General features: G+C 44.6%; 807 protein-coding genes, 34 tRNA genes, 2 rRNA genes, 2 other RNA genes, 4 pseudogenes, 3 riboswitches and 1 other annotated feature (2 of these 853 running past the window's edge). Of the genes and pseudogenes, 462 read left to right on the top strand and 387 right to left on the bottom strand.

Annotated features, from left to right (window positions below; genetic code table 11):
- From OO778_RS13710 to OO778_RS13680, 7 genes are all read left to right on the top strand, one after another.
- A 23S ribosomal RNA gene (locus OO778_RS13710) occupies window positions 1-326 on the top strand; it begins 2,564 nt to the left of the window's first position.
- Window positions 327-419: 93 nt separating this feature from the next.
- Window positions 420-536 (top strand): 5S ribosomal RNA (gene rrf, locus OO778_RS13705).
- Between the two features lie 46 nt (window positions 537-582).
- Window positions 583-659: transfer RNA gene (locus OO778_RS13700), tRNA-Asp, on the top strand.
- Window positions 660-694: 35 nt separating this feature from the next.
- Window positions 695-771 (top strand) — tRNA-Trp (locus tag OO778_RS13695).
- A gap of 344 nt (window positions 772-1,115) precedes the next feature.
- A complete protein-coding gene (locus OO778_RS13690; RefSeq protein WP_005391613.1) occupies window positions 1,116-1,448 on the top strand; it encodes a DUF1904 domain-containing protein in 333 nt (110 codons plus the stop codon).
- 12 nt (window positions 1,449-1,460) lie between these two features.
- A complete protein-coding gene (gene mepA, locus OO778_RS13685) occupies window positions 1,461-2,285 on the top strand; it encodes a penicillin-insensitive murein endopeptidase (protein ID WP_264910018.1) in 825 nt (274 codons plus the stop codon).
- Window positions 2,286-2,607: 322 nt separating this feature from the next.
- Window positions 2,608-2,916: a hypothetical protein gene (locus tag OO778_RS13680; protein ID WP_005391608.1), complete on the top strand. Its 309-nt coding sequence runs from the start codon at window positions 2,608-2,610 to the stop codon at window positions 2,914-2,916.
- A gap of 42 nt (window positions 2,917-2,958) precedes the next feature.
- On the opposite strand, the gene OO778_RS13675 is transcribed toward OO778_RS13680, so the two are convergent.
- The 3 genes from OO778_RS13675 to rdgC form a co-directional block, all read right to left on the bottom strand.
- Window positions 2,959-3,213 (bottom strand): YfhL family 4Fe-4S dicluster ferredoxin, encoded by a 255-nt coding sequence (locus tag OO778_RS13675; RefSeq protein ID WP_031780214.1) that lies wholly within the window; start codon window positions 3,211-3,213, stop codon window positions 2,959-2,961.
- A gap of 2 nt (window positions 3,214-3,215) precedes the next feature.
- A complete protein-coding gene (yegQ, locus tag OO778_RS13670) occupies window positions 3,216-4,616 on the bottom strand; it encodes a tRNA 5-hydroxyuridine modification protein YegQ (protein ID WP_104971298.1) in 1,401 nt (466 codons plus the stop codon).
- A 165-nt stretch (window positions 4,617-4,781) separates the two neighbouring features.
- Window positions 4,782-5,696 (bottom strand): recombination-associated protein RdgC, encoded by a 915-nt coding sequence (gene rdgC, locus OO778_RS13665; protein WP_005391604.1) that lies wholly within the window; start codon window positions 5,694-5,696, stop codon window positions 4,782-4,784.
- A 224-nt stretch (window positions 5,697-5,920) separates the two neighbouring features.
- On the opposite strand from rdgC, the gene phoB reads away from it, so the two are divergent.
- Genes phoB through OO778_RS13650 form a run of 3 tightly spaced genes read left to right on the top strand, consistent with a single transcriptional unit; the run spans window position 5,921 to window position 8,908 of the window.
- The gene (gene phoB / locus OO778_RS13660; RefSeq protein WP_005381752.1) at window positions 5,921-6,610 is read left to right on the top strand and encodes a phosphate regulon transcriptional regulator PhoB; all 690 of its coding nucleotides are present in this window, start codon (window positions 5,921-5,923) and stop codon (window positions 6,608-6,610) included.
- Between the two features lie 40 nt (window positions 6,611-6,650).
- The gene (phoR, locus tag OO778_RS13655; protein ID WP_005383667.1) at window positions 6,651-7,949 is read left to right on the top strand and encodes a phosphate regulon sensor histidine kinase PhoR; all 1,299 of its coding nucleotides are present in this window, start codon (window positions 6,651-6,653) and stop codon (window positions 7,947-7,949) included.
- Window positions 7,949-8,908, top strand: coding sequence for a phosphate ABC transporter substrate-binding protein (locus OO778_RS13650; RefSeq protein WP_164666614.1), 960 nt, complete (start codon window positions 7,949-7,951; stop codon window positions 8,906-8,908). Before phoR ends, OO778_RS13650 begins: the two co-directional genes overlap by 1 nt.
- Window positions 8,909-8,942: 34 nt before the next feature.
- Here OO778_RS13650 and ppx read toward each other — a convergent pair whose 3' ends face one another.
- Together ppx and ppk1 are read right to left on the bottom strand one after the other, a co-directional pair.
- Window positions 8,943-10,448 (bottom strand): exopolyphosphatase, encoded by a 1,506-nt coding sequence (gene ppx / locus OO778_RS13645; RefSeq protein ID WP_074190938.1) that lies wholly within the window; start codon window positions 10,446-10,448, stop codon window positions 8,943-8,945.
- Entirely contained in the window at window positions 10,432-12,522 is a 2,091-nt protein-coding gene (gene ppk1 / locus OO778_RS13640) for a polyphosphate kinase 1 (RefSeq protein ID WP_258676572.1), read from the bottom strand. Before ppk1 ends, ppx begins: the two co-directional genes overlap by 17 nt.
- Before the next feature lie 206 nt (window positions 12,523-12,728).
- On the opposite strand from ppk1, the gene OO778_RS13635 reads away from it, so the two are divergent.
- The 4 genes from OO778_RS13635 to phoU are packed head-to-tail and all read left to right on the top strand — an operon-like array spanning window position 12,729 to window position 18,187.
- Entirely contained in the window at window positions 12,729-14,933 is a 2,205-nt protein-coding gene (locus OO778_RS13635; protein WP_182019982.1) for an ABC transporter permease subunit, read from the top strand.
- Window positions 14,934-14,963: 30 nt separating this feature from the next.
- Window positions 14,964-16,637, top strand: coding sequence for a phosphate ABC transporter permease PstA (pstA, locus tag OO778_RS13630; protein WP_264910009.1), 1,674 nt, complete (start codon window positions 14,964-14,966; stop codon window positions 16,635-16,637).
- A 2-nt stretch (window positions 16,638-16,639) separates the two neighbouring features.
- Window positions 16,640-17,458 (top strand): phosphate ABC transporter ATP-binding protein PstB, encoded by an 819-nt coding sequence (pstB, locus tag OO778_RS13625; RefSeq protein ID WP_005381745.1) that lies wholly within the window; start codon window positions 16,640-16,642, stop codon window positions 17,456-17,458.
- 30 nt (window positions 17,459-17,488) lie between these two features.
- Window positions 17,489-18,187: a phosphate signaling complex protein PhoU gene (gene phoU, locus OO778_RS13620; protein ID WP_005381744.1), complete on the top strand. Its 699-nt coding sequence runs from the start codon at window positions 17,489-17,491 to the stop codon at window positions 18,185-18,187.
- 62 nt (window positions 18,188-18,249) lie between these two features.
- On the opposite strand, the gene ppk2 is transcribed toward phoU, so the two are convergent.
- From ppk2 to OO778_RS13605, 3 genes are all read right to left on the bottom strand, one after another.
- Complete coding sequence (gene ppk2, locus OO778_RS13615) at window positions 18,250-19,026, bottom strand: polyphosphate kinase 2 (RefSeq protein ID WP_258634370.1); 777 nt, start codon at window positions 19,024-19,026, stop codon at window positions 18,250-18,252.
- A 70-nt stretch (window positions 19,027-19,096) separates the two neighbouring features.
- The gene (locus OO778_RS13610) at window positions 19,097-19,846 is read right to left on the bottom strand and encodes a copper homeostasis protein CutC (RefSeq protein WP_264910004.1); all 750 of its coding nucleotides are present in this window, start codon (window positions 19,844-19,846) and stop codon (window positions 19,097-19,099) included.
- 277 nt (window positions 19,847-20,123) lie between these two features.
- A complete protein-coding gene (locus OO778_RS13605) occupies window positions 20,124-20,735 on the bottom strand; it encodes a peroxiredoxin C (protein ID WP_005381738.1) in 612 nt (203 codons plus the stop codon).
- A gap of 199 nt (window positions 20,736-20,934) precedes the next feature.
- Here OO778_RS13605 and OO778_RS13600 point away from each other — a divergent pair, with 199 nt between their 5' ends.
- From OO778_RS13600 to aceA, 3 genes are all read left to right on the top strand, one after another.
- Window positions 20,935-21,840: a hydrogen peroxide-inducible genes activator gene (locus OO778_RS13600; protein WP_005383681.1), complete on the top strand. Its 906-nt coding sequence runs from the start codon at window positions 20,935-20,937 to the stop codon at window positions 21,838-21,840.
- Window positions 21,841-22,446: 606 nt separating this feature from the next.
- A complete protein-coding gene (gene aceB / locus OO778_RS13595; RefSeq protein WP_256955770.1) occupies window positions 22,447-24,075 on the top strand; it encodes a malate synthase A in 1,629 nt (542 codons plus the stop codon).
- Window positions 24,076-24,196: 121 nt separating this feature from the next.
- The gene (gene aceA / locus OO778_RS13590) at window positions 24,197-25,510 is read left to right on the top strand and encodes an isocitrate lyase (RefSeq protein WP_258614444.1); all 1,314 of its coding nucleotides are present in this window, start codon (window positions 24,197-24,199) and stop codon (window positions 25,508-25,510) included.
- Window positions 25,511-25,634: 124 nt separating this feature from the next.
- Here aceA and OO778_RS13585 read toward each other — a convergent pair whose 3' ends face one another.
- Window positions 25,635-26,084 (bottom strand): CBS domain-containing protein, encoded by a 450-nt coding sequence (locus OO778_RS13585; protein ID WP_005391583.1) that lies wholly within the window; start codon window positions 26,082-26,084, stop codon window positions 25,635-25,637.
- A gap of 323 nt (window positions 26,085-26,407) precedes the next feature.
- Between OO778_RS13585 and OO778_RS13580 the strand changes: the two genes are divergently transcribed.
- From OO778_RS13580 to secF, 6 genes are all read left to right on the top strand, one after another.
- On the top strand, window positions 26,408-27,574 hold the full coding sequence (locus OO778_RS13580; protein ID WP_046874342.1) for a serine protease: 1,167 nt from the start codon (window positions 26,408-26,410) through the stop codon (window positions 27,572-27,574).
- Between the two features lie 269 nt (window positions 27,575-27,843).
- The gene (queA, locus tag OO778_RS13575) at window positions 27,844-28,896 is read left to right on the top strand and encodes a tRNA preQ1(34) S-adenosylmethionine ribosyltransferase-isomerase QueA (RefSeq protein ID WP_046874341.1); all 1,053 of its coding nucleotides are present in this window, start codon (window positions 27,844-27,846) and stop codon (window positions 28,894-28,896) included.
- Between the two features lie 150 nt (window positions 28,897-29,046).
- Entirely contained in the window at window positions 29,047-30,195 is a 1,149-nt protein-coding gene (tgt, locus tag OO778_RS13570; RefSeq protein ID WP_005391577.1) for a tRNA guanosine(34) transglycosylase Tgt, read from the top strand.
- A gap of 166 nt (window positions 30,196-30,361) precedes the next feature.
- Window positions 30,362-30,691, top strand: a complete 330-nt coding sequence (gene yajC, locus OO778_RS13565; RefSeq protein ID WP_005381725.1) for a preprotein translocase subunit YajC — start codon at window positions 30,362-30,364, stop codon at window positions 30,689-30,691.
- A 21-nt stretch (window positions 30,692-30,712) separates the two neighbouring features.
- Window positions 30,713-32,569 (top strand): protein translocase subunit SecD, encoded by a 1,857-nt coding sequence (gene secD / locus OO778_RS13560; protein WP_006741889.1) that lies wholly within the window; start codon window positions 30,713-30,715, stop codon window positions 32,567-32,569.
- Window positions 32,570-32,583: 14 nt separating this feature from the next.
- Window positions 32,584-33,531 carry a protein translocase subunit SecF gene (secF, locus tag OO778_RS13555; protein WP_005391572.1) on the top strand — a complete coding sequence of 316 codons (948 nt, stop codon included), beginning with the start codon at window positions 32,584-32,586 and terminating at the stop codon, window positions 33,529-33,531.
- Between the two features lie 209 nt (window positions 33,532-33,740).
- Here secF and suhB read toward each other — a convergent pair whose 3' ends face one another.
- Window positions 33,741-34,544 (bottom strand): inositol-1-monophosphatase, encoded by an 804-nt coding sequence (gene suhB / locus OO778_RS13550; RefSeq protein ID WP_047010191.1) that lies wholly within the window; start codon window positions 34,542-34,544, stop codon window positions 33,741-33,743.
- 231 nt (window positions 34,545-34,775) lie between these two features.
- Here suhB and trmJ point away from each other — a divergent pair, with 231 nt between their 5' ends.
- The 20 genes from trmJ to OO778_RS13450 all read left to right on the top strand — a co-directional run bounded on the left by trmJ (window position 34,776) and on the right by OO778_RS13450 (window position 53,561).
- Entirely contained in the window at window positions 34,776-35,495 is a 720-nt protein-coding gene (gene trmJ, locus OO778_RS13545; RefSeq protein WP_006741887.1) for a tRNA (cytosine(32)/uridine(32)-2'-O)-methyltransferase TrmJ, read from the top strand.
- 125 nt (window positions 35,496-35,620) lie between these two features.
- Window positions 35,621-36,127 carry a Fe-S cluster assembly transcriptional regulator IscR gene (iscR, locus tag OO778_RS13540; RefSeq protein WP_005381720.1) on the top strand — a complete coding sequence of 169 codons (507 nt, stop codon included), beginning with the start codon at window positions 35,621-35,623 and terminating at the stop codon, window positions 36,125-36,127.
- Between the two features lie 28 nt (window positions 36,128-36,155).
- Window positions 36,156-37,370 carry an IscS subfamily cysteine desulfurase gene (locus OO778_RS13535; protein ID WP_005391556.1) on the top strand — a complete coding sequence of 405 codons (1,215 nt, stop codon included), beginning with the start codon at window positions 36,156-36,158 and terminating at the stop codon, window positions 37,368-37,370.
- A gap of 38 nt (window positions 37,371-37,408) precedes the next feature.
- Complete coding sequence (gene iscU, locus OO778_RS13530) at window positions 37,409-37,792, top strand: Fe-S cluster assembly scaffold IscU (protein ID WP_005381718.1); 384 nt, start codon at window positions 37,409-37,411, stop codon at window positions 37,790-37,792.
- Window positions 37,793-37,862: 70 nt separating this feature from the next.
- Window positions 37,863-38,186: an iron-sulfur cluster assembly protein IscA gene (gene iscA / locus OO778_RS13525; RefSeq protein ID WP_005391554.1), complete on the top strand. Its 324-nt coding sequence runs from the start codon at window positions 37,863-37,865 to the stop codon at window positions 38,184-38,186.
- 55 nt (window positions 38,187-38,241) lie between these two features.
- Complete coding sequence (gene hscB, locus OO778_RS13520) at window positions 38,242-38,757, top strand: co-chaperone HscB (RefSeq protein ID WP_264909953.1); 516 nt, start codon at window positions 38,242-38,244, stop codon at window positions 38,755-38,757.
- A 21-nt stretch (window positions 38,758-38,778) separates the two neighbouring features.
- On the top strand, window positions 38,779-40,632 hold the full coding sequence (hscA, locus tag OO778_RS13515; protein ID WP_258687721.1) for a Fe-S protein assembly chaperone HscA: 1,854 nt from the start codon (window positions 38,779-38,781) through the stop codon (window positions 40,630-40,632).
- Window positions 40,633-40,645: 13 nt separating this feature from the next.
- Window positions 40,646-40,984 (top strand): ISC system 2Fe-2S type ferredoxin, encoded by a 339-nt coding sequence (fdx, locus tag OO778_RS13510; protein WP_005391548.1) that lies wholly within the window; start codon window positions 40,646-40,648, stop codon window positions 40,982-40,984.
- 44 nt (window positions 40,985-41,028) lie between these two features.
- Complete coding sequence (gene iscX / locus OO778_RS13505; RefSeq protein WP_005391546.1) at window positions 41,029-41,223, top strand: Fe-S cluster assembly protein IscX; 195 nt, start codon at window positions 41,029-41,031, stop codon at window positions 41,221-41,223.
- Window positions 41,224-41,384: 161 nt separating this feature from the next.
- Window positions 41,385-42,683 (top strand): aminopeptidase PepB, encoded by a 1,299-nt coding sequence (gene pepB, locus OO778_RS13500; protein ID WP_264909952.1) that lies wholly within the window; start codon window positions 41,385-41,387, stop codon window positions 42,681-42,683.
- Window positions 42,684-42,777: 94 nt separating this feature from the next.
- Window positions 42,778-43,203, top strand: a complete 426-nt coding sequence (ndk, locus tag OO778_RS13495; protein WP_005391542.1) for a nucleoside-diphosphate kinase — start codon at window positions 42,778-42,780, stop codon at window positions 43,201-43,203.
- A 377-nt stretch (window positions 43,204-43,580) separates the two neighbouring features.
- Entirely contained in the window at window positions 43,581-44,708 is a 1,128-nt protein-coding gene (locus OO778_RS13490; protein WP_005391540.1) for a bifunctional tRNA (adenosine(37)-C2)-methyltransferase TrmG/ribosomal RNA large subunit methyltransferase RlmN, read from the top strand.
- Window positions 44,709-45,143: 435 nt separating this feature from the next.
- The gene (gene rodZ, locus OO778_RS13485) at window positions 45,144-46,094 is read left to right on the top strand and encodes a cytoskeleton protein RodZ (protein WP_203346625.1); all 951 of its coding nucleotides are present in this window, start codon (window positions 45,144-45,146) and stop codon (window positions 46,092-46,094) included.
- A gap of 6 nt (window positions 46,095-46,100) precedes the next feature.
- A complete protein-coding gene (gene ispG, locus OO778_RS13480; RefSeq protein ID WP_005391537.1) occupies window positions 46,101-47,219 on the top strand; it encodes a flavodoxin-dependent (E)-4-hydroxy-3-methylbut-2-enyl-diphosphate synthase in 1,119 nt (372 codons plus the stop codon).
- Between the two features lie 26 nt (window positions 47,220-47,245).
- Entirely contained in the window at window positions 47,246-48,514 is a 1,269-nt protein-coding gene (hisS, locus tag OO778_RS13475) for a histidine--tRNA ligase (RefSeq protein WP_182033313.1), read from the top strand.
- Window positions 48,515-48,640: 126 nt separating this feature from the next.
- The gene (locus tag OO778_RS13470; RefSeq protein ID WP_264909951.1) at window positions 48,641-49,255 is read left to right on the top strand and encodes a YfgM family protein; all 615 of its coding nucleotides are present in this window, start codon (window positions 48,641-48,643) and stop codon (window positions 49,253-49,255) included.
- Between the two features lie 12 nt (window positions 49,256-49,267).
- Window positions 49,268-50,428, top strand: coding sequence for an outer membrane protein assembly factor BamB (bamB, locus tag OO778_RS13465; RefSeq protein ID WP_005391528.1), 1,161 nt, complete (start codon window positions 49,268-49,270; stop codon window positions 50,426-50,428).
- Between the two features lie 167 nt (window positions 50,429-50,595).
- The gene (der, locus tag OO778_RS13460; protein WP_005391527.1) at window positions 50,596-52,092 is read left to right on the top strand and encodes a ribosome biogenesis GTPase Der; all 1,497 of its coding nucleotides are present in this window, start codon (window positions 50,596-50,598) and stop codon (window positions 52,090-52,092) included.
- Between the two features lie 59 nt (window positions 52,093-52,151).
- Window positions 52,152-53,027: a metal-dependent hydrolase gene (locus OO778_RS13455; protein ID WP_074191300.1), complete on the top strand. Its 876-nt coding sequence runs from the start codon at window positions 52,152-52,154 to the stop codon at window positions 53,025-53,027.
- Window positions 53,028-53,336: 309 nt separating this feature from the next.
- Window positions 53,337-53,561, top strand: coding sequence for a zinc ribbon domain-containing protein (locus OO778_RS13450; RefSeq protein ID WP_012842112.1), 225 nt, complete (start codon window positions 53,337-53,339; stop codon window positions 53,559-53,561).
- Between the two features lie 13 nt (window positions 53,562-53,574).
- Here OO778_RS13450 and xseA read toward each other — a convergent pair whose 3' ends face one another.
- Window positions 53,575-54,906 (bottom strand): exodeoxyribonuclease VII large subunit, encoded by a 1,332-nt coding sequence (xseA, locus tag OO778_RS13445; RefSeq protein ID WP_264909950.1) that lies wholly within the window; start codon window positions 54,904-54,906, stop codon window positions 53,575-53,577.
- Window positions 54,907-55,137: 231 nt separating this feature from the next.
- On the opposite strand from xseA, the gene guaB reads away from it, so the two are divergent.
- The 5 genes from guaB (at window position 55,138) to OO778_RS13420 (ending at window position 62,637) form a co-directional block, all read left to right on the top strand.
- Entirely contained in the window at window positions 55,138-56,604 is a 1,467-nt protein-coding gene (gene guaB / locus OO778_RS13440) for an IMP dehydrogenase (protein WP_005391524.1), read from the top strand.
- Between the two features lie 99 nt (window positions 56,605-56,703).
- Window positions 56,704-58,257 carry a glutamine-hydrolyzing GMP synthase gene (gene guaA, locus OO778_RS13435; protein WP_005391523.1) on the top strand — a complete coding sequence of 518 codons (1,554 nt, stop codon included), beginning with the start codon at window positions 56,704-56,706 and terminating at the stop codon, window positions 58,255-58,257.
- Between the two features lie 167 nt (window positions 58,258-58,424).
- On the top strand, window positions 58,425-59,948 hold the full coding sequence (locus OO778_RS13430) for a Na+/H+ antiporter NhaC family protein (protein WP_193448201.1): 1,524 nt from the start codon (window positions 58,425-58,427) through the stop codon (window positions 59,946-59,948).
- A 212-nt stretch (window positions 59,949-60,160) separates the two neighbouring features.
- On the top strand, window positions 60,161-61,864 hold the full coding sequence (locus OO778_RS13425) for a chitinase (RefSeq protein WP_170903107.1): 1,704 nt from the start codon (window positions 60,161-60,163) through the stop codon (window positions 61,862-61,864).
- A 182-nt stretch (window positions 61,865-62,046) separates the two neighbouring features.
- Complete coding sequence (locus OO778_RS13420) at window positions 62,047-62,637, top strand: GPR1/FUN34/YaaH family transporter (RefSeq protein WP_005391518.1); 591 nt, start codon at window positions 62,047-62,049, stop codon at window positions 62,635-62,637.
- Between the two features lie 99 nt (window positions 62,638-62,736).
- Here OO778_RS13420 and OO778_RS13415 read toward each other — a convergent pair whose 3' ends face one another.
- Together OO778_RS13415 and OO778_RS13410 are read right to left on the bottom strand one after the other, a co-directional pair.
- Complete coding sequence (locus OO778_RS13415) at window positions 62,737-64,284, bottom strand: alanine/glycine:cation symporter family protein (protein WP_012842106.1); 1,548 nt, start codon at window positions 64,282-64,284, stop codon at window positions 62,737-62,739.
- 307 nt (window positions 64,285-64,591) lie between these two features.
- Window positions 64,592-65,848: a D-amino acid dehydrogenase gene (locus OO778_RS13410; RefSeq protein WP_170892538.1), complete on the bottom strand. Its 1,257-nt coding sequence runs from the start codon at window positions 65,846-65,848 to the stop codon at window positions 64,592-64,594.
- A 106-nt stretch (window positions 65,849-65,954) separates the two neighbouring features.
- Here OO778_RS13410 and OO778_RS13405 point away from each other — a divergent pair, with 106 nt between their 5' ends.
- Window positions 65,955-66,872 (top strand): LysR substrate-binding domain-containing protein, encoded by a 918-nt coding sequence (locus OO778_RS13405; protein WP_264909949.1) that lies wholly within the window; start codon window positions 65,955-65,957, stop codon window positions 66,870-66,872.
- Window positions 66,873-66,935: 63 nt separating this feature from the next.
- On the opposite strand, the gene OO778_RS13400 is transcribed toward OO778_RS13405, so the two are convergent.
- A complete protein-coding gene (locus tag OO778_RS13400) occupies window positions 66,936-68,675 on the bottom strand; it encodes an amidohydrolase (RefSeq protein ID WP_256899410.1) in 1,740 nt (579 codons plus the stop codon).
- Window positions 68,676-68,964: 289 nt separating this feature from the next.
- Here OO778_RS13400 and OO778_RS13395 point away from each other — a divergent pair, with 289 nt between their 5' ends.
- The 3 genes from OO778_RS13395 to OO778_RS13385 all read left to right on the top strand — a co-directional run bounded on the left by OO778_RS13395 (window position 68,965) and on the right by OO778_RS13385 (window position 72,603).
- Complete coding sequence (locus OO778_RS13395) at window positions 68,965-70,233, top strand: O-acetylhomoserine aminocarboxypropyltransferase/cysteine synthase (protein WP_074190957.1); 1,269 nt, start codon at window positions 68,965-68,967, stop codon at window positions 70,231-70,233.
- A gap of 208 nt (window positions 70,234-70,441) precedes the next feature.
- Complete coding sequence (locus tag OO778_RS13390; protein ID WP_074190958.1) at window positions 70,442-71,773, top strand: aspartate aminotransferase family protein; 1,332 nt, start codon at window positions 70,442-70,444, stop codon at window positions 71,771-71,773.
- Window positions 71,764-72,603, top strand: coding sequence for a 3-keto-5-aminohexanoate cleavage protein (locus OO778_RS13385; protein WP_074190959.1), 840 nt, complete (start codon window positions 71,764-71,766; stop codon window positions 72,601-72,603). The genes OO778_RS13390 and OO778_RS13385 overlap by 10 nt, the downstream gene beginning before the upstream one ends.
- A gap of 70 nt (window positions 72,604-72,673) precedes the next feature.
- Here OO778_RS13385 and OO778_RS13380 read toward each other — a convergent pair whose 3' ends face one another.
- The 4 genes from OO778_RS13380 to OO778_RS13365 all read right to left on the bottom strand — a co-directional run bounded on the left by OO778_RS13380 (window position 72,674) and on the right by OO778_RS13365 (window position 77,551).
- The gene (locus OO778_RS13380; RefSeq protein WP_074191301.1) at window positions 72,674-74,041 is read right to left on the bottom strand and encodes a Na+/H+ antiporter NhaC family protein; all 1,368 of its coding nucleotides are present in this window, start codon (window positions 74,039-74,041) and stop codon (window positions 72,674-72,676) included.
- Between the two features lie 180 nt (window positions 74,042-74,221).
- Window positions 74,222-74,809, bottom strand: a complete 588-nt coding sequence (locus tag OO778_RS13375) for a DedA family protein (protein WP_074190960.1) — start codon at window positions 74,807-74,809, stop codon at window positions 74,222-74,224.
- A gap of 204 nt (window positions 74,810-75,013) precedes the next feature.
- The gene (locus OO778_RS13370) at window positions 75,014-76,549 is read right to left on the bottom strand and encodes a bifunctional GNAT family N-acetyltransferase/carbon-nitrogen hydrolase family protein (RefSeq protein ID WP_005391488.1); all 1,536 of its coding nucleotides are present in this window, start codon (window positions 76,547-76,549) and stop codon (window positions 75,014-75,016) included.
- 120 nt (window positions 76,550-76,669) lie between these two features.
- A complete protein-coding gene (locus OO778_RS13365; protein WP_074190961.1) occupies window positions 76,670-77,551 on the bottom strand; it encodes a LysR family transcriptional regulator in 882 nt (293 codons plus the stop codon).
- Between the two features lie 424 nt (window positions 77,552-77,975).
- Between OO778_RS13365 and OO778_RS13360 the strand changes: the two genes are divergently transcribed.
- Entirely contained in the window at window positions 77,976-78,539 is a 564-nt protein-coding gene (locus OO778_RS13360; RefSeq protein WP_005391484.1) for a porin family protein, read from the top strand.
- A 121-nt stretch (window positions 78,540-78,660) separates the two neighbouring features.
- Here OO778_RS13360 and OO778_RS13355 read toward each other — a convergent pair whose 3' ends face one another.
- The 4 genes from OO778_RS13355 to smpB all read right to left on the bottom strand — a co-directional run bounded on the left by OO778_RS13355 (window position 78,661) and on the right by smpB (window position 82,093).
- Window positions 78,661-79,800 carry a lipase family protein gene (locus tag OO778_RS13355; protein ID WP_005391480.1) on the bottom strand — a complete coding sequence of 380 codons (1,140 nt, stop codon included), beginning with the start codon at window positions 79,798-79,800 and terminating at the stop codon, window positions 78,661-78,663.
- A 3-nt stretch (window positions 79,801-79,803) separates the two neighbouring features.
- Complete coding sequence (locus tag OO778_RS13350; RefSeq protein ID WP_226977485.1) at window positions 79,804-80,355, bottom strand: DUF6795 domain-containing protein; 552 nt, start codon at window positions 80,353-80,355, stop codon at window positions 79,804-79,806.
- Window positions 80,356-81,173: 818 nt separating this feature from the next.
- Window positions 81,174-81,541: a transfer-messenger RNA gene (ssrA, locus tag OO778_RS13345) on the bottom strand.
- Window positions 81,542-81,607: 66 nt separating this feature from the next.
- Window positions 81,608-82,093 carry an SsrA-binding protein SmpB gene (gene smpB, locus OO778_RS13340; RefSeq protein WP_005391476.1) on the bottom strand — a complete coding sequence of 162 codons (486 nt, stop codon included), beginning with the start codon at window positions 82,091-82,093 and terminating at the stop codon, window positions 81,608-81,610.
- A 118-nt stretch (window positions 82,094-82,211) separates the two neighbouring features.
- On the opposite strand from smpB, the gene OO778_RS13335 reads away from it, so the two are divergent.
- Complete coding sequence (locus OO778_RS13335; protein WP_005391473.1) at window positions 82,212-82,655, top strand: SRPBCC family protein; 444 nt, start codon at window positions 82,212-82,214, stop codon at window positions 82,653-82,655.
- Window positions 82,645-82,998, top strand: coding sequence for an RnfH family protein (locus OO778_RS13330; protein WP_005391471.1), 354 nt, complete (start codon window positions 82,645-82,647; stop codon window positions 82,996-82,998). Before OO778_RS13335 ends, OO778_RS13330 begins: the two co-directional genes overlap by 11 nt.
- A gap of 105 nt (window positions 82,999-83,103) precedes the next feature.
- Here the strand turns inward: OO778_RS13330 and bamE are convergent, their stop codons facing one another.
- From bamE to nadK, 4 genes are all read right to left on the bottom strand, one after another.
- Entirely contained in the window at window positions 83,104-83,463 is a 360-nt protein-coding gene (gene bamE / locus OO778_RS13325) for an outer membrane protein assembly factor BamE (protein ID WP_005391468.1), read from the bottom strand.
- Between the two features lie 330 nt (window positions 83,464-83,793).
- Window positions 83,794-85,458, bottom strand: coding sequence for a DNA repair protein RecN (recN, locus tag OO778_RS13320; RefSeq protein ID WP_005391466.1), 1,665 nt, complete (start codon window positions 85,456-85,458; stop codon window positions 83,794-83,796).
- Between the two features lie 167 nt (window positions 85,459-85,625).
- Window positions 85,626-86,816 carry a DUF3103 domain-containing protein gene (locus OO778_RS13315; protein ID WP_005391464.1) on the bottom strand — a complete coding sequence of 397 codons (1,191 nt, stop codon included), beginning with the start codon at window positions 86,814-86,816 and terminating at the stop codon, window positions 85,626-85,628.
- A gap of 265 nt (window positions 86,817-87,081) precedes the next feature.
- Entirely contained in the window at window positions 87,082-87,966 is an 885-nt protein-coding gene (nadK, locus tag OO778_RS13310; RefSeq protein ID WP_264909948.1) for an NAD(+) kinase, read from the bottom strand.
- Window positions 87,967-88,112: 146 nt separating this feature from the next.
- Between nadK and grpE the strand changes: the two genes are divergently transcribed.
- From grpE to dnaJ, 4 genes are all read left to right on the top strand, one after another.
- Window positions 88,113-88,709: a nucleotide exchange factor GrpE gene (gene grpE, locus OO778_RS13305; RefSeq protein ID WP_012842091.1), complete on the top strand. Its 597-nt coding sequence runs from the start codon at window positions 88,113-88,115 to the stop codon at window positions 88,707-88,709.
- A gap of 417 nt (window positions 88,710-89,126) precedes the next feature.
- Complete coding sequence (locus OO778_RS13300) at window positions 89,127-90,401, top strand: dicarboxylate/amino acid:cation symporter (protein ID WP_012842090.1); 1,275 nt, start codon at window positions 89,127-89,129, stop codon at window positions 90,399-90,401.
- Window positions 90,402-90,748: 347 nt separating this feature from the next.
- Window positions 90,749-92,662, top strand: a complete 1,914-nt coding sequence (dnaK, locus tag OO778_RS13295; protein ID WP_048626076.1) for a molecular chaperone DnaK — start codon at window positions 90,749-90,751, stop codon at window positions 92,660-92,662.
- Between the two features lie 204 nt (window positions 92,663-92,866).
- Window positions 92,867-94,015 (top strand): molecular chaperone DnaJ, encoded by a 1,149-nt coding sequence (gene dnaJ / locus OO778_RS13290; RefSeq protein ID WP_005391453.1) that lies wholly within the window; start codon window positions 92,867-92,869, stop codon window positions 94,013-94,015.
- Between the two features lie 68 nt (window positions 94,016-94,083).
- Here dnaJ and OO778_RS13285 read toward each other — a convergent pair whose 3' ends face one another.
- Window positions 94,084-94,515: a type IV pilin protein gene (locus OO778_RS13285; protein WP_054867884.1), complete on the bottom strand. Its 432-nt coding sequence runs from the start codon at window positions 94,513-94,515 to the stop codon at window positions 94,084-94,086.
- A gap of 103 nt (window positions 94,516-94,618) precedes the next feature.
- Here OO778_RS13285 and OO778_RS13280 point away from each other — a divergent pair, with 103 nt between their 5' ends.
- From OO778_RS13280 to tadA, 6 genes are all read left to right on the top strand, one after another.
- Window positions 94,619-95,128, top strand: coding sequence for a GspH/FimT family pseudopilin (locus OO778_RS13280; RefSeq protein WP_074190962.1), 510 nt, complete (start codon window positions 94,619-94,621; stop codon window positions 95,126-95,128).
- Complete coding sequence (locus tag OO778_RS13275) at window positions 95,109-95,726, top strand: pilus assembly protein PilW (protein ID WP_074190963.1); 618 nt, start codon at window positions 95,109-95,111, stop codon at window positions 95,724-95,726. The genes OO778_RS13280 and OO778_RS13275 overlap by 20 nt, the downstream gene beginning before the upstream one ends.
- Window positions 95,723-96,976: a hypothetical protein gene (locus OO778_RS13270; RefSeq protein ID WP_074190964.1), complete on the top strand. Its 1,254-nt coding sequence runs from the start codon at window positions 95,723-95,725 to the stop codon at window positions 96,974-96,976. Before OO778_RS13275 ends, OO778_RS13270 begins: the two co-directional genes overlap by 4 nt.
- Window positions 96,966-97,376, top strand: a complete 411-nt coding sequence (locus tag OO778_RS13265; RefSeq protein WP_074190965.1) for a prepilin-type N-terminal cleavage/methylation domain-containing protein — start codon at window positions 96,966-96,968, stop codon at window positions 97,374-97,376. The genes OO778_RS13270 and OO778_RS13265 overlap by 11 nt, the downstream gene beginning before the upstream one ends.
- 288 nt (window positions 97,377-97,664) lie before the next feature.
- Window positions 97,665-99,224, top strand: a complete 1,560-nt coding sequence (locus tag OO778_RS13260; protein ID WP_264909947.1) for an AbgT family transporter — start codon at window positions 97,665-97,667, stop codon at window positions 99,222-99,224.
- Between the two features lie 213 nt (window positions 99,225-99,437).
- A complete protein-coding gene (gene tadA, locus OO778_RS13255; RefSeq protein ID WP_005391440.1) occupies window positions 99,438-99,986 on the top strand; it encodes a tRNA adenosine(34) deaminase TadA in 549 nt (182 codons plus the stop codon).
- Window positions 99,987-100,572: 586 nt separating this feature from the next.
- Here the strand turns inward: tadA and mltF are convergent.
- A complete protein-coding gene (gene mltF, locus OO778_RS13250; protein ID WP_085343063.1) occupies window positions 100,573-102,150 on the bottom strand; it encodes a membrane-bound lytic murein transglycosylase MltF in 1,578 nt (525 codons plus the stop codon).
- A 299-nt stretch (window positions 102,151-102,449) separates the two neighbouring features.
- Between mltF and purL the strand changes: the two genes are divergently transcribed.
- Window positions 102,450-106,343, top strand: a complete 3,894-nt coding sequence (gene purL, locus OO778_RS13245) for a phosphoribosylformylglycinamidine synthase (protein WP_264909946.1) — start codon at window positions 102,450-102,452, stop codon at window positions 106,341-106,343.
- Between the two features lie 295 nt (window positions 106,344-106,638).
- Window positions 106,639-106,947: a DUF3622 domain-containing protein gene (locus OO778_RS13240; protein WP_005391432.1), complete on the top strand. Its 309-nt coding sequence runs from the start codon at window positions 106,639-106,641 to the stop codon at window positions 106,945-106,947.
- A gap of 90 nt (window positions 106,948-107,037) precedes the next feature.
- Here OO778_RS13240 and OO778_RS13235 read toward each other — a convergent pair whose 3' ends face one another.
- The 3 genes from OO778_RS13235 to OO778_RS13225 all read right to left on the bottom strand — a co-directional run bounded on the left by OO778_RS13235 (window position 107,038) and on the right by OO778_RS13225 (window position 111,107).
- Window positions 107,038-107,481 (bottom strand): hypothetical protein, encoded by a 444-nt coding sequence (locus OO778_RS13235; protein ID WP_048626084.1) that lies wholly within the window; start codon window positions 107,479-107,481, stop codon window positions 107,038-107,040.
- A 117-nt stretch (window positions 107,482-107,598) separates the two neighbouring features.
- Entirely contained in the window at window positions 107,599-109,785 is a 2,187-nt protein-coding gene (locus OO778_RS13230; protein ID WP_225461961.1) for a TonB-dependent receptor, read from the bottom strand.
- Between the two features lie 254 nt (window positions 109,786-110,039).
- Entirely contained in the window at window positions 110,040-111,107 is a 1,068-nt protein-coding gene (locus tag OO778_RS13225; RefSeq protein ID WP_005391426.1) for a succinylglutamate desuccinylase/aspartoacylase family protein, read from the bottom strand.
- Window positions 111,108-111,436: 329 nt separating this feature from the next.
- On the opposite strand from OO778_RS13225, the gene OO778_RS13220 reads away from it, so the two are divergent.
- The gene (locus OO778_RS13220; RefSeq protein ID WP_225461963.1) at window positions 111,437-111,976 is read left to right on the top strand and encodes a DUF3332 domain-containing protein; all 540 of its coding nucleotides are present in this window, start codon (window positions 111,437-111,439) and stop codon (window positions 111,974-111,976) included.
- Window positions 111,977-112,038: 62 nt separating this feature from the next.
- Here the strand turns inward: OO778_RS13220 and OO778_RS13215 are convergent, their stop codons facing one another.
- Window positions 112,039-113,511, bottom strand: a complete 1,473-nt coding sequence (locus tag OO778_RS13215; protein ID WP_225461964.1) for an aminoacyl-histidine dipeptidase — start codon at window positions 113,509-113,511, stop codon at window positions 112,039-112,041.
- Between the two features lie 1,026 nt (window positions 113,512-114,537).
- Between OO778_RS13215 and OO778_RS13210 the strand changes: the two genes are divergently transcribed.
- From OO778_RS13210 to pgpA, 14 genes are all read left to right on the top strand, one after another.
- Entirely contained in the window at window positions 114,538-115,827 is a 1,290-nt protein-coding gene (locus OO778_RS13210) for an NCS2 family permease (protein WP_006741838.1), read from the top strand.
- A 264-nt stretch (window positions 115,828-116,091) separates the two neighbouring features.
- Window positions 116,092-116,556, top strand: coding sequence for an oxytetracycline resistance phosphoribosyltransferase domain-containing protein Tet(34) (gene tet(34), locus OO778_RS13205; protein WP_005391418.1), 465 nt, complete (start codon window positions 116,092-116,094; stop codon window positions 116,554-116,556).
- Window positions 116,557-116,647: 91 nt separating this feature from the next.
- Window positions 116,648-117,895, top strand: coding sequence for an esterase FrsA (gene frsA, locus OO778_RS13200; protein WP_005391416.1), 1,248 nt, complete (start codon window positions 116,648-116,650; stop codon window positions 117,893-117,895).
- A 115-nt stretch (window positions 117,896-118,010) separates the two neighbouring features.
- A complete protein-coding gene (crl, locus tag OO778_RS13195) occupies window positions 118,011-118,400 on the top strand; it encodes a sigma factor-binding protein Crl (protein WP_005391414.1) in 390 nt (129 codons plus the stop codon).
- A gap of 121 nt (window positions 118,401-118,521) precedes the next feature.
- Window positions 118,522-119,661, top strand: coding sequence for a glutamate 5-kinase (proB, locus tag OO778_RS13190; RefSeq protein WP_005391413.1), 1,140 nt, complete (start codon window positions 118,522-118,524; stop codon window positions 119,659-119,661).
- 17 nt (window positions 119,662-119,678) lie between these two features.
- A complete protein-coding gene (locus OO778_RS13185; RefSeq protein WP_074190968.1) occupies window positions 119,679-120,929 on the top strand; it encodes a glutamate-5-semialdehyde dehydrogenase in 1,251 nt (416 codons plus the stop codon).
- A gap of 206 nt (window positions 120,930-121,135) precedes the next feature.
- Window positions 121,136-121,585 carry a transcriptional regulator NrdR gene (gene nrdR, locus OO778_RS13180; RefSeq protein ID WP_005381578.1) on the top strand — a complete coding sequence of 150 codons (450 nt, stop codon included), beginning with the start codon at window positions 121,136-121,138 and terminating at the stop codon, window positions 121,583-121,585.
- A 7-nt stretch (window positions 121,586-121,592) separates the two neighbouring features.
- Window positions 121,593-122,720, top strand: a complete 1,128-nt coding sequence (gene ribD, locus OO778_RS13175) for a bifunctional diaminohydroxyphosphoribosylaminopyrimidine deaminase/5-amino-6-(5-phosphoribosylamino)uracil reductase RibD (protein WP_074190969.1) — start codon at window positions 121,593-121,595, stop codon at window positions 122,718-122,720.
- An 8-nt stretch (window positions 122,721-122,728) separates the two neighbouring features.
- Complete coding sequence (locus tag OO778_RS13170; RefSeq protein ID WP_005381574.1) at window positions 122,729-123,382, top strand: riboflavin synthase; 654 nt, start codon at window positions 122,729-122,731, stop codon at window positions 123,380-123,382.
- Between the two features lie 173 nt (window positions 123,383-123,555).
- Entirely contained in the window at window positions 123,556-124,665 is a 1,110-nt protein-coding gene (gene ribBA / locus OO778_RS13165; protein WP_074190970.1) for a bifunctional 3,4-dihydroxy-2-butanone-4-phosphate synthase/GTP cyclohydrolase II, read from the top strand.
- A gap of 169 nt (window positions 124,666-124,834) precedes the next feature.
- Window positions 124,835-125,305 (top strand): 6,7-dimethyl-8-ribityllumazine synthase, encoded by a 471-nt coding sequence (ribE, locus tag OO778_RS13160; RefSeq protein WP_005381572.1) that lies wholly within the window; start codon window positions 124,835-124,837, stop codon window positions 125,303-125,305.
- Window positions 125,305-125,772 carry a transcription antitermination factor NusB gene (gene nusB / locus OO778_RS13155; RefSeq protein WP_005381571.1) on the top strand — a complete coding sequence of 156 codons (468 nt, stop codon included), beginning with the start codon at window positions 125,305-125,307 and terminating at the stop codon, window positions 125,770-125,772. The genes ribE and nusB overlap by 1 nt, the downstream gene beginning before the upstream one ends.
- Before the next feature lie 78 nt (window positions 125,773-125,850).
- A complete protein-coding gene (gene thiL / locus OO778_RS13150) occupies window positions 125,851-126,816 on the top strand; it encodes a thiamine-phosphate kinase (RefSeq protein ID WP_074190971.1) in 966 nt (321 codons plus the stop codon).
- A 91-nt stretch (window positions 126,817-126,907) separates the two neighbouring features.
- A complete protein-coding gene (pgpA, locus tag OO778_RS13145) occupies window positions 126,908-127,414 on the top strand; it encodes a phosphatidylglycerophosphatase A (protein WP_074190972.1) in 507 nt (168 codons plus the stop codon).
- Window positions 127,415-127,460: 46 nt separating this feature from the next.
- Here pgpA and dxs read toward each other — a convergent pair whose 3' ends face one another.
- From dxs to xseB, 3 genes are read right to left on the bottom strand one after another with little or no spacing between them, the layout of a single operon-like run.
- Window positions 127,461-129,326: a 1-deoxy-D-xylulose-5-phosphate synthase gene (dxs, locus tag OO778_RS13140; protein ID WP_047010153.1), complete on the bottom strand. Its 1,866-nt coding sequence runs from the start codon at window positions 129,324-129,326 to the stop codon at window positions 127,461-127,463.
- 20 nt (window positions 129,327-129,346) lie between these two features.
- Complete coding sequence (gene ispA, locus OO778_RS13135; RefSeq protein WP_005391389.1) at window positions 129,347-130,231, bottom strand: (2E,6E)-farnesyl diphosphate synthase; 885 nt, start codon at window positions 130,229-130,231, stop codon at window positions 129,347-129,349.
- A 21-nt stretch (window positions 130,232-130,252) separates the two neighbouring features.
- Entirely contained in the window at window positions 130,253-130,495 is a 243-nt protein-coding gene (gene xseB / locus OO778_RS13130; RefSeq protein ID WP_005381566.1) for an exodeoxyribonuclease VII small subunit, read from the bottom strand.
- 263 nt (window positions 130,496-130,758) lie between these two features.
- Between xseB and pomA the strand changes: the two genes are divergently transcribed.
- The 7 genes from pomA (at window position 130,759) to rlmM (ending at window position 137,654) form a co-directional block, all read left to right on the top strand.
- Complete coding sequence (gene pomA, locus OO778_RS13125) at window positions 130,759-131,520, top strand: flagellar motor protein PomA (RefSeq protein ID WP_005381564.1); 762 nt, start codon at window positions 130,759-130,761, stop codon at window positions 131,518-131,520.
- Between the two features lie 14 nt (window positions 131,521-131,534).
- Window positions 131,535-132,482, top strand: coding sequence for a flagellar motor protein MotB (locus OO778_RS13120; RefSeq protein ID WP_074190973.1), 948 nt, complete (start codon window positions 131,535-131,537; stop codon window positions 132,480-132,482).
- Window positions 132,483-132,693: 211 nt separating this feature from the next.
- The gene (gene thiI, locus OO778_RS13115; protein WP_031780206.1) at window positions 132,694-134,142 is read left to right on the top strand and encodes a tRNA uracil 4-sulfurtransferase ThiI; all 1,449 of its coding nucleotides are present in this window, start codon (window positions 132,694-132,696) and stop codon (window positions 134,140-134,142) included.
- 511 nt (window positions 134,143-134,653) lie between these two features.
- Window positions 134,654-135,574 carry a transcriptional regulator GcvA gene (locus tag OO778_RS13110; protein WP_005391378.1) on the top strand — a complete coding sequence of 307 codons (921 nt, stop codon included), beginning with the start codon at window positions 134,654-134,656 and terminating at the stop codon, window positions 135,572-135,574.
- Entirely contained in the window at window positions 135,555-136,178 is a 624-nt protein-coding gene (locus OO778_RS13105; RefSeq protein ID WP_074190974.1) for an alpha/beta fold hydrolase, read from the top strand. The genes OO778_RS13110 and OO778_RS13105 overlap by 20 nt, the downstream gene beginning before the upstream one ends.
- A complete protein-coding gene (locus tag OO778_RS13100; protein ID WP_074190975.1) occupies window positions 136,168-136,566 on the top strand; it encodes a DUF423 domain-containing protein in 399 nt (132 codons plus the stop codon). Before OO778_RS13105 ends, OO778_RS13100 begins: the two co-directional genes overlap by 11 nt.
- A complete protein-coding gene (gene rlmM, locus OO778_RS13095; RefSeq protein WP_005391375.1) occupies window positions 136,563-137,654 on the top strand; it encodes a 23S rRNA (cytidine(2498)-2'-O)-methyltransferase RlmM in 1,092 nt (363 codons plus the stop codon). The genes OO778_RS13100 and rlmM overlap by 4 nt, the downstream gene beginning before the upstream one ends.
- A 108-nt stretch (window positions 137,655-137,762) precedes the next feature.
- Here the strand turns inward: rlmM and xni are convergent, their stop codons facing one another.
- From xni to queF, 5 genes are all read right to left on the bottom strand, one after another.
- Window positions 137,763-138,545, bottom strand: a complete 783-nt coding sequence (gene xni / locus OO778_RS13090; protein ID WP_074190976.1) for a flap endonuclease Xni — start codon at window positions 138,543-138,545, stop codon at window positions 137,763-137,765.
- A 58-nt stretch (window positions 138,546-138,603) separates the two neighbouring features.
- Window positions 138,604-139,980: a nucleotide 5'-monophosphate nucleosidase PpnN gene (ppnN, locus tag OO778_RS13085; RefSeq protein WP_074190977.1), complete on the bottom strand. Its 1,377-nt coding sequence runs from the start codon at window positions 139,978-139,980 to the stop codon at window positions 138,604-138,606.
- A gap of 290 nt (window positions 139,981-140,270) precedes the next feature.
- Complete coding sequence (locus OO778_RS13080; RefSeq protein WP_074190978.1) at window positions 140,271-141,836, bottom strand: GGDEF domain-containing protein; 1,566 nt, start codon at window positions 141,834-141,836, stop codon at window positions 140,271-140,273.
- Window positions 141,837-141,934: 98 nt separating this feature from the next.
- The gene (locus tag OO778_RS13075; RefSeq protein WP_005391368.1) at window positions 141,935-144,217 is read right to left on the bottom strand and encodes a hypothetical protein; all 2,283 of its coding nucleotides are present in this window, start codon (window positions 144,215-144,217) and stop codon (window positions 141,935-141,937) included.
- A 165-nt stretch (window positions 144,218-144,382) separates the two neighbouring features.
- Window positions 144,383-145,228 carry an NADPH-dependent 7-cyano-7-deazaguanine reductase QueF gene (gene queF / locus OO778_RS13070; RefSeq protein ID WP_264909945.1) on the bottom strand — a complete coding sequence of 282 codons (846 nt, stop codon included), beginning with the start codon at window positions 145,226-145,228 and terminating at the stop codon, window positions 144,383-144,385.
- A 108-nt stretch (window positions 145,229-145,336) separates the two neighbouring features.
- Between queF and syd the strand changes: the two genes are divergently transcribed.
- Entirely contained in the window at window positions 145,337-145,882 is a 546-nt protein-coding gene (gene syd, locus OO778_RS13065) for a SecY-interacting protein (RefSeq protein WP_053808745.1), read from the top strand.
- 2 nt (window positions 145,883-145,884) lie between these two features.
- Complete coding sequence (locus OO778_RS13060; protein WP_048626099.1) at window positions 145,885-146,661, top strand: Zn-ribbon-containing protein; 777 nt, start codon at window positions 145,885-145,887, stop codon at window positions 146,659-146,661.
- 113 nt (window positions 146,662-146,774) lie between these two features.
- Here the strand turns inward: OO778_RS13060 and OO778_RS13055 are convergent, their stop codons facing one another.
- The 3 genes from OO778_RS13055 to metN are packed head-to-tail and all read right to left on the bottom strand — an operon-like array spanning window position 146,775 to window position 149,318.
- The gene (locus OO778_RS13055) at window positions 146,775-147,584 is read right to left on the bottom strand and encodes a MetQ/NlpA family lipoprotein (protein ID WP_005391357.1); all 810 of its coding nucleotides are present in this window, start codon (window positions 147,582-147,584) and stop codon (window positions 146,775-146,777) included.
- A gap of 32 nt (window positions 147,585-147,616) precedes the next feature.
- The gene (locus OO778_RS13050; protein WP_005391355.1) at window positions 147,617-148,294 is read right to left on the bottom strand and encodes a methionine ABC transporter permease; all 678 of its coding nucleotides are present in this window, start codon (window positions 148,292-148,294) and stop codon (window positions 147,617-147,619) included.
- Complete coding sequence (metN, locus tag OO778_RS13045; RefSeq protein ID WP_005391353.1) at window positions 148,284-149,318, bottom strand: methionine ABC transporter ATP-binding protein MetN; 1,035 nt, start codon at window positions 149,316-149,318, stop codon at window positions 148,284-148,286. Before metN ends, OO778_RS13050 begins: the two co-directional genes overlap by 11 nt.
- Before the next feature lie 341 nt (window positions 149,319-149,659).
- On the opposite strand from metN, the gene gmhB reads away from it, so the two are divergent.
- The 4 genes from gmhB (at window position 149,660) to treC (ending at window position 154,638) form a co-directional block, all read left to right on the top strand.
- Window positions 149,660-150,211, top strand: a complete 552-nt coding sequence (gmhB, locus tag OO778_RS13040; protein ID WP_048626100.1) for a D-glycero-beta-D-manno-heptose 1,7-bisphosphate 7-phosphatase — start codon at window positions 149,660-149,662, stop codon at window positions 150,209-150,211.
- Window positions 150,212-150,314: 103 nt separating this feature from the next.
- The gene (treR, locus tag OO778_RS13035) at window positions 150,315-151,262 is read left to right on the top strand and encodes a trehalose operon repressor TreR (RefSeq protein ID WP_074190980.1); all 948 of its coding nucleotides are present in this window, start codon (window positions 150,315-150,317) and stop codon (window positions 151,260-151,262) included.
- A gap of 178 nt (window positions 151,263-151,440) precedes the next feature.
- The gene (gene treB, locus OO778_RS13030) at window positions 151,441-152,865 is read left to right on the top strand and encodes a PTS trehalose transporter subunit IIBC (protein WP_264909944.1); all 1,425 of its coding nucleotides are present in this window, start codon (window positions 151,441-151,443) and stop codon (window positions 152,863-152,865) included.
- 87 nt (window positions 152,866-152,952) lie between these two features.
- Window positions 152,953-154,638: an alpha,alpha-phosphotrehalase gene (treC, locus tag OO778_RS13025; RefSeq protein WP_264909943.1), complete on the top strand. Its 1,686-nt coding sequence runs from the start codon at window positions 152,953-152,955 to the stop codon at window positions 154,636-154,638.
- A gap of 104 nt (window positions 154,639-154,742) precedes the next feature.
- Here treC and OO778_RS13020 read toward each other — a convergent pair whose 3' ends face one another.
- The 3 genes from OO778_RS13020 to OO778_RS13010 form a co-directional block, all read right to left on the bottom strand.
- The gene (locus OO778_RS13020; RefSeq protein ID WP_074190982.1) at window positions 154,743-155,642 is read right to left on the bottom strand and encodes a hypothetical protein; all 900 of its coding nucleotides are present in this window, start codon (window positions 155,640-155,642) and stop codon (window positions 154,743-154,745) included.
- A 131-nt stretch (window positions 155,643-155,773) separates the two neighbouring features.
- Window positions 155,774-157,294, bottom strand: a complete 1,521-nt coding sequence (locus OO778_RS13015; protein ID WP_005391337.1) for a winged helix-turn-helix domain-containing protein — start codon at window positions 157,292-157,294, stop codon at window positions 155,774-155,776.
- 90 nt (window positions 157,295-157,384) lie between these two features.
- Window positions 157,385-157,987: a YitT family protein gene (locus OO778_RS13010; protein WP_031780204.1), complete on the bottom strand. Its 603-nt coding sequence runs from the start codon at window positions 157,985-157,987 to the stop codon at window positions 157,385-157,387.
- A 347-nt stretch (window positions 157,988-158,334) separates the two neighbouring features.
- Between OO778_RS13010 and glyA the strand changes: the two genes are divergently transcribed.
- Window positions 158,335-159,585, top strand: a complete 1,251-nt coding sequence (gene glyA / locus OO778_RS13005; protein WP_005391333.1) for a serine hydroxymethyltransferase — start codon at window positions 158,335-158,337, stop codon at window positions 159,583-159,585.
- Between the two features lie 448 nt (window positions 159,586-160,033).
- Here the strand turns inward: glyA and lipA are convergent, their stop codons facing one another.
- The 12 genes from lipA to leuS all read right to left on the bottom strand — a co-directional run bounded on the left by lipA (window position 160,034) and on the right by leuS (window position 172,566).
- Window positions 160,034-160,999, bottom strand: a complete 966-nt coding sequence (gene lipA / locus OO778_RS13000; protein ID WP_005391329.1) for a lipoyl synthase — start codon at window positions 160,997-160,999, stop codon at window positions 160,034-160,036.
- Complete coding sequence (gene lipB, locus OO778_RS12995) at window positions 160,996-161,658, bottom strand: lipoyl(octanoyl) transferase LipB (RefSeq protein ID WP_005391320.1); 663 nt, start codon at window positions 161,656-161,658, stop codon at window positions 160,996-160,998. The genes lipA and lipB overlap by 4 nt, the downstream gene beginning before the upstream one ends.
- A 176-nt stretch (window positions 161,659-161,834) precedes the next feature.
- On the bottom strand, window positions 161,835-162,113 hold the full coding sequence (ybeD, locus tag OO778_RS12990) for a DUF493 family protein YbeD (protein WP_005384135.1): 279 nt from the start codon (window positions 162,111-162,113) through the stop codon (window positions 161,835-161,837).
- A gap of 139 nt (window positions 162,114-162,252) precedes the next feature.
- Window positions 162,253-163,431 (bottom strand): serine hydrolase, encoded by a 1,179-nt coding sequence (locus OO778_RS12985; RefSeq protein ID WP_012842069.1) that lies wholly within the window; start codon window positions 163,429-163,431, stop codon window positions 162,253-162,255.
- Between the two features lie 90 nt (window positions 163,432-163,521).
- On the bottom strand, window positions 163,522-164,325 hold the full coding sequence (locus OO778_RS12980; RefSeq protein WP_046874297.1) for a septal ring lytic transglycosylase RlpA family protein: 804 nt from the start codon (window positions 164,323-164,325) through the stop codon (window positions 163,522-163,524).
- A gap of 2 nt (window positions 164,326-164,327) precedes the next feature.
- Entirely contained in the window at window positions 164,328-165,449 is a 1,122-nt protein-coding gene (gene rodA, locus OO778_RS12975) for a rod shape-determining protein RodA (protein WP_005391317.1), read from the bottom strand.
- Window positions 165,449-167,365 carry a penicillin-binding protein 2 gene (mrdA, locus tag OO778_RS12970; RefSeq protein ID WP_005391316.1) on the bottom strand — a complete coding sequence of 639 codons (1,917 nt, stop codon included), beginning with the start codon at window positions 167,363-167,365 and terminating at the stop codon, window positions 165,449-165,451. Before mrdA ends, rodA begins: the two co-directional genes overlap by 1 nt.
- Window positions 167,366-167,394: 29 nt before the next feature.
- A complete protein-coding gene (gene rlmH / locus OO778_RS12965; protein WP_017821762.1) occupies window positions 167,395-167,865 on the bottom strand; it encodes a 23S rRNA (pseudouridine(1915)-N(3))-methyltransferase RlmH in 471 nt (156 codons plus the stop codon).
- Window positions 167,866-167,869: 4 nt separating this feature from the next.
- The gene (gene rsfS / locus OO778_RS12960; RefSeq protein WP_005373015.1) at window positions 167,870-168,187 is read right to left on the bottom strand and encodes a ribosome silencing factor; all 318 of its coding nucleotides are present in this window, start codon (window positions 168,185-168,187) and stop codon (window positions 167,870-167,872) included.
- 88 nt (window positions 168,188-168,275) lie between these two features.
- Window positions 168,276-169,295, bottom strand: coding sequence for a DNA polymerase III subunit delta (gene holA / locus OO778_RS12955; protein WP_074190985.1), 1,020 nt, complete (start codon window positions 169,293-169,295; stop codon window positions 168,276-168,278).
- 5 nt (window positions 169,296-169,300) lie between these two features.
- Window positions 169,301-169,840: an LPS assembly lipoprotein LptE gene (lptE, locus tag OO778_RS12950; protein WP_005373019.1), complete on the bottom strand. Its 540-nt coding sequence runs from the start codon at window positions 169,838-169,840 to the stop codon at window positions 169,301-169,303.
- A gap of 152 nt (window positions 169,841-169,992) precedes the next feature.
- Window positions 169,993-172,566 carry a leucine--tRNA ligase gene (gene leuS, locus OO778_RS12945; protein ID WP_264909942.1) on the bottom strand — a complete coding sequence of 858 codons (2,574 nt, stop codon included), beginning with the start codon at window positions 172,564-172,566 and terminating at the stop codon, window positions 169,993-169,995.
- 153 nt (window positions 172,567-172,719) lie between these two features.
- Here leuS and OO778_RS12940 point away from each other — a divergent pair, with 153 nt between their 5' ends.
- Window positions 172,720-173,190 carry a zinc ribbon-containing protein gene (locus OO778_RS12940; RefSeq protein WP_005373024.1) on the top strand — a complete coding sequence of 157 codons (471 nt, stop codon included), beginning with the start codon at window positions 172,720-172,722 and terminating at the stop codon, window positions 173,188-173,190.
- Window positions 173,191-173,419: 229 nt separating this feature from the next.
- Here OO778_RS12940 and lnt read toward each other — a convergent pair whose 3' ends face one another.
- The 5 genes from lnt to miaB form a co-directional block, all read right to left on the bottom strand.
- Complete coding sequence (gene lnt, locus OO778_RS12935) at window positions 173,420-174,955, bottom strand: apolipoprotein N-acyltransferase (RefSeq protein ID WP_074190986.1); 1,536 nt, start codon at window positions 174,953-174,955, stop codon at window positions 173,420-173,422.
- Between the two features lie 33 nt (window positions 174,956-174,988).
- Window positions 174,989-175,888 carry a CNNM family magnesium/cobalt transport protein CorC gene (gene corC / locus OO778_RS12930; RefSeq protein ID WP_005384118.1) on the bottom strand — a complete coding sequence of 300 codons (900 nt, stop codon included), beginning with the start codon at window positions 175,886-175,888 and terminating at the stop codon, window positions 174,989-174,991.
- A 105-nt stretch (window positions 175,889-175,993) separates the two neighbouring features.
- Window positions 175,994-176,458 carry an rRNA maturation RNase YbeY gene (ybeY, locus tag OO778_RS12925; protein ID WP_005391311.1) on the bottom strand — a complete coding sequence of 155 codons (465 nt, stop codon included), beginning with the start codon at window positions 176,456-176,458 and terminating at the stop codon, window positions 175,994-175,996.
- 2 nt (window positions 176,459-176,460) lie between these two features.
- Complete coding sequence (locus OO778_RS12920) at window positions 176,461-177,558, bottom strand: PhoH family protein (protein ID WP_005373033.1); 1,098 nt, start codon at window positions 177,556-177,558, stop codon at window positions 176,461-176,463.
- Between the two features lie 73 nt (window positions 177,559-177,631).
- A complete protein-coding gene (gene miaB, locus OO778_RS12915) occupies window positions 177,632-179,056 on the bottom strand; it encodes a tRNA (N6-isopentenyl adenosine(37)-C2)-methylthiotransferase MiaB (protein ID WP_005391310.1) in 1,425 nt (474 codons plus the stop codon).
- A gap of 257 nt (window positions 179,057-179,313) precedes the next feature.
- Between miaB and OO778_RS12910 the strand changes: the two genes are divergently transcribed.
- Window positions 179,314-180,492, top strand: coding sequence for a 2-octaprenyl-3-methyl-6-methoxy-1,4-benzoquinol hydroxylase (locus tag OO778_RS12910; protein WP_264909941.1), 1,179 nt, complete (start codon window positions 179,314-179,316; stop codon window positions 180,490-180,492).
- A gap of 135 nt (window positions 180,493-180,627) precedes the next feature.
- On the opposite strand, the gene OO778_RS12905 is transcribed toward OO778_RS12910, so the two are convergent.
- From OO778_RS12905 to lolB, 25 genes are all read right to left on the bottom strand, one after another.
- Window positions 180,628-180,712 (bottom strand) — tRNA-Leu (locus OO778_RS12905).
- A 53-nt stretch (window positions 180,713-180,765) separates the two neighbouring features.
- Window positions 180,766-180,840, bottom strand: a tRNA-Gln gene (locus OO778_RS12900).
- A 50-nt stretch (window positions 180,841-180,890) separates the two neighbouring features.
- Window positions 180,891-180,975: transfer RNA gene (locus OO778_RS12895), tRNA-Leu, on the bottom strand.
- Between the two features lie 29 nt (window positions 180,976-181,004).
- Window positions 181,005-181,089: transfer RNA gene (locus OO778_RS12890), tRNA-Leu, on the bottom strand.
- A 46-nt stretch (window positions 181,090-181,135) separates the two neighbouring features.
- Window positions 181,136-181,212: transfer RNA gene (locus OO778_RS12885), tRNA-Met, on the bottom strand.
- 22 nt (window positions 181,213-181,234) lie between these two features.
- Window positions 181,235-181,319: transfer RNA gene (locus OO778_RS12880), tRNA-Leu, on the bottom strand.
- Window positions 181,320-181,372: 53 nt separating this feature from the next.
- Window positions 181,373-181,447, bottom strand: a tRNA-Gln gene (locus tag OO778_RS12875).
- 30 nt (window positions 181,448-181,477) lie between these two features.
- A tRNA-Leu gene (locus OO778_RS12870) sits at window positions 181,478-181,562 on the bottom strand.
- 54 nt (window positions 181,563-181,616) lie between these two features.
- Window positions 181,617-181,693: transfer RNA gene (locus OO778_RS12865), tRNA-Met, on the bottom strand.
- A 22-nt stretch (window positions 181,694-181,715) separates the two neighbouring features.
- Window positions 181,716-181,800 (bottom strand) — tRNA-Leu (locus OO778_RS12860).
- Window positions 181,801-181,853: 53 nt separating this feature from the next.
- Window positions 181,854-181,928, bottom strand: a tRNA-Gln gene (locus tag OO778_RS12855).
- Window positions 181,929-181,958: 30 nt separating this feature from the next.
- Window positions 181,959-182,043 (bottom strand) — tRNA-Leu (locus OO778_RS12850).
- A 53-nt stretch (window positions 182,044-182,096) separates the two neighbouring features.
- Window positions 182,097-182,171: transfer RNA gene (locus tag OO778_RS12845), tRNA-Gln, on the bottom strand.
- 30 nt (window positions 182,172-182,201) lie between these two features.
- Window positions 182,202-182,286: transfer RNA gene (locus OO778_RS12840), tRNA-Leu, on the bottom strand.
- A 53-nt stretch (window positions 182,287-182,339) separates the two neighbouring features.
- Window positions 182,340-182,414, bottom strand: a tRNA-Gln gene (locus tag OO778_RS12835).
- Between the two features lie 30 nt (window positions 182,415-182,444).
- Window positions 182,445-182,529, bottom strand: a tRNA-Leu gene (locus tag OO778_RS12830).
- A gap of 54 nt (window positions 182,530-182,583) precedes the next feature.
- Window positions 182,584-182,660: transfer RNA gene (locus OO778_RS12825), tRNA-Met, on the bottom strand.
- A 77-nt stretch (window positions 182,661-182,737) separates the two neighbouring features.
- Window positions 182,738-182,812 (bottom strand) — tRNA-Gln (locus OO778_RS12820).
- A 32-nt stretch (window positions 182,813-182,844) separates the two neighbouring features.
- Window positions 182,845-182,929 (bottom strand) — tRNA-Leu (locus OO778_RS12815).
- Between the two features lie 40 nt (window positions 182,930-182,969).
- Window positions 182,970-183,046, bottom strand: a tRNA-Met gene (locus OO778_RS12810).
- A 284-nt stretch (window positions 183,047-183,330) separates the two neighbouring features.
- Window positions 183,331-184,422 carry a redox-regulated ATPase YchF gene (gene ychF / locus OO778_RS12805; RefSeq protein ID WP_005393178.1) on the bottom strand — a complete coding sequence of 364 codons (1,092 nt, stop codon included), beginning with the start codon at window positions 184,420-184,422 and terminating at the stop codon, window positions 183,331-183,333.
- 10 nt (window positions 184,423-184,432) lie between these two features.
- Window positions 184,433-185,023, bottom strand: a complete 591-nt coding sequence (gene pth / locus OO778_RS12800) for an aminoacyl-tRNA hydrolase (RefSeq protein WP_005384112.1) — start codon at window positions 185,021-185,023, stop codon at window positions 184,433-184,435.
- 151 nt (window positions 185,024-185,174) lie between these two features.
- Window positions 185,175-186,119 carry a ribose-phosphate pyrophosphokinase gene (locus OO778_RS12795; protein ID WP_005393176.1) on the bottom strand — a complete coding sequence of 315 codons (945 nt, stop codon included), beginning with the start codon at window positions 186,117-186,119 and terminating at the stop codon, window positions 185,175-185,177.
- Between the two features lie 27 nt (window positions 186,120-186,146).
- Window positions 186,147-187,019 carry a 4-(cytidine 5'-diphospho)-2-C-methyl-D-erythritol kinase gene (gene ispE, locus OO778_RS12790; protein WP_005384108.1) on the bottom strand — a complete coding sequence of 291 codons (873 nt, stop codon included), beginning with the start codon at window positions 187,017-187,019 and terminating at the stop codon, window positions 186,147-186,149.
- Window positions 187,016-187,627: a lipoprotein insertase outer membrane protein LolB gene (gene lolB, locus OO778_RS12785; protein WP_005393172.1), complete on the bottom strand. Its 612-nt coding sequence runs from the start codon at window positions 187,625-187,627 to the stop codon at window positions 187,016-187,018. Before lolB ends, ispE begins: the two co-directional genes overlap by 4 nt.
- Window positions 187,628-187,788: 161 nt before the next feature.
- On the opposite strand from lolB, the gene hemA reads away from it, so the two are divergent.
- From hemA to ybaK, 8 genes are all read left to right on the top strand, one after another.
- Window positions 187,789-189,045 carry a glutamyl-tRNA reductase gene (gene hemA, locus OO778_RS12780; RefSeq protein WP_005384104.1) on the top strand — a complete coding sequence of 419 codons (1,257 nt, stop codon included), beginning with the start codon at window positions 187,789-187,791 and terminating at the stop codon, window positions 189,043-189,045.
- Between the two features lie 29 nt (window positions 189,046-189,074).
- On the top strand, window positions 189,075-190,163 hold the full coding sequence (prfA, locus tag OO778_RS12775; RefSeq protein WP_006743330.1) for a peptide chain release factor 1: 1,089 nt from the start codon (window positions 189,075-189,077) through the stop codon (window positions 190,161-190,163).
- 3 nt (window positions 190,164-190,166) lie between these two features.
- Window positions 190,167-191,021 (top strand): peptide chain release factor N(5)-glutamine methyltransferase, encoded by an 855-nt coding sequence (gene prmC, locus OO778_RS12770; protein WP_264909940.1) that lies wholly within the window; start codon window positions 190,167-190,169, stop codon window positions 191,019-191,021.
- A gap of 40 nt (window positions 191,022-191,061) precedes the next feature.
- On the top strand, window positions 191,062-191,445 hold the full coding sequence (locus OO778_RS12765; protein WP_005382225.1) for a SirB2 family protein: 384 nt from the start codon (window positions 191,062-191,064) through the stop codon (window positions 191,443-191,445).
- Window positions 191,446-191,451: 6 nt separating this feature from the next.
- Window positions 191,452-192,261 carry a SirB1 family protein gene (locus OO778_RS12760; RefSeq protein WP_264909939.1) on the top strand — a complete coding sequence of 270 codons (810 nt, stop codon included), beginning with the start codon at window positions 191,452-191,454 and terminating at the stop codon, window positions 192,259-192,261.
- A 53-nt stretch (window positions 192,262-192,314) separates the two neighbouring features.
- Window positions 192,315-193,166 carry a 3-deoxy-8-phosphooctulonate synthase gene (kdsA, locus tag OO778_RS12755; RefSeq protein WP_005384095.1) on the top strand — a complete coding sequence of 284 codons (852 nt, stop codon included), beginning with the start codon at window positions 192,315-192,317 and terminating at the stop codon, window positions 193,164-193,166.
- A gap of 151 nt (window positions 193,167-193,317) precedes the next feature.
- Window positions 193,318-195,000, top strand: coding sequence for a bifunctional UDP-sugar hydrolase/5'-nucleotidase UshA (ushA, locus tag OO778_RS12750; RefSeq protein ID WP_264909938.1), 1,683 nt, complete (start codon window positions 193,318-193,320; stop codon window positions 194,998-195,000).
- A gap of 102 nt (window positions 195,001-195,102) precedes the next feature.
- A complete protein-coding gene (gene ybaK, locus OO778_RS12745; RefSeq protein WP_085342950.1) occupies window positions 195,103-195,576 on the top strand; it encodes a Cys-tRNA(Pro) deacylase in 474 nt (157 codons plus the stop codon).
- 68 nt (window positions 195,577-195,644) lie between these two features.
- Here ybaK and rluF read toward each other — a convergent pair whose 3' ends face one another.
- The 3 genes from rluF to OO778_RS12730 form a co-directional block, all read right to left on the bottom strand.
- Window positions 195,645-196,802 carry a 23S rRNA pseudouridine(2604) synthase RluF gene (gene rluF, locus OO778_RS12740; protein ID WP_006743334.1) on the bottom strand — a complete coding sequence of 386 codons (1,158 nt, stop codon included), beginning with the start codon at window positions 196,800-196,802 and terminating at the stop codon, window positions 195,645-195,647.
- 95 nt (window positions 196,803-196,897) lie between these two features.
- Window positions 196,898-197,479 carry a DNA endonuclease SmrA gene (gene smrA, locus OO778_RS12735; protein ID WP_005393162.1) on the bottom strand — a complete coding sequence of 194 codons (582 nt, stop codon included), beginning with the start codon at window positions 197,477-197,479 and terminating at the stop codon, window positions 196,898-196,900.
- A gap of 132 nt (window positions 197,480-197,611) precedes the next feature.
- On the bottom strand, window positions 197,612-197,752 hold the full coding sequence (locus OO778_RS12730; RefSeq protein WP_005382236.1) for a DUF3149 domain-containing protein: 141 nt from the start codon (window positions 197,750-197,752) through the stop codon (window positions 197,612-197,614).
- 260 nt (window positions 197,753-198,012) lie between these two features.
- Here OO778_RS12730 and OO778_RS12725 point away from each other — a divergent pair.
- Window positions 198,013-198,089, top strand: a tRNA-Pro gene (locus tag OO778_RS12725).
- 319 nt (window positions 198,090-198,408) lie between these two features.
- On the opposite strand, the gene OO778_RS12720 is transcribed toward OO778_RS12725, so the two are convergent.
- Entirely contained in the window at window positions 198,409-198,831 is a 423-nt protein-coding gene (locus tag OO778_RS12720; RefSeq protein ID WP_031780330.1) for a hypothetical protein, read from the bottom strand.
- 135 nt (window positions 198,832-198,966) lie between these two features.
- A complete protein-coding gene (locus OO778_RS12715) occupies window positions 198,967-199,839 on the bottom strand; it encodes a TraB/GumN family protein (RefSeq protein ID WP_264909937.1) in 873 nt (290 codons plus the stop codon).
- 494 nt (window positions 199,840-200,333) lie between these two features.
- Between OO778_RS12715 and OO778_RS12710 the strand changes: the two genes are divergently transcribed.
- Together OO778_RS12710 and OO778_RS12705 are read left to right on the top strand one after the other, a co-directional pair.
- Window positions 200,334-202,985 (top strand): beta-N-acetylhexosaminidase, encoded by a 2,652-nt coding sequence (locus tag OO778_RS12710; RefSeq protein ID WP_264909936.1) that lies wholly within the window; start codon window positions 200,334-200,336, stop codon window positions 202,983-202,985.
- 438 nt (window positions 202,986-203,423) lie between these two features.
- Complete coding sequence (locus OO778_RS12705; RefSeq protein ID WP_005382004.1) at window positions 203,424-204,116, top strand: oligogalacturonate-specific porin KdgM family protein; 693 nt, start codon at window positions 203,424-203,426, stop codon at window positions 204,114-204,116.
- 55 nt (window positions 204,117-204,171) lie between these two features.
- Here OO778_RS12705 and OO778_RS12700 read toward each other — a convergent pair whose 3' ends face one another.
- Both OO778_RS12700 and OO778_RS12695 read right to left on the bottom strand, forming a co-directional pair.
- Window positions 204,172-204,621 (bottom strand): DUF411 domain-containing protein, encoded by a 450-nt coding sequence (locus tag OO778_RS12700; RefSeq protein WP_012842060.1) that lies wholly within the window; start codon window positions 204,619-204,621, stop codon window positions 204,172-204,174.
- A gap of 21 nt (window positions 204,622-204,642) precedes the next feature.
- Window positions 204,643-207,372 carry a heavy metal translocating P-type ATPase gene (locus OO778_RS12695; protein ID WP_264909935.1) on the bottom strand — a complete coding sequence of 910 codons (2,730 nt, stop codon included), beginning with the start codon at window positions 207,370-207,372 and terminating at the stop codon, window positions 204,643-204,645.
- A gap of 479 nt (window positions 207,373-207,851) precedes the next feature.
- On the opposite strand from OO778_RS12695, the gene chiP reads away from it, so the two are divergent.
- From chiP to OO778_RS12675, 4 genes are all read left to right on the top strand, one after another.
- Entirely contained in the window at window positions 207,852-208,973 is a 1,122-nt protein-coding gene (gene chiP / locus OO778_RS12690) for a chitoporin (RefSeq protein WP_006743034.1), read from the top strand.
- Window positions 208,974-209,098: 125 nt separating this feature from the next.
- Complete coding sequence (locus OO778_RS12685; protein WP_048626113.1) at window positions 209,099-209,692, top strand: DUF2057 domain-containing protein; 594 nt, start codon at window positions 209,099-209,101, stop codon at window positions 209,690-209,692.
- 178 nt (window positions 209,693-209,870) lie between these two features.
- The gene (gene gltX / locus OO778_RS12680) at window positions 209,871-211,298 is read left to right on the top strand and encodes a glutamate--tRNA ligase (RefSeq protein ID WP_053807682.1); all 1,428 of its coding nucleotides are present in this window, start codon (window positions 209,871-209,873) and stop codon (window positions 211,296-211,298) included.
- A gap of 639 nt (window positions 211,299-211,937) precedes the next feature.
- A complete protein-coding gene (locus OO778_RS12675; RefSeq protein ID WP_264909934.1) occupies window positions 211,938-212,885 on the top strand; it encodes an OmpA family protein in 948 nt (315 codons plus the stop codon).
- 113 nt (window positions 212,886-212,998) lie between these two features.
- Here the strand turns inward: OO778_RS12675 and OO778_RS12670 are convergent, their stop codons facing one another.
- The 3 genes from OO778_RS12670 to OO778_RS12660 all read right to left on the bottom strand — a co-directional run bounded on the left by OO778_RS12670 (window position 212,999) and on the right by OO778_RS12660 (window position 215,170).
- Window positions 212,999-213,505, bottom strand: coding sequence for a hypothetical protein (locus OO778_RS12670; RefSeq protein WP_031780328.1), 507 nt, complete (start codon window positions 213,503-213,505; stop codon window positions 212,999-213,001).
- Between the two features lie 277 nt (window positions 213,506-213,782).
- Window positions 213,783-213,859 (bottom strand) — tRNA-Arg (locus OO778_RS12665).
- 177 nt (window positions 213,860-214,036) lie between these two features.
- Complete coding sequence (locus OO778_RS12660) at window positions 214,037-215,170, bottom strand: flagellar assembly protein FlgT (RefSeq protein ID WP_005393145.1); 1,134 nt, start codon at window positions 215,168-215,170, stop codon at window positions 214,037-214,039.
- 169 nt (window positions 215,171-215,339) lie between these two features.
- Between OO778_RS12660 and OO778_RS12655 the strand changes: the two genes are divergently transcribed.
- The gene (locus tag OO778_RS12655) at window positions 215,340-215,978 is read left to right on the top strand and encodes a FlgO family outer membrane protein (RefSeq protein ID WP_005382013.1); all 639 of its coding nucleotides are present in this window, start codon (window positions 215,340-215,342) and stop codon (window positions 215,976-215,978) included.
- A 9-nt stretch (window positions 215,979-215,987) separates the two neighbouring features.
- Window positions 215,988-216,419 carry a flagellar assembly lipoprotein FlgP gene (gene flgP, locus OO778_RS12650; RefSeq protein ID WP_005393144.1) on the top strand — a complete coding sequence of 144 codons (432 nt, stop codon included), beginning with the start codon at window positions 215,988-215,990 and terminating at the stop codon, window positions 216,417-216,419.
- Window positions 216,420-216,531: 112 nt separating this feature from the next.
- On the opposite strand, the gene flgN is transcribed toward flgP, so the two are convergent.
- The 3 genes from flgN to flgA all read right to left on the bottom strand — a co-directional run bounded on the left by flgN (window position 216,532) and on the right by flgA (window position 218,162).
- Window positions 216,532-216,957 carry a flagellar export chaperone FlgN gene (gene flgN / locus OO778_RS12645; RefSeq protein ID WP_005393142.1) on the bottom strand — a complete coding sequence of 142 codons (426 nt, stop codon included), beginning with the start codon at window positions 216,955-216,957 and terminating at the stop codon, window positions 216,532-216,534.
- Window positions 216,958-216,984: 27 nt separating this feature from the next.
- On the bottom strand, window positions 216,985-217,299 hold the full coding sequence (flgM, locus tag OO778_RS12640; RefSeq protein WP_005382018.1) for a flagellar biosynthesis anti-sigma factor FlgM: 315 nt from the start codon (window positions 217,297-217,299) through the stop codon (window positions 216,985-216,987).
- Window positions 217,300-217,415: 116 nt separating this feature from the next.
- A complete protein-coding gene (flgA, locus tag OO778_RS12635; protein WP_005393139.1) occupies window positions 217,416-218,162 on the bottom strand; it encodes a flagellar basal body P-ring formation chaperone FlgA in 747 nt (248 codons plus the stop codon).
- Between the two features lie 76 nt (window positions 218,163-218,238).
- On the opposite strand from flgA, the gene OO778_RS12630 reads away from it, so the two are divergent.
- The 16 genes from OO778_RS12630 to OO778_RS12555 all read left to right on the top strand — a co-directional run bounded on the left by OO778_RS12630 (window position 218,239) and on the right by OO778_RS12555 (window position 235,700).
- Window positions 218,239-219,165, top strand: coding sequence for a chemotaxis protein CheV (locus tag OO778_RS12630; protein WP_005382022.1), 927 nt, complete (start codon window positions 218,239-218,241; stop codon window positions 219,163-219,165).
- An 11-nt stretch (window positions 219,166-219,176) separates the two neighbouring features.
- A complete protein-coding gene (locus OO778_RS12625) occupies window positions 219,177-220,004 on the top strand; it encodes a protein-glutamate O-methyltransferase (RefSeq protein ID WP_005393137.1) in 828 nt (275 codons plus the stop codon).
- Window positions 220,005-220,311: 307 nt separating this feature from the next.
- Window positions 220,312-220,707: a flagellar basal body rod protein FlgB gene (gene flgB, locus OO778_RS12620; protein WP_005382026.1), complete on the top strand. Its 396-nt coding sequence runs from the start codon at window positions 220,312-220,314 to the stop codon at window positions 220,705-220,707.
- 5 nt (window positions 220,708-220,712) lie between these two features.
- Window positions 220,713-221,126, top strand: coding sequence for a flagellar basal body rod protein FlgC (gene flgC / locus OO778_RS12615; protein ID WP_005393132.1), 414 nt, complete (start codon window positions 220,713-220,715; stop codon window positions 221,124-221,126).
- 17 nt (window positions 221,127-221,143) lie between these two features.
- Window positions 221,144-221,854 carry a flagellar hook assembly protein FlgD gene (gene flgD / locus OO778_RS12610; RefSeq protein ID WP_005393125.1) on the top strand — a complete coding sequence of 237 codons (711 nt, stop codon included), beginning with the start codon at window positions 221,144-221,146 and terminating at the stop codon, window positions 221,852-221,854.
- A 30-nt stretch (window positions 221,855-221,884) separates the two neighbouring features.
- A complete protein-coding gene (gene flgE, locus OO778_RS12605) occupies window positions 221,885-223,198 on the top strand; it encodes a flagellar hook protein FlgE (RefSeq protein WP_005393123.1) in 1,314 nt (437 codons plus the stop codon).
- 289 nt (window positions 223,199-223,487) lie between these two features.
- The gene (gene flgF / locus OO778_RS12600) at window positions 223,488-224,237 is read left to right on the top strand and encodes a flagellar basal-body rod protein FlgF (protein ID WP_005382031.1); all 750 of its coding nucleotides are present in this window, start codon (window positions 223,488-223,490) and stop codon (window positions 224,235-224,237) included.
- An 18-nt stretch (window positions 224,238-224,255) separates the two neighbouring features.
- On the top strand, window positions 224,256-225,044 hold the full coding sequence (gene flgG / locus OO778_RS12595) for a flagellar basal-body rod protein FlgG (RefSeq protein ID WP_264909933.1): 789 nt from the start codon (window positions 224,256-224,258) through the stop codon (window positions 225,042-225,044).
- 30 nt (window positions 225,045-225,074) lie between these two features.
- Entirely contained in the window at window positions 225,075-225,854 is a 780-nt protein-coding gene (flgH, locus tag OO778_RS12590; RefSeq protein ID WP_005393120.1) for a flagellar basal body L-ring protein FlgH, read from the top strand.
- A 43-nt stretch (window positions 225,855-225,897) separates the two neighbouring features.
- A complete protein-coding gene (locus OO778_RS12585) occupies window positions 225,898-226,989 on the top strand; it encodes a flagellar basal body P-ring protein FlgI (protein WP_005393118.1) in 1,092 nt (363 codons plus the stop codon).
- A 16-nt stretch (window positions 226,990-227,005) separates the two neighbouring features.
- Window positions 227,006-227,932, top strand: a complete 927-nt coding sequence (gene flgJ, locus OO778_RS12580) for a flagellar assembly peptidoglycan hydrolase FlgJ (protein ID WP_074191303.1) — start codon at window positions 227,006-227,008, stop codon at window positions 227,930-227,932.
- Between the two features lie 160 nt (window positions 227,933-228,092).
- Entirely contained in the window at window positions 228,093-230,033 is a 1,941-nt protein-coding gene (gene flgK, locus OO778_RS12575) for a flagellar hook-associated protein FlgK (RefSeq protein ID WP_074190998.1), read from the top strand.
- 13 nt (window positions 230,034-230,046) lie between these two features.
- Complete coding sequence (gene flgL / locus OO778_RS12570; protein ID WP_005393113.1) at window positions 230,047-231,240, top strand: flagellar hook-associated protein FlgL; 1,194 nt, start codon at window positions 230,047-230,049, stop codon at window positions 231,238-231,240.
- Between the two features lie 423 nt (window positions 231,241-231,663).
- Window positions 231,664-232,818: a flagellin gene (locus tag OO778_RS12565; protein ID WP_006743025.1), complete on the top strand. Its 1,155-nt coding sequence runs from the start codon at window positions 231,664-231,666 to the stop codon at window positions 232,816-232,818.
- Window positions 232,819-233,324: 506 nt separating this feature from the next.
- Entirely contained in the window at window positions 233,325-234,458 is a 1,134-nt protein-coding gene (locus OO778_RS12560) for a flagellin (RefSeq protein ID WP_005393103.1), read from the top strand.
- Window positions 234,459-234,575: 117 nt separating this feature from the next.
- The gene (locus OO778_RS12555; RefSeq protein WP_085342930.1) at window positions 234,576-235,700 is read left to right on the top strand and encodes a flagellin; all 1,125 of its coding nucleotides are present in this window, start codon (window positions 234,576-234,578) and stop codon (window positions 235,698-235,700) included.
- An 81-nt stretch (window positions 235,701-235,781) separates the two neighbouring features.
- Here the strand turns inward: OO778_RS12555 and crr are convergent, their stop codons facing one another.
- The 5 genes from crr to cysZ all read right to left on the bottom strand — a co-directional run bounded on the left by crr (window position 235,782) and on the right by cysZ (window position 240,712).
- The gene (crr, locus tag OO778_RS12550) at window positions 235,782-236,291 is read right to left on the bottom strand and encodes a PTS glucose transporter subunit IIA (RefSeq protein WP_005382041.1); all 510 of its coding nucleotides are present in this window, start codon (window positions 236,289-236,291) and stop codon (window positions 235,782-235,784) included.
- Window positions 236,292-236,412: 121 nt separating this feature from the next.
- Window positions 236,413-238,137 (bottom strand): phosphoenolpyruvate-protein phosphotransferase PtsI, encoded by a 1,725-nt coding sequence (gene ptsI / locus OO778_RS12545; protein WP_005393100.1) that lies wholly within the window; start codon window positions 238,135-238,137, stop codon window positions 236,413-236,415.
- 140 nt (window positions 238,138-238,277) lie between these two features.
- The gene (locus tag OO778_RS12540) at window positions 238,278-238,535 is read right to left on the bottom strand and encodes an HPr family phosphocarrier protein (RefSeq protein ID WP_005382043.1); all 258 of its coding nucleotides are present in this window, start codon (window positions 238,533-238,535) and stop codon (window positions 238,278-238,280) included.
- A gap of 300 nt (window positions 238,536-238,835) precedes the next feature.
- Entirely contained in the window at window positions 238,836-239,804 is a 969-nt protein-coding gene (cysK, locus tag OO778_RS12535; protein WP_005382045.1) for a cysteine synthase A, read from the bottom strand.
- A 164-nt stretch (window positions 239,805-239,968) separates the two neighbouring features.
- The gene (gene cysZ, locus OO778_RS12530; protein WP_031780324.1) at window positions 239,969-240,712 is read right to left on the bottom strand and encodes a sulfate transporter CysZ; all 744 of its coding nucleotides are present in this window, start codon (window positions 240,710-240,712) and stop codon (window positions 239,969-239,971) included.
- 250 nt (window positions 240,713-240,962) lie between these two features.
- On the opposite strand from cysZ, the gene zipA reads away from it, so the two are divergent.
- The 3 genes from zipA to OO778_RS12515 all read left to right on the top strand — a co-directional run bounded on the left by zipA (window position 240,963) and on the right by OO778_RS12515 (window position 245,942).
- A complete protein-coding gene (gene zipA, locus OO778_RS12525) occupies window positions 240,963-241,919 on the top strand; it encodes a cell division protein ZipA (RefSeq protein WP_258656666.1) in 957 nt (318 codons plus the stop codon).
- 90 nt (window positions 241,920-242,009) lie between these two features.
- A complete protein-coding gene (gene ligA / locus OO778_RS12520; protein ID WP_264909932.1) occupies window positions 242,010-244,022 on the top strand; it encodes an NAD-dependent DNA ligase LigA in 2,013 nt (670 codons plus the stop codon).
- A 510-nt stretch (window positions 244,023-244,532) separates the two neighbouring features.
- Complete coding sequence (locus OO778_RS12515) at window positions 244,533-245,942, top strand: hypothetical protein (RefSeq protein WP_006742721.1); 1,410 nt, start codon at window positions 244,533-244,535, stop codon at window positions 245,940-245,942.
- 42 nt (window positions 245,943-245,984) lie between these two features.
- Here the strand turns inward: OO778_RS12515 and OO778_RS12510 are convergent, their stop codons facing one another.
- The 7 genes from OO778_RS12510 to OO778_RS12480 all read right to left on the bottom strand — a co-directional run bounded on the left by OO778_RS12510 (window position 245,985) and on the right by OO778_RS12480 (window position 251,441).
- On the bottom strand, window positions 245,985-246,167 hold the full coding sequence (locus OO778_RS12510; protein ID WP_109168626.1) for a hypothetical protein: 183 nt from the start codon (window positions 246,165-246,167) through the stop codon (window positions 245,985-245,987).
- Window positions 246,168-246,281: 114 nt separating this feature from the next.
- Entirely contained in the window at window positions 246,282-246,461 is a 180-nt protein-coding gene (locus OO778_RS12505; RefSeq protein WP_074191004.1) for a hypothetical protein, read from the bottom strand.
- Window positions 246,462-246,786: 325 nt separating this feature from the next.
- The gene (locus OO778_RS12500) at window positions 246,787-247,248 is read right to left on the bottom strand and encodes an NfeD family protein (RefSeq protein ID WP_264909931.1); all 462 of its coding nucleotides are present in this window, start codon (window positions 247,246-247,248) and stop codon (window positions 246,787-246,789) included.
- 3 nt (window positions 247,249-247,251) lie between these two features.
- Window positions 247,252-248,169, bottom strand: coding sequence for an SPFH domain-containing protein (locus tag OO778_RS12495; RefSeq protein ID WP_005393087.1), 918 nt, complete (start codon window positions 248,167-248,169; stop codon window positions 247,252-247,254).
- Between the two features lie 155 nt (window positions 248,170-248,324).
- A complete protein-coding gene (locus OO778_RS12490; RefSeq protein ID WP_264909930.1) occupies window positions 248,325-249,179 on the bottom strand; it encodes a co-chaperone YbbN in 855 nt (284 codons plus the stop codon).
- Window positions 249,180-249,658: 479 nt separating this feature from the next.
- Complete coding sequence (locus OO778_RS12485; protein WP_264909929.1) at window positions 249,659-250,486, bottom strand: SDR family oxidoreductase; 828 nt, start codon at window positions 250,484-250,486, stop codon at window positions 249,659-249,661.
- A 40-nt stretch (window positions 250,487-250,526) separates the two neighbouring features.
- Window positions 250,527-251,441, bottom strand: coding sequence for a TIGR01777 family oxidoreductase (locus OO778_RS12480; protein ID WP_005393083.1), 915 nt, complete (start codon window positions 251,439-251,441; stop codon window positions 250,527-250,529).
- 252 nt (window positions 251,442-251,693) lie between these two features.
- Here OO778_RS12480 and OO778_RS12475 point away from each other — a divergent pair, with 252 nt between their 5' ends.
- The 6 genes from OO778_RS12475 to yfcE all read left to right on the top strand — a co-directional run bounded on the left by OO778_RS12475 (window position 251,694) and on the right by yfcE (window position 254,929).
- Complete coding sequence (locus OO778_RS12475) at window positions 251,694-252,428, top strand: DUF1538 domain-containing protein (RefSeq protein ID WP_046874270.1); 735 nt, start codon at window positions 251,694-251,696, stop codon at window positions 252,426-252,428.
- A complete protein-coding gene (locus OO778_RS12470; RefSeq protein ID WP_005393079.1) occupies window positions 252,425-253,216 on the top strand; it encodes a DUF1538 domain-containing protein in 792 nt (263 codons plus the stop codon). Before OO778_RS12475 ends, OO778_RS12470 begins: the two co-directional genes overlap by 4 nt.
- A complete protein-coding gene (locus OO778_RS12465) occupies window positions 253,206-253,556 on the top strand; it encodes a P-II family nitrogen regulator (RefSeq protein ID WP_005382084.1) in 351 nt (116 codons plus the stop codon). The genes OO778_RS12470 and OO778_RS12465 overlap by 11 nt, the downstream gene beginning before the upstream one ends.
- Window positions 253,553-253,960: a CBS domain-containing protein gene (locus OO778_RS12460; protein WP_005393075.1), complete on the top strand. Its 408-nt coding sequence runs from the start codon at window positions 253,553-253,555 to the stop codon at window positions 253,958-253,960. Before OO778_RS12465 ends, OO778_RS12460 begins: the two co-directional genes overlap by 4 nt.
- A 149-nt stretch (window positions 253,961-254,109) precedes the next feature.
- Window positions 254,110-254,319: a hypothetical protein gene (locus OO778_RS12455; RefSeq protein ID WP_264909928.1), complete on the top strand. Its 210-nt coding sequence runs from the start codon at window positions 254,110-254,112 to the stop codon at window positions 254,317-254,319.
- A gap of 64 nt (window positions 254,320-254,383) precedes the next feature.
- Window positions 254,384-254,929: a phosphodiesterase gene (yfcE, locus tag OO778_RS12450; RefSeq protein WP_005393071.1), complete on the top strand. Its 546-nt coding sequence runs from the start codon at window positions 254,384-254,386 to the stop codon at window positions 254,927-254,929.
- A 39-nt stretch (window positions 254,930-254,968) separates the two neighbouring features.
- Here the strand turns inward: yfcE and OO778_RS12445 are convergent, their stop codons facing one another.
- Genes OO778_RS12445 through OO778_RS12430 form a run of 4 tightly spaced genes read right to left on the bottom strand, consistent with a single transcriptional unit; the run spans window position 254,969 to window position 257,475 of the window.
- The gene (locus OO778_RS12445) at window positions 254,969-255,247 is read right to left on the bottom strand and encodes a SelT/SelW/SelH family protein (protein ID WP_005382088.1); all 279 of its coding nucleotides are present in this window, start codon (window positions 255,245-255,247) and stop codon (window positions 254,969-254,971) included.
- 21 nt (window positions 255,248-255,268) lie between these two features.
- Window positions 255,269-256,024 (bottom strand): sulfite exporter TauE/SafE family protein, encoded by a 756-nt coding sequence (locus OO778_RS12440; protein ID WP_053807090.1) that lies wholly within the window; start codon window positions 256,022-256,024, stop codon window positions 255,269-255,271.
- A gap of 46 nt (window positions 256,025-256,070) precedes the next feature.
- Entirely contained in the window at window positions 256,071-256,586 is a 516-nt protein-coding gene (toxS, locus tag OO778_RS12435) for a transmembrane regulator ToxS (protein ID WP_005393067.1), read from the bottom strand.
- A gap of 10 nt (window positions 256,587-256,596) precedes the next feature.
- Window positions 256,597-257,475, bottom strand: a complete 879-nt coding sequence (locus OO778_RS12430) for a transcriptional regulator (protein WP_074191009.1) — start codon at window positions 257,473-257,475, stop codon at window positions 256,597-256,599.
- Between the two features lie 271 nt (window positions 257,476-257,746).
- Here OO778_RS12430 and htpG point away from each other — a divergent pair, with 271 nt between their 5' ends.
- The 3 genes from htpG (at window position 257,747) to hemH (ending at window position 261,741) form a co-directional block, all read left to right on the top strand.
- The gene (htpG, locus tag OO778_RS12425; RefSeq protein WP_005393063.1) at window positions 257,747-259,651 is read left to right on the top strand and encodes a molecular chaperone HtpG; all 1,905 of its coding nucleotides are present in this window, start codon (window positions 257,747-257,749) and stop codon (window positions 259,649-259,651) included.
- Window positions 259,652-259,972: 321 nt separating this feature from the next.
- Window positions 259,973-260,617, top strand: a complete 645-nt coding sequence (gene adk / locus OO778_RS12420; RefSeq protein ID WP_005393061.1) for an adenylate kinase — start codon at window positions 259,973-259,975, stop codon at window positions 260,615-260,617.
- Window positions 260,618-260,778: 161 nt separating this feature from the next.
- Window positions 260,779-261,741 (top strand): ferrochelatase, encoded by a 963-nt coding sequence (hemH, locus tag OO778_RS12415; protein ID WP_258615314.1) that lies wholly within the window; start codon window positions 260,779-260,781, stop codon window positions 261,739-261,741.
- Window positions 261,742-261,785: 44 nt separating this feature from the next.
- Here hemH and OO778_RS12410 read toward each other — a convergent pair whose 3' ends face one another.
- Entirely contained in the window at window positions 261,786-263,174 is a 1,389-nt protein-coding gene (locus OO778_RS12410; RefSeq protein ID WP_005393058.1) for a peptide MFS transporter, read from the bottom strand.
- 334 nt (window positions 263,175-263,508) lie between these two features.
- Between OO778_RS12410 and rfaH the strand changes: the two genes are divergently transcribed.
- Window positions 263,509-264,009 carry a transcription/translation regulatory transformer protein RfaH gene (rfaH, locus tag OO778_RS12405; protein ID WP_005393056.1) on the top strand — a complete coding sequence of 167 codons (501 nt, stop codon included), beginning with the start codon at window positions 263,509-263,511 and terminating at the stop codon, window positions 264,007-264,009.
- 146 nt (window positions 264,010-264,155) lie between these two features.
- Here rfaH and asnB read toward each other — a convergent pair whose 3' ends face one another.
- The 4 genes from asnB to nagA all read right to left on the bottom strand — a co-directional run bounded on the left by asnB (window position 264,156) and on the right by nagA (window position 270,075).
- Window positions 264,156-265,820: an asparagine synthase B gene (gene asnB, locus OO778_RS12400; RefSeq protein WP_005393054.1), complete on the bottom strand. Its 1,665-nt coding sequence runs from the start codon at window positions 265,818-265,820 to the stop codon at window positions 264,156-264,158.
- 230 nt (window positions 265,821-266,050) lie between these two features.
- The gene (locus OO778_RS12395) at window positions 266,051-267,640 is read right to left on the bottom strand and encodes a cation:proton antiporter family protein (protein WP_005393052.1); all 1,590 of its coding nucleotides are present in this window, start codon (window positions 267,638-267,640) and stop codon (window positions 266,051-266,053) included.
- Window positions 267,641-267,721: 81 nt separating this feature from the next.
- Window positions 267,722-268,936: an ROK family protein gene (locus OO778_RS12390; protein ID WP_005393050.1), complete on the bottom strand. Its 1,215-nt coding sequence runs from the start codon at window positions 268,934-268,936 to the stop codon at window positions 267,722-267,724.
- Between the two features lie 2 nt (window positions 268,937-268,938).
- Window positions 268,939-270,075, bottom strand: coding sequence for an N-acetylglucosamine-6-phosphate deacetylase (gene nagA, locus OO778_RS12385; RefSeq protein WP_005393048.1), 1,137 nt, complete (start codon window positions 270,073-270,075; stop codon window positions 268,939-268,941).
- Window positions 270,076-270,564: 489 nt separating this feature from the next.
- Between nagA and nagE the strand changes: the two genes are divergently transcribed.
- Both nagE and glnS read left to right on the top strand, forming a co-directional pair.
- Complete coding sequence (gene nagE, locus OO778_RS12380) at window positions 270,565-272,136, top strand: N-acetylglucosamine-specific PTS transporter subunit IIBC (protein WP_031780322.1); 1,572 nt, start codon at window positions 270,565-270,567, stop codon at window positions 272,134-272,136.
- Between the two features lie 236 nt (window positions 272,137-272,372).
- Window positions 272,373-274,043, top strand: coding sequence for a glutamine--tRNA ligase (gene glnS / locus OO778_RS12375; RefSeq protein WP_005393044.1), 1,671 nt, complete (start codon window positions 272,373-272,375; stop codon window positions 274,041-274,043).
- A 289-nt stretch (window positions 274,044-274,332) separates the two neighbouring features.
- Here glnS and fcrX read toward each other — a convergent pair whose 3' ends face one another.
- A complete protein-coding gene (gene fcrX / locus OO778_RS12370) occupies window positions 274,333-274,782 on the bottom strand; it encodes a ferric iron uptake transcriptional regulator FcrX (RefSeq protein ID WP_005382141.1) in 450 nt (149 codons plus the stop codon).
- A gap of 200 nt (window positions 274,783-274,982) precedes the next feature.
- Here fcrX and OO778_RS12365 point away from each other — a divergent pair, with 200 nt between their 5' ends.
- Window positions 274,983-275,486, top strand: coding sequence for a DUF4442 domain-containing protein (locus OO778_RS12365; protein ID WP_005393042.1), 504 nt, complete (start codon window positions 274,983-274,985; stop codon window positions 275,484-275,486).
- Window positions 275,487-275,536: 50 nt separating this feature from the next.
- Here the strand turns inward: OO778_RS12365 and fldA are convergent, their stop codons facing one another.
- The 3 genes from fldA to OO778_RS12350 all read right to left on the bottom strand — a co-directional run bounded on the left by fldA (window position 275,537) and on the right by OO778_RS12350 (window position 277,220).
- Complete coding sequence (gene fldA, locus OO778_RS12360) at window positions 275,537-276,070, bottom strand: flavodoxin FldA (RefSeq protein ID WP_005393040.1); 534 nt, start codon at window positions 276,068-276,070, stop codon at window positions 275,537-275,539.
- A gap of 48 nt (window positions 276,071-276,118) precedes the next feature.
- Window positions 276,119-276,340 carry a DUF2788 domain-containing protein gene (locus tag OO778_RS12355; protein WP_005393038.1) on the bottom strand — a complete coding sequence of 74 codons (222 nt, stop codon included), beginning with the start codon at window positions 276,338-276,340 and terminating at the stop codon, window positions 276,119-276,121.
- Between the two features lie 112 nt (window positions 276,341-276,452).
- Complete coding sequence (locus OO778_RS12350; protein ID WP_046874257.1) at window positions 276,453-277,220, bottom strand: alpha/beta fold hydrolase; 768 nt, start codon at window positions 277,218-277,220, stop codon at window positions 276,453-276,455.
- Window positions 277,221-277,312: 92 nt separating this feature from the next.
- Between OO778_RS12350 and seqA the strand changes: the two genes are divergently transcribed.
- Together seqA and pgm are read left to right on the top strand one after the other, a co-directional pair.
- Window positions 277,313-277,855: a replication initiation negative regulator SeqA gene (gene seqA / locus OO778_RS12345; RefSeq protein WP_005393026.1), complete on the top strand. Its 543-nt coding sequence runs from the start codon at window positions 277,313-277,315 to the stop codon at window positions 277,853-277,855.
- A gap of 92 nt (window positions 277,856-277,947) precedes the next feature.
- Window positions 277,948-279,594: a phosphoglucomutase (alpha-D-glucose-1,6-bisphosphate-dependent) gene (pgm, locus tag OO778_RS12340; protein ID WP_264909927.1), complete on the top strand. Its 1,647-nt coding sequence runs from the start codon at window positions 277,948-277,950 to the stop codon at window positions 279,592-279,594.
- A 62-nt stretch (window positions 279,595-279,656) separates the two neighbouring features.
- Here pgm and OO778_RS12335 read toward each other — a convergent pair whose 3' ends face one another.
- On the bottom strand, window positions 279,657-280,430 hold the full coding sequence (locus OO778_RS12335) for a DUF1853 family protein (RefSeq protein WP_258620965.1): 774 nt from the start codon (window positions 280,428-280,430) through the stop codon (window positions 279,657-279,659).
- A gap of 232 nt (window positions 280,431-280,662) precedes the next feature.
- Between OO778_RS12335 and OO778_RS12330 the strand changes: the two genes are divergently transcribed.
- A complete protein-coding gene (locus tag OO778_RS12330) occupies window positions 280,663-281,421 on the top strand; it encodes a Nif3-like dinuclear metal center hexameric protein (protein ID WP_005393019.1) in 759 nt (252 codons plus the stop codon).
- Window positions 281,422-281,508: 87 nt separating this feature from the next.
- Here the strand turns inward: OO778_RS12330 and OO778_RS12325 are convergent, their stop codons facing one another.
- Window positions 281,509-282,798, bottom strand: a complete 1,290-nt coding sequence (locus tag OO778_RS12325) for a citrate synthase (protein WP_005382163.1) — start codon at window positions 282,796-282,798, stop codon at window positions 281,509-281,511.
- Window positions 282,799-283,194: 396 nt separating this feature from the next.
- Between OO778_RS12325 and sdhC the strand changes: the two genes are divergently transcribed.
- From sdhC to sucD, 8 genes are all read left to right on the top strand, one after another.
- Window positions 283,195-283,587 carry a succinate dehydrogenase cytochrome b556 subunit gene (gene sdhC, locus OO778_RS12320; RefSeq protein ID WP_017634811.1) on the top strand — a complete coding sequence of 131 codons (393 nt, stop codon included), beginning with the start codon at window positions 283,195-283,197 and terminating at the stop codon, window positions 283,585-283,587.
- Complete coding sequence (gene sdhD, locus OO778_RS12315; protein ID WP_005382169.1) at window positions 283,581-283,925, top strand: succinate dehydrogenase, hydrophobic membrane anchor protein; 345 nt, start codon at window positions 283,581-283,583, stop codon at window positions 283,923-283,925. Before sdhC ends, sdhD begins: the two co-directional genes overlap by 7 nt.
- Window positions 283,926-285,692, top strand: coding sequence for a succinate dehydrogenase flavoprotein subunit (gene sdhA / locus OO778_RS12310; RefSeq protein ID WP_005393016.1), 1,767 nt, complete (start codon window positions 283,926-283,928; stop codon window positions 285,690-285,692).
- Between the two features lie 15 nt (window positions 285,693-285,707).
- Window positions 285,708-286,418, top strand: a complete 711-nt coding sequence (locus OO778_RS12305; RefSeq protein WP_005382174.1) for a succinate dehydrogenase iron-sulfur subunit — start codon at window positions 285,708-285,710, stop codon at window positions 286,416-286,418.
- A 170-nt stretch (window positions 286,419-286,588) separates the two neighbouring features.
- Complete coding sequence (sucA, locus tag OO778_RS12300; RefSeq protein WP_005393014.1) at window positions 286,589-289,414, top strand: 2-oxoglutarate dehydrogenase E1 component; 2,826 nt, start codon at window positions 286,589-286,591, stop codon at window positions 289,412-289,414.
- A gap of 28 nt (window positions 289,415-289,442) precedes the next feature.
- Window positions 289,443-290,651, top strand: coding sequence for a 2-oxoglutarate dehydrogenase complex dihydrolipoyllysine-residue succinyltransferase (gene odhB / locus OO778_RS12295; RefSeq protein ID WP_005393012.1), 1,209 nt, complete (start codon window positions 289,443-289,445; stop codon window positions 290,649-290,651).
- A gap of 213 nt (window positions 290,652-290,864) precedes the next feature.
- Complete coding sequence (gene sucC / locus OO778_RS12290; RefSeq protein WP_005393009.1) at window positions 290,865-292,031, top strand: ADP-forming succinate--CoA ligase subunit beta; 1,167 nt, start codon at window positions 290,865-290,867, stop codon at window positions 292,029-292,031.
- Complete coding sequence (gene sucD / locus OO778_RS12285; protein WP_005382181.1) at window positions 292,031-292,903, top strand: succinate--CoA ligase subunit alpha; 873 nt, start codon at window positions 292,031-292,033, stop codon at window positions 292,901-292,903. Before sucC ends, sucD begins: the two co-directional genes overlap by 1 nt.
- Before the next feature lie 71 nt (window positions 292,904-292,974).
- Here the strand turns inward: sucD and znuB are convergent, their stop codons facing one another.
- A complete protein-coding gene (znuB, locus tag OO778_RS12280) occupies window positions 292,975-293,760 on the bottom strand; it encodes a zinc ABC transporter permease subunit ZnuB (protein WP_005396067.1) in 786 nt (261 codons plus the stop codon).
- Window positions 293,753-294,541, bottom strand: coding sequence for a zinc ABC transporter ATP-binding protein ZnuC (znuC, locus tag OO778_RS12275; protein ID WP_005396065.1), 789 nt, complete (start codon window positions 294,539-294,541; stop codon window positions 293,753-293,755). The genes znuB and znuC overlap by 8 nt, the downstream gene beginning before the upstream one ends.
- A gap of 78 nt (window positions 294,542-294,619) precedes the next feature.
- Here znuC and znuA point away from each other — a divergent pair, with 78 nt between their 5' ends.
- The 5 genes from znuA (at window position 294,620) to OO778_RS12250 (ending at window position 302,650) form a co-directional block, all read left to right on the top strand.
- Window positions 294,620-295,507: a zinc ABC transporter substrate-binding protein ZnuA gene (znuA, locus tag OO778_RS12270; RefSeq protein ID WP_005396064.1), complete on the top strand. Its 888-nt coding sequence runs from the start codon at window positions 294,620-294,622 to the stop codon at window positions 295,505-295,507.
- A gap of 201 nt (window positions 295,508-295,708) precedes the next feature.
- Window positions 295,709-299,095 carry an AraC family transcriptional regulator gene (locus OO778_RS12265; protein ID WP_074191013.1) on the top strand — a complete coding sequence of 1,129 codons (3,387 nt, stop codon included), beginning with the start codon at window positions 295,709-295,711 and terminating at the stop codon, window positions 299,093-299,095.
- Between the two features lie 824 nt (window positions 299,096-299,919).
- Window positions 299,920-300,147, top strand: a complete 228-nt coding sequence (locus OO778_RS12260; protein WP_005382190.1) for a FeoA family protein — start codon at window positions 299,920-299,922, stop codon at window positions 300,145-300,147.
- Window positions 300,147-302,423 (top strand): Fe(2+) transporter permease subunit FeoB, encoded by a 2,277-nt coding sequence (gene feoB, locus OO778_RS12255; RefSeq protein WP_074191014.1) that lies wholly within the window; start codon window positions 300,147-300,149, stop codon window positions 302,421-302,423. The genes OO778_RS12260 and feoB overlap by 1 nt, the downstream gene beginning before the upstream one ends.
- Window positions 302,420-302,650: a FeoC-like transcriptional regulator gene (locus tag OO778_RS12250; protein WP_005396058.1), complete on the top strand. Its 231-nt coding sequence runs from the start codon at window positions 302,420-302,422 to the stop codon at window positions 302,648-302,650. The genes feoB and OO778_RS12250 overlap by 4 nt, the downstream gene beginning before the upstream one ends.
- 93 nt (window positions 302,651-302,743) lie before the next feature.
- Here OO778_RS12250 and OO778_RS12245 read toward each other — a convergent pair whose 3' ends face one another.
- Both OO778_RS12245 and argS read right to left on the bottom strand, forming a co-directional pair.
- Complete coding sequence (locus OO778_RS12245; RefSeq protein ID WP_005396057.1) at window positions 302,744-303,172, bottom strand: HIT domain-containing protein; 429 nt, start codon at window positions 303,170-303,172, stop codon at window positions 302,744-302,746.
- A gap of 126 nt (window positions 303,173-303,298) precedes the next feature.
- Window positions 303,299-305,032: an arginine--tRNA ligase gene (gene argS / locus OO778_RS12240; protein WP_046874243.1), complete on the bottom strand. Its 1,734-nt coding sequence runs from the start codon at window positions 305,030-305,032 to the stop codon at window positions 303,299-303,301.
- Window positions 305,033-305,252: 220 nt separating this feature from the next.
- Here argS and OO778_RS12235 point away from each other — a divergent pair, with 220 nt between their 5' ends.
- Complete coding sequence (locus OO778_RS12235; protein ID WP_005396053.1) at window positions 305,253-305,852, top strand: VOC family protein; 600 nt, start codon at window positions 305,253-305,255, stop codon at window positions 305,850-305,852.
- A 74-nt stretch (window positions 305,853-305,926) separates the two neighbouring features.
- Here OO778_RS12235 and purU read toward each other — a convergent pair whose 3' ends face one another.
- Window positions 305,927-306,760, bottom strand: coding sequence for a formyltetrahydrofolate deformylase (gene purU / locus OO778_RS12230; RefSeq protein ID WP_074191015.1), 834 nt, complete (start codon window positions 306,758-306,760; stop codon window positions 305,927-305,929).
- Window positions 306,761-306,978: 218 nt separating this feature from the next.
- Between purU and OO778_RS12225 the strand changes: the two genes are divergently transcribed.
- The 7 genes from OO778_RS12225 (at window position 306,979) to rnd (ending at window position 314,472) form a co-directional block, all read left to right on the top strand.
- On the top strand, window positions 306,979-308,919 hold the full coding sequence (locus OO778_RS12225) for an ATP-dependent DNA helicase (protein WP_104971401.1): 1,941 nt from the start codon (window positions 306,979-306,981) through the stop codon (window positions 308,917-308,919).
- A 29-nt stretch (window positions 308,920-308,948) separates the two neighbouring features.
- Window positions 308,949-309,650 carry a tRNA (adenosine(37)-N6)-threonylcarbamoyltransferase complex dimerization subunit type 1 TsaB gene (gene tsaB / locus OO778_RS12220; RefSeq protein WP_237283696.1) on the top strand — a complete coding sequence of 234 codons (702 nt, stop codon included), beginning with the start codon at window positions 308,949-308,951 and terminating at the stop codon, window positions 309,648-309,650.
- 60 nt (window positions 309,651-309,710) lie between these two features.
- Entirely contained in the window at window positions 309,711-310,016 is a 306-nt protein-coding gene (locus OO778_RS12215; protein WP_047102883.1) for a hypothetical protein, read from the top strand.
- A gap of 41 nt (window positions 310,017-310,057) precedes the next feature.
- Window positions 310,058-310,615: a Slp family lipoprotein gene (locus OO778_RS12210; RefSeq protein ID WP_005382214.1), complete on the top strand. Its 558-nt coding sequence runs from the start codon at window positions 310,058-310,060 to the stop codon at window positions 310,613-310,615.
- A gap of 6 nt (window positions 310,616-310,621) precedes the next feature.
- A complete protein-coding gene (locus OO778_RS12205; protein ID WP_264909926.1) occupies window positions 310,622-311,476 on the top strand; it encodes an alpha/beta hydrolase in 855 nt (284 codons plus the stop codon).
- Between the two features lie 106 nt (window positions 311,477-311,582).
- The gene (fadD, locus tag OO778_RS12200; protein WP_005396044.1) at window positions 311,583-313,274 is read left to right on the top strand and encodes a long-chain-fatty-acid--CoA ligase FadD; all 1,692 of its coding nucleotides are present in this window, start codon (window positions 311,583-311,585) and stop codon (window positions 313,272-313,274) included.
- Window positions 313,275-313,353: 79 nt separating this feature from the next.
- On the top strand, window positions 313,354-314,472 hold the full coding sequence (gene rnd / locus OO778_RS12195) for a ribonuclease D (protein ID WP_074191304.1): 1,119 nt from the start codon (window positions 313,354-313,356) through the stop codon (window positions 314,470-314,472).
- Window positions 314,473-314,550: 78 nt separating this feature from the next.
- Here the strand turns inward: rnd and minE are convergent, their stop codons facing one another.
- From minE to minC, 3 genes are read right to left on the bottom strand one after another with little or no spacing between them, the layout of a single operon-like run.
- Window positions 314,551-314,814 carry a cell division topological specificity factor MinE gene (gene minE / locus OO778_RS12190; protein WP_005396037.1) on the bottom strand — a complete coding sequence of 88 codons (264 nt, stop codon included), beginning with the start codon at window positions 314,812-314,814 and terminating at the stop codon, window positions 314,551-314,553.
- A gap of 2 nt (window positions 314,815-314,816) precedes the next feature.
- Window positions 314,817-315,629 carry a septum site-determining protein MinD gene (gene minD, locus OO778_RS12185; RefSeq protein ID WP_005388331.1) on the bottom strand — a complete coding sequence of 271 codons (813 nt, stop codon included), beginning with the start codon at window positions 315,627-315,629 and terminating at the stop codon, window positions 314,817-314,819.
- A 17-nt stretch (window positions 315,630-315,646) separates the two neighbouring features.
- Window positions 315,647-316,309 (bottom strand): septum site-determining protein MinC, encoded by a 663-nt coding sequence (gene minC / locus OO778_RS12180; protein ID WP_005382304.1) that lies wholly within the window; start codon window positions 316,307-316,309, stop codon window positions 315,647-315,649.
- Between the two features lie 197 nt (window positions 316,310-316,506).
- On the opposite strand from minC, the gene OO778_RS12175 reads away from it, so the two are divergent.
- The 4 genes from OO778_RS12175 (at window position 316,507) to OO778_RS12160 (ending at window position 320,301) form a co-directional block, all read left to right on the top strand.
- Entirely contained in the window at window positions 316,507-316,788 is a 282-nt protein-coding gene (locus OO778_RS12175) for a YcgL domain-containing protein (RefSeq protein ID WP_005382303.1), read from the top strand.
- Window positions 316,789-316,836: 48 nt separating this feature from the next.
- On the top strand, window positions 316,837-317,808 hold the full coding sequence (locus OO778_RS12170; RefSeq protein ID WP_047009509.1) for a lytic murein transglycosylase: 972 nt from the start codon (window positions 316,837-316,839) through the stop codon (window positions 317,806-317,808).
- Between the two features lie 91 nt (window positions 317,809-317,899).
- Window positions 317,900-318,844: a LysR family transcriptional regulator gene (locus OO778_RS12165; protein ID WP_005396032.1), complete on the top strand. Its 945-nt coding sequence runs from the start codon at window positions 317,900-317,902 to the stop codon at window positions 318,842-318,844.
- 257 nt (window positions 318,845-319,101) lie between these two features.
- A complete protein-coding gene (locus tag OO778_RS12160) occupies window positions 319,102-320,301 on the top strand; it encodes a NupC/NupG family nucleoside CNT transporter (RefSeq protein ID WP_031780514.1) in 1,200 nt (399 codons plus the stop codon).
- 68 nt (window positions 320,302-320,369) lie between these two features.
- Here OO778_RS12160 and folD read toward each other — a convergent pair whose 3' ends face one another.
- Window positions 320,370-321,230 carry a bifunctional methylenetetrahydrofolate dehydrogenase/methenyltetrahydrofolate cyclohydrolase FolD gene (gene folD, locus OO778_RS12155; protein ID WP_005396027.1) on the bottom strand — a complete coding sequence of 287 codons (861 nt, stop codon included), beginning with the start codon at window positions 321,228-321,230 and terminating at the stop codon, window positions 320,370-320,372.
- A gap of 203 nt (window positions 321,231-321,433) precedes the next feature.
- On the opposite strand from folD, the gene OO778_RS12150 reads away from it, so the two are divergent.
- A tRNA-Arg gene (locus tag OO778_RS12150) sits at window positions 321,434-321,510 on the top strand.
- Between the two features lie 163 nt (window positions 321,511-321,673).
- Window positions 321,674-323,365: a class I SAM-dependent methyltransferase gene (locus OO778_RS12145; RefSeq protein ID WP_074191020.1), complete on the top strand. Its 1,692-nt coding sequence runs from the start codon at window positions 321,674-321,676 to the stop codon at window positions 323,363-323,365.
- A gap of 95 nt (window positions 323,366-323,460) precedes the next feature.
- On the opposite strand, the gene OO778_RS12140 is transcribed toward OO778_RS12145, so the two are convergent.
- The 17 genes from OO778_RS12140 to OO778_RS12060 are packed head-to-tail and all read right to left on the bottom strand — an operon-like array spanning window position 323,461 to window position 338,675.
- On the bottom strand, window positions 323,461-324,684 hold the full coding sequence (locus OO778_RS12140; protein ID WP_047009505.1) for a beta-ketoacyl-ACP synthase: 1,224 nt from the start codon (window positions 324,682-324,684) through the stop codon (window positions 323,461-323,463).
- The gene (gene fabG, locus OO778_RS12135) at window positions 324,681-325,406 is read right to left on the bottom strand and encodes a 3-oxoacyl-ACP reductase FabG (RefSeq protein WP_074191021.1); all 726 of its coding nucleotides are present in this window, start codon (window positions 325,404-325,406) and stop codon (window positions 324,681-324,683) included. The genes OO778_RS12140 and fabG overlap by 4 nt, the downstream gene beginning before the upstream one ends.
- Complete coding sequence (locus OO778_RS12130) at window positions 325,403-325,867, bottom strand: hotdog family protein (protein WP_074191022.1); 465 nt, start codon at window positions 325,865-325,867, stop codon at window positions 325,403-325,405. The genes fabG and OO778_RS12130 overlap by 4 nt, the downstream gene beginning before the upstream one ends.
- The gene (locus OO778_RS12125) at window positions 325,860-327,047 is read right to left on the bottom strand and encodes a beta-ketoacyl-[acyl-carrier-protein] synthase family protein (RefSeq protein ID WP_074191023.1); all 1,188 of its coding nucleotides are present in this window, start codon (window positions 327,045-327,047) and stop codon (window positions 325,860-325,862) included. The genes OO778_RS12130 and OO778_RS12125 overlap by 8 nt, the downstream gene beginning before the upstream one ends.
- Window positions 327,048-327,067: 20 nt before the next feature.
- Window positions 327,068-327,679 (bottom strand): DUF3261 domain-containing protein, encoded by a 612-nt coding sequence (locus OO778_RS12120; protein ID WP_074191024.1) that lies wholly within the window; start codon window positions 327,677-327,679, stop codon window positions 327,068-327,070.
- Window positions 327,676-330,018 carry an MMPL family transporter gene (locus OO778_RS12115; protein WP_074191025.1) on the bottom strand — a complete coding sequence of 781 codons (2,343 nt, stop codon included), beginning with the start codon at window positions 330,016-330,018 and terminating at the stop codon, window positions 327,676-327,678. The genes OO778_RS12120 and OO778_RS12115 overlap by 4 nt, the downstream gene beginning before the upstream one ends.
- Entirely contained in the window at window positions 329,990-330,610 is a 621-nt protein-coding gene (locus OO778_RS12110; protein WP_074191026.1) for an outer membrane lipoprotein carrier protein LolA, read from the bottom strand. The genes OO778_RS12115 and OO778_RS12110 overlap by 29 nt, the downstream gene beginning before the upstream one ends.
- Window positions 330,610-331,056 (bottom strand): thioesterase family protein, encoded by a 447-nt coding sequence (locus OO778_RS12105; RefSeq protein ID WP_005460557.1) that lies wholly within the window; start codon window positions 331,054-331,056, stop codon window positions 330,610-330,612. Before OO778_RS12105 ends, OO778_RS12110 begins: the two co-directional genes overlap by 1 nt.
- A complete protein-coding gene (locus OO778_RS12100) occupies window positions 331,056-332,609 on the bottom strand; it encodes an aromatic amino acid ammonia-lyase (RefSeq protein WP_074191027.1) in 1,554 nt (517 codons plus the stop codon). The genes OO778_RS12105 and OO778_RS12100 overlap by 1 nt, the downstream gene beginning before the upstream one ends.
- Window positions 332,593-334,299 carry a glycosyltransferase family 2 protein gene (locus OO778_RS12095; protein ID WP_264909925.1) on the bottom strand — a complete coding sequence of 569 codons (1,707 nt, stop codon included), beginning with the start codon at window positions 334,297-334,299 and terminating at the stop codon, window positions 332,593-332,595. The genes OO778_RS12100 and OO778_RS12095 overlap by 17 nt, the downstream gene beginning before the upstream one ends.
- Complete coding sequence (locus OO778_RS12090) at window positions 334,292-334,660, bottom strand: hypothetical protein (protein WP_021449611.1); 369 nt, start codon at window positions 334,658-334,660, stop codon at window positions 334,292-334,294. The genes OO778_RS12095 and OO778_RS12090 overlap by 8 nt, the downstream gene beginning before the upstream one ends.
- Before the next feature lie 10 nt (window positions 334,661-334,670).
- Window positions 334,671-336,071 carry an AMP-binding protein gene (locus OO778_RS12085; RefSeq protein ID WP_264909924.1) on the bottom strand — a complete coding sequence of 467 codons (1,401 nt, stop codon included), beginning with the start codon at window positions 336,069-336,071 and terminating at the stop codon, window positions 334,671-334,673.
- A 4-nt stretch (window positions 336,072-336,075) separates the two neighbouring features.
- Window positions 336,076-336,636 carry a hypothetical protein gene (locus OO778_RS12080; RefSeq protein ID WP_264909923.1) on the bottom strand — a complete coding sequence of 187 codons (561 nt, stop codon included), beginning with the start codon at window positions 336,634-336,636 and terminating at the stop codon, window positions 336,076-336,078.
- Window positions 336,636-336,893: an acyl carrier protein gene (locus OO778_RS12075; protein WP_005382279.1), complete on the bottom strand. Its 258-nt coding sequence runs from the start codon at window positions 336,891-336,893 to the stop codon at window positions 336,636-336,638. Before OO778_RS12075 ends, OO778_RS12080 begins: the two co-directional genes overlap by 1 nt.
- 15 nt (window positions 336,894-336,908) lie before the next feature.
- Window positions 336,909-337,169, bottom strand: coding sequence for a phosphopantetheine-binding protein (locus OO778_RS12070; protein ID WP_264909922.1), 261 nt, complete (start codon window positions 337,167-337,169; stop codon window positions 336,909-336,911).
- 13 nt (window positions 337,170-337,182) lie between these two features.
- Entirely contained in the window at window positions 337,183-337,950 is a 768-nt protein-coding gene (locus OO778_RS12065) for a lysophospholipid acyltransferase family protein (RefSeq protein WP_006742871.1), read from the bottom strand.
- Window positions 337,947-338,675 carry a beta-ketoacyl synthase chain length factor gene (locus OO778_RS12060; RefSeq protein ID WP_257889144.1) on the bottom strand — a complete coding sequence of 243 codons (729 nt, stop codon included), beginning with the start codon at window positions 338,673-338,675 and terminating at the stop codon, window positions 337,947-337,949. The genes OO778_RS12065 and OO778_RS12060 overlap by 4 nt, the downstream gene beginning before the upstream one ends.
- A gap of 77 nt (window positions 338,676-338,752) precedes the next feature.
- On the opposite strand from OO778_RS12060, the gene OO778_RS12055 reads away from it, so the two are divergent.
- The 4 genes from OO778_RS12055 to OO778_RS12040 all read left to right on the top strand — a co-directional run bounded on the left by OO778_RS12055 (window position 338,753) and on the right by OO778_RS12040 (window position 342,459).
- Window positions 338,753-339,151, top strand: a complete 399-nt coding sequence (locus OO778_RS12055) for a hypothetical protein (RefSeq protein ID WP_005390458.1) — start codon at window positions 338,753-338,755, stop codon at window positions 339,149-339,151.
- Between the two features lie 27 nt (window positions 339,152-339,178).
- Window positions 339,179-340,246, top strand: coding sequence for a methyltransferase (locus OO778_RS12050; protein WP_264909921.1), 1,068 nt, complete (start codon window positions 339,179-339,181; stop codon window positions 340,244-340,246).
- A 7-nt stretch (window positions 340,247-340,253) separates the two neighbouring features.
- Window positions 340,254-341,498, top strand: a complete 1,245-nt coding sequence (locus OO778_RS12045; RefSeq protein WP_074191032.1) for an NAD(P)/FAD-dependent oxidoreductase — start codon at window positions 340,254-340,256, stop codon at window positions 341,496-341,498.
- A 220-nt stretch (window positions 341,499-341,718) separates the two neighbouring features.
- Entirely contained in the window at window positions 341,719-342,459 is a 741-nt protein-coding gene (locus OO778_RS12040) for a transglycosylase SLT domain-containing protein (protein ID WP_006742867.1), read from the top strand.
- Window positions 342,460-342,468: 9 nt separating this feature from the next.
- Here OO778_RS12040 and OO778_RS12035 read toward each other — a convergent pair whose 3' ends face one another.
- Window positions 342,469-343,773 (bottom strand): hemolysin family protein, encoded by a 1,305-nt coding sequence (locus OO778_RS12035; RefSeq protein WP_264909920.1) that lies wholly within the window; start codon window positions 343,771-343,773, stop codon window positions 342,469-342,471.
- Between the two features lie 176 nt (window positions 343,774-343,949).
- Between OO778_RS12035 and OO778_RS12030 the strand changes: the two genes are divergently transcribed.
- From OO778_RS12030 to OO778_RS11990, 9 genes are all read left to right on the top strand, one after another.
- Entirely contained in the window at window positions 343,950-345,158 is a 1,209-nt protein-coding gene (locus tag OO778_RS12030; protein ID WP_145532327.1) for a DEAD/DEAH box helicase, read from the top strand.
- 252 nt (window positions 345,159-345,410) lie between these two features.
- Window positions 345,411-346,073, top strand: a complete 663-nt coding sequence (locus OO778_RS12025) for a TrkA family potassium uptake protein (protein WP_006742864.1) — start codon at window positions 345,411-345,413, stop codon at window positions 346,071-346,073.
- A complete protein-coding gene (locus OO778_RS12020; RefSeq protein ID WP_257887611.1) occupies window positions 346,070-347,437 on the top strand; it encodes a TrkH family potassium uptake protein in 1,368 nt (455 codons plus the stop codon). Before OO778_RS12025 ends, OO778_RS12020 begins: the two co-directional genes overlap by 4 nt.
- 356 nt (window positions 347,438-347,793) lie before the next feature.
- The gene (locus OO778_RS12015; RefSeq protein WP_257887612.1) at window positions 347,794-350,778 is read left to right on the top strand and encodes a M6 family metalloprotease domain-containing protein; all 2,985 of its coding nucleotides are present in this window, start codon (window positions 347,794-347,796) and stop codon (window positions 350,776-350,778) included.
- A gap of 174 nt (window positions 350,779-350,952) precedes the next feature.
- Entirely contained in the window at window positions 350,953-351,765 is an 813-nt protein-coding gene (locus OO778_RS12010) for a sugar transporter (RefSeq protein ID WP_074191037.1), read from the top strand.
- A gap of 176 nt (window positions 351,766-351,941) precedes the next feature.
- Window positions 351,942-353,411 (top strand): protein adenylyltransferase SelO, encoded by a 1,470-nt coding sequence (locus tag OO778_RS12005; RefSeq protein ID WP_257887613.1) that lies wholly within the window; start codon window positions 351,942-351,944, stop codon window positions 353,409-353,411.
- 212 nt (window positions 353,412-353,623) lie between these two features.
- Window positions 353,624-354,622: a TRAP transporter substrate-binding protein gene (locus tag OO778_RS12000; RefSeq protein ID WP_005390503.1), complete on the top strand. Its 999-nt coding sequence runs from the start codon at window positions 353,624-353,626 to the stop codon at window positions 354,620-354,622.
- 70 nt (window positions 354,623-354,692) lie between these two features.
- Window positions 354,693-355,367 (top strand): TRAP transporter small permease, encoded by a 675-nt coding sequence (locus tag OO778_RS11995; RefSeq protein WP_005390505.1) that lies wholly within the window; start codon window positions 354,693-354,695, stop codon window positions 355,365-355,367.
- A gap of 3 nt (window positions 355,368-355,370) precedes the next feature.
- Window positions 355,371-356,732 (top strand): TRAP transporter large permease, encoded by a 1,362-nt coding sequence (locus OO778_RS11990; protein ID WP_164666892.1) that lies wholly within the window; start codon window positions 355,371-355,373, stop codon window positions 356,730-356,732.
- 42 nt (window positions 356,733-356,774) lie between these two features.
- Here the strand turns inward: OO778_RS11990 and OO778_RS11985 are convergent, their stop codons facing one another.
- From OO778_RS11985 to OO778_RS11975, 3 genes are all read right to left on the bottom strand, one after another.
- Entirely contained in the window at window positions 356,775-356,957 is a 183-nt protein-coding gene (locus OO778_RS11985; RefSeq protein WP_041853050.1) for a hypothetical protein, read from the bottom strand.
- Window positions 356,958-357,035: 78 nt separating this feature from the next.
- Entirely contained in the window at window positions 357,036-358,373 is a 1,338-nt protein-coding gene (locus tag OO778_RS11980; RefSeq protein ID WP_005390512.1) for a sigma-54 dependent transcriptional regulator, read from the bottom strand.
- Window positions 358,374-358,377: 4 nt separating this feature from the next.
- A complete protein-coding gene (locus OO778_RS11975; protein WP_257887614.1) occupies window positions 358,378-360,183 on the bottom strand; it encodes an ATP-binding protein in 1,806 nt (601 codons plus the stop codon).
- Between the two features lie 40 nt (window positions 360,184-360,223).
- Here OO778_RS11975 and OO778_RS11970 point away from each other — a divergent pair.
- The 8 genes and pseudogenes from OO778_RS11970 to OO778_RS11935 all read left to right on the top strand — a co-directional run bounded on the left by OO778_RS11970 (window position 360,224) and on the right by OO778_RS11935 (window position 369,615).
- A pseudogene (locus OO778_RS11970) lies at window positions 360,224-360,436 on the top strand (hypothetical protein).
- A gap of 273 nt (window positions 360,437-360,709) precedes the next feature.
- On the top strand, window positions 360,710-362,017 hold the full coding sequence (tig, locus tag OO778_RS11965; protein WP_005390526.1) for a trigger factor: 1,308 nt from the start codon (window positions 360,710-360,712) through the stop codon (window positions 362,015-362,017).
- Between the two features lie 105 nt (window positions 362,018-362,122).
- Complete coding sequence (gene clpP, locus OO778_RS11960; protein ID WP_005382347.1) at window positions 362,123-362,749, top strand: ATP-dependent Clp endopeptidase proteolytic subunit ClpP; 627 nt, start codon at window positions 362,123-362,125, stop codon at window positions 362,747-362,749.
- A gap of 70 nt (window positions 362,750-362,819) precedes the next feature.
- A complete protein-coding gene (gene clpX / locus OO778_RS11955; protein ID WP_005390528.1) occupies window positions 362,820-364,100 on the top strand; it encodes an ATP-dependent protease ATP-binding subunit ClpX in 1,281 nt (426 codons plus the stop codon).
- A 129-nt stretch (window positions 364,101-364,229) separates the two neighbouring features.
- On the top strand, window positions 364,230-366,581 hold the full coding sequence (lon, locus tag OO778_RS11950) for an endopeptidase La (protein ID WP_005390529.1): 2,352 nt from the start codon (window positions 364,230-364,232) through the stop codon (window positions 366,579-366,581).
- Window positions 366,582-366,772: 191 nt separating this feature from the next.
- The gene (locus tag OO778_RS11945; protein ID WP_005382341.1) at window positions 366,773-367,045 is read left to right on the top strand and encodes an HU family DNA-binding protein; all 273 of its coding nucleotides are present in this window, start codon (window positions 366,773-366,775) and stop codon (window positions 367,043-367,045) included.
- 201 nt (window positions 367,046-367,246) lie between these two features.
- Window positions 367,247-369,106, top strand: coding sequence for a peptidylprolyl isomerase (ppiD, locus tag OO778_RS11940; RefSeq protein ID WP_005390530.1), 1,860 nt, complete (start codon window positions 367,247-367,249; stop codon window positions 369,104-369,106).
- 224 nt (window positions 369,107-369,330) lie between these two features.
- On the top strand, window positions 369,331-369,615 hold the full coding sequence (locus tag OO778_RS11935) for a ComEA family DNA-binding protein (protein WP_031780151.1): 285 nt from the start codon (window positions 369,331-369,333) through the stop codon (window positions 369,613-369,615).
- 98 nt (window positions 369,616-369,713) lie between these two features.
- Here the strand turns inward: OO778_RS11935 and rrtA are convergent, their stop codons facing one another.
- Window positions 369,714-370,265 (bottom strand): rhombosortase, encoded by a 552-nt coding sequence (gene rrtA, locus OO778_RS11930; protein ID WP_047009480.1) that lies wholly within the window; start codon window positions 370,263-370,265, stop codon window positions 369,714-369,716.
- Window positions 370,266-370,268: 3 nt separating this feature from the next.
- Here rrtA and OO778_RS11925 point away from each other — a divergent pair, with 3 nt between their 5' ends.
- The gene (locus tag OO778_RS11925; protein ID WP_005390535.1) at window positions 370,269-370,883 is read left to right on the top strand and encodes a DTW domain-containing protein; all 615 of its coding nucleotides are present in this window, start codon (window positions 370,269-370,271) and stop codon (window positions 370,881-370,883) included.
- A 6-nt stretch (window positions 370,884-370,889) separates the two neighbouring features.
- Here the strand turns inward: OO778_RS11925 and OO778_RS11920 are convergent, their stop codons facing one another.
- From OO778_RS11920 to OO778_RS11910, 3 genes are all read right to left on the bottom strand, one after another.
- Window positions 370,890-372,212, bottom strand: coding sequence for an anti-phage deoxyguanosine triphosphatase (locus OO778_RS11920; protein WP_256955859.1), 1,323 nt, complete (start codon window positions 372,210-372,212; stop codon window positions 370,890-370,892).
- A 15-nt stretch (window positions 372,213-372,227) separates the two neighbouring features.
- On the bottom strand, window positions 372,228-372,812 hold the full coding sequence (gene yfbR, locus OO778_RS11915) for a 5'-deoxynucleotidase (protein WP_047009477.1): 585 nt from the start codon (window positions 372,810-372,812) through the stop codon (window positions 372,228-372,230).
- 90 nt (window positions 372,813-372,902) lie between these two features.
- Complete coding sequence (locus OO778_RS11910) at window positions 372,903-374,117, bottom strand: pyridoxal phosphate-dependent aminotransferase (protein ID WP_005390543.1); 1,215 nt, start codon at window positions 374,115-374,117, stop codon at window positions 372,903-372,905.
- A 217-nt stretch (window positions 374,118-374,334) separates the two neighbouring features.
- Between OO778_RS11910 and OO778_RS11905 the strand changes: the two genes are divergently transcribed.
- The 7 genes from OO778_RS11905 to OO778_RS11875 all read left to right on the top strand — a co-directional run bounded on the left by OO778_RS11905 (window position 374,335) and on the right by OO778_RS11875 (window position 381,847).
- Window positions 374,335-375,642: an isochorismate synthase gene (locus tag OO778_RS11905; RefSeq protein WP_074191042.1), complete on the top strand. Its 1,308-nt coding sequence runs from the start codon at window positions 374,335-374,337 to the stop codon at window positions 375,640-375,642.
- Window positions 375,639-377,357, top strand: a complete 1,719-nt coding sequence (menD, locus tag OO778_RS11900) for a 2-succinyl-5-enolpyruvyl-6-hydroxy-3-cyclohexene-1-carboxylic-acid synthase (protein ID WP_074191043.1) — start codon at window positions 375,639-375,641, stop codon at window positions 377,355-377,357. Before OO778_RS11905 ends, menD begins: the two co-directional genes overlap by 4 nt.
- On the top strand, window positions 377,344-378,171 hold the full coding sequence (menH, locus tag OO778_RS11895) for a 2-succinyl-6-hydroxy-2,4-cyclohexadiene-1-carboxylate synthase (protein ID WP_074191044.1): 828 nt from the start codon (window positions 377,344-377,346) through the stop codon (window positions 378,169-378,171). The genes menD and menH overlap by 14 nt, the downstream gene beginning before the upstream one ends.
- Window positions 378,164-379,030: a 1,4-dihydroxy-2-naphthoyl-CoA synthase gene (menB, locus tag OO778_RS11890; RefSeq protein ID WP_074191045.1), complete on the top strand. Its 867-nt coding sequence runs from the start codon at window positions 378,164-378,166 to the stop codon at window positions 379,028-379,030. Before menH ends, menB begins: the two co-directional genes overlap by 8 nt.
- A 126-nt stretch (window positions 379,031-379,156) precedes the next feature.
- Window positions 379,157-380,146: an o-succinylbenzoate synthase gene (gene menC, locus OO778_RS11885; RefSeq protein WP_264909909.1), complete on the top strand. Its 990-nt coding sequence runs from the start codon at window positions 379,157-379,159 to the stop codon at window positions 380,144-380,146.
- The gene (menE, locus tag OO778_RS11880; RefSeq protein ID WP_264909907.1) at window positions 380,131-381,558 is read left to right on the top strand and encodes an o-succinylbenzoate--CoA ligase; all 1,428 of its coding nucleotides are present in this window, start codon (window positions 380,131-380,133) and stop codon (window positions 381,556-381,558) included. The genes menC and menE overlap by 16 nt, the downstream gene beginning before the upstream one ends.
- A 100-nt stretch (window positions 381,559-381,658) precedes the next feature.
- Window positions 381,659-381,847: a hypothetical protein gene (locus OO778_RS11875; protein ID WP_005390556.1), complete on the top strand. Its 189-nt coding sequence runs from the start codon at window positions 381,659-381,661 to the stop codon at window positions 381,845-381,847.
- Here the strand turns inward: OO778_RS11875 and OO778_RS11870 are convergent.
- The 3 genes from OO778_RS11870 to OO778_RS11860 all read right to left on the bottom strand — a co-directional run bounded on the left by OO778_RS11870 (window position 381,837) and on the right by OO778_RS11860 (window position 385,367).
- A complete protein-coding gene (locus tag OO778_RS11870; protein ID WP_104216569.1) occupies window positions 381,837-382,772 on the bottom strand; it encodes a putative sulfate exporter family transporter in 936 nt (311 codons plus the stop codon). The two genes, OO778_RS11875 and OO778_RS11870, sit on opposite strands and share 11 nt — an antisense overlap.
- A 116-nt stretch (window positions 382,773-382,888) precedes the next feature.
- On the bottom strand, window positions 382,889-384,763 hold the full coding sequence (locus OO778_RS11865) for an MFS transporter (RefSeq protein ID WP_264909904.1): 1,875 nt from the start codon (window positions 384,761-384,763) through the stop codon (window positions 382,889-382,891).
- 13 nt (window positions 384,764-384,776) lie between these two features.
- Window positions 384,777-385,367, bottom strand: coding sequence for a TetR-like C-terminal domain-containing protein (locus tag OO778_RS11860; protein ID WP_006743255.1), 591 nt, complete (start codon window positions 385,365-385,367; stop codon window positions 384,777-384,779).
- A 378-nt stretch (window positions 385,368-385,745) separates the two neighbouring features.
- Here OO778_RS11860 and OO778_RS11855 point away from each other — a divergent pair, with 378 nt between their 5' ends.
- The gene (locus tag OO778_RS11855) at window positions 385,746-386,609 is read left to right on the top strand and encodes a Tim44 domain-containing protein (protein ID WP_264909902.1); all 864 of its coding nucleotides are present in this window, start codon (window positions 385,746-385,748) and stop codon (window positions 386,607-386,609) included.
- 431 nt (window positions 386,610-387,040) lie between these two features.
- Here OO778_RS11855 and OO778_RS11850 read toward each other — a convergent pair.
- The 6 genes from OO778_RS11850 to OO778_RS11825 all read right to left on the bottom strand — a co-directional run bounded on the left by OO778_RS11850 (window position 387,041) and on the right by OO778_RS11825 (window position 387,968).
- Window positions 387,041-387,125 (bottom strand) — tRNA-Tyr (locus OO778_RS11850).
- 84 nt (window positions 387,126-387,209) lie between these two features.
- Window positions 387,210-387,294 (bottom strand) — tRNA-Tyr (locus OO778_RS11845).
- Between the two features lie 83 nt (window positions 387,295-387,377).
- A tRNA-Tyr gene (locus tag OO778_RS11840) sits at window positions 387,378-387,462 on the bottom strand.
- Between the two features lie 83 nt (window positions 387,463-387,545).
- Window positions 387,546-387,630: transfer RNA gene (locus OO778_RS11835), tRNA-Tyr, on the bottom strand.
- Window positions 387,631-387,714: 84 nt separating this feature from the next.
- A tRNA-Tyr gene (locus tag OO778_RS11830) sits at window positions 387,715-387,799 on the bottom strand.
- Window positions 387,800-387,883: 84 nt separating this feature from the next.
- A tRNA-Tyr gene (locus tag OO778_RS11825) sits at window positions 387,884-387,968 on the bottom strand.
- A 284-nt stretch (window positions 387,969-388,252) separates the two neighbouring features.
- On the opposite strand from OO778_RS11825, the gene OO778_RS11820 reads away from it, so the two are divergent.
- The 3 genes from OO778_RS11820 (at window position 388,253) to OO778_RS11810 (ending at window position 392,895) form a co-directional block, all read left to right on the top strand.
- Window positions 388,253-389,362 (top strand): efflux RND transporter periplasmic adaptor subunit, encoded by a 1,110-nt coding sequence (locus OO778_RS11820; RefSeq protein WP_257887131.1) that lies wholly within the window; start codon window positions 388,253-388,255, stop codon window positions 389,360-389,362.
- On the top strand, window positions 389,362-392,475 hold the full coding sequence (vmeF, locus tag OO778_RS11815; protein ID WP_074191048.1) for a multidrug efflux RND transporter permease subunit VmeF: 3,114 nt from the start codon (window positions 389,362-389,364) through the stop codon (window positions 392,473-392,475). Before OO778_RS11820 ends, vmeF begins: the two co-directional genes overlap by 1 nt.
- 222 nt (window positions 392,476-392,697) lie before the next feature.
- Window positions 392,698-392,895 carry a type II secretion system protein gene (locus OO778_RS11810; RefSeq protein WP_005390570.1) on the top strand — a complete coding sequence of 66 codons (198 nt, stop codon included), beginning with the start codon at window positions 392,698-392,700 and terminating at the stop codon, window positions 392,893-392,895.
- Window positions 392,896-392,985: 90 nt separating this feature from the next.
- Here the strand turns inward: OO778_RS11810 and OO778_RS11805 are convergent, their stop codons facing one another.
- Entirely contained in the window at window positions 392,986-393,561 is a 576-nt protein-coding gene (locus tag OO778_RS11805; RefSeq protein ID WP_005390572.1) for a porin family protein, read from the bottom strand.
- Between the two features lie 211 nt (window positions 393,562-393,772).
- Here OO778_RS11805 and OO778_RS11800 point away from each other — a divergent pair, with 211 nt between their 5' ends.
- Window positions 393,773-394,090, top strand: coding sequence for a DUF1244 domain-containing protein (locus OO778_RS11800; RefSeq protein WP_005390574.1), 318 nt, complete (start codon window positions 393,773-393,775; stop codon window positions 394,088-394,090).
- A 66-nt stretch (window positions 394,091-394,156) separates the two neighbouring features.
- Here the strand turns inward: OO778_RS11800 and OO778_RS11795 are convergent, their stop codons facing one another.
- Window positions 394,157-395,251 carry a PLP-dependent cysteine synthase family protein gene (locus OO778_RS11795; RefSeq protein WP_047008493.1) on the bottom strand — a complete coding sequence of 365 codons (1,095 nt, stop codon included), beginning with the start codon at window positions 395,249-395,251 and terminating at the stop codon, window positions 394,157-394,159.
- 138 nt (window positions 395,252-395,389) lie between these two features.
- On the opposite strand from OO778_RS11795, the gene OO778_RS11790 reads away from it, so the two are divergent.
- Both OO778_RS11790 and OO778_RS11785 read left to right on the top strand, forming a co-directional pair.
- Complete coding sequence (locus tag OO778_RS11790) at window positions 395,390-395,854, top strand: Lrp/AsnC family transcriptional regulator (RefSeq protein WP_074191049.1); 465 nt, start codon at window positions 395,390-395,392, stop codon at window positions 395,852-395,854.
- A gap of 461 nt (window positions 395,855-396,315) precedes the next feature.
- Complete coding sequence (locus OO778_RS11785; protein WP_074191050.1) at window positions 396,316-399,357, top strand: D-Tyr-tRNAtyr deacylase; 3,042 nt, start codon at window positions 396,316-396,318, stop codon at window positions 399,355-399,357.
- 64 nt (window positions 399,358-399,421) lie between these two features.
- Here OO778_RS11785 and tesB read toward each other — a convergent pair whose 3' ends face one another.
- The gene (gene tesB, locus OO778_RS11780; RefSeq protein ID WP_005390581.1) at window positions 399,422-400,282 is read right to left on the bottom strand and encodes an acyl-CoA thioesterase II; all 861 of its coding nucleotides are present in this window, start codon (window positions 400,280-400,282) and stop codon (window positions 399,422-399,424) included.
- Between the two features lie 240 nt (window positions 400,283-400,522).
- Here tesB and OO778_RS11775 point away from each other — a divergent pair, with 240 nt between their 5' ends.
- Window positions 400,523-400,957, top strand: a complete 435-nt coding sequence (locus OO778_RS11775) for a YbaY family lipoprotein (RefSeq protein WP_012842007.1) — start codon at window positions 400,523-400,525, stop codon at window positions 400,955-400,957.
- A 30-nt stretch (window positions 400,958-400,987) separates the two neighbouring features.
- Here OO778_RS11775 and OO778_RS11770 read toward each other — a convergent pair whose 3' ends face one another.
- The gene (locus OO778_RS11770) at window positions 400,988-401,290 is read right to left on the bottom strand and encodes a DNA base-flipping protein (protein WP_005390592.1); all 303 of its coding nucleotides are present in this window, start codon (window positions 401,288-401,290) and stop codon (window positions 400,988-400,990) included.
- A 257-nt stretch (window positions 401,291-401,547) separates the two neighbouring features.
- Here OO778_RS11770 and OO778_RS11765 point away from each other — a divergent pair, with 257 nt between their 5' ends.
- The 6 genes from OO778_RS11765 to OO778_RS11740 all read left to right on the top strand — a co-directional run bounded on the left by OO778_RS11765 (window position 401,548) and on the right by OO778_RS11740 (window position 408,355).
- Window positions 401,548-402,291: a hypothetical protein gene (locus tag OO778_RS11765; protein WP_046874702.1), complete on the top strand. Its 744-nt coding sequence runs from the start codon at window positions 401,548-401,550 to the stop codon at window positions 402,289-402,291.
- Window positions 402,292-402,443: 152 nt separating this feature from the next.
- On the top strand, window positions 402,444-404,447 hold the full coding sequence (locus OO778_RS11760; protein ID WP_074191052.1) for a GGDEF domain-containing protein: 2,004 nt from the start codon (window positions 402,444-402,446) through the stop codon (window positions 404,445-404,447).
- 137 nt (window positions 404,448-404,584) lie between these two features.
- Window positions 404,585-404,681, top strand: an RNA gene (ffs, locus tag OO778_RS11755) — signal recognition particle sRNA small type.
- Window positions 404,682-404,800: 119 nt separating this feature from the next.
- Window positions 404,801-405,424 carry a Tn7 transposase TnsA N-terminal domain-containing protein gene (locus OO778_RS11750; RefSeq protein ID WP_264909898.1) on the top strand — a complete coding sequence of 208 codons (624 nt, stop codon included), beginning with the start codon at window positions 404,801-404,803 and terminating at the stop codon, window positions 405,422-405,424.
- Between the two features lie 2 nt (window positions 405,425-405,426).
- Window positions 405,427-407,292 carry a Mu transposase C-terminal domain-containing protein gene (locus OO778_RS11745; protein WP_264909896.1) on the top strand — a complete coding sequence of 622 codons (1,866 nt, stop codon included), beginning with the start codon at window positions 405,427-405,429 and terminating at the stop codon, window positions 407,290-407,292.
- Complete coding sequence (locus tag OO778_RS11740) at window positions 407,258-408,355, top strand: TniB family NTP-binding protein (protein ID WP_264909894.1); 1,098 nt, start codon at window positions 407,258-407,260, stop codon at window positions 408,353-408,355. The genes OO778_RS11745 and OO778_RS11740 overlap by 35 nt, the downstream gene beginning before the upstream one ends.
- Window positions 408,356-408,358: 3 nt before the next feature.
- Here OO778_RS11740 and OO778_RS11735 read toward each other — a convergent pair whose 3' ends face one another.
- Entirely contained in the window at window positions 408,359-408,667 is a 309-nt protein-coding gene (locus tag OO778_RS11735) for a helix-turn-helix transcriptional regulator (protein ID WP_264909892.1), read from the bottom strand.
- Window positions 408,668-408,767: 100 nt separating this feature from the next.
- Between OO778_RS11735 and OO778_RS11730 the strand changes: the two genes are divergently transcribed.
- Both OO778_RS11730 and OO778_RS11725 read left to right on the top strand, forming a co-directional pair.
- The gene (locus OO778_RS11730) at window positions 408,768-409,304 is read left to right on the top strand and encodes a hypothetical protein (protein WP_264909890.1); all 537 of its coding nucleotides are present in this window, start codon (window positions 408,768-408,770) and stop codon (window positions 409,302-409,304) included.
- A 2-nt stretch (window positions 409,305-409,306) separates the two neighbouring features.
- Window positions 409,307-410,689 carry a DEAD/DEAH box helicase family protein gene (locus OO778_RS11725; protein ID WP_264909888.1) on the top strand — a complete coding sequence of 461 codons (1,383 nt, stop codon included), beginning with the start codon at window positions 409,307-409,309 and terminating at the stop codon, window positions 410,687-410,689.
- Window positions 410,690-410,765: 76 nt separating this feature from the next.
- Here the strand turns inward: OO778_RS11725 and OO778_RS11720 are convergent, their stop codons facing one another.
- The 8 genes and pseudogenes from OO778_RS11720 to OO778_RS11685 all read right to left on the bottom strand — a co-directional run bounded on the left by OO778_RS11720 (window position 410,766) and on the right by OO778_RS11685 (window position 418,102).
- Window positions 410,766-410,924 (bottom strand): hypothetical protein, encoded by a 159-nt coding sequence (locus tag OO778_RS11720; RefSeq protein WP_264909887.1) that lies wholly within the window; start codon window positions 410,922-410,924, stop codon window positions 410,766-410,768.
- Between the two features lie 329 nt (window positions 410,925-411,253).
- On the bottom strand, window positions 411,254-412,180 hold the full coding sequence (locus OO778_RS11715) for a PhzF family phenazine biosynthesis protein (protein ID WP_102545760.1): 927 nt from the start codon (window positions 412,178-412,180) through the stop codon (window positions 411,254-411,256).
- Window positions 412,181-412,198: 18 nt separating this feature from the next.
- Window positions 412,199-412,489: pseudogene (locus OO778_RS11710) on the bottom strand (tetratricopeptide repeat protein); the annotation flags it as partial.
- A gap of 166 nt (window positions 412,490-412,655) precedes the next feature.
- A complete protein-coding gene (locus tag OO778_RS11705) occupies window positions 412,656-413,360 on the bottom strand; it encodes a DsbA family protein (RefSeq protein ID WP_264909884.1) in 705 nt (234 codons plus the stop codon).
- A 16-nt stretch (window positions 413,361-413,376) separates the two neighbouring features.
- Window positions 413,377-413,883 (bottom strand): protein disulfide oxidoreductase, encoded by a 507-nt coding sequence (locus OO778_RS11700; protein ID WP_264909882.1) that lies wholly within the window; start codon window positions 413,881-413,883, stop codon window positions 413,377-413,379.
- Complete coding sequence (locus OO778_RS11695; protein WP_264909881.1) at window positions 413,880-415,994, bottom strand: protein-disulfide reductase DsbD domain-containing protein; 2,115 nt, start codon at window positions 415,992-415,994, stop codon at window positions 413,880-413,882. The genes OO778_RS11700 and OO778_RS11695 overlap by 4 nt, the downstream gene beginning before the upstream one ends.
- Window positions 415,995-416,158: 164 nt before the next feature.
- Window positions 416,159-416,929: a TerC family protein gene (locus OO778_RS11690; RefSeq protein WP_264909879.1), complete on the bottom strand. Its 771-nt coding sequence runs from the start codon at window positions 416,927-416,929 to the stop codon at window positions 416,159-416,161.
- 357 nt (window positions 416,930-417,286) lie between these two features.
- Complete coding sequence (locus OO778_RS11685; RefSeq protein ID WP_230856637.1) at window positions 417,287-418,102, bottom strand: 3-oxoacyl-ACP reductase family protein; 816 nt, start codon at window positions 418,100-418,102, stop codon at window positions 417,287-417,289.
- A 56-nt stretch (window positions 418,103-418,158) separates the two neighbouring features.
- Between OO778_RS11685 and OO778_RS11680 the strand changes: the two genes are divergently transcribed.
- Window positions 418,159-419,082 carry a LysR family transcriptional regulator gene (locus OO778_RS11680; RefSeq protein ID WP_264909877.1) on the top strand — a complete coding sequence of 308 codons (924 nt, stop codon included), beginning with the start codon at window positions 418,159-418,161 and terminating at the stop codon, window positions 419,080-419,082.
- A gap of 123 nt (window positions 419,083-419,205) precedes the next feature.
- Here the strand turns inward: OO778_RS11680 and OO778_RS11675 are convergent, their stop codons facing one another.
- A complete protein-coding gene (locus OO778_RS11675; protein ID WP_264909875.1) occupies window positions 419,206-421,053 on the bottom strand; it encodes a hybrid-cluster NAD(P)-dependent oxidoreductase in 1,848 nt (615 codons plus the stop codon).
- A gap of 108 nt (window positions 421,054-421,161) precedes the next feature.
- Entirely contained in the window at window positions 421,162-421,929 is a 768-nt protein-coding gene (locus tag OO778_RS11670; protein WP_016788380.1) for a carbohydrate deacetylase, read from the bottom strand.
- A gap of 212 nt (window positions 421,930-422,141) precedes the next feature.
- On the opposite strand from OO778_RS11670, the gene OO778_RS11665 reads away from it, so the two are divergent.
- Window positions 422,142-423,035: a LysR substrate-binding domain-containing protein gene (locus OO778_RS11665; RefSeq protein WP_045625346.1), complete on the top strand. Its 894-nt coding sequence runs from the start codon at window positions 422,142-422,144 to the stop codon at window positions 423,033-423,035.
- Between the two features lie 209 nt (window positions 423,036-423,244).
- On the opposite strand, the gene OO778_RS11660 is transcribed toward OO778_RS11665, so the two are convergent.
- Window positions 423,245-424,219, bottom strand: coding sequence for an alpha/beta hydrolase (locus OO778_RS11660; RefSeq protein ID WP_102332977.1), 975 nt, complete (start codon window positions 424,217-424,219; stop codon window positions 423,245-423,247).
- Window positions 424,220-425,075: 856 nt separating this feature from the next.
- On the opposite strand from OO778_RS11660, the gene OO778_RS11655 reads away from it, so the two are divergent.
- From OO778_RS11655 to OO778_RS11630, 6 genes are all read left to right on the top strand, one after another.
- Complete coding sequence (locus OO778_RS11655; RefSeq protein WP_264909869.1) at window positions 425,076-426,245, top strand: MFS transporter; 1,170 nt, start codon at window positions 425,076-425,078, stop codon at window positions 426,243-426,245.
- Window positions 426,246-426,602: 357 nt separating this feature from the next.
- Window positions 426,603-427,814 carry a TniQ family protein gene (locus OO778_RS11650; protein WP_264909867.1) on the top strand — a complete coding sequence of 404 codons (1,212 nt, stop codon included), beginning with the start codon at window positions 426,603-426,605 and terminating at the stop codon, window positions 427,812-427,814.
- 2 nt (window positions 427,815-427,816) lie between these two features.
- A complete protein-coding gene (locus tag OO778_RS11645; RefSeq protein WP_264909865.1) occupies window positions 427,817-429,904 on the top strand; it encodes a type I-F CRISPR-associated protein Csy2 in 2,088 nt (695 codons plus the stop codon).
- A gap of 6 nt (window positions 429,905-429,910) precedes the next feature.
- Window positions 429,911-430,942 (top strand): type I-F CRISPR-associated protein Csy3, encoded by a 1,032-nt coding sequence (csy3, locus tag OO778_RS11640; RefSeq protein ID WP_264909864.1) that lies wholly within the window; start codon window positions 429,911-429,913, stop codon window positions 430,940-430,942.
- 9 nt (window positions 430,943-430,951) lie between these two features.
- Window positions 430,952-431,557, top strand: a complete 606-nt coding sequence (gene cas6f / locus OO778_RS11635) for a type I-F CRISPR-associated endoribonuclease Cas6/Csy4 (RefSeq protein ID WP_264911388.1) — start codon at window positions 430,952-430,954, stop codon at window positions 431,555-431,557.
- A gap of 420 nt (window positions 431,558-431,977) precedes the next feature.
- A complete protein-coding gene (locus tag OO778_RS11630; RefSeq protein ID WP_264909862.1) occupies window positions 431,978-432,349 on the top strand; it encodes a hypothetical protein in 372 nt (123 codons plus the stop codon).
- Window positions 432,350-432,904: 555 nt separating this feature from the next.
- Here OO778_RS11630 and OO778_RS11625 read toward each other — a convergent pair.
- Window positions 432,905-433,597 carry an SDR family oxidoreductase gene (locus OO778_RS11625; protein ID WP_228070988.1) on the bottom strand — a complete coding sequence of 231 codons (693 nt, stop codon included), beginning with the start codon at window positions 433,595-433,597 and terminating at the stop codon, window positions 432,905-432,907.
- Between the two features lie 83 nt (window positions 433,598-433,680).
- Window positions 433,681-434,877 (bottom strand): MFS transporter, encoded by a 1,197-nt coding sequence (locus OO778_RS11620; RefSeq protein WP_264909859.1) that lies wholly within the window; start codon window positions 434,875-434,877, stop codon window positions 433,681-433,683.
- Between the two features lie 188 nt (window positions 434,878-435,065).
- Here OO778_RS11620 and OO778_RS11615 point away from each other — a divergent pair, with 188 nt between their 5' ends.
- Complete coding sequence (locus OO778_RS11615) at window positions 435,066-435,947, top strand: LysR family transcriptional regulator (RefSeq protein ID WP_001259369.1); 882 nt, start codon at window positions 435,066-435,068, stop codon at window positions 435,945-435,947.
- A gap of 45 nt (window positions 435,948-435,992) precedes the next feature.
- On the opposite strand, the gene OO778_RS11610 is transcribed toward OO778_RS11615, so the two are convergent.
- The 3 genes from OO778_RS11610 to OO778_RS11600 all read right to left on the bottom strand — a co-directional run bounded on the left by OO778_RS11610 (window position 435,993) and on the right by OO778_RS11600 (window position 437,949).
- Window positions 435,993-436,745, bottom strand: a complete 753-nt coding sequence (locus OO778_RS11610; protein WP_158127221.1) for an SDR family oxidoreductase — start codon at window positions 436,743-436,745, stop codon at window positions 435,993-435,995.
- 10 nt (window positions 436,746-436,755) lie between these two features.
- The gene (locus OO778_RS11605; protein WP_264911387.1) at window positions 436,756-437,106 is read right to left on the bottom strand and encodes a heme-binding protein; all 351 of its coding nucleotides are present in this window, start codon (window positions 437,104-437,106) and stop codon (window positions 436,756-436,758) included.
- 147 nt (window positions 437,107-437,253) lie between these two features.
- The gene (locus OO778_RS11600; protein WP_258518616.1) at window positions 437,254-437,949 is read right to left on the bottom strand and encodes an IclR family transcriptional regulator; all 696 of its coding nucleotides are present in this window, start codon (window positions 437,947-437,949) and stop codon (window positions 437,254-437,256) included.
- A gap of 240 nt (window positions 437,950-438,189) precedes the next feature.
- Between OO778_RS11600 and OO778_RS11595 the strand changes: the two genes are divergently transcribed.
- The 3 genes from OO778_RS11595 to OO778_RS11585 all read left to right on the top strand — a co-directional run bounded on the left by OO778_RS11595 (window position 438,190) and on the right by OO778_RS11585 (window position 441,387).
- Complete coding sequence (locus OO778_RS11595) at window positions 438,190-439,287, top strand: alkene reductase (RefSeq protein ID WP_264909854.1); 1,098 nt, start codon at window positions 438,190-438,192, stop codon at window positions 439,285-439,287.
- A gap of 9 nt (window positions 439,288-439,296) precedes the next feature.
- A complete protein-coding gene (locus OO778_RS11590; protein ID WP_017790830.1) occupies window positions 439,297-440,385 on the top strand; it encodes an alkene reductase in 1,089 nt (362 codons plus the stop codon).
- Between the two features lie 66 nt (window positions 440,386-440,451).
- Window positions 440,452-441,387, top strand: a complete 936-nt coding sequence (locus OO778_RS11585; protein ID WP_047689321.1) for a zinc-binding dehydrogenase — start codon at window positions 440,452-440,454, stop codon at window positions 441,385-441,387.
- A 59-nt stretch (window positions 441,388-441,446) separates the two neighbouring features.
- Here the strand turns inward: OO778_RS11585 and OO778_RS11580 are convergent, their stop codons facing one another.
- The 4 genes from OO778_RS11580 to OO778_RS11565 all read right to left on the bottom strand — a co-directional run bounded on the left by OO778_RS11580 (window position 441,447) and on the right by OO778_RS11565 (window position 444,749).
- On the bottom strand, window positions 441,447-441,896 hold the full coding sequence (locus OO778_RS11580) for a GNAT family N-acetyltransferase (RefSeq protein WP_264909850.1): 450 nt from the start codon (window positions 441,894-441,896) through the stop codon (window positions 441,447-441,449).
- Between the two features lie 169 nt (window positions 441,897-442,065).
- Window positions 442,066-442,608 carry an N-acetyltransferase gene (locus tag OO778_RS11575; RefSeq protein ID WP_264909848.1) on the bottom strand — a complete coding sequence of 181 codons (543 nt, stop codon included), beginning with the start codon at window positions 442,606-442,608 and terminating at the stop codon, window positions 442,066-442,068.
- 10 nt (window positions 442,609-442,618) lie between these two features.
- Window positions 442,619-443,797 carry a MerR family transcriptional regulator gene (locus tag OO778_RS11570; RefSeq protein ID WP_264909846.1) on the bottom strand — a complete coding sequence of 393 codons (1,179 nt, stop codon included), beginning with the start codon at window positions 443,795-443,797 and terminating at the stop codon, window positions 442,619-442,621.
- A 190-nt stretch (window positions 443,798-443,987) separates the two neighbouring features.
- Entirely contained in the window at window positions 443,988-444,749 is a 762-nt protein-coding gene (locus tag OO778_RS11565; RefSeq protein ID WP_264909844.1) for an IS5 family transposase, read from the bottom strand.
- Between the two features lie 579 nt (window positions 444,750-445,328).
- Here OO778_RS11565 and OO778_RS11560 point away from each other — a divergent pair.
- From OO778_RS11560 to udp, 4 genes are all read left to right on the top strand, one after another.
- Entirely contained in the window at window positions 445,329-446,063 is a 735-nt protein-coding gene (locus OO778_RS11560; RefSeq protein ID WP_048626169.1) for an RNA methyltransferase, read from the top strand.
- 248 nt (window positions 446,064-446,311) lie between these two features.
- Window positions 446,312-446,731 carry a CBS domain-containing protein gene (locus tag OO778_RS11555; protein ID WP_005390603.1) on the top strand — a complete coding sequence of 140 codons (420 nt, stop codon included), beginning with the start codon at window positions 446,312-446,314 and terminating at the stop codon, window positions 446,729-446,731.
- A 178-nt stretch (window positions 446,732-446,909) separates the two neighbouring features.
- On the top strand, window positions 446,910-449,216 hold the full coding sequence (locus OO778_RS11550; RefSeq protein ID WP_257887132.1) for a zinc/cadmium/mercury/lead-transporting ATPase: 2,307 nt from the start codon (window positions 446,910-446,912) through the stop codon (window positions 449,214-449,216).
- A 305-nt stretch (window positions 449,217-449,521) separates the two neighbouring features.
- Window positions 449,522-450,280, top strand: coding sequence for a uridine phosphorylase (gene udp, locus OO778_RS11545; protein WP_012842006.1), 759 nt, complete (start codon window positions 449,522-449,524; stop codon window positions 450,278-450,280).
- 156 nt (window positions 450,281-450,436) lie between these two features.
- Here udp and OO778_RS11540 read toward each other — a convergent pair whose 3' ends face one another.
- A complete protein-coding gene (locus OO778_RS11540) occupies window positions 450,437-451,597 on the bottom strand; it encodes a DUF1887 family protein (RefSeq protein WP_005390608.1) in 1,161 nt (386 codons plus the stop codon).
- 163 nt (window positions 451,598-451,760) lie between these two features.
- Window positions 451,761-453,752 carry a methyl-accepting chemotaxis protein gene (locus tag OO778_RS11535; RefSeq protein WP_237308497.1) on the bottom strand — a complete coding sequence of 664 codons (1,992 nt, stop codon included), beginning with the start codon at window positions 453,750-453,752 and terminating at the stop codon, window positions 451,761-451,763.
- A 267-nt stretch (window positions 453,753-454,019) separates the two neighbouring features.
- Between OO778_RS11535 and hinT the strand changes: the two genes are divergently transcribed.
- The 7 genes from hinT (at window position 454,020) to OO778_RS11500 (ending at window position 460,238) form a co-directional block, all read left to right on the top strand.
- Window positions 454,020-454,370 (top strand): purine nucleoside phosphoramidase, encoded by a 351-nt coding sequence (gene hinT, locus OO778_RS11530; protein ID WP_005390611.1) that lies wholly within the window; start codon window positions 454,020-454,022, stop codon window positions 454,368-454,370.
- 71 nt (window positions 454,371-454,441) lie between these two features.
- The gene (locus OO778_RS11525; protein WP_005390618.1) at window positions 454,442-455,839 is read left to right on the top strand and encodes a lipoprotein; all 1,398 of its coding nucleotides are present in this window, start codon (window positions 454,442-454,444) and stop codon (window positions 455,837-455,839) included.
- A complete protein-coding gene (locus tag OO778_RS11520; protein WP_005390620.1) occupies window positions 455,839-456,231 on the top strand; it encodes a YcfL family protein in 393 nt (130 codons plus the stop codon). Before OO778_RS11525 ends, OO778_RS11520 begins: the two co-directional genes overlap by 1 nt.
- 66 nt (window positions 456,232-456,297) lie before the next feature.
- Complete coding sequence (gene lpoB / locus OO778_RS11515) at window positions 456,298-456,888, top strand: penicillin-binding protein activator LpoB (RefSeq protein ID WP_005378467.1); 591 nt, start codon at window positions 456,298-456,300, stop codon at window positions 456,886-456,888.
- Between the two features lie 24 nt (window positions 456,889-456,912).
- The gene (gene thiK / locus OO778_RS11510; protein ID WP_074191057.1) at window positions 456,913-457,794 is read left to right on the top strand and encodes a thiamine kinase; all 882 of its coding nucleotides are present in this window, start codon (window positions 456,913-456,915) and stop codon (window positions 457,792-457,794) included.
- Window positions 457,795-457,869: 75 nt separating this feature from the next.
- Window positions 457,870-458,409: an alpha/beta hydrolase YcfP gene (gene ycfP / locus OO778_RS11505; protein WP_012842003.1), complete on the top strand. Its 540-nt coding sequence runs from the start codon at window positions 457,870-457,872 to the stop codon at window positions 458,407-458,409.
- Between the two features lie 539 nt (window positions 458,410-458,948).
- Window positions 458,949-460,238 (top strand): NAD(P)/FAD-dependent oxidoreductase, encoded by a 1,290-nt coding sequence (locus OO778_RS11500; protein WP_264909836.1) that lies wholly within the window; start codon window positions 458,949-458,951, stop codon window positions 460,236-460,238.
- Between the two features lie 84 nt (window positions 460,239-460,322).
- Here OO778_RS11500 and OO778_RS11495 read toward each other — a convergent pair whose 3' ends face one another.
- The 4 genes from OO778_RS11495 to OO778_RS11480 form a co-directional block, all read right to left on the bottom strand.
- Window positions 460,323-460,871: a GNAT family protein gene (locus tag OO778_RS11495; RefSeq protein WP_047008529.1), complete on the bottom strand. Its 549-nt coding sequence runs from the start codon at window positions 460,869-460,871 to the stop codon at window positions 460,323-460,325.
- 163 nt (window positions 460,872-461,034) lie between these two features.
- Window positions 461,035-461,805, bottom strand: a complete 771-nt coding sequence (locus OO778_RS11490) for a peptidoglycan binding protein CsiV (protein WP_074191059.1) — start codon at window positions 461,803-461,805, stop codon at window positions 461,035-461,037.
- Window positions 461,806-461,812: 7 nt separating this feature from the next.
- On the bottom strand, window positions 461,813-465,274 hold the full coding sequence (gene mfd / locus OO778_RS11485; protein WP_264909832.1) for a transcription-repair coupling factor: 3,462 nt from the start codon (window positions 465,272-465,274) through the stop codon (window positions 461,813-461,815).
- Window positions 465,275-465,279: 5 nt separating this feature from the next.
- The gene (locus OO778_RS11480; RefSeq protein ID WP_006742154.1) at window positions 465,280-465,849 is read right to left on the bottom strand and encodes a hypothetical protein; all 570 of its coding nucleotides are present in this window, start codon (window positions 465,847-465,849) and stop codon (window positions 465,280-465,282) included.
- Window positions 465,850-466,098: 249 nt separating this feature from the next.
- Between OO778_RS11480 and lolC the strand changes: the two genes are divergently transcribed.
- Genes lolC through lolE form a run of 3 tightly spaced genes read left to right on the top strand, consistent with a single transcriptional unit; the run spans window position 466,099 to window position 469,254 of the window.
- Window positions 466,099-467,307, top strand: coding sequence for a lipoprotein-releasing ABC transporter permease subunit LolC (gene lolC / locus OO778_RS11475; RefSeq protein ID WP_085343473.1), 1,209 nt, complete (start codon window positions 466,099-466,101; stop codon window positions 467,305-467,307).
- Window positions 467,300-468,007 carry a lipoprotein-releasing ABC transporter ATP-binding protein LolD gene (gene lolD, locus OO778_RS11470; protein ID WP_046874713.1) on the top strand — a complete coding sequence of 236 codons (708 nt, stop codon included), beginning with the start codon at window positions 467,300-467,302 and terminating at the stop codon, window positions 468,005-468,007. The genes lolC and lolD overlap by 8 nt, the downstream gene beginning before the upstream one ends.
- A 2-nt stretch (window positions 468,008-468,009) precedes the next feature.
- Entirely contained in the window at window positions 468,010-469,254 is a 1,245-nt protein-coding gene (gene lolE / locus OO778_RS11465) for a lipoprotein-releasing ABC transporter permease subunit LolE (protein WP_085343474.1), read from the top strand.
- A 149-nt stretch (window positions 469,255-469,403) separates the two neighbouring features.
- Here the strand turns inward: lolE and OO778_RS11460 are convergent, their stop codons facing one another.
- Window positions 469,404-469,913: a DUF2062 domain-containing protein gene (locus OO778_RS11460; RefSeq protein ID WP_006742150.1), complete on the bottom strand. Its 510-nt coding sequence runs from the start codon at window positions 469,911-469,913 to the stop codon at window positions 469,404-469,406.
- Between the two features lie 8 nt (window positions 469,914-469,921).
- On the opposite strand from OO778_RS11460, the gene OO778_RS11455 reads away from it, so the two are divergent.
- The 5 genes from OO778_RS11455 to kdsB are packed head-to-tail and all read left to right on the top strand — an operon-like array spanning window position 469,922 to window position 475,888.
- Window positions 469,922-472,180 (top strand): DNA internalization-related competence protein ComEC/Rec2, encoded by a 2,259-nt coding sequence (locus OO778_RS11455; protein ID WP_264909828.1) that lies wholly within the window; start codon window positions 469,922-469,924, stop codon window positions 472,178-472,180.
- A 31-nt stretch (window positions 472,181-472,211) separates the two neighbouring features.
- Window positions 472,212-473,960 (top strand): lipid A ABC transporter ATP-binding protein/permease MsbA, encoded by a 1,749-nt coding sequence (gene msbA, locus OO778_RS11450; RefSeq protein ID WP_005390646.1) that lies wholly within the window; start codon window positions 472,212-472,214, stop codon window positions 473,958-473,960.
- Between the two features lie 5 nt (window positions 473,961-473,965).
- Complete coding sequence (gene lpxK / locus OO778_RS11445) at window positions 473,966-474,973, top strand: tetraacyldisaccharide 4'-kinase (protein ID WP_065645404.1); 1,008 nt, start codon at window positions 473,966-473,968, stop codon at window positions 474,971-474,973.
- Complete coding sequence (locus tag OO778_RS11440; RefSeq protein WP_005390649.1) at window positions 474,954-475,133, top strand: Trm112 family protein; 180 nt, start codon at window positions 474,954-474,956, stop codon at window positions 475,131-475,133. The genes lpxK and OO778_RS11440 overlap by 20 nt, the downstream gene beginning before the upstream one ends.
- Entirely contained in the window at window positions 475,133-475,888 is a 756-nt protein-coding gene (kdsB, locus tag OO778_RS11435; RefSeq protein WP_085343551.1) for a 3-deoxy-manno-octulosonate cytidylyltransferase, read from the top strand. The genes OO778_RS11440 and kdsB overlap by 1 nt, the downstream gene beginning before the upstream one ends.
- A gap of 77 nt (window positions 475,889-475,965) precedes the next feature.
- Here kdsB and OO778_RS11430 read toward each other — a convergent pair whose 3' ends face one another.
- The 9 genes from OO778_RS11430 to OO778_RS11390 all read right to left on the bottom strand — a co-directional run bounded on the left by OO778_RS11430 (window position 475,966) and on the right by OO778_RS11390 (window position 488,945).
- Complete coding sequence (locus OO778_RS11430) at window positions 475,966-477,525, bottom strand: SpoVR family protein (RefSeq protein WP_006742146.1); 1,560 nt, start codon at window positions 477,523-477,525, stop codon at window positions 475,966-475,968.
- Between the two features lie 11 nt (window positions 477,526-477,536).
- Window positions 477,537-478,808: a YeaH/YhbH family protein gene (locus tag OO778_RS11425; protein WP_005390656.1), complete on the bottom strand. Its 1,272-nt coding sequence runs from the start codon at window positions 478,806-478,808 to the stop codon at window positions 477,537-477,539.
- Window positions 478,809-478,855: 47 nt separating this feature from the next.
- Window positions 478,856-480,790 carry a PrkA family serine protein kinase gene (locus tag OO778_RS11420; RefSeq protein WP_005390658.1) on the bottom strand — a complete coding sequence of 645 codons (1,935 nt, stop codon included), beginning with the start codon at window positions 480,788-480,790 and terminating at the stop codon, window positions 478,856-478,858.
- A gap of 486 nt (window positions 480,791-481,276) precedes the next feature.
- Complete coding sequence (locus tag OO778_RS11415) at window positions 481,277-481,777, bottom strand: YfbU family protein (RefSeq protein WP_005390659.1); 501 nt, start codon at window positions 481,775-481,777, stop codon at window positions 481,277-481,279.
- A gap of 136 nt (window positions 481,778-481,913) precedes the next feature.
- The gene (locus tag OO778_RS11410) at window positions 481,914-482,579 is read right to left on the bottom strand and encodes an energy-coupling factor ABC transporter permease (protein ID WP_006742143.1); all 666 of its coding nucleotides are present in this window, start codon (window positions 482,577-482,579) and stop codon (window positions 481,914-481,916) included.
- A 154-nt stretch (window positions 482,580-482,733) separates the two neighbouring features.
- The gene (pflA, locus tag OO778_RS11405; protein WP_005390663.1) at window positions 482,734-483,474 is read right to left on the bottom strand and encodes a pyruvate formate lyase 1-activating protein; all 741 of its coding nucleotides are present in this window, start codon (window positions 483,472-483,474) and stop codon (window positions 482,734-482,736) included.
- Window positions 483,475-483,685: 211 nt separating this feature from the next.
- Complete coding sequence (locus OO778_RS11400) at window positions 483,686-484,663, bottom strand: lipid A deacylase LpxR family protein (protein WP_264909820.1); 978 nt, start codon at window positions 484,661-484,663, stop codon at window positions 483,686-483,688.
- Between the two features lie 152 nt (window positions 484,664-484,815).
- The gene (gene pflB, locus OO778_RS11395; protein WP_005390666.1) at window positions 484,816-487,092 is read right to left on the bottom strand and encodes a formate C-acetyltransferase; all 2,277 of its coding nucleotides are present in this window, start codon (window positions 487,090-487,092) and stop codon (window positions 484,816-484,818) included.
- Between the two features lie 305 nt (window positions 487,093-487,397).
- A complete protein-coding gene (locus OO778_RS11390) occupies window positions 487,398-488,945 on the bottom strand; it encodes a DUF3360 family protein (protein WP_005390668.1) in 1,548 nt (515 codons plus the stop codon).
- Window positions 488,946-489,400: 455 nt separating this feature from the next.
- On the opposite strand from OO778_RS11390, the gene OO778_RS11385 reads away from it, so the two are divergent.
- The 6 genes from OO778_RS11385 to OO778_RS11360 all read left to right on the top strand — a co-directional run bounded on the left by OO778_RS11385 (window position 489,401) and on the right by OO778_RS11360 (window position 497,143).
- Window positions 489,401-490,876, top strand: a complete 1,476-nt coding sequence (locus OO778_RS11385) for a hypothetical protein (RefSeq protein WP_047008540.1) — start codon at window positions 489,401-489,403, stop codon at window positions 490,874-490,876.
- 264 nt (window positions 490,877-491,140) lie between these two features.
- Window positions 491,141-491,911 carry an ABC transporter ATP-binding protein gene (locus OO778_RS11380; RefSeq protein ID WP_005378438.1) on the top strand — a complete coding sequence of 257 codons (771 nt, stop codon included), beginning with the start codon at window positions 491,141-491,143 and terminating at the stop codon, window positions 491,909-491,911.
- A gap of 82 nt (window positions 491,912-491,993) precedes the next feature.
- Window positions 491,994-492,764 (top strand): ABC transporter substrate-binding protein, encoded by a 771-nt coding sequence (locus OO778_RS11375; protein ID WP_012841998.1) that lies wholly within the window; start codon window positions 491,994-491,996, stop codon window positions 492,762-492,764.
- A gap of 81 nt (window positions 492,765-492,845) precedes the next feature.
- Complete coding sequence (locus OO778_RS11370) at window positions 492,846-493,586, top strand: ABC transporter permease (RefSeq protein WP_006742137.1); 741 nt, start codon at window positions 492,846-492,848, stop codon at window positions 493,584-493,586.
- A 3-nt stretch (window positions 493,587-493,589) separates the two neighbouring features.
- The gene (locus tag OO778_RS11365; RefSeq protein ID WP_005390676.1) at window positions 493,590-494,267 is read left to right on the top strand and encodes an ABC transporter permease; all 678 of its coding nucleotides are present in this window, start codon (window positions 493,590-493,592) and stop codon (window positions 494,265-494,267) included.
- A 155-nt stretch (window positions 494,268-494,422) separates the two neighbouring features.
- Window positions 494,423-497,143, top strand: coding sequence for an ImpA family metalloprotease (locus tag OO778_RS11360; RefSeq protein WP_145474284.1), 2,721 nt, complete (start codon window positions 494,423-494,425; stop codon window positions 497,141-497,143).
- Between the two features lie 97 nt (window positions 497,144-497,240).
- Here OO778_RS11360 and xthA read toward each other — a convergent pair whose 3' ends face one another.
- The 5 genes from xthA to dinG form a co-directional block, all read right to left on the bottom strand.
- Window positions 497,241-498,047: an exodeoxyribonuclease III gene (gene xthA, locus OO778_RS11355; RefSeq protein WP_145474283.1), complete on the bottom strand. Its 807-nt coding sequence runs from the start codon at window positions 498,045-498,047 to the stop codon at window positions 497,241-497,243.
- A gap of 94 nt (window positions 498,048-498,141) precedes the next feature.
- Window positions 498,142-498,306, bottom strand: a complete 165-nt coding sequence (gene rsmS / locus OO778_RS11350; RefSeq protein ID WP_139060330.1) for a pleiotropic regulatory protein RsmS — start codon at window positions 498,304-498,306, stop codon at window positions 498,142-498,144.
- Window positions 498,306-498,851 carry a primosomal replication protein gene (locus OO778_RS11345; RefSeq protein WP_012841995.1) on the bottom strand — a complete coding sequence of 182 codons (546 nt, stop codon included), beginning with the start codon at window positions 498,849-498,851 and terminating at the stop codon, window positions 498,306-498,308. The genes rsmS and OO778_RS11345 overlap by 1 nt, the downstream gene beginning before the upstream one ends.
- Complete coding sequence (locus tag OO778_RS11340; protein WP_005390688.1) at window positions 498,848-499,633, bottom strand: TSUP family transporter; 786 nt, start codon at window positions 499,631-499,633, stop codon at window positions 498,848-498,850. Before OO778_RS11340 ends, OO778_RS11345 begins: the two co-directional genes overlap by 4 nt.
- 14 nt (window positions 499,634-499,647) lie before the next feature.
- Window positions 499,648-501,723 (bottom strand): ATP-dependent DNA helicase DinG, encoded by a 2,076-nt coding sequence (gene dinG, locus OO778_RS11335; RefSeq protein ID WP_012841994.1) that lies wholly within the window; start codon window positions 501,721-501,723, stop codon window positions 499,648-499,650.
- A gap of 516 nt (window positions 501,724-502,239) precedes the next feature.
- Here dinG and OO778_RS11330 point away from each other — a divergent pair.
- Window positions 502,240-503,244, top strand: coding sequence for a porin (locus OO778_RS11330; protein WP_005390692.1), 1,005 nt, complete (start codon window positions 502,240-502,242; stop codon window positions 503,242-503,244).
- A 264-nt stretch (window positions 503,245-503,508) separates the two neighbouring features.
- Window positions 503,509-504,174, top strand: a complete 666-nt coding sequence (locus tag OO778_RS11325; protein ID WP_005390694.1) for a DUF2057 domain-containing protein — start codon at window positions 503,509-503,511, stop codon at window positions 504,172-504,174.
- Window positions 504,175-504,244: 70 nt separating this feature from the next.
- Here the strand turns inward: OO778_RS11325 and OO778_RS11320 are convergent, their stop codons facing one another.
- A complete protein-coding gene (locus OO778_RS11320) occupies window positions 504,245-504,946 on the bottom strand; it encodes a pseudouridine synthase (RefSeq protein ID WP_005390696.1) in 702 nt (233 codons plus the stop codon).
- A gap of 311 nt (window positions 504,947-505,257) precedes the next feature.
- Between OO778_RS11320 and OO778_RS11315 the strand changes: the two genes are divergently transcribed.
- The gene (locus OO778_RS11315) at window positions 505,258-507,483 is read left to right on the top strand and encodes an NADP-dependent isocitrate dehydrogenase (protein WP_005390697.1); all 2,226 of its coding nucleotides are present in this window, start codon (window positions 505,258-505,260) and stop codon (window positions 507,481-507,483) included.
- Between the two features lie 187 nt (window positions 507,484-507,670).
- Here the strand turns inward: OO778_RS11315 and cspD are convergent, their stop codons facing one another.
- Window positions 507,671-507,889 carry a cold shock domain-containing protein CspD gene (gene cspD / locus OO778_RS11310; RefSeq protein WP_005378407.1) on the bottom strand — a complete coding sequence of 73 codons (219 nt, stop codon included), beginning with the start codon at window positions 507,887-507,889 and terminating at the stop codon, window positions 507,671-507,673.
- A 704-nt stretch (window positions 507,890-508,593) separates the two neighbouring features.
- Here cspD and clpS point away from each other — a divergent pair.
- Together clpS and clpA are read left to right on the top strand one after the other, a co-directional pair.
- On the top strand, window positions 508,594-508,914 hold the full coding sequence (gene clpS / locus OO778_RS11305; protein WP_264909805.1) for an ATP-dependent Clp protease adapter ClpS: 321 nt from the start codon (window positions 508,594-508,596) through the stop codon (window positions 508,912-508,914).
- Between the two features lie 50 nt (window positions 508,915-508,964).
- Window positions 508,965-511,232, top strand: coding sequence for an ATP-dependent Clp protease ATP-binding subunit ClpA (clpA, locus tag OO778_RS11300; protein WP_005390700.1), 2,268 nt, complete (start codon window positions 508,965-508,967; stop codon window positions 511,230-511,232).
- A gap of 135 nt (window positions 511,233-511,367) precedes the next feature.
- On the opposite strand, the gene infA is transcribed toward clpA, so the two are convergent.
- The 3 genes from infA to aat all read right to left on the bottom strand — a co-directional run bounded on the left by infA (window position 511,368) and on the right by aat (window position 513,073).
- Window positions 511,368-511,586, bottom strand: coding sequence for a translation initiation factor IF-1 (gene infA, locus OO778_RS11295; RefSeq protein ID WP_001040192.1), 219 nt, complete (start codon window positions 511,584-511,586; stop codon window positions 511,368-511,370).
- A gap of 81 nt (window positions 511,587-511,667) precedes the next feature.
- The gene (locus tag OO778_RS11290) at window positions 511,668-512,369 is read right to left on the bottom strand and encodes an arginyltransferase (protein WP_074191075.1); all 702 of its coding nucleotides are present in this window, start codon (window positions 512,367-512,369) and stop codon (window positions 511,668-511,670) included.
- Window positions 512,366-513,073 carry a leucyl/phenylalanyl-tRNA--protein transferase gene (gene aat, locus OO778_RS11285; protein ID WP_048626183.1) on the bottom strand — a complete coding sequence of 236 codons (708 nt, stop codon included), beginning with the start codon at window positions 513,071-513,073 and terminating at the stop codon, window positions 512,366-512,368. The genes OO778_RS11290 and aat overlap by 4 nt, the downstream gene beginning before the upstream one ends.
- A 39-nt stretch (window positions 513,074-513,112) precedes the next feature.
- Here aat and OO778_RS11280 point away from each other — a divergent pair, with 39 nt between their 5' ends.
- The gene (locus OO778_RS11280; RefSeq protein WP_005390705.1) at window positions 513,113-513,589 is read left to right on the top strand and encodes a glycine zipper 2TM domain-containing protein; all 477 of its coding nucleotides are present in this window, start codon (window positions 513,113-513,115) and stop codon (window positions 513,587-513,589) included.
- A 290-nt stretch (window positions 513,590-513,879) separates the two neighbouring features.
- Window positions 513,880-515,160: a 3-phosphoshikimate 1-carboxyvinyltransferase gene (aroA, locus tag OO778_RS11275; protein ID WP_074191076.1), complete on the top strand. Its 1,281-nt coding sequence runs from the start codon at window positions 513,880-513,882 to the stop codon at window positions 515,158-515,160.
- A gap of 63 nt (window positions 515,161-515,223) precedes the next feature.
- Here aroA and OO778_RS11270 read toward each other — a convergent pair whose 3' ends face one another.
- Window positions 515,224-515,472: a YciN family protein gene (locus OO778_RS11270; RefSeq protein ID WP_005387884.1), complete on the bottom strand. Its 249-nt coding sequence runs from the start codon at window positions 515,470-515,472 to the stop codon at window positions 515,224-515,226.
- Window positions 515,473-515,909: 437 nt separating this feature from the next.
- On the opposite strand from OO778_RS11270, the gene topA reads away from it, so the two are divergent.
- The 4 genes from topA to OO778_RS11250 all read left to right on the top strand — a co-directional run bounded on the left by topA (window position 515,910) and on the right by OO778_RS11250 (window position 522,729).
- The gene (gene topA / locus OO778_RS11265) at window positions 515,910-518,540 is read left to right on the top strand and encodes a type I DNA topoisomerase (protein ID WP_005390711.1); all 2,631 of its coding nucleotides are present in this window, start codon (window positions 515,910-515,912) and stop codon (window positions 518,538-518,540) included.
- 610 nt (window positions 518,541-519,150) lie between these two features.
- Window positions 519,151-520,368: a glucose-1-phosphate adenylyltransferase gene (gene glgC / locus OO778_RS11260; RefSeq protein WP_074191077.1), complete on the top strand. Its 1,218-nt coding sequence runs from the start codon at window positions 519,151-519,153 to the stop codon at window positions 520,366-520,368.
- The gene (gene glgA / locus OO778_RS11255; RefSeq protein WP_264909800.1) at window positions 520,358-521,815 is read left to right on the top strand and encodes a glycogen synthase GlgA; all 1,458 of its coding nucleotides are present in this window, start codon (window positions 520,358-520,360) and stop codon (window positions 521,813-521,815) included. The genes glgC and glgA overlap by 11 nt, the downstream gene beginning before the upstream one ends.
- A gap of 110 nt (window positions 521,816-521,925) precedes the next feature.
- The gene (locus OO778_RS11250; protein ID WP_074191079.1) at window positions 521,926-522,729 is read left to right on the top strand and encodes an alpha/beta hydrolase; all 804 of its coding nucleotides are present in this window, start codon (window positions 521,926-521,928) and stop codon (window positions 522,727-522,729) included.
- A gap of 37 nt (window positions 522,730-522,766) precedes the next feature.
- Here OO778_RS11250 and OO778_RS11245 read toward each other — a convergent pair whose 3' ends face one another.
- The 5 genes from OO778_RS11245 to torD form a co-directional block, all read right to left on the bottom strand.
- Window positions 522,767-523,087, bottom strand: coding sequence for a hypothetical protein (locus OO778_RS11245; protein ID WP_005390719.1), 321 nt, complete (start codon window positions 523,085-523,087; stop codon window positions 522,767-522,769).
- A 20-nt stretch (window positions 523,088-523,107) separates the two neighbouring features.
- The gene (locus OO778_RS11240; protein WP_046874737.1) at window positions 523,108-523,794 is read right to left on the bottom strand and encodes a TVP38/TMEM64 family protein; all 687 of its coding nucleotides are present in this window, start codon (window positions 523,792-523,794) and stop codon (window positions 523,108-523,110) included.
- A gap of 115 nt (window positions 523,795-523,909) precedes the next feature.
- Entirely contained in the window at window positions 523,910-524,500 is a 591-nt protein-coding gene (locus OO778_RS11235) for a TfoX/Sxy family DNA transformation protein (RefSeq protein WP_005390721.1), read from the bottom strand.
- A 116-nt stretch (window positions 524,501-524,616) separates the two neighbouring features.
- Window positions 524,617-524,706, bottom strand: a riboswitch (cyclic di-GMP riboswitch).
- Between the two features lie 285 nt (window positions 524,707-524,991).
- On the bottom strand, window positions 524,992-525,996 hold the full coding sequence (gene purR, locus OO778_RS11230) for an HTH-type transcriptional repressor PurR (protein ID WP_005390722.1): 1,005 nt from the start codon (window positions 525,994-525,996) through the stop codon (window positions 524,992-524,994).
- A gap of 467 nt (window positions 525,997-526,463) precedes the next feature.
- A complete protein-coding gene (torD, locus tag OO778_RS11225) occupies window positions 526,464-527,111 on the bottom strand; it encodes a molecular chaperone TorD (protein WP_134646941.1) in 648 nt (215 codons plus the stop codon).
- Window positions 527,112-527,377: 266 nt separating this feature from the next.
- Between torD and torR the strand changes: the two genes are divergently transcribed.
- A complete protein-coding gene (torR, locus tag OO778_RS11220; RefSeq protein ID WP_005390726.1) occupies window positions 527,378-528,088 on the top strand; it encodes a two-component system response regulator TorR in 711 nt (236 codons plus the stop codon).
- A 72-nt stretch (window positions 528,089-528,160) separates the two neighbouring features.
- Here the strand turns inward: torR and elyC are convergent, their stop codons facing one another.
- Entirely contained in the window at window positions 528,161-528,946 is a 786-nt protein-coding gene (gene elyC, locus OO778_RS11215; RefSeq protein WP_006742121.1) for an envelope biogenesis factor ElyC, read from the bottom strand.
- Window positions 528,947-529,060: 114 nt separating this feature from the next.
- Here elyC and cmoM point away from each other — a divergent pair, with 114 nt between their 5' ends.
- The 4 genes from cmoM to mukB are packed head-to-tail and all read left to right on the top strand — an operon-like array spanning window position 529,061 to window position 536,364.
- A complete protein-coding gene (gene cmoM / locus OO778_RS11210; RefSeq protein WP_012841987.1) occupies window positions 529,061-529,852 on the top strand; it encodes a tRNA uridine 5-oxyacetic acid(34) methyltransferase CmoM in 792 nt (263 codons plus the stop codon).
- Window positions 529,853-529,854: 2 nt separating this feature from the next.
- Complete coding sequence (gene mukF / locus OO778_RS11205) at window positions 529,855-531,192, top strand: chromosome partition protein MukF (RefSeq protein ID WP_048626187.1); 1,338 nt, start codon at window positions 529,855-529,857, stop codon at window positions 531,190-531,192.
- Window positions 531,173-531,898, top strand: coding sequence for a chromosome partition protein MukE (gene mukE, locus OO778_RS11200; RefSeq protein WP_006742118.1), 726 nt, complete (start codon window positions 531,173-531,175; stop codon window positions 531,896-531,898). Before mukF ends, mukE begins: the two co-directional genes overlap by 20 nt.
- Window positions 531,899-531,900: 2 nt before the next feature.
- Complete coding sequence (mukB, locus tag OO778_RS11195) at window positions 531,901-536,364, top strand: chromosome partition protein MukB (RefSeq protein WP_264911386.1); 4,464 nt, start codon at window positions 531,901-531,903, stop codon at window positions 536,362-536,364.
- 127 nt (window positions 536,365-536,491) lie between these two features.
- Here the strand turns inward: mukB and OO778_RS11190 are convergent, their stop codons facing one another.
- From OO778_RS11190 to OO778_RS11160, 7 genes are all read right to left on the bottom strand, one after another.
- Window positions 536,492-536,644: a hypothetical protein gene (locus OO778_RS11190; protein WP_005390736.1), complete on the bottom strand. Its 153-nt coding sequence runs from the start codon at window positions 536,642-536,644 to the stop codon at window positions 536,492-536,494.
- A 220-nt stretch (window positions 536,645-536,864) separates the two neighbouring features.
- Window positions 536,865-537,833, bottom strand: coding sequence for an alpha-L-glutamate ligase-like protein (locus OO778_RS11185; protein WP_005390739.1), 969 nt, complete (start codon window positions 537,831-537,833; stop codon window positions 536,865-536,867).
- A 3-nt stretch (window positions 537,834-537,836) separates the two neighbouring features.
- Window positions 537,837-539,342 (bottom strand): inactive transglutaminase family protein, encoded by a 1,506-nt coding sequence (locus tag OO778_RS11180; RefSeq protein WP_005390741.1) that lies wholly within the window; start codon window positions 539,340-539,342, stop codon window positions 537,837-537,839.
- A gap of 11 nt (window positions 539,343-539,353) precedes the next feature.
- Window positions 539,354-540,100, bottom strand: a complete 747-nt coding sequence (locus OO778_RS11175; RefSeq protein ID WP_012841986.1) for an ATP-dependent zinc protease — start codon at window positions 540,098-540,100, stop codon at window positions 539,354-539,356.
- Window positions 540,101-540,376: 276 nt separating this feature from the next.
- Complete coding sequence (cmoB, locus tag OO778_RS11170; RefSeq protein WP_012841985.1) at window positions 540,377-541,348, bottom strand: tRNA 5-methoxyuridine(34)/uridine 5-oxyacetic acid(34) synthase CmoB; 972 nt, start codon at window positions 541,346-541,348, stop codon at window positions 540,377-540,379.
- An 85-nt stretch (window positions 541,349-541,433) separates the two neighbouring features.
- Complete coding sequence (cmoA, locus tag OO778_RS11165; RefSeq protein WP_012841984.1) at window positions 541,434-542,171, bottom strand: carboxy-S-adenosyl-L-methionine synthase CmoA; 738 nt, start codon at window positions 542,169-542,171, stop codon at window positions 541,434-541,436.
- Between the two features lie 93 nt (window positions 542,172-542,264).
- Window positions 542,265-543,131, bottom strand: coding sequence for a DUF72 domain-containing protein (locus tag OO778_RS11160; RefSeq protein WP_074191082.1), 867 nt, complete (start codon window positions 543,129-543,131; stop codon window positions 542,265-542,267).
- Window positions 543,132-543,404: 273 nt separating this feature from the next.
- Between OO778_RS11160 and aspS the strand changes: the two genes are divergently transcribed.
- From aspS to OO778_RS11055, 21 genes are all read left to right on the top strand, one after another.
- The gene (gene aspS, locus OO778_RS11155) at window positions 543,405-545,183 is read left to right on the top strand and encodes an aspartate--tRNA ligase (RefSeq protein ID WP_074191083.1); all 1,779 of its coding nucleotides are present in this window, start codon (window positions 543,405-543,407) and stop codon (window positions 545,181-545,183) included.
- A gap of 142 nt (window positions 545,184-545,325) precedes the next feature.
- Window positions 545,326-546,072, top strand: coding sequence for a YebC/PmpR family DNA-binding transcriptional regulator (locus OO778_RS11150; RefSeq protein WP_047008558.1), 747 nt, complete (start codon window positions 545,326-545,328; stop codon window positions 546,070-546,072).
- Window positions 546,073-546,174: 102 nt separating this feature from the next.
- Window positions 546,175-546,696 carry a crossover junction endodeoxyribonuclease RuvC gene (gene ruvC, locus OO778_RS11145; protein WP_012841980.1) on the top strand — a complete coding sequence of 174 codons (522 nt, stop codon included), beginning with the start codon at window positions 546,175-546,177 and terminating at the stop codon, window positions 546,694-546,696.
- Window positions 546,697-546,763: 67 nt separating this feature from the next.
- The gene (gene ruvA / locus OO778_RS11140; RefSeq protein WP_012841979.1) at window positions 546,764-547,375 is read left to right on the top strand and encodes a Holliday junction branch migration protein RuvA; all 612 of its coding nucleotides are present in this window, start codon (window positions 546,764-546,766) and stop codon (window positions 547,373-547,375) included.
- Window positions 547,376-547,664: 289 nt separating this feature from the next.
- Complete coding sequence (gene ruvB / locus OO778_RS11135; RefSeq protein WP_031780162.1) at window positions 547,665-548,669, top strand: Holliday junction branch migration DNA helicase RuvB; 1,005 nt, start codon at window positions 547,665-547,667, stop codon at window positions 548,667-548,669.
- 461 nt (window positions 548,670-549,130) lie between these two features.
- Window positions 549,131-550,717, top strand: coding sequence for a cytochrome ubiquinol oxidase subunit I (cydA, locus tag OO778_RS11130; protein ID WP_012841977.1), 1,587 nt, complete (start codon window positions 549,131-549,133; stop codon window positions 550,715-550,717).
- 17 nt (window positions 550,718-550,734) lie between these two features.
- On the top strand, window positions 550,735-551,871 hold the full coding sequence (gene cydB, locus OO778_RS11125; protein WP_074191084.1) for a cytochrome d ubiquinol oxidase subunit II: 1,137 nt from the start codon (window positions 550,735-550,737) through the stop codon (window positions 551,869-551,871).
- Between the two features lie 12 nt (window positions 551,872-551,883).
- A complete protein-coding gene (gene cydX / locus OO778_RS11120) occupies window positions 551,884-551,991 on the top strand; it encodes a cytochrome bd-I oxidase subunit CydX (RefSeq protein ID WP_000270284.1) in 108 nt (35 codons plus the stop codon).
- The gene (gene ybgE / locus OO778_RS11115) at window positions 551,984-552,286 is read left to right on the top strand and encodes a cyd operon protein YbgE (protein ID WP_074191085.1); all 303 of its coding nucleotides are present in this window, start codon (window positions 551,984-551,986) and stop codon (window positions 552,284-552,286) included. The genes cydX and ybgE overlap by 8 nt, the downstream gene beginning before the upstream one ends.
- 172 nt (window positions 552,287-552,458) lie before the next feature.
- Window positions 552,459-552,878 carry a tol-pal system-associated acyl-CoA thioesterase gene (gene ybgC, locus OO778_RS11110; RefSeq protein ID WP_012841975.1) on the top strand — a complete coding sequence of 140 codons (420 nt, stop codon included), beginning with the start codon at window positions 552,459-552,461 and terminating at the stop codon, window positions 552,876-552,878.
- On the top strand, window positions 552,868-553,566 hold the full coding sequence (gene tolQ / locus OO778_RS11105; protein WP_005378301.1) for a protein TolQ: 699 nt from the start codon (window positions 552,868-552,870) through the stop codon (window positions 553,564-553,566). The genes ybgC and tolQ overlap by 11 nt, the downstream gene beginning before the upstream one ends.
- 3 nt (window positions 553,567-553,569) lie before the next feature.
- Complete coding sequence (locus OO778_RS11100) at window positions 553,570-554,013, top strand: ExbD/TolR family protein (RefSeq protein WP_005378298.1); 444 nt, start codon at window positions 553,570-553,572, stop codon at window positions 554,011-554,013.
- 13 nt (window positions 554,014-554,026) lie between these two features.
- On the top strand, window positions 554,027-555,094 hold the full coding sequence (gene tolA, locus OO778_RS11095; protein WP_053807177.1) for a cell envelope integrity protein TolA: 1,068 nt from the start codon (window positions 554,027-554,029) through the stop codon (window positions 555,092-555,094).
- Window positions 555,095-555,106: 12 nt separating this feature from the next.
- Window positions 555,107-556,459 (top strand): Tol-Pal system beta propeller repeat protein TolB, encoded by a 1,353-nt coding sequence (gene tolB, locus OO778_RS11090; protein WP_005390758.1) that lies wholly within the window; start codon window positions 555,107-555,109, stop codon window positions 556,457-556,459.
- Between the two features lie 30 nt (window positions 556,460-556,489).
- Window positions 556,490-557,014 carry a peptidoglycan-associated lipoprotein Pal gene (pal, locus tag OO778_RS11085; protein WP_005378293.1) on the top strand — a complete coding sequence of 175 codons (525 nt, stop codon included), beginning with the start codon at window positions 556,490-556,492 and terminating at the stop codon, window positions 557,012-557,014.
- Between the two features lie 15 nt (window positions 557,015-557,029).
- Window positions 557,030-557,782, top strand: coding sequence for a tol-pal system protein YbgF (ybgF, locus tag OO778_RS11080; RefSeq protein ID WP_006742904.1), 753 nt, complete (start codon window positions 557,030-557,032; stop codon window positions 557,780-557,782).
- 254 nt (window positions 557,783-558,036) lie between these two features.
- Window positions 558,037-559,098: a quinolinate synthase NadA gene (nadA, locus tag OO778_RS11075; protein ID WP_005390762.1), complete on the top strand. Its 1,062-nt coding sequence runs from the start codon at window positions 558,037-558,039 to the stop codon at window positions 559,096-559,098.
- A gap of 118 nt (window positions 559,099-559,216) precedes the next feature.
- Complete coding sequence (locus tag OO778_RS11070; RefSeq protein ID WP_074191086.1) at window positions 559,217-560,260, top strand: potassium channel family protein; 1,044 nt, start codon at window positions 559,217-559,219, stop codon at window positions 560,258-560,260.
- The gene (locus OO778_RS11065) at window positions 560,260-560,676 is read left to right on the top strand and encodes a DUF350 domain-containing protein (RefSeq protein WP_005390766.1); all 417 of its coding nucleotides are present in this window, start codon (window positions 560,260-560,262) and stop codon (window positions 560,674-560,676) included. The genes OO778_RS11070 and OO778_RS11065 overlap by 1 nt, the downstream gene beginning before the upstream one ends.
- Before the next feature lie 8 nt (window positions 560,677-560,684).
- Window positions 560,685-561,254 (top strand): DUF1190 domain-containing protein, encoded by a 570-nt coding sequence (locus OO778_RS11060; protein WP_074191088.1) that lies wholly within the window; start codon window positions 560,685-560,687, stop codon window positions 561,252-561,254.
- A gap of 8 nt (window positions 561,255-561,262) precedes the next feature.
- Window positions 561,263-562,429, top strand: a complete 1,167-nt coding sequence (locus tag OO778_RS11055) for a glutathionylspermidine synthase family protein (protein ID WP_074191089.1) — start codon at window positions 561,263-561,265, stop codon at window positions 562,427-562,429.
- Between the two features lie 73 nt (window positions 562,430-562,502).
- Here the strand turns inward: OO778_RS11055 and OO778_RS11050 are convergent, their stop codons facing one another.
- Window positions 562,503-563,114, bottom strand: coding sequence for a YecA family protein (locus OO778_RS11050; RefSeq protein WP_104216573.1), 612 nt, complete (start codon window positions 563,112-563,114; stop codon window positions 562,503-562,505).
- A 53-nt stretch (window positions 563,115-563,167) separates the two neighbouring features.
- Between OO778_RS11050 and OO778_RS11045 the strand changes: the two genes are divergently transcribed.
- The 7 genes from OO778_RS11045 to OO778_RS11015 all read left to right on the top strand — a co-directional run bounded on the left by OO778_RS11045 (window position 563,168) and on the right by OO778_RS11015 (window position 574,197).
- The gene (locus tag OO778_RS11045; RefSeq protein WP_170891642.1) at window positions 563,168-565,588 is read left to right on the top strand and encodes a hybrid sensor histidine kinase/response regulator; all 2,421 of its coding nucleotides are present in this window, start codon (window positions 563,168-563,170) and stop codon (window positions 565,586-565,588) included.
- A 519-nt stretch (window positions 565,589-566,107) separates the two neighbouring features.
- Complete coding sequence (locus OO778_RS11040) at window positions 566,108-566,557, top strand: L-alanine exporter AlaE (protein WP_005390779.1); 450 nt, start codon at window positions 566,108-566,110, stop codon at window positions 566,555-566,557.
- A gap of 143 nt (window positions 566,558-566,700) precedes the next feature.
- A tRNA-Ser gene (locus OO778_RS11035) sits at window positions 566,701-566,788 on the top strand.
- Window positions 566,789-567,147: 359 nt separating this feature from the next.
- Entirely contained in the window at window positions 567,148-568,785 is a 1,638-nt protein-coding gene (locus OO778_RS11030) for a methyl-accepting chemotaxis protein (RefSeq protein WP_046874750.1), read from the top strand.
- 463 nt (window positions 568,786-569,248) lie between these two features.
- A complete protein-coding gene (locus OO778_RS11025) occupies window positions 569,249-570,388 on the top strand; it encodes an efflux RND transporter periplasmic adaptor subunit (protein WP_257887149.1) in 1,140 nt (379 codons plus the stop codon).
- Window positions 570,389-570,390: 2 nt separating this feature from the next.
- Window positions 570,391-573,552, top strand: coding sequence for an efflux RND transporter permease subunit (locus tag OO778_RS11020; RefSeq protein ID WP_046874752.1), 3,162 nt, complete (start codon window positions 570,391-570,393; stop codon window positions 573,550-573,552).
- 192 nt (window positions 573,553-573,744) lie between these two features.
- On the top strand, window positions 573,745-574,197 hold the full coding sequence (locus tag OO778_RS11015) for a MarR family transcriptional regulator (RefSeq protein ID WP_074191093.1): 453 nt from the start codon (window positions 573,745-573,747) through the stop codon (window positions 574,195-574,197).
- Window positions 574,198-574,246: 49 nt separating this feature from the next.
- Here the strand turns inward: OO778_RS11015 and OO778_RS11010 are convergent, their stop codons facing one another.
- The gene (locus tag OO778_RS11010) at window positions 574,247-575,203 is read right to left on the bottom strand and encodes an AEC family transporter (protein ID WP_264909773.1); all 957 of its coding nucleotides are present in this window, start codon (window positions 575,201-575,203) and stop codon (window positions 574,247-574,249) included.
- A gap of 599 nt (window positions 575,204-575,802) precedes the next feature.
- Here OO778_RS11010 and trpS point away from each other — a divergent pair.
- Window positions 575,803-576,825: a tryptophan--tRNA ligase gene (trpS, locus tag OO778_RS11005; protein ID WP_065645374.1), complete on the top strand. Its 1,023-nt coding sequence runs from the start codon at window positions 575,803-575,805 to the stop codon at window positions 576,823-576,825.
- Window positions 576,826-576,897: 72 nt separating this feature from the next.
- Here trpS and OO778_RS11000 read toward each other — a convergent pair whose 3' ends face one another.
- Both OO778_RS11000 and OO778_RS10995 read right to left on the bottom strand, forming a co-directional pair.
- The gene (locus OO778_RS11000; RefSeq protein ID WP_074191095.1) at window positions 576,898-577,866 is read right to left on the bottom strand and encodes an ATP-dependent dsDNA exonuclease; all 969 of its coding nucleotides are present in this window, start codon (window positions 577,864-577,866) and stop codon (window positions 576,898-576,900) included.
- Window positions 577,863-579,191 carry a sphingomyelin phosphodiesterase gene (locus OO778_RS10995; RefSeq protein ID WP_074191096.1) on the bottom strand — a complete coding sequence of 443 codons (1,329 nt, stop codon included), beginning with the start codon at window positions 579,189-579,191 and terminating at the stop codon, window positions 577,863-577,865. Before OO778_RS10995 ends, OO778_RS11000 begins: the two co-directional genes overlap by 4 nt.
- Window positions 579,192-579,483: 292 nt before the next feature.
- Between OO778_RS10995 and OO778_RS10990 the strand changes: the two genes are divergently transcribed.
- Together OO778_RS10990 and OO778_RS10985 are read left to right on the top strand one after the other, a co-directional pair.
- The gene (locus tag OO778_RS10990) at window positions 579,484-579,750 is read left to right on the top strand and encodes a hypothetical protein (RefSeq protein WP_012841963.1); all 267 of its coding nucleotides are present in this window, start codon (window positions 579,484-579,486) and stop codon (window positions 579,748-579,750) included.
- 155 nt (window positions 579,751-579,905) lie between these two features.
- Window positions 579,906-581,534 (top strand): methyl-accepting chemotaxis protein, encoded by a 1,629-nt coding sequence (locus OO778_RS10985; RefSeq protein WP_005390805.1) that lies wholly within the window; start codon window positions 579,906-579,908, stop codon window positions 581,532-581,534.
- A 129-nt stretch (window positions 581,535-581,663) separates the two neighbouring features.
- Here the strand turns inward: OO778_RS10985 and OO778_RS10980 are convergent, their stop codons facing one another.
- Both OO778_RS10980 and OO778_RS10975 read right to left on the bottom strand, forming a co-directional pair.
- Window positions 581,664-582,434: a tRNA isopentenyl-2-thiomethyl-A-37 hydroxylase MiaE gene (locus tag OO778_RS10980; protein WP_085343593.1), complete on the bottom strand. Its 771-nt coding sequence runs from the start codon at window positions 582,432-582,434 to the stop codon at window positions 581,664-581,666.
- A 97-nt stretch (window positions 582,435-582,531) separates the two neighbouring features.
- Window positions 582,532-583,296: a hypothetical protein gene (locus OO778_RS10975; RefSeq protein WP_006742886.1), complete on the bottom strand. Its 765-nt coding sequence runs from the start codon at window positions 583,294-583,296 to the stop codon at window positions 582,532-582,534.
- A 313-nt stretch (window positions 583,297-583,609) separates the two neighbouring features.
- On the opposite strand from OO778_RS10975, the gene cysB reads away from it, so the two are divergent.
- Together cysB and OO778_RS10965 are read left to right on the top strand one after the other, a co-directional pair.
- The gene (gene cysB, locus OO778_RS10970; protein ID WP_006742885.1) at window positions 583,610-584,584 is read left to right on the top strand and encodes an HTH-type transcriptional regulator CysB; all 975 of its coding nucleotides are present in this window, start codon (window positions 583,610-583,612) and stop codon (window positions 584,582-584,584) included.
- A 53-nt stretch (window positions 584,585-584,637) separates the two neighbouring features.
- Entirely contained in the window at window positions 584,638-585,834 is a 1,197-nt protein-coding gene (locus tag OO778_RS10965; RefSeq protein ID WP_085343594.1) for a methyltransferase, read from the top strand.
- Between the two features lie 93 nt (window positions 585,835-585,927).
- Here OO778_RS10965 and ald read toward each other — a convergent pair whose 3' ends face one another.
- Entirely contained in the window at window positions 585,928-587,052 is a 1,125-nt protein-coding gene (gene ald / locus OO778_RS10960; RefSeq protein ID WP_074191099.1) for an alanine dehydrogenase, read from the bottom strand.
- 156 nt (window positions 587,053-587,208) lie between these two features.
- Here ald and lrp point away from each other — a divergent pair, with 156 nt between their 5' ends.
- From lrp to serS, 5 genes are all read left to right on the top strand, one after another.
- A complete protein-coding gene (lrp, locus tag OO778_RS10955) occupies window positions 587,209-587,703 on the top strand; it encodes a leucine-responsive transcriptional regulator Lrp (protein ID WP_005378234.1) in 495 nt (164 codons plus the stop codon).
- A 152-nt stretch (window positions 587,704-587,855) separates the two neighbouring features.
- On the top strand, window positions 587,856-590,909 hold the full coding sequence (locus tag OO778_RS10950; protein ID WP_074191100.1) for a DNA translocase FtsK 4TM domain-containing protein: 3,054 nt from the start codon (window positions 587,856-587,858) through the stop codon (window positions 590,907-590,909).
- 74 nt (window positions 590,910-590,983) lie between these two features.
- Window positions 590,984-591,610, top strand: coding sequence for an outer membrane lipoprotein chaperone LolA (gene lolA / locus OO778_RS10945; RefSeq protein WP_074191101.1), 627 nt, complete (start codon window positions 590,984-590,986; stop codon window positions 591,608-591,610).
- Window positions 591,611-592,966 (top strand): replication-associated recombination protein A, encoded by a 1,356-nt coding sequence (locus tag OO778_RS10940; protein WP_269468967.1) that lies wholly within the window; start codon window positions 591,611-591,613, stop codon window positions 592,964-592,966.
- A 91-nt stretch (window positions 592,967-593,057) separates the two neighbouring features.
- Window positions 593,058-594,365, top strand: a complete 1,308-nt coding sequence (gene serS / locus OO778_RS10935) for a serine--tRNA ligase (protein WP_053807197.1) — start codon at window positions 593,058-593,060, stop codon at window positions 594,363-594,365.
- 69 nt (window positions 594,366-594,434) lie between these two features.
- On the opposite strand, the gene bioA is transcribed toward serS, so the two are convergent.
- Entirely contained in the window at window positions 594,435-595,712 is a 1,278-nt protein-coding gene (gene bioA / locus OO778_RS10930) for an adenosylmethionine--8-amino-7-oxononanoate transaminase (RefSeq protein ID WP_074191102.1), read from the bottom strand.
- A 130-nt stretch (window positions 595,713-595,842) separates the two neighbouring features.
- Here bioA and bioB point away from each other — a divergent pair, with 130 nt between their 5' ends.
- Genes bioB through bioD form a run of 4 tightly spaced genes read left to right on the top strand, consistent with a single transcriptional unit; the run spans window position 595,843 to window position 599,522 of the window.
- Window positions 595,843-596,895, top strand: coding sequence for a biotin synthase BioB (gene bioB / locus OO778_RS10925; RefSeq protein WP_012841957.1), 1,053 nt, complete (start codon window positions 595,843-595,845; stop codon window positions 596,893-596,895).
- Entirely contained in the window at window positions 596,882-598,033 is a 1,152-nt protein-coding gene (gene bioF, locus OO778_RS10920; protein ID WP_074191104.1) for an 8-amino-7-oxononanoate synthase, read from the top strand. The genes bioB and bioF overlap by 14 nt, the downstream gene beginning before the upstream one ends.
- On the top strand, window positions 598,033-598,839 hold the full coding sequence (bioC, locus tag OO778_RS10915) for a malonyl-ACP O-methyltransferase BioC (RefSeq protein WP_074191105.1): 807 nt from the start codon (window positions 598,033-598,035) through the stop codon (window positions 598,837-598,839). Before bioF ends, bioC begins: the two co-directional genes overlap by 1 nt.
- Entirely contained in the window at window positions 598,836-599,522 is a 687-nt protein-coding gene (bioD, locus tag OO778_RS10910; RefSeq protein ID WP_074191106.1) for a dethiobiotin synthase, read from the top strand. The genes bioC and bioD overlap by 4 nt, the downstream gene beginning before the upstream one ends.
- A 77-nt stretch (window positions 599,523-599,599) precedes the next feature.
- Here bioD and OO778_RS10905 read toward each other — a convergent pair whose 3' ends face one another.
- The gene (locus OO778_RS10905; protein ID WP_162860661.1) at window positions 599,600-599,803 is read right to left on the bottom strand and encodes a hypothetical protein; all 204 of its coding nucleotides are present in this window, start codon (window positions 599,801-599,803) and stop codon (window positions 599,600-599,602) included.
- A 473-nt stretch (window positions 599,804-600,276) separates the two neighbouring features.
- Between OO778_RS10905 and htpX the strand changes: the two genes are divergently transcribed.
- The 9 genes from htpX (at window position 600,277) to OO778_RS10860 (ending at window position 607,511) form a co-directional block, all read left to right on the top strand.
- On the top strand, window positions 600,277-601,146 hold the full coding sequence (gene htpX, locus OO778_RS10900; RefSeq protein WP_005390832.1) for a protease HtpX: 870 nt from the start codon (window positions 600,277-600,279) through the stop codon (window positions 601,144-601,146).
- Between the two features lie 225 nt (window positions 601,147-601,371).
- The gene (locus tag OO778_RS10895; RefSeq protein ID WP_005390833.1) at window positions 601,372-601,791 is read left to right on the top strand and encodes a nuclear transport factor 2 family protein; all 420 of its coding nucleotides are present in this window, start codon (window positions 601,372-601,374) and stop codon (window positions 601,789-601,791) included.
- Window positions 601,788-602,513, top strand: coding sequence for an SDR family oxidoreductase (locus tag OO778_RS10890; RefSeq protein WP_074191107.1), 726 nt, complete (start codon window positions 601,788-601,790; stop codon window positions 602,511-602,513). The genes OO778_RS10895 and OO778_RS10890 overlap by 4 nt, the downstream gene beginning before the upstream one ends.
- Window positions 602,514-602,525: 12 nt before the next feature.
- Complete coding sequence (locus OO778_RS10885; protein ID WP_074191108.1) at window positions 602,526-603,836, top strand: NAD(P)/FAD-dependent oxidoreductase; 1,311 nt, start codon at window positions 602,526-602,528, stop codon at window positions 603,834-603,836.
- Between the two features lies 1 nt (window position 603,837).
- The gene (locus OO778_RS10880; protein WP_074191109.1) at window positions 603,838-604,656 is read left to right on the top strand and encodes a DUF1365 family protein; all 819 of its coding nucleotides are present in this window, start codon (window positions 603,838-603,840) and stop codon (window positions 604,654-604,656) included.
- Window positions 604,650-605,906 carry a cyclopropane-fatty-acyl-phospholipid synthase family protein gene (locus OO778_RS10875; RefSeq protein WP_074191110.1) on the top strand — a complete coding sequence of 419 codons (1,257 nt, stop codon included), beginning with the start codon at window positions 604,650-604,652 and terminating at the stop codon, window positions 605,904-605,906. The genes OO778_RS10880 and OO778_RS10875 overlap by 7 nt, the downstream gene beginning before the upstream one ends.
- 6 nt (window positions 605,907-605,912) lie before the next feature.
- Entirely contained in the window at window positions 605,913-606,425 is a 513-nt protein-coding gene (locus OO778_RS10870) for a DUF2878 domain-containing protein (protein WP_046874769.1), read from the top strand.
- Window positions 606,385-606,978 carry a chalcone isomerase family protein gene (locus OO778_RS10865; RefSeq protein WP_074191111.1) on the top strand — a complete coding sequence of 198 codons (594 nt, stop codon included), beginning with the start codon at window positions 606,385-606,387 and terminating at the stop codon, window positions 606,976-606,978. Before OO778_RS10870 ends, OO778_RS10865 begins: the two co-directional genes overlap by 41 nt.
- Before the next feature lie 11 nt (window positions 606,979-606,989).
- A complete protein-coding gene (locus OO778_RS10860) occupies window positions 606,990-607,511 on the top strand; it encodes a DUF3833 domain-containing protein (protein ID WP_257887217.1) in 522 nt (173 codons plus the stop codon).
- Window positions 607,512-607,626: 115 nt separating this feature from the next.
- On the opposite strand, the gene purB is transcribed toward OO778_RS10860, so the two are convergent.
- From purB to mnmA, 3 genes are all read right to left on the bottom strand, one after another.
- Window positions 607,627-608,997, bottom strand: coding sequence for an adenylosuccinate lyase (gene purB, locus OO778_RS10855; protein WP_005390853.1), 1,371 nt, complete (start codon window positions 608,995-608,997; stop codon window positions 607,627-607,629).
- 147 nt (window positions 608,998-609,144) lie between these two features.
- Window positions 609,145-609,762 (bottom strand): high frequency lysogenization protein HflD, encoded by a 618-nt coding sequence (gene hflD, locus OO778_RS10850; protein ID WP_046874772.1) that lies wholly within the window; start codon window positions 609,760-609,762, stop codon window positions 609,145-609,147.
- Window positions 609,763-609,772: 10 nt separating this feature from the next.
- A complete protein-coding gene (gene mnmA, locus OO778_RS10845; protein WP_005390857.1) occupies window positions 609,773-610,897 on the bottom strand; it encodes a tRNA 2-thiouridine(34) synthase MnmA in 1,125 nt (374 codons plus the stop codon).
- A gap of 188 nt (window positions 610,898-611,085) precedes the next feature.
- Between mnmA and OO778_RS10840 the strand changes: the two genes are divergently transcribed.
- Together OO778_RS10840 and OO778_RS10835 are read left to right on the top strand one after the other, a co-directional pair.
- Complete coding sequence (locus tag OO778_RS10840; RefSeq protein WP_005390859.1) at window positions 611,086-611,355, top strand: hypothetical protein; 270 nt, start codon at window positions 611,086-611,088, stop codon at window positions 611,353-611,355.
- A gap of 117 nt (window positions 611,356-611,472) precedes the next feature.
- Window positions 611,473-612,777, top strand: a complete 1,305-nt coding sequence (locus OO778_RS10835; RefSeq protein WP_005390861.1) for an inosine/guanosine kinase — start codon at window positions 611,473-611,475, stop codon at window positions 612,775-612,777.
- Between the two features lie 127 nt (window positions 612,778-612,904).
- On the opposite strand, the gene OO778_RS10830 is transcribed toward OO778_RS10835, so the two are convergent.
- Window positions 612,905-613,312 carry an H-NS family nucleoid-associated regulatory protein gene (locus OO778_RS10830; protein ID WP_264909771.1) on the bottom strand — a complete coding sequence of 136 codons (408 nt, stop codon included), beginning with the start codon at window positions 613,310-613,312 and terminating at the stop codon, window positions 612,905-612,907.
- A 582-nt stretch (window positions 613,313-613,894) separates the two neighbouring features.
- Window positions 613,895-614,077, top strand: a riboswitch (Lysine riboswitch).
- 109 nt (window positions 614,078-614,186) lie between these two features.
- Between OO778_RS10830 and tet(35) the strand changes: the two genes are divergently transcribed.
- A complete protein-coding gene (tet(35), locus tag OO778_RS10825) occupies window positions 614,187-615,788 on the top strand; it encodes a tetracycline efflux Na+/H+ antiporter family transporter Tet(35) (protein ID WP_046874775.1) in 1,602 nt (533 codons plus the stop codon).
- Window positions 615,789-616,114: 326 nt separating this feature from the next.
- On the opposite strand, the gene OO778_RS10820 is transcribed toward tet(35), so the two are convergent.
- Complete coding sequence (locus tag OO778_RS10820; protein WP_005390867.1) at window positions 616,115-617,068, bottom strand: sigma-54 dependent transcriptional regulator; 954 nt, start codon at window positions 617,066-617,068, stop codon at window positions 616,115-616,117.
- Between the two features lie 365 nt (window positions 617,069-617,433).
- Window positions 617,434-617,571 (top strand) — a sequence feature (His leader region).
- Window positions 617,572-617,624: 53 nt separating this feature from the next.
- Here OO778_RS10820 and hisG point away from each other — a divergent pair.
- The 8 genes from hisG to hisIE all read left to right on the top strand — a co-directional run bounded on the left by hisG (window position 617,625) and on the right by hisIE (window position 624,795).
- Window positions 617,625-618,521 carry an ATP phosphoribosyltransferase gene (hisG, locus tag OO778_RS10815; protein ID WP_005390869.1) on the top strand — a complete coding sequence of 299 codons (897 nt, stop codon included), beginning with the start codon at window positions 617,625-617,627 and terminating at the stop codon, window positions 618,519-618,521.
- Between the two features lie 5 nt (window positions 618,522-618,526).
- A complete protein-coding gene (gene hisD, locus OO778_RS10810) occupies window positions 618,527-619,819 on the top strand; it encodes a histidinol dehydrogenase (protein WP_005390871.1) in 1,293 nt (430 codons plus the stop codon).
- Between the two features lie 18 nt (window positions 619,820-619,837).
- Window positions 619,838-620,878, top strand: coding sequence for a histidinol-phosphate transaminase (hisC, locus tag OO778_RS10805; RefSeq protein WP_053807212.1), 1,041 nt, complete (start codon window positions 619,838-619,840; stop codon window positions 620,876-620,878).
- A 65-nt stretch (window positions 620,879-620,943) separates the two neighbouring features.
- Entirely contained in the window at window positions 620,944-622,017 is a 1,074-nt protein-coding gene (hisB, locus tag OO778_RS10800) for a bifunctional histidinol-phosphatase/imidazoleglycerol-phosphate dehydratase HisB (protein WP_264909770.1), read from the top strand.
- 26 nt (window positions 622,018-622,043) lie between these two features.
- Window positions 622,044-622,658, top strand: a complete 615-nt coding sequence (gene hisH, locus OO778_RS10795; protein WP_047008596.1) for an imidazole glycerol phosphate synthase subunit HisH — start codon at window positions 622,044-622,046, stop codon at window positions 622,656-622,658.
- Window positions 622,659-622,670: 12 nt separating this feature from the next.
- A complete protein-coding gene (hisA, locus tag OO778_RS10790) occupies window positions 622,671-623,408 on the top strand; it encodes a 1-(5-phosphoribosyl)-5-[(5-phosphoribosylamino)methylideneamino]imidazole-4-carboxamide isomerase (RefSeq protein WP_047008597.1) in 738 nt (245 codons plus the stop codon).
- Entirely contained in the window at window positions 623,390-624,163 is a 774-nt protein-coding gene (gene hisF, locus OO778_RS10785; protein WP_017821717.1) for an imidazole glycerol phosphate synthase subunit HisF, read from the top strand. The genes hisA and hisF overlap by 19 nt, the downstream gene beginning before the upstream one ends.
- Complete coding sequence (gene hisIE / locus OO778_RS10780; protein ID WP_005378160.1) at window positions 624,160-624,795, top strand: bifunctional phosphoribosyl-AMP cyclohydrolase/phosphoribosyl-ATP diphosphatase HisIE; 636 nt, start codon at window positions 624,160-624,162, stop codon at window positions 624,793-624,795. Before hisF ends, hisIE begins: the two co-directional genes overlap by 4 nt.
- 275 nt (window positions 624,796-625,070) lie before the next feature.
- On the opposite strand, the gene OO778_RS10775 is transcribed toward hisIE, so the two are convergent.
- The 4 genes from OO778_RS10775 to OO778_RS10760 all read right to left on the bottom strand — a co-directional run bounded on the left by OO778_RS10775 (window position 625,071) and on the right by OO778_RS10760 (window position 628,272).
- Window positions 625,071-625,586, bottom strand: a complete 516-nt coding sequence (locus OO778_RS10775; RefSeq protein ID WP_042522052.1) for a YchJ family protein — start codon at window positions 625,584-625,586, stop codon at window positions 625,071-625,073.
- Between the two features lie 80 nt (window positions 625,587-625,666).
- Window positions 625,667-626,881: an EAL domain-containing protein gene (locus tag OO778_RS10770; protein WP_005378158.1), complete on the bottom strand. Its 1,215-nt coding sequence runs from the start codon at window positions 626,879-626,881 to the stop codon at window positions 625,667-625,669.
- 98 nt (window positions 626,882-626,979) lie between these two features.
- Window positions 626,980-627,717 (bottom strand): UDP-2,3-diacylglucosamine diphosphatase, encoded by a 738-nt coding sequence (gene lpxH / locus OO778_RS10765; protein WP_006743038.1) that lies wholly within the window; start codon window positions 627,715-627,717, stop codon window positions 626,980-626,982.
- Between the two features lie 60 nt (window positions 627,718-627,777).
- The gene (locus tag OO778_RS10760; protein WP_005390900.1) at window positions 627,778-628,272 is read right to left on the bottom strand and encodes a peptidylprolyl isomerase; all 495 of its coding nucleotides are present in this window, start codon (window positions 628,270-628,272) and stop codon (window positions 627,778-627,780) included.
- 202 nt (window positions 628,273-628,474) lie between these two features.
- On the opposite strand from OO778_RS10760, the gene cysS reads away from it, so the two are divergent.
- Together cysS and OO778_RS10750 are read left to right on the top strand one after the other, a co-directional pair.
- Window positions 628,475-629,857, top strand: coding sequence for a cysteine--tRNA ligase (cysS, locus tag OO778_RS10755; protein ID WP_005390902.1), 1,383 nt, complete (start codon window positions 628,475-628,477; stop codon window positions 629,855-629,857).
- A gap of 87 nt (window positions 629,858-629,944) precedes the next feature.
- Entirely contained in the window at window positions 629,945-630,523 is a 579-nt protein-coding gene (locus OO778_RS10750; protein WP_005378154.1) for a thymidine kinase, read from the top strand.
- Window positions 630,524-630,584: 61 nt separating this feature from the next.
- Here the strand turns inward: OO778_RS10750 and OO778_RS10745 are convergent, their stop codons facing one another.
- Genes OO778_RS10745 through OO778_RS10735 form a run of 3 tightly spaced genes read right to left on the bottom strand, consistent with a single transcriptional unit; the run spans window position 630,585 to window position 632,948 of the window.
- Window positions 630,585-631,223 carry a YdcF family protein gene (locus tag OO778_RS10745; protein ID WP_074191117.1) on the bottom strand — a complete coding sequence of 213 codons (639 nt, stop codon included), beginning with the start codon at window positions 631,221-631,223 and terminating at the stop codon, window positions 630,585-630,587.
- Entirely contained in the window at window positions 631,220-632,047 is an 828-nt protein-coding gene (locus OO778_RS10740) for an NAD-dependent epimerase/dehydratase family protein (RefSeq protein WP_257887152.1), read from the bottom strand. Before OO778_RS10740 ends, OO778_RS10745 begins: the two co-directional genes overlap by 4 nt.
- Window positions 632,048-632,069: 22 nt before the next feature.
- Window positions 632,070-632,948, bottom strand: coding sequence for a LysR family transcriptional regulator (locus OO778_RS10735; RefSeq protein WP_074191119.1), 879 nt, complete (start codon window positions 632,946-632,948; stop codon window positions 632,070-632,072).
- An 89-nt stretch (window positions 632,949-633,037) separates the two neighbouring features.
- Here OO778_RS10735 and OO778_RS10730 point away from each other — a divergent pair, with 89 nt between their 5' ends.
- The gene (locus OO778_RS10730) at window positions 633,038-633,496 is read left to right on the top strand and encodes a PACE efflux transporter (protein WP_074191120.1); all 459 of its coding nucleotides are present in this window, start codon (window positions 633,038-633,040) and stop codon (window positions 633,494-633,496) included.
- Window positions 633,497-633,532: 36 nt separating this feature from the next.
- On the opposite strand, the gene OO778_RS10725 is transcribed toward OO778_RS10730, so the two are convergent.
- The gene (locus tag OO778_RS10725) at window positions 633,533-633,766 is read right to left on the bottom strand and encodes a TIGR02647 family protein (RefSeq protein WP_005378148.1); all 234 of its coding nucleotides are present in this window, start codon (window positions 633,764-633,766) and stop codon (window positions 633,533-633,535) included.
- 299 nt (window positions 633,767-634,065) lie between these two features.
- On the opposite strand from OO778_RS10725, the gene focA reads away from it, so the two are divergent.
- Entirely contained in the window at window positions 634,066-634,926 is an 861-nt protein-coding gene (gene focA / locus OO778_RS10720; RefSeq protein ID WP_005393324.1) for a formate transporter FocA, read from the top strand.
- Between the two features lie 83 nt (window positions 634,927-635,009).
- Here the strand turns inward: focA and OO778_RS10715 are convergent, their stop codons facing one another.
- Together OO778_RS10715 and OO778_RS10710 are read right to left on the bottom strand one after the other, a co-directional pair.
- Window positions 635,010-635,135 (bottom strand): hypothetical protein, encoded by a 126-nt coding sequence (locus tag OO778_RS10715; protein WP_254903806.1) that lies wholly within the window; start codon window positions 635,133-635,135, stop codon window positions 635,010-635,012.
- Window positions 635,136-635,501: 366 nt separating this feature from the next.
- The gene (locus OO778_RS10710; RefSeq protein ID WP_264909769.1) at window positions 635,502-636,314 is read right to left on the bottom strand and encodes an ABC transporter permease; all 813 of its coding nucleotides are present in this window, start codon (window positions 636,312-636,314) and stop codon (window positions 635,502-635,504) included.
- 462 nt (window positions 636,315-636,776) lie between these two features.
- Here OO778_RS10710 and torE point away from each other — a divergent pair, with 462 nt between their 5' ends.
- The 4 genes from torE to OO778_RS10690 all read left to right on the top strand — a co-directional run bounded on the left by torE (window position 636,777) and on the right by OO778_RS10690 (window position 642,618).
- A complete protein-coding gene (torE, locus tag OO778_RS10705; RefSeq protein ID WP_005378141.1) occupies window positions 636,777-636,956 on the top strand; it encodes a trimethylamine N-oxide reductase system protein TorE in 180 nt (59 codons plus the stop codon).
- Between the two features lie 50 nt (window positions 636,957-637,006).
- Entirely contained in the window at window positions 637,007-638,191 is a 1,185-nt protein-coding gene (gene torC, locus OO778_RS10700; RefSeq protein ID WP_006742852.1) for a pentaheme c-type cytochrome TorC, read from the top strand.
- A gap of 25 nt (window positions 638,192-638,216) precedes the next feature.
- Window positions 638,217-640,679 (top strand): trimethylamine-N-oxide reductase TorA, encoded by a 2,463-nt coding sequence (gene torA / locus OO778_RS10695; protein WP_041156583.1) that lies wholly within the window; start codon window positions 638,217-638,219, stop codon window positions 640,677-640,679.
- 199 nt (window positions 640,680-640,878) lie between these two features.
- Window positions 640,879-642,618 carry an alpha-galactosidase gene (locus OO778_RS10690; protein WP_264909766.1) on the top strand — a complete coding sequence of 580 codons (1,740 nt, stop codon included), beginning with the start codon at window positions 640,879-640,881 and terminating at the stop codon, window positions 642,616-642,618.
- Between the two features lie 77 nt (window positions 642,619-642,695).
- Here the strand turns inward: OO778_RS10690 and OO778_RS10685 are convergent, their stop codons facing one another.
- Window positions 642,696-643,910, bottom strand: coding sequence for a putative manganese transporter (locus tag OO778_RS10685; protein ID WP_264909764.1), 1,215 nt, complete (start codon window positions 643,908-643,910; stop codon window positions 642,696-642,698).
- Between the two features lie 186 nt (window positions 643,911-644,096).
- On the opposite strand from OO778_RS10685, the gene OO778_RS10680 reads away from it, so the two are divergent.
- Window positions 644,097-645,002, top strand: a complete 906-nt coding sequence (locus OO778_RS10680) for a manganese-dependent inorganic pyrophosphatase (RefSeq protein ID WP_005393312.1) — start codon at window positions 644,097-644,099, stop codon at window positions 645,000-645,002.
- 68 nt (window positions 645,003-645,070) lie between these two features.
- Window positions 645,071-645,460, top strand: coding sequence for a DUF2750 domain-containing protein (locus tag OO778_RS10675; RefSeq protein WP_005378129.1), 390 nt, complete (start codon window positions 645,071-645,073; stop codon window positions 645,458-645,460).
- Window positions 645,461-645,542: 82 nt separating this feature from the next.
- Here OO778_RS10675 and OO778_RS10670 read toward each other — a convergent pair whose 3' ends face one another.
- The 6 genes from OO778_RS10670 to pspF all read right to left on the bottom strand — a co-directional run bounded on the left by OO778_RS10670 (window position 645,543) and on the right by pspF (window position 651,997).
- Window positions 645,543-646,334 carry an ABC transporter ATP-binding protein gene (locus OO778_RS10670; protein ID WP_006742848.1) on the bottom strand — a complete coding sequence of 264 codons (792 nt, stop codon included), beginning with the start codon at window positions 646,332-646,334 and terminating at the stop codon, window positions 645,543-645,545.
- Window positions 646,331-647,326: an oligopeptide/dipeptide ABC transporter ATP-binding protein gene (locus OO778_RS10665; RefSeq protein ID WP_005378126.1), complete on the bottom strand. Its 996-nt coding sequence runs from the start codon at window positions 647,324-647,326 to the stop codon at window positions 646,331-646,333. Before OO778_RS10665 ends, OO778_RS10670 begins: the two co-directional genes overlap by 4 nt.
- Window positions 647,326-648,213, bottom strand: a complete 888-nt coding sequence (locus tag OO778_RS10660; protein ID WP_005378123.1) for an ABC transporter permease subunit — start codon at window positions 648,211-648,213, stop codon at window positions 647,326-647,328. The genes OO778_RS10665 and OO778_RS10660 overlap by 1 nt, the downstream gene beginning before the upstream one ends.
- Entirely contained in the window at window positions 648,200-649,162 is a 963-nt protein-coding gene (locus tag OO778_RS10655) for an ABC transporter permease subunit (protein ID WP_046874787.1), read from the bottom strand. Before OO778_RS10655 ends, OO778_RS10660 begins: the two co-directional genes overlap by 14 nt.
- Window positions 649,162-650,781, bottom strand: a complete 1,620-nt coding sequence (sapA, locus tag OO778_RS10650) for an ABC transporter substrate-binding protein SapA (protein ID WP_005393298.1) — start codon at window positions 650,779-650,781, stop codon at window positions 649,162-649,164. Before sapA ends, OO778_RS10655 begins: the two co-directional genes overlap by 1 nt.
- A gap of 205 nt (window positions 650,782-650,986) precedes the next feature.
- Entirely contained in the window at window positions 650,987-651,997 is a 1,011-nt protein-coding gene (gene pspF, locus OO778_RS10645) for a phage shock protein operon transcriptional activator (RefSeq protein WP_046874789.1), read from the bottom strand.
- A 232-nt stretch (window positions 651,998-652,229) separates the two neighbouring features.
- Between pspF and pspA the strand changes: the two genes are divergently transcribed.
- The 7 genes from pspA to OO778_RS10610 all read left to right on the top strand — a co-directional run bounded on the left by pspA (window position 652,230) and on the right by OO778_RS10610 (window position 659,570).
- Complete coding sequence (gene pspA, locus OO778_RS10640; RefSeq protein WP_005393294.1) at window positions 652,230-652,901, top strand: phage shock protein PspA; 672 nt, start codon at window positions 652,230-652,232, stop codon at window positions 652,899-652,901.
- A gap of 14 nt (window positions 652,902-652,915) precedes the next feature.
- Window positions 652,916-653,149, top strand: coding sequence for an envelope stress response membrane protein PspB (gene pspB, locus OO778_RS10635; RefSeq protein ID WP_005393293.1), 234 nt, complete (start codon window positions 652,916-652,918; stop codon window positions 653,147-653,149).
- Window positions 653,142-653,531, top strand: coding sequence for an envelope stress response membrane protein PspC (pspC, locus tag OO778_RS10630; RefSeq protein ID WP_012841944.1), 390 nt, complete (start codon window positions 653,142-653,144; stop codon window positions 653,529-653,531). The genes pspB and pspC overlap by 8 nt, the downstream gene beginning before the upstream one ends.
- Before the next feature lie 162 nt (window positions 653,532-653,693).
- Window positions 653,694-654,725 (top strand): efflux RND transporter periplasmic adaptor subunit, encoded by a 1,032-nt coding sequence (locus OO778_RS10625; RefSeq protein WP_005393290.1) that lies wholly within the window; start codon window positions 653,694-653,696, stop codon window positions 654,723-654,725.
- Window position 654,726: 1 nt separating this feature from the next.
- Window positions 654,727-655,824, top strand: a complete 1,098-nt coding sequence (locus OO778_RS10620) for an efflux RND transporter periplasmic adaptor subunit (protein ID WP_006742843.1) — start codon at window positions 654,727-654,729, stop codon at window positions 655,822-655,824.
- Window positions 655,821-658,931, top strand: coding sequence for an efflux RND transporter permease subunit VmeI (gene vmeI / locus OO778_RS10615; protein WP_264909750.1), 3,111 nt, complete (start codon window positions 655,821-655,823; stop codon window positions 658,929-658,931). Before OO778_RS10620 ends, vmeI begins: the two co-directional genes overlap by 4 nt.
- A 72-nt stretch (window positions 658,932-659,003) precedes the next feature.
- Window positions 659,004-659,570 (top strand): DNA-3-methyladenine glycosylase I, encoded by a 567-nt coding sequence (locus OO778_RS10610; RefSeq protein ID WP_053807226.1) that lies wholly within the window; start codon window positions 659,004-659,006, stop codon window positions 659,568-659,570.
- 25 nt (window positions 659,571-659,595) lie between these two features.
- On the opposite strand, the gene OO778_RS10605 is transcribed toward OO778_RS10610, so the two are convergent.
- The 4 genes from OO778_RS10605 to cls form a co-directional block, all read right to left on the bottom strand.
- Window positions 659,596-660,456 (bottom strand): lipase secretion chaperone, encoded by an 861-nt coding sequence (locus OO778_RS10605; protein ID WP_264909747.1) that lies wholly within the window; start codon window positions 660,454-660,456, stop codon window positions 659,596-659,598.
- 12 nt (window positions 660,457-660,468) lie between these two features.
- Window positions 660,469-661,398, bottom strand: a complete 930-nt coding sequence (locus OO778_RS10600) for a triacylglycerol lipase (RefSeq protein WP_104974253.1) — start codon at window positions 661,396-661,398, stop codon at window positions 660,469-660,471.
- A 224-nt stretch (window positions 661,399-661,622) separates the two neighbouring features.
- Window positions 661,623-662,828: a cystathionine beta-lyase gene (locus OO778_RS10595; protein WP_264909745.1), complete on the bottom strand. Its 1,206-nt coding sequence runs from the start codon at window positions 662,826-662,828 to the stop codon at window positions 661,623-661,625.
- 241 nt (window positions 662,829-663,069) lie between these two features.
- Window positions 663,070-664,524 carry a cardiolipin synthase gene (gene cls / locus OO778_RS10590; RefSeq protein WP_005378105.1) on the bottom strand — a complete coding sequence of 485 codons (1,455 nt, stop codon included), beginning with the start codon at window positions 664,522-664,524 and terminating at the stop codon, window positions 663,070-663,072.
- Window positions 664,525-664,954: 430 nt separating this feature from the next.
- Between cls and OO778_RS10585 the strand changes: the two genes are divergently transcribed.
- The 3 genes from OO778_RS10585 (at window position 664,955) to OO778_RS10575 (ending at window position 668,073) form a co-directional block, all read left to right on the top strand.
- On the top strand, window positions 664,955-666,325 hold the full coding sequence (locus OO778_RS10585; protein ID WP_043884644.1) for a sodium-dependent transporter: 1,371 nt from the start codon (window positions 664,955-664,957) through the stop codon (window positions 666,323-666,325).
- Window positions 666,326-666,407: 82 nt separating this feature from the next.
- Window positions 666,408-667,100 (top strand): TIGR01621 family pseudouridine synthase, encoded by a 693-nt coding sequence (locus OO778_RS10580; RefSeq protein WP_005393273.1) that lies wholly within the window; start codon window positions 666,408-666,410, stop codon window positions 667,098-667,100.
- A 31-nt stretch (window positions 667,101-667,131) separates the two neighbouring features.
- Entirely contained in the window at window positions 667,132-668,073 is a 942-nt protein-coding gene (locus OO778_RS10575) for a class I SAM-dependent methyltransferase (RefSeq protein ID WP_074191128.1), read from the top strand.
- A gap of 213 nt (window positions 668,074-668,286) precedes the next feature.
- Here the strand turns inward: OO778_RS10575 and OO778_RS10570 are convergent, their stop codons facing one another.
- The 9 genes from OO778_RS10570 to OO778_RS10530 form a co-directional block, all read right to left on the bottom strand.
- Complete coding sequence (locus OO778_RS10570) at window positions 668,287-669,342, bottom strand: hybrid-cluster NAD(P)-dependent oxidoreductase (RefSeq protein ID WP_074191129.1); 1,056 nt, start codon at window positions 669,340-669,342, stop codon at window positions 668,287-668,289.
- Window positions 669,343-669,423: 81 nt separating this feature from the next.
- Window positions 669,424-671,085: a hydroxylamine reductase gene (gene hcp / locus OO778_RS10565; RefSeq protein ID WP_074191130.1), complete on the bottom strand. Its 1,662-nt coding sequence runs from the start codon at window positions 671,083-671,085 to the stop codon at window positions 669,424-669,426.
- Between the two features lie 174 nt (window positions 671,086-671,259).
- On the bottom strand, window positions 671,260-672,789 hold the full coding sequence (gene norR / locus OO778_RS10560; protein WP_005486909.1) for a nitric oxide reductase transcriptional regulator NorR: 1,530 nt from the start codon (window positions 672,787-672,789) through the stop codon (window positions 671,260-671,262).
- Window positions 672,790-673,001: 212 nt separating this feature from the next.
- Window positions 673,002-673,481 carry a glycine zipper 2TM domain-containing protein gene (locus OO778_RS10555; protein WP_012841939.1) on the bottom strand — a complete coding sequence of 160 codons (480 nt, stop codon included), beginning with the start codon at window positions 673,479-673,481 and terminating at the stop codon, window positions 673,002-673,004.
- Between the two features lie 124 nt (window positions 673,482-673,605).
- A complete protein-coding gene (locus OO778_RS10550) occupies window positions 673,606-674,217 on the bottom strand; it encodes a CDP-alcohol phosphatidyltransferase family protein (protein ID WP_074191131.1) in 612 nt (203 codons plus the stop codon).
- Window positions 674,210-674,857 carry an ATP-binding cassette domain-containing protein gene (locus OO778_RS10545; protein ID WP_074191132.1) on the bottom strand — a complete coding sequence of 216 codons (648 nt, stop codon included), beginning with the start codon at window positions 674,855-674,857 and terminating at the stop codon, window positions 674,210-674,212. Before OO778_RS10545 ends, OO778_RS10550 begins: the two co-directional genes overlap by 8 nt.
- Window positions 674,823-676,532 (bottom strand): ABC transporter permease, encoded by a 1,710-nt coding sequence (locus OO778_RS10540; protein ID WP_258652835.1) that lies wholly within the window; start codon window positions 676,530-676,532, stop codon window positions 674,823-674,825. The genes OO778_RS10545 and OO778_RS10540 overlap by 35 nt, the downstream gene beginning before the upstream one ends.
- Window positions 676,533-676,541: 9 nt before the next feature.
- Entirely contained in the window at window positions 676,542-677,702 is a 1,161-nt protein-coding gene (locus OO778_RS10535; protein WP_074191134.1) for an ABC transporter substrate-binding protein, read from the bottom strand.
- Between the two features lie 466 nt (window positions 677,703-678,168).
- On the bottom strand, window positions 678,169-678,615 hold the full coding sequence (locus OO778_RS10530) for an META domain-containing protein (protein ID WP_005393252.1): 447 nt from the start codon (window positions 678,613-678,615) through the stop codon (window positions 678,169-678,171).
- Window positions 678,616-678,825: 210 nt separating this feature from the next.
- Between OO778_RS10530 and OO778_RS10525 the strand changes: the two genes are divergently transcribed.
- The gene (locus OO778_RS10525; RefSeq protein WP_012841935.1) at window positions 678,826-679,074 is read left to right on the top strand and encodes a DUF1289 domain-containing protein; all 249 of its coding nucleotides are present in this window, start codon (window positions 678,826-678,828) and stop codon (window positions 679,072-679,074) included.
- Window positions 679,075-679,172: 98 nt separating this feature from the next.
- Here OO778_RS10525 and OO778_RS10520 read toward each other — a convergent pair whose 3' ends face one another.
- On the bottom strand, window positions 679,173-679,394 hold the full coding sequence (locus OO778_RS10520) for a hypothetical protein (RefSeq protein ID WP_005393249.1): 222 nt from the start codon (window positions 679,392-679,394) through the stop codon (window positions 679,173-679,175).
- Between the two features lie 414 nt (window positions 679,395-679,808).
- Window positions 679,809-681,497 (bottom strand): bifunctional UDP-sugar hydrolase/5'-nucleotidase UshA, encoded by a 1,689-nt coding sequence (ushA, locus tag OO778_RS10515; RefSeq protein ID WP_041852973.1) that lies wholly within the window; start codon window positions 681,495-681,497, stop codon window positions 679,809-679,811.
- 749 nt (window positions 681,498-682,246) lie between these two features.
- Here ushA (OO778_RS10515) and OO778_RS10510 point away from each other — a divergent pair.
- On the top strand, window positions 682,247-682,762 hold the full coding sequence (locus tag OO778_RS10510; protein ID WP_031780335.1) for a GNAT family N-acetyltransferase: 516 nt from the start codon (window positions 682,247-682,249) through the stop codon (window positions 682,760-682,762).
- A gap of 147 nt (window positions 682,763-682,909) precedes the next feature.
- Here the strand turns inward: OO778_RS10510 and rplY are convergent, their stop codons facing one another.
- The 5 genes from rplY to OO778_RS10485 all read right to left on the bottom strand — a co-directional run bounded on the left by rplY (window position 682,910) and on the right by OO778_RS10485 (window position 687,820).
- The gene (rplY, locus tag OO778_RS10505) at window positions 682,910-683,188 is read right to left on the bottom strand and encodes a 50S ribosomal protein L25 (protein ID WP_005393245.1); all 279 of its coding nucleotides are present in this window, start codon (window positions 683,186-683,188) and stop codon (window positions 682,910-682,912) included.
- A gap of 284 nt (window positions 683,189-683,472) precedes the next feature.
- Window positions 683,473-684,822, bottom strand: a complete 1,350-nt coding sequence (locus tag OO778_RS10500; RefSeq protein WP_041852971.1) for an ATP-binding protein — start codon at window positions 684,820-684,822, stop codon at window positions 683,473-683,475.
- The gene (locus OO778_RS10495; RefSeq protein ID WP_145474224.1) at window positions 684,812-685,471 is read right to left on the bottom strand and encodes a response regulator transcription factor; all 660 of its coding nucleotides are present in this window, start codon (window positions 685,469-685,471) and stop codon (window positions 684,812-684,814) included. The genes OO778_RS10500 and OO778_RS10495 overlap by 11 nt, the downstream gene beginning before the upstream one ends.
- 76 nt (window positions 685,472-685,547) lie before the next feature.
- A complete protein-coding gene (locus OO778_RS10490; protein WP_012841930.1) occupies window positions 685,548-685,973 on the bottom strand; it encodes a PepSY domain-containing protein in 426 nt (141 codons plus the stop codon).
- Window positions 685,974-686,068: 95 nt separating this feature from the next.
- On the bottom strand, window positions 686,069-687,820 hold the full coding sequence (locus OO778_RS10485; protein ID WP_258652829.1) for a DEAD/DEAH box helicase: 1,752 nt from the start codon (window positions 687,818-687,820) through the stop codon (window positions 686,069-686,071).
- Between the two features lie 121 nt (window positions 687,821-687,941).
- Here OO778_RS10485 and rsuA point away from each other — a divergent pair, with 121 nt between their 5' ends.
- From rsuA to OO778_RS10470, 3 genes are all read left to right on the top strand, one after another.
- Window positions 687,942-688,643, top strand: a complete 702-nt coding sequence (rsuA, locus tag OO778_RS10480; protein ID WP_033905117.1) for a 16S rRNA pseudouridine(516) synthase RsuA — start codon at window positions 687,942-687,944, stop codon at window positions 688,641-688,643.
- A 436-nt stretch (window positions 688,644-689,079) separates the two neighbouring features.
- Window positions 689,080-690,282: a Bcr/CflA family multidrug efflux MFS transporter gene (locus OO778_RS10475; protein ID WP_182018946.1), complete on the top strand. Its 1,203-nt coding sequence runs from the start codon at window positions 689,080-689,082 to the stop codon at window positions 690,280-690,282.
- Window positions 690,282-690,941: a DUF2913 family protein gene (locus OO778_RS10470; RefSeq protein ID WP_046874809.1), complete on the top strand. Its 660-nt coding sequence runs from the start codon at window positions 690,282-690,284 to the stop codon at window positions 690,939-690,941. The genes OO778_RS10475 and OO778_RS10470 overlap by 1 nt, the downstream gene beginning before the upstream one ends.
- An 86-nt stretch (window positions 690,942-691,027) precedes the next feature.
- On the opposite strand, the gene OO778_RS10465 is transcribed toward OO778_RS10470, so the two are convergent.
- From OO778_RS10465 to OO778_RS10455, 3 genes are read right to left on the bottom strand one after another with little or no spacing between them, the layout of a single operon-like run.
- Complete coding sequence (locus OO778_RS10465; protein WP_264909730.1) at window positions 691,028-693,010, bottom strand: MtrB/PioB family decaheme-associated outer membrane protein; 1,983 nt, start codon at window positions 693,008-693,010, stop codon at window positions 691,028-691,030.
- A gap of 9 nt (window positions 693,011-693,019) precedes the next feature.
- The gene (locus OO778_RS10460) at window positions 693,020-694,000 is read right to left on the bottom strand and encodes a DmsE family decaheme c-type cytochrome (RefSeq protein ID WP_264909728.1); all 981 of its coding nucleotides are present in this window, start codon (window positions 693,998-694,000) and stop codon (window positions 693,020-693,022) included.
- Window positions 694,001-694,046: 46 nt separating this feature from the next.
- Window positions 694,047-696,311: an OmcA/MtrC family decaheme c-type cytochrome gene (locus OO778_RS10455; RefSeq protein ID WP_264909726.1), complete on the bottom strand. Its 2,265-nt coding sequence runs from the start codon at window positions 696,309-696,311 to the stop codon at window positions 694,047-694,049.
- 451 nt (window positions 696,312-696,762) lie between these two features.
- Here OO778_RS10455 and OO778_RS10450 point away from each other — a divergent pair, with 451 nt between their 5' ends.
- On the top strand, window positions 696,763-697,386 hold the full coding sequence (locus OO778_RS10450; protein ID WP_258616464.1) for a c-type cytochrome: 624 nt from the start codon (window positions 696,763-696,765) through the stop codon (window positions 697,384-697,386).
- 22 nt (window positions 697,387-697,408) lie between these two features.
- Window positions 697,409-697,993: a NapC/NirT family cytochrome c gene (locus OO778_RS10445; RefSeq protein ID WP_264909723.1), complete on the top strand. Its 585-nt coding sequence runs from the start codon at window positions 697,409-697,411 to the stop codon at window positions 697,991-697,993.
- Here the strand turns inward: OO778_RS10445 and OO778_RS10440 are convergent.
- Entirely contained in the window at window positions 697,950-699,428 is a 1,479-nt protein-coding gene (locus tag OO778_RS10440) for an SDR family oxidoreductase (RefSeq protein WP_264909721.1), read from the bottom strand. The genes OO778_RS10445 and OO778_RS10440 overlap by 44 nt on opposite strands.
- Window positions 699,429-699,523: 95 nt before the next feature.
- Between OO778_RS10440 and OO778_RS10435 the strand changes: the two genes are divergently transcribed.
- The 8 genes from OO778_RS10435 (at window position 699,524) to fabV (ending at window position 711,890) form a co-directional block, all read left to right on the top strand.
- The gene (locus tag OO778_RS10435; RefSeq protein WP_264909720.1) at window positions 699,524-700,900 is read left to right on the top strand and encodes an MATE family efflux transporter; all 1,377 of its coding nucleotides are present in this window, start codon (window positions 699,524-699,526) and stop codon (window positions 700,898-700,900) included.
- Window positions 700,901-701,087: 187 nt separating this feature from the next.
- Window positions 701,088-701,759 carry an ABC transporter ATP-binding protein gene (locus OO778_RS10430; protein WP_005393230.1) on the top strand — a complete coding sequence of 224 codons (672 nt, stop codon included), beginning with the start codon at window positions 701,088-701,090 and terminating at the stop codon, window positions 701,757-701,759.
- Window positions 701,740-704,193: an ABC transporter permease gene (locus OO778_RS10425; protein ID WP_005393229.1), complete on the top strand. Its 2,454-nt coding sequence runs from the start codon at window positions 701,740-701,742 to the stop codon at window positions 704,191-704,193. The genes OO778_RS10430 and OO778_RS10425 overlap by 20 nt, the downstream gene beginning before the upstream one ends.
- Window positions 704,193-705,317: a lipocalin-like domain-containing protein gene (locus OO778_RS10420; RefSeq protein WP_046874817.1), complete on the top strand. Its 1,125-nt coding sequence runs from the start codon at window positions 704,193-704,195 to the stop codon at window positions 705,315-705,317. Before OO778_RS10425 ends, OO778_RS10420 begins: the two co-directional genes overlap by 1 nt.
- A gap of 329 nt (window positions 705,318-705,646) precedes the next feature.
- Entirely contained in the window at window positions 705,647-706,798 is a 1,152-nt protein-coding gene (nhaA, locus tag OO778_RS10415) for a Na+/H+ antiporter NhaA (RefSeq protein ID WP_065645321.1), read from the top strand.
- A gap of 725 nt (window positions 706,799-707,523) precedes the next feature.
- Entirely contained in the window at window positions 707,524-708,168 is a 645-nt protein-coding gene (locus OO778_RS10410; RefSeq protein WP_005393225.1) for a TetR/AcrR family transcriptional regulator, read from the top strand.
- A gap of 62 nt (window positions 708,169-708,230) precedes the next feature.
- Window positions 708,231-710,513: an acyl-CoA dehydrogenase gene (locus tag OO778_RS10405; RefSeq protein ID WP_006742625.1), complete on the top strand. Its 2,283-nt coding sequence runs from the start codon at window positions 708,231-708,233 to the stop codon at window positions 710,511-710,513.
- Between the two features lie 174 nt (window positions 710,514-710,687).
- On the top strand, window positions 710,688-711,890 hold the full coding sequence (gene fabV / locus OO778_RS10400) for an enoyl-ACP reductase FabV (RefSeq protein WP_006742624.1): 1,203 nt from the start codon (window positions 710,688-710,690) through the stop codon (window positions 711,888-711,890).
- A gap of 76 nt (window positions 711,891-711,966) precedes the next feature.
- On the opposite strand, the gene OO778_RS10395 is transcribed toward fabV, so the two are convergent.
- Entirely contained in the window at window positions 711,967-713,649 is a 1,683-nt protein-coding gene (locus OO778_RS10395) for an aspartate:alanine antiporter (protein ID WP_006742623.1), read from the bottom strand.
- Window positions 713,650-713,823: 174 nt separating this feature from the next.
- Window positions 713,824-714,090: a GrxA family glutaredoxin gene (locus OO778_RS10390; RefSeq protein WP_005378026.1), complete on the bottom strand. Its 267-nt coding sequence runs from the start codon at window positions 714,088-714,090 to the stop codon at window positions 713,824-713,826.
- A 377-nt stretch (window positions 714,091-714,467) separates the two neighbouring features.
- Between OO778_RS10390 and OO778_RS10385 the strand changes: the two genes are divergently transcribed.
- The gene (locus OO778_RS10385; RefSeq protein ID WP_264909712.1) at window positions 714,468-715,712 is read left to right on the top strand and encodes an iron-containing alcohol dehydrogenase; all 1,245 of its coding nucleotides are present in this window, start codon (window positions 714,468-714,470) and stop codon (window positions 715,710-715,712) included.
- A gap of 76 nt (window positions 715,713-715,788) precedes the next feature.
- Here the strand turns inward: OO778_RS10385 and OO778_RS10380 are convergent, their stop codons facing one another.
- The 5 genes from OO778_RS10380 to OO778_RS10360 all read right to left on the bottom strand — a co-directional run bounded on the left by OO778_RS10380 (window position 715,789) and on the right by OO778_RS10360 (window position 721,498).
- Window positions 715,789-716,643, bottom strand: a complete 855-nt coding sequence (locus OO778_RS10380) for a MurR/RpiR family transcriptional regulator (protein ID WP_005378021.1) — start codon at window positions 716,641-716,643, stop codon at window positions 715,789-715,791.
- A gap of 311 nt (window positions 716,644-716,954) precedes the next feature.
- Entirely contained in the window at window positions 716,955-718,601 is a 1,647-nt protein-coding gene (gene panP, locus OO778_RS10375; RefSeq protein ID WP_257887168.1) for a pyridoxal-dependent aspartate 1-decarboxylase PanP, read from the bottom strand.
- A 199-nt stretch (window positions 718,602-718,800) separates the two neighbouring features.
- Window positions 718,801-719,313 (bottom strand): hypothetical protein, encoded by a 513-nt coding sequence (locus OO778_RS10370; RefSeq protein WP_074191148.1) that lies wholly within the window; start codon window positions 719,311-719,313, stop codon window positions 718,801-718,803.
- Window positions 719,314-719,519: 206 nt separating this feature from the next.
- The gene (locus OO778_RS10365; protein ID WP_264909709.1) at window positions 719,520-720,425 is read right to left on the bottom strand and encodes a lysine exporter LysO family protein; all 906 of its coding nucleotides are present in this window, start codon (window positions 720,423-720,425) and stop codon (window positions 719,520-719,522) included.
- 152 nt (window positions 720,426-720,577) lie between these two features.
- Entirely contained in the window at window positions 720,578-721,498 is a 921-nt protein-coding gene (locus OO778_RS10360; protein ID WP_005393212.1) for an HDOD domain-containing protein, read from the bottom strand.
- A 369-nt stretch (window positions 721,499-721,867) separates the two neighbouring features.
- Between OO778_RS10360 and OO778_RS10355 the strand changes: the two genes are divergently transcribed.
- The gene (locus OO778_RS10355) at window positions 721,868-722,455 is read left to right on the top strand and encodes a TfoX/Sxy family DNA transformation protein (protein WP_074191150.1); all 588 of its coding nucleotides are present in this window, start codon (window positions 721,868-721,870) and stop codon (window positions 722,453-722,455) included.
- A 191-nt stretch (window positions 722,456-722,646) separates the two neighbouring features.
- Here the strand turns inward: OO778_RS10355 and OO778_RS10350 are convergent, their stop codons facing one another.
- The 3 genes from OO778_RS10350 to OO778_RS10340 all read right to left on the bottom strand — a co-directional run bounded on the left by OO778_RS10350 (window position 722,647) and on the right by OO778_RS10340 (window position 725,919).
- Complete coding sequence (locus OO778_RS10350) at window positions 722,647-723,195, bottom strand: hypothetical protein (protein ID WP_005393208.1); 549 nt, start codon at window positions 723,193-723,195, stop codon at window positions 722,647-722,649.
- A 289-nt stretch (window positions 723,196-723,484) separates the two neighbouring features.
- Entirely contained in the window at window positions 723,485-723,982 is a 498-nt protein-coding gene (locus OO778_RS10345) for a response regulator (RefSeq protein WP_012841921.1), read from the bottom strand.
- On the bottom strand, window positions 723,979-725,919 hold the full coding sequence (locus OO778_RS10340; RefSeq protein WP_074191312.1) for an ATP-binding protein: 1,941 nt from the start codon (window positions 725,917-725,919) through the stop codon (window positions 723,979-723,981). Before OO778_RS10340 ends, OO778_RS10345 begins: the two co-directional genes overlap by 4 nt.
- A 186-nt stretch (window positions 725,920-726,105) precedes the next feature.
- On the opposite strand from OO778_RS10340, the gene OO778_RS10335 reads away from it, so the two are divergent.
- From OO778_RS10335 to OO778_RS10325, 3 genes are all read left to right on the top strand, one after another.
- A complete protein-coding gene (locus OO778_RS10335) occupies window positions 726,106-727,374 on the top strand; it encodes a DUF945 family protein (protein WP_005393205.1) in 1,269 nt (422 codons plus the stop codon).
- A gap of 138 nt (window positions 727,375-727,512) precedes the next feature.
- Entirely contained in the window at window positions 727,513-728,607 is a 1,095-nt protein-coding gene (gene serC, locus OO778_RS10330) for a 3-phosphoserine/phosphohydroxythreonine transaminase (RefSeq protein ID WP_074191151.1), read from the top strand.
- Between the two features lie 83 nt (window positions 728,608-728,690).
- A complete protein-coding gene (locus tag OO778_RS10325; RefSeq protein WP_074191152.1) occupies window positions 728,691-730,022 on the top strand; it encodes a D-serine ammonia-lyase in 1,332 nt (443 codons plus the stop codon).
- Between the two features lie 97 nt (window positions 730,023-730,119).
- On the opposite strand, the gene cydC is transcribed toward OO778_RS10325, so the two are convergent.
- The 3 genes from cydC to trxB form a co-directional block, all read right to left on the bottom strand.
- The gene (gene cydC / locus OO778_RS10320; protein ID WP_074191153.1) at window positions 730,120-731,841 is read right to left on the bottom strand and encodes a cysteine/glutathione ABC transporter ATP-binding protein/permease CydC; all 1,722 of its coding nucleotides are present in this window, start codon (window positions 731,839-731,841) and stop codon (window positions 730,120-730,122) included.
- Complete coding sequence (gene cydD / locus OO778_RS10315; protein ID WP_046874822.1) at window positions 731,834-733,621, bottom strand: cysteine/glutathione ABC transporter permease/ATP-binding protein CydD; 1,788 nt, start codon at window positions 733,619-733,621, stop codon at window positions 731,834-731,836. Before cydD ends, cydC begins: the two co-directional genes overlap by 8 nt.
- 103 nt (window positions 733,622-733,724) lie before the next feature.
- Window positions 733,725-734,684, bottom strand: a complete 960-nt coding sequence (gene trxB / locus OO778_RS10310; RefSeq protein ID WP_005393195.1) for a thioredoxin-disulfide reductase — start codon at window positions 734,682-734,684, stop codon at window positions 733,725-733,727.
- Between the two features lie 359 nt (window positions 734,685-735,043).
- Between trxB and OO778_RS10305 the strand changes: the two genes are divergently transcribed.
- Both OO778_RS10305 and OO778_RS10300 read left to right on the top strand, forming a co-directional pair.
- Window positions 735,044-735,700 (top strand): 2OG-Fe dioxygenase family protein, encoded by a 657-nt coding sequence (locus OO778_RS10305; protein ID WP_074191154.1) that lies wholly within the window; start codon window positions 735,044-735,046, stop codon window positions 735,698-735,700.
- Window positions 735,684-736,919, top strand: coding sequence for a cysteine desulfurase-like protein (locus tag OO778_RS10300; protein ID WP_074191155.1), 1,236 nt, complete (start codon window positions 735,684-735,686; stop codon window positions 736,917-736,919). Before OO778_RS10305 ends, OO778_RS10300 begins: the two co-directional genes overlap by 17 nt.
- An 89-nt stretch (window positions 736,920-737,008) precedes the next feature.
- Here the strand turns inward: OO778_RS10300 and OO778_RS10295 are convergent, their stop codons facing one another.
- Window positions 737,009-737,833 carry a DUF2797 domain-containing protein gene (locus OO778_RS10295; protein WP_074191156.1) on the bottom strand — a complete coding sequence of 275 codons (825 nt, stop codon included), beginning with the start codon at window positions 737,831-737,833 and terminating at the stop codon, window positions 737,009-737,011.
- Between the two features lie 336 nt (window positions 737,834-738,169).
- Here OO778_RS10295 and OO778_RS10290 point away from each other — a divergent pair, with 336 nt between their 5' ends.
- Window positions 738,170-739,507 carry a GGDEF domain-containing protein gene (locus tag OO778_RS10290; protein ID WP_006742609.1) on the top strand — a complete coding sequence of 446 codons (1,338 nt, stop codon included), beginning with the start codon at window positions 738,170-738,172 and terminating at the stop codon, window positions 739,505-739,507.
- Window positions 739,508-739,648: 141 nt separating this feature from the next.
- On the opposite strand, the gene OO778_RS10285 is transcribed toward OO778_RS10290, so the two are convergent.
- The 3 genes from OO778_RS10285 to OO778_RS10275 all read right to left on the bottom strand — a co-directional run bounded on the left by OO778_RS10285 (window position 739,649) and on the right by OO778_RS10275 (window position 743,816).
- Window positions 739,649-741,019, bottom strand: coding sequence for a DASS family sodium-coupled anion symporter (locus OO778_RS10285; RefSeq protein ID WP_005395853.1), 1,371 nt, complete (start codon window positions 741,017-741,019; stop codon window positions 739,649-739,651).
- A 219-nt stretch (window positions 741,020-741,238) separates the two neighbouring features.
- A complete protein-coding gene (locus OO778_RS10280; RefSeq protein ID WP_031780501.1) occupies window positions 741,239-741,973 on the bottom strand; it encodes an ElyC/SanA/YdcF family protein in 735 nt (244 codons plus the stop codon).
- A gap of 154 nt (window positions 741,974-742,127) precedes the next feature.
- The gene (locus OO778_RS10275; protein ID WP_074191157.1) at window positions 742,128-743,816 is read right to left on the bottom strand and encodes an NAD-dependent malic enzyme; all 1,689 of its coding nucleotides are present in this window, start codon (window positions 743,814-743,816) and stop codon (window positions 742,128-742,130) included.
- Between the two features lie 213 nt (window positions 743,817-744,029).
- Between OO778_RS10275 and OO778_RS10270 the strand changes: the two genes are divergently transcribed.
- The 3 genes from OO778_RS10270 to OO778_RS10260 all read left to right on the top strand — a co-directional run bounded on the left by OO778_RS10270 (window position 744,030) and on the right by OO778_RS10260 (window position 749,090).
- Complete coding sequence (locus OO778_RS10270) at window positions 744,030-746,384, top strand: helicase-related protein (RefSeq protein ID WP_264909704.1); 2,355 nt, start codon at window positions 744,030-744,032, stop codon at window positions 746,382-746,384.
- A 288-nt stretch (window positions 746,385-746,672) separates the two neighbouring features.
- On the top strand, window positions 746,673-747,050 hold the full coding sequence (locus OO778_RS10265; RefSeq protein WP_005377965.1) for a hypothetical protein: 378 nt from the start codon (window positions 746,673-746,675) through the stop codon (window positions 747,048-747,050).
- A 366-nt stretch (window positions 747,051-747,416) separates the two neighbouring features.
- A complete protein-coding gene (locus tag OO778_RS10260) occupies window positions 747,417-749,090 on the top strand; it encodes an alkaline phosphatase D family protein (protein WP_256936196.1) in 1,674 nt (557 codons plus the stop codon).
- Between the two features lie 79 nt (window positions 749,091-749,169).
- Here the strand turns inward: OO778_RS10260 and OO778_RS10255 are convergent, their stop codons facing one another.
- From OO778_RS10255 to OO778_RS10225, 7 genes are all read right to left on the bottom strand, one after another.
- Complete coding sequence (locus OO778_RS10255; RefSeq protein ID WP_256936197.1) at window positions 749,170-750,273, bottom strand: phosphoribosylaminoimidazolesuccinocarboxamide synthase; 1,104 nt, start codon at window positions 750,271-750,273, stop codon at window positions 749,170-749,172.
- 203 nt (window positions 750,274-750,476) lie between these two features.
- The gene (locus tag OO778_RS10250) at window positions 750,477-750,869 is read right to left on the bottom strand and encodes a SulA-like leucine-rich domain-containing protein (RefSeq protein ID WP_054576436.1); all 393 of its coding nucleotides are present in this window, start codon (window positions 750,867-750,869) and stop codon (window positions 750,477-750,479) included.
- Between the two features lie 407 nt (window positions 750,870-751,276).
- Window positions 751,277-751,459, bottom strand: coding sequence for a hypothetical protein (locus tag OO778_RS10245; RefSeq protein ID WP_074191160.1), 183 nt, complete (start codon window positions 751,457-751,459; stop codon window positions 751,277-751,279).
- 177 nt (window positions 751,460-751,636) lie between these two features.
- A complete protein-coding gene (locus tag OO778_RS10240) occupies window positions 751,637-752,614 on the bottom strand; it encodes a J domain-containing protein (protein ID WP_256936199.1) in 978 nt (325 codons plus the stop codon).
- Window positions 752,615-752,690: 76 nt separating this feature from the next.
- Window positions 752,691-753,350 (bottom strand): OmpA family protein, encoded by a 660-nt coding sequence (locus OO778_RS10235; protein ID WP_264911385.1) that lies wholly within the window; start codon window positions 753,348-753,350, stop codon window positions 752,691-752,693.
- A gap of 217 nt (window positions 753,351-753,567) precedes the next feature.
- Window positions 753,568-754,263, bottom strand: coding sequence for a DUF2786 domain-containing protein (locus tag OO778_RS10230; RefSeq protein ID WP_005395879.1), 696 nt, complete (start codon window positions 754,261-754,263; stop codon window positions 753,568-753,570).
- Window positions 754,264-754,472: 209 nt separating this feature from the next.
- On the bottom strand, window positions 754,473-755,153 hold the full coding sequence (locus tag OO778_RS10225) for a DUF3334 family protein (protein WP_006742601.1): 681 nt from the start codon (window positions 755,151-755,153) through the stop codon (window positions 754,473-754,475).
- A 264-nt stretch (window positions 755,154-755,417) separates the two neighbouring features.
- Between OO778_RS10225 and OO778_RS10220 the strand changes: the two genes are divergently transcribed.
- Together OO778_RS10220 and OO778_RS10215 are read left to right on the top strand one after the other, a co-directional pair.
- A complete protein-coding gene (locus OO778_RS10220) occupies window positions 755,418-758,453 on the top strand; it encodes an FAD-binding and (Fe-S)-binding domain-containing protein (RefSeq protein ID WP_074191162.1) in 3,036 nt (1,011 codons plus the stop codon).
- Window positions 758,454-758,526: 73 nt separating this feature from the next.
- Window positions 758,527-758,988, top strand: a complete 462-nt coding sequence (locus OO778_RS10215; protein ID WP_005395882.1) for an isoprenylcysteine carboxylmethyltransferase family protein — start codon at window positions 758,527-758,529, stop codon at window positions 758,986-758,988.
- Window positions 758,989-759,098: 110 nt separating this feature from the next.
- Here OO778_RS10215 and OO778_RS10210 read toward each other — a convergent pair whose 3' ends face one another.
- From OO778_RS10210 to hutC, 6 genes are all read right to left on the bottom strand, one after another.
- Complete coding sequence (locus tag OO778_RS10210) at window positions 759,099-759,824, bottom strand: DUF3581 domain-containing protein (protein ID WP_005395883.1); 726 nt, start codon at window positions 759,822-759,824, stop codon at window positions 759,099-759,101.
- 337 nt (window positions 759,825-760,161) lie between these two features.
- Window positions 760,162-761,697 carry a histidine ammonia-lyase gene (gene hutH / locus OO778_RS10205; protein ID WP_074191163.1) on the bottom strand — a complete coding sequence of 512 codons (1,536 nt, stop codon included), beginning with the start codon at window positions 761,695-761,697 and terminating at the stop codon, window positions 760,162-760,164.
- Between the two features lie 11 nt (window positions 761,698-761,708).
- On the bottom strand, window positions 761,709-763,406 hold the full coding sequence (gene hutU / locus OO778_RS10200; protein WP_005395885.1) for a urocanate hydratase: 1,698 nt from the start codon (window positions 763,404-763,406) through the stop codon (window positions 761,709-761,711).
- Window positions 763,407-763,479: 73 nt separating this feature from the next.
- On the bottom strand, window positions 763,480-764,490 hold the full coding sequence (hutG, locus tag OO778_RS10195) for a formimidoylglutamase (protein ID WP_074191164.1): 1,011 nt from the start codon (window positions 764,488-764,490) through the stop codon (window positions 763,480-763,482).
- Window position 764,491: 1 nt separating this feature from the next.
- Window positions 764,492-765,742, bottom strand: coding sequence for an imidazolonepropionase (hutI, locus tag OO778_RS10190; RefSeq protein ID WP_074191165.1), 1,251 nt, complete (start codon window positions 765,740-765,742; stop codon window positions 764,492-764,494).
- A gap of 129 nt (window positions 765,743-765,871) precedes the next feature.
- The gene (hutC, locus tag OO778_RS10185) at window positions 765,872-766,579 is read right to left on the bottom strand and encodes a histidine utilization repressor (protein ID WP_074191166.1); all 708 of its coding nucleotides are present in this window, start codon (window positions 766,577-766,579) and stop codon (window positions 765,872-765,874) included.
- A 247-nt stretch (window positions 766,580-766,826) separates the two neighbouring features.
- On the opposite strand from hutC, the gene OO778_RS10180 reads away from it, so the two are divergent.
- Window positions 766,827-767,570: a sporulation protein gene (locus OO778_RS10180; protein ID WP_005385491.1), complete on the top strand. Its 744-nt coding sequence runs from the start codon at window positions 766,827-766,829 to the stop codon at window positions 767,568-767,570.
- A gap of 6 nt (window positions 767,571-767,576) precedes the next feature.
- Here the strand turns inward: OO778_RS10180 and OO778_RS10175 are convergent, their stop codons facing one another.
- Window positions 767,577-768,554, bottom strand: coding sequence for a DUF3187 family protein (locus OO778_RS10175; RefSeq protein WP_074191167.1), 978 nt, complete (start codon window positions 768,552-768,554; stop codon window positions 767,577-767,579).
- Between the two features lie 410 nt (window positions 768,555-768,964).
- On the opposite strand from OO778_RS10175, the gene thrS reads away from it, so the two are divergent.
- The 12 genes from thrS to pheT all read left to right on the top strand — a co-directional run bounded on the left by thrS (window position 768,965) and on the right by pheT (window position 783,328).
- On the top strand, window positions 768,965-770,893 hold the full coding sequence (thrS, locus tag OO778_RS10170; protein WP_005395892.1) for a threonine--tRNA ligase: 1,929 nt from the start codon (window positions 768,965-768,967) through the stop codon (window positions 770,891-770,893).
- Window positions 770,894-770,947: 54 nt separating this feature from the next.
- On the top strand, window positions 770,948-771,448 hold the full coding sequence (gene infC / locus OO778_RS10165) for a translation initiation factor IF-3 (protein WP_302470007.1): 501 nt from the start codon (window positions 770,948-770,950) through the stop codon (window positions 771,446-771,448).
- 121 nt (window positions 771,449-771,569) lie between these two features.
- Complete coding sequence (gene rpmI / locus OO778_RS10160; protein ID WP_005377932.1) at window positions 771,570-771,764, top strand: 50S ribosomal protein L35; 195 nt, start codon at window positions 771,570-771,572, stop codon at window positions 771,762-771,764.
- 40 nt (window positions 771,765-771,804) lie between these two features.
- The gene (gene rplT / locus OO778_RS10155; RefSeq protein WP_004727974.1) at window positions 771,805-772,158 is read left to right on the top strand and encodes a 50S ribosomal protein L20; all 354 of its coding nucleotides are present in this window, start codon (window positions 771,805-771,807) and stop codon (window positions 772,156-772,158) included.
- Between the two features lie 190 nt (window positions 772,159-772,348).
- Window positions 772,349-772,666 (top strand): heavy metal-binding domain-containing protein, encoded by a 318-nt coding sequence (locus OO778_RS10150; protein WP_005377919.1) that lies wholly within the window; start codon window positions 772,349-772,351, stop codon window positions 772,664-772,666.
- A 354-nt stretch (window positions 772,667-773,020) separates the two neighbouring features.
- The gene (locus OO778_RS10145) at window positions 773,021-773,830 is read left to right on the top strand and encodes a helix-turn-helix transcriptional regulator (RefSeq protein ID WP_074191169.1); all 810 of its coding nucleotides are present in this window, start codon (window positions 773,021-773,023) and stop codon (window positions 773,828-773,830) included.
- A 488-nt stretch (window positions 773,831-774,318) separates the two neighbouring features.
- The gene (locus tag OO778_RS10140) at window positions 774,319-775,107 is read left to right on the top strand and encodes a TetR/AcrR family transcriptional regulator (protein WP_005395898.1); all 789 of its coding nucleotides are present in this window, start codon (window positions 774,319-774,321) and stop codon (window positions 775,105-775,107) included.
- Window positions 775,108-775,354: 247 nt separating this feature from the next.
- Entirely contained in the window at window positions 775,355-777,733 is a 2,379-nt protein-coding gene (locus OO778_RS10135) for an MMPL family transporter (RefSeq protein ID WP_264909616.1), read from the top strand.
- A gap of 18 nt (window positions 777,734-777,751) precedes the next feature.
- Window positions 777,752-778,543 (top strand): outer membrane lipoprotein-sorting protein, encoded by a 792-nt coding sequence (locus tag OO778_RS10130; protein ID WP_258616432.1) that lies wholly within the window; start codon window positions 777,752-777,754, stop codon window positions 778,541-778,543.
- A 10-nt stretch (window positions 778,544-778,553) separates the two neighbouring features.
- Window positions 778,554-779,729 carry a hypothetical protein gene (locus OO778_RS10125; protein WP_074191172.1) on the top strand — a complete coding sequence of 392 codons (1,176 nt, stop codon included), beginning with the start codon at window positions 778,554-778,556 and terminating at the stop codon, window positions 779,727-779,729.
- A gap of 191 nt (window positions 779,730-779,920) precedes the next feature.
- Window positions 779,921-780,904, top strand: a complete 984-nt coding sequence (gene pheS / locus OO778_RS10120) for a phenylalanine--tRNA ligase subunit alpha (protein WP_005385470.1) — start codon at window positions 779,921-779,923, stop codon at window positions 780,902-780,904.
- Window positions 780,905-780,922: 18 nt separating this feature from the next.
- Window positions 780,923-783,328 carry a phenylalanine--tRNA ligase subunit beta gene (gene pheT / locus OO778_RS10115; protein ID WP_074191173.1) on the top strand — a complete coding sequence of 802 codons (2,406 nt, stop codon included), beginning with the start codon at window positions 780,923-780,925 and terminating at the stop codon, window positions 783,326-783,328.
- Between the two features lie 217 nt (window positions 783,329-783,545).
- Here the strand turns inward: pheT and OO778_RS10110 are convergent, their stop codons facing one another.
- Window positions 783,546-784,427, bottom strand: a complete 882-nt coding sequence (locus OO778_RS10110) for an AEC family transporter (protein ID WP_074191174.1) — start codon at window positions 784,425-784,427, stop codon at window positions 783,546-783,548.
- Between the two features lie 533 nt (window positions 784,428-784,960).
- Between OO778_RS10110 and ihfA the strand changes: the two genes are divergently transcribed.
- On the top strand, window positions 784,961-785,257 hold the full coding sequence (gene ihfA / locus OO778_RS10105; RefSeq protein ID WP_005377899.1) for an integration host factor subunit alpha: 297 nt from the start codon (window positions 784,961-784,963) through the stop codon (window positions 785,255-785,257).
- Between the two features lie 123 nt (window positions 785,258-785,380).
- Here the strand turns inward: ihfA and OO778_RS10100 are convergent, their stop codons facing one another.
- Entirely contained in the window at window positions 785,381-786,160 is a 780-nt protein-coding gene (locus OO778_RS10100) for a RelA/SpoT domain-containing protein (protein WP_006741655.1), read from the bottom strand.
- A 316-nt stretch (window positions 786,161-786,476) separates the two neighbouring features.
- On the opposite strand from OO778_RS10100, the gene OO778_RS10095 reads away from it, so the two are divergent.
- Complete coding sequence (locus OO778_RS10095; protein ID WP_046874957.1) at window positions 786,477-787,127, top strand: thiopurine S-methyltransferase; 651 nt, start codon at window positions 786,477-786,479, stop codon at window positions 787,125-787,127.
- A gap of 72 nt (window positions 787,128-787,199) precedes the next feature.
- On the opposite strand, the gene purT is transcribed toward OO778_RS10095, so the two are convergent.
- The 7 genes from purT to OO778_RS10060 all read right to left on the bottom strand — a co-directional run bounded on the left by purT (window position 787,200) and on the right by OO778_RS10060 (window position 794,802).
- A complete protein-coding gene (gene purT / locus OO778_RS10090; protein WP_258586754.1) occupies window positions 787,200-788,375 on the bottom strand; it encodes a formate-dependent phosphoribosylglycinamide formyltransferase in 1,176 nt (391 codons plus the stop codon).
- A gap of 145 nt (window positions 788,376-788,520) precedes the next feature.
- Window positions 788,521-789,408 (bottom strand): cytidine deaminase, encoded by an 888-nt coding sequence (gene cdd, locus OO778_RS10085; RefSeq protein WP_005397788.1) that lies wholly within the window; start codon window positions 789,406-789,408, stop codon window positions 788,521-788,523.
- A 443-nt stretch (window positions 789,409-789,851) separates the two neighbouring features.
- A complete protein-coding gene (locus OO778_RS10080) occupies window positions 789,852-790,529 on the bottom strand; it encodes an LrgB family protein (RefSeq protein ID WP_005377888.1) in 678 nt (225 codons plus the stop codon).
- A 1-nt stretch (window position 790,530) separates the two neighbouring features.
- A complete protein-coding gene (locus OO778_RS10075; RefSeq protein WP_005397786.1) occupies window positions 790,531-790,905 on the bottom strand; it encodes a CidA/LrgA family protein in 375 nt (124 codons plus the stop codon).
- A 55-nt stretch (window positions 790,906-790,960) separates the two neighbouring features.
- Window positions 790,961-792,382: an exodeoxyribonuclease I gene (gene sbcB, locus OO778_RS10070; RefSeq protein WP_264909553.1), complete on the bottom strand. Its 1,422-nt coding sequence runs from the start codon at window positions 792,380-792,382 to the stop codon at window positions 790,961-790,963.
- Window positions 792,383-792,538: 156 nt separating this feature from the next.
- The gene (locus tag OO778_RS10065) at window positions 792,539-793,912 is read right to left on the bottom strand and encodes an L-cystine transporter (protein WP_054867346.1); all 1,374 of its coding nucleotides are present in this window, start codon (window positions 793,910-793,912) and stop codon (window positions 792,539-792,541) included.
- 200 nt (window positions 793,913-794,112) lie between these two features.
- Window positions 794,113-794,802, bottom strand: coding sequence for an NAD(P)H-binding protein (locus OO778_RS10060; RefSeq protein WP_005397784.1), 690 nt, complete (start codon window positions 794,800-794,802; stop codon window positions 794,113-794,115).
- 247 nt (window positions 794,803-795,049) lie between these two features.
- On the opposite strand from OO778_RS10060, the gene cobT reads away from it, so the two are divergent.
- The 8 genes from cobT (at window position 795,050) to btuD (ending at window position 803,115) form a co-directional block, all read left to right on the top strand.
- Complete coding sequence (gene cobT, locus OO778_RS10055; RefSeq protein ID WP_264909551.1) at window positions 795,050-796,093, top strand: nicotinate-nucleotide--dimethylbenzimidazole phosphoribosyltransferase; 1,044 nt, start codon at window positions 795,050-795,052, stop codon at window positions 796,091-796,093.
- Complete coding sequence (locus OO778_RS10050) at window positions 796,093-796,899, top strand: adenosylcobinamide-GDP ribazoletransferase (protein WP_046874846.1); 807 nt, start codon at window positions 796,093-796,095, stop codon at window positions 796,897-796,899. Before cobT ends, OO778_RS10050 begins: the two co-directional genes overlap by 1 nt.
- Window positions 796,896-797,429, top strand: a complete 534-nt coding sequence (gene cobU / locus OO778_RS10045) for a bifunctional adenosylcobinamide kinase/adenosylcobinamide-phosphate guanylyltransferase (RefSeq protein WP_005397778.1) — start codon at window positions 796,896-796,898, stop codon at window positions 797,427-797,429. The genes OO778_RS10050 and cobU overlap by 4 nt, the downstream gene beginning before the upstream one ends.
- A gap of 11 nt (window positions 797,430-797,440) precedes the next feature.
- A complete protein-coding gene (cobC, locus tag OO778_RS10040) occupies window positions 797,441-798,055 on the top strand; it encodes an alpha-ribazole phosphatase (RefSeq protein WP_145532213.1) in 615 nt (204 codons plus the stop codon).
- 128 nt (window positions 798,056-798,183) lie between these two features.
- On the top strand, window positions 798,184-799,980 hold the full coding sequence (locus OO778_RS10035) for a M3 family oligoendopeptidase (RefSeq protein ID WP_170902111.1): 1,797 nt from the start codon (window positions 798,184-798,186) through the stop codon (window positions 799,978-799,980).
- Between the two features lie 274 nt (window positions 799,981-800,254).
- A complete protein-coding gene (locus OO778_RS10030) occupies window positions 800,255-801,283 on the top strand; it encodes a succinylglutamate desuccinylase (RefSeq protein WP_006741645.1) in 1,029 nt (342 codons plus the stop codon).
- A gap of 82 nt (window positions 801,284-801,365) precedes the next feature.
- Window positions 801,366-802,361: a vitamin B12 ABC transporter permease BtuC gene (btuC, locus tag OO778_RS10025; RefSeq protein WP_047008668.1), complete on the top strand. Its 996-nt coding sequence runs from the start codon at window positions 801,366-801,368 to the stop codon at window positions 802,359-802,361.
- Window positions 802,348-803,115, top strand: coding sequence for a vitamin B12 ABC transporter ATP-binding protein BtuD (gene btuD, locus OO778_RS10020; RefSeq protein WP_170902109.1), 768 nt, complete (start codon window positions 802,348-802,350; stop codon window positions 803,113-803,115). Before btuC ends, btuD begins: the two co-directional genes overlap by 14 nt.
- A 69-nt stretch (window positions 803,116-803,184) precedes the next feature.
- On the opposite strand, the gene OO778_RS10015 is transcribed toward btuD, so the two are convergent.
- From OO778_RS10015 to OO778_RS10005, 3 genes are all read right to left on the bottom strand, one after another.
- Window positions 803,185-803,760 carry a nucleoside triphosphate pyrophosphohydrolase family protein gene (locus tag OO778_RS10015; RefSeq protein WP_005377875.1) on the bottom strand — a complete coding sequence of 192 codons (576 nt, stop codon included), beginning with the start codon at window positions 803,758-803,760 and terminating at the stop codon, window positions 803,185-803,187.
- A gap of 110 nt (window positions 803,761-803,870) precedes the next feature.
- The gene (locus OO778_RS10010) at window positions 803,871-804,443 is read right to left on the bottom strand and encodes a DUF1415 domain-containing protein (protein WP_046874851.1); all 573 of its coding nucleotides are present in this window, start codon (window positions 804,441-804,443) and stop codon (window positions 803,871-803,873) included.
- A gap of 89 nt (window positions 804,444-804,532) precedes the next feature.
- Window positions 804,533-805,756: an MFS transporter gene (locus OO778_RS10005; RefSeq protein ID WP_085343191.1), complete on the bottom strand. Its 1,224-nt coding sequence runs from the start codon at window positions 805,754-805,756 to the stop codon at window positions 804,533-804,535.
- Window positions 805,757-805,862: 106 nt separating this feature from the next.
- Here OO778_RS10005 and OO778_RS10000 point away from each other — a divergent pair, with 106 nt between their 5' ends.
- Window positions 805,863-806,732, top strand: a complete 870-nt coding sequence (locus OO778_RS10000) for a LysR family transcriptional regulator (protein WP_074191213.1) — start codon at window positions 805,863-805,865, stop codon at window positions 806,730-806,732.
- Window positions 806,733-806,759: 27 nt separating this feature from the next.
- On the opposite strand, the gene OO778_RS09995 is transcribed toward OO778_RS10000, so the two are convergent.
- A complete protein-coding gene (locus tag OO778_RS09995) occupies window positions 806,760-806,990 on the bottom strand; it encodes a glutaredoxin family protein (RefSeq protein WP_005377871.1) in 231 nt (76 codons plus the stop codon).
- Window positions 806,991-807,128: 138 nt separating this feature from the next.
- Between OO778_RS09995 and OO778_RS09990 the strand changes: the two genes are divergently transcribed.
- Together OO778_RS09990 and rlmF are read left to right on the top strand one after the other, a co-directional pair.
- Entirely contained in the window at window positions 807,129-807,644 is a 516-nt protein-coding gene (locus OO778_RS09990; RefSeq protein WP_047008672.1) for a M48 family metallopeptidase, read from the top strand.
- A complete protein-coding gene (gene rlmF / locus OO778_RS09985; RefSeq protein ID WP_074191214.1) occupies window positions 807,631-808,758 on the top strand; it encodes a 23S rRNA (adenine(1618)-N(6))-methyltransferase RlmF in 1,128 nt (375 codons plus the stop codon). Before OO778_RS09990 ends, rlmF begins: the two co-directional genes overlap by 14 nt.
- 71 nt (window positions 808,759-808,829) lie before the next feature.
- Here rlmF and OO778_RS09980 read toward each other — a convergent pair whose 3' ends face one another.
- The 6 genes from OO778_RS09980 to OO778_RS09955 form a co-directional block, all read right to left on the bottom strand.
- Entirely contained in the window at window positions 808,830-809,150 is a 321-nt protein-coding gene (locus OO778_RS09980; protein ID WP_083612668.1) for a hypothetical protein, read from the bottom strand.
- Between the two features lie 70 nt (window positions 809,151-809,220).
- Window positions 809,221-810,813, bottom strand: a complete 1,593-nt coding sequence (locus OO778_RS09975) for a S41 family peptidase (protein ID WP_074191215.1) — start codon at window positions 810,811-810,813, stop codon at window positions 809,221-809,223.
- A 363-nt stretch (window positions 810,814-811,176) separates the two neighbouring features.
- Complete coding sequence (locus tag OO778_RS09970) at window positions 811,177-811,941, bottom strand: transcriptional regulator (RefSeq protein ID WP_074191216.1); 765 nt, start codon at window positions 811,939-811,941, stop codon at window positions 811,177-811,179.
- A gap of 30 nt (window positions 811,942-811,971) precedes the next feature.
- The gene (locus OO778_RS09965; RefSeq protein WP_074191217.1) at window positions 811,972-812,646 is read right to left on the bottom strand and encodes a GntR family transcriptional regulator; all 675 of its coding nucleotides are present in this window, start codon (window positions 812,644-812,646) and stop codon (window positions 811,972-811,974) included.
- 152 nt (window positions 812,647-812,798) lie between these two features.
- Window positions 812,799-814,331: an aldehyde dehydrogenase (NADP(+)) gene (locus OO778_RS09960; protein ID WP_074191218.1), complete on the bottom strand. Its 1,533-nt coding sequence runs from the start codon at window positions 814,329-814,331 to the stop codon at window positions 812,799-812,801.
- 21 nt (window positions 814,332-814,352) lie between these two features.
- Window positions 814,353-815,354: a 4-hydroxyproline epimerase gene (locus tag OO778_RS09955; protein ID WP_074191219.1), complete on the bottom strand. Its 1,002-nt coding sequence runs from the start codon at window positions 815,352-815,354 to the stop codon at window positions 814,353-814,355.
- Between the two features lie 109 nt (window positions 815,355-815,463).
- Here OO778_RS09955 and OO778_RS09950 point away from each other — a divergent pair, with 109 nt between their 5' ends.
- From OO778_RS09950 to OO778_RS09920, 7 genes are all read left to right on the top strand, one after another.
- Window positions 815,464-816,720: an FAD-dependent oxidoreductase gene (locus OO778_RS09950; protein ID WP_258616412.1), complete on the top strand. Its 1,257-nt coding sequence runs from the start codon at window positions 815,464-815,466 to the stop codon at window positions 816,718-816,720.
- A 124-nt stretch (window positions 816,721-816,844) separates the two neighbouring features.
- Complete coding sequence (locus OO778_RS09945; protein ID WP_074191221.1) at window positions 816,845-817,918, top strand: ABC transporter substrate-binding protein; 1,074 nt, start codon at window positions 816,845-816,847, stop codon at window positions 817,916-817,918.
- An 87-nt stretch (window positions 817,919-818,005) separates the two neighbouring features.
- On the top strand, window positions 818,006-818,980 hold the full coding sequence (locus tag OO778_RS09940; RefSeq protein WP_264909537.1) for an ornithine cyclodeaminase family protein: 975 nt from the start codon (window positions 818,006-818,008) through the stop codon (window positions 818,978-818,980).
- A 56-nt stretch (window positions 818,981-819,036) separates the two neighbouring features.
- On the top strand, window positions 819,037-819,951 hold the full coding sequence (locus OO778_RS09935) for a dihydrodipicolinate synthase family protein (RefSeq protein WP_005377851.1): 915 nt from the start codon (window positions 819,037-819,039) through the stop codon (window positions 819,949-819,951).
- Between the two features lie 73 nt (window positions 819,952-820,024).
- Window positions 820,025-821,146: an ABC transporter ATP-binding protein gene (locus tag OO778_RS09930; protein ID WP_048626301.1), complete on the top strand. Its 1,122-nt coding sequence runs from the start codon at window positions 820,025-820,027 to the stop codon at window positions 821,144-821,146.
- Window positions 821,143-822,423 (top strand): ABC transporter permease, encoded by a 1,281-nt coding sequence (locus OO778_RS09925; protein ID WP_264909534.1) that lies wholly within the window; start codon window positions 821,143-821,145, stop codon window positions 822,421-822,423. Before OO778_RS09930 ends, OO778_RS09925 begins: the two co-directional genes overlap by 4 nt.
- A 2-nt stretch (window positions 822,424-822,425) precedes the next feature.
- Entirely contained in the window at window positions 822,426-823,274 is an 849-nt protein-coding gene (locus OO778_RS09920; RefSeq protein WP_006741629.1) for an ABC transporter permease, read from the top strand.
- Between the two features lie 120 nt (window positions 823,275-823,394).
- Here the strand turns inward: OO778_RS09920 and OO778_RS09915 are convergent, their stop codons facing one another.
- The gene (locus OO778_RS09915; protein ID WP_074191227.1) at window positions 823,395-823,829 is read right to left on the bottom strand and encodes a hypothetical protein; all 435 of its coding nucleotides are present in this window, start codon (window positions 823,827-823,829) and stop codon (window positions 823,395-823,397) included.
- A gap of 302 nt (window positions 823,830-824,131) precedes the next feature.
- Between OO778_RS09915 and OO778_RS09910 the strand changes: the two genes are divergently transcribed.
- Window positions 824,132-826,576, top strand: a complete 2,445-nt coding sequence (locus OO778_RS09910) for a collagenase (RefSeq protein WP_264909530.1) — start codon at window positions 824,132-824,134, stop codon at window positions 826,574-826,576.
- A 160-nt stretch (window positions 826,577-826,736) separates the two neighbouring features.
- Here the strand turns inward: OO778_RS09910 and OO778_RS09905 are convergent, their stop codons facing one another.
- From OO778_RS09905 to OO778_RS09875, 7 genes are all read right to left on the bottom strand, one after another.
- Window positions 826,737-828,533, bottom strand: coding sequence for an aminopeptidase P family protein (locus tag OO778_RS09905; protein ID WP_264909528.1), 1,797 nt, complete (start codon window positions 828,531-828,533; stop codon window positions 826,737-826,739).
- Window positions 828,533-829,525, bottom strand: a complete 993-nt coding sequence (locus OO778_RS09900; protein ID WP_264909526.1) for an oligopeptide/dipeptide ABC transporter ATP-binding protein — start codon at window positions 829,523-829,525, stop codon at window positions 828,533-828,535. Before OO778_RS09900 ends, OO778_RS09905 begins: the two co-directional genes overlap by 1 nt.
- Window positions 829,526-829,534: 9 nt before the next feature.
- Window positions 829,535-830,518: an oligopeptide/dipeptide ABC transporter ATP-binding protein gene (locus OO778_RS09895; RefSeq protein ID WP_264909524.1), complete on the bottom strand. Its 984-nt coding sequence runs from the start codon at window positions 830,516-830,518 to the stop codon at window positions 829,535-829,537.
- Between the two features lie 10 nt (window positions 830,519-830,528).
- On the bottom strand, window positions 830,529-831,461 hold the full coding sequence (locus tag OO778_RS09890) for an ABC transporter permease subunit (protein ID WP_074191232.1): 933 nt from the start codon (window positions 831,459-831,461) through the stop codon (window positions 830,529-830,531).
- A 9-nt stretch (window positions 831,462-831,470) separates the two neighbouring features.
- Window positions 831,471-832,391: an oligopeptide ABC transporter permease OppB gene (gene oppB / locus OO778_RS09885; RefSeq protein ID WP_258473542.1), complete on the bottom strand. Its 921-nt coding sequence runs from the start codon at window positions 832,389-832,391 to the stop codon at window positions 831,471-831,473.
- A gap of 145 nt (window positions 832,392-832,536) precedes the next feature.
- A complete protein-coding gene (locus tag OO778_RS09880; protein WP_237309954.1) occupies window positions 832,537-834,147 on the bottom strand; it encodes a peptide ABC transporter substrate-binding protein in 1,611 nt (536 codons plus the stop codon).
- 261 nt (window positions 834,148-834,408) lie between these two features.
- Window positions 834,409-835,515 carry a M20/M25/M40 family metallo-hydrolase gene (locus tag OO778_RS09875; protein WP_258616392.1) on the bottom strand — a complete coding sequence of 369 codons (1,107 nt, stop codon included), beginning with the start codon at window positions 835,513-835,515 and terminating at the stop codon, window positions 834,409-834,411.
- A gap of 539 nt (window positions 835,516-836,054) precedes the next feature.
- Here OO778_RS09875 and hppD point away from each other — a divergent pair.
- The 8 genes from hppD to OO778_RS09835 all read left to right on the top strand — a co-directional run bounded on the left by hppD (window position 836,055) and on the right by OO778_RS09835 (window position 841,669).
- Complete coding sequence (hppD, locus tag OO778_RS09870) at window positions 836,055-837,128, top strand: 4-hydroxyphenylpyruvate dioxygenase (RefSeq protein WP_005377835.1); 1,074 nt, start codon at window positions 836,055-836,057, stop codon at window positions 837,126-837,128.
- Window positions 837,121-838,251 (top strand): homogentisate 1,2-dioxygenase, encoded by a 1,131-nt coding sequence (locus OO778_RS09865; RefSeq protein WP_005388948.1) that lies wholly within the window; start codon window positions 837,121-837,123, stop codon window positions 838,249-838,251. The genes hppD and OO778_RS09865 overlap by 8 nt, the downstream gene beginning before the upstream one ends.
- 9 nt (window positions 838,252-838,260) lie before the next feature.
- Window positions 838,261-839,298 carry a fumarylacetoacetate hydrolase family protein gene (locus tag OO778_RS09860; protein ID WP_203342355.1) on the top strand — a complete coding sequence of 346 codons (1,038 nt, stop codon included), beginning with the start codon at window positions 838,261-838,263 and terminating at the stop codon, window positions 839,296-839,298.
- A gap of 21 nt (window positions 839,299-839,319) precedes the next feature.
- Window positions 839,320-839,988: a maleylacetoacetate isomerase gene (maiA, locus tag OO778_RS09855; RefSeq protein WP_258616388.1), complete on the top strand. Its 669-nt coding sequence runs from the start codon at window positions 839,320-839,322 to the stop codon at window positions 839,986-839,988.
- A gap of 195 nt (window positions 839,989-840,183) precedes the next feature.
- Window positions 840,184-840,843: a DUF2726 domain-containing protein gene (locus OO778_RS09850; protein ID WP_104971617.1), complete on the top strand. Its 660-nt coding sequence runs from the start codon at window positions 840,184-840,186 to the stop codon at window positions 840,841-840,843.
- A gap of 120 nt (window positions 840,844-840,963) precedes the next feature.
- Window positions 840,964-841,302 (top strand): hypothetical protein, encoded by a 339-nt coding sequence (locus tag OO778_RS09845; protein WP_005377830.1) that lies wholly within the window; start codon window positions 840,964-840,966, stop codon window positions 841,300-841,302.
- Window positions 841,303-841,481: 179 nt separating this feature from the next.
- Window positions 841,482-841,558, top strand: a tRNA-Val gene (locus OO778_RS09840).
- A gap of 34 nt (window positions 841,559-841,592) precedes the next feature.
- A tRNA-Val gene (locus tag OO778_RS09835) sits at window positions 841,593-841,669 on the top strand.
- A 138-nt stretch (window positions 841,670-841,807) separates the two neighbouring features.
- Here OO778_RS09835 and OO778_RS09830 read toward each other — a convergent pair.
- Together OO778_RS09830 and OO778_RS09825 are read right to left on the bottom strand one after the other, a co-directional pair.
- Entirely contained in the window at window positions 841,808-842,104 is a 297-nt protein-coding gene (locus OO778_RS09830) for a YkgJ family cysteine cluster protein (protein WP_074191235.1), read from the bottom strand.
- A 222-nt stretch (window positions 842,105-842,326) separates the two neighbouring features.
- Window positions 842,327-842,773 (bottom strand): DUF3291 domain-containing protein, encoded by a 447-nt coding sequence (locus tag OO778_RS09825; protein WP_005393454.1) that lies wholly within the window; start codon window positions 842,771-842,773, stop codon window positions 842,327-842,329.
- Window positions 842,774-843,160: 387 nt separating this feature from the next.
- Here OO778_RS09825 and OO778_RS09820 point away from each other — a divergent pair, with 387 nt between their 5' ends.
- Window positions 843,161-844,657 (top strand): EAL domain-containing protein, encoded by a 1,497-nt coding sequence (locus tag OO778_RS09820; protein ID WP_006741617.1) that lies wholly within the window; start codon window positions 843,161-843,163, stop codon window positions 844,655-844,657.
- A gap of 175 nt (window positions 844,658-844,832) precedes the next feature.
- On the opposite strand, the gene OO778_RS09815 is transcribed toward OO778_RS09820, so the two are convergent.
- A complete protein-coding gene (locus OO778_RS09815; RefSeq protein ID WP_005393452.1) occupies window positions 844,833-845,720 on the bottom strand; it encodes a DMT family transporter in 888 nt (295 codons plus the stop codon).
- A gap of 110 nt (window positions 845,721-845,830) precedes the next feature.
- Between OO778_RS09815 and OO778_RS09810 the strand changes: the two genes are divergently transcribed.
- The 5 genes from OO778_RS09810 (at window position 845,831) to OO778_RS09790 (ending at window position 848,546) form a co-directional block, all read left to right on the top strand.
- Window positions 845,831-846,313, top strand: coding sequence for a MarR family transcriptional regulator (locus tag OO778_RS09810; RefSeq protein ID WP_005393451.1), 483 nt, complete (start codon window positions 845,831-845,833; stop codon window positions 846,311-846,313).
- Between the two features lie 24 nt (window positions 846,314-846,337).
- A complete protein-coding gene (locus OO778_RS09805; protein WP_005393450.1) occupies window positions 846,338-846,691 on the top strand; it encodes an MmcQ/YjbR family DNA-binding protein in 354 nt (117 codons plus the stop codon).
- A gap of 77 nt (window positions 846,692-846,768) precedes the next feature.
- Window positions 846,769-847,203, top strand: a complete 435-nt coding sequence (locus OO778_RS09800; RefSeq protein ID WP_012841889.1) for an Mpo1-like protein — start codon at window positions 846,769-846,771, stop codon at window positions 847,201-847,203.
- Between the two features lie 208 nt (window positions 847,204-847,411).
- A complete protein-coding gene (locus OO778_RS09795; RefSeq protein WP_005393448.1) occupies window positions 847,412-847,723 on the top strand; it encodes a hypothetical protein in 312 nt (103 codons plus the stop codon).
- A gap of 208 nt (window positions 847,724-847,931) precedes the next feature.
- On the top strand, window positions 847,932-848,546 hold the full coding sequence (locus tag OO778_RS09790) for a sugar O-acetyltransferase (protein ID WP_203346403.1): 615 nt from the start codon (window positions 847,932-847,934) through the stop codon (window positions 848,544-848,546).
- A 44-nt stretch (window positions 848,547-848,590) separates the two neighbouring features.
- Here the strand turns inward: OO778_RS09790 and OO778_RS09785 are convergent, their stop codons facing one another.
- The 7 genes from OO778_RS09785 to metA all read right to left on the bottom strand — a co-directional run bounded on the left by OO778_RS09785 (window position 848,591) and on the right by metA (window position 858,698).
- On the bottom strand, window positions 848,591-849,682 hold the full coding sequence (locus OO778_RS09785) for a sulfate ABC transporter permease (protein ID WP_257890167.1): 1,092 nt from the start codon (window positions 849,680-849,682) through the stop codon (window positions 848,591-848,593).
- 1 nt (window position 849,683) lies between these two features.
- Window positions 849,684-850,160, bottom strand: a complete 477-nt coding sequence (locus tag OO778_RS09780; RefSeq protein ID WP_005393443.1) for a hypothetical protein — start codon at window positions 850,158-850,160, stop codon at window positions 849,684-849,686.
- Window positions 850,161-850,169: 9 nt separating this feature from the next.
- On the bottom strand, window positions 850,170-853,349 hold the full coding sequence (locus OO778_RS09775; protein ID WP_083612669.1) for a response regulator: 3,180 nt from the start codon (window positions 853,347-853,349) through the stop codon (window positions 850,170-850,172).
- 145 nt (window positions 853,350-853,494) lie between these two features.
- Complete coding sequence (locus OO778_RS09770) at window positions 853,495-855,654, bottom strand: GGDEF domain-containing phosphodiesterase (RefSeq protein WP_074191241.1); 2,160 nt, start codon at window positions 855,652-855,654, stop codon at window positions 853,495-853,497.
- Window positions 855,654-856,583: a phosphate/phosphite/phosphonate ABC transporter substrate-binding protein gene (locus OO778_RS09765; RefSeq protein ID WP_065646792.1), complete on the bottom strand. Its 930-nt coding sequence runs from the start codon at window positions 856,581-856,583 to the stop codon at window positions 855,654-855,656. Before OO778_RS09765 ends, OO778_RS09770 begins: the two co-directional genes overlap by 1 nt.
- Before the next feature lie 269 nt (window positions 856,584-856,852).
- Window positions 856,853-857,578 carry a type IV pilus biogenesis/stability protein PilW gene (gene pilW / locus OO778_RS09760; RefSeq protein ID WP_053807335.1) on the bottom strand — a complete coding sequence of 242 codons (726 nt, stop codon included), beginning with the start codon at window positions 857,576-857,578 and terminating at the stop codon, window positions 856,853-856,855.
- Between the two features lie 178 nt (window positions 857,579-857,756).
- A complete protein-coding gene (metA, locus tag OO778_RS09755; RefSeq protein ID WP_006741610.1) occupies window positions 857,757-858,698 on the bottom strand; it encodes a homoserine O-succinyltransferase in 942 nt (313 codons plus the stop codon).
- 340 nt (window positions 858,699-859,038) lie between these two features.
- Here metA and OO778_RS09750 point away from each other — a divergent pair, with 340 nt between their 5' ends.
- Window positions 859,039-859,425 (top strand): hypothetical protein, encoded by a 387-nt coding sequence (locus OO778_RS09750; protein ID WP_065646791.1) that lies wholly within the window; start codon window positions 859,039-859,041, stop codon window positions 859,423-859,425.
- Between the two features lie 152 nt (window positions 859,426-859,577).
- Entirely contained in the window at window positions 859,578-859,934 is a 357-nt protein-coding gene (locus OO778_RS09745; protein WP_083612670.1) for an SMR family transporter, read from the top strand.
- 74 nt (window positions 859,935-860,008) lie between these two features.
- Here the strand turns inward: OO778_RS09745 and OO778_RS09740 are convergent, their stop codons facing one another.
- On the bottom strand, window positions 860,009-861,436 hold the full coding sequence (locus OO778_RS09740; RefSeq protein WP_264909501.1) for an APC family permease: 1,428 nt from the start codon (window positions 861,434-861,436) through the stop codon (window positions 860,009-860,011).
- 687 nt (window positions 861,437-862,123) lie between these two features.
- On the opposite strand from OO778_RS09740, the gene OO778_RS09735 reads away from it, so the two are divergent.
- On the top strand, window positions 862,124-863,074 hold the full coding sequence (locus OO778_RS09735) for an LpxL/LpxP family Kdo(2)-lipid IV(A) lauroyl/palmitoleoyl acyltransferase (RefSeq protein ID WP_031780342.1): 951 nt from the start codon (window positions 862,124-862,126) through the stop codon (window positions 863,072-863,074).
- Between the two features lie 70 nt (window positions 863,075-863,144).
- On the opposite strand, the gene OO778_RS09730 is transcribed toward OO778_RS09735, so the two are convergent.
- Window positions 863,145-864,617: a carboxypeptidase M32 gene (locus tag OO778_RS09730; protein WP_264909499.1), complete on the bottom strand. Its 1,473-nt coding sequence runs from the start codon at window positions 864,615-864,617 to the stop codon at window positions 863,145-863,147.
- Between the two features lie 222 nt (window positions 864,618-864,839).
- On the opposite strand from OO778_RS09730, the gene OO778_RS09725 reads away from it, so the two are divergent.
- Entirely contained in the window at window positions 864,840-865,475 is a 636-nt protein-coding gene (locus tag OO778_RS09725; RefSeq protein ID WP_005393419.1) for a LysE family translocator, read from the top strand.
- A complete protein-coding gene (locus OO778_RS09720) occupies window positions 865,475-866,041 on the top strand; it encodes a hypothetical protein (protein WP_005393418.1) in 567 nt (188 codons plus the stop codon). The genes OO778_RS09725 and OO778_RS09720 overlap by 1 nt, the downstream gene beginning before the upstream one ends.
- Window positions 866,042-866,155: 114 nt before the next feature.
- On the opposite strand, the gene OO778_RS09715 is transcribed toward OO778_RS09720, so the two are convergent.
- Entirely contained in the window at window positions 866,156-867,532 is a 1,377-nt protein-coding gene (locus OO778_RS09715; protein WP_006741605.1) for a sodium:alanine symporter family protein, read from the bottom strand.
- 122 nt (window positions 867,533-867,654) lie between these two features.
- A riboswitch (glycine riboswitch) is annotated at window positions 867,655-867,754 on the bottom strand.
- 529 nt (window positions 867,755-868,283) lie between these two features.
- Between OO778_RS09715 and OO778_RS09710 the strand changes: the two genes are divergently transcribed.
- Complete coding sequence (locus tag OO778_RS09710; RefSeq protein WP_005377784.1) at window positions 868,284-868,442, top strand: hypothetical protein; 159 nt, start codon at window positions 868,284-868,286, stop codon at window positions 868,440-868,442.
- A 31-nt stretch (window positions 868,443-868,473) separates the two neighbouring features.
- The gene (locus OO778_RS09705; RefSeq protein ID WP_012841883.1) at window positions 868,474-869,208 is read left to right on the top strand and encodes a hypothetical protein; all 735 of its coding nucleotides are present in this window, start codon (window positions 868,474-868,476) and stop codon (window positions 869,206-869,208) included.
- A 91-nt stretch (window positions 869,209-869,299) separates the two neighbouring features.
- On the opposite strand, the gene OO778_RS09700 is transcribed toward OO778_RS09705, so the two are convergent.
- A complete protein-coding gene (locus OO778_RS09700; RefSeq protein ID WP_005393414.1) occupies window positions 869,300-869,683 on the bottom strand; it encodes a hypothetical protein in 384 nt (127 codons plus the stop codon).
- Window positions 869,684-869,783: 100 nt separating this feature from the next.
- Entirely contained in the window at window positions 869,784-870,149 is a 366-nt protein-coding gene (locus OO778_RS09695; protein ID WP_104969377.1) for a VOC family protein, read from the bottom strand.
- A gap of 219 nt (window positions 870,150-870,368) precedes the next feature.
- On the opposite strand from OO778_RS09695, the gene OO778_RS09690 reads away from it, so the two are divergent.
- A complete protein-coding gene (locus OO778_RS09690) occupies window positions 870,369-871,625 on the top strand; it encodes an MFS transporter permease (protein WP_104969378.1) in 1,257 nt (418 codons plus the stop codon).
- Window positions 871,626-871,738: 113 nt separating this feature from the next.
- Here OO778_RS09690 and OO778_RS09685 read toward each other — a convergent pair whose 3' ends face one another.
- The 11 genes from OO778_RS09685 to proV form a co-directional block, all read right to left on the bottom strand.
- Entirely contained in the window at window positions 871,739-873,688 is a 1,950-nt protein-coding gene (locus OO778_RS09685; protein ID WP_258616378.1) for an LTA synthase family protein, read from the bottom strand.
- A 165-nt stretch (window positions 873,689-873,853) separates the two neighbouring features.
- Complete coding sequence (locus tag OO778_RS09680; RefSeq protein WP_257888389.1) at window positions 873,854-875,287, bottom strand: ATP-binding protein; 1,434 nt, start codon at window positions 875,285-875,287, stop codon at window positions 873,854-873,856.
- On the bottom strand, window positions 875,277-875,933 hold the full coding sequence (locus OO778_RS09675) for a response regulator (RefSeq protein WP_005393404.1): 657 nt from the start codon (window positions 875,931-875,933) through the stop codon (window positions 875,277-875,279). The genes OO778_RS09680 and OO778_RS09675 overlap by 11 nt, the downstream gene beginning before the upstream one ends.
- Before the next feature lie 3 nt (window positions 875,934-875,936).
- The gene (locus OO778_RS09670) at window positions 875,937-876,572 is read right to left on the bottom strand and encodes a hypothetical protein (RefSeq protein WP_164666128.1); all 636 of its coding nucleotides are present in this window, start codon (window positions 876,570-876,572) and stop codon (window positions 875,937-875,939) included.
- Window positions 876,573-876,586: 14 nt separating this feature from the next.
- A complete protein-coding gene (locus OO778_RS09665; protein ID WP_264909485.1) occupies window positions 876,587-877,381 on the bottom strand; it encodes an SDR family oxidoreductase in 795 nt (264 codons plus the stop codon).
- Window positions 877,382-877,389: 8 nt separating this feature from the next.
- A complete protein-coding gene (locus OO778_RS09660; RefSeq protein WP_182033441.1) occupies window positions 877,390-878,073 on the bottom strand; it encodes an iron-containing redox enzyme family protein in 684 nt (227 codons plus the stop codon).
- A gap of 25 nt (window positions 878,074-878,098) precedes the next feature.
- The gene (locus OO778_RS09655) at window positions 878,099-879,658 is read right to left on the bottom strand and encodes an AMP-binding protein (protein ID WP_258616376.1); all 1,560 of its coding nucleotides are present in this window, start codon (window positions 879,656-879,658) and stop codon (window positions 878,099-878,101) included.
- A gap of 80 nt (window positions 879,659-879,738) precedes the next feature.
- Window positions 879,739-880,350 (bottom strand): thermostable hemolysin, encoded by a 612-nt coding sequence (locus OO778_RS09650; RefSeq protein ID WP_256936249.1) that lies wholly within the window; start codon window positions 880,348-880,350, stop codon window positions 879,739-879,741.
- 216 nt (window positions 880,351-880,566) lie between these two features.
- Window positions 880,567-881,574, bottom strand: a complete 1,008-nt coding sequence (gene proX / locus OO778_RS09645) for a glycine betaine/L-proline ABC transporter substrate-binding protein ProX (protein ID WP_005393392.1) — start codon at window positions 881,572-881,574, stop codon at window positions 880,567-880,569.
- A complete protein-coding gene (gene proW, locus OO778_RS09640) occupies window positions 881,567-882,658 on the bottom strand; it encodes a glycine betaine/L-proline ABC transporter permease ProW (RefSeq protein WP_046874899.1) in 1,092 nt (363 codons plus the stop codon). Before proW ends, proX begins: the two co-directional genes overlap by 8 nt.
- Window positions 882,659-882,662: 4 nt before the next feature.
- Window positions 882,663-883,850: a glycine betaine/L-proline ABC transporter ATP-binding protein ProV gene (gene proV / locus OO778_RS09635; RefSeq protein WP_005393388.1), complete on the bottom strand. Its 1,188-nt coding sequence runs from the start codon at window positions 883,848-883,850 to the stop codon at window positions 882,663-882,665.
- 438 nt (window positions 883,851-884,288) lie between these two features.
- On the opposite strand from proV, the gene OO778_RS09630 reads away from it, so the two are divergent.
- The 7 genes from OO778_RS09630 to OO778_RS09600 all read left to right on the top strand — a co-directional run bounded on the left by OO778_RS09630 (window position 884,289) and on the right by OO778_RS09600 (window position 892,822).
- Window positions 884,289-886,169, top strand: a complete 1,881-nt coding sequence (locus OO778_RS09630) for a DUF294 nucleotidyltransferase-like domain-containing protein (RefSeq protein ID WP_006741594.1) — start codon at window positions 884,289-884,291, stop codon at window positions 886,167-886,169.
- Window positions 886,169-886,915, top strand: coding sequence for a 3'-5' exonuclease (locus OO778_RS09625; RefSeq protein ID WP_104216582.1), 747 nt, complete (start codon window positions 886,169-886,171; stop codon window positions 886,913-886,915). The genes OO778_RS09630 and OO778_RS09625 overlap by 1 nt, the downstream gene beginning before the upstream one ends.
- 191 nt (window positions 886,916-887,106) lie before the next feature.
- Complete coding sequence (locus OO778_RS09620) at window positions 887,107-888,768, top strand: BCCT family transporter (protein ID WP_005393381.1); 1,662 nt, start codon at window positions 887,107-887,109, stop codon at window positions 888,766-888,768.
- Window positions 888,769-889,080: 312 nt separating this feature from the next.
- A complete protein-coding gene (ectA, locus tag OO778_RS09615) occupies window positions 889,081-889,614 on the top strand; it encodes a diaminobutyrate acetyltransferase (protein WP_005393379.1) in 534 nt (177 codons plus the stop codon).
- A 34-nt stretch (window positions 889,615-889,648) separates the two neighbouring features.
- On the top strand, window positions 889,649-890,914 hold the full coding sequence (gene ectB / locus OO778_RS09610) for a diaminobutyrate--2-oxoglutarate transaminase (RefSeq protein WP_065646776.1): 1,266 nt from the start codon (window positions 889,649-889,651) through the stop codon (window positions 890,912-890,914).
- 15 nt (window positions 890,915-890,929) lie between these two features.
- Window positions 890,930-891,316: an ectoine synthase gene (locus OO778_RS09605; RefSeq protein WP_005393369.1), complete on the top strand. Its 387-nt coding sequence runs from the start codon at window positions 890,930-890,932 to the stop codon at window positions 891,314-891,316.
- Between the two features lie 84 nt (window positions 891,317-891,400).
- Entirely contained in the window at window positions 891,401-892,822 is a 1,422-nt protein-coding gene (locus OO778_RS09600; RefSeq protein ID WP_257888395.1) for an aspartate kinase, read from the top strand.
- Between the two features lie 253 nt (window positions 892,823-893,075).
- On the opposite strand, the pseudogene OO778_RS09595 reads toward OO778_RS09600, so the two are convergent.
- The 6 genes and pseudogenes from OO778_RS09595 to OO778_RS09570 all read right to left on the bottom strand — a co-directional run bounded on the left by OO778_RS09595 (window position 893,076) and on the right by OO778_RS09570 (window position 899,452).
- Window positions 893,076-893,977: pseudogene (locus OO778_RS09595) on the bottom strand (cytochrome c peroxidase).
- A gap of 380 nt (window positions 893,978-894,357) precedes the next feature.
- The gene (locus OO778_RS09590; RefSeq protein ID WP_074191253.1) at window positions 894,358-895,509 is read right to left on the bottom strand and encodes an ABC transporter permease; all 1,152 of its coding nucleotides are present in this window, start codon (window positions 895,507-895,509) and stop codon (window positions 894,358-894,360) included.
- Window positions 895,506-896,672, bottom strand: a complete 1,167-nt coding sequence (locus tag OO778_RS09585) for an ABC transporter permease (protein WP_264909461.1) — start codon at window positions 896,670-896,672, stop codon at window positions 895,506-895,508. Before OO778_RS09585 ends, OO778_RS09590 begins: the two co-directional genes overlap by 4 nt.
- A 22-nt stretch (window positions 896,673-896,694) precedes the next feature.
- Window positions 896,695-897,675 (bottom strand): HlyD family efflux transporter periplasmic adaptor subunit, encoded by a 981-nt coding sequence (locus OO778_RS09580; protein WP_074191255.1) that lies wholly within the window; start codon window positions 897,673-897,675, stop codon window positions 896,695-896,697.
- A gap of 3 nt (window positions 897,676-897,678) precedes the next feature.
- Window positions 897,679-899,094, bottom strand: coding sequence for a TolC family protein (locus tag OO778_RS09575; RefSeq protein WP_074191256.1), 1,416 nt, complete (start codon window positions 899,092-899,094; stop codon window positions 897,679-897,681).
- 130 nt (window positions 899,095-899,224) lie between these two features.
- Window positions 899,225-899,452: a hypothetical protein gene (locus tag OO778_RS09570; RefSeq protein ID WP_005377125.1), complete on the bottom strand. Its 228-nt coding sequence runs from the start codon at window positions 899,450-899,452 to the stop codon at window positions 899,225-899,227.
- A 476-nt stretch (window positions 899,453-899,928) separates the two neighbouring features.
- On the opposite strand from OO778_RS09570, the gene OO778_RS09565 reads away from it, so the two are divergent.
- Window positions 899,929-901,548 (top strand): sensor histidine kinase, encoded by a 1,620-nt coding sequence (locus OO778_RS09565; protein WP_074191257.1) that lies wholly within the window; start codon window positions 899,929-899,931, stop codon window positions 901,546-901,548.
- Window positions 901,545-902,231, top strand: coding sequence for a response regulator (locus OO778_RS09560; protein WP_264909457.1), 687 nt, complete (start codon window positions 901,545-901,547; stop codon window positions 902,229-902,231). The genes OO778_RS09565 and OO778_RS09560 overlap by 4 nt, the downstream gene beginning before the upstream one ends.
- A 91-nt stretch (window positions 902,232-902,322) precedes the next feature.
- Here OO778_RS09560 and OO778_RS09555 read toward each other — a convergent pair whose 3' ends face one another.
- Together OO778_RS09555 and OO778_RS09550 are read right to left on the bottom strand one after the other, a co-directional pair.
- Window positions 902,323-904,458: a TonB-dependent siderophore receptor gene (locus OO778_RS09555; RefSeq protein WP_264909455.1), complete on the bottom strand. Its 2,136-nt coding sequence runs from the start codon at window positions 904,456-904,458 to the stop codon at window positions 902,323-902,325.
- Between the two features lie 117 nt (window positions 904,459-904,575).
- Window positions 904,576-905,508 (bottom strand): annotated as a pseudogene (locus OO778_RS09550) (AraC family transcriptional regulator).
- Window positions 905,509-906,047: 539 nt separating this feature from the next.
- Here OO778_RS09550 and zwf point away from each other — a divergent pair.
- The 4 genes from zwf (at window position 906,048) to OO778_RS09530 (ending at window position 910,508) form a co-directional block, all read left to right on the top strand.
- Window positions 906,048-907,550 (top strand): glucose-6-phosphate dehydrogenase, encoded by a 1,503-nt coding sequence (zwf, locus tag OO778_RS09545; protein ID WP_005397367.1) that lies wholly within the window; start codon window positions 906,048-906,050, stop codon window positions 907,548-907,550.
- Window positions 907,547-908,263 (top strand): 6-phosphogluconolactonase, encoded by a 717-nt coding sequence (pgl, locus tag OO778_RS09540; protein WP_182034539.1) that lies wholly within the window; start codon window positions 907,547-907,549, stop codon window positions 908,261-908,263. The genes zwf and pgl overlap by 4 nt, the downstream gene beginning before the upstream one ends.
- Window positions 908,264-908,300: 37 nt before the next feature.
- A complete protein-coding gene (gene gnd, locus OO778_RS09535) occupies window positions 908,301-909,749 on the top strand; it encodes a decarboxylating NADP(+)-dependent phosphogluconate dehydrogenase (RefSeq protein WP_005397369.1) in 1,449 nt (482 codons plus the stop codon).
- A 231-nt stretch (window positions 909,750-909,980) separates the two neighbouring features.
- Window positions 909,981-910,508 (top strand): hypothetical protein, encoded by a 528-nt coding sequence (locus tag OO778_RS09530; protein ID WP_264909451.1) that lies wholly within the window; start codon window positions 909,981-909,983, stop codon window positions 910,506-910,508.
- Between the two features lie 9 nt (window positions 910,509-910,517).
- Here the strand turns inward: OO778_RS09530 and OO778_RS09525 are convergent, their stop codons facing one another.
- A complete protein-coding gene (locus tag OO778_RS09525) occupies window positions 910,518-910,721 on the bottom strand; it encodes a hypothetical protein (protein ID WP_005397371.1) in 204 nt (67 codons plus the stop codon).
- A gap of 575 nt (window positions 910,722-911,296) precedes the next feature.
- Between OO778_RS09525 and OO778_RS09520 the strand changes: the two genes are divergently transcribed.
- Window positions 911,297-911,434 (top strand): hypothetical protein, encoded by a 138-nt coding sequence (locus tag OO778_RS09520; RefSeq protein WP_005464410.1) that lies wholly within the window; start codon window positions 911,297-911,299, stop codon window positions 911,432-911,434.
- Between the two features lie 60 nt (window positions 911,435-911,494).
- Here OO778_RS09520 and OO778_RS09515 read toward each other — a convergent pair whose 3' ends face one another.
- On the bottom strand, window positions 911,495-913,255 hold the full coding sequence (locus OO778_RS09515) for a sigma-54-dependent Fis family transcriptional regulator (protein ID WP_264909448.1): 1,761 nt from the start codon (window positions 913,253-913,255) through the stop codon (window positions 911,495-911,497).
- Window positions 913,256-913,494: 239 nt separating this feature from the next.
- Between OO778_RS09515 and OO778_RS09510 the strand changes: the two genes are divergently transcribed.
- On the top strand, window positions 913,495-915,015 hold the full coding sequence (locus OO778_RS09510; RefSeq protein ID WP_074191264.1) for an aldehyde dehydrogenase family protein: 1,521 nt from the start codon (window positions 913,495-913,497) through the stop codon (window positions 915,013-915,015).
- Window positions 915,016-915,148: 133 nt separating this feature from the next.
- On the opposite strand, the gene exsE2 is transcribed toward OO778_RS09510, so the two are convergent.
- Window positions 915,149-915,454 carry a T3SS regulon translocated regulator ExsE2 gene (gene exsE2 / locus OO778_RS09505; protein ID WP_074191265.1) on the bottom strand — a complete coding sequence of 102 codons (306 nt, stop codon included), beginning with the start codon at window positions 915,452-915,454 and terminating at the stop codon, window positions 915,149-915,151.
- Window positions 915,455-915,462: 8 nt separating this feature from the next.
- Window positions 915,463-915,909: a type III secretion system regulatory chaperone ExsC gene (gene exsC, locus OO778_RS09500; RefSeq protein WP_005397386.1), complete on the bottom strand. Its 447-nt coding sequence runs from the start codon at window positions 915,907-915,909 to the stop codon at window positions 915,463-915,465.
- 387 nt (window positions 915,910-916,296) lie between these two features.
- Here exsC and OO778_RS09495 point away from each other — a divergent pair, with 387 nt between their 5' ends.
- The 6 genes from OO778_RS09495 to sctD form a co-directional block, all read left to right on the top strand.
- Entirely contained in the window at window positions 916,297-916,746 is a 450-nt protein-coding gene (locus tag OO778_RS09495) for a YscW family type III secretion system pilotin (protein ID WP_074191266.1), read from the top strand.
- A gap of 572 nt (window positions 916,747-917,318) precedes the next feature.
- Complete coding sequence (locus OO778_RS09490) at window positions 917,319-918,179, top strand: AraC family transcriptional regulator (RefSeq protein WP_074191267.1); 861 nt, start codon at window positions 917,319-917,321, stop codon at window positions 918,177-918,179.
- A 148-nt stretch (window positions 918,180-918,327) separates the two neighbouring features.
- Complete coding sequence (locus OO778_RS09485; protein WP_258615979.1) at window positions 918,328-919,308, top strand: T3SS regulon anti-activator ExsD domain-containing protein; 981 nt, start codon at window positions 918,328-918,330, stop codon at window positions 919,306-919,308.
- A 12-nt stretch (window positions 919,309-919,320) separates the two neighbouring features.
- On the top strand, window positions 919,321-919,749 hold the full coding sequence (locus OO778_RS09480) for a YscB family type III secretion system chaperone (RefSeq protein WP_258615978.1): 429 nt from the start codon (window positions 919,321-919,323) through the stop codon (window positions 919,747-919,749).
- Window positions 919,737-921,620, top strand: a complete 1,884-nt coding sequence (sctC, locus tag OO778_RS09475; RefSeq protein ID WP_264909442.1) for a type III secretion system outer membrane ring subunit SctC — start codon at window positions 919,737-919,739, stop codon at window positions 921,618-921,620. Before OO778_RS09480 ends, sctC begins: the two co-directional genes overlap by 13 nt.
- A 5-nt stretch (window positions 921,621-921,625) precedes the next feature.
- On the top strand, window positions 921,626-922,746 hold the 5' portion of the coding sequence (gene sctD, locus OO778_RS09470; RefSeq protein WP_005377197.1) for a type III secretion system inner membrane ring subunit SctD. 181 nt of this gene lie beyond the right edge of the window; the window shows 1,121 of its 1,302 coding nt (coding positions 1-1,121); its start codon is at window positions 921,626-921,628; the stop codon falls past the right edge of the window.

Below are 922,746 nucleotides of genomic sequence, written 5' to 3'. Positions count from 1 at the left end.
CTGGGTTTAGAACGTCGTGAGACAGTTCGGTCCCTATCTGCCGTGGGCGTTGGAGAATTGAAAGGGGCTGCTCCTAGTACGAGAGGACCGGAGTGGACGAACCTCTGGTGTTCGGGTTGTGTCGCCAGACGCATTGCCCGGTAGCTAAGTTCGGGATCGATAACCGCTGAAAGCATCTAAGCGGGAAGCGAGCCTTGAGATGAGTTCTCCCTGATACTTTAAGTATCCTAAAGGGTTGTCGTAGACTACGACGTTGATAGGCAGGGTGTGTAAGCGTTGTGAGGCGTTGAGCTAACCTGTACTAATTGCCCGTGAGGCTTAACCATACAACACCCAAGGGGTTTTGATGGACTCAATGAAAGAACGTTGAATGTGTAAGAACGAGAATTAAGAAACAGCTTTCCAGATTAAAGAATTTGCTTGGCGACCATAGCGTTTTGGACCCACCTGATTTCCATGCCGAACTCAGAAGTGAAACGAAATAGCGCCGATGGTAGTGTGGGGCTTCCCCATGTGAGAGTAGGACATCGCCAGGCTTTAAATTTTGGACACTTGCTGATTACAAGCGAGTGATACCACTGCGGAGTGGTAGTTCAGTTGGTTAGAATACCGGCCTGTCACGCCGGGGGTCGCGGGTTCGAGTCCCGTCCACTCCGCCACTTATTTGAGCGTCGTCTCATTAAACACGAACTATAGGGGTGTAGCTCCAATTGGCAGAGCAGCGGATTCCAAATCCGCGTGTTGGGAGTTCGAATCTCTCCACCCCTGCCATATATCAAGGCTCTGACTTAGGTCAGAGCCTTTTTCATTTCTAACGAATAGTTCGAATAGTTGTCGATATCTGATACACATTGATCTTAAGAACATATTACATCGGTGACTTAAGCCATTCTATTTCCCTTGCAATAGATTGCGTCACTAAGCTTCGGTGTATCATTTTACCCCTTCTTACCTCTGTTCATACTCCCATTATTCTTCGTTAGTGAGCTAGTTGATTTACTACTTGATCTATATGACGTGTATAGAAAAGGTTAGTGGTTACATTGGCTTGGATGATTACTGACTTGGTTCCTGTTATTATCATGAGTTAATGATAATAATTAGGAAGTAAGTTTATGCCACATTTTCGATTCCGTGCTGTAGAGCCGCAAGCTGTTCAGGCACTATCAAAGCCTCTGACGGATGAACTTCAGCCTCTGATGGACTGTCCGCGTGAGGATTTTACTTTTGAGTATATCTACACTACGTTTTTCAATGAGGGCGAGGTGAGTGCTGCATATCCTTTTGTCGAAGTGCTTTGGTTTGATCGTGGTCAGGAAGTACAAGATAAAGTTGCTAAGCTTATTACACAGCAAGTTCGTGGTATTGCTGGTGCGGATATTGATGTTGCAGTTATCTTTTCAGCTTTATCCCCTAAAGCTTATTACGATAATGGCGAACACTACTAAAGGCTAAAATCTATGAAGCTGAGTTTCATTGTATCTTTGGGTTTATGTTTCTCAGCTTCTGTATACTCTACTCCTTGGGAGTCTGTTGCTAATCCTACCCAAAATTCTTCTTCCTCTATTGGTAGCTATGCTAACGGTTGTTTGGATGGTGCATTACCTTTGCCTCTTGATGGCGTTGGTTATCAAGTTTTACGTAGTAAAACGAAACGCTACTATGGGCACCCTAAAACGATAGAGTTTATTGAAAACCTAGCGCTTAAAGCTAATCAAAATCTCAACACAACGCTGCTTATAGGTGACCTGTCTTTACCAAGAGGAGGAAGGTTTTCTTCTGGCCATTCTAGTCACCAAACTGGGTTAGATATTGATATCTGGTTAAGACTCGCTGACCAACCGCTTTCTTATAACGAATTACAACTCCCTAAGCCAATGAGTGTGGTGGACTTAAAAGGTTATTCCATACTTAACCATCGCTGGGAAGATAGGCACTTTAGGCTGATTCGATATGCTGCACAGAGTGAGGATGTTGCACGAATTTTTGTACATCCTGTCATTAAGGAGCAGCTTTGCTCGCAAGAAGAAGGCAAAGAACGTTCTTGGTTACGTAAAGTTCGCCCTTGGTGGGGGCATCATTACCACTTCCACGTCAGGTTATCTTGTCCTGAGTCGAGTGGCTATTGTGTTGAACAACCTCTGCCTCCCGCTGGTGATGGTTGCGGGGTAGAGCTTGCTAGTTGGGGACCGAAAGTTAAGCCTCCGTCTGCGAAAGTTATTGCTAAGCCCAAGCAAAAAAAAGCGATTCCACCGCAATGCCAATCACTTATCTCTACTAACTAGAGTGACTCTATAGGTTTATATTCCCTTACGTATCTCTTTTATGAAACTGGAGAAACATCATACTTTTGTCTACAGTGAATAATACCAATACAAAAACTAACCTAATTAGTTTTGGTGACATAATATAGAAATCTAAATTAAACAAAGAGTTGTAGTATAGATAAGTCGTAACTTCTCTGTTTAGAAAGATCTTTCGTCACGATACTTTGGTTTCTTAGCAATATGTCTGTCAGTTGGCTAGCGAAGCAATAACGAGGCAGACAAGTGTGTGAGGCAGGAATGGATACTTCTCCTGCTAGAAGAGTAAATCAAGGATAAAACCATGACTATGATTTGTGCAAAAGAATTTGCAGAGTGGTTAAGACACAGATTTAGCAGTGAAACGAAAGGGGTCTTATTGACTCGGGTTGATGTAAACCACCTGACAGGACGTCAGCGTCTTGATCCCGGATTTGTTAATGATGTGCATTACGAGCTGATGCAATATGGAATGGCTTTCGTTACGGACACGAGCCGAGAAAACTTTTATCTTGTGCCGGTTTCCCAAGCTGAAAATTGGCGAGATCGGTTAGAGTCTCATTTTGAAAAAGAGTTGTTTTGTAATATCTATCCTATTGAAAAGTCGGGTTAAAAAAAGGTTCAACTTTGTCTCCAAAGTTGAACCTACTTGTTCTTATGCTAACCCTTGAATAATCACGAATTTCTCCAGTAACTGCTCTTCTGTTTCTACATGATCCGGGTCTGTGATAATGCATTTTGTAATCGGGCACACTGACTGACAGGTCGGCTTTTCGTAATGTCCCTTACACTCTGTACATAGAGCTGGGTCAATTTCGAAAATGCTTTCTCCCATGCTGATTGCCCCATTGGGGCATTCGGGATCACACATGTCGCAGTTAATGCATTTGTCAGTAATGAGCAAAGCCATGATTACTTACCAGTCGGGTTACGGGTGTCCTGCCCTGAGTTTAAGTTACGCATCAATAGACCGTATTCTAAATCTAGATCTGCTGGTACTGGAATGAAGACGAAGTGACCATTCCCTTTGGCATCCTCGATAGACTCTGACTTACGGTTTTCCATTGCTTCTAGCGTGAAAACAACATTACCTTTTGGCGTCATTAGCTCAAGACTATCACCGACAAGGAACTTATTTTTCACTTCTACTTCAGCCATATCGCCACGACGTTTACCAGTGAACTCACCGACAAACTGTTGAGCATCAGAGACTGAGTAGCCGTAATCGTAATTCTGGTAGGTGTCGTGAGTATGACGACGTAGGAAGCCTTCGGTATAGCCACGGTGAGCTAGGCTCTCTAGTGTGCCCATTAGGCTTTCATCAAATGGTCGGCCTGCTACAGCGTCATCAATTGCTTTGCGGTAAACCTGTGCAGTACGAGCACAGTAATAGAATGATTTAGTACGACCTTCGATTTTCAGCGAGTGCACACCCATCTTGGTTAGGCGCTCAACATGCTGCACTGCTCGCAGGTCTTTAGAGTTCATGATGTAAGTACCATGTTCATCTTCGTACGCTGCCATTTTTTCTTCTGGACGGTGCGCTTCAGAAAGTAGAACGACTTCATCCGTTGGTTTACCACGGCCAATTGTGGTTTCAGGGCGTTCGTCTTGTATTTCGACAGGCTGCGCTTCAGACGGATCAAATTTCTCTACGATATCACCAGCGTCGTTTTCTTTGCCTTCTTCCACTTTGTATTCCCAACGGCACGCGTTAGTGCAAGTGCCTTGGTTAGGATCACGTTTGTTGATGTAACCAGAAAGTAGGCAACGACCAGAATAAGCCATGCATAATGCACCGTGAACGAATACTTCAAGTTCAGTTTCAGGACAATGCTCACGAATTTCTTCGATTTCTTCTAAAGATAGTTCGCGAGAAACGATCACACGCTCCACGCCATTCGCTGCCCAGAACTTAACAGTCGCCCAGTTTACTGCGTTTGCTTGTACAGAAAGGTGAATTGGCATTTCTGGGAAAGCTTCACGAACCATCATGATTAGGCCTGGATCTGACATGATCAATGCGTCAGGACCCATCTCTACGATTGGCTTAAGATCACGGATGAAGGTTTTTAGCTTCGAGTTGTGTGGTTGAATGTTACATACCACATAAAGCTTTTTGCCTAGAGCATGCGCTTCATCGATACCGATTTTTAGGTTTTCGTGGTTAAACTCATTGTTACGTACGCGGAGGCTGTAGCGAGGTTGGCCAGCGTAAACTGCATCTGCGCCGTAGGCGAATGCGTAACGCATGTTTTTCAGGCTTCCCGCAGGAGACAGTAGCTCAGGTACGAATGCTTTCTCAGTTGTCATTGCTCAATTCTCTTTTATCTGATCACAAGTCAGGCCAATTCCACCTAATGGAAATGGGGCGCAAATTTTACGTCAAAATGTGAACTGTGACTAGGATAATTGTGCTTCAGATAGAAAAACGCCCTCAAAAAAAGTGAGGGCGTTATGGTTAACCTTTATACAATATTAAGCGTTGGGATTTGGTAAGCCGCCTAGCGCATCGTATAGGTTGGGTAGGAAAGCACTGAACTCCCCACACATCAGAGAGAAGTCTGCATCAAATCGAGCTGCTTGATCTTCACGTGGAATATCGTCATTTTGATCTTTCAATTCATCAGAGAATTTTAGACGCTTAATACCCGCATCTTCTGTCATGATGAATTCAATACGATCTTGCCAATTAAGTGCAAGCTTCGTTACGACTTTATCTGCTGCGATGTGGTTGCGGATTTCATCTGTGGTCAGCTCTTGCTTCTTACAACGAATCACGCCACCTTCTTCAAGCACGGATTTTAGCTCAGCTTCGTCCATCATGGTGATACCTTGAGGTGTGTCACCCGTTTTCACCCACTCGGTTAGCGTTGTTTCAATCGCTACTTCTGGAATGGCAGGAACAACAGGTAAACTACCCATGGTTTTACGAAGTAGTGCTAATACGTCTTCCGCTTTTTTGTAGCTGCTTGCGTCAACAAGGATGAACCCTTCTTTTGGCATGATGAGCACGTGAGTGTGGCTGCTGCGGCTAAATGCGCGAGGCAGTAAATCCATTACGATGTCATCTTTCAGGTTGTCTTTCTCTTTCTTCTTCAGAGGACGACCTTCTTGCGCTTCCATTGCTTCTACTTTTGCATTCAATGACTCTTTGATCACTGAGGCAGGTAGCATTTTCTCTTCTTTCTTGGCGCAAATCAGAATGCGGTTTTCTGACACGTGAGTCATCATGTCGCCATGTCTACCCATTGCACTGACCCAGCCAAATTTCTGTTTATCTTGACTGCCACATGGGGTGAATCGGAATTCAGACAGTTGAGTTTCTAGTTGTTCGGCGTTGAAAGTAACCTCGCGGTTAACGCGGTATACCAGACAGTTTTTAAACCACATAAATCTTCTCTAGGCTTGATGACAAGGGACTAATCATAGGGAATTTTTGTGCTGATGTCTTAATAGAAATGAAAAATATCCGAATGAACCTCAAAAGAAAGTTATATGAAAATTTGTTTTCAAAGGTCACAAAAGTGTCATAATTGGTAGTGATAATGCTTATGCATAGAGGGGCGCTTTGTCTCTTAAATTCATTAGCTCAACGAACATAAGGTTACTCAATTATGTCTAGAAGGATTCTGGTTGTTGAAGACGAAGCTCCTATTCGCGAAATGCTGTGCTTCGTACTTGAGCAGAAAGGTTACCAAGCGGTAGAAGCGGAAGATTACGATACTGCAGTAACCAAACTGGCTGAACCCTTCCCTGATTTAGTTTTACTGGATTGGATGTTACCAGGCGGCAGCGGCATTAACTTCATCAAACACATGAAGCGAGAGGAATTAACGCGCAACATTCCAGTTGTGATGCTTACCGCTCGTGGTGAAGAAGAAGATAAAGTGCGCGGTTTAGAAGTCGGTGCGGATGACTACATTACTAAGCCATTTTCTCCTAAAGAGTTGGTTGCCCGCTTAAAAGCGGTGATTCGTCGCGTAACCCCGACCGCATTGGAAGACGTAATTGATGTGCAGGGATTGAAGCTTGATCCTGTATCACACCGTGTCACGGCTAATGATGCACCATTAGATATGGGCCCAACAGAGTTTAAAATGCTGCATTTTTTCATGACGCATCAAGAGCGTGTGTACAGCCGTGAGCAGCTATTAAACAATGTTTGGGGTACTAACGTGTATGTCGAAGATCGTACGGTCGATGTTCATATTCGCCGCCTGCGTAAAGCATTGGAAGCCGCAGGTCATGATAAGCTGATCCAAACTGTTCGTGGTGCTGGATACCGCTTCTCGACAAAAGCATAAATTAACACGCAGCTTATCGGTACCATTTCTGGAGTTATGAGTGGTTGAAAGATTAACGTGGAAAAAGCTGGCCTGGGAGCTGGCTTTTTTTTACACCCCATGGGTGATAGTAGGTTGGATATTCGGTTATATGCCGTGGTTGCTTTTGGCAGCTACGGCATTGCAGCTTGTGTGGCATTTGCATAACCAAGTACGTTTATCTTCTTGGTTATGGGATGAAAAGCGCCTTACACCACCGTCTGGTAGCGGTAACTGGGAATCTTTGTTCAATGGCTTGTATCGCTTACAGCAGCGTCAACGCCGTAAACGCAAAGAGCTTACTAATCTCATTCGCCGATTCAGAAATGGTGCGGAATCGTTACCCGATGCCGTCGTGGTGTTCCGTGCTGAAGGCAATATCGTTTGGTGTAACAAACTGGCTCAACACTTATTGGGTTTCCATTGGCCGGAAGACTCTGGTCAACCTATCTCCAACCTCATTCGTACGCCTGATTTTATCAAGTACCTCAACAAGAAAGACTTCTCTGAGCCATTGGAAATGCGCTCACCACTCAATGTCGAACGCATGCTAGAACTACGTATAGTACCGTATACCGAAGGTGAACATTTGATGGTGGTGCGTGATGTTAGCCAGTTAAAACAACTTGAGGGAATGCGCCGTAATTTCTTTGCTAACGTTTCTCATGAACTGCGTACACCAATGACGGTGCTACAAGGTTATTTAGAGATGACAGAAGACCCTGACATGGTTGTGGGCCCAATGTGGAGCAAAGCGCATGGCGTCATGACGGAGCAGCTCAACCGCATGAACAGTTTGGTGAACCAATTACTGACGCTATCTAAAATTGAAGCGGCACCTATGCATGAGCTTGAAGAAGTCGTGAATGTACCTGCGATGCTCGAAGTACTAGAAAAAGAGGCGGTCAGCCTTAGTGGGGACAACCAACATAAATTGAAATTTGATGTTGATGCTAGCCTACGCGTACTGGGCGATGATGACCAGTTACGTAGTGCTATCTCTAACCTCGTTTATAATGCTGTCAAATACACACCGCCTGGCGCGAACATTAATGTTCGTTGGTTCCAGACATCTCAAGGCGCATGCTTAGAGGTGGAGGATAGTGGTGATGGTATAGAACCTCAGCACCTCCATCGACTTACTGAGCGTTTTTATCGCGTCGATAAAGCAAGATCACGCGATACCGGAGGGAGTGGGTTAGGGTTGGCTATTGTGAAACATGCGCTGAGTCACCATGACTCTCATTTAGAAATTCACAGTGAAGTAGGTGTGGGCAGTAAGTTTTCTTTCGTATTGCCTGAGCGTTTGGTGGTGAAATAATGGCGTTACGATTGGCAAAAACATTTAGTTTATTCGCGCTTGTTTGTTCCTGTATGGCTGCCGCTCAAGATAAACCATTGCCGAGTTATCATAAAACGACGGGGATTGTCGGGAACTTGCTCTCTGTTGGATCCGATACACTTGCGGGTATGACAACGCTTTGGGTTGAAGAGTTTAAATCCATTTACCCGAATATTAATGCGCAAGTCCAAGCGTCTGGCTCTTCCACGGCGCCCCCTGCATTGACCGAACAAACAGCTCAGTTTGGTCCCATGAGTCGCCCGATGCGTTTAAGAGAGGTTGAAGCGTTTGAACGTGAACATGGTTACAAGCCAACGGCGCTTAGGGTTGCGATCGATGCTATCGGTATTTTTGTCCATCAAGACAATCCAATTCAAGGGCTCAGCTTTAGTCAGTTAGATGCTTTGTTTTCTGCAACACTGCGCTGTGGTGAAAGTCAATTTGTCACAAACTGGCAGCAACTCGGTCTTGAATCACAGTGGGCAAAGCGAAACGTACAGTTGTTTGGTCGTAACTCCGTTTCTGGAACTTATGGTTACTTCAAAAGCAATGCCTTGTGTGGCGGCGATTTCAAGACCCGAGTAAACGAGCAGCCAGGCTCCGCGTCAGTTGTGCAAGCTGTAGCGTCAACCATCAGTGGAATTGGTTATTCCGGTGTCGGTTATCGAGTGGCAGGTGTACGCTTAGTTCCTGTGGCAAAAATGGGAAATGACTATGTGACGCCAACGCGAGAACATATTGTTAGTGGTAAGTACCCACTATCACGTTACTTATATGTATATGTGAATAAGCACCCGGATTACCCATTAACACCAATAGAAGCCGAGTTTATTCGCTTTATTTTCTCCGCTCAGGGGCAAGCGTTGGTTGAGAAAGATGGCTATGTGCCCATTACAGCAGATTTTGCAGAAGAAGAATTAAAAAAAGTCGGCCTATAAGCCGACTTTTTGTTTAGGCGTGAACAGTGCGAGATCAGAAAGTGAGTGTCCACTTCGCGCTGCTCCATCGTTCTTGTTCTTCCTGTAAATCAGCATGAAGCAATTTGTTGCTTTCTAGCCATGCTTCATCTGTGCACGTAAGAGTCCATTCATCATTTTTGATGGATAAAGTGATGTCAGGCAATGGATCTTCGTTACGCTGTCCATTTAATACGATAGAAAGTCGTAATATTTTGATGAGGCTTATCACGTCACTTTGTTTGTAGAGGTTGAAATCTGGCAGTTCTTGCAGTTTAAGTGCTTTGCGTTGGAAGCGGGCTAATGTTGCGAGCACTAATTGCTGTTCACGGTTGAAGCCTTGTAGAGTGGAATGCAACAGAATATAGAAAGAGTGACGATGGAAGCTACGTAAGTTGATACTTAATCCGACTTCATGAAGCAATGCTGCCCATTCTAGTAAGTCAAATAACTCACTCTTTTTCTTAATGCCTAGTTCAGAGCGCACCTGACATAACATCTCACGTGCATGGCCTTTAACACGAGCAGCATGCTCTAAGTCAACCCGGTGTTTGTTGGCTAAATTTTCAGTTGTGCGCATACGTATATCGGAGCGCGCAAAACGCTCTTCCATTTCGTACAACAGACCTTCGCGCAGAGCACCATCGGAGAAAAACATCTGCTCAATGCGAAGTGCTTTGAAAATTGCGGACAAAATCGCCACGCCTGCCGCGAATACGGGCTTACGTTCTTCTGTTAAACCTGTCAGTTCAATCTCTTCAATTGAATCAAAATTACACAGAGTTTCAATAAGCGTGTCCAGTCTCTTCGCGGTGATCAGGCCATCTTCAAAACCTAATCCTACTAGCACTTCTTGAATCGCTTTGATGGTTCCTGATGAGCCGAGAGCGATATCCCAGCCTTTTTTACGGTATGCTGAAGCGATGGACTCGAGTTTTTGCTCGGCGGCTAACATCGCTTTATTAAAGTTTTTCCCAGACAGTTTGCCGTTTTTAAAATATTGCTCTGTAAAGCTGACGCATCCCATCTGTTTACTGTTGAGAAGCTCAGGTTCAAACTCTTGTCCAATGATCATTTCGGTACTGCCGCCACCAATATCAACGACCAACTTGGAGTTTGACTCTACTTGAGTGTGAGCGACACCTAAGTATATCAGGCGGGCTTCTTCTTCCCCTGGGATGATTTCTATTGGGAAGGGCATCACTTCTTTCGCACGCTCAATGAATAGATGAGCATTTTTAGCGCGTCTTAGTGTGTGTGTCGCGGCGATACGCACATTCGACTCATCAAGCCCTTGCAGCCTCTCAGCGAACATGGCTAAGCACTCTAACGCGCGTTCCATCGCGGAATGACTTAAGTTCAATTCACTGTCGAGTCCTGATGCTAAGCGAACACGCTGTTTATGACGGCTAACCAGTTGTAAGTCACTGCCTACAACTTTGGCCACCACCATGTGGAAACTGTTTGAGCCGAGGTCTATCGCGGCAATGTAGCGAGTATCTTGTTCAAGTATTTGAGGCATCTGAATTTTGTTTTCTAGTTTGCTTTTCTATATTTTTAAGATAGTCATAGATAGCGATTTGAGAACGAACTTTTTTGCGATTACCTCGTGGTACGTAAGCGTTGCTCATTTCCTTATCTATAAAACGAGCCTTTACTGTATCGGTAAAATGGATATTCGTTATATCAATAATTCTCTGTTTCAAACGTGGATCACGGACCGGCGCCGCCACCTCAATGCGGTGATCGATATTTCTTGTCATCCAGTCAGCAGAAGAGATATAGACTTGCGGATCGCCATCGTTATGGGTAATCACCACGCGTGGGTGTTCCAAAAAGCGGTCAACAATACTGATGATCCGAATGTTGTCGCTGATCCCCTCAATGCCCGGTACTAAGGAGCACATGCCGCGAATGATCATATTTATTTTCACTCCCGCCGTACTTGCTCCATACAGCTTATTGACGATGCCTTTATCGACTAGGTTATTGACCTTGATCGTAAGAGCGGCTTTCTTGCCGAGCTTGGCATTCGCAATTTCATTATCGATCAGGCGGTAGATTTGGGTACGAGAATTACGTGGAGATACCATGAGGTGATTGAACTTCACTGGGCGATATGGATTCTCAATGTAACCGAAGACATTACGAACTTCGTTAGTGATTTCTTGATCTGCGGTAAGGAGAGAGAAGTCGGTATAAATTCGTGCCGTCTTCTCATGGAAGTTGCCTGTGCCGATGTGCGCGTAGCGAATAATTTCTTCACCTTCACGGCGACTGATCATCAGTAGCTTTGAGTGAATCTTAAGGCCAGGCGCTCCGAAGATGACGTGCACACCAGCTTCGGTCAACACTTTTGACCATTCGATATTGGCTTCTTCATCAAAGCGAGCCTGCAGCTCCACGACCACGGTGACATTTTTTCCGTTGTGCACCGCATCAATTAATGAGTTCATCAAGCGAGAATCTTTCGCGACACGGTAAATGTTAATCTTGATACTAAGTACTTTCGGATCGAAGGAGGCTTGGCGCACCAACTCACTAATGTGGTCAAAAGTGTGGTAGGGGTAATAGAGTAGAATATCTTTCGCTTTAATCGCATCAAAGCTGTTAGCGTAACCTTCGAAATCGGCGCACTTCATTGGCGGAAGCGGTTTATTTTCAAGGTACTCTCGCCCAACATTTGGAAACGCAATGAAGTCTTTAAAATTGTGATAGCGGCCGCCGGGGATAAGGTTATCGTAATTAGAGATATTGAGCTTGTTACAAAGAAACTCTAGCATTTGGGGCGGCATATCACGTTCGTAGACGAAGCGAACGGGCTTTGCTGTCAGTCGCTGATTGACACCTTCCGACATTTGTTCGAGCAAGCTGTATTCGATTTCGTTGCGTAAATCGTATTCGGCGTCACGCGTCATTTTCATCGCATAGCCGCTAAGCTCATCATAATCAAAAAAGCCTTTGAACAGCTCATCCAAACAGTGGCGGATAATATTATCAAGTAAGATGATGGTTTTTCGACGCTTTCCTTTCTGTTCTGGTACCATCACAAAGCGGGGAAGGTGATCGGTCGGAATTTCGATCAGAGCGTACTGGTAATGTTCTTCTTTACGCAGTTCTACGGCGATGTAAGCGTACTCGTCTTTGAGAAATTGCAGAACATCGATCTCGTCTTTCATTAAAAGGGGAGTGATATGCGGCATTACCTCTCTACGGAAGTATTTCGCGATCCACTTTTGTTGCGATTCATCCAGTTGTTGCTCATTAACCAAGAAAATGCGACGTCGCGCCATTTCTCGAATCAAGTCGCTGTAAAGCTCATCAAATTGTTCGTTAAGCTTGAGTGCTTTCGACTGCATTTTGGTTAACAGTCGTTTAGGGCTATCGCTGCCACCGCGCTCTTGGCTGATTAGGATTCTGCGCTTCACGTCAGCAAAGCGTACTTTGTAAAATTCATCTAAATTGTTGGAAAAGATCCCAAGAAAGCGAATACGTTCGATCAAAGGGACGGTTTTATCGGCAGCTTCTTGTAATACTCGTTCGTTGAAAGACAACCAACTAAGTTCTTTTTCTATATATAGTTTTTCTGCGCTCATAACCTTACCTAGCCAAAAGTGAAGTAATACGTACTCATCTTGGAAAAATGGATGAGTGAGAACATTATGAGATTTTCATTACAGATTTATTTCATACCACGCATTGCATAAGAGTTGTATTCTTTTCAGGTGTTTAATGTGATCTGTAATATAATTGTCATCTTAACGACATATTCTAGTACTAAGTCAAAAAGGTAGAGATTTAAATGGCACAAGCCGAGTTTTCATTGCAGGAAAAAGATAAGAAACGACTGATAAAAGATCGTTTAGTTCGACTTGCAGTGACATCCGGTGGTGTCGGCGTACTCGCGGCGCTTATTTTGATCTTTGTCTACCTCGCCATGGTGATCATTCCGCTTTTTTCTGATGCGGAGATCAAAACCAACCAAGCCATTCGAGCCACTCATATTGAAACACCACTTGCGATTTCAGTGGATGATTACGCTCAGCTTGCGTTCGTTCTAACCCAAAGTGGTGAGATTCAATATTTGTCGATGGACGATCCTACGAAGCCTGCAGTGTATAAACAGCAAATCGTCCAGGAACCCGTCGCTTTCTCTCAATCTGCTCCTGGACTAGGTTGGTATGGGTTTGTTGATGGGCAGGGTAAAGCGCACCTTTTCAAGCCTGAATTTAATGCCACGTTGAGAGAAAATACACGTCCTCCGGAAGTGATTGAGCTAGACACCAGCATGGATCTGACGCTGAGTACGCCTCAAGATCCTGTGACTCAGTTTGTGTTTGCAGCTTCAACGCCCTTACCAACAATTGTTTGGCAGACACAAAGCGGTGAAGTGAAGGCTCGTTGGCAAGTGGCTTCGTCTTTGGGTACGCCTCCGACAACGATCGATTTTACGTTCTCTTCAGGCTTTGATGCACCTCAGCAAATGTTATTGACACCTGATGGTGAAACGCTTTATTTACGCGATGGCTCTGAGTTGATCGTGTTAAAGAAAACCGCACGTAAATTTGCTGTGCGAGAGGTGGTCGACCTCACTCAAGGTGATAAGAAGCACTCCGTTCGTACAATGGACCTACTGGCTGGTGCTTACTCGCTTTTGGTGACACACAACGATGGTCGGGTGTCGCAATGGTTTGATACGCTGCAAGAAGAGAGACGCACGTTAACGCATATTCGTGATTTTAAATTGGCATCAGAGCTTAAGTATTTGTTGCCGGATTCTCATCGAAAAGGATTTTATAGCTTTTACACCAACGGCACGTTGCAAAGCCATTATACAACCAGTGAAAAACTGGTGTTGTTTAAGCGTGCTTACAATCAAGCGCCCGCAATCGCAGCAATGTCCAACAATGAACGCTACTTAATCACTTGGCAAAGTAATGAGTTAAATGTTGCGGAAGTGGACAATGCCTATCCGGAAATTTCCTTGTCCTCATTATGGCAAGAAGTGTGGTACGAAGGGTATCCTGAGCCTGAATTTGTGTGGCAATCGACTTCGGCGAGCGATAACTTTGAGGCTAAGTTCAGCCTAGTACCTATTGCGTTCGGGACGATAAAAGCGGCAATGTTTGCGATGCTGTTCTCAGTACCGCTCGCAGTGCTAGGTGCTATTTATACGGCGTACTTTATGTCGCCACGCATGCGTCGTGTCGTAAAACCGTCGATTGAGCTAATGGAAGCACTGCCGACGGTGATCATTGGTTTCCTAGCGGGGCTGTGGTTCGCGCCTATTGTCGAAGATCACCTGATTACGATCGTCGTCATGCTGTTTGTTTTGCCCTTGAGCACCATGATTATGGGCGGGCTATGGGCATTAATACCGCAACCTTTGCGTAATCGTCTGCCTAATGGTTGGCATGCTTTAGTGCTCATGCCTGTCATATTGGTACTGATTGGGCTTGGCGTGTGGATTTCGCCTACGATTGAGCAGACGTTCTTTGGTGGCGATATGCGCTTATTCTTAACCGAGCATGGTATTGGTTACGATCAACGCAATGCATTGGTGGTGGGGTTAGCGATGGGGTTTGCTGTTATCCCGACGATTTTTACCATCGCCGAAGATGCCATTTTCTCTGTACCGAAACATTTATCGGATGGCTCTTTGGCATTAGGGGCCACGCCTTGGCAAACTTTAATCTATGTTGTCTTGCTTACCGCAAGCCCAGGTATTTTTTCTGCCATTATGATGGGCCTGGGACGCGCTGTTGGTGAAACCATGATTGTGTTAATGGCAACGGGCAATACGCCATTAATGGATTGGAATATTTTGGAAGGATTGCGCAGCCTGTCGGCGACCATCGCCGTTGAGTTGCCAGAGTCGGAAGTTGGAAGTTCGCATTATCGCCTGCTGTTCCTAGCTGCATTGATTTTGTTTGTGTTTACGTTTGCAGTAAACGCGCTTGCGGAGTGGGTTCGTCAGAGACTGAGAGATAAGTACCGTGCGTTGTAATAATGGTTTGAATAAAGAGCGAGTAATGACGTGTTAAATTGGATTCGTTCTGGCGCACCGTGGATATGGCTAACAGGCGGTGCAGTCAGCATCAGTTTGTTGTCGGTATTAGGGTTGTTACTCCTTATCGGCTGGAAAGGCCTGACTTACTTTTGGCCAGCGCCCTTGTATCAGTGGAATGTTGCAGCGCTGACTCCTGTGCAAGGCGAAGTGCTACATGAAAATACTATTCTGATTGGTCAAGTGTATGAACGCAGTTTTGTACCGAAGAGTTATCTACCTGAAAGCGCGGCGCAGCAATTAGAAGACGATGAAGACTTTGCTACGCGACTCAGTATCAAAATCGCCAACCGAGAGTTGTATCCCGCCGATTTTATCTCCGTATTGCAAATGCAGTTGGATGAGCCCACGACGCCAAAAGAGTGGGCAGTGATCGAGCGAAGTAGTGGCGGTTACTTTTTTGGTAAGCTGGTGGCGTTTCAGGATGGAGACAACTTATACACCAACGATATTCAATCCGTCTTGAACAAAAAACTGGATGATGCAGAAACTCTGCGCCATGAGATTGACTCTTTGGTTGTCGATCAGCTTAAAGAGCTTGGTTGGAAGCTAGAGCAGTTGCGATTAGATAAGCGCAAGCATGAGTTGAATGACACGCTGACAGAAAGCTTTTTAAAGGAAAACCAGACGAAAAAAGAGCGGATAGAGAAAGCTCTGGCGACGTTAGATTTACAGCTTGATGGCTTACGATTACAGCTTTCTGGCTATGCCCTGATTGTCGAGGATATGACGGGCTCACAAGTATCGATTCCGCTCGAAGACATTTTGGACTACTGGTACCCAAACCAAATGTCACTGCCTGATAAAGTCATGCACTGGGGGAAGCAGGTTTGGAAGTTTTTATCTGAAGATCCAAGAGAGTCGAACTCTGAAGGAGGCGTGTTCCCTGCGATATTTGGTACGGTTTTCTTAGTACTTATCATGTCGATCATTGTGATGCCACTTGGGGTGATCGCCGCTATCTATCTGCATGAATACGCTAAGAATAACGCTCTAACCAGGGTTATTCGTATTGCGGTTATAAACCTAGCGGGTGTTCCATCGATTGTTTATGGCGTATTTGGTTTAGGCTTCTTTGTTTATACGATTGGTGCCTCTATCGACAACGTATTCTATGCGGAAAAGTTACCGGCACCAACCTTTGGTACTCCGGGTTTGTTGTGGTCTGCACTAACTCTTGCCGTGCTGACGCTTCCAGTTGTGATTGTGACGACAGAAGAAGGTTTAACTCGTATTCCGAGTTCAGTACGACATGGCTCTCTGGCGCTTGGTGCAACTCAGTTCGAAACACTATGGCGTGTGGTTTTGCCTATGGCGACGCCAGCTATTATCACAGGGCTGATCCTTGCGATTGCGCGTGCAGCTGGCGAAGTAGCGCCGCTGATGCTGGTGGGGGTCGTGAAATTGGCATCCAGTTTACCGGTTGACGGGCAATTCCCTTATGTGCATTTGGATAGAAAGTTCATGCATTTAGGTTTTCACATTTACGATGTTGGCTTTCAAACCTCCAACATCGAAGCTGCGCGACCATTAGTTTATGCCACCTCTTTCTTACTCGTGACAGTGATTGTCGGGCTAAACTTAACAGCAATCAGTATTCGCAATAATTTACGAGAAAAATACAGAACGTTAGGACAAGATTAAGTATGTTTAATTTTGATAGTACATTAGGTTATGAGCCACCATTGGACGTTCATAATTTAACGGATGAACAAACAGCAATCTCAATCGAGAACCTTAATCTGTTCTATGGTCAAACTCAGGCGCTGCATGATATTTCGATGCGAATTCCCAAAGGGCGAGTCACCGCTTTTATCGGTCCTTCAGGGTGTGGAAAGTCGACGTTATTACGTTGCATCAATCGCATGAACGACTTAGTGGAAGGGTGTCGAGTCACAGGTAAAGTGCGTCTACATGGCAAGAATGTTTATCATCCCAATGTCGATGTTGCGACACTTCGACGCCGAGTGGGGATGGTGTTTCAAAGGCCCAATCCATTTCCTAAGTCTATTTATGAAAATGTAGTTTATGGCTTACGCTTACAAGGTGTAAAAAACAGCCGCAGTTTAGATGACGCAGTGGAGCGATCCTTGCGCTCGGCGGCGTTGTGGGATGAGGTAAAAGACCGCTTGCATGAGAACGCATTTGGTTTATCTGGTGGTCAGCAACAGCGCTTGGTCATTGCGCGCGCGGTGGCGATTGAGCCGGAAGTCCTGTTATTGGACGAGCCAACATCAGCGTTGGATCCAATCTCAACTTTAACTATTGAAGAACTTATCAATGAGCTGAAGACTCAATATACTGTCGTTATCGTTACCCATAACATGCAACAAGCGGCGCGAGTGAGCGATCATACTGCATTTATTCATATGGGTAAGTTAATTGAATACTCTGACGCGGACTCGATCTTCACTTCGCCAATGAAGAAACAGACCGAAGATTACATTACGGGTCGATACGGTTAAGTCGCGACTCTATACGGAATAAGGAACATCATGCACTTTGGACGTCATATTTCAGGACAATTCAACGTAGAGCTAGAATCGATTCGTACTCATGTATTAACCATGGGTGGCTTGGTAGAACAGCAGCTTTCGTATGCTATTCAAGCCTTGCATAAAGAAGACATCGAACTGGCGCGTAAGGTTGTGCGTGACGATCATAAAGTGAATGCGATGGAAGTCTCGATTGATGACGCCTGCACACGCATTATTGCTAAGCGTCAGCCAACGGCAAAAGACTTGCGCTTAATCATGGCTATCATCAAAACGATCACTGATTTAGAACGTATCGGTGACGTGGCGACACGCATTGCTTACGTTGCCATTGAAAGCCCATCATCAAAAGAACGACAGTTCCAAGTGTCGTTAGAGCCTCTCTGCCGTCAGGCAATTAATATGCTGCATCAGGTTTTGGATGCGTTTGCCCGCATGGATGTAGAAGCGGCAGCAGAGGTGCACAAACAAGATGACAAGCTAGACGCCGAATATGAAGCGGTAATTCGTCAGTTGATGACCTACATGATGGAAGACCCAAAAAATATCCCCAATATTCTGCAAGTGATGTGGTCTGCACGCGCGATTGAACGCGTGGGGGACCGTTGCCAGAACATCTGTGAATACATTATTTACTTCGTGAAAGGGAAAGATGTACGCCATCTAGGTGATCAAAGCATTGATGACGTACTGAAGTAACTGATTTCAATAAATAGACCAGCTTTTAGTCTGGTCTATTTATTAGGGAGAGGGAAAGCACGTCAATATTTATCAGGAACGAAGGTCTGGTCATCAATGGGCGCTCTGACGTAACCTTCTTTATTGAGTTCAGGTAATTCGATGGGTGAGTACTCAAGTGCTTTGTAATCAATCTGGCTAAGTAAATGGCTGATACAGTTCAAGCGCGCTTTCTTTTTATCATCAGAAGGGACGACCCACCAAGGGCAGTTTTTCGTGTCTGTGTAAGCGAACATTTTATCTTTTGCCTCAGAATACTCGACCCAGCGATGACGTGACTCCAAATCCATTGGGCTGAATTTCCAACGTTTGATCGGCGTATTAATTCGGCCTAGAAAACGTTTTTCCTGCTCTTCGTCTGAAACCGAAAACCAATACTTAATCAGAATAATCCCAGAGCGTTGCAACATTCTTTCGAATTCAGGACAAGAGCGTAAAAACTCTTCGTATTCGTCTGGAGTACAGAACCCCATGACTTTTTCGACACCTGCTCGGTTATACCAACTTCGGTCAAATAAAACGATTTCACCAGCAGATGGCAAATGAGCGACGTAACGTTGGAAGTACCATTGCGTTTTTTCTTTTTCTGTCGGTGCAGGCAGAGCGACCACGCGACAAACACGCGGGTTTAGCTTTTCTGTGATGCGTTTTATCACCCCGCCTTTGCCCGCAGCATCACGGCCTTCAAACAGAACCACCACTTTTAACCCTTTGTGTTTGACCCACTCTTGAAGTTTAACGAGCTCAACTTGCAGGTTTTTGAGCTCCTTTTCGTATTCCTTTTTCTTCAATTTAGACATACACCTTTCCTCACTCCTTGATAAACAATATGTTAGCACTCAAAAGCTATGCGTGTGAGTTTACGGTCGTCTATTTGAGAGCTGCTACGACATCGGTAATGGCTTGTGTACTTGTGATGGGGATTAAGAAATCATCGACATCAGTTGCGCCCATTTTGCTTTGTTCAGCAACAAAGTTCATTTTACTAGGTCGAGTCGTTTTGCCTGACAGATGGATTTCAGGAACTTGAGTGTCTTCTACTAATGCACGTACGTTACTCGCATTAACGCCAGCACCCGCCATGATTGCTATGCGTCCTTGGGCTTGCTTAACCAAAGCTCTAAGCACATCGATCCCTTGTGGTGCTGAAGGCGCAAGGCCGGAGGTTAAAATACGTTCACAACCTAAGCTGATCACTTCTTCCAAAGCTTTTTCAGCGTCACGACACTGGTCAAAAGCACGATGGAACGTTATGCCCAGCCCTAATTCCTGTGCGAATTCGCACAGTGCTGTTGCAAAGGGCATGTGAATATCCCCCTCTTGAGTGAGTACACCGAGAACCACACCATCCAAGCCCGATTGGTGAGCTGCTTCAATATCCCAACGCATCATTTCGATCTCTTCTTCACAGTAGAAGAAGTCACCTTGGCGTGGGCGAATCATGGCATAAATAGGAATAGTCGAAATCCTAGCGGCTTGCTGCATAAAGCCATAACTGGGTGTTAGCCCGCCTAAAGCCAAAGAGGAGCAAAGCTCAATCCGAGTGGCGCCGCCAGCAATGGCGTAGTGCAGAGATTCAATATTATCGATACAGACTTCTAGGTGAGTAACCACGTTCATTCATCCTGCTAACGTTACAAATAAGTGTTGTGGCTAAGATATTAACAGGGCCAGTAAGCAGAATCTGTATGGAGGGAATGAGAAATAGAGGTAAAGTTTACGCTGCTGCGTTACCTCATTTTGGCGGTTTATCTGAAGGTAAAAGAAAGCCCAGAGCATTTGCTCTGGGCTTTGATAAGACTTTACTTAGACTGATTGGCGTTTGCGGTTTTCCGCATTAGCTTTTTGCTTTATATACATCCAACCATCACACCCGTTGAGCTAGGGTGAAGGTCTATTATTTTTTGCCTAGGTCAGCTGCGTGCTCAGATAAGAACGCTGCAACACCTTTTGGAGATGCGTCCATACCTGCTTTACCTTCTTCCCATTGTGCAGGACATACTTCGCCGTGCTTCTGGTGGAAGTTAAGAGCGTCAACCATGCGTAGCATTTCGTCGATGTTACGGCCTAGTGGTAGGTCGTTAACTACTTGGTGACGTACAACGCCTTCTTCGTCGATTAGGAAAGAACCACGGAAAGCAACGCCTGCTTCTGGGTGCTCAACATCGTAAGCTTTACAGATTTCGTGCTTAACGTCAGCAACTAGTGGGTACTTAACTTGACCGATACCGCCATCTTCGATAGCAGTGTTACGCCATGCGTTGTGAGAGAACTGAGAATCGATAGAAACACCGATTACTTCAACACCTTTAGCTTGGAAATCAGCTAGACGGTTGTCGAATGCGATTAGCTCAGATGGGCAAACGAAAGTGAAATCTAGTGGGTAGAAGAATACTACTGCTTTCTTACCTTTAGTGAACTCTGCAAAGTTGAAGTTTTCAACGATTTCACCGTTACCTAGAACAGCTGCTGCAGTAAAATCAGGGGCTTGACGACCTACTAGTACCATTTTTTTGCTCCTAAAAAGTATGGTTAGTTCCAAACCGAATTCAGTTGTGTCGGTTTGGTCCGTGTTTGTACGAGACAAACTATAGTACAGATTGTAGTATTGAAAAAAGCGAAATAAATAGATTGAGTTAATCGAAAAAAACGATAATAGCAAAACTCTTAACTCGATCACTGGAACGGCGGTAGATACAAATACAATTATGAATAAATGGCCCAGTTTGAAGCAGTTGCACTACTTAGTCACACTGCATGAAACAAGACATTTTAGTGACGCTGCAGAGCGTTGTTTTGTCAGTCAGTCGACTTTAAGTAAAGGTATTCAAAACTTAGAGGAATTGATTGGTTGTCCATTATATGAAAAGAAAGACAAGAAAAGTCCACTGGTTTTTACCCAAACAGGAGAAATGGTAGTAAAGCAGGGGCGAGAGCTGTTAGCAAAAGGGCAAGATTTGGTCGAGCTTGGACGTATGTGCCAAGGCGACGATATGCAAGGCCAGCTAAAAGTGGGATGCATACCAACAATTGCTCCGTTTTTACTGTGTGATTTGGTGCAAGAGGTTAACTACCGTTTCCCACAACTGAATCTTTTATTAAGAGAAGACACGACAACAAACTTACTTCAAGCGCTTAGACACGGTGAGTTGGATGTACTCATTTTAGCGTTGCCAGTTGAAATTGACGGTATGGAAAGTCGAGTGGTGGGTAAGGATCCGTTTCGAATGGTTATTAGTGCGAATCAAGCCCAATCGGTGCCTGTGCCGATTCGTTACGCAGATTTACCTGACGAATCCGTCTTTTTATTAGAGAAAGAGCATTGCTTAACGGAACACGCGGTATCTGCGTGTAAATTAACAGATAAAGAAAAAATTAATCCGTTTACAGCAACCAGCCTTCATACTTTGGTGCAAATGGTTGCGAATGGTTTGGGAACGACGTTCATTCCTCAAATGGCTATCGACCACGGCCTGCTACATAACCAGAATTTAGTCGTGATCGATCCCCCAGGAAAGCAAGCCTATCGTGAAATTGGCTTAGTTTGGCGTCCGAGTTCATCAAGAACGAAAACATTTAATCAGCTTGCAGAAGTCGTTTCCGAACTGCTTTAGCTATTAGTATTAGCCTCTACATCTCCATTATTTATCTAAAAGCGCACTGAAAACAGTGCGCTTTCTAGTATTTTATTCTGTTGGTGAACTTTGACTTGTAAAATTTTACAGCTCTTCTTTGATGAAGCTTTCATAAAATAGTGAAATTTCACAATGTTAATTTTACACAAAACCTAGTATGTCTTGTTTGACCCTTGTTTGAGTTCACCTTGCCAGCCCTTGTGAATACAAGGTGTTTGTTTGCCAGTCTATATTCATACACTCGTTTGAAATGATAAATCGACCTTAAAATTAATGTAATTTAATTACGTAACAACTTACAAAAATGGGTGTTCGATAGGCGGTTTTTACCCTGCCGAATAAAACTTCGAATTTTCTGTTTTGTTTATCTTGGGGGTTTCGTTAAACCCTTTGTTGAGATAGCTTATTTAAAGGCCGATAAGACTTATGTCTAGATTGAAAATACACATAACATTACGCAATCTATCGACATGGCTAGACGAGTTGAACACAAAGTTAAAGGATGTAATTTGTTGTTCATAACTTACAAATGTAGCTTTACGCTGACTGCCCAAGATGGATAAAGCACGTTAAGGATGAATGATTATGCTTGCTCAGACAGAACAAAAAACACAACAACTAAAGCAGACCCAAGGCATGCTTGAGGTGAATGGAGTCGTTGCTCCAGAGCATCAAGCAATTTTCCCTGTTGAAGCCCAAACCTTTTTATCTCTACTGTGTGAAAAATTTGCCGGACGTGTTGAGCAGTTGCTGGAAGCACGAGAAGAGAAGCAAGCGCGTATCGATTCAGGTGAGCTGCCAGACTTTTTACCAGAGACACAAGACATCCGTGAAGGAAGCTGGAAGATCCTGGGAATCCCACAAGATCTGCAAGATCGCCGTGTGGAGATTACCGGACCAACTGATCGCAAGATGGTGATTAACGCACTGAATGCGAATGTGAAAGTGTTTATGGCAGACTTCGAAGATTCAATGTCTCCAGCATGGAGTAAAGTGCTGGATGGGCAAGTGAATTTACGCGATGCCGTGAATGGCACCATCAGTTACACCAACCCTGGCAATGGCAAGCATTATCAGCTGGAAGATGACCCAGCGGTGTTGATCTGCCGTGTTCGCGGCCTTCATTTAAAAGAAAAACACGTTACGTGGCACGGTCAGATCATTCCAGGTGCGCTATTCGATTTCGCTCTGTACTTCTATAACAACTACAAAGCGTTACTTCAAAAAGGCAGCGGCCCTTATTTCTACATTCCAAAACTGCAATCGCATCACGAAGCGAAGTGGTGGAGCGAAGTGTTCCATTTCACGGAAGACTATTTCGGTCTTGATACAGGCACCATCAAAGCGACTGTGCTGATTGAAACTTTACCAGCCGTATTCGAAATGGATGAGATTCTGTTCTCACTTAAAGAACACATCGTTGGTTTGAACTGTGGTCGCTGGGATTACATCTTTAGCTACATCAAAACCTTGAAGAAGCACCCTGAACGCGTACTGCCAGATCGCCAAGTGGTTACGATGGATAAGCCATTCTTGAACGCTTACTCGCGATTATTGGTGCGTACTTGTCATAAACGAGGTGCTTTCGCGATGGGAGGAATGGCCGCCTTTATCCCAGCGAAAGACCCGCAAGAGAATCAAAAAGTATTAGACAAGATCCAGACTGATAAATCGCTAGAAGCAAACAATGGTCACGACGGTACTTGGGTAGCTCATCCAGGTTTGGCTGACACCGCGATGGAAGTCTTTAGTGCTGTACTGGGCGAGCGCACCAATCAATTGGATGTGAGTCGTTCAGAGGATGCACCTATTACAGCGGCTGAACTACTTGAGCCTTGTGAAGGCGAGCGGACAGAAGCCGGAATGCGCCACAATATACGTGTTGCGCTGCAATACATAGAAGCTTGGATTTCTGGTAATGGTTGTGTACCGATTTATGGCTTGATGGAAGATGCGGCGACAGCTGAAATCTCTCGCGCTTCTATCTGGCAATGGATTCAACACGGCAAGTCGCTAGATAACGGATTGAAGGTCACTAAGGATCTGTTCGAGCTCTATCTAAAAGAAGAGATTGAAGTAGTGAAACAAGAAATTGGCGAGCAGCGCTACCAAGCGGGTCGATTTGAAGAAGCGGCAGACTTGATGGCAAGGCTCACTACGAGCGATGAGCTGACCAACTTTTTAACAGTTCCTGGTTATGACTACCTGGATTAATAAAGAATAACTGTAACACCAATAACGTGAAGGATTTTCAAGGCAGATAGGGAAGTACTGCCTGAGAACGGAAACTCAACGCCACACGCATAAAGTGCAAATTATAAAGAGGGATAGACCAATGACTAACTTAACTCGCCGCCAACAAATTGAAGCTCTGGAAAAAGACTGGGCAACTAACCCGCGCTGGAAAAATGTAAAGCGTACATACACTGCTGAGGAAGTGGTGGAACTGCGTGGCTCTATGGTACCAGCTAACACAATTGCACAACGTGGTGCAGACAAACTTTGGTCACTGGTCAACGGTAGCGCGAAAAAAGGTTACGTAAACTGTCTTGGTGCGTTAACTGGCGGCCAAGCTGTTCAACAAGCTAAAGCTGGTATTGAAGCGATTTACCTATCTGGTTGGCAGGTAGCGGCGGACAACAACACCGCTTCGACGATGTATCCTGACCAGTCTCTATACCCAGTCGATTCTGTACCGTCAGTAGTAAAACGCATCAATAACTCGTTCCGTCGTGCAGACCAAATCCAATGGTCAGCAGGTAAATCGCCTGAAGATGAAGGTGGTATTGATTACTTCCTACCTATCGTAGCGGATGCTGAAGCGGGCTTTGGTGGTGTGCTTAACGCTTACGAGCTCATGAAATCGATGATCGAGGCAGGCGCAGCGGGCGTTCACTTTGAAGACCAGCTAGCATCGGTGAAAAAGTGTGGCCACATGGGTGGCAAGGTATTAGTCCCAACGCAAGAAGCGGTGCAAAAACTGGTTGCTGCTCGTTTGGCTGCTGATGTGGCGGGCACAACAACCTTGGTTATTGCTCGTACTGATGCGAATGCGGCAGATCTCCTTACTTCAGATTGCGACCCATACGATAAAGACTTTATTGAAGGTGAGCGCACTCAAGAAGGTTTCTACCGCGTTCGCGCTGGTATCGACCAAGCGATTTCTCGTGGCCTGGCTTACGCACCATATGCAGACTTGATTTGGTGTGAAACGGCTACGCCATGTTTGGAAGAAGCACGTAAGTTTGCAGAAGCAATTCACGCTGAATACCCAGATCAATTGTTGGCGTACAACTGCTCGCCTTCATTCAACTGGGAGAAAAACCTTGATGCAGAAACCATTGCTAAGTTCCAACAAGAGCTTGCAGACATGGGCTACAAGTACCAATTCATCACGCTAGCAGGCATTCACAACATGTGGTTCAACATGTTTGAACTGGCACACGCTTATGCTCAAGGTGAAGGTATGCGTCATTATGTTGAGAAAGTTCAGCGTCCTGAATTCCAGGCGGCAGAAAAAGGCTATACATTTGTTGCACACCAACAAGAAGTAGGTACAGGTTACTTCGATAGAATGACCAATACTATCCAAGGTGGTAACTCTTCAGTGACCGCATTGACAGGTTCGACCGAAGAAGACCAATTCTAATTGGCAGAGAAACACTTCCTTAATCAGCGTCAGTAATGGCATTTTGAGCGGCAACCCTGCCGCTCTTTTTTCGTTTAAAACGTTTAAGAAACGAAATTTACACCCAAGATAACGCGTTTGCGTATTATTCTTCTGGCTCGATTTCTTCGGGTTCCACTTCTTCTTGCAGTTCCAATAAGTTAATCGCAATGGTCACAAAGTCACTGTCAGTAATGATGCCTACCAATCGACCCTTAGTGACAACAGGTAAACAGCCAACTTTGTGCTTTTGCATGTAGATAGCGCTCTCTTTAAGCCCCGCGATGGGTTCGGCAGTCATGATGTTAGTGTGCATCATTTCGTAGAGCGGTGTATCTAGAGTAAAAGATTGTTCAGCCTCATCTGGGTGCAAGCTCGATTCTTGAGCAGCAAGAATGTCGCGTTGAGTCACCAAGCCTTGTAAGTGGTTATTGGCATCAACAACCGGAATATGGCGAATATCAAGCGCATCCATCATGCTTTTTGCATCACGCAAGGTGTGCGTGCGCAGTAAGGTATGAGGATTACGAGTCATCATGTCTTCAACCTTGATCATAGAGACCTCCAGCGGCATTGTCCTTCTCTTAAATATAGAGAATATTTTTCTGTATATCTGGGAGCTAACTCGTTTTTCATCAATTAAATAGCACAATACACTTGCGCTTCTTTTTGTCTGCGTAATCTGTGTCTTATCGACGTTTTTATTAATTTGAATAAGTCGGTTTGTGTGCGAGTCAGTTGGCATTTTTGATTGATATTGAATGGATCGCCAAGGTAATCCAATGAATTGAATCGCACATTTTTATTCGCTGGATTTTCCAAGATTCGTCTCTCGAAGAAGATACGTTCAGGCTTACCAAATTGAAGACAGCAACCTAAATGAAAAGAACAACGTGTAACAAACTCATTGCGCTGGCAGTAGCGGCATTCAGTGTGCAATCTGCACAGGCGATTGTGTTAGGAGATGAACTAACCGACTCTGTTGATCGTGTTACTTTACGAGCAAGTAATATGGCAGAGTTCCCACTGTGTGGCGGCACCATGCTGACGGAGCAGTGGGTGTTGACTGCGGCACACTGCGTGGTAATGGGGCAGGGAACGAACGAAGCAAGCTACTATGTGACCCCGCCGGGCGAGTTGTCGGTGAATGCGAATGTGCACGAACTTAATTCAGCAGGGCTTGATAACTTCTATCCGGTGTCTCACGTTGTGGTTCATCCTGATTACACGCGGATTTCAAAAGCTGAGACCGACAGTAATGGCAACGTGAAACCTATCCAAACCGGTTTAGACTCAGACATCGCGTTGCTGTATCTCACGCGCCCAGTGGCAAACGCAAGCTTTGCTGATTTAGCAAACAAAGCCGACATGGAGAGTATCGAAGCGCGGTTGGCAGCGGATTGGAACGATAATTACCTGACCAATCAACGTGTCGAAAATGTGCAAGTGTTTGGGTGGGGAACCACTCAGCCGGATGCTTCTGAACCTTCCAATACGCTCAAAACCACCATTAGTACATTTTTACCCATCGACAAATGTTATGAGCGTTTAGAAATTGGCAGCAGTTTTCCGGGGATTATCGACTCAAGAGAAAACCAAACCAAAATCTGTACGCTACCAACGAAAAACCGAGTATTAGAGCCGGATAGCCACACCCAATATGGCAACTCTGCATGTAAAGGTGACAGTGGGGGGCCGCTGGTCGATGTGGCGACGGGAAAACAGATTGGTATTGTTAGTGGTGGACCTCTCATTCTTCCGACTTGTGGCTCTTTGACGATTCCAAGTTTCTACACCAAGGTGAGCCAATATTACGACTGGGTACAGTCTTACATTACTGCCGATGCGCCACCAAGTAGCTACATCATTGCACCGAACTTTATTAAAGAGGCTAATAACGAAGTCGGCGGAGATAAAGAGTGTCACGACGGTATCGCAACTAATAACTGTGATTTCAAAGGGTCAGATGATGATGGTGGCAGTTTGGGTCTGTGGCTATTGGGTCTATTCGTACCCTTGGCGTGGTGGCGAAGGCGTGAGGTTTGATAGGGCGATTTGAATACCAAACGAGTAAGCAGCGTTATGCGCTGCTTTGCTTTTTAATGTTCCATTTCTTTCGACTTAAACTGAAAATAATGCCAAGTGATCGCGGTTTTTCACGTTTTATTACACTCTTCATCATGGCTTTTACAGTGATATTCTGGGGATTTGCTTGCTATTGCAGCATGTAAACATATACTAGTCTGCTGCGAAAAACTCGTCGCAATTTTATCGTCGTCCTAGACGTGATTTGACCAATATATAAGACAAGTAACATGCAAGTATCAGATTTCCATTTCGACCTTCCAGATGAACTTATCGCTCGTTACCCTCAGCCAGAGCGTACCGCTAGCCGACTATTACAAATGGACGGCAATACCGGAGAGCTAATTGATGGCACATTTACTGATGTATTGGGCCAAGTTCAACCCGGTGATCTCGTGGTGTTTAATAATACTCGTGTTATACCTGCTCGTCTTTTTGGTCGTAAAGAGTCGGGTGGTAAGCTAGAGGTGCTGGTGGAGCGCATGCTTGACGAGAAAAGCATCCTCGCGCACGTTCGCTGCTCTAAATCTCCAAAACCAGGTACAACCATCATTGTTGGCGAGAATGATGAATACTCAGCAGAAATGGTGGCGCGTCATGACGCTCTATTTGAACTGAAATTTAACGCTGATAAGACGGTATTAGAAATTTTGGAAGAAATCGGCCACATGCCACTTCCTCCTTACATTGACCGCCCAGATGAAGATGCAGATAAAGAGCGTTACCAAACCGTATATAACCAGAAGCCAGGCGCAGTAGCGGCGCCGACAGCGGGTCTTCATTTTGATGATGTTCTACTAGAGAAAATCAAAGCGAAAGGCGCAGAGTTTGCTTACGTCACTTTGCACGTTGGTGCGGGTACATTCCAGCCAGTAAAAGTAGAAAACATCAACGATCACCATATGCACGCTGAGTACGTAGAAGTACCGCAAGAAGTCGTCGAAGCAATTAAAGCGACGAAAGCGCGCGGTGGACGAATTATTGCTGTTGGTACTACATCGGTACGCTCACTTGAAAGCGCAGCGCAAGACGCATTGAAAAAAGGGACTGAGTTGGTCCCATTCTTTGGTGATACAGAAATCTTTATTTTCCCTGGCTACGAATATCAGCTTGTGGATTGCTTGATTACCAATTTCCACCTGCCAGAATCCACACTGATCATGTTGGTGAGTGCATTTGCAGGTTATGAGAACACCATGAATGCTTACAAGCATGCGGTAGAAAACAAATATCGCTTTTTCTCATATGGTGATTCAATGTTCATCAAGAAGAAAACGATTTAGTAAAAAATAAGATTTACGAGTGCTAGCAGTAAGCTAGGAAATAGAGCAGAACCTCTGCTTTATCTCTCGCAAGGAAAAGCGACCGCTCCTTAAAGTAGGGTAGAGCCCTAAACACTCAGTCAGACTGTTTCTCTGACACCCGGAGGCATCGTGAAATTAAAATTCGATCTTAAGAAGAAAAACGGCAATGCGCGTCGTGGTCAACTGACTTTCGAACGTGGCACTGTTCAAACCCCAGCGTTTATGCCAGTTGGTACTTACGGTACGGTTAAAGGCATGACGCCAGAAGAAGTGAAAGGTACGGGCGCAGAAATCTTACTAGGTAACACGTTCCACCTTTGGCTGCGTCCAGGTCAAGAAGTCATGAAAATGCACGGCGACTTGCATGATTTTATGAACTGGCACGGTCCTATTCTTACTGATTCAGGCGGCTTCCAAGTATTCAGCCTTGGCAAGATGCGTACTATTACCGAAGAGGGTGTGCACTTCCGTAACCCAGTTAATGGTGACAAGATTTTCATGGACGCAGAAAAGTCGATGGAAATTCAAAAAGACCTAGGTTCTGACATCGTCATGATTTTTGACGAGTGTACGCCATACCCAGCGACACACGATGAAGCGAAGAAATCGATGGAAATGTCGCTACGTTGGGCACAGCGCTCACGTGATCACTTCGAGAAGCTAGAAAACCCGAACAACCTGTTTGGTATTGTTCAAGGTGGTGTTTACGAAGATCTACGTGATGTGTCGGTAAAAGGTCTAACGGAAATCGGTTTTGACGGTTACGCGGTTGGTGGCTTGGCAGTAGGCGAGCCTAAAGAAGATATGCACCGTATTCTTGAGCACACTTGTCCGCAGCTTCCAGAAGACAAGCCTCGCTACTTAATGGGCGTGGGTAAACCAGAAGACTTGGTTGAAGGTGTTCGCCGTGGTATCGACATGTTTGACTGTGTAATGCCAACGCGTAACGCGCGTAATGGTCACCTGTTTGTGACTGGTGGTGTGATCAAGATCCGTAATGCGAAACATAAAACGGATACAACCCCGTTGGATCCGCACTGTGACTGTTACACTTGTCAAAACTACAGTAAATCGTACCTTCATCACTTAGAGCGTTGTAATGAAATTCTGGGTGCTCGTCTGAATACGATCCACAACCTACGCTACTACCAGCGTCTGATGGAAAGTATTCGTAAAGCGATTGATGAAGATCGTTTTGATGAGTTTGTTACCGAGTTCTATGAGCGTCGTGGCCGTGAAGTGCCACCACTAGCAAAAGAACAGTCATTGACGGACTAAAAAGAATTAAAGCCTTTGGCATGTCGCCAGAGGCTTTTGCTAATAAAGTAGGCTAACGCACGTTATTTTTGAGAGAGTGATCGCTATTAGTTACTCTCAGACTTGAATCTAAAATGCGAAAGCCCAACTTGTTGGATTATCAATAAAATATAATGAGGATGTTTTAATGTTTATTTCTCAGGCTCACGCAGCAGCAGAAGGCGCGCCAGCAGGCGGTGGTTTTGAAATGCTAATCATGCTTGGCATGTTCGCAGTGATCTTTTACTTCATGATTTACCGCCCACAAGCGAAACGTGTAAAAGAGCACAAGAACCTAATGGCTTCTATGGGCAAAGGCGACGAAGTTCTAACTAGCGGTGGCCTAGTGGGTAAAATCACTAAGATTGCTGAAGACAATGACTACATTTCAATCGAGCTTAACGCGAACAATGAAGTGGTAATCAAGAAAGACTTCATCACTGCAGTGTTGCCAAAAGGTACGCTTAAGTCTCTATAAAACAGCTAAAGGATCCTCGCTGTGCTAAACCGTTATCCATTATGGAAGTACTTGATGGTATTTTTTGCCATCATCACCGCTGCGTTATACGCACTTCCAAATATCTACGGTGAAGATCCGGCTATTCAAGTTACAGGGGCGCGTGGCGCCTCTGTAGATATGTCAACGCTGGATGCTGTCACTACTGCTCTTGATAAAGAGCAACTCTCTCATAAATCCATTGCTCTCGAGAATGGATCAATTCTTGTTCGTTTTAACGACACTGACACGCAAATCAGTGCTCGTGATGTCATCAGCGAAGCGCTTGGCAAAGACACAATTGTTGCACTTAACCTTGCTCCTTCTACACCCGATTGGCTAGAAGCGATTGGCGCGTCACCATTAAAGCTGGGTCTTGACCTTCGTGGTGGTGTCCACTTCTTAATGGAAGTAGACATGGACGCTGCGATGGAAAAGCTCGTTGGTCAGCAAGAAGAAGCTTTCCGTAGCGAACTTCGTGAGGCAAAAATTCGTTATCGTGCTATCCGCCCTTCTGGCAAAGAAGCGGTAGAGGTTCTGCTACGTAACGAAGAGCAATTAGCAGAAGCGAAAGCAATGCTAGAAAAGAATCACCCGGACATGCTCTTTGTCGAATCTGATTCAAATGGCCGTTACGCTCTTACTGCGACCTTTACCGAGCAACGTTTACAAGAGATCCGTAACTACGCTGTTGAGCAAAACATTACGATTTTACGTAACCGTGTAAACGAGCTAGGTGTTGCAGAGCCTCTCGTTCAGCGTCAAGGTGCAAGTCGAATTGTTGTTGAGCTTCCTGGTGTTCAAGATACTGCTCGTGCAAAAGAGATTCTAGGTGCGACTGCAACGCTAGAATTCCGTGAAGTTGACGATAAAGCTGACCTATCAGCGGCGGCAAATGGTCGTGCGCCAGCAGGCAGTGAAATCAAAATGGACCGAGACGGTCGTCCGGTTGTGCTTAAGAAGCGTGTTATTCTTGGTGGTCAAAGCATTACGGATGCAAGCTCAAGTGTCGATGAATACGGTCGTCCACAAGTTAACATCTCGCTAGACAGCGAAGGTGGTAACAAGATGTCAGCGTTCTCTAAGAAGAACATCGGTAAGCTAATGGCTACCGTGTTTGCTGAGTACAAAGACAGTGGTCGTCGTACGCCAGAAGGCAAAGTCATCCTAGATAAGCATGAAGAAGTCATCAACCAAGCGACGATTCAATCGGCTCTTGGACGTAACTTCCGTATCACGGGTATAGACTCCGCAGCTGAAGCGCACAACCTTGCACTTCTATTACGTGCTGGTGCACTGATCGCACCTATCTCTATCGTTGAAGAGCGTACTATTGGTCCATCAATGGGCCAGCAAAACATCGATATGGGTATCCAAGCGTGTATCTGGGGTATGGTTGCCGTAATGCTGTTTACGCTGCTTTACTACCGTGGCTTTGGCTTGATTGCCAACATCGCTCTAATGGCTAACTTAGTGTTGATCATTGGTGTTATGTCGATGATTCCAGGCGCTACCATGACGCTTCCGGGGATTGCCGGTATCGTGTTAACGGTCGGTATGGCGGTTGATGCGAACGTACTGATCTTCGAGCGTATCCGTGAAGAGCTTCGTGATGGGCGTAGTCCACAACAAGCTATTCACCAAGGTTACGCGAATGCATTCAGTACGATTGCCGATGCGAACATCACGACACTGATTACTGCAATTATCCTATTTGCAGTCGGTACTGGTGCAGTGAAAGGTTTCGCGGTTACTCTATCTATCGGTATCTTAACTTCAATGTTCACCGCCATTATTGGTACACGTTGTATCGTGAACCTGATTTACGGTGGCAAACGCGTTGATAAATTGTCGATCTAAGGCTGGGAATTAATATGTTTCAAATTCTAAAAGCAGAGAAGACGATCGGCTTTATGCGTTGGTCGAAAGTAGCATTCGTTTTTTCAATCTTTATGATTGCTGCTTCTATCTTCACTTTGTCAACTAAGTGGCTAAATTGGGGCCTAGACTTCACTGGCGGTACGCTAATTGAAGTTGGCTTTGAAAAACCTGCGAACCTTGAAAAAATCCGAACCGCTTTAGATGCGAAAGGTTTTGGTGATGCGACAGTACAAAACTTCGGTAGTGCTCGTGAAGTAATGGTTCGTCTTCGTCCACGTGACGACGTTTCTGGTGAAACGCTGGGCAACCAAATCATTGGTGCTATCAAAGATGGTACTGGCGAAAGCGTAGAAATGCGTCGTATTGAATTCGTAGGTCCTAACGTTGGTGATGAGCTAACAGAAGCTGGCGGTCTAGCGATCCTTGTGTCGCTGATCTGTATCCTGCTTTATGTCTCGATGCGATTTGAATGGCGTCTAGCAGCTGGTGCGGTTATGGCATTGGCTCACGATATCATTATCACGCTAGGTGTTTTCTCATTCCTACAAATAGAAGTTGACCTAACCATCGTCGCGGCATTATTAACGGTAGTCGGTTACTCGCTCAACGATACCATCGTTGTGTTTGACCGTATCCGTGAAAACTTCCGCAAGATGCGTAAAGGTGAGCCAGCCGATATCATGGACGCTTCAATCACCCAAACGTTGAGCCGTACGTTGATTACCTCGGGTACAACATTGTTCGTGGTAATTGCACTGTTCATGCAGGGTGGTGCGATGATTCACGGCTTCGCAACCGCACTTCTACTTGGTATCACTGTAGGTACTTACTCTTCTATCTACGTAGCATCAGCACTAGCGCTAAAACTGGGCATCCAGAAAGAGCACTTGATGCCACCTCAAGTAGAAAAAGAAGGCGCAGAGTTCGACGAAATGCCATAAGGCAGGTTGAGAATTGAAAACAAAAACCGCTGAGCAATCAGCGGTTTTTTTGTATCTGAATCGAGCCGTATGCTTGTAGAACCTCACTGTATGGAGAGCCTTACATTACAGCTAAGTAGATACGGTTCAGTAGATACAAAAAAGCCCCGCTCATTGAGTGGGGCTTTCTAAAGTCATCAGCGTGACGGGCTAAATATGACTTTCAAATCTTACTTAAGGATCGCGCTGTTACCGTTTTCGCGGATGTGCTTAAGGATAGATTTTACGCCACGAGCGCTTGAAGCAACAATGTTACCAGACTTCATGTACTCAGTGCCGCCAGCAAAGTCAGTTAGGATTGCGCCAGCTTCACGAGCAATAAGCTCACCTGCTGCCATATCCCAAGGTTTTAGACCTAGCTCGAAGTAACCATCAACACGGCCAGCAGCCACGTAACATAGGTCAAGAGCAGCAGAGCCGCTACGACGGAAATCAGCACATTCAGTGAATAGCGCACCAACGATCTTGATGTAAGACTCAGCGTGTTGTTTCTGTTTGAATGGGAAACCAGTAGCTAGAACAGTACCTTGAAGGTCTTTTAGTTGAGCAACACGGATACGCGCACTGTTTAGTTGAGCGCCTGCACCACGTTGTGCAGTGAATAGCTCGTTTTGCATTGGATCGTAAACACAAGCAACTTCAGTTTTGCCTTTGATACGAACTGCGATAGAAACCGCGAAAGTTGGGTAACCTTTTACAAAGTTAGTGGTGCCATCCAGTGGGTCGATGATCCATTGTACGTCTTTATCTTTACCTTCGATAAGACCTTGTTCTTCAGCAACGATACAGTGCTCAGGGTAAGACTGCTTGATAGTATCGATGATGATGTATTCTGCTTCTTTATCTACATTAGTGACAAAGTCATTAGTGCCTTTAAGAGTAGATTCTACTTTATCAGTGTTTTCTAATGATTTAGCAATATGATTGCCTGCCTTTCGCGCAGCGCGAATAGCAATGTTTAGCATTGGATGCATACGAATTTCCCAACGGATGTTAAAGAACAAATGAAAGCGGCGGCGAGTATACCAGAGATCAGTAAAAAGGGAAGTGGTTATTTTTTGTTCTAAAGTCAGTGGTTTTATTGTATTTAGCTTGAGGCGAACGAGAACAATGACCAAGAATGAGAAGAGAGGCCTGCTTCGCCCTAGGGTGTGTTAAAAAACTATGGTAACATTCTGCGGTTTTAATTTAGGTAGCAAACACAGATGTTGGATCAAGTAAAAATTGTACTCGTAGGTACCTCTCATTCAGGCAATATTGGCTCAGCAGCTCGAGCTATGAAAGTGATGGGTTTAAGCCAACTAGTATTAGTCGATCCACAATGTGAAGTGGACGAACAAACTCTTGCTTTGGCTGCGGGTGCTGGTGATATTGCTCAAAATGCAAAGATTGTCGGCACATTAGAAGAAGCGGTTGAAGATTGCAGCCTCGTGGTGGGCTCCAGTGCTCGCTCTCGTACATTAGAATGGCCAATGCTTGAGCCACGTGAATGTGGTGAGAAATTTGCGGTTGAGGGTAGAAAACACCCTGTCGCGCTCGTGTTTGGTCGTGAAAGAACTGGTCTAACAAATGAAGAGCTGCAAAGGTGTCACTACCATGTTTGCATTCCTGCTAACCCTGAATATAGCTCGCTTAACCTAGCGATGGCCGTACAAACTCTGAGTTACGAAGTACGAGTTGCGCATTTGAACTTAGAGCAAAGCCAGTTTGCCCCAAATGAGCCGGAAGAGTACCCACGTCATAGAGAGCTCGAAATGTTCTTCGAGCATCTTGAAAAGGTGATGGTTGAGACCCAGTTTATCAATAAAGAGCAACCAGGACAGGTGATGAATAAATTGCGTCGCTTGTTCTCTCGTGCTCGGCCAGAAACCCAGGAGCTCAATATTCTACGCGGCATTTTAACCTCGATAGAAAAGAAGTTCTGAATAAAGAATAACCACTTTAGGTGTAAGGATGAATACCTGAGTAAAATGGTCAAATAAATACTTGACCAAATTACTCAGGTATGGAAAAATCTTAACCATTACAAACCATGTGGATACGGTGTGGTATGAAACTTACATCTAAAGGAAGATATGCGGTGACAGCCATGCTGGATGTGGCACTGCATTCGCAACAAAACCCTGTACCTCTTGCTGACATCTCAGAGCGTCAGGGGATCTCGCTCTCTTACTTAGAGCAGCTATTTTCAAAATTGCGTAAAGCAGGTCTCGTTGCCAGCGTTCGTGGTCCTGGTGGTGGTTACCGACTTGGTGCCGACGCACACAGTATCGCTATTGGTACCGTGATTGCAGCCGTTGATGAGTCAGTCGATGCAACCAAATGCCAGGGCAAAGGAGATTGCCAAGGCGGAACACGTTGCCTTACTCACACGCTATGGCGCGACTTAAGCTCTCGCATTAGTGACTTCTTGAATAACATCACTCTTGGTGAGTTGATGACAGACAATGAAGTCCTCGAAATTTCTGATCGTCAGGACATTGATCTGGCGGTAACCCATGGGCTATCAAACAAAAATACAACCGCCGCGCCCATCGGTGTAAACGTCCGCTCTTAGCGGTCAGCTTTTTACATTGGAGTAGAGAATGAAACTGCCGATTTATCTTGATTATTCCGCTACATGTCCAGTTGATCCACGTGTTGCTGAAAAAATGGTTCAGTACATGACAATGGATGGCACATTTGGCAACCCAGCGTCGCGTTCGCACCGTTACGGCTGGCAGGCAGAAGAAGCGGTCGATACTGCTCGTGAGCAAATTGCTGACCTTCTAAATGCAGATCCTCGCGAAATCGTATTTACATCTGGTGCGACAGAATCAGACAACCTTGCGATTAAAGGTGCAGCGCACTTTTACTCGAAGAAAGGCAAGCACGTAATCACTTGTAAAACAGAGCACAAAGCCGTTCTTGACCCATGTCGTCAACTTGAGCGTGAAGGCTTTGAAGTGACTTACCTTGAGCCAGAATCAAATGGCTTGATCGATCTAGAGAAGCTTAAAGCGGCAATGCGTGATGACACAGTGCTTGTGTCTATTATGCACGTAAACAACGAGATTGGTGTGGTTCAAGACATTACAGCGATCGGCGAATTGTGTCGTGAGCGTAAAATTGTTTTCCACGTGGATGCAGCGCAATCTGCAGGTAAATTACCAATCGACGTTCAAGAGATGAAAGTTGACCTAATTTCGCTTTCTGCTCACAAAGTTTATGGCCCTAAAGGCATCGGTGCACTTTACGTTCGTCGTAAGCCTCGTATTCGTCTTGAAGCGCAAATGCACGGTGGCGGCCATGAGCGTGGTTTCCGCTCTGGTACACTTCCTACTCACCAAATCGTTGGTATGGGTGAAGCATTCCGCATTGCAAAAGAAGACATGCAAAAAGATTACGATCACGCTTTAGCGCTTCGTAACCGTCTTTTTGATGGCGTGAAAGACTTAGAAGCAGTGACGGTAAACGGTGACCTTGAGCAACGTGTACCACACAACCTAAACATCAGCTTCGCATTCGTAGAAGGTGAATCACTACTAATGTCGCTTAAAGATCTTGCGGTATCTTCTGGTAGTGCTTGTACGTCTGCAAGCCTTGAGCCTTCTTACGTTCTTCGTGCCCTAGGCATGGATGATGAATTGGCTCACAGCTCGGTTCGTTTCTCGTTTGGTCGTTTCACGACTGAAGAAGAAATTGATTACGCAATTGAACAAATCCGCGTTGCAGTGACTAAGCTACGCGACATGTCTCCTCTATGGGATATGTACAAAGAAGGGATTGATTTGAGCACTGTTGAATGGGCTCACCATTAATCTCAGGGATTGAAATAGAGGATTCGAGGTAATTTATCATGGCATACAGCGAAAAAGTAATTGATCACTACGAGAACCCACGTAACGTTGGTTCATTCGATAAAGAAGACCCATCAGTAGGTAGCGGCATGGTTGGCGCTCCAGCTTGTGGTGACGTAATGAAGCTTCAAATCAAAGTGACACCGGAAGGTATCATCGAAGATGCGAAGTTCAAAACATACGGTTGTGGTAGTGCAATCGCATCAAGCTCACTAGTAACTGAGTGGGTAAAAGGCAAGTCAGTTGATGAAGCAGCAGCAATTAAAAACTCTGAAATTGCTGAAGAGCTAGAGCTTCCACCAGTGAAAGTTCACTGTTCAATTCTTGCTGAAGATGCAATCAAAGCAGCGGTTGCAGACTACAAGAAAAAACACCAAGAATAATTATTCCGTAATATAATGGGAGCTTTGACGCTCCCATTCCAATCGAAATTTAGACAGACTAAGGTGCAGTATGGCCATCACAATGACAGAATCAGCGGCAAGTCGCGTAAGAGCATTCCTAGATAACCGAGGCAAAGGTATCGGTTTACGTCTTGGAGTGAAGACGACTGGTTGTTCAGGCATGGCATATGTACTTGAGTTTGTTGATGAGCTTAACGAAGAAGATGAAGTTTTTGAACTCTCTGGAGTGAAAATCATCATCGACAAAAAAAGCTTAGTGTACCTAGACGGTACCGAATTGGATTACGTGAAAGAAGGGTTGAATGAAGGTTTTGAATTCAACAACCCTAACGCGAAAAGTGAATGTGGTTGTGGTGAAAGCTTCAACGTCTAATTGATTGTCCTTCTGGGCAAGCGAGTCCGGAAGGCTTTACTAGGACCCGAACTTAATGAATCACTTTGAATTATTTGGGCTACCAAGTCAGTTTAAGCTGGATGGTAGCCTTCTTTCTTCTCAGTTCCGAGAACTACAAAAACGCTTCCACCCGGATAACTTTGCAACGGGATCTGAACGTGACCGTTTGATGGCGGTGCAAAAGGCAGCGCAAATCAACGATGCCTATCAAGTTCTGAAAAATCCTATCTCCCGTGCCGAGTACATCCTCGCAGAGCAGGGAGTTGAGATCCGAGGTGAACAGCAGACAATGCAAGATCCAATGTTCTTAATGGAGCAAATGGAGCTGCGCGAAGAACTGGAAGAAATTGCTGACAGCACCGATCCTGAATCGGCGCTTTTTCACTTCGATTCTAAGGTCAGCAAAATGTACAAACAGCATCTGGCAAGCGTCGAGCAAGAGCTTGATGATGGTCTTTGGGCTGAAGCCGCAGACCGAGTTCGTAAGCTAAAATTCATTGCCAAACTAAAGAACGAAATTGAACTAGTCGAAGACAAACTCCTCGGCTAGTTAGCGTGACAAGGACCTATCATGGCACTACTTCAAATCGCAGAACCGGGCCAAAGCTCGGCACCTCATGAGCATAAGTTAGCAGCGGGTATCGACTTAGGTACTACCAACTCTTTGGTTGCTTCTGTACGTAGCGGCGATGCAACTCCACTTGCGGACGAGCAGGGCCGTACTATTTTACCTTCAGTCGTTAATTACACTGAGGAAACGTTAACGGTTGGCCACGAAGCCAAAGCCAAAGCAGAATTTGAACCAGAGAACACTATTATCTCTGTAAAACGTTTGATTGGTCGTTCATTAAAGGACATTCAGTCCCGTTACTCTTCACTTCCTTATCGTTTTAGAGAGAGTGAAAATGGTCTTCCAATCCTGCAAACGCCTCAAGGTGACAAAAACCCGATTGAAGTATCTGCGGACATTCTAAAAGCGCTAGGTAAGCGAGCAGAAGAAACGTTAGGTGGTGAGTTAGCGGGTGTTGTGATCACTGTTCCTGCTTACTTTGATGATGCTCAGCGTGCAGGTACGAAAGACGCCGCGAAATTAGCAGGTCTTCATGTGCTGCGTCTGCTTAACGAACCAACCGCCGCGGCAATTGCTTATGGCCTAGACTCAGGCCAAGAAGGGGTGATTGCGGTTTACGATCTAGGTGGCGGTACATTTGATATCTCTATCCTACGCTTGTCGAAAGGCGTATTTGAAGTATTAGCAACAGGCGGTGACTCTGCGTTAGGCGGTGATGACTTTGACCATCTGTTAGCGGATTACCTAATGGAGCAAGCGGGTCTCGAAGCCCCACTTTCTGCTGAAAAAAACCGTACGCTACTGAACATTGCTACTGCGACTAAGATTGCTTTCTCTGAGCAAGACAGCGTTGATGTTGATGTGTTTGGCTGGAAGGGCACCGTTACTCGTGAGCAGTTCGAAGATCTGATTCGCCCACTAGTGAAGAAAACACTAATGTCTTGTCGTCGTGCATTAAAAGATGCTGATGTTGATGCAGAGGAAGTACTCGAAGTTGTCATGGTTGGTGGTTCAACACGCACATTGCTGGTTCGTGAAATGGTAGGCGAGTTTTTTGGCCGCACACCGCTAACAAGCATTAATCCTGATGAAGTTGTCGCAATCGGCGCGGGTATCCAAGCCGACATTCTAGCGGGTAACAAGCCTGATTCAGAAATGTTACTTCTTGACGTGATCCCACTGTCGCTTGGTATTGAAACCATGGGTGGTTTGGTTGAGAAGATCATCCCTCGCAATACCACGATTCCTGTTGCGCGTGCGCAAGAATTTACCACATTCAAAGATGGCCAAACGGCCATGAGTGTTCATGTGGTACAAGGTGAGCGTGAAATGGTTGATGATTGTCGTTCACTGGCTCGTTTCTCATTGAAAGGCATTCCACCGATGGCGGCGGGTGCGGCACATATTCGTGTGACTTACCAAGTTGACGCTGACGGTCTTCTTTCTGTTACGGCAATGGAAAAGAGCACCGGTGTTCAGTCAGAGATTCAAGTAAAACCTTCTTACGGGTTAAGCGATAATGAAGTGGCGGATATGCTGCGTGATTCAATGACGCACGCTAAAGAAGACATGCAAGCTCGTGCGCTAGCGGAGCAGCGTGTTGAGGCTGACCGTGTGATAGAAGGTTTGATTGCAGCGATGCAAGCTGATGGTGACGAACTACTATCAGAACAAGAGAAACAAGACCTGATAAAAGCCATCGAAGCCTTGATTGAGCTGCGTAATGGTGATGATGCAGATGCGATTGAGCAAGGCATTAAAGATACCGATAAAGCGAGCCAAGATTTCGCATCGCGCCGTATGGATAAATCGATTCGAGCTGCGCTGTCAGGTCAATCAGTAGACGATATATAAGAGATAAGTAGTTATGCCTAAGATTATTGTATTACCACACGACGATTTGTGCCCAGAAGGCGCAGTGTTGGAAGCAAACACTGGTGAAACCGTTCTGGACGTAGCGCTAAAAAATGGTATCGGTATTGAACATGCGTGTGAAAAATCATGTGCTTGTACCACCTGCCACGTGATCATCCGTGAAGGTTTTGATTCGCTAGAAGAAAGTGAAGAGCTGGAAGACGACATGCTGGATAAAGCGTGGGGTCTAGAGCCTGAATCACGTCTAGGGTGTCAGGCGAAAATTGCGGATGAAGACTTAGTAGTAGAAATTCCTAAGTACACGCTAAACCACGCTTCAGAAGATCACTAAAACTATCTTCCCAATATAGGGAAGAAGCAAAAGGAAGATGAGCAATGAAATGGACAGATTCTCGCGATATCGCGATTGAACTTTGTGACAAGTTTCCAGATGTTGATCCGCAAACGGTGCGTTTTACCGATCTTCATCAATGGATCATGGAGTTAGATGAGTTTGAAGATGACCCAAACCATTGTAACGAAAAGATTCTGGAAGCCGTTATCATGTGCTGGATGGATGAAGCAGACTAAGTCTGTAAAACACAGCCTAGTTAACAATTCTTACTAAAAAAAGCGGACCTTTAGGTCCGTTTTTTTATCCAATTGACATTTTTGCCCTACATAATGCTAACATCCGTGAGTTATTAAAAAGAAGCAGCGTAGGCAACGCTGCTATAAGACAAGGAGAAACCATGTCTACACAGATGTCTGTATTTTTAAGTCAAGAGTCGGCAGCACCACATTGGGGTGAAAAAGCACTGCTTTCATTCGCTGAAAACGGCGCAACCATTCATTTAGGTGAAGGTCACGATCTTGGTGCAATTCAACGTGCAGCTCGTCAGCTAGATGGCCAAGGAATTCGTTCTATTTTTCTTTCCGGTGATAACTGGGATTTAGAGAGCGTTTGGGCTTTCCACCAAGGTTACCGTAACCCAAAAAAACATGGCTCAGTTGAGTGGTCTGCATTGTCTGAAGAAGATCAAGCAGAGCTTCAAGCGCGTATTACTGTGACTGATTTTACCCGCGATATCATCAATAAAACCGCAGAAGAAGTTGCCCCTCGTCAGCTAGCGACAATGGCCGCTGAATTCATCAAATCTGTTGCGCCTAAAGGCACAGTGACAGCTCGTATCGTCAAAGACAAAGACTTGTTGGCAGAAGGTTGGGAAGGCATTTACGCCGTAGGCCGTGGTTCTGAGCGCACTTCTGCGATGCTCCAGCTAGACTACAACCCGACAGGTGACGAGAACGCACCAATATTCGCGTGTCTTGTCGGTAAAGGTATCACCTTTGATTCGGGTGGTTACAGCTTGAAGCCTTCTAACTTCATGAGCGCAATGAAAGCAGACATGGGTGGCTCAGGCACCATCACCGGTGGTCTTGCACTGGCGATTCTTCGTGGTTTGAACAAGCGTGTAAAACTGATCCTTTGTTGTGCAGAGAACATGGTTTCTGGTCGCGCACTCAAGCTTGGCGACATCATCACCTACAAAAACGGTAAAACCGTTGAAATCATGAACACCGATGCAGAAGGTCGTTTAGTGCTTGCTGATGGTCTTATCTACGCCAGTGAGCAAAAGCCTGAGTTAATCATTGATTGTGCAACACTAACAGGTGCGGCGAAGAATGCGTTGGGTAATGATTACCACGCATTAATGAGTTTCGATGACGAGTTATCGCATCAAGCGCTCACTGCGGCAAACCAAGAAAAAGAAGGTTTATGGCCGCTACCACTTGCTGACTTCCACCGCGGAATGCTGCCGTCAAACTTTGCTGACTTATCGAATATCAGTTCTGGTGACTACTCTCCGGGTGCAAGCACAGCAGCAGCATTCTTGTCTTACTTCGTAGAAGACTACAAAAAAGGCTGGTTGCACTTCGACTGTGCGGGTACATACCGTAAAGCCGCGTCTGATAAATGGGCTGCGGGAGCTACGGGTATGGGCGTTCGTACACTTGCTCGTTTCCTCAATGAGCAAGCTGGTAAATAAGATTGATTGCAGCACTCCTTGTTTGAGTGCTGCTCTTACCCAGTAAGTCACTTTAAAAACACAACTATTATTACAAGTACAGAAAGGAAACTTTATGGCTCTAGAAAGAACATTTTCAATCATTAAGCCGGATGCGGTAGAGCGAAACCTAATTGGTGAAATCTATAACCGTATTGAAAAGGCTGGCCTACGTATTGTCGCTGCTAAAATGGTTCACCTGACTGAAGATCAGGCAAGCGGTTTTTATGCAGAGCATGAAGGTAAAGAGTTTTTCCCTCCACTAAAAGAGTTCATGACATCTGGTCCTATTATGGTTCAGGTACTGGAAGGTGAAAATGCGATTGCACGTTACCGTGAACTGATGGGTAAAACTAACCCAGAGGAAGCGGCATGCGGTACGCTTCGTGCCGATTACGCACTTAGCATGCGTCACAATTCAGTTCATGGTTCCGATAGCCCTGAATCTGCAGCGCGTGAAATTGAGTTTTTCTTCCCTGAGTCAGAGGTTTTCTCTCGCTAATTAGGCGTGATACTTCACTTGTTAGTGATGCTCTGATACAGAAAAGCCTCGGAACTTTCCGAGGCTTTTTCATTTCATATGCCTAAGTTGAGTGGCAATGTTGACTGCATAAGTGATCTCTTACACGCTAACTAGTCTGACTATATAATGGGCTTTAAAACCCAGTAACGTGAGTTATTTTTAGTCTTTTCCCTTTACGATTTCTACGCTTTTACTTTTGATAGTGTAATAGCCACTTATAGCGCAAGAGGCGCTTAAAATTTAATCATTTTGATTTTAATGCCTTAGCAAACTCAGGGTTTTACACCCCTTGTTGTAGCTGCATAAAGGCTGTACAATTCGCGCCCTTATTCTTGTTTCAGTCATTGAGAGGCAACATGACCACTGAAAAAATCAATCTACTCGACTTTGATCGCAAAGGCATGCGTCAGTTTTTCGCAGAAGAACTCGGCGAGAAAGCGTTTCGTGCCGATCAGGTTATGAAGTGGATCTACCATTTCGGTGTAGATGACTTCGAAAAAATGACAAACATTAACAAGAAGCTGCGCGAAAAGCTTTTACACAAGTGCGAAATCAAGGCACCAACAGTCGCAGAAGCTCAGCACTCTTCTGATGGTACGATCAAGTGGGCGATGAACGTTGGTGATCAGGATGTGGAGACGGTTTACATTCCAGAAGATGATCGTGCAACGCTTTGTGTGTCTTCTCAGGTAGGTTGTGCGTTGGAATGTAAGTTCTGCTCAACCGCACAGCAAGGCTTTAACCGTAACTTGAAAGTTTCAGAGATCATCGGTCAGGTGTGGCGCGCTGCACGTGAAATTGGTCTTGAGAAAGAAACAGGTCGCCGCCCAATTACTAACGTCGTGATGATGGGGATGGGTGAACCGCTTCTAAACATGAAGAACTTGATCCCTGCATTAGAACTAATGCTGGACGATCTTGGCTTTGGTTTGTCAAAACGTCGTGTGACTGTATCTACATCAGGTGTGGTTTCTGGTCTTGATCAGATGACAGGCAAAATCGATGTAGCGTTGGCAATTTCCCTTCATGCGCCAAACGATAAGCTGCGTAGTGAAATCATGCCAATTAACGATCGTTGGGATATTCAAGATTTCCTAGCATCAGTTCGCCGTTACATCGCTTCATCGAATGCAAACCGCGGTAAGGTAACGGTTGAGTACGTACTTCTTGATCATGTGAATGATGACATGGACCATGCTCGTGAACTGGCTGAGCTGATGAAAGACACACCATGTAAGATTAACTTGATTCCGTTTAACCCGTACCCAGGTTCCCCTTACAAGAAACCAAGTAACTCACGTATCGATCGCTTCCAAAAAACATTGATGCAATATGAGCATACAGTAACGGTTCGTAAGACTCGTGGCGATGACATTGATGCAGCGTGTGGTCAGTTAGTCGGTGATGTGATTGACCGAACTAAACGTACTGCAATGTTAAAAGCGTCGCGCGGTGCTGATACCATTGAAGTAAAAGCCGTATAAACGACCGGAATTCAAAAATAGCCAGAGCCATTTGCTCTGGCTATTTTGTTTATCGATAAGAGCATTTCTGCCAAGATTTATGACGACAACTCTCCAACTCGAGGTTATTTGGGTATAATTTCGAATTCCTTTGTCAAAGTTTGGACAAAAGCTTGAGCTATCTGTTAGTTTGAGTGTAAAGAGTTTTTGTCTTCGTTACACATTCGCTTATCATGATATGTGACATTAACGATGACACCGATAATTCTCAGCATTTTCTCACATACGCTTTGCTGATTTTTGCAAAACGGGTATTCACACTCAAATCGCTGAGAGTTTCTTAAAATTATTATTTTGGTTAACGCGTTTAGGCTAGCTATCTTTTAAAGAGGCTTAAGAACAATAACGAAAATACATAACCACGTTAGCCACTAAAACAGATTAAATACCACCATTATGACAGAACACGAAAATACGAATGAAGTGCCACTTTCTATTGAAGCTGGCACATTACTGAAAAACAAACGCGAATCTCTTGGGATGAGTCAAAAGCAAGTTGCTGATCGCCTGAGGCTTCGCGTTTCTGTTATTGAAGATATTGAAAATAACCGATTTGAGTCTCAACAAGTTGCGACATTTACGCGTGGTTACTTGCGTTCTTACGCGAAGTTCGTGGGCCTTGATGAGAAGATGGTTTTGACTGCGTTAGAGCAGACAGCAGATGTACAGCCGCAAGAGCAAGAAATTGAAATGCAGAGCTTCTCTCGCAAAACAAAAGATGAGAAGCACAATAGCCGTATCATGCTCCTGACTTGGGTTATCGGGTTGGTCATTATTGGTATTTCTGCAGCTTGGTGGTGGCAAAACCAGCAAGAGAATAGCCTAACGAAGGAAGTTACGGATTCAAGTGTTGAATCGCCGAAGCCCACAGCGCAAGAGTTAGCTGATATCGATTTAATGACGGCTGAGGAGTTAATCGCAAGTACTCCTGAAGACGTTGTTTCAACAAGTAATGATGTTGTTGAAACGAGTGAAGTACCAGTCGAGCAGGGTAGCGACCCTCTGCTTGCTGAAACTGAAAATACAACAAGCGTAGATTCTGAAGAACCTGTTGCCGTGATTGAAACTGCGGAAGAGGAACAGCCTGCGCCAGTCGTACCTGAAGGCATGACACTTCTTACTATGAAGTTTAAAGCGGACTGTTGGATTCAAGTAAAAGACACCAATGGTAAAACGCTGGTAAGTGGTACTCATAAACCAGGACAAGATGTAGAACTTACCGGAAAAGCGCCGTTTAAAGTGATATTAGGCGCACCGGAAGGGGTTACAATGACATTTGCAAGTGAACCTGTCGACCTTTCTGGGTATACTTCAGGCAAAGTAGCTAGATTCACTCTACCGTTATAAAAAATTATGCAACACGAATCTCCAATTATTCGTCGTAAATCGACGCGTATTTATGTGGGTGATGTGCCAATTGGTGATGGTGCGCCAATTGCCGTACAGTCAATGACTAACACTCGCACGACTGACGTAGAAGCGACAGTCGCTCAAATCCGAGCACTAGAAAAAGTCGGTGCAGATATCGTTCGAGTTTCTGTACCTACTATGGACGCAGCAGAAGCTTTCAAACTGATTAAACAGCAAGTTTCTGTACCATTAGTGGCTGATATTCATTTCGACTATCGTATCGCGCTGAAAGTGGCGGAGTACGGTGTTGACTGTTTACGTATCAACCCAGGTAACATCGGCAATGAAGAGCGCATTCGCGCTGTTGTTGACTGTGCTCGCGATAAAAACATCCCAATCCGTATTGGTGTCAACGGTGGATCTTTGGAAAAAGATTTACAGATGAAATACGGTGAACCAACGCCAGAAGCTTTGGTTGAATCGGCGATGCGTCACGTAGATCATCTCGATCGTCTTAACTTTGACCAATTTAAAGTTAGCGTGAAAGCTTCAGACGTTTTTCTTGCGGTGGATTCATACCGTCTACTAGCAAAGAAAATCGATCAGCCTCTTCACTTGGGGATTACAGAAGCGGGCGGTGCTCGCGCTGGCGCTGTTAAGTCATCTGTTGGCTTAGGCATGCTGTTGTCTGAAGGGATCGGCGATACGCTGCGTATCTCTTTGGCTGCCGATCCAGTTGAAGAAATCAAAGTCGGTTTCGATATCCTTAAATCTCTGCGCATTCGCTCTCGAGGCATCAACTTTATTGCTTGCCCAAGTTGCTCGCGCCAAGAATTTGATGTGATTGGCACAGTGAACGCACTTGAGCAGCGTTTAGAAGACATCATCACGCCAATGGATGTGTCTATCATCGGTTGTGTGGTAAACGGCCCTGGTGAAGCAGAAGTTTCTCACTTAGGTCTAGCAGGTAGTAACAAGAAGAGCGCATTCTACGAAGATGGTAAACGCCAGAAAGAACGCTTTGATAACGATGACCTTGTGAATCAGCTAGAAGCTAAGATCCGTGCGAAAGCAGCCATGATGAATGGCGAAAACCGCATCGAAGTTAAAGTACAAGATTAATCTCAACGAGAATTACGGTAAGTATTGTGGCAAAAACAATTCAAGCAATTCGAGGCATGAACGATTGCCTCCCAACTCAGTCGCCACTGTGGCAAAAACTAGAAAACACAGTGAAAAATGTAATTAGCGCATACGGTTATAACGAAGTGCGCATGCCAATCGTTGAAGAAACAAACCTATTCAGCCGCGCTGTTGGTGAAGAGACAGACGTCGTTTCAAAAGAAATGTACACCTTTGATGATCGTAACGGAGACAGCCTAACACTTCGCCCTGAAGGTACGGCGGGTTGTGTACGTTCATGTATTCAAAACAGCCTGATCAACCGTGACGAACAGCGTCTGTGGTACATGGGGCCTATGTTCCGTCATGAGCGTCCGCAGAAAGGTCGTTATCGTCAATTCCACCAGTGTGGTGTCGAAGTGTTTGGCCTTAACGGTCCTGACGTTGATGCAGAACTTATCATGATGACGGCTCGACTATGGCGTGAGCTAGGTATCAATGAACATGTTCGTCTTGAGCTGAACTCTATCGGTTCTCAAGAAGACCGCGCAGACTACCGTACTGCACTGGTTGCATTCCTTGAGCAACATATTGATGTGCTAGACGAAGATTGTAAGCGTCGCATGCACACGAACCCACTGCGTGTTCTGGATACGAAGAACCCTGACGTTCAAGCTATTTTAGGTGATGCACCTCGCCTTTCAGATTACTTAGGTGAAGAATCTAAAACACACTTCGCAGGTCTATGTGAACTTTTAGACGCCGCAGGTATCGAATACACAGTTAACGAACGTCTAGTTCGTGGTCTGGATTACTACAACCGCACGGTATTTGAATGGATCACTGAGAGCCTAGGTGCTCAAGGCACCGTTTGTGGCGGTGGTCGTTACGATGGTCTTGTAGAGCAATTAGGTGGTAAACCAACACCAGCAGTTGGCTTTGCAATGGGCCTAGAGCGTCTTGTTCTGATGCTAGAAACACTAGAACTAACTGACGTTCGTCGCAGTGTGGATGTTTACGTAGTAACAGCAGGCGAAGGCACCATGATGGCAGGAATGAAGCTAGCAGAGCAGCTTCGTGAGTCTATCCCTGGCGTTCGTGTGATGAATCACTTCGGTGGCGGTAACTTCAAGAAACAGTTTAAACGCGCAGACAAAGTTGGTGCTGTTGTAGCATTAGTTCTGGGTGAAAACGAAGTTGCGGATAATACCGTAGTACTGAAAGATTTGGCCGGTGGTGAGCAAGAGACTTACAACCAAGCAGAAGTTGCAGAAAAGATCGCAGCACTGATTTAAGTCTTTTAGTAATCTAACAAAATTACATCCTAGTTCGTAAGCTAAGGCTCCCAAATGTGGAGCCTTTAAACGAAATAGGAACAATGGCAGCTAAGCTGCCATTTACATGTTTTAAGAGGACAGGAAGTGGAACTTTACGATACTGAAGAACAACAAGTTGAAGCCATTAAAGACTGGTGGAAGGAAAACGGCAAAGCCGTCATCATCGGTGCGGTTGTTGGCTTAGGTGGTCTATTTGGCTGGCGTTACTACCAGGATTCTGTGATTCAGGCGAGTGAAGCAGCTTCTCAAAGCTACACGACAGCAATGAATGCTTTGCAAGATAAAGGTACTGATGCTCAAGCTGACGTGAAAGCTTTTATTGAGTCAAATGAAGTAAAAGAATATTCAGTATTGGCTGCGCTACAACTTGCTAAAGCACAAGTTGAAGCTCAAGATCTTTCTGCTGCATTAGAGCAATTGAAGTGGGCGCAAAGCAGCACTCAAGATGCTGCGCTATTACCATTGATTAGTTACCGTATTGCACGCATTGAAACGGAAATGGGTAACTTTGACGCTGCAAAGGCTGAACTAAGTAACGTCACTGATGCAGCATGGACAGGTCGTATTGCTGAACTTCGTGGCGATATTGCGATTCGCCAAGGTGACAAAGATGCCGCATACGCTGCGTATACTGAAGCTCAGCAAGCGGCAGACGCAAGCCCGACACTACAAATGAAATTGGACGATCTGGCGAAATAAGGACCGCATTGGATGAAAAGAGTCTTTAACAAAGCCTTGTTAGGGGCGTTAACAATGGGAATTCTTGCCGGTTGTGCTGGTGAGAAAGATACTATTGTAATGGCGCCACTACCTCAGGTAGACAGTGAGTTTACAACCAGTAGTGAGTGGAGCACATCGGTTGGCGATGGTGTTGGTCATTACTTTTCAAAGCTATCCCCTGTATTTGCGAATGATACATTGTTCGTGGCAAGTCGCGATGGCTTAGTAAAAGCGCTGGATCCTGAAAACGGTAAACAACGTTGGCAAACGGACCTAGAAGAAGATGTCATTGCTCGTCTCTCTGGTGGTATCACTGCAGCATACGGAAACCTTTACATTGGCTCTGAGAATGGTGAAGTCATCTCTCTTGACCAAGAAACAGGTGAGATTGTTTGGCGTGTAAAAGTTGGTGGTGAGGTACTGGCGAAGCCAGTTGCAGATTCAGGCCTTATTATCATCAATACTAGCCGAGGCATGTTGATTGCACTTAATGAGAGTACAGGTGAGCAACGCTGGGCATTGAGTACAGAAGTGCCGAACCTAACTTTACGTGGTGACAGCACTCCGACTGCAATTGGCGGCGGTGTATTTTGGGGAACGGCAAATGGCCGACTCGCAGCTGCTATCGTTGAGCGTGGTCAGCTGATTTGGCAACAGCCTGTTGGTACGCCAAAAGGCGCGACAGAAATTGATCGTTTGGTTGACGTTGATTCATCGCCAATTGTGCTAGGTGGTACTCTTTTCACCATTGGATACAATGGTCAACTTATCGCCATTGATTTGCGTTCAGCGAACCCGATTTGGAAGCGTAATTACTCATCTGCAACAGACATTTCTACAGATGGTAGCCGCATCTTTGTGATAACGGAAAAAGATCATGTTGTTGCCGTTGATTCACGAAGTGGGACTGAGTTGTGGGAAAACAGCTTGCTTGAGCACCGACAACTTACAGCGCCAGTTATTGTCGGCAATTATCTCGTTGTCGGTGACACGCTTGGTTACCTTCACTGGATGGATCGTTCAACGGGCGAATTTGTTGCGCAGCAGTTTATCGATGATAGCGGCTTGGCCGTTGGCCCGACGTTATTGTCGGATGGTTATGTGATTACAACTCGCAACGGCGATGTAAAGAAACTAACCATTAACGAATAATATCGTGATATAATTCACATTCGGCTCCTGGCTGGTGACAGCTAGGAGCCGTTTTGTTGTTTGAATTTATTAACCCTGACGTGGTTATAGGTAAAAAGCTGGTTTGATTTGGCATCGAGCAAGTCGTTACCTATAACTACAGAAGAAAGATTATTGTAGAGGTTGTTATGGTACCTGTTGTAGCTCTAGTAGGGCGTCCGAACGTAGGTAAATCTACACTATTTAACCGATTGACTCGCACTCGTGACGCGTTGGTTGCGGACTTTCCAGGCCTAACGCGAGACCGTAAGTATGGCCAGGCGAGACTTGGTGAAGAGCACGAATTCATTGTGATTGATACCGGCGGTATTGATGGCACAGAAGAAGGCGTGGAAACAAAGATGGCAGAACAGTCATTAGCCGCGATTGATGAGGCTGATGTTGTATTGTTCCTTGTTGACGGTCGTGCTGGTCTGACACCTTCAGATGCAGCAATTGCTGCGCATCTGCGTAAAATTGAAAAGCCAGCGATGCTGGTGGTAAACAAAATAGATGGTATTGATGCCGATGCGGCGTGTGCTGATTTTTGGCAGCTCGGCGTGGATGATATGTACCAGATTGCGGCCGCTCATGGCCGTGGTGTGACCGCTCTACTTGAGCGTGCTTTATCTCCATTCTTTGATGATCTACTAACAAGTGAATCTGAAGAAGGTGAGATTGAAGACCTGACTGGATTCGAAGACGAAGAGCCTCTTGTTGAAGATTACACTGAAGAAGACGCAGAAGCTGAATTCAAGCGCCTTCAAGAGCAGCCGATTAAGTTGGCGATCATCGGTCGTCCTAACGTAGGTAAATCGACACTGACTAACCGTATTCTGGGTGAAGAGCGTGTGGTTGTATACGATATGCCTGGTACGACGCGTGATTCTATCTACATCCCGATGGAGCGTGATGGACGCGAATACGTACTAATTGATACCGCAGGTGTTCGTCGTCGTGGTCGTATCAATGAAACGGTTGAAAAGTTCTCTGTTGTTAAGACGCTGAAAGCGGTAGAAGATGCAAACGTCGTTCTACTGGTGATTGATGCACGTGAAAATATTTCAGACCAAGACCTAAGCTTGCTTGGTTTTGCACTGAATGCTGGCCGCTCAATTGTCATCGCCGTTAACAAGTGGGATGGTCTAGACAGTGACGTGAAAGAAAGCGTGAAGAAAGAACTGGACCGCCGTCTAGGATTCGTCGATTTCGCGCGTATCCACTTTATCTCTGCGCTGCACGGTACTGGCGTTGGTCACTTGTTTGAATCTATCCAAGAAGCATATAACTCGGCGACAACGCGCGTGGGTACGTCAGTACTGACGCGTATCATGAAGATGGCTGTGGATGATCACCAACCGCCAATGGTTCGTGGCCGTCGTATTAAACTCAAATACGCACACGCAGGTGGTTACAACCCACCGATCGTTGTTATCCACGGTAACATGGTTCGTGAATTGCCAGATTCGTATAAACGTTATCTGATGAACTACTTCCGTAAGTCTCTGGAAATTATGGGAACACCGATTCGCATTAACTTCCACAACAGTGATAACCCATACGAGAACCGTACGAATAAGCTTACGCTATCTCAAGAGCGTAAACGTAAGCGTATGATGTCGATGGTGAAAAACCGCAATAAATAATGAAATTCGAATACCCAAGTTTCTACTTGGGTATTTTTTTATCAAAAGTAATCGTAAAAATGACTATCACAGCAACAAAGACTCGTTTTTGTCATCAAACATGGCAATTAGAAGCACAAATACAGCTCGTTCAATCTACGGAAGAAGTGACTTACGTTATTACAGATGTCACGCCGTTCCATCCCGTTAGTCACATATGGCCGGATCACCCTGCAGACAAAGGAACGTTGAAGGTGAATGGGGCTGAGCATGACGTGGTAGATTGCCAAGTGGGCGCAGTAGAGCAGGAAAGTGGTACTCTGTATGTGGGTAGTGACATCCCTGTAAAGCGTGATGCTGAAGGTTGGGTGTTTGTCGTCGTGCATGTTTTATCACGTACGGAATCACTTGCAATTAATGACTTGGTAATATTAGCGGTAGATAAAGACTATCAAAATGCTTTGAGCCGAGGCCACACTGCAGGACACTTAGCGTATTTGGCGTTGAATAAAGTACTAGCGGAAGACTATTGGCGAAAAGACGCAGACCGCAAAGACCCGCATGGTTATTATGACTTTAATAGCTATGCGCAAGTTACGAGTTATGTCACTCCAGACAAGTGCCTCGATACATACCGTTTAGGCAAAACACTTCGTAAAAGAGGATTAAACAGTGCAGATATGCTGAATGACCTCCAGGCGATTGCAGAAAAAGTGAATGACCAACTGGTTGAATGGCTTCAAAGAGATGCGATGATCACCATGGAATGCCACGGCGATAGATTAACTGATTCTCGCTATTGGAAGTGCGATTTAGGGGAAGGTCAATTAGCGGTAATCCCTTGTGGTGGAACGCATGCCAGCCATTTAAATGAGTTTGCTTTTATCCAAGTTAAACTCGTTGAGCTCGACGCTCAAACTATCGAAATGCACACCAATGTAAACACTGCTTTTTGAATAAGATCTTTTTATTAAATTCTAATTTTTCGTTTAATTAAATCTAACTTAGGTTTTTTATTCTGTCTTAAATTGGAATGCAGAATATGTAACTTATGCTTTCGGTGTGTGGTTATATAAATATTCTTTTAAGGGGTGATCGCTGATCAAGGAGTAAATATCAGACGATCAGTATAAGATCCTACTTATCAAGTATGGTTAGCGCCTCGTGAAACTTGTTGGGGCGGTGATGAAGATCAACATACTTGTTCGTTATTTTGAGTAGCATGCGTTACTCGAAATTGCTTAGTTTAGAGAGAGGAACGGGATATGCAGCAGAACATTTGCCCGACTTGCAATGTCGAACTGGAATGGACAGGACAATACCATTGTGCACAGTGTGAATCGGATTTTAAAAAAGTAGGTTTTTGCCCTGATTGTGAGGCGGAGCTGGAGAAGCTGCAAGCATGCGGTGCTGCGAGTTACTTTTGTAATGTGTGTAATGAACTCAAATCAAAATCACGTGTCCGATTTGAGTTCCAGAAAATCAGTTAACCAGAGTTTGTATTCAGTTAACGGTAGAACGAACGTCGCCTTCGGCTAATCGAGTAATCAATACATCTCCCGATTTTACATCTGAAGATTGAGTAATCACTTTACCTTGCTCAGTTTGAGTAATTGAGTAACCTCGTTTCAATGTCGCTAGCGGGCTGACGGTGTCTAACTTCTCTGCAGCAATCGCGAGTTGATGGCGCATAGTCAGTAACTTGCGATCCATTGCATCCATGAGCTTTTGCTCAACACGTTCTAGCTTCGACTTCTGCTCGGCAAGGCGTGTTACAGGAGAATTTAATTGCAGCCGATAATGTTGACGCTCGATTCGCTGTTGACGCAAGGCAATAAAACGACTCATCGCTCGCTGTAAGCGCATGTCCAACTCATCTAACTGTTGCGTCTGACGCTGCAAGCGATAGCTTGGGTGCTGTCTCTCTAGACGGTGCACTAATTGCGCAGATTGCTGCTTTTGTTGTGCTAGGTAGTAACGCATCGCGCTCGCTAACTTATGCTGGCGGGTAACTAAAGCTTGATCTTTGTGGCTGTTATCACGGCTTACTAGCTCAGCTGCTGCTGATGGAGTAGGCGCGCGTACGTCGGCGACAAAATCAGCTATTGTCACGTCGACTTCATGTCCAACGGCGCTAATAATAGGAATTTGGCTTGCTGCAATCGTGCGAGCTAATATCTCGTTGTTAAAGCACCATAAGTCTTCCAATGAACCACCACCTCGGCCCACAATTAGCACATCACATTCATCACGGCTGTTAGCGCGACCAATGGCTTGTGCGATTTGAATGGCTGCATCTTCACCTTGTACCACTGTCGGATAAATCACAACGGGTAGGGAAGGATCACGACGTTTCAATACGTCTAAGATATCGTAAAGCGCGGCACCAGTTTTCGATGTGATGACGCCAACACGTTTTGGGTGTTCAGGCAAAGGTTGCTTATTGCTTTGAGCGAACAACCCTTCTGCGGCAAGCTTCATTTTCAGCTCTTCAAACTCTTGCTGAAGACGGCCGTCACCTTCCGGTTGCATGCTTTCGATGATCAATTGGTAGTCACCGCGAGGCTCATAAAGAGAAAGACGAGCTTTTACTAGGACTTGATTACCGTTAGCGGGCTTGAAAGTAACGCGGCGATTGTTACCACGAAACATGGCACATTTAACTTGAGCGCGAGAGTCTTTAAGAGTGAGGTACCAGTGACCAGAGACTGGAGCTGAAAAGTTGGATATCTCTCCGACGAGCCAAACGATCCCCATTTCGTTTTCAAGGAGTAAACGAACTTCTGCGTTGAGACGAGAAACAGTAAAGATGTTTTGATTGGTCTTGGAGAGCACAGCTAATCTCTTAGACGTGAGTATGGAAATTAGCGGCAATATAATACATAGCAAGGGGGTAATTGCAAGAAAAAAATTAAAAAATTTGTGGTCAAGCGATTGCGTTAACCGTATAATCCCTCCGCAATATCTAATCCAAATGTAGCTTGTTGCTAACACAGGTTACCCTCATTATGCGAAACGATGAGATTGGATTGTTCTTTTTACTCCTCTAATTGTGAGATATTGCAAATGCTAAGAATTGCCAAAGAAGCGCTGACATTCGATGACGTACTACTTGTGCCAGCACACTCCACCGTTCTCCCAAACACAGCTGATCTTCGCACTCAGCTAACTAAGAACATCACCCTAAACATCCCAATGATTTCAGCGTCTATGGACACTGTTACTGAAGCTCGTCTAGCGATCGCGCTAGCGCAAGAGGGTGGCATTGGCTTTATCCACAAGAACATGTCTATTGAGCAGCAGGCAGCCGAAGTTCGTAAAGTTAAGAAATTCGAAGCTGGTATGGTAACTGACGCGGTTACTGTAAACCCTGACGCGACCATCGCTGATGTTGTTGCACTAACTGAAAAGCATGGTTTTGCAGGTTTCCCTGTTGTCACTGAGAGCAATGAGCTTGTTGGTATTATCACTGGTCGTGACGTTCGTTTTGTGACGGACCTTTCTAAGAAAGTATCTTCAGTAATGACGCCAAAAGAGAAGTTGGCAGCAGTTAAAGAAGGTGCAACACGAGAAGAAGTGCAAGAGAAAATGCACGAAGCTCGCGTAGAGAAAGTATTGGTTGTGAATGATGAGTTCCAACTAACCGGTATGATTACTGCGAAAGACTTCCACAAAGCAGAACGTAAACCAAACGCATGTAAAGATGAGCGTGGTCGCCTACGTGTTGGCGCAGCAGTTGGTGCTGGTGCTGGTAACGAAGAGCGAGTTGCTGCACTAGTTGAAGCTGGCGTTGACGTTCTACTTATCGACTCTTCACACGGTCATTCTGAAGGTGTTCTAAGCCGCATTCGTGAAACACGTGCAGCTTACCCAGATCTAGACATCATCGGTGGTAACGTAGCAACAGGTGCTGGTGCTAAAGCACTAATCGAAGCTGGCGTAAGCGCAGTGAAAGTTGGTATCGGCCCTGGTTCTATCTGTACAACTCGTATTGTAACGGGTGTGGGGGTTCCACAAATCACTGCAATCGCAGATGCGGCAGAAGTTGCTAATGATTATGGTATTCCAGTTATCGCTGACGGTGGTATCCGTTTCTCAGGTGATATCTGTAAAGCAATCGTAGCGGGCGCATCATGTGTGATGGTTGGTTCTATGTTTGCAGGTACTGAAGAAGCGCCAGGTGAAGTGATTCTATACAACGGTCGTTCTTACAAGTCTTACCGTGGCATGGGTTCTCTTGGTGCAATGTCTCAAGGTTCTTCTGACCGTTACTTCCAGTCTGACAACGCAGCGGACAAGCTAGTACCAGAAGGTATCGAAGGTCGTATCGCATACAAAGGCCGTCTAAAAGAGATCGTACACCAACAAATGGGTGGTCTACGTTCAAGCATGGGTCTAACTGGTTCTGCAACTATCGAAGATATGCGTACGAAAGCTGAATTTGTACGTATCTCTGGTGCTGGTATGCAAGAGTCTCATGTACACGATGTTCAAATTACTAAGGAAGCACCGAACTACCGTCTAGGGAACTAATTACCTAACGGAAACGTTTGCTTTTTCCTTGAAGCATTAAGAAGAGGCGAGTACACTCGCCTCGGTTTTAATCACTTAGCCTTAAAAAGACTGCTCAAAATGACTAAAAATATCCATGACCAACGTATTCTGATCTTGGACTTCGGTTCTCAGTACACTCAATTAGTAGCACGCCGCGTACGTGAAATCGGCGTTTACTGTGAACTATGGAGCTGGGATGTAGAAGAAGCGGATATTCGCGAATTCAACCCAGATGGCATTATCCTATCTGGTGGTCCAGAAAGCGTAACGGAAGAGAACTCTCCACGCGCGCCTCAATATGTATTTGACTCTGGTGTTCCTTTACTTGGCGTATGTTACGGCATGCAAACTATGGCGGAACAACTAGGTGGCAAAGTAGCAGGCTCTAACGAACGTGAGTTTGGCTACGCTCAGGTTAAAGTTTCTGGTGAATGTGCCCTATTTAAAGATCTTGAAGCAACTCAAGACGTTTGGATGAGCCACGGCGACAAAGTAGTAGAGATCCCAGCCGATTTCGTAAAAGTTGGTGAGACAGACACTTGTCCTTACGCTGCGATGGCGAACGAAGAGAAGAAATACTACGGCGTTCAGTTCCACCCAGAAGTGACACACACAAAAGGTGGCCTACAAATGCTTGAGAACTTTGTTCTTGGCGTATGTGGCTGTGAGCGTCTATGGACATCGGAATCTATCATCGAAGACGCGGTTGCTCGCATTAAAGAGCAAGTGGGTGACGACGAAGTTATCCTAGGCTTATCTGGTGGTGTGGATTCATCTGTTGTTGCGATGCTGGTGCACCGCGCAATTGGCGACAAGCTAACGTGTGTATTTGTCGATAACGGTCTACTTCGTTTAAACGAAGGCCAACAAGTGATGGATATGTTTGGCGATAAGTTCGGCCTAAACATCATCAAAGTTGATGCAGAAGATCGTTTCCTTGAAGCACTGAAAGGCAAGTCTGATCCTGAAGAGAAGCGTAAGACAATCGGCCACGTATTCGTAGATGTATTCGATGAAGAGTCGAAAAAGCTAAAAAATGCAAAATGGCTAGCGCAAGGTACCATCTACCCAGACGTAATCGAGTCTGCGGCATCTAAGACTGGTAAAGCGCACGTGATCAAATCACACCATAACGTGGGCGGTCTACCAGATGAAATGGAAATGGGTCTTGTTGAGCCACTACGTGAGCTGTTCAAAGATGAAGTACGTAAGATTGGTCTAGAGCTAGGCCTGCCTTATAACATGCTTTACCGCCACCCATTCCCAGGTCCAGGTCTAGGTGTTCGTGTTCTTGGTGAAATCAAGAAAGAATACTGTGACTTGCTACGTCGTGCTGATGCTATCTTCATTGAAGAGCTTCACGCTGCAGACCTATATGACAAAGTATCTCAAGCGTTCACGGTATTCCTACCAGTTCGCTCTGTAGGTGTAATGGGCGATGGCCGTAAATACGACTGGGTTGTATCACTGCGTGCAGTAGAAACCATCGACTTTATGACTGCCCATTGGGCACACCTACCATATGACTTCCTAGGTAAGGTATCTAACCGTATTATCAACGAAGTTGATGGCATTTCTCGTGTTGTTTATGACATTTCAGGTAAGCCACCAGCGACTATCGAGTGGGAATAATTTTCCTCTAGACTGTTGAGTTTATAAGAACCAGCCTCCAGGCTGGTTTTTTTTTGTGCTTCAAATTTGTGAATAGGGGACTCAACTTTTTTACAGGAGATATATACATGCGGTAAAGTTAAATATATATTCATTTTAATTGTTTGAATATTATAAATGGTATTGCTATGGAACAGGCTGAAGTTACCTCTCTAATTCCCATCCTTATTACTCTTTTCCTCGCGCTGACCACGAGAAATGTCGTTGTTGGTTTATTCGCGGGTGTGGTGAGTGGTGTCGCTATGCTCGAAGGGACATTTGTCGAACAAGGACCACTAGACTCGTTTAGTGCGTTGATGAAAAGCTATCTACTGCCGCAACTTACCGATAGCTACAATGCTGGTGTGATTTTATTATTAGTGTTCATTGGTGGTTTCGTTGCGCTGATGGAAAAGTCTGGTGGTGGTGTTGCTTTTGCTAAAAAGGTTACTCAATGGGTTGCGAGTAAATGCCAAGCTCAACTGTCCGCATGGTTCGGTGGTGTGGTTATTTTCTTCTCAGACCTTGGTACACCGTTGATTGTTGGTCCTGTTTTTCGCCCTTTATTTGATAAGTTAAAAGTATCGCGCCAAAAATTAGCTTTTATTATCGATTCTACTTCCTCTCCCGTCGCAATCTTGATTCCTTTTATCGGATGGGGTGTTTACATCATGGGGTTGATTCAAAAAGAGTTTACTGCCCTGAATGTCAGTATGAGTGATTGGGATGCTTTCATTGGCGCGATCCCGTATCAGTTTTACGCCTTTCTTGCGATCGCGATTGTGCCGATTGTCTCTTTCTTCAAATTAGATTTCGGACCGATGGCGAAAGCAGAACAATTAGCAGAGCAGGGCTCCGACTTTGGGAAAGTGCAGGAGTCTATGAATGTGTTTACGCATAAAAATGCAAAATCCAGTTTTGTATGGGCACCTTTGCTCGTTATGCTGGTGGTTCTATGTACTATCCTCGTGCCACACGGTTTCCCATTTCAAAAAGTGGCAGGCTCAACGTTTAGGGCTGCACTCTCTTCTGCATATTTCTTCGCGGCCTTCACTTTAATTGCGCTGATGGCGTTTTATGGCGTAAGAAAGCTTTCGGATGGTATTCAGGTTTATCTGAAAGGGATGTCAAACATGATGTCAGTGGCGGTGATTCTGGTATTGGCTTGGGCGCTTAGCTCGGTTGGGAAAGAATTAGGTGCAGCTGCATACATTGCTGAACAAGCTCAAGCCGGTTTCCCTTACTGGTTATTGCCAGCGGTTGCGTTTTTACTGGCCGGTATTATCTCGTTTGCGACGGGATCATCTTGGGGGACGTTTGCCATCATGATGCCATTAGTGATCCCAACGGCCGTTGCGATTGATGCTCCATTGTTAGTTTGTATTGGTGCGGTGTTATCTGGTGGCCTGTTTGGCGATCACTGTTCGCCAATCTCTGAAACGACGATTTTGTCGTCGACAGGGGCTGGGTGTGAGCAGTATGAGCACTTCCGTACACAGTTGCCTTACGCATTACTCAATGGAATGATTGCATTAGGGTGTTTCCTTTTAGCTGGAATCAACGCCTCGCCAGTGATTGTGCTTGCCGCTATTGTTGCTCAGTGTGTGGTTTATTTTGTGTTGTCTAAACAAAAATCAACCGCGAAGCTAGACGTGGTTTCGGCAGAACAATAAAGATAGAAATATCATAAAGCGGAGGCTCATTGGGTCTCCGCTTTTCTTTTGAGTCAAGGTAACATTTTTCTTGTGACAAAATGTGTGCGAGGACTTATTTATTCATTTTGTCTCGCAGAATCAACGCACTTAGCTCGGCGTTTTGTATATATGATCCACTATATGTCTAGTTATTCCTTGTATATTGTATTGTTAAAATCCGGAGACTAGACATGTTTGCACTCAAACATCTTCCTCTTGCATTGAGTTGTGTCCTAGCTGCACAAGCGAATGCGAGTATGAATATCCAGCCCGATCCGCAGAATCCAAACGGTTATGTCATTGCTCGTGGTGACGTTCAAGCCGTAGAGCAAAGCAAAACCTCTGACCCTATGTATGCCATTTGGTCACAAGCATTAGAGACGCGCCCGAACTCAGTGGTGGAGGCGATTGTTCCAGGAGCGGCAACCAATCCAGAAAACGTGAAGCGTGTAGAGCGTGTGTTCCCTGAAAGTGAGTGGGACTTCCTGACTCAAATGGCGGCACCTGAATACACTTACACGCGTTTCCTACGTGCAATTGGTAAGTTCCCTGCATTCTGTGGTGAGTACACGGATGGTCGAGATTCGGATGCGATTTGTAAAAAATCGATCGTGACAGCCTTTGCTCACTTTGCGCAGGAAACTGGTGGTCATATTTCGATTGATAACGTATCGGATAACCCTCTTGGATTGGAAGAGTGGCAGCAAGCTTTGGTTCATGTGCGTGAAATGGGCTGGTCAGAAGGTCAAGAAGGTTACACGACAGGTTGTGGTCAGAATGACTGGCAAAACAAGCGTTGGCCATGTGAACCAGGACAAGGTTACTTTGGACGTGGTGCTAAACAGCTTTCTTACCATTTTAACTATGGCGCGTTCTCTGAAGTGATGTTTGATGGTGATGCATCTGTATTGCTAAAAAATCCAGGCTTGGTTGCGGATTCATGGTTGAACTTAGCATCGGCTATCTGGTTCTTCCTAACTCCACAAGCACCGAAACCTGCAATGCTACATGTGATTGACCGTACTTGGGTGCCTTCACAGCGTGAGCTTGATGCTGGCATTGGTTACGGCTTTGGTACCACCATCAACGTGATCAATGGTGGTATTGAGTGTGGTGAGCAAAACAAGGATAAAGGTCAACCTGTTAACCGTATTCGTTATTGGGAAGGTCTTGCCGCCCATTATCAAATTCCAATTGAAGCTGATGAAACAAACACTTGTTGGCAGCAGACGCCTTACGGCAGTCTGAACCTAAATGGTGCGACAGACGTGCTTTACACCAACTGGGATGGTAACTGGAAATACTACTCAGATCGTCCGGGAGGTCACTCATTTGAATGTGAGCTGGTTGGTTTCCAAACTGCTTACTCTGCGCTAGTTGCGGGTGATTATGAGAAGTGTGTAACTAACTTTTACCAATCTCATGCGGGGTGGCCAGAAGTTCGTGTGGTTGAAAAACTAGACCCTGTTGATCCGGTCGATCCACCTGTAGGTGGCGTGGCGGCTTGGGATGCAGGTAAAGTGTATAACACAGGTGATCAAGTCTCTTACCAAGGTGCTGTTTATGAAGCGAAATGGTGGTCACAAGGTAATGAACCCACGCAAGGTGACCCGTGGAAGTTGGTCTCAGGCACTCCGACAGAGCCGCCAACAACGGAACCTGAACCGCCGGTGACTGAGCCAGAACCGCCCGTCACAGAACCTGAGCCACCAGTAACCGAGCCAGAACCACCAGTGACAGGTAATTTTATTCAGTGGGAGCCGGGCGTAACGCAAGTCGCTAACGGCGATAAAGTGACGTACCAAAACAAATGTTTTGTTGCGAAAAATGGTCCAGGTGTGTGGGAAAGCCCAACGCAAAGTAACTGGTTCTGGGACGAGATCTCTTGCCTGTAGTTGATTGAAAAATAGTCTAACCATCTATAAAGACTCTGCTTTTTAGCGGGGTCTTTTTTTATTTGAGCGGTTGCTTATTTATGGAATCTAAGTTTTCAATAACAGTTTTTCTCTTTTGTTCTGGCGCCCATTAAAATTCGCGCGCATTTTTTATCAACATTTTTGAAAAAAGGTATTTGTACATGTCGACAAAACTGGCTAACCCAGCACCGCTAGGTCTAATGGGTTTCGGTATGACCACTATTCTGCTTAATATTCATAATGCAGGATTTTTCCCAATTGACTCTATGATTCTAGCGATGGGCATCTTTTACGGTGGCCTTAGCCAAGTAATCGTTGGCATCATGTGCTTTAAACGCGGTGACACGTTCGGCACAACTGCGTTTACTTCTTACGGTCTATTTTGGCTAACATTGGTTGGTCTAATCGTAATGCCTCACATGGGTCTTCCTGCAAGCCCTGCAAGCTTTATGGGTTGGTACCTAGCGCTTTGGGGCATCTTCACTGGTTTCATGTTCATTGGTTCTCTATGCTACCCAACAGCGAAGCAAGTGGTATTTGGTTCTCTAACTATCCTGTTCTTCTTGCTTGCTGCTCGTGATTTCACTGGTAGCGAAGTGATCGGTGCTATCGCTGGCTTCGAAGGTATCTTCTGTGGCGCAAGTGCAATTTACTTCGCAATGGCGCAGGTACTAAACAACGAATTTGGTCGTGAAGTTCTACCTGTAGGTAAAGCAAAAATCGCTCGTAAAGTTGAAGCTGTCGCTGCTTAATCCTTTACACATAATGCAGAAAAGGGGATTAACCAATGGTTAATCCCCTTTTTTATGCCCTTAAACGGACCACTGCTTTTTCTTGTTTATGCGTTAAGGCTATGTTGATGGTTGTTCTACAGTTTCTGTAGTACTGTTGTCTGCCGTTGGTGCCTTACCCGTTTTACGCTTGTACTTATCTTCCCAGTAATCTGCGCCTTTAATGCCTAGCGCTACAGGGTTGAATGTAAAGTCGGTCACACCACGTTTTTGTTGTTCTTCGTAATCGTTCAATGCTTTGAGAGCTGGTTTCGACATAAAGAAGATGATCAAAATACCGACGATGTTAAGCCATGCCATTAGACCTACACCTACATCACCCATCGCCCAGGCTAAGTTGGCGGTTTTCACGGTTCCGTAGAACACGGATGAAATAATGATGACTTTCAAAATAAACATCAGCCCATTTACTTTGAATGTACGACGAATGTAAGCAATGTTCGTTTCTGCAATGTAGTAGTAAGCCAGAATGGTCGTAAACGCAAAGAAGAAGAGTGCGATTGCGATGAATGGCTTACCCACGCCAGGTAGTGCACTTTCGATCGCCATTTGCGTAAATACAGGACCATTCGCACCAATATCAGCTGGTAGGTTTTGAATTAGGAACGTACCTTCAACTGCACCATTTACGTTGTACGCGCCAGTGATAAGAATCATAAACGCGGTTGCTGAACACACAAGTAGTGTATCGATGTAAATAGAGAAAGATTGAACAAGACCTTGCTGAGCTGGGTGATCAACACTCGCTGCAGCTGCAGCGTGAGGACCTGTACCTTGACCTGCTTCGTTGGAGTAAACGCCACGTTTTACACCCCAACCGATTGCCGCACCAACACCTGCCATTGGTGTGAACGCGTCACCAATGATCATGCCGAAAATGCGTGGAACCTCACCAATGTTTAGAAGGATGATGACAAATGCAGTGATGATGTAAGCCAGCGCCATAAATGGCACAACGATTTGGGTAAAGTTCGCAATACGTTTTACGCCACCGAAGATGATGAAGGCCAGAATGACACAGACAACCGTACCAGTGAAAATTTTAGCAAAACTGAAGGTACCAATAGCGGTTTCAATCATGTCACCTGAGCCAAATGCTGCTTCTACTGCGTTACCGATGCTGTTCGATTGAACGCCTGGAAGTAGAACACCACATGCAAAGATGGTTGCGATAGCGAAGATCCAAGCGTACCATTTTTGTCCCATTGCTTTTTCAATGTAGTAAGCAGGACCACCACGGAATTCACCTTCGTCTTCTTCTTTATAGATTTGTGCAAGTGTCGACTCTGCGTATGCGGTTGCTGCACCAAAGAAGGCAACGACCCACATCCAGAATACGGCGCCTGGTCCACCAAAACCGATAGCGGCAGCAACACCAGCAATGTTACCTGTACCTACACGGCCAGATAGTGAAACGGCAAGTGCCTGAAATGATGATATCCCTTTTGTTGAACTCTTCCCTGAAAGTAATAAGCGCCACATCTCAAAGAAGTGACGAATTTGTACAAAACGCGTCATGATTGAATAGAACAAACCTGCACCAAGGCACAAATAGATCAGTACCGGGCTCCAAATAATTCCATTCAGAAAATCAACTAATGACTGCATGAGTATTTTCCCTGTTAGTTGTGTTTGTGGTTGTTTTTCACACAATACATTACCCTTTATGTAATGCAATTGTTAACTTTTTTGGCTACAAATCCTTTGTAGCGTGATGGTGAACACAGAATAGAGAGTGATTGTTAAAATTTAGTTCTTGTTGCTTATTTGCTCCTTTGGGGTAGAAGATTTGTCTGGTGATTAAATATGCAGCACATTGTCATTAAAATGTGCTGCATATTTGATGAGTTGAAAATGCCAAATATTATGCATTTTGTGGAGTAAAGGCCTGTTTGTTTTTTATGCAGATATGCCCTTATGCATAACGGCAAAGGTTAAGCTCTGTGTCATCCATCACTTTCGCTTTTTCACCAACCATAATGCTCGCTAGCAAGTGGCCAGAACCACAAGCCATAGTCCAACCCAGAGTGCCGTGTCCGGTGTTAGTAAAAAGGTTATCGTATTTGGTCGCGCCGATAATCGGTGTGCCATCAGGCGTCATTGGTCTAAAGCCACTCCAAAACTCGGCTTGGCTAAAGTCGCCGCAGCGAGGGAAAAGATCACGGATGACCATTTCGATGGTATTTTTTCGTTTTTGCGGAAGGGAGGCATCAAACCCTGCTAATTCTGCGGTGCCCGCTACGCGAATTCTGTCATCAAACCGAGTCATGGCGACTTTATAGGTTTCATCCATCACAGTAGAGCGAGGAGAGAAGTGCTCATCTTCCATTGGGATGGTGAGCGAATAGCCTTTTACTGGATAGACAGGAATCTCAATGTCGAGTTGCTTGAGTAGCGCTGTAGAATAGCTGCCAGAGGCAACCACATATTGGTCCGCTTTAAACTGTCCTCGATTCGTTTGGACACCTATGATCTTTTTGCCTACTGTAACCCAATTGCTTACTTCGGTGTCGAACTCGAACCTCACGCCATGGGCCTTAGCGAGCTCTGTTAGTTGTTGGCAAAACTGATAGCAATCGCCTGTTTCGTCATCTGGCAGATGCAAGCCACCAACCAGTTTATCTTTCACAAGATCCAGTCCAGGTTCTTGTTCAATGCAGCGTTCTACGTCCATCAACTCAAACCGAGTCCCGCTTTGCTCTAGAAGCTGCATATCCTTTTCAATGGCTTGCAGCTGTTGAGGCGTTCGAAATACTTGCAAGGTGCCGAACTGGCGACCTTGATATTCAATGGCATGTTCTTGACGTAATTGTTCCAGACACATGCGGCTGTGGTTAGCTATCGAAAGCATGCGAGCTTTGTTGACTTGGTAGCGAGACAGGGTGCAATTGGCCACCATCTTACTTGCCCAACTGATCATATCGGCATTGAGGGTTGGTTTGATTTTGAGTGGAGCATGCTCTTCCATTAACCACTTTATGGCTTTAACAGGAACACCAGGCGCAGCCCAAGGAGAAGAATAGCCGTACGAGATCTGCCCAGCATTGGCGAAACTTGTTTCCATTGCACTGCTTGGTTGACGGTCAATAACAGTAACTTGATAGCCAGCTTGAGATAAATACCAAGCAGAGGTTAAGCCGATGACGCCGCTGCCTAATACGATGACTTCCATTGATGTACTCCACACATTTATCTGAGTGGTTAGTTTCTTTCCTTTACCTTTTGTTAACAATCGATATAAATTACATACAGCGTTTAGAAAAAATATAGGCTCAAGGATGAGAAGTAATTTAATAAGTGGCTTGTGTCTGTTTAGCCAAGTCGCGGAACACAGCAGCTTTACTGGCGCGGCTAAGTTTTTGCACCTCACTACGGGAGCCGTGAGCCAACAAATTATTCATTTGGAAGAGTTATTAGGTTTTACTTTATTTGAACGCCATTCCCGCGGTATTCGTTTAACCGCTAAAGGCACTCAGTTACACCAAGCAACGCAGTTTCACTTTTCTGAGCTGAGCAAACTGCTTGATGAGCTCAAAGTAGAAAAGCACACCAATGAGATCCGCTTAAAATTAACGCCTTCTTTTGCTTTTAAATGGTTAGTCCCAAAGCTGGAAAGTTTTCATCACGAGAACCCGGATATCCAAGTGCAAATCTTCGCGGAAGGGGCGTTAGTGAATAGTGAGATAAAAGATTATGACGTCGCGATAGACTATGGTCTTCATCCTTACCGAAATGCTAACGCGGAGTTGATTTTGGATGAGCAACTGCTGCCCGTAATGAGTCCGAAGTACCTTGAGGATCATGGTTGGCTAAAAGCGCCTTTTGATGAACAAGAATCCTCAATGTCAGTGAAGCAATGGCAGGAGGCGACGCTACTACACGATGCGATGCCATGGGAAAAAGCGACGCGTGACTATGAGTGGCTATATTGGGCGTCAGCAATGGGATTGGATTTTAAAACCGATGTTGGACACTTTTTCAATCGAACGGATATGGCGATGTCTGCGGCGGAAGCTGGAGTTGGGATTGCGATGGCACGAATGGCACTGATTGAGGATGAATTGACGACAGAGCGCTTAGTTTCTCCCTTTCAGCCGGTTCCTGCCAATGCAGGGTACTACTTGATCATGAACACACGAAGCCAGTCCACAAACAAGTTTCGTACTTGGTTATTACAGCAAGTGGCGAACAAATAGATAAAGTGCTTGGTGAGTCAGATAGAAAACACCGCCTCGATAACGGCGGTGTTTTATTTTGGATTACTGTCGTTGATAAACCGACTCGCCTCGGCTGATGGTTTCTTCCACGTTTAGGTCTTTTAGCGCCTTAGGTTCAATCTTCATCGGGTTGTTATCGAGGATGATTAAATCCGCATTCTTACCCACCTCGATAGAACCTTTATACGACTCCTCAAAGTGTTGGTAAGCCGGCCAAATCGTCATGGCTTGCAGTGCGGTATACGTGTCAACGCGCTGATCTGGCCCCAGTACTTTATCGGTTCTGGTGGTGCGATTGACGGTCGCATCCAATACTCGGAATGAACTTGGCAGCGCCACAGGTGCGTCATGGTGTGTACTGAATTTTAACCCCGCCTTTCTCACCGCTTGAGTTGGTGAAATGAAATCGGCACGAGGATGGCCGAGTACCGAGTCCACATGCCAGTCACCCCAATAGAAAGTATGCATAGGGAACAAGGAAGGGAAGATGCCTTGCGCCGCTAAGCGATCTACTTGGTCTTGGCGCATGGTTTGGCCGTGAATGAGTACAGGTCGGCGGTCTTGCTTTCCTAGCTTTTCATTTGCTTTGGTCACTGCGTTGATAAATTGCTCGATCGCCGCGTCACCATTGGCATGCGTCAGCACTTGCCATTCATTTTTAAAGGCTGTTTCTACGTAATCGTAAGCTTGTTGATCTTCGAAAGTTGGGTAGCCAGCGTAGTCTTTATCTTGTCCATGTGGCGGGTGGAAGTAAGGCTGACTTAGCCATGCCGTTTTACCTTGTGGAGAGCCATCAAAGTTTAGCTTTACGCCACCGATGCGGAAATGGTTGGTGTACTCTGGCATGTTGTATTCCGAGTCCATAAAATCGCTGCTCGATACCATATCTGCGTACGCAACCAAGTCGATCATCAGTTTGTCGTTTTTCGACGCGCGTTTCATCGCTTCATAACCTTCTGATGTTGCTCGTCCTTCTTGAGCCGTGGTATAGCCATATTTCGCGTACATACCTTGCGAGGCTTCTAACATGCGATCTTGAAGTTCAGAATCAATCAACTTATTGAGGTTGAACAGCATTGCAAAGTGCGCGTTTTCTTCTAGAACACCATTTGGTTCTTGGCTGTTTTCCATTCGGCGGATAATGCCACCTTTTGGATCTTCCGATTCTGCCGTGATACCTGCTAGCTCTAACGCTTTACTGTTCGCGACACTCAAATGCCCCGAAGTGTGGATGATCAATACAGGCTTATCTGTGCTGACTTTATCGAGATCCGCTTTGGTAGGGTAGTAATCCAGTTGGGCGTCGTCGTAACCAAAACCTAAAATCCAACCCGTTTTCTCAATGAATAGGCGTTGCGTATCATTGTTCGCGGCATTTTTTAGAGTTTCGATGATTTTCGCCACGGTATCGGCTTCGCCATCAGGAGATGGCAGCACGTTTGCGACCATGGCTTGTAGACCAACGCCATACACATGACTGTGTGGATCAACAAAGCCAGGCAACATAGTTTTGCCTTTTAAGTCGACCAACTGTGTTTTACCGAACTTGTGCTCCATCGCTCCATCTTTGCTGCCGACATAAATGATTTTCTCGCCTAATGTTGCGACGGCTTCGGCGTACTCTGGCTTATCGCTAGCCATGGTTAGGATATCGCCACCATAATAAATTTTGTCTGCGGCGGTTACTTTTAGCGGCTCGGCGACGGCTTCTTTCGCTTCTTCAGAAAAACACCCCGTTAAAGCAAGCCCAGAGAGGGCAATAGGGATCCAGTTTTTGTTCATCGGTCATCTCCATACAGAGTAAGGTTTTTGCCTATTGCCCCCATCTCAATGAGTTTGAGAACTCAATAGATCAAATTCACTTTAGTTCATATTGAAGGAGGATTATCAACAAGATTAAAGACTTTCAATCAAGCGCAAGTTATACCTATCGATGAATATCAAAAATGTTACCTTTTCCCATTTCATAAACGTTTCTGGACTTGGGCAATGTGACCCATAACGAGGTTCTGTGGTTAAAAAGTCGGCATGATAAGTCCACGATTTATCTCGATGACGCTCAAGGAAGAACATGAAAGACGAAACGCTATCCATCCATTTTGGTTACGAAACTGACCCTACCACTAAATCTGTCGCGACACCGATTTATCAAACGGTCGCGTACGAGTTTGATAACGCGCAGCACGGAGCTGATCTGTTTAATTTGGAAGTGCCGGGGAATATCTACACTCGCATCATGAATCCGACTAACGATGTTCTGGAAAAACGCATGGCGGCGTTAGAAGGCGGCATTGCCGGGTTGGTCGTGAGTGCGGGGAGTGCAGCGATTAACTATGCGATTCTGACCTTAGCGCAAGCAGGCGATAACATCGTTTCTACGCCGCAACTTTATGGCGGTACTTACACCTTGTTTGCGCACATGCTGCCAAATCAAGGTATTCAAGTGAAGTTTGCCAAAGATGACAAGCCAGAAAGTTTGGCCGAGTTAATTGATGAAAATACCAAAGCGGTGTACTGCGAGAGCATTGGTAACCCTGCAGGTAATATCATTGATTTAGAACGTGTGGCGGAGCTTGCTCACGCACAAGGCGTGCCTGTGATTGTGGATAACACCGTCGCGACACCAGTACTGTGCAAACCCATCGAATTCGGTGCGGATATCGTCGTTCACTCCCTCACTAAGTACGTTGGTGGACACGGCACCACATTAGGTGGCGTGATTGTGGATTCCGGTAAATTCCCTTGGGCGCAGCACAAAGACCGCTTTCCAGTTTTCAACCAACCAGAACCTTCTTACCACGGCGTGGTGTATACCGAAGCGTTTGGTGAGGCGGCATTTATCGGGCGCGCGCGTACCGTACCATTGCGTAATACCGGATCGGCATTATCACCGATGAATGCATTTATGCTTATGCAAGGGCTAGAAACGTTACCGCTGCGTATGGAGCGCCATACCGAGAACACTCTCAAAGTGGCTGAGTTCTTGGAACAGAATGACAAAGTCAGTTGGGTGAGTTATGCCGGATTGCCAAGTTCAGCACACTTCAACCTCGCTGAAAAATACATGAAAGGTAAGCCTTCTGCGATTTTGTCGTTTGGTTTAAAAGACGGTTATGACGCAGGAGTGCGCTTTTATGACGCTCTGAAAATCTTTAAGCGTTTGGTGAACATTGGCGATGCAAAATCATTGGCTTGCCATCCAGCATCGACGACCCATCGTCAGTTGAGCGAAGCAGAACAAAAACAAGCTGGTGTGTCTCCAGAGATGATTCGTTTATCGGTGGGTATTGAACACATTGACGATATTCTAGCCGATTTAGAACAGGCACTAAACGCGTAAAACGATTCTGTTTTTAGCTTTTGGTTACCCATAGGCCAGCCTTTAAAAAAGCTGGCCTGTTTTTATTTTATTATTTAAATATCAAAGGTTTTGGTGCTTTTGGTTTGTGGTATTCCAAAAGCTCATAGAGGGTGAAATTTATTCCCTTGTCACGTTTGGGGTTGTTCCTGATGATGTGTGCAAATATTACACATTGGAAGGGGCTCAAATGTCTTACGTATTTCACCGTCATTGTCATGCCACGCTGCCAATCATCGATAGAGGTGAAGGTGTTTATCTATTCGATAAGCATGGAAAGCCGTATCTCGATGCTTGTGGTGGTGCTGCGGTATCAAACCTTGGCCACAGTCATCACGCCGTTAAAAAAGCGATGTTGGAACAGATCGAGCGAGTGCCGTTTGCTCATACTGGATTTTTTACTAGTGACAGCAGTGAGCGACTAGCGGAATTGATTTGTCAGTACATGCCCGAGCAGTTCAACCATGTGTATTTAGTCAGTGGCGGATCAGAAGCGGTGGAGTCGGCACTAAAAATGGCGCGGCAGTATTTTGTGGAATCAGGTAAGCCAGAGAAGAAGCAATTCATCGCGCGTCAGCAAAGTTATCACGGCAATACGTTGGGAGCTCTGGCGGTCGGTGGTAATGAATGGCGACGTGAACCGTTCAAGCCTATCTTGCATCCGAGCCATCACATTGCCCCTTGCTATGCTTATCGGTATCAGCAGACTCATGAGTCGGAATTGGATTACTCATTGCGAACGGCGAATGAACTTGAGGCAAAAATTCTTGAGTTGGGGGCTGAGAATGTAATGGCTTTTGTCGCCGAGCCTATTGTGGGAGCCACAGCTGGAGCTGTGCCAGCGACTCAAGGTTACTTCAAACGTATTCGCGAAATATGCGACCAATACGATGTGTTATTGATCTTGGATGAAGTCATGTGTGGCGTTGGGCGAAGTGGCAGTTTTTTTGCGTTTGAGCAAGAAGAGGCAGAACCTGATCTGGTTTGTATGGCTAAAGGGCTTGGTGCGGGTTATCAACCTATTGGCGCGGTGGTTGCGAATGATCGAGTCTATCAAGCTATTGCTGATGGAAGCGGTTTTTTCCAACACGGTCATACGTTTATGGCGCACCCTGTGGCGTGCGCTGCCGCCGTGGCAACAATTGAAACCATCTTCCAAGATGATTTATTAACAGCGGTGAATCAGCAAAGTGTTTTGCTGCGTAAAGAGCTTACTTCTGCATTGGCCCATTTACCATACATTGGCGACATTCGTGGTAAAGGCTTGTTTTTGGGCATTGAGCTGGTGGCGGAGAAAGAAAGCAAGGCGCCGCTGAGTAAAGCCACATTGGCAGACAAACGCATCAAACAGCGAGCAATGGAAAATGGCTTAATGTGCTATCCAATGGGCGGAACGATTGATGGCGTTAATGGGCACCATATTTTGCTCGCACCGCCATTCATTATTCAGTCTCATCATATTGATGAACTAGTCGGTAAACTCTCACTGACGTTAAAAGAGGTGGCGGAGACATGGAAGTAGCAAACCAATATTTGCGAGAACCTATCGCCATTATCGTGGCTCCAAACGGCGCAAGAAAAACCAAGCATGATCACGCCAACTTACCCATGACAACGGACGAACTGGTTGCAGAGGCTATCGCTTGTCAAACAGCAGGGGCTGCCATGATCCATTTGCATGCTAGAGACGCCAAGGGACGTCATTCATTAGACATCGACGACAACATGGCAATTTACCATGCCGTGAAAGAAGCGGTGGGAGAAACCATGGTGGTTCAGCTCACCACAGAAGCGGTGGGTTTATATTCTCCGCCACAACAGCGGGCGTTAGTCAAAGCTGTGAAACCAGAAGCGGCTTCTTTCGCATTGAGGGAGTTAATCCCCGATCGAGCAAGTGAGAAAGAAGGGCATGCCTTTTTCCATTGGGTGGCTGAAAACAACATCGTGAGCCAAATTATTCTCTACGATGCAACCGACATTGAACGTTATTTCCAACTGCGTGATACGGGTGTGTTACCTAAAACGCATCAGCATGCATTAGTGGTGTTAGGGCGTTATCACCAAGCTCAGCAGTCTTCACCATGGGATTTACGAGGTTTGAATTTGGCGCGTTTTGTCGAGGAAGAAATTCGATGTGCCATTTGTGCTTTTGGCGCGCGAGAGCAAGACTGTTTAGCGAGTGCGATGTTACTTGGATTCGATGTGAGAGTGGGGTTTGAGAATAACCACTTCGATGTGGCAGGCGAATTAGCAATCAGTAACGCGGCTCAGGTGGAAGCTCTACGTGATGTGGCGCATCGATTTGCGATTCCTTTACACAGTGCGCAAAGTTTGCGTTCAGCTTTGAAGTAAATCTGCTCGCAGCAAGGAAAATAAAGAAGAAAGTAAAAAGGCTCCCTCGGAGCCTTTTCGGTATTTGTCGTTAGTTTTCGGTTTGCACTACAGGTTGACGCGCGGGATGTTTGATAAATACCGCGACAACAGCCGCTATCGCTAATGCAAAGCAGTAGTAAGAATTAGCAACTACTTCAATTGGCGATAGGTTGAATACGGAACCTAGCAGCAACACTTGAGCGCCGTAAGGCAACACGCCTTGCACCACGCATGAGAAAATGTCTAACAAGCTTGCTGAGCGGCGAGGAGAGACATTGTTCTCTTCCGCCAACTGGCGCGCAACGCTGCCCGATACAATGATTGCGACTGTATTGTTCGCCGTACAGCCATTGACCATCGACACCAAGCCAGCGATACCTAGCTCGCTCGCGCGGCTGTTGGCATGCTTAGAGTGGCTAGAGCCAAACGCGTGGATAAGGCTGCTAACGAAATTGGTTAGGAACGCAAGACCGCCTTGACGACGCATCAGTTCACTCAAACCTCCAATTAGCATGGATAACAAGAAGATCTCTTGCATGTTACCAAAGCCTTTATAAACGTCTTGGGCTAGATTAGTCAGTCCGTAATTGTCAATCAATGCCAAGCTCACGCCGCCAGCCAAAAGGATACCAATCGACAGAACCACAAACACATTCACACCAGATACCGCTAGGATCAAAATAGTGATGTACGGCAAGACTTTTAGCCACTCAATATCGCCAGTTGCAGGCACTTGAGTCGCTGTACTGTTGAAAGCGAACACTGCAATCGCGATCAACGCCGCAGGCAAAGCAATACGAATGTTCTCTTTAAACTTATCTTTCATCTCACAACCTTGAGAGCGTGTCGCCGCGATGGTGGTGTCAGAGATGATAGAAAGGTTATCACCAAACATAGCGCCGCTCAGCACAACGCCTGCGGTTAACGGTAAGCTCATTCCTGCTGATTCAGCAATCCCCAACGCTACGGGGGCAACGGCTGCGATGGTACCCATCGAAGTGCCCATCGCTGTTGCGATAAAAGCAGAAATCAGAAAAATGCCCGGCAAAATCATGCTGGTTGGAATTGCGGATAAACCAAGGTTCACCGTTGCATCAACACCGCCAGAGGCTTTTGCTACCGCAGCAAAAGCACCAGCAAGCAGATAGATCATACACATTGCGATGATGTCTGGGTGGCCAACACCACGCATGAAGTGTTCGATTGAGCGGTTAAGTTTCTCTTTACTTAAAAGAAACGCAATGATGATGGCTGGTAATACCGCGATGGGTGCAGGCAGCTGGTAGAAGGCAAATTCAACGCCTTGCAAAGATAAGTAAGTGCCTACGCCAATAAACAGCGCAAGGAATACAATCAATGGGATCAGTGCGACCGCAGAAGGTGCAACTGTTTTAGTTGTTTGTTGGGAACCGGACATGTAAACGACAATGTTAATAATAAGAGAGAAGAGCAGACTAATATCACATTTACGCATTGTCAACGTCTAGACGTCTAAATGGCTGTTTAAATTTTGCACGTAAAGAAAAAGATAAAAGCTCGTATTACGTATCTCATTGATACCACGAGCTTTAGTTATGCACTAATGAAGGGACTGTCGTTATTGCATTGATTTGGCTTTTTTGCGTTTAATAATACCTAAAACCATCCACGTAAATAAGACAGCAGCAAATGCCCATACCAGATATTTGTATTCGGTGTACAGGTTGCTCAACACGCTTAAATGTTCAAATGCAAAGTGAGTTAACAAGCTGAATACCAATACCCAAACCGTCGCCGCGAGGGCGTTACCGAGCAAAAACTCTCTACGTGGCATTTTCGCGATACCGCATGCAAGAGGCATAAATTGCTTCATTCCTTCAATAAAGCGACTGACGACCAAGCACGTAGGGCCGTATTTCTGGATAGTCAGTTGAAGTGTTTGCATCTTCGGGCCAGAGATATAGCCTTTTTTATCCAACCAGCCTTCAAAGTAATAACCGATTAGGTAACCACAGGTATTCCCAAAAAAGCAGCTTAGCCACGATACCATCATAACCATACTTAGGTTCATGACTTGTTCTGAAGAGAGCAAAGATGCCGCGATCATCAGCGATTGACCAGGCATCGGTACACCTATCCCTTCTAGAAATATACTGACAATCAGCGCCAAGTAGCCGTATTGCTCAAGCAAAGGCTTCATTGACATGAGAAGTTCGTTAATGTGTTCCAAAAGCTTTCCCCTAATAAAAGCGGAACGAAGTTGGAGTGATACTCCGAATGTCCTACTGGGTCAATTCTTGTTTCTCACCGCTGAGAAAAACTGACATGCCTCTGATTATTGTGCGGAATCAATCTGCTGCTTGTTTTATTAGCCGCCACGCTCCCGTGTGGCGGCTAATAAGGCACACCATTATGACTCTTTAGCTTTAGTAAATGCGCCATACAAATCAAGGCGTCGGTGACGTAAGTTGGTTACTGAACCCTCGGTATTAAGTTGCTTCAACTTAGTCAAATCAACATCGGCGAAGATCATCATTTCGGTGTTGGCGCTTGCTTCTGTCAAGGTTGCATCGTGCGGGAAGTAGATATCCGACGGTGAGAATACGGCAGATTGTGCGTACTGGATGTCCACGTTATCAACACGAGGTAAGTTACCAACACTGCCACCGATTGCAACATAGCATTCGTTTTCAATGGCACGCGATTGGGAACAAATTCGTACTCGTTGATAGCCATTTTTTGTGTCCGTCCAGAAAGGAACGAATACAATTTGTGCGCCTTGTTCTGCTAACATTCTTCCCAATTCAGGGAATTCGCTGTCATAACAAATCAGTATGCCGACTTTGCCCGCATCGGTTTCGAAAACTTGAACATTGTCACCACCGTCGATCACCCAGTCTCTTTGTTCATGAGGCGTGATGTGGATTTTATATTGAGCGTTAATTTCACCATCTCGTTGCAGCAAGTAGGCCACATTATACAGTTTGCCATCTTCGATAACGGGCATACTGCCTGCAATAATGTTGATGTTGTAGGTGACTGCCATCTGCGAGAAACGGTTTTTGATCTCTTCTGTAAAGCTAGCCAAAAAGCGGATTGCTTCAACGGAATTTTTGTCGTTTTGCAAGCCCATCAGCGGTGCGTTAAAGAACTCAGGGAATAGGGCGAAATCGGCCTTGTAATTCGCAAGAGAAGAAATGAAGAACTCAGCTTGATCGAGCAAATCCTCCAGGTCATTCATCGCGCGCATTTGCCACTGGACGACACCAATCCGAATCAGTGTTTTTTCTACATCGTGTACGGATTGAATATCCTCTTCGTAGAAAAAGTTATCCCACTCCAGCAGTGTCGCGTAACCTTTAGAAGCGCTATCCTCTGGTAAGTAGCCGCGCATGATTCGTTTTACATCGAAGTCGTTAGCAAGCTGAAAAGACAAAATAGGGTCATGAAGCTCACGGCGTTTTACTTTGTCGATGTACTCTGCAACGCTCAGTTCATCTGCGTATTGGTGGTAATTAGGAATGCGACCACCGGCTAAAATGGCTTTGAAGTTCTTACTACGGCAAAGCTCTTTACGCGCATCATACAAACGTCGACCCAAACGTAGCCCTCGATAGTCCGGGTGGACAAATACATCGAGACCATACATTGCATCACCGGTTACTTGATTCTGTATGACGTTGTTTTCGGTAATGATGTCGGTATATAGGTGAGGAAGAGAAAAGCGGTTGTAGTCCACTTTAATGGTTAATGCTGCACCGACTATTTTGCCGTTATCTTCAATACAGATTTGGCCATCAGGAAACTGATGAATGAGATCCATAATAGTCAGCCGTGGCCATGAGCCGCCAACATCAGGAAACACTAAGTCCATTAGTTCTGCAAGCTCAGGGTAATCCGTTGGCTCAATGGTACGTAATGAGAGTTTGGGCGAATTGCTGTCCATATCTTTCAATCCATTTATCCTTTTGAAACAGTGTTAATGAGAATGCCACAATTTGGAGCAGACAGATACTGAAGTCTTTGAGTTGTTTTGGGTTACCAAAAGCATTTCAAGAAAACAATATTAGCTTAGTTTGCTCTTCAACCATTCGTAAAACGCCGCCACTTTCTTAGCCGATAGGCGATAATTTGGGATCATCACGTAATAACCATAACCACTCTGTAAAGATAGGTTGAGAATACGTTGGATATCCCCTCTTAAAATAGAATTCTGCGCCATAAAATCAGGAAGTAAGGCGAGTCCTTTTCCCATTTTGACGGCTTCGTAAGCTAAGTAAAAATGTTCAAAGCCTACAGAGTGATAGGTAACGGTTGATTCTACTGCATGTGCAGCCTTAAATTGCTCCCACAACTGAGGACGAGTGATTTGAGGTATCAACGGATAGTCGCTAACAGCGTGCACATTCTTGAGTGCAGGAGTGTTAGTACAACCGACCAATAGTAGTATTTCTTCGCATAGTAAGTGGCTGTATTCATAATGCGTGGACAATGGAAGACAACGAATATGCAAGTCGCTTTCACCGCTTGAACCTTTGACGTTCCCATCTCCGGTACAGATTCTTACACGGATATTGGGATGTCGCTGGTGGAAGTCATCAATATGAGGCACCAACCAAAGGCTAGCGAAAGAAGGAGTAACATCCACGGTGAGCAATTCTTGCTTTGAATCTGATTGGATTAAGTTGGCGGTTGCATTCTGAATAAGTTCTAGTGCTTCTGTGACTTGCGGTAGGTAGCGTTTTCCTTCCTCAGTTAACTCAATACCATTCGAGCCTCTTTGTATTAAAGGTAAACCCACTAGTTGTTCAAGCGCGGCAATTTGTTTGCTTACTGCGCTTTGTGTAATGCATAGGGCATCCGCCGCTTTAGAGAAGCTGAGGTAATTTGCAACCGCGACAAACGTCCTCAATGCTCGGATAGAAGGGTACTCACTGCCTTTTAACATACTTCAGTCCCATGGAGATAGCCTCTTCACAGAGTAGGAGATTTACCTATTGAAGCAAAGAGAGAAAAAGCCGATGTGTGATTACCTTCCTTACTCGTTCATAAAGAATCCAGACCAAAAATTAAGAATCCTAAATATAATGGGTATGTAAATAATTGATGATTGGGGTTTGTTTATTGATTTCTCCTATCTTTTGAAAAAACTACAAATAAAATAGAATGTTTTACATCATTAATATTTACAGAAATCTAATATTGTTTTCTCAAGGTAAATAAAACGGTATAACTTTTAGTTTTGTTGTTTTAATTTCAAAATAATGTCAATTTTTTATAAAGTAGAAAATGTTTTTCATTAAATTAAAATTGGCATTGCATTTGCTTTGTATAATTCGAACTTTCAATGGCACTTATATGAGGAGAACGAAATGAAAAGCAATGTTGTTACTTTGATTGGCCTTTTTTCTTTAGCAACGTTTAGTACTTTATCTCACGCAGCGGACTCCAAAGATCATGGTGTTTATGTCGGCGCCAATTATGGTTACTTAAAAGTTGATGGACAAGATGACTTTGATGATGACAGCGATGCTATTCAAGGCTTGGTTGGTTACCGTTTTAACCCTTACTTGGCGTTAGAGGGCGGTTACATTGATTTTGGTAGCTATGGTAATAACCTAGCAAATGCCGAAACGGACGGTTACACCGCAGCACTAAAAGTTACAGCCCCTATTGCTGATCGTGTCGATCTTTACGCAAAAGGCGGTCAAATGTGGTACTCGACGGATTACAACGTTGCGGGCTTCCAAGGCAACAAAGATGACGAAGGTGTATTCGCTGGTGCCGGTGTTGGTTTTAAAGTTACTGATAACTTCTTAGTTAACGCAGAATATATGTGGTACGACGTAGAACTGAATGCAGAGAACGTAGCGAATGGTGCAAACACAAAAACTGATTTTAACCAAGCATCGCTAGGTGTGGAATATCGCTTCTAATATTGTTAACCATGTTAAACCCAATAAAAATGCGAAGCTAAATGGCTTCGCATTTTTTTGAGCTCAATCTAGTTGAGGCTAATAGAGCAGTTTTTAGAATAATTTTTAGTGTCTTTTACTGTCACTCTACTATATTTAGAGCATTTCTAACATGACTGTCTAACCTTCTTACTAGTCTCGAAAAACAAAGTTTTATCACTCTATAAGTAATACTCGATAGGTCGATCGCTGCGCTACCTGACATTACATTCATGTGACCTAAAATACCGCGGACGTGTTCTGTATACTCGTTTTTTAGTTTTGAAATGTACGCCATAGCTTTAGCTAGTTGATCCCAAGCAGTAAGGCCTACGGTTGCTATTTGTTGTATTATATGACCCAGACCTGAAATTCTTAGTAAGGTCAAAATTGAAGAGACTATTTTACTTACCCAACCATCAGTCATTCGAGCATTATATCTATTGTTGAAGTCAAGAAATACGTTGCGTTCTAGGTAAGTTTGAGATTTGGGTTGTAGTGCCGACCACTCATTACTTGTAGCGGTATTGACATAACCCGGAACAGATTTTTTTCCTAGTCCATGAGCGCAGAAGTAGATGCCAGAACTTCCATCTAGCCGATACTCAATACCACCGTGAGTAAATGGCCAAAGAGGAGACATCGGAACTGGATCTGCACCATGAGTGCAGCGATATGAAGAATCTAACTCCCTTCTTGCGTATGGTTTAAAGCCAACTTTTGGTGCGCCAAAAGTATATAGGTGTACGCTATAGCCGTACTGACTCTTCACCCAATCTGCCGCTAATGAAGCAAGAGCACCACCTAAACTATGACCTACACAGTGTACTGCCTTCGGTGCTTTCATGTTCTTTTTCGAATAACCAGCGATGTATGCTGCAAGTTGTGGCTTTATCGTATTGAAGAGATTTACAAAACCTGCATGTACCCTGTAACCGGATGAGGTACCTGATATCCCAATGTTTCCATCGGTCATAATGTCGCCGATGTTTGCTTGAGTGCCTCGGAAGGAAAATACTAAAGTATCGGCAAACTCGCCCTTACCTCGACCTATCGCTACAAAATCTGATGTCATTCCACCAAATCCCATAAAGCCACTTGTCGTTCCTTTTTTGACATCATTCCTTAGATCAAATGTAAAAAACTTTGCTATATAACCACTAACGTTACGAACATTAGTTGCGAATACAGAATAAGGGATTTCTGCGATTCTAGATGATAGCTTTGGTGAGAGTGATTGCATTCTTTAATTTCCATATAAGTCAGAGTCAATATATCCAAATAAATCACATTGACTATTTACGTAGTAGTCATCGTTTTCGTCATCATCAATTGAAAAAGCAAAGTACTTAAGAGGGTTTGCTGCATCACAGACTAGATTAGCCATATTGTTTTTTACGTAATCCTCTATTTCATAGCCATCGAACGAACCTTCCCAAATAATAACGCTTTCATCAATATCTAGTTCTGTGGTTAAAACAATAGTTACATAATGTTCAATAAGCGGGATCTTAACGCTCTCTTTGTTCTCATACACAGGAGAAAATTCAAACCGACCACTGCTGTCAGTAAATGTTGATAAGTCTATTGATTTTCCTGAAGCGCTTAAACCAATACTAAGACTAACCTTTTGGTTATTAATCGGCTTCCCTTTTTTTGTTAGCACACCATTGATTTGTGGTGTGTATTGGTTAACTTTATCGCTATTCAATATACTCTCTCCAAAACTCATATTAATGCTCAACAATATGATTGTAATAAATCCAACTAAGTAATTTTTCACATCGAATTTTTTCATTTTAAAAATCTATAAATGTATATGTATTGTGTGTTTTTACAATATTTAATGTTAACTATGTGATTAGTACTGCATTGTCCTTGTAACTTGTGAATTTGAAAATTACATTTTTAGATTTATGTTTATCTACTTGACCGCTTTTTATTGGCATTAATAAAGTTTAAATCTGGAACACTCAGTCTTCACTAATCTTTGGTAGTTATATTATATTGGATTTTTGAGGCTTTCATCAGGTAATTTGGAAGCAAAATAAACGAGAGCTATCGAATGGTAAAGACCTCTATAAATACTAGGTTTCAGACAATGAAATCATATTGAAAATAGTTAATTAGTCGCTTGGTCAAGAGGTGTTTTTATTAATTTACATCGTAATGCTAGATTGACTTGATAATTTATGTTTCCGCCAATTGTGATAACCAAGAACAAAAGAAAAGGCTTATTAAGTATCTTTTGATGGTTAGTGATAAACCCAAATTGTTCAACTTTAACCCATCATAATTCTATAACTTAGATTTAGCACTCGTAGTTGTTGATACCCCAAAAACTTAGAACACTTTAAATCGAAGAGCATATAGTACACACTTTTTGGCCTTGAATGAGTTCTTCTGAACTTCCATGTGCTTTTGGTTGTGTATTTATGAGCGTATCGTCTGTTACTTAATACTCAACGAGTTTTTAAATCTGCGTACGTTCAGAGTTATGCAGCAATGCTCGTGAAAAGTTATCAGGTAGCATGAGTGCGTGAGAAAAGAAGACAATGTGGAAAGTGGATTGTTGATACAAAAAAGGCCACCCGAAGGTGGCCTTTTCCAAACGTTTGGTGGAGCTGGCGGGAGTTGAACCCGCGTCCGAAAACCGTTCATCATTGGTACTACATGCTTAGTCGATCTTTAATTTCGCCACCCACCTGCGAACCGACACGCTAATGAATGACTAGCCTGAATTAAAATTCGCCGTTCATCTCTCAGGCGGGAGAATCCGGGCTAGCGCGTTTGGGTTTGATCCCTCGTTATTCCCCGTCTTACGTGCGGAAGCTAGGGCGAGAGAGCTCTGAGCAGGTTATTAAGCTGCTAGTGCGTAGTTTTCGTCGTTTGCGACTATTTTTTTGCGGTTTGTTAACGAGGCCTACCGCACCTCGGCATGCACCTCAGACTTCTGAATTCCCGTCGAATCCTAAATCAGCCCCAGGTAATATTCGCATAGTAACAGAAAAGCATTGGCTGTCCAGTACTATGCGTTTAAGTGGTCAAGATTAACGCAGTGTACTCTTCATTACGCGTGCTTTCTCTCTTGCCCAGTCTTTTTCTTTTAAATCCGTACGTTTATCGTGCAGCTTTTTACCTTTTGCTACGCCAATTTTTAGTTTCACCCAAGAGCGAGACCAGTACAGAGAGAGCGCCGTTAATGTCATACCTTCACGGTTCACACGTCCGAATAGGTTGTCCAGTTCACGACGACTCATTAGTAGTTTACGCACACGTGTGGGGTTCGCCACAACGTGTGTCGATGCCTGATTTAAAGGAGTGATTGTCATGCCACTCACAAAGGCTTCACCGTCACGCATAAATACGTAACTTTCAGAAATATTGGCTTTACCTTGGCGAAGGGCTTTCACTTCCCAACCTTGGAGCTCCAAGCCAGCTTCGATTTCATCATCGATGAAATACTCGTGGCGAGCTTTTTTATTCAGCGCGATAGTATTGCTACCCGCTTTTTGTTTCGTTTTTTTCTTTGCCATAATAGCGACATTATACGGGTTGGATATCGGATAGGAAATCCTTTTATTTGCGCAATCGTGGAATAAAAGTAAAATTGGCAGGAGCTTTAAACCTGTACATGTATCGATAGGAGTATGTATGAAGCAAGTCAGCCGTTCTGCGCTTGTGTCTTTTAGTGCTGAACAGATGTTCAATCTGGTTAACGATGTTGCTAAATACCCTGAGTTTCTGCCTGGTTGCTCGGGCTCTAGAATCATTGAGTCTTCGGGTAATGGTATGGTGGCTTCTGTCGATGTGGCGAAGGCTGGTATCAGCAAAACGTTTACTACTTCAAATGAGCTGATCCCTGGCCAAGCAATTATGATGAACTTGGTGGATGGCCCGTTTAAGACGTTGCGTGGTGGTTGGATTTTTACCGCGCTAGATGAGCAAGCTTGCAAGGTTGAGCTAAAGCTTGAGTTTGAATTCTCAAGTAAAATGATTGAGATGGCCTTCGGTAAGGTTTTTAACGAGCTTACCAGTAACATGGTAAATGCATTCACTAAACGCGCAAAACAGGTCTACGAGTGTTATGAGTATTGAGTCAGATATGATTCACGTAGAGGTTGTCTATGCTCTTCCTCATGAACAGCGTGTATTTAATTTAGTGGTGAATAATCACGCAACGGTAGAAGAGATCATTCGACAATCTGGCGTGTTAGAGTTATACCCTGAAATTGATTTATCTAAGAACAAAGTGGGTGTGTTTAGTCGTAATGTGAAGTTAGATGCGACCGTTCGAGATCGAGATCGAATAGAGATATATCGTCCGTTACTCGCAGACCCGAAAGAGATTCGTCGTAAACGGGCGGAGCAGGCTAAAGCCGAGGGGAATGCAGACCCAGTCACCGGTGGTAAGCCTAGCTCTGTACGTAAGAATAAGTAGACTTAATATCAGTCTCAATGGATGGCGTCATTGATTCAAAGTGTGATTGCGCGATATCTAGATAATAAAAAACCTCTCATGTGAGAGGTTTTTTGCAAAAGCCGTTTACTGGATCTGCTCGTAAAATGCGTCACTTTTTGGGAAGTCACCACTGATATCTGCGAGTGTGCCTTGGTCGTTAAAGTTAACGATCAGGTCTTTTTGCACTGGATCACCGTGACCAGGAGTATGGTGATAAATGTAGTACCAAGTGTTTGGGTAGCCGTTTTCAATAAGCATTGGCGACCCTAGTACGAAGCGAACCTGTGCTTTAGTCATCCCAAACTTTAACTTATCTACCGCACTTTGTTCTACATAGTTGCCTTGGTTGATATCAATGCGATAAACCAGTTTTTCCAATACCGAACATCCTGTCAGCAATGTCATTGCTAATGGTACGGCAACTAACCACTTCTTTAATTGCATAATAATTTCTTAGTAACCTTTAAAATACTGCGCTGATAATAAACAAGCTCGACGCAGATGTAAAAAGCTATGCGTCGTATGATAGGAAATCTGACAACGAATTTTGAGTTGAGTTGCATTTATTGATTCTCTCACATGTATGTTTATGTCGATGAGCGATTTTCTATCCAGTTTAAGCGGTAACTAATGACAAATAGCCAAGTTATTGAGCTATGGGGTGGCACTGACCATTATTTCGAAAGGGAATCAGAACCCAAGCACTTTGATATGGTGATGGGGGAGGTAGAGTCACGGAGTAGTGTTCGTGACTCTATCTTTGAAAGAGCATGGCTAAGCGGCGATGAGGAGCTCTTTGGCGTTTGCAAGGGTAGAATCTGTAATTTGGCTACCTCCAAGTAGGCGAGCTAATTCTGCCACACGTTGTTGTTCATCTAATGCGTGCATTTGTGTTTCGGTTTGGCCAGCTTTTGTTTGTTTAGCCACGAACATTTGTTGATGGCCACAACCTGCAACTTGAGGGAGGTGAGTGACACACAATACCTGAGTAGACTCGCCAAGCTTGCGTAGCATTTTGCCGACTACAGCTGCTGTTGGACCACTAATACCGACATCCACCTCATCGAAGATCAAGCTTGGTGTATCCACTTTCTGAGCGGTAATCACTTGGATAGCTAATGAGATGCGTGATAGCTCACCGCCTGACGCAACTTTTGCTATAGGTTGCAATGGCTGTCCTGGGTTGGTCGATACTAAGAAGCACACACTGTCCATGCCAAGTGGTGATGGGTGCGTGTTTTCATTGCTGACTTCGATATTGAATACCGCTTTTTCCATGCTCAATTCGTGCATGCTTTGCGTGATCAGCTTATTCAGCTCTTTAGCGTAACGGCTGCGTGATTTGTGTAGTTTTTCTGCTTGGTTTAGGAAGCTTTGGTACTTTTGTTCCACTTCTTGCGCGAGTTCATCTAAACGTTCATCAGAGCAATCTAACGCTTCTACTTGGGCCAGAAGATCTTGGTGATGTTGGTATAGCTCTTCTGGCATCACGTGGTGTTTGCGAGCAACAGACATCACTTTAGAAAAACGTTCTTCTACATAAGCCATACGAGCAGGATCCACATCGATGCCATCTAGATAACTGCGTAATTCATTCTTCGTTTCTTCCAGTTGAATCATCGCTTCTGACAACATGTTGGGTAGCTCAGATAGCTTTTCATCTAACTCAGCTAGTTGAATTAGGGAGTGATTGGCCGATTGCAAAATACCAAGCGCATTGACTTCTTCACCTTCGTAAATAAGTTCGATGGCTTGCTGACAGGTAGTGGCGAGTTCACCACTATTGGATAGTCGTTTGTGCTCTTGCTCGAGCTCTGCAAATTCTTCTTCACCTAGCGATAACTCATTTAGTTCTTTGATTTGGTATTCAAGCAACTGTTTTTGCGCCTGGTTTTTCTGGCTATTTTCTTTTAGTTGCTTGAGGTTATTGTCTGCCTGACGCCAATGCTGGTAAGCACTTCGTGTGCTTTTTAGTAGGTTTAGATGACCTGCATATTGGTCGAGCATAGCCATTTGGTGTTCGCTTTTCATCAATTGGTGATGAGCGTGTTGCCCATGGATATTGATCAGCAGTTGCCCTAGAGATTTGAGTTGTGATAGTGGGACAGGACTGCCATTAATGAAGGCTCTTGAGCGACCTTCTTTTGTGATGATGCGACGCAAAATACATTCACTGCCATCAAGCAGATCGTTATCTTCTAGCCAACGCGTTGCATGTAGGTTGTTGTCCAGTAAAAAAGCGGCACTAACTTCGGTTTTTTCTTCACCTTGTCGAACCATGCCGGCATCGGCTCGTCCGCCTAAGCAGAGCCCTAAAGCATCGATAGCAATGGATTTACCCGCGCCTGTTTCACCTGTGATGGTGGTCATGCCCTTAGACAGCTCGAGTTGTAAAGACTTAACAATCGCAAAATTATTAACACTTAGATGAGCCAGCATTTTTATTTACCTGTATAACTGAATAATACTGTATAAGAGAACAGTATATACTGTTTCTTTATACAGTAAAGACGGGTGAGAAAAAATTTCTGTGTGGGGTGCTTTTTTGTGATGAAGTGGGAAAAATGAGCCGAAGTGATTACAACGACTCATTAAAATTGAACAGGTTACGGACGAGTTGGGTTAATCGTGAGCGGCTCTAATGTGACTACTGCATTCACACCAGCACCTGGATGATCCACGTATGATGTGTCTTGCATTAGTGTGTAGTAAACGTCGACGAAGTCATCATCATTCGTTAGGACGCCGTCAGGGATCGTGTCGATGATCTTATTCGTGATTTGCGGAATAATCGCGTAAGCCTGAACTTCTGGATCTGGAATCGCTTTCAACACTTCTCCAGCAACTTGAACAAGGAGTTTTGCCAACTGTTTATAGTCTGTACCATCATCTTGTTCCATGAGCACGATGTCCGCAGCGCCCCAACGGTAACGAGACCAGTGAATAATGATCTGATTTGGGTAGTAATCTTGGTTATCGTAGTCTAAGTATGGAAGCTCTACTAAATCGAGAGTAGGTTCATCACGACTTGGATTGACGCCCGTTACGATAGCGTAGATTTCTGCCTTGCCAGAGATCCAAGGTTCTTTGTCATCGGCTAGACGGATCTTTTTCAACTGCGTTGTTTGAATTGGAGCCGCTTCGCCCACTGTGCTACTTGACAATAGCGGTGCATTTTGGCGTTGTTCATCAGCAATATATGGTTGAACTAAAGCTGGCTGACCGAGTTTTTTCATCTCAGCTTGCATAGCTTGCAAGCCTGCTTTTAGCTCTGCAGAGCTGTTGTTATCAACAACGAGTACAGGTACCTCAGGGAGTTGGTAAACATCGAGTTGATGGATGTTGCCATACACATCAAATGCTTCGATATATTGCCAATTCTCATCATCACCACTTGGTTCAAATGCAAATAATGGCTCGACCTCGCCACTTTGCCATGCTGTTATCATGCTCTCATTCGCTAAACGAACTTCCAGCAACTGATCTGAGTATTCAGAAATACCTTTCCAGCTACGAATTTGAGTGTCAGCTTGTACAAGCTGACGGCTAAACTCGGAGTTGGGGTTTTGTTGAACAAATGCTGATACAGAGACGCTAGTCTGTTGTGGAGTAATATCTCTTCTCAACATGGGTTCAATGGCAGCATAGTTCTCACTCAATTGTTGAGCGAGGGCACGCTTCGTCTTAGTGATATCTTCCGCTTTTGCGTTGGATACACTGTTGACTTGCGTTTCCTCTGATTGGCAGCCAATAAGTGCTAATGTACTGAGAACAGACAGAATGATGGTTTTCTTCATAATATGTCCTTTATTGATTTTATGAAATAGAGTTAATACTCTATTCATGGTGAGAATATCACCGGACATAGATCATTGAATTTGCTTTTCTATCTTTTGTGTAAACTTTGCCCACAGGATCAAAATTTATAAACTTCTCTTTAATGACAGCAAATATCGTGTCGCCTCACTACTTTGTGTCTATTTCTTGTCTAAGAAAGCCAAAAGCCAGTGGCAATTAAGCTACTGGCTTTTTTATTGAAGTCATTTCCCTGAGTAACAAGTGTTAGAACAATTTACTAGACCAACCAAGCTTGTTACGTAAAACGTGATAGTAGCTGTAGTCTTTGGGATGGATGAGTTTGAGCACATTTGGACTTTGATAGATGTGGATTTCGTCTCCTGGAGAAACAGGGAGAGACACTTGTCCATCACAGCTAACTTCTTGTGTTCCTCGGTTCTCTGGTGACACCACCAATTTAATTCGACGCTTTCCATCAACCACCAAAGGTCGACTCGACAAGGTATGAGGAAACATTGGCACGAGTGAAATGGCATTCAAGCTAGGCGAAAGAATTGGACCACCGCCAGAAAGCGAATATGCGGTCGAGCCCGTTGGTGTGGAGACAATCAAACCATCGGCTCGTAAAGAGAAGGCGAAGCTTTCATCAATGTACACTTCAAATTCAATCATATGGGCAATTTGCCCTGGGTGAAGTACAGCTTCATTTAGCGCAGCGTTGTGGCTTTTAATTTGCCCGTGACGGTGTACTTCCGCTTCTAAGAGAAAGCGCTCTTCTTCAATATACTCACCGTCGAGTACCGCTTGCAGAGACGCTTGGAACTCGTCTGGGTTTAAGTCAGTTAAGAAGCCCAGGTTTCCACGGTTCACCCCTATGACTGGTACATCAAATCGGGATAAAATTCTTGCCGCGCCTAGCATGTTGCCATCCCCACCAACCACAATGGCTAGATCGGCATTTTTTCCTAGTTCAACTAAACTGGCAAATTGACTCTGCGGGATATCATCCAGTATTTCGGCAAGGCGATCGTCAATAAATACTTTATAGCCTTCAGAGGTCAGCCATTGGTACAACTCTTTATGAGTTTGAATTGCTTGTTGATCTCTTGGTTTTCCGATAATCGCGATCACGTTACATGGATTTTTCATAGCATTTCCGCATTAAAGAGGCTTGAATCAGGAATCTTCATCCCCATAATAATGGCAAGTCACCTAAATATGCGAATTTTTATGTGGTTAAAGCCCGCAAAAACGCGCATGGCTTTAAGGGCATTATGTTGAATTCTGGAGATATCATGAGCAACGAAGAAAACAAAGTTACAGAAGAAGAGCTTGATCAAATCATCGAAGAGGCTGAAAAAGTAGAAGCTGAAGCACAAGAAGTAGAAGCTGAGCTTGAAGAAATTGGTGATGAGACAGACGCTAAGATTGCTCAACTAGAAGCGGCACTATTGTCTAGCGAGGCAAAAGTAAAAGAGCAGCAAGATGCGGTGTTGCGTTCTAAAGCTGAAGTAGAAAACATGCGTCGTCGTACCGAGCAAGAGATCGATAAAGCACGTAAGTTTGCGTTGAACAAGTTTGCCGAAGAGTTGCTTCCTGTTATTGATAACCTAGAGCGTGCAATTCAAGCGGCAGATACAGAGAATGAAACGGTTAAGCCGTTCCTAGAAGGTGTTGAGTTAACACACAAAACGTTTGTCGACGTTGTGGCGAAATTTGGCTTGAAAGCAATCAACCCTGAAGGTGAAGCATTCAACCCAGAGTTCCATCAAGCGATGTCGATTCAGGAAAGCCCAGATCATGAATCAAACACAGTTATGTTTGTTATGCAAAAAGGTTACGAACTAAACGGCCGTGTGATTCGTCCGGCAATGGTAATGGTTGCTAAATAACCTTAACTGCCTGTTTTCAAGTATAAAGCGCCCATCATTTTTTGATGGGCGCTTTTTTGTTTTAAACGTAAGTTGTTGTAATGAGCTTCATTGTATATCGATAAAATGGAAGTTTGATCCCCTTCATATTTTTTCTTATTGGTTAATTATTTTCCTATAGGAGATTTCTTCTCATCTCACTGCGTGTTTATGAACGAAGAGGGCTATAAGTAATTGTAATTATTCGTTGTGTGAATGTTTGTCCTGCATAGGAATGTAAAGATAGTCATTTTTTCCACAATAGTTTCGTTAACAAAAATGTAAATTATCACTTTATTTTGTAACCTTCGTGTGTATGATTTGCGACTAATGCTTTAAAAGTAAGCATATATAACTACAAAGATGTAAATAGCAAACACAACATATCGGAGATTTATAATGGATAAATCGCTTTCTAGTAAGATTTTTATAGGCTTGTTTGCCGGCCTTGTGCTGGGAACAGCAATTCAGTACTTATTTAGCGGTATTGCGATTTTTGATACATACCTACTTGGAGCAGCAGAAGGCGTTGGCGGCATGTTTGTCTCGCTGATCAAATTGCTTGTTGTTCCTTTAGTTTACGTTTCAATCGTATGCGGCATTGTTGACTTGAAAGACATCAGTGCATTTGGTCGTCTTGGTGGAAAAACTTTTACCCTCTACATTCTTAACACCATCATTGCGATTACGGCGGCTTTGACTGTTGGTTTGATTTTCCAGCCAGGAGCGGGTGCTAATCTGGCAGGAACGGTATCTGAGGCCGTACAGCTGACGACGACAGAAACGCCGGACATTTTCTCTCTAGTTGTTAACATTGTTCCTAGCAACCCAGTACAAGCGTTTGCTAACGGCGACATGCTGCAAATCATCTTCATGGCAATTCTGACAGGTCTTGCAATTCAAGCTTTGGATTCTCGTGGTGGTCCTGCCATCCGCACGTTCAAAATGGCAAATGAAATCATGATGAAACTGGTTGGGTTAGTGATGAGTCTTGCGCCATATGGTGTGTTCGCGCTAATGATTCAATTGGGTGCAACACTAAACGCCAATACATTGATGTCCGTGGCTGGTTATGTGGCCTTGGTGGTTGCGATGTTGGTGTTCTGGATCTTCTTCTTCTATCCAATGGCAGTAAGTCTTGCGACAGGGACCTCTCCAAAGACTTTCCTACGTGCAACTCGTGAGCAGATTCTGTTCTCTTTATCTACCGCGAGCTCAAACGCGACTATCCCGGTAACGATGCGAACACTGACAGAAAAGCTTCAGGTCTCTAAATCGGTTGCTGGCTTCGGTGTACCACTGGGCGCAACGATGAACATGTCTGGTGTGTCTATCTATATTGCTCTAGCAACGATGTTTGTTGCGAACGCTTTTGGCCAGCCAATTAACACCGCAGACATCTTCACGCTTGGTTTAACTATTCTTCTATTATCTATTGGTGCTGGTGGCGTTCCTGGAGGCGGCGTGGTAATGGTAGGCGTTTTGCTTCACCAACTAGGCTTACCACCTGAAGGCTTGGCAATTATTGCTGCGGTTGACCGTATTAATGACATGTTCTGTACGTCTTCAAATGTTGTGGGCGACACGGCGGTAAACACCATTGTTGCAAAAACAGAAGGTGAGATTGGTAAAGAAGAAGGCGTTGACGCTGAGCCTGCTCAAGCGAACGCATAATGTCTTGAATCATTTATTTCAACCCTAATATTGAAGCGAGCTCTTATGAGCTCGTTTTTTGTTTAGGAAGAGTCGGGCATAAATAAATTCATCTGGGAAATGGCGTTTTGTTGCGCTACAGCAGTGTGACGAGTTCCCAACTAATCAGAAAGAAACACATAAATTTCGAAAAAAGACGCTTTTTTTTAATTCTGCCCTTGAAAAGCATTTTGCCGCCCTTATCTATGTGGCATAGAGAAGCAAACATTGATTATTTTTGTTTGTGAGCAAGGGTTGAAACCCGATTCTCCTCCCCCCACATTGGGGTTATAACCAAACGAAAATAGAATTTATTCGGAGATAGCCAGATGGGTAAAATCATTGGTATTGACTTAGGTACTACTAACTCATGTGTTGCTGTATTAGACGGCGACAAACCACGTGTAATTGAAAACGCAGAGGGCGAACGTACTACTGCATCGGTTATTGCTTACACTGACGGTGAGACGCTAGTAGGTCAACCTGCGAAACGTCAAGCAGTAACTAACCCAGAAAACACGCTATTTGCAATTAAGCGTCTAATCGGTCGTCGTTTTGAAGACGAAGAAGTTCAGCGTGACATCCAAATCATGCCTTACAAAATTGTTAAGGCTGACAACGGTGACGCTTGGGTAGAAGCAAAAGGCCAAAAAATGGCGGCTCCTCAGGTTTCTGCTGAAGTTCTTAAGAAAATGAAGAAAACTGCTGAAGATTTCCTTGGTGAGGAAGTAACTGGCGCAGTTATCACAGTACCTGCTTACTTTAACGATGCTCAGCGTCAAGCTACAAAAGATGCTGGCCGTATCGCAGGTCTAGAAGTTAAACGTATCATCAACGAACCAACAGCAGCAGCGCTAGCTTACGGTCTTGATAAGAAAGGCGGCGATCGCACTATCGCGGTATACGACCTTGGTGGTGGTACATTCGATATCTCTATCATCGAAATCGATGAAGTTGAAGGCGAGAAAACATTCGAAGTTCTAGCGACTAACGGTGATACTCACCTTGGTGGTGAAGACTTTGATAACCGCCTAATCAACTACTTAGTAGACGAGTTTAAGAAAGAGCAAGGTATCGATCTTAAGAACGATCCACTAGCAATGCAGCGTGTTAAAGAAGCAGCAGAAAAAGCGAAAATCGAGCTTTCTTCTACTTCTCAAACTGACGTAAACCTACCTTACGTTACTGCAGATGCAACTGGTCCTAAGCACATGAACATTAAAGTGACTCGTGCAAAACTAGAATCTCTAGTTGAAGACCTAGTACAACGCTCTCTTGAGCCACTAAAAGTAGCTCTAGCTGACGCTGATCTATCAGTAAACGACATCACTGACGTAATCCTAGTTGGTGGTCAGACTCGTATGCCAATGGTTCAAGCGAAAGTTGCTGAGTTCTTTGGTAAAGAAGCGCGCCGTGACGTAAACCCTGACGAAGCAGTAGCAATGGGTGCTGCAGTTCAAGGTGGTGTACTTGCTGGTGACGTTAAAGACGTACTACTACTAGACGTAACTCCACTGTCTCTAGGTATCGAGACAATGGGTGGCGTAATGACTAAGTTAGTTGAGAAGAACACAACTATCCCAACTAAAGCGAACCAAGTTTTCTCTACAGCGGAAGACAACCAGAGCGCGGTTACTATCCACGTTCTACAAGGTGAGCGTAAGCAAGCGATGTACAACAAGTCTCTAGGTCAATTCAACCTAGAAGGCATCCAGCCTGCACCACGTGGTATGCCACAAATCGAGGTTACTTTTGACCTTGATGCGGACGGTATCCTACACGTGTCAGCGAAAGACAAGCAGACTGGTAAAGAGCAGAAGATCACTATCCAAGCTTCTGGCGGCCTGAGCGATGAAGACATCGAGAAAATGGTTCAAGAAGCAGAAGCTAACAAAGAAGCGGACAAAAAGTTCGAAGAGCTAGCGACTGCACGTAACCAAGCTGACCAAATGATTCACGGTACTCGTAAGCAAGTAGAAGAAGCTGGTGAAGCACTACCTGCAGAAGAGAAAGAGAAGATTGAAGCAGCAATTTCTGAGCTAGAAACAGCGCGCAAAGGCGAAGACAAAGAAGCTATCGATGCTAAAGTTCAAGCACTAATGACAGCTTCTCAAAAACTGATGGAAATCGCTCAACAACAAGCTCAAGCGCAGCAAGCACAAGGTGCTGACGCAGGTGCACAGTCTAAAGAAGACGACGTTGTAGATGCTGAGTTCGAAGAAGTTAAAGACGACAAGAAATAATACTTCTTAACCAGATGGCTGCAAAGCCATCTGGGGTCGATAAGACTTCGTGTGCGGGCGTTTGGGGCAACTCTTACGCCCGTCTGTTTGTAAACGCTGTCTTTCTAGTTAAGTATGTTGCGGATAAGTGCACTTACCTAGAACGATACAAACACCAAGCGGTGAATCGATGCCGTTTGTAGTAATTAACTGGTGACGAAGAACATGTCAAAACGTGATTTTTACGAAGTATTAGGCGTAAGCCGTGATGCCTCAGAGCGCGATATCAAAAAGGCGTACAAGCGTCTAGCGATGAAATTCCACCCAGACCGAAACCAGGGTGATGAGTCTGCGGCGGACAAGTTTAAAGAAGTAAAAGAAGCGTACGAAGTTCTGACCGACCCTCAAAAGAAAGCGGCGTACGACCAGTACGGTCATGCTGCTTTTGAACAAGGCGGCGGTGGTTTCGGTGGCGGCGGCTTTGGTGGCGGCGGTGCTGATTTCGGCGACATCTTTGGCGATGTATTCGGCGACATTTTTGGTGGTGGTCGTCGTGGCGGTGGTGGTCACCGTGCTCAACGTGGTGCGGACTTACGTTACAACATGGAACTGACGCTAGAAGAGGCGGTTCGTGGTGTAACGAAAGAGATCGAAGTACCAACACTCGTACACTGTGATACCTGTGATGGTAGTGGCGCGAAGAAAGGCTCATCTGCTGAAACATGTGGTACCTGTCATGGTCATGGTCAAGTACAGATGCGCCAAGGCTTCTTCGCAGTGCAACAAACCTGTCCAACCTGTCACGGTAAAGGCAAGATCATTAAAGACCCTTGTAATGAGTGTCATGGTCAAGGTCGTAAACAGAAAACCAAAACACTTAACGTTAAGATCCCTGCAGGTGTTGATACTGGCGACCGTATTCGTCTATCTGGCGAAGGTGAAGCGGGAGAGATGGGAGCTCCAGCGGGTGACTTGTATGTACAAGTGCACGTGAAAGAGCACCATATCTTCGAACGTGATGGTAACAACCTATACTGTGAAGTGCCTGTAAGCTTTGCGATGGCGGCTCTAGGTGGTGAAGTTGAGGTACCAACTCTAGATGGTCGCGTAAGCCTAAAAGTGCCTTCAGAAACGCAAACAGGTCGTATGTTCCGCATGCGTGGTAAAGGTGTGAAAGGCGTCCGCGGTGGCGGTATCGGTGACTTGATTGTTAAGTTGGTTGTTGAAACACCAGTAAACCTAAGCTCACGCCAAAAAGAGCTGCTTAAAGAGTTTGAAGAGTCTTGTGGTGGTGAAGCGGCGACAAAGCACAAGCCTAAATCAGAAGGTTTTTTCAACGGTGTGAAAAAGTTCTTTGATGATTTAACCAGCTAAGACGTTAGTGAAAAGCACAAATACAAAGGCCTGCTAAAATGCAGGCCTTTTTGCATCTCGGTGTTCTTCTAATTCCAGCAATCACTTGGTTCTTCGACATTTGTTGACGTTAAAGTAATCGTTTTAGCGCCAGTCAAGCACTCGTCGTCGTCTTGCCCCAGAGCCGATTTTGCTGTTGCTGTAATGGTATAGGCCGTACTTGCAGAGCTCGCAATATTGAAAGAAAATCTATCTGTGTCTGAATCGCATAGAGTGCATGTGCCTCCAGAGATAATATGACTCCAGTCGTACCCACCATCATAAGATGTCTCTAGCTCTAGCTGAATTCGACTAAGATCGCTCAAGGCAACCGTCCTATGAGACTTGAGCACATGATTGGTGTAAGAAGGGTAGGCGACAGCCGCAATGATCCCGACAATCACTACGGCTATCAGTAATTCGATCAATGTCATCCCTCCCAATCTTTTTTTGTAGCTGTTACAGCGAGAAATTCGAATCATCACGAGTAGTTTCCTTTTCACTTTTCCGCCTATTTTTGGCAGGTGATAGCATCTGTGCAAGATGAATTACGGCCCTTTTGCCGTTTACATAGGAATTTGGGAAATGCCTCGCGGGTTTACGTTGTTGGAGCTTCTTATTACTGTGGCTGTACTGAGTATTATATTGGCGTTTGCAGCTCCAAGCTTTAGCCGTGTTTCACAAACTGTGCAAATGCAGCGATTGGCAACTGAATTAGCTGGTTTTCTAAGCCAAAGTAAGTCCGAGGCGGTAATGAGAAATCAAAAGTTATATATACATTTCTCAATGGCTAAAAACGTTGTTGTCAGTCAAGGTGCATGGTCTCTACAGTTAACTGACTCATCTATCGGCTCAGGGGGAGTAATCTTAAACCTTTCCGGCTCCGCATACTCTGAATTATCTTTGAAGCACAGTTACGATAATCAAAAAATAAGCTTCGATGAGGTCCGTGGACGGCCCCAAGGAGGAAATATAGAGTTTTTCCCAACCAATGCTCAAAACATAAAACTACAAGCAAAGCTCTCAAACCCTCCTGGGAGGATTAAGATTTGTAGTAATTCTGGAGCGAAGTTATATGATTACCATCAGTGCTAACAAACGCTATCAAATAGGTAGCTCTTTAATTGAATTAATGATTAGTTCTTTAATCGGGTTAATTGTTCTTAGTGTAGTGGGCTCTATATTCTTGACTTTACAAAAAACAGCAAAAGAAAAAAGCTTAGAGCTAAATTTATTGCAAGGTCTTAATATCACTTTATCTGTTATGAAAGAAGATATTCAAAGAGCAGGTTATGATGGTGGGAACGGTAGTTCACTCAAATTATCCGGAGCTACAGGAACCATAATGCTGAGCGGCGCCTCTTCTGTTGGTTTTGTGTATTTTAAAGAAGACTCAGCTGCCAATGAAGACTATCGAAATATTAAGTATGAGAAGAGAGATACTCGGTTTTTTATATGTGAAAAAGGCGTTGTGTCTCAAACACAAATATTATCTTTTGATGGTATAGATTTTTGTCGTTCTCTATTTGATGATGATATTTTCCAAGTTACCCAATTCACCGTTAGTTCAGAAACAGTGACTAATGGAGGAAATGTAAGTTCGGTCACGAACGTTAAGTTAGGTTTGCAAACGATTGATGGAGTCTTTAGTGAAGTCGCGGAGTTTTCTATCAAACAAAGGAATTGGCAATGACATCTAAATATAACTATTCCGGTTATACCACTTTGCTTGTGACTTCTATACTTTTATTACTTGCTTTAATTGCATCATTAGCATCATCCAAAGGTGTATTTTTTCAAATAAAAGTTGCGCAAAACGAAATAAAATCTCGACAAGCACATTGGTTAGCTGAAGGAGGTGTTGAATGTGCATGGGCGCAATTTAGAGTTAGTAATATTGTACCTGCAGTAATAACAGATTGTGGCTCAGGGCTTTGGACGGTTCCGAATTTTACGAGTACTTCCAATGGGTATTTGGTTACTTCTAATGTTGGATTTACAAGCATTAGTAAGGAGATTATTTTGGGAGGTAACTTGAGCTATGGTGCAATGCAGTCTAGTGCCGACATTTATTTTCATTCTAGTGCAACGTTTTCTACTCCAGATCCAGGGGAATTGAGCAGCGATGGGTGGGAGTGTATTGCGTTAAGGTATAAAAAGCGCTTTTACTCCTCTTCAGTTGATAATAAAGGCGTAATTCATGGAGAGTCTCCCTATGCCGATTTTAACAACCCTACAAATAAAGATTGTGCAAACACGACGGCAAACCGTCATCTCTCATCTAGTGTTGGCGGGGTTGGTACTGGTGATGATTTTACTCAAGATACAGATTTAAAGCCATTTGAATCCTTCTTTGGAGTAAAGGCTGAAGAGCATAATGATGTCCGAGATAATGGTGTATTTCATGTTATGACGGGCTCAGGGGCTGGTGGCATACCTAATTGTGGTGCTGCTTTAACAGCAGAAATTCAGTCAGGGAAGCATCATTTATGGGTTGAAGGGGGCTGTGAAATCAAGCAATCGGAATACAATGATTTGGTGAATGCTACATCATCGACCAATGGCGTAACAGTGCTCATTCATGATGGTCTTTTCTCCGTGATGGGACCACCGAGCTCCGGCGCTACATCAAATAAGTTTAAAGGGGTCTTGTTTCATTTCAATCATGATTATGCTCCGGCAACAGCGGATTGGGTTGGGTTCGAAGCCAATGCTCACCTAAATCATGTGTCAAGTGTTGTAGAAGACTCATACAGGACAATAGCTTCTTATTATCAGCATGGTTCTTTTACGGTATCTGGTGGTCAATATTTTGATAGTGAAGATCAGGCAGCGGTTTTCTTCGATTCTTTGGACTTTAGATACAATAAAGATGTGATAGACAATTCAAGGAATGCGCATGCAATTCCTAGATGGAAGAAGGGCTCTTGGAATGATCTCTAAACAAAAAGGATTTAACCTTCTAGAAGTCTTAATTTCTTTCCTGCTTCTTGGCGTAGGCGCGTTAGGTTTAACGAAGCTAAACGTGTATCTAGAACGCGAATCCGAATATGCCATAAAAAGTATTGAAGCACTTCGTCTAGCAGAAAACCAGCTCGAATGGTTCCGGACGCGTGGTGCTTCTGCGGCGATGTCTACCATCACACCTGCAAATTTTGCTTCTATTGCAACAGGCTCTTCTGTTACTGGATCTTATGTCGTCGAGTGGGAAGTCCCAGCTGCCACGGTTTCAGGAACACTGAAAACTATCACCATTACCTCTAGTTGGAAGGATAGAATCGGCGAGACGCGATCAGTTCAGCTTAAAACGATGATCTCACAATACAGTGAATTCGAAAACTAAGTTCAATTGCATACATGGGCTGAGACAAATGCGGGTGTAGTTCTTGTTTGATACCGGATTTATCACGGTTAATAAATGGTTTTTGAACTGTTAATTGAGTTGATGTGCTACTGTTTTTATTATGTTTAATTGAAGTGGTGTTTTTGCAAAATATGTCTCCAATTATGAAAAAAAATATAGAACCTTGTGCTTTCTCCATTAGTGTTTACTAGAATACTCGTTGGATAGTAGGCCGTCATAATTACTCAAATAGGCCTTGGCACCAACATCATTCACTATGGAGTTACCATGAGTAACCAAGCTGTAAATAAGGCACCATCATCGAAGCCGAGCGGTATGGAGCGCTTTTTAAACTTTATCGAGAGGACAGGTAACAAAATTCCTGATCCTGCGATTTTGTTCTTCTGGGCATTGATCATTACTTGGGCGGCGTCAGCACTTTTGTCGAATGTATCATTCGATGTTCCAAACCCTCGAACGGGCGAAGCTCTTACCATCACTAATTTACTTACGGGCGAAGCGCTAGCAAGTTTCCTTGCTAACATGGTGACGACGTTTACTGGCTTTGCGCCACTGGGTATCGTACTTGTCGCAATGCTAGGTGTGGGTGTTGCAGATTCTTCGGGCTTTATTACGACGGGTCTTAAGAAGATGCTGAACTTCACGCCAGCTAAGCTTCTTACTCCAATGCTGATTTTGGTTGCTATTGTGTCGCATACTGCGGCAGATGCAGGCTATGTTCTGGTTATTCCTCTGGGCGGTATTATCTTCCATGCGGCAGGTCGTCACCCTCTAGCGGGTATTGCGGCAGCATTTGCAGGTGTATCTGGTGGCTTCTCTGCAAACTTTATTCCTTCAGGTATAGATCCACTACTAGCAGGCTTTACGCAAACCGCGGCGCAGGTTCTTGATCCTGAATACGTGGTTAACCCATTAGCGAACATCTTCTTTACTGGCCTATCTTCCATCATTATTGTAGCGATTGGTTGGTACGTGACAGAAAAAATCATCGAGCCTCGTTTGTCAAAAATGCCAATTGATGACGATGCGGAAACTGCGCCAAACCTAGGTTCATTTACTGAACTGGAATCAAAAGCATTCCGTTATGCAGGTTGGGCAATGATGGCGGGTATTGCTTTACTTGTTGTAGCGTTAATTCCAGAAACATCAGCACTTCGCTCGCCTGAAGGTGAAATTACGGCCTTCTCAGCACCGATAATGAAGTCTATCGTGCCGTTGATCTTTATTCTGTTTATCATTCCTGGTTACGTTTACGGTAAAGTGTCTGGAACGTTCAAGACCAGCAACGACATTATCAAAGCGATGGCTGATACTATGTCGACCATGGGCGCATACATTGTCATGTCATTCTTCTGTGCCCAATTCTTGTCTGCGTTTGCTCAATCGAACATTGGGACGATGCTGGCGCTATATGGTGCAGAAGGTCTGAAAGCGATGAACTTACCTGGTGAAGTGACCATCATTGGTATGATCCTTCTAACTGCGTCTGTAAACCTACTTATTGGTTCTGCATCGGCAAAATGGGCTTTAATTGGTCCAATCCTAGTGCCAATGCTAATGGCGGTTGGTATCTCGCCTGAGCTATCTCAAGCGGCTTACCGTGTGGGTGACTCTGTATCGAACATCATTTCGCCTCTAATGGTATTTTTCCCTCTTGTAGTGGTTTACTGTCAGCGTTATGTGAAGTCGGCTGGTATCGGTACGCTTGCGTCATTAATGATGCCATTCTCGATCGCAATGCTGATCGGTTGGTCTATCTTCCTAGTTGCTTATTGGATGGTAGGTATCCCGCTAGGCATTCAAGCTCCTTACACTTACACAATGTAAAAACGTGTAGGGTGTGAAAGCCGCTAATTGGCAGCCGAAAAGCGCAGGTCTTCGATCTGCGCTTTTTTGTTATCGCAAAACGAGCATTGATAGATCTTGTAACTAGGCTTTTTGGAGTAGCAAACTTTGCCCCGTGATGTGTTGCTGTAGTGAAACCGAAGTTAGTGATAAAATTCCTGAATTCAATCGTTTTTTGTTTCTTTGGAGCCTCCTTTGTCTAACCATCCGTTTACCCCTCAAGATGAATTGTTTATGCGCAGAGCGATGGTGCTTGCTGAGCAAGCAGAAGCAGAGGGGGAAGTACCTGTCGGCGCAGTGCTTGTCAAAGATGGTGAAATTATCGCTGAGGGGTGGAATCGCTCTATTGGTACTAATGACGCTACCGCACATGCTGAGATTCAAACACTGCGTAAAGCAGGCCAAAAGCTAGAAAATTACCGCCTTCTGGATACGACTTTGTATGTAACACTTGAGCCATGTCCAATGTGTGCCGGAGCCTTATTGCATAGCCGCGTTAAGCGGGTCGTTTTTGGAGCGCCAGATTTAAAAGCTGGAGCTGCAGGAACAGTGCTTAATTTGTTTGAAAGCCAAGCTGCTTACCATTACGCCTTGGTTGAAAAGGGGCTACTAGAAGATGAGTGCCGTACTCAGCTACAAGCGTTTTTTAAGCGTCGCCGAAAGGAAATTAAAGCGAAGAAACAAGCACAAAAAGCATTAGAAAATGGAGAGAGTGGACAAAACTATGGAAATAGTGAGAGTTAGCAAACATCTACTACGGGGTAGATGTTTGCCTGAACGTACTAGTGATTGACTAAGTGTACAAAAACACGATTACGTGAACTTACTTTCTTTTTCATACATGTCAGTTTACGTTTACGTCGGATAGCAGCTACTGTGTTATTTAAACGCTTTGACTGCACTCTACGTCTTCTCATATTCAAAACCTCCTGCAGACAAGACTTATACCAGTAAATAGCGGTTCATCGATGCTTTACAATAGGCTCGATAATCGCACTAAACATTTGATGGTTTAACGTTCTTCATTTGACTTCTGCATTGCACAGAGCCAGCAAACAATTTCAATACGGTGCTTAATTAATATGAGTGACGTTATTTCGGCAGAGCGTAGCCGATAGCGCCGCTTCATCAACGGAGCTAAACCATGTGGTTGCGAAGCAATCTGTTACAAAGCAATCAGTTTAACTAACGGTGAAAAAAGGCGACCAACCAAAGGAATGATTGAGTGTGGTTGGTGTCACTCAGAATATTGGATTCTAGATAAGTTTTCGCTAGGACTCAACAAAAATGACGAGCTCATGAGCTCGTCATTTTCTAGTTTACAGCGGGTCTATTCTTCAAGGCTTTCTTGTTCGGTGTCTTCTTCAACCGTGACGTCAGAAGCGCCAGATATTTGCTCTACAACGGTCTCTACTGCTCCTGATATCAAAATGTCAGGGTTGAGCGGCGGGATAACTTGCAAGTCATCGCTATTCTCATCAATCGCTGGTCTTTGGCTGACATGACCAATGATGGATTGATAATAACGTCGAATATTTTCTACGTAATTACGCGCTTCATCACCTCTGGCGTACCCATAGCGAGTTTGACTGTAGTAACGCTTCTGACGCAGTAAAGGCAATCTGTCTTTTACATCTGCCCAAGCGTTTGGATCGCCACCTTGCGCTTTAGTAAGTCGCCGTGCGTCCATCATGTGGCCGTAGCCAATGTTGTATGAAGCCAGGGCAAACCATATTTTTTCATGCTCGTTGATGCTATCAGGCACGCGACCTACAATGCGACGTAAGTACTCGACACCACCACGAACAGATTGCTCAGGGTCTAAACGGTTTGTTACCCCGACGCTTTTCGCTGTTGGCAGAGTAAGCATCATCATCCCTCTAACACCTGTTGGCGATTTTGCCGCTGGCTTCCAGTGTGATTCTTGATACGCCAATGCTGCAATTAATCGCCAGTCGAACTCTTCGCTGTATTTTTGGAATAAAGGTGCCCACTTAGGCAATTTGTCATCCAGAGCTCGAATGAATGCGCGAGTATCAACGTAGTCAAATGCTTCAATATGACCAATGTACTTCTCTTCGAGAGTGGACAGTTCTCCTGATTGTTTAATGTTACCGAAAAACTCTATCAACATCGCATACAAACTTTCGTCTTCAGAGCGTCGAGTAAACCACGATACTGGTTGATCTTCTGTAAGTTCAAACGCGAGCGCAAGATCGGGGTAAAGGCGCTGAGCTAGGGAAAGTTCCACAGAGTCAGTCACAGTAAAACGCAACTCACCAGTGGATACGTATTTAAGTAAGTCTCTCGTGTCAGCATCGCCAACAATTTCAAACTGCAGCTCTGGGTATTTCTTCTTTAATGCGGTTAGTGTCGGAACATATTGCGATTGTTCGACGATCTTTAATGTTTGCGCGCCTGCATTTGTATCTTCGTCAGATTCGCTGTCTTTCGATGCTTGGTATTCAATCAGCTGTTCGATATCACGTGGTCGAAGTTGCCCCTTTTTATACACAACTTGTTGGCTTACATAATAATAAGCAGGGCCCGGTCTAAAGCGTTTTACCGCTTGTGACGTTTGATTTAAGCCCGTAGCGATGAGATCAATATCTCCTTTCTTAAGAGCAGGAAAAAGCTCGGCTTGGCGAAAGGCAGGTTTAATCTCGAGCTTGACGCCGAGCTGCTCCGCAAACTGACGCGCCAATTCGTAATCCAACCCAGCGGGACCATCGGGACCAATATAATAGGAAAGCTGATTGTTTAGCGTGCCAACACGAAGCACGCCACGTTCCTGAATTTTTTCGAATTCACTTTTGGGTTCCGACTCAATCTGGCAGGCAGAGAGTAGTAGCACAGAAACAAAAATTAGGGCGCTGCGCTTGAGTCGGTTGAGCTGGCTTATTTGCATTAATAGGTACATCTTAGGAAATTTCTATTTGCCTTTATATCAAAGCGAGCTCATGGGGCAAAGTGAATCACACACTTATAGCGTGACATTGTGTGTTTTATCGACATTTTAGTCGTAATTCAAATTTGGCAAAAAAAATGACGCAAACGGTTGCTTTTGGTGTTACATCACAAAAACAATTGCTATATAATGCGCTCGCAATGACGAGGTGGAATCGGCATAGGTTCGACAGGGCTTATTTTAAGTGTCTGAATTTATTCCAATATCACCTTAATCAATTGCATAAGAGACCTAAGCACATGAGAATTTTGCGTGGCTCCCCAGCTCTTTCTGAGTTTCGTGTTAATAAACTACTGGAACTTTGTCGTGAACAAGATCTGCCTGTAACTGGCATTTATGCCGAGTTTATGCACTTTGCCGATCTAAAGTCTGACCTTGATGACCAAGAGTTAGAAAAACTTGAAAAGTTACTAACTTACGGCCCAACCATCGAAGAGCATGAGCCAGAAGGTCTTCTACTTCTTGTTACGCCTCGTCCAGGCACTATCTCGCCTTGGTCTTCTAAATCTACCGATATCGCTATTAACTGTGGCTTGGATAAAGTGAAACGTCTAGAGCGCGGTACGGCTTATTATGTCGAATCTTCAGTTGTTCTATCAGAAGCTCAAGTTGACGCTGTCAAAGCGTTAATTCATGACCGCATGATGGAAACGGTATTTACAGAATTTGAAGCTGCGTCAGCGCTGTTTACAGTCGCAGAGCCTAAGCCTGTGGCGCATGTTGATATCTTAGCGGGCGGTCGTCTTGCGCTTGAAGAAGCAAACGTTTCCCTTGGCTTGGCACTCGCAGAAGATGAAATTGATTACTTGGTAGAGAACTTTACTAAGCTTGGGCGTAACCCAAACGACATTGAATTGATGATGTTTGCTCAGGCGAACTCAGAGCACTGTCGCCACAAAATTTTTAACGCAGATTGGACTATCGACGGGGTAGATCAACCTAAGTCTTTGTTCAAAATGATCAAAAACACGTTCGAAACGACACCTGACTATGTGCTGTCTGCATACAAAGACAACGCGGCCGTTATGACGGGCTCTAAAGCGGGTCGTTTCTTCCCAGACCCTAAATCTCGTCAATACACTTACCACCATGAAGATGCGCACATCTTAATGAAGGTAGAGACGCACAACCACCCAACGGCAATCTCTCCATGGCCGGGCGCATCGACTGGTTCAGGCGGTGAGATCCGTGACGAAGGCGCGACGGGTATCGGTGGTAAGCCAAAAGCGGGTCTGGTTGGTTTTACAACCTCTAACTTACGTATTCCTGGTTTTGAACAACCATGGGAAACCGACTTTGGCAAGCCAGGTCGTATTGTTAACGCGCTAGACATCATGCTTGAAGGTCCTCTAGGCGGCGCGGCATTCAACAACGAATTTGGTCGTCCAAATCTATTGGGTTACTTCCGTACTTACGAAGAAAAAGTGACCTCTCACGCGGGTGAAGAAATCCGTGGTTACCACAAACCAATCATGATTGCTGGTGGTATGGGTAACATTCGTGACGAACACGTGCAGAAGAAAGAAATTCCAGTGGGTGCGAGCTTAATCGTACTTGGTGGTCCTGCAATGAACATCGGTCTTGGTGGTGGTGCGGCGTCTTCGATGGCATCTGGTCAGTCAGCAGAAGATCTGGACTTTGCTTCAGTACAGCGTGAAAACCCAGAGATGGAGCGTCGCTGTCAGGAAGTGATCGACCGTTGTTGGCAGCTAGGCGACGACAACCCAATCGCATTTATCCACGATGTGGGTGCGGGCGGTATCTCTAACGCATTGCCTGAACTTGTCGACGACGGTGAGCGTGGCGGTAAGTTCCAATTACGCGATGTACCAAACGATGAGCCGGGCATGAGTCCGCTAGAAATTTGGTGTAATGAATCACAGGAACGTTACGTTCTTGCGGTAGCGCCAGAAAACATGGAAGCATTCGATGCAATCTGTAAGCGTGAACGCGCACCATATGCAGTGGTGGGTGTGGCAACTGAAGAGCGTCATCTAACGCTAGAAGATTCTCACTTCGACAATACGCCAATCGATATGCCAATGGATATCCTGCTTGGTAAGCCACCGAAGATGCACCGCGACGCAACCACACTAAAGGTGGAAAGCCCTGCCATTGTTCGTGATGGTATTGAGCTTAATGAAGCGGTGGATCGCGTACTTCGTCTTCCAGCGGTTGCAGAAAAAACATTCCTAATTACTATCGGTGACCGAACAGTAACGGGTCTGGTTGCTCGTGATCAAATGGTTGGCCCTTGGCAGGTACCAGTAGCAAACTGTGCAGTAACAGCGGCAAGCTATGACACTTACCACGGCGAAGCTATGTCGATGGGTGAGCGCACGCCAGTGGCATTACTAGACTTTGGTGCATCGGCTCGCCTAGCGGTTGGTGAGTCACTAACGAACATTGCGGCAACAGACATCGGTGATATTAAACACATTAAACTGTCTGCGAACTGGATGTCGCCAGCGGGTCACCCAGGTGAAGATGCCGGTCTTTATGAAGCAGTCAAAGCGGTGGGTGAAGAGCTCTGTCCTGCATTAGGTTTGACGATCCCAGTTGGTAAAGACTCCATGTCGATGAAAACCAAGTGGGAAGAGAACGGCGAGAGTAAAGAAGTCACTTCTCCACTGTCTCTAGTTATCACGGCATTTGGTCGTGTGGAAGACGTACGTAAGACCGTGACTCCACAACTACGCACTGACAAAGGCGATACTTCTCTAGTTCTTGTTGACTTGGGTAACGGCAAAAACCGCTTAGGTGCGACAGCATTGGCACAAGTATACAAACAGCTGGGTGACAAACCTGCTGACGTAGATAACGCTGAGCAGCTAAAAGGCTTCTTTGATGCAATGCAAACACTGGTTCGTGATGACAAACTGGTTGCTTACCACGATAAAGGTGATGGTGGTCTATTTGTAACGCTTGCTGAGATGGCATTCGCGGGTCACTGTGGCGTAAAAGCGAACATCGCAGAGTTGGGTGACGATGCGCTAGCCGTTCTATTTAACGAAGAGCTAGGTGCGGTTGTTCAAGTTAAGAATGATGATCTGGATTCAGTTCTATCTACTCTGGCGGCAAACGGCTTAGAGGCATGTTCACATGTGATTGGTTCAGTTAACGCTTCAGACGACTTTATTATCTCTTCTGGTGATGCAGTTGTGCTTGAACGCTCACGTACCGAACTACGCGTTATCTGGGCTGAAACAACGCATAAGATGCAGGCGCTACGAGATAACCCAGCATGTGCAGACCAAGAGCACGAAGCTAAGAAAGACAACTCTGACCCGGGTCTAAACGTTAAGCTCAGCTTCGACGTAAATGAAGACGTTGCAGCACCGTACATTGCAAAAGGTGCGAAGCCTAAGATGGCGATTCTACGTGAGCAGGGGGTTAACTCCCACGTTGAAATGGCTGCAGCGTTTGACCGCGCAGGTTTTGAAGCAACCGATATTCATATGAGCGATATCCTAACGGGTCAAGCGGTACTGGATGAATACCATGGCCTAGTAGCTTGTGGTGGCTTCTCTTACGGCGACGTACTAGGTGCGGGTGAGGGTTGGGCTAAGTCTATCCTGTTTAACGCACAAGCTCGTGAACAGTTCCAAGCCTTCTTTAACCGTAAAGAGACGTTCTCTTTAGGTGTATGTAACGGTTGTCAGATGCTTTCTAACCTGAAAGAGCTGATCCCGGGTGCAGACTTGTGGCCACGTTTTGTTCGTAACGAATCTGAGCGTTTTGAGGCGCGCTTTAGCCTAGTTGAAGTTCAGAAATCTGATTCTGTATTCTTCGACGGAATGGCTGGTTCGCGCATGCCAATCGCGGTTTCCCACGGAGAAGGGCGTGTAGAAGTACGTGATGCAGAGCACCTAGCAGCGATCGAGGCATCAGGTACGGTTGCGGTTCGTTACGTGGATAACCTCGGTAACCCAACACAACAATACCCGAACAACCCGAACGGTTCGCCAAACGCGATTACCGGTTTAACAACAGCAGACGGTCGCGTAACTATCATGATGCCTCACCCAGAGCGCGTATTCCGCACAGTTGCAAACTCTTGGGCTCCGGAAGGTTGGGGTGAAAATGGTGCTTGGATGCGTATGTTCCAAAATGCACGTAAGAATATCGGTTAATTAACCTCAGGTTAATCTAGCTTAAGTAAAGCGTTGGTTGAGAGACCAGCGCTTTCTTTTTTCTTATCAATCTTTTTTCTTTGTCGCTTTTTCTAGTGACTGGGCGAAACGTTGCTTTGTTCTGCCTCTTCTTTGTCATCTATTATCTCGCGTAAAAAACTTGCAGCGTTTAGATTACTTTTATGCTCTAATACCGCGCTTACCAAGGGATGGTGTTAAACAGCTCAGCTTAGATGGAGTTATCAAGTTGACCGAATCCCTGATTGATCCCTAAATCCCTTAGGAAATGAAAGAAATGTCTAAGAATCCAAAATTTGCTATCCGCGTCACTGAAAAACGTAACGGCTGGAGCGCAGAAATCACTCGCCAAGTGACATCTCGTAAGACTGTAGTATCAAAGCGTGAAACTGGCTTTGACAGCGAAGAGAAAGCACAAGCTTGGGCTGAACAAGAACTGGCTGGTTTTATCCAAAACCAAGTGGTTCGTAACGAGCGTAAAGCAGCGCAACGTCAAGAGCGTGAAGCAGAACAACTAGCGGCAAAAGTTCGTAAAGAAGAAGCCCGCAAAGCACGTGACGCTGAAGTAGACGCTGACGAAGAATAGATTCAAGTCGGTGAGATGGTGACGTCACCCATCAAACAAAAAGTGAAAATGCCCTGAGCTTTGTCTCAGGGCATTTTTTATTGTATCGACTTAAAAACAATCCGAGGATACTGACAGGCTAAACGTACCGTCTTCAGGGGCTGCAAATTGTTTATTGCCAGGAAGAAGGTGAGGGTTATTAGCATAAGTGCGATGTGTTGACTTGCCCTTTGCCGAGTGCCTCTCTGGTAAATCAAAGTGTTGCAATCCGTCAGATAGATCGTTTGCTTCACCGTAGTCGAAATGCGTTGCGACGTCTTTAGGCTGCTTGGCATAACGACAGTGATCCGGCTTTCCATCTTCATGCCAAGTTAACGCGTTTGTTTTGGCGTCTAGATTCAGATTATTTGTTGTTGGTTGTGCGTAATGATCCTCAATAACTTGGTGCTGACTCTGCTCTTGTAAGTAGTCAGCAATGCTCTCAGAAGTCTGTGCCAGGCTTTGACTTGCTGGAACGAAGCAAGCAAGAAGAAACAATGTTTTTAAGTTGTTCATAGTGTGATGCAAGCAAAAAGAAATGATAGTACTGATAAATAAAACGGTGTGCAATTATGGTTGTTCGTTAAGAAACAGCAGGGCAGTTAATGTCTGCCCTGCATCTTTTAGGTATGGTTAGTATTGATAAGTGAGGTGCAGTTTGACTTCGCGACCAGGCGAAGGCACGCCATTAGATAGGTATGCTTCGTAGTAACGATCGGTTAAGTTTTTCACAACCGCGCCAACACTCAAGCCTTCGACTTGTTGTATTTCCCAAACCACGTAAGCGTTTTGTAGCGTGTATTGCTCACTTGGCGATTTCACTTTTAAATTGTTACCGCTTGCCTTGGTTTTGGTTTGCGCATCATACCAACGGACTTCCCAGCCAGTGCGTAAACCTGGAATCCATTCGTAACCTAAACCTAAGTTGATATTTAATGGTGGCACATCAGGGTGATCATCATCTGAACCTGTGGAGTCAGATAGACTGCCTTTGTTTTTGCCGCGAATGTAACTTGCTGAGAAATTACTGTAGAAATCTTCAATCCGGTATTGTGAAATTAGCTCAAAGCCGTAGTTTTTAAAGCCATCTAGGTTTGTATTCCAGCTTTGTAACTCAGTAGTATTTTTGTCGAGGTTTTCGCCCGTTCGTATATCAACTGTGTCGCTAACATCGTTATAGAACAAAGTTAACTCTGTTGCGAGGTTATCGCGAGAGTTCACCAGCCCTTCCGTTAAGTTGATAACGCTTGCTTGATAAGCATGGATACGAGACACGTCCAGATTCAAAGCAGTAGCCGTAGCGGTAGCTCGCGCATATTGCACTGAGTAGATGTTATCAACGGTTGGTGCTTTTAAAGCGTAGGCGTAGGAGGCGTTTAAACGCGTATTATTGGTCGCATCAAAGTCGATATCCAAACGTGGGCTAAAGCCTTTATGCGTCGTTTCACCGTAGTCATGTCCGGCGGCTGGATCATTATAATCCGGCGCGGCGTTCCCTTTTCCTTCACTCTTGATGTATTCGTAACGCAGAGAAGGTGTGATGGTTAGACGGTCTGTTGCTTGATAGTGATCAGCAATGTAAGCCGCATAAATTGACTGAGTGCCAGATGGTTCGTAGTAAGGGGTATACCAACCGTAGTTTTTGGCTTCATTACTGTCGTATGATGCGTTGAATACTAATGAGTCTCTATCGGTTTTTTGATATTGAAGCCCTGTCACTAGAGTGTGGTCTCCGAACTGCGCTTGGTTAAACACATCAACATAGTCACGCTCGTAACTCAACCAAGACTCGTGACCGTAACTGCCAACAGAAACGAACATTTTCTCGAATGCCACGTCAGGGCGAACCCAGTGACGATCGTTTTCAGAACGTGCCATTTTGATATTGAAATCAATATACGGGTTAGTCGGCATATAGTGGTAAGAGATGGTCGTGGTGTTATCCGTGTATTTATTATCGACGGTGTATGCGTATTTGGCTTTTTCTAATGATCCGTATTTCTTGATGTTGTACTCAGTGATGTTAGGCATTTTTCCGCGGCGGTTAGCCCAAGGTTTACGACCTTCATCTTTGTAGCGAGTGTGGCTAATTTCAAACTCGTGATCGTTGTTTTCATAACCTACTTTTACGAGCATGTTTTCTTGCTCATAACCTGAGTAATCCAGCGTTTCACCACCACCGACTTTAATGTCATCAGAATCTTTTACCGAGCCATTCGCTAGAAAATAAAAACCAGCATCGTTTTTACCATAGAGTGTTAGCGTGTAGGCATTCTCATCGCCGTTGTTGTTATATGCACTTGAGATGCGAGCACCAAAGTTTCTATTGCCGTACAGTAGGTCATCGACACTCTTGGTTTTAATACGAATTGAGCCACCAAACTTTCCGTTGAGTGCTCGATAGTCGTGCGCGCCCTTGATAATTTCTGCTTCACCAATCAAGAACGGATCAAAAAAGAAAGTTCCGTAGCGGTATTGTTGAAAGCCAATTGGAGCGCCATCGACAAATACGGCGATATCGCTTGGATCATCAAAACCACGAATATTAATACGTTCGCCGCCGGAACGGCCGCCGCCATCTAATGATGCGCCCGGAACGGCATCGATCATTGAGGCAAAATTGGAGTACTGTTGCTCTTCAATCTCTGACCAATTAATGGTGGTTTGCGCAGGCTCAGCAACGGTGATGGGTTTGGCATAACGCACACCGATGACTTCAAGCTCTTCATTTGGAGTTGTCTCGGCATATGAATAAAGAGGGAAGAGCAAAGCAAGTGAAATGAGATTTACTTTGAATGGATGACTTTTTAATCGTTTCATATTGATGATTTATAGTGTTTTTATGAAGCACGGATTATAAGAACATTATGATGATTAATAAATGATAATGAGATTAATTATCAAATGTGTTTTTGCGATGGCTTGTAAAGTTTTTTATCCATTCGTGGAAACTACGATGAGTATCGTTAGCTTACAGAAAACAAAAAGCCCAGCATCATGGACGCTGAGCTCATTGGCTTTTAAACAAGATGGTGCGAGCACTGTTAGCTAATCAAGTGCGTACTTGTTAGGAGTTACTGAGTTTCTAACGGGATCTGTCCGGTAGTCAGTGGCTCGACATCGAACTCGGTTAGTCCTTCAATGTAACTTTCAACGGCTTGTTCTACCGAATCATCACCTTGGTTGAAGTAAGCAAGGTGGAAGATCGCATCGCCTTCATTAACCAGTGGCAAAGTTTGTTGACCGATCACTAAGCCACGCTTTGGCGCTTTGAGCTCTACCTCATCATGTCCAAGAGGAGAGCTGATATAGGCGAGAGTTTCACCCTGTTCCACTTTGTCTCCCAGATTAACGACAGTACGCAAAATACCGTTACCTGACGCACGAACCCAGCTGGTGGACTTCGCTATGATAGGCTCAGGCAGCTTTTTTCGGCTAGCGCGCAACATGCCAATGGCTTGCATTACGCGCCGAACCCCGAGTACACCAGCGCTGATTGACAGTGGATCAAAACGCAATGCTTCGCCAGCCTCGTAGGTTAGCACGGGGATATCACATTTTTCTGCTTCACTGCGTAAAGAGCCATCACGCAATGCTGAATCAACAATCACTGGCGTCGCAAACGCCTGAGCAATACGCAGAGTTTCTGGGTTGCTTAAGTTTGCGCGAATCTGTGGCAAGTTCGTGCGGTGAATGGCCCCAGTGTGCAGATCCAAAATGTAGTCACAACGTTTGGCTATGTTGTTAAAGAAGCCGTGTGCCATTCGAGATGCAAGCGCGCCTTTTTCACTGCCAGGAAAACAACGGTTGAGATCTCGTCGATCGGGCAAGTACCGTGATTTATGGATGAAACCAAAAACGTTAACGATAGGTACTGCAATGACAGTGCCTTTCAGCTTTTGTGGATCCAGTTGGTTAATGATCTGACGAACGATTTCTACGCCATTAAGCTCATCACCATGGATAGCAGCATTGACCATTAACACAGGCCCTTCTTGTTTCCCATGGATGATTTCCACAGGAATAGATAAAGGCGAATGTGTGTATAGCTTCGCTGCTTCAAATTCGATCTCTAATCGTTGTCCTGGTTGTATTTGATGCCCTAAGAGCTCAAACACTTTGCTTTTTTTACTTCTGGCCATAAACCATCTCTGTCAAATGCGTTATCAGCAATGTAACAATTGCTGCAAAATCGCACTAATCATTCTCATTAAGGACACGACAAATTACTTTAATCGTCATGCGCGAAACCTCAGCATGTGTGAAGTTTTTGTTTTCAATATGATCTTTTCTATCAGTTTAATACATAACGAGAGGTACAGAAGGAAGAGCAATCATAGGCTTAAAAAATGTGACTGTATTAAAAATAATACTGATAATGAAGGACAAAAAAACGGACTTTTAACCCTACTTTTTATCCGATAATATCCGCGCCGAATTTGAGGTCTAACATTTCTAACTAGAGGTTTTGATGAAAAAGGCAATTGCTAAAATTGGTGCATTGACTGCTGTAGCAGTTTTACTTTCAGGTTGCGTTGGCAGTAATGCCGTGACAGGTTATGTCATGGGGTTTAACTTGAAAGCTGTAGATAACCGTTACGCTCGAGGTGGTCTAAACATGCTTCTAGCACCTGTTTATGGTGTCGCAATCGCAGCGGACTACATCGTGTTTAACTCTCTAGAGTTTTGGACGGGTAAGAACCCTTTAAATGGTAAGCCACATATCTTCGATACAAAGATGGATACTTATATCGATGTCAATCACCAGTTAGATAAATCGTTAACGACGGCGCCAATTGCACCGTTAGCGAATAACCGTGTTATTGAGCAGGGTCGAATGCAGCAAATCGATGAGAATACTGTTCAAATGGATATTACTTACAATAACGGCGAGAAGGCGACACTCATGGGTGTGCGCGATGGTGAGTTTGTCACTTACTACATTGATGGCGAAGTCGTTGCACAAACCTCAATGGATGAGCTAGCTGCTTATACGCAAAATCGCGTGTAATTTGGTCCAGCCAAACAAAAAAGGGTGCCGTAAAGCACCCTTTGTCGTTTTTCGTGGTTGAATTACGCTTTCTCTGGAATTGCCTCTAGAAGCGCTACCATTTGGTCCCAGTACAGCTGAACGGTATCAATCTTCACTTTCTCATCTGGTGAGTGAGGGAATTTAATTGTTGGACCGAAAGACACCATATCCATGTGTGGGTATGGCTCTTTAAACAGGCCACACTCAAGACCAGCATGGATGACCATTATGTTCGGCTTATGACCGTAAATGCCTTCATACATATCACGGAAAATTGCCATGATCTCGGAATCTGCATCTGGCTTCCAGCCAGGGTAAGCACCTGAGAACTGAATTTGTGCGCCTGCTAATTCAGCAATTGAACGTAGCATACTCTCAACTTGGCTGCGGCCAGAGTCAATGAGAGAACGAATCAAGCAAAGCACGGTGACTTTATTTTCTTCTGTGCTGATCACACCAACGTTTAGAGAAGTTTCAACAACACCTTCCACCTCGTCACTCATACGCATTACTCCGTTTGGACAAGCGTTAAGTGCCGCAATGAATCGTTGCTGATCGGCGATTGAAAATACTTGCGCGTCAGTCGTGATCACTTCATTAAAGGTTACGATACCTGTTTCGATTTTACCCAGTTCAGTTTTAAGCAGCTCAGTGTAGTGGTTGAACAGCTCAGCAAGCTTGTCTTGGTTTTCAGCAGGAAGCGCGACAGTGACAAACGCTTCGCGAGGGATTGCATTACGTAAGCTACCACCACGGAATTCTACCAAACGTAAATCAAGCTCTTGCGCATGACCCGCTAGGAAGCGGCCAAGTAATTTATTGGCATTACCACGACCTGTGTGAATGTCACAACCTGAGTGACCACCTTTTAGGCCTTTCAGCGTTAGTTGGCGTGTTACGAAACCGGCAGGTGTTGCTTCTCGAGAAATGCCGAAAGTCATGGTGCCATCAACACCACCGGCGCAACCCATGTAGACTTCGCCTTCTTGTTCAGAGTCTGTGTTGAGAAGGATCTCACCTTCTAACCAACCAGCCTCAAGACCAAATGCGCCAGTCATGCCTGCTTCTTCATCAATCGTAAGCAGAACTTCGATTGGGCCGTGCTTAATGTCTTTAGATGCCAATACAGCAAGGCAAGAAGCCATACCAATCCCGTTATCTGCACCAAGCGTCGTGCCTTTCGCCGTTACCCATTCGCCATCGATGTAAGGTTGGATTGGATCTTTGGTGAAGTCGTGTTCGGTGTCTTCGTTTTTCTGCGGCACCATGTCGATGTGTGCTTGAAGTACAACAGCCTTCTTATTTTCCATTCCAGGTGTCGCGGGCTTTTTGATGAACACGTTACCGGTTGGATCACGGCGAACGTCAAAGCCTTGCTCTGTTGCCCAGTTGATAATGTACTGTGCTAATGCTTCTTCATGCTTAGATGGGTGAGGGATAGAACAAATCTTATCGAAAAACTGCCAAAGTGGAGCAGGTGATAAGGTACTGATCTCAGAATGGAACTCAGACACGGAGGACTCCTTTTGATGTGCTTTGCCAAATATATACCGTAAAAATATTGTCGAGATAGCATTAAATGCTAGACGATTTGGCCTTCAAATTGCCGTTTAGCATACCACCAGATAAGGAGTACGAGTAGTCGCGTGCACAAGGATTTCTCTCAGAACTGTCACAGTTTGTGAACACAATAACAGGCACTATATGTTCTTTATCATACATTCTGAAAGTGGCTTTATTTTTTAATTCACAAAACTGTAATTTAATTACATTTAAACTTTGATGAAGGTCAATTTATACATTTTTTGTGATTTTAATCACTAAAATGCTTGTAATTAAATTTCTTGGTGGTATATTTGTAACCAGCTTCTGAGAGAAGAATGAAATGCTCAAAGGATGAGTCCGTTTTATCGCCTCCAAGGAACCGAGAAATCAACGAATGTTTAATTGATTTAAAAGGTGATAGTTATGAAAGGTTTACCAAGTACAATGTTCTGGAATAGCAAGTCTGTTTACACCGGCAACTTTGTATACCCAACAAGCTTTGGCTACTAAGTGAAGTCAACGCATGTGACTCGAACAGTTTGTTCACCCCTATAAATTGGAATTTTTTTTCAGTGATAGTGCTGACATGATTCACCGCCACCCAAATTGGGTGGCGTTTTTTTATCTCCACTTTCTCTTTCTGACACATTTTCTGCCATCAAGGCTGGATTCTATTCTCCGTTCTTCAGTTTTATCGACTTTCCCGTCAAATCCACCTAGATATGACGCTTAAAACGCCCAGTTTCTATTTGAAAGTTTAGTACATTGTTCAGTTTTTATTCTGTTGTTGGGTTCTGAGCAATAATTATTAATTGTTGTTTTATAAGAATATATTTTCTGTTTTGCTTCTAAGAATTAGCGAATGGGTTTCATATCCAAAGAAAAAAATCGCATTAGAGTGAAGATTCTATCTAGAATTTGCTATTTGATAACTTTATAATTCCCGCCAATCGATTACGCAACCGTTTACTTTTTTACCTTTACAGGATTCGATCATGCTCGAGAGGCTTTTTAAGCTCAGTGACAATGGCACAAATGTGCGCACTGAGATCATTGCAGGTGTTACCACCTTCCTAACCATGGCTTACATTATTTTTGTAAACCCAGCGATCCTGTCGGATACCGGTATGGACCGTGGTGCCATTTTTGTTGCAACTTGTCTTGCGGCCGCTATCGGCTGTTTCATCATGGGATTTGTTGCTAACTACCCAATTGCACAAGCACCAGGAATGGGGCTGAACGCATTTTTCACTTACTCTGTTGTGTTGGGAATGGGCTATACGTGGCAAGTTGCGTTAGCGGCGGTGTTTGTTTCAGGCCTGCTGTTTATTCTTTTGAGTATATTTAAGATCCGTGAGTGGATTATTAACTCGATCCCGCATTCTCTTCGAACTGGTATTTCAGCCGGTATAGGTCTTTTCTTAGCATTTATCGCATTAAAAAATGCAGGCATCGTCGTTGATAACCCTGCGACATTAGTTTCTATGGGAGATATCACATCATTGCCATCTGTATTGGCTGCGATTGGTTTCTTCCTTACTATCGCGCTTGTTCACCGTGGTGTGAAAGGTGCGGTGATGATCGCCATTCTTGGTGTTACAGCGCTTGGCCTTCTATTTGGTGATGTGCAGTGGAGCGGCATTATGTCTACGCCACCAAGCATTGCACCAACTTTCATGCAACTGGATTTCTCTGGCTTGTTTGAAGTTGGCATGATTTCCGTTGTGTTCGCTTTCCTATTTGTCGATTTGTTTGATACCGCAGGTACGCTAGTTGGCGTTTCTCAAAAAGCAGGCCTCACGGATGAGAATGGCAACATCCCGCGTTTAAACAAAGCGTTACTTGCAGACTCAACAGCAACGTCAGTAGGTGCACTACTTGGTACCTCAAACACGACATCTTACATTGAGAGTGTTTCTGGTGTGGCGGCTGGTGGTCGTACTGGTCTAACAGCAGTGGTTGTTGGTGTGCTCTTCCTACTTGCTCTGTTGTTTTCACCACTAGCAGGAATGATCCCAGCTTACGCAACATCGGGTGCTCTGTTCTATGTCGCGATTTTGATGCTGTCTGGGCTGGTAAGCATTGATTGGCGTGACCTAACGGAAGCATCACCAGTTGTTGTGACTTGTTTGGTAATGCCATTAACGTTCTCGATTGCAGAGGGCATTACGTTAGGCTTTATCGCGTACTCGGCGATCAAATTATTCAGCGGCAAGGGCCGTGAAGTGTCGATGAGTGTGTGGGTGATGTCTGCCATCTTCATCGTCAAATACCTCGTCGGTTAATTTCTCGAGCAAAAAGCCAGTGTGGATTTATTCACGCTGGCTTTTTCTTTTTTCACGTTGTTCACTTAAGACGGTTTTTCTGCGGAATAGGCAGAGAATTTTGATATCACCGTTGGTATTAGCGGTGTGTTTCGGTAGAATAATCGTTTGCGCAGCTTGAAATCCTCATCTCCATACGTTTTGGAGAGGTCAGTGAGCATTCCGCTTTTGAGTGAGTTCGCTAGATTTTGAGGATGCATATTTTCAAATTATTAGGTTATTACAATGAGTAAAAAATTCATTATCACTTGGGATGCAATGCAGACTTACTGCCGTGAACTGGCTGAAAAACAAATGCCAGCTGAGCAATGGAAAGGGATTTGGGCGGTAAGCCGCGGTGGTTTGGTTCCTGGCGCTATCTTGGCTCGTGAACTGGGTATTCGTTACGTTGATACAATCTGTATTTCAAGCTACGACCATGATCATCAGCGCGATATGACGGTACTAAAAGCACCTGAAGGCGATGGTGAAGGTTACCTAATCGTTGAAGACCTAGTAGACAGTGGTGATACGGCGCGCAAACTACGTGAGATGTATCCAAAAGCGAAGATGATCGCTGTGTGTGCAAAACCTTCAGGCAAAGCGTTGCTAGATGATTATGTGGTAGATATCGCGCAAGACACTTGGATTGAACAACCTTGGGATATGTCAATCCAGTACGCTGAGCCTGTAAACCGCAAGCAAAAATAAACGCTATTAAAGAATATTGAGAAATGCCCCTGTATAGGGGCATTTTTTTTATTATCATAACAACTCATGCTAATAGCCTAAGGTTCTTCCTATGTCTGAAGACGTCAGTAAAAATCTTTCCGAAACTTTGTTCGTGAAACATAAGCAAGCAAAAGAAACCTCTGCGCTTACCCAGTACATGCCGACCAGTCAAAAAATACTTGATGAGCGAGAGGCGCAGGGTGATCGTGCTTGGTATCGTCATTTGCGCCGCTTGCAATGGGCTTGGCAAGGGTTGTCTCCGATAGAGATGGAAGGTGTGCTTTCTAAAATCGCTTCTTCTTCCCACTCTCGAACCAATGATGATTGGTTAGACACCGTAATGGGATACCACAACGGCAACTGGACATTTGAGTGGATTAAGCTCGGCATGGAGCATCAGAAGCGTTCAAATGAAATGCAAGGTGAGGAGGCCGCCGATGAACTCTTCACTGCTTCTTTGTGTTTTAGTATCGCAGGCTACCCACATCTGAAGAATGATAATTTGGCCTTGCAGGCTCAAGTGCTGGCAAACAAAGCGTACTCTGACGGCGCAGAGAAGACCAAGTACACCATCAAGCAAATTGAAGTGCCTTACCAAAATCGCAAAATCATCGCGAACCTTCATTTGCCAAGAACCGACAAGCAACTGCCTGTGGTGATGGTGAGCGCTGGTCTCGATACGTTACAAACCGACATGTGGCGTTTGTTCCGCAATCATCTTGCACCACGAGATATTGCAATGTTGACGGTCGACATGCCTTCGGTGGGGCACAGTTCTCACTGGCCTTTGACTGAGAACTCAAGCTGTCTGCACCAAGCGGTACTAAATGAGCTGTATTCATTGCCTTGGGTGGATCATCACAAAGTGGGGTTAGTTGGATTTCGTTTTGGTGGTAATGCCATGATCCGACTCTCTTTTGTTGAGCAAGAGAAGATCAAAGCTTGTGTAGCCCTCGGCGCACCCGTACATGATATTTTTACTTCCCCTGAGAAGCTGCAAAAAATGCCGAAGATGTATCTGGATCTGTTGGCTTCTCGCTTAGGGAAAAGCGCGGTTGATATTAATAGCATGGCGGGCCAGATGATGGCCTGGTCATTGAAGGTTCAGGGCTTCTTGAGCAGTAGAAAAACTAAAGTACCTATTTTAGCTTTGAGCCTTGAAGGCGATCCGGTGTCTCCACACAGTGATAACCAACTCGTCGCGCTGTTTAGCCAGTATGGCAGAGCGAAAAAAATCAGTTCCAAAACGATTACAAAAGGATATGAGCAATCCCTCGATTTAGCCATAAAGTGGCTAGAAGATGAATTATTAGGGTGACAATTCTCCTAAATTAGTTAAAAGTGATATATCTGAGCAAAAAATAAGCTCATGATAATTAAAAATAATAATCATTCTTGGGTGTTTACTTTTAACTATGAAAACGGAGATTCATATGTCAGAGACGACTCAGGGCCCGACTCACTTTCGCTTGATGTCAAAGTTGAAGGCGATAGGGCCTTACCTGCGCGAACCACAATCGCAAGAAGGGCGCTATTATTTTGATTGTCTATCTGTTTGTGTAGACGACAAAAAATCGCCTGAGAAGCGTGAATTTTGGGGCTGGTGGATGGATTTAGAATCCATCGAAGGAGGCTTTACTGCCAAATATCATATCGGCAAGTACAACAAAGAAGGGCAATGGGTATCTGAAGCCCTGCCTAAAAAAGCGGTAGAGGAAGTGTATCTGACGCAGAGCACATTCCATCAAAAGCTGGTTGATACTTTAGAAGAACACTTCAAATTAGAAGTCGAATATCACACGGAGTCTTTCGATTTCGCTTAATTTGGTTGTTTTCATTTAATACCAAACAAAAAGGTGCGAAAACGCACCTTTTCTCTTGTTAATTCCCTCTTTGATTGTTAAAACATCCTCTCTTTATTTGTTTTTCACTTCAGAAGACATCATGACAACGAATCAACAAAATGCAGTTGTTTCACAACCACAAACTGTCGTTGTGAAACTGGGTACAAGTGTGCTGACAGGCGGCACTCTGGCACTCGACCGTGCTCACATGGTTGAGTTAGCGCGCCAGTGTGCTGAGCTTAAAAAACAAGGCCATTCAGTGGTAATGGTTTCGTCTGGTGCTATTGCAGCAGGTCGTGAGCACCTTGGTTACCCCGCATTGCCCAACGAGATGGCGAGTAAACAATTACTTGCGGCGGTGGGTCAAAGTCGCTTGATTCAAACATGGGAGTCTTTGTTTGGTATTTACGGCATTAAGATTGGTCAAATGCTACTAACTCGTGCTGATTTAGAAGATCGCGAGCGATTCTTAAACGCACGTGACACCATCAATGCGCTCGTTGCGAACGATATTATTCCTATCGTAAACGAAAATGATGCCGTTGCGACCAGCGAGATTAAAGTGGGCGATAACGACAACCTTTCCGCTTTGGTGGGCATTTTGTGTGGCGCAGATAAGCTCTTGCTTTTAACTGACCAAAAAGGTCTGTTTACTGCTGACCCTCGAAAAGACCCGAACGCAGAGCTGATCAAGGAAGTAAAAACCATCGACGATACGCTGCGTAAAATCGCAGGAGGAAGTGGTACAACATTGGGTACAGGCGGTATGGCAACGAAGCTGCAAGCCGCAGACATCGCTCGCCGCGCTGGTATCGAGGTTATTATTGCTGCCGGTAGTGCACCGAATGTTATCTTTGACTCTTTGAGTGCAGAGCCACAAGGCACGCGCTTCCTACCTTGCGCTGAAGCTTTAGAAAACCGTAAACGCTGGATTCTGGCGGGACCTGCGGCATCGGGCGACATCATTATTGATGATGGTGCGGTAAATGCAGTGGTCGGTAAGGGCAGTAGCTTACTTGCTAAAGGGGTAATCAAAGTAAGTGGTGACTTTGCACGAGGCGAAGTGGCGCGTGTAACAAATTCTCACGGTAAGTTGGTGGCTCGTGGCATCAGCGCCTACTCAAGTGATGACCTAACTAAAATTACTGGTAAGCACAGTAAAGATATCATCTCTATTTTGGGGCATGATTATGGCTCTGAGGTGATTCATCGCGATGATTTGGTCGTCATTCAGGAATAGAATTAGAGGGAAGCAAAGTGGATTTAACGAATATGGGTAAAGCTGCTAAAGATGCAGCTTTCGAATTAGCGACAGCGTCAACTGCGCAAAAGAACCAAGCTTTAGCGATCATCGCTGATGAGCTAGAAGCAAACTCCGCTGCTATTTTGGCGGCAAACGCTAAAGACATCGAACTTGGCCGTGAAGCGGGTTTAACCGATGCGCTGCTTGATCGCCTTTTGCTGAATGAAGAACGATTGACTGCAATTGCGAATGATGTTCGCAACGTCATTAGCTTGAACGATCCTGTGGGCAGCGAAATCGACAGTAAGGTACTGGAAAATGGGATGTCATTGTCTCGCCGCCGCGTACCACTGGGTGTTGTGGGCGTAATTTATGAAGCGCGTCCTAACGTAACTATTGATATTGCGGCGCTGTGCTTGAAAACCGGCAACGCAAGCATTTTGCGTGGCGGCAAAGAGACATTTTTCTCGAATATGGAATTAGTGAAGGTTATTCAGTCTGCGCTAGCAAAGGCGAACCTTCCTGCCGCTTCGGTTCAGTACATTGAAAAGCCAGATCGTGAGTTAGTCTCTCAACTGCTTAAATTGGACGATTACGTCGACATGATCATTCCACGCGGTGGTGCAGGCCTACACAAAATGTGTAAAGAAAACAGCACGATTCCGGTGATTATTGGTGGCTTTGGTATCAGCCATATCTTTGTCGACGAATCCGCTGATCTAGAGAAATCCCTGAATGTGGTTGAGAACTCTAAAGTTCAACGTCCATCTGCGTGTAACTCATTAGATACGCTGCTCGTGCATGAAAAAATTGCAGCGCAATTCCTACCAATGATCGTAGAGCGCATGAACGATAAAGTGACGTTCGTGACAGAGCCAAAAGCAAAAGAACTCATGGAGCAAGCGAAACAAGTTCGCGATGCTATTGAAGGTGACTTTGATACGGAATGGTTGAGCTACACCCTTGGTGTAAAAGTCGTGTCTGATGTGAAAGATGCCATTGATCATATGCGTGTTCATAACGCGAGCCACTCAGATGCGATCATGACCAATAGTTTGGAAAACTCAGAACTGTTCATCAATTCTGTCGGTTCGGCGGCGGTTTATGTGAATGCTTCAACGCGCTTTACAGACGGTGCGCAATTTGGCCTTGGCGCAGAAGTCGCAGTATCCACGCAAAAGCTACATGCCCGTGGTCCAATGGGCTTAGAAGAGCTAACTAGCTACAAGTGGGTTGGTAAAGCGAATTACTTAGCACGCAGTTAACACATTCAACGAGATCTTGAGTGAAAAAGGGGCCTTTGGGCCCCTTTTTGTTTTGTCTAACATACCAATTCCGCTACACTACATGAGCTTTTATTTCGGTTTGAAAGCGTTATACCCAAATAGCTTTAATAGAGTCCGTATAACCATGAACGCGTGGTTAGCCGTGATTGCTCATGAGGTTATTTGGGTATAGATATGGAGGTGATATGCATTGTCCTTTTTGTTCCGAGAACGATACCAAAGTTATTGATTCCCGCTTAGTGGCTGATGGCCATCAAGTTCGACGTCGCCGTCAGTGCTTGGCGTGTAGCGAGCGTTTCACTACGTTTGAAAGCGCAGAGTTAGTGATGCCTAAAGTGATCAAATCGAATGGTAACCGTGAACCATTTGATGAAGATAAAATGGTTGGCGGTATTCAACGCGCTTTAGAGAAACGCCCAGTGAGTGCTGATTCTATAGAGTTAGCGATCAGTATGATCAAATCACAACTGCGTGCGACGGGTGAGCGAGAGGTTCCGAGTGAAATGATTGGTAATTTAGTCATGGACCAACTCAAAGAGCTCGACAAGGTCGCTTATATCCGTTTCGCCTCAGTTTACCGCAGCTTTGAAGACATTCGCGAGTTTGGCGAAGAGATTGCCCGCCTAGAAGACTGAGTAGCTCATGACTCAACACACTCCTGAAAGAGCGTTTTCTGATTTAGATTTCGCCATGATGTCACGAGCTATTAAGTTAGCGAGACGTGGCATTTATACCACCGCACCAAATCCAAATGTGGGGTGCGTCATCGTTCGTGATGAAGAAATTGTTGGTGAGGGCTATCACCATCGCGCTGGTGAGCCGCATGCCGAAGTGCACGCGATGCGCATGGCGGGTGAAAAAGCAGTTGGTGCAACCGCTTATGTGACGCTAGAACCTTGCTCTCATTACGGCCGTACACCGCCATGTGCTGAAGGGCTAATCAAAGCCAAAGTGGCACGTGTGGTTTGCGCAATGGTAGACCCAAACCCTAAAGTTGCGGGGCGGGGCATCCAGATGTTGCGTGATGCTGGAGTTGAAGTACAAATCGGCTTGTTAGAGCGAGATGCCCTTGCCCTTAACCCTGGTTTTATAAAGTACATGCGTACAGGCATGCCGTTTGTTCAATTAAAAATGGCGGCCAGTTTGGATGGGCAAAGCGCACTCAGCAATGGGCAGAGCCAATGGATCACCTCCCCTGCGGCCCGCCAAGATGTGCAGCGTTATCGAGCGATGAGTGGTGGTATTCTCTCTACCAGCAAAACGGTGATTGATGATAATGCGTCACTCAATGTGCGTTGGGATGACTTACCTACCAGTGTTCAAGCGCAGTATTTACGAGAAGAACTTCGTCAACCAGTACGTGTAATCTTAGACCGTCAGAACCATTTAACGGATGCGCTCAAGCTGTTCCACACCGATGGAGAGCGAGTTATTGTTAGCCCTGATGGAGACTGTATCCCTCTATTGGACAGCGCTGACCAAATTGACTTATCAACAACATTAAAGCGTATCTCGGATGAGCACCACATCAATCACTTATGGGTTGAAGCTGGAGCTACGCTAGCGAGTGCGATGATAAAGGCTAATCTTGTAGATGAGCTCATTGTTTACCTTGCGCCAAAACTCATGGGCAGCGATGGTCGGGGGCTTATCGGTGCTTTAGGGTTAAGCGCTATGGCTGACGTCATAGATTTAAACATTACAGACGTTCGTATGGTTGGGGTAGACATTCGCATCACTGCCACCATCAAACGTAAAGAACTTAGATAAGAAATAGTATGTTTACAGGAATAGTAGAAGCAGTTGGCAAGTTAGCTGCGATTACGCCGAAGGGCGAAGACATCACCGTCACAGTTGAAACGGGGACGCTTGATATGTCAGACGTTAAGTTAGGCGATAGCATCGCGACCAATGGTGTTTGCTTAACGGTAGTTGACTTCGGAAGCCATTATTACAGTGCTGATCTGTCATTAGAAACCTTGAAGAAAACTGGGTTTGCTGAATACCAAGTAGGCGATAAGGTGAATCTAGAAAAAGCCATGTTACCAACAACGCGATTGGGTGGACATATCGTTTCAGGCCATGTCGATGGAGTTGGTGAAATTGTCGAACGCAATTCAGTTGGCCGTGCGATAGAGTTTTGGGTTGCAATGCCAGCGGAAATTAGCAAGTACGTCGCAGAGAAAGGCTCGATTACTGTTGATGGTATTAGCCTAACCGTCAACGACTTACGTAAAAATGCTTTTAAGCTGACTATCGTTCCTCATACGAGTGAAGAAACTACGATTGACCAGTTTCAAGTGGGGCGCAAAGTCAACTTAGAAGTTGATGTACTTGCGCGTTATATGGAGCGTTTACTGCAAGGACAGCAAGAAGATAAGGCCGAGTCTCGTATCACGATGGACTTTTTACAGCAAAACGGTTTTGCATAAGTCTTGGGAGTGGCTGCGTGAGGCATGCGATAAAGAGCAGACTCACAGAACACCGCGAGATTCATTGACTTGCTTGGTGCAAAGCTCAAACTATTGACCTAACTAGCATTCACTGCAACATGATTTTTCATTGCTGCCGCAGTAACAAATTTAGAATAACGGGAAAACAGACTATGCCAATCAGTACGCCACAAGAAATTATTGATGATATTCGCGCTGGCAAAATGGTCATCCTAATGGATGATGAAGACCGCGAGAATGAAGGTGACTTGATCATGGCTGCCGAGCATATTACGCCGGAAGCCATCAACTTTATGGCAACCTATGGCCGTGGCCTGATTTGTTTAACCATGACCAAAGATCGTTGCGAAAGTCTAGGTCTGCCACCAATGGTGCAAGACAATAATGCGCAATACACCACCAACTTTACTGTTTCGATTGAGGCGGCAGAAGGGGTAACGACGGGTATTTCAGCCGCGGATCGCGCACGCACGGTTCAAGCGGCAGTCGCGCCAAACGCCAAAGCTGCGGATTTGGTGCAGCCTGGTCACATCTTCCCTCTCGCAGCTCAAGACGGCGGTGTACTGACTCGCGCAGGTCACACTGAAGCTGGCTGTGATTTGGCTCGCCTTGCTGGTTTAGAGCCAGCATCGGTTATTGTTGAGATCTTAAATGACGACGGCACTATGGCTCGTCGCCCTGATCTAGAGATCTTCGCAGAGAAGCACGGTATTAAATTGGGCACTATTGCCGACCTAATTGAGTACCGCAATAACACTGAGACAACGATTGAACGTGTGGCAGAGTGCAAGTTACCGACAGAGTTTGGCGAGTTCACGTTAGTCACGTACAAGGACACCATTGATAACCAAGTGCATTACGCAATGTGCAAGGGCGATTTGAAAGAAAAAGCGCCATTGGTTCGCGTTCACCTCCAAGATGTCTTTACTGATTTATTACGTAGCGATCGCAACGCAGAGCGCAGTTGGACATTAGACAAGGCAATGAAACGCATTGGTGAAGAAGGTGGTGTGCTGGTTGTTCTTGGCCATGAAGAGTCGACCGAGCTACTTATTCATCGTGTGAAGATGTTTGAAGCGCAAGACAAAGGTGAAGCACCAACGCTTGCTAAGAAACAGGGCACGTCTCGCCGTGTTGGTGTGGGCTCACAGATTCTTGCGGATCTCGGTGTACATGATATGCGCCTTCTGTCATCGACCAACAAAAAGTACCACGCATTAGGTGGTTTTGGTCTGAACGTGGTTGAGTACGTCTGCGAGTAACAACCGAACAATAAGTTCCTAGTCTTTTACGCACTCAACTCGTCAATGGCTAGGAACCGGTGATTTGCCTCCAATTTCCATTAGATATTGCTCACAAATTTGTGCTAGAATCCGGCGATTCTCACTTGATGAACATATTTCACTTATAAATAGAGTTAAAGGAAAGCTTATGAAAGTGATCGAGGGTGGCTTCCCAGCGCCAAATGCAAAAATTGCTATCGTTATTTCTCGTTTCAACAGTTTTATTAACGAAAGCCTACTTTCTGGTGCGATCGATACACTAAAGCGTCACGGACAAGTAAGCGAAGACAACATCACGGTTGTGCGTTGTCCAGGTGCCGTAGAACTACCTCTAGTAGCTCAGCGTGTTGCTAAAACTGGCAAATTCGACGCTATTGTTTCTCTAGGGTCTGTTATTCGCGGTGGAACGCCTCACTTTGACTATGTTTGTAGTGAAATGAACAAAGGTCTAGCACAAGTGTCTATGGAATTCAGCATTCCAGTAGCATTTGGTGTTTTGACTGTTGATACGATCGATCAAGCGATTGAACGCGCAGGAACCAAGGCTGGTAATAAAGGTGCAGAGGCTGCACTAAGCGCACTTGAAATGATTAATGTACTATCTGAAATTGATTCCTAATGGGGGCCAGTGTGAAACCAGCCGCACGTCGTAACGCACGTCAATTCGCTCTACAGGCGATCTACTCATGGCAAATTACTAAAGAGAATGTTGCCAAGATTGAAGAACAGTTTTTGTCTGGCGACAAATACGATGAAGAAGAACTTCATGCATCTGAGCCAGCGCTTGCTGCTCCAGAAACAGACGTAGCTTACTTCCGTGAACTACTAAGCGGTGTTGTACTTAGCCACGCTGAGCTAGATAGCAAAATTCGTCCATACATCTCTCGTCCTATGCAGGATTTAGATATGATGGAACTTGCTCTTCTTCGCCTTGCTATGTACGAGATGACTCGTCGCGAAGATGTTCCTTACAAAGTTGTTATCAATGAAGCGATTGAACTTGCAAAAGTCTTCGCAGCAGAAGATAGCCACAAGTTTGTGAACGGTGTACTTGATAAAGCAGCACCTCACATTCGTAAGAAATAACGATTTCTTCAATGAAAAGGTCAGCACATGCTGACCTTTTTTGTATCAAAAGCTTTTACATCAAAAAGTAAGTGAATTATGTCTGGTGAATTTAATCTGATAGACAAATACTTCGTCGGGCGTCAGAACCAACGTAAAGATGTCCACCTAGCGGCTGGTGATGATTGCGCACTCGTCAAAGCGCCGGCTAATGTTCAGATTGCGATTAGCACGGATACATTGGTGGCTGGAACGCATTTCTTATCCGACGCAAATCCGGCGTGGGTGGCGCACAAAGCATTGGCTTCTAACATCAGTGATTTGGCAGCGATGGGAGCAACGCCTGCGTGGGTGAGCTTTGCATTAACGATGCCCGAGCCAGATGAAGAATGGCTTGCACCTTTCTGTGATGCATTTTTCGAATTGGCTGATTACTATGGTATTCAGTTAATTGGCGGTGACACCACAAAAGGCCCATTGTGTCTGACTCTGACGGTGCAAGGTTTTGTTCCTGAAGGTAAAGCTCTCACACGTTCCGGAGCAAAGCCAGGGGACTGGGTGTATGTAACGGGGAACCTTGGCGATGCAAAAGCTGGCTTGGATGTGATTCTAGATGGCTCTCTACGTAGCAGAGCTGGCGCGGAAGTACTAGAGCGAGCTCATTACCTTAGTTCTCCGCGTGTGCTTGCTGGACAGGCTCTTGTTGGCTTAGCCTCGTCGGCGATAGATATTTCAGATGGTTTAATCTCTGATATTAAGCACATTTTACAGCGATCTCAGGTTGGGGTGAGTATTGATGTCTCTCAGCTACCGATCTCTTCAGAATTAGTCCAGTTTTTAGATGATAAGATCAGCGCGCAGCAGTATGCTTTAGCAAGTGGCGAAGAATACGAGTTGTGTTTTACCGTGCCGGAGCAAAATCGAGGCTCGTTACAAAGCGCTTTATCTCATACTGGCTGTAAGGTCACATGTATTGGTCAAATCCGACCAAATGGAACCTTCGAGCTGCATGATAACAATCAACCACTTGATTGGGACTTAAGTGGCTTCGACCACTTTAAATGATCTGAGCTAAGCTCTAGCCAAGAGCCTGTTACTATTGAGCAGCTCACAGGCATGACGATTGAAACCAAACTAGCAGTATAGGTTTAAGGATATGACCAACCCTCTTTCTCTGATTTCATTAAAGAACCCGTGGCATCTATTGGCGACGGGTTTTGGCAGTGGATTATCCCCGTTTATTCCAGGAACAATGGGGACACTGGCGGCCGTGCCCTTCTTTTTGTTGTTGGCGCAATTGCCATTTACGGCGTATGTCATTGTTGTTCTGATTTCGTGTGTGATCGGCATTCAAATCTGCCAAGTGACGTCTGCAGACATGAAAGTACATGATCATGGTTCAATCGTATGGGATGAATTTGCGGGTTTTTGGATTACGATGGGTATCGTCCCTGCGTTAAATATTCCGTTGACCGAGTGGAAGTGGTTGATCACTGGCTTCATCTTGTTCCGTTTTTTCGACATGGTAAAACCGTGGCCAATTGGGTGGCTAGATAAGCGAGTTCACGGTGGGCTGGGTATTATGGTTGATGATATCGTGGCGGGAATTATGGCCGGTGTTGCCCTGTTTCTAGTCGCAAAATACGCAGGCTGGATGAATTAAACGTTGGACATAAAAAAGGGATGCCATGAGCATCCCTTTTTACATTCTATTTTGCTAAATAATCCAAGATGGATTTTTCAATCCCTTTTGCATCGAGACCAAGCTCTTCATGCAGTTCATCTTGTGTTCCTTGATGAATAAACTCATCGGGTAAGCCCAGGTTTAAGACTGGCTTAATGATTTTATCTTTCATCATGAACTCAACGACACCTGCACCTGCACCACCTGCGATAACATTTTCTTCTAACGTCACGAGCACGTCATGATCTGCGGCTAATTGACGAATTAATGCTTCATCGAGCGGCTTCACAAAGCGCATATCTGCCACGGTTGCGTTGAGATATTCTGCCGCTTCTAGCGCATTACCCAAGAAAGTACCAAAGTTCAGAATGGCAACTTTTTCACCTTGGCGAACCATGCGTCCTTTACCGATTTCTAACGCCGTAAACTCTGTTTCGATTTCTACGCCCATCCCGCTACCGCGAGGGTATCGAACCGCACTAGGGCCAGTATGTTTATGGCCAGTGTAAAGCATTTGTCGACATTCGTTTTCGTCACTTGGCGCCATGATCACCATGTTCGGAATACAGCGCATAAAGCTTAGATCGAATGCGCCTTGGTGAGTTTGGCCGTCTGCACCAACGAGACCTGCACGATCGATAGCGAACATTACTGGTAAATCCATGATCGCGATATCGTGGATCAGTTGGTCATAACCACGTTGCAAGAAAGTCGAATAGATAGCTACGATTGGATGATCGCCCGCAATTGCCATGCCTGTTGCAAGTGTCACAGCGTGTTGCTCAGCAATCGCCACGTCAAAGTATTGGTCTGGATATTCTTTTGAGAAACGTACCATACCCGAGCCTTCGCGCATTGCTGGCGTAATTGCCATTAGCTTAGGATCTTGGGCCGCCATGTCACATAAAAAGTCACCAAAGATCTTTGAGTAAGTTGGCTTACCGCCACTGCTTTTCGGTAGACAGTTATGCGTTGGATCGAATTTAGGAACACCATGGTAGCCGATAGGATCTTTCTCGGCAGGCTCATAACCTTTGCCTTTCTTGGTCATGATGTGTAGGAACTGAGGACCTTTGAGCTCACGCATGTTTTTTAGCGTTTTGACGAGTTCATTGACGTCGTGCCCATCAATCGGGCCAATGTAATTAAAGCCGAACTCTTCGAACAGAGTACCAGGCACTACCATGCCTTTGAGGTGTTCTTCCGTACGGCGAACCAACTCTTTAATAGGTGGAACACCAGACAGCACTTTCTTACCGCCTTCACGGATAGAAGTGTACAAGCTGCCAGAAAGTACCTTAGCAAGGTGGTTATTCAGCGCGCCTACGTTTTCTGAAATCGACATTTCGTTGTCGTTCAAAATCACCAACATATCAGGATGAACGTCGCCAGCGTGGTTCATAGCTTCGAATGCCATGCCTGCTGTAATTGCGCCATCACCAATCACACTGACGATTTTGCGACCTTTACCTTCTTTTTGTGCGCTGATGGCCATGCCAAGACCTGCACTAATCGATGTCGAAGAGTGGCCGACAGATAAGGTGTCATATTCACTTTCTTCACGCCAAGGGAAAGGGTGTAGACCATCCTTTTGGCGAATTGTTGGCATTTTATCGCGACGTCCGGTGAGGATTTTATGCGGATAAGCCTGATGACCAACATCCCAGATCAATTTGTCGATAGGGGTGTTGTAAACATAATGCAGAGCGACAGTTAGCTCCACGGTGCCTAAGCCAGACGCTAAGTGTCCGCTAGATTGGCTCACTGAATTTAGCAGATACGTTCGCAGTTCATCACACAGATTTGGTAATGTTTCTTTCGGAAGAAGACGTAATTCTTCCGGTGTATTTGCTAACGCCAGTGTTGGGTATTTTGAAATATCAAGAGTCATATAAATGCGCGCTTATAGTGTTAATTTTTGCGCTCGATGACATATCGGGCGAACTCTTCGAGTAACTGAGTATTGTATGGGATAGCTTCCAATGCTTGAAGTGCTTCCTGTAACAGAGTGTGAGCTTTCTCTATGGCTCCCTCTAAACCCAGCAGGGAAGGATAAGTGCTCTTATTCAGACCTTGGTCGGAACCTTGAGGCTTACCCAGTGTTTCTGTGTCACTGATGATATCAAGAATATCGTCTTGAACCTGAAACGCCAAACCAATTGCTTTTGAGTAGCGCTCCAAGTGAGGTAAAACCTCGATACCTTTCTCACCAGCAGCTAATGCACCTAATTTTACCGCACAATCAATCAGAGCTCCGGTTTTTTTACGGTGTATCTCTTCCATTTCTTCAAGAGAAACTTGGCGATTTTCCGCGCCTAAATCTAAGGCTTGCCCAACACACATGCCGTTGGCGCCAGAAGAATGCGCCAACGCTTTGATCATGTTGATGCGTTGAGTCTCGGCTGCCGGGTTTAATTGACCATCGGCAATAATGGTGAAGGCGAGAGTTTGTAGTGCATCACCTGTCAGTATTGCGGTTGCTTCATCAAACTTAATGTGACAAGTTGGTTGACCTCGACGAAGTTCATCATCGTCCATGGCTGGCAGATCATCATGAATGAGTGAGTAGGCATGTATACATTCGATAGCAGCGGCAGGAGTGTCTAAGTCTTCTGGTTTACAGCCGAGCATTTGACCTGTGATGTAAACAAGAAAAGGGCGAACGCGTTTTCCACCTAGCAAAAGGCCGTATTTCATTGCCTGAATCAATGGCTGCTCTTGATATGGAAGCTGATCGAGCCACAAGTTCAATTGCTGATTGTTTCTTTGTTGAAAAGACGTCAATGTCTGTTGCATCACATTGCTCACTACTGATGGTTATTCTGAATCTGGTTTGAAGTCACTCAGTGGTGCTTCATCATCTTCGCTGAGAAGAATACTTACGCGCTGTTCGGCGTCGCTAAGTTTAGTTTGGCCAGCACGAGCTAAGGCAATGCCTCGTTCAAACTTACGTAGAGCATCATCTAGGGCAAGATCGCCATTTTCTAATTGATCAACCAAGCTATCAAGCTCTTCAATGGTTGCTTCGAAGGTCATGTTTTCTGGTTTCTTGACCGCCATCTTTTTTCTGCCTTAATCAAGCCTTGGAGAAGATGCACGAAAGTTACCTTAGCCTAGTAACTTGGTCAAATTTAACCTTATATAATTGTCACAAAATTAGCGTTAAACGAGCCTAAGCGCTGAAACCCCATATTTTGGTTAAGGTTGTTAAGTCTAATTTGTGATCCATTAGCTAAGATTTTTCTAAAAATTCTGCGCGAGTTGTCGATACAGGTAATAATCCGCCCAATGGCAGTATTTGAGTATAGCGTGAGGAGTGCTTTGTGGATTTAGCAACCCTATTAGGTTTGATTGGTGGTTTTGCATTCGTCATTATGGCGATGGTGCTTGGTGGCAGCATCGGCATGTTTGTCGATGTCACGTCGATCCTTATTGTCGTTGGTGGCTCAATATTTGTAGTACTGATGAAGTTCACAATGGGACAGTTCTTTGGTGCAACAAAGATCGCAGGCAAAGCCTTCATGTTTAAAGCGGATGAACCGGAAGACTTGATCGCAAAAATTGTGGAAATGGCCGATGCGGCACGTAAAGGTGGTTTTCTTGCTCTTGAAGAGATGGAAATTAATAACACTTTTATGCAAAAAGGCATTGATTTGCTTGTTGATGGCCATGATGCCGACGTGGTAAGAGCTGCCTTAAAAAAAGACATCGCGCTTACGGATGAACGACATACTCAAGGCACTGGCGTATTTCGCGCCTTTGGTGACGTTGCCCCTGCAATGGGGATGATTGGTACCTTGGTTGGCTTAGTCGCGATGCTTTCAAATATGGATGATCCAAAAGCGATTGGACCTGCAATGGCGGTTGCACTCTTAACCACATTGTATGGCGCAATCCTGTCCAACATGGTGTTTTTCCCTATTGCGGATAAGCTTTCTCTGCGCCGTGACCAAGAAACGCTAAACCGTCGTTTGATCATGGATGGTGTATTAGCGATTCAAGATGGTCAAAACCCGCGAGTGATTGATAGTTACTTGAAGAACTACCTCAACGAAGGTAAACGTGCCCTTGAGATTGACGAGTAACTTGGAGAGTAGTGATGGATGATGAAGATAACAAATGTGATTGTCCGCCACCCGGTCTCCCGTTATGGATGGGGACATTCGCGGACTTAATGTCGCTACTGATGTGTTTCTTTGTTCTTCTGCTCTCGTTTTCTGAGATGGACGTGCTGAAGTTCAAACAGATTGCGGGCTCAATGAAATTTGCCTTCGGTGTACAAAATCAACTTGAAGTGAAAGACATTCCCAAAGGTACCAGCATCATTGCTCAAGAGTTTCGACCGGGCCGACCGGAACCAACGCCGATTGATGTCATCATGCAGCAAACCATGGACATCACTCAGCAGACGCTCGAGTTTCATGAAGGGGAGTCTGACCGAGCTGGTGGCACAAAGCGTGATGAAGGCAAGTTAACCGGTGGTCAATCGCCAGAAACGTCAACGCAAAACAATCAATCTTCAGAAGCGGATATGCAACAGCAGCAATCTGAAGAGATGTCGCAAGAGATGGAAACCTTGATGGAAAGTATCAAGAAAGCCTTAGAGCGAGAGATTGAACAAGGTGCGATTGAAGTTGAAAATCTTGGCCAACAGATTGTTATACGCATGCGTGAAAAAGGTGCATTCCCTGAAGGTTCGGCCTTCTTGCAGCCTAAATTCCGCCCTTTAGTTCGACAAATTGCAGAGTTAGTAAAAGACGTGCCAGGCATTGTGCGAGTATCTGGTCATACGGACAACCGACCGTTGGACTCAGAGCTTTATCGTTCTAACTGGGATCTCTCTTCTCAGCGCGCCGTATCGGTTGCACAAGAGATGGAGAAGGTGAGAGGCTTCTCTCATCAACGTTTGAGAGTGCGAGGCATGGCAGATACTGAACCATTGTTGCCGAATGATTCTGATGAAAATCGCGCGCTTAACCGACGGGTTGAAATCAGCATCATGCAAGGCGAACCACTATACAGTGAAGAAGTGCCTGTAATTCAATAACTAGACTTTAGTTTTAAGTCAGTCGAGAGATAAGAAAGCGAGCAGATTGCTCGCTTTTTTTGTTTTTCCAATCCGCTTGGGTGTATAATCTTGCGCCTTAAAAGTGAGCTCAGACTACTTTTTGTGACTGAAACGCGGTTTTACTGCGTATGAAGCATTGAAGTTGAGTGTCACTCTTTGTTGATTGCGAAACTAACCTGCGAATTAGACTATGAAATTTATTGTAAAGCCCCATCCAGAAATTTTTGTAAAAAGTGAATCTGTGCGTAAGCGCTTCACAAAGATTTTAGAGTGCAACATTCGTAACATCATTAAGAGCCGCACGGAATCTGTCGCGGTATTCAACCGTCGTGATCACATTGAAGTGACCTCTGAGAGTAACGAATTCCACGCTGAAGTTCTTGAGGTTTTGACTCATACACCAGGCATTCACCACGTACTGGAAGTGAAGCAGACCGAATTTAAAGATTTGCACGATATCTTCGAACAAGTACTGGAGCTAAATCGCTCTGCACTCGAAAATAAAACCTTTGTGGTACGTGCGAAGCGTCGCGGTAAGCACGACTTTACCTCTATCGAACTAGAGCGTTATGTCGGCGGTGGTTTAAACCAAGCGATTGAGAGCGCAAGAGTTAAGCTGCAAAACCCAGACGTGACGATCAAGGTGGAAGTCTCGAACGATAAGCTAAACCAAGTGCTGGCTCGTCATAAAGGTCTAGGCGGCTTCCCACTGGGCACGCAAGAAGACGTGTTGAGCTTGATCTCTGGTGGTTTTGACTCTGGTGTTTCTAGCTATCTGCACATCAAACGTGGCTCAAAAGTACACTACTGTTTCTTTAACCTAGGTGGTCCAGCGCACGAAATCGGCGTTAAGCAGGTTTCTCACTACCTATGGAACAAATACGGCTCTTCAGCAAAAGTACGTTTCATCTCAGTTGATTTCGAACCTGTGGTTGCGGAAATCCTAGAGAAAGTCGATGACGGCCAAATGGGGGTTATCTTGAAGCGTATGTTCATGCGTGCAGCAGGCATGATCGCTCAGAAGATGAAGATCGAAGCATTGGTGACTGGCGAAGCGCTCGGTCAGGTATCGAGCCAAACGCTAACTAACCTCCGCCATATCGATAACGTAACGGACACGTTGATTCTGCGCCCACTTATCAACTGGGATAAAGAAGACATCATTAACCTAGCACGCGAAATCGGCACGGAAGACTTTGCGAAGACTATGCCAGAGTATTGTGGTGTTATTTCTAAGAAGCCGACAGTAAAAGCGATTAAAGCGAAGCTAGAAGCGGAAGAAGAGAAATTTGACTTTAGCATTCTTGAGCAAGTAGTTCGTGATGCACGCATGATGGACATTCGTGATATCGCGAAAGAGTCTGAGCAAGCAGCACCAGAAGTCGAGCAGGTTGAGGCGGTAGAAGAGCACGCGGTTGTGCTAGATATTCGTAGTCCTGAAGAGGAAGACGATAACCCGCTCGAAATCGAAGGTGTGGATGTGAAACATATCCCATTCTACAAGTTGGGTACACAGTTTGGTGATTTAGACCAATCTAAGACATATTTACTGTACTGTGACCGCGGTGTGATGAGCCGTCTGCAAGCGCTTTACTTGCAAGAGCAAGGCTTCAATAACGTAAAAGTTTACCGCCCATAGTTGACTGATAAAAAGACGTTAAAAGGCGCAAATTGAGACATCAATTTGCGCCTTTTTTGTTTTTGATCGCGTTACAGCTAATCATTACTTAGCATAATGTTGAGGCTTATCGCAAAGCCATACACTTTGTGTTGATATAACGATAATTAATCCGAAAGAAGAGTAATAAAGTGATGTTGCTGCCAGATATACGGATGAGATTTTCGATAGATAAAAAAACACCGCCTAATTTAGGCGGTGTAACAAATTTGACAGACAGGTCAAAAATAAATACAGGAAGTATATGTTTTGTCACAGGGAGTGTGGACAAAACATTATGGTAGAAATCTACCTAACTCGAAATACGAGTTTGCAAACACAACATCGCAACAACGAAGCCAATTGATTTCCAAAGAAATCAAGCCGTTCAGGCTCGTGTTGCGGGGTGAAATATAGAATTTATCTGGCTGTTCGACAACGGACATTTTATAATGTTTCAGATTAAAAAAACTAATCCTATTTGAGGTCCCATATGTCTCGCAGATTGCCTCCGTTAAATTCGCTTCGAGTCTTCGAAGCGGCTGCTCGTCATCTCAGTTTTACGCGAGCGGCAGAAGAGTTGTTTGTTACTCAAGCCGCGGTCAGTCACCAGATTAAAGCACTCGAAGAGTTCTTATCGTTGAAGCTCTTTCGTCGCCGTAATCGTTCGCTATTGTTGACAGAAGAAGGACAAAGTTACTTTCTCGACATCAAAGATATTTTCACCTCGATTGCCGAGGCGACAGATAAGGTATTGGAACGTAGTGAAAAAGGGGCATTGACGATCAGTCTACCGCCGAGTTTTGCTATCCAATGGTTGGTGCCTCGTTTGGCCGACTTTAATGCTCAAGAGCCAGATATCGATGTACGTATTAAAGCTGTGGATATGGATGAAGGTTCACTGACTGATGATGTAGATGTGGCTATCTACTATGGCCGTGGGAATTGGCCGGGTTTGCGAGCGGATAAATTGTACCAAGAGTTTCTGATCCCACTTTGTTCACCTTCGTTACTTTTAGGCAACAAACCATTAGAATCTCTAAGTGACCTCAAATTACACACTTTGTTACATGATACTTCGCGTAAAGACTGGAAGCAGTTTGCGCGTCATTACAACATCGAAGGTATCAATGTAAACCACGGTCCTATTTTCAGTCACTCGACGATGGTGCTACAGGCTGCTGCGCATGGTCAGGGGGTCGCGCTTGGTAACAACGTACTCGCCAAGCCAGAAATGGAAGCTGGACGACTCATCGCGCCATTCGACGAGGTGTTGATCTCCAAGAATGCATTCTACGTGGTGTGTCATGAACAGCAGGCAGATATGGGCCGAATCGCAACGTTTAGAGACTGGATGTTAGCGACCGCGAGAAAAGAGCAAGAGGAAGTATTAGATGAGCCAATGGATAGTTGAGGGACCTGAAAGCGGTCCTCTATTTATCTTTGCCCATGGCGCTGGAGCGGGGATGGAACATGATTTCATGGCCGCCGTTGCCAAAGGATTAGTTGAGCAAGGAATTCGCGTGGTGCGATTTAACTTCCCGTATATGATTAAGCGAGCGGAAGATGGGAAAAAGCGCCCACCAGATCGTGCGCCAAAACTGCTTGAAGCCTATGAAGAAGTGATTGCTCACTTTACCTCTCAACCTATTGTCATTGGTGGTAAGTCAATGGGTGGTCGCATGTCGAGTTTACTGGCTGAAAATGAGCTGGTGGCGGGCATTGCCTGTTTAGGGTTTCCCTTTCACCCTCCGGGAAAGCCAGAAAAGTTCAAAGGCGATCACTTAGCGAATATCGAGAAACCTACGCTGATTCTACAAGGGGAGCGAGACACCTTTGGTAAGCGTGAGGAGTTCGATGACTTTGTCCTTTCATCGCAAGTTAAGGTGAGTTTTTTACCCGATGGTGACCACAGCTTTAAACCGCGCAAGAGCTCAGGCCATACCGAGGCGGGTAACATCGATCTCGCGGTAGAGCAGTTAGCGGCGTTTATCAAAGAGGTGCACCGTGAAAAGTAAGTGGTTACTCTCATTTTCTGGTCTGTCTGGGCTGGTTTCTGTCGCTCTAGGAGCCTTTGCTGCACATGGGCTAAAAGCTCAGCTAGCTCCGTATTTACTTAGCGTATTTGAGACCGGAGTGTTGTACCAATTTATTCACACGTTGGCGATTGTGTTTTGTGCGGTTTTATTGCTATTGAATTTGGGACAAAAAGCACAAAAATATTTTTTCATTGCAGCGATTTGCTTTATCATCGGCATCTTTTGTTTTAGCGGCAGTCTTTACGCACTGGCGCTGACAGGCATTAAGTGGTTTGGGCCGATTACTCCAATGGGAGGATTGCTGTTCATGATTGGTTGGTGTCTGTTCTTTTTTGCTGCGTTCAATATCAAAGAGGTCTCCAAGTGAAACAACTAATGCTCTATTGCCGTTCTGGCTTTGAGAAAGAGTGTGCTGGTGAAATTCAGGACAAAGCGACACAGTTGGAAGTGTATGGCTTCCCTCGTGTGAAGAGAAACTCAGGTTATGTTGTCTTCGAGTGTTACCAAGATGGAGATGCGGACAAACTTGCGAGAGGTTTGGACTTTAAGTCGTTAATCTTCGCTCGCCAAATGTTTGCGGTAGCGGCTGAGTTTCAATCGCTGCCAAGTGATGACCGCATTAGCCCAATTTTGAATGAGCTAGCAGACATTGAAGCGTTTCCTCGCTGTGGGGATTTGAGAATTGAAACTCCGGATACGAATGAAGCGAAAGAGCTACTGAAATTCTGCCGTAAATTTACTGTCCCAATGCGTCAAGCGTTGCGCGGTAAAGGTTTAATGTTGAACAAAGACAACGCGAAGAAGCCAGTGCTGCACATTTGTTTTGTGGAGCCTGGCCACTGTTATGTCGGTTATTCTTACACAGACAATAACTCTCAGTTCTTCATGGGTATTCCTCGCCTTAAGTTCCCAGCAGACGCCCCAAGTCGTTCAACGCTTAAACTGGAAGAAGCATTTCACGTCTTTATTCCACGTGAAGAGTGGGATGAGCGTTTGGCTCCAGGAATGTGGGGGGTCGATTTAGGGGCATGTCCAGGCGGTTGGACGTACCAACTGGTGAAGCGCTCGATGTTCGTTCACTGTGTCGATAACGGCATGATGGCAGACAGCTTGATGGAAACTGGCCAGATCAAGCATCATATGGTGGATGGTTTTAAATTCGAACCAGACCGTAAGAACGTAACATGGATTGTTTGTGACATGGTAGAAAAGCCAGCTCGTGTTGCTCACCTTATGGGCCAGTGGCTGTTAAAAGGTTGGGCGAAAGAGGCAATCTTTAACCTTAAGCTGCCAATGAAAGGCCGCTATGACGAGGTGCTGCAAGACCTTGAAAACCTGAAGCAGTTCCTGATTGATAATAAGGTAAAGTTCAGACTACAAGCTAAGCATTTGTATCATGATCGTGAAGAGATCACGATTCATATCCAGTGTCTATCGAACATTTCGCCGTACTAATTCTATCTCCGAGTCATTTGGGGATAGTCCCGAGAATAGAAAAAAGCGCCTTCAAATGGCGCTTTTTTATTGTCTGAGAGCTTTATGGTTTGAAACCATCATCAGACACTATTCCGCTTTATTTGGTCCTGTAAAGCGAATGTCCTGTAAGTTAAAGCCGAGTTCAATGTCGCACTTTAAAGCCGCGACGCGTTTACATAAGCGTGCAGACTCAATGTGCTCGTCTAATTTTTTACGGTATTTTGGTGCGAGGTCTTCACTGGCGTAGGCTGCTTCAATATTCTCAAACTGAGTAAGAATCTCTTTCGCCGCTTTTGGTCCAATGCCCGGAACCCCCGGCACTTGGCTAGAGCTGATCCCCGTTAACCCCCAATAATCGGCCAGTTGGCTCGGTTTTACGCCGAACTCTTTTTCGATAAACGGTTCATCTAACCAACGATGTTGGAAGTAATCACGGATCTGTAGGGTAGGAGAAAGCAGCTGACAGTAGCCTTTATCCGTAGAAACGATGGTGACTTTTTCACCATGACTGGCCACTTTCGTCGCGAGAGTAGCAACCAAGTCGTCCGCTTCATCGCCTTCAGAAAGCAATGAATCAATACCTTGTTCCCACCATGCTTGCTGAATCGCATCTAGACCTTGCATCAGTGGTTCCGGCATTGGTTTTCGATTTTGCTTATAGTCTGGGAGAATCTCAGCTCGCCATCCTCTGTCTTGTTCATGGTGATCGAAAACCGCGATGATGTGTGTCGGGCTGGCTTCTGACAGAATGTGAGTGAGGGTTCTTTGTGTCGTGGTGATGGTTCTTGCTATGTCGGTTGGATCCGGTTGTGCAGAGTGAACACGGCGGATCAGGTTTAGGGCATCAATAATAACAAGATGAATAGACATAATGACTTAGCAATAAAAAAGGGGCGTAATGCCCCTAGTGTAACGAATGCTAGCCTGACTATCGACCACCAATTTCTGGGTGAGCGATGCGATAACACGGTTCGTAGTCCGAACCGCCAGGTAATTTCATTCGGTGTTGTTCGACAAAGTCTTGTAGTAACTTATCGAGCTTTTTCATTAGCACAGGATCACCGTGAATGGTGAAAGGGCCTCGACGTTCGATTTCTCGAATGCCTTCGGCTTTGACGTTACCAGCCACGATACCGGAGAAAGCTTGACGCAGGTTGGCCGCTAAGACTTGAGGTTCTTGATCTAAGCTTAAATCCAATTGCTCCATCGACTCATGAGTTGGATCGAATGGTAACTGGAAGTTAGGCTCGATTTTTAATGACCAGTTAAAGCTATAAGCATCGCCTTTTTCTTTTCGGTGAAGGCGTACAGAGTCCATGGAGCGCTTCATGATGCGTGCCACTTCTGCCGGATCGTCAATGACGATCTCGTAATGCTTTTGACCTTCTTCGCCAAGTGTATCGCGAACAAACTCGTCGATAGAGCGGAAGTACTCTTCACTCTCTTTTGGTCCAGTTAACACGATAGGCATTGGCTGATCGGCGTTGTCTGGATGCATCATAATGCCAAGAATATACAGCAACTCTTCTGCAGTACCCGGACCACCAGGGAAAATTACAATGCCATGCGCCATACGCACAAAGGCTTCCAAACGCTTTTCGATGTCTGGCATGATAACCAGCTCATTCACGATTGGGTTTGGTGGCTCGGCTGCAATAATCGAAGGCTCGGTTAAACCAAGATAACGTTGCTGAGTATAACGCTGCTTCGCATGTCCGATAGCGGCACCTTTCATTGGCCCTTCCATCGCCCCAGGGCCACAACCCGTGCAGATATTAAGTTCACGCAAGCCAAGCTCGTTACCGACTTCACGTGTGTATTGATATTCCACGCCATTGATAGAGTGACCGCCCCAACATATGACGAGGTTTGGCTCGATACCTGGTGTGAGTGCTCTGGCATTACGCAGAATACCGAACACGAGGTTAGTGATGTGAATTGGGTTCGTCAGGTTGAGTCGTTGTGCGTCTGCTAAATGCATATTGACATAAACGATATCGCGTAACACGGAGAACAGATGCTCTTGGATACCTTTAATTATCTCGCCATCGACAAAGGCGTGTTCAGGCGGGTTAGTCAGCTCAAGCTTAATACCACGCTCGCGGCGCACTACGTTGACATCAAACGACTGGTGTTTATCGAGTAGCTCTTTCGAGTTATCGGTATGACTGCCGGAGTTCAACACCGCTAACGTGCAGTTGCGGTACAGTTGATAAAGTTCACTCGAGGCCGTGTTCTTTAAGCGCTCTACTTCTAATTGAGATAGCAAGTCCATGCTACCAGCGGGGCTTATATGGGTAATCATAACGCCTCCTTGTGTTGCATTATTTTGAGGGAAAGTACCAACTCACCTTTTTGGGTTATACGTATGGTTTGATGAAAGGCAGTTGGCCGATTTGGTTTTATGGTTATTGACTCCCAAGCAACCTCAAGATGGTACATTCGCGTTCTGTAAATGCATCATCTTGAAGTGACTTGGGTTTTTACAGCTTAGCAGACTGAAAGGGAAGAAATGTGATAACTCGTTGAAAATGGGTGGTTATAAAGCGTAAATTGCGCCAATTCTGGTTTGTTTGTTCGCTTTTTGTACGAAATCTAGCTCCAGTTAAGTTGATTTGTTCCACGTTTTTTAGCGTCTGCAAGCATCTTGCTGAGTCGATCGAGTACATACTCTGGCGTATCGGACTCTTTAAAAGAGGTCGACACAGCCGCTAGGGTGATCATGATATTTTGCTCACGGAACTTAAATGGTAATTGGCTAATATCACGCTGGATATGTTTAATGAGATCCAGTGTGTATTCTTCAGATTGTTCTGGAACGAGTAAAATAAACTCTTCGCCACCAAAGCGAGCTACCGTCTCAGTTTCTGATACGCGTTTATTAATGGTGCGAGCGATGATCTTCAACGCTTTATCACCAGCCGTATAGCCATAGCTGTCATTCACCGCTTTGAAGTTATCAACGTCAAACAACACTACACGCAGGTTCTGTTGAGAGCGAATCCAACGGCGATACTCTAGCTCTAGTCGATCATTAAATGCGGTGCGGTTATAGACTTTAGTCAGAGGGTCGAGCAACATGCGTTGAGCTTGGTCATCTAAGCGTCGACGATGATCTTGGGTGGTTTCAAACACGGCTTCGAGCTGGTTCTTACTGTAATTCAAACGCTCTTGCAGCGCTTGTTCTCGTTCTTCCGTCATTTTAAGTCGCTCTGTCAGCGACGCCATTTTCGCAAGTAACGGGGCGATTTCTTTTTTTACATCCGCTAGATCTTGAGCTTGGTCGAGCGATAGTTGACTCAATTCAACCAGACTGTTCATTTCTGTGTTGAGCTCTTGGCGGTGCTCAAAGTAGGTATGATGTTGGTCGACGTTCTGATGAACGGTTTTTAGGTTACTTGCGAGAGAGGTGTTCAGTTGCTCAAGAAATTGGCTAGAAGCTTCGCGCTCGAACTTTGTTGCTTCGACAACCAATTTCAGCGTTGAGAGAGTAAGCTCAATGAGAGACTCTGCACTCACGCCAAGAAGCAGCTTAGCCCGAATATCGAGCAACCTATCTCCCGTTTCTCCCTCAAAATCCAGCTCGGTGATGGTATGTTGTAGATCGCTGGCTAAGCACTCAAGTTGAGACTTATCAGGATTATTCTCAAACTCACTGAGATGCAAACGCGAGTTGGAAGTGATGATTTTCAGAGCGCGTTCGTAAATGCTCAGTAGCTTAGTGGCTTGATCGGCTTTATTACTGGCATGAGCTTCTGAGAAACTCATTAAGTTCCGTAGTTCACGTTTTAACTGCGCAGGTAAACCTGTGACACGTTGGAGTGTTTCACCACTGTGTTTGATTTGTTCGTCTAGGTAGCCGTTCTGTTTGTCCATCGTCTTCGACTGCTGTTTGAGCATTCTCTCTAATACCGCTAAACGTGGGATAAGAGTACTGATATCTTTTTGATGTTGCAGCTCTTGTTGGATTTCAAACAGGTAATTGGATACCTGGGTATTCGAACCCTGGCAAGCTGAAGACAATGATGCCACAACGCGTTTAAGAACTTGTTGTTCACGTTTGAATTTGAGTGAAGTATCACGATGTGTCAGTCTGAGTTGGTCAAGTTGACAACTCAGCTGATGAAGCTGCGACTGAATATCGGATTCCAAGATTCCCATGAAGTGACTACGGTTAAGTCCATGTACTACTGACAATTATCCGATAATAACAAAAAACGTTATAGCGTCATTAGTTATTATGTCTAACAGGCGTTTAATTATCCATTTTTTAATATTTTCTTGATGTCGTCCTCATTCTTGTAGGACGAATGGATCTTAATCAGGCCTTGGCTAATGGCATGCTGACAGGCGGTTCTTATGTTACCCGTTGCAAAGCTCGCGGCGGGTGCGTTATCGATGGCTTTCAAGAAAACCCAGTGGCTTTGCTTATCCTTCAAGCTGACTTCTCGCGCAATGTGAGTCGCAAGCAGCAATAGATCGAGTAATTCCTCGTCGTTAATTGCAGTGTAGGCTCGTGGTAAGAACGGATAATCGCTGATACCCATGCGAATAATACGGTTGACGTTGTGCTGCTGAGCGAACTCATCTACCCAAGTCTGGAATTTCTCGAACATGACTTCGGCAGAAGCATCACGGTCAGCGTTCGGTTCTATGTAGAGTAGGTTTGCATCGGAGAAATGGTAAAGACGCGACGGTTTTTCTATTTTTTCCGCAAGGAAGTCGCCAAATGCACGTTCTAGTTCTAGACCAGCCTTATAGCCGTTATGGACGTACATGCTTCGTAGGAATGGCAAGTCGATCATGACAAAGCGCAGGCGATCGTTAAGTGGCTCGTGGATCAATTCGCCCATTTGCCATTGCTCGAAAGTTTCGCTCGACTTTTTCAATGAGCGAGACAGCTTAACGTTCAGCATACGCAAGTTACGCAAACGGGAACGAGAGTGAGTGAAGAGATCATTACGCAGTTTTTCGATTTCACTTGCTTGGCGCTGCATGATCACGCCGCGGCGCATAATGAACAAAAACATCACCAACACAGTAATAAACAATGCGAATGAGATTTTCTGGAATTTGCGGTGTTCCCTTTCCACTTGCTCAAGGCGTTCCGATTGACCGATGTAATGGATGGTTTGTTCAGCAAACTCTTTTTGTTGGCGGAATGCATCCTCACTGATTTGGTTGAGCTGCTTTTGCTCTAAACGCACAAGGTTGGTGTATTTCTTATAAGCCTGCAGAGAAAGTTGGTATTCGCCTGCCTGTTCGTAACCAAGCCCGAGTAAGCGGTAAGACTGCTGCTTAATGAAGTTGTTATTTTCAGGTGACTTTTCAGCAAGTGCTAACGCCAGCTTTGCATTGGTAATGACGTTTTTACTGTCGTTTTGATGATAAGCCAAGCCTGACTGAAGCAACGCTGCCTTTGCTTCAAGCTTAGGAATGTCAGTGTATTCTAAAAGCTCTTTAGAACGGTCTAGGTATTGTTCAGCTAGCGCGTAGTTGTAGAGTTGCAGATAGGTAGCCGCTAAGCTTAAGCGAATCTTAATGATCCGATTAATGTTCTTACTGGTGCTTTCATGGTCCAGCACGTTGAAGTAGTGCACTAAGGCAAGGTTAAACTTGCCTTGGTAAAAATAAATGTCACCCATTTGCTCAAGGACATCCGCTAGGATGGGAGAGCTAGGGTAGGAGTCATAGAAGTCTGCGGCTTGAGATAAGTATTCGATCGCTTTGTCGTAAACTCGACGCTCTTGGAAGAGTCTCGCCAACAGGCGATTAACTTTTGCTAACCTTGCGCCACTGTCACTCTCAATAGATTGCCAATAACCGTAAAGCAGTTCCGACAAAGCCAAATTGTATTTCTTGCTATTCAGATAAAACTCGCCGACGGCTGTGTAATAGTCGATCAAGGCTAAGTCAGATCGGCTGTCTTCAAGCATAGTTTTGGCTTGAGAATACAAACTTTCCGCTTTAATCAGATCGCCACTATGTGAAGCGAGGAGCGCTCTTTGCATCACTAATCGATAGCGAACGCTGTCGGTACGTTGCAATACCGCATCAGCTTCATCGAGTTGCTGCTCAATTTGGTTAAGCGTGTCTTCCGCTTTTGAGTAGTTTTTGTCGTACATCCAAATCATTTGGTTGCGCATCAGCTGGAGATCTAAATCCATGTACGGCAATTGATATTCTTGCGCTAAGCGCTCGGCTTTGTTTAGGTGTTCGATAGCCGAACGAACGTTACCCATGGCGTAGTCTGCCTGAGCGATAATCTTGTGTGCTTCGATGGTGCTGCTTGGTGTGCGAACGCTACGATCGGTCTCGTCACGAGACATCGCAGAAGGGCTGTCACTCTCTTTGCGTTCCGTTAGCTCACGTTGTGACAAGTAGTTGGTTGCCGCTTGTTTTGCTTGTGATGGCTCTATTTCTGCCAATTGTTGTGCTTCGTTGAGTAACGCGGACGATAAAATGGTCGCATGAAGCGGCTGTACAAACAGCAAGCAAAGAAAGCCAATCAACTTGAATAGACGCGAACTGTCCCAAAACATCCTTTCGTTCCCTCGAACTGTTTTTAGATATGGCGGATAACGGTAAAAGACCTCAACAAGCCCCTTAAATGCAGGTTGAAGCCATTTGATATAGTAACATGCTTGGACAATAAAAACGTCCGGTAACCCTTTAGATTACCGAACTTATTTCTGTCACTAACGTGATTACTGACGAGCCATGCGGTGGTTGTGATCTGGCTTGTCTTGTTCCGTTGAGCGGTACGGGTTGATGTCCAAGCCACCACGGCGCGTGTAGCGGGCGAATACGGTCAGTTTGCTTGGTTGGCAGTATTTCATTAGATCCGTAAAAATACGCTCAACACATTGTTCGTGAAATTCGTTGTGCTCGCGGAAAGATACCAAGTAACGCAGCAGTTTCTCGCGATCTATTTTCGCACCTTGGTAGCGAATTTCTACACTGCCCCAGTCGGGTTGATTGGTGATCAAACAGTTTGACTTCAATAGGTGGCTATGTAGGATTTCTTCCACTTGCTCTTCACCTGCTGCGCCTTCAAGCAAATCGGCATCAAAATCGTAACTGGTGATGTCAATGTCTTGGTCATCAATGCATTCGCCTTCCATTGTCATAATAGGCTGATTGGTGTAGTGAGTAACCGGGTTCACCTCGACCAACACCTTTTCACCGGCACATTCAGATAGGTCTTGCGTTAAACGCTCTTCAACTTCTTCCCAGCTTGCAAAGCGGGTTTGGTTGTAGCTGTTTAAGTACAGTTTGAAAGACTTCGACTCAATCAAGTTTGCACTGGTGGCTGGAATGTATACTTCGCCAACGGCCACTTGTGGTAAGCCTTTACTATTTAACCAAGAGAGCTCGTACAGCGTCCAAATGTCGTGGCCCATAAAAGGAAGGCTGTCGCCTAACTGAAGGTCATCTCGGTTTAGGCTACGAGGAACTGGTTGCAGCAAGCTTGGGTCGTATTGGTTCGCATACTCGGTCTTTTTACCTAGTGTTAGGCCAGCAAGCTCTTTAGCGTCAGAATATTTGCTCATACTTTGTGGTCGTTTTCGATTAGAATGGCGAGAATTTTACTGAATCCGCTGGTCAATTGCCATCCGGCAAACACGGCTATCTGATAAATAAGGAATGAGGAGACCTTCATGACCCAAAACGTTACTCAGGCGCTACAAGAGTTCAGCCTGCGCTACCAACAAGCTTGGCAAGCTAAATATAATGAGTTGCCAAGCAGTGAAGAGCTTGCAGATCTTGTTTCTCCTTGTGTCGAAGAGAAGCGTGATGGAAAGGTGCTTTGGAAAGCGGTCGCACGTGATGAAATGGCCGATTTCACTAATGTGGAAAATGCGATTGAGTTGTCACTGCAAGATGATGTAAAAGCCTTTTATGGTTCTCAATACAGCGCCGATATGGAGGCAACTTGGCAAGGTAATTCGTTGACGCTGCTGCAAGTGTGGAGCGATGATGATTTTGTGCGCCTACAAGAAAATATTCTTGGTCATTTGGTGACGCAACGTCGCCTGAAACTTAAACCAACGGTATTTATCGCGGCGACAGATGAGGAAATGGATGTGATCTCGATTTGTAACCTCACTGGTAATGTGATTTTAGAGCGTTTAGGTACGTCTAAACGCGATGTGCTGGCGGATTCATTGGCTGAGTTCTTGAGCAAGTTAGAGGCCGCTGTCTAAATATGTACGTTGTTGAGTTGCAGTTTGAGTGTTTTGATAACACCACCGTCAGCGCGGTAGACAAAGCCATTAATGGCTTGATGGATGCGTTGCGTTACAACGGCCAAGTACTAGGCCGTGAATTCCCGATAGTGATGGGAGATGGCGAGTTTTATGTTCGTGTCGTTTGCCCAGAGCAAGACAGTTTGCATCCACGTTATCACTCAGATTTTGTCAAAGTGTGCATGAACCGTTTGTCAGACGCGTCTTTGCTTGCACCGAAAATGCGTATGCTTGGCCGTGATTTAAATTCAGAACAAGCGGCCGAAGAAGAGACACCTAGCTGGCAAGTGTTGTACACGACTTATGTTCATACGTGTTCGCCATTGCGCAGTGGGGAAACGTTGTTGCCGATTCCTTTGTATCGCAATGAGCCGACGCTAAATGGTGACCATAAAGCCGTCATCAAATGGCAGACAGAATGGCAAGCGTGCGATGAAATCCAAATGGCTGGCGGGTGCCGTGCAGAGCATGCGGCGCTGCACGAGATTTGCGATGTAGACAGCGTGTTGTTCCGCAGAGGTTGGGATTTGCGAGGTCGTATCGAATACATCACCAAGGTTCCAACATACTATTACCAGTATCGCGTGGGCGGTCAGTCGCTGGAGAGCGAGAAAGCGCGCAAGTGCCCCAAATGCGGTGGAGAGTGGCTACTCGATGAGCCACTACATGACATATTTCACTTTAAGTGTGATGACTGCCGAATCGTGTCGAATATCTCTTGGGACCACCTAAAGTAACTAATTGAGGTTAGTTAAATGGTTAGATAGAGAAATAAAAAGGGCTGATGTTTTCACATCAGCCCTTTTTTATGCTCAGACTATTATTTTCAGTATGGTTTAGAAAAGTGGGATTACCAACCTTTCACTACTCCGCCTTTGAATAGCTCTTTTGCCGCTTCGTAAACTTCTTCCGTTTGGTAAGCTTTTACGAAGTTTTGTACGTTTTGCGCATTAACATTTTCTTCGCGAGCAACAATTAGGTTTACGTATGGTGAGTCTTTATCTTCAACGAACACGCCGTCACGCTCTGGCGATAGGTCGATAGAGCTTGCGTAAGTGGTGTTGATGATAGATAGCGTTACGTCATCCAATGAACGTGGAAGTTGTGGCGCTTCTAACTCAATGATTTCGATATTTTTAGGGTTGCCTACGATGTCACGTACTGTAGCGAGTAGACCAACGCCATCACGTAGTGTAATCAAACCTTGTTGCTCAAGAAGCAGTAGTGAGCGACCTAGGTTTGTTGGATCGTTTGGTACTGCGATGCGTGCGCCATCTTGGATTTCATCGATTGACTTCACTTGCTTAGAGTAACCAGCAATAGGGTAAACGAATGAGTTACCCGCGATAGCCAGTTTGTAGCCGCGGTCTTTCACTTGTTGGTCTAGGTATGGTTTATGTTGGAACGCATTCGCGTCTACTGAACCATCATCCAGAGCGGCATTTGGCGTTACGTAATCGGTAAATGTTACTAACTCAACGTCTAGGTTGTACTTTTCTTTTGCTACTTTAGCTGCCACTTCGGCAACTTGTGCTTCAGCACCAGCAATAACGCCAACTTTTACTTTATTTACGTCTACTTCTTTGTCGCCACAACCCGCTAGAACAAGAGCAGAAGCGGCTGTTGCTACAGTCAAAAGACCTTTAAGGCTAAATTTCATCTTTATCTCCTTATAATTTGTATTTTCAATGCTTATCTGTGGTCTACACGGCGCACCACTGCGTCACCGATAGACTGAATAATCTGTACTAGAACAATCAACATCACGACAGTCACGGCCATGATAGTTACATCGTAGCGGTGGAAACCGTAACGGATGGCTACGTCGCCGAGGCCGCCGCCGCCTACCGTTCCCGCCATGGCCGAGTAGCTAACGAGAGTGACTAAGGTGATCGTTACTGAGTTAACAATAGTCGGCATTGCTTCAGGTAGTAGAACTTTTGTGATGATCTGTGTTGGTGTCGCCCCCATTGATTGCGCCGCTTCCACCAAGCCTGTTGGTACCTCTAACAAAGCACCTTCAATAAGACGTGCAACAAACGGAATGGCACCAATAGTCAGTGGGACGATTGCTGCGGTTGTACCGATAAAGGTTCCAACTAGCATTTTTGTCACTGGAATAATCGCAACCATCAGGACGAGGAATGGCACAGAACGACCAATGTTAACGACAGCGCCTAAGCTGCTATTTAGTTTGGTGTTTTCAAGTAGGCCGCCTTTCTTAGTAATATGGAGGATTACGCCTAATGGAATACCCACGGCAAAGCCGACTAATCCGGCAACCGCAACCATGTAAAGCGTTTCCCACGTTGCACCTAAAAGTAGTTTGCTGTTTAAACTCAGCCATTCAGAAATTGTATTAAAGGACATAACCAAGTACCTCTACTTTTACGTTGTGCTTACGCAGGTATTCCAATGCTGCGTTGTCATCTTCTTCGTTACCAAATAGCTCTGCGACCATCATGCCGAATTTCACGCCGCCAGCGTAATCAAGATCGGAGCTCAAAATACTCACATCAATATTGTATTTACGAGAAATTTGCGACATTAATGGTGCATCGACGGTTGCGCCAGTAAACTCTAAGCGAACCAACGGGTAGCTGCCATCAACACGCTCTGCTTGCAGACGTGCTTGGTAATCTTCAGGAATGGATAGATCCAGCGTTGAGCGAATGAATTGGTGCGCCAGCTCCGTTTTAGGGTGCGCGAAAATATCGCCAACGGTGCCTTTCTCCACCAACTCACCACCACCGATGATCGCCACTTCGTGACAGATGCTTTTTACCACTTCCATTTCGTGGGTAATCAGTAGAATCGTGATGTTGAGTTTGCGGTTGATCTCTTTCAATAGCTCAAGGATAGATTGAGTCGTTGCAGGATCCAGTGCGCTAGTGGCTTCGTCACACAGTAGTACGCTTGGATCGGATGCCAATGCGCGAGCAATCGCCACACGTTGTTTTTGACCGCCACTTAGGTTGGACGGATAGCTTTCGTGTTTGTCGGCTAAGCCAACAAGTTTTAGTAACTCAGTGACTTTTGTTGTGATTTGCGATTTGTCTTTGCCTGCCAGTTCCAGTGGTAGCGCCACGTTATCAAACACAGTACGAGACGAGAGCAGATTAAAATGCTGAAAGATCATGCCGATGTTACGGCGCGTTTCGACCAACTGCTTTTTGCTGAGTTTTGTTAAATCAATGCCATCAACGATGATGGAGCCAGATGTTGGTGCTTCTAACATGTTTACGCAGCGGATCAGCGTACTTTTACCAGCACCAGATGAACCGATAACACCGAAGATGGTGCCCTTGGCGATGTGTAGGTTAATGTCTTTCAGGGCAAGGATTTCCTTACTGCCTTGGTAGAACACTTTATTGACGTTTTTTATTTCTATCATGTTTCAACCTGCCCAAAGATACGGGGAACTTCGCTGTCAAAAACGGCCTTTGACAGAACTTAATGTTGAGCTTTATCTCACTTCTCAGTTGATGCTATGGGTTAACCAGAATGAAGTCAATAGATATTTTTACGTCTAGACGTCTAAATGTATGGGTGTTCTGTTTTGAAGAGAATGAGGAGTAAGTTACGAGGAGAAGATAAGTGGAGAGCCCCCTCAGAATTACCGATTCTTGCCCAACAAATCAACTGTTTTGTCGAGGCCTAGAATGAATTAGATAGTGTTGAAGTTTATAAGGTATGTAATAATCTGATTAAACCGAGTTAATAGAGAAATACGTTTTGGCAAAACCTGCTGTTTTTATCGATCGTGATGGCGTGATAAACGTTGACCACGGCTACGTTCATGACGAACATGATTTTGAGTACATTGATGGTGTGTTTGAAGCGACGAAAGCGCTGAAAGATCAAGGTTACCTCTTAGTGCTAGTGACGAATCAATCGGGCATCGCACGTGGTAAATTCAGTGAAGACCGTTTCTTGTCTCTGACTCAATGGATGGACTGGAACTTTGTTGATCATGGTGTTGAGTTTGATGGTATCTACTACTGTCCACATCACCCTGAACATGGCATTGGCGATTACAAGCAGGATTGTGATTGCCGCAAGCCTAAACCTGGTATGTTTATCTCTGCTCGCGACTTCTTGAAAATCGACATGGAAAAATCTGTGATGATTGGTGATAAAGCCGAAGACATGATGGCAGCAGAAGCCGCAGGCGTTGGCACCAAGATTTTGGTGCGCACAGGTAAGCCTGTTACTGAGCAAGGTGAAGCATTAGCAACGGTTGTGCTTGATAGTGTTGCTGACGTGCCTGCATATTTAAAGAAATAATCTGCACAATTCGCATATTTAAGGGAAGCGTTTGCTTCCCTTTTCTCTTATTACTGTTAAAGTTCAGTCACCTAAGCATTCATCCATTCTAGTTTGATCACTTATGAGCAAAAAACTCACCATTCTTGATATCGCGAAATTGGCAGGCGTTGGCAAATCAACAGTAAGCCGTGTGCTTACCAACGATCCAAAAGTGAAACCTCAAACGCGAGAGAAAGTAGAGCAAATCATTCGTGAATCAGGCTACGTCCCATCAAAGTCTGCGCAGTCGATGCGCGGTGGCAGTCAAAAGGTGATCGGCGTGATCATCTCTCGTTTAGATTCACCATCAGAAAACCGCGCTGTTGGGACCATGCTCAACGCTTTGTACTCAGCAGGGTACGACGTGGTGATCATGGAGAGCCAATTCGATCGCGATAAAACTAATGAGCATTTGGATGTGCTTAAACGTCGCAATGTCGATGGGGTGATCGTGTTTGGCTTTACTGGATGTGATGAGCAAGCATTGGCGGAGTGGGGGAATCGTATCGTCGTGATCGCGATGGATACCGATAACGTCTCTTCCATCAATTATGATAACCAAGGCGTGATAGACATGGCTTTGTCTCACCTTGAGCAGCAATCTTTATCTCGCATTGCTTATATTGGTGTTGATCCTGAAGACAAAACCACTGGCTTAGCTCGTCTAAATGCTTATAAATCGTGGTGTCAACGCAAGCAACTTACGCCTTGTTTCCAAACCGGTAAGCTTAGCCATGAAAGTGCTTATCAGCTGGTGGACCACGTTCTCAATGCAGACACGCAAGCCATTGTGTGTGCCAGCGATACCATTGCATTGGGCGTAATCAAGCGTCTTCAAGAGTTAGGTCGTGAAGACGTGGTCGTGACAGGCGTGGGTGGTAACGAGTTGCTTTCTTTCCTTTTCCCTAAAGTATTTAGTGTCGATCCAGGTTATACCCTTGCGGGGGAAAAGTCCGCTAAAATGCTGATTAATCAATTAAATGGCGATGAAGAAGTCGTTCACTTCACTCAACAACCTATTTGCCGCTAATCCACACTACAACGGTTTGCTCTAAAATTATACTGTGATCATTCTCAATTAATGGGACTGTTCCCATTTTGTTTTTTGTCTTTGAATGGCAATATTAAAATTAAGAAATGGGAATGTTCCCATTTATAAAAAAATAAAATGATGAATCGAATGTATCCAATACAGGGTGGACAAAGTTATGAGTAAGATTGCGCGTAAAGACGTGGAGCGTCTTATTGAGCTGGTCGGGGGGCCGGACAATATTGCCAGTGTAAGCCACTGTTTAACTCGCTTGCGTTTTGTTCTAAACGATACGGACAAAGCAGACACAAAACAGTTAGAAGCATTACCGATGGTGAAGGGCTGTTTTACCAACGCAGGTCAATTCCAAGTCGTCATCGGCACTGAAGTTGATGAGGTTTACAAAGTACTGATCGAGCTAAGCGGTAAAAGTGAAGCGAGCAAAGACGAATCCAAGAATGCTGCTCGTCAAAATATGAATATCGTTGAGCGTGGTATTTCCCACCTTGCAGAAATCTTTGTACCACTGTTGCCTGCGATCATTACTGGTGGTTTGATTCTTGGTTTCCGTAATGTGATTGGCGACATCAAAATGTTTGATGGTCAAACCCTAACGGAAATCAGTCAGTTTTGGGCGACTGTTCATTCATTCCTATGGTTAATTGGTGAAGCAATTTTCTTCTTCCTACCCGTTGGTGTGTGTTGGTCGACCGTGAAAAAGCTCGGTGGTACACCGATTCTGGGTATAACGCTTGGTGTGACATTGGTTTCGCCGCAGTTAATGAACGCCTACCTGATTGGTAAGCAAGTACCTGAAGTGTGGGACTTTGGGTTGTTTGCGATTGAGAAAGTCGGTTACCAAGCGCAGGTGATTCCCGCGATGTTAGCAGGTATCGCACTAGCGTTTATCGAAACACGCTTAAAACGCATCATTCCGTCTTACCTTTACCTAGTAGTAGTGCCGTTTGTTTCTATCATTGTGTCTGTGATTCTTGCGCACTCTATCATTGGCCCATTCGGTCGTATGTTGGGTGACGGCGTTGCTTTCGCAGCAAAAGCAGCTATGACGGGTGACTTCGCGATGATTGGTTCAACTATCTTCGGCTTCTTATACGCGCCACTTGTGATAACAGGTATCCACCACACAACCAACGCCGTTGACTTGCAGTTGATGCAAGAATTGGGTGGCACGCCGATTTGGCCTTTGATTGCACTATCGAACATTGCTCAAGCATCGGCAGTGGTTGGCATCATTATCATCAGTAAAAAGCAGGATGAGCGTGAAATCTCAGTGCCTGCGGCGATTTCTGCCTACCTTGGCGTAACAGAGCCGGCGATGTACGGCATCAACTTGAAATACAAGTTCCCAATGTTGAGTGCGATGATCGGTAGTGCATGTGCTGCTGCTATCTGTGGTAGTGCGGGCGTCATGGCGAACGGTATCGGTGTGGGCGGCTTGCCGGGCATCTTATCTATCCAGCCGCAGTTCTGGGGCATCTTTGTTCTGGCGATGTTGGTCGCGATGGTGGTACCCGCTGCATTAACGTTACTTCTTTATAAGCGTGCACAAGCGAAAGGTGAGCTTGAGGCGGCAAACGCGTAATTCAATTTGAGGCAGTGACTTGGCTGCCTCCTCCTATTTTTCTTTTCAAATTTTAAGTTTCCGATTACTGGTAAGTGAGTGTTAGAAATGGCTATGACCAAGCATGATGAGAGCTGGTGGAAAACCGCAACCATCTATCAAATTTACCCAAAAAGCTTTTGTGACAGCGGCAGTAAAGGCACGGGCGATATTAAAGGGATCATTTCTAAACTGGATTATCTAAAACACCTCGGTGTGGATGCGATTTGGCTGACGCCGGTTTACCAATCGCCAATGATCGACAACGGTTATGACATCTCCGATTACTACGCGATCAACCCCGAGTTCGGCACGATGCAAGATTTCGATACCCTGTTGGCAGAGGCTCATCAGTTGGGCATTCGAATCATCATGGACATCGTGGTCAACCATACTTCGACAGAACACAAGTGGTTCCAATCTGCGTTAGGTGATAAAAACAGCCCTTACCGTGATTACTACATCTGGAAAGATCCGGTTGATGGCGTAGAGCCCAACAACTGGCAATCGAAGTTTGGAGGCAATGCTTGGGAATTGGATGAAGCGACAGGGCAGTACTACTTGCACCTTTTTGCTAAAGAGCAGGCGGATTTGAACTGGGAAAACCCAGTAGTGCGTGAAGAAGTCAAAGAAGTCATCAGCTTCTGGGCAGACAAAGGCGTGGATGGTTTCCGTCTCGACGTCATCAACCTGATTTCTAAACAACAAGATTTCCCAAGCGATGATATTGGCGATGGCCGCCGTTTCTATACTGATGGTCCTCGCGTGCACGAATATCTGCAAGAAATCAGCGCAGCCGTGTTTCAAAAGTACGGCAGCGTGACGGTGGGAGAAATGTCTTCGACCACGCTAGAGCACTGCCAGCAATATTCTTCGCTAGACGGCAAAGAGCTATCCATGGTGTTCAACTTTCATCATCTGAAAGTCGATTATCCTAATGGTGAAAAATGGACCAAAGCGCCATTTGATTTCATTCAGTTAAAGCAGATTTTCAACCATTGGCAAACGGGCTTAAATGGCAAAGGGTGGGGCGCGCTGTTCTGGTGTAACCACGATCAACCTCGTGTGGTAAGCCGCTTAGGCGATGATAAACAATACCGCGTTGAATCTGCCAAGATGCTGGCGGCGTCTGTACACATGATGCAAGGCACACCTTATGTTTACCAAGGTGAAGAGATTGGTATGACCAACCCAGGTTACACTGAGATCAGCCAGTACCGCGACGTAGAAAGCACCAACATGTACGACATCATGGTTAACCGCGATGGTGTATCACACGAGGAGATGATGGCGATTTTGGCGCAGAAGTCGCGTGATAACTCACGTACGCCAATGCAATGGAACAGCCAAAAGCACGCCGGTTTTACCGAAGGCACACCGTGGCTTGAAGTGGCGCAGAACTACTCTGAAATCAACGCAGAAGCTGCGGTTGCCGATTTGAACTCGGTGTTCTATTTCTATAAACGTTTGATTGAGCTACGTAAACAGGTTTCGGTGATCACCGATGGTCGTTATGAAGATTTACTGCCAGAGCATCAACGTATTTTTGCTTACGCTCGCCAGAACGACAAACAAACGCTGCTGTGTATCAATAACTACTACGCTGAAGAGGTGGAATGTGTTCTGCCAGAACGTTTTGAACTGAGTAAAGCGAAAAACTTGCTATCCAACTATCAAAACTCAGCGAGCGCAGTCGCGTCAAACCATCAAGTGTTGCGACCTTACGAAACTCGTATTTTATTGATAGAAGAATAAACTCGGGTGTCATCACCCCTAGGATTGATGTTCGAGATGAAGGCTTTGGTGTGCTCCCCAAAGCCTTCTTTTATTGAGATGCCGTATCTCTAAAAGATGCGAGCTTATTTTGTTTCAATCGCTGTTAGCAGCACTTTCTCTTCATTGACTTGTACTTGTTGTACTTTTAGCAGTTCGATTTGCTCAATCAGACCTAAGCTCGGGTTAAACCAACGTTCTGCCGAAGTGGCGAACTCCATTGAGTCCATATCATCGCAGTTTAGGTTGTAAGTATTCTCTTCCGTCAGGTACGCCGCTTCAATTTTCTTGCTTGAAATTGAGAACGTTTTACGTACGCCAGTCTCTCGGATTTGCTGCTGCCAAACCACTTGGCAAGATGCTGTCATTGGCAGGTTTTGCACCCACTCATGCTCTTCAAAACTGTCTAGTAGGTTGTGAACTGCGTAGCCTGTTAGAGTGGTTTGCAGAGATATAGTTTCTTCACCGGTGTCAATATTCGGGCTTTTCTCTTTTACGTCGTCACCGTTGAGACGGAAAATAGGGCTGCTGTGCATCAGAATGGCAACAAACTGCTGGTTAATGGAATAAGCGTCGGTGACTTCATGAAGTGCGCCATCAGAGCCTGCAAAATAAAGCGTATTGCCCTCTTCATCATCGTTGTACTGTTCGTCAGAATAGTAGAACTGTTTGGCGCCGTAGTTCACCAAGTCATTAACCAACTGGACCATTGCTTCGCTGTTTGGGATTTGTGCCAATGCTGCCAACAATTGCTCGTTATCCATCGCTTGGAAACTCAGTTTCATCTCGCCTTCAGGTTGGCCATCCAGGCTAAACGCGTAGTTTAGTTGTGTGCTTGGCGTGGGAGCGAAGATTGAGTTTTGAATCGCGATGTCGAAACTTTCTTGAGGCACTTTGTTTGGATTAGCACTGCCAGAAGATGAACCACCGCCACAGCCGTAAAGAGCCAGAGTTGCTGCTGCGATAAGCGTCATTTTGTTTAGCATGGTTTACATTCCTGATTGATTAGGCCGTTTCATGTTGGGCCGTTGCTTGAATGCGAGCATGCTAAGTTTAGTGAGCTAAAAAGGGCAAAAAACAAAAGCTAATAGGGCTTAACGAAAGCTTAATTTTATATTTAGGTCTTTGTTTTATTTGGGCTTATTTCGTTAGCTACGTTGGTGCAATACTCGTTGATGAGCGCTTTCCATCGGCTGATAATTTCTTGATCGGTCAAACTGACATGCAACGTTTTCCATGGTTGAAGGCAAGTTTCTTTCGATTCAGATTGAGAAAGACGTTCAAACAATGTCTCGGAAGGTAAAACGCGCAGCAGTGCCACCAGTGATTCCATGTAGTTGAGACGGAACTGTTCGAGTTTGTTTTGTTTATAAGCGATGTGAGACACAAACGTATAAATCAGCGCGTTTTGAATACGTGAGTCGCCATCTGGAGTGGTCAGCAGAACTTTTGCTCGGTCTAGGTTACCTAGTTTGAAATGCAATACGCCCAACCAGAGGCTTAGCTCATCTGGCAAAACATCGAACGACGACTGCACTTGCGTCAAATACGCCTCCAGCTTTTGAGGTTCTTGCTCGTACAAAGCGAGATGCCTTGCGGTTGTGATCGCTGCAAACTCATCAGCTTGTTGGAGAGGTTGGTTAGAAAAGACATTCTCAAACAGCATTTTTTGGTGAACGTCTGACAGCTGCCATGTGCTTGCCGAAGGTGCAGGCAAGTTGAAGTATTGCGCGACATCTGAGTGAATTTGGAAGATATCCGATTGTAGGTCGGATAAGCGCAGTGTGTATTCGTTGCGAAACGCCAGCTTTCCTGTCGCAGGATAAATAAGGTTCATCTGCGCTTTCAAGGTGCCTTGCTCTGCGCCGTCTTTTAACTCTATGTTGAGTTCGTAATCACTGGTCTGCATGTTTCGCGCGCCAGGGAAATACGGCGTATGACCGATAGGATCAAGAAAGTAACTGGGAGCGTCTTGGTTGGCGATGTCGGTGTATGGATATTCGACCTGTTGTTGCAGTAAGACGGCTTTGACCAGTATGCGGTATTTTCGCGCCTGAGAGCCGATTGCATCGACACGGTTGAGCAGCAACTCGACTTTGGGGATAAGTAACTGATGACGCGTTTGCTGCGTTGAAATCTCTTGGCGTTGCCATAACAAGCTTGCGAGCGTCACGCTACAAACCACAAGTACGGCACATAAGCTATAAGCCAAAATCAGCTTGATGTTCTTACGGTTCTCAACTTGAGCTGTAATAGCACGTCGATGGTTTTTCGCTGGTGGCACTAAACGGATATTCGCTGGGTTTAGAAAGTAACCTTTGCGAGGATAAGTGACCAAGAGCTTAGTCGCATCGTACTCGGGGAGATGCTGTTGTAGCAGCGCACGTAAGGTGCTAATGCGGTTAGTGAGTACATTCTTAGAGATGAATTTGCTCTGCCAAATGGTTTCGATAATGGTATCGGCAGAGAGCGGATGTCCCACGCTTGTTAGCAGCAGCTCTAATAACTCAATGGTACGAGGTTCGAGATCAATCGCGACAGTGTCTTGATGAAGAGTTTGTGTCTTCGGATTATAGACCAACTCGCCAATCGCAATACAACTGTGAGTTTGTTTGGCTTGTTGCAAAAAATCGCGCATACCGCACCGCGTTATTTGGAAATGGCGAAATATTATATAGCGATTGGAGCGCGAAATCTTATAAATTGCGCTCCAATTATCATCAAAAGTTTATGAACCGTAGGTCACGGAATAGCGATGAGGCTTGTGGTTCATCGCTAACACGACATTCAGTGCAAACGCGCCCAAAATCGAAAGACCAATTACTTCTGGAGTGACAAAGAAGAATGACGCAAACAGGATGCACGCATCGATTGCCATTTGGCTTTTGCCAACTGAAATGCCAAATTTGTCCTGAATAAATAAACACAGCACGTTAAAGCCACCTAAGCTGGAGCGATGTCGGAACAAGATCAGCATACCGAGTCCCATTAAAAGCCCACCTGCGACGGCACAATAAACTTCATTTACCGATTCGAGCGAGATTAGCAAATAAAGATGATCGGCAAAGATAGAAACCAAAGCGCCAGAAATGGCACTATTAATGGCGAAATGACGGCCGAAGCGTTTCCATGCTAGCAAGTAAAAGGGACTGTTTGCTAAAAAGTACAGCACACCAAACGTAAAAGGTGTAAATTGGCTAATAAGCAGAGCCAATCCTGTCGTCCCCCCTGTTAGGAGGTTTGCGGATTGGAGAAAGAAAACGCCTTGAGCTACCAAAAAAGTACCCGTGAGAATCGCTATCCAGTCTTCTTTTAATGAGTGTTTTTCCATCAATGTTGCAGTCATTAGTGATAAATAAGGCGTGCATAGTAGTAAAAAGATGATCTTTTCGGTAGCTAGAGGGTAAAATTTACGGTAAACCTATGTAATTGCTGTTTTACAGGGTGTAAAGCACAAAATTGACAGGCAATAGATCGTCGTTATGCAATTGCAATGCGGGCGTGATACAGATTGCTTGCCATCATGAAAAAACTGCATGAGAAAAATTGTAAATTTCTCTTTATGACCCAGATCAAATTATGTAGAATGCGCGCCATTAGGGTGACGAAAACGTTTGCGTAGGGTCATTCAACAGTTTTTTTGCAACTTTCAGTACTAATCTGAGTCAGGAGATACAGATGCTTAAGCGTGATATGAACATCGCAGATTACGATGCGGAACTGTTCGCAGCTATCCAGGAAGAAACTCTTCGCCAGGAAGAACACATTGAACTTATCGCTTCTGAAAACTACACAAGCCCACGTGTAATGGAAGCGCAAGGTTCTCAGCTAACGAACAAATACGCTGAAGGCTACCCAGGCAAGCGTTACTACGGCGGTTGTGAGTACGTAGATAAAGCGGAACAACTTGCTATCGACCGTGCATGCAAACTGTTCGGTTGTGAATACGCGAACGTACAGCCTCACTCAGGTTCTCAAGCAAACAGCGCGGTTTACATGGCGCTTCTTAACCCAGGCGATACAGTTCTAGGCATGAGCCTAGCGCACGGTGGTCACCTGACTCACGGTTCTCCAGTAAACTTCTCTGGTAAGCACTACAACGTTATCCCTTACGGTATCGATGAAGCGGGTCAAATCAACTACGACGAGATGGAACAGCTAGCGCTTGAGCACAAGCCTAAGATGATCATCGGTGGTTTCTCTGCTTACTCGCAAATCGTTGATTGGAAGCGCATGCGTGAAATCGCTGACAAAGTAGATGCTTACCTTTTCGTTGATATGGCGCACGTAGCGGGTCTTATCGCAGCAGGCGAATACCCAACACCTGTTCCACACGCTCACGTAGTAACAACAACAACACACAAAACACTAGCAGGTCCTCGCGGTGGTCTTATCTTGTCAAATGCTGGCGAAGATATGTACAAGAAATTGAACTCAGCAGTGTTCCCTGGTGGTCAAGGTGGCCCTCTAATGCACGTTATCGCTGGTAAAGCAGTAGCGTTCAAAGAAGCGATGGAGCCAGAGTTCAAAGCTTACCAAGCTCGCGTAGTGAAAAACGCAAAAGCAATGGTTGGTCAATTCCAAGAGCGTGGCTACAAAATCGTATCTAACGGCACAGAAAACCACTTGTTCCTTGTGGACCTGATCGACAAAGACATCACTGGTAAAGATGCAGACGCGGCACTAGGTGCAGCAAACATCACAGTGAACAAAAACTCAGTACCAAATGACCCACGCAGCCCATTCGTAACGTCTGGTATTCGTGTAGGTACGCCAGCGATCACTCGTCGTGGCTTCACTGAAGAAGACGCAAAAGAGCTAGCAAACTGGATGTGTGACGTTCTAGATAACATCGGCAACGAAGAAGTTATCGAAGCGACTAAACAGAAAGTGCTCGAAATTTGTAAGCGTCTACCGGTTTACGCCTAACTATTCTTCATAGAATGAGTCAATTTCGGTGTCGAACATACTCACTTGCTCGCGCAAACTCCGTGTGTTCTCCTAGAACTCGACTCATCTATTTTGAACATTGATATACTAAAGGTCCTCAATTGAGGGCCTTTTTGTTTGTCTGGCGTTTGGAATGAGATATAGCGAAGAGTGTGTGATAAGGAGATGGCTACCAACACTGTCCCTTTTCAATATATCCAAACCACGTCATTCCGACGAGCCTAGGCGAGATCAGGAATATTGTTGAGGCACACTCTTTTACTCAGAGTTTCCCTAAAAATCATCAGTACGTTGGAAACTGATTCTCAATCACGCTCGTTCCTCGCTGTTCAGAATGACAGTGGTAGAATGGCTTTTTATCATCATTTGCCAGATACAAAAAAGGTTGGCACTGAACCAACCTTTTCTCTTCAAAATAAGCGAGTGCTTATTTAATCTCGATGCCTTGAGCCTGCATATCAGCATGGTAAGAAGAGCGAACAAATGGACCACACGCTGCGTGCGTGAAGCCAAGCTCTAGTGCAACTTCTTTTAGCTCGTCAAACTCTGATGGCGGAACGTAACGCTCTACTGGCAAGTGGTGACGGCTTGGCGCTAAGTACTGACCTAGAGTCAGCATCGTTACGCCGTGTGCGCGTAGATCTTTCAGTACTTCGATGATTTCTTCTTTGGTTTCACCAAGACCCATCATCAAACCAGATTTGGTCGGTACATCTGGATGCTGCTCTTTGAACTTCTTAAGAAGCTCCAGCGACCACTTGTAGTTTGCACCTGGGCGAGCTTTACGGTAAAGACGTGGCGCTGTTTCTAGGTTGTGGTTGAAGACATCTGGCGGGTTATCTTTCATTAGATCAAGCGCTACGTCCATACGACCACGGAAGTCAGGAACCAGAGTTTCAATCTTAATATGCGGGTTCAACGCACGGATCTCGCGGTTACAGTCGGCAAAGTGCTGTGCACCACCATCACGCAGATCGTCACGGTCTACAGAAGTGATTACTACGTATTTCAGCTTCATATCGGCGATGGTTTTCGCCAGTTTTTGAGGCTCTTCTGCTTCCGGTGGTAATGGGCGGCCATGAGCAACGTCACAGAAAGGACAACGACGAGTACAAATGGCACCTAGGATCATGAAGGTAGCTGTACCGTGGTTAAAACATTCCGCTAGGTTAGGGCAAGATGCTTCTTCACATACGGAGTGAAGTTTATTCTTGCGCATCGCCGCCTTGATGTCTTGAATTCGTTGGCTGTCGGCTGGTAGCTTGATCTTCATCCAATCAGGCTTACGTAGCACTTCTTTCTGCTCTGTAGGCATGTTCTTTACGGGAATCAATGCCATTTTATCGGCGTCACGATATTTAACGCCTTTTTCCATCTGGATTGGTTTGCTCATGCTTTATTACCTTGAGAAGGTGCTTCTGTGCTGAATTCTACTTGCTCATAGTCGAGCAAAGTAACGAGTTCTTCTATTAATTGTTTTTCTACGGCTTCTACATTGTCTGGGCCGCCGAATTGGCTGACCTGAACCATTTCCATACCTTCATAACCACAAGGGTTAATACGCAGAAACGGTGTTAAATCCATATTTACGTTCAAGGCTAAGCCATGAAACGAGCATCCTTTACGAATGCGTAAACCGAGAGAGCATATTTTTTTACCGTCAACGTAAACGCCTGGTGCGTCAGGTCGCGCGGCCGAATCGATATTGTATGCTTTTAGCGTGTTGATCACGAGGTTCTCGATAGTGGTAACGAGATCTCGTACACCTAATTTTTTGCGGCGTAAGTTGATCAAGAAATAGGCGACCAACTGACCAGGGCCATGATACGTAACCTGGCCTCCGCGATCACTTTGTACAACAGGAATGTCACCAGTGTTAATAAGGTGCTCAGCTTTACCTGCCTGACCTTGCGTAAATACTGGGTTATGTTCTACCAACCAGACTTCATCAGGGGTTTCTTCTGTGCGTTGGTCGGTGAACTCATGCATCGCCTTCCATACAGGCTCATAGTCTTGGCGGCCAAGTCGTTTTACAACAAGTTGGTGTTGCATGGGAATTCCTGTTGCTAATATATAAAGTTTTTGGATTATAAACCGGATAACCCTGATGCTCTACCGCTGAGTAACAGATTTTTAACTGAAAGCGATGTAAAGTTTTGTTATCTGGTTGATAAATAAAAAGAAAGCAGCCGAAGCTGCTTTCAAAAAAAATTTAATCTATCAAAAAATTATAGAACCATGCGCACGATGTCAATTTCACCTAACTCTTTGTATAGCGTCTCAACTTGCTCGATAGACGTTGCAGTGATGTTGATTGATACCGAGTGGTAGTTGCCCTTAGCACTTGGTTTAACGGTCGGGCTGTAGTCACCTGGAGCATGGCGCTGAATAACTTCAAGAACAAGCTCTGGAAGTTCAGGCTTTGCATGACCCATTACCTTGTAAGTAAATGAACAAGGGAACTCAAGCAGGTCTTTTAATTTTGCATCAGAGTTGATGGTTAGCATATCGATAACTCCAGTAGATATTCGTTGCGGTGCGAAATAGTACAGTCAAATTAGGGGGAACTCAAGACGAGGATCTCAAACTTAAAAAGCCGCCCTTTCAGGCGGCTTTGCGAATAAGTTTGCTACTCTAACGTTCTTCTTAGAAGAAGCTCTTGAATAACAATACGATGTAATCCCACATGCGGCTAAATAGACTACCTTGCTCTACGGTTTCTAGTGCCATTAGTGGGTATTCGGCAATATCTTCACCATCGATCTGATAGTATAGCTTACCAACTACATCACCTTTATTAATTGGGGCTTCTAGCTCTTTTTCAAGGACGAAGCTGGCTTTTAGGTTTTTCGCTTCACCACGTGGTAGTGTTACGTAAGTATCTTGGTCAAGGCCTAACGCTACAGTGTCTTTGTTGCCCATCCACACTTTTTCTTCTACAAACGTTTCACCCGCTTTGTGCGGCGCTACTGTTTCGAAGAAACGGAAGCCGTAGCTTAGTAGCTTTTTGCTTTCTGACTTACGAGCATTGGCATCTTTCGTGCCCATTACGACCGCAACCAAACGCATTTGGCCTTCAGTCGCAGAACTTACTAGGCTGTAACCCGCATTGCTTGTGTGACCCGTTTTGATGCCATCAACGTTCATGCTCTTATCCCAGAGTAGACCGTTACGGTTGTATTGGGTGATGCCGTTGTAAGTGAATTTCTTCTCTGAGTACACGCGGTACTCATTTGGTACGTCACGGATCAGGGCTTTACCTAGCAATGCCATGTCGTATGGTGTCGAGTACAGCTCGGCGTTATCTAGACCATGAACGTTGGCAAAGTGCGAGTTCGTCATACCTAGTGTGTTGGCCCAAGCGTTCATTAGATCAACAAACGCATCTTCTGAGCCTGCAATGTGTTCAGCCATTGCTACACAGGCATCGTTACCAGACTGGACGATGATACCGCGGTTTAGGTCACGTACTTTTACAGTTGTGCCCACTTCAATGAACATTTTTGATGATTCAGGGAAGTTTTTCGCCCATGCATTTTTACTGATGGTGACATCGTCATCTTCTGAGATATTACCACGCGCTAGTTCTTGGCCGATTACGTAGCTGGTCATCATCTTAGTCAGACTGGCTGGAGACAACTTTGTGTTCATCTCTTTCTCTGCCAGTACTTTACCTGAATGGTAATCCATCAGAACGTAGCCCTTCGCAGCGATTTGAGGGGCATCTGGAACAACGATAGGTGATGCAAGAGCAGATTGAGCGAAAGTTGCAGAAAGGGCAACCGAAGAAACGAGAATAGATTTCACAAACTTATTTTTATTCATGGTAATTCAAATTTTTGGGTTAACTGCGGACATCTTATCAGAATCCCCAGCTATGTAAGAGGGGATCGAGGAGAAATTCATGACACTAGGTCATTTGGCAGTGTTGTGTTTTTTAATAAATGCAGACGAATAGCCGAGCAACTTTACTTTATCTAGAGTGGCTTGCGTCAGGGAATAGTCAGTAAATGGCCCTAACAACAAGCGATAAGACTCTTTCGCATTTTCTAGGAAAGTTTCTGTATCCAGTTTTTGACCAAGCTCTGTCCCTAAAGTTCGTGCGCGTTCTTCATTTTTTGATGATGCCACCTGAATAACGTACTTAGGGTGCGCTTCTAAAGATTTTTTATCCGTGGGCTGATTGATACTGATTACTTCAATTTCCACGTTCGCTGTACCTGTTTTTATCACATCTAACTTATGTGCTGCGGCATAGCTTAAATCGATAATACGGCCATCGTGAAACGGACCTCGGTCATTAACTCGTACTACGGTAGTTTTGCCGTTGTCAGTGTTGGTGACTTTTACGTAACTCGGTAACGGTAGCGTTTTATGAGCCGCTGTCATTGAGTACATGTCATAGATTTCGCCATTAGAAGTCAAATGACCTTGGAACTTCTTCCCATACCAAGATGCGCGGCCTTTTTCTTTAAAGCCTTTGGCATCGCGAACTATTTTGTAGTCTTTGCCACGCAAGTGGTAATCTTTGTTCCCACCTAGGCTGTACGGTTCATATTTAGGGTGCGCATCCTCGATGTGTTCGACTGAAAGCGGTGTATCCGGTGCAACATCGGATTCGAGTTCGTAACGGCCTTCTTGTTCTTTTTGGCTAGTTGATGAACAGCCTGCCAAAATAAGAGCAGAGAAAACCAAGGAATATAAAGCGCGTTTTTGCATGTCTAGGTCGCCTTAGAGAATGCTTTTCGGTGCGTATGAATTGACATCAGAATACCAAAGCCAGCCATCAAGGTTACCATTGATGTGCCGCCATAACTAATGAGTGGCAACGGTACACCTACTACAGGTAGGATGCCACTTACCATGCCAATATTTACAAAAATATACACGAAGAAGCTGAGTACAATACTGCCTGCCATCATTCGTCCAAATGCAGTTTGCGCTTGGCTGGCGAGGTATAAACCTCGTCCAATAATAAATAGATAGATGGCTAAAAGGCAAAGGAAACCAATCATACCCCATTCTTCAGCAATTACTGCAAAGATAAAGTCAGTGTGTCGTTCAGGAAGAAATTCCAGTTGTGATTGAGTGCCTTGCAACCAACCTTTGCCTGAAATACCACCAGAGCCAATCGCGATTTTACTCTGAATAATGTGGTAGCCCGCACCAAGCGGATCTGACTCTGGGTTAAACAGAGTACGTACGCGAACTTTTTGGTATTCGCGCATCAAGAAGAACCACAAAATCGGAATGAAACCACCGAGTGCGATGGCGGCACCAGCGATGATTTTCCAACTAATGCCCGCGAGGAAGATAACAAAAATACCGGAAGCGGCGATTAGGATAGAGGTCCCTAAGTCAGGCTGTTTTGCAATGAGGATAGTTGGTAAGCAGACCATAATCAGTGCAACGATGAGTGTTTTTAGCGTTGGCGGAAGGGGCTGTCGACCAACATAGCGTGCCACCATTAATGGCACCGCGAGCTTCAATAACTCGGAAGGTTGAAAGCGCACAAAACCGAGGTTAAGCCAACGCTGTGCGCCTTTCGAGGCTTCACCGAAAAACAGCACGCCAAAGAGCAGTATGACGCCGCCGACGAACATCAAAGGTGCCAAGCTCTCGTAGGTTCGTGGAGAAAGCTGCGCAAGAACGATCATCACAACGAGTGAAAGCACCATCCGCATAGCTTGGCGATCCATCATTAGTAAACTTTGGCCACTAGCGCTGTACATGATCACCAGGCCAAACCCCATCAGGGCCAGTATGCCAAGTAGGAGTGGTAAGTCGATATGGAAGCGTTCAAACAGGGCGCGATTTTTACCTGTAGAGGGATCCATCTTCATTACTGTTTTACCTCTTTCTTCGCATTGTTTTCAGGCTCAATTTCTTCTGGGCCTAGAACGACTCGGTCAAAAATTTTCCTTACTACTGGGGCACCGTTGCTAGAACCACCGCCGGCGTTTTCTAGCACTACAGTGACGACCACTTTAGGATCATCAAATGGTGCAAAGCCAGTAAATAACGCATGGTCACGTAAGTGCTCGGCGATCTCATCTGCGTTGTACTCTTCATTTTCACCCAGACCGAAGACTTGCGCAGTACCTGATTTACCCGCTGTTTGATAACTCATTTTGTAGAATGAGCGGCGAGCTGTTCCGCGCGTGCCATGGTTTACACGACGCATGCCTTCTTTCGCCATATCCCAGTACTTTTTCGGTACATTCTTGATTGGCGGGTAAGTCACGTATTCTGTTGTTTGTTGTTCTTCGAAGTCGTTGCCGTTCTCTATCGTCGCTTTGAGCAAGTGAGGTGCGATCACTTCTCCCTCATTTACTAATACGGAGGTCGCTTTGGCGATTTGCATTGGTGTTGCTGTCCAATATCCTTGGCCGATACCCACAGGGATCGTATCACCTTTATACCATGGGGTTTTATGGCGAGACATTTTCCAGTCACGAGTCGGCATATTCGCCTTACTTTCTTCGTAGATATCAATGCCAGTGTAATCACCAAAACCGAACATCATCATCCAATTCGAAATACGGTCAATACCCATGTCATAAGCGATTTGATAGTAGAAAGTATCAACAGACTCTTCGATCGACTTAATGATATCGACGCGTCCGTGCCCCCAACGCAACCAGTCACGGAACGGGCGTGTGTTGGAGTTTGGTATGCGCCAATAACCAGGATCATTTCGTGTGGTGTTAGGTGTGACGACGCCTTCTTGCAGCGCGGCTACCGCCATAAATGGCTTGATGGTAGACGCGGGTGGATAAATGCCAAGTGTGGTACGGTTGACCAAAGGACGGTTTTTATCGTTCAAAAGGGCGCGATAGTCTTTACCCGAGATTCCGTGCACGAACGAGTTAGGGTCGTAGCTAGGGCTTGAAACCATAGCCAGCACGCCGTTGTCTCTAGGATCGATCACTACAGCACTGCCTCGGCGGCCATCCAATAATTGGTGTACGTACAGCTGCAAGTTGATATCAAGGTTTAAAACGATGTCTTTTCCGGGTACAGGTGGAACGTACTTTAACGTACGAATCACGCGGCCGCGGCTGTTTACCTCGACTTCTTGATATCCGGCCGTACCGTGTAAGAGGTCTTCGTAGTATTTTTCGATACCCAGCTTACCAATGTCGCGAGTGGCTTGATAGTTTGCGTCTTTTTCTTCTCGGATCAGGCGCTGCATGTCGCGATCATTGATTCGAGAAACGTAACCAATCACGTGGGTTAATACTTCGCTGAAAGGGTAGTAGCGCTTTAAGGTCGCACTTATTTCTACACCAGGAAAGCGGTACTGATTGACGGAGAATACCGCTACTTGTTTTTCGTTCAGTTGGGTAAGCAGTGGGACCGACTTAAATCGACGAGTCCGTTTACGCTCTTGGTGGAAACGTTCAATCTGGTCTGGTGTAATTTCCAGAATAGTTTGTAATTCTTGGATGGTTGCATCAATGTCTTTAATTTTTTCTGGGGTCAGTTCTAAGTTAAAGACGGGACGGTTCTCTGCCAGTAAAACGCCATTTCGGTCATAAATTAGACCTCGGTTAGGCGCGATAGGCACTACTTTGATGCGGTTATCGTTCGAGCGGGTTTGATAGTCTTGAAACTGGTTCACCTGAATGTTGTACATATTGGCGACCAGAGCTCCCATCAAGAGAACAATGCCGATAAAAGCGACAATAGCGCGGCTGGCAAACAGACGCGCTTCGGCTTGATAATCTCGGATTTGACTGCGGCGCTTACGAATCATTAACGCTTGGCTCTAAAGTTAAACAACGATTATTCGCGGTGGTAAGGATGGTTCGCGGTGATGCTCCACGCTCGGTACAAGCTTTCTGCCATTACGATACGCACTAAAGGGTGGGGTAGCGTTAAGGCAGACAATGACCAGCTTTGGTCTGCTGCAGCTTTGCATGCAGGAGCGAGTCCTTCAGGACCGCCGATTAAGATTGATACATCACGGCCATCTAATTTCCAAGCTTCTAACTGCTCAGCGAGTTGAGGAGTGTCCCATTTTTTACCTGGGATATCTAACGTGACGATACGGTTGCCTTTTGGTACCGCAGCGAGCATCGCTTCCCCTTCTTTTTGCAGGATACGAGCGATATCGGCATTTTTTCCACGTTTGCCAGCAGAGATTTCAATCAACTCCAATGGCATATCATGTGGGAAACGGCGACGATATTCTTGAAAGCCTTCCTCAACCCATTTTGGCATTTTTGTGCCAACGGCAATTAGTTGAATTTTCAAAAGATTAACCCCAGAGTTTTTCTAGCTGGTAGAGTTCGCGGTGCTCTTCTTGCATCACGTGAAGCATGGCGTCGCCCATATCTAGGACTACCCATTCACCTTCGTTTTCACCTTCCATTCCTAGTGGCTCGAGACCGGCTTTTTTCACTTCTGTTGCAACGTGGTCAGCGATGGATGAAACGTGGCGTTTGGATGTGCCAGTACAGATGATCATGTAATCTGTCACGCTTGATTTATCTTCCACATTTAGGACGATAATGTCTTCCGCTTTCATGTCGTCGGCTTTATCAGCTAAAAAGTCTTTCAGTTCTTCGCGAAGCACTCGGTTTTCCTCGGTTTGTCTCTTATCTCTACAGTGTTTTACATTCTTGCTTGCAAAACAGGTCGCGCACTATATCACGCTTTGATTTTTAAATTGCCAGCTTAATATCAGGAGAGCAGGTTTCTAAGCTCAACTGATGAATAGTTGGCCATACAGACTCGTCATATTGAGTTTTGGCTTTTATCTCTGCTTGAGCCAACAAGGAGAGCAATGCACAAATACGACTCGCCGATAAGCGGGTCAGTGCTGCGTTATAGAGTGGACGCTTGTTTTGCCAAACTCGATATTTCTCAAATACCTGGTTCATTCCCATTTGAGTTAAGTCTTGATGCATATTTAAAAGTTGGCTCAACTCTTTTTGTACACTTCGAATCAAGATCACGGTCTCGACCCCTTCCGCCTCAAGTTGGCGAAGAATACGTTGTGCACGGTTTGCTTTACCTGCCAGTAAGGCGTCGATCCAGTTAAACGTAGTAAAGTGATTATGGCGACTTAGGGCTTCCTCTAAACGTATGATGGTCAGCTCACCATCCGGGTAGAGTAGGGCCAATTTCTCTAAGCTTTGTGACAATGCAAACAGGTTACCTTCATGCCATTGAGCCAACATTTGCAGTGATTGTTGATCGGGTTTTAGGCCCAACGTGCGGCAACGTGCCTGAATGAACATAGGTAAGCGTTGTAGATCTGGCGACAAACAGCTTACCCAGTCGCCTTTTGAGCTTAATGCTTTGAACCATTTCGCATTTTCTTGGGCTTTGGTCAGTTTGCTACCAACAATGACGAGCATGATGTCATCATGCAGCATATCACACAGTGTTTGCAGCTCTTTGCTGACGGCGGTTGTCACGCCACTTTCTGGGATTTCAAGCTCGATCAATTGACGGTTTGAGAACAGGCTCATCGCTTGGAAGCAATCGTAAACTTGATTCCAGTCGATGCTTGCGTCTACCGCAAAACGGTGTTTTTCCTCAAAACCTTGTTGAAACGCTGCCTTTTGGATTGCTTGGCGGCTCTCTTGAATCAGTAACGGCTCATTACCAAAGATTAGGTAAACTTGTTTAACGTGTTTAGCTAAATGATCCGTTAATTTATCGGCATAAATTCGCATAGTGATTAAGAGTTTGTGTTCGCTGGCTCAGAGATTTGTCCTGCTTCATATTCGGCACGAATACGGCCCAACTGGCGCATCATCTGTTTTGCAGCTTGCAAGCGCATCTCGTCTTCAATTACGTCACGTTCAACAGATTTTGCAAGTGCCGTCAACGGGTTGTCTAGGTAGTTGCGGTTTACTGTTGTCGTAAAGTTTTTAGAGCCATAGCCAGGAATCGTCACACGGTATTTTACTACGTATGTCAGCTCTTTTTCTGCTGCACGGCTATTTTGATACAGAGACAGTGTACGCTCATCGATTGTCGCTTCCGTCAAATGAAGGTTGGGTACAGTCGATGATGGTTGAACAAGTTCAACTTTGTTCAGTTCGAGTTGAGAGCGTACATAGCGAGTTAATTCACTGTATTCATCGTAGCTGGAGAAAGACATGGTGTGCAGCTCTTCCGGTACGGAATACTCGCCGCGAAGGTGAAAACCACAGGCAGAAAGAAGCCCCGCTAATACCAATACCACTGGTAGTTTAATCAAAGAGAAAAAGCGCATTGATTGTATTCATCCTAAATTGAAGGGGTTATTTACCTTAAACCACTCATGTGAATGGTTTGAGGTAAATAAACAGGGTAGAAAACTACCCTGTTTAATGACTCTTGGTTAACAAATAAGTTCGCTAAACAGAGACAAATTGCAAGCTGTGATTAGTTTGCAACGATGTTCAGCAGTTTACCTGGAACGTAAATGACTTTACGAATAGTCAGGCCATCAGTGAACTTAACCACGTTTTCGTCGTTTAGACCAAGTTGTTCGATGTCGTCTTTAGAGATATCCGCTGGTACCGTTAGTTTCGCACGTAGCTTACCGTTAACTTGAACTACGATAGTTTTTTCGTCTTCAACTAGAGCTTTTTCGTCAAACGTCGGCCATGCCGCGTTATCAATGTCTGTTTCACCTAGTGCTGCCCATAGCTCGTATGAGATATGCGGAGTGATAGGGTAAAGCATGACAACAATAGCTTTCAGTGCTTCGTCAAGGATTGCACGATCTTGCGCAGATTCTTGAGGCGCTTTCGCTAGTTTGTTCATCAGCTCCATGATCGCTGCGATCGCGGTGTTGAATGTTTGACGACGAGCGATATCGTCCGTCACTTTCGCGATAGTTTTGTGAACGTCACGGCGAAGTGCTTTTTGATCACCAGAAAGCGCTGCGGTATCTACTGCTTCTGCTGCGCCTTTCGCTGTGTGCTCTTTCACTAGTTTCCAAACACGTTTCAGGAAGCGATTCGCACCTTCTACGCCAGACTCTTGCCATTCAAGTGTCATGTCCGCTGGAGACGCGAACATCATGAATAGACGTACTGTGTCAGCGCCGTACTTGTCTACCATTTCTTGAGGGTCGATACCGTTGTTCTTAGACTTAGACATCTTGATCATGCCTGAGTGCGTTACATCGCGACCTTCAGTGTCTTTAGCAGAAGTAATGCGGCCTTTACCATCACGTTCAACGGCTACGTCTGTTGGAGCTACCCACTCTTTACCGCCTTTCTCGTTCTCGAAGTAGAACGCGTCTGCCAGTACCATGCCTTGACACAGTAGCTGCTTGAACGGTTCGTCAGACGTTACGTAGCCCGCGTCACGTAGCAACTTGTGGAAGAAGCGAGAGTACAGTAGGTGCATACAAGCGTGCTCGATACCGCCGATGTACTGGTCTACTGGTAGCCAGTAGTTTGCTTTTCCTGGATCTAGGATGTCGTCTGCTTGCGGTGAACAGTAACGCGCGTAGTACCAAGAAGATTCCATGAACGTATCGAACGTATCTGTCTCACGTAGAGCAGGTTCGCCGTTGAATGTGGTCTTCGCCCATTCTTTATCTGCTTTGATTGGGCTGGTTACGCCGTCCATTACCACGTCTTCTGGAAGAATCACTGGTAGTTGGTCAGCAGGTACTGGGTGAACTTCACCGTCTTCAGTCGTTACCATTGGGATTGGTGCGCCCCAGTAACGTTGACGAGATACACCCCAGTCGCGTAGACGGAAGTTTACAGTCTTAGTGCCTTTGCCTTCTGCTTCTAGCTTCGCTGCAATTGCATCGAACGCCGCTTGGAATTCTAGGCCGTCGAATTCACCTGAATCGAACAGTACACCTTTCTCTGTGTATGCCGCTTCAGAGATGTCTAGCTCGCTGCCATCAGCAGGCTTGATAACTGGCACGATGTCTAGACCGTACTTCGTTGCGAACTCGTAGTCACGTTGGTCGTGTGCAGGTACTGCCATTACCGCGCCTGTACCGTAGTCCATCAGTACGAAGTTTGCTACGTAAACAGGAACTTCACGGCCGTTCAATGGATGAATGGCAGTAAGGCCAGTAGCCATACCTTTCTTCTCCATTGTCGCTAGCTCAGCTTCTGCAACCTTGTTGTTCTTACATTCGTCGATAAACGCTGCAAGCTCTGGATTGTTCTCTGCAGCAAGAGCTGCAAGAGGGTGGCCGGCTGCGATGCCCACGTAAGTCACACCCATTAGCGTATCTGGACGTGTTGTGTAAACTTCTAGGTCTTGTTGACCCTTAACTTCAAACTTCAGCTCAACGCCTTCAGAGCGGCCAATCCAGTTGCGCTGCATGGTTTTCACCATTTCAGGCCAACCTTCAAGCTTGTCTAGGTCGTCTAGTAGCTCTTGAGCGTACTCAGTGATTTTGATGAACCATTGAGGGATTTCTTTTTGCTCTACAGGCGTATCACAACGCCAGCAACAACCGTCTTCAACCTGCTCGTTTGCAAGAACAGTTTGGTCGTTAGGACACCAGTTAACAGAAGAAGTCTTCTTGTAAACTAAACCTTTCTCGTAAAGCTTAGTGAAGAACTCTTGCTCCCAGCGGTAGTACTCCGGTGTACAAGTTGCGAATTCACGGTTCCAATCGTAACCAAAGCCTAGAAGCTTAAGTTGGTTCTTCATGTATTCGATGTTTTCGTAAGTCCAAGGTGCTGGCGCAGTTTTGTTTTTTACTGCTGCGTTTTCTGCTGGTAGACCGAATGCGTCCCAACCGATTGGTTGCATCACGTTTTTGCCTTGTAGGCGTTGGAAACGAGATACTACATCACCGATAGTGTAGTTGCGCACGTGACCCATGTGCAGTCGACCACTTGGGTATGGGAACATGGATAGACAGTAGAATTTTTCTTTATTTGGGTCTTCACTTACAACAAAGGTTTTGTTGTCATCCCAGTGCTTTTGAACTTTTTGTTCAATATCTTGTGGGTTGTATTGTTCTTGCATCGATGGTATCCGTTATCTTGGAATTTGTGAGTTCGGTTAGAACAGACTTAAATAGATCGTCATAGAATACCTAAAGCTAGGGATCACAACAATAGCCAATCTGTACCCATGCGCCCTTAAGTGACGCAGGTAGGAGAAAGATGGAGGTCAGTTATGCCTAAACGTAAAACAGGTTATGAGGAAATGCTCGAGGATGTGATTGAAACCTTGAAGCACAGTCCGGAAGAAGTTAACAAAGCGATTGAGACGTCGGGCAAAGTGGTGGATGCTGCTAATGACTTGACCAAAGATGAATTGGCTTTAATCAAAGCGTACCTTAAAGCAGACTTAAAAGAGTTTTCAGAGAGTTACGAGGACAGTAAAAGCGGCCCGTTTTACTTAACGATTGCGGATTCGATATGGCAAGGGCTGTTAGAGATTACAGACCGAACTAAAGTTGAGTGGGTTGAGTTGTTCGATGACTTAGAGCATCAAGGGCTATATGAAGCAGGAGAGGTGATAGGCTTAGGTACCTTGGTCTGTGATGAGTGTGGTCACAAGACAACGTATAACCACCCAACTGTAATCATTCCGTGTATTAAATGTGGTCACAAAGGCTTCACTCGTCAGTCATTAAAGCCATAAATGGCGCGTAACGACTGTATAATGCTATGAATAAAAAAAGAGGCTTAGTCGCCTCTTTTTGTCTTTTCTACTTTCAAGCTGTTCTTAATACCAATCGTAGTAAATAACTGGTCATTCTAGCTTGTTAAAATACTCGATAACTGCGTTAAGAGTTTTGATTGTAGAATAACTACTTATCGAAAATTTTTGCCTTGTTCTCAAGCATTTTTCCTACGCTATTTCTGATCACTTATTTACTGTGATTGGTATAACTCTGTTTTCTTCTTAAGCCGAAAGCCAGCGCTAAACTTAACCCAACCCAAATATACAATGGCCAAGTACCAACGATTCGATATGGCGTTTTTCCATCGGTTGGGGTGAGCTCTGCGCGCAGTACTGCAGTTTCAAACTGCGGTACTTGCTCAACGACTCTTCCCTTGTGATCGGTTACCGCTGTTAATCCGTTGTTAGTCGAGCGGATGAGCGGTTTACCTAATTCTAAGGCACGCATACGGGCGATCTCCATATGCTGAAGAGGGCCGATAGAGTGACCAAACCATGCGTCGTTCGATAGCGTTAGAATGAAGTCTGTTTCGTCAGTCACATTTTGACGCACTTGCTCATTAAAGATGATCTCATAGCAAAGCGCTGGTGCCATGTGCATGCCATTCGCAACGATGTTGGGCTGCACAAAAGCCCCACGGCTAAACGACGACATCGGTAAGTTAAAGAATGGCGCTAATGGGCGCAGAATATCCTCAAATGGAACAAACTCACCAAACGGTAATAGGTGATGCTTATGGTAGCGTTCGCTCAAGTCGAAACTGTAGTCACCGTATGGTGTGATGCCAAGGGACAGAATACTGTTGTAGAACTGTCGATCTTCAGCTTGGTTGACGACACCGGTAATGATTGCGCTGTTATTCATTTTTGCTGCGCTGTCGATATTGCTCAAAAATGAAGGCACTTCAATTTCAAAAGCAGGAATTGCAGCTTCTGGCCAGACGATAATATCAGCGTCCCAGTTTTCACGAGTGAGATCGGCGTATTTCATGATGGTTGGCCAACGTTGGCTTGGCAGCCACTTAAGGTTTTGGTCAACGTTACCTTGAATCAGCGCGAGCTTAGTCGTGTCTTCTGGCCGAGGTGTTACCCAATCGTAGTTACGAATCCCAAAGCCTGTGCTGAGTAGTACCGCAGGAATAATCACCATCAGCCACTGTTTATGAACCCAAGCATAGGCTAATGCCCCCGCACTAATAAGGATAAACAGAGTGAGCAGTTCCACGCCACCGATAGGCGCAAAGCTTGCTAGTGGAGCATCAATCTGGCTGTAGCCTAGCCATAGCCACGGGAAGCCGGTCATCACCCAACCACGCAACCAATCACTGATTAGCCATAAAGCGGGCGCAGCGAGAAGCGCTTTTGTGAGTGTGAATTGAGGAAATAGCTTGTTGTTAAGCCAAGCAAATAAGCCTGAATAAACAGCCAAGTAGGCGACAAGCAAGCCCATTAAAAATAAATTGGCAATCAGTGGCATGCCACCAAAGCCGGAGATACTGACGTACACCCAGCTAACGCCAGTTGCAAATTGACCCAACCCCCAAGCATAGCCAATCCACAGTGCGCGTTTCGGAGTTTGGTTAGCAAGAAGAATCAGTAGAATAGCTGGGCTAAGAATGGCAACAGGCCACAACTGGTAAGGTGCAAAAGCGAGCGTAGTAGAGGCGCCAACAAAAGCGGCCACTAAGGGCCGCTTAAGGCGATGAAAGAGTTCATTCATCATTGTAATTTTCTGAGATTCCCAATGGGTATCGCGTTACTCTTGAGTGGCTTCAACCAGGGTTTCTTCGTCTGGGATCGTCACTTGGAGTTGAATGACACGACGGTTATCGGCAGCGGTGACTTTGAAGTTGTAACCTTCAATTTCAACCAGTTCACCACGAGAAGGTAAGTGACCAAAGGCAGTCATGACCATGCCACCAACGGTATCTACTTCCTCATCGCTGAAGTTAGTTCCAAATGTCTCATTAAACTCTTCGATGGTTGTCAGCGCTCTGACAGCAAACGTATGCTTGCTAAGCTTACGAATGTCTGTCTCTTCGCTTTCATCGAATTCATCTTCGATATCCCCGACGATTTCTTCAAGGATATCTTCAATGGTCACAAGACCAGAAACACCACCGAATTCATCGACAACAATGGCCATATGATAACGTTCTTCACGGAACTCTTTCAGCAGTCGATCAACGCGTTTACTTTCCGGTACCACAACGGCTGGTCGAATAACTTCTTCGATATCAAATGGATTACTGCCTGAGCCTAAGTATTTAAGTAAGTCCTTCGCAAGAAGAATGCCTTCCACATGGTCTTTATCTTCGCTGATCACAGGGTAGCGAGAGTGTTGAGCATCGGTAATCAAGGCAACCAAGGTATCAAGGTCGTGAGTACGCTCAACCGTAACCATTTGCGAACGCGGGATCATAATGTCACGCACGCGCATTTCGGAGATTTCCATAACACCTTCAAGCATATCGCGGGTGTCATGGTCAATCAGGTCATTGACTTCAGAGTCACGGATAACATCCACAAGCTCTTGGCGATCTTTTGGTTCGCCCTGAAATAATTGACCTAGACGTTCAAAGAAGGACTTTCTACTCGGACCTTCTGCCTTTTCTTTCTTATCTTCGTTAGAAGAGGGAGAATTATCTTCGTTCATTGTTTCTCAATTAAGTAACGCTATCAGAAGTGTGATAGCACACATAGAGAGGCGAACACGAGAATCATTTTGGTGGTTCGCCTTTCCCTGCTGAATAGCCAATGGCTACTCTTTTTCAGCAATGTAAGGGTCTTCATAGCCCATACCTTGCATGATTTCGGTTTCGAGGGACTCCATCTCTTCGGCTTCGTCATCCTCAATATGATCATAACCTAGCAGATGCAAGCTGCCATGTACAACCATATGCGCCCAATGTGCTAACAGAGGCTTGTTCTGTTCAATTGCCTCTTTTTCAACGACTTGGCGGCAAATAATTAAGTCGCCAAGTAAATCTATTTCCATACCCGGAGGGGCTTCAAATGGAAAAGACAACACATTGGTCGGTTTATCTTTACCACGATACTCATGGTTAAGCGTGTGACTTTCTTGTTCATCCACAATGCGAATGGTGACTTCGGCTTGTGGCTGGAATAGAGGAATCGTCTTATCTAGCCACAATTGGAAATCTTGCTGCGAAGGCAGCCCTTCTTCATTTTCGACTGCCAGTTGCAGATCAAGTTCAATCGCCATGATTATTCCTTAGTGGAAGCAACTTGTGCATTCAGTTCGGCTTTTGCTGCTTCTAGTAACTTCGCATCGCGTTCTTCACGACGACGCTTCTCGAACTCTTTACGCTCTTTCTGGTCTTGTGCTTCCCACTTCTCATACGCGTTAACGATACGAGCAACCACTGGGTGACGTACAACGTCGTCTGCTAAGAAGAAGTTAAAGCTGATGTCGTCGACTTCGCTTAATACTTCAATAGCATGACGAAGACCTGATTTTGCACCACGAGGTAAGTCGATTTGCGTGACGTCACCAGTGATAACTGCGCGAGAGTTAAAACCAATACGCGTTAGGAACATCTTCATCTGCTCAACCGTGGTGTTCTGACTCTCATCAAGAATGATGAAAGCGTCGTTTAGAGTACGACCACGCATGTAAGCAAGAGGGGCTACCTCAATCACGTTACGTTCAATCAGCTTCTCTACGCGCTCAAAGCCCAACATTTCAAATAGGGCATCGTATAGCGGACGTAGGTATGGGTCGACTTTCTGGCTTAAGTCACCAGGTAGGAAGCCCAGTTTCTCACCGGCTTCAACCGCAGGGCGCGTCAATAGAATACGACGGATCTCTTGGCGCTCTAGTGCGTCAACTGCTGCTGCAACAGCAAGATAAGTTTTACCTGTACCAGCTGGGCCAATACCAAAAGAAATATCATGCGTGACCATATTAACCAAGTACTGAGCTTGGTTTGGCGTACGTGGTTTGATCACGCCTTTCTTGGTTTTGACGAAGACTTCTTTACCATGCTCGATATTAGACTCAGTATTCTGCTCAAGAACACCAGACTCTTTAATCGCTAAATGGATCTGTTCAGGCTCAATGTCTGGGATCTCACCTCGTACAGGTGCGGTATCAACATACAGAGTTTTCAGGATATCCAGCGCAGCTGATGCGGTATGAGGTTTACCGACAATTGTAAAATGGTCACTACGGTGGTTAATTTCAACGCCTAGACGACGTTCTAAATGCTTGATGTTGTCATCGAATGGACCGCACAGGCTAGCAAGTCGGCGGTTGTCGGAAGGTTCTAGGTTAATTTCTAGAGTTACGATTTTATTACTCAATGTTGCCTCTCATTTTTTGCCACTTAGTGAGAGCCTGATAACGACCAGGCTCTCCATGGCTATTTATACGAGCTTACGGCGTAAAAGTAGCTACACCCAGCTCATCTTCGCGACGTGTTTTCGCCATCATCTGCGTTGGGGAAATCACACTACGAAGATCCATGTCTTTTTCAGTACGTACTAGCTCACCACGCAGTGAGTTCGCAAATACGTCTACGATCTTCACATCAACGAACTGACCAATTAGGTCTGCACTACCTTCAAAGTTTACTACACGGTTGTTTTCTGTACGAGCGCGCAGTTCCATTAGGTTTTTCTTCGAAGGACCTTCAACTAGAACACGTTGTTCTGTGCCAAGCATTAAGCGAGAGTAACGCATCGCTTGAGCATTGATAGTTTGCTGTAGTTCGTAAAGGCGCTCTTTCTTCACTTGTTCTGATACATCACAAGGGTAATCCGCTGCTGGCGTACCTGGACGTGGAGAGAAGATGAAGCTGAAGCTCATGTCAAAGTCTACATCTTTGATTAGCTTCATTGTGTCTTGGAAGTCTTTGTCTGTCTCACCAGGGAAACCAACAATAAAGTCTGAACTGATTTGAATATCAGGACGAGCTTTACGCAGTTTACGGATGATCGACTTGTACTCGATAGCGGTGTGAGGGCGTTTCATCATAGTTAGGATACGGTCACTACCACTTTGCACAGGTAAGTGCAGGAAGCTCACAAGCTCAGGCGTATCTTCGTAAACCGCGATGATGTCGTCAGTGAATTCTAGCGGGTGGCTCGTTGTGAAACGAATACGGTCGATACCATCGATAGACGCAACCAAACGAAGCAGTTCTGCAAATGAACAGATTTCACCGTCGTGTGTTGGACCGCGGTACGCGTTTACGTTTTGACCCAGTAGGTTTACTTCACGTACGCCTTGTTCAGCAAGCTGTGCGATTTCGAACAGCACGTCATCCATTGGACGGCTTACTTCTTCACCACGAGTGTACGGTACGACACAGTAAGTACAGTACTTCGAGCAGCCTTCCATAATAGAAACGAATGCTGTCGCGCCTTCCGCACGAGGCTCTGGTAGGCGGTCGAACTTTTCGATCTCTGGGAACGAAATGTCCATAACTGGTGCGTCATCCGACTGAGATTGTTTGATCATCTCAGGTAGGCGGTGCAGAGTTTGTGGGCCAAAAATAACGTCGACGTATGGTGCACGTTCACGAATATGGTCACCTTCTTGCGTTGCTACACAACCACCTACACCGATAACTACGCCAGGTTTTTTATCTTTTAGTGTTTTCCAGCGGCCAAGCTGGTGGAAAACTTTCTCTTGCGCTTTTTCACGGATCGAACAGGTGTTAAGTAGAAGTACGTCTGCTTCCTCTGGCTCTTCCGTCAGCTCGTAGCCGTTTGCAGCATTAAGCAGGTCGGCCATTTTTGATGAATCGTATTCGTTCATCTGGCAGCCCCAGGTTTTAATTAGCAGTTTCTTACTCATCTCACTTTCGCTCGTTCAGTTGTACTTAAATTGGAGAGCTATTGCTCAAATTATAGCCGCCATCACGGCGGTAAGCGGCGTATTGTACTGCTTTAAAAAGCACCTGACTAGTGATCTGGCTAATTCTCTGCAAAGCCTGATGAAATCTAGTTTTTCGCCCTATGCAGAACAAGGTTTTTTGTTAAACAATTTTGTAAAAATAGCCATGGAAAGTACAATAAAAAACGCCAATTAATCAGCACGATGAAGAGTAAAAAATGAACAAGTATGACATCGCCGTGATCGGTGGCGGTATGGTTGGGGCAGCCGTCGCTGTTGGATTTGCCAAGCAGGGCAGAAGCGTTGTCTTGGTTGAAGGTGCAAAACCCAAAGCTTTTGATGCCGCTCAGGCGATGGATATTCGCGTATCTGCGATTTCGCACCAGTCGGTGGAGTTACTTGATTCACTCGGCGCATGGTCAGAAATTAAAAGTATGCGAGTTTGCCCTTATCGGCGTTTAGAAACTTGGGAGCACCCGGAGTGCCGTACTCGTTTTCACTCTGATGAACTGTCATTGGAGCAGCTCGGTTATATCGTTGAAAACCGCCTAATCCAATTAGGTCTTTGGCAAGTCTTCTCTCAGTATGACAATCTAACCGTGATGTGTCCCGAGCGATTAAAAAACATTGAGTTTGCAGATGTAAACCTTGTGACACTAGAAAGTGGGGTGCAGTTTGAAGCTAACTGGGTAATTGGTGCTGATGGTGCAAACTCTAAAGTTCGTCAATTGGCTGGAATTGGTGTGACTGCGTGGGATTACCGACAACACTGCATGTTGATTAACGTGAAAACAGAATTGCCACAGCAAGATATCACTTGGCAACAATTTACTCCTTCAGGCCCGCGTTCATTTTTACCTTTGTGCTCTTTGACTAATGAAGACGGTCAAGAAGTAGGCCAAGGTTCGTTGGTTTGGTATGACTCGCCAAAACGCATTAAACAACTGTGTGCGATGGGTAAACCTCAACTAAGGGAAGAAATCTTACGTCATTTCCCTGTTGAATTGGGCGATATTGAAGTTTTACAGTTTGGCTCATTCCCACTCACTCGTCGTCATGCGCAAAGCTACTCAAGCAAAAATTGCGTATTAGTAGGTGACTCTGCTCATACGATCAATCCGCTTGCAGGGCAAGGGGTAAACTTAGGCTTCAAAGATGTAGACGTTCTCCTTTCGGTAACAGAACACCAAGAACAGCTGGAAGATGCCTTACTCGCGAAATACGAACGTGCACGTCGACCTGACAACTTACTCATGCAGACTGGCATGGACTTTTTCTATAAAGGTTTTAGCAACGACCTTGGGCCATTGAAGTTTGTACGTAATGCTGCATTGAAGTTTGCTGAAAACTCAGGACCGATCAAGGCTCAAGTACTGAAATACGCGTTAGGTATGTAGTAAGTTACTCAATCCACAGATAGAAAAAAAGCGAGCCATGAGCTCGCTTTTTTAATTCGGCAAATCTAGTGATTTCCCGAGTCCAGAACCAAAAAAAGAAAAAACCCAGCAAAATCATGCTGGGTTTTCCGATAATGGTGCGGAAGGAGAGACTTGAACTCTCACACCTTGCGGCGCCAGAACCTAAATCTGGTGCGTCTACCAATTCCGCCACTTCCGCAACTTGATCTGTAGATATCAAGATAATTGGTAAAATCTCAATATCGTTGTATATGGCAGGGCTACCTGGATTCGAACCAGGGAATGGCGGCATCAAAAGCCGCTGCCTTACCGCTTGGCGATAGCCCTACAGCGTAAATAGTCAAAGACTACTTAACCTCTCTTATCGAGAGAAAGAATGGTGCGGAAGGAGAGACTTGAACTCTCACACCTTACGGCGCCAGAACCTAAATCTGGTGCGTCTACCAATTCCGCCACTTCCGCGTATTCTGATAGTGTAGATTAATTTAAGATGGTGCGGAAGGAGAGACTTGAACTCTCACACCTTGCGGCGCCAGAACCTAAATCTGGTGCGTCTACCAATTCCGCCACTTCCGCATCTTAAATCTACGTGACTGATAGCTTATGCTAGCAATCCAATCAATGGTGGCTACGACGGGATTCGAACCTGTGACCCCATCATTATGAGTGATGTGCTCTAACCAGCTGAGCTACGTAGCCATTTTAAAACTTCGACCAAGTATGGTGCGGAAGGAGAGACTTGAACTCTCACACCTTGCGGCGCCAGAACCTAAATCTGGTGCGTCTACCAATTCCGCCACTTCCGCAACTTGATCTGTAGATATCAAGATAATTGGTAAAATCTCAATATCGTTGTATATGGCAGGGCTACCTGGATTCGAACCAGGGAATGGCGGCATCAAAAGCCGCTGCCTTACCGCTTGGCGATAGCCCTACATTGCTCTAATAAAAGAGACTTCAATAATGGTGCGGAAGGAGAGACTTGAACTCTCACACCTTGCGGCGCCAGAACCTAAATCTGGTGCGTCTACCAATTCCGCCACTTCCGCAACTTATTCTGTAGTTATCAAGGTAATTGGTAAAAACCTAAATAACGTTGTTTATGGTGGCTACGACGGGATTCGAACCTGTGACCCCATCATTATGAGTGATGTGCTCTAACCAGCTGAGCTACGTAGCCATTTTAAACTTTTGATCAAGAATGGTGCGGAAGGAGAGACTTGAACTCTCACACCTTGCGGCGCCAGAACCTAAATCTGGTGCGTCTACCAATTCCGCCACTTCCGCAACTTGATCTGTAGATATCAAGATAATTGGTAAAATCTCAATATCATTGTATATGGCAGGGCTACCTGGATTCGAACCAGGGAATGGCGGCATCAAAAGCCGCTGCCTTACCGCTTGGCGATAGCCCTACTTTGCTCTAATAAAAGAGACTTAAATAATGGTGCGGAAGGAGAGACTTGAACTCTCACACCTTGCGGCGCCAGAACCTAAATCTGGTGCGTCTACCAATTCCGCCACTTCCGCAACTTGATCTGTAGATATCAAGATAATTGGTAAAATCTCAATATCATTGTATATGGCAGGGCTACCTGGATTCGAACCAGGGAATGGCGGCATCAAAAGCCGCTGCCTTACCGCTTGGCGATAGCCCTACTTTGCTCTAATAAAAGAGACTTAAATAATGGTGCGGAAGGAGAGACTTGAACTCTCACACCTTGCGGCGCCAGAACCTAAATCTGGTGCGTCTACCAATTCCGCCACTTCCGCAACTTGATCTGTAGATATCAAGATAATTGGTAAAATCTCAATATCGTTGTATATGGCAGGGCTACCTGGATTCGAACCAGGGAATGGCGGCATCAAAAGCCGCTGCCTTACCGCTTGGCGATAGCCCTACATTGCTCTAATAAAAGAGACTTCAATAATGGTGCGGAAGGAGAGACTTGAACTCTCACACCTTGCGGCGCCAGAACCTAAATCTGGTGCGTCTACCAATTCCGCCACTTCCGCAACTTATTCTGTAGTTATCAAGGTAATTGGTAAAAACCTAAATAACGTTGTTCATGGTGGCTACGACGGGATTCGAACCTGTGACCCCATCATTATGAGTGATGTGCTCTAACCAGCTGAGCTACGTAGCCATCTTTTGGAGCGAGACAATATAAACCTTCACGCTCTCAGTGACAACCCCTTTTATAAAGGAATCTCACTTGAATAATGGCAGGTCTACCTGGATTCGAACCAGGGAATGGCGGCATCAAAAGCCGCTGCCTTACCGCTTGGCGATAGACCTGCAGGCAATAGTCACAATGACTATTCAAAATATGGTGCGGAAGGAGAGACTTGAACTCTCACACCTTGCGGCGCCAGAACCTAAATCTGGTGCGTCTACCAATTCCGCCACTTCCGCATCTATTCCTAATTGCTCTGATAAAAAGAACACTTAGGAATGGTGGCTACGACGGGATTCGAACCTGTGACCCCATCATTATGAGTGATGTGCTCTAACCAGCTGAGCTACGTAGCCAAAACCATATTTTTTGCTCTCAACGCTTTGTTGCCTTGTCGTTGGGAACGGCGCGCATTATGCGAAGTTGAGTGAGATCCGTCAACAGTTTTTTTTAATAAATTTCGGAAAAAACCTCGTTCGCTTCCTTTTTAAACAAAGAGGCGTGTTTATGATCTAAAACTGGAAATAAATTAGCTCGCAGTTAGGTAATTTATTTTTGCTCATTTACTTAAGGTATTAAAAAAGCCAGCTTAGCAGCTGGCTTTTAGTGTAAATGAAGTGTTTAAAATTCATTCATTTAATTAAACATTGAAGCGGAAGTGTACAACATCACCATCTTTTACGATGTAGTCTTTACCTTCTAGACGCCATTTACCTGCGTCTTTTGCGCCATTTTCACCATTGAATTGGATGAAATCGTCGTAACCGACTACTTCTGCACGAATAAAGCCTTTCTCGAAGTCAGTGTGGATCTTACCTGCAGCCTGAGGCGCAGTTGCACCAACAGGGATTGTCCACGCACGTACTTCTTTAACACCTGCCGTGAAGTAGGTGTGAAGAGTCAGTAGCTCGTAACCAGAGCGAATTACACGGTTCAGCCCCGGTTCTTCGATCCCCATATCCGCTAGGAATTCTTCGCGATCTTCATCTTCTAGTTCAGATAGTTCAGATTCGATAGCTGCACATACAGGTACAACGACGTTGTTTTCTTTTTCTGCGAACTCGCGAACCGCATCTAGATATGGGTTATTTTCGAAACCATCTTCGTTTACGTTTGCAATGTACATAGTTGGCTTCAGTGTAAGGAAGTTTAGGTAGCCGATTGCTGCTAACTCTTCTTTAGATAGCTCAACTGTGCGCGCCATGCCGCCTTCAGTTAGTACTGGTAACAGTTTTTCTAGTACGGTTAGTTCAAATTTTGCGTCTTTATCGCCGCCTTTTGCCTTCTTCGCGTTACGTTGAATCGCGCGCTCACAAGAATCAAGGTCAGCCATTGCAAGTTCAAGGTTGATCACTTCGATATCTTCGATAGGTGAAACTTTACCTGAAACATGAACAATGTTTTCGTTTTCAAAACAACGTACAACGTGGCCAATCGCGTCTGTTTCACGGATGTTAGCTAGGAATTTGTTACCTAAACCTTCACCACGTGATGCACCAGCAACAAGACCAGCGATGTCCACGAACTCCATCGTCGTTGGAAGAACTCTCTGTGGGTTAACGATCTTAGCTAGTGCGTCTAGACGTAGATCTGGCACAGGAACCACACCAGTGTTTGGTTCAATGGTACAGAACGGGAAGTTTGCTGCTTCGATACCCGCTTTAGTTAGTGCGTTGAACAGAGTTGATTTACCTACGTTAGGTAGACCAACGATGCCACATTTAAAACCCATGATAGTAACCTTATTCAGCTTTGAACGTGTGGAGGCGATTTTGTGCTTTAGACAGGCCATCCTTAATCAGGATATCTAGACAACGAACAGCCTCATCAGCTGCTGCATCTAAAAGCTCTTGCTCTTTAGCTGGCGCTTTACCTAATACAAAACCCGCCACTTTATCTTTGTGTCCCGGATGACCAATGCCAATACGAAGACGATAAAAATCTTTGTTATTGCCCAGTTTGCTAATGGTGTCACGCAGACCGTTGTGTCCACCGTGACCCCCACCTTTTTTAAACTTAGCGACACCTGGCGGTAAGTCTAGCTCGTCATGAGCAACCATGATCTCTTCAGGTTTAATTTGATAAAATTTCGCAAGCGCAGCGATCGATTTACCTGATAGATTCATGAAGGTGGTTGGGATAAGCAAACGGAGATCCTGGCCATTGACCATAATGCGTCCTGTTAGACCAAAAAACTTTGGTTCGTTCTTCAGTGTAACGTTGTGAACGCGTGCTAATTCTTCTACAACCCAAGCGCCCGCATTGTGACGAGTTCTGGCGTATTCTGGTCCTGGATTAGCAAGACCAACAAGAAGTTTGATTTGTTGACTCAAGGTTAGGATCTCTCTGGAATCTCAAAAAGCGCAGTATGATAGCACAGAAAACTCGCGGTGGGCGACCAAGGGATTTTCTAGTTATCAGTACAAATAAAAAAACACCCCAAAGAGGGGTGCTTTTGAAATCAGTGTAACTGAAATGTTCGTATTAGTTGAACATTGCAGAGATTGACTCTTCGTTGCTGATACGACGAATCGCTTCAGCCAGCATGCGAGATAGGCTTAGTGTTGTCACTTTACCTGTTGCAGCCATCTCTTTAGACAGAGAGATAGAGTCAGTTACGATAACTTGGTCAAGAACTGAGTTCTTGATGTTATCCGCAGCGTTGCCTGAGAATACTGCGTGAGTAGCGTAAGCGAATACACGCTTAGCACCGCGCTCTTTTAGTGCTTCAGCTGCTTTACATAGTGTGCCACCTGTGTCGATCATGTCATCAACGATCACACAGTCACGACCTTCAACATCACCGATTAGGTTCATTACTTCAGAAACGTTTGCACGTGGACGACGCTTATCTACGATTGCGATGTCGATGTCGCCTAGTGCTTTTGCTGTTGCACGAGCACGAACAACGCCACCTAGGTCAGGAGATACCACTACAGGGTTATCTAGACCGCGAGCCTGCATATCTTCAAGTAGCACTGGCGTGCCGAAGATGTTGTCTACAGGTACATCGAAGAAGCCTTGAATTTGCTCTGCGTGTAGGTCGATAGTTAGAACGCGGTCAACACCAACGTTAGATAGGAAATCAGCAACAACTTTTGCAGTAATTGGCACACGCGCAGAACGTACACGACGGTCTTGGCGAGCGTAGCCGAAGTAAGGGATAACTGCAGTGATACGGCCTGCTGAAGCACGGCGCATTGCATCAATCATAACAACCAATTCCATTAGGTTGTCGTTAGTCGGTGCACAAGTGGATTGAATGATGAAAACATCGCTACCACGAACATTCTCATTGATTTGAACTGCAACTTCGCCATCAGAAAAGCGAGAAACAGATGCATCACCAAGAGAGATGTAAAGACGATCAGCAATACGTTGGGCTAGTTCAGGTGTTGCGTTACCAGCAAATAGCTTCATATCAGGCACGGTGGAAACCTCGGGTTTGCGTCCAGTTTAAATAGGTCGGTGTGAGGCTGATTGGTATTCAGCCAAAGTCTCTTTTAATGGCGAAATATTGCGCCCTTGAGCTACAAATGCCGAGACTTTATCAGAGAGTTGTGCAAGGATAGTTTCTGCTTCAGATTTGCTCGAAAATTCAGCAAAAACGCAAGATCCTGTCCCCGTCAATCTTGACGGCGCGTATTGTAGCAGCCAAGAAAGTTGCTTATCAACCTCTGGGTAGAGCATTCGTACAATTTTTTCGCAATCGTTTACGCTTGGCGTATTTAAAAGTGTTTCTAGATCTCGTTTTGGGGTGTTTCGCGTCAGATCTGGATGACAAAAAACGTCGACGGTTGCGATAGATACATTCGGTCTGACGACTAAATACCACTTTTCTTCGGGATAAGCAGGAGAGAGTTTTTCACCAACACCTTCAGCAAAAGCTGCAAATCCGCGCACAAATACGGGCACGTCTGCGCCCAGTTTTAAACCTATTTCAGCCAGTTCGTCGTCAGTTAGATTCAGTTGCCATAAGTAATTCAGTGCCACTAATGCTGTAGCTGCATTCGATGAGCCCCCACCAATGCCTCCACCCATAGGCAGCACTTTCTGTAGCTCAATATGCGCGCCAAAAGGGCAGTTTGAGTAAGCTTGAAGCGCGGTTGCTGCTTTCCAAATTAAATTGTCTTGAAGAGGCACACCTTCTATCTCTGGAGAAATCGTAATATCACCAGAATGGTTCGCTTGAATGGTGAGCTCATCGCCGTGATCGACGAATTGGAATAACGTTTGTAACTCGTGGTAGCCATTCTCTGTACGGCCGTTGATATATAGAAAGAGATTCAATTTCGCTGGTGATGGCCAGCGGGTTGAAAGTTCGATCATTGGGTGATGTTCCATTTTGTGATCACTAGATTTATTTTGACGTCAGCAGTGGTGAGTTTCAGCTTATTTGGCAGTGGTAGAGACTGCTCATGCCATTGAACATCGCCATACCGTTGATAAGCAATACGCCAATCATTTAAACCAATTTGTTTGTTTAACGCTTGCAGTGTATTGGTTGGGGACAATTGGAATTTGTCGGCATCGGTCGGTAGGCCTAATAGCCAGTCAGGCATGTGTTCAACGGGCATCATTAACCCCGTAAGACGGTAAATTAGCTGGTTTGCACTGCGAGAGGAAAGGACCTGATCGTCGTAAGTTTCTACTGTGGCACCTTGTGGGGTGATGGTGAGCTTCAATGCCGTTTGTCCGAGAATCGTAGTTAAACGCAACTGGCTTAGTGCTGAAGAATGTTTCCAGTAGAAATTTAAATTTTGTCTTTGGTCTGGGCCAATATAACCAAGTTTTCCCGTTGCTTGAAAATCTTGGATGGTCTCGAGTCGTTGCTCATGAGCTTGCCATTCAACGCTGGTAACACTTTCAGGAACGGAGGAACAACCAGCGAGCAGTAAGCTCGACAAGAAAAAAAGAATAAAGGAGCGTAACGTCATGTTTGATGGCTTATTAATCAGTTTCGTCGGGAATCGCTCACAACTATAGCATTGAAAAGTCGCAGTTAGGAAAACAAATCCGGCTTACCCTTTCAATAAATGCGTGCTTACAGTAAAATTCTGGACCTATTTTATAACCTATCCCAGAGATACCACGTTAGATGTCCTTGCTTGCTATTGGAATCAATCACAATACAGCGTCTGTCGACTTGCGAGAGAAGGTGGCGTTTGGTCCGGATAAACTCGGCCCTGCACTCGAGCAACTTAGAGAGCACGAAGCGGTTAACGGCAGTGTGATTGTTTCAACCTGTAACCGAACTGAGTTGTACTGCGATGTTAAGCAAGGAGCGCGAAACAAGTTGATCGATTGGCTTGCTCAATTTCATCAAGTGAGCCGCGAAGATTTAATGCCGAGTTTGTATGTGCATGAAGAACAAGCTGCAATAAAGCATTTGATGCGCGTATCGTGCGGCCTTGACTCTCTGGTGTTGGGTGAGCCTCAAATTTTGGGGCAGGTAAAGCAAGCATTTTCTGACTCGCGAGATCATCAAGCCGTCGATGCTTCAATTGATAAACTGTTTCAAAAGACGTTCTCAGTCGCCAAGCGTGTGAGAACAGAAACAGATATCGGCGGTAATGCTGTGTCCGTGGCTTATGCTGCATGTACATTGGCAAAACATATTTTTGAGTCGTTATCTGATTCAACCGTGCTTTTGGTTGGTGCGGGTGAAACAATTGAACTGGTTGCCAAGCACTTGGCGTCTAACGGCTGCACAAAAATGATTGTCGCGAACCGCACCAAAGAGCGCGCTCAAGGCTTAGCGGACCAATTTGGCGCAGAAGTGATCAGTTTGAACGAAATTCCTGAACATTTGGCGAAAGCGGATATCGTGATTAGCTCAACGGCGAGCCCATTGCCTATTATTGGCAAAGGTATGGTCGAAACGGCTCTGAAGCAGCGCCGACATCAACCTATCTTGTTAGTCGATATTGCGGTGCCGCGAGATGTAGAGTCGGAAGTCGGTGAACTGAACGACGCATATCTGTATTCTGTTGATGACTTGCAATCTATCATCGACAGCAACATTGAGCAGCGTAAAGTCGAAGCGATTCAAGCTGAAGCGATTGTTAGTGAAGAAAGCGCTGCGTTTATGACATGGTTGCGTTCACTGCAAGCCGTCGATAGTATTCGCGACTATCGCAAATCAGCCAACGAAATTCGTGAAGAGTTACTGAGCAAAAGTTTGCAATCTTTAGCGGCGGGCGCAGATCCGGAGAAAGTGCTGCGCGAGCTGAGTAATAAACTCACCAACAAACTGATTCACGCCCCAACTCGCGCACTGCAAAGTGCGGCAGAGCAAGGCGAACCAGCAAAATTAACGATTATCCGCCAGACACTCGGCTTGGATGATCTATAACTCACGCTTTTTATTAAGAAAACGACACTATGAAAGCCTCTATTCTGACTAAGCTAGAAACGCTAGTAGAACGTTACGAAGAAGTTCAACATCTTCTTGGTGATCCTGATGTTATTGGAGATCAGGACAAATTCCGTGCTCTATCAAGAGAGTACTCTCAGCTAGAAGAAGTAACCAAGTGCTTCCAAGCTTATCAACAAGCGCAAGAAGATCTTGTCGCCGCTGAAGAGATGGCAAACGAAGACGACGAAGAAATGCGTGAAATGGCGCAAGAAGAAATCAAAGAAGCGAAAGCGACTATTGAGCGTCTTACTGATGAGCTACAGATTCTTCTTCTGCCAAAAGATCCGAACGATGATCGTAACTGTTTCCTAGAAATTCGCGCAGGTGCGGGTGGCGACGAAGCGGGTATTTTCGCGGGTGACTTATTCCGTATGTACAGCAAGTACGCAGAAAAGCGTGGCTGGCGCATCGAGGTGATGTCTTCAAACGAAGCTGAACACGGTGGTTACAAAGAGATGATCGCAAAAGTGAGCGGCGACGGTGCGTACGGCGTACTGAAGTTTGAGTCTGGTGGTCACCGTGTGCAACGTGTTCCTGCAACTGAATCCCAAGGCCGTGTGCATACTTCTGCATGTACCGTAGCGGTGATGGCGGAAATCCCAGAGGCGGATCTGCCAGAAATCAAAGCAGCAGACCTGAAAATCGATACGTTCCGTGCGTCTGGCGCGGGTGGTCAGCACGTTAACACCACGGATTCTGCAATCCGTATTACCCACTTACCAACGGGTACGGTAGTAGAGTGTCAGGACGAGCGTTCACAGCACAAGAACAAAGCGAAAGCGATGGCAGTTCTTGCTGCTCGTATCGTTCAAGCGGAAGAAGAACGTCGTGCCGCAGAAGTGTCTGATACACGTCGTAACCTTCTAGGTTCTGGTGACCGCAGTGACCGTATTCGTACCTACAACTACCCACAAGGTCGTGTGTCTGATCATCGTATCAACCTAACCATCTATCGTTTGAACGAAGTGATGGAAGGTGACCTGCAGAGCTTGATTGATCCTGTGATTCAAGAGCACCAAGCAGACCAACTTGCGGCGCTCGCAGAGAACGGCTAATTGATGAGCCAAGTTCAATCAATTGAGCAAGCACTGAAAAGTGCGACGGCGAAACTGGCAGAAGGCGGCAAAGAGTCGCCTTCTCTCGATGCAGCTGTACTCCTCTGCCATGTCCTTGGCAAACCACGAACTTATCTACTGACCTGGCCAGAAAAAGCATTAGAAGCAGAGCAACAAGCAAAATTCGACGCTCTACTTGAACGACGTTTAGCTGGTGAACCCGTCGCTTATATTATTGGTGAGCGAGAGTTTTGGTCTCTACCGTTCAAAGTTTCTCCCTCTACCTTGATCCCAAGACCGGATACAGAACGTTTGGTCGAAGTTGCACTCGATAAGACCTATGAGCAAACAGGACCTATTTTAGATCTTGGAACGGGGACGGGGGCAATTGCTATCGCACTCGCATCTGATATGCCAACACGTCAAGTGATGGGCGTAGATCTCAAGCAAGAAGCGAAAGCACTTGCAGAGTACAATGCTGAGCAGCTAAACATCAAAAATGTGACCTTTGCTCAAGGCAGTTGGTTCGAGCCTATTGCAGAGGGTACGAAGTTTGCTTTAATTGTCTCCAATCCGCCGTATATTGATGAAAAAGATCCACATTTATCCCAAGGTGATGTGCGCTTTGAGCCAAAATCTGCATTAGTTGCTAAGGAGAATGGTTTAGCCGATATCCGCCATATCTCGGATCTTGCTCGTCAGTATCTTGAAGTGGGCGGTTGGCTGGCATTCGAACATGGTTATGATCAGGGTGATGCCGTACGTGAGATAATGCGTGGTTTTGGTTACCAACAAGTTGCCACGGAAAAAGATTACGGCGGTAACGATCGAGTAACGCTCGGTTGTTTTGCCTGTTAATCACGGAAGTCAGCAAACACTAACAAAAAAGAGAAGAAAAATGTACGTAGCTCTAAAACACATACACTTAGTGACGATTGCGCTCAGCGCGACACTATTATCGATCCGATTCGTGTTAATGATGATGAACTCACCGAAGCGAAATAATCGCTTTTTGAAAGTGTTTCCCCACATCGTTGATACTGCATTGCTAGTGTCAGGTATCGCGCTTATTTTCATTACTGGTTTCATCCCGTTTACTGATGCCGCACCGTGGTTAACAAACAAAATCACCTGCGTACTGGCGTACATTGCACTCGGTTTCTTCTCGTTGAAGCTTGCGAAAAACAACCTACTGAAGATATTTGGCTTTTTCGGCGCATTAGGTTGGTTGGTCATGGCTGCAAACATTGCTGTGTCTAAGAGCCCTACGTTATTTGGATAAGACGTCATGTTAGAGTTTTTTGACGAAGATTTTGACAATATACCGTTGGTGGAAGGTGCGCTTGAGCTAAACAAAGCGATTAACCCAGAAACCAAAGTACATTGGGCGAAACAAGAGTTAGAGCGTCTTTATAAAGATGCAGAAGCCACGCTTGTTCATGAAACCGATGAAGAGCAGCGATTTGATGCATTCCTACGACTGTTTTTCTATGAGTGGGGATTCAAAGGCGACGAGCAGGAATACTTTATTTCGGACAACAGCTTTATCGATAAAGTGTTGGAGCGCCGAAAAGGTATCCCGGTTAGTTTAGGTTCGATTTTATTATATCTAGGTAAAAAGCTGGGTTTCCCGTTGAAGGGAGTCACTTTCCCTACTCAGTTTCTTCTAAAAGTCGATTGGATGCATAAAAAGCCAGACTACATTAACCCATTTAATGGTGAGTATGTGGGGGAAAGAATTCTCCAAGCTTGGCTTATTGGGCAAGAAGGGCCGTTGGCTCAGTTAAAGCCAGAACACTTTGAAGAAGCTGACAATCCAACCATTATTGGTCGCTGGTTAGCGTTGATCAAAAGCGCGATGTTACGTGAAGAGCACTACACGCTGGCGTTGCGTTGTACGAACCTTGCGTTAACCTTTGTGCCAGATGACCCATACGAGATTCGTGACCGTGGTTTTATTTTCCAACAGCTAGAGTGCCCTCAAGTGGCGGTGTCAGATTTTCAGTACTTTATTGACCAATGCCCTGACGATCCGGCTTCTGAGCTACTAAAATCACAAGTTAATGTGATGAGTGAAACGCACGTCACACTTCACTAATTTTATCGATGTGCCGAACTGTGGCGTATCGTGGACAGAAAAAGAGAATCAAAATGGAACAGAAAATCGTTAATATAGGCGACATTCAGGTTGCTAACGACAAGCCATTCACCCTATTTGCAGGTATGAACGTTCTTGAGTCTCGTGATCTTGCGATGCAGATCTGTGAGCACTACGTAAAAGTAACGGAAAAACTTGGCATTCCTTACGTATTTAAGGCGTCGTTTGACAAAGCAAACCGCAGTTCTGTTCATTCATACCGTGGCCCAGGCCTTGAAGAAGGTATGAAAATCTTCCAAGAGCTAAAAGACACATTTGGTGTGAAGATCATCACTGACGTTCACACTGAAGCGCAAGCTCAACCTGTCGCTGACGTGGTAGACGTTATTCAGCTTCCTGCATTCCTAGCTCGTCAAACTGACCTTGTTGAAGCAATGGCAAAAACAGGTGCGGTTATCAACGTGAAGAAACCTCAATTTATGAGCCCAGGTCAAGTGGGTAACATCGTTGAGAAGTTCGCGGAATGCGGTAACGACAAGATCATCCTATGTGAGCGTGGCTCTTGCCACGGCTACGATAACCTAGTCGTAGACATGCTTGGCTTTGGTGTGATGAAAAATGCGTCGAAAGGCAGCCCAATCATCTTTGACGTAACGCACTCACTACAGATGCGTGACCCGTCAGGTGCGGCGTCTGGCGGTCGTCGTGAGCAGACAGTTGAACTTGCGAAAGCGGGTCTAGCAACAGGCATCGCAGGTCTATTTATCGAGGCGCATCCAAACCCAGACCAAGCACGCTGTGATGGCCCATCTGCACTGCCGCTAGACAAGTTAGAACCGTTCCTAGCGCAAATGAAATCTCTTGATGATCTGATCAAGAGCTTTGCAGATATCGATATCAAGTAAACGCCAGATGACTGGTGATCAAATGCAATAGCCAACCTCGTGTTGGCTATTTTTTTATCAGATGGCGCATCATTCTCAGCTTCTTGCTGTAAAGGCTCTAGGCTGCTGGGAATGTGCATCAGTGACTCCCAATAAGAAAAAAGGTAAATAAATGAAGCAGCGTCTGATTATTAAAACTGCGTTGAGTGCCGCTATTTTGGCCTCGTTAGCTGGGTGTGCTACGCAATCTGCACCAGAATGGAATGCCGATACAACCTATAAATTGACCGTGTTGCACACTAACGATCATCATGGTCGCTTTTGGCAAAATCGATACGGTGAATATGGCATGGCGGCGCGTAAAACGTTAATCGATGATTTGCGCGAAGAAATACAGGCTGAGGGGGGGAGCGTGTTATTGCTTTCTGGTGGTGACATCAACACAGGAGTACCTGAGTCTGATTTACAAGATGCCGAGCCGGATTTTAAAGGCATGAGCAAAATTGGTTACGATGCGATGGCTCTGGGTAATCATGAGTTTGATAATCCATTGGACGTGCTATTCAAGCAGCAAGAGTGGGCAAACTTTCCGATGTTGTCTGCCAATATTTACGATAAAAGTACTGGCAAGCGTTTATTCCAACCATACGCGATGTTTAAAAAGCAGGGCATTAAAATTGCGGTCATTGGTCTTACAACCGAAGACACAGCGAAACTTGGCAACCCTGAATTCATTGAACAAATTGACTTCCGTGACCCAAAAGAAGAAGCCAAGAAGCTGATTGCAGAACTGAAAGAGACAGAGTATCCAGATCTGATTTTTGCTGTCACGCATATGGGACACTATGAAAATGGTAATAGAGGCATCAATGCTCCTGGCGATGTGGCGTTAGCTCGTTATTTGAATGACGGCGATCTCGACATGATCGTTGGAGGACACTCACAAGAACCTGTGTGCATGGAAGGACCAAACGTTATCAAAAAGAACTTTAAACCAGGTGATGAATGTCAGCCCGATAAACAAAATGGTACCTTTATTGTTCAGGCACATGAGTGGGGGAAATATGTGGGACGCGCCGATTACGAGTTTCGTAATGGCGAACTCTCGATGGTGAGCTACGATCTGATCCCAGTAAACTTGAAAAAGAAAGTTAAAGTTGATGGTCAGTCGCAACGAGTCTCTATCCAAGAAGAGATTAAACAAGACGAAATGATGCTTGAGTTTCTTCGTCCTTATCAAGAAAAAGGTCAGGGCAAGCTAAACGTGAAGATTGCAGAATCTAACGGTAAGCTTGAGGGTGACCGCAGTGTGGTTCGTTACCAGCAAACAAACTTAGGTCGATTAATTGCAACGGCTCATATGGAACGGGCAAAAGCAGATTTTGCCGTAATGAATTCTGGCGGCGTTCGCGATTCGATTGCAGCAGGTGACATTACCTACAAAGATGTGCTGACTGTTCAGCCATTCGGCAATATGGTCTCTTACGTTGATATGACGGGCAAAGAAGTATTGGATTACCTAAATGTTGTTGCAACTAAGCCTGTCGACTCTGGAGCTTACGCGCAGCTTGCGGGTATTGCGATGAGTATCAATAATGGTGAGGTAACCAATGTGTTCATTGGTAATAAGCAACTTCGCTTAGATGATAATTACCGCTTTACCGTACCAAGCTATAATGCTGCTGGTGGTGATGGTTACCCTAAAATCGACGATCATCCAGGGTATGTAAATACAGGTTTTACCGATGCTGAGGTTTTGAAGGATTATTTAGAAACACACAGCCCTATTGATGTTAATGAGTATGCCCCTTCAGGTGAAATCACGTATTTAGTTGATACGGCGATTGATCAGTAACCCAACAGAGAAAAAGCGATTGACTCAAACTCGCTGATATCATTAACTAAAAGCGCAGATCCAATTCAATCTGCGCTTTTTGTTTTTATGAGGAGAATCTTGATGACTCCGGCCATTAATCTTGCGAAAAAGAAAAAAATTCCACACACGATTCATCAGTATGAGCACGACCCTAGAGCCGATAGCTATGGCTTGGAGGCTGCTGAAGTACTGGGGCAGGATCCGAAAACAGTATTTAAAACCTTGCTGTTCTGCTTGAACGGCGAGCCAAAGAACCTTGCGGTTGCGATTATCCCTGTTGATCAAAAGCTGAACCTAAAACTCGCAGCGAAAGCAGCGAAGGGCAAAAAGGCCGATATGGCTGATCCGGAAATCGCGCAAAAGACCACAGGTTATGTTGTTGGTGGGATTAGCCCACTGGGGCAGAAAAAAGCCTTACCTACTTTTTTGCACGAAAGCGCAGCAGAGCAAGACACCATCTGTGTGAGTGCAGGTAAACGTGGTTTAGAAATCGAGTTAGCCCCGAAAGATTTGCTTGGATTAACTCGTGGTCAGTTTGCACCTCTTTGTTTGTAAACTCATGACAAATAAAAAGGACGCTCATGAGCGTCCTTTTTTGATCTTGCCTGTCAGAGAAGCGTTACTTACTTCTTCAGACTCAATGTACCACCGGTGCGTTTAGCTGGTTTGCTTGGCTTCGCGGCATTTGGGTTCATGTAATGCTGCTTAGGCTTACTCGGTGATTGAGGCTTGTTTGCTGAGTGCGTATTGCTCGATGCATCTGGTTTACGGTGTGATTTTCCATGCTCGCCTTGCGGTCTGCTACGTTCACCTTGTGGTTTCGCTTTGTAATGTTCTTTAGCTGGACGTCCGCCTTCATCGTCACGCTGACGACGCTTTTGTTGACCTTTTTTCGAGTTTGGAGCATGACGAAAATCGTCTGCGTTATTTCCGCGGTAGGTACGTGGCTTTTGATTTCGTCGAGATACCGAGTCTTGGTTTTCTTCACGGCTGTCATATAACTTCGCGTCGGTCGCTTTACGAATATTGCGGCCTTTTGAGTCAACACGAGATGCCTCTTCTGTACCCACCGAACCATCGCACATAGCAAGAATCTCAGCGACTTCATCGTCAGTTAAGTAACGCCATTTTCCGTTCGGAATACCGTCAAGAGAGATATTCATGATTCGAACACGACGAAGCTTAAAGACTTCGTAACCTAGTGCTTCACACATACGACGGATTTGGCGGTTAAGTCCTTGAGTGAGCACAATACGGAAAGAGAACTTAGTCTCTTTCGTTACCTTACAAGGTAGAGTGACGGTATCGAGAATCTTAACGCCGCTCGACATCTGTTTGAGAAACTCACCTGTAATCGGTTTGTCCACGCGCACAACGTACTCTTTTTCGTGGCTGTTGCCAGCACGGAGGATTTTGTTAACGATGTCGCCATCGTTGGTCAAAAAAATCAGACCATCAGAGGGTTTATCCAAGCGGCCAATCGGAAAGATACGTTTTTTGTGACCGATAAAATCAACGATGTTTCCAGGTACATCTCGTTCTGTTGTACAGGTGATGCCTGTTGGTTTATTGAGAGCGATATAAATCGGCTTCTCTTTTGCTGCAACTGGCTTACCATCCACACAAACATCATCACCAGGTAGCACTTTTGTACCCATTTCAGGCTTGTTTCCATTAATGGTGACACGACCTTGTTCAATCAGTCTGTCTGCCTCACGGCGTGAACAAAAGCCAGTTTCACTGATGAATTTATTTAATCGTTTAGCGTTGTCTTGTGACATTTTGGTCTCCTAACGTTTCACAACGGCGAATGAAGTTTCCTTCCCGTGAAAGAGAAGGAAGAATAAGGGCGGGCATTCTAGCATTAGGGTGAAATTTAGCCCAACCGTTTTTGGTGACGTTCGCGAGTTTCTAATTTCTTTTCCGCACTTTTTCTAAGTAGAACGTAAACGGCTCCGGTTCCACCGTGAAAGCGTTGCGCACTATGCACGCACTGAACTTCCCTGATTTGTTGTAGCCAGCTGCTAACAAAGCTTTTCATTAGTGCTGGTGGATTTGAGCGTTCTCCTCGGCCGTGGACAATAACGACCGTTCGTATGTCCATTGATAGGCACTGTTTTAAAAACTTTACGACTTCATCACGAGCTTCTTTCAATGTTTTACGATGCAGATCTAGGCGTGCTTGGATTGGATATTTGCCAAGACGAAGTTTGCGGTAAACCCCGTCTTGTACGCCATCACGTTTAAACTCAACAAAGTCCTCTGGTTTCAGCATTTCTGCGTGATCAAGTGACAGGTATTCTGGGTCATCTTCTGTTAGCCAGATTGCCGCTTCTCTCTTGGCGAGCTGCGCTTCGGTTACTTGGTGTACTTTTTTGTGTTCGGCGGTGTCTTGAGTGATCGGCTTTACATCGCCCATCATCTGTTGGAACAGATCAAAATCGTCATCGTGAGACATAGTAGTAATCTCATTAAGAACAGGGAGGAATAATAGGATTATATCAATGAGTGGTGCATTGAGATCAAATAAAAAACCGGAGTAGGCAAGTAACCGACTCCGGTGCAAAGCGTTTCTAGAGCTAAGCGAGATCTAGTGAGGAGATTTGTCGTTCATGATCTTGTATATGAAGAAACCGCCGTAAAATAACATCAGACCAATTGCCCCAAAGATTACTATCATTGACGATAGACCCACTGCATTACCAAATAGGAGATCAAGCCAAAAGTCCATACGTTTCCTCCAAGATGTTCCCGACAGGCATAAAACTAAATGGCAGTGCCTTGTTGCACACTGATCTGGATCAATTATGTTGCTAAGGTTAATAAACTGTATTTTGTTGTGAGTTATCAGTCACATTTTACGTGCTAGTGTTCAGTTATTCATCAAACGAATTAAGACCTAAGGTTTTTTTGTAAAAAGCACTTGCGTCACAGTTCAGAATCCGTAATATACGCATTCGTTGACGGGGACAAGTCCTCAGTTAAACATCTCGGTGAATAGCGCAGTTTGGTAGCGCATCTGGTTTGGGACCAGAGGGTCGGGGGTTCGAATCCCTCTTCACCGACCATATTGAGAAAAAGGCTCTACAGAAATGTAGAGCCTTTTTCGTATTTGGTGATATTTATTTGGAGCCAGAGGGTCGGGGTCTGGTGCGCCAGTCCGATGGAATGCCAGTCCAATCGAATCCCTACTTCACCGACCACTTTTAGAAAGCCTGCTCAATGAGCAGGCTTTCGTCGTTTTTAGCGCTAGTAATTTTAGACTTCAATAGTATCGAGCCAAATGGGTTCACCTGACGTTAGAATATGGCACTTCACCGACACGTATTGAGAGGAAGGCTCTACAGAGATGTAGGGCCTTTTCATTTTTTAGAGCGAGTAAATATATTACTTGATGTCACACGAGATAGTGCTGATAGGAGTTTCAGAAGTTGTGAAGCAAACATAAGCGGTCTTTGGATGGTTTGGACCAACTTTGATGTAACCTGCTTTTAGTTCGTCTTCATCAAACGTGACAGAGTGAGATTTGCTCGAGCTTCCATCAAAGTAAACAGCTTCAAAGCCTTGAGTCATCATATGTGCGACGCGATTTCGGGTATGGTTAGTGGAAAAAGTGATGTTCGCACAACGCATCATTGGTTTTTCGGTAATAAGAAACTGGCCACTCTCTTTATCTAATACCCCGCCTTTTGCTTCCGGGGTTATATCAATAGCTTGAAAATTTTCTACGTTACATGACGGTTTAGCATAAGCAAGCGATGAAGTGAGCATCATACTGCTCACGCATAGGAATAAAGCTTTAAATTTCATATGAGTTATTATGTATCCACATAGGTTAGAGTCGTTTTAGCAGAGGAGTAAACCATTGTCAGTGATCGTGTTAGCGTGATGCCTTGCTATTCATCATTTCATCATTGATGAGGCTGGCTGCCTTCAAATAAATTTCTAAATATGGCACCTAGCTTGGCGGGTTTTACCGAGTGGTTTTATGTCAAAGCCCCTTTTTTTAAGCAGCTCAATCAGATTATCTTTACCAACTAGATGCAAACTGCCGACAACAACGGTATAGCGACCCGAACGTTGAGGTAGGACACTGCCAGTATCAAGTTTTTTCGCCCAATCTCGATTGCGCTCATATAAGAAAGCCTGATTAAAATCTTCTGTTGCTTGATCGGTTAATGATGCCTCGACCAACATACTACCATCACCGCTCTTCCAACTTTCTATCAAACACTGAACCAATTCTTCCCCACCGTCATATTCTTCAATTGACGAGAGGAGCATCTCTTTACCACCTTCTGATTGACCTGCGATTAAATCAATTTGGAATTGCACGGACTCCAGTGGAATGACCGGGATTTGTTTTTTATCAGCGAGTCCTATTAAGTGCATGTCGACCCCTTTATCAGAGACATACCCCAGTTTGTTGACTAAAGCGAGTTGGATGGTTAATGCAGCCGACCATGGTGGAGAATTTAAAAGTTGAGTTTCTGGCAACCCTAAATTTTGTGCTATCTCGACTAAGTGGCGACGTTGAGCCTTATCTAAAACATCTTTAGAGAGGATGGTTGCTTGTGGGTAAACCAAGCCTTCAGAGTTTCTGACATCTGCTTCGATAATCAACCCAGCGCTTTGGCTTAAGTGTTGAGTAATAGTTTTAGGGAGTGGGTACATCGTTTTATCGCCCACATGCACAGAGCCAATGATCATCAGCTCGGTTTCCCCTTTTTTTGCTAACCAATGTTGCGGTTCTGCATAAGAGGAAAAGGGAGCAAAGGCAACAAGTAGGGATGATATGAGTGTCAAGAGACGAAACATAGAATGGTCCTCAGGTAAGTACCTTTAAACTTTATACGCAAAAATGCTTGAGGTTAAGTGCAATTTCTCTAGTGGGGATATTCGACAAAATCGTCATTTCTAAAAATATTGACGAGTTTTGACGATGAATAAATGAGAGTCACTTCACGAAAGATAAATAGGTCATTCGCTTACTAATGGTTCACAAAATAATTAGGCGTGATCCAAATCTTACAAAATCAGTCGTAACTCATGAATATTAGTGACCTAGATCGCAGCAAACTCGTCAAAACAAGTTGTTCGATTTTGACGTGGCTTGTAACTTCATGAAAGTTAAGTTTTTATGGTTTTTGCTGAGTATCATTTTTTGAACTAGATCACTTCCTATTTCTATTTATTTTACGCTTAGAAATAACTGGTTGTATGTTGAATGCAACTGTTAGGCCCCTCGCATTTGAGGAGCCGCGATTTTTATCATTGTCGTTTTGAACCACTGACTTTTTTGGGGAAGTAAGATGTTTAAACCTAGTCTGATTGCTGTTTCTGTTATCACCACATTAGCAGGTTGCTCTGCTCTGCAAAGCTCTGAGCAACAAGCTGTAAATTCACTGGCTAATAACCTTGATATTCAATACCAAGTGTTGACTAACCACGGTGCAAACGAAGGTCTTGCTTGTCAGGATTTAGGAGCTGAGTGGGCTTCTTGTAACAAGGTGAACATGACGCTAGTTAACCAAGGTGAAGCGGTTAACTCTAAAGATTGGGCTATCTACTTCCACAGCATTCGTCTGATTTTGGATGTAGATAATGATCAGTTCAAAATTTCTCGTGTAACGGGTGACCTACACAAACTGGAACCAACAGATAAGTTTGATGGCTTTGCGGCGGGCGAAGAAGTGGTACTTCCACTAATTGGCGAATATTGGCAGTTATTTGAAACCGACTTTATGCCGGGCGCTTTCGTTGCAGCACCAAACGCAGAACCTAAGATTATCGCTTCTCTTAATACAGAAGACGTTGCGTCTTTCGTGACTGGCCTTGAGGGTAACAACCTAAAACGTACGCCAGATGACAACAACGTATTTGCAAACGCTGTGTCTCGCTTCGAGAAGAACGAAGACCTAGCAAAACAAGATGTATCAACCACGTTACTACCAACGCCAATGTCTGTTGAAGCAGGCAAAGGTACAGTAGATATCGCGGCGGGTATTGCGCTGCCTAAAGACGCATTCGATGCGACTCAATTCGCAGCAATTCAAGATCGTGCAGAAGTGGTAGGTGTGGACGTTCGTGGTGATCTTCCTGTAAGCATCACTGTTGTTCCTGCAGACTTCACCGGTGAATTGGCAAAATCTGGTGCTTACGAGATGAGCATCAAAGGCGATGGTATTGCGATTAAAGCGTTTGACCAAGCAGGTGCTTTCTACGCAGTACAATCTATCTTTGGCCTGGTAGATAGCCAAAATGCTGATTCTCTACCACAACTGTCTATTAAAGACGCGCCTCGTTTTGATTATCGTGGTGTGATGGTGGATGTGGCTCGTAACTTCCACTCTAAAGACGCCATTCTTGCAACGCTAGACCAAATGGCAGCGTACAAGATGAACAAACTTCACCTTCACCTAACCGATGATGAAGGCTGGCGTTTAGAAATCCCAGGCCTACCTGAGTTGACAGAGGTTGGCGCTAATCGTTGTTTCGATACACAAGAGAAAAGCTGCGTACTGCCTCAACTTGGTTCCGGTCCAACGACAGACAACTTTGGCTCTGGCTACTTCAGTAAAACAGACTACGTGGAAATCTTGAAATACGCGAAAGCGCGTAACATTGAAGTCATTCCCGAAATCGATATGCCAGCACACGCGCGTGCAGCGGTAGTATCAATGGAAGCACGTTACGACCGCCTGATGGAAGAAGGTAAAGAAGCACAAGCGAACGAATACCGTCTGATGGATCCTCAAGATGCTTCTAATGTCACTACGGTTCAGTTCTACGATAAGCAAAGCTTTATCAACCCGTGTATGGAATCTTCCACTCGCTTCGTAGATAAAGTAATTTCAGAAGTGGCAGCAATGCACGCTGAAGCTGGGGCACCGCTAACGACATGGCACTTTGGTGGCGATGAAGCGAAGAACATCAAGCTTGGCGCTGGTTTCCAAGACGTTAACTCGCAAGACAAAGTTAGCTGGAAGGGCACGATTGATCTGTCGAAACAAGACAAGCCATTTGCGCAATCTCCACAGTGTCAGGCGTTAATCGCAGAAGGCACAGTGAGCGATTTTGCTCACCTACCGAGTCATTTTGCACAAGAAGTATCAAAATTAGTTGCTGAGAAAGGCATTCCAAACTTCCAAGCATGGCAAGATGGTTTGAAATACAGCGAAGGTGAGAAAGCATTCGCAACAGAAAATACGCGTGTTAACTTCTGGGACGTTCTTTACTGGGGTGGTACATCATCAGTGTACGAGTGGTCTGAGAAAGGTTACGACGTGATCGTTTCTAACCCTGACTATGTGTACATGGACATGCCATACGAAGTTGATCCGAAAGAGCGTGGTTACTACTGGGCAACACGTGCAACCGATACGCGTAAGATGTTTGGCTTTGCACCAGAGAACATGCCTCAGAACGCAGAAACCTCTGTAGACCGCGATGGCAACGGCTTTACTGGTAAAGGTGAAATCGAAGCGAAACCTTTCTACGGTCTATCAGCACAGCTTTGGTCTGAGACAGTACGTAACGATGAGCAATACGAGTACATGGTATTCCCTCGCGTACTCGCAGCCGCTGAGCGTGCATGGCACCGCGCAGTTTGGGAGAACGACTACAAAGTCGGTGTTGAGTACTCGCAAAACTCTAACCTAGTTGATAAAGCATCGCTAAACCAAGACTACAACCGCTTTGCGAACGTGCTTGGCCAACGTGAACTGGCTAAGCTAGAAAAATCTGGTATCGACTACCGCCTTCCAATTCCTGGTGCGAAAGTAGAAAACGGCAAGCTAGCTATGAACGTTCAGTTCCCTGGCGTTGAACTGCAATACTCATTAGACGGTCAAAACTGGCTGACTTACGCAGACAATGCTCGTCCAAGTGTGAAAGGAGAAGTGTTTATCCGCTCTGTATCGGCGACAGGGGAAAGAGCAAGCCGCGTAACTAGCGTGAAATAACCTTAATCTTCTCAGCTAAATTTAAGCAAACCCTCAATGTCATGTTGAGGGTTTCTTTATTTTTATGGGAAATTAAGTGTGACCAATGTCTGATTATTTTTCATTGATAAATAAGTTTTAGCTTGTAATGGTCAGGGTTATTGTGAACTGGATCGACTTAATTTGCTAAATGTCAATAAATTACCTGTTTATGATCACACTTCTATTTTTTGAATCATTATAGAAAAATACGGTAAGTGCCTGTATTTGCCATACTTTTATCAGGGTTGTTGAGCGTCGGCTTGAACAAGATCACTTTTTAAAATGTTTTATTTTCCATCGCGAATTAATTGGAACAATATTGCGATCGCCAAGGAGGCACATTCCAAAGTTTGCGATAAAAGGGAAGAGAAGCCCTTTAAAACCGTCGCATAACGTGAATAAATAAAGGCAGTAATTATGAAAAACATTTTTGCACTGAGTGCTCTTTCTCTCGCTTTCGCTTCTAGCGCTTTTGCTGGTTCTTCTTACGTAACAGGTAATGTTCAATTCCACGATGATGGTCGAATCCATGGTTCGGACGTTACGTCTACACTGGAAGCTGGTCATACTTTTGATAACCAATTCGGCGGCTTTACGGTTTACACCGAATTTGATGGTATTCAGTTGGGTAAACTGGAAACAGAAAACGGTGGCGCGGGTAACACAACACCAGCAATCACTGTGGGTGGTGAGCAGTCATTTAACATTACCGATCATTTATGGGTTGCAGCGGGTTACCAACACTTGTTCTCTGCTGGCGAGAACGTACAGTACCGTCCATTGGTTAAGATCGGTTACAACTTCGATAACGGTATCTCGCTAAGTAACCGTACTCGTGCGCATATTGATGCGACAGACGCAGATGCGGATACAGATTACCGCATGGATAACCGTATTGGTTACGTGATGAATGAAGATGTGACGCTAAGCTACAACAACGTCTACATGATTGAAGCGGAAACGATGGACCACGAACTTCGCGCAACGTGGACACGTAAAGGTGTTCAGCCTTACTTTGAGTTCCGTAGCCAAGCACACGGTGCAGAAAACGCAAGTGGTGATAGCCTAGTTAACAATGCGTTTGTATTTGGTGCTTCTTACGGCTTCTAATCTTATATCTGTCCATTAAGAAAAAGCCCAGCAATTGATTTGCTGGGCTTTCTTGTTATTTATCGTTGCCTTCGTGGTGGCTATATTCGAACACTTGGCCTTTTTCGTTAAAGGCGTAAACAGTGTAGCTGTCTTTTTTATCGCCATACTCCATACCAGGGGAGCCCATTGGCATGCCCGGTACCGAGAGCCCTTTTGCGTTACGTGGTGGATTTTCTAAGAATGCTTTAATGTCTTCGGCTGGAATGTGGCCTTCGAACACATAGCCGTTGATTTCTGCTGTGTGGCAAGAGTAAAGCTGTTCGTTCTTGATGCCTAGATCGCGTTTTATGGCGTTCATGTCATCGTGCAATTTCTCTTCGACCGTAAATCCGTTCTCTTCCATGTGTTTTGTCCATTCACCACAGCAGCCGCAGTATGGCGATTTGTGGTTAATGACATCAGCTGCCAATACGTTGGCGGATGCGGTCGCAAGCATTGCAAAGGTCAATAATTTCAACTTCATAATAGCCTCAAATATAAGTGGTTATTTTACTGAAAAAAGTCGTAGTCGATTTGCATTACTAACGACAGTAATAGATGACAGCGCCATTGCCGCACCTGCGACAACTGGGCTGAGCAAAAATCCAAATGCAGGATAAAGTACGCCTGCGGCAACAGGGATCCCCAGTGAGTTATAAACGAAGGCTCCAAATAGGTTTTGCTTCATGTTTTTAAGTGTAGCGCGCGACAGTTCAATCGCATGTACCACCGCCATTGGTGACGTGTTAAGGATGGTCATTTGCGAACTTTCAATGGCGACATCACTGCCGCTACCCATTGCAATACCAAGGTTGGCTAACGCGAGAGCAGGGGCGTCGTTAATGCCATCCCCCACCATTGCCACAACATGGCCTTGGGATTGAAGTTGCTCAATGTGCTGAGCTTTCTCATCTGGCATTACTTGAGCGATTACTTCATCAATACCTAGTTCTTGACCGATAGCGTTGGCTACGTGTTGGTTGTCACCCGTCAGCATTACCGTTTTGATGCCTTGCGATTTTAATGCAGAGAGCGCTTGTTTTGCATCCGATTTGATTGGGTCAGCAATGGCGATCAGGCCGACTAACTCACCATCGAGCGCAACGGCAACCGGAGTCCATGCGTTCTGAGCACATTCGTCAATTTCATCCTGAAGAGCCTCTGTTGCAACGTTTTCCGCTTGCATAAATTGAAGCGAGCCAATAAGCAGCGGTTTACCTTGATATGTTGCCAAAATGCCGCGCCCACGAACGTTTTCAAATTTATCGAGAGTCACTTCTTGCGTGTCGTGCTGATTAGCAAAGTCGCATACCGCTTTTGCTAGTGGGTGCTCTGACTGACGCTCGGCGGCGTACGCTAACCCCAACAGCTCTTCTTGGCTGGTGGTGTGAGTAAACACTTGCTGCACACTTGGTTTACCTTGGGTAAGCGTGCCTGTTTTATCGAACACAACCGTATCTATTTTACTCGCTAGCTGTAGGGCATCAGCATCTTTGATCAAAATGCCGAGTTCTGCGGCTTTACCCACTCCCACCGTAACAGAAAGTGGGGTTGCTAAGCCTAGAGCACAAGGGCAGGCGATGATAAGTACGGTTGTGGTGACCACCAGCATATAGCTCGCTTTTGGCTCTGGGCCAACGGCAAACCAAACAAGCGCGGCCAGTATTGCTATGCCTACAACGACAGGGACAAACACCGATGAAATCTGGTCTGCCAATTTAGCGATGGCGGGCTTGCTGCTCTGAGCGCTGCGCACCATACGAATAATACGTGCGAGCATCGTATTTGCGCCGATTCCGGTAGCCTCTATAGTGAGAGAGCCGTCGGTATTCAATGTCCCTGCGGATACATGTGCCTCTTGTGCTTTTAATACAGGAACGGGCTCACCTGTTAGCATGGACTCATCGATATACGATTCACCATTGATTACCGTACCGTCGACGGGCACTTTCTCTCCCGGCTTGATACGTAACTTCATTCCTAAAGTGATTTCTTCTACCGCGATTTGTTTATCACCTTGCTCAGTGATGACGGTCGCTTGTTGAGGCTGTAAGTTCACCAAAGCCTGAAGCGAGCGCGTTGTGTTTGCTTTCGCTTTGGCTTCTATATAGTGACCAAGTGAAATCAAACCAATGATCATCGCGCTGGCTTCGAAGTAAACATGACGAGATGCCATTGGGAACCAATCTGGGAAAATCACCACAAGCATAGAATAGAACCACGCTGCGCCAGTACCGAGCGCAACTAAGGTATCCATCGTGGCGCGCTTGTGAGTGGCCGCTAACCAAGCGTTACTAAAGAACTGTTTTCCGGCAGTGGCAAGCAGCAGCAAACACACAATACCGATCGCGCCCCAAACCAATTGGTCATTGGTGTTGCGAATCATCATGTTGCCACCAGCAACACCCCAAATCATCAAAGGGGCACCCACAACAAGGCCGGCAATTGCATCCAACTTAAAGCGTTTTTGCTGTTGACGTTGTTGCTGCGCTTGCTTTTCTTGCTGTGTCGTGGCGTCTTGTAAAACCTCGCCTTGGTAACCCGCTTGTTTGACAGATTGCAAAATAGATTGATGTAACGAATCTGAGTCTTCAGTCACAAACACCAGTGCGCTTTGTTCTGCGAGGTTTACCTGAGCTTTTTCAACCCCTTGTACATTAGTAAGGGCTTTTTCTACTGATGCGACACAGCTTGCACAGGTCATACCTTGAATCAACATCTGTAGTTGAGCCGTGCCTGCTGGTTGCTCGTCAGGCGTTGCTTGGTCGCCTTTTTCGCTTTGATGTGTCTGGCTTTGGCGTTGATCGGGAGTGATTGCCTTTTGCTCTTCAGCAACTGAGTTATCAGTAACAGCGTTATTGTTGGCCGTATAGCCCAAGCTAGCAACTAGCTCAATGACTTGTTGCTCGGAGAGTAGGGTACGAATCTCTAAGTGCGTTGTTGAAGCCTCGAAAGAAATAACGTCTTGATGAGAGTCTAATAAAGACGAGAGTTTTTTCACGCAGCCGCCGCAGCTTAAGCCTGAAAGGTTTAACTCGTACTGATTTCCTGCTTGGTAACCAAGAGATTCAATTGATGAGACAAGCTCTTTGAGAGAGGACTCGGTTTTGACCTCGGCTTGCGTTGGGGACAAAGTGAGGATCTCTACATCGTGATTCGCATGTAAAGCCTTCTCAACTTTTCTCGCACAGCCCATGCAGTTGAGCCCTGATAAAGGTATGACAAACTGATACATAATCTGCACCTCAATAATAGTGATACATTGAGCTTAAACCTTCCTGCAAGGGTAAGGTCAATACCCATTTTTTGTTCTCAACAATTTCGTCAAAATCGCTTGAATCACAAAAGTTCACTGCCATTTTACTTGCGAGTGATCTCAAGGTTTTTTCTCTCTGAATATAAAGTTCCGTTAAAACACCTAAAAGATGAATGAAGTCGCTCACGCTTTTAAGATGCTCTCAATGTCAGTTCAGTGTCAAGAAGTGCTTTTAACGTTTTTAACTTTTTATATTTGAACTTAATTATTTGATTATTAAGTATTTATATTGTTTTTGATCTTCTCATTTTGAAGTCGCTCAGATTGCTGTAGGGAAAGTTTTTTAGTGCGAAAAAAGTTTGTCATATTTGCCCCGTCCAAACATTGTTTCAAGTTCCTGCCATGTCCTAGTTAGCGAATTTGAAAATGGAAAAAACTAAAAAATATAGGGGTTAAAAATGTCTTACCTAAAGAAAAGCCTACTTGCTACGGCAATCACAGGCATGATGTTCAGTGGTGCTGCATTTGCTGATGGTGCAAACAGTGACGCAGCAAAAGAGTTCCTAACCAAAGATTCATTCTCTTATGAAGTTTACGGGATCATCGCGATGCAGGCCGCGTACCGCGATTACGATTCTGGCAACAAAGCAACGGACGATGATCTAGGTGGCATGCAGCTAAACAACGAATCTCGCATCGGTTTCCGTGGTAAAAAACAATTTGCTAACTTCGGCCCTACTTTTATTTGGCAAATCGAAGGTGGTTACGTTGACCCTAGCTTTGGCGGCGAGGGTGCAGGTCTTGGTGAACGTGACACATTCGTCGGTTTTGAAAGTGCATCTTGGGGTCAAGTTCGTTTAGGTCGTGTATTAACACCGATGTACGAATTAGTTGACTGGCCTGCATCTAACCCAGGTCTCGGTGACGTTTACGACTGGGGTGGTGCAATTGGTGGTGCTAAGTATCAAGACCGTCAATCAAACACCATTCGTTGGGACTCGCCAATGTATGCGGATAAATTCTCTCTAGATATTGCGGCTGGTGCAGGTGACAAAGCGGGTCTGGGTGAAGGTGATGACTACTGGGGTGGTATCGCAGCGCACTACAAAATTGGTCCAATTCAGTTAGATGCCGCATACGAGGGTAACCGTAACATTAAGATGGAAGGCCAAACGTGGGAAAACAACACATACTTGGTGGGTGCTCAAGGTTGGTTTGATAACGGTATTTCTTTCTTCGCGCAATACAAATACATGGAAGCTGACGCAAGCAACGGCGTGAGTGAGAAGCAAGACGCAATGTCTGCCGCTATCATGTACACCACAGGTGATTGGCAATACAAACTGGCTTACGCAGCGAACTTCGATCTAGAGCGTGATGGTAAGACAATTAACGATACAGCAGACGATGTACTATCTGCACAAGTTATGTACTTCGTAGACCCATCGGCAGTGCTTTACGTACGTGCTCGTACTCTAGACTTTGGCGACGGTGCATATCAACTGGATAAACCAACAGAAGCGCGTTGGAAATCTGCGGACTACGATGAGTTCTCTGTGGGTGTTGAATACTACTTCTAATAAAGAAGCAGCTAAAAGGGCGGAAACGCCCTTTTTGTCTTGATACTGATTCAAATAAGCCTTTGGAATGACGGGCCTGTAAGTTTCAGAGGCTTATCTAAATTGGTATAAAGTGAGAAACCACGATGAAAAAAACAACGACACTTCTCGGACTTTGCGCAATGCTTTCTGCGCCTGCTTTTGCTGCTCAATTGACTCTGCAAGCTGAACTGGTTCCTCGCGTTCTCAACGGTGAGTTCGTGTACCCTGAGTGGATTTCCAAAAATAACAGCATCGAGCTGAAGGACGGGGAAAATCAGTTGGCGGTGACGGTTGGACAAATTGTCTTTGAAGATGGCAAGCGCCGTAAGTTCGATTCGCAGCCACTGGTATTAGAGTTTGAAGCAGAAAAAGACGCCGAACTATCGCTGACTTACAAAGCGTTCCGTACCATCGAAGAAGCGAAAGCTTTCGAACTTGATCCCAAAGTGGTATTGAAAGACAAACACGGAAAAGAAGTGGAATTCTCTATGGTTCAACTTCGTAAAGGTGGCTTGCAAGGTTTTCGTGATTACGAGCGAGAAGTGGCTGACTATAACAATGCAATGAACAAAGAATCGACCAAGGCAAGCATTGCGTCTTCTCCGGCGGAAACCAAAACAATCAAAGCATCGTTTAATGAGTTAAGCCGTGAAGAGCAGCAAGAATTTATGCAATGGGCGATGCGTAACCTGAAGTAATTTCGTTCTGCACTTTAACAGTAAATAGGAGGGCAGTACCTTTATTGGTGCTGCCCTGTTTGTATTTCTGGTGTCAAACCGATTGTAGAATTGACTTACGGTGGTAAAATGTCGCCACTTTTATCCTTGACATTACAACGAGAGATCTCTCGTTGCTCATTACCCCTAAGGAACTCAAATGACGGTTAAAACTCGTTTTGCTCCTAGCCCAACTGGCTATCTACACGTTGGTGGTGCGCGTACTGCACTTTACTCTTGGCTATACGCTAAAAACCAAGGTGGTGAATTCGTTCTACGTATCGAAGATACAGACCTTGAGCGTAACTCTCAGGAAGCGGTTGATGCAATTCTTGAAGGCATGGAATGGCTAGGCTTGGAGTGGGATGAAGGTCCTTACTACCAAACTCAACGTTTTGATCGTTACAACGAAATGGTTGATAAGCTGCTGGCAGAAGGCAAAGCTTACAAATGTTACGCGTCTAAAGAGCTGCTAGATGAAATCCGTGCAGAGCAAGAAGCAAACAAAGAAATGCCTCGTTACGATGCGAACCATCCAAAAATCAAAGCGGCAAACGAAGCGGCAAAAGACGGCGACCCATGTGTTATCCGTTTCCGTAACCCAAAAGAGGGCAGCGTAGTATTCGAAGACCAAATTCGTGGTCGCATCGAAATCCGCAACGATCAAATGGATGACCTAATCATTCGTCGTACTGACGGTTCACCTACTTACAACTTCTGTGTAGTAGTGGATGACTGGGACATGGGTATCACTCACGTTGTTCGTGGTGAAGACCACATCAACAATACGCCTCGTCAAATCAACATCTACGAGGCACTAGGTGCACCAGTACCAACGTTTGCGCACTGTGCAATGATCTTAGGTGATGACGGTGCGAAACTGTCGAAACGTCACGGCGCTGTATCGGTCATGCAATACCGCGATATGGGTTACTTGCCTGCAGCACTAAACAACTACCTAGTGCGTCTAGGTTGGTCTCATGGCGACCAAGAAATCTTCTCTCAAGAAGAGATGATCAACCTATTCAGCCTAAACGCAGTATCTAAGTCAGCGTCTGCCTTCAACACGGACAAACTGCAATGGTTGAACAACCATTACATCAAAAATTCAGATCCTGCGTACGTTGCAGAGCACCTACAATGGCACCTAGATCAACAAAAACTAGACGTAACGAATGGTCCTGCTATCACTGACGTGATCAAGCTAGTGGGTGAGCGTTGCAACACGCTGGTTGAGCTAGCTGAGCAAATCCGTTACTTCTACGAAGATTTCTCTGAGTTTGAAGCGGGCGCAGCGAAGAAACACTTACGCGGTGTGGCTAAAGAGCCTCTAGAGCTTGCTCTAGCGAAAGCTGAAGCACTGACCGAGTGGACAACAGCAAACATCAAAGATGGCGTTATCGCAGCAGTCTGTGAAGAGCTAGAAATCGGCATGGGCAAAATCGGTATGCCATTACGTGTTGCTGTAACAGGCGGCGGTCAGTCTCCTTCTGTCGATGCAGTAATGGAACTGGTTGGCAAAGAGCGTTGTGTTGCTCGTATTAAGATGGCGCTTGAGTTCATTGCTGAGCGTGAAGCAAACGCATAATTGCTTTGAACTAAACGTTCTTTTGAATAAATAGTCATAAAGCCGCGGTAAACACCCGCGGCTTTTTTGTATCTGAACCTTAGATAATCAGAAACCTTCTCATATGTCGGTGAAGGATGTGGGATTTAGGACCGTAATTCACCTAGGTATGGATAAGATTTTTTAATCCAAATATCGTTGGCATGAATAAAAAACGAGCGATTATATATCAAATATCTGATTGATTTTTATCCACCTTCCTTAAAGTTCCATTTTTGTTGTCTCATTTTTAAGAAAAAACTTTGCTTAAGTTGTAGTGTTCCAGAAAGTAAAGCAAACGTTTGCGTTGTGGTTGTGTGGGGATTTTTTGCTTAAGATCACATGTTGTTGAGATTTTTGATGACAATAAATTGACAGAATTGGGATTTTTCTCGCGATTTCTTAGCGTTATAGTTCACCCCGTCAGTGATACCGAGATGGCGATATGTATCACTGAACAGGAAATGTACGTAAGTAGCTTCCATAAAAAAAATGCATGTGCATAAAAAGAAGCTGACTAAGTATCTCACTCAAGGAATGAATAAAAAGAATTGAAATACAACGTCAGTCAGACGGCGCATTTCGGCATCTAACAAAAGAACTTCTTTAGAGGAATCAATAATGAAAAAATTAGCAGCGGTAATTTCAGCGTCTCTACTTATGGCTTCAGCAGCACAAGCAGAAGTATACGTTGGTGGTAAGATGGGTAAGTCATGGATGGAAGACGCGTGTGTAGCGGGCCAGGCTTGTGACAAAGACGACTCTACTCTTGGCGCTTTTGTTGGTTACGAAATGAATAAATACTTCGCAGTAGAAGCAGGTTTCGACAACATCGGTGATTTTAACCAAACTTCTTTCGGTGGCCATGTAGAAGCAATCACTCTTGCACCTAAATTCAGCCTACCAATCACTGAAGACATCGCACTTTACGGTAAAGTGGGTGGCGCTTACGTAATGTTTGATGGCAAAGATGATTACTCTTACCTAGGCGCAGCTGGCCTTGAGTTCAACCTAAGCCAAAACGTAACTGCTCGTGCGGAATACCAAACTCTGACTGATATCAGCAACGATGTAACTCGTGCGACAGGTAACACAGCAACACTGGGTGTTTCTTTCAAATTCGGTGGCAACGATGAGCCAGTAATCGTAGAAGAGCCAGTTGTTGTTGAAGAAGTGGTAGAAGAGCCAGTAGTTGTAACGAAAACATTCGAAACTCAAACAATCGGCACTGGTAGCTTTGATCTAAACAGCACAACTCTAAAACCAGAGAGCGCTGCAAAACTTGATAACCTAGTTGCTTTCCTAAACGAGCACCCACAAGCGAACGTTGAAGTTGTAGGTTACACAGATACTTCTGGCCCAGCAGCTTACAACCTAAAAGTTTCTGAGAAACGCGCTGAATCTGTAGCTAACGCACTCGTTGAAAAAGGCATTGATTCATCACGTATTCAAGCGCGTGGCGAAGGTGAAAACAACCCAATCGCTTCAAACGACACTCGTGAAGGTCGTCAGCAAAACCGTCGCGTAGAAATCGTTGTTCCAGAATTTGAATACCAAGTTCAGCAATAAGCTTCTATCCGACCGTAGTGTAGAAGACTAAAGCTGAAAGCCCCAAAGAGTTCGCTCTTTGGGGCTTTTTCATTTCTATTTGAAACGGACTGAAAAGCTAAAAACGGTAAACATCACTTGAGGTCAATGCTGTTTAAGCGCCCCATGAATGTTAGGATTTCCAAGTTGTCTTTATGTGCTTCTAACAACGCTTTTTTGGTTTGCATGTAGGCGGCAAGCTTGCCGTATTTACTAATAGAGCGAACCACCGTTTTGTATTTGTAGTCACCGTCATCATTGAACTCTCGCCACTTAGCGATGTAACACGTATCTCGGTTATCTGGGTTTTCAAGAGTGGGGTTAGGCTTGTGAACAATTTTTGGCTCAACGCTGTGTGGAAGTCTGGTCATGAGGTAAGGATCCTTCAAAAGACGTCGCCAAAATTTGCCCCACATTTGCCGGCCTAATTCGTTTCTCAGCTTAATGGCTTTTTGTAAGCCTTTCTTTTCTCCAATACGAACAAACCCAACCGAGCGGTGCAGTACCGTGTCCTCGGGGGTATGGATATGAATCTTAAAGGCAGTCTTGCCTTTAGAAATAAAGCGGTGTCCAGTGTTAGTTATTAAATTGCTCTTAGACATAGTGCTAACTAATGATTTTATTAATAGCTAAAAGGGTAAGCAAAACTCATAGATAATTAAAGTAATAAAATACAAAACTGTAAATAGGGCTTGTTGAAATGATTTCAAGGGGAAGAGATCGGATCAGTAAAAGGTTTTATCTCGTCGAGTAAAGGAGCGAGGCAATCATATTGATTACTGAGGAAATTGTTTCACACGTTACTTGGAAACGCTCTGTGAAGCTCGAAATAGTGGATACAAAAAAGCCTTAGCTCAAGTGGGAGCTAAGGCTATGATATGGCGCCCCCAGTAGGATTCGAACCTACGACCTGTCCCTTAGGAGGGGACTGCGCTATCCAGCTGTGCCATGGGGGCGTAATACCAATAGTTGCAGTTCATTGAACCGTTTTACTGAATGCAAACCTAGCAACTTTGTTTAGGTCTTTATCAGTATCACTTTGAACGACTTACTACGGTCATTGGTATAATCAAATAAGATGCGCTGCCTATGATATTCAAAAGTGAGCATATCTCAAGACTTAATGTTTGCTTTTATAGGATCTTGTTCATTACGTCGCCAATTTGAACACTAGAGGCTAAATTTGGCTGATCAATCGTCAGCTCGGCTTCGTGTTCGTATATACGAGATACCGTCAATGTAATTTCACTTTGCGATACTTTATTTCTTGGTAATCCGTTTTGGTCGATAAATGATGCGGTGTGCCAAAGTTGCAATTTGTCTCCCTCTTTTACGCCATGCATACGGCCGAGATCCATCGTTACCGTATTGCCGAAGACTGCGACGACCTCTGGCAGCGTAATTTTGCAAGACAGCTCTGACTCTAGATCCAGCATTATATTGCGACTAACGCGTAGCATCATCTCGCCATAGGTCGACGCCCAAAAGCGCGCACTGCGAGTATCTACTTGGCTCGTTTTGGCAAATGGCCAACGCGCCACTTCACGGTAGGCTTTGTTGAAGACTTCATGACCAGTTTTACCATCAAATACTTTCATCTCTAACGCAAACTGACGATTGATGATGTCATCTTGCAGTAGTTGAGATTCGACCGTCGCAGTGAGATCGGTAATGACTCCCCCAATGATGTATTGTGCGCCGTTATCTTGCGCGATCATTTGAGTACGAGCGGGATAGTTACTGCTAATTGAATAGTCCGTTGTACCCACAGACACAAAGCTGCGAGAGGTTTGATCCAGCTGGCGATTCACCACGCGGCTAAAATCGTCACCCACTTGGTAAATCTGTCCCATCACCGCTTGTTGTGGTGAGGCAACCTCAATATTGCCGACAAGGATCGTCTTTTTGTATTGATCGGTGTGGCAACCCGTTGCCGATGGATAAATATCGACGCGAATTTTTACCTCGACTTTACCTCGACGTTTACGCTCAGACTCGACCAAAATGTAACGGACTTCATGGTTGGTAAACTGGTACTCGTTACGGCTTTCCTCTAACAGCGGCATCAAATTGCTAATACTGCCAATATCTGCGCCCGAAAAATTGACGGCTTTGAACAGCGCGTCTTCCAACGCATGGAGCCTTGCCGTCTCTTCTGAAGAAACGATAGTGGCAACGCCTGTTACTTCATACCAAGATGCCATTACTTTAAAAGGCACAAGCATCACTAAAGTGATTAAAAACAGACTGTTTAATATTTTTTTCATTGATTACAACCGTTCGGGTATAAATATTGCTTTAACAATTTCAGTGAAGTTTGGTGGATTTTTCTTCGTTAGGCAAACAAAGAAAAGCAAAGACTGTTCCAATATTCACTTTCTTAGAAAGGAATTAATCAAGAACGGTATCACCTAAGATTATCTGGAGAATCAAACCATGAAAAAGTGGCTTGTCGCCGCATCGATGATGACGCTTCTGACATCGTGCGCGTACTCACCGATTTACAATGGTAAAGAACCGTACTCGGGAAGCCAGTTCATGCTTATGGATAGTCCACGTCATACGATGGACTTTTTCATTGAAAGCATGACCGAAGACCTGATGGTTTCTAATGTGGCGGTATCTGCGCGGACACCGATTGCGATTACCTCGTTTGTTGATCTACAAAATATGGATGCAACAAACTGGTTAGGTAACTCGGTCTCTGAAGGTTTTATCCATCAGTTTCAGCGCCGAGGGTTTAAAGTGGTTGATTTCAAAACTACGGGCTCTATTCAAGTGACGCAGCAGGGCGATTTTGCTTTAAGTCGTGATTGGCAAGATTTAGCTCAAGAGCAGCAAATTCAGTATGTACTGACCGGAACAATGCTGCGCCAAGAGGGCGGAGTGCTTGTCAATGCACGCGTGGTTGGCATGCAAAGCCGTGTAGTTGTAGCGACAGCGCAAGGTTTCCTTCCGGCTGACCGTATTGGGCGCGACTTAGATACGTTAAATAGCATCCGCACACAAGATGGTGTGTTGATTCGTTCTGACCCTACCATTCGTCAGCCGTACACTGTGATTCTCCGTCCATAGGATAGAAGCATGAAGAAGTTATTATTTATTATTGCCACACTGATATTGGTTGGGTGTCAGCCATTACAACAGATGCGTCAAGATGAAATCTTAGTGGCGGTGGGCTACGCCAGCGTCAGTGAGCAAACAGGCCGCACAGTAGAAGAAAAGCGTGTACGAGCAATGCGCGCATCAAAAATTGATGCTTATCGTGAACTGGCAGAACAAGTGTATGGTATGCGTGTTAGTGGACGTGCAGAGCTGCAAGACCAACGTTTGGGTATTGAAAGCACCACTGGTGCCGTCGATGGTGTAATTCGTGGTGCTGAAGTTGTGCGTAGTTATCTTGTTGAAGACAGTTATGTGACTGAGCTGCGTCTGGATATCCGTAAGATGGATAAGCTACGTGATTATGGAGAAGTTCAGCAGGTGCCTGAGAAGCGTCAACAAACCTTGTTCTAATGCACTAAGCGCATTACTTCAGAAGACCAGATAATCTTTCCCGCGGCTGATTGGCAACAATGAGTCGCTTTTTTATCTCTACATTCTAGAGATGGTGGGGCAGGAGTGACGTTTAGGCTTTTATATTGGTGCCAAGTGTCGAAATAGTATGGGTTTTGCCACCGGCATTGTAGGTCATGCCCACTTTGCCATGAGTTCGCTGAAGCATGTTATTGAGTTTATTGAAACTCAGCTGTGCGCGACTAAGCGATTCGCCATTTACTTGGTTAACTTGTTGACAGTCGAGGACGATCGATTGGATTTGAGCAACAACCTGACTTAGGTGCTCATCTTCAGTAAGTTGATTGACGTGCGGGTGAGAGGCGATTCGCTGATCAGTTGTTCTGAGCTGATCAATGAGCGTCATCTTCTGTTTGGCAATGCTCTCAATCTCGGTAGAGACACGCGCCGTGATTGCTTGTGTTTCTTGGCGTAAAACAGCGGAAAGTGCCTTAGCATTTTCTAGCTGGAAATTAACGAGATCGACTAATGCTGCCATAAAATACTTACCTTCGGCCTAAGTCAGTTAGCTTTTGCCTTGCAATTCGTTTTCAAACTTAATCATGTTGTCAGCCAATTTTTCAGGATCGACTTTGTATGAACCGTTTGTGATAGCTTCTTTGATTGCTGCAACTTTGGCGCTGTCATAGGCCGGAGAAGCTGCCATATCCTTCTGGAGTTTACTGACGGCTTTACTTTGCTGGCTGAGTGATACAGCGTCTTGTTGTGCGGGTGCTTTTTTCGATTCAGTCGTGCTGGTAGCATTGGAATCGTTACGCGCAGGTGCACGACTTGTCGTCGTCATCATTTGCCCTGAACGTATATTATCTATACCTGCCATGTTTAACCTTTGCCTTGTATCGTAATACTGGTATCCAGACTATCGACCAGTGCAAAAATAACTTTAGTCATTTTTTGCATTTTTATTGATCAGTTTAAACACGCTACCAGTGGGTATTAAAAATTAACAGTGATTTCCGCAATGCCAGTCACTATGCCTTCTATTATACGCTGTGACTTATCATTTTTCACTCTTACTTGATCGCCAGCAGCACCATCTTGCAATGCTGTGCCTTGTGTGGTGATTGTCATGCCAGAATTCACCGCTTTAATTGTGACCTTTTCATTCCGGCAAACGACACAGACATCATTACGCTCAACAACATCACCTAAGCGAACGTTGCGTTTTAGCTTTGCGCCAACCACTTGATCGTAGTTAGAAAAGCCATCTTTGCGAAAGCGCTGCAGCTCGATCATAGAAGTGGTGACATCCGATGCGCTGACGATTTCTCCTCTCCCTAGCGTTCGTGTTGCGACGATCATTGGCACCGATACTGAGATTCTCACAGGGACATAGACTTTCCAGTCATCCGGTGGGCATTCCACTAGAACATTGATGTTGCTTCGAGTACTGCTGGTGGAAGAAGCTGACGTATCTAGGGGCACTGGGCAATCCGTTGCTTTTATTCTCGAGTCGATATCTGCCGCATTAACAGATAGCTCGCCACCATCAGGCTGATCAACTGTAGCAAGAATATGTTGTTCTGCTGCCGTTTTTATTTGCTCGATCTGATTATCTGAAGCTGAATGAACAAAAAAGCTAAACATACTGAGCAAAATGCCGATAGACTTAGCGTACTTTGTAATTAGCGCTCTACATATTGTCATAGTCAATGGTGTCGAAGTGAAAGTGAAATACGCCATACTGTCTCCCTGGTATCGTGCTTGCCAGTGGTAGAGTATCATTTAAAAACAAAAAGTTTGAGATGGAGATGAGCATATGACGGGGATTCTTGACTCGGTGAATCAGCGTACGCAACTCGTCGGTCAGAACCGATTGGAATTATTGACCTTTCGACTGATGGGCCGACAGCGCTACGGCATTAACGTATTCAAAGTGAAAGAAGTACTGCAGTGCCCTAAGCTGACTTCAATGCCAAATCTACACCCGCTGGTAAAAGGTATCGCTCATATCCGCGGCCATACCGTGTCCGTTATTGATTTGAGCCTGGCAATTGGTGGCCGCCCAACCACTGATCTGGATAAATGTTTTGTTGTTATCGCAGAATTTAACCGTACGATCCAAGCATTTTTGGTATCATCGGTTGAGCGTATTATCAATATGCATTGGGAAGCGATTTTGCCGCCGCCAGACGGTGCGGGTAAAGCGCACTACTTGACCGCAGTGACAAACATCGACAACGAGCTGGTTGAAATCCTTGACGTTGAAAAAATCCTGGCGGAGATTGCGCCGGTTGATGAAACGATGGATTCCGCTATCGGTGAAGAAATCGCGCAAGCAGAACAAGAAAAGCCTATTGTACGCCGTATATTGATTGCTGATGACTCGACTGTCGCGCGTAAACAGGTAGAGCGTGCGATTACATCAATCGGTTTCGAGGTCGTATCTGTCAAAGATGGCAAAGAAGCGTACAATAAGTTGATTGAAATGGCTCAAGAAGGCAATATCTACGATCAAATTTCGTTGGTTATTTCCGATATTGAAATGCCAGAAATGGACGGCTATACCTTAACGGCTGAAATTCGCAGACATGCCGATTTGAAAGACCTTTATGTTATCCTCCATTCTTCATTAAGTGGTGTATTCAACCAGGCTATGGTTGAGCGTGTAGGTGCCAATACCTTCATTGCGAAATTTAACCCAGATGAATTGGGTAACGCGGTTAAATCTGCATTAACACAATAAAAGAGACATTAATGACTGCTATTACAATCAGTGATCAAGAGTATCGTGACTTTAGCCGTTTTCTAGAATCGCAATGTGGCATCGTGTTAGGTGATAGCAAGCAATACCTTGTGCGTAGCCGACTGAGTCCTTTAGTGACGAAGTTTAAGCTCGCATCGTTATCAGATTTGCTACGTGATGTTGTTACAGGGCGCAATCGTGAATTACGAGTGGCCGCTGTGGACGCGATGACGACTAACGAAACCTTGTGGTTTCGAGATACTTATCCGTTCACAGTTTTAGCTGACAAATTATTGCCAGAAGTAGCGGCAAGCAAGCGCCCAATCAAGATCTGGTCTGCAGCCAGTTCATCGGGCCAAGAGCCGTATTCTATTGCAATGACGATTCTGGAAACGCAACAGCGCAAGCCGGGTTTGTTACCAAACGTGTCTATTACAGCAACAGACATTTCAGCAAGTATGCTCGAAATGTGTCGTGCAGGTGTGTATGACAATTTGGCTCTAGGGCGCGGACTTTCACCAGAACGTCGCCGCACCTTCTTTGAGGATGCGGACGGTGGCCGTATGAAAGTCAAAGACAACGTCAAACGTTTGGTGAACTTTCGTCCACAAAACTTGATGGACAGTTATGCACTGATGGGTAAGTTCGACATTATTTTTTGTCGCAACGTGCTGATTTACTTCTCACCGGAAATGAAATCAAAAGTGCTTAACCAAATGGCGAGCAGCTTAAACCCAGGTGGTTATCTGCTGTTAGGGGCATCAGAGTCGCTAACTGGTCTGACTGATAAATTTGAAATGGTGCGCTGTAATCCGGGTATCATTTACAAGCTTAAATAGCGGTATCTCTTCATTGATAAAAAGCCTGACCTAGTGTCAGGCTTTTTTTGTTTGCTGGTTTCCTGCCTTCGAGTGTTTCCACGTTTTCACTTGCTAAATTGAAGCGCGATTTTGCTTTGTTCCCTCATCACGGTGTATCTTTATTAAGTGAACAAGGTGAAACGACATGACATTCCAGTCACTTTGGCTCACTTATTGCTATTCCAATGGGTGATAGCTATTAAGTAGATAGAGCGCTTTATGTTTTTGGCATGCTAATTGCTTTTTGGTTATCAATCACGGTCAGTTCTTAATTGTAGAGGCAAACATGGCTATATCTTTTGACAATGCACTAGGCATCCACCAGCACACGGTGGGCGTACGTGAGCGCAATGCTGAGGTGATTTCCACCAACATTGCACAAGCCAACACGCCTGGTTACAAAGCAAGAGGTTTAGACTTTGCGAAGGAACTGCAAGCGGCAACATCTGGGGCAAGCATTGGTCTTAGTCGTACGGATGGTAGGCATATTCCTGCCACTACAACGTTGGTCGGGGACAAGCTATATCGTCTTCCTACGCAACCTGATACGGGTGATGGCAACACGGTAGACTTGGATTTAGAGCGTAACTTGTTTATGCAAAACCAAATCAGACACCAAGCATCACTCGATTTTCTAGGCAGCAAATTCAAGAACTTAACCAAAGCAATCAAAGGGGAATAATTTAGATGAGCTTATTTAACGTTTTCAATGTGACAGGTTCCGCAATGAGCGCTGAATCCGTTCGTCTGAACACTACCTCAAGCAACTTGGCGAACGCCGACAGTGTCAGCAGCTCTGCGAAAGACACTTATAAAGCGCGCCATGCTGTGTTTGGAGCTGAGTTAAGTAACGCCATGCGTGGCGGTGATACGGTGCCAGTGAAAGTGATGGGCATTGTAGAAAGCGATAAACCGCTGAGTGCGGAGTACAACCCAGACCATCCCCTTGCAAACGAAGAAGGCTACATCTACAAGCCGAACGTGAATGTAATGGAAGAAATGGCGAACATGATTTCAGCTTCTCGCGCATACCAAACCAATGTGCAAGTAGCGGATTCTAGTAAACAAATGCTGCTGCGTACGCTGCAGATGGGTCAATAAGGATAAGGAGGTAGCGTATGGCCGGAATTAACAACGTTGGTCAAAGCGGCTTGTCCTATATCGACCAGCTTAAAAGTCTACAAGAGAGCAACAAGAAGACGGAAGAGAGCACGGGTAAGCAAGACCTAAAACAGGAAGACTTCTTATCATTGCTCACGAAGCAATTGTCTCAACAGGACCCTTTTAAGCCGGTAAGTAATGACCAGATGATTGCGCAAATGGCTTCATTTGCGACCGTTGATGGCATTGGCAAGATGAACACTCAGTTTGAGAGTTTGAACTCGTCAATGACATCAAACCAAGCGTTACAAGCTTCCTCTTTGGTAGGACGTGACGTATTGGTCCCAGGAGCGGCAGGTGTGAAGCAGGACGACGCGCCAATGGCGGCAATGGTTAAGCTTTCACAATCTATCGATAATCTGTTTGTTCGTGTAGAGGATGAAGCTGGCCAACTGGTTCGTACTTTTGAGGTAGGGGCGAAACCAGCCGGCGACACGCGTGTGCTTTGGGACGGTAAAGATGAAAGCGGAAATCCACTGCCTGCTGGCAAATACAAAGTGAAAGCGTCTGGCTTAGTTGAAGGGGAGTCGCAAGAGTTCCCAGTATCGACATATGCCAACGTAAACAGCGTATTGCTCGGCAAAGGTGACGGAAACGTATTACTCAATCTGGCTGGTTTTGAATCGCCAGTTCGACTTGCAGAAGTTTTGGAAGTCGGCAAAGCGTAGTCATAGCTCGCTAGATTAGGAGATTTTGGAATGTCATATGTATCTTTAAGCGGTTTGTCCGCCGCCCAACTGGATTTGAACACCACCAGTAACAACATTGCGAACGCCAACACGTACGGCTTTAAAGAGTCCCGTGCTGAGTTTGCTGATGTTTACTCTAACTCTTTATTTACTAACGCAAAAACCACACCGGGTGGTGGTGCGCAAGCAAGCCAAGTGGCGCAGCAGTTCCATGAAGGCTCAAGCATTTACACCAACAACCCAATGGATTTGCGTGTTTCGGGTACAGGTTTCTTCGCCGTGGCGAAGGAGCGTCTGACTCCACAACAGAATGAACTGACACGTAATGGTGCATTTCATTTAAATAAAGAAAACTACATGGTGACCGCGAACGATGAGTTCTTATTAGGTTACCAAGTGGATCCAAGCTCTGGTGAGGTTTCTTCATACGAGCCACAACCTATCAATATTCCTGCTGAATTTGGTAAGCCAAAGCAAACAGCAAACATTGAAGTGGGCGTGAACTTGCCAGCAAACGGCGATTTGAAAGATCCAACTCAGTTTGATTTTTCAGACCCAGATACATACAACCGTTCAACTTCTTCGACTATTTATGACTCGATGGGTCAGTCTTACAAGCTAACGACCTACTACTTGAAAGATCAGACTCAGCCAAACACTTGGAACACTTACTACACCGTGACAGATAAAGAAGGCGAAAAGCCTTTAAACGTTGCGGCAGGTGATGCACAAACGCCAACAGGCCATGTGGGTCATACCATGAAGTTCAACAACGATGGTACGTTGGCGAGCTTGAACAATGGTCAGCCAATTACGTCTGTGGCATTAGGCGATCCGGCGACGAACACGACACCAGTCGATATGAATGGTGCCGATCCTGCGCAGACGCTTAACTTCGGTTTAGGCTCGGCAACACAGTTTGCTGCTCCGTTCGAACTGACTAAGTTCGATGAAGACGGTGCAACAACGGGTTTCCTAACCAAAGTTGACTTCGATGAAAACGGCAGCGTAATGGGGACTTACTCAAACGGTGAAAACGTCACATTGGGTCGTGTTGCGCTAGTACGTGTTCCAAACGAGCAAGGTCTAGATAAGAAGGGCGGTACGCAATGGGATTCAACTCAGTTCTCTGGTGACAAGATTTGGGGTGAATCTAACAAAGGCTCTTTTGGCACCATCAACAACGGTATGCTGGAACAGTCAAACATTGATATGACGCAGGAGCTGGTGGACCTGATTTCTGCTCAGCGTAACTTCCAAGCAAACTCACGTTCGCTAGAAGTGCACAACCAGCTACAACAAAATATCCTGCAGATCCGATAATCTGCATCATCAAGTTAGGCGAGCTTTCGCCGCTTGGCTTGATAACATCATGACATTCATCTGATGCTTAGCCTGAAAATACCTCAGTTCAGGTTAAGCATGCTTTGATCTTTGATTTGCCGCCGTTGCCGCCATGTGGATCAAAACCTTGCCCCTTGTTGCAGTTTTCTGCCACTGAAACCCCTCTTAATCTTTTGTTTCTTATTTAAATATTTGATAAATAAGCTCATTTTGTGTTGGCATAACTATTGCTTTTACTCCGTGTACAGAGAAGTTTTTGGAGTAATTTATGGATCGCGCACTGTTTCTCGCAATGAGTGGGGCCAAGCAAAATATGCAGGCACTACAATTGCGTGCTAATAACTTGGCTAACGTAAGCACGACAGGGTTTCGTGCGGATTTAGCGCAGGCTCGCTCAATGCAGGCTTATGGTGAAGGCCATCCTTCACGTGTTTTCAGCATGACAGAGCGTCCAGGGCATAACTTTGCTCAAGGTAGCGTGATTACAACAGGGCGTGATCTGGATGTGACGATTGAAGGCAGCGGCTGGATATCGGTACTCGATCACACGGGTAAAGAAGGGTTGACCCGTAACGGTAACCTAAAAGTCGATCAAAATGGCATGCTTACTAACGCAAGTGGCCATTTGGTGCTGGGTGAAAACGATGCGCCGATTACTTTGCCTATCCCTCTCTCTAAAATTGAAATCGGTCGGGATGGCACCATCTCTGTGCTTCCTCAAGGTGCCCCGGCGGAAGAATTCCAAGCGGTTGATCGCATCAAGCTTGTTAAGCCTAATGATCAAAGCTTATTTAAAGACACCAATGGCTTATTTCGCCATAAAACTCCAAACCAACCTTACGAAGCAGACGCTACTGTTAGCCTCCAGACAGGAGCGATTGAAGGCAGTAACGTGAATGCCGTAGGTGAAATGACCGCATTGATTGACTTACAACGTCAGTTTGAAATGCAAGTCAAGATGATGAGCACAGCTGAAGAAATGGATAAATCTTCAGATTCACTGCTTCGTATGAGTTAACAGAGTTAGAGGTTCACTATGCATCCAGCACTATGGGTAAGTAAAACAGGTCTAGACGCCCAACAAACCAACATTGCCACGATTTCGAACAACTTGGCGAATGCCTCTACTGTCGGCTACAAAAAGAGCCGTGCGGTATTCGAAGATTTGTTCTATCAGAACATCAACCAGCCTGGCGGCCAATCATCTCAGAACACTGAGCTTCCGAGTGGCTTGATGCTAGGTGCGGGTTCTAAAGTGGTTGCGACGCAAAAAGTGCACACGCATGGTAATGCGCAGACAACGACCAACGCACTGGACATGATGGTTGAAGGCGACGGCTTCTTCCAAGTGACGTTGCCGGATGGCAACATCGGTTACACCCGTAACGGTCAGTTCACGTTAAATGGTGAAGGCACGTTAGTCACGTCGGGTTCTGGCTACCCTGTAGAACCTGAAATTGTGATTCCAGAAGATGCGATTTCTATCACTGTCGGTACGGATGGTGAAGTATCGGTTCGAGTCCGTGGTCAGCAAGACAACCAAGTCGTTGGTCAGCTAACCATTACAGACTTTGTTAACCCAGGAGGCCTAGAGCCAATTGGCCAGAACCTTTACTTACCAACGGGTGCCAGTGGCGATCCACAAGAAGGTGTTCCTGGTTTGGAAGGTTTGGGTGAAATCCGTCAATCCATGCTGGAAGCGTCTAACGTGAATGTAACGGAGGAGTTGGTCAACATGATCGAAGCCCAGCGCGTTTACGAAATGAACTCAAAAGTGATCTCGTCAGTCGATAAGATGATGAGCTTCGTTAACCAGCAGTTATAACGGTTAAGAGCAAGAATTGAGGAGCTCACGATGAAACGTATTTGTCTACTTGCTTTGATTGCCACGATGTCGGGTTGTGCCATGTTAGAGCCGATTGAAACGGATGAAGTGACACAAGCAACGACGGTGGTTGACGCGGTAGAAGGCGATAAATCGAAAGAAGAGAGCAGCGGTATCGTGGATACACTGCGTGGCAGAAGCGATCCGGTTGCGGGTGATCCTGCATGGGCTCCTATTCATCCGAAAAAGAAACCTGAGCATTATGCTGCTGCAACAGGTTCACTGTTTAGCGCCGAGCACATTACCGATCTTTACGACGATTCCAAGCCACGTGGTATTGGCGACATTATTACCGTGACACTGGATGAGACTACCAGCGCCACGAAAAGCGCCAATGCCGATTTATCGAAAACCAATGAAGCGCAAATGGACCCGCTTCAAGTGGGCGGAGAAGAGCTGCAAATTGGTGGCAAATACAATTTCTCTTATGACTTAAACAACTCCAACTCATTTGCAGGTGACTCTTCTGCAAAGCAGAGCAACAGCATCAGTGGTTACATCACTGTTGAGGTGATCGAAGTACTGGCAAACGGCAACCTCGTGATCCGCGGTGAGAAGTGGATGACGCTAAATACGGGTGATGAGTACATACGTTTAAGTGGCACTATTCGTCCGGATGATATTAATTTCGACAACACCATTGCATCAAATCGCGTTTCTAACGCAAGAATTCAGTACTCTGGCACTGGTTTGCAACAAGATATGCAAGAGCCAGGCTTCTTGGCACGATTCTTTAATGTAGCGCTATAACACGCCGTGCTGACGGCAATTTGACTGCAAGAGATAAGTAAGCATGAAAAAACTCCTTTTAGTACTGATGAGCGTTGCTCTGTTTTCTACCGTAGCCCAAGCCGCACGTATCAAAGACGTCGCGCAAGTGGCAGGTGTACGAAGCAACCAACTCGTGGGTTATGGTTTGGTTTCAGGCTTACCTGGTACGGGTGAAGCGAACCCGTTTACAGAGCAAAGTTTCGCCGCCATGCTGCAAAACTTCGGCATTCAGATGCCGCCGGGCACAAAGCCAAAAATTAAAAACGTTGCCGCAGTCATGGTTACGGCAGAATTGCCGCCTTTCTCTAAACCGGGTCAGCAAGTGGACGTGACTGTCTCTTCCATCGGAAGTGCTAAAAGTTTGCGTGGTGGTACGCTACTACAAACGTTCCTCAAAGGTCTCGACGGTCAAGTTTACGCGGTTGCTCAAGGTAACTTAGTGGTGAGCGGCTTCAGTGCTGAAGGCGCTGACGGTTCAAAAATCGTAGGTAACAATCCAACCGTTGGTCTTATCTCTAGTGGTGCGACAGTAGAGCGCGAAATTCCAAACCCATTTGGTCGTGGTGATTACATCACGTTCAACTTGCTTGAGTCAGACTTCACAACGGCTCAACGTATGGCGGATGCTGTAAACAACTTCCTTGGCCCACAAATGGCGAGCGCTGTTGACGCGACATCAGTACGCGTGCGTGCTCCTCGTGACGTCAGCCAGCGTGTTGCGTTCTTATCGGCAATCGAAAACCTAGAGTTCGACCCAGCAGATGGTGCAGCCAAAATCATCGTTAACTCTCGCACGGGCACCATCGTAGTTGGTAAGCATGTGCGTCTTAAACCAGCAGCAGTAACGCACGGCGGCATGACGGTTGCGATCAAAGAAAACCTGAATGTTAGCCAACCTAACGGCTTTTCTGGTGGGCAAACCGTTGTCGTACCAGACTCGGATATCGAAGTCAGCGAAGAGCAAGGAAAAATGTTTAAGTTCGAACCTGGCTTAACGTTGGATGATTTGGTCCGTGCCGTGAACCAAGTCGGAGCTGCGCCTTCGGACTTGATGGCAATTCTACAAGCATTGAAACAAGCTGGTGCCATTGAAGGCCAGTTGATCATCATTTAATGGTTAGGAGGTAGGTATAATGAACAATCCTAACGACATTGGTTTTATCCATGACATCAGTTCTCTGGATACTCTGCGTCAAAAAGCAGTGAAAGAGGGAAAAGATGGCGAGCAAGAAGCATTGCATGCGGCTGCTCGTCAGTTCGAATCGATCTTCACCTCCATGATGTTGAAATCCATGCGTGAAGCCAATGAGGGCTTTGAGTCCAACATGATGAACAGCCAAAACGAGAAGTTCTACCGACAAATGTTGGATGAACAGATGGCGAGTGAATTGAGTTCGTCTGGTTCAATGGGACTGGCCGATATGATTGTTAAGCAATTAACGGCTGGACAAGGTAACGACAAGAGTGAAACGGCAATGCGTGATGCGGCAAATAATGCCGTGGAATATCGTCGTGTTGACCCGAAAAAAGCGCGTGAGATCGAACAGCGCTTGATTGAATCTGGTCAGCTATCTCGACCAAGCAATGAACCCACTCGATTCGATTCACCAGAATCCTTTGTTAACTCGATGAAGCCATACGCGGAGAAAGCTGCGAAAGCCCTAGGAGTCGAGCCATCTCTGCTACTTGCGCAAGCCGCTTTGGAAACGGGGTGGGGACAAAAGGTCGTGAAGAACGCGCGTGGCAGCAGCAACAACTTATTTAACATCAAAGCAGATCGAAGCTGGCAGGGTGACAAAGTGACGACTCAAACTCTAGAGTTCCACGATAACACGCCAGTGAAAGAGACGGCAGCGTTTCGCTCCTACTCAAGTTACGAAGACAGCTTTAATGACTTTGTACGATTTTTGAATGACAACCCACGTTACGAGACAGCATTGCAGCAACGCGGGAATTCAGAGTCGTTTATTCGCGGTATCCACAGTGCGGGTTACGCGACCGATCCGAATTACGCAGACAAAGTCCTGCAGGTGAAGGATAAAATCGAAAGTATGTAATGTCTCTGCGACAATTTATGGCGTTCTCGAAGGCTTGCTATAGTGCAAGCCTTCACTTTATCTGAACATCTATGCCTTTCTATCACTTGGCACATCTTTTGCTTTTAATGTGTCTAGGTGATCGGTTTTGCCGATTTATATTTCGTTTTTGGGGGCATGTATGGCGTCAGATCTTCTGAATGTAGGTACTCAAAGTGTGCTTACTGCTCAGAGACAATTAAACACCACTGGTCATAACATTTCTAATGTTAATACAGAGGGTTATAGCCGTCAGTCTGTTATCCAAGGCACGAATGATCCGCGCATGTTCGGTGGTTCTACCTACGGCATGGGTGTGCATGTGGAAAATGTTCGCCGCTCGTGGGATCAGTTTGCCGTGAATGAACTGAACCTGTCGTCGACCAACAATGCCAACAAAACGGATACCCAAGACAATCTTGATATGCTCTCTAGCATGTTGAGCTCAGTTGCATCGAAGAAAATTCCAGAGAACTTGAACGAGTGGTTCGATGCGGTCAAAACCATGGCAGATACCCCTAACGATTTGGGGGCACGAAAAGTGGTATTGGAAAAGGCGAAAATCTTCTCTGATACATTAAATGACTTCCATGAAACCGTGCGATTGCAATCTGATGTGACCAATAAAAAATTGGATATGGGCATTGAACGCGTGAACCAACTTGCCTTGGAAATCCGCGATGTGCATCGGTTAATGATGCGCACACCCGGTCCACATAATGATTTGATGGACCAGCATGAAAAGCTGGTTACTGAGCTATCTGAGTACACCAAAGTAACCGTAACCCCACGCAAAAATGCGGAAGGGTTTAATGTTCACATCGGCAATGGACACACGCTAGTTTCGGGCACGGAAGCAAGCCAGCTCAAAATGATTGACGGCTATCCTGATGTTCACCAAAGACGCTTAGCAATGGTGGAAGGGGATGGCATTAAAGCGATCAAGTCTGACGACATGGATGGCAAAATCGGTGCCTTGCTTGAAATGCGCGACAAACACATTCCACAACTTCAGGATGAAATGGGCCGTTTAGCGACGGGCTTTTCCTACAAAATTAATCAGCTGCAATCTCAAGGTCTGGATCTTAACGGTAAGATAGGTAAAGACGTATTTACCGACGTGAACTCTGAGCTGGTGGCAAAATCTCGAGTTTTTGCTGCGCCTGACTCTCAAGCAGATGTTGCGGTTTACATTGATGATATTTCAGCGATCAAAGGTGGTGAATATTCGCTGCGTTATGATGGCGACCAGTATAGCGTGACAACACCGAAAGGTGAGCAAATGTCGTTGAGCATTGATCAATCAGATTCTTCGTTTGTTCTGGATGGTATGAAAGTGCAAATCGGTGAAGGTCTTGCCGCTGGTGAGCGCGTATTATTGCGCCCAACACGAAGTGGCGCAGCCATCATCAAGATGGAAACCAATGATGCAAAAGCCATTGCAGCGCAAAGTTATGAAGCTTCAACCACTTTTGCTCAAGGTAACGCCAAGTTCAAAATTCGTGAGGCGGGGGATGTCAAAGAGTTTGAGGTCACCGTACAACCAGCCGACGAGAAACATGATAAGCCATGGTTAAAGATCACGGACAACAAAGGCAATTTGCTATCGGACAAATACTCATACCCGCTAGACAAAGATAACCCGATGATTGAAATCTCAGTGCCGAAAAGTCATCCGCTGTATAAAAACGGCGATGCGACTGTATTTGAGCTGAGCGAAGGTGCGCTGATGAATGACAAGTTCACCGCTAACTTGGTGCCTTCGGAAGGTGGTAATGGCAACTTGAGAAAAATGCAGAAGATCCAAACAGATAAGATGATGGACGGAAAATCCAGTACTTTGATTGATGTTTATCACAACCTCAATACTGAAGTCGGATTGAAATCTTCTACAGCAAACCGATTAGCTTCTGTCGCTCGCTTAGAGCATGAAGCGGCACAAGAGCGCGTTGCTTCTATCTCTGGCGTTAACCTCGATGAAGAAGCCGCCAACATGATGAAGTTTCAACAAGCGTACATGGCTTCATCACGTGTGATGCAAGCGGCGAATGATACCTTCAATACCATTTTACAACTGAGGTAAGGAGAAGAGATAAGTGCTAACCCGAATTTCTAGTTTCCATAACTATCAGTCCGTACAAAATGATTTGCGTCGTCAAGAGAATAAGGTTCACCATAACCAAGAGCAACTTGCTTCAGGGAAAAAATTACTGAAACCTAGCGACGATCCCCTTGCGTCGCATTACATTCAAAATATTAGTCAGCAACAAGAACAGCTACAACAATATCTTAGCTCGATAGTGTTGGTGCGTAATCGTCTAGAAAACCACGAAGTTAATATTGCCAATGCAGAGAACTTTGCCGACGAGTCGAAGCGCTTAACGATGGAGATGATTAACGGTGCGTTTTCTGCGGAAGACCGACAAGCAAAGAAGCGTGAGCTAGAAGAGATTGCGAACAACTTCCTTAACTTAGTGAACTCGCAAGATGAATCTGGTAACTACGTGTTTGCTGGCACTAAGCCAAAAAGCCAACCATTCTATCGCGATAAAGACGGTAGTGTTCAGTACGCTGGAGACGATTACCAGCGCAAAATGAAAGTCTCCAGCATGCTTGAGATGCCAATGAACGATCCTGGCAGCAAGCTGTTTATGGAGATACCAAACCCATTTGGCGATTATCAGCCGAATTACGATCTACAAAACGGTTCTGAGTTGCTATTAAACAGAGCCACTAACGTTGATACGAAGGATGATGCGGCGTATCGCGTGACATTTGTCGATATGAACAACGGCAAATTTGGTTACCAACTAGAGCGTAACGGTAAAGTCGTGGATGCCGATGAGTTTTCTCCAGAAAAAGGCATTGAGTACAAAGGCCTGAAAGTGCACGTAAAAGGTCAAATTACGCCTGGCGACAGCATCGAGATCGAAAAGCGGGCTGAGTTCAGCATTTTCGATACCTTCAAGGATGCAATGGCGTGGTCAGATAAATCGGTGTCGGATACGTCGGCGACCGCCAAATTGCACCAAATGACAGAAGAATTTCACGCTGCTTTTATCCATTTGAATAAAGCGCGTACTGATGCTGGCGCTCGATTGAGCACGCTCGATATCCAAGAGCAAAACCACGAAGACTTTAATTTGTCTCTGGCGAAAGCGAAGAGCAACTTTGAGGATTTGGATTACTCTAAAGCCGTTATCGAGTTCAGTGAAAACTCACGAGCGTTACAGGCATCGCAACAAGCATTCGGTAAGACCAAAGATCTAACGTTGTTTAACTATATTTAGTCTGACTTAAGACACACTGTCTGATTTTTGATGCCTTATGTGCAAAGCCTTAAGTGCGATAAATCGACGTAAATTGAGAGTCATGCTATGCGGCACGATTTTACCCAAAGCGGCAATGATGCAAGAGGCAAGTCGGGCGGCAACAAAGTAGCGGTCAATATCCATGAAGCAAGATGAGCCTCATTATCCGGAAATGGTTTAGTGATAACGCTAACTTATTGTTTATGTGATTCTTTTAAAAGCGGTGAAATAAATTTTATAAGTTGGCACACAAATTGTATTGAAAATATCAGAACAGATTTAGAGATTCTAAACCCTGCGTTTAAGGCAGATTTAGCAAGTAATTTTTACGGTCAGTGCTTATCCAAATGAGAGTAAAGCTGGCCGCTTCGCAAAAGCTTGCGAACTCAAAAGGAGAGCAAAATGGCTGTAACAGTTAGTACTAACGTCTCCGCGATGACCGCGCAGCGTTACCTAAACAAAGCGACTGACGAATTAAACACGTCGATGGAGCGCTTATCTTCAGGACATAAGATTAACAGTGCAAAAGATGATGCGGCAGGTCTACAGATCTCTAACCGCTTAACTGCACAGTCTCGTGGTCTAGATGTCGCAATGCGTAACGCGAACGATGGTATCTCGATTGCACAAACCGCTGAAGGTGCGATGAATGAGGCAACATCTGTCATGCAACGTATGCGTGACCTTGCTATCCAATCATCGAACGGTACTAACTCTCCGGCTGAGCGTCAGGCGATCAACGAAGAGTCAATGGCATTGATTGACGAGCTAAACCGTATCGCAGAAACCACGTCATTCGGTGGCCGTCGTCTATTGAACGGCTCATTCGGTGAAGCGGCATTCCAGATTGGTGCGAGCTCAGGTGAAGCAATGATCATGGGGCTAACCAGCATTCGTGCGGACGATACTCGCATGGGCGGTGTGACCTTCTTATCGGAAAACGGTAAAGATAAAGATTGGGGCGTTGACCCAGCTAAATCGGACCTAAAAATCACTTTGCCAGGTATGGGTGAAGACGAAGACGGCAATGTCGATGATCTAGAAATCAACATTAATGCAAAAGCAGGTGACGACATCGAAGAGCTTGCTACGTACATTAATGGTCAGTCTGATATGATCAACGCGTCTGTAAGTGAAGATGGCAAGTTACAAGTTTTTGTTGCACATCCAAACGTTCAGGGTGAGATTTCAATTTCGGGTGGATTGGCGTCTGAGCTTGGTTTGAGCGATGAACCTCTTAGAACATCAGTACAAGATATTGATATGACAACCGTACAAGGTTCTCAAAACGCTATCTCTGTGCTGGATTCGGCACTGAAATACGTGGATTCACAACGTGCGGACTTGGGTGCGAAGCAAAACCGTCTGAGCCACAGCATCAACAACTTGGCAAACATCCAAGAAAACGTTGACGCGTCGAACAGCCGAATTAAAGACACGGACTTTGCGAAAGAAACCACGCAAATGACCAAAGCACAAATTTTGCAACAAGCAGGTACATCGATTCTTGCTCAAGCGAAACAGTTGCCAAACTCTGCAATGTCACTATTGCAGTAGTTTACTTAGCCTGTACTCAATACATTCAGACGTGGATGGGAATGCAGGCTTTTGGCAAGCAACTTTATAATAGAATGAGCGGCTCTCTCATCTCTCACCTGCCAATCATTTTCAATGTAAAGTTGCACTCGGTATGCCGGAAATGTGTTCATTTCTCTTGATCTCCACATAGGCTCTGGCGACCAACCTAGCCCCAGTTCTCTCAAAGGAAAAGGGGCTTTTTCTTTTCTAATTCTCACGTCTATCGCCTGCGAACTTACCTTCAATTGTTTCCTTTTGCTGGTTTTCTATACAATTTGGCCCACTCGGCTCGATTTGTGGAAACTTGAGCACTTTTTCTTACTTTTCTTCAATTTTTTTTGCCAAATCTCGCAATGTTATTTTTTTAAAATTTTTTCTAAAGCTTCTGAATTTGGTGTCGTTAATAGGGGTAACTTTGAGAGAACTACTTGGTTTTCCGAGACGTCGGAAACCGCTATACCGGAAAATCAATTGGAGAAATCACCATGGCAGTGAATGTAAACACTAACGTATCAGCGATGACCGCTCAGCGTTACCTAAACAACGCAAACTCAGCTCAACAAACCTCTATGGAGCGTTTGTCTTCGGGGTTCAAAATCAACAGCGCAAAAGATGATGCTGCGGGTCTACAAATCTCGAACCGTTTGAACGTACAAAGCCGTGGCCTGGATGTGGCGGTTCGCAACGCGAACGACGGTATCTCAATTGCACAAACCGCTGAAGGTGCAATGAACGAGACCACCAACATTCTTCAACGTATGCGTGACTTGTCTCTACAATCAGCAAACGGCTCAAACTCGAAATCAGAGCGTGTGGCGATTCAAGAAGAAGTGACCGCGCTAAACGACGAACTAAACCGTATCGCAGAAACCACGTCTTTCGGTGGTAACAAGCTACTAAACGGCACACACGGCGCGAAATCGTTCCAAATCGGTGCGGATAACGGTGAAGCCGTGATGCTTGAGCTAAAAGACATGCGTTCAGACAACAAAATGATGGGCGGTGTGAGCTACCAAGCTGAAAGTGGTAAAGGTAAAGACTGGAACGTTGCTGAAGGTAAGAACGACCTAAAAATCAACCTAACGGACAGCTACGGTCAGGAGCAAGAAATCAACATCAGCGCAAAAGCAGGTGATGATATCGAAGAGCTTGCGACTTACATTAACGGTCAAACTGACCTAGTGAAAGCCTCAGTAGACCAAGACGGTAAACTGCAAATCTTTGCTGGCAACAACAAAGTCGAAGGCGAAGTCGAGTTTTCAGGCGGCCTATCTGGCGAGCTAGGTTTGGGCGAAGGTAAAAAAGTGACGGTAGATACTATCGACGTAACCTCAGTTGGTGGCGCACAAGAATCTGTCGCTATCATCGATGCGGCACTGAAATACGTAGACAGCCACCGCGCAGAGCTGGGTGCATTCCAGAACCGTTTCAACCATGCAATCAGCAACTTGGATAACATCAACGAGAACGTGAACGCGTCGAAGAGCCGTATCAAAGATACTGACTTCGCGAAAGAAACGACTCAAATGACCAAGTCACAAATTCTATCGCAAGCGTCAAGCTCAATCCTTGCGCAAGCGAAACAAGCGCCAAACTCAGCGCTAAGTCTGCTAGGTTAATCACCTTAATAAGACAAGATACAAAAGCCAGGCTCATCCCTGGCTTTTTTGCTTATCGGCTATAACGATTTAGATGCGTCCCAACAGGATGTTCGACAAGGCACTCATATCGATTAGATGGTCTCTTTAAATACCAATGTTGCCGCGATGGTGGCGCAGAGACACCTGAGTCAAGCGGCAGCGCAAAACGTCGAGTCACAACGGAACCTCACTTCTGGTTTTCGAATTAACTCGGCGAGTGATGATGCGGCAGGTTTACAGATATCCAATACTCTCCATGTGCAAACGAGAGGGCTTGATGTCGCCTTAAGAAATGCGCACGATGCTTATTCGGTCGCGCAAACCGCGGAAGGCGCGTTACATGAGAGCAGTGATATTTTGCAACGGTTACGCTCTCTAGGGCTTCAAGCGGCAAATGGTAGTAACGATACCAGTGACCGACAAAGCATCCAATACGAGGTCGTAGCGCTGCAGGATGAGCTTGATCGTGTCGCGATCACGACAACATTTGCGGATAAAAACCTGTTTGATGGATCTTACGGTTCACAAAGTTTCCATATTGGAGCGAACGCTAATTCAATCTCTTTGACGTTACGTAATATGCGTAGCCATATCCCAGAGATGGGAGGGCAGCATTATGTTGGTGATGCGGTCGATAAAGATTGGCGAGTCACTAAAGATAACGAAACTCTAAAAGTCGAATACCAAGACAGTAAAGGGCAAACCCAAACGGAATCCATTGGGCTCAAATTGGGTGATCGCATAGAACAGGTCGCCACTTACATCAATGCTCAACAATCGGTAGTGAGTGCCTCAGTAACGGAAAACAATGAACTGCAATTCTTTGCCTCTACGATGAATACGCCAGAAGGAGTGGAGTTAGAAGGCAGTTTAGCGGATGAGCTTGATATAAGCACTGGTCAATTAGTCACAATGGATGACATCGATATGTCGACGGCTGGTAAGGCGCAGCTTTCAATTGGGGTGATTGATGCAGCGATCAAGTACGTTGATTCGCACCGAAGTGAAATTGGCAGCTTTCAGAATCGTGTAAATGGTTCGGTGGATAACTTAAATACCGTGAATCGGAGTGTTACGGAATCCAAGAGTCGAATAAGAGATACAGACTTCGCAAGAGAATCTACGGAAATGGTGCGTTCTCAAGTGCTCCAAGATGCGACAACTGCGTTATTGGCTCAGGCAAAACAAAGGTCAAGTTCGGCACTTGGTCTACTCAGTTGAATCTGGTAAGAAAGCATAAACTTCAGGTAATAAAAAACGCTGCCAATGGCAGCGTTTTTTTCGTGTTCGGCTAAGTAAAAATTACTTAGTTACACGTAGAACTGGAGTTTCACCAACAGTCACAGAACCAGAAAGCTTGTTCAGCTCTTTGATTTCGTCCATGTTAGAGATAACAACTGGAGTTAGCGTTGACTTCGCTTTCTCTTCTAGAAGAGCTAGATCGAATTCAATTACAGTGTCGCCAGCTTTAACAGTTTGACCTTCTTCAGCGATACGCGTGAAGCCTTCGCCTTTTAGTTCAACTGTGTCGATACCGAAGTGAACGAAAAGCTCAACACCGTCGTCAGACTCGATAGAGAATGCGTGGTTAGTTTCGAAGATCTTACCGATAGTACCGTTTACAGGAGCTACCATTTTGTTGCCTGCTGGCTTGATAGCAATACCGTCACCAACGATTTTCTCAGCGAAAACAACATCTGGCACGTCTTCGATGTTTACAATCTCACCAGAAAGTGGCGCGATGATTTCGATAGCACCAGCGTCAGCGCTGTCATCAGATACAAGCTTCTTAAGTTTGTCAAACAGACCCATTGTGTCATGCTCCTAAGGTTTGGTTTTATTCTGTCGAATTATAGTATACCAATATAGCGCATTAGACGACTTTTTTCGCCGTCTAATGGCCATTAAGTATTGAATTACTTGGTACTACCGATTACTGAGCTTTCTCAGCAATAAACTTTTCTACCACTGCTTCGATTTCTGCAGCTGTTGGTAAAGAAAGGGCTTCTTCAGCCATTGCTTTCACTTCTGCGAAGTTAGAGTTACGAACTACTTTCTTCACTTTAGGGATTGAAATGCCGCTCATTGAGAACTCGTCCAGACCCATACCTAGAAGTAGAAGCGTTGCACGCTCGTCACCTGCAAGTTCACCACACATACCAGTCCATTTACCTTCTGCGTGAGAAGCGTCAATAACTTGCTTGATCACGGTTAGTACTGCTGGTGATAGTGGGTTGTAAAGATGAGAGATCATCTCGTTACCACGGTCTACCGCTAGCGTGTACTGAGTTAGGTCGTTTGTACCGATAGAGAAGAAAGATACTTCTTTCGCTAAGTGGTGTGCGATCGCAGCAGCAGCAGGAGTTTCAACCATAACACCGATTTCGATGTTTTCGTCGAATGCGTGGCCTTCAGCGCGTAGCTCTTCTTTGTACTCTTCGATCGCTTTCTTAAGCTCACGGATTTCTTCGACAGAGATGATCATTGGGAACATGATACGCAGTTTACCGTGTGCAGACGCACGTAGGATGCCACGTAGCTGATCACGAAGGATTTCACGACGATCCAGGCTGATACGTACAGCGCGCCAGCCTAGGAATGGGTTCATCTCTTTTGGAAGATCCATGTATGGGAGATCTTTATCGCCGCCGATATCCATAGTACGGATGATCACAGCTTGACCGTTCATTGCTTCTGCAACTTCTTTGTACGCTTGGTACTGTTCTTCTTCAGTTGGTAGCGCAGTACGGTCCATAAATAGGAATTCAGTACGGTACAGACCAACACCTTCACCGCCGTTACGGAGGATACCGTCACAGTCTTTCACTGTACCGATGTTACCGCAAACTTCTACACGGTGACCGTCAGTCGTTTCTGCGTGTAGGTCTTTCAGTTTCGCTAGCTCTTCTTTTTCAGCTAGGAATGCCGCTTTAACCGCTTTCGCTTCTTCTAGTTCAGCTTCTGATGGGTTAACAACAATCTTGTTGTTCATCGCGTCAAGAATCAGCATATCGCCATTCTTAACTTTTTTCGTGATGTCGTTAGTACCAACGATAGCTGGAAGCTCAAGAGAGCGAGCCATGATTGAAGTGTGAGATGTACGACCGCCGATATCACAAGCAAAACCAAGTACGTAGTCTAGGTTAATTTGTGCCGTTTCAGATGGCGTTAGGTCGTAAGCAACTAGGATAACTTCTTCATTGATGTCGCTAAGCGAAACAATGTTGATACCCAGTGCGTTTTTCACAAAACGAGAACCGATATCGCGGATGTCAGTTGCACGTTCTTTTAGGTATTCGTCATCTAGTGACTCAAGAGCACATGCTTGCTCTTCGATAACTGAGTGGATAGCGTGATCCGCAGTCATCTTGTCGTTTTTGATAAGTGCTAGGATCTCTTCTTCTAGCTCTTCGTCTTCAAGAAGCATAATGTGACCTTCAAAGATCGCTTCTTTTTCTTCACCAAACGTTTCAAGCGCTTTTTGCTTGATAGTTTCTAGCTGAGCTGCAGATTTGTTACGAGCGTCGAAGAAACGCTGAACTTCAGCTTCTACTTGATCGTCAGAAATAGTGTTTGTGTTTAGGACAATTTCATCTTCTTGAAGTAGTAGTGCTTTACCGATTGCAATACCAGGAGATGCTAGGATGCCTGAAATCATAGCCTTACCTTAAGTTTGGTCAACTTTATAAAACGGGAGAATAATGGGTGCGCTAACGAATAGTTTTAGCTTAGTTTTGAGCCTATTTCCAACGAAGCCATTTTGCTTTCACAAAATGGCTTCTGGAGTAGGAGACCGGATTAGTGTAGTTGGTCCATTAGAGCAACTAGGTGGTCAACTGCTTGCTGAGCTTGTGGGCCTTCAGCAGAAATAGTTACTTGAGTACCTTTTACTAGGCCTAGTGTTTGTAGTTTGAATAGGCTCTTAGCGCTAGCGCTTTTACCGTTAGAAGTCACAGTGATGTCTGCGTCGAATGCTTTTGCTTCTTTAACAAACTGTGCAGCTGGACGAGTGTGAAGGCCGTTTTCTGCTGTGATTTCTACTTGCTTCTCGTACATGTGATATACCCCAATAAATGTATTTTTTTGTTAGTTTGTGACTAGATTTTAGCTTAACTGCTTTACATCTTGTGCGCTAGCACGGGAAGAGTTCAAAGCGCGTCAGTTCTGATACTAGTCAAAAGTTTGGTAACTACGCAACTGTTTGCGTGCGTAATCACTTTGAAACCTTTTTGTGTTCTGCTTCTTTATTTTGAAGCTAGAAATAAAACACCCTGATATTACCAAAGGTAGGGCAGGGATCAACAAAAAAGCCCCTAAATGGGGCTTTTTTAAACTAAAAATTGATTTGAACACATATTATTGTTGGTTCTCTTTTTCGGTAAAGATACCTGCAAAGAGTGCTGTACTTAGGTAACGCTCACCTGAACTTGGTAGAACGGTTACAATTGTTTTTCCTTCAAATTCAGGGAGTTCTGCAAGTCGGTTGGCTGCAACAACAGCCGCGCCAGATGAGATGCCAGCTAGGATACCCTCTTCTTCCATTAGGCGACGAGCCATCTCAATCGCTTCTTCTGAGGTGACTTGCTCAACACGGTCAATAATGTCTAAATCGAGGTTACCTGGGATAAAACCAGCGCCGATACCTTGGATTTTGTGCGGAGCAGGTTGGATTTCTTCGCCAGCAAGTGCTTGTGCAATAACTGGAGACTCTGCTGGCTCAACTGCGACAGAAGTGATGGCTTTACCTTTTTCACCTTTGATGTAACGGCTTGTACCTGTGATAGTACCGCCCGTACCAACACCAGCAACGAATACGTCGATTTCACCGTCTGTCGCTTCCCAAATCTCAGGGCCCGTAGTCTTCTCGTGGATTTCTGGGTTCGCTGGGTTGTCAAATTGTTGAAGAAGTAGGTACTTCTCAGGGTTGCTTGCTACGATTTCTTCTGCCTTAGCAATCGCCCCTTTCATGCCTTTCGCCGCTTCAGTCAGCTCAAGGTTAGCGCCCAGTGCTTTAAGTAGCTTACGGCGTTCTAGGCTCATTGATTCAGGCATGGTCAATGTTAGCTTGTAACCGCGAGCGGCCGCTACGAATGCTAGAGCAACACCTGTGTTACCACTGGTAGGTTCTACAAGCTCTACACCTGGCTTAAGAAGCCCCGCTTTCTCTGCTTCCCAAATCATGTTTGCACCGATACGGCACTTAACACTGAAGCTAGGGTTACGCGCTTCAATTTTCGCGAGAACTTTGCCTTTGCTTACTTTGTTTAGACGAACGAGAGGTGTATTACCGATAGTAAGAGAGTTATCTTCGTAGATTTTGCTCATAGTGATGTTCCTTCATTACACGTTGTGTGAATATGGATAGAAGAATATGCGGTATGAAAAAAAGGGAAAAGGATTAAAAAGTTATATCTTATTAGGTTGGCCCAGAACTTGATAAAAGAAAAGGGAAAAGCTGGCGCTGATCCCTTTCCTTAATCTCTAATCGACTATCGTTGGTGCTTAAACTCCGCGACCCACATAGCGGTTGCACCACATATTGCTACAGGCATGACAATGAGGTTCAAAATTGGGATCGTCGTAAACACAGACACCAATACCCCAAAGCCATAGGCCTTACCTTGCTTTTGTTTCAATTTGTAACGCATGTCGTTAAATGGGATTTTATGGTTATCAAACGGGTAGTCACAATATTGAATCGCGAGCATCCAGGCGGTAAAGATAAACCATAAAAATGGGCCTACTGTTTGTCCAAGGGCAGGGATGAGCAATAACAGGAATAGGCCTATTGCTTTAGGTAAAATGTAAAGGAGCTTTCTCCACTCACGAGCTAAAACGCGAGGAACATCTTTCAGGACGGCAGTGAAACCATCATCATTTACTTTTTGTCCCGTTAAGTACTCTTCCACTTTTTCAGCTAAGAGGCCATTGAATGGCGCGGCGATAAAGTTCGCGAGCGTGCTGAAAAAATAGGAGAAGGTAGCGAGTATCGTCAGAGCGAGTAAAGGCCAAAGAATGTAAGTTAACCAGGATAAAAACTCAGGCAGCTGCCCAATCCAGTCTTCGATCCATATATTAAGGTTTGAAAATAGATAGAAGATGGCACCACCCACAAGCAAGATATTTGCAAGTAGAGGTAAGATGACAAAGCGTCTGATTTTAGGGGCAAGTGCCAATTGTATCCCGTATAGAAAATAACCGAATCCGGTTCTCTGCTGATTGTTTTGCTTCATGTCTATTTTGGCTTCGTGTAAATGAAAACTCATTGTACCTGTGAGGGCTTTTCTTTCAATGCCCTGACAAATGACGTCTTGTTAAGTGGAATCGTGGCAAGAATCACAACAAAAAACGGAACTTCTTGCATTAAGTTGTTCTAAATCTACATATAGTTTTGGTAAAGTAAACGTATCATTCAGATTTATTGCACTTGGGTTGCTGCTCAAGGAACTGCGAGTAGTAAAACAAGTATATTGAGAGTAAATAATGCAGGAATTGCGATTCGTACTCATTGTTGTTGGCGCATTAGCCATCGCGGCATTGCTGTTTCATGGTTTGTGGAGCAGTAAAAAAGAAGGCAAAGCAAAGTTTGGTAACAAGCCGCTTGGTAAGCTGGATGTTGACCAAGGGGACAAAAATGATCTTGTCGAGAAAGAACGAGACTTCGCTCCCGCTCCTGAAGATGACTTTGAGATCATTCGTAAAGATCGCAAAGAACCAGATTTTGGGATGGCGAGTTCTTTCGACAACAAATTTGAATCTGACCCGCTATTCGGTGGCCCATCTGAAGTAACACAGACACAGCAGGAGCCAGATGACATCCCTTCATTTGTTGCAGAAAAAGATAAAGAAGAGGACGTTGAGCCTGTTGTTCAAGCACCAGTAGTTGAAGAGCCACTGCAGCCTGCTGTGGAAGAAGAAGCTATTCCCGCCGCGTTTGATATTGCTGAGAAAGAACAGCAAGTCGAAACGGTTAGTGAGCCTGTCGTTGCAGAGCCTAAGGAAGAGCCGAAGCCTGAACCTGAAATGCAAGTGATTGTATTGAATGTGCACTGCGCGGGTGAAGAGCCATTTGTTGGTACTGCTTTATTTGAGAGTATGCAACAAAACGGCTTAATTTATGGCGAGATGGATATTTTCCACCGTCATGTCGACTTGTCCGGTAACGGAAAAGTGCTGTTTAGCGTCGCTAATATGATGCACCCTGGTACGTTTGAGCATGCTGATCCTGCTGAGTTTACAACGAAGGGGATTTCATTCTTCATGACATTGCCTTGTTATGGCGAGGCTGAACAGAACTTCAACTTAATGCTCCGAACTGCGCAGCAAATTGCTGATGATTTAGGTGGCAACGTTCTTGATGACCAGCGTAACTTAATGACGCCAGACCGTTTAGCGTCTTATCGACGTCAAATAGTTGAGTTTAATGCCGCTAACGCATAATCTTAACGGCAAATAATAATAGGGCTCCGGATGGAGCCCTTTTTCTTGGATTTCCCAACCTCACCGATTGAAAATACACGGGGCTTTACTATGTCTGAATCAGTACTTCAGCGATTAGAAGAACTAAAAGAGTCGTTGCATTACCACGCTGTGCGTTACTACGTGGAAGATAACCCAGAGATCCCTGATGCCGAGTACGACCGCTTAATGCGAGAGCTCCTGGATATTGAAGCTGAGAACCCTGATTTAATTACCGTAGATTCACCAAGTCAACGTGTCGGTGGACAACCTCTCTCTGCGTTTAGCCAAGTGACACATGAAGTACCGATGCTTTCGCTTGATAATGCGTTTGATGACAGCGAACTTGATAGTTTCCATAAGCGAGCACAAGAGCGGGTGGGCAGTCAGAGTGTGAAAGAATACTGTTGTGAGCCGAAACTGGATGGACTCGCAGTTAGTTTACTGTATGAGAACGGTGTGTTAGTTCAGGCGGCAACACGAGGCGATGGCACTACTGGCGAGAACATCACAGAAAATGTACGTACGATTAAAGCCATTCCTTTAAAACTCAGGGGTAATGACTGGCCAAATCGTCTTGAAGTTCGTGGTGAAGTCTTTATGCCGAAAGCTGGGTTTGAAAAGCTCAATGAATTAGCAAGGAAGAAAGGCGAGAAAATCTTTGTTAATCCACGTAATGCTGCGGCAGGTAGCTTACGACAATTGGATTCACGCATTACGGCTTCTCGTCCGCTTAGCTTCTATGCATACAGTGTAGGCGTGGTGCAAGGCGCTGAATTGGCGGCAAGTCACTACGAACGCTTCTTGCAAATTAAATCTTGGGGATTACCAATGTGCCCGGAGACCAAGCGAGTTGAAAGTTTGGCGGATGTAAAAGCTTACTACCAAGATATCTTGCAGCGTCGTGATGCCCTTCCTTATGAGATCGATGGTGTCGTCATTAAAATTGACGATATTGCCGTGCAAGAGCGTCTTGGATTTGTTGCTCGCGCTCCACGTTGGGCGATTGCCTACAAATTCCCGGCTCAGGAAGAAATGACGACGTTGAATGAGGTGGAATTCCAAGTCGGTCGTACTGGTGCGATTACACCTGTTGCTAAACTAGAGCCTGTATTTGTTGGCGGGGTAACGGTAAGTAATGCGACGCTTCATAACGCAGATGAGATAGAACGTCTGCAAGTTAAGATCGGTGATCACGTTGTGATTCGTCGAGCGGGTGACGTTATTCCTCAAGTCGTTTCTGTCACCAAAGAGCGTCGACCAGAAACAGCGCGAGATATTATTTTTCCAACTCAGTGTCCGGTTTGTGGCTCGCATGTTGAGCGGATCGAAGGAGAGGCGGTAACACGTTGTACGGGTGGCTTAGTTTGCCAAGCCCAACGTAAACAAGCGCTAAAACACTTTGTGTCTCGTAAAGCGTTAGACGTTGACGGTCTAGGCGATAAAGTGATCGAGCAACTTGTTGACCGTGAGATGGTGAAAACTCCTGCTGACTTATTTAAGTTATCTGCGGGGATTTTAACGGTATTAGATCGCATGGGGCCAAAGTCTGCGCAGAACATTGTGAATGCGTTAGAAAAATCCAAAGAAACAACGTTACCTCGCTTTTTGTATTCGCTGGGGATTCGTGAAGTTGGCGAGGCAACCGCCGCAAACCTAGCAATGCACTTTAAAACGTTGGAAGCCATCCAAAATGCTAACGAAGAGCAGTTAATTGAAGTGCAAGACATCGGTGCTGTGGTTGCTCAACATATTACGACTTTCTTCAGTGAAGAGCAGAACCAAGCGGTGGTTAAAGATTTGCTTGAACAAGGGATCCACTGGCCAGAGATTAATACTACTGAGCAGGTAGGAGAGCTACCGTTAGAAGGTAAGACAGTTGTATTGACAGGAACACTTTCTCAATTAGGTCGCACAGAGGCTAAAGAAGCCCTTCAATCACTAGGTGCAAAAGTGACAGGTAGTGTTTCTAAGAAAACGGATATTTTGTTTGCTGGTGAAAATGCAGGCTCGAAGTTGGCAAAGGCACAAGAACTGGGTATCGAGATCAAAACAGAACAAGACTTACTCGAGTTGATGAATTAAGTCTTATCAAAAAAGCTAAAAAATAACTAAAAGCCCCACATGGTAAGCATGTGGGGCTTTTTCTTGCTCATAATTAAGTGCTTTTTGATTGAGATATTTGTGCTTTTTATCTTTTCAGTGATCAAGATCTCCCATTGAATTATTAAGGTTTTTTACTTCTTTAGTCTGCGAGTGACTTCAAGCTGGAATTCTAGGTTGTGATCTAAGTTATTGATATTTAATGTTTAACTGTCTTTTTGTGTTAGTGTTGTTAAAAGTAAGATCTGGATCAATAACTTATATGGAACTTTGGACTGGCTCATATTTTTTTAGAAAAAAAATAAGTTCCGTTTGGATGTTTTTAGCTGCGAAGTTAGTCTTAATCACGTGGATACACGGTGTGTATGCAGGAACTAAAAAAAGCCAAATTAGAAATAATGAGGTTTGATCAGGAATTTACTTCTCTCCTTCGGCGGCCAACTAAAGGTGAGATAGAAAAATACAGCTATATCCATTTTTAGGAGTTTTTCCATGGACAAATTTTTTAAGGTTTCAGCGTTAACCGCAGCAATGTTTGGTGTTGTTGCTGTTGCTCCAGCTACAGCGTCTACTGAAAGTGCAGCAGGTGGCGAGTACGTCGAGAAAGTGAACGAATTTATGCAAGACTCTAGTCTTAATGCATTATTTCTAGTTGATACTCGTTCTCGTACTCGTACAACAGGTAAGCCTGGCGGTGAAAACGGTGACCGTTGGAGTCGTCTAAACTACTCTTCTTACAACGCAATTTTAGACTTTACTTCTGGCTACCACGATGGTTGGGTTGGTGCAGATGTTGCGGCTTACTATTCTGGCGACCTTTACAACGATAGTCTTTACAATTCAAACGAAGGCTACCTATGTAACGAAATTTCAACTTGTAACAACCTAGACTGGGGTGCAGGTGATGGTCAACAGCTTAAAGTTTACAAAGCAGCACTGAAGTTCAAAGCAAACGAAAGCTTCAACGCGCGCTTTGGTATGCTACAAGCGGGTGGTAACGGTACTATTGGTAACGTTTGGAGTTTCGTACCTGGTACTTACCGTGGTTTCGAATTGAACGCTAAACTAGGTGATTTCAACCTAAGCTACTTTGGTGCAGACCAATTTACAGCACCTTGGCTACTTCACGAAGATGACTACGCGCCAGCGCTTTGGTCTGACACGTCATGGAGCTACCTACACTCTCTAGGCCTAAACGGTAACCTAACTGACAGCTTGTTTATGCAACTTGGTTTGGGTCAAGCTACTGGCGTTCAATATGCAAATGGTATCGACTGGGGTGCAGGTCAAGTAACTAGCTACCACAACGAAACTGACAACACTTCTTACAAGGCTTACTTGAAGTACACTGTGAGTGACCGTACAACTCTAGCATTTGATTTCTACGGTGTTGACGATGATGTGAAATACGATGGTCTAGGTTTCCACACTGGTCTATCTTTGAATCAATCTTTCGGCAAGCTAGCTTGGATGTCTGAGCTACGCTACACAGACACAGACAACCGTGCTGACTTCGTTCCACGTACAATTCATACTTACGGTATGAACAACGGTACTTGGTCTCAGTGGTGGGATGCACTGTCTGACTGGAACAAAGCGGGTGAGCTAGCGTGGTACAACCGTCTATCTTACAACCAAGGTAACGGCTGGAACTACTACCTAGGCTTTGGTTACGGTACTGGTGCTGATTCTGCAGCAAGCGGTGCATCAGGTGACTGGGATTACGAAAGTGAATACGCAGTTAACGCGACAGTATCTTACTCTCTACAGAGTGGTGCACTGAAAGGTTCTACGATCCGTCTACACGGTACAATCCTAGAGCGTGATGAGTACGCTGGTGCTGGTGATGCGGATGAAACAGACCTACGTCTACAAGTTCTTATCCCTTACAGCTTCCACTAATACTTAGTGAGATGATAAAAAGGAGCCGCTAGGCTCCTTTTTTTATTTTACTTCTCGACCATCATATATTTTGCAATATAACGGCGGTAGCATATGCACGTTACCGTTTGGTAACTCACACTTTATCTCTGGGGCTAGCGTACGACCACCTGAAGCACCATTAGCATGAGTAGTTAATGGAGCTAGGGCAAAACATGCTAACAATAGACCAGCTAAAAATTTCATAATCATCACCTTAATGTAGACATTGAATATCTACTTGCTTGGATAAATAATGACTTTACTGAAAAGTAAGGTATCAATAGTTTCTTAATATTGAACTAACTACTGACTTCTATATTAGTTCCATTCCCCGCCTCTAAATCGACACATTTCACTTGGAATATTAGTGACATCACCACTGGGCAATTTACATTCGACTATCGGTCCTAAATTAGTTGTACCACCATTTCCGTTGGTGTAGGCAAAGGAAGAAAAAGAAAAGATACCGCATAACATTAAAAAGAGAAGTTTCTTCATAGTACATCCTCTTACTTACCAAATAAAAAGCATTCAACTTAAATGCTTATGCGTTAAGTATGTATGGGGGGGCAAAAAGATCAAAAAATAATTCAATAAAGTTTTATTTTTTAAAATAAATTTAGAAAGATAATTTTTATCGATATATTTCTATCTTATTGATTATCGTATGATGAAGAATTAAATAATTGGAAGAAGAGGGTAGGATATTAATAATATTTCTGCTACTTATTTTTTGTTCGATTTTAATTAAATCAATGAAATGAAAGCGGTTGTTTAGATTAAAGTAATGGAGCATAGTTATGCCCCATTACTTTGGCATAAATTACTTAGAATCAGGCTCAATGATTAAAATAATACCATCGATATCTTTTATTTTAACGCGCGTTCCTGCTGGAAGTGCTTGATCCGACTGTGCCGACCACGTGGTATCGGCAACCTTGATACGATTGAGCCCAACAGAAAAGTCCTCTTCAATGGTAAGTGTGCGTCCGATTAACTGCTTATACTTTTGGTTCAGATCTCTTTCTTGGTCTTCTTTCTTGTCTTGAGACCATTGTCGTCGCCACCATAACCAAGTGGTGATTAAGCTGAAACTTGCAAAGCAAAGCCATTGTAATTGCCAGCTCATTGGAAAAACGGTCATTAGTGCCCCAACGATAAGTGCAGAAACTCCGAGCCAGAGAAAATATCCCGCAGTCCCAAGTAGCTCTACCGCTAGAAGTGCAAAACCGAAGGCTAGCCAATGCCAGAAAGAGATACCTTCCAGCAAACTGAAAAAGTCCATAAGTTATTCTTTATCTTGTTGTTTAAACATCTCTGCTATCCCTGCAACCGAGCCCATTAGTCCGGTCGCTTCTAATGGAAGCATAATGATTTTGCCGTTTTCGGCTTGACCAATGCTTTTGATCGCTTCGGTATAGCCTTGAGCAATGAAGTAATTGACGGCTTGCATATCGCCTTTGGCAATCGCTTCAGAAACCATATAAGTCGCTTTTGCTTCTGCTTGCGCGGCGCGTTCACGAGCTTCAGCATGGAGAATAGCAGACTGCTTTTCGCCCTCAGCTTTTAATATCTCCGATTGCTTATGACCTTCAGCCTTTAAAATTTCAGCTTGGCGTACCCCTTCTGCTTCAAGAATCTCCGCTCGTTTATTTCGCTCGGCTTTCATTTGAGCATTCATCGCCGCCGTTAGATCGGATGGTGGCTGGACATCTTTTATTTCAATTCGCGTGACTTTTACACCCCACGGGTTGGTGGCTTGGTCAACAATTGCCAGCAGCTTGGAGTTGATCATGTCACGCTGACTCAGCATTTCGTCCAACTCCATTGAGCCTAAAACGGTACGGATATTGGTGAGAGTTAAATTTCTGATGGCATGTTCCAAATCGTTGACTTCATAAGCCGCTTTGGCAGCATCGATGACTTGAACAAATCCGACGGCATCAATAACCACATTAGCGTTGTCTTTTGAAATAACTTCTTGCGCTGGAATATCAAGAACGCGCTCCATCATGTTGACTTTTTGCCCTATCTTATCAACAAATGGAATGATCAAGTTTAAGCCGGGTTTTAGCGTATGGGTGTAGCGTCCGAAGCGTTCGACTGTCCAGTTATTTCCTTGTGGCACCGTCTTAATGGCTGAAGATAAGATAACTACAGCAAGAACGACGAAAATACCGATGGTAATCAGTGAATCAATTGGCATGAGTTATTCCCTTAAGTGCATAATGTCCGATTCATTTTTACCTATTTATAGACAATAGACAATTGAAGTTCTGAGAACCTTAAGAGGTTATTGGTTTTTTATATAACAAAGGCCGGAATATCCGGCCTTTAGTTGAAGTTTCGCTTTTCAGCGAGTTAGTACAGAATCGAATACAGCTGACGGTGATATTTGCTTGCTAATGCGTTGCCTTGACCTAGCGCGCTGAGAATATCCATAAAAGTCTTCTTCACTTCACCGTCTTGGGCGCCCAAGTCTTTTTTAAGAATATTCCACAGCAGTTCCAACGCTTCTTCATCACGACCCACTTGGTTGTATTGTACCGCCAATTCACAAGCAAGTTCGAAGTTTGCCATGTCTGCTGCGTATGCTTGTTCTAGTCGCTGTAATTCAGGGCTATCTGCAGCCTGCAAATGCAGCTCTAGCTTGGCTATTAGACTCTTGTAGTAGTTATCTTGATACTCAAGAGGGATAGCGTTCAGTAGCTCTTGGGCGACATCAAATTGTTTGGTTTCTAATAAACAATCAGCCATCGCGAGTTTCACATCGCCACGCTCTTGCAGTTCTGGCGGCAAAGTGTGGATGATGCTTAAAGCCTGAGCATGTTCACCTTGCTGAAGAAGTTCACTGACTTGCTTTAATAGCTGTTCATCTGGGCTTGGCAAATGCTTTTGTAGCATGGTTGCAATGGCATCAATTGGCTGAGGGCCACCCAATCCATCGACGGCTTGACCATTTATAAACAGCGCGATAGTTGGCAATACTTGCACACCAAATTGAGACGCTAGAGCCGGCTGATCTTCACAATTTAATAAAGCAAGCGTAAATGCACCGTTGTACTGTTGAGCAAGAGATTGCAACTCAGGGAGTATCTGTGCGCTTTCTGGTTGAGCATTGGCCCAAAAGTGGATCAGAACGGGCGTGTTCATTGATCCTTCAAGCGTTTCGCGAAAGTTCTGTTCTGTTATCTCAACGATAAATGGGGATTGCATCAGAGTATCCTTGCTTTGTGTCTTGTCGTTGATAATAGATATGGAGTTGATTTAAGGGAAATTCAAGCGATGGTTGCTAATCATCATCAATAATGAATCATTCTATTTTGTGAAAGGATGCGGTAAGAGAATAGTGTTACTGCTGAATAGGTGTAAGGCAAAAAGAAAACGCTGCCGAAGCAGCGCAGTTCTAATGCTATTTGTTAGTGCGGTATCAAAATAGGATGAACATGGTCAACACTACACCCACACTAAGCCAGTTAAGCTGATTTAATGTCATTGTTGCCTCGCAGTAGTAAAAACATTGCTACAAAACGTAATGGGTGGCGATACCAAATCTAAGCAACTCAATCACTTTAGGCGAAAGAATCCCCGCTGAATTGCGTAGAAATTGATTCGTTTAGTTGAGGTTTTTTTAACCTACATGTTCATAATGACATCACATTGTTACGGTGAAATTACATTTCGACAAAACTTTTTTATGCAGCCTGTAGCAAAATTTTATCAAGTACACGGGTTGGTAATAACCTTTTCAAGATTGCGAATAATTTAGTCGGCGTAGTAATTCGATAGCGAATTTTAGGTGAAGCGCTAGTTAATGCATGAAGAACAGGTGCGACGCAGGACTCTGCAGGTAAGACAAATCGATTATTAGATTTGTCCTTGTTGAGTCGCTCTCTTTGTCCTTCATAGGCGAGGCGGTGAGGGCTGGATTCAATATCAATCCACTTCTCGAAGGCTTTTAATGCATTGTTTCTAAATTGAGTTTCGATAGGTCCAGGTTCTATCAATGCCACTTTGATATTCGTATCCGCAAGCTCTAGCCGTAGTGTGTCAGTCCAGCCTTCTAGGGCAAACTTTGACGCATTGTAGGCGCCGCGGTATTTCATTGCAGCAAAGCCAAGAACAGAACTGTTTTGTATTATGCGTCCTTCGCCTTGTATGCGCATGTGAGGAAGCACTTCTCTGACTAACTGGTGCCAACCAAAAAAGTTGGTCTGAAATTGAGCTTGAAGAGCCTCGGTGGGCAAGTCTTCCAATGCACCGGGCTGGCCATAGGCACCATTATTGAACACGGCATAAAGCTTACCCTCTGCTAGCTCTAATGCTTGCTTCACGCCCGAAGAAATACTTTCAGGGCTGTTTAGGTCTAGCTTGATGCAGGTTAGCCCTTCATTAATTAGACGTTGGACATCTTGCTCTTTCCTACAAGATGCAATGACATGAAATCCCTCGCTTTGCAGGGCGTGAGCGCACACGTAACCGATACCGGTTGAGCAACCCGTAATAAGAATCGACTTTTTCATAAATTAAGCCTCAAGCAACATTGAATGAGGTCATCATTCATCAGCTCCGGTCATGAAGCAAGTGCTTGAGTGCTGGCTCTATTCTGGAGTAGCTAAATTTGAAGCCAAGTTCGGTGAGCTTTTTGGGTTTGGCTCTCATGCTATCGAACAATAAACAGGAAGATTCACCCATTAGGAGCTCCATTGCCCATTTAGGCGTGAACAAGATATGTGGTCGTTTGAGCGTTTTTGCCAACGTGCCGCTAAAGATACGGTTAGTCACAGGGTGAGGTGCGCACATATTGAACGCACCGTGGGCATGTGGTGTTTCAAGCAAGTACATGATGGCGCGGACCATATCCAGAATGTGAATCCAAGGCATGTACTGGTTACCGTTCCCGAGCGGGCCGCCTACACCAAGTTTGTAAGGTAAGAGCATTTTCGCCAACGCACCGCCATTAAGCCCGAGTACTACGCCAGTTCGCAATAGACAAACACGTGTTTGTTCAGACTCTGCGCGTTTGGCTATTTGTTCCCATTTTGCACAAACCTCGTGAGGAAAGTCTTCACTGTTAACATGCAGGCACTCATCAAACGGGTGGTCTTGTTGATCGCCATAGTAACCAACGGCCGAGCCACTAATAAAAACTGCGGGAGGCTCTGTGCTGGCGTGGATCAGTTCAACGATTTGTTCGGTAATTTTCCAGCGACTTTTGCAGATTTTTTCTTTCTGCTCGCTGGTCCATCTTTTATCTGCGATAGGCTCACCCGCAAGATTAATTATGGCATCAATGTGATTGAGATCGGCGAATGACTCAAGCGAGTCAAGGTATTCGATATTACCCAAATCAGCGTGTTGGAGGCGTTGTTTTGCTTGCTCAGGAGAGCGTGTAAGTAGCATAACTTGGTGAGTGGATAGCAGCTTGAGCAACTCCGAACCAATAAACCCAGTGCCACCTGTGAGTAATATCTTCATGTTATCTCTTTGAATGTACACGTATTAGAACATTATAGTCGTTTTGTGCTGAGCTTGATCATCTCAACACTATTATTTCTAGGATAGTGGCAAGCCTGTAGCGAGGCTACTGACTTCACATATTGAAAAAATGTAACTAAATGTTATGCATGGCGCTAATTCGTTCACGGTAGGAGAACTAAATCTATGCCAGACTAGAAACATCGCTACCGGAACAAGCGTAATCAGTTTGCACCATCAAGGAGGATAGGTATGGAAGCATTTGTTGCTCTTTTTCGAGCGCTCCTTAATAGTGCTCGCGATCTGCTACCCATCGTTGTTGTTATCACTTTTTTTCAATTAGTTGTTTTGCAAGAGCCACTTCCTAATCTCATCTCCATTCTTTTTGGCTTATTGCTTGTGGTTTTAGGGTTAACGTTTTTTATTTTTGGTCTAGAGCTTGGTCTTTTTCCTATCGGAGAGAGTATGGCTCAAGCCTTTGCAAAAAAAGGCAGCGTATTCTGGTTGTTAGTTTTTGCGTTTTGTCTAGGCTTTGGCACCACGATCGCCGAGCCTGCATTAACGGCCGTAGCAGAAGAAGCATCAGAAGTTGCGGCAGAAGGAGGGATGATCACAAACTCAGAGCAATCCATGCAGGATTATGGACAAGGACTACGAGTAACGGTGGCTCTTTCTGTGGGGATCGCCATCGTTATTGGCGTTCTGCGCATCTTAAAAGGGTGGCCAATTCATTACATGATCATCGGCGGCTACGTCGGCGTTGTAGTCCTGACGTGGTTTGCACCGGAAGCCATTATTGGCGTTGCTTATGATTCTGGAGGTGTGACGACGTCGACTATCACCGTGCCTTTGGTCACTGCACTAGGGGTTGGTTTAGCATCGGCGATTAAAGGGCGCAACCCCATGGTGGATGGTTTTGGTTTGATCGCTTTTGCCTCGCTGCTACCGATGATGTTTGTGATGGTTTACGGAATGGTCGTAACATGATTTCAATTGAACATTTCCTAGACACTTTATTATCGACCGTTCGAGATGTCATTCCCATCGCCAGCATTATTTTTGGTTTTCAGTTAGCGGTGTTAAGGCGTCCAGTTAACAACCTTAAGAGGGTTTTACTTGGGTTTGTTTATGTGATTCTTGGGCTCGCTCTTTTTTTGCTCGGATTAGAAATGGCTCTGTTTCCGCTCGGAGAGACCATGGCCGTGCAACTGACAGCGCCGGAATTTTTACAAGAGTTTAAAGTCTCTGTGGGAAAAGCCTTAGTGTGGGTCGACTACTATTGGGTGTATACCTTCGCCTTTTTTATCGGTTTTAGTACCACGATTGCTGAGCCTTCTCTAATCGCTGTAGCGATAAAAGCAAACCAAGTTTCTGGTGGCAGCATCAGTATTAACGGCTTACGCGTGGCCGTTGCATTTGGGGTAGCCATTGGCATCGCGCTAGGGAGCTATCGGATTGTTGTCGGTGACCCTATTCACTATTACATCATTGCGGGTTACATCGTGGTTGTGATTCAAACGTTTTATGCGCCAAAGCTTATTGTTCCACTCGCCTACGATTCTGGAGGCGTCACGACTTCTACTGTCACTGTTCCGCTTGTAACCGCATTAGGGCTGGGGCTTGCTTCTACCGTCCCAGGAAGAAACCCAATGATTGATGGCTTTGGCTTGATCGCTTTTGCCAGTCTGTTTCCTATGATCTCTGTGATGGGCTATGCGCAAATAACCCAATGGCTGAATAAAGATGTCTCGGAGGACGAAGAAAATGCGCTTTAAATTGATACTTGCGTTTGTTGAAGACAGCAAAACAGACAAGGTACTGGACGCTGCACGCGATGCTGGTGCGACCGGTGCTACAGTGATTAACAATGCTCGCGGGCAAGGTTTAAATCAAAAGCGAACGTTTTTTGGCTTAACGCTGGAAGTACAAAAAGATGTGCTGCTGTTTGTCGTTGAGGAGCACCTTTCTCGACACATATTAGAAACCATCAATGAAGTTGGTGAGTTCGACCGAGAGTCGGGGCAGGGCATTGCTATTCAGATCGATATTGAGGATGCAGTCGGTGTCGCGCATCAAGTAGAGACGTTGACCAAAGTGGTCGAGGATGAGTTATGAGCAGTCAAACGATAATTAGAGTTCGAGATGTAATGGCGGCTACTTATGTCATGGTTGATGGGCTAATGACAGTTTATGAAGGCATAACGTTGGCTAAAAAATACCAAGTCAAAGCGCTGGTGGTGAAAAAGCGAGATGACAACGATGAATATGGCATCGTCTTGATGAATGATATCGCCAAAAAGGTGTTGGCGAATAATCGCTCTCCACAGCGCACGAATATTTATGAGATCATGACCAAGCCCGCTTTGTGTGTCGACCCTGATATGAATGTGAAATATTGTGCGCGCCTATTTGAACGATTTGGCATTAGCCGAGCTCCGGTCATTGAAGATGGGGAGGTCATTGGCATGGTGAGTTATAACAATATTGTCATCAATGGCATGGTGCGAGAAGAAGTGTAATAGTTTGATATAAATGAAAAATCAACGCATTTTTTCTCAAGTCAGCGACTGTTACAAAGAACTAAAATATTTAATATATGTTAGGTTGCATATGTGTTAATTCACCATTATTCTTTGCGCCCTAAGTCTATTGTCGAGGAATTTGTATCATGCCTTTAGTCTCTTGCCCTGTGTGTGAGAAACAAATCTCAAAGCGCGCTCACGCATGTCCAGGATGCGGAGAGCCAGACCCGCTGCACCACCTAGCTAAGTCAAAATTTATGTCGATGGTGTTTTGGATACTGGTGTTGGTTGGAACTGCGTATGCCGCATGGTTCTATATTTTGCCTAAGGTCATTGAATCATTGCGTTATCAGTAGTCGTTGGTTGAGCTGTCATAAAAATGCCGTAGAATGACCTCGTACTTTGTGAGGAGACGATGTCGTGAAACTATTTTTTGCCTCAGATCTGCATGGCTCTTTGCCAGCAACTAAAGAAACTATTGAGCTATTTTTAGCCTCTGGTGCGGAGCACCTGATTTTGTTGGGGGATACGCTAAACCACGGGCCAAGAAACCCGATTCCAGAAGGTTACAACCCACCGCAGGTGGCGGAGCTATTGAACCAATACAGTGACCAAATTATTTCTGTGCGTGGTAACTGCGATAGTGAAGTAGACCAAATGCTATTGAAGTTTCCAATGATGATGGATTACTCGTGGGTGCTACTTGAATCTGGCAAGAGAATCTTTTTGACTCATGGTCACTTGTACAACTCTGAAAAACGGCCGCCACTGCGTGAAGGTGATATCATCGCCCACGGTCATACGCATGTTCCTGTCGCAGAGATGCAAGATGGGGCCATTATTTTTAACCCAGGCTCGATGACATTTCCACGTAATGGTTTACCAAGAAGCTTTGGTACTTTAGAAGACAATACGCTAACGGTAAAAACGCCAGAAGGCGAAGTATTAGCACAAACCATGATTTAACGGTTTTACTAAGTAAAAAAATAGGGAGCGAATTGCTCCCTATTTTGTGTCTGAATGTCCTAAATCGCGTTCTGGGTCGATAATGTCTCTTACGCGCTGTTTTAGCACCTTTGCTTCAGGAAAGCCGCTGTCTTTTTTTCGTTCCCAAATTTGCTGGCCATTGCAGAAAATTTCGAAGCGACCACCCGTATCTGGGTGTAAGCTGATCGTTTCTATTTCTTCGCTAAAAGTATGCAGTAGTTCTTGCGATAGCCAAGTTGAACGCAACATCCAGTTGCATTGGCGGCAGTAATAAATATCAATGATTGCTTTATCCATGAAACTTTCCTTTTAATCGGTTTAAACTAGCAACTTGATACCCACGGCAAACGTGAGAATTTCGAATGCAATTTTAATCACTCGGTTGCTGTATCGAGTCGCGGCCCATGCGCCTAAACTGCCGCCTAGAAATGAGCTTAACAATAAAACAGGCAACCAAGCCCAATGTATCGGAGCGCCAGCTTGGACGACGGCAATGCCTCCAATGCCATTCCAAAACAACCCGACACAAATCATGGTGTAAGCAACGGCTTGTTTATAGTTATACCCAAACCAGCGAACTAAAAATAATGTCACGAGCAGACCAGAACCTGCGGTCAGCGACCCGTTGATGATACCGATGAGCATTAGTCCGACACCGCCGATGACCCAACCGATTGGGTGACGGTTACGTATTATTTCTGATTGGCCTAACGATTTCTTAAATCGTGAATAGATGCCGAGCGCGAGAATCATGCTCCCTAGCATTTTTTCCGCCATACCATCAGGTATTTGGACAATTAAGTTCGCCCCTAAGACTACGCCAATGCTGCCAGAGACTATAAGGTAGAGCGCGACCTTCCATTTAATTGTGCCTGCTTTTAAGTGTGTGCTTGCTGCCCCTAAGCCTAAAGCGACGGAAGCCACTTTATGTGTCCCCAGCGCAACCGAGAATGGCAAGCCGAGAAAGATGAGCAAAGGGAATTGAAGTAAGCCTGCACCGCCGCCAGAAAGCGAAGCCAGAGTATTGGCGATAAGTGAGCCGAAAAAGAGGGTGAGGGTATCTAGCCAATCCATAAGCAAAATAAAGGGGGCGTCTTGCCCCCTTATCATCAAATCAAAGTTAGTTTTTAAACAGCACCGAAGAACCGTGGTTCAAGCTAGTGAGCAATAGCGTTTTTTCGTTCACGACATCAATACGGCGACTTTGCTCGGCATCAAGCTTAAAGATTTGAGTGATCAAACGTAGCTGTGCTTCGGAGAAGTCTTTTGATTGAGAAGATGAAATATCTTTAAACTCAGAAGGCGAAACCAACAAATAGTTGTCACTGACTTCCCAGCGCCCTTTTTCCGAGATATTAATCGTGGATTCTGCCGTTGAACCTTGAGCGAATAGTTTGATATTTGCTACGCGAATATAGTCTCCATTAGGGAGATATTTCACATTTGATTCAACATTAACACGACGCAGTGGGCCGACAGGATCGTCAGGCAAGCTGTCTGTAATGACCGTCACCATGGTTGACTGCCACTCATTGGCAGTGAGGACCTGTTCCACTTTTAGGTCGCTACCCCAATATAACCAACCACTGAAAAGAACGGATACGGCCAAAACCGCAGATGCTAATTTTATCTTCATTCTGGCCTCCTTATTTACAGATATCGGTTGGGTCATTTTGACCAGCGAAAATACGCAATGTCACGTTCTCATATGAATGTTGACTGTCATGAATGTAGTTCAGAATCAGCTGATTGTTCTGGCCACCTGTAGCAATCACTTCTACCGGCATTGAATCTTCTGCATGGTATTTTACGTAGCGTTCAATGCACTGCTCAATGGACGGCAACCAACTATTGATTTGCGGGTGGTTCACTGGCGTCATCACAGGTACATTTTGATACTCACCAATCTGACGGAATTGGGATTCTGCAGGATTGGTGAATAGCAATACACAAATAGGAAGCAGCAGAGACAAAAGAACGATCATACGCGGCAGCCAGTTATTAGTGTTAGCTGCTGGTTTTGGCTGTGCCTTAGGTGGTTCTACTTGAGGCTCTACTTCAGTCGTGGTGTCTGTCGCCGCTTCTACTGACGGCGCGTCACTTGCTTCTATTTCCGCTGCGTGCACTTCATTTTCAGAAGTGGTTTCTTCAACGTCAGTATTAGAGTCAGCAGATAATGGGCTTAAGCGTTCCACTGAACAAATGAGTTGATAACCGCGTTTAGGAACCGTTTTAACAAACTCTGGAGATTTTGTTGAGTCCTTCAACATCTTACGCAGAGTAGAGATCGCTTGAGTCAGGCTTGAGTCATCCACCTCAAAACCTTGCTCACGCCAAACAAACTCGTGAAGCTCGTTACGGGTTAAAACTTCGTTTGGTCTCTCTGCCAACATCAGAAGTATACGGCTTTCGTTGCTTCCTAATCGTACAACGTCGTTGCCGTTTTGTTGGTCAGCGAGCGAATTACTATTTGGATCAAAGGTGAACCTTTGAGCAAGTAGAAATTTGGTGCCGATGTTAGTCATTTAGTTCTTCTTAGATGGATGATGTTGTAATTATAGTGATTTATGTCACAAAATTACCGAAGCGCATGGAGTGCGCACGACATTTTAGATGCTTTTAGGCTGGTAGGATAATTAAATTTTTCTAAAAAAACACCGTTTTTAGCAATATTGACCTTGAATTTACATTTGTCAGCCACATGTTAAATGACATCTCAGTAAGGTAATTTCAAGGGGAAAGTCACAAACTTATCTCCATGAAAAAGCCAATTAGTTTAGATGTTATGGAGCACACATGAGCGAAACCGTATCTCAAAACAAAGAAACTCGTGGTTTTCAATCAGAAGTAAAACAACTACTGCATTTAATGATCCATTCTCTTTATTCAAATAAAGAGATCTTTTTGCGCGAGCTGATTTCTAACGCATCAGATGCATCGGACAAGCTGCGCTTCCAAGCGCTATCTAACCCAGACTTATATGAAGGTAATGCAGACCTTTGCGTGAAACTGTCGTTTGATGAAAGCGCAAATACCTTAACCATTTCTGATAACGGTATCGGTATGAGCCGCGATGATGTGATCGAGCACTTAGGTACGATCGCAAAATCTGGGACCGCGGAGTTTTTCTCAAAGCTGTCTGAAGAGCAGAGCAAAGACTCTCAGCTTATTGGTCAGTTTGGTGTTGGTTTCTACTCTGCGTTTATCGTTGCTGATGCCGTCACCGTACGCACTCGTGCTGCGGGCCTAGCCGCTGATGAAGCAGTACAATGGCACTCAGCCGGTGAAGGTGAGTATACCATCGAAAACATCACTAAAGAATCGCGTGGTACTGATATCATTCTTCATATGCGTGAAGAAGGTAAAGAGTTCCTAAATGAATGGCGTCTACGTGATGTGATCAGTAAGTACTCGGATCACATTGGCATCCCAGTTTCAATCCAAACTGTTGTTCGCGATGACGAAGGCAAAGAAACGGATGAGAAGAAGTGGGAGCAAATCAACAAAGCTCAAGCACTGTGGACGCGTAATAAATCGGATATCTCAGATGAAGAGTATCAAGAGTTCTACAAGCACGTATCACATGACTTTGCTGATCCATTGGTTTGGAGCCATAACCGTGTAGAAGGTAAAAACGATTACACGAGCTTGCTTTACATCCCATCTAAAGCGCCATGGGATATGATGAACCGCGACCACAAATCAGGCTTGAAACTGTACGTACAACGCGTGTTCATTATGGACGATGCAGAGCAGTTCATGCCGTCTTACCTACGTTTTGTACGAGGTTTAATAGACTCCAATGATCTGCCACTCAACGTATCGCGTGAGATCTTACAAGATAACAAAGTGACTCAGTCTCTACGTAATGCTTGTACTAAGCGTGTGCTAACGATGTTAGAGCGCATGGCTAAGAATGATGAAGAGAAATACCAATCATTCTGGAAAGAGTTTGGCCTTGTGATGAAAGAGGGTCCGGCAGAAGACTTTGCAAACAAAGAGAAAGTTGCAGGCCTATTGCGCTTTGCTTCAACTGAAGTGGATTCTGCGGAGCAAACCGTGGGTCTAGCTGCTTACGTTGAGCGCATGAAAGAAGGTCAAGATAAGATCTACTACTTGACGGCAGACAGCTATGCAGCTGCGAAAAACAGCCCTCACTTAGAGCAGTTCAAAGCGAAAGGCATTGAAGTTATCTTGATGTACGACCGCATTGATGAGTGGCTGATGAACTACTTAACTGAGTTTGACGGCAAGCAGTTCCAGTCAATCACAAAAGCTGGGCTCGATCTAAGTCAGTTTGAAGATGAAGCAGAAAAAGAGAAGCAGAAAGAAACTGAAGAAGAATTTAAGTCGGTTGTAGAACGCACGAAGTCTTACCTAGGCGATCGTGTGAAAGAAGTTCGTACGACCTTTAAACTCGCGTCTACACCTGCTGTTGTGGTAACGGACGATTACGAAATGGGCACTCAAATGGCGAAGCTTCTTGCTGCGGCGGGTCAGGCAGTGCCAGAAGTGAAGTACATCTTTGAGCTAAACCCTGAGCACGAGCTGGTTAAGCGCATGGCTGACGAAGCGGATGAAGAGGCATTTGGTCGTTGGGTAGAAGTCCTGCTTGGTCAAGCAATGCTTGCAGAGCGAGGCTCAATTGAGGACCCAACGGAGTTCTTAGGAGCTGTTAATAAACTTTTGACTAAGGTGTAATAACCTCAGTACGTCAAAAAGCTCGCATTTCGCGAGCTTTTTGTTTGTTGTCGCAAAATTTTGCATCTCAGGTGTTGAGTTAATAATCAATAGGGCGTGAAAGAGGGTATCGTTAACATTCTTTAGTCTTAATACACTCTTTGCGCGGCGAACCTGTGATAGAATCTGCGACTTGAATGTGAGTAATAAGGCGTGTATTTTTGCTCGCCTATATACGTTATACCGAAACTTATCGTTGCGAGTGCTTCTCGGGTTTGATGTCTAAGAAGCCCAGCTATTGTGAGCTTCGGTATAAATCTTAAATATTAAAGAGGATAAATCATGCGCATCATTCTTCTAGGTGCTCCAGGTGCAGGTAAAGGCACACAAGCAAACTTCATCATGGAAAAATACGGTATTCCACAAATCTCTACTGGTGATATGCTTCGTGCTGCTATCAAAGCAGGTACAGAGCTTGGTAAACAAGCTAAAGCTGTTATCGACGCTGGTCAGCTAGTTTCTGATGAAATCATCCTTGGACTTATCAAAGAGCGTATCGCTCAAGAAGACTGTGCGAACGGTTTCCTACTGGATGGTTTCCCACGTACTATTCCTCAAGCTGACGGCCTAAAAGAAATGGGCGTTGATGTAGACTACGTTATCGAATTTGACGTTGCAGATGATGTGATTGTTGAGCGTATGGCAGGTCGTCGTGCTCACCTTCCTTCTGGTCGTACTTACCACGTTGTTTACAACCCACCTAAAGTGGAAGGTAAAGATGACGTAACTGGTGAAGATCTTGTTGTTCGTGATGACGACAAAGAAGAAACAGTACGTGCACGTCTAGGTGTTTACCACGAGCAAACTGCACCACTAATCAACTACTACGGTAAAGAAGCTGAAGCAGGCAACACTAAGTACCTTAAGTTTGATGGTACTAAGCAAGTAGCTGAAGTTAGTGCAGATATCGAGAAAGCACTCTCTTAATTTGCTGAAGTCAAAAATTTAATATTTTGATATATTGAAAGCGACCCAAGTGGTCGCTTTTTTTAGTTTACTCGTAAACATATATCTAAATGACTTCAAGTGGCAGCGATGTGAGGCTATTTAAGTATATGAACTAAGCCGTTTACCATGAATAGGATGTTATGAAAGAGAATAATAAACAGGGTGTACTCCTAGTGAACCTGGGTACTCCTGACGCACCAACCGCTCCTGCCGTAAAGCGCTTTTTAAGTCAGTTTCTTCATGATCACCGAGTGGTAGACATGACTCGATGGCTTTGGTGTCCGCTATTGCACGGCGTTATCCTTCCAATCCGAGCTCCCAAGGTTGCTAAACTCTATCAATCAGTTTGGATGGAAGAGGGCTCGCCACTGATGGTGTACTCTAAGCGTCAAACAGAAAAGTTGGCTCAAAAGCTTGATATGCCAGTCGAACTTGGCATGACTTATGGAAATCCAAGTTTGCAATCAGGTTTTGAAGCGCTGTTGGCCCAAGGGGTAGAGGAAGTCATCGTTTTACCTTTGTATCCGCAATACTCGGGCACAACAACGGCAGCGGTTTCTGACGGAATCACTAAAGCGTTTAAAAACCTGCCCGTGATGCCGGGCTTTAGCTTTATTCGGGATTACTACAATCACCCGAAATACATTGAAGCGTTAGCGCATTCAGTTCGTGAACATTGGCAAGAGTATGGTAAGGGAGACTACTTGCTATGTTCTTATCACGGTATTCCAAAACGTTACGCTGATAATGGGGATGTTTACCCTCAGCACTGTGAAGAGACGACTCGCTTACTCGCTGAAGCGTTAGGGTTAAACGAGCAACAGATAGGTATGACGTATCAGTCTCGATTTGGCCGAGAAGAGTGGTTACAGCCCTACACCGATAAAACCCTAGAGGCACTTCCTGAAAAAGGGGTAAAAAATATCAATGTAGTGACACCAGCATTCTCTTCGGATTGTTTAGAAACGTTGGAAGAGATCTCGGAAGAGTGTAAAGAGATTTTCCTTGAAGCAGGTGGTGAAAGCTTTACCTACATTCCTTGTTTGAACGATAGTGAGCTTCATATAGAAATGATGGCTGAGTTAGTTCACTCTAAGCTTTAGGTACAAAAAAAGGGTCGCAAAAGCGCCCCTTTTTTGTAGAGCGATTAAGCGACTTGTACTTGCTGCTCTTCGACTTGTTCTGCTGTGCTGTGAGTATTCTCTGCACCATGCATCCAGCGAACGAGCGTATTCGAGAACAGAAGTAGGATGACACCACTCACGGTAGCGCTGACTGCAATGCCACTAAAGATAGCCATTGCGCCCAATTCTCCTACGTGAGATCCCACATAGCCCGCAACGTAGTTTGCAATCGCATTACAGCCAAACCATGCACCCATCATGAGTGAAGCTAAGCGAAGCGGTGCTAACTTGGTCACCAGTGAAAGACCAATTGGAGATAAGCACAGTTCGCCCAATGTATGGAAGAAGAAAGCACCCACCAGCCACAACATTGATGTTTTTACCGTTGTGTCTCCACCTTGTTCTAGCACAGCGCCAACCATACATAGGAAGCCAATTGCCAAGAAAAATAGTGCCATCGCAAATTTCACTGGTGACGTAGGTTCGCGTTTACCCAGTTTTACCCAAAGGACCGCCAGAACCGGTGCTAGGGTAATAATGAAAAATGGGTTTAGCGATTGGAACCACGCAGCAGGTACTTCAAAGCCACCAATCATACGATCAGTATATTGTTGAGTGTAGATGTTCATTAGGCCACCGGCCTGCTCAAAGCCAGCCCAGAAGACGATAGTGAATAAGCTCATGACCAAAATTACTTTTAGTCGGTTTACTTCTTCTTTCGTTAAGGGTTGCTTCGTGGTTGAGTTTTTGTTGCTTAGATCTCGTTTTGCTGCGGGCTCGCGACCGATGTCACCAAGCCAAGACTGAGCTAGCACCATTTGCATCACTAGGCTAATAATCATACCTACACCTGCGGCCACAAAGCCTGCTTTCCAACCGTAAGAGGTTGTCACAGAGCCAGAAACGACGCCGGCGAGTAATGCACCTAAGTTGATACCCATATAAAAGATAGTGAATGCGCCGTCACGACGGTTGTCACCCTCTTTATATAAATCGCCAACCATGGTTGAGATATTCGGCTTAAAGAGGCCGTTACCAGTGATAAGCAGACCAAGACCTAAATAGAAACTGTGTAGCGAACCAATACCCAGAGCGTCAGCAGGAAGTGCGAGTGTAAACTGGCCGATAGCCATTAACGCGCCACCAAGCAAAATTGAACGGCGTTGACCTAGATAGTTATCCGCTAAGTAACCTCCGATGAGAGGTGTGATATACACAAGACCAGTATAAATACCGTATAGGTCTAGTGCGTCTTTAGTTGACCAGCCAAGGCCGCCATTCATCGTTGTATCTGTAAGGTAAAGTACTAGAATGGCGCGCATTGCGTAGTAAGAAAAGCGTTCCCACAGTTCAGTACCGAACAATAAGAACAAGCCACGAGGGTGGCCGAAATATTGATGTTGGTTTGACATAAGCTCTTCTAATAATAGTTATTACATTTTTTAACGACTTCTACGTATACATTGCAATTTAATGAGTGACAAACAATAAAATTTTGCATTACGACTAAAGTTGCTTGTTAAGTGACTGTTTTTGGGTGAATTTGCAGATGATATGATGGTGTGTTGGCTGTGTTACAAACTTAATTTCCATTTTTGTCTATGGACTTCTTCTCGTAAGCTATTGAAAAGATATCGTTAATGCGAGCGATGTATAATCATACTTTTATAGATAAACTGAATGTCAATGACTCAACTTTGGCTTAATGCTAGGATAAAAACAAAATAGAATTGGCTAGTAAAAAAGATGAAACGTTGGTATCTACTTTATTGTAAACGTGGGGAGCAGGTTAGGGCGAAACAGCACCTTGAAAACCAAGGTGTAGAGTGCTTTTATCCAACTGTAGAAGTTGAGAAGATTTTGCGCGGGAAAAGACAAAAAGTCGAAGAGCCGCTGTTTCCTTGTTATGTGTTTGCGTACTTTGATTATGAACAGGGACCTAACTTCACCTCAGTCCGCTCCACTCGAGGGGTTGTTGATTTTGTGCGTTTTGGTGCTCAACCGAAAGAAGTCCAAGGTGACTTAGTCTTTGAATTGATGCAGCTAGAAAAATGCTGTAATGAAAATACCGCTTCTGAGTGTATGCCAAAACCAGGTGATCAAATCCGAGTTAAGAGCGGTCAGTTTGCAGGTATAGATGCTATCTTCCAAGAGCAAGATGGTGAGAAACGCTCAATCATGTTAGTGCAGATGATCACTAAACGAGTGCCTGTCAGCATTGACAACAGCGATTTAGACTTGAAATAGCTAATGCGTACAAACAAAAAAAGAGGTGCTTTGGCACCTCTTTTTTAATCTTACTGGTGATCACCAGCAGTGGGACGCTGTTTAGCGAGCTTAGCAAAACAACGATGATTACCGATTAGGTAGGGCATGACACCCTACTTAGTCGCTTAGTAAGCGTCGTTATGGACGGTTTGCACCGCACGACCTGACGGGTCTACACAGTTTTGGAATGACTCATCCCATTCAATCGCTTTCGCTGATGAACAAGCTACTGAAGGACCACCTGGCACACACTCAGCCGCTGAAGGTAGTGGGAACAGCTCTTCAAAGATTTCTCGGTACACGTAACCTTCTTTGGTGGTTGGCGTGTTGTATGGGAAGCGGTATTGAGCCGTTTCCATCTGCTGATCCGTCACTTTTTGCTCTGCGACTTCTTTCAACGTATCAATCCAGCTGTAACCTACGCCATCAGAGAACTGCTCTTTTTGACGCCATGCGATCGACTCTGGCAAGTAATGCTCAAAACACTCGCGTAGAATGTGTTTTTCCATTTTGCCGTTGCCACACATCTTATCTGCTGGGTTTAGGCGCATTGCAACATCAATAAACTCTTTATCAAGGAACGGTACTCGGCCTTCAACCCCCCATGCCGCTAGCGATTTGTTTGCGCGCGCGCAGTCAAACATGTTCAGAGCAAGCAGCTTACGTACTGTTTCTTCGTGGAACTCTTTCGCGTTTGGTGCTTTGTGGAAATATAGGTAACCACCAAAGATCTCATCTGCACCTTCACCAGAAAGTACCATCTTAATGCCCATCGCTTTGATCTTGCGACCCATTAAGAACATAGGCGTGGATGCGCGGATGGTGGTCACATCGTACGTTTCGATGTGGTAAATCACGTCGCGAATCGCGTCGAGACCTTCTTGAATTGTATAAGTCATTTCATGGTGAACGGTACCGATTTGGTCGGCAACTTCGCGAGCGGCTTTCAGGTCAGGCGCGCCTTCTAGGCCAACAGCAAAAGAGTGCAGTTGTGGCCACCAAGCTTCTGACTTTTCATCGTCTTCAATTCGCATTGCAGCAAAACGTTTAGCCACAGCAGAGGTGATGGATGAATCTAAACCACCTGATAGTAAAACACCATATGGAACATCCGTCATTAGTTGGCGTTTAACCGCTGCTTCTAGTGCTTCAGTCAGTTCTTCTTTGCTGGTGGTGTTACCTTGAACGGCAGCGTATTCGTTCCAGTCACGAACATAGTAACGCGTTGGCTCGGCATCTTTTGAGCTGTAGTAGCTACCAGGAGGGAACTCGCTCACTGTTTTACATACTGGAACAAGTGCCTTCATCTCTGATGCAACATAGTAGTTGCCATGCTCATCATGACCTTGATAAAGAGGGATAATGCCAATGTGGTCGCGACCGACTAAGTATTCGTCTTTTTCTTCATCGTACAGAACAAAAGCGAAAATACCGTTTAGTTCTTCAAGGAGATCTGCACCCATATCTTGGTACAGTGCAAGAATGACTTCACAGTCTGAATCGGTTTGAAACTCGTATTTTCCTTCGTAACGAGCACGAATTTCTTTATGGTTGTAGATTTCACCATTGACTGCAAGGATGAGCTTTTTATCAGGGCTGTATAGCGGTTGTGCACCACTATTTAGACCAACAATCGCCAAGCGCTCATGCGCTAAAATAGCGCGCTCTGAAGAGTAAATCCCAGACCAGTCAGGGCCACGATGACGAAGTTTTTTCGACATTTCTAATGCGATAGGGCGCAATGCGGCTGCATCGCTTTTAATGTCTAAAATGCCAAATACTGAACACATACTACATCCTTACTAAACTAAATAATTTCTAATCGGTATGGCTTCAATTTGCCATTACTAGTAAAAAAAGCAACGTTTTGTGATTATAAAAATGATAAAAAGCCTTGTTGTGTAAATATTATTTAATTTAATGGCTCGTTTGGTGAATGGAATCAAGGTTTGGTATAAAAACCATACAAAAAAGCCTTTCTATTGATAGAAAGGCTTTTAAAAAATATTAGTATGGTTGCTTATTTTATTGGTGTGAACTGAGGTTCGAGTTGTTTACACACATGTCGAGCAAAACCGCTACCTGCTTCACTGTATATATTGAATGCGGCGTCAACTCCGCTTTCCAGCAAACCTTCCAACTGATCTGGGTACTCGGCGATAGCAGCTATTTGCCCTTTATATTTTCTGCGTTTAAGCTGCTCAAGTGCGGTTTGGTTACCTTGATGATGAGGCATGGCAAGCAGCACCAGTTTGACATGACCTGTATCTAAAATTCGTTCCCAAAAATCTGGGTCTGTGGCATCGCCAGCGATCACGTTTCTTCCCTCTGAACGGTGCTGATGTGCTGCATCTTCACGAATTTCTATGCCTAGTGAAATTTTGCCATAGCGCGCACGTAATTCATCATAGGCCCCAGTCCCGATGCGCCCCATGCCTAAGATCAATACCTGGGCATGCCCAGGGTTAATGAGTTGGTCACGCTGGTTAAGCTTTTCTGCGGCTGTCTCTTGCAGCCACTTGCCGGAGTGTTGATAAATTTTGTGGCTAAGGCGGTTAAGTGGCGCAGAAATAATAAAGGACACGGACACCGCAACCGCAATCGCAGCGAGCATATCGCTTGGCATCCAGCCCATTTTATAGGCCAACCCTGCTACTATAAGGCCAAACTCACTGTAGTTGAACAGCGATAAAGAGGCGAGCAAAGAGGTACGTACTCGAAACTTAAAGTGATTAATCGTGACGAAGTACAAGAGCCCTTTTATTGGCAACAGTAAGATAAATAGTAGGGCGAGTACGACGCCATTGACGCTCAATGAAGCGGACAAGCCAATGTTTAAAAAGAAGCAGACTAAGAACAGCTCCTTCATATTGAATAGCGATTTGGATAGCTCTGAAGCTTTAGAGTGGCCAGCGAGTAGCATGCCTAAAATCAGCGCGCCCAAGTCTGGTTTCATTCCGACCAGTTCGAATAGCCCTGCCCCAACAACAAGCGCGAAGAAAATACCGAACAGCACCAGCATTTCGCCGTGGCCAACTTTATCTAACAGCTTATAGAATAGTGGACGAAGGAAAGGCAATGCGAACAAACCAATGGCATACCATTCTGGGACTTTGCCGGTTGAAGCAGTCAGGAATACCACGGCAAAAATATCTTGCATAACCAAGATACCGATCGCGAGTGTGCCGTAGGTCGCGTTCATTTCCCCTTTTTCTTGCAATGCTTTTACGGCAAAAACGGTACTGGAGAACGATAGTGCAAAAGCTAAAAGTAGGATTTGACCGCTATCCATACTGGCGAGCGAAGTTAAGCCCAGTAGTTTTAAACCTGATAGCGCTAGTGCAAAAAAAGCGGTAGACAGTATGTTGTGGGCGGTCGCTCCTCCCCATATTTCTTTGGACAGTAGCGTTTTGACATCAAGCTTGAGTCCGATCGTGAATAGAAGAAGAGTGACACCAAGATCTGCAAGAGTGACGATAACGTCATTGCTTTGATAGCCAAATGCATGCAAACCAAATCCTGCCAGTAGAAAACCAACGAGGGGAGGGAGGCTACATTTAAGCGCAATAAAGCCAGCTAAAAAAGCTGTTGTAATTAGAATAATTTCCATACTGTTGAGCTGTATTCCTGATATACAAAAACGGGCTGTGAAAACACAGCCCGAGATTGTAACTCAATTAGTTGTATAAACTTAGTCTTCAAGTAACTTTTGTAACAAAACTCCGTTTAGCATTGCGCGTTTAATCATCGCAAATGCGCCCATCGTTGGCTGCTTATCAATGTGTGAAGCCACGATAGGAAGGTCGTTATGGAAAGTTTTGAGAGATTGATTTTCGACATTGCGTTGAATTGCAGGGAAGACTATGTCTTGTGCAGCAGTAATGTCGCCCGCAATGACAATTTTCTGAGGGTTAAACAAGTTAACGGTAATTGCAATCGCTTTACCTAACTGGTTACCCACTCGCACTAAACTCTGCTTTGCAAGTTCGTCACCATCCATTGCATGCTGACACACTGCTTCAATCGTGATGTTTTCAAGGTCAGTCAAGCTTGACTCATAGCCTTGAGCAATCAGTTGTTTTACTCGTTGGATAATAGCTGGGTTCGCTGCTACGGTTTCTAAGCAACCAAAGTTCCCACATTGGCACTGTTCACCAAGCGGATCGATTTGGATATGACCAATTTCACCGACGTTGCGGTTAAAACCAAGAAAAACCTGGCCGTTAACGATAATACCTGCGCCAGTACCGCGGTGAACGCTAACTAAAATGGAGTCCTGACAGTCTTGGCTTGCCCCAAAGTAGTGCTCCGCTAACGCCATGCCACGTACGTCATTCCCAACAAAGCATGCGGTATTAAACTTCTCTCCAACAATTTCACCCAGCGCCAGATTATCGATATCGGTATTCGGCATGTATTCAACTACGCCTGTTGTTGGGTTTACAAGGCCCGGTAGCGTAATACCAATTGCAATGAGCTGATCAATTTTGTCTTCGCAACGGTTTACGAATTCTTTAAGTAAATCGATAAGCCCAGCGATCAAGTCAGCTTGGTTGGTGTAATGCAGTTCGTGTTGATCTTCCGCAAGTGCAGTGCCACCTAAATCGTACAAACAAAATTGTACGTAATCTCGACCTAAACGAACCGCAATAGAGTGGAAGGGTTTGACTTCGGTGGTCAGAGAGATTGCACGACGACCACCAGTTGAAGCTTGCTGGGCGACCTCTTTAATAAGGCCGCGCTCTAAAAGTTGGCGGGTTATTTTGGTAACACTAGCAGGTGCGAGCTGGCTCACATCTGCGACTTGAATACGGGAGATAGGACCTTGCTGATCAATCAGCCTATATACCGCAGCGCTGTTAAGCTGTTTTACTAAATCTACATTACCAATCTGTCCGCCATTCATGCTTAATTTTGCTCGTATTGTCCGTTAACAACCGTCGCTTTTACTTTGAAGTCACGATCGAAAATGGTTAGGTTTGCAACCATCCCTTTTCGAACTCGGCCAAGGCGATCCTCAACACCAATTGCAGTTGCTGGGTATAACGTGGCCATTCGTAGAGCTTCGTCTAAAGCGATCCCCGCGTGCTCAACTGAATTCTGAACTGCTTCTATCATTGTCAAAGCTGAGCCGCCTAGTGTGCCGTTTTCATCAACACACTTACCATCTCGGTAATATACTTTCTTACCGACAAAAATAAAGTGATCAATGTTAGCACCTGCTGGAGCTGTGGCATCCGTCACCAAAACAAGCTTTTCACCTTTGATTTTATGAGCAATTCGGATGTTTGCGTAGTCTACGTGGAAACCATCAGCAATAATGCCAGCATAAACGTCAGGAGTATCGTAAATTGCACCAACAACTCCAGGTTCACGACCAACCATTGGTGTCATCGCATTAAATAGGTGTGTGGCAAAAGTAATACCTGCTTCAAAGCCTTTACGCGCTTCGGCGTAAGTCGCATTTGTATGACCAATAGAAACCACGATGCCGGCTGCTTTTAATCGTGCAATATGCTCTGGATCGTTTTGCTCTGGTGCAAGCGTTACTTTAGCGATGATATCGGCGTTTGCGCAGATAAGATCAATCATGCTTTCATCTGACGGGCGAATAAAATCGACGTTGTGGATACCTTTTTTCGCGACGTTAAGATAAGGACCTTCTAGGTGTAGACCAAGTGATTGGTTTTGATATTGGTTATGATATTCACGAGCGGCAGAAATTGCAGTTCGCATATCTTCGTCTGATGAAGTAATGAGCGTTGGTAAGAAGCTAGTACAACCGGACTTGAGGTTTGCTTCGTGCATGATTTGCATGGTTTCCGGTGTGATTGCATCGTTTAGCATTACACCGCCACAGCCATTCAGTTGCAGGTCGATAAAGCCCGGACTTAGGTTTGCGCCTGCGAGGTCTTTCACTTCGATGCCCTGAGGTAGCTCTGCAGCCGGTACAATAGATTGAATAAGGTCGTTTTCGATGATGACCGCATGATCGGTAAGAACATCACTACCGGTATAAATTTTACAGTTACTTAGCGCGTACATAGTCAGCTAGTCCTTATAGATGAGAATTCAATTTCTATATCGTTACCTAAGTGGAGACTGCTTTAGTCATATGGGTACTTAGTTTGTATCACTGAATTAGATAACGAGTCACATACAGCAAGTCGCGTTTTATCGATGTTATTGTCATAGTAACTAACTGAAAAGTAATGATTGTATGGTTTTTTATGATTCTTTTTCAGAGCAAAGTTACAGTGATTTACCCGCCTAGATACCAAAATAACACTGATTCTGCCTTGCATAAAGTGCGAGAATATTATCTTTAAAACGCCATTTTTTCGTATAATAAAATAAGTTTTATGATCTCGCTAGCAAAAACCTTCCGAAAGGGCAAATTGTGGTGATTATGATCACAAACGGTGAGCTTTTAATTTGCGGAGCAAAATTAATGTCATAAACTGAGGATGACTAAATTGGACGACTGAAATAAGTCATTCAACATAACATCTAATCCTATAGGGGGAACTTAAGGTGAATATTCTCGGATACGCGCAGAAGTTAGGTAAAGCTCTTATGCTTCCTATTGCGACTTTGCCAATCGCAGGCTTGTTACTGCGCTTGGGCCAGCCGGATGTTTTTGACATCGCATTTATGGCACAAGCAGGTAACTCAATCTTTTCTAACCTTCCATTGTTATTTGGCCTTGGTATTGCGATCGGTCTATCTAAAGACGGTCAAGGTGCAGCTGGCCTTGCTGGTGCAGTTGCGTACTTTGTACTGACAGCGACAGCGTCAACAATTGATGCATCAGTAAACATGTCGTTCTTTGGTGGTATCATCGCAGGTATTATTGCTGGCCACTCTTACAACGCTTTCCATGCTACACGTCTTCCTGAGTGGCTTGCTTTCTTCTCTGGTAAACGTTTAGTGCCGATTATGGCAGGTTTATTCGCTTTAGTTGCTGGTGCAGTTGGTGGCATTGTATGGCCAACAATTCAAGGTGGTCTAGATGCGCTTGCGCATGGTATCTCAACTTCTGGCGCTATTGGTCAGTTTATCTACGGTACACTGAACCGAGCCCTTATTCCTGTAGGTCTACACCACGTACTTAACTCATTCTTCTGGTTTGGTATGGGGTCTTGTCAAGAAGTGCTAGTAACTGGTGCAAATGCTGCGGGTCAAGCGCTTCCTGCTCTACAACAACTGTGTGTGGATCCTGCGCTAGCGAAAACGCTTGTGGCTGGTCAAACTCATACATTTGAATTCGCTAACTCTGTCACTCCTGAAATCACTGCAACAGTGAAGGAAGTAACTGAAACAGTTAAATCTGGTGACCTACACCGTTTCTTCGGCGGCGATAAGAGCGCTGGTGTGTTCATGAACGGTTTCTTCCCAGTAATGATGTTCGGCCTACCTGGTGCGGCGCTTGCAATGTACCTAGCGGCTCCTGCTGAGAAACGTAGCCAAGTTGGTGGTGCATTGTTCTCTGTTGCATTCTGTTCATTCCTAACTGGTATCACAGAGCCTCTAGAGTTCATGTTCGTATTCCTAGCGCCTGCACTATACGCGATTCACGCAGTGTTCACTGGTCTGTCGCTAGTTGTTGCTAACATGCTTGGTACGCTACACGGCTTCACATTCTCAGCTGGTCTAATTGACTACTTGTTGAACTACGGTCTAGCAACTAAACCGCTACTACTTGGTGCAGTTGGTCTTGGCTTTGGTGCTCTATACTTCTTCACATTCAGCTTCGCAATCCGCGCATTCAACTTGAAATCGCCTGGTCGTGAAGATGACGACGGCGAAGCAGCAGCGCCTGCTGGTGAGAAGAAAAGTGGTGACCTAGCTCGCCAATACTTAAAAGCACTTGGCGGTCATGATAACCTAACTTCAATCGACGCATGTATCACTCGACTACGCTTGACGCTAAAAGATCGTTCAGTCGCTGATGAGGAAGTACTGAAGAAATTGGGTGCGAAAGGTGTGGTTAAACTTGGTGAAAACAACCTTCAAGTTATCCTTGGTCCTCTAGCTGAAATCGTTGCTGGCGAAATGAAAGCAATCGGTGCTAATGAAGACCTATCGAATGTAAAACTGCCTTAATTACATCGAACTGATATCTGGCTAAAGACCTCCCTCGGGAGGTCTTTTTTTGTTTTGGCACTTTGAATCTGCTGTGCTTTCGCACTAACTCGATAAATATTGTCGTTTTAGCGCGAGTTCTTGTTGTCTAATTGCTTAGAATTGTGGATCATTAGAAACAATGTACTCTGCAAAACCATACTTGGATGCAGAGTTCCGTTTTCTCTGACAATACTAATATTTTTGAGGTGCTATAGATGAGTGAAGCTGATGCTCGTCCATCAAACTTTATTCGCCAGATCATTGATAAAGATCTAGCGGATGGTAAACACACTAGCGTGCATACTCGATTCCCGCCGGAGCCAAATGGCTACCTGCATATCGGTCATGCTAAGTCTATCTGTTTGAACTTCGGTATTGCTCAGGACTACCAGGGTCAATGTAATCTACGTTTCGACGATACGAACCCTGAAAAAGAAGACATCGAATACGTTGAGTCTATCAAGAAAGATGTAAACTGGTTGGGCTTTGAGTGGAGTGGTGAAGTATGTTACTCATCAAACTACTTCGATAAGCTTTACGAATATGCAATTGAATTGATTAACAAAGGCTTAGCGTACGTAGATGAGCTAAGTCCAGAGCAGATTCGTGAATACCGTGGCACGCTAAAGGCGCCAGGTAAACCAAGCCCATACCGTGACCGTTCTGTTGAAGAGAACTTAGCGTTATTTGAAAAAATGCGCGCTGGTGAATTTGAAGAAGGTAAAGCGTGTCTTCGTGCCAAGATTGACATGGGTTCTTCATTCATGGTTATGCGCGATCCAGTTTTATACCGTGTGCGTTTTGCTACGCACCACCAAACTGGTGATAAGTGGTGCATTTACCCAATGTACGACTTCACGCACTGTATCTCTGATGCATTAGAAGGCATTACACACTCTATCTGTACGCTTGAGTTTATGGATAACCGTCGTCTGTACGACTGGGTTCTGGACAACATCACGATCGAAAGCCGTCCGCATCAATACGAGTTCAGTCGCTTAAACCTTGAGTACACAGTGATGTCTAAGCGTAAGCTTAATCAACTCGTCACTGAAAAACTGGTTAACGGTTGGGATGACCCACGTATGCCAACAGTCTCTGGTCTGCGTCGTCGTGGCTTCACGCCAGCATCTATCCGTGAATTCTGTAAGCGTATTGGTGTAACGAAGCAAGAAAATATGATCGAGTTTAGCTCATTAGAATCTTGTATTCGTGATGACCTAAACGAGAACGCTCCGCGTGCAATGGCTGTGCTGGATCCTGTTAAAGTTGTTATCGAAAACTTTGAAGAAGGTGCAGTAGAAAACTTGACGGTTGCTAATCACCCAAACAAACCAGAGATGGGTGTGCGTGAAGTACCATTCACTCGTGAGTTGTGGATTGAGCGTGAAGACTTCCGTGAAGAGGCGAACAAAAAGTACAAGCGTTTAGTGCTAGGTAAAGAAGTTCGCTTACGTGGTGCTTACGTGATCAAAGCAGAGCGCGTTGAAAAAGATGCCGAAGGCAACATCACGACTATCTTCTGTTCTTACGATGCAGACACACTAGGTAAGAACCCGGCTGATGGCCGTAAAGTAAAAGGTGTGATTCATTGGGTATCAGCTGATAAAGCATTACCAGCGGAAATCCGTCTGTACGATCGTCTATTTACGGTTCCAAACCCGGGTGCAGCAGAAGACTTTGCTTCTACAATCAACCCTGAATCATTAGTTGTGATCAATGGTTTTGTAGAGCCTAGCTTAGCGTCAGCAGAAGCAGAAAAAGGCTACCAGTTTGAGCGTATGGGTTACTTCTGCGCAGACTCGAAAGATTCTTCAGCAGATAAACTAGTATTCAACCGCACGGTTGGCCTACGTGATACTTGGGCAAAAATTGAGAACCAATAATCTCGATCAATGCAAAAATCGATAAAAATGCCAGCAAATGCTGGCATTTTTTTATTCTCATTATCGTAATGCGGCGGTTATAGGTAGTGTAGGGAGTTGCTTAAGAACGAGGGACGTTTGATAAATGTTCGGTTTGGAAGCAAAACAATGATGTTTATTAAGGTTTGAATTGGTAAGTCTAATCGACGCTTTACAAAAGTTGGTACGGCAATTCAGCTATTGAAAGATATCGCCCTCAGAAACAAAAAACGCCAGCATGAGCTGACGTTTATTTTAAATCAACAAACCGTTATTTTTTTGGTTTGTGTGCATCTGGATTGTCTTTACAACCACCATCACTGCACTTGCCGTACAAGTATAAGCTGTGGTTTGTTAGCGTGACATTGTACTTAGCTGCAATCTCTTTTTGACGTTCTTCAATAAGATCGTCAGAAAATTCAATTACCTCACCACAGTCTAGGCACACTAGATGGTCGTGGTGATGTTGAGTCGATAATTCGAAGACTGACTTACCACCTTCAAAGTGGTGACGAGTTACAATACCAGCATCATCGAATTGGTTTAGAACTCGGTAAACAGTTGCTAGGCCAATCTCTTCACCTAGATCAATCAACTTTTTGTACAAATCTTCAGCACTGATGTGCTGGCAGTCTGGCTGCTGAAGTACTTCTAGAATTTTTAGCCTTGGAAGGGTTACTTTTAAACCCGCATCCTTCAGCGCCTGATTATTATCTGACATATACTTTCCCGTTGGATCATCTGCAGCGATTTAACAGAATTCAATCTTCCTACCATTATAGGATAAGCGCTCAGAACATTAAACCACGAACTTCAAAGGGTTAATAGAATCTTTTTGTAAATTAGAAACAGGTCGATTATATTACAGATCTGACCAGTTACAATTATGTAACATTGAGCTTGGAGAGGGCACGGACTGCGATGAATAAGCGACTTGCGAAGATATACAAACCAGGAATTGTAAAATTCGCACTCAATATTTGGCCACCTTTTTGGGGCGCTGGTATTAAAATCTTACATATTTCTGAAGACTTTCGTACCGTCAAGGTGCGTTTGAAACTTCGCTGGTGGAATAAAAACGCCAATCGTACTCAGTATGGTGGCAGTATTTTCTCTTTAACTGATCCCATTTACTCGTTGATGCTGATGGGGATTCTACGCGAGGAGTATTACGTGTGGGATAAAGAGGCGAGTATTAACTTTATTAAGCCAGGGCAAAGTGATTTATTTGCAGAATTTGAGGTCACTGAAGGAATGCTAGAAAACATTTATCAAATGACACGGAATGGAGAAAAGTGTTTTCCTGAATTTATTACCCATGTAAAAGATAAGCAGGGGAATGTGGTTTCAGAGGTTCAACGCAAGCTTTATGTAAGAAAGAAACCTCAGTATCGCGAAGAGGAAGTGCTCACCGATGCTTTGTGAAAATATACAAAAAGACCTCCAACCGGAGGTCTTTGTATAATTCGATTTATTTAGCCTTCAAGCTCAGCTAAACACATTTCTTCGTAAATCTGTTTAACCCAGTTCTCAACACGTTCGTCAGTCAGTTCCGGTTGACGGTCTTCATCGATACATAGACCTACGAATTGGCTGTCGTCACCTTCAACAAGTGCTTTAGACGCTTCAAATTCGTAGCCTTCTGTTGAAGTATGGCCAAGAATTGTGCCGCCTTTAGACTCAACGATATCACGTACCGTGCCCATCGCGTCACAGAAATATTCTGCGTAGTCCTCTTGGTCGCCACAGCCAAAGATAGCCACTAGCTTAGTAGAGAAGTCGATTTGCTCAAGTTCAGGGAAGAAGTCATCCCAATCACATTGTGCTTCACCGTAGTACCAAGTTGGGATACCTAGAAGAAGAAGATCGAAGTTATCAATGTCTTCTTTGCTGCTTTTCGCGATGTCTTGAACGTGAACTAGATGCTTACCTAGTTGCTTTTGAATCATCTTTGCAACGGCTTCAGTATTACCTGTGTCGCTACCGAAGAAGATACCTACACTTGCCATAGAGTCTATACCTTTACATTGTTTGTTATTGGCGATGGTACTAAGGGTTTAACCTAACCCAGAGCCTTCCCAAGTTAGCTGAATTACACCTTTTGCAATAAAGCCAGCACAGCCTAGGAAAAGGACTAACCATACAATACGACGACCAAAAACAGGTACATTGCCTTGCTTTAGCACATCTTTTATCGCCATCCCGATGAAAAAGAAGATAGCAGCAAAAAGAAGATCGAGCCCAATAGACTCGAGCATATCCATATAGTCGTAAAGCATTTTAGTCCTTCATGCCGAAAAATCTTGGGCGCACTATACCACTGTTAAACGGTAAAGTTAATGCACTACAAGAAGGGTTATTTCAATAATCTATTGTTGCTTTTCGAATTTGTTAACTCGAAATGTATTTCCGAATGACTCTCATTACTTCAGCGGGTTTTTCGGCGTGAAGCCAGTGGCCAGTATTAGCGATAATATGTGCTTTTGCTTGTTTGAACTGTTTTTGCACCGCAGGTTGGTGCTCTGGCATTAAGTAATCGGAATCACCACCTTTAATAAACAGAGTGGGTATGTCTGTTGGGGCTATTTCCTGCCAACCGATAATTTGTGCGTAATTCTCAAAAAGGCTCGGTACGTTAAACCGCCAGTCCATTTTATCGCCATTTTTGTATAGTGACTTAGAGAGAAATTGTCTTACACCGTCGATCTCAACATGTTGAGCTAGGATATCCATCGCTTGTTGACGGCTTGCTGGCTTTTCGTTAATTACGGCGTGTAAACCATTAAACACATTGTCGTGACGGTTTGCTGTGTAGGCGACAGGTGCCATGTCGAGCACAACCAACTGTTTGACGAGCTCTGGAGCAATGTCCACCAGTGTCATCGCGACCTTTCCACCCATTGAATGCCCAATAATAATAGATGGATCAACATTTAAGTGTTGTAGGAGTTGTGCCACATCTTTTGCCATGTCGGCGTAATTATGAATGTTTGAGTGAAAAGAGAGGCCGTGATTTCTCAGATCAATACTGATCACCGTGTGATCTTTAATAAGATCGCGGGCTAGTAGGCCCAGATTACTTAAACTACCAAACAATCCGTGAATCAAAACAACTGTTTGGCCTTGGCCTTCCTGCTTATAGTTGAGTAATGCTGACATTTTATCTTATTCGTGATGGGTTTAACGTGGAGTATCCGAGAGGATCTCGTTATAATCCCCCAGAGTTTAAACATTGAGAATGTGAAAAGCGAATGAAAACAATTGAGGTTGATGAGGATCTATACCGTTACATTGCTAGCCAAACTAAGCATATCGGTGAAAGCGCCTCGGATATTTTGCGACGCCTTTTAAACCTTGATGGTCAGTTGCAGGAAGCTGAAGCCGCGCCTGTAGTAGAGAAGCCACAAGGGATTGTAGTAAGTAAAGATGCGGGTAAAACGGAATCTGTTGATGTAGTGAAAGAAATGCGTTCGCTGCTTATTTCTGATGAGTTTGCCGGTCTAAAAAAAGCGATTGATCGCTTTATGTTAGTACTATCGACCTTACATAAATTAAATCCAGAAGGTTTCGCGCAGGCTACGAATGTAAAGGGACGCAAACGCGTGTACTTTGCAGATAATGAAGAAACCTTGTTGGCAAATGGCAACACGACCAAGCCAAAAGCCATTCCTGGCACACCGTTTTGGGTTATCACGAACAACAATACCAGTCGTAAAAGACAGATGGTTGAACAAGTGATGACACACATGGGGTACCAACCTGACTTAATAGAAAAAGTAACAGGTTCAATCTAAGAAACCTGATAGAAGCCTCATAATGTGTCGCAGTGAGCGGATATTATGAGGCTTTTTTAATTTTATTTGTATTTAAAGAAAGGATGTCAAACATGGCTATGCACCCTCGTGCTGGGCAAAAAGCGCAGCAGGAAGATCTTCACAATATCCCAGCACTCGTTGCTAACTACTTCTTACTTCAACCAGACGCGGCAAACGCAGAACACAAAGTTCAATTTGGTACTTCTGGCCACCGCGGTACTGCAGACAAGCACACTTTTAACGAAAACCACATTTTAGCGATCGCTCAAGCGGTAGCGGAAGTTCGTTCTGAGCAAGGCACAACTGGCCCGTTGTTTGTGGGTAAAGACACGCATGCGCTATCTGAGCCTGCTTTCTCAAGTGTGATTGAAGTACTGATTGCAAACGGTGTGAAAGTCATTGTCCAACAAGACAACGGTTACACGCCAACACCGGGTATTTCACACGCGATTCTGACTTACAACATCAAACACGATGAAAAAGCAGACGGTATTGTGATTACCCCATCACATAACCCACCACAAGATGGCGGTATCAAATACAATCCGACACATGGTGGTCCGGCAGAAGCTGAGTTGACTCAAGCTATCGAAGATCGTGCGAACGAACTGATCGCTGAAGGTTTACAAGGTGTGAAACGCCTACCACTAGCAGAAGCAAAAGCATCGGATCTGTTTGTAGAGATGGACTTGGTGAAGCCATACATCGATGACCTAGTGAACGTTATCGATATGGAAGCAATCCAAAAAGCAAACCTGAAGATTGGTGTAGATCCATTGGGTGGCAGCGGCATCGATTACTGGCGTCAAATTGGTCAGGCATACAACCTAGACCTAACGCTAGTAAGTGAAGCGATTGATCCTTCTTTCCAATTCATGTCTCTCGATAAAGACGGTGTGGTTCGTATGGACTGTTCTTCTCCATACGCAATGGCGGGTCTATTGGCATTGAAAGATGAGTACGATCTAGCATTTGGTAACGATCCTGACTACGACCGTCACGGTATCGTTACGCCAAAAGGTTTGATGAACCCGAATCACTTCTTAGCCGTTTGTATCGACTACCTATACCGCCATCGTGACGCATGGGGTAAAGATGTAGCGGTTGGTAAAACACTAGTATCAAGTGCACTGATTGACCGTGTTGTGGCGGATCTAGGTCGTGAGCTATGTGAAGTACCAGTAGGCTTCAAATGGTTTGTAGACGGTCTGTACACTGGTAAGTTTGGTTTCGGCGGCGAAGAAAGTGCTGGTGCGTCATTCCTTCGTAAAGATGGCACGCCTTGGTCAACAGACAAAGACGGCATCTTGTTATGTCTTCTAGCGGCAGAGATCACTGCGGTAACGGGTAAGAACCCACAAGATTACTATGAAGATCTAGCGGCGAAACACGGTGAGTCGAAATACAACCGTATTCAAGCTGTAGCGAATGGCCCTCAAAAAGACGTACTGAAGAAGTTGTCACCAGAAATGGTCGCGGCTGAAACTCTAGCGGGTGATGCTATCACTGCTCGTCTAACGCATGCGCCTGGTAATGGTGCTGCAATCGGTGGTCTAAAAGTAACGACGGCAAACGGCTGGTTTGCTGCTCGTCCATCAGGCACAGAGGACATCTACAAGATTTACTGTGAAAGCTTCAAAGGTGAAGAGCACCTAAAACAAATCGAAGCAGAAGCACAAGAGATCGTTAATCAAGTGTTTGCAGCTGCCGGCCTGTAAACCATTCAATAGTCGATTTAGAAAACAAAGGGTTGATGTGCAAGCATCAACCCTTTTGCGTTTTAAGATTCCTGAACTGAGTTGTTTCCGGGCCAGGAATCCGGTACCACAAACCAGAATTGACCGTCCTCCGTTTGTGCATGTACAAATCGGTCTGAAGGCTTTTCAATGGGTTGAGATAAATCGTCCGTACCAATCGCCCAGCATGGTTTGTGTAAATGATAAAGTGGCTTACCGATTAACTCCCATTGGCTCTGGTAGCACCAGTAACCACTAATCTGACTTGGATTTAGTTCATAACCCAAGCACTCGCTAGGAGTTGGCTCTGGAGTAAACGGATTAATATAGAGTCGTCCTTGCATCAATAGATGCTCTTGTGGGGCGTCGTTTAACGGAATTATTTTTTGAAATTCCGGGCGATCGCTCATTTTCAACTGATGAGTAAGCATTCTATTCAGTTTTGTATGCAGCTGGTCGTGAGCATTCGGACCATACCAAACGCCGTTATAAAGAAGATAAAACTTAATCGCCACTTCCCAGTGTTCTATTTGATTTGATTCTGTATTCCGCAACACCAAATCTATAGCACCAATGGTCTTACCTTCGATGTCGTTTAACTGAACCTCTTCCGCGATAACCTGATATCGTTCTGAACTAGAGAGAACTGCAGTGCATAAGTGCTGATATAAAAAGCCCAATCTTGGATTACCATTGTATTGCTCAGTGTTCTTTAAAGGCGTTACCGTAAGATCCTCTAAGGTTGCAAACGGAGGGCGTAACTTGAAAAGAGGAGGTGAAGTGGCGATCCATTGGTAAAAGCGTTGCAGTTGGTTCATCCGTATCCCTATATGTATGGTGAGGCGACAAGCTTTGTTATTGTAACTAAATTTGCTTTTGAGGGTAGGGTGGCTAGCATCGATATTAGGGTTCGAGATACACTTTAAGTACCTAAATGATATCAAGGTGCCAGATGTCAAAACGTTGTTGTATCAACTAGGTTGCACACTCTCGGTCTGATTTCATCGAGAGGTTATTTAGGTTTACATGCGCTAGAAATTGGAAGTAATAATGAATAACTTAAAGCTAGAACAGATTCTTAATGACAAACTGTCACCGCAGTTAATTAAAGATTACGCACCAAACGGGTTACAGGTAGAAGGGACGCCAGCCGTAAAGCGTATTATCACTGGCGTAACTGCCTCCCAAGCCTTAATCGATAAAGCGATTGAGCTTAATGCAGACGCATTACTCGTTCATCACGGTTATTTTTGGAAAGGTGAACCTGAGCCAATTCGTGGTATGAAAGGTAAACGAATTCGTAGTCTGATCAAAAACGATATCAACTTATATGGTTATCACCTTCCTCTGGATATTCACCCAGAGCTAGGCAACAACGCCGAATTAGCTCGCTTACTTGAAATAGAAGTAGAAGGTGGGCTTGAAGGACATCCTCAATCAGTAGCCATGTTTGGACGCTTGAAAAAACCGATGTCTGGTGCTGAGTTTGCGAGCAAGATCAATCAAGTTCTTGATAGAGAACCACTGCATATTGCTCCAGAGAATACCGATAAGATGATTGAGACGGTCGGTTGGTGCACTGGTGGAGGGCAGGATTTTATTGAGCTTGCTGTACAACACGGATTAGATGCGTTTATCTCTGGCGAAATTTCTGAGCGTACAACCTATACTGCGCGAGAAATGGACATTCATTACTTTGCTGCAGGTCATCATGCTACTGAGCGTTATGGTGTTCAGGCTTTAGGAAAATGGCTAGCGGATGAATACGGCCTACATGTGGAGTTTATCGATATTGATAATCCGGTTTAGTGTTCGCTATTCATAACGTGAGACGCTGAAAAGAAAAAGGGTTGAGACAAAACCTCAACCCTTTTGTTTATCTTCTAACTAAAAAGATCATTCACGTTCGTGAAGTGGAGAAAACTCACGCTGTGTCTCACCAGTGTATAGCTGACGAGGACGACCGATGCGGTTCAGTGGATCGCTGTGCATTTCGTTCCAGTGAGCAATCCAGCCGATGGTACGAGAAATCGCGAAGATAACCGTAAACATAGAAACTGGAATACCAATCGCTTTAAGAATGATACCTGAGTAGAAGTCTACGTTCGGGTACAGCTTCTTAGAAACGAAGTACTCATCAGAAAGCGCAATGCGCTCAAGTTCCATTGCTACATCTAGTAGAGGGTCTTGAATGTTTAGCTCTTTGAGAACTTCATGACACGTTTCGCGCATTACTGTCGCACGTGGATCGTAGTTTTTATAAACGCGGTGACCAAAGCCCATTAAGCGGAATGGGTCATCTTTGTCTTTCGCGCGGTCTACATACTCAGGGATGTTATCGACGCTGCCAATCTCTTCTAGCATTCTCAAGCACGCTTCGTTTGCACCACCGTGAGCAGGTCCCCAAAGTGATGCAATACCAGCGGCAATACATGCAAATGGGTTAGCACCAGAAGAGCCAGCTAGACGTACAGTTGACGTCGACGCATTCTGTTCATGATCCGCGTGTAGCGTGAAGATTTTATCCATTGCACGAGCAACGACAGGGTTTACTTCATACTCTTCGCAAGGGTTTGCGAACATCATGTGTAGGAAGTTTTCTGCGTAGCTCAAATCGTTGCGTGGGTAGATAAATGGCTGACCGATAGAGTATTTGTAACACATTGCAGCCAGTGTCGGCATCTTCGATAGCAGACGGTACGCCGCGATCTCGCGGTGCTCGTCGTTGTTGATGTCAAGAGAGTCGTGGTAGAAGGCTGCAAGTGCACCGACTACACCACACATTACTGCCATTGGGTGAGCATCACGTCGGAAGCCATGGAAAAAGCTTGCGATTTGTTCGTGGACCATAGTATGACGCGTTACGGTCGTCTTGAATTGCTCGTATTGTTCTCGGGTAGGGGCTTCACCATAAAGAAGGATGTAACATACTTCTAAGTAATCTGCGTTATTGGCTAATTGATCAATCGGGAAACCGCGGTGCAAAAGAATACCTTTGCCGCCATCGATGTACGTGATTGATGATTCACAAGATGCAGTGGCAAGAAAACCTGGGTCAAAAGTAAAGTAACCATTGGCTCCCAGCTTACGAACGTCAATTACAGGTGTACCTAGCGTACCGTCCATAATTGGCAGTTCGATTGGCGCTTGACCTTCAACATGAAGGGTCGCTTTCTTATCCGCCATAACAATCTCCTTTGTTTATTATTTAATCCGTCCAGGATGTTTATGTGCCATTTTTGTACTGTTGTTAAAGCTTAAAGTCAATTTTTCTCCATCTTTGTGTGCACTTGTTATGATTTTTCTCATGAAAATCGTTAAAAATCTGTTCTATGTAGCATAATTTGTTACACCAATTGTATTAGAATGTTGCTCGCCGTATATTGGCTAAGAAAATTTTAGTTAAATCCTTATAAATTCGGGGCTAGAAACAAAGAGTGAGGTTTGTTGCTGGACTCCGATTGTTAACAAGTTGTTTACAATTATCTGGGTGGTTACTCGCGATATTTGTTAAATAGATGTTAACTTTTGTACGTTTGGAAGCTGAAATTGGTTATAACAATAAATGCTCAATGGAGCTGAGTGAGCAAGCCCGTGAAAGAAAGAAAGTCAAGACCTGTTAATTTAGATTTACAGACCATCCACTTTCCTATCACAGCAATCGCATCCATCCTACACCGTGTGTCTGGGGTAATTACGTTTGTTGCGGTGGGTATACTACTGTGGTTACTGTCCATTTCTCTGTCATCCCCAATGGGTTTTATGGAAGCCGCTGACATCGTCGATAGCTTCTTCGTAAAATTCATCCTGTGGGGAATTCTTACTGCACTTGCCTACCACATTGCAGGTGGTATCCGTCACTTGTTGATGGATCTAGGTCACTTTGAAGAGCTAGATTCCGGCACGATGAGCGCTAAAGTCGCGTTTGGTGCAACAGCAGTATTATCATTATTGGCGGGGATCTTGGTATGGTAAAACACGTATCTTCATTTGGTCGTAATGGTGTACACGATTTCCTACTGATTCGTGCAACTGCAATCATTATGACGCTATACACGATTTATCTGATTAGCTTCTGTGCATTTTCAGATATCTCTTACGCATCTTGGACCCAATTCTTTGGTGGTACCTTCACTAAAGTATTCACCATGTTGGCACTTGTCTCGATCCTGATCCACGCATGGGTCGGTTTATGGCAGGTATTAACGGATTACATTAAGTGCGCGAAACTTCGTGGCGCACTGCAACTTGGTGTTATTGCCGTGCTATTCGGCTATGTCTTCTCTGGTCTATTTATTCTGTGGGGTGCGTAAGTGTCTATTCCAGTTCGTGAGTTTGACGCCGTAGTAATCGGCGCTGGTGGTGCAGGTATGCGCGCTGCACTACAAATTTCAGAACAAGGCCTATCATGTGCTTTGTTGTCAAAAGTATTTCCAACACGTTCTCATACTGTGTCTGCACAGGGCGGTATTACCGTTGCTCTGGGTAACTCGCACAAAGACGATTGGCAATGGCACATGTATGATACCGTTAAAGGTTCCGATTACATCGGTGACCAGAACGCGATTGAATACATGTGTAAAAATGGCCCTGAGTCCGTTATCGAACTAGAAAAAATGGGTCTTCCATTCTCTCGTTTTGATAACGGTACTATCTACCAACGTCCATTCGGTGGTCAGTCAAAAGAATTTGGTGGTGAGCAAGCTGCACGTACAGCAGCAGCTGCGGACCGTACAGGTCACGCGCTTCTGCATACGCTTTACCAACAAAATGTGAAACACAAAACCACCATTTTCTCGGAATGGTATGCACTAGACTTGGTGAAAAACCAAGACGGCGCCGTAATGGGCTGTACTGCGATTTGTATGGAAACAGGCGAGATTTGTTACTTCAAATCGAAAGCAACGATTCTAGCAACAGGTGGTGCAGGTCGTATTTACGCGTCGACCACTAACGCACACATCAACACTGGTGACGGTGTAGGTATGGCATTGCGTGCGGGTGTACCTATGCAAGACATGGAAATGTGGCAGTTCCACCCAACGGGTATCGCTGGTGCAGGTGTTCTTGTAACAGAAGGTTGTCGTGGTGAAGGTGGTTACCTTCTAAATAAAGATGGCGAACGCTTCATGGAGCGCTATGCTCCTAACGCGAAAGACCTTGCAGGTCGTGACGTAGTTGCACGTTCAATGATGATCGAAATTCGTGAAGGCCGTGGTTGTGATGGTCCTTGGGGTCCACACATTAAGCTGAAGTTGGATCACCTTGGTAAAGAAGTGCTTGAGTCACGTCTGCCTGGTATCTGTGAGCTGTCTCGTACTTTCGCGCACGTTGATCCAGTGAAAGAGCCAATTCCAGTAATTCCAACCTGTCACTACATGATGGGTGGTGTACCAACTCAAGTGTCTGGCCAAGCAATCAAGCAAAAGGCTGACGGCAGCGAGATGGAAGTACAAGGTCTATATGCATGTGGTGAGATTGCTTCTGTATCAGTACACGGAGCAAACCGTCTAGGCGGCAATTCATTACTAGACTTAGTCGTATTTGGTCGCGCGACTGGCTTGCATCTTGGCGAAACGCTCGCAGCGCAAGCTGAGGCACGCCCTGCAACTGAATCTGATATAGAAGCATCTCTAGCGCGTACCATGCGTTGGGAAAATAGTACTGGCGGTGAAGATCCAGTTCAAATCCGTAAAGACCTACAAGCTTGCATGCAAAACAGCTTCTCGGTATTCCGTGAAGGCGATGCAATGGCAACGGGTCTAGAAGAGTTGAAAGTAATTCGCGAACGTCTGAAAGATGCGCATCTAGCGGACAAGTCTTCTGAATTCAACACGCAACGTATTGAGTGTCTAGAGTTAGACAACTTGATGGAAACAGCATTCTCTACAGCCGTAGCGGCGAACTACCGTACTGAAAGCCGTGGTGCACATGCTCGTTTCGATTTCCCTGAGCGTGATGATGAGAACTGGCTATGCCACTCTATCTACAACCCGGAAACAGAAGCGATGACTAAGCGTGATGTGAACATGACGCCAACGCATCGTGAAGCTTTCCCGCCGAAAGTACGTACATACTAAAGGGAGGATACGACTATGAAATTGAACTTCTCTTTATACCGTTACAATCCGGATGTGGATACCAAGCCTTACATGAAAGAGTATACCCTTGAGGTAGACGAAGGCTCAGACATGATGGTGCTTGATGCATTGATTCTGCTAAAAGAGCAAGATCCAAGCATCGCGTTCCGTCGCTCATGCCGTGAAGGGGTATGTGGTTCTGATGGTTTGAACATGAATGGTAAAAATGGTCTAGCGTGTATCACACCGTTATCTGCTCTACAAGGCGATAAGATAGTTATTCGTCCACTGCCAGGGTTACCTGTCGTGCGCGATCTTATCGTTGACATGACGCAGTTCTATGATAACTATGCGAAAGTTAAACCATTCTTGATTGATGATGGTGCATTACCACCATCACGCGAGAACCTACAATCGCCTGATGATCGTGCGCATTTAGATGGATTGTACGAATGTATCATGTGTGCATGTTGTACAACGTCTTGCCCATCATTCTGGTGGAACCCTGACAAATTCATCGGTCCAGCTGGTCTTCTTGCAGCGTACCGTTGGCTAATTGATAGTCGCGATACGGCAACAGATGAACGTTTGTCTGATCTTGATGATGCATTTAGCGTTTTTCGTTGCCATGGCATCATGAATTGTGTAAGTGTTTGTCCTAAGGGATTAAATCCGACGAAAGCCATCGGCCATATTAAGTCGATGCTGGTTAATCGCTCGGTTTAATTTACTCGCTCTTAGGAATGTCGCAGTGTTGCGGATCACCCGATATGACCGCTTCACTGCTTCAAGAATATTTCGAGTAAAGAATACAAAAATTGCCGACTAGTTCTGGTCGGCTCTTATAGCTCGGCAAAGACCGAAGCAAACGTGAAAACTACTGGTTAAGGGAAAATATGCACAACGGCGTGATGAAGGCATGGCTCGAGTCTTCACACTTGGCTGGCGCCAATGCAACGTATGTAGAGGACCTCTACGAACTGTATCTAAGTGATCCCGATCTGGTAAGTGAGGAGTGGAAACGTGTTTTTGAAGGCTTACCTAAGCCGTCAGAAGAAGTGGCAGAACAACCACATTCACGTGTCCGTGACTACTTCCGTCGACTCGCTAGAGAAACAAAGCATTACAATGTCCAAGTTAGTGACCCAGATGTCGATGCAAAACAAGTAAAAGTTCTACAGCTAATCAACGCATACCGTTTCCGCGGACATGAAGCTGCAGAATTAGACCCACTAGGTCTATGGCAACGCCCAACCGTGGCGGAGTTAGACCCTGCTTTTCATAATCTTACCGAAGATGACTTCGAAGAAACTTTCAACGTAGGTTCTTTTGCTGTTGGGCAAGAAACCATGAAGTTGAAAGACATCTATGAAGCCCTCAACAAAACTTACTGCGGTTCCATCGGTGCTGAATACATGCACATGACTGACACAGAGCAAAAACGTTGGATCCAACAACGTCTTGAGTCTGTCGTAGGCCAGCCATCATTCAACAAAGATGAGAAGCGCACATTCCTAGAAGAGCTAACAGCCGCTGAAGGTTTGGAGCGTTACCTCGGGGCGAAATTCCCAGGTGCAAAACGTTTCTCTCTAGAAGGTGGTGACGCACTGATTCCGATGACGAAAGAGTTGATCCGTCATGCAGGAACAAGTGGGATGCGTGAAGTGGTTATCGGTATGGCTCACCGTGGTCGTTTGAACATGCTGGTGAACGTGCTTGGTAAGAAGCCTCAAGATCTGTTCGATGAGTTTGCCGGTAAACACGACGAAACTTGGGGCACGGGTGATGTGAAATATCACCAAGGCTTCTCTGCCGACTTTGCTACCCCAGGTGGTGATGTTCACTTAGCTCTTGCATTTAACCCATCGCATCTAGAAATCGTCAACCCAGTAGTCATGGGGTCGGTGCGAGCACGTCAAGATCGCTTGGGTGACAATCAAGGTAGCAAAGTGCTTCCTATCACTATCCACGGTGACTCTGCAATCGCTGGTCAGGGTGTGGTTGCCGAAACGTTCAACATGTCACTGGCTCGTGGTTTCCAAGTCGGTGGTACGGTGCGTATCGTTATTAACAACCAAGTTGGCTTTACGACGTCTAACCCTCGTGACACGCGTTCAACGATGTACTGTACAGATATCGCGAAGATGGTTCAGGCGCCAATTTTCCACGTGAATGCCGATGACCCAGAAGCGGTTGCTTTTGTTACTCGTATTGCTTTGGATTACCGCAACGAGTTCAAGCGCGATGTCGTGATTGATTTGGTGTGTTACCGTCGCCATGGTCACAACGAGGCCGATGAGCCAAACGCGACTCAGCCTTTGATGTACCAAAAAATCAAAAAACACCCTACACCACGCAAATTGTATGCGGATATTCTGATCGATAAAAACGAATCAGATATCGAGACAGCGACTCAGTTAGTCAATGAGTACCGCGACGCATTAGACCGCGGTGAAGTGGTGGTTAAAGAATGGCGTCCAATGGCGTTGCACTCTGTAGACTGGTCCCCTTACTTAGGGCATGAATGGGATATGGAGTGGGATTCAAAATATGACAAGACGCGTCTTATCGAGTTGGGTAATCGTCTTTGTCAGTATCCAGAAAGCCATAAACTGCAAAGCCGTGTTAATAAGCTTTACAACGATCGCCTAGCAATGATGACCGGTGAAAAAGCAATCGACTGGGGTATGGCCGAAACATTGGCGTATGCAACATTAGTTGATGATGGTAAGCGAATTCGCCTTTCTGGTCAGGATTCGGGTCGTGGTACTTTCTTCCACCGTCACTCGGTTCTTCATAACCAAACAGATGCAAGTACGTACATTCCATTAGCGAATATTCATGACAATCAGGGTCCATTCCAAGTGTTTGACTCAGTACTGTCAGAAGAAGCGGTATTGGCATTTGAATACGGTTACGCAACAGCAGAGCCAGGTGGTTTGACTATTTGGGAAGCGCAGTTTGGTGACTTTGCCAACGGCGCGCAGGTTGTGATTGACCAATTCATCTCGTCAGGTGAGCAGAAATGGGCACGCTTGTGTGGTCTCACAATGCTTCTACCTCACGGTTACGAAGGTCAAGGCCCCGAGCACTCCTCTGCACGTCTAGAGCGTTACCTTCAGTTGTGTGCTGAGCAAAATATGCAGGTTGTAGTTCCTTCAACACCGGCTCAAGTATACCACATGATTCGTCGTCAAGTTGTACGCCCAATGCGTCGACCTCTGATTGTGATGTCGCCAAAATCTTTGCTGCGCCATCCTCTATGTACTTCGACAATTGAAGACTTAGCGGACGGTACATTCCAATCTGCAATTCCAGAAGTAGATGATTTAGACCCAAGCAAAGTAAAACGCGTCGTGTTCTGTTCAGGTAAGGTTTATTTTGACCTACTGGAGCAGCGCCGTAACAACGAGCAAGACGATGTCGCTATCGTGCGTATCGAGCAGCTTTATCCATTCCCGATGGAAGAAGTACAAGCAGCGATTGCTCAATACACTAACGTTGAAGACTTCGTGTGGTGTCAGGAAGAGCCTCAGAACCAAGGTGCTTGGTACTGTAGCCAACACAACTTCCGTGCCGCTATTCCTGCAGGTGCAGATCTTAAATACGCAGGTCGCCCAGCTTCTGCTTCGCCAGCAGTTGGCTACATGTCGGTGCACTTGAAACAACAAAAAGCGTTGGTTGAAGACGCTCTGAACGTGAACTCAAAAACTTCGAATTAAGAACTAGAAGTTAAAGGAAGAAACAGATATGACAATTGAAATTCTGGTTCCAGATTTACCTGAATCAGTTGCTGATGCAACCGTAGCGACATGGCACAAACAACCAGGCGACGCAGTAGAGCGTGACGAGGTTTTGGTTGACATCGAGACAGACAAAGTCGTTCTAGAAGTGCCAGCTCCGGAAGCAGGCGTTTTGGAAGCTATCGTTGAAGAAGAAGGTGCGACAGTACTTTCTAAACAAATCATTGCTAAATTGAAGCCAGGTGCAGTTGCAGGTGAGCCTACCGCAGACAAAACAGAAGGTACGGAAGCATCTCCTGATAAACGTCATAAAGCTGCGCTTAGCGAAGAAAGCAATGATGCACTAAGCCCAGCAGTACGTCGTTTATTGGCTGAGCATGGCTTAGAAGCAAGCCAAGTGAAAGGCACTGGTGTTGGTGGTCGTATTACGCGCGAAGATATTGAAGCGCATCTTGCGAACGCTAAAGCTGCGCCAAAAGAAGAAGCACCAGCAGTGGTTGACGTGCCGGCAGCGGCTCGTAGCCAAAAACGTGTTCCAATGACTCGCCTGCGTAAGACAGTCGCTAACCGTCTACTAGAGGCGAAGAACAACACGGCAATGCTAACGACGTTTAACGAAGTGAACATGAAACCAATCATGGACCTTCGTAAACAGTACAAAGATCAGTTCGAAGAGCGTCACGGTATTCGTTTAGGCTTCATGTCTTTCTACGTGAAAGCTGTAACAGAAGCGCTTAAGCGTTACCCAGAAGTAAATGCTTCGATTGATGGCGATGACATTGTTTACCACAACTACTTCGACATTAGCATGGCGGTATCAACGCCACGTGGTCTAGTTACACCAGTCCTAAAAGACTGTGACAAGCTTGGTTTCGCTGATGTTGAAAAAGGCATCAAAGAACTGGCTATCAAAGGTCGTGATGGCAAGCTAACGGTAGACGAGCTAATGGGCGGTAACTTCACTATCACAAACGGTGGTGTGTTCGGTTCACTAATGTCTACACCAATCATCAACCCACCTCAATCAGCGATTCTTGGTATGCATAAGATCCAAGAGCGCCCGATGGCAGTGGATGGCAAAGTTGAAATCTTACCGATGATGTACCTAGCGCTGTCTTACGATCACCGCCTAATTGATGGTCGCGAGTCTGTTGGCTTCCTAGTGACTATTAAAGAGTTGCTAGAAGATCCAGCACGTCTCCTATTGGACGTTTAATATCGCTAAAACGTCTAGTTATCGTAGGTAGCTAGACGTTAAAAATTTCAATGGCTAGACTAGCTCAACGTCTGGCCTTCATTTGAATCCCACACCATGAGTACTCGTGATGAGGGATTGATTTGAGAAGACCCTACAGACGTACAAGCAGCCAAGACTGCAGCGTTATGGAAATAATAAATCCCTTAAGGGAAAAACAAACGGAATATCGAAATGAATTTGCATGAATACCAAGCCAAACAGCTGTTTGCAGAATTCGGTTTGCCTGTGCCAGAAGGCTACGCGTGTGATACACCACAAGAAGCTTTTGAAGCTGCAGGCCGTATCAGTACAGAAAAGAAAGTAGTTAAATGTCAGGTTCACGCTGGTGGCCGTGGTAAAGCGGGCGGTGTAGAGCTGCACGATACAAAAGAAGGCGTTAAAGAGTTTGCACAAAAGTGGTTAGGTAAAAACCTAGTGACTTACCAAACTGACGCTAACGGTCAGCCAGTTACAAAAATCCTTGTTGAAGAAGCTTCAAACATCGCAAACGAATTATACCTAGGTGCGGTTGTTGACCGTGCAAGCCGTAAGATCGTTTTCATGGCTTCAACAGAAGGTGGTGTGGAAATCGAAAAAGTTGCGGAAGAAACGCCGGAGCTTATCCACAAAGCAGCAATCGATCCACTAGTAGGCCCACAAGCTTACCAAGGTCGCGAGCTTGCGTTCAAACTTGGTCTTGAAGGCGACCAAATCAAACAATTCGTTAAGATCTTTATGGGTCTTGGCACTATGTTCGCCCAGTACGATCTTGCTCTACTTGAGATCAACCCGCTTGTGGTTACTGGTGAAGGTAACTTGCTATGTCTTGATGGTAAGATCAACATCGATTCAAACGCTCTTTACCGTCAGCCTAAGCTTCGTGAAATGCACGATCCTTCACAAGAAGATGAGCGTGAAGCGCACGCAGCTCAGTGGGAACTGAACTACGTAGCACTAGACGGTAACGTTGGCTGTATGGTTAACGGTGCTGGCCTAGCAATGGGTACGATGGATATCGTAAACCTACACGGCGGCAAGCCAGCTAACTTCTTAGATGTAGGTGGCGGCGCGACGAAAGAGCGTGTTGCTGAAGCATTCAAGATCATCCTATCAGATGACAACGTGAAAGCGGTACTTGTTAACATCTTCGGTGGTATCGTACGTTGTGACATGATCGCAGAAGGTATTATCGGTGCGGTTAAAGAAGTAGGTGTAAGCGTACCTGTTGTTGTTCGTCTAGAAGGTACTAACGCTGACCTAGGTCGCGAAGTTCTTGCTAATTCTGATGTTGATATCATTGCTGCTGAGTCGCTAACGGATGCTGCTCAGAAAGTTGTTGCTGCTGCGGAGGCTAAATAATGTCTGTATTAATTAACAAAGACACTAAAGTAATCTGTCAGGGTTTCACTGGTGGTCAAGGTACTTTCCACTCAGAGCAAGCTATCGCATACGGCACTCAGATGGTTGGTGGTGTGTCTCCAGGTAAAGGTGGCCAAACTCACCTAGGTCTTCCTGTATTCAACACAGTTCGCGAAGCAGTAGAAGCGACTGGTGCAACAGCGACAGTTATCTACGTACCAGCACCTTTCTGTAAAGATGCAATCCTAGAAGCGATTGACGCGGGTATCGAGCTAATCGTGACTATCACGGAAGGTATCCCTACAACAGATATGATCGACGTGAAAGTGAAACTAGAAGAAACCGGCGTTCGCATGATCGGTCCTAACTGTCCGGGTGTTATCACTCCTGATGAGTGTAAGATCGGTATCATGCCTGGTCACATCCACAAGAAAGGTAAAGTAGGTATTGTATCTCGCAGCGGTACTCTAACTTACGAAGCAGTTAAGCAAACAACTGACGAAGGTTTCGGCCAGTCAACTTGTGTTGGTATCGGTGGTGACCCAATCCCAGGTTCAAACTTCATTGATATTCTAAAACTGTTCCAAGAAGACCCTGAAACAGAAGCGATTGTTATGATCGGTGAAATCGGTGGTACTGCAGAAGAAGAAGCAGCAGCATACATTAAAGAAAACGTAACGAAGCCAGTGGTTTCCTACATTGCTGGTGTAACTGCTCCTCCTGGTAAACGTATGGGCCACGCTGGTGCGATTATCTCTGGCGGTAAAGGTACTGCTGAAGACAAATTTGCTGCACTAGAAGCGGCGGGCGTTAAGACTGTGAAATCTCTAGCAGAGATCGGCCAAGGTCTACGTGAAGTAACGGGCTGGTAATTTCCAACTCGAAGCTTAAAGCTAAAAAAGCCTAGCAATTATTGCTAGGCTTTTTTGTATCAAGGTACTTTTTACGATTTTTGGCGAATAAATTGGCTAAGCATAAACAGAGATGTTGCGCTGATTACTACTGATGGGCCAGCCGGCGTATCGAAGTGCCATGATAGGCTAAGCCCCATTAGTACTGCCACAGAGCCAATAATAGATGCGAACAGTGCCATTTGCTCTGGTGATGAAGAGACCTTACGTGCTGTTGCTGCTGGGATGATCAGCAAAGAAGTCATGATAAGTGCCCCAACAAACTTCATTCCTACGGCAATCACAACACCTACCATAAGCATTAACACCAATCTAACTAAGTCTGTATTGACGCCCTCGACGGCAGCAAGCTCTTCACTAACTGTGCTCGACAATAAAGGTCGCCAAAAAACGTAAAGACACACACTAACAGCAACGACACCTGCGTAAATGAACATCAGATCTTGCGGAGATACTGCGAGTAAGTCACCGAACAAGTAACTCATCAGATCAACACGGACATTATCCAAGAAACTAACAGAAACTAGACCAACAGATAATGCACTATGGGCGAGTATACCCAGAAGCGTATCGGTTGCGACCAGTTGTTGTTTCTGTAGTGTCACGAGCAATACCGCGAGTGCTAAACAGCAAACGAGTAGGGCAAGATAAAGGTTCACGTTGAGCAGAAAGCCTAATGCCAAACCCATCAATGAAGCATGTGCCAAGGTATCACCGAAGTAAGCCATTTTGCGCCAAACGACAAATGACCCAAGAGGACCTGCAATGATCGCGATGCCAATACCAGCAAGAATAGAAGGTAGAAGAAACTCAATCATGGTGATGATGTCCGTGTTTATGGTTGGAGCATGATATCGCATCGCCAGTTACTGGCGTTCCGGATAAATCGTGATGATGATGCTCGTGGTCGTGATGATAAAACGCGAGAGATTCTCTCGCTGCATTGCCAAATAGCGCGATGTAAGAAGGGTGCTGAGTAATCGTGGCAGGTGAACCAGAACAGCAAACATGGTGATGCAGACAAATGACATCATCTGTTTTGGCCATTACTAAATGTAAGTCGTGTGACACCATAAATACACCGCAATCGAATCGGTGACGAATGCTTTCAATTAGATCGTAGAGATCGATTTGACCTTGAATATCCACACCCTGCGCTGGTTCATCTAGCACTAACAGCTCTGGGCGTTGAAGCAAAGCACGCGCAAGTAATACGCGTTGGTTTTCACCACCTGATAAGCGATGCATGTTACTACTAATTAAATGCTCAGCGCCAACAAGCCTTAATGCATCAATACATTCTTGTTTACTGTATTTTCCTGCTAAATTTAGAAAACGGGTGACATTCAATGGAAGAGAGTCATTGAGCTTCAATTTTTGAGGAACATAACCAATTTTTAGTTTTCTTTGTCGGTTTAATTTGCCGCTAGTCGGTTTTTGAAGGCCTAAAATGACTTTGACTAACGTTGATTTTCCCGCTCCATTGGGACCAATTAGGGTTGTTATTTTGCCCTTTTGTAATTCCATACTAATGTTATCGAGAACTCTGCGGCCATCGAACTCGACGCATAAGTGCTCAAGATGGACTAAGGAAGACATGAATGAAACTCATTTGCAAATCAATAATGTTATAATGTAACATTATCACACTTTCTACACCATATCCCAAGTAAAACTATGAAAAGAGCATTAATTCTTGCTGCGTCAGCGATGCTAACGTTGCCAGCACACGCAGTAACGGTACTAACGAGTATCAAGCCTATTCAGTTATTAGTGACAGAACTTACTCAAGGTGTGACTTCGCCAGATGTATTACTGCAGTCTAACACTTCGCCCCATGATTACGCTTTACGCCCATCGGATGTTAAGAAAATCGCTTCTGCTGATTTAGTTATTTGGTACGGACATGATCTCGAACCGTTTCTGGAAAAAGTCGTGTCAGACAGATCGAATACTCTGACTATTAGTCAAATTCCAGCTCTAGATTTGCGTGAGTTTGATAGTGAGCACAATCATGACCATGATGGCCACGATCATGGTTCACATGATCCGCACTTTTGGTTAGGTGTAAGTCAAGCACAACAAGTTGCCAAGGCTGTCGTGAATCAACTGGGATCACTTGATCCGGAAAATGCAGCACAGTACCAAGAAAACCTTAAAAAATTTGAAACTGAGCTCAGCCAGACGGACCTAGAGATCAAGAAGAAATTATCGCCAGTGAAAGACAAAGGTTACTTTGTCTTTCACGATGCTTATGGTTATTTCGAAGAGCGTTATGAGTTAAATCAAATGGGGCACTTCACCGTGAGCCCGGATCGTAAGCCGGGAGCAAAAACCTTAATCCAAATTCGTCAAAAGTTAAGTTCAGGAGATGTAGCCTGCGTGTTTTCTGAACCTCAGTTTACTCCAGCTGTCGTTCAGAGCGTGATGCGAGGTAGCAAAGTTGCCAAAGGTGAACTTGACCCATTAGGGAGCACAATTGAAGCAAAACCGGGCAGTTACTTTACTTTTCTCAACAATATGGCGAATAATTTTGAGCAGTGCTTGAGCCAAAAGACGGATTAAGTAGTGTTGTTGTGTAGGAATAGTCCTTTTAACGTGATCCAGTAGTAAGAATTACAACCTTTGGCAAGGCGAGCCTTTTCTCAAACAGTAATTGAGATATCATTATCAATAATTAGCAGCTCAAAATAACCGTATAAGTCCATGTTGTAGAAGATATGGACGGTGAGCGCCGAGCATAAATTGATATAAAAGGTTTTCGTCTTGCTACGCCAATTAGCCCTTGTCTTGTTGGGCTTTTTCCTATCTTTCCAAGCATTTGCTCTTCATAATGCGAATGCCATCTTTTACCCTTTGCCGACTCAGGTTAAGGGTACTTTTATTGCGGCTAAAAAATTGTTCTTGGGTGAGCAAGGGGGCTTGTGGATTCACGACGTGCATGGGCGGGTGTTGTTTTATGATGGCCAAAATATCCTACCTAAATCAGGCAGTTTTTTACAAATGTCTGCCAAGCAACTGGCTTATCATGAAGGCTCGTTCTGGACCTTTGTTGAGAATGAGGTGTATCAAACTTATCCAAATCAAGAAAGACGTTTAGTCTTTAGCTTAAACCCCGGGTCGCAAATAAGAAAAATCGGTTCTTCTGAAGATTATATTTGGGTTAGTGATGGCGCACATTTCTATACTTACAACATCGATACTAACGAGTTAAAGTCCTTTTCTTTGTTGCAGCTCTATCAACATAGCAACAATAGCTATGTTTATATTAACGATGCAGTTCTGCTCGAAGAGAAGTGGGCACTTGCTACAACTTCTGGCTTTTATCTTTCAGAAGGAGATAAGTTTGACCATGTAGTCGCTTCAGGTCAGAACTACATTGAAAAGATCTACTACTCACACACGCGCAGAGAAATTCTGGTAGGAACGTTGCGTGGGGCATTAATTTTCAATATTTATCAACCTGATAAAGAGGTGATTAAGATTGGCGGCTCTCATGTGTTGACTTTCGCTGAGACAAATCAAGAGTACTGGGTGGGGACTGAGCATGGTCTGTATTTATACTCATTCTTGTCAGGTGAAGTGACAGAAGTCGAGCCTGCAAGCTTTCTTGAACTGGAGCTGGATAATACAAAGATCTATTCGCTACTGAGTGACAACATGGGAGGGATGTGGATCGCGACTAACCAAGGCATTCGCTATTACTCCTTGTTTAGTAAAAAGTTTGAACGAGTAACCTTCAGTAGTTACGACTCGCAAACCTTATCAGGGCGAATTCGACAAACTTCCACAGGACCTGATGATGCGCTTTGGTTCGCGGATGACCGAAAGCTTTACCGGACAGGTGAGAGTGGCAACATCAAAGTCTTGGAGCTTGATTCGCAGATCAATGAATTTGCATTTCAAGGTGGGATGCTTTGGCTTGCGACCTCTAAAGGGCTCGAAATATTCGAGCTGAATGGTCTTAACAAAGTGACATTTCCTTATTTACAGGTTATGGCTGGACACGCAGTGGAGCACGTGACTGTAGATGGTAATGATCGTCTCTGGGTATCAAGTGGATACCATCTTTACAATGTTGATATAACCAAGCAAAGCGTAAGAAACTTTGGAAGTGAGTGGCTAGTAAGTCAGTACTTACCAGCTAAGGTTACGCGTTTATACGACACTGAAGATTCTCTATTGATAGGGACCGATCATGGGGTTTATCAATACAGCAATGAAAACATCCAGTTCATCCGCTATTCCGAAAAGTTTGGTGAATCATTAGACATGGTCACGGCGGTTGATGGCAGTCAGTGGTTTGCGTCATCTTACGGCGTTTTTAAAACGATTAAAGGAAGTGACGAGAAACGTGTTGTTGAAATGAGTGTGCCCAACGCGCGACCTGCTTGCTTGATCAGAGACAGGCAAGGCGTGTGGTTAGCCTCTTCTGTCGGACTAAGCTATTACCACCTTTCGGGTGAATTAGTGAAACATTATTCATCAGCGTCTGGCTTAATGAACAACGAGTTTCTACCAGGAATTTGCAGTGTTATACAGTACACAGAAGATGGTGAGCGAGAGCTCGTCCTAGGGTCGAAATACGGGTTGGTAAAAGCTGAAGCATCCAAGCTGCTTGTGTCCAACCCTCCAGAGTCGAAGTTTATCGTGAGCCAAGTTGTGCTTGAAAACGAGGTTCTACAAGTTGGTAGCGCCGATTTGAATGGAATAAAATTACCGTATGGCTCTTCTCTAAGTTTCTTATTTGGCGTGATGCCAAAACCAGACAGCCAAAATTTGTATTATCGATTGAATAGCGATGATCCTTGGCAAGCGCTAGAGGGAGGCCAACTGACTCTAGAGCATCTCAATTCCGGTGAATACCACCTACAGGTAAGTAATGAGTCTCAAGTCGCTGCTGGATTGGTTGGGCTCGAGTCGTATTTTATTGTGCTTAATCCTTGGTATTTATCGCAACTCGCAATTTTAGGTTTTGTGGTCGCGAGTATTGCCATGGTTGCACTACTTATGTACTGGCGTTCTCGCTATGTTGTACAGGCTAACCGTGATTTAGCTGCGCAAGTGACACTCAAAACTAACCAGTTGAGGCATCAAAGCCGAGTGTTGTTGACGAGTAACCAACAGCTACGTAAACAGATTCAAGTCAGAAACCTGTTGGTTGATCACGTGGCGCAATCTATTAAGTCCAGTGTGGATTTTATAGCGTCAAAATTACCCATACCTTTGGATGCAGCTACGGAAGATCATCTGGCGAAAACGACATGGCAATTAAATGAGTTAAAAAGTGTTCCTGGCGAAGCTAGCGGCGGTAGTCACAATTACAATTTGAGTCAGATAACTCAATCGGTGGTTGATGTATGGCAAGATGATTTTGCGAAGGCTGGGATTATGGTGGAGCTTGAAGATGAGAGAAAAACAAGTCGAATTGCTCTGGAAAGCTTTAACCTTGATGTTATCTTCAACAGCATTTTTGCCAATATCATCAAGCGTTCTTTCCGAGGCCAAACGGTGAGAATCATGCTAGAAGAGGGCAATGATATTGTTTCATTGAGTTTTCTTGATTATGGGACGCAACTGCCTAATAAAGTCACGACCGGGCGTCCATCTAATATGAACCACTCTGAATTGAGTATTGATCATCTTGCCCAGTTAGTGACAACGAGTGGAGGATACTTGGCGGTGTTTACTTCCGACGCTCAAAATAAAATCGAAATTACATGGCCAACTGCGAAGAAAATGAGTTATGTGGATGAATCTTTGCAAGAATTTGAGTCTGAACCTATCGTCGAAGATAAAGTGACCCCAGAGAAAGAATGGTTGCAAAAAGTCTATCAGCTGGTGGCTGAGCATTACCATGACCCTGAGTTTGGTACTGCTTTAGCGGCTAAAATGCTGTTCATGTCAGAACGCTCTTTACAGAGGCGCTTTAAATCAGCCTCGTCAAGAACGTTAAAAGATTATGTAACCGAAGTTCGTTTAGAAACGGCGTGTGAGCAGTTATTAGCGGGCGAGAAAATCAGCGAAGTAGCGTTTAACTGCGGCTTTAATGATCCTTCTTACTTTAGCCAAAAGTTTAAATTGCATTTTGGTTTGCCTCCTTCCAAGTTTGCTTTGACTCAAGAAAGCCAAGAAAGCCAAGAAACCAACTAAAAACCCTCATTACACACTCCCTAGTGAATATTCAAAAGACTGGGGAGCTGCTCATAGCGCTCTACTATTCTAGAGCTACCAATGCAGTGATTCTCATTGCTTCTTCATCACATCTAGCCTACAAATCCATTCTCAATACGTAAGCACGGTCACGCTCTATCTGTTAGTAGCGCTGTTCTTAGCTATAACCATACATGGCTTAAGAGGACGGATTTACCTACGGCGACAAATAGATGAATGGTTGTATTTTTGTATCTAGAGTGTGTTGGTTCATTTGAGTAGTGGGGGCATGTGAAATTCGTGAAAACAGAACTGTGCTAAAAAGGTGGATAAGATAAAGAGTTTAGAGAGATGAAAAAAAATATCGTGGTATAGCCGGGGGGACTATACCACGGGTGTCAATGACACCTTCGCTTGCTGCCGGAGTGACATGTTGCCATGCCACCTCTGGAATTCATTTGAGAGGTTGCCCTCTCGATGGAGTAACTATACGAGAGGTTACTTATTTTTCTTATAAAAATAACGCCATGTTGATATGAGAAAAACGACAAGTTTTAAATGCAATCTAACCTGTTGTTTTGTATGGAAGTTTTTATCTTTGCCATTTGTTTGTGACATTTTTATTTCATTGGTCGTGATTTTTAATTGTTAATTTTGACGTAAATAACGAGAGGAAATTTACGGAGTTGACGTTTGAAAGCATGAAAACATTTATGAAATCTTTGATTTCACACAAGGATTGAATGGTTATAGGAGAGTAATATTGGCAGCCTAAACTTATTAAATAATAATATTTCTCATTAGCAATACTCTTAAGGGCCACTATGAAGTTATCAGAGATTAATCCTGGCGATACGGTGACGATTCGGTTGTTAGATGGTCTTTCATCAGATATCAGAAAGAAACTCATGGTAATGGGGCTGCTTCCCAATACAGAAGTCAAAGTGATTCGACGTGCTCCAATGGGCGATCCTTTACAAGTCGAAGTCCGTGGTGTGTCTGTCGCATTGCGAGAAACCATTGCTCAGAAAATTGAAGTGGAGCGAGTGTAATGCAATATCAAGTGCTTACCGTAGGTAATCCTAATAGTGGTAAAACGACGCTATTTAATGGTTTGACTGGCGCAAAACAGCAAGTTGGTAACTGGGCAGGCGTCACCGTTGAAAAGAAAACGGGACAATTCAAACATGCGGGTGACGAGTTTTTGCTCACTGACCTTCCTGGTATTTACTCGTTAGACAGTGGTAATGATAGCAATAGTATTGACGAATCCATTGCATCGCGTGCGGTTCTAACTCATCCTGCCGATCTCATTATCAACGTGGTTGATGCCACGAGTTTAGAGCGCAGCTTATATATGACGTTACAACTTCGCGAACTTGGCCGTCCTATGATTGTTGTTCTCAACAAAATGGATGCACTAAAACGTGAACGTCAAATGATTAACGTTTCAGAGCTTGAGAAAACGTTAGGTTGTCCTGTAGTAAGTTTATCTGCAACCAATAAAACTCAAGTTGCAGAGTTTAAAGAAAAACTTCATAAGTCCATCGTTCAAGGGGTCGCGCTTAAAGAGTTATCTTTGCATTACGGTGAAAAGATGGAGTCGGCGATTCAAACTGTTTCCGCACTTTTTAACGATCAAACCGTCGCCCATCGTGCATTAGCGATTCGTGCGCTTGAAAAAGACACGATGGTTCTCAATAGCCTTTCCGATATTGATAGAAGCAAAGTGTTGGAAGTCACTGCGACTTTAGACTTGGATATCGATTTGCATGTCGCGGATACCAAGTACACATACCTGCATGAACAGTGTAAAAAAGTTCGCCGAAGCGAAGGCAAGCTAAGCCGTAGCGTGACTGAAAAACTCGACCAGTTTATTTTGAACAAGTGGATTGGGATCCCATTCTTCTTTGTGGTTATGTACTTGATGTTTATGTTCTCGATTAACATCGGTAGTGCATTTATCGACTTTTTTGACATTGGTGTAGGCGCATTGCTGGTTGATGGTGGACACCACTTATTAGATGGTCACCTCCCCGTATGGCTAGTTACGGTGATTGCTGATGGTTTAGGCGGCGGTATTCAAACAGTTGCGACCTTTATCCCGGTCATTGCGTGTTTGTACTTATTCCTTGCTGTGCTTGAGAGCTCGGGTTACATGGCACGCGCTGCGTTTGTGCTTGATAAAGTGATGCAGAAAATCGGCTTGCCGGGTAAAGCGTTTGTCCCTTTGGTTCTTGGTTTTGGCTGTAACGTTCCGTCAATCATGGCAACGCGCACGCTAGACCAAGAGCGTGAGCGCAAGTTGGCTGCGTCGATGGCACCGTTTATGTCATGTGGTGCTCGCTTACCTGTGTACGCTTTATTTGCTGCCGCTTTCTTCCCAGGCTCTGGTCAAAACATTGTGTTTGCACTTTACCTACTTGGTATTGTCGCCGCGGTGTTTACCGGTTTGTTCCTCAAGCACACGCTGTATCCTGGCAGCAGTGATAGCTTGGTGATGGAAATGCCTGACTATGAGCTTCCGACATTGCAGAACGTCGTGATCAAAACTTGGCAAAAACTTAAGCGTTTCGTACTGGGTGCAGGTAAAACCATCGTTGTGGTTGTTGCTATCTTGAGCTTCCTCAACTCGCTAGGAACTGACGGTACATTCGGTAATGAAGACAGTGATAAATCGGTTCTATCAAAAGCCGCTCAGGTTGTGACGCCAGTGTTTGCACCAATTGGTATTCAAGAGGATAACTGGCCAGCAACGGTTGGTATTATTACTGGTATCTTCGCGAAAGAGGCAGTCGTGGGCACATTGAACAGCTTATATACTACGCCAACCGATGGAGAGGATGCAGAATTTGATCTTATGGGTAGCCTAGAAGAAGCGGTGATGAGCATTCCTGAAAACCTAGCAGGGCTGAGCTATTCTGATCCGCTGGGAATTGACGTCGGTAATTTAGCGGATTCTCATGCAGTCGCAGAGGAGCAAGAAATTGATGAATCGATCTTTGGTAACATAAAAGAGAAATTTGTTTCTGGTCATGCTGCTTTTGCGTACCTAATTTTTATCTTACTTTACACTCCTTGTGTGGCTGCGATGGGGGCCTATGTTCGAGAATTCGGCAATAACTTTGCGCGCTTTATAGCGGTATGGACAATGGGGCTCGCGTACTTGAGTGCGACTTTCTATCATCAGCTTATGCATTTCGCTGATAGCCCTATCACCAGCGGCGTTTGGATTGCCATAATTATTGCGATTTTCTTTGGCACGTACCGCGTTTTCAAGCGCGTAGGCAAGAAACATCAAGGCGAGTTTGAGGCGCAAGTCGTATGATTTTAAAAGAGCTTTATCAATATATTGCCGAAAAAGGAACGGTTTCCCAATCTGAGCTAGCAAAACAGTTCGGAATGAGTGAAGACGGTGCAGACGCCATGTTAAGTGTATGGATTAACAAAGGTCGCATTTCTCGCTTGGTAGATACAAATAAAGCTCATCATATAACGCGAATACGCTATGCAGTCACAAAGCACGATGGTTTGTCACTTACCGTAACCATGTAGTAGGAACAATGAACCATCGCGCACAAACAACAAAGCCGCATCAGCAATGATGCGGCTTTTTACTTTCTACCTGAATTAAAAGTTATATAACGGTTACGCTTTGCGGAAGATAGAGCTTAACGACAACACATTACGAATTCGGTTAAGAATCTCTTCTTGTTCTTCGTCAGTACGAAACTTACCTGTGGTGTTACCCCAAACTGGTCCCGGCCATGCCATATCGTCTTTAAAGCGCGCAATATGGTGAATGTGCAGCTGTGGCACCATGTTACCTAGGGCGCCAAGGTTTAACTTGTCTGGGCGGAATGTCGCTTCGAGTGCTTGGCTTACCGCTTGAGATTCGAGCAAAAACTGTTGTTGCTCTTGCATTGGCAAGTGGTGTAGCTCTTTCAAATTCTCGCGTTTAGGCACCAAGATAACCCATGGCACAGCATTATCTTTATGAAGAAGCGCGACGCAAAGTGGGAAGTGACCAATCACCGAAGTGTCTTTTGCCAATTGAGGATGAAGTTCAAAACTCATTATTGCTGTCCGATTAATTTTTAGTTTGAATTAGTATACGACAGATAAAACAAAAGGTTGGCGCTTTCACGTCAACCTTTGTCATCATTTAGCTTGTGCTACTTAAGCTAACTACGTAAAAGCGGATTACATACGCTCTAGAGTATCGATACCCAGTAGAGACAGACCTTGCTTGATGGTCTTCGCTGTTAGCGCAGCTAGTTTCAGACGGCTTTGTTTCACTGCTTCGTCTTCAGCAACTAGGATAGGGCACGCTTCGTAGAAGCTAGAGAACTGACCTGCTAGTTCGAATAGGTAGCTACACATGATGTGTGGTTGGCCTTCGCGAGCAACAGATTGAACCGCTTCTTCGAACTGCATAAGTTTAGCAATAAGTGCTTTCTCTTTCTCATCAGTGATTTTGATGTCACCTTGGAGAGCATCCATAGCAACACCAGCTTTAGCGAAAATAGAAGCTACGCGAGTGTATGCATATTGCATGTATGGTGCTGTGTTACCTTCAAACGCTAACATGTTGTCCCAATCGAACACGTAGTCAGTCGTACGGTGTTTAGATAAGTCAGAGTATTTAACCGCTGCCATTGCAACTGTTTTAGAGATCTTCTCTTTTTCTTCCGCATCTAGTTCAGGGTTTTTAGATTCGATCAGCTGTGCTGCGCGAACTTCTGCTTCATCCAGAAGATCTGCCAAACGAACGGTACCACCCGCACGAGTCTTGAATGGCTTTCCGTCTTTACCCAGCATCATGCCGAACGCGTGGTGCTCAAGAGATACAGACTCAGGCACATAGCCCGCTTTACGAACAATCGTCCAAGCTTGCATTAGGTGCTGGTGTTGACGTGAGTCGATGAAGTAAAGCACACGGTCTGCGCTTAGCTCTTCATAACGATATTTTGCACATGCGATATCTGTTGTTGTGTATAGGAAACCGCCATCGCGTTTTTGAACGATAACGCCCATTGGTTCGCCATCTTTGTTCTTGTATTCATCTAGGAATACAACTTGCGCGCCATCATCTTCAACGGCAAGACCTTGTTCTTTTAGGTCTGCAACGATCTTAGGAAGCATGTCGTTGTACATGCTTTCGCCCATTACGTCGTCACGAGTCAGTGACACGTTTAGACGGTCGTAGTTGCGCTGGTTTTGGATCATGGTTACATCAACGAGTTTTTTCCACATTTCTGCACAGTACTCGTCACCGCTTTGCAGTCTTACCACGTAGTTTCGCGCCTTTACTGCGAACTCTTCATCTTCATCGTACAGCTTTTTCGATTCGCGGTAGAAGCCTTCAAGGTCCGCAAGTTCCATAGAAACTTCGCCAGACTCTTGTTGTACGCGCTCAAGGTTTGCGATAAGCATACCGAACTGAGTACCCCAATCACCGATGTGGTTCGCGCGGATCACTTTGTGACCTAAGAACTCAAGCGTACGTACCACTGCATCACCGATGATGGTTGAACGCAGGTGACCTACGTGCATTTCTTTTGCTACGTTTGGTGCAGAGTAGTCGGCAACGATGGTTTGCGCTTCTTCTTTAGCTACGCCAAGACGTTCGTCTGCTAGCGCCGCGTCGGCTTGTTTCGCAAGGAACTCTTCGCTTAGGAAAATGTTGATGAAACCAGGGCCAGCGATTTCTGTTTTGCTCGCAATACCATCTAGGTCTAGAACATCCAGTACTTTCTGTGCAAATTCTCGTGGGTTAGTACCCAGTTTTTTAGCAACGCCCATTACGCCGTTTGCTTGGTAATCACCAAATTGTGGCTTTGCTGATTGGCGAACGGCTGCAGGACTACCTGCAGGTGCGCCAGCGGCTTCTAGAGCCTGAGATACTTTGTCATTAATAAGTGCTTGGATATTCACACGCGTTTCCTTCAATTCAAGGACAAAGAACTCGGCAGAATGTACGCCGAGCTCTGTTAGAGTTCACAAAAATGGGGCTAATCATAACAACTTTATTGCTTTTCATACAGAGATGAATAGGCGAAATTTTTACTTTTTCGATTGAATGGAAATGTGGCTTAGTTTGCGTTTACTATTGCGCTCAAAGTAATGAGATAAATCGCCCCATAAGAGAGCCATAATGACGACTCAACTAGTTGAAAAGCGCCTAACGCCTGAATTGATGATCCAAGATCTGGACGCATTTATGGCGAAGATTGAAGAGCTTGCAACCCTGTTAAAACTGGATCTGAGCTTTGCTCAAGCTGACCATATTGCGCTGCGTATTAATGATACTGAAACAGCGAAAGCCGCGCATGAAGCATGGAATCAATACGGTAAGGTGATTTCACAAGCGAAAATAAACGGTCGCCCAATCATCGTTATCGAATTCGACAAAGCGTTGGAAAGCCGTGGCTGGAAGATTGAGTGTCTGGAGCTGCCATACCCTGCGGAAGGCAAAATCTACCCAAATGAAAGCTGGGAACATGTGGAGTTTGTGATTCCGTCTCATGCCGAAACCGCAGATGAGTTTCTTGCTGATTTGAAACACACTTACCCAGCGTTTGGCGCGCGTTTTGATGAGTTAAAAGAGCTGGGTGTAAAGATCAAATTGTCGAGCCCGAAAGGGGAAGGCGAACGCTTGAACAACCCAACCGTGGCGTTTAAGTACCAAGGCATTTGTATCAAGCTGCACCCGCATTCACTTAAGCGTATTGTGGAGTCTGAGCAGGCTGAATAAGTGAGCTCTGAACAACTATTAAGAAGAAAGGGTTGCCAAATGAGCAACCCTTTCTTTTTTCAAATGCGATGAACTTAAAGGATAACCGTCTTATTGCCGTAAACAAAAACGTGGTCATTGATCACTTTATTCAAAGCCTTACTCAATACGTTCTTCTCTACATCGCGTCCTGCTTGCGCCATATCTTGGGCATTGAATGTATGGTCGACAGGAATGACGTCTTGCTTGATGATCGGCCCTTCATCTAAATCATTAGTCACGAAGTGTGCTGTTGCACCGATGATTTTCACACCGCGATCGTAAGCTTGTTGATATGGCTTCGCACCAATAAAAGCAGGTAAGAAGCTGTGATGAATATTAATGATTTTGTGGTGGTATTTCTCAACAAACGTCGGCGTCAATACGCGCATGTATTTAGCTAACACCAAAAAGTCAGCATCGTATTGATCGATCACTTCTAGCATCTTCTGCTCGTGTTCTTCACGGTTAAGGTTTTCATGGGTCACGTGGTGGTAAGGAATGTCGAAGCGCTCAGTGAGAGTTTGCAGTTTGTCGTAATTCCCCACCACAGCAGCGATCTCAACATCTAGGCTTCCATCGTAGGTTTTCATCAGAATATCGCCTAAACAATGCGCTTCTTTTGTGACGAGAATGACGATGCGCTTACGGCGAGAGCCAACCAATTTACGCTTAGCGCCTTGCGGGAGTGCTTGGTCCAAATCGGCAAGAAACGTTTGATCGTTGAAGTATCCCTCCAACTCCGTTCTCATGAAAAAGTGGCCACTGGTATTATCAACAAATTCGTTATTGTGAACGATGTTGAGTTGGTGCTTGTAACAGATGTTAGTGATTTTCGAGATGAGACCCGGGGCGTCAGAACAGTGGGTCAACAGTGTTTTCTTTTCCATAAATCAGGTACTTCCATGCATTAATATTTTAGCGTACGAATTTGTTATTATTCCCAGGCGGGTGTAACTGTACTGCCATGTTTCACCATAAATAATCTATTCTTACGTTGGTTTCAACAAAATATCCGTGTGTCGCCGCAAGCTGGTCAGATTGTGGGCTGATGTCACTCCTATTCCTCTGATATACTCTCGATAATTTTTCAAACTCAATACCAAGCATGATCGCAAAAACTTTTTCCTCTGATGGCGCATTAGGTAAGGCCATTCCGGGCTTTCAAGCTCGTCAGCCACAAATCGATATGGCGGAAGCCGTCAGCAGTGCGATCAAAGATCAAACCCAGTTGGTGGTGGAGGCAGGAACCGGAACCGGTAAGACCTTCGCATACCTAGTCCCTGCGCTGTTGAGCGGTAAAAAAGTGATCATCAGTACAGGCTCGAAAAACTTGCAAGAGCAGTTGTACCATCGGGACTTACCGCTCATGGTCAATGCGCTTGGTTTTTATGGTCAAGTGGCGTTATTAAAAGGGCGTTCTAATTATCTGTGTTTGGATCGTTTGAGCCGCCAAATGGTCGAAAGCCACACTAATGAATCTGACCCGACGTTACTAACTCAACTGGTTAAAGTGCGTGCTTGGTCATCAGAAACCAAAACAGGTGACCTTGGTGATTGTGATGATCTACCAGAAGACAGCATGATCATTCCGACCATCACTTCAACCAATGATAACTGTTTAGGTAAAGAGTGTCCGAGCTACACCGATTGCTTTGTATTGAAAGCGCGTAAGCGAGCCATGGATTCCGACATTGTTGTGGTGAACCATCACTTATTTCTTGCTGACTTAGCGATCAAAGAAACAGGATTTGGCGAACTGATCCCAGAAGCCGATGTGTTTATTTTTGATGAAGCTCATCAGTTGCCAGATATTGCGAGTGAATATTTCGGCCAGTCAGTTTCAAGCCGCCAAATTCACGATCTTGCCAAAGACATTGAAATAGCCTACCGCACTGAAGCCAAAGATATGCGTCAATTGCAAAAAGTGGGCGACAAACTCATGCAAAGCGCAATGGACATGCGGATTGTATTGGGTGAGCCAGGCTTTCGTGGCAACTGGCGTGAGGCGCTGCAATCAGGGTCTATTAAGCGAGAATTATTGCGCTTAACTGATAGCCTCGAATTGGCGATTGATGTTCTCAAAATAGCCTTAGGGCGCAGTCAATTACTGGATACCGCCTTTGAACGAGCCAATTTGATCAAAGGCCGCATCGACCGGGTATGTGATGTCGATATTACTGGTTACTCATACTGGTATGATACCTCGCCTCGTCATTTCGCTCTGCACATTACGCCTCTTTCTGTCGCGGACAAGTTCCATGAGCAAATAGAGATTAAACAAGGCGCGTGGATTTTCACGTCAGCAACTCTAGCCGTATCGGGCGACTTCAAGCACTTTACTGAGCGCCTTGGCCTCAAGCCTACAAAGCAATTTTCTCTGCCGTCCCCCTTTGATTATCAAAAACAAGCGCGCCTTTGTGTGCCAAGGTATCTGCCAGAGCCAAACAGTAACGGCTTAGCGGATAAGTTAGTCCGAATGCTTGCTCCGGTGATTGAAGAAAATGATGGTCGCTGCTTCTTTTTATGTACCTCGCACAGCATGATGCGTGAGCTCGGTGAGAAGTTCCGAGAAGTACTTGAGCTGCCTGTGTTAATGCAAGGGGAGATGAGTAAGCAGAAAACCTTGGCGGAGTTTATGGAACTGGGTAACGCTTTACTCGTGGCGACAGGCGCTTTCTGGGAAGGGATTGATGTTAGAGGTGATGCGCTGAGCTGTGTTATTATCGACAAATTACCGTTTACCGCCCCTGACGATCCGTTACTCAAAGCCCGTATCGAGGATTGTCGATTACGTGGCGGTGAACCATTTGCTGAAGTACAAATCCCGGATGCAGTGATTACGTTAAAGCAGGGAGTAGGGCGATTAATTCGAGATCAGAAGGATCACGGTGCGTTGATCATTTGTGATAATCGCCTTGTCACGCGAGACTACGGTGGTATTTTCCTCGGAAGCCTACCACCTATCCCAAGAACGCGAGACTTAGATGGAATCAAAGCATTCCTGAAAGTAGAACAATCTGTCACAGACGCAAGTGCTGAGGCATAACCCAATAAATGAGAGTTGTAGAGAGTTAAATGAGCGCAAAAATTCTTGCTATCGATACAGCGACTGAAAACTGTTCAGTTGCGTTGTTGGCTAATGATCAAGTGATTTCACGTAGCGCGGTTGCACCACGCGATCACACCAAAAAAGTACTGCCAATGGTTGATGAAGTACTAAAAGAAGCTGGCCTGACTCTACAAGAGCTAGATGCGTTAGCGTTTGGACGTGGTCCAGGTAGCTTTACTGGCGTTCGTATCGGTATTGGTATCGCACAAGGTTTGGCGTTCGGTGCTGACTTACCTATGATCGGCGTTTCAACCCTGTCTGCGATGGCTCAAGGTAGCCATCGTTTACATGGTGTGACCAATGTCGCTGTTGCCATTGATGCACGTATGAGTGAAGTTTATTGGGCGCGCTATTCTCGTCAAGACAATGGTGAATGGGTTGGTATTGATGAAGAGTGTGTTATTCCACCAGCACGTCTAACTGAAGAAGCACAAGCAGACGACAAAACGTGGACGACAGCAGGTACTGGTTGGGATGCCTACCAAGAAGTATTAGCAGACCTACCGTTTAATTTGACGCATGGTGACGTTCTTTACCCTGATTCACAAGACATAGTGATTCTTGCTGAACAAGAATTTAAAAAGGGTAATACCGTGCCGGTCGAAGATTCGAGCCCTGTTTATTTACGTGATAATGTGACATGGAAAAAACTTCCTGGTCGCGAATAGTCCGTTTTTCATTAACCTGACAAAAAGCAGGGCGTTTGCCCTGTATTTTTATGGAGTGCTATGGCGTCGATTAATGGCTTGCCTCCTTCTTTGATTCCCGGTGCAAATCGCACTAATAAAGCCAGTCAAAAGAAGCAGGTAAATAAATCACAAACAAAGCAGCCTGTAGGTCAGCCTTCAAAGGTTGCTAACGCTGTGGCGCACTCCATAAAACACGTGGATGAGTCCCAAATTCACCGAGCTCAAGTGCAATATGACCTTCCTGAAGGGGGCGCACGTAAAGCAATGGAGCAGTACATGGATGTCATGAATCGAGCTAAAAAAGAGGAACTGGCTCAATTACTTGGTGTCGATATTTACGTGTGAGACCTCCCCAGCTTGGGGTTACAAATATTGAAAGGTGGTTTATGAAGGTTTTTGGACGGTTTTTTCTCGCATTATTTGCTACGGTTGGTTTGTCTGCGTGTAGCTCGTTGCCAGAGGAGCTAAATGCAAGCACAGAATTGGTCGTTACAGACTATAAAGCTTTTGCTGAGTCTCAGGGGCAAGTGAGTGAAGATGTTCGCCTTGGTGGAATCATCGCTAAAGTGGATAACTTCAAAGATAAAACGCGTCTAGAGATTGTAAACCTTCCTATCAGTAAGTCTGGTAAACCTGATATTGATGAAGAGCCTACGGGGCGTTTTGTCGCCTATTTTGATGGCTATTTAGAGCCTGTCGCCTTTAGTGAAGGCCGTTTGGTGACGGTTGTAGGCAAAGGAGCTGGGGAAGAAGAAGGAAAGATCGGTGAGCACGGTTACATCTTCCCGGTAATTAAGGGGGAAGGGTACCGTTTATGGAAAATTGAAGAACGTGTACGCATGTATGACTCGCCAACCTACTTTTACCCATGTTACTCGATTAACTGCCGCATGTGGCGTAATGATTTCCCACAAGACGGTAAAGTGATAAAACAGGTCAAATAATCTGCGATGCATGAGCGTCAATTCGAGCTTCCTGCCGGCAAAATGGCAGCCCTTGAGATAGGGAACGAGAAAACGGCTGACTTGTCAGTCGTTTTTCTTCATGGGTGGTTAGATAATGCGGGCAGCTTTAAAGCGCTCATGGAGCAGTTGAACCAACTTAATCCTCACTTACACCTCCTCGCCATCGATCATTTTGGTCACGGTTTATCGAGTCATAAATCTCACGATAATTATTACCCCTTTCACGACTATATTGCCGATTTGTATCAGTTTTTGGACGAATTATCACCAAACAGACTGATATTAGTAGGGCATTCACTTGGTGCTTTAATCGCAAGTTGCTATAGTGCTGCGTTTCCAGAGCAGGTCGAAGGTCTTGTGCAAATTGAGGGAGCAGGACCTCTTACTGAAGAGCCTATTAACAGTTTGCCTCGTCTTCGCGATGGCGTTTTAAGTCGAATAAGACAGCAAAACAAGCCAGAGCGAGCCATTGCCTCCTTCGATATGGCGTTAAAATTACGCATGCAAGCCAACCAATTAACCGCTGAGCAGCTTCTACCGATAGTCGAGCGTGGAACAGAGCAGCGAGGAGATAAATGGTATTGGCGGCATGACGCCAAGTTAAAATGTGCGTCGCTTTACCGAATGGCGCAAGCGCATGCTAACTCGATTACCAGCCAAATACGTTGTCCTCATTTGATTGTATTAGGCGATCAAGGATTTCAGAATTTACCATCTAACCAAGCTGATTGGGGAGAGAACCCACCGCAAGTGGTTTCTGTCAAGGGTGGTCATCACTGTCATTTAGAGCAAATACTCGAGGTCGCAGCGCGAATTTTTGGTGTAGTTAACAAAATTTAAACAAGTGTTTGAGAGTTGCGTGCTCAAGCACGTTCGCTGTGCTGTAATAGCTTTCAAAATAAAAAGGACGCTATTTTTTAGCCAGTTATAAACGAGGAGTAACATCGTGGATAAACCATGGCTTTCACGTTATCCAAGTGACGTACCTGAAACCATTAATCCAGAGCAATATGAGTCTTTGGTAGAAATGTTTGAGCAGTCTGTACAAAAATATGCAGACCAACCAGCATTCATGAACATGGGCTCGGTTATGACCTTCCGTAAATTGGAAGAGCGTAGTCGCGCATTCGCAGCGTATCTGCAAAACGAGTTAAAACTGCAAAAGGGTGACCGCGTTGCTCTGATGATGCCAAACTTACTGCAATACCCAGTAGCATTGTTTGGTATTTTGCGTGCAGGTTGTATCGCCGTAAACGTTAACCCACTTTACACTCCTCGTGAACTTGAACACCAATTGAATGACTCAGGTGCGACGACGATTGTGATTGTGTCTAACTTTGCGAATACGTTAGAACAAATCGTCGATAAAACACCAGTTAAACACGTGGTGTTAACCAGCCTTGGTCAAATGCTGCCACGAGCGAAAGGTACGATTGTCGATTTTGTCGTGAAGTACGTTAAGGGCATGGTGCCTAAGTACGATTTACCTGGTGCGATCTCAATGCGTCAGGCTCTACGTAAAGGTCGTCGTCTACAATACGTTAAACCGTTTATGTCTGGGGATGACATTGCGTTCCTGCAATACACGGGCGGTACGACAGGCGTCGCGAAAGGCGCGATTCTGACTCACCGTAACATGATTGCGAACGTTTTACAGGCGAAAGGTGCGTACGGGCCGGTTTTATCTCCAGGCCGTGAATTGGTCGTGACAGCGCTACCGCTGTATCACGTATTTGCTCTTACCGTAAACTGTTTACTGTTTGTCGAAATGGGTGGCCGTAACCTACTTATTACCAATCCTAGAGATATTCCAGGGTTCGTGAAAGAGCTACAAAAGCATCCGTTTACTGCGATTACGGGCGTGAACACCTTATTTAATGCTTTGATCAACAACGAAGACTTCCACGAGTTGGATTTCAGTAACCTACGTTTAGCCGTTGGCGGCGGCATGGCAGTGCAGCGCTCAGTGGCAGAAAGATGGCAGAAGACCACGGGTTGTTACCTACTAGAAGGTTACGGCCTAACCGAGTGTTCTCCATTGGTTGCGGCATACCCGCATGACCTTGTTGAATACAATGGATCGATTGGCCTGCCTGTGCCATCAACGGAAGTTCGCATTGTGGACGAAGAAGGCAACGCTCTTGCGAATACTGAAACTGGTGAACTTCAAGTTCGTGGCCCTCAGGTTATGCAAGGTTACTGGCAACGACCTGAAGCAACGAAAGATACGATCAACGAAGACGGTTGGTTATCAACGGGCGACATTGTTAAGTTCGATGACGAAGGCTTCTTGCACATCGTTGACCGTAAGAAAGACATGATTCTTGTGTCTGGCTTTAATGTTTACCCGAACGAAATCGAAGACGTTGTAGCGCTACACGGCAAAGTCCTTGAAGTGGCTGCTATTGGTCAACCGCACGAAGTCTCTGGTGAATTAGTGAAGATCTACGTCGTGAAGCGCGACCCGAGCTTGACCAAAGATGAAGTGATTACGCATTGTCGTCAGCACTTAACTGGCTACAAAGTGCCTAAGTTGGTAGAGTTCCGTGAAGACCTCCCTAAAACCAATGTCGGTAAGATCTTGCGTCGTGTTCTGCGTGAAGAGAACGACGCTGAACTCGCGAAGAAAAGCGCATAAGCCGATTTCGTCGAGTCGAGAGATTTAAAAAATGATAGAATGCCAGCGTTTTGCTGGCATTTTTTATAGCGAGAAGTATGTGAATTATCAAATTATTACCAAAAACAAAGACCTAGAAGAAGTTTGCATTCACGCCCGAGAGGCAGATGTAGTGATGCTGGATACCGAATTCGTCCGTATTCGCACTTTCTACCCGCAGTTAGGTCTGATTCAGCTTTTCGATGGTAATCGCCTCTCGCTGATTGATCCGACCGAATTAACGGATATGACGCCGTTCGTAGCGCTATTAAAAGATACTTCCGTGTTAAAAGTGCTGCATGCCTGCGGTGAAGATTTAGAAGTTTTCCAAAATGCATTTGGTTGTACGCCGTTCCCTATGGTAGATACTCAGTTGATGGCGGCCTTTCTCGGTCACGGCCTATCGACAGGCTTCGCATCGCTGGTGGAAGAATATTTAGGCGTAGAGCTAGACAAAAGTGAGTCACGTACTGACTGGATGGCCCGACCGTTGACGCAAAAGCAATTAGATTATGCTGCTGCAGACGTGCATTACTTGTTACCGTTATACGAAAAGCTGCTCGATAAGGTGACGCAAGCAGGTTGGTGGGAAGCCGTACAACAAGAAAGTGATTTGTTGGTTTCAAAACGCATTCGCGTCACTAATGAGGAGAATGCCTACCTTGATATTAAAGGTGCTTGGCAGTTAAAACCTTCTGAACTGGCGATTTTAAAGCCATTGGCGACGTGGCGTTATCGTGAAGCAATCAAACGAGATTTAGCGCTGAACTTTATCTTCAAAGAAGGTGACCTGTTAACAGTCGCTCGTCTTGGTTTAACGAACTTTAAGAAGATGGAAGCGGAAGATATTGATCTTCGAGCGATTAACCGCCATGGCGCGAAGATTGCCGCGATTGTTAAACAAGCGAAGCAAACTCCTTCTGAAGAGTATCCGGCGAAAATTGAACGCTTAATGGATTATCCAGGTTACAAACAAGTCTTCAAAAATATGAAAGACATAGTGAAATCGGCGTCGCAGAAGTCTGGCTTAGCGACGGAGTTCCTTGCTTCTAAAAAGCAGATTAATCAGCTGATCAGTTGGGTGTGGAAAAAAGATCGCGATCCAGAAGTGTTGCCTGATTTGATGCAAGGGTGGCGTTTGGATCTACTCGGCGACAAGATGAATAAAGCGTTAAAGTAATGAATGATTAAAAGGTTGGCCTCGGTGCCAACCTTTTTCATTCTAATCTGCGCATTCAACTTCACAAGGAAAAGTGGTTTACTTCTCGTCGTCTGGTAGCTTCACATTGAGCTCAAGAACTGAGATATCGTCGTCTTTGTGCTCAAATGTTAAGTCAACCATATTTGGATCAATTGCCACGTACTTACTGATCACCTTCAAGATGTCCTCTTTCAATTGAGGTAAGTAAGAAGGCGCAGGATCATTTTGGCTGCGGCGCTCAGCAACAATGATTTGCAAACGCTCTTTAGCTAGATTCGCAGAAGTTTTCTTCTGTGGACGGAAAAATTCTAATAATGACATGTCTAGCCTCCAAAGAGTCGTTTAAAGAGTCCTTTCTTCTCCTCAGTAAGGAAACGAAATTCAACCTGATTGCCTAATAAGCGATCAACGGTGTCAGAGTAAGCCATACCTGCATCGGTGTTATCGTCAAAAGTGACTGGCACACCTTTGTTTGACGCGTTAAGCACGGCTTGGCTTTCTGGAATCACGCCCAGTAGTGGAATATGTAAGATCTCCTCTACGTCTTCAACGCTTAGCATTTCGCCTTGAGTGACGCGAGATGGGTTGTAGCGAGTCAGTAGCAGGTGCTGTTTTACTGGCTCTAGCCCTTGTTCTGCACGCAGGGACTTAGAATCTAAAATACCGAGAATGCGGTCAGAGTCACGCACAGAAGAGACTTCTGGGTTCGTTGTGACAATGGCTTCATCGGCATAGTACAAGGCCATTAACGCGCCTTGTTCGATACCTGCTGGTGAATCACAAATAATGAAATCAAAGCCCATTTCATCAAGTTCGCCGAATACGCGCTGAACACCATCTTTTGTCAGTGCGTCTTTATCACGAGTTTGAGAAGCAGGAAGAATAAATAGGTTGTCCGTGCGCTTATCTTTGATCAGCGCTTGGTTTAATGTCGCTTCACCGTTAATGACGTTCACAAAGTCATACACGACGCGGCGCTCACAGCCCATGATTAGATCGAGGTTACGCAAACCGATGTCAAAATCGATCACCGCGGTCTTTTTTCCCTTAAGAGCTAGACCAGAGGCGATGGCTGCGCTTGAAGTGGTTTTACCAACGCCACCTTTACCAGACGTTACTACAATAATGCGTGCCATTTTTTTTCCTTTTTAGATTAAATCGCGAGAACTTCTAAATGTAATGATTCATCGGCTTTACTGATCATTACTTTCTTTTGCCAGTACTCGCTTTCAATTTGATCGCTTAACCAGTAGTCACCCGCAATGGATACCAGTTCTGCTTGTAAATCGTGGCAAATAATACGCGCTTCCTGCTGACCACTTGCGCCTGCAATCGCACGGCCTCGAAGTGTGCCATGGATATGAATAGAGCCGTCAGCGATGACTTCAGCACCAGCACTTACGTGCGCTAACACCACCAAATCACCATCTTTCGCGTAGATCTGTTGTCCTGATCGAACAGGCGTGCGAACTACTTTCGTTGGTGCCATTTTGGCTGGCGCCTGGCTTGGTGATTTGCTTGCCGACATAATGGCGAAGCCAGCTTCGGAAGCAAGATTTTGTACACGCTTGTCTTTACAGCCCGTTACACCGACCGGAATAAAACCAGCATCTGAGATGCCTTGTTTAAGCTTAGGGAAATCAATGTCGCCTTGTACTTTTGCTATATTGATTACCAAAGGCGCGGATGCAAAAAAAGAAGGTGCTTGAGAAACTTTTTCTTGCAAAAATTCGACAGTCTTTGCGATCTCATTGTCAGAAAGGTGTAAAACTGACAATGTAAAACTGCTACCTTTAAGGTCTGGTGAATGGGTCATCGTGGACTTCTTGCCTTTATTGAAAGAGCGTTGCCTTAAACTAGGTCTGTCATGTTATATTTCATCCTTTGACGCAGCAAGTTCTCTCGTGGGCAAATAGGTGAATTAATCTCAAATTTGCTATTAAGTTTGCGAGAATTTGACGTTTTCAACCTAATCCGCACTCAACGCGGCTAAATCAGCATAAAAGGCGTGTCATGCTTTGTTCTATTTATAAAAGCTCGAAAAAAGAAGGTACTTATCTCTATATTCCGAAAAAGGATGATTTTTCACAGGTTCCTGACACCTTAATGCAGATGTTCGGTAAGCCTATCGCTGTTATGACGATTAAACTTGATGGCCGTAAATTGGCACAAGTTGATATCGAAAAAGTGAAGGCTTCATTGCAAAATGATGGCTTCTTTTTGCAGGTTCCGCCTCCGCCGGAGAACCTACTAGAAAAGTACAAAGAACAAAAAGCCCAGCAGAAAGGCGAATAACGTCATCGTTTTTCATCTGGGATTTCTGCCTTGCTCAAGGAGGGCAATATGAAAAAAATACTGGCTACCATGCTTAGCGTTGGTGTGTGTACCTCGGCTTTTGCAAGTAGCGAGGGTTTCGATGAATACTTGAATAAGCTGCGTGCTGAAGCGCGTGATAAAGGTATCTCAGAGCAGGTCATTAGTGCTGCTTTTGCGAATGTTGAGTACAAGCCTCGAGCAGTAAAAGCGGACCGAAACCAACCAGAGAAGAAACTGACGTTGGATGAATACATTCCTCGCGCGGTGCCCGAATGGAAGGTGAAGCAAGCAAGACAACTCTATAAAGAGCATTACACCGAGCTAAAGCGTATAGGCGATGAGTACGGTGTGCAGCCTCGCTTTATCGTGGCGCTGTGGGGTGTAGAAAGTAACTTTGGTAAATTTACGGGTAACTTCAAAGTGATTGACGCGTTGTCGACAATGGCATTTGAAGGTCGTCGTGAAGAGTTTTTCCGTAAAGAGACCATGTCGGCATTGCAGATCCTCGATCAAGGCCATATTGAACTAGAAAACTTTAAGGGGTCATGGGCTGGTGCGATGGGGCAATGTCAGTTTATGCCAAGCTCTTTTCTTCGTTTTGCCGCTGACGGCAACGGGGATGGTAAAAAAGACATTTGGCAATCTGAAGCCGACGTATTTGCATCAACTGCTAACTATTTGAGCAAGTCCGGCTGGGATGACAAATACACTTGGGGTCGCCAAGTGAAAGTCCCTAAAGGCATTGATCGTAGCTTAGAAGGGCGCACGGCTGAAAAAGGCAAATACCTTCAGGAGTGGAGCAAACTTGGCATCACAAAATACGACGGTAGTCCGTTGCCAAAACTGGATGAAGACATCAAAGCATGGTTGATCATGCCGGACGACGAAAATGGTCGTACGTATCTGGTTTACAATAACTACAACGTACTGATGAAGTGGAACCGCTCTTACTACTTCGCACTCGCCGTGAGTCACTTGGCTGACCGAATTAAATACTGAGCTGTTATCAAATAATCACTTGGCATCCAGTATTCAATATGAGGGCTCTTCGGAGTCCTTTGTTTTTCCTATAATCAAATCGAGGTAAAGCGTGTTATCTGAACGTGCTGCACAAATGGTGATCTTCTCCGCTCTTCTTAAACATAAAAGTTTCACGGCTGCTGCAAAGAGCTTAGGCGTGTCGGTGTCTCATGTGAGTAAGCAGTTGAGCCAGCTAGAAGCGTCTCTTGGTATCAAGCTTGTTCAACGCACTACGCGAAGCTTTACGCCGACTGAGGCAGGAAAAACCTTTTTTCATCACTGTGAGCAAGTAGTACAAGCGGTGAGCAGTGCTACATTAGAGATGGAAACCCAGCGGGATGAAGTGGCAGGCTTAGTGCGTCTTGGTTTGTCGCAATCATTCGGTACCTTGCACATTATCCCTGCAATTCAAGAGTTGCGCGAACTGTATCCTCAACTTCAAGTGGAGGTGCATTTGTTTGACTATAAGGTCGATATGTTAGCCGAAGGGCTCGATTTATGGGTGACCAACAACGAGCATTTGCCTGAAGGCTACATTGCGCAGCGTTTGACGGATTGCCAGTTTGTTGTGGCGGCATCACCAGATTACTTATTGAAACATGATACGCCAACAGAGCCGGATGACTTGTCTTCTCACAACTGTCTTATATACAGAAGCTGGGAGCGTGACTATACGGGGTGGGCGTTTACTAAAGATCAGCAGGAGTTGAACGTAAAAGTTTCGGGCAACTATTCAGTGGATCTGGCAGAAGCCGTTCGGGATGCCGCTATTGCAGGTTGGGGCATTGCCTACCTTGCCACTTACTTACTGGGTGATGAGTTTAGAACGGGTAAGTTAATACAGTTGTTACCGGACTGGAAAGCAAGCCAGTCGATGCCGTTTTATGCGGTGTATCCAAGCCGCCAACATATGCCAAAAAAAATATCCGCAGTGATTAACTTCATCAAACAGAAGATCGGTAACCCGTGTCATTGGGATCAACGTCTAGCGCCTTACATATCTATTCCTAAGTAACAGGATCAATGACGTTATTGAACGGCACATAAGGTGATTCACTTCACAAAAATTTTTCCAGAACTAGAAACATCTTTTCTATATGGAAACAATAAAAATAAGCAAACGTTTATATTTATATAATTCAATGCCTTATGATTAAGGTCAATTATTGGGCGCTTAAACTTTTCACACTGTTAACATCCTCAACTTGCAGCATTTTGAGTCCGCTATACAATCCGGTGCCTTCCATATCCCCCTTCTGTCGGATTCATTTTATGAACTCAATTATTGGTATCGTAGCCATACTATTCGTAGCATGGCTACTTTCTACAAATAGAAAAAATATAAAGCTGAGAACAGTGTCGTTTGCGTTTGCTTTGCAGGTACTGTTTGCGTTGTTGGTTTTATATGTACCAGCAGGACGAGATGCGCTGAATTCAGTGAGCAGCGTTGTGTCGAATTTGATCAACTATGGTCAAGAGGGCATTGCGTTTTTATTCGGTAATTTGGCGACAGGGGGCTTCACCTTTGCGATCAATGTTCTGGGTATCATCGTTTTCTTCTCCTCTCTTATCTCCGGTCTTTATCACATTGGTGTGATGCCAAAAATCATCAACTTTATCGGTGGCGGTATTCAAAAGCTGCTGGGTATCGGTCGCGCGGAGTCTTTGTCTGCAACGGCGAATATTTTTGTTGGCACCATTGAAGCGCCATTGATGGTAAAGCCATACCTAAAGCACATGACCGACTCGCAGTTCTTTGCGGTGATGACAGGTGGTTTGGCTTCTGTTGCTGGTGGAACGTTGGTCGGTTACGCGTCACTGGGCGTTGACCTTAACTACCTGATCGCTGCCGCATTTATGTCGGCACCTGCGGGCTTGTTAATGGCAAAAATCTTAATGCCAGAAGATACGGATAAAGCAGCAGATATCGACATTAGCCAAGTTGAAATTCCACGTGCAACCAACGTAGTAGAAGCATTAGCCGATGGTGCAATGGCGGGTGTACGCATTGCTGTATCGGTAGGTGGTACGCTATTGGCGTTCATCAGTGTCATTGCAATGTTAAACGGCATGCTAGGTTGGATTGGTGACCTTGTTGGGACGCCACTAAGCTTCGAGCTGATCCTAGGTTATGTATTCGCACCTGTCGCTTGGTTATTAGGTGTGCCATGGCAAGAAGCAACCACAGCAGGCTCGCTGATTGGTAATAAGATTGTGGTGAATGAGTTCGTTGCTTTCATCCAGCTTGCTGAAGTGAAGTCTCAACTCAGTGAACACTCACAAGCAATCGTGACGTTTGCTTTGTGTGGTTTTGCAAACATCTCAAGCATGGCGATGCTGATTGGTGGGTTGGGCTCATTGGTACCTGAAAAGCGTGCATTTGTTTCTAAACATGGTTTCCGTGCGATTATCGCTGGTGTGATGGCGAACTTAATGAGCGCTTCAATTGCGGGCGTGATTTTAAGTCTGTAACTGAAAGAGATACCTAAAATTAGCAAAAAGGCTCCTTGCGGAGCCTTTTTCGTATCTGAAGTTTTACGTTATTTGTCCGTGTGGAACTGTTCGCAAGCGAGCATCGTGTTCTCAATTAAACTTGCGACGGTCATTGGGCCAACACCACCAGGGACAGGAGTAATAAAGCTCGCACTTTCACGTGCTTTATCGTATTCCACGTCGCCAACTAGCTTGCCTGAATCAAGACGGTTAATGCCGACATCGATAACCACTGCACCTTTCTTAATCCACTCTCCAGGGATGAAGTTTGGCTTACCAACCGCAACCACGACAACGTCAGCTTGACGCACATGACTCTCTAGGTCTTTGGTAAAACGGTGACATGTTGTTGTCGTGCAGCCCGCAAGCAGCAGTTCAAGTGTCATTGGACGACCAACAATGTTTGATGCACCAACCACAACAGCATGTTTGCCACGAAGCTCTATGTTGTAACGGTCTAGTAGGGTAATGATGCCCTTTGGCGTGCAAGAGCGAAGCTTTGGAATACGTTGTGCAAGACGACCAACGTTGTAAGGGTGGAAGCCATCCACGTCTTTCTCTGGGTGAATGCGCTCTAAAACATGTGTTGTGTCGATGCCCGCAGGAAGGGGTAATTGCACTAGAATGCCGTCAATTTCATCATCGTTGTTTAATTCATCAATCAGCGCTAGTAACTCTTCTTCTGAGCTAGACGCAGGAAGGTCAAAAGACTTAGAAACAAACCCAACTTCTTCACATGCGCGGCGTTTGCTACCGACATAAACCTGAGAAGCAGGATCTTCACCAACTAGAACCACTGCTAAACCAGGGGCACGTAGCCCAGCTTCAACACGAGCTTTAACACGTGCTGCCACTTCGGATCGAACAGTTTGGGAAATGAGAGTTCCGTCTATATTTTGAGCAGTCATGACTTTCCTTATAAATTAAGAAGGCAAATTATCTGCGGCGCATTGTCGCAGAATTTCTTATTAACATCCATACGCAAACGTTTGCTTTGTGGTGTTTTTGAACATTAAGCGTTTTGATGGACTTTTTTTAGGCATTCAGATCAGAATGTTATGAAAACCCGTTGATTTACCCGTTTGAACTCGTATAATCCTGTCCCTGTAGCGCGCCCTTAGCTCAGCTGGATAGAGCACGTCCCTTCTAAGGATGTGGTCATTGGTTCGAATCCAATAGGGCGTGCCATTTATTCAAAAGCCCCGATAACTCTTTGAGTTGTCGGGGCTTTGTCGTTTTTAGGTTTTTGGCTGTAATTACCACTCTATCTACAACTTTTGAATGGCATTCTAGCCATTGCAATTTCTAGCAATTAATATGGACGCATATTAATTATCTTTCGTTAGTCTTTATGCCTGCCACTTCTAATTTTTATGACCAACACGCCGACTCTTTCGCGAAGCAATACACATCGCTCCAGTTTGAGGATGTCCACGCGAGTTGGAGAGTTTTCTGGCCCCAGGCTGGAGATCGCGTGTTAGATGTTGGCGCGGGCTCTGGTCGAGACGCGAAATGGATGGCTGAACATGGGTGTGAAGTTGTTGCGATTGAGCCTGCTCAAGCACTTCTAAGGCTTGGTAAGTCTTACTGTGGCGATTCCGTTACTTGGCTTGAAGATGCATTACCTAAGCTTGAGAAAACCATTAATCTTGGCTTTCGCTTCGATTTAATTCTTGTCAGTGCGGTATGGATGCATCTTGCGCCTACGCACCGTGAACGTGCATTTCGCAAACTTGCAAATTTGTTAGCGCCTAATGGTCGATTGGTGATTAGCCTTCGTCACGGTGACTTTTCTGACGGTCGTAAAGCTTATCCGGTATCGGTTGAAGAGCTCGAAAAGTTTGCAAAGAATAGCGCTTTAATGGTGAGGAACGTATCTCTCGATGATGATCAGTTAAAGCGAACGGGTGTATCTTGGCAAACGGTAGTGATGTCTTTGCCTGATGATGGTTCTGGTGATCTGAATAAGGTTCGCCACATTATCGTCAATGATTCCAAATCGGCTACCTATAAACTAGCACTACTACGTACTTTACTACGTATTGCAGACGCTCATTCTGGTGCAGTGGTTGATCGCAGCGAAGGTAAAGTTGCCATCCCATTAGGATTAGTCGGCTTATATTGGATTCGTCAATTTAAGCGTTTAATCGATAAAGAGAACATCCAGCAAAGCTCGAACTCGTCTAAAGGGCTAGGTTTTATAAAGCCCGATGGTTGGGGCAGACTTTCCCATTTAAGTCCTGATGATCTTGCTATAGGCATGACATTTTTGGGTGAAGATGCAGTGGCGCTTGATAAAGCAATAAAAGACAGCTTAAAAACCATAAAAGATGGTCCCGTCACCTTTACCTATCAAGGTGATAAATCAAACCCTTACTTTGAAATGATTCGTTCAGCTAAGAAGCCAAAAAGTTCAATTGTTGTGGATAGCGAATTCCTCGAAAGTTATGGGCTGTTTGTGTTGGATGAAAGCCTTTGGGATTGTTTTCGATTGTATAACTCTTGGATTGAGCCGCTGGTGGTCAACCAGTGGATTATGGAAATGCAACGATTTCGGTCTAATCAAGAGCGGGGTATTCCACTGCAAACGTATCATGATTGTTTGGTCTGGATTGATAAAGACCATGATACGCGAGTCGTGCGAAAGAGAATTGAACAGTTGAAGCTCAGCCATTGCGACATTGTCAGTGTATGGAGTGGAAGCAAATTACGAAATGAGTATCACGTTGATCACTGTTTGCCTTTTGCTTATTGGCCCAACAATGATAAGTGGAACTTACTACCAACTTCTAAGGCTGAAAACCTGAACAAACGTGATCGTATTCCTGCTAGCTATCGATTAAACGCATCTAAGCCGCGAATTTTGGATTGGTGGCAGCTAGCTTGGGGAGAGACGGATAGTTTGAGTCGGACATTTTTTACCGAGGCTTCATTGTCGCTACCTAATGTGCCAGCATCTTGCCAAGATTTTGAGCATGTCTTTGAAGCGATGGGATTACAAATTCGTGGTGTTAAAAGTCGCCTGTGTATCGCGGAATGGTAATATCTCGTTTGCTATTACCTCGTGATAAATGAAGTTTGATTGGTAACTAACAAAAAAGCGCTGGCTAACCAGCGCTTTTGCATTTACTAAGGGCATTACATCTTTTTAAAGATGATGGAGGTGTTGATGCCGCCAAAGGCGAAGTTGTTACTCATCAAATATTTCACGTCCAGCTCTCGGCCTTGTCCGGCAATGTAGTCTAAATCGCCACATTGCTCGTCGAGGTTTTCTAGGTTGAGCGTTGGGTTGAACCAACCTGTGTGCATCATTTCTAAACCTAGCCACGCTTCAATTGCGCCACACGCGCCTAGTGTGTGGCCAAAGTAGCTCTTGAGTGAACTTATTGGCACTTTGCCCAGAGCATTCGCTGTTGCGTTGCTTTCTGCAATATCGCCGCGGTCGGTGGCAGTGCCGTGAGCTGATACATAATCGATCTTCTCAGCAGGAATGCCCGCGTTTTGCAAAGCCATTTCCATACAGATTTGCATGGTTTCCATCTGAGGTTGAGTGACGTGTGCGGCATCACAGTTGCTGGCAAAACCGATGATTTCTGCATAGATTTTCGCGCCACGAGCGACGGCGTGTTCGTACTCTTCCAGAACCAGCGTTCCCGCACCTTCACCAATCACCAAACCATCGCGATCGGAGTCATAAGGTCTTGGTGTGCTTTTCGGGTCTTCATTCTTCAGACTGGTGGCAAAAAGGGTATCGAAGACAGCGGATTCCGTTGGGCACAATTCTTCAGCGCCACCAGCAACCATTACCGTTTGGTAGCCGTGCTTGATCGCTTCGTAGGCGTAGCCGATTGCTTGGCTGCCAGAGGTACATGCACTGCTGGTTGGGATCACTCGGCCTTTCAAACCGAAAAATAGACCAACGTTCACTGCCGTGGTATGCGGCATCATCTGCACGTAAGTCGTTGCGGTGATCGCTTTAGTGGTTTTCTCATTCAGCATGACACCAAATGCGCCGATTGCGTCGGTACTGCCTGTTGATGAGCCGTATGCGATACCCGTTTGACCGTTGGTTAGCACGTCGTTACCAATCAAACCTGCTTGGCTTAGTGCGTTTTCTGTTGCGACGGTCGCTAATTTGGAAACACGCCCCATGCCACGTACTTGTTTGCGCTTGTAGTGCTTTGGCAGATCAAAATCTAAAATGGGTGCCGCGAGCTTAGTGTTCAAACCATCATACTGTTCGTAAGAAGGCATGTATTGCGTCGCGTTCTGGCAGTCACGCAGTTTTGGCTCGACAGATTGCCAATCGTTACCAAACGCAGTCACACCCGACATTCCGGTTACAACAACTCGACGGCTCATACTAGGCCTCCGTTTACCGAAATGACTTGGCGAGTTACATAGCCTGCGATGTCAGACATAAGGTAACTGACTAAACCAGCGACTTCTTCTGGTTCTCCCATGCGGCGCAAAGGAATTTGCGGCATCGCGTGTTCTTTTACGTGTTCGTCTACCATGCCTGTGTCGATAAGTCCCGGTGCAACGCAGTTAACGGTGATTTTGCGTTTTGCCAGTTCAAGTGCGAGTGATTTTGTTGCACCAATTACGCCCGCTTTTGCTGCGCTGTAGTTGGTTTGACCACGGTTACCCATCAGGCCAGAGACTGATGCAAGGGTAACAATTCGGCCGCCTTTGCGCTTTTGCACCATAGGCATAACACAAGGGTGAAGAACGTTGTAGAAGCTATCTAGGTTGGTATGAATCACACCATCCCATTCTTCTTCGGTCATCGCAGGGAAAGCGGTATCTTTTGTGATGCCAGCATTGTTCACGACGCCATAGTAAGCGCCGTGTTTGGCGATATCGGCTTCTAGCTTCTCACGACAATCTGCACGGTCACTGATGTCAAATTGGATAAGACGACCGTTACCACTATGCTGTTCGATGGTGTCTAGGGTGTCTTGCGCGCCTTGTTGATCGCCCATGTAATGGACAATGATTTGGAAACCATCTTTGGCTAACTGAACGGCAATGGCTTTACCGATGCCTTTGCTGGCACCTGTAACGAGGACTTGTCGGGTCATTGTTGACTCCTGATTTTCATTTCTTGTAATTTTTCTTCTGATGGAACGTAAACGTTCAATTGGCAAGTCGCTACAACAGTTCCTTGTAGCTCAATACGGGCTGAAAAAACCGCCATACCGTTATCTTCCATAACTTTTTCAGCATACACATCGAGCACCTGTCCGCGAGAAAACGCATCGCATTCAGAAGTGTATCGACGGCTACCAAGTAAAAAGCCAATCGGTGGCGCTTGTTCTTTCATTAATGCGTGGTAACCAGACCACGCCGCGACAGATTGCGCCATAAACTCAATGCCAACGTAAGCTGGCACGGTTTGAGAGGTCGAGTCGAAGAACGGGTTGTGTTCTGCGATATCAACCTGGCAGTGAATCGTATCTTGTTGAACATCCAAAGCACGATCGACCAAGATCATTGGTTTGTCGTGTGGCAAAAGTTGTTCGATGGGAGGAAGTTTAGTCATGAGCGTAACCAAAAATAAGACTAATATTATTGCCACCAAAAGCAAAAGAGTTGCTGAGAATCGCTTTGTTACCCAGCTTGGTTGGCGTCTCAACTAACGATATATGGATATCGTCTGCTTTGGTTTCGCAGTGTTGCATTGGCAAGTCAAGGTTGTACTTGAGAATATGCCAAGCGATCGCGGCTTCCGTTGCACTTGCAGCGCCTAATGTGTGTCCGGTAAGTGGCTTTGTTGAACTCACAGGGACGGAGTTACCAAAGCAGCGGTGAATGGCTTTGCTTTCCATCACATCGTTTAACGGCGTTGCTGTGCCATGCGCGTTGATGTAACCAATGTCTTGCGCTGTAAGTCCTGCATTGGCCAACGCTTTTTTCATCGCTTCTTCTGCGCCTAACCCTTCTGGGTGTGGTGCGGAAATGTGGTGCGCGTCTGAGCTATCGCCAGCTCCGAGAAGAGCAACGGGCGCAGGTGTTTTGCTTAGCAACATTAATGCTGCGGCTTCGCCGATATTGATGCCGTTGCGATGCTGGTCAAACGGCTTACAAAGGGTATCGGATAGAGCTTCTAAACCGTTAAAGCCGTTTAGCGTTAGGCGACAAATGGTATCCACACCACCTACAATGACCGCATCAACAATGCCAGAGCGAATCAGGCGTTGCGCGGTTAAAAAGACGCGACCACTAGAAGAGCAAGCGGTGGAAACTGAGTAATGTGGGCCGCTCAAATCAAAGTAGGCGGCAATAAAATCGCTGCAGTTGCCAAGTTCTTGTTTGGTGTAATGGTAGTCGGCGGGAAACTCACCATTTGCCAGCTTTTCGCCAAATGCGATTTCGCCATCTGAAATGCCAGACGTGCTGGTGCCGATCACGACTGCGATACGGTCACGACCATATTTAGCAATGGCTTCACGCACGTCGCTTTCGATTTGCTGCAAAGCCGAAAGTGCGAGGCGGTTGTTTCTCGTATCAAACTGGCTGAGTGCGGTCGGTAATTGCGGTAACGTCTGTGCAATTCGACCGATTACTGTTTGGAGGCCTGAATTTAAAATATCTTGGTCAACCACCATGTTGGATGGTTTCGCTCCTGATAAACACTGGTGGATGATGGCGTCATCTTGTCCCATGGCAGAGTGAAAGCCACAGGCCTGAATATACAAAGGTTGAGAAGAGCGAATAGGCATATTGTTATTCTAAATTGTTCTTAATTAATCTGATGTTGCAGTGTTTGAATAGAAATTGAAAACTGATGTTTGAGGTGATGAAAATCAATCTTACCCTCTAACTTGTTAGAAGAGCTGTATTGAATCTCAATGATCTTTTCACCGTCGCTATCAAAGATGGCGCGAGAATTATTTTTATCAATAATTCGCCACCTTACCTCATTTAACGATCCTTCCCAAGCGGAACTCGGCCAGAGCGTGATCATCAGGTTAAATAATACCTGTTCTGGCTGCGGTAGCGAACCTTGTAAACCGTTGAGTACTTCGGTTTGGATTTGTTCTCCATCGTAAGACAATGACAGTACTCTTGTCCCCCAGGATGAGAAGCCTGCCAGCACCACTTCGTTGTTGGTTACTTGCAGTTGTACCGGAAGTTGCTCAGATGTGGTTTTACCATCTATTGCCCAAGAAGCCGTAATCAACTGACTGGCAGACAACTGATAGCCCAAGCTTGCGGGAGTGGGCAAGCTAACTTGGGTGTGCTCGTCAATGTCGACCTGAGGCGTCGATTGGTGAGGTACCAAGCTACATGCACTTAAAAACAGACTCAGTGCGATTAACGCCGCGCAGCGAAAAGCATGGTTAAAAATCATGACGTCGTTTCCTCTGTTTTAATCGCAATCGGAGAGAGCAGCCAAGCGACAAAAATACCACTTAACACCGTAATGCCGAAACTGTGAATCGCGTGAGTTTGGCTTAGTGACAGCAACCCAAATGACAGCACAGTGGTTATTGCCGAAAGGGTGATCGCCAATAGTGTGCTCACGCTGCGGGCTTTCTCGGCAAAGAACAGAGTGTAATCGATTCCGATACCAAGAATGAGCACCAAGCCAAGCAAGTTGAACAGGTTTAACGTTGTTCCCATCGCGACAGCAGTTGCCAGACCGCAGGCGCAAGCAATCAATGATGGCAGTAAAACTCGCCAACTGTGTTGCAGACCATACCGCTTGATTAACACCAGAAAGATCACAGCACTGGCGGCTACCAATAGCTCCATGATTTTGATTCGGTATTCACCAAATAGGGCGGATATTTCTTCAGCTTTGTTTAGGTAGACAACATCAGACTGTGATTTGGTAAATGCCTTAACAACGGCGGAGTCTTGCAATTGGTTTAACACCACAACCGTTGCCGATTTTCCTTTGATCTTACCCAAATGAAGAAAACGTACAGGCGCTGATACCGGGTTTTGCAAGTACTGCTCAACCGTGACAGGGATAAAGTCGGCGTCCATTTTAGGCTTTTTACTTAAGCTCAGTCCGGAAGCTAGTGGGCTGGATTGTGTCGCGTAAAGATCGCGAATCAATTGATAGTCTTGTTGCTGACGCTCCACCGAGCTCAAGTAGCGACTCAGACTCTGGTAGCTTTCGATGGTGCTGTCCGCTTTCCACGCTTCTAATGTTGGCGTCAAAGACTCCAGCTTTTTCATTAGGTTTTCGTCATCGTCGGCGGTAACGACCAACATTTGCTGCGAAGATTGCATGCCACTGAGCGTCGTAATCAAGGTTTCTTGCTGCTTGAGATCGTTCGGCATCGTTTGCAGCAGACGAATGTCGTCATCGTAGTTCAATTGCAGCAAGAAAAAGCCACTCGCAACCACACATAACATCGGCAATCCGACTTTAATTCGAGGTTGATTCCAAAGCGTTAACCATTTCGCCAACAGTGATTGTCCCGGTAATGTCGAAATGGATCGCGATGGGTTACGAGCCAGTATCGGATACCAAGCCACCACGGTGATGTAAGCGGCAATCAGACCAATGGATGAAAACAGCGCAAGCTGCTGCAAACCAGGAAACGGCGCAACTAACATGCCCAAATAGCCGATCAAACTGGTGATTAAGCCAAGTGTGATAGCTATGAAAATATGCTTTAACCCTTGCTCGCTATCCCATTCATTTCCCGCCGCAAGACGTTCGGTTAGGTAGTGGAATGCGTAGTCGATAGACACGCCGATTAAACTTGCGCCAAACACTAAGCTGAACAGATGGACTTTTCCAAAAATCCACGTCGTAACGGACAACGCAACGAGCAAACCAATGGTGATGGAAAGCAGTGCCAGAGACAGTGGCATCACACTACGAAAGACCAACACGAATAATGCAATGATACCGAGCAGAGAGAACACACCGATGGTACTGATCTCCGATTTGGCACTTTGCGTACCAAAGTCGGCGTAAAATAGAACGCCAGTATGTGCCACTTCAGCGCCATATTTCTGCACGACGCTTTGTTCTAGCGCTTGAATGTCAGGGACGGCAAGCTGCCCAGTTAGGCTATAAGGCGAGTCTTTAAGCTCAGCAGTAATAAGCAAGTATTGAGCACCGTCTTTTCCGACGGATAGATAGCCATTATCCAATCGGAAAGAGGACGATTGCTGGGTAACTTGGCTTAAATAATCACGAAATAGCAAGAAAGGATCATTTTGTAACTCTTGCCCAGTCACTCCAGAAAACGGGTTGTACAGAGACTGAATCACATGCTGCACTTGCTGTTCTGGATTTTGGCTTAAACGCTCTCGTTGCTCAGGCGTCAGCAATTGGAAACGGTGCTTAAAGTAGTAACTTGCCCAAGCTTGCTGCTCTTGAGGTGAGATTTTTCCCACCACATCGCGAAAATGATTACTTTGTCGTAACCCCTTATCAAATTCAGCGGCCGCTGCAAAAAGGGCATTTTTGTCCGGCGCTGTGATCACGAAAATGACTTTGTCGCTCATACTTGCCGAGACCGACTCAAAGGCTTGCTCAGCCACTGGGTTTTGTTGGTTCTTCGGCAGCAGTTTTAAAATGTTGGTCTCAATCGGAGATTCTGCACTCCAAACCCATTGTTTGAGTAGCAACGCGCCCGCTAAAACAACGAGATTGAGCCAAACCAGAGCAAAGGTGTGAGTGCCGAGACTGAGTTTAGAAACGGAATTGAGCGTCTTCGGCATCCGTGAGTTCCTGAGGTAGAGAGGTCTGGTTCGTAAATGTGATTTCGGTCTTATCGCCACGCAGTTCTTGTAGGGTTAGGCGATCTATGTGCGTTTTACCGGAAAGAGTGATGGATTGAAACACTGCATTTAATGGCGACTGTTTGGGCACTAAAACGAGCTGCCACTGATTGTTCTCAACTGAAAAATCGAGTGTGAATTGTTCTTGCAGTGCAGAAGTATCCCCGTGGAACACGGATAAAAATACATGGCTAAAGTAGAACGCCATTGGGTTTTCTTGTGCAGAGATCGTTTTCGGAGCTTGGTCAGCAAAAGTCTGACGAAGTTTGTTTTCCGTCAATACCAAATTGACTGTGAAAGGTTCTGTTTGTTGCCACAACAAGCCATGTGTTTTGCTCAGTGTGAACTGACCTTTAGAGGTTAAAGGTTGACTAAACATTTCCAGATGACGCTGCTGCGTAAAATCTCCGCGTACGATTTCATGCTGAGACAACTGCTGTTGAAGCGATGCCAAATCCGTTACATTTGCTGTCGGTGTTGCCAGTGCTGAAACAGAAAATATCAGCAAAAAAGAGAGTAACCACTTTTGCATTAGTTCAGGCTCCCATGGTTGTGCCATCGCTCTACTTTATCTAAAAAGACTGCTGGAGAAACAAAGCACATCTCTTGCTTTTCAATGGATACGGCGACTTGCGTTGTATGCGCTTTGCACATACGTTGATTCGTTTCGGCGTCGTAAATCACGTAATCCACACGTAAGCGGTTTTCCCACTCAGTGAGTTGCGCGGTAATACGAATGGTGTGATTAAACGGAATCGCCTTCACGTATTTAACGCGCGTATCGATGATCGGCCACATGTACCCAGAGTCTTGCATATCGCGATAGCTGTATTGGATCTTTTCCATCAGCACACGACGCGCTTCTTCAAAATACCGAAAGAAGTTGCCGTGATAAATCACGCCCATCGGGTCAGCATCTTGGAATGAGGTGACCATAGTCACCTCTGCTTCTAACGGGTAGAGAACCTGCTCTTGCATTATACCTCCGCGTAGAGTGGCCAATGACGTTGCTGAATGCGTTCAATGAAATGACGCAAATCTTGTTCTAATGGGCGATCTTCAATCACAAATTCAAACTCGCTCAGCACGGCGTCACGAATTACTCGCAAACTCTGACTCATGTGGTGTTCGTCCAATTCGTTATGACGACGACGAATCTCAACCGCTTGAACGCTTGCTAGGAGTGAAGCCGCAGCAACTTGCTCTGTTAACTCAAGTACGCGTAGGCAGTCACGAGCCGCAATGGTGCCCATGCTCACTTTGTCTTGGTTGTGACATTCGGTTGAGCGAGAAAAAATGCTCGCTGGCATGGTGTTTTTCAACGCTTCTGCCGTCCAAGCTGAGATACCAATCTGAACCGCTTTAAAGCCGTGGTTGATCGGTTTACGCTCGCCTTCTGCACCGGTTAAGTTAAACGGCAGGCCGTTATTGAACTTGTAATCCATCAGTTGCGCCATCTGACGGTCCAGCAAATCAGCCAAGTTGGCAATGTTCACTTTCAACGTATCCATCGCCATTGCGATATGACCACCGTAGAAGTGACCGCCGTGGAGAACGCGCTCGTTGTCGCCATCGATAATTGGATTGTCGTTGGCACTATTTAGTTCATTCTCAATCAATTGACGTAGCCAAGGCAGGGAGTCTTGCACCATGCCAATCACGTGTGGCGCACAACGCAGCGAGTAGCGATCTTGCAGTCGGTCGCTATTGCGTGGCGGACGCTCAGCATTGAGATCATCACGTAGCCAAGCCGCAACTTGCTGTTGACCAGGGTGAGGTTTTACCGCAAACAGCGCTTCATCAAAGTGGAAGTCATTACCTTGCATACCCACAGAGACCATTGCGGTAATCTTGGTGCACAGCTGCGCTAGGTATTCTGCGCGTTTGTAGGCAAGACAGGCGAGGGCAGTCATCACGGATGTACCGTTCATTAACGCCAAACCTTCTTTTGGTTTTAGGCGAATTGGCTCAATGCCCAGCTCTGCAAACACTTCTTGTGTTGGTCGCACATCGCCTTTGTAAAGCACTTCACGCTCGCCAATTAAGGTCGCCGCTAGGTAAGACAGAGGCGTTAAATCGCCGCTTGCGCCCACCGAGCCCTCTTGTGGAATACGCGGCGCAATATCGTGGTTGATAAGCGTAACGATTTGGTTCAACAGATCGTGAGACACGCCAGATACGCCTTGCGACAATGAACATAAACGTGTCGCCAACACCGCGCGAGCTTGTTCATGAGAAAGGATTCGACCTAAGCCACAGCCATGGAAGCGCGTAAGGTGCAACGGAAGTTCATCCACAAGAGCGGGTGGAATCGCCACTGTACATGAATCGCCGTAACCCGTGGTCACGCCGTAAATAACGCCTTCTTCTTTCAGTAACCGTTCCAGAAACGCCACGCCACGATCGATTTTCGCGGTAAATTCTGGCGAGGTGTTCATGCTTGCCTTTGCACCTTGAGCAATGGCAACGACATCTTCGATGGTTAAAGATTGGGCACCAAAAGTGATGTTGTGATTATTGTTGTTTGTCATGTGGCTGATTACTTAAAGTCCAGAAGTTAAAAAAGTTGTACCACTGTAACGGCGCTTGCAGTGTGTGGTGTTCTAATCTGTGTGCGTACTGTTGAACAACGTGTTCTAGTGCCTGCTGACGCTCCTTGCGCGGTAGCGTGATTTGGTCACTAAAGTGTTCAAAGTACACATTAAAATGCGGAGTGTTCGCTTCATCGTCGCGTAGGCCGAAGAGTAGATAGACCGGCGCTTTTAATACCGAGGCCAGCATGAATGGGCCTTGCGGGAATGGGGCAGGTTTACCAAGAAAGTCGGCCCAAACGACACGATTTTCTTTGCTGGTGGAAGTGCGATCGCCAACGATCACCACCCATTCGCCTTGCTCGATTTTTTGTTGAAGCAGAATCGCGGTGTCTGGTCCCATTGAGCTGACTTGAATCAGATTCAGTTCCGAATTTGGGTTTACCGCCTTCATTACCGCATTAAATTGTTCAGCGTGTTGGGTAAATACCAAGGCATTGATTTTGACATGAGAGTGTCGACGACCAAGAGCACGGCAGAGTTCGATATTGCCAAGGTGCGAGCCTAAAATGAGCACGCCTTGTTTTTTCTGCGCCATCTCTTCGAAATGATGCTGGCCGTGAATGGTTAGGTTATCGACGTTAAAGTCACCTTGCCAGGCAGCCAGTTTGTCGAGCATGGTTCGCCCAAAAGAAAGCAGATGATGATAGCTGTCCAACTGCTTTGGCAGTGCGATGTTCTGCTGCGTTGCGTAGTGCTGTAAGTTTTGCAGGTAAATCTCAGATGCTTCGCGGGCAGATTTACCCGTGAAGTGGTAGTAGCGCATGACTAACTTCAAAATCAGGTCGAACGCTTTTCTGCCGAACAAGCGATAAACCGCGAGTAAGGTTTTGATGCCTAAAATCGTGCCTTGTTCTTTTCGTTTCGACCAGTGGGCATTACTGTCGTCTGTGTGACGGCGCTTTCTGGCGAGTAGCGAAGGAATGCGCGGCAACATGCCAAAAAATAGGCGAGTGTGCATCCAGGTTATCTTGACGTTATCCCACAATGCGTCGAAGTGAGAAATGCCACCTTCAGGGTAGATCACGCGCGTTGGAACAAAATCAATATCGACGCCTTCCCAGTACATTCGCACCAGAATTTCGATATCAAAATCCATGCGTTTGCCGATGTTGTCCTTGTTCAACACGGCGACCGTTTTCGCCACTGGGTAGGCGCGGAAGCCGCACATGCTGTCTTTGATAGACAGTGACAAGGTTTCTATCCACACCCACACGTGCGTAGCGTAGCGACCATACAAACGGGATTTAGGTACGCTCTCGTCGTATATCGGTTGGCCAGAAATCAGGTTATCTGGTTTTGTTTCGCTGGCGCTGAGCAATTTGGGTAGTGCTTCTAGGTCGTGTTGACCGTCTGCGTCGATTTGAATGGTGTGCGTAAAACCAAGCTGGTGAGCTCGATGTAGGCCAGCCATCACCGCACCACCTTTGCCTTGGTTTTCACTCAAACTAATCAGTTTTATCAGCCCTTGCTCACTCAACGCTGAAAGTGCTTGTTTGGTGTCTTCATTGCTGCCGTCGTCCACGACAAGCACTGGCAAATCGAAAGAGGATAACGACGCAACCACGTCTGCAATTGTGCTGCCGTGGTTGTAGCAAGGAATTAAAAAGCAGGGACGGTAATCACTCACGTGACTCACCCAGTTTCATTTTGCCTGAAGAGTGAGTCACCAAGGTTTCACCGTTTTTCGATGTGTACTTAAAGGTCAATTTCTCGCGCTCATTGTCCCAAGAGAGTGAGAGACAAACGTCGGCGTTTGGCAGAATCGGCTCTTGAAATTTGATGACTTCCATTCCTTTAAATACCTTGGGAGTGTTCAAATATTGAACGGCGTAGAACAACGCCCAGTCAATTTGAGTGACGCCGGGTAAAAGAGGAAAGTGACTGAAATGACCTTGGAAATCTAAGATGTCAGCATCCACACGCAGCGAAAGCTCCGCGGTGTGGTCACTCACTTCAATATTCTGAATGGTTGGTTTTCTTTTATCCATGTTACTAGCTTTATTGGAATAGTTTTTCAATTTCAGCAACTTGGCGTTTGCCTTGGCTGTTCAATGGAATTTCGTCGACCACTCGGAATTTTCTCGGGATAGCGATCGGTTCTAGCCAATTGCGCAGTGCCTTGCGAAGCTCAAGCCAAAATTTGCCTTTACCAAGTTCATTAAGCACATCGCTGCCTTTATCGTTAAGTACGATGATCGAGACTAACGTGAGGCGACCAGATTCTTCCATTGGGATCACCACGCTTTCTTGAACCCACGGCAATTGCTCTAAACGTTTTTCCACTTCGACAAGGGAAATACGCTTTTCTTCGACTTTGACGATTCGGTCAGTGCGTCCACGCAATTCAAAAGAAATACTATCATGGAAATAGCATTCATCCGCAGTTTGGTACCAAGTGTTTTCATCAATGTGTGGCGAGCGGAGCTTTAAACAATTCTCATGGTTAAGCTCGGCTTCAACACCAGGGAATAACGTCCAAGGAGTGCTGGCTACGTGTTGCTGACGGTAGGCGATGCCGCCGGTTTCTGTGCTGCCAAAAACTTCAATAGGAAGTGACCCAAACAACAGTTGGCTGTGTTGCGCGGCTTGGTTTGGCAGGGGGCCACCAGAAGAAAATACGCACCGAATCGCAACCGGATTATGCTCTTCATTGAGTCGTTTTAGTAACGCAGGGCTGCTTACTAGCATGGTGTCAGCATCGGCGTGATGGACAATTTGCTCAGGGAATTCGAGGTTGCGTGCTGAAAATGGACGTGCAGAACACAAAGGCCACAATACGCGAAACAGCAAGCCGTAAATGTGTTGATGAGAAACGGTGCTTTCAACGCGTGTGTTGGCAATCGTGTCGCCCCATAGGTTGTCTAGAATAGACACTTCGATATCGAGCTGTTTCAGCGTTTTTTCAATGGCTTTTGGTTTGCCGCTTGAACCCGAAGTGAATAGCGTCACTGGTATTTGTGCCAGATTCAATTTACGCCAAACATAAGGTTGGTCAACTTGTTGTTTGTTAGTCAATGTGGTTTCTAACAATGAACTAGCTTCGATTAAAAGCGAACTCACCTGCTCTGGAACAGAGACATCGGCATCATGCAACAATAAATCGTAGTGCTCGCTGAGTTCTTTGAGTGCTTCTGGTTGGTAGTTACCAGGCAATACAATGGATTTTCCCGCGTGACAACAAGCAAAAAAGCCAACGGCAAATAGGTAGCTGTTGCCAAAACACAACGCAATGTTTTGCGTTGGCTGGGTTTCTAACTGCTGAGCAAGCGTTACGACGTGCTTCTGGAAATCACCCCAAGTGATAACCGTATCGCGATCGTAAGAGACTGGGGATTGCTCAGACCGCTCTGCGATGAACAAGGTCGCTAGGGAGGTAAAGTTCGAATACGTTGTATTCATACGATTAGTGTTCCTTTCGAACAAATTGACGCACGATCCATTCTCCAGCGAACAAGCCACCAGCAAGTAAGTAGCTGATGAGGCCGTTATAAAGCGTCCATATTTTTACTGGTAGGAAACAGGTATAGAGCGCAAAAGCGGCATTCAGTACAAAAAAAACGCACCAAACCATCGTGACTTTGCGTGTGTAAGCCACGCCACTAGCCGGAAGGTCAGGCTCTTGCAAGCGAGCAAGCCTTTCAATGATTGATTGCGGCTGTTTTAAGCTCAGTCCAAAGACACACAGCATACATACATTGACAACCACAGGGTAAAACTGAAGCCACCCGTGTTGTTTAAACACCATGCCAAGTGTAATTAGAACAATGCCAACAGCGCCCGTAGCGAGCGCCAAGAATTTAAACTCTTTTAGTGGGGTCTTATTTGTGACGAAAACACGCAAAAGTAACGCAGCAATTAACAAGCCCCCGACTAAGTTCAAGCCAAATTTATCTATACCGAAATAGACGGCGAAGGGGTAGGCAAACAGTACAATTGCAGACAGACCAGTCAGCAATTGGCGCATTAACTTTCCTTCAATAACTCAGTGACGGCGTTAACCACATCGTCAACGGTTCTTACAGCACTAAACTCTGCTGGCTTGATTTTTTTGCCAGTGACATTCTGTAGGTGTACGACCAAATCAACGGCGTCAATGCTATCAAGGTCGAGATCTTGGTATAAGTGCGCATCTGACTGAATGTCGGCTGCGTCAATTTCGAACAGCTCAACAAGCGCATCTTTAACTTGTTCAAATACTTGATCTTTATTTACATCAGTCATGAATATACCTACAACTTATTCATTAGTTTGAGAAAAAACGTATTTCGCTAGGTTTGCTACAGAAGCAAAGTGTTCGCGCGTGTTTGAGTCGTCGGCATCAATAACGATGTTGTATTGTTTTTTAATTGCGAGTCCAAGCTCAAGTGCATCGATAGAATCTAAGCCAAGTCCATCACCAAAAAGTGGTGCATCCGTTTCAATATCATCTACGGTTAAATCTTCAAGGTTTAAAGCATCAATAATAAGTTGCTTAATGTCGTTGTGTAACTGTTCCACTGGGACCTGCTTATTAATAAAAGTTTTCTGGAAAAATGTTTTCAGCTAGGTGCTGTTGTAAGCGTCGCGCCGCTATTGTCGGCGACGTAGTTTGCTTTATAAAAGGGTCAATCTCAACTTTATCCTTAACTTCAACCCTGAAAAAAGGCTTTGTTGCCGGTACTTGATACCATTTTTTCTCTTTTGTGAGGAAACTTGGCGTTACCGTAATATGGACAACCCTTAAATCTCGCTCTGTTCTTACCGCAATTTGTGCTGCGCCGCGTTGTAATTTTGGTTCTACACCAGGTGTTGTTCTTGTCCCTTCAGGAAATATAAGCAACACGTTGCCTTTGTTAAATCGTTCATCACAAAGTGCTAATAAATCATCCGGCGCTTCATTGGGAATATATCCGGCTGCTTTTACGATGTGCTTCATAAAAGGATTCGACCATATTGCCGATTTTACTAAACAGTCGCAGCGATTTAATTGTGAAGCAATGAGAACGTAATCGATTAAACTAGGATGGTTGGCAACAATTAAACAATTACGATCTTGTTGAAGAATATCGGCACCAATAATTTCGTAATCGATTGCTCCACTTAACTTCATCAATTTACAAAAGGTGTTGAATGAATATCGAATCGCACCTTGAACTTTATATTCACGTTCGGTTTGATCCGAAACGAAAATACGAATAGTCGGAATAACAATGAAGCTCAGTGCTAAACCACCTAACCCAAATACTGAAAAACAAAAGCCGGTTGCTAGCACACGCCAATACTGATTTAAGCGACTCATTGCTTGTGCCATTCCCAAATTTGTTGCGGAGCGTGAATAGTCCACTGATTTTCACCTGACAAGTAGTGTTGCAAAAACGCTAAGCCTTGTGGCAACGGGTGGTTTGAGCATTTTGCACTGATGCCGCTTTGCACCGTGAAGCCATCTCCATGAGAAAGTATCAAGCCGAGTCCAAACCCTTGGTATTGTTGGTTTTCATATTCTAAATAAGAGTCAGGCATAGGCTCATCAAAATCAACAAGCAGGACTTTTTTGTCAGGATTGTCGGACAAAAACAGCCATGCTTCTAATATTGCACTTTGGAATGTGTTTTCTGCCGCAGCGATCGAAGTTAGGGGGATGGGCTGTTTGGTTGCAATAGTGGCAAGCCCTGCGGCGGTATTATGCACTGACTGAGAAAAAGCCATCGGAGACGCTTCTTCACCGTTAATAATATCTTTAACTAACGCAACACTGCGATGCAATTCGCCATGACGACTCGAAAATACGAGGTAATCAACCTGATGTTGATTAAGCAATTCGATTGCCGTTTGCACTGCCAGTTTGCTAAGTGGACTCATTCTTCTGCGCATCATCGCAGGAATATCTGCAACATTGATTTTGCCATTTTCTGGCCATTTTATCTCTGTTGCCCATTGTTTCCATTCATTGGATTCGGATAAACCGAATGAATTCGCTGTCCACGCATCAATATTGAACGAAATGTTGATCTTCGAGTTTGGCATATTGGGTTAAATTGTTTATTTTACAGCTCGATACAAATTGGGTTTTATCCAAAGTCATAATAAAAAAGGAAATTATCATGTCGCGTTTTAAGCTGTATGTCTCGTTATTATTAACTTTGCTTCTTGTCGGTTGTGGACGAGTACAACCTGTAATGAATGTGGAGGATACTCCAGTTGCTTATGATCTTCAAAATAAACAAGTAAAAATGGCCATTGTGCAATCGGCAACCAACCGAGGTTGGACGATTGAAGAAGTAAGCCCAGGCGTTCTTATTGCAAAAATTCACGTTCGTAAACACTTTGCAGAAGTAAAAATTCCATATAACAACAAATATTACTCAATTATTTATCTCAACTCAGTAAATCTAAAAGCCAGTGATGGCAAAATCCATCGCAATTACAATCGTTGGATAAACAACTTGAATGTTGATATTCAACGAGCTATTGCATTGTTAGGCTCTCAGTCTAAACAATAAAAATATTAATTGCAGTTAGGTTTTTCCGTGTTAAATCAAAATAATGACCCTTTTAATGCTTTTGAAGCAAAAACAGAAGCTCAGAAGTTATCTTTTGCACCAATCGTGTTCCAGACCGCCAGAACGCTCCGAGATTTAGGTATTTTAGCCGCGCTAGACAGCGCCGGTTCACAAGGCATGAGTGCCACGGACATTGCCGAGAAAACGGGCGTGTCAGAATATGGTGTCAAAGTATTGTTGGATATGGCGATTAGCGCACATATTGTTTTATGGGAAAGACCTAACTATTCGCTTGCGAACCTTGGTTTTTACCTTCTTCACGATGGTATGACGAACGCAAACATGGATTTTACGGCTGATGTCTGTTACGCCGCGATGATGCATCTGACGGAAGCGATTAAAGAAGGTAAGCCTTCAGGTTTGAAAGAGTTGGGCAATTGGGAGACGATTTATCAAGGTCTGTCGACGCTGCCAGACCAAGCCAAACAGAGTTGGTTTAAGTTCGATCACTTCTATTCGGATCGCTCGTTTCCATTACTGCTTAAAGAAGTGTTTGCAAGCAAGCCAAAGCACCTAGTGGATATTGGTGGAAATACCGGGAAATGGGCTACTCAGTGTTGTAAGCATGATCCTGATGTTGAAGTTACTATTGTCGATTTGCCGCAGCAATTAGAAGTGGCGATGTCAAATGTCTCAGAAAACCAGTTCGCCGAGCGTGTACGTCCATACCCTGCTAACATGCTTGATAAAGCACAAACATTGCCTGAGCATGCTGACGTATGGTGGATGAGCCAGTTCTTGGATTGCTTTTCACCAATTGAGATCCTAAATATCCTTAAAAAAGTCAAAGCCCAGTTAACGAAGGGAGATACTATTTACGTATTGGAGCTATTTTGGGATGCCCAAAAATACGCGGGTGCTTCTTATAGCCTTAATGCAACCTCTCTCTACTTTACCTGTTTAGCCAACGGCAATAGTCGTTTTTATCGCAGTGATGATTTCTTAGAAATTGTCGAAGCGGCAGGTTTATCTGTCGTCGAAAGAACCGACAACATTGGCCTTGGTCACACCTTATTAAAACTACAAGCAAACTAAATTCAGAATGAAAACAGAGCTCAAGCAAGTTGTCGTCGTAGGAGCGGGCCCATCTGGCTCCACCGTTTCTGCGTTATTAAAATCGCGTGGCATAGATGTCGTTGTCATAGAAAAAACTACCTTTCCACGTTTCTCTATCGGAGAAAGCCTGCTTCCTGCATGTATGGAAGTTGTCGAGCAAGCCGGAATGACCAATGCGGTAAAGCGGTTTGGCTTCCAATATAAAGATGGCGCTTCATTTCGTCGCAATGGTGTTTACACCCAGTTCGATTTTACGGACAAATATACCCCAGGGCCGGGTACGACGTTTCAGGTGCAACGTGCCAGTTTTGATAAAGTGCTCGCCGACAGTGCCGCAGAGCAGGGCGTCGATATTCGTTATCAACATGAGCTAGTTAGCTTGGCGTTTGAAGGCAAAAAATCGCGCTTAGAAGTTGTTGGGCCGGATAAACAGACCTATCAAATCGAAGCTGATTTTGTTTTGGATGCGAGTGGTTTTGGCCGTGTTTTGCCACGCTTGTTGGATCTTGAAGAGCCTTCTTGTCTTCCTCCAAGAAAAGCGATATTTACTCATATTGAAGATCGTATCTCTCCACAAGAGCTAGAGTACGATCGCAATAAAATTCTGATTTCCGTGCATCCTGAAAATCACGATGTATGGTACTGGCTAATTCCATTCTCGAATGGTACATGTTCGTTTGGTGTGGTGGGTGAGCCTGAGTTTTTTGAGCGATACCCAGAGGATAAGCTTGCAGCTTTGCAGCAGTTGGCGAATGAAGAGCCGGGGTTGGCTTCTTTGTTGCGAAACGCGAAGTACCCAAATCCAACAGGAGAGTTGGGTGGCTATTCAGCGAACGTCAAACGCTTAGCGACAGAAAACTACGCACTGCTTGGCAATGCCGGCGAGTTTCTTGATCCTGTGTTTTCATCTGGCGTTACTATTGCCATGAAGTCAGCGGAATTTGCGGCCGATTGCGTAGCTCGTCAATTAAATGGTGAAGTGGTTGACTGGCAAGAAGAGTATTCGGAACGCTTGATGGTGGGGGTGAACACATTCCGTACTTATGTAGAGGGGTGGTACAGCGGAACATTGCAAGATGTGATCTTCTATCAAAACCCGAATCCACGTATTAAGCAGATGATTAGCGCGATTTTGGCTGGATACGCTTGGGATACAAACAACCCTTACGTAAAACAAAGCGAACAACGTTTGTCGACGCTCGCTGAGCTGGTTCGAGAAGCGGAACTGTAAGAGTATAAATTCTCTTAGCTCAGGATGCGTAAACCTAGGTCTTACCGAGAAATTGGTAAGACCTTTTTTATTCTCGACAATATCTTTTTATTTGTACTTCGAGCTTACTGGAGACATCTTGACCACTTGTTTCGAGGTGTATCGAATTTGAGAAAATTTATAGTGATTATGATCACATACATACTCATTGTTGCTGATATTTATATTAAACGTGTAGGAAATGGATTACATTTTGGGAGTGTTCCCTAAATCCGGATTCGTTGTGAAAACGGTTTATAAGCAACTGTATAAATTAGTAAAGTTCCAAAAACTGCACCAAAAAAAAGATAAGTTTCTTGCCAAATCAATTCGCTTGGTGAGTTCGAACCATCGACTTCGCCAAACACTTCCTTTACTTTCTCGAATTGTCAAAGAACACGACGCGCCAACTGTCTCTTCGGTTGTTGATCCCGAGAACGCGGTGGCGTGGGGAGGCAAAGTTTCTCCAGAGTTCAAATGCAAAGTCATTCGTATTAGTGAAGAGCTGGAGATCAACCCTAATCATCTGATGGCCTGCATGGCATTTGAAACCGCTGAAACCTTCAGTCCAAGCATCAAAAATGGTTCAGGAAGTGGGGCGACAGGGTTAATTCAATTTATGCCCTCTACCGCTGAGTCATTAGGAGTGAGTACGAAAACTCTTGCGAGGATGAGCGCGGTCGAGCAACTTGACTATGTAAAAGCCTATTACTGGCCATATCGCCATAAAATCAATAGTCTGGAAGATGCGTATATGGCAATTCTCTATCCTGCTGCGATTGGCAAACCGTCTTCTTTCGTTTTGTTCAAGCAAGGCTCGATTGCATACCGACAAAATGCGGGTATCGATCGTCACAATACAGGAAAAATCACGCTTAATGATGTTTCCTATAAAGTGAGGAAAAAACTAGAAAAAGGTTTACAGCCCAATTTGATGGGATAGGGCCGTGTTTTATTCAACTTCGCTATTGTTGGTTGGTGTATCGGTGTCTTTGGTGACTCTGACTTGCATAATGCGATGTTTTTTAACGAGGAGTATGTCAAATCGCCAACCTTGGTAGTGAATGTGCTCCCCAACATTTGGGACTCGACCATAAAGCCATGTCAAAAGCCCATTTAATGTTTGAAAGCCTTCTCGCTCTTCGCCTTCTATGCTGCTCAGTTCGAGTTTATTCTTGAGCTCATTGAGCGGGATCAACGCGTCCATCAACCAGCTGCCATCTTTTTGTTGCTTGGCCCACACTTGCTGTGGCGCCATGCCCAGTTCTCCAGCAATTGACTTTAACAAGTCGTAAAGGGTTACTAGGTCTTGTACATCACCATACTCATCGACAATAAAGACCATTTCCGCACTGGTTTGTTGCATGTAGTTAAGGAGAGGTAACCCTTTCATGGACTCGGGTACAAAACGCGGACGCTTGAGCTGTTTAGCCAGTTTACTGATAGATAATTCGTCATATTCATCGAGCAGGACTTTGGATGAAATGGTGCCAATAATATTGTCCAAGCTACCTTTACAGACTGGCCATACGGAGTGTTGGGTTTGGCGAAGGTCAGTAAGGATGACATCAATAGGTTGGTTGGCATCCAGGTAATGGATATCGCACCGTGGTGTCATTAACGATAATGCTAAACGATCGTTAAGGTGGAGTAAGTTGCGAATCATCAATTGCTCTTGTGGCTCAATCGCACCGGACTCAGAGCCTTCGCTAACAATAGCAAAAATATCCTCCTCGGTAACAATCTCACCGTTGCTGTCGTTTTGGCGCAATAATCGGAGAAAAGTATCGGTTGAAAACGTCAATAAGAAGACAAAAGGAGTGGTGAGCTTGGCGAGCCAGTGGATCGGATAAGCTACGATAATAGCGATGGTTTCTGCGTTGTTTTGTGCAAAGCGCTTGGGAACGAGTTCTCCCACCACAATCGCGAAGTAGGTGATCATGAGCACGACGCTCATCGTTGAAAGTACCGTGGCTATTTCTCTTTCTAGCCCTTGGGTTACTAACCAATTTTCGAATGGTACTGAAAGCGTTGCTTCACCAAAAATACCACTTAATAGCCCGATGACGGTAATGCCTATTTGGATCGTGGAAAGAAACTGAGTCGGATTGTTTTTAAGTTCGAGCGCTAAAGCGGCAGAGGCGTTGTGTTCTGCAATTAATTTTAGCCTTCCGCTTTTGGCTGCGACTAGAGCGATCTCTGACATAGCAAACGCGCCATTGAGTGCGATTAATCCAACCAGCAGTAATACGTCCATAACGTTTCCCAGTAATGTACACGTTAGCAGCATAACTAGATTCACGCGCAAGAAATGTGATGTTGCGAGTAAATCATGCAGCGCTCTATTATCGGGCTCTACGCGCATGAATCCTTCTGTTACTTCACTGGGATTCTGATACACTACTCGCCCATTTCCTCTGTTGAGACGTTTCTATGCCATTTTCTAAGCTTGGTTTAAGCGCATCGATTACTGATGCAGTAAAAGCGCTAGGTTATGAAAAACCGACCTCTATCCAACAAAAAGCCATTCCAATCGTACTGCGTGGTAGCAACTTAATTGCTGCAGCACAAACGGGGACAGGTAAAACGGCCAGTTTTGTTCTACCAATCTTAGAAAAGCTTAGTCAAGGCGAAACGCAACGTAAAAAACGCGCTCGCGCTATTATTCTTACGCCCACACGCGAACTTGCGCTTCAGGTTCATCAAAGCATTGAAGCTTATGGTAAAAACTTACCGCTGCGCTCAATGGCGATGTTTGGTGGTGTGGATTATGCGCCACAAAAACAAGCCTTGATCGAGGGTGTCGATATTGTGGTAAGTACGCCGGGACGTTTGATTGACCTGTACGGTCAACGCGCCATTCACTTTGATGAAGTGGAAATGCTAGTGCTTGATGAAGCGGACAAAATGTTGGACATGGGATTCATCGATGCGATCGATAAGATCGTTGATTGCATGCCAGAACATGTTCAAAGTCTACTGTTCTCGGCAACGCTATCTAATCCTGTTCGTGATTTGGCGAAAAACGCGATTATTGATCCTGAAGAGATCACGATTACAAAACACAGTGCATCTAAGTCGAACATCAAGCAGTGGATCACCACCGTCGATAAGGACATGAAGTCGTCGCTGTTAAGTCACATGCTCAAAGAAAACGACTGGTCACAAGTACTGGTATTTATTGAAACCAAACACGGTGCTGCCAAGCTTGTTAGCCAACTTCAAAAGCGCGGCATTGTGGCTGAAGCGTTTCACAGCGGCCGTAATCAGCGTGTTCGCCAAGAATTAATAGAAAAGTTCAAAGCCGGTGAAATCCAGTACCTAGTCGCAACTGGTGTTGCAGCGCGCGGTATTGATATCGATAACTTGCCCGTTGTTATTAACTACGACTTACCGTATCCAGCAGATGAATATGTACACCGTATTGGTCGTACTGGTCGTGCTGGCGCACAAGGTGAAGCGATCTCATTAGTCTCAAAAGATGATTTTAAAAACCTTTGTATGATCGAGAGCCGTTTAGGGCACTTGCTAGAGCGAGTGGAAATTGACGGCTTTGCACCAAGAAAGCCAGTGCCGATTTCTATTTTAAATTACGTACCTAAGAACAAGCGTAAACCGCACGATAAGCGCGAATCAAAATAGCTGTTTTATCTCTACGATCCAAAAGCCGCATTGTTGCGGCTTTTTGCGTTTTAGGGAGTTTCACTCATGGGTTGACAGTGTTGGCTTTTATGCCGTAATGAGGAAAAAAGTTAATTTATGTCATACGCTTAACACTCAAAGTGAGTCGGCTTTCGTAAAGCTTTTGTCAATTCTCTGTCCTCAGGTTTGCACAAGGTTAGGAATGGGCGCAGACTTTTTTGCTTGCTAGTGAATGCATAAGATGAGGCATAAATGAAAACAGGTGATAAGCAATTCGCCGTTATTGGTCTTGGCCGATTTGGTTTGGCAGTGTGTAAAGAGCTACAAGATTCAGGAGCTCAAGTTTTAGCGGTTGATATCAACGAAGACAGAGTCAAAGAAGCTGCCAGTTTTGTTAGTCAGGCAATTGTGGCTAATTGTACTCACGAAGAGACGGTTGCTGAGCTTAAGCTTGATGATTACGACATGGTGATGATTGCTATCGGAGCGGACGTTAACGCCAGTATTCTCGCCACATTGATCGCCAAAGAAGCGGGAGTGAAGTCAGTATGGGTTAAAGCCAACGATCGATTTCAAGCGCGTGTCCTGCAAAAGATTGGTGCGGACCACATTATCATGCCTGAACGTGACATGGGGATACGTGTCGCGCGTAAAATGCTCGATAAACGGGTTCTTGAGTTCCACCCTTTAGGTAGTGGTTTAGCCATGACGGAGTTTGTGATTGGATCTCGTTGGATGGGTAAGACATTAAGTGACCTCGCACTGTGCAAAGTCGACGGTGTGCAAGTACTCGGGTTTAAACGGGGCCCAGAAATTACCAAGGCGCCAGACCTTAATACCAAGCTAGAAATTGGCGATCTCATTATTGTGGTTGGCCCGCAAGATGCGCTGGCAAATAAATTAAAATCACTATGACGCAGTTTCATCAAAAAGGCGTTTTTTACGCGCCAGATGGTAAACGAGAAAAAGCCAAGGGTAACGAGCCGCGGATTATATTGCTGAGTTTTCTCGGTGTGTTGCTGCCTTCTGCCGTGCTGTTAACCTTGCCAGTTTTTTCTGTTACAGGCCTTTCGATAACGGACGCTTTGTTTACCGCAACATCCGCCATCAGTGTGACAGGGCTTGGTGTTGTCGATACCGGGCAGCACTTTACGTTAGCCGGGAAGATCTTGCTGATGTTTTTAATGCAAATCGGTGGATTGGGGCAGATGACGTTGTCGGCGGTTTTACTCTATATGTTTGGTGTGCGTTTAAGCTTACGCCAGCAAGCGTTAGCGAAAGAAGCGCTAGGGCAAGCTCGACAGGTCAACTTAAACCGACTGGTGAAGCGGATTGTGATTTTTGCGCTTGTCGCAGAATCTATTGGGTTTATTTTCCTTTCCGTTCGTTGGGTTCCTGAAATAGGCTGGCAAACTGGCATGTTTTACGCGTTATTTCATGCGATTTCTGCGTTTAACAACGCAGGGTTTGCTCTGTTTTCAGACAGTATGATGAGCTTTGTGAATGACCCGCTGGTCATCTTTACCCTGGCCGGGTTATTCATTTTTGGTGGGCTTGGTTTTACTGTTGTCGGAGACATCTGGCTGAACTGGCGTAAAGGTTTCCACTTTTTGCATCTTCATACCAAAATCATGCTTATCGCGACACCGATATTGCTCCTCGTTGGAACGGTGATGTTTTGGTTACTCGAGCGGAGTAATCCAAATACAATGGAATCGTTACCTGTGGCGGGTCAATGGTTGGCGGCATTCTTCCAATCCGCTAGTGCTCGGACGGCCGGATTCAACAGTGTCGACTTGGCGCAGTTTACCCAGCCAGCGTTATTGATCATGATTGTTCTGATGTTGATTGGTGCTGGGTCCACCTCAACGGGGGGCGGTATTAAGGTTTCCACATTTGCCGTTGCGTTCATGGCTACGTGGACCTTTTTGCGTCAAAAGAAACATGTGGTTATGTTTAAACGAACCGTAAACTGGCAAACCGTGACTAAGTCACTCGCCATTATCGTTGTGAGCGGCGCCATTCTGACAAGCGCGATGTTTTTATTGATGCTCACAGAGAAGGCAAGCTTTGATCAGGTCATGTTTGAAACCATTTCCGCATTTTCGACGGTAGGACTTACCGCTGGTTTGACGGCAGAGCTTTCTGAACCTGGCAAGTACATTATGATCGTGGTAATGATCATTGGTCGTATCGGGCCTCTCACGCTTGCCTACATGTTAGCCCGCCCTGAACCTACCTTAATCAAATACCCAGAAGACGCCGTTCTTACAGGTTAAAGTAGCGTTTATTAGCACCCCACCGACCATAACGAGCACTGATTAATAGCAGTGCTCGTACATTTATAAAATATGTGGGACGTTGCCCAATTTTATCTACAAAGTCGCAGAAGTTTATTTCTTCTTCCTTTTGTTTCGATACTATTCATTCACTCAATTTATACCCTCGGAAGCCACACTTACAAAAGTATTTGGGCATCCGACGCTTTTGTAACGTGATGCTAAATAATATTGTGTTATCTGAGCGAATTGATACCAGCCTTAGTCGTTAGCCACTCAACCTCATTCTATGTTTATGGGTTACTGTGTACTGGCTGTGCTTGGTATTAAACGAATCGAAAAGATGGAGCCGTACTTTGAAATTCAACACACTCGCCTTGACTATGCTAACTGCGCTTCTTGCAGGTAAGAGCATGGCAACTACTCCGCCATCACCAGTTTGGCATACTATTGCGCTGAGCGATGGTACCTCTAGTGAGGCAATTTTACGCGGCACTGCCGATTTCCACTGGTTTGAAGATAAACAAGGTAATGCCTTGGTTCATGAAGATGGCATTTGGTTTTTTGCACAGATTCAGCGCGAGTCAGACATCCCAACGTTACGCTCGACGGGTGTTGCTAAAACGCAATTGAGTGATGCGCCTGAATCGGCGAAGTTTCGCCCGGATCTACAAGTTAAGCCGCAGTTATCTTCTCTAAAAACCATTGAACCGATGGCGCGCCAAAATCTGTTGCGTTCGGCGCAAGGTTATCAGGCGATGAGTAGCTCATCGGTGAAGCAACAACCACTGTTGGTTGTGCAAGTCTCCTTTGATGACCAAGCAATGGTGCATGACTTCGAACAACGTGTGTTTAATACCGATGGCCAAAGCGTTGTCGATTATTTTGATAAAAACTCTCAAGGGAAATTCAAAGTTGTCCCTGCGATTGAGAGTTATGGTGCCGCGAATGATGGTGTGATCAATGTGACCGTGGCGCAAAGCCACCCAAATTGCCACTCTAGCTCAACTGACAAGACTTGCACTGCCAAGTTGAATGCGGTCTTCACCGAAGCGTATCAAAAACTGGATCCGTACTTTAATCTTTCGGCTTACGACAGCAATCAAAATGGTACCGTAGAACCGTCAGAGTTGTCAGTGATGTTTATTTTTGCTGGTGGCGACCGTTCAACCGGATTCCTTGATCGTCCTTCTATTTGGCCGCATAAATTCTCTCACGATGATGTGGCCCTAGATGGCAAAAAAATTGCCGATTATTGTGTGTTTGCTGACTACCAAGTTGATCATCAAGCGACGTTAGGCGTGATCGTACATGAGCTTGGCCACTTAATGCTTGGCTTGCCGGATTTGTACGCAAGGAACAGTGATGCTTCGATCGGTTCTTGGGGCGTGATGGGCGGTGGTTCATGGGCACAGAAACCGGGAGACTCATACGCAGGAGACACGCCAGTGAACATGAGCGCGTGGAGTAAACACGCCGCTGGTTTCGTTGTACCAACGATCACTCATGAAAGCCCGATGCCTATTTCCGTGAATAACGACGATGTCAAACTGGTGTATCTCGACCCATACTTGAAAGAGTTTGGCCCACGCGTTTATTTGGAAAACCGTACCTTTAGCGGTTACGACCGAGCATTGGCGGCAGAAGGCATACTAGCGACGTCGGTTAATGTCCAAAATCGCTTTAACGATGTTGGCGCGATGCAGGTTCAAATCATGCAGGCCGATGGTCTGAATGAGTTAGAACATGATGGAAGCAGTGATGCCGGCGATTTGTATCCTAATGGTGGCAATGTCATTTCAGATACATCGACCCCGGGTCTGAGAGCGATCGCCGGGTTTGATACTGGGGTTCGTATTTCCAACATTGCCAGCAATACCAACGGCGGCAGTTTTTCTCTTGAGCATATAAACGAGCCAAATAAATCGGCATGGTTGAACTCTCTTCACCAAGGTTATGTGTACGCAAGTGGCAGTAACACCCTGGCGGTATCATTGGATTTGAATGCTGAGACAAAGCTTGATGGTCTTCAACTTTACGCGCAAAGCAATAGCGCTCAAAGTGACATGACTTATCGAGTATGGCGATTCCCATTCTCAGGTAACGTGGGCTACCGATTAATATTGGATCAGAACAATGCTGAACTTTTACAGCAAGGTAGCTTCCAAAAGCCATCCCGAATTTTATTCCCTCAACCGAGCCAATTAAGTGCGGGTCAGCACCTGTTAGTAGTGGAATTAGAAGGCGGTGAATTTGAATCGAACTTTGACTTTGGCCGCTTACTAAAAACTGAAAAATCATCCCTGCCTGTAATGTGGACTGGTAATTACAATGAGATAGGTACGTTTGGTTTAGAGCAAGCCGGGTTCTCTTATGTTCCGTTTGCAGCACTCTTGAATGTGGAGGCGAACAACATTGTTGAAGCGAAAGCTGACTCACTGCAAACCGATAAGAATACGCCAATCGATCTGAACTTGATGGACAATGATTTCATGGCCATAGGATATCAGTTCAATGTGGACATTGTGCAGAAGCCTGAGCACGGCACCATTTCTGGCAACCAATACCAACCTGAAGCTAACTTCGTTGGTTTGGACAGCTTCCAATATCGTTTGCTGTCTACGGACGGCGTGTATTCGTCTTCGGTTGTGAGCGTGCAGGTCGAAGTACTTGGTAGTAATGAAGCACCAAAAGCGCTCATCGATGTGGATAGCCAAAAGATTACTGCTGGACAGAAAGTAACATTGTCGGCGGCAAACAGCACAGATGCGGATGGCGATGTGTTGAACTACCGATGGGAGCAATTGGCTGGTACTTCAGTTTCTATCGGAAATTCGACCAGTGCTACGGCAAGCTTTACAGTGCCTCAAGGTATAAAAGCGGGTGAGGTTCTGACATTCCGTCTAACCGTTACTGATCCAAGTAATGAAACCTCCAGTGCTACCGTCAATTTAACCATGCAAAACGCAGCGCCAGTCACGCTAGCAGATACGGCGACCGTTGCCGTTGGTGAAAGCATTGTGATTGATGCTGCTGGCAATGATTCGGATGTGAATGGCGATAAACTGGTTGTAGAAAGCGTACAGAACCTAACGGGCGTGGGAAGTGCGAGTGTAGAAAATGGCAAAATTCGTTTTCAAGCTCCGGATAGTGCGGTTGATAACATCAAGCTGCAATACACGGTTTCAGATGGCAACGGTGCTACCGCAATGGGAGAAGTGACTGTGACGGTTGTCGCTTCCTTGAAAACAACGACATTCAAGAACTCTGAAGGTAGCGGCAGTGTTTCTTATTGGGCTCTGATGTTACTCGTTGCATTGGGCTGGCGACGCCGCGTCTAAAACGATATCGAATTACGGTATAAGCCACTCACATTGAGTGGCTTATTTTTTGTGCCTGTTTTACTTCCTAGTATCTCTCATTATCTTATGAGATGTGTTTCTCATTATTTTTAAAGCGATTTTTCTATTCAGCGGTTACCCTATGGGCAGATTTTTATAAATTAAGGATGTTGTATGTCAACCGAGGACTTTTCTGTTTCGGCAATATGCCGAGAAGCAGCAGTGATGGTTAGAAGGAACCTACTCGCAATTGTCATTGCTTGTATTCCATTGATCATCGTGCACTCAATTTTTGTGTTTATGTATCCTGAAATGACGGGGCAAGATCAAGCGAACGCTCAAGAAGGAAACATCTCGGGATTTTATTTCGTCACAATCATTTTATACCCACTTGTTGCCGCGATGGCGGCTGTGCGTGTACACCGAATTTATTTGGTTGGCGATTACATGCACTCAGCGTTGGATGTATTTCGCTTGTCAGCCAGAGAATTCCGTTTCATTGGCTGGTGGATATTATTTGGGTTGATGATGATGCTCGTCATTGGTATCCCAATCTTTGTGTTGTCGTTTCTCTATATTGCAGAAAGTGGTGAACCTGATTTTGTCGCCATGGCGTTTATCACAACGGTTGCAAGCATTCCGGGCTATTGGGTGATGGCGCGCTGGTCGTTCGTGTTGCCAGCGACCGCAATGGATCATCAGCCGCGCAGCTTGCGTCGTTCGTGGAACCAAAGCAGACCATACAACAAACAAGTATTCATTTTGATGGGCTTAATTCCATTGGGCGCGGGATTGCTCAGTCAGCTTATCTTTAGTCACTTTACTAACCTCTTCATGCTGAGTCTTGTGGGTGTTGCCTATGGTATTTTCGGTGCGTACCAGTTGGCTTTGTTATCGTTGAGCTATAAAACAGTCGTGGATATTGAACGTGCTCGTTTTGATACACCATCAGAGCCACCAAAAACGGGTGAAGAGTTTTCCGCTTAATCATTTGATCGCTTTTACATACCACTTCCGTTTGTGAGGTGATATGCAGCGGGTTAATACCTTCCTACCGCCTTCGCGTTATTCACGCAAAATACCCATGACCATTTCATGGCTGAATGACAGTGACGTTCACACGTATACTGACAGCAGTACTTCTTTTTATTAAGGAACCCCACATGTCCATTTGGCAACGGGTCAGTTTCACCCATCGCTTTAGTCAATTACCGTCAGCTTTCTATACTTTGGTCGAGCCGCAACCCTTGGATAATACTCGTTGGGTCGCTTGGAATAGTGAGTTTGCGCAGCAGTTTGGTTTACCAGCAGAGCAAAGCGATGAGCTATTGGCGGTTTTTTCTGGGCAAAGCGAATTCGAACCGTTTCGTCCTTTGGCGATGAAATACGCAGGACATCAGTTTGGCGTTTACAACCCAGACTTGGGCGATGGACGTGGATTGCTGTTGGCGGAAATTGAGCATCAAGATGGCACTTGGTTTGATATTCACCTTAAAGGCGCGGGGCTAACCCCCTACTCGCGAATGGGGGACGGCAGGGCGGTGTTGCGCTCAACCATTCGTGAGTATCTATGTAGTGAAGCCATGGCAGGGCTTGGGATCCCGACGACTCGTGCTCTTGGCATGATGGTCAGTGACACGCCGGTTTATCGCGAGAAAACAGAATTCGGCGCAATGTTGATTCGTATGGCGGAGACCCACGTGCGTTTTGGCCATTTCGAGCATTTTTTCTATACCAATCAATTGGCAGAGCAGAAGTTGCTGGCGGACAAAGTGATCGAGTGGCACTTTGCTGATTGTGCATCGGCAGAGAAGCCATACGCTGCAATGTTTGGTGAAATTGTTCAGAAAACAGCGGACATGATTGCTTATTGGCAAGCGTATGGGTTTGCTCATGGGGTAATGAACACCGACAATATGTCGATCCTTGGTCAAACGTTTGATTACGGCCCGTTTGGTTTTCTTGATGATTATGAGCCGGGATATATTTGTAATCATTCCGACTACCAAGGCCGTTATGCATTTGACCAACAGCCAAGAATTGCGCTTTGGAACCTCTCAGCACTCGCGCATGCGCTATCGCCACTCGTTGAGCGAGAAGATTTAGAAGCGTCGTTGAGCCAATTTGAAGTCCGGTTGAGTCAGCAGTTCAGCCGCCTAATGCGTGAGAAGTTGGGTTTAAAAACCAAGATCGCGGAAGATGGACGTTTATTTGAAGCAATGTTTGAGCTCCTTCACCAAAATAACACGGATTACACTCGCTTCTTTAGAACGCTTTCAAATCTTGATACTGATTCTTCTCAAGCCGTAATCGACTTATTTCTCGACCGAGAAGCTGCGCGAGCTTGGCTTGATCTGTACTTAGCTCGATGTGAGCTAGAGGTTGATGAACTAGGGGGCCTGATTTCAGCCGAACAGCGTTGCGAACAGATGCGTCAAGCCAATCCTAAATACATCTTGCGTAACTACTTGGCTCAGTTGGCCATTGATAAAGCGGAAGAAGGGGACTTTAGTGAATTACACCGATTGGCCGAACTGTTAAAGCGCCCATTTGATGAGCAACCCGAGTTTGATGATTACGCGAAATTGCCACCGGAATGGGGGAAGAAAATGGAGATAAGCTGTTCTTCATAAATGGGTCATTTCCCACCCATTTGAATCTTTTTCTTGGGTGGAATTCACTCGTTATACTCTGTGTTCATGTTAATGGGCTTTGTTAATTTATTGAAATGCATATGAATTTTAACATGGTCCATTAATTGCTCTTTGTTGAACATCCGTACCCATCGCCTAATACCTAGTTATTCATGGACGGGATGGGATGTGATTCAACAAGGAGAATAATAATGTTTAAGCCTCTAACTCTACTATCTGTCTCTGCGCTTGCTGTAACGAGCTTTAACGCTGCCGCGAATTGTGACCCAGGTGAAACGGTCATCAAGTTCAGCCATGTAACGAACGCGGACAAACACCCAAAAGGTATTGCGGCTTCGTTACTTGAAAAACGCGTTAACGAAGAGATGAACGGTAAAGTCTGTATGCAGGTGTTTCCGAACTCAACGCTTTACGATGATGATAAGGTGTTGGAAGCACTACTAAATGGTGATGTTCAACTCGCTGCACCTTCTCTTTCTAAGTTTGAGAAATTCACCAAAAAGTACCGCCTTTTCGATCTGCCTTTCTTATTCGACGATGTCGACGCTGTTGACCGCTTCCAAAACTCTGAAGCCGGTGAAAAGCTGAAAAACTCAATGAAACGACGTGGCCTACAAGGTATTGCGTTTTGGCATAATGGCATGAAGCAAATGTCAGCCAACAAGCCGCTCATTTCTCCAGCCGATGCTGAAGGGCTTAAGTTCCGTGTTCAAGCTTCTGACGTTCTCGTTGCTCAGTTTGAACAGCTAGGCGCAAACCCGCAAAAAATGTCATTCAAAGAAGTGTACGGTGGCCTGCAAACTAAGGTTATTGATGGTCAAGAAAATACTTGGTCAAACATCTACGGTAAAAAGTTCTTCGAAGTTCAAGATGGCATTACGGAAACTAACCACGGGATTCTGGATTACCTAGTAGTGACGTCAAACGACTTCTGGAAAAACTTACCAGACGATCAGCGCGAGCAGCTAAACACAATCATCCAAGAGGTGACAGCGCAGCGTAATGCTGAGTCGACCAAAGTGAACCTTGCGAACAAAAACAACATCATCGAAGCTGGTGGTGTGGTTCGCACGTTAACGCCAGAACAGCGCCAAGAATGGGTCACTGCACTTCAGCCAGTATGGAAGAAGTTTGAAAAAGACATTGGTTCTGACCTAATCGAAGCCGCTTTGGCTTCTAACCAAAAATAATAACGCCTAGCACGCTTAGCCCTCTCGATTAGAGGGGGCTCTTTTCCCCTACAGACGACGTGATGTAATTATGGAACAGACTTTTTTTGCCAAGGCTGGACGAATCACCGATGCCATTGAAGAGACTTTGATTGCTTTCTTCTTAGGTGCCATGACCTTGTTAACCTTTGCCAATGTCATCTTTCGTTATGTCTTTAACGACAATATTCTTTGGGCGCTTGAGCTCACCGTCTTTATGTTCGCATGGATGGTGTTGGTCGGCGCTTCTTACGGTGTGAAAAAACACTTTCATATTGGTGTTGATGTGATCATCAACATAGTGCCAGAGGGCAAACGAAAAGCCTTGGCGTTATTTGCTGCAATATGCTGTTTAGCCTTTTCTATTTTGCTTTTAATTGGCTCTTGGAACTACTGGTATCCGTTCGCCACAGACCGAGCGTGGTATGAAACGGATGATATTCCAATGCCGGAAATGCTTCAGTTTATGGCGGATTGGTTAAACGAGGGAGAGCGTTACGAAAAGCTGCCACGTTTTATTCCTTATTTCGCTTTACCGCTTGGTATGGCGTTGCTAACGCTGAGATTTGCTCAGGCAACATGGCAAATTGCTACCGGAAAGCTCGACCGACTGATTGCAGGGCATGAAGCGGAAGAAGAGCTAGAGGCGCTTCAAGAAGAGATGAGTGATGCCGGTGATCTTATGGCTCCAAAGGCCTCAGACAATTCTAAGAGCAAGGAGCAATAAACCATGGATATCTTATTTCTATTTTTGATGGTGATTGGCTTCATGCTCGTCGGCGTGCCAATCGCAGTTTCTCTGGGTCTTTCCAGTATTCTTTTCCTTTTGATTCATTCGGATGCGTCTTTGGCGTCTGTTGCTCAAACGTTGTTTAATGCATTTGCTGGACACTACACTCTATTAGCAATTCCATTCTTCATTTTAGCTTCAAGCTTTATGTCGACAGGTGGTGTAGCAAAACGGATCATTCGTTTCGCGATTGCGATTGTAGGCTGGTTCCGTGGTGGTTTAGCGATGGCTTCGGTTGTCGCGTGTATGATGTTTGCCGCGCTATCAGGTTCATCTCCAGCAACGGTTGTTGCCATAGGTAGCATCGTTATCGCAGGTATGATCAAAAACGGTTACTCAAAAGAGTTTGCGGCCGGCGTAATTTGTAACGCAGGTACGCTAGGGATTTTGATTCCGCCGTCTATCGTTATGGTAGTTTACGCTGCCGCGACCGATGTGTCAGTTGGACGCATGTTTCTCGGTGGTGTGATTCCCGGTTTGCTAGCGGGTGTCATGTTGATGATAGCGATCTATATTGCTGCCCGTATTAAGAACCTGCCAAAACAACCATTTGTCGGTTGGAAAGAGACGTTTGATGCAGCTAAGGATGCAAGCTGGGGCTTGTTGCTGGTGGTGATCATTCTCGGTGGTATTTATGGCGGTATTTTCACCCCAACAGAAGCCGCTGCAGTTGCTGCTGTGTACTCGTTCTTTATTGCCAACTTTGTATACAAAGACATGGGGCCATTTGCAGACAAGAAAAACATTAAACCTGCGCTCGTTAAAATCTTCCAAACCTTCGTTCATAAAGACACCAAACACACGCTGTATGAAGCGGGTAAACTCACCATCATGCTGCTTTTCATTATTGCCAATGCGTTAATTTTGAAGCACGTTCTAACGGAAGAACGCATCCCGCAAATGATCACAGAGTCGATGATGTCAGCTGGTCTAGGACCAATCACCTTCTTGATTGTGGTGAACGTATTGCTGTTGATTGGTGGTCAGTTTATGGAACCATCAGGCTTATTGATCATTGTTGCACCACTGGTGTTCCCAATTGCGATAGCACTGGGGATCGATCCAATTCACTTAGGTATTATGATGGTGGTGAATATGGAGATAGGTATGATAACACCACCTGTTGGGCTTAACTTGTTTGTTACTGCAGGTGTCGCCAAAATGTCGATGATGAATGTAGTAAAAGCCGCACTGCCATGGGTGGCGGTGATGTTCCTATTCCTCATTATTGTAACGTACGTGCCATGGGTGTCGACTTGGTTACCAACCACCTTGATGGGGCCAGAAATCATTACTAAGTAATGGCACCAGATATTTGAAGAAAAACAAAAGAGGTGTGATGATTCACACCTCTTCGTCTATGGGTTTGTAGCTAGGCCTACGAGGGTCTGGGTGGACTCGCCGCTCGTAGCTTCGCCACTTCTTTTTATTCTTGCGCCGCTCCTCGCCTGAACGTCTCTCTTCTTGATATTGCCCGTCTACCATCACGGTATCTGTAATGATCGGTATTCTAACTTTCTCGTTCATATCCGTAACAACCATGATGAATCAATTATTAAAAATTATGATTCAAGTTGGATATAATACCAATCCTTGAGAATCGTTTTATTTATAGAGCTCTTTATCTATTTGATAGCGTTGCATTTTGTCATACAGAGTTTTTCGAGGCACATTCAATTGTGCCATTGTCTGTTTAATGCTGCCGTTATTTTCCAGTAATGCGCCTTCAATGGCTGCTCTCTCGAACTCTGCTACTTGTTCTGCAAGACTTGAAGAAGGCTTGGCAACCGGAGTCGATTCTCCTAACTGAATTAATTTACCCAATAGCACGAAACGCTCTGCTGCATTTCTTAGCTCGCGAACATTGCCTGGCCAGTCATGGTTCATCAGTTGGGCGAGGTCGTGGGATGACAAGCTAGGAGAGCTTTTACCGTAACGTGAAGCCGCTACCAATAGGAAATGATGGAAGAGGGCAGGGATGTCTTCTTTCCGTTCACGCAGTGGCGGGAGGTCTAAGGTAACCACATTCAGTCGATAGTAAAGATCTTGGCGAAAGGTTCCCTCTTCAGCAGCGCGTTTCAAATCGACTTTGGTTGCGGCAATTACTCGAATATCTAAGGGCAAGAGTTCATTCGAGCCGACACGCTCAATCACACGCTCTTGCAGTACTCTCAGTAAGCGGATTTGGGCTTGGATTGGCATTGACTCGATTTCATCCAAGAAAAGTGTACCGCCTTGAGCAAATTCAAACTTACCGATACGGCGGCTTTCTGCGCCAGTAAATGCGCCTTTTTCATGCCCGTAGAGTTCGCTCTCAATCAAATTCTCTGGTACTGCACCACAATTTACTGCGACAAAGTTTTGGTTCCGTCGAGAGCTTTGTTCATGCAAAGAACGGGCGATTAACTCTTTACCTGTACCAGTTTCGCCAAACAATAAGATATCTGCATCAGTATCGGCGATGTGAGCAATGGTTTCGCGTAACATTTGAATGCTAGACGTTTCTCCGATAACACGAGGTCCGAGCGTTTTACTTGCCTTGAGAGACAGGCGTAACTTCTCGTTTTCAACCGTTAATTGGCGCTTCTCAATGGCGCGCTTGACGGTTTCAACTAGGTGCTCAGGTGGGAATGGCTTTTCGATAAAATCATACGCTCCTTGGTGTAACGCATTAACCGCCATTGAGATATCGCCATGACCAGTAATCATAATCACGGGAAGATGGGTGTCTTTTCGCACAAGGGTATTCAGTAAATCCATCCCTGAAATACCGGGTAAGCAAATATCGGTAATCACCACACCTGGCTCGGCTCCCTGCTTAATGGCGAGTAAGGCAGATTCAGCGTCTGGAAAGAATGTGGCATCGATATCTGCCAATTCAAACGTTTGTTCTATTGCCAGTCTAAGATCGGCTTCATCATCAATAAAAAACACCTGACACATGATCTCATCCTTTTGATTGTTCTGTGTTGTTAGGAGCGATAGGTAAACACAATGAAAATCGAGCTCCGCCTTGTTCTCGATTTTGGGCACATAATCTTCCGTTCATACTGGCTAAGATTTGTTGCGAGATAGAGAGTCCTAAACCTAACCCATTTTGTTTGGTAGTTAGGAAAGGCTCACATAAGTCCGAAAGTGAGAAATCTCCAAGCCCTGGACCATTGTCATCTACATGAATCCAAACCAAACCGGCATGTTCGTCTTGCTCTATGGATAACTGTACTTGTTTGTCTTGTTGCTCTTTGAGAGCCTCTATCGCATTGGTCAGTAAATTAACCAACACTTGTTCAAGTTGAATGATATTGATCTGAACTTCAACATCGTGCTCTGGTACCTGCGTTTCTAGCGTGACACGTGCAGATTTAAGTGCGGGTTTCATCAGCTCTTTGACTGAGGCAATTACTGGAAACAAACGAGATTGAGCCAGCTCGTTTCCACTGGTTTTTTTAGCGAAAGAACGAAGCTGCTGACTGATGTTTGCCATACGATCAGTGAGGGCTGAGATGCGAGTTAGATTATCTTCCACTCGCTCATATTTTTCTTTTTGGAGGAACAGCTTGCCGTTTTCAGCAAAGCTGCGAATGGCCGCAAGTGGATTATTCAGTTCATGACTGATACTGGCTGACATTTGCCCTAATACTGCTAGTTTCGCAGCTTGAACGAGCTCGTCTTGCGTTAGGCGAAGTGTTTGTTCGGTTTCAATTCTCTGGGCGATTTCTGCTTGCAATTCTGCGGTGCGAGCCATGACTTGATATTCAAGTTTTTGATTGGCCTCTTGCTGAATTCTCTCAAGTTGTAAGTGGCGTTGTTGACGGTGATAGATGAGCTGGCCAATTAAAAACAACACGGTGAATGCAAGAGTAAGTACAAAAATGTAACCCATCGTAAGCCAGACGATAGACTGCTTGGGAGATAGTACACGGATGGTCAGCTTGAGCTCTGGTAGGAGCAACGAAGAGACCACCAAGGTCCCTTTGTTATATGGGTAACCTTGTTTTAGCTCAGAATGCGTTTCCTCCACATTGCCCACCAATCCTAGAGTTTCAATTGGCTCATCAAGATATTGTCGGCTTGCCCAAACTTGTTTTCTTTCATTCTCAGTCAGTGGTTGTAAGCTTTTGAGTAGCCAATCGCTTCGGCTGCTCATGAAAACAATCCCGTGCGGATCGCTCGCGACGAACACACTATTTGGCTGCTGCCAGTTGTCTTCTATCTTACTCAAGTCCATCTTAACCACGACCACACCAAGTACGCCGCCCGCGTATATGATCGGATAAGAATAGTAGTAGCCACGCTTACCCGAAGTCGAACCCAGCGCGTAGTATTGGCTTCGTTCCCCAACGATTGCTTGTTTGAAATAAGGGCGGAACGCAAAATTTCGTCCAATAAAAGATCGCTCTTTACGCCAGTTGCTGGCCGCGATTGTTGTACCCCATTGATCGATTAAATAGGTATCTGCCGCTTCAATCACGTCATTAACGGATTCTAAATACCGATTGGTGAGTTCCAGTTGGGCACTGTTATTTGGATGCAGTAACGCTTGATGGAGAGGGTCATCTTTAGCCAGAAGGTTAGGGATATGGGCGTATTTATCGAGTTTGTTTTTAATATGACTAGAAAATTGCTCAAGTTGGGACTGGTGTTTATCAAGCAATGATTGATAACTAGTCTGCCAAACCCAATGACCACCTATGATTGCGCAAAGGAAATAGAAGGCAAAAAAAGTCAGCAGAATCCGGTTTTTTTGCGACATCCTTACACTCCTTAAACCTTTCCTTTGGTCACGTAAGAAAATGTTAATAGTTTGTAGGGAGGATTAGGGATTTAGTTTTCAACTCTGTGGAGTAAAACAAGAGCAAGATCTCTTTTTAGGCTTTTCGATAAAAAAACCGGTCGATTCTCTTGAAAAAGTCGCTATTGTCCCCATTCTAGATATGCTGACGATACTTAGACGGTGTTTGAATCGCATTTTTGAAGAAAAAATGGGTCAGCATTCGAGAATTTAGCGCAGACAATGTCCACATAGTGGCTATTGGCTCGACAGGGTTGCGACAGATCGCTAGAATGTCGCGTCTAAAAATTCTGTCCTGAGGCTAATAGGAGATACCTTTGGTAATTTTATCGAAGATATCACTGATTAGTCCGGTACTGACAAACAGTATCGATACTCGATTTAAATTAGGTGTTCGGACAGAACACTACACAAGGATGAAGCGTAAGCTCCGCTGAGTTTCGCTCATACGCTCGGAAAACCGAGCCACTTTAGAGGTTTATATATAATGCAAGTTACTGTTGAAACGCTAGAGGGCCTAGAGCGCCGTCTAAACATTACTGTTCCAGCTGCAAACATCGAAGACGCTGTAACAGCTGAACTACGCAACATCGCTAAAAACCGTCGTTTCGATGGTTTCCGTAAGGGTAAAGTGCCTCTAAAAATGGTTGCTAAGATGTACGGCAAAGCAGTACGTCAAGACGTTCTTGGTGAAGTTATGCAACGCCACTTCATCGAAGCTATCGTTAAAGAGAAAATCAACCCAGCTGGCGCTCCAACTTTCGCTCCTGTAGAAAACAAAGAAGGTTCAGACCTAGTTTTCACTGCAACTTTTGAAGTTTACCCAGAAGTTGAGCTTAAAGGCCTAGAAAACATCACTGTTGAAAAACCGCTAACTGAAGTTAAAGACGCAGACGTAGAAGAGATGATCGATACTCTACGTAAGCAACAAGCTACTTGGGTTGAAGTTGAAGAAGCAGCAGAAGATGGCAAACGCGTAAGCATTGACTTCGTTGGTTCTATCGACGGTGAAGAATTCGAAGGCGGTAAAGCTGAGAACTTCCCACTAGAAATGGGCGCTGGTCGCATGATTCCTGGTTTCGAAGACGGTATCGCAGGTAAAACTGCAGGTATGGAATTCGACATCGACGTGACTTTCCCAGAAGATTACCACGCTGAAAACCTAAAAGGTAAAGCAGCTAAGTTCGCAATCAAAGTGAACAAAGTTGAAGCTCGTGAACTACCAGAACTAAACGACGAGTTCGTTGCTAAGTTCGGTGTTGTTGAAGGCGGTGTTGAAGCACTTAAAGCTGAAGTTCGTAAAAACATGGAACGCGAGCTTAAGCAAGCTGTTAAGAACCGCATCAAAGAGCAAGCGATTGACGGTCTAGTTGAGCAAAACGACATCAACGTACCATCAGCGCTTATCGAGCAAGAAATCCAAGTTCTACGTCAACAAGCTGCACAACGCTTCGGTGGTAACCCAGAAGCTGCTGCTCAGCTTCCACGTGAACTGTTCGAAGAGCAAGCTAAACGTCGCGTAGTAGTTGGTCTTCTACTAGGTGAAGTAATCAAGTCTGAAGAGCTAAAAGCGGACGACGAGAAAGTTAAAGCTCTGATTGAAGAAATGGCTACTGCATACGAAGATCCATCAGAAGTTATTGCTTACTACGAGCAAAACGAAGAAATGATGAACAACATGCGCAACGTAGCTCTAGAAGAGCAAGCAATCGACGCGATCATCGCTAAAGCACAGGTTTCTGAGAAAGAAGTAGGCTTCAACGAGCTACTTAACCAACAACAACCTGCTGCTTAATAAGCAATATCTTGCGTAGAAGGTTGACTTAACGTTAACTATTCTGCTAACAATGGTCCGTATGATAGTCATCATCCGGGCCATTTATTTTAGGGACATAAGAATATGAGCTACCAAGAAAAAAATGCAATGTCGCCAATTATGGACGCGCTAGTACCAATGGTGGTTGAACAAACTTCCCGAGGCGAACGCTCTTACGACATCTACTCACGTCTGCTGAAAGAGCGCGTGATTTTTTTAACGGGTCAAGTGGAAGACCACATGGCAAACCTTGTCGTGGCTCAGCTACTTTTCCTAGAATCTGAAAATCCAGATAAAGATATTTTCCTATACATCAACTCGCCAGGTGGCAGCGTAACAGCTGGTATGTCTATCTACGATACCATGCAGTTTATTAAGCCAAATGTGAGCACTGTATGTATGGGTCAAGCATGTTCAATGGGTGCCTTCCTGTTAGCGGGTGGTGCGCCAGGTAAGCGTTACGTACTGCCTAACTCTCGTGTAATGATCCACCAGCCATTGGGTGGTTTCCAGGGTCAAGCTTCTGATATCCAAATCCATGCTCAGGAAATCCTGACCATTAAGCAGAAGCTAAACAAGTTGTTAGCAGAACATACTGGCCAACCTCTTGAAGTCATTGAGCGCGATACTGATCGTGATAACTTCATGTCATCAGAGCAGGCTGTGGAATACGGTATCGTGGATGCAGTGTTAAGCCACCGCGGCGAGTAATTAGCCAGCGCATTTTGGCAAAAATTGATATACACTCATTCATGAAGAGTAAAGGCTAAGAGGTTAGCGAATGACAGATAAAAGCAAAGAAAGTGGCAGCGGTAAATTGCTGTACTGTTCTTTCTGCGGCAAAAGTCAGCACGAAGTTCGCAAACTAATCGCAGGTCCGTCAGTGTACATTTGCGACGAGTGTGTCGACTTATGTAACGATATTATTCGCGAAGAAATCAAGGATGTTCTCCCTAAGAAAGAATCTGAAGCGTTACCAACGCCAAAACAGATCCGTGAACACCTTGATGACTATGTGATCGGGCAAGATTACGCGAAAAAAGTGCTCGCAGTTGCGGTATATAACCACTACAAGCGTTTACGCAATGGTGATACAACGAGTGAAGGTGTGGAGCTTGGTAAAAGTAACATCCTTCTAATTGGCCCAACAGGTAGCGGTAAAACACTACTTGCTGAGACATTAGCTCGATTCTTGGATGTGCCATTTACAATGGCAGACGCAACCACACTAACCGAGGCTGGTTATGTGGGTGAAGACGTTGAAAACATCATCCAAAAGCTTCTGCAAAAATGTGATTACGATGTAGCTAAAGCTGAACGCGGCATCGTTTACATTGATGAAATTGATAAAATTTCACGCAAAGCTGAAAACCCATCTATTACGCGTGACGTATCTGGTGAAGGTGTTCAGCAGGCGCTACTAAAACTTATCGAAGGTACGGTTGCATCGGTTCCACCTCAAGGTGGTCGTAAGCACCCTCAGCAAGAATTCCTACAAGTGGACACGTCGAAGATCCTGTTCATCTGTGGTGGTGCATTTGCTGGCCTAGATAAGGTGATTGAGCAGCGTGTTGCAACAGGTACAGGTATTGGCTTCGGTGCTGAAGTTCGTTCTAAAAACGAATCGAAGACCGTGGGTGAGCTATTTACTCAGGTTGAGCCTGAGGATCTAGTGAAGTACGGACTCATTCCAGAATTCATTGGTCGTCTTCCTGTGACAACAACACTGACTGAGCTTGATGAAGAAGCGTTGATTCAGATCCTATGTGAACCGAAGAACGCATTAACCAAGCAATACGCAGCATTGTTTGAGCTTGAAAACGCCGAACTTGAGTTCCGAGAAGATGCGCTGCGCGCTATCGCTAAGAAAGCAATGGAGCGTAAAACAGGTGCTCGTGGTTTACGCTCGATTCTTGAAGGCGTATTACTGGAAACCATGTACGAACTGCCATCTGCGACAGACGTAAGTAAGGTCGTGATTGATGAGTCCGTCATCAATGGTGAGTCAGAGCCATTGCTTATTTATAGCAACTCAGACAATCAGGCCGCTGGAGCAGAATAAATTCAGCCGTAATGAAAAAGGAGGTAAGTAATTACCTCCTTTTTTTATTTCTCTTATTGAATCCAAACAATTAGCCCCCATATAAATCGATAAGTAATACGTAAACGTGAAAGCGGAAGAGAGAATTATATGAACTTGGAACGTTCCGAGCGTATCGAGATCCCGGTACTACCTCTACGTGACGTAGTGGTCTACCCGCACATGGTTATTCCATTGTTTGTTGGTCGTGAGAAATCGATTAGCTGTTTAGAAACGGCGATGGAAACCAACAAACAAGTTCTTCTTGTGGCACAAAAGCAAGCTGATACTGACGAGCCTACGGTTGACGACCTATTTGAAGTAGGTACGGTAGCCACCATTCTCCAGCTACTGAAGCTTCCGGATGGCACAGTAAAAGTACTGGTTGAAGGCCAGCAACGTGCGAAAATTAATCACTTTAAAGAGAGTGACTTCTTCCTAGCGGAAGCGGAATTTGTGGTTACGCCAGAATTGGATGAGCGTGAGCAAGAAGTGATTGTTCGCAGTGCGATTAATCAGTTTGAAGGCTTCATTAAGCTAAACAAGAAGATTCCACCAGAAGTTCTAACCTCACTCAACGGCATCGACGAAGCAGCACGCTTAGCGGATACCATTGCAGCTCATATGCCGTTGAAGCTGGTGGATAAGCAGCAAGTACTTGAAATTGTTGATGTCACTGAGCGTCTCGAATTCCTAATGGGCCAGATGGAATCAGAGATCGATTTGCTGCAAGTTGAAAAACGCATTCGTGGTCGCGTTAAAAAGCAAATGGAAAAATCTCAGCGTGAGTACTATCTGAATGAGCAAATGAAAGCGATTCAGAAAGAACTTGGTGAGATGGAAGACGCACCAGACGAGTTCGAAACGCTGCAGAAGAAGATTGACGAATCAAAAATGCCTCAAGAGGCACGTGAAAAGACTGAGCAAGAGCTGCAAAAGCTTAAGATGATGTCTCCAATGTCTGCCGAAGCAACAGTGGTTCGTAGCTACATCGATTGGATGGTCAGCGTGCCTTGGGCTAAACGCTCAAAAGTTAAGAAAAATTTAGCGAAAGCAGAAGAGATTCTTAATGAAGACCACTACGGTCTAGAGCGCGTAAAAGAGCGTATTCTTGAATACTTGGCGGTTCAAAACCGAATCAATAAGTTAAAAGGTCCAATCCTTTGTCTTGTTGGTCCTCCAGGTGTGGGTAAAACGTCTCTTGGTCGTTCAATTGCTTCTGCTACAGGTCGTAAGTACGTTCGTATGGCGCTGGGTGGTGTACGTGATGAAGCAGAAATCCGCGGTCACCGCCGTACTTACATTGGCTCATTGCCAGGTAAATTAATCCAGAAGATGTCGAAAGTTGGCGTGAAGAACCCATTGTTCTTATTGGACGAAATCGACAAAATGTCTTCAGATATGCGCGGCGATCCGGCATCAGCGCTATTAGAAGTACTTGATCCTGAACAGAATAACTCGTTCAACGATCACTACTTAGAAGTGGATTACGACCTTTCTGACGTTATGTTCGTTGCAACCTCGAACTCAATGAACATTCCAGGTCCATTGTTAGACCGTATGGAAGTTATTCGTTTATCTGGTTACACCGAAGACGAGAAGCTGAACATTGCAAAACGTCACCTTGTTGATAAGCAAGTGAAGCGCAATGGTCTAAAACCGGATGAGATCATCATTGAAGACTCTGCGATTATTGGCATCATCCGTTATTACACTCGTGAAGCGGGTGTCCGTAACTTAGAACGTGAGATCTCTAAGATCTGCCGTAAAGCCGTGAAGAACATCTTGCTGGATAAAGACATCAAGTCAGTAACGGTAACGATGGACAACCTAAAAGAGTACTTGGGTGTTCAACGTTTCGATTACGGTAAAGCGGATGAAAGTAACCGAATTGGTCAAGTGACAGGTCTAGCTTGGACAGAAGTGGGTGGTGATCTGCTAACGATTGAAACTCAATCTATGCCAGGTAAAGGTAAGCTGACGCAAACGGGCTCTCTTGGTGACGTGATGCAAGAGTCTATCCAAGCCGCAATGACAGTAGTTCGCTCTCGTGCAGAAAAACTGGGTATCAATACTGACTTCTACGAGAAGAAAGATATTCACGTGCACGTACCGGAAGGCGCGACGCCAAAAGATGGCCCAAGTGCGGGTACTGCAATGTGTACTGCCTTGGTTTCTGCTCTGACAGGTAACCCTGTGAAAGCAGAGGTAGCGATGACGGGTGAAATAACACTGCGTGGTGAAGTCCTACCTATCGGTGGCCTAAAAGAGAAGTTACTTGCGGCACACCGTGGCGGCATTAAGACTGTGCTAATTCCAAAAGACAACGAGCGTGATTTGGAAGAGATTCCTGATAATGTTATCGCTGATCTGGAAGTCATCCCTGTACAGTGGATTGATGAAGTACTGAAAGTCGCACTAGAGCGAGACCCGACGGGCGTTGAGTTTGAGTCTCAAAAATAGTGATGTGCAGCAAAAATAAGTAAAAGTTTACGCTGATAAGTCTAAAAAGGCTTGTCAGCGTTTTTTTTGGGCGCTAAGTTAGTTTCGATAGCTGCCAGCCCTTGACGAATAAGGGATGGAGCATATTTTCTTAACAATGGAACGAAAGTCATCACAAAAATAATCACAGATGACACAAAGGGGAAATTACAGTGAATAAAACTCAGTTAGTAGAACAAATCGCAGAAAATGCAGACATTTCTAAAGCGTCAGCGGGTCGTGCTCTAGATGCATTCATCGAAGCAGTAAGCGGTACTCTTCAGTCTGGTGATCAAGTTGCTCTAGTTGGCTTTGGTACATTTAGCGTTCGTACTCGTGCTGCACGTACTGGTCGTAACCCAAAAACTGGTGAAGAAATCCAAATCGCAGAAGCAAAAGTACCAGCTTTTAAAGCTGGTAAAGCACTGAAAGACGCTTGTAACTAATCACAGCGTTAATTCTGTAACCGGCCATTTGCTTAACTTTTGCTCAAACAATAAGTTTCGAACAAAAATTTACAAACTTCGAGCCGAACTTTCTTAAATTATGCGCATCATACTGATGCGCATTTCTTTTTCTGATATTATTGCGCCATTATTTCTATTAGATAGAAGCAGTAGGCTTCAATTGTGGAGAGCAGTTAAATTATGATGGATCGACTACGCGAAGGCGTGAATAGCATCGCGGTCAAAATTATCCTTGGGCTTATCATCCTGTCTTTCGTATTTGCAGGTGTGGGTAGCTACATCGTTAGTGGTAACAACAACTCTGCAGCGAAAGTCGGTAACACTGAGATTCCTCGTGGTGAGTTTGAGATGGCATACCAAAATGAGCGTAACCGTATGCAAGCTCAGTTGGGTGACTACTTCTCTCAAATGCTGGCTGACCCTGCATATGTTGAATCTTTCCGCAAATCCGTTTTAGATCGAATGATCAATGACGTGTTGCTTGACCAACAAGCAGAAGCTTTAGGTCTGCGAATCAGCGACACCCAAGTTCGCAGCATGATTCTAGACATGCCTCAATTCCAATCTAATGGTCAGTTCGATCAAGAGATCTATCAAGCTTCTCTGCGTCGTGCAGGCTTTTCGCCAGACTCTTTTGCTGAGTACATGCGTCGTGAGTTGGTTCGTGAACAACTGCTGAATGCACTACAAAACAGTGAATTTATTCTGCCAGGTGAAGTACAGGCAGAAGGTAAGCTGTTCACTCAAACTCGTGATATTCGCACGATTAAAATCGACTTAGCAGAGTTTGCGAAAAACATTGAATTGACTGACGAAGAAATTCAACAGTACTACAAAGCAAACCCTGACAACTTTACTCGCCCAGAGCAGGTTAAAGTCGCTTATATCGAACTGTCTGCTGAAGCGCTAAAGGAACAAGTTAATGTTTCTGACGCTGAGGTGAAAAAGTACTACGATGAGCACTTAAACAAATATTCTTCAGAAGAGCAGCGCCGTGTCGCTCATATTCTTGTAGAAGGGGACGATGAAGCAAAAGCGCAGGCTATCTTAGATGAGCTAAATGCGGGAGCAGATTTTGCGACGCTTGCTCAAGAGAAATCTGACGATTTTGGCAGTGCTGAAAACGGCGGTGACTTAGGTTGGATTGAGCGTGATGTGATGGACCCTGCTTTTGAAGAAGCGGCATTCGCGTTGAAGAATCCAGGCGATACGTCAGGTCTAGTAAAGTCGGACTTTGGTTACCATATTATCAAGCTTGAAGAGCTAAAAGACTCTGTGGCGAAGCCATTTGAAGAAGTAGCCGCTGAAATCAAACAAGAAATGGTTGACCAACAAGCGGTTGATCAATTCTACGAGCTACAAAGTGAGCTTGAGCGCGTAGCGTTTGAATACCCAGACTCATTGTATGACGCTTCTCAAGCCGTTAACCAAGAAGTGAAGACAACGGACTTTATTTCTCAAGTTGACGCACCTGAAGTGCTTCGTAACCCTGCGGTAATGCAAGCTATCCTTAGCCCTGAAGTAAAAGAAGATGGCTTAAACTCTGAAGCTATCGAAGTTGCACCTGAACATATTATTGTTGTTCGTGTTGAAGACGCACGTGATGAGACGGTTCTTCCACTAGAAGAAGTGAAAGATCAGGTTATTGCAGAGCTATCTCGCGTTAAGGGTGAGCAAGATGCGATGGAACTTGGTACACAGGTTGTTGCTGCATTGAAAGAAGGTAAGACAGATGTGCTTACTGAAAACAACCTTGCATTTGGTGAACAAGAGACAGTAGATCGCCGTTCTCCGTTGGCAACAACGGTATTCGCGATGGCAAAACCAGTCGATGGTAAGCCAGTATATGGTCAGTCTAAAGATCTTGAAGGTAACATTGTTATCATCGAGCTTGATGCTGTAAATGCTGAGCTAGATAGTGAGTTAGAAGAGCAAGTTGCGATGCAAATGCAGCGTGCATCTTCTCAGCAAGACCTATCATCTGTGCTAGCTGTACTGCGCGCAAACACTGACATTGAGTACTTTATTGTGAGCAACTAAGCACAATTAGTGTAATTTGCATGTTAACTAAAACGGACCGCATAAGCGGTCCGTTTTATTTTTGTCTTTATTAACTTCAATCATCAATAAGCATTACTTAAATTAGTGCGCGTTTAAGTGATACCAGTCATTGCGAATATCGGGTCATCTAGGTTTGTTAACTGATAGTGACTTGCTCCCGATGACTAGTTTTAGCCTACTATTTTGGAGATTGTATGTTCAATATGAAATGGATTTTGACATTGTGCTTATTTGTTTTTGCGCCTTTTAGCATGGCTGCGGATTCAGCCACTGACAAATATGAAGGAATTGAAATTACCGTAAATATCAACACGGCCTCTGCTGAAGAAATAGCGACCATGTTGAAAGGTATTGGTGAGAAGAAAGCGCAGAGTATCGTGGACTACCGCGAGGAGCATGGCCCTTTTAAAACGGCAGCAGATTTGAAGAGCGTAAAAGGCATTGGTGAAGCGACAGTTAAGAAAAACGAAGACCGCATTTTACTGTAGCTTGATGTATTTCAGATATTGAGTCTGAATTCAGAACAATATCTGTTTCCCTATTACTGCTTTCCCGAACCAACCCCTCTTTCGTGGTTCGGGATTTTTTAACCGAATAAACGACGGCGAAAACCTTTTTCCATTAGAGCCATTGTTAACCCACCGAACGCACCAAATAAATGAGCATCAATAGCAACGTTTGCGCCGATAAGCGCAGCAGTGCTGCTGGATGGACCATAGATCTGCTCCCATGCTACTTTGGCAATAAGCCCACCGACCAACAACAGGCTGCTTCTTCTGCTTTCAAAGACTTCTCTGAGTGCCCAGAATCCAAATAGACCGTGTAGTACGCCAGATAATCCCACGTACACCGACATATTGGTAAACAAATTCATTGCGCCAACAAATGCACACAAGAGTGAGAAAACGATAAGGAAGTTGCGAGTGCTTGGACGAAAAATAAAAGTAATGATCCACAATCCTGCCAGGTTCATCCCTAAGTGCGCAAAGTTGGTATGTGTGAGATTTCCTGTTACGATTCGCCACCATTCGCCATGGCGTATATTGTAGCTGTGCCACTCGGTTAGGCTTGCCATTGGTTCGAATTGAAGTATCAAACAGATCACGCTGATAATACTCAGCAAGGTATAAAGGTTCACTCTATGTCTCGTTATTGTTCTCGTTGTGGAAAATCGCAAAAAGCGTGTATTTGCCAATGGATTGTACCGTTGGCAAGCGAGGTAGAACTTATCATTCTTCAGCACACGAGTGAAGAACATCGTCCGCTTGGTACGGCACGGATTCTCAATTTGAGTTTAGATAACTGTATTTGTCTGATAGGAGAGGACTTTTCTGGTGATGATGTCTTAAATCACTTGTTGGCGGATGAATCATATCAACATTTTGTTCTTTACCCATCGGAACAGTCACGATGCATCTCTGAAATCAATCAAGCGAGTCGTAGTGTATCTAAGAAAATACGTTTGATTTTGCTCGATGGGACGTGGAAAAAAGCGTACAAAATGTGGCAGCTTTCTAGCAATTTACATCCACTCCCAACCGTGCAATTACCGAAGCAATTGCAAGGGCATTACACCATTCGTAAAGCGCCCTCTGAGAATAGCTTATCGACAGTCGAGGCAGGTTATCATTCGCTTCGTTTGCTTGAACCCGAGAGAGACTTTACACCGCTTATGCATGCCTTTGAAAAGATGATCGAATTCCAAATCGCCCAGATGCCGCCGGGCGTATTTGAAAAGAATTACTTGAAAGGTTGAGTGTTACTAAAGAACGATGGAAGAGAAAAGTTGACGGTGCAGCTTTTGCGCGTGGCCATCGGTCATAGCAGAAATGTAATCGGCGATGACTCTCATCTTATTGCTTTCGCTTTTCGCTTGGCACCACAGTTCTCTTGTATGAACAGGCAGCAAGCGCTCTGGGTCCGCTGTTAAGGCTTCAAAAATGTCCATAATAATTTGCTGACCCTTATACTCAACGATCTGGACCTGAGGGACTTGGATAACGAAGGTGCTGACAAAGTGCTTGAGCACGTCAAGTGCTCGTGCCATTTGTGGCTCTAAACACGCATTCCAAGACAGTAATGGATTATTGAAAGGCTCATCCACCGCCTTAATTGAAATGCTGGTCAGCAGGGCGTTAACCATACCACCGATGGCATCTTTCCGCTCATGATGCTTACCACTAAATAGCATCTGTCCGATGGAATCGATATGTGCTTCAAACCACGGGTCGCCACAGTCCGCTAATTGACTTGCTGCGCCTTCTTGCCATTGCTGACGTGTCACCATACCAAGTACGATTGCATCTTCTAAATCATGAACACCGTAGGCGATATCATCTGCTAGCTCCATGATTGAGCAATCGAGTGATTTAAAACGCGTTTTACTGTGCTCAAACTCCGATTCTGGCGTTGAACGCATCAGACTAAGCAATGCCTTGTCGTTGTCAGAAAGCGGTGCAATTACCCAATCAAATAAGTCTTTGTCACAATCATAAATACCCTTAGCTGGGCTCCAATCTTTTGCTTTTAGTTTACGTTGGTGCTCGGCTGGTTGAGGCAACTTGACGGAGCGTGTTTGACTAATGAGGGCAGGGTACTTAATCAAACCAAGCAGTGTGCGGCGTGATAAATTCATTCCGAAATGCTCGGTATAAGGCTCTAACTTAGTGACTATACGAAAGGTTTGGGCGTTCCCCTCGAAGCCGCCATGTTCGCGCATTACGTAGTTTAGAGCGACTTCTCCCCCATGACCGTATGGAGGATGCCCGATGTCGTGCGCCAAACATAATGAATCAATTAAGCTGTCTGATGGTAATAGATCACGGAACTCTGGTTGTTTTTTCTTTAACTGGGCGACGATACCGGTCCCGAGTTGCGACGCTTCTAAGGAGTGTGTTAACCGACTGCGGTGAAAGTCTTCCAAGCTATTGCCGTGTACTTGGGTTTTTGCTTGTAAGCGTCGAAATGCAGCCGAGTGAAGAATGCGCGCTCGGTCTCTTTGGTACGGGCTTCGATGGTCGTCACGACGTATTTTATGCTCATCATCATGGCGCTCTTGCCATTGCGGGTGTAATTCAAACGACACGATTATCTCCGTAAGCTAACTGATTTCATCTAACGATAATTCGAAACTTGGGGCAAAGGTATTGAGGAAGTAATCCATTTCAGGCGTTCTACGTTCTTGCAAAGTGATGTCTAAGCGTTTTTTTGCCAGAGCGAACTCATGATTGCCTGCGCTTAGTTCTTCGAGACATTTTAAATAGGCACAGATGGAGTCGGCTTGCTTGACGATTTTTGCGTCCTCTTCGTGTGCAGAGTGGGAAAGAAGGTAGGGGGCAAAATCATCTTGGAACTCTTCCGGTAACATTGAGAGTAATTTTTGTTCCGCTGCCGATTCTATCTTCTTATATTCTTTGGCAATTTCAGGATTGTAATACTTCACTGGGGTTGGAAGGTCACCCGTTAATACTTCGCTGGAGTCATGGTACATAGCAAGAATCGCGATGCGTTCTGGATTAAGGTTGCCGCCGAACTTTTTGTTTTTAATTAGGGCAAGGGCATGAGCGACAAAAGCAACTTGTAAGCTATGCTCTGAAACGTTTTCTGGTGAGACGGACCGCATTAAAGGCCAGCGTTGGATCAGCTTCATTCGAGCCAGGTGAGCGAAAAAATGGCTTTCTTTCATGGCTTTCTCCGTTTCTGGTGTAAAAAAGGAACTCACTAGGAGTTCCTCTAAGCATATGAGAGATCAGCACTAATTACTACCAGTGATTCATTACTGGCTGTAGGTTGATAGGAATCTTTCAAAACGTCCAATGGCGATTTCTAGATCTTCAACGTGCGGTAGTGTCACGATGCGGAAGTGGTCTGGTTTTGGCCAGTTAAAACCGGAACCTTGCACCAGTAAGACCTTCTCTTGTTTTAAGAAATCTAAAACCATCTGCTGATCGTTCTTGATGTTGTACATTTTAGTGTCGATTTTCGGGAAGAGGTACATCGCACCCTTAGGTTTGACACAAGAAACACCAGGAATCTGATTGATCAGTTCATACGCTCTATTGCGCTGCTCTAATAAGCGTCCGCCAGGTAAAATCAGTTCATTAATACTCTGGTATCCACCTAGCGCAGTTTGAATCGCATGTTGCATTGGTACGTTTGCACATAAACGCATCGATGAAAGCAGCTCCAAGCCATTCACGTACCCTTGAGCCAGATGTTTAGGCCCCGTTAGGAACATCCAGCCACCACGGAAACCGCAAACACGGTAGGCTTTTGAAAGGCCATTGAATGTCATGACTAGCACGTCTTCAGTGAGTGTTGCGACTGAGGTATGTGTTGCACCGTCGTACAACACTTTGTCGTAGATCTCATCTGCGAAAATGATCAGTTTGTGCTGGCGTGCTATCTCAATCACTTCAAGTAGGAAGTCACGGCTGTATACCGCACCTGTCGGGTTGTTCGGGTTGATCAGAACAATGCCACGTGTCTTTGGTGTGATTTTCTTTTTGATGTCTTCAAGGTCTGGGTACCAGTCTGCACCTTCATCACATAGGTAATGAACCGGCTTACCGCCTGATAGTGCAACGGAAGCTGTCCACAACGGGTAATCGGGAGCTGGGATTAGCATTTCGTCGCCATTATTTAACAGCGCTTGCATGGCCATCACGATCAGCTCAGACACGCCGTTACCCACATACACATCTTCGACATCTAGCGAGCGGATACCTTTACGTTGATAGTGTTGGACCACGGCTTTACGAGCAGAGTAAATGCCTTTGGAATCACAATAGCCTTGAGAAGTCGGCAGATTACGAATCACGTCGACTAAAATCTCATCAGGGGCGTCAAAACCAAATGGGGCAGGGTTACCAATGTTTAGCTTTAGGATTTTATGCCCTTCTTCCTCCATGCGCTTAGCATGTTTGAGTACAGGACCCCTAATGTCGTAGCAGACATTATCGAGTTTTGACGACATCCCGATATTTTGCATTGTATAATTCCTAAAAATTCGTTAATTTCTTTATTAAAATACAATAATTTGTTTTTTATTAGAATATATATCTGTAAATTATCTGTTTGCTGGTTAAGTTTTGCTCGCTTGCTATCACAGGATTTTGCAAAAGATCGCATACGACCTTGATTTGCTTTGGGTCTAAACTTAGAGTAGCCGTCAGTTACCATTTATCCTCACATACTACGAGGTTGATTTGTCACAGTTCCATCAAGCCGTAAAGAGAATTATCGAGCGAGTTCAGCAAGCGGAAGGCAATCAAACACGTCTGGTCGAGCCCCTGAGCGAGAAACCTAATTTCTCATTTATTGATTGGCTTGATGCACAACCACTTTTCCCTAAATTCTACTGGCAGTCCCGCGATACTCGTGAAGAGGTCGTTGCATTAGGGCAATTACACGCTTTTGTTGAGCCAGGCCCTGCTTATACCATTCTAGGTGAAGGGCAACGAGTTTGGGGCGGGCGCTCTTTTGACGGCCAGCATGAGAAGAATCGTCGCTGTATGCCTTCTTTCTTCTTTTTGCCTCAAATTGAGTTAATTCGTTTTGATCAACAATGGTCTCTCGCAGTTAATATTTCAGAAGACAAAGCGCGAACCCTAGCAGGACTGCATAAACTGGTTTGTGAGGTCGCGACCTTAGCTCCGATTTCTTCTCACATCCGCTCTATTGTTCATACGCCAAGTCAGCCTCAATGGAATGAGTTAGTTCATAAAGTTCTGACTGGTATAAAGAATGATGATTTTAAGAAAGTGGTATTGGCGCGTCGCTCTACCGTGCAGCTTGATAACACATTAAGTGCTGCACAATTGCTGAAAGCGAGTTACTTAAATAACCATCATAGTTTCCATTTCATGCTGAGCTTAGACAGCAAACACAGCTTTATGGGCTCTACGCCAGAACGTTTGTATTCTCGCGTAGGGCACGAACTTCATACCGAAGCGTTAGCAGGCACGATTGGTCGAGGGGACAATGCCACTCACGATATGGAGTTGGCGAATTGGTTATCCCAAGACCAAAAGAACCTCAACGAAAACCAATACGTAGTTGATGACATTATTGATCGCCTATCACCACATTCCGAAGCGGTTGAAGTGGAGGCCGAGGCAAGTTTGGTTAGGCTACGAAAAGTGCAACACCTCAAGCGAAGTATTCACGCGAGCCTAAAGACGGGAATAAACGGTGTTCAGTTGTTATCGGCGCTTCAGCCAACGGCGGCGGTTGCTGGCTTACCTCGACAAGAATCCATGCAGTTTATTCTGGATAACGAGCCCTTTGCACGCGGCTGGTACGCGGGGTCAATGGGTTACATAAGCCATGAACGAGCAGAGTTTTGTGTCGCGATCAGAAGCGCGCTTGTGCTCGGTGACCAAGTACAATTGTTTGCAGGCGCAGGTATTGTGCCAGGCTCTGTGGCAGAGCATGAGTGGGCGGAACTTGATAAGAAAATGTCGACGTTACTTACGCTGATTTCTGATCACCCTCCGTTGGGAGTTGCATCATGAATCATGACCAAGCGGTGCTCAATCGAATTTGGTCAGAAACCATATTGATTGAGCTTCAGCGATTTGGCGTTAAGCATGTTTGCATCGCTCCTGGCTCTCGTTCTACTCCTTTAACTTTGGAGGCGGCAGAACAGTCCAATTTTTCTATTCATACTCACTTTGATGAGCGTGGTCTCGGCTTTATGGCTCTTGGTTTAGCGAAAGCTACCCAGGAGCCAGTGGCAATCATCGTTACTTCTGGTACGGCAGTGGCGAATTTATTACCAGCCGTTGCGGAGGCTAGGCTTACTGGTGAAAAGCTGGTGCTGCTCACTGCGGATCGTCCGGTGGAGCTCGTTGGCTGTGGTGCAAACCAAGCGATTAACCAGTTGGGTATTTTTTCACATCATGTCTCGTCCAGCTTGAATTTACCAAGCCCAACTTTAACAACATCGCTTAATTGGTTGCTGACCTCTGTTGACGAAGTGATGTTTACTCAGCAACTGCAAGGCAGTGCTGTTCATATTAACTGTGCATTTCCAGAGCCTTTGTATTCCAATGGTGCAAAAGCGGATTATCAAACCTACTTAGACTCGGTAGCCGGATGGCGAAAAGGAAGTGGTAGTTATACCCAGCGTTTTAGCCACTTATCACAGGCGCAAATCCCGTCTTGTGCGGATAAAAAAGGCTTGGTTGTGATTGGCAGCTTACCGCTTGAACAAGCGAAGTCGGCGCAGGCATTTGCACAAAAGATGGGATGGCCGGTACTTGCAGACCCGCAAAGTGGTCTCAGTTCGGATTGGGCGCATTATGATGTATGGCTTCAACTTCCCGAGTTCGTAAACGAGCTTGAGTCTTGTGAACTTATTATCCAATTTGGTAGCCGAATCATCTCCAAACGTTTGAACCAGTGGATTGATAAACAAGTTTCGCAAAATCAACAAAATAAAGACGTTCAATACTGGTATATCTCGCCGCGTATGGACCGTAATAACCAAAATCATCTGGCGCAAATGCACTGGGTTGAGCTTCCTCAAACTTGGGTTTCTCGCATTAGCTTTGAGAAGCCAATATTTGCTGGGTGGGCTGATAGGTTAGCGAATGGAGTTAAGCGAGTTCATCAACGTATCGAAGAAGCTTTCCTATCTGGTTCAGCGTCTGCCATTGACGAAATTGCGTTGGCAGCAGACATCAACGAGCGCCCTAAAAACGCTGATGTCTTTTTGGGTAACAGTTTGTTTGTTCGACTTGTCGATATGTACGGCAAACTTGATGATGTAGAAGTGTTCACTAACCGAGGCGCGTCAGGAATTGACGGTTTGTTTGCTACCGCATCAGGTGTGCAGCGAGCAAGAGGTAATCCGTTACTGATGTATATTGGTGACACATCAGCACTGTATGATCTCAATTCACTAGCGCTGTTTTCTCACAATAAATTGCCGACGGTACTTGTGGTCACAAACAATGATGGTGGCGCAATTTTCGATATGTTACCGGTGCCTCAGGAGCATCGCACTGCGTACTACCAAATGCCCCACGGTTATCAGTTTGAACATGCAGCCAAACAGTTTGGTTTAAAGTATGAGAAGCCAACTACGTTAGAAATGTATCAAGCAATGGTTGCCGAGCACCTGTCGAGCGGCCAAGGCACACTGCTGGTGGAAGTTCAAACCCCACCAAGCCAAGCCGCAGAGTTGATAAAGGCATTTAATAAGAGCCTGCATGCTTCACTCTGAGCGTCTCTCTTCAACTGAAAAACACCAAAGTGGTGATCTTCCCACTCTGGTGTTTTTGCATGGCTTTTTAGGAAGTGGTGCTGATTGGCAAGCTTGTTTGGATGAGCTGACTCGGTTTGAACGAATTGTTATAGACCTTCCTGGTCATGGTCGTAGCCAGTTTACAAAGTGCAACGATCTCGATGATTGCTGCAAACTTCTTAATTCCACACTATCTTTATTACTTCCTCCGCAACAACCACTTATTTTGATTGGTTACTCGATGGGCGGCCGTATTGCGATGCATGGTATTGCCAATCAATGCTTCTCAGATCTCAATATTGTGGGCGCAATTGTTGAAGGGGGAAACTTCGGGCTTCAAACTGAGTCAGAGAAACAGGTGAGATTGGAGAATGATGCTCGCTGGGCAAAGCGTTTCAAAACAGAACCACTTGAACGTGTTTTGAACGATTGGTATCAGCAAGCGGTGTTTTCTTCACTAAACCATGAGCAAAGACAAACATTAATTGCGAAGCGAAGTGATAATCTTGGCTCGGCGGTCGCGAGCATGCTGATGGCAACATCGTTAGCCAAGCAGGCGTATTTGTTGCCCACACTGAAAAAGCAGAATATACCGATGTATTACTTGTGTGGCGCGAAAGACCAAAAATTTAGCCAACTGGCACAACGTAGCGGGTTGGCGTATCGACAAGTTGAAGGCGCAGGACATAACGTTCATCAAGAGCAGCCCCAACAATTTGCGATGCATATTAAGCAAATAATTCAATCTCACTTTGGTGAGAGTAACGAGAACAATGGGAATCACCATGGCTAAAACAGTAGGCATTTCTGAAGAAGAACTTTACGCTCCGGTTCAATGGAAAGATTGCAGCGAGAAATACGAGGATATTCACTACCATAAATCTGAAGATGGTATCGCGAAAATTACCATTGCACGCCCACAAGTGCGTAATGCATTCCGCCCTCAAACAGTAAAAGAGATGATTGATGCGTTGGCAGATGCGCGTTATGACTCTGGTGTTGGCGTGATCATTCTGACAGGTCTAGGTGAAGACGCATTCTGTTCTGGCGGCGACCAGAAGATCCGTGGCGACTACGGCGGCTATAAAGATGAGCAAGGTACACACCACCTAAACGTATTGGACTTCCAACGCGATATTCGAACTTGTCCAAAACCTGTGATCGCATCAGTTGCCGGCTGGGCTGTTGGCGGCGGTCATGTACTGCACATGATGTGTGACCTAACAATTGCAGCGGACAACGCACAGTTTGGTCAAACGGGCCCTAAAGTGGGTTCATTTGATGGTGGTTGGGGCGCGTCTTACATGGCTCGTATCGTAGGCCAGAAGAAAGCTCGCGAAATCTGGTTCCTATGTCGTTTCTATAACGCGCAAGAAGCGTTAGACATGGGCTTGGTCAACACGGTTGTGCCGCTAGAAGAGCTAGATAAAGAAACTGTTCGTTGGTGTCGTGAAGTTCTTCAGCATAGTCCAATGGCGCTACGCTGCCTGAAAGCTGCATTGAATGCGGACTGTGATGGTCAAGCAGGTCTTCAAGAGCTTGCGGGTAACGCAACGATGATGTTCTACATGACCGATGAAGGCCAAGAAGGTCGTAACGCATTCAACGAGAAACGTCGCCCAGACTTCGACAAATTCCCTCGTAACCCATAATCCGTATAAAAAGAGGAGTGTTTCAGCTCCTCTGTTCCATTTTTCCTGAGCGCCTCGCCCTCTGGGAGGCTGGTGGGATTGCTCGCCAGAACGCTCAAATATACGGCATTACATAGGACTCGAATTATGCGTGAAGCGAAAATTTATCGTTATATCTTGCCCATGGATAGTGGTGTCATCCTGCGAGACAATAAGCTAACTGAACGTGTTGGTTATGTTGTTTCGCTTTCTGAAGGTGACCAAATAGGGCTTGGAGAAGTCGCTCCTCTTCCTGGTTTTAGTTTAGAGAGCACTGAAGATGCTGGTATTCAGCTACAGGAACAAGCGGAGCGTTGGGTTGCTGGATTGGATGTGGATTACGCCAACATGTATCCATCGGTCGCGTTTGGTTTATCGATGGCACAGTTAGAGTTAGCTGGTGGCTTACCCCAACAAGGTAAGTATCAAACAGCGCCGCTGTGTACTGGTGACCCAGACGAGCTCATTCCAAAGCTGAACGAAATGGAAGGCGAGAAAGTCGCGAAAGTAAAAGTCGGGCTTTATGAGCCAATTCGCGATGGCATGCTTGTGAACCTTTTTCTTGAATCTATCCCTCAATTAACGCTTCGACTTGATGCAAACCGCGCTTGGACACCAGAAAAAGCGCAGCAGTTTGCTAAATACATTACTCCGTCTCTGCGTCAGCGCATTACCTTTTTGGAAGAGCCGTGCCGCTCTCCTGGCGATAGTCTCTCTTTTGCTATCAATACTGGTATTGCGATTGCTTGGGATGAAACGTTGCAAGATGCGGTTCGTCGAGAGGATTTCCGTCTTGAAGATCTAACTGGTGTGAAAACGATCATCATCAAACCCACACTCATTGGTTCGGTGGATTTTTGTATTACACTGATAGAGAAGGCGAAGTCACTGGGGATGAAAGCGGTTATTAGCTCGAGCATTGAATCCAGTCTCGGTTTAACGCAATTAGCGCGCTTTGCCCAATGGCAGCTGCCTGATGAAGTTCCAGGTTTGGATACGATTGGCCTATTCAAAGCTCAGTTAGAGCAAGGCTGGCCTAAGTGTGAACTTACCGTTCTTCCTCTGAAAGATCAGGAGATTGTGTGGCATTCTGCATAGATAATGTTGCGAAGGCACCGTGGAAATATTGGGCTCAAACGAGCCCTTTTTCTATTGCACTCAGGACACCAACAGAAACATTAAACTGGCAACAACTCTCAGTACGTATTGACCAATACGCTCACTATTTGAATGACTTGGGCGTAACGCGGGGAGATGTGCTGACTTTGGTAGGTAAAAACCAAGTCGAAACTCTGCTGTTTTATCTTGCTTCCAAGCAGTTAGGCGCACTTGCCGCGCTGACCATGGTACAACCACTCGATACGCTACAGAGTAAACTTGCGACCCTTTATAAACCTGAACAAACTCGGTTTATCTGGTTTGCTCAGGAGTGCGCTTCGACCTTTTCTGAACATGATATACAAAAACTCAAGGCAACATTGCTTTCACCGCCCTTAGTTTCACAACAAGAGCGTGATGCGGTGATTGAAGATGCCTATCACCATGACAGGCTCGCTTCAGTGGTATTTACCTCTGGCTCGACAGGGGAGCCTAAAGCTGTGGTTCATACACATCGACAACACCTTGCTTCAGCAGAAGGCTTGTTGCAAGAGTTCATTTTCACTCAGCAAGATTCTTGGCTATTATCGCTTCCGCTTTATCACGTCTCTGGATTGGCGATTGTATATCGTTGGCTATATGTCGGAGCGACATTGAAAATCGGTACAGGAAAACTTATCAAAGATATTCAGGGCGTGTCACACGCATCTTTGGTTGCAACGCAGCTCAAACGGCTATTGGATGATGATGCTCACTTGTCATTGACGCATGTGCTATTGGGCGGCAGCCACGTTGCTCACGAGTTGGCACTACGAGCAACAGGGCAAGGAATTGAAACATGGTTAGGTTATGGGATGACGGAGGCGGCCTCTACCGTCACCGCAAAGAGAATTGACAGTACCAGTAATGCTGGACACGTATTGAATCACCGTAAGATAAAATTGGTTGACCAACGCATTTTTGTCGGTGGTAAAACATTAGCGGCAGGGTATTTTCATCAAGGTCATGTTACTCCGTTTCTGGATGAGAAAGGCTGGTTCGATAGCAAGGATCTTGGTGAGTGGCAAGGTGACGAGTTAAAGATCATCGGCCGTGCCGACAATCAATTTATCTCTGGTGGTGAGAACATTCATTGTGAAGAGATTGAGGCAGCATTGAACCAAATTGATGGCGTGGTGCAGAGCATAGTGGTTCCAGTCGAAGATGCGGAATTTGGTCATCGCCCTGTTGCTGTGATTCAGACCAATGATTTGCGCAGCAAAGCGGAATATGACCTGCATTTGCAACCCAGATTAGAGAAGTTTAAATGGCCAGTGGAATACCATCTAATGCCACAAGTGCTACTAGAAAGTGGGATCAAAGTTTCTCGGAAGGCAGTGAAGGAGTGGCTATTGCCATCAATTCAGCATTAGTCAATTTTGCTATGTATTAGTCAGAAAGGGAATTTCGTATCCTTATAACTCTGAATCATAATTATGCTTCTTCGAAGAGAGAAAAGGCATAAGGTTCAGGATGGTAAAGCTAGTATTAATTGCGGCGGTAGCACTACAAATTGGTATTGCAATAAGCAGTGAAGGGCTCGCCCGCTCTCTTGCAGAGCTGACGGCCTTTTTGATCGCTATCGCATTGGTTGTTACATACAAAAACAGCAAACTTGAGCCGTCGTCATCTCAACACGATGAGAAGACCACTAATATCTAAACAATAACCAACTTAGAGAAGTGGTTGAAATTAACACCCACAGAGTTATACCAAATAACAGTGGCTTAGCTCCAGCAGACCTCAGCTTCGACATTGAAATGCTGCAACCAATCAGGAACAGGCACACCACCAAAGCTTGTTTCGCTCCAACGAAAATACCGTGATAGACCATTTCAAATTGAGGGAAGAAGTCGCTAAACGCGATGGCTGCGCAGTACCAAAAAATGAAATAAGGAATAACTAACTTTTTCGTTCCATTCTCTTTCTGGTCTCTTGAAAAGATCACGGCACTGATCAGTGCGACAGGGATGATCCACAAAGCTCGTGCGAGTTTTAACGTTGTTGCTGTAGTTAGTGCTTCTTCACCGTAGGCTGAGGCAGCCCCTACAACAGAAGAAGTGTCATGAATAGCAATCGCGGCCCATGTACCAAATGTGTGTTGATCTAGCCCTAAAGCATGCCCAACCACAGGAAACACGAATAGTGCGATGGAGTTTAGGACAAATACCGTTGCCAGTGCTAATCCAATCTGTTCGTCTTTTGCTTTAATCGCTGGTGCTACAGCGGCAATTGCACTACCACCACAAATTGCTGTACCTGACGAGATTAAGTATGCGGTTACTCGCTCCAACTTAATTATTCTGGCAATGATAGTGCCTATGATCAGTGTGCCCGCAATCGTGGCGATAATCAGACCGATACCATCCGATGTAACAGAGAGTGCTTGCTCAAAGTTGATGCCAAAGCCTAAACCAATAATCGAGTAGGACAGCAGCTTTTTAGTAAAAGAAGCAATGGGCAGTTCTGAAGGCACAAAACCAAAACTTGCGAGTAGAAAACCAATAACTAGGGCAATAGGAGAGGAGACAAAAGGGGTTAAGCAAAAGAGTAACGCCAATCCAAACAAGAGGTAGTTTCTATTCAAGGTTTTTATTCGCTGTTGTGAATGAAAGCGCGAGTATATCGCACTGAGTGTGGTCAGTTTGTCTTAATGATTTGAACACATGTTCAGTTATTCTAAACATGTGTTCAAATGTATTTTTATCGCCAGTCGCCTCTAAGTTGATGCACTCTATCGAACATCGTTTTTGCCGTTGCTTCATTTGGTGGAACCGGCTGTCCGGCTTCAATTTCTAGCTTTGACCAAAATCGAGTCGGTAAGCCACAACATGCGCGGCCTTTCGCGCGGCTGAAATAGCTTCCCCATAAGCCTTTGAGTGCCACGGGTATGACAGGTACTGGGCTGCGACGCAGAATAATATCAATGCCACGCATGAATTCATTCATTTCACCGTCTGAGGTTAATTTCCCTTCTGGGAAAATACAGACGATATGTCCTTCGCTTAATGCGGTTTCTACATCATTAAATGCACGCCTGATGGAGTTTCTGTTACTCGCTGAAATTGGAATTACCCCAGTTCTGCGTAAAAAGCGTCTTAGTGGAGGTAGGTTGGCGTAATCTTCCTCCATCACAAAACGAATCAACCTTGGGCATACTGCGCTAAGTAGCAAGGCGTCCATATAGCTCACGTGATTACATACGATTAATGCACCGCCTTGTTCTGGCAAGTTATGTAGGTTTTTATGTTTCACTCGATAAATAGTGTGAGTTAGCATCCAAACCACAAAACGGACAACGAATATCGGTATTTGCAAAAAAATGTAAGCAGCGACCAAGAAATTCAAAATGGCTAACAATGCAAACAACTGAGGAATTGTCATCTTGATGACACTCAGGCACACAATACCTAAGACAGCACTGCCGACCATAAACAGAGAGTTAAAGATGTTGAGCCCTGCGATGACTTGCGCGCGCTCGGTTTCCTTTGCTCTATGTTGCATTAATGCGTAAAGCGGTACGATAAACAGTCCGCCAGAGGCGCCAATCATCAATAGATAGAAAAATAATGGCCAAAAAGGCTCATATCTAAAGAAGTCTACAAAGTTATGGAAGATAGGTAGGTCACTTGGAATGGAGGTTGCCATCAAGTACCCAAATACCGTAATGCCAAGTGCGCCAATAGGCACAATACCGACTTCGATACGATAATTCGAGATCCAATTGCAAAGTAGCGACCCTAGTGCGATACCAATGGAAAACAGAGCAAGCAAGAAAGACACCGCACTCTCGGTGCCATTTAAGTAAATCTTGGTGAAATTCGGGAACTGGGTTAGATAGGCGGCGCCTAAAAACCAGAACCAGCTTATCGCCATAATACATTGAAAAACAACACGATCTGATTTTGCGATGGATAGCGTGTGTTTAGTTTGTTTGTACGGTTGCCAACGAAAAGAAAGATTAGGTGCGCTGGCGGCTGCAAAGGGTATTGATCGGCTCGACAAATATCCCAACAATGCAAAGAGTACGACACAAAATGCGGCAAGGTATTTTGCGTTGTCTGCTGAGGCGATAATTCCAGCACCTAGGGTACCAATAAGGATGGCGATAAAGGTACCAGCTTCAACAAGGGCGTTGCCTGGCACTAACTCTTTCGCGTTTAATTTTTGAGGCAAAAGGGCATATTTAACCGGTCCAAAGAATGCTGACTGTGTGCCCATTAAGAACAGTAGCAGCAAAAGCACACCATAACTTTCGGTTATAAAACCAATGGCACCCAAAAGCATGATGGCGATTTCAAACAGCTTTACCTTGCGAATAAACCATGATTTTTCATATTTATCGGCTAATACGCCAGCTGAAGCGGAGAATAGAAAGAACGGTAGAATGAATAAGCCAGCCGCTAAATTGATGAACAAGTTGCTCGAAATAGGTAGTGCGCTGGATCCCGCGAAGGCGACAAACAGCAGCAAAACGTTTTTAAAAATATTGTCGTTGAAAGCGCCAAAAAACTGAGTAATGAAATAGGGTAGGAACTTTCTTTGCGTAAGTAAGGACGGCTGTCTGTCGGACGACATGGATAATCCTTTGTTACCAGTTTGTGAGGTAGTTAGAAAGCAGGTTACTGATTAATTCTTTACCATCAATGGGTTCACTAGAGAAAAATTTATCATCAACACTGAGTAAAGTAATACCGTGTACGCCAGACCAAAGCACTCGACTCGCTTGAATCACTTCGGACTCGGTACGATGTGGTGCGATTTGAGCCAATAGTGACTCCAGCATTCCTGTCATCCCGTCGATACGTTTGGCATGCCATTCTGGAAGCTCTGCACCATTCATGTTGTGCTCGAACACTAACTGCCAACGGTAAGGGTGCTTTTGAGCGAAATCGTGGTAGCAATAAGCCAGTTCAAATAGAGCTTGATGAGCGTCTTTACTGCTATTGGTCGCCTTCAGTGCTTCTTGGGAGAGTTCGTCTAAAGTTTGCGCGACTACGTGTAAAAGTAACAGGTTATAGTTGCCAAAAATGTTGACTAATGTGCTTGGCACGTAACCAATCATGTTAGCGATTTTACGAAGACTGAGTTCGTGGTAAGAATTCTCATCTAAAAAGTTTTTGACTGTTGTTAAAGTCAAATTCACTAACTCTTCTCTGGTGTGATCGTTTCTGCGCGCCATACTCTCAAACTGCTTTATTGAACATCGTTCAATATGATAGTCAGCTACCTATTAACCGTCAACAAGGCAATATACTCAAGTGACGTCAAGGTGCAGGATTCTGAGCTGTGTCACTGATTCTAATTCAAGTAAAACATCCCCGAGTAGTAGCGAGTTCATTCCAAGCATTTCTAAACGAACCAAGTATCTCGAAGTTAACCGAGAGCAGTCTGTATCTTTGGCAATATTCTGATACATGTCAGCTTCTGTAAGCTGTTTTCATCAACAGGCATACAGAGTATGATGACGTAACAATCATCTTTGGCGTGCTACTGTTTGAAACAATCGTTGTTTCGTCTGATAGAGCACAATCTTAGATAGCTAACTTTAAGGATAACGATGAAACGTTTATTTTCTATTGTTGCTCTGTTGATGTTTACCGTTGCTGTAACGCCTATCGCGGAAGCGAAGAAGTTTGGTGGCAGTAAGTCTTTCGGTAAGAGCTACAAAACAGCGCCAGCACCAAAACAACAGCAACAAAACACCAATACGGTCGGCAAAGATCAGACGGCGAAGTCTTCAAGTAAAAAAGGCTTAATGGGTGGTCTGCTAGGCGGACTTCTTGCTGGTGGTCTACTTGCTGCATTCTTTGGCGGTGCTTTTGAAGGTATCCAATTTATGGATATCCTAATTATTGGTTTGATTGCCTTTGTCATCTTTAAATTAATGCGCGGTATGCTAGGTGCTAAGCAGGGCAGTATGAACCAACATCGTCAGCAACCTGCATTTGGTGGTAACGCATCTAAGTTTGAGCAACCAAACATGCAAAACTTTGAGCAACAGCCAAACACAAATAATGGTGGCTTCGGCGCTCAAACGGACGTACCACATAACTACCCACCGGGCTTTGACCAAGCAGCGTTCATTAACGGCTCTCGTGAACACTACCGAATCCTGCAAGGTGCGTGGAATCACAATCAACTGGAAACCATTGAAGAATATGTTTCTCCAAGCCTGTTTGAAGATCTGAAGGCAGAGCGCGCGAAGCTCGACGGTGAGCAGCATACTGATGTAATGTACGTTGATGCAGAGATCGTCCGTGCCGATTACGATGCAAATAAAGCACAGCTTAGCCTGCAGTTTAGCGGTCGTTACCGTGACACAGTAGAAGGTGTTGAAGAAGAAATCGAAGATATCTGGCACCTAGAGCGTGACCTGACTGTGCCTAATGCACCATGGTTAATTGTTGGTATTCAAGGCTAGTCACCTTTAAACCAATTTAGTCACTAATAAAAATCCCGCGCCCCCTGCGGGATTTTTTGTATCTGTCGTTTGTATCTACGAAAGATATTTTTATAAAACCTGCCAGGTGGAGTCTTCATCATAGCTCGCGCTTAACTCTGCCGAATATCTTTTTTGCTAGCTACTCCTCAAGTGCTTTACTGAATGTTTTTAGCATTCACATTATGGTCATTGCGATAAAACAAGGACAAAGTGCTAGTACATTGTTTGTATTACAACGACCAGATCCGAACTTTGGCCATAGGAGATTCGCTTTGGCCCAGTTGTTAAAGTAGGATCCAAACAGAGGTAGAATAGCGAAGAAGTTGGGTTAAATAAGGAAGGGCTTGTTACTTTACTTTATCAAGAGTCCGAAACGAAAAAGCCAGCTCAACGAGCTGGCTTTTTCAATATGGTGGAGGGGGACGGATTCGAACCATCGAAGGCAGTGCCGGCAGATTTACAGTCTGCTCCCTTTGGCCACTCGGGAACCCCTCCAGGGTGTTTTATACTTAAAAGATAGTTTCCCAACCTAACTTCCAAGTTGTTCTTATGTTCAAAGGAAAAACACAAGAAAAAATTTGGTGGAGGGGGACGGATTCGAACCATCGAAGGCAGTGCCGGCAGATTTACAGTCTGCTCCCTTTGGCCACTCGGGAACCCCTCCAGGGTGTTTTATACTTGAATGTTAGTTTCCCAACCTAGCTTCCAAGTTGTTCTTATGTTTAAAGGAAAAACACAAGAAAAATATGGTGGAGGGGGACGGATTCGAACCATCGAAGGCAGTGCCGGCAGATTTACAGTCTGCTCCCTTTGGCCACTCGGGAACCCCTCCAGGGTGTTTTATACTTGAATGTTAGTTTCCCAACCTAGCTTCCAAGTTGTTCTTATGTTTAAAGGAAAAACACAAGAAAAATATGGTGGAGGGGGACGGATTCGAACCATCGAAGGCAGTGCCGGCAGATTTACAGTCTGCTCCCTTTGGCCACTCGGGAACCCCTCCAGGGTGTTTTATACTTAAAAGATAGTTTCCCAACCTAGCTTCTAAGTTGTTCTTATGTTCAAAGGAAAAACACAAGAAAGAATATGGTGGAGGGGGACGGATTCGAACCATCGAAGGCAGTGCCGGCAGATTTACAGTCTGCTCCCTTTGGCCACTCGGGAACCCCTCCAGGGTGTTTTATACTTAAAAGATAGTTTCCCAACCTAGCTTCCAAGTTGTTCTTATGTTTAAAGGAAAAACACAAGAAAGAATATGGTGGAGGGGGACGGATTCGAACCATCGAAGGCAGTGCCGGCAGATTTACAGTCTGCTCCCTTTGGCCACTCGGGAACCCCTCCAGAGAATTTTTATACTTAGTAAGATGTTTTCCCAACTCATCTCCCAAGTGCGGAGCGAATCATAGCAAACTCGCTCAGGCTGTAAAGCGTTTTTCTTGCGTTTTTACGTTGAATGCTGTCTTTTTGGGCAAAGATGGTAGAAAGTCAGCGTTTTGTGTGTCCTTTGAACAGAAGAGAAACGCTCTTTTTACTTGAATTTACACTACTTGACGTTAAACCACGTATCTACTGATAAAATGTAAGCAGTTTAATGACATAAGTTTATTCGTTTAGAAGTCAATATCATGAGCATGAAAGCCACGTTATCGTTATCTGTTTTAACGCTTTCTATATTAATGAGTTCTCCATCAGCTTTCGCAGCTATGCGAGGCTCAGCAGTTACCGTCGTAACTGAGCAAGTAGAAACGCACGAGATCAATCAATCCTTATCGCTTATCGGTAAATTAGAAGCGGCGGAGTCTGTGGTTGTTGCATCGGAAGTCGCCGGCAAAGTGAATCAAATCGCTGTTAAAGCGAATCAAAATGTCCAACAAGGTCAGCTGTTAATCAAGTTGGATGATGATAAGGCTCAAGCCGCTTTGATTGAGGCAAAGGCGTACCTTAAAGATGAACAACGTAAGCTAAAAGAGTTTCAACGTTTGGTTAAGCGAAATGCTATCACCCAAACTGAGATCGACGCACAAAAAGCAAGCGTTGAAATTGCACAAGCAAGGCTGGACGCCGCTCAAGCAAATTTGGCCGATCTTCATATTACGGCTCCATTCTCTGGCACTGTTGGTTTCATCGATTTTAGTCGCGGTAAAATGGTTAGCGCGGGTACAGAGCTGTTGACCTTGGATGACCTTTCCGTCATGGAGCTTGATTTACAGGTACCGGAGCGCTATTTATCGATGCTTTCTATTGGTATGGAAGTCATTGCCAAAACCAGTGCATGGGGTGAACAGACGTTTACTGGTCAGGTTACAGGCATTGATACGCGGATTAGCTCAGAAACGCTGAACCTGCGTGTACGTATTGAGTTTGAGAACCCTGAAAACCGCTTAAAGCCGGGCATGTTAATGAATGCATCATTGGCCTTCCCTGCGATTGAAGCGCCAATTATCCCAGTTCAAGCACTAGAATACTCTGGCACCAAGCGTTACGTATACGTCATCGATGACCACAATAAAGCGACTCGACAAGAAGTCATTCTCGGTGCTCGTGTCGATAACGAAGTCGTTATTGAGTCAGGCGTTGAAGTTGGCGACAAAATTGTTGTACAGGGCATCGTTAATATGCGAGATGGTGTTGAAGTTAAGGAAATTGTCGCACCAGGAAAGGCAGAAACAGCTAACGCAACTGGTAATCAAGGTGTTCAAAGCACGCAAGACGAAGCGGCTAAGGAAGCAAACTAATGTTACTTTCTGACGTTTCTGTAAAACGCCCAGTCGCAGCGTTGGTATTGAGTATGCTGCTGTGTGTATTTGGCTTTGTATCCTTTACGAAACTAGCGGTGCGAGAAATGCCGGACATTGAAAGTCCGGTCGTTTCCATTAGTACGCGTTACGAGGGCGCTTCCGCGACGATCATCGAGAGTCAAATTACGTCTGTATTAGAAGATCAGCTTTCAGGCATCAGCGGAATCGATGAGATCAGTTCGACGACGCGAAACAGCAGTTCGCGTATTACGATCACTTTTGAGCTCGGTTACGATCTCAATACGGGTGTTAGTGATGTTCGCGACGCGGTGGCTCGCGCTCAACGTTCGCTACCTGATGAAGCGGACGATCCAATTGTCTACAAGAATAACGGTTCAGGTCAGGCCTCCCTCTATATAAACCTCAGCTCTGCAGAGATGGACCGCACTCAATTGACGGATTATGCCGAACGTGTATTGATGGATCGCTTTAGCTTGATCTCTGGGGTGAGCTCCATTGATCTTTCTGGTGGTTTGTACAAGGTGATGTACGTGAAGCTTAAGCCAGAGCTGATGGCGGGGCGCTCAGTCACGGCTTCGGACATTACATCGGCACTGCGAAGTGAAAACTTAGAAAGTCCGGGTGGTGAAGTTCGTAATGACTCGACAGTCATGTCGGTACGGACAGCGCGTAGTTATAACACGCCGGAAGATTTTCAGTACCTCGTGATTAAAAGGGCAAGCGACAACACGCCTATCTATTTGAAAGATGTCGCTGATGTTTTTATCGGTGCAGAAAACGAAAACTCGACCTTTAAAAGCGATGGCGTCGTCAATGTTAGTTTGGGGGTTGTTCCTCAGTCTGATGCGAACCCGTTAGAAGTAGCAAAATTAGTTCGATCTGAAGTTGATAACATCCAAAAGTTCTTGCCGGAAGGAACGCGGCTTGCTATCGACTACGATGCAACGGTGTTTATCGAGCGTTCGATAGAAGAGGTATATAGCACGCTATTTATTACGGGCGGTTTGGTTATTTTGGTGTTGTACATCTTCATTGGTCAAGCTCGTGCAACCTTGATCCCAGCTGTTACGGTTCCGGTATCGCTGATTTCCTCATTCATTGCCGCTTATTACTTTGGCTTTTCTATCAACTTAATCACCTTGATGGCGTTGATCCTGTCTATCGGTTTGGTAGTGGATGACGCGATTGTGGTTGTTGAAAACATCTTCCACCATATCGAACGTGGTGAATCGCCTTTGCTTGCGGCCTATAAAGGCACGCGGGAAGTAGGCTTTGCCGTTATCGCGACAACGCTAGTGCTGGTGATGGTATTCCTGCCGATTTCTTTTATGGATGGCATGGTAGGTCTGCTATTTACTGAGTTTTCTGTCTTGTTGGCGATGTCAGTAATTTTCTCGTCTTTGATCGCCCTAACATTAACTCCTGTATTGGGTAGTCAGATTTTGAAGGCGAATGTAAAACCAAATCGATTTAATCAAGTGGTCGATCGCCTATTTAGTAAACTTGAGAGTGGTTACCGCTCATTATTGAAAGGCGCATTGAAAATGCGTTGGGCTGCACCGCTGGTGATTCTGGCGTGTTTGGGCGGCAGTTACTTCTTGATGAACCAAGTGCCAGCCCAGTTGACCCCTCAAGAAGATCGCGGCGTGATGTTTGCGTTTGTACGCGGGGCTGATGCTACGTCATACAATCGTATGTCAGCCAATATGGACATTGTTGAAGACCGATTGATGCCATTACTTGGGCAAGGGTATCTGAAGTCGTTTAGTATTCAAACGCCTGCATTTGGTGGACAGGCAGGCGATCAAACCGGCTTTGTTATCATGATTCTAGAAGACTGGAACGAGCGAGATGTAACAGCTCAGGAAGCGCTTAACAAAGTGCGTGGCGCACTGGCTGGCATACCTGATGTTCGAGTGTTCCCATTCATGCCTGGTTTCCAAGGTGGTTCGAGTGAGCCTGTTCAGTTTGTGTTAGGTGGCTCTGATTACGATGAACTTCTCGTCTGGGCTGAAATGTTGAAAAACAAAGCAGAAGAATCGCCAATGATGGAAGGTGCTGAGATCGATTACTCAGAGAAAACGCCAGAGCTATTGGTTACGGTCGACAGACAGCGTGCCGCAGAACTAGGGGTCAGTGTCAAAGACATTTCTGATACGCTAGAAATCATGCTTGGTGGTAAAAGTGAAACGACTTATGTTGAGCGTGGCGAAGAATATGATGTGTATCTTCGTGGTGATGAAAACAGCTTTAATAATGCAGCGGATTTAAGCCAGATTTATCTGCGAACTAATAGTGGGCAGTTAGTGACGTTAGACGCGGTCACTAAAATTGAAGAAGTGGCAGCTTCTATTCGTCTATCTCACTACAACAAACAGAAATCCATCACTATTACGGCTAATCTGTCAGAAGGCTACACATTAGGAGACGCGCTGAATTACCTTGATCAACAAGCGATAGACAACTTACCAGGTGACATCTCGGTGAGTTATTCTGGCGAGTCAAAAGACTTTAAAGAGAACCAAGCGAGTGTTGCTGTCGTATTTGCGTTGGCATTGCTTGTGGCGTATCTCGTGTTGGCGGCTCAGTTTGAAAGCTTCGTGAACCCGTTAGTGGTGATGTTTACGGTGCCGATGGGCGTATTTGGTGGCTTCCTTGGCTTGGTTGTGATGGGGCAAGGCATGAACATTTACAGCCAGATCGGCATGATCATGTTGATCGGCATGGTGACGAAAAACGGCATTTTGATTGTCGAATTTGCCAACCAGTTACGTGACCGTGGTGTTGAATTCGAAAAAGCGGTTATTGATGCAGCTGCGCGACGTCTACGCCCGATCTTGATGACAGCATTTACCACGCTTGCTGGTGCTATCCCGTTGATTGTATCGACAGGGGCAGGTTATGAGAGCCGTATTGCCGTGGGTACCGTGATCTTTTTCGGGATGGGATTTGCGACATTGGTGACCTTGTTTGTCATCCCGGCTATGTACCGATTGATTTCGGCGAAAACACAGGCGCCAGGTCATGTAGAAGCAGAATTGAACAAAGCACTCAGCCACGATACAAAAGGCCGTATTGCTCATCCTTAGCCGCTGTACGTAAAGCTTTGATTGAAAACACCGAACAAAAGTTGTTCGGTGTTTTTTTATATTGAGAGTGATTACTTATAGATCTAATGATTATTTTTGTTTATTATTTCGCCACTTCTTCGAGGGGCACAGGACTCGCTCATCGTATTGACTGAATGTCGGGTCTTGTTAGGTGTCATGCCGGGAAAGCAGCATATACCTATTATTATTTGAGGTGTTCTCTTGAAAAAAGTACGTGGTAGTTACATGGTAGAAATGGTTTTAGTTGCGGGTGTTATGGCGTTGTTAGCGACCACTGCACTTCCGACGTTAACGAATGCACTAAAGGATCGTCAAGATGGCATTTTACACTCTCTCGATGCCGGGCAACCAAGTAGCCATGTGAATCAAGAGACAACAGAAAAGTTCTCCGCTCAGTAACTGATGACACACCGTAGATTGTAAAACAAGCCGAGGTAAAAACCTCGGCTTGTTTGTATTTCAATTCTGGTAACTTGGTGCTATCTAATGTTAGAAGCGTTTCCCTAAGCTAACTTGCACACCTTCGTAGCTGTCGTAAAAATCTTCAAAGCCCATATCTGCGACATTATAGATGTACTCTGCGCGCAACCAGATGTCTTTGCTCATATCCCAATGGACACCAGCACCGATATTGAATAGTGCTCCTGAATCATCTGTGACTTTTTGTTGGTTTGGAACGTACATTTCTGCCTGAGTCCCCAACGCGGTCACGCGGCCGAACAAAGAAAGTGGCGTATCGCCAAGGTTATCACTGGTCAATACTGCTGACATACCCGCTTGGTAATAGTGCAAATCCAAATCTGTTTTCAGTGTGTCGTTTTTAAGTTCGTTTTGGGAATAGCGAAGCACACCTTCAAACGCAAGGTATTGATTGACATGATAGCCCCAACCAACAGTGATATGTGGTGTGGACCACTCATTGTCTCTGTCTGAGCCAAAATAGGGGGTATCAAAACCGACGTTACCAGTACCCAGATAAAAATAAGATTGATGAGTTTGTTCTTGAGCAGCAAAAGTCGGCACACTGATGGTCAAGGCAGACAATAATAGAATGGCGTTTTTCATAACTTGACGATAACCTTTGTAAAAGACCGTTGTAATGAGTTGTGTTAATATTAATTTAATCAATAAGATAGATGGCGTTTATCATATCAGCTTTTACGCAAAGGTAGTCATTTAGACTGGGAATTGTTGCGCTAAAGCAGACTTCCTAGACTGGAGAACTCACTATTCGGTATGGTGACTAACGTCAATCAAATAAGAGAAGGAAAGGAAAGTGGCTGAATTCAAATATAAAAATCTGACTCAAGAAGAACAAGATAAGTTAGACGCGGCGACATTTCGTCGTTTATTGGCGCATTTAGACGCGAATAAAGACGTACAGAACATCGACCTCATGATCCTTGCGGGCTTTTGTCGCAACTGCTTTAGCAAATGGTACAAAGCTGAAGCGGAAAATCTCGGTGTGGATTTAGATATTGATGACGCTCGCGAACGTGTTTACGGCATGACTTACGATGAATGGAAACAAAATCATCAGCCAGCGGCAACGCCAGAACAATTGGCGGCGTTTGAAGCGCGTCAGAAAAAGTAATACTCATTTCCAAAAAAAAACAGCCCGCACATCAGCGGGCTGTTTTTTTACATTCGAATTTACATATTAAGCGGTAATTGGACCGCAACATGCAGGTTCGACACAGCCTTTCGCTTGAATGACTTCAAGTTGCGCGAGGTAAGGTTGAATATCACCGATGTTCTCTTTTACCCATGCTAAGTCGTAATACGTATCTAAGTAACGCTCACCAGAGTCACATAAAAGTGTCACGATAGAGCCTGTTTCACCGCGTTGTTTCATTTCGCAGGCCAGTTGAAGCACACCGTAAAGGTTCGTCCCCGTTGATGCGCCTACTTTACGCCCAATTAGTTGAGAAACCCAATGTGCAGTTGCCACACTGGCAGCGTCTGGAATTTTGCGCATCTCGTCAATAACACCTGCAATAAAGCTTGGCTCGACACGTGGTCGACCGATGCCTTCAATTTTGCTGCCGGCCTCACCTTTTAATGAGTGATTACCTGACTGGAAAGCGTCGTAAAACACCGAGTTTTCAGGGTCTACGACACAAAGTTTGGTGTCGTATTTTTGGTAACGAATAAAACGGCCAATGGTTGCAGACGTGCCACCAGTTCCTGGGCTCATTACTACCCAATTAGGAATTGGGTGATCTTCTAGTTCCATTTGGCTAAAGATAGAGTTCGCAATGTTGTTGTTGCCGCGCCAGTCAGTCGCACGTTCAGCATAAGTAAACTGATCCATGTAGTGACCATTTAACTCTTGGGCCAAACGTCGAGACTCGTCATAAATCTGATCTGAGCGCTCTACAAGATGCGCTGTACCACCGTAAAACTCAATTTGTTCAATTTTTTTACGCGCGGTGGTTTTCGGCATAACGGCAATGAACGGTAAGCCAAGCAAGCGAGCAAAATACGCTTCTGAAACGGCAGTGCTGCCTGAGGACGCTTCAATCACTGTGGTTTCAGGGCCAATCCATCCGTTACAAATCGCATAAAGAAACAACGAGCGTGCCAATCGGTGTTTCAGAGAGCCTGTTGGGTGCGTGCTCTCATCTTTTAGGTAGATATCGATACCATCAAGAGAAGGCAGTTCGAGTTTAAATAAATGAGTATCAGCAGAACGTTGAAAGTCTGCTTCAATTTTACGCACTGCATTGTTGATCCAGTTGTGGTCAGTACACATGGCGTCTCTCCTTGGAAATCGATAGATAAGCATTAGATGGGAATAATTTACCTATAATATGAGAGAAAAACTTTGCTATAGTTGCTGGTAATAGATGTTTTGATAGAAAACTTTTCTACACTTTGTGGGTTTTATAGGATGATTTTGGATCGAGTCGATAAGCAGCTGCTTGCGTTGTTACAAACCGACAGCACCTTGTCATTAAATGAGTTAGCAGAGCAGGTAAATCTGACAACAACGCCATGTTGGAAGCGTTTGAAAAGGTTGGAAGAAGAAGGCTACATCGAAAAGCGCGTGGCGTTACTGAGTGCAGAAAAACTCGACCTGTCTTTTATCGCTTTTGTTCAGCTAAAAACCATCGATCACTCTGAAGATTGGTATCACCACTTTGTCACAACAGTGAGTGATTTCCCTGAGGTGATGGAGTTTTATCGTATGGCCGGCGAGTATGACTACATGATGAAAGTGCTAGTCAAAGATATGAAGTGTTTTGACAAGTTTTATAAGCGCTTAGTTAATAGTGTAAAGGGACTGTCTAATGTGACTTCAACATTTGCTATGGAATCCATTAAATATACGACTGAGTTACCACTTCTCAACTAAATAGCTTTATACGAATTTTATTTAATGGTTACTCTATCTGTTAGCATTTTAAATGTTAACAGGTAGCAGGGTTATTCTAACTAGGTTACTTTTTACTGGGTTGGAATAAATATAAACGATATTTATTCTCTCTTCTATTTCCGCATTAACTGTTTGTTTTTTATCCTCCACCAAGCGCTAATACAGAAAAATGCATGAAAAAATAACGCAATTTTTTCTCTTTATTTTTCGTGTTTTATTTTTGTTGAATATTCATTCTTACTAAATTAATTAATTGGTTTAATTTAAACGTTTGCTTTGTGTTGTTTTGTGTATTTTAGTCACCACTTCTGAACATTTATTTTTATGCGTAATACAGTAGCAAATACTTAAGTAATAAAGTACTCAAAAATGGATATAGTGATTAATAAAACATCGTATTATTATCACTAGCACTTATTTGTGACAAAGTGTTTCTAAAAATGAACAGAAAATATTATTTGCTTTTTCTTGCGGCTTTACTCGCTGGTTGTGGTGGTGGAGGTGACTCTAAAACGAACAATACAAAGACACCAACTACGATAACAAAGCAGAGTCGTCCACAGTTAAAAGCTGAAGACACGGTATTGAAGTTTGAGGGCGTGGGAACCGTTACAGAGGCAAAATTGAGCAATGTACATGGCTCGGTGTCTTATCAAGTCATTGACTCTAATCCGCTAAATGTTGTGAAAATTAATGACTCTGGAATGCTACAAATTTTGCGTCCAGGAACGGCAACAATTCTGGCTACGGATAGCAGTTCTGCTTATGAATCCTCTGAAGCACGATTTTCTATCACTGTGGAACGAGGTATTAACACAGACCTTTCGGTTAGTGATCTAAACTTCAATGCAATCGAATCTGAAGGGAAAGCGCTGACTGTTCGTGGCCAAAAAGGTGAATTGAGTTATGAAGTAGAAAGTGGTCATAACTTGATTCGGGTTGATCAGAACGGTTCGGTATATTCATTAGGCTCAATTGGTCAGGCGTCGGTACTGATTACTGACTCAGGTAACGAGCTTTATCTGCCGAAGCAAGTTCGCGCGACGGTGAAGCTTCATGGAGTAGCATCCGGGCAACTTCAATTCGCCTTGCTGGAAGACGAATATAGAGAAGGGCTGACGTTAGAACCTGCACGTTTAGATAAAGCTCAAACGCAAAGCATCACATACAAAATCATTCGCAGCGAACCAGACAACAAAGTTGCCGAGTTACTCAACCCTGAGTCAGGTGTGCTCCTTGTTCATAATGTTGGGCAGTTAACCGTTGAAGCGACAGCAACTTACAGCGATGCCTTTTTAGATAAGCAGCAAACGGCGCAATTTGTTGTGGATGTAAAACAAGGTCAACGCGAAACAATCAGCGTAGCGGATGTTGTGAAAACTTATGAGGAAGGTGGCCGAATTTTCCCTAAGGTGACGAATGCTCGCGGCGACTATTCACTGCGAATTATTAGCGGCACAGATGTTATCGCTAAGTCTATGAGCAGTGAAGCACTGCTGATCAAAGGTGTAGGTACGGCTGAAGTTGAAATCTACGAGCATGAAATGCGTAATTATCCTGCAAGTAAAGCTCGCTTCAATGTTGAAGTTAATCGCGCGCCTCATCCAGTGATGAACGACATTGAAATGTCGCTTATTTATCAGCCTAGCCTCTCAATTCCTTTGGCATTTTCAGGACAAAAAGGCAACGTAAGCCTAGTCGGTAGTTTACCGGACGGTTTAAGAATGACCGATGGCAAGTTAGAAGTAGAGACGGCTGGTGAATATCGTCTTAAGTTTGAAGATGATGGTGGGGATTTATATCAACCAATTCAGTTTAATGTAGTCATCAAAGTAGCGAAAGCTGCGGGACAAGCCATGGTGACACAAGATTATGAAATGGTGTATAGCAAAGACTATAGCTTTGATCTTCGTCGTGACTTTGGTTTAAGTACAAGTAACGATCATGTAGAACTCGTTGATAACACTGCTACAGATGTTATAGAGGTTACTGCAGATGGACGTGCCTATGTTTACAAAGCGGGTAAAGCGACGTTAACAGTTCGCAGACAGGAGAGCGCGAATTATACTGCGGGTCCAGATCAGAAAGTGTACGTTAATATTCTGAGTGCGCCGAGTCGGATTGATGTGCAATCCGATGTGGAAGAGACTTGGAAAACCAGCCAGCCTTATGTTCAAAAACCGACCATCTCTGGTACGGTTGGCGAAGTTTCGTATCGATTTGCAGAAAATGCAGCAACGGATGTGGTTTCCCTAGACAGCAAAACGGGCGAGATGCGCATCCTCAATGCTGGCAGCACAAGAGTTGTTGTATCGGATGCAGGGGACGATAAATTTACTCCGGGTGAAAGCAGTTTCTCTGTCACGATCAAACAGGGCACAAACCCTGTATCGATTGCTTATCCAACGGTAGACTTTTCAGCGGGTACTATTATCTCACCAGTGATGAGTGGAGGAGAGGCGAAAGCCAGCTATCGTCTTATTAACCAAAAAGATCCTGTGGTTGAGTTAGTCTCTTCTGAAACGGGGCGTTTGAAGATTTTGCACGCAGGCGAGTACCAATTAGAAGTGACGCTAACTGCACGTAACTATACAACTAAAACCGTATTAGTTAACGGCACCATTAATAAAGCGGATCATCCCGGTCTTACCACGAAACTTCAAACCGTTGAGTTTACGCCTTTCAAGGCAATTGACTTAGATTTCGGTAGAACGGTCGGTACTCGAACTTACTCATTTGGCGATACTGTGAGCAAAGATCTTGCCACGTTAGACAATGCGAATGCAGAGTTGACGCTAACCAATTACTCTCAATACCATTCTATTGCTCTAGATATCTCTGAGAGTGAATCGCGAGATTACAAAGCGTTACCAAGAACAAAAGTCACGGTTAGTGTCGATTTGGCAGAATCGGGTGTTGCAGATAAATACACACAACTTAATAGCGAACAAACCGTTATTGTGAGCACGCTTAGTGCCCCACAGTTTGCCAATTTAGAAGAGAGTGAATTTGGTATCTTGGGTTCGCGTTCGGTACGTGAACCCACGGATGACGAGCTGCAAAAACACGGTAAAGGTAAGGTTGTGCTATTTATGTTTAAGCCAGTTGGTAGCGATGACCGAAGACAAGAAAAGGCAGCATGGGTGCATGTTGCTCGATTCGATGGATGTACATCAGAGCTATTTGCTGATGACCTTAAGCCTTTTAATGCAATTGGTTATGATGATCCAGGGTATTGCACCAGCGGTAGCACTATCCGTATGACTCGGTTCTTAGTGATTGATGATTCTAATTTGGAAGACATAGAATATGAGTTGGCTGCACCAATCATTACTTACCGTCGTGGGGTGCGTGAATTTTTAGCAACGGATAAAGGTGGATTCTATGCTGACCCGAATGTCGTTTACGGGAAAAGCGAATACGGTTACCCGAAATCACTTTACGAATGGTCGGTCATTACTATGAAGTATCAACCAAATTAATTATCGTTTGATACCCACAAAAAAGGAGTGCTGAGCACTCCTTTTGTCGTTTAAGGTTTAGCGGTTACTTGGTATAGCGCATTACACCTTCTTGCACTGCGGTTGCCACTAAATGACCTTGCTGGTTATAGATTTCGCCACGCACTAACCCACGAGTATTACTCGCTGTTGGGCTTTCTATTGCGTACAACAGCCATTCATCCATTTTGAACGGACGGTGGAACCAGATTGAATGGTCAATGGTGGCAACTTGGAAGTTTGGCGTCATTAATGACACTTCATGTGGGTGCATTGCTGTCACGAGGAATCCCCAATCTGATGCGTAGGCCAACAGGTACTGATGTATAAGCAGGTTCTCTGGCATTTCACCATTGGCACGAATCCAAAGATACTGTTTAGGCTCTGCTTTTTTGGGTTTTAGGGGGTTGATGACCGTAACAGGACGGGTTTCAATTGGCTTTTCACCACAAAATGTTTTGCGTAGTCGCTCTGGCAGGAATTCGGCTATATGGCTAGCAAGCTCACTCTCAGAGGCGAAGTTTTCTGGGCCAGGAATGTCTGGCATCTCCTTTTGATGATCAAACCCAGGTTGATCGCCATGGTAAGACGCCGTTAGGTAGAAAATAGGGCGTCCATTTTGAATCGCCTTAACGCGTCTGGTGCTGAAGCTACGGCCATCCCTTAGGTTTTCTACATCATAAATGATGGGCTTTTCTGGATCGCCAGGGTACAAAAAATAGCTATGGAAGGAGTGCACCGCGCGTGTTTCTTCAACGGTGTAGCGCGCAGCAGAAAGCGCTTGCCCAATCACTTGGCCGCCATACACTTGAGGCAAACCTAGGTTTTCACTTTGGCCACGAAACAAGCCTTCTTCTAATTTTTCGAGTTGTAGTAGGCTGAGCAATTCTCGTAATGGTTTACTCATTGTGTCTCCTCACCGTTGTCTTTCACTCCAACTTACCTCAACAGTCTCACTCTTGTGAAGTGCAATAGTTAAGAACTATTGAGTAACTTAGAAATAGTATTGTTCCGATTATGAAACAAAATCAATTGTTTGATAAATTCTAACTCAGTCAAACTATTGTCAAATAAACCGACAGGAAGCAGACAGTTTTATATTCCACACCTATAATTGCTCCGGTTTAATACTCTTTTCGAGGAAGATATGAAAAAAACACTACTGCTTGTTACTTCTTTACTCTTTGGGGCTGCGTTAGTGGGTTGCCAAACTTCTCAAAATACAGAAATGGAATCTGCAGAGGCGTCAATGAAGACGATTACAGGTACAGTGGCTTACCGTGAGCGTATTGCTCTGCCGCCAAACGCAGTGGTTACCGTCGCGTTAGAAGATGTGTCTTTGGCTGACGCGCCAGCAAAAGTACTAGCAAAGCAGACATTCGAAACGGAAGGCAAACAAGTTCCTCTTTCTTTTGAGCTGAACTACGATAACAATGAAATCAAACCAAACCATCGTTACAGCGTCCGTGCGCGTATTGAAGTGGACGGTAAATTGCGTTTTATCAGCGATACACATAACGGTGTAATCACAGATGAAGCACAAACTCACCAGTTGGATATTCGTCTAGTTGGTACGCGTTAATATCAAACTCAGCGAACAAAAAATGGCAGCCTAAGGCTGCCATTTGTATTTTCTTAGCGAAATTTTTCCAATCTCAGATACTTCAATTCCTTCGGCTTCTAATTTCTTTGTTTGTCGTTCTAAATTACTGCCTTTTAAGGATATTTTTCCTTGACTATTTATCACTCTAAACCACGGGAGTTTACTGTCCTCTGGCAAATTACCAAGCGCCTTACCAACATGTCTTGCGTAGCCCGGGTAACCTGCCATTTTTGCGATTTCCCCGTAGGTGGAGACTTTTCCTTTTGGAATTTGGTGAATTACAGCAAAGATTTGCGCTAAAAATTGGTCCATACTCAAAAGTGTCTATTGTGGATTACTAAGGAATGGTAAACCATCGGACTTGTATATTGCTAACGGTTCTTAACGTTTATATTGCCCGCGATTGACTTTTGTTGATCACATTTTCTCTTCAGTCGTGCCGTATGTTAATGAGCGTTAAAAAGCATAAAACAAACACAAGCTAAGCTTGAATCTAGACCCTCTCAACGACTTTTAATCCCAGTTTTTGCCGTTGAGTTACCAAGTAGGTGGGGAAGCCAGGAGGCGCTATGATTTTATCGACACTTCAATTTTTCATTACGACTTTACTCGCAGTGGTGTGCGTTCGAGCGATGAGTTTGAGCGAGGGAGATATTCCCGTTCTTGCACTCATGATCCCGGCGTTGTGGATCTTGCCACAAGGCGGGTTTGCAGGCTTGGTGTTGCTGGGCGCAATGATGGCTTTTGGCGCTACGCTCTCAATGCAGCCAATCGCGCTATCGATTGGTATTTTGATCCTTTTCCCACTTTTAATGGTAGTGTTCTCTCGTAGAAGTTCGTTGGGCGTCCTGCTCACCGCAGGCCTAATCGTACTTACTCTACAAGTCGGTATTATGGTCACGCAACAAGGTGGGAAGCTGGATGGATCCGCTTGGGTTACAGTGGTTCAAACTGTCGCGGTCATGGCGATGTGGTGGTCTGCTGTACATTGGACCCCATCCAATAAGCATAGCTGGTGGCCGATGCTGTTGTTGTTCCCATTATGGATTGCTGGCTTGCCATATGCCGTTCTTGTGGCACTGAGCGTGACAGGAATGCTGGCTTCAATGGAAACCCTCGCGAAGCTTAAACACTCCATTCGTTGGAGTAAACTATTGTGCTGGACGTTACCGACCGTTGGCTTTGCTGCCTTAGTGGTGAGTCCGACTACAGATGTACCAAACCCTGTTTTTGTTGTTTGGATCTGTTTGTTAGGAACGGCTTGGATGACGGACTATATCTTACGTAGCAGCGATGAACAGGCAGAATTATGAGTATTTCGTCAGGTAAAAAGTGACACGTGCGGCAGACTATCGAATTGGTTGTGGAACAAAATGAAGATTAGTATATGTTCTTCATTTCATATTTACTAAACTTCCAATAATAATAACCACATTATAAGTGGTTGATTTAAGATAAGTTTGTCATGACTACCTTTGCTCGAACACTGTTGCTTTTTACTTGTTGCCTACTGAGTTTGAATGTAAAAGCTGAATCACCTTTAATTGCTCATTATAAAGTTGCGACAGAAGCGGATGATGTCGTCACCCGTGTTCTTTTTAATGCTGCATCGAAAGAGTTCGGCTTTACCGTTCAATATGTGAACTATTCCAGCTTTGATGCCATTCTAAATTCCGTCGCGAATGGAGAAGCGGACTTTGCTGCTAATATCACTTACACAGAAGAGCGCGCTCAACGCTTTAGTTACTCCCGTCCAACTAATATCGAATATACCTACCTTTTTGGATTAAAGGACTCGACGTTGAGTGACATTTCACGAGTTGGCGTCCCTAAAGGTACGGTTTATGCCGAATTACTTAAACAATACTACCCGGAGCTAAAACAGGTCTCTTATCAAGGTCATGAGCAAGCGGTAACGTTACTGAGATCAGGCGTTGTTGAAGGCATAGTTGATGCCATCAATCAGCTTAAGCCGATGCTGTTGGAGGGCTTTGACGCTAAAATGTTGAATGATCAGATTTCGATAAAGCCAGTATCGATCATCAGTAAAAAAGATCATCATCTCGAAGAGTTGGATACGTTCACTACGTTTATTCATGGGGAAGGAGTGCAAAAGCAACTTCGTGAAGAGATCTCCCAGTATCAATTTGAACTAAGGCGAGCGGCATTGCGAGAATCTATTCGCTTATTACCTCTCGATTTTAGTGAGCCTATACGGATCAAGCTCGAATCTATCTTTCCATATGTTGTTTACAACGAAGACGGCAGTATCGAAGGGATGACGGCAGATGTCGTCCTGAGAAGCTGTGAGATCTTGGCATTAAACTGCGTGATCATTAGTGAGCCAAATGAAAGTTGGGGTTCCATGTATCATGAGTTTATGCAGGGGAATTTTGAAATTTTAGCGCCCTTAACGGTCAGTCGCGAGCGGCATGAATTTAGTTACTTTCCCAAGCCCCATTACTCACCAGCATCCGTTATGGTCAAGCGTTTAGGTTACAAGCCGAACACTTACTCTCATGTGTCACAGTTGATCTCTGAGCGGATTGGTGTGGTTGAGGACGACTTTTTCGATCAAATGATGACGCAACTTTTACCGCTAAAAGAGCTGAAACGTTATCGTACCCAACAAGAACTCATTCAGGGTTTATTGAATGAAGAGGTCGATTATATTCCGATGGATACCGCGATGCTCAACCACTTTTTACGTCTGAGCGAGTTGGTTCCGATAGAGCAGGACACGGCGATTGGCGAGTTTTACCAGTCACAACTTTCTGTTGGATTGGTGGCGAACGAGAAAGGTGCCATGCTTGCTCCTTTTTTCAGTCGAGCGATAGCGATGTTGGAAGTTGATAAGATCATTGCCCAGTACGACCTGCGCCCAGATTGGCGTACCGCGCTTGAATATGAGGTTCGGCTGGCAACGCAAACGCAGGCTGTGTTTGTCTTTGTATTGTTGTTTGCGATTTGCGTTTCGCTTTATCTTTATCGTCAATCGAATACCGACAATTTAACGGGGTTAAGAAATCGCCGCGCGTTGCAAGTAAAACATCGAAAAGGCGTAAACAAAGAGCTATCCATACTTTACTTAGATATTAACCACTTCAAACGAATCAATGATACGTACGGTCACCGTGCTGGTGATGAGGTGTTGCAATTATTGGCGCTAAAAATTCATTATGTATGGTCAGGGAAAAGTTACCGGATAGGGGGAGATGAGTTCATCTTGTTGGGCTACCCGACTCAAGCAGAATTAAATAGGGCAATGAAAGAGCTCAGCAGAATTGATGTAAAAGGCAAACTGTGTAGTGAGTTAGAGTCTGTGGGTATCTCTATCGGTGTCTCTGAAAAAAGAGAACAGCACATGAGCTTAGAGCAAGCCATGCATTTAGCTGATGAAGATATGTATTCAAGTAAGCAGTCAACACGCCGCTATTCTTCTTCTCATCGTTACGTGGCTCAATCGTAGAGGAATGAATTGATCGAGTTTTGTCCAAACGGTAATGAAATGACGAAATTCAAGGTTTTTGCTCTTGCATTATGAGGGCTGATACTGAATAATCGCCCCATCGATTGAGGCAAGTCCTCTCGAAAAGAATTATGGGGCTCTGGTCCTCTCGCAACAATAGCTCGTGAACTCGGTCAGGTCCGGAAGGAAGCAGCCGCAGCGGGTGACTTGTGTGCCGGGATGTGGCTGGGGTCCCACCCTTTATGAAGCCTGCAATATATGTTCGCATAAATTGCAGGCTTTCTTCATATTTGCACCATAAGTTTTCATAGTCTATTTTTTTGCTGTAGGTTTACAACAAAAGTGACTTGGCTATGTTTGACCAAACTAAGAAATCATCTCACGTACACAACATTTGTAAGTTCATGAGCTTGAAGAACGATGCTGTTGTTCGCACTCTCTCCATTCTGGAGTTCGATTTCTGTTTTCACCTCGAATACAACCCAAACATCAAAAGTTTTACCTCTCAACCTTTTGGCTTCCACTATCAGTTCAATAACCGCAAGTGCCGATATACTCCTGACTTTTTAGCAATAGGTCATAATGAGCAATCAACATTCTTCGAGGTCAAACACTCTAGCCAGATTCTTAAACCTGATTTTAGGGAGCGCTTTGAAGAGAAGCAGAGAGTAGCGTTGAATGAATTCAACAGACGGTTAGTTCTCGTTACTGAGAAGCAAATTAGGATGGGACCAACGCTAGATAACTTTAAGTTGTTACACCGCTACTCTGGATTGCGTACAGTGACCGAGTTTCAAAAGCGAGTTTTGGCTTTTATTCAACGTAAGCAAATGGTGAAGCTACAAGAGGTGTCTTTGTATTTTAGTCTATCAGAGCAAGACACGCTTATCTCTACTCTACCTTGGATCTCTTCGGGGCACGTTAAAACGGATCTCAACACTATTGGCTTTGGTCTAGAAACTTGCGTTTGGTGCTAACTATGCCACCTGACTCTAATAACATATTTGGGTTCTTTGATGAGTTTGAAGCGTCAGAAGAAGAATCGCAATTGCTCCTAAAAGAGCTAATTCTAGAACCCGTTGAAATATCATCGACCATAGATAGTTTGCCAGCAAAAGTTCAGGAAGAGGTTCTTCGCCGCATAAAAGTGATTACTTTTGTGGAGAAGCGCTTGAAAGGTGGGTGGACTGAGAAAAACTTGAACCCCATCTTAAGTCTCGTTGAATCAGAATTACAACTGACTCCCCCTAGTTGGCGGACTGTAGCAACTTGGAAAAAATCCTACTCTGAAGCAGGTAGAGAACCATGGGCACTTATTCCGAAGCATACGTTTAAGGGTAATCGCCAGAAAGAAATGGATTCGCAATTCTTGATTGACGAGGCAATTAAGAACGTATACCTGACACGTGAACGACTTAGTGTTGCAGAAGCATACCGATATTATAAGAGTCGAGTGATTCAAATAAATCGAGGTATCGTTGAAGGAAAAATCAAGCCAATTGCTGAACGTTCTTTTTACAATCGAATAAATGAGTTATCCCCTTATGAAGTGGCGATTGCGAGATTTGGTAAACGATATGCAGATCGGGAGTATCGCTCGGTTGGTCAGCAGGTAGCTGCAACTAAACCTATGGAGTTTGTTGAAATAGACCATACCCCAGTTCCAGTGATTTTGATTGACGATGAGCTAGATATTCCTTTGGGCCGCCCGTATTTGACGATGCTTTATGACCGTTTCAGCAAGTGTATTGTTGGTTGCAGTATCAACTTTAGAGAGCCAAGCTTTGACTCTGTTAGAAAGGCTCTGTTGAATTCACTTTTGGATAAAAGCTGGCTTAAAGCAAAGTATCCATCGATTGAAAATGAGTGGCCTTGTCACGGTAAGATTGATTGCTTGGTCGTCGATAACGGTACCGAGTTTTGGAGTCAAAGCTTGGAAGATTCGTTACGGCCTTTGGTGTCCGATATTCAATACAGTCAAGCAGCGAAGCCTTGGCGAAAGTCAGGGATCGAAAAGTTGTTCGATCAAATGAATAAAGGGTTAGTTAACGCTCTGCCTGGAAAAACATTCACCAATCCTACTCAACTACAAGATTACAATCCGAAGAAGGATGCGGTGGTCAGGGTATCGGTATTTCTTGAGTTACTCCATAAATGGATTGTCGACTATTACCACATGGCACCAGATTCTAGAGAGCGCGAGATCCCATACCACAAGTGGCACCAATCGAAATGGACGCCGTCTTACTATGATGGTGCTGAGAAAGAGCAACTCAGAGTAGAGTTAGGATTGCTTAGACACAGAACGATTGGAGTGGCCGGGATAAGGCTACATAACTTACGCTATCAGTCCGCCGAGCTTATTGAATACCGAAAATATTGCACACCTAATGATGGCAAAAAGCTATTTGTTAAAACCAAGACAGATCCTTCTGATATCAGCTACATCCATGTTTACCTAGAATCAGAAAAGAAATACATAAAAGTTCCAGCGGCAGACAACAGCGGATATACAAACGGCCTTTCACTTTTTGAACACCAGCGCATACAAAAAGTACGCAGACTGAACACTAAGCAGCTTGCTGATGATGAGGCTCTTGCGGATACATTTCTATATATGAAAAAACGTATCCAGGAAGAAACTGATAGATTCCGCCGTGTTAAAAGTAGCAACCCCAACCTTCCTAAAACAGGTAACACTTCGAAACTAGCAAAGTTTAATGATGTTGGATCTGAGGGGCCAAGCTCAATCAACGTGATTCCTGTTAGGCACAAATCTGAGGTTGTTTCCGATGCCTCAGAGTACTTAGATGACGATGATTTTGAAGATATTGAGGGGTATTAATTTGAATTTAACGCCAGAGCAGCTTGAGCGGCTAAAGTCCTTTGAAACCTGCTTTATCGAGTATCCCGCGATAACTGAAATCTACTCTATCTTCGATCAACTTCGTTTCAATCACTCTTTAGGTGGTGAACCAGAGTCTTTCTTGTTAACTGGTGAGGCTGGAAGTGGAAAGACGGCTTTGATCAACAACTACTTATCACGCTTTCAATCGGGGTCAACTTGGGAAAAGCAGCCAGTGTTAAGCACTAGAGTGCCAAGTCGTATCAATGAACAGAATACGCTGACCCAATTTTTGGTTGATTTAGATTGTAAATCCGGAGGAAGAGGTATTCGGCGCCGTAATGAAATTGCGCTTGGCGAAGCGGTTGTAAAGCAACTTAAACGTAAATCTGTTGAGCTGATTATTGTTAATGAAATTCAAGAGCTTGTTGAGTTTTCAACCGCAGAACAGAGACAAGTTATTGCCAACACATTCAAATATATAAGTGAAGAAGCAAGAGTCTCGTTTGTGCTAGTGGGTATGCCTTATGCTGATGTGATAGCGACAGAACCACAATGGAACTCGCGGCTAAGCTGGAGGAGAAAGATAGATTATTTCAAATTGTTGAAAGCGAATAGTCATTCGAGTCGAACGGCATCTTATGGGTTTGACTTAGAACAAAAAAAACATTTTGCCAGATTTGTCGCGGGTCTGAGTTCAAGGATGGGCTTTGATGAGCCACCAGTACTTACAAAGAATGAACTGCTATATCCTTTGTTTGCAATGTGCCGAGGAGAATGCCGAGCGTTAAAACACTTCTTGAAAGACGCGTTGCTTACGAGCTTCAAAGACGATGCGGATACGATAGACAGAGCAATATTGTCACGCACTTTTGCATTTAAGTTCCCCTACCTAGATAACCCGTTTGATCGTCCTTTAGAGCAGCTTAGTCTTCATCAAATTGACTCTGGTTCTGCTTACCACTTAAATGCAATTACCACTGAAGATAAAATAGTAGCCCCTCGTTTTACGGACGCCATTCCGTTGAGCATGCTATTGAGCAAAAATGGGCTTAAAGCTTAGAGACTACGTTTCACGGCTTAGGTTATCCAACAGTGCTGCTTTCTCTTCGTCACTCATTCTGTCAATCACGCAAGCCAGTTCAGCACTTAACTCATTTCTACAGAAAAAGTAGTTTAGTGGTACGTTTAACTCTTCAGCCATTCGTTCGAGCGTGCCAAGATCGGGCACATGTCTACCTTTCTCATAGTGGTTCATCCGCCCACTCGCCGAGCTGGGTTCCATACCTATTTTCACCCCTAAATCTTTTTGGGTGATTTTGGCTTTTTTACGCGCAGCTTTGAGCCTCTCTGGGATTGGGTTGTCTTTTTGCACTTACACATTTCTTTTCAACCTTTAGATAACTTAGATTGTCTAAGTTTTACTGATTTTTGTATACTTAGCAATCCTAAGTTTTGTTGTTTGTACTAGTGATATGAATAAAGTGATCAGAATTAACCCTAACATGTTTAACCTATTGATTGAAAAAGGAATGGATGGCTTTTCAGTCATAGAAGCTAGGGATACTTTACTAAACAGTGATGTAAACTTCCCGAGTAAGGATGACGCTCGAAAGTACATTTATAAGCAACTTCTATCATTCGAGGAGAAAGGTTGGCTTTCTGTTGTTGGGACTCAAAGATCGAAACGTTACCATCAAACTAGTGAGTTCAAAGCACTCAAAGTCGAGCCCAGAATGGCTAGAAACAGTAAGGTTAAAGCTGACTCAACGGCCGTTCAGATTTCAGAGACATCTTTGACTGCATTGGAGCAAGAGAAAAAACAATATGAAGGAGAGCTCGCGATTACTCTAGGTGAGATAGAGGAATATCAGTCGCTGTTGACGCGCTTCCCCCACAGCAGGCAAAAGATGCAACCTCTATTTAGCGCAGCGCGAGAGCGATCAGCAAAGCTATTGGGCAAAATCAATGCACTAACCAATTGGATGAAAGTCGCACAAGGTAAGGTGTAACAATGCTGAGAGTATGGCAAGCCGACTGTGCAGAGCTGGCTATCAATAAATTTGCATCCAATAGACGACCGCATTTCTTCTGCCAAGCGACTCCTGGTGCAGGTAAAACCGTTATGGCTGCCGAGGTGGCAAGGCGCTTATTTGAAGAAGATATGATTGACTTAGTGCTCTGTTTTTCGCCATCTTTGTCCGTAGCTGAAGGGATGCAAAAAACGTTTGCATGGAAATTAGAGTGCTCATTTAACGGAGGGTTAGGTTCTTTGGGAGGATCTTATACTTACCAATCTATCCGTTTTTTTGACGATAACTTTTGGAACACTATCAGCAAACATCGAGTCTTAGTCGTATTTGATGAAATTCATCACTGTTCGTTTGAAGAAGATGGTCGATCAAACTCTTGGGGTGTAGAGATAGTCTCAAAGATACAAGGACTTGCACGATACACGCTGGCATTGTCAGGCACTCCTTGGCGTTCAGACAGACTGCCGATTGTGATGGCAGAATATTCTGACCCTGAAGGGATACTTATCTGCGATTACCAGTATGGATTAAAGCAAGCGGTTTTTGACGGAGTTTGTCGCCAACCGAAAATTGCCTTAATCGATAACGAGCATTTGAGTATTACGTCTGGAGGCAATAGGCAACATTTTGCGTCCATTTTGGATTGCCTTAAACAATCTGATATTTCTTATCAAAGCGTCATTCACAATGAAGAAGCGATGCATTACATCTTGGACAGTGCCTGTAAAAAGCTAGCGCAGATCAGGGAATTTTCGCCAAACGCAGGCGGGTTAGTGGTCGCTGCTTCTATCAAGCACGCGAAAGATATTCAAAAACGCTTGGTCGAGCAGTTTAATCAATCAGCCAGCATTGTCACTTATCACCACGTAAACCCACTAAATGAAATTGAATCTTTTCGATACTCGAATGTTCAGTGGATAGTCAGTGTTGGGATGATAAGTGAAGGTACGGATATTCCTCGGTTGCAGGTTTGCTGTCATATGAGCTCAGTGAAAACAGAACTCTATTTCAGGCAGGTCCTTGGAAGAATATTGAGAGTTAACGACTCACTGAACCAAGAAGCATGGTTGTATACTTTTGCTGAAGAAAGTTTGATAGGGTTTGCTGAAAGAATTGAACAGGATATTCCAGACACCTGTATGTTCCTTAAACAAGAAAAGGGAGCGCAGAATGTTGCCGATGAACCCATTTCATTATCGAGCACGGTAAGTGATCGAATCCAATCCAGTCATTCCCAACCGAGCACACTGAGTTGGGAAAATATTTCTGCTGTTATTGAGTCAAATAATACAAACAACGCCCCCTTATATGACGAATTGCGATTGGGACAGTTTAAACAACGTGTCATCGCCGCGTTCACTTAAACGGATTCGGCTTCAATCTCTTTCAAGTCTCTCCAGTAATCGGGGCCGGATAGCCAAGTAAGACGGCGGCGGCTTGCTAGGCACTTGTAAAGAGAATGTCTTCAACCGCGACGAGATGATCGCCAGTTGGCGTTAGCGCTTGAGAACCTTTCAATACGACAATGCCTTCATCAGTAAGCATGGCTTTAGCATCAACTTTTGTGACCTTCAGTTGTAATAAAGTGTTCTCTTGCACGTTTGTTTGAGGCGAAGCGATTCGAGTTACTCTTGCTCCAGTTATTTGTTCCCTAGAGAACAAATAACAGTACGAATGTCAGAGAACAATAAAGTTTTAACACAAGCTAGCCATCACATGAGCTAGCTCGTTGCTGGACATTTCCGAGTTAAAACTCCCACTCTAACTTGGCAGTTTCAGATTAAAATTTGATACTTAAACTAATGAATCCTCATATCAAGGATGTTCACCGTCCTGATTTAGGGAATGAACTGCGCCATCAAAAACCATTAAGAGTTACGTAACTCTTACGCTTTTTATGGCATAGGACATACCGAAAAATAACGATTCTAAACCTTGCAAAGTCGTAGGTTTTCAATGTGAGATAAACTTATCGGCACTTCCTTCATTCCTTCCAAGGACGCTTGACCTCCGACTCTAACCCGGCGAATGATACCTTGTTTAGAATCAATGGTAACTTGAATCAAAGATAAGGCCCCCATTGAGCGTCCTTGCTCTAAAGCGAACGTTAAGCTATCAGTGATGCCATGCTTAATAAGATAACAACCTAAAGCCCCACTCGCACTGCCTGTCGCTGATTCTTCATTGATACCATATAAAGGTGCGAAATTTCGGCAATGGGCAATCGTTGCCTTATCGTTGCTAAGTTCAAATACGTGGAAACCGATAGTATTGAACTCTTGGCTTAGCTTCGATATCGCAGCAAAGTTAGGCTTTAGGATATCTAAATGTCCAGTCTGCACAGGGACAATGATATCGGGTAAACCTGTCGATATGATTTCAATAGGCAATCCCGTACTCGTAATCACGTCACTAGATATGCCAATAGCATAAGCGATGTCTTTAACATGAGGGGCGCGACGAAACAGAGGTTTGGTTTGATCCATTACAATAGAGCTATCATCGACGGCTACATGAAGAATACCTGCTTTTGTTTGTTGTGTGTAACAACCTTGCTCAATGAACCCCTGCGAAGCCAATACGAAAAATGCAGCCAAAGTGGCATGACCACAAAAGTCCACTTCCCCTTCAGCAGTAAAAAATTCCACCTTGAAATCTGTTTCTTTATTGGTGTATACAAAGGCCGTTTCAGAAAAGCCAACCTGTCGCGCGATGTATGTTTTTTGTTCTGTACTAAGGGAAGGTGGGCCTAAAACAACTCCAGCAGGATTTCCGCCTAATCCGCCTTTGGTAAATGAATTAACAAGATAGACGTTTATGTCATGTTCAATGGCGAGTGTCGTATCAATAGTCACAGCTTCATTTCCTTAAAATTACCAAGTTCGATCTAAGTCTTGCGCGTAAAGCCTGATAGCTCGTTTGTACGTTAAAATCTCCTCTGAGCTTGTTGTGTCAATCAGGAGGTTTAATAACCTCTCGACCGCGTTTTTATCCTCTCCAAGGTTATACAAACACATTGCATAAAATGGCATCGCCTCCTTTGTATTGGGGAAAAGAGTGCATGCTTTTTCAAACCAAACGGCTGCTTCATGATATTTCCCGAGGCTTCTCAGCGTGCTAGCCAGGCTAAATAGAGCCTCAAAATGGTCTTTCTCACCGAGGTCACCAGTTAGTGCGGAGTTATAATGCTGAACTGCTTCTAACTCAAGTCCTTGATTATCATAAGATCATCCAATATGGAGGTATGATATCTTTGCTGCTAAGAAGATTGGCCAAATTAACTACGCCACTACATAACTCAATTTGAGGTGGTTTAGCTTTCTATCCGAATTACTCAGCGGAGTCTTTCACCAATGCTTCCAGCTTATCAAGTGGTACATATCCGGGAATAATTTGACCATTTAACAACATCCCGGGCGTTCCTCGCATACCTAACTGGTTAAATATCTGGTAGTTTCTTGCAAGCATCTCATCGGTCAAAGGATCTGATTTGATATGGTTCTCAAGACCCAATATTTTAGCAATTCGTTCAATAGAACGCTGATCATGTATTCCTGGTTTTTTAATAAGCAACGCATGAGTTTCAGCAAACTCTTCTGGATGGTTTTCCCACACATTTAAGGCAAAACTCGCTGAATTGGAATGGCTTGACATCTCTTTAATAGGTACGTAAATATTCACAACTTTAATATCATTGGGATATTTATCTACAAGTTGATCTAACACACCATCTAATTTCTTGCACCAAGGACAACTGTAATCTGTAAAATTAATGATCGTAGTTTTCGCATTACTAGAACCAAAGCTTGTGTGATTAGAGTTATTGTACATATAGTCGTAATTTTCAGCGATTGTAGCCTCGAAAGCTTTTTGTTGATTCACATACAAGTTTAAGCTTTCATGAAGGTTATCTATAATCAAAGGGTTTTCTTGAAGTATCTTAGTAATGTCTTCAATTTTATCATCATGTGTCATTGCTAACGCAAACGGTGAAACAAATACACTTGCAATCAATATTTTATAACCAATCTTCATCTCATTTTCTCAGTTATTATACAAACCAAATCCTAGCCAAGAGACCAATAGGAGTCGTGAAACCAGTGGTAACGAATTGAATTTGCCCACCTTTAACAACTGCGATCGTCGGAGTAACTAAAATCCCCCAAGCTCTCGCATTCAATCCTCGTGAATCATTCAAATTCGAAAAGTCATAATGGTGAGCTTCTAAAAACTTCGCTATTCGGTCATCAAGTCCAGAGTTAATTGACACACCAATAACTTCATAAGAATCCATTTTATCTATCAAGTTGATGGTCGGGCTGACAAACTTACAGACTGGACACCAAGTAGCCCAAAAGTAAACGATGACAGGCTTTTCTTTACTTATTTCAAATATATCGACACTTTTACCATCAATCGACTGGCCAACAATGTTGGGAGCATTGGCAACAGGAATACTCTGTTGCCTCCACAAATCCACCCCGATCGAAAAGACAACAGCAATAAAAACGAAAAGACTAATCTCTTTAAGCCAACGCCATAATTTTTTATATTTCACTCTTTATTATTTCCGTTCGCTGTCTCAATCGCACTTATCACAGATTCATCTGTAAGAATAATGGGAAGAGGTATTCCATTAGGGGCTTTAGGACCATAAACGATATTGAATGGGACACCAAATCGTCCATTTTCTTGCAGGTAGCTCGTTACACTTTGGCTAGGTACTGTCCAGTCGCCCTCCATTGCAACAACCTCTGAATGATGCAGCATTCCATAGACTGGGTCTTGTAGTAACACACCAATCTTATTCGCTTTACAAGTAATACACCAATCGGCAGTAACATTGACAAAAACAACTTTTCCGTCAGCAATATGATTTTCAATTGCTGTTGTTGAAAGTGGCTCCCAGTTTGGCTCAGGAGGGAGTAATGTGGCCGATTTATTAGAAGTTATGCTGCCTACAACCAGACTTGCTGAAATTAATATAATCAGAGCACCTCCTGTCCATGTGGCAACCTTTTTTCCATACACACGCAATGTACGCATGACTAATAGAGCCAAAGCTACTATTGAAATTACATACACCCATAACATTGGTACATGGTTAGATAACAGACTTAACAACCAAACACTGGTTATCAGCATCATAAAGCCAAATAACAACTTGATGTTATTCATCCATTGGCCCGGCTTTGGCAGTCTTAGTGCAACCGATGGGAATAGAGCCACAGCTATCCATGGTGATGCCATACCCAAAGCCAATGCCGTGAATATCAAAAACATAACTGGAATACTTGTCGCGAGAGCAAACGCCACAGCGGTGCCTAAAAACGGAGCGGAACACGGCGTGGCAAGCAAAGTCGCAAACATACCTTGAGTAAAGTGTCCTTTATATGAGTTATCCCCTTTTGTTGCTAGCCACGTGTTTGCGTTAGAGGACAAGCGTATTTCAAATAACCCCAGCATATTTGCCCCAAATACGCCTGTGATGAATACCATTAATCCAATAAACCAAGCGTTCTGGAATTGGATCCCCCATCCAATAGCGCTACCTGATAGCTTTAGGACGGTTAGAAATAGTGCAATCAACCAAAATGAAACCAGGATACCTAAGGAAGAAGACAAAAACTGAAAACGTATCTGCCTTTTCTCTAAACCTTGAGTCGAGACAATACTACTCAATTTCATTCCTAAAACGGGTAGGACACATGGCATGATATTAAGAATGAAGCCACCAAACAAAGCGAATAGAATCATCTGAGCGATATTAAAATTGCCCCGATCTTGAATAATCATTTGAGATTTGACTGTAGTGGCGTGCTCAGCAATGAAGTTATTGTCATCTAAAGTGACGGTTATCGTTTGCTCATCTAGCTGAGGTGTCCCCATCCAGTTGGTGACGTCAAATGTCGCAACCAGTTTGTTCCCTTCAACCTCGAAAACGGGTTGTGTGAATGCCGAGTCTCGGACTTCTTCTGTGGTCCCATCTATTAACATGTCGGGCTCCGTCCAACCCATGCTATTCTCGACAGTGACTTGTAACTTACTATTTTGTTCATCCCAGATAGCGTTCACATTTTTAATAAGAGGGGATGGTTTGGGTACTAAGCTCATCCCTTGGGCGTAAGTATGCATAGCCGATTCAGAAAGCTTCAGCTCTGAGGGAATAAATGATATTTCGAAAGGATAGTCGGTCAAAACACAGACGGTCGTGCATGATGAGAGTGTCAGATTTGCATCTAATACCACCGGGGAATCTAAATCATTTACATGTAGGGTCATAGGAAAGATAACGTTGCCTTTATAGCCCAGTGTCTCAATACCTAAAAGCTCAAATCTCTTTGGATGAGGCCAATGCCATACAATGTCACTAAGGTTTTTAGAACCATCCCAAGTCATACTTGGCGCGATCCCGCCTTCACCTGGGCTTCTCCAATAGGTTTTCCAGTCCCCCGCTAAGCGCACTTCTAGAAAACCAGCAACCGTCTTGCTCTCGGCATCAACCTGCCCGCTGATGACAAATCGTGTCTCGACTGGTGGGTGGTTGGGGTTTTTCAACCAACCTGTAGTCAGTGGTTCTGCCTTGACCACACTGGCAAACAAGGTAGCCACTATTGCTATAAACAACCCTACGAAAGCTAGACGACAAGCTGGTTTGGAATTTTTCATTTATTACCCTATGAAAATAAAATAGATCAAACTAAATACTGAAGATGTGTTTCTTTGAGCTATCAACAACCTTTAGAGAAGGTAGAAACAAAATGATTTCTCAATGGAGTCAATGATCGCTTATGATTTTTTACGGTCATTCCTTGTATAGAACCCTTAACAAGTTAGAGTACCTCCTGACCGGTTTTAGACTGGAATGCCTTAATTCGCTGGATGACTAAGGTTCGCTTCTGTTTGTTTTTTATTTGTATATGACATAACTCAAGCGTTAGTCCGAAAACCATAGCAAAGTACACATAGCCTTTATTGATATGAATGGCTAAACCTTCCGCCATTAGTAGTCCCCCCAATAAAACCAAAAACAGTAAAGCCAATGTTTTAAATCCAGGGTAACGAGTAACTAAGTCGTTGATTTTTTCCGCCGTTAAAATCATAAAAATCGCAGATGTCAAAATAGCAGCTATCATAACTGGCACTTCAGATGTTAAACCAACGGCGGTTATGACTGAATCCATAGAAAAAACGGCATCTACCGCCACAATCTGGAGAAGTACGACGGCGAATCCAGTCCTAGCTTGAGTCGAGTATGACGATGGTGTATGCCTTAACCACGACCAAAGTTCTTTCGCACTTTTAGCCAACAAAAAGCCACCACCCAATATCATAATAATATCTCGTCCAGTAAACGTGATGTGGGTGAAGCTCAGCAAGGGATTAGTCAGAGACATCACCCACGAAATAGAAAACACAAGACCTATTCGCGTTAACACCGCCAGAGCAATACCTAAATTACGTGCAACTTTGCGTTGCTGTACTGGGAGTCGTTCACATAGAACTGAAATGAAGACGACATTATCGACACCCAAAACAATTTCAAGGATCAATAACGTGGCAAATACTACCCAGATTTCGGGTTGTAGAAAGAGCTCTAGCATGTGCTTATCTCCTTAATACAAGAAGACAATGGGATAAAACGGCACCTAAAGGGGTCGTCCATAGAAGTAATTTACCTCTCTGTTTAGAAATGGAATAAGACTAAGCATTCGTTTTAATAACGCTAATTTTTTAATACGCTATCTGTTTTATTGGGGAGCTCGATATTTAACATCGGATGTGTATGTGGTAATAACTGGATGTCATTAGCAAGCGCGCAAAACTGTTCAAAACTGATAGGTGCTGAATGATTGACCTTGGATGTAGGCCAATCATCGTATCTCTCTTTGCTCATCATGAAGTGATGATTGCTTGAGGTTGGGTTGATCAATCGTGAGTGACTCGACCGTGTATTTCGATTAAGAGGAAAAGCCACCGTCGATCATCAAGTCAGCACCAGTGATGTAACCCGCTTCTGAGCTAGCGACGAATGCTACTAAGCTCGCAATCTCCTCTACTTGACCATAACGACCAAGTGCACCAATAGCTTTTACAGGCTCTGAAGTATCGCCATTGTCTGGGTTTAAGTCGGTATCTACCGGACCTGGTAAAATGTTGTTGACGGTAATGCCTCTAGGGCCTAAATCGCGAGAGAGACCTTTGGCCAATCCGGTTAGTGCAGACTTGCTCATTCCATAGATAGAACCGCCAGCAAAAGGAATGCGCTGAGCGTTCGTACTACTGATATTGATTATTCTGCCATTATTATTCATGTGCTTCGCGGCTTCATGAATCGCCACAAACACACTTCGTACGTTGGTATTGATGGTCTTGTCCCAATCATCCATCGTCAAATTTTCAATACTGTCCCAGATCAGCGTACCTGAATTGTTTACGACAATATCAATTTGACCAAGTTGTTCTATGGTTTCGCTGATTGCATTTCTGATATCTTCAGGTTTAGTGCTATCCGCCTTTATTGCGATGACTTTGCCACCTTGTAAAGTTAAACTCTCCGCAAGCGCTTTGGCTTTTCCGTGGGATGACACAAATGTAAAAGCAACAGACGCTCCCTCCAATGCCAATCTCTCAACAATGGCGGCACCAATACCGCGACTGCCACCTTGGATAAAAGCGACCTTACCTTTGAATCTATGGAAGTTATTCATCATGTTTACCTTAATTGAAAAGTCGATGTAATCATCTCGTTGATGTACGCAGAATAATCGATTCACATCTGCTTATTAAGTCCATATAATGACAAACATAAAGTCCTACAGGGAATCAATTGATGTTAAAAAGCCAGTATGTGGAAGTTCGTCACTTTGTCACCGTTGCGCAGTTGGGGAGTTTTACCCTTGCGGCCCAAGCGCTTGGGATGACCGGTTCAGCTTTAAGTAAAAGCGTTGCTCGACTAGAAAAGCAGCTAGGCACCAAACTCCTTCATCGAACAACTCGACGCATCGCGTTGACCAATGATGGGGATTCCTATTTAGCCGACTGCCTTAAAGCGATGACTATTTTAGAGGAAGCAGAGAAGCGCTTAAGCAATCAACAATTATTGCCATCAGGGCGTGTGCGTATTGATTTACCCGCAGTTCTCGGTAGAAGAGCAATCCTACCCAAGTTGCTAGAATTAACGTCCAAGTTCGAGCAATTAGATCTATCTATTACCTTTAATGACCGTCCTACGGATTTAGTCAGTGACGGGATTGATCTTGCGATCCGCGTTGGGCACTTAGAAAACTCGGGCGATATTGTTGCACGTAAAATTGGGGAGCAAAAAAGGGTGATATGTGCCTCTCCCTCTTATTTAGCAACTCGAGGGCCGATTACCAAAAAAGAAGATCTAGCCCAACATGATTGCATCGTCGGCTGGCCTATAGGACAAAGGCATAGCTGGCTACTGAAAAATGCGAAGGGGGCAACCGAATCAGTCGATATTTCAGCACGTCATGAGATAGCCGACTGTGAAGGCATTTTACAATCGGCTTTATCTGGTGCCGGTTTAGCTCAACTACCAGTATGGTTAGTGAAGCAATACCTTGATGATGGACAATTATGTCCTGTATTAGAGAAACTCAATGGCGAAGGAGCGCCCATCAGTATTGTTTGGCTAAAAACACCTTACATTCTGCCTAAAATAAGAGTCATCATAGATGAAATCATTGCATTATCGAGCCGTCATCCAGATATTTTTGAGGCTTCTTTGTAATGTTGACTAATCGAAGCATGACATTGGAGGTCATTTGGGTGTTATTGTGTTTTAGATAGTCCAACGATATTGAGGCCACTATAAAAGTTTGATGGTGGCCTCAATCATAATAAAACCTACATACTAGCTAACAATATTTACATTTGTCTTAGGTATCGCGCAGCAAGCTAGGGCCATTCCTTTCGCCTTGTCACTGTCTTCAATTCCAGGCGCATCGGGCTGGTAAACCTCTCCTGATTTCACCGTGACTTTGCAGGCGCCGCAGAAACCAGCTCTGCAGTTATTCGAAATAGAAAGCCCTGCTGCTTCAGCTTGCTCCAGAACGGTGCGCTGGTTGCTTCCCTCAAACACGACACCATCAAGGTTAATTTGAACCCTTTTCTCATTCCCGTCCGCCACTCTTGCAACGCCAAACGTCTCTTGATGGTACTGTTCTTCAGGCAGCCCGCTGTCTATCATTAAGCGCTTTGTACTTTCCATGAAACCACTAGGACCACATACAAAAACTTGACGTTTGTGAAACTCTGAAATTTGATTTAAATGAGTACGACTAAAATGCCCTTTTTCGCCTACCCAACCAGTTGATGGCTCGCTAAGGGCTATAGTCACAGTCACATTGGCGTGTTGCTTTTCTAGCATAACGAGCTCTTCCATGAATGGAATATCCACTTCCGTCAAACATTGATGATAAAACGCAATATCACGAGTGTCTCGTTGGTCAGTCAAATACCGAAGTATGGATATCATGGGTGTCACACCGCTACCGGCAGAAAGCAGCAACAGCGGGTCATTCGAGCCTTTAGTAATATGGAATGTGCCTTTGGGTTGATCCGCAATAATAGTATTGCCAACTTGTAAGTGGTTGAATAACCAGTTGGAGACTTCACCAGCATTGACCCGCTTCACTGAAATCGACAAACGCTCTGGCCGAGATGGGCTAGATGACAGCGTATACATTCGTTTGGTCAGTTTGCCATTGACCGTGATCTCAATAGGGAGGTGTTGTCCCGCTTTATACTCAGGCACCAAGCCATTTTTAGGCTCAAACCAAAATGTCTCGAAGTTTCTTGCTACAGGTTCTCTTTCAACGCAAATCAACTCTTGTTTTTTTGCGTCGAGATCTTCATAAAACTCCTTGGACTTATACTCAAGCACTTCGATAGCATCATTGATGGAGATAACACCTTCGTTTTTCGCTACAAGGTTTTGCCCGAAAAATATTTTGCCTTGCTCGTTGGCTCTAAAACGCGAAAAGGTTGTCAATGGCTCTTTACTGGCCCTAAACTCCCTATTTTCCAGATCAAGTGTCGTCAAAATGCACCGCTCACACGGCTCTACAATTTCAAATTCGACGTTGCCTATCTTGATACGCTTCCATGAGTCTTCGATAAAAGGTTCGTCCGATTGCACCACGAGGTTAGTACGAAACTGTTCCATGGTGTGGGCTTCGCTGCTGCGTCTATTCAGCTCCGCTAGTGAGCCAGAGCTAATAAGCAAGATAGGAAAACCGTCGGCAAAGCTCACATTATGACCAAGGTTTTCTCTCATGCGGTTAGATTGCTCGCCAGTAAACAGTAACTCAACTCGCTTTCCTATAACTTGGCTAAACCAATCGTTCGCTTCATCGGTTGTTGTATAGGCGGAAAAACGGTCTCTCCAAACACTGGCATCTATCGCCTGCATTTTAAACGTAGAATAGTGTAATTTTAGCGGCTCCATTCCAGGGTAAGAAAAAATGATACCAGTAGGCAGTAGACTGGAACTCACTTGAACCATATTTGGATACTGACGCGCCGTCACCATCGTTGGGTATTTAGCTAAGGCGGAGACCGCATCGCCAGTCAGCGCCAGCATAAAGCGACGATCAAAAGCAAGGCCTTGCTTTTCAGCCCACGAAGAAGAGAGTGAAAGCCCGCCAATGGATTTGACTGGATAGATAGTGATTTGGGAAAGTACGGTAGGATTTACCACAATGTCACCCTTTATTATTGTGTTGATTGATTTAACCGCAAGCGATGATTCTAACGACCGAGCAAGGCTGATGGTTTATCTTGTGAGGAGATAGGTTGCTTCGCTGAATTAAGCATGAAGCGCATCAAAGCCGACGCATTCAATGTCATTTTTTCTTAGCCAGAGAGAAAACTCATCGCTGGTTAAAATCTTCCACTCTTCAACGCGAGCATGAGCATAGCTAGAGATGTCCTCTAGCTCTTCGTTAAGCGTTCTGGCAGGGTGGCACATCAATTCAATCGTGCTGTTAGGCATGCTGTCTTGATAAGCCAGCAACATGGCTTTGAGGTACTCAATATTAGCGCCTTCGGCATGAAATCCCATATCAAACGCATCTGGGGTCGGGACCGATAACAAGTTTTGACCTCGTATAAAGCTATCAATACGCCTGACGGGGAGGCCTATTTCATTGGCTGCTTGTGTAAAACCTATTTTAAGAGGGCGATAGGCGCCTGCAAAATGGTGGCTATCGATATGATTGATGTTAAAGCCTGCGTCTATAGCGGCTTGATATTGCGCTTTTAGCTCTCTCGCCACTTCGTTAGAGGAGACATCTGATTTATTAAATAGGGTTTTTCTATCAAAAAAATGTCCATTCTCGTCGACCAGTGTTGGAACCAATGTAGGATCTGAAATGGGTTGACCAGATGTCACTGTAAAATGCAGTCCAACTTCAGAAATAAGGCCACGTTGATAGAGCTGTGACGCATGAGCGACGCCAGGTTGGTTCATCATGATGGTGGTCGATTTTACGGTTCCGGCACGAAAACAATCCGCAATCCCCAAGTTCACCGACTCCGTCAGCCCAAAATCATCAGCATTTAATATAAGTTTCATCGTATATTATCCAAGTTGTATTTTATCGAATCTTGTAATAGCGGTATCCGTTCCGATGCCCGTGTTGAGCCTTCCATCATCGACAACGTTGCGCTTCTTGATTGAGTCACCATTAACGTCCTTGCAATGTGACATTACACAAATTAATCTATAATGACTCACAGCTTCGGACAAACGAACAATACCTCTAAATGAATTAACCAGAGTAATGCATGAGCTCAATAACCAATCAACAGCAGCAGCTTTCTCTGCTTCATACTTTTAGCGTTGCAGCGCGCCACTTGAGTTTTACCAAGGCAGCAGAAGAGCTCTTTCTGACCCAGGGTGGGGTGAGCCAGCGAATTAAAAAACTGGAAATGCAGCTTCAATTCAATCTATTCATTAGAAAAACCCGAAAGTTAGAGCTCACGCCGGAGGGACAAAGAGTTCTGAGTGTTTTGAACTCATCATTTGAGTCCATATTTTCCACCCTTTCTGACATTCAAACCGGAGAGCTGACTGGTAGCTTGCATATAGCGACATCACCTTATTTCGCCTCTGCTTGGCTGATCCCGAAACTCCCTTCACTTCGTCAGCTATACCCCAATCTAAGCATCAAGCTGCAAACCAAACAAAATCAATCTGATTTTCAATTTGAGCCTTACGATGTGGCGATTTTTTATAGCCAAGGGCGGTACCCCAACCACTACAGTGAGCGACTGTTTTCAGGGAAAAGAACACCTGTGTGCAGTGTTGATTACGCCGCTGAGCATGACCTTCACAATGGGTTGAGCGCTCTATCTGACGTTAATTTTATCCATAGAGGGGATACGAGTGCGTGGCAGTATTGGTTAGATGAGATGAATGTCGGCATCGACTGCGAAAAGCGATGTGATTTCTATAGTGATAACAGACTGGCGATGGAAGCAGCGGAATTATCGCTCGGTGTGTTTCTTGCTCGATATGAATTTGCGCTGCCTTTGATCCAAGCGGGGAGGTTAGTCGCGCCATTTCCACATATTGAATCAGGAAAGGGCTACGATTTGGTTTGTCCTAAAGGCATGGAAACGAGAGCAAAATTCCAAGCGTTTTCTCGCTGGGTACATTCTGAACTAGACAACGAATAATGCGTTCTCGTTGTATCGCGATATGACTGAGCACGAATCAACTCAATCGCCATTGTTCTCTGAATCTCTCCAACGCTTTAGACTCATCATCGCTCAAATGAAAAAATACCCTAGCGTTCACTCTAGGGTATGTATTAACAACAATGATAGACAGTCTATAGCAGCAATGAAGACCGCAATAGAAACAAAACTCAGCTCAGTTTTGTAAATTATTTTTTGTCAAAAAAGTCAGTAACAATACTTTCAACCTGGACGGGGCACTCCTCCATCAACCAGTGGCCACATGACTCCAACACATGACCTTGAACGTCGTTGGCATACTCTTTCATTTGATTAATTTGAGTTTTACCTAAACTGCCTTGACCGTTACCTGATATTGCCAAAATCGGCATTTTCAACAAGTTATTCTCTGATAGATTGTCATTTTGAATCACAGACTCTGGGAGCGCTCTGTAATATTCAAAAGCGGCATGTAACGTTTGAGGCTTTTTATAAGAGTCAGCATACATACCGAAGAGTTCATCTGAAAATGCATTCTTGTTTTCTGCATGCTCAAGAATGAAATGTTTAAAAAACTTATCTTCATTACCGGAGATAAGTGATTCAGCTAATTCATTTTTAGCAGAGAAAAAACTGAAGTGCCACGCGGTCGACTCTCCCTGAGGCGTATAGGCCGGGAACGTATAGATGAGGTCGCTTGGTACGATGGTCTCTAATAAAGCGACCTTATCAATATCATTCTGATGCTGAGCCAGCATTGGGTAGGTCACCCAACCGCCAATGTCATGAGCGATAACATTAAATTTCTCTTCCGGACTAAAGGTTTTAGCTAAAGAATGGATATAAGGTGATACGTCTTGTCCTGTATAAGAGGAGTTGAGCGGCTCAGACAACCCCAACCCTGGCAGGTCCATGGCTACAACTTGATACTCTTCCGCTAATTTAGGCATTAATTGGTGCCACTCGTACCATGACTGAGCAAAACCATGAACCATTAATAATAAAGGTCCTTCACCTCCAACTACGTAGTGAAGCTTTACGCCATTCACGTCTTTAAAGCTACTTTCAAAGCCTGCAGGGATTGGAAACTCACTGTTTTTTTGACTCTGCTCATTACCCGCAAAAGCCATTGAGGAAAGTAAAATACCCGATGAGGCTAAAAGTGTTTTCTTCCATTTTTTCATAAGGTTAAATCATCTCATAACGTGTTATACCGATATGCCCTCACATTAAATGGCATACCGAAGCAGGGCGCAAAATGTGTCATGGCATGTTCGAGTCGTCAACTGGGTGTTTTTTAACAAATCAACGTAACGGCTAAATTGTGTGCATTCATCACACCTTCTATTTATCGAAAGAAACCAGAGATTAAATCATTTAAAAACAGATGCTTGTTTTGCTTTCTTCTGAGCTTGATGTTCAGTCTAACGCTGCAAAAAACACACATTAAGTCCTGGTGGGAATATGTATTAATAATCTAAGGGACTTAATTCAGCGTGTGTTATCCCCTATTATGCAATCCAACTTGATAATGACATTCAAAAGATTTTCGGTATCTCTCACTGAGACTTTGAGGTTCGATGTGACGACGAATAACCCCCATTGCCACTTCTGTTGTAAGAGTGACAGCGTGGTAAAACATGGCTATGGCCCTAAAGGCCATCAAAGGTATCGCTGCCTGAGTTGCTGTCGCACGTTTCAAGTGAACTATTGTTACGAAGCCTGCAAACCAGGCATTAGGGGCAGAATTATTGAAATGACCACACAAAATCATGGAAAGCGAGCAACCAGTCGTCACTTGCAAGTTTCGTACAACACGGTTCTAAGCGCATGTCATCGGGATAAATAGAAGCCATTCCCCCTTTGAAAATGCGAATTCCGATAATTTGCCGAATTCAATTGCATTGATAACGGCATTTTTATTGGACGAAAAACAACATTTTTGCGTCACCTATCCAAAGCATAGGTTGAGTGTTCTAACAACAACCAATGTTAACGGTACATATATTCCATACGTTAATAATCATTTGAGTTGAAACAATGAAAAAACAAAGCTTGTTTATCTTTGCTCTATCTTTAGCCGTTTTTGGCGTTATCACGACAGAGCTGGGTATCATCGGTCTTCTTCCGCAAGTCATGAAAGATTTAAACATTGACGTACAAGAAGCGGGGCTATTAGTCAGTATCTATGCTGTCATTGTCGCCATAAGCGGACCCTTCATCACATTATTGATGTCTGGATGGAATAGGAAGTATGTTCTAGTCGGCATTCTTTCCTTATTCGTGCTCTCGAACCTTGTGTACGCCATGACGCAAGATTACTCAACCATGATGGTATTTCGCGTTCTACCGGCTTTAGTCCATGCTGTTTTCTTTTCTGTTGCCTTAGTGGTTGTCACATCTATGGTTCCAGTTGAAGAACAAAGCAACGCCGCCGCTAAAGTTTTTGGTGGAGTAGCGGTAGGTTTGGTCTTTGGTATTCCGATTAGCGCTTATCTGGCTGAAGAATATTCACTTGCTTATGCCTTCTACTTTGGCTTAACTGCTTGTGCTATTGCGTTAGTGAGTGTGATGTTCTTGATGGAAAGCGCGCCTGTAAAGGAAAAAATGTCATTCGGCTCTCAAGTAACTATTTTACGTAGCAAGTCCATGTGGCTGTCGCTATTCACCGTGATATTCATCTTTGCAGCGATGTTTTCTTCGTACAGCTTTATTACTCAATACTTAAGCACAGTAACGAATATGAATGGTACGTGGATTAGTGCCATGCTGATGGTGTTCGGTGTATTTGGTATCTTTGGCAACTTTATCTTTGGTAAGTTACTCAGTCAGAATATGCGAAAAACTGTAGTACTGTACCCTGTACTATTCAGTCTTACCTTTATCACAATTTACCTTATGGGATTTTCTTTCTACTTTATGATTGCCATGGTTGCATTTTGGGGCGCTGTACACTCAGCAGGCTTGATCGTTAGCCAGACATGGATAATGGAAAATGCGGGAGATTCTAAAGTGTTTGCGAATAGTCTTTTTGTATCTTTTTCAAACCTAGGAATTACTATTGGCTCGGTAATCGCGGGGTGGTTTATCGCTCAGTTCGGTGTAGAAAATCTATTCCTATCAAGCTTAGCATTTACGGTATTAGCGTTGATTAGTATCTTACTAAATCAGAAAAAAAGTCCCGTTCTTAAACTTTCAGAAGTGAATTAATCCGCGAAAGTGCTGGCTTTCATGAGAGAAGCATAACCACGAAGGTCAGTACTATTTCTATTACTTGCTCATTCCTGATTGGATTAAACATGTTAGTCCAATCAGCCATTCATTTTGCATTAGATTACGTTATTCAAAGTGCATGTCGCTACTTTGAAGTGTCTATTAGTTCTAACAAAGTTCGGGGCAGAACCTTCTTAGATCGTTCGCATCACAGTTTGTGATTACCAAGCGATTCTGTCGTATATTGGATGAGTTCGTAGGCGTTTTTTGCAAAACACATTGGCTTCTATGGTTGCAATATATGAAATATCCTCGATACTGAAACTTAGAAATTCTAAGTTTTGGCGGTGGCATGTGAAAACGGACATTCAACTTTACCCTGATGAATCGCTCGAAAGCTTCTTATTGCGCTTATCACAAGAACAGGGCTACGAGCGATTTTCTCATTTTGCTGAAGACATCTGGTTTGACACGTTGGATCAGCATGAAGCGATTCCCGGTGCTTTCTCCTTAGAGCTCAACCGAATCAATATTTATCACGCCCAAACCACAAGCCAAATGCGGGTGCGAGTTCTTATCCATCTTGAGAACCAATTAAAACTCAATAACTTTGGTGCACTTCGCCTTGCGTTGTCACATTCAAAAGCTCAGTTTTCTCCCGAATACAAAGCCGTTCATCGGTTAGGTTCTGATTATCCTTTCGTTTTTCTTGGTAAACGCTTCACGCCTATTTGCCCTTTATGTATTAGTGAGGCTCCCTACATTCGTCAGCAGTGGCAATTTCTTTCTCAGCAAGCTTGTGAGCGCCATGGCTGTAAATTGGTTCATCACTGCCCAGAGTGCCAATCGAGATTGGAATACCAAACCACCGAGAGTATTAGCCAATGCGAATGCGGTTTTGAACTCCGCAACTCACCGGTAGCAGATGCGCCAGTGGCTGCGCTACTGGTTGCAAGATGGTTGTCAGGAAATGACTCAAAACCTTTGGGATTACTGAAGGCTGAAATGACGCTCTCTGAGCGATATGGTTTTTTACTATGGTACGTTAATCGTTACGGTGATATTGAGAACATCAGTTTTGAGTCATTTGTTGAGTATTGCTCTTGTTGGCCAAGAGTGCTGAAGGAAGAACTTGATGAGTTGGTAAACAAAGCCGATCTCATTCGAATCAAAGATTGGAAAAAGACGTTTTTCAATGAAGTTTTTGGCGCTTTACTTAAAGATTGCCGCCAGTTACCAAGTAGGCAGTTAGAGCGTAATAGCGTGCTCACGCAAGTGTTAGCCTACTTTACAAAGTTAATGGCAACACTACCTTCAAGCAGCAAAGGGAATGTAGGCGATGTGCTGTTGAGCCCCTTAGAAGTGTCTACATTGCTTTCTTGCACAACGGATGAGGTGTATCGGTTGTATGAGTTTGGTGAGATTAAAGCAGCGATTAGGTCGCGGATGCATACCAAAATTGCCAGTCATGACTCGGCGTTCACCCTAAGAAGTGTCATCGAAACAAAGCTGACTCGCATGTGCTCTGAAAATGACGGTTTAAGCGTGTATCTACCTGAGTGGTAATTATGACGAAATTAAGTGATCTACTAGCAATTGAAGACGAAGCAATAAAACAAACTGCTCTAAAAAAGATGTTCATGCCCTATACAGAAGACGTTTGTGTTGATGGGTATGAACAAGAAACGTTGACGATTTTGCTCAATCTCAGTTCTAGTCATCAAGCTGATAGGTGCTTGGATTGGTTGGATGTAGCCCGAGCTCAAAGGTATTTAAAAGATTCTGAAAACTTAGATGCCTCTCTTGCTGAAATCCAGTGGTTCCACACACATAACCTAAAGTTTCCAGACTGTCGTGTTAAGGACCAACGGATAATTGCGCGACCTCTTTCTACAGCCGAGGAGTTTATTTCAAGTGCAGTATTGGCTCAGCGATTGGGGTGGGCTCATAACTCTGCTGTCTATCGTCACACATTGTGGTTACTGAATCCTTTTAAATGGCAATCACAGCCAGTGTGTATCCTTTCGCTTATTCAGCAGAAAAACTCAGTTTGGCTTGATCTGCTTACAGAATTTGGCTTGGATGTGAAGTCACTTGCTCGCTTACAACGTGTAATTGAAGAACAACTTCCAGAGAATAATTTTCCCGACAGTGTTAGTACTTACAGTAAGCAATTACGGTTTCCATGGGGTGATGATTATGTTTCGATCACCCCCGTTGTGAGTCATGCTCTTCAGTGCGAACTAGAAATAAGAGCGCGAAGTCCAGAAAACAAGTTCAGTTTTGTCTCTTCGTCACTGCCTAACTCTGCCAGTATTGGGAACCTGTGTGGCAGTTTGGGTGGGCATATGAGAGTCCTAAATTACCCGCTAGGCGTTAAACAGACCAAGGGTGGGACGTTAGTGGCAAACCGTCAAAAGAGTGGTCATTACTTTGATGACTATCAGGTAACTAACGCCAAAATTTGTCAGGTACTAAATCGCCTAATTGGATCTGAGCCAGCCAAAACACAGCGGCAAAGAGAAAGAGCTCGTCAGGTTAGGAGTAAGATTTTACGAAAGCAGATAGCCTTATGGATGCTTCCACTCATTGAGTTAAGAGATATTGCCGAATCTGAACCCATTCAGCAGCAACTAGAGCATGACGACACCTTAGTTCAAGCCTTTTTGTCGTTACCAGAATCGGAGCTTGGCTCTTTGGCTGGTGAGTTTAACCGACGCTTACATCTCGCATTTCAAAATAATATGTATTCTGCCAAGTTTGCTTATCACCCAAAACTGATGCAGTTAGCGAAAGCCCAAGTGACATGGGTGCTTGAGCGACTTAGTAAGCCAATTAACAATCAAGATACGGTGACGGGGGAGCAATATATCTACCTGTCGTCAATGAGAGTGCAAGACGCGGTAGCAATGAGTAACCCTTGTTTGTGTGGTGTGCCGTCTTTGGCGGCCATTTGGGGGTTCATGCACGATTATCAAAGGCAATTTAATCAATTAGTTAACCATGGTTCCCCAGTTGAGTTTTCTAGTTTCGCTTTTTATGTTCGAAACGAGAATATTCAATCAACAGCCAAGTTGACAGAACCAAACTCAGTCGCCAAAGCTAGAACGGTTTCTAATGCGAAACGACCAACCATTCGCAGTGAACGATTGTCGGACCTAGAAATAGACTTAGTTATCAGAGTTCATAGTGAAAGCCGAATTTCAGATTTTAGATCAGCGCTTAAAACGGCGCTTCCCGTTGCTTTCGCCGGAGGGGCATTATACCAACCACAGCTATCGACGCAGATTGAGTGGCTTAGAACATTTACAGGCAGGAGTGAACTTTTCCATGTTTTAAAAGGATTACCTGCATACGGGCGATGGTTATACCCAAGTGAAAAGCAACCTACTAATTTTGATGAGTTAGAGCGGTTGCTCACTCAAGACGATGATAACTTGCCCGTTTCTCTTGGTTACCATTTATTAGAGCATGCAACTAAGAGGGGTGACGCAATTACAGGTTGTCATGCTTATGCGGAGAATGCGATAGGGCTAGCTAAGCGAATAAACCCGATAGAGGTCCGTTTTAGTGGACGAGATCACTTTTTAAACCACGCCTTTTGGTCGATAGAATGCAGTAGCGAAACTATTCTTATAAAAAACTATAGGGATTAGTCGCTTATGGAACTTTGCACTCAGTTGAACTATGTCCGATCACTATCTGCTGGCAAAGCTTATTTCTACTATCTATCCGAAAGTGGTGAGATGTGTCCCCTTAATGTAGATAAAACCCGATTGCGCGCACCAAAAGGGAGTTATTCAGAAGCATACAAGGGGAACAAGTTCGTAGACAAGAATGTTGCCCCCCAAGACTTGGCCTATTCGAACCCTCAGTTCATCGAAGAGTGCTATGTAAAGCCCGGCGTTGATGAAATCTATTGCGCATTTTCACTTCGAATTCGAGCCAATTCGTTAACACCGGATATCTGTAGTGATGATGAAGTGCGCAGTAAACTGTCTATGTTTGCTAAGATTTATAAAGAGCTCAACGGATACAAAGAGTTAGCTAATCGTTATGCGAAGAACATCTTGCTTGGTACTTGGTTATGGCGAAATCGTGAGTGCAGAAATATCACTATTGAAGTGACGACCAGTGAATTGGATACCTTCGTTGTCGAACATGCTCAAAAACTCTCTTGGTATGGTCATTGGGATGGTGATTCAACAGAATGCTTAGAAAGGCTTACAGTCTATCTGGAGCGAGCATTGTCTGACCCAACCGAATACTTCTACATGGACATCAAAGCGAAAATGCAGGTTGGCTGGGGAGATGAGGTTTACCCAAGCCAAGAGTTTTTGGATAGTCGAGAAGATGGAATCCCTACTAAGCAGCTAGCCACAGTAGAGCTTTTGAGCGGAAAAGAAACCGTTGCGTTTCACGGACAAAAAGTTGGTGCGGCGTTACAATCGATTGACGATTGGTGGCATGAAGAGGCTGATAAGCCATTAAGAGTGAACGAATATGGCGCTGACCGAGAGTACGTTATAGCAAGGCGACATGTGTTCCATGGAAATGACTTTTACCAATTAGTCAGAAATACAGAAAATTGGATTGAGATAATGACAGTTTCTCAGACCATCCCAAATGACGTGCACTTTATTATGTCTGTCTTGATCAAAGGCGGCCTCTTCAATTGTTCCAAAGCGAAGTAAGGAATAATGATGATAAAGCGTTACTACTTCTTAATACGTTACATACATGCACAAGTCGATCATGAATTATTGGCAGGACGGTGTATATCCCAAATGCACTTGTTTATGGTCAATAACCGACAAGCAATGAATAGGGTTGGTGTGAGCTTCCCTGATTGGAATGAATCTACAGTTGGCCAAACAATTGCCTTTGTTGCGGAAGATAAAGAGATGATGATTGGACTCTCTTTTCAGCCCTATTTTTCTTTGATGGTAAATGAAGGTTTATTTGAAATCTCCAGTGTCAGTGAGGTGCCAGACAATGCTTTAGAGGTGAGGTTTACCCGTAACCAAACGATTGGGAAAAGCTTTCTGGGTTCCAAGAAACGTCGAATCAAACGTAGCATGGCGAGAGCCGAACTACTTGATGCTGGAACTTCATTACCAGTCACTAATGAAGAGCGTGTCGTCGATAGCTTCCATCGAATACCAATCTCCAGTTGTTCATCTGGGGAGGATTATATGTTGTTTGTACAAAAGGAGTTTGTCGGTGAGCGCGGCGCAGCAAACTTTAATAGCTATGGTTTAGCCACCAATCAAGAAAGAAAAGGCACGGTACCTGAGTTACGTTTTTGACCCTTTTTTTGAAAACCTTTATTCAGATAAATAGAAACAATGACTTACGGCAGTAAGAAGAAAAAAGGTATTCTAGTGAATTGTGACTTTAAGCACTCAAAATCAGAGACTTGATGACTATGCTTTATAGTGACCTGCCGCATAGGCAGCCAATAATTATAAAACTCCGTTTGCCTTGACGCTACGACAGTGACCTGCCGTATAGGCAGCTAAGAATAGGTCAGGAAAAAAGCAACCTACCTGCTGAACAAGTAGTTAATAATCAAAACCATCAAGACTTCTCTTGGTGGTTTTTTGTTTAAAAGGTTCCCTATGTATTTAAAAAGACTTGAAGATATTGATGTTAATTTCAATGACTATGATGTAGGCCTCGAACGATATGTTAGGTGTACTTGGGGCCTGAATATGTATAGGCATCATGTGTTTCGTACAAACCTGCCAGACACATTTGTGTTGGAGATCAATCGAATCAATGAATCTTTGGGTATTGCGGTAGAAACCATTGATTTGAAAGAGTATAGAGATAACTTTAAGTCGTCAGAAAAGCTGAACAAGCCTATTGAAGAAAATGAATATCCTCGTTGGATCTGGTTTGACGGTGTTGAAGCCTTAAAGGACACGAACTACGCAGGTTGGTTACGTAGTCGATTAACAGTCCGATCAATAGAGAATTTACGAGTTATCTTTGTTGTTGAGTCTAGTGACGATTATCGAGATGTTTTTTGTGATTACAGGGTACCTTTCTATCAATCTACAACATTACTACAAACGGATATTGACGACTTAAATTAAGGTTGTTGGCGATTCAGGTCGTTTGGATTAGAAAAATCCTGATGCTCAGCTCAGGGCTCGTGGGTAAAACTACTATCCGTGTGCACATGTACGCATGTTCAGAAAAAATTTTGTATAAAATGAATCCAACACTTCAGAGTGGAGGTGAGTGATTTTCCCAAATTTCAGCCACTATTGGCACCGCTTCATGAGATGTCGTTTTGCGATCTGGAAGTAAGAAAGGTTGATGTCGCCCGAAGTTCGTAAAACGCTTTTGTGCAGAACTTTAAAAGTTGGCGCGTCGTAACTCAGAAGTGCCCCATTTCACGTTAAAGTATTTACTCAGTCCAGAGCAGGCTCGTAGTTTTTCCTTAGAATATGTAATGTGACCTGCCATAGATTCAGGCAATATCAATTTATAGGATCTCATCGTCATCCCAATCCCAGTCAATTTGGGAAATATCACGGGAGACTTTGTGTAAATACCACCAGATCAAACCGACAATAGAAAGGATTAAAACTATAAATAAAAGCATATCATACCCTTAGAACTTGCATGTGACGTAACTACAGGGCTTACCACGGCAATTGAGTGCCATCGTAGACAAAAAATGAACCTGAATGCTTAAGTTTTAAATTGTCGATAACATTAAGCATGCCTTTAACACTCTCTTCTACTGTTACCTTGCCATCCTTTCCGCCCATATCGGTTTGTACCCAACCAGGATGAATTGCCATAGTCTTCACTCCCACTTCGGATAGCTCACAAGCCAGAGATTTAATTATTTGGTTGAGGGCGGCTTTTGATGCGCGATAGCTGTATCGACCACCAGAGCGGTTGTCATCGATGCTAGCGAGTATTGAAGTCATCCCAATGATGGTTTTATCTTCACCCGCAAGAATGTTATTAAGCAAAGCCTGCGTGATTAACATGGGCGCAATGGTGTTGACGTTTAATACATTTATCCACTCCTTTTGCCCCATGTTGCCTAGGCTTTCACATTCATCTCCGCTCACTCCTGCGTTATGAATGAGTACATCAATGGCGATGCCCGCAAATTTTTCTGTCAAAGTGAGAATATGGGACTCGTTACTCACGTCGAGCGGATGAATACAAATGGTGGGATAAGTTTGTACCAAGAGACACAAAGCCTGAGCTGTATTGATGTCACGGCAGCATGCAATCACACGCCATCCACGCTGAGCGTATTGTTTAACAAGCTCTAGGCCCAAGCCTCGATTGGCGCCAGTGATAAAAACCGTTTTCATTGTGAGCTACCTAAGTTGATTATAAGTAAGAATTAGCTGGTCAATACCGAGCCTTGACCAGCTTGTAACCATTGTCGTGATACTTACTTCACAAGTACGTTTGCTTCCGACAAATGAACTGCTGTACGTTTATCAAGACGTCCACTCATTCGAGTAAGAGCGAGCGCAACGATCACTATCACGGCTCCAATCCAAGGGGTATGCATTAAGCCCATTTCTGACACAATCATACCGCCGCCCCAAGAGCCAAGCGCAATACCCACGTTAAACGCCGCGATGTTTAGACCAGAAGCGACGTCTACCGCATCAGGAGTGTATTTTTCAGCCAGTTTAACCACATAGACTTGTAAGCCAGGAACATTACCGAATGCAAAGGCCCCCCAAACTAAAATGGTCGCTACTGCGGCGATAGGGTTAACGGCCGTAAAGTTAAATACAACTAATACGCTGGCGAGTCCCGCAAAAATAATTGTCAGCGCTTTAATTGGCCCCATCTTATCGGCCATTTTGCCGCCCCAAATATTACCAATCGCTACTGATACGCCGTATACCAACATAATTAGGCTGATTGCATTGGCGCTGAATCCTGTTTCCTGTTGCAAAATCGGCGCTAGGAAAGTGAAAGCGGTAAAGGTACCACCGTAGCCGAGTGCGGTAATTGCATACACCAGTAGTAACCTTGGTTGAGTGAGCACTTTTAGCTGCGATGACAGTTTCGCGGCAGCAGGCTGTTTTAGGTTGCTTGGCACTAAGAACGCACTACCAATCAGCGCAATCAGTCCCAATAGCGCTACAATCAAAAACGTCGATTGCCAACCAAAGGTTTGGCCGATGTAAGTACCGAGCGGCACGCCCGTTACTAATGCCACGGTTAATCCCGTGAACATAATCGCAATCGCGCTGGCTGCTTTTTCTTTGGGGACTAGGCTTGTTGCAATCGTAGAGCCGATAGAGAAAAAGACACCGTGAGCTAAACCAGTCAAAATGCGAGCAACGATAAGGGTGTTGTAACCAGGTGCTTGCCATGCCAATAAGTTGCCAATCACAAACAATGACATAACAGCAATGAGGACGTGCTTACGGTTCCATTTTCCCGTTAGTGCAGTTAAGACAGGTGCGCCAATCGCAACACCGAGTGCATAAAGGCTCACCAGCAGTCCTGCGGATGGCAGTGAGACGTTTAGGTCCGAAGCCATGGTCGGGAGCAACCCCACGATCACAAACTCCGTCGTTCCGATAGCAAAGGCGCTGAGCGTCAATGCAAGAAGTGCTAATGGCATATCATTTACTCTCTTTTATTAGGTTCTAGTAAACAGCAGCGAATGTACTTATCAACTTGTCGTGCTGCCGTGATTTGATGGAGGGATTTTGCGTGGAAATGTAGTTGCAAAAAATAGGTTATTTAACAAATGATATTTGCTATAAATGCAATAATTAAACAAAACTGTTGAGTAAATGGTAGGCAAGCATGCGCACGAAATCGGACGATTTAGAAATTCTACTTACTGTCGTTGATACTGGTGGATTTACTGCGGCGGCAGAAAGTCTCGATATACAGGTGGCACGCGTATCACGAGCGGTGAGTAAGGTAGAAAGCCAACTTGGCGTGACGATATTAAACCGAACCACAAGACGGATTGAATTAACGGATGAGGGGCGGCAATTCGTTGAGTCGGTAAGAATAGGGCTGATGCAGTTGCAGCAAGCGGAAGACGAGATCATATCCCGTGGGGAATTACCCAAAGGGCGGCTGCGTGTTGATGCCGCCAGTCCATTTGTGTTTCACCAGTTAGTTCCACTCGTTCAGCCATTTAATCAAGCCTATCCTGATATTGAGTTGGAGTTAACTTCTAATGAAGGTTTTGTTGATTTGCTAGAAAAGAAAACCGATATCGCTATTCGTATCGGTGCATTAAATGATTCAACTTTACACGCAAGGCCTCTTGGCCGAAGTTTACTTTACATTGTTGCTTCACCTGATTATTTATCAAAGCGCGGCTTTCCGAGTAAGAGCAGTGATTTGGAACATCACGATACCATCGGATTTTCAACACCAAAAACACTCAACGAATGGCCTCTGAAAGGATTTTCAGGGCTGACACCCACGCTGACCTCAAGTAACGGTGAAACGGTGAGACAGCTAGCATTGATGGGAAATGGAATCGCCTGCCTATCAGGCTTTATGGTGAAAAAAGATATTGCGGAAGGAAGATTAATTGCGTTGTTAGAAGGTGAAAAAATCGGCAACTCAGGCAGGGAGCAAATTAATGCCGTCTACTATAAGTCTTCTTCTGTTGCCAAGCGGATTTCTGCTTTTATCGATTTTATTCAGCCGAAACTGGATCTGTAAATCGTTCCAAGCGAGGCCGTTGCCGACCTCGCTTTTATATCGATTTTATTGTATCGGTTGACCAGTATGCAGCTCTAAGCCACCAGAAATAGGTAGGTTGATACCATTGCATGAGCTTGATGCATCAGAGGCCAAGAAGTACATTGCTTCAGCGACTTCCTCTGGCGTGCAGATCCTGCCTAGAGGGTTGGCCTGATTAAATGTGTCAATCACTTCTTTGGCGTTGGCAAGAAACATTGGAGTAGCGCAAGCGGCAGGACATACATTGTTTACTCTAATGTTATATTTTCCATAATCGAGTGCCATCGCTCGGACTAAGTTAACAACTGCTCCTTTTGCTGCATTGTAGGCTGCCATCTGATGATCCCCATTCAGCCCTGATACTGAAGCCGTATTTACAATAGTCCCTCCACCTTGTGCAATCATGTATGGCACAAAGTACTTACTCATCAAAAATATCGATTTCACATCAACATCAAACAATAAGTCCCAATCTGTCTCTGTTGTTTGATGTAGTTCACCACCACGCCAAACTCCAGCATTGTTGATCACGCTGTCAACTTGTCCAAAGTTGTCAATTGCAAACTCGGCGACCTGCGAGACCTGTGATGCTTGAGTGATATCACAACGTTGAAAATAAACCTCAGTAAAACCTTGGCTTTGAAGTTTCAAACATTGCTGTTGCCCGTGCTCCTCGTTGGTGTCTATCATCAGAACGCGCCAATGTTTTTCTAGAAACAACTTACTAGCCGCTAACCCCATGCCAGAAGCTGCGCCAGTAATCACTACCGTTTTCATCTGGATCTCCTTATTGACGAGCTGCAAGTTGTGCAATGGCTTCATCGGCTTCAACGGTCGCTCCTGCAACCCCTATAGCGCCAATAACATTACCTTGTTCGTTACGGAGGATCACACCACCACCAAAGGAAATAAGTCCTCCATTCGTGGCTTCAAGTGTATAAATCGCACCTCCAGGTTGTGCGATCGCACCAAGTTCAGCACTATTGGTTTGGAAAAGCGCTGCTGTTCTGGCCTTTTTTATCGCCACATCAATCGCGCCGAGCAATGCATTATCCATGCGTTCAAAATGGACTAATAATCCAGCTTGATCAACAACACTGACACAGATGTTAAATTCTTGTTGTTTCGCTTGTTGTATAGCTATCGCAGTGATCTGTTTTGCTAAGTTGAGAGAAATACAGGCGTCTCCTAATTATGATCGTGAATGACGCGCTCAGTTTAATTAGATAAATCCTGGGGGGCATTCGAACCGTGTGAAAAGTAAGTAAGATTCGATAATGTCGAATCACCTCAGAAATACTTGAGCAAAATGACTCAATTTTGCCTCAGTGAGTTCATCAGCAGCACCACTTAAACCCGCAGCAGCGACAAGATCACCATTCATATAAAGAGGAATAGCCAAACAGTGCAGCCCAGGCTCTGCTTGCTCTAGATCCAATGAAAATCCTTGTTGGGAAATCTGCTCAATTTCCATCTCCAACCATGGTGTTAACGCACCTTGCATTCTTAGTATTCTTTTTAGTTGAGGGTTAAAAGAAACAAATATTTTCCCAATGGCAGAGTCAATTAAACTTTCTCGGCGTCCTCTTGGGCTGCGTATCGTCAAGGGATTATCTTTTTCTATTGCGTCGATATAAAGGTACTCATCAGCCCCACTTTGGATTGCGAGATAAGCTGTGTTATTGGAAAGCAGTGCCATTTTCTTTAGAAGTGGGTAAAAATGGCGACGAACAAGTTCGTCCCGTTGTTCGAGTGGCTTAGATAGCTCTCTCAGTCTTAAACCGAGTTGGTATGTTTGTTTGGTACGTTCTACATACCCTAGTTTGACTAACGTTGCGAGCAGCCCATATACGGTTGTTTTCGCTAATTTTACTGATTGGGTAATGTCTTGCAGAGACAGTGGCGATTCTGCGAAAGAGAGTGTTTCTAAAATCATGAAACCGCGCTCCAACGACTGAATGGTTTTGCCCTTAGTATCCATATTTCTCCTTAACAACAGTGATAAGTGAAGGTGCCTATAACTCGTTTTAGACAAACATATTCGCCAATGTCCCATAACACAAGGCAACGGAAGCATGCTTTATAGTGAAGCTATATTCAGTTATCTCTTTTTCATTGGTCCAAATTATTGCAATTTTAACAACTATCATTTGTCTTTGTTGCTATCAATGTAATGCGTTGAGTTTGTTAATATCCCTCTCAAGAAATAAGAGGGCTTATTATGTCTAAATCACTTTTTCAACCTATCCAATTGGGGTCCTTGACACTCAAAAACCGCATCGCCATGCCACCGATGACACGCTCCAGAGCAACTCAACCTGGGGATGTCGCTAATGACATGATGGCGACGTATTACGCTCAGAGAGCCAGTGCAGGTTTAATTGTCTCCGAAGGAACACAAATTTCCCCAAATGCAAAAGGCTATGCGTGGACGCCAGGTATATACACACCTGAGCAGATTGAAGGCTGGCGTAAAGTAACTCAAGCAGTGCATGCAGAAAATGGCGCAATTTTTGCTCAGCTGTGGCATGTAGGTAGAGTCACTCACCCAGATAACATTGGTGGTGATCAACCGATTTCTTCATCAGCGTTAAAAGCGGAAAACGTAAAAGTATTCGTTGATAATGGCAGTGATGAACCTGGTTTTGTTGACGTCGTCCAGCCTAGATCAATGACAAAAGCGGATATTCAACAAGTCATCGCAGATTATCGTCAAGCGGCATTGAATGCTGTTGAGGCAGGCTTTGATGGTATTGAACTGCATGCGGCGAATGGTTATTTGATCAACCAATTCATAGACTCCGAAGCTAACAGCCGTACCGATGAATACGGTGGTAGCCTGGAAAATCGTCTTCGTTTTCTTGATGAAGTTGTTGCAGCATTAGTTGAAGCGATTGGCGCTGACCGTGTTGGGGTGCGTCTGGCTCCTTTGACTACCTTAAATGGTACGGTAGATTCGAACCCTATCGAAACTTATACCGCTGCCGCTGCGGTACTAAATAAGCACGGTATCGTTTATCTGCATATCGCTGAAGTCGATTGGGATGACGCCCCTGATACGCCAGTTTCTTTCAAACGTGCCTTACGTGAGGCTTATCAAGGCATTTTGATTTACGCAGGTCGTTATAATGCGGAAAAAGCGGAGCAAGCCATTGATGACGGACTGGCTGATATGATCGGCTTTGGTCGCCCTTTTGTTGCGAATCCTGATCTTCCTGAACGTCTACTTCATGGTTACCCGTTCGCAGAGCACGATCCAAACACCTTGTTTGGCGGCGGTGAAAAAGGGCTTATTGATTACCCAACGTATAAAGCTTAAGGGGGAAGTATGTTTAAGGTATTTAAAGGTCACGGACTCGAGACTAGCAACCGTATCGCTATGGCGCCGATGACTCGTTCACGCACGTCTCAACCTGGTGATGTACCAAACGAGATGATGGCAACCTACTACCGTCAACGTGCTAGTGCTGGCTTGATTGTCACAGAAGGCGCACCTGTCTCAGCCGTTGGTCGGGGCTACTCTATGACGCCAGGCATTTACACAGAAGAACACATTGAAGGCTGGAAGAAAGTGACTCAGGCTGTTCATGAGGAAGGGGGTAAGATATTTATCCAACTCTGGCATGTTGGCCGTCGTAGTCATTCCGATATTTCAGGTTCACAACCCCTGGCACCATCAGCGATAAAAATTCCAGATCAGGTCTTCGGCCCATTACCTGAAGGCGGGTTTGGCATGGTGGAGACCCAGCAGCCAAAAACAATGAGTGCAGATGAAATCCAAGCAACCATTGCCGACTTTGTTCAAGCTGCAAGAAATGCTGTTGAAGCAGGGTTTGATGGTGTTGAAGTACATGCTGCGCATGGTTACTTGTTTGATACCTTTTTACGCTTAGAAAGCAACCAAAGAAGTGATCAATATGGTGGCAGCCAAGAGAATCGTATGCGCTTTCTGGTTGATACGTTACAAGCACTTACCGAGGAAATTGGTGGGGAAAGAGTAGCGGTTCGTCTGTCTCCTCATATCGGAGAGGGTTTTGCTGGGGATGATGTTGAAATTGTTCCACTAACGTTAGCATTGCTGGAAAAACTACAACCGATGAACCTTGCGTATGTGCATTTTTCAGAAAACATATCACGCTATGTAGAGGTGCCTGAAGAGTTTCGCCAGCAAGTACGCCGAATATACTCTAATCCAATCATGGTTGCAGGAAAGTTGACCAAGCAATCTGCCCAACAGTTGCTAGATAAGCAGTATGCTGATTTCGTTGCCTTTGGTACTCCTTTTGTAACGAATCCAGATTTAGTCGCCCGATTTGCTCATGATTTACCATTGGCCGAGTTTGATGCCGATGCTAGGTTAACCTTGTATGGAGGCGGAGCCGAAGGCTACACCGATTATCCAACTTATCAGGCCTAATACACTATGTACCAAGGACGATAACTCTTTGGTGCCTAACCTTTTCATTAAGCGAGTGGAAGTGATATGGAACCCTATCGAATTTGGCAATATCAAACTGAGACACACAGTCTTGTTTTAGGTAAGGCTGAAATACCAGCTTTAGATGACAGCGAGATCTTAGTACAAAACAAAGCGATTGGTATTAACCCTGTCGATTGGAAATTTATTAAAGCCAACCCTTTAAATTGGCCGAATGGTCATGTTCCAGGTGTTGATGGTGCAGGCGTCGTCGTACAAGTAGGGTCTAAAGTTGACACAAGTTTGATTGGCCGTCGAGTGGCATATCATGGTTCACTAAATCGCCATGGTAGCTTCGCTGAATATACGGTTTTGAACGTTGAGCGAGTGATGACACTGCCTGAGGGCCTATCTTTTGAACTTGCTGCGGCACTGCCTTGTCCGATGCTGACTGCATGGCAGGCATTTGAAAAAATTCCATTAACCCGACAAAGAGAAGTGCTTGTCGTTGGTTTTGGCGCGGTGAATAATTTGTTATCCCAGTTCCTTGTCAATGCTGGTTATGTGGTTGATGTTGTCTCAACTAGTCTGGGCGAAGAGCGAGCCAAAAGGTTAGGTATTCGCCACGTTTATCGAGAGCAATCTCAAATCGACATGAAATACTTAGCCATTTTTGATGCGGTGAGTGGGGAAAATGCCGCCCATTTAGTGCCACTGTTAAGAGCGAATGGACATATTGTCTGCATTCAAGATCGTATTGCTAAACCCATTGACCCTCCATTTACACGCACTATTTCTTACCACGAAATAGCCCTTGGAGCGTTACATAATTTTGGTGATAAAGATGATTGGCATGCATTAATGCAAAATGGTGAAGCGCTGCTTGAGCGTATTTCAAAAGGCAGTTTTGACGTTAGTTTACCCGTATATTTTAAATTCGAACAGATGGCCGAAGCGTTGGAGCACAGCGAACTTATGAAAACAAAAACGGTCATCGCCTAGTCGTATTTTATATCCAAATAGCTTCACATTAAATGAAGCTATTTGACTAAAACTCATTCTCAATCGCTTAAAATCATGATTTCATAATCGTACTTTGAAAAATGAGCATTTTGATAAGCTCTAATAGCCGTGCGGTTGTCTTTGTGAACATATAGGCGCAGCTCTAAGCCTTTTTGTTCTTTCATTTCATGTTTTACCGCATCCAAAAGCAATGACATACGACCCTTGCCTCGCTGGGATTTTGATAAGAACATGCTTTGAATCCACCAGTAATAACCAGCGTTCCAGTCGCTCCACTCGCGAACCGCAGAGACACTCCCTACGGGAGTGTTGTTCTCATCAACTAAAACCCAATAGGTAGCAATTGAAGGGTCACGAAGCGCGACCAGAATGCCCTTTTCAAGTGTTTCTGGGATCTTAATACTCCCCTCAGCCTCTCTTGCTTCTTCAGCAGTGAAGTTAACAAGGTAGGGTAAGTCATCTAAAACGGCTTTTCTTACTTTCATCATAGCCCTCAAATTTATCAGTGGTTTCTAAAGGTTATCAAAGAATAATTGCTTAGAACATACACGGTATGTCCGTTGTGACTAGGTGAGCATGGTAAGAGCGCCGCTTAGAAAATAGCGTTTAAGCATAGCCATCTAAATTCAGAAACGAAGGAATTTTCACGCCAATTAACTACCAATAATATGGATTGTCGATAGCGGGTAAGCATGTTGGTTTTCCCTCGATGTTAGGGAACGCTTTACTGACTAAAGATTGTGCAATCCAACCTTCAGGGTAGGACAAGTCTAGCGGAGCTTGAATTATGTCCTGACTGATTGGAGCGAATCCTATTTTTGAGTAAAAGTTGATATCCCCGTATGTAATGGCAACGGTGACGCCTTTTTCTTTCAGTGTCGCTAACCCAAATTTGATCAGCCCTTGACCTACACCTTGCCCATGACGATCTGTTGCAACTGCCACGGGGGCTAAAAGGAATATGTTTTCACCATTTGGAAACGATAGGCGAGAGAAAATGATGCTGCCAACAATGCGTTCACTTTCATCTTGAGCAATAAACACATAAAGATCCTCATCTTTGGTTGGTAAAGTGAGAAAGTCTTCTACGAGTTTCGCAATCAATGTACCTTCTTCTTTGCCTTCTGAATCCGAAAATGTGTCATTGAACAGTGTAATGATTTCTTGAGTTTGTTCTTGTTTGTACGAAGCGTATTTCATATCTATATCTCTAGTTTGCAAGTTTTAAAATAAAGTACTGATAGGTAAAATCTTTTGCAGCACTGCGCTCGTAAACTGAAATCTCTTTCTCAATGTCTAGTAACGCTTGGGACACGGGCATAACAGCTTGTAATTCCTCAACTCGGTCTTGCAGCGGTTGCCAGTAGTTTTGCCATGCATCGACGCCTAATGAGAAGTGTTCTATCACGTCGTAGCCATGCTTTTTGAACAGAGCGAGTCGTTTGGGTATCGATTGAATGTCTGGGTAGTCTGCCAGCCAAAACTGTTTTGTCTCTTCGTCGGGAGAGTCAGTTAGCCAAACCAAATCACTCACCATCAAGACGCCATTGTCTTTTAACAGCGGCTTCCATTGTTTTAGTGCGTTCTCCATTCCCATAATGTACACACAGCCTTCCGCCCAAATGGCATCAAAGCTCTTTGCCTGAAATGGCAGTTCCGTCATGGAGGCACAAACAGGAGAAATGCGCTCATGCAACTGTGCGTTTTGTATTTTTTTATCGAGCTGCTTAATGACAACAGGCTCATTATCCACTGCTATTATGTGTGCGTTACTGTTGTCAGCTAGTAGTAACGTTGAGATGCCAGTGCCACAACCAATGTCTAAAATATCGGTCATTGTCTGAGGTGACATTAATGAAATCGCTTTTAAAGAGTCCTTGAGACTCCCTGGCCCCCATCTTTCTAATGTTGCATAGACCATCATAAAGTCTTTCATGTAACTCTCGTGTTCGTTCATATCTTTTGATAGCCACTTTAATCGGAGCGCTTCTTTTTCACTGTAACCCTGCGTACTTAACCAGTTTAAGTAAGCGCTAGGCGCACTTTGACTAAGAGAGTGGTGTAACTCTCTTTGTGGACGTTCCCCAAGTAATGCCAGTAGCAACTCGCGAGCCTGGACTTTTTTATCAATTTCATGGTTGAGTTGCGTCAGCCGATTTTCTAATAAGCTTCTACTTAACTTCGCGTCCAAGCATTGTTCGCACTCTTTCAATGAGAGTCCTGCGCTTTGAAGTTGCTGAATCAAAAACAGTCGTTGCAAATCGTTTTCGTTGTAATAGCGATATCCATTGTCAAGACGCTGACCGTTAATCAGCCCTAACTTCTCGTAATAGAGTAAGGTGGTGCGAGAGATGCCAGCCTTTGCTGCCAATTCCGAAATCAAGTACATGTGAGATTTGACCCAAGTGTTCTTAGTATTTGGATAGTATGAACTGTAGAGTATTAGACAGGTCAAGTAGACTTGTTCGAATTTTTCACCCACAGTGGCAGAAGTGAGATGATGGTGGTGAGGACTGCGGATGATTTTGAGATATTAGTCGGTAGCTAGGGCGTGTTGATCTTTGCTGTACATTTCGTGTTCAATAATACATCGGTAGCCACATTAACATGAATGCCAGCGATAACATGCCGGCATAATTCCTTTCTAGCTTGTCATATCTACTTGAAATAGCTCGATAATGCTTAATTCTCCCAAAGGCATTTTCAACCAGGTGACGATACTTGTATAGACACCAATCCATACTGTCTTTGTCTATATCTTGTCCGTAATTGCGTTTAGCAATTACCGTTTCTCCGCCACGTTCCTTAACAAAAGTACGGAAAGGTTCGCTGTCATATCCTTTATCACAAACGATGGTATTAACTTCATCGAGTTGTTCAACTAAGCTTTCGGCATGCACTATATCGTGGCGTTGCCCTTCTGATAAATCAAAGCAAATCGGTAGGCCACCACTATCCACGGCTAAGTGAATTTTGGTTGAGTTGCCCCCGCGACTTTTCCCTATTTGCTCTGAGCGTTCAGTAGCTGCTCCTGTACTATGCTGATGCGCTCGAACTATAGAACCATCAAGAAAGACCCATTCAAAATCAGCTATGCTAGATAAGCTTTTGAAAAGCTTATCTAAAACCCCTTTCTTTGACCAAAGGTTAAATCGTCTGTAAACGGTACTCCACTCTCCGAACTCAGAGGGTAGATCTCGCCAAGGAATACCTGTTCTCATTCGATAAAGTATTCCTTCAAATGTCATTCGATGTTCAGTTTTATCGTAAATACGACCTGTACTTTTCATAACTTGGAGTAGCAGTTCCCAGCGAATATCAGTTAGCATTGTTCTTGGCATGGTATTGGTTATGGTTTTACTTTTGGCGAAGCAAATTATAACTCTTTACCATGCTGTTCAAAAAACACTCACGAAAGATCAACACGCCCTAGTAGCCAGTTTTCAATACCAGAACTTATTTATGAATAGCTAAATTAGCAAACTCCCTAAAACAGAATTGTCCAAAACTTTGTTAAACGTATGCTCATGGTTTTTCTAATGCACTCGATTATCTACGGGCATTGGTTATGATGTAGTAACTTTACAACGTAGGATTTAGATACCTACTCAAGTATGCAGACTTTTGATGCAATTTTATGCGAATTTATGCTGCAAATAGTTTTGTAGCTGTTTGAAAGCTAGTTCGGACTATGCTAACTTATGTTGCAGGCATCACTTTAAAAGCCCTGCGTATATCGCAGGGCTTTTTTCGTTTTTGAACCCTCTTTTACTGCGTTTGCTCTTCAAAGTCTTCTGATGAATCAAGTTTCTTGAGGTTATTTAGGTATAATTTATAATCTCACGCGCTTGATACCGAACTGTCGTGAAGATTGTTTCGAGTACATTCGCCGAATAACCATTTTCACCTGGGATACTTTAATGATTTCAAAAAACCAATTAAAACTGCTTCGTGCTTTAGGTCAAAAGAAACAGCGTAAAGCGCATGGCTTATTCCTAGTTCAGGGTGAAAAGAACGTTTTAGAGCTGGCAAGTAGTTCATTAAAGGTGAAGCATGTCTTCGCAACCGAAGCATTTCTCGAACAAAACGCTAGTGCGCTAAGTGGTTTTGATTGCATTGAAGCATCGCTTGACGACCTGACCAAAGCGAGCACACTCGTGAGCAATAACGCGGCCATTGCCGTGGTTGAAATCCCGAGTGTAAAAGTGCCTCAAGCAAAAGGCTTGATGATTGCGCTAGATGGCGTATCTGACCCAGGTAATCTAGGAACGATTATTCGTGTCGCAGACTGGTATGGCATCAAGCACATTATTGCGAGTACAGATTGTGCTGATCCGTATAACCCTAAAACGATCAGCGCGACCATGGGCAGTTTTGGCCGCGTACAAGTGAGTCTGGTGGATTTGCCAAGTTACTTAGAAGAAGCCAACTTGCCAGTTTATGGCGCGTTTCTGGAAGGGGAGAGCGTTCATAAAACGGAATTCGCTGCTGAAGGTATTTTGTTGATGGGCAGCGAGTCCCACGGCGTACGTGAAGATGCTGCGAAGCTCGTGACAAATAAGATCACGATTCCGGCATTTGGTGGTGCTGAGTCGCTGAATGTCGCAATGGCAACCGGTATTATTTTAGACAATATGCGTCGACATCATTGTTAATGTAACTATGCGCCAATAATGAAGCCAGTCAATTTGACTGGCTTTGTTGTATTTACCACCTGTTAAAAATCAGCCTATTTGCAAGTTGTACTCAATTAAACAATAGTGAATGCCGATGATGACTTAATTTTGATTCAGATCAATAGGCTGCACCTATAAATAAAATTACTCATTTCCATTTAGTAAATTCAGGAAATTAGGCGACACTTATCTAAAGGCCGCAATAAAATGCCCTTAAGGAGATAAGAATGCATTCATTAAAAGTAAAAGATTACATGACGTTGCAAGCGGTGACCTTCACTAAAGATATGTCACTTTCGGCTGCTTTGAATAAAGTCATGCAAAGCGTCACATTAGGTGGACCCGTCATTGATGAGAATGAAAAGGTAGTTGGATTCTTATCAGAGCAAGACTTGTTAGATAAATTGGTGAAAGCGAGTTATCACTGCCAAGATACGCATACCGTTCAAGAGTGTATGCATGACGATGTTTTATCTGTTTCTCCAGACATGTCAGTGATCGAGTTGGCTGACATGATGAAGATTGGTAAGCCAAAAATGTATCCAGTGGTTGACGGCAAAGGTAAATTGGTTGGCGTTATCACTAGGCGAGATGTGCTGCGCGCCATCGGGATGACTTTAAATGAGTGTTTTAAGCATCCAGTTTAACCTTTTTGATCAAATATCATAGGTGCTTGATTTTAAATAAGTCATTTGGAAAGACGCTTCGGCGTCTTTTTTATTTTCAATCGACGAGTTTTTAAAAAATCACCTTGACCTTGGAGCTAGCTCTAAGGTTTATCCTTAGTCATAGGCAAAGAGCCTACACCAATAAGGAAAATAAATTATGTGTACGAAACATCAAGGTTGCCAATCTAGCAAAATCAAAACTGCGGTGCCGCTTGGCGCGAGCGAGTCGTGCTGCGCACCAGTAAAATCTTCACTCAACATTTCTCAAGCTGGCGTAGAAGTGTCTGAAAGTTCATGTTGCAGCGGAGGGAGTTGTAGCGCCGACCCAGGTGAGGAAGAAGAGCCCTCAAGGGAGAGTGATTCCTCAATTCGAAACTCGTGGCTTGTGTCAGGTATGGATTGCCCTTCATGTGCACAAAAGCTTGAGAAGGCTATTACGTCTTTGGAAGGTGTTAGCCAAGCAAAAGTCTTGTTTGCAACAGAAAAACTGGTTGTCGATTTTGACGATCGCGAGCTGACCTCTACGATAGAGTATACAGCCCAACAAACAGGTTTTCCGCTTTCTTCACTCGATGCTCCAAAACCAAATACCGCAACGAAAGGCTGGCGTGGGGTAGTAAAAGACAACATTCAAATTCTATCTATTGCTAGTGCGATGGCTGTCGCGGCAATAATTTCTAAGATCGACCCTCAAATAAGCGCTTGGTTATTCACGTTGACCTGCTTACTGGGTTTATACCCAATTGCGCTCAAAGCGTTCAAGTTGGCGCGTAGCGGTACGCCTTTTGCGATTGAAACGTTAATGAGTGTGGCAGCGCTCGGCGCTTTATATTTAGGTGAAACCGCTGAAGCGGCAATGGTGTTATTGCTTTTCCTTATTGGTGAAAAGTTAGAAGCATATGCATCATCCCGAGCTCGAAGTGGTGTCCAAGCGCTAATGGACTTAGTCCCAGAAAATTCAATTTTAATTATTGATGGTGATCGTAAAGAGGTGCCTGCAGCTCAGCTTAAGCCGGGGGATATTATAGAAGTTGCACCCGGCGGTCGTTTGCCAGCGGATGGTGTGTTGCAAGATGCGCTTGCAAGTTTTGACGAAAGCGCGTTAACGGGAGAATCCGTTCCCGTTGAGCACCAAACGGGTGGCAAAGTGATGGCCGGGGCTGTAGTTGTCGATAAAGTCGTTCGTTTACAGGTGACTTCTCGCCAAGGCGAGAATGCGATTGACCGAATTCTCCATTTGATTGAAGAAGCAGAATCTCGTAAGGCACCATTAGAACGTTTTCTGGATAAGTTCAGCCGTTGGTATACGCCGCTGATGATGTTGGTGTCCCTGATGGTTATCGTCACGCCACCACTGTTGTTTGCTCAACCGTGGGAAACGTGGATTTATCGAGGACTTGCCCTGTTACTGATCGCCTGTCCTTGTGCGTTGGTTATTTCAACGCCTGCAGCGATTACTTCTGGCTTGGCGGCTGCGGCGAAGCGGGGGGCATTAATCAAAGGTGGTGCGGCGCTTGAGTTGCTTGGTAAGGTTGAGTCCGTCGCATTTGATAAAACAGGTACATTGACGCAAGGTAAACCACAGGTGACCGACGTCTTTGCTTTTGATCTAGATGAAGACAAGTTACTTAGCCTGACAGCCTCAATCGAAGTTGGCTCAAGCCATCCTCTCGCGGTTTCTTTAGTTAATAAAGTGCAACAGCAGGGACTTCCTATTCCTGAAGCGCTAGATAAAACCGCGCAAGTGGGCTCTGGTGTCACAGGTTACGTCGATGGGAAAATAGTCCAAGTAGTCACGCCTTCTAAGGCCGATTTCCCACTTTCTCAAGAAACCGAAGAGCGAGTGGTGACGTTGGAACAACAAGGTAAAACGGTTGTTATTGTGCGTTACGATTACGAGGTCATTGGCGTGATCGCATGGCAAGATACATTGCGCCCAGATGCCCAAGAAGCTATCGCTACGTTGAAGGAGCTTGGGATAACGTCGGTGATGCTAACCGGTGACAACCCGAGAAGTGCTGAAGCAATGGCGACCAGAATAGGCTTGGATTATAAAGCAAGCTTATTACCAGCAGATAAAGTGCATTACGTCGAGAAACTATCACAGCAACACACCGTTGCAATGGTGGGAGATGGTATTAATGATGCGCCAGCGATGAAAGCTTCGAGTATCGGTATTGCGATGGGAGGCGGTACGGATGTTGCGCTGGAAACGGCCGACGCGGCATTAACGCACAATCGTCTGATTGAGTTACCTGCCATGATAGAACTATCGCGTGCGACGTTAAGTAATATTCGTCAGAATGTTGCGTTAGCGCTTGGTTTGAAAGGCGTTTTCTTGGTGACAAGTTTACTGGGCATTACGGGTCTATGGGTGGCAGTATTAGCCGACAGCGGCGCAACTGCACTGGTTACGTTAAATGCGTTGAGATTGCTCCGTTTTGAGTCCAAGCAGGCCAAGTGACCTACCTAACTAGCTAATAAAAAGCCCGAGGCATTCGTGTCTCGGGCTTTTTTAACCGTGTCGACGAAATTCAATAAGATGTCTAGTTTGTTTTTGAAATCACGCATCGCTATGCAACAAAATGAGCCAAACTCTCTAAAAGTGTGATCATTGCTTGTTTTGGATGAAATTATAGTTTCATTACATTTTCTCATTGTGATTATGATCACTCTATGTTGGTGAAAGGTTCGCTACAGTGCATTTGTACCCAATAACTGATTAATGAGCTTATTGTTCATAAAATAAGCCACAATAAGGAGCGACTTATGTCTCAAGCTGTATTTCATTTAGGTGTTACTGAAGCTGATCTTAATGGTGCGACTCTAGCCATCATTCCTGGTGATCCAGCGCGCGTTCAAAAAATCGCAGAACAAATGGAAAACCCAGTATTTCTAGCAAGTCACCGTGAATACACGCTATACCGTGCCGAATTAGACGGTAAACCTGTTGTGGTTTGTTCTACAGGTATTGGTGGCCCTTCTACCTCTATCGCAGTTGAGGAACTCGCGCAACTTGGTGTTCGTACTTTCCTACGTGTTGGTACAACTGGCGCAATTCAACCGCATGTAAACGTAGGTGACATGATCGTAACGACGGGGTCAGTTCGCCTTGACGGTGCGAGCCTGCACTTTGCGCCAATGGAATTCCCAGCAGTTGCTGACTTTGAAGTAGCAACTGCAATGAAAGCAGCAGTAGAAGAGTCTGGCGCTGCGGTTCACATGGGTGTGACGGCTTCAAGTGATACGTTCTACCCAGGTCAAGAGCGCTACGATACGTTCTCTGGTCGCGTTGTTAAGCGTTTCCAAGGTTCTATGCAAGAATGGCAAGACATGGGCGTACTTAACTTTGAGATGGAGTCTGCAACATTGCTAACAATGTGTGCGAGCTCTGGTCTAAAAGCAGGTTGTGTAGCGGGTGTAATCATCAACCGTACACAAAAAGAGATTCCAGATCATTCAACACTGAAAGAGACGGAAGCTCGTTCAATTAAGGTGGTAGTAGAAGCAGCGCGTAAAATGCTGTAAGCCGCGATAATTGGCATTTTAAACAAACGGAAAAACCAGAGGCACGCCTCTGGTTTTTTTCTACCTATCTAAACCCACACTTAAAAATTAGGTATGAAAAAAGCAGCCTGTAACGCTGCTTTTGATCATTTTGAATTCTAGCTTTTATCGCTGATACTAGATCTCGTCCGAGCCACCTGCGTCTTTAAACCAAGCCGTTAGGTGCGTTCTTAAGTCTTTAAGCTCATCAGGGCCAATCAGAGCTAGCCCCAAATCTTCTGCACGAGTAATGTCATTGTGACGAAGCGGTCGGAAGCTCACCAGCATTGCACGTGCTTGTAAACCACCTAGCAGATCTCTGAGGGATTCTAGCTTGTACAAGGTGTCATCGCCGTCATCTCGCATGCCTTTGGTTTTACACTCAATGATGTGGAGCTTGTTGTTTACCACTGTTGCAACATCCAACTCATTGCGTACTTCACTTTCACCAAGTTTGCGATAAACCTGAACATTCAAAGAGCGATCTTGAATCGTCGGCATCGTATCTTGAATTTGCTTGACCGTGCTGTGTACCAGAGTCTCTAACCATTCACCGTTTGAAAAGCGGCGTGCATCTTCATCAGCAAACGTTAGAACGCCATTCTCATAAGTGGCGATTTGCGCTTCCACTAGGTCCGAAAGCAGCATGTTGAGCTCACGGTAGCCTTGTTGCTTTTCAGAAAGCTCCACATCAAGTTTTTGCTCTTTGCGGCATGTGGTTGCAAGGTAGTTAAGAGTTGCTAAGCCTGGACCAAGCTCAAGCGCATTTGAGGCCCAGCGTTCACCAAGTTCATACAGTTTTTTATCAAGAAGAGGAGGTAAATCAACGTGGTGGAACTCGCCGCGTGCGCCGAAGATAGTGAGGTAGTCAGCAATCGTAATGTGGTCTTCGACCTGAGTATCTTCTTTGCCATCTGGGTATAACCAGCAAAGCTTATCGCTACTTGGCTCAACCACAAAAATTGGCCAGCGATAGGTACGGAAAACCTCGTACACAGACAATAAGCGATGACGAAGACCGCAACTGGCGTTCAATTTCACATCTTCGCCGCGCTCATGGAGATCTTTTGCCAGTTTTTGAATCGCTTGTTTGATCAGCGAAGTATTGACGGCGGATGGGATTTCAAAAAATTCGGAAGTAATGTCTCGTTGCTCTAAAACGGCACTCAGTCGGTCAAATATATCTAACTGGCTCTTGTCTCCGATGAAGACGATATGTGTGCTTAGCGTACGATTATCTAATAGAGGAGTGACCAATCTCACTGGGTCTTGGTCGATAATACCAACATGAACAGCCATAGATTTTCCTTTTTATGAGGCCGCTCGAAAAGAGATGTGCAAGGGGATGAGCTGGCCATATTAATCATATGTAGACATGGCCGATAAAAAACAAGGGCGACTTAACAAAAAGTCGCCCTTATACAGTTGATTGCACTAATTAATGCTTAAATTTATAAATTATTTATAACTTAAAGCGGTGAACCAATTCATTCTGTTGATGAGCCAAGTGAGTCAGGGATTCACTGGTCTGTGCGATGCTCGACATAGCTTGGAAGCTTTCATCGGCGATACTATTGATATCTTCAATACTGCGTGCGATGTCTGCTGAGGTTTCACTTTGCTCTGCTGCCGCTTGCGAAATATGCGTACTCATTTGGCTGATTTCGATGATTAGCGCTTGAATCTCTTCCATTGAGCTGTTCGCTTTTGATGCTTGCTCAACAGACATCTCCATATCGCTCATACAGCTTTGTATTACTTGATTTGCTGACTGAGAGCTGGATTGCAGATTACTGATCATCGATTCAATTTCAGTGGTGGACTGAGTGGTTCTGGATGCAAGCACACGCACCTCATCGGCCACTACCGCAAAGCCGCGACCTTGTTCGCCAGCGCGAGCCGCTTCAATTGCTGCATTCAATGCCAGTAGGTTAGTTTGTTCAGCAATGTTGCGAATCACATCGAGGATAGAACCAATTTGACCACTCATTTTTTGCAGTTCAGAGACAGCGGAAACGGATTCGTTCAAACGCGTTTCCAGTTGATTTATGGTCGAGATATTGCTGCTCATGACATTTCTGCCTTCTTCAGAGGCAGATTCGACACGCTGCACCATTTCTAGTGAGCCTTGTGCACTTTGAGCGACTTCTTGCACTGAGTGAGACATTTCCGTCATTGCGGTCGCAACGTTTGCTGTTTGCTCGCGTTGTGAACTTAATTTGCTTTGCGCTTGCGAAGACGTGCTTTCGTTTGTTGCTGCGGTCGAAGATAGGTTCTCTGACGCTTCGTTGAGTTTCACTAAGATCTCGTGAAGACTGTCGGCTAGTGAGTTAATGTGTCCACTCACTCGGCTGAACTCGTTGTTATAGCGAATATCGATACGTTGTGTCATGTCACCTTCAGTCAGGCTTTCAAGCACTTTTAGAATACGAGTCAATGGCTCGCGAACGCTATGCGCGATGTGGTAGCCAATCGCTGTGGCAAGTAGCACGACGACAACGCCAATGATGATGGCTTTCGTCACACCCGCAGAATAAATGTCACCAGCGTCTGCTAACGATTCATTAAGTTTATCCGTTGCGGTTGTCGTAAATTGCTCAAGAATCGCCATCGTTGAATCAACTTTATTCGCTAGGTTGGCGATGTTGTTGTATAGCGCTGCACGAGCATTGAGGTAATTATTGTGCTGGTCTAAGACACCTCCACGCATTCCCACGTCGCGTGTGAATTGTTCTACCGACTCACCAAACGCTGTTTTTAGTTCAGGTAATTGAGTAACTAAACCACGGAAAGCATAGTTCAAATGAGTCACTGCTTTGCGGTTTTTGGTCACGGCTTGCGTAACAAACTCAGGATCAGAGCTGGCGAGGGCATCAGAGGTTATAACTTCGGCATCTTTTAGCTTAATGAAGTAACTCTTCGCCATGACTTTGACAGAAATGCTGGTTTGATCTGCCACATATTCTTTAAGGCCGACCGACAACTCGGTATTCAGCTTTTGGAAGCGACGTGACGATTTTTGCACTTTTTCTTGCGCAGCGAACATTGCTTCGTAGTTGTCCATGGCTTCAAGAGCTTCAGTAAAATAGCTCTGCTCTAACGCTTTTAATTGTGAAAACGGTTCGGCAAGAGAAGGATAGATTTGGCTCGCAGTTTCCAGTTGACCCAAAGTGGATTCGAAACGTTGTTGAGATCTAGCAAATTCCTGACGCATTTCATCCATGCGTTGTTTATTCTCTGTCGTCAGAAAATCTTTAAACGATTTGTCGGCAGAAAGCAGTTCAACACTGGTTTGGTTAGATAACGATACCAGTGGTAGGGATGATTTAGACACGGTACCAAACTTCCCGTGAATATCACTCATTCCTCCCATCATAATGGCAATTGTGACGGCAAATAGGATGATGATCAGAGCAAAGCCCGCATACATCCTTTTAATAACTGAACCTCGCATAAGTGAGCTTCCTCTCCCAAAATAGACAAGCTACCCAAGAATTTTGAGCTTACTTGGGTATAAAAATAATAATTGTCTTAAAAAAGTAACAAAATTCATTGGATTGTATTGAGTTTGTGACGCGCATTTTATGACGCACACGACAAAAAAAGCTTCGTTAATTAGCGTTTGATTAATAATGTTAAGTGAACACTGTTTTTATTGAGCTCCGCTTTTGGTTGGCGCATACTAATTGGGGTCTAATTACCTTTATAAAATGGAGTCCTCATGGCGGAAGAAACGATCTTTAGTAAAATTATTCGTAAGGAAATCCCTGCCGATATTCTTTATCAAGATGAGTTGGTGACTGCGTTTCGCGATATTAACCCGCGCACACCGAGCCATATTCTCATTATTCCGAATAAATTGATCCCAACAACGAATGATGTTGAAGCTGAAGATGAAGCAATGATGGGGCGTTTGTTCACTGTTGCTAAAAAACTGGCGAAAGAGGAAGGCATTGCGGAAGACGGCTATCGCCTGATCGTTAATTGTAACCCGCACGGTGGCCAAGAGGTTTACCATATTCACATGCACCTATTAGGCGGTCGTCCTCTAGGTCCAATGGTATTGAGCTAAGCTTTAAAAAGTGGGTGGCGCAGTTCACCCACTTCTTTTTCCTGTCGAATGACACATTTGTGGAGATAAATGTGAAACTAGGTGTAAAGCTGTTAGGGCTGATGAGCTGGGCTTTAATGGCCTCTGGCTGCGCGAATTTGTCTGCGGGCAATCTGTTTAGTCACTACAGCAACCAGAATCAAGAAGTTTATCAAGCCGTTGTTGCAGGGGAATATGCGAAAGCGAAACAACTTCAATCGAGCGATGTGGGTGGCGAGATACTTGGCAACTTTGAAAAGGGCCGTATTTCTTTTCTTGCTGAAGATTACCCGACAAGTTTGAAAGCGCTGGAAAATGGTGATCGTGCCGTTCGTGTTCAGCAAGATCGCGCGACTATTTCTGTGTCAGAAACGGCAACGAGCGTCGGCTCTCTCGCAGTGAACGACAATCTCCAAGATTATCATCCCGCCGATTATGAACTTGGCTTTCTGCACCTTTACCTCGGGCTAAACTATTTACAGAAAAACGATTTGGAAGGGGCGCTTGTTGAAGTGCGTCGAGCCAATCAAGTTCAGGAAGCGGCAAGAAAGGCGCGTGAAAAAGAACTAAAAGCAGCAGAAAAAGACCTGAAAAAGCAAGGCATGTCTGCCAATTTAGGCAGTGTGTTGGCGAGCTACCCTGATGCTGGTAAAAAACTAAGCGCAGTACAAAACGGCTATTTGTTCTATCTTTCTGGCTTGTTATATGAAGCGTCACGAGATTTAAACAGTGCTTATGTTGATTACCGACGAGCACTCGCTGTGATGCCAGACAACAAACAAGTTGTTGAAAGCACGTTGTACGCCGCTAAGAAACTAGGCATGCGTGAAGACTTACGCATGCTAGAGAAACGGTATGGTAAAGCACCTTCTGGGTTAACTCAGTCTCAAGGTCGAGTCATCGTTATTGATGAACAAGGCGTTGTGGAGGCTTTGAAAGGTTGGCGTATTGATCTACCGATTTACGACAGTCGCGATAATGGGGCCATTTATTCGTTGGCGCTTCCTTATTATCCGAATCGGGGTGCTCAACGTTTTAGCGATGTGGTTTTAAATGGTCAGGTATTGCCTTCTAGCACGCTGACTGATGTTAATGCGATGGCACAAAACGATCTTAATGAACGTCTGACTACAATGGTGATCCGTCAAGCTCTTCGCGTTTGGGCAAAAGATCGAATCCGAAAAGAGGCGGCGAAAAAAGGCGATGATGTGGGTAACATACTTTTCAATGTATGGAACACATTGACCGAGCAGCCGGATACGAGAAGTTGGCAAACATTACCAGCGCAAGTGAAAACGGCATCAAAAGTCGTGAAACCGGGAACACAAAGTTTAAACTTGGGTGATCAAACCTATCAGTTTGAAGTGCCTGCACAGCAGACTACATTGGTATGGGTATCTCGTCAGGGAACACACTCAACCGTGTGGCATAAACAGCTAGGGAGACTGTAATGAAAGCATGGCTTATTTGTTTAGCAATGGCTATTGGTTTAGTTGGATGCGCCGAAAACACGGCTGGTATTCGAATTGATGGTCAAACGCAAAAAGTATTTTTTAATGATAACGTTTTGGGTAGTCGCTTATTAGTTGACAACATCACCACCACTTACGTTGATGATCGTCCACGTGGAGTGGTGCAACTAAGCAGTAACTATAAAGGTGACCAGCACATTCTTTACCGCTTCTATTGGTATGATAATAATGGTTTAGAAGTGAATACCAAGCCTGGCCCATGGCGCAAAATGATTGTGCGAGGGTTTGAGCAAGTCACGTTATCTGAAGTTACTGTGAATCCAAATGGCACCAAATTCCGTGTTCAAATTAGAGAAGCACAAGACAATTAATCTTAACGGCTTTGCCGAAGCTGCCGCGCTAACGATGCGCTGGTATTGAAAAACTAAGGAACTCTCATGAAAAAAAGTATTATTGCTCTTTTAGGTCTTGCCGTCATTTTGGGTGGCTGTTCTAACAAAGTCTCTTACGGCGATGCGCAAGCAACAGAAACCACAACTATCGATTTTGGCTCAACAGATTTACAAAAAATCGCGGCTGAAATGGTGGATAGCATGATGATGTCGGGTTCTGTAGCAGCAATTACTCGTGATCAACGTCCTATCGTTTTTGTTGAGCGAATTAAGAACAAGACCAGTGAACACATTGACACTGAATCCATTACCGACACTATTTCTACTAAGATGCTGAACTCTGGTAAGTTCCGCTTTGTTGATATGGATCGTGTTGAGTCTGTGCGTGAACAGCTTAACTTCCAAAACACGGATGAGCTGGTTAACCAAAGCACAGCGATCCAATTTGGTAAAATGGTGGGTGCGCAATACATGCTTTACGGTAACCTATCTAGCATCGTCAAAAATGCAGGTAGCGATAAAGATGTATACTACAAGATGACCATGCGCCTAATGGACCTAGAAACAGGTTTGATTGAGTGGGCGGATGAAACGGAAATTCGTAAAGCGCAATCGAAGAGCTTATTCGGTCTTTAATCGATACTGATGGAGAAGTCATCAATGGCATGGTTTTCTTGGCAACAAGCAAAACAGTTAGATCCGAGTCTTAATGCTCTCGATGGCTTCTTTACTGAGCCTCCGGTAAAAGTTCAAACCGTTACCGGGGGGCTAACCAACCGCTGTTGGCGGTTGGAATCCTCTCAAGGCCTTGTATACATCTGGCGACCGACCAGTAATGTTTGCAAGGCTTTTTCAATTTCTCGCCACAATGAATATCAAGTTCTGAGTGCTATCTCTTCGTTAGAAATTGGCCCCAAGCCAGTGTTTATCCACGAGCAAGGTTTACTGGTGGAATGGATCGAAGGGCAAGCACTTTCGGATGTAGGGCTACCAGTAAGAGATTTATTATCCATTGCGGCGACTATTCATCAGCACCCGATCAGCGCGCTCCCTTTGGTTCCATTTTCTTATATTTCTCGCATCGATCATTATTGGCTTGAGCTTGATGGTCAGTATGCGGATACGGAATTTGAGGCTCTATACATGAAGTGGCGCACGGAACCGAGTGTAGCGGCGGTTCCACTCGCTCTTTGTCACTTTGACCTGGGGTGTTACAACCTCGTTCGGGGAGAGAGTGGGGTGAAAGTCATTGATTGGGAATATGCTGGTATTGCTGACCCTAGGCTTGATTTGACCTTGACTATTCAAGTCGCGGGTGCGCCTGTGGAAGAGGCGGTGAAACAGTATTGCCAAATTCGAGGTATCGAAGATGTGTCTCTTTGGTTAAGTGGTGTAAAGGCGTGGCAGCCAAGAACCCTAGTGATGGCGATGCTTTGGTATTTACTGGCCTATAAATTGTGGGGAGATGAGCAATACTTAAACAGTGCGTATGAGTTGAAAGGCTCATTGTGTATGGAAGATCACTGTTTTGAGAACTCGTGATATTTTCCCCTTTAACAGTAAGGAAATAGTGGTAGTTTTAATAAAAGTACCAGATACACACAGGGAGAGGTACACATGATTATTTACTTACACGGCTTTGACAGTACAAGCCCGGGTAACCACGAAAAAGTTCTTCAACTGCAATTCATCGACGACGACGTTCGTTTTATCAATTACAGCACCCTTCACCCAAAGCACGACATGCAACACTTGTTAAAAGAGGTGTCTAAAGTTATCGATCAATCTGATGATCCAAACCCGTTAATCTGTGGGGTTGGTTTAGGTGGTTATTGGTCTGAACGAATTGGTTTTCTATGCGGTATCAAACAAGTGATGTTTAATCCGAACTTGCACCCAGAAAAAACGATGGCTGGTCGAATCGATCGCCCAGAAGAGTACGAAGATATCGCAACAAAATGTGTTGATCAGTTTCGAGCGAAAAATCAGGCGCACTGCTTGGTGATTTTATCCAAAGATGATGAAGTGCATGACAATGCGAAAACTGCAGCTGAGTTAGAAAAATACTATCAAATCATTTGGGACGAAACGCAGTCCCACAAGTTCAAAAAGATCTCTCACCATTTACAAGCGATGAAGGCATTTAAAAATACTTAAGAGTGTTTGAGTGTGAACAGTAAAGCGGCATTTTTTATCGGCTGCTTTGCTGCGACCCCCTCTTGTGAGTATGCCGAGTCACTTTCTCTTTAAAGGCCTCATTTTCTTGGTTTAGCGCTTAGAATATTGTGTTCTCCTTACCGTTTTCTTACTTCCATCCTATGTGGCACGAATACCTTGTTGTAGAGTAGTCGAAAAGTAGTCAATCCGTACTCGTCACACGGATTTTGGTTGCCTTCAAAGTACGTCTCTATATAATGAACCAGACTAAAATAATTTGATAAATATCAAAAAAAATTGAGAGCGAGTAATAAACTTGCCCAAAAATCTCTGGCGTCGTATGCGTACCAGACAAATATGCTGATTCCTAACAAGTTATTGATAGATAAAGAATAAAATTAGGCAGCAGTTTTTAATCCAAATAAATTGAGACACCTCTAAGAACCAAGAATTCATCGGTTGGATGTACGGCACAGCATGTCTGTGAGCCATATGTCGAGCTGAACCCCATATATTCATTTTTGTAGAGGAAAATCATTGTGACACGCATTATCGTTGTAGGCGGCGGTGCTGGTGGTCTTGAGTTGGCAACTAAGCTTGGCCGAACTCTAGGTCGCAAGAACCGTGCGCAAATTACGCTAGTAGATCGTAAAGCGAGCCACTTATGGAAGCCATTATTGCATGAAGTGGCAACTGGCTCTTTGGACGAAGGGGTGGATGCTCTGAGTTATCGAGCTCATGCAAAAAACCACAGCTTCGACTTCCAAATGGGTAGCCTTCAAGACATCGACCGCGAACGTAAAGTGATCATCTTAAGTGAGCTTAAAGATGAGCATGGTGAGCTTCTGATGCCAAGCCGCGAGCTAGAATACGACATTCTGGTCATGGCGATTGGTTCAACATCAAACGACTTCAACACTCCTGGCGTTCGTGAGAACTGTATTTTCCTAGACAGTCCAGAACAAGCGCACCGTTTCCGCACAGAAATGAACAATGAGTTCCTAAAACTGCACGCGAAAAACGGTAACGGTACGGTGGATATCGCGATTGTTGGTGCTGGTGCAACTGGCGTTGAGCTATCTGCAGAACTACACAATGCCGTTAAAGAGCTGCGTACTTACGGCTTTGGCGATCTTGACTCTAGCAAGCTGAACGTCAACCTGATTGAAGCGGGTGAGCGTATTCTACCTGCGCTTCCTCCACGTATTTCGGCTGCTGCTCATCAGGAGCTGGTGAAGTTGGGCGTAAACGTACGCACGGCAACCATGGTGACTAAAGCTGAAAAAGATGGCCTCACCACGAAAGATGGTGAGAAGATCTCGGCACAAATCATGGTTTGGGCTGCGGGTATTAAAGCACCAGATTTTATTAAAGATATCGCTGGTTTAGAAACGAACCGTATCAACCAGCTGGTAGTGAAAAATACACTACAAACGACGCGTGATGATGACATTTTCGTTATTGGTGACTTAGCACAATGTACTCAGGCTGATGGTTCGTTTGTTCCACCACGTGCGCAAGCTGCGCACCAAATGGCAAGCCAAGCATTCAGCAACATCGTTGCGAAGATCAACGGACGCGAGCTGAAAGATTATGTGTATAAAGATCACGGCTCATTAGTGTCTCTAAGCCGTTTCTCTACCGTTGGTAGCTTGATGGGCAACCTAACCAAAGGGTCGATGATGGTAGAAGGCCGTATTGCACGTGTCGTTTATATCTCGTTATATCGAATGCATCTGATGGCGTTGCACGGCGTATTTAAAACCGGACTGATGATGCTCGTGGGCCGTATCAACCGAGTACTGCGTCCAAACCTTAAGCTTCACTAAGACGCCAAATTCACATCTACGCGGATTGCGCGGATGCTGTATCTTCGAAATATAAAAAGCCACCGCAAGTCGGTGGCTTTTTGTTTATGTTAGATCTGCCGGTAAAAGTGAGTACACAACGCCATCCTTAGGCTTACCATGAAAAATAAACCGGTTTCTGGCGATGGTTTCTTTTTGTGCACCGACTGACTCAATTAAGGTTTGGCTTGCTTCGTTGTCGGGGTCACAGACAATTTCCAGTCGAGTTAAACTCAGCTTTGCAAAGCAGAATTCAGCCAAGGCTCTAACGGCTTCTTGAGCATAGCCCTGTCGTTGATAGCGGTCAGCAACCCAGTAGCCAATACTTGCCATATTAAACGTGTGATATAACTCGTTTACGGCGGCCATTCCTACTAAAGTGTTACTTTGTCGTTCATAGATACCGAAACCGAAAGCTTCTGTTTTTACCCAGTTAAGTCGGGTTGCCAACAGGAAGTCCTGTGCATCTTTCAACGTAACGTTTTGATTACACCAATCTAGCCACTGGTGTAGGGAAGGGGACTCTGCAAGCAAACGTTGTAGTGAGTGAGCCTCTTCAGAAGGGATGAGCTTGAGCGCTAAGCGGGGCGCAATGATTTCAAAATCTGGACTCATGAACTGATACGACTTCCATGTTGAGTGTAAGTAATTTGAAAACTGTCTATTTCATACTGTAACGCAGTTATTTTCCTTGCTCTGCGTTGGTTAGGAATAACTGAGGACATAACAGATAAAAACAAAGCGCAGCAAATGCTGCGCTTTGTTGAATCACTCGTACTTATCGAACGCGACGAACTTGAATGATCATGCCCATCAATGGGTTGTCTAGGTAATGAGTCTCACTACTACGCATACGGCGTTTTTGATCCATTCGATAGCTCTTGAGGAACTTTTCTTCTGTTATTGTAGGAGAGATTTCCGCCAAGTTACCCACTTGAACATTACCATCGACCTCACCTAAATCATCCGCCAATTGCTCGGTTGAAGTTGGTTCAAAACGCACTTCTCTAACACTTGGCTCGCGCAGGTCTAGTGTCGTTTCAGCGAATAGATAATGCTGCACGTAAATTTGGAATCGACCGTCTAGTTCATACAAAGGACCGTTGACTGTCTCTTCACTGTAACCGTCAGTGGAAAATGTCTGAGTACTGCCATTGATTGGACTACCATCTGCGTGATAAGAATCAGAAAAATCTCGTCCACCAACAATACGGAAAATTGGGGCACTAGATTTGCCTCGGTCACCTTGACGCCATGCTACGTGTTTAAGCACTTTAAACCCAGCGTGGTTGTTTAATGCTGCTTCTTGCGCATTCAGGCGGAAAGATGAGCGTGGCAGTAGTGTTACGCCTTTAGAGCGACGGTATGATTCACTCTCTAAGCTGCCGACATTTTCCATATCGATTTTTGGCAGTTGATTCGGCCAAGATTCAGTGGTGCTTTCAGCGTCGACTGCTCGCTTGAAAATGATCACTTCAATATCAAATTGACGCTGTGCCCAAGAAGGCATTGAGACACATAGAAGCAATAACGGGATCAGTATTCTCATTCGACTATTAGCTCGTTGGTAATAAATTCTGTTTAAAATCATTCAGTAAGTCTTGAACAAACTGAATGCGTTTACGTCGGTCCGCCAATGGTACGCTAAACTTGAACTTAGTTGGACCTTCCATTGCAAATTTTTGCGGCTGTGATTGCAGCAGTTTAACCAAATACGCTGGATTTATGTCAGCATCAGGGTAAAACTCGATAAATCCACCCTTATCATGGGCTTCTATCTTTTTCGCTTTTAGGCTACCAGCCGAAATTTTCAATTCTGAGACAGCAAGTAAGTTCTTCGTCGCGTCTGGAAGCAGTCCAAATCGATCGATAAGTTCCACTTTGAGCTCTGAGAGTTCTTCACCACTCGTAACGCTCGCAATACGTTTGTACATCGACAGTCGTGTATTCACATCCGGGATGTAATCGTCTGGCAAGAGCGCTGGGATTCGCATTTCAACTTCAGTTTGTTCACGAAGCAGCTCGTCCAAAGAAGGTTCTTTACCTTCTTTCAATGCTTGGACTGCTTGTTCCAGCATTTCCATGTACAGTGTAAAACCAACCGATTGAATTTGCCCACTTTGCTCGTCACCAAGCAGTTCACCAGCCCCACGGATTTCTAAGTCGTGAGTTGCTAGAGTAAAGCCTGCGCCTAAGTCTTCCAGTGAAGCAATCGCATCAAGACGCTTGATAGCATCTTTGGTCATGGCTTTTGGATGTGGCGTTAATAAGTAAGCATAGGCTTGATGATGAGAGCGTCCAACACGGCCACGCAATTGGTGCAGTTGCGCTAAACCAAGGTTGTCTGCACGATCCATAATAATGGTATTCGCTGTTGGTACGTCGATACCGGTCTCGATGATCGTTGTACACACCAACACATTAAAGCGCTGGTGGTAGAAATCATTCATGATGCGCTCCAGTTCGCGCTCACGCATTTGACCATGTGCCACGGTAATTCGTGCTTCAGGAATAAGCTTTTGCAAGTCTTCCGCGGTTTTCTCGATAGTCTCTACCTGATTGTGCAGGAAGTAAACCTGACCACCACGCATGATTTCACGCAGTACCGCCTCACGGACCACAGATTCTTCTCTTTGACGAACAAAGGTTTTGATGGCTAAACGACGCGCTGGAGGTGTCGCGATGATAGACAGATCGCGCATGCCACTCATGGCCATATTCAAGGTACGTGGAATTGGTGTTGCGGTGAGGGTAAGAATGTCCACATCCGCACGCATTGCTTTGACTTTTTCTTTTTGACGAACCCCGAAGCGGTGTTCCTCATCAACGATCAACAAACCTAAATCTTTGAATTTAATGTCGCTCGAAAGCAGCTTATGTGTACCAACGACAATATCGACTTTACCATCGGCAACGTCTTGCAAAATGACTTTTTGTTCTTTGGCCGATTTAAAACGAGACAGTACTTCAACTCGGATTGGCAAGTTGGCAAAACGGTCACGGAAGTTTTCGAAATGCTGCTGAGCAAGTAAGGTTGTTGGTACGAGTACGGCGACCTGTTTACTGTTATCCGTTGCGACAAATGCTGCGCGCATAGCGACTTCCGTTTTCCCAAAGCCCACGTCACCACACACTAAGCGATCCATCGCTTTTGCTTGGCACATGTCTGACAAGACGGCATTGATGGCCATCGCTTGGTCATCCGTTTCTTCAAATGGGAACGTTGCTTTAAACGTTGCGTATTGCCCACGATCTAGCTCAAATTTGAAGCCCGGTTTTAATTCTCGTTTAGCGTAAACATCCAGCAACTCAGCCGCGACATCACGCACTTTTTCTGCCGCTTTACGACGTGCTTTTGCCCAAGCCTCGCCACCCAATTTATGCAGTGGTGCACTTTCTTCAGCACCGCCTGAATAACGGCTAATAAGGTTTAGTGATGAAACTGGTACGTAGAGCTTGGCATCGTTTTGATACTCAAGGGTGACGTATTCCGTTTTCATGCCACCGGCTTCAAGTGTTTGTAAACCGATGTAGCGGCCAATACCGTGATCAATATGAACCACGGGTTGACCGGGTTTCAATTCCGCAAGGTGGCGAATAACGGTGTCACTGTTGACTGCTTTTTTATCTTTGCGGCGTCGCTGGATAACGCGGTCACCAAGTAGATCACTTTCACAGATCAGAGCGAAGTTCAGCTCTTCGTGAATGAAACCATGCTCTGCAGCGCCTAAGATCAAACTGAAGCGATCACCCGAATCTAGAGCTTGGTAAAGTGAACCATGTACGACTGGGCGAACTTTGATGCCTTGCAACAGTTCTGTTAGTGCTTCACGACGACCTTCCGACTCTACCGAGAAAACAATTTTGCCGCTGAATTGCTCACTGAATTGACGAAGACGCGAAAGCGGTTCTTTATTTTGTTGCTGAACGCCAAGCTCGGCTAACGATTGTACTGGTAGGTTTTGACGACCAGCACGCTTAACCACTTTCTCTAGGCTCAATTGAGCCATAGGGAGCTGTTTTAGTTGGCTGAAGAGTTCGTCTTTTTTCAGCCAAAGTTGTTCAGGAGTCAAAAGAGGACGTAGTGGATCCACTTTTTTCTGGTCGTACCGATATTCGACATCGGTTAAGAAAGTATCGACCGCAGATTCAATATCACCATATGTGATGACTTGAGAGTCTTCTGGCAAATATTCAAATAAAGTCTCGGTATGGTCAAAAAACAGCGGTTGCCAATACTCAATACCCGCGGGCCAAGTGCCTTTGGTCACTTGCATGTAGATCGACTCTGGCTCTCGGCGTGCTTCAAATTGGGTGCGCCAACGTGTACGAAAATCCTCAATCGCTTCTTTAGTGGTTGGGAACTCATGCGCGGGCAGCAATTGGATTTGCTGAATATCGTCGATAGAGCGTTGGTTCTCTGGATCAAAGGTGCGAATGGTATCTATCTCATCATCAAAGAAGTCGATGCGATACGGGTCATCGCTGCCCATAGGAAAGAGATCCAGAATCGACCCACGGCTCGCGTATTCACCTGGCCCAAATACTTGGTCTACGTGGCGGTAGCCCGAATTTTCAAGTTGTGCACGTAGCTTCTCAAGCGAGAGTCGATCACCAGTTTTCACCATTAAAGTGTGTTGCAACAGAAAATCACGTGGCGATTGGCGTTGCAATACTGTACTGACCGGGACGATGGTTATGCCATCACGTTGACTTGGCAGTTGGTATAGGCGTGCGATACGTTCAGAGATTATTTCTTGATGCGGAGAAAAGTTATCGTAAGGCAGCGTTTCCCAGTCGGGGAACAGGCTTACTGTTTGTTCGGTGAATTGCTCAATCTCTGCCTGAAGCTTTAAAGCGATTTGCGGGTCAGGCACGATGAGTAGCGAGTGACTCGAATGCTGCTTGGCTAGCTCAGCAATAGCTAGAGGTAGAGCCGCGCCCGGTAAATTACCTAGCTGTTTTTTGTCGCCACGCTCAGAAGGATTGGTGACGGAAAGAATCGTTGCTTTTGTCATAGGAGTTATTTTTTATCTCGCTCCATCGAGCGCTGACGTAAAAGTTTTTGTTGTTGATATAGTGCCGCCTTTATCAGCAAATCTTGGTCAGATTCACGTAGCATCTTATATCTAAGAGTGATAATGAAATCTTGCTCTGAAGCATCACATTCTTCTACTTGAGCGTAACCGTAAATCGCTGCAGCAGGATGATCGAGAAACAGTTTAACACGAACGAGTTGTTGGGCAGATAGCGCTGTATCTGAACGGTAACTGAGTTGGCTGGCGCCAAACTTCGTGGTTTGATATCGAATGGAGGCGTCATCTTGTTGTGAAAGCATAAAGCTCAACAAGAGGTTAAGTTTCGCGTTTTGCGTATCAAGCAAGTTAATCACATGCTTTAAATCTTTGTTTTTTAGCTCTAGACGTGCATTGTCTGCCAACATATCTAGATGGCTAAATTCGCTGGCAACAATAAACGGTGCTGGAATTTCGGAGACAAAGGTTTCTTCATCTGGCAAAGCAAAATCCGCACTCAACGTTTCGACGTTGATAGTGAGATTATGATGGACGGTAAAGTATTCTTGCTCTGTCATATAGTCGGTCCTTTTGCCAGCGAGCGCTCCCTGTTCACTCAACAAACAAAGAGAAGTAGGGCACTGATTATCGCTAACTGAATGAAGTTATCAAGTTTACCTGATTTGTCCTTGAACTTTTTGCCCTAAATACAGACTTATTGCATGTCGTTGACAAATTTAGCGATTCTCTTGTCTTCTTAATGAGAAGAGTAAGGTAAGATAATCTGCTAAAGCTTTATATCAAAACAACCAGTTGGTTTGTCTTATATGTATCATCCTATCTCATTATTTATTGGTTTGAGATATCTTCGGGGACGCTCTGGGGATAGGTTCAGCCGATTTGTTTCTTATATGTCGACGGCGGGTATTACGATCGGTGTAATGGCGTTGGTGACGGTTCTTTCTGTGATGAATGGGTTCGAATCGCAGTTAAAAGAGCGCATTTTAGGCGTGCTACCTCATGCCGTTGTTTCGCAACACGATGGAAAAACGCCGTTGACCGAGTCTGCCCCTTCATTTGTTCAAGCGATGTCGCGTGAATCTGAACCGGAGCCTATCGTTCGTGGAGAGGCTGTAATTCAGAGTTCTGCGCAACTGACGGCAGGTTACCTCATTGGCATTGAACCAAAGAAAGGCGATCCGATCAGCAACCATCTGATTGCTGGGCGATTATCGTCACTTCAAGCGGGCGATTACAAGGTCTTTTTAGGTCATAGTTTGGCGCGCTCTCTAAAGGTATCAATGGGGGATAAAGTGCGCTTAATGGTGACCAACGCGACGCAGTTTACCCCACTTGGCCGTATTCCTAGCCAGCGCAATTTTACTGTCGCTGGTATTTTCAATACGGGATCGGACGTTGATGGTCAATTAATGATTGTTAACATGACGGATGCATCTAAGTTGATGCGTTTTCCGAAAGACACGGTTTCTGGTTGGCGTGTCTTTTTCTCTGATCCATTTATGGTGACGGATTTTGCTGATCAACCCATGCCTGACGGGTGGCAATGGAGTGATTGGCGCGAACAGCGTGGTGAGCTTTTCCAAGCGGTGAAAATGGAAAAGAACATGATGGGACTTATGCTAGGTCTAATTGTGGGCGTTGCTGCATTCAATATTATTTCCGCCTTAATCATGGTGGTGATGGAGAAACAATCAGAAGTCGCAATATTGAAAACTCAAGGCATGACTCAATCTCAAGTGATGACCATTTTCATGGTTCAAGGGGCAAGCAGTGGTGTAATTGGCGCGATTGTCGGTGGCGCTGCGGGCGTGATCTTGTCACTTAACCTGAATGCGATTCTTGAATCTGCCGGTGTGGCGCTATTCAGTTTCGGTGGTCATCTACCTATTTTGATTGATTCACTGCAAATTCTTTTAGTGGTGGTGTTGGCGATTGCTCTTAGCCTCGCTGCTACGCTTTATCCTTCTTATCGAGCATCTTCTGTTAAACCTGCTGAGGCACTTCGCTATGAATAAGCTATTAGAATGTCGTGATATTCGTAAAGTCTACCGAGAGGGGTCGTTAGATACGGAAGTGTTGAAAGGCGTAAGTTTCGATATCGATAAAGGGGAGCTGGTTTCTATTGTTGGCTCTTCTGGTTCCGGAAAAAGTACCTTATTGCATATTCTAGGGGCGTTAGATGACGCAACTCATGGTGAAGTTGATTTTCTAGGGCAAAACTTATCGGCTTTAAGTTCGAATAAACAGGCGGCTTTACGCAACAAGCACCTTGGTTTTGTATACCAGTTTCATCATTTGTTAGCTGATTTTACTGCGCTTGAAAACGTGGCGATGCCACTGATGATTGGCGGCGCTAAAGTAACGGATGCAAAACAGGCGGCTAAAGCGCTGTTAGATAAAGTGGGTTTGAGTCATCGGATGCAACACAGACCCTCTGAGTTATCGGGCGGTGAGCGTCAGCGTGTTGCGATTGCGCGTGCATTGGTGAATAAGCCTGATCTTGTTTTGGCCGATGAACCTACGGGGAACTTAGATCATAATACGGCACTGTCTATCTATGATTTGATGCGCGAGCTCAATAAAGAGTCAAACATTGCATTTTTGGTTGTCACGCATGATAAAGAGCTGGCGGCGAAAATGGATCGTCAAATGCACATGCAAGATGGTTTGCTCGTAGATCGTTTTGTGACTGATACAGCATCTGCGGAGGGCTAATTTTGTTTTCATCTTTAGCATTGATGATTGGTGGTCGCTTTAGTCGAGCGAAAAAGCGCAACAAGATGGTGTCTTTCATTTCGCTTTCTTCAACGATTGGCATTGCGGTTGGTGTAGCCGTGATCATTATCGGTCTTTCTGCAATGAATGGCTTTGAGCGCGAGCTGCAATCGCGTGTGTTGTCAGTTATTCCACACGGCGAGTTGGAAGGTGTTAATGGACCGCTTCATAACTACACCAAAACGATGAATCAAGCCCTAAACCATGAAGATGTTGTTGCGGCAGCGCCGTACGTTCGTTTTACGGGGTTAGCAGAAAAAGGCAGTAAGCTAAAAGCGATAGAAGTTCGTGGCGTAGAGCCTACTTTCGAGCAAGCGGTGTCGAGCTTATCGAATTTTATTGACCAAGAAGCTTGGCAAAACTTTTATGCCGGTCAGCAGCAAGTGATCTTAGGCCGAGGTGTAGCAAACGAGCTAAATGTCGCCGTGGGGGATTACATTACGTTGATGATTCCGCAAACAGGCGGCTCAAACAAAGTGCAGGCTCCTAAGCGTGTGCGCGTGAAGGTGTCTGGGTTCTTAACGTTGAATGGCCAAATAGACCATTCTTTAGCGTTAGTGCCATTAGCGGATGCTCAGCAATACGCGAGGTTAGGGGAAGGGGTCACTGGCATTTCACTAAAAACGGATGATGTTCTCAATGCGCCTTCTATTGTTCGTGAGGTAGGTAGCATGGTGGATGTTTACGTGTATTTGAAAAGCTGGCAGCAAAAGTTTGGTTTTTTGTATCGCGATATTCAGCTCGTACGCACCATTATGTACTTGGTGATGGTACTCGTGATTGGTGTGGCATGTTTTAACATTGTGTCTACGCTGATGATGGCAGTGAAAGATAGAGCCGCAGAAATTGCAATTTTGCGAACAATGGGAGCAAAAGATAGCCTAATCAAACATATCTTTGTTTGGCAAGGCGTGTTCTCTGGTGTATTTGGCAGTCTCGTCGGCAGTGTTATTGGTGTCTTAGTGGCGTTAAACCTGACTCCGTTAATTAAAGGGTTAGAGAGCTTAATCGGTCATCAGTTTTTATCGGGTGATATTTACTTCGTCGACTTCTTACCATCACAGTTACACTGGCCAGACGTAGCATTGGTGTCGGTGACGGCGATCGTTTTGAGTTTGCTTGCAACGTGGTATCCCGCTTCTCGCGCCGCGAAGTTAAATCCGGCAGCGGTGCTGAGTTCTAAATAACCAACCGTTTTACAATACGAGAAAAGCAAAAAGGACCGAATTCGGTCCTTTTTTTGTATTTATCCAACTTGAGCGACATCGTGTTTCATTCTAACTGTTAGGTGCCCCTCAACTGATAGCGCAAATGCTGATTTTTATGCAGTAACGTCTTATCTTATTTTGCGTTTTTGCCAGCTCCGAACCACTGAGTAGCGCCAAAGTCCTCTAATGCCGAAGTAGCCAATAATCGCGGATATGACACCACAGATAGCACAGCCTAATAAGAATGGAGGGCCAATAGTGCTCATCTGTTGCATGATGAATTCCCACGAAAGTTCAAAGTGGAAAGGTTGCGGAGGAACATGCATCACTAAAGCGCCAAGCTTATACGCAAAATAAAATAACACAGGCATGGTGATGGGGTTGCTTATCCATACCAAAGCGACGGAGAGAGGTAAATTGACGCCAAGCATGATTGCCAAACCTGCAGCCATGATCATTTGGCTTGGTAGCGGAACAAATGCCATAAATAACCCGACAGCAAAAGCCCCAGACGCCGAGCGACGATTTAAACACCACAAGTTCGGGTTGTACAACACATTGCCGAAGACCTTCAATGCTTTTTGGCGTTTGATCAATTCATGATCTGGCATGAAGCGTTTTATCAGCTTTCTAGGCATAGGACAGCATGACTCTCTCAGAAAAAAGTTGGACCTTGGCGTTATTTGTAGCGAGCGTAATTTCGTCAGCTTGGTGGCCGACAATACCAGATTGGCGTTGGCTGCTGCTGGGAATAATAACCACTGGCTCAATAATCAAATTACGTCGTGGCTTAATTAGCATAGGCGCAATTGCGGGCTTTATGGTTGTCATCGTCCACGGCAATGTATTGGAGTCTCAGAGACAAGCCCTTTTTCAAGCAGGGGAGAATATTACCATAATTGGTAAAGTTGACAGCCCTTTTACGCAAATAAGTCACGGATATGAAGGCATTGTGGCTCTAAAAAAGGTAAATTCTCAAACTCTGTTACCTTTTCTTAAACCTAAAATCCGTCTTATTACGCCTTTTCCACTCGATGTTAACAGTGAGTTTACGACATCCGTCTCGTTAAAGCCGATTACAGGCCTACGCAACGAAGCTGGTTTTGACGCCGAAAAGCACGCAATGGGTAAAAGCATTATCGCACGCGGTGTTGTTAACAAGGATGTTACCTGGATAATTCGCTCTACTACATCTTTGCGCCAAGCCATTATCGCTGATGTTTCGGAGGATGTGTCCTCCCTTCATCATTTCTCGTTAATAAATGCGTTAGTTTTTGCCGATCGCTCTTGGTTATCTAAGGAAGATTGGCAAGCACTCAGAGACAGTGGTTTACTGCACTTGGTCTCGATTTCGGGCTTACATATTGGTATGGCGTTCACTTTTGGGCTAGTGGTGGGCGGTGCCATTCGTTATGCGTTACCTCAATACCAGCTATTGCCTAGCTTCTGTGGGCTGATGTTTGCCGTTGCCTATGCTTGGTTAGCGGACTTCTCATTACCTACTACCCGCGCGGTGTCGGTATGTGTTATTTACGTCGTTCTCAAATATACCTTAGTGCACTGGGCTTCCTGGCGGGTACTTTTGCTCGCGGTAGCGCTACAACTGCTTGTTCAACCTTTTGCATCGTATAGCATGAGTTTTTGGTTATCGTATTTGTCAGTTTGCGCAGTGTTGTTCGCAATCAATTTGATTCGGTATCAAAACGGGGGCTGGAAGGCGAAGTTAAAAGTGCTATTGCTTACTCAATTGATTCTGAGTGTGTTAATCGTGCCTATTAGTGGCTATTACTTTTCTGGTTTCAGTTTGTCATCAATTGCATACAACTTGGCGTTTATTCCTTGGTTCGGATTTATCGTTGTGCCTTTGATGTTTCTGGCCCTGTTCTCATCTTTATTTCTTGAAATGATAGCAAAGCCTCTGTGGCAGTTGGTGGACTGGTCATTGCAGCCATTGAGCACGTCAATTCAGTACGCGATAGGCTCCTGGCAACCCATTAGTATAGAAATGACAGGGTTGATTCTGGCGGGAATTATTTGCTTGGTGTTTCAACGATTCATGTTTCAGTACGCGTGGTGTTTGTTACTTGGCATTGTAATTAGTATTAAGCTCACATCGGAATATGATCAGCAACATTGGCGAATTGATGTACTAGATGTGGGCCATGGCCTTGCGGTGATTGTAGAAAAAGACGATAAAGTGTTGCTCTATGATACAGGTAAAGCATGGCAAAATGGCAGTATTGCGGAGCAGGTCGTCACTCCGGTCTTGCATCAACGAGGTTATGAAAGCATCGATACGATGATCCTCAGCCATTCCGACAATGACCATGCAGGAGGGCGCTTGTTCATTGAAGATGCCTTTTCGCCACAGCGCAAACTCAGTAGCCAAAACTTTATCGGATATGAGTCTTGTACTCGCGGCGATCATTGGAAATGGCAAGGGTTAAATATAGAAGTACTTTGGCCTCCTGCTCTTGTTCAACGTGCATATAATCCGCACTCCTGTGTGCTACGTCTTACCGACCCTATTTCTACGTTCAGTATGCTTTTTACTGGTGATATTGAGACCATTAGCGAGTGGATCTTGCTCAGGGAGCCTGAAAAGTTAAAAAGTGATGTGATGTTGGTCCCTCATCATGGTAGTAAAAGTTCTTCGAATCCTCGCTTTATTGAAGCGGTAAACCCGAGTGTGGCCGTTGCTTCTTTGGCAAAAAATAATCAATGGGGAATGCCGGCAGAACATGTTGTTACAGCATATCGCAAGCTTGATATTACTTGGCTTGATACTGGGGAATATGGTCAGGTAAGCTTCTCTATTCACCGTGATAATTGGCGCTCAGAAACCAAACGTAGCGATACATTTGAGCCTTGGTATAGGCAGATGCTGCGTAAGGGAGTAGAATGAGAGTCTTAATGTAAGAAAATAAAGCACTTCTATGTCGATAAATACTGATGAAACGACTTGGCAGACGTTTAAGCGTCTATGGCAATTTATTCGCCTTTACAAGTCAGGTCTTGTCGTTGCAGTCATTGCATTAGTTATTAATGCTATATCAGATACCTATATGATTTCCCTATTAAAACCATTACTAGATGAAGGTTTTGGGAACGCTGAATCTGATTTTCTACGCACGCTTCCATTGATTATTTTTGCCATGATGTTTGTCCGTGGCATAAGTGGATTTGTCTCCACATACTGTTTGAGCTGGGTATCCGGCAATGTGGTTATGCAAGTCCGCCGTATGGTATTCAATCACTTTATGCATATGCCTGTGTCTTACTTCGATAAGGAAAAGACGGGCAATTTATTGTCACGTATTACCTACGATTCAGAGCAAGTATCTGCGGCAACCAGCCAAGCGTTAGTGAGCATCGTTCGTGAAGGTGCAAGTATCATTGGCCTGTTAGTCCTGATGTTTTACAACAGCTGGCAGTTGTCGTTAGTGCTGTTTGCTGTTGCTCCTGTTGTCGCGTGGGGTATTGGTGTCGTTTCTAAACGTTTTAGAAAAATATCCAAAAATATGCAGACAATGATGGGCAACGTGACTGCGTCAGCAGAGCAGATGCTGAAAGGCCATAAAGTCGTGTTGAGCTACGGCGGCCAGGATATCGAACGTAAACGATTTGAGAAGGTCAGCAACCAAATGCGTCAACAAAGCATGAAGTTGGTGACGGCTCAAGCGGCGGCTAACCCTATCATCCAAATGATTGCGTCACTTGCTATTGTTGCCGTTCTTTACTTAGCAAGTATTGACTCGATTAAAGAGCAACTGACTCCAGGTACATTTACCGTTGTCTTCTCTGCGATGTTTGGTTTGATGCGTCCGCTTAAAGCGCTTACTAACGTTACCTCTCAGTTCCAACGTGGTATGGCTGCGAGCCAAACGCTCTTTGCGTTGATTGACCTTGAGCCTGAGAAAAACGAAGGTAAGTTGACAGTTGAACGCGCAAATGGCGATGTTTCAGTTAAAAACGTAAGCTTTACTTATACTGGCGCAGAAAAGCCAGCATTGGAAAATGTCAGCTTCGATATTCCAAGAGGGAAGACCGTTGCGCTGGTTGGTCGTTCCGGTTCCGGTAAAAGTACCATCGCGAACTTGTTCAATCGTTTCTATGATGTTGATAGTGGCTCCATCACACTAGACGGACATGATATTCGTGAATACGAGTTAAAGAACTTGCGTCAGCAGTTTGCGCTAGTATCACAAAATGTTCATTTATTTAATGACACGATTGCAAACAATATTGCTTACGCAACGGATGGAAAATACGAGCGCAGTGATATCGAGAAAGCGGCAAAACTCGCGCATGCTATGGAATTCATCAGCAAAATGGATGATGGGCTTGATACCATGATTGGTGAAAATGGCGCGAGTCTATCTGGCGGTCAACGTCAACGTGTCGCTATTGCACGTGCTCTATTGCGTGATGCACCGGTATTGATTCTTGATGAGGCGACCTCTGCTTTGGATACGGAATCCGAACGCGCTATCCAAGCTGCATTAGATGAGCTGCAGAAAGACAAAACGGTACTCGTGATTGCGCACCGCTTATCCACAATCGAGAAAGCCGATGAAATTCTTGTGGTTGATGATGGCGCCATCATTGAGCGTGGCAACCACGCCGATCTTATTGCAAAAAATGGTGCGTATGCACAATTGCACCGTATTCAGTTTGGTGAATAAACGCGGTGGTTGAAAAAATCTGGTTTGAAAACCATCCAATAAAATACCTCTTGTGGCCGCTTTTGTGGCCACTGAGTGTATTATTTGGAGCAATAAGTAAGTCTAAGCGAAAGCAATATCAAACAGGCCGTAAGCAAGCCTACAACGCGCCTATCCCTGTTATTGTTGTCGGCAATATCACAGCTGGTGGTAATGGCAAAACACCAGTTGTGGTTTGGCTTGTTGAGCAACTGCAACAGCTTGGGCTTAAGCCAGGGGTCGTTTCTCGTGGCTATGGAGCAAAAGCGCCTGCCTATCCGTTAGTGCTAAAAGAAGATACGCCTGCGAAACATTGTGGTGATGAGCCTAAGTTGATTCATCGCCGCACAGGAGCGCCTGTTGCGGTAGACCCGGTGCGTTCAAATGCAGTGAAAGCACTGCTAGAGTCAGGTGTGGATATCATTATTACGGACGATGGGTTACAACATTATGCGTTAGGCCGTGATATTGAGTTAGTGATTGTGGATGGGAATCGCCGATTTGGGAATGAAAGCCTCATTCCGCTTGGCCCACTTCGTGAAGGGGTCGAGCGTCTTGCTGAAGTCGACTTTATCATCACCAATGGCGGTCAAGCACATACGGGCGAAATCGCAATGACTTTAGCGCCATCTAAAGCCATTAACCTCAAGACTAAGCAACTTGTGGAAGTTTCTGAGTTAAAAGAGCTAGTGGCATTTGCAGGGATTGGGCATCCACCACGATTTTTTCATACACTAAACTCGATGAACGCAGATGTTAAAGTCACAAAAGGTTTTGCTGACCATCAAGACTTTGACCAACAAGAATTAGAAGCATTGGCTCAACAAGGGGCCAATGTGATTATGACCGAGAAAGATGCCGTCAAGTGCAGCCATTATGCACAAGATAATTGGTGGTATCTGCCTGTATCTGCCCAGTTTGAACCAAACGATGCAGAGCAAATTTTAAAGAGAATAAAAGAGGTTAAAGCGGCTTATGGATCACCGTCTGCTTGAGATTGTAGCTTGCCCTGTTTGCAAAGGTAAGCTGACGTACGATAAAGAGAATCAAGAGTTGATCTGCAAATTGGATCGCCTCGCTTACCCAATCAAAGAGGGTATTCCCGTTCTGCTCGAGCCTGAGGCTCGTACTATGAGTATGGATGAGGGACGCTAATGTCTTTTACGGTTGTCATTCCTTCGCGTTACGCATCGAGCCGCTTGCCTGGTAAACCGTTAGCGGATATTGGCGGTAAGCCAATGGTTCAGTGGGTTTACGATCAAGCGCTACAAGCGGGTGCGGAAGATGTTATCGTGGCAACTGATGACGAGCGTGTTGCTGATGCTGTCTCGTCGTTTGGTGGTAAAGTCTGTATGACCTCTCCTAACCACGAATCAGGTACTGAACGCCTTGCTGAAGTTGTTGAAAAAATGGCTATTCCTGCAGACCACATTATTGTTAATGTGCAAGGGGACGAGCCTTTGATTCCACCGTCTATCATTCGTCAGGTTGCTGATAACTTATCGGGGTGTGACGCTCCGATGGCGACATTAGCCGTAGAAATAGACTCAGAAGAAGAAGTGTTCAATCCGAATGCAGTTAAAGTTGTGGCTAATGAGCAAGGCTATGCGATGTACTTTAGTCGAGCAACTATCCCTTGGGATCGCGATAACTTTGCCAAACAAGACAAAATCATTGCCAATCCATTAATGCGTCATATTGGTATTTATGCTTATCGAGCTGGTTTCATTAATACGTATGTAAACTGGGCTCCGAGCGCATTGGAGCAGATCGAGTGCCTTGAGCAACTACGAGTGCTTTGGTACGGTGAAAAAATTCATGTAGCGGTAGCGAAAGAAGCGCCAGCAGCCGGCGTTGATACGCCAGAAGATCTAGAGGCGGTGCGCGCTATTGTGGCGAAGCAAGCATAACTAAAGGTCACATTGAATTAAGAACGAGAAAGGCTCCTGAATTAGGAGCCTTTTTGTTGCTTATGCCCAAGTATTAGTTAGATGTTTGTGTCATATTGATTCCGTTTAGGGCAGGTCGCTAAGACTTCTCGGTGACCTGTGTCTTTTACTTCTTGCAGAATGACATCAAATCCCCACAATCGGTAGACGTGTTTCAGAACTTCTTCGTAACTGTCATCAAGCGGGATTCGGTTATGAGGTACGTATTGCAACGTGAGTGAGCGGTCCCCACGAACATCGACATTAAATACCTGAATGTTTGGCTCAAGGTTAGATAAGTTGTACTGAGCGGCTAAGGTTTCTCTAATGCGTTTATAACCCATCTCATCGTGTATCGCGGCGACTTCAATAAAGTTTTTGTGGTCATCATCGTTGATCGCAAATAGCTTGAAATCACGCATTAATTTCGGAGAAAGGTATTGGCTAATGAAGCTTTCATCTTTGAAATTATGCATCGCGAAATGTACCGCATCTAACCAATCCGTTCCTGCCAAGTCCGGAAACCACTCCTTGTCCTCATCGGTTGGTTCTTCACAGATACGTTTAATATCTCGGAACATAGCAAAGCCCAAGGCGTATGGATTAATACCATTGAAGTAAGGGCTATTATAAGGCGGTTGAGCTACCACACTGGTATGGCTATGTAAGAACTCTAGTATGAACTTTTCGGATACCAAGCCCTCATCGTAAAGATGATTGAGAATGGTGTAATGCCAGAATGTTGCCCAGCCTTCGTTCATGACTTGCGTTTGTTTTTGCGGATAAAAATACTGACTGATTTTGCGTACAATCCGCACGACTTCACGTTGCCACGGCTCTAGTAGCGGGGCATGCTTTTCGAAAAAGTAGAGCAAGTTTTCCTGAGGCTCGCTTGGGAACCGCTCTTTCAGATCTTCCTCTTTGGTTTTGGCTCTTGGTACTGTGCGCCACAATTCATTCACTTGAGACTGTAAGTATGCCTCGCGTTCTTCTTGTCGCGCTTTCTCTTCGGTAATGGAGATTTTTTCTGGTCGCTTGTAACGATCCACACCAAAGTTCATTAAGGCGTGGCAGGAGTCGAGCAGTTTTTCCACTTCCTGTACTCCATATCGCTCCTCACATTCAGCTAAATACTTTTTGGCAAACAGTAAATAATCGATGATGGAGCTAGCGTCCGTCCAGGTTTGGAACAGATAATTACCTTTGAAGAAAGAGTTGTGTCCGTAACAAGCGTGAGCAATCACCAGCGCTTGCATTGTCACGGTGTTTTCTTCCATCAAATAGGCGATACACGGATTGGAGTTAATGACAATCTCGTAGGCTAACCCCATTTGACCATGCTTATAGTTCTGCTCCGTTTGGATGAACTTCTTACCAAACGACCAGTGGTTGTAATTGATGGGCATACCAATACTTGAGTAGGCATCCATCATTTGTTCGGAAGTAATCACTTCTATCTGGTTAGGGTAAGTGTCTAGGCGATAGTGTTGTGCGACACGCTTAATCTCTTTGTGGTAGCGTTCCAACAGCTCAAATGTCCAATCCGGTCCATCTGGCAGCATTTTACTATTACGCTTCTTAGGCGCCTCTCCTGAGAGGTTTTTCGTTGCGGTACTCATCGCTAGCCTCCTTACGCCGTTTCTTTTTGGAATAGTTCACGGAAGACTGGGAAAATATCCTCCACAGAGCGAATGTTTTTCATTGCGAAGTTCGGAAATTCATCGGTGAGCTTTTCGTACTCATGCCATAGAGTTTGGTGCGAGCGTCGCGTAATTTCTATGTAGGAGTAGTACTGACAGTTTGGCAGTAGTTTGTTCACTAATAGATCGCGGCATCTTGGCGAGTCATCTGCCCAGTTATCGCCATCGGATGCTTGCGCAGCATAAATGTTCCATTGTCCAATTGGATAGCGCTCTTTTACGATTTCATCCATCAGTTTCAATGCGCTGGATACAATAGTGCCCCCGGTCTCTTGCGAGTAGAAGAACTCGTGCTCGTCCACTTCTTTCGCTTGGGTGTGGTGGCGAATAAAGACAACGTCTACATTCTCGTAAGTACGAGTTAAGAACAGGTATAATAGAACGTAAAAACGTTTTGCGATGTCTTTCGTTGCTTGATCCATCGAGCCCGATACGTCCATCAAACAAAACATCACCGCTTGACTAGATGGTACAGGGCGTTTTTCATAGTTTTTAAAGCGTAAGTCGAAGGTGTCAATAAATGGAACCCCCTCAATTTTCTTACGCAGCTCTTCAATTTCAGCCTTCAAGCGGTTCTCTTCAAACTGCTGAGCGGGTTCAATGTTTTTGATACGAGCAAGTTCATCTTCTAGCTCTTTGAGAAGACGTTTCTTACCTGCGGTCATTGCCGTACGTCGTGCAAGAGATTGTTGTAGCGAACGTACTACCGCAATGTTTGAAGGGATGCCAGCAGTTTGAAAGCCTGCGCGGTGCGTTTTCCATTCAGTAATTTTGGCAATTTGGTTTTTTTCTAGATTAGGCAGCTCGAGATCTTCGAACAAAATATCGAGGTACTCATCTTTTGATATTTGGAATACAAATTCGTCTTGGCCTTCTCCATCTGGACTGGCATTGCCTTCTCCCGAGCCACTACCTTGACCGCCACCTTTGGGACGCTCAATTTTATCACCAGTAATGAATTGGTCATTGCCGGGATGAACTCGTTCGCGAACACCACCTTTGCCTTGATGAAAGATCGGCTCATTGATGTCTTTGTGAGGGATAGAGACGTCTTCGCCCGTTTCCGTATTCGTAATCGAGCGTCGATTCACTGCGTCTGCTACCGACTCTTTTATTTGCTCTTTGTGGCGCTTCAAGAAGCGCTGTCTATTAACAGCGCTCTTGTTCTTGCCATTGAGCCTTCGGTCTATAAATTGCGCCATGAAATAGCCCTCTTCATGTTTCACAAGCGACCTAACTCAATACTGGGTTAGGATGACTTACGTACTCGTAGGTACCACTCAGAAAGTAGGCGAACCTGTTTCTCGGTATAGCCTTTTTCCATCATGCGAGCGACAAAGTCGTCATGCTTCTTCTGATCTTCAGAAGAGGTTTTCGCATTAAATGAGATAACCGGAAGTAGCTCTTCGGTATTGGAGAACATTTTCTTCTCGATTACTGTGCGCAGTTTTTCGTAGCTGGTCCAAACCGGGTTTTGACCATTGTTATTCGCTTTCGCACGAAGCACAAAGTTAACGATTTCGTTTCGGAAATCTTTCGGGTTAGAAATACCAGCGGTTTTCTCGATCTTCTCTAGCTCAGCGTTGAGTGAAGATCGATCAAATAGCTGACCAGTTTCTGGATCTCGGTACTCTTGGTCTTGAATCCAGAAGTCTGCGTAGGTGACATAGCGGTCGAAGATGTTCTGACCGTATTCAGAGTAAGACTCGAGATAAGCGGTCTGAATCTCTTTACCAATAAATTCAACGTAGCGAGGCACTAGGTAGCCTTTCAAGAACTCGAGATATTTCTCTGCCGTTTCAGCAGGGAACTGTTCACGTTCAACCTGTTGTTCAATCACATAGAACAGGTGTACAGGGTTGGCTGCCACCTCGGTTTGGTCGAAGTTAAATACGCGCGACAAAATCTTAAAGGCGAAACGTGTAGAGAGACCATTCATGCCTTCATCGACACCCGCATAATCACGATACTCTTGATAGCTTTTTGCCTTTGGATCGGTGTCTTTGAGTGTTTCACCATCGTAGACGCGCATTTTTGAGAAAATGGATGAGTTTTCAGGCTCTTTCAGGCGTGAAAGAATACTGAATTGCGCTAAAGTTTCGAGCGTGCTTGGAGAACAAGGAGCCTGAGACAGCTCACTGTTTTCAAGCAGTTTTTGGTAAATTTTCACTTCTTCGGATACGCGGAGACAGTAAGGTACTTTTACAATGTACACACGGTCGAGGAAGGCTTCGTTATTTTTGTTGTTACGGAAGGTCTGCCACTCAGATTCGTTCGAGTGAGCCAGAATCATACCGTCGAATGGAATCGCAGATAGACCTTCAGTACCGTTGAAGTTACCTTCTTGCGTTGCCGTCAATAGTGGGTGAAGTACTTTGATCGGCGCTTTGAACATCTCAACGAATTCCATTAAACCTTGGTTTGCTTTACACAGCGCACCGGAGTAGCTGTAGGCATCTGGGTCGTCTTGCGAATAATGTTCGAGTTTACGGATATCGACTTTACCAACCAGTGATGAAATATCTTGGTTGTTTTCATCCCCAGGTTCTGTTTTAGCAATACCGATCTGATCGAGAATTGAAGGGCGAACTTTCACTACCTTAAATTTAGTGATATCGCCGCCAAATTCATGAAGGCGCTTAGCGGCCCATGGCGACATAATCGAGCGAAGATAACGTTGCTCGATGCCATATTCTTTTTTCAAAATATCGCCGTCTTCCGTGGCTTTGAATAGACAGAATGGATGGTCATTCACTGGGCTACGTTCGCCATTAGCAGTAAGAACATAGATAGGCATCTGTTCCATCAAAGCCTTAAGTTTTTCAGCAAGTGAGGACTTACCACCGCCGACAGGACCGAGTAGGTAAAGGATCTGCTTACGTTCCTCTAAACCTTGCGCCGCGTGTTTTAGGTAAGACACAATTTGCTCTATGGCATCTTCCATACCATAAAAATCTTTAAAGGTTTCATAACGAGAGATAACACGATTCGAGAAGATGCGGCTCAATCTCGGGTCTTTTGCCGTATCGATTATCTCTGGTTCACCGATCGCCATCAGTAGGCGTTCTGCTGCATTAGCATAAGCGCTTTTGTCATCCTTACACAGGGCTAGAAACTCCTGTAACGACATCTCTTCATCTTTTGCAGCTTCATATCTTGATTGATAGTGGTCGAAAATACTCATGTCGCTTTCCCCTTTAATAGTCAGTCTACCGACGAACGTTGATTCAGGCTTTCCCACCTATTGTTATGCTCCTTGTTGTTTGAATATACGTCCTGTTATCACATTTGGTTCGTACAGAATGTAAGATTGGCGACACCAAAGACTTTGCTTTATGGACAGTTTTTTCATTACAACGGTGAGCGGTGGGTATGAATCTTTCAATCACAGCCTTTCTCTACTTAAGCCTAGTCGGGGATTTGCAATTTTGCTTAACAATTATGAATTTATTGCAAAAGTGACATTTGAATCACTCTTTCACTGAAGATGAATTTATGTCGTGAATAGGTGCAATAGAAATCAGATATTTGGCAAAGACAGAAGGGTCTCAGTGATTCATTGCTCTACATCGCACAAGGGAAGCGTAAGAAGGTGAAAAAGCAGCGGTAAGGTTGTGACAGGGCAAATAAAAAAGGAAAGCGAGTGCTTTCCTTTTCGTAGACGAATATTTTATGCGCTGAAGATTTGTGCAAGCTCGTTTTCGCATAAATGGTACTGACGAGGGCAGTTGCGCCAAGTTTGTAGCATACGACGGTATTTATCCAGCATTGGCATTTGGCTGTTAAAGTGATGGTCTGCTTTATCAAATTGAGGGTACAGACCTTCAGAATCAATAAGGAAGCGTACGTAATGGACTTGTTGGGCCTCCGAAGCAATATCAAACCCAAGGAACTGCAAGCGGCGCTGATCCACTTTGTTACGATCTTCGGTATCGAGCATGTTGTAAGATTCTTGCATCGCGTGATACATCTCCATAACGTCGATGATCTCACGACACTCCGCTTCTGACAGACAGCCGAAATCTTTATTCAACTCACGCATTTGTAGCTCATAGCCACGTTCAACGATCGTTTGTAAGCGTTTGTATTTGGCCGCATTACTTGGATCAAGTTGAGACATAAGGTTGTATTGGTTTGATAGAATCAAACGTTGAGCGTTTGACATTTCCATGATGACCTCACTAGATATCTAATACATTTTTAATGTGCTTAGGTTAACGCTTAAGACATGAGTGAAACATGATCTCAACACATATTTAATACTAAAAAATGGCAAGAACTGTCACTTTTGACCAGTTTAAAAACACTTATTTATGGTAATGATTGTATATGTAGTCTCGGTCTGAAAATACTCTTAGCCACTCTGGCTTGAATACGGTTAAAACCGCCAGTGACATACCATTTAATAGGCCCTCAGGGAAGGCAAGCAACGGTACAAAAATAAAGTAGTTATGTTGAATGGTTTCCCAATCGTAATGACCAACCGATAAATGGTAAAAGGAGTTAATCAGCAGATGCAGGCTTCCTGTTATCGCGCCGTTGAAAAAACCTGCAACGAAGATGAACACAAAAATGTTTCTTGGCAAGTAGTGATAACTCAAAAGAAAGACGAGGTAACTAATGAAGATAGGAAGCAGGGCAGACAATACTAAAGACGTGGGTAACTGCAACAACGACACATCATGTAGCAGGTGGTTGACCAGCATTGCGGGGATACTGATTAGAAAGGCCATACGCCAACCATACATCATCGTCAGCGTTGTTAGCGCGAGAAAATGAATCTGTAGTCCTTCTTTTACGCCTGCTTGAGTTGCCCATAGGATGCTGAAAAAAAAGAGTGTTGCAAAAACGAGGTGCTGAAATGCTTTTTCCTTTTCAAGCTTGGGCCAAACTACTTTTTTCCAATCTGGTAGACAGTAGGCGAGCACTATCCAAAGTATGACAACCAGCGAGCCCAAGTTAAACCAATCCATGTTACTACCTTCCTATGCGATCGTGACGCAATCATTTCTATTGTTCTTTTTATACCTAAATCACCTCATAGAGATTCATTGAAGGTACTTAGGTATAGTTAAAAAAATACCAGCAATATGCTGGTATTTTAAAGAGGTTAGTCTTGCTGTTCACTTAGTATTTTACGTTATCGTTGTACTGCGCAAGAATGGATTGAATCTCGTCCATCGTTTCTTTCGGTGGAGGGTTTACCCCTTCGAGTGGGTATTCTAAGCCCAATGCTTCCCATTTATGGGCACCCAATTTGTGATAAGGAAGTAACTCGACCTTTTCGATGTTATCCATATCTTTAATAAACTCACCAAGCATATGTGCTGCTTCAGGGTCATCTGTGTAACCAGGCACGACTACATAGCGAATCCAAGTTTTCTTTCCGATTTTTTGCAAGTAACGAGCAAAGTCCAATGTACGTCGGTTCGATACGCCGATGAGATCTTGGTGCACTTCATCTTTCATGTGCTTGATATCAAGCATTACTAAGTCTGTTGCATCCAGTACTTCATCAATAACATCAGTGTGTTTACGAACATAACCGTTCGTATCTAGACACGTATGAATACCTTCTGCTTTAGCTGCGCGGAAAAAGTCCCGTACAAATTCAGGTTGAAGCATCGCTTCGCCGCCAGAACAAGTAACGCCACCACCTGATGCATTCATGAAGTGGCGGTAACTTTTCGCTTCGGAAATGATCTCTTCAACCGTAACTTCTTTGCCATCATGCGTATCCCATGTATCGCGATTGTGGCAATACTTACAGCGCATCAAACAACCTTGCAAGAAGACGATAAAACGAATACCAGGTCCGTCTACGGTACCACATGACTCAAATGAGTGAATACGACCAGTTGTTGACATCTTTTGCTCTCATTACTAGTAAATTCTAGCTGTTATTTTATTACAAAAAGCAGGGTTAAAACAGCTTTGTCGGTACTAAAGGCAAGGTTATGTGAAGAAAGAAAATAGATAGACCAATCTAAATAAATGCTTGATCACAGGGTTGGTTAATACCAAACGAGAGAACTTGCCTTGTATTTAGATTGGTGTGGATACAGGGATAAGTCAGCTTTTAAAAAAAGGCGAACACAGAGAAGGAGCCTGTCCCATAAACATCAGTTTGGGATTCTTCATAATCTGGCGTTTTTATCGTAAAGGTTAGGCTTGCACCGTAATTTTGGTTATACCAAGTTGCACCTGCTACGGCGCTTGCTTGCCAATTTTGCAGTGTGACGTCGTATGGCGCGGATGGCTCAGGAATACCAGGGCGATCGCCTTCGATGGTCATGTCATTGAAACGGTAACGACCTTCAAACCCCGTAAATAAGAACCAGCTTGAAGTATCCTGTGCGAGCATACTCGCTGAGAATGGGCTCTCAACACTAATATTGGCGGCTCCGATGCTGCTTGCTAGGTTTGTACCCCAGCGGAACATGACTCCTTGTGATACATCGCTGCGGAAGTTACCTGCGTTAATGTCATTCACATTAGTGATTTCCCATTGCGTCTTCTGGCCCTCACTGCGCATGAGTTTATTGAAAGCTCGGTAACCAACGCTAAAGGCAATTTCATCGTCAATTTGGTAATCCCAGCCTTGAGGATCGGTTGAACCAGTGATGCCGTGAACAATTTCTTGCGCTTTTTCTGAAAGCGAACTTTCACCTGTTGCACCGATGGTGAAGTTGTAGCGGACGGCCTTATCATCAGTCAAAGAAAGATAGTTGATCTCAGTATGTAGATAACCCGCATATGGGCGATCATTGACCAGTGGATAATCCGCTTCAATGTCGCTCGGAGTCCACATTTTGTGGCCAAGAACCAACTCTATTTTATCGATATTGGCGTGTTCTGAGTCAGCCAGACTCAGCCATTTCCATTGGCTTTCTTGTTTCAGTTGGCCTGTTGCGTAGGAAAGAAAAATACCATTTGTGTAGTCTTGGTCGACGCCGAAAATACCATCATTGTCGAGTGTAAAAGAAACCGTAGACTTAGTGGATGCCATCGCAACTGGAGAAAGAAGAGTAAGAACAATTAATTTACTGAGTTTCATATACTTTATTTACTAACTTTTTTCGCATCATACGTAAGAATGTGGGCAAAATCTTTCGTAATATCACAACTTTCATTCAAGAAATAAAAAAAGGCTGATGCTTAGAAGCATCAGCCTTTGTTGTATCACTAAAACGTTATTTCATTAAAGTCTTATAGAGACTCTGTGAATGTACGTGCGATTACGTCAGCTTGTTGCTCTGCAGTTAGAGAGTTAAAGCGAACAGCGTAACCAGATACACGGATTGTTAGCTGAGGGTATTTCTCTGGGTGCTTAACAGCGTCTTCTAGAGTTTCGCGGTTAAGAACGTTCACGTTTAGGTGTTGACCACCTTCGATACCCGCTTCGTGGTGGAAGTAACCATCCATCAGACCAGCAAGGTTAGCGCGTTGTGAACCTTCATCTTTACCTAGTGCATTAGGTACGATAGAGAATGTGTAAGAGATACCATCTTGTGCGTCAGCAAACGGCAGTTTTGCAACTGAAGTTAGTGATGCTACGGCACCTTTCTCATCGCGACCGTGCATTGGGTTAGCACCTGGAGCAAATGGAGCACCAGCACGACGACCGTCAGGTGTGTTACCAGTTTTCTTACCGTAAACCACGTTTGAAGTGATAGTAAGAATTGACTGAGTAGGGATTGCATCACGGTAAGTCTTAAGCTTACGGATTTTGCCCATAAATACAGAAACAAGTTCACATGCGATATCATCAACGCGTGGGTCGTTGTTACCAAATTTAGGGTAATCACCTTCGATTTCGAAGTCGATTGCTAGACCGTCTTCGTCACGGATTGGCTTAACTTTTGCGTATTTGATTGCAGACAGAGAGTCAGCCGCAACAGATAGACCAGCAATACCACAAGCCATAGTACGTTTAACGTCACGGTCATGTAGAGCCATTAGTGCCGCTTCGTAGCTGTACTTGTCGTGCATGAAGTGGATAGCGTTTAGTGCAGTCACGTACTGCTTCGCTAGCCAATCCATGAAGTGGTCCATTTTCTCCCACAACTCATCGTAGTTCAGTACATCGCCTTCGATCTTCGGCATTTGTGGACCAACTTGGATTTTTAGCTTCTCATCCACACCACCGTTGATGGTGTAAAGCATAGTTTTCGCAAGGTTAGCACGAGCACCAAAGAACTGCATTTGCTTACCAACAACCATTGGAGATACACAACATGCGATTGCGTAGTCGTCAGAGTTCATGTCTGGACGCATTAGGTCGTCGTTTTCGTACTGGATTGAAGAAGTATCGATAGATACTTTCGCACAGAACTTCTTGAAGCCTTCAGGTAGTTGCTCAGACCAAAGAACAGTGATGTTTGGCTCTGGAGAAGGACCCATTGTGTATAGTGAGTTTAGGAAACGGAAGTTTGTACGAGTAACTAGCGTACGACCGTCAAGACCCATACCACCCATAGACTCAGTTGCCCAGATAGGGTCGCCAGAGAATAGATCATCGTACTCAGGAGTACGTAGGAAGCGAACCATACGTAGTTTCATTACGAAGTGGTCGATCATTTCCTGCGCTTGTTCTTCTGTGATGCGGCCAGCAGCGATATCGCGCTCGATGAAGATGTCTAGGAATGTAGAAGTACGGCCTAGAGACATTGCCGCGCCGTTTTGAGATTTAACAGCAGCTAGGTAACCGAAGTAAGTCCACTGGATAGCTTCTTGTGCAGTTTCAGCAGGACGAGAAATGTCACAACCGTATTTTGCAGCCATTTCTTTGATTTGACCTAGAGCACGGTGTTGCTCTGCGATCTCTTCACGAAGCTGCATTGTCATTTGTAGGTCTTCGCCGTTCTCGAAACGCTCTTGTAGAGAAGAGAACTGTGCGAATTTATCCTTCATTAGGAAATCAATACCGTATAGAGCAACACGACGGTAGTCACCGATGATACGACCACGACCGTATGCATCAGGAAGACCAGTCAATACGCCAGACTTACGACACGCCATGATTTGTGGAGTGTAGATGTCGAAAACGCCTTGGTTGTGAGTTTTACGGTATTCTGTGTAGATTTTCTTAACTTGTGGGTCAAGCTCGCGGTTGTAGGCTTTGCATGAACCTTCAACCATACGGATACCACCGTTAGGGATGATCGCACGTTTTAGAGGAGCGTCAGTTTGAAGACCTACGATAGTTTCTAGGTCTTTTTCGATGTAGCCTGCATCGTGAGCAGTGATGGTAGAGATAACTGAAGTATCAAAATCAACAGGAGCGTGAGTCGCGTTCTCTTGTTTGATGCCTTCCATTACCTTAGCCCAAAGCTTGTTAGTCGCTTCAGTACCTTCAGAAACTAGGAAAGATTCGTCGCCTTCGTACGGAGTGTAGTTCTTCTGAATGAAATCACGAACGTTTACTTCGTTTTGCCAGTCGCCTGCAGCAAAACCTTCCCAAGCTTTAGCAAATTGCTCTGCCATGACATACCTACCTTTTTAGTAGAAAAAAATACGTACTGCTTCGCCGTTGAGCCAGCTATCCCCAAGTTAAAGAGGGGAACAGTACACTCTTATGAATAACAATATTTATAGTCTTAAATTTAAATGTTCGAGTTACAAAACTATAAATATTGTCACTAGTTTTAACGTTTCTCTTTTTAAGCAACAGTTAGAGGTTAAACTAAAATTTTTTTGCAAACCTTAAACTAAATCAATAAATCCTCAAAAATCTCGATAAAAATGGGGTAGCGACTAGCGCTACCCACACATTTTCTGAACTGTCAGCTTTACAGCCAAGCTTGGATGCCATATTGGCCTTCAAGCATACCAACTGCAAGCATAGCAACTAAACAGATAATAAGTACGCTTACTGGGATCACAATCTTGTCTACAAACGACAAGCGAGACGCGCGCTCTTTATCACCAATTAAGCCGTTGTTATCTAAAAGCATAGTTAGTGCCCAAGCTAGAACAGGGTTAACGACTGCCGAACCAAAGATACAGATGCCTGCCGCTTGTGAATCTTTTGAGTCTTTCACCATCTGCATGCCAGCTTCAAGTAGTGGTAGAGAGACACCAACGAGAAGAGCAACGCGCATAACTGGTGGCCATACAGCAACATCCATAGGGAAACCAAGGATTGCAACAATAATACATAGAGAACCTAGTAAGATTGCACCGCCAGGAATAGGGCGCTTCGCGATTGCTGCTGGGATCATGTAAGTCCCCCAAGATGATGTGATGTTACCACCACCGACAGCGGTACCGACCATTTGGCGCACAGAACACATTGTCATTGTGTCATCAACGTCCATCAGTACTTTTTCACTCTTACGTGGGTAGTTCATTTCTTGGAAGATGCGGTGACCCAAGAAGTCAGGAGACCACATTGCTACAGCAAGAATTGCGAATGGTAGAGAAGCAATGAAGTGTTCCATATTAGGAAGACCAAGCATCCAACCTTCTTCTGTTGAACCCCACCAGTAGATTGGGTTTAGGTTTGGAAGACCCGTCTCGGTTACGAATTTAATATCGAAGCCTGCGCCAAGAACAAGTGCGATTGCAAGGCCAGTGAAGGCACAAACAGGGATTGCTAGCCAGCGTTTGTTCACTTTAGCAAGGAACGCGTATAGGCCAATAGTAACCGCAAGAACGATTAGACCGATGTAACCCATGCTACCTGCGGCAACTGTGTCGGATTGCAAACCAACAGCCCAAGCTTGAATGGAATTAATTTGGCTCATCGTTCCGGTTAAACCCAAGAAGATGAGAAGGCCACCAGCCGTACCTTCAGAGGTGAGGTTAACCAGTTTTGAACCACCTTTTAACAGGCTCAGAATTAAACCAAACACACCAATGAGAATTGCCAATGCAAGAGGGTGAGCACCAGCAAGCGCGATGGTACCAATAAGAGGGATCATTGGGCCGTGGTTACCTGCTAGGTTGGCTTTAGGGTTAATAAAGCCAGAAGCAAGTACACAGAAAAGAAGTGCAGGGATGAGCATCTCTACACGGGCAACTTCGATGGCGAAATCTTTGCCCAGGTTAACATGGTCCCATGCGGCAGTTAGGCCTTCAGCCCAAGACATCATTACCGCAGAGTACATCGCGATAATACCAATCGTACCGGCAAGTGCTGGAACAAGATCTTCAAGTTCAAAACGGAAGTCACGACCTGGCAAGTTTAAGCCGAAACGACGCGGCTTCATAATTTGTAGTTCGTGGTCTAGGTAGTCTGAACGGCTTGCGAACTCAGATGCTGGACGATGAAGCTCACGGTAGCTCTTGGTCTCGATATCTGAATCAGAGTGCGTTTTGTTAACTGCGTCTGACATAGATTCCTCATATATTTAAAAGTTATGAATTCTTCATTCAATTGTGTTAATCCGCATCCTGCGGCACGCTTATGCTAGCTATTATTAGATTTGTTACACGTCGACATTGTGCCTAAGCATAGCTAATAACTTATTGTGTTGAGGCACAAAAAAATCCTCATCTTTTGGCAGGAGTCTAGCAAGATAGCCATTTAGGGTGATTGATTTAGATCACTTTAAGAATGGTTGTGAAATAAAACTACAGAAAGTTTCTGGCATGCGAATGAGATGGTGAAATCTTGTGTAATTTCATTACACAAGTTGCATAAAATTAGAATTTGTTGCTCTTATCGTTCTGGGATGCAGGGTCAATATCAATATTCATGATGATTATATAAAGCTGGCTTTATTCTTGCTTTCTACAGGGCAAAGACGATTTTTTGGCTAATCATTGCCGCTCAGTTTAGGAAAAAGACATGAAACAGCTTAAAGTACTGCCACTAGTGGCAATCATCTCAGGGTTAATGGTCGGTTGTGGCGGCGGTGGCGGTGGCGGCGGTGGTGCTGCGCCGAAAACAGCGTTTACTTTTGATTTTGCTATACCAGCAACAATGACTGAAAGTGAAGCTACTGCGAAAGGTTGTACGGTGTATGACCACAAAACTGAGCTGAACGGTGATAAAACGGTTTTAACCTATAGCGCAGCGTCAAAAGAGCAAGTGACTAACTATGTTATCGGTTACTACTCTGATGCAGATGGCAAAAGAGCCGGAGACATCATCAAACCAACCACTGATAACTTTAAGTTTTATCTTGAAGATATTCCTGACGGCGGCTTTGTAACGTTTCAAGCAATAGAATTTAACGGTAGAGAAGCTCGCGTAAATACGTTTTCAAAAGAATTCTTACAAGATAAGAAACTACGTAATGCCACGTTTGCCCTTAACCGAGACTCTTTGAACAAGTGCTTTACTGGCGGTAACTTAGCAAGCAATAAGTTTACTAACCTAGATTACCGAAATGCTGAATCAGGTGGTGGAGACTACAACTTTGTCTCGCAAACCGATATTTTCACGTCACCTAACCCTGATATGTTGCCTACCGATGAACTTATGGGCCTTAAAGGTGAGCCAACGGCGTTGTTCCAGTATGAATCTGGTTCAAGCGACAAAGTGCTGTACCAGTATGGTATTGGTTCGTGGGGGACTGGTGAGATCGCCTTAGTCAGAGCGGATAATACGTCAAACATTTATTCGTCTTCTGATTATACTTACGACACTCTCCACATTGGTTTTGTTACTAACGGCTTTGCGTATGATGCGCTGAAGCTAGATAAAACGGCCGTTGAATATAGTCGTCCTAGTGCAACGAATAAAGAAACTTGGGTCTACATGGCGTTCTCAGAGAATCAAGTTAATGGTTGGGAGTCTCTACTTAACGAAACGGTCTCTGATGGATGGGATATTGACGTTGATCCAAGCTCTTACTTAAATATTGATAACCTGCCAAACACAAAACCAAGTGTATCAACACAAGGAAGTGCAGACTCGGTGATTGATCTGGACATGGGTTTAACATCGTCTACAGAAGGCTTTACTCGTGTTGCTTACTTTGCGGCTTCAGGCGACTATAAAGTCACACATCGTATTTTCGCAAAGAGTGACAGTGACTCTGTTGTTGTTCCTGAGCTCCATTACTACAATTTCCCAACATCAGCCGTTAACGGTTTGAAAGTTTCAGCTTCGGACGATTTTAATCGCACTGCTTTGGTATTAAGTGACGATAGCAATATCGACTCTAAAGTTTTCATGAGCTTCTTTTCTAATGGTGAAGCGTCAGAGCCTGAGCTAGATGAAGACTTGGATGGCATCATTACTTCTGAAAAAGAAGGCCTAGAAAATGAAGTGACATTACGTACTTCAAACTCATTGGTAGTCAGTCGTTTTAACTAATTCATTACGACCCTAAATAAGTTCCAATTAACACTTTTGTAAATTTATTAAGCCCCTTCTAAAGGGGCTTTTTTATATTTAATATTCAGCTTTTGAAGAATAAGTTGCTATATATTGCATATTAATTTGGCTATCGTATCTTTCTATTCGAATTATTTAGGTTAATAATTTGTTGCAAGTTTCAGGGTGTGGTGCTAATTTGTTCCGAATTAGAGAGGGCGGAGTCCCTTAATTGCAGTGACAAAAACACAGGGAGTAGAGCGCATGAATGATGTACCAGCGCTAGATATAAAAGACCTGCACAAAACATTTGGACAAAATGAAGTTCTCAAGGGAATTTCTCTTGCCGCGCACAAAGGAGATGTCATCTCCATCATTGGCTCTTCCGGTTCTGGTAAGAGTACCTTTCTTCGATGTATCAACTTGCTAGAAACGCCTACCGCAGGCGAAATTTGGGTGAATGGTGAATTAATCCAAATGAAGAACAACCGAGCAGGGGAATCCGTTCCTGCTAATGAAAAGCAAGTGCAACGTATTCGCTCACGTCTAGCGATGGTGTTCCAAGGTTTCAACTTATGGTCACACCTGACAGTACTAGAAAACGTGATTGAAGCCCCTGTTCATGTTCTAGGCGTACCAAAAGCCCAAGCGATTGAAAACGCAGAAGTCTTGCTTAAGAAAGTAGGCCTATATGAGCGTAAAGACTATTATCCTGGACACTTATCTGGCGGTCAGCAGCAACGTGCCGCTATTGCCCGTGCGCTAGCAGTTGACCCTGAAGTGATGTTGTTTGACGAGCCAACCTCTGCGCTTGACCCAGAACTTGTTGGGGAAGTATTAGGGGTAATGAGAGATTTGGCAGATGAAGGACGAACCATGCTGGTGGTCACGCACGAAATGGCGTTTGCGCGAGACGTATCAAACCATGTGATGTTCTTGCATCAAGGCTTAGTGGAAGAACAGGGAAATCCAGCTAAGCTATTTACAAATCCGGATTCAGAACGATTACAGCAGTTTATCTCATCCATTTACTAATATTTTTAGGCGGCAGACTATTGCCTCCTAAGCCAGCACAACAAACAAAACGAAATAAAATAGCAATCACAGGAGTATGGAAATGAAAAAGTGGTTATTAGCAGCAACGATCGCTGCAACGGCAGTATCTGGTGTCGCTCAAGCGAAAGAATGGAAAACAGTTCGCTTCGGCATTGAGGGTGCTTACCCTCCGTTTAGCTGGACAGAAACGGATGGTTCTCTGAAAGGCTTCGACGTAGACATGGCCAACGCGCTTTGTGAAGAAATGCAAGTGAAATGTAAGATTGTCGCGCAAGATTGGGATGGCATCATTCCTTCTCTATTAGCGCGTAAGTACGACGCAATCATTGCTGCGATGTCTATTACTGAAGAGCGTAAGAAGAAAGTCGATTTCACTGGCAAATACGCACTGATTCCAAACAAATTTATTGCCAAGAAGGGTGCGAATCTGGATTTTGACAACCTAGATGGCAAGAAAATCGCTGTTCAACGTGCAACAACACACGACAAATATCTGACAGATAACTATGGCGATAAAGTAGAAATTGTTCGTTACGGTTCTTTTGATGAGGCTTACCTAGATTTAGCCAATGGTCGTGTTGCCGCTGTATTGGGCGACGCCTCTGCTCTAGAAGAAGGTGTGCTTAATAAAGCGGGCGGCGACGCGTACGAGTTTGTTGGTCCGTCATTGACCGATCCTAAGTGGTTCGGTGAAGGCTTTGGTATTGCCGTGCGTAAACAAGATAAAGATCTAACGAAGAAATTGGACGCGGCGATAATTTCACTACGTGAGAAAGGTGTTTATCAAGAAATTGCTGGTAAATACTTTAACTACGATGTGTACGGTGAATAAACCGTAATTAAGCGACCGTTGGCTTGTTCCTAGAAGTAGTCAACGGTCGATTTTTTGAGTTTAGGGATTAGGAACTCACCTATGCTAGATTTACAAGGATACGAAGCTTCGATTTTAAAAGGGGCTTTAGTAACGATAGAAGTTGCAGTGCTTTCACTCCTTCTTGCGGTGATCTTAGGTATGCTTGGCGCATTAGCTAAGTTAGCGCCTTACAAATGGGCAAGGGCGATTGCCACTCTTTACACCACCGTCATTCGCGGCATTCCAGATTTGGTTCTGATGATGCTGATTTTCTTTGGTGGACAAATACTTTTAAACAATAGCCTGTACTCCATTAACGAAACGCTCAATGAGTGGTTTGCTTCGAGTGATCCAAACCATGAATGGACGTCTTACTTACCCGACTATATTGATGTCAGCCCATTTATTGCAGGTGTACTCACGATTGGTTTTATCTTTGGTGCCTACATGGCGGAGACTTTTCGCGGAGCGATCATGGCGGTGGACAAAGGTGAACTAGAAGCGGCGAAAGCTTATGGTATGAGCTCAGCCTTATCGTTTAGAAGAATCTTACTGCCTCAGATGATTCGTCATGCATTACCTGGATTTGGTAATAACTGGTTAGTGTTACTCAAGACCACAGCGTTAGTTTCCATCATCGGCCTGGATGACATGGTGAGAATGAGCTCGTTGGCGGCAGGTACGACGAAAATGCCGTTTACCTTTTACATGGCTGTCGCGCTCATCTTTCTGTTTTTTACCAGCGTTTCGACCGGGCTACTCAAGCTTGTTGAGCGTAAGTTCAGTATTCATGCGAGGTAAGTTATGGATTTTTCTTTGATTATTGAAAGCTTCCCAACTTATCTTCAGGGACTTTGGACGACAGTTTGGCTGGTAGGATTAGCGTTGGTTATCGGTTTGTGTGTCTCGATTCCATTAGCCGTGGCACGTAATAGTACGAATTATGCCTTTAGCTTACCTTCTTGGGGATTCATTTACTTTTTCCGTGGAACACCGTTGCTGGTCCAGTTGTATTTGATTTATTACGGTATGGATCAGTTCTTTCCTGTGAAAGATACCTTGTGGGAAAACGCCTGGTTTTGTGCTTTAGTCGCTTTTATTCTTAATACGTCGGCTTATACAGCAGAAATTATTCGTGGTGCGATTAATGGCTTGCCCAAAGGTGAAGTAGAAGCTGCCAAAGCGTATGGGATGAGTAAGTTTATGACATACAGACGTATCATCTTGCCTAGTGCACTGCGTCGAGCATTACCAGCTTATTCAAACGAAGTGATTTTCATGCTGCACGGTAGTGCGGTCGCGGGTATTGTTACCATTATGGATCTAACTGGCGCTGCGCGCTTAGTTAACTCACGTTACTATGCGCCATTTGAATCTTTCCTTACGGCGGGGCTGTTCTACATGGCACTGACATTTATGATCTTGTGGTGCTTTAAAGTGGCAGAGAAGCGCTTCTTGGCATACCTACGTCCTTTAAGTTAATAATTAATGTCAGCAATGGTATCGGAATGGGTACCATTGCTTTTTGATGATTTTGTTATCTTCATTCCTATTTTTCCTACCGATACAAAAGACTATTTCTTTTTATTCATGCACTTACATTAATATTTGATAAACCCATTGTTTAGTAAGTAAAAATGAAAAAAACAATTCTATCGTTGGGCCTTGCCGCCGTTGCCACTGGATGTGGTGGGGGAGAGGGAGAGTCACAATCTAATGCTCAAGTAAAACCAACGCCAGCTCCAGTTCAACAAGCTCTGGAAACTGGTAATGCACTGCTCGTTTCTGACCCGAACGATTTCATCCGAGAAAGTCGGCAAGTTGTGGAAGGGCACAAGAAACAGTCGAATACGATCAAATCTGCAATTGCGAAAAACCTTTCTGGCCTTTATTGGGATCCAACCCATGATGCAGCGATATTGGCACCTCAGTATGGGTTCAACGACACCATCTTGATGACCAACAAGGCCATGGCTAGCGGTTATAAAGATCAGGCGTTGTCAATTGGCGTTGCTGGAGAAAAAGCTAATGGTCAACGTTATGCGCTATTAGGTAGTAACCCATTTAGAACGGCACAACGCTTTCCCGAGTCTTCGAATGCAGCGATGACTCAATGGCTAAGCAACCTGGTCACTTGGTTGTCAGGCGGAGCTACTTCAAACGTTGTCATCGCGCAAATGGATCAGTCTTATTACTTCCCTGATGAGCAAGCGACTCGGAATTGGCTGAAAGACAATGTTTCACAAGAATTGGCGTTTAACGAGGCCAACCTATGCGATGGTTCAAAGCTACTTAGCTGCTTGCAAACCAATACTCCAAACTTATTGATCTTGTCACAGCATCTGCAATCTGGCGACACCAACCAACAAGTACTCGATGCTCTGGCATACGCTGAGCAAGCCCAAATTCCTGTTCTATACCTGCATTGGGATGGAGGACTAACTGAACTTGGCCGAGACATTTTGGAAAAATTCCATGTTGATTATGTGGGAGATAACTATTGGCGTAAGTTAGGCTTGGTTGATTGGGCGCCTTCATCACTCATGAACTTCGTGCCAGACTCTGTTGCTATGCAACAAGCGCTGCTGTCTCGTTTTGAATCTCAAAACTTCAATGTTGACTTGTCACAGTGTGATGACAAATCTTGTCCTGACACTGCGAATATGGAAAGTCAATTTTATGCAGGGGCAAACAGTATTCGCCATCGGTTGAAAAAGCTTGATGAACAAAAAGTAGATTTGTTTAATCAAGATGGCTACCAATACGAAAAACTCATGGTATTGCTGGCTGATCACTATCGTCAAACGGTTGTGTTCCCAATGGACAAACAATCAACCCAAACGACCGAATTCCTAAAGTCGTATTTTGCCGATTATGTACAATACAACAGCCGAAGTGTGAACCCAAAACAACCAAATATGGGGAACTTCAGCCGTAGTGAGTTTAGCCCTGAAGTAAAGAGAATCAGCGCAACGATTAATATGGAGTCAAAGCGTAACTTCCGCTCTGCTGGTGTGTATGCGCTTCCTGGAGAGACCTTTACGGTCACGCGCAATGACAGTAATGAAGTGACGACTAAAATTGTCATCAACAGTTTAAGAAGTGGGGCAACTCATGAGTTCAGCAAAGATGGATACACGCGACCAAAGATGCTGACTTCTTTCGCCTATGAGGTGAAGCCGGGTGAAACCGTCACGCTGACTTCACCTTATGGCGGGCCTATCCAGGTTCACTTTAACAATAATGATGTACCAGTAGCTCTAACATTTAGCCATGTAGCGCAGCACCCTGTATGGAGAAGTGAAAAGGATAACGATGCGTTTATTCAGGAGCTTGAAGCGAATTTGTTCGATTGGGCTGAACTGATCACCCCTGGGTTTGAAGTGCACTCAAAGCGTGACAAGATGTTAGAGTCGGTCAACGATGAAATGTGGTCGACACCAGCTGAAATGGCGCTGGCGACAGAAGAGTATGTTCATAACTACCCACATGTCTTGGCTGGTTTCCAAGGGCCGGGTATCGATGAGGTTCCGGAAATTATCCAGTATGCCAAAAATCAAGGTTGGGAAATCGCCAATATTGATATGGTGAAGCATATGAACGCTGACCAAGCGACGTGTGGTTACGGCTGTTCTGGTAACCCATACGATGCTTACTGGTCATTCAGCCCACTCGGTCACGGTGATTTACATGAGCTTGGTCATGGCTTGGAAAAAGGTCGATTCCGATTTGCAGGCTGGGAAGGGCATTCAACGACCAATTACTACTCGTATTACAGTAAGTCTCGTTTCTTCCAGAATACGGGGAAAGTTTCAACTTGCCAAAGCTTAGATTTCAAAGGCCAGTTTGAATTATTGCAAGCAAGCCGAACTCAAGCGGATCCAAACGTTTACATGGCAGCGCAAAATCAAACTGGTTGGAGTTGGGGAGCTCGCGTTTACATTCAAATGATGATGGCGACGCAGCATGAAGGTGTACTGCAAAATGGTTGGCATTTATTGGCGCGATTGCACCTGATTGAACGTGAGTTTAACCGCTTGAAATCGGATGATGCGCTTTGGAATGAGAGACGATTGAGTATTGGTTTCGCCAACTACTCTCGTGAAGAGGCAAATAGCATCTCAAACAATGACTGGTTGCTTATTGCTCTGAGCTACATCTCTCAGCGAGACATGACGAGCTATTTAGATATGTGGGGCTTCTCGTTCACAGAAAAAGCGAAACAGCAGGTTGTGGCGCTGAATCTACCACCGATGCCTCTCACTTACTTTGCAAGCAGCAATACCGGCTACTGTCTGAACGAATTTGCTCAAACGCCAGTCAGTGTTGATGGTCAAACGGTTTGGCCGCTGAACTAGCTGAGTAGAAAGTAACTTGCATGAAAAAGGGAGACAGAGTCTCCCTTTTTCATGGGTTAAGCTTAGCGTTGAGTCCCGCTTATTGCTCAGTTATGTATTACTTGAACGTCGACCAAATTGGAGCGTGGTCTGAAGGTTTTTCAATACCGCGCAATTCATAATCGATACCCGACTCAATACATTTTTGCGCGAGAGAAGGGGTCGTCAAAATGACATCAATTCGTAGACCTCGGTTATCATCAAACCCGCGAGAGCGATAATCAAACCACGAGAATTGATCGTTCACTTCTGGATATAGCTTGCGGAAGGTGTCCTCAAAGCCCCAGTCTAGCAAGGTTTTCAGCCATTCGCGCTCTTCCGGTTGGAATGAACATTTACCTGTTTTTAGCCAACGCTTACGGTTTGGTTCGCCGATACCGATATCTGCATCAATAGGGCTAATGTTGATGTCACCCATAACAATCAATTGCTCGTCGCTATTGTGATGCTCGTTTAGGTAAGTCATCAGATCTTTATAGAACTGACGTTTGTATGGGAATTTTGTTTCGTGGCTGATGTTATCCCCTTGAGGGAAGTAGCCGTTTAGCACCGTGACCTTTTCGCCGTTTTCATTTAAAAACGTTGCCATGATCATGCGCTTTTGGTGCTCTTCGTTATCCGTCGGGAACCCTTTTTGTACGAGAAGAGGCTCTTGCTTACAAAGCATTGCGACGCCGTAGTGCGCTTTTTGACCATGGAAATACACCTTGTAGCCCATGGCTTCGACAGCTTCAATCGGGAATGCTTCATCGTGAACTTTAATTTCCTGAAGGCCAATCACATCTGGTTGGTGTTTGTCGATTAGCGCTTGGAGTTGGTGCAGTCGCGCACGTAATCCATTGATGTTAAAGCTGATTACTTTCATTGTTTATCCTTTTTGAGGGCGTACTTTTTTATGAATAGTATCATTGTGCAAGAGCACTGAAAACGAGTCTCGGTGAAAGGAGCGAAACGTTGGGCTACTTTGCTTTTAATTTGTTTTCTAAGTCGTTTTGCACGATCTTCAAAGCGTTAAGCGCAACTTCTGGATCTATCTCATTGCTCTCAAGTAAATAGATCAAATCGACAGCCAATTTGATCTCTTCAGGTGCGTCATCTAAAGGCGAGGTTGGTTGTTCGGCCATTATTGGTGTTTTTCCCTATGTGTAATTTGGTTCTCTAGTTTCAGAAGCGCTGCCTCACAACGTGCCAAACGTTGCTCGGTCGCTAGTAACACTTTCTGAGCCTCGGCACGCATAAAACTAGGAGCGGTTTCGACAGCACGTTCTTTTTCTAACACCATTTCGCGCAAGCGTCTTGCCCACTCTTGGTGTTGAGCGAGTTCCTGATAAAGCACGTTAATAGGCTTGCGGAAATGGCTGCTATGTTTGATCTCATTCTTGCGAATTTTGGTAGTAGAAATCTCGCGTTGAATCGCACCTATTTGCGCTACTAACCGTTCAGTGAGGTACTCAGCACGCAAAGCGGTGAGCTTACCTTCATTTTGCTCACGCACAATCGCATCCAGCGTGGCTTTTGCTTCTTTTACGCAAGGAGTAAGTAAGCGAGAGCGACAACCAAATAAGCGCTCATCAAAAAGCGGAACATGGTGTTCGCCTCTTTGACGGTCAAGAACAGCGGCTTGCTTCGCCATTTGTTCTAGGTTTTCCTGGAGTTGAGAAATGTTCATGACAAACCTACAAACCATGCGTCATAAGCCAATTTTATGGCCAGTATACTGACGACAGTAACAAATACAGGGCGAATGAATTTAGAACCAAACCGAATGGCGGAATGCGCGCCAACAAAAGCGCCAGCCATTAAACATACCCCCATTGTTAAGCCTAGCACCCAGTTGATATGACCGAGGACTGCAAACGTAATCAAAGAGGTAAAGTTGCTGGTAAAGTTCATTGCTTTTGCTAAGCCAGAGGCGAGTAAGATATTCAGCCGATACAGAGCCATTGAACTTACCGTCCAAAAAGCCCCAGTTCCCGGCCCTGCGAGCCCGTCATAGAACCCTATGGATAATCCTTGCATGTACTGTTTTCTATGAAGTTTTGGGCAAGGCTCGGGAATTGGACTTTGATGAGGAGAGTGCGGTGTTTTATGGAAGACGGTGTATAACGCCGCCGCTAAAATAACAAGAGGTAACCCTTTTTCTAGCCAATCCGTGCTAATCGCGTCCACAAGTAGGGTACCTAATGTTGCTCCGACAAGCGTCGCAACAAATGCTCTTCCCCAGCATTGAGGCTTGAATAAACGTTTCTTGTAGTACGTAAATGCCGCAGTAGAAGAGGCAAAGGTAGCCGCAAGTTTATTGGTGCCTAGTGCAATATGGGGCGGCAAGCCCAACGATAGTAGAGCAGGTACGGTTAGCATGCCACCACCACCGGCAACTGCATCAATAAATCCAGCGACAAAAGCGACAAGCGCCAACACCAACAGCATAGTTGGCTCAATCATTTCCATAAATGGTGATTCTTCTAATATTCTATTTTACGTTTAAATGGAGGTAGTGAGTCGATTAAGGCTTGTCCGTATCGCTTAGTGACTAGGCGTCGATCAAGAATCGTTACTCTACCAGAATCTCTCTCTTTACGCAGTAAGCGACCTACGCTCTGGATCAGCTTTTTGCTTGCGTCAGGTACAGTTATTTGCATAAACGGGTTCCCTCCTTTTTTCTCGATATACTCGGAGTGAGCCTGTTCGACAGGGGAGGTTGGAACACCAAATGGAATTTTTGTAATCACCAAGTTTTCAAGTAATTCGCCAGGTAAATCTAGCCCCTCAGAGAAACTGCCAGTACCAAATAAGATGCTGGTTTTATTTGATTCTATTAGCTTTTTATGTTTTTTTAGAATTTCTTGACGTGAGCTTTCACCTTGAACTTGCAATGCCCAGCCTTTTTTTATGAACTCCGAAGACAGCGCCTTCGCAACTTGGTTCATCTGCCAATAGGATGAGAATAATACTAAGTTGGCTTTCTTGTCTTCCAAGTACTTAGGCAATATCTCAATAAGATATTCAGTAAATTGAGGCGCTGGTGGTTCATATTTCATCGCAGGGATGAGCAATTCTGCCTGGTTTTGGTAATCGAATGGTGACGCAAGCGCTAAAAACTGTGTGCCTGATTCTGGTTTTCCATCAATACCAACCTGATGGCAAAAGTAATGGAAGGAGTTTAATGCACGCATCGTTGCGGAAACTAAAATGGCGCCAATGCACCTGCTCCAAATTTGTTGGTCGAGTTGCCATCCAATTTCAAGCGGAGAAACACTCACAATGAAATCACCCTCGCGATCGGGGTGGGTTTCTAACCAGCGAGCCAAAGGCGCACCTTTTTCACGAGTTGGCTCAGCCATCAAGTGCCAGACTTGCGCTAGGTTTTCTAACCTTTGAATGTAGAAGCCGAGCTCTGCAAGCGCTGGTTCAGCCAATCTTGTCGCAAGCTCCCCATCTTTTACTCTTTCCGCAATAAGGTCGGCAATTTTTGCCACGCTTTGATTTGCTTTTTTACTGAACTGCTTTAACTCTTTGGATTGGTTCTCTAGCCATTCTGGTAGTTCACCGTGCTCAAAGCGGTAGATACTCTCTTCAAATTGAGCTGGATCGAACTGTTTAGGCAGTTGAGTCAGTGCTGGTATCAAGTTCTGAACCGCGTCTTGAAGGTCGTTGCGAAATCGAGCTACGCGCTTCTCGTCTGCGAGCGATGAAAACTTGCTAATCGACTGATTTAACTTCTCAAGCCATGCTGCCGCACCTTTTAAGCTCGCAGATGCTGAAGCATGATCGCGGGCGACATGAGGCAAGTGATGTGCCTCGTCAAAGACGTATATCGTGTTTTCTGGCTCAGGTAAGATTACTCCGCCCCCCAAGTCTGCGTCTGCCATGACGAGAGAGTGGTTCGCAATGATGACATCATTCTTATCCAACTCTGAGCGCGCTTTTTGGAATGGGCAGCCGCGATGGCCGGGTAAGCTGTTATTACAACTGTGTTTATCACTAACAATCAGTTGCCATAGCTTATCATCAATGGTTTTAGGCCAAGAATCACGGTCACCGTCCCACTTACCTTGCGCAAGAGAGCGATGCATTGTTTCCAACAGCTCTATATCTCTTTGCTTAGGCTTGGTTTCGAACATGGCTAACTGACCACCATCAGCGCCACAAGCTGAAGCAAGTTTTTCTGCACAACAATATCGTTGACGGCCTTTTGCCAAAATAAAAGAAAACTCTCGGTCGGTAATCCGACGAAAAAGAGGGAGGTCTTTATTTATGAGCTGCTCTTGCAGAGCTACGGTCGCCGTTGAGATAACCACTTTTCTATTGTTATGTACGGCCACGGGGATGGCGGCCATTAGATAGGAGAGCGACTTACCAATTCCAGTCCCTGCTTCTGCAACCAGTATTCGGTTAGATTTGTGGTACTGACCGCACAGCGTTTTTGCAATCTCTGCAACAAGGTAGTTTTGTGCTCTTCTAGGAACAAAGTTATCAAGTTGATCTTGCAGGTTTTGATAGCTATTACGAATCGATTTTTGAATGTTACTGGTCAGCATACGGGCCTCAAATGCGTTGGAGGCGAATAGTAGCACACATCACTAGTTGTACAGTAGTTCACAAAACGGAATGCTTTTATGAGGAATGTAGATCTTCTTCACAAAAAAATATTGAACCTTATCTAAATGAAATTAATTTCATTATATGAAAAATATAAAACTCCAAATATGATATTTGTATGGTTTTTTATTCTATATATTGTGTTTTTTAGTATTTGTTTTGGGTTTAAAATCTCATTGTTAATGGTTTTATAAATTATGAAAAATCAAGAGGATTGATTAGATGTTCGTCGAATAAATAAAGATAAACTTTTCAAGCTATTGTTTTTAAATGTTATTTTTGTTTTTTTTACATTGGTATTTAGAAAATTTGACAGCCAGAATAATCTTTTGCACTCTTAGCTCCAGATTTTGAGAAGGCGCTGTATAACGTTTTGTTAACGCTCTATCTCAAACATATAAAAAAAGGGAACCGGACAAGGATATCCCGAACTAAGAAAAGGCAGTGGATTAATTATGAAAAAAACTCTAGTAGCTCTTGCAGTAGCTGGCATCTCTACGTCTGCTCTAGCAGCAGGCAACATCTACGACAACGGTACAACTTCTTTCAACCTTAAAGGTGAGATCGATACTTACGTAAGTACTGTTGAACGTAAAGAAAACGGTAAAACTTCTACTAAGCGTGATGTAGACGTTGACCTTTGGGCTAAAGTCCAAGTCGATGCTGAACACAAACTAAACCAAGACGTTAAAGTATTCGGTTCATTTGAACTAGAAAACGGTGAATTCTTCGATAACGACAACAAACTTACTGGTGAAATTGACGGAGAACACGCACGTGTACGCACAGATGATCTTTACTTCGGTGCTTACTTCGGTGACAACTGGGGTGTAGCTGTTGGCGAAGTTGGTGACTTTGGTGATTCTCTGGACGCAATCACTATCGACAACACTAACGAAGGTCTTGGCTACGTTGATGACTTCGTAAAATCAAAAGAAAGTGCTGGTCACGCTGTTTCTGTTAAAGGTAGTTTCGATAAGCTAACTGTTATCGCTGATGCATACTTAGATCAAGACGAGAAAATCGATACTGCATTCGGTCTATCTGCACAATACGCAATCAACGAAATGTTCACTGTTGGTGCTTCTTACCAAGATCAAGAAAACCGTAACCTTGCTGGTGATGACTACCAAGTAATGGGCGCAGCTGTTCGTTTCAACATGGACAACTTCTCTGCTGCAGTTAACTACGTTGCTGAAGAGCTAAACAAAGCTGACCAAGATACATGGTCTGCAGTAGCAGCTTACCAAATGAACGAAGCTCGCGTTTACACTTCATTCGGTTTCACTGAGTACGAAGGCGACCACGACCAATCTTACTACACGTTTGGTGCTGACTACGCTGTAACTGGTAACGTTCTAACGTTCATCGAATACACTGCAAGCGAAAACGATAACAAAGATGCTTCTATGAAAACTGAAGGCGATATCGTAGTTGCTGGTGTTTACTACACGTTCTAATCGCAGAACTTAAGTAGATATAGTAAAGGTCGCATTTATTGCGGCCTTTTTTATATTAATAGCTTGTATCTCCTTAGGCACCTGAAAGCATTGACCAAGTGAGTACATGAAGATTTTTGAGAATTGAATGCGCTTACCAGTTATCTACAGTCAATGATGTAGAAATGATTGGCTTTTCAGCAATGATTTCCTCAAACTGTGATGAATCGTAAGCGATATTTAACTCTTTTGATGTAATTAATTGAATTTTAAGGTTATTAGGATATGAGACTAAAAGCTTGGACAGTAGCATTTGTGCTTGGGTTGTTTGGTACAACAGCGAACGCAGACACAACAAATAAAGCTGATACTTCAGCAACCCTAACTACCGCTCAAGGCGTTCAAGTGCTATTTGTAAATGGCGTTAGTGCGGATGATTTGAGTGAACCGTTTGGTCTTGTTGATGGCTCTAACCAAGTAGTTGTAAAAGTAAACAAAGCGATTGGGCGTGGTGATAAACGTACTCAAGTTTACTCTGCACCATACATTCTTGGCTTTAGTTCTGGCACGGGTGAGCTTTATATTGATGCGCCACCTTTTAGAGAAAAACGTCAGGCAGACAAGCTGTTTGAGCAAGATAAAATGGACTGGAAAGTAAGTTTCAACGATAAGTCTATTGATTACTCGCAATATAAAATGCCAGGTGAGAAAGGCGCGTTCCCATATTCAAACCTTGATGAGCAACTAGCGGAGTACAATGAAGCTCATGGCGTTTTCTTTGCAAACGGTAAGAGAGTCGAATTGTCTGAGCTACAAGCAGCGACGGCTGAAATTGTAACCAGCAAAAGCGCGCAAAGAGTAAAATCACCCGTAACAAAAGCGAAGATTGCCTACCTAGAAATGACAGACGAAGAACGTCAGGCATTCAAGAAGTGGGTTGCTCAACAATAATCGTTATTGGTAACGACAAAAACTAAAAAAGCAGGCGATTGCCTGCTATTATGTTTTTTGAGGTTTAAGCCTAGAGCTTTATTTCTCGCCACTCCCCTGGCTTTAAATCGTCAAGAACAATGCCGCCCATCGAGTAACGAACTAAACGCAGCGTTGGGAAGCCAATGTGTGCAGTCATGCGACGCACCTGGCGATTTCTTCCCTCAATAATGGTAATGGCTAGCCACGTTGTTGGGATATTTGCCCGAAAACGAACAGGAGGGGTTCTATCCCAGACTTGTGGTTCTGGAATCACTTCAACTTCGGCTGGTAGGGTCATACCATCTTTTAGCTCTACTCCCTTTCTCAATTTTTCAAGATCTTGCTCTAGAGGAGCGCCATCGACTTGAACCCAATAAGTCTTCGGGGATTTTGACTTTGGCTGCGTGAGCTTCGCCTGCAAGATGCCATCGTTAGTGAGCACCATCAAACCTTCGCTGTCTCGGTCCAATCGGCCAGCCGCATAGACATCTTTGATTGGGATATAGTCCGCTAACGTTTTGCGACCATCGCCATCGGTAAATTGACTGAGCGTATCGTAAGGCTTATTGAAAATAATGACTTTACGATCTTTGGGGGCCACTTTTGGCTTTTGGCTTTTTGTTGGGCGATTAGGGCGACGGTCTTGCTGAGTACGAGTCTTCGAGCCATTGCGAGCTCCTGAGTGTTTAAAATGGCCCGTTTTAGACTGGTTACGACTGCGACCTTTTTCCTGACCTGTACGAGATGACATGTTAACTACCCTGCAAAAATGTAAATGAACTGTGTTTGAAAGTTTTAAGTTTTCTCATGATCGGATATGATTTGCGCGCCTAAAACTAACAAACGCGCACAGAATGATAGACTAATTCGTGTTATTTGTTTAATTATATCAGTGCACTCATGGATTCAGAGCTTAGAGCTTCAAACTACAACAAAGAGTGCGAACCGCATGTGGCGTTAGTGAGGAGACATGTACTGCTAACGTGCAGCAATGCGTCAATTAAACCAACTCAGACGCTGAGTTGATCAGCCAACAAGTTGATTAAAAAATAGGGAAATTTCATGCCTACAGAAAAACCTACAATTATCTACACCATCACTGATGAAGCGCCGGCGCTAGCAACTTATTCATTACTACCAATCATTCAATCATTCACAGCATCGTCTGGCATCAATGTAGATACTCGTGATATTTCACTAGCAGGTCGAATTATCGCTAACTTCCCAGAGCATCTAAAAGAAGAACAGCGCATTGGCGATGCGTTGACTGAGCTTGGTGAACTGGCTCAAACTCCAGAAGCAAATATCATCAAGCTGCCTAACATTTCAGCTTCAGTTCCTCAGCTTAAAGCGGCGATTAAAGAGCTTCAGGCGAAAGGTTACGATTTACCAAACTACCCAGAAGAACCGAGCACGTACGAAGAGAAAGCGATTAAAGCGGCTTACGACAAAATCAAAGGTAGTGCGGTTAACCCAGTACTTCGTGAAGGTAACTCAGACCGTCGTGCTCCAACTTCGGTTAAGAACTACGCGAAGAAAAATCCACATTCAATGGGTGCGTGGTCATCAGAGTCTAAGTCTCATGTTGCGAGCATGTCAGACAATGACTTCTTTGGTAGCGAAAAGTCCACGACTATCTCTGGTGCAACAGAGGTAAAAATCGAGTTTGTTGGTAATGACGGTACAGTTAAAGAGCTCAAGTCTGCGTTCCCATTACTAGATAAAGAAGTCATTGACACTTCAGTGATGAAGAAGAAGGCGCTGGTTGAATTTTTCGAGAAAGAGATTGCTGAAGCGAAAGCACAAGACGTGCTGTTGTCTCTTCATATGAAAGCGACGATGATGAAGGTTTCTGACCCAGTCATTTTCGGCCATGCAGTGAAAGTTTACTACAAAGACGTTTTCGATAAATACGGTAAGCTGTTTGAAGAACTGGGCGTTGATGTAAACAATGGCATTGGTGATGTCTACTCGAAAATTGAGTCTCTACCTGAAGCGCAAAAAGCAGAAATTGAAGCGGCCATTCAAGCGGTTTACCAAACTCAACCAGAACTTGCGATGGTTGACTCTGATCGTGGTATCACAAACTTACATGTACCAAGCGACATTATTGTAGACGCTTCTATGCCAGCAATGCTTCGCTCTTCTGGTCAAATGTGGGGACCAGATGGTAAACAAAAAGACACCAAAGCGATGATACCAGATCGTAGCTACGCAGGTATTTACCAAGCGGTGATTGATTTCTGTAAAGAGCACGGCGCATTTGACCCGACCACTATGGGTAGCGTGCCTAACGTTGGCTTAATGGCTCAAAAGGCAGAAGAATATGGTTCTCACGACAAGACGTTCATTCTAGATGCAGCGGGTACCGTTCGCGTTGTTGATACTGCGGGTAACGTATTGTTAGAGCAAGCGGTTGAAGAAGGCGATATCTTCCGTATGTGTCAGGTGAAGGACGCACCAATCCAAGATTGGGTTAAACTAGCAGTGACTCGCGCACGTGCAACAGGTGTTCCAGCCGTATTCTGGCTAGACGAAAACCGTGCGCACGATGCTGAACTCATTAAGAAAGTAAATACCTACTTACCAGAGCACGATACTGACGGTCTAGAGATTAAGATCCTATCTCCTGTTGATGCTTGTAAGTACTCGCTAGAGCGTATGAAAGCGGGTCTGGATACTATCTCTGTAACGGGTAACGTTCTTCGTGACTACCTAACAGACTTGTTCCCAATTCTAGAGTTAGGCACGTCAGCTAAGATGCTATCTATCGTTCCATTGATGAATGGCGGTGGTCTATTTGAAACTGGTGCTGGTGGTTCTGCTCCTAAGCATGTTCAACAAGTAGAAAAAGAGAATCACCTTCGTTGGGATTCTTTAGGTGAGTTCTTAGCACTAGCTGCATCCCTAGAACATCTAAGTGTGGTGGCAAACAACCCGAAAGCACAAGTTTTGGCGGATACGCTAGACAAAGCGACTGGTGAGTTTTTAGATACCAACAAGTCTCCATCACGTAAAGTGGGCGAATTAGATAACCGCGGTAGTCATTTCTACCTCGCACTTTACTGGGCGAAAGCACTTGCCGAGCAAACAGACGATGCTGATCTCGCTGCTGAGTTTGCACCGATTGCGAAAGCGTTGTCAGAGCATGAAGAAAAAATCGTCGCTGAGCTAAACAACGCACAGGGTGTGAAAGGAGAATTGGGCGGTTACTATCTGCTAGATGATGCATTGGTTTCTAAGTTGATGCGCCCAAGCGAAACCTTTAACGCGATCATTAACAAGTAAAATAGATGAAAAGAGCACGTCGCTTTCGGCGTGTTTCTTATTTTATCAATACTTTGTATGTGGTCTATCTGCATTTCATAAGCTACAAATAGTAAGAAACCCGCTATCTTGGCGGGTTTATTTTTCTCTTCAGAACATCAAAATGATGTTTCGAGAGCAATATTTTTATTTTTCGACAGCGCTCTAATTATTTGGCTTGACCTTCAAGAGGCACGACGCTACTCGCGTGACAGCCTTTGGGACCTTTTTCAATCTCGTATGAGACTTGTTGGCCTGCTTTCAGTGTACGATAACCGTCCATCTGGATAGTTGAATAGTGGGCAAAGATATCTCCCTCTTCTTCATCTGAACAAATAAACCCAAATCCTTTGGCATTGTTAAACCACTTTACTGTACCTGTAGCCATGCTTTTACATCCCTCATGCATTTTTTACTGAGTTGTTACAACAACCAAGTTATACCTTTAACCTGGTACTACTATTGTCAGCGAACGCTAACAAACATCTAGTCAATGAGAAATCACATTCACCAAGCTGCTTAAAAACAAATGGATTCAAAATGACGATTTATGCATCAACACTTTCCACTGTAGTCAATGAATCCCGACAGTCAATAGCATTAAGCAACAAACAGAAACATAATTGAAAACAAATCACTTTTGAGATTAACAAATTTGCAAACAGTTTTTCGTATATACGCGGAAGTTTGGTCAATTAGCCTGCAAAGTAGTATTCACTGGAAAAACCATACTGTTCGTGTTGCTTATGATAGATGAATCCTCTAACTGAATAAAAAATGAAGTTTTCGTGATAATTACCCCATTCTCAGTTAGGAAGTGTGATCTCGGTAGAAGACTGAGAGATGTTTCGCAGTAGCTCGGAGGGGGTAAAAAGAAAGTTATTTTATAAGTAAAAATGTGTAACTTATCGACAAGCATCTTTTATTTGCGCCCCCTCAAGACCTGCATTAGTCTCTATATTAGGTAGCAACTTTTATCGATCAAAGATCGAATTCGGTGCCATATCTCACTACACCGCGCTGCACGCTTGTGGTAGATTGTTTTTATAGGTCGAAAACATCAACCCTTTGATACGATATCTTTGAATTGCCATGAGTAAAAATTTTGAATGGGTCACTCCGGACTCTGATCTTCTGGAGCGAGAAAGTACGAAAGTTCAGCCACCTAAGCTGTACAATGTTGTACTAAATAATGATGACTATACACCTATGGATTTCGTCATAGAGGTACTTGAGCGATTCTTTTCACATGACATTGATAAAGCGACTCAGCTCATGCTCAAGATTCACTATGAAGGAAAGGCAATCTGTGGCACTTACAGTGCAGAAATTGCCGAAACAAAAGTAGCGCAAGTTACGATGTACGCAAGGGAAAATGAACATCCGCTACTTTGCACTATGGAGCAAGCGTAAACAAAGAAGACTTGCTCGAACAACCCAAGTTGTTTTTTCGGGAGGTACTTATGCTAAATAAAGAACTAGAGTCAAGCCTTAACGGTGCATTTGCTCGGGCGCGAGATAAACGCCACGAGTTTATGACTGTCGAACACCTCCTACTTGCATTATTGGAAAATGATGCAGCTAAGGAAGCCCTTTTAGCTTGTAAAGCGGATCTTGACGCTTTACGTAACGAACTCGATATATTCATCGATCAAACTACGCCTCTTATCCCAGACAGTGATGAGACGCGTGAAACCCAGCCGACTTTGAGTTTTCAACGTGTGCTACAACGCGCCGTCTTTCATGTACAGTCGTCTGGCCGCAACGAAGTAACAGGTGCAAACGTGCTTGTGGCGATCTTCAGTGAGCAAGAGTCGCATGCCGCCTACCTACTGAAGAAAAACGACATCTCCCGATTAGATATTGTTAACTTTATCTCCCATGGTATTACCAAAGCGTCAGGTGCAAGCGAAGACCCATCATCAGATTCGTTCAGTTCAGAGAGTGTCGAAGAGCCGAATTCTGAAGAACGTTTGGAAAGCTTTGCGACTAACCTTAATCAGGTCGCTAAAGATGGCAATATCGATCCACTGATTGGTCGCGATAAAGAGCTAGAGCGCACTATTCAAGTACTTTGCCGCCGCCGCAAGAATAACCCATTACTAGTGGGTGAAGCCGGGGTAGGTAAAACAGCCATCGCAGAAGGTCTTGCTTGGCGAATTGTAGAAGGGCAGGTCCCGGAAGTTATTCAAAACAGCGTGATTTACTCATTGGATATTGGTTCTCTATTGGCTGGTACTAAGTACCGTGGTGATTTTGAAAAACGCTTCAAGGCGATTTTGAAACAGCTTGAAAAAGAAGAAGATGCAATTTTGTTCATCGATGAGATACACACAATCATCGGTGCGGGTGCGGCTTCTGGTGGTCAAGTTGATGCCGCAAACCTTATCAAACCTCTACTAAGTAGCGGTAAGTTGCGTTGTATCGGCTCGACTACATACCAAGAATACAGCAACATTTTCGAGAAAGAGCGTGCGTTGTCCCGTCGCTTCCAAAAGATTGACGTTGTAGAGCCTTCTCTGGATGACACAACTAAAATCTTGATGGGCTTGAAGCCGAAGTACGAAGCACACCATGAAGTACGTTACACCAATAAAGCACTGCGTGCCGCGGTAGAACTTTCGGCGAAATACATCAATGAACGTCATTTACCAGATAAAGCCATTGATGTCATTGATGAAGCTGGCGCTCGCAGTCGTCTTGCTCCTGCAAGCCGCCGTAAGAAAACGGTTGGTGTTGCTGATATCGAAGCGATGGTTGCCAAGATGGCACGAATCCCAGAGAAGTCGGTTTCTTCTTCAGATAAAGACATCTTGAAGAACCTAGATAGCAAGATGAAGATGTTGGTATTTGGTCAAGATAATGCGATTGATGCATTATCCGAAGCGATCAAGCTGACACGTGCAGGTTTGGGCGTGGATAACAAACCAGTTGGTTCATTCTTGTTTGCTGGCCCTACTGGGGTGGGTAAAACAGAGGTGACGGTGCAGCTATCTAAGCTTCTAGGGATCGAGCTACTTCGTTTTGATATGTCGGAATATGGTGAGCGTCACTCCGTGAGTCGCTTAATTGGTGCACCTCCTGGTTATGTCGGTTACGACCAAGGTGGCTTGCTGACAGACGCTGTTATCAAGCACCCACATTCAGTCGTATTACTCGATGAGATTGAGAAAGCGCATCCAGATATCTTTAATTTGCTATTGCAAGTGATGGATAATGGTACGCTAACGGACAACAACGGTCGTAAAGCAGACTTCCGTAATGTCATCCTCGTTATGACAACCAACGCGGGTGTGGCTGAAACTGAGAAGAAATCAATTGGTTTGATTCAGCAAGACAACAGTCACGATGCGATGGCGGAAATTAAGAAGGTATTCACTCCTGAGTTCCGTAACCGTCTTGATAACATCATCTGGTTTAACAGCCTTGATGAAAGCGTTATCCATCAAGTTGTTGATAAGTTTATTGTTGAACTGCAGGTGCAACTTGATGCTCGTGGCGTATCAATGGAGGTATCGCAAGATGCACGCCATTGGTTAGCGAATAAAGGTTATGATAAGGCGATGGGTGCTCGCCCAATGGGACGCGTTATCCAAGAGCAACTTAAGAAACCTTTGGCTAATGAATTGTTGTTTGGCTCTCTAGTCGACGGCGGCACTGTGAAAGTAACACTAGTGAATGACACACTTAAATTTGAATATTTGAGTGAGAAAGAGGCAGCGATGCATTAATTGCTCCGTAGGGAAGTAAAAGCGCACGATTTTATCGTGCGCTTTTTGTTTGTCTGAACCTACTCGGAAATAAAAATCATGCAATAAAAAACGGAGCAAACTGCTCCGTTTTTTATTGCATCCGAAAATCAGAGATTAACGAGCGCGGAAGACGATGCGGCCTTTTGACAGGTCGTATGGAGTCATCTCTACAGTTACTTTGTCACCCGTTAGGATACGGATGTAGTTCTTACGCATCTTGCCAGAGATGTGAGCAGTCACAACGTGACCGTTTTCAAGTTCAACACGGAACATAGTGTTTGGTAGAGTGTCAAGGACTGTGCCTTGCATCTCGATTACGTCTTCTTTAGCCATTTAATCCTCTTTAGAAATTAGGCAATATTAGCGGGCTATATTCTGCCGCTAAATAGTAATTATGTAAAGTTGAGGCGTATTCTACCCTCGCCAACGCTGATTTACTAGCCTTTGGTGGCGTTGAAAGCGTGTTTTGTAGCTCATTGCTGGGCACTCATCAATCTGATAACCCAAATAAAGCCACTGTTGTTTGTTTTCTTGGCAGTATTTTATTTGATAGAGCACTGCCAAAGTGCCAAGAGATAACGCGTAGTCAGGGTCAAAAAAAGTATAAAATGCACTCGAACATTGAGTCATTACATCCGTTACCGCAATGGCGAGTAATTGATTTGACTCATCGTAAATATGCAAAAATGAAGTGTTCAGCCAGCTAGTTTGAGCAAATCGAGCAAACTCATCACGCTTTGGTGGGTACATAGTGCCGTTTTTATGCCGTTTGCAGATGTACCGACTGTAAAGCTCAAACCATTCCTCATCCATTTCAGGTTTCATTTCCCAGCGTAAAAACTGTGCTTTATTAAGCAGCCTCTTCTGGCTTTTTGATAGCGTCACATCCGGAATCGAGACTCGAATTGGCTGGCAAGCATTACAATGCTCACAGTGCGGTTTATATATGGTATCTCCGCTACGACGAAAGCCGTTGGCCATCAGTAGTTGATAGTTTTCTTCAGTATGCAGTCCTGCATCAAGTGCCACCGCCACACGCTCTTGCCGTTCAGGCAAGTAACTGCAAGGGTGATTATTCGTTAATCCAATTCGAATATGTTGTATATCCGTACTCATACTGAATCCTGCAAAACTTGGGGCTTATAGGTATCAAATAGTGTTTGTTTTTCTCTTAAAGATAGTAGTTTTTGCATAAACTCGTTACGCTCTAGTTCAAATGCGCCAAGTGATGCCAAGTGCGAGTTCATAACCTGACAATCGATTAATTGACCTTGCTTTGACGCCAAATGGTTGCATAAGTACCACAATGCAATTTTAGATGCGTTATCTTTTAGGCTAAACATCGACTCTCCGCAAAAAAGTTGACCAACGCAGATGCCATATAGTCCCCCAATGAGCTCGTTGTCATGCCATACTTCTACTGAGTGACAGTGACCAAGTTTAGCTAACTCAATATAAGACGCTTGCATTTCCTCGTTGAGCCAAGTTTCCTCTGCAGGACGTGTTGATGAACATAGTCTAATCACTTCTTCTGTCGCGAAATTGAGCGTTACTTTATAGTTATGTTTACGCTGAAATTTTTTGAGACTTTTAGACGGTTTAAACGCTAAGGGATCAAAAACAGCGCGTGGGGAAGGGCTCCACCATAGAATAGGTTCTCCAGGACCATACCAAGGGAAAATGCCTTGATAGTAACCATTGAGGATTCTCATGGGATCTAAGTCACCGCCAAAAGCAAGCAAACCATTGGGATCGCTGAGTGCTTTATACGGTGAGGGAAAGTTGAACGTATCATCGAGTTCAGTTAAATAAATAGCCATAAGAAGTCGTTACCAACATTAGAGTCAGAGGAGTTTATGATGACCTGGTCAAGAAATATTGTGAAAGTATGGCTTTGGATCATACTGTTTTTCCCACTTGCCGCCAACGCAGCATATGAAAGAAATGTTGCCAAGCCGGTAAATGAAGTGGTGTATGGGAAGATTGACTCTGTCCGTTATATTACTCAGCAAGAGGTCGTTCAATCGAAAAATAATGGTTGGAAAACGCTACTTGGTGCCACAATAGGCGGTTTAGTCGGCAATCAATTTGGTGGTGGTACTGGACGAGAAGTTGCGACGGCAGTGGGTGCACTTGCAGGTGCAGCGGTTGCACAAAATCAAAGTAATTACCAATACACGGTTGAATATAAGTTAGTTGAGCTACTCATTAAAGTGAAGGGAGACAAGCTGATTAATGTTATCCAAGATGTTGATAAAAATATGCTATTTAGTCGAGGGGATGAAGTTCGTATCTTATATTTTGATGATGGAGTCAGGGTTGATATCGCTTATTAATCCTACGTTATTTTAACCTAAGGTAGCCTAACCAGGCATGCACAGTAGGGCTGGCTTATCGTCAAATAAAGTCGAAATAGCTTGCTGTTTCGTCGCGCCTCTTTCGCTCTTATTTACATCGCTGGCAATACCTTTAATTCAGTATCTTTAGGCTGCTTGAGGATATTCATTAATTAGCGCCGATTTACTCTGGTTTTGTCGTGTTTTTTTGGGTAGTCTGAATTCACGAAGAATTGTTTAGCCCTCATAAAAAATCGTATGTTGAGGGCACAAAGGATTATCAACTTTTAATGGAAAGCCTAACGTTACAACCTATCAATAGAATTCAAGGGGAAGTGAACCTTCCTGGCTCTAAAAGCGTTTCTAATCGAGCTCTTTTACTTGCTGCTCTTGCTAAAGGCAAAACTCGCCTTACTAATCTCCTCGACAGTGATGATATCCGTCATATGCTGAATGCGCTGACTAAACTCGGCGTTCAATACCAACTTTCCGAAGATAAAACAGAATGTCTCGTTGAAGGCCTTGGGCGTCCGTTTTCTGTCTCAGAACCGGTAGAGTTATTTCTCGGTAATGCTGGCACTGCGATGCGACCGTTAGCTGCGGCTCTTTGTCTTGGAGAAGGGGAGTATGTACTGACGGGCGAACCTCGTATGAAAGAGCGTCCAATTGGTCACCTTGTCACGGCACTGAAAGATGCTGGTGCGAAGGTTGAGTACATGGAGAACGAGAACTTTCCGCCTCTCAAAATAGTCGGTACTGGCCTAAAAGCAGGTACAGTTTCTATCGATGGATCCATTTCAAGTCAGTTCTTGACCGCTTTCTTAATGTCTGCGCCATTGGCTGAAGGTGAAATTCGCATCAACATCGAAGGCGAGTTGGTTTCTAAGCCTTATATCGATATCACCCTGCATATCATGAAGCAGTTTGGGGTCGATGTGATCAACAACGACTATCAAGAGTTTGTGATTCCTGCCGGTCAGCAATACATCGCTCCAGGTGATTTCTTGGTTGAAGGTGACGCGTCTTCTGCTTCTTACTTCTTAGCGGCGGCAGCCATCAAAGGCGGAGAAGTTAAAGTCACGGGTATCGGTAAAAACAGCATTCAAGGTGATATTCAATTTGCTGATGCGCTTGAAAAAATGGGTGCAGAAATTGAATGGGGTGATGACTACGTAATTTCACGTGTTGGTCAATTGAAAGGCATCGATATGGATTACAACCATATCCCTGATGCTGCAATGACCATCGCGACAACAGCGCTATTTGCCGAAGGCACTACTGCTATTCGTAACGTCTATAACTGGCGTGTAAAAGAAACAGACCGTTTGTCAGCTATGGCGACGGAATTACGTAAAGTGGGTGCGGAAGTGGAAGAAGGGGAAGACTACATCATTGTCAAACCTGTCTCTCAGTTAAAGCATGCTGCGATTGATACTTACGATGATCATCGAATGGCGATGTGTTTTTCGCTGGTGGCACTTAGTGATACGCCTGTGACGATTAACGATCCAAAGTGTACGTCGAAAACGTTCCCTGACTACTTCGACAAACTTAAGGCTTTAAGCTGCTAAATATTCTGACCTGAAACAGGAAAGCCAGAGTGAATAACACTCTGGCTTTTTTGTTTTCCGCTACTATTTAACCAGCGTAAATTCCTTGGAAAGGTGATGCGCTAAGTATTTGAACATATTGAATACTGCAGTCGTATTTGAAGTTGGTAAACCTTTGTCATCAAGGAAGTATTCACCTTTAAAAACTAAAACACCTTCTTTTTCTTCTACGCTTGTTGCTCGCATCCCTTCGATGTAATCATCGTGTTCTTGGATGATTTGGTTAGCGATCAAAAGAAGGTCGAACTCTTCGATAAACGTTCTATCAGACATACTTTTTCTACCATTCATTTCAGTTGAGAACGCTGAGTATACCTACAACTAAAATGGGTTTGCATGATTAATTCAGTCAATCGTTCACTTAGCCTAAACAGATCAATTTTTAGAGTGTAAGTATGATTAGTTGGAGGATATGGAAGAGCCACTGAACGAAACTATTTTGTGATGGGTAACAAAATTTATTGCATTGGATTAGCGGATGCTAAGTTTGCCTGTTTAGATATGCCGCTCAATACCTTTCAGAACCCTGTCTCTTTGAAGTATAAAGACGATGAATTGTCAACCAATCGGATCTGAATTTCAAAAAAGCAGTTGATCTTCTTTTCATCTCGCACAATAGTAAAAAAAGAAGCAATGAAATAGAACATTATGCGGGTGGCCTTTAAACAAGGTTTCTACCCGCATTATTATGAAGGACGTTAGAGTCAGTTATGGGTAAATCACTCGTTATAGTGGAGTCACCAGCCAAGGCAAAGACGATAAATAAGTACCTTGGTAAAGACTTTATTGTTAAGTCTAGTGTTGGTCATGTGCGTGATCTGCCTACGGCCGGTCAAAGCACTGGTGAGAAAAAAGCCGCAGCCATCTCAACAAAAGGGATGAGTCCGGAAGAGAAAGCGCGCGTTAAAAAAGAGAAAGACCGCAAAGCGTTGATCAAAAAAATGGGGATTAACCCATATCATGACTGGGAAGCGAATTACCAAATCCTTCCAGGCAAAGAAAAAGTTGTCAACGAACTACAAAAACTCGCCAAAGACGCAGATTGCGTTTATCTCGCAACCGACTTGGACCGCGAAGGGGAAGCAATCGCATGGCACCTTCGTGAGATCATCGGTGGCGATGAAGAGCGATACAAACGTGTAGTTTTTAACGAAATTACGAAAAACGCGATCCAACAAGCTTTCCAGACACCTGGTGAGCTGAACATGGATGGTGTTAATGCCCAACAAGCGCGTCGCTTCATGGACCGTGTCGTTGGTTTTATGGTTTCACCTTTACTTTGGAAGAAAGTGGCTCGTGGTTTATCTGCTGGTCGCGTGCAGTCTGTTGCGGTGAAACTATTAGTTGAGCGTGAGCGTGAGATTAACGCGTTTGTACCAGAAGAATTCTGGGATATTCATGCGAATACGAAAACGAAAGACAAAGCGGACTTTAAACTACTTGTTGCTCAGAAAGATGGTTCTGCGTTTAAGCCAGTTAATGAGGCAGAAACCAAAGCAGCGATGTCTGTGCTTGAGAATGCAAGTTACGAAGTATGTAAGCGTGAAGATCGCCCGACGAAGAGCAAGCCTTCAGCACCTTACATCACCTCTACGCTTCAACAGGCAGCGAGTACACGTCTGGGCTACGGCGTGAAAAAGACCATGATGCTAGCTCAGCGCCTCTATGAGGCCGGTTACATCACTTATATGCGTACGGACTCGACTAACCTAAGTGCCGAGGCTGTGGACGCTGTACGTGACTTTATTGGTTCTGAGTTTGGTGATAAGTATTTACCAGCGAAACCGCTGACGTATGGCAGTAAAGAAGGGGCACAGGAAGCGCACGAAGCGATCCGTCCTTCAAATGTGGGTGTTAAAGCGGAAGACCTGCAAGGTGTCGATGCTGATGCGCACAAACTTTACGCTTTGATTTGGAATCAGTTTGTCGCGTGTCAAATGACACCAGCAGAATACGATTCAACAACCATCAGCGTAAAAGCAGCAGAATACACGCTTAAAGCGAAAGGCCGTATCCTTAAATTTGACGGCTGGACTCGTGTACAACGTCCAATGGGCAAAAACGAGGATACAATCCTTCCTGCGGTACAACTTGGCGATAAGCTAAGCTTAGAGTCACTTGACCCTAAACAGCACTTTACAAAGCCACCTGCGCGCTACACTGAAGCAGCACTGGTTAAAGAGCTGGAAAAACGAGGTATTGGTCGTCCTTCGACTTATGCATCGATCATTTCTACGATTCAAGATCGTGGTTACGTAAAAGTTGATCAGCGTCGTTTCTACGCCGAAAAAATGGGCGAAATTGTTACCGACCGCCTTGATGACAGCTTTAACGATTTAATGAACTACGACTTCACCGCCCGCATGGAACAGAAACTGGACCAAATCGCTGAAGGTGAAGTGAACTGGAAAGCAGTGCTAGATAACTTCTTTGCTGATTTCACTGGCGATCTTGAAAAAGCGGAATTGGATGAGTCAGAAGGCGGTATGAAGCTAAACCATATCGTCATGACGGATATCGAATGTCCGACGTGTAGCCGTCCAATGGGTATCCGTACTGCTTCGACAGGTGTGTTCTTAGGCTGTTCTGGTTACGCGTTACCACCAAAAGAGCGTTGTAAGACAACCATCAACTTGGGTGACGAAGAAGGTATTATTAACGTTTTAGAAGAAGACGTTGAAACGGCCGCGCTTCGTGCTAAAAAGCGTTGTCCGATCTGTGAAACGGCGATGGATGCGTACCTGATTGATGACAAGCGTAAGATGCATGTTTGTGGTAATAACCCGAACTGTGAAGGCTACCTTGTTGAATACGGTGAGTTCAAAGTCAAAGGCTATGATGGTCCAGTTGTTGAATGTGACAAATGTGGCTCTGATATGGTGCTTAAGAACGGTCGCTTTGGTAAATACATGGACTGTACGAGTGAAACGTGTAAGAACACTCGTAAGATTCTGAAGAATGGCGAAGTAGCGCCACCGAAAGAAGATCCTGTTCATTTCCCCGAGTTGCCTTGTGAAAACTCAGATGCGTATTTCGTACTTCGTGATGGTGCTTCAGGTCTATTTATGGCGGCAAGCAACTTCCCGAAATCGCGCGAGACACGTGCTCCTTTGGTTGCTGAACTGGCACGTTTTGAAGAGCGTTTACCTGAGAAGTTCAAATACCTAGCGACCGCACCGCAAGAAGATCCTGATGGTCGTCCTGCAGTTGTACGCTTTAGTCGCAAAACAAAAGAGAACTACGTTCGTTCGGAAGAGAACGGCAAACCATCTGGTTGGACAGCGCTCTTTGTTGAAGGTAAGTGGGAAGTCACAGATAAGCGTAAAAAAGCGAAAGCATAAAAATGCACCATTAAAGTAATGTAAAAAGGCAGCGATATCGCTGCCTTTTTTGCGTAGGGGCCGACAGTTTTCTTCTGCGCATTCTTCCTCTAATCGACCTTTCCTCACTTTAACAAGCACCATTGTCGCTAGAAAACACCAGAGTCACGATTTATTAGTAGTGAACGTATTTTTTATGTAAAAAACATTCGTCGTAACTTTCATTTTGCGTTCATATATTTGTTATATATTAAGCTCAAAAAGTCGGTGGTGTAGTGAATCCGTTCGTAAATTGTTTTCATAATGTAATCGTTTGCTTTTGCATGTGTGATCTAGATATCGTCTTGAGTAAGCAAGAACTGTATGGAACACAGAATGGCGTATTAAAAATTGTAATTTAGAACCTGCTTAGATAATTTATTACAAAAATTAGTGCAACTGTGTGCATTTTGCGTCGAAAAATAAGAAAAGAGTGGACGTTGCATACTGGAAGTGCCGTAGCTTTTTTATCGTGTTGTAAGAGTTCAAAGAAACTCCTGATACGGTTACTAAATGTATTCGCTTGACTCCCCGAGTATGACTCATTCAAGCGAGTACCAAATCCAAGCTATAACGATATGGAGAACAACAAATGGCTGGTGTTTTGGGAATGATTCTTGCTGGCGGTGAAGGCTCTCGTTTGAGACCTTTAACAGAATCTCGTAGTAAACCTTCGGTACCGTTTGGTGGTAGCTATCGATTGATCGATTTTGCTCTAAACAATTTTGTAAATGCGGATTTAATGCGCATTTACGTCCTCACCCAATTTAAATCTCAATCTTTGTTCCATCATTTAAAAAAGGGCTGGAACATTAATGGCATCACTGACCGCTTTATCGATCCTATTCCTGCTCAAATGCGCACTGGTAAGCGTTGGTACGAAGGAACGGCAGACGCGATCTATCAAAACCTCCGTTTTATGGAACTAGAGGAACCGGATCAAGTTTGTATTTTTGGTTCTGACCATATCTATAAGATGGATATTAAACAAATGCTGAACTTCCACTCAGAGAAACAGGCTTCTCTCACGGTATCTGCATTGCGTATGCCACTAAAAGAGGCGTCGCAATTTGGTGTTATCGAAGTGGACAGTGAAGGTCGCATGATAGGTTTTGAAGAGAAACCAGCAAACCCGAAGTCGATTCCTGGCGATCCTGATTACGCTTTAGTTTCAATGGGTAACTACGTTTTTGAAGCTCAGGTGTTATTCTCTGAGTTGGTTGAAGATGCGGATAATGAAGCTTCATCACATGATTTTGGGAAGGACATTATTCCTAAGATGTTCCCTCGAGGTGACGTGTTCGTGTATGACTTCAGTACTAACAAAATCAGCGGTGAAAGAGAAGAGGTGTACTGGCGTGACGTGGGAACCATTGATGCGTACTGGGAAGCGCACATGGATCTGCTAGAAAAAGACGCACCGTTTTCACTATATAACCGTAAATGGCCGCTGCATACTTATTATCCTCCATTGCCGCCAGCGACATTTACAGACTCTGATAATGGCCGTGTTCAGATCATCGACAGTTTGGTATGTAATGGCAGTTACGTCAGAGGCTCAAGAATAGAAAAGTCGGTGCTTGGGTTCCGCAGTAATATTGCATCTGCTTGCGATATCAGCGAATGTATCCTTCTTGGTGACGTGAAAATTGGCGAAGGCTGTGTTTTACGTCGTGTGATTGTCGATAAGGATGCCGATATTGCCCCTGGTACTCAGATTGGTGTGAATCTTCAAGAAGATAAAAAACACTTCCACGTGTCTGAGCAGGGCATTGTTGTTATTCCGAAAGGAGCTCGAGTTGGCTACTAACAACTTATCTATTCTGTTTGTAGCTTCTGAGGTCGAAGGTCTCATTAAAAGTGGTGGCTTGGCAGACGTTGCCAAGGCACTACCGGAAGCCCTTCAAAACCTACAGCAAGACGTAAGAATTACCATCCCTGCGTACAGCAGTATTGATAAACTCGCTGACGCAGAAGTTGTATTAGAAACAGAACTAACATCATGGCCGCATACGGAGTATCGAGTTCTGCGGCTCATGCTAGGTCAAAATCCTGTTTATCTGATTGATTGTGAGCCGTATTTCAATCGACCATCGATGTATGCGGAGAACAACCAAGCGTATACCGATAACGGTGAGCGCTTTGCGTTTTTTAGTGCGGCATGTTTAGACATGTTGCCAAAGCTTGCTTTTCAGCCGGATATCATACACGCGAACGATTGGCACACTGGTCTTGTTCCATTTTTGCTCAAGCACAGGTATGGCAATGATCCGTTTTTTGCTCATACTAAAAGCGTCATTTCAATTCACAATGCGGTCTTTAAAGGCGTATTTAGTTATGAAGACGTGCAGTGCTTGCCAGAGTTTCATTGTCGAAACGTTCCCGATGCTGCGGTGAGTGCAACGCATATTACGATGCTCAAAGCTGGTGTAATGAATGCAGATAAGATAAACGCGGTCAGCCCTACGTACGCAGAGGAACTCAAAACAGAGCTTGGCAGTCATGGAATGGCTTGGGAGTTTCAGCAACGCGCGCAGGACTTAGTTGGTATTTTGAACGGTTGTGATTACAGTGCTTGGAACCCGGAAACGGATACTTACTTGCCAGTTAATTACTGCGCTGACCAACAAAGTATGACGCAAGGCAAGAAAGCGTGTAAACAAGCATTACAGCTGCGGCTAAATTTGCCTGAAAAAGATGTTGCTATGTTTGGTATGGTTTGTCGGTTGACCCAGCAGAAAGGTGTGCATTACTTGTTGCCTGCTTTGGCTGATTTTTTGAAGCACGATGTTCAACTAGTTGTCGTTGGGACCGGAGACCCTGTACTAGCCGCTCAGCTAGAAGAGGTTGCTGCACAGTTTTCTAGTAAATTTGTCTTCGTAGAAGCTTATGATAATGAACTTGCGCATATCGTTGAAGCGGGTTCTGATTTCTTTCTGATGCCTTCTGAGTTTGAACCATGTGGTTTGAATCAAATCTATAGTATGGCTTACGGTACATTGCCGATAGTACGTGGTGTCGGTGGTCTAAAAGACAGCGTCAACGATTATGATGTGAACCCTTCTGAAGCGACGGGGTTTGTTTTTTTCGAACCGACACCGCAGGCATTGTTGTTAACGATGCTAAGGGCACTGTTGCTCTATGCTCAAAACGAACCTGAAGTGAATAAAGTCCAGTTGCATGCGATGCAACAAGATTTTTGTTGGCAAAAAGCCGCAGAAGCTTATTTGCAACTTTACAATTCGGCGTTAAATTGACTTAAAATTGTAACGAAAGGCACCGAATAAGGTGCCTTTATTATCTTGAGTAAGGGGAGTGTGGTAGGATGGCTTTTTACTCAATAGCACGACCTTTTTGATACTTGAATATGACCCAGCCGCTACTTTTTCATAAAACCTATTTGCACCCTACTAGTCATGAGTGGGTTGTATTTGTGCATGGTGCTGGCGGTAGCTCTTCTATCTGGTTCAAGCAAATCAAAGCTTACAAGCAACACTTTAACTTATTGCTGATCGATTTAAGAGGTCATGGAAAGTCAAATCAGTTACTTAAAGAGCTCATTGCCAGCCGTTATACCTTTACGGAAGTTACCCAAGATATTTTGAAAGTATTGGACCATTTAAAGATCCAATCCGCTCATTTTGTCGGTATGTCGCTTGGTACCATTATTGTTCGAAACCTTGCTGAATTATCAGTAGAGCGCGTGCGTTCAATGGTGCTCGGTGGCGCTGTCACAAGGCTCAATACTCGTTCTCAAATATTGGTTAAATTAGGTAATTTTTGTAAGCACATTCTGCCGTATATGTGGCTCTACAAACTTTTTGCGTACATTGTTATGCCACAGAGAAGCCAGCGAGAGTCTCGCCATCTTTTTATTCGTGAGGCCAAGAAGCTTTGCCAAAAAGAATTTAAACGTTGGTTTATTCTTGCTGCTGATGTAAATCCTTTAATGAAGTATTTTAAAGATCGAGAGTTACCCATTCCCACACTCTATTTAATGGGCGACAGAGATTACATGTTTATTAAGCCTGTTAAAGAAATGGTTGCGGCGCATAAGCTTAGTGTTTTACGAGAGATCCCCAACTGTGGTCATGTTTGTAATGTTGAGCGCCCTGAAGATTTCAATCAACATTCCATCGAATTTATTAAGCAGCAAACGGTTTCTGCTTAGCGCTTAATAAATCGATTGAATAGGAGTAGGGGAGTTATTAAGGCTCCCCTATTTGATGTCCACATTGCCAACAAGCACCAAACTGCCCCTCGTTTACCTCATGGCACTTCGGGCACTGCCAATCTTGATACTCATTTCCATCGGATTGTTTGCGGTAGGCTTGTACTATTCCTTCTGCTTTTACTTGTTGTTTGGCGTCAAAAAGCCAGACATAAGGATCGGTATCATCACTAAACGGCAGCTCTCCTTTTAAACCGAAAATACCCTCTCCGCGGACTTCACAATAGACTTGCTCGGTTTTCAATAATTCGCACACGATATGCGCTTCTGCTGGGTTTTTAGCAATGAATATTTTCATTAAACACGTCCACTTACTAATTATGAGTTTTGCTGACTCGGTGTTGGCCTTACTTTATTCATAACCCATTTAGTGATGATTGGAAACAGCCCCAGTAACGCAAAAGAGGCCAATACCGCAGGTGAAATAATGCCTGACAGGCTTTCAATTGTTGCTAACTGAGTACCGGCGTTTAAGTAAACTGCAGTGCCTGGCAACATACCTACTTGGCTAGTAAGGTAAAATCGACCTACAGACATTGGCGTTAAGCCCATCAACAAGTTGATAAGAAAGAAAGGGAATACCGGAATGAGACGCAAGGAAAATAGATAAAATGCACCGTCCTTTTCGACACCTTGGTTAATTGCGATTAACTTATTGCCGAACTTGTTTTGTACCCAGTCACGCAGCAAATATCGGCTGCTTAAAAATGCTAGCGTTGCACCCATAGTACTGGCGAAAGAAACTAGTAATAAGCTCGTCCAAAAACCAAATAGAGCCGCACCAAGTAATGTAACCACAGCAGCACCAGGAATAGAAAAAGCGGTAATTGCAATGTAGGCAAAAAAGTAAATAGCTGCCGAAAAAACAAAGTTCTGATCGATGTATGTGGTCAGCGCTTCTTGTTGGGCTTTTGCATTTTCCAACGTTAAATACTGACTAAAGTTAACGCCTAAAAAGATAATGATCGCGACCAGGATTAGGCCTAATATCAGTTTCTTATTCATATTTATGATTCCAATTTGGGATATATGTAATAAGACAGAAGGAAAGTCGAAAAAATTTCACAAAAAAACCGCAGATTAGACTGCGGTTTTACAAGATAGTTTTTAAGGCCGACTTTTATTGGAGGCCGTTCATCAACTCATCTCGGCGAGCTTGAGGCACAACGCTCCAATGAGTACCGTTAATAGCCCCTTCTAGTGCCCATAACAGCTCAATGTTGACGGTTGCAGAGTGCGTATCTCTTATCGCTTTATAAGCGTTAAGTGCACCTTCCTCTTCCAGTTTTTCTACTGACTCAATGCCTGCTTTTTTCAGCATGCGTTCAGTCGCCAGTCGTAAGTTAGGCAAATCTTTTAAGCGATTAGGCTTTGTAGTTGCTTGCTGTTCTTTTTCAAGCTTTGCCTTTTTCAACGATTGGTTAGCTACTTCGATTAAGCGTTCGCTAGACTCCCATAAATCGTTGGAAATTGCGTAGTACTTAGTAACGACTGGGAAGCCACGTTTCTTATAAACGTAAGGCTTTAGCCCTTGTTTCTCGAAGTCAGATGAAGTTTGTTGGTCTGCTCTTATATGAAGCTGATTATTTACAACTAGTGCAAACATTGTTTCATCAGCGAATAGTCCGAAGCCACCAAACATTGAGCGCGACTTGATATTACCAAGTGCCTCAAATAGCTTCATAGAGTCTTTGAGTATCGGTTTATCCATGTTTTGTTATCTCGGTGTAATTAATATTACGCCACCAAAAGTCAGGTCCGAGAGAGTAGCAAACATGCGCAAAAGCAATGTCATTACAGGGTAAAGTCATCGCTTGCACACTTGCCATCGGTAACCCCGCTACCTTCCATATAGTACTATGGTTCAGGCCGGAGGCTTTGCGTCCCACCCTTTCGAATGGTTTGCCCTGTGCGTGACAGAATGAGCATACTTCGTATATTGAATTAACATCACGTTTTACCCGTAAAAGTGTGATTCTGGTTCAATAAAAAGTGTCGACAAGCGCATATTTGTGCATATTTGAGAATAAGGCGGGATGATCTCGAGGTTGTGAGGGAGTGTGATTTACCTACATATAAAACAGAGACTTAGAGATTCGAGATTTTTTGTCTAACAAACCTAAGTCAGGGAAAAGTTATTTAGATATAAAAAATAAGCGCCCTTTTAGAGCGCTTATTTGACATCGTTATATTTGGCGAATTTTAGTTCATTTTCTTCACGGTGTTTCGAATTACAAGCTCAGGTTGCATTTCGAAAATTCGCTTTTCGTGTTCTTTATCTTTGATTCGCTCAAGTAGGATCTCGAACGCATTTTTACCCACACGACGTTTAGGTTGGTGGATAGTTGTTAACGGTGGAGAGAAGTATTCCGCAAGCTCGATGTTGTCGTAGCCGATCACTGAAATATCATCAGGAACTTTGATACCGTTTTGTTGTAGGCGGCTCATTAGGCCCAGAGCCATTGTGTCGTTAAAACAGAATACCGCTGTCGGACGTTTGTCCATTGCTGTAATTTTATCTGCGACTAATACGGCCGTATCACATTCAAAGTTACCTTCAAGGATCCAGTCCTCATTTACAGTTAGGTTCGCTTCGCTCATCGCGCGACGGAAACCTGCAATGCGCTCTTGGCAAGCAAGTTTTTCAAAATGACCGCTTAGACAAGCAATATCAGTATGGCCATTGTCGATCAGATGTTTGGTTGCGATGTAGCCACCTTCTTCTGAGTTATCCATGATCTTGTCCGCTTGTGAGCTTTCTGGACCCCAATCCATGACCACTTTAGGAATGTCGGCATGACGGTCAAGCATCTCTTTAAGCTCTTCGGTTAAGTCAGAACACATCACTAGGATGCCATCAACACGTTTTTCAGCCAGCATACGGATGTAATCGCGTTGTTTTTCGTAAATTCCACCCGTATTACACAGAATCAGAGTGTAGCCTTGGCGGTAACAGTAGCTCTCAACCCCGTCAATTACTTCTGAGAAGAATAGGTTGGTTGACTGCGTTACTAACATGCCAATCGTACGAGTTGAGTTGCACTTTAGGCTGCGTGCAACCGCACTTGGCGCGTAATTCAACTCGTCCACGGCTTTCATTACTTTTTCTTGCGTTGCTTCTGCAACGAAACGCGTTTTATTGATAACGTGCGAAACTGTCGTAGTGGAAACGCCGGCTAAGCGAGCAACGTCTTTTATAGTGGCCATAAATGGTGTCCTGTATCGAGCTACTGAAATATGTCGTGTTGGATGTACCTAATGCTCTAATGGTTTTACACCCAGCAATCTAAGGTTGGCGCTAAGTGTCTCGGCAGCGGTTGGTCCAAGTACGACAAAAGGGTACGTAGCAGCATCGGTCGATGAATTTTATCTTTTTTCTATCTGATGAGAAATTGCCATCAACCTGTTAAAAAACACAAAAACCGCTATATTTCAGCGGTTTACATATAAATCATATTTAATCGTTTGCGCTCACATTTTAGCCCTATGTGGACTGACTAGCAATGTTTTCAGCAAGAGATTTGTGTATTTGAAGTCACATTTTGACTGCTAAATAACCAAGCGTCTTTGAGCTAAGTTAAGGCAAACGAATAATATACCCAACTTACTTACATTCAGTTATTTCAGGTATACAGGAAGCCCGATAGGCGGGCTCCTTAAAAAATAGGCGGCAATTATTCCCCAATAAGGTAAGCGCTGTCTAGTTTACAAAATGCAACTAATAGTTTCGCGACGCTCGAGTAGAACCCAAATTCGTCGAATTGTTTACATTTGTCTGCAAACTGAGGTAGCCAAGACATCAACTGTTGCTGGATAAAGTCGTTTTGTTTAACGAAGGCTTCTTCCATGTGTTTTTCTTGCTCAAGTTCGTTTGAGCGGATAATCATGTTGCCGAGAAAGTCGAGTTCAACGGCTAAGTGGTCCGCAGGCTCTTTTAGATTTTCATCTACTTGAACGCCAAATTCTGCCATCAACTTTTCCATTTCCTCGGCTGGCTTGTCATTCAGCAAACCTGATTCACCGATGTACATCGATGCGTAAGGAAGAGCGCCGTATTTTTCTGTCTTCAAAAACAGTTCACAAAAGTCAGCAGCAAGCTCCAATTGAGCGTCTTCACGATCTTGCAATCGGTTTAGCGCATCAACGAGGCTATCAACGGCTGGTTTCAGCGACTCATTTTCACCTAAACCTGCTAGAAAACTACGAATTTCAACACTGTGGTAGGCTTCCAGCTCTTTCTCTGTTAGCTCTTTTGCGAACAAGCTCGAAAACCACCAGTAAATTTCAGCGCGTTTTTCATTAAAAGCTTTCACTTCTTGCATTTTGGGCTCCTGAATGATGCTTCAAGTTGTGCATCACAAAGTCAATTAGGGATATCCCCTAAGTGTAATCAATTAAAATGAATAGCAGTAACTATAATTATTATGTTTTATGGTCAAAAATTAACGTTTATTAATAGCGATGGGTAAGCTTGTTTTGAATCAATAAAAACGCTAAATCTTGCTTTTTAATGTATCTATGACTAGAAATGTTACTAGTTATGAATAGAATACGTCTTGGATAATAAGAAGACAGAAAAGTGGTGTAAATGAGCTATCACGTATTAGTCGTAGAAGATGATGTTGTAACTCGTAGTAAGCTTGCGGGATATTTCCAAAATGAGGGTTACCAAGTCAGCGAAGCAGAGAGTGGCGCAGAAATGCGTGAGGTCCTGCAAGCGGGCGATGTAGACCTGATCATGCTGGATATCAACCTGCCGGGTGAAGACGGCCTGATGCTTACTCGTGAATTACGTAGCCAATCGGATATTGGTATCATATTAGTAACAGGACGCACGGATAGCATTGATAAAATCGTAGGCCTAGAAATGGGCGCTGACGATTATGTGACAAAACCTTTTGAACTGAGGGAGTTGTTGGTTCGCGTTAAAAACTTGCTGTGGCGTATTTCAGCAGCGCGTAGCGGTAGCGCGAAAGCGAACGAAACCAGTGAAGAACATATTGTACGTTTTGGAGAGTGGACATTCGACATTCAACGTCGTGCGCTGAGCCGTAACGGCGAACCCGTAAAATTGACCAAAGCAGAATACGAACTTTTGGTGGCGTTATCGTCTTACCCTAACCAGGTGTTAAGTCGCGAGCGTATTTTGAATATGATCAGCCACCGAGTTGATGCTCCCAATGATCGTACTATTGATGTTCTTATTCGACGTATGCGCGCAAAAATGGAGTTTGATCCAAAGAACCCGCAAATTTTTGTGACGGTGCACGGCGAAGGCTATATGTTTGCTGGTGATTAAACTGAACAAACCTAAGTCTTTAAAAGAAAAAGGAGAGCTTCGGCTCTCCTTTTTTGTGGTTTCAAGATAGTACTACTTTGCTTCAACCATTGGTGTTTGGCCGACAGTATCACGCAATCTTTGCCAAATGCTGCCCAAGTACTCATGCCAATAAAGCTCTGTTTGTTCTAAGTAACGCGCTTTAGGTGAGTATTTATCCCAAGGTTGACTGATTTCGCTAATAGCCAAGAAGTTGGTCGGGGCTGGGATTGGTTTAATGCCTGCTGCGTTGAACTCATACAATGCACGGCTCATGTGGCTCGCAGAAGTGACTAACACAATCTCCTTTTGTTGAACGAATGCAGCCGCTTGACGCGCCTCTTCCCACGTATCTTTCGCATCTTCTAATAAAATGATATCGGATTTCGCGACTCCCAACGCAAGGGCAACGTTCGCCATCATTCTTGCGTGGCTAATTTCAGATCCGCCAGCATAGCCAGACAAAATCAATTTAGCACCTGGATACATTCTTAAAATACGAATGCCTTCAGTTAAGCGCATTAATGCTGCACGGCTTAACTGCGAGGTGGGTGGAATTTCGTCATCGATAACATGACCATTCCCTAAAACCATCACGTAGTCGATGGTGCCAGAAACTGGCAAAAAGGCTTTATGCTCTCGCTCTAATGGCATAAGAAGCTTGGTTGAAACAGGTTGGAAGGCAACAAGAAAAATGCCAACAAAAGAGAACAGAACAACGAAGCAGCCAGTTTTACGTTTTGTGGTAAAACTAATGAGAGCAAGACCCAACAAGCCTATCAGCAGCAATGCCGGAAGTGGCATAAGCAAGGCTGACACTACTTTTTTCAGCTCAAACATACATAAATAGTCCGAAAAAACATCAATTGATAATAAAAATGAGGGTACCCCTCTTTATTCCTGCTTTCCTTGTGCCAGAATAGCGGCACAATCCGTTATGATAACTCAGCAGAAGTGACAGAAGACCGCAATTTCGACGATATCGCCCACAAATTTGCAAAAAATATTTACGGCTCCGATAAAGGGGAGATCCGCCAAATCATTGTGTGGGAAGATTTTCTACAGATTCTAAGTGAATTAGATGCTGACCAGCAACCCCTAGAGGTGTTGGATGCTGGTGGTGGTTTGGCACAAATGTCGCAAAAGCTTGCTAAGCTCGGACATCGAATCGCTTTATGTGATCTATCTTCGGAAATGCTGCAGTTGGCTAAGCAGGATATTGAAAAAAACGGTTTGCTTGAGCAGTATCGCCTGATTCATTCGCCTGTCCAATCCATTGGTGAGCATATGGATGAACAGGTGGATCTTGTTATGTTTCACGCCGTCATGGAGTGGTTGGTCGATCCTAAGGCCGCACTTGAAACGGTACTAGAACAAGTAAAACCGGGAGGCATCGCATCAGTGATGTTCTATAACCACCATGGTTTAGTCTATAAAAACGTGGTTTGTGGCAACATTCCTCATATATTAGACGGCATGCCTCACCGAAAAAGATTTAAACTACAGCCGCAAAAAGGCTTAAAACCTGAAGAAGTCTACCAATGGATAGAAGATTCAGGCTTTAGTATTTGTGGCAAATCTGGTATCCGCTCATTTAGTGATTACATAGGTAATATGCAATACATGGGCGATTACGAGTTTGAAGATGTGTTGGCGCTAGAAAAACAACTTTGTCGACAAGAGCCATACCTCTCATTAGGCCGCTACATTCATGTGTGGGCTAAAAAGAACGATAAACAGGAATAACAATGAGTGAGATGACTCTCAATGCTGCAGAGCAACCAATCGATGAGTTGGTTGGCTGGGTTAAGCAGCACGATTTCTCGTTGAACCTGACCACAGAGCGATTGGCATTCTTGATAGCCATTGCCGTACTGAGTAATGAAAGGTTCGATGAAGAATTGGGTGAAGGTGAATTGCATGATGCGTTTGCCATCGTCACTCGATTATTTGATGAGACTGGCGAAGCATCCGCTTTTCGTGCGAACAACGCCATCAACGAGATGGTCAAGCAGCGCCTTATTAGCCGTTTTGTCAGTGAGATTACTGACGGAGCGAGTATTTACCGCTTGTCGCCTTTAGCGATAGGAATTACCGATTACTACGTGCGTCATCGTGAGTTCTCGAAACTGCGCCTTTCTATTCAACTGTCTATGGTGGCAGATGAAATGGCGAAAGCGATTGAGGCAGCACAAAAAGGTGGCACACCGGGCCACTGGAAGAAAAACGTATACGGAGTTTTAAAATATTCTGTAGGCGAAATCTTCGATCAAATCGATCTTAACCAGCGTGTTATGGATGAGCAGCAGCAATCTGTAAAACAACAAATTGCCGACCTGCTAAATAAAGACTGGCGTGAAGCGATCAACAACTGTGAAGCGCTCCTATCAGAAACATCAAGCACGTTGCGTGAACTTCAAGATACGCTGCAAGCCGCCAGTGATGAACTGCAAACTCAGATCCTAGATATTCAAGAAATTGTGTACGGCGATCCTGAGCTGGAGTTCATCGAAGAAGCTTTGTTTGGTCTGCAAATGAAGCTGGATCGAATCACAAGCTGGGGCCAGCAAGCGATTGACCTTTGGATTGGTTACGACCGACATGTGCACAAGTTCATCCGTACTGCAATTGATATGGATAAGAACCGTGCGTTTAGCTCGCGTCTACGTCAATCCGTCAAAGATTACTTCGATGCGCCTTGGTATCTGACTTATGCAGATGCGGAAAGGCTTTCTGACCTTCGTGACGAGGCGTTGGTGCTACGTGATGACGAAGTGACCGGCCAAGTTCCGATGGAAGTAGAGTATGAAGAATTTCAACAAGTCAATGATGAGTTGTCTGAACGAATTGGTGACATGCTAAAAGCGCATAAAGATCAAGGCACGCCAATCGACTTGAGTGTGGTATTGCGAGATTACCTTGCACAGCATCCTTACACTCATCATTTTGATTTAGCTCGCATTATCGTTGATCAAGCCGTACGTCTGGGGTATTCAGAATCGGATTACCAAGCGATTCAACCGGACTGGAAAGCAATCAACGAATTTGGGGCAAAGGTACAAGCGAATGTCATCGACCGATACTAATGAATACATGTCAGATAAACTGGCAAAAGCAATTTCTAACCCTCTGTTCCCAGCGCTAGACAGCATGCTTCGAGCAGGGCGTCATATCTCAAGTGAAGATCTGGACAACCACGCGTTGCTGTCAGATTTCGAACTTGAGCTTTCTTCTTTCTACCAACGCTACAACACCGAATTGGTGAAAGCGCCAGAAGGTTTCTTCTACCTTCGTCCTCGTTCAACGTCTCTGATTGGCCGCAGTGTGCTTTCTGAGCTGGATATGCTGGTGGGTAAGGTACTGTGTTTCCTTTACCTAAGCCCAGAGCGTCTTGCGCACGAAGGTATCTTCACTAACCAAGAGCTGTACGACGAACTGCTTGCACTAGCAGATGAAAACAAGCTGATGAAGCTGGTGACCAACCGTGCTACCGGTTCTGACCTTGATAAAGAAAAGCTGTTTGAAAAAGTACGCACGTCACTTCGTCGTCTACGCCGCCTAGGCATGATCATCAACATTGGTGAGACCGGTAAATTCAGCATCAGTGAAGCTGTATTCCGCTTTGGTGCCGATGTACGTATTGGCGATGATATGCGTGAAGCGCAGCTACGTCTGATCCGTGATGGTGAAGCGGTAGTGCACACCAAGGAGCCAAGCCAAGGCAGCCTATTGTCTGAAGAAGATCAAGACGACCAAGCCCAAGAAGAAACAACAGAAGAGGGTGAAGCATGAGCATGATTGAACGCGGTAAATACCAATCGCTGACCATGGTCAACTGGAACGGCTTCTTTGCCCGTACGTTTGACATCGATGGTCTGGTCACCACACTATCAGGTGGTAACGGTGCAGGTAAATCAACCACAATGGCGGCGTTCATCACCGCATTGATTCCTGACCAAACGCTACTGCACTTCCGTAACACGACAGAAGCGGGCAGCAGCCAATCGTCTCGCGATAAAGGTTTATACGGTAAGCTGCAGCCGGGCGCATGTTATGCGGCGCTAGATGTGGTGAACTCACGTAACCAACGCCTATTGTTTGCAGTAAAACTGCAGCAAGTTGCGGGTCGTGATAAGAAAGTAGACATCAAACCGTTTGTTATTCAAGGCCTTCCAAGCCATGTAAAACCAACAGATATTTTGGTTGAAAGCGTATCTGCGACTCAAGCTCGTGTACGTCAAATCAACGAAGTAAAAGAATCGATCGCGGAATTTGAAGGTGTTCAATTCAAAGCCTTCTCTTCTATTGTTGATTACCATGCGCAGATGTTTGAATTCGGTGTTATTCCGAAGAAACTGCGCAACTCTGGTGACCGCTCTAAATTCTACCGTCTGATCGAAGCATCGCTTTACGGTGGTATTTCAAGTGCGATTACGCGCTCGCTACGTGACTACCTTCTGCCACAAAACGGTGGTGTGAAGAAAGCGTTCCAAGATATGGAATCGGCGCTGCGTGAAAACCGCATGACGCTAGAAGCGATCAAAACTACGCAAGCAGACCGTGACTTGTTCAAACACTTGATTACAGAGTCGACCAACTACGTGGCAGCGGACTATATGCGCCATGCCAACGAGCGTCGTAAAAAACTAGAACAGACACTGTCTTTGCGTTCAGAGTTATTTGGTTCTCGCGAGACCTTGATTGAGCAAAACAACCTGCTTAACCGCGTTCAAGAAGAGCTGGAACTGCTGATCGAATCAGAATCTTCTTTAGAGCAAGACTACCAAGCGGCTTCGGATCACTTGCAACTGGTGCAAAACGCGCTGCGTCAGCAAGAGAAGATCGAACGTTACCAAGAAGATCTTGAAGAGCTGAGCGAGCGTCTTGAAGAACAAATGATGGTAGTGGAAGAAGCGCAAGAACGCGTGATGATGGCTGAAGAGCAAGCGACCGTTGCAGAAGAAGAGGTGGACAGCCTTAAGACGCAACTTGCTGATTACCAGCAAGCTCTTGACGTTCAGCAAACTCGCGCGCTTCAATACCAACAAGCCGTTCAAGCGCTGGAGAAAGCGAAGCAGCTACTTGGCGATGACAGCCTAACGGCAGAATCCGCACAAGCGTTAGTGGCGGAGCTTAAAAACAAAGAGTCAGAAAATACCAATACGTTGTTGTCTGTGAAACATAAGCTCGATATGTCATCAGCTGCGGCAGAGCAGTTTGATACTGCATTGAAGCTTGTACAGAGCATCGTTGGCCCTGTTGAGCGCAAAGAAGCCTCTGAGCACGCAAAATCGGCAATCGCTAAAGCTCGAGAATCACAGCAAATTGCACAAAACGAACAGCAATGGCGAGCACAACACCGTGATCTCGAACGCAGCCTTAACCAGCAGCGTCAAGCACGTGAACTGGTTGCTGAATACAAAAAGCAATATCACGTCGAGCTAACCGATGAAGTTACGTTTGAACAAGAACGTGAACGTCATGCGATGCAAATCGAATCACTAGAGATAGCTCAAGAGGAAGTTCGTGATCAGCGTGGTGAACAGCGCCGTCTAGAGCAAAACGCGGCGGCAGAAATCAGTAAGTTTGAAGCGATAGCGCCAGCTTGGATTGCGGCTAATGATGCGCTAGAGAAACTGAGAGAGCAGAGCGGGGCAGACCTTGAGGATCGCCATGCGGTAATGAACCACATGCAGGTTGTTCTTGAGCAAGAAAGGGCGCTGTCCTTAGCTAAAGATAAACTTGCTGAGCATCGCAGTCAGCTTGACACTGAGATTGAACGTCTTGCTTCTCCTGGTGGTTCAAACGACCCTCGCCTGAAAGGTTTGGCTGATACTTTAGGCGGTGTATTACTGTCTGAGATCTACGATGACATCACGATTGATGACGCGCCTTACTTCAGTGCGATGTACGGTCCGGCTCGTCACGCTATCGTTGTTTCTGACCTGTCAGGTATCGAAGAGAAACTGGTAGAGCTAGACGACTGTCCAGAAGACTTGTACATCATTGAAGGCGACATCGATGCCTTTGATGACAGCTCGTTCGATGCAGAAGAGCTAGAAGGCGCGGTTTGTGTTCGCATGAACGATCGCCAAATGCGTTACTCTCGCTTGCCTGAGATCCCATTGTTTGGTCGTGCAGCACGTGAGCAGCGTCTAGAGTTGCTGCGTAACGAACGAGAAGAAGTGGTAGAGAAACACGCAAAAGCGGCGTTTGATTCTCAGAAAATGCAGCGCTTATACCAAGCGTTTAACCAATTTGTGTCTAACCACATTCAGGTTGCTTTTGACGCCGATCCAGAACAAGCACTGGCAACCATTCGTGATAAGCGTAACCAAATCGCTCGCGTGCTGGCGGATCTGGATGCAAAAGAGCAGCAGCAACGCTCTCAGCTTCAAACTAGTAAGCAAGCACTGTCTTCTCTGGACAAGCTAGCATCACACATGGTGCTTGTTGAAGATGAATCATTGCAAGCGCGTTTTGATGAGCTAGAAGAGAAAATCGCTCAGCTTGCAGAGGCGAAAAACTTCTTAAACAATCATGCAAAAGCCGTCGCGCAACTAGAGAATATTGCGTCTGCGCTTGATGCTGACCCAGAGCAATTCGATGCACTAGAAGCAGAATACAAAGCAGCAGATGAACAGTTACAAGATCTTAAGAAGCAAATCTTTGCACTCTCGGATCTGGTTGAACGTCGTCACTACTTCGCTTACTCAGACTCGGTTGATCTTCTGAACAAAAGTAGCGAACTGAGTGAGCAGCTAAAAGCGAAGTTGGTTCAAGCTGAACAGACTCGTACTCGTTCTCGTGAAGAGTTGAAGCAAGCACAAGGACAAATGAACCAATACAACCAAGTATTGGCGTCTTTGAAGAGTTCGCATCAAGCTAAGCAAGAAACCGTACAAGAGTTCAAACAAGAGCTGCAAGAGTATGGCGTAAATGCCGACGAAGGTGCGGAAGAGCGTGCAATGCGCCGTCGTGACGAGCTGCACGAACGCTTACATACTTCACGTAGTCGTAAGAGTGAATACGAGCGCACGATAACGTCGACCGAGCTTGAGATGAAAGGCTTAGCGAAACGTCTGAAGAAAGTGCAGAAAGAATACGCAGAGCTGCGCAAATTTGTCGTTGCAGCGAAAGCGGGTTGGTGTTCAGTACTTCGCTTAGCGCGTGAAAACGATGTTGAGCGTCGTCTACACAAGCGCGAACTGGCTTACATGTCGGCGGATGAATTGCGTTCGATGTCGGATAAATCATTGGGTGCGCTGCGTTTAGCGGTTGCGAACAATGACGACTTGCGTGATGCGCTGCGTCTATCAGAAGACAATGCACGTCCAGAGCGTAAAGTTCTGTTCTACATTGCTGTATACCAACATCTTCGTGAGCGTATTCGTCAGGATATCATCCGTACTGATGATCCAGTGGAAGCGATTGAAGAGATGGAAGTGGAACTGGCGCGTCTAACGGAAGAGCTAACGCAACGTGAAAACCGCCTAGCGATCAGCTCTGAGTCGGTAGCGAGTATCATCAAGAAGACGATTCAGCGTGAGCAAAACCGTATTCGTATGCTGAACCAAGGTTTGTCGAATATCTCGTTCGGTCAGGTGAAGGGCGTACGTCTAAACGTGAAAATTCGCGAAAGTCACGAAGTGCTACTGAACGGTCTAGCGACACAACAAGAGCAGCATAAAGACCTGTTTGAATCGACTCGTTTTACCTTCTCAGAAGCGATGGCGAAACTGTTCCAACGTGTGAACCCCCATATCGATATGGGGCAACGTTCTCCTCAGGTTCTGGGTGAAGAGCTACTGGATTACCGTAACTACCTAGAGCTAAGTGTAGAAGTGAACCGTGGTACAGATGGTTGGCTACAGGCCGAGTCTGGCGCGCTATCAACAGGTGAAGCGATCGGTACCGGTCAGTCAATCCTTCTGATGGTTGTTCAAAGCTGGGAAGAAGAATCTCGTCGTCTACGCAGCAAAGACATTGTGCCTTGTCGTTTGCTCTTCTTGGATGAAGCAGCGCGTCTGGATGCGAAATCGATCGCGACATTGTTCGAATTGTGTGACCGTCTGGATATGCAGCTTCTTATTGCGGCACCAGAAAACATCAGCCCAGAGAAAGGTACTACCTACAAGTTGGTGCGTAAGGTGTTTAAAGACCATGAGCACGTACACGTAGTTGGTCTACGTGGTTTTGGTCAAACGGATAAGCCTAAGACCGAAGCGCAAGAGATGATCGAAGAGTTTGAATCGTAAACTTCGAATCTAGCAAAACGCCCGCATTTATTGCGGGCGTTTTTGTATTTGTTAGCGTATAAAATAAGCCGAGACTGTAGGACGACAGTCTCGGCTTATTAATAGAACTTAGCGGGGAGGCTAAGTTCTATTCCTCTGAAATATCGTCTCTGATATCGATCATTTCAGCAAGCTCTTCAAGTGCTTGGACAGAAAGCTCAGACAAGCGTTGTAAATGCTGGTCTAAGCTCTCTTGTTCTTCAAGCTCTGGTTCATCGTTATCTGTTTCTTTTGTTAGCATTTCTCAACCTCTCAAGTTGAGTAAGGGGAGACCTCATCATACTCAAAAGTTAAAGGAGAAAAGAAACGATCTATGTTGATTCTGTTAGCTCGATCATTGATTCAAGTTATAGGTGAGATAGGTTTGTTTAATAAGATGAGTAGGTAGACGGTTTTGGAAACGGAAACAAAAAACGCCAGCAATCCGAACAATTACTGGCGAATGATATTATGATTGGCGATTAGAACTGCGGTTTTACCCCAAACTGCTCTGCTGCGTAGGCGACACGTTCAATCGGCTTTGGATACTCGGCAGGTGTGCCGAGGCTCTCTATGTGTTTCAAACGAGGAAGCAAGCCTGCACCATTAGCGATTTGGATTGCTAAGCCAGGACGAGCGTTGAGCTCTAAAACCATAGGCCCTTCCTCTTTATCTAACACCATATCAGTGCCCATGTATCCCAACCCTGTCATCTCCCACGCACTAGACGCAAGCTCAAGCAAGCGCTCCCAGTGCGGGACTTGGAGGGTAGAAAGGTCTTTGCCGGTATCCGGATGGTGGGTGACTGGATGGTCGAATTGCACCGCTCGGATTGCTTTACCTGTGGCGATATCAATGCCCACGCCCACAGCGCCTTGGTGGAGGTTTGCTTTACCGTCCGACGCCGCCGTAGAACAGCGCATCATTGCCATAACAGGGTAGCCTTTAAATACGATGATTCGAACATCAGGCACGCCTTCATAACTGAAGCCATCGAAACAATCATCAAACTTAATCAGGTTCTCAACGACTGCGACGTCGTTTTTACCACCAAGAGAGAAAAGGCCTGCAAGCGCATTACTGATATGACGTTCAACTTCGTCCTTACCAATTGTAGAGCCGGAAGGTTTGGTATAGACCCCATCTTTATGCGAGGTAATAACCAAAATACCCTTACCACCACTACCTTGAGCGGGCTTGATAACAAAACCAGGCCAATCTTGCACCATCTTATGGATGGTCTTTACTTCTGCTTGGTTATGAATAACGCCGATCAGGGCAGGGACTGTCGCCCCTGCTGCCTGCGCAATAATTTTAGTCTTGAGCTTGTCATCAACTAATGGGTATTTAGAACGATCATTGTAACGGCCGATATAACTGTGGTTACGTTTGTTCATTCCCATAATGCCTTTATGGCGAAGCTTAGCTGGCGAAGTAAAACTTTCGAACATCGTTTAGTCCTCCGCTAGTGGTTTGAAACGACGTAACTCAGTTAGACGGTAACCTGTGTAAGTACCTAGCAATAGAATACCGGCCAGAACAATCAACTGTAGACCAATGAAATTAAAGGTTAGGTGCTGAATGTAAGAGTTCGTCATCGCTAAGTAAACCAATACTGCGGTGAGCAGTGAGCCCCCACCTTGCAGAGCGACTTCTTTCGCGCCTTCTTCTTCCCATAGGATAGACATACGTTCAATTGTCCAAGACAAGATGATCATTGGGAAGAACGTAATTGTTAAGCCTTCCGTTAAGCCCATCTTAAATGCGACAACTGTGAACACCGAAATGATCATAATAACGGTAATAATGACCGCTGATATCCGTGCTACAAGCAGTAAGTTCAACCTCGATAAGTAACTTCGAATAATCAAGCCTGTGCCAACGATCAGTAAGAAACCGACAATACCCGTTAATAGCTGGGTTTGAACAAACGCAACAGCAATCAGTACTGGCATGAAAGTACCGGATGTTTTTAGACCGATAATCACACGCAAGAACACCACGATAAGGGCACCGATAGGGATCAGCATGATGGTCTTAAACATCGCTTGTTCTTCAAGAGGCAAGCTATGAATTGAAATATTCAGCAGCCCATCAGCTTCTATCTTGTTGTTCGTCGCTTGCTGTGGAGTCATTTCTTGTTTGATCATTGAGAAATGAACTTGGCTATTTTTACCACCAACAAGATCAAGCAGGGATACATTCGACTCATCCCAAACTAATAAGTTTGGTTTCACGGCTTTCTGTTCGGAATTTGGTGAGAACAGTACCCAATCTTTACCTGACCAAACCTGAACCATTGGTTGAATGGTTTGGCGTCGACGGCCATCTTCTAGTTCGATAACACCAACTGTTTTGCTCTGTATACCTGCGGTAAGCAAAATATTATGTAGTGCATCAGTACGGCTGAAGTCATTTAGTAGTAGCGATGAATTTTGACTGTCTGGGTCATTAAGCGCTTTGATGAGTTCACGAGTAAAGGTCACATTGTCGGCAGAACGACTCATCGCACGCTCAACAAGGGCATTTGCCGCCGCAGCTTGTGGCGCTGATAGCGTTGGTGGCGTAATGTCTTCAGTTGGTGGTAGAGGCGTAACTTTAGCCTGAGGGTCCACTAAGAACTGCGCTTTGTAGTAAATGGTTTGAGGACCTTTGGCCTGACGAATTGACCACTCGGCACGACGTCCAGAATCAGAATTAATGTAGGAAACGCCATAACCAGAAGAGGAAGCGGATTCACCGATAAGCGTATAACCACTTTGTGTATGAGGTGCTGCGAGTGAAGCTTTGACTTCATTGCCGTTAGCATTGAACTCAATACGTGCCTCTACATCCCATACCTGACGAGTTTCGCCTGGTGTCCAAGGCACGCCGTAGTTTTCATGTCTGAAAACACTCAAAGCAATGCCCGCAATCACCAATAAGATGATTGAAAGGTAAAACGGTATTTTTGACGTCATAATCTACCTTATTATTTTTTATCTTCGTCCGTTTGGATATAGGTACGACTTACATCGACAAGTGCGATGTCGCGCATAAATTCTCTACCCAGTAAAATAGGATGGTTCATATGCGAGCGATCTGCCAACGTAAATTGCGCTTTTTCATGAATTTTTCCAACGCGCACCCAAAGTTCGACTACAGCGCGACGTTCTAGTTCTTCACTGGTAACTTGGCGAATTTTTACGTAACGAATGACTGGCGCTTCGATCCAAGTATTTTTTTCTTCTTCAGATTTACTGGTATCTGCCAGGTGGAATCGAACCCAGTTTTTGCCGTTTCTTTCGAACTCTTCAATATCAACTGCATTTAAAGATGAGGTTGCGGCACCGGTGTCGACACGTGCATCAAAAGTCTGCTTAATGGAGTCGATAGTGACCTTTTCAATTGAGCCAAGGACAATATCATGAGTTGGTGTTGGTTCCACAGGAGCAGGAGATTGGACAATAATCGGCTCTTTTGGCTTTTTCACTTCTGCCATTGCTTCATCACGAAATGTCAGAAGTTCAACCTGTAGTTTATCGACTTGTTCTTCAAGGCTGTCGATATAGTCCGATTGGTTGCTGAGCTGAAGCTCTAAGTTAGTAATGCGATTATTGACATTCGCTTCTGAAGTTTGAATAGCCGCTAACGTTTCTTGGTGGTACTGTTCGCCTTTGGTTAGTGAGCATCCAGATAGTAAGGCGATGGCAACAATCGGGGTCAATCGTAATAACATTGAAAACCTTGGGATTGGATTAAGTTGTTTATTTTTTAGGAGTTTAGCTCATATCGATAAAGCCTCACAAGTAAGAATGTTTCTCTATTACTTATTGTTTGAGGAATAGTGATGAAAAGCTAAAAATCAAGGACATAAAAGCGCATCCTTATTTAGAGCGTGCTTATGTTTTGATGTAACAAATGGACTCGAAAAACAAACACGCTCAGTACGAGGAAAGAGGGTAATGTCTTAACTCGTAAAATGAGTTAAGACAATGTCAGGAATCTCAGCGAATTATGGTTTGCGAGCGACAAGAACCGCGCGGCGAGGGGCAGGGTAACCTTCTACAGTCTTGCTTGGGTCGTTCGGATCTAGATAGTCTGGTAGAGAGTTATGCGTCATCCAATCTGTGGTACGTTGTTCATCAACCGAAGTGACGTTTTCATCAACGATGCGCACATCTTCAAATCCTACCAACTCTAACCATACTTTCAGTGCTTTTGCTGAAGGGAAGAAATAGACATTGCGCATTTGTGCGTAACGAGAAGTTGGAACCAACACTGAATTCTCATCACCTTCAATCACTAGTGTTTCTAGTACGAGTTCACCACCAGACACTAATTGATCTTTTAGCTGCACCAAGTGATCCAGTGGAGAGCGACGGTGGTAAAGCACGCCCATGCTGAATACCGTGTCGAACGCTTCTAACTTAGGTAGTTGTTCAATACCCAACGGCAGTAGGTGCGCGCGTTGGTCATCGCCCATGAGTTTACGAATTGCTTCGAACTGAATTAGGAACAGGTGAGATGGATCGATACCGACGGTTAAGCGTGCACCTTCACCCAGCATACGCCACATGTGGTAGCCGTTACCACAACCAACATCGAGTACGCTGCGGTTCTTTAATGGAGAAATATGCGGAAGCACGCGGTCCCATTTCCAATCACTGCGCCACTCAGTATCAATATGAATGCCGTGTACGTGGTATGGCCCTTTGCGCCACGGATGGAATGTACGAAGTAAGTTCTCTAATTTCTTCAGCTCACCTTCATGGAAAGGAGTGTCGTTGCTGATGGTCACTGAATTCTTGATGTCAATTTGATCCGGTGAGCCTTCTGGAATCTTGTTCAGTGCTTTCAACCAGCGACCAAAGTCACCGTGCTCTGCATTTTGCCAATCCGTTAGCTGTTGTGGTAGCACATTGAGCCAAGGTTGAAGACGTGTGTCTTGGGCAATCAATTGGTAGAAGTTTGCAAAGTTAAACATAGTTAGTTAATCGCTGAGTTGATGGTATTAAAATTATTAAATAACAGCCTAAAGTGGCGTGATTCAGGGCCTTTGTATGCACGGTTTATTTAATTGCGAACATAGAGCCAAAGTTAAAGCATTGGAACCAAACATCGTAGCTAGAAAAGCCAATTTTAGCGAAACGCTCTTTATGCTCTTTCTTTGAATCTGGGCGCATTACGTTTTCTATCGCGCTGCGCTTTTGGCTGATTTCTAGTTCGCTATAACCATTTGCACGTTTAAAGTCGTGGTGAAGGTCAATTAATAGCTCGTTTGACACTTCATCTTCGAAGACGAATTTCTCCGACAAAATCAAAATTCCGCCTGGACGTAGACCTGCATAGATTCGTTCAAGTAGGGCGTAACGATCGTCTGGAGAAAGAAATTGCAGAGTAAAGTTCAGTACGACAACTGATGCGTTTTCAATATCGATATTACGAATATCCGCTTCAACCACATCTACAGGAGTATCGCTTCGGTACGCGTTGACGTGAAGTTTACAACGCTCCACCATCGCAGGAGAGTTGTCCACTGCGATGATTTGGCAACCTTCTTGTTTGATATGGCGACGCATAGACAATGTTGCAGCACCCAAAGAACAGCCAAGGTCATAGATGTTTGAGTGGGGCTTTACAAAACGCTCTGCCAGCATACCGATTGCAGAAATAATATTGCTGTAACCCGGTACCGATCGTTGAATCATGTCAGGAAATACTTCCGCTACGCGTTCATCGAACGTGAAATCCCCAATTTTATCGATTGGAGCCGAAAAAATAGTATCTGGATTGCTCTTAGGGTTCATAACTAAGTCTCTGCATACAAGCCGCCTGAAAACGTCAGGCACCAAAAAAGGCGCGTATTTTATGGGAATTTCGCGCCTCTGTCATGTGTTGCGTTAGAACATCTGCAACTGCGAGTTGCCATCGTTAGCCGGGAAAGAGGCCAAGTCAGGAAGTGTTATACGCTTTTGTATGTCTTTATACAGATTGGCTGCCAACTCCGGCGCAATTATATTGTCCGCAGTATGGATCATGACATACGGCTGTTTACCTTCTGCAATCCATTGCGGCAACTTGCTGAGCCATGGTGTAAAAAACTCGTAATTTTGCTGTTCTTCTGGATGACCAATAAAGCGAATCAAAGGGTGTGAAGCGGTAGCAATGGCGTGGACTGGTACTCTTGGTTTTTTCATTTGCGCATCAATGATCGCTTCATTGTCTGGCTTAGCGGCAAAGACAGGGCGGCTATCCATAATAATGCGGTCAATGTTATTTTCTACTAACCATTGGTTAAGCGCTCGCTCTTCTTCACCTTTGGAGAAAAATGCCATATGACGAACCTCAACACCAAGAGGGAAGTTAGGTGGAAAGCTCGCACAGAACTTTTTCAGTCGATCAAGGTGCTCAGGACCAAATGCCGCTGGCAATTGAATTGTCCATTGCCCCACACGGTCATGCAACGGCTCCATGACTTTCATGAAGTCTCTCAGCTGTTCGCTGCAACCTCTTAGCATTTGCTCATGAGTGATGGCTTTAGGAAGTTTGAAAGTAAAGCGAAAATCATCGTGGGTTGCTGCTCTCCAGTTTTGCACCGTGTTGAGCGTCGGCGTGGCATAAAATGTCGTGTTGCCTTCCACGGTATGGAACACCTGTGCATACTTTTCTAAACGTTCAGCGGGCTTTGTCCCGCTGCCGTAAAAGCTTTGTTGCCATTGATTGTGCGACCACATCGTCAATCCAAGTCGAAGAGGTAAGTTATCCATTATTCTTTACTGCTTGCTACTCGTGTGAATACTTTACGAGAGTTTTGCTGAAATAGGTAATTTCACGCTATAATCCCCACCAATTTTTTCGCTTTGGTGCGCTTTTGAACATTTGTTGTACTAAAAAGCACCAGTGAATGATAAAACACACGTAATTGTATGTTGAGTAGTCGATTTTCGTGGACATTCAGCGTATAACTGAATCTTTACTCTGCTTGGCAATGAGGCTGACAGAGCGTAGTTAACAACATTTGAGAGATTGGGAATTTCATTATGCGTACCCATTACTGTGGTCACCTGAACAAGTCCCTTGCAGGACAAACTGTAGAACTTTGCGGCTGGGTTAACCGTCGTCGTGATTTAGGCGGTCTTATTTTTATTGATATGCGAGATCGCGAAGGTATCGTTCAGGTAGTTGTTGATCCAGATATGGCGGATGCGTATGAAGTGGCTAACACACTTCGTAATGAATTCTGTATCAAACTAACGGGTGAAGTACGCGTTCGTCCAGAAAGCCAAGCAAACAAAGACATGGCAACAGGTGAAGTTGAGATCCTTGCGACAGGTCTTGAAATCATCAACCGCAGTGACGTTTTGCCTCTAGATTTCAACCAAAAGAACTCTGAAGAGCAACGTCTGAAGTACCGTTACTTAGATCTACGTCGTCCTGAAATGAGCGATCGCATCAAGCTACGTGCTAAAGCGTCTAGCTTTGTTCGTCGTTTCCTAGACGACAACGGCTTCCTAGATATCGAAACACCAGTACTAACGAAAGCGACACCAGAAGGCGCGCGTGACTACCTAGTACCTAGCCGTGTTCACAAAGGCAGCTTCTACGCGCTTCCTCAGTCTCCACAGCTATTCAAACAGCTTCTAATGATGTCTGGTTTTGACCGTTACTACCAAATCGTTAAGTGTTTCCGTGATGAAGACTTACGCGCTGACCGTCAACCAGAATTCACTCAAATCGATATCGAAACGTCATTCATGACGGCTGAGCAAGTACGTGAAGTGACGGAAAACATGGTTCGCGATATGTGGCAAGAGCTACTAAACGTAGACCTAGGTCAGTTCCCAGTAATGCCATTCAGCGAAGCGATTCGCCGTTTCGGTTCTGACAAGCCAGACCTACGTAACCCGTTAGAGTTAGTTGATGTCGCTGACCTAGTGAAAGACGTTGAGTTCAAAGTATTCTCTGGCCCAGCAAACGATGAGAAAGGTCGCGTTGCCGTTATTCGCGTTCCAGGTGGTGCATCTTTGACTCGTAAGCAAATTGATGGCTACGGTGAATTCGTTGGTATCTACGGTGCGAAAGGTCTAGCTTGGATGAAGGTTAACGATCGTGCAGCAGGCATGGAAGGTATCCAATCTCCAGTAGCTAAGTTCCTAAACGAAGATGTGATCAACGCTATCCTAGATCGCACTCAAGCGGAATCTGGTGACATCATCCTATTTGGCGCTGATAAAGCGGGCATCGTTGCAGAAGCAATGGGTGCGCTACGTTTGAAACTAGGTAAAGACCTAGAGCTAACTGACGAATCTGCATGGGCTCCACTATGGGTTGTTGACTTCCCAATGTTCGAAGAAGATGACGAAGGCAACCTACACGCGATGCACCACCCATTCACGTCACCTCTAGGTGTGACTGCGGAAGAGCTAAAAGCGAACCCAGCTGCGGCAAACTCTAACGCTTATGATATGGTTCTAAATGGCTACGAAGTTGGCGGCGGTTCTGTTCGTATCCACAACGCAGATATGCAAGAAGCCGTATTTGATATTCTAGGCATCACACCTGAAGAGCAACAGCTTAAGTTTGGCTTCCTGCTTGATGCACTGAAATTCGGTACGCCTCCACACGCTGGTCTTGCATTCGGTCTTGACCGTCTAGTGATGCTGCTATGTGGTACCGAGAACATCCGTGATGTTATTGCATTCCCGAAAACAACAGCAGCGGCGTGTCTACTAACAGACGCACCAAGCATTGCTAACCCAGCTGCGCTAGAAGAGCTAGCAATCGCAGTGACTGCAGCGAAAGAAAAAGACGCAGAATAAGCGCACAACATTTGAAGAAAACTCCCGCAACTGCGGGAGTTTTTGTTTAAATAAACCTAAGAAACTTCCAAAGCAATTTCCCAAGCAACGCTTTTTAGCTCATGTTTGCTATTAAGCGTCAAAATACATTAAAAGGTGAATTATGGCAGGTCATAGTAAATGGGCGAATATTCGTCACCGTAAAGCAGCGCAAGATGCGAAGCGCGGCAAAATCTTTACCAAATTAATCCGTGAAATCGTTGTTGCTGCAAAAGAGGGAGGCGGTGAGCCAGAAAATAACCCACGTTTGCGAGCTGCAATTGATAAAGCGTTGTCTAACAACATGACGCGTGACACTGTCAACCGCGCTGTCAGCCGAGGTGCTGGTGGTGAAGGCGACGACAATATGGAAACCGTAATCTATGAAGGTTATGGTCCGGGTGGCACTGCGGTCATGGTCGAATGTATGACGGATAACCGAAATCGCACAGTATCAGGTGTACGCCATGCGTTCTCGAAGTCAGGAGGCAATCTGGGTACGGATGGTAGTGTAAACTATCTTTTCGACAAGAAAGGCGTGATCTCATATGCTCCAGGTTTAGATGAAGATGCGGTGATGGAAGTGGCGTTAGAAAGTGGCGCTGATGACATCGAAACATCAGAAGATGGCTCGATTGATGTTTACACCGTACCAAGCGATTTTGGACTCGTAAAAGATGCCCTTGATGCCGCAGGTTTTGAGGCGGAGAACGCCGAAGTGTCGCTTATCCCTTCAACGAAAGCAGAACTGGATGTGGACACTGCGCCAAAACTGCTTCGTTTGATTGACGCTTTAGAAGATTTGGACGATGTTCAGGAGGTTTATCACAACGGTGACATCTCTGACGACGTTGCGGCCTCTCTAGAGTAAACTCAATGTGCAGTGAGCGGTATTCGCTCCGAAGTTAGAAAGTAAGCTAAAAGTAATAATAAGAAATTGAGGCCGTATTCGGCCTCATTTTTAGGAATATTCATGTCAATTATTTTGGGCATTGACCCAGGTTCACGCATTACCGGTTATGGGGTCATTCGTCAAAATGGACGTCATTTGCAATACCTTGGTAGTGGCTGTATTCGTACTTCAGAAAAAGAACTTCCGGGCCGTCTTAAGCAGATTTACGCTGGCGTCACGGAAATCATTACCCAGTTTCAACCGGACGTATTTGCGATTGAACAAGTGTTTATGGCTAAAAATGCGGATTCAGCATTAAAGCTTGGCCAGGCTCGTGGCAGCGCAATTGTTGCTGCGGTGAATGCAGAGTTGCCGGTATACGAATACGCCGCGCGTCTTATTAAGCAAGCTGTAGTCGGTACTGGTGGTGCGGACAAAGCGCAAGTTCAACATATGGTTCAGCAAATGCTTAAACTGCCCGCCAAGCCTCAAGCGGATGCAGCCGATGCTTTAGGTGTGGCGATTTGTCATGCCAATACGAACAAAACCCTCGTTGCCTTAGCGGGCAAAGCAACCAGTGCCAGAAAAGGGCGCTACCGATAAAATTAACTGGATGTCTATCCAGTTCTTTATTATCCTGTCGCAAATTCATTTCCAAAGAGTATTTATAGTGATTGGACGTCTTCGTGGCACACTGATTGAAAAACAACCACCTGAAGTATTAATTGAAGTTAATGGCATCGGTTATGAAGTCCAGATGCCAATGAGCTGTTTTTACGAGCTGCCAAATGTTGGCGAAGAAGCCATTATTTATACTCACTTTGTCGTCCGTGAAGATGCACAATTGCTATACGGTTTCAACACAGTAAAAGAACGCGCACTTTTCCGTGAAGTGATCAAAGCCAATGGCGTTGGTCCTAAACTCGGTCTTGGTATTCTCTCTGGTATGACAGCAACGCAATTTGTTACTTGTGTGGAACATGAAGACGTTTCTACGCTGGTTAAGCTTCCAGGCGTTGGCAAGAAAACCGCAGAGCGATTGGTTGTTGAAATGAAAGACCGCTTGAAAGGGTGGGGCGCTGGCGATCTATTTACACCATTTACGGATGCTGCTCCTGCGGATTCTGGTGCGACATCCAACAACGCGGAAGAAGAGGCAATTAGCGCGCTTCTAGCTTTGGGTTACAAGCCGACTCAAGCGTCGAAAGTGGTGTCTCAGATCGCTAAACCGGACATGAGCAGTGAGCAAATGATCCGTGAAGCTCTAAAATCAATGGTGTAACGCTGGTTTCACAGTGAGCATTTGTTCAAGATAACTCATTCTCTAAGGTTAATGCCAATCGCTTAACGATATTTTTTGTGTCATTCCAGCGAGCCTAGCGAGACTGGGAATCTAATAGCAGCACGCTGAGCGGTTAATGAAACAATTTGACCATAAACCGCTCGGATAGAAGATCCTGTATCACGCTCCTTCGTCGCTGTACAGGATGACGAGATATAGAAAAAATATGCCACTTGCTGTTAAACGAGCGGCATTATTCTCTCAGGTAACCATTTTTCAAGGTAAAAAGATGATTGAAGCCGATCGTTTAATCGCGCCAGAAAACCCTGCCTTTCGTGATGAAGATGTCATTGACCGTGCTATTCGGCCAAAAAAATTAGCGGATTACCAAGGTCAGGATCATGTCCGTGACCAAATGGAGATCTTCATTAAAGCTGCTCAGTTACGTAGTGAAGCTCTTGATCACCTTTTGATTTTTGGTCCTCCAGGTTTGGGTAAAACCACACTTGCGAATATCGTTGCCAATGAAATGGAAGTGAACATTCGCACCACTTCGGGCCCTGTACTTGAGAAAGCAGGGGATTTGGCCGCGCTGTTAACTAACCTAGAAGAAAACGATGTGTTGTTCATCGATGAGATTCACCGCTTGAGCCCGATGGTTGAAGAGGTTCTGTATCCGGCGATGGAAGATTATCAACTGGATATTATGATCGGTGAAGGTCCGGCCGCTCGTTCTATTAAGATCGATTTACCACCATTTACGTTAATTGGTGCGACGACCCGAGCGGGCTCTTTAACGTCACCATTGCGCGACCGCTTTGGTATTACTCAGCGCCTTGAGTTTTATAAGATAAAAGACCTCCAAGATATTGTGCAGCGCAGCGCGGATTGTTTAGGTTTGTCAATGGAACCTGAAGGTGCATTGGAAGTGGCAAGACGTGCACGTGGCACACCACGTATTGCTAACCGCCTACTACGTCGTGTTCGCGATTATGCGGAAGTGAAAGGAAATGGTCACATTTGTGCAGAGGTTGCCGACAAAGCGCTGAATATGCTTGATGTGGACGCCGAAGGTTTCGATTATATGGACCGCAAACTACTACTCGCAATTATGGAGAAATTTGGTGGTGGTCCGGTCGGACTCGATAACATGGCGGCAGCGATAGGTGAAGAAAAGGATACTATCGAAGACGTTCTTGAGCCTTATCTTATTCAGCAAGGTTATTTACAACGCACTCCACGTGGAAGAATCGCGACAGATCGTGCGTATTTGCATTTCGGAATTGAAAAATAAGATTCCCGCGCTGGGCCTTTGCGGCCCAGCGCTTCATTAAAGTTGACCAAACTCACATTTTTTGAATTTCTTCTCATACCAGTTTAGTAAGTAAAAAGCATTGATTGTTAACTCTATGTTTGCTCGCAACTGGTTAATTTCTCTCCTGATTACTCTCTCTTAACATCCGTATCTAATACTGGTTGATCTGGATCAATGTGATGGATTTTTGTGCAAATTCCGCGCATAAACATTGATGTATATCAAAGCGCATTCCGGCTATAAACCTTTTGAAACAATCTGTTTTTACAAGTAATATTAGCCCTAGCTATATTAGCTGATGCTTAACAATTAACTAACCAATGAAGCACATTTTTGCAACAATGAGTTGTGATAATTCAACATTTTTCAAGTGTAAATAACACTTGAATATGGATTGCAATATGTAGAGAGTGTCATTCAGCCGACACATAGGAGTTACCATGATTGACGTAGTTGATCTATCGCGGTTGCAGTTTGCACTGACAGCGATGTATCACTTCCTATTCGTACCATTGACCCTTGGTATGGCCTTCCTTCTGGCCATTATGGAATCGATGTACGTAATGACGAACAAGCAAATCTACAAGGACATGACCAAGTTCTGGGGTAAGCTATTCGGTATTAACTTTGCACTTGGTGTGGCGACAGGCCTTACCATGGAATTCCAGTTTGGTACGAACTGGTCTTACTACTCCCACTATGTAGGTGACATCTTCGGTGCGCCGCTAGCGATCGAAGCCCTTGTCGCATTCTTCCTGGAGTCAACTTTTGTTGGTCTATTCTTCTTCGGGTGGGATCGTCTATCTAAACGTCAACACTTAGCGGTTACTTGGCTTGTGGCGCTGGGCTCTAACTTCTCTGCACTTTGGATTCTTATCGCAAACGGCTGGATGCAAAACCCAGTAGGCGCGGACTTCAACTTCGAAACCATGCGAATGGAAATGGTAAGCTTCTCTGAAGTTGTACTAAACCCAGTTGCTCAGGTTAAGTTCGTGCATACGGTTGCTTCTGGTTACACTTGTGGCGCAATGTTTATTCTAGGCATCAGTTCATACTACCTATTAAAAGGTCGTGACATTGCGTTTGCTCGTCGTTCATTTGCTATCGCTGCATCTTTCGGTATTGCAGCTATCTTATCTACCATCGTTCTTGGTGACGAATCTGGCTACGAGCTTGGTGAAGTTCAAAAAGTGAAGCTTGCTGCAATTGAAGCAGAGTGGCACACAGAACCAGCTCCAGCAGCGTTTACGTTGTTTGGTGTTCCTAACCAAGAAACCATGCACACAGATTACGCAATCAAGATCCCTTACGTAATGGGTATCATCGCGACACGTTCTTTTGATGAGCAAGTAACAGGTCTTCGTGACCTACGTGATGAGCACGTCGATCGTATTCGTGACGGTATGTACGCGTATGAACTTCTAGAGAAGCTTCGCGCAGGTGACAAGTCAGAAGAAAACATGACTGCGTTTGATGAAGTGAAGGGTGACTTAGGTTACGGTCTACTTCTAAAACGCTACACAGACAATGTTGTTGATGCGACAGAAGAGCAAATCCAAGCTGCTGCGGATGACTCAATCCCAACAGTATGGCCGCTATTCTGGTCATTCCGTATCATGGTTGCTTGTGGTTTCATCATGCTATTCGTTTTCGGTGCGGCATTTATTCAAACGTGTCGTCAGAAGATCGAACAGAAACAATGGATTCTTAAAGCTGCACTATTCAGCATCCCACTACCGTGGATTGCGATTGAAGCGGGTTGGTTCGTCGCTGAGTACGGTCGTCAGCCATGGGCTGTTGGTGAAATTTTACCAGTGCACGTTGCAGCTTCTGCACTAACTGCTGGCGAAATCTGGACTTCACTATTCGCAATTCTGGCGCTATACACGGTATTCCTGGTTGCAGAAGTTTACCTAATGTTGAAATTCGCTCGTAAAGGCCCAAGTAGCCTGAAAACGGGTCGCTACCACTTCGAGCAAAATGCTGACTCTGTTGAAGACAAAGTTAGTCGCCAAGTAGAAGCGTAAGGTAAGGAGATAACAAGATGTTTGATTACGAAATCTTGCGACTCATCTGGTGGGTACTAATCGGTGTTCTACTAGTTGGTTTTGCAGTAACAGACGGTTTCGATATGGGTGTAGGCGCGCTTGTACCTATTATCGGTAAAAACGACACGCAACGTCGCGTCATGATTAACTCAATAGCCCCTCACTGGGATGGTAACCAAGTTTGGCTTATCACTGCTGGTGGTGCATTGTTTGCAGCTTGGCCTTTGGTTTATGCAACGTCATTTTCAGGCTTCTACTTAGCGATGATTTTGACACTAGCAGCACTATGGCTTCGTCCTCTGGGCCTAGACTACCGCTCTAAAATCGAAGATCCAAAGTGGCGTAATACCTGGGATATCTGTATCTCAATCAGTGGTTTTGTTCCACCAGTCATCTTTGGTGTAGCGTTTGGCAACCTACTACAGGGTGTACCATTCCAATTGAGTGAGTTCTTGATGCCAACATACCATGGCTCATTCTTTGGTCTTCTAAACCCATTTGCACTGCTGTGTGGCTTAGTTAGTTTGTTCATGATTTTGATGCAAGGTTCGACTTGGCTACAAATGAAAACAACGGGCGAAGTGCATGTGCGTGCTCGCAACGTTGCTCAGTTGGCTGGTTTACTGACGGTTGCAGCGTTTGTAGCTGCTGGTTTCTGGATCCAAAATATTGATGGTTACGTCATTGTTGGCGGTATCGACACTAATGCAGCTTCTAACCCTCTAAACAAAGAGGTAATCCGTGAAGCTGGTGCGTGGATGAAGAATTTTGAAAACTACCCACTACTATGGGCTGCTCCTGTACTAGGTGTCGCAATGCCGCTTCTTGCCGTATTGGCATCTCGTCTTGAAAAATGTGCGATTTCGTTCATTACTTCAAGCTTGGGTGTTGCTGGCGTTATCTTTACTGCAGGTTTTGCGATGTTCCCATTCATCATGCCTTCAGACTTAATGCCAAGCCACAGCTTAACAATGTGGGATGCAACGTCATCTGAACTGACTCTGAATCTAATGACAGGCGTTGCGTTTGTTATGGTACCAATCATCCTTGGTTACACGTCTTGGACTTACTACAAGATGTTTGGTCGCCTTGATGATCAGTACATTGAAGACAACAAAAACTCACTTTACTAAGGAGCATTTACTATGTGGTATTTCGCATGGATTCTAGGTGTACTACTTGCTTGTGCATTCGGTATCATCAACGCTCTTTGGTTAGAGCACTCAGAAATGATGGACAAAGACAGTGAGTAATCTCGCTGATAAGGTAGCGCAACTTCACGCTCCGATGGATAAGACTCTGTTAAGAGTCTTATCTCTCATCCTTGGCTTTATGCATGTAGGATTGGTGATGTGGGATCCTGAAGCTTACCATCAAGCAATTGGTGGTTTTAACTCAATCATCGCACCAGCACTGATTTGGTCTGTATGCTCAAGCATGGTTTACGGTGTGGGCTTCAAACCGAGAAACTGGTACTGGCAAGCTTTGTTTAGTCCCTACTTTTCGTTAGCTATCTTAATTTATTTAACTGCAATTTATTTCTTTTAGGCTGAAATACGCTGTAATAAAGTCGGTTACTAAATCATCGAATAAAAGCTAGGTATTTCGCCTAGCTTTTATTTTTTCTACAAATTTCAAAAATATTCCCTTAGCTCGGTACCAATTGCTGTCGCTTCAGTTATAGTAATTACTTTAAAGAATTGAATATATTGGGACTCCCTTGCAAGGCACATCAAATCTCTTTCGCTGGCCGATCACCGTGTACTATGAAGACACCGATGCGGGCGGCGTTGTATATCATTCTAATTATCTAAAATTCTTTGAGCGCGCGCGGACAGAAATGTTACGTGCTAAAGGCATTTCTCAACATGTGTTACTGGAACAAAATATCGGCTTTGTTGTCCGACACATGGATATTGATTTCAACCAAGGGGCAAGGCTGGACGAGCATTTGACAGTATTGACCCGAGTGTCAGAAATAAAACGTGCTTCCCTGCAATTCTGTCAAGAGTTGGTCAATGATCAAGGCAAGATATTGTGCAAGGCCTCTGTTAAGGTAGCATGTATCGATAATAAGAAAATGAAACCAATAGCTATTCCAACCTTTATAAATTCGGAGCTAACAAATAGTGACTGCTGATATTTCCATTTTAGATCTCTTTCTTCAGGCCAGTCTGTTGGTAAAGCTTGTGATGCTGACGTTGCTTGGCATGTCAATTGTGTCATGGGCAATGATCATCAAGCGCAGCAAAGTGCTTTCTCAAGCGTCAAAGAATGCAGAGCAGTTTGAAGACAAATTCTGGTCGGGTACTGATCTTTCTCAGCTTTACCAAAAAGTAAAAGCGCGTAAAGACGAAATTGAAGGCACAGAAGAAATTTTTTACGCAGGTTTCACGGAGTTTGCTCGTCTACGTAAGAGCAACGCAAACTCACCAGCGTACATCATGGAAGGCACTGGCCGCGCAATGCGCGTTGCTGTCTCTCGTGAAGTTGATGAACTAGAAACAAGCTTACCGTTCTTAGCGACAGTCGGTTCTATCAGTCCTTACATCGGCCTATTTGGTACCGTTTGGGGCATCATGCACGCTTTTATTGCGTTGGGTGAAGTAAAACAAGCTACGCTGTCTATGGTTGCACCGGGTATCGCCGAGGCATTGATCGCGACAGCGATGGGTCTATTTGCGGCTATCCCGGCTGTAATGGCCTACAACCGCCTAAGCAATAAAGTGAGCAAACTAGAGCACACTTACGCAACATTTTCTGAAGAATTCCACAGCATCCTTCATCGTCAAGCGATGGCTGGCCGAGACAGCGCGGATAAGGAATAAAGCATGGCGGGTTATCAACCTAAAAAGCGAAAAATGACAGCGGAGATCAACGTTGTTCCGTATATCGACGTAATGCTCGTACTGTTGATCATTTTTATGGCGACCGCTCCATTTGTGACTCAAGGCGTCGATGTTGATCTTCCGAAAACATCGACCGCTGAATCTATGCAAGACCTTGCTGGCGAAACTGACAGTAGTTTTATCATCATCGAAATTGATAGCGAGGGTAATTTAGGCCTAAGCGTAAACGATGAAGAAGTTCAGCGAGGTTTGTCGTTGCAAGATGTTATTGTGCGAGTGAAAGCGGAGCGAGAGGTTAAGCCAGATTCACCAGTTGCGGTAGGTGGCGACGCGGCAACACCATATGCCGATGTTGTCCTATTACTGGATGAACTAAGTCGAGCTGGTATCCCTAAGGTAGGTCTAATGACCGATATCAGGGAATAGACATCAATTATCTATGAAAGATCACAAGAAGAAACCCAACCAATACGCCAAACCGATAGCAATATCGGTTGGTTTGCATGCAATTCTCGTTGCAGCCCTGCTTTGGGGGACGGACTTCAACATGTCTAAACCAGAGCCTACAGGGCAAATGGTTCAAGCTGTTGTCATCGATCCAAAACTTGTGCAGCAACAAGCGAAAGAAATTCGCCAGCAACGTGAAAAGGCAGCAAAAAAAGAACAAGAGCGTCTTGATAAATTGAGACGCGAAGCAGAGCAGCTAGAAAAAAACCGTAAAGCTGAAGAAGAGCAAATTCGCAAGTTGAAAGAACAGCAAGCGAAAGATGCTCAAGCGGCACGAGAAGCAGAAGCTGCACGTAAGAAAAAAGAACAAGAGCGCAAGCAGGAAGAAGAACGTGTTCGCAAAGAAAAAGAGCGAGCTGCTAAGCTAGAGAAAGAGCGTAAGGCAAAAGAAGAAGCTGTGCGTAAAGCTGAGCAGGAGCGTTTAGCGAAAGAAGCGGCTATAGCAAAAGCTGAGCAAGAACGTCTAGCTCGTGAAAAGGCGGCAAAAGAAGCGGAAGAAAAAGCACGTCGTGAGCGTGAAGCCGCTGAAAAAGCTGAACAAGAGCGCATCGCAAAAGAGAAAGCGGCAAAAGAGGCGGCAGAGCGAGAGCGCAAAGCGAGAGAAGCCGCGGAACGTGCAGAGCGCGAGCGTAAAGCGCAAGAAGCCGCGCTAGATGATATTTTTGCAGGCCTTGAGGATGAGGTTAGTAAAAATAGTGCTGCTCGAAATCAATTTATTGACGACGAACTTTCTCGAATGTCATCCATCTATACTCAAAATATTCAGCAAAAGTTGATTAAGGATGACTACTTGCTGGGAAAGGAGTGTAGGGTAAACATCAAATTGATTCCGACAGGAACTGATATGATGGTCTCTGGTGTTACCGTTTTGAGTGGCGATACTCGAGTATGTGCAGCGGCGAAGCGAGCGATAGCTCAGGTAGGGACGTTCCCTAAATCTTCAGAAGCTGCGGTAAACGAAAGACTAAAAGACATCAACATAACTGTTGCTTTGGACTAAAAGGAATAAGACGTGATTAGACGCCTTTTACTAGGAATGTTTGTACTGTTTAGCAGTATGACAAATGTGGCGAATGCCGCATTAGAGTTGGTCATTACCGATGGTATTGATTCAGCACGACCAATTGCTGTTGTTCCGTTTAAGTGGGAGGGCACTCAAGCGCTTCCAACGGATATTTCTGCTGTTATTGCCTCGGATTTGCAACGCAGTGGTAAGTTCAGCCCCGTTCCAACGAGCAAGATGCCACAAACTCCGTTCAGTGAATCAGAAGTCAATTTTGATGCCTGGACTAATTTAGGTGTAGATGCTCTGCTGACTGGCTCAATCAAACAAAATGCTCAAGGTGATTACGTTATCAACTACCAACTTGTTGATATTGTGCGTGGCCAGCTAACGGGCGGGAAAAGTAAAGCGCTTGGTAGCGATGGCGAATTAGTACTGTCAAAAGATCATGTGCTGTTCAATAAGGTCGCGACCGTTCAAGGCCCTCGCATGCGAGAGTACGCTCACCGCATCTCTGATTTGGTGTATGAGCAGTTAACGGGTGACCGTGGCGCCTTCATGACCCGTATTGCATACGTGGTGGTGAATGATAAAGACCGTTTCCCTTACCAACTTCGTGTGGCTGATTACGATGGTTACAACGAGCGCTTGGTTTTACGTTCTAAGCAACCATTAATGTCACCAGCATGGTCGCCAGATGGTAAAAAGCTTGCGTATGTTAGCTTCCAAAATGGTCAAGCAGAAATCTTCATCATGAACATCTACACCGGTGAGCGTGAGAAGATTACTTCATACCCACGTCATAATGGTGCGCCAAGATTTTCGCCTGATGGCAACAAGTTAGCGATTGTTCTCTCTAAGACAGGCTCGCTTCATGTTTATACATTTGACCTTAACACTCGTAAGCTGACGCAAATTACGCGTGGCAGATCAAATAATACGGAACCGTTCTGGCATCCGGATGGAAAATCGTTGATTTTCACATCGGATAGGGGTGGTAAACCACAGATTTATCAAGTAAATTTGGGCAGCGGTTCTATTGACCGTTTGACTTGGCAAGGCAGCCAAAATTTGGGTGGCCAGATTACTCCTGATGGGCGATTCCTAGTAATGGTGAACCGCAGCAACGCAGGATTTAACTTGGCGAAACAAGATTTGGAAACTGGTGCTCTTCAAGTCTTAACTAAGACCTTGCTTGATGAGTCTCCTAGTATTGCCCCAAACGGTGGCATGGTTGTGTATAGCTCGATTTACAACAAGAAAAACGTACTATCGATGGTGTCAATTGATGGTCGATTCAAAGCTAGATTACCGGCAACAAATGGGCGTGTTAGAGCGCCTGCATGGTCACCGTTTTTGTAGTAATAAGTTTGATTAATAAAGGAAAATAAGATGCAACTGAACAAGGTTCTAAAAGGGCTACTAATCGCGCTTCCTGTAATGGCTGTTACAGCGTGTAGTTCAAGCGACGACGCTGCTTCTAACACTGGTGCAGCAACAAACAACAATGGCGCAGTTGAAACAACAGTAGCTACGCCAATTGATCAAAGCGGTCAGCTAACAGAGCAAGAGCTAAAAGAGCAAGCGCTACGCGAAACTCAAACAATCTACTTTGCTTTTGATAACTCAACAATTGCAGCAGATTACGAAGAGATGCTTGCAGCTCACGCTTCTTACCTAAGCAAGAACCCAGCACTTAACGTAACTATCGAAGGTCACGCTGATGAGCGTGGTACTCCTGAGTACAACATCGCTCTAGGTGAGCGTCGTGCACAAGCAGTAGCGAACTACCTACAAGCACTAGGTGTTCAAGCTGACCAAATCTCAATCGTTAGCTACGGTGAAGAGAAGCCACTTCTTCTAGGCCAATCAGATGAAGTTTACGCTAAGAACCGTCGCGCGGTTCTAGTATACTAATTCGAGGTAATCCTCATGTTCAGTAACACTAAGCGCGCTGTTGCGCTTACGTTACTGGCAAGTGCAGCGAACTTTGCGTTCGCTGCACCAGCTCCAGTATCCGATCTCAACAGCACATCATCCGTCTCTAAGAGCCGTTCATCTGAAACGGAAGTAGAGCGTCTAGAGCGCTTGCTACAAAACCGCAATCGCGTTCAGCTCCAAATGCAACAGCAAATTGACCAAATGTCACAAGAGATCAGTGAATTACGTGGTCAATTAGAGCGAAATAGCTACGAAATGAAGCAAATGTTGCAACGTCAACGAGAGTTGTTTGTCGAGCTAGATCGTGTGCGTGGAGAAATCAAATCCGCGCCTGCGCAAGAAGCGAAACCGGCTAAAACAGGTGGTCAGTATACGCCAAATGTTGATGAGCAAACGGCATACCAAAATGCAGTCGACCTCATTCTCAAGAAACGTGACTACACTGGCGCAATTGCAGCGTTCCAGCAGTTCCAGAAAGATTATCCTGACTCCACATACTCAGCGAATTCTCACTATTGGCTAGGCCAATTGTACTTCGCTAAGAAGCAGGACAAAGATGCTGTAAAGAGCTTTGCTGCGGTGGTGTCATATAAAGACTCCAATAAGCGAGCCGATGCTTTGCTCAAGTTAGGTGAAATCGCTGAGCGTAATAACAATGCAGCTCAAGCGAAAAAGTACTACCAACAAGTGGTTGATGAATACCCAGGTAGTGCATCTGCAAAACTTGCCAGCTCTAAGCTGTAAGACGTTATGTTTTAAAAAAGGAAGCTTCGGCTTCCTTTTTCTTTTCCGTTTCTTTATCGGTGGTGATCGAATAAATCGAGAGGAATGGCATCGAGCCTTTTATCCCCATCTTGCAACGGATCCTTTCAATCAGAAATGCTACCTGTAACAAAGATATACGGCTAGATAGCTAGAAATCCCCGCGACAAGTTGGTTTTTGAAAATTAACGAGGTTACAATACTCGGATTAAAGGAAGTTGCGTAGAGCAAGAGCAATGAGCCATATATTAGATAAAATCGACACTGTTTACCCATTCCCACCGAAGCCAGTTCCATTAAGCGAAGAAGAAAAAGCGTCTTACATTGAGCGCATTAAAAAGCTGCTAAAAGAAAAGGATGCGGTACTTATCGCACACTATTATACCGATCCTGAGATTCAAGCCCTAGCGGAAGAAACGGGTGGTTTTGTTGGTGACTCGTTGGAAATGGCGAAGTTTGGTAATCGTCATCCTGCAAGCACACTGATCATTGGCGGTGTTCGCTTTATGGGCGAGTCGGCCAAAATCTTAACACCAGAAAAGCGAATTCTAATGCCAACGTTGGAAGCGGAATGTTCGCTCGATCTTGGCTGTCCAGCGGATAAGTTCAGTGAGTTCTGTGATGCTCACCCTGATCACACGGTTGTGGTTTATGCAAATACGTCTGCCGCAGTTAAAGCTCGTGCCGATTGGGTCGTTACATCAAGCATTGCGCTTGAAATCGTGGAACACTTAGACGCTGAAGACAAGCCAATCATCTGGGGACCAGACCGTCACCTAGGGTCGTACATCGCTAATAAAACTGGCGCAGACATGCTGCTATGGCAAGGTGAGTGTGTGGTTCATGATGAGTTTTCTGCTGATGCGCTACGCAAAATGAAGAGCGTGTATCCAGATGCGGCTATTTTGGTTCACCCTGAATCACCAGCAAGTGTCGTAGAACTTGCCGATGCCGTTGGCTCGACGAGTCAGTTGATCAAAGCAGCGAAAGCGCTTCCTCATAAACAAATGATCGTTGCGACAGACAAAGGCATTTTCTTTAAAATGCAGCAACTTGTGCCAGAGAAAGAACTTATCGAAGCGCCAACCGCAGGTGCTGGCGCAACATGTCGCAGCTGCGCACACTGTCCTTGGATGGCAATGAACGGTTTGAAAGCGATAGAGAAAGCGCTTAGCGAAGGCGGTGAAGAACACGAGATCTTTGTTGATGAAGAATTGCGTGTTAAATCGCTCATTCCGTTAAATCGTATGTTGGACTTTGCTGAGCAGCTAAATATGCAAGTGAAAGGTAATGCTTAAAAAGTAGGCGTAACTGAAAGTAAATCTCAAAAACCAGCCGAATATGGCTGGTTTTTTTGTGTCTTACTATCAATGAGTTACTATTGATGCAATCAATGAATATCGAGGTTATAAATTTATGGCGGTGTGGTTAGTAGTTAAAAAGTGGCTTAGTTCACACCTTTTTAAATTGAGCAACCGAAGTCTTCTCATCTTTAGTGGCTTATATGTGAGCCTTTCATGGGGACTGCTCGCTCTCGCTGGTGAAACCGTATTAACAGACAACTTCTCTAACTTTATCTATTACCTTATGGTTACGGCGAGTACGGTTGGCTATGGCGATCATTCTCCAGTGACAGATTTGGGTAAATGGGTTGTTGTACTGTTTGTGATCCCAGGCGGCTTGAGCCTATTCGCTGCATTATTGGGACGTGTCGCTGGAGCAGCGATGGATTACTGGCGAGCGGGTATTTTAGGAAAACGGAGAGTAAGAGTGGAAAACCATATTGTATTGTTGGGTTGGAATGGATCGAGAACGATGCACCTTATTCGCATGTTACAACATGAAGAAGAGGGGAAGCGTCCGATTGTTTTGTGCAGCCGTTCAGAAATAGAAAACCCGTTACCAGGCGAGATCAGTTTTATCAAAGTGACCAGCTACACGGATTCACAAGAGATGAAAAACGCCAACATTGCGGAAGCCGCTTGCGTTATTGTTGATAACCTCTCGGACGATATTACGCTGTCAGCCGCGCTGTACTGCGCTTCTGTGAATCCTTCCGCACATTTGGTCGCTTACTTTAAAGATGAGGCGTTAGGCCGTCTTTTAAGTCAACACTGTCCTAAAGCGGAATGCATACCTGCTGTTGGCGCAGAAATGTTGGCAAAAGCGGCGGTAGATCCAGGCTCAAGTGCACTTCACCAAGAGCTATTGGCTTCAACACGAGGCATGACTCAATACTCGGTTATTTATCCTGAAAGGCTGCCAGTAACTACTGTTGAGAGTCTCTTTGTTTTTCTCAAAAGACGTCATCATGCCACGCTAATTGCTTTTGACATTGGCCATGGTATCCAACTCAACCCAGATTTAGATGCAGAAGTACCACCGAGTACCAAGCTGTTTTACATTGCAGATGAACGTATTGAAGATTTTGCATGGAAAGAAATGAACAAGGAACAATAATGCACATGATTGCTGACCTGTTAGCAGGTTTTCCCAACTTTTTACTCTATTTTTCTGTTTCTATTATTTTCGTTTTGGCGTTTAAGTTCATCTACGTCAAGCTTACGCCTTACGATGAATGGCACCTGATCAAAGAAAAGCAAAATACAGCGGCAGCGATTGCACTAAGTGGCGCATTTCTTGGTTATTGTATTGCGATTTCGGGGGCGGCAAAAAACTCAGTCAACATTGTCGATTTTATGGTATGGGGCGTTGTTGCAATGCTGGCGCAGATCATTGCATTTGCGATTGTACGTTTTGTTTTACTTCCAAAAGTGACTGAGCGTATCGAAAAAGATGAGCTGCCTGCCGGTATTGTATTAGCGGCTGTTTCTATATCGGTCGGTGTATTAAATGCCGCTTGTATGACGTACTAGGAGGGACGATGAAGCGGAGTTCTAACGTTAAACGTTCTTCCATGGACAAAAGTTTAAAGCTTGGGAAAATTATTCCCTTTGCTGCTTTTGGCGGTATTTTCTTCTTTGCGACACAAGAATCGAAAACCGAAGGCTACATTTTTTCTGACGCTGATGAATGCAAATCAAACTCGCCAGAGTTCAGTGAGCAGTGCGATATTGCTTATCAAGAAGCTTTGGCTCGCGCTGAACGAAATGCCCCTCGCTACAACAATGAGTTCGAATGTGAAAATGATTTTTACGAAGACGATTGTTACTACAGTTCGAGTTCCCAAGCTTATGTGCCTCACTTTGGGGGCTTCTTTTACAGTCGAGCACTGAGCGGTTTGAAAGGTTACAACAAGAGCTATTACTCTGAACCAATGTATCGCTATAAATCCAAATTCTATAATGGTGCCGGACAATTTTTTGGTTCCTATCGTAATCAGCCGACGAAGGTTGCGACCAGTAACCTAAATAAACGTGGTGGCGGAACTATTGGTAGAGCGATGTCTCGAGGCGGATTTGGTAAAGCGGTATCGGTCAGCCGAGGCGGTTAATAAGCACTATGTTTCGACGAGAAATACAAGAACGAGAAAACTGGCGTGATTTAGCACGCCAGTTTGGTTTTGGCTTCCATTCCATGTATGACCAACCGTATTGGGATGAGAGTGCTTACTATCAATTCACGCTTGATCAAATAGAGAACGATATTGAAGCGCCCACTGAAGAGCTGCATCAGATGTGCTTGGCTATTGTGGATGAAGTAGTTCGGAGTGAGCGGTTGCTGACGCAATGTGCGATCCCTGAATTTATGTGGGAGCAGGTCGCTTCTTCGTGGCACCGAAATGAACCCTCACTCTATTCGCGTCTGGATTTTGCATACAACGGAACTTCGCCAGCTAAGTTACTGGAGAACAATGCGGATACGCCGACCAGCCTGTTTGAAACGGGTTTTTGGCAGTGGGTGTGGTTAGAGGATGTTGTAAATAAAGGTCTAATTCACCAGAGCGCGGATCAATTCAACATTCTTCAAGACTTTTTGATTGAGCGTTTTTCCGAGATAGCCAAATATCAACCCGGGCAAACCCTTCACTTTAGCTGCTGCAAGTACACTGAAGAAGATAAAGGGACTGTCCAGTATTTAGAAGATTGCGCGCGCGAAGCTGGGTTAGCGACGGCGTTTGTTTATGTCGAAGATATTGGTGCGACGGAAGATGGTCTGTTTGTGGATGCAGATGACAGAGCGATTCGTTGGATGTTCAAGCTTTATCCGTGGGAGTTTATGTTTGAAGAGGAATATGCGAAATACCTAGCGACCGCGAAAGTGAATTGGTTAGAACCTATGTGGAAGTCGATTCTATCCAACAAAGCACTTTTACCGTTATTGTGGGAGCGCTTTCCGAATCATCCTAATCTTTTACCTGCCTATTTTGCTAACGATTCAAAAGCGTACACTTTGAAAGATTTTGTAATCAAACCACTATTCTCTCGAGAAGGCGCAAATATTGAGATCGTCAAAGGTGGGAAACGCATACTCAAAACAGCAGGGCCTTATGAATCTAAATTCAATATCGTCCAGCAGTATCATCCGTTACCCAAGTTTGGGCAAAGCCATACATTAATTGGCAGCTGGCTAGTCAACGATAGAGCCGCTGGGATTTCGATTCGGGAAGACACTAGCTTAGTCACGCAAGATATGGCGCGATATATTCCACATGTGATTTTAACATGATCAAAAAAGCTCTCCATCCAGAGAGCTTTTGTCTATTCAGCGGTTCAATCTTGATGGGCGACAGCGTTGTGTCTTATTGTTCTTCAGCTAATGCAACACCGCGCTGAGTAAGACCACATAGCATCACTGGCATGGCATTGAAGATCTCTTCAAACTGTTCTAAGCCTTCCATGCCTTGTTCTGCCAACGTTTCAATGGTCGTTTCTGGATCGTAAAGCATCGTAAGAGAAAGCAAAACACCGCCGAGCAGAGCATTATCTTCGCTGTCCTCTGGCATTAGCGTTTCCCAGTCATCACGAGCAAGTTGCCAACCTTGTAATACACCTTCACAGAAATCACGGGTCTGGCTTGTTACGATATCTTGTTCATCTAACGCGCATCCTTCAGGCCACTGCCAAGATCCTTCTAGAAGAGTAGGACGAGTTTGGTTCCACATTTGTACAATCTCATCAATGTATTGCTCTAATTGCTCACCGTCAGTAAATGGCGCTGTTTCTTCACCACCCCATAAGAATGGCAACCACTCTTGAGGCATTAATACGTTTGGCGCTGCAGCCATCGCTGTTACAAAGCCTTGAGTTTTTGCTAGGTTTAGTAGTTTACCGTCAAGTTCTGGGAGAGAAAGGATGTCTTGTAGTTTCAAAATAGAATACCATTTGTTAATGGGCTGGTTGATTGCGATCATCTTACCAATCAATTTGTGATAAATCGATATTAGGGAATGATTCACAGACATCTATGGAAATTCGCTCATCACTTAGAAAAAAAAGCATTCTCGCCCTGACACTGTACCTGTGTTTCTTTATCGCAACGATTGGTTCTGTTGCCTATTTGGTTGTCGAGCCTCCGGTTAGGCAAAAGCTAGAGCAAAACCTAGAGTTACGCACCCAACTGCTTGCACTAGAGATTAAAGAGCCTCTCCTTAGCTCTACTGGTGTATTGAGCAGCCTAGCAGGACTCGCCCAGGGGACTGAAAAAATTCAATCTCTCAACACGATAATTCCGCATATTCTCCAATTGAGTGATGAGATGCTCGTCAGTGGTGGCGTATGGCCTAAACCAGAACTCAAAGCTGAACAATGGCGATATAAAAGCCTATTCTTCAATAAAAACAGTGATGGCGGTATTGACCAAATTCACTCCTACAATAATCCTGAATCTGGCGGCTATGATAATGAACCATGGTATAAGGCAGCAGCTGACGCGCCAGTTGGTTCTGTGAGTTGGTCTACGGTTTATATCGACACTTTTACTCAGGTTCAGATGATTACTGCGTCTTCCCCATATTATCAAAACGGTCAATTCGCTGGCGTTGTAACGGTAGACTTATCACTTGATGCACTTTTTCAGTTTATTCGAGAGCACACGAACCTGCATTCTTTAGGTGTGGTGGTTCGCGATGCTGAATCGAACGTGATTATTGAGCACAACTTCCAACTAACAGACGAAATTTATGTCAGTGAGCTTGATTTTGGAGAATTCGATTGGCGTATGGAAGTTGTCAACGCGAAAGCTAAAGTAGCCGATCAAGTGTTTGAACAAGTCATGAGTGTTGAGGGGAGGATCATTCCATTCTTACTCTTGTGTGTACTGGTCGGGTATTACTTGCTGAATCGTTACATTGTCGAACCGATTGTCCGTATTGCCGCTAAGATTGATGACTCGAAAACTGGCGGGATCATAGACATTGATTACGATAGCGAAGATGAAATTGGACAGCTCATCGAGAAGTTCAATGAAAAAACCATCTATCTAGAGCAAGAGAGAATAAAAGCCCAGGCTTCGACGAACGCTAAAACGGCATTTTTAGCCACATTATCCCATGAGATTCGTACGCCAATGAACGGTGTATTAGGAACCGCTCAGATATTGTTAAAAACACCACTCACCGATGATCAACGTAAGCACCTGAGAACACTTTATGACTCAGGTGATCATATGATGACGTTACTTAATGAGATTTTAGATTACTCAAAAATTGAGCAAGGGCATGTTGAATTCGAAAATACGCCTTTCCCAATTGAGTCGATCATCGGCAGCATAAAAAGTGTTTATCAAACACTATGTGCAGAAAAAGGCCTTCGTTTTAGAGTCGTGTCTCATTTACCAACAGGGCGCTGGTACAACAATGACAAAGCCCGTCTGCGCCAAGTATTGTTTAACCTACTAAACAACGCTGTCAAGTTCACCGACCGAGGCATCGTAGAGGTAGAGCTGACCGAGAAATCGAGCAAGGCAGGTACCAAGTTTATTCTCGCGGTGAAAGATACCGGTATCGGTATTTCTCAAGAAGCGCAAAAACGCATTTTCCGTCCTTTTGAACAAGCGGAGTCCTCGACGACTAGGCGGTTTGGTGGTACAGGGCTTGGTTTGGCGATAGTAAAAGAAATTGCCGAGCATATGGGAGGGTATGTGATTGTGCAGAGTCAAGAGAATGTCGGGACAACCTTTACCGTCGAGATCGCGCTTACGCCTTGTGAGCCTGGGAAAGTGGAAGCAGTCAATGCACATAAGCTGAATTGCAAAGGTTTGAAAGCGCTCATTGTCGAAGACAACCGAACAAATGCGATCATTATGGAAACTTTCCTAAGAGCCAAAGGCTTTGAGTGCACAAGTGTTGAAAATGGTCAGCTTGCCGTCGATGAGGTGGCCGTTCAGTCATTTGATTTGATATTAATGGACAATCATATGCCTGTTCTTGATGGTGTTGGGGCGATATCAGCCATTCGAGCGATGAGTTCGCCTGTAAAGTCGGTACTGATCTTTGGCTGCACAGCGGATGTATTCAAAGAAACACAAGAGCGCATGATAAATGTAGGAGCTGACCACATAATTGCGAAACCAATTGTGGAGTCTGAATTAAATGATGCGTTATATCTCCATGCAGCACGGTTATATCAATACCAGTCGGACTTTGGCGATAATACAACGAATATCCTTGATGCGGAAAAGTGGCTACTAAACTTCTATGTTGCTCTAGATAATGGTCATCTCAACGAAGCGCTAGAGGCTATTTCAGCGATTATTGCTCAAGTCACTCCAGATGCTAATAAAGACGTTTCTTTAGTTGCCGAGCGAATAAGGCGTAACTTAAAGCGTCAGCAGTCTCCAAACCAAGATGATATCGATACATTAACGCTCTTGCTCGCATCATCATAGCTTAATCCATATAGCGCGATTCAACGCAATCATGAATTGTCTTTACTCTTCATACCTAACCTTTGGCTGAATCGTCTATTTTTTCCTTACTTTCAATGAGCTTAGCTCTGCTGTTAGATTCTGTCATAAGAGAAACGGTGCGGCTCTCAGTTGCGCTCACATCGGGAATACTCTGAATTTTTACAACTCAGTAGCATAAGTTATTAGAATGATCGTTTATTCCCCGAACTTTATCCTAACCCTCCATCCAAACAATCACTTATCCCACTTTTTGTGTAAGTTAAATCCGTATTTTTCTACCATTTTTACGTCATTTTAGGCGTTTTTAGTTGTTGGTGGTGAAAAAAACTACTTTCATTTTAAAAAATGGTTATAAATTTACAACTTGATTTCAAATACAGTGCCATACGCTGCTTTTTATGTGATTTAATTGCCTTATTAACTGGTCATGTATTTGTTTGATGGTTGATAGTTTTATTTTGTTTATTGTTGGTGGTATTTAATTTTAGGGGTTGGTTAATGAAGTCTCGCGGACCATTTTGTATTCGTCACGCCGCAGCGGATACCTTTGCTATGGTTGTTTTTTGCTTTATCACAGGGATGATTGTCGAGATTTTGATTTCAGGGATGACGTTTGAGCAATCTTTAGCATCACGTACACTATCTATTCCAGTGAATATTGCTATTGCTTGGCCGTATGGCGTTTTTCGTGATTGGGTACTACGTCAGGGTAACAAGGTATCGCCGTCTTCATTTATGAAAAACGTATCTGATCTGGTCGCTTATGTGCTTTTTCAGTCTCCAGTTTATGCAGGAATTTTATTCGCAGTTGGTGCGTCTACAGACCAAATAGTGACCGCGGTGACAAGTAACGCCATTATTTCTTGCGGTATGGGTGTGTTGTATGGGTACTTCTTGGACATGTGCCGCCGTTGGTTCCGTGTTCCCGGTTATTCTCAAAGTATCTAAATGACCCAGTTTTGCTCAATTTAGTTACTTAGTGAGCAATCGAGTGGAAAAGGGCGCTTTTTTTTATGTTTAGCCTTGACCATCAGGCACATAATCATTAAATTAGCGCCTCGTTAGCCAATGATGCTAACAAAAATTGATTCGGTGAGTTGTCCGAGTGGCTGAAGGAGCACGCCTGGAAAGTGTGTATACGGCAACGTATCGAGAGTTCGAATCTCTCACTCACCGCCACATTTGAGCCCTAGCAGAAATGCTGGGGCTTTTTCGTATTACGCGACAAGTTCAATCCCAGAGCTGTATATCGTATTGATTCTCAATTACTCATTGAGTCGGCAAGCCCTTCAAAAAAGCCTCCTTTTTATTCATCTTTTGTTACACATTTTACGTACAGGTAGTGCGTTTTTATTCGCATGTTGTGATGAGCGTTCCTTATTAAATTTTCCACAAAATCAATTAATTGTTGAAATTAGAACGCTTGTCAAAAAGTCATCAGATATCATGTTTAATAGAGTCTTTTACCTAATGGGATACTCTATTTGTTTGATATAATTTCTGGCAATTTGTATACCATAATTAAAGAGAGTCTATTCATGTTCCAGAACTTAACGATCAAGCAGAAGATAGTGATTCCGCTGTCACTGATTATTGGATTGTTTATTGTGAGCTCTGTATTAAACGTTATGACAAGTTGGAAACAATCTGAGTTGAGTGAAACACTTAACGAACAGATAGTGCCGAACTTATTAACGATTGAGGATGCTTACCGCGATCTTTACCAAGCTACATCTGCAATCCAAGGTGTTGCTCTTTCTGATACTCAAACCGATATTGACCACCACATCGGTGAATACAAAGACAACGCATACAAAGCGCTGCCTCGTATGGAGAAAATGATTGAGCTATCGCAAGCTGGCGTGATGCCTTCTTCGCACGGTAATGAAGTGAGAAAGCTTGTCTCCCTAGGTGAAAAATGGTTGGCGAGTTATGAAGCGATGTTGCGTTTACCTCAATCACAATGGCTTGGTTACTACAACGAACACAAACACACCTTTGAAAATCAGTTTATCGAGGTAAGAGCGCAACTGAATGTTGTGAAAGATGCGATAGAAGAAAAACAAAGCCTATTGAAAGATGAAATCTCAGCAGCCGCAACAAGAGCTCAGGTAATTCTTGAAGCGGGCATTGTGATTGTTATTCTGGCCGCTATTGCGATGGCGTTTTTGTTGTTGCAAACCGTCGTGAAGCCTATCAACGATATCAAAAATGCGATGACAGAAATTGCTTCTGGTGAAGGTGATTTAAGCCAGCGAATCGATGTGAAAACACAAGACGAAATTGGCAATTTAGCGAACGCGTTTAATCAGTTTGTGTCTAAAATCCAAGCGACAGTTTCTCAAGTAATTGAAAGTTCGAATACCTTGCGTAATGAGATGGAAAATCTTAGCTCGTTGACCACGACCATCGCGAACTCGACCGTTTCACAGCAAAAAGACAGCGAGGCGGTAGCAGCGGCAGTGCATGAAATGCAAGTCACCAGCAGAAATGTCAGCGATAGCGCTAACGAAGCTGCGGTTGCGAGCCAAACAGCGAATGATGAACTTACCAATACCAATGTTATTTTGGATCAAACCGTTAGCTCAATTCGTAGCCTCGCAAGTGAAATCGAAAGTGCAAGCCACGTCATTAACACATTGGATCATGATGTGAGTAACATTGCTTCTGTATTGGATGTCATTCGTGGTATCGCAGAGCAAACGAACTTATTGGCGCTTAACGCAGCGATTGAAGCGGCTCGTGCAGGAGAGCAAGGGCGAGGTTTTGCTGTTGTAGCCGATGAGGTTCGCTCGTTAGCCAGTCGCACACAACAGAGTACGGGTGAAATCCAAACCATGATTGAAAAGCTACAATCTGGTGCGGGACAAGCTGTAGAAGTGATGCGTGGTAGCCAAAATAGCAGTGATGAAACAATTCAATCGGCAGGGAGAGCGAGTCAATCCCTTTCTGAAATCTTAAACGCGATTTCACGTATGAACGAGATGAACACACACATTGCAACGGCTGCAAGCCAGCAAAGTACGGTAAGTGACGAAGTAAATAGCAACGTACAAGGCATTGCAGATAGCAGTACATCTATTGTGGAAATCGTAAACCAAGCGCAAGCATCTTTAGCCATGTTATCAGAGCAAACCCAGCGCTTAGATCATCAGGTTAGTCAGTTCAAAGTATAAGCTTGAGAACTGCAGTCTCACTGACGAAATAACCCGCTTCTGAGCGGGTTATTTTTTAGATAAGGGTCGAACCTGACTTGTGAAGGCTCGACTATATTTACATCCCTCTTTTACTTAACTTTGTATACCAGAGGTGCAAATAATCCTAGACAGCGGTGACAAACTCTGTACAGCGTGATGATGCTTTTATCATCACTTTTGCTGCTTTTTAACCATTGCAATTGCTCACAGGAAAGTGTGATTTCCAACCCAAAATCTTCAAATTTGAGAACTTCATTACACCTTTACCATAAACGTTTTTCGCAAGCGTATAGAACTGTAAATTTTGTTGTATGTACAACACTGGGTAATTATCATCCTAATTAATTTGTTCTGGATATACATCCGTTAGTCATCATTAAGTCATTCTAGAAGTTTTTAGCAAGGAATCTTGAAGGCTTGTAGGTAAAAGAGAGAAAAATTCATGAGACGTAAAACCACGCTATCTCTGCTGATTGCGTCGAGCCTTTTTGTGGTTGGATGTCAACCTAGCGAAGAAGGATCGAGCCAAGGTAGTGGTCCTGCGCCCGCAACCGAAGTTGAAGTGTTAACGGTGGAACCAACTCGCCAAGCGTTAACTGTCGAGTTGCCAGGTCGTAGCCGTGCATTCAAAGAAGCGGAAGTTCGTCCGCAAGTTACAGGCATTATTTCAGAGCGAAATTTTGTTGAAGGGGGCCTTGTTGAACAAGGACAGTCCCTATATCAAATTGATGATTCATCATTTCAAGCGGATTTGCTGAGCGCTGAAGCGGAATTAATCCGAGCTCAAGCAGCGGCAGAATCGACCCATGCCACAGTGAAGCGTTACAGAACCTTGATCACCAAAAAGTCCATCAGCCAACAAGATTTGGATGAAGCAGAAGCAGCATACAAGGAAGCGCAAGCACAGGTCCTAGTCGCAAAAGCTAAGATCAATACGGCAAAAATCAATTTAGATTACACGCAAGTGAAAGCTCCGATTAGCGGTGTGATCGGTAAATCGAGTGTGACGGCGGGTGCGTTGGTTACGGCTAACCAAGCAGCCAAATTAGCGACCATTCAGCAGCTTGATCCTATCAACGTTGATATTGTGCAATCATCCGCGCAACTGCTGCGTTTAAAAGCGGCTCTTTCCCAAGGTCATATGCAAGAGGATGATTCTGCGCAAGTTACATTGAGGCTTGAAGATGGCAGCACGTACGAACATAAAGGCACGATGAAATTTACCGAGGTCAATGTGAACGAAAGCACGGGTAGCGTGACGCTTCGTGCTGAATTCCCAAACCCTGACGGTTTGTTGCTACCAGGAATGTTTGTTCGTGCGACGGTTATTACTGGTGTTGACCCTGACGCGATTCTGATACCACAAAATACCGTTTCTCGCGATGCGACAGGCAAAGCGACAGTGATGATGGTGAATGGTGAGAACAAAGTGGAAGCGAGACCAGTGAAGACAGCCGAAGCGATCAATAATCAATGGCGTATTATTGATGGTTTAAACGCGGGCGATAAAGTCATTACTGCTGGGTTACAAAAGGTAGGTCCAGGCAGCCCTGTAACTATCCAAAACGGTGAACAGGAGTAATCATGGCACGATTTTTTATCGATCGTCCGGTATTTGCTTGGGTTCTCGCAATTCTCACGATGTTGGCGGGGGTAATGTCATTATTCAATTTACCCGTCTCGCAATACCCAACGATTTCACCGACAACGATCACCATCAGTGCTCGTTATCCAGGTGCATCAGCGAAAACCGTTGAAGACTCTGTAACGCAGGTTATCGAGCAAAATATGACGGGATTAGATTATCTTCGCTACCTATCATCGAGCAGTGATGCATTCGGTAATGCGACAATTACCCTGACGTTTGATAGCGAAGCTGATCCTGATATCGCGCAAGTACAGGTGCAGAACAAGCTGCAATTGGCATTGACATCATTGCCAATGGAAGTACAAAACCAAGGTATCGTCGTGAATAAATCCAACACGGCGTTTCTCATGGTGGTGGCAGTTTATTCTGAAGATCCTGACTTTACAGAAAACGATATCGGCGACTTTGTTGTAACGAATATTCAAGACCCGATAAGTCGTGTAACTGGCGTAGGACAAGTGCAGGCGTTTGGTGCGCAGTATGCGATGCGAGTCTGGCTGGACCCATTTAAGCTTACGCAGTTCAACTTGACCGCAATCGATGTAGCAAATGCTATCAGTGAACAGAACGCGCAAGTTTCTTCAGGTCAACTTGGTGCAGCACCTGCGCAGGAAGGTCAGCTGTTGAATGCAACGATTTCATCTGCAAGTCGTTTGAGCAGTGTGGAAGAGTTCCAAGACATCATTCTTAAGTCTGACGCCAGCGGTTCGAATGTTTATTTGAAAGATGTAGCTCGCGTTGAACGTGGGGCAGAAAGTTACGACATTCGAGGCCAATATAATGGCTTCCCAGCATCGGGGTTAGGTATTTCATTAGGTACTGGCGCAAACGCGCTTGAGACAGCCAATGCGGTAAAAGAGCGCTTAGACCAACTGAGTGCTACGTTCCCAGAAGGGTTACAGATTGCTTACCCATTTGAAACGACGCCATTCGTCAAAGCCTCGATTCAAGAAGTGGTTAAAACGCTATTAGAAGCCATTCTTCTTGTGTTCTTAATCATGTACCTGTTCTTGCAGAACTTCCGTGCGACGATCATTCCAACGATCGCAGTGCCTGTCGTACTGCTCGGCACCTTCGCTATTTTGTACGCGACTGGATTTAGCGTAAACACGTTAACCATGTTCGCGATGGTTCTGGCTATCGGTTTGCTGGTGGACGATGCCATCGTTGTGGTGGAAAACGTCGAGCGTGTGATGCATGAGGATGGGTTAGAGCCCAAAGAAGCGACCAAAAAATCGATGGGGCAGATCACTGGTGCTCTGATTGGTGTGGGTCTGACGCTTTCTGCGGTATTCGTCCCTATGGCGTTTATGTCTGGTTCTACAGGGGTTATTTACCGTCAGTTCTCGATAACGATTGTGGCGGCGATGACACTTTCAGTTTTGGTAGCGATAATTCTGACTCCAGCATTATGTGCAACATTACTGAAAAAAGGCGATGCTGAGCTTCTAGAAAAGAAAGGCTTCTTTGGCTGGTTTAACCGCAAGTTTGATGCGATGACAGCTGGCTATGAAACCGGCGTTGCTAAACTCCTCAAGCGCACAGGTCGTATGTTGGTTGTATTCTTGGCAATGAGTGCAGGTGCGGGCTGGCTGTTTATGAACCTTCCGACGTCATTCTTGCCGGATGAAGACCAAGGCACGGTATTCTCAATGGCCATTTTGCCGCCTAACTCAACGCAAGAGCAGACGGAAAAAACACTTGAGAAAATGCGCGACTTTTACCTTGTGGATGAGAAAGACAACGTGAAATCCGTCTTCTCCGTTGCGGGCTTTAGTTTTGCAGGCCAAGGCCAAAACATGGGGATGGCATTTATCGGTCTGAAAGATTGGTCAGAGCGTGAAGCGCCGGGTGCTGATGCAGCTTCCATTACGGGTCGAGCGATGGGGTACTTCTCAACCATTAAAGAAGCACTGGTCTTTGCATTTGCACCTCCTGCGATTCAAGAATTGGGTAACTCGACAGGCTTTGATTTCTATCTTCAAGATTCGTTGAACAAAGGTCACGACGCATTAGTCGCTGCGCAAGGTCAACTGCTTGGCATGGCTGCACAAAACCCGAAACTTGTCGGTGTTCGTCCGAACGGCCAAGCAGATGCGCCAATGTACAAAGTGAACATTGACCACGTTAAACTGCGTGCTCTGGATGTTAGCATTAATGACGTCAACCAAATCCTGTCAGCGGCATGGGGCGGGGCGTACATTAACGACTATATTGATCGCGGTCGAGTGAAAAAAGTCATGATGCAAAGTGATGCGGAATACCGTATGCAGCCAAAAGACTTCGATTCGTGGTACGTGCGCAACTCAAAAGGTGAGATGGTGCCTTTCTCTGCCTTTGCGAGCGGAGAGTGGACGTATGGTTCACCTCTTTTGCAGCGTTTTGATGGTTTGCCAGCGATGAATATCCAAGGCGGCGCAGCTCCTGGCGTCAGTACTGGTGAAGCTATGGCAGAAATTGAAGCAATGGTAGAAAAGCTACCAGAAGGCTTCACGGTGAACTGGAATGGTATTTCGTATGAAGAGCGCCTTTCCGGAAACCAAGCGCCAATGTTATATGCGCTGTCTATCCTCGTCGTATTCTTAGTTCTCGCCGCTTTGTATGAAAGTTGGTCAGTGCCTTTCGCCGTGGTGTTAGTTGTGCCTCTTGGTGTGCTTGGTGCTGTGCTCGCGGTAATGACGCGAAGTATGGACAACGATGTGTTCTTCCAGGTGAGTTTATTAACGACGGTCGGCTTGGCAACTAAAAACGCCATTCTGATTGTTGAGTTTGCGAAAGATTACTACGAGAAAGGCGCTGGCCTTATCGAAGCAACCCTGCATGCCGTTCGTGTTCGTCTGCGCCCAATTATTATGACATCGCTTGCCTTTGGTCTAGGTGTAGTACCGCTTGCTATCAGCTCTGGCGTGGGCTCAGCAGGTCAAAATGCGGTAGGTACTGGTGTACTTGGTGGCATGATCAGTGCGACGATCTTAGGTATATTCTTTGTGCCAATCTTCTTTGTGGTGGTTGAGCGATTGTTTGATCGACGTGCGAGAAAAGAATCGGAGGCAGAGTTGTCTGAGACTAATCCTAAACCGGCTCAGCAAAGCGAGTAAGACTTGGTTGCTGTAACTAAGTTATACTGGTGATAATAAACACGATAAAAGGGCGCTTCGGCGCTCTTTATTTTATGTTTTCACTTGGTGGTTACCGTCTTTGACGCAAACTTGAAGGGGGAGCGTTTTGCCTTATGCAGAATCTGTTTACTCCTTCCGAACGAATGAAAGCCTAAAGAAGAACAAACGACGATGAAAGATCAGAAAATCTCCCCAATTTCCGTTTTGGATCAAAGCCCTATGTTTGTCTGCGGTGTGATGCAGCGAATGTATCGCAACCGTGCTCAAGCTGAGCTCTCTCGGCAAGATTTAATGACACTCGAGATGGCAAGTGCACTGGCCGCTTTGGAAGAGTTTCAACCCATGAGTCAGCAAGCGCTGGCTGACGCGGTTCGAACTGAGCGAAGTGTAGCAAAGCGAATGGTGGATAATTTGGAAAAGCGAGGGTTTGTTCAAGTTTCTAAAAGTAAATCGAATCAGCGTCTCAAAATGCTCAGCATGACAAAAGAGGGGGCAAATGCTTTAAAGCAAGTGCATCAAATCATGACGAATTTACAGAAAGAATTTTTCGCTTGTTTGTCTGAATCAGAAGCGAGTGAGTTTTTTCGTCTGGTAAGAAAACTCACTTTTGCGAATCACGACTAGTAGCTTATCTTAATGCTATCTAGCGCGCCTTTACTTTATCGGTGATCAATTATATTAAGTCGTAAAACTTAAGAAATAGAATGCCCAACGTACACGTGACGGTAGAAAGCACCGTAGTGAGTGCGATGATATTTGCGGCTAATGTGGCATTGCCTCCCATCGAACGCGCCATGACATAACTGGCTGCTGCCACTGGGGAAGCGTTCATAAAGAAAAGAATACCTAACTCAATTCCTCGAAAACCTACTAAGTAAGCACCAATAGTGATCATTACGGGTGCCACGATGAGCTTGTAACTGCTTGCAAACCAAGATGGACCTTTCTCTTTTCTCATCAAGCTAAAATCGAGTGAGCCGCCCGTACACAACAGCGCTAAAGGTAATGTCATTTTGGACAAGTAGTCCCCTGCATCAATAACAACATTCGGTACTGTAATAGAGAGCAAATAGAAAGCCATCCCTAGGACGATTGAGATTATCAGTGGATTCCTCGTCAGTGTTCGGCCCATCATTTTTGCGGCTTGTGGGACAGAAGTTGCGCCTTTGGGAGATAAGCAAATTACCGCTTGGACGTTGTAAATAAACGTGGTAACCGCGACATAAAGCGCTGCTAACGCCACACCTTGAGAACCATACGCATTGGCAACGTAAGCGATGCCAATAATACCTGTGTTTGCTCGGAACCCGCCTTGGATAAGAACACCTTGGTCAGGCGATGCTTTGAACAGAAGCTTGACCGAAAGGTAGGTGAAAATAAAAAAAGAAACACTAGCGCTAACGCCGAAATTGACAAAGCCACTTGCCGCTGAAAAATCGTGTTCTGAGGCCACAATACTGACAAATAACATCGCAGGTAGCGTAACTTGAAACACCAGTTTGGAGCCTACTTCGATAAAATTATCGTTGATCAGCCCTATGCGTTTGAACATCACGCCAAGTATTAACATTAAGCAGATAGGGCCGGTTATCGACAAAGAGAATTGCAACTGATGTAGAACAGCTTCCATGTAAGTACCCGCAGCAAAAGAAAATATTCCTGCTGTCTATTAAGCCATAAACTCTGGGAGACAGGATAGAAAAGTGATGAAATTTTCCTCTTTTGTTGTTTCCAGAACCATTTGCATTCCAAGTTATGGACGAGGTCCCAGTTTAACAAAGCTGCACTGGTTCTATGCGCGATATGTTGGTTTACTACTTATCGTGATGCATCCACATGCGTATTAAATAAAAGGGTTGGTCATTGTGGTTATGGATAGGAGTTCATCGATGAAAAGGAAACACAACAAAACCGTACTTTGTGCATTTGTCTCAGGTTCGGTGTTTGGTGCAGCTTTAGTCATTGCGATGTCTTTACCAATGTAATCGTTTCTGTAGGCTCTTTGAATACTTACGCTAATTCAATACAAAAACAGATTGAGTTCAGCTTGATGTACTGTTAGTTTGAAAACATGAAAATACACGTTAGCCCTTCATCAACAACCTTCTTTTGGTGGCGCTCTAAATAGAGCGGCACGGAATACTCACATTCTTAAGCTGCTGGATGGTAGCTAAGAGTGTTTGATCTTTTTATCTCCAGTAGCGATCTATTAAATACTTGGAGATAAATATGAACACCATTCAAAGTACATCGCAGCGCGAAATTATCCTTACCGGCGATCGAGCGACAGGTCCGTTACACCTCGGGCACTATGTCGGTTCATTGCAACAACGAGTCAAATTGCAAACGGAGCATGAGCAAACGATCTTAGTCGCAGACATGCAAGGGTTGACGGATAACGCCCACAATCCATCAAAGGTATCCTCCAATATTCTTAATGTCGTTGCGGATTATTTGGCCGTTGGTATCGACCCCACACAAACCACGATCACGTTGCAATCTCAAATACCAGCGTTAGCAGAGTTAACGATGTATTACAGCAATCTTGTCTCTATTGCGCGTTTAGAGCGTAATCCCACGGTTAAAAATGAGATTCAAAGTAAAGGCTTTGAACGCTCTATTCCCGCTGGTTTTTTAACGTATCCAATTTCTCAAGCTGCCGATATTACGGGGTTCCACGCGACGTTGGTTCCGGTAGGTGATGACCAACTGCCGATGTTGGAGCAAACTAATGAAATCGTAAGAAAAATAAACCACCTGGGTGGAAAAGATGTTCTTAAAGAGTGCCGTCCTTTACTTAGTGATGCACCTCGTTTGCCGAGTACTGATGGCAAAAATAAGATGTCTAAAAGCATGGGGAATGCAATCAACCTAGGGGCGTCTGAAAAGGAGATTTCTGCGGCGGTGAAATCTATGTATACCGACCCCAATCACCTGAAAATTGAGGACCCTGGCCAAGTCGAAGGTAATATCGTATTTACCTACCTCGATGCCTTTCACCCTGATAAAGATTATATCGAACAGCTAAAAGAGCATTATCGACGAGGTGGGTTAGGTGATGGTTTGACCAAGAAAGTGTTAGAAGAATGCCTACAAGAGATGCTTCGTCCTATTCGAGAAAAGCGTGCCATGTATCTAAATGACAAAGCACAGCTGATTGATATTTTAAAACAAGGCAGTCAGCGTTCTCGTGAGAAAACTGAACAAGTGCTATTTGATGTGAAAGATGTATTTGGTTTGAATTTGTTCTGAATTAAAAGTAGAGAGTTGAACATAAGGCACGACGGCTTATTAGCAACGTGCCTTTTTTTTGCTCCCAGTCAGTCAAAGCTGATTGTTAAGAAGAAAAAATTCGCGACGAAAATCCGCTACTTCTTGTTGGTAATAGCTTTGCCATTCCGGTTCTGACAAATTCGAATGGCTTGTGGATCTTTCTTTTCTGAGTCTGGACTCAAGTTGTTGCAATGCTTGTTGGTAATCTCTGACTTGCTCTTTTTGCTCGGCAATTTGTTGCTGACGAGCGTGAATCTCTTCGCTTTCGTCCTTCGTTAAGTAAGTTTTTTCCAGTTCTGCGATGATAGCTTGGCGATCTGGAAAGCTCATGCTATTGGGTATCAGGGCGACTGCACGCTCATATTTTGCTTGGTCGTTTGTAAGCCCGATAGCCTCTGCATTTTCTTGCCAGTCTATGATGAGTTGCTCGAAAGCTTGCAAAAAGCTTTCTGGACTTTGCGTGTTGAGCTGTTGGGCCTCTAAATTGAAATCGTATAGGGCGAACTCATCCGCGAAAATAACATCAGCCAACTCGCCCCAAATGCCTCTTGCCTCGGCTTTAAGTTGTGCAATACGTGAGGCTAGTGGTTGTTGCTCATCAAACAACAAATTACCCACACTTTCTTGCCATTGACTGTTGAGTTGATGGTAGCTCGCCAAAAGTTGAAATCTTGCTGAAGATAAATAAGGCTCGAGCAAGGCTAACTGTTCCTCACAGTCGCGGTTCGACATGCACTCATGCCAAAATGACTCAAGCTCTGCGACGAGTTCTCTCCCTTTGAGCAGAGTTAGTCTCTCAGTCGTTATTTGAGTCGCAGAAGGGAGCTCTGCGGTCTGTGGTGAAGCATCTGCACTGGGAGCGATATTGCTTGTTTTTAGTGATGTACTGGGGACGTTCTTATTTTTTGTCTTTGGAGCAGAAGCGGACACGGCTGCTTCTTGCTGCCCATCTTGACTGAAAGTTAAAAACATCATGCCCGCCATAATGGCGGACATGATTATCAACGCGATTTTCTTCATGGCTTGATTGTTGCGCTAACTGGGAAATGGTCAGAAAGGTTGTAGTGTTTCCATAAACTTTCTGAAGTTGTACGCGGCACGTCCACACGGTTGTCATTGAATGATTTCACACCGTATTCGCTACTCACCATAACATAGTCAAGGTATTCCACGTTTTCGCCGCCTGATAACGCTTCACCTGCGAAGTTATTGATACGGGGATCAAAGGTTGACTCCGTGTAACCTGAATACTGAGGTTCGATGGCGCTTAAGTTGGCGATCATTTGTTGGTAGTCACCAGGGAACTTTCTTTTGTTTACGTTAAAGTCGCCGCTGTATACCACAGTTTCGCTTGAAGGAATGTTGAGAGATTTAGCGAGTGCGCGGATTTGTTTGAACTGGCGCTGACGATACTCGCGAGCGGTGTCTGTATCGAAAGATGCGGTATGGGTAGCAAACACATGGTAAGCCTGACCACCTTTAATAATTTCCGCATAATTCACGCCTTTGTCGGCAAAGCAGTCTGTGCCAGAGCAGTCGGGGAAGACATATTGCGCTTCATTCACGATAGGATAGCGACTGACAATGATCACCCCACCATCATGAATATTAACGCCTTCTTTATCTAACATTTTAGTTTGGTACGGATATTCCTTAGCTAACTCACGTAGGAATGCTTCACGACCGCTTGCAAACACTTCTTGCAGCGCTAATACATCATAACCTTTGACGTATTGAGGAATCAGTTCGTAACGATCACCGATGTGCGATGCAATAGCCGTAAGAGCCCAGATGTTGTAAGTCATCAACTTAAGGTTTTGTTCTTCGTTATCGACAGATTCATTTACTTTGCTTGGCGTGATCGTGTAATAAAGATCGTCGTATCGAGCGGTACTGTCTGACTTAAAGGCCAGTTCGGTTTCTCGGATGCCAAAAGCGTTAGTGTTGACACGATGAATATCACGATCATCTTTAAGAGATAAATCGACATCGGCCGCCGATAAGCCATATTCAATGGTTGAATTATACCAATGACCTTCCATGACCTGATTGAGTGTTATGCTTTCACCTTTAGGGCTAGAAACCACAGTTTCAAAACGGTAAGTTTGGTTTGATTTCACGCCTTCCCAACGATTGAAGCTCAATACAGGTTTGGTTTCCCATGGACCAAGTACTTGTACATGTTGCTGCCACTCTTCTCCATATTGAAGTAAATCACTGCCTTCGTGCTTTACTTGAATAGTTAAAGACTGATCAGAGTTATTGGTTAGATAAACATCTGTATCTGCAATGCTTGGCAATGCCACCAAGCCACTTAATAAAAGACCCCACTGCGATAATTTCATCTTATTTTTCCATCATTTGAACTAGAGCAATCATTCTTGTTTATAAATATTACTTGCACGTTAAATATGGATGACATCGAAGCCAGTACTAAAAATTGTTATCAGAATGTGATCTTTATTCAATGGTGAGGAGTCGGGGTAGAGAGTTAATGGTTGCTTAAGCGGTTGTAAATAATAGCGATGGTTAACGAATCGTACTCACTGCAATCAAGTTGTCATCTTCGCTCTATAAGTTGTGCGGCGTCATTCATCCAGCCACATGGCTAGAACTTAAATTGATAGATGGAGCACCATGGCTAGAGCAGTAAATCCAATCGATGAAACCATCATTAAATTACTACAAGACCAAGGTTTGATTAGAAGCGAAGCAGAAGCTCGTTTAAAGAAAGAGGTATACCGCTTACAGCCTAATGAGATTGAAAAAGTCAAAAATTATGCCCAGCACTTTGGCATCAACGCTAAAGAAAAACTCATCGATGAGATCTTAGAGTTGCGCCGGGAAGCGCTCATAAAAAAATGTAGACACAATACGGAGCATGCGAGCCTATCTCTAAAATAGTACGTGATAAAAATATCAATTACTGGTCAAGATTTGATCTTTCAGGCCGATGTATATAAGAGCGCTCAATGATATCGAGCGCAAAAAACAGTGTGTTTTAGAGGTTAAGCTTTCACTTAAGTGAGAGGTTTGGAAAGGCTGCAGGGAGAAAGTGCATGCGTATTAAAGACTTAAGTGTCGTAAAGAAAATATCGGTTAGTTATTTAACCGTTTTTGCCGTGTTTGGTTTAGTGTCAGTAATGTTGGTACAAGGTTTGTTAACACTGAATAAAGACATCTCAGTGCTAACGGATAAAAGCTTACCTTCTGTTGCGATTTTGAAAGGTATCCAAGTTGATATTACTAAAGTGCGCAAAGATGAGTTCTCTTTATTGCCAAACGCAAATCATCCCAAAATTGGTGAGTGGTTAAAAGGCCTCGACCAATGGCGTTCTGATGTGCAGGCTGGTATTGCAGAATACGAAAAGCTCGACCTTAATCAGCGTGAAACGCAGTCTTTTAACGTTTTTAAAGAAACCTGGAATCAATACATCAAAGAAACGAAGACTTACAACGCACTGCTAAGTCAAGGTGATGCTGAAAGTGCAAATGATGTGATTTTATCGAGTTTCGATACCTACTCAAAAGCGTTGAGTAGCTTGGATGATACCCTCGCGTTGAACGATGAGTTGGTGAATTTGATTGGCGAAGAAGTACAAAATGAAGCGGCGTTTACACAATACAGCGCTGCTGTTGGTGCGCTTGTCGTCGCATTGGTCATGGTAATGTCTGCCATGTTGCTTTCTCGAGTCATTTGCGGGCCTGTTGATCGAGCATTGGAATTCGCTTCTAAAATCGCCAAGGGTCAATTGAATAATCAAATCGACGAAAGTGAATTGAGCAAAGACGAGTTAGGAACGTTGCTCAAAGAGCTTGTCGGTATGCAAACAAACTTACATTCGCTGGTTTCTGAGATTAATGACTCAACGATTCAGCTAACGGCAGCAGTAGAGGAAGTGAGTGCTATTTCTTCTCAGACCGCTTCTGGTATGCAAAATCAACAAATTGAACTTAGCTCGGTGGCTTCTGCGATGACAGAAATGCAAGCTGCTGTAAGTGAAGTGGCACAAAATACCGAAGTTGGCGCGACCTCCGCTTACTCGGCAACGGAAGTGGCAAAGCAAGGAACGGCGACGTTACAACAAACTATCGCAGTAATTGAGCGTGTATCACATACGATCCAAGAGTCAGATGAACTGGCACGTGAGCTTGAATCTAGCTCAAACAATATCAATGTGGTCGTAGATGTGATCCGAGGGATTGCGGAGCAAACAAACTTGTTAGCACTGAACGCCGCAATTGAAGCCGCTCGGGCTGGTGAACAAGGACGTGGGTTTGCTGTTGTGGCAGATGAGGTTCGTTCTCTGGCGCAACGCACTCAAGACTCCACTTCACAAATTGTGGAAATTGTTAATCAACTACAAGAGAGCAGCAGCAAAATAGGGCATTCAAGCCGTGATTGTCAGGAGGGGATTTCTCAGTGTGTTGAGCAAGTCAATGACGCTGATAGCCAGATAAAAGAAATTGAACATTCTGTCGATAACATAGCGCAAATGAGCACACAAATCGCAACGGCGTGCAGCGAGCAGAATTCTGTATCCGAAGAACTGAATCGAAGTGTGGAGCATATTAATAGTGCTTCAACAGAGATGGCTGAGGGAGCTTCGCAAACGGCTGTAGCTTGCCAGCAGATCAGTAGCCTAGCGCACAACTTGAAAACTCGAATGGGTTCATTCCAGCTCTAGTTGTTGTGTTTCAGCTTTATTCCTAACCTCATTGCTACAAAAAATAAGCCGGACGAAATGTCCGGCTTATTTATTCTCTGTCTATATAAATAAGTTCAGAGCATGCTCAATCTTGGGAGAATATGCTCGCTAGGCTGGAATACCACTATGGAACTTAAAATCTGTATCTGGCGTAGAAATTAAATCCGCCTCAACTCGACCAAAATAGGCTATGTGTTCGCTGATGTCTTTGCCCGCGATTTGCTCTGCCAATACAAGATAATCTTGATAGTGGCGTGCTTCTGAGCGCAGTAAAGAAACGTAGAATTTTGCGATATCGTCATCCATATGTGGTGCTAGTTTGGCAAAACGCTCACAAGATCGGGCTTCGATGTACGCACCAATGATGAGCTTATCGATCAGCGTTTCCGGTTCATGAGTCTTCATATGCGAAATGAGCCCTTTAGCATAGCGACTTGCTGGAATATTTTTATACTCAATTCCACGACTTTCCATGATCTCTAAAACCTGATAAAAGTGGTGTAACTCCTCTTTAATCAAAAGCACCATTTTATCGATCAAATCTTGGCTGTAAGGTGAGTTGGACTTAGCCATGATCGCTTTGGAAATATAGCTCTTACCTTTTAACGTTTCTAGTGAGCCTACATTGCGATAAGCAAAATCTTCATAGGGTTTAAACCAGTCAAGCAGAGCATGTGAACTGGATTGGTCAACGGCATACTTACGAATTAAAAACATCGCAGATTGGCCAGCTTTTAGCTCACACAGTAGGTGGTCTAATAAAATGGTTTGAAGGTTTTCTGGTTTCTTTGCTTCCTCTACCCATTCATCAGGTGTGCTGCATTGCAGAAATTGGTTAATGGGAGCAAGAAGATCTTGATAGGCGTCTAGATTCATCATTTTAGTTTTAGTACTTCACATTCTAATTGGGCATATCCGCTATCTTACGGATAGAAAAAAGGCTGCGATTGCAGCCTTTACTGACCTTAAGTGAATGTTACCACTTTTTCTTCTCGCCGAAGAGTGCTTCCATGTCATTGTCGCGCTCTTTATCGGCGATCTGCTGCATTTCAGCATCACTTTTATCTTGGCGTTTTTTATCTAGGTCGCCCAGCATGTCTTCAAGCTTCTGTTTCGCTTGAATCGAGTAGGGATCGCTCTTTGTACTCAATGCATCGATACCTTTGCGTAGCAGTTGAAGTGCTGTGCCAGGTTGACCTCGAGCAATAGAGTCGTTTGCTCTTTTGATGACGTTTTCGATGTTGATACGAATCTGCATCGTTTCTAAACGCGCATTTTCAGCGACATAAGTCTGGGTGTCGATACGGCCTTTATTGTGTTCGTTACGGATAGTATCGCGAAGGCGCTTCACCAACTTAAGCATGACGATGGCTTGTTTATCACTGCTCGGCATTTTGAACGTGGTACTCTCGCCAGTGGGACCATTCTCTTTCAGTTGCTCAATCTGTTGCTTCATGTTTTCGATACGTTGAGCAAGTTGCTTATTCTTCGGGTCAAGCTCATGCATGCTTTCTAGCGCGTCAAGAATACGATTGTTTAGACACAGCAACAGCTCCTTGCTAAAAGGGATATGGTGCGCATGACCAATCAACTCTTCAGTGCCATCAATCAAGGCAACATAGCGTGCGGACTCCTGTCTTTTCGCAGTCTCTACCTTGACCTTATACTGCAACATAATGTTATAGCCTAGGATCAACACCAGTAGGATGGCTACCAAAGCGATTATTAAACCAATATTCATATCTTTGCGTCTGCTTTACTTTTCTACGGCTAGCGTTAAAGAATACATGAATCTTATCTTACTCGGCACCCTATTTGTTTGATTATTTTGTCTCTCCCACGTTTTAGCTACTGATAGAAGTCACATCATAGAAATTCAGTCATTTATTGGCTCAACTTTGTGCATATTGTTTCTATGTTGAGGATTATCAGTATGTGATTGAGGTATAAGTTAGAAATTACTGTTCATTTCGATTTGAACGCGTTATAACTAATTATTATATCGCTCGTCCGAGTGGCCAATAAATTCTCTCATGAACAAGTAAGGGATTACGATGAAACTGCAGCAGCTGAAGTATATTGTTGAGGTTGTAAACCATAATCTGAATGTATCCGCGACGGCAGAAAGCTTGTATACCTCTCAGCCAGGTATCAGTAAACAGGTTCGGTTGCTGGAAGATGAGTTAGGCATTCAGATTTTTGAACGTAGCGGTAAGCACTTAACACAGGTGACACCTGCTGGTGAAGAAATTGTACGTATCTCTCAAGAAATTCTCGCTCGTGTAGAAAGTATCAAAGCTGTAGCAGGGGAGCACACCCACCCAGAAATGGGGACGCTGAATATCACCACGACACATACGCAAGCGCGTTATGCTTTGCCGGATGTCATCAAAGGTTTCACTTCTCGCTACCCAAAAGTGTCATTACACATGCATCAAGGTACGCCGTCACAAATGTCTGAGGCAATTGCTAAAGGTACGGCGAACTTTGCGATTGCGACAGAAGCGCTTCACTTATATCAAGATGCCATCATGCTGCCTTGTTATCACTGGAACCGTTCAATTGTCGTGCCTAAAGATCATCCATTAGCGAAGAAAGATAAGGTAACGATCAGCGATCTTGCCGCTTATCCATTGGTCACTTATGTGTTTGGTTTTACGGGCCGTTCAGAGTTAGATACCGCATTTAATCGTGAAGGTTTAACCCCGAGAGTGGTGTTCACTGCAACTGATGCGGACGTTATTAAAACGTATGTTCGCATGGGTATTGGTGTTGGTGTGATTGCGAGCATGGCTGTGGATGAAGAGCAGGACAGCGATTTAGTCGCAATAGATGCGAGCCATTTATTCGGGGCTAGTACGACAAGTATTGGCTTCCGTCGCGGCACATTCCTGCGCTCATACATGTTCGATTTTATGGAACGCTTTGCTCCTCATTTAACTCGCCCAGTGGTAGAGCAGGCGATTTCGTTGAAATCTAATGCAGAAATCGAAGAGATGTTTAAAGACATCGAGCTCCCGGTGAGATAACACTTCATTGATGTTTCGATTCCCTCTACAATGCGCTCGTTGTAGGGGGAGTTATGAAAACGCAATTTCAATTTATTAATGACTGCTTATTGGAAAACGAATCGCTATGGCGGTTTGAACCATTTAAAAGTAGCATTCACACCGCATTACCTTGGCAAGAGCAACACCCTCAGTTGTGCCAGTGGTTAGTGTCTCTTTCTCCCTCTCAAATCGAAGAGTATAAAGCGGAACCTGAACTCGCCTTAAAAGCGATAAGCGCGTTCGTGCCTCAACTCGAACAACTCGCTTATCACACGCGTTTAGAGTCTTTAACCTTAAATGGTTTGGCACTCGCTCGTGGTTTAGAAAACGGCATTCCCGGACGTAAGCTGGAGCAAATCAGCTCGATGGGTGAAGCTGCAATTCAACAACACTGTGGCGAAGAATGGTTAGAGTGGTGTTCAGGGAAAGGTTATTTAGGACGAATCCTGGCAACACAAACCGATCAGCCTGTGACCAGTTTCGAATATCAACAAGTACTGTGTGATTCGGGGCAACAAGCTGCGAATGAACACCATTGGAAAATGACGTTTATTCAAGGTGACGCGTTCGATAGCAAAGCAAAAGCGGTATTCAAGCCAACGCAACACGCGGTGGCACTGCATGCGTGTGGTGACCTCCATGTTCGTCTAATGCAGTACGGCAGTGAGAGTGGGATTGCTGCGATGACCATCTCACCTTGTTGTTATCACTTGATTCAGTCGGAACAATACCAGCCGATGTCGAAACCGGGGAGGGTTTCTTCTCTCTCATTGTCTAAGCAAGAACTGCGTATCCCGTTACAGCAAACGGTGACAGGGGGAGAGCGTGTACGTCGCCATCGTCAGCAGGAAATGGTGTTTCGTCTTGGCTTCGATTTGATTACTCGACGAGCGTTAGGCATGGCAGAGTACCAACCTGTCCCCAGTATTCGTAAGTCGCAATTAAGTGAAGGCTTTGAATCTTTGTGTCGCTGGGCGGCGGAGCAGAAAGGTATCGTTCTTTCTCAAGAAATCGATTTCGATCATTTTGAAAAGTTAAGCGAACAACGCTTCTGGCAAATGGAGAGAATGAGCTTAGTGCAACTGGTTTTTCAACGTCCATTGGAGATCTGGCTCGCATTGGACAAAGCACTTTATCTTGAAGAACGTGGTTATCGTGTTAGATTGTCAGAGTTTTGCCCTAAATCAGTTACACCTAGAAATATTTTAATTTGCGCATATAAGAATTAGTTATTTTTTATAGCTAAACGCTCTATATGAAAAAGCCCACTTATGCGTGGGCTTTTGTAAACAAAACGTGACAAATTGTGTTTTATTTTGTCATTAATTGAACATAGCGATAGCTTGAGTTGGTTCAATGTATTCCAAGTCAAAGCTTTCTGCTACTTCTTTACATGTTACTTTTCCGTGAATAACGTTTAGACCTTCAAGGAAGCCTTTGTCTTCTAGAAGTGCCTCACGGTAGCCTTTGTTTGCGAGTTTCACAATGTAAGGGAGTGTTGCATTGTTCAATGCGAAAGTTGAAGTACGTGCAACCGCACCAGGCATATTTGCTACGCAGTAGTGAACCACTTCATCAACGATGTAAGTTGGATCTGCGTGGGTTGTTGCGTGAGATGTCTCGAAACAGCCACCTTGGTCAATAGCCACGTCAACCACTGCCGCACCCGGTTTCATCTTAGCAATGTGCTCTTTTGTTACCAGCTTAGGCGCAGCTGCTCCAGGAATTAGAACGGCACCGATAACAAGGTCAGCTTCTAGAACATGCTTCTCGATAGCGTCTTCAGTAGAATAAACCACTTTAGCGCGACCTTGGAACTCTTCGTCAAGCTTACGAAGTGTATCTACGTTGCGGTCTAGAATGGTTACGTCAGCGCGAAGACCAACAGCCATGCGGGCTGCGTTTGCACCAACAACACCACCACCAACGATGACGACTTTCGCTGGCTCAACACCAGGAACGCCACCTAGAAGTAAACCACGACCCCCGTGTGATTTTTCTAGAGTTTGGGCTCCAGCTTGGATAGACATACGACCTGCCACTTCTGACATTGGTGCTAACAGTGGCAAACGACCCATATTATCTGTTACAGTCTCATAGGCTATACAGACAGCTTTGCTCTTGATTAGCTCATCAGTTTGTGGAAAATCTGGTGCTAGGTGTAAATAAGTAAATAAAATTTGCCCTTCGCGGAGCATTGCTCTCTCTACTGCTTGGGGTTCTTTTACTTTTACAATCATGTCTGCTTGCGCGAATACGTCTGCAGCATGAGGGAGAATGGATGCGCCGACAGCGATGTAATCATCGTCTGAAAAACCAATGCCGGCACCTGCATTGGTCTCAACTAAAACTTGGTGACCATGTGAGATGAGTTCTCTCACGCTTGCTGGGATCATACCAACACGATATTCGTGGTTCTTGATTTCCTTAGGTACGCCAATGATCATCCTGTATCCTCTTTCTATAATGGTTGTATTAACTGTTTGTAGGGTGTTATTGTCGAATTAATAACTAGTATAGTTATAGATTTGTAAAATTTGGCACCAAATATTAAAAAGTTGTAGTATATTTTTTTGCAAGGAAGTAATAAGGTGGAATAAAAAATGGCAGACAACTATAAAAAGCCGTCCAAGGAACTAGACCGTATCGACCGCAACATTCTTAATGAACTGCAGAAAGACGGTCGTATTTCAAACGTTGAGCTTTCAAAACGTGTGGGACTTTCTCCAACGCCATGTTTGGAGCGTGTACGTCGCTTAGAGCGTCAGGGTTACATCACAGGATACACTGCATTATTGAATCCGCAGTTCCTGGATGCGTCACTATTAGTATTCGTTGAGATTACACTAAACCGTGGTGCGCCGGATGTATTTGAGCAGTTTAACTCAGCTGTTCAAAAGCTAGACGACATACAAGAGTGTCATCTTGTATCAGGTGACTTTGACTATCTTCTTAAAACCCGTGTATCAGATATGGGGGCTTACCGCCGACTATTGGGCGATACGTTACTACGCCTACCTGGCGTAAATGACACTCGCACATACGTTGTAATGGAAGAAGTGAAACAATCTAACCAGCTTGTGATCAAAACTCGTTAATTTCTTGCAAAGAAAGCGGTATATGCTTCCGCTTTCGCCAGAGAGTAATTGGGTTTTTCTCTTTGATATGGTTAAATCAATTTACCGAGCGGCTTGATGCCGCTCGGAATGTTTTGCAATTTCCTATTTCATTTCCATATTCAAGTTGATTTATGTTCAAAGAGAACGCAAAGAAAGTCGAAACCATTATCAAAACCAGTGAAGAGCCCCAGTCTTCACGCTTAAATGGCTTCCAACGCTTAAAAGAGTGCTGCTTTATCGTTGGCGTTCTTAGCTCGGTATTGCTTGCGGTTGCACTATTTACCTTCAGTCCGGCCGATCCTTCCTGGTCCCAAACCGCATGGGGAGGGGAGATCGACAATGCTGGTGGCCTTTTCGGCGCTTGGCTTGCGGACACACTATTCTTCACATTTGGCTCTCTCGCTTATCCCATCCCTTTCTTGCTAGCTGCGGCTGCATGGGTGATTTGCCGTAAACGAGGAGAAGATGAGCCAATTGATTTCATGTTATGGGGTACGAGGTTACTCGGCCTTGTCGTCCTTATAATGACTAGCTGTGGTCTAGCCGATATTAATTTTGATGATATTTGGTATTTCTCGTCCGGTGGTGTCGTCGGGGACGTGTTGTCTAGCCTAGCTTTACCTACATTGAATGTACTTGGCACGACATTGGTACTGCTGTTCTTATGGGGAGCGGGTTTTACTCTCTTTACTGGCATCTCATGGCTTAATATTGTGGAGTGGCTTGGTGATCGTGCATTAGCGCTAATTGCGGCGCTTGCAAATAAGATAAGAGGCTCTGAGCAAGAAGTTTTAGAACCTCAGTTAGATGAGTTCGTGGAAGATAAAGTCTCTACGCCTAGACATAACGTAGACCATGACATTGATGATGAACCGCTTCCTCATTTAACGGCGTTCGATGTCGATGAGCCGAAAGAATCGGCGCCTGCGCATGAGTATCCTATTTATATGCCGCAAGCTAAACCTGAGAAACCAGCGGAACAAATGATGGTGGAACCGACGCCACCACAACACAAGGCTACGGTTAATGCTGCGCCAGTTTATGCTCAACCTGAGCACCAAACGCAACCTGTCCATGCGGTGAATACTGATAACGTTGATCCGCTTCTGGAGCGTACCAAGCAGCTGAATGTCACGATAGAAGAGCTTGAAGCTGCAGCGCAACAAGCAGATGACTGGGGAACTGAAGAACAGGTAGCCCCATCATTTGCAGACACTTACTCTTCCTATGTAGAGCAACATACAGCTACAGAAGAACCGAACAGTGTTGAACCAGATTATGCGGAGTACGAACAATTTGAAGCAGAGCAAGTACAGCAGCCAAGTATTGAGCATCCTGTGCATGAAGAGCCTGTAATTGATTCCGCTGCGCTAGATAGCATCACGGAGCAAACAGAATCGAGTCAACACATTGAACCTACGATCTCTGATTTTGACGTGTTAGACGATGAAGACGAAGTGGAGTCACAGTCTATACAACAAGTACAGCCAGCTCCAACAACACCTCATCAGCAAGTGGCAACACCTTCAACAACATTTGAACCTGCACTTCAAAAAGCGGAGGTTGAAGAGGTTCAAGACGGCGACGAAGATGTAGCGGCATTCCAAGACATGGTTTCTAGTGCGCAAGCCAAAGTAGCAGCGACACAGAACCCATTTTTGGTACAGAAAGAAGAAAACTTGCCTGTTCCAGAAGAACCACTTCCAACGCTCGAGTTGCTTTACCATCCAGAAAAACGCGAAAACTTTATCGACCGAGATGCGCTAGAGCAGGTCGCTCGATTGGTTGAGAGCAAGCTAGCGGACTACAAAATCAAAGCCGACGTGGTGGGGATTTATCCTGGTCCAGTGATCACTCGTTTTGAGCTTGATTTGGCGCCGGGGGTAAAAGTAAGCCGTATTTCTGGTCTTTCAACTGACTTAGCGCGTGCATTGTCTGCAATGGCTGTACGTGTTGTAGAAGTAATCCCTGGCAAGCCTTACATCGGTTTGGAACTGCCAAACATGAGCCGTCAGACGGTCTATTTATCTGATGTAATCAGTAGTCCTCAGTTTGAGCAAGCAACGTCACCCACAACGGTTGTGTTAGGTCAAGACATTGCGGGCGAAGCTGTTGTGGCCGATCTCGCGAAGATGCCTCACGTGCTAGTAGCAGGTACAACAGGTTCTGGTAAGTCGGTGGGTGTGAACGTGATGATTTTGAGCATGCTGTATAAAGCTGGCCCAGAAGATGTACGCTTCATCATGATTGATCCGAAAATGCTAGAGCTTTCTATTTACGAAGGTATCCCTCATCTTCTTTCTGAAGTTGTGACTGATATGAAAGACGCATCAAACGCTCTACGTTGGTGTGTGGGTGAGATGGAACGTCGTTATAAATTGATGTCGGCATTGGGCGTTCGTAATGTGAAAGGCTTTAACGAGAAGTTGAAGATGGCGGCAGAAGCGGGTCACCCAATTCATGATCCATTCTGGCAAGAAGGCGACAGTATGGATACGGAACCGCCATTGTTAGAAAAACTGCCTTACATCGTTGTTGTTGTCGATGAATTTGCTGACCTGATGATGGTGGTGGGTAAGAAGGTAGAAGAACTGATTGCACGCTTGGCACAAAAGGCGCGTGCGGCAGGTATTCATTTAATTCTTGCGACTCAGCGTCCATCGGTGGATGTTATCACGGGTCTGATTAAAGCGAATATTCCAACTCGTGTTGCGTTTACGGTATCGACTAAAACAGACTCCCGTACGATTCTAGACCAAGGTGGTGCAGAATCACTGCTTGGTATGGGTGATATGTTGTATCTACCGCCGGGCTCAAGTCATACAACTCGTGTCCACGGTGCATTTGCATCAGATGATGATGTTCATGCTGTTGTAAACAACTGGAAAGCGCGTGGTAAACCGAACTACATTGAAGAGATCATCAGCGGAGATCAAAGTCCAGAAAGCTTATTGCCAGGTGAGCAAATGGAAGCGGATGAAGATGTGGATCCACTCTTCGATCAAGTCGTTGAGCACGTAGTTCAGTCACGTCGAGGCTCTGTTTCTGGCGTACAGCGTCGATTTAAGATCGGTTACAACCGTGCCGCCCGTATTGTTGAGCAACTCGAAGCGCAAGGTATCGTGAGTGCACCGGGTCACAACGGTAACCGCGAAGTTTTAGCTCCTGCGCCGCCAAAAGATTAATGAACTTGTTTTACTCACTTCAGTCCAACTGAGGTGAGTAACTTTAGGTCTTTGACCCTCTGATAGGTATCTGAATGAAAAAACGATTTTCAGCGAAATTTTTCTCAGCGCTAGTTTTAAGTGTTTCTTTCTTCTCAGCTGCGAATGCAGCATCTCCAAAAGATGAACTCAATAAACGTCTCGCAATGAACGAGGGTTTCAGTGCCGATTTCTCCCAACAAGTGATCAGCCCTGAAGGTGAAACGGTAATGGAAGGTGAGGGCACGGTTGAAATCGCTCGTCCAAGTTTGTTCCGTTGGAGTACGACTTTCCCAGATGAAAACCTTTTAATATCTGACGGTAAGACGTTGTGGTATTACAGCCCATTCATTGAACAAGTAAGCATTTACTGGCAAGAGCAAGCGACCGAGCAAACACCATTTGTGCTGTTAACTCGCAATAGAGCAAGCGATTGGGATAACTATAAGATTTCTCAGAAAGGTAATGAGTTTACGCTCATTCCAACGGCAATTGACTCTACTCAAGGCCAATTCCAAATTAATATTGATACAAAAGGCGTAGTGAAAGGCTTTAACGTCATTGAGCAAGATGGTCAGAAAGGGCTGTTTACTTTTAGTAATGTTAAGCTTGGTAAACCAAAGGTAGACAGATTTACATTCACAATTCCAGATGGCGTGGAAGTGGATGACCAAAGGAATTAATTGGTAGTGAGTAATTACACGTTAGATTTCTCAGGGGACGAAGATTTTCGTCCCCTTGCTGCTCGTATGAGACCACAAACAATCGAACAGTATATTGGGCAGCAGCATATTTTAGGTCCGGGTAAACCCCTACGCCGAGCGCTAGAGGCGGGACACATTCACTCGATGATTTTGTGGGGACCACCAGGCACAGGCAAAACGACATTAGCGGAAGTGGCAGCAAACTATGCCAACGCCGAAGTTGAGCGTGTATCTGCGGTGACGTCTGGCGTTAAAGAGATCCGTGCTGCGATCGACAAAGCGCGTGAGAACAAAATGGCAGGTCGCCGCACTATCTTATTCGTGGATGAGGTGCATCGCTTTAACAAATCGCAGCAAGATGCGTTTTTACCGCATATTGAAGACGGTACGGTTACGTTTATCGGTGCGACCACAGAGAACCCTTCGTTTGAGTTAAACAACGCATTACTCTCGCGTGCTCGCGTTTACAAGTTGATTTCTCTTGACCAAAGCGAAATATCGCTGGCGCTTGATCAAGCGATTAACGACAAAGAGCGCGGCTTGGGTAATACACCAGCAAATTTCGCCGACAACGTTCTAGATCGCTTAACAGAGCTAGTGAACGGTGATGCTCGCATGTCTCTTAACTACCTTGAGCTGCTATACGATATGGCAGAAGACAATGCGCAAGGTGAAAAAGAAATCACGCTTAAGTTGCTTGCGGAAGTGGCGGGAGAAAAGGTCTCTCGCTTTGATAACAAAGGTGATATCTGGTACGACTTAATCTCTGCAGTTCACAAATCCATTCGTGGTTCAAATCCAGACGCCGCTTTGTATTGGGCTGCACGTATGATCGCCGCAGGTTGTGATCCGCTCTACATCGCTCGCCGATTACTTGCGATAGCATCGGAAGATGTTGGCAATGCGGACCCTAGAGCCATGCAAGTCGCACTCTCCGCGTGGGATTGCTTTACCCGTGTTGGTCCGGCAGAAGGTGAACGTGCGATTGCACAGGCGATCGTTTACTTAGCGTGCGCGCCAAAAAGTAATGCGGTGTACGTAGCATGGAAACAAGCGCTCACAGATGCTCATAACTTACCTGAATATGAAGTGCCTCATCACCTTCGAAATGCACCTACCAGTTTGATGAAAGACATGGGTTATGGAGCAGAGTATCGTTATGCTCACGATGAGCCGGGTGCCTATGCAGCCGGTGAGCAATATTTGCCACCAGAAATGGCGGATCGTAAGTATTATCAGCCAACAAATCGCGGTCTAGAAACCAAAATCGGCGAAAAGTTAGATTACTTGGCTAAATTAGACGCAAATAGCCAACAAAAGCGCTATGAAAAGTAGGCGTTTTTGGATACATTTGTTCAGTAAATTTTTTTAACGCGTACGCTTGGAAAGTGCGCGTGATTTCACAACAAAAAGCATAGGATTAACAATGCTGGATTCTAAATTACTTCGTACAGAGCTGGATGAAACAGCTGCTAAACTGGCGCGTCGTGGCTTTAAGCTAGACGTAGAGACTATTCGTAAACTTGAAGAACAACGTAAGTCCATTCAAGTAGAAGTAGAAAATTTACAATCCACGCGTAACTCCATCTCCAAACAAATCGGCCAAAAAATGGCGGCTGGCGACAAAGAAGGCGCAGAAGAGATCAAGAAACAAATCGGTACTCTAGGTAGCGATCTTGACGCGAAGAAAGTTGAACTTGAGCAAGTAATGGCTCAACTAGACGAATTCACGCTTTCTGTACCAAACATCCCGGCAGATGAAGTGCCAGATGGTAAAGATGAAAACGACAACGTCGAAATCTCTCGTTGGGGTGAGCCTAAGACTTACGACTTCGAACTAAAAGACCATGTTGACCTAGGTGAAATGGGCGGCGGTCTAGACTTCGCAAGTGCAGTTAAGATCACTGGCGCACGTTTCATCGTGATGAAAGGCCAATTTGCTCGTCTACACCGTGCAATCGCTCAGTTCATGCTAGATCTTCACACAGAAGAACACGGCTACACAGAAATGTACGTACCTTACCTAGTAAACTCTGACAGCCTATTCGGTACTGGTCAGCTTCCTAAGTTCGGTAAAGACCTTTTCCACACAGAGCCTCTAGCAGAAAAAGTAAACGACGAAGAGCCACGTAAACTGTCTCTAATCCCTACGGCAGAAGTACCTGTAACGAACCTAGTTCGTGACACGATTTCTGACGAAGCGGATCTACCAATCAAGATGACAGCTCACACGCCGTGTTTCCGTTCAGAAGCGGGTTCATACGGTCGTGATACTCGTGGTCTGATTCGTATGCACCAGTTCGACAAAGTTGAGCTAGTACAAATCACGAAGCCAGAAGATTCAATGAACGCACTAGAAGAGCTAACAGGTCACGCAGAGAAAGTTCTACAACTTCTAGAGCTTCCTTACCGTAAAGTGGTTCTTTGTACAGGTGACATGGGCTTCGGCGCTCGTAAAACTTATGACCTAGAAGTTTGGGTTCCTGCTCAAGAAACTTACCGTGAAATCTCTTCATGTTCTAACATGTGGGACTTCCAAGCTCGTCGTATGCAAGCGCGTTTCCGTCGTAAAGGCGAGAAGAAACCTGAGCTTGTACACACGCTAAACGGTTCTGGTCTTGCTGTAGGTCGTACCATGGTTGCTATCCTAGAAAACAACCAAGAAGCAGACGGTCGCATTGCAATCCCTGCAGTACTTCAGAAGTACATGGGCGGCGCAACGCACATCGGTTAATGAATTAACCACTAGAACACCAAAACCCAGCCATAGTGCTGGGTTTTTTGTTAGCGGTGGCCGCCAAAATTACTGAAAGCACGCGGGTGTTTGCAGCGCGGCTTCCACGGCGTTAACCAGTTTTTCTATGTGTTCAGGCTGGCTAATAAATGGCGGCATCATATAAATCAGCTTGCCAAATGGACGAATCCAAACTCCGTGTTCAACAAACAAGGCTTGGATGGTTTCCATATTCACTGGGCGATGCGTTTCCACAACGCCAATGGCACCCAACCAACGGGTGTTTTTCACCAAGTCGTATTCTTCAAGTTTTGGTAGTAACTCAGAAAACAGCGTTTCAATTTGTTGGGTTTGTTGCTTCCAATCACCTTGCTCGATCAATTCCAAACTTGCAGTAGCTACAGCACAAGCGAGTGGATTCCCCATAAAGGTTGGACCGTGCATAAAACAACCAGCATCACCACCACAAACAGTGTCTGCTACGTGTTTGCTCGCTAGGGTCGCAGAGAGCGTCATGTAGCCGCCAGTGAGTGCTTTCCCGACACACAGAATGTCTGGTTGAATATCTGCATGTTCGCAGGCAAACAATTTGCCTGTGCGTCCAAAACCGGTAGCGATCTCATCTGCAATCAATAACAAACCGTATTTGTCGCAAAGTCTACGCACGCCTTTGAGAAATTCGGGATGGTAGATACGCATGCCACCTGCGCCTTGAACGATAGGCTCAAGGATCACCGCAGCAAGTTCTTGATGGTGCGTTTCAATCTTGTGCTCGAAGTCGGTAAGGTCTTCTGGCTTCCATTTATCCCAATAACCACAAGTTGGTGACTCCGCAAAGATATGCTCAGGCAGAAAGCCTTTGTAGAGAGAGTGCATGGAGTTATCAGGATCGGTTACCGACATGGCCGCAAAGGTGTCACCGTGATAACCGTGTCGTAAAGTAAGAAACTTCGGTCGGCGTTCACCTTTTGCATGCCAATATTGCAGTGCCATTTTTAAGCTGACTTCTACGGCAACGGAGCCTGAATCGGCAAGGAATACATGTTCAAGATTACTTGGCGCTAGGGGTAGCAACTTCTTACACAAACTGATTGCTGGCTGGTGGGTAATCCCGCCAAACATCACGTGAGAGACTTGATCGATTTGCTGGTGAGCCGCTTGATTTAAGTGCGGATGGTTATAGCCGTGGATCGTCGACCACCAAGAAGACATGCCATCGATAAGCTCAGTACCGTCTTCCAATTTAATGTGAACACCACTTGCTGATTCTACTGGGTAGCAGGTCAGAGGTGTTAATGTCGAAGTGTAAGGATGCCAGATATGCTGGCGGTCGAAGGCGAGATCCATGTGCGATTCCAATAACAAATGAGATTAAAAAACAAACAGATGTAAACTTTGTTGTTTTGTGTTGTGTTGACAGTTTATCGAGACTCAGTAGACTGTCAACACAACAACAAAAGTGACTAAAGGAATACACGTGGAAGTTCGTCATAACTGGACGCATGCTGAAGTGCGCGATCTCATGGAAAAACCATTCATGGATCTCCTATTCGAAGCGCAGCTTGTACATCGTCAATATCAACAAACCAACCATGTTCAAGTAAGCACGCTTCTGTCGATTAAGACAGGTGCTTGTCCAGAAGATTGTAAGTACTGTCCTCAGAGTGCTCGTTACACCACAGACATCGAAAAAGAGCGTCTGATGGAAGTAGAACGCGTACTCGATGCTGCGCAAAAAGCCAAAAATGCTGGTTCTACTCGATTCTGTATGGGTGCAGCATGGAAAAACCCGAAAGAGCGTGACATGCCGCATTTGACCGACATGATCAAAGGCGTGAAGGGCATGGGTTTAGAAACGTGTATGACATTGGGCATGTTGACGCCAGATCAAGCAAAGCAATTGGCAACCGCTGGTCTGGATTACTACAACCACAACCTAGATACCTCACCTGAGTTTTACGGCAACATCATTACCACACGTACTTACCAAGACCGTTTAGACACTTTGTCTCACGTTCGTGATGCTGGCATGAAGATCTGTTCCGGTGGCATCATCGGCATGGGTGAAAGTGCTAACGACCGAGCAGGTTTGTTGGTTGAATTGGCTAACTTGCCGGTACACCCTGAAAGCGTTCCAATCAACATGCTCGTGAAGGTAAAGGGCACACCATTGGAAGAAGTGGACGACGTTGAGCCGTTCGACTTTATTCGTCTGATTGCAATAGCACGAATCATGATGCCTCAATCAGCCGTTCGTTTATCCGCTGGCCGTGAAAACATGAACGAACAAATGCAAGCGCTGTGTTTTATGGCGGGTGCCAACTCCGTCTTTTATGGTTGCAAGCTTCTGACCACGCCAAACCCTTCAGAAGACAAAGACATGATGCTGTTCGACAAGCTCGGCATTAACAGCCAAGAGGTGTCTCAAAAACCTGATGAAATCGAAGAAAACGAGTTGCTGGATCGCGTCGTAGAGCGCGTTGCTGCTCGTCCGACAAAAGACGACCTTTTCTACGATGCCAGCGTTTAAATCTCGTATCGAGTCCGCCCTTGCTGAGCGTAAGACGCAAGGGTTGAATCGTTCTATGAATGTGGTGTTTGCCGGTAACCAGTCCGTTTTGGAACACGAAGGCAGACGCTACATCAACTTCTCAAGTAATGATTATTTAGGCTTGGCTAATGACCAAGCGCTTGTTCGTGCTTGGCAGCAAGGTTTAAGCGTATATGGTAGTGGCAGTGGAGCATCACCGATGGTGACTGGTTTTAGTGCCGCGCACAGCAATTTAGAAGCGGCACTAACCGAATGGCTGGGTTACGAAAGGGCAGTCCTGTTTGGCTCTGGATTCAGTGCTAACCAAGCTTTGTTATTCACCTTGCTAGAAAAATCAGACGTACTCATCCAAGACCGTTTGAACCATGCCTCGTTGATGGAAGCGGGGGCGTTGTCACCAGCTAAGATGAAGCGCTTCAAGCACAATGACATCGAACACCTGAAGTCGCTGATTAATAGCGAAGACAACCATCTAGTTGTGACTGAAGGGGTATTCAGCATGGACGGTGATTGTGCACCACTTGCTGATATCGCTGACGTCACCGGTAATCATGATGCATGGCTTGCTGTAGACGACGCTCATGGTATCGGTGTTCTAGGGGAATCTGGCGGTGGCTCATGTGAATTAGCGGCGGTTAAGCCTGAGATACTGATCGTTACTTTCGGCAAAGCGTTTGGTATGTCTGGCGCGGCTATTTTATGTGACCACGCAACGGGAGATTTTTTAACTCAGTTTGCTCGTCACCATGTGTATTCCACGGCGATGCCTCCGGCACAAGCCTATGCGCTCACGCATGCTGTCTCGATGGTTCAAGAGCAGCCTTGGCGACGTGAAAAGCTCACAGAGTTAAGTGAAGTGTATCGAGATAGCCTCAGCGACGTTGAGGGCTTTGTTGAGACTCAAACTTCGATTAAGCCGTTTGTGATTGGTGAATCTGATTTGGCTTTGCGAGTAGCAGGTGCTTGTCGCCAAAACGGTATTTGGGTTACTGCTATTCGTCCTCCAACAGTTCCGAAAGGGACGTCTCGTCTGCGAATCACACTCACTGCTAATCACACTAACGAACAAGTTAAAACGCTTTCAATGGCATTGAAGCAAGCATTAGGAACGCAGTAATGGATAATGCAGAGCAAATGAAGTTGGATTGCTTACTGCCTAATAAACAAGCGATCGCCGCTTCCTTTAGTAAAGCAGCTAACACGTACGACAAACATGCCGCTTTCCAGCGTGATGTCGGCCATCGCTTACTAGACAAACTTCCGAATGACTTAACTCATAAACGTGTTTTGGATTTAGGATGTGGTACGGGCTATTTTTCTCAACTTCTTCAAGAGCGTGGCGCTGAAGTGTTTTGTGTGGACATCTCTCAAGAGATGCTAAGCAAAGCTATGGTGCGCTGTGGCAATGAACGAATGAATTATGTGCTAGCCGACGCAGAAAACTTGCCTTTCGACGATACAAGCTTCGACTACGTATTCTCTAGCTTGGCTTTGCAATGGTGTGCCGATTTAAGTTATCCCCTGAGAGAAGTTCGTCGTTTACTAAAAGCTAATGGGAAGGCGGCTTTTTCTACCCTAGCTGAAGGGTCACTGTGCGAGTTGCGAGCATCATGGAAAAAAATTGATGCATATCAACACGTCAATAACTTTCTGTCGCTCAATCAGGTAAAAATTGCGTTAGCGCAATCTCGATGTGACAACCATCAACTAGACTTGACCACCATCACAGTTTGGTACGACTCAGCATTTTCAGTTATGCGTGACCTCAAAGGTATAGGTGCAAATCACGTAAGCGGGCGCTCACATGGTTTAACCAGTCGAGAGACTTTGTTGCAAGTTGAGCATGAGTACCAAGCGTTTAAAAATGATCAAGGTCTTCTACCTGCAAGTTATCAGGTTTGTTTTGGAGTAATACATCTATGATTGATGCTTTTTTTATTGCTGGTACGGATACTGATGTAGGAAAAACGGTAGCGTCTAAAGCCATTTTGCAAGCGTTGGCAGCAAAAGGACTAAACACTATTGGTTATAAACCAGTGGCAGCAGGGAGTGATAAGACTGAAGCTGGATGGCGTAACTCTGACGCCTTACATTTACAAGCGGCCGCGACACTCGATGTCGCTTATGATGATGTGAATCCATACGCTTTAGAGTTGCCTGCTTCTCCTCACATCGCGGCAAAACATGAACATGTCGAAATAAAATACGAACTCCTCAGTGAAAAGCTGGCTCAACACAAGCAGCAAGCTGATGTCGTTCTCGTTGAGGGCGCTGGTGGTTGGCGTGTGCCTGTGTCAGATACCGACTGTTTATCTACTTGGGTACAAGTAGAGCAGTTACCCGTGGTCTTGGTGGTTGGTATTAAATTAGGTTGTTTGAGCCATGCTTTACTCACGGCTGAGAGTATTAAAGCGGATGGCTTGAATCTTGTTGGTTGGGTGGCAAACCGAGTTAACCCTGGCACCGAGCACTATGCTGATATTATCGAGATGCTTGAAGCGCGTATCGGTGCGCCTAAGCTTGGCGAAATCCCATACATTCCAAGTGCTAAGCGCAAAGAGCTAGGCAAGTACATTAATATCGAGCCTTTGCTAAATACTGACTGATTGTGTTTAAAATACTAAAAAAACCAAAGGGCTGCGCAATGCAGCCCTTTTTTATTGGTGTAATCTATAACATCAGATTACTTATCTTGGCTAAGCCCCATCAATGCTTGCTGAGTTTCTGCAACACGCTGAGACATATGATGATCGGTTGAAATACCAAGTTGTTGCTTCGCCTCATCCTCTGAGATGCCTAGATGACAACGTAGTAAATCAATAGCCATTTGATAGTCGTTAGTTTCTACCATGGTTTTTCCCTCAATACATGGAAGTTTTGAGCTCACCTAATGTACCTTTTTAATGTACTTAGAGTGGCTCTGTTTTGTTCATCTCACTTGAATCTAGCATGTCCATGTCGCCGCACAATAAGACCAAAGTCTATAGCGGGGCTAACATACTGTTTTTGGTCTAGTAAAATATTTCTAGCTAAGCTGCCTAGAGGTGATAGATTTAACATCAAGGTCATCCATTGATAGATGAGGTGCGATTCAAAGTGCTTTTCATCACGGTAAGGAATGAATATGAATGGAGGTAATGGCTTTTATCAGAACGTGCCTAGAAATCGCTTGAGCATGATCTTTCAGTCTCGAAAACAAATGTTGCAATTTATTGCTTAACCTTGTTTTTATCGCGGATAGACTATATCTATAACGCACGGAGCATGAAACTTAGCGGAATTGGCTTTTACAGCGATTACCACCTGTTCCTTATAACAATCCGTTTTAAAAAAAACGATAAGCTTCCTCGGAGAAAAGTAATGAAGCGAATTATGTTATTCCTAGCAACTAACCTAGCTGTCGTGCTAGTGCTTAGTGTTGTTCTGAATATTGTTTACGCTACCACTGGAATGCAACCTGGCAGTCTTTCTGGTTTGCTAGTTATGGCCGCCATATTTGGTTTTGGTGGTGCACTGATTTCGTTGATGATGTCAAAGGGCATGGCACTGCGCTCGGTTGGCGGTATGGTCATTGAAAGTCCGCGTAACGAAACTGAGCATTGGTTAGTCGAAACAGTGGGTCGTCAAGCTCAGCAAGCGGGTATTGGTATGCCAACGGTGGCTATTTATGACTCACCAGATATCAATGCATTCGCGACGGGGGCAAAGCGAGATGACTCTCTTGTCGCGGTTTCCACTGGCCTTTTACACAATATGACTCGTGATGAAGCAGAAGCGGTACTGGCCCACGAAGTGAGCCATATTGCAAATGGTGACATGGTCACGATGACATTGATGCAAGGTGTTGTGAACACGTTTGTTATCTTCCTATCCCGTTTTATCGCCAATATTGTGGCATCGAACGATGATGAAGAAGGTCAAGGTACAAACATGATGGTTTACTTCGGTGTATCTATGGTGCTTGAGCTAGTGTTTGGTTTCTTAGCAAGCTTTATTACCATGTGGTACAGCCGTCATCGCGAATTCCATGCCGACGCAGGTGCTGCTCACTTAGTTGGTAAAGAGAAAATGATCGCGGCATTGGAACGTTTGAAGATGAGTCACGAATCTCAACTTGATGGCACAATGATGGCATTCGGTATCAATGGCAAGCAGTCATTGACTGAGCTACTGATGAGCCACCCTCCGCTAGATAAACGTATTGCAGCGTTACGTAGTCAGCAATACTAGTTGTAAAAAACTGACAGCGCACACGAAAGTAATCGTTAATTTCCTGAAAAGGCTTGGTTTTGACCAAGCCTTTTTTTTGATCGATTGATCGCTTGCGAGATTCATCACGTATCTACCTACAGAAACAAAGTTATACAAAATAATTTTTGTACAACTTTTAAAGAATGAACTATCTTGTACATATAATAATTTTGTACAACTTGATGGGCATGTAGGAGTAAACACATGGACATACAGTCTGTTGGCAATATCTATCAAAAGCTGAATAAAGCGAACTTACATCTGCTTAAAGACGTATATCACCAAGATGTCGTCTTTGAAGATGCTGCCCATCGTTTAGAGGGGTGGCCTGCACTTTCAGATTACTTCACATCATTATATGCCAACGTCATAAGCTGTGACTTTGTTATCCACGAACATCAACAAGTCGGAGATACTGGCTTCCTAACGTGGACCATGGATCTTCAGCATCCCAAACTTCAAAAAGGTGCACCTATTCTCGTTAATGGTGTGTCGCATCTTAAATTCAGCGAAGGCCAAGTTATTTATCACCGAGATTACTTTGATCTCGGAGAAATGCTTTACGAAAACTTACCTTTACTTGGCTCAGTCGTAAAAACCATCAAGCAGAGGTTAGGACAATGAACAATACTATCTTAATCACTGGCGCTACCTCCGGAATAGGGAAGCAACTGGCTTTAGATTACGCGAACTCTGATTGGAGCGTTATTGCTTGTGGGCGAAACAAAGACGTTCTTGCTGAATTGAGGGCTGCTTCTTCTAATATCCATACATTGCAGTTTGACGTGACAAACCATGAACAAACTCAGCAGGCGCTATCCAGTTTGCCTTTCACGCCGAGTACCTGGGTTTTTAATGCAGGGGATTGTGAGTATATGGACAACGGTGTGGTTGACGCGAAACTCATGGCGCGTGTGATGAATGTAAACGTCGTTGGTGTTGCCAACTGCGTAGAAGGTTGCCAACCACACTTAGATAAAGGGCATCGCATCGTTATCGTGGGTTCTATTGCTTCAGAAGTCGCGTTACCAAGGGCTGAAGCCTACGGCGCTTCTAAGGCTGCTGTGAGCTACTTTGCTCGCACATTAGCTGTTGATTTGAAGAAGAAGGGCATTCAAGTGGTGACCGTGTTCCCAGGCTTTGTGGAAACCCCGTTAACTGACAAAAATGACTTCGAAATGCCGATGATTATTTCTACGCAGCAAGCCTCCAACTCTATCAGAAAACAGTTGGCTGCCAACAAGACTCACATCTATTTCCCCGCGAGGTTTACCAGTATTTTACGTTTTATCTCGTTACTTCCATACAGTTGGCAAGCTCGCCTAACTGCTAAACTCGTGTCATAAGAAGGAATAAAAATGAAAACAGCAGGAAGAAAGAAGATAGCGATTGTGGGGACCGGAATTTCTGGCCTTACGTGTGGTTACTATCTACATAAAGAGCACGATGTCACCGTATTTGAAGCTAACGATTACATTGGCGGGCACACCGCGACGGTGGATGTAAAACTCGATGGTAAAGAATATGCGATTGATACGGGCTTTATCGTTTACAACGATCGCACTTATCCTAATTTCATCAAAATGATGAACGAGATTGGTGTCGAAGGATTGCCAACCCAGATGAGCTTTAGTGTAAGAAACGACGGCAATGGTTTGGAATATAACGGTCACACCGTGTCGACATTATTTGCTCAAAAGCGTAATTGGGTAAATCCTAAGTTCTATCGTTTTATCTTCGAGATCCTTCGTTTCAACAAACTTGCCAAAAGCGTCGCTAGCAAACAATCGAGTCATTCTCAGACGCTAGGTGAGTTTCTTGATGAGCACAACTTCAGTACTTTCTTTTCAGATAACTACATTTTGCCGATGGGCGCTGCAATTTGGTCTTCGACTTTAGCGGACATGCGCGCATTTCCGCTGATGTTTTTCCTTCGCTTTTTCTTAAATCACGGATTGCTTGATGTTACTAACAGGCCGCAATGGTATGTAATTAAAGGTGGCTCTCGTGAGTACATTCCACCTTTGACTCAAGGTTTTATCGATAAAATTCGACTCAATAGTCCGGTAGAAAAAGTGCTACGTAGTGAGAATGGTGTGGGTTTAAAAGTCAACGGTGAAATGCATTGGTTTGATGATGTCATCTTTGCTTGTCACAGTGATCAAGCGATGAACATGTTAGGTGACATTAGCCCAGTCGAGCAAGAGGTGCTGGGTAATATGGCTTATCAAGCGAATGAAGTGGTGCTTCACACTGATACGAGTTTACTTCCAAAGCGTAAAGCGGCGTGGGCTTCGTGGAACTACCTACTGGAGGGCAGTGAAGACGAACAGCAACGTCTCCCTTCGCTTACTTACAACATGAATATTCTCCAACATGTTCAATCTGAGCACACATTCTGTGTCACGCTAAATAGCACTGAGCAGATCGAACCGAGCAAAGTATTACGGACGTTTACCTATCACCATCCAGTGTTCTCCACCGACTCTATCGCTGCACAGCAACGTAAAGAAGAGGTGCAAGGGCTGAACAATACTTGGTTCTGCGGCGCTTATTGGTACAACGGTTTCCACGAGGATGGCGTTCGCAGCGCATTGGACGTAGTGAAAGGGCTTGAAGAGAAATATCGCGTTCAAACTGCTGTCAACTTAGAAAAAGGTGCAGCGTGATATGGATAGCCAAATGAACAGCCAGTTGTTTGTTGGCAACGTTCGACATCGCAGGTTCACGCCGATAAAACATGAATTGAACTACTCATTGTTTATGCCAGCTATTGACGTCGATGAGCTAAAAAAACTAGAGGAAAAAGTTTGGGGTTTTGGCTCTCGTTGGTGGCATTGGGCACGCTTTAAACGCAGTGACTATGTTGGTGAGGGCTGCTTAAAGGTGGCCGTACACGACAAAATTGAAGAGTTAACAGGTGTTCGTTGTACCGGCAAAGTCATCGCTGTTTGTCATTTGCGCTATTTAGGACTTTATTTTAGTCCGGTGAATTTCTACTACGTTTATAACAAAGAAGGGGAATGGAAATACCTCTTAGCTGAAGTCAGCAATACACCTTGGAACGAGCGTCATTACTACGCAGTCGCTGCTGAGCAAAACGATGAAAACTTTGGATGGGAACAAGAGAAAGCCTTTCATGTTTCTCCGTTTAATCCGATTGACCAACAGTATCACTGGAAGATTAAACCACTGACGGACAAGTTAAGGATTCATCTTGAATGCCACAAAAGCGAAAAGCACTTTGATGCGACGATGACAATGAAAGCTCAAGTGTTTTCGAGCAAAAGCTTATTGAAGTGTTTGATCGTTACGCCAATACAGACGGTAAAAGTAATGGTTGGTATTTATTGGCACGCATTAAAACTTTGGGTGAAAGGCGCGCCTTTTTATTCTCATCCTAAATATTCAACACACGACGAAATAGAAGCCGACACTAAAAAAACAGACAAAAAAAATAAAAAGCACAAGGAGAATTCTGCATGTTAAATACCAGTTCTATGACATTGCCGCGCAAATTGACGACAACACAAAAGGCGGCTCGCGGAGTTATTTTTCAATGTCTGCAAAAAATGGAAATCGGCTGCTTAACTGTTATTGAAAGCTTTAAGACGGAAACGAAAGAAAGAAGCGAGCGCTTTAATGCGCCCAACGGTGAATACAGCGGTCAGCCTGTTGTGGCGACGATTGAGGTAAAGCATCCTGGCTTTTACTCGCGAATCTTGCAAGGTGGCAGCATTGCGGCGGGTGAGGCTTATATGGATGGTTGGTGGGACAGCCCGGATCTAACCTCGTTAATGAAACTTATGGCTCTCAATATGCGAGCGCTAGATAAACTTGAAGAGAAAGGAAGTTGGCTGACTAAAATACTGTACAAGTTCAGTCATTGGAGCAACCGCAACTCTCAAGAGAACTCTCGTAAAAACATTCATGCGCATTACGACTTGGGCAACAATTTGTACGAGTCATTTTTAGACGACAACATGCTGTACTCATCGGCCTTATATGTGCAAGACAACGATACTTTGGAACAAGCGCAAATCAACAAAATGGATCGTTTGTGCCAGCAACTTGAGCTTCAACCATCCGATCGAGTGATTGAGATCGGTACAGGGTGGGGGGCTATGGCCATTTACATGGCAGAGCAATATGGTTGTCATGTAACGACAACGACGATTTCTGAAGAGCAGCATGCTTACGCTGAACAAAAAATTAGAGAGCGAAATTTGGGCGACAAGATCACTCTATTAAAACAAGACTATCGAGACCTTTCGGGTCACTACGATAAGTTAGTCTCGATAGAAATGATCGAAGCGGTTGGAAAACAATTTTTGCCTTCCTACATCAAGCAATGCCAATCATTACTCAAGCCGGGTGGTTTAATGGCAATTCAAGCCATCACTATCGCTGACCAGCGTTATGATTACTACAGTAACAACGTTGACTTTATCCAGAAATACATCTTTCCAGGTGGGTTCTTACCTTCGGTTACATCTTTAACTCAAGCTGCGACCAAATACAGTGACTTGGTGGTGAGAGACTTATTTGATATTGGTCTGGACTATGCGAAAACCTTGAGCGAGTGGCACTCTAGATTTAATCAAGCTGAAGATCACGTACGCTCTCTCGGTTATGACGACCGCTTTGTCCGCATGTGGCGCTACTACCTTAGTTATTGTGAAGGTGGGTTTTTAGCTCGAAGTATCAGTGCCGTTCACATGACATTCCAGCGACCTTAAACCGTTATGAAGTTGCTGATTGCCTCTACATGGTTCCAGCTCTGTTGGTTCTCTGCAGTGCTTGGGACCTATCAATGGCAGTGGCTAACACTGATCTTAACATTTATTACTCTTGTCTATTGTTGGAGGACGGACGCTTCTGCCTTGAAGCACATCGCGAGTATCGTTTTGGCGGGTGTAGTGCTCGATACGCTCAATCAACAGTTTTCTGTTTTTGTCTTTCCAACACAATGGTTACCCATTTGGTTGTTGTGCCTTTGGGTTCTGTTCTCTTGGTATGCCTATCAGCTCAAGCCTGTTTTGTACCGTTTCCCAAAAATCTACGTATCAATTGTAGGTGGCGTTGGAGGAACCGTCAGTTACTACGCCGGTTACAAGCTCCAAGTCGTTGAATATGGATTTAATACCAGCGTTACGTTGGTCATTCTATTTGCTGAATGGTTTGCCATGACGCTTTTGATACTCAAGGTATACGGATATGAAAAGCTTGAAGAGAGATTTAACCCAGAGGCTGATTAAGGTAGTTGCTTCTCTAGTAGTTATGGGCTCCTTTGCTCTACAAGCTCAGCCAGTTGGAAACAGTGAAAACGCAGATAAGATGTCGAGTTGGAAGGGGTGGAAAACCGTCGGTGAGGCACAACTCACATGGTTCATCTTCGATATATATCAGTCTCGACTAAGCGCACCTGATGGAAAGTTTATTGTAAATGGCGATGTATCACCACACCCTCTGGCATTGGAAATTAACTATCAAAGAGACATCAGCAAGCAGCAGTTGCTTGATGTAACTGATGAGCAATGGGCAAAACTTGGTTTTACTGAATCATATCGAAAAAGTTGGATCAGTGAGCTAAACCGTATGTTTCCCGATATAAAAAAAGGGGATGAGCTTACTTACTTAACCGATGGTAAAACTGGTCAGCTTCTTTACCGACAAGCTGGCATTGCACAAATCAAGACAGTCGGCTTCGTTCAAGATGAGCGAATGAACGATGCGTTTTTGTCTATATGGTTGTCACCTAATACAGAGTTCCCAAAACTTCGAAAACAATTAATAGGGCAGGTTAGATAGTGCTTAAACGAATTTTAAAATCAGTCGCCTTGGCTGCTGCGGCCTTACTTTCAGCATGCTCAGCGGATATCGATCATTATCAATCATCTACACCGACTTTTGATTTATTCGGCTATTTTGAAGGCGAAACAAAGGCGTGGGGGATGGTCCAAGATTACACTGAACAACAAACTCGTCGTTTTGAAGTCGACATCGTGGGTACTGTGGAAGGTAACACGTTGACGCTGGTGGAAGACTTTGTGTTTGATGATGGAGAAGTTGACCAGCGAATTTGGGTTATTACCAAATTAGAAGATGGACGCTATGAAGGTAAAGCAGAGGATATTATTGGTGTAGCAACAGGGGCTGAGCAAGGCAATGCGTTGCAGTGGCGGTATGACTTTGAGTTGCAAATGGATGACTCAACAGTAACGGTCGCTTTTGATGATTGGCTTTATCGTCAGGACGAGAAGCATGTTTTCAACCTCACCAAAATTAAAAAGTTTGGTATAGAGGTCGGGACAATAACCTTATTCTTCCAAAAACAGCCATAATAGTTGAGAGGTTTATCCTCTGCATTACTACCAAATAACCGAAATTATTTCTTCCTAACTAAAAAGGTTGACGCTTTCACGTCAACCTTTTCAATTGCAGATCATCAAGGTGTGATTACAGCTTATCTGTCAGCTCAACCGCTTGACCAATGTAGTTCGCGGGCGTCATCTCTTTCAGACGTGCTTTCTCGTGCTCAGGGAGCTCAAGACCGTCGATGAAGTTGCGCATTGCTTCGCCGTCTACACGCTTACCACGAGTTAGCTCTTTTAGCTTCTCATATGGCTTCTCGATGCCGTAACGACGCATAACTGTTTGTACTGGCTCTGCTAGTACTTCCCAGTTTTTATCTAGTTCAGCAAGAAGCGCTTCACGGTTTACTTCTAGCTTGCTGATACCTTTTAGCGTAGAAGTGTAAGCGATGATTGCGTAGCCAACACCAACACCAAGGTTACGTAGAACCGTTGAGTCAGTCAGGTCACGTTGCCAACGAGAGATAGGCAGCTTTTGTGCTAGGTGGCCGAATACTGCGTTCGCAAGACCTAGGTTACCTTCAGAGTTTTCAAAGTCGATTGGGTTAACTTTGTGCGGCATTGTTGAAGAACCGATCTCACCAGCAATGGTTTTTTGCTTAAAGTGGCCTAATGCAATGTAACCCCAAACGTCACGATCGAAGTCAATCAGGATAGTGTTGAAACGAGCGATAGCGTCGAACAGCTCAGCGATGTAATCATGCGGCTCGATTTGTGTTGTGTAAGGGTTCCAAGTTACGCCTAGAGACTCTGTAATGAATTCTTCAGAGAACTTGTGCCAATCTAGCTCTGGGTAAGCAGAAAGGTGTGCGTTGTAGTTACCTACTGCACCGTTGATTTTCGCTAGGATCTCAACGTTTTCGATTTGCTTGAATTGACGCTCCATACGGTACGCTACGTTTGCCATTTCTTTACCCATTGTAGATGGAGAAGCAGGCTGGCCGTGTGTACGAGATAGAAGAGGAATGTCGCGGTATTCAACTGCGAGTGCTTTGATAGCGTCAATTAGGTTACGGATTTCTGGAAGAATCACTTGCTCACGTGCTTCTTTTAGCATTAACGCATGAGAGGTGTTATTGATGTCTTCAGAAGTACATGCAAAGTGGAAGAACTCATTAACAGCGTGCAGTTCAGGAACGTCTGCTACTTTCTCTTTTAAGAAGTACTCAACCGCTTTAACGTCGTGGTTAGTTGTACGCTCGATTTCTTTAATACGGCGTGCATCTTCTTCAGAGAAGTTAGCAGCAAGGTCGTCTAGGAATTGGTTAGCTTCTGCGCTGAATGCTGGCACTTCTGCAATTTCAGCAGTAGCCGCTAGCTTCTGTAGCCAACGAATTTCTACGATAGTACGGTATTTTAGTAGACCGTACTCGCTGAAAATTTCGCGTAACGCAATCGTCTTACTTCCGTAACGGCCGTCTACTGGTGAAACAGCAGTCAATGCTGACAGTTCCATGATGTTCTCCTGAATTGGGTTTCTAAATTTCGTGAGCGTTATACCAATAACTGTGGCAATTGTCACGAATATTGCGCAAACGTTTGCGCTGGATTTGTTTTATTCGAAAAAAAGTAGCTCGCGATAAACGCGAGCTAGCAGTGTATTCTACATTCTGGCTAACAGGATTTGAGCCTGTTCGACCATTTTCTTTCGGCCAAAAATTAGATGACGACGTTTACCGCCTACTTGGCGCCACAGAACAGCACTACGAATACCAGATAGCAGTAGAGCACGGACTTTGTGTTGGCTGGCCGTTTGTTGCAGCACAGAAGGCGTGCCTGTTACTTGAATGCGTGGTCCAATAGGGCTAACAACATCCAAGTAGATGCTTGCTAAATTGCTGATCATTTGATCATCTAGCAGCTCAAAATGCTCTGACTGACGTTTGGCCATTTGGATACGGTCACCAAGCTGGGACATGGCATCGTTGCGAGCGCTTAACTTACGCTCTAGCGCCATTAAGCTAATGATGTAACGAGTGATCTCACTGCCTGATGGGGTGCTATCAATCCCTTTAACCAGACACTCCAGACCGAGCTTTAGATCGGCTTCGCGACCGAATACGCCAACGGTGTTAGCAGGGTTTGTGTTCAAAATAGCGTTGATTGATGTTTCAAAAGCATCTTGATCACAATGCCCGTTTCTCGCAACTTGTTGAACCAAAGCGACAGCTTGGCAAATACCAGCGAAAGCGATAGTACGGTCATAAAGTGTATTCGCCACGTAACGACTCCTAAGCTTGAGAATATTTAATGCGTTGCTCGATGATGCCGCCACCTAGACATACGTCATCTTTATAAAACACTGCTGATTGACCAGGCGTCACTGCAATTTGTGGTTCATCAAAGATCACTTTAATGTTTTCATCATCGATCGGGATGATTGTACAAGGAATATCTTCCTGACGGTAACGAGTTTTCACTGTGCACTTCATAACATCGCGAATTGGCTCACGATCTACCCAGTGAAGTTGTGACGCAAGTAGACCTTCTGATTTTAGCATCGGGTGGTCTTTACCTTGGACTGCGATTAGCACGTTACGCTCTAGGTCTTTTTCACCAACAAACCACGGCTCTTCATTACCACCGCCGCCTTTACGGCCACCGATGTGTAGACCTTTACGCTGACCTAGTGTGTGGTACATCAAACCTTGGTGTTGACCGATCACTTCGCCTTCTGGCGTTTCGATATTACCAGGCTGAGCAGGAAGGTAACGACCTAGAAAGTCGGTAAATTTACGCTCACCGATGAAACAAATACCTGTCGAGTCTTTCTTCTTCGCTGTTACTAAACCTTGCTCTTCCGCAATACGGCGTACTTCAGGTTTCTCTAAATCACCAACAGGGAAGAGGCTACGGCCAATTTGTTCGTGGCTTAGTGTATATAGAAAGTAGCTCTGGTCTTTGTTGCCATCTAGGCCACGCAACATCGCTGGTTTCTCACCGTTATCCGGGAAAGAGCGACGTACGTAGTGACCCATTGCAATGTAGTCAGCATCAAGCACTTCATCAGCGAATTCTAGGAACGCTTTGAACTTGATTTCTTTGTTACAAAGAATGTCAGGGTTCGGTGTACGACCCGCTTTGTATTCAGCAAGGAAGTACTCAAATACGTTATCCCAGTATTCGGCAGCAAAGTTTATGGTGTGTAGATGAATGCCTAGCTTGTCACATACTGCCTGAGCATCAGCAAGATCTTCTGCTGCTGTACAATATTCTTCGTTGTCATCTTCTTCCCAGTTCTTCATGAACAGGCCTTCTACTTGGTAGCCTTGTTGCTTGAGAAGATACGCAGAAACAGATGAATCAACGCCGCCGGACATACCGACGATGACTTTCTTTTGGCTGTTATCAGACATTACTAAACACCACTTAAATAAACGGGATGCAGATTCTATCAGAATCCACAGACCGGTGACAGATCCGAGATCGAAATCACAATTCGTTTCGCTGCATTTTTCTTCAACAGAAATTCGAACGGGCAATTTCGCAAGTATAGAAGAGGTATATATGGCATAGTTGGCAAAAATCCAAGAGGAAAGTCCAAATGACCGAAGAAAACCAGTTTATGCAAGAAGCCGAGTTGATTGAAATTGTTGAAAACCAACTTGAGGACGGCAATCCATTAAAAGTTAAAGAGACGCTAATGCGCTTAATGATGACAGGGACACCTAGAGAAGAAGCGGTTGCAATGATGGCATGTGCCATGTCGATTGAAATTTTCGATGTGATGAAAAATGAAGGTGAGTTCAACCTAAAGCGTTACTGCGAGCACCTTGAGCAACTGCCAGATCTAAGTTTTATGGAAGGTGAATAAGGAGTCTAGAAGAAAAAAGTGGCTAGCAAACGTTTGCTATAATTGCTTTTATTGCCGCTTTATTATTAGCGGTATAGAATCCGTTCTCCTTTTCATCCCCTTACTCAGACTGACAATATGAAATTTCCTGGACAACGCAAATCGAAGCACTATTTTCCTGTTCATGCTCGTGACCCGCTGGTGAGCCAAGCACAAGAAAGCAAGAAGATGACGCGCACTCACATCATTGGTATTGACCAAACTTTGGTTGATATTGAAGCTAAAGTTACAACGGATGTGATTGAAAAGTACGGTCTGAGTAAAGGTCACTCTTTGGTTATTGATGACGAAAGAGCAGAAGAGTTGTACCAGCAACTTAAAGAAGAGAACTTAATTACCAATGAGTATGCGGGTGGCACAATTGGTAACACGCTACACAACTACTCTGTGCTAGCAGATGATCGCTCTACGCTGCTTGGAGTGATGAGCCAGGATATCAAAATTGGCAGCTATGGCTACCGTTACCTTTGTAATACATCAAGCCGCATGGACTTGAACTACCTACAAGGTGTTGATGGCGCTATCGGTCGTTGTTTCGCTCTTATTACAGAAGATGGTGAACGTACTTTTGCGATCAGTGAAGGGCAAATGAACCAACTGCATCCTGATAGCATTCCAGAAAAAATCTTTAAAAATGCATCGGCGCTTGTACTAACGTCATACTTAGTACGTTGTAAAGAAGGCGACCCAATGCCTGAAGCAACAATGAAAGCGATTGAGTACGCGAAAAAGAATGATGTACCTGTTGTTCTGACTCTTGGGACTAAGTTCGTTATTCAAGATGACCCGAAATATTGGCAAGAATTCATTCGAGATAACGTTTCAGTCGTTGCGATGAATGAAGATGAAGCAGAAGCTCTGACGGGTGAGTCAGACCCACTTGCTGCATCTGATAAAACACTGGAGTGGGCAGATCTAGTATTGTGCACCGCGGGGCCTGTAGGCCTATTTATGGCGGGTTATACGGAAGACAGCGCGAAGCGCGAAACTTCTTTGCCATTACTTCCGGGGTCAATCGCTGAATTTAATCGCTATGAATTTAGTCGTCCGGCGAAAAAAGACACATGTGAAACACCAATAAAAGTGTACTCACATATCTCGCCATATATGGGTGGTCCAGAAAAAATCAAGAATACCAATGGTGCAGGTGATGCTGCGTTATCTGCTGTTCTTCATGATATGGCGGCAAATAAATACCATAAAGAAAATGTGCCTAATTCAAGCAAGCACAGTAACGAATATTTAACTTACTCTTCTTTTTCTCAAGTATGTAAATACGCAAACCGTGCGAGCTACGAAGTTCTCGTGCAACATTCTCCACGTTTGTCACGTGGGCTTCCTGAGCGAGAAGATAGCCTAGAAGAAGCATACTGGGAACGTTAATACACAGTAGTTTAATTAACCATTCTATAACTAAAGTAAAAGGCGCATTAAAAAATGCGCCTTTTTTATTTGTAATGAACCAAATAAAAAAGGCTCCCATTGGGAGCCTTTTAAAAATAGCGCGGATTTAGATCAGGAAATCATCCAGAGATTTACCTGCATCAAGTTGCTCTTGAATTGCAGAAGGTGTACTACCTTGGCCAGTCCAAGTCTTCTCATTACCGTTTGAGTCTGTGTATTTGTATTTAGCTGGACGAGGTGCACGCTTCGCTTTGCCTTTCGTCTTAGTTTCGCCAGATAGCGCAGTAATAAGCGCTTCTACGTCAATACCGTCTTGAGCAATTTTCTCTGCGATCTCTGCTAGCTTAGCTTCTTGCTCAGCTTGTGCTGCACGTTCTGCTTCTTCGGCTTCACGACGCTCTTCTACAACAGTAGTTAGTTTATCTAGAGCTTCTTCCAATTGTTCTAGAGTCAGCTCACGAGAAAATGCACGAAGGCTACGGATATTTAGAAGGGTTTTAGTCAGCTCTGACATAACGATTCCTATTAAAAGGTTAATGTGTTGGGCACTTTTTATCGTTACGATTAAATAATGCCAATCTATAAATAAACAAAGAGTCCTTATATTTAACTTTATCTTTTCCTTATGTGCAAATACTAAATCAAGATTTTGTTTAAATTTAGCTATTTTTTTAAAGCAATAAATATTATTACACTCGAAATAAATCTTATTAGATGAGAATTGAAATCAACACTCGTTATTGTATAGAGATAGAGCCAGCTTGGTTTTTATAAAAAAAGTTGAGTTATTACTTAAAAATATGAAGCGTCCATCTTTGATGGAGTGTCATATATCCTTAATTTATTGATACAAGATAAACCATGATATTTTTAAGGTAGTAATAATGTTTCATAAATAACAAAATTGATGTGATTTCAGTTGCACAAAACTAACTTGAAGTAGACAAGGTTTATAAATTATCTCAGTCATTATTTATTTGTTTAATTTAGTTTGATGTGTTGCATTGACTCTCATCATAAGTACAATGGCTGCTACCTGATGCAATATTGCAGACAATTTGTTGTTAATTTGTACAGTTAGTGGTTAATTGTTTGTTGTTGCCGTAGAGGCGCGGTCTCGAAGAGTAGCTATTATTGGGGTGATGCCAATGAATAATAGTGGAAGGCGAAGATTGCCGAAGTAAGTAACTCATCAAAGTTACTTGCTGGGGTTGTATCTGAAAGGAACAACACTGCCATAGTATATATTCACATTAAACTATGGAGCGCTACTGTAGGGTTGGGTGGAGTGTTCGCTTCCCTGTCGCTAAGTTCAACATGAGCACGTATCGTATGCTACGTGACTTGTCTGCAGTAGATCTCTAGCCAAACTTTGGTTTTTGAAGATCATGAATTTAATAGATTTTTCTAGTTCTCCTGTTTCATTATTGCCACCTATTGTCGCTTTGACTTTGGCGATTCTGACTCGACGTGTATTAGTTTCCTTAGGTGTAGGTATCGTGCTGGGTGCGGTTCTACTTAATAGCTGGTCTATCGGTGATACCGTTAGTTACGTGAGTTCTCAAGTTTCTTCTGTCTTTATTGAAGATGGCGGAATTAACACTTGGAACATGAGCATTGTTGGTTTCCTAATCTTATTAGGTATGACAACTGCGTTATTAACGCTATCTGGTGGTACTCGTGCATTTGCCGAATGGGCACAATCTCGAGTAAAGAGTAAACGCGGCTCCAAACTTCTTGCTGCCTTTTTAGGCGTATTCATTTTTGTCGACGATTACTTTAACAGTCTTGCTGTTGGTGCCATTTCTCGTCCAGTAACCGATCGTTTTTATGTGTCTCGCGCGAAGCTTGCGTACATTCTAGACTCAACTGCTGCACCAATGTGTGTGATCATGCCTGCTTCTAGCTGGGGTGCTTACATTATTACGATTATCGGCGGTATCTTAGTCTCACATGGGATCACTGAGTATTCGGCTCTTGGCGCGTACGTTCGTCTTATTCCAATGAACTTCTACGCAGTTTTTGCACTGCTTATGGTGTTTGCTGTGGCGTGGTTTGGCCTCGATATCGGTAAGATGCGTGAGCATGAAATCTCTGCATCTCAAGGCCGCGGCTTTGATAAAGACAAAGAAAACGACTCGCAAGAAGCGCATGATCTAAACGAAGAGCTAGATATCCGTGAAAGCGAAAAGGGTAAAGTGTCAGACTTGGTACTTCCTATCGTGACGCTGATTATTGCGACTATCGCTTCTATGCTTTACACGGGTGGCCAAGCATTGGTTGCTGACGGCAAAGAGTTTGCGCTTCTAGGTGCGTTTGAAAATACAGATGTAGGCACATCACTAATCTACGGTAGCTTGCTTGGCTTAGCTGTCGCATTATTTACTGTTGTGAAGCAAGGTCTTCCAATGGGTGAAATTGCACGCACACTTTGGATTGGTGCTAAGTCTATGTTTGGAGCGATTCTAATCCTAGTATTTGCTTGGACTATCGGTTCGGTTATCGGTGACATGAAGACGGGTTCTTACCTTTCTACAATGGCTCAGGGCAATATCAATCCACATTGGCTACCGGTTATCCTATTCTTGTTGTCTGGTCTAATGGCATTTTCAACAGGTACTTCTTGGGGTACGTTCGGCATTATGCTTCCAATCGCGGGTGATATGGCTGGTGCAACCGATCTTGCGCTAATGCTCCCAATGCTAAGTGCAGTTTTAGCCGGTGCCGTTTTTGGTGACCATTGTTCACCTATCTCCGATACCACTATTCTGTCGTCGACTGGTGCACGTTGTAATCATATTGATCACGTATCGACCCAGTTGCCTTATGCATTGTCCGTGGCGCTAGTTTCCTGTGTTGGCTTCATTACTTTGGGAATGACTGCGTCAATTGCATTCTCATTCATCGCTGCATCAATCACATTTATTATTGTATGTGGAGCACTTTCTTGGTTGTCGAAGTCTAAAATGGCATCGTGCCAAAATGTCTAGTACAGCTCAGTATTTTTAATAAAGAGGAAGCTCCGCTAAATTTAGCGGAGCTTTTTTTTAACGCGATTTAGGTGAGGGGGGCAATCGCGTTTTTGGGGATAATCGTTTCGTGTTAAAAGCGAGCTATTTGTGTTCTGAGCACTCCTTTCTGTGCTGTGATAGAAAATCTATCAACCGACTTCTTCTTAGCTCTAAGCAAAGACTATGCCTAGTTTAAGTTGTTGATTTTAAAGGCGGTAATATCAAGAGGTTTATGATGAGGGGCTAAGTAAATGATATATGATGAGTTGTCTGTTACACAGTGTCACGTTACACCTGTACAGCAACTAAACATTTAAGTTGTATTTCTTTATTAGACGATAAAGCGTTGTTCTTGAAATACCAAGATGACGTGCAGCCGCACTCATATTGTGCTTATTTTCTTCGATAGCTTGCAGTAGGTAGTCGAGATCAATTTGGTCCACTGAAGGGAGTAATTGCCTTTCATTATTATCAAGGCCCAAGTCAGCGACGAGAAGCGTGTGATCTTCACACATGACAATCGCTCGTTGGATTACATTCCGCAGTTCTCTTACGTTACCTGGCCAACGATGCTTGAGGAGCTTGGCTTTCACTTTATCCGACATTTTTTGTACCTGACCATGAGACAAATCTGTTAAGAAGTGTTCTGATAACATAAGGATATCTTTCCCACGCTTTCTCAGTGGAGGAATAGTTAATGGCAAGATATTAAGCCGATAGAATAAATCTTCACGGAATCCGCCTTGTACAACCTCATTTTTCAAATCCACGTGGCTCGCAGCAATGACTCTGCAGTCCACGTCAATGAATTTATCAGCGCCGACTTTATGGATTTGCTTACTCTCTAAAAAGTGCAGAAGGTGGATTTGTAGATCCGGCGGCATATCACCAATCTCATCTAGGAATAGGGTACCTTTATGCGCTTTTTGAATAAAACCGATACGATCTGAAATCGCTCCTGTAAATGCTCCTTTTTCGTGACCGAAAAGTTCTGACGCAATAAGACCACTTGGAATTGCGCCGCAGTTAACTTCAACAAAAGGCGCCGAGTGTCTGTTCGACAACTGATGAATAAGACGAGCACAGAGACCTTTGCCCACCCCTGTTTCACCCTGAATGAGTACTTCAGCATCACATTGAGCGTACTTTTGGATTGCCGTGCGAAGTTCTTGGATACATGCACTATTGCCGATTAATGGGTATAGTGTTGTATCGCTGAAATCCACAGCTTGTTTGTTACTACCGTTACGCAGTTTCATGGTTAATCACTATTTTTTGCCCCACTAAAATAATAGTTTTGAATGAGTCGTCTCAAACGTGAGCGGATGTCTCTTTATTGAGAATGATGTCAATTACTAAGGGCGGTGAGATCTAAATAGTTGTTTTGATGAAAATTCATACTATTCTTCTTTTTCTTTAAGAATAGGGTTGAATAGAAACTTAATTTCTACCCAGATACTCAACTGAAATTAAATTTAAATCCTTTAAAATCAAGTAATTATAAAAAATAGTTAGAAAATGCTAAATTCAGTATTGAAAAATATAGAATCCTTGGTTAGTGTGGTTACTAACGAAGCAACTCAATAGAGCCTTAAATAAGTATGCGTAATTTTGTAATGAACATTCATCACCATCATCACCCAATCTAGTCTTTCGGGCGATGTACGCATACCCGGGAGGCAGGAAACTCCCGGAGGTGAAATCAAAGTAAAAGCAGATTTTAAACCCTCGGGAGACTCCAATCTCTCGAGGGTTTTTTAGTTTTATTAATTCAAAAATTACTTATATATCAAAATCTTGCACAGGGAAAAAGCAATGCAAACACAACGCTTAAGAATCGCAATTCAGAAAAAAGGTCGCCTTAGTAAAGAGAGCCAAGCTCTGCTAAAACAGTGCGGCGTAAAATTTAATGTAATGGGTGAGCGTTTAGTGGTTCACTCGGAGAACATGCCAATTGATTTGCTTTTGGTTCGTGACGATGACATCCCTGGTCTGATTATGGATGGTGTTGTTGACTTAGGTTTCATTGGTGAAAATGAATTGGAAGAAGTTCGTCTAGATCGTAAAGCTCTGGGTGAACCATGTGAGTTTGTACAACTTCGTCGACTTGACTTTGGCGGTTGTCGTTTGTCTATCGCTATCGACAAGGATGAAGAGTACAACGGTCCACAAGACTTAGCTGGTAAGCGTATTGCCACAACTTACCCTCAACTCCTGAAAGCTTACATGGATGAAGCAGGCGTTCCATTCTCCACATGTATGCTAACTGGCTCTGTAGAAGTTGCACCTCGCGCAGGTCTAGCTGACGCTATTGCTGATTTGGTATCGACTGGCGCAACGTTAGAAGCGAATGGCTTAAAAGAAGCGGAAGTGATCTTTAAATCTAAAGCGACGCTGATTCAACGTATCGGTGAGTTTGATGCGGACAAAACAGCACTGATTGAAAAACTACTGACTCGCATGCAAGGCGTACAACAAGCGAAAGAGTCTAAGTACATCATGCTTCACGCGCCAGCTGAAAAGCTCGATCAAATCAAAGCACTACTTCCTGGTGCTGAGGATCCTACTGTTCTTCCTCTTTCTGCAGATAAGCAGAAAATGGCTGTTCACTTAGTGAGTTCTGAAAACCTGTTCTGGGAAACCATGGAACAGCTAAAAGAGTTAGGTGCTAGCTCAATCCTAGTGCTACCAATTGAAAAAATGATGGAGTAAACATCATGAGAACAGTCGTTTGGCAATCTTTAAGTGAAGAGCAGCAAGATTCGATCTTAGAACGTCCTGCTATTGCAGAAGGTGCAAATATCACTGCAGCAGTGTCTGAGGTTATCGCTAAAGTTAGAAATGAAGGCGACTCTGCTCTCAACGAGCTGACAGAAAAGTTTGATCGCGTTAAACCTGAGTCCATTCGTGTTTCTTCTCAGGAAATTAAAGCCGCTTCAGAGCGCTTGTCTGAATCAATGAAAAACGCATTAGAGCAAGCTTATGCCAATATTTCTAAATTCCACAAAGCGCAAAAGCCACAGCCAATTAAAGTCGAAACTCAACCGGGTGTGCTTTGTGAACAGGTAACACGTCCAATTCAAAAAGTGGGTTTGTACATTCCTGGTGGTAGCGCGCCATTGCCATCGACGGTTTTGATGCTGGGCGTGCCTGCGAAAATTGCTGGCTGTCGTAAAGTTGTGCTTTGCTCTCCGCCTCCAATCGCTGACGAGATCCTTTACGTAGCAAAATTGTGTGGCATTGATGAAGTGTACAACGTCGGTGGTGGTCAAGCTGTTGCTGCAATGGCATATGGTACAGAGACCGTATCAAAAGTTGATAAGATTTTTGGCCCGGGTAACGCTTACGTGACGGAAGCAAAGCGTCAGGTGAGCAATGATTTCCGTGGCGCAGCGATTGATATGCCAGCGGGTCCTTCGGAAGTTCTTGTGATTGCGGATGAAACAGCGGACCCAGATTTTATTGCGGCGGACCTTCTAAGTCAGGCAGAGCATGGACCTGACTCTCAAGTTGTACTTGTGACGCCATCAGCCATTATTGCAGATCAGGTGACAGATGCCGTTCGTCGTCAATTGAAAGAGTTGTCTCGTTCAGAGATTGCAGAAAAAGCGCTCGCATCGAGTTTAATCATTATTGCTGAATCGATCACCCAAGCGATCTCTATTTCTAATTATTATGGCCCTGAGCACTTAATTGTTCAGACTAAGAACCCACGCGAGCTTCTGCCTCTATTAGACAACGCAGGTTCGATCTTCCTTGGTGATTGGTCGCCTGAATCTGCAGGTGATTACGCATCGGGCACTAACCACGTTCTTCCTACTTACGGTTATACACGGACATATTCAAGCTTAGGTTTGGCTGATTTTTCTAAACGAATGACGGTTCAAGAGCTTTCAGCTGACGGTCTTAAAAATCTTGCGCCAACGGTTGTCACCATGGCTGAAGCAGAAGGTCTGGACGCCCACAAACGTGCTGTTACTATCCGTGTAGAAAAATTAGCAAGTAAGTAAGAATAAGAGAGTAAAGAGATGGAAAAGCTAGCGCGTAAACAAGTCCAACAACTAACACCTTATCTTTCGGCTCGCCGAATTGGTGGAACAGGTGACGTATGGCTGAACGCCAACGAATCGCCATTCAACAATGAATACAAAACAGACTTTGCTCGTCTTAATCGTTACAGCGAATGCCAGCCGAAAGAACTGATTTCTGCTTACGCCGCGTATGCTGGAGTGAAGCCAGAACAAACGCTGACTTCTCGCGGAGCAGATGAAGGTATTGAGTTATTGATTCGTGCTTTCTGTGAACCGGGTGAAGACGCGATTTTATACTGCCCACCGACTTACGGTATGTACGCCATCAGTGCAGAAACCATCGGTGTAGAGCGCAAAACGGTGCCGCTAACGTCAGATTGGCAACTAGACCTCGCAGGCATCGAAGCGAATCTAGATAACGTGAAACTGGTTTTCGTATGCTCGCCAAACAACCCAACGGGTAACTTAGTTAAGCGTGACGATATTGTCTCTCTGCTTGAGATGACAAAAGACCGCGCAATCGTGGTCATGGACGAAGCGTACATTGATTTTTGTCCAGAAGCGTCAACAGTAGATTTACTGGCAGAATATCCAAATCTAGCGATTCTGCGTACTCTGTCGAAAGCTTTCGCGCTTGCAGGTCTGCGTTGTGGATTTACGCTTGCGAACGAAGAGCTGATTAATGTACTTCTTAAAGTTATCGCACCTTACCCAGTCCCAGTTCCAGTGGCAGAAATTGCTACTCAAGCGCTCTCAGAAGCAGGATTAGCGCGAGCGAAGTTCCAAGTTCTCGATTTGAACGCGAACCGAGCTTACTTACAAGTTGGTTTGTCGATGATTCCGGGTCTGGAGGTCTTTGAAGGGTGGGGTAACTACTTATTGGTGAAATTCCCAGATGGCGATGCTCTTTTCAAAGCCGCTTGGGATACGGGCATTATCCTGCGTAACTCGCCAATTGAGAACTGCGTGCGTATCAGTGTTGGTAACCGCGACGAGTGTGAAAAGACACTGGGTTTCATTAGAAACTACTATTCATAAATAGAATTCTCAACGTTCTCGGTTTATGCCGAGAACGAAACAAGATTAGTAATAAGGAAGTTCGAGTGAGCAAGCAACAAAAAATCCTATTTATCGACCGAGATGGCACGCTGATTGTTGAGCCACCGATTGATTTCCAAGTTGACCGCTTGGATAAGTTAAAACTAGAGCCATTTGTTATCCCAAGCCTGTTGTCGTTGCAGGATGCGGGATACCGTCTAGTGATGGTCACTAACCAAGATGGTTTGGGTACTGACAGCTACCCACAAGAAGATTTTGATGCACCACACAACATGATGATGGAGATCTTCGAGTCTCAAGGTGTGAAGTTCGATGACGTGTTGATTTGTCCTCACTTTGAAGAAGATAACTGCTCTTGCCGTAAGCCTAAGCTAGGCATGGTGAAAGAGTACCTTCAAGGTGGCAAAGTTGATTTTAAAAACTCTGTTGTGATTGGCGATCGTCAAACCGATCTTCAACTTGCAGAAAACATGGCAATTCGCGGTATTCAATACAACCCAGAAACCATGGGCTGGAAACAGATCCTGAAAGACCTCACGGTGAAAGCTCGTATTGCTGAAGTGATTCGTACCACGAAAGAAACGGACATCAAAGTTGCGGTTAATCTTGATGAGCAAGGCGGTAATGACATCTCAACGGGTCTTGGTTTCTTCGATCACATGTTGGATCAAATTGCGACGCACGGTGGATTCCAAATGGTGTGCAAAGTAGAAGGTGATCTACACATTGATGATCACCACACAGTAGAAGATACCGCGCTGGCCTTGGGTCAGGCGTTGAAAGAAGCGCTGGGTGACAAGCGTGGTATTGGTCGCTTTGGTTTCAGCCTGCCAATGGATGAGTGTTTAGCACAATGTGCGCTAGACCTGTCAGGTCGTCCTTACCTTAAGTTCGACGCGCAGTTTAGTCGTGAGCAAGTGGGGGACCTTTCAACAGAGATGGTGGTTCACTTCTTCCGTTCTTTAACTGACACACTAGCGTGTACACTGCACCTTTCTTCTGCGGGCAACAATGATCACCACATCATTGAGAGCCTATTTAAAGCGTTTGGTCGTACTCTGCGCCAAGCAATCAAAGTAGAAGGCACTGAGCTACCGAGTAGTAAAGGCGTACTTTAAGGCTAACGTTAGCAAGGAGAAAAACAGTGACAGAACAGAAAGTTGTCATTATCGATACTGGCTGTGCCAACGTTTCTTCGGTGAAGTTTGCCATTGAACGCCTAGGCTATGACGTAACGATTTCAAAAGATCCACAAGTTGTATTGGCGGCTGACAAGCTCTTTCTACCGGGCGTGGGAACTGCCAGTGAAGCGATGAAGAACCTAGAAGAGCGCGATCTTATCAGCTTGGTGAAACAGGTAGAGAAGCCGCTACTAGGTATCTGTTTAGGCATGCAATTGTTGGGCAAAGTGTCTCAAGAAAAAGGCCAGAAAGCAGACGAGTTAGTTGAATGTCTTGGACTTTGTGATGGCGAAGTGAAGCTGCTTCAAACCGGCGATTTGCCACTGCCGCACATGGGGTGGAATACCGTTTCTGCAAAAGCAGGCAATCCGTTATTCAAAGGTATTGAAGAGGGTGAGTACTTCTATTTTGTGCACAGCTTTGCGATGCCAGTTGGAGACTACACCATTGCCGAATGTGATTACGGAAATCCATTCACTGCTGCGGTTCAAAGCGGTAACTATTATGGTGTGCAATTCCACCCAGAGCGTTCTTCAAAAGCGGGCGCGAAGCTTATTCAAAACTTCTTAGAATTATAAAAGGGATTTAGTGTGATTATTCCAGCTCTTGATTTAATTGAAGGACAGGTGGTTCGCCTTTATCAAGGTGATTACGGCCAAGTAACCGAGTACAAAGTCGACCCAGCAGAGCAGTTCAATTTGTACCACCAAGCGGGTGCTAACTGGCTGCACTTGGTGGATTTAACTGGCGCGAAAGACACGACAGCACGCCAGCTAGGTTTGATTGCAAAGCTACTAGCAAGCACACCAGCGAACATCCAAATCGGTGGTGGAGTGCGTACAGAGCAAGACGTGATTGATCTGTTAGAAGCCGGTGCGCAGCGTGTTGTAGTCGGTTCTACAGCAGTAAAACAGCCAGAGCTTGTGAAAGGTTGGATGGAAAAATACGGCGCAGAGAAAATCGTTCTCGCTCTAGATATCAATATCGATCAAGACGGCACGCGCAAAGTTGCCATTTCTGGCTGGCAAGAAGATTCAGGCGTGACTATCGAAGCTCTGATCAACGATTATCTGACGGTAGGTCTACAGCATGTGCTTTGCACGGACATTTCTCGTGACGGTACGCTAGAGGGCTCAAACGTTGAGCTTTACGTCGACCTATGTAAACAGTACCCACAAGTGCAGTTTCAATCTTCAGGTGGCATTGGCTCATTAGCAGATATCGAAGCGCTAAAAGGCAGCGGTGTGGCTGGCGTGATTGTTGGTCGCGCATTGTTAGATGGTAAGTTCACAGCAGAGGAGGCGTTTGCATGCTGGCAAAGCGAATAATTCCATGTCTTGATGTTCGTGATGGACAAGTGGTGAAGGGCGTCCAGTTCCGCAACCACGAAATCATTGGTGACATCGTTCCTCTGGCGCAGCGTTATGCTGAAGAAGGCGCTGACGAGCTTGTGTTCTACGATATTACCGCTTCAAGTGATGGGCGTGTCGTTGATAAAAGTTGGGTCGCTCGCGTTGCAGAAGTGATTGATATTCCGTTCTGTGTGGCTGGTGGCATTAAATCAGCAGAGGACGCGGCGCGCATTCTTGAGTTTGGTGCAGATAAGGTATCTATTAACTCTCCTGCCTTGGCGAACCCTCAGTTGATTACTGACCTTGCTGATAAGTTTGGTGTGCAATGTATCGTCGTTGGTATCGATTCATACTACGACAAAGAGACGGGCAAGTATCAGGTTTACCAGTTTACTGGTGATGAAGAACGAACCAAAGCAACGCAATGGGAAACACGTGATTGGGTGCAAGAAGTACAAAGGCGTGGCGCTGGTGAAATCGTACTGAACATGATGAACCAAGACGGCGTACGTAACGGTTACGATATTGAACAACTTAACATGGTGCGTGAAGTGTGTAACGTGCCATTGATTGCATCGGGTGGGGCAGGTGCTATGGAGCATTTCGCAGAAGCCTACCAAAAAGCAAATGTGGATGGCGCGCTTGCCGCATCGGTATTCCACAAACAAGTCATCAATATTGGTGAACTAAAGCAGTATTTGAAACAACAAGGCATTGAGGTACGACTATGAGTGTGAAAGCCGCCGAAGTAAGTTCGCTAGTTGAGCGAATCAACTGGGAAAAGGTGGATGGTCTGGTACCTGCTATCGTACAAGATTTCCAATCAAGCCAAGTGCTGATGATGGGTTATATGAACCAAGATGCGTTGGCAAAAACGGGCGAAACAGGTCAAGTGACGTTTTTCTCTCGTACCAAGCAGCGTCTTTGGACGAAAGGTGAGACCTCCGGCAACGTATTGCAACTAGTGAACATGCAGCTCGATTGCGACAACGATACGCTACTGGTGAAAGTGAATCCCATTGGTCCTACGTGTCACTTGGGTAACACAACTTGCTGGGATGTGGACCCTCAAGAGGAGTCACAAATGGTGTGGCTTCATCAACTTGAGCAGCTATTGGCTGCCCGCAAGAGTGCCGACCCAGATTCCTCTTATACTGCCAGTCTTTATGCCCGTGGCACCAAGCGTATTTCGCAAAAAGTGGGCGAAGAAGGCGTTGAAGTCGCGCTTGCGGCGACGTCGGGCGATAAGGCGGAGTTAGTGTGTGAATCTGCAGATTTGATTTATCACTTAATGGTATTGCTTCAAGACCAAGGCTTATCGATGAATGACGTAGTGAATAAACTGAAAGAGCGTCATAAGTAAGCTTGCGATAAGTGAAAGCCCCTATGCTCTCGAGCCTAGGGGCTTTTTTACTTTAGTGTTCTTGATTCGGGGGAAAACCCGGCAACAGTGCTAGTAGCGATTAGACTCTGAATCACACTCGTTCCTCGCTGTTCAGAATGACGGTATATTTTCTAATGGTACTTGCAGTAGAGTTATTTACTTCAAATAGGTACATATATTCACGTCACTCCAACGAACCTAGGCGAGGTCAAGAATCCAATTAAATCGAGCACAATAAGCTAGGTATGGATGCTTTACCCACAACACTTTTTAAACTTTTTACCGCTTCCACAGATACACGGGTCGTTGCGACCTACTTTTAGGCTACTCACTGGTTGGTTTAGGCGAGGATCTTGTTCTGGTTCTTCTTCTAGCTCTTCTTCTGGAAACGTGCCGTCAATGTAGTACCAAAGCCCATTTTCTTTTACAAAGCGGGAACGCTCTGTCATACAGTAGCGTTTGCCGTCTTCATCAAAATAAGCGCTAAACTCTACAAAGCCTTCATTGTCATTACTGCCAGCTTCTGTTTTTACAACTTCAAGTTTGCACCAATCGCTGTCGATAGATTGGGCAATGCCTTCACGTTGCTCTTCTGCATTACAGATTGGATGATAAGTGTTGACCACGTAATCGACTAGACCTAACACATGCGCACTGTAACGAGAGCGCATTAACTGCTCTGGAGTGGTGACGTCAGCATGGTTGTTGTGGGCAATTTCACAACACTGTTGGTACGTGCGGTTAGATCCGCAAGGGCAAGAAGAAGCCATAAAATGAAATCTCGATTAATTAAGCGGTAAAAACAAACAACCTCACAATTGCGAGGCTGGAGGTGAGGCATTATAGCGATTTAGGGCGTTTGAGACAGCAGTTCTTGAGCCCACTCGGTAGATTGATTAAAAGCGTCTGCTAATTGAGGTTCGGTTAATTTAAGAACGGTGCAATATCGCTCGGCTAACTCCCAGTCCGCTTGTTCATAGGCGATCGTCATCGAAAGTAAGTGACCAAGTACGCCTTTTCGACTGGTTAATGCGAGTTTTATATCTTCGTCAACGGGGATATCTTCAATGACATCAGAGAGCGGTTGATCGAGCAAAGATCCGAGTAAAGAAAACATGCCTGTCAAAAAAGCCTGCCCAGGGTCATACCTAGTGTTCATTTGACTAAGTAACAGTTCACACATTCGTGCACGCTGAATCGCTAAAGAGTAAAGAGAGTCAGGTTTATCTTCTTGAACGGACGCAATTGCAACTAAGGAAATAAAGCGTCGTAGTCGCTCTTCACCCAGATAAATAAGCGCCTGTCTGAACGATTTGATCTTAGTCGTTAATGTATAGCCTGAATTTACGTAAGTAAGCAGCTTGTATGACAGCGTCACATCAATCGAAAACAGACGTTCAACCTCATTGAAGTCGATGGGCTTATCAGCAATCTCTTTACAAAGTTGGATGACGGTAAGAAACGCGGGGTTCAACCGTTTTTTCTGGATCATCTCAGGTTTGCTAAAAAAATACCCTTGAAAATAGTTAAAACCGGCTTCTAGGGCTTGCTCAAACTCTTCATAGGTCTCTACCTTTTCCGCAAGAAAGTCGATTTTAAATGGGCTTAATGCCTGAATAAAAATAGCGGCTTTCTTGATCGGTACGAGTCGAATGTCAAACTTGATCATGGAAACATATGGAAGAAAACGTTTCCAAGCCTTCGTCGGCACAAAATCATCTAAAGCAATTTTGTATCCGCACTCATGCAGGTGCTTGATGGCTTCTAGCAGCTCCTCTGTCGGTTCACAATCTTCAAGGACTTCAATGACGAGAGACTCTTTGGGAAACAGAGTTGGGACCAGATTCACCAAGCTTTGATGCGGAAAGTTAACAAAGCCAAGTTTGTTCCCTAATGTGTTGTAATGCGTCGACAAAAAATGATCGGATAGCAGTCGACTAGTAGCCAGCTCTGGTTCTACTTCAGGGAAGGTATTTTTAGGACCGTCTCGAAAGAGAAGTTCGTAACCTATGGTTCGTTTTTCTCTATCCAGAATCGGTTGGCGAGCTACGTAAGAATACTTCAATTAGGTACTTCGTTCTGTTTAACTTAGTATTATGATAATAGCGATTTTTTACAAAATATCTACGACTTGAGCGTGAATCTCCTACACGCTCTACATGCTTAACGCAAATTCTGTATGAATGGTCTCGTTTGTAGGTCAAAGCCATCAGAATTTACTTGTAAAACTGAGCCTTGCGTATACCAATCCCCTAAAACTATCCGGGTCTTTTTAACGCCATCGACGTCAAAAAAATGTGTATTCGGGCGATGAGTGTGACCATGAATCATTAAGTTGACGCAATTCTGAGACATCACTTTCTCGACTTCATTTTGATTGACGTCCATGATATCTAAAGGCTTGCTCATTTTATCATCACGAATATCGGATTGAACTTTTGAGACAATTTTCTTCTTAATAAACCAAGGAATGTGATTAAACAGCCATTGCAACCAAGGTTGATGAACAGTCTTACGGAATTTTTGATAATCAATGTCGTCAGTACACAGGGTGTCACCGTGGAGAATAACTGCTTTAGTACCATAAAGGTCTATGAGGCTAACTTCATCCAATAATGTAATGCCTGTCTCTTTACAGAAGCGTTTTCCCAATAGGAAGTCGCGATTGCCCTGAATGAAATAAACAGGAACGCCAGTCTTTGTTAGTTGCTGGAACTCTGTACGGATTTGATTGGCAAAAGGAGTTTTGTCATCGTCTCCAACCCAAAACTCGAACAGATCGCCTAATACATAAAGTGCATCGGCTTTCGTTGCTTCTGTTCGCATGAACGTCACAAAACATTCCGTAATATCCGGACGCGATGGGGTGAGGTGAAGATCGGAAATAAATAATGTTGTCATAGAAATAAGGGGAAGCGATGCCTCCCCATTAACTTATCTCTTAGAAATAATTCTTACGAATTATTCTTCAATTGTTGTACCAGTGATTACTACGTCCTCTAGAGGTACGTCTTGGTGCATGCCGTAAGAACCAGTGCTAACGCCTTTGATCTTATTTACGATGTCCATGCCTTCTACAACTTCACCGAATACACAGTAACCCCAACCATCTAGGCTTTCGCTACGGAAATCTAGGAATGTGTTGTTGTTTACGTTGATAAAGAACTGAGAGCTTGCTGAATGCGGCTCCATAGTACGCGCCATAGCAAGTGTACCCACTTTGTTGCTTAGGCCGTTGTTTGCTTCGTTCTTGATAGGTGCACGTGATGCTTTTTCACGTAGACCAGGTTCCATGCCACCACCTTGGATCATGAAACCGTCAATAACACGGTGGAAAAGAGTGTTGTCGTAAAAGCCATCGCGGCAGTACTGAAGGAAGTTTGCGCTAGTCTCTGGCGCTTTCTCTTCGTTTAGTTGAATCTTGATGTCACCAAAATTAGTGTGAAGGGTGATCATGCTACTTTCCTTACTGTGTTGTGTTGAGCCCGAGATTCTAGCCTAAGTTCTAGTGCTTTAAAAACTCAGGAAGAGGAAATTCTTCGTTTTGTGCTTGAAGTTTAGCCGATTATCGTTTTATCGGTTAATTGCTATTACCTAACCAGGTCGGAGTTGATATACTCGACCTTCTTTTATTCATTCACAATCATAGATAGAGATCATGTTAAAGATATATAACACACTCACAAGACAGAAAGAGGAATTCAAACCAATTACAGCTGGCAAAGTCGGCATGTATGTCTGTGGAGTTACCATCTACGATCTCTGTCACATCGGTCACGGTCGCACTTTTGTCTCCTTTGATGTGGTATCACGTTACCTTCGTTACCTAGGTTACGATCTAACGTTTGTACGCAACATCACAGACATCGATGATAAGATCATTAAACGTGCGGCTGAAAATGGCGAGTCTTGTGACTCATTGACCGAGCGCTTGATCGGTGAAATGCACGCAGACTTCGACGCATTAAACATGAAGCGCCCAGATATTGAGCCTCGTGCAACCCAGTTTATTCCAGAAATCATCGAACTTGTTCAAAAACTGATTGAACGTGGTTTTGCTTACGTTGCGGATAATGGCGATGTAATGTTTGAGGTTCGCAAGTTTGACGAATACGGCAAACTGTCTAAACAAGATTTGGATCAGCTGCAAGCGGGCGCGCGCGTTGATGTCGAAACAGCCAAACGCAGCCCACTAGACTTCGTTCTTTGGAAGATGTCTAAACCAGGTGAACCTACGTGGGAATCACCATGGGGCCCTGGTCGTCCAGGCTGGCACATTGAATGTTCTGCTATGAACTCTTCAATCCTAGGCGATCACTTTGATATTCACGGTGGCGGCTCTGATCTTCAGTTCCCACACCACGAAAACGAAATCGCGCAATCATGCTGTGCACACGACACTAAGTACGTAAATACTTGGATGCACAGTGGCATGGTGATGGTAGATCGCGAGAAGATGTCTAAGTCTCTAGGCAACTTCTTTACTATCCGTGACGTACTTGGTCACTACGATGCAGAAACGGTTCGTTACTTCCTTATGTCTGGTCACTACCGTAGCCAGTTAAACTACAGCGAAGAGAACCTAAACCAAGCACGCGCTTCGCTTGAGCGTCTATACACTTCTCTACGTGGTTTGGATCTAAATGCTGCTCCTGCTGGTGGTGAAGAGTATGTATCTCGCTTTACAGCAGCGATGAACGATGACTTCAATACGCCAGAAGCGTACTCAGTTCTGTTCGACATGGCGCGCGAAGTTAACCGTCTGAAAACAGAAAACCTAGAGAAAGCGAGCGAGCTAGGTGCGCTAATGCGTGAACTAGCAGATGTGATCGGTATTCTTCACCAAGATCCAGAAGCCTTCCTAAAAGGTGATGCAGGTAACGATGATGAAGTGGCTGAAATCGAAGCTCTTATCAAGCTGCGTAACGACTCTCGCGCTGCGAAAGATTGGGCGAATGCAGATATGGCTCGTGACAAACTGACCGAAATGGGCATTGTTCTGGAAGATGGTCCAGAAGGCACAACGTGGCGTCGTAAGTAATTGAATTTTCAATTTTAAAGGGCTGATAATTCAGCCCTTTTATTTTCCATTTCCATAAATTAAAACTTTAACTTTAGGTAATGCTCTGTGGCTCAGATGTATTTCTATTACTCAGCAATGAATGCGGGTAAATCAACAACGCTTCTTCAATCCTCTTTCAACTATCAAGAACGCGGCATGACGCCAGTTATTTTTACGGCTGCACTAGATGATCGCTTTGGTGTCGGTAAAGTGAGCTCTCGTATTGGTCTTCAATCTGACGCACACTTGTTTCGTCAGGATACCAATTTATATCAAGAGATCGCAGCTCTGAATGAAGTTGAGAAACGTCACTGTATTCTTGTTGATGAGTGTCAGTTCTTGTCAAAAGAGCAGGTTTACCAACTTACTGAAGTTGTTGATAAACTGCATATTCCAGTATTGTGTTACGGCCTTCGCACCGATTTTCTAGGCGAACTTTTTGAAGGCAGTAAGTACCTGTTATCTTGGGCAGACAAGTTGGTTGAGCTCAAAACGATCTGCCACTGCGGTCGCAAAGCGAATATGGTTATTCGTACCGATGAACATGGCGTGGCGATTAAAGAGGGCGATCAAGTTGCGATCGGCGGTAACGACAAATATGTCTCCGTGTGCCGTCAGCATTACAAAGAAGCACTCGGTAAATAATCCGTATTAATACAGAAAAGCCACCGTAATCGGTGGCTTTTTGTTGTCTGCTAGAAAGGGCTTAGACTAAGTCAAAACCAAATCTCTCTAGTAAAACCTGATAAGATGATTCTACCTGCGGAGGGATGTTTTGCTCGGTTTGAAATCCTTTCTCTGGATAGCTTTTTACGCGAGAGAAATCTTCCATTAGTGCCTCTAGTACCATCATTAATGGCATGTCTTCATTAATATATTCAAAAAACGGATGAGCCGTAGAGCTTACCTGGAGCTGGGAGTAGGGTGACTGCCACTGTTTTTCAAATGTCGCTATGGCTCTGCGTTCCATAAATGGTTTTTGCACCAGAATAAACGATGAGCAATGTTTTCCTTCTTCTTTCAATCGTTGCTCAGTAAAGCGAACGTTTTCTCCACTGTTGGTGGATTCAGCTTCGAGCAAAATTGCTTCACTGGGCACGCCTGACATCTTGGCAATTTCGGCAAAAGTTTCCGCTTCGCTTTTTTCAAACAGTCCATCGGTAAAACGACCTTCTCCCCCTGAAAATACAATCAAAGGCGCTAACTTTTGGTGGTACAGATTTGCTGCATGCTCTGCTACACGCACATCGTTACTGCACATCACAAACAAACAGTCTGCGGGTTTCAGCTCATGTTTGAGTTGCATGTAATCCCAAAGTGTTTCTATGTGTCGATAGAGTTTCATAGCGCGTCCAAAGTTGAGTTGAAATGAAATTGATAGCCAAGTGAGAGTAGTTTGTCTGCGAGAATGCGCTTATCTGTTTGTTCTGTGACTGGTGGAAGAGGTATCTCACTCTCGCTCTTATTTATAGCGGCTTGGTAGAACTCCGCCTTGCTGACGGTATGCGGTGTGGTCACGTTAATAACTTGGTTGCTTAAATTATCTAAAGCAAATTTGGCTGCCGATACCGCATCGTCTTGATGAAGCATATTAGCAGGCGCTTTACGACTGACTTGTTTTAGTCTCATTGCAAAGCGAGAAGGGTGCCTGTCTGGCCCAATTAGCCCGCTACAACGCATAATGACGAAGCTAATATTAGAGTCGATAACATGCTGCTCGGCTTGCAGCATAATACGTGCATTGTCAGAGAAATAAGGGCTGTCGGCTGCTAAAGAGAGTGACGCATCTGCTTCTTCCATATCAGAAGCTAGGTTGGGATACACCGTTGTAGAGCTAATCATAACGAGCTTTTCAACGTTGTTTTGCTTTGCTGCGTTTGCGAGCATTTGCCATTGTTGGGCGTATTCTTGTCCGCGTCCTTTACGAAAACCAGGGGGAAAAGCACCGACAACGTGAGTAATTTGATGTTGTTTAAGCAACTCATCTAGCCGTTTCGCCGCGTTAAGTTGATTAAAATCGAATAATGCGGAGTGAGTTAATGAAGCGGGTAACTCGTTTAACCGAGCTTGGTTACGACGAGTAACGACAACGTGGTGTCCGTCTCTCATCAAAGTTTCTGCTAGCGGAGTTCCGAGCCAGCCTGCACCTACGATCAATGTATTTGCCATTTGGGTCTTCCTACTTACTTATTTATGTCTGCTCGAATAGATTGAGCAGCTCTGCTTTGGCTTGTTGATGGAGGGGATCTGAATGCCATTTCTGATGTTGAATAAGGTCAACATTGACTTGCCAAGCCAGCTTTGTGAAATCATCCCCAACTCTTTTCAGTGTGTTCGGTGAATACGCGACTAAATGCTCTGGAAGAAAGCACCAACCAAACCCTTTATTCGCTAATTCCAACAAAATATAGTAGTTATCAGCGTACCAGATATCCGGGCTGAATGCTTGATTGAGACCACATGGCTCTGCGTTTTTGGAGCGTATGACCAGTTGACGATGTTGTTTGAGTTGATCAATGTGAGTGACGCGTTGCTGTGCTAGAGCGTGCGTTGAAGAGACATAGACATCGAACGCAATGTTACCAAGATTAGTGAAATCGATATGTCTCGGCATTTGTAAGTCACTCAAAATAATCCCAGTAGTGGTGCGCTCCGATTTGACCAATTCAATGATATCCGGACTTGAAGCTGTTAAGCATTCAACTTGCAAATGTGGAAAGCGTTGCTCTAAATTTTTTAGCACGTCGGGCAAGCGAGTCAGAGGAATCCCTTCATCAATGGCTAAAACCAATTTATTCGTTGGTGTTGAAAAAAGCTGTGATGCTCTGTTGTTCAATCGGTCTAGTTGGCTGATTGCCGCTTGTGCATAAGGTATGAGCGCGAGGCCACTCTCGGTTAATTTCGGATATCGACCAGAGCGATCAAATAGATCAACACCACAGTCGACCTCCATATTTATGATGTGTTGGCTGACTACGGATTGAGCTCTCCCCAGTTTTCTTGCCGCGCCTGAAAATGATCCGGTTTCTGATGTAGCAATGAAAGCTTGCAGTTGTTCGATGGTAAACATATCGCTTTTGCCGATGGTATCTAACTTTTTGTTATCTGAATAATAGATAAAATTCTAAGCATTGAGTAGAACTATTTGGACAGAGAAATATGACTCGTAACGAACGAATTTTTCATGCAGTACTTTTTGAGTTAATCGCACTCGCGATCATTGTGCCAGCGGCTTCATTGATCACCGGAAAGGGATCGAGTGATCTCGCGTTGGTTGGGATTGGGTTGAGCATGTATACCGTCGTGTGGAATTACATCTACAACTTGTACTTTGATAAGTGTTTTGGCAGCAATCGAACTGAGCGAAGTTTAGCGATGCGTTTTGGGCATACAATTGGATTCGAGGGAGGGTTGATCTTTATCTCTATACCCGTCATTGCTTGGTTCTTAGAAATTACGCTTCTTCAAGCTCTGGTGTTGGAAGCTGGCTTCCTAGTGTTCTTCCTATTTTATGCCACGGGCTTTAATTGGTTGTACGACAAGGTTCAGCCATTTAGCAAAATGAAAAAACGATTAGCACCGCAGGTTTCGGCAGGAACAAAATGCAGGGACCAATAAAAAACGCCACCGAATTCGGTGGCGTTTTTGTTCAAATTACACAGAAAGGACTCTTAAAATCTTATCCGCATGCTCTGCGACTTCAATACCTTCATCTGTTAAATAACCACCATCAGGCTGTGTACAAAGTTGCTTCTCGTATAGACGAGCAACGGCTGCCTGCATTTCTTCTGACGCGTCTGTATGAACTTTAATACCAGTTGCAGCACTACTTAAGTCGAACTGAAGAAGTAGGTTCAATTCGGCGATATGTTCAGCTGAATATTTCATAAATGATTCCTTTACGCTTTTTTTACCAAGCTAGTCTGAAAAGAAGAGTTGAGCAACATTAAACGATAAGAAGTGTTAAGTATGGCGCTATCAGGCTGATATAACGCAGGATCTTTGTTCGAAAGGCAGAATACTTGTTAAGTATCAATGATAGTTACGATTGCGAATGATAGTTGACCTTTATTGGTTGATCTCTCGATAACAACATTTTTAGTAAACATGTCAAATAGCGCTTGAAAAAGTAGGGAAATGGAGCGATTATCCGCGCCTCTTTAATTGTTTCTAAATGTTACACCACAATGAACTTCAATCAGTTTGACTCACTATTACCGCCTCAGGCTGCGGAACGCGCGGCTGAAGTGGGGGTAGGTAAAGCAACTAAAGCACCGATCAAATCTTTTTTATTGGCAATTTCTGCCGGACTTCATATTGGTATTGCGTTCATCTTTTACACCACGGTGACAACAGGCGCAGGCGACCTTCCATGGGGTATTACCAGGCTAATCGGTGGCCTAGCCTTCAGCCTGGGTTTGATTCTTGTTGTCGTTACAGGTGGTGAGCTTTTCACTAGCTCAGTATTAACATTGGTAGCGCGAGCCAGTGGAAAGATCTCGTGGCAAGCGCTAATCAAAAACTGGTTTGTGGTTTATTTCGGCAACATGGTTGGTGCTCTTTTGTTGGTAGCATGCATGTTGGTTACCAAGCAGTATATGTTTGATCACGGCCAAGTTGGCCTCAACGCGATGGCGATCTCTCAACATAAATTGCACCATGGTTTCTTTGCTGCTGTTGCGCTTGGCATCATGTGTAACGTGCTGGTGTGTATTGCTGTTTGGATGACGTTTAGTGGACGTACATTAACTGACAAAATAGCGGTCATGATTCTGCCAGTAGCTATGTTCGTGTCGGCAGGTTTCGAGCACTGTATTGCGAACATGTTCCAAGTACCCATGGCGATTGGAATCAAATATTTTGCACCGGAAGCATTTTGGCAAATGACAGGGGCGGATATTGCAAACTATGCGGACTTAAACATGATGGGGTTCATCGTAAATAACCTTATCCCTGTAACGATAGGGAACATCATTGGTGGCGGTGTATTCGTTGGTATGTGGTATTGGATGATTTATCTACGTGATGAAGACAAGCATTTACGATAAATCTAAAAGAATAAAAGAAAGGCGAGCCAAATGGTTCGCCTTTCTTTTATTCATGTCGATAAGTTTCACACAAATCGAGTGAGTTAAATCAGCTCTTCATTGATGCCAAAATCGGTTGGGAGCCAATGAGAAGTCACTTCCTTTGGTTCTTGAACGAGCCAGTCCAGAGGTGCATCGGATAGGAGTTCATCGTAATTTTCTTTGATCATTAAGACATCCATGTACGTCTCTCCAAGTTTGTGGTCACTATCTTTACTCTAAAATTAGAATATGTCAGACAAGTGATCAAAGCATGACGATTAGATTGATCACTTATGCAGCTATGTTTCTGGTTGCGTATGGGTTTAGGGTGTTTATCCACATTTTCTGTGGATAACCTGTCTCAAAGGCCGTGCGTATCTAAACTTGCAAAGAAAATTTCATAAAATTAGAGGCTTATACTCGAGAGAATTCTGTCTGACTTTTCTCCAGAAAGCATCTTGATGAATGTTTAAAGAATGGATGAGTGATTCAGTTAAAAGTGCGTTTGACTTGATAATACAAGCCCTTTCACTGGCTTTGTTCACACGCTTAAACTATCTATGAGTTTTGGTAGGTTCTGATTGTTGGATTTTTATTTTGATCCGGCCTTCTTTCGTTTGTACCCAGCTCAGTGTCATCTCCAGCGTAATAGCGACGGAGGTACTCAACATGACGAAAATAGCCAGCATAATCACCAACTGATATTTAATCGCAACCATCGGGCTTGCGCCACCTAGAATTTGACCAGTCATCATGCCTGGTAAGGTAACCAGCCCTGTAGTGGCCATAGAGGCTAAAGTTGGAGCAAGTGACTTTCTAAGGGCCTCTTGAATGAAGGGGAATGATGCATAACGAGGAGAGGCACCAAGTGAGATAGCAGCCTCATATTCTGATTGTCTCTGTTCAAAAGCCGTAAATAAATTCTGCAGTGCGATGATGTTACTACTTAAGCTGTTACCCAATAGCATGCCCGCAAGTGGGATCATGTACTGGGCGTTGTAAAGAGGGGATGGCTGCACTAGGCCTGCGGTAATCGCTATAAGAAGTGGAATTAGACCACAGGTTAAGCCTGTAAGTAGAGGAAGCATGAGTGGCTTTTTAGGCAGACGAGCTTTTCCTGCAATTGAGCTTGCACCAATCAGTAACATGATGGCAAGCCAAAGTATATTGACAAGTAAGCTGTTTAATTGAAAAAGATATTCTAAATACACGCCAATCAATATGAGCTGAAGTGTCATACGAATAACACTGATGATCGTGTCTTTCGCAATCCCTAATTTGTAGCGGGCATTAATAAAGAAGGGAACCAACAAAATCAGACCAAATAATGCCAGTTTGGTCCAACTTATATCCACCACGCTATCCATAATCGCTCCTCGAAAATCCGCGAATAATTGTAACTAAGCTCCTCCTTTATATGAACATCAATGTGCATTTTTTGATGTTCTCAACGTAAACCTTTAGCGCTATTTCTGTCATTATTTTGCATCATTTTATTTACAGTTGATTATCTTTTGACTGGTTTTTAAGCCAATTTATGACCCGTTAATTACTATCCAAATGTAACTTATGTTTGGTAAATGTTGTTGTTTTAACAATTGGTTAAAAGACTTATTTTGTCACATCTGTTCATGTTTTTTAATAAATAACATCAATCAATCACATCTCTGGATGAGCTCAAAAAAGTGTTGAATTACAAGGTCTGAGAGCTCTTATTTGATTGAACCTTACTATTAGTATGGTCTAACATTTTCCATTAGAGATTGTAAAAAACTTAAGCTTGGTTACGCGGGCTTTTCAATAACACTAGATACAAAATAGGCAAATGTATGAGTGATGTTAATAAAATTGAGAGTGGTGAAAAACGCTCCCTGGAGTGGAAGTCGTTCCTCTTCATTGCAGTTGTTCTCTTCCCAATTCTGAGTGTGGCTTTTGTCGGCGGTTACGGGTTCATCGTTTGGATGTTGCAAGTGTTCTTCTTTGGACCTCCAGGCGCGCACGGCATGTAAGCCAGTGAGCTCATAACCACACTTTTGAAAAGATTTTAAGAGAGCAAATAATGAAATCATTAATCATTAAACTGTGGCGTACCATGACGCGCCCAGCTGTACATATCAGCCTAGGTGTGCTGACTATGGGCGGCTTCATTGCTGGTGTTATCTTTTGGGGTGGCTTTAACACCGCTCTAGAAGCAACCAACACAGAAGAATTCTGTATTAGTTGTCACACAATGCGTGACAACGTGTACGTTGAGCTGCAAGAAACGGTTCACTGGAAAAACCATTCAGGTGTTCGTGCTACTTGCCCTGACTGTCACGTTCCTCATAACTGGACAGACAAAATTGCTCGTAAAATGCAGGCATCTAAAGAGGTATTTGCACAGGTATTTGGCAACTACGATGAACCTGGTGTGTTCGAAGAGCGTCGTATCGAACTTGCGAAACACGAATGGGATCGTTTCTCGGCAAACAAATCTTTAGAGTGTAAGAACTGTCACAACTACGAATCGATGGATTTCGAGCAAATGTCTCCAACCGCTCGTATCCAAATGAAGCAAGCAGCAGAGAAAGATCAAAGCTGTGTTGACTGTCATAAAGGTATCGCGCATAACCTGCCAGCAGGTATGGACAGCATCGGCGGTATCGTGGGTGACCTAGAAGGTATGACTTCAAATACAGATTACTCTGTAGGTCAGCAACTAGTGAGTGTTCGTCACCTACCAATTTACTTTGATGCACAAGGCACTAAAGAAGCCGGTCTTCTTAATCCAGCATCGACCGTTAAAGTTCTTGAAGACAAAGGCGAGTTTGTTGAAATCGAAATCGATGGCTGGCGTAAAGCGAAAGGCTTTGGTCGCGTAATTCAAGAAGACTTCGGTAAGAACATTGCGACTGCGTCTCTGATGAAAGAAGCAGCGACAGATAGCAACATTGTGACGACTGGCGAGAAAAAAGTGGATGAGCTAACAGGCCTTCCTTGGGAAAAAGTCGCGGCGAAAGTATGGATTAAGAAAGAGTCTATGCTGAACGACATCAATCCTGTTTGGGAAAAATCTCGTGAAGCGTACAAGACCAACTGTTCAGTATGTCACACTCAACCTGCGGAAGCGCACTTCGACGCGAACACCTGGCCAGGTATGTTCGACGGTATGTTGGCGTTCGTTAACCTAGATACAGACAGTGAAGCCCTGATCTTGAAGTATCTACAGAAACACTCTTCAGATTATGCTGAAGGTCACCACTAATAAGCGTCGGATTGGAGTAATTTAAATGGCTATTACACGAAGAAGTTTTCTTAAAGGTGTAGCAACCACAAGTGCAGCGTCAGTTATTGGTCCTAGCTTATTGGCGTCCGCCTCTGCCAATGCTGTTGAGACGACAGGTACTTGGAAAGTAACAGGTTCTCACTGGGGCGCGTTCCGCGCCCACATCTACGCGGGTAAAGTTCAAGAGATCAAACCGCTAGAGCTAGACAAAAACCCAACTGAAATGCTAAACGGCATCAAGGGTATTATTTACAGCCCTTCACGTGTGCGTTACCCAATGGTTCGTCTAGATTGGTTGAAGAAACACAAATACAGCGCCGATACCCGCGGTAACAACCGTTTCATCCGCGTGACTTGGGATGAAGCGCTAGATTTGTTCTACCGCGAACTAGAACGTATTCAAAAAGACTACGGTCCATGGGCGCTACACGCAGGTCAAACGGGTTGGAACCAAACAGGTTCATTCAACAACTGTACCGCGCACATGCAACGTGCAGTGGGTATGCACGGCAACTTCATCACGAAAGTAGGTGACTACTCGACGGGTGCAGGTCAAACCATCATGCCTTACGTACTTGGTTCAACCGAAGTTTACGCACAAGGTACGTCTTGGTCTGAAATCCTAGAGAACTCTGACAACATCGTTCTTTGGGCTAACGACCCAGTGAAAAACCTTCAAGTAGGTTGGAACTGTGAAACGCATGAGTCCTTCAAGTACCTGGCACAACTAAAAGAAAAAGTAGCGAAAGGTGAGATCAACGTTCTGTCCGTAGACCCAGTGAAGAACAAGACTCAGCGCTACTTAGAGAACGATCACTTGTACATCAACCCGCTGACAGACGTAGCGTTCATGCTTGCTGTGGCGCACGTGCTGTACAACGAAGACTTGTACGATAAGAAGTTCATTGATACTTACTGTCTAGGCTTTGAAGAGTTTATTCAATACGTTCAAGGTAAGACAAAAGACAAAGTAGAGAAAACACCAGAGTGGGCTGCGGCTATCTGTGGCGTGAAAGCGGACAAGATTCGCGAGTTCGCACGTATGCTAGTCAGTGGCCGTACACAGATCCTGATGGGTTGGTGTATCCAGCGTCAAGAGCACGGTGAGCAGCCATACTGGGCAGCGGCTGTGGTTGCTGCAATGGTTGGTCAAATCGGTTTACCTGGCGGTGGTATCTCTTACGGTCACCATTACTCAAGTATCGGTGTACCTTCAACTGGTTTCGCGGGCCCTGGTGGTTTCCCTCGTAACCTTGACCAAGGTATGAAGCCGAAGTGGGACAACAACGACTTTAACGGTTACAGCCGTACTATCCCAGTTGCACGTTGGATCGACTGTCTGCTAGAACCAGGCAAAGAGATCAACTACAACGGCGGTAAAGTGAAACTGCCAGACTTTAAGATGATGGTGATCTCGGGTTGTAACCCATGGCACCACCATCAAGATCGTAACCGCATGAAGAAAGCGTTCCGCAAACTTCAAACGGTTGTAACGATCGAGTTTGCTTGGACTGCAACATGTCGTTTCTCGGATATCGTTCTACCTGCGTGTACGCAATGGGAACGTAACGACATCGACGTATACGGTTCATACTCGAACAAAGGTCTGATTGCAATGCATCGTCTCGTCGATCCATTGTTCCAATCTAAGCCTGACTTCCAAATCATGAGTGAACTAACTCAGCGTTTTGGTCGCCGCGAAGAATACACCCGTGGTATGAGCGAGATGGAATGGATCGAAAGCCTTTACAACGATTGTAAGAAAGCGAACGAAGGTAAGTTTGAAATGCCAGAATTCAACGAGTTCTGGGAGAAGAGCGTACTAGACTTCGGTGAAGGTAAACCTTGGGTTCGTCATGCGGACTTCCGTAAAGACCCTGAGCTTAACCCACTAGGTACGCCGTCTGGTTTCATCGAGATCACGTCTCGTAAGATCGGCCGTTACGGCTACGAACACTGTCAAGAACACCCAATGTGGTTCGAAAAATCAGAGCGTTCACACGGTGGCCCTGGTTCAGATAAATACCCATTCTGGTTGCAGTCTTGTCACCCAGACAAGCGTCTGCACTCTCAGATGTGTGAATCTGAAGAGTTCCGTGCAACTTACGCGGTGCAAGGTCGTGAGCCTGTTTACATCAACCCAGCGGATGCGAAAGCGAAAGGCATCAAAGACGGTGACTTAGTGCGCGTATTCAACGGTCGTGGTCAGCTATTAGCTGGTGCTGTTCTTACTGACAGCTACCCACGTGGCGTTATTCGTATCGAAGAAGGTGCATGGTACGGTCCTCTAAACGAGAAAGAGGGCGCAATCTGTACTTACGGTGACCCTAACACGCTAACGCAAGACATCGGCTCTTCTGAACTTGCGCAGGCGACTTCTGCGAACACATGTATCGTAGACTTCGAGAAGTTCACTGGCAAAGTACCGCCAGTGACTTCATTCGGTGGGCCAATCGAAGTTGCTTAATGAATGCAATTCACATCAATCGAAATACCAGCCTTCGGGCTGGTATTTTTTTAACCAAAATTTCAGTGAGCGTTATCTCAATAATAAATTTGTGACGCTAAACGACAGTAGGATTCGTGACGTTGATAACGAATTGGGTGGGACAAGCAGGGGATAATGAACCAAGCTAAACAATAATAATTAAGTGAGTAGACTCTTTATGGCTCAGAGCATTCAATTGGCAAATCACATTGAGATCACTGTGAATAACAACGACCTCCAAGTTGAAGTTGAGGGTAATCAATTACATTTTTCTTTTGCTGGGCTTCACAATAAAACGTTTACCGACCGTGAAGTGTTGTTCGAGATGCCGTTTTTATACGAGCACGAGGCCAATGTGATTGGCGATGGCTTCCAAATGCTGGCGCAAACAGCGGGAACGGTTAGCCATCCCGTTGATATTGGTCGCTGTCCAGACAACAGCCCTTCTTATCGAATCTATCCCAAAGATGCCCCTAAGCGTTACTACAACTATTTAGTGGTGGAAGGCTCGGCTGGCTATACCTTGTTTGGCTTCACATCATGTCATCGCTTTGCGGGCTATTTTGATGTTGTACTGCGTGATGGACATTGGGTTTTATCGGCCGCGATTGATGGTGAGTTTACTCAAGTGGCGGATTGGGAAAGTAATCAACTTGAATCCGTGGCGGTACTCTGCGGCCAATCTCTGTCTGAGCTTTATCAAATCTATGGAGAGATGATTGCAGAGCATCATCCTGTTCGCCAAGGTGTGACACAAGATGCGCCTGTCGGTTGGTGTTCGTGGTATGCCTACTACGCAGACGTGACAGAGCAAAACATCATGCAGAACGTTGATTGCATGCAAGATAAGCTTGAAGACCTAGAGTGGGTACTTCTGGATGATGGCTATCAAGCCTTTATGGGCGATTGGTTAATCCCATCGGATAAGTTTTCTGGTGGTGTGAAAGAGCTCATTCATAGTATCCGTGCAAAAGGCAAAAAGCCGGCGATTTGGATGGCACCCTTTATTGCTCAACCTGAGTCGGAGATCTTCAAACAACACCCAGAGTGGTTTGTTCGTCACAAAGATGGAAGCTTACTTAAAGCAGAAGATGTCACATACGGTGGTTGGCGCTGCACGCCTTGGTACATACTCGATACCTCAAACCCAGAAGTGCAAGACCATCTGACGAATGTGGTCTCTGTCATGAGACAAGAGTGGGGCGTTGAATTGTTCAAGCTAGACGCGAACTATTGGGGCACCTTGAAAGGTGTGCGTAAACAATCTGGTATTACAGGCGTTGAGGCGTATCGCTTAGGAATGGAAGCGATTGCTAAAGGCGCTGGTGATGCGTGGCTTTTAGGTTGCAACGCGCCAATGTGGCCATCTCTAGGGCTTGTGGATGCAATGCGTGTTTCTGATGACGTAGAACGCCATAGTCGTCGTTTCGAGCAGATAGCCAAAGAAACCTTTTATCGTAGTTGGCAGCATCGAAAACTGTGGCAAATTGATCCGGATTGCGCGACATTCACGTCATTAGCTAATCAAGCCGCATCCAGAGAAGAGTATGAATTTCATCGCACGGTGTTATTGGCGTGTGGTGGTTTGCTGCTGTCTGGCGATCCTCTCCCTGAGATTACGCCATTTGCAAAGAAGACATTGGCTAAGCTCATGCTACGTCAACAACGTAACCAAGAGTCAGCAAAGTTCACGGCTTTGAGTTTAAATCATGCGTTTTTAAAACTAACGACGAAGAATGACCTTCACTGCTTGTTTAACTATGCCTGCTACGGGGCGATGGAATTTACGCTGACGTCTGATCAACCGATGGATTGGTATGATTACTGGACAGGAGAAAAGCTAAACCAAGAACCTTGTCAGTTATTAATGGTTAGCGTTGATAAAGGGTTAAATGCGAAAGCGATCGTCACGGCATAACGTGAAGCAAATCGTTCGATTATAAAAACAAGAAAGGGGCCTACTGTGGCTCCTTTCTTGTTTTGACGTCCTGAGCGTTAGAACTCGAATAAAAAGTAATACCCGTATCCAACGATAAACGCAGGAATGGACGAATAAATAGTCGCGACCAAAGCGGCTTTCGGTGCCATAGCAATGGCGGGGAATAGGGCGTCACCATCATTGGAAATCGCATTTGCCAACTGCGCCGAAAGTGGCGCTGCACCAGAGATGTAAAGGCTGGTGACTAGAATTTGCGGACCACAACCAGGTAGCATCCCAATGGCTAAGCCAGCTAATGGCATCCATATCCCCCAATGAGAAAAGGTTTCTACGAGGTCGATTCCAGAAAAATAGGTCGTCAGTTCAAACGCCAGAAACGCCACGATCACCCAAGCACTGACGAAATTCGTATCTTGGGCTGCTTTTTGAATCGGGTGTGAGTCCACGATTTTTTCATCTTCAGAGACCGTTGACTGATAATCGCCGAGCTCTTTTGTCATCGCCCACAACGACATTGTGATCACCGCGAAGATAGCGCCCAGCCATTCAATGGTATTGGCCTGCAAAGACAACAGCTGATTAATATCGATTTGGAAAGATATTAACACAGCAACGACACTAGCAGGCACAATAAGCCATTTCCAAAATGCGCCTTGTAGATTGATTGCACGTTGTTCAAGAGGCGTGTGTCGGTCTGTCTGGTGTTGGCAACAAGCATGTGTCTGAAGTGCTTCTTTTGGCTCTGGGCGCAGAAAGTTATCAGCATGAAAAGCATTAACGACCAGCCCTGAAAGAGTACCCACGATTATGCCTAATCCAACCACGCCTAATCCAACACTTGGCTTGGCGGCAAGAAGTAAAAAGGCAGCGTCACCCATTGTTGAAGTAAGTACCGCGACAATCGCACCAAATCCCACTCGGCCACTAATAAATTGCGTTGTCACAACAATAGCGCCACCACAGCCAGGCAAAGCACCCAATAAAGAAGCAAAGAAAACCTGATGATTACGCGAGCGATGGTAGAGCTCGGTAATTCGATTGGTTTTCGACATAAAGCTTGAAAGATAATGATAAATTGCCAAGGTGGCGGCAACATAGCATGACACCGCCCAGAATGAGTCGGATAGCGTCTGTACGGCAACGTCACGTGTATTTTCATTGCCTAGCAAAATGAGCATGACGATAGGGATCAGCAATCGCTTATAAGCTAAACGAAACTGAGTAGGCTGAAACAACTGTTGTGCAGAGTGTAAAAATTGGGTCGCGTTCATCGTTTACTCAAATGCAAATAGGAATAATTATCATTATATGTAAATGAGATTTATTCGCAATAGCATTGTGAACTTTTCTTCGTGTCAAACTCTCTGAAATCAGGTAAAGTATCGGCCTTTGTGAGCAAACACGCCCTAATTAACTGTATTAGGCGGCGTATAAAATTGACTTGAATAGGAAGAAACATGATTCTAGTTGTAGGTCATAAGAACCCAGACAGTGACAGTATTTGTAGTGCACTCGTTGCAACTGAACTTCTAAAAGCGCGTGGCGTTGAAGCTATGCCAATTCGCCAAGGCGAAATCAACCGTGAAACTCAGCACATCCTAGAAGTTGCTGGCGCTGAAGTTCCTGAGCTTCGCACATCAGTTGCGGGTGAGACCGTTTGGCTAGTAGATTACTCAGATCTAGCACAAGCACCAGACGATATCGCAGAAGCTGAAATTGCGGGTATTGTTGACCACCACCGCCTAGGTGACGTGATGACAGTAAACCCAATGGAAGCATGGATCTGGCCTGTTGGTTGTACCAACACTGTTCTATTCAACATGTTCAAGATTGAAGGTCACGCGATTACTCCACAAATCGCTAAGCTAATGATGTCAGCAATTCTATCTGACACAGTAGGCTTCGCTTCTCCAACTTGTACACAAAAAGACAAAGATGCCGTTGCTGAGCTAGCGGTAATCGCAGACGTACAAGATGTTGACGCATTCACTAAAGATCTTCTAATTGCTAAGACAAACATCGAAGGTCTATCTGCGGCTGAGCTTGTTGAGAAAGACCTTAAAGGTTACCCATTCAACGGTCGTGACGTAGTAGTAGGTCAGGTTGAGCTTGCAACACTAGAGCAAGTTGACGGTATGATCGAAGCACTAGAAGCGGATCTAGAAGCGCGTTGCGAAAAAGATAATCTTGCATTTGCTGCTGTAATGCTAACAGACATCACGACTGCTCAAACTCGTCTTCTATACAAAGGTGAGTGGGCTGAGAAGCTTGTTAAGCACGAGAAAGACGGCATGCTAATGATGGAAAACACGCTAAGCCGTAAGAAGCAAGGTTGGCCTTGGCTTCAAACTGAACTAGCTTAATTTTCTAGCATATACTTTAAATGCCCGCTTAGCTGCGGGCATTTTTCTATGGGAAATAGGAGACGAATATGTCTGAGCAACTGACCCAAGAGCAGATGGATACCATTAATCGCTACAATGAAGAGCAACGTTTAAAGTACTGCGTAAAAGAGATTGTGGCGAATCGTAAGGTTTGGATTCTGAAAGACGAACATGGCTGTGTCATGTTAAATACAGAAGATGATGATTGTGTACCAGTATGGCCAAACGAAGAATTTGCTTTGCAATGGGCGAATGGTGATTGGGAAGATTGCGAGCCAGAAGCGATCTCTCTAAACAAGTGGCACAGTCGTTGGACCTCTGGTCTAGAGGATGACGAGCTATCGATTGTTGTATTCCCAAATCAAAATGAAGAAGGGGTCGTATTGTTTCCTGACGAGTTTGATTTTGAACTGCGCAAACAAGCGAGCCGCCGCTAATTTTTCGATTCGTGTCCATTTAATAAAGAAGCCTGCTTTAACGCAGGCTTCTTTACATTTGAACGATGACATCTTTGATAGGCTATTTTGTTTGGTGGCTTGGCGCCTTATAGAAGTGGCTTTCGACTAGGCGTTGAGTAATCGGATGTTCTGGGCTAGTGAGTACCTGGTTAGTTTCGCCAAACTCGACCACTTCACCTTCATGCATCACCATCACTTTATCAGTAATGTGCTTAACAATGCCAATGTGTTGAGACACGTACACAAATGACAATCCCATCTCTTCTTGCAACTCGAGGAATAAGTTAATGATCTGTGAGCGCATTGCCATATCCAAACCGTTTAACGCCTCATCAGCGACAATGATGGAAGGTTGAAGAATAAGCGCACGAGCTAAACACACGCGCTGTTTTTGACCTGCCGCTAGCATTTGTGGATAAAAATAGGCGTGTTCAGGCAACAATCCGACGCGGAGTAGGGTGTTCTTCACACGCTGCATGCGTGCATCTGGCGGCATGTTGGTATTTCGCTTTAACGGACCTTCCAAAATACGGCCAATCTGGATACGCGGGTTGAGCGATGTGTTTGGATCTTGGAAAATCATGCGAATGAGCTTGCAGCGTGTCGCGTAATCTTTGTGCTCCAACCGTTCGCCATTCACACGGATCTCTCCGGAGCTTGGCTCTACAACGCCTGCAAGCATGCGGGCAAGAGTGGATTTTCCTGAACCGTTTTGGCCAATAAAACCGATAGTTTGCCCCGGCTCTAACGTAAAGCTCACCGGTTTGACAGCCTCATTAACCTGACGTTTGAATAGTCGGGAGCGCGTAACAAACTGCTTCGATAAATTATCGACTTCAAGTAACGCACTCATGACTTTTTCTCCGTGTTCAATGGAAAGTGGCAGTTAAATTTATGATTCTTAATTCGTCTGGTGTGTGGAATTTCAACACATTGTTTCTGCGCATACGGACAACGTGGACCGAGTCGACAACCGATTGGCAGATGCTGCAATGGCGGAATCGAGCCCGGTAGGGATTGGAGTTTTTGCTTGTGTGGTACCCAATCATTAAAGTCTGGCATCGCTTTAAGCAAGGCATCTGTATACGGGTGCTTGGGTGCCGCAATGATTTTACTGGTATCGGCAGACTCTACCGACTGACCACAATACATTACCGTAATGCGGCCCGCCCATTGTGTGATGGTCGCTAAGTCGTGACCGATAAGCAGAATGGTCGTGTTGTTGAGCTGGTTCATACGGCTCAATAAACGCAATATTTGCGATTGGGTAATCGGGTCTAAGTCGTTAGTTGGTTCATCTGCGATCAGCAATTTAGGTTTGGTCGCAATCGCCATGGCAATCATGACTTTTTGACACTCACCATCGGTCAGTTCATAAGGGTAGCTACCCATTAAACGCTTGTGATCTTTAATGCCTACTTTATGCAGAAGCGCGATGGCTTGTTTTTTACGCCATTTAAATCGCTCCCACCATTTCCCTTCAAACGCGCGAGATGGGATGGACTCGATCAATTGACGTCCCACTTCTTCTGAAGGATCAAGACAGGTTGATGGCTCTTGGAAGATCATCGCAATATCACGGGCAATGACACGTCGACGCTCTTTTGGCGTAAGCTGAAGCAAGTCAATATTGCCAAGGCGCATACGGTCTGCGGTAATGCGCCAGTTATCTTTACTTACCCCAACAATCGCTTTTGCAACCAAGCTTTTCCCTGAACCAGACTCACCTACAAGACCACGAATTTCGCCTTCATTCAAAGTTAGGCTCATTCGGTCCACGGCTTTGACCAACCCTTGAGGGGTTTCAATCTCAATAGTCAAATGTCGAATATCTAACAACGGCATTATTCGATCCCCGCATTAAGCGCTTGACGTACACCTTCACCTACTAAGTTTAGGGTAATAACGGTAAACATGATGGTTAGGCCGGGTAGCGTTACGGTCCAAGGTGCAATATAAATCAACTCGACAGAGTCACCTAATATCGCTCCCCACTCAGTACTTGGTGCTTGTGCGCCTAAGCCAAGAAAACCCAGCGCAGTAATATCTAAAATCGCAGCAGAGAGCGCGAGCGTGATTTCAGCTGCAATAACCGTCAATATGTTGGGAAGAATTGAACTCCACAACAAGTAGAAATCGTTCGCGCCATCAAGACGTGCTGCCATGATGTAGTCTTTTTCAACTTCGGTGTGGACTGCGATATAAACGGAGCGAATAAAACGCGGAATCAAAGCCAAGCAGATCGCGAGTAAAATATTGAACCCACCAAAGCCTAGAAATGCCACAAAAATGATTGCTAATAAGAGCGACGGGATCGACATGACGGTATCGAGCAAGTGATTGAGGGTACTCGACAGTAAGCCTTTCGTCATACCTGCTAATACGCCAATCAAACAACCTACGACCGCGGCAATCGCAGTGATGGCAACGGCTGCACCGAATGTAAGTTGAGAGCCCATGATCAAGCGTGACAGAATGTCTCGGCCTAAGTCATCGGTTCCCAAAAAGTAATCAACCGTTCCAGCTGGGGCCCATGATGGCGGCACAAGCAATTCGCCTGACTGTGCTTGGGCATCAAACGGCGCAAGCAGTGGCGCAAAAATGGTAATTAGGACGATAAATACCAAGCACCATAGGCCAAACATGGCTAGCCCGTTGGCGCGGTAACTTCGCCAAAATCGCTCAAACTGAGTTGGAATGCGCTCTTCCTGATAAACGTTATTTGTTAGCATACCATTCCTTTCGAACTAGAGGGTTAATCATCGCGCCAATCAAATCAGAGAGAATATTAGCGGTGAGAACCAAAGTCGCAAGTACCATCACGCCAGCTTGGATTGATGCATAATCTTGGTTTGCCAATGCATCTAACAACCAACGACCAATACCTGGCCAGTTAAAAATAGATTCAGTGATGATAGCCAAGGTAATCATACTGGAAAGTTGAACACCGACTTTGGGGATGATAGGCGGTATTGCATTACGCAAGACATGTTGAGTAACGATCTCGCGGTTAGAGAGACCTTTTATTCTCGCTGCACGAATGTAGTTTTGGCTCATCACTTCCGCCACCGAAGAGCGCATTAGTCCGACAACCTGCGTGGTTGGAGCCAAAGCGAGCACCAAACATGGCAGCACCATATGCTCAATGACGCTTTGCAGTGCGTGAGCGCGGTATTCACCTTTCGCCATGAAAGCGTCGATAATGGCAAATCCGGTTACATGATCAATTTCGTAAAGCAGGTCATACCGTCCTGCCACGGGAAAGAGTTGGTATTCCAATGAAAAAACCATGATAAGTAGCAGAGCCACCCAAAAAATTGGAGCGGAATAACCAGACATCGACATGAATGAAATGCTGGTGTCGAGCCATTTACCTTGCTTCATCCCAGCCACGGTTCCAAGCGGAATGCCGATCAAAAGGGACACCAAAAAGGCAAAAAAGCACAGTTCCAAAGTGGCAGGGAATACGACGGCGAGCTCGTCATAAATCGCGTTGCCGTTTTTACTTATGCCAAAATCAAGCTGAGAAAGGTTGATTAAGTAAGTTTGCCAACCAGACCAAAAATCAACGTTTGCCCAGTGCGAGAGAGGGTCAAGGCGCAGCAGAGAAAAGCCCACTAATGTGAGGATCATCAAAGTGATGAAAAATAGGTTAAAGCGTCGAACGGTATACCAAAACATCAGTGAATTCTCTCAACTCTATCAAACGGTTGGGCATTGAAAGGGCTTGATTTGAAGCCTGTCAGTGATTTGTCGTGAACACGGAATTGCACACCATGTGCCAGAGGAATTACCGGGAATTCTTGATTTAAAATGTTCTGCGCTTGGCGATATAGGTTCAGACGGTAACGCGGTTCTTGAGTTTCCAATGCCAAATCGAGTAAGAAATCGAAATCATCGTTACACCACATCGATACGTTGAGGCCAACGCGATCAGACTCACAAGATAATAACGGGCGGAAAAAGTTGTCAGGGTCCCCGGTATCACCAATCCAACCAGTTAAAAGTAAATCGATGTCGTTGATGTTCTCTAAATCCACACGTTCGAATCTATCATCGGTTAGCAACGTTAACTCAACCCCAATATCGGCAAAATTCGCTTGGATTAGCTCCGCGGTCTTGCGAGGACTTGGGTTAAAGGCGCGTGGTTCAAGTGGTACCCACATGGTCAGCTCTAGACCGTCTTCATAGCCAGCATCACGGAGTAGTGCTAATGCATAGTTACGGTCATAACGAATTTTTACGCTGTCCTTTTGATAAGCCCATGAATTAGGCGGTAGCAATGTATAAGCTTGCGAGCCAGTTCCGTAGTAAACCGAATCTAAAATGTTCTGACGGTTAATCGCTAAGTTAAGTGCTTGGCGGACGCGAGCATCACTCAGTGCCGTCGTTTCAGTGTTGATCGCAATAAAGGATACGTTGTTGGCTGGCGTAGCAGTTAGCTCAAGATTGTCATTTTCTTGAATAACGGGTATTTGGCTCGAAATAGGCGAAGAGAGCACATCGCACTCGTTTCTTAAAAGTTTCGCCAAGGTACCAGTGCCTCGATGAGAGATATCGAACACCACTTGTTCCATTTTCGCGGGTGACTTCCAGTAGTTAGAGTGACGTTCCAAACGAATCAAGTCGTTCACTTGGTACTCTTTTAGTTGATATGGGCCGGTACCGATAGGAAGTTGGTCGATTTCTTCTTTATGATCTTTTGCTGCCAGCTGCTGTCCGTACTCCGCAGACAATATGACAGCATGGCTGGTGGCAATATTTGCCAAGAAGGAAAAATTTGGCTGAGATAAGGTAAACCTTACCGTATGCTCGTCAATCGCAGTCACGTCTTGCAGCAGGTTTTGAAAATCTAACCCTGCAAACCATGGATAAAAACCACCACCTACTTGGTGAAAAGGATGGTCTACATCAATGATTCGCTTGAAGCTAAATACCACATCCTTTGCATTCAATGGGCGAGTGGGAGTGAACCAGGACGTGGTTTGGAATTGAACATTACGTTTAAGCTTAAACGTGTATTCCGTTCCTGACTCATTCACAGACCAACTCTCAGCGATATTTGCTACTGGCTGATGTGATTTAGGATCGAGCGTGAGCAGCGTATCGTACAACTGCGGGCTCAGTGCCTCTGCGGTAATACCGCTATCAATAAGCTGAGGGTTAAACGTGGTTGGCTTACCTTGTCCGCAAAACACAAAGCCAGCTTTGCGAATGTCATTGTGGTCAATTTCATCACCACAAGCGGTCAGTAGGCTAATCCCAATAAGGCTCAGCGATAATCTTATAAAAGCATTCATAATATGAAATGTTCATTGGATCTTGCTTGTTTCATTTGATCTTACTCTTTCAGAGCTAACAAGCGAAAATGATCTCGCTAATTTATCACCTTTGTGAACTCGCTCCAAACATAAAATCCATACACTGTAAGGTGTTATGCTTGAAAGACATACAAATTAGAGCGCTGTCACTCGCTCGCTAACCGATCAAGCACCTTCGACCAAGCTAGCTTTGCCCGACTAAACCATATTTTCTAACCATCCCTCGTAACTGGTGGTAGCTCAAACCAAGTAGCTCGGCTGCTTGTCGTTGATTAAACTTGGCCTCTTCCAATGCGCGATTGAGTAAGTGGATGTCTTGCTCTTCTTGCCACTGTTTATAGTCTAGAGGGAATTGAACTGCGCTGCTTGGTGCTTCCTCTTCTTGTTGCTGTTCGGCTTGCTCGGCATTATGACCAAGCGTGTTATTCCAAACTGTTTCAAAAGGATTGAAAATCAGTTCATCAATTGGATCGGCATTGAGACCATGTTGGTAAATAGCACGTTCAATCACGTTTTTTAGTTCACGGACATTACCTGGCCATTCATATTCAAGAAGCGAATGCTGTGCTTTTGAGGTAAAACCGACAAAATATTCCAGTTGAAGTTCACGGCACATCTTCATCGCGTAGTGCTCTGCTAAAGACAGGATGTCTTCCTTTCGTTCACGAAGAGGAGGCAGCATGATGACATCAAACGCTAAACGATCGAGTAAGTCGGCACGGAAATCGCCTTGTTCCGCCAATTTTGGTAAGTCCGCATTGGTTGCACAAACAAGTCGAACATCCGCATTGAGAGCGGTATGACCGCCAACTCGTTCATATTCACCATATTCGATGACACGCAACAGCTTTTCTTGAACTAAAAGTGGTGCGGTGGCCAATTCGTCAAGAAACAAAGTGCCGCCTTCGGCGCGTTCGAAACGTCCTTTATGCTTGCCCTTAGAACCTGTAAAAGAGCCGGATTCATGACCAAATAGCTCTGAATCTATTAGTCCTTCGCTTAAGGTCGCACAGTTGAGTGATAGTAGTGGCTTATCCCAACGTCTTGATAAATAATGCAAACGCTGAGCGATGAGCTCTTTACCCGTTCCTCGTTCACCAATAATGAGGACTGGACGCTCAATAGGCGCAAGTTGTGATACTTTATCTAGTACGGCGAGAAAAGCAGGTGATTCACCAATCAGGTTTTGCTTCATAAAGTCCTTCTTATTTAACAGCCGAGCCATGATTTACATATGGAGTTGGTGAATTTCACCAACAGTTGGTGAAAAACATCATAGCATAATAGCGCATAACGACAACAAAATGCATAAACTTCTGATTTTAAATGTAATTTTAAGTTGGCATGCTACTTGTAATGTATTCAGGGAGACGCAAGGTCAATCACCACCTTGTCGAGTTTTAATAGGAAAAAAGAGGAGTTCCGTTATGGGTATTTTTTCTCGATTTGCAGATATCGTTAACTCAAACATCAGTGCATTGCTGGACAAGGCGGAAGATCCTGAAAAAATGATCCGTCTTATCATTCAAGAAATGGAAGACACACTTGTTGAAGTGCGTACTAACTCGGCTAAAGCGATTGCAGACAAAAAAGAGTTGGCTCGTAAAGTTGAAACGTTAGAAGAGCAAATTGGCGAGTGGAGCCAAAAAGCGAGCCTAGCGTTGGTAAAACAGCGTGAAGATTTGGCTCGTGCAGCATTAATTGAAAAGCAAAAGCTTGAGCAAGTGATTAAAGGCCTTCACACTGAGCAGACGTTAGTAGAAGAAACGATCGACAAGCTTACAGGCGAGATCGGTAAGTTAGAAAGCAAAATTGCAGAAACGCGTGCAAAACAGCAAGCACTAGCAATTCGTAACCAAACCGCCTCTAACCGTCGTGATGTGCAAAAACACCTGCACACTAGCCGCACTAATGAAGCGATGGCGAAGTTTGAGCAGTACTCGCGTAAAGTGGATGAAATGGAAGCAGAAGCAGATTTGTACGCACAAACTGGTAATGCAAAATCGCTAGAGCAAGAGTTTGCAGAGCTTCAAGCTCAAGACGAAATCGAAAAAGAGTTGGCAAAACTGAAAGAACAGATGTCATCGAAAGATAAATAACAAAGGAGCCATTTATGTCGGCATTTTTTATAGCAGGACCAGTGATTGTCTTTTTAATCTTTGTCGCTCCACTATGGCTCTTCTTACACTATCGCAGCAAACGCAAAACAGATAGTGCACTGTCGAGCCAAGATTTAGAGCGCCTTCAGGTACTATCTGAAAAAGCGGAAGCGATGCAGTCCCGAGTTGATACATTGGAGCGCATCTTGGATGCTGAGTCACCAACATGGAGACGCAAGTATGACTAATCGAGAGCTGTATCGTGACCCAGTAAATGGCAAAATCTCCGGTGTTTGCGCCGGAATTGCCAACTACTTTGGTGCAGAGGTTTGGTTGATTCGTATTGTAGTGATTTCTGCAGCGCTGTTGGGCGGTACGTTTTTGGTGTTGTTAGCATACGTTGCGATGGCGTTTATGTTAGAAAAGCAACCAGTGACGTATTCTGAAAATATCCGAGCGCAACAAGAGCACACACTTAAAAGTAAGCCTTGGCAGAAAGGACAAAGTCCGGACCAATTGCTCAGTGTGTTGGAACGCGATTTTGACCGTCTTGATGGCAAAATCCGTAACATGGAAGCGTATGTTACGTCTGATACATATAGGGTGAATCGGGAGTTCAGTAAGCTCTAAACACTCCGCATCCAAAGAAGATTTAAACGAAGCAGGCGCAAAGCCTGCTTTTTTGTCACAAATTACTAATTTTAAAGCACTATTAATCTTTTCAACTCTGGAAGTTCGCCCAGAATTCATCTACTTTAAAAATAATCCCTTAATTTTTTATGGATGAATGTAATGAGAAGATTGCTCATTCCTGTCGCCATCTCGGCTGTGTTGTCGGGGTGTGGTAAAGAACTTCCCCCTGTTCCAGAACCTGAATCCCGCCCCGCGAAGCTATTTACAGTATCTGTTGGCAATGCCCAATTTGAACGACACTTTCCTGCCACGACGGAAGCTGGTGATAAAGCGGTACTGACGTTTCGAGTTCCTGGACTTCTTCAAACGATTGAGGTGAATGAAGGCCAAGTCGTCAGCAAAGGCGATGTATTGGCTTCATTAAACCCTGATGAATATTCTCTGCTTGAACAGCAAGCTCGGGCAAATTTCGCGCTCGCAGACGTGCAGTACAAGCGATACCAAAAGTTACGTAAAGACCAAGTGGTGTCCGAACAAGATTTTGATGAGGCAAAAGCGAATCACAATTCAGCAAAAGCTCAGTGGAATCAAGCAAAGGCAAATTTAAGGTATACCAAACTTGTCGCGCCATATGATGGTACGATTTCGTATATTCCAGCAGAAAACCATGAGTATGTCGCCGCAAAAGAAGGCGTGATGAATATTCAATCCAACCAACTGCTTAAGGTGATATTCCAAGTCCCTGACTATCTGCTAAATCGTTACACCCAGGGTAGCGATGTCTCTGCCAGAATGGTCTTTGACGCTTTCCCCGAGCAGTCATTTGACTTGACCTTTCAAGAAATCGATACAGAAGCCGATCCTAAAACCGGTAGTTACAAAGTCACTATGGTTATGGAGCGACCATCAGAAATAGGCCTTTTACCGGGCATGTCTGGTAATGCTTACCTCCTATCTAAAAATGCTGGTGCAACAAAAATTCCTAATTCCGCGCTGCTAGAAGAGAACGGCAAAACATACGTTTGGCGTGTTGATGAGCAAGGCATTGTGTCCAAAGCCGCTATTGAGATGAATGACAAAAACCAAGTGTTAGCTGGGCTTAACGATGGCGATCAAATCATTATCTCTGGTGTTAGTGTAATTGAACCCGGAATTAAGGTAAGAGCCTGGATTAAGGAAAGAGGGTTGTAATATGAAAGGAATCATCTCTCTAGCGGCATTATTTTCAACATTTCTTCTTGTTGGTTGTGGCGATAAGGCACCAGAAAAAGCTCTTGAGACACCGCGTGTAAGAGTTACCTCATTAGCGGGAAATCGGGTGGATGACAACTTATATTTCCCTGCGGTTGCGAATGCAGCGGATCGCTCTCATTTGAGTTTCCGAGTGGCAGGAGAAGTCAGCCGCATCATGGTAAAAGAGGGCGATAAAGTCACGAAGGGTGATGTTATCGCAACGTTGGACCCTACGGACTATGAGTTGGATGTAGATAATGCGAGTGCGCGTTTTTCTGTTGTTGACAGTCAGTATCGCCGTTCACGTCCTTTGGTTGATAAAGGCCTATTAGCTAAGTCTCAGTTTGATGAAATTGCAGCACAACGACAAATCGCTCTGGCTGAGCTTAAGTTAGCGAAACTCCGTTTATCATTTACTGCCTTAAAGGCGCCTGTGGATGGGATCATTTCGCGAGTTAATATCGAGCAATTCGAAAATGTCCAAGTCGGACAGCATATCGTCAATATTCATAGTTTGGAGCGAGTAGAGGTGCTGATTCAACTTCCAGACCGGCTCTATGTTAACCAACCGCCAACGGAAGAAAGGCTTACCGCGATAAAGGCATTGGTGCGCGTGCCTAGTGGTAACGAGTACAACGCGACCGTGAAAGAATTTACGACTGAGCCAGACCCAACAACAGGTACGTTTACCGTCACATTATCGCTTCCTATGCCGGAAGAAGAATACATCCTAGATGGGATGGCCGTTGAGGTGACCTCCAAAGATAAGAACGTTGGCTTGGATCTCAATTTAGGAATTAATGTTCCCATTGAAGCCATTTTTAATGCGGACGGTGACGAGCTGGGGCGCGAAAATAAATTTGTTTGGGTACTGAATGATGACAACACGGTATCGCGCAGGCAGGTGCGAGCAGGTAAAGCATCTAAAACGTCCATTCAAATCCTTGATGGTCTCATGCTCAAAGACAAAGTTGTGATTGCCGGTGTTTCTCGGTTAAGGGATGGCATGAAAGTGGAAGTGATACAGGAAATGGCTACGCAGGAGGCCGGTCTATGAGCAATCTTAATAAATCAGCGCCTCAAAATGATGATGATGTGACCGGTATTGCTGCATACTTCATCCGAAATCGTGTCATCAGTTGGATGGTCGCACTGATCTTTTTGATTGGTGGTATCGCTGCATTCTTTGGGTTAGGGCGTCTTGAAGACCCTGCTTTTACCATCAAAGATGCCATGGTGGTGACCTCTTATCCTGGTGCGACGCCGCAACAAGTCGAAGAAGAAGTTACTTATCCGATCGAAAAAGCGATTCAGCAGCTTACTTATGTCGATGAAGTGAATTCGATTTCTAGTCGAGGATTATCTCAAATCACGGTCACGATGAAGAACAATTATGGCCCTGATGATCTACCACAAATCTGGGATGAGTTACGCCGTAAAGTGAATGACCTTAAAGGGACGTTGCCTCCGGGTGTGAATGAACCTCAAGTGATCGATGATTTTGGTGATGTTTACGGGATTTTGTTAGCGGTGACTGGCGACGGTTATAGCTATAAGGAGCTACTGGATTACGTCGATTACTTACGCCGAGAGCTCGAACTGGTTGATGGCGTGAGCAAAGTTTCGGTATCCGGGCAGCAGCAAGAGCAAGTTTTCATCGAAGTATCGATGAAAAAGCTGAGCAGTATAGGACTTTCTCCCGATACGGTCTTTAATCTTCTCTCGACGCAAAACGTGGTTTCTGACGCAGGGGCGATCAGAATTGGTGACGAGTACATCAGAATTCAGCCGACTGGCGAATTCCAGAGTGTGGATGAGCTAGGCGATTTGTTGATTACTGAGTCGGGAGCTCAGGGGCTCATCTTCTTGAAAGATGTGGCGGAAATAAAACGTGGGTATGTAGAAGTACCGAGTAATATTATTAATTTTAACGGCAGCCTCGCACTGAACGTGGGTGTTTCTTTTGCTGAAGGTGTCAACGTCGTTGAAGTCGGAAAAGCATTTGATCATCGCCTTGCCGAGCTAAAGTACCAACAACCTGTCGGTATCGAAATTTCCGAAATTTACAGTCAGCCTAAAGAGGTGGATAAATCGGTTAGCGGTTTTGTTGTCAGCTTGGCTCAAGCCGTCGGTATCGTCATTATCGTACTTCTGTTCTTTATGGGGCTACGTTCAGGTCTGCTTATCGGTTTAATTTTACTGCTGACGGTGTTGGGTACGTTCATTTTCATGAAGTACCTCGCGATAGATTTGCAGCGGATTTCATTAGGTGCCTTGGTTATCGCGTTAGGTATGTTGGTGGACAATGCAATCGTCGTGGTTGAAGGGATTTTGATTGGTACTCAAAAAGGACGAACTCGACTCCAAGCCGCGACTGACATTGTTACCCAAACCAAGTGGCCATTACTTGGGGCAACTGTGATCGCGGTAACTGCATTTGCGCCCATTGGACTGTCTGAAGACTCGACGGGTGAATACTGTGGCACTTTGTTTACGGTTCTTCTTATCTCATTGATGTTGAGTTGGTTTACCGCTATCTCGTTGACACCGTTCTTCGCTGACATCTTTTTTAAAGGCCAGAAGATTAAACAAGGTGAAGGGGAAGAAAATGATCCATATAACGGGGTTATTTTCGTTATTTATAAAAAGTTTCTCCAGTTCTGTATGCGCCGTGCTTGGTTTACCGTTGTGGTGCTGATTGCGGGATTAGCGGCAAGTGTTTATGGATTTACTTTTGTGAAGCAAGCGTTTTTCCCATCGTCGACAACGCCTATTTTTCAGTTAGATGTATGGATGCCGGAAGGAACTGATATTCGTGCCACCAACACAACGCTTAAAGAGCTAGAAAGTTGGTTAGCCAAGCAAGAGCATGTTGACCATATCACGACGACCGCGGGTAAAGGCTTACAGCGCTTTATGCTAACGTACGCGCCAGAGAAAAGTTATGCGGCTTATGGTGAGATAACCACTCGTATGGAAAACTACGAAGCGTTAAAACCATTAATGGCGAAGTTTCGAGAGTATTTAAAAGCCAACTACCCAGAAATCAATTACAAGCTCAAACAGATTGAGTTAGGCCCTGGTGGTGGTGCAAAAATTGAAGCGCGCATTATTGGCTCTGATCCAACCGTCCTTCGTACGATAGCCGCTCAGGTCAAGGACATCATGTACGCCGACCCTCAGGCAACAAATATCAGGCATGATTGGCGTGAACGAACCCAAGTTCTTGAACCTCAGTTTAACGAGAGTCAGGCACGTCGCTATGGCATTACCAAATCGGACGTCGATGACTTCTTGTCTATGTCGTTCTCTGGAATGACGATAGGCCTCTACCGAGACGGCACGACGCTCATGCCTATCGTGGCTCGCTTACCTGAAGATGAACGTATTGATATTCGTAACATTGAAGGCATGAAAATATGGAGTCCAGCACAGAGTGAGTTTATCCCACTTCAACAAGTCACAATGGGTTACGACATGCGTTGGGAGGATCCTATCATCGTACGTAAGAACCGTAAGCGTATGCTCACTGTGATGGCAGACCCTGATATTCTTGGTGAAGAAACCGCATCGACGTTGCAAAAACGTTTACAGCCCCAAATCGAAGCGATTCAAATGCCTCCTGGCTATTCACTAGAATGGGGTGGTGAATACGAATCTTCTGGTGATGCTCAAGAGTCGCTGTTTACTACCATGCCAATGGGGTACTTGTTCATGTTCTTGATCACCGTATTCCTATTTAACTCAATCAAAGAGCCACTCATTGTTTGGCTTACCGTGCCGCTGGCGTTAATTGGTGTCACCACCGGTTTGTTGGCACTCAACACGCCGTTTGGTTTTATGGCATTGCTCGGCTTCTTAAGCTTATCGGGAATGGTGCTCAAAAATGGCATCGTATTACTGGACCAAATTGAAATAGAAATGAAATCGGGTAAAGAGGCTTATGATGCGGTCGTTGATGCTGCGGTAAGCCGTGTTCGTCCTGTGTGTATGGCTGCAATCACGACGATCCTTGGTATGATCCCACTATTACCAGATATTTTCTTCAAACCAATGGCGGTTACGATTATGTTTGGTTTGGGCTTTGCGACAGTCCTGACACTGATTGTCGTGCCAGTGTTGTATCGTTTGTTCCATAAAGTGGCAGTACCGAAACAGGCTTAGTGCTACTGATATAACGATGAAAAATATCGCGCCTCTAGCTCATCAGTTAGAGGCGCTTTTTAAGGAAGAATAATGACAGAACAAAAAACGTGTGCGTGGGCGATGAATCACCCATTAGAGCGCGAATATCATGATTCCGAATGGGGCGTGCCAGTATATGACGACCAAGTCCTGTTTGAATTTATTACGTTGGAAGGTGCGCAAGCTGGGCTTAGTTGGATCACCATTCTTAAAAAGCGCGAAGGGTATAGGGAAGCGTTCGAGAACTACGACCTAGATGCTTTGGAACAAAGAAATGAAGAACGCGCTGAATACATCGTGGAAAACTTCGATGTTGTGAGACATCGCGGAAAGATTAACTCGGTTTTCAGTAATGCCAAAGCGGCCAAAGCGTTAATTGCTGAATACGGAAGTTTATCAGACGCGTTGTGGCAGTTCGTGGACGGCGAACCAATCATTAATCAATGGCAACATATGAGTGACGTGCCAGCTTCGACAGAGCAATCCAAAGCCATGAGTAAATTCCTAAAAAAGAAAGGCTTCAAGTTTGTCGGTGAAACCATCTGTTATGCTTTCATGCAAGCCGTTGGCATGGTGGATGACCATATCGTTGGATGTCCTAAAAAGCAGAATAAGTAACGTTTGGCTTATTAAGTTTATGTTGTTAGTTCTGGCTATCATGAATACGTTCCAAAGCTTCGATTCGACGCCATTGAGTGGCATCGAAGCTTTGCTTTCTTAAAGCAATGATTTCTGCCTGTTTTTCGTTTTGCCCTAGAAAATCCCTATTCAGAATCTCTTGACGCTGTTTTAAGTAAGTGGCGAGTTGAGTCTCAAATGATGCTCTTTGCTCATCAAGCTTTTGCAGCCTTTGCGCTCCAGCGTCTCCCACCAGTGCAACACGGGCGATGTACTTATCTTGTGAATCAAGCTGAGAAGCTTGCTCGAGTTGCTCCGCTAATGCGTTATTGCGTTCACTTTCTCGGATATAATCTGGTTGTTCTGATAACGCTTGATTGAGAAGGTGTGTCTGACTCTCGATATCCGATGCCTGTTTTTTAATCGTCAGCTTTTCCAATGCAAGTTGGCGAAGTCGGTTTTCTTCGTCAAACAATTGAGCTATCTGGACCTCGCTAAAGTATTGAAGTTGTAAATTCAGTATCGCTTCATTCAGCTTGGTTAGCTGTTCAAGCGTTAGTTGGTTATGCTCAAAAGGCTCCAATGCAGAGATCGCTTGCTTGTAGGAAAGGTAGGTCTGAAAAAGTTTGGCATCAATATTCAGTGTTTGTTTTGCTAAAGTGTCATCATTGACTTCCGCTTTGATCGTATCGAGATCTTCTTCGCCCAGCCGGCTAAGAGAATATTCGAAGAAGTCTTTTGGGGAAGAGACATCGGCGGCTATATCTTGCTGAGATGGCGAATGGTTAGAGGTTATCTCTTGTTGTTTGTCGCTTTGCAACAGAGAAAGCGCTCCCACGCCAAATATCGAGAGCAGGATAAAAGTGGTGAGAGCGACTTTCTTCATTGTGATGACCTCTTATAAACCTTGAAGTTTGAGACGATTTGCATGTTGGCGATAAAGCGTGACTGGATCGGTTTCAAAAAGATGATGAATACCGAGTAGGCCGTTAATTTCATCCAAATGGTTCATTTGATAATCATCACGTATGACTTTGCCCAAATGTGTGCTGCACGCACCAACTAAGCCATCATTCGGCCCATCAAAGGCTAAGCCAAGTACCATCATGGCAGCGTCGGTCGGATCGAAAACGTTTGTAAAAGTGGATGATCCGGTCCATGAGTAGTAATAAACGCCATTTGAAGCCAGCAAGTCACCATTACCACATTCACTGGTAGGGACTCCCTCCGGGTAGTGTTGGTTAAACGCTAATGATCCTTCCGTGGTTAATGCTGCTAATGAGGCTAAAGGGTCTTGGTCGAGATCAGAACCACCTGATAGAAGATTAATAAGAGTAGTTAAACCTTGCGCCAGTTTTACCGCGAGCTGCTCACTACCCGAACCCTCAGATACGGTGCCACGAACTAAATCTGCCACTTTAGACCCTTTATTAACGCCACCTATACTCGTAACTGATGCGACTAGGTCAGGACGGACAGAGGCAACATAGCGCGTTGTTGGACCACCATGACTGTGACCAATGAGATTGACTTTCTCTGCTCCTGTTGCTGCAAGTAAGGTTTCGACTTGAGCAAGCAGTTGCTCCCCTCGAACTTCGCTGCTATTGGTCGCGGATACCTGTGCAACATAAACCGTAGCGCCATCTTTTGTTAAGGAATGTGGTATTCCGAAAAAGTAATCAACGCCTGCCAGGGTATCAAAACCAAACAAACCGTGAACCAGAACAATCGGATACTTGGTTTGGGTATAACCTGTTGCAGCGTATACGGAGGTTATTGGGACGGTAATTAAGGTAAAAAGCATTAGCGCTATAAATTTGAGTTTCAAAACTATCTCCTTGTGGTATGACCTCTTATGAATGATAAAAAGTAGGAGAGAAACTCTAAATTTGGAAAGCCTATTTGTGGCACATTATTTCATTCTGTGACTGCTCAATTGAAAAACAACACAAATGATTAACATTAATTAATGGTTCGGGTGAATGTTAGTTAATTCTAATTAAGTCAGGGAGTTATAAAAACGCCCCGCAATGCAGGGCGATTCAATCATTGTTATAGGGAGGCTTCTTTTTCAAGCATTAAGGCATTATAACGCGCAAAACAAGCCTCTAGATCGGCGATCAAGTCATCCACGTCTTCTAAGCCAATATGAATACGAACTAAAGTGCCCTCAAAGTGTGGGTGCGCTACGGTTCTCAAGCTGTTAAAGCTCTTTGGTTCGTTAGCTAGAATGAGGCTTTCATACCCGCCCCAAGAATAACCCATACTGAAGTGTTTCATACCGTCAAGCAGAGCCGTCGTCGCTTTTGGATAAGACGTTTTGAGAACAAATGAAAACAAGCCGTTTCCACCAGTGAAGTCACGTTTGAAAAACTCATGGCCAGGGCACGATTCCAATGCTGGGTGGCGGACATGATCAACTTCCGGACGAGAAGCTAGCCACTTGGCGACTTTCAAGCTACTTTCTGCGTGTTGTCTTAGGCGAACATCCAGCGTGCGAATACCACGAAGGCCTAGGTATGCGTCGTCAGGAGAAACGCACTGACCCATCAAGTAGCTTTGTTCACGCAGTTGGGGCCAGTATTTTTCGGAAGCTACGGCTGTACCTAACATTACATCAGAGTGACCAACTATGTATTTGGTGGCGGCTTGAATGGAAATATCGACACCATGTTCAAATGGTGAGAAGTTCACGCCAGCTCCCCATGTGTTATCAAGCATCACAATAATATCGTGCTCGTGAGCAATGCGCGCCAATGTTGGTACGTCCTGCACCTCCATTGTGACTGACCCCGGAGATTCTAGGAAAAGGACTTTGGTATTTGGTTGAATCAAATCACGAATACCTTCTCCAATCATCGGATCATAATAGGTAGTTTCGATGCCCATTTTCTTCATGATGGTATTACAAAAATCACGAGTTGGTTCGTAACAAGTGTCCACCATTAGAATGTGATCGCCAGTTTCAACGAAAGAGAGGATGGCGTTTGAAATTGCTGCCGTTCCACAAGGGTAAAGCGCGCAACCAGCTCCACCTTCAATCTCAACCATTGCGTCTTGGAAAGCAAAGTGTGTGTTGGTGCCTCGGCGACCATAAAACAACGTTTTGTTTGCACGATTAATGGTGGCTTGGTTCTTTTCTGCAACGGTATTGAATACCACAGTTGAAGCGCGTTGAACGGGTGGGTTTACAACACCGTTTGTCCACTTTTTATCGCGGCCAGCGGTAATGAGCTTGGTTTTTTTGCCCTCTGACATAAAAGTTCCCTGTCTTAAATATTACGATTTTGATTATTTAAAACATGGACGACATAACGTTTGCAAGGGAAAAGTCAACTATCACCCAATAATAGCCGAGATTATCGAGTGAAGGCGTCAAAGCTGAAAGGTTGAGTTGTAGTCTTAGAGTGTATCGCTAAGGTGGAAAACGTAAGTAGAACAAACCTCCAGCAAGATGTTTGAAGCGCTGGAGGTTTTTTTAGTGGGTGTATTTGAGGTATTAGAGGAGTGGATTGAAGAGATAGAACACTCGCTCTAAGAATCGAGAAAATAGGCTTCTTTTCTCCCATTCTTCCAATACAACAGTGTGAGATTGCTTAATATAGCTATCTTGTAACCAAGACATTTGCTTCGTGAACTCTTCGTCGTCAACGGCGAGGGTAACTTCGAAGTTCAGCCACAAGCTGCGCATATCCATGTTTACGGTGCCAACTAAACAGAATTGGTCGTCAATTACGACGGATTTCGTATGCAGCAAACCACCGTAAAACTCATAGATTTTGACTCCTGCACTCAAAAGCTCACTATAAAAAGCGCGTGACGCCCATTGCACCATCATTGAGTCATTTTTATGTGGAATGATCAGTTCAACATCAATGCCTCGTTGTGCTGTCATCTTTAACGTTTCAAGTAAATCAGCATTGGGCACGAAATATGGCGTTGTGATTCGTACTGAGCGATTGGCTTGGTTGATTGCCAATGTTAATACTTGATAGATCAGATATTCCGGCATACCAGGGCCAGAAGGCACAACCTGAATAGGGTGTTGGAATTCACTCTCATCGATCTTGCATTCAGGTAGTCTCGGTAAATGACGTTCGCCAGTTTCGACTTCCCAATCCCAACAGTGGATAGCACTCAATACGTTTACCGTTGGTCCCGTAATGCGAACCATGATGTCCACCCAATGCCCGACGCCACTGTTTTGCTTGAAGTAAGCCGGGTCAACCAAGTTCATTGAACCTGTATAAGCAATTTCATCATCAATTACGATGATCTTGCGATGTTGGCGAAGATCAAGACGACGTAAGAAAATACGCCACATCTTCACTTCTAGCGCTTGAATAACTTCAATTCCAGCATCCTGCATCATTCGATACCAAGGACTTCTGAAAAAACGTGGACTACCTGCTGAATCGAGCAATAGTTTGACATCTACGCCGCGTTTAGCCGCTTGGATAAGTGCAGAAGCGACAGAGTCAGCCAAACCACCTGGATGCCAAATGTAGAATACCATTCGAATACTGCTCTGCGCGTTTTCGATGTCTTCAATAATGGAATGCAAAATCTCATTAGGTGACTGTTGCAGCGACAATGTATTACCGCTCAATGCGGGAAGACCAAGGCGGTTGTTACAAAGTTCATCAATTCGGTAGATGTGCCTTCCCATCGTTTCTGGGTTGTGCGCGTTACAGTCGTTCAACTGACTGAACCACTTCTCGAATGGTGTAAACATCTCTTTTGCGCGTTCGGCCCGTTTTCTGCCTAAGTTCAGTTCACCGAAGAGGAAATAACACGCGACACCCAGAACGGGAAGGATATAAATGATCATTAGCCAAGCTAAAGACACGCTCACTGCACGGCGCTTTAAAACGACACGAATGGTCACACCTGCGACCAGTAACCAATATAGCCCGATGCCAGCTAAAGTAAGAAAGTGATAAAACTTGTCCATATACGCTCAGAGTAATATGCCCTTCTAGGATATTAAGCATAAAAGTGGGTTGGGGGAATAGATTTCCCATTTAGACGTGGGATTGACCTTATATGAGGAACGAATTTCATAACAGCTGATTCTGTTATTTTAATGTGAAAAATAAGGCCATTCTTTAACTTTTGAACAAAAAAGCAGCATTTAACCTGCGTAACTCGACACTTGTGCGATAAATGTACTTTTTTGGGGTTCCAATTTTAAAGGGGAGCTGCTTTACTTTCTAGACATAGTGCGTCGGACGCTTATTTTATAAGTGTACAATAATTTTTACATAAACTTTTTAGACGCCTATCTCTATGCATACACAACAAACTAATTTTGGAGAAAAAGCGTGGCTACAACTAATACAGCAGCACCACGTGATACGTGGGGGTCTAAACTAGGCTTCGTAATGGCAGCAGCGGGTTCCGCTGTCGGTTTAGGCAATATATGGAAATTCCCTTACACAGCGGGTGAGAGTGGCGGCGGTGCATTCGTTGCTATCTATCTTATCTTTGTAATTTTTATCGGCTTTAGCGTGATGCTGACAGAGTTCGCTATTGGTCGTAAGACAGGTCTTTCTGCCGTAGGTGCATTCAAAACAACTGACCGACGCTGGACGTTCACTGGCGTTATGGGAGTCTTCAGTGGTCTTTTGATCATGGGCTTCTACCCAGTGGTTGGTGGTTGGGCATTGGCCTACATCTTTAAAGTGGGCGGTGGTCTACTCAGCGCGCCAGAAGCAATTGGCGACAGCTTTGGCGGTTTCATCTCAGATCCGATTCAGCCTCTCATGTGGATGGGTGTTTACCTGTTCCTTAACGTCATGATTGTGATGAAAGGGATCTCGGGTGGTATTGAGAAAGCCGGTAAGGTTCTGATGCCGCTTCTGTTCTTAATCCTAATCGTTGTTTCTGTTAAGGGCTTAATGCTGCCAGGTGCAATGGCTGGCCTTGAGTTCTTATTCATGCCGGACTTTTCTAAAGTCGACAGCAACGTGGTTCTTGCTGCACTAGGGCAAGCGTTCTTCTCACTTAGCTTAGGTATGGGTTGTATGATGACGTACGGTTCTTACCTGAAGAAGAAAGAGAACCTAGTTCAAACAACCGGTATGGTTACTGCGATGGATACAGGTGTCGCGATTCTTGCTGGTGTTGCTATGTTCCCAGCTATGTTTGCCTTTGGCATGGAGCCTGCAGCAGGCCCTGGTCTTGTATTCGTTGTCGTTCCTCAACTATTTGCTGAAATGGGCGGTGTGATTGGGTTGCTATTCGCGTTGCTATTTTTCATCGGCTTGACGGTGGCGGCATTAACTTCTTCAGTATCACTATTGGAAGTTGTCGTGTCTTACCTAATCGATGAGAAAGGCATGAAGCGCTCTAACGCTGTTCTGTCTGCAAGTGCAGTTATGGCGGCATTATGTATTTTTGCGTCACTATCGTTAGGTGGAATGGGACCAACGCTGTTTGGTACCGGTGCCTTTGATATCTTCGACTTGCTAACGGACAAAATCTTCCTAGCGGTTGGTGGTATGTTGGTTTGTATCTTTGCAGGATGGCGCCTAAGCCGTGCTGAGCTAGAAAAAGAGATCACTAATGACGGCGAAGTATCCTTCCCGCTATTTGGATTGTGGTACAACCTAGTTAAATACCTGATTCCTGTTGCGATTGCTATTGTTGCCTTCATGGGGATTAAGTCGGGCTTTGACAGTGGCAAAGGTGAAATCATGCTGCTGGGTATCGCAATCATTGGTCTTGCTGGTATTTTCTCTAGAAAGCTCTAGCTCAGGCCTTGGGGCAAGCCTCGATAGCTTTGTCCGATAACTTATGTATACTGCTGGCTCCAAACGTGGAGCCAGTTTTTTTATGTTCGATATTCTACATACCCATCCCGATTTTCTGATCATCAATAAGCATCCCAACGTCTCTGTTCATAAAGACGATGGCGACACAATGCTGCTGCAAGAAGTGGCTAAGCAGAGTGGTGATGAGCAGCTCTATCTTATCCATCGCTTGGATAAAATGACATCGGGTATTCTGCTCCTCGGACGCAACGCCAAAGCGGCCAGTGCGTTATCGCAAGCCTTTGCTGACCGCCAAGTGGAAAAGTTCTATCTGGCGATTGGCTCTAAAAAGCCGAAAAAGAAACAAGGTTTGGTCGTTGGTGATATGGAGCGTTCGCGCCGTTCATCATGGAAGCTGGTCAACAACAAAAATAACCCAGCCGTTACCCAGTTTTTCTCTCTTGCGGCAGAGCCCGGAGAACGCCTATTTTTATGTAAGCCGCACACTGGTAAAACGCATCAAATCCGCGTGGCATTAAAATCGGTTGGCTCAGGTATTGTTGGTGACCCTATTTACAATGCAGGCAATGAGGCTGATCGCGGTTATCTGCATGCATTTTCACTTTGCTTCCAATACCGAGATGAGCAATATCGCTTTGTTTGCGATCCACGAGAATACCAAGTGCTAGGTAGCAAATGGCACAGTGAAATCGTCTCTCAGGGTTTGGATACTTGGCTTTCCCCTTGGGAACTGAACTGGCCTACGATCAAATAACCGTCACAAAGAAAACTAATAAGAGAACTCGATGCAAGCATCACAACTTCCGCTGTTCTTTCAGCATCTAGAAACCGAGCTCGCGCAAGCTCCGAATGAAATTCGTCGACTGTTTCATGGTCGTGGCCGCCGTTTTGAGGGCTTAGAGCAAATCACCTGTGATTGGTTACAAGGTCAGTTGATTATCAACTTGTTTAAAGAAGTCGACGACGCGTTTCTCGCTGAGCTGAAAAGCGGCCTCAATGCGTTGGCACAATCACAACTGTGGGCAAATAAGCAAGGCCGCACTATGGTTCTTCAGCACCGTTATGCCGATGGTGCGCCTTCAGAAGTGCTTGTCGGTGAATTAGACGCTCGCCCAGTCGTTGAAGAAAGCGGTTTGAAATACCAATTGGATATTGGCCGCAACCAAAACTTCGGTCTGTTTTTGGACATGCGCTACGGTCGTGATTGGGTTCGCGAAAATGCGAAGCATAAAAACGTGCTTAACTTGTTTGCTTACACGTGTGGCTTTTCTGTCGCTGCCATTGCGGGTGGTGCAGATAAAGTGGTTAACGTCGACATGGCAAAAGCGTCGCTGTCTAAAGGTCGTGAGAACCACAAGCTAAATGGTCATAACATCAACCAGGTAAGCTTTATGGGGCACGATATCTTTAAATCGTGGGGTAAGATTAAAAAATCTGGTCAGTATGACTTGATTATCATCGATCCGCCTTCATTCCAGAAAGGCAGCTTTGCGCTGACTAAAGATTACAAAAAGATTCTGCGTCGATTGCCGGATTTGTTGGCAGAAGGCGGTCAAGTGATGGCATGTGTGAACTCGCCATCTGTGACAAGCGACTTCTTGATTGAAAGCATGAAAGAAGAAGCGCCAGAGTTGACATTCCGTGAGCGTCTGGATAACCCACCAGAGTTTATGGACGTAGACAGCGAAGCAGCATTGAAAGTGTTGCTGTTTAGCCAGAAGCAATGACGACGAAACGAAAGTTGTACCTATCTATAATACCAGCCGTTTGAGTACGGCTGGCATCTCCGCGATACCCCGTCAATCTGAATAGCGAGACGCGAGTGTGATTCAGAGTCTATTATCAGAATGAGTTATTCCTAACACGCTGATATTAGGTTTCTGATCTCGCCTAGGCTCGTCGGAATGACGGGAAACAATAAAAGATCGATACCAGCAGCATTAACCGATCTGCACTTCAAGATCCGCTTCGATGGTTGATGAGCAGGCGAGTACATAGCCTTGTTCAATTTCTTCTGGCGTTAATGTTTCTATGCTGGTGGAAGAGACGTTGCCTTGACGAACCTTGCATTTGCACGAGCCACAAATGCCGCTTCGACAAGCGACGATTAATGGTAAACCTGCGCCTTCGAGCACATCGGCCAATACTTGACCTTTTTGCGCATCGATAGTTTGAGCAAAGTCAGGAACAGAAACACGAACAACTTCATCGGAGACCGATGTTTCTTCGCCAGTCGCTGGCGTAAAACTCTCTTGGTAGAAGTTCGTCATGTCAAAACCAAGGTCATTCAAATAGCCGTGAACATCTTGCATAAACTGGCTTGGACCACACAGGTAAACGGTGCGCTGTTTGAAATCAGGAACAAGCTCTTTAAGCCAGTCGGCATTCAAACGACCTTGTGGGTGTGACGTTCCTTCGCGGTTTTTCAGCAACAACTTTAAATGGAAGTTTGGATACACAGCGTCGAACGTTTCTAGCTGATCGTAGTAAATCGTCTCTTCTGGGCTGCGCGCGATATGAAGAAATGCGATGTCCACATCGTTGTCGTTTTCATCGTGATTACTCAGCCAGTGTTTTGCTATCGAAAATACGGGCGTGACGCCGCAACCTGCACTGATAAGCAAAGCTTTTGTTTCGCCATCACGTAAAACGGGTGGGTGGTCAATGCAGTTAAATTCGCCCGCTGGTGGTAATGCTTGAACGGTATCTCCGAGCAGCAGCGAGTCAACGATATAGTTCGATACTTTACCGCCAGATACTCGTTTGATGGTGAGTTGAAGGTGATCGTCTTCATTGATCGAGCTGATTGAATAGGCACGAAACTCCATTTTTCCATCAATTTCGACGCCCAAGTTAATAAACTGGCCAGGTTTAAACTGAAACAGAAGTGATTCGGTTAGTTCGGCCAATTTGATGCTGACGGTGTCGTGTGTTTCGAAGTATTTGTCGATGCAACGGAGTGTGACGGGTTGGTTACCTTGCCATTCAAAAAACATAACAATCTCTTTGGTTGTGGCTATTTTTAGTTCGAAATAGATAGCGCCTCCACGTAAGGAGGCGCGTAACAAGCAGGTTTATTAGGCTGCTAGGATGGCTTTTAGATCATCCTGAACATTGCCAATACTGCGCATATCGAACTTCTCTTGGATGATGGCGATTAGGTTTGGCGTTAGGAATGCCGGTGCAGTAGGGCCTGTGTAAATGCCTTTCACGCCCAATGCAAATAGCGTTAGCAAGATAACGATCGCTTTTTGCTCGAACCAAGAAAGCACAAGCGTGAGTGGCAGTTCATTGATGTCACAGTCAAACTCTTTCGCCAGTGCAAGTGCAAGCTGGATTGCAGAGTAAGCATCGTTACATTGGCCCACATCCAATAGGCGAGGGATACCGTTGATATCGCCGAACGTATTCTTGTTGAAGCGGAACTTACCACACGCCAACGTCAGGATTAGCGTGTCTTCTGGTGCTTCAGCCGTAAAATCGGTGTAGTAGCTGCGTTCCGCTTTATCACCATCACAACCGCCGACTAGGAAGAAGTGTTTGATGTTGCCTTGCTTCACTTGGTCGATAACCGCAGGGGCGGCGTTCATCAGTGCATTGCGACCAAAACCAACCGTGATGTGGTGTTCGATTTCATCGTGTTGGAAACCGTCTTGCGCTAGAGCACATTCAATCACTTGGCTAAAATCATCGCCTTCGATGTGAGCCACTCCAGGCCAGCCAACAATACTGCGGGTGAATAGACGGTCTGCGTATTGACCCACATTTGGATTCAACAAACAGTTTGACGTCATTACGATTGCGCCAGGGAAGTTTGCGAATTCTTTCTGCTGGTTTTGCCATGCGCTGCCGTAGTTACCGACAAGATGAGGGTATTTCTTCAGCTCTGGGTAGCCGTGTGCAGGCAGCATTTCACCGTTGGTGTAAACGTTGATGCCTTTGCCTTCGGTCTGTTGCAGGATTTTTTCTAGGTCATGCAAATCATGGCCAGAGACAAGAATACATTTGCCTTTTACTGGTTTGACGTTCACCGTGGTTGGTTCTGGATGGCCGAAGGTCGTTGTTTCGCCTTGGTCGAGCATTTCCATCACTTTGTAGTTCATCAAGCCAATGCGCATTGAGCAATCAAGTAGTTCGCCAAGATCTTCAGGATCTGTGCCCAACCACGCCATGATTTCATGGTATTCGGCATAGATATCGTTGTTGGTTTGCTCAAGAACGTGTGCGTGCTCCATGTACGCGGCTGCACCTTTAAGTCCGTATAGGCAAAGTAGGCGTAGGCCAATAACATCTTCATGTACTTGGTCTTTACCACGGTTAACCGCGACTTGCGGAGCAAAAGTTAAGATTGCTTCTGCGCTGTTTGGTAGCTCAAAGTGAGCAACCGCAGGAATGTCAGCAACTTCGGTATCGGCGAGCGTGGCGGCAGACATCACTTGTTCTTTTAGCAATGCTTTGTACGTTGCAGCTTGAGAAGTTAACTCTAAGATGCGTTCAGGGTCGAAGTTTACGTTCGTCAATGTAGAGAAAAATGCTTTTGGTGCCCATTGGTTGATTTCATCGTTAATGATATTGAATTCAAGTGCTTTTGATGCCCAAAAAGAAACCCCTTGCAGTGTGTAAACCAACACGTCTTGTAGGTCTGATACTTCAGAAGTTTTGCCACACATGCCTTGTGCAAAAGAACAACCTTTAACAGCAGGGGTTTGAATTGTCTGTTCACATTGAATACAGAACATATTGGGTTCTCCAGTGATTATTTTAATAGTCGTGATGTTGAGCACTAGAGAGCAGAATGTGTGCCAGTTTTTATCTTGTTGATTTGTATTGAATTTTATCAGATTTAGGAGAGTGGTTGATGTAATTAAGACAACGGGCTTGATGTCTTAATTACATCGGCTTCTTGTGGTTGGTTATTTATTGATCCCGAGCTTTTTACCCATCCGATATAAGTTCCCGCGATCCATTTGTAAAAACTCCGCTGCTTTTGCCCAAACGCCACCAGTTTGGCTCAAAGCATGTTCAATTAAATCACGTTGATAGCTTTCTATTAGCTCTCGCATTGGTTGGCTTTCTTTAGGCAGATAATGCGATGTGTTTTTTACATCATCGAGAGCCAGTGAGGTGTCAAAATGGTTAAGCATGATCGTGCTTGCACCTTGTTGAATAGCGTGTAAAGCCGCGCGAGTTAAAGTGTGTTCGAGCTCGCGTACGTTTCCGTACCAAGGTAAAGACTCCAGTTGAGTCAACACTTTAGGGTGAACGTGCAGATTGGGCGCATTAAATTGTTGGCGTACCTTTTCTAACAGATATCCTGCTAAAACGGGAATATCCCCGTCACGGGCACGAAGTGGGGGGACTTGGATTGGGAATACATTTAAACGGTGGAATAGGTCTGCTCGAAATGTGCCAGCTTCGACCTCTTTTTCTAATTGTCGATTGGTCGCGGCGATGATGCGCACATTGACCATCAAATGCTGATCGCTACCCACACGTTGCAGCTCGCCTTGCTGAATTACGCGCAGCAATTTTGCTTGCAAAATCAAAGGCAGTTCGCCCACTTCATCAAGGAAAATCGTTCCACCGTCTGCCAGTTCAAACTTACCGGCACGGTGGCTATTAGCACCTGTAAATGCGCCTTTGACATGGCCAAACAGTTCACTCTCAGCCAGACCTTCAGGCAGGGCCGCACAGTTGACGTAAATCATCGGCTTATCGCTACGATGAGATTGCGCGTGTACCGAGTGCGCGACCAGTTCTTTACCAGTACCGGTCTCTCCTGTGATAAGTACCGCGTAATCTGATTGAGCAACGGTCGCAATGTTGTTTCGTAACTGGTTAATCTGCGGACTCAAACCCACCATTTCGCCATGTTGAGAACGGGCTTGCTGGATAAGGGTTTGAGTGACGCTTTTTTGCTTCTGGTTTTGCGCTTTGAGTGCTTTTAATTGAGCAATGTTACGCAATGTCGCAGCGGTCAAAGCCGCAAAGGTTTCGATAGCGACAGGGTCAATGTCATCAAACGCGCCCACCGTTAGAGCATCCATAGTTAGTGCGCCAACAAGTTGGCCTTCTACATACAAGCTAAAGCCCATGCAATCGTGAACATCAATGCACTGGTCTTCGGTTAATAGTGTGCCGTCAAAAGGATCAGGCAGTGAACAATCGGCATCGAAACGCACCGGTTCGCGGCTATGAATAATGGCATCTAAGCGTGGATGCGCTTTGGGGAAATAGCGACGACCTAAGACCGAGCTGGATAAGCCTTTTACCGCGACAGGAGTCAGAAACCCATCCTCATCGAAGATAAACAGGCAACTAGCATCACATGGGAATACTTGCGCGACCCCATCAATGAGGTTTTGATATTGCTGTTCGTGAGAGCGATTAGAGCTGAGGTTTAGCGCGATATTAAGGAGTACGTGGTCAACAGTCGGAGTCATAACAAGCCCAAAGTTATCTGGAATGGGCTCATGCTAGCAACTTGATGTCATTTGAACATCGAAAGGTGTGGGAGATTGATGTTCCATTGACGACGATCAAACTTGATACAAATAGAATCGCGCAAGCCGATAAGTAAGCAATGTACGCTTGCGCGGATTAAGCTCTTTGAAACAAAACAGCAGACCAATGGAACGGAGTCATCGTGTTCAAATTAGCGAGGTACAACCCTTGCGTCATTACCAGACATGTTGATTTGAACCGCTTGGCCTGGCTGAAAAATCATGTTTGGGTTTGCTTCTTGAACGACAGAGATTATTTTTCCATCCTCTAAGCGAATGGTCAGATTCACACCATTTCGTTTCGCGGTTGCTTCAGCGGCTTTACTGCCGGCATAACCACCCAGCAGACCACCACCAATAGCTGCGATATCCGAGCCAGAGCCGCCCCCGACTTTTGAGCCTAATATGCCACCCACGGCGGCACCAGCGATTGTGCCTATGGCGTTGGATTGGGTAGAGGCATCAATGGTTACTGGTTCAACTTTTTCAATCGTTCCGTAGTAAACCTGCTGAACTTTGCGCGTGTCTGAAGAGCCGTATGCATCTCCGTACGGGTTAGGTGAGGTACAGCCGCTAAGCATAACAATACAAGACATGATGAGCAGCATACCTAGCTTGACGTATTTTTTCATATAGCCTCCGAATGATTTCTCTCCATCCAAAGAGTATATACCCCAATTTAATATATGCTTTAGTGTTATATAAAACAGGTGCTTAGCGGCTGTTCTCTCAAGGAAACGTGAACTTCTCAGTGGTTTAATGGCCTTTAAGCGTATGAAACCCAGAGTAAATACGTGTGAATGTGGTAAACCAACATGCTGCACCAAAGATATAAGCAATGACGGCAAAGTGTTGCGGTAACAAACAAAATAGCACCAAACAACCAATGGTTTCAGTACCTTCGGTTAAACCGCTCATGTAGTAGAGAGATTTGTGTTTATACACTGGATTATCGATGCTTTGTTTGCCTGCCATGATGGCAAAAGCCAAAAAGCTGCTTCCCGTCCCGACAAAGGAAAAAATCAAAAATGCCCCTGCAATGGCATTTTGTTCTGGATTTGCCAACACAAAACCAAAAGGAATCAGGGAATAGAACAGAAAATCCAAGCTGATATCGAGAAAACCACCCGCATCGGTAATGCCTTGAATTCTCGCCAGTGCGCCGTCTAATCCATCACAGATTCTGTTCAGCAAAATAAACAGCAACGCCAACAAGTACTGTTCGGCGATCAAAGCCGGTAGGGCAAAGCAGCCAAGCACAAAACCAAATACTGTCGTCTGATTTGCGGTGATGCCACATTTATCGAGGTATGTCGCACTGATGGCCAGCGGTTTGCGGATGAGCTTTATACTCAGGCTATCAAGCATGGTTTGTCTCCCATGGCCAGTTTAGGCAGCGGCTGCCATCAGGAATATCATCCTCATCGTGCGTTACCATCAAAGTAGGGATGTTCGCTTGCTGTAATTGTTTGACCACCCAGTTGCGAAATTGTACACGCAGGTCTTTATCCAACTTGCTATAGGGTTCATCAAGTAGCGCAACTTTCGGCTTTGCCAGCAGCATACGAGTCAATGAGATACGGGCGCGTTGTCCTCCGGAGATTTGATCTGGGAAGGATTCGGCAAGTTTGGTCAATGCAATGTTCTTAAGTGCTTGCATGGCGTGTGCTTTACGCTCCTCACCTTTGATTGAGTTTGGTAGCGCGAATGCAAGGTTCTCCCACACCGTTAAGTGAGGGAAGAGCAAATCTTCTTGGAACAGAATACCAACCTGCCGCTTATGTGCAGGGAGGGCATCCAACTTTTCGTTATCAAGCGTAATGGAGCCAGAGTAGTTGAACTCGGTGGAGAGGTGTCCAGCAATGGCATCCAACAAAGTGGATTTACCACAACCGCTTGGTCCCATCAGAGTAACAATTTCACCTTTCTCTACGGTCATGTTGAACGCTGAGAAAAGCGTGTCGCCATTGGTTTTACGGATGGCGAGGTTTTCGAGACAAAGACTCATTCAGTAGTAAACCTTTTATAGACAAGCGGCGATACTTCACGTGTAAGCGGCTTAGTAGTATCGCAAAAGAGAAGAACAAGAACGGCAAGAGTGCTTGCCAAATGGCATAAATCGCGGTGACACGTCGGTCAAAACCACTGGATAGCGCAACGGCTTCGGTGGTGATGGTGCTAATGCGCCCAGCCCCTAGCACCAGTGTCGGTAGGTATTGCGCCAGACTTACGCTAATACCGACCGCCCATGCGAATGTAATTGCAGGTAGGAGGATTGGCAGTTTCACTTTTAACCAAGCTTGCATCGGTGATTTACCCAAGCTGAGTGCGACGCGAGTTAAGCCGTTGTCGAAGCTGCGCCACGGGCCGTCTAGCGAGAGGTAAATAAATGGGAATGCGAAGAACACATGCGCCCAGCATACCCAAAAGAAATACGCGTTACTGTTAAAATACAGTGTCACTACTTGCATACCGAATAGCACCGATAGCTGAGGAATCAGCATTGGGATGGCGATAATGTAACCGGGCACCTGCCAGCGATAACGAAGGCGATACTCGTGTGCGATCAAGGCAAGGACTAGAGCGACGGTCGCGCTGATAACAGCAATCAGCATGCTCTGTTCCAGCGTGCCAAGAATGCTGTGCCATTCGTATTCCCAAAAACGCAGGCTATAGCGGCTCGGTAGTAAATCTGGAAAGCGCCAGCGTTGAGCAAAGCTCCATACCACCATGAGTGGAATCATTAGAAGTGCGAGTAGCGCAATCAGTGAAAACAGGGTCTTACCGGGTAAACGAAACCCGTTTCGACCAGAGTACTGCCAGCGTTTGAAGCCTTTGGTAATACACCATTCCATTAAGCGTGCAAATCCAATCACAAGGCTAGCGATCGCAAACAACACTACCGCGCCTGCGGCAGCTCTTGGTAGTAGCGATAAATCAGGGTCGTTAAACCACTGCCACACTAAAACCGCAAATGTTGGTGGGTTGGTAGGGCCAATAATCAATGCAACATCGACAACCGACAAGCTGTAAGCCAATACCGCCAGCATTGGAAAGCGCAGTTTTGCTATCCACTGTGGGAACACGCATTTCCACCACGCTTGCGCCGAACTGTAGCCCATTGAGTGACTGACTTTTTCAATCTTATCGACTTTCAATTGCTGAAGAATTGGAATACTCATCAACAATAAAAACGGCACTTCTTTAATCGCAAGCATGATGATCAAACCGAGTGCATGCGGATCTTTAATCAGCAATGCTAAGTCATTCACCGTTTGCGCATTGGGATCGTAACCAAACAGTTGGTTGAGAACCCTAACGCCCATACCAGTTGGGGCAAACAAGAACGCAAAGCCAATCGCAAACGCTACGTGCGGCATGGCAAGAAGTGGCGAGAGGCTTACTTCAATTTTTCGCCAAAACTTGCTGCCCCACGATGCTTGCAAAATCGCAAATGTGATCAAGCAAGCCAAGTAGCTACTGAAAATGGCGGAGTAGAAAGTCAGCCCGATGGATGTCCAAACACCCTCCCAATCAAAAACAGCGTTAAAGCCATCTAAAGAAAAGTGGTGCAAGCCGATAGGAGGCACATAACCGAGCGCAGAGACCACCACTCCGAGTAGTCCCGGAATGGTAGGTAAAATACAAACTGCGATAATGACTAAATATAGCGCTCTTAACATGGGCTCTTATTAATTCCCGTAGCGTTTCAACCATTCTTTTTCTAAGGCAGATTGCCAACTTGGATGCGGCTCAGCGATAGATTTGAATTGTTGAGTATGTTTAGCCGAACCTGTTAGGTATTGGCTGCTTAGCACTGAAGGATCGCCCCAGATGTTAAGGTTACCTTTGCGAGATTGTGCTTCAGGGCTCAATAAAAAGTTTATCGCAACTTGCGCACCAGCACTGGCATTTGCGTTCCAAGGAATCGCTAAGAAGTGAATGTTTGAGAGTGCACCTGCGTCCATCGCATACGCTTTGGTACTTTCTGCAAGATTACCGCTCGACTGCGCAGAGAAAACCGCGTTCGGGTTAAAGGTAATTGCCAGGTCAGTCTGACCATCATCCAGTAGTTGAAGGGTTTCTGCTGTACCGCCTGGAAACTGTTTACCACCGCGCCAAGCGACTTTATGGAACTCATCTAGGTAAGCCCATAGCGGTTGAGTAACTTGTTCAAACGTGTCATCGGTAACTGGTTGTTGCAGAGCAGGGGCGTTGTTAGACAGTTCAATGAGTAATGCTTTAATAAAGCTTGTGCCATGAAACTCTGGTGGGCGAGGGTAAGTTAGGCGATTTGGAAACGCCTTTGCGTAACTCAGCATTTCAGCAAATGATCGAGGAGGGTTATGCAGGGTTTGCTCATCATGGATAAACACTAATTGCCCCACACCCCAAGGTGCTTCCAGACCTTCAGTCGGCTCTGAAAAATCCACATCAATTGGCAATGATTTATCGACGTATTGCCAGCTTGGCAAACCTTCAACAAAAGGACCAAACAGCAATTGGTTATCCTTCATTGATTTGAAGTTTTCGCCATTGATCCAAACCATATCAACACTGCCACCGCTGTTTTTACCTGCGGCTTTTTCTGCGATAAGTCGAGTGGTGGTCTCAGAAATATCGGTGACTTTAACGTGGTTTAGCGTCACGTTATAACGCGATTTTAGCTCTCTACTCGCCCACTGGATGTAGCGATTAATTTCTTGGCTTCCGCCCCAAGCATGAAAGTAGACGGATTGTCCGTCGGCTTGTTGTTCGATTTTTTGCCATTCACTAGCAACCGATGAGTTGGTAAAAGAAGATGTCGCGAAAGTGGTGGCTAAAATGCCAACGGTACTGAGTAGCTTTTTCATATCTATTCCGTGTTATGTCTTTTTATTCTCGTTTCCGATGTTATTGACGTCTAAACAAGTCGCTCCGCTTTGTTACAAGGATAGTAATCCATCTCTCTCTATTATCAATGCCAATCCCAAACGGAATCACTCATTGATTCAAAGAATTATTCTCAATGTGAAGCAAAACGAAGAAAGGACAATTCTGGTGTCGTTTTAGGTATACAAGAGCGGACCGCTTGTTTGACGATATTCTTTCAAGTAATTGAAAATTATTGTCCTCAAGCAACTTCGATATGTTGATTTGGAAGACTGAACCCGCGTCGTAGACGTGGCGTTGAGGGCGTAAAGAGGGAAAGAGTTTGTCGTTTTAAACGATTTTGCTAACCGAAACGTGCGAAACAGACATCCTGCCTGCTTTGATATGGATTAGGAGGCATAAAAAAAGCAGCCATTTTATGGCTGCTCTTAGAATATGAAATGGGACTTAGTTTACCCAATCACGCAACTGAAACGTTAGTTCGTGATCGTCATTTTTAAGCATTAGCCCTTCTTTGGTTAGCGTTATATCACTCCATTCAGTAAGAGTTTCAGACATCGCTTGCTCAATTTTCATTTGGTCATCCATACACATCTTCATGGTCATTCCCATTTTTTCGATGCGTAGTTGATTGTTTTTTAGTTCAGCTTGACCAAAGAAGTTGTTACACCCCGCGTTACCATTTGCAGTCAGATTTTCTCCGATTTCTAAGCGAGGCGCTTGCTGACGTTCTTTTAATTCGATGTTTTTACCATCAATCTGAACCAGCTCCCAATTATGGTGCTGTAAATCTTGAGCCGTAATTTCTTTCACATTGTCACCGTTGCTAGCACATGCAGTCATAAGAACAGGAAGAGAGATTGCTGTAACTAACGTTTTTAGGCTAAGCTTCATTTTATAGACTCCGTTTTTAGAAAACGTGGTAAGTATAGGTAATAAAACACTGTTTTTGTCAGCATAAGGTAATAGTTTCGTATTACTGTGACAGAGTCCAGTTTATATACTCAAACGGCTTCAAGGTGCAAGATGTATAGCACTGTTGGGAGCTTATATTGAAGTCGTTATAATATCATTACAGCACAGCGAGCAAAAAACGGTTAGAGCATGGAGCAACTAGAGTTTTTTACCGTCCCAAACCCTTGCGTTGGTATTTGTAGTGTGGACGAAAAAGGGTATTGCAAAGGATGTATGCGTAAAAGAGAAGAGCGATTTAACTGGCTCACATATACCCCTGCTCAACAGTTGCATGTAATTAAGCTATGCCGTCAGCGCTATAGAAGAAAGGTATTGGCAGGGAAGGGCAAGGCAGAAGAGTCTCAAGAAGAATTATCACCACAGCAAGATCTCTTTTAAATTTCGAATTATCCCGGCTCGGCAATAATCAATGATGAGCCGGGACTGTATTAGCTCTTACTATGCGGTGCGTGTAAGGCATACTCGTTAAATTAGCGCTACTTCATTGACCAACGGTCACTGACCCATCCCCCAGCATGTTCGTCAAAGTGGCTTCCTGAAAATCGATGATTGAATTCAACATCTAATTTACTTGTCGGGCGTTCATCCATCAGCTGATGAATGTATCTCGCCATAGGGTCCGTGCAAGCTTCGCGCTCTCTACGGGTAACCACTTCTTTGATCATTTGAAGTCTGTAGCTATTGCTGGCTCGTTTCATTTTTGACCTCCTGAACTCGATGGCAGCAGTTTGAACATATTGACGTCCAGATCGCTGCTCATTGGTGAACGCTTGGCGGCGAATCACCTTCGTTTTAGGTCAAAAAGACAAATTGTTTGAGAGCAGTGTTTGTAACGCCATTCACATCTTTCCTAGAATCATCCACTAAGCTACGAAACTTCATAGCGAAAAGTTAGTTGATGAATCTGTATTTTCGAAAGACCTTATCAAACATAGAAGCCCAGCACATGGGCGTCAACAACACAAATGAATAATTTTTGAACACTTTATGAAGGGCGATAATTTTCAGCACTTTAACGAAAATAAAAAAACCGAAGCGTCACGCTTCGGTTTTTAGGGAGGCTCTGACGGAACAACTTCTAAAAGCTCTTCACGTCAGAGTGTAAGGTGTTTTTAGCTATTAGTTGCCGGGCAACCTTTCACAGCTTGACCGTTACTGAAGTACTTGATGTTTTCTAAGTTCTTGTTGTAGCTATCCGCTGAGATCTGTGGGTTATTTACGAAGAACTCACGTAAAACGTATGCATCGGTTAGCTGGGTAGATTGAACATCGATGATTGGATAGTTATCGCCACCAGCAGCACTGAAGCTGATTACAGAGAATGTGTACGTTGCGTCTAGATCGAAGCCTTTATTGTTAATGTCGGTAATGGTTACTGAGCCAGCATCACAATTTACATCTAAAGTGATGTTATCTAGTTGAGCGTAAGCACCAGAGCCTGCAGATTTCGTCGCAACCACATCTAGGTATTCTTTAACTTCTTTACCTGTCATAGTTGCTTTAGTCACGAAGTTACCGAACGGCTGGACTGTAAGTACATCACGGTAAGTGATATCACCATCTTGGATTGAATCACGCACACCGCCAGAGTTCATCACACCAAAGTCAGCACCTACCGTTTTGTAAGTACGGTATGCTTCGCCCAGTAGATGACCTAGGTTAGTTTGTTGAGAGCGAACTACGTTACGATCACCTTCTAACTTACCCGTCGTATTAGAAATCTTCTCATCTAATAACTCTTGACCTTGCTGTTGGTATGGCAGTAGTAACGCTTTTACCGTCGCATCTTGTTGAATGCGCTCACCGATCACTTCATCGTTGTCGTCCAAAAGGTTTACAGGAATCAGTGCGTAGTTCGCTAAGTGAAGCTTGCCGTCGTAATATTCGAAGTCCGCACGACCCACATATTTACCCCACTCATGCGCTTGCATAATCCAAGTGCCTTTTTGTTGGTCTGGCGCGCAATCATCACCAGGTTTGAAATCAGCATACTCATTGGTACCTGGCTCCATACACACTGGGTTTTGTGAGTGACCACCGATGATAGCGTCTAGTTGTCCCTCTTCAAGAGAGCGAGCGAGCTTCACGTCCCCTGGTGCTTCACTACCATTATTACCATCTTGGTAGTGACCCATGTGCGTCGTTGCAAATACTAGATCTACTTTTTCGTTTTCTTCGATTTCCTTAAGTACTTTTTTGATTTCAACTTGAGGGTCTTCGAAGTGGATGTTTGATACGTTGTCTGGATTGACTAGCTTCGCCGTGTCCTGGGTGGTTAGACCAATTACAGCGATCTTAAGGCCGTTGATAGTAAATACTTTGTAAGGGTCGAAGTAACGCTCATTGGTATCTTTCTTATAGATATTCGCAGCCAGCATAGGGAAGTCAGCTAGCTCAGCTTGCATATCGAGAATATCTAGTGAGTTATCAAACTCGTGGTTACCGACAGCCATTGCATCGTAACCAAGTAGGTTCATCCCCACGAAGTCTGGAACCGCATCTTGCATGTCTGATTCTGGTACGCCGGTATTAATATCACCGCCAGACAGCAGAATGGTTTCACCGCCTTTTGCTTCGACTTCTGCGCGAATAGATTCGATTAAAGTGTGACGCGCAGCCATGCCATATTCGCCGTCGCTGTTATGCCAAAAGCGACCGTGGTTATCGTTAGTGTGGAGAACGGTGAACTTAGTACAAGAATCTGCAGTCTCACAGGTTACTGGAGAATTATCGCTGTCTGAGCCGCATCCTGCTAGCGCAGCGCCCACTGCCATTACCAAAAGAGATTTGGAAAACTTCATAAGGGATCCTTTCTTTGTGATTTTGTTATTGTTACGGCGTGAAATATACGGAATTAATGTGAAACTTTAGTGATCTATCTCTTATTTATACTTCTATCGGAGAAATGAATTAATAAGCCTGCAAACTACGTCTCCAATTAAACAGAAATAGTTTTTAGTATATTGAAATTAGAGGGAGGGGGTTATTTTGTGAAGTGGCCAATTGAATGAATGTGGTTTGTGTGAATCAATGCGCATTTTTGCGAAGTATAGCGCTGATTTTGGTGATTATTTTGCCAAGTTCATGTTTTTCTTAGCAGCTATGACACAAATCGTTATAAATTTTCGCTCTGATGATGAGGGAAATGTTTTGTATATAAAATGATCACTGTAAAACCCAAACTCGTTTGATCTTGGCTTACTCTGTTTAATACAACCAGAAAGGGTATTTCTCTCTGTACTATAATTGCGACCGTTTAGAAATCTTATGCCTTAGATATCGTTTATTTATTCTTATTCGATACCTTACCGTGTTTATCCCGCTTTCGATACCCGGATGTTAAAACAAATAGATTCAATCTAATGAGCGAAAGTGAAACGTAAATAACGAGGCGTTTTCTTCGGATATTACGATGTGCACTATCATTGAATTAATGAAAATGAAATAGAGTAATGTAAAGCGTTGCATCTGTGGCTGCTCGCTTTGAGCTTCGATTTAAAGAGTAGGGTTGAAAGAATTTGTAAGTGGTGAATTTTAAGAAAGGATAGTAATGAGATACACAGTAAGGAACGCAGTCAGAGAGGAAGCAACTCAAATCGCCAAGATACATGTTGATTCGTGGCAGGTAGCATACAAAGGGTTAATGCCACAGAGCTACATCGATCAGTTTACGATTGAGCGCCGAGAAAGGATGTGGACGCGAGTCATGACTGAGCAACTGGCCCAATTGATCGTGGTTGAGAGACAAGGGGAAATCGTCGGCTTTTTAAGTTACGAACTACCTAACCACACCTGTGAAGATAAAACGGCGTGGGTAACATGTTGCTATGTCTCTCCTTTGCATTATGGGCAAGGGGCAGGGAGTGCACTGTTAGATGAACTAGAAACGCGTCTACTCTCTACGCCCGTTATGCAGATAAGCCTGAAAGCACTGGATACCAATAAACAGGGGCTTAACTTCTACAAGAAGTGTGGTTTTGTACGTACTGGAGAGGAAGAGGCGGAAATCATTGACCGTATGACGCTGACGGATCTCACTTTAGTGAAGTACATTGCCCGTTCGTAAATCAATTGTTATATGCCACATATAGTAAAACCCCGGAGGTGGTAAGACTCCGGGGTTTTGAAATTTTTTAGATGTCTCGGTTGGTAAGTCCGATTATCTTTAATGCAAAAGGTTTGGATTTAATCCGATTAATTCCTTGGTAGGGAATTAGATACGGATGAAGTCCATGTGTTCAACTTTTGGCTTGAACGCGTGACGTTGAACGTCTTGTGGCTTAACTTTAACTTCTTTGCCATCGATAACTAGAACTAGGCCTTCGTAGAATTCAGGCTTGTCCATTTGGTTTACGATGTCGTCGTGGTTAAGAACGATAGCTACTGCTGCTTCTTCACCGCCGTATACAACTGCAGGGAATTTGCCAGCGTGACGTAGGCGGCGGCTCGCACCTTTACCTAGTTCAGTACGTACTACTGCTTCGAATTTCATAGTATTTACTCTCAAATTAGTAAAAATCAAATGTTCACAATCAACAATGCGACCTTGTTGTTCGTGGTAAAGCTTGAAACAGGAACTGTTCAAGCGAGCGCGGATACTATCATTCCACTTATAAATGGGCAACCCAAATCGTATCCAAATCAACAAAAAGGTATGATTTAGCTGGGTGGAAGGCTATCCCTTTTAACGCTTTGCTTGGATTTTGTTCACATCGGCTTCATTTTCATCGGTTTACTAATCATGGTCCGAAGAACAAAGTTTATGCGTTATATGCTTTATGTTCGGCTGAGATGTAAGACTAAAGATGCTTTTAAGCCACCTAAAGCGCTCGCTTCCAGTGTTAATTGACCTCGGTAACTGTGTGCCATTTCACTGACTATATTTAGACCAAGACCTGAACCAGGGGTTGCTTCATCCAATCTAACACCTCTCTTGATTACTTGACTCAGTTTCTCTTTAGGGATACCTGGTCCGTCATCTTCAATGATGATGTGTATATTGTCTTTATCCTGAGAGGAGTGCACACGAATCATGTTGTTGGCCCACTTATAGGCATTTTCAAGCAAGTTACCCAGCATTTCGTCGAGATCGGTTTGCTCTACCGCTACATTCAGCTCTGAATCAAGTTCATTAATTAAGGAGATATCTCGGCTCGCATACACTTTATCAAACGCCATTGAGATAGCATCCACACGCTCTGCTGGGTTCGATTTTACTGATAAAATATTCATCGACCCCGCCATGCGAGCACGGCCCAGATGGTAATCGATATGATCTTGTATTTGATTGATCGGAGTACGCAGACGGGATTGCGTATCAGGTTCTAACGTCTGTACTTCATTTTTTAGGACAGAAAGGGGGGTTTTTAGCGCGTGTGAAAGATTGCCTGCATGATTCCTAGCTCGTTCTAACAATTCCTGATAATGAAAAAGCAGAGCGTTGAGGTCGAAGATAAGAGGAGAAATCTCTTTCGGATAGGTTTCTTCTAGACTCTTTTTGTTACCAGACTTCAGCTCTGCCAACTCTTTTTGTAACTTCGTAAGCGGACTCAATGACCATGCAATTTGCAGCAAAATGACGGCAAGAACCCCTGCGAATAATAAGCCTAAAATAAGCCAGAGTTGCCCGATTAGCGTTTGCAGGGTGCTTTTGATAGGCTCTTCGTCAATACCAATAATGATATGGATAGGCCCATCGTAATCTGGTAAGTACAGAGCTTTTTCTATGGTAATCAGCTTTTCGCCTCTCGCGCCGTAAGCATCGTTATCCAGACCTTTGTATTCGATTTTTTTGTCCCACAAAGAACGAGAACGCTCGAGACTCGTCTCAGTAGAGGCACTCCAATATAAACCACTGTAAGGCCGGTTAAATCGAGGGTCTGAGAGCAGAGCAGCGAGTGAGAGGTGCCCAGTCTCATCGACTTCTAACTGAGCGGCGATTTCATCCATAAAAATACTCAGCTGTGAGCGAGTGTCGTCAACCATATAGTTGTACACTTGGGTCGGTATCGTCACACCAGCTGCGAGGATCATTGCCGTCAACCAAACGATCGCCGCTAAAACGAGGCGACTTTTGATACTCAGTCGTTTTATTGCGTTCAACGGTAGCCTGTTCTTATTCGGCATTTAATTGGTATCCCAACCCTCGGACAGTTTTGATGATCTTTGGCGCGATTTTTTTGCGAATTCGGCCGATAAAAACTTCGATTGTGTTGGAGTCACGATCAAAGTCTTGTTTGTAAATGTGCTCGACGAGTTCGGTGCGAGAAATTACTTTTTCTGGGTTATGCATAAAGTAAGCGACCACTTTATACTCCAGTGCCGTTAAGCTTACTGCTTGCCCTTGCCACATTACTTTAGAAGTGCGCGTATCCAAGCTCAAGTCGCCAATTTGCATCACAGGAGAGGCGTTACCTGATGCTCTTCGTAGTTGTGCGCGAATACGAGCGATAAGCTCAACCATTTCAAACGGCTTAGTTAGGTAATCGTCTGCACCTGCGTTTAGACCTTCAACTCTCTGCGTTAGGGTATCGCGAGCACTCAGGATAACGACAGGGGTATTGATGTTTTCATCACGAATGCCTTTTAGCACGGTGAGGCCATCCAATTTCGGCAGTCCTAGATCAAGAACAATAGCGTCCCATTCTTCCGATGTCGCGCGATACAGAGCGTCTATGCCATCTTGAGATAATTCTGGTACCCAGCCGGTACTTTCTAATGTTTCGATGATTTGCTCGCCTAAACGAGGGTCATCTTCAACGATAAGTATTTTCATATTGGTGATTCTTATTATGTTTGGAGTGTTATCGAAGTAAGTTACGCATTGCGTCGGGATTACGCATTAGACCAGTTTAGTTGTTTTGTGGCTTTAACGCTTTGTTAAAGCTGCGACCTTTGATCTCAAGCATTTCCAGCGTGGCGGCGTCATACTCAACTTTCAGGACGCTATTGTTGTACAGGATTTTCAATTCATACACCCAAGCATCATCATCTTCTTCAAGCTCGACCTTGATGATACGGCCGTATAGGTCGTTTTCTACTGCGGCGTAAAGGTCCGAAAATGGTCGTATATATCCTTGTTGAACCGCGCGATAGACCTCATCTTGATCTTCATCGAATTCAATACGTGTTCCAGGCTTTTCGACATCTTGCACGATGGCGTGACCATTTTGTGAGGCATAGTAGTCGTCATGCTTGGCGAAACTTGGTGCACACATCAATGTCGTGATAAGGCCGAAAAGTAACGCAGAATGTTGAGAAGTCGTTGCTTTATACATAGTCAAACCTTTTCTAGAACGTTAGCCGCAGTATATCGGATATAGATGAACAGAGAGTGAATCATCGAGTTCAGTTTTACTAAATGTTGCGGACGTTATTTCAACTCGTCTTCAAAAATTTTGTCTCGCAATTTCCAAAAGCGACCGGATTTCCTTGCAATAACAAACTGAGGCAAACGGAAACGATGTTGATTGGCAACAACACGTGTCGGTGAAGCCTCTTCAAAAGGGCGATGCTTGTCTGCCAAGTGAGGGCGCACAAATTGGTCTTTAAACGTTTGTTTTTGTTTTTTGGTACTCAATGACCAAAACTCATGAACTAACGCAATGCCTTCGCCTTGGTATGGTTCGCCAGAATATGTCACCTTGAGTTGAGATTTACCATCACTGGACTTGAATACTGACAGGTCCATTTCTGTGCATTCAAATATCAATGCATCTTTCAGATTAAGGGCTTCTTTTAATTTTTTATCTGGATCAACAAGCGTTGCGTCACACTCATGACAAATGCGCGCAGCGATATCGTTGTCGGCACCACATTCACCACAGTATTTGGCACGAAAACGGTATCCACAGTGTTCACGTTCGCCTGTGTCTTCATCTTCAAAGTAACCTTGGCAACGTCTGCCAAAGTGTTCAACCAAGAAACCGTTACTATCCAATTTACCCCAGAAGTTGTTATTGAATCCGCAAGCCGGGCAGGGAATCGTGATAATTTCACTGTCAGAGTCTGGTTTGGGATCACCGACTTCAGGTTGGTATAAATCGTAGCTGTTGCCTGCGTAATCAAGCACTAAACATTCTGATTTTCCGTCTGATAAGCGTAATCCTCGCCCTACAATCTGCTGGTATAGACTGACTGACTCTGTTGGTCGCAAAATCGCGATTAAATCGACATGCGGCGCATCAAACCCGGTAGTCAGTACCGAAACATTGACCAAATATTTTATTTGACGATTCTTGAACGCTTGGATGATCGCATCGCGCTCCGGCGTAGGTGTATCACCAATAACGATTTCAGTTTCGCCTTCTGGCAGTAAACTGTGGATCTCTTGTGCGTGTCGGACAGTCGCGGCGAAGATCATGACACCTTGACGTTCTCTCGCATATTGCATGATTTGCTCAACAATTTGCGGAGTGGCGCGTTTGGCTTTATCGATCACCATGTCCATTTCTGCTTCTTTGTAGCGTCCGGTGTTTGCGGGTTTCAGTTGCGAGAAGTCGTAAGACAAAACGGGCGCGTCCATCATGCGGGCCGGAGTGAGGAAGTTTTCGTCGAGCAAGTAACGGATCGGCAGTTCGAAAATACAATCGCGGAAGAATCGAGGCTCTTCGGTGCGTACTTGACCTCGGGTGTGATACTGATAAATCCAGCCCATTCCTAAACGATAGGGCGTTGCAGTTAGTCCCAGAACCTTAATGCCTGGGTTCAGTTCTCGTAAGTGAGTAATAACTTTTTGGTAGCTGCTGTTTTTGTCATCCGGCACACGATGGCACTCATCAATAACGAGCAGAGAAAACTGGTTTTTGAACGAATCTAAGTTACGTACGACCGATTGAACCGAAGCAAACACGACTTGCTGGTCAGTTTCTTTTCGCCCCAATCCTGCTGAGAAGATGGAACCTTTTAAACCATAACCTTCATACTTCGCGTGGTTTTGCTCGACCAGCTCTTTAACGTGAGCGAGGACTAACACTCTCCCTTTCGCAAGGCGAGCAAGCTCTGCGATCACCAAGCTTTTTCCGGCACCAGTAGGCAGTACGATCACTGCTGGTGTCGAGTGTTTACGAAAGTAGTGAATGACTGCTTTAACCGAGTCGGCTTGATAAGGGCGAAGTGTGTACATGAAAATATGTGAAATTGCTCAACTATTCGAACGAGGAACGCTATAATACCTGACTTTTATACCCAAGTGACCTTTAAACCGAGATTTGGAGGTTACTTGGGTATAATTCAATGAGGTATTCATGCGTTTAGATAAATATTTGTGTGACGCTCTGGGTGCAACGCGCAAACAGGCAACAAAGATCATCAAAAGTGGTGACATCACCGTTGACGGTGAGGTTCAAAAAAGTGGTGCATTTAAAGTACCTGAAGGTGCGGAAGTGATGTGGGAAGACCGTGTTATTGGTGCTCCTGGTCCTCGTTACATTATGTTGTACAAGCCTGCTGACTTTGTTTGTTCACATGAAGATGGCTACAACCAAACTGCATTCGCATTGCTCGATGAGCCTAAAATTGAAAACCTTCACTTTGCAGGCCGATTAGACGTAGACACAACCGGTTTGGTGTTGATTACGGATGACGGTAAGTGGTCTCACCGTATTACCTCACCTAAGCATAAGTGTGAGAAAACGTACCGTGTTTGGCTCGTCGATGCGATTCAGCCTGATTACGCGGAAAAGCTCGAACAAGGCATCATTTTGCGCAATGAATCAGAAGCAACATTGCCTGCTCGTTTGGAGATCGTGAACGAGGCAGAGAATGAAGTATTGTTAACTATTGTGGAAGGTAAGTATCACCAAGTGAAACGCATGTTTGCGGCGTTAGGAAATAAAGTTGAGTACTTACATCGTGAGCGTATTGGTTCGATTGAACTCGATGAGGCACTAGAACCTGGTGATTATCGCTACCTCACGCAGGAAGAAATTGATTCTATTTGGAATTAATTATCGGCATGGGAAATTCTTTAGTTCCCAATTGGAACTAGTTTTTTGGTAGGAATTGGCTCAAAATTAATTTTCCTACCAAAATTAGTGCCTAGACAATTCCGGTGTGCTTACTCATCTGAGTGATATGCCTTTGCATTTAGCTGAGCCATGCATACTCGTATTGCAAAGCATTCGGCTGTGGTGAATAAATGGTGGAATCAATTCCATCATTTTTACTGCATTGTGTTTATTTCCCATAAACACACTTCGCTTTCACACGCTTTTCTATGTCGAGTTCGTCAAGGTCACACCTTGGTACATATTTGCCCTTATGATTCTCGAACGTTGATAGAACAGGCCTTTGGCTTCTAGATATCAGCGATATGAGAACCGTCCGTTACGTTCACTTTGCTCTGAAAGTATTGACGAAAGGGCTCCAACAAGAGGTAAAAGAATGACAGAAAAAGCGCAAAGCGCTCCGCAATCCCAAATCAGTTTTCTATTGTTTCTTGTATTAGGAGCGATTGGTGCTTTGACGCCTTTGGCGATCGACATGTATCTGCCTGCAATGCCGACAATTGCTAAAGATTTGGGGGTCGCGCCTGGCGCGGTTCAGATTACGTTGACGGCTTATACGGCGGGTTTTGCGATTGGTCAGTTAATTCATGGGCCGCTTGCCGATAGCTTTGGCCGCAGACCGGTACTGATTTTGGGTGTGCTTTTCTTTGGATTAGCAGCGGTGGTGAGTGCGACCACAAACGGCATTGATGCGTTAACCTATGTTCGTACCGCTCAAGGTTTTGCTGGCGCGGCTGCAGCGGTCATTATTCAAGCTGTGGTGCGTGACATGTTTGACCGTGAAGATTTTGCCCGTGCAATGTCTTTCGTCACCTTAGTGATCACCATGGCACCCTTGGTCGCGCCTATGATCGGTGGTCACTTAGCGATTTGGTTTGGTTGGCGTTCTATTTTTTGGGTATTAGCCATTTTCGCCGTGGTGGTAATTCTACTGGTACTTTGGAAAATTCCAGAGACGCTGAAACCAGAAAATCGTCAGCCGCTTCGTTTTCGCACTACGATGAGAAACTACGCCAGATTATGCTCCAACCCTGAAGCGATAGGTTTGATGCTTTCTGGAGCGTTTTCATTTTCCGGAATGTTTGCATTCCTGACTGCGGGCTCGTTTGTTTACATTGATTTATATGGTGTTCGACCAGACCACTTTGGTTATTTATTTGGTTTGAACATTGTTGCGATGATCATCATGACCAGTATTAATGGTCGCTTGGTGAAGAAAGTTGGCTCTCATGCCATGCTTCGTTTTGGGTTGTTCGTGCAACTTTTGGCGGGGATTGGTTTATTCGTAAGTTGGTTAATGGACTTCGGATTATGGGGCATCGTACCTTTTGTTGTGCTGTTTATCGGTACATTGTCGACGATAGGTAGTAACGCGATGGCGCTGCTTTTAAGTGGCTACCCATCAATGGCGGGTACAGCATCGTCTCTGGCGGGGACGTTAAGATTCGGTATCGGCTCATTGGTTGGCGCGCTGGTGGCATCATTACCAGGTAATGCGGCGTGGCCGATGATCATTGTGATGTTTGCTTGTTCTGTGCTTTCAGCACTGTTTTATTGGACTTTAGGAAGAAAGGCGTAATGTCGAATTACACCAAAGAAATTCAAAACTTAGTTAACTCAGCACTTGAAGAGTTAGATCAAGAGCATCGCTCAGGTAAGTTAGCCAATGCCCCTGTTGCGAATAACCATTATTTAGTGCGCTGGGTTACCAAAGCACTTAAATCTCAGCGTTTCGGTCGAGCCGTAGGCGATGACTTAACACGTTGGCAAAAAGCGGGTCGTTCAAAGGGTAATGACGCTGGTTTGTTGTTTATCTTCAAGCGTATTTCCGCTTTTTACGCTCAGTTTTTTCCTGAAGGTGAAGAGTCCAAAGTGATAAAAGACTCCGATATTGAATCATTTCTTGATTTGATGGAGCAAGCTGGCTGGGAAGTATCAACGTCTGAGCAACTTGTTGGTTGTGGCAAAATCCAAATCTTCACGGAAGGTCAAAACTCTTTGGCGCTATGCGCAGATCAATGCGAAAGCTGCTTCGACGGCGAGCTGCTCGTCAAACCAATGAGCTGGTTTGTGCGTGGCAACCATGCTGAGTTTGTTGAGAAAGCAGCGCAAGCGGGCTTTATGGTGCATAAAGTGACGGATTACAAATCGATGGTGAAATACCACGGCGAGTACCTTATCTTTCCTGCAAACGAAGGTAACCAATTGGCTGAGATTCCGTTGAGCTTCCAAGCTTAATCAACTTCTCACAGCAGTAGAGTTGAAATACGAAAGCATCAGGCGTTTGAAACGTCTGATGCTTTTTTTGTCACGTCACTCTGTATTTAAAAGCGATATTTCCAATAGACGCCACCATATAAACCTTCATAGCTTTGCAAAACGTCGCCCATCGTTTCGGTTTCGTTATTAAACAAGTAATCCTCTTCTGAGTAGTCTTCATAACGGAGGTTGAGCTGCACGTTTTGATTTTCAGATACTTCATAGTCAGCGATGACTTCAAATCGGTACGAGTTCGCCTCGTTATCAGGATATTGGTAGCCACCAGATGTGGTTGAAGATTTTCCATCAGCTTGGCTGTAGCTGTAATCAAACGAGATAGAAAGTTTGTCGTCTAGTAGCTGCTCTTTACTCACACCAAAGCCAATGGTTGTTATGTCATCTTTGAGTTTGGTGGTGTAGCGATTCCAACCGACAACGTCAGAGTTTGCTTGTTGTTGCTCGGAGCGGATGATCTGTTGATTGTAAAAAACATGCCCGCTTAGTCCGTCGAGTAAATTGAAGTTAAGGCTGAGGTCGTAACCGTAATCTTCCCCTTCACTCAAACCAATATCGGGTTTTGCATAGTCATCGTTGCCGTACCAAAGCTCTGCAAGCAATTGGACATCGTCGGTCATGTCATAACTGCCGTGGCCACGGAGCTCAATCCTCTCTTTGTCGGCTAAATAGTATTGGCGCAAATTAGGCGAGTCGCTGCTGTCGTCCTGCCAATCAGAGCCATCGCGAAAAGAGTAGGAGACTTTACCGCCTAATTGCCACGGTCTATTTAGTCTGTACTGGGCCCCAACAAAAACGCGTTGTTCATCGGTACGTTTCCTATCAGCATAACTTCGCTCATCTTGTCTAAAATGGTAACCCGTATTCAATTTCACATCAGAAGTAACACGATGCTTGAGTGTTGCTTCCAGTTTGGTTTTGGTGTGGTCGTATTTTTCTCTCGTCGATCCGATGATGGTGTTTCTATCGGAGTTATCGTCTTTATCTGAATAGTCCGCAGAAATGGCGAAAGCAGTGTCTCGCGAAAGTTTGTTGTGGTAATCCGCGCTCATTTGCCAAGTGTTAGTTTCGCCATGGAATGTATTGGAGTTAACGGGGGACTGCGGGAATGGATTTAACCCGCCTTCAGAAGACGTCTGTGACCAAAGTAAGCGGCCACTGAACGTCTGTTGATTCAACCGATAATTCCCCGTGACAGCAAACTGGTGAAAGTCGTTGTCAGGCTCATACGCGAGGTGGTTAGCGTAAGGATTGGTAGTGCTGCCGTAATAAAGTGCGGACTTGTCATTTCTAAAAAACGAGCCGCGATACGCAATATCCACCAGCCACAAATCTTCCATGTAGCTTACTCCTACTTGAGTATTTAAGGTTTCATGTTCGACGGCTTTGGGTATGAATCCCGGCGCGTTGGCGTAACCCGGAATAGTCGATGAATAAAGCGAAGTTGTGCCTTCTTTACGTTCGTGCTTCATGGATGCATATGGCTTCCATGGCGTATGTGGTGTGTACTTGAGTTCTAACTTAAACGTCTCTCGCGTCACTGAGTTTTCATATTTCGATAGGTCACCACTGACGAGTGCATCCTCTCTTGGATGATACGCACTGAGTGAGGACTGATTCCAGAAATACGGCGTTTCACTATAACTGCCGAGGACACGTAATCCGTCGTACTGGCCCATTTCCCACTGCAGTAAGAAGCGTTGCAAACCAAGATCTTCGACGACGATTCGATTGTAGAACCCATCGTCTTCATATTGTTCGATATCGGCGTTTAGGCTCGCGTTAAAGTGTTTATTGTCAGAGTTTGTACCGTAAACGGGTGGATTCCAATTATAGAATCGCGAGGAACCATCGTTGTTAAGGTAACCGACGCCAGCGCTGACTTCTCCACTCCACGTGCCATCGCTGCTGCATTCACTGCACTGCCAGCGGCTAGTGTCGGCTGGTTGAGAACGTTGTAACGAATAATCGTTGGCGTGCGCTTGCACAGCAAAAGCAAGGGAAATAGCGATGCACAGTTGAGATAGTTTCATGCCTCCCTCCTAATAACTTAATGTTTGACCACGTGGGTGGTTAGAGCCATGCACTTGATTGTGGCAGTTTAAACAACTTCCGCCGCGCACTCTCAAGTCGTTTTCAGGAATGGCTACGTTTGCATGTGGCACACGGTGACATTCCTGACAAAGCATTGGCAGCCGTTTATTGAGCAAGGCTTTGTTCACGGAACCATGAGGTGTGTGGCAGGATGTGCAATCTTCAGTTACCGGCTCATGCTCCCATAAAAATGGGCCGCGTTTTTCCGCATGACATTCGTAACAAGCGTTATTGACGGTTGACCAGTTCAGGCTCGCTTCATTTAATGTCTGATGTGGATTGTGGCAGCTAGAACAAGTCATGACGCCGTCGATAATAGGATGACGACTGCGTTTGTGGATATCCGATTTGGTGCGGGAGTGACAATCGGTGCATTTGTCTGCTTGCATTTCGGCAACCATCATCGGATCGTTTTTTTGATGCAGTTGGTGACAGCTTGCACAAGACAGCCCTTCAAAAGCGTGCTCACTGCTATGCCAAGTCGAGCGTTTCGCATCTTGGTGGCAAGATAAACACACGCTGTTTTGCTTTTCGGCCGGAACAGGGGAGTTTGGCCCAAAGGTGATCATCGGCTCACGAACTTGTCCTTTTCGCGGATTGCGCGCGTGATTGTTTGCTGGGCCATGGCATGCTTCACATTGTTTATCATTCATTGGCCCATGCAAGTTCGCTGACTTGCCGTGGATGTTGTCGAAAATACCGGTTGCAGGTTTGTCTGAGGTATCGTCATGGCAACGAAGGCAGCCATCTGCTCCACGGCGTGAGTATTTCCCCTCAGAAAATTTGGTGTCCAATATAGTTTCAATTTCTTCTTGAGTTAACGTCGCCGCTTTGGGTTCTGGCTCGGCGACATCTTCCGAACTGACGGTGAAGATGACGCCTAACCCAAGTATCCCAGTTACCAACCACCGCAGAAACATTGCTTTCATAGCTCTTCCTTTTCTTATCCTTAAAGCATTATGTTCAATGACAAATTCAACGGTAGTCGTATACCTTGTGAACCTTATCTACCCCTTGTGACTGACCAATGGCATGGCAAGTCGCACATTGTTCGGAGCCCATGGCTTGTGCTGCTGTGTCTGCTCCAAATACCGCGCCGTGATTCAGCATATGGTTCAGAGTCGCATCTCCTGCCACACTATCCGGGTCAGCATTAGCTAAAGATGACTCTAAGTGACACGCGCCACAGGCGACTAATGCAGGACTAAAGTACTTACCACTCGCAAGAGAAGGGCGCGTATTTTGTTGGCTAGGTAAGTTGTATTGAGCATTGGTATGGCAGGCCTCACAGTTGTTGACTGCGCCAGGGAAAGGCGCTTCACCGCTATGAGCGGAGCCAAAGGCGTGGAATGAGTGTACGTGGTACTTTAGATCAGCCGCCATTCCAGGATAAAACGCAGAACGTTCAGAGTTATGGCAATTTTTACATTGTTGGAAGTCGGTTGCGGCATGCGGATGCTCACCAAGCTTATGGATAGTCAGCTCTTTGTGACAATCGTTACACGATGAAATGTCCGCGCCCACTGGCAGTTTGTGTTGCTTGTTGATACCAGACACATCAAACGAGCCGGATGCGTTATTGGCGGCAATGACGAAAGGCGATTTGATAAGATCGATGCCTTCAAACGTGACGCATTCGGCGAGCTCGCCATCTCTACGGTTGGCACAAAGTGGCATATCGGCGATGTTAACCGTCAACGTAGAGTTGGAGATTGGCTTAATCGCAGCGTCAGTGAAGTCTTTATGACACAAGAATAGGCCTTCTCCTTGAGCCTCACAGCCGTCACCAAGTGCGCCATCATCGGAGACGTTGAGACTGTTGTTTGCGACCATCGGGCCTTGGCCGTTATCCCAGTTCAGCAACAAATTGAGGTGCCCATGTTCATTAATGAAAGGGGTCAGTTCGTTGATGGATCCAATACCTGAGCCCGCTTTCGACACTCTTAGTTCAACTTCAAACTGGTCATCAATAAATCGCGCGTTTTCAACGTTGATTTCGAGCGAATTACGTGCCTTTGCAAGATTCTCTAAACGCATTACGTGAACCGTTTTAGCACTTCGGCTTGCGTCTTGGCCGATGATTGGATCACCATTGTCATCTCGGTCATAAGGTCGGTGACAGCCCGAGCAGGAGTTTTGTGGCTCGCCGTTTCTTACCCAAGCCGTACCGACTTGGTTATCATGCGCGCCTCTGTCTCGGTACAAGTGACAGGTCTCACAGGCAACTTGGCTTGGGTGTTCAAACCAATTGTTGGCGTCTGATGCTTTCGCAACATCGGTTGAATGGCAGGTTGTACAGTTGCGGGCATCTTGCGGGAAAGGGTTGCCTTCAATGACTAAACCATTGATGTCGGTAACGAGCGCGTCATTCCCGTCGACAGGTTGTTTGTAGGTGTCGGTGTTATTTCTGTCGCTACCTAATTTGAAAACATTACCGTGGTATTGATGAACAACGGCTGCGAGAGGGCGTCTGGCTGGCGCAGCGCCAGGGTTACTGTCATTGTGGCAAGCGGTACAAACGGCAATGTTGTTATCAATTGAACGATAACCCGGTCCATGATGAAGCGGTTCGCCCATATGGCAGTTTTCGCAGGTGCCTTTTTCTATTACATTGCGAGAGACAACCGCATCTGAACTTTCTTGCGGCACCCATTCAAACACGTAGGTAAAACCGTTGCCTTGCTCGCCATACGCCATGACGATTCGGTGGAGTTTATCCGCATCCCAAGCGATAAAACCATTGTTGCTAGAAGAGTCGGCAGTATAAGGATCGGACACTTTCAAAGCGTCAGGAATGGCAAACGTGTAGCGATATCCCTCGTCTGTTTTTACTAGTGTTCCATCCCAAACACTCTCCATGCTGGCACGGTTATTTGCGGTATTACTTGAGTGATGGAAACTCTTCCAATAAGTGTTGCCATGGCGCCCATTGAAGGCAAAGGCTGGATCGTTCGAGTTTTGTGTATCGACACGAGAGGGCATTGCTTTGAGAAGTGCGATGCGAAAATCTCTCGTTTCGTCTAGCTCATGAGGTCTGCCACTGCCGTCTTTGACGGTAAAATTGACCACCAGTTTGGTTTCTCCGGATTCTTGAGTGACCAATGATGGCTCGGAAACACTGATCTTGAAATCACCAAGTGCAGGTGGTGGTGTATTCTGATCGTTTTTGCTGTCTGGACCACATCCGGTGAGCAGTAAAATAAAAAATATTAATGTAGCGATCGACTTTAAACCGTTCATAGTCCCTCTCGATTCGTCCTAAAGTAAGTGGGAATGCATGGGAATGGTTTAATATTTCAATAAACGATTGATTGAAATATTAATTTTATATTCAAGCTAAAAGAAAAATATCCATATTTACATCGCTTGAATAAATCGAAATACATGGCTTGTAAGAGTATAGACGCAATATGAAATATTATTAAAATAAACCGCTATTTTTGTGTGTGAATTTTGGGGTTGAATTTATTATCATTTTAAATCAATTGTTTGGGTTGGATTTTCTGCGATTGAAGAGGTCAGCGCAGAAAAAGTAAGGGTATTGAACTACGCTACTTTAAATAGTTGACGGCTTAATATTTTTATCTTGGATATCGTTGATTTTAAGTCGCATTTATAAATTGATTTTCTTATCGTTTATTCGTGGTCTGGTTTTGATTAATAAAGATAATTACTACGGAGTCAGTCTAATATGCACCAACTAATTAAATTCTCTCTAAAATTTTCCTCGGTGTTAGTCATTAGCTCAGTTTTGGCCTCCCACAGTTTAGCGTCACCAAGTGAGCTAATTTCACAATACGAATGTGAAGCTTGTCATGGGCCAAACGGTGTTAGCTCAGACACGAATATTCCTACCATCGCAGGGATTCCCGAATTCAATTTTTTTGACCAGATGCTACGTTACCTAGAAGGTAGGCCTGCAAATTCTGTTAGTCACGCTTACGGAGACACGAGCAAAAAAGGCGACATGGTGTCGATAGTTAAATCTTTATCTGAGGCGCAGATTGAAGAGTTAGCAAAACATTATGCTGGGCTTGAGTTTGTGCCAGCTAAACAGTCTTTTGATCAAGCGTTAGCGATGAAAGGTAAGGCTATCCATGCGAAAAGCTGCGAGAACTGTCATTCGGATGGTGGCAGTAACGCTCTGGATGAAGCTTCGATTTTAGCTGGTCAGCAGAAGGGCTATCTCGCCACTACGTTGCAACAGTTTAAGCAAGGGAAACGCTCCGTTGATAAAAAAATGGATGAGGCGTTCAAAGGGCTTAGTGCCGATGATTTAAACGCGCTCGTAGAATACTATGCGAGTTATCGCTAGCGCTGCTTTGGGATGAACACCAATGAGTTTATGGCGTAAACCAAACAGAAAATGGATGCTCGGCATACCAATTGGTGGCTTATTGGCGTTTATCTTTGGTGGGGCGGCCCTCAGTGTTTTTCACTTTGGTATGGATTACACCAATCGCAACGAGTTTTGTTACAGTTGCCATATTGGGATGGATACGATAGTTGAGGAGTACCAAGCATCTCCACACTTCAAAAATGCTCAGGGTGTGGTTGCCGCTACGTGCAGTGATTGCCATGTCCCTAGGGAGTTTTTTGCTAAAATCGCATTGAAAATCGGCGCTACAGCCGACATCTATCACAAACTGACTGGAGAAATTACGTTAGAGAACTTCGAGGCGGAGCATCGTCCGAGGTTGGCTGCTGAAGTCACACAGCAGTTTATCGAGAATAAATCAAAGCAGTGTCGATATTGCCATTCCGTTGACAAGATGGATTTCGAAGCGCAAGGACGAACCGTTGCGCGTCGACATCAAATGATGGAAAGTCGAGAGCAATCGTGCATTGATTGCCATGCGGGGATTGCTCATCACCTGCCTATTTCTCTATATTCTCCAGAGACTGTTCCTCCTGAGGAGTAATACTGATACTTTCGGCTTCTTTCGCGATGGCTTTGACCATGCCTTTGAATATGAATAGATGGGCTGGCATCATGGCAAACCAGTAAAGTAGCCCGAGAAATCCCTGTGGGTGCCACCAAGCGGTGATATCCAGTTCTCGTTCATCACCATGGTCTTTGATGGTAATCTCTAAACGTCCAAGCCCTGGGCCTTTCATCCCAAAAAACAGTGAGAGGAACTGATCTTCCTCGCAGCGAATCACTTTCCAAGAGTCAATAAAATCGCCGACTTTGAGCTCCGGCCCCGGAGGAGAAACGCGAATCGGTTTCCCGCCACCAAAAAAGATGTCGAGCCATTCACGTGTGCGCCACAAAATGTTGGCAAAGTAATAGCCTTTTTCACGACTCCCGATTTTTTGAGCCACTTTCCATAATGCCGCAGCGGAGGCTTGAGTTTTTATGCTCGCACCGGCTTGTTTAGGGTAGTAACCATACCCTGGTTGCCATCGACGAAGTGCCGCTGGTTCAAAGCCCCAAACATTGCTGCGTACAAACGTGCCTTCATCTTGAATGGTATCGGATACCGCTTGCTCGTAGCTGATCAGCGTTTGCGGAAATCGTGCTTCAATCGCTTTGGAATCGGCAATGTAGTCATGCTCTAACCCCGCGAGTAATGCTTTGCCGATGTTTGCTGGTACAGAGGTGACCAAGCCGAGCCAGTACGATGCCATTTTTGGGGTAAGCAACGGTGTAGACCACAGCCGATAAGGCTTGTTGGTGATTCGGCAAATGACTTTAAACTGCTCGCGGTAGCTGAGTGTATCTGGCCCACCAACTTCATAAATTTGGTTTTCTTCTGGGGGTGATGCTTCGGCCAGCTGCAATAAATAGTGATTGAGGTTGGGTAGGGCAATAGGGTTGGCTTTTGAGTCGACCCATTTAGGCGCGATCAAAATAGGTAAGTTGTAGACAAAATCTCGCATGATCTCGAAAGCCGCGGAGCCGGGGCCAATGATGACGCCTGCACGCAATTCAGTTACTGGAACGCCAGACTGCCGGATAATTTTGCCCGTTGCTTTGCGTGCGGCTAAATGGCGCGAGTTTCCGGTTTGCGGTTGGATGGCACTTAAATAAATGACATGTTTGACACTGCTTTGCTCCAATGCGTATTTAAAGTTCAAAGCAAGGTTTAGCTCGTACTCAACAAAGTCATCGCCTTGTGCCATTCCGTGTACTAGGAAAAATACCAAGTCAAAATCGTTCACCACAGCGAGCGTGGCTTCTGCGTCGGCTAGGTCCAGATACCGCAACGTTAAATTAGGATGGGGCCGGGTCCTTGACTCCAAATAATCGATATGTCGCGCCGCAGCCGTGACGGCGTAACCTTTATCTAAGAGTAACGGAAGAAGTTGAGAACCAATGTAACCCGAGGCGCCTAGCACCAACACCTTTTTCATTATCTGTCCTTTTAATCGTTGGTGGAATAAACACCACAGAGTATAATCATGAGACACTTTCCCCATTCTATCAATAAGTTGTCGTTGGAGCGCTTGTGACTTTTCTCTCTCAACTCTCAATACATGCAGATAAAGCATTCTTACGTCGCTTATTCGCGATCGCGCTACCAATTACACTGCAAAGCATGATGTTTTCTAGCCGAAGCCTCGTCGATGTGCTTATGCTCGGCCAACTTGGTGAAGCTGAAATAGCCGCTGTTGGGGTAGCGGCGCGCGCGACGTTTGTTACTACCATCATGTTAGTTGGGGTGACGACGGGTGGTGCATTACTGACCGCACAATATTGGGGGGCGGGCGATAAAGTCGGGGTACGTCGCAGTACCGCTTTAACATGGATGATAGCCATGGTGTTTGCCGCCATTGCCGTTACTTTGTTTGTTATTTTCCCACAGCCAATCATGGGTTTGACCACGGACTCCCAAGAGGTGATTGAGTTAGGGGCCAGCTATGTAATTATTTCATCCGTTAGCATGTTTGCTGTTGCGTGTGTCGCTAGTATGTCGGTGGGCTTGAGAGCGATGCACCAACCGGGGCTGAGCACATTTTTTAGTGGTATAGGAATTCTGTCTAATGTTTTCCTCAACTGGGTGTTAATTTTTGGTCACTTAGGTTTTCCTGCTTTAGGGATTACAGGGGCAGCCATTGCAACGGTTATCAGTGGCGCGATCGAAGTCGGTTGTCTATTTGGCTATTTATGGCTGAAGAAACACATAATTGCATTTGGTTGGGATGATATACGCGCAGGTTTGGTTTTAGACAAAATAACGCGTTTCTTGAGCCTTTCCTTACCGACCACATTTAACTTTTTGGCATGGGCTGGTGGATTGTTCGCTTACCATGCCATCATGGGGCAAGCGGGTGTGCAAGGTTTGGCAGCGTTGTCGGTGATGACGCCCGTTGAGTCAATCGCTCTCGCTATGATGATTGGCCTATCGAATGCAGCTGCGGTTTTAGTGGGTAACCAACTCGGCGCGAAAAACTTTGAACCTGTGTATTACCAAGCTTGGGCTACGGTCATTTTGAATGTTTTGATCGCATTTGTGGTCGCTGTTATATTGATCGTGTCCAATCAATGGATCCTTAATGCGTTTAGTGCACTGACAGCGGATACTCGCCAGTTAGCTGAACAGTTTATGGTGATTCTTGCTTTAGGTGTCGTACTACGCTCGGTGCCGATGATGGTCATTGTTGGGGTATTACGTGCAGGTGGTGACGTTAAGTTTTGTTTGTATCAAGACATTCTTGCGCAGTGGGTGATCGGGATTCCACTCGCGGCATTTGCAGCGATTCAGCTCGGTTGGGACCCACAATGGGTTTACTTACTCTTTTTGACCGAGGAAGTTGTGAAGTGGACGATTTGTCTGCCAAGAATGGTGAGCCGAAAATGGATGAAAAACCTTATCGGTCAATAGAGGTAAACAGAGCTTTCTGCAGCTGCAAAAATCTGCTCAATACGTCAACAAAATTAGGAACAGAAAGTGAATCGAGTTGCATTTGTACTCTCATAGTGTGATCAAGCATTCAAAATACTTTCTACTAACAGGATTTTAGTGTAGATTCTGATCCCAATTTTTAAATACCATCCGAGCGGCATAATCAATGTTAAAACTGTCAGACCTATGTAAAGGCTATGTAGATGGGGGAGAATTTCACCCTGTATTACAAGGGGCAGAATTAACATTACAGCAAGGTGACCAAGTCGCTCTGATGGGAGAAAGTGGTTCGGGTAAAAGTACTTTGCTGAACTTAATTGCCGGACTGGATACTGCAGACTCTGGTGAAGTTCAGTTTCCAAATTTTGCCATGCATGATGCGCCAGAGCATTTGAGAACCCTTTATCGCCGCAACAATATTGGTAATATCTTCCAACAGTTCAACCTGCTTCCTACGCTCAATATTGCCGACAATATTCGTTTTTGTCGTCAGTTAAAAGGTTTGCCAGAAGATAAAGAGTTGTGGCGTCAAATTCTTTCTGCTCTGGATTTAATGCCTCTGCTAGGCCGTTACCCGGAAGAAGCATCTGGTGGTCAGCAACAACGTGCTGCTATTGCTCGCGCACTCTATATGGAACCTAAAATCCTACTCGCTGATGAGCCAACTGGTAGCCTAGACGAGCGAAACGCAGAAGCGGTAATGCGCTTATTGACGAGTCTCGCTCGCCAACTGGAGTGTACTTTGCTGTTAGTGACGCACAGTGAAAAAGTGGCGGCCCATATGGAAGGTAAGATTCGACTTCAAGGAGGGCAACTGCATGTTATGGCCCGTAGTTAAGGCACTACTCGGTCATTACCGTCGTTACCCACTACAAATTATTCTTGTCTGGCTAGGGTTAACCTTAGGCGTGTCCCTTCTTGTTGGTGTTACTTCTATCAACCAGCATGCAAAACAAAGTTATGCGACAGGAGAAAAGCTTTTCTCCAATCCTTTGCCATACCGAATCCGAACTAAACACTCTGCCAATAAAATCCCTCAAGGTTTCTATATCCAGTTGCGTCGAGCTGGGTTTAACCAATGTGCGCCGTTTGACGTGCTGCATCTAGATGCTAAAACCGATATGAGCTTGATGCTGGTGGGGATTGATCCTGTCGCGATGATTCCATTGCAGCAAGGCAAATCTTTGGGTGAGATGCCCGTTCTATCATTAATGAAACCTCCTTATCCCATTCTAGTCAGTCAAGATTTGGCCGCTTACATGAGTTGGCAGGATGGGGACTTTATTGAGATGAATGACGGAAGTCGTCTCGGACCGATTCAAGTCGATAAAAACAAAATGCTCTCAGGGACTCGACTGGTTACTGATATATCGTTGTTGCGTATGCTCAAGCGGAGCTCAGGTTTATCTGCGATTTCTTGTGGTGAAATGCCAGAGGAAAAGCTAATAGCACTGAAAAATATGCTTCCCAATGGCATGACGCTCGTTAGGAATACGCGTACGGAGCTTGAGTCGTTAACTAATGCATTCCACATGAATCTCACTGCGATGGGGATGCTGTCATTTTTGGTCGGGTTGTTTATTTTTTATCAAGCGATGTCTTTGTCATTTATTCAGCGACAACGTTTGGTGGGTATTTTGAGACAGACGGGGGTCAACGGAACGCAGTTGGCTCAAGCATTGTTGTTAGAGTTGTCGTTGCTCGTCTTTATTGCGTGGGCGTGTGGTAACTTTTTTGGTTTGATCTTGGCAAATGAGCTGATCCCTGCAGTCTCATCGAGCCTGAGCGATTTGTACGATGCCAACGTAGGCTTAACAATAGGATGGTCTTGGCAGTCCAGCTTATATAGTCTGATCATGGCAGCGATGGGCGCATTAATATCGTGTTTGTGGCCATTGATTCGTTTGTTGAAGTCACAGCCAATTCGTCTATCTTCTCGACTGTCATTAATGCGATTTGCAGGGCGTGAGTTCTCTTGGCAGGCTCTTGCTGCGTGTGCGTTTTGTGTCGCGGCAATCGCAGTGTATCAAGCACCGAAAACACAAGAAACTGGCTTTGCCATTATTGCGCTGATGTTGGTTAGTGTGGCCTTGTTCATGCCATTTATTATGTGGCATATGTTCCAGAGCTTTTCTTACACCATGCGTTGGGTACGTGTACGTTGGTTTTTTGCCGATGCGGCTGCGAGCATGAGTTATCGCGGTGTGGCAACAATGGCGTTTATGTTGGCACTGGCGGCAAATATCGGCGTAGAAACGATGGTAGGCAGCTTTAGGGATACAACCGATAAATGGCTCAGCCAGCGATTAGCAGCGGATATTTATATCTATCCGACAAATAACTCAGCAGCTCGGATGAGTGCATGGCTGCAAAACCAACCAGAAGTCAACTCGGTTTGGTGGCGTTGGGAAAAAGATATGCCAACCGAGCATGGTGCTTTGCAAGTGGTGAGCACAGGCTCTTCTGAAGGTGAGCTAGATGCACTGACGGTAAAGCTAGGTGTCCCGAATTACTGGTATCAACTGCACGCGACCAAGAGCTTGATGGTGAGTGAATCGATGGCCTTGAAGTTGGATATTCGTCCAGGAGACTTCATTAACTTGCAGGAACCACTAGGTGGAGACTGGCAAGTCGTTGGTGTTTATTACGATTATGGAAACCCGTATAACCAGGTGATGATGTCGCACCGGAATTGGCTGTATGCATTTGCAGGGACGGGCAATGTTGGCCTTGGTGTGGTGTTAAAAGATAGCGTTAATGGGGAGGGGCTGAAAAATCGCTTAGAAAATGTATTCCGCCTTCCACAAGACCGTGTGTTTGATAATGGTAATATTTATAGTCAGGCAATGAGGGTATTTGATCATACCTTCGCTATTGCAGGAACCTTGGGCAACATCACGCTGATTATTGCTGTGTTTGGCTTATTCTTCGCGACATTGGCGGGCGAGCTGTCGCGGCAGCGGCACTTCTCTTTGCTGAGATGTATGGGTGTATCCGGAAAGGAACTTGTCGCATTGGGTGGTTTGCAGTTGTTTGTCTTCGGGGCCATTTCCGCGATTATTGCGGTGCCACTTGGTCTGGCACTTGCACACTTGATCGTTGATATTATCATTAAGCAATCATTCGGTTGGTCTCTGGAGCTTCAAACGATCCCTTGGGAATACGCTCAAACTATTGCTTGGGCGATGCTTGCCATCATGATTGCCGGCGCATTGCCAGTTATTAGAATGATTAAGAGTACGCCAATGAAGTCATTAAGGGACGCGTTGTAATGAAAAAAGTGGGCTCTAAAAAACGCTTGTTAGTTTCAACGATCATTGTTATTACGTTTGCCTTTTTGACCGGGGCTGCTTTTTACTCAACTTTTTGGTTGGAAGCGACAGCAACACAAGAAAGCGAGCTTAATTCTATTCTAACGCGTGAAAATCAAACGATTTTCGAACCTGTATTACCTGACGAGCATGTCTCTTTACCGTCAGACTTTCGTTTTCATCCTGAGTACCAACATGAATGGTGGCACTACTTTGCGAAACTGAAAGATGAACAAGGGAAAATATACAATGTTCAATGGAGTTACTTCAGGGTCGCGACAGACGAGCGAGAAACCAGCGGATGGCAAAACCCTCAACTGTACATTTCACATGTTGTCGTTAGCCATGGTTCGCACGTCTGGAAAGAGCAACGTGTAGCGAGAGGCGGGATAGGCCAAGCTGGCATGACTAATCGTCCTTTCAGGTTATGGATTGATAATTGGACGTGGCGTTCACTTGGTGCAACGCCTTTCCCTGGTAACTTGAATGTGACTACCGATACGTTTGGTTTAGATCTCAATACTATGACAAATGGCCCCTTTGTCGTGAATGGAGACAAAGGTTTTCAGGTTAAACACGCGTTGCAATCTGTTGCCTCTTTCAGTTTTAGTGCGCCATTTTTAAAGGTGAAAGGGAGTTTGAACATTAATGGCAAACGCTTCTCTGTTGCTGGCTCTGCTTGGGCTCAGAAAGAGTGGGGCAGTGGCTTAATTGGTGAAGGGCAACAGGGTTGGGATTGGTTTGTATTCAATTTAGATGATGGTCGAGCACTGACTGTCAGCCGCTATCGCCACCATGGACAAACACCGCACGTGTTTGGCACCTTGTCCACACGCTCAGGTAAAGTCATCAATCTCTCAGATGATGATATCAGTATTAAACCAATGCAAGTGACCAGTTTATCAAATGGAAGAAGGCTGCCTTTGCAGTGGATTATTAATATTCCAAAGCATCAAATTAACTTGACCACTCGTATTATCAAATCAGATATGTGGCTTCCTTTTGTTATACCGTATTGGGAAGGTCCTACCTTAGCTTCTGGCTCCAACGAGGCTTGGGGCTTTATGCAGCTCACCGGTTATTAAATTCTGATAAAAACCACCCCAATGGGTGGTTTTTTAGTGGATGAAACTTCCTGAATTTTTCTCAAAAGTATGGGGTTATCATGACAGTACATGCCATGTTATGCTGATTTTCTCATAATCTTGATAAACATTTGGCGCGATAACCACAAGTACGCGCTGTGATCAAAATTGAGTGTTATGTTGGAAAATACGATGTATAGTAAACTTCATATCGGAAAAATCGAAGTTTATACTCTGAAGAAGCGATTATTCTAAAGTTTTCGACCGCTATACACTCTTATCATTCTTTGTTAATCGTTTATTAAGATAATAAATATAAGGACGAAACCATGAACGATGTCATTCGTGACTTTTTCAAAATGGAATCAGCTGGTGGTATTCTTCTCGTGATTGCCGCGGCAATTGCGATGACCATTGCTAACTCACCGCTGGGCGAAACTTATCAATCTGTACTGCATACTTATGTATTTGGTATGTCAGTTTCTCACTGGATTAATGACGGCCTAATGGCTGTTTTCTTCTTACTCATTGGCCTTGAAGTTAAGCGAGAGCTACTTGAAGGTGCTTTAAAATCAAAAGAAACCGCAATTTTCCCTGCGATTGCAGCGGTTGGCGGTATGTTAGCTCCTGCTCTTATTTACGTAGCCTTTAATGCCAACGATCCTGAGGCGATTTCTGGTTGGGCAATTCCAGCGGCGACAGATATCGCTTTTGCTTTAGGTATCATGGCGTTATTAGGTAAGCGTGTACCAGTAAGCCTAAAAGTGTTCTTGCTAGCGCTTGCTATCATCGATGATTTGGGTGTGGTTGTTATTATCGCGCTATTTTACACCGGTGACCTGTCGTCCATGGCGCTGCTTGTTGGCTTCATCATGACTGGTGTCCTATTCATGTTGAATGCAAAGGAAGTAACAAAACTTACACCATACATGATCGTCGGTGCGATCTTATGGTTCGCGGTGCTTAAATCTGGTGTTCACGCAACATTGGCAGGTGTAGTGATTGGTTTTGCTATCCCACTAAAGGGAAAGCAGGGCGAACATTCTCCACTTAAACATATGGAGCACGCGCTTCACCCATACGTGGCATTTGGTATTCTGCCTCTATTCGCATTTGCCAATGCAGGGATTTCGTTAGAAGGCGTATCGATGTCAGGTCTAACTTCAATGCTGCCACTCGGTATTGCTTTGGGTCTACTGGTTGGTAAGCCTCTAGGTATCTTTACCTTTAGCTGGGCAGCGGTAAAAATGGGCGTTGCTAAGTTACCTGAAGGCGTTAACTTCAAGCATATCTTTGCGGTATCTGTGTTGTGTGGTATTGGCTTTACAATGTCTATCTTCATTTCCTCTTTAGCGTTCGGAAATGTAAGTCCTGAATTTGATACCTATGCTCGACTCGGTATCTTAATGGGTTCGACGACAGCAGCATTACTTGGCTATGCCTTACTGCACTTTTCTTTGCCTAAGAAAGCGCAAGCGTAAGATAAAAATGCGCTATTTTGTAAAGCCTCCCACTCGGGAGGCTTTTTTATACCCATAGTTCAGTACATCAGCGACTTAATAGCGACACTTTCGTATTGAGCGGATGTCTAGACCATGGAGATGAACGGAATCATCGAAAAAGGTAGGTTGGTAGATCTGCGGGCGAAAAAAAGCCCAGCCGAAAATTTGACTGGGCGGATACAAACATAGGAGTTAATAAGAAAAAAGCAGCAACGTAACAATTAGATGGAAACAAGTTTGACGGCCAGTGAAACTTAAAATGCCCTAGTTGTTACATTTATTCAGACCGAGCCTTTTCCAAACAGTTCCATTTTTTTTCAAAAAAAATTCGATTTAATTCTTTCTGCCCGCTTGTATCGTAAAGAAGTATGAGAAGAGGCGAACAGCGTAACCAACTTAATGGCGGTTTGAAACTCGATAGCCCTCTTTTCTATAGTAGCTATAAACTTAAATTGCATTTCAAACCCGCACCTCCTGCTCCGACCGCCTAACGACATTGCTAGCGTTTCAAATAAGATGGTTTGCGAAACTTGGTCATTTTCTTCAGGCGAGCATCATTTGCTTATTAGACTTAAATTCAAAAGATTAGATCACACCTTCTAAGTTCTGGTCAGACCAATTGGTGAAAGTGTGATGTTAATCATTTGTTAATCTAAAGTTTCAGGAGTATATTTTCAAACAGTTGTTTAATACGAGTGATTAAAATGGCCCCGAGAACATCAACAAAAGAAAAAATACTCGATGTCGCAGAAGGACTCTTTGCTGAACATGGTTTTAATGATACTTCGCTAAGAACGATAACAGGTAAAGCGAACGTCAACTTAGCATCGGTAAATTATCACTTTGGCGATAAAAAAACGCTAGTTAGAGCGGTTTTAGATAGATACCTAGAAGCGCTCATGCCGAGCATTAAAACCTCACTAATTGAGTTAAATACGCGTGATAGCTACGACATGGACGACGTCTTTGAGTCATTGCGTTTACCTTTGCGTACATTAAATGATGTGCGCCCCAATGGTACTGCATTATTCATGTTGTTAATTGGCCGTGGTTACACAGACGTACAAGGTCATCTGCGTTGGTTCATCACCACTCGATATGAAGAGGTACTTAACCTCTTCACCTTCTCGATAATGAAGGCAAACCCGGAACTATGTGAGGAGCAGCTGTTTTGGCGACTGCACTTCACGCTAGGTACCTGCGTATTTACGATGGCTTCAAGCCAGGCTCTTTCGGAGCTTGCTGAAAGTAAATTTGAAAAGGAAGTCGATGTGAAATCTGTCGTCGATTTGCTGATTCCTTATTTGTCAGCAGGAATGTCAGCGAAGCAGTTGGCACAAGACAAATAAGAAAGTTAAACCAATAATAAAATTATGCCCAGAGCGGTTACGTGAACAAAAGGATCTGAACTATGAGCTCTCTACGAAGAAAATGGATTAGTGACCCAGCTTTTAAAGTGTTCAAAAAAGTATTGCCACCTCTCTCTAGCACTGAGAAAGAGGCAATGGAAGCGGGTAGTGTATGGTGGGATGCCGAACTATTTTCAGGCAAGCCTAACTTCACTACATTGCACCATTATCCAACGCCGACACTGACAGCAGAAGAGCAGTCGTTTATGGATAATGAGCTTGAAACCCTGCTAGAAATGCTTGATGACCAGAAGATTGTCAAAGAAGATAGGGATTTACCGCCTGAAGTATGGGAGTACTTACGTAAAGAGCGATTTTTCTCACTGATTATTTCAAAAGCGTATGGTGGTCGTGAATTTTCCGCTTTAGCGAACTCAACCATTGTTTCTCGTATTGCGACTCGTAGCATCAGCACCGCTGTATCGGTAATGGTACCGAACTCTCTTGGTCCAGGTGAGCTTTTATCGCACTATGGCACGCAAGAGCAAAAAGATTACTGGTTGCCTCGTTTAGCTGATGGTACCGACATTCCTTGTTTTGCATTAACAGGGCCTGAAGCGGGATCTGACGCCGGTGGTATACCAGATCAGGGCGTAGTTTGTTATGGCACTCACGAAGGCAAAGAAGTGCTTGGCGTGCGAGTTAGCTGGAATAAACGCTACATCACACTTGCGCCAGTGGCGACTGTACTCGGATTAGCATTTAAGCTACAGGATCCAGAAGGGCTACTTGGTGATAAGAAAGAGGTTGGAATCACATGTGCGCTGATCCCCGCTGACCATGAAGGTGTCGAGATAGGCGAGCGCCATGATCCTCTGGGTTCTGCATTCATGAATGGTCCGACTCGTGGTGAAGATGTCTTCATCCCTATGGACTGGTTGATCGGTGGCGCTGATTACGCAGGTAAAGGTTGGCGTATGCTGGTTGAGTGTCTTTCTGCTGGTCGTGGTATCTCTCTCCCAGCGCTTGGCACAGCGATTGGTCATCTTACTACACGTACAACCGGTGCTTATGCTTACGTGCGTAAACAGTTTGGTATGTCGATCGGTAAGTTTGAAGGTGTCGCAGAAGCAATGGGGCGCATTGGTGGTCTTACTTACCTACTAGAAGCGACACGTACGCTGACGACGACTTCTCTCGATATGAAAGAAAAACCTGGGATTGTAACCGCGATTGCCAAGTACCACATGACGGAAATTGCTCGTACTATTCTAAATGATTCGTTTGATATTCATGCAGGTCGTGCGATTCAAGATGGCCCAATGAACTATCTTGCTAAACATTATCTCGGTATTCCAGTTGCTATCACTGTTGAAGGCGCTAATATTCTGACTCGTAACCTGATGATTTTTGGTCAAGGTGCGACTCGTTGTCACCCATATGTACTGAAAGAAATGGAAGCCGCGGCGAATCCAGATTCTGAACAAGGGGCGAAAGAATTTGACAACTTGCTCTTTAAACACATCAAACATGCGGTAGGCAATACATTTGGTGCATTTGGCGCGGCGCTAACTGGTTCTCGGTTTGTAAAAGCGCACATGAGTGGCCCAACACAGCAATACTACAAAGAAATCACAAGATTAAGCCGAGCGCTTGCCGTTAGTGCTGACTTCGCGATGTTAACACTAGGCGGTGATTTGAAGCGTAAAGAAATGATTTCTGCACGTCTGGGTGATGGCTTAAGTTATCTATATATGGCGTCTGCCGCACTGAAAAAGTATGAAGATGAAGGACGTCAACAAGGCGATCTAGATTTTGTCCACTACGCCGTTCAACATTGTTTGTATAACGCATCTAAGTCATTAAATGAGGCTTATACCAACTTCCCTGTGAAATACGTTGGCGGTGTGCTGAAAGGGTTATTGTTCCCACTTGGCAATCATTTCAATAAGCCAAGCGATGAACTGTGTGTGAATCTGGCGGAAGCGATGATGACGCCAGGAGCACAACGTGATCGACTCACGCATCTTTGCTACATCGGAAAATCCGACGACGACAGCGTAGGCTTAATGGAGAATGCCTTCCTCGCAATGTACGAAATCAAACCATTAGAGCGTAAGCTTATGAAGGCGGCGAAGGATGGGAAAGTGGCTCGTAAAGGTCTGCTACACGACCGTCTGCAGCAAGCATTTGAAGCAGGCGTGTTAACTGAGCAAGAAATTGACCAAATCATGGCGGCAGACAAATTGCGTTACAAGGCGATTCAAGTTGACCACTTTAGTCATGACTTTTCTGAAGTACGAACCGATTGCCCAAAAAAGTCGCATTTGAACCCGGCGGCATAGTAAACCGTTAATACTACGAAAAGCACCTCAATGAGGTGCTTTTTTGTGTTCTTGCTGAGTGGATGTTGGGATAGTGCTCCAACCACTTGCCTTTTCAGAGCATTTTTACAGAAATTAGATGCGAAATCCCGACGAAACTTTTATCCTAACAAGGTTTTTTAAAGGAAGTTGAATATGATCATCAAACCTAGAATTCGTGGATTTATCTGTACTACAACGCACCCTGTTGGTTGTGAAGCTAACGTAAAAGAACAAATTGCGTACACTAAAGCGCAAGGCCCAATCAAAAACGCACCTAAGCGCGTTCTTGTTGTCGGTGCATCAAGTGGCTACGGTCTATCTTCTCGTATCGCTGCGGCATTTGGTGGCGGTGCATCAACTATCGGTGTTTTCTTCGAAAAAGAAGGTACTGAGAAGAAACCAGGTACGGCAGGCTTCTACAATGCAGCTGCTTTTGAAAAGCTAGCGCGTGAAGAAGGCCTGTACGCAAAAAGCCTAAACGGCGACGCTTTCTCAAATGAAGCGAAACAGAAAACTATCGAACTGATCAAAGAAGATTTAGGTCAGATCGATATGGTGGTTTACTCACTGGCTTCCCCAGTACGTAAAATGCCAGAAACTGGCGAGCTAGTTCGTTCAGCGCTTAAGCCTATTGGTGAAACTTACACATCAACTGCCGTTGATACCAACAAAGATGTGATCATCGAAGCAAGTGTTGAGCCTGCAACAGAAGAAGAAATCAAAGACACAGTAACCGTTATGGGCGGTGAAGACTGGGAACTTTGGATTAATGCACTGTCTGATGCTGGTGTTCTTGCTGAAGGCTGTAAGACAGTCGCGTACAGCTACATTGGTACTGAGCTAACTTGGCCAATCTACTGGGATGGCGCACTAGGTAAAGCGAAAATGGACCTAGATCGTGCGGCGAAAGCGCTAAACGACAAGTTAGCAGCGACAGGCGGCAGTGCAAATGTTGCTGTACTTAAATCTGTTGTAACTCAGGCAAGTTCCGCAATTCCTGTTATGCCATTGTACATTGCAATGGTATTCAAGAAAATGCGCGAAGAAGGCGTACACGAAGGCTGTATGGAACAAATCTACCGTATGTTCAGCCAACGTCTGTACAAAGAAGATGGTAGCGCAGCAGAAGTGGATGAGATGAACCGTCTACGTCTGGATGACTGGGAACTTCGTGACGACATTCAGCAGCACTGTCGTGAACTATGGCCTCAAATTACGACTGAGAACCTAAAAGAACTGACTGACTACGTAGAGTACAAAGAAGAGTTCTTGAAACTATTTGGTTTCGGTGTTGAAGGCGTAGATTACGAAGCGGATGTAAATCCAGCGGTTGAAGCTGATTTTATCCAAATCTAATCGAATGACTGATTAGACAACCGATATACAAAAGGCGCTCATTGAGCGCCTTTTTTGCTTTCATCAGTCAAAGTTATTAACTTAATATTATCAGGATCGTACCGGCTAACGTCATCAGAATATTAGCAATCGCATAGGTACCCGCATAGCCAAGAGCTGGGATAGTGGATTTAGCGTAGTCGTTGACGACATCCATAGCTGGGGCACAAGTTCGGGCACCAATAATGGCACCGAAGAGCAGGGCACGGTTCATCTTGAGTATGTGTGCGCCCACTAAATAGGCCAGTACTACAGGCACAACACTAACAATGAATGCTAAACCAATCACTTTTGGACCAACTTGAGTCAAGTGCTCGAACATCTTTCCGCCTGCACTTAGACCTATTCCCACCATAAAGAACATCAAACCCAAATCTTTGACCATATTCAGCGCCCCCTGCGGGACATAGCCGAAAGTAGGGTGATTTGCTCGTAAGAAACCAAGTGTAATACCAGATAACAAAAGACCTACCGCGTTACCCAAGCTGAACGAAACCTGGCCGAATGTCATCGTGATGAGGCCAAACAGAATACCCAAAATAAAGAAGCTGCAAAAAGCGAGTAAATCGGCCATTTGACTGTGGATCGAGATGAAACCGATTTTTTCCGCGAGTCCATGTACTCGGCTTTTCTCGCCGCTTACCTGAAGGACGTCACCTTTAGCGAGAACAATGTCTAAATCCATCGGCATTTCTATTTGCGCACGTACCACGCGGTTTAAGAAACAGCCAAACTCAGATAAGTTTAAATCCGATAAACGCTTGCCTGCGATAGCGTCACTTTTTACGACAATTTCTTCTTCAACGATGCGCAAATCAAGCAAGTTACGATCAAATACTTCTTTACCGTTGCGGAAGCTAGGATCCAAGCGAGCATGGCTATCAGGGAAGCCAACCAGTGCAATTTCATCACCTTCTTGCAAAATAGCATCACCATCTGGATGGGCGAGAATACCGTTACGGCGGATTCGCTCAATGTAACAGCCAGTTTGACGATAAATGCCCAGTTCACGCAAGTTCTTGCCGTCAGTCCAGTCAATCAATTCTGGGCCGACTCGGTAAGCACGAATAATCGGTAAGTACACTTTTCTTTGGCTTGAATTTCCAAGGCCACGTTCTTGAGCAATTTGCTGCGCAGAATCAGACAGATTCTGCTTTTGTAGTTTTGGCAACAGCTTCGCGAACATGATCATGCTTATTAGGCCGACCAGATAAGCCATCGCGTAACCTACGGATAGATTTTCTAATACCAAAGAAAAATCCATATTGCGCGGTATAGTCGCAAGGCCAGAGTTAAGAGCGTCTTGTGCACCAACCAGTACAGGTGTTGCTGTCAACGCGCCAGCCATCATACCGGCTGACAAGCCAAAATCGAGGCCGAAATAGTGGCTCAAGCCATACGTTAAGCTGACTGCGGACACGAGAACGGTCATACTTAAAATAAAGTAATGCTTACCATCTCTGAAGAATATGCCAAAAAAGTTTGGTCCAGCTTCAATGCCGACGCAATAGATAAACAGCATAAAGCCAATGGTTAATGCTTCTGCATTGAATGAGAAGCCAAGGTGACCCATTACCAACGAGGTAATAAGAACGCCTATGGAGTTGCCTAGTTGTAATTTGCCAAATCGGATTTTTCCGATGGCAAGGCCAATGGCTAATACGACGAAGATTAGAAGGATAGGGTTTTGCTCAAGAAGGTATACGACGTCTATGTTCACTGTGTGGCTCGGTAAAGTGTGTGCCAAAAAGATTAAGAATTGCGAATTGTAACTAAATATAGCAAAAAGATAAGTGAATTTTTTTAGGTTTTACCATTAGTTGACGTAAGGTAATAACCAACTGAAAAATAATAAAAAAGCCGCATGAAGCGGCTTTCTTAAAAACTGTCTTTATTACTCGTCAAATAGACCTAGGTGCTCTTTCGCGTATGCTTCGAACTCGTCGCAGCCACCGATGTGCTCTTGGTCGATAAAGATTTGAGGAACAGTTTCAACTGGTTTACCAACTGTTTTCTCAAGATCTGCTTTAGAAATGCCTTCAGCATGGATATCAACGTAACGGTAGTTGAAGTCGTCACGCTTCGCTTTTAGCGTTTCTGCGTGTTCTTTTGCACGAACACAGAAAGGACATGCAGGGCGACCAAAGATAACAACGAACATAATCTTATTTCTCCTAAATCTATTCTTTTTTGAAAGCGTACAAAACATAGCGGCTGAGTGCGCTCTCTTTTGTTGCAGTAACTATGCCCGATCCAGATACGGAAATAAAGCGGCAATTACCTCTTGGTTCTATAGGTGAAATCTATCGAATAAAAACTAAACGCGCTCCCTTATTCTATGGCTCTAAAGTATGTGAAGTGACGCATAAAAAACATACATTTTAAGGGGTTAATGATGGCAAGGTGGAATTGGTCAATTTTTTTTATTCAAAAACATAGCAATCTAATCTGGCTATACGCAAATGACTTCAACTCTTACATAAGTGTTAAATCAGAGGGCAAGAGGTTATTTGGGTATATTATTTTGGGAGGATGTGTATGTTTCAGTTTATGACTGCAACAAGGATTATATTTGGTGAAGGTGCACTTCAGTCTTCATTATCCGTTATCAACCAATTTGGCTACAGTGTTTTGCTGGTAACTGGGAAGGACACCCAACGAGCCACGCCCATCATTAACTACCTTAAAGCTCAAAATATGCGTTACCAACACGTAGCAATCAATGGCGAACCTTATATCACAATGGTAGAAGAGACCGCGGTACTCGGTAGAAAATTCCAGCCTGATATGGTGGTTGCTATTGGCGGTGGCAGTGTCATCGATATGGGTAAAGCCCTAGCCGCTATTATTCCTAATCAAGGCAATGTTTACGATTACGTCGAAGTGGTAGGAAGAAACGTACCATTAAAGGCAAAACCTCTTCATTTTATTGCAACTCCTACGACAGCAAGCACGGGCTCAGAGGTGACTCGAAATGCGGTGTTGAAGTCTGGACAAGATAAAGTGAAAGTGAGTCTTCGAAGCCCTGATATGCTGGCAGACGTTGCCATTGTGGATCCGACGCTCACTTATGGAACCGATCAATACACATCCGGGCGTGGCGCGATGGATGCGTTCACTCATTTGATGGAAGCGTATGTGTGTGGTGAGCCAAACCCTCTTACAGATATGGTGTGCGAAGAGGGACTTCGTCGTTTAAGCCGTTCAGTGATTGCTGCTTGTAAGCAAGATAATCATAAGGCTCGCTCGGATTTATCATTCGCTGCGTTGCTCGGTGGCATGGCCATTACTAATGCCAAATTAGGTGCTGCGCATGGGCTTGCGTCGGCGTTAGGAGGTAAGTTAGATGCTCCCCACAGCGTGATCACGGCGCGTCTTGCACCGCACGTGATGCAGGAAAATATTAACGCCGCGAAGCTCGCTGGTAGGAATGATGTGATAAATCGTTATCGTAAACTTGCCCAACTGGTTACCGATCGTGCGAACGCGAATGAGCACGATGGGGTTCTTTGGGTAAATATGGTGTTAGATAAGTTAGCGTTGCCGTTACTTGGCCAATTCGGAGTATGCCAAACTTCTTTTGAACAAGTGGCGAACGATGCGCTTAAGTCGATGGCGATCAAAGGCAACCCGCTACCCCTTAATCAGGAACGTTTGATATACATATTGCAGCAAGTCTGTGATTGCAGTGGAGAGTGTGTGGCAGAGAGCACACAACACGTGAGCTCTGTAGAAGTGCTTGAATCAAGAACGGACTTATCGAGTGTGAACGACTTGGGTTGATGTATTGATCTAAAGCACATTGAAAAAAGGGGAGCGTAGAGCTCCCCTTTATTAAACTTTCACTAAACAGCAGGACTTAGTACTGACTTAGCTTGTCATAGCGACTGTCTTTCAACGCATCTTTTACGCGTTTTAGGTTCTCTCGGAAACCTGTACCACGGCGAAGTGTGAAGCCAGTTGCAAGTACATCAATCACCGTCATCTGTACAACTCGACTCGCCATTGGCATATAGACGTCGGTATCTTCAGGAATATCAAGCGTAATAGCGAGTGAACTTGCCTTTTCTAGCGGTGAGTCCTTTGCTGTAATCGCAATGACCGTCGCGCCGTTTTCACGAGCAAGGTTTGCTATTTCGACCTGACTCTTCGTTCGACCTGTGTGAGAAATAAGAACCACAACATCATTATCACTGCAGTTAATACAACTCATGCGCTGCATGACAATGTCTTCAAAACAAGTAATTGGAATGTTAAAGCGAATAAACTTGTTTTGTGCGTCTCGGGCTACAGAAGATGAAGCACCAAGGCCAAAGAATGAAATGCGCTTCGCTTGCGTTAGCAAATCGACCGCACGGTTCACTTGCATTGGATCTAGGCTGTTTTTCGCGACATCTAAACACGCCATGGTCGATTCAAAAATCTTATGGGTGTACGCGTCTGGGCCATCGTCTTCTTCCACGTTACGGTTAACGTAAGGGGTACCGTTGGCTAGGCTCTGTGCCAAGTGAAGCTTAAAATCTGGAAAGCCCTTGGTGTCCAGACGACGACAGAAGCGGTTTACAGTGGGCTCACTAACATCAGCCATTTTAGCCAACGTTGCAATGCTTGAATGAATTGCAGTTTGTGGAGACGCCATAATTACTTCCGCAACTTTGCGCTCTGACTTACTGAAATTCTCCAGGTTTTTTTGAATTTTTTCTAATGTATTCATAGTGTTCACGAGGGTATAGAGAACAACTCGCTGGCTCTGTTAACGAAAGGAAACACGAAGATTCCAGAGTAGAGTGGGGCGTTAACGAAAACAACCAGCGCCATAGAATCAGTATAAACCTGATCTTCAATCAGTCTAAACCAATAACGGATACTATTTAGTGAGAATTTGACAGGCCTCAAACAAAATGTTGTAAAAACTACAGAATTGGATGTGTAATCGATGTTTTGTTGCGCCAGTCGCACGAGAATGATGTTTGAGTTACATCAAAACGAAAAAAAATTTCAAATTGATGTAACTCTTTCGGGCCATTAAGACGATTGGATATTAGTGACCACCTGTTGAATTCTTTCCATCAAATTTGGTGCTTGCTTGGCGATTTCACGCTGTTCATCAAGCACCGAACTCAAAATCTCTTTGGTCGTCAGCGGATTTGCCAAAACCACTCGGAACACAATCGTGTTCATGCGCTGCCATTGGTCTGGGTTCAGTCTTGTACGTGAAACAAACGATTTGCCCGTTTCGCGCTGACGCTTTTGAATAAACTGTGTTAATTCATTAATCAGTTCATTCAGTTGTTCTTTTTGTGAACCTTCCGCTTCTGCTAATGCCTCACGGATGAATGGCGGCAAGTAGCGGTACGTGAGGAGACAAAGCTCTGGTTCAGAAACCAACTCGAAATCATCTTGCTGCTTGATTAAATCTGCAAAGTAGCGAGCTTTTTCAATGCTTTGATCTATCAGCAGCTCATAGCCAGGGCGGCTGATGATGTGCATTGCGGCATAGACTAACATTGCCATGCCCGAACGAGAGCCTTCTAATGTATGGCTGCCTAGGTCTTTTGAGCCTTTACGCAAGATATATTGAGCGTGATGCTCTATGGATTTCATTGCGTCAGGGTCTTTGAACAGAACCATACCAGCGCCCATCGGGATGTAGAGTTGCTTGTGCGCATCAATGGTTACTGAGTCTGCCATTTCCACACCGTTAAGAAGGTGACGGTGGTGATTAGACATAAGTGTTGCGCCACCCCATGCGGCATCCACATGGAAATGACAACCGTGAGCTTGGCAGACTTCTGCGATTTCAGGTAGCGGGTCGACATTACCAGTCTCTGTTGTACCAGCTACACCAATAACAGCAATAGGCTTGATGTTTTGTTTCTCTAGTTCAACAATTTTCGCTTTAAGGTCGTCGACAATAATACGGTTGTTGGCATCTGTTTTAACCGCAACCAAGCCATCTTGACCTATACCTAGTACATCGGCTGCTTTCTTAAGGGAGTAGTGACCACGCTCAGACACCAATACCGCTAAGCCATCGTAGCCATAATGCTTCATGGCTTTAAATAGGCCTTCTTTCTCAACGCCTTTAAATGAACCATTGGCTCTTAACGCCTTGTTACGTGCTACCCAAAGTGCAGTGATATTGGCAATGGTACCGCCGGAGCAAAATGCGCCCAATGAGTGGTTTGCGCTATGCATCCACTGATCGTAAAACGTATCGCTCTGACCATAGATCAAGCGATGTAGCATGCCCAAAACTTGACGTTCAAGCGGGGTAAAGGCTTTAGAAGTCTCTATCTTTACCAGGTTTTGGTTTAAGGCGATCATGATCTTTGACAGTGGCATCAAGAAATAAGGCAGCGCCGATGTCATATGACCAATGAAGCTTGGTGAAGAAGTGTGAACGGAGTGCGACACCAAAGTGTCGAGTAAGTGTTCTGTATGATCTGACACGAACTCTGGCTGCTCAGGAATCTGAGCAGAAGAAAAGTCTTTTTCGATTTCGCGTAAAGGCTTTTCTTCTGCCACGATGTGTTCACGAAGAAATTGATTTAGATTTCGCGAGAGGCTCTCGTCAATTTTGGTTAACGTTGAGTCAGGACCTTCTGGGACAGTGAAGATCTTTAGCAAGCTCTCAAAGCTAACGTCAGCGGTTTTTTGTTCCTTAACCATAGCAAAGAATCTTTGTAGTTATTTTGGTAATGCGAGCGGCACAATCTAAACTAAAACGGGCGCAAAGTCCCGTTTTAATTGTTGAAACCCATGTTGCTGAAATGAAAATTTTAGGTGAGGGCTACAATCTTCGCATTAAAAAATCGTTGATTTTAATGTGTTAAAACACTCGGCGTTTTCGAGCATCCTCAACGATTAATTAATCACACTTCTGCTTTTCAATCTTCTCTATTGACTGATTGTACTTATTAAGCGCGGTATCAATTTGTTGTGGATGGCTAAGCAGGTCGGCGAATGCTGAACGGAGTTCGTAGTTTTTTGGATGGTTAGTCGATTGACGGTCACTAAACGTTTGTTTTGCGACTTCACCTAACTTATCACTTCGGCTTGCTAGCTGCTTAACGTCGTGTTGTTCCAATTTTAGCCATGCTTCGATTGGCTGTTCTGTTGCAACACGGCTAGGATCGTTCTCTAGAAAATAGTGAACCGCTTCACGGTTTAATTCAAAGTGATGTTTACGGCCGTCCAAGAACCACTGGCTAACTTCTTTTAGATCTGGATACTGGGTAACCGTCAAATTAACAAGATCTTGATACCACTGTAGTGAGGCATCAACATAGCCGTCGTATTTGCTGGCAAGACATTGTTGATCTGCGGCAAACGTAAAAGTTGAGCTTGTAGCGAGGAGCGCTGCAACGACAAAGCGTTTCATTCTTCTTCCTTCTGGTTGTTATCCCTTTATTAACGCAAGGCACATAAGTTGATGTTTCACCCTTCTTTCTCTTTAGTCGTGATAAATCATTGGGCTAATTGATAAAAAGAAAGCGGATTATTGCCAAAATCTTGATCACTTTGACGTTAACTGGGTATTTGAATTTTTGCCGTATTGTAATGGATGTTAAAGCGAAAACCTGAGATCTAGCTAGCAAGTGATACAAAGAAAAGCATCATAACTGGTACCAGTAAACTCAAAATAAACCCACTAACGATGGCGACTGGGACACAACGCACACCACCTGTAGTCTGAATAACAGGTAGGGTAAAGTCCATTGCTGTTGCACCTGCATAACCAATTGCTGTGCACGGATAGCTGCGAATAAAGATAGGAATGGCTACCAGCGCGACCAGCTCTCTCATCAATTCGATCAGGAAAGATGCCCCCCCAAACACGGGGCCAAAAGCGTCTCCCATCAAAATTCCTGCGAGTGAATACCAGCCAAAGCCTGAAGCCATCGCGAGGGCTTGATAGAGAGGAAGGTCCAAAAGTATCGCTGCAATAACGCCACCAAGCATACATGTTGCGATCACAACTGCCGCAATGGCCATACCCTGTTTATTTAATAAAATTTGGCGAAGAGTAAGCCCACTATTGCGAAGCTGAATACCAATAAAAAATAGGAGCAGGAAGAGTATCCATTCGCTCGCTGTATCCACCCAACTTAAATCGATGGGTAACAGCAGACCAACTACTAGCCCGCCACCAACGACAACAATCAGCTTTACTGATTCTAAAGCCATCGAGGATAGTGGCAGCTTCTTTTGATTCTGATTGGTCTGGAGAGGAAGAATCCTATCGATAATAGGCAGCGCTAACAGGTTACAGGTACTTAAACATAAAAAGAAAGTACTCGCATAGAGGAGAATACTCTGTAAGTTGCTACTTAAGTTATCGAGCGCTGCTAGGCTAAGTCCCATCAACGACAAAATGACATAAATAAGGTAGGACGTTGATTGATTGATCTTCTCCAGTAACGAGGCTCGAGATATAGGAATTAGATACCCCACAACAAGTGGAGCGAAAATAAATAGCATCCCTGAGAACATAAAGCTCTATGATTCCTTTTTTGAGATAATACCAACACACATAAATCAAATTATTTATCGGTTGAAATTAGAGAGATATTTCACCAAATACCAAACGCTGCTCAGCCTTGAGCGAATCGTTTATCGCGAATTAGGTGTGAGAAAACGACAAATTACAAGCCGCTAGCACTTAGCACTGCACGTATTTGGTCATTGAAGTCAGTATCACTCATATTGCTGAGTTCATACAAGACCTCTGCACCTGTTAAGTTGAATTCAACTTCGTGTTCATCAATGCGTTCATCATGATTGCGGAACATCAATAGGTGATGCGCGATTCTTGCAATGTCTAAATAACTCACTTCCGGTCGCGTTTGCTCGTACTTCTCGTTTGAGGAGACCTCTCTAAAGTCATTGTCAAATCCCCAGCGCTCGAGCACCAGTTTGCTTGTTGCTGAACAACGAGTTTGGAAGATTTGCAACGCAATTTCAGGATCTAGGTAATTGCCTCTATCTAAGTACAGGTGGTACTCGTTAATTAGACAAAACAAACCGATATCGGCTAGCAGACCAACCAGCAATGCTTTTTCTTGCTCCAAGTGCCCGTAAGTACCTGGCTCGTGTTTACGAAACGCTTGAACCAATATCACCATGACGGCACCGAGTTCTCGGGATACCGCTGCACTTTTCACCAAGATAGCATTACATTCTTTGGTTAAATTTACTGAATGTTTAAGTTGTTCAATCGCTTGTGCGGTAACAATATCACGCACGCGCAGTATACCAAGGCGAGATACCGCGGTGGTTAAGTCGTTGCAGGTAATGTTTCTACGATTGAAAATTACAGAGTTTGCTACTCGTAGAACGACCGCCGCCAAGCCGGGATCTTCTAACAAACAGTTAGCAACATCTGAAATAGTGGTGTGTTCTTCGACACATAACTGCTGAATTTTAAGCACGACATCAGGAATAGGGGGTAATGAAATCTTACCCGTTGAGATGGACTGTTCTACCAGCTGAGCAAACTCGGATTCCAGTGCGTTTATAAGCTTATCTTTATTATTTGGCAGCCAAAAAAATGATAAATGTTCCATTGTGACGCTGTACTTGAGATCTTTCGTACAGTGTACCCTTACAGCGTATTCTTTATCAATTAAATGCGTATCACGTGCTCGTAATTGCCAGCGAGATCATAATGATGGCGTGTTTTGGGCATGCCGTGCGTCAAAAAAATATCACCACATGAATAATAAGTGTGAAACTAATCACGTATGCTGAATATATACTTTTTTATATGTGACCTATGTCCTAACTTATTTTTCAACGTTAAGTATGATTAAGCAAGTTGGTGAGCACAACTCACAAAAATATCGCCAACAAATCGACATTTATAATTCGCTATAAGCTGCTGTTTATCTGGTGACATCGCTAATCGGGGTAATTTATTCAGATTAAAGAGGTCAATGGACATGACAGACCAAGCTTTTTTTAAATATGTACGCAACTTTAGTGAGTATCAAAAACGTTCTATGTTCGGTGGTATCGGTTTATTCACCGATGACGCTATGTTTGCGCTTGTCAGCAATGATTGCTGCTACTTACGTGGTGGTAATGGATTGGACGAAGTGTTTACTCAACTGAATTGCGAAAAATATAAGCACGTCAAAAAACAGACGACGGCAACCGTAAATTATTATGACGTAACAGATTTGTTTGAATCCGGATATACAGGACTCGATGAACTGGTACAAAAATCAATTGAATACTCAATTAAGGAACGAAAATATCAAAAGTCTTCTGCCAGTAGACGTTTGAGAGATCTGCCAAATATGCAGTTAACTCTTGAGCGAATGGTCAAGAAAGCAGGTGTTGATGACGTAGAAACCTTTTTAGAACTTGGACCTGTAAAAGTCTTCAACAAAGTTAAAGTGGCTTATGGCAATGACGTTGATGTTAAGTTGCTTTGGAAATTCGCTGGTGCAACTGACGGTGTTCATTGGAAACTGATTCAAGAGCCGCGTAAAAAGCAGTTATTGGCGCTGTGTGAGTAAGCAAGCTAAACGCACGATGATTGACTCGTTTTGATGGAGTTAGCGGGTCGTAAAGGCAAGTGTTGAAAGCGGAAAAAGGACATTGAAGTTTTTGACCACTTCATTGAGTTAGTCATTAGATTAGACAAAAAAACCGAGGCATGGGCCTCGGTTTTTGTTTTTTAATTTGCTCTTTTCTTAAAGCACAAATCTTAAAACTTAAAACGCGTGGTGAACATTACCTGATCACCATAAAAGTCGTTGATACGCGCTTCAGCACCTAGAGAGAAAAGCTCAGTTGAGTGGAAACGAGCGTATGCTGCACCGGTCCAGTCGTCATCGTTATCAATAGATACGTAGCCGACTTTGCCGCCTACTTCTAATTGAGGACCTAACCATTGACGAACACCTAAGTTCAGTTCCATACCTACGTCAGTGCTGCTATCGCTTGAAGGTTGTACAACGCGCATTAGCATTTCACCTGTAAGGTCAGCCCAGTTGTTTAGTGGCGAATGAAAGCCAAAACCAGCGGCTGAGTCAAAATCACTTTCAAACTCAGAGTCGATACGAGCAATAACATGTGCGTTAGGGTGAATTGATTTGCTGAATCCAGCACCAAATGTCACAGGACTTGCGCCAATACGTGCTTCGAAATAGTCGTAGCTAAAGTTGCTCATAGTTGCTGGCGCATTGCGGTCGTTTGCGGCTAGGGCATGGCTTGATGCCACTAGTAAGGCAGCGGCTAATAGTGTTTTACGCATAACTAACGATAAACCTTGTTCATTATTTCCATGGATTCAAGTAACCACTTGAACCGTAATCTGATTTGTCCGACATCATAATAAAAAGGAAGGTCCACGACCAACAAAAATGTGTCGATGTTTTGTCAATTAACTTAATAGTTAGTTGGTTTAAGCAAAAACTACGCCATATACATAACGTCTAAGAGCATCAATCGGATAAATAGTGATGCTTTTCCATACTCGCGCTATTGCGCGAAATAACGTGGATCAGCTGGCTTTGGTGACATTCAAGCTAGAGCCACGCATATTACTCGCCGAAGCTTGCTCTGCGTTCAGCCATGGCATTGAGGATCGCCTCAGAATCAAGGACTTGAGTCCAAGATAATAAGTTATCATCATTTGCAATCATAAAAGCAGTAAGCTGAGACACGATTGCTTTTCTCAATTCTTCACCTCTCCATGGTTTGGCAATGTAATAGTCCAGACTTGCGTTATTGACGGCCTCAACGGTGTCTTCTAAGCCGGCTTGTCCTGTAAGTAAGACTTTGCGGGCCGCTTTTGTGTCACCATTTTGACTGAGTTCGATTAAGAAGCTAATCCCAGTTTGCTCCGGCATAATGTGGTCGCATAAAATGAGCGCAAGCTGAACTTCCTCTTCCGCCATCTCCTCGATCACTTGCCTTGCTTCAGTGACTGATTCCGCTCCTTCGACAATAAAATGTTCCTCAAAGGGAGCGAGATCCTGGAGCACGCTATCCAAGACTTCTCGTTCGTCATCGACACATAAAATTAAATACTTGGTCATATTTCATCTCCTTTTTCGATGACTGGTAACCAGACTGTCATTCGTGTGAACTTGTCGAGCTCTGATTCGACGTCAATCCATCCCTTATGTGCTGTCACGATTTGCTGGCAGATGGACAGCCCAATGCCTAAACCAAAGTTGCCTTCTTTTTTCGTCGTGAAGTTGAGCTCGAAAATGGCTTCTCTTTGCGATTCAGGAATGCCACACCCATTATCTTCAAACGAGATAACGGCGTAATGTGTATGATCTTTTTCTGCAAGACGTGTTTGTATTTTTAAAACGCCTTTTTCCGGAAATGCATCAATGGCGTTAGAGACCAAATTCGTCCATACCTGTTGGAGTGCGATTGGTTGACAAAGGATAGGAGGTAAATCCGCGTAATTAGTGGAAACCTGATGCATTTTTAGTTTGTTTTCGAAGATCACCAAGGTGTCTTCAATACCTTCATGAATATCAGCATAGTGCTGGGTCTCATCATCTGAGCGTGCGTAACCTTTAAGGCTTTTCACCATATCTGCAATTCGCGCAGCACAGACGTTAATCGAGCGAAGAGTGGAACCTGCTTTGTGGTATTGCTCAAGAGTATCGAGAACATGAGAAGACACTTGCTGTTTTTTCGTTAGTTGAGTGAGTAACTCGTGATCTGACTCTAGCCCAAGGTTCACCACTTTCTTAGCCAGTGTTCGGTCTGGAAGGGCATGATTAAGTGCTTTAACGCGTGATCTGAGCTCTGCGGTTGATGCGGGTTTTGCGGTTTGAGCTTTGCTCAACAACTCAATGCCTTTGGTTTGTATATCGGAACTGGGTACTTCGTTAAGTAATCTTTCTAGCGTATGCGTTAAATTCTCTACGCCCCTCAATATCGCTGCTATCGGATTATTTAGTTCATGCGCCACGCCCGCAACCAACTGGCCGAGCATCGCCATTTTTTCTCTTTCAATGAGTTGCTGGTGGGCAGACTCCAGCGATTCGAGCGTTTTTTGAAGTTGCAACTTGGTATTGATGCTTCTTTGTAATCGGCGGTTGAAGTGGCGTAAGAGCAAGTTTGTAAAAAGAGGCAGCAAGTTTGAGTCGCTTTGCATCACTTTATTGAATACGTTGCGATCGAGTTTGATGACCTCTGTCTTTGTCAGCGTTAGGGCTGTCGAGAAAGAACATTCTCCAGTAACAAACGACATGCCTCCGACAATATTACCTTTGTTATGGCGTACAACCTCTCGCTGCATGCCTTGCTCATCGCGCTTGTACAGAGCCACTTCACCATCGGTGATAAACCACAAGAAGCTATTTGGCTCGCCTTCTACGGTTAATAGGTGTTCAGTTGAATAGGTGCGGCAGGCTCTTGTTTCGTCATTGTCTTTAAAAAACTGTTGGAGAGCTGAGATCACTTGCTCGGCCAACTCAGCATCAGACATCGAGTGGTAGTCGTGTAAAAAGCCCGCTTGATAATGGCTCATCTGATTATTGATGTGCGCTCGCAACAAGCTGTGATGATCCAATATCTGACTGTAACTTAGCAGGTCTTCTTTACCGTTTCGCAATATAAATTGGGTTAGCTCTTTTTGCACTGTGTTAAATAAGACGTGATCTGGCAAAGGTTTAGTGAGGCAGTGGTCGAGCCTGCCCTCATTAACGGCAGTGAGAATTGCCTCTATATCAGACGAGCAGCTAATAAGAATTTTTCTTGCTTGCTCGGTATGCGGCATCCGGTCTAAACCAATAAGAAAATCCACGCCATTAAAATGAGCGTGATGGCTCGCTATGACTAAAGCAACAGTCTGTTCTCTTTCTTCTAGATACTCTAAAGCGCTTTGAGCCTCTTCTATCGATTCGACAGAAAAAATATCAAACTTACTTGAGAAGGCAGACAGCTCCAATCGAAACTGTTCAGCACTGATTGGGTTGTTGTCGAGACACAACACAGCATAACGATTCACAGATGTTTTAGCTCCGGTTAAAACTTCGCCACGTAAACTTTAACAATAAAAGGACATGATGAGTGGGAGCCAAGTATGATTCCTGATTAATGGACTAGAATAAGCATCAATAGTCTGATTTGTCTCAATGTTTTCTCCGCAGGTGGTTTGGGGTAGACTGACCGAAAATACCTAATAAGTGACGTTATGCAAAATCTTAAAAAAATCGGCGCCATTGGTGGTGCTATCTCATTAGCGCTGTGTTGGCCATTGGCTGTCGGACAAATTGGTCAGTCCATCATTGAAGATGGTATTACCAATATGAATGATGAAATGATTAAAGGCGAAGTGGTCGAGTATCAACGTGGCTATTTGTCTTCAGTCGTGCTGACTCGTTATTCAGTTGTTGACCCTGAGCTTAAAACGCAGCTAGAGCGTGATGGCATGCCAACGACGTTTGATGTAACCAGTGATGTTAGCCATGGTCTAACAAGCCTAACAGCAGATTCAAAATTGGTGGACAATGACTTTTTGCCTCTCACGATGCATAGTCAGACTCAACTAAATGGCAATACGGCATTCACCCTTGACCTAGACAGTTGGCATTATCGTAACGAAGCGCAAGGTGTTTCTGTTTCTACAAGCCCTGCAAAAGTGACAGGGGATGTGACGGTATTGGGTGATCTCAATTACCAAGTTTCTGTTCCTTCTGTTCAAGTGGATTTTGAAAACGGTGAAGAGCTTCATCTGAATGCATTGACAGGTCAGGGTAAAGGTAAGCAAGCAAAAGGCTATTGGCTGGGTGAGCAATCTTTTTCTCTAGAGAAGCTGGATGTGGTTGATTCGAACTTAACGCCTGTCTTTTTGATTGAGAATGCGAGTTACCGTGGCAACACTACGATGAATGAGTCTGGTGATAAGCTGAACAGTCAGCTGAACCTAGATGCTAAGAAACTGCGTTTAACTGATGGTACGGATGTCGATAACTTTAAGTTGGATTTCTCAATTGCAGATGTGGATAGCCAGTCATTTGACCAAATTATGTCTATCTATCAAAGCTCTCCAATGTTAGACGAGCAGGAAATTGCGAGCTTATTGCCGCATGTTGACACGCTGTTTAGCAAAGGTTTTGATTTATCCGTGAATGAGCTTTCACTTGCGTTTGGTGACGGTAAGTTCCATAACGAGTGGCAATTATCCATTCCTGAAGGTACTGACCACATTACTCAAGACCCAATGAAGTTGATGACGGCGACTACTGGTGAGCTCAGCACTTACTTCTCTGACGAATTAGTGACGCACTACCCATTTATTCAAGAAGGAATCGATGAGCTGCTCATCATGGAGCTGATCGAGAAAGTTGAGGGCGGTTATCAACTCAAAGCAGAAATCGGTGAAGGCAAATTGAAGTTCGAAAATGGACATGAGTTCCCATTGGTGGCGCTACTTATGCCTGCCTTGATGCAACAACAGTAGCCAAGTATTGTTGCGGAATTAATCCAATTTAACGCTTAGTCTTTAAAAAGAGGTCGTAAGACCTCTTTTCTTGTTTTTATCGCTGCGAAAACGTGATATTAATTTCGTAATATTTACATAGCAGGAGCAATGAGCATCATGGAACAAAATACGGACAACGTATTTAACTTCAGTGCAGGGCCAGCAGGTCTGCCTAAAGCAGTTATGCAGCAAGCACAACAGGAACTAATTGATTGGCAAGGTCTTGGTACTTCGGTCATGGAAATCAGCCACCGAAGCAAAGAGTTCATCAAAGTTGCAGAAGAAGCCGAGCAAGATTTACGTGATCTTCTGAATATTCCGGACAACTATAAAGTGCTGTTCTGCCAAGGTGGTGCTCGTGCTCAGTTTGCTGCTGTTCCTCTAAACTTACTTGGTGATGCCGAGACGGCAACTTACATCGACGGCGGTTATTGGGCTGAAAGTGCGGTAGCTGAAGCGAAGAAATACTGCGAGCCAGACGTATTTGATGCAAAAACAGAAATCAACGGAAAAGTAGCCGTTCTACCTGCAAACGAATGGAAAATTGCTCCAGAAGCGGCTTACGTGCATTTCTGTCCAAATGAAACCATTGACGGTATCGAGATTAACGATCTTCCTGTCACCGACAAACCAATCGTTGCTGACATGTCTTCGACGATTCTTTCTCGTGAGATTGATGTATCGAAATACGGTGTGATTTATGCGGGCGCTCAGAAAAACATTGGTCCTTCAGGCATTGCTATCGCTATCGTGCGCGACGACTTGTTAGGTATGGCGAAGCAGGTACTGCCAAGTATCTTGGATTACACTGTTCTGGCTGAGAAAGAATCAATGTTCAACACGCCACCAACCTTTGCATGGTACCTGTCTGGCCTAGTTTTTAAATGGTTAAAGGCGCAGGGTGGGGTAAAAGCGATCGAGCAAGTGAACCGCGATAAAGCCGCACTACTGTATGATTACATCGATCAGTCTGATTTCTACCGTAATGGCGTGCACTCAGCAAACCGTTCTTTGATGAATGTGCCATTCCAACTTGCGAAACCTGAACTGGATGCGACGTTCCTTGAATTAGCCGATGCCAAAGGGCTGAAATCACTAAAAGGGCACCGAGCCGTTGGTGGTATGCGAGCTTCCATTTATAACGCCATGCCGCTAGAAGGTGTACAAGCGTTAGTCGATTTTATGCAAGAGTTTGAGAAAAACTACGCATAAAATCAAATTCACTGTTATTCATGAAAGCGTCGCAATTGCGGCGCTTTTGTTTATCTCAACTCACATCACTCCAGGAAGGTAAAATGACCAAGGCGAATATTGAAGCGCTGATCAAGCAGTTCCCACTCTTGGCGCCACTTATCGATCTTAAGGAGGTTTGCTGGTTTAACCCAAACATAACCTCTTTAGCAGAAGGTTTGCCCTATGTGAGGCTAGATGAGAAAGATATTCAAGCTGCGAGTGAACGGCTAGCACGATTTGCGCCTTATTTGATGAAAGCGTTTCCCGAAACGGAAGCTTCGCATGGCATCATTGAGTCTTCTGTGGTGGATGTTCCCAAGATGAAATTGCGTTTGGAGCAGCAATACGATACGCCAATATTGGGCCGTTTAATGCTCAAAAAAGACAGTCATCTGCCAATTTCTGGTTCTATCAAAGCGAGAGGTGGCATTTATGAAGTGCTCACCCATGCAGAAAAGTTGGCGTTTGAAGCTGGCTTACTCTGCGAAACCGATGATTACAGCAAATTGTTCAGCAATGAGTTTCGGCAGTTTTTTAAGCAGTACAGTATTGCGGTTGGGTCAACGGGTAACCTCGGTATGTCCATTGGTATCATGAGTGCAAAGCTTGGTTTTTCAGTCTCGGTTCACATGTCTTCTGATGCGCGGGAGTGGAAGAAAAATAAGCTCCGATCACATGGCGTCAAAGTGGTGGAGTACCAGCAAGACTATGGTGTTGCCGTTGAGCAAGGTCGTAAAGAAGCTGAGCAAGATCCTAGCTGCTTCTTTATTGATGATGAAAACTCGCAGACGTTATTTCTAGGTTACTCTGTTGCGGGTGAGCGTCTTAAGCAGCAGTTTGATGACTTGGGAATCGTGGTTGATGAGCATCATCCGCTCTTTGTTTATCTACCTTGTGGTGTTGGCGGTGGGCCTGGTGGCGTGGCATTTGGTTTGAAAGTCGCGTTTGGTGATCATGTTCATTGTATTTTCGCAGAGCCAACGCACTCTCCGTGTATGTTGTTGGGCGTGCATACCGGTTTGCATGACGAGATTGCGGTACAAGATTTGGGTATCGACAACATGACCGCTGCTGATGGATTAGCAGTAGGGCGTGCGTCGGGATTTGTCGGTAGAGCTATGGAAAGGCTAATTGATGGCTTTTACACCATTGATGATGCTCGTATGTATCACCACTTGGGTGAGTTAAGTGAACTAGAAGGCATTAACCTAGAGCCTTCTGCATTAGCCGGTATGGTTGGGGTAGTGCACGTCTCGAATAATCATGCTTATCAGTCTCGAATGCAATTTGATGAAGAAAAACTCAGAAACGCAACGCATCTTGTTTGGGCAACAGGTGGAGGCATGGTTCCGGAAGAAGAAATGGCGGCTTATCTCAAAAAATCAGGTCGGTAAATTAGCCCTGTATACGTACTTAACTAGGCAATTAACAATACAGGAATGACAAAAGGGCTCATCGTTTGATGAGCCCTTCTCGTCACTGAATATCGAATTATAGAGACTGTAATAGCTGGTAGTAACGACCTTTCTGAGCGAGTAGCGTTGGATGATCGCCTTGCTCGATGATCTCACCTTGTTCCATCAAACAGATGCTATCCATGTTTTCTAATTCTATAAGTCGGTGTGTAATGAATACCACTGTCTTATTAGCAAAGTGCTCATTGAAAAGCGTCATCACTTTTTGTTCCGTACGCTTATCAAGGCCTTCAGTCGGTTCATCTAAGAGTAGGATTGGGGCATCACGTAGCAATGCTCGAGCAATACCGATTCGGCGTTTCTCTCCACCAGATAACTGACGACCACCGTCGCCTAACCAAGCGTCTAACCCTGGAGCCTCAAGAAGGCCACCAAGTTCGACTTTTTGAAGAATCTCAGACAGTCGCTCATCACTTGCTTCTGGAGCGGCCATAAGTAAGTTGTCACGCAGTGTTCCATTCAGTACATCAACGCGTTGACTGACCACTGTCATTGCTTCTCGCAGGTCAGACTCGCTCCAATCTTGCAGTTTTGTACCACCGATTCGAACTTCACCTTGGTTAACATCCCAGTAGCGACAAAGAAGCTGAATGAGTGTTGATTTACCTGAACCTGTTTGACCTACGATAGCTGTTTTAGTGCCCAACGGTAGTGAGAGTGACAAGTCTTTCAGCACCTTTTGCTGACCGTCAGGGTAAGTGAAGCCAATGTTGTCGAATTCAATGTCTAACGTTGTGTCTTTATATTTTGATTGCTCAGGGAAGACAACGTCAGGTTCAGCCAAAATTACTTCATTTAAACGACGAGCAGAAGTCAACGTTTGACCCAGGTACTGGAACGCGCCCGCAATAGGCATCAAAATTTCAAAACTTGCCATCGTTGCAAATGCAAACAACGCAATCCAAGGATCAGGAGCACGACCTCCTACGCCGTCTGCAGCAAACCAAAGCATCACAACCAGTGTAAGACCGTTCACAAGCATAAGAAGGCCTGAAGCCATGCCCGTTAAATTCGCGTTCACAAACTGATTAGACAAAAGCTGCTTTTGCTTCTCTAGAATGAGATTGCGATAACGCTCTTCTGCTCCAAAGATACTCAGTTCGCTGTAGCCTTGAAGCCAGTCCAGAGTCGCCACTCGCAACTGCGCTTTATGATGAGTGAGGTTCTCGCCATTGTTTTTACCCAGTTTATAGAACAGCACCGGCCATACAAACAACATGACGGTAAGAATCGAACCAAGCAGCAGGGCGAGATGCCAGTCAAAAAATGCCAAGACAGCCGTTAAACTTAGTATCCCAAAAATACCAATCACGACAGGGCTGATAAGTCGAAGATAAACGTGATCCATCGCATCTACGTCCGCCACTAGGCGGTTGAGCAGATCAGCATCACGCATCGTAGAGACACGACCCGGAATCAGTGGTGCAAGTTTCTTAAAGAAGAAGATACGTAGATCGGTCAGTAACTTGAACGTCGCATTGTGGCTGACGACACGTTCTCCCCATCGACCTGCGGTTCGAGCCATTGCAGCGCCGCGTACCCCGGCACCTGGTAACATGTAGTTGAAGGTCTCACGAGCAACCGTCAAGCCTGCCACCGCTGCGGCTGAAATAAACCAACCCGATAACGTTAATAAGCCAATAGATGCAGCTAAGGTCAGAAATGCCAATAGCATACCTAGCGAAAGACCAAACCAATGTTTCTTATAGAGTTTTAGATAAGGGAGTAAATCACGCATCTAAGTTCCCCTTGTCTGTTTCACGTTGTGCGAGGTTCGCTTCCAACATGTCTTTAAATAAGCCATCTTCTGTCGACAGTGTGTCGTAATCACCACGTTGAACAATCTGGCCGTCCTGCATAACAAGAATTTGCGATACGCTTTGTAAAGGTGCCAACTGGTGAGTAATCATCAAATTCGTTGTGGCATGTGCGTACTTGTTAATGCCTTCCATGACGAGTTTTTCACTACGAGCATCTAAGCTTGCGGTCGGTTCATCTAATAACCAAAAACGACCATTTTGTAGCATAGCGCGAGCCAACGCTAAACGCTGGGCTTGGCCGACAGATAAACCACCAGAGCGGTCAGATATCGGGTAATCCAACCCATGCATTTCAACAAATTCAGCAGCATGAGAGTCATTCAAAACAGAATGAACGTCTGCATCTTGAATGTTGTGTTTGCCTAACGTGACGTTATCTCGAATGCTGCCATGTAATAGCATTGGGTTTTGACCAATCCAGCTTACGGCCTCTCGCCATGTGGCGAGATCCAGTTGTGACAATTCACAACCATTAATCTTCAAGCTACCTTGATAAGGCATGAAACCGAGGATGGTGTTTACCAAGCTTGTTTTACCTGCGCCACTTGGTCCAACTAAAGCCGTACTTTTGTTGGCTTCAAGAGAGAAGGATAGGGGACCTGCGAGCTGCTTACCTTCCGGACTAAAAATGGTTAACTCGTCCGCTTCAATATGGATGGGACTACTCTTATCTAACGCTTGGGTGCCATCTTTGACTTGATCGACTTCCAAATCCAGAAACTCGACAATGCTTTCTGCTGCGCCAACCGCTTGCTGTTTCGCATGATAGAACGTGCCCAAATCACGTAATGGCTGATAAAACTCTGGCGCAAGAATCAGAATGAACAAACCAGCAAACAGCGTAACACCTGTGCCGTAGTAGCCGAAATCGAGCTCTCCGATATAACTAAAGCCAAAGTAGACGGCGGTAATTGCGATAGAAATGGAAGTGAAAAACTCTAAAACCGCAGAAGATAGAAACGCGATTTTCAGAACGTCCATGGTGCGAGTACGAAAGACTTCCGAAGCACCCTTCAGAGTTTCAGTTTCAGATTTTGTTCTATCGAATAAGCGAATGGTCGTCATTGCTTGCAAGCGGTCATAAAAGTGACCGGACAAACGCTGCATCGCTTTAAAGTTTTTACGGTTTGCTTCTGCGGCTTTCATCCCAACCAGTGCCATGAAAATAGGCACTAGTGGTGCTGTGACGAGGAAGATCAAGCCTGCCGCCCAGTTTACTGGGAATACGACAACCAAAATAATGAAAGGCACTAGTACCGATAATGACATCTGAGGCAAGTAGCGAGAGAAGAAATCTTGCATATCTTCTACCTGCTCTAAGATGAGCGTCGCCCAGCTGCCGGCAGGTTTGCCTTTGATGTAAGCTGGCCCAAGTTTATGAACTTTATCTAAAATGAGTTGGCGAATATAAACTCGAATTTGCTCACCGCAACGGTAACCGGCAAGCTCTCGACCCCAGGTACAAGCAGCTCGACCGATAACCGTGCCACCAAGCCCAACAAAATGCCAAATGAGGTCGGCTTTGTCGACTTGGTCAATGATTAACTGGTGCAGAATGGAGGCGAGCAGGGCTGCTTGAGCCAATAAAAACACGCTTGAAAGTACGCCTAGGCCTATCGCAATCATAAGCCAGCGCTTGGCTAACTTACTTTGTTGCTTAAGCCACTTATTCAAGCTGCTTTGCTTTTTCTTATCCATCGTGAAGGCTTAATGATAATTGTTTTAATGAGGCGGTAGTATACAAAAGAAAACCCAGCGGGAATACCGCTGGGCTTTAAGGATATGACACAAATGTGAAAAGTTATTTGTCACCAAGTGAGTCTAAGAAACGCTCAGCATCTAATGCCGCCATACAACCTGTACCTGCAGATGTGATAGCTTGACGGTAGTTATGGTCCATAACGTCGCCTGCTGCAAATACACCTTCAATGCTAGTTTGTGTCGCGTTGCCTTCTAGGCCAGACTTAACGATGATGTAGCCATCTTTCATGTCTACTTGGCCTTCAAAGATTTGTGTGTTTGGCTGGTGGCCGATCGCAATAAACGCGCCCATCACTTCAAGGTCTTCAGTCGCACCTGTGTTGACGTCTTTAATACGAACGCCAGTTACGCCCATGTCGTCGCCAAGTACTTCATCGAGAGTTCGATCGGTATGAAGAACGATATTACCGCTTTCAACTTTATCCATCAGACGTTTCACAAGGATCTTCTCTGCACGGAATGAATCGCGGCGGTGGATCAGGTGAACTTCTGACGCAATGTTAGATAGGTAAAGTGCTTCCTCAACAGCAGTGTTACCACCGCCCACAACTGCAACTTTCTGATTACGGTAGAAGAAACCGTCACAGGTTGCACAAGCAGAAACGCCGCGACCTTTAAATGCTTCTTCAGACTCAAGGCCAAGGTATTTTGCTGATGCACCTGTAGAAATAATCAATGCGTCACATGTGTACTCGCCAGAATCGCCTTTTAAACGAAATGGGCGTTGTGATAGTTCTACTTCGTTGATGTGATCAAACACGATCTCAGTTTCGAAACGCTCGGCGTGCTCTTTCATGCGATCCATCAATGCAGGACCTGTCAGACCTTCAGCGTCGCCGGGCCAGTTTTCAACTTCAGTAGTGGTGGTTAGCTGACCACCTTGTTGCATTCCCGTCACAAGCACAGGGTTTAGGTTGGCACGCGCTGCGTACACGGCAGCTGTGTATCCTGCTGGACCAGAACCAAGAATTAATAGTTTACAATGTTTTACGTCGCTCATTATGGCTCCAAAAAGGGCTGAACATTTCCCTCGATTGTATGGAAATTCTTAGTGCTTTAAAAGCATAAACAACGATTGTGATCGAATAATTGGTTATAGATTAGAACCCACTAAAGATTGATAAAGAACGTTGACTTCTAGCATAAAATTCTATTCGTAGTAGAGAAGTCTAGTTTCAAATATCGCCAAAGCGCAAAAGTGAAACATGGCTCTGTATTTTTGCTTTGAATTGGTTTGTTATGTTGTTTTTGTTATTTTGTTGAAGCTATCAACGTTAAAAGCTGGCAATTGCAGAATATTTGCGTAACCTAGTGTGTAAATTAAATGTTAATTAATGTGCCTCATTAAAGGAGACAATGATGTTACATTCACGTGAGAATACTCTGCATTTAACACAGCTCAGCATGGCAGCAATAGAGCAGCTTTCCCCATCGTTTGAAGAACTGCCTCGTACCGAGCATGCAGATGGTCAGTATCGACTAAGACGTTATTCTGTGGTTGGTTTTGATAATGGCAAAGTCATTGACTTAAACAAAAACAGCTTTGTTCAATCGTCTGATATCAACCGATTCCAAGGTGATGTTGTAAGACAATTTGAGCCGATTGAGAAGGATATTCTCATCAGTGATGGTTTCCGAGAAATGTGCGAATTGTTTGTCAATGCGAATCATCTGCCTAACGGCCAGGAAATAGAAATTCACCAAATCCGAATCACAGCGCTAGAAGAAGAAACTCAAGTGGCACCTGAAGGTGTGCACCAAGACGGTTTTGATCACATTGCAATGGTTGGCGTAGGACGCCATAACATCATTGGTGGTGACATCATGCTGTACAGCAGTCATAACCAAGCCCCATTTTTCCGTAAGGTGTTAGAAACGGGTGAGGTTGCAATATTGGCAGACAGTAAACTGTGGCACAACGCGTGCCCAATCCGTTCTGTCATTGATGATGAAGCGGGTCATATGGATGTGTTTGTACTCACGGCTACGGATAAGCGCAATGAACTTCAATCTTAATCTGATCAGAGAGCAGTTTCCGGCGCTCGCTCAATACCATAACGACAAACCTGTGACGTTTTTTGATGGTCCAGGCGGGTCACAGGTACCTCAATCAGTGCTAGACAGCATGGTGGGATATTTAGGTCGTTTCAACGCCAACTTAGGCGGGCATTATTTTTCTAGCCAAAAGACGGTTGACGTGATGCAAAATGCACGCGAGTCAGCGCAAGCTCTGCTAAACGCGCCGTCATCTGGCAATATCGTCTTCGGTGCGAACATGACATCGTTAACCTTTCAGCTTAGTCGTGCGATTAGCCGAGATTGGCAAGAGGGAGATGAGATCATTGTTTCTGCTTTGGACCACTATTCGAATGTGTCCAGCTGGCAACAAGCGGCAGAAGATCAAGGCGTTACGGTTCATCAGGTTCGTATCAACGAAGATGATTGTACGTTGGACTTGGAGCATTTAAGCAGTCTTCTTTCTGATAAAACGCGCCTTGTAGCGGTGACCTATGCATCGAATACGACTGGTTCTATCGTGGATGTGCAGCGAGTAGTAAGCATGGCGCACAACGTCGGGGCACAAGTTTATGTGGATGCCGTTCATTACGCGCCGCATCACTTGGTTGATGTTCAAGCGTTGGGTTGTGACTTTTTAGCGTGCTCTGCTTACAAGTTTTTCGGCCCGCACGTTGGTATTGCTTACATTGCCGATCAGTGGCTGCACAGTATTCGTCCGTACAAAGTCGAGCCTGCAACCAATATTGGCCCAGGCCGATTTGAAACGGGGACGCAAAGTTTTGAAGGTCTTGCTGGTGTCGTTGCTGCGGTTGAGTATCTGGCTCAATTTGGTGAAGCCGGTTTACCTCTTCGTCAACGATTGGAGCAAAGTTACCAATTGTATGAACAACATGAGCAACGCTTGAGTGAGCGTTTCTTACAGCGTCTGAGTGCACTAGATGGTGTCAATCTATTTGGCATTGCGAAAGAAGATAGCCAACTCCGCACACCAACTTTTGCGCTAACATTCGACCTATATTCTCCAGAATTCATCGCGAAAACGCTGGGTGAACACAACATCTGTGTTTGGAACGGCCACTTTTATGCGCTGGGTTTAGTTCGTCAACTTGGTCTAGAAGAGTCGGGTGGTGTAGTACGAATTGGTTGCATGCATTACAACACAATAGAAGAAGTCGATATGTTGTTCGATGTACTAGAAAACATCCTTGATGCGTAACTGATCATATCTTCCTGATAGAAAAACAAAAGCTCGAGTCAAACTCGAGCTTTTTCGTTTTTATTTCAATAAACCAGCCACATACGAAACTAGGCGCTTATTTCCACTTCATAGGAAGTGAATTTTCTTACGTTGATCACGCCAGTGTCAAAAATGAGGTATTGACCTTTGATGCCTTGCAAAGTGCCAGTAACAACCGGGTTTTTATCGAAATTATGCGAGGTGATCTTAGTTGGGTGCTGTTGCACCGGATAGCTAAGGTCGGTAATGCTTTCGCTTAATATTTCAATTGCATCTTCACCGAATTGCTGTTTTATCTCAGCAATCTTGTCTTCGACTAAAGGTAATAGCTCAGCAAAACGATCTTGCAGTGCCATTGGTTCACCATCGCCTTTCAGCAGTGTGCGCCAATTGGTTTTATCTGCGATGTGTTTCGCCAGTTCAACTTCAATTAATCCGGAGATATGTCGAGTTTTTACCTTAAAAATTGGCAAACCCTGAGTCGCACCTTGATCAATCCAACGAGTTGGGATTTGCGTATGACGAGTGATACCAACTTTTAAGCTGGATGTATTGGATAGGTAGACAAAGTGATCCACCATGCAGTTCTCTTCGCCCCATTGTGGCTCGCGACAAGTCCCTTGGTCGTAGTGGCAAGTCTCTGGCTTCATGATGCACATATCGCAGCTTGCTAGCTTTTTCATACAGACAAAACAATGGCCTTGCGAATAACTCTTTTTCGTTTTCTTACCACATGAGCAACAAAAAATATTGCCCGTGTGAGTCAGTGTGAGCGTTTTACCCAGAAACGGCGATAGATCAATTTCTTCCTCACCAACAGGTAGACGGTAACTGACAGCACCGTCCAGAGATGCACGCATTTTATTTAGCGTACCAGTTGCAATTAATGACATGACATTACTCATTATTGTGTTTTTGCACAGTATATCCGAAGTGGTGATGAGATGCAGGGTTGACAGGCACATTAAAGCGAAATGTATCGCTCTGAAATGTTATGCACTGGCCTTCATGGGTTAGGAAATACGGCTGTGAAATGCTTCGCAAATAACAAGTGAACCGCATTTTTGAGAGATTTAAAAACGTGATAACGGTTCAAAACACGTTACCATGTATCGAAAGTAAGAACGAAAGCTAAAAGTAATTTTGTTTCTTGATAAATGACTTTGTTTGAAGTTCGAAAAATCATTGAGTACATTGTGTTGTATATAAGCTGAGCAGGTCACTCGCCCATGAAGTGGATCCATAAATTTATCTTTGCCCTCTCTATTTGCACTATTAGTTTGGTTGCGCTTTATAGTGTTCTTGGCGATACACGAAAGCTGACCATTACACCAGAACATTTCAATATCTATGCGACTAAAGACGCCAGCGAAGGTGGCTTGAGTGAGGCTGATATTTTTTACGATAAGCAAAGCCTAGTTCTCAGCTGTGACTTAAAGCAAAGCTCGTATGCTTGGCCTTATTGCGGAATCTCTGTTTATACCGATTCCACAACGCCAACACAGGGGATTGACCTTTCCAATTACCATACGATTCGATTGAAAGTGAGATATGAAGAGGCGGGGGTGGGGCCCAATCCGAGCCATGATTTGCGTTTATATCTGCGCAACTATAACCCTGAGTATTCCAAACCAGACGACGAGTACACTATTAAATACAATGGCATGCAGTTTTCTCCGTCCGGTTCAAACGACATCATCGAAATTCCGATTAAAAATTTACAGGTGATGACGTGGTGGTTAGTAGACAACAAAGTTGCGATTGAACACTCTGCACCTGAATTTTCAAACATCACACGTATTGATATCGCGACCGGCTCTGGTGCGGCACTTGGCGAGCACAAAATTGTGATTGATAAAATTGAGTTTGAAGGCGCTTACCTTGCACAAGAAACGTTACTGTATGCGCTCTTACTCTCTTGGATGGCGCTTGGACTGGCATTTTCGCTGCACGAATTACGAAAAAATCGAGTCGCTTATGAAAAAGCGAAAAAACGTCATCGTCATTTAGAGAAGGTGAATGGTACGTTGCGAGCTCAAAACTATGAGTTTGCAGAGTTGGCGCATCGCGATGCGTTGACGGGAGCGATGAACCGTCACGCAGTGCAGCACTGGCTTGAGCAGCAATCACGGCAAGTTCGCTGGGGGCATAGTACATTCAGTATCCTTTATATGGATTTGGATAAATTTAAGAAGGTGAATGACAAATTTGGGCACCAAATGGGGGATGACATATTGCGCGAATTTGTCATGGTGGTGGCAAGTTCCATCTACCCAGATGACCGACTTGTTCGTTGGGGAGGAGAAGAATTTGTTGTATTTTGCCCTGACACCAATATTGATCAAGCTGTGAAGAAGTCGGAAATGATTCGCAAAAATGTGGAGAGTCATTTGTGGGTACACGGTGAATCATTAACATGCAGCATTGGCGTTGCCCAAATGCAAAATGAACGCGTCTCAGAAACCATGGCGAGAGCAGACGAAGTGCTTTACCAAGCGAAGCGCAATGGTCGCAACCGGGTCGAGGTTCATTATGGTTTGCTTGCCTGCGAAAAGAAGCAAGCCTAACGATTCGTCACTCAAAGGAATAAAAAAAGGTGGCCAACTGGCCACCAAGAGGGAAACTGCTGAACACCACTTAGGGGGAAGTTTGGGTCATCGATATGATTACCGTGAGCAGCAGTGTAGTGCTAATCGAACTTGCTGTTTTTACCAGAACAACCAAGCGAAAAGCGTTAGTGCAGCAATACAGGCAATGTTTAAGACGAAACCAATTCGCATCATTTCTTTTTGCTTGATATGACCCGTACCGAACACAATCGCGTTTGGAGGTGTTGCAACTGGTAACATAAATGCACAAGATGCAGCGACGGCAATCAATGCAGAGAGAATGACCGGAGACATGCCTAAGGCCTCTGCGATGGTTGCAAATACAGGGACCAGCAGTGCAGCACTAGCGGTGTTACTTGCAAACTCAGTCAAGAAGACAACAAAAGCAACCACTGCAAGAATCGTTAGAAGAATACCGGCTTGCTCAAGGAAGCCTGACAAGCTATGAGCCAAAAATACGCTTGTTCCGGTTGCTTTTAGGACGTTACTCAAACAGATGCCACCACCAAATAGGATTAACACACCCCAGTCGGTTGTTTTCTCAATATCTTTCCACTCTACAGCGCGAGAAGCCCCAAGCAGAAGGATCGCACCTATTGCTACAAGGGTATCGAACTTAGCGAAGCCACCCAGCATAGCGTTAATAGGCTTACTGAAAATCCACAACGTGACCGTCAGTAAGAAAATCGCCAGCGTAATCATTTTGCCGTTTGTCCACTCGACTGGTTGATGGTCAAGGTCAAACTTGTGGCTAAGGTCAGGCTTAGTCATGGTGTACAAAACGAGAATAGCGATTGGCATTAGTACTAATGAGATAGGCACACCGAGCTTCATCCACTCAGTAAAACTTAGGCCGACTTCAGCTGCTGCAATGGCGTTTGGTGGGCTACCAACCAGCGTTGCAATACCACCAATCGAAGCGCTGTAAGCGATGCCGAGCAGAACAAACAAAAAGGTGTTGTGGTTTTTCTTGGCGTCTAGCTTTGTCATCACACCCAGTACAAGGGGCAGCATCATAGCGGCAGTGGCGGTGTTTGAAATCCACATTGACAGGCCAGCACTCACACCAAATAGCATGAATACAGCGACAGACATTTTGCCTCGTGCGAGTAACAGCACTTTATCAGCAATAGCTTGGTCTAACTTCTGTTTATGCAAAGCTGCAGCAAGTGCAAAACCACCTAAGAATAGAAAGATGATGGAGTTGGAGAAGTTGTTCAGTGCGGTCTGAGTGTTAAACACGCCTAAAAATACCGCAAGTAATGGTATGAGTAGCGCGGTTATGCTGACGTGAATCGCTTCGGTTAGCCAAAGAATAGCAACAAAAACTAAGATGCTCAGGCCGGTTACTACTTGTGGCTCAAAGGGTAGGGTATTAAACAAGATAATGAACAATACGATATTCGCGTTCAAAATCATGCTGTTGCGAGTGAAGAACCAGTTCTTCAATGTCACAGCGAGTGCGGTCATGGGTAGTGCTCCTTTTGCATTGCCTTTTGTCGGTTTTTTTATGGCAAAGTAACTGACTTGTAGTTATTTATTGATTAAATGTTACTTGGAATGCAAAAAAGAGTTTTGCCTGAATCGTAGAGCAAATTAGAAAATGTGATGTTGAGAATTGGAAATGGGTAGAAAACTACCCATTTGTTTTATAGAAATGTTATTAGCCTTGTGAGCTGCGTGATTCCTCTATTCGACGGGAACTTGCAGAGGCTCATTAGAGATTTTTTCAGGCTCTTTTACTGCAACGATAGGCTCTTGAGGACCAAGAAACTTGGGCTGCGTATTAATAATGTAGAGGTCTAAAAAGGCTTTCACACGGGCGAGCAACTCTCGAATACGCATTGATGTTTTTTGTTTGTTTGTCGTAGGTCCTGCTACCGCAAGACACTGCGCATCAATGTTGTAAGCATCGGCAATAAACAGCGCTCGCTCACAATGAAAGCGCTGAGTCACAATCAGAAAGCGCTCCGAAGCAAAAATCTTTTTCGCCCTCACAATCGAATCTAGAGTACGAAAGCCAGCATAATCAAGGTGAATCACTTCCTCAGGCACGCCGGCTTTAAGTAAGTCGCGTTTCATCGTCCACGGTTCGTTGTAGGAGCGATGGGCGTTATCGCCACTCAATAAAAACTGTTTTACTTTGCCTTGGTTGTAAAGCTCAATCGCTGCATTAATGCGATGAGTGTAGTAAGTGTTGAGGATCTTACCGATGTATTTACTGGTACCGAGAACCACAGCAACCTCATGTTGAGGTATTTGTTCGTATTCAGTGAAAATGCTTTCTTTGGCTTGTAAAACCACCCACCGGTCGATGGCAATAACAGAAACAAGCAGACTAAGTACAGAGATCGACAAAATCAAAGCAAGTCGCTTCCAGGAAAATTTCAGCTTCCACTTTGATCTTATGCGAGAAAACAACAAAACGTTTTATATCCTTAACTAAAAATGTAGTTCTCATCATATCTGATAGAAACAAAAAGAGAGAAGCCCATTTATGCCAAAATCTGGTTAGGATGATAAAAAATTAAAAGCCCCTACATGGTAGGGGCTAATTATTAAACGAAATGTCTCAAGCTTAGAACGCAGTGCGTTTGTAACGACGGTAAACCGGCTGCCAGAACGATTGTTCAATCGCCACGTTCAATGCTTCATCAGTAATTTCTAACGCCACACCTTGCTCGATTGCCTTCTTACCAACAGCAAACGCGATCTTTTTCGATACCGAGTGGATCTCTTCCAACGGTGGAAGTAGCGCACCACGACCATTGATTGCTAAAGGTGAGCATGTTGCGAGCGCACGGCTTGATTCCATTAGCATCTCGTCGGTGACACGTTTTGCGTTTACAGCAAGTACACCAAGGCCAATGCCAGGGAAGATGTAGCTGTTGTTACATTGTGCAATAGGGTAAGTGCGACCTTCATGAACCACAGGCTCAAATGGGCTACCTGTTGCAACCAGTGCTTCACCATTTGTCCAACGAATGATGTCGTTCGGTGTTGCTTCTACGCGGCTTGTTGGGTTCGACAGTGGGAAGATAATCGGACGTTTACAGTGTTTATGCATTTCTTCGATGACTTCTTGGCTAAATAGGCCAGGAGCACCAGAAACGCCAATTAGTACCGTTGGTTTGGCGTTACGCATAACGTCGAGTAGTGAGAAGCCATTTCCTTCATTTTCCCACTCTTTCGTATTGATATGCTTTTGCACCAAGCGTTGTTGGAAATCAAGAAGGTTAGGCATGCCTTCTTGCAACAGACCCCAACGGTCAACCATGTAGACTTGTGAGCGAGCTTGCTCGTCAGAAATCCCTTCCGATACCATTTGTGCGATGATCGCTTCTGCGATACCGCAACCAGCAGAGCCAGCGCCCAAGAAGGTGATACGCTGTTTAGACAGCTGAGTGCCTGCTGCTTTACAGGCGGCAAGTAGAGAGCCAACAGTAACGGCCGCCGTGCCTTGAATATCATCATTGAAGCAGCACACGCGATCTTTGTAACGCTCAAGAAGAGGCATCGCATTTTTCTGAGCAAAGTCTTCGAACTGGATCAAGGCATCAGGCCAACGGCGCTGTACTGCTTGGATAAACTCTTCTACAAATGCATCGTATTCTGCACCTGTAATACGAGGGTGACGCCAACCCATGTACATCGGGTCAGCTAAACGTTGTGGGTTATTGGTACCCACATCAAGCACGATTGGTAGCGTGTAAGCAGGGCTGATACCACCACACGCGGTATAAAGTGACAGTTTACCAATAGGAATACCCATGCCGCCGATACCTTGGTCACCCAAGCCAAGGATACGTTCACCATCTGTCACAACAATCACTTTAACGTTGTGGTTTGCTGCATTATTCAGCAAGTCGTCAATACGGTCACGGTTCGGATATGAAATGAATAGACCACGACCACGGCGGTAAATGTTAGAGAAGTTTTCACATGCTGCGCCGACAGTTGGCGTGTAGATGATAGGCATCATCTCAGAAATGTGGTTTTGCACTAGGCGGTAATACAGTGTTTCGTTGGTGTCTTGGATATTACGCAGATAAATGTGTTTATCCATATCGCTTTCGAAACTCTTGTATTGCTGGTAGGCACGTTCCACCTGCTCTTGGATTGTTTCGGTAGACTCTGGAAGCAAGCCTTCTAAGTTGAATGAACTACGTTCTTCAGCAGAGAATGCACTGCCTTTGTTCAAAAGAGGGGTTGCTAAAAGAGCCGGACCCGCATATGGAATATATAGTGGGCGTTTATCGTTGTTCATTGGGTGCCTTATGTAGGGTTGAAGGATGCGCACCAAATTTTAACGGGTTCACCATTTAGTTGTAAACATGCGTTGATGCACATCAATGTAATGTCGCAAAAAAACTCATATACCGCCGAAAATATCGGCAATATTGGTTGTTTAGAGATACCTAAAGCAGGATTTTTTTACTTGGGTATAATGTTCTGCATCATCAAATCAAATCCAATTTCTATGTTTCAACTACCTATCGACAGCCTGCAAGCTGAGTTTGACCAACATGTGAACCAAAACCATCTCGTGGTGGAAGCCGAAACCGGGTCAGGTAAATCTACCCGTTTGCCTATGTGGGCGACAAAACACGGACGCGTGCTCGTTATTGAACCACGTCGAATTGCTTGTACCTCGCTGGCTGAATATCTTGCGGAGCAATCTGGTGAGCCAATAGGTCGCAAAGTCGGTTACGCGATCAAGCTTCATGCCTACTTTGATGAAAAAACCGAAGTTGTATTTGTGACTCCGGGAGTCGCACTGCGTTGGTTTGCGGAAAACAAGCTAGCAGGCTTCGATATCGTGATAGTGGACGAATTTCACGAGCGACGCTGGGATATTGATCTATTAACCGCAATTTTGAAGCAAGAAAATCAGCATCGGTTGATCGTCACTTCCGCTACGCTGGAGGGTGAAAAGCTAGCGCGTTACCTGAATGCGAAGCGTCTGCGATCTGAAGGGCGTTGCTTTCCAGTCACAGTGACACATCGTTCTTTAGACAGCCGTTATTTACCGAATAAGAAGGGATGTGAACAAGAGGTTGTCAGAGCGGTAAAAGAAGCATTGGAAGATGAAGATGGCGATATTCTTGTTTTCCTGCCTGGACGCAAAGAGATCACCCAATGTGCTCAGATGCTACAAAGTTGCGGCGATGTCATGGTGGTCAAACTTCATGCCTCGGTTAGTGATGAAGAACGGTACTGCGCGTTAACTACGCAAAAACAACGAAAAGTCGTATTGGCAACCAATGTTGCGGAAACCTCCTTAACGATACCTAACATCCGAGTTGTCATTGATAGCGGCTTAGAGCGTCGAACCATTCAACGTAACGGTCGCACAGCGTTAACGCTGACCCACATTTCTAAGGCCAGCGCCGCGCAGCGAATGGGGCGGGCGGGCCGTGTTGCTGAAGGGGCTTGTATTCGTCTATATGGTGAACACGCGCCTTTAGAATTAGTGACGCCTCCAGAATTGCACAGAGAAGAGCTCGTCGAGCCCATGCTGGCAGCGGCTTGTTGTGGATACCGTCTTTCAACATTCGATTTTCTCGACTCAATTCCTCCAAAGTTGCTAGAGGCATCTCATTCGACGTTGTTATCTATGGAAGCGATTGATGAGGATGGCAATGTCACGCAGCACGGTAGAAAAGTATACCCACTACCTATTGATGCACTGTTTGCCGATCTCGTTACCAGAATTCAAGCGAAGACAGAGAAGGAAGCAATGATTGACTTGGCAGCAGCATTATCTGTGCCTGCTCAACTCTATCAGCGACAAAGTGGTGAAGTCGCTGAGCTTCTATCTCAAGAGGAGCCATACGGATGTGATGCCTCTTTGCTGATCCGTTTGGTTCGGGGGGAGCGACTCCCTGGTATTGTCATTGATGCCAGCGCACTCGAAGAGGCACAAGGTTTAGCAAAACAAATGCGAGAAGTATTTGAATTACCGGAACTTGACGTTGCCTCTCGATATAAACGTGAAGCGCTCTTTTTCTCCATCGCCTCATTGCACCCTGAGCTTGTGTTTGTCCGACGAGCTCGTCGAAGAGATGCTCTAGGAAATGGCGTAGTCGAGATGCTGGTTGGGCGTAACAGCCGCTTTCTTGATAAAGAAGAAGCGGCCATCGTGCTAGATAGCCATAGCGTGCCAGGACGAGGCGTTAAGCAAACACTGAACCTCGCATCGGTCATGATGCCTATCCCGCTGACGTTGTTACGCGAACTTGAATTTGGGGAGTGGCAACAAGGTGAGACTAATTATGAAGAAGAGACGCCAAGAGCAACGATGCATTTGATCTACGCCGGACGAATAATCTGTACTGAACACCAAGCGTTACAAGGTGATGTTGCTGTTCAGTCTATTGTCGAAATGATAGAAGATGAGACACTGTTACCAGGTTTTGCTTCTCAAAGAAAACAACAAATCCAACACTGGAAACTCTACAACGCATTGGGCCTTAATGTCGAAGGAGAAGAGGTTAACGACTTGGCCTCCTTGACATTTTCTAGCTGGTTAAAGGATCAGTTGGAAACATTAGGCGTTGAAAATGTCGATGATATGGCGTTGTTTGAACCGGAAGACTTAACATTTAACGGTGTTCCAGAATGGGAATACGACGATTTCACGGAGCAGTACCCTTTAGAACTTTCGCTGCCAGAACTCCAACTGGATGTTGAGTATTACGCGTCTCGCAAGCTGGTACAGGTCGTTTATCGAGAGGGAAACCGTAAGGGGGACCCGAAGCGTTGGGAGTTGCCACGCTGGGCTGGTTGGAAGGTACAGTATAAAAAGGCCAGTCGAGTGATTGATGTGAAGTAGGTAGGCGGATGACGTTGTGACAAGAATTGATATTTTCTTGGTGAATCTATAATGATTTCATATTGATAGCGTTACTTACGTGTTGTTTTTAGTTTCTTAATTGAAATATTAATCAATTGAATGCTTATATATGGCGAAGCTGTACATCAGTTGTTACAAAGCTGGTTTTAATATTTCCTTTTGCATGTAAATTAGTGCATAAAAGACGAATGTTTTATATCCCATTGCTATATCAAAACAGTTGAACGATATTTGGTATATCTCATTTTCGAGTGTCGGGGGCATAGAATGGATCAACAAGGAAAGACGTGCATTGAATTCGACTACACTAGCTTTTTAGGGGCGACAGGTAGTAAAAAATGGACCTTTTTAGAGGCATTTGCCACCATCGCGCCTATTTTCGGTTTGATGTGGAAACAGAACATTGCGGAATTGAGCAAGCCTGAAGATCGGTTGTGGGATGCCGCATTAAAATCGATGTCTTCTCGTAAAAGTGATGAATCCAATTTGGTCCGCTTAACCCAGTTAGCTAAACATGAAGGGATCAATGAATTGCGAGTCGTTATGCCATATTCGCTCGATGTTCAGCAAATCGAGTACATAGAATCTCGCAGTCAGTTGAAAGTGGACACGTCAGAACAAGATGTTCTTAACATCAAGTTTTAAGCTGAGTATTTCCACTTCATCGATGTACTACTTAACAATAGTGCAATGAAAAGCGACCTCAAAGTAGGTCGCTTTTTTATTTTGAGGTTTTTGTCACAGGTCTTGGAAGTGTGATGAATATAGAGTATTTGCACTTAAATTAACAAAAATGTAACGTTTGGAAATGCAATTGTCATAACTAGCTTCTAACTTTGTGTTTTTAGGACAAATTACCGACTAAGTGGTTGGTACTGTAAGTTCGAATTAACGTCCCTTATTGGCACACAAGGATGATTGAGTCACCACGTCCCTTATTGGCACACAAGGATGATTGAGTCACCACGTCATTTGGGCATAAAAACAAACACAATAAGAAAGGAAGTCAATATGTCTTTGTCTCGTCGAGACTTTATGAAAGCTGCCTCTTCAACGGCGATTGTTACCGGACTGGTGGGCTGTGGTAGCGATGCTAGTGAATCTGTTGCGGTTACCTTTGAGCACGGAGTGGCGAGTGGAGATCCTACTCAAACACAAGTAATCATTTGGACTCGTGTTACGACCTCAGCAAGCTACGCAGATGTAAGCTGGCAAGTTTCATCTAACGAAAATTTTACTGATATCGTGCAAAGTGGCACTTTTGCCACAGACACGAGCCGAGATTTCACGGTAAAAGTCGATGTTCAAAATCTCAACGCAAATTCTCGCTACTACTATCGATTCATGGTTGGAGATGTCACTAGCGAAGTCGGGCAAACTCAAACATTACCAGAGGATGGTGTAGAAAAGGCATCCATGGCTGTTGTTTCTTGTGCAAACTATCCTGCAGGCTATTTCCATGTGTATCGAGAGATTTTAAATCAACATGAGCAAGACCCGTTTGATGTGGTGCTTCATCTCGGTGATTACATTTATGAGTATGGTGCTGGTGGCTACGCTAGTGAAGATGCTGAGGCACTAGGGCGAGAGCCAAGCAAAGGCACTGAATGTATTACCTTAGATGATTACCGAAAACGGTATGCGCAATATCGCCAAGATGCTGATCTGCAAGCGTTACATGCGAACCTACCAATGATTGCTGTCTGGGATGACCATGAGCTTGCAAATGATAGTTGGAAAAATGGTGCGGAAAACCATCAAGAAGAGGAGGGCAGCTTTAATGATCGTCGTGCAGCTGCGGCTGCCGCGTGGACAGAATGGTTGCCCGTTCGTGAAAACACTTTCTCAAACATGCTGATTTACCGTCAGTTTTCGTTTGGAAGTTTAGTCAATTTGATGATGCTCGATACGCGACTTGTGGGGCGTGATAAACCGTTGGATTACTTCTCGCTCAGCTCTCCAACGATGGAAGCGATTGGCGGTTTAGTTGCTCAGTCGCGCAGTGAAGACCGAGAGCTGTTAGGCGCTGACCAACTCGCTTGGCTGATGGATGCGTTCAGTACGCACGACGCAACTTGGAATGTGCTAGGGCAACAAGTGTTAATGTCTCGTATGGAGCTGCCAAGTTCGGTGATGACCGCTATGTTTCAATTGTTTACTGCCACTGAAGACCAAAAAACAGAGGCGTTATTAGCGGTAAACTCTGCGATTACGGGTTATCTCTCTGACCCAAGTTTAGATACCATTGCTTTGCCATATAACCTAGATGCATGGGATGGTTACTACGTTGAGCGAGAGAAAGTTTATCAACTGGCCAAAGCCAGCAGTGGTAACTTTGTCTGCTTGGCAGGAGATACGCACAACGCATGGGCAAGTGAGCTTAAAGACGTATCTAAGCATCCTATCGGGATAGAGTTTGCAACTAGCTCGGTGAGTTCCCCTGGGCTAGAGGCCTACCTAGCGTTAGATCCTGTTGCGATCGCTCAAATGGAATACACGTTGCCGCACTTAGTGTCAGAATTACAGTGGGCAGATATCAAGCAGCGTGGCTTTATGCGCGTTACTTTTACGCCCGACAAAGCAGAGTCGACCTGGTATTTCGTATCAACGATTAAAGACAAAACATATCAGGTGACGACCAAGTCAGCCTCCACAACTGATGGTACTACGTTAAATATCGGCTAAAATGAGCCTAATACGAAAAAAGTCCGCAGGCTATTGCGGACTTTTTATTGGAAAGCGTTTAGCTAATCTAGCGACAGTGCTAGTCAATCAATCCGTATTCTTTGCTCAGTACTTCGATGATTTCCGCTTTCGGATTCTCACTCAAATGAATCGGCTTTCCTGTAATCTTCTCGGCAATACCAATGTAGGTGCTCGAAATCGCCATCAAAGATTCGACGGGTAAAGCATTATCACGAGCGAGTGCTTCGCGCTCTGGCATACGTTCTTTGTTTAGCAAGATATCTGGGTCAGGGAAGTGGTTAAGTAGGAACTGGCGGAAACCTTCTTTTGAGTTCTCTACGATGTGACCTGCTTGGTATTCTTTAGCATCCCATATACGAGACGAGTCTGGTGTACCCACTTCATCCATGTAAATCAGCTTTTCATTGCTAGCAGCATCATGAACATAACCAAATTCGAATTTGGTATCGACAAAGATTTGGTCGATTTCTTCTAACGCTTGGCTGATAACGTTAAAGCCTTCTTTCAGCAGTTTTTCGTAGAGTGCGATATCGTCGGCACTTGAGAAGTTAAATGCTTCGTAGTTGTCTACGATGTTTTGACGAGTAATATTTACGTCATCCGCTTCTGGCACACCGGGAATGCCTTTTAGAATGCCTTTTGTGGATGGGGTCATTAGCAATTCTGGAAGTGCTTTGTCTTTTTCTAACCCTTCAGGAAGTTGGATTCCACAAAACTCTCGCTCGCCATTTGCGTAAGCGCGCCACATCGAACCCGTGATGTATTTGCGGCAGATGGCTTCGATTTTTACCGGTTTGGCTTTTTGTACAATCCAAACAAAAGGGTGAGGAATGTCTAGAATATGGCTATCTGCTAAGCCATTTTCTTTGAATAGTTTGAACCAGTGATTAGAAATCGCATTAAGCGCAGCCCCTTTACCCGGGACACCATTAAGACCACCTTCAGCATGCCAAATACAATCGAATGCAGAGATTCGGTCGCTAATCACCATGATAGCCAAAGGCGCATCTGGAGCGACATCGTATCCTTTTTCTTTGATCAGTCGGGCGCTGTCGTCTTCAGTTAACCAGTAAACTGAACGAACTTTTCCGCTATGAACGGGTTTATGGGTGCGAATTGGCAGGTCGTCATTGACGGCAAGTACTTGATTAGCAAGGCTCATTGCGACATTCCTATCATCTTAATCAAACGTCAGAAAGAGAAGATATTCAGCAAAGTTTGGGCGCTGAATAAATCGAATGTGGGCATCATACCAGAACTATTTTAACTCGCCAGAGAAAAAGCAAACGTTTGCTTGTTTTCTTTAATACAAAAAAAGCCCCCTTAAAAAGGAGGCGAGATGCAGGATGGATAACGTCGAACTTATTAGTGGTACTTATTAACTCTGCCTTCGACGAAAAAGACTTCACACTGATAGCGCTGCGCCACGTCGCGCAACATAGATTGATTCATAAGTGCAATTTTATTGGATGCGACAACAGCACTGGCATTACCTGATCGGATGGCTTTGATCACGATCTCGACTTCTGAAAGCTGTTGAGAGGGCTTCATTTGAATAACGTTTTTACAGCAAATATTAGAAGCAGTGAGTTGTTCAAAGTCTGGACGAGGGCAGTCTGCTGTAAACAAAATCCATTGTTTCTGCTGCGATAAAACAGCCAGCTTAGATAGAAGCTGATCCGAAACGGCCATGGGCTGAGTTGCTTGTGCCAATACGTTGTAACGAGAGTATGTATGAGATTGACTTTGTAACTGCATCTTACTGTTCCTTTATACATGCTGTATGTGCATACAGTAGTTTGTTTTGGCGACCTGATCAACCAGTTTCTCAAAAGTTATTTGCGGTTTTTTGAGAAGGAAATAAAATAATTTTGTTCTAAGTGGTTGAATTTATTTGGTTGTTTTTCATTTTTGATATGTCTAACATCAATTTAAAAATGTGAGGTGAGTAGAAAGTTGGACGAGAGACATACAGGGGTTTACTACTGTATATACAGGTGTTGTTTCATGGACAATGGTTTGTATACAGTGGGAGAGGGCTGATGATGCGACATGCTGTGTAGGATAGGAGGGAATACGAGATAGATATTGGAAATAGGCTTGGGCGATCAAAAAAGCGCCTTAAAAGGCGCCTTTGAAAATCAGTTCCATTGATTCCGTCTTGCTTAGCTCGCTCGTTGCAAGCGTTCGCGCATTTGCAATTCGCCTTGGTTAAATAGGCGCACGTCGATTTTTGCCATGTCGTAACAAGCTTTACATGAGTAGTGGTGCTTGCCATCTAAATAATCGTGACGAGTTACAAGACTAGGTTTTTTACACCAATCACAGGTGCCTTCTTCATTGAACATTGATTTTCTCCCCACCTAGATTAATTTGAGTCGTTAGGTGTTATTTTGCGCCGGGCATTATGGCATAAAAGCGAGACTTAAGTTAAATGTCTGTTAATTTCTTTGAGAGGGAGATCGATTGCGGTGTTTGATTATATGGGAATAAAAGCATGGCAGCCAAAGTATTCTGACCTATTTTTACTGTTTTGTAACATTTTGTGAAACGAGCTTAAAGGCATGATTGAGTCGCTTCATTTCTTCTTCACTGCCCCTTGTGTCAGGATGATAAAGCTTTGATAATTGTCTATAGCGTAGCTTTATTGCTTGTAAATCAGGGATGTGTTGTGGTGTGTAGCCAAACATGGCGCATGCGACGCTTAGCTTATGGTTCTCTGCCTGGGTTTTGGATTTCTTAAATTCTTTGAATACTTTCTCTAGCTGGCGTTTCAGTTGCTTGTTCGTAAACTCTAGCTCTTTAACTTTTGCCGCCATTCGCTGATTTTGGTTTTCCTCTTTGGCTTCAAGCGCTTTTCTATTCTGCTTATGTTTCTTGATTACGAGGAAGCTTAAGCCGCTGATGATGAGTATCGCCGCTAGCCAGATCAGCCATAAAAATTGCGAGTATTCTACGTTGGGTTTTGCAATTGTTGTGCTTTTCTCTTCTTGTGTTTGCTCCGCCTTTTTATCGAGCGACTTTATTTGTGAGACTTGTTTAGCTCGCAGTTGATTGAAGCGCTGCTCTAACAGTTGATTATAAGCCTGTTCTGCTGCTGGATTATGCTGAGAAGCCATTTGATACAAGGCTTCAGTCAATTGAGAAGTTGTGACCTTATCTTGATTGCGCTGAATAAAGTTAGCGAGAAGAAAGCCCCGATCGGTTGGATCATTGAGTGCGATAGAGGTTAGCCAATATAACGCTTGTGTTTCATTTTTTTCGCCATTTATCCCTTTAGCAAAGTCGTTCGCGAGCTGTTTTTGCGCAGGGAGGTAACCTTGGTTGGCGGATTGCTCTAGCCAGTAACGCGTTTCTGGTGAGGCTTCAGCTTTGTTTGATGCCAATAATTGCTGTGCATACTCATATTGTTCTATGGGGTCATTTGGAGCCTGAGAGGCAAGCAGGTAACCAGAAAAGCTGAGGCTAAATAAGCAGAGTAGGGCAGACGTTTTGACAGACATTGATATGTCAGGCCTAACGATTATGGTTAGGCCTGCTCCGGTAATTTTTTATTATTACCGCTATGGTGCAACCAAATTACTTCAGTGGCAAGATCTGGATTTCAACACGACGGTTGCACGCACGACCTTCAGAAGTTTGGTTTGAGCAAATTGGGTTACGTTCGCCGTAGCCACGTGCAATTGCACGACCAGGTGCAACGTTTTGAGATACTAGGAATTGACGTACGGACTCTGCACGACGCTCAGACAACGTTTGGTTGTATGACTCACTGCCCGAGCTATCAGTGTAACCGTCGATAACAAGGCTGGTATCTGGGTATTCAACCAAGATGCGAGCAACACCGCGTAGAGTATTATGAATGCTAGCATCAAGCTGGTAAGAGCTTGAAGAGAAGCCGATACCATTTTCCATACGCAGTAAAAGCTGGTTCTCACCAACACGCTGAACCTGTACACCAGAGTTTAGCAAAGCGCGACGCAATTCTGCTTCTTGTTGGTCAAAGTAGTAACCAACGCCAGCGCCAGTCGCACCGCCTGCGGCCGCACCAATGAGCGCATGCTGACGACGTTCTTTAGCGTCATCGCCCGTTGCTAGACCGATTGCTGCACCAGCGATAGCACCAATAAGCGCGCCTTGCGTGGTTGAGTTAGTTTCGTATTCACCCGTTGTTGCATTTTGGCGTTGAGTGGCTTGACAGCCAGTAAGAGCTAGCACTAGAGCTAGTGCAATAGGCATCTTTTTCAAGGGAAAATCTCCGTATAAAACTGAGGCGAAACCATGCCTCATAATGGGATGCGAATTATGAATAAGTAAGCATTGATATTTGTTATGAGAAAGTAAGATTGATAAGAGTTTCTGTAAGAAAATTCTTATCGTTACTATCACAACTTCAAAAAGTAGGTCCCAATAACATTGGAATATTGGAACCTACGTCAATCAATTGCTGCTCTGGTTATTTCGATGGATTGCCCAACATTTTACGCGCTTGCTCGCCGCCAACACCACGGTTAACGGAGACTCTTCTACCTTTTTTCAAGCCCACTTCGTAGTCTTCGGTTAGGTTTTTCATCGCTTCTTTCAGTTGCTTCTTGAAGGTTTCGCGGTCAATGTTTTGGAATTCTTTATCAATATAATCATTGATTTTGTTGGCCGACTCTTCGTCTGGGGAAATGACTGGAAGTTTCTCTATCGCGCCCTCTACCCAACCAGATACAAATGAGTTCACGCGGCGAGTCACCTCTTGAGAAGAGGTGCCCGTACCTGCGAAGCTGTTTCGGAATTGTCCGGTACTTTCGTTCATCTCGCGATAAATAATATCGAAAGCAAATGCAGCAAAAATCGCGCGATCTGCTTCACCGATAAACTCGACACGTTTGAGCCCTTTGTGATTCAACAACACCGCTTCAACACCGAATTTAGTGTTAATGCCGCGAATCACTCGCAATATGGTAGAACTGATATTCGCTGGTAGTAGGTGGGAAGATTGTGTTTTCCCCATTCTGATAAACTCAATATCGTCTTTATCCAGACCATATTTGAGCATGAGGCGATGTGCCATTTTGATAGCATTGGCAGCCTCATTAACATTAGCGGAATTGCCCAGTTCTAAGCACTTGGCGATTTTTTTCAGAGCTTTTTGTTTATCCATCGACAACCAGTAACGAAAGCAGAAAATTTATGAAGTCAGACATATTACCTTTTTTGACATAAAAACGAAATACAAGGTGGGAGTGAAGGTGGTTTATGGACATAAAAAGAAGCCCCGCGGAAGGCGAGGCTAGGCGTTTTAGTTCGTCATAATCAGTATGAAGTCGTACTTGTGTCTAAGAAGCCATTCTTCATTAAGATTAGTTGGAATTACAACCCGAGCTGGTTGAGTAAATCATCGGCGTCATCGTTCGAACTCGACGATTTAGATTCTTTCTCAGCCATATTTTTACGTGTTGCTTCTAAAATATCGTCTGGATTTTCGTCTTCTGCGATTTCAAACTCTTCTAGTTGGATGAACTCAGTTTTGTCCATTGCCAACTCTAGGTAGAAAATGTTGTTATTTTCGGTGGAGAACGTCACTCGGCGAGCTTGAGGGCGGTCAAGGTTGGTGTCAACTTGTAAGATGACTTGCTTATTCAGCGCCATCATTTTTGGCTGGTTTTGTGTGATGTTCGTTTGCAGCTCTTTACGAATTTTATTGGTGAAATCTCCAACCAGTTGGTTCATTAGCTCACCCAGAACATCTCCCACCTCGTCAGAAGTATGAGATATTGCCAGTTCTTCTTCTGGCATACCCATATTACGCATGTAGTTGGTGTAGATCTCTAATGCGGCTTTTGCCGTAAAGTTAATTACGACCAGCCCGGTAAACCCGCCATCAAACAGAACAAAACAGCCAAAATCTGGCTTGAGGCTAGTCTTGTGGATTTTTTGCACCATTGCAGAGTAATTTACTTGAGAAGATGTCGCCGAAGTAAGGACGCCAGAAACAGACTGGCAAAGTTTGAGAAGGATATCTTCAGTGGTCACAATTTTATTTTTTTTCATTCTGAAAACTCATCTAGAAACGCGATTCGTTCCCCAATGTAAGGCATCAAGCGTGAAAAAATAAAGCATAAGTTTAATTATTGTATCGAGATTCTGATTTGCTCGTCTTTTTAAATGTTGTAAAGTGACGAAATTCAAAGAATATTACTTCACTTACTCTTTTGTGGTGTTTTGTTTCGCTGAACGCCAACTTGTATGAGAAGTGAGCAAATAATTACATAACCCGCAGCTGATCGGATTCAGCGTCGTAGGGGCAGGAAGCAAATGTTACCAAGATTACACTCGCAAACTGATGTCGATCCTCTTGTTCTTAGTTTTCTGAAAGAGCTTGAGCACGCCGGATTCACTGGTGATATCGAAAGCCAATATTCAAGCCGACTCGCGGTTGCCACTGACAACAGTGTTTACCAGCAACTTCCTCAGTCTGTCGTTCATCCCAAAACGACAGAAGATGTTTCTCTCCTCGGGAAACTGAGCAATAAAGAAAAGTACGAACGAATTACCTTTTCACCTCGTGGTGGCGGCACAGGGACCAATGGTCAGTCGCTAACCAAAGGTATTGTGGTGGATATGTCTCGCCACATGAACAAAGTGCTTGAGATTAATGAGAAAGAAGGCTGGGTTCGTGTACAAACTGGTGTAGTGAAAGACCAGTTAAATGATGCGGTTCGCCCTTACGGTTACTTCTTCTCTCCAGACTTATCTACCAGTAACCGTGCAACGATTGGCGGTATGGTCAACACTGATGCTTCTGGTCAAGGTTCTCTGAAATACGGAAAAACATCCGATCATGTATTGTCGCTACAAGCGGTGTTTGCTGATGGCTCAGTTTTAGAATCAGATCTGTCCAACGGCTACCCAAAAGAAGGCGAGTTTGCTGCCAAGGCGCTACGAGTGACGGAATCCGTATGTCGTGAAAAACGCCAGCAGATCGTGGATAAATTTCCTCCTCTCAACCGCTTCCTAACGGGCTATGACTTAAAGAACGCGCTAGATGAAGACGATGATCGTTTCGATATCACACGAGTACTGTGTGGCGCGGAAGGTTCATTGGCATTTATTACCGAAGCGAAGCTAAACCTGACGCCAATTCCGAAAGCACGTACTTTGGTTAACGTTAAATACAACAGTTTTGACTCTGCGCTGCGTAATGCACCGTTGATGGTCGAAGCGAAAGCGCTATCTGTAGAAACCGTTGACTCGAAAGTGCTTAATCTCGCGAAGCAAGATATCGTCTGGCACACCGTGAGTGATTTGCTTACCGATGTTCCAAACAAAGAGATGCTTGGCATCAATATGGTGGAATACGCAGGTCAGGACGAAGAAGAGGTTGCTGCGCAGGTTGCAGCGTTGACCGCCAAGCTCGATACCATGTTGGAAACAGAAGAAGCGGGCATCATCGGCTACCAGGTTTGTAACGATGTAGCGAGCATTGGGCGTATTTACAACATGCGTAAAAAAGCGGTGGGTTTGTTAGGCGCAGCAAAAGGTCGTGCTAAACCGGTCGCATTCGCTGAAGATACCTGTGTGCCACCAGAAAACCTGGCAGACTTCATTGTAGAGTTTCGAGAGCTGTTAGACAGCAAGTCTCTGAATTACGGCATGTTTGGCCACGTCGATGCCGGGGTGCTTCACGTACGTCCTGCGTTGGATTTGTGTGACCCGCACCAAGAAGCATTGATGCACGAAGTTTCTGATGAAGTGGTTAAGCTGGTGGCGAAATACGGCGGTTTGATGTGGGGTGAACACGGCAAAGGTTTCCGTTCAGAATATGGCCCTGAGTTTTTCGGTGATGAGTTGTTTACTGAGCTGAGACGTGTGAAGGCGGCATTCGATCCACACAACAAAATGAACCCGGGCAAAATCTGTACGCCGCTTGATAGTGATGCAGAGTTAGTAAAAGTTACCGATACCAAACGTGGTTACTTCGATCGTCAGATTGACGTTCAAGTACGTGACAGCTTTAAGCAAGCGATGGAGTGTAACGGTAACGGTTTGTGTTTTAACTACGATACCAGCTCGCCAATGTGTCCATCGATGAAAGTAACAGCCGATCGTCGTCATTCACCGAAAGGTCGTGCGGGTTTGGTTCGCGAGTGGTTGCGTCAGCTCACTGAACAAGGCATTGATATTCTTGACTTAGAAAAGCAAACGCTAGAAAACAGAACATCAATCAAAACCATGATTGACCGTGTACGTCATTCTATCAATCGTCGTCACGAATACGATTTCTCCCACGAAGTGTATGAAGCGATGAATGGTTGTTTAGCGTGTAAAGCGTGTGCGAGCCAGTGTCCGATCAAAGTCGACGTTCCGAGCTTCCGCTCACGCTTTTTAAACATTTATCACTCTCGTTACCAACGTCCAGCAAAAGATTATCTGGTTGCGAACATAGAGACTATGCTGCCGATGATGGCGAAAGCGCCAGGTGTCGTAAACGGTGTTTTGAAGCAGTCGTGGGTCAAGAGCTTAACGGCTTCAACAGTTGGGTATGTCGATGCGCCGTTGTTATCAGTACCTACGTTGAAACAACGAGTAGAGTCGCTGACAACGCCTTATGACCTGCAAGCGCTCAGCGGTTTGTCTTCGCCTGAAAAGAGCAAGCATGTTTTAATTGTTCAAGACCCATTCACTAGCTACTACGACGCCGATGTTGTAGAAGACTTCGTTAAATTATTGAAAAAGCTGGGCATGCATCCGGTGCTTCTGCCATTTAAGCCGAACGGTAAAGCACAACACATTAAAGGCTTTCTACGTCAGTTTAAGGATACAGCAGCCGATACAGCGAAGTTTTTGGCGATGGTAGCGGATCTGGATATTCCATTAGTTGGTGTCGACCCTGCATTGGTGCTGTGTTATCGAGATGAATACGCTGAAGTACTTGGCAGTAAGCGAGGTGATTTCGATGTACTAACGGCCCACGAATGGCTTTACCCAAGACTAGAAGAGTTTGAAAGCGGAGAGCATAAGGCGCAGGAACCTTGGTATCTGTTTGCGCACTGTACTGAAAAAACCAAAATGCCGAATGCGGAAAAAGAGTGGGGCGCTATTTTTGCTCACTTTGGTGCGGTTTTAAATACGGTACCGGTTGGTTGTTGTGGTATGGCGGGTACGTTTGGTCACGAGGTCGATAAGTTGTCGATGTCGAAAGACATTTACAATTTAAGCTGGAAGCCAAGCTTAGATAAGTTAGATAACGAGAGATGTTTGATTACTGGCTACTCTTGCCGCAGCCAAGTGAAACGCTTTGAAGGAACAAAGCCCAAACATCCCGTTCAGGCGCTGTTAACTTTGATATAATCACATCAAATTAAGCCCAGTTTTACTGGGCTTTTTTAGAAGTCACATACAACAATTTCAAAGGATATGAATCTTGAGAAAACTTGAACTCAAAGTCCCACCTGTTGCGGTGTTTTTGTTGGTCATACTACTCATGTATGGACTGACAGTTCTGGTGCCGAGCCTGAATATTAGTGTGCCCTTTGTCGAGGTTGTGGTTGGCGGACTAACTTTGCTCTCTGGTTATATGGGCATTGCTGGTGTGTATGAATTCCATAAAGTAAAAACGACGGTTAACCCTGTAAAGCCTGACACGGCCTCTTCCGTGGTGAGAACTGGCGTATTTGCTTTTTCGCGCAACCCGATGTATATGGCGCTACTGCTTCTAATCATTGCAATTGGTTTGTGGTGGCAGCATTTGAGTGTGGTGCTTTGTGGCGTCGTATTTGTCAGTTATATGAATCGATTTCAAATCAAGCCAGAGGAACGTGTTCTAGAGCGATTGTTTGGTGAAGAGTATGTGGATTATAAAAACCACGTCCGCCGCTGGATCTAAGCATTGCGTTTAGTTTTATTTGGATGAGACATAAAAAGAAAGCCCAATGATCGACGTTGGGCTTTCTTTTAGTAAACACGTTTTTTGAGCGCTTCTGATAGGGCAGTCGATTAGGCTGCCTTAACGAACTTTGCTAGGAATGCATCCTTACGTTCATTGAAACGGCGTACAAGATCGTCAACCGCTTCTTGGTCATATGGCTTCAAGCCGCTTGCAACCATGCGTTTGATGCCTTTGCCAACGACTTCACCGTCTTCTTTGAACGCAAAGTTTAAGGTGACTACCCCACGTTTGCCTTCCACGTCGAACGTTGCGCCAGTGAAATCCACTTCAGGATGCGTAAGGTCTAAGCGTGAAAATTCAACTTCCATGCTTTCATAAATAACTAATGGACGTTGGCAGTTGATCATCATTTGCTTCTCTTCCATAAGAGGAACCATGATGTGAGGGAAGTTCATGCCAGAGAATTGCACGTAATTTGTTACGACATGCTCAATAAATGCGGGATCGTGATTAGTCTCACCTTCACGGGACATGTGTAAGTATTCTTTACCGGCCTCGTCAACAACGGCGCTTTCTTTTTCACACTTATTTTCAATATGAAGTGCTACACCATCGTTTACCATGCCAGAGAAGTTAAAACGCATCTTTTGGCTGACGCCTTCTTTACTAAGAAGCACTGCGAAAAGTAAGTCCCCAGGGACACAAAAGCGTTTGTTGTCTTCATCGTGGATTGGGTTGTAGTCACCTGCGACACGTTTTGCAAAGTGGCTTGCTTGCTCGCGAGTGAACTGAAACTGGTGATTAGTGTTTGAAAAATAAGGTGTTAGAAACATAATTTTTACGTAGTAACCAAAACTGTGTGGGATTATATGCGAATATCTGCGTAGCAATGGTCCATCCAGTGAAAACTTCACCGTATCCTAACAATAAGACACTATTTCGGCGGATAAATCGTTAAAAACGCATACTTTAGCAACGCTTTTATTTGTGAAAGCAATAAACAGCGACTTTATTACGTCGGCTATTTTTAAAAGTATAGCAATAACAATATGCAAGTGTTCATAAAGATCGCTAGGAATACGTTTAATGAGGAGATAAAAAAGCTCCACGCGAAACGTGGAGCCTTCAAATTATCATCCGGTTTTTAGATTAAGTGCTGGTAATGCTGGATTACTGAACACTTGGTAACAGACTCTCTGGCATAAGCGTGTTGTGGATAGCCAGCTTAAGCAGAGTATTCGCCTGTTCAATGTCCGGCGCAAAGTAGCGATCTTTATCGTAGAACGATACTTTTTCACGCAACATTTGTTTGGCAATCTCGATACGCTCAGAAGACTTGTTTGGTGCTCTAAAGTCTAGGCCTTGTGCTGCTGAGAGGTATTCGACCGCCAGAATGCCGCGAGTGTTTTCTCCCATTTCTTTCAATCTGCGAGCCGCGAAGGTTGCCATTGAAACGTGATCTTCTTGGTTTGCTGATGTTGGCAAGCTGTCTACTGACGCTGGGTGAGCGAGCGTTTTGTTTTCGCTTGCTAGCGCAGCAGAGGTGACCTGGGCAATCATGAAACCAGAGTTCACACCACCATTATCGACTAAGAACGGTGGTAATTTTGATAATGCGCTATCGATAAGCAATGCCATACGACGTTCAGACAGGCTGCCGATCTCAGCAATCGCCAGTGCTAGGTTGTCAGCTGCCATTGCAACAGGCTCAGCGTGGAAGTTACCACCAGAGATGATGTCGCCATCCTCAGCAAACACCAACGGGTTATCTGATACGGAGTTTGCTTCTACTTGCAATACTTCTGCAGCGTTGCGGATTTGCTGCAAACACGCCCCCATTACTTGAGGCTGACAGCGCAACGAATACGGGTCTTGCACTTTTTCACAGTTAGTATGCGAATCACCAATGTCACTTGATGTATCCAATAGATGACGGTAGGCCAGTGCTGCGTCCATTTGGCTGCGATGACCACGTACACGGTGAATGCGTGGATCGAATGGACGTCGGCTGCCGAGAGCGGCTTCGACAGACATTGCGCCACATACTGTAGCCGAAGCGAAAAGATCTTCCGCGATAAACAGACCTTCTAATGCGAACGCTGTTGATGCCTGGGTACCATTTAGCAGCGCTAAGCCTTCTTTCGGTGCCAGAGTTATGGGTTCTAGACCTGCGATTTTTAACGCTTCTTGCCCAGAAATGATGTTACCGTTGTGACGAGCTTGTCCTTCACCTAGTAATACTGTGCTCATATGGGCCAGAGGAGCTAAGTCACCTGATGCGCCAACAGAGCCCTTTTTAGGTACGCAAGGGTAAACTTGTGCATTAACTAGATCGGTCAGCATATTAATGACTTTTAGGCGAATACCAGAAAAACCACGAGACAGACTATTGATTTTCAATACCATCATCAGACGAACCGTTTCGTCTGACATAAACTCACCGATGCCTGCTGCATGAGAAAGAACGATACTGCGTTGCAGAGTTTCTAAATCTTCTGGTGCTATTCGTGTGTTAGCCAATAGACCAAAACCAGTGTTAATCCCGTAAACCGTTCGATCTTCCGCGATGACACGATCCACGACTTGCGTGCTTTCTTCAATGGCCGGAATGGCTTCAGGATCCAAAGTAAGGTTGACTGGTGAACGGCTCACTTGGCGTAGTTCGTTTAAGCTAATATGACCTGGCTTTAGCGTTAAATTTAACATCTCTTTCATCCTTACTTGAGCTTCTTCAGTTCTTCGTTGAGCATTGGCAAATCTAGCCCTTGCTCTGCTGCACATTGTTTAGCAATATCGTATCCCGCATCAGCATGACGCATCACGCCTGTTGCTGGGTCGTTATGCAGCACGCGGGCAATACGTTTTGAGGCATCTTCACTGCCGTCACAGCAGATAACCATACCTGAGTGTTGCGAGAAGCCCATACCTACGCCACCACCGTGGTGCAGTGAAACCCAAGTTGCGCCGCCCGCCGTATTGAGTAGTGCGTTTAATAGTGGCCAGTCTGATACGGCGTCAGAACCGTCCATCATGCCTTCTGTTTCTCGGTTCGGGCTTGCTACGGAGCCAGAGTCTAAGTGGTCACGACCAATGACAACAGGCGCCTTAAGTTCGCCATTTTTCACCATTTCGTTGAATGCTTGACCAAGACGCTCACGATCTTTAAGACCAACCCAGCAAATACGTGCAGGTAAACCTTGGAACTGAATGCGCTCGCGCGCCATATCTAGCCAGTTATGTAAGTGCGGATTATCTGGAATTAGCTCTTTTACTTTTTGGTCGGTTTTATAAATGTCCTCAGGATCGCCAGAGAGAGCAGCCCAACGGAAAGGACCGATACCTTCGCAGAATAGAGGGCGAATGTAGGCTGGAACAAAGCCAGGGAAATCAAATGCGTTTTCTACGCCTTCTTCCAGAGCCATTTGGCGGATGTTGTTACCGTAGTCGAGTGTTGCGGCGCCGCGATTTTGCAGTTCTAACATGGCTTGAACTTGCACTGCCATGGATTTTTTCGCTGCTTTAACAACCATTGCTTCATCTTGCAAACGCATTTCTGCAGCGTGAGACATGCTCCAGCCTTGTGGTAAGTAGCCATTGAGCGGGTCGTGTGCAGATGTTTGGTCTGTTACTACATCAGGCGTGATATTACGTTCTACCAACTCAGAGAAAACGTCTGCTGCATTACCCAGTAGACCAACCGATACTGGTGTGTCCGATTCTTTGATGATAGCAAGCGCTTCATCCAAAGATGTCGCTTTCTTATCGACATAGCCTGTACGTAAGCGGTAATCGATACGCGATTCATCACACTCTACCGCAATCATGGAGAAGCCTGCCATCGTACCAGCGAGAGGTTGAGCACCACCCATACCACCAAGACCGCCCGTCAGAATCCATCGGCCTTTTGCTTCACCGTCAAAGTGCTTTTTCGCAACAGATACGAATGTTTCGTATGTGCCTTGGACGATGCCTTGTGAGCCAATGTATATCCAGCTGCCAGCGGTCATTTGGCCGTACATCATCAAGCCTTGTTTATCGAGCTCGTTGAAGTGTTCCCAGTTTGCCCAATGAGGAACGAGGTTTGAGTTTGCGATAAGCACGCGTGGGGCGTTTTTATGGGTAGGGAAAACACCAACAGGCTTGCCTGATTGAACTAAAAGCGTTTGGTCATCTTCGAGTCTTTCAAGTACTTCAACAATCTTGTCGTAACATTCCCAGTTTCGTGCCGCACGGCCAATGCCGCCATATACAACCAGCGAATGTGGATGTTCTGCAACATCAGGATCGAGGTTGTTCATCAGCATACGAAGAGGGGCTTCGGTTAGCCAAGATTTTGCGCGCAGTTTATCTCCGTGAGGTGCACGAATTGTTCTGCTTGTATCAAGTCGTGGATCTTGTCCCTGGCGCTGTGTCATTTCAGACTCCTTTAGTTTCTCGTGATGACCAAGTACTTGCTTGGTCGTAATAATAAGTGGCATCTAGGATGCGTTATGGTTTGTGTTGCTTTTCCGCCATCGCGTTGGCGATATCCCAACACAAACGGGCAGCTAAGCGTGCAGTTTGACTATCGACGTCATAATTAGGGTTGTATTCGGCGATATCAGCCAGCATGAGCTTATTTTTGTAATGAAGAATTCGATCTAAAAATGGTGCAATTGTGTCGTAACTTACTCCTCGAGCCGCAGGGGCGCTGACCCCAGGTGCGGTTGCGGCGGGAAATACATCCAGATCAATGGTCAAATAGAGGTAATCACAGTCGTCAATAAAATGTTGAAGCTGAGTTAAGTGATAACTGTGGTTTAGGTAACAAAGCTGATTGTCTTCTACATACCAAACATTTAACGCATCTGCTTTTTCAAACAGCGCTTTAGTGTTGCTACTGCGGCTTACGCCAATGCAAGCGTAATGAAAGTCCCAATCATTGCGTTGGCAAAAATGATGAATTTGGTTGAAGGGAGTGCCAGAGCTTGGTTTGATGTCGGCGATGCCGCTCTCGAATGCGCGTAAATCGAAATGCGCATCGAAATTTATGATACCGATTTTAGGCTTCTTCTCTGGATAGTGCGCTTTAAAATACTCCGCTAAGCCGGAAAACGAGGCCCACGCAATCTCATGCCCGCCACCTAACACGATGACAGGCGTATGAGGTAGTGCGCTTGAAATGGTTGCCGCACATAGAGATTGGCTCTCTTCCACTAAGTCGTCTTCGCACACCACGGTGCCTAAGTCATATAGTGGGACGTCTTGGTGCCATGCTAAATTAGCGAGTGCTCGTCGGATTAAGTCTGGCGCTTTTTTCGCACCAATGCGTCCTTTGTTTCTGGCTACGCCAGCGTCGGTAGCAAAACCCAGTAATGAGACGCCATGCGCAACTGCCCCTAACTCATCTGCTTTCTGGCGTTGAACCACGTGATGAATTCGCTGACCAAGTTTGCCGTCCTCGGCATCATGACGGCCTTGCCAATGAAATAGGGGAGAGTGTAAGTCGAATTGAGACATATTATTGGCCTCCGTGTGAAATGTATTCACCATTTACTATACGACCTACCAGACGTTTTGCTCCGACTTGATAGCTTAAATCAGCAGGGCTTTCGATATCCCAGATAGAGAAGTCCGCATCAAACCCTACTTTGATTTCGCCACGTGAATTTTGATAACCCAGAGCTTTGGCTGCATGTTGCGTTACACCACGCAGTGCTTCTTGCGGCGTAAGGCGAAATAGTGTGCACGCCATATTCAGCATGAGTGTGAGATCAGAAAACGGTGATGTACCTGGGTTGACGTCCGTAGCAATTGCCATCGGCACGTTATGCTCCCTCAACAACTCAATCGGTGGTAACTGAGTTTCTCTTAGAAAATAAAAAGCGCCAGGCAGTAGAGTGGCGACAGTGTTTGAGCGAGCAAGTGCTTTAACACCTTGCTCATCTAAAAACTCGATGTGATCCGCTGACAAACCGTTGTATTGAGCAGTGAGGGCTGTACCACCGAGATTCGAAAGTTGCTCTGTATGCCCTTTAACCTTTAAGCCGTGGCGTTTTGCAGCTATAAACACTTTTTCTGTTTGTTCAAGATTGAAGCCAATCGATTCACAAAAAACATCGACACTCGTGGCTAACTCTTCCTTTGCGACGACAGGGATTATGTCCTGACAAATGTGCTCAATATAATCATCTGCACGGCCTTGGAACTCTGGCGGAATGGCGTGAGCGGCGAGAAGTGTAGTGGTGATTTTAACTTTACGCTCTTGTTCAAGCATTTTGGCTGCACGGAGCATTTTTACTTCATCATTCAGTGTCAATCCGTAGCCTGATTTCACTTCGACAGAAGTGACGCCGCTCGCGAGTAGCCCGTCTAAACGTGGCAACGCTAACTCAACTAATTGCGCTTCGGTTGCTGAACGCGTCGCATGCACCGTTGAAAGTATCCCACCGCCTTGTTTGGAAATTTCTTGATATGGCACGCCGTTTAAGCGCATTTCAAATTCGTTGGCACGATTGCCCGCGTAAATAAGATGAGTGTGGCAGTCGATCAAACCTGGCAGAACTAACTTGCCTTGAAGGTCGATACTCTGAGCGTAATGTTGGGCAGACAGCAGAGACTCAGTTTGCGGTTCGTCTTCACCAATTGCACAGGTGCTGATCGCAACGATTTTTCCAGATTGAATGCCAATACGAGCAGGAGACGTTGGCAGATAACCGCGCTCTCCCGGTTGCATGGTGACCAGACGTGCGTTTTCAATCAGCAAATCCATGTTTGTGTCCCTGTGTTTATTTGTATCATTAAATGTATATACAAATAAATAGAGCAAAATAAGAACACTGACAAGATTGATGTTGCTAAAATGTGATCAAAACGTAGATCTATAGGACCAATCTTGTCATTAAATGAGCACTTTTGAGCTCAGCTTATATTTGTTACCAGGGTGATAAAGTAGGGCGGTACTGACTAACTTATCTTGGCTCCACGTTCTGCGATTCAAGAGAAGGCAAGGCTCATTGGCTTGCATTTTTAAGTCTTGCTTAATACGGCCGTCAGGCACAATTGCCTCTACGGTATGTTCAATAGCGCTGAGTGGGCAATTATCTGACAGGTATTGATTCGGAGTGATTTGTGTGAAGTCTTGATTTAAATAACTCGGGGCATATTGGCTGTTAACCCAGCGGAGTTCCAATTGAATAGGCGTTTGGTCTTCATAGTGAATGATTTCACTGTAAAACACCGTTGTGCCAAGCATGACGCCGAGTTTTGTCGCAATGTTGTCATCTGCTTTTATGGCAACTTGTTTGAGCACTTTACTGCTATATTGTCGCCCTCGGTCGCTGACTTCTTCGGCAATGTTTCGAATGTCTAACAGAGGAGATTCTGACTTTTCACCAGGATCACACACAAACGTACCTAAGCGTGGGCGACGTTGTAATCGGCCCTCATTAACTAAGTCCCGAATTGCTTTGTTCACTGTCATTCTACTGACACCAAATTGCTCGGTAAGCTCAATCTCTGTGGCGATACGATGACCGACTATCCACTCTCCAGAATCAATTTTATCGAGGATAAATTGTTTGATTTGAATGTAGAGTGGTGCAGACATAATGATTCCCTTTTATTTGACTATACAAATACTGCTTAATTTAGGTACAAATTGCAAACATTTCTCGACGAATGCACCACTTAGTGACAGAACAATCCTATTGTGGGGCTGAATGACTCTTGCTGCTGAGCATTATTTGGATTGATGATGGAATTCGAACATTTTCTTGTGGTCTATTGCTTGCAGAGTATAAAACAATTGTGTAAACAAACGATTATTAGAAGAAAAGTCGCTAAAAAGGAAAAACATGTTTAAAAAATTGAAAGCATCACTGGGGATTGGTTCTGCAAAAGTAGATACGATTTTAGACGAAATGAGCGTGTTTCAAGGAGCGACGCTGAAAGGGCATGTTCATATCAAAGGCGGAGACGTCGAACAACAAATTGATGCTATTACTATTAAGTTGAACACAGAGATGAAAGTCGAAGTGGATGATAGCGTAAGTTACCAAACGTTCACTATTGATCAGCTGAAGGCGGTAGACCCCTTTGTGATTCAACCTAATGAAGAGAAGCAGGTTCCGTTTGAGCTAAAACTGCATGATGAAACGCCAATTACTGCGGTTAGCGCACTTAAGAATCAATGCCATGTTTGGGTTGAAACGACGTTAGATATTGATTTTGCGATTGACCCGCGTGACCGTGACTATATTGAAGTGAAACCACTACCAGTAGCATCTCGGGTTATTCAAGCGATCGAGCAAGCTGGTTTCACTATGGTTAAAGCCGATGTTGAAAAAGGCTTTTTGCGCGGTGGCTCGTTTGCTTCTCGCTCTGGAATTTATCAAGAGCTAGAGTTCCGAAATAACGGCTTTATCTCATCAAAAGAAATTGAGCTTTCTTTTATTCTGGAAGGGCAGGTCATGCATTGTTTGGCAGAGATTGACCGTTCGCTCAGCTTGGCTGGTGACCAATATCGCTCGTTTACGTTACCGATCAATGCAACTGATGCTCAAGTCGCTGCCGCGGTTGCACCAACGCTAAATCTATAGTTCTCATCAACTTGATGAGAATATGTACCGATATCCTATTGTGAAAGCGATATCGGTACTGTTATCCATGTTTCGTGCGTTCTCAACGGCTAAAAACTCAAGCGCGGAGTTTTCCATGAGATATCGATAGCCTAATACCAGTTCATTAGAGGCATCAGCAAACTCTGCGGGTCCTTCTGTTGAGCCTTGATACCAATGGTATTCAAACATCAGGTGGTGGTTATCTTCCAATGCATAACGGTACCCAGCTGCAACGGCAATCGTATTATGCCGATAGGGTAGATCCAGCAAGGCGCGATCATCTGAGCGAAAAGTCATGCCAACCATCGAGTAAAATGCATGGGCGTCACTCAAATAACTGTAATTTATTTGGAAGCCTTGCTCGAAATTACTGCCTTGAAAAGTCCCGTGAGCAACATCATTAAAATATAAGCTGCCACCAATAGATAGGCCGTGATGTTCATTCTGAAACACTTGATATTGCAAATAAGTAGATAAGTTGTTGGCAAGCGTTTGTCCTTCGAAGTCGTCTTCTAGCACATCATATTGCGGCATTGAAATGTGAAAACGATCTCTGTCTACTTTGTCTCGGCCATTCTGTCCGATACCGAAAAGGTTATGGAAGCTTTTCGTCAGTCCATCTAAATGGTTATCAGCGGCAAAAACCCACCGATAATTGAGTTCCCATTGCCAACTGCTATTGATTTGCCACTTGCTGCCAATTTCGATTTGGTTGTGGTAATAATCCAGTGCGTATTCATCAGTATGAGCCCAAACACTAGCCACGGTTCCTGAGCCATAGGTTTCGACAAAGTCAGAGGGAAGGCTATGTCCTGAGCGCAGTATATTGGTATGGCTAACCACTTGCATCGGAGATTGTGCGTAAGAACGTAGCGGCCCATACAGGTCATCTGATGCCATGGCTGGTACACAGCATATCGAAATGCTTAGAAGCCCCATAAAGCGCGATTTGAAATAGATCATGATGAACACCTACATGCAAACTACTCAATAAAACAACTATATACCTAAATTGCACTTTGAGGTGGAACTAGGTGTGCTGGGTCCTGTGTTAGTTAATATGTATTAGGAACTATTATACCAGTTGTGTATTCAAGTTCTATTGGGAGGGGGTAACTCCGTTTACAAGTGATGTGAGCCCTTAAGAAGAATCATCAGATTGTCGCGGCGAGGCCTGAGGTTAAGTTCTTATGATAAAACAAAATCGCGCTTTGCAATCTAAATGTGAGCTAGGTACAATCCCATTTTCGATAACGGTCCGGTATTCGTGTTACCGAGAGGCCTTTATTGACTCTCAACTATTTTCAACAAATAGCTTCTAATTTGAATAACATGTGTTGCTTGGTGTGCAACACCACTGTAAAGGACATAGCATGCCTATTATTACTCTTCCTGACGGCAGTCAGCGTCAATTTGACAACCCAGTTTCTACTATGGAAGTTGCGCAATCGATCGGTCCTGGTCTTGCAAAAGCAACGATCGCTGGTCGTGTAAACGGTAACCGCGTTGATGCGTGTGACCTAATTGAAGAAGACGCAAGCCTTGAAATCATCACCGTAAAAGATGAAGTAGACGGTTTAGAAATCGTTCGTCACTCTTGTGCTCACCTTCTTGGTCACGCTCTTAAGCAGCTTTACCCACAAGCTAAAATGGCGATTGGTCCAACCATCGACAACGGCTTCTACTACGATATCGATCTAGATGAGTCTCTAACGCAAGAAGATCTTGAAAAGATTGAAAAGCGTATGAAAGAGCTAGCGAAAACCAAGTACGAAGTTGTTAAGAAAAAAGTAAGCTGGCAGGAAGCGCGTGATACGTTTGAATCACGTGGCGAACCATACAAAGTGGAAATCCTAGACGAAAACGTATCTCGTGATGATCGTCCAGGTCTTTACCACCATGAAGAATACATCGACATGTGTCGTGGTCCTCACGTTCCTAACATGAGCTTCTGTCAACACTTCACTCTATTGAATGTGGCAGGTGCTTACTGGCGTGGTAACAGCGACAATAAAATGCTTCAACGTATCTACGGTACGGCTTTCCACGATAAGAAAGCACTGAAAGCGCATCTAACTCGCCTAGAAGAAGCAGCGAAGCGTGACCACCGTAAGATTGGTAAGCAACTAGACCTATTCCACATGCAACAAGAAGCACCGGGTATGGTGTTCTGGCATCACAATGGTTGGTCTATTTTCCGTGATCTGGAAGTATTCATCCGCGCTAAGCTAGATGAGTACGGTTACCAAGAAGTAAAAGGTCCGCTAATGATGGACCGTGTTCTTTGGGAACGCTCAGGTCACTGGGATAAATACGCTGATGCAATGTTCACAACTTCTTCTGAGAACCGTGAATACGCAATTAAGCCAATGAACTGTCCAGGTCACGTACAGATCTTCAACCAAGGTCTAAAATCGTACCGCGACCTACCGCTACGTATGGCAGAGTTCGGCTCATGTCACCGTAACGAACCATCTGGTGCACTGCACGGCATTATGCGTGTACGTGGCTTTACTCAGGATGATGCTCACATTTTCTGTACTGAGAGCCAAATCCAAGAAGAAGTAACAAACTGCATCAAGATGGTGTACGATACGTACCAAACATTTGGTTTCGACAACATCGTAGTGAAACTGTCTACTCGTCCAGAGAAACGTGTAGGTTCAGATGAAATCTGGGATCAATCTGAAGAAGCATTGAAGCAGTCTCTTGAATCGATGGATATCCCATACGAAATTCAAGAAGGTGAGGGTGCGTTCTACGGTCCTAAGATTGAATTCACACTATACGATTGTCTAGACCGCGCTTGGCAGTGTGGTACTGTCCAGCTAGACTTCAACCTACCAGGTCGCCTAGGCGCTACTTATGTAGGTGAAAATAACGAACGTCTTGTACCGGTAATGATTCACCGTGCGATTCTAGGTTCACTAGAGCGCTTCATTGGTATCCTTATCGAAGAATATGCTGGTTTCTTCCCAACTTGGTTGGCGCCAGAACAAGCAGTTCTTATGAACATTACTGATAAACAGTCAGGTTATGTTCAAGAAATAGTACAAAAACTACAAAAAAGTGGAATTAGAGCTAAAGCGGACTTGAGAAATGAGAAGATTGGCTTTAAAATCCGCGAACATACTTTGAAGCGTGTACCGTATATGCTTGTTGTTGGTGACCAAGAAATGGAAGCTGGCGAAATTGCAGTACGTACTCGTAAAGGTAAAGATCTTGGTAAATTTAAAGTGGATGATTTTATTGCATACATCCAAGACGAGATCTCTAGCCGTAAGCTCAATCTGGAGGAATAAGCTATTAAAGGCGGAAGACGTGGCCAACAGCCGGTAAAACAAAACCCGCACCGTATCAACGGTGAAATTCGTGGTATTCGTGAAGTTCGACTAACAGGCGCTGACGGTGAATCAGTTGGTGTTGTATCGATTCAAGAAGCCATTGCAGCTGCTGAAGAAGCTGGTATGGATCTCGTTGAGATCAGTCCTAACGCCGAGCCACCTGTTTGTCGTGTGATGGACTATGGTAAGTTCCTCTTCGAGAAGAGCAAAACTGCTAAAGAGCAGAAGAAGAAGCAAAAGCAGGTCCAGATCAAGGAAGTAAAATTCCGTCCTGGAACTGATATTGGAGACTATCAGGTAAAACTACGCAACCTGACGCGTTTCCTTGAAGAAGGCAACAAAGTGAAGGTAACAATTCGCTTCCGTGGCCGAGAGATGGCACACCAAGACATCGGTGTTGACGTTCTAAATCGTCTTAAGGAAGATACTGCAGAACTTGCTGTGGTTGAATCTTTCCCTAAGAAGATTGAAGGTCGCCAGATGATCATGGTGCTAGCCCCTAAAAAGAAGTAATTAACGGCTCATCAAGTAATTAAAACCTAGCCGCTTTCCTTTCGATAAAGGCATAACGGCTGGGTTTTGTTCGCCCTAATTACGTTGTTTATTAAACCTACTCAATGCGGAGTTATTCATCATGCCTAAGATGAAAACCAACAAAGGTGCTGCTAAGCGTTTTAAGAAAACTGCTGGTGGTATTAAGTACAAGCACGCTACAAAACGTCACATCCTGACTAAGCGTACTACTAAGAACAAGCGTCAACTACGTCCGAATGCAATCCTTCCAAAATGTGAAGTGGCTGCAGTAATCCGTATGTTGCCATACGCTTAATTCTTTTTAGTTATCAATCGTTTAGTTTAGGAGAAGCATAATGCCTCGCGTAAAACGTGGTGTACAAGCTCGTGCACGTCATAAGAAAGTTCTAAAACAAGCTAAAGGTTACTACGGTGCGCGTTCACGTGTTTACCGCGTAGCTTTCCAAGCAGTTACTAAAGCTGGTCAATACGCTTACCGTGACCGTCGCGCTAAGAAACGTCAATTCCGTCAACTATGGATTGCACGTATCAATGCGGCATCTCGTCAAAATGGTCTATCTTACAGCCGTTTCATCAACGGTCTTAAGAAAGCATCTATCGAGATCGACCGTAAGATCCTTGCGGACATCGCAGTATTCGACAAAGCTGCATTTGCAGTTCTAGTTGAAAAAGCGAAAGCTGCTCTTTAATTAGCAGTTTAGGATTAAGAGAAGGAGAGCATTAGCTCTCCTTTTTTATTGCTAAAATATATACCCAAATATTTTTCAGTTTTGCCATTCAGAATCTTGTCTATCAGTATTCCCGATTTGATTAGTGATCAATGCTCTGTTGGTAATAAAATGGCTTGGGTATATATTTTACGTTTATAAGGGACTAAAAATGATCTACACAACAACAGAAAGCATTCCGGGCAAGCAGATCTCTGAAATAAGAGGGGTTGTAACTGGTAATGTTGTTCAATCAAAACACATCGGTCGTGACCTCATGGCGGGTATCAAAAGCATTGTTGGCGGTGAAATTCGCGGTTACACGGAAATGATGACCGACGCGCGTGATATAGCTATACAGCGCATGGTAGCAGACGCTGAATCTAAAGGTGCAGATGCGATTGTAGGGATTCGATTTACCACGAGCTCAATCGTAGATGGTTCTTCGGAAATTTTGGCATTTGGTACTGCAGTGAAACTTGCGGACTAATATACGAGGAAAAGCGTTGCTAGGAATGGTGAATTTTTATTCATTTTTCGTTTTTTATTTTTAGGTTAATTATTCTAGATTTTCGCAGAGCGAATAGGCTTATATTCTTAACTTTACGTTACCATTAAAATTAATCCCAATAATTTAGAGTAATTGCTTCACTTTTGTTTTGTGTATCATTTTATATTCATAATGAAATTGAATTCATATTGAATTTTCCATTTATCTTGTGAATTTTGATTTCGATATATTAATTCATATTTTTCTTATAAAAATATGAACTTATACCTTGCCAAGCGGTTCTAAATTGTTACAAATACTATACAGCTGTAACATTGCCAAAAGGAATTGTAGATGAGAGATCTGACTCCCGAATACTTGCTAGCCGCATTACGCCAAGCGATTAAAACAAAAGGGCTAACATATCGAGAGCTATCTGAGAAAATGGGCATGCCGCTGTCCACTTTTAAGAGACACTTAACAAGCACAAATCTCGCTTTGGATAAACTGCTTGAATATTGTAGAGCTGTTGATTGCACGTTAGATGAGCTACAAAAGCTTGCGAATCAATTACAAGGTGAAGACGAGGATTACTTTAGCCGTACGCAAGATGAAGTCTTTTTTCAATTTCCCCATCTTTACGATTTTTATCGTGAATTGAGAATGCTGCGAGGCAAAGATGGATATTCCATTTTAAAGAAAAAGTATGATTTGTCTGAGCAGAGCATGTCTGATTACCTAAAAGCTTTGGAGTTATTGGATCTTGTTTACGTTGATGAAGATAAAAATATAACGTTGCACGGGCCGTTATATTACAGCTATGCAGAAAACTCCAAGCTCAATGATAAATATACGGAAATCATAAAAGAACAGACAACAACCCACGATAAATGCGTTCGTGTGGCTTTGGCACGCATGAAAATTACCGAAGAGCAGCTTTTGCAATTGGAAGATCAAGTCGCAAAAACGGTTATCGATTTTCATTCCCAAAATGTTGTGGCAGAGAACTTCAACGTCTCTGATTTTACTAATATTGTTCTACTTGCAGGGCCACATCAACCAGTCACATTCTCTGATGGAATTATCGAGACAGAAAGGCGATTTATTGACGATATTCGTTATGCCATTGCATCTGCAGGTGATAAACCAAGCCTCTCGATTTAGAAATTCAGTCTTTTACTTAAAGAGAATCGCTTTCTCACTATGTTATTGAGTTTTGCAGCTCTAATATTGAAAGGAAGCAGTAAAAGAAAAGCCCAAGACAGAGCACACTTTGTAAATAGAGCATCTATCAGTTACTGTTTTGAATCCAAACTTTAAGTGTTTTGGGCTTTTTTGAATAACATCATTTCAATATCACTCGTTGTCCAATTTTTAAGGTTTTGATTTTTGGGGTTATGTCCCCGCACTCCACTCTAGCCTTTCCTTACAATCAAATCATTCTCGCTGAACCAAGCATCTTGATGTTACTTGGTTATATATAATTAAAGCTTATTTTTCGGTTAGCTATAAATTCATACTTGCAATGTTTGTTTTTTGATCTATTATGACGAAGTGTCATTTTTGACGGTTCGTCAAAATTAGTGGCGTTCCTGTATTCAAGAATCGTGTTACAATTATTGGGAGTGTGTTGGTATACGGATCAAAGGATTATGTTTAACTTTCGCTGTAAAAAAGATAGCAAGCAAGACGGATGTCGTACGTCTTCAGGGCTAACTAAAAAACAACAGGCGATTGCTGATCGTGAAATAGAGCTTATTCAATTGGCTAAGTCTCTGGTTCAAGAGCAAGGCTTTGCCAACTTAACGATGGACAAGCTCACAGCGGCAAGCCCTTACTCGAAGGGAACGATCTACAATCATTTTTGCAGCAAAGAAGATGTGATTCTTGCGCTTTGTATTCACTCGCTGAGAAGCGAGGCAATATTTTTCGAACGTACCGCTAAGTTCAATGGCAATACCAGAGAAAAAATCATTGCTATGCATGTAGGTTATCGTATTTACGCTCGTATGGAGCCTGTACTATCAACCTGTGCGATTGTTGCAAAGACGCCTTGGGTCCTAGAGAAAGCTTCGCCTAAGCGTGTGAATGAATTGAACAACTTAGAAGAACAAGTAATAGATGGTGCTGATGCGTTGGTGAATAATGCGGTGGAATGTGGAGACCTTAAGTTCTCTCCCGCAATTGGTTCTGATGCCATCGTATTTGCTAACTGGTCTATTGCCTTCGGTTCAAACGCTCTAGCGCAAAATGCATCGAACAGTCGATGTATTCAGCGAATTCAAGATCCATTCTCAGTACTGCATAACGCGAATATGTTACTTGATGGTTTAGGGTGGTCACCTTTATCGACAGAGTGGGATTACCGTAAAACGTGGCGTCGAGTGGAACAGGAATTGTTCAGCGAAGAGCTTGCTTATTTAGAGTCTGTGAATCGCTAATCGTTATAGAGGCCATCTAATATTTTAGTTGGCTTTTTTATTACACCATTGTGACGAATCGTCAAAAAATTAGAAATTGGTACTCAAGTTACCGATCTCGAGAAGTATAGGAAGTTACTCAAAAACTAACTTATATAACCAAATAAATTCGATCTGATTTTTATATGTTGAAGTTATCTGGTTATCACAGCATTCGCTGTTTTTTTTAGTTTTTAAATTTGACGAAACGTCACAAAAGGAGAGTGTGATGCCACATCACAACGTTCAACAACAAGCCCGAATGAGCTGGGTCAAGCTACCAACGAATTACAGTGTGTTGGTTGTGCTTGCTACCGTTTTATTGATTGTTATAGCAACTATTGGAGGAAAAAATCTTTACTTTAGAGGGGATTACGACATCTTTTTTGATGGAACAAATGAGCAGTTACTTGCGTTTGATGAAATTCAGACTACCTTTGCAAAATCTGACAGTCTTGCTTTGGTCATAGCGCCAAAAAGTGGCACTGTTTTTACTCCTAACACCTTATCTCTTATTCAGCAGATCACTGACGAGGCGTGGCAAGTCCCATACTCCACCCGTGTTGATTCCCTTGCCAACTACCAGCATACCGAAGCGTTTGAAGATGATCTTCTTGTCGAAGATTTACTGTATAGCGAATATGAATTGACGCCTCAGCGAATCGACAAAGTCAAAAGTATTGCGTTGAGTGAGCCGGTTTTGAAAAGTTCACTGATTTCCGAAAAAGGGGATGTCACGGTCGTGAATATTACGGTCCAACTCCCTGAGGTCGATAAAACCGCTGAAGTACAAGAAGTGGTTGCCTACATAAACGGAATGATTGAGCGTTATCAGCAAGTGTACCCGGACACTGAGTTCCACAAAGCCGGTATTATTGCAATGAACTACGCGTTTATGACCGCAGCTCAAGATGACAGCGCGACGCTAGTGCCGACCATGCTACTAGTGATATTGGTTTTCCTGACTCTCATGTTGCGCTCATTGCTTAGCGTCATCGCGACACTCATCGTTATTATCGGCTCAGTTATGGTGACAATGGGCTTATCAGGATGGGCTGGTATGTTCTTAAGCACGGCGACAGTTAATGTGCCTACCTTGGTGATGACGCTTGCCGTCGCTGACTGTGTGCACATCATAGCGACGATGCGTCAGTCTATGCAAAACGGCTTTAGTAAAGCCCATTCTATTGAACGAAGTATTGCGCTCAATTTCATGCCCATCCTGATTACCTCCATTACCACCGCGATCGGCTTTTTAATGATGAATATGTCGGATTCTCCAATCCTGAGAGATTTCGGCAACCTATCAGCCCTTGGCGTCATGATTGCTTGTTTCCTTTCCATCACATTACTTCCGGCGTTACTTCATATCCTTCCTGTTAGGGTGAAGTCAGACACTGCTGATGAAAGAAAGCACTTTATGGATCACTTAGGGGATTTCGTGGTGTCAAAGCGACATGCGTTATTGCCGTTGTCGGTGCTTGTTATTGTCGCGAGTGCGAGTTTGATTCCGCTGAACAAAGTCAACGATGAATCCGTCGAATATTTTGGTCATAGCAATGAATTTCTTCGAGCGGCTGATTTTATGGAAGAGCGAATCAGTGGCATGGCGAACATCAGTATCGCGATAAAAACTAACGAATCGCAGGGCATTGCGGATCCTAATTTTCTCAATACTGTGGGTAAATTTACTGACTGGCTAAGATTGCAGCCAGAAACGGACCATGTTGCGACCTTGAGCGATGTTTATAAGCGCCTAAACAAGAACATGCATGGAGATGATCAGGCTTATTACTCGCTCCCTCAAGACAGAGAATTAGCGGCTCAATATCTGCTGCTTTATGAAATGTCACTACCGTATGGCTTAGATTTGAACAACCAAATCAATGTTGATAAGTCGTCAATCAAGATGGTTCTCACCGTGGAGAACTTGGGCAGCGTCGAGCTTGTTGATTTGGAAAATCGTATTTACCAATGGTTTAACGAAAACGCGCCTCAGTATGATGTTGTTGCTTCTAGTCCATCACTGATGTTTGCGCATATTGGCGAAACGAATATGGCTAGCATGCTGTCAACCTTGCCTATCACTCTGGTCTTAATTTCGGCATTACTGATCTTTGCCTTACGCTCGTTCAAGCTCGGTTTAATCAGCCTGGTCCCGAATATCGCCCCTGCGCTTATTGGTTTTGGTATTTGGGCGCTGGTTTCTGGTGAAATTAATTTGGGGTTGTCTGTTGTTGTGACGTTGACGCTTGGCGTTGTGGTTGATGATGCCGTTCATTTTCTCTCTAAATACCAACACGCTCGTAAAGATGGCCATAGCGCGGAACAAGCGGTTCGTTACGCTTTTCGCACCGTGGGGCGCGCGCTTTGGATTACGACTGTCGTGCTTGTTGCTGGTTTCTCCGTTCTGGCGATGTCGAGCTTCCGCTTAAATGCCGATATGGGGCAGTTGAGTGCAATTGTTATCTTCATTGCTCTTGTTGTGGATTTCATCTTTCTACCGACTCTACTGATGTTGTTTGACAAAGGCGTCTACGACGAGGTGGGCCGCCGAAACAAGCTTAAATCAACTGACTCTCAAACCACGGCTGTTACTCAGTCATAACGAATCAAAGGATTGAACATGAATTTACTAAAAAATGCCTTAAAAGTATCTGCACTTTCTGTCTCGCTTTTTATGAGTCATGCGGTGTTAGCGGATGAAGCGAAAGGATTAGAAATTGCTCAAGAGCGCAAAGCCCGTGATGAAGGGTGGGGGGATTCTGTTGCTACCATGAAAATGATTCTGCGGAACGCACAAGGAGAAAGCAGCACACGTTTAATGCGCCTCCAATCACTCGAAGTTGAGGACGGTGGTGACAAAGGACTCACAATATTTGATGAACCAAGAGATGTGAAAGGCACCGCGTTTCTCAACCACTCTCATACAGTGGGTGCCGATGACCAGTGGCTTTACCTTCCAGCACTGAAGCGTGTGAAACGTATTTCCTCGCGTAACAAATCAGGCCCTTTCATGGGCAGTGAATTTGCGTATGAGGATCTCAGTTCCTTTGAGATTGAAAAATACCGTTTCAACTACCTAAAAGATGACAGCATAAACGGGCAAGATGTTTTCGTCGTAGAGCAAATTCCGACCGATAAGAACTCAGGTTATACCAAGCAAACGGTGTGGTTAGATAAAGCGCATTACCGCCCACTGAAAGTTGAGTTTTACGATCGCAAAGGGTCGTTGTTAAAAACGCTTTCTTTTTCCGATTACAAGCAGTACCTCAACCAATATTGGCGAGCGCACACTATGGCGATGACAAATCATCAAACAGGAAAAAGCACTGAGCTAACAACAAGTGAAATGCGCTTTAACACTGGGCTCGAAGACAATGATTTTCATAAGAATGTGTTAAAACGAGTGAGGTAGTGGAGGAGAAATGAACCGATCAAATGTTGGGTTGTTGCTTAGCGCAGCAACCTCTCTTTACTCGATGCCTCTTGCCGCCGTTGAGCTTGCAGGACAAGTCAATATTGAGCATCGTCAGTTTTTTGATTCTGGCTCTCAGGGTCAGAGCAAAGCGCAAACGTCATTGGTTTTGCAGCCAGAATTTTACTGGGAGATGCAAAATGGTGATGCGAGCTTTACCCTCACACCTTTCTATCGTTTGGATAGTCTAGACGATGAGCGAAGTCACGGAGACATAAGAGAGGCGCTTTATCTGACTTATTGGGATGATTATGAGCTTCGAGTTGGGATTAGTAAGGTCTTTTGGGGAGTGACGGAATCCGCCCATTTGGTTGATGTAGTAAACCAGACAGACGCCATTGAAGCCGTCGATGGTGAAGATAAACTCGGTCAGCCAATGTTGTATTTCACCTCATTCAAAGATTGGGGCACCGTCCATGCAATGTTATTACCTTACTTTAGGGAACGAACGTTTGCGGGTACTGACGGTCGTTTACGAACCGAACCTGTTGTCTCAGATGATGCTATCTATGAATCAAGCAGAGAAGAAAAGCAGGTAGATGTGGCTTTTCGATATTCGAAAATGCTTGGCGATTGGGACGTAGGCCTGAGCTATTCATATGGAACAAACCGGGATCCTTACTTTCGTTTTGAGTACGGGGAATTAAAGCCTTACTACGCTCTGATGAGTCATGTCGGTCTCGATGTACAAGGAATCGTTGGCGATTGGTTATGGAAACTGGAAAGTGTTTATCGAGATAGTGCAGATAATCATGTCGGTCTTGTGACGGGATTTGAGTACACCTTCGTTGGCGCATTTGACACGGTTTGGGATGTGGGTGTGATTGGTGAGTACCTCTACGACAGTCGTGGGAATAACGCACAAACTATCGGTCAAAATGATGTGTTTGCAGGCATTCGTTGGGCGCTCAACGACGAGGACGGAACGGAATTATTGACGGGAATCACAAAGGATTTAGATAACGCCGATGTTTACAATGCCAAGTTAGAAGCCTCGAGCCGAATATCGAATAACTTTAAGTGGCAAATTGATGCTTGGTTGTTCAAAAATGAAACGCCAAACGATTTGCTCTATTTCGCCCGAGATGACGATTTTATCGAGCTATCTATTCAATACTATTTCTAAAACAAAAGGGCACAACTTAACGTCAGATTAATGAAAGATGACATTTTTGACGTTTTTGTGCTCTTTTTATTCAATAACCTCTTCTTTTCGTAATTCAATTTGGCATTGGTGCCCGGTTTGGCTACTATGTACAGCTATCAAAAAACCAATCACTCCCTTATGGACACTACCAACAGGTAGATGAGGAAACGATGCAACATCTAGAAGAGATCATTGCTAGCGCGAGCACTGCAATTGAAGCTGCCGAATCGCTAGTCGCACTTGATGAAGTGCGTGTTCAGTATCTGGGTAAAAAAGGTGAGCTAACTGCTCAACTTCAAAGCCTAGGTAAACTACCACCAGAAGAACGCCGTGAAGCTGGTCAAGAAATAAACAAAGCGAAAGGCGTCGTTCAGCAAGCTATCGCAGCTCGTAAAGACGCACTACAACGTGCAGAGCTTGAAGCGAAACTAGCAGCAGAAACAATCGACGTAACACTACCAGGTCGTCGTATTGAGAACGGTGGTTTACACCCAGTAACTCGTACTGTAGAGCGTATTGAGAAGTTCTTTGGCGAACTTGGTTTTAACACCGAAGCTGGCCCAGAGATCGAAGATGCATTCCACAACTTTGATGCGCTAAATATTGCCGCTGATCACCCTGCTCGTACTGATCACGATACTTTCTTCTTCAACCCAGATTTGATGCTTCGTACTCATACGTCAGGCGTACAGATCCGTACGATGGAAAATGGTAAACCACCATTCCGTTTCATTGCTCCGGGCCGTGTATACCGTAACGACTACGACCAAACGCATACGCCAATGTTCCACCAAGTGGAAGGTATGCTGGTTGATGAGAACGTAAATTTTGCACAGTTGAAAGGCATCCTGCACGATTTCCTATGTAACTTCTTCGAAGAAGAAGTAGAAGTACGTTTCCGTCCATCTTACTTCCCATTCACTGAACCTTCAGCTGAAGTAGACGTGAAAGGCAAAAACGGTAAATGGTTAGAAGTACTAGGCTGCGGTATGGTTCACCCGAACGTACTACGTAGCGTAGGCATCGATCCTGAAAAATACTCTGGTTTCGCATTCGGTATGGGTGTTGAGCGTCTAACGATGCTTCGTTACGGCGTGAACGATCTACGTGCGTTCTTCGAAAACGATCTTCGTTTCCTAAAACAGTTCAAGTAATCCAGAGGGTTCATCAACATGAAATTCAGCGAATCATGGCTTCGTGAGTGGGTAAACCCAGCGGTTACTACTGACGAACTCACTCATCAAATTACAATGGCCGGCCTAGAGGTAGACGACGTTCTTCCTGTAGCGGGTTCTTTCACTGGCGTTAAAGTGGGTCACGTTGTTGAATGTGGTCAACACCCAGACGCAGACAAACTTCGCGTTACTAAAGTAGATGTAGGCGAAGAAGAGCTTCTAGACATCGTTTGTGGCGCACCTAACTGTCGCCAAGGTCTGAAAGTAGCGGTAGCAACAGTTGGTGCTGTTCTTCCAGGCGATTTCAAAATCAAAAAAGCGAAACTACGTGGCCAGCCATCTCACGGCATGCTTTGTTCGTTCACTGAACTAGGCATTGATGTTGAGTCAGACGGCATCATGGAACTAGCAGAAGACGCAGTAATCGGTACTGATTTCCGTGAATTCCTAGGTCTAGATGACGTAACGGTAGACGTAGATCTAACAGCAAACCGCGCTGACTGTTTCAGCATTCGTGGTCTAGCTCGTGAAGTTGGCGTACTAAACCGTGCTGACGTGACTGAGCCATCAGTAGAAGCAGTTGCCCCTTCAATCGACGATAAAGTGTCTATTGAAGTGAAAGCTCCTGCTGCGTGTCCTCGTTACCTAGGTCGTGTTGTTAAGAACGTAAACGTTCAAGCTGAAACGCCACTATGGATGCAAGAGAAACTGCGTCGTTGTGGTATTCGCTCTATCGACCCTGTTGTAGACATCACTAACTACGTGCTTCTAGAGCAAGGTCAACCAATGCACGCATTCGATCTAGCGAAGATCGAAGGTGGCATCGTAGTTCGTATGGCTGAGCAAGGTGAGAAGCTAACACTTCTTGACGGCAGCGAAGCAGAACTAAATGCAGATACATTAGTTGTAGCTGACCACAACAAAGCACTTGCAATCGCAGGTATCTTTGGTGGTGAAGAGTCTGGTGTAACAACTGAGACTAAAGACGTTCTACTAGAGTGTGCATTCTTTGCACCTGACCATATCCGCGGTCGCGCTCGTAGCTATGGTCTTCACACTGATTCTTCAATGCGTTTCGAGCGTGGTGTGGATTACGCACTACAAGTGAGCGCAATGGAGCGTGCAACTCAGCTTCTTGTTGAAATCTGTGGCGGTGAAGTAGCACCTGTTGTTGCAGTAGAGTCTGAAGCAGACCTACCTAAGCCAAACAAAGTTGCTCTACGTCGCACTAAACTAGACAACCTACTAGGTCACCACATCGCTGATGCTGACGTAGTAGAAATCCTAGAGCGTCTAGGTTTGACTGTTGAAGCTTCTGAAGAAGGTTGGTTGGCAGTAGCGCCAACATGGCGTTTCGATATCGCTATAGAGCAAGATCTGATTGAAGAAGTTGGCCGTATCTACGGTTACGACAACATTCCTAACCAACACCCAGCTGCAGCACTTAAGATGCACAACCACGTTGAAGCGGATCTTCCACTGAAACGCGTTCGTGATCTTCTTGTTGACCGTGGTTACCACGAAGCAATTACATACAGCTTCGTTGAGCCTGAACAACAAAAGCTAGTTGTACCTGGTGTTGAGCCTCTAGTGCTTCCAAACCCAATTTCTGCAGACATGTCAGCAATGCGTCTTGGTCTTATCCAAGGGCTGCTGAACACGGTTGTTCACAACCAGAAACGTCAACAGCCACGCGTTCGTCTATTCGAATACGGCCTACGTTTCATCCCATGTGAATCTGCAGAAAACGGCATGCGCCAAGAGCCTATGCTTGCAGGTGTTATTGCTGGTACTCGTGGTGAAGAGCACTGGGATATCGAAACTAACACCGTTGATTTCTTCGACCTTAAGGGCGATCTAGAAGCGATTCTAGAGCTATCTGCGAACGAAAAAGCGTACTCTTTCGCTGCACTGTCACCTGAAAGCAAAAAAGCTAACCCAGCACTTCACCCAGGTCAATCTGCGGCAATCATCGTAGATGGCAAAGAAGTGGGCGTGATCGGTACCGTTCACCCTGAGCTTGAGCGTAAGTTCGGTCTAAACGGTCGTACTATCGTATTCGAAATCGAATGGTCTGCAATCAACAGTAAAGTGATCCCAGAAGCGGTTCAGCTTTCTAAATTCCCATCAAACCGTCGTGATATCGCTGTAGTTGTGGACGAAGCGGTAGCATCTGGTGACATCGTTAATGCTTGTTTAGAGCAAGGTGGCGAGTTCCTTAAAGATGCGAAGCTGTTCGACGTTTACGTAGGTAAAGGCGTTGAAGAAGGTAAGAAGAGCCTAGCAATCGCTCTGACTCTACAGTCAGTTGAGCGTACGCTTGAAGATGCAGATATAGCTGGTGCGGTTGACGCTATCGTTGCTCACGTTTCTGAGAAGTTTGGTGCGTCTCTACGTGACTAAGCGTTAGACGAACTATCTCTCTTAAGAAACTAAAAACCCTGTCAAATCGGCAGGGTTTTTTTATGTTGAGCATTATCTTATTGTGATTCACGTACTAGGCCGTTTACGTCACCTCCAACAACCTCAAAAATCTGGACCAAACTCGAGGTAACGCTTAATCGAGACTTGGCATATATCGTTTTTCAGCCAACAGACGCTAACGCTAGCTTATTGGCGGCTAGGCGGCGAGTGAGAGGGTATAGCTAAGCAGAAGTGGGAGCGTAAGAATACTGAAAAAGTTGCCAAATAGTACCATTGACGCCACTTTCATGGGCTCTATATTCAGCCTTTCCGCAAATAGGTAATTCATGACGGCTGGTGGCAGCATTGTGAAGAGTACCATCATTTGCAATTGCATCGTTGGAAGGGGAATTAACCAATAAATAAGTGCAAATGCAACCGCCCCAGTTGCAAGCGACTGCACGGTACACAATACACCAACCTTTAAACCGTCCACTCTTAAATGACACATTTGCGCCCCCAGGGATAAAAGCATCACGGGTACTGCCGCTTGGCCAAGTAGAGCAGTCGCTTCGTATAAAGGTGCCCATACACCCACATTTGACACGTTGAGAAACAGAGCCAACGACGCAGCTAAAAAGATTGGCATCTTGACTATTTGCTTAAAAGGGTTGCCATTACTAAGTAGCATTACACCTAAACTAATGTGCAAGCATGCTGACACGACAAATAGCAGTACTGCTGAGGATAGCGCAATTTCTCCAAACGTATAGGTAAACAAAGGAATAGCAAGGTTTCCGCTATTGCGAAACATATGTGGTGGTGCCCAGGTTTTAAACGACAGTGACGTCAATCGACATACTGGGATCATGAGTAGTGCGGGAACCAAAACCGCGACAATTGCTGCAAAAAGGAGTGGTCCCTGATTCGAGTCTAACGGCATGTTAACGAGCGAAGAAAACACCAGCGCAGGTGTGAAAACCTCAATGTTAATGCGGTTGATTGGACGAAAGTCAGGCTTGATGTAACGACCTACCAAATAGCCGACGCCGACAAGAGCAAAAACAGGGAAAAGAATATTTATGATTTGATTAATCATGGTCGCCTAGATGAAGTGTAAGGAGCTAATGTGGAGATACACGAAGAACCACATTATCAACCTTTATATATTGCGTCATCGCTGAACAGTGAGAAGCGTGGGTTTAATCAAGCTTTCTAAGCACAGTTGCAAAGCCAGGTGGTCATACCATTTAGTTCAATTGTTACGTATCGAGTTACATACAAATCACTGAATTTACGACAAGTTCTATGTCAAGTGTCTGTTAAATAACCAACCTCTGATATTTTTATTAAATAGTGATTAATGTTGATATTTAAACTACTTTTAGTTTTATCAGCTGGATGTTTTTCCTATTAAAGAGAAAACAAAAACAAAAATATCAAAATGTTGGCGTTTAACAATAATTTACATAGTGCTATTCCTTTTGTTCGCCAAGAAAAAAGTTGGCGAAAATCATAAGCTTGTCATACACTTCCTGATGTAACCCCGATATGTTGTTGAATTGGTAGGGTAAAACTGCTCTGGCGCTACACTAACGTAGCATTGTTTAACATAGCTTTGAGGAAAGTTTTATGGCGCTCACAAAAGCCGAACTGGCAGAAAACCTGTTTGATAAATTAGGATTTAGTAAGCGGGACGCCAAGGAAACGGTGGAAGTGTTCTTTGAAGAGATTCGTAAGGCACTGGAAAGTGGCGAACAGGTAAAACTGTCAGGTTTTGGTAACTTTGATCTTCGTGACAAGAATGAACGACCTGGTCGTAACCCGAAAACCGGTGAAGATATTCCAATTACTGCTCGACGTGTAGTGACTTTTCGCCCGGGTCAGAAGTTAAAAGCTCGTGTAGAAAACCTGAAGAAAGTACAGTAAGCCGAATAAATGGATCACGCTAAGGCGTGGTCTTTTTTTTGCGTAAAACTTGTGTCGCATATAAACGAAAACCACCGCAATGCGGTGGTTTTTCTGTTTTTGAGTATATCTTAATGATATAGATTACGCTGCTTCTAGGTGCGTTGTTAAGTATGGTTGCCATGCTTGTTGGTACAAGTTTTTAGACTGTGCACGCATGTTGCGAATAGAAGCGAGTTCTAGTTCGCTTAGTTCGCGTTTCTCCATCATCGCTTGGCGTTCTAGTTTCTGGATTTTTTCGTATAGGTCGTGTTCAGGACCGCTTTTCACATCTGCGATGGCTTTTAAGTGTAGTTGAACTTCGGCAACCAGATTTGTCTTTGGTAAACGAACGAGTAAGTTCAAGTCTCTATAGCCTGAAGGACCAGGTTTTTTGAAGCGATTTTTTACTTTAACAATTGTTGTTTCACGCTCTAAGGTTTCATAAATGGAGACTAAGCTCGCGACGTCTTCAGCAACAATCGTGGCACGGGCTAGGTCAGTAATGCGTTCGACTTTTCCATCTAACTCCAAAGCTATTTTTTCTTCTGCTCGTTGTTTGGACTTTACGCCTGCGAAGTATGGCTGAGCATCATTAAGAAGTGCGGTACTTTTACAGATAGTTTCAAGCTCAAATTGTGCTTGGTGAGCTTTGCTGTAAAGAATGTCGAAGTCAGTGTATGGCTGAGTTGGAGTTGCGTCGATTGACTGAATACCATACAAGCCGCTAAGGCTATGTTTAAAGAGTTTCGAACAAACTTCGTTTTGACTTGTTGAACGATTTTGATCGCCACTCGGCGCTGGGGTTATTGGAAGTGCGGCAAATGCCGGTGCACGGCTAAGTACCAAAAGCATCAATGCTGTAGTACGAAGAAATAAGCTCATTCACTCTCCTTAACTTGCTTGTACTTAGAAAATAGGGAACATAAAGGTCGCTAAGTTCGGCAAATCAGGTACTAACTTATTAATGGGGTCATTACGAAAGATTCCAAGGTTTCAGTTTTGTCTTGAAGTGGAATCGTGCGTTAGATCACCATTTCTCTTTTCTTTATTCTGTTTATCAGATAAAGGCGTGGTTCCTATAAGAACGTTTACATCCTATCACCGCTGTATTAACCAAAGATGAACGGCATAGACAAATTGAAAAAAATCGTTAGTCTTACTTCTCAAAATGAAAATCAGCCGACAAGTAGAAAGTAAAATGAGAGATCAAGAGTTTTGGCATAATAAATGGGCCAGTAATCAAATCGGATTTCACTTGGAAGATGTAAACCCGCTATTACCTGCATATTGGCAACACACAAACCCAAAGCGTGAAGACAAAGTGTTAGTGCCTTTGTGTGGAAAGTCAGAAGACTTGATTTGGTTGGCGATGAAGCATGATTCAGTTGAAGGTGTTGAGCTGAGCCATATCGCTGTTCGTGCCTTTTTTGCTGAACATTTTTATACGCCAACCGTGACGCCTGTTAATGGTATGCACGAGCTTTATCAATTTGATGAGCTCTCTATTTATACTGGGGACTTTTTCACTGCACCAGTATCTCAAGCCGATATCATTTATGATCGCGCCGCGTTGGTTGCTTTACCGCAAGATATGCGAGAGGAGTATGTAGAGCGTCTCAAGCAACTTTTGAATCCAGGCGGTCGTATTTTGCTTGTTACACTCAACTATCCTCAAGAAGAGATGGCGGGGCCTCCATTTAGCGTGCCAGTTGAAGAGATTGAGCAGTTATTTTCAGGTTACAAAGTTACCTGTTTGAACGTAGATGAAGCTGATGAAAACCATCCTAAAATTGCGAAAAAAGGCTTAAGTCGCTTCTCTGAAGAAGTGTACTTAATCGAGAGTGAATAGGTTTTCCTCGGTTTGGAAAACGAAATAGCGCAGCAATTTGAGCTGCGCTATTTTTGTATAAGTGGTTCGTATTTAATAAGTGATATTCACTTTTGATGCACTTTCAACAGCATCTTGAACGGCTTCTTCGGTGGTTTTTCGTCGCGTAAGGACAACACCTAAACGACGGCGACCATCGATTTCTGGCTTGCCGAATAGACGAACTTGCGTTTGAGGTTGAGCTAAGGCTTTGGTTAGGTTGTCAAAGCGAATGCTTGTGGAAGTCCCTTGACCAAGAATAACGGCCGACGCAGATGGACCATATTGTACGATATTATTAATCGGCATTCCGGTAAATGCACGTACGTGGAGAGCAAACTCTGACATTTCCTGAGAAATCATAGTGACCATGCCTGTATCGTGTGGGCGAGGAGAGACCTCATTGAAAATGACCTTATCGCCTTTAACAAATAACTCAACACCAAAGATGCCGTAGCCACCGAGTGCGTTGACTACTTTCTCTGCCGTGTATTCTGCTGCTTTTACTGCGTTTTCTGACATGGCTTGTGGTTGCCATGATTCGCGGTAGTCGCCATCTTCCTGACGATGGCCAATTGGAGCACAGAAGTGAACACCGTCAACGGCTCTTACAGTCAATAAAGTGATTTCGTAATCGAAGTCGATAAAACCCTCCACGATCACGCGACCTGCCCCCGTACGTCCGCCTTCCTGTGCGTAATCCCATGCCTTTGCAACGTCGTCTTCGGTCTTGATGACACTTTGCCCTTTACCTGAAGAACTCATAACTGGCTTTACTACGCACGGGATGCCTACATGCTCAACCGCGGCTTTGAAGTCTTCAAAAGTATCTGCAAAACGATAAGGTGATGTCGTCAGTTCTAGTTCTTCTGCAGCCAAACGTCGGATACCTTCACGATTCATTGTTAGCTTGGTTGCCTTAGCGGTTGGAACAACATTCAGCCCTTTTTCTTCAAGCTCTACCAGTTTGTCGGTTGCGATAGCTTCGATTTCAGGTACGACGTAAGTAGGTTGTTCCTTTGTAATAACTTCTTCTAAGGCGCTTCCATCTAACATATCGATGACGTAACTACGGTGAGCAACTTGCATCGCTGGAGCATTAGCATAGCGATCACAAGCAATCACTTCTAAACCAAGTCTCTGACATTCAATTGCGACTTCTTTACCGAGTTCGCCAGAGCCTAAAAGTAATACACGGGTAGCATTTGCGCTGGTTGCAGTGCCAAACATAGTGTTCCCTTACAAAATAGAGTGGTGAGACAGAAATTGCAGGAGATCATACTGAAGTTTCATGACAAAGCAAACGTTTGCTTTTGGTTTTTAGGCAATAAAAAAGCTCTACATGCCGTAGAGCTTTTTATACTGAAATTGTCGCTTATACGTTGACAAAACTAAGTGGAATATCTGGATTCAACGCTTCTAACGTTGATTGCGTATCAGCCAAATGACTGATCTTGCCTTCTGAGTTTTCTACCAGAGCAGCGGCTTTGATATTGTCAAAAGTTTCACCCGCAAGTAGTACTTGGATCAGCGCAACTTGTAATGGCGGCAAACTAGGGTTAAACGCCGCATTTTCCGCATAAGCACCTTGGAATACACGGCCGCTAGCCATTTCTAATGCTAAGCCACTCAAGTTGTTGGTATATGGTGAGTGGCTCATGTTCATCGCTTCAACAGCGCTTTGAATTAGAGTGTCTTCATCATCGCATGAGAACTGATGCTTTACTTCTGCCATTAAGCCGGATTCGATACCGAGATCGTTTGGTCCAAAGGCTTCAGGTAGGTATTCATGCAGCGACTTTTCTTCGCGTTCTGGGAGCTGGATTTTAAGCTCGTTTGCGGTAGATAATTCGTTCATGAACTGACGGCAGTGACCACATGGGCTGAAGTTAATAGTAATATCTTTAATACCACGTTCACCTTTCATCCAAGCATGGCTAATTGCAGACTGCTCAGCGTGAACTGTTTGACCTAACTGAACACCAAAGAATTCCATGTTGGCACCGAAGTAAAGGCGACCTGAGAGACCACGAACGATAGCACCGACATAAAATTCAGAAAGAGGAGCATAGGAATATGCTGCGGCAAAAGGAAGTAGAGCAACACGAAGCTCTTTATCTGATAGACCGGTAGCTGAAAGCAACTGCTCAAACTGTTGAACTGAAAGCGTAGCATCAAAATCATCAGCTTGGATGATAGGAGCAAGTTGTTTGGAAAGTGCTTCTGGAGCGCCTGCTAGCGCCTGTTCAATGCGACTTTTCATGTTGAATCCTTGTTATTGCATGGACAGTTATTCTATGTGAAGGATAGAAATGTTCCGTGCGTTAGATCACGATAAATAATGCAATTGATAATTCTGTTACATAATTAGAGTGAGCTCACACATGTATTCGATTGCACTGACGTGAAGCGTTATCTCCGTCTCACAATTAACCATATCAGTATATATTCATATAACCAAGACGCTGGGATATGTTAATTACGATGCCTACATGTCCAAACAACGTTATTCCTAGATATCTAAGCAACGTTGAGTCAGTAATATTGCACTGAATGTTGAAGTTATTAGTGTGTATCTCGTCAGAGTGCCTTAACGATCTAACTAGAACGGGTTGTTAGATGAGGTAATACAGAATTTTGGAAGGGATAAGGAAGAAACGGGAAGGCCACGGCCTGCCGGAAGGAGGGCAGACCGAGAGCGCTTAACTATTGATATAGCCAGACAGCCAAAGCAAAAAAGCTTGGAGCCAAAATAGAAGTGATGATGCCGCATAAAACCAATGCGAGTGATGAGAACGCGGCATCAATGGGCTGTTTCTCTGCACATGTCGCGGTGCCTAAGGCATGAGACACGGTACCCATTGTTAGGCCACGTGCAATCGGGTGTTTAATTCCAATTAAGTTGTAAATTGGGTATGCCAAAATCGCGCCCAATAAACCAACAATCAGAACCAAGATCGCCGCAACGGCAGCTTCACCACCGAGGTGACTCGAAATTTCCATTGCTATTGGCGTAGTGACGGATTTACCCACTAGACTTGCGATTAAACTGATATCCGCTTTGAAAGCGACTGCGATCAAGGTGGTTGTCATCATCGACATCACACTGCCTACTGTGCAAGCAAAAGTGATGATTCGCCAGTTTGCTTTAATCTGTGGTAGTTGTTCATATAACGGGTAAGCCAGAGCAACTACAGCTGGTTGAAGTAAAAAACTGATCCCTTCGTTATCCGCATAATACGTTTCAAACGGTACATTTAAGTAAGTAAGCAAAGGAATGAGCACTGCAATACTGATCAGCAAAGGATTTGCGAGAGGATTATTCACTTTGATTGCGATTTGGCGCGCGACAAGAAAAACCGCAATGGTAACAACTAACCACATATCAGTGCTTCTCCTTTAGCAAGTAGTCCAGCAGCCAAGCGAGGCTGACCAGTACAATGAGTGAGCCTCCAACTGCGCTAGCAATGATAGGGAGGGCATTAGCGAGTAGCATATCGAAATGTTGCATTAATCCCACGCTAATAGGAACGAACAACAAAATCATGTAGCGGATAAATAGCGTGGCGCCCGGTTTGACCCAATCGACTTTTACAAGCCCAAGAGTCATGGAGAAAAACAGTACGAGCATACCGATGACACTTCCTGGGACGGAAACGCCAGTGAACTTTTGAATGGTAATTCCGATGCCAAGTGCCCCCATGATGAGGAAGATTGAAATGAGCAGTTGGATCAGTTGTAAGAATCGTTCTTTAATCATTTTGACAGTATATAAACAACAAGCACACCATAAGGTGCGCTTGTATTAGGAGGAGTTAAGAAGCTAAGCTCTCTACATAACGGTACACGGATTTTAATATCGCAATCTGCTTTTCGTCACTTTCATGTTCGTGAACTAAGTTTTCTAAATTCAGCATGTACTCTTCAATTTGGCTTTCAAACACTTCTCGACAGTGTAATGCCCAGCGTCTCTGTTCTTGCTCGTCTAATGTGCCTGGGAAGTTACGCGCACGATAGCGGAACAATAGAGGTTTAATGCGCTTGTCATCAAATTCAATGTCCAATGCGGCAAGATTGTTCGGGTCGGTTTCTCGAATGATATCCATGGCTGCGCGATCGGCCGGAGAGAAGAATCCGTCGTAAAGTTGCGTATCGACGTCATCACTTTTATCGAATTTACGCTCGACTGAAAAGAGGCTAATCAACTTTTCTCTAATTTCAGGATGTTGGCGCAACAAAGAGAGATTAGCGAGACATTGCTGGCGATCAATGCCAATAGACTCTGCATTTTCAGCCGTTAACGTTTTTGCAGGGGCGAGAATAGGGCATTTGTTTAAATGAACCAACTTAACTGGTACTGGTAGCAAGTCACCAAGATCTTCTCGCTTAGTGTAGAGTCTTTCGTGTAGCTCTTCTGCGGATAGCTCAAGAATAGGTTGAGGGTCTTTCGCTAAATCGATAGTGATAACAGCGTTGTTATTGGTTGGATGCCAAGCAACAGGCACAATCCAGCTAGTGTACTGGCATTCGCGCCCTAGCATGCCTGAAACGTGCATCAACGGCGTCATGTTGACGATGTCGACTAATTCATTGAGCTTGCGCTTTTGGCGCATAGAAAAGAAGTAGTCAAACAATTTTGGTTGCGCTGCTTTTACTTTCTTTGCCATTTCGATAGTCGCAATCACGTCTGCCATCGCATCGTGCGCGTTACTATGTTCTATGCCGTTAGCAACAGACAAGTGCTCTAATTTAAAACTAGTAAAGCCATCTTCGTTTTCTGGCCATTCTACGCCTTCTGGGCGAAGGGCGTGGCATGCGCGTAATACATCGAGTAAATCCCAGCGCGAGTTACCGTTTTGCCAACTCCATGCGTATGGATCGATAAAGTTGCGATAACAAGTATAACGGGTCACTTCGTCATCAAAGCGAATGCTGTTGTAGCCTAAACTGGTGGTATTTGGTTTCGCGAGTTCAGCGTGAATCTTAGCGATAAACTCAGGCTCAGAAAGGCCTTCTTGAACCGTTTTTTGCGGAGTAATACCAGTAATAAGCGCAGCTTCAGGAGACGGAAGATAATCAGCAGGTGGCTGGCAGTACATGACTAAAGGCTCGCCGATGATATTGAAGTTTTCATCTGTACGAACACCAGCGAACTGGCTTGGGCGATCTTTCGCGGGGTTGGTTCCCCATGTCTCATAATCAAAGAAGAAAAAAGTGGGCTGATTATCTTGGTGCATTCTGCTTACCGTTTACAAAACCGATAACAGTATTAGACCATTCAACGCCTTGACTAGCAACGAAAGATGCAAGTTGAATTTTTGAAAATGAAAAAGCCGATGGCGAACCATCGGCTTGATATTTTACGTTTTATTGCTTGGGAAGTAGTTTGAGCTTTACGCTCGTGTTTCTTCCAATGCTGTTTCGCTTTCTGGTGACTTCAGCACTCGGCTAGCAATCGTACCCGCAGTCATTGATCCTGAAACGTTCAGTGCGGTACGTGCCATGTCAATCAATGGTTCAATAGAGATAAGTAGCGCCGCGATGGTGACAGGTAAGCCCATTGCAGGGAGAACAATCAATGCTGCAAACGTTGCACCTCCGCCGACTCCAGCAATACCAAATGAGCTGATAGTGATAATCGCAATCAATGACAGGATAAAGTGCAGATCCAGTGGGTTGATGCCCATTGTCGGAGCTACCATCACTGCCAGCATTGCAGGATAGATACCTGCACATCCGTTTTGGCCGATAGTGGCACCAAACGATGCTGATAGGTTTGCAATCGCTGGTGGAACGTTAAGCTTGGTGATTTGCGCTTCTACGTTTAGTGGGATCGTTGCTGCTGAGCTACGAGATGTAAACGCGAAGGTCAGTACAGGCCAGATTTTCTTAAAGTATTCCGCAGGGCTAACGCCGACAAACGAGACTAATACGCCGTGAACAACAAACATCAGAGCGATAGCAACATAAGACGCCACAATAAAGCCAAGTAGGTTTAGGATGTCGCCTGCGCTTGATGTTGCTACCACTTTTGCCATCAGTGCTGCGATGCCGTATGGCGTTAACGCCATGATCATCTTCACTAATCGCATAACGATTGACTGAGCTGCTTCTACGAAAGTACGAATCGGTGATTCTAACTCTGCTTTTTCCATCATCACTTTGCGAGCGGCGATACCGGTTAATACACCGAAGATAACGACAGCGATAATTGAGGTCGAGCGAGCACCTGTTAGATCAGCAAATGGGTTGGTTGGAATGAAGCTAACTAGCATTTGAGGAATAGTCAGGTCACTTACTGTACCGGCACGGCTTTCTAAAACGGCGATACGAGCGGTTTCACGCGCGCCTTCAGTTAAACCCTCTGCTGAAAGGCCAAATGTCGTTGTCACCAAGATACCGATGAGTGCAGCAATTGCAGTCGTTACTAGAAGAACAGAGATGGTCAGGCCAGAAATTTTACCTAATGATCCACCTTTTTCCAATTTAACAACTGCAGAGATCATCGATACCAATACTAGTGGCATGATGACCATTTTCAGTAGACCAACGTAGCCACTGCCTACAATGCCTACCCATTCAAGTGTTTGAGCAATTGCGCTGTTGCCTTCACCGTGAATGAGTTGCAAAGCAAGACCAAAAAGAGAACCAGTAACAAGACCGATTAAAACGAGACGAGAGAGTGTGTGTTTCTTTTGTTGTTGGTTAAATAGAAAGAACAATATGCCAACAAAGACGGCTAGAGAGGCTATCACTGCAAAATTCATAATCTGACCTTATCAACCTGCCGAAATGGCGGTTGTTTTTTATACGGGGTTTTATACGGATTTGTTTATGGGGCGTAAGATAACGCTCGCGATATAACTTTAAAAATGACAAACGGGTATTAGCTAGATCTAAAATGAATATAAAAACGAGATCTAAGTCGCGTGAGAGTGTGAATTAGCACGTTAAATGTACAAAATGGTTATTCGTAGTGATGCAGTAAGTCACGCATTTCTTGCCTTTGTAAGTAAACCACCGAGTCTTCTTGATAACTGAAAAGTTGATAAATCATCGCTTTGGCGACATCTTCCGCTCGAATAGGTAAAAAGTTGGACAGTTTGCCAAGCATGAATGGGCGAATTACCTTAAACAGAGTTTGCACTAACTTCTCGTCCGTTCTTGGACTTTGACGTTGACCAACAAGCGGGCCTGGGCGAACAAACACGATTTCCTCAAAACCCATAGCTTCGATTCGTTGTTCCATTTGTCCTTTACAGGCTAGGTAATGGGATGGCGATTTACTATTTGCACCAAGGCTAGAAACAACCGCAAGGCGTTTGACTCCGATCGTTTTCATCTGTTGGGCGACTTTACACACCAGATCAACATCTACTCTACGTAAATTATCCTTACTGCCTGCTTGCTTAAGGGTTGTGCCTAAACAGATAAAGCCGATGGTCGGTGTTGGTTGGTTATCATCCCATTGGTGGATAGAAAGGTCGGCATCAATGAGAGGAACAAGCTTATTGTCCGCATCTAGGACGCCATCGAGTGGGCGGCGAGAAAGATAATATAAGGTCCCAACACCTGATTGATTTATGAGGTTTGTAATGACTTTTGAACCGACTAAGCCAGTCGCCCCAGCGATGATGGCGCAGGTGTTGTTATCCATGTCCTTTCTCCTATATGGGAATATAGCCTAAGCTATTGTAGCGGATTTCAAGGAGTTACTTATAATCGAATGCTCGAAAGGTGAGACGCTCTGCGAACTCAGTAGACTTTCCTGACAGAAACCTGATTAGCGCTGCCCCAAGTGGATGCAAGGGTATACAATAGTGGACGCTCAAAACTGGGGTTGAGCAAGATTTCTTAATCAATGGAACACCTCTCACCCAGACAACATCAAAGGAACGTAAAAAATGGATGACTCTTTTGCAGTGGAGATACAAGCGCGCATAGATAACAAAACCAAACCCGTCGGTTCTTTAGGCTTATTGGAAAAGGTGGCACTACAGCTAGCTCTTATTCAAAGTCAGGATAAACCTCAGCCAGTCGATTCCATCGCTATCTGTAAACCGAGCATGCTGGTATTTGCTGGAGATCACGGCGTTGCAGAGGAGGGCGTAAGTATTGCGCCAAGCGAAGTCACTCAGCAAATGGTGGCTAACTTTCTCGCCGGCGGCGCAGCCATCAACTGCTTTTGCGACATCAATGGCATCCAACTCAAAGTAATAGATTGCGGCATGTTGGCACCTATTGATGTGCTTGTTCCAGAATTTAAATCCCATCCCAACTTGGTTGAACAACGGTTGGGTAACGGTACGGCTAATTTTTCTAAACAATCAGCGATGTCCCCAGAACAAGTGGCGTTAGGTTTAGAATATGGTGCGAAGATTGCTGAGCAAACCATTTTGCATGGTTCAAACCTCTTGATGTTCGGCGAGATGGGCATCGGTAATACCAGTTCGGCCTCAGCACTGTTATCGGCGCTGAGCTCATTAGATGTTGATTATTGTGTTGGCGTTGGCACCGGAATCAATCAACAGCAGTTGAGCCGCAAATATAAACTGGTAGCACAGGGGGTAAACCGATGTCGAGGTCTTGATACCAAAGCGATTCTCGCACAGGTTGGGGGATTTGAAATCGTACAGATAGTGGGCGCTTTTTTAGAAGCCAAGCGGCTTAAAACCCCAGTTTTAGTGGATGGATTTATCGTATCGGTTGCTGCGTATATTGCAACGTTGCTAGACGAAGAAGCACGCGAATACATGTTGTTTGCCCACCGCTCCGAAGAAAATGGACATAAGTTTGTATTAGAGTACCTAAAAGCAGAACCTCTACTCGATCTTGGTTTACGGTTAGGGGAGGGAACCGGAGCCGCTCTTGCCTTACCCTTGTTAAAAGCTGCTGCCCAGTTTTACAACAAGATGGCGAGCTTTGAGAGTGCAGGAGTTACAGTATAGTGTCAGTCCCTGATAATTCTGAGAACGTCACGCCGTCATCGTTAAGATACCAGTGGGAGTTGTTTCTATTAGCTATCAGTTTTTTTAGTCGCTTACCCGTACCCCAAGCGTTGCCATACAGTGAAGAACGCATGAATCAGGCCGGACGTTATTTCGCGTTAGTTGGTCTCGTACTTGGAGCGCTTTGTGCTCTGGTATTTTCGCTCACCTCAATTCTTTTCCCAGAATCGGTTGCCATAGTATTAACAATGGTGTTTAGCTTATTGTTAACAGGGGCATTTCACGAAGACGGCTTGACTGATATGGCGGATGGCATTGGCGGTGGCATGACTGTCGAGCGACGCCTCTCTATTATGAAAGACAGTCGTATTGGCACTTATGGTGCCGCCACTCTCATTATGGCGTTATTGGCTAAGTATGTTTTTTGGAGTGAACTGGCTAACTTGCCGCAGTTTTGGTTGGTCATTGTCGTCGCTTATACCGCAAGCCGAGCACTAGCCGCGACGCTTATTTATGACATGCCTTATGTCAGTGACAGTGATACGTCGAAAAGTAAACCGCTGGCAAATAGCCAGTCTTCTTTAGAAGTCTCCATTTTGTTGTTTACTGGTGGCATAACATTGCTTGTGCTTGGTATCACGCAGGCGATCTTTATATCGCTTGTTCTCGTGGTATTTCGTTTGATGTTCAAACGTTGGTTAACCAAGCGAATTGGCGGCTTTACGGGGGATTGCCTTGGCGCAGCGCAGCAGCTATCGGAACTGCTTGTTTATCTCACTATGATTGGGTTTTATCACATCTCATGAAGCAATTGATACTCGGTGGCGCGCGCTCTGGGAAGTCGCATTTGGCGGAAAAAACAGCCAAGCAATTATCGACCACTTCTCAACACTCATTACATTATGTTGCAACCGCGCTGCCATTTGACCAAGAAATGCGAGAGCGAATAGCGCATCATCAAAAGCAACGAGGGGGCGAGTGGCAAGAGCATGAATGCCCCCTTCATTTATCTGAGTTACTGACAAATTTCGCTAACACCGATGTTGTACTGGTCGATTGTTTAACCTTGTGGCTCAATAATTGGATATTTGAGTTAGGTGATGAATGTTCCAATGAGAAGCTAGAAGCAGAAATTGAAAAGCTTATACAGGTGGTGCGTGGCTCAGATGCGACGTTAATATTCGTCTCTAACGAGGTTGGAATGGGTATTGTGCCTTTGGGGGCGGTTAGTCGTTACTTTGTGGATAATGCAGGACGGATGAATCAAAAACTAGCCAGTGTTTGCCATCGTGTTACCTTTGTTGCTGCTGGTTTGCCGTTGGTTCTTAAAGAGTAGGATGGAACAAAATGAAAACACTCAATATCTATCTTGTGCGTCATGGAAAAGTAGATGCTCCACCAGGACTCCATGGCCAAACAGATGTAAAAGTTACGCCTGCTGACCAAGAAAGCATTGCTCGGGCTTGGATCGAGAGTGGACGAGGTGTGGGTGGAGTGATTTGTTCTCCTCTTTCACGTTGTCAAGAACTGGCAAATATAATTGCTGAACAGCAATTATTACCAGTAATGACGGATGAATCTTTACAAGAGATGGCATTTGGTGATTTTGATGGTATGCCTTTTGATATGCTCACTGAGCAGTGGAAAAAGCTAGATGCTTTTTGGCAATCGCCAGCACAACATACGTTGCCGAACGCTGAGAGCTTAAGCACATTTTCTGAGCGCATATGTCGCGTGTGGTCTCAAATCATCAACGATATCAATGACAATCTACTTATCGTCACGCATGGTGGCGTCATTCGTATGATTCTTGCTCATGTATTGGAGTTAGATTGGCGTAACCCCAAGTGGTATTCGACGTTGTCGATAGGAAACGCTTCTGTCACGCATATAACAATGACCATCGATGAGCAAATTTACGCCTCGGTGCGTTCGATTGGCGTACCTCTTTTAACTCGTTAATTTATAAATATTAAAATGCCCAGAACGATATTGCTTACGGGCATAGTTACGGAAGATGTCAGTGGAAGCCCATCTGCTAGGTGCAGGAAGCGAAAATTGACTCAGTTACATAAAAAGGAAATATAGAAATGACAACGCCGAGTTGGGATTTGTCCATCGTTTATAACGACCTTTCTGACCCACGAATTCAAGACGATATTGCTCTTGTTGAACAATGTATTGATCTTTTGAATAAACAATCAGCAGATTGTGGCAACGTAGAGATCATGCAAAATGCGATTTTGACCAATGAAGCAGCGAGTCGTTTAGCGGGCACAGTTGCAAATTTTGCGAGTTGTTATGCTTCTGTTGATGCAACAAACGCCGAAGCGAAATCGTTACTTGGTAAAATGACCCGCATCTTTTCGGAGCTTTCCCAAGCGTTCAGTCCCTTTGATTTGACATTAACGCATGCCGACGAAGAGTTTATCTTGCGCGTGTTAGATCATGAGAATCCTGATATCAGTGGGCAAGCTTTTTCTATCTTGAACTCCAGAAAGTTGGCGGATACTCGTCTTAGCAACGCAGAAGAACAGTTACTGGCTGCGATGAGTGTGGATGGTAAATCGGCTTGGGGTAACCTATATGATAACCTGACTGGCTCATTGAAAGTGAAGCTTGAGTACACAGATGGTAAGAGTGAAGAGCTTGGGTTTTCTCAAGCGGCAAGCATTCTTTATGGTTCTGAATTCGAGCGTCAAGAAGCCGCGTGGCGAGGCGTACAAGATGCAATGCAAACGCACCAAGAATCATTCGCTGCAATTTTGAATGCGTTAGCAGGATGGCGTTTAACTGAAAACAAAAAGCGTTCGACGAAGCGTGAAGTTCACTTCCTCGAGCCGAGTTTGCATGGTAGCCGAATCCAAGCTGAAACTTTAAATGCGATGATGACAGTAGCCAAAGACAGTCGAGCTATTGGTCAGAAAGCGGGTTTATTGATGGCGCAAGTACATGGTCTGGATGAGATGAAACCTTGGAATCATCTGGCGGCTATGCCTGCTTTGAGCGGTGAAGCGAAGGTTTACGACTTTGATGAAGCGATTGATGTTATTTGTGAAGCATTTGAAACAGTAAACCCTGAGATGTCGGAGTTTGTCCGTTTGATGGTACAAAACGGATGGATTGATGCCGCGCCAAATGCCAGCAAGCGCCTTGGTGCATACTGCACCAAACTACCAGCAACGCGAACACCACTTGTGTTTATGACTTGGAGTGGTAGCCGCTCAGACCTGATGACTCTGGCACATGAACTTGGCCATGCGTTCCATAACTGGGTTATTCGCGATTTGCCACTTTGCCAAACTTACTATCCAATGACGTTAGCAGAAACCGCCTCTATTTTTGCAGAAAACATCGTTCGTGATCATTTGATTTCGAAAGCGGAGAGCGTCGATGAAAAGCTAGAGATGTTGTGGGAAGAGTTGTCATCTGCGCTAGCTTTAATGATCAACATTCCGGTTCGCTACGAGTTTGAGAAATCGTTCTATGAACGCCGCCAGGATGGAGAGTTAACCGCAGATGAATTCTGTGAGTTGATGTCTGAAACTTGGAAAGAATGGTATGGCGACGTAATGAGCGAGCCGGATCCGTACTTCTGGGCAAGCAAGCTGCACTTTTCTATCGATAGTGTGAGTTTTTATAACTACCCATACCTGTTTGGTTTCTTATTCAGCAAGGGTATTTATGCACAGCGAGAAACCAAAGGCGAAGCGTTTTACACCGATTACATCAATTTGCTGCGCGATACCGGCTGCATGATGGCGGAAGATGTTGTCGAAAAGCATCTGTCGATGGATTTAACCCAACCAACGTTTTGGCAGCAGAGCGTTGAGCTAGTGCGTGAAAAAGTCGATGAGTTTGAGCGTTTGCTCGCACAGCGCGGCTAAGTTTTTCGCATTGTTGATGCATAATCTGCTTTATAGCTACAAAAATTTGATCAAATCATAATGATCTTAATCAGGGCTGTGGTAAAGTTCACAGCCCTAACACTTTGTAATTGTTTAAAAATTAAACGCCTCAATGCTTGATTTGAGTGCCTGGCGCGAAAAGGTATCGGATTTTCGAGGGAAATAGTGATTTCTACTCATAAGTGAGATCGCAGCAACAAAAATCCTTTGTAAAATTTATTAACATCCCCGCCGTGCTATTAAGGAGTAACGCATGACGAAGTCTCTCTTTCGCCAATCGTTTTTAACTGACACGTTAGATGTTCATATCGATGTTGCACCAGCGGAGCAGGTGCTTTCTAACGGTGTAAAACTTAAACTCTATCAGCGTGGTGTACTAGAAGTGATCCCTGAGAACTATACTCAGGATACGAAGAACGTCATCATCTCTTGTGGGGTTCACGGAGATGAAACGGCACCGATGGAGCTGGTGGATTCCATTATTCAAGACATAGAATCTGGGTTCCAGACGGTCGATACCCGTTGTCTATTCATTATCGCTCATCCAGAATCCACTTTGGCGCACACGCGATTCCTTGAAGAAAACCTCAACCGTCTGTTTGACGAAAAAGAACACAAACAGACAAAAGAGCTTGTCATCGCTGATACGCTTAAGCTGCTTGTTCGAGATTTTTATCAGGATACCGACCCGACAACACGCTGGCACCTTGATTTACACTGCGCGATTAGAGGTTCGAAGCACTATACGTTTGCAGTGAGTCCTAAGACTCGTCATCCTGTGCGAAGCAAGGCATTAATCGATTTCTTGGACAGTGCACACATTGAAGCTGTGCTCTTATCAAACTCACCATCGAGTACGTTTAGCTGGTACAGTGCTGAGAACTTTGGTGCGCAGGCTCTGACGATGGAGCTTGGTCGTGTGGCTCGTATTGGTGAAAATGACCTTGATAAATTGACTGCGTTTGATTTGTCTTTACGTAATTTGATTGCGGAAACGAAGCCAGAACACCTACCAAAACCATGCATTAAATATCGAGTAAGTCGCACAATCGTTCGCTTGAACGAAGATTTTGACTTTATGTTCGACGACAATGTTGAAAACTTCACTTCATTTGTTCACGGCGAAGTGTTTGGTCATGATGGCGACAAACCATTAATGGCGAAGAATGAAAACGAAGCGATTGTCTTCCCGAACCGCCACGTCGCAATAGGTCAACGTGCAGCTCTGATGGTTTGTGAAGTGAAAACCCGTTTTGAAGAGGGTGAGTTGGTTTACGATTAATCCAACATTGCTTTGAGAAGTTAATTGCAATTTACCGAGGCTTAACTGTAAGGTTAAGCCTCGTTTGTTTTTATCGGCCGCTATGGATTTTCAACAACTTATCCTGAACAAGGAACGACGCTGGCAACGTAACCTGATGGTTATGTCGGTCGTGCTCGCTGTACTCTCTGCCATCCACTTGATGGTCGGAGAAATTTTCCTTTCTCCTTTTCAATCTTTATCTGCATTTGAACATAAGCTACTGGTGGACTTACGTTTACCGAGGTTGGTGTCTGCGGCAATTATTGGTGCTGCGTTAGCGGTATCTGGCGCGACGTTACAAGTGTTGCTTGGGAACGTTTTGGCTGAACCCGGCGTGCTTGGTATATCTGGTGGTGCAAGCTTAGCAATGGTCTTAATCATGTTCGCGTCACCTGTTCTTCCCACCCCGATTGTTTTTATGTTGGCAGCGATTGCAGGCTCGATGGTATTCACGTTTGTTTTGGTGGCGATAGCAAGGGCAATGCACCTGACGACGGCTCGATTGCTTTTGGTTGGTGTCGCATTGGGTATTTTATCGAGCGCGATTGTGACGTGGGCATTTTACTTCAGTGATGATCTTAGCCTACGCCAACTGATGTATTGGTTAATGGGCAGCATTGGTGGCGCAAGTTGGTATCAACATACCGTTACCTTGGTGATGCTGCCTGTGCTTATCTGGTTGTGTTGTAAAGGCAAGTCGCTTGATAAATTGATGCTGGGTGAGATTCATGCGACCCAATTGGGTGTCGATGTGCATCAAATGCGTTGGAAACTGATCCTCGCCATTTCTGTTTTGGTGGGTAGTTCAGTCGCTTTGGGTGGCATCATCAGTTTTGTTGGTTTGGTGGTACCGCACTTGTTGCGTTTGGCTTTTGGTACGGAAAACCGTTATTTATTGCCACTTTCTGCAATATCTGGTGCTGCGTTGCTTGTATTTGCGGATATCGGCGCAAGGCTGTTATTAGACTCCGCTGAGCTACCTTTGGGTGTCATGACAACATCGATTGGCGCACCTATTTTCATCTGGATGCTGGTGAAGAGTCATGATGCACGTTAAACATATGTCGGTTGGTAGTCGATTATTGCCTCTTTCTTTTGAATGCAAAGCAGGCGAAATCGTACATGTCGTTGGGCCTAATGGTTCAGGTAAGAGTACTTTATTGGCTGCGATTTCTGGCACGTTAAGCCACCGAGAGGGTATGAGTGGTGAAGTGTGCGTTGGCGACAAAAACTTGCTTACTTTACCGTTGTCAGAGCAAGCTCATGTTCGAGGTTATTTGTGTCAGCAATCACGCCCTGCATTTAATGTCGATGTTTTTCAGTATCTCGCCCTATCTCTGCCGAGTGGCGCTGAGATTGCGGATATCAAAGTGCGTGATGCCGTCAATATGGTGGTGGAGCTGGTACAACTGCAAGATAAGCTTCATCGCAGTATTCAAACATTATCTGGTGGTGAGTGGCAACGTGTCCGATTAGCAGGTGTATGTTTGCAGGTGTGGCGTACCATTAATCCTTTTTCGCAGTTTTTAATTTTGGATGAGCCAGCAGCACCGTTAGATATTGCGCAAGAGGGGCTGCTCTATCAATTGATTAACGCTATGGCGGCGCAGGGAATTGGAGTATTGGTTGCTAATCACGATCTCAACCGCACATTAAAGCACGCAGATAAAGTATTGCTGCTTAACAACGGTGTGCTGCACTCATCAGGAAATGCCGACACTGTGCTAACGGAAGAAGCGCTCGGGGAAGTGTTCAATACTCAAGTCAAAAAGGTCATCGTAGATGAGCAACCTTATTTAATCTTTGATTAGTATTTAAGGGACAATAAAAAACGACCTTCTTGAGGTCGTTTTTTTAATCGAGATAGCCAAACTCAACGTTTACTGAGTCAGCGGTTTTAGATCTGCTGGGCGGTAGTAAACAGATTTGAGTACTTTGCCTTTACGAATGGTTTTACCTTCCGATACGAAATCTTCGGCGCATTTCGCGATAATGTATTCACCTTTCTGCACCGCCATCAACTTGATGCCTTGTTCCGCGTAGAATGCTTCTGTTTCTGAGTACTCTTGCTCGTTACGGCATACTTTGCTCATGTTGCTTGAGTGTACTTCATCCCAGCAAGGAATAAATTCGATACCACGGTTTACTGCAACGTTTAATAGAAGATCAATTAAGTAGCTGATCGCTAGGTTGTCTTCTACTTTGCTGTGGCCAAGATGAACGAGACGGCCCATTAATACATACACGCTGTCTACGATGGCATCTGCTTGCTCAGTTTTACAATCTGCTTCTGCTAGCTCTGTTAGCTCTTCGATCGCCAAAGAGGTGTGTAGTGTGTCTGCTTGCGTATCAAGGCTTGCAGCGTCTGCGACTGGTAAGTCGAACGTACTACGGAACTCGGTGATATCACGGTATAAGTGATCAAAAATCTCTTGGGTTAGCTTTGACAGTTGCATTCTAATTTCCATTGAATCGATTGAAGCGGCAATGATACCAAACCGCACTTTGAACCCCAAGGGCATTGCATCTAACTGGTGATAAATCTGCCTTTGGGGAATGGTGGTGCTTAACGAAATAGGTAAGGGAACAGCTTTTTACGTTCTTCCTCTGAAAGGGCGGAAACACGAGCGATGTTCGTATCGGGAATGGATTCAGGATCAGGATAGTGTTTTAGTACCTTTTCCATACTCTCTTCGCGAATCAAATGGAAGATCGGGTAAGGAGAACGATTGGTCAGGTTTTCGTCGTCTTCAGGCCTAGCGCCGCCAAAACAGTAATCAGGATGGAAAGTCGCTACTTGGAAAATGCCTTCCCAGTTTTGCTGCTTAATTAATCCTTCAACCCAATCGATACAAAAGTTGTAGTCCCAGAAATCTTGTAGCATGTTGGGAACCACAACCAACGTGGTCTCAAGTTGTTCGGGCTCTGTGTTACTCAGCTCAATCAGTTGCAATAAAATATCTTCAAGAAGCGTTTCTTCTTGAGTCGCTTCACTAACAAATATTTTGATTTGTTTATTACGTTGCGGCTTGGCAGCAAACGGACAAAGGTTGAGCCCGATTACCACATCGTTGAGCCATTGATCGACCTGTTGAGTGATCGCTTCGATATCTGTGTTTTGTGTTGAATGCGTTGACATACGACTTTCTGGTTTTTATTAAAGTAGCGCAAGCATAGCAGAGTTGGTTATCCAAGTAATCAGAGAGGTATTACGCAAATGAGCGTACCTTAGCTACTCTTTAAACTCGCTGCGTCAGGTGTTTGGTCAGTATGCTTTCTTTCGGCAATGTGTTTCAAATACGCAATCGCAGCAAACATCGCTAGGTAGACGGCGCTTCCCCCCATAAGAACACTCGACCAACCACCATGCTGCCAACAATAAAGAAGTAAGAATCCTCCTAAGCTACCGCCTACGTAGTAGTGTACTAAGTAGAGCGCTGTCGCGGTGGCTTTGGCGCGAGTGGCGTTCTGACCGACCCAACCGTAGGCGAGGGTATGAGTAAAGAAGGCACCAAAACTTATCAGCAACAACCCAAATAGCATTGCAGTCAAGCTTTCAACCGCCGCAATCCACATCCCCGTCATGCTCACTATCGCGCCCAAGAACATACCGAGGATTGAGGAATAACGTTTACTCCAGTGGCCTGCACAACGAGAGGAGAAAGTCCCTCCCAAGTAACAAATAAAGATCAGTGAGGCCAACCCGACGGGCACATTGTGAGGTTCACTCACCAGACGGAAACCCATGACGGAGTAAAGGTTTACGAACAAAGCAAAGTTGAGTCCTCCTATCAGCATCGCGAACCACACGCGTTGGTTTTTAAAATGACCAATAAGCGCACGATTTTGATGGCGCAAACTGCTTGATGACGGGGTGAAGTTGCGCTGTGTTGGCAATAAATAGTGAACACCAATGACACCAAGAAGAGTGAACACCATCATAACTTCAATGGCGACATCAACACTGAAATTGTCCGCCAATAAGCCGCCGCTAATACGTCCTGCGATACCGCCTAATGAGTTAGCCGCAATGTACGTTCCAATTGCCATCGAGAAGGCGTGCTTGTCGAGCTCTTCTGCCATGTAAGCCACGGCGACCGCAGCAAAAGCCGCGAGCGCGACGCCGATCAGTGCTCGACATACCACCAAAAACAGGAATGAGTCACCAAACAGCATCAAAGCAGAAAGGGTAGGAATCGAAAACAGACCAACCATCATAACTGGCTTTCGTCCCACTGATTCTGATAACACAGCCATTGGGACGAGGCTAAAAGAGAGAGCCAGTGTTGAGGCCGCAAATAACCAGTTCACTTGCGTTTCTGAGATCGTGAAAATTTGAGCAAAAGTGGGCAGCATTGGCTGTAGTAGGTATAAATTTGAAAAAACCAAGAAGGAACCAAGCGCTAGCGAGAGCGTAATGCGTTTGTATTCCGGTGTGCCAAAACTGACCATGAATCCTGCCTAATGTGAGCAAATGGAGAGACTGTGATCAATCTATCAGTTCGTTGTAAATTAAAAAAATATATTAAAAATATAGACACCATATATTTTTGATCTAATGGAATCGAAACAACTTAAACATTTTCTGGCGGTCGCTGAACATGGAAACATTACCCATGCGGCGAAAGCCCTGCATATTGCCCAGCCCGCATTAAGCATTTCTATCAAAAAGTTTGAGCAGTCTTTGGGCGTTACCCTATTTCGCCGTGATGATAAAAAAATCAGCTTAACGAAAGAGGGCGAAACGCTACTTGTACATGCCAAGCGGGTGATTCAACAGTTGCACGACGCGCAGCTCGCGATTGATGAGTTGAAAGGTTTAGCGAAAGGCGAAGTACGACTCGGGACGCCATCAATGATGGGCAGTTATTTCTTTCCACGAGTTGTGATGGCGTTTAAAAGCCAGTTCCCGGAGTTAAAATTGACCTTGGTCGAAGCTGGGACTCAATCGATTCGTCGTATGCTGCTCAATGGTCAACTCGATATCGGTGTGATCAGTTGTGATAACGTGCCTGATGACCTAGAAACTGACCATTTGTTTACTAGCCAAATGGTCGCCGTTGTTTCACCTGAGCATGAGTTAGCCCAGCGACACGCTCTTACTTTTGATGAGTTCTTTGAACACGATTTGGTTATGTTTCAGCATGGCTATTTTCACCGTGAATTTTTGGATCAGGTGAGTGAGGAGCATGGGTTTACCATGAAGTCATCATTCGAAACCAACTTACTGCCTTTGATTTTGAGTATTGTGAAACAAGAGTTTGCGATTACCGCGTTACTGGAATTGGTGACCCAACATGAGTCAGGCGTTGTTGGCGTGCCGTTTGAACCACCAGTGACGCTGGATCTGGCACTTGCTTGGCGCAAGCAGGGGTATTTATCAATAGCAGATCGAACGTTTATCGACTTTATCAAGCGCTACGTTTAAACGCAGCGCAGATTCATTGTTCGAGCACTAGTCGCCTTTGTACATCTTCTCGAAGTTCTTTGGGTTCCAGCCAATCATTACCCGATCACCAATTTTTAAAACTGGCACTGAACGAGCACCAAGCGCATCAAGTTCTTTGCGACCGCGTTGCATCTTAGCATTGCACAAACGATAGTTAATATTTTTCGAATCCAGATAACGTTGAGCATCTTTGCAGTGAGGGCATTTGTCTTTGACGTAAAGGACGACACGTTTCATTGAGTTTCTCTCCATTATCATTGGGAGGCGAAGTTTAACGGCCTTTCACCATAAATGAAAGGCGAAAGCTAAGGTGAAACTGTCCTTTATCTCAGGTATATTGAGCGCCTTTATTTTGTCATAACAGACGTTAATTCTATGCATCCGTCACTTCGATACATTCAAGGCTACCCACAAAACATCGTAGAGCAGGTGAGCTCATTGATAGCGAGTGGCAAGTTTGTTCCTTGGTTCGAAAAGCGTTATCCCGATAGGCACCAAATCAAAAGCGAAAGGGCGCTCTATGAGTACGCCATGGCAATCAAAAACTGCTACATGAAGAAAGCCGCGCCAATCAGTAAAGTTGTCTACGATAAGAAAATTCACGCGGTAAACAACGCGCTTGGTTTGCACAGTGTAATCAGTAGAAACCATGGCGGTAAGCTGAAGTCGAAAAACGAGATTCGCATTGCCAATGTATTTAAAGATGCGCCCGAGCCACTATTAAGAATGCTGGTGGTACATGAGTTGGCGCATACTCGTGAGAAAAACCACGACAAGGCGTTCTATCAGCTATGTTGCTATATGGAGCCTGAGTATCACCAACTCGAATTTGATGCTCGTTTGTTTATGATTTACCTCGATTTAAAAGCGAATTTGAATGAAGAACAATAATCACAACGCGAAGCAAGCAAAGCCAAAGACTTCAAAGGCGGCTCAGAATAAAGACGCGAATAAAGCCAAGCCGAAGCGTGTTAAAGACAAAGTTGCGCGCAAATCCCCGCAGCCTGCAGGAAAGAGCGAAGTCGAGTTCATAAAAATAGCGAAGAATGGTTTGCATGAGCGTAATGTTCATCGAGGTCGTTACGATTTTAAAAAACTCGTGGAAAGTGAACCTCAGTTAAAGCCATTCGTTATCAAAAATCCGAAAGGGGAAGACTCCATAAACTTCTCTGATCCTAACGCTGTCAAAATGCTCAATAAAGCATTGCTTGCTGCGTATTATGGTATCGAGTTCTGGGACATTCCCGACACCTATCTTTGCCCACCGATTCCGGGCCGCGCTGATTACATTCACCGAGTGGCAGAACTACTTGATAGTGAAGTAAAAGGTCAGTACGCGCACCAAAAAGTGAAAGCGTTGGACATTGGCGTGGGAGCAAACTGTATTTATCCGATTGTTGGTGTAACAAAATACGGTTGGCACTATACGGGCAGCGATGTCGATCCAAAATCCATCCAATCGGCTCAAACGATCGTAGAGCACAATCGTGTTTTGACGGGAAAAATTGCACTAATACAGCAACACAATGATGCCAATATTTATCGAGGTATCATTCAACCGAATGATCGTTATGATGTGACGACATGTAATCCGCCATTCCATCGTTCGGCGGAAGATGCCGCTATGGGCAGCCAGCGTAAAATCGATAATCTAAAAGCAAACCAGCGTAAGAAGGGGCTAAAACCTCAAACCGCACAAGTAAAGACAAGTAAACCTGCGTTGAATTTTGGCGGTCAAAACGCTGAATTGTGGTGTGAAGGCGGAGAAGCGGCGTTTATCCGAAAAATGGCGAATGAAAGCCAAGCTTTTGCTGCGCAGGTCTTGTGGTTTACGACACTTATATCCAAAAAAGACAACGTTCGCCCGATGCGCAAGCAGCTTGAAAAATTGGGTGTGAAAGCCATTCGTGTGGTTGAAATGAGTCAAGGACAGAAAGTGAGCCGCTTTGTAGCTTGGTCATACATGGATAAGCAACAGCGTAAAGCATGGATTGAATTAAAGTAACATTGACCGTTTCACACTGAGCAATAAAGTAGAAAGCCCGCTGATATCAGCGGGCTTCTATTTTGGGAGATCTAAAACTTAATGATGGGCTCACAATCTAGTGAACTGAGAGTGACAAAGGTATCTGTTTTGGCGTAGTACAAGCCACAGTTTTCACCTCTTATCTGCAACGTATATTGGTCTGGAAGATCCGTATAGCTGCCATCCAACAGTTGATTGTTGTTGCCTTTTACTCGTCCTTTTTCAATCAACAAATGCGGTGAGGATTCAAATACGTTATTCGCGATTATAGGTGCTGGTGTCCCTTGGATTTCTGCGATCGCGTTTTGAATCTCTATGACTGTTTCCGGAGAGTTCTTTTTACTCAATGCTTCAACGGGTTCTTGTGACATAGCTTGGCATCCTATCAAAGAAATCGAAGTGCCTAAGAAAAGCGCAACCCGAATCAGCATTCGTAAAAAGTTAGTTGATCTCAACATGAATTGCCTCTGTTCGTAGCGGAGAGCGAAGATCGCTTAGCTCCGGAGATGAAATGTTACGCGGCATGGCGTTGAAACTTGAAGGGGATACTGGCGGACAGGTTCCTGTTTCCATGTAGTTTAGCGCCGCAGAAAGCATACCTTCAGACGGATCGCCTAATGGTTTTGTTAGGTCATCATTGACCCAGCAACCTTCCACTCTATTGTTTAAGCCAAGCTCGGTATTGATTTGGCTCTTTGGAGTAGGAATAAAACCATCAGCGAAGTCGCCAAATTTTTTCTCGTTCGCCGACTTGAACTGAATAGTGTAGTACATAGTGCCGCAGTTTTGCTCTGGTGAGAACCCATACGGTTTACCTGTGGTTCTTGAACCTATTTGGATAACCTCCACATCAATGCCGCGCAAAGCGTTGATTAACAGTTCACTTGAGGAAGCCGTGCCTCCTGAAGTCAGCACATATACGCGCTTTTTGTTCAGTGTCGGCAGCATTTGGTCCGAATACTTTTGTGCTGCCCAGTCTATTGCTAGATTCGTAAAGCGATAGATGTTATCCCCATCTTTAATGGTACGCATCACTTTGTCGTTGTGAATTAACTCACTGAAGACTCGGTTCTGACCAGCACCGCTTAGCATGTAGCCTACTTGCGAGGACTGAAGGACTAAGCCACCACCGTTGTAACGTAAATCAACGACGATCTCGTCAACATTCTCTGCCGAGAGCGTACTGAACGCCTCAATAAGTGGGGCTTGAGCGCTTGGTTCAAAGGAGTTGTATTGTAGATAGCCGATCTGCATACCATTGTGTGCGATCACTTTGGCATTTTTAACTGGAGAAGTCATGACATCAGAGGCGGTAAGCGTCACGGTTTTCTCTAGGCCGTCAACACTCTCAAATGTGAAGGTGTAATCTTGATTGATGTCAGGGTTAAATAGAGTTTTATTAATAAAATCAATGTCGGACTGACTACCGGTGTTAACAACATCAATATTATTGATTTTTAGAAGCTTATCACCACGAGCAATGCCGCTTCTATCAGCTGGAGAGGCTTCTTCAGTGTAGGAAATACGAACGTCTCTAGGTTGTACGCCGCGTAGGAATGCCCAGTTAAAACCAAATCCAGCGACTAAACCAGATTGCGATGATTTCATCTCATCTTCATAAGGGACGGTAAAGTGGAAGCGATCTTTCGGTTTACCAGTCGTGGTAGTAGCAGAGGTGACCAGTGTGTTGAAGTAATCCGTCACGGTTTTGTAGTTTGCTGGATTATTATCAGGAACTTCGTCATACCAAAGGTAAGTTTCGTTAGTAAAAGCTCTTAAAAAGAGTTTTTCGTGTAAAGCAGAACCTAATTCATCTGGATAGGCGGCATAATTGTTATATGGGTCTCGACCCACTCGTGGGGTTTCACATTGGTTGACAAACGAGCTTGATGGTTGGCTAAAATCACCGGCTTTCCATGTTGGTCCGGTTGCGCTGCTAGTTGACGGAGTAGATGAACCATCACCGCCGCCACCGCCACAACCTTGTAATAATGCGAGAGTGACTGCCGTTGCTAAAGAATACTTAAATTTCACTTTTCTATGTCCTTATAAATAATAGAATTATAATTATCTGTTTTGCTTTTGTTTTTATTAGCTAAGTGAATGTATTAATTTAATTCGTTCGTCTGCAAATTTATATTTAAAGAGTGTGAGGTAAATAACGTAAAAATGTTTATCTTTTATTCTTATAAATCCATTAGTTATTCCTTAAGTTCCTTAGTAGTTTCAGCGTAATAATAAGGAAAAAACAAAGATGAAATGGAGGGTTCTCTTAGTCGACTAATTGTTGTTTGCTAAATAGAAAGTAAGTTTCGGGACGGGAAACTCTACTTATTAGAGATTTGGTAGGAATAAATGATGCGTTCTAGGTTTGGGGTAAATTTTTAATCTGATGTTTTAATTTATTTTAGTCAATTGGGCGACGTGCTTTAACAGGCTTCCATCAATATCCGGCAAGTCATCTGCGAAAAATATCTGAGCGCCAGGAGTGCAGCGCATTAATATATTTGTTAGTTCACCTTCGTTGTTGGAAGTGTTAACTGCGTTAAGTTTCGCTAATTTATTACAAAGCTCGTCCTCTATTTGCACTTTTTGCTCTTCGGTGAGCCTAATACGACCCACACACACACCTGCGTTGATGTTATGAGAAAGCGACTCTTGTTGAAATCGCTCTTTGAATAAGGTGTCCAATGCGGTACCTTCTTCCATAATAAATCGACGACCAGAACGGTAAAATAAGCCGTCTCCGAAGTTCTCCACATACCCTAGAATTTCCGCGATACGCAAATAGAATCGTAAGCTTGTATCAGAAATTCCGTAAGTTTGGGCTATCTCTTGCGGTTTAATATCGCGAGAAGTCAGCATATAAATAAAATCGAGTAAATAGGGATGCTCAACGAAAAGGGCGCTCTCTTCATCTGTTAGCATTTGCTCGTTTTGGTGCTGAAGCTCGTTGGCTAAGGTTGCGAGTTCGATGAGATCGGTATTCAGGTAGTTCAGATAAATAAGTACTTTATCCAAACCTAAAGCCGGATTATGTAGGTGGCGTTTAATACTAGATAGAGGGATGCCACTTTTCTCTGACAAGGAATTGTAGCAAAGCCCTTCTTCTTTAATCTTTTGTCGTAGCGCTGCGAGTAAAAACTTTGGTCCAACATTCATCCTTGAATATCACCTTATTCGTTATTCCGTTTACTGGCTGATATTTTGCCTTTCAAGCAGCAGGTTTCGAATCGCAGTGCCTGCTTCTAGAATGTGTTTTTTCAGCAGGTACTTGGCGCCTTCTATATCGCGATTTTGGCACATTTCAAACAAGCTTAAGTGCTCTTCTTCTGCCTTTTTAATGCCTGCTGTAAACAATAGCTGCATGCGTATGTATCGGTCACACTTTGTGTTCAGGTTGTAAATGACGTCCATAGTTTCAGGCATGTTGGCTGGAGCATATAGGGCTTTATGGAACTCGTAGTTGTAGTTGCTCCATTCTTCTACTTCGTCGCCACTGTTCACTACTGACTCGAAACGTTCGCGAACTTCTCGCGCGCGTTCTAGGTCAGCGTCCGTCATGTTCTGAATCGCACGCTCTAAAATGTGGCACTCCACGACAGCGCGCAGTTCAAATAGCTCATTGATTTTCTCTGGAGATAGCTCGGTGACCGTCGCACCTTTGTGAGGTTCAAAGCTAACGAGTCCTTGTGCTTCCAATTGAACTAACGCTTCACGCACAGGGATTCGGCTAACATTAAACTCTTTTGCTAACGCATCTTGACGTAAAGGTTGACCAGTTTTTAACTCGCCCTTCAAGATCTGAGTTCGAATTGCTTCCTCAACGAGCTGAGTGCGCGTTTTAAAAACAGGTTTCTGTGACATTGAAGTCTCCCGTTAAATTAATATTGTATCCAATCCATTTTACTTTAGTAGTTTATTGTTTTTCTGGCACAAACCAACTAGGAAAGAAGGTTTTGAGAAGTAGAGTGAAATAAAAGGCATCAGTTGATGCCTTTTTGAGCCATTTGGTGAGCTTATTGGGACACTCTGCCATCTATGGCGCGTTGAATACCCAGTGGGTTTGACGCTTTTAATGAATCTGGTAATAAAGATTCTGGCAAAGCTTGATAAGCTACGGGACGCAACCAACGATGAATAGCCTCCGCTCCGACAGATGTTGAGGCAGAATTGGTTGAAGCCGGATATGGTCCACCATGAACCATAGCGTAACCAACCTCGACGCCAGTTGGCCAACCGTTGAATACAATGCGTCCCGCGATTTCTTCCAAACTTGGAAGCAGTTGCTTGGCTTGTTCTTCGTCTTCAGCGGTAGCGTGAAGGGTTGCGGTGAGCGAGCCAGTCAGTGAATCACTCAGTTTCAACATGTCATCGAAATCTTCACAGATTACGATTAACGATTGAGGACCAAATATTTCTTCCTCCCATTGTGGGTTTTTACGCCAGTTTTTACTGTCCGTCACGAACAGTACTGGTGCGACATTGGCCACTTCTGCTTGTTCAGAGCGAGTTACATTAATGCCTGTTTCGGAAGCTCGTTTATCCACTTCGGATTCATACGTTTCTCGGATTCCTTGCGTTAGCAAAGTGGCCGTTGATTGTTGTCGAATTAACCCTTGAGCGGTTTCGATAAAGGCTTGCGTTTCTGGGCCATTCAAGACAAATACAACGCCGGGTTTTGTACAAAATTGTCCACAGCCCAAGGTCATAGAAGCCACAAACTCTTCAGCCAATGATGCGTTTGCTCGTATGGCTGAAGGGAGAATAAATGTTGGGTTAATCGCCCCTAGTTCGCCATAGAAGGGGATTGGCTCTGATCTTTGCTGAGCTAGGTTAAACAGCGCACGGCCACCACCGACTGAGCCTGTAAACCCAACCCCTTTAATTTTTGGATGGGTAACGAGTGCTTGGCCAAGTGCGCGTTTGTTGCCTTGCAATAGCGTGAAGATGGCTTGCGGTAAGCACTCTTTCTCAAGTGCAGCCTCAATACACTCAGCAACAAGTTGACTGGTGCCAGGGTGGGCGGTATGGCCTTTTACAATCACAGGACAGCCAGCCGCAAGTGCCGACGCAGTATCACCACCTGCCGTAGAAAATGCGAGCGGAAAATTAGACGCACCAAACACGGCGACAGGGCCAATCGCGATTTGTTGACGGCGAATATCTGGTTTTGGCAGTGGTTGACGGTTTGGGTTTGGCGTATCGAAAATTGCTTGATGGTGATTGCCCGATCTCACGACCTCGGCAAATAGTCGTAATTGGTTCGCGGTACGTCCTATTTCACCGCTTAAACGTGCTTCGGGAAGGGCAGTTTCTAAATGAGCACGAGCAACGATTTCTTCACTCTTCACTTCCAATTCAGAGGCGATAGAGCAAAGTAAGCTCGCTCGCTTTGCATTGCTTAGTTGGCGAAACTCACGCGCAACGCTTTGGGCGGCTGAGGCGGCTTGATTAACTTTTTGCTCTCCATGCACCGGAAACGCTGTGGGTAGAGGCTCACCAGTAAAGGCGTTGACTGCGTAAAAAGTGGTTGGTTCTTGTGGGTTCATCATTCTTCCTTACTATCCTTATTACTTCACTTCAAATCCGTACGCATATGGGTCTGCATCGTCTACCCATATCGTGTTGTGACCGTATACTTGTGCCCATCCTTCAATACTTGGCAAAATAGCGGCTTTGCCATTTACTTCGGTGATGCCTTCTATACGTCCTTGAAATAGGCTGCCGATGATACTTTCGTGAACAAAGTCTTCTTCTTGATTGAGTTTGCCTCTTGCATGCCATTGCGCCATGCGTGCACTTGTTCCCGTACCACATGGCGAGCGATCCAACGCTTTGTCGCCGTAAAACACAGCATTTCGAGCGGTGGCGTTTTCTTGAGTGGGCTCTCCGGTCCATAGCACGTGAGAAACACCGCACACTGTCGGATCTTCTGGATGTACGCACTCAACCGCTCGAGATACCGCTTCGCGAACTTTTGGAGAAAGCATCAAAATTTCATCTGGAGAGTAGTGTTCAAGTCCGGCGTAGTTTTCTTGAGGGTCGACGATTACGTAATAGTTTCCGCCATAAGCAACATCGACAGTGAGCCCACCTAAGCCCTCTATGTCCACGGTTACGTCTTGGTGGGCAAGGTAAGCCGGTACGTTAAATATCTTTACCGACGTGACCTTGTCACCTTTTGTTTGGTAGTGCACTTCGATTTGTCCTGCTGGGACATCAAGTATCAAACGACCTTCTTTTTTGGGAGTGATAAGGCGATTTTCGATAGCGGTGGTGACGGTTCCAATGGTGCCGTGGCCACACATTGGTAAGCAGCCACTGGTTTCAATAAACAGAATTGAAGCGTCTGCGTTATCGCTGCAAGGAGGCAAGACAACTGACCCCGACATCATTGAGTGTCCGCGAGGCTCAAACATGAGTGCCTGACGAATCCAGTCATAATGCTCAAGAAAGTATTGGCGCTTTTCGCTCATGGTATTGCCTTCGAGTGGAGGCACACCGCCTGCGACCAGCCTAACTGGGTTGCCGCAGGTGTGGGCATCAATACAGAAAAAAGTTCCTTGTCTCATTTTTCGCTCCTTGCTGAAAAAATGGTTGAATTAAACAACAGTGATGTTAACGTAATGTAAAATATATTGTATACAATCTACGTTTTCAAGTGTGACTCGGAGCATATTTATGTTGGTCAAGGATGAAACCAAAAAGGAAAGGATCGCCGTGATAGGTGCGGGGATTATTGGCTTATCAATTGGATTGAAGTTGCAGCAGCAAGGTTATCAAGTCACAATTTTTGATCCCAACGGCGTGGGGAATGGATGCTCTAAGGGAAATGCAGGTCATATCGCGACTGAGCAAATCTTCCCTCTTGCAACGCCAGCGCTGCTTCCACAATTACCTAAAATGCTGCTAGATCCCAAAAGTCCGGTTTCGATCCGTTGGCAAGATATTCCAAACACAATCGGGTGGATGATTCGTTTTCTATTACAAACAAAGCCATCAGCCGCGAAGCGGGCAAAAAACGCGATTAAGAGTCTTAACGAGCGGTCAGTGGCAAGTTGGCGTGACGTGCTTGATTCAATCGGAAAAGCACATCTAATAAAAATGAATGGTTCATTGCTCACTTTTGAAAACGAGAAACTGTTTAAAGACTACCAAAGTACGCTTAACTCACTGGCTAAAAACGGTGTGGCGTATCAAGTTTGGACACAAGAGGCGATTCGAGAGCGGATACCTGATCTCAGCCATAAGGTTCGTGTCGGAGTCTTTTTTCCCGAAACAGGTCATACGCTAGACCCTTATCAGCTCTCTGCTGAGCTAAGTGAAGCCTTTGAAGTTCTTGGCGGTAAGGTTTTACAAAAAGGTGTATCTGCGTTGGCGAAAAATGGCGATGTGCTGGTTGAGTCTCAAACACATTCATTTGACCGAATCATTGTTGCCGCAGGTGTACATTCTAAGCCTTTGATACGGCAACTAACCGGAGTCAAAGTGCCTATTCAAGCCGAGCGTGGTTATCACCTAATGGTGGATGACAAGCGTGATGTATTGCCATTTCCTATTAGCTCTGCCGATAGAAAATTCATCATGACTCCTATGTCAGGTGGGTTACGCTTGGCAGGCACTGTTGAGTATGCCGATGTAGAGTCACCACCCAATATGAAACGTTCAGAAATGCTTTTTCAGTTAGGTGATGAGATGTTTGAATCGGGGTTACATCCACTCAAGCAAGGAGAAAAGTGGATGGGGAATCGGCCTTCAACAGTCGACTCGTTACCGGTTATTGATAGCACTTGGGATGGAAATGTATTACTGGCATTTGGTCACCAACACCTTGGATTAACTCAAGCGGCGATTACGGCAGATCTCCTTTTAGAGCTTATCGAAGGAAAGCCGACATCGATTGATCTTTCACCTTTTTCACTACAACGATTTGCCTGAAAAATTTAATATTAAATATTGTATAAAATATATTAAATGCTAATGTTAACTTAATTTTAACAAAAACTGGTATCCAACAGCCGTACTCGGATGCCTCCAGAAAAACAACCAAAAGGAGTAATACATGTCACGAATGACCAAAGCACCATTGGCGCTGTTGATTTCAGGAATGCTGTTGGGGACCTCTGCTTATGCTGAAGACAAATTGACGGTCGTATCTTGGGGTGGTGCATTCACCAAGAGCCAAGTGGAGGCATATCATAAGCCTTTCATTAAAAAAACAGGTGTTGAGATCGTATCCGAGGATTTCAGTGGCGGATTAGCCGAAATTAAAGCGCAGGTGGAAGCGAACAACGTGCGCTGGGATTTGGTTTCTCTCGACAAGCCGGACATTGTTCGTGGTTGCGCCGAAGGGTTACTAGAACCAGTGAACCCAAGTATTTTGCCTCCGGGCGCAGATGGAACACCAGCACAAGAGGATTTCATTGATGGTGCGATTCACGAATGCGCAATCAATACCATCGTAGTGTCCACTGTATTAGCGGTGAACGAAGACGCGTTTAAAGGTAAGGCTTTGCCTAGCAAGTTGACCGATCTCTTTGACCTAAAAACTTTTCCAGGTCGACGTGCATTGCAAAAACAACCTCAGGGCAATCTTGAGTGGGCACTATTGGCTGATGGTGTAAAGCCAGAAGAGGTCTACAGCCTGCTCGAAACCGAAGCGGGGCGTGAGCGTGCTTTTGCTAAGTTGGATACGATCAAATCAGAAGTGCTGTGGTGGACAACAGGTGCCCAGCCACCTCAAATGCTTGCTGACAAAGAAGTGGTGATCGCCTCGGCGTTTAACGGCCGAATTCACAATGCCCGTAAAGATGAAGGTCAACCATTTCGGATTATATGGGACCGTCAAATGGGTTACATGAATGGATGGGCAATACCTAAAGGGAGTGATAACACAAAGCTTGCATTGGACTTCATCGCTTTTTCTTCAGGAACAAAACCATTAGCTGATCAAGCTAAGTACGTTGCCTACGGGCCTACGCGTAAATCGTCTTCGGCGGAGGTGAGCCCAGACATTTTAGCGAACCTTCCTACCGCACCTCAAAACTTCCAAACCGCCTTCCTGATTAACGATGAATGGTGGTCAGACTACGCGGATGAACTAAATGAAGAGTTCAATACCTGGCTGCTTAACTAGGCGTTAATTTTTGTATGGGGCCGAGTTTTCATCCATAAGCGAGGTTCCGTACTTTTCCTCAACCGTATTTATGTTTTCGGAGAAATAATGAAAGTCATCGAAGCACAGCAAGTCGCGCAATGTTTAACAATGGAGTCTCTTATTGAAACGATGCGTGAAATGTACTCGCGGCCAGCAACAATACCTCAACGCCGAGTCATGCCCTTAGAAGAGGGAGAATACGAGGCGTTTGCGCTACTTCCAGCTTGGAACCAGGAGTTGATTGCGGTGAAAGCCTTTACGTATTTCCCGCATAACCCTGAGCAAGGCAAAGATACGCTTGCATCTAAGCTGCTTGTTTTTAGACGAAACGATGGTGAGCCGCTCGCACTCGTGGACGGTAAAGTTTTAACGTTTTGGCGCACCGCCGCAGCTTCTGCGTTGGCAGCGGACTATTTGGCGCGTCCCGATGCTGATCGTCTGTTGATCTGCGGAACGGGCAATCTTGCGCCTTATTTTGCGTGGGCATACGCTGCGGTTCGCCCACTTAAGCAGGTTTATATTTGGGGGCGTAACTCAGATAAAGCCGAGGCGACGGTAGATGCCATTGTGTCATCTTCAGAGTATCAGTCGCTTCCTGATGAGTGTCGGTTCCGTGTTTCAGTCGTAGAAAATGTGGACCACGTTATCAAACACGTTGACATCATCAGCTGTATTACCGCATCAGCAGAGCCTTTGTTTAATGGCGCAGACGTGCAGCCGGGCACCCATATTGATTTGGTCGGTAATCATGACTTGGATAAGCGTGAATGCGACTCCGAAGCAGTGCAACGAGCACAGGTGTATGTTGATAGCCGTATTAATGTATTAGCCGAAGCGGGCGATCTTCTCATTCCAATTCAAGAGGGCGTGTTCACGTCAGACGATATTAAAGGGGAATTACCGCAGCTTTGCGCCCAACAAATCTCAGGACGTCAAAACGATGAGGTCATTACTTTATACAAATCAGTTGGCAGTGCTTTGGCTGATTTGGCCGCTGTAAAGGCGGTGTTGTTAGAAAATGGCATAGATAGCCATGCCTGAGCATTTTTGCTCGCTCACTTAAATTGCATACAATATACATATAAGGAAAGTAGTTCATGAAAATTGATTGGAAAGGTGTTTATCCGGCGGTCAGTACGCAATTTCGTCAAGATCAGTCAATCGACTTAGACGCAACGCAAACTGTTATAGATAACCAAATTAAAGATGGTGTGAATGGCATTATCTGCTTGGGTACTGTCGGTGAGAACTGTGCGTTGTACCCGGAGGAGAAACGCCAGGTCTTGCAAGCGGCAAAAGAAGTCGTAAATGGCCGTGTGCCTTTGATTGCTGGTACAGCAGAGTCTATTACCACAGCAGCTGTTGATTACATGCAGGATGCGTACAAAATTGGTATCGATGGTTGTATGGTGATGCCTGCCATGGTTTACCGCACGTCTGAGAGCGAAACGTTCGAATATTACCGCACGCTAGCAGAAGCAACGCCAGAAATGCCAATCATGATTTACAACAACCCGGTTGCTTATGGTGTCGATGTAAACCTCGACATCATGGCGAAACTGGCTGAGTTTGAAAGTATTGTAGCTATCAAAGAGTCGACCACTGATACTCGTCGTATCACCGAGCTTTACAATAAATTTGATGACCGCTTTACCGTGTTCAGTGGTGTTGATGACATCGCTCTTGAATCACTGATGCTAGGTGCGACCGGCTGGATTTCTGGTTTAACCAACGCATTCCCAGAAGAGTCCGTTGCGATTTATAAACTGGCAAGCCAAGGTCGTTATGCTGAAGCGTTAGAGATCTACCGTTGGTTCTTACCCCTACTGCGTTTAGACACCATTCCTACGCTGGTTCAGTGCATAAAATTGGCCGAGCAAGTCTGCGGACGTGGCTCTGAACAAGTTCGTGCGCCACGCCAACTCTTACAAGGTGAAGAGCGTCAACAAGTCATTCAAATGGTTGAACATGCGTTAGAAACCCGCTTAGACCTATCCAAATACAATCTGTAATTGTGCTGTTTAGTAGAGCGTTAACTGACGCTCTACTCATTCGTAATATTCAAAAAATGAGAAGAGGGAAGTCATGAGCACGGAAAACAAGGACTATGTCAGCTTTCAACACGTTAAGAAAACCTACGATGGCACGAATTTGGTGGTGAAAGACTTCAACTTAGATATTGCTCCTGGAGAGTTCGTTACTATGTTGGGGCCGTCAGGATCGGGCAAGACCACTTGCTTGATGATGCTAGCAGGCTTTGAAACTGCGACCGGTGGAGACATTTATATTGATGGCGTTCCTGTCAATCATCTCGCGCCGCACAAGCGCGATATTGGTATGGTGTTTCAAAACTATGCGTTGTTCCCACATATGACCATTGCTGAGAATCTTGCGTTTCCTTTAAAGGTGCGAAAACTCGACAGTGACACGATTCAAAGCAAAGTTCAGAGTGTATTAGAAATGGTCGAGCTTGAGCATGTTGCGACTCGATACCCAAAGCAGTTATCAGGTGGTCAACAACAGCGTGTCGCGTTAGCGCGAGCATTAGTGTTTGAGCCTAAACTCGTGTTGATGGATGAACCACTAGGCGCATTAGATAAGCAGCTGCGCGAGCAAATGCAGATGGAAATTAAACATTTGCATGAAAAGCTTGGCATTACCATTTTGTATGTGACGCACGATCAAGACGAAGCTCTCACTATGTCCGACCGTATTGCGGTTTTTAATCACGGCGAAGTGCAACAACTCGCGACACCAACCGAGCTTTATGAATCTCCGAGTAATACGTTTGTTGCGCAGTTTATCGGAGAAAACAACCAACTCTCAGGTTTAGTCAAAGAGTGGAACGGAAAGTATTGCCAAGTGCTCGTTGGGAAAGAGTTATTTACTGCGAAACCTGTCAGAGTCTCTGAGCAAGGGCAGAGAACAACACTTTCCATTCGACCAGAAAAGATTGTTATTCAACCAGAGAAAGCGTCTTGTGAGAACCAAGTCTCAGGCGTCCTACGAGAATTGATTTATCACGGTGATCATTATCGTCTGGTCGTCGAAGTAGAGAGCGTTGGTCACTTCATCGTTAAAGTACCTAACGATAATCGTAAACACTTGCAGTTAACGCCTGGCTCAATTTGTCGTATTGGTTGGCAAAGTGACGATTGCCATGCTCTTGATGGGACACAAACTCAAAGTAGCGAGGTAGCAGCATGAGTCGAGAGCTAACCGCATTAGATTCTGTATTGGAGATCGAACGCCAAGTTCATCAGCAAGAAACCAATCTGAAAGCGCAGTTGCAAAAGGCAGAGCGCCGAAAAAAGCTTCGCTCCATTATGCTCACAACGCCATTGGTGTGTTTTATTCTGCTTACGTTTGCTTTTCCTATCCTCGATATGCTTTATCGAAGCGTGGATAACCGAGAAATATCCCAGTCACTACCACAAACTATTCAAGCATTAGAAAGTTGGGATTATCAAGGTCTGCCTCATCAAGAAGTCATTGAGGCATTCTCTGTTGAAGTACTTGCGCTTTATCAAAGCAAAGAGCTGCCGAAAATAGCCAATCGGATGAATATTGAAGAGTCTGGTATGCGCAGTTTACTCATGAAAACCGGCAGAAAGTTGTCTCGTTTGACGTCGCTGCCGAGCTCGGTGACACAGTTGGCTAAGCTGGATAAGCGATGGACTAATCCTAAATATTGGGCGGCGTTTAAGAATCTTAGTGGCGCATTAACATTCAGTCACTATCTTGCAGCGCTAGACTTGCAAGTGAATGAGTTTGGAGACATTGAACCCCAACCAGAAAAACGCCAAATATACGTCGACCTTTTCTTTAAAACTTTTTGGATGTCTATTTCAATCACCTTAATTTGTTTGGTGATGGCGTACCCCGTTGCTTACCTGCTTGCCAATTTACCTGATAAGCGCGCGAACTTACTTTTAATCATTGTGCTGCTGCCATTTTGGACATCATTATTAGTCAGAACTACGTCTTGGATTGTTCTGCTGCAAAACCAAGGGGTCATTAATGATCTCCTTATTTGGTCGGGTTTTACTTCTGAGCGAATTCAGATGATTCACAATACCTTCGGAACGGTGGTGTCTATGGTGCACATCCTGTTGCCTTTTATGATCCTGCCTTTGTATAGCGTAATGAAAGGAATTAGCCCAACTTATTTCCGTGCCGCTCGTTCTCTAGGCGCGACGCCTTTCATTGCGTTCATCAAAGCTTATATGCCGCTTACGTTACCGGGGATAGGTGCGGGGGCCTTGCTTACTTTCATTCTTTCTATTGGCTTCTACATTACGCCCGCTTTGGTTGGTGGAAGAAGCGGACAGATGATCTCCAATATGATTGCCTATCATATGCAGACATCACTGAACTGGGGGATGGCTGGCGCATTGGGTGGACTGCTTTTGTTCGTTGTACTGGTTCTGTTTTATATGTTCAACCGTGTGGTTGGCATTAACAACCTTAAGGTAGGGGGATAACCATGGCATTACCAAACTATGCATCAAAAGTAGAGCGAGTTGCTTACGCAGGTTACTTAGCTTTTTGTGGGGTGGTGCTGTTCTTTTTAATCGCTCCAATTCTGACCATCATCCCGTTATCGTTTAATGCAACGCCTTACTTTACTTTTACCGAGGGGATGTTAAACCTTGACTCGGCAGCGTATTCTACTCGCTGGTATCAAGAAATGTTTACTAGTGATCAGTGGCTGTTGGCGCTGAAAAACAGCACGTTTATTGCTTTTATGGCGACACTCGTTGCAACAGGGCTAGGAACTCTGGCGGCGTTGGGTTTAGCAAGTAGTAACTTGCCTTTTCGCAATACGATTATGGCGCTGTTGATCTCACCCATGATCGTACCAGTCATTATCTCTGCTGCTGCGATGTACTTTTTCTACACACGCCTTGGCTTATCACAAACTTATTTAGGCGTCATTTTGGCACACGCTGCGTTAGGTACGCCTTTTGTCGTCATTACCGTTACTGCGACGTTAAGCGGCTTTGACCATAGCTTGGTAAAAGCGGCGGCTAGCTTAGGAGCAAACCCTGTTTATACTTTCAGACACATTACCTTTCCTCTGATTCGTCCGGGGATGATTTCTGGCGGCTTGTTTGCTTTTGGCACTTCGTTCGACGAGGTTGTGGTGGCGTTATTCCTGACTGGGGCAGAACAAAAAACCGTTCCTAGGCAGATGTGGTCAGGAATTCGAGAGCAAATCAGTCCGACTATATTGGCGGTCGCTACGTTGCTGATTTTTATGTCGGTGTGTTTGCTCGTGACATTAGAAGTTTTACGTAGACGTAATGTACGCATTCGGGGCATTCAAGAATAACCAGACTTTTTCTTTGTTGGTCACTATGCACTTTTGTTTAGGGACACCTCAATTTTTGACCAAGTGCGCCTTATTGTAGGCGCTTTTCTTTTGTGTTTGTCGTCAGCGATGACTGACATATCACTCTTGTAGCTTAATGCCAGCTTGCTCGAAACGTGCCAAAGGCGACTTGTTCGATTGCTGATACCAACTAGCTGGCATGTTTGATTTAAGTTGCGCTTTTTCTTCCTTGCTAATCACAACATAGTGCAAAAACGTATTAAGTGTGGTTACCATCACGTCAAACGTCATTTCCCCATCTTTGCTGATGGTTTTCAATAACCCAACGACGGTTTCCTCAGAGACTAACGGTTCAACCACCGCCTTTTTTCGCTCTTTTATTGATGTTGAAGCGGGCAGGTTTGCACGTGCCGTCTCCCAGCAAACTTTGTTGGTTTTACTGACAAGGTTGTGCTTGTAGCAGTAGTAACTGAATAAAAAGCGTGGCAGGTTTTGCCAGCGTTCGGCTTGGACTTCTAACCAGAGGTGTTGTAGCTCAATATCAGCGTCGGTCATAGGAGTTGTTTAGCAAAAATAAAAGAAACCATTTTATCGCTTTTGTGAGGAGCAATAAAAGATATTTGAATGGAAAGATAAACAACTAGTTGATCAATATTACTAAAGCAAATCGATTTCTGGCAAGCTCGTGCAACGGCAACTCGAGTACCAAAAACTGATACCGCTACATCTAGTTGTTAACAAAATGTTTCTTCTTGTCTTGCGAGTAGATTATATGGAGATGCTCTTGCAGTAATAAGGGCAGTGGCGATGCAAAAGACGTAATGCATCTAAGGAAAACTCAATATAGAAGAAATTAGATGGAACTGAAGACTTTGAGTGTCGCGATTGCGACAACATTAACCAGCACTGGCGTATTTGCGTTAAGCGAGCCAGTTTCTCAAGTTACAGAGCAACATGCACATTCGGCTCATACACACGGTGTTGAATCCAATCGAGTTGAATACCAACCAACCGCAACTCTCCCTATTCAGCCCTCCAAGGCAACTCGAGTACAGTCACTTGAAAGCCTTGATGAGTCGAGCACTGCTTGTGATTTGGAAGCATTGGTTACCGAAAGCAGTAACCAATTGATCAGCGAAATTTTAAGTCAGGGCGCGACGTGCGTGAACCAGTTATTCTCTGCTGAAAGTCGGATTCAAGAGTCGGTATTTAGCTCCGATCATATGTACAACATCGCTAAGCACACTACGACATTGGCGAAGGGTTATACGGGTGGCGGGAGCGATGAACTCGAAACGTTGTTCTTATACTTACGCGCGGGTTATTACGCCGAGTTTTACAATGACAACATCTCATTTATTGAATGGGTCACACCAGCGGTGAAAGAATCAGTGGATGCGTTTGTTAATAACGCAAACTTCTACGAGAACAGCGACCGTCACGGCAAAGTGCTTAGTGAGGTCATCATCACTATGGATAGTGCGGGCTTGCAGCACGCGTACTTACCGCAAGTGACCCAGTGGCTTACACGTTGGAATGATCAATACGCCCAGCACTGGTATATGCGCAATGCGGTTAATGGTGTTTTCACTATTTTGTTTGGTGGGCAGTGGAACGAGCAATTTGTGCAAGTAATTGGTAACCAAACAGACCTTGCCAAAGCTTTAGGCGATTTTGCTCTAAGGGCGTCATCAATCGGTGCTGAAGATGAGTTTATGGCCGCGAATGCAGGGCGAGAGCTCGGGCGTCTGACCAAGTATACGGGTAACGCGAGTTCTGTGGTGAAGAGTCAGCTGAGTCGAATCTTTGAACAGTACGAAATGTATGGTCGGGGTGACGCGATTTGGCTTGCGGCGGCAGACACCGCCTCATATTACGCAGATTGTAGTGAGTTCGGAATTTGTAATTTCGAAACTGAGTTAAAAGGCTTGGTGCTATCGCAAACTTATACTTGTAGTCCGACAATCCGAATTTTGTCTCAGAATATGACGCAAGAGCAACACGCGGCCGCATGTTCTAAAATGGGCTACGAAGAGGGTTACTTTCATCAGTCATTAGAAACTGGTGAACAGCCAGTAAAAGATGACCACAACACTCAGCTCCAAGTCAATATATTCGATTCAAGCACCGATTATGGTAAGTACGCAGGGCCAATTTTCGATATTAGTACTGACAATGGCGGTATGTACTTGGAGGGCGATCCTTCCCAGCCGGGGAATATTCCCAACTTTATTGCTTATGAAGCCTCTTATGCGAACGCGGATCACTTTGTCTGGAACTTAGAGCACGAATACGTGCATTACTTAGATGGTCGATTTGATCTCTATGGAGGGTTTAGTCATCCAACTGAAAAAATAGTGTGGTGGAGTGAAGGCATTGCAGAGTATGTCGCTCAAGAAAATGACAACCAAGCAGCACTTGAGACGATTTTAGACGGCTCGACATATACCTTAAGTGAGATTTTCGAGACTACTTATGATGGGTTTGATGTCGATCGAATTTATCGTTGGGGGTACTTAGCTGTACGTTTTATGTTTGAAAATCATAAAGATGACGTAAACCAAATGCTGGTGGAAACACGCCAAGGGAATTGGAGCAATTACAAAGCAACGATCACCCAATGGGCGAATTTATATCAAAGTGAGTTTGAGCAGTGGCAGCAAGCCCTTGTCTCAAATGGTGCACCTAATGCAGTCATAACCGCAAACAACAAGGGGAAAGTCGGTGAAAGCATTACATTTAGCAGTGAAAACAGTGCAGACCCAAACGGGAAGATCGTCAGCGTCTTATGGGACTTCGGTGATGGCTCGACAAGTACACAAACCAAGCCGACGCACCAATATGGGAGTGAAGGGGAGTATTCGGTCAGCCTAAGTGTGACAGACAGTGAAGGCTTGACGGCAACCGCCACTCATACTGTTGTTATCTCAGCGTTGGGCGGTAATGACACATTGCCACAAGACTGCGCGGTGCAAAGTAAAGTAAGCGGTGGGCGCTTAACAGCAGGAGAGCCAGTTTGCTTGGCAAATCAACAAACCATTTGGCTAAGCGTGCCAGCGGTGAATGAGAGCTCAAACCTGGCGATAACGACGGGGAATGGTACGGGCAACCTAAAGCTTGAATACAGTAACTCTGGTTGGCCGGATGATACTAATCTTCACGGATGGTCAGATAATATTGGTAATGGAGAGTGTATTACGTTGTCAAATCAGAGTAACTACTGGGGCTACGTTAAAGTCTCTGGTGACTTTGAGAATGCCGCCATCGTCGTTGATTTTGATGTTCAGAAGTGTCGTCAGTAGGGCAATTTAACTACGTCATTTAAACTAAGTGGAGCGCCTCGCTAACATCGCGGGGCATTTTTGTTTTTACGCCGTTATCTCTATAAAAAAAACCAGCCCGAAGGCTGGCAAACAAGGAGTTTGAGATGAAAATGAAAACGTTATAAAACTTGCTGATATCCTATTTCTCAATAAGTTGGGTTGTGCTTTGCAGCCAGTTTTTATCTTGCGCATCAAGAAAAGGGCTAAGCGCCTGATAGACACGTGAATGGTAATGATTAAGCCAGTCTAGCTCTGCTTGATCTAGCATTGATAAATCAAGGGCGTTGGTCGCAATGGGAGCAAGAGTGATGGTCTCAAAACCGTAGAACGTGCCGAACTCATTTTGTTCTACTTCTACAACTTTAAGAATGTTCTCTATTCTTACCCCGTACTCACCTTCGCGATAAACGCCTGGTTCATTAGTAATGACCATACCTGGTTTTAGCTCAACCTCGTGGTGGCTTTGCGAGAAATTTTGTGGGCCTTCGTGAACATTCAAGCAAATGCCTACGCCGTGTCCAGTGCCGCACTTGTAATCAATACCATGTTGCCATAAGACGCCACGCGCCATGATATCAAGATTGGCACCCGTAGAGCCTTTCATGAATCGAGTCTGAGTCAGTCGGATGACCGCTTTGAGCACCAAGGTATAATCTTTGCGCTGCTTAACGGTCGGTGACCCGAAGTGGAAAGTACGGGTGATGTCTGTTGTCCCGCCAAGGTATTGACCACCAGAATCGACGAGAAAGAAGTTGCTTTCATTGACTACTGCATTGCTTTCTTCATCGGCGGCATAATGCATTTTTGCCCCGTGAGCTGCGAAGCCTGCAATAGTGCGGAAACTGTCACTTACATAATGTCGGGTTTGACGGCGATAGTGATTCAGTTGTGCCTCAGCAGACAATTCTGTAACGAGTCCGCTTGGAACTTGCTCTTCTAGCCAGTTCATAAACCTTACTATTGCCACACCATCATCCGTTAATGTCTGCTCTAGGCTAGTTAGTTCGGTCGCATTTTTTATGGCCTTCATTGCCGTTACAGGGCAAGCCATTGGTTTTAGATTCACATTCTGTTCAATCGAACTCACCAATAAGCTGTCTGTGTGGGTCGGGCTAAAAGCGATCGATAATCCCTCACATTGCTGATTCAAATACTGACTTACGTAGTTGTAATGGCGAATGTGTACACTCTGCTCGGTCAACGACTTTTCAACGTCTTGAGGCAGTTTGGCTTTATCAATAAACAGTGTCGCAAGTGATTGCTCTACGATTAGATAAGCTTCAGAAACTGGGCAATAATTCGTATCACCACCTCGAATATTCATTGTCCACATGACATCATCTAGCGTTGACACTAATAAGCTATCTACTTGGTTCTCGGTTAACCAAGAACGGATTCTCGCTAACTTATTTTCTGTGTCAACGCCAGCAAAAGCGGTGGGATGCTCGAATACGGGTGCACTTGGGCGAGGTGGTCTTTCAAGCCAAATCGGTGCGAGTAAATCCAGGTCGAGAATGATCTTAATGTTTTTCGCTTCAAAGGCTTGTTTGAGGCCTTGATAATAAGCGTAACTGATGGCGCGCCCGTCAACCGCGATAATACTGTTTTCAGGGAGCATGGTAGCTAGCCATTTGGCAATTGTCGGCGTTTCTGGTTGTTTGGCTTTAAACAGTTCAAGTCCTGTGCCGTGTAACTGTTCTTCAGCTTGAATATAGTAACGACCATCAGTCCACAGGCCGCCACCTTGTTGGGTAATGACGACATCGCCTGCTGAGCCGGTAAAACCTGAAATCCAGCTTCGCGCTAACCAGTGATCCGCTGAGTATTCGCTGTTATGCGGGTCATTGTTGGTCACGATATATGCAGACACGTTGTGAAAGGACATTGCCTCACGCAATAACGTAAGGCGTTGGTTTACTGAGTTAGTATTGTTCATTAAATGGTTCCTAAAGTCATATTTGAGCAATAGATATGATGCTGCTCCGAGCCTTTTTTTATTGGGTTCTGTTGCCCGCATACTTCTGTGGCTTCTGGGCATCGAGTACGAAAAACGCAACCGCTCGGTGGGTTAAGTGGAGAAGGAAGATCGCCGGGCAATAGTTGTATTTCACGGTCACGTGCTAATTGCGGATTAGCTATCGGGACAGCAGATAACAGTGCTTTGGTGTAGGGGTGTTGTGCATCATCAAATACTTTATCGTAACGTCCTACTTCCATAGGTTTACCAAGATACATCACCATAACGCGGTCGCTGATGTGGCGCACCACGCTTAAGTCGTGCGCAATCATTACCAGTGTTAACCCCATTTCTTGTTTAAGATCATCTAGAAGATTGATGACCTGAGCTTGTATGGAGACATCTAGCGCACTAACGGGTTCATCACACACGACCAAATCTGGATTGAGAATTAATGCTCTGGCAATGCCCACACGCTGGCATTGACCTCCGGAAAATTCATGTGGATAGCGGTTTCGCTGGCTCGCCAAGAGACCCACTTTATCCATCATAGCGATGACTCGCTTTTCTACCTCTGCCCGTTTAAGTTGCGGCTCGTGGGTGAGCAGTGGTTCGGCGATGCATTCTGAGATGGTTAATCTCGGATTCAAACAAGCGGATGGGTCTTGAAACACCATCTGAAATTCTCTGCGTCGAGAGGAAAGTTCTTTCTTACTAAACCCGCGCATGTCTTGACCTTTCCAAGTCAACTCGCCATGTGTAGGTTCAATTAAGCGAAGTAAGGCGCGTGCAGGCGTTGATTTTCCGCAGCCTGATTCCCCCACAATGCCAAGTGTCTCACCTCGATAAACATCTAAGTCGATACCATTGACCGCTTTCACGATTTTACGTCGACTTGGAATAAGGTGACGCGACACAGGAAAGTGGACGTTTAAATCACGAGCAGACATGAGGACTTCTTTTTTATTCATAACGCCTCCTTAAGCTTTTATTTGAATAGGAGTGATAACACTGGGTGCGTTAACGTGACAGGCAATGGACTGGCTCGTGTTTAATGGAGAAAACCGTGGGGTTTCGTATTGGCAACGCGTCTCTCGATGCTCGCACCGCTCTCTAAACGGACACCCTTTATGGTTAATCAACGCACTTGGTGGGTTACCTGGGATGGTTGGTAAACGCGGCATATCTTCAGTGATAGAAGGAATAGCCTTTAGCAGGCCTTGAGTATAGGGGTGAGCAGGTTGAGCGAACAATGTCTCGGTATCTGATTGCTCCATTTTTTGACCACCATACATGACCAATACGCGATCACACATCTCGGCGACGACGCCCATATCGTGAGTGATCAGTAAAATGGCCGTATTGAACTCTTGTTGTAAGTCTCGTAATAGCGTCAAAATTTGAGCCTGAACGGTTACATCTAATGCGGTGGTTGGTTCGTCTGCAATTAATAACTCGGGCTTACACAACAACGCCATCGCTATCATGATTCGCTGACGCATTCCGCCAGATAATTCGTGAGGGTATTGATTCATCCGAGTTTCGGGAGAGGGAATACGCACCGCATCCAACATGTGAATCGATTCAATTTTTGCTTGTTTTCGGCTCATTCCTTTATGAATCATGAGAACTTCACAAAGCTGCTTGCCAATTTTCATGAATGGATTAAGTGACGTCATCGGATCTTGAAAGATCATTCCGATTTTCTCTGCACGGATGCGGTTGAGCTGCTTTTTCGACATCGCGAGTAAATCATCACCGTGGAACATTGCGCTTCCAGACACGGCGCCGTTATCCGTGGTTAACCCCATTAATGCGAAAACAGACTGGCTTTTTCCCGAACCTGATTCCCCAACAATCCCAAGAGTTTCGCCCGCTTTAATCGAGTAGGAGAGATTACTGACCGCTTGCACTTGCCCATCTGGCGTATCGAAGCGCACGTTCATGTTTTCAATAGATAGCATGGGTTTGTCCTTATCGGTCTTTCGGGTCAAGAGCATCACGCAAGCCATCGCCGATGAAGTTAAAACAAAAGAGGGTGGCAACTAAAAACAGAGAGGGAAAAAGCAGCATCCACAATGCAACGTCAATCGTTTTTGCGCCTTCGGAAATTAGGATTCCCCAGCTCGTGTCGGGTGGTTGAACACCAAGCCCTAAGAAGCTCAAAAACGATTCGAACATAATGAATCCTGGTACCATTAAGGAGGAATAAACCATCACGATCCCAAGCACATTAGGCAGAACATGGCGTCGGACAATTGTTAATTTAGAAACCCCAATAGAGTGTGCGGCTTCGATGAACTCTCGCTTTTTTAGACCGAAGGTGACACCACGTACAACACGGGCAATGCCCAGCCAAGATACCATTCCGATCACGATAAAAATCAGGTAGATGTTGTTGCCAAAAAGGGTAACAAACAGGATAACCATAAACATAAATGGCACCGAATCGAGCACCTCAATAATGCGCATCATTACGCTATCTACAACGCCGCCAAGATAGCCGGAAATACTTCCCCAAATCGTACCAATAACAACGGCGACTAAGGCCCCGACAAAGCCCACCAAAATAGAGAGCCTGCCACCTTGCATCGTGCGAGCGAAAACATCTTGCCCGAGATCATCGGTACCAAAGTAATGGCCACTGCTCAGTGAAGGTCTCCCTAGCTCGTACGGATCGATGAGCACTTCCCAGTCAATTTCATCATGGCCAAAAGCGGCAAGAGAGGGGCCGAAGGTGATGCATAAGGTAATGAACGCCAAAACATACACTGATGTCATCGCGGCTCTGTTTTTACGAAATCGAGTCCATGCATCCTGCCAAAGACTGCGACCTTCGACGGCTTCAATATTGTCGACGACTTGATCTTGAAGAGCTTGTGTATCCAGTTTTTTGATCGTTAACATGCCGGACTCCTAAACGCGTATACGAGGGTCGATAATCGTATATAGCAAGTCGACCACAAGGTTAAAGAAGATAGTGAGTGAAGCGACAATCAGAGTAATGCCCATTACTAGGCCGTAGTCGCGGTTGAGAGCCCCAGACACAAAGTGTTGTCCCATGCCACCTGTACCAAAGAAAATGTCGATAATTACCGAGCCTGTCACGACAGACACAAACGCAGGGCCGAGCATCGCAACGACGGGAATCAGGGATGGTCGCAAAGCGTGATGGAATAAAATGTAGGTTGTGGACAAACCTTTGGCTTTTGCCGTTCGAATGTATGGTTGGTTGAGCGTTTCAATCATTGCGCCACGCATGACGCGTGCAATACTCGCAATGGAGCCAATCGCCAGGCTGAGCACGGGAAGAACAAGAAAAGCCAGCTTTCCTCCTTCCCAACCACCAGCAGGGAACCAGCCGAGCTGAATAGCGAAGATCATGACTAAAACTGGAGCAAGCACGAAAGCCGGAACCACAACTCCAGTCATCGAAAGTGTCATCAGGCCGTAATCTAGGCGGCTATTTCGGTTCAATGCCGCAACGGTGCCAAGCAACATGCCAAGTGGAACGGAAATGCAAAAGGAGAGTACGCCTAATACTGCTGAAACTGGCCATGATTGTGCGACGAGCTGTGTAACACTGAAGTCTTGATAAACGAAGCTCGGACCGAGATCTCCTTGTATGAAATTACCAATGTAAATCCAAAACTGAGTAAGGAAGGGCTGGTCCAAATGGAATTTTGCTTCGATATTCGCACGTACCACCTCTGGCATAGGCCGTTCCATATCAAATGGCCCCCCTGGTGCAATGTGCATCAGCCAAAATGATACGAGTGCGATGAATAGAAGCGTGGGGATAGCGATAGCTAATCGCTTAACAATGTACCAAATCATGATCCATCATCCTTTGGTCATCCGAAATCACTTCGAACGGTTATGAATAAAAAAATGGCCTGAGCTCAGGTTGCCTTCTCCACCGAGAGATATGAGGAACGGCAAGTAAACATTGAACTTGCCGACTCAGACCGAAAACATGCTTTTAGTGGGCTTTTACATAGACATTCTTGCGGTAGTACGACGACTCAGGGTTTGTCAGTTCGTAGCCGCCCACGTAAGGCTTGATGAGGTATTGATCGTTACCCGGACGATAAATAGGAATAATGGCCATGTCTTCAATCAGCATGCTTTCTGCTTGTAGATACAGTTCTGATGGGTTGCTCATGGTCTTTGAGCGAGCCATTAACTCGTCGTATTGCGGGTTGTTATAACGAGAATCGTTGTACTCGCCACTAGAAACGAAGATATCCAACCATGTAGAGGCTTCATTGTAGTCGGCCGTCCAGCCGCCGCGAGTAATGTCGGTCGGCTCTTTAAGTGCGTAGAACACTTTCGGTTCTAGCTGTTTTATCGTGACTTGCGCACCCAATCGGCTTTTCCACATGCCTGCCATGGTGGTTGCCATTTTTACGTCCATCGAGAAAGTTGGTACGGTAAACGTTAACTTAAGCGGATTGCTTTTATCGTATCCAGCTTCTGACAGTAATTGCTGCGCTTTTTCGATACGTTTATGGCGGTTCCAAGTTGCGAACTCAGGAGTGTGAGATTTAAAACCATCTGTTTGAGGGGGCACAAGGGTATACATTGGAACCCCACCGTTTCTCAAGATAGCACTCGTTAACAGTTGACGGTCAATGGCATATGAGAGGGCTTTACGGACCCGCACGTCTTTTGTTGGTCCTTGTTGAGTGTTGAGGTAATAGAATGTGGAACCAAGAGACGCACTGGTGCTTGCCACTTCTTGTGGGCGTTGTTGAATTAACTTTTTCTTCTGAGCGGCAGGAATGGAAACCGCTTGGTCTATCTCACCGGCTAGGTAGCGGTTTAGCACTACATTTGCATCACCAATTGGTAGCCAGGTGACTTTTTCCAGTACTACATTGCTTGCGTCCCAATAATGTGGGTTTTTAACCATCACTAGTTTTTCGTTAACTTTCCATTCAGAGACAGTAAACGCCCCATTTGTAACGATATGCTCAGGCTGGGTCCAACGGTTGCCATGTTTTTCAACGGTCGCTTTATGAACGGGTGCAAGCACTGGATGACTTAATAGTTTCGTAAAGAAGGGAATCGGCTCTTCGAGTGTTACCTGGAACGTTGTTTCATCCAGCGCCTTCACGCCCAAAGACTCGGGTTCTGCTTCGCCCTTCATAATGGCTTGTGAGTTTGCGATATTTGGAATGGCCGCAAACCAAGCGTACGGTGAAGCAGTGCTCGGATTCAGTAAGCGTTGCCAGCTGTAGACAAAATCTTGCGCAGTGACCGTTTCGCCATTTGACCATTTTGCATCACGTAAGTGGAAGGTATAAACCGTATTGTTGTCATTGACTGACCAAGACTCAGCAACACCAGGAATGGTTTTACCTTGCTTATCTTGAATGACCAGGCCTTCAAATAGGTCTCGACCGAGATTAAAAGCGGGCTCTGCGGCTTGCTTGGCTGGGTCAATAGAAGTAACTTCAGCCCCATTGTTTAGCGTAATTTCTTGTGTCTCATCGAGGGTCACACCTGCGGGATACGGCGCGGCATAGCTTGATGTTGCCAGTATTGGGCTCATCATCGATGCTAACAGAAGCAACTTAGGTAATTTCATCCTTGTCTCACTCTTTTCATCCTGAAAGATGCTAGAAATGTATATTGTATAAATTGTCCACACAATCGAGTTTTAACAATGTTGTAACAGGGTGCCAAATGTTGGGCTATTTGGTATCAAAAAGTGAGCTGGGGGGATTGATATGGAGCTGGTGCTAAGTCTGCATTACGGGGTAGGCTTTGTTTCGCGCAAATAAAAAATCCCCTTCAAGCGCGCGCTAAAAGGGGAGGGTAGTTCGTCTGCTCTTCAAAAGGTACGACGTTAACTGACTAGGAAATGTTTTACGAACTCAGTGATTTTGACCATATCACTTACCGCGATAAACTCTTCTGTCGTGTGTACTTTTGCCATGCCAGTTGAAAGATTGACCGTTGTGAGACCTTTCTTGTTAAAGTTGTTAGCATCGCTACCGCCGCCAGTGCCTTTTGTGAAAGCCTCAATTCCCAACTCTGCAAACGCCGCTTTTATAGCGCTAACGTGTGGGTGGTTTTCTTCAATAACAAATGCATCGTAGGCTCGGCTAGATTCAATGTCGACTTCTGCACTGTGTTTTTCACAGACAGACTCTAATGTTGAGATCATATGATTGACCTGAGCATCTAGTTTATCGCCATTCAGTGAGCGTGCTTCTGCCACGATTTTTAATTCAGGCATGACAATGTTTGTGGCCTGACCGCCATTCACTATACCGATGTTGGCTGTCGTTTCTTCGTCGATGCGAAGCAGCTTCATTTGGTTGATAGCATCTGCCGCCACCATGATCGCACTGATGCCTTCTTCTGGCGCAAGCCCTGCATGTGCTGGTCGACCTTTGATTGTTGCCACGATTTTTTGCTGGCCTGGGGCTGCGGTCACAATAGTGCCAATAGGACCACCCGTATCTAACACGATTGCTTCCGTTGAAGTGACGTGTGACATATCGAAGTATTGTGAACCGAATAAACCGCCTTCTTCATACACGGTAAAAGCAAGCTCTAACGTTTTGTGCTCAAGGTTGTCCGCTTGAATACAACGAACGGCTTCCATGATGGCAGCAATACCAGATTTATCATCGCCACCAAGAATCGTATTGCCTTTTGAACGGATAACGCCGTCTTCGATGATTGGCTCAATGCCAATACCTGGAGTGACCGTATCCATATGACAGCTCATTAGGATTGAGCCGTCTTTTTTGCCTTCTAAACGAGCGTACACGTTAAAGCCGTTAGAAATGTGCTCAGGCACTGGAAGCTTGTGCACGGTAAAGCCTAGCTCGCCTAGCTGTTCTGCCAGTGTTTCTGCAATTTGTTTTTCGTTTTTTGATTCGCTGTCGATACGTACTAGTTGGCAAAAGTGTTCAACTAGGCGTTCTTGATTGATGTGTGTCATTAGATGTCTCTTTTTCTGATCGAGCGTGAAGCACTGTGGCTAGGGCTCGATAGGGAACAGAGCACCACTTATGGCACAGTTACTTTTGAATAAAACTGAGGTGAATCAATAAAGGGGTATCCATGACACGATTCTGACCGATGAGCCTTTCGAACTGTATGAAGCGTCACGAAACATTACTTTTGATGTTTTGCAGGAGCAAATGAATAAATCGGATAGAGATAGGGTGCAATAGATTTTCCATCCCCTTTTACTTTTTGAGTTACGTTGCCAAGATAAAATGCCAAAGTAACAACTTATTTACATTTTATATCTTGGCGTAAAGCCGAAAATATCAATCTAATGTATTGAAAATAAGCAGTTTATTTGATGTTTACGAAAGTGGATTCGACGCGCCTCTTGCGTGTAACATATATTTTACAATTATGCGTAAAAATCGCCAAGGTAAAGATTTCTCCCAACGTATTCCAATTTCTCAAGACCTGCGCCAAGTTAGAAAAATAAGTCCAAACAAAAGCTACTGAGACAAGGAGAAAGTCATGGTTGATGCATATAACCCACTAGGAACAGACGGATTTGAGTTTGTTGAATATACCGCTGCTGACAACAAAGGCATTCAACAGCTTAAAGATCTGTTTATATCGTTAGGTTTTGCGGAAATTGCAAAGCATCGCTCAAAAGAAGCGTGGTTATATCGACAAGGTGACATTAGCTTTATTGTGAATGCGCAGCCGCATAGCCAAGCTGAGGGATTCGCCAAAGTTCACGGTCCGTCGGTTTGTGGCATGGCATTTCGTGTGAAAGACGCGACCGTTGCTCTGGCGCATGCGTTAGAGAATGGCGGTAAAGAATATAAAACGGAAATTGGGCCGATGGAGCTTAGCATTCCTGCTATTTATGGCATCGGTGAAAGCTTGCTTTATTTTGTCGATCGTTATGGAAAGCAGAGCATCTATGATGTCGATTTTCGTTTTTATGATGATGCTGATGAGCGTTTATCAAAAGCGAATGTTGGTCTTTACGAAATCGACCACTTAACGCACAACGTTAAGCAAGGCAACATGGATGTCTGGTCTGGTTTCTATGAGCGCATTGGTAACTTCCGCGAAATTCGTTATTTCGATATCGAAGGTAAGCTGACTGGTCTTGTCAGCCGCGCGATGACCGCACCTTGCGGCAAAATCCGAATTCCTATCAATGAGTCGTCAGATGATAAATCACAGATTGAAGAGTTTATCCGTGAATACAATGGCGAAGGCATTCAACATATCGCATTGACCACAGACGACATCTACGAAACGGTCAAAACATTGCGTGAGCGAGGCATGGACTTTATGCCAACGCCAGATACTTATTACGAGAAAGTCGATCAGCGTGTTGAAGGCCACGGTGAAGATGTAAGCAAGCTTCGTGATTTGCAGATTCTTATTGATGGTGCGCCAACGAAAGATGGCATCTTGCTACAAATCTTTACTCAAACCGTTATCGGCCCTGTGTTCTTCGAAATCATCCAACGTAAAGGCAATGAAGGCTTTGGCGAGGGTAACTTCAAAGCGTTGTTTGAATCGATAGAAGAAGACCAAATTCGCCGAGGAGTATTGAGCGATGCATAAATGGATCACATTCCCTCACCGGGAGGGAGTGTGCTCTAAACAAGCGCATGCTGACTTCCCGGAAGAGGCAATTTATGAACGTGAGGCAGGTCGAAGTGGTTTTTTTGGCCCCGCAACACATTTTCATCATCAACATGCCCCAACGGGATGGTCTGAGTGGGAGGGCGAGCTACGTCCACGAGCGTTCGATTTTAATCTAGTCGAGAAAGCCAGCCATATTACCCCTTGGGCAGTCCCGCATCTATTACACAACGCAAATTGTAAAGTTCGTGTCTGGCGTATGGATGAAAAAATGGACTTCTTGGTGAGAAACGCTGATGGCGACGAACTGCTATTCATCCACCAAGGTACGGCAGATCTGTATTGTGATTATGGTCATTTGAAAGTGAGCGAAGGGGATTATGTCATGATCCCACGCTCAACGAGCTGGCGTTTAGAGCCAAGCGAGCCGATGTTCATTTTGATGATCGAAAACACCGATGCGGCCTATACATTGCCCGAAAAAGGCATGGTTGGAAACCACGCGGTGTTTGATCCGGCGGTTTTAGAAACGCCGTCGATCAACGATCAGTTCCGTGCTCAATATTCTGAGAATCAAACACAGGTTCAGGTGAAACGCCACGATAAAGTCAGTGTTATCACTTACCCATTCAACCCGTTGGATGCGATTGGCTGGCATGGTGATTTGGCGGTGGTAAAAGTGAATTGGCGTGATATTCGTCCACTTATGTCACATCGTTACCACTTACCGCCTTCTGCACATACTACATTTGTAGGAGCAGGATTTGTGGTGTGTACCTTCGTTCCTCGTCCAATTGAAAGTGATCCTGGAGCGCTCAAGGTACCGTTCTATCACAACAATGACGATTATGACGAAGTCTTGTTCTACCATGCAGGTGACTTCTTTAGTCGTGACAACATTGAAGCAGGCATGGTGACATTCCATCCAGCAGGATTTACGCATGGTCCTCACCCGAAAGCATTCAAAGCAGGGCGAGAGCACAAGAAGACTTTTACCGACGAAGTTGCGGTCATGATCGATACGCGTCACGCACTTCAGTTTTCGGATGAGCTGGAAAAAGTAGAAAACAAAGAATACGTCTATAGCTGGCAAGAGAAGTAAGAGGCAAGGATGAAATTAGCAACCAAGAAAAATGGCACTCGTGACGGTTTGTTGATGGTCGTGAGCAAAGACTTAACGCGCTGCGTACCTGCGACAGAAATTTTCCACCCCATGAACTTAGCACCGACGATGCAGGTGGCACTTGATAACTGGGATACGCTAGCACCGCAATTGGAAGAGCTATACGTTGCACTGAACAATGGCACGGTTGCAGGGTATGAAGAGTTTGAAGCGCACTACTGTGAGTCGCCGCTTCCTCGCGCTTATCAGTGGGCTGATGGCAGTGCTTACGTAAACCACGTTGAGTTGGTTCGAAAAGCTCGCGGCGCTGAAATGCCAGAGAGTTTTTGGACGGATCCGTTGATGTACCAAGGAGGCTCTGATGCCTTTATTGGTCCTTGTGACAACATCGAGTTTGCCAGTGATGAATGGGGTATTGATTTCGAAGGCGAAGTTGCTGTGGTAACTGGTGACGTGCCAATGGGCGCAAGTGTTGCAGAGGCTCAGGAGTCGATTCGTTTGATCATGCTGGTGAATGATGTCTCACTGCGTGGCCTAATTCCGGCAGAGTTAGCTAAAGGGTTTGGTTTTTTCCAATCTAAACCTTCTTCTGCGTTTTCTCCTGTGGCAGTAACACCTGACGAACTCGGCGAAGCGTGGTACGAAAACAAAGTGCATTTACCATTGGTCTCGACCTACAACCACAAGCCGTTTGGTCGCCCGAATGCGGGTATCGATATGACGTTTGATTTTGCAGACTTAATTGTTCATGCGACTAAAACGCGCCCGCTATCCGCTGGGGCGATTATTGGCTCAGGTACGGTATCCAACAAGCAAGGCACCGAACATGGCACTTCGATTGAGGAGGGTGGTGTTGGTTATTCATGTATCGCGGAAGTTCGCATGATTGAAACCATTCGTGATGGTAAACCGTCGACTAACTTCATGTCGTTTGGCGACTCAATCAAACTGGAAATGTTCGATGCGGATGGCAACAACATCTTTGGCTCGATTGACCAACAAGTTAGTCAATATCTCAAGCATTAAGAGCGCCAGTTGGGAGACGATATGAGCGATAGCATGGTTTTGTACGGATACTGGCGGTCATCGGCGGCGTATCGTGTGCGTATTTGTTTGAATCTTAAAGAGTTGTCGTATGATTCAAAATCGGTACACTTGGTACGCAATGGTGGCGAACAACACAGTGACGAGTACCATGAGTTAAACGCTTCTGAACTGGTTCCTGTGCTGGTGGATGGGGAGGTTCAGCTAACCCAGTCACTGGCCATCATTCAATACTTAGAAGAACACTATCCGGATGTCACTGTGATCCCCGAGCAAACGCCGCTTCGATATCAAGCACTAGCTTTGGCTCAGGATATTGCAATAGAGATTCATCCCCTGAATAACTTGAGAGTTCTACAGTATTTAGAGGGGGAGTTAGCTTGCGAGCCAGAGCGCAAAGTCGCTTGGATTCATTACTGGATTCACAAAGGTTTTACAGCATTAGAAGAGAAACTTCAGAAGCATCGTAAACTAAATGGTGATTGTAAGTTTAGCCTGACAAGCTCGCCATCTATTGTCGATATTTGTCTGGTACCACAATTTTATAACGCACAACGCTTTGGTGTAGATACTTCTCTTTATCCAACCATTAACGCGGTTGTGCAGTCATGCAATCAACTGCCTGCTTTTATTGATGCGATGCCAGAGAATCAGCCAGACGCTAATAGTTGATTCTTAGCATCATAATGTATTAACAAAAATTTAAACGAGCCAATCCAAGTGTGTGATTGGCTCGTTTTTATTGGGGAGTCAAATTTTCTTTATCACGATATCGTAGTGGCTCCTCAAAATTGCGAGGTTTTGTTGCTCTGCATAGCATTTCCATTTACGCTTTGAGCAACGAGTTGTTTTGGATGCACTTTATTTATGACCAACATTTTTATCATTGTTGTTCTTCTGGTTTTATTCTTCTTTGTTATTCAAAAGTACGTGATTAAGCACGACGACACGCGTGATTATCCTTATCGCTCGAAAGGTCCTCTGCTCAGAGGTCAAGAGGGTGCGTTCTATAATGCGTTAAGAGCGGCGGTAGGGGAGCATGCCGTAGTATTCGCGAAAGTAAACATGTCCAGTTTGGTTACGCCAAAAGAAATCAAAAATAAGAAGCAGTTTTTTGTCGCGAACAATCGCATATCTCGAAGTTATTTTGATTACGTTATTTGTGATCCTAGGACGCTAGAGCCGCGTGTGATCGTTGAATTGGATAACGGGCAAGAGTTAAGCAAGGGCAAGGTAGAAAGACAAAAGTTACTGATTCATGTTTGTAAGACGGCCAACCTGCCTTTAATCGGCGCTTCTGTAAAGCACAGTTATCAAGTCGGGCGATTACGTCGTTTGCTTGCTGCACACATTGATTTGATTGAGCCTGACAAGGAAGTACGCTTTTGTAAAAAATGCGGCAGTCCGATGATCATTAAAACCGCAAGCCAAGGTGAATTCAAAGGTCGACGCTTCTTTACTTGCAGCCGCCAACCAAATTGTACTTACACCGAGAATTACAATGTGGTGTTTGATTCGGACGACTAAAGACGACAGTTGAACAGCAAAACGGATGAGGCTTTGATTCGAGATAATCAAAGCCTTTTTTGTCTCAGTCCCCAAGGCAAGACCTATACTTTGAAAAAGAGTGCAGAATAGGGAAGCCATATGCGATACGGATGGATTTTGTCAGCGTTGTTCATCGCATCTAATGTTAGTGCGATACCTAATTTGAAACCACTGGAGTGTGAGTTAACGGAGACACCCCAAGATCATTTCTTGTTTTACCGAGAGCAAATGGTTTACCACAGTGAGCAGTTTGTTATATTTCAAAACTTCAAAGGCAGGGTGAGCACTCAAGTGGACGTCAAAACAGGAGAGTTGATCCGTACAACCTATATCGGCGAACCATTTAAACCTAAATATCAGATTTTGTTTGGTACTTGCCCTAAGGTATCGCAAACCTTACAGATTTGGATGCTCAGTGAAGTGCCTTACGACAATTAAGTGAGATAATAAAAGTTATATAGATCACACTTTTAAACCCAGCAGGCTCAGTCCTTGTCGATAAAATCATCTGAAAACGCGTGTTGAGTTTACATTTTCGCCAAACGGTTCAAAGTTGGTAAATTTGTGCTTGCACCGTCGTTCGCTTATAGCTAATATCCTCGTCGTTCCAGAGAAATGCGTCCGTAGCTCAGCTGGTTAGAGTATCGCCTTGACATGGCGGGGGTCGGTGGTTCGAGTCCACTCGGACGCACCATTCTGAATTGAATGGATAGGAACATAAAAAATTTGGGTCCGTAGCTCAGTTGGTTAGAGTACTACCTTGACATGGTAGGGGTCGGCGATTCGAGTTCGCCCGGACCCACCAAATTTTAGAAAAAGCCCACCAAACGGTGGGCTTTTTTGTATCCATAATTTGTTGATACTCAGATTTAAACACCTTATTTTTCCTTTGCACACCCTCTACAAATACTCCGCATTGCCATCAGTGTAAATTTGAGTGGTTTTACAAGAATTTAACTCGCTCATCTAAACATTCATTGGAGCCCATTTCGAATTCGCGGCAAATCCAAGGCCTATTTTCGTAAATCGTACACATTAATGTGTCTCTGTCTAAAGCTGCACACCAACCATCATTTAGCCGCATCATTGTTTCGCCTCCATACTGGTCACGCGCAATAAACTCTTCAGGTACGCCAGTATCTGAAATAATCATAACCTCGAGACGGCAACAACAAGCCTTACAGTTAGAGCAAGATACATCAGAGGGCAGGGGAGAGGGAGTCTTAGTTGGTATAATCATGAATAACTACAATTTGGTCAATTGTGCATGGTACCGTAAATTTAGCACGAATGAACTTTATTTCTAAATAGAACACCCTATTAACGATAAACCAAGTGAACGCATTTTATGCGTTCACTTGCCCGCCTTTCCGAGTAAGTCGGTAGAACTGACAGTGATTCACACCAATTAACCTTATAGTCAGTGTAAATTTGAACGCCGATTCTTTGGCATACGTGTACTTTACACAAGATCTGCTTCTGTAAAGTTTGTTTTAAATGTGAAAGCAAATGGCGTATCTCCGTTTTCGCGCAAATGCTGAAGGCGTAACAAGGCTTCTTGTGGTGTTGGTATATAACCGTCTTCTACCCACCACAGAACATAGCTATCCTCCGCTAGACGATGAAACCATTCGCTTTTTCGGCGCATAAAATCTCTATGACCGGTACGAAACATAAAGTTTTTAAGTGAGTCAGTACTTTCCCAAATAGACATGTTTACAATCATGTTCGGGTCATCAAATAATTTAATGCTTGTTGCATCACCGGAGTCGTCTTTTAGACGCCAGATAAAGCCTTCACTTTCTTCAGCTATACCATTAATTAAGTCCAAATTGTCTACGAAATCTTTAATTTCTGGTGCATCCAAAGGATATTTAGCAAGCGCAATATTTAATTGAGCTAATTTCATTTCATGACCCTCCCTGGTCGATAAGCCTATAATGCTGGTAAAAGCTCTAAGTAGCTTTTCCTATTTTATCATGCAGTGTGTTGCTAGTGCCTTCAAAGGTCAATTAGAAAGTTAGTGACTGTGGCGAGTCATTGGATGGCAAAAAAGTCGTTTTATACATTGGTTATGTTGAGCATAAGCCCCTCTTTTCTCGCGATTATCGTCGGTAAGTCTCACTCAAGAGAGTTGCTATCTTGGATATGCAGCAGTACTCTCATTTTCTGTGGCAAGCCTTGCGCTTCTATACTTCTTATTGAGATTCGATCCTCACTTTTTGGTGTGTGAACGTGAGATAGTGTTCATGTCACTCTTTAATTTAAGTTGTTTGGCTGAACGTTAGGAGGAACTTTGATTACAAAGATAACAAGAAATGCCATTTTGCTTGGCCTAGTTCCCATTGCAGTTTTTGTTGTGGCTTTTAATTCAATAGCCAATTTTTACATCAGCTATATCAAAGAGACTAAAATAGACACCTATGTCGATTATTTACACCAACGATCCATGTATTTGGATGAGGCGATTGTAAAGCAGGTTTCGCAGTTAGATTTCACGTGCAGTAATAGTGATGTTAGAACATTACGCGACCCACGTTTTTATAATCGTTACATCCGTTTTATTGCGATGGAAACGAATGACGGTAAAACATGCTCCACGATTGGTCGCGAAGTATCTCATTTATCCAATGCGCAACGATTTCAGCTTGGCGAAAACTTTTTTGTATCACTTATTTTACCGGAACACCAAGATCAAGTTGAGTGGATGGTCATTTATGAAAATGAACATGTCGAAGTTATCTGGGTTCTCGATAATAGTTGGGTTAAAGAAGTGATCAAAACGCCTTGTGAAGACTGTTTGTTCGTCGAGTTTATATATGATGAGCCTGTATTTGGAGATTTAACAATAAGTCGAGGAAAACCAGCCATTGCAGCAGAAGAAGCGGCAGTTTCAAAGGAGTTATTCTTCTCGGCTGATTCTCAAGCCAATATGCTCATCAAAATACACAGTGGCGAGAAACTGAAGAGCTATGCTCAGGAAAGAGTCTTTCTATGGGGAGGCCTAGTCAGTGTGCTTATGGGGCTGGCTTTTGCGTTTGTATATGTGTCCAGTAAGAGCTTGAGAAAGTCTATCAAAGGCTTGATCCAGAATGGGATTAATAATGCGGAATTTGTCCCTTATTACCAAGCGATTGTCGATAGCCGTGATGGTGCGACAGTGGGGTATGAAGCACTGATTCGGTGGTCTCGTCGTGAGGGTATGGTGTCGCCAAACATGTTCATTGGCGCTGCAGAAGAAAGTGGTCTGATTGTCCCAATGACGAATCAGCTTATTCGTAAAATCATACAAGATCTTAGTGTATTGCCTGAGCATGTGTGGGTCAGCATCAATATTGTTTCTTCCCATTTAGAATCAGGTGAACTCACTAAGTTACTGTCAGAACTGAATTGGCCATGTCCGAAGAGAGTGCATTTTGAGTTGACCGAGCGAATTCCTGTAAAAGATACAGAGGCAGCGAAAAAAGAGATTTTGTATCTGGCGAATAAAGGCTACAAGTTCAAAATTGACGATTTTGGGACTGGGTATGGCGGCTTTTCTTATTTGCAAGATCTGGGTATCCGATGCTTAAAAGTGGATAAGATGTTCATCGATCCAATAGGCTCTGATGACCAAAAATTGAAAGTGTTAGATTCTATTGTCTCGGCAGCAAAGAAAGCGGAATGTGAGATGATTGCAGAAGGTGTAGAGAGCGAGGCTCAAGTCGCGTATTTGGCTCAGCATTCTATTTACCTTATTCAAGGGTATGTCTACGCTAAACCAGAGCCTATTAACAACCTTGTGATGACTTAAAGCAAGGCATAATGGGGCGTATTCATTATTAAAGGTGTCTTTCGGCACCTTTTTTATTTTACTGAACCTTTTGGGGTTCACTGTTCCATAAAAAACCTGTTGAAGTCTTAGAATTCAAACAGAGTTTACAGAGAATATGAACGCCCGATTTTAGCATCGGGCGTTAGGATTTTACTTAGGAAGAAAGGGCGGCTTTTTTAGTTTTTAATGAAGCGATCAATTGAGGGAGCAATGACATAACAATCATCCCTAGCATCAAGCTGTATTGGAGAGGGGTGAAAGTCTCACCTAATAGCAGCAAACCTGACACAATGCCCGCAACGGGGTTGGCAATGCCACCAAAAGTAAAGTCAACGACCGACATACGCTGCAATAGCCAAACATACATGCCGTAGCCTAATGCAGTGTTCAGAATGATCACCCACAGCAGCCCAAGGGTGTTCGTCATTGATAAGTTTTGAATGGCTGTAACGTATGGCTCTGGATTGTTTATTGCTAGCACGCTTGTTGCGACAGACATAATCACACCACCCAAAATGAGCTGCCATGTTAATACTGTCCACCAATGCATTTTCGTTCCTAGTGATTTCGTTACGCTACTGCCTACCACAATACACATGATGGCGGAGATCATCGCCAGCAAACCCATAGGGTTGAGCGAAATAGAACTAGGATCAAATAAGAACCAAGCCAAAGCAATCAAAGTCGCTCCACTTATTGCCTGTATTGCGCTTGGCTGGCGCTTATAGACTGCCCAGCCAAACAGCATCGCAAAAACGGGCACTGATACCATACCTACACCTGAGATCGCAGAAGGAAGCGTCAACGCCATGACAAAAATGAGACCAAAGAAGCAAGCGATGTTGATAGTTCCTAAAACAAGCAGCACTTTCCATTCACTCTTTTTCGGGAAAGATGGCTTTATTGCGAGCAACAAAAGACCCGCAGGCAATGCTCTTAGCGCACCAAGTAAAACGGGAGGCCAGTCCGGAAGCGTAAACTGAGTAACAGCATAAGTTGTCCCCCAAAAAAAAGCCGGGATCATTGCAAGCAAAATATTCATGTTAAATATCTTTACGTTGAGATAATTAATTGTAAAGATATCGGTAAGGTTACTTTTTGTAAAGTATCTTTATGTTAAAATAAAAATTAAATGACGTTTGGAGAGAAACCATGGACGCAATTGATAGAGTGGTAGAGCAGTGGGCTAAGGAGAAGCCAGAGCTCGACACTGAACCGATGGCAATTATGGGTCGGCTAATGCGAATTGCTAAGCACATGGAGTGTCGGGTCGCTGACCTACATAAGAAGTACGATCTTAAGATGGGTGAATTTGATGTGTTGGCGACACTTCGCCGAGCAGGTTCACCATATTGCCTTACTCCCTCAGCGCTAATTGATTCGATGATGCTCACTTCGGGCGCGATGACGAACCGATTAGATAAACTCGAGAAGAAAGGCTTTATTACCAGAACACACAGTAAAGAAGATAGACGCAGTGTCACCGTTGAGTTAACTGAAAAGGGCTTAACCTTAATTGACAAGTTGATCTTAGAGCATGTGGACGTTCAGCAATCGCTGCTACATGGTTTAGAAGGCAATGAGAAAGCGCAGGTTAACCAGGCGTTAAGACTACTATTGCCTTTGTTTGAGTAAAAGATACAGGAAGGGTGGGACGGAATGAGAAGCAAAGAGTTAGAAGGTTATTTAAGTACCTTTATGTGTGCGGAGAGTGATTTCCCATTTGGGCCAGAAGCGCTTGTATACAAAATCAAAGGTAAAATGTTTGCGATTATTGCAGAGAGAAACGGTCGGGAGTATGTCAGCGTAAAAGTAAAACCAGAAGATGGAGAAGTCTTAACATCGCAGTTTACGGACATCACTCCTGGTTATCACCTAAATAAGCGTCACTGGATAACGGTTTATTTTAATGGTGATGTGGAAGATGGATTGATTCAGGATTTATGTGAACGCTCTTATACTCTCGTCGTTGCCAAACTACCAAAAGTGCAACGAGCATTGCTTGGTCAGTAATAGCTATTACAGAAAAATTCGCACCTTTTCCATCCTCAAGCTATATAAGAATAAGTAGGCGGAAAAGTAGGAATGATATGCGAGCATTATCTGAATGGCTAAAAGAATATGGGGAGAGCCATCAAAACCCCATCAACCAAAAGATTCACACAATCGCAGTTCCGGGTATTTACCTATCTGTGGTCGGTCTAATTTGGTCAATTCCTCAAATCTCCATCTTGGGTTTCGAGTTTAACTGGGTCTGGATTGCTGTCATACCGGTATGGGTTTTCTATTTTCGTTTGTCTCTCAGCGTCTTTATGATGATGTTAGGGTATACATTAGCGTGCATCGGCCTGATATGGTCTTTGGAGGTATTGGCGCTGCCCGTACTGCATATTTCGATGCTCCTATTCGGTGTCCTGTGGATCTTGCAGTTCATTGGTCACAAAATAGAAGGGAAGAAACCGTCTTTTTTCGAAGATTTGCAGTTTCTTCTTATTGGTCCAATTTGGGTGTTCCGAAAACATTAACTCACTCCGTAATTAACAAGCTGATATCTCTCTGTATTGCACGATCATGCTAGCGTCCATAAGGTCGTAAAATGCGCAGCATGATGTGCCGCTTTCTCATTGCCATGACAAGCATTCGCTTCTGATTCACACTATCATTAGAGTGCAGCTAAAGCCGTTACTTTGCCTGAATGTTTGTGGCTAGTGACATTGTCACTTGGGGGGATGAATGTACGACCGACAACATAAATATGCCTATTGGCGAGAAGAGCGTAAAAAAGGCAAATGGCATTACATCATGAAGTCTTTTTTTATGATTTGTTGCGCACTATTGCTTGGTAAAGTCATTGGTTTATTCATTTTTGGTGAGCTGCACTCCTTGAGTGATATTTTGGAGCAACTGCCCGCGGATCTTTTTATCATGATGCTAGTGGGCTTCCCGGTTAGTGTTATCGGCTGGTATCACGAGGAGTCGAAGTTTTTCCGAGCGTTACGACGTAAAGAAAAGCGCTTGAAAATGAATCGAGATAAACAAAGCTAACTCTGCATCGATCTTTGTGTTATTTAATCGTCTGATTCACATATTTCTTTCAAGTTATTCGGTATTTTGCGTTAGGCCTCGCAAGCATGTCATTAAACTTATTGTAAAAAACGACATCATGCATTCTGTTAGCCAATCTTGACAGGAACTCGTATTGCGAGGTGTTCCAGCAGCCTGAAGCTACTGGGCAGATAGAACGGAGGATATTATGGATAGTGAATCAATGCTTCATAGTCAGAAAATATATTTTTGTAATGATGAAGCGTTAGTCGAGCAGCAAACACAGTGTTTAGAAGTTCTTTACGATTACAATCAAACTCGGCCTTCTGAATCTGAAAAGCGTACAGAAATATTACGACGCTTGCTCGGCGCCGTTGGTGACAACTGCTATTTTGAGCCGCCGCTTCGGGCGAATTGGGGGAGGCATACATACGTTGGTGATAACGTGTATACAAACTTTAACTTAACCCTAGTCGATGATACGTATATCTACATTGGCAATAGTGTCATGATTGGGCCCAATGTGACACTAGCAACGGCAGGCCATCCGGTTGAACCGGAGCTCAGAAGAGAAGTTGCGCAATTCAATATCCCTATTCATATTGGTGATAATGTATGGATCGGCGCTAACTCAGTGGTATTGCCTGGCGTCAAGATTGGAGAAAACAGCGTAATTGGTGCTGGTAGCGTGGTAACGAAAGATATACCAAGTAATGTTGTTGCGGTAGGGAACCCGTGTCGTGTATTGCGAGAGATAGGCGAACATGACAAAGAATTCTATTACAAAGAGCGTCAAATCACGCACAACATGTATCAACGATAACAAAGGTAAATGCCCATGGTTTATACGGTGTCAGTATAGAAAAGTTAAAAAACGAAATTTAACATCAGGGTGTAAAGATTGGCGCTGTTATCTTCTGGTATCGATGAAAACGCGCCAGTATCGTTATTGTGGGCGTTAAACTTTTGCCATTCAGCATTCAGTGACACGTTATAATCTAGGTCGTATCTCACCCCAAACAGATAGCTGTCCCCATTCTTTGTATCACTGCTATTAAACTGCTGGCCGTAAACTATGTAGGGGGTCAATTTATTCACGTTGTAACTCGTTGTTGCGTACCAAGAGGAGGAAATGTTGCTGGTTTGTCCTTCCGCCATTATCACAACGTTATCAAGCTCATACCTTACTCCTAGAGAAAACTGGTCAATCGTATTGCCTTTTTCTTTTAGAACCAAACGGTCAATTAACATGGTTCCCCCTTCAGGTGTGGATTGCTTGGTGTTGGAGAGAACCGTAGTTTGGTCATAGTCGCCATGTAGATAAGATAAGTTTAAACGGTAGGCATTTCCGCTGAGTGTTAAGTTTATTCCGGCTGTGTTGTCTGATTCGATCTTCAGTTCAGTGTCTTCGTTGAGGGTGACATCACTGCTGTCTTTAAACCCTATAAACGGCATTGCAGTAAGCATGATTTGCTCATTGAGGTCGTGATTCCAGCGAATGGATAAACCATTGTAAGCGGTGATGCCTAATATGCTGTCATACACTTCATTTGGTGGTCGAGCTTGGGTAAAAGCGTGACCGACATAATTATACTCAGACATCAAAAACAGCGGCAGCCTCAATCGTCCCCCGCGTATCTCTATATTTTTATAGGTATAAGCTAAATATGCCCACTCTAATTGGGGCGAGCTCCAATGATCTTGCGGACGCTTGACTACTTGTGCGGATGCTCGAAATGCCTTGTAAAAGTAATCAAGCTGCAGGCCGAAGGTTGTGTCACAATCGTAGCAGGCTTCATCATGAATAAAGCGGTTGACGAGAACCGTTGTAGAGTTATCGGACTTAGACCAAGATGTCGAACCAAAGCCACTCAAAGACAGGTGATCTGATAACTCAATGGTGGCTAAGCTCGGAAAGGCGACAATACTCAGTGATAACATGGTCAAATATTTTTTCATATTAATCCTCCGAGCTCACCACACACAAAATACGAGCATTTCCAGGCACGCTTGAAGCAGGGGCATAACCAATCCGATTGGGCTTTTCTTGCATCCACGTGATCAGCGCATCAATGCTAGAGTTTGCAATCACTTTGGGTGGTCTCGCTTTGCCTGAAAAAGACAAGCTCGCCCAGTGCGCGTTCATTTGCGCCAAGTTTTTATTGAGAAGGTAGCGATAGAACTCCGCTCTCTCCGCTGATGTCGCTGGCCAGTCAGATAGCTCAATTCTCTGCCCTTGTAAGAGTTGCGTTTTTCCTCTGTACAACTTTCGCGCTTTATTGATGGTTAGGGGCGAGAACTCACTATTAAACGAGAAAACGGCGTAGCTCTCTGCAGCAAGTACTTGACTATCTATGGGTAGAAGGAAAACAACAATGAATAGGTAGCGTTTTATGCAGCGCAAAAGAAAACAGAGGAGAGATATGTCGCCGCTCATCATCGCTACCTATATCGCATTTTCAATCTGGTACAACAGCTTTTCTCTACGAACAGGCTTGGGTACATAAGCGTCCATGCCTGAATCGAAACAGCGTTGAATGTCATCATCCACAACACTTGCCGTTAGCGCGATGATGGGAGTCTTAGGAAGACCTTTACTTGCTTCATAGGCGCGTATTTGTCGTGAGGCTTCGAACCCATCCATGATCGGCATCATGCAGTCCATCAAAATTATGTCAAACCCACCATCTTTTTGGAACATTTCGACCGCAACCTGTCCGTTTTCGGCCACTTCAAATTGATAACCAGCTTTGGATAAAAGCAGCGAAGCGACTTTTTGATTTACTCTGTTATCTTCGACGAGCAAAATCCGTTCTGAGCGAATAGGCGTCACGGTCGCTTCTGATTGTTCAGCATGCGAGGTTTTTTCAGGAGTGTGAGTGGTGTTTGTTGCCAGTCGCTTTTCATCAGAAGCAATATTGGAAATGCGTAGTCCAATGGCTTTATCTAATTTCTCTTTCAACAAACCCGCTTTAAAAGGTTTGGGCACATAATCATCCATTCCAACATCAAAACACTTTTGAATGTCATCATCGACTACACTTGCTGTTAGCGCGATAATTGGGATTCTGAACGTCCGTTTTTCTTTTGCTTCAATTTGACGGATCATTTTGGTTGCTTCAAACCCATCCATCACAGGCATCATGCAATCCATTAAGATTAAGCAGTATTGATTCTGTTGAAACATATCTACGGCTTCTTCTCCGTTTACGGCGATATCAAAGTCGAAGCCCGCTTTTGTGACGTGTAATCCAGCGATTTTTTGATTGACGGTGTTGTCGTCGACCACCAAAATTTTTGGGAAAGTCTTAGTATTGGGTGTTGTCGTGTTCTCTTTGTTTGCTTGAGGGAAGTTTGCAGCACAAGTTTCAAGTGCTTTTACTAAACGCTGTCCTAAGAGGGGTTGAGTGACCAATGCACTAATGCTGTTACCAAAATCACGTTGAGCACTATGAAGGTGTTTAATAAGACACACTCGAACATTTTGCATGCAAAGTCTTTTCATTTCACCTAGATGTTTGGCTGTGGTATTTGGAGAAGTTTCTACGTTGATAACAACGATGCGCTCGTTATCAATCCACGTTGGCAGAGCATCCAGTGTATTTACTGATTGCTGAACATTGATGTGGAAAAAGCTCAACTCGTCACGCAGCTTTTGCTCCAAAGTAGGGTTGTTGCAAACTATCCATATATCGTTGTGATTAAGGGAGTGATAGCCATTGAACTCTTGAGTCACAATTGGAGCCGTAAGTTCGAAGAAAAATCGGCTACCTTTGCCTTTCTCGGATTCAAGCTGAATCTCACCGCCCATCAACTCTACCAGCTGCGTGCTAATTGCAAGCCCGAGCCCTGTCCCTCCAAACTGTCGTGTGGTGGAGTTATCTTCTTGGGCGAAAGGAGCAAATATCTTCTTTTGTTGCTGCTCATCAATACCGATCCCTGAGTCTTTGACTGAAAACTCGATACTCGCTTCACCATTTTTGATTTCTCTAGTGATGACAGAGAGTTCAACGCTACCTTGTTCGGTGAACTTTACGGCATTGGACATGAAGTTCATCATAATTTGGCGTATACGGTGATCATCCAACATAACGTGATAGGGCGTATTGCGGCTGATGCTGACTTGAACATCGATGCCTTTTTCTTTCGCTTTCGGGGAAATAATAGAAGCAATATCGTAGATGGATTCACGAACGCAGGTTGAATGAGGGCTGATAAGCAACATACCAGATTCAATTTTAGAGAAGTCCAGAACGTCATTTATTAAGCTCAACAGTAATTGCGAGGAGGTTTCTATCGTGTCGACATAATCACGTTGTGTCGCCGTTAGCGGCGTGTCTGACAAAACTTCTGAAATGCCAATAACGCCGTTTAAAGGGGTTCGAATCTCATGAGACATATTCGCCAGAAAGCTACTTTTGGCTTTGCTTGCCTCGATGGCATCATCTTTCGCCTTTTCAGCATCTTCTTTGGCTTGAGTTAACTTTTGTCTTGACTGCTCACGTTCGTAACTCAGTTTTTTTACCTCTTTAGCAAACTTACTGAGTTCATCTTTCCCTTTGGTCAACTCTGTCAGTGGTGAGTTTTCATTGTTGTCCTCTTCGTAAGTGTCTCGACTTAGGAATTCGAGGACTAAATTCAAGTTGCCAGTGACCTTGCGCACTAACCTCAGGGTTAAACTCACGACCAGCAATGTCACGAGGCTCATTAGCGCAATGAAGCCAATGCGGTGCTGTGTTGTTTCACTGATCGTCTTGGTTATATCCTCAACAAGTTGTCGTTCCATCTGGTCATCAACGTTACGTAATAAACTTAGGCGTTTATAAAGCGCAGACAACCCGTCATCTATTTGAGCGGGGGTCAACACGCTAAGGTTTGTTGGCTGCAACAAATTGGTTCGAAATGCTTGGCTTTTAACAAACACATTATCGGTAAAGGTTTCGATGAGGAGGTTGACTTGCTGCTTATTCGCATTAAGTGTGACAAAACGTTCGAACAGCAGTTGTTGGTTCTGGATTAATGATTGGATACTGGCTTGGATAGCTGGATCGTACATCTGCCCCTGTTCTGTGGATTCCACTAAGTATTTGCTGAGTCTATGTTCTTCTGTTGACCAAAACATTAACCACTCAAGCTGCATCAATGAGGAGAGGTGAGTGTTGGTTTCATAACTTACATGGCTGAAGTAGACTCTATCCAAACTCAAAAGAATCTCTTTGAATGTGTCGGCACGCCACTCAGCAGCATCTAACTTATCTTCTGTATTATTGGACGAGAGCATTGACAGTGTTGCTTCTTCGAAATTCGCGAGCTGATTTAATATATCGGCATTGTCACCAAAAACAGGTGAAGCTGTATCTTGTAAAGTTTGAACGAGTTGGCGGGTTTCTTGAGCGTTATTCGCGACCCTTGGATCGCTCGTCAAATAATACAGTGAGGAAACACGATCTATATATTGGGAGAAGAGTTGTGCTTTTTGAAGTTCTTGAGCTTGGATAGAGAGGTTTTGTACATGTTTACCTGCAAGAAGCAATAACAATAAGATTGGTAGTAGGACCAATCCAAAAAGTTTCTGCTTTACAGACAGGTTGTTCCAAGCAAATATCCCGACCACACGCGTTTCCATATCCAAAGAGTTGATATGAAAAGTGTAGTTTACCTATCTCAAATGTTAGATTTTAAGAGGAAATTCATACTTGTGAGATGGCGAAGTGTGACCAATATTGCAGAACGAATCCCCTTTAATTCAATGAACGCGATAAATTATTCAGTTAAGCGTAGTTGCTGGCGGTTGAATCATCTATTGCTTGACGTTGTTGCTCAAACTCTATGATTTCTTCTGCCGGCACCGGTCTACCCAAGAAAAAGCCTTGAACAACGTCGCAGTGAAGCGATTCCATCCTTGTTAGTTGGGTCTGGGTTTCTATGCCTTCAGCTACCACTCTCATTCTTAGGTTATGAGCCATGGATATAATCGCACGGACTAATGAATCATCTTGTTCATTGTTTTGGATTTGAGCGATAAATGAACGGTCAATTTTAAGCCCATCAAACGACATTTGTTGTAGGTAGGCGAGGGCTGAGTACCCAGTTCCAAAATCATCTAGCCACACTTCTACGCCGTTAGCTTGTAATTTTCTGAGCACGTACTGCGCTTTCTCAATATCATCAATAAACAGAGACTCTGTCACTTCAACATGAATGGTTTGAGGGGGGACTTGATATTGTTGTAAATATTTCGAAAAGAGCTGACTTAAATCTTGGCGGTAGATCTGCCTAGGAGACAAATTTAATGCGATATGAAAATCAGCAGCGAAATGATCCGCCCATTGTGCTCGCTGGCTAATTGCTGTCTCGATGAGGTATTCACCAAGCTCTAAAATTAAGTCACTTTGTTCTGCAATCGGGATAAATAATTCTGGGCTGATATAACCCTTCTCCGGATGATTCCACCTAACCAATGCTTCAACACCAATCAACTGGTAGGTGTTGAGGTCGAACTGGGGTTGATACCAAAGCTCGAACTGAGATAAATCACGTATTGAGCGGCGCAGTTCTTTTTCTATGTATAAGCGCTGTTTCACGGTCTCATCAAACGCGGAATCGTATATCGTCATGATATCTTTGCCGCGTCGTTTAGATTCTTGCGCCGCCAGTGAGGAGAGTTGCAAAAGAGACTCTGCATTCGAGCCAAATTCCGGATACACCGCGACTCCAAGGCTTGCCGTAATTTGAATATCGTTCTCTTCCAAGTTAAAAGGAGAAAGCAGTTGGCGATGAATATCGTCCGCTTTTTCTCTAGCGTGGAGGCTGTCTTTGCATGGAAAGACCAGCACAAATTCGTCAGCGCCGACTCGGCTTACGATGGTTGAAAGACGGTAAAGAGGCTGGAAGTAACTCGGCAAACGACCTTGAAGTTCTGAGGCGAGATGACCTAGCAATTTATCCCCGATGCTATGCCCGTAGTTATCGTTAATATGTTTAAAGTCATCCAGATCAATAAAAACAACCGCGAGTGAGGGAGATCTGCGGTTCGTTATTTGCTTTTGGATATCAATGAGCAACTTTTCTCGGTTAGGCAGGGAGGTAAGAATGTCGTGATACGCCATGAACTCCACCCGGCTTGTGTATCTGTTCACTTTGTTCGACATTTTGTTATACGCCGAAATAAGATCACCCACTTCATCTTTACTTTTTATATCAGTGATTGGCAGTGCTTGAGTATTTGACTCTGTAAATTGTTCTTTAAGTTGTTTGAGTGGTTTTATTAATGAGCGACCCAAAGCATACGCGATGGCACTTCCGAGCAGAACGGATATCGCACTGATCGTGAGCAGCAAGTTAAACATCTTTTGCTTATCGTTTGAGGTAAGCGCTTGTACTTGATCAATGTTTTGTTCTTTCTCTTCTAATAGATGTGCTAGGTTGAGTTCAAGATACACCGCGCCCAGTGTGATATTCGATTGCTGAATCGGTGCCGCAATTTCTAATTGATGTTTAGAAAAAGAAATGAGAATTCTAGACTCTTCTATTGCTTTTAAAATAAAGCGAGAACGGTAATGAGGCTGGGCAAACATACTCAGCTGAGTCGTACCGTCGTGAAAGATTAGCCCTTCATTATCAACAACGTGTATCTTCGAGACATCTGGTTGGCTTAATGTTGCTTTAATCTGCTCGTATGCTTGGCTGATATTATCCGTATAGAGTGGGTCAAAAAGTTGCTTTGATAATAACTCTGCGTAAACCAATCCTTTTTGCTTGACGTAAGACTCTGTTTTTTCTTGTGAGTTCTCGGTGATTTGGCGGGTTAAGTTATTTGAGTACGTATCGTAACCATGCATATATAGTGCGAGGTTTATCACTACGACAAACAGGACAACAAAAATGGTCGAGCAAATGTATTTAGTTTCGAGTGAGAGTTTGTGGAACATCAATCCACCTTCGGTAACAAGTGAATAGATGTTCGAACGGTATTTAAGGACGCGGACATTTCTGGCGTTAGAGCGGTGATCTTTTTCGTGTTTTGGAACTGTTTAAGTGCTAGGGCACCTTGCTGAGATGCCTCCATACCGAGCAATATTGACGTGATTTTATGTTGCTGATCTTGGCTTAAGGTCGGAGAGGCGAGAATTAAGTCTCTAGGTATTTCTACCGAGCGAGCGAAAATCGTTAGTTTGCCTTTCATGCTTTCTGGAAGATCTTTAGGGTTGCTCCAATTGAAATTGCTGAACGCTCCTGCTGCGACTCTCTGCTTATACACCCATACTGAAAGGTTGATTTCATTCGATTGAGCCAAGTGCTCGTCAAGGAATAAATATCCAATACTGTCTTTGGCTGGTTTGTCATCGGAGGAGGGGAGGTATTCTAATTTCTCCCCTTGATTAAGCAGTGTAATAGCGGGTAAGTAATAGCTGCTGGTGGATGTACGCTTTTCAAAAACAAGTGTTTTTCCGCGCAGGTCAGAAATCGACTCGATACCACTCTCTTTGTGGGTAAAGAATACCGTATGATATTTTTGTAAACCTTTTTTCCAGCGTATGGCAATGGCTTGGCTACCAGACTCTGCCTCGAGGGTCATTGCATTGAAGGGGGTGGCTGTTGCAATTTGAACGGTGCCATTTTCAAGTGCCACCGCGAGCTGGCGATAATTTTTAAATACTTTTACAGCACCCTTGGTGTATCCGTATTCAGCCAAACCATTGGTCACGTACTGCGTGAAAGGCGTCGACTTTTTGATTTTGCTTTGAGCTTTATTGGAAACAATGCCAAACGTGAATGTTTTTTCAATATTTTCTTGTGCACTGACGACAAAAGGCGAACTCAGCAAAGTGAGTGATAACAGAGTGCAGGCAGGTTTCATCCGGCTTCAACTTCCTTCTGGTGCATGTCAGTAATATTTAGCATTTATCAATGCGCCCCAAATCAATAGTAGAAACAGTATGATGTACAAATTTCGTTTTACTAGCGCACTTTTATAACGTGACTTGGTCACTTATTCCGTTCAAATAGTACCGAATTTGAAGTTTATGTACAGGATGAATGTTTCACCGTGGGTTTTAATTCACTGGATTCTTAGTCAAGTTCAGTAGTGTCTGTGAGCGAGTACACCTTCTTTATCATGATGTCGTGTTAAGAAAACCTCTCCAATTGCTTTTGATATTTTTTCTCGAGTGCTTCATTACCTGCTGCACGTTCAAGTTGAATCATGAGCTGTAAAGAGGGTTTCTTAACGCCATACATTTGATTAAATCTCATTAATCGAATTCTGGCTTCAGTGTAATTGCCGCTATCAATTTCTAGCTTGGCTAGCTGCAAAATAGATTTTGGCCTATGAGGGTCATGATCAATAGCTCGGGCGAAGTAGTATTTCGCTTTGTCTTTATCTTGTGACTTCAACGCGCAAAATGCGGCGTTTTCATAACTGGCCGGAATGAGATAGTAATAAGGTTGCTCAATGGCTCGATTAAACATTTGATCGGCTTTCTCGAAGTCACCCCGCTTGCAAAGAAAGGTGCCGTAGTTATTGAGCACGTTACCGTTTTTGGTGTGTTGGCGTAGAGAGCGTTTATACATTTGCTCGGCTTTAGCATCTTCACCAACCGTTTCATAGTAGTGAGCCATCGATAACTGAGCACGATAGTATTGAGGTGCGTGGGTTAAGGCTTGTTGCAAGTTATCATGCGCGCGAATCATATTGCCGCCTTCTAAATAACCTAGGCCAAGTGCGATACGTGATTCTGCCATTGCTACAGGATCGGCTTTAACGACAGGGCTACCATCTTCTTTCACCGTCACGCAGCCCACAAGTGCAAACTGAGAGATTAATAGTAGTGCACCGAGCTTTGTTGTTTTCATTCTTTGTCCCTACATCCCTGAATCTCCCAGCATGATATGAATTACGTAGCAAAAGCCTATTGAGGAAAAAACACTATGCGATCAGGTTTGCAAACTGGTATGAAAAAGCCGCCATATGGCGGCTTGGTTCACATATTACATTTAGGCATCATAAGCGCTTTGTTTGCGTGCTTTGAGGTTAATCGTCTTTAGTAAAAGCGTCTTCACTGAAGTGATCAAGATCATAAGGTGTTTGCTGGTAAACGCAGTAGTTCAGCCAGTTTAAAAAGAGGAGATGTCCATGACTTCTCCAACTGGCAATTGGTGGATTATCAGGATTGTTGTTTGGATAGTAGTTGACTGGAATGGCTGGTTCCATGCCTTCGCTTAAATCGCGGATATATTCGTTATGTAAGGTATGCGAATCGTATTCAGGATGCCCAGTAACAAACACATTTCTCTTGTCTTTTGTTGTAGCTAAATAAACACCTGCAACATCCGATGTGGCTAGGATGTCTAAGTCGGTATGTTCTTCTAAAAAGTGAGGTGAAAAGTCGGCATAGCGTGAATGAGGCGCTAAAAATGTGTCATCAAACCCACGTAACATAGGATGGAATTGATGATGAATCTGGTGATGGTACACGCCTGAAAGTTTCTCTTTACGCGTTTTTTTAGGTAGATCGTAGAGCAACTTCAGCCCTGCTTGTGCTGCCCAGCAGACATAAAGAGTCGATGTCACATGATCTTTTGCCCATTCCATGATGGTTTTTAGGTGGTCCCAATAAATGACATCTTCAAATTGAACCAAACCTAGTGGGGCACCAGTAATGATCATGCCATCGAAATTTTTATCTCTCACCATTTCAAATTGACGATAAAAAGTATCCAAATGTTCGGTTGGCGTATTTTTGCTTGGGCGGTTATCAATGCGCAATAACTCGACATTGACTTGTAATGGGCTGTTTGAGAGTAGACGCAAAAACTGAGTTTCAGTTTCTATTTTTTTGGGCATCAGATTCAGGATCAGCACTCGTAAAGGACGTATTTCCTGACTCGCAGCACGCGTTTCACTCATTACGAAGATGTTCTCTGTCCTTAGCACATCGGTGGCTGGTAATTGATCTGGAATTCTAATTGGCACGACTTTCTCTCCCTAAGCATAGTCAATCTAGACGTCTATACTTCTAAAGCTAACTTAATTAAGTTTAGATGTCGATACGAAATATGACTTTTCAATCTACTCTTTACATTATGGTAAACCGAGCTCGAAGCTGTCACACAATTGTGACTAGAGCGGAGTTTCTGATGAGATATGTTTGAAACGCTGTTCGTACTATTTGCTGGTAATTATGTGATCACGTTAATATGCGAAAGTGACTTCGTTGTAAGGAAGTCTCAGATTAATGAGCCATACTAAAAACAATCAGCTCACCAATATGCATTAAAGTGTGTATTTGGAAACATCGTCAGTGGAGGACATTATGTTCGGTATTTTTAAAAGAAAGACAAAAATTCAGAGCATCGCTCAAGAGGTTCCTAGCGTACTATTGCGCTTGTTTGGCGATAAAGACACTTATACGCCGAAAGAAATTGATCAAGCCCTTCAAGAGCTTGGTTATGATAAGAGCAAGGATCTAAGTCATTATCAGTATGCCTATGGAATGTTTGCCAATGAACCTTCTTACGAGCAGTTAGGGTTGACGGATGAGTTAGGTAATTATGGTCACTTTCAACGAGAAGTGGGCAAGATGCTGCTCAATACACCAGAGCCAATTGATATGCACATCTACTTTGAAATTGCTCGGCAGCACCAAAAAGCAGGCCTGTCGCTTACTCATCAAGAAGTGAGTGAAAGCGATGGCGTGTGAATGTCTCTATATTCAAGTGATCACGCTGTGAATCCTGCATTTTGAAGCCGCTTGAGTAAGAGGTATTCCATCGAGAGATGAGTTGGGTATAATGCGCGACCTAATTATCCGGACGTGTTGTCGGTTACATTTCTGTTGAGCGTTAATGCCTTATGTTCAAAATGCTTGTCTCTATGCCGCCAATGTTGGCGCTGTCGATCGCGATTGTATGTGAAGTGATTGCCACTTCCTATATTCCCAAAACAGAGCAATTTACGAAAATGATGCCTAGCACAGTCGTTCTGATTGGTTACGGCATTGCTTTCTTCTTGCTTTCCGTCACGGTAAAAACGATGCCTGTTGGGGTTGTTTACGCCATATGGAGTGGAGCGGGTATTGTTTTAGTTGCTACGGTTGGCTACTTTGTTTATGGACAGCGGCTAGATTTGCCTGCGATTGTTGGTATTGGGTTTATCCTCACTGGTGTGATGATCGTGAATCTGTTATCCAAGACTGTAGGACACGGATAACCAACACTACTTGTGATGCCAAATAAAAAGCCGTAGCGAGAAATTGCTGCGGCTTTTTAATGTCAATCCAATAGTTAACTTACTAGTACCTCAAGCATTTTGCTTTGTTGACGATGTTTTCGATTGCGATACATCATGGCGGCGAACGCTGGGAGGCTAAATGTGATAAATCCTAATATCAGTGCATATGCACCAGTTTTTGCGCTAATTCTTGCTGGTACGTCAAAAGATACAACAATCGTCACCAAGCAACTCATCAAGCCTAATCCTGCCACTAAACACATTCCTATTTTTCCGCCCGCAACTCGAAATGGGCGCTCAATATCTGCGTGTTTGTAGCGTGAGACCAAAAAGCTAACAAAAATACAGATGTACATCACCATATAGAGCTGAGTCATCAGGATATTCAATAACCACATGCCTTGATTGACGTTAGGAACAAAAATGAAAACCAAAGAGAGCACGCTAACAATCGTGCCTTGCAAGAGCAACAATGAGACGGGGGCTTGGTTGCGGTTTTCTTTGGCGAGCGACATCGGCATGAAACTATCTTTTGCGGCAACATGCAGACTTTTAGTTGGGGCGATTATCCAGTTATTCAGGCTTGCAAGCGTGCCAAAAACAATAGCAAGGGCAATGACAGGCAGCAGGAATGAGAGGTTCAGATCATCAAAAAAAGCTTTGAAGGCAAGTATCACTCCTTCACTCAAACTAGAATAGTCACTTGAGACGACCGAAGAAATAGACAGTGAGCACGCCGTCAGAGAAACCAAGATTAAGATGGTGGAGATCAGCAGAGCTTTGGGATAGGCTTTTTGCGGATTTTCGACTTCGCTTGCATAAGAGGTCGTGATTTCAAGGCCTGTAAGTGACAGAACTACCGCAGTAAAACCCGCTCCGATCCCATCTTGAGAAAGGTCCGGTAACCAGTCAGATACGTGACGAAGCGAGATATGAGACTCACCAGGATGGGTATACGCCCAGTATCCGCCTAATCCGATAATCAATAGAATCGGAAATATCAAACCTAGGGTGCCGAATACATTTGTAATCAGGGAAGAGAGGCGCAAGCCAAAGATATTAACTAAAGTTAACGCCCAAAAAATCACATTAATCATCACCAACATAAACATGTTGTTTTGCGCCAGATCTGGGGAAAAAGGGTAGGCCCCCGTTGCAACAATGAATGAAATTAAAGGTGGATAGTAAACAATATTTTCAGCGTATTGATACCACACGGTGGCAAAGCCAAAGTTTGGCCCTAGTGTTTCTTTGCCCCAAAGATATACACCACCTTGCTCTGGATAAGTGGTACTTAGCTCAGCACACACTAGCGCTGTAGGGACAAAAAAACAGAGCCCAGCAAGTAAGAAGAAAGAGATGGCATGGCTACCAAACAAAGCCGCCCCAGGAATGTTCCTTACGCTGTCGACCGAAGTTACGGTGATCATGATGATAGAGAAAACACTCAATTTAACGGCGGATTTAACGATATTGCTCATTCGATACCTTTAATGGATGAGCGCACAACTTCTAGGTTGTAAAAGTAGCGTGCTACAAGTAAGACTCGCGTATTGTAGATTCCTCATAAATAGTGGGTATATAGCGAAAAACGGTATGTATTTATCCGAAAATGAGCTGAAAACAACGCGCTTTATTTCCATGGGATATAAACGAGTGATATGTCGGATAAATAAACACTTATAGCGATACTTTAGGTAAAGGTTTGACTTTCCCCTAAGGTCAAGGAGTACATTAACGCCATATCGAAATGAAACGATGGAGAAACATAATGGGATGCTGTAACCAAGCGCCAAGAGGTGGCACCGGAAAGTTGTCTTACTTGTTCAGGGTAATGGTTATCATGTTTATTGTTATTTTCATGATAGCTGCATTATGGGGTTAAAAAAACACCATTATCTAGCGCATTGAAAACACAAAGTTATGTTTGTCCAAACTTTATGAAAGTGCGGTAGATTAATCACTCCAATCGATGTTAACGTGGTGATTCATCTTTGCTGCTTTTTCATCCCCCTACATATTTCTGCAAAGTTCTTATTGTGTAGTGTGTCGAAGAACCATAGAATCCGCGCGCTTTAATTTATGTTATTAGCGCTATCAATGATAAAAGTGCAGTCCATTATCATTGTTTTTATCACTTATAGATGGGCACATCTGACAATACTCACATGAATAAATACCAAAAGCCTGAATTCAAGGCTGAATTTCTTTTGCCTCGTTACTGGGGAACCTTAATTATCATCAGCGTAATGTACTTACTCAGTCTCCTTCCTTTCAAAGTTCAGTTAGCATTAGGACGTGGCATTGGCCGTTTAGCTATGCGAATCATGAAAAAACGTCAAGTTACGATTAGGCGCAATCTTGAGCTTTGCTTTCCTCAGATGGAAGAATGCCAACGCGAAGCAATTTTAAAAGACAATATCGACAATACAGGTATTGCGCTATTTGAGACGGCGATGGCATGGTTTTGGTCTGATAAACGGGTAAACAAACACGTTACGATAAAAGGAATGGAGCACCTCGAGGCTTTAGAAAAATCAGGCAAAGGGGCATTAATGTTGGCCGTACACTCGATGAACTTAGAGTTAGGTGCTCGTGCTTTTGGCATTAAAAAGTCTGGAACTGGTGTTTATCGCCCAAACAACAATCCGTGTTTTGATTACTTTCAATACAAGGGGCGTTCTCGCTCTAATCGTACGCTTATTGATCGCAAGAACGTTAAAGCCATGCTTGAAGCGCTTAGAACGGGTGAGCGGGTCTGGTATGCACCGGATCATGATTATGGAAACCGACGCTCAACTTTTGCGCCATTATTTGCCGTTAAAAATGCTTGCACGACGACAGGTACAAGTTTGCTGGTTGATTCGACAGATTGTGCCATCGTGCCTTTTACGATGGTAAGAGGAAAGGACGGACACTATACCTTGACTATTAGTGCACCAGTCGACGGTTTCCCGAAAGAAGATCCTCAAGGTGCGGCAGTTTTCGTGAATAAGATAGTTGAAAAGTCAATCATGGCAAGTCCGAGCCAATATATGTGGCTTCACCGTCGGTTTAAAACCAGACCTGAAGGCGAGGATTGTTTGTACAAGCCCAGACTTATCCCTAGCTTGGCATAGCATAGAAAGAGCTTAAAAAAGCCCAAGGAACATACGAACCTTGGGCTTTTACGTTCTATTCTTTTTCTATTTACAAGTAGCGGCCTTTTAGGTGCGCTTGGAAGTGCTTAGCATTTAGTGTTTCACCCGTTGCTTCTCTTACGAGATCATCTGTTGTTAATAAGCTACCTTTACTCCAGATGTTCTTCGACAGCCAATCGAATATCGGCGTCAGATCGCCAGAGCGAATAACCGCGTCCACATCTACTGTTTGCTTCATTGCGGCCATGAACTGGGCTGCGTACATCGCACCGAGAGTGTAAGACGGGAAATATCCAAAACTTCCATCTGTCCAATGAATGTCCTGCATACAGCCGTTTTTGAAATTTCCTTCCGTTGAGAGTCCCAAATACGCTTTCATTTTTTCGTTCCAGAGCTCTGGTACGTCTGTATGCTTGATGGCACCGTTAATAAGATCACGTTCAATTTCGTATCGAAGAATAACGTGGGCAGGGTATGTTAATTCGTCCGCATCTACGCGAATAAAGCCTTTCTCTACTCGAGTGTAGGTTTTGGCTAGATTGTCTTTTTCAAATTCATCCCCAGAAAAATGCTTGGAAGCCATGTGAGCAAGGTGGTCGATAAATGCGTTGTTTCGTCCTATTTGCATTTCAAAGAAGAGCGACTGTGACTCATGAATTCCCATAGAGCGGGCTTGACCAGCTGGTGTTCCTGCTAAATCTTTTGGTAGCCCTTGCTCGTATCTGGCATGGCCAGTTTCGTGGACGATCCCCATCAATGATTGGACAAACTCGCTTTCATCATAACGTGTTGTAATACGCACATCTGTTGGCACACCGCCACAAAATGGATGGACACTTTCATCAAGCCGACCGTGTTCAAAATCGAATTGAAGTAGCTTCATGACTTCCAGTCCCAGCGCTTTTTGTTTTTCCGCAGGGTAGTGCGCAGTTGGCAATAAGATGTTGTTTGATTGCTGTTTTTCAAGCGCTTCGTCTATCAAGGAAGGTAGCCACGTTTTTACGTCAGCAAAAAGCGTGTCTAACGATGCAGACGTTGTGCCTGGTTCATAAATATCAAGCATGGCATCGTAAGGCGTTGTGCCGTTTGCTTCGGCTCTAATTTGCGCTTCTTCTTGCGATAGCTTGACGACTTCTGCCCAGTTCTTTTCAAAGCCAGACCAGTCATTTTCTCCGCGTTGCGTACGCCATGCATGTTCACATTTGGAGCCAGCAAGAGATTGAGCTTGAACTAATGATTCTGGTAGCAAGTTAGCTTGTTGCCATTCACGTTTCATTTCTCGTAGGATGGACTTTTCACTTGCAGATAGCGTCTCTTCTTCTGCCTGAGCGAAAAGCTCGCCCAAGTGTGGCTGAGTCATCAATGAGTGGATGTGTACATCAAGTTCTGCCATAGCATTTGAGCGCGCTTCAGCGCCACCAGATGGCATGACCGCTGCTTGGTCCCAACCTATGATGGCAGAGAGGTGCTCAAAATTTGCCACTTTTTTGGAATGTTCAATGAGTTTTGTAAATGCTTTCATGTGACTACTCTATTCTTTTGTTCTTTCCCTAAACACCCGATAACGGGTCCTTTACGTCGAGTTGCACGAAACAACCTGCGTTAATTTACTAATAATTAACAATTAATCTTCACTCATTGTCCATAAATTCACTCAGTTGTATAGCTCTCTTAAAAAAGAAGCTTGCGAATCTCGTGGATTGACGGTATTGATGACGGATTAACAATTAATTATCACGATAATATGGATATCTTGAATTTTGAGGCATTTATTATTGCCATCACTATTTTAACGCTAACGCCGGGTTTAGATACGGCCCTTGTTATCCGTAATACCAGTCGCGCGGGTTTAAAAGACGGATGTACAACCAGTTTAGGGATTTGCTTTGGCTTATTTGTGCATGCTTTCTTTTCAGCGGTTGGAATTTCGGCCATTCTGGCGCAATCTGCAGAGTTATTCCAAATCGTAAAAATGATTGGTGCAGCTTATCTTATTTGGCTTGGTCTGAGCAGTTTAAAAGCCCTGATGTCGTCGAAGAATGGTTTGTCAGTGACTGAGCAGGTTCATGAAGTGTTTAATGGCAAACGCTCTTTTAGAGAGGGCTTTCTTTCTAACGTCTTGAATCCAAAAACGGCAGTTTTCTACTTGGCGTTCTTGCCACAGTTTGTGAATCCAGAAGGTTCTCCTTTGCTTCAATCAATGATGATGGCATCCGTGCACTTTATTATTGCGATGGTTTGGCAGTGTGGTTTGGCTGGCGCACTTAACTCAGCTAAGAGCCTGTTAAAGAATGCAAGCTTTATGAAGTGGATGGAAGGGGCGACGGGCGCTGTCTTAGTCGCACTTGGCGTAAAGTTATTGATTGAAAAGCCCGTGTAATGCGCAATATTTACCACCTTTTGATATTACTCGTTGTGTTTATTACTGGCGTGGTTGGTGCCATTGTTTGGCAGACATGGCCACAGGTACAGTTTGCGCAACGTGGCATGACCTGGTCTTGGCACTGGGGCTATTTCGAGCCATTTTCCAATGGAATACAACAGACGCGAACTCAAGATACGAAACAGCTATTACTTCGACGTGTGTATATGAATGACGGTATTGTCGTTTTTGTCTCGACAACAATGGACAATAAATTTGAAGTTGATGTTGTAAAAGAGCAAAGTTGCGAACCTAAAACGACAACTTGGGCTTCAGTATCCGTCAACCATCAACGCATGAGACATGTGCCGATGGTTTGTGATGCACTGGGGCAGAGCTACTTTTATCGCTACATCGGGAAGCATCTTGAATCGATTGAAGTTGGGGTTGGAGATTCGTTCGTAACAGAGGCGTTTTCAGACTGGCCGCTATCAGAGCTGAAGTCGGATCAATTCAAGCAAAAAAATGCGAAGTTTTTTCAAGAACGTGGAGAAAAGGTTGAGCATCAATGGTTGAGAGATTAACCGCTTAACTTAAGATAAAATAAAGCCCGCTGAATACCAGCGGGCTTTATGTTTTTACCATTTCCAATTTACTTTCAGCGATTGACGGTTCATTACTGAACACTTGTCATGTCACTAAGCTTTTACTGCTTCAATTTCATCAGATTGCGATGCTGAGCTAAAGAACAGCTTGGTTTCTGCCAGTACGACGTGACGCAGTGCGATCAAACCGATTAGGTTAGGAATCGCCATCAGACCGTTGACGATATCAGCCAGTAGCCAAATCATGTCTAGATGGAGGAACGCGCCTGATGCCACCAAACCAACGAAAATCAGCTTATAAGGAAGCACCGCTTTTGTACCAAAGAGGAACACAACGCAACGCTCACCGTAGTAGTTCCATCCAAGAATGGTTGTGAATGCAAAAAACATCAAACCAATTGACACCAGCATTGGGCCAAATGTATCCGCATTCAAACCTACCGCAAAGGCATGAGTCGTCATTGCTGCACCAGAAAAGTCGCTTTGCCATGCGCCAGTAAGGATCAACGCTAGGCCCGTCATGGTACAAATAATGATGGTATCAAAGAAGGTACCTGTCATTGAAATCAGGCCTTGTTTCACACAAGAGTCTGTTTTCGCTGCCGCTGCGGCCATAGGAGCGCTACCCAAACCAGATTCGTTTGAGAATACGCCACGAGCGATACCTGATTGGATCGCCAGCATGATACTTGCACCTAAGAAACCGCCAGTCGCTGCTGTTGATGTAAATGCTGAGACCAACACTAATTCAACGGCATTGAACAATTGGTCTGCATTCATGATGATCACGCTTAAACACGCCAACACGTAAAATACAGCCATGGTAGGAACCACTTTTCCTGCAACGTTAGCAATGGATTTGATACCACCCAAAGTCACGAAAGCAACCAAAAGAGTCAGTACAAAGGCAGAGAGCTCACGGTCAACACCGAGAGATATCTCACTTGCATCCAGAATCGCGTTTACTTGTGGAAACGTACCAATACCAAAACAAGCAACACCCAAAGCAAACACTGCAAACATGATCGCGAGGGCTTTTGAGCCAACACCGTATTGCAGATAGTACATCGGGCCACCAATCATTTGGCCTTTATCATCTACTCTTCGGTATTTAACCGCTAACAAACATTCGGCGTATTTAGTCGCCATTCCGAAAAGGGCGGCGAGCCACATCCAGAATAGGGCACCTGGTCCACCAAGTTTGATCGCGGTGGCAACACCAACAATGTTACCAGTACCAATCGTTGCTGAGAGCGCAGTACAAAGTGCTGCAAAGCTAGAAACGTCACCTTGTTTATCAGATGACTTATCTTTACTGAATACCATCGCTAGCGCTGTTGGGAGATGTTTAAACTGGATCAAGCCGAGGCTAAAAGTGAAGTAAACACCGGTACCCACTAGCAAAATAAGCAGTGGTGGACCCCAGACAAAATTATCGATGGTTTGTAGTAAAGATTGTAGGTCGTTCATGATTTCCCCTTAATAAAACAACTAATAAGGAGAAGAGGGAAAGGACGAGATCAACGATCTCTAAAAGAACTAAGCTATTGGTTGTAGGCGGGAAGGCCAAGCAAAATAGTTAGGTTGTAACTTTCCACTCCTCTGTCCTTTTGCCTGAGAGTTTCACCTTGCGTGAGTGCAAGACTTGCTCCTTCGGCGACCGATTTAACGGTTCTCTCCAGAGGTTCCTCCAACTACAGTCCCCGCTACCTAGGTAGCACCTGAAATAGTTAATTCTTCGGCGAGTTATGCTAATCAAATGTTAAAATTTGATTAATAACCACTCTCCTGCAGTCTTCATCGGAACAATTACTCAATTAAATGAGTAAAGGTTAGTTAATGATGCTGGTCATCATTAACGTGTGAACTCTATCATGTTTTTGGTCCATTTCAACACCCTATGTCAATTTATTTTCAACGAAATAACCCCACTTATTTTCACGGAGCTATGTTTACCCAAGTTTTTTGTGTGAGTAACTGCATAAACAAAACTCATTGGGCTAGGGAATAGAACCAAGAACACACTTCAGAACGATAAATGTGTTTCGATTATTACGGCATAAGTTATTCAATTGAGAACACAAATTTGATTAAAATCGAAGCACTTATTTTAAAATCTACGCTAAGTTGACCTTATGGGGCGTATAAATGAGTTACAATAAATCTTTGTGAAACCGTCTATGGACCTAGGCAGTTTTTCATAAGTGGACAAGGAGGCGGTATGACCAGATTATTAGCCATTGCGGTGTTGATTGCAGTAGCATTTGTGCTGTTTCGTTATCGAACCAATGAAAAAGTCCAAAAAGCGACCGTTATAACATTAATTGGCGCCTTTCTGATTTATACAGCATCGATTATGTTTGCGGAATTGATCCGCTAGCAAAGTAAAAGAGTCCTTGGAGTAGTATACGGTGAGTTCTCAGAACAAGATGGAAGAACAAGACGACGTTGTTGTCATTGAAGAGCGTGACAAACGTACTCATATCTATATCGCGATTGCTGCGGTATTAGGCTTGGCATTTGGTGGCCTTGTTGGATCGATTGTCACTGCGAACAAGTGGGAATCGACTTATCATGTGCTAGAAGAAAAATACCAAGCGTTGACGCAAGATAAAACGCAGTTGGTGTCTCAAGTAAAAGTGCGCGAAGAAGCGCTCGACCAAGAAATACAAGATAAAGTCACTGAACTGCTCGTTGCGAAAGATGAAGCGCACGAGAAAGCGCTTAAGAAGTTACAAAAGCAATTGACTGAGGTCGAGAAAGTTAACTTGTCGCTAGAGTCTCAATTGAAACAACAGGCAGATAAGATCAATACGACGAAGTCGGAAAATGAGAAGTTGAGTCGTCAAGCGGATATGCAAGCGACTATCTTTGAACGATCGCGCGAGGTGTTTCAAAAAGAGCTGAAAATTTCGCAAGAATTGGAGTCTCTAGAGAAAGAAAGGGCGAAATTATTGCCTAAGATCGAGAAACTCAAAAAAGAGTGTGATGTATTTTTGGAAGGTAAATCTTGGGACGTGAAATCGGACGCGTGTGATAAACACGATGAAGCCAATTCACGACTAAGTCAGGTCGATCAAATGATTGAAGTTTATAAAATGGATCTCAAGCAAATCAAAGCAATAACTGAAGATATCGGCCTCTAGATCTTTTATACCTGATTTTGGAAAGTAAAAGGAGCTCTTTAAGAGCTCCTTTTTCGTTGCTAGCTTTAAACTCGGGAGCTAACGTTTATTCTTAGATACGCGAGGCGTCATAGCCCGAAGCAAGCAGCAATTCTCGCTCATGTTTAATCAGTTGGGCGCGATCTTCAATCAGCTCATTGAGAGCTAGTGAGGGCTTGCCTGCTAAAGCCTTGAACGACTCAAAAGATTCCGCGGTGTCGATTTTATCAATCATCTGACTGATGACATTACGAGCCTCACACGGGTTACTCGTAGTGGTAAAGTATTCCACTTGCTTTGCTGCCGATTTCATCTCTGTCAACAGCTCAAGTGGGCTGCTCTCTTTTGCTACCGCCATGTAGTTATCCAGCACGCGCTTTGCGTAAAGCAGTTCTTTGAGGGGGATATCTCTTCCACTCTCGATTAGAGATTCGCTAAGGATCATACTTGAGCTCATGGGCATTCCTTCTTATATACAACGCAGCTTTTGATGTTTCCCTGAGTCTAATTTATTGAAGTCACATTGGGAATGGGTAAAAAGCATTTTTAACGCATTTTTATTCACTAATGAAAACGCGAATGCGATGTTTATCCGGATCGGTAGCCACAAAATTTAAGCCATACACCGAAGTCATTGGTGGTTGAGCAAACTCAACGCCCATGTTTTTCCAACTGTTGTAAACGTGCTCTAACGTATGGCGCTTGCGCACTGCAAATGATAACTCGGTGCCACCACCTTTGATGTCGCTGGAAGGGGAAAGAACATCACTTTGCTTGAGTGTCAGTTTTAAGCCATTTGCGAGTGGCATAGAAGCAAATGTTGGAGACAAAAACGTGACTTCACAATCAAACAGTTTCGAGTAAAAAGCTTGGCTTACTTGGATGTCCTCAACATAGAGAACGAATGAATTGATAGTTAGCATGGTCTGTTTCTCAGTTTACTAGAAGTATGAGGTTGAATCTAACGGAAGGGTAAGACAGGCTTTGTCAGTAGACCAAGTTAAAGTACCTTGTTTGAAATAGTGAGAAGTATCACTTTCAATTTTATTGGCTCAGGATCGAGCATATGAACATATCGTTTGCTTTGTATTTGATTCCATTTATCTTCTCGACATTTCCTTGTCAAAAGCAATCCCGTTCATATGTGTAAAACGATTAGTTCACTGTTAATTATTATTTTTTGTGTTACATGTTCATTAAGTATTTCAGCAAAAAATATAGAAAAGAAAGAAAGTCAAATTTTAACTATCAATGAAATCAATAATAAAGAAAAAATTCGTGATCTTACAGAAATAGAAAGAGTGAGCCTTTCAACTATCTATCTTCTTTACAAAAATGGAGTGATAACGGAGAGTGAAGCAAACCAAGAGTTTGGACACTTTCTCGAAAATGAAGACAGAAAAAATGCCTTATTGAAACTCGCTCACATTGATGACGCTCAAAAAGAACTGAAGCAAGCCGAAGAAAGCAGTGACTGGGTGAAACTATTTAACTTAGTTAACTTGATGAAACTATGTGGAGTGTTGCTTCTTATCGCTGCTGTTGCTTATTTTATCGCTCAAACCTACGAACTTCTTCAAGATATCGGTAGGGTATTTTGGCGACTTATTTGCACATTACCCGCGATTTGTTACCAGATTCTATTTGTTATCATTGGCTTAACCCTAGCCTTAGTTCCAATGATTATCAGTATTTCAGAAGCGCAATATGTTGTCATTTTTGGTGTGTTGCTCGCTTATGTCGCACTAGTATGGTGGACTATTCATTACGAAGAGCAGTCAGAAATTCTCCTAGAAAAACTCTCCTTGGGTTTACCAATTGGTATGGTTTGGTCTTTTTATCATGCTATTTACTTTGGCTTTTTTGCCATCCGCGAAGAGATCGCATTTTTACAGCTAGTGACATTTTCATGGGTTGTTCTTGGTATTGCAGTGGGAAATTTTAGGTTATTTAACTTTGAGGACAAACCTTACAAAGGAACAAAGTGTTTTTCTTTAGCGTTATCATCGACCATTGTTACTTGCATAATACTATTCTTAAACCAGAGTTCAGATTGGATTACGCCATATTACAAATTTACTTATTATGGGTTAGTGCCATTGCTGTTGTTGTCCTTTTCTATTTCGGGTTTTTATCTACAAAAACCAAGTTGGGTTAAAAAATTTTCAAATATTATGATGTTTTCACTCCTATTTATTAGCGCACCCTTACCAAGTTTTGGTCTGGATAACTTGTACGCTATGATTAATAGTGGTGTATTTGCCTATGGTTTTATCACGATAACAACGATAGTATTTCGGGTCAGCTTTCTGTTTGGCTTGATATCAACAAGCCTCGTTGTTTACGTGTTGGCCTTAGTCATCGAACACAATCCTGAAAAGTTCATTCTCTACATATGAACTATGATTTTCTAGATACAAAGTGTGCGTTCCTCCATGTACTCTAAGAGTGAAGAGTCTTACAGAATAAAGAAAAGGAGCCAGTGGCTCCCTTTTCACTGAATCAGCGGATATTAGTTGGTACGTTTCGAAGCGTACCAGTTGTTTTGATACGCCTTAGATGCAAACAATGCGTTTGCTTTTGCGCGTTCAACAACGGATTCATCGACTTCTAGCGGTTTCATGGTTTGGCTATCAAAGTCGTACGCCAGGGTCGATACTTTTTCACCAGGAGAAAGCACAACTAGGTTGTCACGCGTTAAATAACCAAAGTTTTTGTCGTATTGCATCATTGCGCGTTCATCTTCGCGAGCCAGTGGTTTCGTTAAATCACGACCAATCATCGGCGTTTTGGCGTCTACGCCAATAAGAGACAACAGCGTAGGCGGCATATCTATGTTGTTTGCGATACGGTCATCTTTACGTGGTTGAATGTCTTTACCAATGATCAATGCAGGAATATGGAAGTGCTTAACTGGAACCAAGTTAGCACCAGACACGCGGGCATCGTGGTCTGCAATGACAATGAAAATAGTATCATCCCAGTAGGATGAGTTTTTCGCCTTTTCAAAGAACGTACCCAAAGCGTAATCTGAATATTTCACCGCGTTGTTACGCGTCATGTGTTCGGAATCGTATGGCTCAATTTTACCTTTCGGATACTCGTAAGGACTGTGATTGCTTGACGTAAAAACTAAGCTGAAAAAAGGTTTGTCGCTTTTTGAAAGGCGTTCAAACTCTTCGTCTGCTTTGTTGTATAAGTCTTCATCACTGACCCCCCAAGAGCCAACAAAGCTTGGGTTATTGTAATCATCTTCTTCGACGATTTGATCAAAACCATTACCGAAGAAGAAGGTTTTCATGTTATCGAAGTTTGCTTCACCGCCATAAATAAATTGCGTGTGATAGCCTTGTGCTTTGAGTAAGTCTGCGATGGTAAAGAAGCCTGTTTGGCTTTTGCTTAGTTTCACCACTGCGCGAGAAGGGGATGGTGGAAAACCCGTGGTTACGGCTTCGATACCACGAACAGAACGAGTACCCGTTGCGTACATTTGCGTGAACTGCCAACCTTCAGCCATGAGTTCATCCAGGTTTGGCGTAAGAGGCAGACCACCCAAAGAACCCACAAATTGCGCTCCTAAGCTCTCTTGTAGCAAGATCACTAAGTTCTTACGTTTACCATGGTAGGTCGCAGGGTTACTGTTCATGGTTGGAAGCAATGTAGGATCAAAGTCGGACTTTTTTGACGAAGCGCGAACTAGCTCCAGCATCTTTTTATTATCCATCTTGCCATAGAACTGCTCTGCGCTTTTTTCTGACTTCATGCTGTTGACAGCAAACAGCAGTGAGTAAGATGAGTTTAATGCTAAGTCGTTAAGCAGTGGATCGTTAGAAAACGCCACCATGGCAGGGTTTAGCGGGCGGTGTCCTAAAGACGAACGTGCGCCTGCAACACCAAGAAGCACAACGAAAATTGCTAATAGTGGGCGCCACTTCCAGTTGATCTGCTGTGCATTGTCGGTCAGTTTTTTGCTCCACTTCCAACCCAAAACTAGAGTTAATGCCGTGCCTAACGTGCCAATAAACAGCTCTAGCTTATAGCCAGTCCAAAGCATGCCCATGACCTCTTTCGGATAGATAAGGTATTCCACAAACAGACGGTTTGGGCGTAGGTCATATTCTTGAATGAATGGTGCCGTTGCCAGTTCCATATATACGAGAATCCAAAGCCCTAAAACCATCCATATGCGCAATATCCATTTCCAGCATTGCCCAATCTTGCCGTTTAATGGCATTAGGGCAGAAAGCAGTGCAGGGAGGATGAATAACCAGCACAGTGTTGCAATGTCTACGCGTAAGCCTTGGCCTAGGATGTAAATTAAGTCGTTGAAAGAGTCAATTCGATCAAGTTGCCAAAAGGCGAGCAAAACGCGTGAGATAGACAAAAATATAAGTGAAAACAAAGAAAAAGCAGCAATTGGCTGCAAAGGCCCCCACACAGAGCCCTTAGATAAGTTTTTCATATTTATTCGAATAGTTTAATTGTTATGTTGTGTTGTTTTTAACAAAGCAAGCGTGAAATAAACGTGAATTATAATGTGGGTTTATGGTCGAGTAGTGTAAGTGTTGGTATGCCTATGTAAGTGTGGAATGAAGCTCATGTTCGGCTGGAACATAAATTAAACAGGTTATGGTCTGTATCGCTTTTGTTTGCACTTTTGGAAAGTGACGACAAACGTATTCCTACTATTTTCTCTGGGAATGAGCTCAAGTGTTGCACGGTGTAGTGCTGTAATGTCTTTGCAAATTGACATCCCTAAACCTGCACCGTCGCCATGTTCAGAATGACCCCGATAAAACTGTTCGAAGATTCTTTCACGAGTTTCTTTCGGGATTTCTGGGCCAGTATCGGAAATTAAGACTTTGATTGTATTATTGTTCTCAGTGACGCTGACTTGTATGTCACTGTGCTCGCCGGAGTAACGAATCGCATTATCGACGAGGTTACGAAATAACACCTCTAACAACATTCGATCACCGGATATAGCGATGTTGGAAGATGATAAACTGATGTCTTGCTTATGCTTCAATGCTAACGGTGCCAAATCAGCAACAACGGTTTGCAACAAAGGGGTTAGCTCAACGGTGTCGAATACACGTTCTGATAAGCTATCTACTTTAGCTAAAGTCAGTAGCTGATGGATAAGGCGGTCAGTGCGTTCAATGCCTTGCAGAATGTTGTGTAAATCTCCTCTCAGTTGCTCCGGATCATTACTTTCAAGTGCATTTTCTACGTTAAGACGAAGGATTGTTAGTGGGGTTTTCAGTTCATGCGCTGCAGCACGTGTAAAGCGTTTCTCTCTTTGCCAGGCTAACTCTAGTTCAGAGAGGAGAGAGTTGAGCGAATCGACAAGTGGTGCGAGTTCAACGGTGTTGTCTTTTACATGAATGCGATCTAATCGGTGTACGTTTCTTTGTGTGATGGCGGAGCGCAGGTCGTTAATCGGTCGGAAATGTTTATCGATCAGCCAAAACAGCAAAAGCAACAAAGTTGGTAGTATCAGCAATTGTTCTATTGATGTGGATAGGGCAATTTCGTGGATGATCTCTTTACGTATCTTGTATTTTTCTGCAACCACGACGTATTCATTATCATGTTTTGTTTGTGGCTGTGAAATCTGAAATGTACGCCATCGTGTACCGTCTTTTACAATATCAGCGTAGCCGTTATTACCAAAGGACGTAGAGAGTGCGTGCAAGGTTTGATCAGAGCTCCAGAGCAGTGTGTTGTCTCGATAGAATTGAAAAACCAAGTTTTGTTCATAAGGGTGGCCGAACGTTGTGACATTGTCATCGTCAGACTTTGACATTGACTCAATGTTTTCCATCCACTCATTAAATAATTCTCGATGGTTAGCGAGAGTCCTCTCTTCCGTTGAAATTGAGAGCGTCAGCAACATTAATTTTGCGGATTGTCCAAGCCTAGCGTCATAAACTTCTTCGACCTCGTGCTTCGCAGATTGGAAACTGAAATAAAGTGAGATGAGTAAGAGAACACTTACCAACACGCCTACTGATAGAGTTAACTGACGTTTGATCGAGTACGATTTCTTATCTTTCAAGAATGTACCCCACACCGCGAATATTTTTAATGACCACTTTGGGTGCTTTTTTACGCAAATTGTGAATATGAACTTCGATAGCGTTGTCGCTTGAACCTTCATCCCAGCCGTGCAGTGATTGTTGCAATTGCTCCTTACTTTGCACGCGTCCTGCGTTCGTCATCAAACTGGTGAGGATTTTAAATTCATTGCGTGTGAGTTTAAGCGGCGCGTCATCGTAGCGAATGCTTTGTTCCGATAAGGATAAAGATAACTGCCCAACTTGAATGATTTCTTCTGCACTACCGGATTGACGGCGAATCAACACACGCAAGCGAGCGAGCAACTCTTCGAGTGCAAACGGTTTTCCGAGGTAATCATCTGCGCCGCCATCAAGGCCTTGAACGCGATCGCGAATGTCGTCTCGTGCGGTAAGTATCATCACTGGGAGCTTGAATCCGCCTTTGCGAATATTACGCAGAACTTCCAATCCATCGATATCGGGGAGAGTGAGATCCAATATTACGGCGGTGAACGCTTCTGTTTTGAGTGCGCTAGTCACGCCAGACCCTTTTTCCACCCAATCCACGGTGTACCCATGGCGACTTAATGAAGTCACCATGGATTGACCGAGTAGTTTGTCATCTTCTACGAGTAATAAGCGCATGGTTTATTTCAGTCTCCCAAGAGTCGCTTCAATTTCCAGTTTTCGACCTTTATCCGCCAAAGGTCGGTCAGGGCGAGGTGACGCCTGCATTGCGCGAGTCAAATACACTTTCGCTTCCTTGTCTCGACCTTCTTCTGCAAGGAAGTCTCCATAAAAATAGTTCGGATCGATGCCTTTTGGATTGATCTCTAACGCTTTTTTCAACATTTCTTCGGCTTTATCGTCATCACCAAAGCCAATTGGCCACCCCGGAACTTTGTAATACAAAGAACCTAAACTGGTGTATGCAGAGCCATCAAGCGTTTGCGGAGACGTTGCAATTACCCCTTCGAGTAAAGATTTGGCTTCTTTGGCGAGTGATAGTGCACCTAAGCCACCTTGAGCACCAGCCAGCGATGCTTTATTGATTGCCAGCCAAACAGTGAGTTCGGGATTGCCGGGTTCTCTGTCGAGATAAATACTGGTTTTGGCAATCGCGCGATGGAAGCATTGTTCCTTTTCGTCATCGTCAGGCGTGCTGTACTGACATTCCGCCCATTTCTTTTGAACCTGTTGCAGTGGAGCATTACCTGCCAACGCAGCGGTCGAAGCTAACGTTGAACAAATCGTCAAAGCGCAAAGTAGTTGTTTGGTATTCATCGTCCATGTCCTCTTCAGTGACTGACTCGGTTTACGTACTGGTGAATGGTTTCTTGTTGCTTACGAATCGCAGAAGAAACCACACTTGGAAGCAATTGATTGATGCGAGCAAAAAGCTTTTCTGGCCAACCAATCCATTTCGCGGAAATTTCTTTTTCCAACATGGTGACAACGTGATCGGCTACAACTTGCGACGAGTCCGTTTTGTTACCCAGTTGTCGATTCATTTCATTGACGGCATCGCTATTGAGTGAGGTTTCTGTCGCTCTTGGTGCCAAATACAGCGCACGGATTCCGGTTGCGAACAGCTCTCTGTCGAGCGATTCGGTAAACCGGTGCAATCCCGCTTTTGCCGCGCAATAGGAGGTATAGCCAGGGTAGCCAATTGAGCCGAATGTTGAACCAATATTGAGAATTACCCCAGGCTGTTTTAACCACGTTAACGCCGACTGGCACAGCAGCATCGGCGCGACGAGATTGAGTTGGATTTCGTCTGCAATCTGCGTTGGTCGTTTGTGGCTTAACAACGAGAAATCGTTGCTACCCGCATTGTTAATCAGTGCGTCCACTTTTTGATGTTGACGCGCTCGATCTTTAATCGTTGTTAATCCTTCTGATGAGGTGATGTCTGCAACGACTAGGTTATGGCGCTCTGGATTCGACAGTTCACGCTGTAGTGTTTGCAAGCTCTCTTCGTTTCGCCCAACAAGAATGAGGCTGGCACCGCGTTTTGCTAACTCTTGCGCGATGGCTTGCCCAATTCCGCCCGTTGCGCCTGTCAGGAGAATGGTGCTGTTGTTAATGATCATGCTTCACCTCACGCCGCTTGTTGGGTTGAGAAAGAAGGCAAAGAACGCAGCATTTGTCCGTACAATGCGAACACCATTTTTGCGGAGTCGATGATGACTTGTTGATCTTCCACTTTGGTGATTTTGTTCATCAGTGATTCAAAAAATTGCAGATGATCTTGGTCTAACACGCTGTGTGAAACTAGGTAAGTCATTGCCGAAGGCGGTAGGCTTAGCGTTGACTGGATTTTTTCAGCCATTTGGCCACCAATGCCGACGCTGGTGCCTTCTAATACCCACACCATGCCAAACAGCGCGAGTGGGTTGTGGCGGTCAATGTTGTGGTAAAGGTAGGAAACCATCAGTTCAATCGGTGCACCTACTTGACCTACATCTTTGTTATTGCGCACTGCTTCGGCATCGCCGCCGCACGCTTTGATGTCATTTAAAATCCATTCTTGATGGCCTTTCTCTTCCTCGATGTACTCGGCAATAGCATCTCGTACCCATTCGTATTCGCCAGATAGTCGGCCTCCACACGCCATCAGCAAGGGAACAGTGTGCTTGACGTGATGGTAAGCTTGGGTTAGAAAGGCGATATACATATCTTTGGAAATGTTGCCTTGTTGAACTTCTGCGATGACTGGCGCAGTTAACATTGCTTGTTGAGCAGCGGCAGTGCTTTGTTTGAGTTGTTCGAAAAATAAAGTCATAACCTTCTCCTTAAGAAGCCGTTAACTAAGATGCAGTTTGGAAAGACGTAATGTGTTGCTGGAAGGGCAAATCGATGCGTTGGAGCTTTTGCGCTTGCAGCGTTAATTCAGGCGTTGTGCTCGCTAATAACTGAGCCACATCATGTTCGATTTGATTTCGTTTGAGCTTGCCGTTATCCGTGTACCAACCAGAGATGGCTCGTGGGTTGTCAAGTAGCAACAAGGTTCGGATTTGAGCGTAATCGGGTAGGGTTTGGTTTAATACATGAACCTTTGCTTCGACGTCTTCGCTATTGGCAATGACAGCACATAATGTTTGTTGGCTATCGCCTGTAACGATCAGTGGCGTCATCGGCAAAAACGCCAACGCTTCTGATTCAATCCATTCCGGTGAGACATTTCTGCCGTATGCGGTGACGATAAGGTTCTTCTTGCGTCCTGAGAGAGTGACAAAACCTTGCGCGTCAATTTGGGCTAAGTCGCCAGTTGCCAACCATTCTTGAGTAAACGGCTCATTCAAATAACCAAGAGCAACGTTGCCTTTGACGAGCAGTTCACCATCTTCCGCGATACGAATCTGAGCGTGGGGAAGCGGTTTGCCACACGTTCCTGCTTTAAATGTAGCTGGTGTATTCAAACAAACGACGGAGCCACATTCAGACAAGCCATAACCTTCAAACGCAGGGATGTTCAGCGCATGCGCGGTGTTAATCAGTTGCGACGACACTCTTGCGCCGCCAACGGCGACAAATTTTAGAGAATCCACAAGAGAGGGCTGCTGTTTCGCGATGTGAATGAGCGCAAGCAATAATGCTGGTGTTAGCACTAAGCTTTCTGGTTTGATGGTCGCTAATGCTTGCGCAAACAAACCCGGTTCGAATTGGCTTGAACCGAGTAAGCCGGTTTGCTCTCCGGGTAAAATATATGACGTCACGCCCAACATGAGTGGAACATAAACGCCTGTTATGTTCTCGAGAAGCGTCGATAACGGAAGCAGCACTAAGTGCGAGTGCGCCGCGCTGTTTACTGCGTCGGCGAGCGATTTCGCCACCAAACACAAATGATCATTACTTAAACACACGCCTTTAGGCTGACCCGTCGAGCCAGAGGTAAAGGTGATTTTTCCGGTTTCTGGTAGATAAGCTACCTGTGTACCTTCATCTCCCAACTGGTTACGACGCAGCAAAGGCAAATTTGCAATGGAAAACGGATGGTCTTGCTGGTTAAAGCTTTGCTTAGGATGAGAAGCCAACCATGCTTGCCAATCGCCAACTAAAGCATCGACGCCTGATTGCTCTAACGTATGTTCAACTTGTGCATCAGAGAAAAAAGTCGGAATAGGTACGACGACTATGTCTGCCGCCATCGCCGCCAAATCAACAATGGCCCAATCGATGCTGTTTTCTGCGCGTAGCGCGAGTGCTTTGATGTTCTGTGCAATAAGCTCGGCGGCAACGAGTTCGATCTTGTTTAACAATTCAGAGTAAGTCAGTTCAACGGTTTGATTCGCTTCGTAGCCGACAAGTGCTACTCGATCTGGTGTCGTTTTTGCCCATTTTGTAATGGCATCGAGGAGAATATTCATACATCACCTATATTTTGGCGTTTTGTTTAACCAAGTTGTTCTGGTTGTGTTTGCGGTTTTAACGACGTTTACTTTTCTATCTAGGCTTGTTTACGTTTTTTTTCTTGGACTAATCGAAGGCGCTCTAGTCCTTTTTGCAAATTGCCAGCTAACACACGCGGTTGATGTTCGTAGTACGAACCCCAAGTGGACTTGGCATAGGGGACTTTATTTTGATCGGCCTGCGCGATGATATGAGGCTCCAATCCTAGACGCGCCATCATTGCGTGAAGAGGGTCTGTCGCGGTGAAGATGCACCATTCAAAACCGAGATTGACCAGCATTTCTGCGATCAGGTAGAAGTGCAGAGATGACATGCCCTTAGCGAAAGATGCCAAGTGACCAAACTCCACTAAGTTCGAACGTTCTACGTCGCAGCTAAATACGTTAGAAACCAGCTTTTGGGCGTCGTCTTCTAAATACTGTTCAAGGAACAAAGGTTCATCTTCGGCGATGCGAAAGCCGCATACGGAAATAATTTGACCGCCGTCAATGAGGGTTAAATACGCCGGCATAAACTGTTTGAGCTCGGCAAAGAATGCTTCTTGATAACGCTGAGATACATGCTCGATAACTTGGCTCCAAAGCGGATGCATTGGATAGACAATGTCTAAAGTAAAGCCATCTACAGAAATTTGTGCATGGTGTTTCATGAGCGCTTCCTTTGTTTGATTGGTTATCAACAAAATAAAACGCAAAACTTAAGAAACTCTTAAGGAATGAAATTAAGTAGAAACTTTAAGAAAATACTGAGGAGCAGGGCTCAATATTGTTGCAACCCTTTTTACTACGGTGAATAAAATAAGAGCCAACCGATGTGATCGGTTGGCTCTAAAGTTAGGTGTCACGTATTTTAATGGTTGTGCCGATTACATGGCTGCTTTTTTAGCTTCGTCTACCCATGCGTCGAACTTTTTCTGGTTCGCTTTGATCCAGCCATTTACATGAGACTCGATGTCTGCTGAGCTGTTCTTACCTTGGCTCATCATCATATTCTGCGCACTAACATCATTGATGTTTAGCTTGATGATTTCAAACAGCTTCGCTGCTGCTGGGTTCTTTTCAGTAAACTCTTTGTTCGCAACGATGCGCATAGAGTTCATCTCAAAGCCGTAGTTCTTACCGTTCTCTAGTGTTGTGTCGATGTCCTTACGCTCACCAGGAAGTGAAGAGAATGGCACTTCTAACCACACAACATCTTTACCCGGAACTAAGACGCCACTTACCCAGTAAGGTGTCCAAGTGTAGTAAAGAATCGGATCGCCTTTTTTGTAACGAGAAATCGTGTCAGCGATAATCGCAGCGTAGTTACCTTGGTTGTGCGTTACTGTGTCACGAAGCTTGAACGCATCCAACTGATGCTCAACGACCATTTCACAACCCCAACCTGGGTTACAACCTGTTAAGTCCGCTTTACCGTCACCGTTGGCATCGAAAAGCTTCGCCAGTTTTGGATCTTTTAATTGACCAATATTTGTGATGCCATATTTTTCAGCGGTTTTTTTATCGATCAAGTAACCTTGCGCAGCACCACTTACATATTGACCTTTGCGGAAAAACTTATCATCACCGCCAGACATCGTGTACTTATCGGCGTGAAGAGGGAACCAACCTACTGCTAAGAAAGTGGCGTCGCCTTTAGCAATAGAGGTATAGCCTACGTTGTAATCCACTTCTTTAGTTGGTTTTACATCGTAACCAAGCTCTTCAAGTGCACGGTTTACGATCAATGTTTGAAACGTTTCCTCTGCAACGGTTGATTGAACTGGCTGAACAGTCACACCTTCACCCGGTAGTTCGCTTGCCACACCATAAGTTGAAAATGCGATAGTACTTAGAGCTCCAACAGAGAGCGCTTTCTTCCATGAATTATTCATTGATGTTTCTCCTAAGTTTTAGATCGTCTTGGTTCGTCTTTGTTTTCAGTTTTAATAGGTATGAAACAGGACCTGTGTGATACCAGCGAAGCTTGGTGTTACCCGCATTAACCCCTAATACTTGGGTAATACGGTCTAATAAAATGGCAAGAATTACGATGCCTAAGCCACCGACAGCAGCAAGACCCATATCAAGTCGGCCGATACCACGAAGTACCATTTGGCCCAAGCCGCCAACCGCAATCATTGAAGCGATCACTACCATAGAAAGTGAAAGCATCAAGGTTTGGTTTACCCCTGCCATAATCGTTGGTAACGCCAATGGTAATTGGATGCGGTAAAGCATCTGTTTTTTGTTTGCCCCGAAAGAGTGGCCCGCTTCGATCAGCTCTTCAGGTACTTGCTGAATCCCTAAAATAGTCAGGCGCACAACGGGAGGCAGTGCGAAAATGATGGTTACTACAACGCCTGGAACGTTACCAATACCGAACAGCATAACGATTGGCACTAGATAAACGAACGCGGGGGTCGTTTGCATTGCATCGAGTATTGGTCTAACAAATTTGGCTGCGGTTTGGCTTCTCGCCAACCATATCCCCATCGGTAGCCCGATAAGCAAACAGAAGAAGACGGCGGTTAAAACCAGTGCGAGCGTTGTCATCGCCTGTGACCACGCACCAATTAGGCCGATAAAAACAAGGGATACAAGCGTTGAAAAACCGAGTTTTACATTGGAAAACTGCCACGCCAGCAAAAATAAAATGAGCACCATGATGGGCGCAGGTGTGGACACCAAAGCAGTTTCAAACGAGGTAAGAATAAAGTCTATTGGAACTCGAATTGCTTGGAAAACAGGGCGACCATGTTCCACCAACCAGTTCAATCCCGATTCTACCCAGCTATCAAGTGGTAGAACCGCATCTTGGAATGGGTTCATAATGTCGAATGGCGCTTGCTCTACAGTTTCTGAGCTTAACCAGTCATTACTTGGGGCAGCGTCAGCACCTGCACCTTGTGACCAAGGATCATCTTGTGCAGGAGCGGTATTCGACCAGGGATCATTGTTAGTTTGCTCTGAAGACATCGTGTTAATCCTTATCTAGTGTTTGTAGAAGACGTGATTTAGTCACGACACCAAAGTAAGTACCTTGCTCATCAACGACAGGTACGGCATAAGGAACGCCTGCAACTAGCCCCAAAATGTCATTGATTGACTGCTCTGGCTGAAGAGTGACTTCATCCGTCAATTGAGCACTGGCTAGAGAGCGGTTTTCTTTGTGAGCCAAACGTAGTGAGTCAAGAGACACGATGCCGGAATACCGGCTAGATTTATCGACGACAATGCCGTAATCACGGTCATGATCCATCAGAATCTGCATCGCAGAGCCCGGGCCATCATTTTCCGATTTCTTAAAGACGGCGGCTGGCTTCTTGCGAGCGATATCTTTTGCTGTCAAGACACTTGCGATGTTTACGCCGCGGAAAAACGCTTCGACATAATCATTTGCTGGGCTGTGCAATATTTCATCAGGTGTGCCAACCTGAACAACCTCACCGTTTTGCATGATGGCGATACGATCACCAATACGCATTGCTTCGTCCAAATCATGAGATATGAAGACAATTGTGCGTTTGTCATCGTTTTGTAGACGAATAAGCTCATCCTGCATCTCAGAACGGATTAATGGGTCTAAAGCGGAAAACGCCTCGTCCATTAATAGAATGTCTGGGTCACAAGCCAATGCCCTTGCTAAACCCACGCGTTGTTTCATACCACCGGATAACTCGTCAGGGAAAGATTCTGCATAAGGGTCTAAGCCAACTCTTTCCAAGGCGGAAAGGGCACTTTTCTGACGTTCATTAACATCAATGCCAGCAAGTTCTAAACCGAATGCAGCGTTTTCGATCACCGTCATGTGAGGCATAAGTGCGAAACTTTGAAACACCATTGAGATATTGTTGCGACGAACTTCTCGAAGTTCGTCTTCAGAGATATGGGCAATATCTTTCCCTTTGAGATAAACACTGCCTTTCGTTGGCTCAATGAGTCGGTTTAGGAGTCGAACGAGAGTAGATTTTCCCGAACCAGAAAGCCCCATGATTACGAAAATTTCACCTTCGTTAATGGTGAGAGATACATCGTTTACGCCGACTGTTAAACCTGTCTGTTCAAAAATACCATCCTTATCGATACCTTTTTCGATAAGCGAGAAGGCCCTTTCTGGGTCTTCTCCAAACACTTTATACAGTCCCTTAACTTCCAGTATGGGATCCATGTTATCTGTCCTTTTTTGTGTGTTTATAACTGTTTAACGATTTGTACTCTAATTAATTTTAGTTCAACTTTCAACGAATGGGGTTCGGTTAACTGGATTTTATGTGCATACAATAAACAATGAAGATGGTGTGGTTAAATAGTGTTTTTATTAACAAAAATAGATGCTTACGGTTAATTTTGTCTTCGCTTAACTTTTCCATGACATTGGTTTGAATTTATTTTGAAGTTTTTAGTACATTTCAACTCAGCCTATCTGCATAGCTATAAGGAGAAATAGATTAGAGGTCTATATTTAAAAACATTAGAGCTCTAATTTTTGGTTGGAGTTTTATTCTGCGAACTGGGTTAGGTGTTGTTATTCTTAGATTTATTCATTGATTGATTTCAATCTTGGTGATATTTATCGCTGTAGTTTAGGCAACGTATGGAATAAAAGATGGAAGCCGAACAGTTAGAAGTGCTCAACTTCATTAGCCAGTACCCACCTTTCGATGATCTACCCGAAGAGCAGTTAAAAAAGATCGCTCTAAATGCCGAGGTTGCATACTTTCGACAAGGCACGGAGATACTCAATTTTGGAGACACGATCCGCGACTTATATATGGTGAGAAGCGGCGCTGTGGAGATTTACCGACGTAAAGGCGAACTCTATAACAGGATTGACGCTGGTGGACTGTTTGGACAGATGGGGTTGTTAATGAACAACCGTGTGCGTATGCCTGCCAAAGCGATAGAAGACACCTTGGTTTACTGTATTCCGGAGGATATTTTCAACGAGCTTTGTGACGAGTTTGAAAACTTTGCTGACTACATGGAACTGGAAGACAGCGCGCGTTTGCGAAGCGCAATATCCAGCCGCTCAGAAAGCAATGACTTTACCACTGCCAAGGCACGTAAGATCTTAGCGAGAGATCCGGTAACGTTGGAGGCGACGGCATCGATTCAAGAAGCCGCGATACTGATGGCGGAGGAAAATGTCACTTCTTTGCTTATTGTTCGCCCAGCAGAAGAACTCACAGAAGAAGATGATGAACAACTACTTGGAATATTGACTGATCGCGATCTATGCATTCGCGTATTGGCTCAGGGCATTGATACCAATATTCCAGTGAGTGAGGTCATGAGTTATGACGTGGTGTCTCTGGATTACAACGCTTATGTCTTTGAAGCTATGTTAACCATGTTGCGCTACAACGTGCACCATCTCCCAATTTTAAAAGATAAAAAGCCGATAGGAATTATTGGCATGACGGATATTGTCCGTTATGAATCTCAAAACAGTTTGTTACTCGTTAGCTCTATCTTCCAACAAACCAGCGTTGAAGATCTCAAGCAAGTTTCTGAACAAGTGAAAGACTGCTTTGTACGAATGGTGAATGAAGATGCCAACGCTCATATGATTGGTCGAGCCATGTCGGTCATTGGTAGTAGCTTTAAACAGCGTTTGGCTGAATTAGCAGAGCAAGAGCTTGGCCCTGCGCCAATTCCGTATTGTTTGGTCGCTATGGGATCGATGGCCAGGGATGAGCAGTTAATTGTAACGGACCAAGACAACGCCCTTATTCTCGATAACAGTTATGATGTTGAGATGCACGGGGAGTACTTTGAAAAGTTTGCCAAATTTGTTTGTGATGGTTTAGCAGCATGCGGCTATGCTTACTGTACTGGCGACATTATGGCAACCAATCCAGAGTGGCGAAAAACCCGAGCGGAGTGGGAGGAGTGCTTTGGCAACTGGATAGATAACCCAACTCCTGAAAGGTTGTTAAACAGTAATATCTTTTTTGATTTGTTAGGTGTTCATGGGCGAGTGAAGTGGGCGGAACAATTAAGCAGCTTTATTGTTAGGCGCGCGAAAAGAAACAACCGCTTCCTTGCATGTATGGCTTACAACGCGATACGTCGTACACCGCCATTGGGCTTCTTCAAAGATTTTGTTATGGAAAAAGATGGTCGTCACCGCAATTCTATTAATTTGAAAAGAAGAGGAACTGCGCCATTGGCAGATTTGATTCGAGTACATTCATTGGCAATTGGTTCCCGTTCGCAAAACTCGTTTGACCGTTTAGACGATATCAATGATGCGGGCATTTTACCTAAAGGTCGAGGAATGGACTTGAGGGATGCAATGGAATTGATCTACATGGTTCGAATTCGTCATCAAGCACTCGATATCGAAAATGGAGATGAACCAGATAACAACATTGAGCCAGAGAACATGTCAGAGTTTGAGCGCCGAAACTTAAAAGCTGCTTTCCAAATCCTTAGTAATGCACAGAACTTCATCAAGTTCCGATACCAGAGAAGTAGCAAATAATGTGGTTCTCAAAAAAGGCAGCAAAAGATCAGCCGTTGTTGGATACGTCTCGGACGCCAGAGTGGTCAACGTTATTCAAACAGCTCGCGAAAGAAGCAAGAGACGAGAGGCTCAAACGTTATTACTCGACACCGATGGTTAATGGGAAAACCCCAGTTGAGGAAGTGCCATTTGTCTCGGTAGATTTTGAAACGACAGGTTTGAATGCGGAAGAGGATGCAATTCTCACGATTGGACTTGTGCCGTTTACCATTGATCGTGTTCAATGTAGTGGCTCTGCGCATTGGGTTGTTAACCCTAATCGTGAGTTAAACGAAGAGTCAGTTGTGATTCATGGCATCACTGATTCTGAAGTCAAAAACGCGCCCCAATTAACCCACATTTTAGGGGAAATATTGGATGCGCTGTCAGGCAAAGTTGTGCTTGTTCATTATAAAAATATCGAAAGGCAGTTTTTTAATAACGCGTTGCTAAATAGCATTGGGGAGGGGATACAGTTTCCCGTTGTCGATACGCTAGACATTGAACACGCGATACAGCGGCGTGAATGCAGTGGCCTATTCAATAAGTTAAAAGGTAAGAAGCCAGGCTCTGTCAGGCTGGGGCATGCTCGTGAAAGGTATCACCTTCCTGCTTATCAACCTCATCATGCTTTGACCGATGCGCTGGCAACTGCTGAACTGTTTCAAGCACAGTTGCAATATCATTTTAATCGAAGCATGCCAATCTCTTCGATTTGGCAATAAGCGTTGTTTATGATGAAGACAATAAAATGCAATGAAAGGTAGGGGGCTTTGCGATTATGATGGCGGACTGAGTAACCGCTTATAAGAACTATGTTTTTTGAACATGTGCTTGGTAGTGATGGGAGGTTTCATCACTCAAACTCCGACGAAAGTAATTTAAATTTGGTCACGTATTTTTAAGGAGATTATCCGTGAGCACCGATAATAACGGTGGCATTCAACGCCCCGATGGAAAGGTAAACGCGATAGACACTGACTATCAAATTGGTCAGGATAACGTCGCGTTAAAAGTAGGCCCGTTTGGCCTTGATATTCATAACCGTGTTTTTGCAATTTCTGGTTTAGCAATCATCCTATTTGTTGTAGTAACACTATTATTTCGAGAACAGGTAGAGCCGTTTTTCGCAGATCTAAGAGCGGGTTTGTTACACCATTTGGATTGGTTCTTTCTCGCATCTGGTAATATTTTTGTCATTGTCTGTGTTGGGTTGATTTTTACACCGCTAGGTCGTGTACGAATCGGCGGTACAGAAGCGACGCCAGATTATTCCTATGCGGGTTGGCTGGCAATGCTCTTTGCAGCAGGTATGGGTATCGGTCTGGTGTTCTTTGGTGTATCAGAACCTATGTCTCATTTTAGTTCTGCTATTGGTGGCGTGAACGTTGAGAATGGTGTTCGTACTGACTGGGCCCCTCTAGGTGGTGCAGAAGGCGATGCAAGTGCTGCATCTGCACTAGGCATGGCGGCGACGATTTACCACTGGGCGCTTCATCCGTGGTCAATCTATGCGCTATTGGCCCTTGGTTTGGCGATTTTCTCGTTTAACAAAGGCTTACCACTTACCATGCGATCCATTTTTTACCCACTGTTTGGTGAGCGTGTATGGGGTTGGACTGGTCACATTATCGACATTCTTGCTGTTGTAGCGACAGTTTTTGGTCTGGCAACGTCCCTAGGTTACGGTGCGTCTCAAGCCGCAACGGGTTTGAACTTCCTATTTGATGTTCCAATGACGAATACTACGCAGGTACTATTGATTATTGGCATCACCGCTCTCGCTTTAATCTCAGTTGTTGCGGGACTAGACAAAGGCGTGAAAATCTTATCTGAGATCAACATGGGTCTCGCTGCGCTTTTACTGCTTTTCGTTATTGTTGTCGGCCCGACGATCGCGATTTTAACGGGTTTCTTCGAAAATATAGTGTCATATGTGGCTAATATTCCTGCCCTATCAATGCCATTTGGACGAGAAGACGTAAACTATTCTCAAGGTTGGACAGCATTCTACTGGGCTTGGTGGATTTCTTGGTCACCATTTGTCGGTATGTTCATTGCGCGTGTATCTCGTGGTCGTTCAGTTCGTGAGTTCATTATTTGCGTTATCCTTATCCCTTCTTCTGTTTGTGTGTTATGGATGACCGCTTTTGGTGGTAACGCTATAAGCCAATACGTGAGCGATGGTTATGAAGCCGTGTTCAACGCGGAATTACCGTTAAAACTATTTGCCATGTTAGATGTGATGCCTCTAGCTGAAATTACATCTTTCGTCGGTATTATTTTGGTGGTGGTATTCTTCATTACCTCTTCAGACTCTGGTTCACTGGTTATTGATACTATTGCTGCGGGCGGTAAGGTCGATGCGCCAACGCCTCAACGCGTGTTCTGGTGTACGTTTGAAGGCTTAGTTGCGATTGCATTGATGCTTGGTGGTGGCCTAGCGGCAGCTCAAGCAATGGCCGTGACCACAGGCCTACCATTTACGATTGTTCTGCTTGTTGCAACGGTTTCCCTAGTAAAAGGCCTGATGGATGAACCTCGTCCAAAAGCGGTTTCTAAGAAGAAATCGAAATAACCAACATCAGCAGTTAAATATTTGAATAAAGCGGCATGCGAAAGCATGCCGCTTTTTTTTATTTTTGAATTTTTGCTGAGAAATGAAGACCATGGAGGACTGTTTTTTCTGTTCGTTTTTTATACTTATTCTTTAAGTGATTTTTTAATAAATTAGACCTCGAACTATTTTAAGATTTGGTTAAATGGCATATTATTGTGATCTATGTCACAAAAATATCGATAAAAAGGCGGATTATTTGATTTTTAGTCGCGAGGAATGCCCATAATAAAAAGGAAATTTAATTAGACCTCAAAGGATATGTATTTCCACATGATCACATCAGCACCTTGGGTTCTTTATCCAGAGATTGGAGAAGACTCAAGTAAAAAATGGATTTTTCGTGAGCCTAAAATCTCTGATGGTGACGACATTTACAGCTTAATTGCAGACTGTCCTCCATTGGACATGAACTCATCTTATTGCAATTTCCTACAGTCTACGCATTTCAGCAAAACCAGTATTTTGGTTGAGCAAAAAGGCGAAATCGCAGGTTTCATTTCCGGTTATCAGAAACCAGACGAGCAAGACGTTTTATTTGTCTGGCAAGTTGCAGTCTCACCTCGCTTTAGAGGTCACGGTTTAGCATTCCGCATGTTGAAAGAACTTCTCACCCGAGAGGAATTGGGCGGTGTTAAATCGGTAGAAACTACCATCACGGAAGATAATAAAGCCTCTTGGGCATTGTTCAAAAAGTTAGATGCGATGAACGGCAACTCTGGCCAAGTAAGCACATTTTTGGATGAAGAAGCCCACTTTAAAGGCAAACACGATACAGAATATTTGTATCGCATTCCTCTCAAATAATCCTCAAACAATAGGAATTAAAAACGGTCTCATCATGGATATTTTCAAAAAGCAGGAATCCAACGTACGCTCATATTCAAACAATTTCCCAGTGGTTTTTCGTAAAGCGAAAGGCTGCTGGCTGGAAACAGAACAAGGTGAACGATACTTAGACTTCCTTGCTGGAGCGGGATCTCTAAATTACGGCCATAACAACCCAGTACTTAAGCAAGCACTGCTTGAGTACATTGAGATGGACGGTATTACTCACGGTTTGGATATGCACTCAGAAGCGAAAGCATCGTTTCTTGAAGCGTTGGATACTTACATCCTTAAACCAAGAAACTTGGACTACAAAGTCCAGTTTACTGGCCCAACTGGTACTAACGCCGTTGAGGCAGCACTTAAGTTAGCGAAAAAAGTAAAAGGTCGCGACAGCGTCGTTGCATTTACCAACGGTTTCCACGGTTGTACAGCTGGCGCACTGGCTGCAACGGGTAACCAGCATCACAGACAAGGTAACGGTTCTAGCTTAAGTAACGTCACTCGTATTCCATTTGAAGGTTACGCTGGCGTTGATGGTCTAGCATTGTTCGAAACCATGCTAAACGACAACTCTGCAGGTATGGATAAACCAGCCGCTGTACTTCTTGAAACTGTGCAGGGCGAGGGTGGTTTAAATGCTGCTTCAAACGAGTGGTTACAACGTTTGAGCAAAATCTGTAAAGCCAACGACATTCTTGTGATTGTCGATGACATTCAAGCTGGCTGCGGACGTACAGGTACTTTCTTTAGCTTTGAGCCGTCAGATATTCAACCAGATATCGTGACGCTATCGAAATCGATCGGTGGTTACGGTTTGCCAATGGCCGTCGTTCTACTTAAACCAGAGTTAGACCAGTGGAAGCCAGGTGAGCATAACGGCACGTTCCGTGGTAACAACCATGCATTTATTACCGCGGCGAAAGCATTAGAAATTTATTGGGCAAATGATGACTTTGAAACACACATCAAGCAGTGTTCAGACAAAGTAAGTGCTGTTATTGATCGCTGCGTTCGTCGCTTCCCACAAATGTTTGTGCAGAAAAAAGGTCGCGGCATGATGGTTGGTATTGAGTGTATCAACGGTGATATGGCATCTGAAATCGCGAAAAACTGTTTCGAAAACGGAATGGTAATTGAGACAGCTGGCCCTGACGACGAAGTCGTTAAGTTCTTCTGCCCACTTACGATTAGCGAGTCAGAATTAGACCAAGGACTAAGCATCTTTGAAAGTGCAGTGGAAACCATCGCTGCGAAACATTTCAAACAAGCATCTTAATAAGGATTATTAATTATGATCGTCAGAACACTCGATGAGTGTCGCAACAGTGAGCGACGTGTGGTTTCAGATAACTGGGAAAGTGTCCGTATGTTGTTAAAAGATGACAACATGGGTTTTTCTTTCCACATTACTACGATTTATGAAGGTACTGAAACACACATTCACTATCAAAATCACCTAGAATCGGTTTTTTGTATGAGCGGTGAAGGTGAAATTGAAGTCGTTGGTGGAGAAACGTACCCGATTAAACCGGGTACGTTATACATCCTTGATAAACACGATGAGCACTACTTGAGAGCTTATAAGAATAAAGAAATGGTAATGGCGTGCGTATTCAACCCACCAATTACCGGCGCTGAAGTGCACGATGAAAACGGTGTTTATCCTCTCGTTGACTAAAAGATAGAGGTGGGGTGCTTGTCGCCCCACGATCAACTATCTCTTCTTTTTTCTTTTAAAGTTACCAATCAAAAAAGGCTTATCATGACATTTACCGTAGAAAAAATCGGCGGTACATCAATGACAGCATTTGATGCTGTTCTCGACAACATTATTCTTCGTCCTAAATCGCCATACAATCGTATCTTTGTCGTCTCTGCATACGGCGGTATGACCGACGCGCTACTCGAATGTAAAAAAACCAGTAAGCCAGGTGTTTATCAGCTTATCGCGAAACGTGATGACAAATGGGAAGAAGCGTTAGCATACGTTGAAAGCCGTATGCTGCTCACAAATGAAAATATTTTCGCGGACCCAATGAATCGTATCCGTGCAGATAAATTCATTCGCTCACGTATTGCTGAAGCGAAAAACTGTATTGCGAACATTTTAGAAACTTGTCAATACGGTCAGTTTTCGCTACGTCAGTATTTGCCTCAAATTCGAGAGTTTCTGTCGTCTATCGGTGAGGCGCACAGTGCTTACAACACGGCACTGAAACTAAAAAATATGGGTATTAACGCTAAGTTCGTTGACCTGTCCGGTTGGGACAATCAAGCGCCAAGAAGCCTTGATGAATCGATCAGTGATGCGTTTGCTGATATCGATGTGTCAAAAGCACTGCCAATCGTTACAGGTTATGCTTACTGTAAGGAAGGCCTAATGCACACTTATGACCGAGGTTATAGTGAGATGACATTTAGCCGAATTGCAGCGATCACAAAAGCGGATTTAGCGGTAATTCACAAAGAATATCACTTGAGCTCTGCAGACCCGCGTGTTGTTGGTCCTGAAAAAGTTTTGCCAATTGGTAGTACAAACTATGACGTAGCAGACCAACTTGCTAACCTTGGCATGGAAGCGATTCACCCAAATGCAGCCGCAGGTTTACGTGAGAGTGGTATTGAGCTACAGATTAAAAATACATTTGAACCTGAACACGAAGGCACTTTGATCTCTTCAAGCTACCGCCCAGAAGAAGACAAAGTCGAAATTATCGCAGGTAAAGAAAAGGTGTTCGCACTGCATTTGTTTGACCAAGCGATGGTGGGAAAAGCCGATAACGTTAGCTACGAATTAATGGAAATTATCTCTGATGCTCGCGTAAGTTTAGTTGGTAAAGAGATGAACGCGAACTCTATTACTTACTATCTAGGTGGCAGTACTGATAGCTTGAACAAAGTATTGTATAAAGCTGAAAAACGCTATCCGAATGCGTCGATTAAAGGCCGTATGGTCGCGCTGATTTCAGCCATCGGTTCTCAAATTGACACTAACAAGACACTAGCGAAAGGTGTACTTTCTTTGATGAACAATGGCGTAACGCCAGTTGCACTTCACTCATCAATGAGAAATGTAAACGTTCAGTTCGTAGTGGGTGATAAAGAATATCAGCGTGCGATTTGCGCATTACATGATGAATTCTTTCAGAGCAATAGTTTAACTAAATCGGTTAATGTGGCTTAGTTTATTTTTTGTCTAGCCATGAAGGGGGGCTTCCCTCTTCATGGCTAGTTGCCACTAAAAAAGAGCAAGAAAGTGATAGGTTTGCAATAAATCCATTCTGCGGCTCTAGAAGGTCTTTCGACTATTAGGGACATGCTTTGATGATGGTGATTGTAGATTCCCCAAGAACCAGTACCTTTCCATATATTGGTTAGACAAAGCGTTTAAATGTTGCCTACTGAATGCCATTAGTTTCAATTAGATAGAGCAAATCTTAAATATTCGGCCTTGCAGTTTCATGGGTGGATGGTGGTAAGTGGGGTAAAGTGATTCGTGGTTGCTCACCTGTTAGAGAACGTAAGAATTCAGTGATTTTGGTGGACTATTCTTTCGTTAGCTTTTGACCAAGTTGCAGATCGGCTAGCATTTCTACCGCCTCCTGAAGATTACAAACTGAGCCATCATGGAAGTACGGGTAGGTGAATTCTACGTTACGTAAGGATGGGACTTTGAATACGAACTAATGGCTTTGCGGTCAACATTTGGGGTGTCTGTGGCAAATGGCTTCACCAACCCTATTTTTTGATACATTTTTCCACTAGCTAATGGTCTGCGATGACAAGCGGTTTAAACAGTTGATAGCCTTCAACCTGTGCTTTGGTGAGCGCACCGTGTGTTCTCTTTCAACCATAAATCAAATGGCGCGTTTGGCGTACAAATGCCGCGATAGCATCGGTTACGTTATCAATGGTTATGTTGTCGCTTCCATGGATTTGCTGAAACCACTCGCGATATTGAGGGATAGATTGAAGAGTGTCGACCAGCAAACCGCAGGCCCTATTGCGGATCTTTTGCTCGTCCATTCCAAAACTGCACGAAATTCAAATCTGAATTAAACACCGTAGGTGAGTTAATCGGGCCAATGGTTCATTGGTAACCAATTGAGCTTAATAAGTTATCAACACTACCTTTCGCGATGTTATGGCAAGAGTCACAAGAAATGATGTTCGACGTCGACAGCCAAGGCTCAAACCATAGCGTTTTACCCAATTCAATATTTTTACAGTCGATCTCAGTAATGGGTTCGATGACCTTGATGGGTTCACTGGATTGACGCTTAGCATGGGCACCGAAAGACAATATAGATAAAACACTCACTGAGATAAGACTTTTCATAATAACTTCCTTTGACGCGATTTTCGACTTTCACTAGAGCGTCGTACTTCTTATGAAAACGCTGATAAAAAAGCTATTGGTACGCTCGAAAATTACGGTATAGGAAAGGTATTATTCGATAAACTGCAAAAAACGATGTTAATAAAGGTGGTTGATTTTTGCACGTTAAGCTGGTGCGGGCTTTTGTGATTATTGGTTATAAATCTGCTGCAAACTTGTTACGGGCGCTTAGAGTTATTTATCGGCTGAATCCTTGATTAAAGTTAATTTCAATCTGAGATTGTGAGGTGCTCAAATACAAAAAAGGGGCGATACTTCGCCCCTCAGATCGTCCATCAGGTTTTTGATTTGTGATTATATCTTTGAGCTGTAGAGAGAAATCAACTTAGACTTTCTGTTACAACTGGCTTGTTATTGCGCTTAGCAATCCAGTACGCAACGCTACCCCAAAGCACGGTGAGTGCCCAAAGTGCTGTCCAATGTGGAGCGACTTGTTGCCAGGTTGCCCCCATTTGGTTTAGCGCTAAGAAAGCTTTGATCGCCCATGTACTTGGACTTAAATCTGCAATCCATAGTAGGGGAGCAGGAATGGCTTCAATCGGCCAAATAAAACCCGCCAAGAAAATGAGAGGCATAGAGCTCACGAGGACGACTAAGGTGACAAGTTCACGCCGAGGTAATAAGTAGCCTAGCCAGAAGCCTAGTCCGCAACAACCTAAAAAGAACGGGAACAACATAGCCAGCAATTCGCCCGCATTGGCGATATGGTTTACGTTTAAGCGTTCGAAGCTAAAACCAAAATAATAGGCGCCGAGTAAATAATAAATTGCCACAAATACTAACGTTCTTACAAGCAGCAGCGATCCCGTTGATACTTGTGACCAATAGCCACGACCATGACGCTGTGTTCCCGTTTGTAATCCAACCGCCATGATCAACGTTTGTTGTAAAATCAGAACAAATACTGCCGGCACTACGTATTCGATGTAACCCATGGTTGGGTTGAACGTTGGTTTCATATTAAGCTTAATAGCAGAGTAATTATGGCTAGCCATACTCATGGGCACACCATCTATCACCATTTTACTGACTTTCACTTGGGCCCCTAATGTGCCTCCAGCTTGGGCCAATCCTTCTACCACGGTTCCGTACACGAGAAAATACGAGGCGTCCGCAGCGTAGGCCAGAGTCGGGCTTTTACCTAGCATTAGGTCTTTGTAAAAGTGTTCTGGTATGACTAAAAAACCGGTTATCTCTCGTTGTAAAAATGCTTGCTTTGCATCGGCAATCGTATGAAGTCGAGTGACTACGTTGACTTGCGGGGTGGCATCAACCATACGTTCCAGCTTTAAACTCGTCTGACTACCATCTAAATTAACAATCGCGATTGGTTGTTCACGAGGCGTTTGTTGCGCATAAGGCAAAGGGTATAAAAACGAGTAAAATACGACACCACCAAACACGGTCAACGTAACGACTGGATTGGTTAGAACGGCCTTCAGCTCCGCTTTAATCAGTTGCCACAATGTCATACCGCCTCCTTCGCTTGGCGTGTTGATGAAGCTGTTCGATGTTTACCCATCAAGACTGCGGTAACGAGCAGGGGCACAACGTAGCCAATCATAGGCCATAGCGAGCTTAAAGATTGTGCGGCCGATGCCCCATAGCTTGCTTGACTCACTTGCACTTCAATGTAATGGGTAATCGGCAATAATGAACGCCATGCATAAGCGAGCGTGTTCATGTCAGAAACTGGGAATGTAATTCCCATGAACGCGAAACTTGGAGCCGTAAACGCGCCAGCAAAACTCATCGCACGTGCAGGATCCATCGACAAGAAGAAGAACAACGCTCCCATAATGATACAGGCGATAACCGTCGCCAATTGTGCTAATAGCATAACCACAAAACTGCCTTCCATTGGCCAATCAAGCACAGAATAAAACCAGTACAAGAACAACGCACCTTGCGCCATAAAGACCGGAATGTACTGACTTAATAGGATAGTGAGCCTGGCGTATGGCTTTTCGCCCAAAAATGCAAAGCCATTCTTTCCACCATAAATGCGAAAGTGCGCGGCAAGAATCAAAATAGTGCTTACTACAATACATATTTGCCAAATGGCTGGCACGATAGCCGTTACCAAAAATTGTGCGTAGTTATTGTTACGGTTAAATAATGCGGTTGTTTGTGTCGACACGGGTACAGCCTGTCCAGCCGCTGCTAACGTTGTGGTGTTACCTTTAGCCAAGTTGCCCATTACTTCAACCTGAGCGTCGAAATAGCCTTGTGCTTGCGCAACGGCAGAGTTGATCAATTTCGCTACCAAAATGTACTGACTGTTGTAAAAGACAGAAAGTTGAGGTTGGCGGTGCTGGAGAATATCTTGATCGAACTTAGATGGGATGACCGCGTAAGCGTAGATATCGCCTTCAATCATCGCATTTTTTGCTTCGCTTGCACTGGTGTAGTGATAATTAACAGCCAGACTCGACGACGCATCCAAAGATTGAATGAGCTTTCGAGAAAGTTGGGAATGTTGTAGATCAACCACACCGATTGGCAGATCCCGGGCAATGCCCGCAGAGAACACTCCCCAAATCATCATTGCGAGCAAAATCGGTATCCAAGTAAGGCACGAAAGCAACCACTTATCTCGTCGTAAGATATGCCGCTGTGAAATCTTAATCGTCATAGCATTAACCTAGTGGTTGTGATTAAAGTTCAACGACAACACTCATTCCCATACGCAGTTCAGGTTCGGGTTGAGCTGGACGAGCTTCTACTTCAAAGGTACGAAGATCAAAACCTTGAGAAGCATCGGTTGCTCTCCACGTTGCAAAGTCACCCATAACGGCAACATGCGTTACTTTGAACTCAACATTTTTATTTAAGGCAGGCAAATAGGCATCAAAGGTTGCTCCTTTTTTAAAGTGTTGAAGGTAATCTTCACGCACATTAATTGTCGCCCAGGCATCTTCTGTATCTATCACAGTAACAACCGGGAAGCCCTGAGGTGCTAATTCACCACTTTGAAGTAGAACTTGAGAGACTTCGCCGTCAAACCAGCTGTAGATCTGAGTATCTTTCGCATACGCTTCTACTTCGGCTACGGCACCCGATGCCATGCGCGCTTTTTCCGCCGCAGCTACTTTGGTTTCACTTCTCGCGCCTTCTTTTGCCATTTCGTACATTTGAAACGCGGCACTTTCGGTGTATTTCGCTGCTTGCCACTGAGTTAAAGCTTCATCGCGCTTTTGTTCTGCAACCACGCCATCGTTATAGAGGTTATTCACACGATTGTAGGTTTTTTCCATTAAATTCGCAGCGGCTTTGGCTTTCATCCACTGATCTTTTGCTGCTTGGATTTGTTGCTCACGTGCGCCTTTCTCAGCTTCTTGAGCTAAGGCGTCCGCCGCTTTTTCACCTGCTTTTGCTTGTTCTAACTTCGCCTCAATTTCAGGACTATGAAGGGTAAAAATACGCTGGCCTTTCTCTACATCGTCGCCTTTACGGACCATGACCTCATCAATACGCCCTGGAACTTTTGAGGAAATGCTGTATTGCTGGGCTTCAATTAATCCCTGTAAGCGGATCGGTTCCGGTTGATAGGCTTGGTAAAATTGATAGCCAACCCAAGAGGCAACACCCAAAGCACAAAGTGAGAGTAAAACGGGTTTTAGTGATTTAGCTGCCATGATTTATTTCACCTCTTTGGATGTTGAAGCAGGGATATAAGCGGTATTTTGATATTGTTCGAAGCTGTTCATTTCACTGCTCAATGCGAGTAGTTTGGTTAAAGATATTAAATAGCGGAAACGTGCCGCTGAACGTTGTGTTTCTATACTCGCGACATAAAGTTGTGCATCCACAACATCCAGAGAAGACGACAGACCCTGAGTAAATGCTTTTTCACGCAAGCGCAGGTTTTCGTTAGCGAGTTCAATGCTAGATGCGAGCCCTTGTACTTCATCAATGGCTTGCTGAGCCTCCAAGTATGTCTTTTGGACTAGCAGCGATAAATCTTGTTTGGCTTGGGACTTTAATGAATCGACCTGCGAGACGACGCTTTGAGCTGCTTTGACTTTTTCGCTTCGCCCTGTTGATTCAATCAGTGGAATGCTCACACCGACACCAACTAACCAATCAGGCTTCATTTGGCTTGCGAGAGAGTCGTCTTCATACAAGCTGTAGTCTCCGTAAAGGTAAACTTCAGGATAGTATTTCCCTTTTTCTGCTTTGATTAAGCTAGAGGCTTGTTTGTGTTTAGCGCTCAGAAGGTCTAACCCCGGATAGGTAAGCAACGTTTGATCGACAAAAGCGGTTAGAGGGGGAAGACTGTCGTTGATAAACAAAGATTCAGCGGGCTCTACGGCGTCATCTTGCGCAAGTAATTTACCTAATGCTGCTTGAGCAATACTCAAATCGCTGGCGGCTTTACGTGTTTCTACTGATGCTTTATCTAGAGAAGCCTCGGCTTGCAGGCGCTCAACGTGTGCGATTTGTCCTTGCTCTTCAAGCTTAATGGCAAAATCTCTATGCTTTTTTAGTCCAGCTTCAACCGCTTGCCGCGTTGCGAGTACTTCCTTTGCCAGCACGACAGAAAAGTAGTACTTCGACAAATCTTCAAAGCGCGCTTGTTGTTCCATTAGAAGCTGGCTTTTAGCCTCATCTGTTTTGCCTTCTGCTGCTGATTGAGCCGCAGAAATACGACCACCAGTAAAAATTGGCCAAATGGCACGAATAGACGAAGAGAAAATATCGCGCTCGGTTATGGTCGAAGTAGTATTAGCTAAGGCACCAAAAATAGGTTGAAAAGCAGGAGGTACGTTAATGTGTGCTCCTGTGCTGTCTAGGATCTGTTTTCCTGACAGCGTGATATCGGTATCTAAACGCGTGTAATTCGCGCCAATGGTAACCTGAGGTAAGTTGAGATTGCTGGTGGCACTCTCTTGGTATTGGTAATTCTCGACGTTTGAGCGTTGAGCTTTAAGAGAATAGTTGTTTTCTAGCAATAGCTGCCATGCGGTATCAAAAGTGATCGGTGCCGCATGACAGGCAAGGGAAATCGAGCTGCTAAGTAAGCCCAGTATCCAAAACTTTCCTGTTTTTTTCATAATGGCTGCTTTGTCGTAGAGTATAAGCTCTAATATAAAGGATTCGTAACTTGGTGTTAAGTAGGAGGGGAAATTGGATAGTAGTATGCGCCCAGTTATGTTTGTGCTGGGCGCGGGAGATGTTACAAGTTTACTTCGTATATGGACAGTGAAACTCTGCTCTCCACTCAAGCTGACGAGAACCTCGCATCGTATTCAATAGGTCTTTTCCACTCATTTGAGGGAACGATAACAGGACCTTGAGATCAGAAGTACCGCCTCCGTTTTTTTCATAAGCCCTGACGTGTGTAAATGTTGAATACATATTCTCTGACAGCATGGCCTTATTCAGGCATATTCCAAAGGTATCGCGTTCCATGTTTGGTGTTCCTTCTAACTATAAATGCACCTCTGTTTATAGTTTTCCAGTTTTCAGATGGTGTCTAAGTGTTTGTCATATAGTCAGTATTTGTGTTTTGTTTTATTTTTTCCAAATCACTGACATCAATGTTGAGCTTTTAATAGACTTCCAGCTTCACTGCTTTCTAACCGAAACTCTCAATGGTTTCGTTGATTAAAAATTATACGTTGGAAAGTCTAAAAACGCCTCAAAAACCGCTAAAATCGATGTGATCACGATCATGTTTTAAAGGGCAATTTATGTATGGAATTGAGTATCAGAGAGGAATGCTGAATTTGGTGAATGGTTGTAATTTTATGTTTCAGCTCGTCGATTAATTAACCGTAAACTCTGCGGTTTGCTTGCCTTCCTCACAGATTTATCACCGCAACAAAGCCATGCTGTTAACTGAGTGTTAACGTAATCGCTTGGGAGTGAATCATAAGGATGTATCAATGAGTTGGAAAACGATCAGCTTTCGTAAGCGAATGCTCATTATTATGACGCTGTCGGGGTTGATAGAGCTTCTATTGCTTGTCGCTGCAGGATTCACTTATCTCAAAATCAATCAAGAGCAAGAAATGGGAGAAAAAGCACTGGGTGTTGCCCGTTTTTTAGCAGACTCCGCCGTTGTTCGCGAAATGGTCGCTGCCCAAAATCCTCAGCCATACCAACTTCGTTTCCGAGAATTAACCGAAGCCATCGGTGCTGCATTCATCGTTATTGGCGACCATGAGGGAGTGCGATTAATTCACCCCGTTGATGAGCGATTGGGTAAACCAATGAGAGGTGGCGACAATCGTCGAGCGCTAGAGCAGGGATTGTCTTATGTTTCGACGGCACAGGGCTCGTTAGGTTATTCAGTTCGTGGTAAAGCTGCGATTTTTGACGAGCAAGGGAACATCATTGGTGTGGTTTCGGTTGGCTATTTGCTCGACCGGCTGCAAGACCGCATCGAGCCATTTTTGGCCTTTTTGATCTTCATGGTCATCGTAGTTGTTGTCGCTAATGCCATTGTATCCAATTATGCGTCGAGAAAGTTTCAGCGCGCCATTTTGGGGTTCGAGCCTGAAGAGATAGGGCGGTTGTACGGCGAATTAGAAGTGACGATGAGTACCATTAAAGAGGGCGTGTTAAGTATTGATGCCCAAGGGATACTTCGCTCGATCAATCGTAGCGCCTGTCAGATTCTCGGTATTGATAGAGAGGCAGCTCTTAATAAACCGTTGACTGAGACGTTACGCGATAGTGACTTATATACGGTGCTAGAAACCGGACAGGAAGATCATGATATTGAGATATTCCTTAATCATAAACGTCTGATCGCAAACCGTTCGCCAATTTATGTGGATGGAAAAATAGTGGGGGCAGTATCGAGTTTCCGTTTAAGGGATGAAATCAACGACCTAACCGAGCAGTTATCACAAACCAAAGAATATGCAGATTTATTACGTTCGCAAACCCATGAGCATCGAAATAAGCTAAACACCATTAGCGGGTTAGTTCAGATGGGTGAGCTGGATGCGGTGCAAAAGTTAATTGGGCAAGAAACCGCACACTATCAAGCGATGATCGAATTTTTAAGAGACACCGTTAAAGACCCGTTAATTGCTGGTATGTTGCTTGGAAAAACTGAACGTGCTCGCGAGTTAGGCTTACAGCTGGTGGTTGAAGAAGGCAGCCGTTTGGAGCCTCTGCCTGAGTGGCTAAATTCGGAAGACCTTGTCACCATTCTGGGCAACTTAATTGATAACGCTTTTGACGCAACGTTAACCTCGATTCGTGATGAATCGAATGTCGCATCGGAGCGCAGAAATATCGATGTGTCAGTGAGCGATTACGGAAATGAAGTGATACTTGAGGTGATAGATCAAGGTTGTGGTTTACCAAGCGATATAGAGCCGCAGGCGCTATTTAAAAAAGGGGTGTCGACGAAATCTCGTCAAAATCGGGGGGTAGGATTGCATCTAGTCAACCAGTTGGCTACTCGATATCACGGCCATGTTGAGATGATGCCCAACACAAATTATGGAACAAGAATAACGGTGTATTTACCCAAGGAAGAGCAATTATGAGTATGGCGACTCGCGTAATGATCATTGAAGATGATCTGGCTATTGCTGAGCTGCACCACAAATACTTAAGCCAATTGGCAGGTTTGGAAGTGGTCGGCATTGCGACCACGAGAATGGAAGCGGAAATGCAACTCGATATTCTTAAGCCAGACCTCTTGTTGATGGATGTATACCTTCCTGATGGAACAGGGCTTGAGATACTCAATACATTACGTGCGAACAACCAAACGTGTGATGTCATTTTGATTACCGCGGCAAGGGATGTCGATACGCTACAACAGGCAATGAGAGGGGGTGTCGTTGATTACCTAATCAAACCAGTGATGTTTCCACGCTTAGATGCCGCACTGAAAAAGTATGTGTCCCAACGCCAACAACTAGACATCGCAGAGAGTTTGGATCAGAACCTCGTTGATAAAATGCTGCTGTCTCACGCCAATCAAGACAACTTGCCGAACCGATTACCGAAAGGGATTGATGGTGTAACCTTAGATAAGATCAGAGAGTTGTTCCCAAATGATAGTGTGCTGACCGCTGATGAGGCAGGCGAAAAGATTGGTGCGAGCCGAACAACGGCAAGGCGCTATTTGGAGTATCTGATCAGCACTGGTGAACTAGAGGCTGATTTAAACTATGGGTCGGTAGGTAGGCCGGAAAGGTGTTATAAAAAAGTGACGCGGTAGCGTTTATATTGATGCTCTATGCAAAATAAAAAGCGATGGCTTGTTGTAGAAACCATCGCTTTACAAATTACTGCTGTTCCGCTCTAAGAGGTTAGAAATTGTATTCTAACTTCGCTTCGATAGAGCGCTCAGCGCCAAACCAACAGTTATTTTTGTCGTAACAAGAATAGTATTCTTTATCCAATAGATTGCTTGCAGAAAGGGTGACGCTAGCCCCTTTCATTGATTCAGATACCGTTGAGAAATCGTAACTTGCTGCCAAATCAAACAAGGCGTAGTCCGGTACTTTCTCACTATTTTGTGCATCAATTTGTGCTTCTCCGACATAGCGAACACCAGCACTGGTACGAAGGCCTGAAAGATTTCCTTCAAAGAAGTAGTTGGCCCATAGAGAGGCCGTTTGCTCAGGCACCCAAACCGGTGTTTTACCTTCTTGGTTGTAATAACTGTCTTCGGTAATCTCCATATCGGTATACGTGTAGCCTAGAGTGAAATCAGCTTGTGTTGTGGCTTGCCACTTTGCCTCTAGTTCAACACCCTGTGATACCACTTCGCCCGCTTGATAGTTCGGTGCATAAGGATTATTCGGATCGGTCAAGATCGCGTTTTTCTTCGTAATATGGAAGAACGCTAAATTACCCGAGATATCGCCAGACAATGGCGCGTATTTAAAGCCGAGTTCCCACTGATGCCCGGTTGATGGTTCAAACGCTTTGCCTGTGGCATCTGCACCCGCAATCGGCTCAAAACTCTCGGAGTAAGTAAGGTATGGGGATAGGCCGAAGTCGAGTTCATACAAACCGCCGACTCGGAAAGATACGTTGGTGTCGTCTAACTCTTCCTTGCTGTTGGATATTGTTCCTAGATAATCGCTCACGGCGTCTGTATTTGAATCGTATTTATCCCAACGAATACCTGCAATCATTACAAGTTGGTCGTAACGAACTTGATCTTGCAAATAAACGCCAATTTGCTTCGTTTTGATATCTAAGTTTTGTTTGTATTGGAAATTCAGTGCATTACGATCAATGCTGTAGTGGTCAGGATTAAAGATGTCCTGAGTTAGCGAATACCCAAGCGTATCTTTGTATTTTACATCCGAATCTAGATACTGATAATCAAGTCCGAACAATAAGTTATGTTCAAAGTCTCCCGTTTTAACGTAGCCAGATAGTTGGTTGTCAATCACAAAGGATTTGGACTTTTCATCGGTTAAATAGGCATTTCGACCAACGGTACGGTTATCCGCTTCAAGTGCACCGTTATATGTGTTTTCCTGATAGGCATCGGCGGTCATGTAGCGGGCATTCTGTAGAAATTGCCAATTGTTGTTAAAGTCGTGTTGGACTTTGTAACCCATCATCAGAACTTCGCGTTCGTAAGTGTTCCAGTCCTCATCCCCCAAATAAGTGCTTGGTGACATCGAGCCAAGTGGGTTGTCAATCACTGAGCCAGACGCTGGCACGGTCGTGTAGATACCTGCTGATGGATCATTTTGATAGTAAACATTCACGTTGACTAAGGTGCTTTCTGTCGCTTGCCAATTGAAAGATGGAGCGAGGACATAACGTTCGTCTTCAGACGTATCGGCTTGACCATCTCGCTGTTTTGCGAGGCCGATAATACGGTAATCAACATTAGAATCACCAATTTGTCCTGTGGTGTCGAACGTCAATTCTTTTAGGCTGTTAGTCCCAGTACTAATCGAGACAGAGTGCGAAGGTGTTGACTGAGGCGCCTTGGCGATAATATTGACCATACCTCCTGGTGGAATATTGCCGTAAAGAACAGACGTTGGCCCTTTAAAAACCTCGATTTGTTCAAGGGCAATGGAATCGACCTGAGGTTGAAGGTTCCAGCCGTTGTACAGCAAAGGAAGACCATCATAAAAGTTGGTGTAGTTAATAAAACCACGAATATTGAATAGGTCAAGGCGAGAAACGGCACCGCCACGCAGCTCTGTATTTACGCCAGGCACGTAACGCAATGCTTCGCTCACTGAGTTTACGCCGCGTAGGTCCATGTCATCTTTAGTGATTACCGTGATCGCTTGCGGCGTTTCTTCCGGTTCTAAAACGGTTTTAGTTGCGGTGTTTCGGTATGTTTCGCCAAGTACTGTGATAGTTTCGTGCTGAGAAGTGCTCTCAGTGGCACTGGCGTGACCAGCAATAAGCGCGGATACCACGACTGCAACCGCAGAACGATGAAATCGATTCGGACTTTCCATATTTATTAATTCCACTACTTTTATTTGTTGATAATGATTGTTGTTTGCATTCTATAGCGAAAGAAATAGGAAAAGTTAACAATTTGGTGCAAAGCCAGAACCTAAGTGCTTAGGCTTCTATCTAATGGGCATGGCTTCGTTCGGTTTGACAGGTATCCAGTAATGCATTTGGGCGTTCTCGCTCTCAACATCATAGTCTTCTGGATAAACTTCTAACTCGTAGCCATCAATACCGTGATAATTGGAATAGGGGAGCCAGTGCAAAATGAACCACTCAAGCGTCGCCGCTAGATTTAATGCTTTACCTATGTGCGAAATCACTGCGTAGGTTTGCTTAGGAACAACCAGAAGATCTGGTTCTTGCGTAGAGCCTTTGGATATTGAAGTTCTTGACGCAGAGTTGTACTCATAACCGGCCCAATACTCGAGTTGCTGGTTGCTTGAATACGCTTTTGTTACGTCAATCACACCAAGATAGTTTCTTTCCAGATGAGTATGGTTTTCAGATGAATAGAGCTGTGACCACAGAGAGGGCACTTTGGATTGGAAGTTGGGCGTTGCGGAAAACAATCCATAAATAGGTTCATGATAACCAGCAAGCACAAAAGCAGGTTTTGTTTCTATTCGAACTTCGATAAAGCACTTATGTCTATTTTCGTCTTCTGGTGTCTCGCGCAACGTTAAAGGTTGCCTCAAGCCCGTTAGTTGCTGAGCTTTACGATAATCCCGAGGACTCTTTGAAAACATATTTTTGAACGCTCGACTAAATGCATGTTCAGACGCAAACCCCATTTCTATCGCAATATCTAACGAGCGATCTGATGTATGGATTAAGCGTTCAGCCGCAAGGCTTAGTTTTAGCTCTCTAATATAGTGAGCGACGGATACGCCAGTGTGTTGCTAGAAAACGCGTTGCAGTTGCCAACGTGACCAGCAGCTTGCTTTCGAGATTTCATCCACGCTAAGTGCGATATCTAGATTGTTGTGAATGTAATCAAGCACAGAGTGTATTCGGTTTATCGGGTGCAGATTCTTTGTGCTTGGTTTCATGACATTCTACTTTCGCATTAATAGTATCCTCATTATCTTTAATTGAGTATCATTATCAATAGAGTGAGAGGATAAAATTCAGGCTACATAGATCACAATAAAATTGTAATGGATTGCAAGGATGGATAAGGATTGTCCATATTAGAGTTTTTGCTTAATTTTTGTCTTACGTTAGTGCAACTTTTTTTATCCATAAAATACAAATATTTATGATGTTTTGTGCAACTTATTTAAACGTTTGCACTGGCAAGTGTTGATGTAAATCAAATAGTCGTAGACAATACTGCACCGTGTCGGACTCTCCTCCAGCGAGTACAGTGTGTACTTTTGAGACATAAGTGACCTAAATGACCTTAATACGTCGTGTTTCCAACAGATTTGGGAGTGCTACTTCTTGAGGTTCTTTGGGCCTATAGACTTTACCTATCAACGTAATAGGTAAGACCAATTTTCTATTTTGAGGTGCCATTGATAGGGTTGGCTCATCCTTTAGCCGTATCCGGGCACACAATAAGTACCTCGTTTTTAAGGGAAAGATGATGGTAATACCAGAAAACAGCAGCATCGTTATTTTTGGTGCTTCAGGTGACCTTACATACCGTAAGCTCATTCCTGCTTTATACCACCTCTATGCGAACAAGCAGCTTCCAGAAAATTTTGCCATTCTGGGTGTAAGTCGCACTGAATACAGTGATGAGTCTTACCGCGCGAAGCTGAAAAAATCGCTTCAGGAAATGGAAAAGACTGAGCCAGAAACGCTTGATGCATTTATTAACCATCTGCACTACCAAGCTATCAATACTTCTGACACACAAGATTACAGTAAGCTATCTTCTCGTTTAGACCAACTTGCTGACGAATATCGTTTCGATCAGCGCAATACGCTTTTCTACTTAGCAACCCCACCAAGTTTATACAGTGTGATTCCTGCAAGTCTTGCAGCACACGGCCTAAACAAAGAAGAAGATGGTTGGAAACGCCTGATTATTGAGAAACCATTCGGTTATGACCTTGAATCAGCGCGTATTCTGGATAAAGAAATTCACGAGCACTTCCAAGAGCATCAAATCTACCGAATTGACCATTACTTAGGTAAAGAGACGGTACAAAACCTTCTTGTACTTCGTTTCTCAAACGCGATGTTTGAGCCTCTTTGGAACCGTAACTTCATTGATTATGTTGAAATCACGGGCGCAGAATTCCTCGGCGTAGAGGAGCGTGGTGGTTACTACGACAACTCGGGTGCCGTGCGCGATATGTTCCAAAACCACCTGCTACAAGTATTGGCGATGGTGGGTATGGAGCCACCTGCACAGATCAATGCAGATTCGATGCGTGATGAAGTCGTTAAAGTACTCCAGTGTCTAAAACCTTTGGACGAAAACGCTCTGCGTAACGATCTAGTATTAGGTCAATACACCGCTTCTGAAGTTCGTGGACAAAGTCTACGTGGCTACCGTGAAGAGCCGGGGGTTGCAGACGACTCACGTACCGAAACTTATATCGGTTTGAAAGCATACATTAACAACTGGCGTTGGAATGGCGTGCCATTCTACGTGCGTACTGGTAAGCGTCTTCCAACACGCGTGACTGAAGTGGTTATCCACTTTAAACAAACACCGCACCCAGTGTTTGGTCAAAACGCACCAGAAAACAAGCTGATCATTCGCATTCAGCCAGACGAAGGTATTCAAATGAGCTTTGGCTTGAAAGAGCCAGGCGCAGGTTTTGAAGCGAAAGAAGTGAAAATGAACTTCCATTACGCTGATCTACAAGAAACGCAAATGCTAACTGCGTATGAGCGTCTTCTACTTGATGCTTTGAATGGTGATGCTACGCTATTTGCACGTAGTGATGCGGTGGAAGCGTGTTGGCAGTACGTACAGCCAATTTTAGATTTTAAACAAGATCCACAATCCCTCTTCGGGTACGCATGCGGCACATGGGGTCCTAAAGAGTCAGACGACCTGCTACAGCGTGATGGTCGCGCTTGGCGCTTCCCATGTAAAAACTTAACAGATACGGATTACTGTGAACTATGATCAACCATAAGATCTACCAAACAGCAGAGCAGGTAGTTGAAAGCCTAGCTAACGACATGAAAGCGTTCAGCGAAATGGGCCGACCTGTTCACATCTCTCTTTCTGGCGGCAGCACTCCTAAAATGCTGTTCAAACTGTTGGCTTCAGAGACTTACGCAACCTCTATTCAGTGGCAAAATCTCCACTTCTGGTGGGGTGACGAACGTTGTGTCGCACCTGACGATGCGGAAAGCAACTACGGAGAAGCGAACGCGCTACTGTTTAGCCAAGTAAACATTCCAACAGAAAACATCCACCGTATTCGCGGTGAAGATGACCCTAAAGTGGAAGCGGAACGCTTTGCGAAAGAGATGTCAGAGGTGATTCCGACTGAAAACGGAACCCCTGTGTTTGACTGGATCTTATTAGGTGTTGGTGCAGATGGTCACACAGCTTCTCTGTTCCCTGGCCAAACGAATTATGATGATGCGAATCTATCTCTTGTGGCGTCTCATCCTGAGTCGGGCCAACTTCGTGTGTCGAAAACAGCACGCGTATTAGAAGCAGCAAAACGCATCAGTTACTTAGTGCTTGGTGCAGGAAAAGCGGACATCGTTGAAGAAATCAACAGTTCACCTGCACACGCACTGCCATACCCAGCGGCTAAGATTCAAGCGAAATCTGGCCTGACGGAATGGTATTTAGATTTGGACGCAGCAGCAAAAATTGCTTAAACGCTGCTCGTCAATGAAACAAAATTGGAGAGAAACAATGAAAGGTGATATCGGTGTAATTGGCCTAGCGGTAATGGGTCAAAACCTTATCCTAAACATGAACGACCACGGTTTTAAAGTGGTCGCTCACAACCGTACTGCTGCCAAAGTAGACGAGTTTCTGGAAGGACCAGCGAAAGGCACGAACATCATCGGTGCATACTCTCTAGAAGAACTAGTAGAGAAGCTAGAAACGCCACGTAAAGTGATGCTAATGGTTCGCGCAGGTGATGTGGTAGACAAATTCATCGACGCGCTAGTCCCTCTACTAGACAAAGGCGACATCATCATCGATGGTGGTAACACAAACTATCCAGATACAAACCGTCGTGTTGCTGCACTACGCGAAAAAGGCATCCACTTCATCGGTACTGGCGTATCTGGTGGTGAAGAAGGTGCACGTTTTGGCCCATCTATCATGCCTGGCGGCGCTCCAGAAGCTTGGGAAGCGGTTAAGCCTATCTTCCAAGGTATTTCTGCGAAAACTGATGCAGGCGAGCCTTGTTGTGATTGGGTTGGTAACGACGGTGCGGGCCACTTCGTTAAGATGGTACACAATGGCATCGAATACGGTGACATGCAGCTGATCACAGAAGCTTACCAGTTCATGAAAGACGGTCTTGGTATGTCTGCAGACGAGATGCAAGCGGTATTCGCTGAGTGGAACAACACTGAGCTAAACAGCTACCTTGTTGAAATTACGGCTGACATCCTTGGCTACAAAGACGAAGACGGTGAGCCTCTAGTTGAGAAAATCCTAGACACTGCTGGCCAAAAAGGTACAGGTAAATGGACGGGTATCAACGCTCTAGACCTAGGTATTCCTCTAACGCTAATCTCTGAGTCCGTATTCTCTCGCTGTCTATCTGCACTAAAAGATCAACGTGTTGAAGCTGAGAAACTGTTCGGCAAGACAATCACGCCAGTAGAAGGTGACAAGCAAGAGTGGGTTGACGCACTACGTCAAGCGCTTCTAGCGTCTAAGATCATCTCTTACGCTCAAGGCTTTATGCTAATGCGCGAAGCATCAAACGAGAATGGCTGGGACCTAAACTACGGTAACGTTGCTCTTATGTGGCGTGGTGGTTGTATCATCCGCAGCGCGTTCCTAGGCAACATCCGTGATGCATACGAAGCGAATCCAGAACTAGCATTCCTAGGCTCTGATGATTACTTCAAAGGTATCCTACAAAACAGCCTAGTAGCATGGCGTAAAGTGGCGGCTAAGTCTCTAGAAGCAGGCATCCCAATGCCATGTACGACTTCTGCACTAACGTTCCTAGACGGTTACACAACAGCTCGTCTACCTGCGAACCTACTGCAAGCTCAACGTGACTACTTCGGTGCTCACACTTACGAGCGTATCGACCGTGAGCGTGGTGAATTCTTCCACACGAACTGGACTGGTACAGGCGGCGACACAGCGTCTACAACTTACGACGTTTAATCCGCAGTCAGTAAACGGATAAAAGCAAAAGGGTGCCCAAGTGGCATCCTTTTTTGTGTCCGTAAGATATTGATATATTGGTAGATTTGTAAGTTACATTAAACGTTGATTCGTCACGCACTTCTCAAAAATGGGAGAGCATGCTTTTGCTAGCAGTTTAATATTTCTTTTCGAAGATGAAGCTAAGCCGCTCTCTTGCATCTCCTCAACTACAAGCTCAAGGTAATAGAAATGACACAACAGAAGCATCCATTTCACACAGCTTTCGTGTTGCTTATTTTCATATTACTGATCATTTACTCCATTTATCGCCTTTATCATCATTTCGCTTTCGAATCTCTACCGCTTCAGCTCAGTAGTGGCTTTCAAGTGGTCTACATTGATGCGTCATATGTTTTAAGTATCGCAAGCTTACTCTTGTGTCCTACATTATTGGTTTGTATTTTATTTGATCGAATGACACAGTTAGTCAAAGTGCCGATTAAAGTGATAACCATAACAGTTGTCTTGTCCCTTATCGTTGCTATTCCAGTTCAAATTTTGGAATTTGGGCGATTGAGGTATATTGCAGAAAATAATGGTTACTCAGCGTGCCCACCTTTCACAATCGCGTCCAGTGGGATGTCGATTGAAGCTATGGTGAAAGATGAGAGGCTTTGCTTGGATGCTGAGATTAATCGCATTGCGGTGTATGGCTATTTTCACGAACTCGAACGGATTGATAACTATATCAAGTCACAGGAAAATTTCACTCAATAGAAAAGAGCGCTAGGCGCTCTTTTCTGTGGTCGTTTTCTTGTTTTGATAAAACCTGTCTTTGAGGTAGAGAATTGCGCTGACCACAAGAGCTACTACAGAAACAGTAAATAGGGCATACATGCTGAGAATCCATGCGAATGTAGCCGTCAAAAACGCAATGAAGGAAAACATTCTGCTGAAAGACATCACATGGCCAAGTTTGCTACTTTTCATAAACGCCTCCCAAAGCGGAGTGGGGATAGACAAGTGTGGTCATATACCACACTTTGATTGTCTGTTCTTTTTGGGCGTTTCACACAAAAAAGCGGCTAAAGATTTCTCAAAAAAGGTGAAATATTGAACTGGTAGACAAATCCATAAACGGCTTTACAAATATATGAATGCATTTGTCTATCACTTCAAAGTTTTTGCTGTGTGGATTAAGGCCTTTTAACGCTATTATTGCAGCCTTCGAGTTTACTAGGCGTAATTTCAAGTCAATAATTCCGGGAAGCTCATCCTCATTATCAGTCACGATGAAAATCACTTTTCTTTGCTTAACAATACTTTATTGAATATGTGTGATTGCATCAGGTTTGAGAATGAAACTCAGATTGCACAAAAGGTGAAAAAGAGTGCTAGGTAAGCCTTTGAACTACGCCTATAATTAGCGCCCACATGGAGGATGTTTAATAAATGAACATCCTCTATTTTTTGAAACCAGCAACAAGGAGCCAGTAAAACGTGTTTTTCTGGTGTTGTTTACGTTGACCAAGAAGGTGATTAACACAACAAATTGAGGTTCTAAGATGACTCTTAATAAGTACTTTGTTTTCATTCCGGCAGAATTGGATCAGGAAATACACAAGGACAACCAAGTGATCTCTGAGAAGGAAACTCAACGTCAGGCATTAGTAAAACAGGCGCAACAACAAGGCGGCCTGTAAGCTAGGTTTCAAATAGAAAGAGCACCGCAAAGGTGCTCTTTTTGTATCTGAGGTTATGGATTAACCCAATATGCCGAGGCTTTTCAGCTTTCTATATATCGTATTTCGACTGACGCCAAGCATACGAGATGTTTTGCTGATGTTCCCCTGATTGGCTTGATATGTTTTGAGCAGTTTGTCTTCGACGGTTGCACGCAGTTCTAACGTGGGTTCGGCAGTGGTTGTTACGTCTTGAGCCTGGCTGAGTTTCTTACTCAGGTGAGTCGGTACGTGAGTGAGCTCTAACGTTTCTTCACCTTGCGCCATTAATGCGGATACTTTGATTAAACTATCGAGTTCACGCAAGTTTCCTGGCCAAGAGTAAGAAAGCAGCAGAGAAAGTAGGTGAGGGCAAAGTTGTTGTTCAGATTCAGCGTGACGTCGATGAATATTCTCGATCAGTTGTTGCTTATCATCTCGCTCTTCGAAGCGAGGCAATTCGATGATCAAACCATTGAGGCGATAGTATAAGTCTTGACGGAACAATCCTTCGCTAACCAAGTTCTCGAGATCTTTATGCGTGGCCGCGATGATTTGCGTATCTACTTGAACACTTTGGTTTGAACCAACGGGAAGCACGGTTTTATCTTGCAATACATGCAGCAAGCGGCTTTGAGCTTCCAAGGGTAAATCTGCGATTTCATCCAGAAACAAAATCCCCTTGTGCGCTTGGCGAATTTTTCCCTGATAGCCTTTGCTGTTTGCGCCAGTAAATGCACCAGCCACGTAGCCAAACAATTCGGACTCAACCAAATCTTTTGGTAGTGCGCCGCAGTTAACGGAAACCAACGGCCCCGTTTTTCTCTGGCTGTTTTTATGTAGCGCTTTCACAAACTCATTTTTACCAACTCCAGTCTCTCCGAGAATCAGTAAACTGATGTCTTTATCGATAACGCGATTGGCTTGTTGCCAGCAATGCTCGACAGTGGAATCACCATAATGCAGATCATTGGAAGCGGTAACGGAACGAGACTTCACTTTTTTGTCGGTCAGCGGCTTTGTTTTGAACACGAAAGGGTGCTCGCCACTTTGGATAGAAAGAATGTCGTCGAGCGATTGCCCGATGACGTTTTGTTGCGCGAGGAGCTGCGAAGCAACTTGATTGTGCGCAAGAATCTGTCCATCTTCATTGGCGATGATAATCCCTTGCCACCCACTGTTCAGTAAGCCTTTCTCACATGCCAAATCCACACGAATATGCCCTTGTGGAATCAAGTTAAGCAATTGATTTTCAACTTGCTGGACCATGTTTTGTACCAGCACTTGCGTTGAGAAGTCATGTTTCTTTTGTTCGCTGGTGATATCTAGCACGCCAATCAAATGACCAAGATGATCGAAAATAGGATTGGCCGAGCAGCTAATAAAACGATGGTGTTGGATGAAGTGCTGATCGCCAATGACTGATACCGGTTTTGCTTCAACTATCGCAGTCCCAATCGCGTTAGTGCCTTTGACCTTTTCTTGCCAGCACGCACCAGAGCTTAGCGCAATTTCGGTCAACTTCTCGCGGAACTTAGGTTGTCCCCAACTGCCGATGATGACGCCGTCGGCATCCGTCAGAATTAAGCGGCTGTCACTATGAGCAAAAAGCTGATTAAACAGCGGGAGAGCAAACTGGGTGACGGTTTCCAATAAGAAGTTGAGTTGGTGACGCCTATCTTGAAGTGTCGCAGGTGTCACTCGAATATCTTCAGGGCGTCGACGCTGTTTTAAACCCGCCTGTTCACTTCGGATCCATGAAGTTGAAAGCCAATTGTTATCGCTAATGTGTTGAAGTTCCATGACTGTACCATTTTGTCACAGTGAGGGTGTGCCATTTTGGAACACTTGAACATTGGTGTTCACACCATACATCCGCTCAAACATCGCTCACTTGGTTTGTTATCGCTTGGTAATCATAGTTTTACATTTAATTAACAACAAGTGTGGTGTAGTTGGCGTGTGACTTGCGTAATGCTCTTTGTGAACAGTGCGATACGACACTGCAATAACATATTGAACGAGAAACAAAAGGAAGAGTTATGATCTATGCACAGCCAGGTAGTGAAAATGCCATTGTTAACTTTAAATCGCATTACGATAACTTTATCGGTGGGGAATGGGTAAAACCAACGGGTGGTGAGTATTTTGACAATATCTCACCAATCAACGGACAAGCGTATTGTAAAGTTGCTCGTTCTGGCGAGGCGGATATCAACTTAGCATTGGATGCGGCACACAACATCAGAACTAAATGGGCAAAAACCAGTGTGACTGAACGCTCGAACATCTTGCTGAAAATTGCTGATCGTATTGAGCAGCATTTAGAAGAGTTGGCAGTTGCGGAAACCTGGGAAAACGGCAAACCAGTTCGCGAAACCTTGGCGGCAGATTTACCTTTAGTGGTAGATCATTTCCGTTACTTTGCTGGCTGTATTCGCGCACAAGAAGGCAGTGCGGCGGAGCTGGATGAGCACACCGCAAGCTACCACTTCCCGGAGCCGATTGGCGTTGTTGGTCAAATTATCCCGTGGAACTTCCCAATGTTGATGGCGGCTTGGAAGCTGGCACCGGCACTTGCGGCAGGTTGTTGTGTTGTATTGAAGCCAGCAGAACAAACGCCAACGTCGATTCTGGTTCTTATGGAAAAGATCGGTGATCTACTGCCTCCGGGCGTCATCAACGTTGTTAATGGTTTTGGTTCAGAAGCAGGTCAAGCGTTAGCAACCAGCAACCGCATTGCGAAACTCGCATTTACGGGCTCAACACAAGTTGGCAATCATATTCTAAAATGTGCAGCAGACAACTTGATCCCTTCGACTGTTGAGTTGGGTGGTAAATCTCCAAATATCTACTTCTCAGATATTTTCGATTACGAAGATGAGTACCTCGACAAGTGTATCGAAGGTACGCTACTTGGTTTCTTCAACCAAGGCGAAGTTTGTACCTGTCCATCTCGCGTATTAGTTCATGAAGCGATTTACGATAAGTTTGTAGAGAAATTGACGGAACGTGCGCAGTTAATCAAGCAAGGTAACCCGCTCGATACCGATACTCAAGTAGGCGCCCAAGCTTCTCAAGAACAGTTTGATAAGATTTTAAGTTACCTCGAAATTGGCCGTGAAGAAGGCGCAAAAGTGGTCTTTGGTGGTGGTGTTTCAGAACAGCCAGAGTCTATCAACCAGGGGTACTACATTCAGCCAACAATGTTGGAAGGCCACAACAAGATGCGAATCTTCCAAGAAGAAATCTTTGGCCCCGTCATTGCCATCACTAAGTTTAAAAATGAAGCGGAAGCATTAGAAATCGCGAACGACACCGAATATGGCTTAGGCGCAGGCGTTTGGACGCGTGATGCGAACGTCGCATATCGTATGGGCCGTAATATCGAAGCTGGTCGAATCTGGATTAACTGTTACCACGCTTACCCTGCACACGCTGCGTTCGGTGGCTATAAAAAGTCGGGTATCGGCCGCGAAACACATAAGATGATGTTGGATCACTACCAAAATACGAAAAACCTATTGATTAGCTACAGTGTTGATCCACTAGGCTTCTTCTAAATGAAGTAGTTAACAAAGAAAAAGCAGTACTAACCAAAACCCCGAGCCTTCGGGGTTTTTTATTGCATGGGCTTGCGGGTGGTAGGGTGTATATACGTGAAATGTATATTTTGAACCCATCTATATTGCGTGCTCAGGAACGTTGAATTACGGCCACTTTTCGTTCAAGTAGTTTTTCGACCGCGGTGTTTTGCTTTTCAAGACTAAACTGCTGATCAAAATCCAAGACGCGATTACAAGACTCAAGACTCGCAAACTGGTTTAAACACTCGCTAAGTTCTCTTTTAGAGCTCATTCGAGCCAAACTGCTTTCTGATGAAGAGAGTAGGGTCACTTTGCGGCCATGAAACGTTCCTTGTGGCAGAGCATCACTTTGCTGTGCTTGCTTTACTTCATGAACCGGTAAGTTAGTGTATTTAGATTGGATGTCGTTGGACATAGAGACACCTAAACTCTTAAGTCTAAAGTTTGTGGCATCGGAGCTACCTCAGCTGTGGCGACATGAGCAGACAATAACGACTCCCACGACTCACTTTGCGTCAACAATTCCGCCAAAGCAGTTTCAAAATACTCATAATCCAGTCGCTTAATGTTAATGAGTCGGTTTAAACAGAGTACATGTCGATGATTATCTAAACTAAAGAATAATTGATGCTCAGGCCAGTGATAATTAAAGGCTAGGAAAGAACGATAGAGATCGGAATTAACGATTTGAAGACCAACAATCTCAGCTTCGAGCTGGAGGGTTGTCGATTCAGGATGAAAGATGATATGCACTCTTAGATTATCATCAAACGCTAAGCTTACTTCATTTTCCGTTAGATGCAGTGCAGGCAAGCCTATTTGATGAGCAAACTTTAGCAAAATCTCATCGATAGTTTGGCGTGCTGACATAGGAATAGTCCCTTTTGAAATTTTATCAAGGAAAATATTAGATGTATCTCTTCGTGTTTATCAATATTGGTCGGTTGTTATTATATTTTGGTTTTTAATTTCGGTGAGCTAAATAGAACAGCGATAACAAATGTGCTCTGATGCATATTGTGGTGCTTCTTAGATATTTAAATATCTTTGTTCTCTAATATACCCGCCTAATTGAAAGTGTATTAAGGTGCAGTCACGATGAGTTAAATTAAATCTAATGTTAAATATGTGTTGTTGAAGAATGCGATTTATTGTCCGCTTGTAGTATAAATATAAGTTGATCTTTTATATTTTTACATAAAGAATTGTGTGAAATTAAAATGAACTAAGTCTATAAAATAAGTTTATGGTGTCATAATGAACAATTCTATGTGGGCTGGTTTTGTCGGACTATTCCTACTAAGTGGGTGTAGTCAGTCTGTGCCGATTGTAAGGGAAGGTAGCTTTGACACAAAGAGTCAGGCGACACTCTATGGTTGGGTTTCTGTCGATGGATACTTTCCACCTTCGATTACGTCTCTTGATGTGGAAATATGTAAAGTGGTTGAAAATCAGTGCCTTAAGTCTGCGTTGCAGCACTACCAAGGCGTTCAATTACCCGTACAGTATTCATTTTTAATTGCACCGATTCAAGCTGGTGACGGAAACATGAAGATAATTGGAAAGCTATACTCGAATGGGGAACTTGTAGCGGAAAAAGAAAAGAACTATTTATTTTCAGTGGAGGGAAAGCAGGAAAACTTGATGCTCGTGCCAAAAAATAACCAGATGAAAAGTAATCGGTTACATTTAATTAGACCTTACTAAATTATTAAAAATAAAGATTTGCTCTTTCCTGTTGTGAAAGTTTTGTTGTTTTTTACAAACATTAATCACATGGTTTAAGTCATCGGGTCAGTTGTTTTTTAGACTTATACTTGTTGCAAAAATAGCATTCTTTATGATTATATCTCGCTCCTTGAACACGTTGGCTTGGCGTTTTAGGCTATAAAACATACAATTTTAAGATTTTGGAAATTTCAGTTTGTTCGATAAACGATACCATAATCTATTTAATTTTATTCTAATGTATAACAAAAATCCTAAACTTTAATAACGAAATGATATTTAAGTTTTGGCTAATAATAAACGCTATCTGATAAAAATAATAAAGACGGACAGCAGAGTTTACTAAGATAAACTTTTACCTTTAGGTAAGGGTAATGCTTAGGATATTCGCTAATTATTCGGGGGGTATGGTAAGTGATATGAACTTCTATGCTCTTTTCTTTGCTTCTTTAATTGATATAGCAGTACTTAGAAATAACAACAATCAAAGTATTGCTTTGAAAGTTTCTCAACACTCGTACTGAGAAACTCAAAATAATGAAGGGTAGAAAATGGATGTGTCAGGCCAACTAAACACAGAAAAGGTCGGCTCGAGCTCGCGAAAAATTCGTAGTTTTTCCCGCTATGAAAAATCTGACGAAGTATTTCACTCAGACCAATCTCACATTGTTGTCGTTCACAATGGTCAGCTTCGAGTTCAAACAGGTGATTGCACAATCGATGTCGCGGCAGAAAACGGGGTGTTTCTATCCCAAGGGGATTACTTATTCGAGTACTCGCCCTTAGACGGGTCATACAAAGCGTCGATTATAACCTACGACAACGAACTCGTTAGCCAGCTATTACAAAAGCACAGTGATCTTTTGATGATGCTGCCCAAGGTAGATAAAGTTTGTTCTGGCTTGTTTACTTTTGGTTTGAACATACTCGTAGAGCAAGTGCTTTCCAGCATGCAGACGCTTGAGCAACAGGCGTATCCAGATGCGATTATGTGCCTAAAATATGAAGAGTTACTCATTCTTTTGCTGCACGGCAAAGGGGGAGAATCACTCTATGCGTTGCTTTCACAACAAACGAACCGAACATCGGAACGGTTACGTCGATTTATGGAACAACACTACCTCAAAGAGTGGAAGTTGACTGACTATGCGCAAGAGTTTGGTGCTAGCTTAACGACTTTTAAAGAGCTATTTAATGAGCACTATGGCATTTCTCCAAGAGCTTGGATCAGTGAGCGCCGATTGTTGCACGCTCATAAACTCCTGTTGACGAGCAAGATGAGCATCGTGGATGTGGCGATGGAGGCTGGGTTTTCTAGTCAGTCTTACTTTACGCAGAGTTACCGCCGTCGTTTTGGAACGACGCCAAGCCGTGTACGTTCGGGAGACGATCAAGTAGCTATCGCGAAATGAAATGACTTGGGACTAAAATTTTCTGACTAATTTTGAAAGTCACTCATCAGCGTAAATTCTATTATGCGTCATGTAACAACGAACGATTAAAAATTATTACACCTCTTTCTTTCTGGATCGTTCGAGAGGGGTGCGGAGACGAACATAAATGAAAAAGCAGCATTGGCGACGCCGTTCGCTTTTTCCAGACAGCATTGTGACACAACGGAAAGTGACTGTTTTGCAGAGAGGAGCTCGATATGAAAGTGCTTCTAGATCAACGCAGGATTTCAATGTTGTGCACGTCAATCACCGACAATTGTTGAGTGAAGGCGTCATTAATTATGAACAGTTATCTTTACTTCAGCGCTTGTTGGATAGAAGCGTCGTCGATAGCCTGTGCGCAAGCCAGTTGGTGAAAACGTATCAAAAGCTCGGTGCGTCGCTTGACCGATTCGCCATGCGTTTATTTTTGGAAATTGGGTCGCAGCTCAGTGATAGCCGCACACTCGTGACCTTTGAACAAAGACTGGAATACATCAACGCGCGTCTTGGTTTTCGCTTCAATTTAGCGGTGCCAAAAACGTTGATGCTTTGTTTTCATTTATCGCTAAACGAGTGGATTAACCGTCAAGTTGATCAAAGCGCTTTGCATGCCTCCATCAAAGTGGAACAGCTTATCAATCAGCTCGATATTCAAAAGGAATATTGGTTGAAACTATCGGGAGAGGACACCAGTGCGGTGTTTGTGCAACAGCAACTCGATTTAATTGAGCGCCAACAACACCAGTTGAAAGATCAACTCGGGACGTTGAGCGAACAACAGATGCAAGTGATTGAATGTCATCGTTCGTTAATTGAGAAGTGGCAACCGTCTCTAGACGAACTTAAAGGGTTCGCAGAGTACACTTCTACGACTGCTCAGTTTATCTCTGAGTGGAAAAAGTGGTGTTCGGAAGTTCGACTTGAGGCTCCTGAGCTGAACGAAGTCTGGGATGCATGTGATGTGGTTTACAACGACCAAAATGCGGTTGCGAAAGTATGGCAGTGGTTCAAGAGCATGCAAATTGTTGGCGACATCGATCACTACTATTTTGACACTCAAAGCGGCCAGTGCGGCCAGGCTTGCAATCACCTCAGCCAGATTTAAATAGGGCGTTAAATGTTAGATAAGATGATGAAATCTTTAGCGGAAACGCTAAAGGTAGGGGATTTTATTGCCTCAGAAAATGGCTCTTACAACATCGAGGTTGATCAGTTGTCACTGACCATCAAACAACACGCATCATGGTTTTTATGGGAAGCAGCTTTACCTTTCCAGTTTAAAGAGCATCTAGATTATCAACAAGAACAAGCGTTACAACGTTGCATGCAGCTCTCATTAAAAACAATCCGTGAAGATGGCTGCGTACTAACAGCGAATGATGATCAGCAGCTGATTTTGCAAAGCAAAGTGAGGATCGAGGACTGTTCGATTGAGCTGTTCTCTGCTTTGCTTTCTAAGCACGTTAATCTATGTGAGCGTTATATGGCATTATTGGAGCAAGAGCGCGTGAACCACACGATTAATCATAATGTGTGGTTGCCATGATGCGAAAAGTCTTTCCGAACATCAGACGTGCTGCCACAAAGATACTGTTGTGTGCTGTGAGCTTTGCTCCGTTGGGATTCGCACAAGCAACAGACTTACACTGGCCCGAGCAACCATTTAGATACTATGCAGATAACGACTCATTAAAAGAGTTGTTGAATAACTTTGGCGCAAACTATCGCGTTTCGGTTTCTGTGAGTGACAAAGTTAATGATCGAGTGAGTGGACGTTTTACTCCTGATGACCCGGCTGAGTTCCTCGACTACTTATCGCAAGTCTATAACTTGATGTGGTATTTCGATGGTGCCGTCTTACATGTCTATAAGGCGACAGAAACGCGCTCACGTTTACTCCAATTAGAATTATTGACCGCCAGAGAGCTACGAAGCACGTTAATTTCCACTGGAGTGTGGGATTCGCGCTATGGGTGGAGAGCCGCTGAAAGTAAAGGGTTGGTTTATCTTGCAGGTCCTCCACGTTATGTCGACTTAGTTGTACAAACGGCCGAAGCATTAGAAACGCGCCTGCTGCAGAAATCGAATTCAACCGACGAGTTATTCGTTGAAATAATTCCTTTGAAGTACGCTTCTGCAACGGACAGAGAAATTGCATATCGAGATCAGACAATTACGGTTCCGGGTATCGCATCGGTTTTAAAGCGAGTCGTGTCTGGTGTTCAAACTCAAGTGACGAGTGCGTCGAACAAAGAAGTTACCAGTTCAGATAAGCCTGTAAAAAGCAATAAAACCGCCTCAGTTCATGGCGGAGCAACGGTTGAAGCAGAGCCGGGCCTTAATGCGATTATTGTTCGTGATACTCAAGCGCGATTACCGCTCTATCGCAAACTGGTCGCTCAATTGGACCAACCGCAATCAAGAATTGAAGTTGCGTTATCGATTGTCGACATCAGTGCCAACGATTTAAGTCAGTTAGGCGTGGATTGGCGAGCGGGAGTGTCTGTCGGAAATAATCGAATTGTTGATATCAAAACAACAGGGGATGTGAGTTCGGGTGATGTGACTCTCGGCAGCGGACAAAATTTTAAGTCTTTGCTTGATTCAACCAATCTGAATTACCTGTTGGCTCAAATCCGTTTATTGGAATCTCAAGGCAGTGCTCAAGTGGTTTCAAGACCAACACTGCTAACCCAAGAAAATGTCGAAGCGGTACTGAACAACAGCAGCACGTTTTACGTCAAGCTGGTTGGTAAAGAGACCGCAGCACTGGAAGAGGTCACGTATGGCACGTTACTGAGAATTGTCCCGCGTATCGTTGGTGACAGGTTTGCTGCCCGACCAGAAATCAATCTGAGCCTTCATCTCGAAGACGGGGCAAAGATTACCGATGGTGGTGTCGACGACCTTCCTTCCGTTCGTAAAACTGAAATCAGCACCTTAGCGACGGTTAAACAAGGGCAAAGCTTACTTATCGGTGGTGTGTACCGAGATGAAGTGAGCCATCAGTTACGTAAAGTGCCATTGCTAGGAGACATCCCATATTTAGGCGCGCTGTTTAGAAGTAATACCAACACTAAGCGCCGCACAGTACGAATGTTTATTTTAGAACCTCGAATTGTTGTGGATGGTATTGGCGATAGTGTGTTGATTGGCAACGAATATGACTTGCGACCAAGTATCGGCAAGCTTAACAACATCTCCAACAATAGCGCTGAATTTAAATCGGTAGTGGAAGTATATAGCTGCACATCGAGGGTTCAAGCCGAGCGCTATCAACAAGACTTATTGTCACAGCAAAAGTCGTCTCAATTAACGCAGTGCCAATTACCAACAGGGCAAAAGGGTTGGCGGGTGAAAGTATTGGAATGTGATGACTCACAAAGTGAGTGTGTGCGCCCTTCAGAGGAGTCTTAACCGCGATGCAGCAATGGAAAATTCGTATTTTATCAGGCGTGCATACCGGAGTAGAAGTCACCTTACCTGAAGGTGCTCTCGTGCTTGGCAGTGACGACTTTATTGCTGATCTTGTACTGTCTGATGCTGGGGTCGAAGCGAACCATTTCACCCTCGTTTGCCAGCAAGACTCGGTCATTTTACGAGGTTGCGAAGAGGCAAATATTAACAGTGAAGACATCGCTGTTGCAGGTGATGGTATCGAGTTGTCACGCCATGCTGTTGTCTCGGTCGGCGTTGTGAAGTTCGCTCTGGGATACGCGGAAGATGCGTTAATTGTGAGTAACGTCAGCGACGAATCTAGCCAACAGAATACACCTGTGGTTGCTGTGCAACGCTCTAGCTGGAAAAAAACAACGCTCATCGCTTTGCTTTGTAGTTTTGTCCCGAGTGTCATTTTTGCCGGTATGTGGTACAGCCAAGCTAACGGAAACAACAATGAAATTGTTACAGAAGCAGAACCCATTGTTTTGGTACGTAACATCTTAGGCGAGCTCAAACTTAGCGACGTTCGCGTGGAATGGAATGCCGCCGCACGCCAAGCAGTCTTAGAGGGCTATGTTGAAGACCGAACACAGAAACTCGATCTGCTTGGTCGAATTGATGTATTGGGCATCAATTACAAAAGTGACTTAAGAACGATGGAAGAAATCCGTCGCGGGGTTCGATTTATTTTGCGCAACCTCGGCTATCACCAAGTGAAAGTCGAAAATGGCGATGAGACCGGCACACTGCTGCTGACGGGCTATATCGATGATGCCAGTCGTTGGAACCAAGTTGAACAAATCTTGGAGCGAGACGTGCCGGGTCTTATTGCGTGGAAGGTTGAACTGCAGCGAGCGGGTGCCTACATGGATACGCTAAAAGCGTTATTAACGGATGCGGAGTTACTGAAAAAAGTCCAGTTGGTCACCAGCGGTGATCGCATCGAAGTTCGTGGTGAGCTTGATGATATCGAAACGACTCGATTTTACGGTGTGACCCGAGACTTCCGGGAACAATATGGTGAGAAACCGTACTTAGTTTTGAAATCCATACCTAAGGTGAGTAAAGGCACCAACATCGATTTCCCGTTTCGTAGCGTTAA

The organism is Vibrio sp. STUT-A16 (genome assembly GCF_026000495.1).
GTDB classification, from domain to species: domain Bacteria; phylum Pseudomonadota; class Gammaproteobacteria; order Enterobacterales; family Vibrionaceae; genus Vibrio; species Vibrio diabolicus.
This window is presented reverse-complemented; position numbering and strand designations above follow the sequence as displayed.

Excerpts from the sequence above, each read along its gene's own strand:
- OO778_RS09735 (WP_031780342.1), top strand. The coding sequence starts at position 862,124 with ATGAATAAATACCAAAAGCCTGAATTCAAGGCTGAATTTCTTTTGCCT.
- OO778_RS11620 (WP_264909859.1), bottom strand. The coding sequence starts at position 434,877 with ATGCCATTAGCACTTCTTGCATTGACGCTCAGCGCCTTTGCTATCGGA.
- OO778_RS10140 (WP_005395898.1), top strand. The coding sequence starts at position 774,319 with ATGTTTAACTTTCGCTGTAAAAAAGATAGCAAGCAAGACGGATGTCGT.
- OO778_RS09565 (WP_074191257.1), top strand. The coding sequence starts at position 899,929 with ATGAGTTGGAAAACGATCAGCTTTCGTAAGCGAATGCTCATTATTATG.
- OO778_RS11770 (WP_005390592.1), bottom strand. The coding sequence starts at position 401,290 with ATGGACCAATTTTTAGCGCAAATCTTTGCTGTAATTCACCAAATTCCA.
- OO778_RS10335 (WP_005393205.1), top strand. The coding sequence starts at position 726,106 with ATGCAAAATCTTAAAAAAATCGGCGCCATTGGTGGTGCTATCTCATTA.
- odhB (WP_005393012.1), top strand. The coding sequence starts at position 289,443 with ATGACAATTGAAATTCTGGTTCCAGATTTACCTGAATCAGTTGCTGAT.
- sucA (WP_005393014.1), top strand. The coding sequence starts at position 286,589 with ATGCACAACGGCGTGATGAAGGCATGGCTCGAGTCTTCACACTTGGCT.
- OO778_RS13380 (WP_074191301.1), bottom strand. The coding sequence starts at position 74,041 with ATGTCCGGTTCCCAACAAACAACTAAAACAGTTGCACCTTCTGCGGTC.
- OO778_RS12390 (WP_005393050.1), bottom strand. The coding sequence starts at position 268,936 with ATGAATGGCGGACAGATTGGTAATGTAGATTTAGTAAAACAGCTTAAC.
- trmJ (WP_006741887.1), top strand. The coding sequence starts at position 34,776 with ATGTTGGATCAAGTAAAAATTGTACTCGTAGGTACCTCTCATTCAGGC.
- OO778_RS12235 (WP_005396053.1), top strand. The coding sequence starts at position 305,253 with ATGACGACTCAACTAGTTGAAAAGCGCCTAACGCCTGAATTGATGATC.
- lrp (WP_005378234.1), top strand. The coding sequence starts at position 587,209 with ATGGCAGACAACTATAAAAAGCCGTCCAAGGAACTAGACCGTATCGAC.
- OO778_RS13580 (WP_046874342.1), top strand. The coding sequence starts at position 26,408 with ATGAAAAGAACAACGTGTAACAAACTCATTGCGCTGGCAGTAGCGGCA.
- hisIE (WP_005378160.1), top strand. The coding sequence starts at position 624,160 with ATGAGTGTGAAAGCCGCCGAAGTAAGTTCGCTAGTTGAGCGAATCAAC.
- ybeD (WP_005384135.1), bottom strand. The coding sequence starts at position 162,113 with ATGCTAACCATCAACTCTGATGCAAAATTAAAAGACCTGCTTGAGTTC.
- OO778_RS10485 (WP_258652829.1), bottom strand. The coding sequence starts at position 687,820 with ATGTACACACTTCGCCCTTATCAAGCCGACTCGGTTAAAGCAGTCATT.
- znuB (WP_005396067.1), bottom strand. The coding sequence starts at position 293,760 with ATGATTGAGTTTCTTCTACCTTCTATTCTTGCTGGTATTGGCATCGCG.
- OO778_RS13390 (WP_074190958.1), top strand. The coding sequence starts at position 70,442 with ATGTCTTACGTATTTCACCGTCATTGTCATGCCACGCTGCCAATCATC.
- nusB (WP_005381571.1), top strand. The coding sequence starts at position 125,305 with ATGGGGGCCAGTGTGAAACCAGCCGCACGTCGTAACGCACGTCAATTC.
- glnS (WP_005393044.1), top strand. The coding sequence starts at position 272,373 with ATGAGTGAAGCTGATGCTCGTCCATCAAACTTTATTCGCCAGATCATT.
- purB (WP_005390853.1), bottom strand. The coding sequence starts at position 608,997 with ATGGAACTGTCAGCATTGACTGCTGTTTCACCAGTAGACGGCCGTTAC.
- chiP (WP_006743034.1), top strand. The coding sequence starts at position 207,852 with ATGTCTTACCTAAAGAAAAGCCTACTTGCTACGGCAATCACAGGCATG.
- hemA (WP_005384104.1), top strand. The coding sequence starts at position 187,789 with ATGTCCTTGCTTGCTATTGGAATCAATCACAATACAGCGTCTGTCGAC.
- minD (WP_005388331.1), bottom strand. The coding sequence starts at position 315,629 with ATGGCACGCATTATTGTAGTAACGTCTGGTAAAGGTGGCGTTGGTAAA.
- OO778_RS11695 (WP_264909881.1), bottom strand. The coding sequence starts at position 415,994 with ATGAAAAATTCCAAACCAGCTTGTCGTCTAGCTTTCGTAGGGTTGTTT.
- OO778_RS09770 (WP_074191241.1), bottom strand. The coding sequence starts at position 855,654 with ATGTTCCACAAACTCTCACTCGAAACTAAATACATTTGCTCGACCATT.
- OO778_RS09560 (WP_264909457.1), top strand. The coding sequence starts at position 901,545 with ATGAGTATGGCGACTCGCGTAATGATCATTGAAGATGATCTGGCTATT.
- cmoA (WP_012841984.1), bottom strand. The coding sequence starts at position 542,171 with ATGAACCCTAAGAGCAATCCAGATACTATTTTTTCGGCTCCAATCGAT.
- OO778_RS12205 (WP_264909926.1), top strand. The coding sequence starts at position 310,622 with ATGCATGAGCGTCAATTCGAGCTTCCTGCCGGCAAAATGGCAGCCCTT.
- OO778_RS13360 (WP_005391484.1), top strand. The coding sequence starts at position 77,976 with ATGAAAAGCAATGTTGTTACTTTGATTGGCCTTTTTTCTTTAGCAACG.
- thiK (WP_074191057.1), top strand. The coding sequence starts at position 456,913 with ATGGCATGGTTTTCTTGGCAACAAGCAAAACAGTTAGATCCGAGTCTT.
- OO778_RS09850 (WP_104971617.1), top strand. The coding sequence starts at position 840,184 with ATGACCAACATTTTTATCATTGTTGTTCTTCTGGTTTTATTCTTCTTT.
- OO778_RS11270 (WP_005387884.1), bottom strand. The coding sequence starts at position 515,472 with ATGTCTGATAGAACGTTTATCGAAGAGTTCGACCTTCTTTTGATCGCT.
- OO778_RS10125 (WP_074191172.1), top strand. The coding sequence starts at position 778,554 with ATGAACCGATCAAATGTTGGGTTGTTGCTTAGCGCAGCAACCTCTCTT.
- OO778_RS10240 (WP_256936199.1), bottom strand. The coding sequence starts at position 752,614 with ATGTCTGTCAAAACGTCTGCCCTACTCTGCTTATTTAGCCTCAGCTTT.
- hisD (WP_005390871.1), top strand. The coding sequence starts at position 618,527 with ATGAGAACAGTCGTTTGGCAATCTTTAAGTGAAGAGCAGCAAGATTCG.
- folD (WP_005396027.1), bottom strand. The coding sequence starts at position 321,230 with ATGACTGCTCAAAATATAGACGGAACTCTCATTTCCCAAACTGTTCGA.
- hutG (WP_074191164.1), bottom strand. The coding sequence starts at position 764,490 with ATGTCTCAATTCGACTTACACTCTCCCCTATTTCATTGGCAAGGCCGT.
- aceB (WP_256955770.1), top strand. The coding sequence starts at position 22,447 with ATGCTTGCTCAGACAGAACAAAAAACACAACAACTAAAGCAGACCCAA.
- OO778_RS10670 (WP_006742848.1), bottom strand. The coding sequence starts at position 646,334 with ATGAGTGCGTTACTTGAAGTCGATAATTTATCGAAGCAGTTTGTTACG.
- OO778_RS13680 (WP_005391608.1), top strand. The coding sequence starts at position 2,608 with ATGACTATGATTTGTGCAAAAGAATTTGCAGAGTGGTTAAGACACAGA.
- OO778_RS12660 (WP_005393145.1), bottom strand. The coding sequence starts at position 215,170 with ATGAAAAAAATATTAAACAGTCTGTTTTTAATCACTTTAGTGATGCTT.
- OO778_RS10130 (WP_258616432.1), top strand. The coding sequence starts at position 777,752 with ATGAATTTACTAAAAAATGCCTTAAAAGTATCTGCACTTTCTGTCTCG.
- OO778_RS12675 (WP_264909934.1), top strand. The coding sequence starts at position 211,938 with ATGAAAAAATTAGCAGCGGTAATTTCAGCGTCTCTACTTATGGCTTCA.
- OO778_RS10730 (WP_074191120.1), top strand. The coding sequence starts at position 633,038 with ATGACTCGTAACGAACGAATTTTTCATGCAGTACTTTTTGAGTTAATC.
- OO778_RS13605 (WP_005381738.1), bottom strand. The coding sequence starts at position 20,735 with ATGGTACTAGTAGGTCGTCAAGCCCCTGATTTTACTGCAGCAGCTGTT.
- purL (WP_264909946.1), top strand. The coding sequence starts at position 102,450 with ATGAGAATTTTGCGTGGCTCCCCAGCTCTTTCTGAGTTTCGTGTTAAT.
- OO778_RS11070 (WP_074191086.1), top strand. The coding sequence starts at position 559,217 with ATGGCGGTGTGGTTAGTAGTTAAAAAGTGGCTTAGTTCACACCTTTTT.
- OO778_RS11560 (WP_048626169.1), top strand. The coding sequence starts at position 445,329 with ATGATTTCAAAAAACCAATTAAAACTGCTTCGTGCTTTAGGTCAAAAG.
- OO778_RS09730 (WP_264909499.1), bottom strand. The coding sequence starts at position 864,617 with ATGAAAGCATTTACAAAACTCATTGAACATTCCAAAAAAGTGGCAAAT.
- OO778_RS12000 (WP_005390503.1), top strand. The coding sequence starts at position 353,624 with ATGTTTAAGCCTCTAACTCTACTATCTGTCTCTGCGCTTGCTGTAACG.
- ribD (WP_074190969.1), top strand. The coding sequence starts at position 121,593 with ATGACTCAACACACTCCTGAAAGAGCGTTTTCTGATTTAGATTTCGCC.
- mnmA (WP_005390857.1), bottom strand. The coding sequence starts at position 610,897 with ATGTCTGATAACAGCCAAAAGAAAGTCATCGTCGGTATGTCCGGCGGC.
- maiA (WP_258616388.1), top strand. The coding sequence starts at position 839,320 with ATGAGCGATAGCATGGTTTTGTACGGATACTGGCGGTCATCGGCGGCG.
- OO778_RS11150 (WP_047008558.1), top strand. The coding sequence starts at position 545,326 with ATGGCAGGTCATAGTAAATGGGCGAATATTCGTCACCGTAAAGCAGCG.
- OO778_RS12910 (WP_264909941.1), top strand. The coding sequence starts at position 179,314 with ATGAACAAGTATGACATCGCCGTGATCGGTGGCGGTATGGTTGGGGCA.
- OO778_RS09740 (WP_264909501.1), bottom strand. The coding sequence starts at position 861,436 with ATGAGCAATATCGTTAAATCCGCCGTTAAATTGAGTGTTTTCTCTATC.
- ushA (WP_264909938.1), top strand. The coding sequence starts at position 193,318 with ATGAAGCAGCGTCTGATTATTAAAACTGCGTTGAGTGCCGCTATTTTG.
- rlmF (WP_074191214.1), top strand. The coding sequence starts at position 807,631 with ATGAAGAACAATAATCACAACGCGAAGCAAGCAAAGCCAAAGACTTCA.
- smpB (WP_005391476.1), bottom strand. The coding sequence starts at position 82,093 with ATGGCAAAGAAAAAAACGAAACAAAAAGCGGGTAGCAATACTATCGCG.
- ychF (WP_005393178.1), bottom strand. The coding sequence starts at position 184,422 with ATGGGTTTTAAATGTGGCATCGTTGGTCTACCTAACGTAGGTAAATCA.
- OO778_RS13220 (WP_225461963.1), top strand. The coding sequence starts at position 111,437 with ATGAAAAAGGCAATTGCTAAAATTGGTGCATTGACTGCTGTAGCAGTT.
- OO778_RS09630 (WP_006741594.1), top strand. The coding sequence starts at position 884,289 with ATGGAAGCCGAACAGTTAGAAGTGCTCAACTTCATTAGCCAGTACCCA.
- OO778_RS13335 (WP_005391473.1), top strand. The coding sequence starts at position 82,212 with ATGAAGCAAGTCAGCCGTTCTGCGCTTGTGTCTTTTAGTGCTGAACAG.
- OO778_RS13600 (WP_005383681.1), top strand. The coding sequence starts at position 20,935 with ATGAATAAATGGCCCAGTTTGAAGCAGTTGCACTACTTAGTCACACTG.
- ppnN (WP_074190977.1), bottom strand. The coding sequence starts at position 139,980 with ATGATTACCCATATAAGCCCCGCTGGTAGCATGGACTTGCTATCTCAA.
- OO778_RS10450 (WP_258616464.1), top strand. The coding sequence starts at position 696,763 with ATGCACCAACTAATTAAATTCTCTCTAAAATTTTCCTCGGTGTTAGTC.
- OO778_RS10885 (WP_074191108.1), top strand. The coding sequence starts at position 602,526 with ATGAAAACAGCAGGAAGAAAGAAGATAGCGATTGTGGGGACCGGAATT.
- bioF (WP_074191104.1), top strand. The coding sequence starts at position 596,882 with ATGCCAGCGTTTAAATCTCGTATCGAGTCCGCCCTTGCTGAGCGTAAG.
- menH (WP_074191044.1), top strand. The coding sequence starts at position 377,344 with ATGCTTCACTCTGAGCGTCTCTCTTCAACTGAAAAACACCAAAGTGGT.
- lolB (WP_005393172.1), bottom strand. The coding sequence starts at position 187,627 with ATGACGTTACGCTCCTTTATTCTTTTTTTCTTGTCGAGCTTACTGCTC.
- menB (WP_074191045.1), top strand. The coding sequence starts at position 378,164 with ATGGCTAAAACAGTAGGCATTTCTGAAGAAGAACTTTACGCTCCGGTT.
- OO778_RS13060 (WP_048626099.1), top strand. The coding sequence starts at position 145,885 with ATGTACGTTGTTGAGTTGCAGTTTGAGTGTTTTGATAACACCACCGTC.
- OO778_RS11740 (WP_264909894.1), top strand. The coding sequence starts at position 407,258 with ATGACGATGATTTTGAAGATATTGAGGGGTATTAATTTGAATTTAACG.
- feoB (WP_074191014.1), top strand. The coding sequence starts at position 300,147 with ATGCAATATCAAGTGCTTACCGTAGGTAATCCTAATAGTGGTAAAACG.
- OO778_RS11860 (WP_006743255.1), bottom strand. The coding sequence starts at position 385,367 with ATGGCGCGCAGAAACGATCACACCAGAGAAGAGTTAGTGAATTTGACT.
- bioC (WP_074191105.1), top strand. The coding sequence starts at position 598,033 with ATGGATAATGCAGAGCAAATGAAGTTGGATTGCTTACTGCCTAATAAA.
- ppk2 (WP_258634370.1), bottom strand. The coding sequence starts at position 19,026 with ATGTCTAAATTGAAGAAAAAGGAATACGAAAAGGAGCTCAAAAACCTG.
- OO778_RS13675 (WP_031780214.1), bottom strand. The coding sequence starts at position 3,213 with ATGGCTTTGCTCATTACTGACAAATGCATTAACTGCGACATGTGTGAT.
- OO778_RS12500 (WP_264909931.1), bottom strand. The coding sequence starts at position 247,248 with ATGGACTTTTTCAGTTTGCTGGAAGGTATCTCTTTCTGGCATTGGCTA.
- csy3 (WP_264909864.1), top strand. The coding sequence starts at position 429,911 with ATGGAACTTTGCACTCAGTTGAACTATGTCCGATCACTATCTGCTGGC.
- OO778_RS12005 (WP_257887613.1), top strand. The coding sequence starts at position 351,942 with ATGTCCATTTGGCAACGGGTCAGTTTCACCCATCGCTTTAGTCAATTA.
- OO778_RS11185 (WP_005390739.1), bottom strand. The coding sequence starts at position 537,833 with ATGTTCGAAAGTTTTACTTCGCCAGCTAAGCTTCGCCATAAAGGCATT.
- udp (WP_012842006.1), top strand. The coding sequence starts at position 449,522 with ATGTCTCAAGCTGTATTTCATTTAGGTGTTACTGAAGCTGATCTTAAT.
- secF (WP_005391572.1), top strand. The coding sequence starts at position 32,584 with ATGTTTCAAATTCTAAAAGCAGAGAAGACGATCGGCTTTATGCGTTGG.
- OO778_RS09950 (WP_258616412.1), top strand. The coding sequence starts at position 815,464 with ATGTTGGTCAAGGATGAAACCAAAAAGGAAAGGATCGCCGTGATAGGT.
- ycfP (WP_012842003.1), top strand. The coding sequence starts at position 457,870 with ATGATTATTTACTTACACGGCTTTGACAGTACAAGCCCGGGTAACCAC.
- OO778_RS11320 (WP_005390696.1), bottom strand. The coding sequence starts at position 504,946 with ATGTCATCTCGTACAGGTCAGGAAAAAGGTCGCAGTCGTAACCAGTCT.
- OO778_RS12215 (WP_047102883.1), top strand. The coding sequence starts at position 309,711 with ATGGCGTCGATTAATGGCTTGCCTCCTTCTTTGATTCCCGGTGCAAAT.
- OO778_RS10530 (WP_005393252.1), bottom strand. The coding sequence starts at position 678,615 with ATGAAGCTTAGCCTAAAAACGTTAGTTACAGCAATCTCTCTTCCTGTT.
- OO778_RS10685 (WP_264909764.1), bottom strand. The coding sequence starts at position 643,910 with ATGAACGCGACCCAATTTTTACACTCTGCACAACAGTTGTTTCAGCCT.
- OO778_RS09995 (WP_005377871.1), bottom strand. The coding sequence starts at position 806,990 with ATGAAACGTGTCGTCCTTTACGTCAAAGACAAATGCCCTCACTGCAAA.
- OO778_RS13210 (WP_006741838.1), top strand. The coding sequence starts at position 114,538 with ATGCTCGAGAGGCTTTTTAAGCTCAGTGACAATGGCACAAATGTGCGC.
- OO778_RS09875 (WP_258616392.1), bottom strand. The coding sequence starts at position 835,515 with ATGACACACATCAATCAAGAACGCCTAGTTGAACACTTTTGCCAACTA.
- OO778_RS11975 (WP_257887614.1), bottom strand. The coding sequence starts at position 360,183 with ATGTCGCAAAAAAACCGGATTCTGCTGACTTTTTTTGCCTTCTATTTC.
- OO778_RS12465 (WP_005382084.1), top strand. The coding sequence starts at position 253,206 with ATGCGCTTTAAATTGATACTTGCGTTTGTTGAAGACAGCAAAACAGAC.
- rdgC (WP_005391604.1), bottom strand. The coding sequence starts at position 5,696 with ATGTGGTTTAAAAACTGTCTGGTATACCGCGTTAACCGCGAGGTTACT.
- OO778_RS10975 (WP_006742886.1), bottom strand. The coding sequence starts at position 583,296 with ATGAATATTGGTTTAATAATCGCTTTGGTAGCCATCCTACTGGTGTTG.
- trpS (WP_065645374.1), top strand. The coding sequence starts at position 575,803 with ATGAACACCATTCAAAGTACATCGCAGCGCGAAATTATCCTTACCGGC.
- OO778_RS12140 (WP_047009505.1), bottom strand. The coding sequence starts at position 324,684 with ATGAGCCGTCGAGTTGTTGTAACCGGAATGTCGGGTGTGACTGCGTTT.
- bioA (WP_074191102.1), bottom strand. The coding sequence starts at position 595,712 with ATGGATCTCGCCTTCGACCGCCAGCATATCTGGCATCCTTACACTTCG.
- cydB (WP_074191084.1), top strand. The coding sequence starts at position 550,735 with ATGTTTGATTACGAAATCTTGCGACTCATCTGGTGGGTACTAATCGGT.
- torD (WP_134646941.1), bottom strand. The coding sequence starts at position 527,111 with ATGCAAGAAGTGAAAGCTTTTAATGAAAAACGCGCTGAAATTTACTGG.
- xni (WP_074190976.1), bottom strand. The coding sequence starts at position 138,545 with ATGTCTATTCATCTTGTTATTATTGATGCCCTAAACCTGATCCGCCGT.
- crr (WP_005382041.1), bottom strand. The coding sequence starts at position 236,291 with ATGGGTCTGTTTGACAAACTTAAGAAGCTTGTATCTGATGACAGCGCT.
- OO778_RS11570 (WP_264909846.1), bottom strand. The coding sequence starts at position 443,797 with ATGTACTTGATTTCGGAATTGGCAGCAAAGGCTGGCATCTCTCGCACC.
- OO778_RS11590 (WP_017790830.1), top strand. The coding sequence starts at position 439,297 with ATGTTTAAGGTATTTAAAGGTCACGGACTCGAGACTAGCAACCGTATC.
- OO778_RS10220 (WP_074191162.1), top strand. The coding sequence starts at position 755,418 with ATGTTACCAAGATTACACTCGCAAACTGATGTCGATCCTCTTGTTCTT.
- OO778_RS13375 (WP_074190960.1), bottom strand. The coding sequence starts at position 74,809 with ATGTCAATGAAGCCTTTGCTTGAGCAATACGGCTACTTGGCGCTGATT.
- cydX (WP_000270284.1), top strand. The coding sequence starts at position 551,884 with ATGTGGTATTTCGCATGGATTCTAGGTGTACTACTTGCTTGTGCATTC.
- phoB (WP_005381752.1), top strand. The coding sequence starts at position 5,921 with ATGTCTAGAAGGATTCTGGTTGTTGAAGACGAAGCTCCTATTCGCGAA.
- OO778_RS11425 (WP_005390656.1), bottom strand. The coding sequence starts at position 478,808 with ATGGCGCAATTTATAGACCGAAGGCTCAATGGCAAGAACAAGAGCGCT.
- OO778_RS10690 (WP_264909766.1), top strand. The coding sequence starts at position 640,879 with ATGGCTCAGAGCATTCAATTGGCAAATCACATTGAGATCACTGTGAAT.
- OO778_RS10290 (WP_006742609.1), top strand. The coding sequence starts at position 738,170 with ATGAAGTGGATCCATAAATTTATCTTTGCCCTCTCTATTTGCACTATT.
- OO778_RS10570 (WP_074191129.1), bottom strand. The coding sequence starts at position 669,342 with ATGTTTTTTGAATGGCAAGGTAACCAACCCGTCACACTCCGTTGCATC.
- znuC (WP_005396065.1), bottom strand. The coding sequence starts at position 294,541 with ATGTCTTCCTTAGTCCATCTTGAGCACTTATGCGTCGAGTTCGATGGC.
- OO778_RS11330 (WP_005390692.1), top strand. The coding sequence starts at position 502,240 with ATGAAAAAAACTCTAGTAGCTCTTGCAGTAGCTGGCATCTCTACGTCT.
- OO778_RS11565 (WP_264909844.1), bottom strand. The coding sequence starts at position 444,749 with ATGCCAAGAACAATGCTAACTGATATTCGCTGGGAACTGCTACTCCAA.
- tig (WP_005390526.1), top strand. The coding sequence starts at position 360,710 with ATGCAAGTTACTGTTGAAACGCTAGAGGGCCTAGAGCGCCGTCTAAAC.
- OO778_RS12565 (WP_006743025.1), top strand. The coding sequence starts at position 231,664 with ATGGCTGTAACAGTTAGTACTAACGTCTCCGCGATGACCGCGCAGCGT.
- OO778_RS11625 (WP_228070988.1), bottom strand. The coding sequence starts at position 433,597 with ATGAAAACGGTTTTTATCACTGGCGCCAATCGAGGCTTGGGCCTAGAG.
- prmC (WP_264909940.1), top strand. The coding sequence starts at position 190,167 with ATGAGCCAAGTTCAATCAATTGAGCAAGCACTGAAAAGTGCGACGGCG.
- OO778_RS11585 (WP_047689321.1), top strand. The coding sequence starts at position 440,452 with ATGGAACCCTATCGAATTTGGCAATATCAAACTGAGACACACAGTCTT.
- OO778_RS13080 (WP_074190978.1), bottom strand. The coding sequence starts at position 141,836 with ATGGGAATCTTGGAATCCGATATTCAGTCGCAGCTTCATCAGCTGAGT.
- tesB (WP_005390581.1), bottom strand. The coding sequence starts at position 400,282 with ATGAGTAAACCATTACGAGAATTGCTCAGCCTACTACAACTCGAAAAA.
- dinG (WP_012841994.1), bottom strand. The coding sequence starts at position 501,723 with ATGCTGACCAGTAACATTCAAAAATCGATTCGTAATAGCTATCAAAAC.
- OO778_RS11400 (WP_264909820.1), bottom strand. The coding sequence starts at position 484,663 with ATGAAACTCAGTAAATTAATTGTTCTTACTCTTCTTTCTCCAGTTGCG.
- OO778_RS11865 (WP_264909904.1), bottom strand. The coding sequence starts at position 384,763 with ATGTCGTCCGACAGACAGCCGTCCTTACTTACGCAAAGAAAGTTCCTA.
- iscX (WP_005391546.1), top strand. The coding sequence starts at position 41,029 with ATGAAATGGACAGATTCTCGCGATATCGCGATTGAACTTTGTGACAAG.
- bioD (WP_074191106.1), top strand. The coding sequence starts at position 598,836 with ATGATTGATGCTTTTTTTATTGCTGGTACGGATACTGATGTAGGAAAA.
- OO778_RS09480 (WP_258615978.1), top strand. The coding sequence starts at position 919,321 with ATGTTAGATAAGATGATGAAATCTTTAGCGGAAACGCTAAAGGTAGGG.
- asnB (WP_005393054.1), bottom strand. The coding sequence starts at position 265,820 with ATGTGTTCAGTATTTGGCATTTTAGACATTAAAAGCGATGCAGCCGCA.
- htpX (WP_005390832.1), top strand. The coding sequence starts at position 600,277 with ATGAAGCGAATTATGTTATTCCTAGCAACTAACCTAGCTGTCGTGCTA.
- pspA (WP_005393294.1), top strand. The coding sequence starts at position 652,230 with ATGGGTATTTTTTCTCGATTTGCAGATATCGTTAACTCAAACATCAGT.
- OO778_RS10180 (WP_005385491.1), top strand. The coding sequence starts at position 766,827 with ATGTTTAAAAAATTGAAAGCATCACTGGGGATTGGTTCTGCAAAAGTA.
- OO778_RS09865 (WP_005388948.1), top strand. The coding sequence starts at position 837,121 with ATGCATAAATGGATCACATTCCCTCACCGGGAGGGAGTGTGCTCTAAA.
- mrdA (WP_005391316.1), bottom strand. The coding sequence starts at position 167,365 with ATGATTCGTAAGCGCCGCAGTCAAATCCGAGATTATCAAGCCGAAGCG.
- ybeY (WP_005391311.1), bottom strand. The coding sequence starts at position 176,458 with ATGGCGATTGAACTTGATCTGCAACTGGCAGTCGAAAATGAAGAAGGG.
- OO778_RS12355 (WP_005393038.1), bottom strand. The coding sequence starts at position 276,340 with ATGCTTTACGACTATATGGATATGCTCGAGTCTATTGGGCTCGATCTT.
- OO778_RS11660 (WP_102332977.1), bottom strand. The coding sequence starts at position 424,219 with ATGAAAAAATGGAAGAAAACACTTTTAGCCTCATCGGGTATTTTACTT.
- OO778_RS10350 (WP_005393208.1), bottom strand. The coding sequence starts at position 723,195 with ATGCGTAAAACACTATTAGCCGCTGCCTTACTAGTGGCATCAAGCCAT.
- OO778_RS10840 (WP_005390859.1), top strand. The coding sequence starts at position 611,086 with ATGACCGAAGAAAACCAGTTTATGCAAGAAGCCGAGTTGATTGAAATT.
- OO778_RS10580 (WP_005393273.1), top strand. The coding sequence starts at position 666,408 with ATGTTCGATATTCTACATACCCATCCCGATTTTCTGATCATCAATAAG.
- OO778_RS12065 (WP_006742871.1), bottom strand. The coding sequence starts at position 337,950 with ATGAGTCGCTTAAATCAGTATTGGCGTGTGCTAGCAACCGGCTTTTGT.
- trxB (WP_005393195.1), bottom strand. The coding sequence starts at position 734,684 with ATGAGCGACGTAAAACATTGTAAACTATTAATTCTTGGTTCTGGTCCA.
- lon (WP_005390529.1), top strand. The coding sequence starts at position 364,230 with ATGAACTTGGAACGTTCCGAGCGTATCGAGATCCCGGTACTACCTCTA.
- btuC (WP_047008668.1), top strand. The coding sequence starts at position 801,366 with ATGGATTTTCAACAACTTATCCTGAACAAGGAACGACGCTGGCAACGT.
- OO778_RS09790 (WP_203346403.1), top strand. The coding sequence starts at position 847,932 with ATGGATAGTGAATCAATGCTTCATAGTCAGAAAATATATTTTTGTAAT.
- cydC (WP_074191153.1), bottom strand. The coding sequence starts at position 731,841 with ATGCGTGATTTACTCCCTTATCTAAAACTCTATAAGAAACATTGGTTT.
- OO778_RS09750 (WP_065646791.1), top strand. The coding sequence starts at position 859,039 with ATGTTCGGTATTTTTAAAAGAAAGACAAAAATTCAGAGCATCGCTCAA.
- OO778_RS09585 (WP_264909461.1), bottom strand. The coding sequence starts at position 896,672 with ATGACGATTAAGATTTCACAGCGGCATATCTTACGACGAGATAAGTGG.
- OO778_RS11385 (WP_047008540.1), top strand. The coding sequence starts at position 489,401 with ATGAAACAGCTTAAAGTACTGCCACTAGTGGCAATCATCTCAGGGTTA.
- OO778_RS09515 (WP_264909448.1), bottom strand. The coding sequence starts at position 913,255 with ATGGAACTTCAACACATTAGCGATAACAATTGGCTTTCAACTTCATGG.
- OO778_RS11600 (WP_258518616.1), bottom strand. The coding sequence starts at position 437,949 with ATGGATACTAAGGGCAAAACCATTCAGTCGTTGGAGCGCGGTTTCATG.
- OO778_RS13405 (WP_264909949.1), top strand. The coding sequence starts at position 65,955 with ATGAGAAGTAATTTAATAAGTGGCTTGTGTCTGTTTAGCCAAGTCGCG.
- OO778_RS11795 (WP_047008493.1), bottom strand. The coding sequence starts at position 395,251 with ATGTGTACTGACCACAACTGGATCAACAATGCAGTGCGTAAAATTGAA.
- OO778_RS12225 (WP_104971401.1), top strand. The coding sequence starts at position 306,979 with ATGATCGCAAAAACTTTTTCCTCTGATGGCGCATTAGGTAAGGCCATT.
- proV (WP_005393388.1), bottom strand. The coding sequence starts at position 883,850 with ATGGATCCCATACTGGAAGTTAAGGGACTGTATAAAGTGTTTGGAGAA.
- OO778_RS10225 (WP_006742601.1), bottom strand. The coding sequence starts at position 755,153 with ATGAAAAAAAATAAAATTGTGACCACTGAAGATATCCTTCTCAAACTT.
- OO778_RS10255 (WP_256936197.1), bottom strand. The coding sequence starts at position 750,273 with ATGAGCCTTGCTAATCAAGTACTTGCCGTCAATGACGACCTGCCAATT.
- adk (WP_005393061.1), top strand. The coding sequence starts at position 259,973 with ATGCGCATCATTCTTCTAGGTGCTCCAGGTGCAGGTAAAGGCACACAA.
- lptE (WP_005373019.1), bottom strand. The coding sequence starts at position 169,840 with ATGCGCTTTTTCTCTTTGATTAAACTACCAGTGGTATTGGTATTAGCG.
- OO778_RS09990 (WP_047008672.1), top strand. The coding sequence starts at position 807,129 with ATGCATCCGTCACTTCGATACATTCAAGGCTACCCACAAAACATCGTA.
- OO778_RS10525 (WP_012841935.1), top strand. The coding sequence starts at position 678,826 with ATGGAGCAACTAGAGTTTTTTACCGTCCCAAACCCTTGCGTTGGTATT.
- ushA (WP_041852973.1), bottom strand. The coding sequence starts at position 681,497 with ATGAAGTTTTCCAAATCTCTTTTGGTAATGGCAGTGGGCGCTGCGCTA.
- miaB (WP_005391310.1), bottom strand. The coding sequence starts at position 179,056 with ATGAGTAAGAAACTGCTAATTAAAACCTGGGGCTGCCAGATGAACGAA.
- grpE (WP_012842091.1), top strand. The coding sequence starts at position 88,113 with ATGAGCAACGAAGAAAACAAAGTTACAGAAGAAGAGCTTGATCAAATC.
- OO778_RS12365 (WP_005393042.1), top strand. The coding sequence starts at position 274,983 with ATGAATAAGCGACTTGCGAAGATATACAAACCAGGAATTGTAAAATTC.
- OO778_RS13585 (WP_005391583.1), bottom strand. The coding sequence starts at position 26,084 with ATGATCAAGGTTGAAGACATGATGACTCGTAATCCTCATACCTTACTG.
- OO778_RS10210 (WP_005395883.1), bottom strand. The coding sequence starts at position 759,824 with ATGTTTCTAACACCTTATTTTTCAAACACTAATCACCAGTTTCAGTTC.
- aceA (WP_258614444.1), top strand. The coding sequence starts at position 24,197 with ATGACTAACTTAACTCGCCGCCAACAAATTGAAGCTCTGGAAAAAGAC.
- OO778_RS10035 (WP_170902111.1), top strand. The coding sequence starts at position 798,184 with ATGACAACGCCGAGTTGGGATTTGTCCATCGTTTATAACGACCTTTCT.
- OO778_RS10715 (WP_254903806.1), bottom strand. The coding sequence starts at position 635,135 with ATGATCAAAGAAAATTACGATGAACTCCTATCCGATGCACCTCTGGAC.
- OO778_RS11455 (WP_264909828.1), top strand. The coding sequence starts at position 469,922 with ATGACTCTCTCAGAAAAAAGTTGGACCTTGGCGTTATTTGTAGCGAGC.
- OO778_RS11495 (WP_047008529.1), bottom strand. The coding sequence starts at position 460,871 with ATGAGTCCAGATTTTGAAATCATTGCGCCCCGCTTAGCGCTCAAGCTC.
- OO778_RS10060 (WP_005397784.1), bottom strand. The coding sequence starts at position 794,802 with ATGGATAACAACACCTGCGCCATCATCGCTGGGGCGACTGGCTTAGTC.
- rluF (WP_006743334.1), bottom strand. The coding sequence starts at position 196,802 with ATGTCACAAGACAACGCTAAACGATTAAATAAATTCATCAGTGAAACT.
- OO778_RS10380 (WP_005378021.1), bottom strand. The coding sequence starts at position 716,643 with ATGAATACATTAGAAAAAATTCAAAAAAACCTGGAGAATTTCAGTAAG.
- OO778_RS11540 (WP_005390608.1), bottom strand. The coding sequence starts at position 451,597 with ATGGCTGTTCATGTTGGTATTATCGACCAAGACCCAGTGAGATTGGTC.
- OO778_RS09580 (WP_074191255.1), bottom strand. The coding sequence starts at position 897,675 with ATGGCAGCTAAATCACTAAAACCCGTTTTACTCTCACTTTGTGCTTTG.
- OO778_RS10510 (WP_031780335.1), top strand. The coding sequence starts at position 682,247 with ATGAGATACACAGTAAGGAACGCAGTCAGAGAGGAAGCAACTCAAATC.
- OO778_RS11670 (WP_016788380.1), bottom strand. The coding sequence starts at position 421,929 with ATGAAACTTATATTAAATGCTGATGATTTTGGGCTGACGGAGTCGGTG.
- prfA (WP_006743330.1), top strand. The coding sequence starts at position 189,075 with ATGAAAGCCTCTATTCTGACTAAGCTAGAAACGCTAGTAGAACGTTAC.
- OO778_RS11655 (WP_264909869.1), top strand. The coding sequence starts at position 425,076 with ATGAAAAAACAAAGCTTGTTTATCTTTGCTCTATCTTTAGCCGTTTTT.
- flgC (WP_005393132.1), top strand. The coding sequence starts at position 220,713 with ATGAGCTTATTTAACGTTTTCAATGTGACAGGTTCCGCAATGAGCGCT.
- OO778_RS11160 (WP_074191082.1), bottom strand. The coding sequence starts at position 543,131 with ATGGATAACTTACCTCTTCGACTTGGATTGACGATGTGGTCGCACAAT.
- OO778_RS11790 (WP_074191049.1), top strand. The coding sequence starts at position 395,390 with ATGATTTTGGATCGAGTCGATAAGCAGCTGCTTGCGTTGTTACAAACC.
- OO778_RS11240 (WP_046874737.1), bottom strand. The coding sequence starts at position 523,794 with ATGAATAAGAAACTGATATTAGGCCTAATCCTGGTCGCGATCATTATC.
- OO778_RS10470 (WP_046874809.1), top strand. The coding sequence starts at position 690,282 with ATGTCGAATTACACCAAAGAAATTCAAAACTTAGTTAACTCAGCACTT.
- OO778_RS13285 (WP_054867884.1), bottom strand. The coding sequence starts at position 94,515 with ATGATTCGAATTTCTCGCTGTAACAGCTACAAAAAAAGATTGGGAGGG.
- OO778_RS10820 (WP_005390867.1), bottom strand. The coding sequence starts at position 617,068 with ATGAAACTGCGTAACGGTAGTAACAAACAAGCTGTGGATTTCAGCGAT.
- OO778_RS12980 (WP_046874297.1), bottom strand. The coding sequence starts at position 164,325 with ATGCAAAAACGCGCTTTATATTCCTTGGTTTTCTCTGCTCTTATTTTG.
- OO778_RS12625 (WP_005393137.1), top strand. The coding sequence starts at position 219,177 with ATGACTGCTATTACAATCAGTGATCAAGAGTATCGTGACTTTAGCCGT.
- OO778_RS10665 (WP_005378126.1), bottom strand. The coding sequence starts at position 647,326 with ATGCCGTTGTTAGATATTCGACATTTGACTATTGAGATTGAAACCCCT.
- cls (WP_005378105.1), bottom strand. The coding sequence starts at position 664,524 with ATGGACAAGTTTTATCACTTTCTTACTTTAGCTGGCATCGGGCTATAT.
- metN (WP_005391353.1), bottom strand. The coding sequence starts at position 149,318 with ATGATAGAAATAAAAAACGTCAATAAAGTGTTCTACCAAGGCAGTAAG.
- OO778_RS10440 (WP_264909721.1), bottom strand. The coding sequence starts at position 699,428 with ATGAAAAAGGTGTTGGTGCTAGGCGCCTCGGGTTACATTGGTTCTCAA.
- OO778_RS12330 (WP_005393019.1), top strand. The coding sequence starts at position 280,663 with ATGAATAACTTAAAGCTAGAACAGATTCTTAATGACAAACTGTCACCG.
- ribBA (WP_074190970.1), top strand. The coding sequence starts at position 123,556 with ATGCCAATCAGTACGCCACAAGAAATTATTGATGATATTCGCGCTGGC.
- fldA (WP_005393040.1), bottom strand. The coding sequence starts at position 276,070 with ATGGCAAGTGTAGGTATCTTCTTCGGTAGCGACACAGGTAATACTGAA.
- OO778_RS12130 (WP_074191022.1), bottom strand. The coding sequence starts at position 325,867 with ATGACTAAACTTCCTCCCATCGAACAACTTTTGCCACACGACAAACCA.
- OO778_RS11000 (WP_074191095.1), bottom strand. The coding sequence starts at position 577,866 with ATGAAGAAAATCGCGTTGATAATCATGTCCGCCATTATGGCGGGCATG.
- pspF (WP_046874789.1), bottom strand. The coding sequence starts at position 651,997 with ATGAAGCAAAACCTGATTGGTGAATCACCTGCTTTTCTCGCCGTACTA.
- zwf (WP_005397367.1), top strand. The coding sequence starts at position 906,048 with ATGGTAATACCAGAAAACAGCAGCATCGTTATTTTTGGTGCTTCAGGT.
- OO778_RS11765 (WP_046874702.1), top strand. The coding sequence starts at position 401,548 with ATGATTTTATCGACACTTCAATTTTTCATTACGACTTTACTCGCAGTG.
- OO778_RS11805 (WP_005390572.1), bottom strand. The coding sequence starts at position 393,561 with ATGAAAAACGCCATTCTATTATTGTCTGCCTTGACCATCAGTGTGCCG.
- OO778_RS10875 (WP_074191110.1), top strand. The coding sequence starts at position 604,650 with ATGTTAAATACCAGTTCTATGACATTGCCGCGCAAATTGACGACAACA.
- ppk1 (WP_258676572.1), bottom strand. The coding sequence starts at position 12,522 with ATGAGCGCAGAAAAACTATATATAGAAAAAGAACTTAGTTGGTTGTCT.
- frsA (WP_005391416.1), top strand. The coding sequence starts at position 116,648 with ATGTCTGAAGACGTCAGTAAAAATCTTTCCGAAACTTTGTTCGTGAAA.
- ectB (WP_065646776.1), top strand. The coding sequence starts at position 889,649 with ATGGATATTTTCAAAAAGCAGGAATCCAACGTACGCTCATATTCAAAC.
- OO778_RS09860 (WP_203342355.1), top strand. The coding sequence starts at position 838,261 with ATGAAATTAGCAACCAAGAAAAATGGCACTCGTGACGGTTTGTTGATG.
- OO778_RS13015 (WP_005391337.1), bottom strand. The coding sequence starts at position 157,294 with ATGCGCGATTTTTTGCAACAAGCCAAACAAACTCACAGTTGTATTGCG.
- OO778_RS09690 (WP_104969378.1), top strand. The coding sequence starts at position 870,369 with ATGTGTAAAACGATTAGTTCACTGTTAATTATTATTTTTTGTGTTACA.
- flgB (WP_005382026.1), top strand. The coding sequence starts at position 220,312 with ATGGCTATATCTTTTGACAATGCACTAGGCATCCACCAGCACACGGTG.
- OO778_RS12485 (WP_264909929.1), bottom strand. The coding sequence starts at position 250,486 with ATGAAAAAGTCGATTCTTATTACGGGTTGCTCAACCGGTATCGGTTAC.
- OO778_RS12705 (WP_005382004.1), top strand. The coding sequence starts at position 203,424 with ATGAAAAACATTTTTGCACTGAGTGCTCTTTCTCTCGCTTTCGCTTCT.
- OO778_RS13240 (WP_005391432.1), top strand. The coding sequence starts at position 106,639 with ATGTCTAAGAATCCAAAATTTGCTATCCGCGTCACTGAAAAACGTAAC.
- exsC (WP_005397386.1), bottom strand. The coding sequence starts at position 915,909 with ATGTCAGCACGCCAAACTATCGATGAGATTTTGCTAAAGTTTGCTCAT.
- treC (WP_264909943.1), top strand. The coding sequence starts at position 152,953 with ATGGCTATGACCAAGCATGATGAGAGCTGGTGGAAAACCGCAACCATC.
- ruvC (WP_012841980.1), top strand. The coding sequence starts at position 546,175 with ATGTCAATTATTTTGGGCATTGACCCAGGTTCACGCATTACCGGTTAT.
- OO778_RS10610 (WP_053807226.1), top strand. The coding sequence starts at position 659,004 with ATGACAGAACAAAAAACGTGTGCGTGGGCGATGAATCACCCATTAGAG.
- OO778_RS09910 (WP_264909530.1), top strand. The coding sequence starts at position 824,132 with ATGGAACTGAAGACTTTGAGTGTCGCGATTGCGACAACATTAACCAGC.
- OO778_RS10500 (WP_041852971.1), bottom strand. The coding sequence starts at position 684,822 with ATGCCGAATAAGAACAGGCTACCGTTGAACGCAATAAAACGACTGAGT.
- OO778_RS13050 (WP_005391355.1), bottom strand. The coding sequence starts at position 148,294 with ATGTCCTTTAATACAATTTCTGAATGGCTGAGTTTAAACAGCAAACTA.
- OO778_RS12085 (WP_264909924.1), bottom strand. The coding sequence starts at position 336,071 with ATGAATACAACGTATTCGAACTTTACCTCCCTAGCGACCTTGTTCATC.
- OO778_RS10420 (WP_046874817.1), top strand. The coding sequence starts at position 704,193 with ATGAAAAAAGTGGGCTCTAAAAAACGCTTGTTAGTTTCAACGATCATT.
- OO778_RS11690 (WP_264909879.1), bottom strand. The coding sequence starts at position 416,929 with ATGCTAGAGCTCTTTCTACAACCCGAAATCTGGGTAGTATTTGCCACG.
- flgM (WP_005382018.1), bottom strand. The coding sequence starts at position 217,299 with ATGGCAGGTATAGATAATATACGTTCAGGGCAAATGATGACGACGACA.
- OO778_RS09920 (WP_006741629.1), top strand. The coding sequence starts at position 822,426 with ATGGCATTACCAAACTATGCATCAAAAGTAGAGCGAGTTGCTTACGCA.
- OO778_RS11595 (WP_264909854.1), top strand. The coding sequence starts at position 438,190 with ATGTCTAAATCACTTTTTCAACCTATCCAATTGGGGTCCTTGACACTC.
- OO778_RS10410 (WP_005393225.1), top strand. The coding sequence starts at position 707,524 with ATGGCCCCGAGAACATCAACAAAAGAAAAAATACTCGATGTCGCAGAA.
- OO778_RS09665 (WP_264909485.1), bottom strand. The coding sequence starts at position 877,381 with ATGATCATTAACAACAGCACCATTCTCCTGACAGGCGCAACGGGCGGA.
- xseB (WP_005381566.1), bottom strand. The coding sequence starts at position 130,495 with ATGGCGGTCAAGAAACCAGAAAACATGACCTTCGAAGCAACCATTGAA.
- OO778_RS09830 (WP_074191235.1), bottom strand. The coding sequence starts at position 842,104 with ATGATTATACCAACTAAGACTCCCTCTCCCCTGCCCTCTGATGTATCT.
- pheS (WP_005385470.1), top strand. The coding sequence starts at position 779,921 with ATGCAACATCTAGAAGAGATCATTGCTAGCGCGAGCACTGCAATTGAA.
- bamE (WP_005391468.1), bottom strand. The coding sequence starts at position 83,463 with ATGCAATTAAAGAAGTGGTTAGTTGCCGTACCATTAGCAATGACATTG.
- OO778_RS12670 (WP_031780328.1), bottom strand. The coding sequence starts at position 213,505 with ATGTCTAAGAGCAATTTAATAACTAACACTGGACACCGCTTTATTTCT.
- OO778_RS10895 (WP_005390833.1), top strand. The coding sequence starts at position 601,372 with ATGGACATACAGTCTGTTGGCAATATCTATCAAAAGCTGAATAAAGCG.
- OO778_RS11345 (WP_012841995.1), bottom strand. The coding sequence starts at position 498,851 with ATGAACATTTCTCAACTCCAGGAAAACCTAGAACAAATGGCGAAGCAA.
- OO778_RS10245 (WP_074191160.1), bottom strand. The coding sequence starts at position 751,459 with ATGTTCAATGAAGAAGGCACCTGTGATTGGTGTAAAAAACCTAGTCTT.
- OO778_RS12470 (WP_005393079.1), top strand. The coding sequence starts at position 252,425 with ATGATTTCAATTGAACATTTCCTAGACACTTTATTATCGACCGTTCGA.
- OO778_RS10150 (WP_005377919.1), top strand. The coding sequence starts at position 772,349 with ATGATCTACACAACAACAGAAAGCATTCCGGGCAAGCAGATCTCTGAA.
- clpS (WP_264909805.1), top strand. The coding sequence starts at position 508,594 with ATGAGTAAAAATTTTGAATGGGTCACTCCGGACTCTGATCTTCTGGAG.
- OO778_RS11730 (WP_264909890.1), top strand. The coding sequence starts at position 408,768 with ATGAATAAAGTGATCAGAATTAACCCTAACATGTTTAACCTATTGATT.
- OO778_RS10095 (WP_046874957.1), top strand. The coding sequence starts at position 786,477 with ATGAGAGATCAAGAGTTTTGGCATAATAAATGGGCCAGTAATCAAATC.
- OO778_RS11855 (WP_264909902.1), top strand. The coding sequence starts at position 385,746 with ATGAAACGTTTATTTTCTATTGTTGCTCTGTTGATGTTTACCGTTGCT.
- OO778_RS12335 (WP_258620965.1), bottom strand. The coding sequence starts at position 280,430 with ATGAACCAACTGCAACGCTTTTACCAATGGATCGCCACTTCACCTCCT.
- OO778_RS11065 (WP_005390766.1), top strand. The coding sequence starts at position 560,260 with ATGCACATGATTGCTGACCTGTTAGCAGGTTTTCCCAACTTTTTACTC.
- pilW (WP_053807335.1), bottom strand. The coding sequence starts at position 857,578 with ATGAAAACAACAAAGCTCGGTGCACTACTATTAATCTCTCAGTTTGCA.
- glyA (WP_005391333.1), top strand. The coding sequence starts at position 158,335 with ATGCTTAAGCGTGATATGAACATCGCAGATTACGATGCGGAACTGTTC.
- OO778_RS09555 (WP_264909455.1), bottom strand. The coding sequence starts at position 904,458 with ATGGAAAGTCCGAATCGATTTCATCGTTCTGCGGTTGCAGTCGTGGTA.
- OO778_RS10000 (WP_074191213.1), top strand. The coding sequence starts at position 805,863 with ATGGAATCGAAACAACTTAAACATTTTCTGGCGGTCGCTGAACATGGA.
- cobC (WP_145532213.1), top strand. The coding sequence starts at position 797,441 with ATGAAAACACTCAATATCTATCTTGTGCGTCATGGAAAAGTAGATGCT.
- OO778_RS11820 (WP_257887131.1), top strand. The coding sequence starts at position 388,253 with ATGAGCATGAAAGCCACGTTATCGTTATCTGTTTTAACGCTTTCTATA.
- OO778_RS13075 (WP_005391368.1), bottom strand. The coding sequence starts at position 144,217 with ATGTTTTGGGACAGTTCGCGTCTATTCAAGTTGATTGGCTTTCTTTGC.
- OO778_RS09890 (WP_074191232.1), bottom strand. The coding sequence starts at position 831,461 with ATGTTAACGATCAAAAAACTGGATACACAAGCTCTTCAAGATCAAGTC.
- OO778_RS12695 (WP_264909935.1), bottom strand. The coding sequence starts at position 207,372 with ATGTATCAGTTTGTCATACCTTTATCAGGGCTCAACTGCATGGGCTGT.
- mukB (WP_264911386.1), top strand. The coding sequence starts at position 531,901 with ATGATTGAACGCGGTAAATACCAATCGCTGACCATGGTCAACTGGAAC.
- hutC (WP_074191166.1), bottom strand. The coding sequence starts at position 766,579 with ATGTCTGCACCACTCTACATTCAAATCAAACAATTTATCCTCGATAAA.
- OO778_RS13635 (WP_182019982.1), top strand. The coding sequence starts at position 12,729 with ATGGCACAAGCCGAGTTTTCATTGCAGGAAAAAGATAAGAAACGACTG.
- sucC (WP_005393009.1), top strand. The coding sequence starts at position 290,865 with ATGAATTTGCATGAATACCAAGCCAAACAGCTGTTTGCAGAATTCGGT.
- OO778_RS09810 (WP_005393451.1), top strand. The coding sequence starts at position 845,831 with ATGGACGCAATTGATAGAGTGGTAGAGCAGTGGGCTAAGGAGAAGCCA.
- OO778_RS10725 (WP_005378148.1), bottom strand. The coding sequence starts at position 633,766 with ATGAAATATTCAGCTGAACATATCGCCGAATTGAACCTACTTCTTCAG.
- torR (WP_005390726.1), top strand. The coding sequence starts at position 527,378 with ATGAGCTATCACGTATTAGTCGTAGAAGATGATGTTGTAACTCGTAGT.
- OO778_RS10585 (WP_043884644.1), top strand. The coding sequence starts at position 664,955 with ATGGCAGCAGCGGGTTCCGCTGTCGGTTTAGGCAATATATGGAAATTC.
- OO778_RS09930 (WP_048626301.1), top strand. The coding sequence starts at position 820,025 with ATGAGCACGGAAAACAAGGACTATGTCAGCTTTCAACACGTTAAGAAA.
- OO778_RS11775 (WP_012842007.1), top strand. The coding sequence starts at position 400,523 with ATGAAAAAAACACTACTGCTTGTTACTTCTTTACTCTTTGGGGCTGCG.
- rodA (WP_005391317.1), bottom strand. The coding sequence starts at position 165,449 with ATGAAGATGGATCCCTCTACAGGTAAAAATCGCGCCCTGTTTGAACGC.
- mltF (WP_085343063.1), bottom strand. The coding sequence starts at position 102,150 with ATGCAAATAAGCCAGCTCAACCGACTCAAGCGCAGCGCCCTAATTTTT.
- OO778_RS11415 (WP_005390659.1), bottom strand. The coding sequence starts at position 481,777 with ATGGAAATGTCAAACGCTCAACGTTTGATTCTATCAAACCAATACAAC.
- OO778_RS10345 (WP_012841921.1), bottom strand. The coding sequence starts at position 723,982 with ATGACCAAGTATTTAATTTTATGTGTCGATGACGAACGAGAAGTCTTG.
- OO778_RS13365 (WP_074190961.1), bottom strand. The coding sequence starts at position 77,551 with ATGTTAAAAGGCAGTGAGTACCCTTCTATCCGAGCATTGAGGACGTTT.
- OO778_RS12430 (WP_074191009.1), bottom strand. The coding sequence starts at position 257,475 with ATGACTAACATCGGCACCAAATTTCTACTTGCTCAAAGGTTCACCTTT.
- ruvB (WP_031780162.1), top strand. The coding sequence starts at position 547,665 with ATGATTGAAGCCGATCGTTTAATCGCGCCAGAAAACCCTGCCTTTCGT.
- OO778_RS13235 (WP_048626084.1), bottom strand. The coding sequence starts at position 107,481 with ATGAACAACTTAAAAACATTGTTTCTTCTTGCTTGCTTCGTTCCAGCA.
- OO778_RS10835 (WP_005390861.1), top strand. The coding sequence starts at position 611,473 with ATGAAATTTCCTGGACAACGCAAATCGAAGCACTATTTTCCTGTTCAT.
- cobU (WP_005397778.1), top strand. The coding sequence starts at position 796,896 with ATGAAGCAATTGATACTCGGTGGCGCGCGCTCTGGGAAGTCGCATTTG.
- OO778_RS09795 (WP_005393448.1), top strand. The coding sequence starts at position 847,412 with ATGTACGACCGACAACATAAATATGCCTATTGGCGAGAAGAGCGTAAA.
- OO778_RS12035 (WP_264909920.1), bottom strand. The coding sequence starts at position 343,773 with ATGGACGTATTACTGCTGGTTGGATTAATCGCACTCAATGGCGCGTTT.
- OO778_RS11360 (WP_145474284.1), top strand. The coding sequence starts at position 494,423 with ATGAAAAAAACAATTCTATCGTTGGGCCTTGCCGCCGTTGCCACTGGA.
- holA (WP_074190985.1), bottom strand. The coding sequence starts at position 169,295 with ATGCGAATTTATGCCGATAAATTAACGGATCATTTAGCTAAACACGTT.
- OO778_RS10015 (WP_005377875.1), bottom strand. The coding sequence starts at position 803,760 with ATGCAACTGTCAAAGCTAACCCAAGAGATTTTTGATCACTTATACCGT.
- OO778_RS11190 (WP_005390736.1), bottom strand. The coding sequence starts at position 536,644 with ATGCTAACAAAAGAAACAGATAACGATGAACCAGAGCTTGAAGAACAA.
- flgN (WP_005393142.1), bottom strand. The coding sequence starts at position 216,957 with ATGGCAGCATTAGTCGATCTCGTTAATTTCCAGCTAGAAAATGCTAAG.
- hscA (WP_258687721.1), top strand. The coding sequence starts at position 38,779 with ATGGCACTACTTCAAATCGCAGAACCGGGCCAAAGCTCGGCACCTCAT.
- exsE2 (WP_074191265.1), bottom strand. The coding sequence starts at position 915,454 with ATGTCCAACGACATCCAATCTAAATACACTAACTTACCGGTTCATGAA.
- OO778_RS10535 (WP_074191134.1), bottom strand. The coding sequence starts at position 677,702 with ATGAAAAAGCTACTCAGTACCGTTGGCATTTTAGCCACCACTTTCGCG.
- OO778_RS09780 (WP_005393443.1), bottom strand. The coding sequence starts at position 850,160 with ATGAGCGGCGACATATCTCTCCTCTGTTTTCTTTTGCGCTGCATAAAA.
- lipA (WP_005391329.1), bottom strand. The coding sequence starts at position 160,999 with ATGAGCAAACCAATCCAGATGGAAAAAGGCGTTAAATATCGTGACGCC.
- OO778_RS12555 (WP_085342930.1), top strand. The coding sequence starts at position 234,576 with ATGGTCTCTTTAAATACCAATGTTGCCGCGATGGTGGCGCAGAGACAC.
- OO778_RS11875 (WP_005390556.1), top strand. The coding sequence starts at position 381,659 with ATGGTAAAGCTAGTATTAATTGCGGCGGTAGCACTACAAATTGGTATT.
- OO778_RS11390 (WP_005390668.1), bottom strand. The coding sequence starts at position 488,945 with ATGTCAGACGCAGTTAACAAAACGCACTCTGATTCAGATATCGAGACC.
- OO778_RS12305 (WP_005382174.1), top strand. The coding sequence starts at position 285,708 with ATGAAATTGAACTTCTCTTTATACCGTTACAATCCGGATGTGGATACC.
- OO778_RS11480 (WP_006742154.1), bottom strand. The coding sequence starts at position 465,849 with ATGACAGAGCAAGAATACTTTACCGTCCATCATAATCTCACTATCAAC.
- mepA (WP_264910018.1), top strand. The coding sequence starts at position 1,461 with ATGAAGCTGAGTTTCATTGTATCTTTGGGTTTATGTTTCTCAGCTTCT.
- nagA (WP_005393048.1), bottom strand. The coding sequence starts at position 270,075 with ATGTACGCGCTAAGTAACTGTAAAATTTATACCGGTAGTGATGTTCTT.
- hinT (WP_005390611.1), top strand. The coding sequence starts at position 454,020 with ATGGCGGAAGAAACGATCTTTAGTAAAATTATTCGTAAGGAAATCCCT.
- cysZ (WP_031780324.1), bottom strand. The coding sequence starts at position 240,712 with ATGAAGCAAAACAATCAGCAGAGAACCGGATTCGGTTATTTTCTATAC.
- pheT (WP_074191173.1), top strand. The coding sequence starts at position 780,923 with ATGAAATTCAGCGAATCATGGCTTCGTGAGTGGGTAAACCCAGCGGTT.
- OO778_RS11055 (WP_074191089.1), top strand. The coding sequence starts at position 561,263 with ATGTTTCGACGAGAAATACAAGAACGAGAAAACTGGCGTGATTTAGCA.
- ectA (WP_005393379.1), top strand. The coding sequence starts at position 889,081 with ATGATCACATCAGCACCTTGGGTTCTTTATCCAGAGATTGGAGAAGAC.
- OO778_RS11995 (WP_005390505.1), top strand. The coding sequence starts at position 354,693 with ATGGAACAGACTTTTTTTGCCAAGGCTGGACGAATCACCGATGCCATT.
- OO778_RS13490 (WP_005391540.1), top strand. The coding sequence starts at position 43,581 with ATGACCACTGAAAAAATCAATCTACTCGACTTTGATCGCAAAGGCATG.
- OO778_RS10495 (WP_145474224.1), bottom strand. The coding sequence starts at position 685,471 with ATGAAAATACTTATCGTTGAAGATGACCCTCGTTTAGGCGAGCAAATC.
- cysS (WP_005390902.1), top strand. The coding sequence starts at position 628,475 with ATGTTAAAGATATATAACACACTCACAAGACAGAAAGAGGAATTCAAA.
- OO778_RS11045 (WP_170891642.1), top strand. The coding sequence starts at position 563,168 with ATGGAAATTCGCTCATCACTTAGAAAAAAAAGCATTCTCGCCCTGACA.
- OO778_RS12475 (WP_046874270.1), top strand. The coding sequence starts at position 251,694 with ATGGAAGCATTTGTTGCTCTTTTTCGAGCGCTCCTTAATAGTGCTCGC.
- pepB (WP_264909952.1), top strand. The coding sequence starts at position 41,385 with ATGTCTACACAGATGTCTGTATTTTTAAGTCAAGAGTCGGCAGCACCA.
- cspD (WP_005378407.1), bottom strand. The coding sequence starts at position 507,889 with ATGGCTACAGGTACAGTAAAGTGGTTTAACAATGCCAAAGGATTTGGG.
- norR (WP_005486909.1), bottom strand. The coding sequence starts at position 672,789 with ATGACTCCGACTGTTGACCACGTACTCCTTAATATCGCGCTAAACCTC.
- OO778_RS13415 (WP_012842106.1), bottom strand. The coding sequence starts at position 64,284 with ATGCAGTCATTAGTTGATTTTCTGAATGGAATTATTTGGAGCCCGGTA.
- oppB (WP_258473542.1), bottom strand. The coding sequence starts at position 832,391 with ATGATTTGGTACATTGTTAAGCGATTAGCTATCGCTATCCCCACGCTT.
- hisC (WP_053807212.1), top strand. The coding sequence starts at position 619,838 with ATGGAAAAGCTAGCGCGTAAACAAGTCCAACAACTAACACCTTATCTT.
- ppiD (WP_005390530.1), top strand. The coding sequence starts at position 367,247 with ATGATGGATCGACTACGCGAAGGCGTGAATAGCATCGCGGTCAAAATT.
- OO778_RS11535 (WP_237308497.1), bottom strand. The coding sequence starts at position 453,752 with ATGCGAGGTTCAGTTATTAAAAGGATGTATGCGGGCTTTGCTCTGATC.
- htpG (WP_005393063.1), top strand. The coding sequence starts at position 257,747 with ATGAGCGAAACCGTATCTCAAAACAAAGAAACTCGTGGTTTTCAATCA.
- kdsA (WP_005384095.1), top strand. The coding sequence starts at position 192,315 with ATGGAACAGAAAATCGTTAATATAGGCGACATTCAGGTTGCTAACGAC.
- pal (WP_005378293.1), top strand. The coding sequence starts at position 556,490 with ATGCAACTGAACAAGGTTCTAAAAGGGCTACTAATCGCGCTTCCTGTA.
- dxs (WP_047010153.1), bottom strand. The coding sequence starts at position 129,326 with ATGACTCTTGATATTTCAAAATACCCAACACTGGCGTTAGCAAATACA.
- minE (WP_005396037.1), bottom strand. The coding sequence starts at position 314,814 with ATGTCATTATTAGAATTTTTCCGTCCACAGAAGAAAACTTCTGCGAAT.
- ald (WP_074191099.1), bottom strand. The coding sequence starts at position 587,052 with ATGATCATTGGCGTACCTAAGGAAATCAAGAACCACGAATATCGTGTT.
- topA (WP_005390711.1), top strand. The coding sequence starts at position 515,910 with ATGGGTAAATCACTCGTTATAGTGGAGTCACCAGCCAAGGCAAAGACG.
- OO778_RS11990 (WP_164666892.1), top strand. The coding sequence starts at position 355,371 with ATGGATATCTTATTTCTATTTTTGATGGTGATTGGCTTCATGCTCGTC.
- OO778_RS10865 (WP_074191111.1), top strand. The coding sequence starts at position 606,385 with ATGAAAAGCTTGAAGAGAGATTTAACCCAGAGGCTGATTAAGGTAGTT.
- OO778_RS10270 (WP_264909704.1), top strand. The coding sequence starts at position 744,030 with ATGTTTCAACTACCTATCGACAGCCTGCAAGCTGAGTTTGACCAACAT.
- OO778_RS11705 (WP_264909884.1), bottom strand. The coding sequence starts at position 413,360 with ATGAAGATTGGTTATAAAATATTGATTGCAAGTGTATTTGTTTCACCG.
- OO778_RS12460 (WP_005393075.1), top strand. The coding sequence starts at position 253,553 with ATGAGCAGTCAAACGATAATTAGAGTTCGAGATGTAATGGCGGCTACT.
- ybaK (WP_085342950.1), top strand. The coding sequence starts at position 195,103 with ATGACTCCGGCCATTAATCTTGCGAAAAAGAAAAAAATTCCACACACG.
- iscR (WP_005381720.1), top strand. The coding sequence starts at position 35,621 with ATGAAACTTACATCTAAAGGAAGATATGCGGTGACAGCCATGCTGGAT.
- OO778_RS10745 (WP_074191117.1), bottom strand. The coding sequence starts at position 631,223 with ATGAAACTCTATCGACACATAGAAACACTTTGGGATTACATGCAACTC.
- menD (WP_074191043.1), top strand. The coding sequence starts at position 375,639 with ATGAATCATGACCAAGCGGTGCTCAATCGAATTTGGTCAGAAACCATA.
- OO778_RS09725 (WP_005393419.1), top strand. The coding sequence starts at position 864,840 with ATGGATATCTTGAATTTTGAGGCATTTATTATTGCCATCACTATTTTA.
- mukF (WP_048626187.1), top strand. The coding sequence starts at position 529,855 with ATGAGTGAGATGACTCTCAATGCTGCAGAGCAACCAATCGATGAGTTG.
- OO778_RS10445 (WP_264909723.1), top strand. The coding sequence starts at position 697,409 with ATGAGTTTATGGCGTAAACCAAACAGAAAATGGATGCTCGGCATACCA.
- guaB (WP_005391524.1), top strand. The coding sequence starts at position 55,138 with ATGCTAAGAATTGCCAAAGAAGCGCTGACATTCGATGACGTACTACTT.
- crl (WP_005391414.1), top strand. The coding sequence starts at position 118,011 with ATGTCAGAGACGACTCAGGGCCCGACTCACTTTCGCTTGATGTCAAAG.
- OO778_RS10135 (WP_264909616.1), top strand. The coding sequence starts at position 775,355 with ATGCCACATCACAACGTTCAACAACAAGCCCGAATGAGCTGGGTCAAG.
- OO778_RS11280 (WP_005390705.1), top strand. The coding sequence starts at position 513,113 with ATGACCTGGTCAAGAAATATTGTGAAAGTATGGCTTTGGATCATACTG.
- elyC (WP_006742121.1), bottom strand. The coding sequence starts at position 528,946 with ATGTTTGAGCTGAAAAAAGTAGTGTCAGCCTTGCTTATGCCACTTCCG.
- OO778_RS09575 (WP_074191256.1), bottom strand. The coding sequence starts at position 899,094 with ATGAAAAAAACAGGAAAGTTTTGGATACTGGGCTTACTTAGCAGCTCG.
- hemH (WP_258615314.1), top strand. The coding sequence starts at position 260,779 with ATGAAAGAGAATAATAAACAGGGTGTACTCCTAGTGAACCTGGGTACT.
- pspC (WP_012841944.1), top strand. The coding sequence starts at position 653,142 with ATGACTAATCGAGAGCTGTATCGTGACCCAGTAAATGGCAAAATCTCC.
- OO778_RS10995 (WP_074191096.1), bottom strand. The coding sequence starts at position 579,191 with ATGAAATTATCGCAGTGGGGTCTTTTATTAAGTGGCTTGGTGGCATTG.
- OO778_RS10295 (WP_074191156.1), bottom strand. The coding sequence starts at position 737,833 with ATGTCATTAATTGCAACTGGTACGCTAAATAAAATGCGTGCATCTCTG.
- OO778_RS12260 (WP_005382190.1), top strand. The coding sequence starts at position 299,920 with ATGAAGTTATCAGAGATTAATCCTGGCGATACGGTGACGATTCGGTTG.
- treB (WP_264909944.1), top strand. The coding sequence starts at position 151,441 with ATGAGTAAGATTGCGCGTAAAGACGTGGAGCGTCTTATTGAGCTGGTC.
- OO778_RS09720 (WP_005393418.1), top strand. The coding sequence starts at position 865,475 with ATGCGCAATATTTACCACCTTTTGATATTACTCGTTGTGTTTATTACT.
- iscA (WP_005391554.1), top strand. The coding sequence starts at position 37,863 with ATGGCCATCACAATGACAGAATCAGCGGCAAGTCGCGTAAGAGCATTC.
- menC (WP_264909909.1), top strand. The coding sequence starts at position 379,157 with ATGCGTGAAGCGAAAATTTATCGTTATATCTTGCCCATGGATAGTGGT.
- OO778_RS11575 (WP_264909848.1), bottom strand. The coding sequence starts at position 442,608 with ATGAAATACGCTTCGTACAAACAAGAACAAACTCAAGAAATCATTACA.
- queF (WP_264909945.1), bottom strand. The coding sequence starts at position 145,228 with ATGAGCAAATATTCTGACGCTAAAGAGCTTGCTGGCCTAACACTAGGT.
- OO778_RS10010 (WP_046874851.1), bottom strand. The coding sequence starts at position 804,443 with ATGTCAACGCATTCAACACAAAACACAGATATCGAAGCGATCACTCAA.
- OO778_RS10385 (WP_264909712.1), top strand. The coding sequence starts at position 714,468 with ATGTTTCAGTTTATGACTGCAACAAGGATTATATTTGGTGAAGGTGCA.
- dnaK (WP_048626076.1), top strand. The coding sequence starts at position 90,749 with ATGGGTAAAATCATTGGTATTGACTTAGGTACTACTAACTCATGTGTT.
- OO778_RS13610 (WP_264910004.1), bottom strand. The coding sequence starts at position 19,846 with ATGAACGTGGTTACTCACCTAGAAGTCTGTATCGATAATATTGAATCT.
- hcp (WP_074191130.1), bottom strand. The coding sequence starts at position 671,085 with ATGTTCTGTATTCAATGTGAACAGACAATTCAAACCCCTGCTGTTAAA.
- OO778_RS09965 (WP_074191217.1), bottom strand. The coding sequence starts at position 812,646 with ATGTCACAGAAACCTGTTTTTAAAACGCGCACTCAGCTCGTTGAGGAA.
- OO778_RS12455 (WP_264909928.1), top strand. The coding sequence starts at position 254,110 with ATGCCTTTAGTCTCTTGCCCTGTGTGTGAGAAACAAATCTCAAAGCGC.
- OO778_RS10950 (WP_074191100.1), top strand. The coding sequence starts at position 587,856 with ATGTTCAAAGAGAACGCAAAGAAAGTCGAAACCATTATCAAAACCAGT.
- OO778_RS09675 (WP_005393404.1), bottom strand. The coding sequence starts at position 875,933 with ATGCGCTTATTACTCGTAGAAGATGACAAACTACTCGGTCAATCCATG.
- OO778_RS12075 (WP_005382279.1), bottom strand. The coding sequence starts at position 336,893 with ATGACTGATGTAAATAAAGATCAAGTATTTGAACAAGTTAAAGATGCG.
- msbA (WP_005390646.1), top strand. The coding sequence starts at position 472,212 with ATGTCGATAAATACTGATGAAACGACTTGGCAGACGTTTAAGCGTCTA.
- OO778_RS12510 (WP_109168626.1), bottom strand. The coding sequence starts at position 246,167 with ATGAAATTTTTAGCTGGTCTATTGTTAGCATGTTTTGCCCTAGCTCCA.
- OO778_RS12060 (WP_257889144.1), bottom strand. The coding sequence starts at position 338,675 with ATGCCAAACTCGAAGATCAACATTTCGTTCAATATTGATGCGTGGACA.
- OO778_RS10465 (WP_264909730.1), bottom strand. The coding sequence starts at position 693,010 with ATGAAACTATCTCAACTGTGCATCGCTATTTCCCTTGCTTTTGCTGTG.
- OO778_RS09935 (WP_005377851.1), top strand. The coding sequence starts at position 819,037 with ATGAAAATTGATTGGAAAGGTGTTTATCCGGCGGTCAGTACGCAATTT.
- OO778_RS09570 (WP_005377125.1), bottom strand. The coding sequence starts at position 899,452 with ATGGAACGCGATACCTTTGGAATATGCCTGAATAAGGCCATGCTGTCA.
- nadK (WP_264909948.1), bottom strand. The coding sequence starts at position 87,966 with ATGAAAAATCCATGTAACGTGATCGCGATTATCGGAAAACCAAGAGAT.
- rsmS (WP_139060330.1), bottom strand. The coding sequence starts at position 498,306 with ATGGCCGAACAACCAACCTCGCCTTTAGATGACGCACCTGAAGAGATC.
- fcrX (WP_005382141.1), bottom strand. The coding sequence starts at position 274,782 with ATGTCAGATAATAATCAGGCGCTGAAGGATGCGGGTTTAAAAGTAACC.
- lolA (WP_074191101.1), top strand. The coding sequence starts at position 590,984 with ATGAAAAAACGATTTTCAGCGAAATTTTTCTCAGCGCTAGTTTTAAGT.
- OO778_RS10475 (WP_182018946.1), top strand. The coding sequence starts at position 689,080 with ATGACAGAAAAAGCGCAAAGCGCTCCGCAATCCCAAATCAGTTTTCTA.
- rfaH (WP_005393056.1), top strand. The coding sequence starts at position 263,509 with ATGAAACGTTGGTATCTACTTTATTGTAAACGTGGGGAGCAGGTTAGG.
- kdsB (WP_085343551.1), top strand. The coding sequence starts at position 475,133 with ATGTCTTTTACGGTTGTCATTCCTTCGCGTTACGCATCGAGCCGCTTG.
- OO778_RS09655 (WP_258616376.1), bottom strand. The coding sequence starts at position 879,658 with ATGAATATTCTCCTCGATGCCATTACAAAATGGGCAAAAACGACACCA.
- OO778_RS10555 (WP_012841939.1), bottom strand. The coding sequence starts at position 673,481 with ATGAAAAAATACGTCAAGCTAGGTATGCTGCTCATCATGTCTTGTATT.
- clpX (WP_005390528.1), top strand. The coding sequence starts at position 362,820 with ATGACAGATAAAAGCAAAGAAAGTGGCAGCGGTAAATTGCTGTACTGT.
- purU (WP_074191015.1), bottom strand. The coding sequence starts at position 306,760 with ATGGAAAAGAAAACACTGTTGACCCACTGTTCTGACGCCCCGGGTCTC.
- pspB (WP_005393293.1), top strand. The coding sequence starts at position 652,916 with ATGTCGGCATTTTTTATAGCAGGACCAGTGATTGTCTTTTTAATCTTT.
- OO778_RS11245 (WP_005390719.1), bottom strand. The coding sequence starts at position 523,087 with ATGAAAATATTCATTGCTAAAAACCCAGCAGAAGCGCATATCGTGTGC.
- minC (WP_005382304.1), bottom strand. The coding sequence starts at position 316,309 with ATGACCCATTCACCAGACCTTAAAGGTAGCAGTTTTACATTGTCAGTT.
- OO778_RS12020 (WP_257887611.1), top strand. The coding sequence starts at position 346,070 with ATGACGCAGTTTCATCAAAAAGGCGTTTTTTACGCGCCAGATGGTAAA.
- hscB (WP_264909953.1), top strand. The coding sequence starts at position 38,242 with ATGAATCACTTTGAATTATTTGGGCTACCAAGTCAGTTTAAGCTGGAT.
- rodZ (WP_203346625.1), top strand. The coding sequence starts at position 45,144 with ATGACAGAACACGAAAATACGAATGAAGTGCCACTTTCTATTGAAGCT.
- nadA (WP_005390762.1), top strand. The coding sequence starts at position 558,037 with ATGAGCCATATATTAGATAAAATCGACACTGTTTACCCATTCCCACCG.
- OO778_RS09600 (WP_257888395.1), top strand. The coding sequence starts at position 891,401 with ATGACATTTACCGTAGAAAAAATCGGCGGTACATCAATGACAGCATTT.
- flgG (WP_264909933.1), top strand. The coding sequence starts at position 224,256 with ATGCATCCAGCACTATGGGTAAGTAAAACAGGTCTAGACGCCCAACAA.
- OO778_RS12710 (WP_264909936.1), top strand. The coding sequence starts at position 200,334 with ATGTTTAAACCTAGTCTGATTGCTGTTTCTGTTATCACCACATTAGCA.
- sdhD (WP_005382169.1), top strand. The coding sequence starts at position 283,581 with ATGGTAAAACACGTATCTTCATTTGGTCGTAATGGTGTACACGATTTC.
- OO778_RS11420 (WP_005390658.1), bottom strand. The coding sequence starts at position 480,790 with ATGAGTATTTTCGACCACTATCAATCAAGATATGAAGCTGCAAAAGAT.
- OO778_RS11980 (WP_005390512.1), bottom strand. The coding sequence starts at position 358,373 with ATGTGTCAGGTGTTTTTTATTGATGATGAAGCCGATCTTAGACTGGCA.
- OO778_RS10175 (WP_074191167.1), bottom strand. The coding sequence starts at position 768,554 with ATGATCTATTTCAAATCGCGCTTTATGGGGCTTCTAAGCATTTCGATA.
- flgH (WP_005393120.1), top strand. The coding sequence starts at position 225,075 with ATGAAACGTATTTGTCTACTTGCTTTGATTGCCACGATGTCGGGTTGT.
- hutH (WP_074191163.1), bottom strand. The coding sequence starts at position 761,697 with ATGTTAAATTTAACGCTAAAGCCAGGTCATATTAGCTTAAACGAACTA.
- OO778_RS12480 (WP_005393083.1), bottom strand. The coding sequence starts at position 251,441 with ATGAAGATATTACTCACAGGTGGCACTGGGTTTATTGGTTCGGAGTTG.
- OO778_RS13350 (WP_226977485.1), bottom strand. The coding sequence starts at position 80,355 with ATGAAAAAATTCGATGTGAAAAATTACTTAGTTGGATTTATTACAATC.
- flgD (WP_005393125.1), top strand. The coding sequence starts at position 221,144 with ATGGCCGGAATTAACAACGTTGGTCAAAGCGGCTTGTCCTATATCGAC.
- OO778_RS12585 (WP_005393118.1), top strand. The coding sequence starts at position 225,898 with ATGAAAAAACTCCTTTTAGTACTGATGAGCGTTGCTCTGTTTTCTACC.
- thiL (WP_074190971.1), top strand. The coding sequence starts at position 125,851 with ATGTCTGGTGAATTTAATCTGATAGACAAATACTTCGTCGGGCGTCAG.
- OO778_RS13300 (WP_012842090.1), top strand. The coding sequence starts at position 89,127 with ATGGATAAATCGCTTTCTAGTAAGATTTTTATAGGCTTGTTTGCCGGC.
- OO778_RS12040 (WP_006742867.1), top strand. The coding sequence starts at position 341,719 with ATGGATTACATTTTGGGAGTGTTCCCTAAATCCGGATTCGTTGTGAAA.
- OO778_RS10260 (WP_256936196.1), top strand. The coding sequence starts at position 747,417 with ATGTCTTTGTCTCGTCGAGACTTTATGAAAGCTGCCTCTTCAACGGCG.
- hutU (WP_005395885.1), bottom strand. The coding sequence starts at position 763,406 with ATGACACAGCGCCAGGGACAAGATCCACGACTTGATACAAGCAGAACA.
- OO778_RS12045 (WP_074191032.1), top strand. The coding sequence starts at position 340,254 with ATGAAAACAGAGCTCAAGCAAGTTGTCGTCGTAGGAGCGGGCCCATCT.
- fabG (WP_074191021.1), bottom strand. The coding sequence starts at position 325,406 with ATGACCCGACAAGTCCTCGTTACAGGTGCCAGCAAAGGCATCGGTAAA.
- OO778_RS10980 (WP_085343593.1), bottom strand. The coding sequence starts at position 582,434 with ATGATGAATCTAGACGCCTATCAAGATCTTCTTGCTCCCATTAACCAA.
- ihfA (WP_005377899.1), top strand. The coding sequence starts at position 784,961 with ATGGCGCTCACAAAAGCCGAACTGGCAGAAAACCTGTTTGATAAATTA.
- OO778_RS10735 (WP_074191119.1), bottom strand. The coding sequence starts at position 632,948 with ATGTTTACCATCGAACAACTGCAAGCTTTCATTGCTACATCAGAAACC.
- ispG (WP_005391537.1), top strand. The coding sequence starts at position 46,101 with ATGCAACACGAATCTCCAATTATTCGTCGTAAATCGACGCGTATTTAT.
- OO778_RS12025 (WP_006742864.1), top strand. The coding sequence starts at position 345,411 with ATGAAAACAGGTGATAAGCAATTCGCCGTTATTGGTCTTGGCCGATTT.
- hutI (WP_074191165.1), bottom strand. The coding sequence starts at position 765,742 with ATGGATTTGCTGATTGAAAACGCACGTCTGGTCACCATGCAACCGGGA.
- OO778_RS13280 (WP_074190962.1), top strand. The coding sequence starts at position 94,619 with ATGCCTCGCGGGTTTACGTTGTTGGAGCTTCTTATTACTGTGGCTGTA.
- tsaB (WP_237283696.1), top strand. The coding sequence starts at position 308,949 with ATGAGCGCAAAAATTCTTGCTATCGATACAGCGACTGAAAACTGTTCA.
- serS (WP_053807197.1), top strand. The coding sequence starts at position 593,058 with ATGCTGGATTCTAAATTACTTCGTACAGAGCTGGATGAAACAGCTGCT.
- OO778_RS09775 (WP_083612669.1), bottom strand. The coding sequence starts at position 853,349 with ATGGAAACGCGTGTGGTCGGGATATTTGCTTGGAACAACCTGTCTGTA.
- OO778_RS12940 (WP_005373024.1), top strand. The coding sequence starts at position 172,720 with ATGCCTAAACGTAAAACAGGTTATGAGGAAATGCTCGAGGATGTGATT.
- OO778_RS13395 (WP_074190957.1), top strand. The coding sequence starts at position 68,965 with ATGAAAGACGAAACGCTATCCATCCATTTTGGTTACGAAACTGACCCT.
- OO778_RS11060 (WP_074191088.1), top strand. The coding sequence starts at position 560,685 with ATGAAGCGGAGTTCTAACGTTAAACGTTCTTCCATGGACAAAAGTTTA.
- OO778_RS11615 (WP_001259369.1), top strand. The coding sequence starts at position 435,066 with ATGCGCACGAAATCGGACGATTTAGAAATTCTACTTACTGTCGTTGAT.
- leuS (WP_264909942.1), bottom strand. The coding sequence starts at position 172,566 with ATGCAAGAACAATACAACCCACAAGATATTGAACAAAAAGTTCAAAAG.
- OO778_RS13225 (WP_005391426.1), bottom strand. The coding sequence starts at position 111,107 with ATGGCCAGAAGTAAAAAAAGCAAAGTGTTTGAGCTCTTAGGGCATCAA.
- znuA (WP_005396064.1), top strand. The coding sequence starts at position 294,620 with ATGAAAAGAGCATTAATTCTTGCTGCGTCAGCGATGCTAACGTTGCCA.
- OO778_RS12080 (WP_264909923.1), bottom strand. The coding sequence starts at position 336,636 with ATGCGCCAATTGCTGACTGGTCTGTCTGCAATTGTACTGTTTGCCTAC.
- OO778_RS13355 (WP_005391480.1), bottom strand. The coding sequence starts at position 79,800 with ATGCAATCACTCTCACCAAAGCTATCATCTAGAATCGCAGAAATCCCT.
- toxS (WP_005393067.1), bottom strand. The coding sequence starts at position 256,586 with ATGAAGATAAAATTAGCATCTGCGGTTTTGGCCGTATCCGTTCTTTTC.
- OO778_RS12100 (WP_074191027.1), bottom strand. The coding sequence starts at position 332,609 with ATGACAAACAACAATAATCACAACATCACTTTTGGTGCCCAATCTTTA.
- flgF (WP_005382031.1), top strand. The coding sequence starts at position 223,488 with ATGGATCGCGCACTGTTTCTCGCAATGAGTGGGGCCAAGCAAAATATG.
- OO778_RS12160 (WP_031780514.1), top strand. The coding sequence starts at position 319,102 with ATGAACTCAATTATTGGTATCGTAGCCATACTATTCGTAGCATGGCTA.
- OO778_RS10405 (WP_006742625.1), top strand. The coding sequence starts at position 708,231 with ATGAGCTCTCTACGAAGAAAATGGATTAGTGACCCAGCTTTTAAAGTG.
- OO778_RS11235 (WP_005390721.1), bottom strand. The coding sequence starts at position 524,500 with ATGGATAAACCGATACTCAAAGACTCTATGAAGCTATTTGAGGCACTT.
- focA (WP_005393324.1), top strand. The coding sequence starts at position 634,066 with ATGAACTTCAATCAGTTTGACTCACTATTACCGCCTCAGGCTGCGGAA.
- OO778_RS09695 (WP_104969377.1), bottom strand. The coding sequence starts at position 870,149 with ATGCTAACTATCAATTCATTCGTTCTCTATGTTGAGGACATCCAAGTA.
- serC (WP_074191151.1), top strand. The coding sequence starts at position 727,513 with ATGGAACAAAATACGGACAACGTATTTAACTTCAGTGCAGGGCCAGCA.
- OO778_RS10890 (WP_074191107.1), top strand. The coding sequence starts at position 601,788 with ATGAACAATACTATCTTAATCACTGGCGCTACCTCCGGAATAGGGAAG.
- OO778_RS09845 (WP_005377830.1), top strand. The coding sequence starts at position 840,964 with ATGCGATACGGATGGATTTTGTCAGCGTTGTTCATCGCATCTAATGTT.
- OO778_RS10880 (WP_074191109.1), top strand. The coding sequence starts at position 603,838 with ATGGATAGCCAAATGAACAGCCAGTTGTTTGTTGGCAACGTTCGACAT.
- cydD (WP_046874822.1), bottom strand. The coding sequence starts at position 733,621 with ATGGATAAGAAAAAGCAAAGCAGCTTGAATAAGTGGCTTAAGCAACAA.
- flgA (WP_005393139.1), bottom strand. The coding sequence starts at position 218,162 with ATGGCGTATTTCACTTTCACTTCGACACCATTGACTATGACAATATGT.
- OO778_RS09700 (WP_005393414.1), bottom strand. The coding sequence starts at position 869,683 with ATGAGCTCAAGTATGATCCTTAGCGAATCTCTAATCGAGAGTGGAAGA.
- OO778_RS09895 (WP_264909524.1), bottom strand. The coding sequence starts at position 830,518 with ATGCTATCTATTGAAAACATGAACGTGCGCTTCGATACGCCAGATGGG.
- phoU (WP_005381744.1), top strand. The coding sequence starts at position 17,489 with ATGCACTTTGGACGTCATATTTCAGGACAATTCAACGTAGAGCTAGAA.
- torA (WP_041156583.1), top strand. The coding sequence starts at position 638,217 with ATGGCTATTACACGAAGAAGTTTTCTTAAAGGTGTAGCAACCACAAGT.
- cysK (WP_005382045.1), bottom strand. The coding sequence starts at position 239,804 with ATGAGCAAAATCTACGAAGATAACTCTCTTACTATCGGTAATACACCT.
- OO778_RS11550 (WP_257887132.1), top strand. The coding sequence starts at position 446,910 with ATGTGTACGAAACATCAAGGTTGCCAATCTAGCAAAATCAAAACTGCG.
- OO778_RS11025 (WP_257887149.1), top strand. The coding sequence starts at position 569,249 with ATGAGACGTAAAACCACGCTATCTCTGCTGATTGCGTCGAGCCTTTTT.
- OO778_RS12325 (WP_005382163.1), bottom strand. The coding sequence starts at position 282,798 with ATGGCGGATAAGAAAGCGACCCTTCATGTTGAAGGTCAAGCGCCAATC.
- recN (WP_005391466.1), bottom strand. The coding sequence starts at position 85,458 with ATGCTGGCTCATCTAAGTGTTAATAATTTTGCGATTGTTAAGTCTTTA.
- lpoB (WP_005378467.1), top strand. The coding sequence starts at position 456,298 with ATGAAAAAAAGTATTATTGCTCTTTTAGGTCTTGCCGTCATTTTGGGT.
- OO778_RS09980 (WP_083612668.1), bottom strand. The coding sequence starts at position 809,150 with ATGTCACAAGAACCCGTTGAAGCATTGAGTAAAAAGAACTCTCCGGAA.
- yajC (WP_005381725.1), top strand. The coding sequence starts at position 30,362 with ATGTTTATTTCTCAGGCTCACGCAGCAGCAGAAGGCGCGCCAGCAGGC.
- OO778_RS13110 (WP_005391378.1), top strand. The coding sequence starts at position 134,654 with ATGTCTCGCAGATTGCCTCCGTTAAATTCGCTTCGAGTCTTCGAAGCG.
- OO778_RS09510 (WP_074191264.1), top strand. The coding sequence starts at position 913,495 with ATGATCTATGCACAGCCAGGTAGTGAAAATGCCATTGTTAACTTTAAA.
- OO778_RS09525 (WP_005397371.1), bottom strand. The coding sequence starts at position 910,721 with ATGAAAAGTAGCAAACTTGGCCATGTGATGTCTTTCAGCAGAATGTTT.
- OO778_RS10430 (WP_005393230.1), top strand. The coding sequence starts at position 701,088 with ATGTTAAAACTGTCAGACCTATGTAAAGGCTATGTAGATGGGGGAGAA.
- lnt (WP_074190986.1), bottom strand. The coding sequence starts at position 174,955 with ATGATGAATGAACTCTTTCATCGCCTTAAGCGGCCCTTAGTGGCCGCT.
- OO778_RS12515 (WP_006742721.1), top strand. The coding sequence starts at position 244,533 with ATGGACAAATTTTTTAAGGTTTCAGCGTTAACCGCAGCAATGTTTGGT.
- OO778_RS10540 (WP_258652835.1), bottom strand. The coding sequence starts at position 676,532 with ATGTTAAGAGCGCTATATTTAGTCATTATCGCAGTTTGTATTTTACCT.
- OO778_RS09660 (WP_182033441.1), bottom strand. The coding sequence starts at position 878,073 with ATGACTTTATTTTTCGAACAACTCAAACAAAGCACTGCCGCTGCTCAA.
- OO778_RS09715 (WP_006741605.1), bottom strand. The coding sequence starts at position 867,532 with ATGAACGACCTACAATCTTTACTACAAACCATCGATAATTTTGTCTGG.
- btuD (WP_170902109.1), top strand. The coding sequence starts at position 802,348 with ATGATGCACGTTAAACATATGTCGGTTGGTAGTCGATTATTGCCTCTT.
- OO778_RS11010 (WP_264909773.1), bottom strand. The coding sequence starts at position 575,203 with ATGGAAGCTGTTCTACATCAGTTGCAATTCTCTTTGTCGATAACCGGC.
- OO778_RS10870 (WP_046874769.1), top strand. The coding sequence starts at position 605,913 with ATGAAGTTGCTGATTGCCTCTACATGGTTCCAGCTCTGTTGGTTCTCT.
- OO778_RS12760 (WP_264909939.1), top strand. The coding sequence starts at position 191,452 with ATGTTAGAGTTTTTTGACGAAGATTTTGACAATATACCGTTGGTGGAA.
- OO778_RS10595 (WP_264909745.1), bottom strand. The coding sequence starts at position 662,828 with ATGTCAGAGGGCAAAAAAACCAAGCTCATTACCGCTGGCCGCGATAAA.
- OO778_RS10545 (WP_074191132.1), bottom strand. The coding sequence starts at position 674,857 with ATGAGTCTTTGTCTCGAAAACCTCGCCATCCGTAAAACCAATGGCGAC.
- OO778_RS11555 (WP_005390603.1), top strand. The coding sequence starts at position 446,312 with ATGCATTCATTAAAAGTAAAAGATTACATGACGTTGCAAGCGGTGACC.
- OO778_RS11340 (WP_005390688.1), bottom strand. The coding sequence starts at position 499,633 with ATGGAAATGATTGAGCCAACTATGCTGTTGGTGTTGGCGCTTGTCGCT.
- pgpA (WP_074190972.1), top strand. The coding sequence starts at position 126,908 with ATGACCAACCCTCTTTCTCTGATTTCATTAAAGAACCCGTGGCATCTA.
- OO778_RS12560 (WP_005393103.1), top strand. The coding sequence starts at position 233,325 with ATGGCAGTGAATGTAAACACTAACGTATCAGCGATGACCGCTCAGCGT.
- OO778_RS09800 (WP_012841889.1), top strand. The coding sequence starts at position 846,769 with ATGCGAGCATTATCTGAATGGCTAAAAGAATATGGGGAGAGCCATCAA.
- queA (WP_046874341.1), top strand. The coding sequence starts at position 27,844 with ATGCAAGTATCAGATTTCCATTTCGACCTTCCAGATGAACTTATCGCT.
- OO778_RS13260 (WP_264909947.1), top strand. The coding sequence starts at position 97,665 with ATGAGTAACCAAGCTGTAAATAAGGCACCATCATCGAAGCCGAGCGGT.
- OO778_RS10990 (WP_012841963.1), top strand. The coding sequence starts at position 579,484 with ATGGCTAGAGCAGTAAATCCAATCGATGAAACCATCATTAAATTACTA.
- OO778_RS10360 (WP_005393212.1), bottom strand. The coding sequence starts at position 721,498 with ATGGAACATTTATCATTTTTTTGGCTGCCAAATAATAAAGATAAGCTT.
- OO778_RS13420 (WP_005391518.1), top strand. The coding sequence starts at position 62,047 with ATGTCGACAAAACTGGCTAACCCAGCACCGCTAGGTCTAATGGGTTTC.
- rplT (WP_004727974.1), top strand. The coding sequence starts at position 771,805 with ATGCCTCGCGTAAAACGTGGTGTACAAGCTCGTGCACGTCATAAGAAA.
- OO778_RS11365 (WP_005390676.1), top strand. The coding sequence starts at position 493,590 with ATGGATTTTTCTTTGATTATTGAAAGCTTCCCAACTTATCTTCAGGGA.
- OO778_RS10575 (WP_074191128.1), top strand. The coding sequence starts at position 667,132 with ATGCAAGCATCACAACTTCCGCTGTTCTTTCAGCATCTAGAAACCGAG.
- rsuA (WP_033905117.1), top strand. The coding sequence starts at position 687,942 with ATGCGTTTAGATAAATATTTGTGTGACGCTCTGGGTGCAACGCGCAAA.
- OO778_RS13455 (WP_074191300.1), top strand. The coding sequence starts at position 52,152 with ATGACTATCACAGCAACAAAGACTCGTTTTTGTCATCAAACATGGCAA.
- OO778_RS12440 (WP_053807090.1), bottom strand. The coding sequence starts at position 256,024 with ATGGATTGGCTAGATACCCTCACCCTCTTTTTCGGCTCACTTATCGCC.
- rplY (WP_005393245.1), bottom strand. The coding sequence starts at position 683,188 with ATGAAATTCGAAGCAGTAGTACGTACTGAACTAGGTAAAGGTGCGAGC.
- flgK (WP_074190998.1), top strand. The coding sequence starts at position 228,093 with ATGGCGTCAGATCTTCTGAATGTAGGTACTCAAAGTGTGCTTACTGCT.
- OO778_RS12730 (WP_005382236.1), bottom strand. The coding sequence starts at position 197,752 with ATGGACTTTTGGCTTGATCTCCTATTTGGTAATGCAGTGGGTCTATCG.
- OO778_RS10235 (WP_264911385.1), bottom strand. The coding sequence starts at position 753,350 with ATGCCTATTGCACTAGCTCTAGTGCTAGCTCTTACTGGCTGTCAAGCC.
- nrdR (WP_005381578.1), top strand. The coding sequence starts at position 121,136 with ATGCATTGTCCTTTTTGTTCCGAGAACGATACCAAAGTTATTGATTCC.
- OO778_RS13105 (WP_074190974.1), top strand. The coding sequence starts at position 135,555 with ATGAGCCAATGGATAGTTGAGGGACCTGAAAGCGGTCCTCTATTTATC.
- OO778_RS13450 (WP_012842112.1), top strand. The coding sequence starts at position 53,337 with ATGCAGCAGAACATTTGCCCGACTTGCAATGTCGAACTGGAATGGACA.
- OO778_RS09905 (WP_264909528.1), bottom strand. The coding sequence starts at position 828,533 with ATGAACAATACTAACTCAGTAAACCAACGCCTTACGTTATTGCGTGAG.
- OO778_RS12715 (WP_264909937.1), bottom strand. The coding sequence starts at position 199,839 with ATGTTTCGTCTCTTGACACTCATATCATCCCTACTTGTTGCCTTTGCT.
- OO778_RS09650 (WP_256936249.1), bottom strand. The coding sequence starts at position 880,350 with ATGAAACACCATGCACAAATTTCTGTAGATGGCTTTACTTTAGACATT.
- pstB (WP_005381745.1), top strand. The coding sequence starts at position 16,640 with ATGTTTAATTTTGATAGTACATTAGGTTATGAGCCACCATTGGACGTT.
- OO778_RS11175 (WP_012841986.1), bottom strand. The coding sequence starts at position 540,100 with ATGTTATTACGATTGACCCCGATTGTTGCCATCGCCTTACTATCTGGA.
- OO778_RS13535 (WP_005391556.1), top strand. The coding sequence starts at position 36,156 with ATGAAACTGCCGATTTATCTTGATTATTCCGCTACATGTCCAGTTGAT.
- corC (WP_005384118.1), bottom strand. The coding sequence starts at position 175,888 with ATGAACGAAGATAATTCTCCCTCTTCTAACGAAGATAAGAAAGAAAAG.
- OO778_RS13270 (WP_074190964.1), top strand. The coding sequence starts at position 95,723 with ATGACATCTAAATATAACTATTCCGGTTATACCACTTTGCTTGTGACT.
- bamB (WP_005391528.1), top strand. The coding sequence starts at position 49,268 with ATGAAAAGAGTCTTTAACAAAGCCTTGTTAGGGGCGTTAACAATGGGA.
- OO778_RS12030 (WP_145532327.1), top strand. The coding sequence starts at position 343,950 with ATGCCATTTTCTAAGCTTGGTTTAAGCGCATCGATTACTGATGCAGTA.
- gnd (WP_005397369.1), top strand. The coding sequence starts at position 908,301 with ATGAAAGGTGATATCGGTGTAATTGGCCTAGCGGTAATGGGTCAAAAC.
- OO778_RS09625 (WP_104216582.1), top strand. The coding sequence starts at position 886,169 with ATGTGGTTCTCAAAAAAGGCAGCAAAAGATCAGCCGTTGTTGGATACG.
- OO778_RS09970 (WP_074191216.1), bottom strand. The coding sequence starts at position 811,941 with ATGAATGTTGGACCAAAGTTTTTACTCGCAGCGCTACGACAAAAGATT.
- gltX (WP_053807682.1), top strand. The coding sequence starts at position 209,871 with ATGACGGTTAAAACTCGTTTTGCTCCTAGCCCAACTGGCTATCTACAC.
- aroA (WP_074191076.1), top strand. The coding sequence starts at position 513,880 with ATGGAAAGCCTAACGTTACAACCTATCAATAGAATTCAAGGGGAAGTG.
- OO778_RS13690 (WP_005391613.1), top strand. The coding sequence starts at position 1,116 with ATGCCACATTTTCGATTCCGTGCTGTAGAGCCGCAAGCTGTTCAGGCA.
- lpxH (WP_006743038.1), bottom strand. The coding sequence starts at position 627,717 with ATGACAACATTATTTATTTCCGATCTTCACCTCACCCCATCGCGTCCG.
- ispA (WP_005391389.1), bottom strand. The coding sequence starts at position 130,231 with ATGCAACAGACATTGACGTCTTTTCAACAAAGAAACAATCAGCAATTG.
- sucD (WP_005382181.1), top strand. The coding sequence starts at position 292,031 with ATGTCTGTATTAATTAACAAAGACACTAAAGTAATCTGTCAGGGTTTC.
- hisF (WP_017821717.1), top strand. The coding sequence starts at position 623,390 with ATGCTGGCAAAGCGAATAATTCCATGTCTTGATGTTCGTGATGGACAA.
- OO778_RS11580 (WP_264909850.1), bottom strand. The coding sequence starts at position 441,896 with ATGATGAAAGTAAGAAAAGCCGTTTTAGATGACTTACCCTACCTTGTT.
- cysB (WP_006742885.1), top strand. The coding sequence starts at position 583,610 with ATGAAACTGCAGCAGCTGAAGTATATTGTTGAGGTTGTAAACCATAAT.
- OO778_RS11290 (WP_074191075.1), bottom strand. The coding sequence starts at position 512,369 with ATGAGTACGGATATACAACATATTCGAATTGGATTAACGAATAATCAC.
- OO778_RS12720 (WP_031780330.1), bottom strand. The coding sequence starts at position 198,831 with ATGAAATTTAAAGCTTTATTCCTATGCGTGAGCAGTATGATGCTCACT.
- OO778_RS10460 (WP_264909728.1), bottom strand. The coding sequence starts at position 694,000 with ATGAAAGCAATGTTTCTGCGGTGGTTGGTAACTGGGATACTTGGGTTA.
- OO778_RS13650 (WP_164666614.1), top strand. The coding sequence starts at position 7,949 with ATGGCGTTACGATTGGCAAAAACATTTAGTTTATTCGCGCTTGTTTGT.
- OO778_RS13315 (WP_005391464.1), bottom strand. The coding sequence starts at position 86,816 with ATGAAGAAAACCATCATTCTGTCTGTTCTCAGTACATTAGCACTTATT.
- OO778_RS10520 (WP_005393249.1), bottom strand. The coding sequence starts at position 679,394 with ATGAAACGAGCCAGCAATAGCTACAGACTTCAAATGATCAAAGAAGTG.
- OO778_RS09765 (WP_065646792.1), bottom strand. The coding sequence starts at position 856,583 with ATGAAACCTGCCTGCACTCTGTTATCACTCACTTTGCTGAGTTCGCCT.
- OO778_RS11760 (WP_074191052.1), top strand. The coding sequence starts at position 402,444 with ATGACTACCTTTGCTCGAACACTGTTGCTTTTTACTTGTTGCCTACTG.
- OO778_RS13410 (WP_170892538.1), bottom strand. The coding sequence starts at position 65,848 with ATGGAAGTCATCGTATTAGGCAGCGGCGTCATCGGCTTAACCTCTGCT.
- OO778_RS10710 (WP_264909769.1), bottom strand. The coding sequence starts at position 636,314 with ATGGATAGCGTGGTGGATATAAGTTGGACCAAACTGGCATTATTTGGT.
- infA (WP_001040192.1), bottom strand. The coding sequence starts at position 511,586 with ATGGCTAAAGAAGACGTAATCGAGATGCAAGGCACAGTCCTTGACACT.
- OO778_RS13385 (WP_074190959.1), top strand. The coding sequence starts at position 71,764 with ATGGAAGTAGCAAACCAATATTTGCGAGAACCTATCGCCATTATCGTG.
- proX (WP_005393392.1), bottom strand. The coding sequence starts at position 881,574 with ATGAATAATTCATGGAAGAAAGCGCTCTCTGTTGGAGCTCTAAGTACT.
- ndk (WP_005391542.1), top strand. The coding sequence starts at position 42,778 with ATGGCTCTAGAAAGAACATTTTCAATCATTAAGCCGGATGCGGTAGAG.
- OO778_RS10775 (WP_042522052.1), bottom strand. The coding sequence starts at position 625,586 with ATGGCTTCTTCTTGCCCTTGCGGATCTAACCGCACGTACCAACAGTGT.
- clpP (WP_005382347.1), top strand. The coding sequence starts at position 362,123 with ATGAGCTACCAAGAAAAAAATGCAATGTCGCCAATTATGGACGCGCTA.
- sapA (WP_005393298.1), bottom strand. The coding sequence starts at position 650,781 with ATGAATGCTTTTATAAGATTATCGCTGAGCCTTATTGGGATTAGCCTA.
- syd (WP_053808745.1), top strand. The coding sequence starts at position 145,337 with ATGACCCAAAACGTTACTCAGGCGCTACAAGAGTTCAGCCTGCGCTAC.
- OO778_RS10625 (WP_005393290.1), top strand. The coding sequence starts at position 653,694 with ATGAGAAGATTGCTCATTCCTGTCGCCATCTCGGCTGTGTTGTCGGGG.
- ppx (WP_074190938.1), bottom strand. The coding sequence starts at position 10,448 with ATGCCTCAAATACTTGAACAAGATACTCGCTACATTGCCGCGATAGAC.
- ligA (WP_264909932.1), top strand. The coding sequence starts at position 242,010 with ATGTCTGAATCAGTACTTCAGCGATTAGAAGAACTAAAAGAGTCGTTG.
- OO778_RS09925 (WP_264909534.1), top strand. The coding sequence starts at position 821,143 with ATGAGTCGAGAGCTAACCGCATTAGATTCTGTATTGGAGATCGAACGC.
- cmoB (WP_012841985.1), bottom strand. The coding sequence starts at position 541,348 with ATGTTTAACTTTGCAAACTTCTACCAATTGATTGCCCAAGACACACGT.
- pgm (WP_264909927.1), top strand. The coding sequence starts at position 277,948 with ATGGCTATGCACCCTCGTGCTGGGCAAAAAGCGCAGCAGGAAGATCTT.
- OO778_RS10740 (WP_257887152.1), bottom strand. The coding sequence starts at position 632,047 with ATGGCAAATACATTGATCGTAGGTGCAGGCTGGCTCGGAACTCCGCTA.
- hisG (WP_005390869.1), top strand. The coding sequence starts at position 617,625 with ATGCAAACACAACGCTTAAGAATCGCAATTCAGAAAAAAGGTCGCCTT.
- OO778_RS10075 (WP_005397786.1), bottom strand. The coding sequence starts at position 790,905 with ATGATTAAAGAACGATTCTTACAACTGATCCAACTGCTCATTTCAATC.
- OO778_RS10425 (WP_005393229.1), top strand. The coding sequence starts at position 701,740 with ATGTTATGGCCCGTAGTTAAGGCACTACTCGGTCATTACCGTCGTTAC.
- OO778_RS09530 (WP_264909451.1), top strand. The coding sequence starts at position 909,981 with ATGACACAACAGAAGCATCCATTTCACACAGCTTTCGTGTTGCTTATT.
- aat (WP_048626183.1), bottom strand. The coding sequence starts at position 513,073 with ATGGCTATTTATTTAACTGAACTCGATGATACGTTCAACTTTCCCTCA.
- zipA (WP_258656666.1), top strand. The coding sequence starts at position 240,963 with ATGCAGGAATTGCGATTCGTACTCATTGTTGTTGGCGCATTAGCCATC.
- vmeI (WP_264909750.1), top strand. The coding sequence starts at position 655,821 with ATGAGCAATCTTAATAAATCAGCGCCTCAAAATGATGATGATGTGACC.
- OO778_RS12985 (WP_012842069.1), bottom strand. The coding sequence starts at position 163,431 with ATGAATAAAAATAAGTTTGTGAAATCTATTCTCGTTTCTTCGGTTGCC.
- OO778_RS10030 (WP_006741645.1), top strand. The coding sequence starts at position 800,255 with ATGACGAAGTCTCTCTTTCGCCAATCGTTTTTAACTGACACGTTAGAT.
- clpA (WP_005390700.1), top strand. The coding sequence starts at position 508,965 with ATGCTAAATAAAGAACTAGAGTCAAGCCTTAACGGTGCATTTGCTCGG.
- OO778_RS09815 (WP_005393452.1), bottom strand. The coding sequence starts at position 845,720 with ATGAATATTTTGCTTGCAATGATCCCGGCTTTTTTTTGGGGGACAACT.
- OO778_RS11030 (WP_046874750.1), top strand. The coding sequence starts at position 567,148 with ATGTTCCAGAACTTAACGATCAAGCAGAAGATAGTGATTCCGCTGTCA.
- OO778_RS12540 (WP_005382043.1), bottom strand. The coding sequence starts at position 238,535 with ATGTACGAGAAGCAAGTAGAAATCACAGCAGAAAACGGCCTTCACACT.
- OO778_RS10830 (WP_264909771.1), bottom strand. The coding sequence starts at position 613,312 with ATGTCAGAGCTGACTAAAACCCTTCTAAATATCCGTAGCCTTCGTGCA.
- seqA (WP_005393026.1), top strand. The coding sequence starts at position 277,313 with ATGAAAACAATTGAGGTTGATGAGGATCTATACCGTTACATTGCTAGC.
- OO778_RS10390 (WP_005378026.1), bottom strand. The coding sequence starts at position 714,090 with ATGTTCGTTGTTATCTTTGGTCGCCCTGCATGTCCTTTCTGTGTTCGT.
- pgl (WP_182034539.1), top strand. The coding sequence starts at position 907,547 with ATGATCAACCATAAGATCTACCAAACAGCAGAGCAGGTAGTTGAAAGC.
- OO778_RS12685 (WP_048626113.1), top strand. The coding sequence starts at position 209,099 with ATGAAAAAAACAACGACACTTCTCGGACTTTGCGCAATGCTTTCTGCG.
- OO778_RS12110 (WP_074191026.1), bottom strand. The coding sequence starts at position 330,610 with ATGCAAAAGTGGTTACTCTCTTTTTTGCTGATATTTTCTGTTTCAGCA.
- cydA (WP_012841977.1), top strand. The coding sequence starts at position 549,131 with ATGATTGACGTAGTTGATCTATCGCGGTTGCAGTTTGCACTGACAGCG.
- OO778_RS09670 (WP_164666128.1), bottom strand. The coding sequence starts at position 876,572 with ATGAATACCAAACAACTACTTTGCGCTTTGACGATTTGTTCAACGTTA.
- OO778_RS09900 (WP_264909526.1), bottom strand. The coding sequence starts at position 829,525 with ATGAATAAAAAAGAAGTCCTCATGTCTGCTCGTGATTTAAACGTCCAC.
- pflB (WP_005390666.1), bottom strand. The coding sequence starts at position 487,092 with ATGGCAGAGCAATTTGCTAAAGCTTGGGAAGGTTTTGCTGCAGGCGAC.
- OO778_RS12010 (WP_074191037.1), top strand. The coding sequence starts at position 350,953 with ATGTCAACCGAGGACTTTTCTGTTTCGGCAATATGCCGAGAAGCAGCA.
- OO778_RS10675 (WP_005378129.1), top strand. The coding sequence starts at position 645,071 with ATGTCTGAGCAACTGACCCAAGAGCAGATGGATACCATTAATCGCTAC.
- OO778_RS12090 (WP_021449611.1), bottom strand. The coding sequence starts at position 334,660 with ATGGATAAAAGAAAACCAACCATTCAGAATATTGAAGTGAGTGACCAC.
- OO778_RS09490 (WP_074191267.1), top strand. The coding sequence starts at position 917,319 with ATGGATGTGTCAGGCCAACTAAACACAGAAAAGGTCGGCTCGAGCTCG.
- torE (WP_005378141.1), top strand. The coding sequence starts at position 636,777 with ATGAGTGATGTTAATAAAATTGAGAGTGGTGAAAAACGCTCCCTGGAG.
- OO778_RS11935 (WP_031780151.1), top strand. The coding sequence starts at position 369,331 with ATGAAATGGATTTTGACATTGTGCTTATTTGTTTTTGCGCCTTTTAGC.
- OO778_RS13010 (WP_031780204.1), bottom strand. The coding sequence starts at position 157,987 with ATGGAAAAACACTCATTAAAAGAAGACTGGATAGCGATTCTCACGGGT.
- OO778_RS10760 (WP_005390900.1), bottom strand. The coding sequence starts at position 628,272 with ATGATCACCCTTCACACTAATTTTGGTGACATCAAGATTCAACTAAAC.
- OO778_RS09940 (WP_264909537.1), top strand. The coding sequence starts at position 818,006 with ATGAAAGTCATCGAAGCACAGCAAGTCGCGCAATGTTTAACAATGGAG.
- OO778_RS10490 (WP_012841930.1), bottom strand. The coding sequence starts at position 685,973 with ATGTATAAAGCAACGACTTCTCAACATTCTGCGTTACTTTTCGGCCTT.
- OO778_RS11250 (WP_074191079.1), top strand. The coding sequence starts at position 521,926 with ATGACCCAGCCGCTACTTTTTCATAAAACCTATTTGCACCCTACTAGT.
- OO778_RS11410 (WP_006742143.1), bottom strand. The coding sequence starts at position 482,579 with ATGGATTGGTTTAACTTGGGCTCGCTGGTTGTCATACTTTGGATAGTG.
- OO778_RS11680 (WP_264909877.1), top strand. The coding sequence starts at position 418,159 with ATGTTAAAAAGCCAGTATGTGGAAGTTCGTCACTTTGTCACCGTTGCG.
- guaA (WP_005391523.1), top strand. The coding sequence starts at position 56,704 with ATGACTAAAAATATCCATGACCAACGTATTCTGATCTTGGACTTCGGT.
- OO778_RS11015 (WP_074191093.1), top strand. The coding sequence starts at position 573,745 with ATGAAAGATCAGAAAATCTCCCCAATTTCCGTTTTGGATCAAAGCCCT.
- OO778_RS10605 (WP_264909747.1), bottom strand. The coding sequence starts at position 660,456 with ATGAAGAAAGTCGCTCTCACCACTTTTATCCTGCTCTCGATATTTGGC.
- iscU (WP_005381718.1), top strand. The coding sequence starts at position 37,409 with ATGGCATACAGCGAAAAAGTAATTGATCACTACGAGAACCCACGTAAC.
- OO778_RS11665 (WP_045625346.1), top strand. The coding sequence starts at position 422,142 with ATGAGCTCAATAACCAATCAACAGCAGCAGCTTTCTCTGCTTCATACT.
- yegQ (WP_104971298.1), bottom strand. The coding sequence starts at position 4,616 with ATGACAACTGAGAAAGCATTCGTACCTGAGCTACTGTCTCCTGCGGGA.
- OO778_RS12170 (WP_047009509.1), top strand. The coding sequence starts at position 316,837 with ATGAAAAAAATACTGGCTACCATGCTTAGCGTTGGTGTGTGTACCTCG.
- OO778_RS12145 (WP_074191020.1), top strand. The coding sequence starts at position 321,674 with ATGCCTGCCACTTCTAATTTTTATGACCAACACGCCGACTCTTTCGCG.
- OO778_RS12210 (WP_005382214.1), top strand. The coding sequence starts at position 310,058 with ATGAAGGTTTTTGGACGGTTTTTTCTCGCATTATTTGCTACGGTTGGT.
- OO778_RS13230 (WP_225461961.1), bottom strand. The coding sequence starts at position 109,785 with ATGAAACGATTAAAAAGTCATCCATTCAAAGTAAATCTCATTTCACTT.
- rpmI (WP_005377932.1), top strand. The coding sequence starts at position 771,570 with ATGCCTAAGATGAAAACCAACAAAGGTGCTGCTAAGCGTTTTAAGAAA.
- OO778_RS10620 (WP_006742843.1), top strand. The coding sequence starts at position 654,727 with ATGAAAGGAATCATCTCTCTAGCGGCATTATTTTCAACATTTCTTCTT.
- OO778_RS11925 (WP_005390535.1), top strand. The coding sequence starts at position 370,269 with ATGTCTCGTTATTGTTCTCGTTGTGGAAAATCGCAAAAAGCGTGTATT.
- panP (WP_257887168.1), bottom strand. The coding sequence starts at position 718,601 with ATGGTTAAGGAACAAAAAACCGCTGACGTTAGCTTTGAGAGCTTGCTA.
- purT (WP_258586754.1), bottom strand. The coding sequence starts at position 788,375 with ATGTTTGGCACTGCAACCAGCGCAAATGCTACCCGTGTATTACTTTTA.
- proB (WP_005391413.1), top strand. The coding sequence starts at position 118,522 with ATGACAACGAATCAACAAAATGCAGTTGTTTCACAACCACAAACTGTC.
- OO778_RS11985 (WP_041853050.1), bottom strand. The coding sequence starts at position 356,957 with ATGAACGAGAAAGTTAGAATACCGATCATTACAGATACCGTGATGGTA.
- lolC (WP_085343473.1), top strand. The coding sequence starts at position 466,099 with ATGTATCATCCTATCTCATTATTTATTGGTTTGAGATATCTTCGGGGA.
- flgP (WP_005393144.1), top strand. The coding sequence starts at position 215,988 with ATGAAGAAGTTATTATTTATTATTGCCACACTGATATTGGTTGGGTGT.
- ptsI (WP_005393100.1), bottom strand. The coding sequence starts at position 238,137 with ATGATTTCAGGCATCCTAGCATCTCCTGGTATTGCAATCGGTAAAGCA.
- OO778_RS11750 (WP_264909898.1), top strand. The coding sequence starts at position 404,801 with ATGTTTGACCAAACTAAGAAATCATCTCACGTACACAACATTTGTAAG.
- der (WP_005391527.1), top strand. The coding sequence starts at position 50,596 with ATGGTACCTGTTGTAGCTCTAGTAGGGCGTCCGAACGTAGGTAAATCT.
- OO778_RS11380 (WP_005378438.1), top strand. The coding sequence starts at position 491,141 with ATGAATGATGTACCAGCGCTAGATATAAAAGACCTGCACAAAACATTT.
- OO778_RS13370 (WP_005391488.1), bottom strand. The coding sequence starts at position 76,549 with ATGGACAGCAATTCGCCCAAACTCTCATTACGTACCATTGAGCCAACG.
- OO778_RS11430 (WP_006742146.1), bottom strand. The coding sequence starts at position 477,525 with ATGAGTACCGCAACGAAAAACCTCTCAGGAGAGGCGCCTAAGAAGCGT.
- OO778_RS12410 (WP_005393058.1), bottom strand. The coding sequence starts at position 263,174 with ATGTCAAACCAACATCAATATTTCGGCCACCCTCGTGGCTTGTTCTTA.
- OO778_RS10065 (WP_054867346.1), bottom strand. The coding sequence starts at position 793,912 with ATGAATTTTGCAGTGATAGCCTCTCTAGCCGTCTTTGTTGGCATATTG.
- OO778_RS10455 (WP_264909726.1), bottom strand. The coding sequence starts at position 696,311 with ATGAACGGTTTAAAGTCGATCGCTACATTAATATTTTTTATTTTACTG.
- OO778_RS11020 (WP_046874752.1), top strand. The coding sequence starts at position 570,391 with ATGGCACGATTTTTTATCGATCGTCCGGTATTTGCTTGGGTTCTCGCA.
- OO778_RS10965 (WP_085343594.1), top strand. The coding sequence starts at position 584,638 with ATGAAAACGCAATTTCAATTTATTAATGACTGCTTATTGGAAAACGAA.
- OO778_RS10145 (WP_074191169.1), top strand. The coding sequence starts at position 773,021 with ATGAGAGATCTGACTCCCGAATACTTGCTAGCCGCATTACGCCAAGCG.
- OO778_RS10285 (WP_005395853.1), bottom strand. The coding sequence starts at position 741,019 with ATGACCGCACTCGCTGTGACATTGAAGAACTGGTTCTTCACTCGCAAC.
- proW (WP_046874899.1), bottom strand. The coding sequence starts at position 882,658 with ATGTCTTCAGAGCAAACTAACAATGATCCCTGGTCGAATACCGCTCCT.
- OO778_RS10080 (WP_005377888.1), bottom strand. The coding sequence starts at position 790,529 with ATGTGGTTAGTTGTTACCATTGCGGTTTTTCTTGTCGCGCGCCAAATC.
- OO778_RS09960 (WP_074191218.1), bottom strand. The coding sequence starts at position 814,331 with ATGAACCCACAAGAACCAACCACTTTTTACGCAGTCAACGCCTTTACT.
- OO778_RS10230 (WP_005395879.1), bottom strand. The coding sequence starts at position 754,263 with ATGGATAAACAAAAAGCTCTGAAAAAAATCGCCAAGTGCTTAGAACTG.
- OO778_RS12120 (WP_074191024.1), bottom strand. The coding sequence starts at position 327,679 with ATGATTTTTAACCATGCTTTTCGCTGCGCGGCGTTAATCGCACTGAGT.
- OO778_RS10110 (WP_074191174.1), bottom strand. The coding sequence starts at position 784,427 with ATGATTAATCAAATCATAAATATTCTTTTCCCTGTTTTTGCTCTTGTC.
- OO778_RS10355 (WP_074191150.1), top strand. The coding sequence starts at position 721,868 with ATGGACATGACAGACCAAGCTTTTTTTAAATATGTACGCAACTTTAGT.
- OO778_RS13430 (WP_193448201.1), top strand. The coding sequence starts at position 58,425 with ATGGAACAGGCTGAAGTTACCTCTCTAATTCCCATCCTTATTACTCTT.
- mukE (WP_006742118.1), top strand. The coding sequence starts at position 531,173 with ATGTCATCGACCGATACTAATGAATACATGTCAGATAAACTGGCAAAA.
- OO778_RS09590 (WP_074191253.1), bottom strand. The coding sequence starts at position 895,509 with ATGACATTGTGGCAACTGATTAAAGCGGAGCTGAAGGCCGTTCTAACC.
- nhaA (WP_065645321.1), top strand. The coding sequence starts at position 705,647 with ATGAACGATGTCATTCGTGACTTTTTCAAAATGGAATCAGCTGGTGGT.
- flgE (WP_005393123.1), top strand. The coding sequence starts at position 221,885 with ATGTCATATGTATCTTTAAGCGGTTTGTCCGCCGCCCAACTGGATTTG.
- OO778_RS11910 (WP_005390543.1), bottom strand. The coding sequence starts at position 374,117 with ATGCAAAATATCGGGATGTCGTCAAAACTCGATAATGTCTGCTACGAC.
- treR (WP_074190980.1), top strand. The coding sequence starts at position 150,315 with ATGAGCAAAAAACTCACCATTCTTGATATCGCGAAATTGGCAGGCGTT.
- OO778_RS13170 (WP_005381574.1), top strand. The coding sequence starts at position 122,729 with ATGTTTACAGGAATAGTAGAAGCAGTTGGCAAGTTAGCTGCGATTACG.
- tolA (WP_053807177.1), top strand. The coding sequence starts at position 554,027 with ATGAAAGATCACAAGAAGAAACCCAACCAATACGCCAAACCGATAGCA.
- OO778_RS10300 (WP_074191155.1), top strand. The coding sequence starts at position 735,684 with ATGAACTTCAATCTTAATCTGATCAGAGAGCAGTTTCCGGCGCTCGCT.
- OO778_RS11460 (WP_006742150.1), bottom strand. The coding sequence starts at position 469,913 with ATGCCTAGAAAGCTGATAAAACGCTTCATGCCAGATCATGAATTGATC.
- OO778_RS12175 (WP_005382303.1), top strand. The coding sequence starts at position 316,507 with ATGCTTTGTTCTATTTATAAAAGCTCGAAAAAAGAAGGTACTTATCTC.
- OO778_RS11315 (WP_005390697.1), top strand. The coding sequence starts at position 505,258 with ATGCCTACAGAAAAACCTACAATTATCTACACCATCACTGATGAAGCG.
- OO778_RS09745 (WP_083612670.1), top strand. The coding sequence starts at position 859,578 with ATGTTCAAAATGCTTGTCTCTATGCCGCCAATGTTGGCGCTGTCGATC.
- OO778_RS13020 (WP_074190982.1), bottom strand. The coding sequence starts at position 155,642 with ATGCTAAACAAAATGACGCTTATCGCAGCAGCAACTCTGGCTCTTTAC.
- OO778_RS09915 (WP_074191227.1), bottom strand. The coding sequence starts at position 823,829 with ATGACCGACGCTGATATTGAGCTACAACACCTCTGGTTAGAAGTCCAA.
- fabV (WP_006742624.1), top strand. The coding sequence starts at position 710,688 with ATGATCATCAAACCTAGAATTCGTGGATTTATCTGTACTACAACGCAC.
- OO778_RS11375 (WP_012841998.1), top strand. The coding sequence starts at position 491,994 with ATGAAAAAGTGGTTATTAGCAGCAACGATCGCTGCAACGGCAGTATCT.
- ybgF (WP_006742904.1), top strand. The coding sequence starts at position 557,030 with ATGTTCAGTAACACTAAGCGCGCTGTTGCGCTTACGTTACTGGCAAGT.
- OO778_RS12055 (WP_005390458.1), top strand. The coding sequence starts at position 338,753 with ATGTCGCGTTTTAAGCTGTATGTCTCGTTATTATTAACTTTGCTTCTT.
- OO778_RS10250 (WP_054576436.1), bottom strand. The coding sequence starts at position 750,869 with ATGCAGTTACAAAGTCAATCTCATACATACTCTCGTTACAACGTATTG.
- OO778_RS11370 (WP_006742137.1), top strand. The coding sequence starts at position 492,846 with ATGCTAGATTTACAAGGATACGAAGCTTCGATTTTAAAAGGGGCTTTA.
- cas6f (WP_264911388.1), top strand. The coding sequence starts at position 430,952 with ATGATAAAGCGTTACTACTTCTTAATACGTTACATACATGCACAAGTC.
- OO778_RS10365 (WP_264909709.1), bottom strand. The coding sequence starts at position 720,425 with ATGTTCTCAGGGATGCTATTTATTTTCGCTCCACTTGTTGTGGGGTAT.
- aspS (WP_074191083.1), top strand. The coding sequence starts at position 543,405 with ATGCGTACCCATTACTGTGGTCACCTGAACAAGTCCCTTGCAGGACAA.
- OO778_RS11725 (WP_264909888.1), top strand. The coding sequence starts at position 409,307 with ATGCTGAGAGTATGGCAAGCCGACTGTGCAGAGCTGGCTATCAATAAA.
- OO778_RS12105 (WP_005460557.1), bottom strand. The coding sequence starts at position 331,056 with ATGCAAGAGCAGGTTCTCTACCCGTTAGAAGCAGAGGTGACTATGGTC.
- OO778_RS09485 (WP_258615979.1), top strand. The coding sequence starts at position 918,328 with ATGAAAAAGCAGCATTGGCGACGCCGTTCGCTTTTTCCAGACAGCATT.
- OO778_RS09955 (WP_074191219.1), bottom strand. The coding sequence starts at position 815,354 with ATGAGACAAGGAACTTTTTTCTGTATTGATGCCCACACCTGCGGCAAC.
- OO778_RS10275 (WP_074191157.1), bottom strand. The coding sequence starts at position 743,816 with ATGAACAACGATAAACGCCCACTATATATTCCATATGCGGGTCCGGCT.
- OO778_RS12445 (WP_005382088.1), bottom strand. The coding sequence starts at position 255,247 with ATGGATAAAGCAATCATTGATATTTATTACTGCCGCCAATGCAACTGG.
- OO778_RS09945 (WP_074191221.1), top strand. The coding sequence starts at position 816,845 with ATGTCACGAATGACCAAAGCACCATTGGCGCTGTTGATTTCAGGAATG.
- OO778_RS12350 (WP_046874257.1), bottom strand. The coding sequence starts at position 277,220 with ATGTCAGCATTACTCAACTATAAGCAGGAAGGCCAAGGCCAAACAGTT.
- mfd (WP_264909832.1), bottom strand. The coding sequence starts at position 465,274 with ATGACAAAAGCAACGATTCTTTCCGTCACCAATCCTTCTGAGCGTGGC.
- OO778_RS11785 (WP_074191050.1), top strand. The coding sequence starts at position 396,316 with ATGAACAGAAAATATTATTTGCTTTTTCTTGCGGCTTTACTCGCTGGT.
- OO778_RS12245 (WP_005396057.1), bottom strand. The coding sequence starts at position 303,172 with ATGAGTTTTGAACTTCATCCTCAATTGGCAAAAGACACTTCGGTGATT.
- OO778_RS11745 (WP_264909896.1), top strand. The coding sequence starts at position 405,427 with ATGCCACCTGACTCTAATAACATATTTGGGTTCTTTGATGAGTTTGAA.
- OO778_RS13275 (WP_074190963.1), top strand. The coding sequence starts at position 95,109 with ATGATTACCATCAGTGCTAACAAACGCTATCAAATAGGTAGCTCTTTA.
- OO778_RS11040 (WP_005390779.1), top strand. The coding sequence starts at position 566,108 with ATGAAGTCTCGCGGACCATTTTGTATTCGTCACGCCGCAGCGGATACC.
- fdx (WP_005391548.1), top strand. The coding sequence starts at position 40,646 with ATGCCTAAGATTATTGTATTACCACACGACGATTTGTGCCCAGAAGGC.
- dnaJ (WP_005391453.1), top strand. The coding sequence starts at position 92,867 with ATGTCAAAACGTGATTTTTACGAAGTATTAGGCGTAAGCCGTGATGCC.
- yfbR (WP_047009477.1), bottom strand. The coding sequence starts at position 372,812 with ATGAAAGAAAGCCATTTTTTCGCTCACCTGGCTCGAATGAAGCTGATC.
- OO778_RS11645 (WP_264909865.1), top strand. The coding sequence starts at position 427,817 with ATGACGAAATTAAGTGATCTACTAGCAATTGAAGACGAAGCAATAAAA.
- OO778_RS12495 (WP_005393087.1), bottom strand. The coding sequence starts at position 248,169 with ATGCCAATTGATTCACTGATTACCATCGGTATTTTCGTCGTTCTTGCT.
- torC (WP_006742852.1), top strand. The coding sequence starts at position 637,007 with ATGAAATCATTAATCATTAAACTGTGGCGTACCATGACGCGCCCAGCT.
- OO778_RS11180 (WP_005390741.1), bottom strand. The coding sequence starts at position 539,342 with ATGACGTCAAAAATACCGTTTTACCTTTCAATCATCTTATTGGTGATT.
- pflA (WP_005390663.1), bottom strand. The coding sequence starts at position 483,474 with ATGTCAACAACTGGTCGTATTCACTCATTTGAGTCATGTGGTACCGTA.
- OO778_RS09605 (WP_005393369.1), top strand. The coding sequence starts at position 890,930 with ATGATCGTCAGAACACTCGATGAGTGTCGCAACAGTGAGCGACGTGTG.
- hppD (WP_005377835.1), top strand. The coding sequence starts at position 836,055 with ATGGTTGATGCATATAACCCACTAGGAACAGACGGATTTGAGTTTGTT.
- sbcB (WP_264909553.1), bottom strand. The coding sequence starts at position 792,382 with ATGCACCAAGATAATCAGCCCACTTTTTTCTTCTTTGATTATGAGACA.
- OO778_RS10325 (WP_074191152.1), top strand. The coding sequence starts at position 728,691 with ATGACCAAGGCGAATATTGAAGCGCTGATCAAGCAGTTCCCACTCTTG.
- cdd (WP_005397788.1), bottom strand. The coding sequence starts at position 789,408 with ATGAAAAGTCGCATTGAACAGGCGCTAGCAGGCGCTCCAGAAGCACTT.
- OO778_RS11610 (WP_158127221.1), bottom strand. The coding sequence starts at position 436,745 with ATGAAAACGGTAGTGATTACTGGCGCAGCTTCTGGCATGGGGTTAGCG.
- thrS (WP_005395892.1), top strand. The coding sequence starts at position 768,965 with ATGCCTATTATTACTCTTCCTGACGGCAGTCAGCGTCAATTTGACAAC.
- OO778_RS12630 (WP_005382022.1), top strand. The coding sequence starts at position 218,239 with ATGACGGGGATTCTTGACTCGGTGAATCAGCGTACGCAACTCGTCGGT.
- OO778_RS11520 (WP_005390620.1), top strand. The coding sequence starts at position 455,839 with ATGAAAGCATGGCTTATTTGTTTAGCAATGGCTATTGGTTTAGTTGGA.
- ispE (WP_005384108.1), bottom strand. The coding sequence starts at position 187,019 with ATGATCGAACTTTCAACCCGCTGGCCATCACCAGCGAAATTGAATCTC.
- OO778_RS10985 (WP_005390805.1), top strand. The coding sequence starts at position 579,906 with ATGCGTATTAAAGACTTAAGTGTCGTAAAGAAAATATCGGTTAGTTAT.
- OO778_RS10660 (WP_005378123.1), bottom strand. The coding sequence starts at position 648,213 with ATGCTAACAAATAACGTTTATCAGGAAGAGCGCATTCCAACTCAGTTT.
- OO778_RS12115 (WP_074191025.1), bottom strand. The coding sequence starts at position 330,018 with ATGCCGAAGACGCTCAATTCCGTTTCTAAACTCAGTCTCGGCACTCAC.
- smrA (WP_005393162.1), bottom strand. The coding sequence starts at position 197,479 with ATGTCTCACGATGACGATTTTGATCTGTTCCAACAGATGATGGGCGAT.
- lipB (WP_005391320.1), bottom strand. The coding sequence starts at position 161,658 with ATGCAACACCAACTTGTTGTAAAACGACTTGGCCGCCAAGACTATGAG.
- OO778_RS12125 (WP_074191023.1), bottom strand. The coding sequence starts at position 327,047 with ATGCCTATTCGCTCTTCTCAACCTTTGTATATTCAGGCCTGTGGCTTT.
- OO778_RS11050 (WP_104216573.1), bottom strand. The coding sequence starts at position 563,114 with ATGATCGCAATCAACCAGCCCATTAACAAATGGTATTCTATTTTGAAA.
- OO778_RS13055 (WP_005391357.1), bottom strand. The coding sequence starts at position 147,584 with ATGAAATTTAGCCTTAAAGGTCTTTTGACTGTAGCAACAGCCGCTTCT.
- OO778_RS13265 (WP_074190965.1), top strand. The coding sequence starts at position 96,966 with ATGATCTCTAAACAAAAAGGATTTAACCTTCTAGAAGTCTTAATTTCT.
- cobT (WP_264909551.1), top strand. The coding sequence starts at position 795,050 with ATGGATGACTCTTTTGCAGTGGAGATACAAGCGCGCATAGATAACAAA.
- OO778_RS10305 (WP_074191154.1), top strand. The coding sequence starts at position 735,044 with ATGTTACATTCACGTGAGAATACTCTGCATTTAACACAGCTCAGCATG.
- OO778_RS12700 (WP_012842060.1), bottom strand. The coding sequence starts at position 204,621 with ATGAAGTTGAAATTATTGACCTTTGCAATGCTTGCGACCGCATCCGCC.
- OO778_RS12250 (WP_005396058.1), top strand. The coding sequence starts at position 302,420 with ATGATTTTAAAAGAGCTTTATCAATATATTGCCGAAAAAGGAACGGTT.
- OO778_RS09685 (WP_258616378.1), bottom strand. The coding sequence starts at position 873,688 with ATGAAAAACTTATCTAAGGGCTCTGTGTGGGGGCCTTTGCAGCCAATT.
- glgC (WP_074191077.1), top strand. The coding sequence starts at position 519,151 with ATGGCTGGTGTTTTGGGAATGATTCTTGCTGGCGGTGAAGGCTCTCGT.
- OO778_RS12655 (WP_005382013.1), top strand. The coding sequence starts at position 215,340 with ATGAAAAAGTGGCTTGTCGCCGCATCGATGATGACGCTTCTGACATCG.
- vmeF (WP_074191048.1), top strand. The coding sequence starts at position 389,362 with ATGTTACTTTCTGACGTTTCTGTAAAACGCCCAGTCGCAGCGTTGGTA.
- ribE (WP_005381572.1), top strand. The coding sequence starts at position 124,835 with ATGAAAGTGATCGAGGGTGGCTTCCCAGCGCCAAATGCAAAAATTGCT.
- OO778_RS11100 (WP_005378298.1), top strand. The coding sequence starts at position 553,570 with ATGGCGGGTTATCAACCTAAAAAGCGAAAAATGACAGCGGAGATCAAC.
- OO778_RS10370 (WP_074191148.1), bottom strand. The coding sequence starts at position 719,313 with ATGAAACGCTTTGTCGTTGCAGCGCTCCTCGCTACAAGCTCAACTTTT.
- OO778_RS09785 (WP_257890167.1), bottom strand. The coding sequence starts at position 849,682 with ATGAAAAAATATTTGACCATGTTATCACTGAGTATTGTCGCCTTTCCG.
- OO778_RS12765 (WP_005382225.1), top strand. The coding sequence starts at position 191,062 with ATGTACGTAGCTCTAAAACACATACACTTAGTGACGATTGCGCTCAGC.
- OO778_RS10680 (WP_005393312.1), top strand. The coding sequence starts at position 644,097 with ATGATTCTAGTTGTAGGTCATAAGAACCCAGACAGTGACAGTATTTGT.
- OO778_RS11440 (WP_005390649.1), top strand. The coding sequence starts at position 474,954 with ATGGATCACCGTCTGCTTGAGATTGTAGCTTGCCCTGTTTGCAAAGGT.
- OO778_RS09710 (WP_005377784.1), top strand. The coding sequence starts at position 868,284 with ATGACCAGATTATTAGCCATTGCGGTGTTGATTGCAGTAGCATTTGTG.
- OO778_RS10100 (WP_006741655.1), bottom strand. The coding sequence starts at position 786,160 with ATGAGCTTATTTCTTCGTACTACAGCATTGATGCTTTTGGTACTTAGC.
- OO778_RS12505 (WP_074191004.1), bottom strand. The coding sequence starts at position 246,461 with ATGAAGAAACTTCTCTTTTTAATGTTATGCGGTATCTTTTCTTTTTCT.
- OO778_RS10265 (WP_005377965.1), top strand. The coding sequence starts at position 746,673 with ATGGATCAACAAGGAAAGACGTGCATTGAATTCGACTACACTAGCTTT.
- OO778_RS10550 (WP_074191131.1), bottom strand. The coding sequence starts at position 674,217 with ATGCTTGATAGCCTGAGTATAAAGCTCATCCGCAAACCGCTGGCCATC.
- lolD (WP_046874713.1), top strand. The coding sequence starts at position 467,300 with ATGAATAAGCTATTAGAATGTCGTGATATTCGTAAAGTCTACCGAGAG.
- OO778_RS12490 (WP_264909930.1), bottom strand. The coding sequence starts at position 249,179 with ATGCAATCCCCATTTATCGTTGAGATAACAGAACAGAACTTTCGCGAA.
- OO778_RS13425 (WP_170903107.1), top strand. The coding sequence starts at position 60,161 with ATGTTTGCACTCAAACATCTTCCTCTTGCATTGAGTTGTGTCCTAGCT.
- OO778_RS12395 (WP_005393052.1), bottom strand. The coding sequence starts at position 267,640 with ATGGAAATTATTCTAATTACAACAGCTTTTTTAGCTGGCTTTATTGCG.
- OO778_RS09880 (WP_237309954.1), bottom strand. The coding sequence starts at position 834,147 with ATGAAATTACCTAAGTTGCTTCTGTTAGCATCGATGATGAGCCCAATA.
- OO778_RS11325 (WP_005390694.1), top strand. The coding sequence starts at position 503,509 with ATGAGACTAAAAGCTTGGACAGTAGCATTTGTGCTTGGGTTGTTTGGT.
- suhB (WP_047010191.1), bottom strand. The coding sequence starts at position 34,544 with ATGCATCCAATGCTAAACATTGCTATTCGCGCTGCGCGAAAGGCAGGC.
- OO778_RS09520 (WP_005464410.1), top strand. The coding sequence starts at position 911,297 with ATGACTCTTAATAAGTACTTTGTTTTCATTCCGGCAGAATTGGATCAG.
- OO778_RS10655 (WP_046874787.1), bottom strand. The coding sequence starts at position 649,162 with ATGTTTTGGTATACCGTTCGACGCTTTAACCTATTTTTCATCACTTTG.
- OO778_RS10005 (WP_085343191.1), bottom strand. The coding sequence starts at position 805,756 with ATGGTCAGTTTTGGCACACCGGAATACAAACGCATTACGCTCTCGCTA.
- OO778_RS13400 (WP_256899410.1), bottom strand. The coding sequence starts at position 68,675 with ATGAACAAAAACTGGATCCCTATTGCCCTCTCTGGGCTTGCTTTAACG.
- OO778_RS13120 (WP_074190973.1), top strand. The coding sequence starts at position 131,535 with ATGGATGATGAAGATAACAAATGTGATTGTCCGCCACCCGGTCTCCCG.
- purR (WP_005390722.1), bottom strand. The coding sequence starts at position 525,996 with ATGGCCACTATAAAAGACGTTGCTCGCTTAGCCGGCGTTTCCACTACG.
- OO778_RS09495 (WP_074191266.1), top strand. The coding sequence starts at position 916,297 with ATGAACAATTCTATGTGGGCTGGTTTTGTCGGACTATTCCTACTAAGT.
- OO778_RS09825 (WP_005393454.1), bottom strand. The coding sequence starts at position 842,773 with ATGAAATTAGCTCAATTAAATATTGCGCTTGCTAAATATCCTTTGGAT.
- xthA (WP_145474283.1), bottom strand. The coding sequence starts at position 498,047 with ATGAAAGTAATCAGCTTTAACATCAATGGATTACGTGCGCGACTGCAC.
- thiI (WP_031780206.1), top strand. The coding sequence starts at position 132,694 with ATGAAATTTATTGTAAAGCCCCATCCAGAAATTTTTGTAAAAAGTGAA.
- OO778_RS13330 (WP_005391471.1), top strand. The coding sequence starts at position 82,645 with ATGAGTATTGAGTCAGATATGATTCACGTAGAGGTTGTCTATGCTCTT.
- OO778_RS11490 (WP_074191059.1), bottom strand. The coding sequence starts at position 461,805 with ATGAGAATACTGATCCCGTTATTGCTTCTATGTGTCTCAATGCCTTCT.
- OO778_RS09805 (WP_005393450.1), top strand. The coding sequence starts at position 846,338 with ATGAGAAGCAAAGAGTTAGAAGGTTATTTAAGTACCTTTATGTGTGCG.